General features: G+C 71.5%; 585 protein-coding genes, 3 tRNA genes, 27 pseudogenes and 3 riboswitches. Of the genes and pseudogenes, 342 read left to right on the forward strand and 273 right to left on the reverse strand.

Translation table 11 applies throughout. The features are described from left to right. The 11 genes and pseudogenes from AB0M76_RS03920 to AB0M76_RS03970 all read right to left on the reverse strand — a co-directional run. Positions 1-261, reverse strand: a pseudogene (locus tag AB0M76_RS03920) (sulfate ABC transporter substrate-binding protein); the annotation flags it as partial. 215 nt (positions 262-476) lie between these two features. Further along, positions 477-1,826, reverse strand: a complete 1,350-nt coding sequence (locus AB0M76_RS03925) for a GTP-binding protein (RefSeq protein ID WP_365951396.1) — start codon at positions 1,824-1,826, stop codon at positions 477-479. A gap of 2 nt (positions 1,827-1,828) precedes the next feature. After that, positions 1,829-2,767 carry a sulfate adenylyltransferase subunit CysD gene (gene cysD / locus AB0M76_RS03930; RefSeq protein ID WP_365951397.1) on the reverse strand — a complete coding sequence of 313 codons (939 nt, stop codon included), beginning with the start codon at positions 2,765-2,767 and terminating at the stop codon, positions 1,829-1,831. Then, on the reverse strand, positions 2,764-3,309 hold the full coding sequence (gene cysC, locus AB0M76_RS03935; RefSeq protein ID WP_030293223.1) for an adenylyl-sulfate kinase: 546 nt from the start codon (positions 3,307-3,309) through the stop codon (positions 2,764-2,766). The genes cysD and cysC overlap by 4 nt, the downstream gene beginning before the upstream one ends. A gap of 50 nt (positions 3,310-3,359) precedes the next feature. After that, a complete protein-coding gene (locus AB0M76_RS03940; RefSeq protein WP_365951398.1) occupies positions 3,360-4,079 on the reverse strand; it encodes a phosphoadenylyl-sulfate reductase in 720 nt (239 codons plus the stop codon). Beyond that, a complete protein-coding gene (locus AB0M76_RS03945) occupies positions 4,076-4,255 on the reverse strand; it encodes a hypothetical protein (protein ID WP_007267254.1) in 180 nt (59 codons plus the stop codon). Before AB0M76_RS03945 ends, AB0M76_RS03940 begins: the two co-directional genes overlap by 4 nt. Next, positions 4,252-5,943, reverse strand: coding sequence for a nitrite/sulfite reductase (locus tag AB0M76_RS03950; protein ID WP_365951399.1), 1,692 nt, complete (start codon positions 5,941-5,943; stop codon positions 4,252-4,254). The genes AB0M76_RS03945 and AB0M76_RS03950 overlap by 4 nt, the downstream gene beginning before the upstream one ends. A 225-nt stretch (positions 5,944-6,168) precedes the next feature. Next, complete coding sequence (locus AB0M76_RS03955; RefSeq protein WP_309550570.1) at positions 6,169-6,252, reverse strand: putative leader peptide; 84 nt, start codon at positions 6,250-6,252, stop codon at positions 6,169-6,171. Positions 6,253-6,424: 172 nt separating this feature from the next. Next, a complete protein-coding gene (locus AB0M76_RS03960; protein WP_365951400.1) occupies positions 6,425-6,988 on the reverse strand; it encodes a GNAT family N-acetyltransferase in 564 nt (187 codons plus the stop codon). 5 nt (positions 6,989-6,993) lie between these two features. Further along, positions 6,994-8,259 carry a GAF domain-containing protein gene (locus AB0M76_RS03965; RefSeq protein ID WP_365951900.1) on the reverse strand — a complete coding sequence of 422 codons (1,266 nt, stop codon included), beginning with the start codon at positions 8,257-8,259 and terminating at the stop codon, positions 6,994-6,996. Positions 8,260-8,604: 345 nt separating this feature from the next. Beyond that, complete coding sequence (locus AB0M76_RS03970) at positions 8,605-10,254, reverse strand: acyl-CoA dehydrogenase family protein (RefSeq protein ID WP_365951401.1); 1,650 nt, start codon at positions 10,252-10,254, stop codon at positions 8,605-8,607. A 17-nt stretch (positions 10,255-10,271) separates the two neighbouring features. On the opposite strand from AB0M76_RS03970, the gene AB0M76_RS03975 reads away from it, so the two are divergent. After that, a complete protein-coding gene (locus AB0M76_RS03975) occupies positions 10,272-11,393 on the forward strand; it encodes a YihY/virulence factor BrkB family protein (RefSeq protein WP_266634378.1) in 1,122 nt (373 codons plus the stop codon). A 27-nt stretch (positions 11,394-11,420) separates the two neighbouring features. Further along, a complete protein-coding gene (locus tag AB0M76_RS03980) occupies positions 11,421-12,230 on the forward strand; it encodes a helix-turn-helix transcriptional regulator (RefSeq protein WP_365951402.1) in 810 nt (269 codons plus the stop codon). On the opposite strand, the gene AB0M76_RS03985 is transcribed toward AB0M76_RS03980, so the two are convergent. Beyond that, entirely contained in the window at positions 12,155-12,562 is a 408-nt protein-coding gene (locus AB0M76_RS03985; RefSeq protein WP_266662448.1) for a VOC family protein, read from the reverse strand. The genes AB0M76_RS03980 and AB0M76_RS03985 overlap by 76 nt on opposite strands. A 310-nt stretch (positions 12,563-12,872) precedes the next feature. Between AB0M76_RS03985 and rsgA the strand changes: the two genes are divergently transcribed. Then, entirely contained in the window at positions 12,873-13,988 is a 1,116-nt protein-coding gene (gene rsgA / locus AB0M76_RS03990) for a ribosome small subunit-dependent GTPase A (RefSeq protein ID WP_365951403.1), read from the forward strand. Positions 13,989-14,048: 60 nt separating this feature from the next. Here rsgA and AB0M76_RS03995 read toward each other — a convergent pair whose 3' ends face one another. The 4 genes from AB0M76_RS03995 to AB0M76_RS04010 form a co-directional block, all read right to left on the reverse strand. Then, complete coding sequence (locus tag AB0M76_RS03995) at positions 14,049-14,426, reverse strand: PPOX class F420-dependent oxidoreductase (RefSeq protein ID WP_365951404.1); 378 nt, start codon at positions 14,424-14,426, stop codon at positions 14,049-14,051. Between the two features lie 72 nt (positions 14,427-14,498). Next, a complete protein-coding gene (locus AB0M76_RS04000) occupies positions 14,499-15,716 on the reverse strand; it encodes a beta-ketoacyl-ACP synthase II (protein ID WP_365951406.1) in 1,218 nt (405 codons plus the stop codon). Positions 15,717-15,854: 138 nt separating this feature from the next. Beyond that, positions 15,855-16,337, reverse strand: coding sequence for a DUF456 domain-containing protein (locus tag AB0M76_RS04005; protein ID WP_365951407.1), 483 nt, complete (start codon positions 16,335-16,337; stop codon positions 15,855-15,857). 56 nt (positions 16,338-16,393) lie between these two features. Further along, on the reverse strand, positions 16,394-17,368 hold the full coding sequence (locus tag AB0M76_RS04010) for a helix-turn-helix domain-containing protein (RefSeq protein ID WP_365951408.1): 975 nt from the start codon (positions 17,366-17,368) through the stop codon (positions 16,394-16,396). Positions 17,369-17,568: 200 nt separating this feature from the next. Between AB0M76_RS04010 and AB0M76_RS04015 the strand changes: the two genes are divergently transcribed. The 4 genes from AB0M76_RS04015 (at position 17,569) to AB0M76_RS04030 (ending at position 25,840) form a co-directional block, all read left to right on the forward strand. Beyond that, a complete protein-coding gene (locus AB0M76_RS04015) occupies positions 17,569-21,348 on the forward strand; it encodes a S8 family serine peptidase (protein ID WP_365951409.1) in 3,780 nt (1,259 codons plus the stop codon). Positions 21,349-21,451: 103 nt separating this feature from the next. Next, on the forward strand, positions 21,452-23,458 hold the full coding sequence (locus AB0M76_RS04020; RefSeq protein WP_365951410.1) for a protein phosphatase 2C domain-containing protein: 2,007 nt from the start codon (positions 21,452-21,454) through the stop codon (positions 23,456-23,458). 59 nt (positions 23,459-23,517) lie between these two features. Continuing rightward, entirely contained in the window at positions 23,518-25,260 is a 1,743-nt protein-coding gene (locus AB0M76_RS04025; protein ID WP_365951411.1) for a pyruvate dehydrogenase, read from the forward strand. 55 nt (positions 25,261-25,315) lie between these two features. Further along, entirely contained in the window at positions 25,316-25,840 is a 525-nt protein-coding gene (locus AB0M76_RS04030) for an ATP-binding protein (protein ID WP_365951412.1), read from the forward strand. A gap of 88 nt (positions 25,841-25,928) precedes the next feature. Here AB0M76_RS04030 and AB0M76_RS04035 read toward each other — a convergent pair whose 3' ends face one another. Continuing rightward, the gene (locus AB0M76_RS04035) at positions 25,929-26,990 is read right to left on the reverse strand and encodes a DUF2637 domain-containing protein (RefSeq protein ID WP_365951413.1); all 1,062 of its coding nucleotides are present in this window, start codon (positions 26,988-26,990) and stop codon (positions 25,929-25,931) included. A gap of 204 nt (positions 26,991-27,194) precedes the next feature. Next, positions 27,195-28,046 carry a (2Fe-2S)-binding protein gene (locus tag AB0M76_RS04040; RefSeq protein ID WP_365951414.1) on the reverse strand — a complete coding sequence of 284 codons (852 nt, stop codon included), beginning with the start codon at positions 28,044-28,046 and terminating at the stop codon, positions 27,195-27,197. Positions 28,047-28,184: 138 nt separating this feature from the next. Here AB0M76_RS04040 and AB0M76_RS04045 point away from each other — a divergent pair, with 138 nt between their 5' ends. Beyond that, on the forward strand, positions 28,185-28,850 hold the full coding sequence (locus AB0M76_RS04045) for a GntR family transcriptional regulator (RefSeq protein WP_365951415.1): 666 nt from the start codon (positions 28,185-28,187) through the stop codon (positions 28,848-28,850). Positions 28,851-28,876: 26 nt separating this feature from the next. Here AB0M76_RS04045 and AB0M76_RS04050 read toward each other — a convergent pair whose 3' ends face one another. Both AB0M76_RS04050 and AB0M76_RS04055 read right to left on the reverse strand, forming a co-directional pair. Then, positions 28,877-29,653: a hypothetical protein gene (locus AB0M76_RS04050; RefSeq protein ID WP_365951416.1), complete on the reverse strand. Its 777-nt coding sequence runs from the start codon at positions 29,651-29,653 to the stop codon at positions 28,877-28,879. 154 nt (positions 29,654-29,807) lie between these two features. Further along, a complete protein-coding gene (locus AB0M76_RS04055) occupies positions 29,808-31,490 on the reverse strand; it encodes a PucR family transcriptional regulator ligand-binding domain-containing protein (RefSeq protein WP_365951417.1) in 1,683 nt (560 codons plus the stop codon). A 254-nt stretch (positions 31,491-31,744) separates the two neighbouring features. Between AB0M76_RS04055 and AB0M76_RS04060 the strand changes: the two genes are divergently transcribed. From AB0M76_RS04060 to AB0M76_RS04085, 6 genes are all read left to right on the forward strand, one after another. Continuing rightward, a complete protein-coding gene (locus tag AB0M76_RS04060) occupies positions 31,745-32,638 on the forward strand; it encodes a xanthine dehydrogenase family protein subunit M (RefSeq protein ID WP_266662413.1) in 894 nt (297 codons plus the stop codon). A 2-nt stretch (positions 32,639-32,640) separates the two neighbouring features. Then, positions 32,641-33,273, forward strand: a complete 633-nt coding sequence (locus tag AB0M76_RS04065; RefSeq protein ID WP_365951418.1) for a (2Fe-2S)-binding protein — start codon at positions 32,641-32,643, stop codon at positions 33,271-33,273. 2 nt (positions 33,274-33,275) lie between these two features. Continuing rightward, positions 33,276-35,678 (forward strand): molybdopterin cofactor-binding domain-containing protein, encoded by a 2,403-nt coding sequence (locus AB0M76_RS04070; RefSeq protein WP_365951419.1) that lies wholly within the window; start codon positions 33,276-33,278, stop codon positions 35,676-35,678. A 354-nt stretch (positions 35,679-36,032) separates the two neighbouring features. Further along, positions 36,033-37,496: an NCS2 family permease gene (locus AB0M76_RS04075; RefSeq protein ID WP_365951420.1), complete on the forward strand. Its 1,464-nt coding sequence runs from the start codon at positions 36,033-36,035 to the stop codon at positions 37,494-37,496. 75 nt (positions 37,497-37,571) lie between these two features. Beyond that, positions 37,572-38,735: an XdhC family protein gene (locus AB0M76_RS04080; protein WP_365951421.1), complete on the forward strand. Its 1,164-nt coding sequence runs from the start codon at positions 37,572-37,574 to the stop codon at positions 38,733-38,735. A 143-nt stretch (positions 38,736-38,878) separates the two neighbouring features. Beyond that, positions 38,879-40,177: a YncE family protein gene (locus AB0M76_RS04085; protein ID WP_365951422.1), complete on the forward strand. Its 1,299-nt coding sequence runs from the start codon at positions 38,879-38,881 to the stop codon at positions 40,175-40,177. 72 nt (positions 40,178-40,249) lie between these two features. Here AB0M76_RS04085 and AB0M76_RS04090 read toward each other — a convergent pair whose 3' ends face one another. Further along, positions 40,250-42,472 (reverse strand): germacradienol/geosmin synthase, encoded by a 2,223-nt coding sequence (locus AB0M76_RS04090; protein ID WP_365951423.1) that lies wholly within the window; start codon positions 42,470-42,472, stop codon positions 40,250-40,252. A gap of 726 nt (positions 42,473-43,198) precedes the next feature. Between AB0M76_RS04090 and AB0M76_RS04095 the strand changes: the two genes are divergently transcribed. Both AB0M76_RS04095 and AB0M76_RS04100 read left to right on the forward strand, forming a co-directional pair. Beyond that, the gene (locus AB0M76_RS04095; protein WP_365951424.1) at positions 43,199-44,269 is read left to right on the forward strand and encodes a cytochrome P450; all 1,071 of its coding nucleotides are present in this window, start codon (positions 43,199-43,201) and stop codon (positions 44,267-44,269) included. Next, the gene (locus AB0M76_RS04100) at positions 44,262-45,500 is read left to right on the forward strand and encodes a cytochrome P450 (RefSeq protein WP_365951425.1); all 1,239 of its coding nucleotides are present in this window, start codon (positions 44,262-44,264) and stop codon (positions 45,498-45,500) included. Before AB0M76_RS04095 ends, AB0M76_RS04100 begins: the two co-directional genes overlap by 8 nt. Positions 45,501-45,588: 88 nt before the next feature. Here AB0M76_RS04100 and cobN read toward each other — a convergent pair whose 3' ends face one another. Further along, the gene (gene cobN / locus AB0M76_RS04105) at positions 45,589-49,197 is read right to left on the reverse strand and encodes a cobaltochelatase subunit CobN (RefSeq protein WP_365951426.1); all 3,609 of its coding nucleotides are present in this window, start codon (positions 49,195-49,197) and stop codon (positions 45,589-45,591) included. Between the two features lie 32 nt (positions 49,198-49,229). Continuing rightward, positions 49,230-49,371, reverse strand: a riboswitch (cobalamin riboswitch). 194 nt (positions 49,372-49,565) lie between these two features. On the opposite strand from cobN, the gene cobG reads away from it, so the two are divergent. Genes cobG through AB0M76_RS04120 form a run of 3 tightly spaced genes read left to right on the forward strand, consistent with a single transcriptional unit; the run spans position 49,566 to position 53,019 of the window. Next, positions 49,566-50,867, forward strand: a complete 1,302-nt coding sequence (gene cobG / locus AB0M76_RS04110; RefSeq protein ID WP_365951427.1) for a precorrin-3B synthase — start codon at positions 49,566-49,568, stop codon at positions 50,865-50,867. Further along, positions 50,864-51,511 (forward strand): precorrin-8X methylmutase, encoded by a 648-nt coding sequence (locus tag AB0M76_RS04115; protein ID WP_365951428.1) that lies wholly within the window; start codon positions 50,864-50,866, stop codon positions 51,509-51,511. The genes cobG and AB0M76_RS04115 overlap by 4 nt, the downstream gene beginning before the upstream one ends. Further along, a complete protein-coding gene (locus AB0M76_RS04120; RefSeq protein WP_365951429.1) occupies positions 51,508-53,019 on the forward strand; it encodes a precorrin-2 C(20)-methyltransferase in 1,512 nt (503 codons plus the stop codon). Before AB0M76_RS04115 ends, AB0M76_RS04120 begins: the two co-directional genes overlap by 4 nt. Positions 53,020-53,188: 169 nt before the next feature. Here the strand turns inward: AB0M76_RS04120 and AB0M76_RS04125 are convergent, their stop codons facing one another. From AB0M76_RS04125 to cbiE, 3 genes are read right to left on the reverse strand one after another with little or no spacing between them, the layout of a single operon-like run. Further along, the gene (locus tag AB0M76_RS04125) at positions 53,189-54,043 is read right to left on the reverse strand and encodes a cobalt-precorrin-6A reductase (protein ID WP_365951430.1); all 855 of its coding nucleotides are present in this window, start codon (positions 54,041-54,043) and stop codon (positions 53,189-53,191) included. Beyond that, positions 54,033-54,782: a precorrin-4 C(11)-methyltransferase gene (gene cobM, locus AB0M76_RS04130; RefSeq protein ID WP_266997724.1), complete on the reverse strand. Its 750-nt coding sequence runs from the start codon at positions 54,780-54,782 to the stop codon at positions 54,033-54,035. Before cobM ends, AB0M76_RS04125 begins: the two co-directional genes overlap by 11 nt. Further along, positions 54,779-56,053 (reverse strand): precorrin-6y C5,15-methyltransferase (decarboxylating) subunit CbiE, encoded by a 1,275-nt coding sequence (gene cbiE, locus AB0M76_RS04135; protein WP_365951901.1) that lies wholly within the window; start codon positions 56,051-56,053, stop codon positions 54,779-54,781. Before cbiE ends, cobM begins: the two co-directional genes overlap by 4 nt. A 175-nt stretch (positions 56,054-56,228) precedes the next feature. Between cbiE and AB0M76_RS04140 the strand changes: the two genes are divergently transcribed. Then, positions 56,229-57,161, forward strand: coding sequence for an oxidoreductase (locus AB0M76_RS04140; protein WP_365951431.1), 933 nt, complete (start codon positions 56,229-56,231; stop codon positions 57,159-57,161). 109 nt (positions 57,162-57,270) lie between these two features. Further along, positions 57,271-58,677, forward strand: coding sequence for an FAD-dependent monooxygenase (locus tag AB0M76_RS04145; protein WP_365951432.1), 1,407 nt, complete (start codon positions 57,271-57,273; stop codon positions 58,675-58,677). 201 nt (positions 58,678-58,878) lie between these two features. Here the strand turns inward: AB0M76_RS04145 and AB0M76_RS04150 are convergent, their stop codons facing one another. Continuing rightward, positions 58,879-59,940, reverse strand: coding sequence for a trypsin-like peptidase domain-containing protein (locus tag AB0M76_RS04150; protein WP_365951433.1), 1,062 nt, complete (start codon positions 59,938-59,940; stop codon positions 58,879-58,881). Between the two features lie 210 nt (positions 59,941-60,150). On the opposite strand from AB0M76_RS04150, the gene AB0M76_RS04155 reads away from it, so the two are divergent. Together AB0M76_RS04155 and tsaD are read left to right on the forward strand one after the other, a co-directional pair. Next, positions 60,151-61,203, forward strand: coding sequence for a phosphatidylinositol-specific phospholipase C domain-containing protein (locus AB0M76_RS04155; RefSeq protein ID WP_365951434.1), 1,053 nt, complete (start codon positions 60,151-60,153; stop codon positions 61,201-61,203). Positions 61,204-61,421: 218 nt separating this feature from the next. Next, positions 61,422-62,486, forward strand: coding sequence for a tRNA (adenosine(37)-N6)-threonylcarbamoyltransferase complex transferase subunit TsaD (gene tsaD / locus AB0M76_RS04160; RefSeq protein WP_365951435.1), 1,065 nt, complete (start codon positions 61,422-61,424; stop codon positions 62,484-62,486). 3 nt (positions 62,487-62,489) lie between these two features. Here the strand turns inward: tsaD and AB0M76_RS04165 are convergent, their stop codons facing one another. Then, positions 62,490-62,765: a hypothetical protein gene (locus AB0M76_RS04165; protein WP_365951436.1), complete on the reverse strand. Its 276-nt coding sequence runs from the start codon at positions 62,763-62,765 to the stop codon at positions 62,490-62,492. Between AB0M76_RS04165 and AB0M76_RS04170 the strand changes: the two genes are divergently transcribed. The 6 genes from AB0M76_RS04170 to AB0M76_RS04195 all read left to right on the forward strand — a co-directional run bounded on the left by AB0M76_RS04170 (position 62,764) and on the right by AB0M76_RS04195 (position 70,836). After that, positions 62,764-63,432, forward strand: a complete 669-nt coding sequence (locus AB0M76_RS04170) for an O-methyltransferase (protein ID WP_365951437.1) — start codon at positions 62,764-62,766, stop codon at positions 63,430-63,432. The two genes, AB0M76_RS04165 and AB0M76_RS04170, sit on opposite strands and share 2 nt — an antisense overlap. An 87-nt stretch (positions 63,433-63,519) precedes the next feature. After that, positions 63,520-64,296: a tyrosine-protein phosphatase gene (locus AB0M76_RS04175; RefSeq protein ID WP_365951902.1), complete on the forward strand. Its 777-nt coding sequence runs from the start codon at positions 63,520-63,522 to the stop codon at positions 64,294-64,296. A 150-nt stretch (positions 64,297-64,446) separates the two neighbouring features. Continuing rightward, a complete protein-coding gene (locus tag AB0M76_RS04180; protein WP_365951438.1) occupies positions 64,447-65,283 on the forward strand; it encodes a serine protease in 837 nt (278 codons plus the stop codon). A gap of 105 nt (positions 65,284-65,388) precedes the next feature. Then, entirely contained in the window at positions 65,389-65,979 is a 591-nt protein-coding gene (locus AB0M76_RS04185; RefSeq protein ID WP_365951439.1) for a YetF domain-containing protein, read from the forward strand. A gap of 394 nt (positions 65,980-66,373) precedes the next feature. Then, complete coding sequence (locus AB0M76_RS04190) at positions 66,374-68,740, forward strand: hypothetical protein (RefSeq protein WP_365951440.1); 2,367 nt, start codon at positions 66,374-66,376, stop codon at positions 68,738-68,740. Beyond that, positions 68,737-70,836 carry an SNF2-related protein gene (locus AB0M76_RS04195; protein ID WP_365951441.1) on the forward strand — a complete coding sequence of 700 codons (2,100 nt, stop codon included), beginning with the start codon at positions 68,737-68,739 and terminating at the stop codon, positions 70,834-70,836. The genes AB0M76_RS04190 and AB0M76_RS04195 overlap by 4 nt, the downstream gene beginning before the upstream one ends. An 83-nt stretch (positions 70,837-70,919) precedes the next feature. Here the strand turns inward: AB0M76_RS04195 and AB0M76_RS04200 are convergent, their stop codons facing one another. Continuing rightward, positions 70,920-72,377, reverse strand: a complete 1,458-nt coding sequence (locus AB0M76_RS04200; RefSeq protein ID WP_365951442.1) for a hypothetical protein — start codon at positions 72,375-72,377, stop codon at positions 70,920-70,922. A 489-nt stretch (positions 72,378-72,866) separates the two neighbouring features. Continuing rightward, positions 72,867-73,049 (reverse strand): annotated as a pseudogene (locus AB0M76_RS04205) (CorA family divalent cation transporter); the annotation flags it as partial. Between the two features lie 447 nt (positions 73,050-73,496). Here AB0M76_RS04205 and AB0M76_RS04210 point away from each other — a divergent pair. From AB0M76_RS04210 to AB0M76_RS04245, 8 genes and pseudogenes are all read left to right on the forward strand, one after another. Beyond that, entirely contained in the window at positions 73,497-74,114 is a 618-nt protein-coding gene (locus AB0M76_RS04210; RefSeq protein WP_365951939.1) for a hypothetical protein, read from the forward strand. A gap of 67 nt (positions 74,115-74,181) precedes the next feature. Beyond that, positions 74,182-75,069, forward strand: coding sequence for a LysR family transcriptional regulator (locus AB0M76_RS04215; protein WP_365951443.1), 888 nt, complete (start codon positions 74,182-74,184; stop codon positions 75,067-75,069). 613 nt (positions 75,070-75,682) lie between these two features. Further along, positions 75,683-76,315, forward strand: a complete 633-nt coding sequence (locus AB0M76_RS04220) for a hemerythrin domain-containing protein (protein ID WP_365951445.1) — start codon at positions 75,683-75,685, stop codon at positions 76,313-76,315. A gap of 157 nt (positions 76,316-76,472) precedes the next feature. Beyond that, the gene (locus tag AB0M76_RS04225) at positions 76,473-76,616 is read left to right on the forward strand and encodes a hypothetical protein (protein WP_365951446.1); all 144 of its coding nucleotides are present in this window, start codon (positions 76,473-76,475) and stop codon (positions 76,614-76,616) included. Positions 76,617-76,639: 23 nt separating this feature from the next. After that, positions 76,640-76,852, forward strand: coding sequence for a hypothetical protein (locus AB0M76_RS04230; RefSeq protein WP_365951447.1), 213 nt, complete (start codon positions 76,640-76,642; stop codon positions 76,850-76,852). A gap of 113 nt (positions 76,853-76,965) precedes the next feature. Next, positions 76,966-77,715: pseudogene (locus AB0M76_RS04235) on the forward strand (FAD-dependent oxidoreductase); the annotation flags it as partial. 90 nt (positions 77,716-77,805) lie between these two features. Beyond that, entirely contained in the window at positions 77,806-79,116 is a 1,311-nt protein-coding gene (locus tag AB0M76_RS04240) for an SgcJ/EcaC family oxidoreductase (protein WP_365951448.1), read from the forward strand. 58 nt (positions 79,117-79,174) lie between these two features. Then, a complete protein-coding gene (locus tag AB0M76_RS04245) occupies positions 79,175-79,645 on the forward strand; it encodes a MarR family winged helix-turn-helix transcriptional regulator (RefSeq protein WP_365951449.1) in 471 nt (156 codons plus the stop codon). A 188-nt stretch (positions 79,646-79,833) separates the two neighbouring features. Here AB0M76_RS04245 and AB0M76_RS04250 read toward each other — a convergent pair. Next, a pseudogene (locus tag AB0M76_RS04250) lies at positions 79,834-79,950 on the reverse strand (IS5/IS1182 family transposase); the annotation flags it as partial. 72 nt (positions 79,951-80,022) lie between these two features. Here AB0M76_RS04250 and AB0M76_RS04255 point away from each other — a divergent pair. From AB0M76_RS04255 to AB0M76_RS04265, 3 genes and pseudogenes are all read left to right on the forward strand, one after another. Beyond that, the gene (locus AB0M76_RS04255; RefSeq protein WP_365951451.1) at positions 80,023-80,826 is read left to right on the forward strand and encodes an alpha/beta hydrolase; all 804 of its coding nucleotides are present in this window, start codon (positions 80,023-80,025) and stop codon (positions 80,824-80,826) included. Positions 80,827-80,917: 91 nt separating this feature from the next. Next, on the forward strand, positions 80,918-81,109 hold the full coding sequence (locus tag AB0M76_RS04260) for a hypothetical protein (RefSeq protein WP_365951453.1): 192 nt from the start codon (positions 80,918-80,920) through the stop codon (positions 81,107-81,109). Positions 81,110-81,151: 42 nt separating this feature from the next. Further along, positions 81,152-81,289, forward strand: a pseudogene (locus AB0M76_RS04265) (short-chain dehydrogenase); the annotation flags it as partial. Between the two features lie 274 nt (positions 81,290-81,563). Here AB0M76_RS04265 and AB0M76_RS04270 read toward each other — a convergent pair. Beyond that, positions 81,564-81,959 (reverse strand): nuclear transport factor 2 family protein, encoded by a 396-nt coding sequence (locus AB0M76_RS04270; RefSeq protein ID WP_365951454.1) that lies wholly within the window; start codon positions 81,957-81,959, stop codon positions 81,564-81,566. A 97-nt stretch (positions 81,960-82,056) separates the two neighbouring features. On the opposite strand from AB0M76_RS04270, the gene AB0M76_RS04275 reads away from it, so the two are divergent. Beyond that, complete coding sequence (locus AB0M76_RS04275) at positions 82,057-82,671, forward strand: TetR/AcrR family transcriptional regulator (RefSeq protein WP_365951455.1); 615 nt, start codon at positions 82,057-82,059, stop codon at positions 82,669-82,671. 261 nt (positions 82,672-82,932) lie between these two features. Here AB0M76_RS04275 and AB0M76_RS04280 read toward each other — a convergent pair whose 3' ends face one another. Further along, positions 82,933-83,877, reverse strand: coding sequence for a LysR substrate-binding domain-containing protein (locus AB0M76_RS04280; protein ID WP_365951456.1), 945 nt, complete (start codon positions 83,875-83,877; stop codon positions 82,933-82,935). 71 nt (positions 83,878-83,948) lie between these two features. On the opposite strand from AB0M76_RS04280, the gene AB0M76_RS04285 reads away from it, so the two are divergent. Beyond that, complete coding sequence (locus tag AB0M76_RS04285) at positions 83,949-84,683, forward strand: SDR family oxidoreductase (RefSeq protein ID WP_365951457.1); 735 nt, start codon at positions 83,949-83,951, stop codon at positions 84,681-84,683. A 187-nt stretch (positions 84,684-84,870) separates the two neighbouring features. On the opposite strand, the gene AB0M76_RS04290 is transcribed toward AB0M76_RS04285, so the two are convergent. From AB0M76_RS04290 to AB0M76_RS04330, 9 genes and pseudogenes are all read right to left on the reverse strand, one after another. Beyond that, the gene (locus tag AB0M76_RS04290) at positions 84,871-85,419 is read right to left on the reverse strand and encodes a recombinase family protein (RefSeq protein ID WP_365951459.1); all 549 of its coding nucleotides are present in this window, start codon (positions 85,417-85,419) and stop codon (positions 84,871-84,873) included. A gap of 57 nt (positions 85,420-85,476) precedes the next feature. Further along, positions 85,477-85,803: a CorA family divalent cation transporter gene (locus AB0M76_RS04295; RefSeq protein WP_365951460.1), complete on the reverse strand. Its 327-nt coding sequence runs from the start codon at positions 85,801-85,803 to the stop codon at positions 85,477-85,479. A gap of 328 nt (positions 85,804-86,131) precedes the next feature. Beyond that, complete coding sequence (locus AB0M76_RS04300; RefSeq protein ID WP_365951461.1) at positions 86,132-86,428, reverse strand: hypothetical protein; 297 nt, start codon at positions 86,426-86,428, stop codon at positions 86,132-86,134. Then, positions 86,428-86,883: a hypothetical protein gene (locus AB0M76_RS04305; protein WP_365951462.1), complete on the reverse strand. Its 456-nt coding sequence runs from the start codon at positions 86,881-86,883 to the stop codon at positions 86,428-86,430. The genes AB0M76_RS04300 and AB0M76_RS04305 overlap by 1 nt, the downstream gene beginning before the upstream one ends. Continuing rightward, a complete protein-coding gene (locus AB0M76_RS04310; RefSeq protein WP_365951463.1) occupies positions 86,880-90,446 on the reverse strand; it encodes a DUF6531 domain-containing protein in 3,567 nt (1,188 codons plus the stop codon). Before AB0M76_RS04310 ends, AB0M76_RS04305 begins: the two co-directional genes overlap by 4 nt. After that, positions 90,446-90,757 carry a hypothetical protein gene (locus AB0M76_RS04315; RefSeq protein WP_365951464.1) on the reverse strand — a complete coding sequence of 104 codons (312 nt, stop codon included), beginning with the start codon at positions 90,755-90,757 and terminating at the stop codon, positions 90,446-90,448. The genes AB0M76_RS04310 and AB0M76_RS04315 overlap by 1 nt, the downstream gene beginning before the upstream one ends. 127 nt (positions 90,758-90,884) lie before the next feature. Beyond that, a complete protein-coding gene (locus AB0M76_RS04320; protein ID WP_365951465.1) occupies positions 90,885-93,128 on the reverse strand; it encodes a plasmid pRiA4b ORF-3 family protein in 2,244 nt (747 codons plus the stop codon). A gap of 332 nt (positions 93,129-93,460) precedes the next feature. After that, positions 93,461-94,119 (reverse strand): annotated as a pseudogene (locus AB0M76_RS04325) (nucleotidyl transferase AbiEii/AbiGii toxin family protein); the annotation flags it as partial. A 5-nt stretch (positions 94,120-94,124) separates the two neighbouring features. Further along, positions 94,125-94,517, reverse strand: a complete 393-nt coding sequence (locus AB0M76_RS04330; RefSeq protein WP_365951466.1) for a hypothetical protein — start codon at positions 94,515-94,517, stop codon at positions 94,125-94,127. A 357-nt stretch (positions 94,518-94,874) separates the two neighbouring features. Between AB0M76_RS04330 and AB0M76_RS04335 the strand changes: the two genes are divergently transcribed. Then, the gene (locus tag AB0M76_RS04335; protein WP_365951903.1) at positions 94,875-96,848 is read left to right on the forward strand and encodes a collagenase; all 1,974 of its coding nucleotides are present in this window, start codon (positions 94,875-94,877) and stop codon (positions 96,846-96,848) included. Between the two features lie 324 nt (positions 96,849-97,172). Here AB0M76_RS04335 and AB0M76_RS04340 read toward each other — a convergent pair whose 3' ends face one another. After that, entirely contained in the window at positions 97,173-97,508 is a 336-nt protein-coding gene (locus AB0M76_RS04340; protein ID WP_365951467.1) for a hypothetical protein, read from the reverse strand. A 133-nt stretch (positions 97,509-97,641) separates the two neighbouring features. Between AB0M76_RS04340 and AB0M76_RS04345 the strand changes: the two genes are divergently transcribed. Beyond that, positions 97,642-99,369: a protein kinase gene (locus tag AB0M76_RS04345; protein WP_365951468.1), complete on the forward strand. Its 1,728-nt coding sequence runs from the start codon at positions 97,642-97,644 to the stop codon at positions 99,367-99,369. A gap of 380 nt (positions 99,370-99,749) precedes the next feature. Here the strand turns inward: AB0M76_RS04345 and AB0M76_RS04350 are convergent, their stop codons facing one another. After that, the gene (locus AB0M76_RS04350) at positions 99,750-102,644 is read right to left on the reverse strand and encodes a BTAD domain-containing putative transcriptional regulator (RefSeq protein ID WP_365951469.1); all 2,895 of its coding nucleotides are present in this window, start codon (positions 102,642-102,644) and stop codon (positions 99,750-99,752) included. Positions 102,645-102,762: 118 nt separating this feature from the next. On the opposite strand from AB0M76_RS04350, the gene AB0M76_RS04355 reads away from it, so the two are divergent. The 5 genes and pseudogenes from AB0M76_RS04355 to AB0M76_RS04375 all read left to right on the forward strand — a co-directional run bounded on the left by AB0M76_RS04355 (position 102,763) and on the right by AB0M76_RS04375 (position 107,778). After that, a complete protein-coding gene (locus tag AB0M76_RS04355) occupies positions 102,763-103,062 on the forward strand; it encodes a trypco2 family protein (protein ID WP_365951470.1) in 300 nt (99 codons plus the stop codon). Continuing rightward, entirely contained in the window at positions 103,059-105,887 is a 2,829-nt protein-coding gene (locus AB0M76_RS04360) for a trypsin-like peptidase domain-containing protein (protein WP_365951471.1), read from the forward strand. Before AB0M76_RS04355 ends, AB0M76_RS04360 begins: the two co-directional genes overlap by 4 nt. Before the next feature lie 61 nt (positions 105,888-105,948). After that, a complete protein-coding gene (locus tag AB0M76_RS04365) occupies positions 105,949-106,896 on the forward strand; it encodes a DUF6801 domain-containing protein (protein WP_365951472.1) in 948 nt (315 codons plus the stop codon). 173 nt (positions 106,897-107,069) lie between these two features. Next, positions 107,070-107,162 (forward strand): annotated as a pseudogene (locus AB0M76_RS04370) (hypothetical protein); the annotation flags it as partial. 85 nt (positions 107,163-107,247) lie between these two features. Next, complete coding sequence (locus AB0M76_RS04375; protein ID WP_365951940.1) at positions 107,248-107,778, forward strand: hypothetical protein; 531 nt, start codon at positions 107,248-107,250, stop codon at positions 107,776-107,778. A 68-nt stretch (positions 107,779-107,846) separates the two neighbouring features. Here AB0M76_RS04375 and AB0M76_RS04380 read toward each other — a convergent pair whose 3' ends face one another. Further along, entirely contained in the window at positions 107,847-109,016 is a 1,170-nt protein-coding gene (locus tag AB0M76_RS04380) for a magnesium and cobalt transport protein CorA (protein ID WP_365951473.1), read from the reverse strand. 143 nt (positions 109,017-109,159) lie between these two features. Between AB0M76_RS04380 and AB0M76_RS04385 the strand changes: the two genes are divergently transcribed. Together AB0M76_RS04385 and AB0M76_RS04390 are read left to right on the forward strand one after the other, a co-directional pair. After that, complete coding sequence (locus tag AB0M76_RS04385) at positions 109,160-110,287, forward strand: winged helix DNA-binding domain-containing protein (RefSeq protein ID WP_365951474.1); 1,128 nt, start codon at positions 109,160-109,162, stop codon at positions 110,285-110,287. A gap of 45 nt (positions 110,288-110,332) precedes the next feature. Beyond that, positions 110,333-112,018: an AMP-binding protein gene (locus AB0M76_RS04390; RefSeq protein ID WP_365951475.1), complete on the forward strand. Its 1,686-nt coding sequence runs from the start codon at positions 110,333-110,335 to the stop codon at positions 112,016-112,018. Between the two features lie 67 nt (positions 112,019-112,085). On the opposite strand, the gene AB0M76_RS04395 is transcribed toward AB0M76_RS04390, so the two are convergent. Then, on the reverse strand, positions 112,086-112,574 hold the full coding sequence (locus AB0M76_RS04395) for a glutathione peroxidase (RefSeq protein ID WP_365951476.1): 489 nt from the start codon (positions 112,572-112,574) through the stop codon (positions 112,086-112,088). Positions 112,575-112,717: 143 nt separating this feature from the next. Continuing rightward, positions 112,718-113,578 carry a hypothetical protein gene (locus tag AB0M76_RS04400; RefSeq protein ID WP_365951477.1) on the reverse strand — a complete coding sequence of 287 codons (861 nt, stop codon included), beginning with the start codon at positions 113,576-113,578 and terminating at the stop codon, positions 112,718-112,720. A gap of 280 nt (positions 113,579-113,858) precedes the next feature. Here AB0M76_RS04400 and gcl point away from each other — a divergent pair, with 280 nt between their 5' ends. Together gcl and AB0M76_RS04410 are read left to right on the forward strand one after the other, a co-directional pair. Then, positions 113,859-115,646, forward strand: a complete 1,788-nt coding sequence (gene gcl / locus AB0M76_RS04405) for a glyoxylate carboligase (protein WP_365951478.1) — start codon at positions 113,859-113,861, stop codon at positions 115,644-115,646. An 84-nt stretch (positions 115,647-115,730) separates the two neighbouring features. Beyond that, positions 115,731-116,354 carry an ATP-binding protein gene (locus AB0M76_RS04410; protein WP_365951479.1) on the forward strand — a complete coding sequence of 208 codons (624 nt, stop codon included), beginning with the start codon at positions 115,731-115,733 and terminating at the stop codon, positions 116,352-116,354. A 378-nt stretch (positions 116,355-116,732) separates the two neighbouring features. Here AB0M76_RS04410 and AB0M76_RS04415 read toward each other — a convergent pair whose 3' ends face one another. From AB0M76_RS04415 to AB0M76_RS04425, 3 genes are all read right to left on the reverse strand, one after another. Then, entirely contained in the window at positions 116,733-118,190 is a 1,458-nt protein-coding gene (locus AB0M76_RS04415; protein WP_365951904.1) for a catalase, read from the reverse strand. A 230-nt stretch (positions 118,191-118,420) separates the two neighbouring features. After that, the gene (locus AB0M76_RS04420; RefSeq protein ID WP_365951480.1) at positions 118,421-119,311 is read right to left on the reverse strand and encodes a 2-hydroxy-3-oxopropionate reductase; all 891 of its coding nucleotides are present in this window, start codon (positions 119,309-119,311) and stop codon (positions 118,421-118,423) included. A 75-nt stretch (positions 119,312-119,386) separates the two neighbouring features. Then, positions 119,387-120,220, reverse strand: a complete 834-nt coding sequence (locus AB0M76_RS04425) for a TIM barrel protein (protein ID WP_365951481.1) — start codon at positions 120,218-120,220, stop codon at positions 119,387-119,389. Positions 120,221-120,346: 126 nt separating this feature from the next. On the opposite strand from AB0M76_RS04425, the gene AB0M76_RS04430 reads away from it, so the two are divergent. The 7 genes from AB0M76_RS04430 (at position 120,347) to AB0M76_RS04460 (ending at position 126,269) form a co-directional block, all read left to right on the forward strand. After that, positions 120,347-120,598 carry a thiamine-binding protein gene (locus tag AB0M76_RS04430; RefSeq protein ID WP_365951482.1) on the forward strand — a complete coding sequence of 84 codons (252 nt, stop codon included), beginning with the start codon at positions 120,347-120,349 and terminating at the stop codon, positions 120,596-120,598. Then, positions 120,595-120,978: a helix-turn-helix domain-containing protein gene (locus AB0M76_RS04435; RefSeq protein ID WP_266662320.1), complete on the forward strand. Its 384-nt coding sequence runs from the start codon at positions 120,595-120,597 to the stop codon at positions 120,976-120,978. The genes AB0M76_RS04430 and AB0M76_RS04435 overlap by 4 nt, the downstream gene beginning before the upstream one ends. Before the next feature lie 155 nt (positions 120,979-121,133). Next, the gene (uraD, locus tag AB0M76_RS04440) at positions 121,134-121,652 is read left to right on the forward strand and encodes a 2-oxo-4-hydroxy-4-carboxy-5-ureidoimidazoline decarboxylase (RefSeq protein WP_365951483.1); all 519 of its coding nucleotides are present in this window, start codon (positions 121,134-121,136) and stop codon (positions 121,650-121,652) included. Positions 121,653-121,654: 2 nt separating this feature from the next. After that, positions 121,655-122,044 (forward strand): hydroxyisourate hydrolase, encoded by a 390-nt coding sequence (uraH, locus tag AB0M76_RS04445; protein ID WP_365951484.1) that lies wholly within the window; start codon positions 121,655-121,657, stop codon positions 122,042-122,044. A 1-nt stretch (position 122,045) separates the two neighbouring features. Then, entirely contained in the window at positions 122,046-122,969 is a 924-nt protein-coding gene (gene pucL / locus AB0M76_RS04450; RefSeq protein ID WP_365951485.1) for a factor-independent urate hydroxylase, read from the forward strand. 205 nt (positions 122,970-123,174) lie between these two features. Continuing rightward, positions 123,175-124,578, forward strand: coding sequence for an 8-oxoguanine deaminase (locus AB0M76_RS04455; protein WP_365951486.1), 1,404 nt, complete (start codon positions 123,175-123,177; stop codon positions 124,576-124,578). Between the two features lie 302 nt (positions 124,579-124,880). Then, on the forward strand, positions 124,881-126,269 hold the full coding sequence (locus AB0M76_RS04460) for a nucleobase:cation symporter-2 family protein (RefSeq protein ID WP_365951905.1): 1,389 nt from the start codon (positions 124,881-124,883) through the stop codon (positions 126,267-126,269). A 99-nt stretch (positions 126,270-126,368) separates the two neighbouring features. Here the strand turns inward: AB0M76_RS04460 and AB0M76_RS04465 are convergent, their stop codons facing one another. Both AB0M76_RS04465 and AB0M76_RS04470 read right to left on the reverse strand, forming a co-directional pair. After that, positions 126,369-126,983 (reverse strand): 3'-5' exonuclease, encoded by a 615-nt coding sequence (locus AB0M76_RS04465; RefSeq protein ID WP_365951487.1) that lies wholly within the window; start codon positions 126,981-126,983, stop codon positions 126,369-126,371. An 81-nt stretch (positions 126,984-127,064) separates the two neighbouring features. Next, a complete protein-coding gene (locus AB0M76_RS04470) occupies positions 127,065-127,868 on the reverse strand; it encodes an SDR family oxidoreductase (RefSeq protein WP_365951488.1) in 804 nt (267 codons plus the stop codon). 112 nt (positions 127,869-127,980) lie between these two features. Here AB0M76_RS04470 and AB0M76_RS04475 point away from each other — a divergent pair, with 112 nt between their 5' ends. Next, positions 127,981-128,577 carry a TetR family transcriptional regulator gene (locus AB0M76_RS04475; RefSeq protein WP_365951489.1) on the forward strand — a complete coding sequence of 199 codons (597 nt, stop codon included), beginning with the start codon at positions 127,981-127,983 and terminating at the stop codon, positions 128,575-128,577. A gap of 56 nt (positions 128,578-128,633) precedes the next feature. On the opposite strand, the gene AB0M76_RS04480 is transcribed toward AB0M76_RS04475, so the two are convergent. After that, positions 128,634-129,755: a GDSL-type esterase/lipase family protein gene (locus AB0M76_RS04480; RefSeq protein WP_365951906.1), complete on the reverse strand. Its 1,122-nt coding sequence runs from the start codon at positions 129,753-129,755 to the stop codon at positions 128,634-128,636. Between the two features lie 354 nt (positions 129,756-130,109). Between AB0M76_RS04480 and AB0M76_RS04485 the strand changes: the two genes are divergently transcribed. Next, positions 130,110-130,892 carry a hypothetical protein gene (locus tag AB0M76_RS04485; RefSeq protein WP_365951907.1) on the forward strand — a complete coding sequence of 261 codons (783 nt, stop codon included), beginning with the start codon at positions 130,110-130,112 and terminating at the stop codon, positions 130,890-130,892. An 87-nt stretch (positions 130,893-130,979) separates the two neighbouring features. Here the strand turns inward: AB0M76_RS04485 and aceB are convergent, their stop codons facing one another. Then, positions 130,980-132,608 (reverse strand): malate synthase A, encoded by a 1,629-nt coding sequence (gene aceB / locus AB0M76_RS04490; protein WP_365951490.1) that lies wholly within the window; start codon positions 132,606-132,608, stop codon positions 130,980-130,982. Between the two features lie 273 nt (positions 132,609-132,881). Then, on the reverse strand, positions 132,882-133,496 hold the full coding sequence (locus AB0M76_RS04495; protein WP_365951491.1) for a nucleotidyltransferase family protein: 615 nt from the start codon (positions 133,494-133,496) through the stop codon (positions 132,882-132,884). 245 nt (positions 133,497-133,741) lie between these two features. Between AB0M76_RS04495 and AB0M76_RS04500 the strand changes: the two genes are divergently transcribed. Then, positions 133,742-135,229 carry a PLP-dependent aminotransferase family protein gene (locus tag AB0M76_RS04500; protein WP_365951492.1) on the forward strand — a complete coding sequence of 496 codons (1,488 nt, stop codon included), beginning with the start codon at positions 133,742-133,744 and terminating at the stop codon, positions 135,227-135,229. Positions 135,230-135,334: 105 nt separating this feature from the next. Here AB0M76_RS04500 and AB0M76_RS04505 read toward each other — a convergent pair whose 3' ends face one another. The 3 genes from AB0M76_RS04505 to AB0M76_RS04515 form a co-directional block, all read right to left on the reverse strand. Further along, complete coding sequence (locus tag AB0M76_RS04505; protein ID WP_365951493.1) at positions 135,335-135,805, reverse strand: hypothetical protein; 471 nt, start codon at positions 135,803-135,805, stop codon at positions 135,335-135,337. A 134-nt stretch (positions 135,806-135,939) separates the two neighbouring features. Beyond that, positions 135,940-136,569, reverse strand: a complete 630-nt coding sequence (locus AB0M76_RS04510; RefSeq protein WP_266662296.1) for a response regulator transcription factor — start codon at positions 136,567-136,569, stop codon at positions 135,940-135,942. Beyond that, entirely contained in the window at positions 136,569-137,765 is a 1,197-nt protein-coding gene (locus AB0M76_RS04515; protein WP_365951494.1) for a sensor histidine kinase, read from the reverse strand. The genes AB0M76_RS04510 and AB0M76_RS04515 overlap by 1 nt, the downstream gene beginning before the upstream one ends. Before the next feature lie 135 nt (positions 137,766-137,900). Between AB0M76_RS04515 and AB0M76_RS04520 the strand changes: the two genes are divergently transcribed. Together AB0M76_RS04520 and AB0M76_RS04525 are read left to right on the forward strand one after the other, a co-directional pair. Then, on the forward strand, positions 137,901-138,989 hold the full coding sequence (locus AB0M76_RS04520) for an ABC transporter permease (RefSeq protein ID WP_365951495.1): 1,089 nt from the start codon (positions 137,901-137,903) through the stop codon (positions 138,987-138,989). Next, the gene (locus AB0M76_RS04525; RefSeq protein WP_365951496.1) at positions 138,986-139,687 is read left to right on the forward strand and encodes an ABC transporter ATP-binding protein; all 702 of its coding nucleotides are present in this window, start codon (positions 138,986-138,988) and stop codon (positions 139,685-139,687) included. The genes AB0M76_RS04520 and AB0M76_RS04525 overlap by 4 nt, the downstream gene beginning before the upstream one ends. A gap of 156 nt (positions 139,688-139,843) precedes the next feature. Here AB0M76_RS04525 and AB0M76_RS04530 read toward each other — a convergent pair whose 3' ends face one another. Next, positions 139,844-140,647 carry an IclR family transcriptional regulator gene (locus AB0M76_RS04530; RefSeq protein WP_266662288.1) on the reverse strand — a complete coding sequence of 268 codons (804 nt, stop codon included), beginning with the start codon at positions 140,645-140,647 and terminating at the stop codon, positions 139,844-139,846. Positions 140,648-140,975: 328 nt separating this feature from the next. Between AB0M76_RS04530 and allB the strand changes: the two genes are divergently transcribed. Continuing rightward, positions 140,976-142,316 (forward strand): allantoinase AllB, encoded by a 1,341-nt coding sequence (gene allB / locus AB0M76_RS04535; protein WP_365951497.1) that lies wholly within the window; start codon positions 140,976-140,978, stop codon positions 142,314-142,316. A 2-nt stretch (positions 142,317-142,318) separates the two neighbouring features. After that, positions 142,319-143,440 (forward strand): allantoicase, encoded by a 1,122-nt coding sequence (gene alc, locus AB0M76_RS04540; protein ID WP_365951498.1) that lies wholly within the window; start codon positions 142,319-142,321, stop codon positions 143,438-143,440. A 111-nt stretch (positions 143,441-143,551) separates the two neighbouring features. On the opposite strand, the gene AB0M76_RS04545 is transcribed toward alc, so the two are convergent. Beyond that, positions 143,552-144,292: an SDR family oxidoreductase gene (locus AB0M76_RS04545; RefSeq protein ID WP_365951499.1), complete on the reverse strand. Its 741-nt coding sequence runs from the start codon at positions 144,290-144,292 to the stop codon at positions 143,552-143,554. A 195-nt stretch (positions 144,293-144,487) separates the two neighbouring features. Between AB0M76_RS04545 and AB0M76_RS04550 the strand changes: the two genes are divergently transcribed. The 3 genes from AB0M76_RS04550 to AB0M76_RS04560 all read left to right on the forward strand — a co-directional run bounded on the left by AB0M76_RS04550 (position 144,488) and on the right by AB0M76_RS04560 (position 147,465). Next, entirely contained in the window at positions 144,488-145,108 is a 621-nt protein-coding gene (locus tag AB0M76_RS04550) for a dihydrofolate reductase family protein (protein WP_365951500.1), read from the forward strand. Between the two features lie 166 nt (positions 145,109-145,274). Next, positions 145,275-146,192: a DMT family transporter gene (locus tag AB0M76_RS04555; protein WP_365951501.1), complete on the forward strand. Its 918-nt coding sequence runs from the start codon at positions 145,275-145,277 to the stop codon at positions 146,190-146,192. A 79-nt stretch (positions 146,193-146,271) separates the two neighbouring features. Then, positions 146,272-147,465: a cytochrome P450 gene (locus AB0M76_RS04560; protein WP_365951502.1), complete on the forward strand. Its 1,194-nt coding sequence runs from the start codon at positions 146,272-146,274 to the stop codon at positions 147,463-147,465. Positions 147,466-147,510: 45 nt separating this feature from the next. Here AB0M76_RS04560 and AB0M76_RS04565 read toward each other — a convergent pair whose 3' ends face one another. Next, positions 147,511-148,515, reverse strand: a complete 1,005-nt coding sequence (locus tag AB0M76_RS04565; protein ID WP_365951503.1) for a Gfo/Idh/MocA family oxidoreductase — start codon at positions 148,513-148,515, stop codon at positions 147,511-147,513. 211 nt (positions 148,516-148,726) lie between these two features. Between AB0M76_RS04565 and AB0M76_RS04570 the strand changes: the two genes are divergently transcribed. From AB0M76_RS04570 to AB0M76_RS04625, 12 genes are all read left to right on the forward strand, one after another. Beyond that, positions 148,727-149,707 (forward strand): sugar ABC transporter substrate-binding protein, encoded by a 981-nt coding sequence (locus tag AB0M76_RS04570; RefSeq protein ID WP_365951504.1) that lies wholly within the window; start codon positions 148,727-148,729, stop codon positions 149,705-149,707. Beyond that, a complete protein-coding gene (locus AB0M76_RS04575) occupies positions 149,704-150,735 on the forward strand; it encodes an ABC transporter permease (RefSeq protein ID WP_365951505.1) in 1,032 nt (343 codons plus the stop codon). Before AB0M76_RS04570 ends, AB0M76_RS04575 begins: the two co-directional genes overlap by 4 nt. Further along, positions 150,735-151,613, forward strand: a complete 879-nt coding sequence (locus AB0M76_RS04580) for an ATP-binding cassette domain-containing protein (RefSeq protein ID WP_365951506.1) — start codon at positions 150,735-150,737, stop codon at positions 151,611-151,613. Before AB0M76_RS04575 ends, AB0M76_RS04580 begins: the two co-directional genes overlap by 1 nt. 16 nt (positions 151,614-151,629) lie before the next feature. Beyond that, entirely contained in the window at positions 151,630-152,874 is a 1,245-nt protein-coding gene (locus AB0M76_RS04585) for an ROK family glucokinase (RefSeq protein ID WP_365951507.1), read from the forward strand. Next, on the forward strand, positions 152,871-153,458 hold the full coding sequence (locus AB0M76_RS04590; protein WP_365951508.1) for a hypothetical protein: 588 nt from the start codon (positions 152,871-152,873) through the stop codon (positions 153,456-153,458). Before AB0M76_RS04585 ends, AB0M76_RS04590 begins: the two co-directional genes overlap by 4 nt. Positions 153,459-153,521: 63 nt before the next feature. Continuing rightward, on the forward strand, positions 153,522-154,154 hold the full coding sequence (locus tag AB0M76_RS04595; RefSeq protein ID WP_365951509.1) for an MBL fold metallo-hydrolase: 633 nt from the start codon (positions 153,522-153,524) through the stop codon (positions 154,152-154,154). Positions 154,155-154,184: 30 nt separating this feature from the next. Continuing rightward, positions 154,185-154,970, forward strand: a complete 786-nt coding sequence (locus AB0M76_RS04600) for an exodeoxyribonuclease III (RefSeq protein WP_365951510.1) — start codon at positions 154,185-154,187, stop codon at positions 154,968-154,970. Positions 154,971-155,048: 78 nt separating this feature from the next. Then, positions 155,049-155,489 (forward strand): DUF6278 family protein, encoded by a 441-nt coding sequence (locus AB0M76_RS04605; protein ID WP_327361233.1) that lies wholly within the window; start codon positions 155,049-155,051, stop codon positions 155,487-155,489. Between the two features lie 140 nt (positions 155,490-155,629). After that, complete coding sequence (locus tag AB0M76_RS04610; protein WP_266634630.1) at positions 155,630-156,373, forward strand: amino acid ABC transporter ATP-binding protein; 744 nt, start codon at positions 155,630-155,632, stop codon at positions 156,371-156,373. An 11-nt stretch (positions 156,374-156,384) separates the two neighbouring features. Further along, entirely contained in the window at positions 156,385-157,317 is a 933-nt protein-coding gene (locus AB0M76_RS04615) for a glutamate ABC transporter substrate-binding protein (RefSeq protein WP_365951511.1), read from the forward strand. Positions 157,318-157,334: 17 nt separating this feature from the next. Continuing rightward, entirely contained in the window at positions 157,335-157,979 is a 645-nt protein-coding gene (locus AB0M76_RS04620; RefSeq protein WP_365951512.1) for an amino acid ABC transporter permease, read from the forward strand. After that, positions 157,976-158,860 (forward strand): amino acid ABC transporter permease, encoded by an 885-nt coding sequence (locus AB0M76_RS04625; RefSeq protein WP_365951513.1) that lies wholly within the window; start codon positions 157,976-157,978, stop codon positions 158,858-158,860. Before AB0M76_RS04620 ends, AB0M76_RS04625 begins: the two co-directional genes overlap by 4 nt. A gap of 36 nt (positions 158,861-158,896) precedes the next feature. On the opposite strand, the gene AB0M76_RS04630 is transcribed toward AB0M76_RS04625, so the two are convergent. Together AB0M76_RS04630 and AB0M76_RS04635 are read right to left on the reverse strand one after the other, a co-directional pair. Beyond that, complete coding sequence (locus AB0M76_RS04630; RefSeq protein WP_365951514.1) at positions 158,897-160,495, reverse strand: CocE/NonD family hydrolase; 1,599 nt, start codon at positions 160,493-160,495, stop codon at positions 158,897-158,899. 121 nt (positions 160,496-160,616) lie between these two features. Continuing rightward, on the reverse strand, positions 160,617-161,804 hold the full coding sequence (locus AB0M76_RS04635; RefSeq protein WP_365951908.1) for an Ig-like domain-containing protein: 1,188 nt from the start codon (positions 161,802-161,804) through the stop codon (positions 160,617-160,619). Positions 161,805-162,102: 298 nt separating this feature from the next. On the opposite strand from AB0M76_RS04635, the gene AB0M76_RS04640 reads away from it, so the two are divergent. From AB0M76_RS04640 to AB0M76_RS04665, 6 genes are all read left to right on the forward strand, one after another. Continuing rightward, the gene (locus AB0M76_RS04640; protein WP_365951515.1) at positions 162,103-163,272 is read left to right on the forward strand and encodes a peptidoglycan bridge formation glycyltransferase FemA/FemB family protein; all 1,170 of its coding nucleotides are present in this window, start codon (positions 162,103-162,105) and stop codon (positions 163,270-163,272) included. Between the two features lie 89 nt (positions 163,273-163,361). Further along, on the forward strand, positions 163,362-164,972 hold the full coding sequence (murJ, locus tag AB0M76_RS04645; RefSeq protein ID WP_365951909.1) for a murein biosynthesis integral membrane protein MurJ: 1,611 nt from the start codon (positions 163,362-163,364) through the stop codon (positions 164,970-164,972). Positions 164,973-165,011: 39 nt separating this feature from the next. Further along, complete coding sequence (locus AB0M76_RS04650) at positions 165,012-165,695, forward strand: response regulator transcription factor (RefSeq protein WP_266997806.1); 684 nt, start codon at positions 165,012-165,014, stop codon at positions 165,693-165,695. Next, on the forward strand, positions 165,692-167,134 hold the full coding sequence (locus AB0M76_RS04655) for a HAMP domain-containing sensor histidine kinase (RefSeq protein WP_365951516.1): 1,443 nt from the start codon (positions 165,692-165,694) through the stop codon (positions 167,132-167,134). The genes AB0M76_RS04650 and AB0M76_RS04655 overlap by 4 nt, the downstream gene beginning before the upstream one ends. After that, positions 167,131-167,640, forward strand: coding sequence for a hypothetical protein (locus AB0M76_RS04660; protein ID WP_365951517.1), 510 nt, complete (start codon positions 167,131-167,133; stop codon positions 167,638-167,640). The genes AB0M76_RS04655 and AB0M76_RS04660 overlap by 4 nt, the downstream gene beginning before the upstream one ends. A gap of 44 nt (positions 167,641-167,684) precedes the next feature. Further along, positions 167,685-168,956, forward strand: a complete 1,272-nt coding sequence (locus tag AB0M76_RS04665; protein ID WP_365951518.1) for a cytochrome P450 — start codon at positions 167,685-167,687, stop codon at positions 168,954-168,956. Here AB0M76_RS04665 and AB0M76_RS04670 read toward each other — a convergent pair. Beyond that, positions 168,916-169,641, reverse strand: a complete 726-nt coding sequence (locus AB0M76_RS04670; protein WP_365951519.1) for a hypothetical protein — start codon at positions 169,639-169,641, stop codon at positions 168,916-168,918. The genes AB0M76_RS04665 and AB0M76_RS04670 overlap by 41 nt on opposite strands. Before the next feature lie 114 nt (positions 169,642-169,755). Between AB0M76_RS04670 and ggt the strand changes: the two genes are divergently transcribed. Continuing rightward, positions 169,756-171,570, forward strand: coding sequence for a gamma-glutamyltransferase (gene ggt / locus AB0M76_RS04675; protein WP_365951520.1), 1,815 nt, complete (start codon positions 169,756-169,758; stop codon positions 171,568-171,570). Positions 171,571-171,573: 3 nt separating this feature from the next. Here the strand turns inward: ggt and map are convergent, their stop codons facing one another. Next, positions 171,574-172,341 carry a type I methionyl aminopeptidase gene (map, locus tag AB0M76_RS04680; protein ID WP_365951521.1) on the reverse strand — a complete coding sequence of 256 codons (768 nt, stop codon included), beginning with the start codon at positions 172,339-172,341 and terminating at the stop codon, positions 171,574-171,576. Positions 172,342-172,419: 78 nt separating this feature from the next. Between map and AB0M76_RS04685 the strand changes: the two genes are divergently transcribed. The 4 genes from AB0M76_RS04685 to AB0M76_RS04700 all read left to right on the forward strand — a co-directional run bounded on the left by AB0M76_RS04685 (position 172,420) and on the right by AB0M76_RS04700 (position 176,124). Then, positions 172,420-172,671 (forward strand): helix-turn-helix transcriptional regulator, encoded by a 252-nt coding sequence (locus AB0M76_RS04685; protein ID WP_365951522.1) that lies wholly within the window; start codon positions 172,420-172,422, stop codon positions 172,669-172,671. A gap of 356 nt (positions 172,672-173,027) precedes the next feature. Beyond that, complete coding sequence (locus AB0M76_RS04690; RefSeq protein ID WP_365951523.1) at positions 173,028-173,408, forward strand: PPOX class F420-dependent oxidoreductase; 381 nt, start codon at positions 173,028-173,030, stop codon at positions 173,406-173,408. A gap of 45 nt (positions 173,409-173,453) precedes the next feature. Beyond that, complete coding sequence (locus tag AB0M76_RS04695) at positions 173,454-175,130, forward strand: hypothetical protein (RefSeq protein ID WP_365951524.1); 1,677 nt, start codon at positions 173,454-173,456, stop codon at positions 175,128-175,130. Positions 175,131-175,281: 151 nt separating this feature from the next. Beyond that, on the forward strand, positions 175,282-176,124 hold the full coding sequence (locus AB0M76_RS04700) for a nitrilase-related carbon-nitrogen hydrolase (RefSeq protein WP_365951525.1): 843 nt from the start codon (positions 175,282-175,284) through the stop codon (positions 176,122-176,124). A 9-nt stretch (positions 176,125-176,133) separates the two neighbouring features. Here AB0M76_RS04700 and AB0M76_RS04705 read toward each other — a convergent pair whose 3' ends face one another. Then, positions 176,134-177,357, reverse strand: a complete 1,224-nt coding sequence (locus AB0M76_RS04705) for a transposase (protein WP_365951526.1) — start codon at positions 177,355-177,357, stop codon at positions 176,134-176,136. A gap of 29 nt (positions 177,358-177,386) precedes the next feature. Here AB0M76_RS04705 and AB0M76_RS04710 point away from each other — a divergent pair, with 29 nt between their 5' ends. From AB0M76_RS04710 to AB0M76_RS04760, 11 genes are all read left to right on the forward strand, one after another. Continuing rightward, the gene (locus AB0M76_RS04710) at positions 177,387-177,542 is read left to right on the forward strand and encodes an Arc family DNA-binding protein (protein WP_365951527.1); all 156 of its coding nucleotides are present in this window, start codon (positions 177,387-177,389) and stop codon (positions 177,540-177,542) included. A gap of 84 nt (positions 177,543-177,626) precedes the next feature. Next, entirely contained in the window at positions 177,627-178,922 is a 1,296-nt protein-coding gene (locus tag AB0M76_RS04715; RefSeq protein WP_266662203.1) for an aspartate aminotransferase family protein, read from the forward strand. Between the two features lie 15 nt (positions 178,923-178,937). Further along, complete coding sequence (gene hydA, locus AB0M76_RS04720; protein WP_365951528.1) at positions 178,938-180,338, forward strand: dihydropyrimidinase; 1,401 nt, start codon at positions 178,938-178,940, stop codon at positions 180,336-180,338. Positions 180,339-180,347: 9 nt separating this feature from the next. Continuing rightward, entirely contained in the window at positions 180,348-181,349 is a 1,002-nt protein-coding gene (locus tag AB0M76_RS04725) for a TIGR03842 family LLM class F420-dependent oxidoreductase (RefSeq protein WP_365951529.1), read from the forward strand. Positions 181,350-181,545: 196 nt separating this feature from the next. Next, positions 181,546-182,136, forward strand: a complete 591-nt coding sequence (locus tag AB0M76_RS04730; RefSeq protein ID WP_365951530.1) for a bacilysin biosynthesis protein BacA — start codon at positions 181,546-181,548, stop codon at positions 182,134-182,136. Next, positions 182,133-183,425, forward strand: coding sequence for a DUF6421 family protein (locus AB0M76_RS04735; RefSeq protein ID WP_365951531.1), 1,293 nt, complete (start codon positions 182,133-182,135; stop codon positions 183,423-183,425). The genes AB0M76_RS04730 and AB0M76_RS04735 overlap by 4 nt, the downstream gene beginning before the upstream one ends. Positions 183,426-183,434: 9 nt before the next feature. Beyond that, positions 183,435-184,406 (forward strand): DMT family transporter, encoded by a 972-nt coding sequence (locus tag AB0M76_RS04740; protein WP_365951532.1) that lies wholly within the window; start codon positions 183,435-183,437, stop codon positions 184,404-184,406. Next, complete coding sequence (locus AB0M76_RS04745) at positions 184,403-185,686, forward strand: ATP-grasp domain-containing protein (RefSeq protein WP_365951533.1); 1,284 nt, start codon at positions 184,403-184,405, stop codon at positions 185,684-185,686. The genes AB0M76_RS04740 and AB0M76_RS04745 overlap by 4 nt, the downstream gene beginning before the upstream one ends. Next, positions 185,683-186,579: a branched-chain amino acid aminotransferase gene (locus tag AB0M76_RS04750; protein WP_365951534.1), complete on the forward strand. Its 897-nt coding sequence runs from the start codon at positions 185,683-185,685 to the stop codon at positions 186,577-186,579. The genes AB0M76_RS04745 and AB0M76_RS04750 overlap by 4 nt, the downstream gene beginning before the upstream one ends. 159 nt (positions 186,580-186,738) lie before the next feature. Next, positions 186,739-186,939 (forward strand): hypothetical protein, encoded by a 201-nt coding sequence (locus AB0M76_RS04755; RefSeq protein ID WP_365951535.1) that lies wholly within the window; start codon positions 186,739-186,741, stop codon positions 186,937-186,939. Between the two features lie 36 nt (positions 186,940-186,975). Further along, positions 186,976-188,475: an NCS1 family nucleobase:cation symporter-1 gene (locus AB0M76_RS04760; protein WP_365951536.1), complete on the forward strand. Its 1,500-nt coding sequence runs from the start codon at positions 186,976-186,978 to the stop codon at positions 188,473-188,475. Here the strand turns inward: AB0M76_RS04760 and AB0M76_RS04765 are convergent. Then, a complete protein-coding gene (locus AB0M76_RS04765) occupies positions 188,447-188,920 on the reverse strand; it encodes a hypothetical protein (RefSeq protein WP_365951537.1) in 474 nt (157 codons plus the stop codon). The two genes, AB0M76_RS04760 and AB0M76_RS04765, sit on opposite strands and share 29 nt — an antisense overlap. 132 nt (positions 188,921-189,052) lie before the next feature. Between AB0M76_RS04765 and AB0M76_RS04770 the strand changes: the two genes are divergently transcribed. From AB0M76_RS04770 to recQ, 5 genes are all read left to right on the forward strand, one after another. Continuing rightward, on the forward strand, positions 189,053-189,877 hold the full coding sequence (locus tag AB0M76_RS04770) for an inositol monophosphatase (protein ID WP_365951538.1): 825 nt from the start codon (positions 189,053-189,055) through the stop codon (positions 189,875-189,877). Between the two features lie 87 nt (positions 189,878-189,964). Beyond that, positions 189,965-191,383 (forward strand): NAD(P)/FAD-dependent oxidoreductase, encoded by a 1,419-nt coding sequence (locus AB0M76_RS04775; RefSeq protein ID WP_365951539.1) that lies wholly within the window; start codon positions 189,965-189,967, stop codon positions 191,381-191,383. Then, positions 191,383-191,895, forward strand: coding sequence for an O-acetyl-ADP-ribose deacetylase (locus AB0M76_RS04780; RefSeq protein ID WP_266662175.1), 513 nt, complete (start codon positions 191,383-191,385; stop codon positions 191,893-191,895). Before AB0M76_RS04775 ends, AB0M76_RS04780 begins: the two co-directional genes overlap by 1 nt. Positions 191,896-192,044: 149 nt before the next feature. Further along, positions 192,045-193,238 (forward strand): acyltransferase, encoded by a 1,194-nt coding sequence (locus AB0M76_RS04785; RefSeq protein ID WP_365951540.1) that lies wholly within the window; start codon positions 192,045-192,047, stop codon positions 193,236-193,238. A gap of 118 nt (positions 193,239-193,356) precedes the next feature. Further along, the gene (recQ, locus tag AB0M76_RS04790) at positions 193,357-195,345 is read left to right on the forward strand and encodes a DNA helicase RecQ (RefSeq protein ID WP_365951541.1); all 1,989 of its coding nucleotides are present in this window, start codon (positions 193,357-193,359) and stop codon (positions 195,343-195,345) included. A gap of 31 nt (positions 195,346-195,376) precedes the next feature. Here the strand turns inward: recQ and AB0M76_RS04795 are convergent, their stop codons facing one another. After that, on the reverse strand, positions 195,377-196,291 hold the full coding sequence (locus AB0M76_RS04795) for a hypothetical protein (protein ID WP_365951542.1): 915 nt from the start codon (positions 196,289-196,291) through the stop codon (positions 195,377-195,379). Positions 196,292-196,626: 335 nt separating this feature from the next. On the opposite strand from AB0M76_RS04795, the gene AB0M76_RS04800 reads away from it, so the two are divergent. From AB0M76_RS04800 to AB0M76_RS04810, 3 genes are read left to right on the forward strand one after another with little or no spacing between them, the layout of a single operon-like run. Next, positions 196,627-197,238, forward strand: a complete 612-nt coding sequence (locus AB0M76_RS04800; protein WP_365951543.1) for a bacterial transcriptional activator domain-containing protein — start codon at positions 196,627-196,629, stop codon at positions 197,236-197,238. Positions 197,239-197,258: 20 nt separating this feature from the next. Further along, a complete protein-coding gene (locus AB0M76_RS04805; RefSeq protein ID WP_365951544.1) occupies positions 197,259-200,501 on the forward strand; it encodes a DUF3376 domain-containing protein in 3,243 nt (1,080 codons plus the stop codon). A 42-nt stretch (positions 200,502-200,543) separates the two neighbouring features. Then, on the forward strand, positions 200,544-202,610 hold the full coding sequence (locus tag AB0M76_RS04810; RefSeq protein ID WP_365951545.1) for a SpoIIE family protein phosphatase: 2,067 nt from the start codon (positions 200,544-200,546) through the stop codon (positions 202,608-202,610). Between the two features lie 44 nt (positions 202,611-202,654). Here AB0M76_RS04810 and AB0M76_RS04815 read toward each other — a convergent pair whose 3' ends face one another. Continuing rightward, a complete protein-coding gene (locus AB0M76_RS04815) occupies positions 202,655-205,453 on the reverse strand; it encodes a SpoIIE family protein phosphatase (protein ID WP_365951546.1) in 2,799 nt (932 codons plus the stop codon). An 18-nt stretch (positions 205,454-205,471) separates the two neighbouring features. Beyond that, the gene (locus AB0M76_RS04820; RefSeq protein WP_365951547.1) at positions 205,472-206,449 is read right to left on the reverse strand and encodes a helix-turn-helix domain-containing protein; all 978 of its coding nucleotides are present in this window, start codon (positions 206,447-206,449) and stop codon (positions 205,472-205,474) included. An 81-nt stretch (positions 206,450-206,530) separates the two neighbouring features. On the opposite strand from AB0M76_RS04820, the gene AB0M76_RS04825 reads away from it, so the two are divergent. Further along, positions 206,531-207,142 (forward strand): cysteine hydrolase family protein, encoded by a 612-nt coding sequence (locus AB0M76_RS04825; RefSeq protein ID WP_365951548.1) that lies wholly within the window; start codon positions 206,531-206,533, stop codon positions 207,140-207,142. A gap of 79 nt (positions 207,143-207,221) precedes the next feature. On the opposite strand, the gene AB0M76_RS04830 is transcribed toward AB0M76_RS04825, so the two are convergent. After that, positions 207,222-208,370, reverse strand: coding sequence for a glycerate kinase (locus tag AB0M76_RS04830; RefSeq protein WP_365951549.1), 1,149 nt, complete (start codon positions 208,368-208,370; stop codon positions 207,222-207,224). Between the two features lie 143 nt (positions 208,371-208,513). Here AB0M76_RS04830 and AB0M76_RS04835 point away from each other — a divergent pair. Then, positions 208,514-208,762: pseudogene (locus AB0M76_RS04835) on the forward strand (BCCT family transporter); the annotation flags it as partial. On the opposite strand, the gene AB0M76_RS04840 reads toward AB0M76_RS04835, so the two are convergent. Beyond that, positions 208,749-208,931: a hypothetical protein gene (locus AB0M76_RS04840; RefSeq protein ID WP_365951941.1), complete on the reverse strand. Its 183-nt coding sequence runs from the start codon at positions 208,929-208,931 to the stop codon at positions 208,749-208,751. The pseudogene AB0M76_RS04835 and the gene AB0M76_RS04840 sit on opposite strands and share 14 nt — an antisense overlap. A gap of 48 nt (positions 208,932-208,979) precedes the next feature. Between AB0M76_RS04840 and AB0M76_RS04845 the strand changes: the two genes are divergently transcribed. Beyond that, positions 208,980-209,480 carry an NUDIX hydrolase gene (locus AB0M76_RS04845; RefSeq protein ID WP_365951550.1) on the forward strand — a complete coding sequence of 167 codons (501 nt, stop codon included), beginning with the start codon at positions 208,980-208,982 and terminating at the stop codon, positions 209,478-209,480. 35 nt (positions 209,481-209,515) lie between these two features. After that, the gene (locus tag AB0M76_RS04850) at positions 209,516-209,944 is read left to right on the forward strand and encodes a hypothetical protein (protein ID WP_365951551.1); all 429 of its coding nucleotides are present in this window, start codon (positions 209,516-209,518) and stop codon (positions 209,942-209,944) included. A gap of 31 nt (positions 209,945-209,975) precedes the next feature. Here the strand turns inward: AB0M76_RS04850 and AB0M76_RS04855 are convergent, their stop codons facing one another. From AB0M76_RS04855 to AB0M76_RS04905, 11 genes are all read right to left on the reverse strand, one after another. After that, entirely contained in the window at positions 209,976-210,491 is a 516-nt protein-coding gene (locus tag AB0M76_RS04855; RefSeq protein ID WP_365951552.1) for a methylated-DNA--[protein]-cysteine S-methyltransferase, read from the reverse strand. Positions 210,492-210,506: 15 nt separating this feature from the next. Then, positions 210,507-212,000 carry an AlkA N-terminal domain-containing protein gene (locus tag AB0M76_RS04860; RefSeq protein ID WP_365951553.1) on the reverse strand — a complete coding sequence of 498 codons (1,494 nt, stop codon included), beginning with the start codon at positions 211,998-212,000 and terminating at the stop codon, positions 210,507-210,509. A 130-nt stretch (positions 212,001-212,130) separates the two neighbouring features. Beyond that, entirely contained in the window at positions 212,131-212,955 is an 825-nt protein-coding gene (gene pssA, locus AB0M76_RS04865) for a CDP-diacylglycerol--serine O-phosphatidyltransferase (RefSeq protein ID WP_365951554.1), read from the reverse strand. Positions 212,956-212,989: 34 nt separating this feature from the next. After that, complete coding sequence (locus AB0M76_RS04870; RefSeq protein WP_030868027.1) at positions 212,990-213,646, reverse strand: phosphatidylserine decarboxylase; 657 nt, start codon at positions 213,644-213,646, stop codon at positions 212,990-212,992. Between the two features lie 186 nt (positions 213,647-213,832). Beyond that, positions 213,833-215,038: an acyl-CoA dehydrogenase family protein gene (locus AB0M76_RS04875; RefSeq protein WP_030868030.1), complete on the reverse strand. Its 1,206-nt coding sequence runs from the start codon at positions 215,036-215,038 to the stop codon at positions 213,833-213,835. 2 nt (positions 215,039-215,040) lie between these two features. Beyond that, the gene (locus tag AB0M76_RS04880) at positions 215,041-215,553 is read right to left on the reverse strand and encodes a MaoC family dehydratase (protein WP_030155134.1); all 513 of its coding nucleotides are present in this window, start codon (positions 215,551-215,553) and stop codon (positions 215,041-215,043) included. A 5-nt stretch (positions 215,554-215,558) separates the two neighbouring features. Next, positions 215,559-216,512, reverse strand: coding sequence for a CoA ester lyase (locus AB0M76_RS04885; protein ID WP_365951910.1), 954 nt, complete (start codon positions 216,510-216,512; stop codon positions 215,559-215,561). 71 nt (positions 216,513-216,583) lie between these two features. Next, positions 216,584-218,635, reverse strand: coding sequence for a protein meaA (locus AB0M76_RS04890; protein WP_365951555.1), 2,052 nt, complete (start codon positions 218,633-218,635; stop codon positions 216,584-216,586). A gap of 31 nt (positions 218,636-218,666) precedes the next feature. Further along, positions 218,667-220,004: a crotonyl-CoA carboxylase/reductase gene (gene ccrA, locus AB0M76_RS04895; protein WP_266662093.1), complete on the reverse strand. Its 1,338-nt coding sequence runs from the start codon at positions 220,002-220,004 to the stop codon at positions 218,667-218,669. 441 nt (positions 220,005-220,445) lie between these two features. Further along, positions 220,446-221,267: a TetR family transcriptional regulator gene (locus AB0M76_RS04900; RefSeq protein ID WP_365951556.1), complete on the reverse strand. Its 822-nt coding sequence runs from the start codon at positions 221,265-221,267 to the stop codon at positions 220,446-220,448. Between the two features lie 175 nt (positions 221,268-221,442). After that, positions 221,443-223,245 (reverse strand): 3-hydroxybutyryl-CoA dehydrogenase, encoded by a 1,803-nt coding sequence (locus tag AB0M76_RS04905; RefSeq protein ID WP_365951557.1) that lies wholly within the window; start codon positions 223,243-223,245, stop codon positions 221,443-221,445. Positions 223,246-223,657: 412 nt separating this feature from the next. On the opposite strand from AB0M76_RS04905, the gene AB0M76_RS04910 reads away from it, so the two are divergent. Both AB0M76_RS04910 and AB0M76_RS04915 read left to right on the forward strand, forming a co-directional pair. Further along, a complete protein-coding gene (locus tag AB0M76_RS04910; protein ID WP_053786622.1) occupies positions 223,658-224,209 on the forward strand; it encodes an adenylosuccinate lyase in 552 nt (183 codons plus the stop codon). Between the two features lie 13 nt (positions 224,210-224,222). Continuing rightward, on the forward strand, positions 224,223-224,648 hold the full coding sequence (locus AB0M76_RS04915) for a RidA family protein (protein WP_365951558.1): 426 nt from the start codon (positions 224,223-224,225) through the stop codon (positions 224,646-224,648). Between the two features lie 6 nt (positions 224,649-224,654). On the opposite strand, the gene AB0M76_RS04920 is transcribed toward AB0M76_RS04915, so the two are convergent. The 6 genes and pseudogenes from AB0M76_RS04920 to AB0M76_RS04945 all read right to left on the reverse strand — a co-directional run bounded on the left by AB0M76_RS04920 (position 224,655) and on the right by AB0M76_RS04945 (position 232,148). Beyond that, entirely contained in the window at positions 224,655-226,076 is a 1,422-nt protein-coding gene (locus AB0M76_RS04920) for an acyltransferase (protein ID WP_365951559.1), read from the reverse strand. Positions 226,077-226,264: 188 nt separating this feature from the next. Next, entirely contained in the window at positions 226,265-227,866 is a 1,602-nt protein-coding gene (locus AB0M76_RS04925) for an alpha/beta hydrolase (RefSeq protein ID WP_365951560.1), read from the reverse strand. A 112-nt stretch (positions 227,867-227,978) separates the two neighbouring features. Continuing rightward, positions 227,979-228,483: pseudogene (locus tag AB0M76_RS04930) on the reverse strand (radical SAM protein); the annotation flags it as partial. Positions 228,484-228,535: 52 nt separating this feature from the next. Next, complete coding sequence (locus tag AB0M76_RS04935; RefSeq protein ID WP_365951561.1) at positions 228,536-230,530, reverse strand: DUF5107 domain-containing protein; 1,995 nt, start codon at positions 230,528-230,530, stop codon at positions 228,536-228,538. A 135-nt stretch (positions 230,531-230,665) separates the two neighbouring features. Continuing rightward, positions 230,666-231,565: an arginase family protein gene (locus tag AB0M76_RS04940; RefSeq protein WP_365951562.1), complete on the reverse strand. Its 900-nt coding sequence runs from the start codon at positions 231,563-231,565 to the stop codon at positions 230,666-230,668. A 4-nt stretch (positions 231,566-231,569) separates the two neighbouring features. Beyond that, entirely contained in the window at positions 231,570-232,148 is a 579-nt protein-coding gene (locus tag AB0M76_RS04945) for a GNAT family protein (RefSeq protein WP_365951563.1), read from the reverse strand. Between the two features lie 11 nt (positions 232,149-232,159). Between AB0M76_RS04945 and AB0M76_RS04950 the strand changes: the two genes are divergently transcribed. Beyond that, complete coding sequence (locus AB0M76_RS04950) at positions 232,160-232,906, forward strand: hypothetical protein (RefSeq protein WP_365951564.1); 747 nt, start codon at positions 232,160-232,162, stop codon at positions 232,904-232,906. A gap of 170 nt (positions 232,907-233,076) precedes the next feature. Here the strand turns inward: AB0M76_RS04950 and AB0M76_RS04955 are convergent, their stop codons facing one another. The 5 genes from AB0M76_RS04955 to AB0M76_RS04975 all read right to left on the reverse strand — a co-directional run bounded on the left by AB0M76_RS04955 (position 233,077) and on the right by AB0M76_RS04975 (position 238,937). After that, the gene (locus tag AB0M76_RS04955; RefSeq protein WP_365951565.1) at positions 233,077-235,071 is read right to left on the reverse strand and encodes a prolyl oligopeptidase family serine peptidase; all 1,995 of its coding nucleotides are present in this window, start codon (positions 235,069-235,071) and stop codon (positions 233,077-233,079) included. A gap of 13 nt (positions 235,072-235,084) precedes the next feature. After that, positions 235,085-236,443 (reverse strand): M20/M25/M40 family metallo-hydrolase, encoded by a 1,359-nt coding sequence (locus AB0M76_RS04960; RefSeq protein WP_365951911.1) that lies wholly within the window; start codon positions 236,441-236,443, stop codon positions 235,085-235,087. 43 nt (positions 236,444-236,486) lie between these two features. Beyond that, positions 236,487-237,320, reverse strand: a complete 834-nt coding sequence (locus AB0M76_RS04965) for a M55 family metallopeptidase (protein ID WP_365951912.1) — start codon at positions 237,318-237,320, stop codon at positions 236,487-236,489. A 224-nt stretch (positions 237,321-237,544) separates the two neighbouring features. Continuing rightward, the gene (locus AB0M76_RS04970; protein WP_266662059.1) at positions 237,545-237,988 is read right to left on the reverse strand and encodes an SRPBCC family protein; all 444 of its coding nucleotides are present in this window, start codon (positions 237,986-237,988) and stop codon (positions 237,545-237,547) included. 130 nt (positions 237,989-238,118) lie between these two features. After that, entirely contained in the window at positions 238,119-238,937 is an 819-nt protein-coding gene (locus tag AB0M76_RS04975) for a methyltransferase domain-containing protein (RefSeq protein ID WP_365951566.1), read from the reverse strand. A 194-nt stretch (positions 238,938-239,131) separates the two neighbouring features. On the opposite strand from AB0M76_RS04975, the gene AB0M76_RS04980 reads away from it, so the two are divergent. Both AB0M76_RS04980 and AB0M76_RS04985 read left to right on the forward strand, forming a co-directional pair. Beyond that, a complete protein-coding gene (locus AB0M76_RS04980; RefSeq protein ID WP_365951567.1) occupies positions 239,132-239,704 on the forward strand; it encodes a TIGR03086 family metal-binding protein in 573 nt (190 codons plus the stop codon). 180 nt (positions 239,705-239,884) lie between these two features. Next, complete coding sequence (locus AB0M76_RS04985) at positions 239,885-241,102, forward strand: aminotransferase class I/II-fold pyridoxal phosphate-dependent enzyme (RefSeq protein ID WP_365951568.1); 1,218 nt, start codon at positions 239,885-239,887, stop codon at positions 241,100-241,102. Positions 241,103-241,281: 179 nt separating this feature from the next. Here AB0M76_RS04985 and AB0M76_RS04990 read toward each other — a convergent pair whose 3' ends face one another. Beyond that, the gene (locus AB0M76_RS04990; RefSeq protein WP_365951913.1) at positions 241,282-241,905 is read right to left on the reverse strand and encodes a VTT domain-containing protein; all 624 of its coding nucleotides are present in this window, start codon (positions 241,903-241,905) and stop codon (positions 241,282-241,284) included. An 11-nt stretch (positions 241,906-241,916) separates the two neighbouring features. Beyond that, positions 241,917-242,693: an MBL fold metallo-hydrolase gene (locus AB0M76_RS04995; protein WP_365951569.1), complete on the reverse strand. Its 777-nt coding sequence runs from the start codon at positions 242,691-242,693 to the stop codon at positions 241,917-241,919. Between the two features lie 336 nt (positions 242,694-243,029). Here AB0M76_RS04995 and AB0M76_RS05000 point away from each other — a divergent pair, with 336 nt between their 5' ends. From AB0M76_RS05000 to AB0M76_RS05020, 5 genes and pseudogenes are all read left to right on the forward strand, one after another. Beyond that, the gene (locus AB0M76_RS05000) at positions 243,030-243,434 is read left to right on the forward strand and encodes a hypothetical protein (RefSeq protein WP_365951570.1); all 405 of its coding nucleotides are present in this window, start codon (positions 243,030-243,032) and stop codon (positions 243,432-243,434) included. Between the two features lie 206 nt (positions 243,435-243,640). Continuing rightward, a complete protein-coding gene (locus AB0M76_RS05005) occupies positions 243,641-245,746 on the forward strand; it encodes a phage holin family protein (protein ID WP_365951571.1) in 2,106 nt (701 codons plus the stop codon). 176 nt (positions 245,747-245,922) lie between these two features. Beyond that, the gene (locus tag AB0M76_RS05010) at positions 245,923-247,221 is read left to right on the forward strand and encodes an amino acid permease (RefSeq protein ID WP_365951914.1); all 1,299 of its coding nucleotides are present in this window, start codon (positions 245,923-245,925) and stop codon (positions 247,219-247,221) included. A 64-nt stretch (positions 247,222-247,285) separates the two neighbouring features. Further along, on the forward strand, positions 247,286-247,726 hold the full coding sequence (locus tag AB0M76_RS05015; RefSeq protein ID WP_365951572.1) for an SRPBCC family protein: 441 nt from the start codon (positions 247,286-247,288) through the stop codon (positions 247,724-247,726). 32 nt (positions 247,727-247,758) lie between these two features. Next, a pseudogene (locus AB0M76_RS05020) lies at positions 247,759-248,332 on the forward strand (hypothetical protein); the annotation flags it as partial. A 45-nt stretch (positions 248,333-248,377) separates the two neighbouring features. On the opposite strand, the gene AB0M76_RS05025 reads toward AB0M76_RS05020, so the two are convergent. Further along, the gene (locus AB0M76_RS05025) at positions 248,378-249,967 is read right to left on the reverse strand and encodes an RNA polymerase sigma factor (RefSeq protein ID WP_365951573.1); all 1,590 of its coding nucleotides are present in this window, start codon (positions 249,965-249,967) and stop codon (positions 248,378-248,380) included. A 226-nt stretch (positions 249,968-250,193) separates the two neighbouring features. Then, the gene (locus AB0M76_RS05030) at positions 250,194-250,955 is read right to left on the reverse strand and encodes a methyltransferase domain-containing protein (RefSeq protein ID WP_365951574.1); all 762 of its coding nucleotides are present in this window, start codon (positions 250,953-250,955) and stop codon (positions 250,194-250,196) included. Between the two features lie 57 nt (positions 250,956-251,012). Next, positions 251,013-251,113: riboswitch (ZMP/ZTP riboswitch) on the forward strand. Positions 251,114-251,179: 66 nt separating this feature from the next. Between AB0M76_RS05030 and AB0M76_RS05035 the strand changes: the two genes are divergently transcribed. Continuing rightward, positions 251,180-252,025, forward strand: a complete 846-nt coding sequence (locus AB0M76_RS05035) for a bifunctional 5,10-methylenetetrahydrofolate dehydrogenase/5,10-methenyltetrahydrofolate cyclohydrolase (protein WP_266999729.1) — start codon at positions 251,180-251,182, stop codon at positions 252,023-252,025. 350 nt (positions 252,026-252,375) lie between these two features. Continuing rightward, positions 252,376-253,665, forward strand: coding sequence for an NADH:flavin oxidoreductase/NADH oxidase family protein (locus AB0M76_RS05040; RefSeq protein WP_365951575.1), 1,290 nt, complete (start codon positions 252,376-252,378; stop codon positions 253,663-253,665). A gap of 22 nt (positions 253,666-253,687) precedes the next feature. Here the strand turns inward: AB0M76_RS05040 and AB0M76_RS05045 are convergent, their stop codons facing one another. From AB0M76_RS05045 to AB0M76_RS05060, 4 genes are all read right to left on the reverse strand, one after another. Further along, entirely contained in the window at positions 253,688-254,914 is a 1,227-nt protein-coding gene (locus AB0M76_RS05045) for an MAB_1171c family putative transporter (protein WP_365951576.1), read from the reverse strand. Then, a complete protein-coding gene (locus AB0M76_RS05050; protein ID WP_365951577.1) occupies positions 254,911-256,389 on the reverse strand; it encodes a pyridine nucleotide-disulfide oxidoreductase in 1,479 nt (492 codons plus the stop codon). Before AB0M76_RS05050 ends, AB0M76_RS05045 begins: the two co-directional genes overlap by 4 nt. 107 nt (positions 256,390-256,496) lie before the next feature. Continuing rightward, positions 256,497-257,060, reverse strand: a complete 564-nt coding sequence (locus AB0M76_RS05055) for a toxin-antitoxin system, toxin component (protein ID WP_365951578.1) — start codon at positions 257,058-257,060, stop codon at positions 256,497-256,499. Continuing rightward, entirely contained in the window at positions 257,057-258,091 is a 1,035-nt protein-coding gene (locus tag AB0M76_RS05060) for a hypothetical protein (RefSeq protein WP_365951579.1), read from the reverse strand. Before AB0M76_RS05060 ends, AB0M76_RS05055 begins: the two co-directional genes overlap by 4 nt. A 310-nt stretch (positions 258,092-258,401) precedes the next feature. Between AB0M76_RS05060 and AB0M76_RS05065 the strand changes: the two genes are divergently transcribed. After that, positions 258,402-258,824 carry a hypothetical protein gene (locus tag AB0M76_RS05065; RefSeq protein WP_365951580.1) on the forward strand — a complete coding sequence of 141 codons (423 nt, stop codon included), beginning with the start codon at positions 258,402-258,404 and terminating at the stop codon, positions 258,822-258,824. Here the strand turns inward: AB0M76_RS05065 and AB0M76_RS05070 are convergent. Together AB0M76_RS05070 and AB0M76_RS05075 are read right to left on the reverse strand one after the other, a co-directional pair. After that, positions 258,810-259,601: a helix-turn-helix transcriptional regulator gene (locus AB0M76_RS05070; RefSeq protein WP_365951581.1), complete on the reverse strand. Its 792-nt coding sequence runs from the start codon at positions 259,599-259,601 to the stop codon at positions 258,810-258,812. The genes AB0M76_RS05065 and AB0M76_RS05070 overlap by 15 nt on opposite strands. A 26-nt stretch (positions 259,602-259,627) precedes the next feature. Beyond that, entirely contained in the window at positions 259,628-261,430 is a 1,803-nt protein-coding gene (locus AB0M76_RS05075) for an FAD-dependent oxidoreductase (protein ID WP_365951582.1), read from the reverse strand. Between the two features lie 209 nt (positions 261,431-261,639). On the opposite strand from AB0M76_RS05075, the gene AB0M76_RS05080 reads away from it, so the two are divergent. Further along, positions 261,640-261,945, forward strand: coding sequence for a 4a-hydroxytetrahydrobiopterin dehydratase (locus AB0M76_RS05080; RefSeq protein ID WP_365951583.1), 306 nt, complete (start codon positions 261,640-261,642; stop codon positions 261,943-261,945). A gap of 136 nt (positions 261,946-262,081) precedes the next feature. On the opposite strand, the gene AB0M76_RS05085 is transcribed toward AB0M76_RS05080, so the two are convergent. The 9 genes and pseudogenes from AB0M76_RS05085 to AB0M76_RS05125 form a co-directional block, all read right to left on the reverse strand. Beyond that, positions 262,082-262,522, reverse strand: a complete 441-nt coding sequence (locus tag AB0M76_RS05085; protein ID WP_365951584.1) for an RICIN domain-containing protein — start codon at positions 262,520-262,522, stop codon at positions 262,082-262,084. Between the two features lie 10 nt (positions 262,523-262,532). Next, positions 262,533-263,381: an aldo/keto reductase gene (locus AB0M76_RS05090; RefSeq protein WP_365951585.1), complete on the reverse strand. Its 849-nt coding sequence runs from the start codon at positions 263,379-263,381 to the stop codon at positions 262,533-262,535. A gap of 99 nt (positions 263,382-263,480) precedes the next feature. Beyond that, a complete protein-coding gene (locus tag AB0M76_RS05095; RefSeq protein WP_266997936.1) occupies positions 263,481-264,254 on the reverse strand; it encodes an ABC transporter ATP-binding protein in 774 nt (257 codons plus the stop codon). After that, the gene (locus AB0M76_RS05100; protein ID WP_365951586.1) at positions 264,251-267,157 is read right to left on the reverse strand and encodes an ATP-binding cassette domain-containing protein; all 2,907 of its coding nucleotides are present in this window, start codon (positions 267,155-267,157) and stop codon (positions 264,251-264,253) included. The genes AB0M76_RS05095 and AB0M76_RS05100 overlap by 4 nt, the downstream gene beginning before the upstream one ends. Before the next feature lie 10 nt (positions 267,158-267,167). Continuing rightward, on the reverse strand, positions 267,168-268,436 hold the full coding sequence (locus AB0M76_RS05105; protein ID WP_365951587.1) for an ABC transporter substrate-binding protein: 1,269 nt from the start codon (positions 268,434-268,436) through the stop codon (positions 267,168-267,170). A 113-nt stretch (positions 268,437-268,549) separates the two neighbouring features. Next, positions 268,550-270,373 carry a long-chain fatty acid--CoA ligase gene (locus AB0M76_RS05110; protein WP_365951915.1) on the reverse strand — a complete coding sequence of 608 codons (1,824 nt, stop codon included), beginning with the start codon at positions 270,371-270,373 and terminating at the stop codon, positions 268,550-268,552. 216 nt (positions 270,374-270,589) lie between these two features. Next, on the reverse strand, positions 270,590-272,170 hold the full coding sequence (locus tag AB0M76_RS05115) for a serine/threonine-protein kinase (RefSeq protein WP_365951916.1): 1,581 nt from the start codon (positions 272,168-272,170) through the stop codon (positions 270,590-270,592). A 411-nt stretch (positions 272,171-272,581) separates the two neighbouring features. Then, the gene (locus AB0M76_RS05120; protein WP_365951588.1) at positions 272,582-272,941 is read right to left on the reverse strand and encodes a hypothetical protein; all 360 of its coding nucleotides are present in this window, start codon (positions 272,939-272,941) and stop codon (positions 272,582-272,584) included. 14 nt (positions 272,942-272,955) lie between these two features. Next, positions 272,956-274,213 (reverse strand): annotated as a pseudogene (locus AB0M76_RS05125) (helix-turn-helix domain-containing protein). A gap of 624 nt (positions 274,214-274,837) precedes the next feature. Between AB0M76_RS05125 and AB0M76_RS05130 the strand changes: the two are divergent. From AB0M76_RS05130 to AB0M76_RS05145, 4 genes are read left to right on the forward strand one after another with little or no spacing between them, the layout of a single operon-like run. Further along, positions 274,838-274,975: a hypothetical protein gene (locus tag AB0M76_RS05130; RefSeq protein WP_165289379.1), complete on the forward strand. Its 138-nt coding sequence runs from the start codon at positions 274,838-274,840 to the stop codon at positions 274,973-274,975. 14 nt (positions 274,976-274,989) lie between these two features. Then, the gene (locus tag AB0M76_RS05135; RefSeq protein ID WP_365951589.1) at positions 274,990-276,177 is read left to right on the forward strand and encodes a cupin domain-containing protein; all 1,188 of its coding nucleotides are present in this window, start codon (positions 274,990-274,992) and stop codon (positions 276,175-276,177) included. Continuing rightward, on the forward strand, positions 276,174-277,079 hold the full coding sequence (locus AB0M76_RS05140) for an aldo/keto reductase (RefSeq protein ID WP_365951590.1): 906 nt from the start codon (positions 276,174-276,176) through the stop codon (positions 277,077-277,079). Before AB0M76_RS05135 ends, AB0M76_RS05140 begins: the two co-directional genes overlap by 4 nt. Beyond that, positions 277,060-277,914 (forward strand): hypothetical protein, encoded by an 855-nt coding sequence (locus AB0M76_RS05145; protein ID WP_365951591.1) that lies wholly within the window; start codon positions 277,060-277,062, stop codon positions 277,912-277,914. Before AB0M76_RS05140 ends, AB0M76_RS05145 begins: the two co-directional genes overlap by 20 nt. A 218-nt stretch (positions 277,915-278,132) precedes the next feature. On the opposite strand, the gene AB0M76_RS05150 is transcribed toward AB0M76_RS05145, so the two are convergent. Next, positions 278,133-278,220: transfer RNA gene (locus AB0M76_RS05150), tRNA-Leu, on the reverse strand. A gap of 145 nt (positions 278,221-278,365) precedes the next feature. After that, on the reverse strand, positions 278,366-278,827 hold the full coding sequence (locus AB0M76_RS05155; protein WP_365951592.1) for a hypothetical protein: 462 nt from the start codon (positions 278,825-278,827) through the stop codon (positions 278,366-278,368). 168 nt (positions 278,828-278,995) lie between these two features. Here AB0M76_RS05155 and AB0M76_RS05160 point away from each other — a divergent pair, with 168 nt between their 5' ends. Then, the gene (locus AB0M76_RS05160; protein WP_365951593.1) at positions 278,996-280,156 is read left to right on the forward strand and encodes a low temperature requirement protein A; all 1,161 of its coding nucleotides are present in this window, start codon (positions 278,996-278,998) and stop codon (positions 280,154-280,156) included. Here AB0M76_RS05160 and AB0M76_RS05165 read toward each other — a convergent pair. Then, the gene (locus AB0M76_RS05165; protein ID WP_266661995.1) at positions 280,140-281,081 is read right to left on the reverse strand and encodes a beta-ketoacyl-ACP synthase III; all 942 of its coding nucleotides are present in this window, start codon (positions 281,079-281,081) and stop codon (positions 280,140-280,142) included. The genes AB0M76_RS05160 and AB0M76_RS05165 overlap by 17 nt on opposite strands. A 218-nt stretch (positions 281,082-281,299) precedes the next feature. On the opposite strand from AB0M76_RS05165, the gene fdhD reads away from it, so the two are divergent. After that, complete coding sequence (gene fdhD, locus AB0M76_RS05170; protein ID WP_365951594.1) at positions 281,300-282,136, forward strand: formate dehydrogenase accessory sulfurtransferase FdhD; 837 nt, start codon at positions 281,300-281,302, stop codon at positions 282,134-282,136. 83 nt (positions 282,137-282,219) lie between these two features. Here the strand turns inward: fdhD and AB0M76_RS05175 are convergent, their stop codons facing one another. Together AB0M76_RS05175 and AB0M76_RS05180 are read right to left on the reverse strand one after the other, a co-directional pair. After that, positions 282,220-282,651, reverse strand: a complete 432-nt coding sequence (locus AB0M76_RS05175; RefSeq protein ID WP_365951595.1) for a (2Fe-2S) ferredoxin domain-containing protein — start codon at positions 282,649-282,651, stop codon at positions 282,220-282,222. A gap of 57 nt (positions 282,652-282,708) precedes the next feature. Continuing rightward, a complete protein-coding gene (locus tag AB0M76_RS05180; RefSeq protein ID WP_365951596.1) occupies positions 282,709-283,767 on the reverse strand; it encodes a bile acid:sodium symporter family protein in 1,059 nt (352 codons plus the stop codon). Positions 283,768-283,924: 157 nt separating this feature from the next. Between AB0M76_RS05180 and AB0M76_RS05185 the strand changes: the two genes are divergently transcribed. After that, the gene (locus AB0M76_RS05185; RefSeq protein WP_365951917.1) at positions 283,925-284,776 is read left to right on the forward strand and encodes a LysR substrate-binding domain-containing protein; all 852 of its coding nucleotides are present in this window, start codon (positions 283,925-283,927) and stop codon (positions 284,774-284,776) included. A 32-nt stretch (positions 284,777-284,808) separates the two neighbouring features. Here AB0M76_RS05185 and AB0M76_RS05190 read toward each other — a convergent pair whose 3' ends face one another. Together AB0M76_RS05190 and AB0M76_RS05195 are read right to left on the reverse strand one after the other, a co-directional pair. Continuing rightward, positions 284,809-286,662 carry an IclR family transcriptional regulator C-terminal domain-containing protein gene (locus AB0M76_RS05190; RefSeq protein WP_365951597.1) on the reverse strand — a complete coding sequence of 618 codons (1,854 nt, stop codon included), beginning with the start codon at positions 286,660-286,662 and terminating at the stop codon, positions 284,809-284,811. Then, positions 286,659-287,216 carry an RNA polymerase sigma factor gene (locus tag AB0M76_RS05195; protein WP_365951598.1) on the reverse strand — a complete coding sequence of 186 codons (558 nt, stop codon included), beginning with the start codon at positions 287,214-287,216 and terminating at the stop codon, positions 286,659-286,661. Before AB0M76_RS05195 ends, AB0M76_RS05190 begins: the two co-directional genes overlap by 4 nt. Before the next feature lie 483 nt (positions 287,217-287,699). Between AB0M76_RS05195 and metG the strand changes: the two genes are divergently transcribed. Together metG and AB0M76_RS05205 are read left to right on the forward strand one after the other, a co-directional pair. Beyond that, entirely contained in the window at positions 287,700-289,415 is a 1,716-nt protein-coding gene (metG, locus tag AB0M76_RS05200) for a methionine--tRNA ligase (protein ID WP_365951599.1), read from the forward strand. A gap of 160 nt (positions 289,416-289,575) precedes the next feature. Next, positions 289,576-290,757, forward strand: coding sequence for a glycosyltransferase 87 family protein (locus AB0M76_RS05205; RefSeq protein ID WP_365951600.1), 1,182 nt, complete (start codon positions 289,576-289,578; stop codon positions 290,755-290,757). A 51-nt stretch (positions 290,758-290,808) separates the two neighbouring features. Here the strand turns inward: AB0M76_RS05205 and AB0M76_RS05210 are convergent, their stop codons facing one another. Further along, entirely contained in the window at positions 290,809-291,477 is a 669-nt protein-coding gene (locus tag AB0M76_RS05210; RefSeq protein ID WP_365951601.1) for a response regulator transcription factor, read from the reverse strand. Continuing rightward, positions 291,465-292,784, reverse strand: a complete 1,320-nt coding sequence (locus AB0M76_RS05215; protein WP_365951602.1) for a sensor domain-containing protein — start codon at positions 292,782-292,784, stop codon at positions 291,465-291,467. The genes AB0M76_RS05210 and AB0M76_RS05215 overlap by 13 nt, the downstream gene beginning before the upstream one ends. Before the next feature lie 251 nt (positions 292,785-293,035). On the opposite strand from AB0M76_RS05215, the gene AB0M76_RS05220 reads away from it, so the two are divergent. Both AB0M76_RS05220 and AB0M76_RS05225 read left to right on the forward strand, forming a co-directional pair. Further along, positions 293,036-293,665 carry a hypothetical protein gene (locus AB0M76_RS05220; protein ID WP_365951603.1) on the forward strand — a complete coding sequence of 210 codons (630 nt, stop codon included), beginning with the start codon at positions 293,036-293,038 and terminating at the stop codon, positions 293,663-293,665. A gap of 50 nt (positions 293,666-293,715) precedes the next feature. Next, on the forward strand, positions 293,716-294,495 hold the full coding sequence (locus AB0M76_RS05225) for a hypothetical protein (RefSeq protein WP_365951604.1): 780 nt from the start codon (positions 293,716-293,718) through the stop codon (positions 294,493-294,495). A 39-nt stretch (positions 294,496-294,534) separates the two neighbouring features. Here AB0M76_RS05225 and AB0M76_RS05230 read toward each other — a convergent pair whose 3' ends face one another. The 3 genes from AB0M76_RS05230 to AB0M76_RS05240 form a co-directional block, all read right to left on the reverse strand. After that, a complete protein-coding gene (locus AB0M76_RS05230; RefSeq protein WP_365951605.1) occupies positions 294,535-295,722 on the reverse strand; it encodes an MAB_1171c family putative transporter in 1,188 nt (395 codons plus the stop codon). Beyond that, positions 295,719-296,276, reverse strand: a complete 558-nt coding sequence (locus AB0M76_RS05235; RefSeq protein WP_266661981.1) for a toxin-antitoxin system, toxin component — start codon at positions 296,274-296,276, stop codon at positions 295,719-295,721. The genes AB0M76_RS05230 and AB0M76_RS05235 overlap by 4 nt, the downstream gene beginning before the upstream one ends. 67 nt (positions 296,277-296,343) lie before the next feature. Beyond that, positions 296,344-297,009, reverse strand: a complete 666-nt coding sequence (locus AB0M76_RS05240; RefSeq protein WP_365951606.1) for a helix-turn-helix transcriptional regulator — start codon at positions 297,007-297,009, stop codon at positions 296,344-296,346. A gap of 336 nt (positions 297,010-297,345) precedes the next feature. Between AB0M76_RS05240 and AB0M76_RS05245 the strand changes: the two genes are divergently transcribed. The 3 genes from AB0M76_RS05245 (at position 297,346) to AB0M76_RS05255 (ending at position 301,857) form a co-directional block, all read left to right on the forward strand. Further along, a complete protein-coding gene (locus tag AB0M76_RS05245) occupies positions 297,346-298,215 on the forward strand; it encodes a helix-turn-helix domain-containing protein (protein WP_365951607.1) in 870 nt (289 codons plus the stop codon). A gap of 129 nt (positions 298,216-298,344) precedes the next feature. Continuing rightward, a complete protein-coding gene (locus AB0M76_RS05250; RefSeq protein WP_365951608.1) occupies positions 298,345-299,700 on the forward strand; it encodes a 6-phospho-beta-glucosidase in 1,356 nt (451 codons plus the stop codon). 84 nt (positions 299,701-299,784) lie between these two features. Next, a complete protein-coding gene (locus tag AB0M76_RS05255) occupies positions 299,785-301,857 on the forward strand; it encodes an MDR family MFS transporter (protein WP_365951609.1) in 2,073 nt (690 codons plus the stop codon). Positions 301,858-301,895: 38 nt separating this feature from the next. Here AB0M76_RS05255 and AB0M76_RS05260 read toward each other — a convergent pair whose 3' ends face one another. The 4 genes from AB0M76_RS05260 to AB0M76_RS05275 form a co-directional block, all read right to left on the reverse strand. Then, positions 301,896-302,153: a hypothetical protein gene (locus tag AB0M76_RS05260; protein ID WP_365951610.1), complete on the reverse strand. Its 258-nt coding sequence runs from the start codon at positions 302,151-302,153 to the stop codon at positions 301,896-301,898. Continuing rightward, positions 302,140-302,412 (reverse strand): DUF6400 family protein, encoded by a 273-nt coding sequence (locus tag AB0M76_RS05265; RefSeq protein ID WP_365951611.1) that lies wholly within the window; start codon positions 302,410-302,412, stop codon positions 302,140-302,142. Before AB0M76_RS05265 ends, AB0M76_RS05260 begins: the two co-directional genes overlap by 14 nt. Before the next feature lie 103 nt (positions 302,413-302,515). Next, positions 302,516-303,016, reverse strand: a complete 501-nt coding sequence (locus AB0M76_RS05270; protein ID WP_365951612.1) for an NUDIX domain-containing protein — start codon at positions 303,014-303,016, stop codon at positions 302,516-302,518. Continuing rightward, on the reverse strand, positions 303,013-303,678 hold the full coding sequence (locus tag AB0M76_RS05275; RefSeq protein WP_365951613.1) for an XRE family transcriptional regulator: 666 nt from the start codon (positions 303,676-303,678) through the stop codon (positions 303,013-303,015). Before AB0M76_RS05275 ends, AB0M76_RS05270 begins: the two co-directional genes overlap by 4 nt. A 123-nt stretch (positions 303,679-303,801) precedes the next feature. Between AB0M76_RS05275 and AB0M76_RS05280 the strand changes: the two genes are divergently transcribed. Both AB0M76_RS05280 and AB0M76_RS05285 read left to right on the forward strand, forming a co-directional pair. After that, positions 303,802-304,788, forward strand: a complete 987-nt coding sequence (locus AB0M76_RS05280; RefSeq protein WP_365951918.1) for an FAD-dependent oxidoreductase — start codon at positions 303,802-303,804, stop codon at positions 304,786-304,788. Between the two features lie 105 nt (positions 304,789-304,893). Next, the gene (locus tag AB0M76_RS05285) at positions 304,894-306,306 is read left to right on the forward strand and encodes an NAD(P)-binding protein (protein ID WP_365951614.1); all 1,413 of its coding nucleotides are present in this window, start codon (positions 304,894-304,896) and stop codon (positions 306,304-306,306) included. Between the two features lie 50 nt (positions 306,307-306,356). On the opposite strand, the gene AB0M76_RS05290 is transcribed toward AB0M76_RS05285, so the two are convergent. Then, on the reverse strand, positions 306,357-307,430 hold the full coding sequence (locus tag AB0M76_RS05290) for an ATP-dependent DNA ligase (protein ID WP_365951615.1): 1,074 nt from the start codon (positions 307,428-307,430) through the stop codon (positions 306,357-306,359). A gap of 75 nt (positions 307,431-307,505) precedes the next feature. Here AB0M76_RS05290 and ligD point away from each other — a divergent pair, with 75 nt between their 5' ends. The 3 genes from ligD to AB0M76_RS05305 all read left to right on the forward strand — a co-directional run bounded on the left by ligD (position 307,506) and on the right by AB0M76_RS05305 (position 309,712). Further along, on the forward strand, positions 307,506-308,525 hold the full coding sequence (gene ligD / locus AB0M76_RS05295; RefSeq protein WP_365951616.1) for a non-homologous end-joining DNA ligase: 1,020 nt from the start codon (positions 307,506-307,508) through the stop codon (positions 308,523-308,525). A 56-nt stretch (positions 308,526-308,581) separates the two neighbouring features. Continuing rightward, positions 308,582-309,376 carry a VOC family protein gene (locus AB0M76_RS05300; RefSeq protein WP_365951617.1) on the forward strand — a complete coding sequence of 265 codons (795 nt, stop codon included), beginning with the start codon at positions 308,582-308,584 and terminating at the stop codon, positions 309,374-309,376. A gap of 81 nt (positions 309,377-309,457) precedes the next feature. Continuing rightward, positions 309,458-309,712 carry a WhiB family transcriptional regulator gene (locus tag AB0M76_RS05305; RefSeq protein ID WP_053790266.1) on the forward strand — a complete coding sequence of 85 codons (255 nt, stop codon included), beginning with the start codon at positions 309,458-309,460 and terminating at the stop codon, positions 309,710-309,712. A 112-nt stretch (positions 309,713-309,824) separates the two neighbouring features. Here the strand turns inward: AB0M76_RS05305 and AB0M76_RS05310 are convergent, their stop codons facing one another. From AB0M76_RS05310 to AB0M76_RS05325, 4 genes are all read right to left on the reverse strand, one after another. Continuing rightward, positions 309,825-310,796 carry an acyl-ACP desaturase gene (locus tag AB0M76_RS05310; RefSeq protein WP_365951618.1) on the reverse strand — a complete coding sequence of 324 codons (972 nt, stop codon included), beginning with the start codon at positions 310,794-310,796 and terminating at the stop codon, positions 309,825-309,827. Between the two features lie 239 nt (positions 310,797-311,035). Then, complete coding sequence (locus tag AB0M76_RS05315) at positions 311,036-312,676, reverse strand: ABC-F family ATP-binding cassette domain-containing protein (protein WP_365951619.1); 1,641 nt, start codon at positions 312,674-312,676, stop codon at positions 311,036-311,038. A gap of 250 nt (positions 312,677-312,926) precedes the next feature. Then, on the reverse strand, positions 312,927-313,343 hold the full coding sequence (locus tag AB0M76_RS05320) for an SsgA family sporulation/cell division regulator (protein WP_365951620.1): 417 nt from the start codon (positions 313,341-313,343) through the stop codon (positions 312,927-312,929). Between the two features lie 187 nt (positions 313,344-313,530). Continuing rightward, a complete protein-coding gene (locus tag AB0M76_RS05325; RefSeq protein ID WP_365951621.1) occupies positions 313,531-313,947 on the reverse strand; it encodes a (4Fe-4S)-binding protein in 417 nt (138 codons plus the stop codon). A gap of 74 nt (positions 313,948-314,021) precedes the next feature. Between AB0M76_RS05325 and AB0M76_RS05330 the strand changes: the two genes are divergently transcribed. Continuing rightward, positions 314,022-315,128, forward strand: coding sequence for an oxidoreductase (locus tag AB0M76_RS05330; protein WP_365951622.1), 1,107 nt, complete (start codon positions 314,022-314,024; stop codon positions 315,126-315,128). Positions 315,129-315,135: 7 nt separating this feature from the next. Here the strand turns inward: AB0M76_RS05330 and AB0M76_RS05335 are convergent, their stop codons facing one another. Then, the gene (locus tag AB0M76_RS05335) at positions 315,136-315,693 is read right to left on the reverse strand and encodes a GNAT family N-acetyltransferase (protein ID WP_365951623.1); all 558 of its coding nucleotides are present in this window, start codon (positions 315,691-315,693) and stop codon (positions 315,136-315,138) included. 363 nt (positions 315,694-316,056) lie between these two features. Here AB0M76_RS05335 and AB0M76_RS05340 point away from each other — a divergent pair, with 363 nt between their 5' ends. Next, on the forward strand, positions 316,057-316,599 hold the full coding sequence (locus tag AB0M76_RS05340; RefSeq protein ID WP_365951624.1) for a DoxX family membrane protein: 543 nt from the start codon (positions 316,057-316,059) through the stop codon (positions 316,597-316,599). 760 nt (positions 316,600-317,359) lie between these two features. Here the strand turns inward: AB0M76_RS05340 and AB0M76_RS05345 are convergent. After that, on the reverse strand, positions 317,360-317,659 hold the full coding sequence (locus AB0M76_RS05345; protein WP_365951625.1) for a YciI family protein: 300 nt from the start codon (positions 317,657-317,659) through the stop codon (positions 317,360-317,362). A 26-nt stretch (positions 317,660-317,685) separates the two neighbouring features. Here AB0M76_RS05345 and AB0M76_RS05350 point away from each other — a divergent pair, with 26 nt between their 5' ends. Next, positions 317,686-318,363 (forward strand): endonuclease V, encoded by a 678-nt coding sequence (locus tag AB0M76_RS05350; protein ID WP_266661942.1) that lies wholly within the window; start codon positions 317,686-317,688, stop codon positions 318,361-318,363. Positions 318,364-318,373: 10 nt separating this feature from the next. Here the strand turns inward: AB0M76_RS05350 and AB0M76_RS05355 are convergent, their stop codons facing one another. Together AB0M76_RS05355 and AB0M76_RS05360 are read right to left on the reverse strand one after the other, a co-directional pair. Next, the gene (locus tag AB0M76_RS05355) at positions 318,374-319,597 is read right to left on the reverse strand and encodes a saccharopine dehydrogenase NADP-binding domain-containing protein (RefSeq protein WP_365951626.1); all 1,224 of its coding nucleotides are present in this window, start codon (positions 319,595-319,597) and stop codon (positions 318,374-318,376) included. Positions 319,598-319,729: 132 nt separating this feature from the next. Next, entirely contained in the window at positions 319,730-321,349 is a 1,620-nt protein-coding gene (locus AB0M76_RS05360; protein ID WP_365951627.1) for a PKD domain-containing protein, read from the reverse strand. 456 nt (positions 321,350-321,805) lie between these two features. Here AB0M76_RS05360 and AB0M76_RS05365 point away from each other — a divergent pair, with 456 nt between their 5' ends. The 6 genes from AB0M76_RS05365 to AB0M76_RS05390 all read left to right on the forward strand — a co-directional run bounded on the left by AB0M76_RS05365 (position 321,806) and on the right by AB0M76_RS05390 (position 329,157). Then, entirely contained in the window at positions 321,806-322,222 is a 417-nt protein-coding gene (locus AB0M76_RS05365; protein WP_365951628.1) for an MmcQ/YjbR family DNA-binding protein, read from the forward strand. 103 nt (positions 322,223-322,325) lie between these two features. Continuing rightward, positions 322,326-323,474: a CaiB/BaiF CoA-transferase family protein gene (locus AB0M76_RS05370; protein WP_365951629.1), complete on the forward strand. Its 1,149-nt coding sequence runs from the start codon at positions 322,326-322,328 to the stop codon at positions 323,472-323,474. After that, on the forward strand, positions 323,474-324,499 hold the full coding sequence (locus AB0M76_RS05375; protein ID WP_365951630.1) for an LLM class F420-dependent oxidoreductase: 1,026 nt from the start codon (positions 323,474-323,476) through the stop codon (positions 324,497-324,499). The genes AB0M76_RS05370 and AB0M76_RS05375 overlap by 1 nt, the downstream gene beginning before the upstream one ends. Positions 324,500-324,508: 9 nt before the next feature. Further along, a complete protein-coding gene (locus tag AB0M76_RS05380; RefSeq protein ID WP_266661932.1) occupies positions 324,509-325,651 on the forward strand; it encodes an acyl-CoA dehydrogenase family protein in 1,143 nt (380 codons plus the stop codon). Positions 325,652-325,718: 67 nt separating this feature from the next. Continuing rightward, positions 325,719-326,933, forward strand: a complete 1,215-nt coding sequence (locus AB0M76_RS05385) for an acetyl-CoA C-acetyltransferase (RefSeq protein WP_365951631.1) — start codon at positions 325,719-325,721, stop codon at positions 326,931-326,933. A gap of 52 nt (positions 326,934-326,985) precedes the next feature. After that, complete coding sequence (locus AB0M76_RS05390; protein ID WP_365951632.1) at positions 326,986-329,157, forward strand: 3-hydroxyacyl-CoA dehydrogenase NAD-binding domain-containing protein; 2,172 nt, start codon at positions 326,986-326,988, stop codon at positions 329,155-329,157. A gap of 36 nt (positions 329,158-329,193) precedes the next feature. On the opposite strand, the gene AB0M76_RS05395 is transcribed toward AB0M76_RS05390, so the two are convergent. Continuing rightward, positions 329,194-329,931 (reverse strand): MerR family transcriptional regulator, encoded by a 738-nt coding sequence (locus AB0M76_RS05395; RefSeq protein ID WP_365951633.1) that lies wholly within the window; start codon positions 329,929-329,931, stop codon positions 329,194-329,196. Between the two features lie 85 nt (positions 329,932-330,016). Here AB0M76_RS05395 and AB0M76_RS05400 point away from each other — a divergent pair, with 85 nt between their 5' ends. Together AB0M76_RS05400 and AB0M76_RS05405 are read left to right on the forward strand one after the other, a co-directional pair. Beyond that, entirely contained in the window at positions 330,017-331,897 is a 1,881-nt protein-coding gene (locus tag AB0M76_RS05400; RefSeq protein WP_365951634.1) for an AMP-dependent synthetase/ligase, read from the forward strand. 55 nt (positions 331,898-331,952) lie between these two features. After that, the gene (locus AB0M76_RS05405; RefSeq protein WP_365951635.1) at positions 331,953-333,605 is read left to right on the forward strand and encodes a bifunctional aspartate transaminase/aspartate 4-decarboxylase; all 1,653 of its coding nucleotides are present in this window, start codon (positions 331,953-331,955) and stop codon (positions 333,603-333,605) included. 344 nt (positions 333,606-333,949) lie between these two features. Here the strand turns inward: AB0M76_RS05405 and AB0M76_RS05410 are convergent, their stop codons facing one another. Together AB0M76_RS05410 and AB0M76_RS05415 are read right to left on the reverse strand one after the other, a co-directional pair. Then, positions 333,950-334,519 carry a hypothetical protein gene (locus AB0M76_RS05410; protein WP_365951636.1) on the reverse strand — a complete coding sequence of 190 codons (570 nt, stop codon included), beginning with the start codon at positions 334,517-334,519 and terminating at the stop codon, positions 333,950-333,952. Between the two features lie 165 nt (positions 334,520-334,684). Further along, positions 334,685-334,993 (reverse strand): DUF6415 family natural product biosynthesis protein, encoded by a 309-nt coding sequence (locus AB0M76_RS05415; protein ID WP_365951638.1) that lies wholly within the window; start codon positions 334,991-334,993, stop codon positions 334,685-334,687. A gap of 157 nt (positions 334,994-335,150) precedes the next feature. On the opposite strand from AB0M76_RS05415, the gene AB0M76_RS05420 reads away from it, so the two are divergent. Then, a complete protein-coding gene (locus tag AB0M76_RS05420) occupies positions 335,151-336,371 on the forward strand; it encodes a helix-turn-helix transcriptional regulator (protein WP_365951639.1) in 1,221 nt (406 codons plus the stop codon). A 43-nt stretch (positions 336,372-336,414) separates the two neighbouring features. On the opposite strand, the gene sph is transcribed toward AB0M76_RS05420, so the two are convergent. Next, complete coding sequence (gene sph / locus AB0M76_RS05425; protein WP_365951640.1) at positions 336,415-337,404, reverse strand: sphingomyelin phosphodiesterase; 990 nt, start codon at positions 337,402-337,404, stop codon at positions 336,415-336,417. Positions 337,405-337,533: 129 nt separating this feature from the next. On the opposite strand from sph, the gene AB0M76_RS05430 reads away from it, so the two are divergent. Continuing rightward, entirely contained in the window at positions 337,534-338,427 is an 894-nt protein-coding gene (locus tag AB0M76_RS05430; protein ID WP_266661918.1) for an oxygenase MpaB family protein, read from the forward strand. A gap of 47 nt (positions 338,428-338,474) precedes the next feature. On the opposite strand, the gene AB0M76_RS05435 is transcribed toward AB0M76_RS05430, so the two are convergent. After that, positions 338,475-339,980: a M1 family metallopeptidase gene (locus AB0M76_RS05435; RefSeq protein WP_365951641.1), complete on the reverse strand. Its 1,506-nt coding sequence runs from the start codon at positions 339,978-339,980 to the stop codon at positions 338,475-338,477. A gap of 280 nt (positions 339,981-340,260) precedes the next feature. Continuing rightward, on the reverse strand, positions 340,261-340,713 hold the full coding sequence (locus tag AB0M76_RS05440; RefSeq protein ID WP_365951642.1) for a hypothetical protein: 453 nt from the start codon (positions 340,711-340,713) through the stop codon (positions 340,261-340,263). 148 nt (positions 340,714-340,861) lie between these two features. Between AB0M76_RS05440 and AB0M76_RS05445 the strand changes: the two genes are divergently transcribed. The 6 genes from AB0M76_RS05445 to AB0M76_RS05470 all read left to right on the forward strand — a co-directional run bounded on the left by AB0M76_RS05445 (position 340,862) and on the right by AB0M76_RS05470 (position 347,551). Next, positions 340,862-341,725: a hypothetical protein gene (locus AB0M76_RS05445; protein ID WP_365951643.1), complete on the forward strand. Its 864-nt coding sequence runs from the start codon at positions 340,862-340,864 to the stop codon at positions 341,723-341,725. 116 nt (positions 341,726-341,841) lie between these two features. Continuing rightward, positions 341,842-344,271: a Tex family protein gene (locus AB0M76_RS05450; protein WP_365951644.1), complete on the forward strand. Its 2,430-nt coding sequence runs from the start codon at positions 341,842-341,844 to the stop codon at positions 344,269-344,271. Positions 344,272-344,418: 147 nt separating this feature from the next. Beyond that, on the forward strand, positions 344,419-344,745 hold the full coding sequence (locus AB0M76_RS05455; protein ID WP_365951645.1) for a hypothetical protein: 327 nt from the start codon (positions 344,419-344,421) through the stop codon (positions 344,743-344,745). Positions 344,746-345,023: 278 nt separating this feature from the next. Continuing rightward, on the forward strand, positions 345,024-345,524 hold the full coding sequence (locus AB0M76_RS05460; protein ID WP_365951646.1) for a hypothetical protein: 501 nt from the start codon (positions 345,024-345,026) through the stop codon (positions 345,522-345,524). Then, entirely contained in the window at positions 345,511-346,725 is a 1,215-nt protein-coding gene (locus AB0M76_RS05465) for an MAB_1171c family putative transporter (RefSeq protein ID WP_365951647.1), read from the forward strand. The genes AB0M76_RS05460 and AB0M76_RS05465 overlap by 14 nt, the downstream gene beginning before the upstream one ends. A 55-nt stretch (positions 346,726-346,780) precedes the next feature. Then, a complete protein-coding gene (locus AB0M76_RS05470; RefSeq protein ID WP_365951648.1) occupies positions 346,781-347,551 on the forward strand; it encodes an SDR family oxidoreductase in 771 nt (256 codons plus the stop codon). Positions 347,552-347,574: 23 nt separating this feature from the next. On the opposite strand, the gene abc-f is transcribed toward AB0M76_RS05470, so the two are convergent. Next, the gene (gene abc-f, locus AB0M76_RS05475) at positions 347,575-349,212 is read right to left on the reverse strand and encodes a ribosomal protection-like ABC-F family protein (RefSeq protein WP_365951649.1); all 1,638 of its coding nucleotides are present in this window, start codon (positions 349,210-349,212) and stop codon (positions 347,575-347,577) included. Between the two features lie 103 nt (positions 349,213-349,315). Between abc-f and AB0M76_RS05480 the strand changes: the two genes are divergently transcribed. Together AB0M76_RS05480 and AB0M76_RS05485 are read left to right on the forward strand one after the other, a co-directional pair. Continuing rightward, on the forward strand, positions 349,316-350,287 hold the full coding sequence (locus tag AB0M76_RS05480; RefSeq protein ID WP_365951650.1) for a GlxA family transcriptional regulator: 972 nt from the start codon (positions 349,316-349,318) through the stop codon (positions 350,285-350,287). Positions 350,288-350,368: 81 nt separating this feature from the next. Further along, positions 350,369-351,004 carry a DJ-1/PfpI family protein gene (locus tag AB0M76_RS05485; protein ID WP_365951651.1) on the forward strand — a complete coding sequence of 212 codons (636 nt, stop codon included), beginning with the start codon at positions 350,369-350,371 and terminating at the stop codon, positions 351,002-351,004. Here the strand turns inward: AB0M76_RS05485 and AB0M76_RS05490 are convergent. Further along, entirely contained in the window at positions 350,982-351,737 is a 756-nt protein-coding gene (locus AB0M76_RS05490) for an enoyl-CoA hydratase/isomerase family protein (RefSeq protein ID WP_365951652.1), read from the reverse strand. The genes AB0M76_RS05485 and AB0M76_RS05490 overlap by 23 nt on opposite strands. A gap of 78 nt (positions 351,738-351,815) precedes the next feature. Between AB0M76_RS05490 and AB0M76_RS05495 the strand changes: the two genes are divergently transcribed. Further along, entirely contained in the window at positions 351,816-352,490 is a 675-nt protein-coding gene (locus AB0M76_RS05495) for a DUF308 domain-containing protein (RefSeq protein ID WP_365951653.1), read from the forward strand. Positions 352,491-352,584: 94 nt separating this feature from the next. Continuing rightward, entirely contained in the window at positions 352,585-353,133 is a 549-nt protein-coding gene (locus AB0M76_RS05500) for an ATP-binding protein (RefSeq protein ID WP_365951654.1), read from the forward strand. An 87-nt stretch (positions 353,134-353,220) separates the two neighbouring features. Here the strand turns inward: AB0M76_RS05500 and idi are convergent, their stop codons facing one another. The 3 genes from idi to AB0M76_RS05515 all read right to left on the reverse strand — a co-directional run bounded on the left by idi (position 353,221) and on the right by AB0M76_RS05515 (position 355,062). Then, complete coding sequence (gene idi / locus AB0M76_RS05505) at positions 353,221-353,820, reverse strand: isopentenyl-diphosphate Delta-isomerase (RefSeq protein WP_365951655.1); 600 nt, start codon at positions 353,818-353,820, stop codon at positions 353,221-353,223. Positions 353,821-353,947: 127 nt separating this feature from the next. Next, positions 353,948-354,496 (reverse strand): N-acetyltransferase, encoded by a 549-nt coding sequence (locus tag AB0M76_RS05510; RefSeq protein ID WP_365951656.1) that lies wholly within the window; start codon positions 354,494-354,496, stop codon positions 353,948-353,950. Positions 354,497-354,918: 422 nt separating this feature from the next. Next, positions 354,919-355,062 (reverse strand): hypothetical protein, encoded by a 144-nt coding sequence (locus AB0M76_RS05515; protein WP_365951657.1) that lies wholly within the window; start codon positions 355,060-355,062, stop codon positions 354,919-354,921. 45 nt (positions 355,063-355,107) lie between these two features. Between AB0M76_RS05515 and AB0M76_RS05520 the strand changes: the two genes are divergently transcribed. From AB0M76_RS05520 to AB0M76_RS05590, 15 genes are all read left to right on the forward strand, one after another. Further along, a complete protein-coding gene (locus tag AB0M76_RS05520; protein WP_365951658.1) occupies positions 355,108-356,661 on the forward strand; it encodes a DUF5941 domain-containing protein in 1,554 nt (517 codons plus the stop codon). Beyond that, entirely contained in the window at positions 356,658-357,410 is a 753-nt protein-coding gene (locus tag AB0M76_RS05525) for a phosphocholine cytidylyltransferase family protein (RefSeq protein ID WP_266634967.1), read from the forward strand. Before AB0M76_RS05520 ends, AB0M76_RS05525 begins: the two co-directional genes overlap by 4 nt. Next, positions 357,398-358,459 carry an iron-containing alcohol dehydrogenase family protein gene (locus AB0M76_RS05530; protein ID WP_365951659.1) on the forward strand — a complete coding sequence of 354 codons (1,062 nt, stop codon included), beginning with the start codon at positions 357,398-357,400 and terminating at the stop codon, positions 358,457-358,459. Before AB0M76_RS05525 ends, AB0M76_RS05530 begins: the two co-directional genes overlap by 13 nt. Beyond that, positions 358,437-359,216, forward strand: a complete 780-nt coding sequence (locus AB0M76_RS05535) for a CDP-alcohol phosphatidyltransferase family protein (protein WP_365951660.1) — start codon at positions 358,437-358,439, stop codon at positions 359,214-359,216. The genes AB0M76_RS05530 and AB0M76_RS05535 overlap by 23 nt, the downstream gene beginning before the upstream one ends. After that, the gene (locus AB0M76_RS05540; RefSeq protein WP_365951661.1) at positions 359,213-360,106 is read left to right on the forward strand and encodes a glycosyltransferase; all 894 of its coding nucleotides are present in this window, start codon (positions 359,213-359,215) and stop codon (positions 360,104-360,106) included. The genes AB0M76_RS05535 and AB0M76_RS05540 overlap by 4 nt, the downstream gene beginning before the upstream one ends. A gap of 129 nt (positions 360,107-360,235) precedes the next feature. Next, a complete protein-coding gene (locus AB0M76_RS05545) occupies positions 360,236-361,171 on the forward strand; it encodes an ABC transporter permease (RefSeq protein WP_365951662.1) in 936 nt (311 codons plus the stop codon). After that, on the forward strand, positions 361,164-361,946 hold the full coding sequence (locus AB0M76_RS05550; RefSeq protein ID WP_365951663.1) for an ABC transporter ATP-binding protein: 783 nt from the start codon (positions 361,164-361,166) through the stop codon (positions 361,944-361,946). Before AB0M76_RS05545 ends, AB0M76_RS05550 begins: the two co-directional genes overlap by 8 nt. Positions 361,947-362,289: 343 nt before the next feature. Next, positions 362,290-363,219: a squalene synthase HpnC gene (gene hpnC / locus AB0M76_RS05555; RefSeq protein WP_365951919.1), complete on the forward strand. Its 930-nt coding sequence runs from the start codon at positions 362,290-362,292 to the stop codon at positions 363,217-363,219. Continuing rightward, entirely contained in the window at positions 363,216-364,187 is a 972-nt protein-coding gene (gene hpnD, locus AB0M76_RS05560) for a presqualene diphosphate synthase HpnD (protein ID WP_365951664.1), read from the forward strand. Before hpnC ends, hpnD begins: the two co-directional genes overlap by 4 nt. Before the next feature lie 106 nt (positions 364,188-364,293). Next, complete coding sequence (gene hpnE / locus AB0M76_RS05565; protein WP_365951665.1) at positions 364,294-365,673, forward strand: hydroxysqualene dehydroxylase HpnE; 1,380 nt, start codon at positions 364,294-364,296, stop codon at positions 365,671-365,673. Beyond that, positions 365,670-366,824 (forward strand): polyprenyl synthetase family protein, encoded by a 1,155-nt coding sequence (locus AB0M76_RS05570; RefSeq protein WP_365951666.1) that lies wholly within the window; start codon positions 365,670-365,672, stop codon positions 366,822-366,824. Before hpnE ends, AB0M76_RS05570 begins: the two co-directional genes overlap by 4 nt. Before the next feature lie 117 nt (positions 366,825-366,941). Beyond that, positions 366,942-368,933, forward strand: coding sequence for a squalene--hopene cyclase (shc, locus tag AB0M76_RS05575; RefSeq protein WP_365951667.1), 1,992 nt, complete (start codon positions 366,942-366,944; stop codon positions 368,931-368,933). Next, on the forward strand, positions 368,933-369,622 hold the full coding sequence (locus AB0M76_RS05580; protein WP_365951668.1) for a 1-hydroxy-2-methyl-2-butenyl 4-diphosphate reductase: 690 nt from the start codon (positions 368,933-368,935) through the stop codon (positions 369,620-369,622). The genes shc and AB0M76_RS05580 overlap by 1 nt, the downstream gene beginning before the upstream one ends. A 5-nt stretch (positions 369,623-369,627) precedes the next feature. Beyond that, complete coding sequence (gene hpnH / locus AB0M76_RS05585) at positions 369,628-370,656, forward strand: adenosyl-hopene transferase HpnH (RefSeq protein ID WP_365951669.1); 1,029 nt, start codon at positions 369,628-369,630, stop codon at positions 370,654-370,656. Continuing rightward, positions 370,653-372,035 carry an aspartate aminotransferase family protein gene (locus AB0M76_RS05590; protein WP_365951671.1) on the forward strand — a complete coding sequence of 461 codons (1,383 nt, stop codon included), beginning with the start codon at positions 370,653-370,655 and terminating at the stop codon, positions 372,033-372,035. The genes hpnH and AB0M76_RS05590 overlap by 4 nt, the downstream gene beginning before the upstream one ends. 45 nt (positions 372,036-372,080) lie before the next feature. On the opposite strand, the gene AB0M76_RS05595 is transcribed toward AB0M76_RS05590, so the two are convergent. Then, entirely contained in the window at positions 372,081-372,902 is an 822-nt protein-coding gene (locus AB0M76_RS05595; RefSeq protein ID WP_365951672.1) for a tyrosine-protein phosphatase, read from the reverse strand. Positions 372,903-373,213: 311 nt separating this feature from the next. Continuing rightward, a riboswitch (cyclic di-AMP (ydaO/yuaA leader) is annotated at positions 373,214-373,388 on the forward strand. Positions 373,389-373,392: 4 nt separating this feature from the next. Between AB0M76_RS05595 and AB0M76_RS05600 the strand changes: the two genes are divergently transcribed. From AB0M76_RS05600 to AB0M76_RS05640, 9 genes are all read left to right on the forward strand, one after another. Then, positions 373,393-374,379: a LysM peptidoglycan-binding domain-containing M23 family metallopeptidase gene (locus AB0M76_RS05600; protein WP_365951673.1), complete on the forward strand. Its 987-nt coding sequence runs from the start codon at positions 373,393-373,395 to the stop codon at positions 374,377-374,379. Positions 374,380-374,547: 168 nt separating this feature from the next. Beyond that, a complete protein-coding gene (locus AB0M76_RS05605; protein WP_266661860.1) occupies positions 374,548-375,333 on the forward strand; it encodes an SGNH/GDSL hydrolase family protein in 786 nt (261 codons plus the stop codon). A gap of 180 nt (positions 375,334-375,513) precedes the next feature. After that, complete coding sequence (locus AB0M76_RS05610) at positions 375,514-376,713, forward strand: MBL fold metallo-hydrolase (protein WP_365951674.1); 1,200 nt, start codon at positions 375,514-375,516, stop codon at positions 376,711-376,713. Between the two features lie 251 nt (positions 376,714-376,964). Beyond that, positions 376,965-378,938, forward strand: coding sequence for an ATP-binding protein (locus AB0M76_RS05615; protein ID WP_365951675.1), 1,974 nt, complete (start codon positions 376,965-376,967; stop codon positions 378,936-378,938). Between the two features lie 35 nt (positions 378,939-378,973). After that, a complete protein-coding gene (locus AB0M76_RS05620) occupies positions 378,974-379,402 on the forward strand; it encodes a roadblock/LC7 domain-containing protein (protein WP_266672545.1) in 429 nt (142 codons plus the stop codon). A 26-nt stretch (positions 379,403-379,428) separates the two neighbouring features. Further along, complete coding sequence (locus AB0M76_RS05625) at positions 379,429-379,818, forward strand: DUF742 domain-containing protein (RefSeq protein ID WP_365951920.1); 390 nt, start codon at positions 379,429-379,431, stop codon at positions 379,816-379,818. Then, complete coding sequence (locus AB0M76_RS05630; RefSeq protein WP_365951676.1) at positions 379,796-380,512, forward strand: ATP/GTP-binding protein; 717 nt, start codon at positions 379,796-379,798, stop codon at positions 380,510-380,512. Before AB0M76_RS05625 ends, AB0M76_RS05630 begins: the two co-directional genes overlap by 23 nt. Then, positions 380,509-381,060: a GAF domain-containing protein gene (locus AB0M76_RS05635; protein WP_365951677.1), complete on the forward strand. Its 552-nt coding sequence runs from the start codon at positions 380,509-380,511 to the stop codon at positions 381,058-381,060. The genes AB0M76_RS05630 and AB0M76_RS05635 overlap by 4 nt, the downstream gene beginning before the upstream one ends. Positions 381,061-381,202: 142 nt before the next feature. Continuing rightward, positions 381,203-381,559, forward strand: coding sequence for an MmcQ/YjbR family DNA-binding protein (locus AB0M76_RS05640; protein ID WP_365951678.1), 357 nt, complete (start codon positions 381,203-381,205; stop codon positions 381,557-381,559). A gap of 7 nt (positions 381,560-381,566) precedes the next feature. On the opposite strand, the gene AB0M76_RS05645 is transcribed toward AB0M76_RS05640, so the two are convergent. Next, positions 381,567-382,469, reverse strand: coding sequence for a transketolase (locus AB0M76_RS05645; protein WP_365951679.1), 903 nt, complete (start codon positions 382,467-382,469; stop codon positions 381,567-381,569). Between the two features lie 12 nt (positions 382,470-382,481). Beyond that, entirely contained in the window at positions 382,482-383,183 is a 702-nt protein-coding gene (locus tag AB0M76_RS05650) for a transketolase (protein WP_365951680.1), read from the reverse strand. Between the two features lie 148 nt (positions 383,184-383,331). On the opposite strand from AB0M76_RS05650, the gene AB0M76_RS05655 reads away from it, so the two are divergent. Then, positions 383,332-383,408: transfer RNA gene (locus AB0M76_RS05655), tRNA-Pro, on the forward strand. A 457-nt stretch (positions 383,409-383,865) separates the two neighbouring features. Here the strand turns inward: AB0M76_RS05655 and AB0M76_RS05660 are convergent. The 7 genes from AB0M76_RS05660 to AB0M76_RS05690 form a co-directional block, all read right to left on the reverse strand. After that, the gene (locus tag AB0M76_RS05660) at positions 383,866-384,930 is read right to left on the reverse strand and encodes a hypothetical protein (protein WP_365951681.1); all 1,065 of its coding nucleotides are present in this window, start codon (positions 384,928-384,930) and stop codon (positions 383,866-383,868) included. A gap of 188 nt (positions 384,931-385,118) precedes the next feature. Next, on the reverse strand, positions 385,119-385,718 hold the full coding sequence (locus AB0M76_RS05665) for a hypothetical protein (protein WP_365951682.1): 600 nt from the start codon (positions 385,716-385,718) through the stop codon (positions 385,119-385,121). Between the two features lie 119 nt (positions 385,719-385,837). Continuing rightward, entirely contained in the window at positions 385,838-387,229 is a 1,392-nt protein-coding gene (locus tag AB0M76_RS05670; RefSeq protein ID WP_365951683.1) for an MATE family efflux transporter, read from the reverse strand. Positions 387,230-387,233: 4 nt separating this feature from the next. Next, entirely contained in the window at positions 387,234-388,262 is a 1,029-nt protein-coding gene (locus tag AB0M76_RS05675) for a cysteine synthase family protein (protein ID WP_365951684.1), read from the reverse strand. A gap of 59 nt (positions 388,263-388,321) precedes the next feature. Beyond that, positions 388,322-389,692 (reverse strand): Y4yA family PLP-dependent enzyme, encoded by a 1,371-nt coding sequence (locus AB0M76_RS05680; RefSeq protein WP_365951685.1) that lies wholly within the window; start codon positions 389,690-389,692, stop codon positions 388,322-388,324. Continuing rightward, a complete protein-coding gene (locus AB0M76_RS05685; protein WP_365951686.1) occupies positions 389,683-390,696 on the reverse strand; it encodes an ornithine cyclodeaminase family protein in 1,014 nt (337 codons plus the stop codon). Before AB0M76_RS05685 ends, AB0M76_RS05680 begins: the two co-directional genes overlap by 10 nt. 31 nt (positions 390,697-390,727) lie before the next feature. Continuing rightward, positions 390,728-391,753, reverse strand: a complete 1,026-nt coding sequence (locus AB0M76_RS05690) for a TauD/TfdA family dioxygenase (protein ID WP_365951687.1) — start codon at positions 391,751-391,753, stop codon at positions 390,728-390,730. Positions 391,754-392,101: 348 nt separating this feature from the next. Between AB0M76_RS05690 and AB0M76_RS05695 the strand changes: the two genes are divergently transcribed. The 4 genes from AB0M76_RS05695 to AB0M76_RS05710 are packed head-to-tail and all read left to right on the forward strand — an operon-like array spanning position 392,102 to position 397,027. After that, complete coding sequence (locus AB0M76_RS05695) at positions 392,102-393,661, forward strand: ABC transporter substrate-binding protein (protein WP_365951688.1); 1,560 nt, start codon at positions 392,102-392,104, stop codon at positions 393,659-393,661. Further along, entirely contained in the window at positions 393,658-394,662 is a 1,005-nt protein-coding gene (locus AB0M76_RS05700; protein WP_365951689.1) for an ABC transporter permease, read from the forward strand. The genes AB0M76_RS05695 and AB0M76_RS05700 overlap by 4 nt, the downstream gene beginning before the upstream one ends. 41 nt (positions 394,663-394,703) lie before the next feature. Next, positions 394,704-395,528 (forward strand): ABC transporter permease, encoded by an 825-nt coding sequence (locus AB0M76_RS05705; protein WP_365951921.1) that lies wholly within the window; start codon positions 394,704-394,706, stop codon positions 395,526-395,528. Further along, a complete protein-coding gene (locus AB0M76_RS05710; RefSeq protein WP_365951690.1) occupies positions 395,525-397,027 on the forward strand; it encodes an ATP-binding cassette domain-containing protein in 1,503 nt (500 codons plus the stop codon). Before AB0M76_RS05705 ends, AB0M76_RS05710 begins: the two co-directional genes overlap by 4 nt. A gap of 15 nt (positions 397,028-397,042) precedes the next feature. On the opposite strand, the gene AB0M76_RS05715 is transcribed toward AB0M76_RS05710, so the two are convergent. Further along, positions 397,043-397,516: a hypothetical protein gene (locus tag AB0M76_RS05715; RefSeq protein ID WP_365951691.1), complete on the reverse strand. Its 474-nt coding sequence runs from the start codon at positions 397,514-397,516 to the stop codon at positions 397,043-397,045. A 251-nt stretch (positions 397,517-397,767) separates the two neighbouring features. Between AB0M76_RS05715 and AB0M76_RS05720 the strand changes: the two genes are divergently transcribed. The 3 genes and pseudogenes from AB0M76_RS05720 to AB0M76_RS05730 form a co-directional block, all read left to right on the forward strand. After that, the gene (locus tag AB0M76_RS05720) at positions 397,768-398,139 is read left to right on the forward strand and encodes a BlaI/MecI/CopY family transcriptional regulator (RefSeq protein ID WP_365951692.1); all 372 of its coding nucleotides are present in this window, start codon (positions 397,768-397,770) and stop codon (positions 398,137-398,139) included. Continuing rightward, on the forward strand, positions 398,136-399,128 hold the full coding sequence (locus AB0M76_RS05725) for a M56 family metallopeptidase (protein ID WP_365951693.1): 993 nt from the start codon (positions 398,136-398,138) through the stop codon (positions 399,126-399,128). Before AB0M76_RS05720 ends, AB0M76_RS05725 begins: the two co-directional genes overlap by 4 nt. A 283-nt stretch (positions 399,129-399,411) precedes the next feature. Beyond that, a pseudogene (locus AB0M76_RS05730) lies at positions 399,412-399,630 on the forward strand (DedA family protein); the annotation flags it as partial. Here AB0M76_RS05730 and AB0M76_RS05735 read toward each other — a convergent pair. Then, the gene (locus tag AB0M76_RS05735; protein WP_365951694.1) at positions 399,563-400,123 is read right to left on the reverse strand and encodes a phosphatase PAP2 family protein; all 561 of its coding nucleotides are present in this window, start codon (positions 400,121-400,123) and stop codon (positions 399,563-399,565) included. The pseudogene AB0M76_RS05730 and the gene AB0M76_RS05735 sit on opposite strands and share 68 nt — an antisense overlap. On the opposite strand from AB0M76_RS05735, the pseudogene AB0M76_RS05740 reads away from it, so the two are divergent. Together AB0M76_RS05740 and AB0M76_RS05745 are read left to right on the forward strand one after the other, a co-directional pair. Beyond that, positions 400,107-400,253, forward strand: a pseudogene (locus tag AB0M76_RS05740) (phosphatase PAP2 family protein); the annotation flags it as partial. The gene AB0M76_RS05735 and the pseudogene AB0M76_RS05740 sit on opposite strands and share 17 nt — an antisense overlap. A 378-nt stretch (positions 400,254-400,631) precedes the next feature. Beyond that, a complete protein-coding gene (locus AB0M76_RS05745) occupies positions 400,632-401,270 on the forward strand; it encodes a GNAT family protein (protein WP_365951695.1) in 639 nt (212 codons plus the stop codon). Between the two features lie 11 nt (positions 401,271-401,281). On the opposite strand, the gene AB0M76_RS05750 is transcribed toward AB0M76_RS05745, so the two are convergent. Both AB0M76_RS05750 and AB0M76_RS05755 read right to left on the reverse strand, forming a co-directional pair. Then, on the reverse strand, positions 401,282-402,283 hold the full coding sequence (locus AB0M76_RS05750) for a hypothetical protein (protein WP_365951696.1): 1,002 nt from the start codon (positions 402,281-402,283) through the stop codon (positions 401,282-401,284). 149 nt (positions 402,284-402,432) lie between these two features. After that, positions 402,433-402,708: an acylphosphatase gene (locus AB0M76_RS05755; protein ID WP_365951697.1), complete on the reverse strand. Its 276-nt coding sequence runs from the start codon at positions 402,706-402,708 to the stop codon at positions 402,433-402,435. A gap of 432 nt (positions 402,709-403,140) precedes the next feature. Between AB0M76_RS05755 and AB0M76_RS05760 the strand changes: the two genes are divergently transcribed. The 4 genes from AB0M76_RS05760 (at position 403,141) to AB0M76_RS05775 (ending at position 409,508) form a co-directional block, all read left to right on the forward strand. Beyond that, entirely contained in the window at positions 403,141-403,359 is a 219-nt protein-coding gene (locus tag AB0M76_RS05760) for a hypothetical protein (RefSeq protein ID WP_030297568.1), read from the forward strand. A gap of 107 nt (positions 403,360-403,466) precedes the next feature. Then, a complete protein-coding gene (locus tag AB0M76_RS05765; protein WP_365951698.1) occupies positions 403,467-404,273 on the forward strand; it encodes an HlyD family efflux transporter periplasmic adaptor subunit in 807 nt (268 codons plus the stop codon). A 2-nt stretch (positions 404,274-404,275) separates the two neighbouring features. Next, positions 404,276-406,543, forward strand: a complete 2,268-nt coding sequence (locus tag AB0M76_RS05770; protein WP_365951922.1) for an NHLP family bacteriocin export ABC transporter peptidase/permease/ATPase subunit — start codon at positions 404,276-404,278, stop codon at positions 406,541-406,543. A 52-nt stretch (positions 406,544-406,595) separates the two neighbouring features. Then, a complete protein-coding gene (locus tag AB0M76_RS05775; protein ID WP_365951923.1) occupies positions 406,596-409,508 on the forward strand; it encodes an NHLP bacteriocin export ABC transporter permease/ATPase subunit in 2,913 nt (970 codons plus the stop codon). A 15-nt stretch (positions 409,509-409,523) separates the two neighbouring features. Here AB0M76_RS05775 and AB0M76_RS05780 read toward each other — a convergent pair whose 3' ends face one another. Further along, positions 409,524-414,164 (reverse strand): CHAT domain-containing protein, encoded by a 4,641-nt coding sequence (locus AB0M76_RS05780; protein ID WP_365951699.1) that lies wholly within the window; start codon positions 414,162-414,164, stop codon positions 409,524-409,526. Positions 414,165-414,283: 119 nt separating this feature from the next. Here AB0M76_RS05780 and AB0M76_RS05785 point away from each other — a divergent pair, with 119 nt between their 5' ends. Together AB0M76_RS05785 and AB0M76_RS05790 are read left to right on the forward strand one after the other, a co-directional pair. Next, a complete protein-coding gene (locus AB0M76_RS05785; RefSeq protein WP_365951700.1) occupies positions 414,284-414,730 on the forward strand; it encodes a hypothetical protein in 447 nt (148 codons plus the stop codon). Beyond that, positions 414,727-415,536, forward strand: a complete 810-nt coding sequence (locus AB0M76_RS05790; RefSeq protein ID WP_365951701.1) for a hypothetical protein — start codon at positions 414,727-414,729, stop codon at positions 415,534-415,536. Before AB0M76_RS05785 ends, AB0M76_RS05790 begins: the two co-directional genes overlap by 4 nt. A gap of 4 nt (positions 415,537-415,540) precedes the next feature. Here AB0M76_RS05790 and AB0M76_RS05795 read toward each other — a convergent pair whose 3' ends face one another. Next, complete coding sequence (locus tag AB0M76_RS05795) at positions 415,541-416,227, reverse strand: hypothetical protein (RefSeq protein ID WP_365951702.1); 687 nt, start codon at positions 416,225-416,227, stop codon at positions 415,541-415,543. 243 nt (positions 416,228-416,470) lie between these two features. Here AB0M76_RS05795 and AB0M76_RS05800 point away from each other — a divergent pair, with 243 nt between their 5' ends. Then, entirely contained in the window at positions 416,471-418,315 is a 1,845-nt protein-coding gene (locus tag AB0M76_RS05800) for a VanW family protein (RefSeq protein WP_365951703.1), read from the forward strand. Positions 418,316-418,366: 51 nt separating this feature from the next. Here AB0M76_RS05800 and AB0M76_RS05805 read toward each other — a convergent pair whose 3' ends face one another. Continuing rightward, entirely contained in the window at positions 418,367-418,564 is a 198-nt protein-coding gene (locus AB0M76_RS05805) for an acyl-CoA carboxylase epsilon subunit (protein WP_365951704.1), read from the reverse strand. 20 nt (positions 418,565-418,584) lie between these two features. Then, positions 418,585-419,829 carry a cytochrome P450 gene (locus tag AB0M76_RS05810; RefSeq protein WP_365951705.1) on the reverse strand — a complete coding sequence of 415 codons (1,245 nt, stop codon included), beginning with the start codon at positions 419,827-419,829 and terminating at the stop codon, positions 418,585-418,587. A 204-nt stretch (positions 419,830-420,033) separates the two neighbouring features. Between AB0M76_RS05810 and AB0M76_RS05815 the strand changes: the two genes are divergently transcribed. From AB0M76_RS05815 to AB0M76_RS05830, 4 genes are read left to right on the forward strand one after another with little or no spacing between them, the layout of a single operon-like run. Continuing rightward, positions 420,034-421,095, forward strand: coding sequence for a type III polyketide synthase (locus AB0M76_RS05815; protein WP_365951707.1), 1,062 nt, complete (start codon positions 420,034-420,036; stop codon positions 421,093-421,095). Positions 421,096-421,111: 16 nt separating this feature from the next. Further along, a complete protein-coding gene (locus tag AB0M76_RS05820) occupies positions 421,112-422,329 on the forward strand; it encodes a cytochrome P450 (RefSeq protein WP_365951708.1) in 1,218 nt (405 codons plus the stop codon). Then, the gene (locus tag AB0M76_RS05825; RefSeq protein ID WP_365951709.1) at positions 422,326-422,862 is read left to right on the forward strand and encodes a cupin domain-containing protein; all 537 of its coding nucleotides are present in this window, start codon (positions 422,326-422,328) and stop codon (positions 422,860-422,862) included. Before AB0M76_RS05820 ends, AB0M76_RS05825 begins: the two co-directional genes overlap by 4 nt. Before the next feature lie 53 nt (positions 422,863-422,915). Further along, complete coding sequence (locus AB0M76_RS05830) at positions 422,916-423,884, forward strand: hypothetical protein (protein WP_365951710.1); 969 nt, start codon at positions 422,916-422,918, stop codon at positions 423,882-423,884. Here AB0M76_RS05830 and AB0M76_RS05835 read toward each other — a convergent pair. The 3 genes from AB0M76_RS05835 to AB0M76_RS05845 all read right to left on the reverse strand — a co-directional run bounded on the left by AB0M76_RS05835 (position 423,873) and on the right by AB0M76_RS05845 (position 427,369). Then, complete coding sequence (locus AB0M76_RS05835; RefSeq protein ID WP_365951711.1) at positions 423,873-425,390, reverse strand: MFS transporter; 1,518 nt, start codon at positions 425,388-425,390, stop codon at positions 423,873-423,875. The two genes, AB0M76_RS05830 and AB0M76_RS05835, sit on opposite strands and share 12 nt — an antisense overlap. 158 nt (positions 425,391-425,548) lie before the next feature. Further along, positions 425,549-426,667, reverse strand: coding sequence for an NUDIX hydrolase (locus AB0M76_RS05840; RefSeq protein WP_365951712.1), 1,119 nt, complete (start codon positions 426,665-426,667; stop codon positions 425,549-425,551). A 78-nt stretch (positions 426,668-426,745) separates the two neighbouring features. After that, positions 426,746-427,369, reverse strand: a complete 624-nt coding sequence (locus AB0M76_RS05845; RefSeq protein WP_365951713.1) for a LysE/ArgO family amino acid transporter — start codon at positions 427,367-427,369, stop codon at positions 426,746-426,748. A 69-nt stretch (positions 427,370-427,438) separates the two neighbouring features. Between AB0M76_RS05845 and AB0M76_RS05850 the strand changes: the two genes are divergently transcribed. The 8 genes from AB0M76_RS05850 to AB0M76_RS05885 all read left to right on the forward strand — a co-directional run bounded on the left by AB0M76_RS05850 (position 427,439) and on the right by AB0M76_RS05885 (position 435,710). After that, positions 427,439-428,359, forward strand: coding sequence for a LysR family transcriptional regulator ArgP (locus AB0M76_RS05850; protein WP_365951924.1), 921 nt, complete (start codon positions 427,439-427,441; stop codon positions 428,357-428,359). A gap of 46 nt (positions 428,360-428,405) precedes the next feature. After that, a complete protein-coding gene (locus tag AB0M76_RS05855; RefSeq protein WP_266998194.1) occupies positions 428,406-428,798 on the forward strand; it encodes a TOBE domain-containing protein in 393 nt (130 codons plus the stop codon). 65 nt (positions 428,799-428,863) lie between these two features. Continuing rightward, positions 428,864-429,946 (forward strand): magnesium/cobalt transporter CorA, encoded by a 1,083-nt coding sequence (gene corA / locus AB0M76_RS05860; RefSeq protein WP_365951714.1) that lies wholly within the window; start codon positions 428,864-428,866, stop codon positions 429,944-429,946. A 148-nt stretch (positions 429,947-430,094) separates the two neighbouring features. Then, positions 430,095-430,919, forward strand: a complete 825-nt coding sequence (locus AB0M76_RS05865) for a chitosanase (RefSeq protein ID WP_365951925.1) — start codon at positions 430,095-430,097, stop codon at positions 430,917-430,919. Between the two features lie 404 nt (positions 430,920-431,323). Continuing rightward, entirely contained in the window at positions 431,324-431,677 is a 354-nt protein-coding gene (locus AB0M76_RS05870) for a DUF805 domain-containing protein (protein WP_266661770.1), read from the forward strand. Positions 431,678-431,901: 224 nt separating this feature from the next. Then, on the forward strand, positions 431,902-434,124 hold the full coding sequence (locus AB0M76_RS05875; protein ID WP_365951715.1) for an NADP-dependent isocitrate dehydrogenase: 2,223 nt from the start codon (positions 431,902-431,904) through the stop codon (positions 434,122-434,124). A 148-nt stretch (positions 434,125-434,272) separates the two neighbouring features. Next, on the forward strand, positions 434,273-434,809 hold the full coding sequence (locus AB0M76_RS05880) for a GNAT family protein (protein ID WP_365951716.1): 537 nt from the start codon (positions 434,273-434,275) through the stop codon (positions 434,807-434,809). A 76-nt stretch (positions 434,810-434,885) separates the two neighbouring features. Then, a complete protein-coding gene (locus AB0M76_RS05885; RefSeq protein ID WP_365951717.1) occupies positions 434,886-435,710 on the forward strand; it encodes a hypothetical protein in 825 nt (274 codons plus the stop codon). Positions 435,711-435,751: 41 nt separating this feature from the next. Here AB0M76_RS05885 and AB0M76_RS05890 read toward each other — a convergent pair whose 3' ends face one another. Beyond that, positions 435,752-436,204, reverse strand: a complete 453-nt coding sequence (locus tag AB0M76_RS05890; RefSeq protein WP_266661762.1) for a hypothetical protein — start codon at positions 436,202-436,204, stop codon at positions 435,752-435,754. 235 nt (positions 436,205-436,439) lie between these two features. On the opposite strand from AB0M76_RS05890, the gene AB0M76_RS05895 reads away from it, so the two are divergent. Then, on the forward strand, positions 436,440-436,649 hold the full coding sequence (locus AB0M76_RS05895; protein WP_365951718.1) for a hypothetical protein: 210 nt from the start codon (positions 436,440-436,442) through the stop codon (positions 436,647-436,649). Between the two features lie 12 nt (positions 436,650-436,661). On the opposite strand, the gene AB0M76_RS05900 is transcribed toward AB0M76_RS05895, so the two are convergent. After that, complete coding sequence (locus AB0M76_RS05900; protein ID WP_365951720.1) at positions 436,662-438,875, reverse strand: germacradienol/geosmin synthase; 2,214 nt, start codon at positions 438,873-438,875, stop codon at positions 436,662-436,664. A 13-nt stretch (positions 438,876-438,888) separates the two neighbouring features. Beyond that, positions 438,889-440,301: a family 2B encapsulin nanocompartment shell protein gene (locus AB0M76_RS05905; protein WP_365951721.1), complete on the reverse strand. Its 1,413-nt coding sequence runs from the start codon at positions 440,299-440,301 to the stop codon at positions 438,889-438,891. Between the two features lie 315 nt (positions 440,302-440,616). Between AB0M76_RS05905 and AB0M76_RS05910 the strand changes: the two genes are divergently transcribed. The 5 genes from AB0M76_RS05910 (at position 440,617) to AB0M76_RS05930 (ending at position 448,032) form a co-directional block, all read left to right on the forward strand. Further along, positions 440,617-441,996, forward strand: coding sequence for a hypothetical protein (locus AB0M76_RS05910; protein WP_365951722.1), 1,380 nt, complete (start codon positions 440,617-440,619; stop codon positions 441,994-441,996). A gap of 109 nt (positions 441,997-442,105) precedes the next feature. Continuing rightward, positions 442,106-443,548, forward strand: coding sequence for a family 2 encapsulin nanocompartment cargo protein terpene cyclase (locus tag AB0M76_RS05915; RefSeq protein WP_365951723.1), 1,443 nt, complete (start codon positions 442,106-442,108; stop codon positions 443,546-443,548). Then, positions 443,545-444,963 (forward strand): family 2B encapsulin nanocompartment shell protein, encoded by a 1,419-nt coding sequence (locus tag AB0M76_RS05920; protein ID WP_365951724.1) that lies wholly within the window; start codon positions 443,545-443,547, stop codon positions 444,961-444,963. Before AB0M76_RS05915 ends, AB0M76_RS05920 begins: the two co-directional genes overlap by 4 nt. Before the next feature lie 125 nt (positions 444,964-445,088). Beyond that, positions 445,089-446,759 carry an endo-1,3-alpha-glucanase family glycosylhydrolase gene (locus tag AB0M76_RS05925; RefSeq protein ID WP_365951725.1) on the forward strand — a complete coding sequence of 557 codons (1,671 nt, stop codon included), beginning with the start codon at positions 445,089-445,091 and terminating at the stop codon, positions 446,757-446,759. A 103-nt stretch (positions 446,760-446,862) separates the two neighbouring features. After that, a complete protein-coding gene (locus tag AB0M76_RS05930) occupies positions 446,863-448,032 on the forward strand; it encodes an aminotransferase class V-fold PLP-dependent enzyme (RefSeq protein WP_365951726.1) in 1,170 nt (389 codons plus the stop codon). A gap of 49 nt (positions 448,033-448,081) precedes the next feature. Here the strand turns inward: AB0M76_RS05930 and cobF are convergent, their stop codons facing one another. Beyond that, positions 448,082-448,834: a precorrin-6A synthase (deacetylating) gene (gene cobF, locus AB0M76_RS05935; RefSeq protein ID WP_365951727.1), complete on the reverse strand. Its 753-nt coding sequence runs from the start codon at positions 448,832-448,834 to the stop codon at positions 448,082-448,084. An 18-nt stretch (positions 448,835-448,852) separates the two neighbouring features. Between cobF and AB0M76_RS05940 the strand changes: the two genes are divergently transcribed. From AB0M76_RS05940 to AB0M76_RS05955, 4 genes are read left to right on the forward strand one after another with little or no spacing between them, the layout of a single operon-like run. Then, positions 448,853-449,608, forward strand: a complete 756-nt coding sequence (locus AB0M76_RS05940; RefSeq protein ID WP_365951728.1) for a (Fe-S)-binding protein — start codon at positions 448,853-448,855, stop codon at positions 449,606-449,608. Then, complete coding sequence (locus AB0M76_RS05945) at positions 449,605-451,098, forward strand: lactate utilization protein B (RefSeq protein ID WP_365951729.1); 1,494 nt, start codon at positions 449,605-449,607, stop codon at positions 451,096-451,098. The genes AB0M76_RS05940 and AB0M76_RS05945 overlap by 4 nt, the downstream gene beginning before the upstream one ends. Next, entirely contained in the window at positions 451,095-451,733 is a 639-nt protein-coding gene (locus AB0M76_RS05950; RefSeq protein WP_365951730.1) for an LUD domain-containing protein, read from the forward strand. The genes AB0M76_RS05945 and AB0M76_RS05950 overlap by 4 nt, the downstream gene beginning before the upstream one ends. A gap of 5 nt (positions 451,734-451,738) precedes the next feature. Further along, positions 451,739-452,128, forward strand: coding sequence for a VOC family protein (locus AB0M76_RS05955; protein ID WP_266998222.1), 390 nt, complete (start codon positions 451,739-451,741; stop codon positions 452,126-452,128). Between the two features lie 559 nt (positions 452,129-452,687). Here AB0M76_RS05955 and AB0M76_RS05960 read toward each other — a convergent pair. Continuing rightward, a pseudogene (locus AB0M76_RS05960) lies at positions 452,688-453,026 on the reverse strand (DUF309 domain-containing protein); the annotation flags it as partial. Between the two features lie 108 nt (positions 453,027-453,134). On the opposite strand from AB0M76_RS05960, the gene AB0M76_RS05965 reads away from it, so the two are divergent. The 7 genes from AB0M76_RS05965 (at position 453,135) to AB0M76_RS05995 (ending at position 461,160) form a co-directional block, all read left to right on the forward strand. Then, a tRNA-Pro gene (locus tag AB0M76_RS05965) sits at positions 453,135-453,211 on the forward strand. Positions 453,212-453,462: 251 nt separating this feature from the next. After that, positions 453,463-454,149 (forward strand): Crp/Fnr family transcriptional regulator, encoded by a 687-nt coding sequence (locus tag AB0M76_RS05970; protein ID WP_365951731.1) that lies wholly within the window; start codon positions 453,463-453,465, stop codon positions 454,147-454,149. A gap of 154 nt (positions 454,150-454,303) precedes the next feature. Beyond that, positions 454,304-455,197 carry a hypothetical protein gene (locus AB0M76_RS05975; RefSeq protein ID WP_365951732.1) on the forward strand — a complete coding sequence of 298 codons (894 nt, stop codon included), beginning with the start codon at positions 454,304-454,306 and terminating at the stop codon, positions 455,195-455,197. Continuing rightward, entirely contained in the window at positions 455,194-457,542 is a 2,349-nt protein-coding gene (locus AB0M76_RS05980; RefSeq protein WP_365951733.1) for a hypothetical protein, read from the forward strand. The genes AB0M76_RS05975 and AB0M76_RS05980 overlap by 4 nt, the downstream gene beginning before the upstream one ends. Positions 457,543-457,631: 89 nt before the next feature. Continuing rightward, positions 457,632-458,891 carry a PE-PGRS family protein gene (locus tag AB0M76_RS05985; protein WP_365951734.1) on the forward strand — a complete coding sequence of 420 codons (1,260 nt, stop codon included), beginning with the start codon at positions 457,632-457,634 and terminating at the stop codon, positions 458,889-458,891. After that, positions 458,888-459,439 carry a Pycsar system effector family protein gene (locus AB0M76_RS05990; protein WP_365951735.1) on the forward strand — a complete coding sequence of 184 codons (552 nt, stop codon included), beginning with the start codon at positions 458,888-458,890 and terminating at the stop codon, positions 459,437-459,439. Before AB0M76_RS05985 ends, AB0M76_RS05990 begins: the two co-directional genes overlap by 4 nt. A 479-nt stretch (positions 459,440-459,918) precedes the next feature. After that, complete coding sequence (locus AB0M76_RS05995) at positions 459,919-461,160, forward strand: M48 family metalloprotease (RefSeq protein ID WP_365951736.1); 1,242 nt, start codon at positions 459,919-459,921, stop codon at positions 461,158-461,160. Between the two features lie 19 nt (positions 461,161-461,179). Here AB0M76_RS05995 and AB0M76_RS06000 read toward each other — a convergent pair whose 3' ends face one another. Continuing rightward, positions 461,180-461,545: a hypothetical protein gene (locus AB0M76_RS06000; RefSeq protein ID WP_365951737.1), complete on the reverse strand. Its 366-nt coding sequence runs from the start codon at positions 461,543-461,545 to the stop codon at positions 461,180-461,182. A 628-nt stretch (positions 461,546-462,173) separates the two neighbouring features. On the opposite strand from AB0M76_RS06000, the gene AB0M76_RS06005 reads away from it, so the two are divergent. From AB0M76_RS06005 to AB0M76_RS06025, 5 genes are read left to right on the forward strand one after another with little or no spacing between them, the layout of a single operon-like run. Next, complete coding sequence (locus AB0M76_RS06005) at positions 462,174-463,817, forward strand: ATP-binding protein (RefSeq protein WP_365951738.1); 1,644 nt, start codon at positions 462,174-462,176, stop codon at positions 463,815-463,817. Beyond that, complete coding sequence (locus AB0M76_RS06010; RefSeq protein ID WP_365951739.1) at positions 463,814-464,221, forward strand: roadblock/LC7 domain-containing protein; 408 nt, start codon at positions 463,814-463,816, stop codon at positions 464,219-464,221. Before AB0M76_RS06005 ends, AB0M76_RS06010 begins: the two co-directional genes overlap by 4 nt. Then, positions 464,218-464,577, forward strand: a complete 360-nt coding sequence (locus AB0M76_RS06015) for a DUF742 domain-containing protein (RefSeq protein WP_266661724.1) — start codon at positions 464,218-464,220, stop codon at positions 464,575-464,577. Before AB0M76_RS06010 ends, AB0M76_RS06015 begins: the two co-directional genes overlap by 4 nt. Continuing rightward, positions 464,558-465,178, forward strand: coding sequence for an ATP/GTP-binding protein (locus tag AB0M76_RS06020; protein ID WP_266661722.1), 621 nt, complete (start codon positions 464,558-464,560; stop codon positions 465,176-465,178). The genes AB0M76_RS06015 and AB0M76_RS06020 overlap by 20 nt, the downstream gene beginning before the upstream one ends. After that, positions 465,175-466,557 carry a cytochrome P450 gene (locus tag AB0M76_RS06025; protein ID WP_365951740.1) on the forward strand — a complete coding sequence of 461 codons (1,383 nt, stop codon included), beginning with the start codon at positions 465,175-465,177 and terminating at the stop codon, positions 466,555-466,557. The genes AB0M76_RS06020 and AB0M76_RS06025 overlap by 4 nt, the downstream gene beginning before the upstream one ends. A gap of 21 nt (positions 466,558-466,578) precedes the next feature. Here the strand turns inward: AB0M76_RS06025 and AB0M76_RS06030 are convergent, their stop codons facing one another. From AB0M76_RS06030 to AB0M76_RS06040, 3 genes are all read right to left on the reverse strand, one after another. After that, the gene (locus AB0M76_RS06030; RefSeq protein WP_365951741.1) at positions 466,579-467,697 is read right to left on the reverse strand and encodes a hypothetical protein; all 1,119 of its coding nucleotides are present in this window, start codon (positions 467,695-467,697) and stop codon (positions 466,579-466,581) included. Between the two features lie 3 nt (positions 467,698-467,700). Continuing rightward, positions 467,701-468,612, reverse strand: coding sequence for a methyltransferase domain-containing protein (locus AB0M76_RS06035; RefSeq protein WP_365951742.1), 912 nt, complete (start codon positions 468,610-468,612; stop codon positions 467,701-467,703). Positions 468,613-468,790: 178 nt separating this feature from the next. Then, on the reverse strand, positions 468,791-469,378 hold the full coding sequence (locus AB0M76_RS06040) for a hydrolase (protein ID WP_365951743.1): 588 nt from the start codon (positions 469,376-469,378) through the stop codon (positions 468,791-468,793). A gap of 130 nt (positions 469,379-469,508) precedes the next feature. On the opposite strand from AB0M76_RS06040, the gene AB0M76_RS06045 reads away from it, so the two are divergent. Next, the gene (locus AB0M76_RS06045) at positions 469,509-470,063 is read left to right on the forward strand and encodes a DUF6434 domain-containing protein (protein WP_365951744.1); all 555 of its coding nucleotides are present in this window, start codon (positions 469,509-469,511) and stop codon (positions 470,061-470,063) included. Between the two features lie 17 nt (positions 470,064-470,080). Here the strand turns inward: AB0M76_RS06045 and AB0M76_RS06050 are convergent, their stop codons facing one another. Beyond that, the gene (locus tag AB0M76_RS06050; RefSeq protein WP_365951926.1) at positions 470,081-471,247 is read right to left on the reverse strand and encodes an MFS transporter; all 1,167 of its coding nucleotides are present in this window, start codon (positions 471,245-471,247) and stop codon (positions 470,081-470,083) included. Positions 471,248-471,355: 108 nt separating this feature from the next. Here AB0M76_RS06050 and AB0M76_RS06055 point away from each other — a divergent pair, with 108 nt between their 5' ends. Continuing rightward, positions 471,356-472,111 (forward strand): helix-turn-helix transcriptional regulator, encoded by a 756-nt coding sequence (locus AB0M76_RS06055; RefSeq protein WP_365951745.1) that lies wholly within the window; start codon positions 471,356-471,358, stop codon positions 472,109-472,111. A 16-nt stretch (positions 472,112-472,127) separates the two neighbouring features. On the opposite strand, the gene AB0M76_RS06060 is transcribed toward AB0M76_RS06055, so the two are convergent. Continuing rightward, positions 472,128-472,694, reverse strand: coding sequence for a dihydrofolate reductase family protein (locus AB0M76_RS06060; protein ID WP_365951746.1), 567 nt, complete (start codon positions 472,692-472,694; stop codon positions 472,128-472,130). 27 nt (positions 472,695-472,721) lie between these two features. Here AB0M76_RS06060 and AB0M76_RS06065 point away from each other — a divergent pair, with 27 nt between their 5' ends. After that, entirely contained in the window at positions 472,722-473,777 is a 1,056-nt protein-coding gene (locus AB0M76_RS06065) for an enoyl-CoA hydratase/isomerase family protein (RefSeq protein WP_365951747.1), read from the forward strand. Between the two features lie 34 nt (positions 473,778-473,811). Here AB0M76_RS06065 and AB0M76_RS06070 read toward each other — a convergent pair whose 3' ends face one another. After that, the gene (locus AB0M76_RS06070; protein WP_365951748.1) at positions 473,812-474,735 is read right to left on the reverse strand and encodes an SDR family oxidoreductase; all 924 of its coding nucleotides are present in this window, start codon (positions 474,733-474,735) and stop codon (positions 473,812-473,814) included. A gap of 138 nt (positions 474,736-474,873) precedes the next feature. Here AB0M76_RS06070 and AB0M76_RS06075 point away from each other — a divergent pair, with 138 nt between their 5' ends. Continuing rightward, on the forward strand, positions 474,874-475,680 hold the full coding sequence (locus AB0M76_RS06075) for a hypothetical protein (RefSeq protein ID WP_365951749.1): 807 nt from the start codon (positions 474,874-474,876) through the stop codon (positions 475,678-475,680). On the opposite strand, the gene AB0M76_RS06080 is transcribed toward AB0M76_RS06075, so the two are convergent. Genes AB0M76_RS06080 through AB0M76_RS06115 form a run of 8 tightly spaced genes read right to left on the reverse strand, consistent with a single transcriptional unit; the run spans position 475,667 to position 493,735 of the window. Beyond that, the gene (locus AB0M76_RS06080) at positions 475,667-476,953 is read right to left on the reverse strand and encodes an alkaline phosphatase family protein (protein ID WP_365951750.1); all 1,287 of its coding nucleotides are present in this window, start codon (positions 476,951-476,953) and stop codon (positions 475,667-475,669) included. The two genes, AB0M76_RS06075 and AB0M76_RS06080, sit on opposite strands and share 14 nt — an antisense overlap. Before the next feature lie 27 nt (positions 476,954-476,980). Further along, a complete protein-coding gene (locus tag AB0M76_RS06085; protein WP_365951751.1) occupies positions 476,981-477,925 on the reverse strand; it encodes a galactokinase in 945 nt (314 codons plus the stop codon). Further along, positions 477,922-479,829, reverse strand: coding sequence for a class I SAM-dependent methyltransferase (locus tag AB0M76_RS06090; RefSeq protein WP_365951752.1), 1,908 nt, complete (start codon positions 479,827-479,829; stop codon positions 477,922-477,924). Before AB0M76_RS06090 ends, AB0M76_RS06085 begins: the two co-directional genes overlap by 4 nt. After that, entirely contained in the window at positions 479,826-481,016 is a 1,191-nt protein-coding gene (locus tag AB0M76_RS06095; RefSeq protein ID WP_365951753.1) for a glycosyltransferase, read from the reverse strand. The genes AB0M76_RS06090 and AB0M76_RS06095 overlap by 4 nt, the downstream gene beginning before the upstream one ends. Then, positions 481,013-481,879 carry an alpha/beta fold hydrolase gene (locus tag AB0M76_RS06100; protein ID WP_365951754.1) on the reverse strand — a complete coding sequence of 289 codons (867 nt, stop codon included), beginning with the start codon at positions 481,877-481,879 and terminating at the stop codon, positions 481,013-481,015. Before AB0M76_RS06100 ends, AB0M76_RS06095 begins: the two co-directional genes overlap by 4 nt. 7 nt (positions 481,880-481,886) lie before the next feature. Beyond that, entirely contained in the window at positions 481,887-482,204 is a 318-nt protein-coding gene (locus AB0M76_RS06105; protein WP_266635248.1) for an acyl carrier protein, read from the reverse strand. Then, complete coding sequence (locus AB0M76_RS06110) at positions 482,194-486,693, reverse strand: beta-ketoacyl synthase N-terminal-like domain-containing protein (protein WP_365951755.1); 4,500 nt, start codon at positions 486,691-486,693, stop codon at positions 482,194-482,196. Before AB0M76_RS06110 ends, AB0M76_RS06105 begins: the two co-directional genes overlap by 11 nt. Further along, a complete protein-coding gene (locus AB0M76_RS06115; RefSeq protein ID WP_365951756.1) occupies positions 486,686-493,735 on the reverse strand; it encodes an SDR family NAD(P)-dependent oxidoreductase in 7,050 nt (2,349 codons plus the stop codon). Before AB0M76_RS06115 ends, AB0M76_RS06110 begins: the two co-directional genes overlap by 8 nt. 623 nt (positions 493,736-494,358) lie before the next feature. Between AB0M76_RS06115 and AB0M76_RS06120 the strand changes: the two genes are divergently transcribed. The 3 genes from AB0M76_RS06120 to AB0M76_RS06130 all read left to right on the forward strand — a co-directional run bounded on the left by AB0M76_RS06120 (position 494,359) and on the right by AB0M76_RS06130 (position 497,949). Continuing rightward, positions 494,359-495,252, forward strand: coding sequence for a LysR family transcriptional regulator (locus tag AB0M76_RS06120; protein ID WP_365951757.1), 894 nt, complete (start codon positions 494,359-494,361; stop codon positions 495,250-495,252). A 112-nt stretch (positions 495,253-495,364) separates the two neighbouring features. Further along, a complete protein-coding gene (locus tag AB0M76_RS06125) occupies positions 495,365-496,615 on the forward strand; it encodes an Ig domain-containing protein (RefSeq protein ID WP_365951758.1) in 1,251 nt (416 codons plus the stop codon). An 83-nt stretch (positions 496,616-496,698) separates the two neighbouring features. Then, positions 496,699-497,949 (forward strand): cytochrome P450, encoded by a 1,251-nt coding sequence (locus AB0M76_RS06130; protein ID WP_365951759.1) that lies wholly within the window; start codon positions 496,699-496,701, stop codon positions 497,947-497,949. On the opposite strand, the gene AB0M76_RS06135 is transcribed toward AB0M76_RS06130, so the two are convergent. The 7 genes from AB0M76_RS06135 to AB0M76_RS06165 all read right to left on the reverse strand — a co-directional run bounded on the left by AB0M76_RS06135 (position 497,950) and on the right by AB0M76_RS06165 (position 507,996). Continuing rightward, positions 497,950-499,020, reverse strand: coding sequence for an alpha/beta hydrolase-fold protein (locus AB0M76_RS06135; protein WP_365951760.1), 1,071 nt, complete (start codon positions 499,018-499,020; stop codon positions 497,950-497,952). 46 nt (positions 499,021-499,066) lie between these two features. After that, on the reverse strand, positions 499,067-500,671 hold the full coding sequence (locus tag AB0M76_RS06140; RefSeq protein ID WP_365951761.1) for a molybdopterin-dependent oxidoreductase: 1,605 nt from the start codon (positions 500,669-500,671) through the stop codon (positions 499,067-499,069). A 157-nt stretch (positions 500,672-500,828) separates the two neighbouring features. Next, positions 500,829-502,010 carry an oxygenase MpaB family protein gene (locus tag AB0M76_RS06145; protein WP_365951762.1) on the reverse strand — a complete coding sequence of 394 codons (1,182 nt, stop codon included), beginning with the start codon at positions 502,008-502,010 and terminating at the stop codon, positions 500,829-500,831. A 128-nt stretch (positions 502,011-502,138) separates the two neighbouring features. Further along, the gene (locus AB0M76_RS06150; protein WP_365951763.1) at positions 502,139-503,173 is read right to left on the reverse strand and encodes a polyprenyl synthetase family protein; all 1,035 of its coding nucleotides are present in this window, start codon (positions 503,171-503,173) and stop codon (positions 502,139-502,141) included. Further along, positions 503,166-503,552: a hypothetical protein gene (locus tag AB0M76_RS06155; protein WP_365951764.1), complete on the reverse strand. Its 387-nt coding sequence runs from the start codon at positions 503,550-503,552 to the stop codon at positions 503,166-503,168. Before AB0M76_RS06155 ends, AB0M76_RS06150 begins: the two co-directional genes overlap by 8 nt. A 222-nt stretch (positions 503,553-503,774) precedes the next feature. Next, positions 503,775-506,105 (reverse strand): alpha-N-acetylglucosaminidase, encoded by a 2,331-nt coding sequence (locus AB0M76_RS06160; protein WP_365951765.1) that lies wholly within the window; start codon positions 506,103-506,105, stop codon positions 503,775-503,777. Between the two features lie 208 nt (positions 506,106-506,313). Then, positions 506,314-507,996, reverse strand: coding sequence for a ricin-type beta-trefoil lectin domain protein (locus tag AB0M76_RS06165; RefSeq protein ID WP_365951766.1), 1,683 nt, complete (start codon positions 507,994-507,996; stop codon positions 506,314-506,316). A gap of 178 nt (positions 507,997-508,174) precedes the next feature. Here AB0M76_RS06165 and AB0M76_RS06170 point away from each other — a divergent pair, with 178 nt between their 5' ends. Together AB0M76_RS06170 and AB0M76_RS06175 are read left to right on the forward strand one after the other, a co-directional pair. Next, entirely contained in the window at positions 508,175-508,819 is a 645-nt protein-coding gene (locus AB0M76_RS06170; RefSeq protein ID WP_365951767.1) for a TetR/AcrR family transcriptional regulator, read from the forward strand. A 41-nt stretch (positions 508,820-508,860) separates the two neighbouring features. Continuing rightward, on the forward strand, positions 508,861-509,796 hold the full coding sequence (locus tag AB0M76_RS06175; RefSeq protein ID WP_365951927.1) for a serine/threonine dehydratase: 936 nt from the start codon (positions 508,861-508,863) through the stop codon (positions 509,794-509,796). A gap of 37 nt (positions 509,797-509,833) precedes the next feature. Here the strand turns inward: AB0M76_RS06175 and AB0M76_RS06180 are convergent, their stop codons facing one another. Continuing rightward, positions 509,834-510,304, reverse strand: coding sequence for a universal stress protein (locus AB0M76_RS06180; RefSeq protein WP_365951768.1), 471 nt, complete (start codon positions 510,302-510,304; stop codon positions 509,834-509,836). 178 nt (positions 510,305-510,482) lie between these two features. On the opposite strand from AB0M76_RS06180, the gene AB0M76_RS06185 reads away from it, so the two are divergent. The 11 genes from AB0M76_RS06185 to AB0M76_RS06235 all read left to right on the forward strand — a co-directional run bounded on the left by AB0M76_RS06185 (position 510,483) and on the right by AB0M76_RS06235 (position 523,451). Further along, positions 510,483-510,848: a hypothetical protein gene (locus AB0M76_RS06185; RefSeq protein WP_365951769.1), complete on the forward strand. Its 366-nt coding sequence runs from the start codon at positions 510,483-510,485 to the stop codon at positions 510,846-510,848. 327 nt (positions 510,849-511,175) lie between these two features. Further along, entirely contained in the window at positions 511,176-512,510 is a 1,335-nt protein-coding gene (locus AB0M76_RS06190) for a sugar ABC transporter substrate-binding protein (RefSeq protein ID WP_365951770.1), read from the forward strand. A gap of 38 nt (positions 512,511-512,548) precedes the next feature. Next, entirely contained in the window at positions 512,549-513,442 is an 894-nt protein-coding gene (locus AB0M76_RS06195) for a sugar ABC transporter permease (protein WP_365951928.1), read from the forward strand. After that, on the forward strand, positions 513,439-514,332 hold the full coding sequence (locus AB0M76_RS06200) for a carbohydrate ABC transporter permease (RefSeq protein WP_365951771.1): 894 nt from the start codon (positions 513,439-513,441) through the stop codon (positions 514,330-514,332). The genes AB0M76_RS06195 and AB0M76_RS06200 overlap by 4 nt, the downstream gene beginning before the upstream one ends. A 56-nt stretch (positions 514,333-514,388) precedes the next feature. Beyond that, entirely contained in the window at positions 514,389-517,412 is a 3,024-nt protein-coding gene (locus AB0M76_RS06205; protein WP_365951772.1) for a glycoside hydrolase family 38 C-terminal domain-containing protein, read from the forward strand. A gap of 338 nt (positions 517,413-517,750) precedes the next feature. Continuing rightward, positions 517,751-518,413: a DUF4328 domain-containing protein gene (locus tag AB0M76_RS06210; RefSeq protein ID WP_365951773.1), complete on the forward strand. Its 663-nt coding sequence runs from the start codon at positions 517,751-517,753 to the stop codon at positions 518,411-518,413. A gap of 157 nt (positions 518,414-518,570) precedes the next feature. Further along, positions 518,571-520,595 carry an NADPH-dependent 2,4-dienoyl-CoA reductase gene (locus AB0M76_RS06215; RefSeq protein ID WP_365951774.1) on the forward strand — a complete coding sequence of 675 codons (2,025 nt, stop codon included), beginning with the start codon at positions 518,571-518,573 and terminating at the stop codon, positions 520,593-520,595. A 114-nt stretch (positions 520,596-520,709) separates the two neighbouring features. Further along, on the forward strand, positions 520,710-521,123 hold the full coding sequence (locus AB0M76_RS06220; RefSeq protein ID WP_266661645.1) for a PaaI family thioesterase: 414 nt from the start codon (positions 520,710-520,712) through the stop codon (positions 521,121-521,123). 6 nt (positions 521,124-521,129) lie between these two features. After that, positions 521,130-522,455, forward strand: a complete 1,326-nt coding sequence (locus AB0M76_RS06225) for an MFS transporter (RefSeq protein WP_365951775.1) — start codon at positions 521,130-521,132, stop codon at positions 522,453-522,455. A 310-nt stretch (positions 522,456-522,765) separates the two neighbouring features. Continuing rightward, a complete protein-coding gene (locus AB0M76_RS06230; protein WP_365951929.1) occupies positions 522,766-522,957 on the forward strand; it encodes a hypothetical protein in 192 nt (63 codons plus the stop codon). 50 nt (positions 522,958-523,007) lie between these two features. Then, on the forward strand, positions 523,008-523,451 hold the full coding sequence (locus AB0M76_RS06235) for an SRPBCC family protein (RefSeq protein ID WP_365951776.1): 444 nt from the start codon (positions 523,008-523,010) through the stop codon (positions 523,449-523,451). 30 nt (positions 523,452-523,481) lie between these two features. On the opposite strand, the gene AB0M76_RS06240 is transcribed toward AB0M76_RS06235, so the two are convergent. Further along, positions 523,482-525,035: an alpha/beta hydrolase gene (locus AB0M76_RS06240; protein ID WP_365951930.1), complete on the reverse strand. Its 1,554-nt coding sequence runs from the start codon at positions 525,033-525,035 to the stop codon at positions 523,482-523,484. A 292-nt stretch (positions 525,036-525,327) separates the two neighbouring features. Continuing rightward, positions 525,328-526,449 carry a PP2C family protein-serine/threonine phosphatase gene (locus AB0M76_RS06245; protein WP_365951777.1) on the reverse strand — a complete coding sequence of 374 codons (1,122 nt, stop codon included), beginning with the start codon at positions 526,447-526,449 and terminating at the stop codon, positions 525,328-525,330. A gap of 254 nt (positions 526,450-526,703) precedes the next feature. On the opposite strand from AB0M76_RS06245, the gene AB0M76_RS06250 reads away from it, so the two are divergent. The 4 genes from AB0M76_RS06250 to AB0M76_RS06265 all read left to right on the forward strand — a co-directional run bounded on the left by AB0M76_RS06250 (position 526,704) and on the right by AB0M76_RS06265 (position 532,133). Then, entirely contained in the window at positions 526,704-528,800 is a 2,097-nt protein-coding gene (locus AB0M76_RS06250; RefSeq protein WP_365951778.1) for a SpoIIE family protein phosphatase, read from the forward strand. Between the two features lie 246 nt (positions 528,801-529,046). Beyond that, the gene (locus AB0M76_RS06255; RefSeq protein WP_266999748.1) at positions 529,047-529,712 is read left to right on the forward strand and encodes a DUF4142 domain-containing protein; all 666 of its coding nucleotides are present in this window, start codon (positions 529,047-529,049) and stop codon (positions 529,710-529,712) included. A 9-nt stretch (positions 529,713-529,721) separates the two neighbouring features. Beyond that, a complete protein-coding gene (locus AB0M76_RS06260; RefSeq protein WP_365951779.1) occupies positions 529,722-531,164 on the forward strand; it encodes a DUF1996 domain-containing protein in 1,443 nt (480 codons plus the stop codon). Positions 531,165-531,314: 150 nt separating this feature from the next. Then, positions 531,315-532,133 (forward strand): sigma-70 family RNA polymerase sigma factor, encoded by an 819-nt coding sequence (locus AB0M76_RS06265; RefSeq protein WP_365951780.1) that lies wholly within the window; start codon positions 531,315-531,317, stop codon positions 532,131-532,133. Between the two features lie 130 nt (positions 532,134-532,263). Here AB0M76_RS06265 and AB0M76_RS06270 read toward each other — a convergent pair whose 3' ends face one another. Next, the gene (locus AB0M76_RS06270; RefSeq protein WP_365951781.1) at positions 532,264-533,550 is read right to left on the reverse strand and encodes a helix-turn-helix domain-containing protein; all 1,287 of its coding nucleotides are present in this window, start codon (positions 533,548-533,550) and stop codon (positions 532,264-532,266) included. Between the two features lie 467 nt (positions 533,551-534,017). Between AB0M76_RS06270 and AB0M76_RS06275 the strand changes: the two genes are divergently transcribed. The 5 genes from AB0M76_RS06275 to fusA all read left to right on the forward strand — a co-directional run bounded on the left by AB0M76_RS06275 (position 534,018) and on the right by fusA (position 540,917). After that, the gene (locus AB0M76_RS06275) at positions 534,018-535,145 is read left to right on the forward strand and encodes a hypothetical protein (protein ID WP_365951782.1); all 1,128 of its coding nucleotides are present in this window, start codon (positions 534,018-534,020) and stop codon (positions 535,143-535,145) included. After that, positions 535,142-536,590, forward strand: coding sequence for an NADH-ubiquinone oxidoreductase-F iron-sulfur binding region domain-containing protein (locus tag AB0M76_RS06280; protein ID WP_365951783.1), 1,449 nt, complete (start codon positions 535,142-535,144; stop codon positions 536,588-536,590). The genes AB0M76_RS06275 and AB0M76_RS06280 overlap by 4 nt, the downstream gene beginning before the upstream one ends. 163 nt (positions 536,591-536,753) lie before the next feature. Then, positions 536,754-537,755 carry an SCO0930 family lipoprotein gene (locus AB0M76_RS06285; protein ID WP_365951784.1) on the forward strand — a complete coding sequence of 334 codons (1,002 nt, stop codon included), beginning with the start codon at positions 536,754-536,756 and terminating at the stop codon, positions 537,753-537,755. Positions 537,756-537,837: 82 nt separating this feature from the next. Beyond that, complete coding sequence (locus AB0M76_RS06290) at positions 537,838-538,389, forward strand: hypothetical protein (RefSeq protein WP_365951785.1); 552 nt, start codon at positions 537,838-537,840, stop codon at positions 538,387-538,389. Positions 538,390-538,808: 419 nt separating this feature from the next. Then, positions 538,809-540,917, forward strand: a complete 2,109-nt coding sequence (gene fusA, locus AB0M76_RS06295) for an elongation factor G (protein ID WP_365951786.1) — start codon at positions 538,809-538,811, stop codon at positions 540,915-540,917. 58 nt (positions 540,918-540,975) lie between these two features. On the opposite strand, the gene AB0M76_RS06300 is transcribed toward fusA, so the two are convergent. Continuing rightward, entirely contained in the window at positions 540,976-543,408 is a 2,433-nt protein-coding gene (locus AB0M76_RS06300; protein ID WP_365951787.1) for a SpoIIE family protein phosphatase, read from the reverse strand. A 423-nt stretch (positions 543,409-543,831) separates the two neighbouring features. Here AB0M76_RS06300 and AB0M76_RS06305 point away from each other — a divergent pair. Both AB0M76_RS06305 and AB0M76_RS06310 read left to right on the forward strand, forming a co-directional pair. Further along, positions 543,832-544,026 (forward strand): annotated as a pseudogene (locus AB0M76_RS06305) (chlorophyllase); the annotation flags it as partial. Between the two features lie 26 nt (positions 544,027-544,052). Then, on the forward strand, positions 544,053-544,997 hold the full coding sequence (locus tag AB0M76_RS06310) for an NAD(P)-dependent oxidoreductase (RefSeq protein WP_365951789.1): 945 nt from the start codon (positions 544,053-544,055) through the stop codon (positions 544,995-544,997). 62 nt (positions 544,998-545,059) lie between these two features. On the opposite strand, the gene AB0M76_RS06315 is transcribed toward AB0M76_RS06310, so the two are convergent. Continuing rightward, positions 545,060-545,869: an alpha/beta hydrolase gene (locus AB0M76_RS06315; RefSeq protein ID WP_365951790.1), complete on the reverse strand. Its 810-nt coding sequence runs from the start codon at positions 545,867-545,869 to the stop codon at positions 545,060-545,062. 61 nt (positions 545,870-545,930) lie between these two features. Here AB0M76_RS06315 and AB0M76_RS06320 point away from each other — a divergent pair, with 61 nt between their 5' ends. Then, the gene (locus AB0M76_RS06320) at positions 545,931-546,350 is read left to right on the forward strand and encodes a MarR family winged helix-turn-helix transcriptional regulator (RefSeq protein ID WP_365951792.1); all 420 of its coding nucleotides are present in this window, start codon (positions 545,931-545,933) and stop codon (positions 546,348-546,350) included. A 71-nt stretch (positions 546,351-546,421) separates the two neighbouring features. Here AB0M76_RS06320 and AB0M76_RS06325 read toward each other — a convergent pair whose 3' ends face one another. The 4 genes from AB0M76_RS06325 to AB0M76_RS06340 form a co-directional block, all read right to left on the reverse strand. Next, positions 546,422-546,562 carry a three-helix bundle dimerization domain-containing protein gene (locus tag AB0M76_RS06325; RefSeq protein WP_365951793.1) on the reverse strand — a complete coding sequence of 47 codons (141 nt, stop codon included), beginning with the start codon at positions 546,560-546,562 and terminating at the stop codon, positions 546,422-546,424. Positions 546,563-546,661: 99 nt separating this feature from the next. Then, entirely contained in the window at positions 546,662-547,807 is a 1,146-nt protein-coding gene (locus AB0M76_RS06330) for an extracellular solute-binding protein (protein ID WP_365951794.1), read from the reverse strand. Positions 547,808-547,929: 122 nt separating this feature from the next. Beyond that, on the reverse strand, positions 547,930-550,773 hold the full coding sequence (locus AB0M76_RS06335; protein WP_365951795.1) for a SpoIIE family protein phosphatase: 2,844 nt from the start codon (positions 550,771-550,773) through the stop codon (positions 547,930-547,932). Between the two features lie 142 nt (positions 550,774-550,915). Continuing rightward, a complete protein-coding gene (locus tag AB0M76_RS06340) occupies positions 550,916-551,806 on the reverse strand; it encodes a DUF4436 family protein (protein WP_365951796.1) in 891 nt (296 codons plus the stop codon). Positions 551,807-552,220: 414 nt separating this feature from the next. Here AB0M76_RS06340 and AB0M76_RS06345 point away from each other — a divergent pair, with 414 nt between their 5' ends. After that, a complete protein-coding gene (locus AB0M76_RS06345; RefSeq protein WP_365951797.1) occupies positions 552,221-553,048 on the forward strand; it encodes an alpha/beta fold hydrolase in 828 nt (275 codons plus the stop codon). 106 nt (positions 553,049-553,154) lie between these two features. On the opposite strand, the gene AB0M76_RS06350 is transcribed toward AB0M76_RS06345, so the two are convergent. Continuing rightward, a complete protein-coding gene (locus AB0M76_RS06350) occupies positions 553,155-553,808 on the reverse strand; it encodes a DUF1326 domain-containing protein (protein WP_365951798.1) in 654 nt (217 codons plus the stop codon). 177 nt (positions 553,809-553,985) lie between these two features. Here AB0M76_RS06350 and AB0M76_RS06355 point away from each other — a divergent pair, with 177 nt between their 5' ends. Continuing rightward, positions 553,986-554,810, forward strand: a complete 825-nt coding sequence (locus AB0M76_RS06355) for a DUF2182 domain-containing protein (RefSeq protein WP_365951799.1) — start codon at positions 553,986-553,988, stop codon at positions 554,808-554,810. A 294-nt stretch (positions 554,811-555,104) separates the two neighbouring features. Here AB0M76_RS06355 and AB0M76_RS06360 read toward each other — a convergent pair whose 3' ends face one another. The 3 genes from AB0M76_RS06360 to AB0M76_RS06370 form a co-directional block, all read right to left on the reverse strand. Continuing rightward, positions 555,105-556,343: a hypothetical protein gene (locus AB0M76_RS06360; protein WP_365951801.1), complete on the reverse strand. Its 1,239-nt coding sequence runs from the start codon at positions 556,341-556,343 to the stop codon at positions 555,105-555,107. Next, entirely contained in the window at positions 556,340-557,305 is a 966-nt protein-coding gene (locus tag AB0M76_RS06365; RefSeq protein WP_365951802.1) for a hypothetical protein, read from the reverse strand. Before AB0M76_RS06365 ends, AB0M76_RS06360 begins: the two co-directional genes overlap by 4 nt. 342 nt (positions 557,306-557,647) lie before the next feature. Then, positions 557,648-558,886, reverse strand: a complete 1,239-nt coding sequence (locus tag AB0M76_RS06370) for a PP2C family protein-serine/threonine phosphatase (RefSeq protein WP_365951931.1) — start codon at positions 558,884-558,886, stop codon at positions 557,648-557,650. Between the two features lie 437 nt (positions 558,887-559,323). Here AB0M76_RS06370 and AB0M76_RS06375 point away from each other — a divergent pair, with 437 nt between their 5' ends. Then, positions 559,324-560,067, forward strand: a complete 744-nt coding sequence (locus tag AB0M76_RS06375) for an LLM class flavin-dependent oxidoreductase (protein WP_365951803.1) — start codon at positions 559,324-559,326, stop codon at positions 560,065-560,067. A gap of 58 nt (positions 560,068-560,125) precedes the next feature. Further along, entirely contained in the window at positions 560,126-561,370 is a 1,245-nt protein-coding gene (locus AB0M76_RS06380; protein WP_365951805.1) for an erythromycin esterase family protein, read from the forward strand. A gap of 2 nt (positions 561,371-561,372) precedes the next feature. Here the strand turns inward: AB0M76_RS06380 and AB0M76_RS06385 are convergent, their stop codons facing one another. The 5 genes from AB0M76_RS06385 to AB0M76_RS06405 form a co-directional block, all read right to left on the reverse strand. Then, positions 561,373-561,702, reverse strand: a complete 330-nt coding sequence (locus AB0M76_RS06385; RefSeq protein ID WP_365951806.1) for a hypothetical protein — start codon at positions 561,700-561,702, stop codon at positions 561,373-561,375. A 131-nt stretch (positions 561,703-561,833) separates the two neighbouring features. Next, the gene (locus tag AB0M76_RS06390; RefSeq protein ID WP_365951807.1) at positions 561,834-573,179 is read right to left on the reverse strand and encodes a hypothetical protein; all 11,346 of its coding nucleotides are present in this window, start codon (positions 573,177-573,179) and stop codon (positions 561,834-561,836) included. A gap of 9 nt (positions 573,180-573,188) precedes the next feature. Beyond that, positions 573,189-574,370, reverse strand: coding sequence for an MBL fold metallo-hydrolase (locus tag AB0M76_RS06395; RefSeq protein WP_365951809.1), 1,182 nt, complete (start codon positions 574,368-574,370; stop codon positions 573,189-573,191). Between the two features lie 2 nt (positions 574,371-574,372). Next, the gene (locus AB0M76_RS06400) at positions 574,373-577,891 is read right to left on the reverse strand and encodes a hypothetical protein (RefSeq protein WP_365951810.1); all 3,519 of its coding nucleotides are present in this window, start codon (positions 577,889-577,891) and stop codon (positions 574,373-574,375) included. Further along, complete coding sequence (locus AB0M76_RS06405) at positions 577,891-581,118, reverse strand: hypothetical protein (protein WP_365951811.1); 3,228 nt, start codon at positions 581,116-581,118, stop codon at positions 577,891-577,893. Before AB0M76_RS06405 ends, AB0M76_RS06400 begins: the two co-directional genes overlap by 1 nt. Positions 581,119-583,517: 2,399 nt before the next feature. Between AB0M76_RS06405 and AB0M76_RS06410 the strand changes: the two genes are divergently transcribed. Continuing rightward, the gene (locus AB0M76_RS06410) at positions 583,518-584,603 is read left to right on the forward strand and encodes a hypothetical protein (RefSeq protein WP_365951812.1); all 1,086 of its coding nucleotides are present in this window, start codon (positions 583,518-583,520) and stop codon (positions 584,601-584,603) included. A 352-nt stretch (positions 584,604-584,955) separates the two neighbouring features. Here AB0M76_RS06410 and AB0M76_RS06415 read toward each other — a convergent pair whose 3' ends face one another. The 6 genes and pseudogenes from AB0M76_RS06415 to AB0M76_RS06440 all read right to left on the reverse strand — a co-directional run bounded on the left by AB0M76_RS06415 (position 584,956) and on the right by AB0M76_RS06440 (position 591,734). Further along, a complete protein-coding gene (locus tag AB0M76_RS06415; RefSeq protein ID WP_365951813.1) occupies positions 584,956-586,404 on the reverse strand; it encodes a cytochrome P450 in 1,449 nt (482 codons plus the stop codon). Then, positions 586,401-587,024 carry an ATP/GTP-binding protein gene (locus AB0M76_RS06420; protein WP_365951814.1) on the reverse strand — a complete coding sequence of 208 codons (624 nt, stop codon included), beginning with the start codon at positions 587,022-587,024 and terminating at the stop codon, positions 586,401-586,403. Before AB0M76_RS06420 ends, AB0M76_RS06415 begins: the two co-directional genes overlap by 4 nt. Next, on the reverse strand, positions 587,005-587,319 hold the full coding sequence (locus AB0M76_RS06425) for a DUF742 domain-containing protein (protein ID WP_365951815.1): 315 nt from the start codon (positions 587,317-587,319) through the stop codon (positions 587,005-587,007). Before AB0M76_RS06425 ends, AB0M76_RS06420 begins: the two co-directional genes overlap by 20 nt. Before the next feature lie 38 nt (positions 587,320-587,357). Next, positions 587,358-587,747, reverse strand: a complete 390-nt coding sequence (locus AB0M76_RS06430) for a roadblock/LC7 domain-containing protein (protein WP_365951816.1) — start codon at positions 587,745-587,747, stop codon at positions 587,358-587,360. Between the two features lie 20 nt (positions 587,748-587,767). After that, positions 587,768-589,171: an ATP-binding protein gene (locus AB0M76_RS06435; protein ID WP_365951817.1), complete on the reverse strand. Its 1,404-nt coding sequence runs from the start codon at positions 589,169-589,171 to the stop codon at positions 587,768-587,770. 1,334 nt (positions 589,172-590,505) lie between these two features. Continuing rightward, a pseudogene (locus tag AB0M76_RS06440) lies at positions 590,506-591,734 on the reverse strand (SpoIIE family protein phosphatase). Positions 591,735-592,681: 947 nt separating this feature from the next. Between AB0M76_RS06440 and AB0M76_RS06445 the strand changes: the two are divergent. Beyond that, a pseudogene (locus tag AB0M76_RS06445) lies at positions 592,682-593,139 on the forward strand (transposase); the annotation flags it as partial. A gap of 409 nt (positions 593,140-593,548) precedes the next feature. Here AB0M76_RS06445 and AB0M76_RS06450 read toward each other — a convergent pair. From AB0M76_RS06450 to AB0M76_RS06470, 5 genes and pseudogenes are all read right to left on the reverse strand, one after another. Further along, entirely contained in the window at positions 593,549-594,484 is a 936-nt protein-coding gene (locus AB0M76_RS06450) for a hypothetical protein (protein ID WP_365951818.1), read from the reverse strand. 14 nt (positions 594,485-594,498) lie between these two features. After that, positions 594,499-595,332, reverse strand: coding sequence for a papain-like cysteine protease family protein (locus AB0M76_RS06455; RefSeq protein ID WP_365951819.1), 834 nt, complete (start codon positions 595,330-595,332; stop codon positions 594,499-594,501). Positions 595,333-596,260: 928 nt separating this feature from the next. After that, positions 596,261-596,884: a hypothetical protein gene (locus AB0M76_RS06460; RefSeq protein WP_365951820.1), complete on the reverse strand. Its 624-nt coding sequence runs from the start codon at positions 596,882-596,884 to the stop codon at positions 596,261-596,263. 142 nt (positions 596,885-597,026) lie between these two features. Then, positions 597,027-599,012, reverse strand: coding sequence for an RICIN domain-containing protein (locus AB0M76_RS06465; protein WP_365951821.1), 1,986 nt, complete (start codon positions 599,010-599,012; stop codon positions 597,027-597,029). Positions 599,013-599,874: 862 nt separating this feature from the next. Continuing rightward, a pseudogene (locus AB0M76_RS06470) lies at positions 599,875-601,080 on the reverse strand (IS3 family transposase). 66 nt (positions 601,081-601,146) lie between these two features. Between AB0M76_RS06470 and AB0M76_RS06475 the strand changes: the two are divergent. Further along, a pseudogene (locus tag AB0M76_RS06475) lies at positions 601,147-601,605 on the forward strand (DDE-type integrase/transposase/recombinase); the annotation flags it as partial. A gap of 364 nt (positions 601,606-601,969) precedes the next feature. Here AB0M76_RS06475 and AB0M76_RS06480 read toward each other — a convergent pair. The 5 genes from AB0M76_RS06480 to AB0M76_RS06500 are packed head-to-tail and all read right to left on the reverse strand — an operon-like array spanning position 601,970 to position 607,003. Then, a complete protein-coding gene (locus tag AB0M76_RS06480; RefSeq protein ID WP_365951822.1) occupies positions 601,970-602,854 on the reverse strand; it encodes an urease accessory protein UreD in 885 nt (294 codons plus the stop codon). After that, positions 602,851-603,552 carry an urease accessory protein UreG gene (ureG, locus tag AB0M76_RS06485; protein ID WP_266661580.1) on the reverse strand — a complete coding sequence of 234 codons (702 nt, stop codon included), beginning with the start codon at positions 603,550-603,552 and terminating at the stop codon, positions 602,851-602,853. The genes AB0M76_RS06480 and ureG overlap by 4 nt, the downstream gene beginning before the upstream one ends. 34 nt (positions 603,553-603,586) lie before the next feature. Continuing rightward, positions 603,587-604,261 carry an urease accessory UreF family protein gene (locus AB0M76_RS06490; protein ID WP_266845737.1) on the reverse strand — a complete coding sequence of 225 codons (675 nt, stop codon included), beginning with the start codon at positions 604,259-604,261 and terminating at the stop codon, positions 603,587-603,589. A gap of 49 nt (positions 604,262-604,310) precedes the next feature. Beyond that, positions 604,311-606,284, reverse strand: coding sequence for an urease subunit alpha (locus AB0M76_RS06495; protein ID WP_266998406.1), 1,974 nt, complete (start codon positions 606,282-606,284; stop codon positions 604,311-604,313). Positions 606,285-606,289: 5 nt separating this feature from the next. Beyond that, positions 606,290-607,003, reverse strand: coding sequence for an urease subunit gamma (locus AB0M76_RS06500; RefSeq protein WP_365951823.1), 714 nt, complete (start codon positions 607,001-607,003; stop codon positions 606,290-606,292). A gap of 528 nt (positions 607,004-607,531) precedes the next feature. Here AB0M76_RS06500 and AB0M76_RS06505 point away from each other — a divergent pair. Next, positions 607,532-608,134, forward strand: a complete 603-nt coding sequence (locus AB0M76_RS06505; RefSeq protein ID WP_365951824.1) for an isochorismatase family protein — start codon at positions 607,532-607,534, stop codon at positions 608,132-608,134. A gap of 544 nt (positions 608,135-608,678) precedes the next feature. Here AB0M76_RS06505 and AB0M76_RS06510 read toward each other — a convergent pair. The 3 genes from AB0M76_RS06510 to AB0M76_RS06520 all read right to left on the reverse strand — a co-directional run bounded on the left by AB0M76_RS06510 (position 608,679) and on the right by AB0M76_RS06520 (position 610,723). After that, positions 608,679-609,479, reverse strand: a complete 801-nt coding sequence (locus AB0M76_RS06510; protein WP_365951825.1) for a hypothetical protein — start codon at positions 609,477-609,479, stop codon at positions 608,679-608,681. A gap of 104 nt (positions 609,480-609,583) precedes the next feature. Next, the gene (locus AB0M76_RS06515; protein WP_365951826.1) at positions 609,584-610,228 is read right to left on the reverse strand and encodes a Crp/Fnr family transcriptional regulator; all 645 of its coding nucleotides are present in this window, start codon (positions 610,226-610,228) and stop codon (positions 609,584-609,586) included. 57 nt (positions 610,229-610,285) lie between these two features. Beyond that, positions 610,286-610,723, reverse strand: coding sequence for a hypothetical protein (locus AB0M76_RS06520; RefSeq protein ID WP_365951827.1), 438 nt, complete (start codon positions 610,721-610,723; stop codon positions 610,286-610,288). A 1,574-nt stretch (positions 610,724-612,297) separates the two neighbouring features. Between AB0M76_RS06520 and AB0M76_RS06525 the strand changes: the two genes are divergently transcribed. Beyond that, a complete protein-coding gene (locus tag AB0M76_RS06525; protein ID WP_365951932.1) occupies positions 612,298-614,844 on the forward strand; it encodes an RICIN domain-containing protein in 2,547 nt (848 codons plus the stop codon). 67 nt (positions 614,845-614,911) lie between these two features. On the opposite strand, the gene AB0M76_RS06530 is transcribed toward AB0M76_RS06525, so the two are convergent. The 3 genes from AB0M76_RS06530 to AB0M76_RS06540 form a co-directional block, all read right to left on the reverse strand. Further along, entirely contained in the window at positions 614,912-615,730 is an 819-nt protein-coding gene (locus AB0M76_RS06530) for a hypothetical protein (RefSeq protein ID WP_365951828.1), read from the reverse strand. After that, a complete protein-coding gene (locus AB0M76_RS06535) occupies positions 615,727-616,260 on the reverse strand; it encodes a SigE family RNA polymerase sigma factor (RefSeq protein WP_112447285.1) in 534 nt (177 codons plus the stop codon). The genes AB0M76_RS06530 and AB0M76_RS06535 overlap by 4 nt, the downstream gene beginning before the upstream one ends. A 124-nt stretch (positions 616,261-616,384) precedes the next feature. Continuing rightward, the gene (locus AB0M76_RS06540) at positions 616,385-617,344 is read right to left on the reverse strand and encodes an expansin EXLX1 family cellulose-binding protein (RefSeq protein WP_365951829.1); all 960 of its coding nucleotides are present in this window, start codon (positions 617,342-617,344) and stop codon (positions 616,385-616,387) included. A gap of 191 nt (positions 617,345-617,535) precedes the next feature. Between AB0M76_RS06540 and AB0M76_RS06545 the strand changes: the two genes are divergently transcribed. Continuing rightward, entirely contained in the window at positions 617,536-617,856 is a 321-nt protein-coding gene (locus AB0M76_RS06545) for a hypothetical protein (RefSeq protein ID WP_365951830.1), read from the forward strand. Here the strand turns inward: AB0M76_RS06545 and mmsB are convergent. The 3 genes from mmsB to chvE all read right to left on the reverse strand — a co-directional run bounded on the left by mmsB (position 617,829) and on the right by chvE (position 621,812). Then, a complete protein-coding gene (mmsB, locus tag AB0M76_RS06550) occupies positions 617,829-619,064 on the reverse strand; it encodes a multiple monosaccharide ABC transporter permease (protein WP_365951831.1) in 1,236 nt (411 codons plus the stop codon). The two genes, AB0M76_RS06545 and mmsB, sit on opposite strands and share 28 nt — an antisense overlap. A 3-nt stretch (positions 619,065-619,067) precedes the next feature. Next, positions 619,068-620,615: a multiple monosaccharide ABC transporter ATP-binding protein gene (gene mmsA / locus AB0M76_RS06555; protein ID WP_365951832.1), complete on the reverse strand. Its 1,548-nt coding sequence runs from the start codon at positions 620,613-620,615 to the stop codon at positions 619,068-619,070. A 102-nt stretch (positions 620,616-620,717) separates the two neighbouring features. Beyond that, on the reverse strand, positions 620,718-621,812 hold the full coding sequence (gene chvE / locus AB0M76_RS06560; RefSeq protein WP_326586706.1) for a multiple monosaccharide ABC transporter substrate-binding protein: 1,095 nt from the start codon (positions 621,810-621,812) through the stop codon (positions 620,718-620,720). Positions 621,813-623,001: 1,189 nt separating this feature from the next. Between chvE and AB0M76_RS06565 the strand changes: the two genes are divergently transcribed. Next, on the forward strand, positions 623,002-624,432 hold the full coding sequence (locus AB0M76_RS06565; RefSeq protein ID WP_365951833.1) for a non-reducing end alpha-L-arabinofuranosidase family hydrolase: 1,431 nt from the start codon (positions 623,002-623,004) through the stop codon (positions 624,430-624,432). Positions 624,433-624,645: 213 nt separating this feature from the next. On the opposite strand, the gene xylA is transcribed toward AB0M76_RS06565, so the two are convergent. After that, a complete protein-coding gene (xylA, locus tag AB0M76_RS06570) occupies positions 624,646-625,818 on the reverse strand; it encodes a xylose isomerase (protein ID WP_365951834.1) in 1,173 nt (390 codons plus the stop codon). 93 nt (positions 625,819-625,911) lie between these two features. Here xylA and xylB point away from each other — a divergent pair, with 93 nt between their 5' ends. The 4 genes from xylB (at position 625,912) to AB0M76_RS06590 (ending at position 629,373) form a co-directional block, all read left to right on the forward strand. After that, positions 625,912-627,342 (forward strand): xylulokinase, encoded by a 1,431-nt coding sequence (gene xylB, locus AB0M76_RS06575; RefSeq protein WP_365951835.1) that lies wholly within the window; start codon positions 625,912-625,914, stop codon positions 627,340-627,342. Positions 627,343-627,355: 13 nt separating this feature from the next. Further along, positions 627,356-628,567 carry an ROK family protein gene (locus AB0M76_RS06580; RefSeq protein ID WP_365951836.1) on the forward strand — a complete coding sequence of 404 codons (1,212 nt, stop codon included), beginning with the start codon at positions 627,356-627,358 and terminating at the stop codon, positions 628,565-628,567. A gap of 4 nt (positions 628,568-628,571) precedes the next feature. Further along, on the forward strand, positions 628,572-628,736 hold the full coding sequence (locus AB0M76_RS06585; RefSeq protein WP_365951837.1) for a hypothetical protein: 165 nt from the start codon (positions 628,572-628,574) through the stop codon (positions 628,734-628,736). Positions 628,737-628,911: 175 nt separating this feature from the next. Continuing rightward, positions 628,912-629,373, forward strand: a complete 462-nt coding sequence (locus tag AB0M76_RS06590; RefSeq protein WP_158714720.1) for a hypothetical protein — start codon at positions 628,912-628,914, stop codon at positions 629,371-629,373. A 15-nt stretch (positions 629,374-629,388) separates the two neighbouring features. Here the strand turns inward: AB0M76_RS06590 and AB0M76_RS06595 are convergent, their stop codons facing one another. The 11 genes and pseudogenes from AB0M76_RS06595 to AB0M76_RS06645 all read right to left on the reverse strand — a co-directional run bounded on the left by AB0M76_RS06595 (position 629,389) and on the right by AB0M76_RS06645 (position 642,869). Continuing rightward, a complete protein-coding gene (locus AB0M76_RS06595) occupies positions 629,389-631,464 on the reverse strand; it encodes an ATP-binding protein (RefSeq protein WP_365951838.1) in 2,076 nt (691 codons plus the stop codon). A 533-nt stretch (positions 631,465-631,997) separates the two neighbouring features. Next, complete coding sequence (locus AB0M76_RS06600; RefSeq protein ID WP_365951839.1) at positions 631,998-632,573, reverse strand: hypothetical protein; 576 nt, start codon at positions 632,571-632,573, stop codon at positions 631,998-632,000. After that, positions 632,570-633,917: pseudogene (locus AB0M76_RS06605) on the reverse strand (hypothetical protein). The gene AB0M76_RS06600 and the pseudogene AB0M76_RS06605 overlap by 4 nt, the downstream one beginning before the upstream one ends. After that, positions 633,914-634,720, reverse strand: coding sequence for an ABC transporter ATP-binding protein (locus AB0M76_RS06610; protein WP_365951933.1), 807 nt, complete (start codon positions 634,718-634,720; stop codon positions 633,914-633,916). The pseudogene AB0M76_RS06605 and the gene AB0M76_RS06610 overlap by 4 nt, the downstream one beginning before the upstream one ends. Before the next feature lie 153 nt (positions 634,721-634,873). Continuing rightward, entirely contained in the window at positions 634,874-635,692 is an 819-nt protein-coding gene (locus AB0M76_RS06615; RefSeq protein WP_365951840.1) for a zf-HC2 domain-containing protein, read from the reverse strand. Beyond that, a complete protein-coding gene (locus tag AB0M76_RS06620) occupies positions 635,689-636,249 on the reverse strand; it encodes an RNA polymerase sigma factor (protein WP_365951841.1) in 561 nt (186 codons plus the stop codon). The genes AB0M76_RS06615 and AB0M76_RS06620 overlap by 4 nt, the downstream gene beginning before the upstream one ends. A gap of 477 nt (positions 636,250-636,726) precedes the next feature. Continuing rightward, a complete protein-coding gene (locus AB0M76_RS06625; protein ID WP_365951842.1) occupies positions 636,727-637,638 on the reverse strand; it encodes a MerR family transcriptional regulator in 912 nt (303 codons plus the stop codon). 463 nt (positions 637,639-638,101) lie between these two features. Then, entirely contained in the window at positions 638,102-638,635 is a 534-nt protein-coding gene (locus AB0M76_RS06630; RefSeq protein ID WP_365951934.1) for a transposase, read from the reverse strand. Beyond that, positions 638,632-639,171, reverse strand: coding sequence for a winged helix-turn-helix domain-containing protein (locus tag AB0M76_RS06635; protein ID WP_365951843.1), 540 nt, complete (start codon positions 639,169-639,171; stop codon positions 638,632-638,634). The genes AB0M76_RS06630 and AB0M76_RS06635 overlap by 4 nt, the downstream gene beginning before the upstream one ends. Before the next feature lie 408 nt (positions 639,172-639,579). Then, positions 639,580-641,091, reverse strand: a complete 1,512-nt coding sequence (gene araA, locus AB0M76_RS06640; RefSeq protein WP_365951844.1) for an L-arabinose isomerase — start codon at positions 641,089-641,091, stop codon at positions 639,580-639,582. 83 nt (positions 641,092-641,174) lie between these two features. Continuing rightward, on the reverse strand, positions 641,175-642,869 hold the full coding sequence (locus AB0M76_RS06645; RefSeq protein ID WP_365951845.1) for a ribulokinase: 1,695 nt from the start codon (positions 642,867-642,869) through the stop codon (positions 641,175-641,177). A gap of 513 nt (positions 642,870-643,382) precedes the next feature. Between AB0M76_RS06645 and AB0M76_RS06650 the strand changes: the two genes are divergently transcribed. From AB0M76_RS06650 to AB0M76_RS06670, 5 genes are all read left to right on the forward strand, one after another. Further along, positions 643,383-644,381: an ABC transporter substrate-binding protein gene (locus AB0M76_RS06650; protein ID WP_069918238.1), complete on the forward strand. Its 999-nt coding sequence runs from the start codon at positions 643,383-643,385 to the stop codon at positions 644,379-644,381. Between the two features lie 94 nt (positions 644,382-644,475). Continuing rightward, a complete protein-coding gene (locus tag AB0M76_RS06655; protein WP_365951846.1) occupies positions 644,476-646,035 on the forward strand; it encodes a sugar ABC transporter ATP-binding protein in 1,560 nt (519 codons plus the stop codon). Beyond that, positions 646,032-647,132, forward strand: a complete 1,101-nt coding sequence (locus AB0M76_RS06660) for an ABC transporter permease (protein ID WP_365951847.1) — start codon at positions 646,032-646,034, stop codon at positions 647,130-647,132. Before AB0M76_RS06655 ends, AB0M76_RS06660 begins: the two co-directional genes overlap by 4 nt. After that, positions 647,129-648,151, forward strand: a complete 1,023-nt coding sequence (yjfF, locus tag AB0M76_RS06665; RefSeq protein WP_319721430.1) for a galactofuranose ABC transporter, permease protein YjfF — start codon at positions 647,129-647,131, stop codon at positions 648,149-648,151. The genes AB0M76_RS06660 and yjfF overlap by 4 nt, the downstream gene beginning before the upstream one ends. A gap of 104 nt (positions 648,152-648,255) precedes the next feature. Continuing rightward, positions 648,256-649,380: an aldose epimerase family protein gene (locus AB0M76_RS06670; RefSeq protein WP_365951848.1), complete on the forward strand. Its 1,125-nt coding sequence runs from the start codon at positions 648,256-648,258 to the stop codon at positions 649,378-649,380. A 145-nt stretch (positions 649,381-649,525) separates the two neighbouring features. On the opposite strand, the gene AB0M76_RS06675 is transcribed toward AB0M76_RS06670, so the two are convergent. Next, positions 649,526-650,584: a LacI family DNA-binding transcriptional regulator gene (locus tag AB0M76_RS06675; RefSeq protein WP_112447253.1), complete on the reverse strand. Its 1,059-nt coding sequence runs from the start codon at positions 650,582-650,584 to the stop codon at positions 649,526-649,528. 339 nt (positions 650,585-650,923) lie between these two features. On the opposite strand from AB0M76_RS06675, the gene araD reads away from it, so the two are divergent. Beyond that, positions 650,924-651,661, forward strand: coding sequence for an L-ribulose-5-phosphate 4-epimerase AraD (gene araD, locus AB0M76_RS06680; RefSeq protein ID WP_365951849.1), 738 nt, complete (start codon positions 650,924-650,926; stop codon positions 651,659-651,661). 209 nt (positions 651,662-651,870) lie between these two features. Beyond that, positions 651,871-654,289, forward strand: a pseudogene (locus AB0M76_RS06685) (glycoside hydrolase family 9 protein). A 151-nt stretch (positions 654,290-654,440) separates the two neighbouring features. Here AB0M76_RS06685 and AB0M76_RS06690 read toward each other — a convergent pair. The 3 genes and pseudogenes from AB0M76_RS06690 to AB0M76_RS06700 all read right to left on the reverse strand — a co-directional run bounded on the left by AB0M76_RS06690 (position 654,441) and on the right by AB0M76_RS06700 (position 658,306). Continuing rightward, complete coding sequence (locus tag AB0M76_RS06690) at positions 654,441-655,880, reverse strand: endo-1,4-beta-xylanase (protein WP_365951850.1); 1,440 nt, start codon at positions 655,878-655,880, stop codon at positions 654,441-654,443. 378 nt (positions 655,881-656,258) lie between these two features. After that, on the reverse strand, positions 656,259-657,542 hold the full coding sequence (locus AB0M76_RS06695; protein ID WP_365951851.1) for a glycoside hydrolase family 6 protein: 1,284 nt from the start codon (positions 657,540-657,542) through the stop codon (positions 656,259-656,261). Positions 657,543-657,587: 45 nt separating this feature from the next. Next, positions 657,588-658,306, reverse strand: a pseudogene (locus tag AB0M76_RS06700) (glycoside hydrolase family 6 protein). A 270-nt stretch (positions 658,307-658,576) separates the two neighbouring features. Here AB0M76_RS06700 and AB0M76_RS06705 point away from each other — a divergent pair. Beyond that, positions 658,577-659,608 carry a LacI family DNA-binding transcriptional regulator gene (locus AB0M76_RS06705; protein WP_365951852.1) on the forward strand — a complete coding sequence of 344 codons (1,032 nt, stop codon included), beginning with the start codon at positions 658,577-658,579 and terminating at the stop codon, positions 659,606-659,608. A 106-nt stretch (positions 659,609-659,714) separates the two neighbouring features. On the opposite strand, the gene AB0M76_RS06710 is transcribed toward AB0M76_RS06705, so the two are convergent. The 4 genes from AB0M76_RS06710 to AB0M76_RS06725 all read right to left on the reverse strand — a co-directional run bounded on the left by AB0M76_RS06710 (position 659,715) and on the right by AB0M76_RS06725 (position 667,529). After that, the gene (locus AB0M76_RS06710) at positions 659,715-662,441 is read right to left on the reverse strand and encodes a beta-L-arabinofuranosidase domain-containing protein (RefSeq protein WP_365951853.1); all 2,727 of its coding nucleotides are present in this window, start codon (positions 662,439-662,441) and stop codon (positions 659,715-659,717) included. A gap of 324 nt (positions 662,442-662,765) precedes the next feature. Further along, positions 662,766-664,268 carry a family 43 glycosylhydrolase gene (locus AB0M76_RS06715; RefSeq protein WP_365951854.1) on the reverse strand — a complete coding sequence of 501 codons (1,503 nt, stop codon included), beginning with the start codon at positions 664,266-664,268 and terminating at the stop codon, positions 662,766-662,768. Beyond that, entirely contained in the window at positions 664,265-666,484 is a 2,220-nt protein-coding gene (locus AB0M76_RS06720; protein WP_365951855.1) for a glycoside hydrolase family 3 N-terminal domain-containing protein, read from the reverse strand. The genes AB0M76_RS06715 and AB0M76_RS06720 overlap by 4 nt, the downstream gene beginning before the upstream one ends. A 31-nt stretch (positions 666,485-666,515) precedes the next feature. Beyond that, complete coding sequence (locus AB0M76_RS06725; protein WP_365951856.1) at positions 666,516-667,529, reverse strand: LacI family DNA-binding transcriptional regulator; 1,014 nt, start codon at positions 667,527-667,529, stop codon at positions 666,516-666,518. Positions 667,530-667,759: 230 nt separating this feature from the next. Here AB0M76_RS06725 and AB0M76_RS06730 point away from each other — a divergent pair, with 230 nt between their 5' ends. The 15 genes and pseudogenes from AB0M76_RS06730 to AB0M76_RS06800 all read left to right on the forward strand — a co-directional run bounded on the left by AB0M76_RS06730 (position 667,760) and on the right by AB0M76_RS06800 (position 683,704). Further along, positions 667,760-669,052: an extracellular solute-binding protein gene (locus AB0M76_RS06730; RefSeq protein WP_365951857.1), complete on the forward strand. Its 1,293-nt coding sequence runs from the start codon at positions 667,760-667,762 to the stop codon at positions 669,050-669,052. 85 nt (positions 669,053-669,137) lie between these two features. Further along, positions 669,138-670,034: a sugar ABC transporter permease gene (locus AB0M76_RS06735; RefSeq protein WP_365951935.1), complete on the forward strand. Its 897-nt coding sequence runs from the start codon at positions 669,138-669,140 to the stop codon at positions 670,032-670,034. After that, positions 670,031-670,861: a carbohydrate ABC transporter permease gene (locus AB0M76_RS06740; protein WP_365951858.1), complete on the forward strand. Its 831-nt coding sequence runs from the start codon at positions 670,031-670,033 to the stop codon at positions 670,859-670,861. The genes AB0M76_RS06735 and AB0M76_RS06740 overlap by 4 nt, the downstream gene beginning before the upstream one ends. 36 nt (positions 670,862-670,897) lie before the next feature. Continuing rightward, the gene (locus tag AB0M76_RS06745; RefSeq protein WP_365951860.1) at positions 670,898-671,860 is read left to right on the forward strand and encodes a glycoside hydrolase; all 963 of its coding nucleotides are present in this window, start codon (positions 670,898-670,900) and stop codon (positions 671,858-671,860) included. Next, positions 671,758-672,285, forward strand: coding sequence for a glycoside hydrolase family 30 beta sandwich domain-containing protein (locus AB0M76_RS06750; RefSeq protein WP_365951861.1), 528 nt, complete (start codon positions 671,758-671,760; stop codon positions 672,283-672,285). The genes AB0M76_RS06745 and AB0M76_RS06750 overlap by 103 nt, the downstream gene beginning before the upstream one ends. Positions 672,286-672,314: 29 nt before the next feature. Further along, positions 672,315-673,379, forward strand: coding sequence for an endo-1,4-beta-xylanase (locus AB0M76_RS06755; protein ID WP_365951862.1), 1,065 nt, complete (start codon positions 672,315-672,317; stop codon positions 673,377-673,379). After that, on the forward strand, positions 673,376-674,422 hold the full coding sequence (locus AB0M76_RS06760) for a Gfo/Idh/MocA family oxidoreductase (RefSeq protein ID WP_365951863.1): 1,047 nt from the start codon (positions 673,376-673,378) through the stop codon (positions 674,420-674,422). Before AB0M76_RS06755 ends, AB0M76_RS06760 begins: the two co-directional genes overlap by 4 nt. Beyond that, complete coding sequence (locus AB0M76_RS06765; RefSeq protein ID WP_365951864.1) at positions 674,419-675,279, forward strand: PmoA family protein; 861 nt, start codon at positions 674,419-674,421, stop codon at positions 675,277-675,279. The genes AB0M76_RS06760 and AB0M76_RS06765 overlap by 4 nt, the downstream gene beginning before the upstream one ends. Next, positions 675,276-676,019 (forward strand): cupin domain-containing protein, encoded by a 744-nt coding sequence (locus tag AB0M76_RS06770; RefSeq protein WP_365951936.1) that lies wholly within the window; start codon positions 675,276-675,278, stop codon positions 676,017-676,019. The genes AB0M76_RS06765 and AB0M76_RS06770 overlap by 4 nt, the downstream gene beginning before the upstream one ends. Further along, positions 676,019-677,500, forward strand: a complete 1,482-nt coding sequence (locus AB0M76_RS06775) for a non-reducing end alpha-L-arabinofuranosidase family hydrolase (protein WP_365951865.1) — start codon at positions 676,019-676,021, stop codon at positions 677,498-677,500. The genes AB0M76_RS06770 and AB0M76_RS06775 overlap by 1 nt, the downstream gene beginning before the upstream one ends. A gap of 1,029 nt (positions 677,501-678,529) precedes the next feature. After that, entirely contained in the window at positions 678,530-680,428 is a 1,899-nt protein-coding gene (locus tag AB0M76_RS06780) for a family 43 glycosylhydrolase (protein ID WP_365951866.1), read from the forward strand. A 296-nt stretch (positions 680,429-680,724) separates the two neighbouring features. Next, a pseudogene (locus AB0M76_RS06785) lies at positions 680,725-682,332 on the forward strand (glycoside hydrolase 43 family protein); the annotation flags it as partial. Positions 682,333-682,356: 24 nt separating this feature from the next. Continuing rightward, positions 682,357-682,800 carry an RICIN domain-containing protein gene (locus AB0M76_RS06790; RefSeq protein ID WP_275432065.1) on the forward strand — a complete coding sequence of 148 codons (444 nt, stop codon included), beginning with the start codon at positions 682,357-682,359 and terminating at the stop codon, positions 682,798-682,800. 352 nt (positions 682,801-683,152) lie between these two features. Then, on the forward strand, positions 683,153-683,299 hold the full coding sequence (locus AB0M76_RS06795; protein ID WP_365951867.1) for a hypothetical protein: 147 nt from the start codon (positions 683,153-683,155) through the stop codon (positions 683,297-683,299). 72 nt (positions 683,300-683,371) lie between these two features. Next, complete coding sequence (locus AB0M76_RS06800; protein ID WP_365951868.1) at positions 683,372-683,704, forward strand: hypothetical protein; 333 nt, start codon at positions 683,372-683,374, stop codon at positions 683,702-683,704. Positions 683,705-683,807: 103 nt separating this feature from the next. Here the strand turns inward: AB0M76_RS06800 and AB0M76_RS06805 are convergent. Beyond that, a pseudogene (locus AB0M76_RS06805) lies at positions 683,808-684,140 on the reverse strand (WhiB family transcriptional regulator). A 770-nt stretch (positions 684,141-684,910) separates the two neighbouring features. Here AB0M76_RS06805 and AB0M76_RS06810 point away from each other — a divergent pair. Together AB0M76_RS06810 and AB0M76_RS06815 are read left to right on the forward strand one after the other, a co-directional pair. Continuing rightward, a complete protein-coding gene (locus AB0M76_RS06810) occupies positions 684,911-686,626 on the forward strand; it encodes an LPXTG cell wall anchor domain-containing protein (protein ID WP_365951869.1) in 1,716 nt (571 codons plus the stop codon). 10 nt (positions 686,627-686,636) lie between these two features. Then, positions 686,637-686,987, forward strand: coding sequence for a GNAT family N-acetyltransferase (locus tag AB0M76_RS06815; RefSeq protein WP_365951942.1), 351 nt, complete (start codon positions 686,637-686,639; stop codon positions 686,985-686,987). Positions 686,988-687,250: 263 nt separating this feature from the next. On the opposite strand, the gene AB0M76_RS06820 is transcribed toward AB0M76_RS06815, so the two are convergent. From AB0M76_RS06820 to AB0M76_RS06835, 4 genes are all read right to left on the reverse strand, one after another. After that, positions 687,251-688,651: a glycoside hydrolase family 43 protein gene (locus AB0M76_RS06820; RefSeq protein WP_365951870.1), complete on the reverse strand. Its 1,401-nt coding sequence runs from the start codon at positions 688,649-688,651 to the stop codon at positions 687,251-687,253. Between the two features lie 301 nt (positions 688,652-688,952). Next, on the reverse strand, positions 688,953-689,147 hold the full coding sequence (locus AB0M76_RS06825) for a hypothetical protein (RefSeq protein ID WP_365951871.1): 195 nt from the start codon (positions 689,145-689,147) through the stop codon (positions 688,953-688,955). 49 nt (positions 689,148-689,196) lie between these two features. Beyond that, entirely contained in the window at positions 689,197-690,180 is a 984-nt protein-coding gene (locus AB0M76_RS06830) for an NADPH:quinone reductase (protein WP_365951872.1), read from the reverse strand. A 20-nt stretch (positions 690,181-690,200) separates the two neighbouring features. Next, positions 690,201-690,779, reverse strand: a complete 579-nt coding sequence (locus tag AB0M76_RS06835; RefSeq protein ID WP_365951873.1) for a PadR family transcriptional regulator — start codon at positions 690,777-690,779, stop codon at positions 690,201-690,203. Between the two features lie 125 nt (positions 690,780-690,904). On the opposite strand from AB0M76_RS06835, the gene AB0M76_RS06840 reads away from it, so the two are divergent. From AB0M76_RS06840 to AB0M76_RS06925, 18 genes and pseudogenes are all read left to right on the forward strand, one after another. Beyond that, a complete protein-coding gene (locus tag AB0M76_RS06840; protein WP_365951874.1) occupies positions 690,905-691,297 on the forward strand; it encodes an ester cyclase in 393 nt (130 codons plus the stop codon). Between the two features lie 70 nt (positions 691,298-691,367). After that, the gene (locus tag AB0M76_RS06845; RefSeq protein WP_365951875.1) at positions 691,368-692,708 is read left to right on the forward strand and encodes an MFS transporter; all 1,341 of its coding nucleotides are present in this window, start codon (positions 691,368-691,370) and stop codon (positions 692,706-692,708) included. A 9-nt stretch (positions 692,709-692,717) separates the two neighbouring features. Next, positions 692,718-692,877: pseudogene (locus tag AB0M76_RS06850) on the forward strand (radical SAM protein); the annotation flags it as partial. A 514-nt stretch (positions 692,878-693,391) separates the two neighbouring features. Continuing rightward, positions 693,392-693,886 carry a MarR family transcriptional regulator gene (locus AB0M76_RS06855; RefSeq protein WP_365951876.1) on the forward strand — a complete coding sequence of 165 codons (495 nt, stop codon included), beginning with the start codon at positions 693,392-693,394 and terminating at the stop codon, positions 693,884-693,886. Positions 693,887-694,006: 120 nt separating this feature from the next. Beyond that, a complete protein-coding gene (locus AB0M76_RS06860) occupies positions 694,007-694,651 on the forward strand; it encodes a DsbA family protein (RefSeq protein WP_365951877.1) in 645 nt (214 codons plus the stop codon). 129 nt (positions 694,652-694,780) lie between these two features. Then, positions 694,781-695,590 (forward strand): MBL fold metallo-hydrolase, encoded by an 810-nt coding sequence (locus AB0M76_RS06865; protein ID WP_365951878.1) that lies wholly within the window; start codon positions 694,781-694,783, stop codon positions 695,588-695,590. Positions 695,591-695,880: 290 nt separating this feature from the next. Then, the gene (locus AB0M76_RS06870; RefSeq protein ID WP_112447181.1) at positions 695,881-696,303 is read left to right on the forward strand and encodes a nuclear transport factor 2 family protein; all 423 of its coding nucleotides are present in this window, start codon (positions 695,881-695,883) and stop codon (positions 696,301-696,303) included. A gap of 356 nt (positions 696,304-696,659) precedes the next feature. After that, the gene (locus tag AB0M76_RS06875) at positions 696,660-697,640 is read left to right on the forward strand and encodes a zinc-binding dehydrogenase (RefSeq protein ID WP_112453226.1); all 981 of its coding nucleotides are present in this window, start codon (positions 696,660-696,662) and stop codon (positions 697,638-697,640) included. Positions 697,641-697,681: 41 nt separating this feature from the next. Continuing rightward, complete coding sequence (locus tag AB0M76_RS06880) at positions 697,682-698,074, forward strand: MmcQ/YjbR family DNA-binding protein (RefSeq protein ID WP_365951879.1); 393 nt, start codon at positions 697,682-697,684, stop codon at positions 698,072-698,074. Next, positions 698,071-698,454, forward strand: coding sequence for an MmcQ/YjbR family DNA-binding protein (locus tag AB0M76_RS06885; RefSeq protein WP_327256346.1), 384 nt, complete (start codon positions 698,071-698,073; stop codon positions 698,452-698,454). The genes AB0M76_RS06880 and AB0M76_RS06885 overlap by 4 nt, the downstream gene beginning before the upstream one ends. Then, a pseudogene (locus AB0M76_RS06890) lies at positions 698,451-698,597 on the forward strand (replication-associated recombination protein A); the annotation flags it as partial. The gene AB0M76_RS06885 and the pseudogene AB0M76_RS06890, both read left to right, overlap by 4 nt. Before the next feature lie 980 nt (positions 698,598-699,577). Continuing rightward, positions 699,578-700,696, forward strand: a pseudogene (locus tag AB0M76_RS06895) (Tn3 family transposase); the annotation flags it as partial. Further along, positions 700,581-701,012 carry a Tn3 family transposase gene (locus AB0M76_RS06900; RefSeq protein ID WP_365951880.1) on the forward strand — a complete coding sequence of 144 codons (432 nt, stop codon included), beginning with the start codon at positions 700,581-700,583 and terminating at the stop codon, positions 701,010-701,012. The pseudogene AB0M76_RS06895 and the gene AB0M76_RS06900, both read left to right, overlap by 116 nt. A 151-nt stretch (positions 701,013-701,163) precedes the next feature. Next, positions 701,164-702,240 (forward strand): hypothetical protein, encoded by a 1,077-nt coding sequence (locus AB0M76_RS06905; RefSeq protein ID WP_365951881.1) that lies wholly within the window; start codon positions 701,164-701,166, stop codon positions 702,238-702,240. Positions 702,241-702,291: 51 nt separating this feature from the next. Further along, entirely contained in the window at positions 702,292-703,509 is a 1,218-nt protein-coding gene (locus tag AB0M76_RS06910) for a cytochrome P450 (RefSeq protein WP_365951882.1), read from the forward strand. Positions 703,510-703,838: 329 nt separating this feature from the next. Beyond that, positions 703,839-704,066, forward strand: a complete 228-nt coding sequence (locus tag AB0M76_RS06915; RefSeq protein ID WP_365951883.1) for a ferredoxin — start codon at positions 703,839-703,841, stop codon at positions 704,064-704,066. Then, positions 704,063-705,460 carry an FAD/NAD(P)-binding oxidoreductase gene (locus tag AB0M76_RS06920; RefSeq protein WP_365951884.1) on the forward strand — a complete coding sequence of 466 codons (1,398 nt, stop codon included), beginning with the start codon at positions 704,063-704,065 and terminating at the stop codon, positions 705,458-705,460. The genes AB0M76_RS06915 and AB0M76_RS06920 overlap by 4 nt, the downstream gene beginning before the upstream one ends. A gap of 6 nt (positions 705,461-705,466) precedes the next feature. After that, positions 705,467-706,681 (forward strand): cytochrome P450, encoded by a 1,215-nt coding sequence (locus AB0M76_RS06925; RefSeq protein WP_365951886.1) that lies wholly within the window; start codon positions 705,467-705,469, stop codon positions 706,679-706,681. A 402-nt stretch (positions 706,682-707,083) separates the two neighbouring features. On the opposite strand, the gene AB0M76_RS06930 is transcribed toward AB0M76_RS06925, so the two are convergent. Both AB0M76_RS06930 and AB0M76_RS06935 read right to left on the reverse strand, forming a co-directional pair. Next, positions 707,084-707,491, reverse strand: a complete 408-nt coding sequence (locus tag AB0M76_RS06930) for a hypothetical protein (RefSeq protein ID WP_365951937.1) — start codon at positions 707,489-707,491, stop codon at positions 707,084-707,086. A 370-nt stretch (positions 707,492-707,861) separates the two neighbouring features. Next, complete coding sequence (locus tag AB0M76_RS06935) at positions 707,862-708,815, reverse strand: DUF389 domain-containing protein (protein WP_365951887.1); 954 nt, start codon at positions 708,813-708,815, stop codon at positions 707,862-707,864. 362 nt (positions 708,816-709,177) lie between these two features. Between AB0M76_RS06935 and AB0M76_RS06940 the strand changes: the two genes are divergently transcribed. Beyond that, positions 709,178-710,998, forward strand: coding sequence for a glycoside hydrolase family 15 protein (locus AB0M76_RS06940; protein WP_365951888.1), 1,821 nt, complete (start codon positions 709,178-709,180; stop codon positions 710,996-710,998). Between the two features lie 3 nt (positions 710,999-711,001). After that, on the forward strand, positions 711,002-711,946 hold the full coding sequence (locus AB0M76_RS06945) for a cyclase family protein (RefSeq protein WP_365951889.1): 945 nt from the start codon (positions 711,002-711,004) through the stop codon (positions 711,944-711,946). A 21-nt stretch (positions 711,947-711,967) separates the two neighbouring features. On the opposite strand, the gene AB0M76_RS06950 is transcribed toward AB0M76_RS06945, so the two are convergent. Then, positions 711,968-712,930 carry a 2-hydroxyacid dehydrogenase gene (locus AB0M76_RS06950; protein ID WP_365951890.1) on the reverse strand — a complete coding sequence of 321 codons (963 nt, stop codon included), beginning with the start codon at positions 712,928-712,930 and terminating at the stop codon, positions 711,968-711,970. A gap of 330 nt (positions 712,931-713,260) precedes the next feature. Here AB0M76_RS06950 and AB0M76_RS06955 point away from each other — a divergent pair, with 330 nt between their 5' ends. Together AB0M76_RS06955 and AB0M76_RS06960 are read left to right on the forward strand one after the other, a co-directional pair. Then, positions 713,261-713,767 (forward strand): gluconokinase, encoded by a 507-nt coding sequence (locus tag AB0M76_RS06955; protein WP_365951938.1) that lies wholly within the window; start codon positions 713,261-713,263, stop codon positions 713,765-713,767. Between the two features lie 171 nt (positions 713,768-713,938). Further along, complete coding sequence (locus AB0M76_RS06960; protein WP_365951891.1) at positions 713,939-715,519, forward strand: GMC family oxidoreductase; 1,581 nt, start codon at positions 713,939-713,941, stop codon at positions 715,517-715,519. Positions 715,520-715,558: 39 nt separating this feature from the next. Here AB0M76_RS06960 and AB0M76_RS06965 read toward each other — a convergent pair whose 3' ends face one another. The 4 genes from AB0M76_RS06965 to AB0M76_RS06980 all read right to left on the reverse strand — a co-directional run bounded on the left by AB0M76_RS06965 (position 715,559) and on the right by AB0M76_RS06980 (position 719,764). Continuing rightward, positions 715,559-716,599 carry a cytochrome d ubiquinol oxidase subunit II gene (locus AB0M76_RS06965; protein WP_365951893.1) on the reverse strand — a complete coding sequence of 347 codons (1,041 nt, stop codon included), beginning with the start codon at positions 716,597-716,599 and terminating at the stop codon, positions 715,559-715,561. Beyond that, positions 716,599-718,083, reverse strand: coding sequence for a cytochrome ubiquinol oxidase subunit I (locus AB0M76_RS06970; RefSeq protein WP_365951894.1), 1,485 nt, complete (start codon positions 718,081-718,083; stop codon positions 716,599-716,601). The genes AB0M76_RS06965 and AB0M76_RS06970 overlap by 1 nt, the downstream gene beginning before the upstream one ends. A gap of 79 nt (positions 718,084-718,162) precedes the next feature. Continuing rightward, positions 718,163-718,918, reverse strand: a complete 756-nt coding sequence (locus tag AB0M76_RS06975) for an FAD-dependent oxidoreductase (RefSeq protein ID WP_365951895.1) — start codon at positions 718,916-718,918, stop codon at positions 718,163-718,165. 6 nt (positions 718,919-718,924) lie between these two features. Then, a complete protein-coding gene (locus AB0M76_RS06980; RefSeq protein WP_365951897.1) occupies positions 718,925-719,764 on the reverse strand; it encodes an SDR family oxidoreductase in 840 nt (279 codons plus the stop codon). A 734-nt stretch (positions 719,765-720,498) separates the two neighbouring features. Here AB0M76_RS06980 and AB0M76_RS06985 point away from each other — a divergent pair. Next, the gene (locus AB0M76_RS06985) at positions 720,499-722,484 is read left to right on the forward strand and encodes a hypothetical protein (protein ID WP_365951898.1); all 1,986 of its coding nucleotides are present in this window, start codon (positions 720,499-720,501) and stop codon (positions 722,482-722,484) included. A 210-nt stretch (positions 722,485-722,694) separates the two neighbouring features. Here the strand turns inward: AB0M76_RS06985 and AB0M76_RS06990 are convergent, their stop codons facing one another. Further along, a complete protein-coding gene (locus AB0M76_RS06990; RefSeq protein WP_365951899.1) occupies positions 722,695-722,946 on the reverse strand; it encodes a transposase in 252 nt (83 codons plus the stop codon). Positions 722,947-723,106 lie beyond the last annotated feature (160 nt).

Genomic DNA, 723,106 nt, shown 5'->3' on the forward strand with positions numbered 1-723,106 from the left:
CTCCTTGGCGATCAGGCCCTCCTGGATGCCGACCAGAGCGGTGGCGTGCGTCAGGTTCGGGAAGTACCCGATACGGACCTCGGAGGCCGAGAGCTTCGCTCCGTCGGCGGCCCCGCCGGCCTTCTTGGCGTCCTCGCCGGCGGGCTTCTCGGCCTGGGAGCCGTAGCCGCAGGAGGCGAGCGCGCCGATCAGAAGCGGCAGGGCGGCAGCGGCGACAACGCTGCGGCGCAGGGACTTGCGGGTGATACCGGTGGCAGGCACGGGAGGGCTTCCTCTCGTAGCGTCATCTCATGACGCACGTCTTCGTCTGTGGAGCAAGGACAGGTAACGCAGTTCGTGGGGGGTGAGGGCGCGCATGCAGTGCGCGTACGTCATCGCGCACATCGCGCCACTCCGCCCTGGCCGCTGCCGAGGCGGCCGCTGCCTACGCGGCCGCCCTCCTTGGCGAAGGTCGAGTAGATGTCGGAGAGCATGGGCTAGAAGTCCCACCCTTCTTCATCCGCCTGGACGGTGGTGCGGGCCTGGGAAGCGAAGGACTCGCCGGCCATGCCCGCCGCCAGGGTGGTTCCGTCGGCCGGGTCGATCAGCAGGAAGGACCCGGTACGGCGCGAGTCGGCGTACGCGTCGAGCGCGAGCGGCTCGGCGGTCCGTACGACGACGCGGCCGATGTCGTTGGCCACCAGCTGCCCGGGGTTGGGGTGCTGGGACAGGTCGTCCAGGGTCAGCCGCGAGGGGATCTCCTTGACGATCGCCTTGACCGTGCGCGTGGTGTGCTTGAGCAGCACCCGCGCGCCGACGGCCAGCGGCTGGTCCGCGACGTGGCAGACCGTGGCGACGACGTCCTGCGTGGTGGCCGGGGCGCTCGCGGACGGCGCGATCAGATCGCCGCGCGAGATGTCGATGTCGTCCGCCAGACGCACCGTCACCGACTGCGGCGCCCAGGCGATGTCCACGCTCTCGCCGAGCGCGTCGATCCCGGCGATGACCGAGGTACGGCCCGACGGCAGGACCGTGACCGGCTCGCCGACGCGCAGCACACCGGAGGCGATCTGGCCCGCGTAGCCCCGGTAGTCGGGGTGCTCCGCGGTCTGCGGGCGGATCACGTACTGCACCGGGAAACGCGCCGGGCAGGCCGTGAGGTCGTGGCTGACCGGGACGGTCTCCAGGTGCTCCAGCACGGTCGGGCCGCCGTACCAGTCCATGTGGGCGGAGGGCTCGACCACGTTGTCCCCGGCGAGCGCCGAGATCGGGATCGCGGTGATCTCCGGGACGCCCAGGTCCGAGGCGTACGCGGTGAACTCCTCGGCGATCTTTGCGAAGACCGACTCCTCGTAGTCCACCAGGTCCATCTTGTTGACGGCCAGCACCACGTGCGGGACGCGCAGCAGGGCGGCGACGGCGGCGTGCCGGCGGGTCTGCTCGATCACGCCGTTGCGGGCGTCGACCAGGACCACGGCCAGGTCGGCGGTGGAGGCGCCGGTGACCATGTTCCGGGTGTACTGCACGTGCCCGGGGGTGTCGGCGAGGATGAACCGGCGCCGCGCGGTGGCGAAGTAGCGGTACGCGACGTCGATGGTGATGCCCTGCTCCCGCTCGGCCCGCAGGCCGTCGGTCAGCAGCGCCAGGTCGGGGGTGTCCTGGCCGCGCTGGGCGGACACGGCCTCGACGGCCTCCAGCTGGTCCGTCAGGACCGACTTGGAGTCGTGCAGCAGCCGCCCGACCAGGGTGGACTTGCCGTCGTCGACGGAACCGGCGGTCGCGAAGCGCAGCAGCGTGGTCGCTGCAAGGTCGGCGAAGCCGGCGACCTGATCAGTGGTGGAGGTCATGGTTAGAAGTACCCTTCGCGCTTGCGGTCTTCCATCGCGGCCTCGGACATCTTGTCGTCGGCGCGGGTCGCGCCCCGCTCGGTGAGCCGGGAGGCGGCGATCTCGGTGATCACGGCGTCCAGCGTGGTGGCGTCGGAGTCGACGGCACCGGTGCAGGACATGTCACCGACGGTGCGGTAGCGGATGAGCCGCGTCTCGGGCGTCTCGCCCTCCTTCGGGCCGCCCCACTCGCCGGCCGTCAGCCACATGCCGTTGCGCTGGAAGACCTCGCGCTCGTGCGCGAAGTAGATCTCCGGCAGCTCGATGCCCTCGCGGGCGATGTACTGCCACACGTCCAGCTCGGTCCAGTTGGACAGCGGGAAGACGCGCACGTGCTCGCCCGGGGCGTGGCGGCCGTTGTAGAGCTGCCACAGCTCGGGGCGCTGACGGCGCGGGTCCCACTGCGAGAACTCGTCACGCAGCGAGAACACCCGCTCCTTGGCGCGGGCCTTCTCCTCGTCACGGCGCCCGCCGCCGAACACGGCGTCGAACTTGAGCTGCTGGATCGCCTCCGTGAGGGGGACGGTCTGCAGCGGGTTGCGGACCCCGTCCGGGCGTTCGCGCAGCTTGCCGGCGTCGATGTACTCCTGGACGGAGGCCACGTGCAGACGCAGGTTGTGCTGCGCCACCGCCCGGTCGCGGTAGGCGAGGACCTCGGGGAAGTTGTGCCCGGTGTCCACGTGCAGCAGCGTGAACGGCACCGGCGCCGGCGCGAACGCCTTCAGCGCCAGGTGCAGCATCACGATGGAGTCCTTGCCGCCGGAGAACAGGATCACCGGCTTCTCGAACTCACCCGCCACCTCGCGGAAGATGTGCACGGCCTCCGATTCGAGGGCGTCGAGGTGCGACAGCGCGTAGGGCGCGTCCGTCCCTTCGTGGACGTGTGCGACGGTGGCGGTCATGCCAGACCCCTCTCGGTGAGCAGCGCGTGCAGGGCCGAAGCCGACTCCTGCACGGTCTGCGTGTGCGACTCGATGCGGAGGTCCGGGGACTCCGGTGCCTCGTACGGGTCGTCGACGCCGGTCAGACCGGAGATCTCGCCCGCCGCCTGCTTGGCGTACAGGCCCTTCACGTCACGCTCGGAGCAGACCTCGACCGGGGTGGCCACGTGCACTTCGAGGTAGTTCGTCTCGGCGGCCGAGTGCCGCTTGCGGACGGCCTCGCGGCTGTCCGCGAACGGCGCGATCACCGGCACAAGCGCCTTGACGCCGTTGCTCGCGAGGAGTTCGGCGACGAAGCCGATCCGCTGCACGTTGGTGTGGCGGTCCTCGCGCGTGAAGCCGAGGCCGGCGGAGAGGAACTCGCGGATCTCGTCGCCGTCGAGGACCTCCACACGGTGGCCCTCGGCGCGCAGCCGCTCGGCCAGCGCGTAGGCGATGGTGGTCTTGCCCGCGCTCGGCAGCCCGGTCAGCCACACGGTGGCGCCCTGGTCGCTCACGCTCATCGTTCTCGTCTCCGTCGGTTCTGTGAAAGTCGATGCTTCGAGGTCGGTCATCAGCCGTGCAGTCCGCACTCGGTCTTGGCCCGCCCGGCCCAGCGGCCGGCCCGTGCGTCCTCGCCCTGCGCCACGCGGCGGGTGCAGGGGGCGCAGCCGACGGAGGCGTAGCCGTCCATCAGCAGCGGGTTGGTCAGCACCCCGTGCTCCGCGACGTAGGCGTCCACGTCGTCCTGGGTCCAGCGGGCGATCGGGGAGATCTTGACCTTCTGCCGCTTCTCGTCCCAGCCGACCACCGGGGTGTTCGCCCGGGTCGGGGACTCGTCGCGGCGCAGGCCCGTCGCCCACGCCTCGTACGCGGTCAGGCCCTCCTCCAGCGGCTTGACCTTGCGCAGTGCGCAGCACAGGTCGGGGTCGCGGTCGTGCAGCTTCGGGCCGTACTGCGCGTCCTGCTCGGCCACCGTCTGCCGCGGGGTGAGGGTGATGACGTTGACGTCCATCACGGCCTCGACCGCGTCGCGGGTGCCGATGGTCTCCTCGAAGTGGTAGCCCGTGTCCAGGAAGACCACGTCCACGCCGGGGAAGGCGCGGGAGGCCAGGTGGGCGACCACCGCGTCCTCCATGGAAGAGGTCACGGCGAACTTCTTGCCGAAGGTCTCGGCTGCCCACGCGAGGATCTCCAGCGGGGAAGCGTCCTCGAGGTCGCGGGCCGCCTGCTCGGCCAGCGCCTTGAGATCGCGTGTCCCCGCTGCCCGGTCCACTGCCTGACTCGTCGTCATATCTCGTCCCCTCCAGCGGTATCGGACTGAACACCCCGGGCCAGCAGCCCGAGGTACTTCAGCTGGAAGGCCCGGTTGCAGGCCCTGCATTCCCAGGCGCCGTGACCCGTCTCGTTCGGAAACAGGTCCTCGTCGCCGCAGTACGGGCAGTAGAACGGGGCCGCGCGCTCGCTCACGAGAGGTCCTCATCCTTCGCACGCGTCACCCAGGCGGCGAAGCGCTCGCCGTCCCCGCGCTGCTCCTGGAAGCGCGTGACGACCCGCTCGACGTAGTCGGGCAGACCGGCCGAGGTGACCTTGAGACCGCGGACCTTGCGGCCGAAGCCGGCCTCCAGGCCGAGGGCGCCGCCCAGGTGGACCTGGTAGCCCTCCACCTGGTTGCCGTCGTCGTCCAGGACCAGCTGGCCCTTGAGGCCGATGTCCGCCACCTGGATACGGGCGCAGGCGTTCGGGCAGCCGTTGATGTTGATGGTGAGCGGCTCGGCGAACTCGGGCAGGCGGCGCTCCAGCTCGTCGATCAGCGAGGCGCCGCGCGCCTTCGTCTCGACGATGGCCAGCTTGCAGAACTCGATGCCGGTGCAGGCCATCGTGCCGCGGCGGAACGGGGACGGCTTGACCCGCAGGTCCAGCGCCTCCAGGGCCTCCACGACGGAGTCGACCTTGTCCGCCTCGATGTCGAGGACGATCATCTTCTGCTCGGCGGTGGTGCGCAGGCGGCCGGAGCCGTGCTGCTCGGCGACGTCCGCGATCTTGGTGAGGGTGGCGCCGTCCACACGGCCGACGCGGGGCGCGAAGCCGACGTAGAACTTGCCGTCCTGCTGCTGGTGGACGCCGACGTGGTCGCGCCACTGGCCGCTGGGCTGCTCGGGCGCGGGGCCGTCGGTCAGCTTGCGCTTCAGGTACTCGTCCTCCAGAACCTGGCGGAACTTGGCCGGGCCCCAGTCGGCGACGAGGAACTTCAGCCGGGCGCGGGTGCGCAGGCGGCGGTAGCCGTAGTCGCGGAAGATCGAGATGACGCCCTCGTACACGTCCGGGACCTCGTCGAGGGAGACCCAGGTGCCCAGGCGCACGCCCAGCTTCGGGTTGGTGGAGAGGCCGCCGCCGACCCAGACGTCGAAGCCGGGGCCGTGCTCGGGGTGGTTCACGCCGACGAAGGCGATGTCGTTGATCTCGTGCGCCACGTCGAGCAGCGGCGAGCCGGAGACCGCGGACTTGAACTTGCGGGGCAGGTTGGAGAAGTCCGGGTTGCCCACGATGCGGCGGTAGATCTCGTCGATGGCGGGGGTGCCGTCGATGATCTCGTCCTGGGCGATGCCGGCGACGGGCGAGCCGAGGATGACGCGGGGCGTGTCACCGCAGGCCTCGGTGGTCGACAGGCCGACGGCCTCGAGGCGGCGCCAGATCTCCGGGACGTCCTCGATCCGGATCCAGTGGTACTGCACGTTCTGGCGGTCGGTGAGGTCGGCGGTGCCGCGCGCGAACTCCTGCGAGATCTCGCCGATGACGCGGAGCTGCTCGGTGGTCAGCCGGCCGCCGTCGATGCGGACGCGCAGCATGAAGTACTTGTCGTCCAGCTCCTCCGGCTCCAGGATCGCGGTCTTGCCGCCGTCGATCCCGGGCTTGCGCTGGGTGTACAGACCCCACCAGCGCATGCGGCCGCGCAGGTCGTTGGGGTCGATCGAGTCGAAGCCCGTCTTGGAGTAGATCGTCTCAATGCGTGTCCGCACGTTGAGACCGTCGTCGTCCTTCTTGAACTGCTCGTTGCCGTTGAGGGGGGTGTGGTGTCCAACGGCCCACTGACCCTCACCGCGGTGACGGCCGGTCTTTCGGCGCGCGGCGGCGGGCGTTTCGGGGGTGGCGGCCATGGCGGTACATCCTTCTTCGGCGGCGTCAATGCAGGGTCAGGGGGAGCGGCGGCGAGCCCCTGTCGTCGGCCCTGCCGCTGAGCAGGTGCGGCCGATCGCCACCCGTTGCCGGTGTTTCCGGAGGTCAGGGCGGTCTTCTGTCTTCAGGGGACGTGCAGGTGCTTCGGAGATCGACGCGTCCGCAGCGGCGGGGACAACGGCGATGTGCGGCGGTGGCTGGTTCCGTCAGCTCGCCGGACAGATGGCGCTGGACATGCGGCCGAGGTCGACGTGCCGCCGACTCACCAAGGCAATTCCAGCTCCATTCATGGCGGAAGCGTGTCATGTGCCGATTGGAGGAGTCCACTACTGTCCATTATCCGGACGATGTGGTCCCGCATTGCGAGACAGAGTGACGCCCGTCACCCGAGATCCGGCCTACGACGCGGGCCCGGCCCCGTAGGCAGGGGCCGGGCCCGGAAGGATGCGGTGGCCGGGAGGGTCAGGCGCCCGGCCAGGGGCCCGGGGTCTGCGTGACCGCCTTCTCCTCCGTCTCCGTACGGAAGACCTTGAAGCCGCGGCGGAGGTAGTTGTCCATCGCCGTCGGGCCGTCCTGGCTGCAGGTGTGGAGCCAGACCCGCGTGGTCGCCTCGCGCTCCGGCCAGCGGTCCGCCAGGGACCATGCCGCTTCGACGCCCAGCGTCAGCAGGTGCCCCCCGATCCGGCGCCCCCGGAAGTCCGGGAGCAGCCCGAAGTACATGATCTCCACCACGCCGTCGTCCTGCGGGTCGAGCTCCACGTACCCGGCCGGCGTCCCGCGGTCGTACGCCACCCAGGTCTCCACACCGGGACGGCCCAGCTGCTCCACCCACTGGGCGCGGGTCAGCGAGAGCCGGTCCGTCCAGTGGATGTCCCCGCCCACCGAGGCGTAGAGGAAGCGGCTGAACTCGGGCGAGGGGACCTCCGCCCGCCGGACCTGGATCTCAGGCCCTGGGACGGCCGCCCGGACCAGGTCCTGCGGGGAGGTCATTTCCAGGGACCAGGTGGTGAGTGTGATGGTGCTCATGCAGGTCAGGGAATCACGGCCGGCCCCGAACGGCCCAGGCGGGCCTTGATCACCGCCGGCGCCGTGGAGTGCGGCAGCAGCGCGGCCGGGTCCCCGGGGCGGATCAGCTCCACCTCCACGTCGTCCGCGAAGCGGTACGGGCGGTGGGTCAGCACCCCGCCCAGGTGCCGCCGTACCCGGGACAGCTCGGCCCGGACCGTCACCGTACGCGTCGGGTCCCCGAACAGCTCCGCCGACAGCTCCGCCGCCGACCGCCCCCGCGGGCTCTCCGCCAGCAGGAACAGCAGCTCCGCATGGCGCGGGCTCAGCTCCTGGGACCAGCTCCCGGCGGCCCCGTACACCGTCGCCGACCATGTGCGCGGACGGCTCAGGTCCAGGACGACCCGGCTCGCCGCCGTCGCCGTGCCCGGCTCCTCGGCGATGCGCAGCAGCCAGCCGCCCGGCAGCGGCTCCACCACGCAGTCCCCGAGCTGCGGCACCCACACCCGGCCCGGCCCGAACCCCTTCGGCAGCGGGATCCGGTCCGCCGGGGCCAGGCCCGTCACCGCCGCCGTCCAGCCCTGCTGGTCCACCACGACGGCCTGCCCGGGCAGCCGGGCCAGCAGCGGCGCCGCGACCGTCCGCAGCCGCTCCAGCGACTCCAGGTGCCGGATCCGCAGCTCCCGCTCCGCGAGCCGGGCCACCGAGCTCACCCAGGCCAGCGTGGCCGGGTGCATGGTGGCCAGCGGCCCGCTGACATCGACCACGCCCAGCAGCTGCCCGTCCCGCGGGTCCCGCACCGGGGCCCCCGCGCAGGTCCAGTCGTGGTGGCTGGAGACGAAGTGCTCCGCCGAGAACACCTGGACGGGCTGCCGGGCCACCAGGGCGGTGCCCACCCCGTTGGTGCCGACCACCGCCTCGTCCCAGTCGGCGCCCACCGAGAACCCGAGGCGGTCCGCCTTGCGCAGGATCGACGTGGCCCCCTCCCGCCACAGCAGCCGACCCTCCGCGTCGGCGACGACCATGATGTGCAGCGCCGTGTCCAGCGTCGGCAGCAACCCCTCGCGCAGCACCGGCAGGATCTCCCGCAGCGGCGAGACCTGCCGCCGCTCCTCGGTCTCGGCCGTCGAGAGCATCCGCGAGCGCGCATCCCGGTCCGGGTGCACCCCGCAGGCCAGCATCCGGCGCCAGGACTCGGCGATCTCCGGGCGGGGCTCGGCCGGCGGCCGGTCCCCGGCCAGCGCGGCCGCCCGTACCCCCTTGAGCAGACGCGCGGCATCCCGCGCGTCCATGGCCGAGATGCGTGCCGCATCGACCGTGCTGCCTGCGGTGTAGGCCACCGGAACCTCCCCGTGTGGAACAGGACGTACGAGGGAATCCGCCCGGGCGGTCCGCGCGTGCCGCTTCCCCGGGCACGCACGGCGGACGGTTCCGACTCAGAGGGTTGCAACGGTATGCAACTCTCGCCAAGTCCCGTTCACCCGACCGAAACTGTCCGGACGTCGCCTCGCGGCGTGACAGCTCCTCCTCGGGGCTTTCGGATCAGGGGTGGTGCCGAGTCGGCGCGGCGCCACCCCTGATCCCGGTCAACGGGTCCGGATCCCGGCTCGGACCTGTTTGGGGACAGGGCCCGGACCCTAGAGGGTGTCCGTGATCCGCGCCCGTTCGACCAGTGCACCCAGCCCCAGGCTGTGCGGCAGCGTGCCGAAGGCCGCACCCCCGTCGCCGCCCAGGCGCGAGGCGCAGAACGCGTCCGCCACCTCCGGCGGCGCCCAGCGCACCAGCAGCGATCCCTGGAGCACCAGGGCGATGCGCTCCACCACCCGGCGCGCCCGCGCCTCGATGCCCTCCAGGTCCGCGAGCTCCGTCAGCAGCCCCTTGATGGCCGAATCCAGCCGGTGGTCGGCGCCGCGCGCCTGCCCCACCTCCTGGAGGAACGCGTTCAGCGCCTGCGGCTCCCGCTGCAGGGCCCGCAGCACGTCCAGGGCCTGTACGTTGCCCGAGCCCTCCCAGATCGAGTTCAGCGGGGACTCGCGCAACAGCCGCGGCAGCCCGGACTCCTCGACGTAGCCGTTGCCGCCCAGACACTCCAGCGCCTCCGCCACCATCGGCGTACAGCGCTTGGTCACCCAGTACTTCGCGGCGGGCACCGCGATGCGCAGGAAGGCCCGCTCCTGCTCCGTCCCGGCGTCGTAGGCGGCCGCGAGCCGTAGCGCCAGCGTCGTCGCGGCCTCCGACTCCAGCGCGAGGTCGGCCAGCACGTTGCGCATCAGCGGCTGCTCGATGAGCCGTGCTCCGAAAGCAGAGCGGTGCTCCGTATGGTGCACGGCCTGCGTCAGCGCCTGCCGCATCTGCGCGGCCGAGCCCAGCACGCAGTCCAGCCGGGTCGCCGCGACCATCCCGATGATGGTCCGCACCCCCCGCCCCTCCTCGCCGACCCGCCGCGCCCACGTCCCGTCGAACTCCACCTCGCCCGACGCGTTCGACCGGTTGCCGAGCTTGTCCTTCAGCCGCTGGATCGCGAACACGTTGCGCGTGCCGTCCTCCAGCACCCGCGGCACCAGGAAGCAGGTCAGCCCCCCGGGAGCCTGCGCCAGCACCAGGAACCCGTCCGACATCGGCGCCGAGCAGAACCACTTGTGCCCCGTCAGCAGGTACTCGCCCGCCGCGTCCAGCGGCTTCGCCGCCGTCGTGTTCGCCCGTACGTCGCTGCCGCCCTGCTTCTCCGTCATCCCCATGCCGAACAGCACCCCGCCCTTCTGCGCGGCCGGCCGCAGCCCCTCCTCGTACACGTGTGAGGTCAGCCGCGGCTCCCACTCGGCGGCCAGTTCCGGGTCCGTCCGCAGCGCCGGTACGGCCGCATGGGTCATCGAGACCGGGCAGCCGTGCCCCGCCTCGGCCTGCGACCACACGAAGAACCCGGCCGCGCGGCGCAGGTGCCCGGCCGGCCGGCCCCACGCATCGGTCAGCCCGGCGCCCACCGCGTGTCCGAGCAGCCGGTGCCAGGCCGGGTGGAACTCCACCTCGTCGATCCGGTTGCCGTACCGGTCGTGCGTACGCAGTTTCGGTGGGTTCTCGTTCGCGAGCGCACCCCACTGCTGGGCCTGCGCCGAGCCCGTGGCCCGCCCGAGCTCCGAGAGCTCCTCCCGCACTTCGCCGAGGAGTTCGGGCGCCGAGGCCGACAGGTGCCGCTCCACGCCCTCGCGAAGGGCCCGGTCGGTGCCGTAGACGTCGTAGCCCACCAGGGGAGGGGGCTGGTTGGTGACGGTGTGGGTGGTGGCTGCCATGCGGATACCGTAAGGACGTGCAGCCAGCAAAAGAAACACCCGAGCGGGTCCCCGGGCGGCTCCATCGGGCCCGCGCCCTCTACCGCAACGTCTCCAAGCGCAAGATGGCGTGGCTGCTCCTGAAAGACACCGTCAATTCGTGCATCGAGTACCGGATCCTCGGCCTGGCGGCCGAAGCGGCGTTCTTCACGCTGCTCTCGCTGCCGCCGCTGTTCCTCGGCCTGCTGGGCCTGCTCGGGTACGTGGACGGCTGGACGGGCGGCACCTTCGTGGCCTCCATCGAGGAGAACATCCTGAACGCGGTCGGCACCGTGCTCTCCGACCGGGGCGTCAGCGACATCGCGAAACCGATGCTCGACGACGTCACCAAAGCCGGCCGCCCGGACCTGATCTCCCTCGGCTTCGCCTTCGCCCTCTGGTCGGGCTCGCGGGCCGTCAACGTCTTCATCGACACCATCACCGTGATGTACGGGCTCGACGGCCAGCGCGGCATCGTCAAGACCCGGTTGCTGGCCTTCCTGCTCTACGTGATCGCCCTCGTGATCGGCGCGATCGTGCTGCCGCTGATGGTGGCGGGGCCGGACGCCGTCGTCCGCTGGGTGCCCTGGAGCACGGAAGTGATCGCGGTGCTGTACTGGCCGACGGTCACCCTGCTGTCCATCGCCTTCCTGACCACGCTGTACCACGTGTCCGTACCCGTGCGCTCCCCGTGGATCGAGGACGTGCCGGGCGCGCTGGTGGCGCTCGCCATGTGGGTGCTGGGCTCGTTCCTGCTGCGGATCTACCTGACCAACACCGTCGAGGGCCCGACCATCTACGGATCGCTGGCCGCGCCGGTCGCGGTCCTGCTGTGGATCGGCGTGTCGGCCTTCGCCGTCCTGGTCGGCGCGGCCGTCAACGCCGCCATCGACCGCGTCTGGCCGTCCGTGGCCACCGCCGCGGCCCGCGAGGCGAACGAGCGGGCCCGGGAAGCGGAGGCCGCGCAGCTGGTCGCGCGGGCCGCCGCCTGGCGGGCGCTGGCCGAGGGCGAGTCGGAGGACGACGACGAGGGCGACGCCGGGATGCCGTCCGAGTTCCCGGAGCGCTGGTCGAACTTCCTGCCGCCGGAGGACTACTCCTCCCGCCTGCGCAAACACTGAGCACCGGACCAGCCGTAGCCTGGCGCTGTGCACGGGGAGCAGGGGTACGAGGAGCAGCGGTACCAGGAGCGGCCGTCCCTGCTGGTGCCCGGCGCGATCGTGTGGCGACGGGCCGGGGCGCCCGGCGGGCCGGTCCTGCCCGACGGCTGCATGGACCTGCTGTGGGTCGACGGGCGGCTGCTGGTGGCCGGCCCCGACACCGGCCCGCACCCCGTCGGGGAGGTGCCGGGCGGGGCCTTCGCCGGGCTGCGGTTCGCCCCCGGTACGGCGCCCGCGCTGCTCGGCGTACCGGCGTACGAGCTGCGGGACCGGCGGGTCGAGCTGGCCGACCTCTGGCCGGGTCCCGAGGTGCGGGCCCTCGCAGAGCGGATGAGTGCGTACGAGGACCCCGGCGTGGGGCTGGAGCGGCTGGCCCGCAGCCGCGCGGACCGGAGCGCGGCCCCCGACCACCTCGCCGCCCGGGTGGCGGCCGGGCTCCGTGCGGGGGAGTCGGTGGCCGCCGTGGCCGCGGCGGTCGGCCTCGGGACGCGCCAGCTGCACCGGCGCTCCCTCGACGCCTTCGGCTACGGACCCCGCACGCTCGGGCGGGTGCTGCGGCTCCAGCGGGCGCTTGAGCTGGCCCGCCAAGGGCTGCCGCAGGCCGAGGTGGCGTACCGGGCCGGGTACGCGGACCAGGCCCATCTCGCCCGCGAGGTGCGGGCGCTGGCCGGGACCACCCCGGGGGCCTACGCGGCGGCCCACACCCAGGCCCACACCCAGGCCTACGCCCCGGCGGGCGCTTCGGCCGGGGCGAACAGCGAGACGCCGCAGCCGTCCGGGTCGAGCACGACGGCGTAGCGCTGTCCCCAGAAGGCGTCCCAGGGCTCCAGGTGGCCCTTGTACCCGGCATCCGTCAGCTCCGCGTACACCGCGTCCACCTCTGCGGGGGAGTCGCACAGGAACGCCAGGTCCCGCCGGCTGTCCTCGGCGGGACGGGTCCAGGAGGGGTCGAAGGAGCGGACGACGTCCTCCGTGTCCCAGGCGATCCGGAGCCGGCCGGGGAGGACGACCTCCACATGCGGCTGTTCCTCCGCCCCGGCCGGGATGTCCAGGCCCAGGCGGCGGTAGAAGGCGAGCGAGGCGGCCATGTCGGAGACGACCAGGCCGAACAGGTCGAGTCGGGGAGTCATGCGCCCAGGCTAGGAGCCGCCGCGCCCACCGGTCTTGAACGAATCGGACATGCGTGCCGAACGGGCGCCGGAAAAGAATTGGCGGGCTCCTGAGCGCACTTGCTACGTTGATCGTGTTCCCGCCGATCGGCGCGGAACTGCCAGCACGTGCATGACCCGGAGGTGAGTTCATTGAGGACTGTCGTCACGCAGGGCGCGGACCGCTCCCAGAAGACCATCAATGTCACTTCCGTGGTCTCCGGCTGACCTCACACCTCTTCGCGCGCCGCTGAGCGCGCGCTGCCGGGGCCACCCTGTGAAGGGTTTCCCCTTGTCTTTCTCTTCTTCCCCGTCATTTCCGTCTTCTTCGTACGCGCACGCCCTCACCCCCCTCGGCTGGGACGAGGCGTGGGAGGCCGAGTTCGCCCCGTACACCGACCAGGGTCTGGTGCCCGGCCGCGTGGTGCGGGTGGACCGCGGCCGGTGCGACGTCATGACCGCGGACGGCATCGTCCGCGCCGACACCGCCTTCGTCACCCCGCACGACCCGCTCCGCGTCGTCTGCACCGGTGACTGGGCCGTCGTCGAGGCGGCCGGCAACCCCCGGTACGTGAAGACGTACCTGCCGCGCCGGACCGCCTTCGTACGCTCCACCTCCTCGCAGCGCTCCGAGGGGCAGATCCTGGCCGCCAACGTCGACCACGCGGTCATCGCGGTCTCGCTGGCCGTCGAGCTCGACCTGGGCCGTATCGAGCGCTTCCTGGCCCTCGCCTGGGAGTCCGGCGCACAGCCGCTGGTCGTCCTGACCAAGGCGGACCTCGTACCGGACCCGGTGACGCTCTCGCACCTGGTCCAGGACGTGGAGACCACGGCGCCGGGCGTCGACGTCCTCACCGTCTCCTCCCACACCGGGGAGGGCACGGACGTACTGGCGGCCGTCGTCGCCGGCGGTACGAGCGTGCTGCTCGGCATCTCCGGCGCGGGCAAGTCCACGCTGGCGAACGCGCTGCTCGGCTCCGACGTCATGGACGTGCAGGCCACGCGTGACGTGGACGGCAAGGGCCGGCACACGACGACCACCCGCAACCTGCTGGCCCTGCCCGGCGGGGGCGTCCTCATCGACACGCCGGGACTGCGGGGCGTCGGCCTGTGGGACGCCGAGGCCGGGGTCGGCCAGGTCTTCTCCGAGATCGAGGAGTACGCGGCCGACTGCCGCTTCCACGACTGCGCGCACGAGGCCGAGCCGGGGTGCGCGGTGCTCGAGGCGGTCGAGGCCGGCGCACTGCCGGAGCGGCGCCTGGAGAGCTACCGCAAGCTGCTCCGGGAGAACCAGCGGATCGTCGCCAAGACGGACGCCAGGATCCGCTCCGAGATCCGCCGGGACTGGCGGATGAAGTCGGCGATCGGCCGGGCCAATTACGCGGCGAAGCACAACGGCCGCTTCTGACCCCGACGCAGCCCGGGGCCCGGCCCCTGCTCCGGCAGGGGCCGGGCCCCGGGCCGGGCGTCAGGTCTCCAGGCCCCAGGCGATCACCCGCTCCGGGTGGATCCGGATCACCTCCGGGCTGAAGTGCGGGCCCAGCGTGTGCGGGCCCACCTCCAGGGTGGCGCGACCGCGGACCTCGATCCCGCGGACCCGCCACGGCCGGGTGCTCACGAGATCGTCCACCACCAGCGCGAGCCGCGGGTTGCCCTGGAGGTTCCGCCACTTCTTCGTCGATCCCATCGCCAGGCCGCCGACCAGGATCGTCCCGTCCTCCTGCGGGAAGAACCCCACCGGGTTCGCCTGCGGCTGCCCGGCCGCGTCCACCGTCGCCAGCCGCCCCAGCCGCTGCGACCCCAGGTACGCCAGCTCCGCCTCGCTGAAACCCTTGAACTCCGTCATACGCACCAGCCTCGCAGCGCCGCAGTCACACCGCATCCGGCCTGCGGCCGAGCCGTGCCTGGGCCCATGGCCTTAAGCCGTGAACACCAGCGAGGCGTTGTGCCCGCCGAAACCGAACGCGTTGGCCAGCGCGGCCGGCACCCGGCCGTGCCGCGCGGAGCCCCGGACCACGTCCAGGCCGATGCCCGGGTCGAGGGCGTCGAGGTTGCGGGTCGCCGGGATCGCCCCGTCCCGTACCGCGAGGATCGCCGCTATCGCGCCGACCGCCCCGGCGGCACCGAACAGGTGCCCCGTCATCGACTTGGTCGCCGTCACCGCCGGGTGTGTGCCCACCGCCTCGGTGACGGACCGTGCCTCCACCAAGTCCCCCGACGGCGTGGACGTGGCATGTGCGTGGACGTGCGCGATGTCCGAGGGGGCGAGCCCGGCGGCGGCCAGCGCCAGCCGCATCGCCCGTACCTGGCCCTCCGCGTGCGCTGCCGTGATGTGGTGCGCGTCGGAGGTCACCCCGGCCCCGGCCAGCGTCGCGTGGACCCGGGCCCCGCGCGCCGCTGCGAAGGCGGCCCGCTCCAGGACGACCACGCCCGCGCCCTCCCCGATGACGAACCCGTCCCGGCCGGTGTCGAACGGCCGGGAGGCGGCCGCCGGGTCGTCGTTGCGCGTGGAGTGCGCCTTGGCCTGGGCGAATCCGGCCAGCGGCAGCGGATGGATGCAGGCCTCCGTGCCGCCGGCGACCACGACGTCGGCCCGGCCGAGGCGGATCAGGTCCAGGCCCAGCGCGATCGCCTCCGCGCCCGAGGCGCAGGCGCTGACCGGGGTGTGCGCGCCGCCGCGCGCACCGAGGTCGATGCTCACCCATGCCGCCGGACCGTTCGCCATCAGCATCGGCACGGTGTGCGGCGAGACCTTCCGCACACCCGCGGACTCCAGTACGTCGTCCTGCCCGAGCAGGGTCAGCGCCCCACCCGTCCCGGTCCCGATGACCACGGCGAGCCGCTCCGGCTCCACCTCCGGCCGCCCGGCTGCGGCCCACGCCTCCCGCGCGGCGACCAGCGCCAGCTGCTCGCACCGGTCCATCCGCCGTGCCTGTACCCGGTCCAGTACCTCACCCGGCTCCTGCCGCAGCCGCCCCGCGATCCGTACGGGCAGCGCGGCGGCCCACTCCTCCTCGATGGGCCCGATGCCGTTCTCGCCGCGCAGCATCGCCCGCCACGTCGTCTCCACGTCCCCGCCGAGCGGGGTGGTGGCCCCGAGCCCGGTGACGGACACGCCCGCGTGGTCAGCGTTCATGACTCATCCCCTTGTGGTCTTCTCACAGTTGGTCGGACTGCTGTCCCTTCCACTGTGACAAGCAGGGACCTGCGAAGCAGGCAAGATGATCAACGGACTCGGCGTCCGGGAATTGTCGGGTTACGCCATGGCGGTCCGTCAGCCGACCAGTACCGCCCCGACCCACGCGCCCACCACCATCAGGCACGCGAGCAGCTCCACCAGCACGCTCGTCCCCACCGCCCGCATCACCGCCCGCACCGAGGCCCAGGCCTCGCCGTGCGTGCCCAGCCGCAGCCGCTCGCACAGGTAGATGCCCCCCACGAACCCCGGAACAGCCCCCAGCACCGGCACCACCACGAAGCCGAGCAGCGCGCCGGCGCCCGCGTACACCGCCATCCGGCGGCTGACCCCCACCCCGCGCAGCCGCCGCGGCGGCAGCTGCCACTCGATCACCTGGACCACCAGCAGCAGCGCCGTCGTCGAGACCAGCAGGGACCACGCCAGCGCCGAGCGCTCGTGCAGCGCCCACCACAGCACGCCCGCCCACACCAGCCAGGTCCCCGGAACACCCGGGACCAGTACCCCGAGCACCCCGAGCAGCAGCACCAGCCCCACCAGGAGCAGCTGAGGCAGATCCATGCGCTCAGCCTGACCGACCAGGGGCTGTCGGGCCACCCAGCTGTCGGGCCACCCAGCTATCGGGCCACCCAGCCCCGTTCGTACGCATGCCAGCCCAACTGGAGCCGGGTCGTGACCCCGGACAGCTCCATCAGGCCCTTGACCCGCCGCTGCACCGTCCGCAGCCCCAGCTCCAGGTGCTTCGCCACGCTCGCGTCCGTCATGCCGGCCAGCAGCAGCGTCAGGATCTCCAGGTCCGTGGTGTCGGGGATGCCCTCGGACACCTCCGCCCCGTCAGCCCCCAGCCGCAGCGGCAGCGCCTCCCGCCACACCGCCTCGAACAGCCCCGTCAGGGACTCCAGCAGCCCCGACGCGTGCACCACCAGCGCCGCCGGCTCCGCCCCGGGCCCCGTCAGCGGCACGAGCGCGAGCGACCTGTCCGCGATCACCAGCCTGGTCGGGACCTGCCCTGTCACCCGGACCCCCTCGCCCCGCGCGAGCGCCGTCGACGCCTCCCGGATGCCGGTCGGCAGGGTCAGCACGTCCCGCTCGATGACCACCCGGTACTCGACGCCCCGTGCGGCGGCCTGCTCCTCCGCCTCGTTGTCCATCCCCGTCACCACCTGGGGCCGGCTGCTGACCAGGGCGCACACCTCCTCCACCGCGCCCACCTGGAGCTGGTGGAAGCGGTGCGCCACCGCGCTCGCCCCCGTCACCACCTCGACCAGGTCGTGCACCGACGGCTCGGACGCCTCCGCCCGGTACTCCTGCGCCAGCAGCGCCGCCGCCAGCTCCGCCTGCTCCAGCTCGTGCCGCTGCTGCGTCAGCAGCGCCCCCAGCGCCACCCCCGGCGGGGCCGCCACCCAGCGTCCCGGCCGGGCCGAGGACTGCGCCGCCAGCCCGTGCCGCTCCAGGTGCCGCAGCGCCCGCTCGGTCTGCGGCACCGGCAGTGCCAGCCGGTGCGCCAGGTCCGGTATCTCCGCAGCCCCCAGCGCCACCAGCGCGCGGTACGCCGACTCCTGGCCCTCGTCCAGGCCTATCGCACTCAGCAACCGGTCCCACCCACCTTCTCGACGCCGTTCCTGGCGGGAAGCGGCCACGGCGCAAACCCGCCGCGGACATCATCGCCGCACCTCCCGGCTCTCTGCCAGGGTGACGCCACCGCAGCACCAACATCCGCCGGTCAGAAGCCACTTGCGGGCAGCTTTGCCATGCGATGTAGCAATTGGCCGGAATTCACCTGGGGAGAGCGATGCGCCCGATATCGCGCACGGTACTGGGAGCGGCCGGCGCGGCCGTCCTGGCCGTCACCGCCGTCGGCCCGTCGGCGGCACAGCCGATCGACGGAGCGCCTGGAGGAGCGGGGAGGAGACCGATCGCCGGGAGCGAGGCGGCCGGACAGCAGCCCACGGCCCCCGTCACCGTGACCCTGGTCACCGGCGACCGGATCCTGGTGTCCACCGACCCGGCCGGCCGCACCGCCGCCACCGCGATGCCGCGCGAGGACGGCTCGCAGCCGCTCGTGCAGACCCGCCAGAGCGGCAAGGACCTGTACGTGTACCCCGAGAGCGCGGTCAAGGCCCTCGCCGCCGGCACGGTCGACCAGGAGCTGTTCAACGTCACCGGCCTGATCCGGCAGGGCTACGACGACGCACACGCCAAGAAGCTCCCGCTCATCGCGGTCTACGGCGGCTCCGTCGACCTGGCGCGCAGCGCACCACCCACCCCGCGCGGCGCCGAACGCTCCCTCGTCCTCGGCTCCATCGGCGCCGTCGCCCTCGCCGCCGACAAGGCCCAGGCCGCCGCCTTCTGGGCCGACATCGCGCCCGGCCGGTCCTCCCGCGCGGCCGCCGCCGGCGGGCTGAAGAAGCTGTGGCTCGACGGCAAGGTCCGGGCGAACCTGGAGCGGTCCACCAAGCAGGTCAACGCCACCGCCGCCTGGGCCGCCGGGTACGACGGCAAGGGCACCAAGGTCGCCGTCCTCGACACCGGCACCGACCTCGAGCACCCCGACCTCAAGGGCCGCGTCGCCGCGGCGAAGAACTTCACCGACTCCGACACCAACGCCGACCGTCAGGGCCACGGCACCCACACCATTTCCACGGTCGGCGGCTCTGGAGCCGAGAGCGGCGGCGCCAGGAAGGGCGTCGCGCCGGGCACCGAACTGCTCAGCGGCAAGGTCCTCAACGACCAGGGCTACGGCCTCGAATCGTGGATCATCGCGGGCATGGAGTGGGCCGTCGAGAGCAAGGCCGACGTGGTCTCCATGAGCCTCGGCGACCCCTCCCAGACCACGTGTGACGACCCCATGTCGGCCGCCGCCGAGCGGCTCGCGCAGAGCAACGACACCCTCTTCGTGATCGCCGCCGGCAACTCCGGCCCCGGCAACAACACCGTCTCCTCGCCGGGTTGCGCCCCCAGCGTGCTGACCGTCGGCGCCGTCGACCGCGACGACACCACGGCCTCCTTCTCCAGCCGCGGCCCCGCCGGACTCCAGCACACCCTCAAGCCCGAGATCGCCGCGCCGGGCGTCGGGATCTCCGCCGCCGCCATGGGCGGGCGCGGGGTGTACGCGTACCAGTCCATGTCCGGCACCTCGATGGCCACCCCGCACGTCGCCGGCGCCGCGGCCATCGTCAAGCAGCGCCACCCCGACTGGAGCGCCCAGCAGGTCAAGGCCGCCCTCGTCGGCTCCGCGAACTCCGGCGTCCCCGGGGACGTGCGCCAGACCGGCGGCGGCCGCCTCGATGTCAAGGCCGCCGTCGACACCACCGTGACCGGCGCCCCGTCCGTCCAGGGCGGCACGTACAACTGGCCGCAGGACCGCAGCGACCGGACGACCGTCGAGATCCCGTACACCAACTCGGGCACCCGGCCCGTCACCCTGAACCTCGCCGTCGAGAAGGTCACCGGCAACGACGGCTCGGCCGTCCGCAGCCGGATCGCAGGCCTGGACCGTCGTACGGTGACCGTCCCGGCCGGCGCCACCGTCAAGGTGCCGCTCGCCCTCGACCCTTCGGCCCGGCTGGAGCGCTCCCAGTACGGGGACGTCACCGGCCGCGTCGTCGCCACCGCGGACGGCGTGCACGTCTCCACCCCCTTCTCGCTGTACGTGGAGCCGGAGACCGTCACCCTGCGCGTCAAGCTGATCGACCGCGCGGGCAAGCCCGCCGCCGGACCGTCCTCCCTCGACGTCATCGGCACCGACGACGCCAGTGGCGAGCGCCGCTTCAACGACGGCGCCGTGGACCAGGTCTACCGGATGCGCCCGGGCTCGTACTTCCTCTCCAGCTTCATCGGCACCCTCGACGCCGGTGACGGAGCCACGCTGTACGACTCCCTCACCTACCTGGGCCGCCCGCAGGTGGAGGTCAAGAAGGACACCGTGATCGTGCTGGACGCCCGCAAGGCGGCCCGGCTCTCGATCGCCACCGACCGGCCGACCGAGGCCCGCAGCACCACCCTCGCCTTCTCCCGGTACTGGGACGAGTCCTGGCTGCACGCCGGCACGGCGATGGGCGGGCGCACCATACGCGGCTACTACGCCTCGGTCGAAGGCCGGGCGCACGAGGGCGAGTTCGAGTTCGGCAGCTACTGGCGCGCGGCCGCGCCGCTGATCTCCGAGCTGAAGGCCGCAGGCGGCCCGGCGCTGCACCCGATCACCGCCTCCACCGGCAGCGACAACCTCGACGGAACCGGCAGCGCGCCGCTCGTCGACGCGGGCTCCGGCACCCCGGACGAGCTCGCCGCCGCCGGAGCCAAGGGCGCGATCGTGCTGGTCAAGGCCGAGGACGGGGCGCTGTACGAGGTCGCGAACAACGCGAAGGCGGCCGGGGCCAAGGCCGTCCTCGCCCACCGTGACGCCCCCGGCCGCTGGGTCGGCTTCACCGGCTACGCGGGAGGCTCCCTCCCGGCCCTGACCATAGAGCAGCCGGAGGCGAAGGCGCTGCTCGCCGAGCTCTCGGCCGGCAAGGTCACGCTGAACTGGAAGGGCAGCGCGAAGAGCCCGTACGTCTACAACCTGGCGCAGGTGGAGAAGGGCGCGGTACAGGGGGACCGCACGTACCGGGTGCGCGACCGCGACCTCGGCTCCGCCGAGTCCACCTACCACTCGATGGGCGTCGCCGCCGACTTCGTCGACCTGACCGGCGCCTACCGGCCGCTCGGCAACGCCGTGTACTTCGGCGGCCTGGACACCGTAGCCGTCCCGGGCAAGCGCACCGAGTTCTACTCCGCCGGGGACACCGCCTGGGACCACATGGTCTCCAGCAGCTTCCCGTGGGGCGAGTTCATGACCGACCAGCAGCGCACGTACGCCAAGGGCGGCAAGCGCAGCGAGAGCTGGTACGACGGGGTCGTCGGCCCGGTCGCCGGCCGCAACCTCGCGGGCAGGCCGCAGCCGGCCGCCGAACGGCAGGGCAACCTGATCGGCTTCGCCTCCGCGATGTGGGGGGACACCGGGCACTTCGCGCAGCCGGGCTCCTTCGGAGACGTCGGCGGGCTCGTCCTCAAGCGGAACGGCGAGCAGATCGGCGACAGCTGGTACCCGTCGGGGGTCTTCGAGGTCCCCGCGGAGGAGGCCACGTACGAACTGACACAGCAGATCGAGAAGTTCGGCCAGCCGGCGCACACCTGGCAGCGCTCGCAGGCAGTGGCAACGACATGGACCTTCGTCTCGAAGCAGGACCCGGCCCGGTACTCGCAGTCCATCCCGATCCTGTTCCCGTCGATCTCGATCCCGGCGGACGGCATGAAGACGCTGCCGGCGGCGGACGGACAGACGATCGGGCTGGGGGCCACGGGCCATGCGGGGTACGTGCCGGGCGCGCTGAAGTCGGTGAAGCTGTCGTACTCGTACGACGGTGAGCACTGGACGCAGGCACAGGTGTCCGAGCGGGGCGGCCGGTGGTCGGCGGTCGTGAACCACGCCGGGGCCGGGGCCGGCCGGCAGGTGACGCTGAAGGTGGAGCTCACCGACACGAACGGCGCTGCCGTCACCCAGACGGTCGCGCGGGCGTACGACATCCGGTAGGTCGTACGAGAGATACGGAAGGGGTCCACTGGGCGGCGGCCCGGTGGACCCCATTTCGCGTATTCGGCGTTTTCTGCCGCTCTGGGGGGCCAAGAATGAGCCCATGAGTCAGCAGGGCGCGGACGACTGGTGGCAGAAGCTGTACGAGGACCCGGACGCGGGACCGGTCCCGGACCCGGGGGACACGCTGGAGAGCCGTTTCCACTCGGCGTCGGCAGTGACATCCCCACCGGACCCGGCCCTACCGCCCCCGCGCCCCGCCCCGGCCGGGCCCCCGGGGCCGCTGCGATGGCCTGTGCCGCCCGGGCCGTCGGGGTCGGTGCCGCCTGGGCAGCCGCCGCAGGCCATGCCGCCGCCGCAGGCCATGCCGCCCGTGCCGCCGCCGCCCGTGCCGCCGCCGGGTGCTGAGCCGCCCGCGGCGCCCCCGCATGCCGTGCTGCCGGGGCCGCGGCGGGAGGCCGCGCCGGAGCCGCCGCCACCCCGGGACCCCCGGGAGCCCGGCACGACCGGATACGGCCTCGGCAGCGTGACCGTGCCCCCGGCGCTCCCGGAGGAGCCGCCCGAGCTGCCGGTCTGGCGCTGGGGCGTCCCGCGTGACACCCCGCCCGAGCCCCCGGCCCCCGCCCCCGAGCAGGTCGCGGGCTCCTGGCCCGCACGCGAACAGGACCTGGGCCCCGAGACCGCCCCCGGGCGGCCCGAGCGCGCCCCCGAGCGGGGCGCGAGCTCCTGGCCCGCCCCCGGACCGGAGTCCGTCCCGGGACCCGACGCCGGTACGGGCCCCTGGCCCCCCTGGCCCGACACCGGCTCCGGAACGGGGGCAGAGCCCGGGACGGGTGCGGCCACCGGTACCTGGCCGGTGGCCGGGGACGGCACGGGGCGTCCGCCTGAGGCCTGGGCCGACCCCGACCCCGACCCCGGCTCGGGCTCCGGCCCCGGCCTGCTGCCCCGGGCTCGTTCCGGTGCCGAGCCGGGCTCCTGGTCGGGCCCGGAGACCGAAGCGGGGCCCGATGCCGCCGCAGCGAAGCGCGGGTCCGGAGCTGACACCGGTGCCGCGCCCGAGGCCGGATCCACGGGACACGCGTGGCCCGGGGCCGGGGAGGCCACGGGGGTGAGCGCCGCCGGTGAGTCCTGGCCCGGTGCCGGTGCCGGTGCCGGGCCCGTGCTCGACGGAGGGTCGGGGGCCGCTGCCGATGACGGGCCAGGAGCTGAGGGCCGGGGTGGGGAGCGGCCTGTTGTGGGGTATCTGGGGGATCGCGCGCCCACCTATGCCGCCGAGCCCGGGGCACTGCCCCTCGCCGATCCGGGGGTGCTCGACGGGCTCGTGCCCGACACCGTCCTCGAGGGGGCCCGGCACGGGACGTACACCCTGCGCGCCACCTCCGTGCGCGGGGACTCCGCCCGGTTCCGCGGCGAGGCCCGGCGGGACTTCCTGCTGACCGCCCGCTTCGGCACCGGCGACGACGCCCTCGTCCTCGTGGCCCTCGCCGGCGGCGACCGGGCCGCCCCCGGAGCCGCCGAGGCCGCCGTCGAGCTGTGCCGCTGGATGGCATCGGCCGTCGGCCGGAGCCGGGAGCGGCTGGCCGACGACATCCGCGCCGGCCGGCGCGACGCCCTGCGCTCGGGGCTCCAGCGGCTCACCGACCGCGGCTACGGCCGCCTGCGGGCGCACGCCGCCGAGTTCGGGCTTCCGGAGGACGCGTACACCGCCGGCCTGCGCGTGCTGCTGCTCCCCATCGACCCCGAGTGCAAGACCCGGGTCTGCTTCGGCGCGGGCGCCGGCGGCCTGTTCCGGCTCCGGGCCGGGGCATGGGAGGACCTGGAGCCGGAACCGAAGCCGGAACCGAAGCCGGAGCCGGAGCCGGAATCGACCGAGACCGGCGGGGACGGGTTCCGGTTCCGGGCCGCCGTGGCCCGGCCCGGCGACACCCTGCTGCTCTGCTCCGGCGGGCTCGCCGCCCCCATGCGCGAGGAGGGCCTCCTTTCGGCCGAACTCGCGGCCCGCTGGGCCGACCCGGAACCCCCCGGCCTCGCGGCCTTCCTCGCGGACACCCAGCTCCGCCTCAAGGGCTACGCCGACGACCGGACGGCCGCCGCGGTCTGGGAGGCGTAACCCGGCGGAACGTGCATGGATGGAAGGCGCACCCGGCAGGCAACGGAAGGGGCGCCTCCATGGGCAAGCAGAACGTGGCCGAGCAGTTCATCGACATCCTCGTCCGCGCCGGCGTGCGCCGGATGTACGGAATCGTCGGCGACAGCCTGAACCCCGTCGTCGACGCCATCCGGCGTACGGGCGGCATCGAGTGGATCCAGGTCCGGCACGAGGAGACGGCTGCATTCGCCGCCGGGGCCGAGGCCCAGATCACGGGCCGGCTCGCCGCCTGCGCAGGATCCTGCGGCCCCGGCAACCTGCACCTGATCAACGGCCTCTACGACGCCCACCGGTCGATGGCCCCGGTGCTCGCGCTCGCCTCCCACATCCCCTCCGGCGAGATCGGCCTCGGCTACTTCCAGGAGACCCACCCCGACCGGCTGTTCACCGAGTGCAGCCACTACAGCGAGCTGATCTCCAACCCGCAGCAGATGCCCCGGGTGCTCCAGACCGCCATCCAGCACGCCATCGGCCGCAGCGGCGTCGGCGTGATCTCGCTGCCCGGCGACATCGCCTCCCTCCCGGCCCCGGACAAGAGCATCGAGCACGCGCTCGTGACCGCGCGGCCGACCGTACGCCCCGGCGACGGGGAGATCGAGAAGCTGGTCCGGCTGATCGACGAGGCCGAGAAGGTCACGCTGTTCTGCGGCAGCGGCACCGCCGGGGCGCACGCCGAGGTCATGGAGTTCGCGGGCCGGGTCAAGGCGCCCGTCGGGCACGCCCTGCGCGGCAAGGAGTGGATCCAGTACGACAACCCGTACGACGTCGGCATGAGCGGGCTGCTCGGCTACGGCGCCGCCTACGAGGCCACGCACGAGTGCGACCTGCTGATCCTGCTCGGCACGGACTTCCCGTACAACGCCTTCCTGCCCGACGACGTGAAGATCGTCCAGGTCGACATCCGCCCCGAACACCTGGGCCGACGCTCGCAGTTGGACCTCGCCATCTGGGGAGACGTACGGGAGACCCTGCGCGCCCTGAACGCCCGGGTGAAGGCCAAGACGGACCGCCGCTTCCTGGACCGGATGCTGAAGAAGCACGCGGACGCCCTGGAGGGCGTGGTCAAGGCGTACACGCGCAAGGTGGAGAAGCACACCCCGATCCACCCCGAGTACGTGGCCTCGGTTCTCGACGAACTCGCGGACGACGACGCTGTGTTCACCGTCGACACGGGCATGTGCAACGTGTGGGCGGCACGCTATCTTTCCCCGAACGGCAAGCGGCGCATCATCGGCTCCTTCAGCCACGGCTCCATGGCCAATGCCCTCCCGCAGGCCATCGGCGCACAGTTCACGGACCGCGGCCGTCAAGTGGTGTCGATGTCGGGCGACGGCGGTTTCTCGATGCTGATGGGAGATTTCCTCACCCTGGTGCAGTACGACCTGCCCGTCAAAGTGGTCCTCTTCAACAACTCATCCCTCGGGATGGTCGAGTTGGAGATGCTGGTTTCCGGCCTGCCCTCGTACGGAACGACCAATCACAACCCGGATTTCGCGGCGATCGCGCGCGCGGCGGGCGCCTTCGGGGTCCGGGTGGAGAAGCCCAAGCAGCTCACCGGGGCTCTGAAGGACGCGTTCCGGCACAAGGGACCCGCCTTGGTGGACGTGGTGACCGATCCCAACGCCTTGTCCATTCCGCCAAGGATCAGCGCCGAGATGGTGACCGGTTTTGCACTTTCGGCCAGCAAGATCGTGCTGGACGGAGGGGTGGGCCGGATGATCCAGATGGCTCGATCCAACCTGCGCAACGTGCCGCGCCCGTAAGCCCGCAGGAGTGCGGATTGCCCCGGCGGGCATGCATCCCGTAGACCAGTTCGAGATGCATGGGACACGGGGGAGGTACATCGCCGTGCGGGTGGGGGCGAAGACCGGGAAGCAGTGGAGAAGAGAGTGGCCCGTACCGCGTAAACCGTCCGTCGAGGACGGGGGAGCGGTGGACGCGCTGGAGATCAGCCGGAGCGTACGCCGGGCGGATCTCAAGGCTGTGGGCGAAGTGCGCCGGGCATTACGGGAGTTGATGCGCCACCGGTGCCCGGCCGACACCGCGGAGGTGGCGGAGCTGCTGATCACCGAGCTCGTCACCAATGCCCTCGTCCACACCGACCAGGGCGCAGAGGTGTCCGCGCGGCTCGCCGCGGACCGGCTGAGGGTGGAGGTCCGGGACCACGCCTCGCGCCGGCCCCGGCCGTACGTACCGACCGCCGACGCCGGTACGCACGGCCGGGGACTGATGCTGGTCCAGGCCCTCGCCGATGCCTGGGGCGTGGACACGCCGGTGCAGGCCGGCGGCAAGGTGGTGTGGTTCGAGCTGGACGGCACCCTCGGGATGTACGGCGGGGCGTAGGGACGTACGGCGGAACGTACGGCGGAACGTACGGCGGAGGGCCCGCCTGACCGGCGGGCCCTCCGAGGTCCTGGGTGGGGTGCAGCCGTCAGCCGAACTGCTGTTCCAGATCCTTGAGTTTGCGCTCGAGCGAGTCGAGGCGGGGGATGGTCTGGGTGTCGTCCTCGGCGGTGAGGTCCACCGTCCGGGGGCCGGTCACCTCAGCGACCTCGGTCCGGTGCACGGCCTGCAGGGAGGGCCGGCGGCGTGGGGCGGGCAGCTGTCCCGTTTCCGCTATGGCCGGCTCCGCGCCGACCGGCGCGGAGCCCGACCCGGGGGCCAGCCCCGGCACGTCGACCTGGCGGGCGCGGGATCGCCCGAACGCCCGGTTCTGCCGGCCCAGGGCCTTGATGCGGGCCCGGTCCAGCCGGTTCTGGTCGCGCCTGCGGTGGCGGTCCTGCTCCCGCTCGCGCTTGTCCTCGCGCACCTCGTCGACGGCCTCGTCGAGGGTGCGCACCCCCTCCAGCAGCATGAGCGACCAGGCGCCGAAGGTCTCCCGGGGGGCCCGCAGCCAGCGGACCATCCGGATCTGCGGCAACGGCCGCGGGATCAGGCCCTGTTCGCGCAGCGCCGCCCGGCGGGTCTGCTTGAGGGCGCGGTCGAAGAGCACGGCCGCCGAGAGCGACATTCCGGAGAAGAACTGCGGGGCCCCGTCGTGCCCGGCGCCGCGCGGCGCGTGCACCCAGTTGAACCAGGCGGCCGCGCCCGCGAACAGCCAGACCAGCATGCGGGAGCCGAGGGCCGCGTCACCGTGGCTGGCCTCGCGGACGGCGAGCACCGAGCAGAACATGGCGGCGCCGTCGAGGCCGAAGGGGACCAGGTACTCCCAGCCGCCGGAGAGGTTCAGGTTCTGCCGGCCGAAGCCGACCAGTCCGTGGAAGGAGAGCGCGGCGGCCACCGCCGCGCAGCAGAACAGCAGGACGTAGGAGGCGGTTCCGTAGACGGCTTCCTTGCGCCGCCGCCGCTCTTCGCTGCGCTCCCAGGTGTCGTCGGCCGCGGCCTTTTCGCCTTCCCGCTTGCCCCGGGCCAGTACCGCAACTGCCGCAAGTACGCCCAGGATCAGCAGGCTGCCGGGCAGCAGCCAGTCCAGCGATATGTCGGTCAGTCTCATGCGGATGTCCCTTGCCTCTGCCTCGCGTGTGCGGCCTTCCGGGAGCCATGGTGGCGCAGGAGATCGGCTCGGCATGCGGGTTTCGGGGCAAGTGGACGCCATCGGGGTGTGGGGCCCGCCGGATAGGGTGTTGTAGCTCGAACTGCCGCTCGTACTGCCAGAGTTGTGTTCGATTACGGTCAGCCGGACGAGTGGGTTCAGATGTCAGGCGGCAGCCGTGAGGCGGACGATGCGATCCGCATCGCAGGTGCGGGGGCACGTGGTGCAGGTGTCCTCGGGCCGGATCGTGTAGAAGAGGCAGCAGCTGGCCCGGTCCCGGGTGGGCAGCGGTTCGCCGTCCGGGCCGGAGAGCATGCGGAATGCCGCGCCGGCGGTGTACGGAGCCGTCCTGCCGGGCAGCAGCGCCTCCAGCTCGGCCCGGGCCCGGCGCTCCTCGCCCACGAGCTTGCCCAGGTGCCAGACGCCCGAGACGATCTCGTCCGTCACCATGCCCCACAGGGCGCGGCGCCCGCGCCGCATGCGCGGGCCGAAGCCGTCCAGGAGGGGCTCGAGGTGCTGGGCCACCGCAGCCCGCACCTCACCGCGCAGCGCCTCCTCGTCGGGCACGACACGGGCCCCGGGGAGAGCGGCCGCCGGATCGTCCGGCAGGCAGGCGAAGGACTCGATGCGCACGCTCATGCGCCCCTGGGTCCGGTGGAAGGCCACGTGCTCTGCCGACAGCCGGGGCACCCGCCGGTGGAGGAACCAGGGGGCCGTGATCAGCAGGCACGCGGGCCATGCGTACCGGTGCAGGCCGAAGGTGGCCACGACGTCGGGGCGGGCCTGGCGGCCGTAGTCCCGCAGGACCTGGGCGTCGTCCCAGGCGAGGTACCCGTCCAGCTCGGCTCCGGCCGCCGCGAGCGCGTCCGCACCGACCCACCCCACACCGCGAGGGGCGGCCTCGTGCGCTGCGCGCTCGGTGACCTGCAGCCTGTCGTACACCTGCGACAGGCGTGCGTACGCGTCCGCCACCGGAGAGCCGGCCGGGGGCGGGGCGACGGCGGAGCTGTCGGGCATGGCGGAACCACCGATTCACGCGGACGCTAGGGGCAAAGGTAAGCCTTACCTTAGCTGATCTCGGTGGCCTGTACCAGCACTTGCCGGATCGATTCACCTATTCTCTGAGGGCCCAGGTCGAACCCAGAGGAGGACCGAGTGCACGAAGCGGCCCACGTCGGGGTGACGGCGCTGATCCCGACGCAGAAGGTGCTGCGCCATTCGGTGCGCGCGCAGGTGCTGGACGCGCTGCGTGCCGCGCTCGTCGACGGCGAGCTGGTGCCGGGGGAGATCTACTCCGGGCCGGCGCTGGGGGAGCGCTTCGGCGTCTCCGCGACGCCCGTGCGCGAGGCGATGCAGCAACTGGCGCTCGAGGGGGCGGTGGAATGTCTGCCGAACCGGGGCTTCCGGGTGCTGTCGCGTACGCCGCGGGCCCTGGCGGAGCTGGCGGAGGTCCGCGCGCTGCTGGAGGTGCCGGTGATGCTGCGGCTGGCCCGTACGGTCCCGGCGGAGGCCTGGTCGGCGCTGCGGCCGGCGGCGGCCGCCACGGCCGAGGCCGCCACGGCCGGTGACCTCCCGGGGTACGCGGATGCGGACCGGGCCTTCCACCGGGAGGTCCTCTCCCTGGGCGGGAACGACCAGCTGGTCCAGGTCGCGGAGGAACTGCACCGCCGGTCCCAGTGGCCGCTGCCGGGTGCTCCGCGGGTCCGCAGGGCGGACCTCGTCGCGGACGCGGCGGAGCACTCGGCCCTGCTGGAGGCCCTGATCGCAGGCGACCTCCCGCTGATCGAACCCCTGATCCGCAACCACTTCACCGGCACCTGACCGGGGCCCCGCACGGGCCCGCGCCGTCAGGTCGCCGGAGCCGGGTGGAGCTGGTCCGCCAGCCAGGTGGGGATTCCGCCCAGGAGGTGGAACAGGCGGCGGGCCTCCGCGCGGAGGCGGGCGGCCTCCGGTTCCGGCTCGGCTTCGGCCAGCGCCGCCAGCGCCGGTGCCGTGCCGATCAGGAAGCCCAGCTCCTCCCGGATGCGCAGGGACTCCGCGAAGCCCTTGCGGGCCTCCGCCACCTCCCCGTCCCGCAGGGCCAGCGCCGCCAGGTGCCGCCAGGTGAACGACAGGAGGAGGGTGTCCCCGTGGGCCAGGGCCCCGGCGTGGGCGCGGCGGTACGCGGGCCGGGCCGACTGGGGGTCGTCCGCCAGGTGTTCCGCGACCAGGCCGCGGCGGAAGTCCAGCAAGGGCCGCGTCCGGGACCCCGGGGACAGCAGCGCCGCCGCCCGGCCCAGCGCCGACCGGGCCTCGTCCGAGCGGTCGCGGACCCCGAGCACGGTGGCCGCGTACGCCAGCTGCCCCCGCTCGCACGCCGCCGAGCCCCGCTCGTCGTCGTCCCGGGCCACCGCCTCCGCGACCCGCAGCGCGTCCTCCGCCTCCGCCCAGCCCTGCCCGGTGAACAGGCACCGCTCGACCAGCAGCGCGGTCCGCTGCACGGCCGCGCCGGCGTCGGGCAGGTGCGGCGTCAGCAGGGCCGCCGCGTCGGTCCAACAGCCGCGCGAGCGCAGCCGCCATATCGCCCGCTGGAGGGGGTCGTCTCCCCCGGTAGTTCCGGCACCGGACATGGCGGTATCCGCCACATTGCCCTCCCCAAAGCAACCAAGCAGCACGTCGTCGAGCCCTGGGCCGAAATGAGAGCACGGATCGACGGCTTCGGCCAAGGGGTCGGGTGAACTCTTTCACAAAGTCCGGACGCCGCGTCAGGCACCCGGCACCGCCCCTGGCCGGATCTGCTCAGCTCATCCGCAGTGCCAGGAAGAAGTCGAGCTTGTCTTCCAGCCGCGAGAGGTCACGCCCCGTCAACTGCTCGATTCGCCCGACCCGGTAGCGCAGCGTGTTGACGTGCAGGTGCAGCCGCGTCGCACACCGCGTCCACGAGCCGTCGCAGTCCAGGAACGCCTCCAGCGTCGGAATGAGCTCCGCGCGGTGGCGGCGGTCGTAGTCCCGCAGCGGGTCCAGCAGGCGCGCCGTGAAGGCCCGGCGCACGTCGTCCGGGACGAACGGCAGCAGCAGTACGTGCGAGGCCAGCTCGTGGTGGCCCGCCGCGCAGACCCGGCCCGGGCGCGCCGCGGCGACCCGGCGGGCGTGCCGGGCCTCCTCCAGCGCCCCGCGCAGCCCCTCCGCGGAGTGCACGGCCGCGCTGACGCCCAGCGTGATCCGGCCGTCGTCGGCGAGGCCCGCCTGCAGGGGCTCCCGTACGGCGGAGAGCAGCTCGTCGGCGTGCAGGGCGCGGTCCGGGCCGCCCTTCTCCTCGCCGGGCTCCCCGGGCAGCGAGGGCAGCGGTACGAGCGCGATGGCCTCGTCACCCGCATGGGCCACCGCGATCCGGTCCGAGGGCTCGGGCCCCGAGACGGACGGGTCGACCAGGATCTCCTCCAGCAGCGACTGGGCCACCGGGCCGCCGGGGATGTCCCCGCCGTCCCAGTCGACCCGCGCCACGACGACCTGCCAGTGCGGGGCGGTGCCCAGCCCCGGCAGCAGCACCGGGGCCGCGACCCGCAGGCGGGCGGCGATCTCGGCGGGCGCGGCGCCCGTCTGGACCAGCTCGAGCACCTCCTGGGCGAGCCGGCGGCGCACCGTACGGGCCGCGTCGCGCCGGTCCCGCTCGACGGCGATCAGCTGGGTCACGCCCTGGAGCAGGTCGAGCCGCTCGGCGGGCCAGTCGCCCGCGTTCGCCTCGACGGCCAGCAGCCAGTCCGAGAGCACGCTCTCGCGCACGTCACGGGCCCCGGGGCCGCCCGGGGCCCGCCCCGCTCCCCTGATCGGGAACAGGGAGTAGGTAATACCCTGGATGGAGATCCGGTGCGGGCCCCTGCGCCCGGTGCGGACCGCCGCCAGGTGCTCGCCGGCCAGCGTCGCGCAGACGCCTGGTGCCAGGGGTTCTCCCGCTCCGGCGATCTGCCGGCCCGTGGGGGACAGAACCCAGGCGCGCAGATCGAGGTCGGTGGTGAGCAGATCGAGCACCACGTCGGGTCCACCGCCCGCGGGGCCCGAGGTCATCAGGCGGCGGTGCCGGTCCACGACGGCCGCAAGATCGCCCGCGCGCTCCCCCGAGACCTGCCGCACCACATACTCGGTGATCGTGGCGAATGCAACGTCTTCGTTCACAGCGAACAAGGGCAGCCGGTTGCGCCGACAGGCTGAAACGAGATCGTCGGGGATGTCCCCGAGCTCCGCCTCGCCGGCCGCGAGGCCCGCGACGCCCGCGCTCGCCAGGATTCGTACGAACGGCTCGGAGTCGGCTGAATTTCTTCGCCAGGCCAGGCCAGTGAGGACGAGTTCGCCCCCCGTGAGGTATCGGCTGGGATCCCTCAGGTCGGTCGTCATGACGCCGCGGACCGTCCGGTCGAGTTCGTCCTCGCCGCCCAGCAGCCGCAGCCCCAGCGCCTCGGTTTCCAGCAGTGCGCGCAGCCGCATGGTGTCGCCGCCGATCTGTCTCGAATGTTGCCGTTGGAAATCGGGCAGGTCGTTGCATCCTGCCTTTCATACGAATCTACAAGACGAGGGAGGCCGCCAGCCAACTCCTTCATGGTTTCGGTGACTGCACCGGGGGGACGCGCGGCTTGTGTACTGACTCCACACCGCGTTAACAGCACGTGAACGACCAGTCGAGGGCCTCATGGCCTCCTGGCTTGAAGTGAACGACACGATGAAGAAGAAGAGAGCCGCACATGGACTTCCTTCGCCCCGCCAGCTGGGAGGAGGCGCTCGCCGCTAAGGCCGAGTTCCCCACAGCTGTGCCGATTGCGGGTGGCACCGACATCATGGTCGAGATCAACTTCGACCACCGCCGTCCGGAGTACCTCCTCGACCTCAACCGCATCGGGCTGCTGCGGGAGTGGGAGGTAGGCGAGGAGGTCACCAAGCTGGGCGCCTCCGTCCCGTACACCCAGATCATGGAGAACCTGCGCGGCACGCTGCCGGGTCTCGCGCTCGCCTCGCACACGGTCGCGTCCCCCCAGATCCGCAACCGCGGCGGTGTCGGCGGCAACCTCGGTTGCGCCTCGCCCGCCGGTGACTCCCACCCCGCCCTCCTCGCCGCCGGCGCCGAGGTCGAGGTCGAGTCCGTACGCGGCTCCCGCCTGATCCCGATCGACGAGTTCTACACGGGCGTCAAGCGCAACGCGCTCGCCGCCGACGAGCTCATCAAGTCGGTCCACATCAAGAACGCCACGGGCCCGCAGCAGTACTCCAAGGTCGGCTCGCGCAACGCGATGGTCATCGCCGTGTGCGCCTTCGGCCTGGCCCTGCACCCCGACACCCGGACGGTCCGCACCGGCATCGGTTCGGCCGCGCCGACCCCGATCCGCGCGAAGGCCGCCGAGGAGTTCCTGAACGCCGCGCTCGAAGAGGGCGGCTTCTGGGAGTCCGGCAAGGTCATCACCCCGTCGATCGCCAAGCAGTTCGGTGAGCTCGCCACCGGCGCGGCCAACCCGATCGACGACGTCCGCGGCACGGCGAAGTACCGCCGCCACGCGGTAGGCATCATGGCTCGCCGCCAGCTCGTCTGGACGTGGGAGCAGTACCGCGGCACGAACGGCCGCTCGCTTGAAGGGGCTGCGTAACCATGCGCGTCAATTTCACTGTCAACGGCCGTCCGCAGGAAGCCGACGACGTCTGGGAGGGCGAATCCCTCCTCTACGTCCTGCGCGAGCGCCTGGGCCTGCCGGGTTCGAAGAACGCCTGTGAGCAGGGCGAGTGCGGTTCCTGCACCGTCCGCCTCGACGGCGTGCCGGTCTGTTCCTGCCTGGTCGCGGCCGGTCAGGTCCAGGACCGCGACGTCGTGACCGTCGAGGGCCTGGCGGACTTCGCCAAGCAGCGCGAAGAGCACGGCCACGGCGGTGCCTGCGGCACCGGCGGCGGCTGCGGCGGCAAGGGCGTCACCACCGACGAGGCCAAGCGCTGGTCCGCGCACGGGTCCGACAGCGGGCTCCGCCCGCGGGCCGGTGACTCCCAGACCGGTGAGGGCGTCGAGCTCTCCGGCATCCAGCAGGCGTTCATCGACGCCGGCGCCGTTCAGTGCGGTTTCTGCACCCCCGGTCTGCTCGTCCAGGCGGACGCGCTCCTGGAGCAGAACTCCGACCCGTCCGACCAGGACATCCGTGAGGCCCTGTCCGGCAACCTCTGCCGTTGCACGGGCTACGAGAAGATCCTCGACGCGGTCCGCCTCGCGGCCGCCCGTCAGGGAGAGGCGGTCTGACCATGGCTCAGAACACCCGCACCGTGCCCGCCGGTACGCCGACGAACGTCACCCAGAAGCACAACAAGGGCGGCATCGGCGAGTCCATCCTGCGTCCGGACGGCACCCTCAAGGTCACCGGTGAGTTCGCCTACTCCTCGGACATGTGGCACGAGGACATGCTCTGGGGCCAGACCCTGCGCAGCACCGTCGCCCACGCCGAGATCGTCTCCATCGACATCTCCGAGGCGCTCGCCATGCCCGGCGTGTACTCGGTCCTGACGTACGACGACCTGCCCGCCGAGATGAAGAACTACGGCCTCGAGATCCAGGACACCCCGGTTCTCGCCCACGGCCGGGTACGCCACCACGGTGAGCCGGTCGCCCTCGTGGCCGCCGACCACCCGGAGACCGCCCGCCGCGCGGCCGCCAAGATCAAGATCGACTACCGCGAGCTGCCGCTCGTCACCGACGAGGCCTCCGCCCTCGCCGAGGGCGCGCCGCTGATCCACGAGGGCCGCGACGACCACCACATCGGTCACGTCCCGCACCCGAACATCGTGCACCGCCAGCCGATCATCCGCGGCAACGTGGAAGAGGCCCGCAAGCGCGCCGACGTCATCGTCGAGGGCGAGTACACCTTCGGCATGCAGGACCAGGCCTTCCTCGGCCCGGAGTCCGGTCTGGCCGTGCCGTCCGAGGACGGCGGTGTCGAGCTGTACGTCGCCACCCAGTGGCTGCACTCGGACCTCCAGCAGATCGCCCCGGTCCTGGGCCTCCCGCCGGAGAAGGTCCGTATGACGCTCTCGGGCGTCGGCGGTGCCTTCGGCGGCCGCGAGGACATCTCGATGCAGATCCACGCCTGCCTCCTGGCCCTGGCCACGAACAAGCCGGTCAAGATCGTCTACAACCGGTTCGAGTCCTTCTTCGGCCACGTGCACCGCCACCCGGCGAAGCTGTACTACGAGCACGGCGCCACCAAGGACGGCAAGCTCACGCACATGAAGTGCAAGATCGTCCTGGACGGCGGCGCGTACGCGTCCGCCTCCCCGGCGGTCGTGGGCAACGCCTCCTCCCTCTCGGTGGGTCCCTACGTCCTGGAGGACGTGGACATCGAGGCGATCGCGCTCTACACGAACAACCCGCCCTGTGGCGCGATGCGCGGCTTCGGTGCCGTCCAGGCCTGCTTCGCCTACGAGGCCCAGATGGACAAGCTCGCGGCGAAGCTGGGCATGGACCCGGTCGAGTTCCGCCAGCTGAACGCCATGGAGATGGGCACGATCATGCCCACCGGCCAGGTCGTGGACGCCCCGGCGCCCGTCGCCGAGCTGCTGCGCCGGGTCAAGGCCCGCCCGCTGCCGCCGGAGCGCCAGTGGGAGACCGCCGGCGAGGGCGCGGACGTCCGAGCGCTGCCCGGTGGCCTCTCGAACACCACCCACGGTGAGGGCGTCGTCCGCGGCGTCGGCTACGCGGTCGGCATCAAGAACGTCGGCTTCTCCGAGGGCTTCGACGACTACTCCACCGCCCGCGTGCGCCTGGAGGTCATCAACGGCGAGCCCGTCGCGATGGTCCACACGGCCATGGCGGAGGTCGGCCAGGGCGGCATCACCGTCCACACGCAGATCGCCCGTACCGAGCTGGGCGTCACGCAGGTGACCATCCACCCCGCCGACACCCAGGTCGGCTCCGCCGGTTCCACGTCCGCCTCGCGGCAGACGTACATGACCGGTGGCGCGGTGAAGAACACCTGTGAGGCCGTCCGCGAGGCGCTCCTGGAGATCGGCCGCCGCAAGAAGGGCTCGTACCACCCGGCGTGGGCCACCGCCGAGCTGCTGCTCGAAGGCGGCAAGGTCGTCACCGACGGCGGAGAGGTCCTCGGCGACATCGCCGAGATCCTGGAGGACGAGGCCATCGACCTCGAACTCGAGTTCCGCCACCACCCGACCGTCCCGTTCGACCTGGTCACCGGCCAGGGCAACGGTCACGTCCAGTACACCTTCGCCGCGCACCGCGCGGTCGTCGAGGTGGACACCGAGCTGGGCCTGGTCAAGGTCGTCGAGCTGGCGACCGCGCAGGACGTCGGCAAGGCGCTGAACATGCTCTCCGTGGTCGGCCAGATCCAGGGTGGTACCACCCAGGGCCTGGGCGTCGCGATCATGGAAGAGATCATCGTGGACCCGAAGACCGCGAAGGTGCGCAACCCCTCCTTCACGGACTACCTGATCCCGACCATCCTCGACACCCCGACCATCCCGGTCGACGTCCTGGAGCTCGCCGACCCGAAGGCGCCGTACGGCCTGCGCGGAATGGGCGAGGCCCCGACCCTCTCGTCCACCCCGGCCGTCCTCGCGGCGATCCGGCAGGCGACCGGTCTGGAGATCAACAAGACGCCGATCCGTCCGGAAGCCCTCACCGGCACCCTCTAGGACGGCGTGGTCCGGGGGCCGCGAGGCCCCCGGACCCCCACAGATTTCCGGGCGGTGTGACACCGGGAACGTCACACTTCCAGCCACACCGCCCGGAGCAAGAAGTCCGGAGTACGAAAAACCGCACCGCTCGCGGTCCGTTCGACCGGCAGTACCCCACGAAACACCCGGTGGCCCCGGCACCCCGGAGCCGCCACCAGTACCGCAGAACCCCCGCAGTACCCGCAGTACACGCAGTGATTTTCGCGTCGCCTCGGGCCGTCACCCCGGGTCGTGCAGCCAAACGGAGTTTCCCAAATCCCGTGTCTCCAATCTTTATGCGGGTGCCCCTTTGAACCTTGGGAGTTAGGCACCATGACCCAGTCGTCTGTGGAGCCCAAGACCACCGCGGAAGAGGCCGGCGACGGCTCTCGTACCCCCGCCGGGCGTTCTTGGCTCGACCGGTACTTTCACATCACCCATAGAGGATCCAGCGTCGGCAATGAGATTCGTGGCGGAGTCACGACCTTCATGGCCATGGCGTACATCCTCCTGCTCAACCCGCTGATCCTCTCCGGCAAGGATGTCGCCGGAGACACCATGAGCCAGAAGGCTCTCATCACCGCCACCGCGTTCGCGGCGGCCCTGACCACGCTCCTCATGGGCTTCGTCGGCAAGGTCCCGCTGGCCCTGGCCGCAGGCCTTTCCGTCTCGGGCGTGCTCTCCTCGCAGGTCGCCCCGCAGATGACCTGGCCGCAGGCCATGGGCATGTGCGTGATGTACGGCGTCGTGATCTGTCTCCTGGTCGTCACCGGCCTCCGGGAGATGATCATGAACGCGATCCCGCTCGCGCTCAAGCACGCGATCACCATGGGCATCGGCATGTTCGTCGCCCTGATCGGCCTCGTGAAGGCCGGCTTCGTCGGCAAGGGCTCCGAGTTCGGTCCCCCCGTCCAGCTCGGTTCGGTCGGTGAGCTCGCCGGCTGGCCCGTCCTGATCTTCTGCGTCACCCTGCTGACCATCTTCATGCTGCAGGCCCGCAAGGTCCCCGGCGCGATCCTGATCGGCATCGTCGGCGGCACCGTGCTCGCCGCGATCCTCAATGCCGTCGCGGACATCGACGCGAAGGCCTGGCGCAACGGTCCGCCCACCCTGGACGGCTCCGCGGTCTCGATGCCGGACTTCTCGCTCTTCGGCCAGGTCGAGTTCGGCGGCTGGGGCGACGTCGGCGTCATGACGGTCGGCATGATCGTCTTCACCCTGGTCCTCGCCGGCTTCTTCGACGCGATGGCCACCATCATCGGCGTCGGCACCGAGGCCAAGCTCGCCGACGACAAGGGCCGTATGCCGGGCCTGTCCAAGGCGCTGTTCATCGACGGCGCCGGTGGCGCCATCGGCGGCTTCACCGGCGGCTCCGGCCAGACCGTGTTCGTCGAGTCCGCCACCGGCGTCGGCGAGGGCGCCCGCACGGGCCTCGCCTCCGTCGTCACGGGCCTGTTCTTCGCCGCCTGCCTCTTCTTCACCCCGATCACGCAGATCGTCCCGGGTGAGGTCGCCTCCGCGGCCCTGGTCGTCATCGGCGCGATGATGATGCAGAACGCCCGCCACGTGGACTGGGCCGACACCGCAACCGCCATCCCGGTCTTCCTGACCGTGGTGGTCATGCCCTTCACGTACTCGATCACCCCGGGTGTCGCTGCCGGTGTCATCTCCTACGTGGCCATCAAGGTCGCGCAGGGCAAGGCCCGCGAGATCGGCGCCTTCATGTGGGTCCTGACCGGTGTCTTCCTGGTCTTCTTCGCCCTCCACCCGATCGAGGCGTGGCTCGGTGTGAAGTAAGGCCGGGCTCGTGATCAAGACCTGACCCTCCACGCATCCGATACTGGAAACCGAACCTCTCCGAGGAGGCCGCACATGCTGGACATCGCCGAAGAACTGAACCGGTGGGTCGAGCAGGGACGTGACTTCGCCGTCGCCACCGTGGTGGCGGTCGGCGGGAGCGCGCCCCGGCAGCCCGGAGCCGCACTCGCCGTCGACGGCGAGGGCACGGCCATCGGCTCGGTTTCCGGCGGATGCGTGGAGGGCGCGGTGTACGAGCTGTGCCGGCAGGCGCTGGAGGACGGCGAGACCGTCCTGGAGCAGTTCGGCTACAGCGACGACGATGCCTTCGCCGTGGGTCTGACCTGCGGCGGGATCATCGACATCCTCGTCACCCCGGTCCCCGTGGGATCCCCGGCGCGCGAGGTGTTCGCGGCCGCGCTGGCCGCGGCCGCCCGCGGCGAGGCCGCGGCGGTCGCCCGGATCGCGGAGGGGCCGGACGAGCTCAAGGGCCGCGCCGTACTCGTCCGGGGCGACAGCGGCCACGAGGGCGGTTTCGGGGGCCACCCCGAGCTGGACCGCACCATCGCCGAGGAGGCCCGCGCCATGCTGGACGCGGGCAGGACCGGTGTGCTGGAGATCGGCGCCGACGGCCGGCTCTGCGGAGAGCCGCTCAAGGTGCTCGTCGAGTCCAGCGTCCCGCCGCCGCGGATGATCGTCTTCGGCGCCATCGACTTCGCGTCCGCCCTGGTGCGGATCGGCAAATTCCTCGGCTACCACGTGACCCTGTGTGACGCGCGACCCGTGTTCGCGACGAAGAACCGTTTCCCCGAGGCGGACGAGATCGTCGTCGAATGGCCGCACCGCTACCTCGAGGCACAGTCCTCGGCGGGCTCGCTGGACGGCCGGACGGTCCTGTGCGTGCTCACCCACGACGCCAAGTTCGACGTCCCGCTCCTCGAACTGGCCCTCAAGCTGCCCGTCGCGTACGTCGGCGCCATGGGCTCCCGCCGTACCCACGAGGACCGCAACAAGCGGCTCCGCGAGGTCGGCGTGACCGAGCTCGAGCTCGCCCGGCTGCGCTCCCCGATCGGCCTGGACCTCGGCGCCCGCTCCCCGGAGGAGACCGCGCTGTCCATCGCCGCCGAGATCGTCGCCAACCGCCGCGGCGGCTCCGGCGCGGCCCTCACCGGAGCGCACATACCGATCCACCCGAATACCTCGAACACGGTGATCGGCAGGATCGGCTCCGTCGCCTGAAGGACCTGAAGGCGCGGGCGTGAAGAAACGGGCGTGAAGCAGCGGGTGTGAAGAAAAGGGCGTGACCCGAGGGTTGCGCCCTTTTGCTGTTCCGCCTATTTTACCGGCCGGTAACAGCGCTTCCTTGCAACGGAGTTGAGCGGATGTCCAGGACCGCCCGCACGGCCCGCACGGCCCGCACCGCCCGTACCCCCGTACGTACGCTCCTCGCCGGCTGTGCGCTGGTCGCGGCCTCGCTCGCCGGGGGCACCGCATCGGCCTCCGCCCCGGCCGCGGGCCACGGCCCCGCCGCCGGCCCCGGCGTCCGCGAGGTGCTGTTCGTCGGCAACAACTGGGAGGGGACCGCCGATGTGCTCGCCTCCACCGGGGACCTCGCCAAGGTCGGCCGGATCAATATGATCCCCGACAAGGAGGAGCGGCTCCGGGAGATCTACCTCAATCCGATCAAGCTCGGCTTCTTCCTCGGCATCCGCAACACCGCGGGCGAGGGCCACGACCAGTTCGTGGACGACATGTACACCACCCCGGACGGTACCGCCGTGGTCGCCTCCCGCCCCAGCTTCGCCGACGCCGTCTCGATCGACGTGCGGACGGGCCGGGTCAACTGGCGCTTCCCCGTCGCCGGCTACCGCTCCGACCACATGGCGGTCTCGCCGGACGGCACCCGCGTCGCCGTCTCCGCCTCCACCGCCAACACCGTGCACGTCCTGGACATCGCCACCGGGCGGCAGCTCGGCTCCTTCCCGACCGGCGACAAGCCGCACGAGAACACCTTTTCCCGTGACGGCCGCTACCTGTGGAACAGCTCCATCGGGGACGTCACCTCCGCCCTCGACGCGCCCTGGCTGGACTGGACGAAGGGCGACCGGAAGATCACCGTCGTCGACGCGCAGACCTTCCGCACGGTCCGCGTGATCGACATGCGCGAGCGCCTGAACGCCTTCGGCCGCTCGGACCTGTCCGATGCCGTCCGGCCCATGTCGTTCAGCCCCGACGAGTCCAAGCTCTACTTCCAGGTGTCCTTCTTCAACGGGGTCGTCGAGTACGACGTGGCCACCGACCGGATCACCCGGATCAAGGAGCTCCCCCGCAATCCCGCCACCCACGCGGACCGCACCACCTGGGTCAACGACTCCCGCCACCACGGCATGTCCATGAGCCCGGACGGGGCCAAGCTCTGCATCGCGGGCACCATGGACGACTACGCCACCGTCGTGGACCGCGCCACCCTCGCCGAGGGGCCGCTGGTCCAGGCCGACAAGCCGTACTGGGCCACCGTCGACGGGGACGGCACGGCCTGCGTGATCTCCGAGAGCGGTGCCGACCGGGTCACCGCCATCGACTTCGCCACCGGGACGAAGCGGGTCTCCGTCCCCGTCGGCGACCACCCCCAGCGCGTCCGCCTCGGCCACGTCCCGACGGGGTGGACGGGTCCGCAGTAGCAGCGCCCGCAGGAGCGGCGTTCGCCCGCACGGGCAGCGGTAGGCGCACCGCCCGGGCCGGGCCGGGCGGGATCAGGCGGGCAGGGAGATGCGGGCCGCCGACATGCCGAAGGAGGAGCTGCAGGTTCCGGGGGTCAGGCCGGTGGGCTTCGGGTACAGGTCCTCGTCGCGGTAACGGCGTACGCTCTGGTGCCAGTTGAGGACGGCGACCATCCAGTCCTCCAGCTCCCGCACGTACGCGTCGAGCGAGGCGCGCGCCTGCCGGTCGAGGCCGTGGTCCTCGTACAGCACCGGCAGCTGGTGGTCCCGGATGTGCTCGAACTCCCGGGTGCGCTGCTCCAGCAGGTCGGCGACGATCGCGAACGCCTGCGGGTAGTCGATGTCGAAGAAGTTCTGGGTGACGAGGACATGGTTGTGGACCTCGCCCTCGACCTCGATCTCCTTCTGGTACGAGTGGAGGTCGTTGAGGATGCACCCGACGTCCGCCGCCGCGCTCTCCAGCGAGTGCATCACGCCGTCCCGGTAGACCTCGGGCGGGACGCCGTCGCCCTCGTGGCCGAACTTGGCCAGGAACATCGTCAGGTACGAGCCGAACGTGAAGCGGCGCATCTCGGCGTAGTCGACCGGGTCGGGAATCCGGTTCACGACGGCGTTGCCGATCTCCCAGACCCAGCTGTCCAGCATCCCGGTCACGTGCCCGCGGAACTCCGCGCGCATCGCAGCGCTCATCCCGGCGACGGTGCGGGCCCACAGGTCCTTCAGGCTCAGCTCCATGGCGGTGACCGGCTCCGGGGCCTCGGCCGGGTCGACCGGGATCATGGAGATCAGCCGGTCGGTCGCCGCCCGCGCCGCTCCGGGTGACTTCGAGCCGCCGAAGACCTTGGGGTAGTAGTCGTCCGCGTACGTGCCCCAGGCCAGCCACTGCGCGCTCAGGCTCAGCGCCTCGGGCGTGGCGTCGGGGTCGATGCCCGCCGAGCACAGCGCGAAGTCCATGCCGACCAGCTTGGCCTCGTCCCAGATGTCGGAGCCGGGGTCGCCGGGCTGCGGATGCAGCAGGCCCATCTCCCGGCACCAGAGCACCAGTTCCCGGCGCGCCCGGTCCAGGTGCGGACTGAGGGTGAGCGGGAACGGCATGTGGAACTCGGGCAGCAGCGAAGGGCCCACCTTCTGGAACGGCACGTGTGTGAAGCTGCGCCGGCGCATGTCCATGGCGCGGGGGGTGAACACCGAGCGCAGGTCGAGGGCGGCGGCTCCGGGCCCGCTGGGCATGAAGGGCAGGGCGAGCGGGGCCGCCGCCCCTGCCCTGGCCTCCTCGTTCATGTAGCGGCTGGAGACCATGTGCCATTCGTGGCCGCCGGACTGCCAGTCCTGCAGGCCCTTCGCGTACGCGAGTACGGACGCCTGCTCGACGGGGTCGAGCCCGTGCCGGGCGGCGAGCGCGGGGACCTCGGCGAGGGCCGTGTACTCGAACTGCTGGAGCCGCGAGGTCAGCAGGTCGTTCGACAGGTCGGCGGCCTCCTGGGTGGTGCACTTCAGGAAGGTCTCCAGGACCAGGACGGCGTTGGAGAGTTCGCCCTCCTGCTCCACCTCGCGCTGGTAGGAGAAGATGTCGTTGCGGATGTGCACCGCGTCGGAGAACGCGTCGCGCAGCACCTCGAGCGGACGCGCGTGCGCGACCCGGGCCGGCACCTCGGCGGACACGTACTCGATCAGCCCCGCGGACCAGGGGGCGCCGCCGACCTTGCGGCGCATCTCGATGTACTCGAGCGGGTTGGCCACCCGGCCGATGTTGATGTTGTGGAGCTCCCACATCGACTCGTTGAGGAGGTTCCTCGTCGACTCGGAGAATCGTTCCCGCCAGTCCATGGACATCGCGGGCACGGTCCGCGACCAGAGGTCCTTGAGGCCCGCCTCGACCGGGTTCGTGGGCTCGGGGAACCCGTCGGCGAGGTCCATCGGCATGAACGCGGCCAGCCCGTCGAGGTACTTCTTCGCGCCCTCGCGGTCCTGGGTGCGCTTGTAGACCTCGAGGAAGTGGTCGTCGAAGAAGAACACCCACACGTACCAGTCGGTGACCAGGTCCAGTGCGTCGCCGCCGCAGTCGGGGTGCGTGTACGAGCACAGCAGCGCGTAGTCGTGCGAGTCCAGGTCCTTCTGCGTCCAGACGCCGGACCCCTCCAGCATCCCGAAGCCGCGGGCCCACTGCCGGGTGTGCGTTCTCGCGGCCTCCAGGTGCGGGTTCTGTCGTGCCGGATAGGGCACGTAGAAATCCGGCAGTTGAAACGGCTGTGTCACGGCGGGATGGACCTTTCCGTCCGAGGGCGCGGGGGCCCCTTGGCCGCGGCCCCCCGCACGAGATCAGCAGTGCCCTACCCCGGTTGCCGCCGGGACAAGGGAGAGTTCACCGCTTCAGGTGACGCACGAGCCGTTCCGGGGCGCAGGTGCCTGGCGGGATATAAGGCACCCGTGCCGCGAGGGCCCGCGGCCGGCCCGCCGGGTGCCGGGTCGAACGCCGTATGACCGTCCACGGTTCGCGCTCACCCGCATGTGCAGGCAATAAGTCAAATCCGAGAGGTGTCGGTATTCGTGTTGTCACGCGGCGTTCGAATTCATTCGAAGGCGTGGAGGAAGCCCTTCCGGATATCGGATTTGGCCAGTGCCAAGGCGGAACCATTGACTACTTCCGTCACTTGCGTGTCTACTCGCTGCAACGGCCACGCAACACGGCGGGTGTACCTCCCGTGCATATCAACTGCCGTGCCCGGTCGAACCATTGATGTGCGCAAGCACACGTGAAGGAGGGGAAAGACATGAAGAAGACGATTCTCGCTGCCCTGCGCAGCACCCCGATCTGCCGGGACCTTTCGTTCGTCAAGAAGAGCGAGCCGAGCCTGAAGCAGAGCGCCTGGTACTTCTGGTACTAAGCCGGAAATACCAGCACCGGGCCCGTACCCGGCAGGGCCGACCCGGCCCTTCCGGCCCCGCCGTGTACGGGCCTTCGGCATTCCCCGGAGCCCTCATATGCCAGCCACGCCCCTGACGCGTGCGCACACGCGCCGCGCCACCGTATTCGCCCCGCGACTCCAGGCACTCATCGACGACCACCTGGGAAAGGACCTCGTCCGGCTGGAGCCGGACACCATCGGAATTGCCGGAGCGGAACTCTCCGACAGAATTCTCGCCGCGCGAAAGGCGACCGAGACCGAGCGGCCGACATTCAAACCCCTGCACGGCCGGTCCATTTCCAAGACCGAGGCCTCTTCCGTGATGCGCACCATCGGAAAGGACGTGCGCAAAGCCCTGGAGCGCCCGATACCGCAGGACACGGATCTGTCGGGGCCGTGGCCCCTCACCGGCCACGACTTCCTCCGCGATCTGATCCTGCGCGACGACCCCGCGCGGCTGCGGATCCTGATGTCCCGGACGCTGGAGATCGACCCGAAGCTGACCTGGTCCACGATCGTCGCCGGAGCCGCGCTCCCGCGCAGGCCCCGGCCCGGCCCGCACCTGACGCACATCGGCAGCCTGTTCGCCGAGGCCGAGGGATACCACGACCGCCGGTACGCCATGGGCATGTACCGACGCGCGGCCGCTCCCGTCTGCTTCACCGTCTCCACCCTCGTCGCGAACGCCCTGTGGCTCGGCTCTCCGTTCGACGACGGCGACTCGAACCGGAACATCCTCTACGAGGCGATGCGGCTGCTGCCGCCCTCCTGGAACCTGCTGCGCAACCGCAGCCCCGAGTACCCCGCCCTCGACTCCCGCATCGGGCCCGGCGACGACGTACTGGTGCTGCCGCTGCTCACCCACCGCGACCCCGCCCTGTGGGACTCCCCGCAGGAGTTCCGGCCCGCCCGGTGGGACATCCTCGACCCGGACACCACCCCCGGATACATGCCGTTCGGCCACGCGAGCGAGCGCTGCTGGGGGCGGCACATGGTCATGCCGCTGGCGGAACTCCTGCTCGACCACATCCGCCGGACCGGACTCGTCGTGGCCCCCGGCCAGCGCACCGCCGACGTGCCGCTCGTCGGCCTCCTCGGGGTGAAGACCGTCCACGTCGGCCACAAGAACCGGGTGCACCATGCGTGACCGCAAGACCCACGACCGCCAGGGCCGTGACCGCAACAACGCCGAGATCCTGGCCGACGACTGGCAGGACCGCGCCCACGAGATCTACCGGAGCCGGCGGCAGGACGGCGGCATCCGGTACCTGCGCTACCCCGGCCCCGGAGCGGTCGAGGGCTGGGTCGTCACCGGCCACGCGGAGGCGAAGGCCCTCCTCGCCGACCCGCGGCTGTCGAAGAACCAGGCCGCCCAGCGGTTCGGCCGGCACATCGGGCTCACCGAGGGGCCCGGAGCGGCGATGTTCTCGCACATGCTCAACGCCGACCCGCCCGACCACACCCGGCTGCGCAAGCTCGTCCAGAAGGCGTTCACCGCCCGCCGCGCCGCAAGCCTGCGGCCCATGGTCGAACAGCTCGTCGGCGGGCTGCTCGACACCCTGGAGGGGAAGGCCGAAGCGGAGCTGATCTCGGAGTTCGCCCTCCCGCTGCCGGTCGCGGTCGCCTTCGAACTGTTCGGCGCCTCCGACGCGGACCACGAGATCCTCCAGATACGGGGCAACAGCCTCGGCGGCGGCCAGGGCGACGGCGAGGTCTCCGTCTTCACGGCGGAGAGCATGCTCGGCTACCTGCGCGCCCTCATCGCCCTCAAGCGCGAGAACCCGGACGACGGGCTGCTGTCCGCCCTGCTCACCGCCCGGGACGAGGGCGGCGACGCCCTCACCGAGGACGAGATCACATCCATGTCCTTCCTCCTCTTCGTCGCCGGCCACCAGACCACGGTCAACCTCGTCGCCAACGGCATCCACGCCCTGCTCACCCACCCCGACCAGCTCGCCGCCCTGCGCGCCGACCCGGAGCTGGTGCACGGCGCGGTCGAGGAGGTCCTGCGCTACGAGTCCCCGTCCGGCCTCGCGTCGTTCCGCTACGCCACCGAGCGCATCAAGATGGGCGGAGTGACCATCCAGAAGGGCGAGTTCGTCCAGATCTCGCTCCTCGGCGCCGACCGGGACCCGGCCGTGTTCGCCGACCCCGACCGGTTCGACATCGGCCGGACCGACGCGGGCCGCCACCTCGCCTTCGGCCACGGCATCCACCACTGCCTCGGGGCGCCGCTCGCCCGCCTGCAGGGCGAGATCGCCCTCACCCGGGTCCTCGAGCGGTTCCCCCGCCTGCGCCTGGACGAGACGCACGAGGCGCGGTGGCAGTCCAACCCCCGCCACCGCGGGCTCCTCAGCCTGCCCGTACGGCTGAGCTGAGCAGCCCGGGAGCCGGAACGCATAGAGCCGGACCGGCCTTCCCACCCGTACGCGGTGAGGAGGCCGGTCCGGCTCCGTGCGGTGCGGACTACTCCGAGTCGCCTTCCAGGTTGCCTTCCGTGTCCAGGTAGACCTGGCGGAGGGATTCGAGGATCTGGGGGTCCGGCTTCTCCCACATGCCGCGGGACTCGGCCTCCAGGAGGCGTTCCGCGATGCCGTGCAGGGCCCAGGGGTTGGCCTCCTCCAGGAAGGCGCGGTTCGTCGGGTCCAGCACGTAGGTTTCCGTGAGCTTGTCGTACATCCAGTCCGCGACCACGCCCGTCGTGGCGTCGTAGCCGAAGAGGTAGTCCACCGTCGCCGCCAGCTCGAAGGCGCCCTTGTAGCCGTGGCGGCGCATCGCCTCGATCCACTTGGGGTTGACCACGCGGGCGCGGAAGACGCGGGACGTCTCCTCGACCAGGGTGCGGGTCTTGACCGTCTCCGGGCGGGTGGAGTCGCCGATGTACGCCTCCGGGGCCGTGCCGCGCAGGGCGCGGACCGTGGCCACCATGCCGCCGTGGTACTGGAAGTAGTCGTCCGAGTCGGCGATGTCGTGCTCGCGGGTGTCCGTGTTCTTCGCGGCCACCGTGATCCGCTTGTACGCGGTCTCCATCTCGGCGCGGGCCGGGCGGCCTTCCAGGCCGCGGCCGTACGCGTAGCCGCCCCACACCGTGTAGACCTCCGCGAGGTCGGCGTCCGTACGCCAGTCGCGGGAGTCGATCAGCTGGAGGATGCCGGCGCCGTACGTGCCCGGGCGCGAGCCGAAGATACGGGTCGTCGCGCGCCGCTCGTCACCGTGCTCGGCCAGGTCCGCCTGGGCGTGGGCCCGGATGTAGTTCTCCGAGGCGGGCTCGTCCAGGGACGCCGCCAGCCGTACCGCGTCGTCCAGCAGGCCGATCACATGCGGGAACGCGTCCCGGAAGAAGCCCGAGATGCGCAGCGTGACGTCGATGCGCGGGCGGCCCAGCTCCTCGAGCGGGATCGGCTCCAGGCCGGTGACGCGGCGCGAGGCCTCGTCCCAGACCGGGCGGACGCCGAGCAGGGCCAGCGCCTCGGCGACGTCGTCGCCGGAGGTGCGCATCGCGCTCGTGCCCCAGAGGGACAGCCCGACGGAGGCCGGCCACTCGCCGTTGTCCGTGCGGTAGCGGGTGAGGAGGGAGTCGGCCAGGGCCTGGCCCGTCTCCCACGCGAGGCGGGACGGGACGGCCTTCGGGTCCACGGAGTAGAAGTTCCGGCCCGTGGGGAGGACGTTCACCAGGCCCCGGAGGGGGGAGCCCGAGGGGCCCGCCGGGACGAAGCGGCCGTCCAGGGCCGAGACGACGTGGGCGATCTCGTCCGTCGTGCCGGCCAGCCGCGGGACGACCTCCCGGGCCGCGAAGTCCAGTACGGCCGCCACGTCCGCCGAGTGGCCGGCGGCGAGCGAAGCCACCGCCTCCGGGGCCCAGTTCGCGTCCTCCATCGCCTGCACCAGCGCGCGGGCCGCCGCCTCCGCCTCGTCGGCGGTCGTACGGGTGGCCGCGGACTCGTCCAGGCCGAGCGCCTCGCGCAGGCCGGGCAGGGCCGTCGTACCGCCCCAGATCTGACGGGCGCGCAGGATCGCGAGGACCAGGTTGACCCGGGCCTCGCCGGTCGGGGCGCCGCCCAGGACGTGCAGGCCGTCGCGGATCTGGGCGTCCTTGACCTCGCACAGCCAGCCGTCGACGTGCAGCAGGAAGTCGTCGAAGCCCTCGTCGTCCGGGCGCTCCTCCAGACCCAGGTCGTGGTGGAGCTTCGCGGCCTGGATCAGGGTCCAGATCTGGGCGCGGATGGCCGGCAGCTTGGCCGGGTCCATCGCCGAGATCTGCGCGTACTCGTCCAGGTGCTGCTCCAGGCGCGCGATGTCGCCGTACGACTCCGCGCGCGCCATCGGCGGCACCAGGTGGTCGACCAGGGTGGCGTGCACGCGGCGCTTGGCCTGCGTGCCCTCGCCCGGGTCGTTGACCAGGAAGGGGTAGATGAGCGGCAGGTCGCCGAGCGCGGCGTCGGGCGCGCAGGCCGCCGACAGGCCGGCGTTCTTGCCCGGCAGCCACTCCAGGTTGCCGTGCTTGCCCAGGTGGATCATCGCGTCGGCGCCGAAGCCGCCGTCCTCGGCGCGCGCCTGGATCCAGCGGTAAGCGGCCAGGTAGTGGTGCGACGGCGGCAGGTCCGGGTCGTGGTAGATCGCGATCGGGTTCTCGCCGAAACCGCGCGGCGGCTGGATCAGGATGAGCAGGTTCCCGCGGCGCAGGGCCGCGAGGACGATGTCGCCCTCCGGGTTGGCGGAGCGGTCCACGAACATGTTGCCCGGGGCCTCGCCCCAGTGCTGCTCCACGCTGCCCCGCAGCTCGGCGGGGAGCTCGGCGAACCACCGCTTGTAGTCGGCGGCCGGGATGCGGACCGGGTTGCGGGCCAGCTGCTCCTCGGTCAGCCAGTCCTGGTCGTGGCCGCCGGCCTCGATCAGGGCGCGGATCAGCTCGTCGCCGTCGCCGGAGACCAGGCCCGGGATCTCCTCGACGGGGCCGAAGTCGTAGCCGCCCGCGATGAGGGTGCGCAGCAGCTCCACGGCGCTGGCCGGGGTGTCGAGGCCGACCGCGTTGCCGATGCGGGAGTGCTTGGTGGGGTACGCGGAGAGGACGAGCGCGAGCTTCTTGTCGCGCCGCTCGATGTGCCGGAGGCGGGCGTGCCGGACGGCGATGCCGGCGACGCGGGCAGCGCGCTCGGGGTCGGCCACGTAGGCGGGCAGGCCGTCCTCGTCGAGCTCCTTGAAGGAGAACGGGACGGTGATCAGACGGCCGTCGAACTCGGGCACGGCGACCTGCGTCGCGGCGTCGAGCGGGGACAGGCCCTCGTCGCTCTCCTCCCAGGCGCTGCGCGAGCCGGTCAGGCACAGGGCCTGCAGGATCGGGACGCCGAGCGCGGCCAGCGCGCCCGCGTCCCACGACTCGTCGTCGCCGCCCGCCGAGGCGGTGGCGGGCTTGGTGCCGCCGGCCGCGAGGACGGTGGTGACGACCGCGTCAGCCGACTCCAGCGCGGCGATCAGGTCCGGCTCCGGAGCGCGCAGGGAGGACACGTAGAGGGGGAGCGCCTGGGCGTCCTGGGCCTCGATCGCATCGCACAGGGCGTGCACGAAGGCGGTGTTGCCGCTCATCTGGTGGGCGCGGTAGTACAGCACGGCGATCCGCGGACCCTCGGTGGTCCCGGGCGTGCGCTCCAGCGGGCCCCAGGTCGGCGCGGCGGCCGGCGGCTCGAAGCCGTGGCCGGTGAGCAGCACGGTGTCGGAGAGGAACCGGGCCAGCTGGTCCAGGTTGGCGGGGCCGCCGTGGGCGAGGTAGCCGTGCGCCTCGGCCGCGATGCCGATCGGGACCGTGGAGGCCTCCATCAGCTGGGCGTCCGGGGCCTGTTCGCCGGTCAGGACCACCACCGGGCGGGTCTGGGCCGGCGCCAGGAGCAGGTCGAGGCCGTCCTGCCAGGCGCGCAGGCCGCCGAGGAGGCGTACGACGACCAGGTCGACGCCGTCGAGCAGCCCGGGCAGGTCGTCGAGGGGAAGGCGGGACGGGTTCGCGAACCGGTACGGCACGGGGCCGTCCGCGGCGCGGGCGCTGAGCAGATCGGTGTCGGACGTCGACAGCAGCAGGATCATGCGGCGGCAGGCCTTCCTCGGGGTTTCCGCGCCCCGGGCAGTGAGGACAGCGGGAGTTCCTGACTCACCCGGCGGATTGCTCTGCAGGGTTCACAGTGGCGGGACCGCGCCGGATTCGCACCGGGCTTCCTCCCGGCGGGCCATGTGGCTCCGCCGCTGGTCATCTTAGGTGGCGATCTCCCTGACCGGGAGTGGGGGTGGCCCGCGCCCGGGCGCCCGACCGGCGGACCCGCCCCCGCCCCCCGACCCCCCGCGCGCCCCCCCCGCTCCGCGGAGCGCCGAGCCCGCCCGCGCACCACCGCTGCGCGGAGGGGTGGGTGGTGACGGCCACAGGTCGGGGCGGGGGAATCGTGGGTATGCTCGCCGCCATGCCGCCCCAGCCCCCCTCCGCCGCATCGCGGGACGAACCCGTCATACGCGACCGCGGTGACGCCTGCCCCGGTGCGCTGCGGCTGCACGCCGCGGACGACGGGTTCCTGGCCCGGGTCCGGGTACCCGGCGGGATGCTCGACGCGGACGCGGCCTCGCTGCTGGCCGATGCCGCGGAGCGGCTCGGCGACGGGCACATCGACCTCACCTCCCGCGGCAATGCGCAACTGCGCGGCCTCGGGGCGGGCTGCGGCGGCGAACTGCAGTCCGTGCTCGTCCGCGCCGGCCTGCTGCCCGCGCCCACCCACGAGCGCGTCCGCAACATCGTCGCCTCGCCGCTGACCGGCCTCGACCGGCGCGGCCTGCCCGACGTGGCGCCCTGGGTCGCAGAGCTGGACCGGCTGCTGTGCACGAGCGCGCCCGCGGCCGGGCTGTCCGGCCGCTTCCTGTTCGCCCTCGACGACGGCCGCGGCGACGTCACCTCCCTCGCCGCGGACGTGAACCTGGTCGCCCGGGACGCCGACCGAACCCTGCTGTGGACGGCCGATCCGGCGGACGCCCTGCTCGTGGCCGCGGCCGACGCGCCCCGGGCCGCCCTCGTGGCCGCCGCGTACTTCCTCGACGCCGTCCGGGAAGCCGGTACCCGGGCCTGGCGGGTTGCCGAGCTGCCCGCCGAACATGCCCTGCTCTCCGGTGAGTTGGGTGTGCGGCTGGCCGCCGCCGGGATCGAGGCCGCCCTCGTACGGGAAGACGCCCGGCGCTCCCCGGCCCCTGAGCCCGGCATCGTCGAAGGGCCCCACGGCACCGCCGCGCTCAGCGTCCTCGCACCGCTGGGCCGCCTGACCACCGCGCAGTGGCGCCTGCTGGCCGGCCTCACGGGCCGCATCCGCCTGACCCCCTGGCGCGGCATCGTCGTCCCCGGCCTGCCCGCCCGCGCCGCAGCACAAGAGCTGGCCGCCCTCGCCGAGGCCGGGCTGGTCACCGCCCCTGACGACCCCTGGCGGTCCGTCACCGCCTGTACCGGACGCCCCGGTTGCGCCAAATCCCTCGCGGACGTACGCGCCGACGCGCGCGCCGCCGTCACCCGTGCGACCGGCCCCCTGCCCGTGCACTGGTCCGGGTGCGAACGCCGGTGTGGGCACCCCCGCGGTACCGCGTGGGTGGACGTGGTCGCCACACCCACGGGCTACGACCTCTCTGCGGCCGGCCGCACCCCGCGCCGCGGCCTCCAGACCTCCGAACTTCCCGCGGCCCTCGCGGACGCACGCCGCACCACCTCCCACGACGCAGCGAAGAAATGAGCGAGTACACAGTGTTCGAGTACGAGAAGGACGGCGCGGCGATCTACCGCCAGTCCTTTGCCACGATCCGCGCCGAGGCGGACCTCTCCGGGCTGCCCGCCTCCGTCGCCCAGGTCGCGGTACGCATGATTCACGCCTGCGGAATGACCGACCTGCCCCAGGACCTCGGCTACACCCCCGACGTCGTGCTGCGCGCGCGTGCCGCCCTGACCGCCGGCGCGCCGATCCTCTGCGACGTGCAGATGGTCGCCAGCGGGGTCACCCGCAAGCGGCTGCCCGCCGACAACGAGGTGATCTGCACCCTCTCCGACCCGGCCGTGCCCGCCCTCGCCGCGAAGATGGGCACCACGCGCAGCGCCGCCGCCCTCGAAGTCTGGCGCGACCGCGGCCTGCTGGAGGGCTCCGTGATCGCCGTCGGCAACGCGCCGACCGCGCTGTTCCGGCTGCTCGAGATGATCGAGGAGGGCGCCCCGCGCCCCGCCGCCGTCATCGGCGTCCCGGTCGGCTTCATCGGCGCCGCCGAGTCCAAGGACGCGCTCGCCGCCCACGTCTCCGGCCTCGACCACCTGATCGTGCGCGGCCGGCGCGGCGGCAGCGCCATCGCGGCCGCCGCCGTCAACGCGATCGCGAGCGAGGAAGAATGAGCAGCGCAGCCAGCACCGCAGCCCGCACCGGAAAGCTGTACGGCGTCGGGCTCGGCCCCGGCGACCCCTCCCTGATGACCCTCCGGGCCGTCCAGGTCATCGCCGAGGCCGATGTCGTCGCGTACCACAGCGCCCGCCACGGCCGCTCGATCGCCCGCTCGATCGCCGCCGAGCACCTGCGCGCGGACCACGTCGAGGAGCCGCTGGTCTATCCGGTCACCACCGAGACCACCGACCACCCAGGCGGCTACCAGGGGGCGATGGAGGAGTTCTACGAGGAGTCCGCCGCCCGGCTGGCCGCGCACCTGGAGGCCGGCCGGACCGTCGCCGTGCTCGCCGAGGGAGACCCGCTCTTCTACGGCTCGTACATGCACATGCACAAGCGGCTCGCCGACCGCTACGAGGCCGAGGTGATCCCCGGGGTGACGTCGGTGAGCGCCGCCGCCGCCCGGCTCGGCACCCCGCTCGTCGAGGGCGAGGAGGTGCTGACGATCCTGCCCGGCACCCTGCCGGAGGAGGAGCTCACCGCCCGCCTCGCCGCCACGGACTCCGCGGTCGTGATGAAGCTCGGCCGCACCTTCCCCGCCGTGCGCCGGGCCATGGAGGGCAGCGGGCGGCTGGCGGAGGCCCGGTACGTCGAGCGCGCCACCATGGCGGGCGAGCGGACCGGCGTCCTCGCCGACACCGACCCCGACAGCGTCCCGTACTTCGCCGTCGCCGTCGTGCCCAGCCGCATCGGCAACCCTGGCAGCGTGCCGTCCGGGCCCGGCGGGGTCGCCGTCGTCGGCACCGGACCGGCCGGGCCGCTCTGGCTCACCCCCGAGACCCGGCGGGCGCTGGCCGACGCCGAGGTGCTCGTCGGGTACACCACGTACCTGGACCGCGTACCCGTCAAGCCGGGCCAGATCCGGCACGGCTCCGACAACAAGGTCGAGTCGGAGCGCGCCGAGTTCGCGCTCGACCTCGCCCGCCGCGGCAAGCGGGTCGTCGTGGTCTCCGGTGGCGACCCGGGCGTCTTCGCCATGGCCACCGCCGTCCTGGAGGTCGCGGGGCAGCCGGAGTACAAGGACGTGCCCGTACGGGTCCTGCCGGGGGTGACCGCCGCCAACGCGGCAGCCGCCGCGGCCGGGGCCCCGCTCGGCCACGACTACGCCACGATCTCCCTGTCGGACCGGCTCAAGCCGTGGGAGGTCATCGCGGAGCGGCTGCGCGCCGCCGCCGCAGCCGACTTGGTGCTCGCCCTGTACAACCCGGGCTCGCGCAGCCGGACCTGGCAGGTCGCCCAGGCCAAGGAGCTGCTGCTGGAGCTGCGTTCGCCGCAGACACCGGTTGTGGTCGCGCGGGACGTGGGCGGTCCGCAGCAGTCGGTCCGCATCCTCGAGCTCGGCGAACTGGAGCCGTCCGAGGTGGACATGCGCACGATCCTGCTGATCGGATCCTCGCAGACCCAGGTCACGGAGCGGCCGGACGGCTCCCGGGTGACGTGGACCCCGCGCCGCTACCCGTGACCGGGTGAGGAGGTGACGTGAGGTTCGGGCTTTCGCGTTGAGTGGCCGCCGTGCCGCGGCTTACGGGAGCGTACGAAGGGCGTACGCGGGGCGCACAGGGCGGGGCGGGCGCGGCGCGGGGCCGACGCGCCCGCCGGCCCTCGCCGGGCCGGCGGCGGCGTAGGTGTGGTCAGCCGTGCAGCAGCCAGTGCCGGACGGCCTCGACCGAGGAGGTCTCCCGCACGCCCTGCGGGACCGGGGGGCGGCGGACGACGACCACCGGGATCCCGGCCTCGCGGGCCGCGGTGAGCTTGGGGGCGGTGGCGGAGCCCCCGCTGTCCTTGGTGACCAGGACGTCGATCCGGTGCCGGGCCAGCAGCTCCCGCTCGTCGTCCAGGCCGAACGGGCCGCGGGCGAGCAGGACTTCGAGGCGCGGCGGCACGGGCGCTTGCGGCGGGTCCACCGAACGCACCAGGAACCAGGTGTCGGCAAGGTGCGCGAACGTGTGCAGGCCCATCCGGCCGGTGGTCAGGAAGACCCGGCTGCCGAGGTCCGCCACCACCGCGGCCGCCCCGGAGAGGGAATCGGCGAAATGCCAGTCGTCCCCGGGGACGGGACTCCACCCGGGGCGGCGCAGCGCGACCAGCGGAACGCCCGAAAGCGCCGCCGCCTCTGCGGCGTTGAAGCTCATCCGCTCCGCGAACGGGTGCGTGGCGTCGACCAGGTGGGTCACCCGGTGGGCGGCGATCCAGGCCGCCAGGCCCGCCGCGCCGCCGAAGCCGCCGATCCGTGTCTCGCCCGGCGGCAGCACCGGTGCCGAGACCCGCCCGGCGAGCGAGGTGGTCACCCGCAGCGGGGCGTGCGGCGCCGTACCGGAGCCCGGGGCGACATCCGGCACGGCGCCCGAGGCGGTACCCCGGCCGGCGCCGGCACGGATGCCGGAGCCCGCCTCCGTCCCCGTGGCGGCCAGCGCACCGGCGAGGCGCCGGGCCTCGGTCGTGCCGCCCAGGATCAGCACATGGGCCCGCACTCCGTCAGCAGACATGCCGGTCGCGCTCGGGGGAGTACAGGTGGCTGTCGCGGAACTGCTCGGCGCCGAGCGTACGGCCCACGATGATCACCGCGGTGCGGACCAGGCCCGCCTCCTTCACCTGCGCCGCGATGTCGGCCAGCGTGCCGCGCAGGATCAGCTCGTCGGGGCGGCTGGCCATGGCCACGACCGCCACCGGGCACTCGGCCCCGTAGTGCGGCAGCAGTTCGGCGACGACCCGGTCCACGTAGCGCGTGGCCAGGTGCAGGACGAGCAGCGCGCCGCTGCGGCCCAGGGTGGCCAGGTCCTCGCCGGGCGGCATCGGGGTGGCCTGCTGGGCGATCCGGGTCAGGATCACGGTCTGGCCGACGGTGGGGACCGTCAGCTCCCGCTTCAGCGCAGCCGCGGCCGCCGCGAACGCCGGGACGCCGGGCACCACCTCGTACGGGATGCCGGCCGCATCAAGCCGCCGCATCTGCTCCGCGACCGCGCTGAAGATCGACGGGTCGCCCGAGTGGAGCCGCGCCACGTCCTCGCCCGCCGCGTGGGCCCGTACGCACTCGGCGATGATCTCGTCGAGGTTCAGCTGCGAGGTGTCGACCAGGCGGGCGTCCGGCGGGCACTCGGCCAGCAGTTCGCGCGGGACCAGGCTGCCCGCGTACAGGCAGACCGGGGCGGCGGCCAGCATCCGGGCACCGCGCACCGTGATCAGGTCGGCGGCGCCGGGGCCCGCACCGATGAAGTACACGGTCATGTCGTCGGATCCTTTTCGTTCTCTTCGTGCGCTGCTGTGGGAGGGGCCGTCCGCGCCCAGGGCTTGGTCACGGACCACTGGGTGACCGGCATCGCCTGCCGCCAGCCCGTGAAGCCGCCGACCGCCGCCGCGTGCGCGACGGCGAGTTTGACCAGGTCGCCGCCGTGGTGCCGGTAGCGCTCGGTGAGGACCGCCTCCGACTCCAGGGTCACGGTGTTGACCACGAGCCGGCCGCCCGGGGCCAGGGCCGCCCAGGCGGAGTCCAGCAGGCCCGGCGCGGTCAGCCCGCCGCCGATGAACACCGCGTCGGGGGCCGGGAGTCCGGCGAGGGCCTCGGGAGCGGCGCCGGTGACCACGCGCAGCCCCGGGACGCCGAGCGCCGCCGCGTTGCGGCTGATGCGGGCCGCCCGCTCCGGGACGCGCTCCACGGTCACGGCCCGGCAGGAGGGGTGCGTGCGCATCCACTCGATGCCGATGGAGCCGGAGCCGCCGCCGATGTCCCACAGCAGCTCGCCGGGGGCCGGGGCGAGGGCGCACAGGGTCGCGGCCCGTACGTGGCGCTTGGTGAGCTGGCCGTCGTGCTCGTACGCGGTGTCGGGCAGGCCGGGGGTCGCGCCGAGCCGCGGGACCTCGCTCTCCGGGTCGCGGCGGCAGTCCACGGCCACCACGTTGAGCGGATCGCCGGGCGCGTGGTCCCAGCTCTCGGCCCGCCCCTCGTACGTGTCCTCGCGCTCGGAGCCGAGCTGCTCCAGCACCCGCATCCGGCTCGGGCCGAAGCCCCGCTCTCGAAGCAGAGCAGCGATCTCGTCCGGGGTCGCCGCTCCGGCGCTGAGTACCAGCACCCGCCGCCCCTCGTACAGGGCGGCCGCGAGCCGGGCCACCGGGCGGCCGACCACCGTGACCACCTCGGTCTCCTCCACCGGCCAGCCCAGGCGGGCACAGGCGTACGACACCGACGAGGGGTGCGGGTGGACCCGCAGGGCGTCCGGCCCGAGCTCCTGCGCCAGGGCCCGGCCGATCCCGTAGAACATGGGGTCGCCGCTCGCCAGCACCGCGATCCGCCGGCCCGCGTGCTCGGCCATCAGCTTCGGCACGGCCGGCCGCAGCGGGCTCGGCCAGGCCACCCGCTCGCCGGCGCACTCGCCGTACGGCAGCAGGTCCAGCTGCCGCGGCCCGCCGATCAGCACCTCGGCCCCGGTCAGCGCGGTACGCGCGGCGGCGGTGAGCCCGGCCCAGCCGTCGGCGCCGAGGCCGACGACCGACACGGGCATGGGGGGCGGTGCGGAGCTCACTGCGCGGTACCTCGGGAACGGGAAGGGAGCGGGTGGACCCGCAGCCTACTGGCCGGGTGACCGGCCCCCGGCTCCACCCCCGCGAAGGGCGAGGTCTACCCTCGGTAACCCCAACGTGACCGCGCCGCTCGACCCACCTCGCGAGGGAGACTGCATGCCTGGCTGGAACGCCGAGAACATCCCGGACCAGAGCGGCCGGACCGCCGTCGTCACGGGCGCCAACAGCGGTATCGGCTATATCGCCGCCCGGGAGCTCGCCCGGCGCGGCGCAGACGTGGTACTGGCCTGCCGCAGCGCGGCGCGCGGCCGGGCCGCGGTGGTGCGGCTGCGCGCCGAAGTCCCGGGCGCCGAGGCGGAGTTCGTACCGCTGGACCTGGCCGACCTGGACTCCGTACGGGAGTTCGCGAAGGCCTACGGACAGCGCCGGCCCTCCCTCGACCTTCTGGTGAACAACGCGGGCGTGATGGCCCTGCCGTTCGGGCGGACCGCCGACGGGTTCGAGACCCAGTTCGGGGTCAACCACCTCGGCCACTTCGCCCTGACCGGACTGCTCCTGCCGCAGCTGCTGGCCGCGGACCCCGGAGCCCGGATCGTCACCGTCTCCAGCGGGTTCCACGCCCTCGGCGACATCGACCTCGACGACCTGAACAGCGAGCACCGCTACCGGCGCTGGATCGCGTACGGCCGCTCCAAGACCGCGGGCCTCCTCTTCACCCACGAACTGGCCCGGCGGCTCGAGGCCGCAGGCTCCGGGATCGTCGCGGCCGCCGCGCACCCCGGCTACGCCTCGACCAACCTGCACGCCGGGGCATCGCGCCAGGAGGGCCACCGGCCCATGTCCCGGCTCATGGGGGTCGGCGCCGCCGTCCTCGCGCAGTCCGCGGCCTCCGGGGCCCTGCCCACGCTGTACGCGGCCACCGCGCCGAGGGTGCTGCCCGACGCCTTCTACGGACCGCGGTTCGGCTGGCGCGGGGCGCCCGTCCTCTCCTGGCGGGCGAAGTGGACCCTGGACGACACCTCCGGCGAACGGCTCTGGGCGGCCTCGGAGAAGCTCACCTCCGTCCCGTACGGCTCCCTCGCACGCTGAGGTGATCCGGGCCGGGCGCCCCGCCGTGAGCCCGTCCGCCCCCGGGGTGCCTCGGGGCGCCCCGGGCGGGACCTGATCCCGGTTGCGTCCGCCACGGAAGACTCGGCGCATGGACGACGACACGGACAACCACCCAGAAGCCCACGACCACGCAGTGGTCCTCGGCGCAGGCCTGGCGGGGCTGCTGGCGGCGCGGGCACTCGCCCAGCGGTTCGCGCGCGTGACCGTGGTGGAGCGGGACGAACTGCCCGACACCGGACCGGCCTTCCGGCCCGGTGTGCCGCAGTCCCGGCACGTGCACGTGCTGTGGTCGCGGGGCCTGGAGCTGATGGAGGAGCTGCTGCCCGGGGTCACCCGCGAGCTGCTCGCGGCCGGGGCGGCCCTGATGGAGTCGCCGCGGGACTTCCTGTGGCTGAGCTCCGCCGACTGGTTCCACCAGGTCCCGGGGTCCCGGATCCTGGTGGGCAGCCGGGAGCTGATCGACTGGACGGTCCGCAGGGAGGTCCTGCGGGACGAACGCATCCGGGTCCGCGCCGGATCCACGGCGACCGGGCTCGTCGCCGGACCGGACGGCCGCTCCGTGGCCGGCGTACGGCTGCGCGAGGGCGGCCCGCTGCCCGCCCGCTTCGTGGTCGACGCGACCGGGCGGACCTCCCGGGCCCCGGCCTGGCTCGCCGCCCTCGGCCACCCGGCCCCGGCGACCACCCGCTACGACTCCCGTCTCGGCTACTCCAGCCGCTACTACGAGGTCCCGCCGGATCCGGCCCGCCGCTGGCAGGGCATGTACGTCCAGGGCCGCCCCGACAGCCCGCGCGGGGGTGTGCTGGTGCCCCTCGACGACGGCCGCTGGCTGGCGACCCTGATCGGCAACGGCGAACACGCCCCGCCGACCGGGGACGAGGAGTTCCTCGAGTACACCCGGACCCTGCGCACCCCGGCCCTGTACGACGCCCTCCGCGACGCCAAACCGCTCTCCTCGCCGACGGGCTTCCGGAGCACCGCGAACGAATGGCGCCACTACGAGCGACTCGACCGCTGGCCGGCCGGATTCGTCGTCCTCGGCGACGCCGCCTGCCGGTTCAACCCCGTGTACGGGCACGGGATGACGGTGGCCGCCCTCGCGGCGGACGCGCTGGCCGGCGCCATCCGGGGGCTGGCGCCCCGGGAGATCGCCGCGGCCGCCCGGCGGATCCAGCGGCGTACGGCCACCGCCTCCGACGTGGCCTGGCAGATCGCCACCAGCGAGGACATGCGCTACCCGGAGACCGAGGGGCCGCCGCCCGACCGGGCGACCAAGGTCCTGCAGGCGTACATGTCCCGGGTGATCGTGGGTGCGAACGCCGACCCGGAGATCTCCCGGCCCTTCTTCGGCGTGCTGTCGCTGTCGGCCTCGCCGAACACCCTGCTGAGCCCGGGCACGGTGATCCGGGTCCTGTCCAAGTGGCGCCTGCCGACGGCCCCGGAGAACGCCGCCTACCCGCCGCACCACCCCGGCCCGCCGGACTCGGGTTCGTAGGGTCTGCCCGGATACGGCGGGGTCCGGCCGGAAACCCCCTGAGCGGCCTCGGTGGAGTGGGGCACGCCCCCGCGCCGCCCGGCACGGCGCCTCGCCGCGTTGTCGCAGCACCCTGGTACGTCCAGTACAGGCGTGCCGCTCCGCCTTGCGATGCACCGCACCGGACGACGAGAGAACGCAACCCCACTTCCCCGAGGCCGCTTAGCGGGGGGCTGCCACGGCCCGTTCGTACAGGTCGCGTACCGCCTCGTCGAACCGGCTGCTGTACGAGGTCGTCTCGTCCCCGCCCCCGTCGCGGCCGCCGACCACCCCGATCAGGGTGTGCGCGTCGGTCAGCACCGGACCACCGCTCGTGCCGTCGGGTACGTCCGCGCAATCCAGCCGCAGCTGCGCGGGCCCCGCGGCGCGGGCGGTGTTGAAGCACTCCACCGGGTGCTCGGTGTCGTTCGGATAGCCAACGACCCGGGCCGGCGCGGGCAGTTCGGGCCGGAACCGGATCGTATGGGCCCCGGTGGCGTCCTCCAGGCGCTCGCCGGGACGGCCGGGCCGGCGCATCCGGAGGAAGGCCACGTCGTGGTCGGGGTCCTGGTCCTCGGTCCACCGGGGGTCCACGTCGATCCGGGTGGGCACCCAGATCCCGTACGGGGCCTCGCCGTCCCGGTAGCCCGGGGCGAAGACGAGGTTGGTGCGGAAGCCGAAGCTGCCGCGGTACACGCAGTGGGCGGCGGTGGCGATGAGGTCGCCGTCGGGGGAGTGGACCACGCCGGCCGAGCAGTGGTGGTCCTGGTCCCCGTCCTCGCCGGGCGAGAACAGCGCCCCGGTCGCGGGCTCGGCAGCCGCGGGCCGCGCGACCAGCGGGTCGGAGGGCTGCCAGCCGCCCGACCGCCAGTGCACGCCGGCCGGGGGGCCGCCCGTGCCCTGCGCGGTCGGGCCCGGCGGGGCGGATTCCCGCGCCGGGGTCTCCCGTACCGGAGCCTCCTGCGCCGGGACCTCCTGCGCCGGAGCCCCCTGAGCCGGGACCTCCCGTACCGGAGCCTCCTGCGCCGGAGCCTCCCGCGCCAGGCCGTCCAGCACGGCCGCCGCCGCGCGGTCGGCCTGCTCCGGGTCCTGTACGTAGCTCCCCTCCGCGGGATCCCCGTCCGCGAGGTGCGCCGCGATGCCGCGCAGCTCCCACAGGAACCCGCCACCCCCGATCAGCACCGCGCAGCACATGCCGACGAGCAGGGAGACCCGTACGGCCCGCCCGTGAACCTTGGTGAACATGTGGCTCTCCCGCCCGGAAACCCCGATCGGCATTCCGATCAACCCCCTGTTCGACGGACGGCGTGACGACAGCAGTTCCGGATCCGGAACGTGTCCGTTCTCACAGCAGGGCACCCGTCATCCGCCGTCCTTCCGGACGTCACCCAACTCGCCTAACCTCCCGGCGAGTTGATACGTGGCGCACCGACTGGGCGGACAGGAGCCGAAAGCATGGGATTGCGGAACCGGATGGCGGGCGCGGTGACGGCGGGTCTGGCGGCCCTGGCCCTCGTACTGGGCACGGCCCCGGCGGGGGCCGTCGCGAGGGGGACAGGAGTCGACCTCCCGTACGCGGGATCGACCGGCGTCGGCGTGCACAACGCGTACGAGAAGGCCAAGTACCCGTACTTCGCGGACGCCCTCGACTCGGGCGCCGCGATGCTGGAACTCGACGTGTGGACCAACTTCTTCGGCAGCTCCTGGCGGGTCGCCCACGACAACCCCTTCGGCAACGACAACAACTGCGAGAACGCCACGAGCCCCGCCCAGCTGCGCACCAAGTCCCGCAACCAGAACCTCGCGGGCTGCCTCTCCGACATCCGCAGCTGGCACGACGCCCACCCCGGCCACCGCCCGGTCGTCCTCAAGCTGGAGCTCAAGGACGGCTTCGCCGCCAACCTCGGGCGCGGCCCGGCCGAGCTCGACGCGCTGCTGGCCTCGAAGCTCGGCGACGCCGTCTACCGCCCCGGCCTGCTCGCCGCCGGCCACCCCGACCTGGACAGCGCCGCCCGGGCCGGCGCCTGGCCGAGCCGCGCCGCGATGGCCGGGAAGTTCCTGGTGGAGCTGATCCCCGGCACGCTGGAGGAGGGCAACGCCGGCGACACCCTGTGGACCGACCGGGAGTACGCCCAGCACCTGCACTCCCTCGCCGCCGCGGGCCGGCTCGGCCAGGCCGCCGCGTTCCCCGCCGTGCACCGGGCCGAGGCCGGCGACCCGCGCGCCCGGTACGCCGACGCCTCGCTGCGCCCGTGGTTCGTGGTCTTCGACGGGGACGCGAGCGCGTATGCGGGCGGCTCCATCGACACCGCCTGGTACGACCGCAACCACTACCTGCTGATCGCCACCGACGCCCACAACGTGGCGCCCGCCATCGACGGGGTGCACCCGACCGAGGCCCAGGCCCGGGACCGGGTCGGCCTCATGGCCCGGCACCACGCGTCCATCGCCTCGGCGGACTGGTACCCGCTGCCGTCGGTGCTGGCGACGGTCGTCCCGCGCGGCTAGTGCCGCGTCAGGCGACGTTCGCCCCGTCGCGACGCCCGGCACGCACTCTCGCCGCGCCGGCCGAAAGCTCACGTACGTCCAGTACGAGCGCTTGCGGCCGGCCCGCCGAGAGCACGCACCGGAGGCCGCTCCTTGACGGGCAAACGTGGCCAGACGCGGCACTAGCACCCAGTACCCTTATTGCGAACTGCTCGCAATAAGGGTCTGGTGCAGGTGTGATGACGGGTTCTCCGGTGGTGCTCGGCATCGAGTCCTCCTGCGACGAGACGGGCGCGGGCATCGTGCAGGGCGGCCGGCTCCTCGCGCACGTCGTCGCGTCGAGCATGGACGAGCACGCCCGCTTCGGCGGGGTCGTCCCCGAGATCGCGGCCCGCGCCCACCTGCACGCCTTCAACCCGGTGGTCCGCCAGGCCCTCGACCAGGCCGGACTGCGCGCGGACCAGCTCGACGCGGTGGCCGTCACCACCGGCCCCGGCCTCTCCGGCGCGCTCCAGGTCGGACTGGCCGGGGCCAAGACCCTCGCGTACGCGCTGGGCGTGCCGCTGTACGGGGTGCACCACCTGGCCGGGCACGTCGCCGCCGACACCCTGGAGCACGGGCCGCTGCCCGAGCCCTGCGTGGTGCTGGTCGTCTCGGGCGGGCACACCTCGCTGCTGCTCGTACGGGACCTCGTACGGGAGCCGATCCTGCACCTCGGGGACACCCTGGACGATGCGGCCGGGGAGTGCTTCGACAAGGTGGCCCGGGTGTTCGGCCTGCCGTATCCGGGCGGCCCTGCCATCGACCGGGCGGCGCGGGGCGGGAACCCGAAGGCGGTGGCGTTCCCCCGCCCGCTGACCGGCGGGCCGCGCGGGGAGGACCCGTACGCGTACTCCTTCTCCTTCTCCGGGCTGAAGACGGCCGCTGCCCGCTGGGCCGAGGGCTACCGGCAGCGCGGGGAGCAGCCGCCGGTCGCCGACGGCGCGGCCTCGCTCCAGGAGGCGGTGGCCGACGTACTGACCCGCAAGGCGGTCGCGGCCTGTACGGCGTACGAGGTGAAGACGCTGGTCGTGGTCGGCGGAGTGGCGGCCAACTCCCGCGTCCGGGCGCTGGCGGAACGGCGCTGTGCCTCGGCGGGCATCGAACTGCGGGTGCCGCCGATGACGTTGTGCACGGACAACGGGGCGATGATCGCGGCGATCGGCGACCTGCTGGTCCGCGCGGGCGCGGAGCCGGCGCCGTACGGCCTCACGATCGACCCGTCGGCCCCGCTGGAGTACGCGGCACTCCACCCGGCGGGCTGACGGTCAGCCGAGCAGGCGGGGCCGGTCGAAGGCCGCGTTGCCGATGACGGCGTCCATCCGCGGCAGGGGATCGACCTCGTCGAGGTAGATTCGTTCGGCCACCAGGTACCGGTTGCGGTGAATCGATTCGGCATCCGACCCGGCCCAGTTCTGGTCCCGCTCGGCGCCGGGTCGCGCCGTTGCCGTTTCGGGGGCGGTGTCGTTGGTCAGCGGGGTGATCCGGCGGCGCGGGGTCTCCCGACGGCATGACGGACTCGCGGAGGGGTGTACGGACGACATGAGCAGGACTGCCGACGGTGTGAAGACGGTGCACCTCACCGCCGAGGTGTACGGGTACCTGGTGGCGCAGGCCGAGCCCCCGAGCCCGATCCAGGAGCAGCTGATCGCGCGCACGCGCGAGCTCGGCCGCCCGGCGCAGATGCAGGTCCCGCACGAGCAGGGCGTCTTCCTCACCCTGCTGGGCAAGACGGTCGGGGCCCGCCGGATCGTCGAGGTCGGCACCTTCACCGGCTACTCCACGCTCGCCCTGGCCGAGGGCCTGGCGGCCGGCGGGCGGGTCCTGACCTGCGACGTCTCCGAGGAGTGGACGGCGATCGCCCGGGAGGCCTGGAAGGCGGCCGGGGTGGACGACCGGATCGACCTCGAGATCGCCCCGGCCCTGGAGACGCTCCGCGCGCTGCCGCAGGACCCGGTGATCGACCTGGTCTTCCTGGACGCCGACAAGCCCGGCTACCGCGCCTACTGGGACGAGCTCGTGCCGCGCCTGCGTTCCGGCGGGCTGATCCTCGCCGACAACGTCCTGTACGGGGGAGAGGCGGCACAGGCGGACGCGCAGGGGAACGCCCTGGCCATCCGGGAGTTCAACGCGCACGTGCGCGCCGACGAGCGGGTCGAGTCGGTGATGCTCCCGATCGCGGACGGCCTCACGCTCGCGCGCAAGCGCTGAGGGCCGAGGGGGTCCTCGGGCTCCTGGGGCATTCTGGGGTGACAACCGCACCCCGAGGAGCCCGAGTTGACCGACCTGCACGCCGACCTGCACGCCGACGCGCTCGCGGACCCGCCCGCCGGCCCGTCCGCGAACACGCACCGCCGCCACATCGAGTTCGAGCGCCTGCACAACTTCCGTGACCTGGGCGGCTACCGCTCCGCCGACGGCCGTACCGTCGCCTGGGGCACGCTCTACCGCTCCGACTCGCTCGGCAAGCTGGCGGGCGCCGACTGGGAGCGCTTTCTCGGGCTGGGCATACGGACCGTCATCGACCTGCGCTACCCCTGGGAGATCGAGGCCAAGGGCCGGATCCCGGAGGCCGAGCGGTTCACGTACGCCAACCTGAGCATCGAGCACCGCCCGTACGACCAGGCCGCGATCGACCCCGACGTCGACCCCTGGCGGTACCTGGCCGACCGGTTCGCCGAGGTGACCGAGGACGGCGTCGAGGAGATCCGCGCGGCGATCGAGCTCATCGCCGCCGACCCCGGCCCGGCGGTCTTCCACTGCACCTCCGGCAAGGACCGCACCGGCCTGATCGCCGCATTCGTCCTGACCCTCCTCGAAGTGTCCGAGGAGGAGATCCTGGCCGATTTCGCGCTCACCGAGCTGGCCACCGCCCGCCTCACGGCCGACTGGCACGCGGCCAACCCGGGCCGCACCATGCGCTGGCCCGCGTACGGCCGCGCCCCGGCGACGATCCTCTCCCTCGTCCTCGCCGACCTGACCACGCGCTATGGCTCCGCGGCCGGCTATCTCGCCACGCGCGTCGGGATCACGCCCGCGACGACGGCCCGGCTGCGGGAGCGCCTGCTGCGCTGATCATGGCCGGAACCTGACACCGGCGTGGCATCTGCCAACTGGGCGTACAGGCTTGTCAGTTGAGGCGGACATCCCAACAATGCACATGACAACCGGAGGATCTTCGGTTGCCTCGTGCATCGTGCTTCGTCATCAGAGGGGAACCCCCACATGAACAAGCCTCTCGCCGGCGCCCTGCTCTCGCTGCTCCTGATAGGAGCGGCGGCAGCTCCGGCCGTTGCCTCCGAACCCCAGGACAAGGCCGCGGCGGCCGTCACCGTGAACTACGCGGGGACGGTCGCGCTCAGCAACTGCTCCGGCTCCGTCGTCCGCGCCCCCGGCTCCCTGCCGACCGACCCCGCGCTCGTCCTGTCCAACGGACACTGCATCGAGACCGGCTTCCCTGGGCCGGGCGAGGTCGTCAAGGACCAGCCGTCCAGCCGCTCGTTCTCGCTGCTCAACGCGTCGGGCTCGCGCGTGGCGACGCTGCGGGCCAGCAAGATCGCGTACGCGACGATGACCGACACGGACATCTCGGTCTATCAGCTGACCAAGACGTACGCGCAGATCCAGAGCCAGTACGGCATCGGCGCGCTCACCCTGAACGACGCCCGCCCGGTGCAGGGCACGGCGATCAAGGTCGTGTCCGGGTACTGGAAGCGGATCTACAGCTGCAACGTGGACGGGTTCGCGTACCGCCTCAAGGAGGGCGAGTGGACCTGGAAGGACTCCGTCCGCTACACCTCGTCCTGCAACACCATCGGCGGCACCTCGGGCTCCCCGGTGATCGACACGACGACGGGCAAGGTCGTCGCGGTCAACAACACGGGCAATGAGGACGGGCAGCGCTGCACGGAGAACAACCCGTGCGAGGTGGACGAGAACGGCAACGTCACCGTCCGCCAGGGCATCAACTACGCCCAGGAGACGTACCTCATCGTCCCCTGCATCGGCGCGGGCAACAAGATCGACCTGAACCGGGCGGGCTGCGCCCTGCCGAAGCCGTAACGCGGTCGGCCGCCCGCTCCACGGGGCGGGCGGCCACTCGTCCCACCACGGTCGACGGCGGGTCGATCGCCGCGGTCGCCGTCGGCATGTGCCAGCGTTGACCCGATGCAATCCGCCCACGGTGTCCTCACGCCCTTCCTGCAGAGCGACGTCCCGTACCTGGAGAAGGCGCTCCGCACCGTCGCGGTCTACGCGCTGATCCTCGTGCTGCTCCGGATCGTCGGCAAGCGCCAGCTGGCGCAGCTCAGCACCTTCGACCTGGTCGTCATGCTGCTGCTGGCCAACGTCGTGCAGAACGCCGTGATCGGCCCGGACAACTCGGTCCTCGGAGCGGCCTTCGGGGCCGCCGTACTGCTCGCGGTGAACACCGTGGTGGTCCGGGCGGCGGCCCGCTACGAACGGCTGGGCCGCCTGCTGGAGGGCTCCCCCACCACCCTGGCCCGCGACGGCCACTGGCTCACCCCGGTGATCCGCCACAACGGCCTGCGCCGCGCCGACCTCGACGCGGCGGTCCGCCACCAGGGCGGCGACGACGTCACGGAAACCACGGAGGTCACCCTCGAACCGGGCGGCGCGCTGGTGGTCCAGCTGGCGGAACCGGAACAATCGGCGGACAAGGCGGACATCGCCGCCCTGAGGGCCGACATCGCCGCGCTGAAACGCCAACTGGACACCCTGGCGTCCGGCACGTCCTGAATGCGGCGCGGCCGGAAGTCATCGCTCATTCATTCCAACTTGCGGGTTTGCTCCGCCAGTTGAGGTGTCGTCCGCTACGGTCTGCTGCGCAACCACCTCCGACGGGTGGTCGCTCCACATCATCGGGAGTCCATCCGCCCTCGCACGCCGCAGCAGGCGACGCGCCTGGCCGGCTCTGGTGACGGTCTGTGGAGGCGGCGCTTGCGTCGTCATGCAGTTGAGTTCCGCGCTCCTGCAGCGCACCGACGACGCACCCGTCCTCCACCGTGTCCTCCCGTACCCGTGCCCCACGGGCCGTGCACCGGCGCCTTCGCGCCCTCGGCCGTGACGGCGCGCGTGCAACGGGGCGGCGCGCGCTGCGACGGGTGTCGACCCCATGAGGAGGCTGCCGCCCGTGGCTGCCCGTAAGAGCACCTTCCAGTTCCTCGACTCCGGTCACCGGAACCTGATCTCCGACGCCGTCCCGCTCGACGGGGTCTTCCCCCTGCTGCCACCGGTCTTCGAGCCCCTGCGCGGCGAGCCCGCCCTCTCCGACGGGGAGCCGCCCACCGAACTCGGCAAGGCCGTCATGGAGTGGTACGCCAATGCCAACAGCTGCGCGCCCGAGGAGACCCCCGCCGGACTGGTGCGGGCCATCGAGGCGGTGTCGGCCGGCTCCGGCCGGGAAAACATCGAGGCCGTCCGCCGGGCGCAGTGGCGGCGCAACCACGCCGGGCTGCTGTCGGTGGCCCAGCTCGTGGTCTGCGTCCCGATGGTGCGCCCGGCCACCGTCCAGCCGCGCATGGCCGCCTCCGCCCAGCGGATCATGCGGGAGGTGTTCAAGAATTCATTGATCCACGAGGTCGGTTCCGGCCTGCGCATCCAGGCCCGCTCTGCCCAGCATCTGATCGACATCACCGATGCACAGCGGAAGGTCCGCAACCCGGCCGCGTACGCGGGTGAGGCCGAGAAGGAGTTCGCCGACTCGCTCGCCCTGGAAGGGATCCGCGAAGAGATCCGCGGGTTCGTGTACGACATGTACGTGTCGGACGACGAGCGCGGGCACCTCGTCGAGACGGACGACGGCTGGACGCGGGTCAGCGTCGCGCAGTCCTTCATGGGAGGGCTGATCTGCGCGAAGGCGGACCTGTCCACCCTGCACTGGGAGTACCCGGTCGGTTCCCTGACCGTCCGCCCGCACACCCCGGACAGCATCGAGGCGGCCCACCGTGCGCTGCGCTTCGAGGATGCGCCCTTCGCCGTCTGGCCGGCGAGCCGGACCAAGTCCGCGGTGCAGGCCTGGCTCGACGGTGCCCCGCCCGAGGCCCAGGCCACGCTGCGCATGATGACGGCCCGGATGGACATCGGCATCGCAGTCCGGCCGTACCGCAGGAACAGCGATCACGACGTGGTCTACGCCGACATGGCCCGTTTCCACGTCAAGGGGCAGAACCCGACCCTGTGGGGAAAGTCGGACGACGAAGCCTTCAAAGCTCGCACGGTCGTCAACGACCTCGTCCGTCAGCGGTTCCTGACCGAGGAGCAGCGGGACGTCTTCTTCGGCGACACGGAGGTTCCCTGGGCGGACGACCCGTCGCGCACCCCGTATCGCAACCGCGTAGTGGCCACCACGCACGTCATGGTTTCCACGGTGGTCCACGATCCGGCCGTCGACTTCCGGTACGCCCTCGTGCGCGACACGCTCAAGCGGCTGCGGGTGCCCAACTCGCCCCTCCAGGCCGCGACCACCACCGCCTCCCTGGCCGGTCTGGTCGCAGGCCTGGAAGGGGACGGCGAAATGGGCCAGTTCACCGCCGTGACCGCCCGCTCCTTCCGCAAGCCGGAACTGCGCGACATCGGTGCGCACGAAGGCAATTGGACCGAGCTGATCGACCGGGACCTCGAGGAGATCGCCGAAGGCGCCCGCAGGGAGCTGGAGACAGCCGCCCATGCCCAGCGGACCCCCCTCGGCCGGCACCAGCGGGCCCTGGCCATCCTCGCTCTCGTGGCACACGCCGCCAATCCCGCCCTGCGCGACTACCGGCTGCCGGACGGTACGCACGCCGATGGCACCCCGCGCCTGATCCGGTACCCGTCTTCGATGACCCTGACCGGCCGTGGCGGCCGTGGCGGGGTGATGAAGGTCGAAGCGGACGTCGTGGTCATGAACGCGGCCCGCTCGCCCGAGGGCATCGACCAGCTCGAGGCGATCGTCCGTGCGGCCATCGTCGAGGAACCCGTGGTCCCGGTCGACCCGGTGACCGGCCAAGACATGCTGGAGGAGTGGCTGCGGCGCGCCTGGGCCAAGGCCCACGGCACTGACCTCCGGCCGGCCGGCAGGGGCGCGGACGGCTTCGCGGGACCCTCGGTCCTCGCCCTCGACTCCCGGGCCGACGGCGTCGACCACGGGGACGGCCAGGGTCTCCGCACCGCCGTCGCCCTCGCGTTGTGGCCGGACGGCCCGGGAGCCGAAGAGGGCCGACGCGGCGCTGATCCGCTCTCCGAGACCGGCGCTTGGGGGAAGCAGATCGCCGCCCTGGCCGACGGCATCGACAACTTGGCTGCCTGGGCGGGCGGGCTCGCCGACGTCCGAGTGGACGCCGTACGAGCCGGTGTCGACGAGGAGGACTACGACCCCGACGACGAGAACCTGCCCCGCATGATCGACAAGGTGGGTATCGACCCCGAGGTGGAGAACGGCACCGATAAGTCCCTCGAAAGCCTGCGCCGCTTCCTCCGGCAGGGCGTGATGGCGTACCTCAGGCAACAGGCCCGCCGATGACCACACCACCCAAGGCCGAAGCCGCGCCCGCGGCCGAGCCTGCTGCCGGGGCCGGGGCCGGGGCCGGGCGCCGTCGCGTCACCGGCACGGTGGCGGCCGAGTCCAAGCGTGAGCCCGCGGTCGATCCTGCCGCCGGAGCCGGAGCCGGAGCCGGAGCCGGAGCCGGAGCCGGAGCCGGAGCCGGAGCCGGAGCCGGAGCCGGAGCCGGAGCCGGAGCCGAGGCCGTGCCCGCCGCCGGCGTCGGGGCCGAGGCCGCCGTCGGCGTCGAAGACCGTGGCGTGACCGGCACGGTGGCCGTGGACGAGGCCGGCCGGCCCATGGTCCGGCGGCCCGAGCACGTCACTGACCGGTGGTGGCTGGACGTGGCCGCCCTCCTCGGCCCGGCCGTGCACGGCACGCCCGCCACGGCCGTGACCGCGGTCTCGGTCGTCGTCCGCCGCGACCGGGCCCGGGCCCTGCCCCGGCTGCTCGCCCGCCATCCCGCGGCGGCAGCCCGCTGGACCTGGACCCCGGCCGCCGAACGGCTGCGCGCGGGCGGAGCCGCCGCCGCGGACGGACTGGCCGCGCTGCTCGCCGCCGACACGGCCGAACAGTCCGCGTGGCCGGGCGACATCGACCTCCCGGCCCTGGGCTTCGTCCGGACGCTGCTCCCCTTCCAGCGCACGGCCGCCGCCCGGCTGCTCCGCGCCGGCGGCGGCGCGAACTTCTCCGTGCCGGGCTCCGGGAAGACCACCGTGGCGTACGCCGTCTTCACCGCACTGCGGGCCCGGGGGGCCGCGCACGCCCTGCTCGTCGTCGCACCGCCCTCCGCGTTCGAGGCATGGGTGGAGGAGGCACGCGCCTGTTTCGCGCCGGACCGGGCGCCCGCCGTCGCCGTACGGCCCCGGGTCATGGCGCGCACCGACACCGTCGTCGTACTCAACTACGAGCGCCTCGGCGACCCGGCGGTGCGCGCCGCGCTCGCCGGCTGGTCCCGCGGGCGGAAAGTCCTCACCGTGTTCGACGAGGCCCACCGCGCCAAGGCCGGCGCAGCCTCCCGGCGCGGCGCGGAGGCGGCGGAACTCGCCCGCCGCGCCGACGCCGTGATGGTCCTGACCGGTACCCCGATGCCCAACCGGCCCCGCGACCTGGAGGCCGTGTTCGACCTGGTGTGGCCGGGGCAGGGACACCGGCTCGTCCACGGCGACCTCGCGCACCTCCGCGACCGGGCCTACGTACGCGCCACCAAGGACGACCTCGAACTCCCGCCCCTGGACCTGCGGGTGGAACGCATCACCCTCGACGCCTCCCACCGCGCCCTGTACGACGCCATGACCAGCCGCGTACGGCGGTGGGCGCGGGACGCCGCCGGGGCCGAGGGATCCGCCTCGGGGGCGGTGGCGGCCCAGGCGGGGCGCGCCCTGCTGCACCTGATCGCGGCCGCGGCCAACCCGGCCGCGGTCTTCGCCCCGGGGCGGCCGTGGTCGCTGCCGCTGGACGGGCCCGGCCACGCGGACCTGGCCTCCCTGGTGGCGGAACCGACCCGGCACATCCGCCCGGCCAAGGTGGTCCGCGCCGCTCAACTCGTGGCGGAGCACCGCGCCCAGGGCCGCAGGACCGTCCTCTGGTCGGGCTTCCTCGGCAACGTCGAGGCGCTGGTCACGGCGCTGGCCCGGCACCGTCCGGCCGTCGTCACAGGCGCCACCCCGCTGGACGGCCGCAAGGCCGAGCTCGGCCGCTTCCGCCACGACGACGACTGCTGGGCCCTCGTCGCGACCCCGCAGACCCTGGGCGAGGGGGTCTCCCTGCACCTGGCGTCCAGTGACCAGGTGCACCTGGACCGCGGCTACGCCGCAGGCACCTGGCTCCAGGCCCTCGACCGCACGCACCGCCTCGGCCTGCCCGCCGCGGTCCGCCCCACCTGCACGGTGCTGCTGGCCGCCGACACAGTCGACGAGCGGGTCAACGAGGTCCTCAACCACAAGGTCGCCGCCCTGGCGGCAGCCCTCCGAGACCCCGCCCTCCACCCGGTGGCGGACCCCTCCCTCACGGACGGCGACACGGACGCCCTGCTGGGCGACACCGACGCCCTCCGCGAACTCCTACGACCGTGGTGATGCCCGAGGGGTGACGCACGCTGCGCGTCCACCTCGATCGGCAGCGAGCCGGCTGCAGCGCTGCTGCACCGCAGCCGGCGGCGTCACCTGATCAGTCCCCGCCCAAGATCGCAAGACTCTGCAAAAGCCCTGGTAGGGGCGTGGAACGCGGCCGGCTTCAGGGGGAGCGGGCGCTGAACCTGAGCCCTCTTCATGAGTTCTGCGAACGGTGTCTCCGCAATCGAGCCACGCACGAAGGCGAGACCGTACCGGTCAACAGCATGCCGCACGTCGGGATCAAAGGCCTTCTTCTTGCCCCGCTGCGACACATCCACAGCGAGACACGGGTTGCCCTTGCTGTACACCCACCAAACCGTCACACGCTCCTTACCTCGAATCACATTCAGGAGCTCACTGCTTTGGGAGATGTCGGACTGGTATCTCATGTATTCAACGTCGGGCCCTGGAGGATCTTTGTCCTTACCTTCCTTCTTGAGCTCTTTCCGCCACTTCCCGGACCCCTCGTAATCGGCAGTCATGGTCAATCTGTCTTTCCTGATCACGTATGTCTGGGTCTCGGCCCTGACTGCTTCATGGCTCAGATTGGCGGGGTTCTCGATCTCGGCGACCACATCTGTCGAATATTCCTCTTCCGGATTCAACACCCTCCCCGGAGGTTCGATGAACTTGCCAGGTTTGATCACCCGGTATATGTCGCCCGGATCCTTCGCGATCCTGATTTTGATCCAATAGATGCTTCCGAGCACGTAGACCGGGACCTGACCAGCGTTTTTGATGCGCAGGCGGACCCGCAGGTACATCTTCTCCCCCTTCCTGTCCAAACTTGGTGTGCCGAACTCAGCCGTACTCTGCACCAGCGGCTGAGCCACAGAAGGAACGTAGACCAGCCCATATGCCAAGTTGGTGACGACGAGGAGGATGGAGACGATCGCCCCGATCGCGATTCGCCTGGGAATGTGAATCCCCTTCCACACTCGGCCTCGGACGGCTAGCATCCACATGGCCCAGAAGGACCAGATCGCATGGGGTATCCAGATCCATGCGTACCACGGATACGGCCGGTTGAGGGTGTGCATCAAGAGCATCCCCAAGCTGGTGAGGAGGGCGATCGAGACTCCGAGCAGCGCGACCGGTCCCGATTGAGCCACTTTCCTCCTGCCCCAATAGTCGATAACGGCCAGAATACACAGCACTTCCACCACGCCCATGGCCAGCAAAATAAACCCTGTTATTCGCCCGGCGAAGTCGAGCGCATCAGCGGAGTCCATTGCACCGATATGGATGAGCACGCAGACGGTCCACAGGAGGCCGGCTCCCATGGCGATGCCAGTTATTCGTCGAGGCAACGGGCGATCCGGCCAGACAGTGCTGTTTCCGCCGCGCCATTGGATGTCATCCTCGAACGTCAGGCCAGCCTTACGCAGGACTTTCTGCAGTTCATGGGCGCTCCGCACCTTGCCGACGAACTTGCCGTTGATCACCACTTTTCGCAGGCCGATGTCATCAGGTGGCGCCACGACTACCGCGGGAGTGTTCTCCATGGCGCAAGCCTGCCGCCGCCCCTGGGCGAACGCCCCTGGGGCGCGCTTCCCGGGGGCGCCTCCCGTGCGATATCGGGGCCACGGCCGTCACCCGAATGGAGTAACAGGTTGCGCGCCTCGACGCCGTGCGGGGTCAGGCTGGTGACGACCGTGCCGCTCGTCAATGTCGGAGGTCCTGATGCGCACACGACTTATCGGGTTCACCGCCGCCGTGATACTGGCCGTTCTCGGCCCCGTCGTCCCTGCTGCGCACGCAGCCGTGGTTGCACCGACTCCGACGCCCAGTGTCGACGGGCAGACGTGTGAGGAAGGCAGGGGGACCGTGGAGTATGACTCCACCACCAGCTCGTGGGTCTGTATCGGCGGCACGCACGACGGCAATCCCATCGCCTGAAGCAAAACCTCGCTACCGGGGCCGAGATGTGGATCTCGCAGAGGGGGCGGTGGCGTGCGCTGTGGCGAAGTTGATCAGTCATCCGCGCCCGCCGCCTACAGCCAGTTGCGCTTCTTGAAGATGACGTACAGGCTCACGCAGACCACGGCCATGAGCAGGATGGCGAACGGGTAGCTGAAGTGCCAGCTCAGTTCGGGCATGCTCGAGAAGTTCATGCCGTAGATCGTGCCGACCAGGGTCGGGGCGAAGAGGATGGGCGCCCAGGAGGAGATCTTCTTGAAGCCGTCACCCTCACGCGGCTGACCTGCGGAAATCGGCTGAACAGGCGGCCTGACCTGCAGCAATCGACCTTTCTGAGTCTTTCACCCTGCTGCCCGTCTATGCAGCCGATTCTCCCCAGCCGCCTCCCAACGAGCCTCATTCCCCCCAGATTCCCCCCAGCGGGGGAGGCTTCTGGCAGAGGATTGCCGCTGGTTGGGGCCGTGATCCCGGCGGTATGGAGGGCTGCGCGACGTAGGCGAAGGGAACAGTACGACCTGACGATCGCGGACGTCCCTGCCTATCTCCGCGCCCAGGTTGAATGAGGAGGCTGTGGTGTTTGTGGCCGATGAGTCTGAGCGACCTGTTGCCGCTGCTGTTGTGGTGCACGAGGGGCGGTTGCTGTTGGTGCGGCATCGCATCGCGGAGGGGTATCTGTCCTGGCAGTTCCCTGCTGTGCGACCGGGATGGAGAGCGCCGCGGCCAGCGGGGACAGGCCTGTTGACGACGCAACGGCGGGGCCGTGGGCGACGGTCCGGTCAGCGGACGTATACCGCGATAAGCCGTGGGCGCAGCATCGACTCAGAAGCCGAGTCGGGATCAGCTTCGACATCACCACCGAGGCCAGCACCGACCGGATCGCCCACGACCTCACCATCGGGATGGCCGACCGAGACTTCCCCGGACGACCCACCCGGCAGACCAGCAACTTCACCCCCAGCCAGATCGGCGTCTTCGCTGCCTACGCCACGACCCGTGGCCGCGCACTGGTGGACCGGGAGCTCTACCCGCCCAAGTCCTGGACCAAGGGTGAGCTGGCCAAGCGCCTGGTGCTGCGTGCCCTGGCCTCCGACCAGTTTGAAGCCTTCCTGACAGGACCGAACTGTTCGCCCCTGATGTGGTCCTCACGAGCTGCAAGGTGCCGCACACGCGCCTTGAGGAGATTGCCGCCCTGCGGCGGCTCAGCGTGCCGGCACCTCGGCGAGCCCCCCGTACTCGATCCACTCGTGGGTGCGCCATCGGGGCAGGAGTTTGCCGCCCGGCACGCCCGCTCCAGTCAGTGGTCCTGCGCCGCGGAGCTGTGATCAACATATACTTCGGCGGCTCGACAGCCTCTGGGTTCTCGGCGGAGAAGGACACACGGGGGGTGTGATGGAACTGCGGGACATCGAGATCTTTCTGGTCCTGGCCGAGGAGTTGCACTTCGGCCGGAGCGCCGAGCGGCTCAGGGTCTCCCAGGCACGGGTCAGCCAGGCCATCAGAAAACAGGAACGGCGGATCGGCGCCGCGCTGTTCGAGCGCACCAGCCGCACCGTGCGCCTGACCAGCGTCGGACGCCAGCTGCGCGCCGACCTGCAGCCGGTCTATGCGGGCCTGCACGAGTCCCTGGAACGCGCCCGGCTGGCCGCCCGCGGTGTCACCGGCAGGCTCCGCGTCGGCATGATGCCGTTCAACGTCGTCGACATGCACCCCTACTGGAGGGAGTTCCGCTCGCGGTATCCACAGTGGGAGCTGGAGATCCGCCAGCTGGCGTTCGTGGATCCGTTCGGCCGGCTCCGTGACGACGACATGGACGTCCTCGTCACCTGGCTGCCCGTGGAGGAACCGGACCTCACCGTCGGCCCGGTCCTGTGCACGGACCCCCGGATCCTCGCCGTTGCCGCCGACCACGAGCTCGCCCAGCGGACGTCGGCGCGACTGGAGATGTTCGCCGACTTCCAGCACGCCGTCGCACCCGGCATGCCGGACTACTGGGAGGACAGCTACCTGCCCTTCCACACTCCCCAGGGCCGGCCGATCGAGCGTGGGCGCCCCGTGACCAACGCGGAGGAGCTGATCAACCAGGTCGGCATGGGCGAGATCGGCCACAGCTTCCCCAGCCATGTCGCTCGGCACTGGGGCATGCCGAACATCCGCTGGATACCCGTCACGGACCTGGCGGCCTTGTCCTACGCTCTGGTCTGGCGGACCGAGGCGGAGAACGAGCTGATCGGCGCTCTCGCCAACACGGTCCGCGAACTCGGCGCATTGCAGTTCTGACGCGCCGCCACGTCTCGGAGTCGAGGATGCCGCCGTCGCCGGCCGGACGGGCACGGTCCCGGGGTTTCTTCCCCCTGGCGGTGACGGTGTCGGCGGGCACAACGCCGGCATCAGGTCGGGAGACCGGCTGGTGCCCGGCGAGCCGGTGGTCCAGCCGCCCGGGATGCAGGACACTCCGACACCACCGATCGCCGAACTCCTGACCCCGCAGCACCTGTCCGGCCCGGCTCAGATGCCCGGGTGACCCGTGCTTGGGCGGTCCGGAGCCGTTCGGCTGTCCCGACCGAAGTGCGTCTCCTCCGCCAGGCCAGGAAAATCTCCCTGTCGCGTCGTTCCACGACCGCCCCGGTACGGCGATAACCGTTGAGTTATCGATCAATGCACGAAGCCTGTGTTGATCCGGACATGGCTCTCACGGGAGGCTTAGGTACCCGGGCAGGCTGGCCGTCGAGGGACTCGGGTCCCCCAGCCGCCCTCTCGTCCGGCCACCTTTCCCATGATGGCCCGCTCCGTCAGGCGTGGCTTTCCGCTGCCCTGTTCCTGGAAGAACCAGTCATGACGCCACTGCCTGACGGGGGCTCACCCGGTCACCGGCACCAGGAGTCAGACAGACGTGCGAGACAGGTTCGACATGACCGTGACGTACGCAATGCACAACGCATTACGAAGGGAGTTGCACTACCTTGCCCGAGCCGCCGCCCGCGCCCATCCCGATCCACGGAACGTTCTGCGCACCGCCGCGGGCTGGGAGTTGTTCCGGAGGGCTTTGCACGCCCACCACGCCGCCGAGGACGACGCCCTGTGGCCCTCCCTGCGCCAGGCCCTGTACGGCCGCCCCCTCTCCCTGGCGCGGCTGGAGGCGATCGAGGCCGAGCACGCCGCACTCGCCCTCCTGCTCAAGGCGATCGACCAGGCGCTGGCCGGACCCGATATCGGGCTCGACCTGTTCAGCGAGCTCACCGGCTCGCTGGTCACCGGTCTACGCGGGCATCTCCGCCACGAGGAGGAGGCTATCTTCCCGCTGGTCCAGACCATCCTGAGCAAGGAGCAGTGGGAGCACTTCGGGCGCGTCCACACCCAGCGGATCGAGGCCGATGCGGCACGGATCCTGCCATGGCTCCTGGACGGCGTCGCCGAGCGGACCGTGGCCGCCATTCTGACGCAGCTCCTGCCTGAGTCCGCGCACCACACGTACACGCACCGATGGCAGCCCGCCTACGCGGTGCTCGACCGGTGGGGTATTTAGGGCGCTCTGACCGACACCCGGCCCTAAGCCCTGTCTCCGCCGGGAGCCCTCCGCTGTTCTCGGCGTGTTGCCGTCCCCTCCTCTCCCGCGGTCCAGGGGCGGGTCCGTGCCCGTGGACCGCATTCCACTCAGCCCGTTCCACTCAAGGAGTTCCATCATGACCACCGTCGAGCCCATACAGGGCACCGACACCGGCCAGGCGCCGACGTCCGGGCGCGGCCTCCCGATCGTCCCGCTGCGGCGATGGCTCGCCCTGGTGGCGGTGGCCGTCGGCACCTTCGCCATGGTGACCGCCGAGTAGTTGCCGATGGGGCTGCTCTGAGCGTGCAGACCTGGATCCTGCAGTCGGCACCCCGGGAGGCCGAGGCCGCCACCGCCCTGAACACCTCGGTGTTCAACCTCGCCATCGCCCTCGGCGCCCTGTTCGGCGGCCTCGTCGTCGACGCCGCCACCCTCACCGCCGCGCTCTGGGTCGGTGCGGCGGTCGGCCTGCTGACCACCCTGACCGTCTGGCGGACTCGCGGCGCAGCCGGCTGACGCCCAAGTCGCGCCCACACTTGAGGAACTCCCATGTGCAAACGTTTTGACGTCGTCGTCCTCGGAGCCGGCCCCGGCGGCTACGTCGCCGCCGTCCGCGCCGCCCAGCTGGCGCCGAACCTGCCAAGCAGTACCGGAAGTTGGGCATTCAGGTGCTCACCTCGACCCGCGTCGAGGCGATCGACGAGTCCGGCCCGGAGGTCCGCGTCACCGTCACCGGCAAGGACGGGGTCCAGAAGGTCCTGGAGGCCGACAGGGTCCTCCAGGCCATCGGCTTCGCCCCGAACGTCACGGGCTACGGCCTGGAGCACACCGGCGTGGCCCTCACCGAGCGCGGTGCGATCGAGGTCGATGGCCGCTGCCGCACCTCCGTGCCGCACATCTACGCCATCGGTGACGTGACCGCGAAGCTGATGCTCGCGCACACCGCCGAGGCCATGGGCGTCATCGCGGCCGAGACCATCGGGGACGCGGAGACCATGGAGCTCGACTACCCGATGATCCCGCGCGCGACCTACTGCCAGCCGCAGATCGCCAGCTTCGGCTGGACCGAGGCGCAGGCCCGCGAGAAGGGCTTCGACGTCAAGGTCGCCAAGTTCCCGTTCGTGGCGAGCGGCAAGGCGCACGGTCTCGGCGACGCCACCGGCTTCGTGAAGATCATTGCCGACGCCAAGTACGGCGAGATCATCGGCGCCCACCTGATCGGCCCCGACGTCACCGAGCTGCTGCCCGAGCTGACGCTGGCCCAGCAGTGGGACCTCACGGTCCACGAGGTCGCGCGGAACGTCCACGCGCACCCGACGCTGGGCGAGGCCGTGAAGGAAGCCATCCACGGCATTGCCGGACACGTGATCAATCTCTGAGACGAAACCCCGCGCGCACTGCGCGGATTCGAAGCAAGTCACCATTCCATCGAACGAGGCGAAACGTCTCGTTTCTCAGACAGGAACGCCATGAAGGTTCTGCTCACCGGTGCCACCGGCTACATCGGCTCCGCCGTCACCGACCACCTCGCCGCCGCCGGCCACCAGGTCGTCGCGCTCACCCGCAGCGCCGAGCCGCAGCCCGGCCGAGCCTGGCACGCCCAGCTGGTCGGCGACACCGCCGACCCGGCCTCGCTGACCGGTGCGGTGACCCCCGACATCGAGGCAGTGATCCACCTGGCTCCCCCGAGCGGCGACGCCGATGTCGACACCGCCGTCATCGAGGTGCTCGCCACTCCACTGCGCGGCACCGGCCGCCCCTTCGTCTACACCAGCGGCGTCTGGGTTCTCGGCGCCACCGGCAAGGCCCAGGAGGTCGACGAGCAGGCCCCGGTCAACCCGATCGACATCGTCGGCTACCGCCCGCGGATCGAGGAGCGGGTGCTGGCCGAGGCCGCCGAGGGCGTGCGCGCGGTCGTGGTCCGGCCCGGCATCGTGTACGGCCGCGGCGGCGGCATCCCCGCCATCCTCGTCGACCGGGCCCGCCTGCAGGGGGTGCCCGAGTACTACGGCGGGGAGGGCGTGCGCTGGCCGACCGTGCACGTGGACGACCTGGCCGAGCTGTTCGTGGCCGCCGTCGAGCGGGCCGAGGCCGGCACCGTCTGGCACGGCGTCGGTGAGACCGCCATCACGGTCCGTGACCTTGCTCGGGCCGCGGGCCGCGCGGCCGGAGTGCTCGCCGCCCCGCACGCGGTGCCGGTGGAGCAGGCCGCCGAGGTCTTCGGCCCGCCCTTCGCCGACGCACTGGCCCTCGACCAGAGCGTCAGCGGCGCCGCCGCCCGTACCGTCCTCGGCTGGCAGCCCAGCCGACCGCGCGCGGTGGCCGAGCTGGTGTCAGGCTCGTACCGGCCGGTCGAGGTGTTCGGTGCCCCGGACGGCCCCGGGACCGACGCCGAGGTGGCCGCAATCCGCCGCCTGGTCGCCGAGGTCGAACACGCCCAGCAAAACGAGCTGGTCGACCGGTTCCTGAGCGTCTTCCGCCGTCAGGACCCGGTGTGGACCACCGGCCACGGCAAGCGGCTGTCGGGCTTCGAGGAGATCGCGACCTTCACCCGCAAGGTGCTCCCCGGTGCGGCGGCCGAGTCCACCGCCGTCTACGACGTCGAGCGCGTGCTGTTCCTGCGGCCCGACGTCGCCGCGGTCAACGTCCGCCAGCAGCCCGTCCACCACGACGGCACCCGGATCACCGACCGCCCTGAGGGCCGCCCCTTCTACCTCCTGGTCAAGGAGGACGGCACCTGGCGCATCGGCGCCGCCCAGAACACCATCGTGGCCGACTGACGGCCCTGCACGGATTGCGGTGCAGGTTTCTCGCTCGAAGTAGCAGGGGGAACATTCCATGACGACCCAGCAGATGTCCGATGAGGAACTCGCCGGACAGCCCGCCGCGTACTGGACCGGTGTCGCCTGCGAGGCGCTGATCGCGTTCACCCGGGCCCGGCAGCTCGAGAAGGGTTACACCCAGCCCCAGTTCTGGCTGCTGCGCAACCTGTCGGTGAACGACATCTCGCCCGATGGCGAAGGGATGACCGTGGCCGAGCTGCGGGAGGCGATGAGGTCGTACATCCGGCCCGAGGACGACCTGGCGGCAGAATCCGCGGTGCTCGAGGAGCGCGGCTGGCTGAGTCGGGATGCCGAGGACCGGCTGTGGCTCACGGAGAAGGGGGAGCAGGCCCGGGTGGACCTTGCACGCAATGCGCCCGCGATCCGTGCCGCCCTCCACGAGGGCATCGATGATGCGGACTACGTCGTCGCGCTGAGGGTGCTCGGTCAGCTGATCCGCAACGCGGGTGCGACGGCCCCCTCCTGACAGGCCGACAGGCCTTGGACGCCCCGCGTTTGGCGAGCCGGCACGGGGCGCGGTCGGTCAGCCTGGCCCACCCGGCCGGAGCTGACCGGCCTGGGCCCGCTTGGCCCACGCGGCTCGACCTCGCCTACGGCAGGCGCCGCCGGACGCCCGCGTCGGCCTGACCCCACCCGGCAGTTGCCGACACTGTTGGCAAACCGATCAGACGGCGGCGGCCGACCAGGGCAGCGGTGCCGCCTGGGCGGACGTGGCGGCAACAACGGAGCCACCCGCTCCCACAGGTCATCAGGCGCAAGATCGTCCGGCATCTCCAGAACTCTGCCGTCCGAACACCCCAACTGCCAAACCCTCAGAACATCGCCACGAAACGCGAGGCCCACATGGCACGAGAGTTCACGGTCGCGGCCGCCGACACCCACCTCCATGGTGTCGACCACGGTGTCGACACCCTCGGCGGGAAGCCTCCGCTCCTCTTCCTCAACGGCGGCTTCGCCACGCAACGGCAGTGGAACCACGTCATCGGGCGGCTCGGGGGAACCTACCGCGCCGTCACGTTCGACGCGCGGGGGCGAGGGAGATCGGGCACGTCCTCGGACTACTCGCTGAGAGGCGCCATCGACGACGTCGACCGCGTGATCGAAGCGACGGCGCTCAGGCGTCCGATTCTGGTCAGCTGGTCCCACGGTGCGACGATCGCCCTGTGCTACGCGGCCGATTACCCGGAGATGGTGAGCGGGCTCGTCCTCGTCGACGGCGCGTACCCGGTCTCCGTGTTCGACGCAGCGGGCAAGGAGGGCGTGCGCGAGCGGTTCCGCGGACTCGGGTGGATCACGCGTGTTCTGGCCTTCTTCGGGCGCTCGGCCAGGCTGACCCCGCAGGAGTCCGCCGAGGTCGTCATCGGGATCGACGAGGTCAACGGCGACCTCGGCCCCGACTTCGAGGGCCTGGGCTGTCCGACCGTGTTCGTGGTCGGGAGCGGCGCCCACTCCGGCGCCTCCGCACAGGAGATGAGCACGATACGGGCCGCGGCCGCGAGGGCCGCGGCGACCAACGACCGGGTGACCGTGTTCGCGACCACGATGAGCAACCACGCGCGGATCCTCGCCGAGGATCCCGGCGTCGTGGCCGCCGCGATCGAGGACGTCGCAGGCCGCTCGATGAGCGCCGGCGCCACCGGTCCCTGACGAGCTCGCCCCGCCATGAGACCACCCCACCGCATGAACCGCCCATCACGCGAAGCGATACGTCTCGTCCACTTTCCGAAGAGTGTCGCCCATGCCGACCAGAGGCCAGGGCAACACCGATTGCGTCCGGTTCGTCACCCGGTACGGGCCACGGGCCCGGGCGGCCTTCGCCGACCCGGCGCCGGCCGTGGCCGACCACGTGGCCGGCACAGCCCGCACCACCGGGCCACCGGGGGAACCCGCGTACCCGACGGGTGTGTTGCCCCTGGGCATCTTGATGTGATGGACAGGGGCGCCGGGACTGGCGCGTCGCCGGCGGGCGTGTCACGCGACCAGTCGGTACGCCCTCCCGTTGATGGTCGCGCGGGGGAGCGGCCCGGTGGTGGAGGTCACCGACGGCAACACCGACTGCTACCGCGGCTCGTGCTTCTGCGACCTCGCGAAGTCGTCGGTGATCCGTCTCGCGGTCCGGGCGCACGCTCCAGCTCACCGACGAGGTGACCCTGATCAACCCGGGCGTGCACTTCCCGGGCAGCGCGGTGCTGCACCGGAGCGCGGGCGACGGGGCGCTGTTCACCGGCGACGTGGTCAACGTCTGCCCGGACGGCGCTGGGTGACTCTCATGTACAGATGCGCCCACCACATCCCGGAGCGCCCGCACGCGGTCCGCGCGGCGGCGGACCTGCTCGCCGGCGGGGGCGCCGGAGCCGGGCCGGCTCCGGCGGTTCAGTGCCGCTTCACGCGTCGTCGGACTCGGTGGCCAGCGGGACCTCGCCGGCCGTCTTGCTGAAGCCGAGGGCCTCCACGATCCGGCCGTCCGTCACACGCATGACGTTGACGCCGTGGACCCACTGGTCGGGGCCGTCCCCGAAGCGGTACGTCCACACGATCGTCGCGCGGTCGTCCGCAACGATCACCTCCTGTGGCGTGAACTGTGAGGTGAGGTCCTCGACCAGGGCCGTCCACCACTCCGTACAGGCTTCGCGCCCCACGACCCGCTCCCCGCCCGGTGCGGGCTGGACGCTCTCCATGACGCAGTCCTCGGCGATCAGGTCGACCAGCAGACCGGCCTCGCGGTCGGCGAACGCGCGGTTGAAACGGTCAATGACTTCGGCGGTGCTGCGCACGGACATGACGCCTCCTCGAACGGGATAGACCAGTCAGTCTATCTTCTGTGGGATATAGATAGACCGATTGATCTACCGTGTCAAGTGCTGGCACAATCACGCCATGACCGCTTCCGCCAAGCCGGGCCCCCGCGAACGCCTGCTGCTCGCCGCCCAAGAGCTGACCTACACGCACGGTGTCGGCGTCGGCGTGGACGCCCTGCTCAAGGCGGCCGGTGTCGCACGCCGTTCCCTGTACGAGCACTTCGGCGGCAAGGACGGCTTGATCGCCGAGGTCCTGCGCCGCAGCACCGCCGAGGACGTGGCGGAGTACCGCGCCACCATGGACGCCGCGGGCGACGATCCGCGGACCCGGCTCCTCGCGGTCGTCGACCGGCTCGGACGCATCGCCGCGGGCCCGGACTTCCACGGCTGCCGTTACCTCGCTGCCGACCTCGCGCTCACCGACCGGGAGCATCCCGGCCACGAGGTCACGCGGGCCTATAGGCGCACCCTCCACGGGCTGTTCACGGAGGAGTTGGCCGCCCTCGGGCACACCTGCCCCGGCTTCGCCGCCGACCAGCTGCTCATCCTCGTCGACGGCCTTCTCGCCACCGGCGCGGCCCGCCCCGAGGACCGGCCGCCCGCCGCCGCGGCCCGCGAACTCGCCGAGCACATCGTCGACACCGGGCTCCCCTCGGCCGCTGCGTCGACGGACGCCCCGCCTCGGACACCGTGAGGGCGGAACGGGAGTCCCGACGGTAAGGAGATCTTGCTGGCAGGCGCGGTCGGCCCTTGGGGGATGTGGCGGGTGAGCGGCTCAGCTGCGGGATTCTCGGGACTCGTCGAAGAGGGGCCGAACCTCGCGGATCCGGCCTTCGGCGTCCGGCCGGGGCACTCCCAGGGCCAGACATAGGGCCAACGCGCAGGCGTCCCACTCACCGGTGCGCGCGGCCAGTTCGGCGAAGACCTCCTCCTCGCCCTGTCCGGTCTACGCCGGTCAGGCCAGTGCGGTCATGTGGTCAGGGTGGTGGGCGGCGACGTCGTGGGCGGCTTGGACGAAGGTGGCGACGGCTGCGGATCGCGAGGTCTCCGGCCAGGCGACCATGACCGCGCTGGGGCTGAGGCCGGTGACCGGCCGGTATGCGATGTCCGGGCGCTGGTGCCGCTCGGTGGTGGAGCGTGACAGGAACGCCACCGCCTGCCCCAGCGCGACCACCTCCAGGAGTTGCTCGACGCTGGCCACGAGCGGCCCCTCAGGAGTGTCAGCCGGCGCCAAGCCTGTGCGGCCATCGCCTGCTTCGGCGCCGTCGTATCCGGTGTAGTAGGCGGTGGTGGAGGGGGCGGCCCCCTTCCAGCGCGGGATCGGTTCGCCCTTGAGGTCGGTCAGCCGCAGTCGCCGGCGTCCGGCCAGGCGGTGCGCGGCGGGGAGGACGGCCAGTCGCGGCTCGACCACGAGTGTCTGGGAATCCAGCCCTTGACCGTCGAACGGGCTGCGCAGCAGCGCTACGTCGGCACGGCCGTCCCGCAGCATGGCGATCGGCTCTCCGCTGCCGCCGACGACGACTTCAGGCGGCGGCAGATGCGAACCCGTTCCCCGGTAGGCGGCGAGGATCTCCCGCAGCAGCCCGGCATCGCCTCCCGGTTTGACCGCCACGACGAGCTGGGGTGTCGGCTGACCGGCCCGGCGTGCTCGCCGGGCCGCCGCGTGCACCGCGTCGACCGCGATCCGGGCCTGGTCGAGCAGCACCTGACCGGCGGTGGTCAGCCTCACCTGCCGGGTGGTGCGCTCCAGCAGGCGTACCCCGAGCCGGGACTCCATCTGAGCGATCGCCTTCGACAGCGGGGGCTGCGCCATCCCCAGGCGTTGCGCGGCCCGGCTGAAGTTCAGTTCCTCGGCGACCGCGATGAAGTACCTCAGCTCCCGCACCTCTAGCTCACTCATATCTGTGGACTATAGATCCAGAGTCTTCTGGTCTTTCCCTGCCGCCCGTGGGTGAGGGGAGGCTGGGTGCCATGACGACTTCGCAGAAGACTGCTTTGATCACCGGCGCGAACAAGGGCATCGGCAAGGAAACGGCGCGCAGGCTCGCAGCCCTCGGCATCACCGTGCTGATCGGCGCCCGCAACGCCGAGCGTGGCGAGGCGGCGGCCGAGGAGCTTCGCGCGGGCGGCGCCGACGTACGGTTCGTTCCGCTGGACGTCACCGACGAGACCTCGGTCCAGGCCGCCGCCAAGCACATCGACGCCACGTTCGGTCGCCTCGACATCCTCGTCAACAACGCCGCGATCGCCGCCGGACCGCAAAAGCCGAGTGAAACCCCAGCCGCTACCGTCCGGCAGGTCTACGAGACCAACGTGTTCGGCGTCATCGCGGTGACCCACGCCATGCTCCCCCTGCTCCGCCGCTCCGCCGCCGCACGCATCGTCAACATGTCCAGCGAACTCGGCTCCCTCACCCACCTGGCCGACCCGGGCAGCCCGTGGTCCGCCTACTCCTCGATTCTCCTCCCTTACTGCACCTCGAAGAGCGCGCTGAACGCGATCACCGTGCTCTACGCCAATGAACTGCGCGCCGAAGGGATCCTGGTCAACGCGGTGAGTCCCGGCTACTGCGCGACCGACCTCAACCGCCACACCGGGATACGCACGGCGGAGGAGGGCGCGGCCGTGGCGGTTGACCTGGCGACGGCGGGCGAGGACGGCCCGACGGGCGCCTTTTTGGCCGAGGACGGGCCGATTCCCTGGTGAGACCATGCCGCGCCGCCTCCGCCCGAAGCCTGCCGGGGTGTTTTCAACCCCCGCCGTGACGATCACTGGCCTCTTGCGCGGCGCCCATCCCTACGGGCCTTACTGGTAGTTGGTGGGCGCACAAGCCAAGACGGGCACGAGGTGATCACTCATCTCGCGGAGTCAGCATCAAGGGCTGGGCCGCGGGTCAGCCGGTGGTTTCCATCGCGGTTGTGTGCTCGTCGTGTTCACGCAGCATGCGCATGACGGTGGCGGGTGAGAGGTGCTGGCCTTTCTTCGTGCCGGTGGTGATGACGAGGCGTTTGGCGATGTCGCGCAGACTCATCTCCTGCTCGCGCAGGTGGAGGGGCATGGACAGCATCGACTCGTCGGTGACGCCCGCGCCACCGATCGTCTTGCCACGCTTGCGGGCGGACTCGTGGCCCTCCAGGGTGCGGTCGCGGATGTACTCGCGCTCCATGCCCGACATCGCGGCCAGCACCGTGAACACGATCCCGGACGGGTCGTGCGAGCCCTTGAGTTCGCCTGTGAGGAACTCCAGCCCGACATCGCTCGCCTTCAGCTCTTCGGCGAGCATGGCGAGTTCGGTGCCTCGGCCGAGCCGCTTGTGCTCTTGGACGACGAGGGTGACGGCGACGCCGGAGGAACGGATCTCCCCGCCGAGCTTGACGGCGGCCTCCGACTCGGGGCGCCGGGTGGCGCGGGTGGAGATCTTCTCCGAGAAGATGCGCGTCACTGGGCCACTTTTAGACGTTCGCAAGAGCTAAGTTGATCAACGGTGTTGATGTGTGCTCTACAGCCAGTCGCGCTTCTTGAAGATGACGTACAGGCTCGTGCAGGCGATCGCCATCAGCAGGATCGCGAAGGGGTAGCCTGCCGCCCAGTGGAGTTCCGGCATGGTCTCGAAGTTCATGCCGTGGATCGTTCCCACCAACGTGGGTGCAAACAGGATGGCGGCCCAGGAGGAGATCTTCTTGAAGTTCTCGCCCTTGCGGCGCTGACCTGCGGAAACCGACCAGAGAGGTGATCTGACCTGCGGCGATTCGCCTTTCCGTCTCTTTCGGCGTGCTGCCCGTTTATGCGGTCGATCCTCCCCAGCCGCTCCCCAACGGACCTTCATTCTCCCCAGATTCCCCCCTTCGGAGGCTGCCTCCGAAGGGGGGATCGCCACTGTCAGGGGCGGGATCAGGCGCAGGAACGCGACGCGCGATGTTGTCGAGACACGGAAGCAGGGGCGAGGTCTTCGTAAGAATCCGCAGTGCTGGTTTCGCCCGGAGGATCCCGCGCCGCGAGTGCGCAGAGGACTTCGCCTGTCCACCGGATGGCCCTGTCACTGATCGAGGAGGAGGGCACGCAGGCCGACGAGCGCTACCTCCCGTAGCGCTCCCCCTCACCTTGCCGACAGCTCCAGCCCTGGGTCGGCCCCCGGGCCAGGGGGCCGGGACGCGTCAGCGGAGGTGCCAGAGCGCATACCCCGCGACCACCATCACCAATCCGGCGCCCATCATGGCCGCCCCCAGGACCCGGTGGTACCAGGGCAGCGCCCACATCGAACCGGCCGGCTGCGCCAGTTGCATCCCTACCGGCTGCTGGCGCTGCCGAATGCCCTCGGCCCGCCGCACCGCGATGCCCCGCACATTGAACGCCCAGCTCGCACCACACCCGACGCCGACCAGCCCGGCCAGAAGGAAGACTTCGATGACGACGGGCGACGGCCCCTGCGTCCCGGCGGCAAGACTGCTCATCACGCGGCACCCCATACGGCTTCAAGGTCCTGGCAGTGAACAGTGATCGACGCATCGGTCAGCACAATTTCGTGGCTACAACCATCATGCCGCGGAAGGATCTCGTCGAGGAGCACCGTATCGGCCTGCATCCAGTCGATCGACTGGTCGTAGTCGATCGAGAAGTGCGAGACCCCGGAGTACCGAATCCGAAGACCGGATTCATGCTTCCACTGGTTGGCGGAAAATTCCAGGGTCAAGACCCCACGCTTGTCCGTCGGCACGGAGATTCCTGCCAGTTCGAGGTCTTTTACAGATCGGGCACTGCGCATGCTGTAGTGCTCGGCGGCGGAGGCAAAAGCCCAGGCTCCGGCAGGCAACGCGTCCCGCATCTGCGGAAGTTCGACGAGATAGGCGCTCGGGTCCAGGTTGAACCCGTGCATCTCTGAATCCCAGTCCGCCTTCACATATTTCATTTACAGCCTTCCGAGGCAAGACGGGGTCGCTGCCATTTATCTCCGGTGATGTCTTCGGTCCCCCTCGGGCCAATCCGTCCATGCCGCCGCATGGTGTCGATGGCTCTCCCCTTCAGCGCATTCTCGACACTTGGCGGAACTTCAACATCTGCACCTATTGTCCGGTGCTTGTTGAACCAGCCGTCGCTGCCAAAGATACCCACCTCGCGGCCAGATTTGTCGTAGACGTGGATCTCAAAGTCTTTCCCCTTCATCCCTTCCTGCCAGGTGTCCAATCGCCCTCGATACCCCTGCCCAAGGTCAAGCGGATCCTTCGGCCCCCGTGCCGCAAGCCCCAGCGAGTCGGTCCAGCCCAACGCGTTCACAACATATGCGTGGTGGTTGGGTGCCGGTTCCAGGCCCAGCGGGTCCGGGCTGATGTACCGGGCGGTTTCGGGGTCGTAGTAGCGGAAGTAGTTGTAGTTAAAGCCGGTTTCCGGGTCCGCGTATTGGCCGGGGAAGCGGAGGGGGCAGTCTAGGGATGTGGTGTCCGTCGGGGCGGGGAAGTGCGCGCCCCACAGCGTGGTGCGGCGCTGCCAGGTCAGTTCACCGTCAGGGGTGACCAGCTCGGTCGGCGTGCCGACCGTGTCCGTGATGACGGCGTGGAAGCGGGTGCTGTAGTCCGCCGAGGTGTCCTGGGCCAGTGTGGCCAGCAGGGACGCGCCCTGCTCCCGGACCAGCGGCCTGTGGTCGCTCTGGGTGAGGGGGTGGTGGGTGCCCGGGGCGTAGTCCCAGGTGGTGACCTGGCCGTCGGACGTGTTCTGTTCGGCCAGGCGGGTGTCGTCCCAGGTGAAGTCGGTGCGGTCGGCGGTCGAGCCGTCTTCTGACAAGCGGTGCTTGGATATTCGGCGGCCAAGTGGGTCGTACGTGTACTGCCAGTGTTCGCCGGCAGGTGTCACGGCCTCCGTCAGGCGGTCTTCCGCGTTCCACGCGTACGTCCAGGTGTGCTGCTGCCCGTTGAGGAGCTTGCGGGTCTTGCGGATCATGCGGCCCTGGGCGTCGTGCTCGTACGAGGTGCGGTCGGCGCTGCGGATGAGGGTGCCGTTGAATGCGCGGTCGCCGGAGGCTTCGTGAGCGGGGGCCGTGGCGTGGGTGAGGTTGCCTGCCGCGTCGTAGGCGTATGTCTCGGTCCAGCCATGGGCCCGGACCCCGGCGACCCGGCCCAGTCGGTCGAGGTCGAACCGGCGGGTGCCCGAGGTCAGTTCGCGGATCTCGGTCAGGTAGCCGTCCTCGCGGTAGGCGTAGGTGCGGTGCTGGAGGAGACGGTCGGCCTCGTCTACCCGGCCCGAACCCGAAAGGGTCTGCTCGGTGAGGCGGTGGGCGGCGTCCCAGGACTGGGTGAGCGTGACGCCGTCGCCGAGGCGGCGCTCGGTCTCACGGCCCGCGGCGTCGTACACGAAGGTCAGGGAGCCAGCCTCGGTGCTGATCGCCGCGGGGCGGCCTGCCGGGTCGTAGGTCCACTGCGAGTTCAGCCCGGACGGGGTGGTGCGCCGGACGACACGTCCGAGCACGTCGTACACGTAGGTGATGGTCCGGCCGTTGACGGTTTCCGTGAGGGTGCGGCCGAGGGCGTCCCGCTCGATGGCGACCGCCGCATCCGAGTTGGCCGTGTGGATCAGATGGCCTGATGTGCTGTAGGCGTACGTGGTGACGGCGCCCGCGTCGGTGCGCTGCTCGATGACGCGGCCCAGCTCGTCTCTGGTGAAGCCTAGCGTTTCGCCTACGCCGTTCGTGCGGGATGTCAGAGCGCCCGACGCGTCGTGCGTGTACGTCAGCGTTCGGCCGTTGAAGTCGGTCTCCGTGATCAGCCGGCCGGCTTCGTCGTACGCGTACGTCCAGTTCAGCCCCTGCGGGTTGGTGACTCCGGTCAGCCGGAGCTCGGTGTCGTACGCGAAGGCGTATGCCGTTCCGTCCGGGTCTGTGCGGGTGGAGGGGACGTCGAAGTGCGTGGCGGTGTGGCGGGTGACGTTGCCCGCGGGGTCGGTGTGGGTGAGCGGGTTGCCCTCGCCGTCCCAGGTCCAGGACTCTCGGCTGCCGTCCGCATGCTCGCGCCACGTCGGCTTGCCTTCGGTCGTCCAGCCCATGCGGGTGGTCCCGCCCAGTGGGTCGACCACTTGGACGACACGGCCGAAGGAGTCGCGGCGCGCCACCGTGGTGTGTCCGAGTTCGTCGGTGACGGCGACGGGCAGCCCGGCCGCGTCCGGTGTGACCCTGCGGGTGTGGCCCAGGGCGTCGGTGACAGTGACCAGGTGGCCCGACTCATCGTAGGCACAGTGAGTTTCGGCGCCGAGCGGGTCGGTCGTGGTGACCAGGTTGCCGAGCTCGTCGTAGGTGTGGTGCCAGGTCGCACCACCGGGTTCGACGACCTCGACCGGCCGGCCGAGCGCGTTGTACGTGGCCCGGGCGACGGTCTGGTCCGGCAGGGTGACTGCGGTGAGGTTGTCAGCTTCGTCATAGGTGTAGCGCGTCGTACGGCCCTGCGGGTCGGTGACCGAGACGGGTTTGTCGCCCCGCTCGGTCCACTGCGTGCGGGTGGTGTGGCCGAGCGGATCGGTCTCCTCGACGACCATGCCCGCGGAGTTGTACCGGTGGGTGGAGCGGCGGCCGAGGGAGTCGGTGTAGGTGGTGGTGTGCGCCGTGTCGTCGTAGGCGAGGGTGCCGGAGAGGAAGCCGTCGCTGCCTTCGGTGCGCTCGACTCGGCCGCGGGCGTCGTAGAAGTACGCGAACGAGGTGCCGTTGCGGTCGGTCCAGGAGGTGACCCGCCCCTCGGCGTCGTACGTGAAACGCAGCGGCTCACCGCTGGAGTTGATGACCTCGGTGAGGTTGCCCGCCTCGTCGTAGCCGTACCGCACGACGACCGTACCGGCGTCCTCGCCCGGCGACAGCTCGTACCGCGACGGGGCATGGTCCAGCAGGCGCAGGGCGGTGATACGCGGCCCCTGGGTGTCCACGGCGATGTAGTAGCCGCCGGAGTGGCGGAGCGCGGTGGGGATGCCGTCGTGCGCGCGCTCGATGTCGATGCGGACGCCGTTGCGGTCGTGCCAGCTGTCCAGGGGGAGGTGGAAGACACCGAAGGTGCCGGAGGGGAGGGGGGTGCTGAAGGTGCGGACGACTCCGGAGTCCGGGTCGGTGATGGTCATGACGCCGTCGGGCTTGCCGTCCCATTCGAGCGGCCAGCGGGCGCCCTTGACAGGCAGGGCTGGCTCGCCGGGCTGAGGAACGGGGTAGACCAGGCGCATGCCGTCCGAGGCGGCGAACACCACCCCTTCCCCGTCGATCTGAAGGCACTCGTCCAGGGTGGAGACCCAGGTGGGGCCGAAGCACACCCCACCGCGGTACGAGGACAGGTGGGTGCGCTCGAAGACCAGGGGGAGGTCGGCGGGGAGTGTGAGGTCGGTCTGTGTCATCAGCATGGCGCCGGTCGCCACGTCGATCGGCTCTCCGACGCACGGGGTGCTCTTGCACTGCCGGGCCGCCGGACCGAGTTCGACCAGGTCGGGGCGGAGCGTCGGCGGCCGCAGCATCAGCGGCACCTCGGTCTTGGTGAACAGGCTCCCCTCGATGCCTGTGCCCCGGACAGCGCGGCAACAGCGAGGGCGACGGGCAGCGCGTAACCCTCCGCCCTGCGCCGTCTGACCGAGCGGCCGTGCGGCAGCACGAGCTCCGCAGCCTCGGCCTCGACGCCCGCGGGTGCCATGCCCTCGGCGGCGGCTGCCCCGGCGGGCTGCCAGAGCAGCAACCGGCCGAGGCGGGCGGGCTCGCCGGGCAGGAAGACCGCCGCCCAGCCGTCGTCGAGCAGGCTCCGGGCCCAGGCAGCCGACTCGGGTGTGGCCAATGGCGGCACGCTCCTCGTGCCCGTGCCCTGCTCCCGTACGAGGACTCGTGCCACTCTCTTTTCGCCTCACCGTCGTCCAGGCGGTCTTCACCGCATCTTCGTCCACCAGCAGGTTTCGACCCTGCCGTCACCGGCGGGAGTGGGCCTTGTTCGCCGCGGTACGCATGCGTTTGGCCAGCCGCTTGTCGACGCCGCGCAAGCCCTCACCCAGTTCGGCGAGCACTTGGGCGGTGGCTGGGTGCTCCACTCGCCACAGCTCGTCCACCCGCTGTTCGAGCGCCTCCGGCGCCGTGTTCCAGTTCTCCAGGAAGCCCCGGGTCAGTTCCTGCCTCTCCTGAGCACCGGCGAGGATCGACAGTCCGTCGATGAGCAGCCACAGTCCGGCCTCCTCCGCCCGCGCCGGGTCCACGCGTGCTTCTGCCCCAAGGCGTGCGCCCAGGGTCGCGGTGGCCACCTGGCGGCATCCCTCGACGTCGGAGTCCGCTGCCTTGCGCAGCACGCGCAGTGCCCGGGGGTCGTCGAGGTCGGCCAGCACCAGTTGGGCCACGGCGCGCTTCGCCGCTGCCTCGGAGCCGTCTCCCGCGCATGCGTCGAGCAGCCTTACCGCGGCATCCGTCGCCGAACGGTGTGCCAGCCACCCTTCGACCTCCCGGCGCATCTCTTCGGGGGAGTAGCCCAGGAGCCCCTGGAGCAGAGCGTCGGCGTCGGCTTCGGCGTACTCACCGAGCAGCGGCGCGTGCACACCGCACTCCGTCAGGTACGCGCGGAGCCCGTAGCGGCCGAGTGGGGTGAGCCGCATGCGGTGCCCGCGCTGGTCGTCCCACGACCGGTCCGCCGCCGCCGTCGAGGCTCCCGAGCCGCCGCCCAGCTCCTGTTCGACCATGGCGTTCAGGAGTGTGCGCAGATTCTCCTCGGCCGAATCGACGCCGTCACCGGGCTCGTACTCCACCGCGCCCAGCAGGGCGAGCCCTTCCCCGAGTTCCTGGAAGGACGCCGCGAACAGCGCCTGGAAGAGATCGAACTCCGGCAGGTTCTCGCCCACCTCGCGGGCCTTCGCACGCAGGTCGTCGACATCCACCCAGGCGTCGTCCGGGGCGTCGTACAGCAGGCCGACCAGTCCGTCGGCGATCTCGGCCGTCAGCTCGCCCAGCTCACTGTGCCACCCGTCCAGCACCCCCGTCTCACCGATCTCCTCCAGCAGATCGCCCGTCGTGGCGGCCCAGAACTCCAGGAGGCCCTCACCGGTGAAGTCGGTTGCCGCGCCACCCCACGCGCGGCCACCGCTGACCGTGATCATTCCGCCATCCATGGCGAGCCACCACGGATCATCGAGAACGGCCACGCCCTTGGCGCTGCGCAGCGATTTCAATGCACGAGCCCGCGCGACGGCATCGGCATACGGCGAGTCGTCGCCGGCCAGCTTCCACAGCTGGAGCTCCTCGACGGCCTCACGGGCGAGTGCGGGCCGCAGTACCCGGCCTGCGGTGACCTGCCGTCCCTCGCGGCACCAGACGGCGAGCCGCAGCGCAGCGTCAAAGAGCGGAACACCCCGCACGGCAGCGACAAGGTTCTCCCGCGGAGCCAGCGTCACCGGGCGCAGCACAGGCACATCCTCGGCCGGTCCGTCGACTCCGGCCTCGACCGGATCGCCCACCCCGCACTGCCCACAGGTACACAACGCCACGTCCGCGGCGGTCAGCCGACGGACACCGCCGCGCCCGGCCCCATCACCGGTCGGCGGCTTCGCATTGCCGGACACCGTGTCCGGCGTCAGCTCGGCCAGCCGCGCGGTGATCCCGTGCCGGTCGAAGGCAGCAGGATCGTAACCGGCCGCCCGCAGCTCGGCGACAAGCCCGCCGTACGGGCCATCCCCGGCCCCGCCCGGGGTGTCGAGGAACTCCAGCACCTCGGCCAGCCCCCGCACGCCGCCGATGTCCTCGGCCGGTACATCGGCGCGACGGCCGCCGACGCAGCGCACTGTCCGCTCCGCGCCGACCGGGCGCGGCAGTGTCTTCTCCAGCGTGATCCCGTGCTCCCAGTCATCGCCGAAGTCGTAGACGTAGCGCAGCCGTGCTCCCTCGCCGGCCAGTGCGTCGCCGAGCGCGGTGGCGTCCTCGTCGCCGACCTCGTGGCCGAAGCCGAGATCGATGCCGGCGAGTCGGGCCGCATCGCCGTACCCCCGGCCGAACTCGTCGGTGAAGAGATGCAGATGGCCACGGTGCCATCCGAAGGCGACCTGGATGGCGTCGTGCAGCGTCCCGAGCGAGGTATCGGACGGCAGCACGAGGCGCCGCCACAGGGGCGGTCTTGTGCCGTGCAGCACGATCTTCAGCTGGAGATCGGACGGGGCCGTCTTCCCGTCTCGCCGCATCTGCTGCTCCTACCGCACCGGGGCCACTCGAACGGCCCCATCATGGCGCTGCCGGTGTGCCCTGCTCAAACCCGGTTGTGGCGGCCACCGTCCTTCTGGGCACACACGGTCCCGACGCCGCCCGCAGCGGATATCCTCTGCCCTCGCGACCTTTCGCGGGGCTGCACAGGCGCTCGGGAGCCCGTGGCCCTACCGGCCACGGCTGTCGCAGTCCTCGACATGTGCGGACGCGGCGTGATGCCGGGTTTCGTAGCCCGTCCGGGTGTCTGAGCCGCGTGAGTCGGAGCTCTTGGGGCTGGTCGGTCTCGTCGGCAGCCTGCAGATGCGGTCTCGTCCGGATCATCGGACTCTTCGAGGAGTCGGGCCGCGAGGTCGTCGGCCCACTCCACGGCCCAGGTACGAAGAGTGGCGATGGTGGTCTCGTCCAGGCCGTAGGCGGCGAAGGCTTCGTCATCGGTCCACTCGGCGCCCGTGAGGTTCGCCTGCAGGTCCTCGCGCTCGAAGCGGCCACGGGCGTGGCGGCGGCCGAACTCCTCAAGCTCGGTATTGGTCCAGCGGCGGGAGGCAGCGAACACGTCGATCAGGTCGCGGGGCCTTCGCGGTCGGCGAGGGCGCGAATCTTGGTCCCGATCACGTCCTCCTCCGCCAGTACGGGCCCGTACTGGCTCTGGGAGACGGGCCGCCAGAAGATTTCCTTCAGGATGTCGACTTCACAGTCCTGCCCGGTGACCGGGTCGGTCACGGTGAAGCGAGCGGACAGCGGGGCAGTTTCCAGCGCCTGCACTTTCCAGCCCCGGGCCTCGAGGCCGCGACAGACTGCGGCCGCGATGTCGGCCATGGGCGCCGGGTTCTCCGTGGCGACATCGAGGTCCTGGCTGGGACGGTTCACGAGGCGGTGCGCCCTCACGGCATACCCGCCGGTGAGGACCAAGGGATACAGCGAGCCGAGGGCAAGCACATCCGCCAGGAGCCGCTTGTGCAGCTCCGGCATGTCCGTCACGCGGCTGCCCGGGTGCGGGAGGCGAGCTGGGGGAAGGCGTCCTCCCACACGGTGCGCACGGTGCGACCGACGAGGGTACGCAGCACGGGCCACAGCTGGAGGAGCAGATCCTGATTGAGGTAGAGGGGCAGGTCGTCGTGCAGGCCCTCGTGTAGGACGGTGCGGTACAGGCCCATGCGCTGGCGAGGCTTGCCCAGGTCGTACGAGGTCATCCCGGACCAGGCCAGGTGCAGCGGAAGCTCTACGACACCGTGCGCCGGCCCATGCAACTCGTCCAGCGACTCCGGCAGACGGCGCCGGAACTTCTCCCGGTACAGCGCGAGGTCCTCGGCTTCCGCGCCGGAGAGGCCCCTCGGCGCGGGCGCAGGATGTTGTGGGCTGGAGGACATGCCTCATTGTGGCGGCCGCAGAAGTGATGCGGGCCACGATGTGCGAGCCCGCGCCCGGAGTGAGCAGCGGTGGACCGCGGCGGTGCGCCGGCTGTCGCAGCCGGTTCTTGTCCTGAGCAGGGGGACACGGGCTGTCTTTGTGTCAAGTTCCGTGACAGGACTCCCCCTTGACGGCTCATCAGTTTCTTCTATTGCTTGCAACTCTCTTTCGCTGCCATGTGAACTGTGAAATTGTACGGTCACACTTTCCGCGGCTATGTCAGCTCCGGGAGTGCTCAACTTCCGTTGCCATCACGGTCCGCACCCCCCACCGCCGTGCCCCACGCACGGCTGCCGACCGGCCTGGAGGCCATCGCCATGCGCAAACCCCCCACCCTCAGGAAACTCACCCAACTGCTGATACCTACCGTGGCCGTCGCCGGCCTGGGGCTCACCGTGCTCGCCCCCAATGGCACGGCGACCCCGGCCGGTGCCGGGGCACCCAAGCCCGCACCGAGGTCGGCCCCCGCCCCACAGCCCGCCTCCTCCACCGTGCTTGCCGCCGATCTCGCACCCGGACACGCCGCCGACCCCGCGCGATCGGCCGCGAAGACCTCGAACCCCGCGCAACGCCCTCCGCTCCCCGCGGCCCAGAACGCCTCAGAGCGCAAGCAGGCCCGCTCTGCGGCGAAGGCCGCCGCGGACTGCAACGTCAGCGACTTCACCTCGAAGACCGGCGCTGCCCTGGCCGAGCAGATCAAGAAGTCGGAAACCACCTGCATCAACACGCTGTTCAGCGTGACCGGTGAGGACTCCAAGGCCCTGTTCCGCGAGGAACAGATGGTCACGGTGGCGAACGCACTCAAGGATGTCGCGACCAACTACCCTGGGGACAACACCACCTTCGCAACCCAGGTGGTGCTGTACCTGCGTGCCGGCTACTACATCCAGTACAACCAGCCGGAGAACGTCGGAGAATACGGCCCGACGCTGAAGAGCGCCATTCAGGGCGCCCTGGATGCTTTCTTCGGCTCGTCCCACGCCTTCGACGTCACCGAGGCCAACGGAGAAACCCTGGCCGAGACGGTCACCCTGATCGACAGCTCCGGAGAGAACGCCCGCCACCTCGACGTGGTCAAGCGTCTGCAGAAGGACTACGACTCGTCGTACGACCAGTTCTACGGGATGCTCGCGGCGGTCAACAACACCTACACCGTGCTCTTCCGTGGCCACCAGCTGCCGGAGTTCGTGGAAGCCGTGAAGGCGGACCCGAGCGTCCTCACCGGACTGCGTGACTTCGCCGTCGCCCACGACGATCTCCTCGGCACCGACAAGTCCTACCTGGCCAGCAACGCCGGACGCGAACTCGGCCGCTTCCTGCGGCACGCCGACCTCAAGGACACCGCCAAGCCGTTGGTCAAGGAGCTGCTCGGCCGCAGCGAGATCACTGGACGCACCGCCCCGCTCTGGGTCGGCCTTGCCGAGATGACGGATGAGTTCGACAAGGGGAACTGCGCCGATTACGACACTTGTGACCTGCAGAACCGCGTGCGCGACGCGGTGCTGACGGTCAAGCATGCATGCGGTCCGAGCGTGAAGATCCTCGCGCAGGAGCTGACCGCGTCCGAACTGTCGGCCACGTGCGACAGCGTCCTCAAGCAGGACCCGGTCTTCCACGGCATCGTCAAGGACAACGGTCCGGTCAAGGACGACCACAACACCAGCATCGAGATCGTCGCCTTCAACTCCAGTACCGACTACAAGACCTACGCCGGTGTTGTCTTCGGCATCGACACCAACAACGGCGGCATGTACCTGGAGGGTGACCCGGCCGCTGAGGGCAACCAGCCGCGCTTCATCGCCTACGAGCAGCCGGCCCAGGACGGCGCCTTCCAGATCTGGAACCTCAACCACGAGTACACCCACTACCTCGACGGCCGCTACGACATGTACGGCGACTTCTCAGCCGGGCAGACCACCCCGACCGTGATGTGGATCGAGGGTTTCGCCGAGTACGTCTCCTACTCGTACCGCGGCATCACCTACGACAGGGCGATCGAAGAAGCGGGCAAGAACACCTACAAGCTCAGCCAGCTCTTCGGGACCACCTACGAGAACGCCGACACCACCCGTATCTACCAGTGGGGCTATCTGGGCGTCCGTTACATGCTGCAGTCACACCCCGCGGACGTGGCAACCCTGCTCGGCCACTACCGCGCAGGTGAGTACGACGCGGCCCACAGCCTGCTGCGTGACACCATCGGCACCAAGTACGACGCCGACTTCGCCGACTGGCTGAGCAAGTGCGCTGGCGCTGACTGCGGCCAACTGCCGGCCCGGAGCGGCCGATGACCGGGGCCTCGCTCACCGGCAAGAACTGAGCCAGGAGAGCCAGGGGGGCCGCCTGCCGTCGTCGCCCGGCCCAGATATTCCTGATATGGCGTCAAAACAAGAAGCCGCCTTCCGGACCGTGCCGTATGCCCGGTCCGGAAGGCGGCTTCCTTGCATGGTGGTCAGCGCCCTCGGTGAATGGGCGTCATGTGTTCATTCCTGAAGGTGGGCCGATCCCGTACACGTGGCGCGTCCGTACTCGCCGGAATCTGTGGCATGTTGCACATGCTTACCCTGAACGGCGAGCGTGCAACTCGCCTTGCCGCACACGGACTGGCCGACTCCTCATCCGCTGTGCCGGAAGCCCTTGCCGCTGCGGTCGAGGGGGTCCTCCGGCAGATCGAGGAAGCGAGCGCGCAGTGCGTCCCAGGCGGCGAGGCGGCGAGGCGGGTGCAGTCGGGGGTCTCGCGGATCTCCTGGCGGTCGGTGAGGAAGGGGTTGGGCAGCAGGGCGGTCATCAATCTGTTCGTCGCGGCCGTTGAACAGGCGGGCCCCCCAGCTGACGGCTGCGCCGTCGGAGCCGAGTGTGCGGTAGAGCTCGGCGCGGGAGCAGCGGCGGATGCGGCCGAGTTCGGGGCCGGAGGCAGTGTGCTCGCCGATGCACAGGTAGTACGCAGGCACACGAGTGCCACCGCCTCTCCTGGGGAAATCCGCCCCGTACCCCATGACGCACGCGGCATCCAGTGTCGCTGAGTCCGGCCGCCGCAATCCCCCCCACGCTCCTGCCTCTACCTTTGAGGCCACCGGTTGATGGATGGCGAACAGCGATGGAAACGATGGAACGGAGCGTGCGGTGAAGGCGGGGGCAGCGGATGGCGGCGACCTGATAGGCAAGGTACTCGGGGGGCGTTACCGGGTGACCTCCGTGGTCGGGCGCGGCGGTATGGGAGTGGTCGCCCGGGCGGTGGACGAACTGCTGAACCGAGAGGTCGCCGTCAAGGTCCTGCGAGCCTTCACCGACGCCTCCGCGTCTGAACTTGCCGATCTGCGGACCCGGATGCAGCGGGAGGCGCAGGCCGCCGCCCGTATCCGGCACAGCGGCGTGGTCACCGTGCACGACGTGACCGAGGAGCAGGGTCTGCCGGTCATCGTCATGGAATTCGTCGACGGGCCCTCGCTCGACGACGTGTTGACGGAGCGCGGCCCGCTGGAGCCGCACGAGGCCGCGGCGATCGGCGCCAAGCTGATGGAAGCCCTGGACGCCGCGCACCGGGTCGGCGTACTGCACCGGGACGTCAAGCCCGCCAACGTGCTGATGGAGCACGGCGGGAGGATCGTTCTCACCGATTTCGGCATCGCCACCATGGAAGCCTCCGACGACGACGCCATGGCCAAGCTGACCCGCAGCGGTGACATCATCGGCTCTCTCGACTACCTGCCACCGGAGCGCGCGCAGGGCAGGGAGCCCGGTCCCGCGTCGGACATCTGGTCGCTCGGCATGACGCTGTACGCGGCTGTGGAGGGCACTTCGCCGTTCCGCCGCGCGTCCGCGTGGTCCACGTTGTCGGCCATCGTCACCGAGCCACTGCCGGAGCCCCGCCGGGCTGGACCACTCACGCCGGTGCTCCAGGCGCTGATGGCGAAGGAACCGGAAGGCCGGCCCACCGCAGACCAGGCGCGCGGCATGCTGGAGCGCGTCGCCTCGGGCCGGACGGTGTCCGAGGGCCCGGCTCCCACGCCCATGGTGGTTCCCGGGGCTGCGGCCGCCGTCGCACCGCCCCCCGGGTTCGGCCCCCCGATGTTCCCCCAGCCCACCCCGCAGCCTCAGCCTCCGCATGCCGGCTACCTTCAGCCCAACCTGCCGCCGGCGCTTCCGCAGCCCGGCGCGCCGGTCGCGGGCCCAGCCGGAGTCCCCACTCCCGAAACGAGCCGCACCGCAGCCCGTGGCGCACGCGGCCGCAGCCGCACCCTCATCGCATCAGCGGCCGCCGTCGTACTCCTCGCCGCAGGCGGCGGAATCACCTACGCCCTGACCGGCCAAGAGGGCGGCACGACCGCGAACGGTGCGCAGGCGACGCCGCCCGCCGTCAGTTCCCCGGCGGGCAGCGGCCCGTCGTCCTCCGTTGCTCCGGGCGCCTCCTCGAAGCCGTCTCCCTCGGCGAACAAGACGGGTCCCACGACGACGCCCGGCAACAACGGTGCCAAGCCGGCCGCGAGCCCGTCCGCCTCTCCGGAGAGCAAGCCCAGTTCCACGGTGAAGGAGCCCACCCCGGTGTCGACGGCCTGCACCGGCTGGAGTCACGAGAACCGCAGCAACGGCTACGGCTACCTGCTCGACAACTCCCACCTCTACACCGGGCCGTACGCGGAGTGCAGCTACGTGTCCGTGGTCAAGACCGGCGTGAAGGTCTATTACCACTGCTACGTCACCAACGCCTATGGCAACAAGTGGATCTACGCCCGTACCGAGGGCACGAATACCGAAGGCTGGATGTCCAGCACCCACCTCACCCGGGAGAGCGGCACACTGGCCCGCTGCTAGTGCCGCGTCAGGCAGCGTTCGCCCCGTCGCGAGGCCCGGCACCCCAGCCATGGCTGTCTCTACAGGCGCCATGCCGGCGGCCAGGAGCGCGATCCAAGCGTAGTCCCGTGATCCCACCAGGCTGAGGGTCATCTGTGTCCGGGTCGGTGCCGTCGGCACCGACCGAGCGAAGTGATCGCCCGAAGCCTCTGGTGAGGATGTGGCGTGTCGGCGCCTCGGGCAGCTTGCGGAACTGGTTGAGTGCTGGTGGCGCGACGCGGGGGACACCGGCGGTGATTCCGGAGGCACCTCCGCCCCCGACTCGCCGGGGCCGGTGCCGGCGGGACGTAACCCCCTACCGGGCTTCGCGGTCTTCGAGTTCCTCGGCCGCCGGTGCGCGGTCAGCGCTTCCCCCGGGCGCCCGGCACCTCGAGCACGGCTTGGAACTGTCCGAGTGCCTCGTGGATGCGGCCCATCGCCAGGTAGGCGCGGCCCAGCCGCGAGCGGATGTCCGTCTCCAGCCAGTCGTACGCGGGTTCGGTGAGCGGGGACAGCAACTGGTGCTGGAGGATCAGGGCCTGGTGGTGGAGGGCCACGGCCGCGCCCGGATCTCCCTCGCCCAGCACTGCCGTGCCCAGCCGGGTCAGGCTGCACGCGCAGAGGAAGACGTCCCCGGCCTCCTCGACCAGGTGGACCGCCCGGAGGAGCAGGCTCTTGGCCTCGGCGTACCGGCCGAGGCGGAGGTGGATCTCGGCGGCGAAGCTCAGGACCCTGCCGAGCATGCGCGGTCTGCGGCTCCTGTCGGCGTGGGTACGGGCCTCGGCGAAGCTGGCCAGCGCCTCCTCGTTCCGCCTCTCGAACTGGTGGGCGAGACCTTGGATGACGAAGGCGATCGAGGCGATCCAGTCGTTGTACGGCGGCCGGGACACGGCCAGCGCCTCGGTGACACGGGAGATCGCCTGGTCGCCCTCGCCCACGCTCACGTCGACGGACGCCAGCCCGATAAGGGCCCGGGTCTCTTCGTTCGGGTCGCGGTCGCGCCGGCTGAGGTGGAGCGCCTCGGTGAACAAGGTCCGCGACTGCGCGTACCGGCGCTGGTACACGCCGGTGTAGGCAAGGCAGTTCCGCAGGGCGAGGGCTATCCGCGGGTCGGTGGCCTCGTCCACGTGCGCGAGTGCGATCTCGAGAGCGGTCTGGGACTCGTGGTAGCGGCCCTGCCGTGTGAAGTAGTCGACCAGCGCCTCGGCGATCCAGCACGCGTAGTCGATCTCGCCGAGGGCCACGGCGTGTCCGACGACGTCGGCGAGCTCTCCACCGGCCGCGTCCAGCCAGATCTCCGCGTCCTTCCAGTTGGCGAACGGTGCTCCGGAGGGCTGGGGTCCGGTGGGGAAACCGTTGGGGAGGCCCCAGTCACTGGCGATCCGGGCGGCGTCCAGGTAGAGGCGCAGGGCGGCCGTGCGTACGCTGGCGGCCTCGCCAGGCAGGGCTTTCGCGAGGTGCCGCGCGTGCACGCGGACCAGATCGTGCAATCGGTAGCGGCCCGGACGCGGTTGTTGCAGAAGGTTCGCGTCGACCAGGCTTTCCAGGATCCGCTCGGTGTCGTGGGGCGGCCGGCCGAGCATGGCCGCCGGCGCCAGCACATCGAACTCGACCGTCGGTGACTGGCCCAGGGCGCGGAAGCCGAGCTGCTGGTCGGGTGCGAGCTGGTCGTACGACAGCCGGAAGGCCGCCTCGACGCTGCGGTCCCCGATGCTCAGTTCGCCGAGTCGGCGTTCGTCGCCCGCCATGCGGCCCACCAGGTACTCCACCGTCCAGGTGCGGCGGTTCTGCAGCCGCGACCCGGCGATGCGCAGTGCGAGCGGCAGCCCGTCGCACAGCCCGACCAGCTGACGCGTCGCCTCCGGCTCGCGGCTCGCGCGCTCCTCTCCGATGAGGTGCGCGAGCAGCAGCACCGCACCACCGCTCCTCAGCGGCTCCAGCGTGACCCGTCGGTCGGCGTCCAGTTCGGGCAGCTGTCGGCGGCCGGCCACCAGCACCCTGCTGCCCGCTCCCGCGGGCAGCAGGGGTCGCACCTGGTCGGCGTCCAGGACGTCGTCCAGCACGAGGAGCAGCCGTAGCGGGCTGGTCGCCGCGCGCCAGGTGGCGGTGAGTTCCTCGAGGTCGCTCGGCAACTCGCCCTTGGCCGCGCCCAGGGAGCGCAGCAGGCGCTGCAGTGCCTGCTCGGGGGTCTGCCGCCGCTGCGTGCTGTGCGCGCGCAGGTCCACGAACAGGCTGCCGTCCGGGTACCGGTCGCTGAGCTCACGGGCCGCGCGTACGACGAGCGCGGTCTTGCCGACACCGGCCGTACCGTCCACCGTCACGATCGACACGGATCCGGGCGCATAAGCCTCGGTCAGCTGCGCGAGCTCGGCCTCCCGGCCGACGAGGCGGCCGGCGTCGCCCGGCAGTTCATTGACGGTGCGGCGGGTCCGGGGCCGGGCGGGATGTGCGGCGGAGCGCGCAGCGGCCGGACCGAGCAGGTGTTCGTCGTCGTGGCGCAGCACCGCTTCGTACAGCCGGTGGAGCTCTTCCCCCGGATCGACGCCCAGCTCGTCACGCAGCCGTACGCGCATGCCCTGATAGGCGTTCAGCGCTTCCGCCTGGCGTTCACAGCCGTACAGGGCCCGCATCCGCAGCGCCAGCAGCGACTCGTCGTACCGGTCGGACGGGGACAGGATCGTGAGGTCGTCCAGGGCATCACCGAACCGGCCGAGCAGGACCAGGCACTCGAGTTTGTCCAGCCGGAGCCCTCGCCGGCGCTCCGACAGCCGCTCCCGCTCGGCCTGCGCGAACAACCCCGGCAGGCCGGCCAGGGGCTCGCCCCGGAAGAGTGCGAGCGCCGAGGACAGCTGGTCGACAGCCCTGGCCAGCTCGCCGGACGCCTTCGTGCGCCGCGCCTCAACGCCCCGCTCGATCAGGTCCGCCACATCGAGCCGGACCCCGTCGACGGCGAAGCGGTACCAGCCCTTTCCGCTGCGGATCACCGACTCCGTATGGCGGGTGCCATCCGCGTCGAGCGCCCGGCGCAGCGGGTTGACGTGACTGGCCAGCACTTTGTGGCCGGATGCGGGTGGCTCCGACCCCCACACTCCGTACATCAGCTGCTCATGGCTCACCACGGCCCCCCGGCGGAGCAGCAACGCGGCCAGCACGGCCTGCCGTTTGACGGGCCCCAGATCCAGCGGTGCTCCGCCCCGGCACGCCCGTAACGGCCCGAGCACCGCGATCCGGAGCTGCTCGGGAGGTTCGCTGTCCATGGAGAAGCCCCGCTTTCACGCATCATCGGAATTTCATCTGCTCTGCAGCGTGTCCGGTCATGGTTGCAGAGATGCGACTGAGAACGGCTGAGAAGCCAGGGAGCGCAAGGGGCACGGTGTGATCGAGTTGACGAGCGTGATCAGGGATCTACGGGAGGAGCTGGGCCGGGCGATCGCCGCGGCGGAGGGCGAGGCGCTGCGCTTCGAGCTGGGACCGATCGAGTTGGAGCTGTCGGTCGCGCTGGAGCGGTCCGGGCAGGCGGGGGCGAAAGTGCGGTTCTGGGTGGTGGAGTCCGGTGCGGAGGCGGCGGTGAGCGCCGTCTCGGCCCAGCGCATCTCACTGGCGCTGCAGCCGGCCTTGGCGGGGGCGGACAAACCGCCGTTCATCTCCGGCCGCGCTGACGCACACGAGCAGTGAGCGCCGTTGTGGGCGGGGCGACAGAGCCGGACGGGCTCGACCGGCGGCGGGCGGTCCAGGTCATCACCGCGTGCGGCGCGGGCGCCGGAGGGCGCGGGTCGGGTTACCAGGTGGCCGGGAACGTGGTGCTCACGGCCGCGCACGTGGTGTGCGGCGCGGCGACGGTGCAGGTGCGTTTTCTCACCGAGGACGGCGGTACGCGGGAGTTGCAGGGCAAGCCGTTCTGGGTGAACTCCGCCTCGGACGTCGCGCTGATCGCCATCGCGGACGCAGCCGTCCGCGGCTCGGGCGCGGGCAGCCCGGCCGGTGCTGCGGTTCCGCCGGTTCGGTTCGCCCGTGTGTCGAAGCCGGTGGAGTGCGAAGCGCTGGGATTCCCGAGGTTCAGACTGCGTGCCGGGACCGCGTCGCCGGACGGCGGTGCGGCCGTGTCGTATCGGGATTCCCACCACGCGCGCGGTGAGACCACCCCGTTGTCGAACCAGCGTGAGGGCAGTTTGGAGATAACCCTTAAATCTTCCCCGGAGCACGACCCCGAGCGGGGCCGTTCGCCTTGGGAGGGCATGTCGGGGGCTCCGGTGTGGAGCGGCGGGTACGTGATCGGCGTCATCACCAAGCACTACCGCTCCGACGGGCTCAGCACGCTCGCGGCGAGCCCGGTGGACCGCTGGTACCGACAGGTGAGTCCGCAGGAGATCGGCGAACTGAGCTCGTTGATCGGGTTGCCGGCGCATCCTGGCCGACTGGAGGAGCTTCCCCGTGCAACGCCGCTCCCTGGTGCGCCGGAGCTGCGGGAGGCAGCCGGGCTGCTCGCCTCCAGGGTGGCCGGACAATGGCGGAAGGAGGAGCGGCGGCGGCATGTGCACGACCCGTTCCCGCTCCCCGTGCGCTTCCGGAATGCCGACGCGCGCCTGCTCGATCACTGGGCCAAGATCCGCAACGCACCACCCGGGGCGGATTCGACGCCGCTCGCACTGGCCGGCCGCATCGACCGGATCGTGGAGGTGTACCGGTCCATCCCGTCCCGCCGGCTGGTGGTGCTCGGTGCGGCCGGGGCGGGCAAGACGATCCTGACCCTGCGCTTCGTCCTCGACTGGCTGGGCGCCCGTACGCCGGACGAGCCCGTACCGGTGATCTTCAGCCTGGGATCATGGGACCCGACCACCGTCTCCCTGCGCGACTGGATGTGCCACCAGCTGGTACGCGACCACGGCCTCGCCGTTCCTGCCGCACACGGAGGGAATCTGGCCGGCGCGCTGGTCGACACCGGCTGGATCCTGCCCGTCATGGACGGGTTCGACGAGATCGCCGGCGGCCTGCAGTGTGCAGCGCTCAAAGAGCTCGACCGCACCACCACCCCGCTGCTCCTCACCAGTCGGCCCAGGGAGTACGCCGAGGCCGTGGAGACCCGCCCGTTCCCGAAGGCTGCCGTCGTCGAGCTGGACGACCTGACCTTGGACGATGTCGCCCTCTACCTGCCTCTCACCAGCCGTCCGGGGACGGACGGCGGTATGCGCAGCACCGTGTGGGAACCCGTCCTGGACGAGCTGCGCAGGCAACGGCGCAGCCCGGGCGCGGAGAACGTGGCCAGGGTGCTCATCACCCCGCTGATGGTCGCCATGGCCCGTGCCGTCTACAGCGACGCCCCCAGGTCCGACCCCGTACGGCTCCTGGACACCGCCACGTTCGCCTCCCCGGAGGCCCTGCAGAGGCATCTCCTGGCCGCGTTCACCCCGGCCGCCTACGAGCCCTCGCCAACCGACGGCGGCAGCGGCCGTCGTCGGCGGCAGGACTGGAACCCCGACCGTGCGCAGCAGTGGCTCGGCTACCTTGCCGTGCACCTGGACCGACTCGGCAGGGCGGGCACGGGCGTCCCGGCACGTGACCTCGCCTGGTGGCAGCTGGGCACCACGATGAGTCGTTCCTCGCGCATGCTCGTGATTGGATTTCTGGCCGCACTGGCCCTCGGGGTGACGACCGCCGTCGGGAACGTTCCCGCGGACTTGGTCGCGACATCGTTCGGGCTCAGGTTCGCGCTCGTGCGGGGGCTCGTGGTCGGGCTCCTGCACGCGCTCGTGAACGGACTGTTCTTCGGGCTCGTGTACGGATTCGTGTCGCAGGGCGTGGCAGAGCCGTCGCGCGTACGCATCCAGGTCTTCGGCAGGACCGGGCGCAGGCGTACGGGGGTCCTCCCCAGGTTCCGGCTGGGGCTCGCGTGCGGGGTCCTGGCCGCGCTCGTGCTCTTGTTCCTGGACAGGGTCGTGGTCGAGTCCCTGGGGCTCGGGGACGGCCTGGACGGCGGGCTCGTGGGGGGCCTCGTGTTCGTGCCCGGGCTCGGGCTCGGGGTCGGGTCGGTGCTCGGGCTCATGGCCTGGCTGGAAGTTCCCGTCGACATCAGATCTGGTGTCAGTTCCTCGGAGCTGCTCAGCCAAGACCGCAGGAACGTGGTCTTCCATTTGCTGGTGTGGGCGCTCGTGTTCGGGACGGGAGCCGGATGCGCCAACGCATTCACGGCCGGGCCCGCGTGGGGACTCCTGGTGGGGCTCGCGTTCGGGACTGAAGCTGCTTTCGCGGGCGGACTCGCGTACGGACTCGCTTTCACCGCTTGGGGCCAGTGGGTGGCCCTCGCGCGCATCTGGCTGCCGCTCACAGGGCAGTTGCCCTGGCGGCTGGTCGCTTTCCTCGACGACGCGTGCGAGCGGGATGTACTGCGCCAGGCCGGCGCGGTCTATCAGTTCCGGCACGCTCAACTCCAAGATCACCTGACCCGGGTCTTTCTGGCGGGCCGCAACAGCGGCCTGCCGACTGACGGGCCGGACCTGCCGTGACCGGCACGTCACTGCACTGCGTATTCCTCCGAGAGATCAAAACACCCTGACGGGAGTCAGCATGACAACGGGCAAGCACACCCAGAACCCGCACGAATGGCGCCGGACGGCCCGTGCTGTCCGCAGCATTCCGGTGCCACGCAGCCCGCTTCGACTGGCGACGGTTGCAGCGGTTGCGGGCGGGGTGCTGGGACTCTCAGGAACCGGACCCGCTGTCGCGGAACCGGTGTCGCTCACACTGCGGTACACGTGCTCGACCGGGTTGATCGGGAATCTGCCTGTCACGGTGCGGATCCACTCGGATGTCCCTGAGTCGGCCGAGGTCGGAAAGCCCACCCTGAGGTTTCCCGTAAACGCTGCGGTGCCGGTGCCTGCGGACGCTGCGAAGGCGCTGGGCAGGATCGGTGTGACGACCGTCGAGGGCATGGTGGAGGCCCAGGTCCGCGTGGCGGCCCCGGAGGGGGACAGCCGGGTGGAGGTGCCGGTCGATGTGAAGGCCGGCATCCCGGTGGCCGGGTCCTTCCACGTCGAGGCGTCCGGCTCCGCACCGGCGCTCACCTTCAGGCAGGCGGGCAGCGCGCGGATCACCGTCGGCGACCTCGTCGCGCATCTAGCTCTGAAGGACGCGAAGGGCGACGTGGCCTACCCCGGCGAGATCGACGCGCGGTGCACGCCGGATGCCGGGCAGAACAACATCTTGGCGTCGTTCCGCATTACCGGGACCGGGACCGGGACCAGGACCGGGACTGGGACGGACACGGGCCAGGCCGCGTCCGAGGCGACAGGCACTGCCGGTACAGCCGCCGCTCCCGGCGCACCAGCAGCCGACCGGACCGCGTCAGGCGCCACCGAGTCCACGCCGCAGGGCGCGCTCCCCGAGACCGGAGCCGACCCCGACCTGTGGCTGCTCGGCGGCGCGGGCGTGCTGCTGGCTGCCGGTGTGGGCACCCTCTTCGCCGCACGCCGAACCCGTGCGGATGACGGCGTCGGCGATGCCGCCGGGACCTGACCGGGCGACCAGACTGATTCACGTCCGGAGCAGATCGGCAGGCGCAGGAACCCCCCGCCGGGCGATCACCAGCCGATCCGCAGACTCTTGACAACTGGTCATGCTCCTGACTGCAGTGGGCACTGCGCCACTCCCAGGAACGGCACCACACCCCAAAGGGAAGCGATCAGCGCATGACCAAGCCTGGGAGCGCGGGATACGACTACGACGTCGTCATCGGCGGAGCCAGCCTGGCCGGCAGCGCCGCGGCGGTCCTGCTGGCTCGACGCGGTGTCCGCGTCGCACTGCTGGAACGCCGCTCGGACCCCGAGGCGTACAAGGTGCTGTGCACCCACTCCCACCCTCGACCCGTTGATCAGGTCCCGTGCGGCGCAGACCCCTGGCGTCGATCTGCTCCTCGGCCATCATGTGACCAGGCTGGTCCGGGAGGCCGGGCGAACCGTGGGGGTGCGCGCCTCGACACCACAGGGCGAGCGTGAGATCCGGGCCCGCCTGGTGGTCGGCGCCGGGTGGGATGCGGGTGGGCTTTGCAGTCCGCGCAATGGTTGGCCGAGGCGCTCGCCCCCGACCGCGACCGGTCGGGGCGACCTCGACCGGTCGCTCGCGGTGTACGCGCGCAGACACCGGCGCCGGCTGCGTGGCCACCAGTCTCTGGCCGTCGACTTCGCCAAGGCCCGTCCGTTCAATCCCATGGAGCGGCTGGTGTTCTCGGCGGCAGCGCGCGATGAGTCGGTGGCGCGGCACATGTATCTGTTCGCATCCCGCCTGATCGGTCCGCTGCGCTTCTTGAACCCCGTGGCATTGGGCAAGGCTTCGGCCGTCAACATCAAGCATCGTGGGGCGGCTGCGTCAACCGCGTTCCAGACACACAAAATGTCATGACCGACTCCCGTCCCACGTGACTCCCTCTCATCAAATGGGCTGCGACGAAGGCGGTCGCACCGTGTCGCCTACAGCCAGTCGCGCTTCTTGAAGATGACGTACAGGCTGACGCAGACGACCGCCATCAGCAGGATCGCGAAGGGGTAGCCGCCTGCCCACTTCAGTTCGGGCATGTACTCGAAGTTCATGCCGTAGATCGTGCCGACCAGGGTGGGGGCGAAGAGGATGGCGGCCCAGGAGGAGATCTTCTTGATCTCCTCGTTCTGTTCGAAGCCGGCTTCGGCCAGGGCGCGCATTTCGGCGTTCTGTTGTTGGGAGACCAGGGTGGCGTTGACCGTCAGGATTTCCGTCAGGGCCTGGCGGAAGCCGTCCACGCGTTCGCTGGTGTGGGTGACGTGGTCGGCCACGTCGCGGAGGTAGCGCTGGAGCTCCTCGTCCGTGCCGTACTTCGCGAAGCCGGCCATCAAGGCGTGGAGCATGCCGACCAGCGGGCGGGTGGCGCGCTGGAACTCGACCATTTCGCGTGAGAGTTCGTAGATGCGGCGGGAGACCTCCGGGTCGCCGCGGAAGACCTCCGTCTCGATCTCGTCCATGTCGTTCTGGACGCCCGCGACGACCGGTGCGTACCCGTCGACCACCGCGTCGAGGATCGCGTACAGGGCGGCCTCAGGGCCGAGGGAGAGGAGCTCCGGGGTCTCCTCCATGCGGCGGCGGACCGCGGAGAGGTCCGGGGCGGCGCCGTGGCGGACCGTGATCAGGAAGTCCGGGCCGACGAAGATGTGCAGCTCGCCGAACTCGACCTCCTCCGGGGCGTCGAGGTAGCGCGCCGCGCGCAGGACGACGAAGAGGGTGTCGCCGTAGCGCTCCAGCTTGGGGCGCTGGTGGGCCTCGAGGGCGTCCTCGACGGCGAGCTCGTGGAGGTTGAACTCGGCGGCGAGGGAGTGGAGCTCGGGCTCGGTGGGGCGGTGCAGGCCGATCCAGGCCATGCCGTCGGGCTGGTCGCGCAGCTGGCGGAACGTCTCCGCGAGGGTCGCGGGGGAGGCGATGCGCCGGCCGTCGCGGTAGACGGCGGAGTCGATCACGCTGCGGTGGTTCGGGGGAGGGGCCGGGGCCGGCGCCGGCGCCGGCTTCGGGCCGGCCGGCGGGGATGCGGGTGGCGAGGCGGGCGGGGGCGTGGGGCGGCGCCATCCCGGGCGCTTCCCGGACGGCGAGGGGCGGCGGTCTGGGCGCTCCGACATCGCAGGTCAGCTCCCGGTCGAACGTGTATGTCGAACATGTCTATTCGAACGTGGACTTCGGGCGAGCAGCAGGGCGTTCGGGATCTCGGGGCCACCCTCGTTGAGGACAGTATCTGTCCGCAATGGGGGGTAGCTTGCTGTCCATGGCCTCCCGGACTGCGCATCCCGTACTCGACACCCGCTCACTGAACCGTGCCACGCTCGCCCGCCAGCTGCTCCTGAGCCGCGCCGCAATGTCCGCGCAGGACGCCGTCGCGCACCTGCTCGGACTCCAGGCGCAGAACGTGAAGCCGCCCTACTTCCAGCTGCACGCCCGGCTCGCCGGATTCCGGCCCGCCGAGCTCGCGGAGCTGATGGAGTCCCGGCAGGTGGTCCGGATGGTCACCATGCGGTCCACCATCCACACCCACACCGCGCACGACGCGCTGACCCTGCGGCCGCTGGTCCAGGGTGCCCGGGACCGGGAGGTCAACTACTTCCGCAAGGGGCTCGTCGGAGTGGATCTGGAACGGCTCGGCGAGCTCGCGCGGGCGTTCGTCGAGGCCGAGCCCCGCACGATGGGCGAGATCCGGGAGGAGCTGCTCACCCAGTGGCCGGACGCCGATCCGCAGTCCCTGTCCGTCGCCGCGCGGTGCCGGCTCCCGCTCGTCCAGGTCACGCCCCGCGGGGTGTGGGGACGCAGCGGGCAGGTACGGCTCACCACCGTGGAGCAGTGGCTCGACACGCCGGCCGCGCAGGCCGCGCCAGCCGCGCCGCCGGCCCCACAGGCCGTGGACCACGTCGTACTGCGCTACCTCGGCGCCTTCGGGCCCGCCTCCGTCAAGGACATGCAGATCTGGGCGGGGCTGACCCGGCTGCGGGAAGCCTTCGAGCGGCTGCGCCCCCAGCTGGCCGTCTTCCGCGACGAGAACGGCGTCGAGCTGTTCGACCTGCCCGACGCGCCCCGGCCCGACGCCGACACGCCGGCCCCGCCCCGCTTCCTCCCGGAGTTCGACAACCTGCTGCTCTCCCACGCCGACCGCACCCGCGTGGTCGCCCCCGAGATCAAGGGGCGCACCTGGGTGGGGAACCAGTCCTACTGCACCCTCCTCGTGGACGGTTTCGTCGGCGGGCTGTGGCGGCTGGAGGAGGGGACCCTGACCGTCGAGCTCTTCGGGACGGTCTCGAAGGCGGAGAAGGAACACATCGTCACCGAAGGGGAGCGCGTGATCGCCGAGATGACCGAGACCGGCGCCTCCGGCTCCGTACGCTTCGGGTCAATCCACGGCTGACGCCGCTCTGGTGGGGCGTACGGGCGGCACGGCACGATGCCTTCCATGACGCACAACACCGGCGCCACCGCCGAGTTCCTCGCCGCACGCGACTTCCTGCTCGAACGCCGCGGGGACTACGAAGCCGCCCACGCCGGATTCACCTGGCCGCGCCCCGAGCGCTTCAACTGGGCCCTGGACTGGTTCGACCACATCGCGACCGGCAACGCCGCCGACGCCCTGCGCATCGTCGAGGAGGACGGCACCAGCCGGTCCGTCTCCTTCGGGGAGCTGTCCGTACGGTCCGACTCCGCCGCCAACTGGCTGCGCGACCAGGGCGTTGCGGCCGGCGACCGGCTCCTGGTCATGCTCGGCAACCAGCGCGAGCTGTGGGAGGTCATGCTCGGCGCGATGAAGCTGCGCGCCGTCGTCATCCCCGCCACCCCCCTCCTCGGCGCGGCCGACCTGCGCGACCGCATCGAGCGCGGCCACGTACGGCACGTCGTCGTGCGCGCCGAGGACACCGGCAAGTTCGACGAGGTCCCCGGCACCTACACCCGGATCGCCGCCGGAGCGGACGTACCCACCGGATGGCGCCGGCTCGAGGACATGTACGCGGCCGACCCCCACTTCAGCCCGGACGGCGAGACGCTTTCCACCGACCCGCTGATGCTCTACTTCACCTCCGGGACCACCGCCCGCCCCAAGCTCGTCGAGCACACGCACGCCTCGTACCCCGTCGGGCACCTCTCCACCATGTACTGGCTCGGGCTGCGCCCCGGCGACGTGCACCTCAACATCGCCTCGCCCGGCTGGGCCAAGCACGCCTGGTCCAACCTCTTCGCCCCGTGGAACGCCGGCGCCACCGTCTTCGTGCACAACTACGCCCGCTTCGACGCCGAGCGGCTGATGGCCGAAATGGACCGGCACGGCGTGACCACCTTCTGCGCCCCGCCCACCGTGTGGCGGATGCTGATCCAGTCCGACCTCACCAAGCTCCGCACCCCTCCGCGCGAGGCCGTCGCCGCGGGCGAGCCGCTCAACCCCGAGGTCATCGAGAAGGTCCGCGAGGCCTGGGGCGTCACCATCCGCGACGGCTTCGGCCAGACCGAGACCACCCTCCAGGTCGGCAATTTCCCGGGGGTCCCCGTCAAGCCCGGCTCGATGGGGCGTCCGGCGCCCGGGTACGAGATCGTCCTCCTCGACCCCGTCACCGGGAAGGAGTCCCCCGACGAGGGCGAACTCTGCGTGGACCTGCGCAGCCGGCCCGCCGGCGTGATGACCGGCTACCGGGACGACCCGGAGCGCACCGCCGAGGCCATGGCGGACGGGCTCTACCGGACCGGCGACATCGCCTCGCGCGACGAGGCCGGGTACCTCACCTACGTGGGGCGCTCGGACGATGTCTTCAAGGCCTCCGACTACAAGATCAGCCCGTTCGAGCTGGAGAGCGCCCTGCTGGAGCACGAGGCCGTTGCCGAGGCCGCCGTGGTCCCGGCCCCAGACCCGCTGCGGCTCGCCGTGCCGAAGGCCTACATCGCGCTCGCCGCCGGCTGGGAGCCGGGACCGGAGACTGCGCGGGCGCTGTTCGCGCACTCCCGCGCGGTGCTGTCCCCGTACAAGCGGATCCGCCGCATCGAGTTCGCGGAGCTGCCGAAGACCGTGTCCGGCAAGATCCGCCGGGTGGAGCTGCGGGAGCTCACCGCGGCCGGCTCGGGCTCGGAGTACGACGAGGCGGAGCTCGGCGGCTGAGTCCGGTCCGGGTACTGCTGGGGGCGGCCGGCCGTATGGTCGGCCCGCCCTCGCTCCGTACGGTCGGTCAGGCCGGCAGCTGCGCCTCGATCGCGGCGATGACCTCGGGGGACTCGGGCTCGGTGCCCGGCCGGAAGCGCGCCACGACCCCGCCGGCGGGGGAGATCAGGAACTTCTCGAAGTTCCACTGGATGTCGCCCGCCTCGCCGTCGGCGTCCGGGGTCTTCACCAGCTCCTGGTACAGCGGGTGCCGGTTCTCGCCGTTGACCTCGGTCTTCTCCAGCATCGGGAAGGTCACGCCGAAACCGGCCGCGCAGAAGGTCGCGATGTCCTCGGCGTTGCCGGGCTCCTGCTCGCCGAACTGGTTGCAGGGCACGCCGACGACGGTGAAGCCCTTCTCCTCGTACTTGAACTGCAGCCGGGCCAGTCCCGAGTACTGCGGGGTGAGACCGCACTGCGAAGCGGTGTTCACCAGCAGGATCGCCTTGCCCTTGTGGGCCGCCAGGCTGGTGGGCTCGTCGGACAGGGTGGTCAGCGGGATGTCGTACAGGCTCATCGGGCTCTCCTCGGCAGGGAAAGGGCAGGCACGCAGGCACACAGGCGGGCAAGCGGGCACGCAGGCAAGCAACCAACGGATACGGATATGTGTTCCGAGCCTACGTCCTGCCCCGCAGCCTGATCGACCGGCCCGGCCCCGCCCTACGCCCCCGCGCCCACCAGCTGGTCCGCCGGGTCGTTGACCGGCTGCGGCATGCCCGTGAGGTCCATGACGAACAGCGGTATCCCGAGGTCGTCCGCGCGGGAGCGGGCGTCCTCCGTATATCCCGCGAGCGCGAAGTAGACGCTGGTCGCGGAGGCCGTCAGGCCGTTCAGCCAGACGCACTCCACGGCCCGCAGTCCGGCCGGAGCGGTGGTCGGATCCACCTGCGCCACGAGCCCGGGGGCCCGCAGGTCCACGGCCGCCGAGGGGATGGGCCGCCCGTCGGGCTGCCGGACGTCCTGGAAGCCGAGCCACCGCAGGTACAGCGCGGCCGTGGCCACCGCGTCCCGGGCGGTGCGGATGGTCACCGGGCGGAACGCCGGCCGCGGCACCGGCGCCGCCGAAGGCTGCCCGGGGGCCGGTCCGGGCGACGTACCGGACGCGCCGGACGCGCCGGCCGACCCGTCCCGCCTCGGCGCCCCCGGCCGCGCCGGACCCGCCTCCCGCGCCTGCCCGCGTACGCCGGGCCGCGGAGGCAGCCCGTCCCGTACGCCGATCCCCGGCCCGATCCCCGGCCCCGACCCCATACCCGTCTCCACCGGATGCACCGGAATCCGCACCACCGTCCCGCACGACGCGCACCCCAGCTCGGGGTGCGGCCACTCGCTCACCCGCCCGCAGGCCGTGCACCGCACCGCCACCCAGGCATCCGACCAGGTGCGGTGCGTCAGCGGCAGGGGCGGCGCCGCGAGGTCCAGGGGCGGGGTGACCGGGCTTCCGCAGGCGCACGGGAAGACCGGGGCGGCGTAGCCGTTCTCGCGCAGGCATGCCGGGCAGCGCACCGGTACCGCTTCCGCCATGAGTGCTCGGCCCCCTCCGTCGCTGTGCGTAGGTCCATGCTCCACCACCTGCCACCGACGGGCGAGCCTGCCCTCGATTTTCCCCTCATATTCGGCCGGGTCCCGGTGGTTCGTACAACTCGCTTGCGCGAGACGCGGCATTTGGTGTGTTCCGGGGTGCTGAAGCTCCTTGACGGGCGAGGACTGGCCGCCTAGCTTGTTCCGTATAGCAGAACAAAACTTCCGGATTGTGGAAACACCCCGGGAAGCAGTCTGACCGCCAGACCCGCAGGAGAACTCGATGCCTCGTATGACAGCCGCCGCCGCTGCAGTGGAGATCCTCAAGCGCGAGGGCGTTTCGCAAGCGTTCGGCGTGCCCGGCGCTGCGATCAACCCGTTCTACCGCGAGCTCAAGAACGTCGGTGGCATCAACCACACCCTCGCCCGCCACGTCGAGGGCGCCTCGCACATGGCCGAGGGCTACACCCGCACCAACCCGGGCAACATCGGTGTCTGCATCGGTACGTCCGGCCCCGCCGGCACCGACATGATCACCGGCCTGTACTCGGCCATCGCGGACTCCATCCCGATCCTGTGCATCACCGGTCAGGCTCCGGTCGCGAAGCTCCACAAGGAGGACTTCCAGGCCGTCGACATCGCCTCGATCGCCAAGCCGGTCACCAAGGCCGCGACCACGGTCCTCGAGGCCGCGCAGGTCCCCGGCGTCTTCCAGCAGGCGTTCTACCTGATGCGCTCCGGCCGTCCGGGCCCGGTCCTGATCGACCTCCCGATCGACGTCCAGCTGACCGAGATCGAGTTCGACCCCGACCTGTACGAGCCGCTGACCGTGCACAAGCCGGCCGCCACGCGGAAGCAGGCCGAGAAGGCCATCCAGCTCCTGCTGGAGTCCGAGCGTCCGCTGATCGTCGCCGGCGGCGGCATCATCAACGCCGATGCCTCCGACCTGCTGGTCGAGTTCGCCGAGCTGACCGGCGTCCCGGTCATCTCCACCCTCATGGGCTGGGGCGTCATCCCGGACGACCACGAGCTCGCCGCCGGCATGGTCGGTGTCCAGACCTCGCACCGCTACGGCAACGCGACGTTCCTGGAGTCGGACTTCGTCCTCGGCATCGGCAACCGCTGGGCCAACCGTCACACCGGTTACAACCTGGACGCGTACCTCGGCGACCGCAAGTTCGTCCACGTCGACATCGAGCCCACCCAGATCGGCAAGATCTTCGCCCCCGACCTCGGCATCGCCTCCGACGCCAAGGCCGCGCTGGAGATCTTCATCGAGGTCGCCAAGGAGCTCAAGGCCGAGGGCAAGCTGCCCGACTTCAGCGCGTGGGTCGCCTCCCACCTGGAGCGCAAGGCCACGCTGCAGCGCCGTACGCACTTCGACAACGTCCCCATGAAGCCGCAGCGCGTCTACGAGGAGATGAACAAGGCCTTCGGCCCGGAGACGCGCTACGTCACCACCATCGGCCTCTCCCAGATCGCCGGCGCGCAGATGCTGCACGTCTTCAAGCCGCGCCACTGGATCAACTGCGGCCAGGCCGGCCCGCTCGGCTGGACCATCCCGGCCGCGCTGGGTGTCGCCACCGCCGACCCGCAGACCCCCGTCGTCGCCCTCTCCGGCGACTACGACTTCCAGTTCATGCTGGAGGAGCTGGCGGTCGGTGCGCAGCACAAGATCCCGTACGTCCACGTCCTGGTGAACAACGCCTACCTCGGCCTGATCCGTCAGGCGCAGGGCGGCCTCGGCATCAACTTCGAGGTCAACCTGGAGTTCGAGAACATCAACGCCCCGGAGCTGGGTGTCTACGGCGTCGACCACGTCAAGGTCGTCGAGGGTCTCGGCTGCAAGGCGATCCGCGTCACCGACCCGAACGAGCTGGGCGCCGCCTTCGAGGAGGCCAAGAAGCTCGCCGCCGAGTACAGCGTCCCGGTGGTCGTCGAGGCCATCCTGGAGCGCGTCACCAACATCTCGATGAGCAAGACGGTCGACATGAGCGACGTCACCGAGTTCGAGGAGCTCGCGACCGAGCCGGGCCACGCCCCGACCGCGATCCGCCCGCTGTCGGTCTGACGCCCAAGGCGGCAGTAGCGGCTGTACGTTACGGCCCTCGTCCCTCCACCAGGAGGAACGGGGGCCGTTCTGCATACTGCTCCCATGGAGAGATCAATGGCCTCGTGGCGCAACACGACGCACGACTGGGCAGGTTCCGTGGACGCCGACCACCTTGCCCACATCCGTGAGAACCCGGCCGTATTCGCCCCTGGCGGCCTTCCCCACCTGCTCCTCGAAGTCGTCGCCTACGCAGCCGACGAGGCGGAGTGCGCCGGCGGGGGACGTTGCACGGTCACGCTCCACGCCGACGGTTCGGTGTCCGTGGCGGACGAGGGCCGAGGCACCGACACCCGCCTCGACGATCACGGCCGGCCGGTGAAGAAGCCGATCATGGCGACGAAGGATCTCCGGTTCTTCGATCACCCCGACGCGCAGATCCTGCCCGACGGCCACCCGCGGCGCGGCATGTCCGTCGTCGCGGCGCTCAGCCAGTGGCTCGTCCACACCAACCGCCGCGCGGGCGGAGCCTGGCTCCAGCGCTACGAACACGGCGTTCCCGCGACCGACCTGACACCGATCGCGGACGACGGCACGACCGGTACGACCGTCCACTTCAGCCCCGCCGAGTCCCTGCGTGCAGCGTCCGTACCCACGTCGGACGAACTGCACGCGCTCACCACGCCGTGGCCGCACCTGGCCGTCGCCACCATCGACCGCCGCGCATGACAAAGCGCCGAGTCACGGGACCGTCCGTGACTCGGCGCTTTGGGTTTGACCGCCCGACGGTACGAGGCTGGCGCGACAGGACATTCGCACCGCCGGGCGGAGTCGTTGGGGAGGCTGTCCTCGTATACAGGGGACCCTGTGCGTGGCCCCTGTATATAAGGAGTGGCTGGGACCGCGACGGGCGGTGACGAGAGCTTCGGCTTCGTCTCCCTCAGGTCAAGAGACGGGCCTCGGCGCCCATTACCACCGCACTGGCTCACACGCCCGTCGCGGTCCTCGTCCGGCCCTTACCGCGTACCACCCCTCATCCGGGTCCGCGGTTCGGGCTCGGCACCCGGGACCTGACCTCCCGCCAGGTCCCCGGTGCAGCTATTCGGCTCAGGCGTCGCGCAGGGCGCGGACGGCTTCCTCGACGCGCTTGCCGTAGTCGGCGTCCGCGGCGTGGAAGTGAGCCAGGTTCTTCTCGATGACGTCCTCGAGGGTGACCTGAGACAGGCCGCCGGCGATGTTCGCCACCAGACGCTGCTTCTCGGCCTCCGACATCAGGCGGTAGAGCTCACCGGCCTGGAAGAAGTCGTCGTCCTTGGTGTGGGCCGGGGCCTCGTGGGTGCCCGTGTAGCCGGAGACGGCCTTCGGGGCGCCGAGCGCCAGACCGGTCTCGGCCGGGCCCTGGTACGAGTTGGGCTCGTAGTTCTTGTCGTGGCGCGAGCCGTTGCGCAGCGCCATGACACCGTCGCGGCCGTAGTTCTCGGCCTGCGTCGCCTTCGGGGCGTTGACCGGCAGCAGGGTGTGGTTCACACCGAGGCGGTAGCGCTGGGCGTCGGCGTACGCGAAGAGACGGCCCTGGAGCATCTTGTCCGGCGAGGCGGTGATGCCCGGGACGAAGTTGTTCGGGGAGAAGGCGGACTGCTCGACCTCGGCGAAGACGTTGTCCGGGTTGCGGTCGAGGACCAGACGGCCCACGCGCTGCAGCGGGTAGTCGCTGTGCGGCCACACCTTGGTGAGGTCGAACGGGTTGAAGCGGTACTCCGCGGCCTCGGCGGCCGGCATGATCTGGACGTACAGGGTCCAGCTCGGGTTCACACCGCGCTCGATCGCCTGGAGCAGGTCGGTCTGGTGCGAGTTCGCGTCCTTGCCGACGAGCTCGGCGGCCTGCTCGCCCGAGAGGCAGCGGATGCCCTGGTTCGTCTTGAAGTGGTACTTGACGAAGAAGGCCTCGCCCTGCTCGTTCGTCCACTGGTACGTGTGGGAGCCGTAGCCGTTCATGTGGCGGTACGACGCGGGGATGCCGCGGTCACCCATCAGCCAGGTGATCTGGTGCGTCGCCTCGGGGGCGTGCGCCCAGAAGTCCCAGACGTTGTCCGGCTCCTGCTTGCCCGTGAAGGGGTCGCGCTTCTGGGAGTGGATGAAGTCGGGGAACTTGATCGGGTCCTTGATGAAGAACACCGGGGTGTTGTTGCCGACGAGGTCGTAGTTGCCCTCTTCGGTGTAGAACTTCAGCGCGAAGCCGCGCGGGTCGCGGACCGCGTCCGCACCACCCAGCGAGTCGGCCACGGTGGAGAACCGCAGGAAGGTCTCGGTCTTCTTGCCGACCGTGTTCAGGAACGCGGCGCTGGTGTACGTGGTGACGTCGTCGGTCACCTCGAAGTGGCCGTACGCGGCCGAGCCGCGGGCGTGCACCACGCGCTCCGGTATGCGCTCACGGTTGAACCGGGCAAGCTTCTCGAGCAGCTGCTGGTCCTGGATCAGCAGCGGGCCACCGACGCCGGCGGTGGCGGAGTTCTGATTGTCGGCGACCGGGGCGCCGGACTCGGTCGTCAGCGTGCGCTTCGACATGGTGACCTTCCGTACGGGAACCTGCTGACGGAAAGCGTCTTCCGTCATGCGGAACAGCCTAATTTCAGGCCGAACGCAGCGTCAACAGTTTGTTGAACAAAGATGGAGAGAGGTGATCCGGACGGTGCCGGCGCTTGGGCGCGACAGGACAGGTGTCAGCACCGGCACCATCCGGAAACTCAGGCCCCCCGAAGGGGCAGGGGCGGCGGCCCGGAGATCGGGCCGCGGGCTCAGATCTGGGCGCCGGAGAGGCGCTCGACCGCGCGCAGCAGGGCCGAGTGGTCCAGGCCGCCGTCACCCTGGGCGCGCAGCGAGGCGACCAGCTGGGCGACGACCGCGCCGACCGGGAGGGCCGCACCGACGTTGCGGGCGGCGTCGGTGACGATGCCCATGTCCTTGTGGTGCAGGTCGATCCGGAAACCGGGCTTGAAGTCGCGGTTCAGGAAGTTGTCCTTCTTGCGGGTCAGGACCGTGGAGCCGGCCAGACCGCCGTTGAGGACGTCCAGGGCGGCCTGGAGGTTCACGCCGGACTTCTCGAGGAAGACGACGGCCTCGGCGCACGCCTGGATGTTCACCGCGACGATGAGCTGGTTGGCGGCCTTCACTGTCTGGCCGGAGCCGTGCGGGCCGCAGAGCACGATGGTCTTGCCGAGGGTCTCGAGGATCGGCAGCGCCGCGTCGAAGTCGGCCTGCTCGCCACCCACCATGATCGACAGGACGGCCTCGATGGCGCCGGCCTCGCCGCCGGACACCGGGGCGTCGATGACGCGGATGCCCTTCTCGGCTGCGTTCTTCGCGAGGTCGACCGAGGTCTGCGGGGTGATCGACGACATGTCGATGATCAGCGCGCCGGACTTCGCGTTCTCGAGGATGCCGTTCTCGCCGTAGGAGATGGCCTCGACCTGCGGGGAGGCGGGCACCATCGTGATGATGACGTCGGCGTCTTTGACGGCCTCGGCGATCGAGCCGGCGGCGCCGCCGCCGGCAGCGGCCAGGCGGTCCAGCTTGTCCTGCTCCAGCGTGAAGCCGGTGACCGGGTAGCCGGCCTTCAGGAGGTTCTCGGCCATGGGGGAGCCCATGATTCCGAGGCCGATCCAGGCAATCTTGGGGAGGTTGCTCATGACGAGGATCCTTCTCTTAATGCTTTGTACGAAAAGTTCGTGAGGTGCCTGGCTGATCGCCTGGACTTGGTCCGCCTACTGGGCGGCGCGGGCCTCGGCGGGCAGCCACGCGAAGGACGCGGCGGCGTCGGCAGCCTTGTACTCCAGGCCTACGTAGCCCTCGTACCCGGCCTTCTTCAGCTGGTCGAGCAGCTCCTCGAGGGGCAGCTCGCCGGTGCCGGGGGCACCTCGGCCGGGCTTGTCGGCGATCTGGACGTGCCCGGTCTTGGCGGCGTACTTTTCGATGACCTCGGAGAGGTCCTCGTCGTTCATCGCCAGGTGGTACAGGTCGAGCAGGAACTTGGCGTTCCCGAGGCCGGTGGCTTCGTTGACCTTGTCCACTACCTCGATGCCGGCCGGAGCGCTCACCAGCGGGTAGAGCGGCGACTCGGGCTTGTTGAGGGTCTCGATCAGGAGGATCGCGCCGACGCGGTCCGCGGCCTGAGCCGCCACGACCAGGTTCTTCAGGGCGAGCTCGTCCTGAACGGACGGGTCCACCCCTTCGACGCGGTTGCCGTAGAGGGCGTTCAGCGCCTTGCAGCCGACCGAGGCGGCGAAGTCCGCGGCCACGTTGATGTTGGCGTTGAAGCGGTCCGACTCCTCACCGGGTACCGAGACCGCACCGCGGTCCGGGCCCGGCAGCCGGCCGGCGTAGAAGTTCAGGCCCACCAGCTGGGTGCCGGCGTCCTCAAGAGCCTTCTTGAGGGCGTCGAGCTCCGTCTGGGCGGGGGTGGGGGTCTCGATCCAGGGCCACCACAGCTCGACCGCCGTGAAGCCCGCCGCGGCAGCAGCCGCGGGACGCTCCAGAAGCGGGAGTTCCGTGAAGAGGATCGAAAGGTTCACATCGAAGCGCTGGTCCGTGTATCCCATGAGGGGTGTGCGCTCCTTCCGTATTGCGGAAGTTAGTTTCTGCTTGATGGAAGACTGCATCGGGCTCGTCGCAGATGTCAAGTGCGGACTGCCGAAAAAAGCTGACCGGGAGGTAGCTTGACCAGCGTGCGATTGAGAGTGGAGTTCACGACCGAGCCCTTCGATCTAGAAGAGGCCCCTGCCCATGCCGTGGCTGCTCGCGAGGTCATCCAGAAGGCCCAGCTGGACGCGGTGGACGTAGGTCCGTTCGGCAACACCGCCGAGGGTGACGCCGACGAGGTGCTGACCGCGGTGGCCGCGCTGCTGCGTGAGGCGCTGGAGTCCGGGGCCACGCGCGTCTCGCTCCAGGTCAACGTGATCGGGGAGGACACCCCATGACCGAGCCCCGCGACCACCCGTTCGTCACCGCGGTCAAGCCGCTGGTCGACGCGATGGGCGGCGAGCTGATGGATCCGGCCCAGGCTCTGCCCGACGACGTGGTCCTGTCGTGGGAGGGCCGGGAGCTGCTGGCCGTACGCCTGCCCCAGCTGTCCGACTCGCTGGACCACATCCTGGCGGCGCTGGAGCGCCGGCACGGCGTACCGTTGTCACAGCTCGACCGGAAGTCCAAGCAGGACGTCGTCCGGATACTGGAGGCGCGCGGCGCCTTCTCCGTCCGGCATGGCGTGGAGACGGTCGCGGGCGCCCTGGGCGTAAGCCGCTTCACGGTCTACAACTATCTGAACAGGGAAAACCCCAACAAGAACAGTAAGGCGTGAAGCCTGCTTGACCCGCTGTGACGAGCCGCCGCCCAATTCATCCGGGCGGCGGCTTTTGTGTACGGGAAGTTTCAACAAAGTGTTGACGCCGTGTTGCCGAGGGCGTTAGCTATGCGCAGCCCGTCAAAAGCAACAACAGGCCACGGAGGCCTACCGTGACTTCGAGTCCGACCCCGGGTCTCACCCGGTTCAACGCCTTGGACGACAGCGCGGCCACGGCCGAGCTGCACGAGGTGTGCGCCAGTTCGGCATGGGGGAGCAAGCTGCTCGCCCAGCGCCCCTTCGCCACCGCCGACTCCCTGTTCTCCGCGAACGAGGCCGCCATGGCCGAGCTCACCGCCGAGGACCTGGCCGAAGCGATGGCAGGCCACGCGCCGATCGGCCGGCCGAAGCCGGGGGACCCGACCTCCGCCCGCGAGCAGCGCGGCATGGCCGGCGCCTCGGAGGAGCTCAAGAACGAGCTCCTCGAACTGAACCTGGCGTACCAGGAGAAGTTCGGCCACGTCTTCCTCATCTGCGCCACCGGTGCGACCGGTGCGTTCATGCGCGACGCGGTCAAGGTCCGGATCGACAACTCGCCGGAGCAGGAGCGGGAGACCGCCCGCGGCGAGCTCGTGAAGATCAACCGGATCCGCCTGACCCGCCTCGTCGAACTCGCAGAAGAAGGAGCGTGAGCATGAGCACCGAGACCACCGCGTCGGTGTCCACGCACATCCTGGACACCAGCATCGGACGCCCCGCCGAGGGCGTCGCCATCTCCCTGTCGGCCCGTACGGGACTCGACGGCGAGTGGGCGGCCCTGGGCGGCTCCGCCACCGATGCGGACGGGCGCTGCAAGGACCTGCCGGCGCTGCCGGAGGGCACCACCCACGTACGTCTCGACTTCGAGACCGAGACGTACTTCTTTAAGAAGCAAGCCGAGGCGCAGCAGGACGCCCCCCGCGTAAGGGACAGCGGTGCGTTTTTCCCGGAAGTGACGATCACCTTCGCGGTCACTCCCGGCGAGCACTACCACGTACCGCTGCTGCTCAACCCGTTCGGCTACTCCGTTTACCGAGGGAGCTAGCATGGCCACGATTCTGGGCCAGAACCAGTACGGCAAGGCAGAGAACCGCGTCGTCAAGATCACGCGGGACGGCGACACCCACCACATCAAGGACCTGAACGTCTCGGTCGCCCTTTCCGGCGACATGGACGACGTCCACTACTCCGGCTCGAACGCCAACGTCCTTCCGACGGACACCACCAAGAACACGGTGTACGCGTTCGCCAAGGAGTACGGCATCGAGTCCGCCGAGCAGTTCGGCATCCACCTGGCGCGCTGGTTCGTGAACAGCCAGGAGCCGATCCAGAAGGCGCGCATCCGGATCGAGGAGTACTCCTGGGACCGGATCGCCACCTCGGACGCCAACTCCAAGTTCATCGGCTCCGACGAGGTCAACCACTCCTTCGTCCGCCAGGGCATGGAGACCCGCGTCACCCAGATCACGTACGACGGTACGAACTGGGAGGTCATCTCCGGCCTCAAGGACCTGGTCGTCATGAACTCCACGAACTCCGAGTTCTGGGGTTACGTGAAGGACAAGTACACGACGCTGAAGGAGGCCTACGACCGCATCCTCGCCACCCAGGTGTCGGCCCGCTGGCGCTTCAGCTGGTCGGACGACGACCAGCGGATGCCGAACTGGGAGAAGTCCTACGCCGAGACCCGGAAGCACATGCTCCAGGCCTTCGCGGAGACCTACTCCCTGTCGCTGCAGCAGACCCTGTACCAGATGGGTTCGCGCATCATCAATCACCGTTCGGAGATCGACGAGGTCCGCTTCTCGCTCCCGAACAAGCACCACTTCCTCGTCGACCTCGAGCCGTTCGGCCTCAAGAACGACAATGAGGTCTACTTCGCCGCGGACCGCCCGTACGGTCTGATCGAGGCGACGGTCCTCCGGGACGGCTCTGACGCCCGCATCCCCGTGGACATGACCAACCTCTAAGGCACCGTCGAAGAGCGCGGCACGCGCGTCCCGGGGCTCCGCAGTGGCCCCGGGACCGCGCGACACGCTTCAACTTCCTGAATCGGCACCCGGACGCACCACGCGGGACGGCAGTACTGTCAGCTGCCGAGGTCCCCGGCTCCGGCACTCAAATCCCCTGGGCCCTGCCGTGCCCGCACCGCCACTGAAAGCACGAGGAAGTCCCATGGCAGCATCGGCAGCGCATGACAGCGCCGTAGAGCGCATCGTCATCGAGAACTGTGCGATTGCGACCGTCGACGCGAACGACACCGAGTACGCCTCGGGCTACGTGGTCGTCGCCGGCAACAAGATCGAGTCGATCGGTGCGGGCAAAGCCCCCGAGAACCTCGACAATGTGGTCCGCCGCATCGACGGCACGGGTCACCTCGTCACCCCGGGTCTGGTCAACACCCACCACCACTTCTACCAGTGGATCACCCGTGGTCTGGCCACCGACCACAACCTCTTCAACTGGCTCGTCGCGCTGTACCCGACGTGGGCGCGCATCGACGAGCAGATGGCCTACACGGCCGCCCAGGGCTCCCTGGCGATGATGGCCAAGGGCGGCGTCACCACCGCCATGGACCACCACTACGTCTACCCCAAGGGCTCCGGCGACCTCTCCGGCGCGATCATCCGCGCCGCGTCCGAGATGGGCGTCCGCTTCACCCTCGCCCGCGGCTCCATGGACCGCAGCAAGAAGGACGGCGGTCTGCCCCCGGACCACGCCGTCGAGACCCTCGAGGGTGCGCTCGCCGACACCGAGGCGACGGTCAAGAAGCACCACGACTACTCCTTCGACGCGATGACCCAGGTCGCCGTCGCCCCCTGCTCCCCCTTCTCGGTCTCCACCGAGCTCCTGAAGCAGGGCGCCGAGCTCGCCCGCCGCCTCGGTGTGCGCATGCACACGCACGGCAGCGAGACCGTCGAGGAAGAGCAGTTCTGCAAGGAACTGTTCGGCATGGGCCCGACCGACTACTTCGAGTCGACCGGCTGGCTCGGCGAGGACGTGTGGATGGCGCACAGCGTCCACATGAACGACTCCGACATCGCCGCGTTCGCCCGCACCAAGACCGGCGTCGCGCACTGCCCGTCCTCCAACGCCCGGCTGGCCGCCGGCATCGCCCGCGTCCCGGACATGCTCGCCGCCGGCGTCCCGGTCGGCCTCGGCGTGGACGGCACCGCCTCGAACGAGTCCGGTGAGCTGCACACCGAGCTGCGCAACGCGCTGCTGATCAACCGCCTGAACCCGGTCCACCGCGAGGCCGCCCTCAACGCGCGCCAGGCCCTGCGCCTCGGTACGTACGGCGGCGCCCAGGTCCTCGGCCGCGCCGACAACATCGGCTCGCTCGAGGTCGGCAAGTGCGCCGACCTGGTGATGTGGAACCTCAGCACCCTGGCCCACTCCTCGATCGCCGACCCGGTCACCGCGCTGGTCTTCGGTGCGGCCGCCCCGGTGACCCTCTCGCTGGTCAACGGCAAGCAGATCGTCGAGAACAACCGTCTTCTCTTCGCCGACGAGGACGCCATCGCGGTGTCCACCCGGGAAGAGGCCCAGCGCCTCGCGCGGATCTCCGCGCAGGGCTGATCCCACGGAGTCCGGCCGGGGGGGACGGCCCCCGGCCGGCGGTCGCGGACCCGAGCGGGGTCCGCGGCAGCCGTTCCCGGGAAGCGCCCGAGGGTTTCCGAGGGTGCTCCCGGGGCGGTGACTCGTGCCACCGCTGTTTTCGTCTTTCGCGCGAACGACTCGGGCGAATCGTTTCCGCATGCCGTGGACCACGGCGACCACGGCACCCCCACAACTGAATACAAGGCTCGACTTGCACCGCTTTCGCACCACCTCCAAGACACCACGCCCCTGCCGGCGTGTTCAACCGAACGGAGGAAGCCGTGGCCCAGGCGCCCAGGTTTCGCAAAGATGCAGTCGCAATACCGGAGGAGAAGCACCCGGTCGACGAGACCCTGCCTCCGCTGAAAATGTTCACGAGCGGACTCCAGCACGTGGCCGCCATGTACGCGGGTGTCGTCGCCCCGCCCATGATCGTCGGCCCGGCCGTCGGACTCTCCGCCACGGAGACCGCGTTCCTGATGGGCGCCTCGCTCTTCACCGCCGGCCTCGCCACCCTCCTCCAGACCCTCGGCTTCTGGAAGATCGGCGCCAAACTCCCCTTCGTCAACGGCGTCTCGTTCGCCGGTGTGACCCCGATGATCGCCATCGGCAAGGGTGAGGGTGCGGACGCCATCGCCGTCATCTTCGGCGCGATCATCGTCGCCGGGCTCGTCGGCTTCCTCGCCGCCCCGTACTTCGGGAAACTCGTCCGCTTCTTCCCGCCCGTGGTCACCGGTACGGTCATCACCCTGATCGGCGTGTCCCTGCTGCCGGTGGCCTTCAACTGGTCCCAGGGCGGCAACCGCACCGCCACCGACTACGGCTCTATGAAGAACATCGGCATGGCCGCCGTCACCCTCGTGATCGTCCTGCTGATGCGCAAGTTCCTGCGCGGCTTCCTCCAGCAGATCTCGATCCTGCTCGGCCTGGTCGCGGGTACGCTGATCGCCCTCCCGCTCGGCATGACCAGCTTCGACGCCGTCAGGAACGCCTCCCTGGTGGGCTTCCCGACCCCGTTCCACTTCGGCGCCCCGCAGTTCCAGGCCGCCGCCATCGTCTCCATGTGCATCGTCATGCTGGTCTGCATGACCGAGTCCACCGCCGACATCCTGGCCCTCGGCAAGATCGTCGGCCGCCCGGCGGACGCGAAGACCATCGAGGGCGGGCTGCGCGCCGACACCCTCGGCAGCGCGCTCAGCCCACTGTTCAACGGCTTCATGTGCAGCGCCTTCGCGCAGAACATCGGGCTCGTGGCGATGACCAAGGTGCGCAGCCGGTTCGTCGTCGCCGCGGGCGGCGGCATCCTGATCCTGCTCGGCCTGTGCCCGATCGCCGCCTCCGTCATCGGAGTGGTCCCGCTGCCGGTCCTCGGCGGCGCCGGCATCGTCCTGTTCGGTTCGGTCGCGGCCAGCGGGATCCAGACCCTGGCGGGCGCGGCCATGGAGAAGGGCGAGAACGCCCTGATCGTCGCCGCCTCGGTGGGCATCGGCCTGATCCCGATCGCGGCGCCGGAGTTCTACCACGCGTTCCCGAAGGACCTGCTGGTCGTCCTGGACTCGGGCATCAGCACCGGCTGCGTGGTGGCCATCGCGCTCAACCTGGCCTTCAACCACTTCGGCGCCCAGCGGGCAGCCGGGGCAGCCGCCCCGGAACCGGTACCGGTGCACTGACCCTTTCGGGGTCCGACCTGCCACGGCGGTGCGTACGCCACCCACTGCGGGTGTGGCGTACGCACCGGCCGTCTTTCCGCATCTGCCCGAGCGGGGTGGTCAGCCGGCGGTACCGGGGCCGCCGCCCGGAGGAGTCCAGAGCATCAGGTTGCTCATCAGCTCGGCCTGCTCGATCGCGTCGTCGAGCGCGTGGTGGGTGTGCCGGCGGCGGGAGAGCAGCTGTTCCGGCATCCGCCCTTTGACGGCGGCGCGCAGCGGTACCCGCGCCTTCGCCGCGTACAGGGTCTTCATGTCGAGGCAGCCGGAGTGCCCGAAGGGGCTGTCGCCGCCGAACCGCATCAAGTACCAGTACAGGAAGGTCCAGTCGAAGGAGGCCGGGTAGCCGCACATCACGGGCTGGGCCCCGACGGAGACTTCCCGCACCCAGGCGCGGAACTCGGCCATGGCCGCCGCGGGTTCGGCGCCCTCCCGGACCAGCCGGTCCCGGTCGAGGCCGCTGACGGCGAGCGCCTCGGGGACGTACTCGTCGCTGATCGGCCGGAGTTCGCGGTAGAAGGTGTGCTGCTCGGGGTCTGCGGCCGTATACGAAGCGCCGTCCTGCCGCCCCGCGACTGCGGCCCCGAAGCTGATCATCGAGTACGGGCCGGGGATCGGGCCGTCGGCCTCGATGTCGACGGAGATGTAAAGGCTGGGACGTGCGGTACGGGCGGGCATGAGCGGGATCATGCCAGCCCGCGCCGCTCCCGATCATCCGGTTTCCCGGCGCCGGACACCCCTGAGGCCGCTCAGGGGCGCTTAGGGGGTCCGGGGGGTGGAAATCCGGTCCACCATCCGTACGACCATGCGGCGGCTCGCGAGCCGTCCGCTGAAGGCCATGACCCGGTTCATGCCTCCGGAGATCACGCTCGGCGGCGGGTTCTTCCGGTCCAGCGCCTTCAGCGCGGTGCGCACGACCACCTCGGAGGTCTGCATCCGGGTGCCGCCAGCGGCGTCCTCGGTGCCGACCACGTCGAAGAACTCCGTCTTCGTCGCTCCGGGCGACAGCGCGATGACGCGCAGCCCGGTGCCGTGCGACTCCTGCCACAGGGCCTCGGTGAAACTGAGTACGAAGGCCTTGCTGGCGCCGTAGACGGCCATGTTCGGGATGGGCTGGTAGCCGGCCATGCTGGCGACGTTGACCAGGACGCCCTCGCCACGGCTGCGCAGCCGGCCGATGAAGGCGCGGCTGATGTCGACGACGGCCATCACGTCGAGGCCCACTTCCTGGCGGAGCCGCTGCGGGTCCTCCTCGTGGAAGCGGCCGTAGGTGCCGAAGCCGGCGTTGTTGATGACGCTGGAGACCGTGATCCCGCGCCGGTCGACCTCGGCGGCCAGCAGCTCACCGCACCCGTCTACGGACAGGTCCATGGCGATCGGCTCCACCGCGACGCCGTGCGCCGCGGACAGCTGCCCGGCGAGCGCCTTCAGGCGGTCCTCGCGGCGGGCGACGAGCACGAGGTCGGATCCTCGTGCGGCGAGCTGGCGCGCGAACTCGGCGCCCAGGCCCGAGCTGGCGCCGGTGATCAGGGTGGTCCGGCCTCGGTAGTCGACCGCGTTCACAGTGGCTCCTGCCCATGGGATGACATCGTCGTCATCACTGTATGCCCGCTTGGCAGTGACTGCCAAGCGGGCAGTAGGGGCCAAACGGGCGGCCCGCCTATATGCTGACCGGATGGGGACCATCGCAACGCAGCCGAGCCTGTGGGACCGCTCCCGGCAGGCCGTGGTCGCGAGCATCTTCGACACGGCCATGCGGCTCTTCGCCGAGCAGGGGTACGAGGCCACGACGATCGCGCAGATCGCCAAGGAAGCGGGCATCTCCCAGCGGTCGCTGTTCCGGTACTTCGGTACCAAGGAGGACATCGTCTGCGGCGAGCAGGAAGAGCTCGGCGAGCTGCTGCGCGTGACGGTGGAGGCTCAGCCCGCCACCGTCACTCCGTGGGAGGCCCTGCGAGCCGGTTTCGAAGTGCTCATGGACGCGCACGGCGACCCCGGGCAGCTGCTGGAGATCACGGCGCTGATCTTCGACACCCCGTCGCTGCGCGCCCGTTACACGCAGAAGCGGCTGCGCTGGCAGGAACTGGTCCTGCCCGCCGTCACGGCCCGCATGGCCGCAGGGGAGGCCCTGATCCCCGGGGTCCGCGCCGCGGCGGTCGTCGCGACCGTCTTCGCCTGCGTGGACGCCGCCACCGAAGCCTGGGTCCGCAGCGGCGGCAGCGCCGACCTGGCGGCCCTCTACGACGAAGCCCTCGCCGCCGTACGGGGCTGATCCGAAAGGGCGCCCGCGGAGGTCTCCGCAGGCGCCCTCGACCCGGAAGCCACGCCTCAGACGGCGGGCGTGAGGAACATCCCCGTCTGGTCCGCTCCGGCGGTGTTCTTGCAGCTGGAGGCGGAGTTCGCGGGCTGGGCGACGGCCAGGGCCAGGCAGCGGCCGACGGCGAGCTGGCCGAAGTAGTTCGGGTGCATCGACTCCTGGACCAGCCCCTGCGTCTCGCTGCTGTCGATCCAGCGCGCCCACTCGCTCGTCTTCGCCGAGGCGGGCGCCGCGGTGGTCACCTGCTTGCTGGCCTTCGCGCACACCTCACGGCCCTGCATCATGTCCCGCAGGTCCAGGAACTGCACGCCCTTGGCGGCGGCAACCCCCTTGAGGCGATTGGCGATCTGCGGCACGAGCGAGTCGCGCGCCCAGTCCGAGTCCCGGTTCCAGAAGGGGCAGCCGCCCGTGTTGAGCCGGCTCCAGTCGCTCTGCGTGTACCGGTTCTCGGCGCCGCGCGGGATCGGCGACGGGTAGGACTGCAGCACGATCCGGTACGAGGAGTCGGTGTACCCGGCGGCTCGCATCACGGCGCGGATCTCGTCCACGGACTTGCCGACGTTCGCCATGACGCCGTCGATCTTCCCGTCGACCCCGTACTGCTGGTCGTCGTAGCAGTACGAGTTCCAGAGGACGAAGTCGAGGGCGCAGTCCTTGATGATGTCGGCGAAGCCGAGGTCGTTGCCGCCGATGGACAGCGCGATGACCTTCACGTTGTTGGCGGCGGCCGCGGCGGCCAGCTGATCGGCCTGCGGGGCCTCGCCCTTGAAGGGCACGCCGCCGTTGGACGCGCGGAACACGTTCTCGGAAACCGCCCCGGAGCAGGCCAGGTTCACGGCCACGTCGGCGATCGCCCCGGCGCTCTTGACCTCGGCGGAGTCGGAGCGGTGGCACCCGCCCGCGGTGGTGCCGTACACCTTGGCGGGGTCGTAGGTGCTCCCGGAGACCCAGGCGCGGTCGGTCCCGGTGCGATTCCCGCTGTTGGTGAGGCTGTTGCCCTTCCAGCGGCCGGCCTCGCCGGAGATGTAGCTGTCGCCCATGGACACCACGGCGGTGGGCCCGGTCCCGGGGCTGGCCACGGAGGTCCCGGCGGAGCCGGCGACCAGAGCACTGACGGCGAGCGGCAGAACCATCCCGACCCCGGCGAGTCGTCGCACTCGACTGCGGGGCCGGTCCTTGCTGGCGGTGCGGAATCCGATCACGGCGGAACTCCTGCGGTAGGCCATGGCAAAGCCGGAGAGAACTCCGGTGCATGGCTGGGGAAGTGGGGGTACCGCCGGCCGGTGGCATCGGAAAGGTGACACGGCGCGCGTTGTTACCGCTAGGTACAGGAAAGTTACGATGGAGTAACAACCGATCGGTCGTTCGGCTCGCCAACCCGCTTCGCCCTTGGCCGGATTGCGCTGTTCCCTCGCCGCCCGTTCGCGCTCACCCTGTGAACAGAAGCGCAACCAAGGCGGTCAACGGGGGAGCCACCATGGCCGTACCTGCTCCACACACCGCTCCGGCCGGTCACCGGCCCGGGGCGGCCCGACTGGCAGCAGTCCGCCTGCGCGGACTTCGCCCGGGCCGGCGGGAACGGCCTCGGGCTGCGGGTCCGTGCAGCCGATGCCGCCTCGGACCAGGGCGCCGAGGAGGTGCGCCGGCTCGTCGAGCGCCTCGACGGTCCGGACCTCGCCCGGGACCTGGTGGTGGACCTGCTGCTGGACCTGGAGGCGGTCACCGAGGAGGACCACCAGGCGGAAAAGTGCGCGCTGCGCGCACTGGAGTTGCTCGGCCCGCTCACCCGGTGGCGTTCGATCGTGCTGCTGGCCGGTTCCTTTCCGCCCACCGCGCCCGAGCCGGCGGGGTGGGGGCCGATCGAGGCGCACCGGCACGACTGGGACGTCTGGCACATGGTCCGCCACGCCCGGCCGGAGCTCCCCGTCGACGTCACCTACGGGGACTACGGCGCCCACCACGCCTTCGCGGCCGACAGCGGGGCGGGCGGCGGCCCGCCCTGGGGCGTCCTGCGCTACACCACGGACCGTACGTTCATCCTGGCCAAGGCGCCCACGATCGGGGAAGGGCACGCCGAAGAAGTACGGGAGATCGCCCGCCGGATGATCGCTGAGCCCGGCTTCCGCGGAGCCGGGTTCAGTGACGGCGACCGCTGGCTGCAGGAGTGCGCCACGGGTACGGGAACCTCAGGCGTCGGCAACGCCGAGTGGTGGATCCGGGCGGGCCACAGCCAGCACCTCGCCTACGCGGCATGGCGATTGACCGCCTGAAGCACGAAAACAGCTCCGCCCCCGGGCCTGGTGGCGCGGGGGCGGAGCCGGGGTCGACCGCTGTGCGATTCAGTCGACGTCGGGGGGTCAGCCGACGAGCTGGTCGTACGCGGGGAGGGTGAGGAAGTCCGCGTAGTCCGCATCCAGGGAGACCTGGAGGAGGAGGTCGTGGGCCTGCTGCCACTTGCCGGCCGCGAAGGCCTCCTCGCCGATCTCGGCGTGGATCGCGGCCAGTTCCTCGGTGGCGATCTTGCGGGTGAGGTCGGCGGTGGCCGTCACGGGTTCGCCGTCGTGCTCGAAGACGACACCGGCGTTGATCCACTGCCAGATCTGCGAGCGCGAGATCTCGGCGGTGGCCGCGTCCTCCATGAGGCCGAAGATGCCGACGGCGCCCAGGCCGCGCAGCCAGGCCTCGATGTAGCGGATGCCGACCTGGACGGCGTTGCGCAGGCCGTCGTACGTGGGCTTCGCGTCCAGGGAGTCGATCGCGATGAGCTCGCCGGGGGCGACGGAGACGTCCTCGCGCAGGCGGTCCTTCTGGTTCGGCTTCTCGCCGAGGACCGCGTCGAAGGAGGCCATCGCGATCGGGACCAGGTCGGGGTGGGCGACCCACGAGCCGTCGAAGCCGTCGCCCGCCTCGCGGTCCTTGTCGGCCTTGACCTTCTCGAAGGCGACCTTGTTGATCTCGGCGTCCTTGCGGGACGGGATGAAGGCCGCCATGCCGCCGATGGCGTGCGCGCCGCGCTTGTGGCAGGTCTTGACCAGCAGCTCGGTGTACGCCCGCATGAAGGGGGCCGTCATCGTCACCGCGTTGCGGTCCGGCAGGACGAACTTCTCGCCGCCGTCGCGGAAGTTCTTCACGATGGAGAACAGGTAGTCCCAGCGGCCCGCGTTCAGGCCCGCCGCATGGTCGCGCAGCTCGTAGAGGATCTCCTCCATCTCGTAGGCGGCCGTGATGGTCTCGATCAGGACCGTCGCGCGGACCGTGCCCTGCGGGATGCCGACGTAGTCCTGCGAGAAGACGAAGATCTCGTTCCAGAGGCGCGCCTCAAGGTGCGACTCCGTCTTCGGCAGGTAGAAGTACGGGCCCTTGCCGAGCGAGATGAGGCGCTTGGCGTTGTGGAAGAAGTAGAGGCCGAAGTCGACCAGGGCGCCGGGGACCGGACGGCCGTCGACCTGGAGGTGGCGCTCCACCAGGTGCCAGCCGCGCGGGCGCATCACGACGGTCGCCAGCTGCTCGGCGGGCTTCAGGGCGTACGACTTGCCCGTGCGCGGGTCCGTGAAGTCGATGCGGCGCTCGTAGGCGTCGATGAGGTTGAGCTGGCCGAGGACGACGTTCTCCCAGGTGGGGGCAGAAGCGTCCTCGAAGTCGGCGAGCCAGACCTTGGCGCCCGAGTTCAGGGCGTTGATGGTCATCTTGCGGTCGGTCGGACCGGTGATCTCCACACGGCGGTCGTTCAGCGCGGCCGGGGCCGGCGCGACCTTCCAGTCGCCCTCGCGGACCTGTGCGGTGTCCGGGAGGAAGTCGAGGTGGGAGGTGCGGGCGATTTCGGCGCGGCGCTCGGCGCGGCGGGCGAGGAGCTCGTCGCGGCGGGGCGTGAACCGCCGGTGGAGCTCGGCCACGAACGCGAGGGCCGCCTCGGTCAGGACTTCGTCCTGCCGGGGCAGGGGCTCGGCGTCGACGATGGCCAGCGATGACGGCGCTGGTGCGGACATATCTGTCACTCCTTCAGCGGCGGTGCCTGGCGGCCGCGGGGAATGCTCGCGCAGGACGGCACGCAGTGCCGTCGGGTGTGGAGAGTTCCGAAATACGGTCGCGGGCGCCGTCTGGGGGTTCAGGGCGCTTCTGACCAGTGGATAGTAATTTCCTTATGGTGGAAGTTCAATGGTTTGTTGATGTCGAGATTCTCTGAGTCGACAGACTCCGGCGCCCGGTGGCCCTCAGTGCCACCCTCGTCACTGACCGCTCAACTGTCGCTCGACCTCCGCTCAAGCCAGTCGTGCCAGGTCGGGCGGGGTGTCGATGTCGAAGGCCTCGGCAATGTCCCCGCACTCCACCAGCGTGAGCTCGTTCGCGTGTTCTGTCAGGTGCACCCGCGCGCCCTTGTCCCCCGTCGCCGACGCCGCGATGTCCGCCCAGCGGTCCGCGCCGAAGAGCACCGGATGGCCGCGCTCCCCGCCGTAGGCCGCCGCGACCAGGCTCGCGGGGGAGCGGTACGCCTCCCGGACCCGCGCCACGGCCGCGGGACCGATGCCCGGCTGGTCCACGAGCGAGACGAGGGCTGCCGAGGCGCCCGTACCGGCGAGCGAGGCGAGGCCGACACGCAGCGAGGAGCCCATGCCCTCCGCCCAGTCGGGGTTGTCCACGACCACGCAGCCGGTCAGGTCCGCCCGCTCGCGGACCTCGGCGGCGGAGGCGCCGAGCACCACGTGCAGCGGACCGCAGCCCGCCTCGCGCAGCACCCGTACCGCGTTCTCGACGAGCGGGCGGCCGCGGTACCCGAGCAGGGCCTTGGGGCGCCCGCCCAGGCGGCGGCCGCCGCCGGCCGCGAGGAGCAGGCCCGCGATCACGGGGCTTGAGGTCGGGTCTGTGTTGGCTGGCATGTCAGCGATTCTCGCCCCTGTGGGGTGGCAGGTGGCCGCCGCGTCAGGAGGCGTCGTACGGCGGCCAGCCCGGGTCCGAGGCGCAGCGGCTCGGAGATCCGGTTCTCGACGGCAGCCGCCAGGGCGCGTTCATCGCGGTCGGTCAATGGGGTCGACATGGCGGTCTCCTTGTCAATCGGGGGCCAATACCGCGAGTCTGGACCCTGGATTGGCCTGGCTGGCAGAGCCAATCAGGGGAGGTTGGCATGGCAAACGGGCGAGTCGTCCAGACGGCGGACAGAACCATCGGCAGCCGCCAGCTCGCGGCCCTGCTGCCCTCCGAGGTGCTGGCCCGCCCCGGCTACCGGTCCCTCGCCGACGCCGTGCGGACCCTGGTCCTGGACGGCCGGATCGCCCTGCACGTACGGCTGCCCGCCGAGCGCGAGCTCGCCGAGGCGCTCGGCGCCAGCCGCGCCACCGTCACCGGGGCCTACGACCTGCTGCGCGAGAGCGGCTACGTCCGCAGCCGGCGCGGCTCCGGCACCTGGACCGAACTCCCCGAGGGTCACGGACCGGTCGGCGCGCACCTGCTGGTCGGCTCCGGCGGCTACATCGCCGACGGCGACCCCGGGATCGACCTGGCGATCGCCGCCCTGGGCGCCCCGGAGGACGCCCTCACCGAGGCCCTCGCCTGGGCTGCGCCCCGGCTGCCGGGCCTCGCCCGGAGCCCCGGCTACAACCCCTTCGGGCTGCCCGACCTGCGCAGCGCCGTCGCCGAGCGGTTCACCCGGCGCGGGCTGCCGACCCGCCCCGAGCAGATCCTGGTCACGGCCGGTGCGCAGCAGGCGTTCTCGCTGGTCGTGAGCCTGCTGTGCGGGCCCGGGGACCGGGTGGTGACCGAGAGCCCCACGTACGCGAACGCCCTCGACGCCCTGCGGCACGCCAGGCTGCGCACTGGGTCGATCGCCGTCTCCGATGCGGGCTGGGACATGGAGATCGCCGAGTCCATGCTGAGGCAGACCGTGCCGAGGCTGGCGTACGTGATCCCGGACTTCCACAATCCGACGGGGCTGCTCATGCCGCAGGAGCAGCGGCTGCGGCTGCTGTCGGCGACGCGGCGGACCGGGACCTGGCTGGTGGTCGACGAGACCATCGCCGACATCGCCCTGGACGTACCGCCGCCGGCGCCGCTGGCCTCGCTGGCGCCGCGGGGCGGGGCGGACCACGTGGTGACGATCGGCTCGCTCAGCAAGACGCACTGGGGCGGGCTGCGGGTGGGGTGGGTACGGGCCACCGCGAAGATGATCACGGAGCTGACGGCGGTGAAGGTGGCCGTGGACATGACGGGGTCGGTGCTGGACCAGCTGGTGGCGCTGCCGCTGCTGGAGGGGTTGGAGCGGACCCTGCCGGCGCGGCTCGCGCAGTTGCGGGGGCAGCGGGAGGCGCTGGTGGGTGCGCTGGAGCGGCACACTCCGGAGTGGTCGTGGCAGGTGCCGCCGGGCGGGCTGTCGCTGTGGGTGGACCTGGGGGAGCCGGTGAGCTCGGCGCTGACGGAGCGGGCCGGCGCCTGCGGCGTGCACATCGGGCGGGGGGCGCGGTTCGGGGTGGACCCCGGGACGTTCGAGCATCGGCTGCGGATTCCGTACACGCTGTCCGCGGATCGGCTGGACGAGGCCGTACGGCGCCTCGCGGCGGCCTTCCATGACGGGGTCCCGCTGGCTCCGGCGGTGGAGCGGCCGCACTGGGTGGCGTAAGGAGTGCCGTCAAAGGAGCGTCGGCCGCCCGAAGGGCGGGCCAGGCCCCGCCGGCCTGGGGGCACCTCCCAGCGGTAGCTGGGGGAGGGACATCGACGACACGACCTACGGCTGCCGCTTGCGGAAGTAGCCGTTCGCGGCCGGGCGGAACATCAGGGCCACCGCGGTGAGGACGGCGGCCACGTGGACGGTCCGGCTGGCGCCGAAGAGCCAGTCGAGGGCGTCGGCCCGGCCGAGCGCCGCTGATATCGACCCGCCGTCGAGGAGGTGGCCGAGGGGCTGGACGACCATGGAGGCGGTGCCGAGGATGCCGAGGCCGACCGCGAGGGTCGTCCGGGCCCATCCGGCGCCGGCGCGCATGCGCCGCGCGATCAGGACGGCGGCGGTGAAGACGGTGAGGCGCACGGCCAGGCCGATGCCGATCCCGGGGGCGGAGGCCGTGCCGTCGGCGGCCATCCGGCCGACGGCGAGGGCGGTTTCGAAGGCCCCTGCGGCGACGGCGGTCAGCCAGAGGGCATGGGCGGTGCGGACGGCCTGCGGCGGGGTGACCGTGGCAGGTGCGGTCGTGGCGGACATCGGGGCTCGCTCTCGGGTCGGGGCTCGGTACCCGAATGCTTCCGGCCCGGCGTGCCCCGCGCCCACCTGCGCCCCGGTGTATCCGCCCGGGGGCTTGCCCTACTCTCCCCGGCGGAGGGCGCCGCGCGGCGGAGCTACGGGGTGCGGATGAGGCGGCGGGATGTGGCTGTGGCCACCGCTGAGGTGCGGGAGTCGACGCCGAGCTTCGCGTAGATGTGGACCAGGTGGGATTTGACCGTGGCCTGGCTCAGGAAGAGCTTCTTCGAGATCTGCTGGTTCGACAGGCCGTCCGCGACCAGCTGGAGCACCTCCAGCTCCCGCTTCGTCAGCGCCTCCGCGGGCGTGCGCATGCGGTCCATCAGGCGCAGTGCCACCGCCGGGGCCAGCGCCGACTGGCCCGCCGCCGCGGTGCGGACCGCCGCCGCCAGCTCCTCCGGCGGGGCGTCCTTCAGCAGGTAGCCCGACGCGCCCGCCTCCACCGCCGCCAGGATGTCCGCGTCCGTGTCGTACGTGGTCAGGACCAGGACCCTGGGGGCTCCGGGCCGGGCGGTGATCGCCGCCGTCGCCGCCGAGCCGTGCATGCCGGTGCCGAACTGGAGGTCCATCAGGACCACGTCCACCGGCTCCGAGGCGGCCAGCTCCACCGCCCGCTCGGCGGTGGCGGCCTCGGCGACCACCGCGAAGTCCGGCTCGGTGTCCAGCACCGCACGCAGCCCGGCCCGGACCACCGGGTGGTCGTCGGCCAGCAGCAGGCGGATCGTCATCAGGATGCCTCCAGGGGCAGCGGCAGGGTGACGGCCACGGCGGTGCCCTGGCCGGGGGAGGACTCGACCGTGAACAGGCCCCCGAGGGTCTCGGCCCGCGAGCGCATGGCGGGGAGGCCGAACCCGCCCTCGCCGGAGGGGGCGGAGGAGGGGTCGAAGCCGGTCCCGTCGTCCACGATGTCCAGCGTCACCGAGGCGTCCATGAAGGTCAGGGTGATCTCGGCGCGGTCCGCGCGCGCGTGGCGCACCACGTTGGCGAGCGCCGACTGGGCGATGCGGAGCAGGGCCACCTCGTACGGGGTGGGCAGGACCCGGGGCGCGCCGCTCAGGCAGAACCGGGCCCGCGGCCCCGGCGCGGCCGTGCACAGCCGCTCCAGCGCGGCGGCGAGGGAGCCGTGCTCCAGGTCGGGAGGTGTGAGCGCCCGTACGAAACGACGCGCCTCGGCGAGGTTCTCCTGGGCCGCCTCCCGGGCCTGGCCGATGTGTTCCAGGGCGGGAGCGTCCTGTGGAAGTGACCGCTCCGCCGCGCGGAGCAGGAGCTGGATCGAGGACAGGCCCTGGGCCAGGGTGTCGTGGATCTCCCTGGCCAGGCGTTCCCGCTCCGCCAGGATTCCGGCGTCCCGCTCGGCCACGGCCAGCTCGGCGCGGGTGGCGATGAGCTCCTCGATCAGCTCGCGGCGCCGTTCGCTCTCGCGGTACAGCGCCTGGTAGCCCAGTACGGTCGCCACCGCCACGGCCCCGCCGAGCAGCGGTCCGAGGAAGGCTCCGGGCGACACCGCGCTGCTCTGCGCGTGCGCCAGGAAACCGCCGATCGCCGCGCACGCGGTCACCGCGACGGCCGCGACGCCCCAGCGCAGCCGCAGCAGGTGCAGCTCCAGGAAATACAGCGGGAACGCGATCCACAGCCCGTCGGGGGAGAGCACCAGCAGCCCCGCCCAGGCCGCGCCCAGCCCGGCCAGCCACACCGCCCCGGCGCGCGGCGAGCGGTGCACCGCGGGGGTCAGTACGCCGGCCGCGTACACGGCGGCGAGCACCGCGCAGGCGGTGACCACCCATCCGGCGCGCGGCGCGGAGTCGGTGACGGCCCGCCCGGCGGCCAGCGCGAGCAGCCCGAACAGCAGCGCGTGCAGGCACAGGCGCAGGATGCGCGAGACGGGGGTGAGGGGACGCGGAGCGAGGGATTCCGGAGCAGCCATGGCCCGTCCAGCCTAAGTGGCCGTCCGCGCCCCCCCGGTCAATCGAAAGTTTGATGTCCGGATGCGTCCTTCGATACCAGGATCACTACCGTGGCGCGATGCCCTGTGCCCGCGCCGAGGACCAGGGTGGGGATCATGTTCGTCGCATGGAGAGATCTACGGTTCGCCAAGGGCCGCTTCGCCCTCATGGGCTCGGTCGTACTGCTGATCACGCTGCTGGTCGGTCTGCTGTCCGGGCTCACCGCCGGCCTGGCCCGGGAGAACATCTCGGCCGTCACCGGCCTGCCCGCCACCCACCTGGCCTTCGCCGCGCCGACGGGGGACCAGAAGGTGTCCTTCACCAACTCCCAGGTGCCCGAGAAGGCCTGGCAGGCCTGGCGGACGCAGCCCGGTGTGAAGTCGGCGCAGCCGCTCGGCATCCGCACCACCAACGCGGCGGCGGGCGAGCGCACCGCCGCCGTCTCGGTCTTCGGCGTCGACCCGGCCGGCCCCCTCCCGCCGCGCGGCAGTGGCCTCGCCCAGGGGCAGGTGGTCCTCACCGAGAAGGCCGCGAAGGAACTCGGCGGCCTCGCCGCCGGCGGCAAGCTGAAGATCGGCCCGCTCGAGCTGACCGTGGCCGCAGTCTCCGGCACCGCCGCGTACAGCCACACCCCGGTCGTCTGGATGGACCTCCACGACTGGCAGCGCATCGGCAACCCCGGCACCTCCATCGACACCCTCGCCACCGTGATCGCGCTCGACACCGCCGGATCGGCGGACCTCGCCGCCGGCGACAAGACGGCCGCCACCAAGGCCCGGACCATCGACGAGGCCCTCGGAGCCATAGGGTCCTACCAGGCCGAGAACGGCTCGCTCCAGCTGATGCGCGGCTTCCTCTTCGTCATCTCGGCCCTGGTCATAGGGGCCTTCTTCACCGTCTGGACGATCCAGCGCAGCGGGGACGTCGCCGTGCTGAAGGCACTGGGCGCCTCCACCCCGTACCTGCTGAAGGACGCGCTCGGCCAGGCCGTGGTCATGCTCGCGATCGGCACCGGCCTCGGTACGGCGATCGCCGCCGGGTTCGGCGCGCTGATCAGCGGGGGCAACGTGCCCTTCGTCCTCGACACCGCGACCGTGCTGGTGCCCGCCGCGATCATGATCGTGCTCGGCGCACTGGGTGCGGGCCTGTCCATCCGGCGGATCACCGCCGTCGACCCCCTGACCGCCCTAGGGAGCGCCCGATGACCCTCCTCGTGCACGACGTCACGCTCACCTATCCGGACGGCGAGAGCAGGCTCACCGCCCTCGACCGGGTCCGGCTGGACGTGCCCGCGGGCACGCTGACCGCGGTGATCGGACCCTCCGGTTCCGGCAAGTCCAGCCTGCTGGCCGTCGCCGCCACCCTGGTCACCCCGGACTCCGGGCAGGTGGTGGTGGCCGGCCAGGACACCGCGCGGCTGAGCGCGGCCGAGAAGTCGGCCCTGCGCCGCGAGAAGATCGGCATCGTCTTCCAGCAGCCGAACCTGCTGGCCTCGCTCACCGCCGCCGAGCAGCTCCAGGTGATGGCGCACCTCTCGGGCCGCCCGTCGCGGACGCTGCGCCGCCGCGCGCTGGAACTGCTGGACGCGGTGGGCCTGGCCGACAAGGCCGACAAGCGCCCCCACCAGCTCTCCGGCGGCCAGCGCCAGCGCATCAACATCGCCCGCGCCCTGATGAACGAGCCGGCCGTGCTCCTGGTCGACGAGCCGACGAGCGCCCTGGACCACGAGCGCGGTGCGGCCGTCCTCGACCTGCTGGTCACCCTGACCCGCGAGCGCTCCACCGCGACCGTGGTGGTCACCCACGACCACGCCCACCTGGAGCGGATGGACCGGACGGCGACGATGACGGACGGCCGCCTGACGGAGGCGGCATCGGAGCCGGAGTCCGTCCCGGCGGCCTGAGCGCCCGTACGCACGCGAAGGGCCCCGCCCCTCGCGCCAGGCGAAGGGCCCCACCCCTCGCGCCAGGCGAAGGGCCCCGCCCCTCGCACCACGCGAAGGCCCCGCCCCCTCGAACCAGAGGGGGCCGGGGCCTTTGCGTACGTACGGAGCCGGAACCTACGCGGGGTTCTGGCTCTGCAGGGCCACGGACAGGTCGGCCGCGACGTTCTGGAGGATCGGCACGAAGGACTCGGCCACGGCCTCGGTCACGCGGCCGGCCGGACCCGAGATGGAGATCGCGGCGGCGGTCGGCGAGTTCGGCACCGACACGGCGAGGCAGCGGACTCCTATCTCCTGCTCGTTGTCGTCGACCGCGTAGCCCACCTTGCGGACCTGCTCCAGGGCCTCCAGGAAGCCCTCGGGCGTGGTGATGGTCTTCTCGGTCGCGGCCGGCATCCCGGTGCGCGCCAGCAGGGCCCGTACCTCGTCGGCGGGGGTGTACGCGAGCAGCGCCTTGCCCACACCGGTGGAGTGCGGCAGCACCCGGCGGCCGACCTCGGTGAACATGCGCATGGAGTGCTTGGACGGCACCTGGGCGACGTAGACGATCTCGTCCCCGTCGAGCAGGGCCATGTTCGCCGTCTCGCCGGTCTCCTCGACCAGACGGGCGAGGTACGGCCGGGCCCAGGTCCCCAGGAGGCGCGACGCGGACTCGCCGAGGCGGATCAGCCGGGGGCCGAGGGAGTACCGTCGGTTGGGCTGCTGCCGGACGTAGCCGCATGCCACGAGGGTGCGCATGAGGCGGTGGATCGTCGGCAGCGGCAGACCGCTGGCGGTGGAGAGCTCGCTGAGGCCGACCTCGCCCCCGGCATCGGCCATGCGTTCGAGCAGATCGAAGGCGCGCTCGAGGGACTGAACGCCACCGCTGGCGGCGGTGGGCTTGGCGGAAGCGTCGGTGGTGCTGGCGCTGGACGTCGGCACGGCGCGGTCCTTTCGGTGCTGGCAGGCAAGGAATCAGCCTACCGGTCGGTCGGCGTCGGCCCTAGAGCCGGGTCGAAGCCGTCCCCGCCGGTCAGAGGGGGTTTGTCCGGGTGGTGGACGTCCTCGGGAAGTTACCCGCCCGCCCCCGGTGGTGATAGCTACATTCTGGATAGTGAAATCTTAATTCCATCCTGTGGAAACATCCAATTGCGACTCCGGTGTGTCAGTGCTCTGTCCGGACGCTCTTGACTGGCTCCGGATCGGCGGCGAGACTCCGTCAACAGAACGTTGAATTTCGCTCTGTGGAAGTAGATGGGGAGGTTCCGGCGTGTCCCACGACGTGGAACTGGTACTGCGCTCGACTCGCGTCATCACCCCCGGGGGGACGCGCGCCGCTTCGGTCGCCGTCGCCGCCGGGAAGATCGTCGCCGTACTGCCTCACGACGCCGGGGTGCCGGCCGGCGCCCGGCTCGAGGACTTCGGCGACGACGTCCTGCTCCCCGGCCTGGTCGACACCCACGTGCACGTGAACGACCCGGGCCGCACCGAGTGGGAGGGCTTCTGGACGGCCACCCGCGCCGCCGCGGCCGGAGGCGTCACCACGATCCTCGACATGCCCCTCAACTCCCTGCCGCCGACCACCACGGTCGACCACCTCCGCGTCAAGCAGGAGGTCGCCCGCACCAAGGCGCACGTGGACGTCGGCTTCTGGGGCGGCGCCCTGCCGGACAACGTCAAGGACCTGCGCCCGCTGCACGACGCCGGCGTCTACGGCTTCAAGTGCTTCCTGTCGCCCTCCGGCGTCGACGAGTTCCCCGAGCTCGACCAGGAGCGGCTGGCCACCTCCCTCGCCGAGATCACCGGCTTCGGCGGCCTGATGATCGTGCACGCCGAGGACCCGCACCACCTGGACTCCGCGCCGGCCGTCCCCGGACCCAAGTACGCAGACTTCCTCGCCTCCCGCCCGCGCGACGCCGAGAACACCGCGATCGGGAACCTGATCGCCCAGGCGAAGCGGCTGAACGCGCGCGTCCACGTACTGCACCTGTCCTCCTCCGACGCGCTGCCGCTGATCGCCGCCGCCAAGGCCGAGGGCGTACGGATCACCGTCGAGTCCTGCCCGCACTACCTCACCCTCACGGCCGAGGAAGTGCCCGACGGGGCCAGCGAGTTCAAGTGCTGCCCGCCCATCCGCGAGGCCGCCAACCAGGACCTCCTGTGGGGCGCGCTCGCCGACGGCACCATCGACTGCATCGTCTCCGACCACTCGCCCTCCACGGCGGACCTGAAGACGGACGACTTCGCGACCGCGTGGGGCGGCATCTCGTCCCTGCAGCTCGGCCTGCCGGCGATCTGGACCGAGGCCCGTCGCCGCGGACTCTCCCTCGAGGACGTCGTGCGCTGGATGTCCGCCGCTCCGGCCGCCCTCGCCGGACTGGCGCAGAAGGGCGCGATCGAGGCCGGCCGCGACGCCGACTTCGCCGTGCTTGCCCCCGAAGAAACGTTCACCGTGGACCCGGCCGAACTCCACCACCGCAACCGGGTCACGGCGTACGCGGGCAAGACCCTGCACGGCGTCGTGAAGTCCACCTGGCTGCGCGGTGCGCAGATCGCCGACCACGGCACCCCGACCGAGCCCACGGGCCGACTTCTCGAAAGGCAGAACTGACTGTGACGGCGATCCCTTCCTTCACCGGCAACGCGAACCCGTACGGAGGTGGCGACCCGTACGCGGACTACCGCACCGCGGACTTCCCCTTCACCCAGTACGCGAACCTCGCCGCCCGTGAGCTGGGCGCCGGTGTCATCGCCGCGAACGACGAGTTCTTCGCCCAGCGCGAGAACCTGCTGATCTCCGAGGCCGCGCACTTCGACCCCGAGGATTTCGGCCACAAGGGCAAGGTCATGGACGGCTGGGAGACCCGCCGCCGCCGTGGCGTCCGCGCCACCCAGCCCTGGCCGACCCCCGAGGACCACGACTGGGCGCTCGTACGCCTGGGCGCCCCCGGCGTCATCCGCGGCATCGTCGTCGACACCGCCCACTTCCGCGGCAACATGCCGCAGGCCGTCTCCATCGAGGCCACCAACTGGGCGGGCGCCCTCGCGCCGACCCCGGAGGAGCTCCAGGGCGACGACGTGAAGTGGACGACCATCGTCGCCCGCACCCCGGTCGGCGGCCACGCGGCCAACGGCTTCGAAGTGGACGTCGTACAGCGCTTCACGCACCTGCGCGTCAACCAGCACCCCGACGGCGGCATCGCCCGCCTGCGCGTCTACGGCGAGGTCCTGCCCGACCCGAAGTGGCTCGACGCGCTCGGCTCCTTCGACGTGGCGGCCCTGGAGAACGGCGGCTCCGTCCAGGACGCCTCCAACCGCTTCTACTCCCCGCCGACCAACACCATCAACCCGGGCCGCTCCCGCAAGATGGACGACGGCTGGGAGACCGCCCGCCGCCGCGACAACGGCAACGACTGGATCCGCTACCAGCTGGTGGCCGACTCCGAGATCCGCGCCGTCGAGATCGACACCGCCTACCTCAAGGGCAACTCGGCCGGCTGGGCCTCGCTGTCCGTCAAGTCCGGCGAGGAGGGCGAGTGGACGGAGTTCCTGCCGCGCACCCGCCTGCAGCCCGACACCAACCACCGCTTCGTACTGGACACCCCGGCGGTCGGCAGCCACGTCCGGATCGACATCTTCCCGGACGGCGGCTTCTCCCGTCTGCGCCTGTACGGCTCGCTGACGGAGGCCGGCGCGGCCGCGCTGACCGCCCGCCACCAGGAGCTGGGCGGCTGACGCCGGCCGGTTCCTCGTGACTGCCCCGGGGGCCGACACCCCCGGGGCCCGCACGGCCCGACGGGGCGCACCGCAGCAGCGGTGCGCCCCGTCGGCGTATCCCCGTAGGTGTTACGCCGCGTGGCCGCCGTCCACCGCGAACTCGGCGCCCGTCACATAGGCGGCGTCCGGACCGGCGAGGAAGGACACCATGGCCGCCACCTCCTGCGCGGTGCCGAAGCGCCCGAGGGTGGTCAGTGCACTCTGCGCGGCGGCGTGGGGGCCGTCCGCCGGGTTCATGTCGGTGTCCACCGGGCCCGGGTGCACGAGGTTCGCGGTGATGCCGCGCCCGCCGAGCTCCCGCGCCAGCGCCTTGTTCAGGCCGGTCAGCGCGGCCTTGCTCATCGCGTACAGGGTGCCGCCCGGGCCGGGGACCCGCGCGGCCATGCAGCTGCCGATGGTGACGATCCGGCCGCCGGAGCCCATCCGTGCGGCCGCGGCCTGGGTGGTCAGGAACACGCCGCGCACGTTGACCGCCAGTACCCGGTCCACCTCGGCCAGGGTCAGGGCGTCCAGCGGCCCGAGTACGCCGATGCCCGCGTTGTTCACGAGTGCGTCGAGCCGCCCCAGGCCCCGTACGGTCTGCTCCACCGCGGCGACCGCCTGCGCCGGGTCGCCCACGTCGGCCCGGACCGCCAGGGCGCGGCGGCCGAGCGCCTCGATCTTGCCCACGACCTCCGCCGCGGCCTCCGCGCCGCTGACGTAGGTGAGCGCGACGTCGATGCCGTCCTGCGCCAGCCGCAGGGCGGTGGCCGCCCCGATGCCGCGGCTGCCGCCGGTCACCAGTGCCACCGCCGTGTCGTTGCTGCTCATGGTCCTTCTCCCTCGTTCTCGCTGCCCGATAGGTCGTTGCGAGTTCAATGAAATAGGGGGAGGGGAGCGGGCGCTGGCGGGAATCGGACCTCGCGTTCGCGCGCGCCGCGCCGATGAGTTCCGGGGCTGCCGGGAGTCTGAACCCGTGCAGGGGAAACCCGTGCAGGAGACACCGGACGCAAGGAGTGCAGAGCCATGGGCAAGCTGACCCTCACCACCTTCGTGACCCTCGACGGAGTGATGCAGGCCCCCGGCGGGCCGGAGGAGGACCCCAGCGGCGGGTTCGAGTACGGCGGCTGGCTGACGCCGTTCTACGACGAGGGCGTGGGGGCGTTCACCACCGAGCTGTTCGACCGGGCCGCGGCCTTCCTGCTCGGGCGCCGGACGTACGAGATCTTCGCCGACTACTGGCCGAAGAGGACCGACCCCACCGACCCGATCGCGAGCAGGCTGAACGGCCTGCCGAAGTACGTGGCCTCGACCACCCTCAAGGAACCGGCCTGGGCGGGGACCACCATCATCGACGGGGAGCAGCTCCAGAGCGAGATCATGCGGATCAAGGACGGGCTGGAGGGGCACCGGGAGCTCCAGGTGCACGGCAGCGGGCAGTTGGCCCAGTGGCTGCTGGCGCGGGACCTCGTGGACGAGCTGAACCTGGAGGTGTACCCCGTCTCCCTGGGCGCCGGACGGCGGCTGTTCCCGACGGGCGGGCTGCCCACGGCCTATGAGCTGGCCGCCTCGCGCACGACGCCGAACGGCGCCGCCATCCTCACGTACCGCCCGACGGGCCGGCCCACCTTCGGTACCTTCGGCTGATCCCCGTCGACGCCGACGCCGACCGGGGCCCGGCGTACGGGTCCCGGGCGGGCCGGGCGGGCCCGGGTGAAACCGCTCGACCGCCATGATCGGCTCCGGTACGGTGAGCCGCGCCCGAGGGAGCCGCCGAAGTCTCCACCCGCTTCACGCCGATGGAGAGTCCCTGGTGAGCTCGTCCGCCCTCCTTGCACGCGCTGCCGCCCCCCGCCGGGCCTGGCTCGCCGATCTGCCCGTCCTCGCCGTCGCCGTCGTCTGGGGCGGCAGCTATCTCGCCGCCAAGGGCATCACCACGGGCCACACCGTGATCGCCGTCCTCGTCCTGCGCTTCGCGCTCGTACTGCCCGTGCTCGCCGTCGCCGGGTGGCAGCGGCTGCGGGCGCTCACCGCCGGGCAGGTGCGCGGCGCGGGCCTGCTGGGGCTCGTACTCGGCGGGATCTTCCTGCTGGAGACCTACGGGGTCGTGCACACGTCCGCCACGAACGCCGGGCTGATCATCAGCCTGACCATGATCTTCACCCCGCTCGCCGAGGCCGCCGTACGGCGCAAGGCCCCGTCGGGCGCCTTCCTCGCGGGAGCTGTGGCCTCCCTCGCCGGCGTCGTCCTGCTCACCCAGGGCGCCGGGTTCACCGTCCCCGGCACCGGCGACCTGCTCATTCTCGGCGCGGCGCTCGCCCGGACCCTGCACGTCCTGCTGATGGCCCGGATCAAGGCCGTCCAGGACGCCGACTCGCTGTCGCTGACCACCGTTCAGTTCGGCGGCGCCGTTCTCGTCTTCGCCGTACTGGCCGCCGTGCCCGGCACCGGCGACAGCCCCTGGGCGGCCGCCGCCGGCTTCGGGGCCGCCGAGTGGGCGGGGCTCGCCTTCCTCTCCGTCTTCTGCACCCTCTTCGCCTTCTTCGTGCAGATGTGGGCCGTACGCCGCTCCTCGCCCTCCCGGGTCAGCCTGCTGCTCGGCACCGAACCCCTGTGGGCGGCCGCGGCCGGCATCGCCATCGGCGGCGAACACCTCGGCCCGGCCGGCCTCGTGGGCGCCGCTCTCGTCCTCGGCGGCACGGCCTGGGGCCGCCGCGCCGTGGCCGGATGACCTCGGATGTCGTCCGATCTCGGGCGCATGACCGGAAATCGATGGTCCCAGCACCGAGCGGTCACATTAATGTGACCGCATGCCACAACCGGACATCAGCGTGAACGACGCAGACTTCCACGCAGACCCCTACTCCTTCTACGCCCGGCTGCGCGCGGCGGGACCGGTGCACCAGGTCGAGGTCACGGCCGCCGAGTACGCGCCGACCTTCCTGGTCGTCGGCTACGAAGAGGCCCGCCACGCCCTCAACCACCCGGGTCTTTCGAAGAACTGGATCAGCAGCGCAGTCCTGCCGGGCATTGCGACCACCCCCGCCAACAGCAACATGCTGGAGGCCGACCCGCCGCACCACACCCGGCTGCGCCGCCTGGTCGCCCGCGAGTTCACCGCCCGCCGGGTGCAGGCGATGCGCCCCCGCGTCCAGCAGATCACCGACGACCTGCTCGACGCGATGGCCGGCCGCCCGCAGCGCACCGCCGACCTGATCAAGGCCCTGGCCTTCCCGCTGCCCATGACCGTCATCGGCGAACTCCTCGGCGTCCCCGACCTGGACCGCGAGCGCTTCAGCCACTGGTCCAAGGAGGTCCTCGCGCCCACCTCCGCCACCCCGAGCACCACCGCGCACCAGAAGCTCGGCGACTACCTCGCGGAGCTCGTCGAGGCCAAAGCCAAGGACCCCGGCGAGGACCTGCTCAGCGCCCTCATCCGGACCCGCGACGAGGACGGCGACGCGCTGTCGCCCGACGAGCTGATCGGCATGGCCTTCCTGCTGCTGATCGCCGGACACGAGACCACCGTCAACCTCATCTCCAACGGCACGCGCGCCCTGCTGGCCCACCCGGACCAGCTGGCCGCCCTGCGCACCGACCCCGACGGCCTGCTCGACGGCGCGATCGAGGAGATGCTCCGCTACGACGGCCCGGTGCAGAACACCACCTACCGCTACGCCCGCGAGGACATGGAGATAGGCGGCACCGCCGTCCCGGCCGGAGCCACCGTCCTCGTCTCGCTGGCCGGCGCGGACCGCGACCCCGTGCGGTACGAGGCGCCCGACACGTTCGACATCCGGCGCGCCCCGCAGGGCCACCTCGCCTTCGGGCACGGACTGCACTTCTGCATCGGCGCCCCGCTGGCCCGGATGGAGGGCCGCATCGCGATCCGCGGGCTGCTGGAGCGCTTCCCGGACCTGGCCGAGGACCCCGCCGGGGAGGCGCCGACGTACATCGGGGGCAGCCTGATCCGGGGCGTGACCCGACTGCCGGTGCGCTGGTAGCCGCCGCCCGTGGCCGATCCCGTACCGCAGCCGTCCCCGGGGCCCCTACAGGTCCGGGAGCTCCGCCATCCGGACCGGGCGGCGCTCCCGGCGCGACAGCTCGCAGGCCTCCGCGATCCGCAGCGCGGCCAGCGCCTCCCGGCCGTCGCACGGGTTGGGGCCGTCGCCGCGCACCAGCCGGACGAAGGCCGCCAGCTCCGCCTCGTACGCGGGGGCGAACCGCTCCAGGAACCCCGTCCACGGTTTGCTCGCCGGGGGCGGGCCCTGCGGTTCGGTCGAGGCGATCGGCGTACGGTCGTCCAGCCCGGAGGAAACCTGGTCGAGCTCCCCGGCCAGTTCCATCCGCACGTCGTACCCGGCACCGTTGCACCGGGTGCCCGTACAGGTGGCCAGGGTCCCGTCGTCCAGGGTGAGGAGGGCGACCGCGGTGTCCACGTCGCCGACCTCCCGGAACATCGCCGGACCCGCGTCGGAGCCGGTCGCGTAGACCTCCGTCACCTCGTGCCCGGTCACCCAGCGGACCATGTCGAAGTCGTGCACCATGCAGTCCCGGTACAGGCCTCCGGAGGTCGCCAGGTAGGCGGCGGGCGGCGGCGCCGGATCGGCGGTCATCGTCCGCACGGTGTGCAGCCGGCCCAGGGCTCCGGAGCGCACCAGCTCGCGCGCGGTGCGGCAGCCCGCGTCGAAGCGGCGCATGAAGCCCAGCTGGAGCACCCCGTCCGCGGCGGTGACCTCGCGCAGTACGGCCAGCGTCCGGGCAAGGTCGGTGGCCAGGGGCTTCTCGCAGAACACCGGGAGTCCGCCGCGGATCGCCCGCAGGACCAGCTCCGCGTGCCCGTCGGTGGCGCAGGCGACGACCACGGCGTCCACACCCCACGTGAAGACCTGCTCCACGGAGGGCGCGGCGGTCGCCCCCAGCCGGTCGGCGATGCGCGCCGCACGCGCGGGATCGGCGTCGGCGAGCAGCAGCGAGCCGGCGTCCGGGTGGCGGGCCAGTGCCGCCGCGTGGAAGGAGCCGATCCGGCCCGTTCCGATCACCCCGATGCGCATGCACTCAAAGTGACCCCGTCGGAGGTGGCTGTCAATCTGCCCGACAGTACCCGGATGGCCCAGATGACCTCGAAGGCCCCGATGACCGCACATGGTCCACTGTGGCGGATACTGAGCGGCTGGAACCGGAATGACCGCTTTGACATCAGCAGCATGCAGGACGAGGGAAGGGCACGCAGACGTGGCTAGGGTTCGGACAGGGGTACGCGTCGTGGGCGCCGTGCTCGCGACGGTACTGGGAGCCTCCCTCGTGGGCTGCAGCAGTACCGGCGGCAAGCGTGCCGAGGACCGGGCGAAGGCCGCCCAGGCGGGCCGGCCCGCCGTGTCCACCCCGCGCTGGACCTTCGCGATGGTCACCCACGCGGGCGACGGTGACACCTTCTGGGACATCGTCCAGAAGGGCGCCAAGGAGGCCGCGGCGAAGGACAACATCAACTTCGTCTACGCCCACGACGACCAGGCACAGCAGCAGGCCCAGTTCGTACAGAACGCCATCGACCAGAAGGTCGACGGGATCGTGGTGAGCCTGGCCAAGCCCGAGGCGCTCAAGGACGTCATCGGCAAGGCCGTCAAGGCCGGCATCCCGGTGATCACGGTCAACTCGGGATCCGCGCAGTCCGCCGCGTACGGCGCCCTCACCCACATCGGCCAGGACGAGCAGATCGCCGGCGAGGCGGTCGGCACCGAGCTGACCAAGCGGGGCAAGAAGAAGGCCGTCTGCGTCCTGCACGAGCAGGGCAACGTCGGCCACGAGCAGCGCTGCGCCGGGGCGAAGAAGACCTTCGGCGGGACGATGGAGAACCTGTACGTCGAGGGCACCAACATGCCCTCCGTCCAGGCGGCCATCCAGGCGAAGCTCCAGGCCGACCCGTCGGTCGACGCGATCGTCACCCTCGGTGCCCCCTTCGCCCCGACGGCGGTCAAGGCGAAGGACGCGGCGGGCAGCAAGGCCGAGGTCGACACCTTCGACCTCAACGCGTCCGTGGCCCGCGACCTCAAGTCCGGCGCCCTCGGCTTCGCCGTCGACCAGCAGCCCTACCTCCAGGGCTACGAGGCCATCGACCTGCTCTGGCTGTACCGCTACAACGCGAACGTGCTCGGCGGCGGCGGCCCCGTGCTGACCGGCCCGCAGATCGTGACGGCCGACGAGGCCGGCAAGCTGGAGGAGTTCATCAAGCGGGGCAGCCGATGAGCACGGCAACGGCCGTCGACGAACGGCTCGCCCCCACCTCCCTGGTCCGCAAGCTGCTCGGCCGCCCCGAGCTCGGCGCGGTCGTCGGCGCCGCCGCCGTCTTCGTCTTCTTCTCGATCGCCGCGCCCAGCTTCCTGCAGGCCTCCAGCCTGAGCACGATCCTGTACTCGGCCTCCACCATCGGGATCATGGCCTGCCCGGTGGCCCTGCTGATGATCGGCGGCGAGTTCGACCTCTCCGCCGGCGTCACGGTCACCACCTCGGCGCTGGTCAGCTCGATGGTCAGCTACCAGATGACCGCGAACGTGTGGGTGGGCGTCGGGGTGTCCCTGCTGGTCACCCTGGCCATCGGCTTCTTCAACGGGTTGATGCTGACCCGCACCAAGCTGCCCAGCTTCATCATCACGCTCGGCACCTTCCTGATGCTGACCGGCCTGAACCTCGGCTTCACCAAGTTGATCAGCGGCTCCGTCTCGACGAAGACCATCGCCGACATGGAGGGCTTCGACTCCGCCCGCGCGCTCTTCGCCTCGCAGTGGAATGTCGGCTCGGTCACGCTCAAGGTCACCATCCTGTGGTGGCTGGCCCTGGTCGCCGTCGCCACCTGGATCCTGCTGCGCACCCGAGCCGGCAACTGGATCTTCGCGGTCGGCGGCGGGGCGGACGCGGCCCGCGCGACCGGCGTCCCGGTCGTCAAGACCCGTATCGGCCTCTACATGGGCGTCGCCCTGTGCGCCTGGATCTCCGGGCAGCACATCCTCTTCTCGTTCGACGTGGTCCAGTCGGGCGAGGGCGTGGGCAACGAGTTCCTGTACATCATCGCGGCCGTCATCGGCGGCTGCCTGATGACCGGCGGCTACGGCTCCGCCATCGGCTCGGCCGTCGGCGCCTTCATCTTCGGCATGACCAGCAACGGCATCGTCTACGCACAGTGGAACCCGGACTGGTTCAAGTTCTTCCTCGGCGCGATGCTCCTGCTGGCGACGCTGCTCAACGCATGGGTCCGCAAGCGGGCGGAGGCGAAGTGATGACCGAGACCGTGTCCGCGACCCCGTACGAGAAGTCCTCCGCGCCGGCGCTCGTGAAAATGACCGACGTCAGCAAGTACTACGGCAACATCCGGGCCCTCCAGGGGGTCTCCCTGGAGGTGCACGCCGGCGAGATCACCTGTGTCCTCGGCGACAACGGCGCCGGCAAGTCCACCCTCATCAAGATCATCGCGGGGCTGCACCGGCACGACGCCGGCCGCTTCGAGATCGAGGGCGAGGAGACCGCGCTCGCCAACCCGCGCGCCGCCCTCGACCACGGCATCGCCACCGTCTACCAGGACCTGGCCGTCGTCCCGCTCATGCCCGTCTGGCGGAACTTCTTCCTAGGCTCCGAGCCCACCAAGGGCCGCGGCCCCTTCCGCCGCCTCGACGTGGAGTTCATGCGCGAGACCACCCGCGCCGAGCTGCTGCGCATGGGCATCGACCTACGCGACGTCGACCAGCCGATCGGCACCCTGTCCGGCGGTGAGCGGCAGTGCGTGGCCATCGCCCGCGCCGTCCACTTCGGCGCGAAGGTCCTCGTACTCGACGAGCCCACTGCCGCCCTCGGCGTGAAGCAGTCCGGCGTGGTCCTCAAGTACGTCGCCGCAGCCCGCGACGCCGGTCTCGGCGTGGTCCTCATCACGCACAACCCGCACCACGCCTACCTGGTCGGGGACCGGTTCGTGCTGCTCAAGCGCGGCACCATGGCCGGCAGCCACACCCGCGACTCGATCACCCTGGACGAGCTCACCCGGCAGATGGCGGGCGGCTCCGAGCTGGACGAGCTGAGCCACGAACTGGAGCGGGTGGCAGAATCAGGACCGGACCACCCGTCCGGAGCAGCCGATCCGGCGTCCGGCACCACCGCACCCTGAGGGACGACACGACTCGATGAGCACGTACCGGGACTTCACGCTCACCCACCGGGGGTCCGCGCGAGGCACCGTCCTGCGGACCATCGGGACCCGTGAGCGCCGGTCGCACCTGACCGCCCCGCGCGTCCCGACCGTCGGCATCGACATCGGCGGCACCAAGGTGATGGCCGGCGTCGTCGACGCCGACGGGATCATCCTGGAGAAGATCCGCGCCGAGACCCCCGACAAGTCCAAGAGCCCCAAGGTCGTCGAGGACACCATCGTCGAGCTGGTCCTCGACCTGTCCGACCGGCACGACGTCCACGCCGTGGGCATCGGCGCGGCCGGCTGGGTCGACGCCGACCGCTCCCGCGTGCTGTTCGCACCCCACCTGGCCTGGCGCGACGAGCCGCTGCGCGACGCGCTGCAGTCCCGGCTCGTGGTCCCGGTCATGGTGGACAACGATGCCAACACCGCCGCCTGGGCCGAGTGGCGCTTCGGCGCCGGGCGCGGCGAGGACCACCTCGTCATGATCACCCTCGGCACCGGCATCGGCGGCGCGATCCTCGAGGGCGGCCAGGTCAAGCGCGGCCGCTTCGGGGTCGCCGGCGAGTTCGGCCACATGCAGGTCGTCCCCGGCGGCCACCGCTGCCCGTGCGGAAACCGCGGCTGCTGGGAGCAGTACAGCTCCGGAAACGCTCTGGTCCGCGAGGCCCGCGAGCTGGCCGCCGCCGACTCCCCGGTCGCGCACGACATCATCGCCAGGGTCGGCGGCAACGTCTCGGAGATCACCGGGCCGCTCATCACCGAGCTGGCCCGCGAGGGCGACGCCATGTGCATCGAGCTCCTCGAGGACATCGGCCAGTGGCTCGGCGTCGGCATCGCCAACCTCGCCGCCGCCCTCGACCCCTCCTGCTTCGTCATCGGCGGCGGCGTCAGCGCCGCCGACGACCTGCTGATCGGCCCCGCCCGGGACGCCTTCCGGCGCCACCTCACCGGCCGTGGCTACCGCCCCGAGGCCCGCATCGCCAAGGCCCAGCTCGGCCCCGAGGCCGGCATGGTCGGCGCCGCCGACCTGGCCCGGCTCGTCGCCCGCCGCTTCCGCCGCGCCACGCGCCGGCGCGTCGAGAGGTACGAGCGCTACGCGCAGTGGGGCCTGATCGACTCCCCGGCCACCGCGGACCGCAAGGCCGCGGACCCCAAGGCCGCCGAGGCCAAGGCCGCAGACCCCACGACCGCGGACCCCACGACCGCGGACCTCACGGACGGGGACACGCAGTGACACCGCCCACCCTGCCCCGCCAGGCGCCCGCCCCCGAGGAGGGCGGCACGCGGCTCCCGGCGGAGGACCGCAAGCACGTCGTCCGGCGCCGCTGGATCACGGCGATCATCATCCTGCTGCTGGTCGGCGTGCCCGCCGGCTACCTCGCCGTGTCAGCCCAGCAGAGCCGCGAGAGCGGCCGCGACAAGGCCGCCAAGGTCGGCGCGACCAAGGTGCGCCCCGGCTGGCCGTCCAGGGTGCAGCGCAGCATCTACGAGGTGCCGATCCCGCCGAAGGCCTGGCGGGTCGGGTTCCTCGAAACCAACAACTGGCGCACCAGCCGGCTGTACGTGCAGTTCGCGGTCACCCCCGCCGACCTGGACTCCTTCCTCGCCGAGGTCGGCACCAGCCGGGCGGAGATGACCCGCGAGGTCTCCGTCGGGGCGCACGACGCCGCGGTCGCGGGCTGGAGCTGGGGCCCGCAGAACTCCTGGTACGGCACCACCCTGGAGCAGCCGAACCCGCGCCCGACCCGGGACGTCACGGTCGACCTCACGGACCCGGAGAAGCCCCGGGTCTACGTGGTGTCCACGGCGACCCCTTAGCGGCAGCCCCGGCAGCCCTGTAGTACCGCCCTGACCGCGTCGTCCCGCCGCTAGCCTGGGATCATGAAGCTCACCAAGCGGCTGCATTCCTGTATCCAACTGGAGAAGGACGGGCGCGTGCTCGTCATCGACCCGGGCGCCTTCAGCGAGCCCGACGCAGGGCTCGGGGCGGACGCCCTGCTCGTCACGCACGAGCACCCCGACCACTTCGACGAGGGCCGGCTGCGGGCCGCCCTCGACGCGAACCCGGCCGCCGCGCTGTGGACGCTGCGCAGCGTCGCGGAGCGGCTGGCCCCGGCCTATCCGGGCCGCGTGCACACCGTCGGCCACGGGGACGCCTTCAGTGCCGCCGGGTTCCAGGTCCAGGTGCACGGCGAGCTGCACGCCGTGGTCCACCCGGACATCCCGCAGGTCACCAATGTCGGCTACCTGGTGGAGGGTTCGCTCTTCCACCCCGGTGACGCGCTGACCGTGCCCGAGGTGCCCGTGGACACCCTGATGCTGCCGGTGCACGCGCCCTGGAACAAGGTCTCCGAAGTGATCGACTACCTGCGCGAGGTCAAGCCGCGCCGGGCCATCGACATCCACGACGCCTACCTCTCGGACATCGCCCGGCCGATCTACGACCACGCCCTGGCCGCCCTCGGCGGCACCCACCACGGGCGGCTCGCCGCCGGGGAGGCCGCGGAACTGTGACTGTCGGAGCCGGGCGGTAGGTTGGACGGCATGCGTATCGCCACGTTCAACGTCAACTCGATCACCGCCCGGCTGCCGCGCCTGCTGGCCTGGCTGGAGAGCTCCGGCACGGATGTCGTGTGCATCCAGGAGACCAAGTGCTCCGCGGAGCAGTTCCCGCACGAGCAGCTGCGCGAGCTGGGCTACGAGGCGGCCGTCAACGCCACCGGCCGGTGGAACGGGGTGGCCCTGATCTCCAAGGTCGGCCTGGAGGACGTGGTCCGGGGCCTGCCCGGCGGCCCCGACTACGAGGGCGTCGAGGAGCCCCGGGCGATCTCCGCCACCTGCGGCGGGGTGCGCCTGTGGTCGGTGTACGTGCCGAACGGCCGCGAGGTCGAGCACGACCACTACGGCTACAAGCTGGACTGGTTCCGCGCGCTGACCTCCGCCGTCGCCGAAGACGCGGCCGGCCCGCGCCCGTTCGCCGTGCTCGGCGACTACAACGTGGCCCCCACCGACGAGGACGTGTACGACCCGGCGGTCTTCGCGGGCCTGACCCACGTGACCCCCGCCGAGCGCGCCGCCCTGGAGGCACTGCGTGCCGCGGGGCTCGCCGACGTGCTGCCGCGCCCGCTCAAGTACGACCGCCCGTACACGTACTGGGACTACCGCCAGCTCGCCTTCCCCAAGAACCGCGGCATGCGCATCGACCTGGTCTACGGGAACGAGCCCTTCACCAAGGCCGTCACCGATGCCTACGTCGACCGCGAGGAGCGCAAGGGCAAGGGCGCCTCGGACCACGCCCCGGTGGTCGTGGACCTGGCGCTGGACGCCTGACGCGGCCACAGGGCGCGCCGTGGACGGATCCCGCGCGCCCTGTGGCCAGCGCGGGATCCTGGTGCCAGGCTGGGCGGTATGAACATCCCCTTCCTGGACAACTGGCTGAACCGGCACGAAACGGAACGGGGTGCGGGACTCGCCGCCACCCTCGCGGACGACCCCGAGGGCATCAACGAGTTGTTCTCGGAATGCGAGATGCTGCGCGTCCACGCGCGGGCGGCCGGGCTGGAACTCGACGAGAGCCCGGCCTCGTTGGAGGCGCTCGACCAGCTGATGCCCCGCTGGCGCCGGGACCCGGTGGTCGTGCCCTGGCTCGGCAACGACGCGGGCCTCTACCTCGGGACCGTGATCATCCGGACCAAGCTGGGCTCCGCCTGGCAGGTGTGGCCCAACGGCCAGCCGGTGATCCGCCTGGCCTCGGGCCGCGAGCTGAACGTGGTGGAGTGGGGGGTGTCCTGGGCGATGACCGGATCCCCCGAGCTCTCCCAGGCCTACGCCGAAGCCTCCGAGGGCTGAGTCCCTCCGCGGGAACGGGCGGGCAGTTTCATCACAGTGTGGGCTTTATGCCCTCTTTAGGCGTGTCGAGATGAAGTGCTCTTCCGCGGCTGGATAGTTTGCGCTGACCTCGAGATTCCGACAGGTGGGCAGGGCAGCGCATGGCCGTCGATCCGTTGATCGAGCTGCGGGACGTCAACAAGCACTACGGGGCATTGCACGTACTCCAGGACATCAACCTCACCGTCGGCCGCGGGGAGGTGGTGGTGATCATCGGCCCGTCCGGTTCCGGGAAGTCGACCCTGTGCCGGACCATCAACCGCCTGGAGACCATCGAGTCGGGCACGATCAGGCTCGAGGGCAAGCCGCTGCCCGACGAGGGCAAGGAGCTGGCCGCGCTCCGCGCCGACGTCGGGATGGTCTTCCAGTCCTTCAACCTTTTCGCGCACAAGACCGTCCTCGCCAACGTCTCGCTCGCGCAGATCAAGGTCAGGAAGCGCAAGAAGGACGAGGCCGACAAGCGCTCCCGGGAGCTGCTCGCCCGCGTCGGCCTCGCCGACCAGGCGCCGAAGTACCCCGCCCAGCTCTCCGGCGGCCAGCAGCAGCGCGTCGCCATCGCCCGCGCCCTGGCCATGAACCCCAAGGCGCTGCTCTTCGACGAGCCCACCTCCGCGCTCGACCCGGAGATGATCAACGAGGTGCTGGAGGTCATGCGGCAGCTCGCCGCCGACGGCATGACCATGGTCGTGGTCACCCACGAGATGGGCTTCGCCCGCTCCGCCGCCAACCGCGTCGTGTTCATGGCCGACGGCAGGATCGTCGAGGACCGGACACCGGAGGCCTTCTTCACCGCCCCGGAGAGCGAACGGGCCAAGGACTTCCTCTCCAAGATCCTCAAACACTGAGGGGCGGCCCGATGAAGCGAACCCGCGGCGCGCGGCCGCGCGCCTGCCTCCGCCGCCTCCTCCTCGCCGCTGCCCTGTTGGCAGCCCTCGCCGGCTGCGGCAAGGAGGGCAGCCCCCCGGTCAAGGGCCCGCAGCCCGAGGACCTGCCGGTGTACAAGGTCGCGACGGACTTCCGGCTGCCGGAGTCCCCCACGTGGGAGAAGGCCAGGAAGCGCGGCCACCTGGTGGTCGGCGCCAAGGAGGACCAGCCGTACATGGGGGAGAAGGACCCGGCGAGCGGCCGCTACTCCGGCTTCGACATCGAGATCGCCAAGATGATGTCGGCCTCGCTCGGCTTCGACCCCAAGACGATCGAGTTCAAGACGATCGCCTCCGCCAACCGCGAGACCGCCCTCCAGAACGGCCAGATCGACTACTACGTCGGCACCTACACGATCAACGACAACCGCAAGAAGCAGGTCGGCTTCGCCGGCCCGTACTTCATGGCCGGCCAGTCCCTGCTCGTCCGCAAGAACGAGAAGGACATCAAGGGCCCCGAGGACCTCGCCGGCAAGAAGGTCTGCTCCGCCGCCGGCTCCACCCCGTACCAGCGGCTCCAGAAGGAGTACCCGCAGGCGGTCCTGGTCGCCTACGACACCTACTCGGTCTGCGTGGACAACCTGCTGACCTACCAGGTCGACGCCGTCTCCACCGACGACTCGATCCTCCTCGGCTACGCGGCCAAGGTCCCCGAGGAACTGAAGGTGGTCGGCGCGCCCTTCTCCGAGGAGCCCTACGGCATCGGCGTCCCGCGCAGCGACAACGCCCTGCGCTTCGCCCTCGACGACGCCCTGGAGGCGCATGAGAAGAACGGCGACTGGAAGAAGGCGTACGAGGCGACGCTCGGCCTGTCCGGCGTGCCCGCCCCGAAGCCGCCCGCCATCGACCGCTACCCGGCGAGCTGAGGGGACAGCACACCACCATGCACGTACTCACGGAGAACTTCTCGCTCTACGCGAAGGGCTTCCTCGGGACCGTCCAGCTCACGGTCTACGCCTCGCTCCTCGCCCTGGCCCTCGGCTTCGTGATGGCCTCCTTCCGCGTCGCGCCCGTCGGCTCCCTGCGGCTCTTCGGCACGGTCTGGGTCACCGTGCTGCGCAACACCCCGCTCACCCTGCTCTTCTTCGCGGTGCTGCTGGGCCTGCCGCGCTTCGGGGTGGTCCTGCCCTTCCAGGTGTTCGCCGTGCTGTCGCTGGGCTGCTACACCTCCGCCTTCATCTGCGAGGTCCTGCGCTCGGGCATCAACACCGTGCCCAAGGGCCAGGGCGAGGCCTCCCGCAGTCTCGGCATGACCTTCTCCCAGACCCTGGGCGGGGTGGTCCTGCCGCAGGCCTTCCGCAGCGTCATCCCGCCCATCGGCTCCACGCTGATCGCACTCGCCAAGAACTCCGCGATCGCCGGCTCCTTCAGCGTCACCGAGTTGCTGGGCACGTACAAGCCCCTCAACGAGCTGGGCTACAGCATCGTCTGGACCTTCGTCTGGATCGCCGTCGGCTACCTGGTCATCACCTTGTCCATCAGTGCGCTCTTCAACGTGCTGGAGAGGCGCTGGGGGATCGTCCGATGACCGCGCACGCACTCCACGGGGACCTGGAGTCCACCGCCCTCTACGACGTGCCCGGCCCGCAGGCCAGGCGCCGGCACTTCCTCTACGGGATCGTCTCGACCGTGGTGATCCTCGGCCTGCTCGCCTGGATCCTCTACCTCCTCTTCGACACCGACCAGTTCACCGCCGCCAAGTGGAGCCCCTTCACGTACAAGGGCATCCAGGAACTGCTGCTCAGGGGGCTGGGGAACACCCTCAAGGCCTTCATGTACGCCTCGGTGTTCTCGCTCGTCCTCGGCGCGGTGCTCGCGACCGGGCGGCTGTCCGTGCACCGGCCGGTGCGCTGGGCGGCCACGCTGTGCGTGGAGTTCTTCCGGGCGATGCCGGTGCTGGTGATGATCTTCTTCATCTTCGTCGCCCTGAAGGTCCAGCCGCTGCCCGCGCTGGTGGCGGGGCTGACCCTGTACAACGGCTCGGTCCTCGCCGAGGTCTTCCGTACGGGCATCAACTCGGTCGACAGGGGCCAGCGGGAGGCGGCGTACGCGCTGGGCATGCGCAAGACCCAGGTCATGACGTACGTGCTCAGCCCGCAGGCGGTCCGGGCGATGCTGCCTACGATCATCAGCCAGTTGGTGGTGGCCCTGAAGGACACCTCGCTCGGCTATCTGATCACGTACGAGGAGTTCCTGCACGCGGGCAAGCTGATCGCCTCGAACCTCGACTACGACCTGCCGTTCATCCCGGTCGTGATGATCATCTCCCCGATCTACATCGGGATGTGCATGCTGCTCTCCTGGTTCGCCGGCTGGGTGGCGCGGTTCGAGCGGCGCAGCGTGAAGACCGAGGCGGTCGATCTGCCTGCGCCGGAACCCGGAACGGTGCTGCCGGGCGGTTCTCGGTAGCTCCGAAGAGCCGCCCCGCCCGGCAGCAGCCGCAGATCACTGCTCGCGCAGAGGTACCGAGACGTACGAGGGATCGGTGCGCGGCGAGGAGAAGGTCAGCTGTGCGCCGGTGGGGTTGTGCTCGATGTACAGGGGGTCGACGGTGTCGATCACGAGGGCGAGCCGGTGGCCCTCGGGCACGTCGTAGGCGGTGGAGAACAGCTCCAGGTCCACGCCGAAGGCCTGGCCCCGCGGCTTGTCGTGGAAGGTGTACGGGGCGTTGCTGACGAGCTTGCCGATGCCGAGCGGGCCGACGTCGTAGAGGTACGCGACGAAGGTGCCGTCCGGGGCGGTGGGGGTGACGGTGGTGTGCAGCTTCACCGTGCCGCGGATGCGGCGGTCTGCGTCGTAGCGCGGCGACTGCCAGACGGCGGCGAAGGCCCGGGGCAGGAGCGGGATGGAGGCGGCCGGCGGCGCCTTGACGAACTGGTCCAGGATGCTGGAGAGGAAGATGACGCCGCCGTCGGCGCCCGAGTCGATGTTGGCGAAGAGGTGCTCGCTGTCGGAGAGCGCGAGCTTCTCGGCGCCGCCGGAGCCGACCGACTTCCAGTCGGCGTAGCCCTCGTAGCCGTCGTTGCTGCGGGACTTGATCTGTACCGGGGCCTCGGTGTCGACGCCGTTGCGCTCGCCCTTGAGGTAGCGGTCGAACCAGCGGCGGGCGTTGGTCCAGGTGTCGTTGGGCAGGCCGAGCAGGCCGGTGCCCTCGGCGGTGGCGTGGTCGCCGGGCCGGAACTCCAGGCGCTTGGGGCCCGTCAGCTTCTCGTAGAAGGCGGCGTACTGGTTGGGCGGGAAGATGGTGTCGCCCCACGCGTTGCCCAGCATGATCGCGGCGCCGTTGGCGTTGATCCGGTCGATCTGCTCCACGGCGGAGCGCTCCTTGCCCCACTCGATCATCTGCGCCTCCCGGTCCAGCCGGGAGCCGAGGAAGTCGCCCAGGATCTGCTGGAGTCCGGGGCCCGGGCGGCCGGTGAGGTAGCCCGCGCCGCCGAGCATCGCGGCGGCCTGGAGGTGCTGGGTGCGGCCCGAGTAGATCGACTCGATGAGGTCGGCCCAGCCGCTGAGCGCGACCACGGCCTTGACCCTGGGGTCGTGCGCGGAGGCCAGCAGGCTGATGCCCGCGCCGTACGAGACCCCGCCCAGGCCGATGCGGGCGGCGTCGGCGGGGGTGTTGGCGAGCGCCCAGTCGATGACGGCGGAGACGTCGGCGGTGTCCGGCGGGCCGGCCACCTCGATCTCGCCGCCGGAGAGCCAGAAGCCGCGGGAGGTGTAACTGACCACGACGTAGCCGTCGTCTGCGAGCTTCCTGGCCTGTGCGATGTATTCGATCTGCGGCATGCCCCAGCTGGTGGGGAGCACGATCAGCGGGTATTTCCGGCCGGGCTGGGCGCCTGCCGGGGTGAACACGTTGCCCTTGAGGGTGATCCCGCCGGAGCCGGGGATGTCGTGGAAACGCAGCTCCGCCGAGGCGTCTGCCGTCGTTGCGGCAGCGGCTGCGGGCGCCGCCTGGGCCTGGTGGGGGGCCAGGCCCAGGGCGGTTGCCGCCAGTACGGCCACCACGGCAGCCGCGGCGGGGGTGGTGCGGACGGTGCGGACCATCGATCGCTCCTCGCGTGCGCCGGTGTCAAAGTGACCCGACGGTAACGGGAGGGGGTTACCGGAAGTAACCCATCGGTAAGTTACGCGCTGGTAACGATTGGATGTGTGTCAAGTGCGGGGATCAGCCGTTCTGGGGAGTGCCGCCCGCGCCGCCCGCCAGGGCGCTCTTGGCCTTCCACTCGTCCCAGGACAGGTTCCACTCGCCGTAGCCGTTGCCGATGTCGGCCTTGCCCTTGGAGCCGTCGCCGGTGACCTCGACCAGGTCGCCCACCTGGGCTTCGCCGAACAGCGCCTTCGCGTCGGAGTCGCTCATGCCGACGCAGCCGGAACTGGTGTTCGCCCGGCCGAAGTTGCCGTTGTTCCACGGTGCGGCGTGGATGTACATGCCCGACCAGGTCACCCGCATCGAGTAGTCGACCATCTTGTCGTAGGAGTCGCCCAGGCCCACCGTCTGGGAGTCCATCCGGATGGTGCCCTCCTTGGTCATCAGCACCATCTTCCCGGACCAGGAGGCCTTCTGGCCGCCGGGCGTGCCCGCCGAGACCGGGATGGTCTTCACCGCCTGGCCGTCCTCGGTCACCGTCATCTTGCGGGTGTCCAGGTTCACCTGGAGCCGGCGGTCCTTGCCGATCTTGAACTCGGTGTTGTAGTCCTTGACGAACATCCCGCCGCCCTGGCCCGAGTCCACCCCGTTGAGGTTCATCTCGACCTTGACGTCGGTGCCGGACTTCCAGTACTCCTTCGGCCGCCAGTCCACCCGGTCGTTGCCGGTGTAGTCCTTGAACCAGCCCCAGGAGCCCTCGGTGTTGTTCGAGGTGGTGACCTTCAGGTGCTTCTCGACCTCGGCCTTGTTCTTCACCGGGTTGTCGAACACGATCGAGACCGGCTGGGCGATGCCCACCACCGGATTGGCCTTGCCCGGGTTGATCGTGACCTTGTTCACCTTGTCCGCGGCGACCGTCTTGAACTGGGCGCTCGCGTTCTGGCTGTCGGTGTTCTGCGCCTCGACCTTGTAGTCCGTGCCCGGCGAGGCGTTGCGCTCGGACGTCCAGGACTTGCCGTCGTCGGCTATCTTCCCGGGCAGTTCACCGCCCTTGCCGTCGGACACCTTCACCAGGGACAGCTTCCCCTCGGCGAGGGTCACCTTCACCGGCTCGCCGGGCTTGGCCTGATCGCCCGTGAGGTTCACGGATATCGCCATGTCCGGCTTCTTCTTCATCTCCGCCGCGCCGGACCCGCTCCCGTTCCCGCCCGAGCCGCCACTGCAGGCGGTCAGCGCGGCGGCCATGAGTGCGGTCCCGGCCAGCATGGCGTGGCGGCTGCGTGCGATACGGCGTGTGCGGCTCAACGAAAACCCCTCCAAGTAATGATCGTCCGCAAAAGGAGATGCGAACGGCACGACTGTAGGTTGCATAATCCGCCGAAAAGATCCGACTTTCGGTTGTGACGTGGACCGCAGCGAAACGGTCATCGTCCGGTCACAATCGCCGCGCACTTCGGTCATGGACACCTGTGAGAGTCCTGTGCATCCCGCATCCCGCATCCCGCATCCCGCATCCCGCATCCGCATCCCGGGTTCCCGGACGTACAGGAAGGCCCGATCCGTCGTGTGCGCACTGCTCGTGACCCCCGCCCAGCGACACCAGTCCCCGGACCAGGAGCTGAGTGTGCGTCCGCTGTCCGTTCCGGAATACCAGGCCTTCCTTTCCAGTAACCGGAACGCGAGCTTTCTCCAGTACCCGTCCTGGGCCGGGGTGAAGGACCTTTGGCGCTCGGAAAGGGTCGGATGGCACTACCCCGACGGGGAAATAGCCGGTGCCGGACTGGTCCTGTACCGCCAATTCCCCGGCACCCGTAAATATTTCGCCTACCTCCCCGAGGGCCCCGTCGCCGACTGGTCCGACCCGAACATCGACCGGTGGCTGGACCCCTTCAAGCGCCATCTGCGCGCGGCCGGCGCCTTCGCCGTCCGGATCGGGCCCACGCCCGCCTACCGCCGCTGGGACGCCGCCGCCGTCAAGTCCGGTACCGGACCCGGCCGGCAGATCTCCGACGTGCTCGCCACCGAGGTCGACCCGGTCGGCGCCGCACTCGCCGACCGGCTGCGCACCCGCGGCTGGAAGCGCTGCGGCGGCGAGGACGACGGCGACGCGCAGCCGCGCCACGTCTTCCGCGTACCCATCGCGGGCCGGTCCCTCGACGAGCTGTGGTCCGGCCTCAACCAGGAGTGGCGGCGCAATGTGCGCAAGGCCACGAAGTCCGGCGTGGAGACCGTCCTCGGCACCGCCGCCGACCTGCCCGAGTTCTACCGGCTGCTGCGCATCACCGAGGAGCGCGACGGCTTCCGCCTCGGCCGCTCGCTCGCGTACTACCAGCAGCAGTACGAGGTCCTCAACGCCGAGGCGCCCGGCCGGATGCGCCTCTACCTGGGCATCCACCAGGGCGAGATCCTCGCCGCGCACACCATGATCGTGGCCGGGAAGCGGGTCTGGTACCAGACCGGCGCCTCCGCCGACCACCGCCGCGAGGTCCGCCCCAGCAACGCCCTGCAGTGGCGCATGATGCGGGACGCACACACCCTCGGAGCGGACGAATACGACATGCGCGGGGTACCCTCCACCCTTGACCCCGGCGAACGTTCTTTCGGGCTGCTGCGCTGGAAGCTCGGCACCGGCGGGCAGGTCGTCGAAACGCTCGGCGAGTGGGAGACCCCGATGGACGGATACGGCAACACGGCGCTCTACAAGGCGTTCCAGGCCTACCTGGCCCGCCGGTGACGGCCACCGACACCAGACCGGCGACCGGTCCGTCCGCCGAAGGCACGCCTGCCGACGGCACCGCGGAGCCGGCACCGGGGAAGACCTCCGTGCTGCGCAGCGGTGCGCTCATGGCGGCCGGCTCGATCGTCTCCCGTGCCACCGGCTTCGTCCGCTCCGCCGTCGTCGTCGCCGCGCTCGGCACCGGGCTGCTCGGTGACAGCTACGCCGTCTCCAACACCGTCCCGAACATCCTGTACATGCTGCTCATCGGCGGCGCGCTCAACGCCGTCTTCGTGCCCGAGCTGGTCCGGGCCGCCAAGGAGCACCAGGACGGCGGGGCCGCCTACACCGACCGGTTGCTGACCGCCTGTACCGCGGCGCTCGTCGTGCTGACCGCCGTCGCCGTGCTGGCCGCGCCGCTGATCGTGTCCGCGTACACGCCCTACACCGGCACCCAGGCGAGCACCACCGTGGCCCTGGCCCGGTACTGCCTCCCGCAGATCCTCTTCTACGGGCTGTTCACCCTGCTCGGCCAGGTGCTGAACGCGCGCGGCCGGTTCGGCGCGATGATGTGGACCCCCGTCCTCAACAACATCGTGATCATCGGCGTCTTCGGGCTGTTCCTCGTGGTCTCCCAGGGCAGTCAAGGAGGTGCGGACGGCCTGACGGCCGGTGAGACCCGCCTCCTCGGCCTCGGCACCACCGCCGGCATCGTCCTCCAGGCCCTCGCCCTGGTCCCCTCGCTGCGCGCCGCCCGCTTCCGCTGGCGCCCCCGCTTCGACTGGCGCGGCAGCGGCCTCGCCCGCCCGCTGCGCAACGCGGGCTGGCTGGTCATGCTCGTCCTGACCAACCAGATCAGCTACTGGGTCGTCACCCGGCTCTCCACCGCCACCGGACGGCACGCCGTGGAGGCCGGCCTCGCGGGCGGCGCCGGCTACACCGCCTACAGCAACGCCTACCAGCTGTGGATCGTCCCGCAGGGCATCATCACCGTCTCCCTCGTGACGGCCCTGATGCCCCGGATGAGTTCCGCGGCCTCCGACGGCGACCTTGCCGCGGTACGCCGGGACGTGTCGTACGCGCTGCGCTCCAGTGCCGCCCTCGTCGTCCCCGCCGCCGCGCTGTTCGCCGCGCTCGCCCCCTGGGTCATGGGCAGCGTCTTCGGGTACGGGCGCACCGGCGCCGCCGACATCGAGGTCATGGCGGGCATGCTCGTGGCCTTCGCCCCCGGGCTGATCGCCTTCTCCGGGCAGTACGTCCTCTCGCGCGCCTTCTACGCCCTCTCCGACACCCGGACCCCGTTCTTCCTGAACCTGGTCATCGCCGGCCTGTGGGCCGTGCTGTCGGCCGCCGCGTACCTCGTGCTGCCGCCGCGCTGGGCGGTCACCGGAATGGCGGGCGCCTACTCCGTCGCGCTGTTCGCGGGCCTCGCGGTCACCGCGTACACCCTTGCCCGGCGGCTCGGCCCGCGCACGGGAAGCCGTACCGAGCGGCGCACCACCGCGGTCCGCACCCACCTGCGGCTGCTCGTCGCAAGCCTGCCCGCGGCCGCTGCCGGGTACGCGGCCGCCCGCGCGTCCGAGCGGTTCGGCGACTTCGCCGCCGTCGGCGCGGGAACCGCGGCCGTCGCGCTCGTCGTCGTCCTGCTCGCCAGGCCGCTGCGCCTCACGGAAATCACCGACCTGCTGGACTCCCTGCGGCAGAAAATCGGCCGTTAGCAGGAGAGCAAGCCCCCAATCACCTTGGACAATGACCGGATGCCACGCGTACTGCTGATCGAGGACGACCCTTCCATCAGGGAAGGAGTGGGCCTCGGCCTGCGCCGCCGCGGCCACGAGGTGAGCGCCGCCGAGACCGGCGAGGCGGGCCTCGCGCTGATGGGGAGCTTCCTCCCGGAGCTGGTGCTGCTCGACCTCATGCTGCCCGGGATGAACGGCGTGCAGGTCTGCCGCCGCATCCGCGAGACCAGCCAGCTCCCGATCATCATGCTGACCGCCCGCGGAGACGACTTCGACATAGTCGTCGGCCTCGAGGCCGGCGCCGACGACTACATCGTCAAACCCGCCCGCACCGAGGTCATCGAGGCCCGCATCAAGGCCGTGCTGCGCCGGCTCGGCGCCCCTTCGGGCAGCCGTCCCGAGGTCGAGTTCCACGGCGAGCTCGCCATCGACCGCGCCGGGCTGACCGTCGCCAAGAACGGCGAGCGAGTCCCCCTCGCCCCCAGCGAGATCAAACTCCTGCTGCACCTGTCCGCCTCGCCCGAGCAGGTCTTCTCCCGCCAGCAGCTCCTCGAGTACGTGTGGGACCACAGCTACCACGCCGACGCCCGGCTGGTGGACGCCTGCGTACGCCGCCTGCGCACCAAGGTCGAGGACCCCGACGGCAGCCCCCGCTACATCCAGACCGTGCGCGGCTTCGGCTACCGCTTCGGACCGCTGTGAGGCGCATCGCGCCGCTCGGGCTGCGCACCCGGCTGATCGCGGCCTTCCTGCTGGTCGCCGCGATCAGCGCGGTGACCACGGCCACGCTGACCTACCAGCAGGCCCGCACGGCGGTCCTCAAGCAGAGCCAGGACACCGCGGTCATCACCCTGCGGGACCTCGTGGGCACCCAGCCCCTCGACCTGCCGCTGGACCAGGCGCAGCTCCAGCGCATCGTCAACGAGCTGGGCAAAAAGGGCAAGCCGAACCCGTGGAACGTCTTCGCCGAGTACGGCACCCTGCGGGCCTCCAGCACCACCGCGCCCACCTCCACCGTGGTGACCGAGCAGCTCCGCCGCCAGGTGACGGCCCATCCGCACGGCGCCTTCCAGCGGGTGACCGACGCCTCCGGCACCCCGTACCTCACCGTCGGCATGCCGGCCGTCTTCCTCCACCACGAGACCCGGGAACCCACCGGCCTGGTCGTCTTCGCGACGATGCGCCTGACCACCGAGGGGAAGACGGTCGAGGCCATGGTCGAAGCCGCCCAGCGCGGCGCCGTCCCGGGCCTGGCCATCGCCGTCGTCCCCGCCCTGCTCGCCGCACGCAGCGTGCTGCGCCCGGTACGGGACATGCGCCGCGCAGCCCAACGCCTCGGCCGCGGCCGCCTCGACACCCGCATCGAGGTCCGCGGCGCCGACGAGCTCGCCGGCCTCGCCCGTACCTTCAACGAGACCGCCCGCGCCCTCGAACAGTCCGTGAGCGAACTGCGGGAGGCCGAGATCCGGGCCCGCCGATTCGCCTCCGACGTCTCCCACGAGCTGCGCACCCCGCTGTCGGGGATGCTCGCCGTCACCGAGGTCCTGGACGAGGACGCCGAGCGGCTGGACCCCGACACGGCCGCCGCCGTGCGGCTGGTCAGCGCCGAGACCGGCAAGCTCGCCGTCCTCGTCGAGGACCTCATGGAGATCTCCCGCTTCGACGCCCGCGCCGCCGAGCTCAACCTCGACGACGTGGACATCGCCGAGGCCGTGCAGAAGACCCTCGAGCTCCGCCGCTGGGACGACGAGCGGGTGGTCACCGACCTGCCGTGGCAGGTCCGCGCCCGGCTCGACCCGCGCCGCTTCGACGTGGTCCTCGCCAACCTCGTCGGCAACGCCCTCAAACACGGCGGCGCCCCGGTACACGTCACCGTGCGCACCGCATCGCGGATCGGCGGCCCCCGGCTGCTGATCGAAGTCGCCGACAGCGGGCCCGGCATCGCCCCCGAGGTGCTGCCGCACATCTTCGACCGGTTCTTCAAGGCCGACGCCGCCCGTACCCGCTCCGCGGGCAGCGGCCTCGGCCTCGCCATCAGCCTGGAGAACGTCCGGCTGCACGGCGGTACCCTGCGCGCCGCGAACGGGCCCGCCGGGGGAGCGGTGTTCACCCTCGACATGCCTCTGGAGGCCGACGCATGACCCGGGTACGGACGGCCGCGACCGCCGGCGCCGCCCTGCTGCTGGGCGGACAGCTGCTCACCGGCTGCGGGATCAAGCCCACCGGGGTCATCGAGAGCGGAGACGCCGCGAAGGTGGTCTTTCCCGACCCCCACACCAAGGGGACGGTGTACTTCGTGACGTCCGACGGGCGGCTCTTTCCCGTACCCGAGGGGGAGCAACCCGCCGAGTCGGCGGTATCCGTCCTCATGCGGCTGCTCATCGGCCCCCTCGACAAGGAGAAGGCCGCAAATCTGGAGACCCGGGTGCCCGCGCCGGCCGACAGGAAGCCGCCCTTCGGCATCTCGACGAGCATCGTGTCCGGGGAGACCCTGGAGGTCCGGCTGCCGTTCGCGGTCGCCGGCCTGTCCGAGACGGCCCGCCGTCAACTCGTGTGCACGGCGGCCTCCGTCGACCCGCGGTACGCGGTGGTCCTGCGCGGCCCGGACACCTCGGCCGGACCCGCCCGCTGCGACCTCGGCCGCTGATCGCCCCCTTGCGGGACGGCCGGTACCACGGCCACGGTGACCCCATGGACCCCGCCGTGTACGTGCCCGACGTCTTCGACCCCCGGATCTACGGCGCCGGGATCCCGTACGAGAGCTACCGGCTGCTGCGCGACCGGCACCCGGTCGCCTGGCAGGCGGAGCCGGAGATCCAGGGCTGGCCCGCCGGCCCCGGCTTCTGGGCCGTCACCCGGCACGCCGACGTGGTCCGGGTGCTGCGCGACCACGCCACGTACTCCTCCTGGCTCGGCGCCACCCAGATCCGCGATCCCGACCCGGCCGACCTGCCGTTCCTGCGGCGCACCATGCTCAACCAGGACCCGCGCCGCAGCGCCGGCGACCACGGGCGGCTGCGCCGGCTGGTCTCCCGCGCCTTCACCCCCGCCCGCGTCGACGCCTTCGCCGGCCGGGTCCGCGAACGGGCCCGCACCCTGCTCGCCACCGCACGCGCGAAGGCCGAGGACGGCGCCGCCGACCTGGTCCGTACGGTCACCGACGAGTACGCGCTGCTCAACCTGACCGACTTGCTGGGCGTCCCGGCCGCCGACCGGGGCCTGCTGCTTGAGTGGACCGTACGGATCATCGGCTACCAGGACCCCGAGGACGCGCCCGCGCCCCTGCTCGGGCCCGATGCAAAGCCCCTCAACCCGCGCTCCCCGGCGCTGCTCGGCGAGATGTTCTCGTACGCCCGGGAACTGGCCGCCCACAAGCGCGCGCACCCCGGCGACGACGTCATGACCGCGCTCGCCGAGGCCGGACTGGACCCGGCCGAGCTGGAGATGTTCTTCTTCCTGCTCACCGTCGCCGGCAACGACACCGTACGCAGCGCCGCGCCCGGCGGACTGCTGGCCCTGGCAGGCGACCCGGGCGCGTACCGGCTGCTCGCCGAGGGCCGGGCCCCGATGCACACCGCGGTCGACGAACTGCTGCGCGTCCACCCACCGGTGCTCAGCTTCCGCCGTACGGCCGCCGTCGACACCGAGCTCGCCGGGCAGCCGATCCGCGCCGGGGACAAGGTCGTGGTCTTCCACGCCTCCGCCAACCACGACGAGCGCGTCTTCACCGACCCCGGGCGCCTCGACCTCGGCCGGACGCCCAACGAGCACGTCTCCTTCGGGGACGGCCCGCACGTCTGCCTCGGCGCCCACTTCGCCCGGCTCCAGCTGCGCGTGCTCTACGAGGAGTGGTGCGCGGCCATGCCGGCCCCGGAACTCGCGGGCCCGCCGCGCCGGCTGGTGTCGAACTTCATCAACGGGGTCACGCGGCTGCCGCTGCGGGTGTCCGGGCCGGCCGGGTGACGTCCGCCAGCAGCTCGACCACGTCCGGGCCGTACGCATCGGAGTTGTTGACCTTCAGCACCACGCAGAAGGAGTCCCCGCGGTAGCGGCGCGCCAAGTCCTTGTGGTGGCGCGCCAGGTAGCGGGCGCCCGCCTGGTTGCTGATCGCGGTCTGCCCGGAGACCAGGAACACCGGCCGGCTCCCCGGACCGGTCGTCAGCCGGGCCAGCAGCACGTGGTCGATCTGGCCCTTCTGCCAGCGGTACGTCTCCTCGCCGACGCGGATCGCCCCGCGGTCCGGACCCGGCTCGCTGGACAGGTCGACCCGGACGCCCGGCAGCATGGAGGCCAGATGGGCCGCCGTCCGCGCATTGGATATCGGCCCGCCCACGCAGAACTCGGCGCGCTCGCCGAAGCCCTGGCGGACCGCGTCGTGGGAGACGATCTGGAGATTGGCCCCGCAGTCCTTGATCAGGGCGGATATCTCCAGCAGCGCGAAGGCGTCGTTGCGGTGCACCGCCCCCTCGGAGTCGCCCATCTTCCGGTTGACCACGAAGAGGCAGTCGGAGCCGGTGGGCAGGCCGAAGAAGGCCTGCTTGCGGCGCAGCGTACGGCGCCACAGGTAGGTCCGGGAGAACCAGCCGAAGCCGCCACTGATGGCGGTGGCCACCACCCCGAGCACGATGTTGCGCACGTCTTCGTTCATGGGCCGGATGCTAGCCCGCACGGAGTCTTCCTGACGCGGGGGGTGCGGTGAAGTTAAAGTGCCGAGTTCAGGCCTGTCCGGTGGGGTCCGACGGGCCGTCGACTGGAGGTACGGATGCGTCGTTCCGCCACACGTCAGTTAGCGCTCGTCGCCCTCGCCGGAGCGCTGGTGTCCACCGGCGTGGCGGCCCCGCCGTCAGAGGCGGTGGCGTCCGCGGGGGGCACTCCCGCCAAGGTCCCGGTCGCCGCCGGCTACGGCGGGGCCGTCGCCAGTGTCGACGCCGACGCCTCCGCAGCCGGCATCGCGGTCCTGCGTTCCGGCGGCAACGCCGTGGACGCCGCCGTCGCGACGGCGGCCGCGCTCGGGGTGACCGAGCCGTACTCGGCCGGCGTCGGCGGAGGCGGCTACTTCGTCTACTACGACGCCAAGTCCCGCCGGGTGCAGACCATCGACGGCCGCGAGACCGCGCCCGCCACTGCCACCGCCGGCCTCTTCCAGGAGAACGGCGTCCCCATCCCCTTCGAGCAGGGCCAGACCAGCGGCCGCTCCGTCGGCGTCCCCGGCACCCCGGCCACCTGGAAGAGCGCCCTCGACGCCTGGGGCACCCGCCCGCTCGGCCAACTTCTGAAACCCGCCGAGAAGCTGGCGCGCGACGGGTTCACCGTCGACCCGACCTTCCGGGCCCAGACGGAGCTCAACCAGGGCCGCTTCAAGGACTTCCCCGACACCAGGAAGCTCTTCCTGCCGGGCGGCGCCCTGCCGGTGGTCGGCTCCACCTTCAAGAACCCCGACCTGGCGGCCACGTACGCGGAACTGGCCCGCAAGGGCACGGGCGCGCTGTACCGGGGCCCGATCGCCGAGGACATCGTCCGGGCGGTGCGCAAGCCCCCCGTGGACCCGGCCGCCACCCGGATCGTCCGCTCGGGCGATCTGACCACCGGCGACCTGCGCGCGTACGAGACCAAGCGGCAGGCCCCGACGCAGGTGAGCTACCGGGGCCTCGACGTGTACAGCATGGCGCCCTCGTCCTCGGGCGGCACCACCGTCGGTGAGGCGCTCAACATCCTCGAGCGCACCGACCTGTCGAAGCTGTCCGAGACCCAGTACCTGCACCGGTTCATCGAGGCCTCGCGGATCTCGTTCGCCGACCGCGGCCGCTGGGTCGGCGACCCGGCCGCCGAGAACGTGCCGACGCGGGAGCTGCTCTCGCAGCGGTTCGCCGACTCGCGCGGCTGCCTGATCGCCCCGGACCGGACGCTGACCAGCCCGCTGGCCCCCGGCGACCCGCGTCACCCGGCGGCCTGCGGCGGCTCCGGCCAGGCCGCCCCGACCACGTACGAGGGGGAGAACACCACGCACCTGACGGTCGCCGACCGCTGGGGCAACGTCGTCTCGTACACGCTGACGATCGAATCCACCGGCGGCAGCGCGATCACCGTCCCGGGCCGTGGCTTCCTGCTGAACAACGAGCTGACCGACTTCTCCTTCGCCCCGGCGGCTCCCGGGGTCCCGGACCCGAACCTGCCCGGCCCCGGCAAGCGGCCGCGCTCGTCCATGTCCCCGACCATCGTGCTGGAGCACGGGCGTCCGGTGCTCGCGGTGGGCTCCCCGGGCGGGGCCACCATCATCACCACCGTCCTGCAGACCCTGATCGGGCACCTGGACCGGGGGCTGCCGCTGGTCGACGCCATCGCGGCGCCGCGGGCCAGCCAGCGCAACCAGACCACCACCGAGCTGGAGCCGGGCCTGTGGAACAGCCCGCTGCGCAGCGAACTGGAGGCGCTGGGACAGGGGTTCCGGCAGAACCCGGAGATCGGCGCGGCGACCGGGGTCCAGCGGCTCCCGGACGGGCGCTGGCTGGCCGCGGCCGAGACGAGCCGGCGGGGCGGTGGCTCGGCGATGGTGGTCCACCCGCACGGCAAGCCGTAGGACTCAGGGTGTGGTGAGGATCCTCGGGCCGCCGGCGGTGATCGCGACCGTGTGCTCCGCATGCGCGGCGCGGCTGCCGTCGACGGTCCGCAGGGTCCAGCCGTCCCCGTCGCACCGGTAGTCGTCCGTACCGCCCGCGACCAGCATCGGCTCGATCGCGAGGACCAGGCCGGGGCGCAGCTTCGTGCCGCGCCCCGGCCGGCCCTCGTTGGGCACGCCCGGGTCCTCGTGCATGCTGCGGCCGATGCCGTGGCCGCCGAACCCGTCCGGGACGCCGTAGCCGGCGGAGCGGCAGACCGAGCCGATGGCGTACGCGATGTCCCCGATCCGGTTGCCGGGCAGCGCGGCGGCGATGCCGGCCGCGAGGGCTGCCTCGGCGGTCTCGATCAGCCGCAGGTCGGCCGGGCGCGGCCGGCCGACGGTGAAGCTGACCGCCGCGTCCCCGACCCAGCCGCCGAGCTTCGCCCCGCAGTCGATGCTGACCAGGTCGCCGTCGCGCAGCCGGTAGCCGTCGGGGATGCCGTGCACGATCGCGTCGTTGACCGAGGTGCAGATCACCCCGGGGAAGGGCACCGGCGCGAACTCCGGCCGGTAGCCGAGGAACGGCGAGCCCGCGCCGGCCCCGGCCAGCACCTCGCGGGCCACCCGGTCCAGGTGCAGCAGGGACACCCCGACCCGGGCGGCCTCCCGTACGGCGGCCAGGGCTTGGGCGACGACCCGGCCCGGGGCGCGCATTGCGTCGATCGACTCTTCCGTCTTCAGTTCCACCATGCCAATAACTATACCGGTATATCTATCCCGGTATAACTTTCACGGGATAGTTATTGGGGGAGCGGGTAGGATGCGGTCATGGTTCGCACCCCTCTCACCCCCGAAGAGCGCGAGCGCGGCGAGCGCCTGGGCGCACTGCTGCGCGAGGCCCGCGGCGGCCGCAGCATGGTCGAGGTCGCGGCGAGCGCCGGACTGTCCGCCGAGACGCTCCGCAAGATCGAGACCGGCCGCGCGCCGACGCCGGCGTTCTTCACCGTGGCCGCCGTGGCCGAGGCGCTCGGGCTGTCCCTGGACGACGTGCTGCGCCGCTGCGCCTTCGTGCCCGCCTGACGTCGTTCCGGGCGCTTGTTTGTCCTTCCCGCGCCCTTCCGGCCCTTTCCGACCTTCCTCGGCCCTTCCCGGCCCGCGGACCTGCGGGTTCTTTCGGGCGGGCCCGGCGGGCCGAACGGCCCAATCGGTGGTGGGAGCGGCCGGGCGCGGGGCAAGCGTGAAGGCGTGTCAGCCTCGAACGCTTCCAAACGACTCGTTTTCGGACTCCTGGGCGCCCTGCTGGCGGCGGGTCTGCTGCTTGCCGTCTGCGCGGCCCCGGGGGGCCGGGCCGATGCCAGGCACCAGGCGCCAGGGTGACGCGGCCCTCCATGACGCGGGCGCCGCACCGCGCCGACACCCGGCACTAGGCTCCGCGGATGACTCTCGATGAGCTGGACCAGGGCAAGTACGTCAGCCTCACCACGTTCCGCAAGGACGGCACGCCCGTCGCGACGCCCGTGTGGGCGGTGGCGGACGGCGGTGAGCTGTACGTCTGGACGCGCAGCGATTCCTGGAAGGTGAAGCGGATCCGCAACGACGGGCGGGTCACGGTCAGCGCCTGCGACGTGCGCGGGCGGGTCGCGGAAGGGGCGCCCGTGCTGGAGGGCGAGGCGCGGCTGCTGGACGAGGCGGGGCTGAAGCGGGTGCGCAAGCTGATGCTGCGGAAGTACACCTGGCAGTTCTGGGGGCTGGACGTGCCGGCGGCGGTGTTCCGGCTCGGGAAGCGTCCGCACACCGCGATCGCCGTCAAGCTTTGAGACTCCCGTAGCCCGCCCGTAACACCGGTGGGATCCAATGCGGGCATGGAGACCGCGACTTCGCTGGTGATCGGTCAACTCTCGGGCTACTTGCGCGGGTTGACGCAGAGGCTCGATCCGGGGGCAGGTTGGTACGGGGAGTTCCTGCGCCGGGATCCGGAGGGTCTGCGGGCCTGCCTGGACGGGGCCGCGATGCCGCCGTGGGACGTGCTGGAGTCGCTGCTCAGCGACCTCGCGGGGGCCAGGGGCGCCGAGTCCGCGCAGCGGGAGACGCAGTACGCGGCCCGGCTGCGGGCCGCGGCCGTCGAGGTGTGGGACCGGCTGCCGGGCGGCGCGGACGAACTGCGGACCCTGCTGGCGGCGGCCACCGACCAGCGGGCCGTCTCGGACGCGGCGACGCGCACCCTGACGGCCCGCCTGGCCGCGACGACGGACCGCACCGACGCGGAAGCACTGACCCGGGAACTCGCCTGGACCCGCGACGACGCAGCCAGGGCCGCCGCCCGTCAGCAGGACCTGACCTCCCGCCTGACGGCCTTGTCGGCGCCCACCCCGGAGCCGGCCCCGGCCTGGCAGCCCGCCGACCTGCTGCCCGCCGCTGCTTGGCGTGGCGACCCGCCGGCCGACGGGGCCGGTGCCCCCTACCAGGACCCGCACGGGCCGGACCTGGGCAGCCGGGGCGGTGGCTCCTGGTCCGCCGAGGCCGAAGCCGCGGATGCCGCGCAGGCGCCCGGGGCGTGGGCCGGGGTGGGGGACGGTGGGCCCTTGCCCGGGGTGCCGCGGCAGCGGGAGGCGGGGGAGGACCGGGCGGAGCCGCCCGTCGGGCGGGCCGAGGGGCGGTGGCTGCGCGGGGCGCGGCGGGCCGGCGGGGCCCGCTACGCCGGCGCCGCGGCCCCCGAGGCCTCCGCCGCCTTCACCCCGCCGCCCGGGCTCCCGGACGCGGACGCCGCTCCGCCCCGCGGCGCCCGCTTCGGCCGCCCCGACCCCGAGCCCCCGGCTCCCCCCGGGACGCTCGGCCGGGCCCGTTTCGCTCCGGCGAGGCCGGAGGTGCAGTACGCCGACGGGTCCGGTTCAGCCTCGCCGAAGGCGCAGGCGCAGGCGCAGTCCACCGCCTGGGACCACTTCGCCCCGCCGGAGGCGGAGGTGCATGCCGCCGCCGGGGTCGGGTTAGCGGCGGCGGAGCCGGGCCGGCACTCCGCCGGCAGAGTTGCCGGGGTGGTCGGGCAGTTGGTGGCCTTGCGGGCTCAGGGGCGCAGCGGGGAGGCGCATGCGGTGCTCTGCGAGGCCGCCGCCGGGCCCGCCGATTGGTTGCCCGGGTTCGCCGCCGAGCTGGTCCGTGCCGGGCTCGGTGCGGACTGGGCCACGCTCCTGTGGGAGGCGGCCTCGCTCCCGCCCGAGCGGCTCGCCGCGGCCGCCGCCGCCCTCGGTGATGCCGGCCGGCACGCCGACTGCGAGGCCCTGCTGCGCCAGGGCGCGGCCCGCCCCGCCGCCGAGATCGCCGACGCCGCCCTGGCCCTGGCCGCCGCCGGCCGGACCCACGAGGCCGACTCCCTGCTCGGCGCCTTCGTCAAGGTCCGCACCGCGGAGGAGGCGGTCCGGCTCGCGCGCCGCGATCCGCAGTGGTTCACCCCCCGGCTGCTCCGGGCCGCCGAGGCCCTGTCCGGCACGCATCACCGTGACCTCGTACACGCCCTGCGGGTTGCGAAACCGCACGTCCATTGAGCGGATTCGACCATCCGTTGTCATTACTTGATCGACTCACCCAACCGCGCACGGCGGTCTTGCCCCGCGGTGTGACGCGGCCTACGTTCTACTCCCTACGCACACCGTCTACGTGCGTAGAACTCGGCGTTCCCGTCGCGAGGAGCAGCTCATGGCCCAAGTCGTCCGCGCCGCACTCGTCCAGGCCACCTGGACCGGAGACACCGAGTCGATGATCGCCAAGCACGAGGAGCACGCCCGGCGGGCCGCCGCCGACGGCGCGCAGATCATCGGCTTCCAGGAAGTGTTCAACGCCCCCTACTTCTGCCAGGTACAGGAGCCCGAGCACTACCGCTGGGCCGAGCCCGTACCCGACGGACCCACCGTCCAGCGGATGCAGGCGCTCGCCCGCGAGACCGGCATGGTCATCGTCGTACCGGTCTTCGAGCTCGAGTCCGAGGGCTTCTACTACAACACCGCCGCCGTCATCGACGCCGACGGCAGCTACCTCGGCAAGTACCGCAAACACCACATCCCCCAGGTCAAGGGCTTCTGGGAGAAGTACTACTTCCGCCCGGGCAACCTCGGCTGGCCCGTCTTCGACACCGCCGTAGGCCGCGTCGGCGTCTACATCTGCTACGACCGCCACTTCCCCGAGGGCTGGCGCGCGCTGGGCCTGGCCGGAGCCCAGCTCGTCTTCAACCCGTCCGCCACCTCCCGCAGCCTGTCCTCCTACCTCTGGCAGCTGGAACAGCCCGCCGCCGCCGTCGCCAACGAGTACTTCATCGCCGCGATCAACCGCGTCGGCCAGGAGGAGTACGGCGACAACGACTTCTACGGCACCAGCTACTTCGTCGACCCCCGCGGCCAGTTCGTCGGCGAGACCGCCAGCGGCAAAGAGGAGGAACTCCTCGTCCGCGACCTCGACTTCGACCTCATCAAGCAGGTCCGCGACCAGTGGGCCTTCTACCGCGACCGCCGCCCCGACGCCTACGGAGGGCTCGTTCAGCCTTGACTCCTCCCCCTAAAGGAGGATTCCTGGCTCACGCCGCCTGTGGACCGGCGGTCCAACAGGTCTTGCACGATCAGCACCAGCCGGGTTGAGACCAGCCCGGACGAGCATGACGCGGGCGGAGTTCTTGTCTCTGGGGGATAGAGCTCCACACGTGCTGCACTCGTAGATACGTTCGGAAAGAGGTAGTGCGTGCTTGGTTCTCGCTCCGCACTGTGCGCAGTCCATGGTGGTGTGCGCGGGGTGTACGAGGTGCAGCTTCCTCCCGTGCTTGCGCGCCATGTTGATCAGCTCGGCCTTGGCGGCCCCGATCGCGGCGTCGGCTGCCTTGCGGGCCATGGAGGTCTTGGCGAGGAACTTCGGGCGGAAGTCCTCCACGGCGAGCTGGTCGAAGTCCTTCACGACGCGCTTCGCCCACTTGCGGGCCGTGTCCTGGCGTTGCCTGACGACCTTCTTGTGCGCCTTCGCGGACTGCCGCTGCGCGGATCGGTAGCCCTTCGACGCCGCCTGACCGCGCTTCGGCTTCCGGCGGGCCATCATTCGCTGGTAGCGGGTCAGCTTTCCGGCGACGTTCCTGCCGTGCCGCGGGTGCGGGAGGTCGTGGTCGTCGCTGGTGGTGGTCGCGGTTTCCTTCACGCCACAGTCGATGCCTATGCACCGGCCTGTCCCTTCGAGGGCCTCGATCGGGGTCGCCACGACGAACGAGGCGTACCAGTGTCCGAGGCTGTCGCGGTAGACGCGCACACTGGACGGCGCCGATGGAAGGTCTCGCGACCACACCACGGTCACGACGGTGCCACCCGCGAGGTGCAGTCGGCCGTCCCTTACCCGGAATCCGCGGCGCGTGTAGTTCAGGGTCGGCGCGGCCACGTTCTTTTTCTTGTGCTTCGGCATCCCGGCGCGCTTGCGCAGCGGCAGCTGGTCCTGGCTGTCCTTCAACGCCTTCGCGCGGGACTTTCCGAAGTCCCGGATGAGCTGCTGCTGGGGAACGCTGGAGCCTTCACGCAGCCATGCGTTCGCGGCACGGGCCTCGGTCAGCATCTTGTCCAGCCGCGCCGGGCCGCACTTCTCCTTGTCGGCATGAGCTTTCTTCGAGCGGGCCACGCACTCGTTCCAGATCCAGCGGCACCGCGCCCACTCCGCTTCGAGTGTGCTGCGGGCAGTGGACGACAGGCGAAGCCGGTAGGTGTACCGGGCGTGGCCCGTCCCCTCCACCGTCTCACGTGGTGTCGTCATGACACCAATCTACAACTACGGTTGAGAGTATGGATGATGAAAAGCGCATTACGCTCCGGCTCCCCTCCGACCTCCACGCATGGTTGGCTGCTCAAGCCAAATCCACCCGCAGGTCTCTCAATTCCGAGATCCTCCACCGCCTGGAGTCCGAGCGCGACGCTGCTGTGGCTGACGCCGCACGCTGATGGCGACTTGTGCCTCTCTGCCCTGCCCCACACGGGCCCAATTCCTCCCCAGCCCAGCGGCCGGGGTATCCCCGGAGGTAGCCGGTGACCGACCCGATCCCCCTGCACAGCCGCCACCAGGCCGTCCTGCCCGACTGGCTCGCGCTCTACTACCGCCGCCCCATCGAGCTCACGCACGGCGAGGGCCGCCACGTCTGGGACGCCGACGGCAACCGCTACCTCGACTTCTTCGGCGGCATCCTCACCACGATGACCGCGCACGCCCTGCCCGAGGTCACCAAGGCCGTCTCCGAACAGGCCGGCCGGCTCATCCACTCGTCCACCCTGTACCTCAACCGCCCGATGATCGAGCTGGCCGAGCGGGTCGCCGCCCTGTCCGGCATCCCCGAGGCGCGGGTCTTCTTCACCACCTCTGGCACCGAGGCCAACGACACCGCCCTGCTGCTGGCGACCGCGTACCGCCGCTCCAACCAGATCCTGGCGATGCGCAACAGCTACCACGGCCGGTCCTTCTCCACCGTCGGCATCACCGGCAACCGCGGCTGGTCCCCGACCAGCCTCTCGCCGCTCCAGACGTACTACGTCCACGGCGCCGTGCGCTCCCGCGGACCCTTCGCGCACCTGAACGACGCCGAGTTCACCGCCGCCGCCGTCGCCGACCTCGAGGACGTGCTCGGCCAGGCCCGCGGCGGCGTCGCCGCCCTCATCGCGGAACCCGTCCAGGGCGTCGGCGGGTTCACCGCCCCGCCCGACGGGCTGTACGGGGCCTTCCGCCGGGTCCTCGACCGGCACGGCATCCTCTGGATCAGCGACGAGGTGCAGACGGGCTGGGGCCGTACGGGAGAGCACTTCTGGGGCTGGCAGGCCCACGCCCAGAACGGGCCGCCGGACATCCTCACCTTCGCCAAGGGCATCGGCAACGGCATGTCCATCGGCGGGGTCGTGGCCCGCGCCGAGGTGATGAACTGCATCGACACCAACTCCATCTCCACCTTCGGCGGCTCCCCGGTCACCATGGCGGCCGGCGTCGCCAACCTCGCGTACCTGTTGGAGCACGACCTCCAGGGCAACGCCCGACGCGTCGGCGGCCTGCTCCTGGAGCGGCTGCGCGCCATCGCCGCCACCGTGCCCGCCGTACGGGAGGTCCGCGGCCGGGGCCTGATGGCCGGGCTGGAGCTGACGAAACCCGGCACCGACGAGGCCGATCCGGACGCGGCCGCCGCCGTCCTGGAGGCCGCCCGCGAAGGCGGTCTGCTGATCGGCAAGGGCGGCGGGCACGACACCAGCGTGCTGCGCATCGCGCCGCCGCTGTCCCTCACCGTCGCCGAGGCGGAAGAGGGCGCCGACATCCTCGAACGGGCCCTGAGCAGCATCGTGTAACCGGAGGCGCCGCACATGTCCATCCGCACCCTCATCCGCGGCGGCCTCGTCATCACGGCCGCCGACGAGCTCCATGCCGACGTCCTGGTCGAGGACGGCCGCGTAGCCGCCCTCGCGGCCCACGGATCGGCGGCCGCCGAGGCCTGGACCGCCGACCGTACGATCGACGCGAGCGGGAAGTACGTCATCCCGGGCGGGGTCGACGCCCACACCCACATGGAGCTGCCCTTCGGCGGGACCGCCGCCTCGGACACCTTCGAGACCGGCACCCGGGCCGCCGCCTGGGGCGGCACCACCACCATCGTCGACTTCGCCGTGCAGAGGATGGGCCAGGCGCTGCGCCAGGGGCTCGACACCTGGTACGACAAGGCCGACGGCAAGTGCTCCATCGACTACGCCTTCCACATGATCCTCTCGGACGTCAACGAGGGGACCCTGAAGGAGATGGACCACCTGATCGGGGAGGGCGTCACCTCCTTCAAGCTGTTCATGGCCTACCCCGGCGTCTTCTACAGCGACGACGGGCAGATCCTGCGCGCCATGCAGCGGGCCTCCGGCAACGGCGGGCTGATCATGATGCACGCCGAGAACGGCATCGCGATCGACGTACTCGTCGAACAGGCCCTGGCCCGCGGGGAGACCGATCCCCGCCACCACGGCGAGGTCCGCAAGGTCCTCCTCGAAGCCGAGGCCACGCACCGGGCGATCCAGCTTGCGCGCGTCGCAGGCTCCCCGCTGTACGTGGTCCACGTCTCGGCCGAGGAGGCGGTTGCCGAGCTCGCCGCCGCCCGCGACAAGGGCCTGCCGGTGTTCGGGGAGACCTGCCCGCAGTACCTGTTCCTGTCCACCGACAACCTCGCGGAACCCGATTTCCAGGGCGCCAAGTACGTCTGCTCCACCCCGCTGCGGCCGCGCGAGCACCAGGCCGCGCTGTGGCGGGGCCTGCGGACCGACGACCTCCAGGTGGTCTCCACCGACCACTGCCCGTTCTGCTTCCGCGGCCAGAAGGAGCTCGGCCGCGGCGACTTCTCGAAGATCCCGAACGGGCTGCCGGGCGTGGAGAACCGGATGGACCTCCTCCACCAGGCCGTCCTGGACGGGCACATCAGCCGCCGCCGCTGGATCGAGATCGCCTGCGCGAGCCCGGCCCGGATGTTCGGCCTCTACCCGCAGAAGGGCACCATCGCGCCCGGCTCCGACGCCGACATCGTCCTCTACGATCCGCACGCCGAGCAGGTCATCTCCGCCGAGACGCACCACATGAACGTGGACTACTCGGCGTACGAGGGCAAGCGGATCACCGGACGCGTCGACACCGTGCTCTCGCGCGGCGAACTCGTCATCGACCGGCGCGAGTACACCGGCCGGGCCGGCCACGGGGTGTACATCCCCCGCTCCACCTGCCAGTACCTCTAAGGAACCGTGATGGACTTCGGCCTCGTCCTCCAGACCGACCCGCCCGCCTCACAAGTCATCAGCCTCATGAAGCGCGCCGAGCGCAACGGCTTCCACTACGGCTGGACCTTCGACTCCGCCGTGCTGTGGCAGGAGCCGTTCGTCATCTACAGCCAGATCCTCGCGAACACGCAGAAGCTGCACATCGGCCCGATGGTCACCAACCCCGGCACCCGCACCTGGGAGGTCACCGCCTCCACCTTCGCCACCCTCAACGACATGTACGGCAACCGCACGGTGTGCGGGATCGGCCGCGGCGACTCCGCGATGCGGGTCGCCGGGCGCAAACCGAACACCCTGGCCCGGCTCGGGGAGGCCATCGACGTCATCCGGGACCTCGCGGAGGGCCGGGAGGCCGAGGTCGACGGGAACCTCCTGCGGCTCCCGTGGATCCGGGACGGGAAGCTCCCCGTCTGGATGGCCGCGTACGGGCCGAAGGCGCTGGCCCTGGCCGGCGAGAAGGCGGACGGGTTCATCCTCCAGCTCGCCGACCCCTACCTCACCGAGTGGATGGTCGGCTCGGTCCGGGAGGCCGCCGAACGGGCCGGCCGTGACCCGGGCGCGGTCAAGATCTGCGTGGCGGCGCCGGCGTACGTGGGCGAGGACCTGGCCCACGCCCGCGACCAGTGCCGCTGGTTCGGCGGGATGGTCGGCAACCACGTCGCCGACCTCGTCGGCCGCTACGGCGAGCACTCCGGCATGGTGCCGGACGCCCTCACCGAGTACATCAAGGCCCGCCAGGGCTACGACTACAGCCACCACGGCCGCGCCGGGAACCCGTCCGCCGACTTCGTGCCGGACGAGATCGTGGACCGCTTCTGCCTGCTCGGCCCGCCCGAGGCCCACATCGAGAAGCTGCGGACCCTGCGCGGCCTGGGCGTCGACCAGTTCGCGTTGTACGACATGCACGACGCGAAGGAGGACACCATCGACGCGTACGGGCAGCACGTCATCCCGGCGATCAACGGCTGACGACTCGGCCCGCGCTCCCGGGAGTTGCCCCGAGCGCCCCCTGCACCGCCTGTGCCCAGGTGACGGTGCAGGGGGCGCCGCCGTTCTGTGTGAGGCGCACAACAATTGCTTTGTGCGCGACAGCGCCTGGCTGTTTGATCACTCAGACGAGTGATCCAGTCCCGGGTGATCGCCTGGGACGCTGCCAGGAGGAAACTTGAGTACAGCCACCGAGCCCCGTCACCATACGGGCATAGGCACGGACGGCATCCGCTACGTCCACACGCTCGGCCCGCACGGGACGAACCTCGAGGCCGCCGCCCATGAATGGCTGCGCCGCCGCGGGGTCACGGGGGAGGTCGAACTCCACGCCTCACTCGAGGAAGCCCTCGAAGCGGTGCCCGACGACGGGGAGCACGCGCTCGCGGCCTGCGCCGTCTATCCGGCGCTACACACCCTGACCTTCGGGAACCTGCACCGGCTGCACATGGTCGACAGCTTCATCATGCCGACGCACAGCATGGTCCTGGCCAGCATGGGAGCGGACGCCCCGCTGACCGTCTCCACACACCCCGCCCCGGTGGGACTGGTCTCGCCGCAGGCCGAGCCCCGCCTCGTGCTCAGCAATTCCCAGGCCGCCATCGACTGCGCCGCCGGCCTGAGCGAGGGCTGCATCACCACGATCGTCGCAGCCGAGCGGCACGGGATGCGCGTTCTCAGGGACTTCGGCCCGGTGCCCATGGTCTTCACCATCCACCAGGTGCTCGCAGCGGCCGGCCGGCCGGACACCGCGGGAGCGGCGCTGTGACGACCGGAGCCCCGACCAGCGCCCCGACCAGCGCCCCGATCGGTGCCGCCTCGCGCGCCGAGGCGAAGGACCTCACCGGATCCCTCATCCCCAAGGTCAACCGGTTCCGCCTCCGCCAGGCCGACGACGGTACGGTGACGGCCCCTCAGGCAGCCGATCGCGAACTGCTCGCCGCGATCCGGGACGAGGCCGCCGCCTGGTACGGCCGTAACGGACGGGCCCGCCAGGCCGATGCCCTCGTGGCGGACGTGGACGGCTGGATCGCCGCGGGCCTGGACACGCCGCCCGACTTCGCCCGCTCCCGGGACGCGCTCGAGCCGCCCGCGGACGGTGAGCACGTGTTCTTCCTGGCTCCCGCGCAGACCACCAACAGCGTCCCGCCCGTGGGCAAGCGGCTCGACTGCTTCTTCGCACTGCGCAAGGAACCCGACGTGCTGCCCCGGCTGGCCACGTCCTTCCCGCACCCCAAGAACAACTGCCAGTCCCTGGTGCTCATCGCGGGCAGCCACGGGTTCGCCCACGGCAACTGCATCGTGTTCTTCCCCGAGAACGTGGCCGCGCCCGACAAGGTCGAAGACCAGCCGTACGCGATGTTCTTCTACAACAAGATGCGGAAGATCCACGAGACCTACGCCCTGCCGGGCGCCGAGGCGGTCCTCACCGCCGAGTCCGTACCACGGGCCTCGTCCGGCCTGGCCCCGGAAGTCTGCTTCGAGGCCCGTGCGATCTGGGGATACCTGCACGACTCCATGCACTACCAGGGCCGCTGGCCGTTCGATCAGCACATCACTCTGAAGATGAACTGGTTCGTCGGGCTCCTGGAGGAGACCAAGGTCGACGCCAAGACCGTCCTCGCCTGCGCGGACGGCGGGGTCCCCTTCGCGCAGGAACAGATCGCCATGATCCTGCTGGAGCGGGTCTTCCGGTACCCGCAGGCCGACGACGCGACGCGCAACTTCGATTCGGGCACCGGCGTCTTCCTCTATTCCTGGCTGCGCGCCCACGACGCGCTGACCGGGTCGCCCGAGGCCGGCGGCCTGCTCCACCTGGACTGGGACAAGACCCTCCACGCCCTGGGTGAGTACGTCGCCACCGTCGAGCGGCTCGAGGACCACGTACGCACCGACGACGAGTACCGGGCCGCGGCCAGGGAACTCGTCCGCGCGTACCTGCCCGCGGGTGAGGCGAAGCAGCGGTTCCGCTTCACCGAGGACCAGAGCGTCCTGCTGCGGGCCAAGCGGACGCTCGCCGGGCTGCCGCCGCTGCGGTTCGCGGACGCGGAGTGGTGAGTCTGCATCATGAGCGGTGAGCGTCCCGGGAGGGGCAGCCTCGGCACCCCGGCCCTGTCCTGCCTGATGGTGCTGCTGCTGGCGACGGGATGGGTGGTCTCCGGCAAGCTGGTCAGCGACACCCCGCCGCTCGCGGTGGCGGCCGGCCGCACCGCGGCCAGCTTCGTCGTCATCAGCGCGATCTCCGCGCTGCGGCCCCGGACATGGACGGCGATCCGGGTCTCCGGCGGCCGCCGCGGGGCCGTCGTGCTGCTCGCGTTCCTGGGCTTCTTCGCCTACTACACGGGCACCCTGCTCGGCATCGACCGGATGGGTGCCTCCCGGGTGGGCCTCGTGGTGTCGCTCCTCCCCTGCATCACCTTCGTGATCGGCATCGTCGCCTTCCGGGAACAGGCAGGCACCCGCCGGGTCCTGGGAACCCTGCTCGCCGTCGCGGCGGCCCTCGGCTACGCGCTGGCAGACGGCCCGGCGCATACCGACGCCGGAACCGGAGTACTCGTCACCGGGGTCCTCTTCGCCCTCGCCGGCACGTTCGCGTATGCCCTGTACGGCTACGTCTACCGCAAGCACATGTCCGACGTCCCGCCGCTGGCCGCCCTTCCGGCGGTCACGGGCACGGGCACGGTCATGCTCGGGGTGGCCGCGGCCGTATGCGTGCCGCTGGGCGACATCAGCGCCGCCCAGTGGGCCGGAGTCGCCGTGCTCGGCGCGGTACTGACGGCGCCCGTCTTCGTCATCTCCCATGAACTGATCCTGCGCAAGGGCCCCCTGTTCACCTCCTCCGTCGCACTGGTGGTGCCGTTCCTGGTGCGCCTGGGGGAGTGGGCGTGGGGTGAGGCGGACGCTCCCGGTCCCGCCTCGCTCCTCTTCCTCGCACTCTGCTCGGCGGGCGTGTGGATGACCGTCGCCCCGGTCCGCCCGCCGGCCACGGAGGAAGACCGGCCCCTGAGCCCGACCCAGACCGAAAGAAGCACATCGTGACTGAGCCACACCCCCCACGCCCCACCGTCGTCCTGGTCTACCAGCGCACGTCGCTGCCCTGGATCTTCGAGGGCGCGCAACGGGCCGGCATCGACATCGTCCTGGTCCCGCGCCCCGACGAGTCCGTGTCCCCGGACCGTCTGCCACCCGCCGTGGTGGAGCTGCTCCACCTGGACGTGGAGGGGGATCCGGCCAAGGCCCTCGGCGTCCTGAAGCAACGCCATGAGAGCGCCCCGTTCGACGGCATCACGACGCTCTACGACCCCGCGGTGCCCTTCGTCGCCGACGTGGCCGAGGCCCTCGGCCTTCCGGGTCTGGGCCGCGAGACGGCCCGTGCCGTGCAGGACAAGCGGATCATGCGTCGCCGGCTGGCCGAAGCGGGCCTGAACGTACCCGGCTTCGTCGCCGTGGACGACCCGGGCGCGTGGACCGACGCCACCCGCCTCACCTTCCCGGTGGTGGTCAAGCCGGCCAACGGCTTCTCCAGCCTCGGCGTGACCAAGGCCGACAGCCCGCAGCAGCTCGCCGCCGTGGTCGACGAGGTGTGGGAGGTCTGCCGGAACACTCTGAACCACGTCGCGGGTCTCGTCGTCGAGGAGTACCTGGACGGCCCGGAATTCGCCGTGGAGTCCCTCGCACACCGCGGCGAGGTCCAGGTGCTGTCCATCGGCTACAAGGGCGAGCCGGCCGGCCCGCACTTCGAAGAGGGCGTCTACCGGGCCCCGGCCGCGCTGCCGCCCCACGTCCAGGAGGCCGTGGTACGCGAGGTCGTCGCCGCCCACGCCGCCCTCGGGGTGACCGACGGCCCGACCCACACCGAACTGCGGCTGCGCGGCGGCGAGCGGCCCTACCTGCTGGAACTCGGCGCGCGCATCGGCGGCTCCGGCGTCTCCCACTACATCGCCGAACACGTCGCCGGAGCCGATCTGGCCGCGGACGCCCTGCGCGTCGCAGCCGGGCTCGGCCCCGCCTCCCTGCCCGGCCCGCCGGCGCAGCCGGCACGAGCCATCGGTGCGGCCGCCAACTACATCGTGCCCTGCGGCGGCTCCGGACGGATCACCGCCATCCACGGCCTGGACGAACTGGCCGAGGACCCCCGGGTGGACCACATCGTCCAGATGCTGCATCCGGGTGACGTCGTACGGCCCTACCCCGAGTTCACCGGCTATCCGGCGTTCGTCCTGTCCCACCACCCCTCCACCGAGGACGCCGAGGCGTTCCACGGCACCATCGAGCAGATCGTCCGCATCGCATACACACCGGTGGGGGGCGCGCAGTGACCACTCCGGCCCTCGACGACCGTGACGGGCACATCTGGCTGGACGGCCGGTTCGTCCCCTGGCGCGACGCCCGCCTGCACGTGCTCACCCATGGTCTGCACTACGGCGGCGGCGTCTTCGAAGGGGAACGCGTCTACGACGGTCACGTCTTCAAACTGACCGAGCACTCGCAGCGGCTGCACGACTCGGCGCGTGAACTGGGTTTCGGCATCCCCTTCTCCGTCGCCGAGCTGGACGAGGCGACGCTCGAACTCGTCGCCCGACAGGGCATCGGCGACGGCTACGTCCGGCCGGTGGCATGGCGCGGCAGCGAGCAGATCAGCGTGGCCGGTGCGGGCACCTCCGTCCATGTCGCGATCGCCACGTGGGAATGGCCGCACGTCTTCTCGGCCGACGCCAAGAACAGCGGCATCCGGCTGGGGACCTCGCGCTGGCGTCGCCCGGCGCCGGACACCGCGCCCGTCCGGGCCAAAGCGGCTTCCCTGTACAACATCTGCACCCTGGCACGGGACGCCGCCGACGCCGCCGGCTTCGACGACGCGCTGCTCCTGGACTACCGCGGCCTCGTCGCGGAGGCCACGGGAGCCAACATCTTCCTCGTGGCGGGGGAAGAGCTGCACACCCCCACCGCGGACTGCTTCCTCGCGGGCATCACCCGGGCGACCGTGCTGGATCTGGCGCGGGAGCTGGGAATCCGCGTCGTCGAACGTGATGTCCGCCCCGAGGAGCTCGGCGGGTTCGACGAGTGCTTCCTCACGGGCACCGCCTACGAGGTGCAGCCCGTCCGGTCGATCGACGCGCACGCGTACACGGTGGGCAGGACGACGACCGCCTTGAGCGAGGCGTACACCGAGCTGGTTCACACGACGAACCGGACCGCCGCTCTGCGTTGAGTGGTGGCCGGGGCCGCCGAGGCGTCAGGCGCCGCGTTCGCGCAGCGCGCGCGGACGATCACACCTGACGCCGCGGCGCCCCGGCGAGGCCACCGTGGTCCGAGTGAGCCGCACCGCGTCGACGAGCGCGGCGTGCCAAACCGCGGCACGCGGACCGGCATGGGCCACACTCGAGGGCGCACGGCCCGCCGGCCGAGGAGACGGGACGGTCGCGGTGAGCTCACCGAATACATCGAGACCCGCCGGGGGTATGACTACAGCCACCGCGACAGCCACCACGCCCGCGGGGCGCGGCGCGACGCGAGGGAGGCCACCATCGACGCCTACGGGCAGCACCTGATCCCGGCGCTCGGAACCTGACCCGGATCCCCACCCGACCTGAAGGGGCGTGCGCACATGCCGGACCACACGATCGGCGACACCGCGGACCGCGTCGAGCTCGCTCCCGGCGAGGTCCCCTCCGACGGCCGTTTCGCCAACCCCGACCTGCTGCCCGTACCCGTCGAGGCCAGGCGATGGACGACGTACAACTTCGCGGCCCTGTGGGTCGGCATGGCGCACAACATTCCGTCCTGGCTGCTCGCCTCCGGGCTGGTGGCCCTGGGGATGGACTGGAAACAGGCCGTCTTCACCATCGCGCTGGCCAACCTCATCGTGCTGGTGCCGATGCTGCTCACCGGGCATGCAGGTCCCAAGTACGGGATCCCGTTCCCGGTGCTGGCCCGGGCCTCGTTCGGGGTGCGCGGAGCCAATCTGGCCGCGCTGATCCGGGCGGCCGTGGCCTGCGCCTGGTTCGGGATCCAGACCTGGATCGGCGGGTCCGGGATCTTCGTCCTGCTCGGCGAGATCTTCGGGGGCTGGGCGGACGCGGGGCAGATCGCCGGGCAGCCCTGGCCGCTGTGGCTGTGCTTCATCCTCTTCTGGGTCCTCGAACTCGCCATCATCTACCGGGGGATGGAGACGCTGCGGCGCTTCGAGAACTGGGCCGCGCCCTTCGTCATCGTCGGCGCGTTCGCGCTGCTGGTGTGGATCGGGGTGAAGGCGGGCGGCTTCGGCGAGCTGCTCGACCAGCCGTCCAAGCTCGGCTGGGGCGAGGACTTCTGGCCGGTCTTCTTCCCGTCGCTGATGGGGATGATCGCCTTCTGGTCCACGCTCTCGCTCAACATCCCGGACTTCACGCGCTTCGGCGCCGGCCAGCGCTCCCAGATCCTCGGACAGACGCTGGGGCTGCCGACGACGATGACCCTCTTCGCGCTGCTGTCGGTGTTCGTCACCTCCGGCTCGGAGGCGGTGTACGGCGCCCCGATCTGGGACCCGGTGCAGCTGGTCGCCAAGGCCGACAGCGTCTTCGGGCTGCTCTACGGCCTGGTCACGGTGCTCGTCGCGACGATCTCGGTGAACCTCGCGGCGAACGTCGTCTCCCCGGCGTACGACCTCGCCAACCTGGCCCCCCGCCTGATCAACTTCCGCAGGGGTGCGCTGATCACGGGCGTGGTCGGCGTACTGATCATGCCGTGGAAGCTGACCTCCACCCCCGAGCTGTACATCTTCACCTGGCTCGGCCTGGTCGGCGGCCTGCTCGGCACGGTCGCCGGCATCCTCATCGCGGACTACTGGCTCGTGCGGCGCACCCGGCTCTCGCTGCCCGACCTGTACCGGGAGGGCGGGCCGTACTGGTACACGGGCGGCTGGAACTTCCGGGCGCTGGCGGCGTTCCTGGTCGGCGGGGTGCTGGCCATCGGCGGATCGCACTCGGCCCCCGGCCAGGGCCCCTTCCCGGAGGAAGGCCTGATCCCCCTCCTGAAGCCCCTGGCCAACTACGGCTGGGCGGTGGGCGTGGCCTCGTCCTTCCTCCTGTACACAGCGCTCATGACCCGGGAACACCCGGACCACTGACGTCCGGGCCGTGCGCGTCCACCGCCTCGGCGAAGCGGGGGTCCAGCACGATCTCCTGCCAGGTGCAGCAGTCGGCGGCCTCGACGGCGACCTCCGCTCCGCACCCGGCACACGCGAGGTTCGGCCCGTCGAGGCCCATGGGCCCGCAGCAGCCGATCCGGCGCCGCTCGATCGGCTCGACCCCGCGGATGTCGCCGGGGCTCAGCACCACGGCCGTCCCCGGCCCGCGCGGCGCACCGCCCCGCGGCCGCCCCTTCGGCGCCGGGCCCCAGGAGAACCGGGAGGGCTCCGGGTCGTAGGCGTACGTCCCGGGCGCCATCCGCGGCGGACACGGCTCCACGGGCGCCTCGTACGGGGCCCACGTCGCGCTCTCCGGGGGGATCGGCACCTCCCGGACCGCGGTGGTCAGCTCGGTCCGGCAGCGCACGCAGCGAAATACGATCACCGCTCCATCCTCCGCCACCGGACCGGACGGCTGCACCACCGTGGTCCGCGGCACCCGGAGTCCACCTGGAGTCCAACCGGCGGACGCCGATTGTCGGTGGGGTTTGTCAGTCGGGCGTGGTGTGATGGGGGCATGATCGAAGAGTTCCTGGCCCAAGACCTGTCCGCGGTGGAAGAAGCGGTCCGCAAGGCGGCGGCGATCGAGATCATGCCGAGATTCCGGCAGCTCGCCGAGCACGAGGTGGACCAGAAGAGCGGCCCGCACGACCTGGTGACCGTCGCCGACCGCAAGGCCGAGGAGCACCTCACGGCCTCGCTGACGCGCCTGCTGCCCGGTTCCGCCGTGGTCGGCGAGGAGGCCGTGCACGCCGACCCGACCGTGTACGGGGCGCTGCGCGCCGACGCGCCGGTCTGGATCGTCGACCCCGTCGACGGCACCCGGCAGTTCGTCGCCGGCGACCCGGCCTTCTGCACCCTGGTGGCCCTGGCCCACCGCGGGGAGATCCTCGCCTCCTGGACCTTCGCCCCGGCGCTGGACGAGCTGGCGACCGCCGTGCGCGGGCAGGGCGCGTACGTCAACGGCGAGCGGATCCACAGCGGTTCGCCCGAGCCGGGCGCAACGCTGCGCGTCGCCATGGCCCACCCGCTGTACACCTCCGACGAGGACAAGGCGACCCTGGCCCGGCTCGACGTGCCCGCGGTCGCGGCCCGCCCCTGCGGCTCCGCCGGCCTGGAGTACCTGAAGGTGGCCCGCGGCGAGATGGACGGCCTCGCGTTCACCTGGCCCTCGGCATGGGACCACGCGGCCGGTCTGCTGCTGGTCGCCGAGGCGGGCGGCGCGCAGAGCACCGTCGCCGGAGTCCCCTTCCGGGTGGACCGGGACAACGAGCTGCCGTTCGCCGTGGGGCGCGACGAGGTCACGGCCGTACGGATCCGCGACCTGCTCCGCGGCGCGTAGGACGGTCCGACCGGGCCGGGCCGGGGCCCTTGTGGACGGGCCGAATATCCTGGAAGCGCAGCCGCCGCCGGACGAAGGAGTCTCAAGGTGCCGTCGATTCTCGATGCGGTCGTGGTGGGGGCGGGGCCCAACGGGCTGACGGCCGCCGTCGAGCTGGCCCGGCGCGGCTTCTCGGTGGCCGTGTTCGAGGCCGCGGAGACGGTCGGCGGTGGGGCCCGCACCGAGGAGCTCACCCTCCCGGGCTTCCGGCACGACCCCTGCTCGGCCGTGCACCCGCTCGGCATCGGCTCGCCGGTGTTCGCCACCATGCCGCTGAAGCGGTACGGGCTGGAGTGGCTGCACGCCCCGCTGCCCATGGCGCACCCCTTCGACGACGGCACGGCCGCCGTGCTCTCCCGCTCCGTCTCCGAGACGGCCGCCTCCCTCGGGCCGCGGGACGCGGGCACGTACCGACGGCTGGTGCAGCCGTTCCTCGGCAAGTGGGACACCCTCGCCCGGGACTTCATGTCCCTGCCGTCGACCGCCCTGCCCCGGGACCCCGTCACCCTGGCCCGCTTCGGGCTCGCCGGACTGCCGCCCTCCACCTGGCTGCTGAACCGCTTCCACGACGAGCGGGCGCGGGCGCTGTTCGCCGGGCTCGTCGCGCACGTCATCGCCCCGCTGGGCGGGATCGCGACGAGCGCCGTCGGCCTGGTCTTCGCCCTGGCCGCGCACGCCAACGGCTGGCCGATGCCGCGCGGCGGCTCGCAGTCGATCTCGGACGCCCTCGCCGGATACCTGCGCGACCTCGGCGGAACGGTCCACACCGGCTTCGAGGTCAAACGCCTCGACGACCTGCCGCCGGCCCGGGCGTACGTCTTCGACACCTCGCCGACCGCGCTGGCCCGGATCGCCCGGCTGGGGCGCGCGTACGACGGCTACAAGTACGGCGCCGGCGTGTTCAAGCTCGACTACGCCCTGTCCGGCCCCGTGCCCTGGACCGCCGAGGCGCCGCGCCGGGCCGGCACCGTCCAGATCGGCCCGCGCGCCCGCGACATCGACGCCGCCCTCCAGCTGGCCACGGGCGGGCGCGCGCCTCGCAACCCGTTCCTGATCACCGCCCAGCCCAGCCTGGCCGACCCCGGCCGGGCGCCGGAGGGCAAGCACGTGTTCTGGGCGTACGGGCACGTCCCCGCGGGCTGGGGCGGCAACCTCACCGACGCCGTCGAGCGCCAGATCGAGCGCTTCGCCCCCGGCTTCCGCGACCTGGTGCTGGCCCGCGCCACCGCCGGCCCGCCGGAACTGGCCGCCCGCAACCCCAACTACGTCGGCGGCGACATCGCCTGCGGCGCCGCCTCCGGGATCCAGCTGCTGCTGCGGCCCAAACTGTCCCTGTTCCCGTACACGACGGCCCACCCGGCCGTGTTCCTCTGCTCCTCGGCCACCCCGCCCGGCCCCGGCGTGCACGGCATGTCCGGGCACAACGCGGCCAAGGCCGTCTGGCGGCACCTGCGAAAGGCCTCCTGATGGTGCGCATCACCCTCGTCCAGGGCGACATCACCGCCGAGCGGGCGGACGCGATCGTCAACGCGGCGAACTCCTCGCTGCTCGGCGGCGGGGGAGTGGACGGCGCCATCCACCGGCGCGGCGGCCCCGAGATCCTGGACGCCTGCCGGGCGCTGCGCGCCTCCCAGTACGGCAAGGGCCTCGCGACGGGCCGGGCCGTGGCCACGACGGCGGGCCGGCTCCCGGCCGACTGGGTGATCCACACGGTGGGCCCGGTCTGGTCCCGGGACGAGGACCGCTCGGAGCTGCTGGCCTCCTGCTACCGCGAGTCCCTGCGGGTCGCGGCCGAGCTGGGCGCCCGTACGGTCGCCTTCCCGGCCATCTCCACCGGCATCTTCGGCTGGCCGATGGACGACGGCGCCCGGATCGCGGTGGAAACGGCCCGCGCGGCCGCGGCGCCGCCCGTGGAGGAGGTCCGCTTCGTCCTCTTCGACGAGTCCGCCTATGACGCGTTCGCCCGCCGGCTCCCCTGACCGCCCACGGTTGCGACGTACCGCGAACGGCAGGCCTGCCGGGCGGACCCCGGGTGCTCCTGGGTGCACGCAGCGTCGATACCATCACGGGGCTCCATACCCCCGAATCGTATCGGTGTCGCGGACACCGCAGGACTTCCAGAGGTTTCATGTCCGACACGCCCGTCCTTGCCGAGGACCGCGTCCCGGCGCCCGCCAGGGCTCCGCAGGCAGCCCCCGACCCCACCCGGCGTCGCCGGAAGATGTGGTCGAGGGGCGGCGGTGCCGGGCGGGCCGCCGGTGAGGCGAAGTCCGCGCGGGCGCCGCGCATAGCCGTGCTGGACGGCCTGCGGCTGCTGGCGGCGCTGTCGGTGGTCCTGTTCCACTACCTGGCCGGCACCGGGACGATCCCCTGGCAGCGGACGTCGGTCGAGCTGTTCCCCACGCTGCACCGGGTCGCCGGGTTCGGCTGGCTGGGCGTGGTCTTCTTCTTCATGATCAGCGGGTTCGTCATCTGCATGTCCGCCTGGGGCAAATCGCTCCAGCGGTTCTGGCAGGGCCGGATCCTGCGGCTGTTCCCGCTCTACTGGGCGGCGGTCGTGCTCGCCTCGGCGGCCGCCCGCCTGGGCCCGCACACCCCGGGAGAGCAGCGGGTCACCGTCGGACGGATGCTCACCAACCTGACGATGCTGCAGGAACCCCTCGGCGTGAACGGCATCGACAACGTCTACTGGACGCTCTGGGTCGAACTGCGTTTCTACCTGATCTTCTCGCTGGTCGTCCTGCTGGGCACCAGCCACCGCCGGGTCGCGAACTTCTGCTGGCTCTGGGCGCTGGGCTCGGTCCTGGCCCCGGCGTCGGGCATCAAGCTGCTGGACCAGCTCCTGGTACCCGCGTGGGCGCCCTTCTTCATCGCCGGCATGGCCTTCTACCTGATCCGCCGGGCCGGCCGCATCGAGGGCGAAACCCTGGGGGTCCTGGCGCTGTCCTGGCTGCTGATGCAGCACTGGCTCCCAGCGATCATGGAAGGCGAGGGGCACGGCATCAACTGGAAGGTGTGCCTCGTCGCGATCACCGCGATGTACCTGCTGATGGGCCTGATCGCCCTCGGGAAGCTCGACTGGATCCAGTGGCGCTGGCTGCCCGTCGCGGGCGCCATCTCCTACCCGCTCTACCTCGTGCACCAGTCGCTGGGCGTGCGCGTGATCTGGCGATGGAACGAGCAGTGGGGCGCATGGCCGACCCTGCTCGGAGTGATCGCAGGCGCAGTGCTGATCGCCTGGCTGCTGTACCGCCTCGTGGAACGGCCCCTCGTCCCGCTGCTGCGCCGCCTGATCGCCCCGGCCACGCCGACATCCCGGTGATCCTCGTCGGACAACCCGACGGCCGCACCACAACCGCACACCACGCGGCCGCACACCGCCTGCGGGGCTTCCGGCGGAAGCGGCCGGGTGTGTCGGTGGAGGTCGCTAGGCTTCTGGGATGACCCTTGTCGACGCGCCCACCGAGACCCCCGATGCCCTGCAGGTGCTGCACCGCGTCTTCGGATACGACTCCTTCCGCGGCGAGCAGCAGCAGATCATCGAGCACGTGGCCGGCGGCGGCGACGCGCTGGTGCTCATGCCGACCGGCGGCGGCAAATCGCTCTGCTACCAGATCCCGGCGCTGGTCAGAGACGGTACGGGCGTGGTGATCTCGCCGCTGATCGCGCTCATGCAGGATCAGGTGGACGCCCTGACCGCCCTCGGGGTGCGGGCCGGGTTCCTCAACTCGACCCAGGACCCGTACGAGCGGCAGGCCGTCGAGCAGGCCTTCCTCGCCGGCGAGCTGGACCTGCTGTACCTGGCCCCCGAGCGGCTGCGCACCGAGGGCACGCAGCGGCTGCTCGACCGGGGCACGGTGTCGCTCTTCGCGATCGACGAGGCGCACTGCGTAGCCCAGTGGGGCCACGACTTCCGGCCCGACTACCTCGCGCTGTCCATGCTGCACGAGCGCTGGCCCAAGGTGCCGCGGATCGCGTTGACCGCGACGGCGACCGAGGCCACGCACGCCGAGATCGCGGCCCGCCTGGGCCTGGCGGAGGGCGACGCCCGGCACTTCGTGGCCAGCTTCGACCGGCCCAACATCCAGTACCGGATCGCCCCCAAGAACAACCCGACCCGGCAGCTGCTGGAGCTGATCCGCACCGAGCACGAAGGCGACGCCGGGGTCGTCTACTGCCTGTCGCGGGCCTCCGTGGAGAAGACGGCCGCGTTCCTGGCGGAGAACGGCATCGACGCGGTCGCGTACCACGCGGGCATGGACTCCCGTACGCGCGCGGCGAATCAGGCGCGCTTCCTGCGGGAGGACGGGGTCGTGGTTGTGGCCACGATCGCGTTCGGCATGGGCATCGACAAGCCGGACGTGCGCTTCGTGGCGCATCTGGACCTGCCCAAGTCGGTCGAGGGCTACTACCAGGAGACCGGCCGCGCCGGCCGCGACGGCCAGCCGGCCACGGCCTGGCTCGCGTACGGCCTCCAGGACGTGGTGCAGCAGCGCAAGATGATCGAGGGTTCCGAGGGCGACGAGGCGCACCGCCGCTCGCTGGCCGGGCACCTCGACGCGATGCTCGCGCTGTGCGAGACCGTCGACTGCCGCCGCGTGCGGCTGCTGGCGTACTTCGGGCAGGTGGCCGGAGCGTGCGGCAACTGCGACACGTGCCTGACGCCGGCCGAGTCCTGGGACGGCACGGTCGCGGCGCAGAAGCTGCTGTCCACGGTGTGGCGGCTGGCCAAGGAACGCCGGCAGAAGTTCGGCGCCGGCCAGATCATCGACATCCTCCAGGGCAAGAAGACGGCCAAGGTCATCCAGTTCGACCACGACGGCCTCTCGGTCTTCGGGGTCGGGGCGGACCTGAGCACCGCGGAATGGCGCGGGGTCGTACGCCAGCTGCTGGCCTCGGGGCTGCTGGCGGTCGAGGGCGACTACGGGACGCTGGTGCTCACGGACGCCAGCGGCGAGGTGCTGGGCGGCCGCCGCAGCGTTCCGATGCGCAAGGAGGCGGCGCCGGCCGCGGCGTCCCGCAAGTCGTCCGGTTCGGGCTCCGGCTCCGGGAAGGCCGCTCGCGTTCCGGTCGACCTGCCGGCGGCGGCCGTGCCGGTCTTCGAGGCCCTGCGCGCCTGGCGGGCGGCGACCGCCCGAGAGCAGGGCGTGCCGGCGTACGTGGTCTTCCACGACGCGACGCTGCGGGAGATCGCGACCCGGACGCCCGCCACGGTGGAGGAGCTGGGCACGATCAGCGGCGTCGGCGAGGCGAAGCTCGCCAAGTACGCCGAGGGGATCCTCGACACCCTGGCCGAGACCGGCGGTAGCGCCGAGCCCGCGTCCGCGCCCCCCCAGGCGGCACCGCCGGAGCCTGCGGCACCGCATGCCGACGAGGAACCGCCCTTCGACTTCGACGACACGGACCCGCCCTGGGACGACTGGGAGTAGCCGGGCCGCAGGCTGGGGGAGGTCCTGAGGACTACGCCGCGTCGGCGGTGCGGTCCTCGTCCGGGTCCTCCTCCTCGGCCTCGTCGGGGTGCGCGGCGCACGGGGGGCACAGGCGCGCGTACTCCGCCATCACCTCCTCGACCGTCTCCCTCTGCTTGCGCTCGCACGCCTTCTTGCGCGATTCCTCCTTGCAGACGAGCTCGGCGCGGGCGCCCTCCAGTACGGCGATCGCCTGCCAGCCCTTGAGCACGCACAGCAGCGCCTTGCACAGGCAGTCGACGAACTCGGAGACCGTCTCGAAGCCCCGCCAGGCCTCCGCGATGCGGCGCAGCAGCACCAGCAGGCGCGCGTAGAGGCGTACGACGTCCTTGCCCAGGACCGCGTCGCAGACGTCCGCCAGCAGCTGGGCCGCCTCCGTCTTGATCTTCGCCGCACGTTCGGGCAGCGCCGTCAGCTCGCCGTCCAGGTCGGTGAAGCAGGCCGCGGCCTTCACGGTGTCCGCCGTGTACCGGGCGACGCGCGCCGAGAGCGTCGCGACCGTGTCGTCCCTGCCGACCGTGTCGTCGAACACGCACCCGCAGTCGTCCACGCAGCAGCCCCAACCGCCCTGGCACCTGCGGATGTCGTCGAAGATCTTGTCGACGGCCTGCTGCAGACAGTGGCGCTGCTCGTGCGTGACCCGGCAGCGGATCTGCTCGCGGACCTTGCCGAGCGTCGCCGCCGCCTCGTCCAGATCGGTCTTCGCGGCCAGCCGCGCCTTCGTGTACTGGGTTCGGGCGCTGTTGAACTTCTCCTGGAACTCCCGCAGCTGGGGCAGGTGTTCCTGGGTGACCTCGGCCCGGCGCTGGATGCCCGCGGCGACGCAGGCGAGTTCGTCGATCGCGCCGGGATCGCAGCCGCCGCCTGTGCTGGTGCCGGCCGGGTGGTGGTGCGGGGTGCTGCTCATGGTGGGCTCTCCTGGGTGAGGGGGCAGGCGCCCCCCGAGTGTGGGCCGGGCGGTGTCACCGGCTCGTCGCCCGGCCATCGCCGGCGGCTCGCGGCCCGGCCGTCGCCGGCGCCCGGCCCCGGGGGTTGCGCAACGCCCCCGTGACGGGAGGGGCCGCAGCATCGGCCCATGGCTGGATACCGGGCACTCGCCGCCGTGGGGCGCAGCGTCGTCGCGCTGCTCAACCGGCGCTTCGCCGACGAGATCCCGGCGGGGCGCCGCCCGGAGGCCGTCCTCGCCGGGCCCGTCGACTTCGACAAGGGGTCGTCGCCGGACGGCCACAGCGTGCCCGCGGCATGCCGGCGTTCGACCCGGCCGCCGTTGAGCGCGACGCTGCGGGGAACCTGCGGTCCGCGCTGTGGCGGCTCAAGGCCGCCGGCATCGACCTGCTCGACTCCGACAAGTGCTCGCTCGCCGTGCGCGAGCACACGGTGGTCGACCTGTACGTCCTGTACGGCTGGGCCGGGCGGCTCATCGGCGGCACCGCCACCGGCCAGGACCTCGCGGTGCTGAAATGGCGTACCGACGCGCTCGATCTGCTGCCCGGCTGGTACGACGACTGGGTGCTGCTGGAACGCGAACGCGTCCGTCAGCGGCTGCTGCACGCCCTGGAGGCGCTCAGCCGCGAGCTGGCCCGCGTCGGCCGGCACGCCGAAGCGGTGGAGTCCGCGCTGGTCGCGGTGAGCGCCGAACCACTGCGCGAAAGCGCCCAGCGGGCACTGATCGAGGCCCACTTGGCGGAGGGCAACCTCATCGAGGCGATGCGCACCTACGACACGTACCGCGACCTCGTGAAACGCGAACTCGGGGTGGAACCGGGGTATGAACTCTCCGGCCTGATACGCAACTTCTGCCGCTCCGCCACCCGCACCCGCGAGGTGGTGGCCGCCCGGGTGCGCCACGCCTGATCCAGGGCCAAGCTGGAGGCATGAGCGACGACCGGCCGGGCCGGCGCAGTACGGAACTGCGGCTGGCCCTCGCGATGCGCGGCGGGGTCAGTCTCGCCGTATGGACGGGCGGGGCCTGTTGCGAGACGTCGGCTCTCCGGGCGGCGTCCGGGCAGCAGCCCGCCCCGGAAACGAGCGTCTACGCAGGGCTGCTGGACACGTGCGGATACGAGGACGTCGACATCGACGTCCTCGTCGGAACCAGTGCAGGGGGGATCAACGGCGTCCTGCTGGCCTGCCACCTCGTGTACGGGATGCCCTTCGGCCGGGGCGTGCGGGACCTGTGGCTGCGCCTGGGCGACCTCGAAGGGCTGCTGCGCCGCTCCACCCCCTTCCACGTGCCCGCCTCGCTGATGCGCGGGGACGAGGTCTTCTACAAGGAGCTGCGCGGTGCGCTGGGCCGGCTCGTCGACGAGGCCCCGCCGGACCGGAGGCCGCCCGCCTCGCTGCGGCTGATCCTGACGGCCACCCGGCTGCGACCCCGCCGGGACCTGGTCCGGCCCACCCTCGGACGGCCGCTTCCGGTCGGGCGCTCCCAGGCCTACTTCCGCTTCCGGCACCGCGGCGCCCTGACGGACTTCCCCGACGACGTCACGGGCGCGGCCCGGGAGGCGGCGCTGGACCGGCTGGCGTACGCGGCGCGGACCTCCTCCTCCTTCCCGGGAGCCTTCGAACCGGGCCGGGTGTACGTCGGCAACGGCGCGCAGCCCGTCGAGGACCCGCCCCGGGTGGACATGCGCGGCGTCAGCAGCGAGAGCGGCCACCCCGACGAGGACCTGAACGGCTGCGCCGAACTCATGGACGGCGGGCTGCTGGACAACATCCCCGTCGCCTGGGCCGTACGGGCCGTCGCCGGGTCCCCGGTGGCCCGCAGGGCCGACCGCCGGCTGCTGTTCCTCCAGCCGGTGCCCCCGTTCCCGCCGCCTCCCGAGCCGGGCGGCAGCCGGCGCGTCACCCGGCTGGTGCGGATGGCCGCGAAGTCCCTGGCCGTGAAGACCGGCTCGGAATCCCTGCGCGACGACGCCCTCGAACTGCGCGCCGCCGAGGCCGCGGCCGAGCAGCAGCGGGCCGTCCTCGGGGTGCTGCCCCTGACCCTCACCGAGCTGTACGACGCGGCCATGGCCCGGCTGGACCCGTACACCCGCACGGCCGGCCGGGCGGAGGCGCAGCGGCTGATCGGGCTGCTGGCGGACCCGGCGGAGGTGACCGGCCCGGACGCGCTGCCGCTGCCCGCGGGCCCGGGGCCGCTGGAGGCGCTGGACGAGAGCGCCGCGGAGGGCTCGGCGGCCCTCTTCGCCCGGCTGCGCCGGGCGGCGGACGGCCTGGCGGTGGGGCCCGGCACCCTGCCCGGGCCGGGGTACTCGCCGCTGGCCCTCGCGCGTACCGTACGGCTGCTCATGGACTGGCTGAGGGCGTACGAGTCCGGTGCCGGGCCGGTGGAGGCGGAGCTGGTGGAGGCGTACCGGACACGGGTGTTCGCGTGCCGCTCCGCCGTCGCCACCCTGAACGCCGCCCGGGACCGGCTGCTGCTCGGCCGCTACCGGGCCGCCCTCTCCCTCGGGCTGATGCCCACCGATGCCACCGCCCCGTACAGCGAGGCGACCCGCCTGCTGGGCGCCCTCATGCCGCCCGTGCCCCCACCCGAGGCCACGCCCGCGCACTGGGAGACCTGGGCGGCGAACCTCGCGACGGCGGTCGGCGCCGGCTCCCCGCCCGAGGTCCCCGCGACCGGCCCGGCGGCGGTCCCGGAGGGCTTCGGCAACCTGTGGGAGCGGCTGGCGGACCTGGGCCAGGAGATCGGCCTGGACCTGAGCCCCGACGTCGACGGCTACGAGGCCCTCCACGCCGCCGCCCGCGGCGCCGGCCCGCCGATGGCCGAGGCGCTGGCGTACGCCGAGGTGCTGCTCGGCCCGCTGCGCCCCGACCCGCTGGCCGAGGCCACCGACATCGACTTCCACACCGTTTCGGCGGCCGACACCAGTTGGGCCACGCGCACGGTGCTGCCGCAGGTGGCCCCGGACTCCCCGGAGGACATGGTCAGGGCCAAGCTCAGCGGCAACCGGCTGAACAACTTCGCCGCGTTCCTCAGCGTCCGGTGGCGGATGAGCGACTGGACCTGGGGCCGCCTCGACGGGGCCGCCGCCCTCGTGTCGGTCGTCGCCACCGACGAGCGCCTGCACGACGCGTTCGGGGACCCCGCGGACCTCACGGCGCTCGGCGAGGAGATCGCCGGGGAGATGGCACTCGGCCCGCCGTTCACGGAGCTCTGGGCGCAGGACGTCACCACCCGGCCCGACGTGGCCCCCTGGGACCGGGTACGGGACGTGCTGACCGCGGTCCGCCAGCACGAGATCCTCCACGAGGAGCTGCCGCTCCTCGCCGAGCTGCACCGCAAGGGCTTCCGGGGCGGCAACCGGCCCCCGGACTCCCCGCCGAACCCGCCGGGCCTGCCCACACGGGCCGCGTTCGACGCGGCCATGGCGTCCTTGCGCGAGATCGGCGCCGAGGAGGCCGGCCGGCTGCTCCGGGCGCGGGATCCGCGCCGGGCGGCCCTGCGCACCGGGCTCCTCGCCTGGCCGGCGCTCCAGCCCACGGGCAGAGCCGGGGCCCGCCTGGTGCAGGGCCTCCTCGGCGTACTGAAGCCGCTGGTCTGCCTCCCGGTGCTGGTCGGGGTGCTGGCACCCGTACCGGCCCTGTGCGCGGCCGTGCTGATGTGGACGGGCATCGCCTTCTCCACCGGCGACTGGTCCTCGCTCCCCGGCGAGGTCCCGGTCTGCCTGTATGCCATGGTCGCCCTGGCGGCACTCGTCCGGCAGCGGATCCGGCCCGCCCGGCTGCGCGTCCCCGCCCTGCTGATCGCGACGGCGGGACCACCCGTCGCCCTGTGGCAGCTGCGCGGCCTGCACACCCCGGACGTCGGCGACGGCGCCCGCACGCTGATCGTCGGAGCCGCGTTCGCCCTCGCCGCTGCGGCCGTGCTGTACGTCGGCACGGACCGGTGGGCGCTGCTGCCGGGGGCCGCCGCGGTCGCGGGAGTGATCGCCGGCCTCGTCCAGGCCGGCCGCCCCGGGCTCGGCGGCTGGTGGGCCGCCCTCATCCTCTACGCCGTTCTCTTCTGGGTCACCTTCGTCCTGCCCTGGCTGTACCCGAGGCCGCGCCCGGCCGTATCCGGGGCCGCTGACCACACCGACCGACGCAGCGCCCCGCGCCGATCGCTCGGATAGGGTGAATCGGTAGGAATCAGGCCCCCGGGTGAGGTCGGTGCGGTGGACACATACCAGTCGACGAGCGAGGTCCCGGATCAGCCGGTCGCGGCTGTCGGATACGCCGGTGTGCTCCGCGAGCTCCTGCCGATCGCCCTGTGGCGGGAGGACGCCGACGGACTCATCGTCGAATGGTCGCTCGCCGCCCAGGACCTGCTCGGCCACCGCCCCGAGGACATCCTCGGCCTCCCCGGCACGTCCGTGCTCGTCCCCGAGACCAACCAGGAGCTCGCCGACGACCTGACCCGGCGCGTCCAGGCGGGTGAGACGGTGGTCGGCACCCTCCCCGTACGCCACCGCGACGGGCACCGCGTCACCATGGAGATGTGGATCGTCCCCGCCATCGACCCGCAGGGCCGTACGGGCGCCATGCTGATCGCCGTGGAGACCTCCGAGGTCCTGCGCATGCGGGACTCGCTCGCCGCCCTCCAGAGCCTCTTCACCCAGTCGCCCATCGGCCTCGCCACCCTCGGCCCCGACCTGCGCTTCCTGCGCGTCAACGACGCACTGGCCCGGATGAACGGCGTGTCGGCCGCCGACCACCTCGGCAAACGGCTCACCGAGGTCGTGCCCGGCGTCAACGCCGTCGCGCTCGAGGCGACGATGCAGCAGGTCATGGACCGGGGCACCGCCGTCGTCGACGTCCGCCGCACCGGCCGCACCCCGGCCGACCCCGAGCACGACCACACCTGGTCCTGCTCGTACGCCCCGCTGCTGGACGGCTCCGGCCGCCCGCTCGGCGTGATCGCCTCCCTCATCGACATCACCGAGAGCCAGCAGGCCCAGGTCGACGCCGAGGGGGCCCGCCGCCGTTTCGCCGTCCTCGCCGAGGCCGGCACCCGCATCGGCACCACCCTCGACCTGGACCAGACCGCCCGGGAGATCGTGCAGGTCCTCGTACCCCAGCTGGCCGACTCGGCCGACGTACAGCTGCTGGAGGCCGTCCTCGCGCCCGACGACGCCGCGGCCACCCACCAGGGCATGCTGCGCCGCATCGCGGTCGAGTTCCCCGACCCGGGCGCCCCCACCGCCCGGCTGGCACCCGGCCAGACCTTCCAGATCCCGGCGGAGTCGGTCTACGAGCAGGTCATCGCCGAGGGGCGGCCCATGAACCTGTACGTGTCCGACGTGCACGCGCTGGTCCCCGACCCGCGCGCCACGGAACTGCGCGACTACCTCGCCACCCTCGGCTCCGCCCGCCTGATCCCGCTCGTCGCCCGCGGCACCGTGCTCGGCGCGGTCACCGTGACACGGTTGCGCGGCCGCGAGCCCTTCGACGAGCAGGACTGCGTGCTCCTCGACGAGGTGGTCGCCCGCGGGGCGCTCAACATCGACAACGCCCGGATGTACACCAACCAGCGGCGGGCCGCCCTGACCCTCCAGCGCAGCCTCAGCAACAGCGCCCTGCCCGAGGTCACCGGCCTCGAACTCACCGGCCGCTACCTGCCCGCCAGCGACCACGACGTCGGCGGCGACTGGTTCGACGTCATCCAGCTGCCCGGCGGCCGCACCGGCCTGGTCATCGGGGACGTCATGGGCCACGGGATCCACGCCGCCGCCGTCATGGGACAGCTGCGCACGGCCGTACGCACCCTCGCCCGCCACGACGTCTCCCCGACCCGGCTGCTGCGCTCGCTCGACGCCGCGGTCGCCGACCTCGGCGAGGACGAGATGGCGACCTGCGTCTACGCCGTCCACGACCCGGCCACGGGCGGCTGCACCATCGCCCGCGCCGGCCACCCACCGCCTGCCATCGTCACGGCGGGCGGGGAGGTCACCTTCCTCGACGGCCCGCCCGGCACCCCGCTGGGCACGGGCGGGCAGGAGTTCCGCACCGAGGAGGTCGCCCTGCCGCCCGGGAGCCTGCTCGTCCTCTACACCGACGGCCTCATCGAGGCCCGCGACCGCGACCTGGACCAGGGCATGGCCCAGCTGGGGCGGGCGCTGCGTGACGCCGGACAGCCGCTGGACCGGCTGTGCGACGAGATCCTGGCGCGCCTGCTGCCGGGGGCCCCGCAGGACGACGTGGCGGTCCTGCTCGCCCGTACGGCGGCCCCCCGGCCCAGCTGACCGGCCGGTGTGCCCGGGGCGGGTGACGCCGGCGCCCCGGGCCGTCACCAGGCCAGGTCCTCCAGCGACTCCAGGTCCGTCACCGGCAACGCGGGCTCCGGACCGCCGGTCAGCGGCAGCTCGGCCCAGATGACCTTGCCGCGCTCGGTGTACCGGGTACCCCAGCGCTCGGTGTACTGCGCGACCAGGAAGAGGCCGCGGCCGCCCTCGTCGGTGGTGGCCGCGTACCGCAGGTGCGGCGAGGTGCTGCTGCCGTCGGAGACCTCGCAGATGAGGTTGCGGTCGCGCAGCAGCCGCACCCGGATGGGCGCGGTCCCGTACCGGATGGCGTTGGTGATCAGCTCGCTGAGGATCAGCTCGGCCGTGAACGCGATGTCCCCCAGCCCCCAGGCGGCGAGCTGCGCCGAGCCCGCGTTGCGCACCCGGGAGACCGCGGCCGGGTCGGCGGGCACCTCCCACTCCGCGATCCGGTCCGCGTCCAGCCGCCGGGTGTCGGCGATCAGCAGGGCGATGTCGTCGCTGGGGGACGGGAACAGCAGCGCGGCCAGCACGTCCGCACAGGCCTGCTCGGGGCTGCGGCCGGGCTGGGAGAGCGTCTCGGCCAGCAGGTCGAGGCCGGTGTCGAAATCCCGGTCGCGGTCCTCCAGCAGGCCGTCCGTGAACAGCACGAGCCGGCTCGACTCCGGCAGCAGCAGCTCGGTGGCCTCGAAGGGCATGCCGCCCACGCCGAGCGGCAGCCCGGCGGGCAGCTCAGGGAACTCCACGCCCCCGTCCGGCCGGACCAGGGCCGGTCCGGGGTGCCCGGCACTGGCCATCGTGCAGAGCCCGGAGACCGGGTCGTAGACCGCGTACAGGCAGGTGGCGCCCGTGACGCCGGCCGCCTCGCCCGCGCCGTCAGCGGCGTCCCCGGCGGCCGCGGACTCGTTCTGGTCGATCCGGTGGATCAGCTCGTCCAGGTGTCCCAGCAGCTCGTCGGGCGGCATGTCCAGGGTGGAGAAGTTGTGCACGGCGGTCCGCAGCCGGCCCATCGTGGCCGCCGCGTGCACCCCGTGCCCGACGACGTCCCCGACGATCAGCGCCACGCGGGCGCCGGCGAGCGGGATCACGTCGAACCAGTCCCCGCCCACGCCCGCCTTCGCGGGCAGGTACCGGAAGGCCACCTCCACGGCGCTCTGGTCCGGCAGCACCCGGGGCAGCAGGCTCCGCTGGAGGGCCACGGCCGTCGCGTGCTCCCGGGTGTAGCGGCGGGCGTTGTCGATGGAGACGGCCGCCCGCGCACCCAGCTCCTCCGCGAACGACAGGTCCTCCTCGTCGAAGGCCTCCGGGGTGTCGGCGGCCCGCCAGAAGTTGGCCATCCCGAGGACCACGCCGCGGGCCTGCAGCGGCACCGAGATCAGCGAGTGCAGCCCGTACCCCAGCGCCTCGCGGGTGCCGGCCTCGTCCTGCGCCCGCCAGCCCATCGCCGCGTTCAGATCGGCCGCGAGCACCGCGTGCCCGGCGTCGAGGGCCGCCGCCATCGGAGCGGTGGGCACCTCGAAGCGGATGATGTCGCCGACGTGCTGCAGGGGATGGTCGGTGCGGACCCCGCTCATCGCCGCCCTGCGCATCTGCGAGTACATGCCGGTGGCCGGCGAGGGCTCCTCGCCCCTCAGCACCGGCTCCAGCAGCTCCACCGTGACGAAGTCGGCGAACCGGGGCACGGCCACGTCCGACAGCTCCTCGGCGGTCCGCACCACGTCCAGCGTGGTCCCGATCCGCACCCCCGCGTCGTACAGCAGCTGGAGCCGCTCCCGGGCCACCTCGGCGCGGCCGGAGAGCGAGGCGAGCTCGGTGGTGTCGCGCAGGGTCATGACGCTGCCGGACGGGTGCCCTCCGTACGGCTTGGTCGGGCGGACGTTGACGGCGAGGAGCCGGTCGCCCGCCAGGTGCACCTCGTCCGTCGCGACCCGCCCGGACACCAGCAGCGAGGTGGTGCGCGGGTCGAGCCCCAGCTCGCCCACATGGCGCTGCTCGGCGTCGGGCGGCAGGTTCAGCAGCCGCCGGGCCTCGTCGTTGGCGAGCAGCAGCCGCTGGTCGGCGCCGATGATCAGGACGCCCTCGCGGACCGCGTGCAGGACCGCCTCGTGGTGCTCGTTGATCCGGGCCATCTCGGCCTCGCCCAGGCCCCGGGTCTGACGCCGCAGCCGCCGGCTGACCAGGGCGGCGCCGCCCGTGCCGAGCAGCAGTGCGCCCGCCGCGGCGCCGAGCAGCAGCGGCAGCTGGCCCTCGACCACGTCGGAGACCTTGGCGACCTCGATGCCGGTGCCGACCAGGCCGACGACCGTCCCGCTCGCGTCCCGTACGGGGACCACGGCGCGGACCGCATCGCTCGGAGACCCCTTGAACACCTCGGTGAAGGACTGCCCGCCGATGGCCCGCGAGAGGTCGCCGGTGGCCCGTTTGCCGATCAGGTCCGGCCGGGGGTCGGTGTAGCGGACCCCGTCGGGCGTCATCACGGCGATGAAGTCGACGCCCGAGGCCCGCCGGGCGGCCTCGGCCAGGGGTTGCAGCTCGCGCGTCGGGTTCGGCGCCCCGAGGGCCTCGGGGAGGCCGGGGGCGTGCGCGAAGGCCTCCGCGGCCGCGAGGGAGCGGTGGCGCGCATCGCGCTCGGTGTCGTACCGCTCCTGGAACACGAGGGCCAGCGAGGCGGCCGCGATCAGCAGCACCACGATGACCGCCTGGAGCGCGAAGACCTGACCGGCGACACTGCGGGCACCCAGGGAGAGGCGCGGCGGCAGGCCCGGGTCGCGCCCGGTCGGCTGCCCGGGCGGGGATCCCCTGGGTCGACCCAAACGTCCGGTCATGAGCCATTTCTAACACTGTCACCGGGATTTGGGCGGGGCTGCTGGTGTGGCGATCGCCGCACTGCGGTACGCACGGGGGCTGAGGCCGACGTACGAGGTGAAGTGCTGGCGGAACGTGACCTCGCTGGCGAAGCCCGCGCGCCGGGCCACTTCCGGAACCGGGTGGTCCGTGCGCTCCAGGAGCTTGCGGGCCTCGTCCAGGCGGTGGCCGAGGAGCCAGCGGTGCGGGGTGGTCCCGGTGGCGGCGACGAAATGGCGGGCGAAGGAGCGCGGCGACATCCCCGCCCAGCGGGCCAGCGTGGCCACGGACAGCGGCTCGTGCAGATGGCGCAGGGCCCGCTCCCGTACGGCCGCCAGGGCCTCGGCGGTCCGGTCCGCCGCCGGGGTGGGCCGGTCCAGGTACTGGGCGTGGCCGCCGGTTCGGAACGGGCCCGTCACCATGGACCGGGCGATGGCGGCGGCGGCCTCCGCGCCGTGGGCCTCCCGTACGAGGTGCAGGCAGAGGTCGATGCCGGAGGCCACCCCCGCGGAGGTCCACAGCCCGCCGTCCTCCACGTACAGCGGGGCGTCCTCGACCAGCACGGAGGGATGGCGCGCGGCGAGCTGCGGTGCCAGCCACCAGTGCGTCACGGCCCGGCGGCCCGCCAGCAGGCCCGCCTCCGCGAGGATGAACGCCCCCGCGCACAGTGCGGCGACCGGCACGCCCCGGGCGTGCGCGTCACGCAGGGCGGCGAGGACCGGCTCGGGCGTCGGGGCGGCGGGCTCGGCCAGCGCCGGCACGACGACGAGATCGGCCTCGGCGAGCCAGTCGAGCCGCCGGTCGGGTGCCAGGGTGAGCCCGCCGGGCAGCGCGATCGGCTCGGTATCGACGGCGCACCGGCGCAGCTCGAAGCGGGGGACGCCGAGGTGGCTGCGGTCGGGGCCCCAGACCTCCGTGATGACGGCGAGGTCGAAGCTGCGGATCCCGGGCTGGACGACGACGGCTACACGATGCATGCTGCCATCCTGGCAGGATCCCATCGTTTCGGGTCCCGGTTGCCGCTGTCGACGCACCGTCCGGCGGAAGATCATGAAGCCATGACGAAGAACGAGATCGCACTCGCCCCGAACGCCGCCCTGCTGGTCATCGACGTACAGAAGGGCTTCGACGACGCCTCCTACTGGGGCCCCCGCAACAACCCCGCCGCCGAGGCCAACATCGCCGCCCTCATGGACGCCTGGCAGGAGTCCGGCCGCCCCGTGGTGCTCGTCCAGCACGCCTCACGCGCCGCCGGCTCGGTCCTGGCCGCCGACCGGCCCGGCCACGCCTTCAAGGACTTCGTGGCGGACCGGGCGGGGCAGGAGTCCCTGCTTATCACCAAGACCGTGAACTCCTCCTTCTACGGCACCCCGGACCTGGCCGCATGGCTCACCGCCCAGGGCATCGGCCAGCTCGTGGTCTCCGGGATCCAGACCAACATGTGCGTCGAGACCACCGCACGGATGGCCGGGAACCTGGGCTACGACGTGCTCGTCCCGCTCGACGCCACCCACACCTTCGACCTCGAGGGTCCGGACGGGCTCCGGCTGACGGCCGACCAGCTGGCCGCCGCCACCGCCGTCAACCTCCAGGGCGGCGGCTTCGCCCGCGTGGTGACCACCGCTCAGCTGCTCGCCGCCTCCGGGGCGCCGGCCCGGCTCACCGCGTAGCAGGGGCGCCGGCCCGCAAACGCCGAGGCCCGGCACCCCCACTCGGGGGGCGCCGGGCCTCGCATGGCCGATCGGCGGATCAGAGCACGTCGGCGGCGATATGGGCCGCAACCCGCTCCAGCAGGGGACCCGCGTTCGGGATGGACTTGGCCGGGTCGGGCTCCAGGTCCGTCAGCGGGTACGCCTTGCGGATGCCGGCCGCCTCCAGGGCCTCCTGGCCCAGCAGCAGCCGCCCGCACACCGCCACGACGGGCTTGCCCGCCGCGCGCGCCGCCGCCGCGACACCGGCCGGGGCCTTGCCGTGCAGCGTCTGCTCGTCCAGCGAGCCCTCACCGGTGATCACCAGCGTCGCCCGCTCCAGCGCCGGGGCGAACCCCAGCACCTCCAGCATCAGTTCGATACCGGGCCGGAACGACGCGCCGAGCAGCAGCGCCCCGTACCCGATGCCGCCCGCGCCACCCGCACCCGGCGCGGCGGCCAGCCGGCCGGCCTTCTCGCCGATCGACTTCTCCAGCACCACCGCGAAGTGCGCCAGCGCCGCGTCCAGCGTCGCCACGTCCTCCGGCGACGCCCCCTTCTGCGGGCCGTAGACCGCAGGCGCGCCCTTCGGGCCCGTCAGCGGGTTGTCCACGTCGCTGGCCAGGACGAGGTCGACCTCCGCGAAGCGAGGGTCGATCCCGGACAGGTCGGCGGACGCCAGCCCCGCGAGCGCGCCGCCGCCCGGACCGACCGGTTCACCGTTCGCGTCCAGGAACACCGCACCCAGCGCGGCCAGCATCCCCGCACCGCCGTCCGTGGTGGCGCTGCCGCCCACGCCGAACACGATCGAGCGCGCCCCCGCGTCCAGCGCGGCCTTCAGCAGCTCGCCCGAGCCGTACGTGGTCGCCGTCAGCGGGGCGAACACACCCGCCGGCAGCAGCTGCAGCCCGGAGGCCTCCGCCATCTCGACCACGGCGGTGCCGTCGCGCAGCGCGAAAGCGGCCGTGACCTGCTCGCCGAGCGGTCCGGTGACCCGTACCTCCCGGCGTTCGAACCCGGCCGCCACGGCGGCGGCGACCGTGCCGTCGCCGCCGTCCGCGACGGGGAGGGTCTCGATCTCCACGCCCGGTACGGCCTTGCGAAGGCCCGCCGTCACCCGCTCCGCGACCTGAACGGCCGTGAGCGAGCCCTTGAATTTGTCCGCGGCGATGAGCACGCGCGCGGTCTCAGTTACTGCTCCGTCCGTCACCTTGCTAATCCCTTGCTATCGAACAGTGCAGTCGCGCCCCCATGAGCCTATCCGGAGGATCCTCCTATGCCCATGCGTGGCCTGGGTCACGTCCGGCGCGCCATGCCCCTAAATACGGATATACGCCTGCATAGTGTGGCCGCATGAGCGCGGAATCGCTGGAAGACGCACGTCCGGAGGGTCCGGACCCCGAACCGGACCGTGCCGTCGTCACCATCGGGGTGATCGCCGTGCTGGCCGTCGTCGCCTGGGCGGCGCCGGGCAAGGACTCCTTCGACACCGCGTCGGGCACCGCGCTGGCCTGGGTGCTGGCCAATTTCGCCTGGCTGTTCGTGATCGCCGCCGCCGTCTTCCTCGTCATGTGCGTCGTCCTCGCGATCAGCCGGTTCGGCCCCCGGAGCGGGTCCCGCCCGCCACCACGCCCTGCACGGGATGCGGGACGCGGTCACCGCCATGGTCGGCGACGCCCTCACCGACCAGGGCCCGGCCCGTCACCCCCGCCTGCGCCGCGTCGCCGAATCCCCCCGCCGCCACCGCGACGACCCGCCCGCCCCCCCACACCCCGGAGGCGTGATCCCGCCCGGTGGAGCCGCTGGGTAGGGTGGCGGCGTGACCACCACGGATGACTACGCCACGTACATCGCGAGCCTGCCCCGGGTGCTGGCCGGCGCCGCCGCCCTCTACCGGGACGCCGAGGGCCGGGTGCTGCTCGTCGAGCCCAACTACCGTGAGGGCTGGGCCCTGCCGGGCGGCACCATCGAGTCGGACCAGGGCGAGTCCCCGCGCACGGCCGCCCGCCGCGAGAGCGCCGAGGAGATCGGCCTCGACCTGCCGCTCGGCCGGCTGCTCACCGTCGACTGGACGCTCGGCGAGGGCCGCCCGCCGCTGGTCGCGTACCTCTATGACGGCGGCGTGCTCGACGAGGCGCAGCTCGCCTCGATCAAGCTCCAGGAGGAGGAACTGCTCTCCTGGCGACTGGTCGAGCCCGCCGAACTCACCACGTACCTCCCCGGGTCGCTCGGCCGGCGCACCCGAGAGGCCTACCGGGTCCTCGAATCCGGCGAGGGCGCCGCGGAGCTGGAGAACGGCACGCGCCCGGTCTCCTCGTGACACCGGGCTTACTTCGAGCAGGACAGAATCATCTGATGATCACGATGTACGCCTGGCCCAGCACCGCCGACGGGCCCGACGCCCTGCCCATGGTCCACTTCACCACCGAAGAGCAGGCGGGCGGCGAGGTCACGGCCGAGGGAACGCCGGTGTGGCTGTTCGACACCGCGATACGCGAGGGCGGCTGGGCCCAGTTCACCGATTTCGAGGGCTGGTCCGTCCCCGCCGCCGGCTGGCAGGCCTTCTACCACCGCGAGGACGACCTCCTCGCCGTGACCGGCCCGGGCGCCTGCGAGGGCTGGTACCAGGGCAACCTCGGCGCCGACGCCGACTGGGTGGCGGCGGCCACCGCCCAGCAGAGCGTGGTCCTGCTCGCCGCCCCCGTCCAGCACCCCTCGCTCTTCGGTTACGCGGTGGAGGCGGGCGCCGCGTTCGCCCTGCTCGTCCCGCTCGCGCTGGTCTGACGCGCTCCGGTCCGACTCACGCCGGTCCGATTCAAAGAGTGGCCTCGCCGGCCTCGAAGGCCAGCAGCCGCACCTTGCGCTCGACGCCGCCGCCGTAGCCGGTCATGCTGCCCGAGGCGCCGATCACCCGGTGGCACGGCACGATGATGCTGACCGGGTTCTTCCCGTTGGCCAGGCCCACCGCGCGCGAGGCGTTCGGCTTGCCGAGCTTGGCCGCGAGCTCCCCGTACGACCAGGTCTCGCCGTACGGGATCCGTACGAGCTGGTCCCACACGCTGCGCTGGAACGCGGTGCCCTCCAGCCGGACGGGCACGTCGAACTCGGTGAGCTCCCCGGCGAAGTACGCGGCCAGCTGCCGCACGACCTCGGGGAACGGCTTCTCGGTCGCGGCGACCCGCTCCCCGAAGGACTCCTCGGCGGGCCGGTGCCGCTGCCCGGTCATGTACAGGCCGCTGAGGACGCCGTCCGTGGCGACCAGGGTGAGCCGGCCGTAGGGGCTCTCGACGACGGTGTGCTGCTTGGTGCTGATGGTGTTCGTGGTGCTCATGACGGGATGCACTCCTCAGACGGGCAGGTGGTTGATGGGGTGGGCGTCGGTGGCCCACAGGTACTGCACGGCGTACGCGCGCCAGGGCCGCCAGCCGGCCGCCCGGGCAGTGAGCGCCACGGGGGTGGACGGCAGCCCGAGCTCCTTCGCGGCCCGCCGGACCCCGAGGTCGGACGGCAGGAAGGCGTCGGGATCGCCCAGCGCCCGCATCGCGATCACCTCGGTGGTCCACGGGCCGAACCCGGGCATCGCGTTCAGCTGTGCGCGGGCCGCCTCCCAGTCGCTGTCGATGCCGAGCGGGAGCGAGCCGTCGGCCAGCGCGCCGACGAGGGTCGTGAGGGTGGTGCGCCGGCTCGCCGGCAGAGCCAGGGCCTCCGGGTCCAGGGCGGCCAGCGCCTGCGGCGAGGGGAACAGGTGGGTCAGCCCGCCCTCGGGGTCGGGGTCGGCCACCGGTTCCCCGTACGAGGTGACCAGCCGGGCGGCGTGCGTACGGGCCGCCGCGGTGGACACCTGCTGGCCGAGCACCGCCCGTACGGCGAACTCCGCCGCGTCGACCGTCCTGGGCACCCGGCGCCCCGGGGCCTTGTCCACGAGCGGGGCCAGCAGCGGGTCGGAGCGCAGCTGCTCGTCGACGGCCTCGGGGTCGGCGTCGAGGTCGAGCATCCAGCGGCAGCGGCTGATGGCGATGGTGAGGTCGCGCAGGTCGGTGAGGGCGAGCTGGCAGCCGATGTGGTCCGGCTGCGGGGTCAGTGCGACGACCCCGGTGCCGTACGGGAGCCGCAGCGTCCGGCGGTACGCGCCGGACCGCCACTCCTCGACGCCGGGGACGGCGGTCGCGGCGAGGTGGCCGAAGAGGTTGTCGGGGTTGAGCGGAGCCCGGAACGGCAGGCGCAGGCTGATGGTCCCGGGGACCCTCGGGCCGGCCGGTGTCGCTGCGCGGCTCGCCTTCTCGGCCCGCAGGCGCAGCTCGCCGGGGGCGAGGGCGAAGACCTCGCGGACGGTCTCGTTGAAGGTCCGGATGGAGGAGAACCCGGCGGCGAAGGCGACGTCGCCCATGGGCAGCTCGGAGGTCTCGATGAGCAGCCGGGCGGTCTGGGCGCGCTGCGCCCGGGCGAGAGCGAGGGGCCCGGCGCCGAGCTCGGCGTTCAGCTGCCGCTCGACCTGGCGGGTCGAGTACCCCAGCCGTGCCGCGAGCCCGGGGACGCCCTCGCGGTCCACGACGCCGTCCTGGATGAGTCGCATCGCCCGGGCGACGGCGTCGGCGCGGGCGTTCCACTCGGGGGAGCCGGGGGAGGTGTCGGGCCGGCACCGCTTGCAGGCCCGGAACCCGGCCTGCTGGCAGGCGGCGGCGCTGGGCAGGAAGGTCATGTTCTCGACCTTGGGCGGCACCGCGGGACAGCTGGGACGGCAGTAGATCCCGGTGGTCCGCACGGCGGTGAAGAACCACCCGTCGAAGCGGGCGTCCTTCGACTGCACGGCCCTGACGCAGCGCTCGGTGTCGGTGTACATGGCTCCAGGATCCCGGCCCGGCCCCCGCGGGGCTGGCGATTTTCCGACATCAAGCGTAGCCGCCGACGCATGCGAAAGCCCCCGGCGCCTGACGGCGGCCGGGGGCCTCGTACAACTGCGGTGCTCCGGGTTACGGGAGCTGCGACGCCGCTCGCGCCTCGCGGCGGTTGTGGCGGAACGTGTTCGCGCGACGGGTCGTCGCGAACAGCGGGATGGTCGCCGCCATGGCGATCTGCAGCGCGCAGCCCGCCTGGAGCAGCAGCTGACCGCCCGGGGCGTCGAACGCCCAGGCCGCCAGCAGGCCCATGGCCCCGATGATCCAGCTCAGCATCGCCACCGCGAGGACACCCCGCGGCTTCGGGTACTCGACCCGGCTCACCATCAGCCAGGCCACCCCGATGATCGCCAGCAGCGTCGGGACGAACGGCAGCTCCAGCAGCACGATCGAGACGACCGTCAGCGCGCCGAAGGGGCTCGGCATGCCCTGGAACATGCCGTCCTTCATCGTCACGCAGCTGAATCTCGCGAGTCTGAGCACCACGGCCAGCAGCACCACGATCGCGGCCAGCGCCGACATCTTCTGCACCGCGTCGTCGGCGACCATGCCGTACACCAGCACGAAGTACGCGGGAGCCAGGCCGAAGCTGATCAGGTCGGACAGGTTGTCCAGCTCGGCGCCCATCGGCGAGCTGCGCAGCTTGCGGGCCACGATGCCGTCGAAGAGGTCGAAGACCGCGGCGAGCAGCATCAGTATCACTGCCGTCGCGGCGCTGTTACGGGCCATGCCCGACTCGCCGCTGCCGGTGAGGTGCGGGATGAGGATCCCGGTGGTGGTGAAGTACACCGCCATGAATCCGCACGTCGCGTTGCCGAGGGTGAGGGTGTCCGCTATCGACAGCCGCAGCGAGAGCGGCATGTCGTCCTCGGCGGACTCTTCCTCCGCGGCCTCGGGCACCCACCCACCCGACGGTGTGGTGGGAGTCTCAGGGTCAGTCACGGTCAATTCGGGTCACCCCCGCGGTGGTGGCCTGACCGACCTCGACCGCGACCTCGACACCCTCGGGGAGGTAGATGTCGACGCGGGAGCCGAAACGGATCAGACCGATGCGTTCGCCCTGCTCCACCTTGGTACCGGCCGGCAGGTACGGGACGATGCGGCGTGCGACGGCGCCGGCGATCTGCACCATCTCGATGTCGCCGAGCTCGGTGTCGAAGTGCCAGACAACGCGCTCGTTGTTCTCGCTCTCCTTGTTGAACGCCGGGACGAACCCGCCGGGAATGTGCTCCACGGACGTCACCGTGCCCGCGAGGGGCGCGCGGTTGACGTGGACGTTCAGCGGGCTCATGAAGATCGCGACCCGGGTCCGTCCGTCCTTCCACGGCATGATGCTCTGCACCACACCGTCGGCGGGCGAGATGACCCGGCCCTGCGTGATCTCACGCTCGGGGTCGCGGAAGAACCACAGCATGCCCGCCGCGAGAGCGGTGGTGGGCACGGCCACTGCCGCCCAGCGTCCGGACTTGCGGGCCCGGGTGAGGCTGAGCGCAGCGGTGGCGACGGTCGGCAGAAGCCACGGCGATGCTCCGCGTGCGAGACGTCCACCGAGGATGCCGACGCGAGGTGCAGAGGTTTGGCTGTGGGGCATGGATGACCTTCGTAGCGGGTGATTGCCGCGCCGCAAACAGGGGGACGGGACGGCGGCTTTACTGGAATGCTATCGGTTGCACGCAACAACTGGGCAAGCCAGAAGCCGAGTCGATGGCCGCAGGCCAGTGACTGCCAGTGATTCTTTTGCGACGAACCCATGGACGATCCGCCGCAAAAGGGACTTTCAGCCCTGGAGTCGGTACTCCTCGAGAAGGCGCCGACCGATGATCATTTTCTGGATCTCGGCGGTACCTTCACCGATCAGCAGCATCGGCGCCTCGCGGTAGAGGCGCTCGATCTCGTACTCCTTCGAGAATCCGTAGCCGCCATGGATACGGAAGGCGTCCTCCACCACCTCTTTGCAGTATTCGGAGGCGAGGTACTTCGCCATCCCTGCTTCGAGGTCGTTTCGTTCCCCGGAGTCCTTTTTGCGTGCCGCATTCACCATCATCGCATGGGCGGCCTCGACCTTGGTAGCCATCTCGGCCAGCTTGAACTGGATGGCCTGGTGCTCGGCGATCGCCTTGCCGAAAGTGTGACGTTGCTGGGCATACGAGACACCCAGCTCGAACGCACGCTGAGCGACACCGCAGCCACGCGCCGCCACGTTGACGCGGCCGACCTCGACGCCGTCCATCATTTGGTAAAACCCTCGGCCCGTCTGGCCTCCGAGGACCCGATTGGCCGGAATGCGCAGTCCGTCCATGATGAGCTCGGTCGTGTCGACGCCCTTGTAACCCATCTTGTCGATCTTGCCCGGGATGGTCAGGCCGGGACGGACCTCACCGAAGCCGGGCTCCTTCTCGACGAGGAAGGTCGTCATCGACTTGTGCGGGGCCGTGCCCTCGGGGTGGCCTTCGTCACTTCGCACGAGGACCGCCACCAGCGTGGAGCTGCCGCCGTTCGTCAGCCACATCTTCTGGCCGTTCAGGACGTACTCGTCGCCGTCCTTGACCGCCTTGGACGTGATGGCCGACACGTCGGAGCCCAGCCCCGGCTCGGACATCGAGAACGCGCCGCGCACCTCTCCCAGCGCCATACGGGGCAGGAAGTGGTCCTTCTGCTCCTGCGTGCCGTGCTGCTTGAGCATGTACGCCACGATGAAGTGCGTGTTGATGATGCCCGAGACGGACATCCAGCCCCGCGCTATTTCCTCGACGCACAGTGCGTAGGTGAGCAGCGACTCACCCAGGCCGCCGTACTCCTCGGGGATCATCAGCCCGAAGAGGCCGAGCTCCTTGAGGCCGTCGACGATCTGCTGCGGGTACTCGTCACGGTGTTCGAGCTCGGTCGCGACCGGGATGATCTCCTTGTCGACGAACTCCCGGACGGTCTTGAGGATCTCCCGCTGGACGTCGGTGAGCCCGGCGGTCTGGGCGAGTCGGGCCATGGCTACTTCCCCTGTTCCTTCAGCTGCGGGCGGCCGGGCTGCTCGCCGCCGCGCTCCTTGATGTACGTCTCGGTCGGGACCATCACCTTGCGCCGGAAGACGCAGACGAGGGTGCCGTCCTGCTTGTAGCCCTTGGTCTCCACGTAGACGATGCCGCGGTCGTTCTTCGACTTCGACGGGGTCTTGTCGAGGACCGTGGTCTCGCCGTAGATGGTGTCGCCGTGGAAGGTCGGCGCCACGTGCCGCAGGGACTCGATCTCCAGGTTGGCGATGGCCTTCCCGGAGACGTCCGGCACGGACATGCCCAGCAGCAGGGAGTAGATGTAGTTGCCCACGACCACGTTCTTGCCGAAGTCGGTCGTGTTCTCCGCGTAATTGCTGTCCATGTGGAGCGGGTGGTGGTTCATGGTCAGCAGGCAGAAGAGGTGGTCGTCGTACTCGGTGACCGTCTTTCCGGGCCAGTGCTTGTAGACCGCCCCGACCTCGAACTCTTCGTAAGTGCGTCCGAACTGCATCGGGATCAGGCCTCCGGGATCTCGAACTTGGTGGTGCGCTGCATCCCGGCCGCGCGGCCCTTGCCCGCGATGACCAGGGCCATCTTGCGGCTGGCCTCGTCGATCATCTCGTCGCCGAGCATGGCCGAGCCCTTCTTGCCGCCGGCCTCGGAGGTGCACCAGTCGTACGCGTCGAGGATCAGCTCGGAGTGGTCGTAGTCCTCCTGGGATGGGGAGAAGACCTCGTTCGCCGCGTCGACCTGGCCCGGGTGCAGCACCCACTTGCCGTCGAAGCCCAGCGCCGCCGCCCGGCCCGCCACCTCGCGGTACGCGTCCACGTCGCGGATCTGGAGGAAGGGGCCGTCGATCGCCTGGAGGTTGTGCATGCGGGCCGCCATCAGGATCCGCATCAGGATGTAGTGGTACGCGTCCGCCGGGTAGCCGGGCGGCTGCATGCCCACGACCAGCGACTTCATGTTGATCGAGGCCATGAAGTCGGCCGGGCCGAAGATGATGGTCTCCAGCCGCGGCGAGGCGGCCGCGATCTCGTCGACGTTGACCAGGCCCTTGGCGTTCTCGATCTGCGCCTCGATGCCGATCTTGCCGACCTCGAAGCCCATGGTCTTCTCGATCTGGGTCAGCAGCAGGTCCAGCGCCACGACCTGCTGAGCGTCCTGGACCTTCGGCAGCATGATGCAGTCGAGGTTCTGGCCCGCGCCCTCCACGACCGTGATGACGTCGCGGTACGTCCAGTGCGTGGTCCAGTCGTTGACGCGCACGACCCGGGTCTTGCCGGTCCAGTCGCCGTTGTTCAGCGCGTCCACGATCGTGTGGCGGGCGCCCTCCTTGGCCAGCGGGGCGCAGGCGTCCTCGAGGTCGAGGAAGACCTGGTCGGCCGGCAGGCCCTGGGCCTTCTCCAGGAACCGCGGGTTCGATCCCGGAACCGCGAGGCAGGAGCGGCGCGGCCGCAGCCGGTTCACGGGAGACGATGCAGAAGGAGCAGCGGCGGAGCCGCTTCCTGCAAGGGCGGTGGTGGGCGACGGGTGGGCGGTCATGCGGGGACCTCCAGAGGGTCGAGCTTGTTCGCTTTCCGGATCTCGTCGACGATACGGCCGATGATCTCCGTGATACCGAAGTCCTTGGGTGTGAAGACGGCAGCGACTCCGGCCGCCTTGAGGGCGATGGCATCGGCGTTCGGAATGATGCCGCCGAGCACGACGGGGATGTCACCCGCCCCCGCCGTACGGAGGCGTTCCAGCACGTCCGGCACGAGCGCGCTGTGCGAACCGGACAGGATGGACAGTCCCACGCAGTGCACGTCCTCGGCCAGCGCCGCCGAGGAGATCTCCTCGGGCGTCAGCCGGATGCCCTGGTAGACCACCTCGAAACCGGCGTCGCGGGCCCGTACGGCGATCTGCTCGGCGCCGTTGGAGTGCCCGTCCAGGCCGGGCTTGCCGACCAGCAGGCGCAGCCGGCCGGAGCCCAGGTCCTCGGCGGTACGGGCGACCTTCTCGCGGACGAGGGCCATCGGCGTGCCCGCCTCCGCGGTGACGGCCACCGGGGCCGAGGAGACCCCGGTCGGGGCGCGGAACTCGCCGAACACCTCGCGCAGTGCGTTTGCCCACTCGCCGGTGGTGACACCGGCGCGGGCGCACTCCAGGGTGGCCTCCATCAGGTTCTCGGTCCCGGCCGCGGCCTGCTTCAGCCGGTCCAGGGACTGCATCACCGTCGGGAAGACGAACGGGTCGCCGTTCCCCTGCCGGTCCGATGACTCCTGACGCTCCTCGCGCCAGCGGCCGATCCGCTCCACGGTCAGCGCCTCGACGGCCGGGTCGACCGTCATGATGGCGCCGTCCAGGTCGGCGGTGAGCGGGTTCGGCTCGGTCTGCTCGAAGCAGTTGACGCCGACGATCTTGTCCTCGCCGGCCTCGATCCGGGCCCGCCGCTCGGCGTGCGAGGAGACGAGCTGGGACTTCAGGTACCCGGACTCGACGGCGGCCATCGCGCCGCCCATCTCCTGGATCCGGTCGATCTCGGCCAGGCAGTCGGCGACCAGGGAGTCGACTTTGGCCTCGATGACGTGGGATCCGGCGAAGATGTCCTCGTACTCCAGCAGGTCGCTCTCGTGCGCCAGAACCTGCTGGATACGCAGCGACCACTGCTGGTCCCAGGGCCGGGGCAGGCCCAGCGCCTCGTTCCAGGCGGGCAGCTGCACGGCGCGGGCGCGGGCGTCCTTGGAGAGGGTGACCGCCAGCATCTCCAGCACGATGCGCTGGACGTTGTTCTCCGGCTGAGCCTCGGTCAGGCCCAGGGAGTTGACCTGGACGCCGTAGCGGAAGCGACGCTGCTTCTCGTTCTCGATGCCGTAGCGCTCGCGGGTGACCTTGTCCCAGATGCGGCCGAAGGCGCGCATCTTGCACATCTCCTCGACGAAGCGGACGCCCGCGTTCACGAAGAACGAGATACGGGCGACCACCTCGCCGAAACGATCCTCCGGGACCTGGCCCGAGTCGCGCACCGAGTCCAGCACGGCGATCGCGGTCGACATCGCGTACGAGATCTCCTGGACCGGGGTGGCCCCGGCCTCCTGGAGGTGGTACGAGCAGATGTTGATCGGGTTCCACTTCGGGATGTGGTTGACCGTGTACGCGATCATGTCCGTCGTCAGGCGGAGCGAGGGCCCGGGCGGGAAGACGTGCGTCCCGCGCGAGAGGTACTCCTTGACGATGTCGTTCTGGGTGGTGCCCTGGAGCAGGGCGATGTCCGCGCCCTGCTCCTCGGCGGCCACCTGGTAGAGCGCCAGCAGCCACATGGCGGTGGCGTTGATCGTCATCGAGGTGTTCATCTGCTCCAGGGGGATGTTCTGGAACAGCCGCCGCATGTCGCCCAGATGGGAGACCGGGACCCCGACCCGGCCCACCTCGCCGCGGGCGAGGATGTGGTCGGGGTCGTAGCCGGTCTGCGTCGGAAGGTCGAACGCGACCGACAGGCCGGTCTGGCCCTTGGCGAGGTTGCGGCGGTACAGCTCGTTGGACGCCTCGGCCGTGGAGTGGCCGGCGTACGTCCGCATGAGCCACGGACGGTCTTTCTGGCGCTCTGTCATCTCAGGCTGTCCCTTTGGCCCTTGAACGGTCTCAGATGTTCCGGAAACGGTTGATCGCCTCGAGGTGCGTCGCGCGCATCTCGTGGTCGCGGACACCGAGGCCCTCCTCGGGGGCGAGGGCGAGCACGCCGACCTTGCCCTGGTGGAGGTTGCGGTGGACGTCGTACGCGGCCTGGCCCGTCTCCTCGAGGGAGTAGACCTTGGACAGCGTGGGGTGGATCTTGCCCTTGGCCACCAGGCGGTTGGCCTCCCAGGCCTCGCGGTAGTTGGCGAAGTGCGAGCCGACGATCCGCTTGAGCGACATCCACAGGTAGCGGTTGTCGTACTCGTGGTTGTAGCCCGAGGTCGAGGCACAGGTGACGATGGTGCCGCCCTTGCGGGTGACGTACACGGAGGCGCCGAAGGTCTCGCGGCCCGGGTGCTCGAAGACGATGTCCACGTCCTCGCCGCCGGTCAGCTCGCGGATGCGCTTGCCGAAGCGCTTCCACTCCTTCGGGTCCTGGGTGTGCTCGTCCTTCCAGAACTTGTAGCCCTCGGCGCTGCGGTCGATGATCGCGGTCGCGCCCATCGCGCGGCAGATGTCCGCCTTCTGCGCGCTGGAGACGACGCAGATCGGGTTGGCGCCGCCGGCCAGCGCGAACTGGGTGGCGTACGAGCCGAGTCCGCCGCTGGCGCCCCAGATCAGGACGTTGTCGCCCTGCTTCATGCCGGCGCCGTTGCGGGAGACCAGCTGGCGGTAGGCGGTGGAGTTGACCAGGCCGGGGGAGGCGGCCTCCTCCCAGCTGAGGTGGCCGGGCTTGGGCATCAGCTGGTTGGACTTGACGAGTGCGATCTCGGCGAGACCGCCGAAGTTCGTCTCGAAGCCCCAGATGCGCTGTTCGGGGTCGAGCATCGTGTCGTTGTGGCCGTCCGAGGACTCCAGCTCGACCGAGAGGCAGTGCGCGACGACCTCGTCGCCCGGCTTCCAGGCGTTGACGCCGGGGCCGGTGCGCAGCACGACGCCCGCGAGGTCCGAGCCGATGACGTGGTACGGGAGGTCGTGGCGCTTGGTGAGCTCCGACAGGCGCCCGTAGCGCTCCAGGAAGCTGAAGGTGGACACCGGCTCGAAGATCGAGGTCCACACGGAGTTGTAGTTGACCGACGAGGCCATGACGGCCACCAGGGCCTCGCCCGGGCCGAGCTCCGGCACGGGCACCTGGTCGAGGTGCAGGGACTTGCGCGGGTCCTTCTCGCGGGTGGTGAGCCCTGCGAACATCTCCGCCTCGTCCTTGTGCACGGTGATCGCGCGGTACGAGTCGGGGAGCGGCAGGGCCGCGAAGTCGGCGGCCGTAGCGGCCTGCGACTGGATCGCGTCCAGGATGTCCTTCACGGTGTTGCCTCCGGCGGAGCGCTGATGAGGGTGCGCTGAGGGATACGCAGGTGCGTGGTACGGGTGTGGTGTGGTGCTGCGGTGCTGCGAGATGCCGTCGGTCCGGTGAGGGTCCCCCCGGCCGAAGGCTGGGGGAGAGCTGTGGTGCTGGCGACGCCCGTGGTGAGGCGTGCGGTGCCTGGTGACGCAGGCATCCGGGGCGCGGTTCGTGCCGAGTGGGCGTGGACCGCGGGGACATCCGGACGAGATTCAACGTATGGCACCCCGTGTCACCCGGCAAGGCACCGCGTGCCAAAACTTTCTCTCATTTGCCTATTGACCTGCGCAGATGAGCGATGATCGATCAGAGTTACCCGTGAGTAGGGGCAAGTCGGACAAACAAAAGCGGCCGCCCCCGGAAGGGGGGCGGCCACTGTGATGTGTGTGACTCGACGGGTGGGACTACTGCTTGTTCCTCAGTGCTTCCTCGATGGTCCGCATGACCTCGTCGAGCGGGGCGTCCGTACGGGCCACCGCCACCAGCACCTCGCCCTGCGTGCGGACCGCCGCCGGCGCGTCCGGGGCCGGCGCCGTGCTCAGGGTCCGGCCCGCGCCGATCCCCGTACCGAAGGTCTTCCGCACGATCGAGAAGGCATGGTCCAGCTGCGCCTCCACGTCCCCCTGGCCGCCCGCCCGCAGCCAGCGCCGCAGCACGTGGTTGTGGGCCGTGACGACCGCCGAGGCGGCCACCTCGGCCAGCAGCGGGTCGTCGTTGCCGTCGTGGTGGTCGGTCTCGTCGAAGTGGGCCAGCAGATAGCGGGTGAACAGCCGCTCGTACCGGGCCACCGAGGCGATCTCCCGCTCCCGCAGCGCCGGCACCTCGCGGGTCAGCCGGTAGCGCTCCACCGACACCGCCGGCGAGGCGGCGTACATCTTCATGACTTCCTTGATCCCGCGGCACACCGTGTCGAGCGGGTGCTCGTGCGCCGGGGCCACGTCCAGCACCGCCTCGGCCCTGGTCAGGGTGTCGTCGTGGTCCGGGAAGATCGCCTCTTCCTTGGAGCGGAAGTGCCGGAAGAAGGTCCGGCGCGCCACCCCCGCCGTCGCCGCGATCTCGTCGACCGTCGTCGCCTCGTACCCCTTGGTCGCGAACAGCTCCATCGCGGCGGCGGCGAGCTCACGGCGCATCTTGAGCCGCTGCGCGGCCGCCTTGGTGCCGGCCGTGCTCTCCGGGCTGTCGGAGGCCGTGGCGGCGCGGGGCGAGGTCTTGGCGGGCTGGGACATGGATCGAAAGTACTTCATTTGCGCAGGGGAGCGCGCCTGAGGGGGGTGGGACGGGGGTGGATGCGGGGGAGAGCCCGCACTGGGCTCGGAAGGTATGGCCTGCCGTGAGGGTCCGGCAGACCCGAGCAGCCCTCCCCACGCATCCGGCTCTTGGGGCACCTGGCCAGGGCGCTGCTTACCGGCGGGCGTACTCACGGAATCCGCGGCCGGTCTTCCGGCCCAGGCAGCCCGCCGCCACCAGGTGCTCCAGCAGCGGGGACGGGGCCAGTCCCGGGTCGCGGAACTCCTTGTGGAGGACCTTCTCGATCGCCAGCGAGACGTCCAGACCGACGACGTCGAGGAGCTCGAACGGCCCCATCGGGTAGCCGCCGCCCAGCTTCATGGCGGCGTCGATGTCGTCGAGGCTGGCGTAGTGCTGCTCGACCATCTTGACGGCGTTGTTCAAGTACGGGAACAGCAGCGCGTTCACGATGAAGCCGGCCCGGTCCCCGCAGTCCACCGGGTGCTTGCGCACCTTCGTGCAGATCTCGCGGACCGTGGCGTGCACGTCGTCGGAGGTCAGGACGGTCCGGACCACCTCGACCAGCTTCATCGCCGGCGCCGGGTTGAAGAAGTGCATGCCGATCACGTCCTGCGGACGCGAGGTCACGCGGGCGACCGCGATCACCGGCAGCGAGGAGGTGGTGGTGGCCAGCACCGCGCCCGGCTTGCAGACCTTGTCCAAGGCCGCGAACAGCTCCTGCTTGACCGCCAGGTCCTCCGCGACGGCCTCCACGGCCAGGTCCACGTCGGCGAACGCGTCCAGCGACCCGGCCGGGGTGATCAGGGCCAGTGTCTGCGCGGCGCCCTCCTCGGTCAGCCGGCCCTTGGACACCGCACGGCCCAAGGACTTGCCGATCGCGGCCTTCGCGGCGTCCGCCTTCTCCTGGCTGCGGGCGGCGAGCACCACCGCGAAGCCGGCCTGCGCGAAGACCTGCGCGATACCGCTCGCCATGGTGCCGGAGCCGGCCACGCCGACCGAGCCGACCGGACGGCCCTCGCCGAGCCGGGCCCCGTCCAGCGGGGTCTGCGCGTCGCGGACGATCGTGGAGCTGCCCGGCTCCTCGTACGTGTAGAAGCCGCGCCCGGACTTCTGCCCGGTCAGGCCGGCCTCGGCAAGGTGGCCCAGGATCGGGGCCGGAGCGTGCAGCCGGTCGCCGGAGGAGGAGTACATGGCCTCCAGGACGGTCCGGGCGGTGTCCACGCCGATCAGGTCGAGCAGCGCGAGCGGGCCCATGGGCAGGCCGCAGCCGAGCCGCATCGCCGCGTCGATGTCCTCGCGGGAGGCGTACTTCGACTCGTACATCGCGGCGGCCTGGTTGAGGTAGCCGAAGAGCAGGCCGTCCGCGACGAAGCCGGGGCGGTCGCCGACCGAGACGGGCTCCTTGCCGAGCTCGCGGGCCAGCACGGTGACCGCCTCGACGGCCGTCGGGGCGGTGAGGACGCTGGAGACGACCTCGACCAGCTTCATCGCCGGGGCCGGGTTGAAGAAGTGCAGGCCGAGGACGCGCTCGGGACGCTGCGACTCGGCGGCGAGCCGGGTCACCGACAGGGCGTTGGTACCGGTCGCCAGGATCGTGCCGGGCCGGACGATCGCGTCGAGCTCGCGGAAGAGGCGCTGCTTGACCTCGTAGCTCTCCGGGACGACCTCGATGACGAGATCGGCGTCGGCCGCGGCGGTCAGCTCGGTGAAGGTGCGGAAGCGGGCCAGCACGCCCTCCCGCTCCTGCTCGGTGAGGCGCTCGCGGGTCACCGAACGGGCCGTGGCGGCCGCGAGGGAGGCGGTGGCCCGGCGGGTGGCGGTGTCGCTGATGTCGATGCCGATGACCTCGCGGCCGGCCCGGGCGAGGACCTCGGCGATGCCGGTGCCCATCGTGCCGAGGCCGACGACGGCGATGGTCTGGAGGGTGGACTGACTGGACGTGGACGGAAGGTCCATCGCGGGACTCCAGTGGAAGAGGGTGACGACTGAGGGCGGCGCGCGGCGCACGACGCGCGGCAGAGATCCCGGCCCCGAGGAAGGGCGGGGCGCAGAGAGCGGCGGACCCTGTCCCGGGGCCACGCCGTACACGAGAAGCACTCGAGGCAGCCGAGGCACACGAGGTACGTGATGTACCCGGGATGCCTGACGTGCCTGAGGTACCGAACATGAGGTACCGAACCGACTGGTACGGGGCGGCTGCGTCACCAGGCCGGCCTCGTACGTTGAAGGGAGCGTAACCCGCCGGTAACTGGCGCGCCAGAGCGCGGAGATGTGACCTGTACCGCCCAAATGTACCGATCATCGATCATCGATCACCCATCTGCGGAAACCCGCCGCGGCGGCGCCCTCACCCCCCTAGGGTGGCCGGGTGAACGACGTGCTGGAGCGCCTGCGAACGGAATCCGGGCAGTCCCCTCCGTACGAGGAACTGCTCGCGGCGGACCCCGACGCGCTGGCGGCCTCCCTGACCTCCGCCGGGCTGCCGCTGTGGGCCCGCGAGCTGGCCGCCTACCGCCTCGGCCTGGCCGGGGACCGGCGGGCCTTCGAGCCGCTGGTGCTGCTGCTCAACCACCGGGATCCGCCGCGCTGCGCGGCCGCCGCGGAGGCGCTCGCCGTACTGGGGGACCCGCGTACCGCCCGCGCGGCGGCCGCCCTCGCCACCAACACCCTGCGCACGGCCTACGCCCTCCAGCCCGTACGGCTGCTCACGGCCCTGCGCGCCCCCGAGTCGGCGCCGGTCCTGATGGCCACCCTGGCCCGCCTGCTGTCCCCGCACGACCCCTACTGGCGGGTGGCCCTGGCCTGTGTCGAGGGACTCGGCGCCCTCGCCGACCCCCGGTCCCGAGAGGTGCTGACCCGGGCCCAGTCCCATCCGCGCCTCGCGGTGGCGGCGACGGCCGCGCTGCGCGCGCTCGGCTGACATGATCGCTCGCATGAGCGAACGCGACGACAGCCACATCACCCGCCTGGCCGCGCCGGAGGGCGTCCACCCCGGTACGGGCTACAGCCATGTGGCCTGGGGCACCGGGCGGTTCATCGCCGTCTCCGGCCAGTGTGCCTTCGACGAGCAGGGCGAGGTAGTCGGCGCGGGCGACGCCTCCGCGCAGGCCCGCCAGGTGTTCGAGAACCTGCGGCGCTGCCTGGCAGCGGCCGGGGCGACCTTCGACGACGTCGTGAAGCTGACCTACTTCGTCACGGACGTCGCGCACCTCCCGGCGGTACGCGAGGCACGCGACGCGGTCATCCCCGGCGACCGGCAGCCGGCCTCCTCGGCCGTCCAGGTCGCCGCCCTCTTCCGGCCCGAACTCCTGCTGGAGGTGGAGGCCTTCGCGGTGCTGCCGATGCCTGCGGAGCGGTAGGCCGGGTCAGCGGGCCGAGGACGGTTCGCCCTGCGCGGGGACGGCGGCGGGCCCGCGGCCCGCACCGCCCGGCTGCCGGGGCACCAGGATCACATCGGGCCCGGCCGCGGCCGTGGCCGTCGTGGCCGTCGTGGCCGGCGCGGCCTGCGTGGACGGCCGGTGGCGCTCCGCCGCCTGCTGGACCCGCCGGCCGAGACGCTGCGCCGGCAGCTCGACGAGGCGGTACATCACATGGCTCGCGGCCAGCAGTACGGCGAGGAAGATCCCCGTCCAGGCGAACTTCCCGAGCGTCGACGAGGGCATCGGCGGAACCCCGAGCAGCGGCCCGAGGGTACGCAGCAGCGGGAAGTGCAGCAGGTACAGCGAGAAGCTGATGGCGCCGAGCCAGGTCAGCACCTTCGGGAAGCGCCGGTTCCGCAGGAGGAAACCGAGGCCGAACAGGGCCCAGGCCGCCAGGTAGGAGATCGAGAAGGCCTTCCAGCCCGAGGTCCACGTGTGCTCCTGGACCCCGTTCCGGTTGTACAGCCACCCGGCGAGCACGCCCGCGGCGACCACGAACCCGCAAGCGAGCAGGGCCGGGGCCCGGCGGAGCTGGCCGTGCTGCGCACGGTAGACCGCGGTGCCGGCGAACATCGTCGCGGGGATCAGCAAGGTCTCGAACGCCACCGCCCGGCTGTTCAGCGTGAGCAGCACCAGGCCGAGTCCGCCGAGCAGCACGGCGCCCGCCCCGGTCAGCTTCCGGTTGCCGCTGAGCACACCCCAGAAGCCCAGCAGGAAGACCGGGGTGACGATCAGCAGGAGCAGCCGGACCGAGCCGAGCTCCGTCAGCAGCAGCTGCGGGGCCAGGGCCGTGCCGATCGCCAGCGCGGCGCCGGCGAAGGCCACCGCGATCACTCCGCTGTGCCGGTGCAGGCCACGGGTGAACAGGGCGGTGACGAAGAAGTAGAAGACCATCTCGTAGCAGAGGGTCCAGGTGACGTTCATGCCGTTGCGGACGCCGAGAAGGTCCTGGAGCATCAGGCCGTTCGCGATCAGCGAGGCCAGGTTGTCACCGGTGCGCAGCAGCGAGGTCGAGCCGTCCCCGGGCGGCAGCATCACGATCGAGGCGGCCAGCGCGACGATGAGCGCCGGGTAGATCCGGAAGATCCGGCCGATCCAGAAGGCCCGGACATCGCCCCGGCGCTCCAGCGAGGCCGGGATGATGTAGCCGCTGACGATGAAGAAGAGCATGACCCCGAACACACCGAGGTCGAAGTTCTGCCGGACCAGCCCGCCGAACGGCAGCATCCGCAGCACGCCGAAGTGGTGCAGGGCCACGACCAGGGCGGCGAAGCCGCGCAGCGCGTCCAGCCAGCCGAGCCGCGCACCGGTGGCTGCCGGGGCCTCGGCGGTCTTCCGCCGAGCGAGGAGGGGTATGTGCTGCTTCACCGCAGGGACCCTAGCTCATACCCGGCCGGCCCGCTCCTGTTCACCGCAGCGTCGGGGACGGGCCGGGCGGAGCCGGTACGAGTGGCACTGATTCGGGACGAACTCGGGCGAACCGGCTGGCCGGCGAACCGGCCGGCCCGCGAACCGGCGAACGGCGAACCGGCCGGCCCGCGAGCCGCGCACCGCCCCTAGCCGCGGAAGCCCAGCAGGCCGTGCAGCGCCGCGCCGCCCGCCGACGGGGGCACCGCGCGGGTGGCCGCGGTCGGCTTCGGGGCCGCCTGGGAGGGGCAGGTCGCATCCGAGGCCCCGCCCGTCCGCAGGTACGCCGCCACCTTCTCGTCCAGGCACTTGTTGCCGCTGAGCGCGACCCCGTGGTTGCCGCCGCCCTCCTCGACCACCAGCGCCGAGCCCTTCAGCTTCCCCTTCATGCTCAGCGCCCCCTCGAACGGAGTCGCCGCATCGTCCGTCGCCTGGAGGAGCAGGGCCGGCGGGAGATCGGCGTTGGTCACGTCCGGCGCCGCCAGCGGCTCCGTCTGCCAGAACGCGCACGGGGCGTTGTACCAGGCGTTGTTCCAGGTCATGAACGGCGCCTTCGCATGGGTGCGCCACATGTCCGTGCGCCACTGGTTCCAGTCCGTCGGCCAGGCCGAGTCGCGGCACTGCACCGCCGTGTACACGCTGTAGCTGTTGCCCGCGGACGGCTCCACCGCCCCGAACCGTTCGTACGCCGTCACCAGCGGCTTCGGGTCCCCGGTCACCGCGTACGCCGAGAAGGCCTCGGCGAGGACCGGCCAGTAGCCGTTGTAGTAGCCGCCCGGCATGTAGGTGTCCTCCAGCTCCGACGGGCCCACCTTGCCGCCCGCCGGTGTCGTACGCAGGGCGTCCCGCATCGCGTACCAGCGCTCCTCGACCCCCGCCGGGTCGGTGCCGAGCTTGTACTTCTCGTCGTACTGGGCCACCCAGGCCAGGAAGGCCTTGTGGCGGGCGTCGAAGGCCTGGTCCTGCGCGAGGTTGTCCTCGTACCAGACCCCGCCCGGGTCGACCACGGAGTCCAGGACGAGGCGGTGCACGCGGTCCGGGTGGAGTTTGGCGTACACCGCGCCCAGGTAGGTCCCGTACGAGTAGCCGAAGTAGCTGACCTTCGCCGCGCCGAGGGCGCTGCGCAGCACCTCGATGTCGCGGGCGGCCGAGACGGTGCCGATGTAGGGGAGCACGTCCGCGTGCTTGGTCTGGCAGGACTCGGCGAAGGACTTCACCCGCTCCAGGTTGGCCTGCTCGGTCTGCAGGTCGCGCGGGACGGAGTCCGGACGTACGGGGGTGAAGTGGCCGGGCCCGCAGTCGAGGGTGGGCTCGCTCTTGCCGACGCCCCGCGGGTCGAAGCCGATCACGTCGTACTGGGCGGCGACGTCCTTGGGCAGCGCGGAGGCGATGAACCCGGCCAGCGCCCGGCCGCTGCCGCCGGGGCCGCCGGGGTTGACCAGCAGCGGGCCCTGGGACGTGCGGGCGGTGTGCGGGACCCGGGTCAGGGCCAGGGAGATCTGGCGGCCCGCGGGCCGGTCGTGGTCCAGCGGGACCTTGAGGGAGGCGCACTGCAGCGTCGGGTAGCGCTGGGTCGCACAGCCGGTCCAGCGGAGCGCGGCGGGCGCGGCGGCGGCCCGGGCCGGCGCCGCTGCCGTCGGCGTGGCGCCGGCCGGGCTCGTGACGACGGCGGCCACCGTCGCGGTGGCGATGGAGAGCAGGACGGCGGCGCGCTTCTTGAAGGGGCCGCGCTTCTTCGCGGGGTGCAGCATGGGGCCTCCCAGCCGAGGGTTCTGGGCGGAATCGTCCCGGAAACCGTGCCTGGAAGGCGGGATTGGGCTGCTGATTGGCCCGATGTGATGAGCTTTCAGGGGCCGTACGAGGTCACAGGAGGCTGAGCTGGGTGGGGCCGGCGGGCGCGGGCTCGGCCGGGGCTTCGGGGACGGCGATCCTGCGGGCCGCGGCCTGCCGGGAGGGGCCGATGCCGAATTCCGCCGCGAGCTCGTGGACTTGCCGGGTTATCTGCCGCCGGTGCCAGGTGGGCGCGTACGAGCGGCCGGCGTACATCCGCTCGTACCGCTCGACCAGGTGGGGATGGCGGGCCCGCAGCCACGCCGTGAACCACTCGCGGGCGCCCGGCCGCAGATGGAGTACCAGGGGTGTCACCGAGGTCGCCCCGGACTCGGCGACGGCCCGCACCGTGGCCCGCAGCTGCTCGGGGGAGTCCCCGAGGAAGGGGATCACCGGGGCCATCAGCACCCCGCACTCGATCCCCGGCGTCGGTCAGGGCCCGTACGGCGGCCAGCCGGGCGGCGGGGGAGGGCGTGCCGGGTTCGACGGTCCGCCACAGGGCGGTGTCGGTGAAGCCGACGGATACGGAGATGCCTACTCGCCGGCCTGACGACGACGCCCCCCGCCCACGGTCCTCGGGGGCCGTGGGCCTACGTCGGCGGGCGCATGCGGAAGTTGTACGACGGGGGGAGCGGGCGGTCCGTCATGCGGGTCCAGACCTCCGAGAGGATCTCGTCGCCCTCGCGGAGGTCGGGCAGTTCGAAGCCCTCCTCGAACACCCGGCGGGCCGCGCCCACATGGCCCTCCGCCGCCAGCAGCCGGGCGGCCAGCAGGCGGAACCGGCCCTCCTCGCGGAGCGCCGGCCGCAGCCGGTCCCACACCGCCCGCGCCGCCGGCAGGCGACCCGCTGCCAGCAGCGCCGTCATCGCCTCCCGCCCCAGCGCGGACTCCGCGGCCGTCCACGGCTCGCCGCCCCGGCTCTCCTCGGTCAGGTCCTCGAAGGCCTCGGCGAACCGCTGCGCGGCCCGCGCCGGGTCGCCGGCCAGCGCGTCCGCCACCGCCAGGCAGCGCAGCAGCGGCCACCGCGAGGGCGCCAGCGCCAGGCCGCGCTCCCAGCTGCGCACCGCCTGGGCCACATCGCCCGCATGCCACTGGGCCACGCCCAGGTGGTATTCGGTCAGCGGATCCGCCGGGGCCGTCTCCAGCATGTCCCGCCAGTGCGGGGCCACCAGGCTGGGCCCCGGCGGCGCCACCCGCCGCGGGGCGGGGAAGACCCCGGTACGCCACAGCTCCAGCCAGGGCGCCTGCGCCTCGCCGAGCCCCGCCCCCTCGAAGGGGGTGCCGGGCAGCTTGTGCCCGCCGCACAGCACCTCCAGCGCGCCCCACCCCGAGCCCGTGGCCAGCCGCTCCCCGGGCTCCGTGTCGGCTGACCCGCGCCACGCCTCGTACGCCTCCTCGACGCGCTCCCGGGGCAGGGCCGCAGCCAGGGCCGTCTCCGCGGCGGACCGGGCCGACGCCCAGTCGGGGCCGTGCACCGACGCCATGTCCGCGGCCAGGGGCCCGTACGCCTCCAGCCAGCTGAACTCCGCCCCGGCCTCGAGCCGTACGTGCTCCAGCTGGGTCCGGGCGAGGCCGGCCTGGATCTCGGCGTAGCCGCCGGTGCCGGGCTCGGTCAGCCACTCCTGCCAGCGCCGGCCGCCCTCCCCCGCGCCCCAGACGAACAGCTTGCGCCCGCGCAGCCGGGCCGTGGACGTCTGGACGAGCCCGTGCCCCTCCGCATCCAGCGAGGCGATCCAGGGCCGGGCCCCGGCCGGGACCTCGTAGAAGAAGTCGGCCGGGTACGTGCTGCGCAGCGGGTACGTGCGGTCCTCGCCCTCCCACTGCGGTACGGGGATCCGCCGCAGGGCCCGCTCGTACCCGAAGTGCCAGGCCTCGTCGGCGGGGGCGAGCACCCGTGTGCCGGGGTCCTCCGGGACGGCGATGTTGGACCACCAGTAGACGGGGGCGGACCGCTCGTGCGGGTTGCGGATGCGGACGCCGACGTACAGGAACTCCGAGTCCTCCGGCAGCCACAGGTCCACCTGGAACGGGAGGTCGCGCAGCCGCTCCCACTCCCACAGCCGGACCATCACGCCCCCATCGGGCGCCGGTACGAGCGCGGCGTGCAGCGGGGCGCAGGAGAGGGTGGTGTGGCCGCTGGCGCCGATGTTCCACTCGATGCCGCCCGAGAACCAGGCGCCGTTGAGGGCGAAGTTGGCGGGCTGGAACACCGGGTTGCGGTACAGCAGTTCACGGCCGGTGGGCACGTGCACGAGGGAGTGGACCCGGCCGCCGAGTCCGGGCAGCACGGTGACCCTCAGGTGTGCGTTCTCGATGACGACAGCCTCGAACTCGCGCTCCTGCCTGCGCCGTTGGTACCCGTCCAGCAGGCGTACGGGCAGCAGCGAGCGCAGCGGCTCGTACCCGATCTGCCGGGCCATGTCGCGCGGCAGCCCCTCGCGCCTGGGGGCACCTCCCAGCGGTGGCTGGGGGAGCTCGTCCAGTGCGTGCGCGTCGGCGGGGGCGCGCAGGACGGGCAGCGGGTTCTCGGGCCCCAAGGGGGCTGCGGGCAGGGTCAGTACGGCGCGGCGGACGGTGGTGGCCATGCAGGAAATGGAACACGCCACGGCGGCCGGTGCACAGGGGTTCCGCGGATCACCACCGGTCAGGATTACGCAAAGCCCTGGCCGGAGCGCTACCCCGAACGACCCGGGCAACCCGGCCACCCCGAACGCCCCCGCCTACGCGAACGCCCCCGCGACCAGGTCGGCGAGCAGCTCCCCGGCCCGCAGCTCCGGGTCCAGGTCCGGGTCGTAGATCGTGACGTTGAGCCCGACGCACCGCGGGGAGCCCACCAACACGGCGAGCAGTTCGGACAGTTCGCCGGGGAGCAGTCCGCCCGGGTCGGGGCTGTCGACGGCGGGCATCACGGCCGGGTCCAGCACATCGGCGTCCAGGTGGACCCAGAACCCGTCGGTGTCCGGCCGATGCAGTCCGTCCAGCGCGGCGCGCGCCACCGGGACGGCGCCGCGGGCCCGGATGTCCCCGACGGTGGCCGCGGAGATTCCCGCCGCGCGCAGCTCCGGCAGGTCCCCGTCGCCGTCGCGCAGTCCGAAGAGCCGTACGTCCTCGTCCCGGAGGTAGGGGCCGAGCCCGTCGAGGTCGGCCAGGTCGGCCTGGCCGCGGCCGGTGGCGAGCGCGAGTTCCTCCCCGGCGGCTGCCCCGACGGGCCCGTTGACGGCCTCGTTGCCGGGGTGGCGGAAGTCGGCGGAGCCGTCGATCGCGGCCAGTCCGTACCGCCCGAGGCGGCGCATGGCGAGGGAGGCGCCGAGCTGGATCGAGCAGTCCCCGCCGAGGACGACAGGGAACTCCCCGGCCGCCAGGTGCGCCCCGATGCGGTCGGCGAGGGCGAGCGTGTACGTGGCGAGGGGGCCGGAGTGGAACACCCCGTCGCCCTCCTTCCAGCTGCCGCGGTCGTAGCGCGGCGGCACCACGACCCCGCCCTCGCGGGCGCCGAGCCGGCTCAGCAGGCCCTGGTCGCGCAGGGCGCCCGCCAGTTTGTAGACACCGGGGACGGTGCCGGGCGCGGACGGGCGCAGGCCCAGGTTGGACGGGGCGTCGATGAGCACCAGGCTTCGCATGCCTTCATCCTGCGCGATCGGCGCCCGCGGGACCAAACATCTCGGCGGTGACCGCCCAGCGCTCGTGATCGCGCCAGGCCCCCTCGACGAAGAGGAAGTCCGGCGAGAACCCCTCCAGCCGGAACCCGGCCCCGCGCACCAGCGCGAGAGAGGCGGCGTTGCCCGGCTGGATGTTGGCCTCCAGCCGGTGCAGTCCCAGGCCGCCCTCGTCCTCGGGGGTGAAGGCGTACCCCACGACCAGCCCCAGCGCCTCCCGGAACAGCCCGCGCCCGGCGGCATGCGCGAACGCGCCGTAGCCGAGCGCCCCGCAGTCGAAGGCGCCGCGGACGATGTTGTTGACGTTGACGAACCCGGCGATGGCCCCGGTCTCGCGCTCGCAGACCAGGAACCCTGCCCGGCTCCCGCCCTCGATCAGGCGCGTCGCGTACGGCTCGTACTCCTCGATCGTCGCGGGCGGGGACAGCCACGGGCGGTGGAGGTCCCGGCTCTCGTGCACGCGTGCGGTGAACTCGGGGCCGTCGGCGAGCCGGAACGGCCGCAGGCCGACGTGCTCCCCCTCGCGGAGGTACGTGGAATATGACATCCGCCCAGGCTATGAGGTGTGGCAGGATCCCCGACGTGATCGCCGACCTGGACACCGAAGAACTGCTGCGCGCGGCGGTACACAACAACGCCGAGTGGTGCGCGGCGGTCAGCGGCGGCGGCTCGTTCGCGGCCGACGCGTGGACCAGTGCGCGCCGCACCCCTCCGTACTACCCCGACGGCGTGACCCTGACCCGCGAGGCCTCGGCGGACGCGCTGCTGGCCGGGATGGACACCGGCTCCCCCGGCTGCTCGGTCAAGGACAGCTTCGCCGTGCTCGACCTGGCCCCGGCGGGCTTCGAGGTCCTGTTCGCAGCGCAGTGGATCCACCGCCCGGCGCAGGCCCTGGCTCCAGTCACGGCCGCTGCTGCCACATCCCCACTGACCTGGTCCCGTGTCACCGGCGCCAGGGAGCTGGCCGCCTGGGAGGCGGCGTGGGACGGCGGGGAGAGCACCGGCCTGTTCCACCCGGGCCTGCTCACCGAGGAGATCGCCTTCTTCGCCGGCCGCTCCGCCGACGGCCGTATCGTCGCCGGGGCCGCGGCCAACCGGACGGGCCGGGTCGTGGGCCTCTCCAACGTGTTCACCGCGGACGGAACCCCGGACGACGAGGCCTGGACGGGCGCCCTCACCGCGGTCGCGAACCTCTGGCCCGGCCTCCCGGTCGTCGGCTACGAGGCCGGGGACGACCTCGACACCGCCGTCCGCCACGGCTTCGCCCCACTGGGCCCGCTCCGCGTCTGGCGGCACACCGCCTAGTGCGGCACCAAGCGGCCTCGGGGAAGTGGGGTACGCCCCCGCGCCGCCCGGCACGGCGCCTCGCCGCGTTGTCGCAGCACCCTGGTACGTCCAGTAAAGGCGTGCCGCTCCGCCTTGCGATGCACCGCACCGGCCGACGCGAAAACGAAACCCCACTTCACCAAGGCCGCTCAGAAGGGTCTCGGCGCCAGCACCAGCTTCGGGACGTCCGTCCGGTCGATGCCGAACACCTGGGTGTACAGGGAGAGTTCGGCCTCCAGTGCGCGGATCATGGTGTCCGCCCGCCGGAAGCCGTGGCCCTCGCCCTCGAAGGCGACGTACGCGTGCGGGACCGGGCGGCCCCGGAGCGCGGTCAGGAAGCGCTCCGCCTGGGCCGGCGGGCAGACCGGGTCGTCCAGGCCCTGGAGCAGTACGAAGGGTGCGGTGATCCGGCCGGCGCGGGCCACCGGTGAGCGTTCGCGGCAGCGTACGGCCAGGGTCTGCGGGGGTCCGGCCAGGCCGTCGATGTACCGGGACTCCAGGTCGTGGGTCTCCTCGGCGAAGCCCAGCAGGTCCAGCACGGGGTAGATGAACGTCCCGCAGGCGTACAGGTCGGTGGCGGCCAGCGAGGCCGCCGCCGTCCAGCCGCCCGCGCTGGCGCCCCGGATGGCGAGCCGGTCCGGGTCCGCGGTGCCCTCGGTGGCCAGCGCCCGGGCCACCGCCGCGCAGTCCTCCACGTCGACGACGCCCCACTGCTCGCGCAGCCGCTCCCGGTAGGCGCGCCCGTAGCCGCTGGAGCCGCCGTAGTTCACCTCGGCCACACCGATGCCGCGCGAGGTGAAGTAGGCGATGTGCAGGTCGAGTACGGGCGGCATGTGGTCGGTGGGGCCGCCGTGCGCCCACACCACGTACGGGGGCAGTTCGTCGGCGGGGGCCCGGCGCGCGGGGTGGTGCGGCGGATAGACGTGGGCGTGGATCTCCCGGCCGCCCGGACCGAGGAAGGTCCGGCTCTGCGGTTCCGGGTAGTACGAGGGGTCCACCGGGTCCACCCCGGCCGCGCCGACCACCCGGGCGTGCCCGTCCCCGGTGCCGAGCTCCACCACCTCGTAGGCGCTGCGCGGGCTGGCGGCGACCCCGTACACGCGGCTGCCGTGCGCGGCGAGGGTCGGCTGCCAGGCCGTCCACGGCCCGGCGGCGTCCACCAGGTCGCCGCTCTCCGGGTCGAGGATGCCGAGCACCGAGGAGCCCTGGCCGTGCAGGACTGCGAGGAGGCCTCCGGGAAGCGGGGCGAGCCAGCTCAGCCCGGGTTTCCACAGAGGGCCGCCGAACTCCTCCTCGCGCGGGCACAGGTTGACGGCCTCGCCGGTCGCCGCATCCACCCGGTACGGATTCCACCAGCCGCTGCGGTCGCTGACGGCGAGGAGGTCCCCGCCGGGGGTCCACTCCACCTGGGCCACGGACTCCTCGGGACCACCGAGCACGGTACGGGTCCCGGTCAGCGTCCCGTCGGCCGCGACGCCGGCGAGGCGCACCTCGGTGCCGTCCCACGGCATCCTGGGGTGGTCCCACACCAGCCAGGCCGCGTGCAGCCCGTCGGGGGACAGCCGGGGTCCGGTGGTGAACCGGTGCCGGTCGTCGGTCAGTTCGCGGACGAGGGACCGGTCCTCGGCGGCCGAGCCGTCGAGCGGTACGGCGGCCAGCACCCGGCGTACGTCGGTGGGCGCCGGGCCGGTGAACTCCTCGAGTACGCACCAGACTTCACCGGCCCGCAGGACGGGGTCGGCCCAGCGCAGCCCGCCGCCGACCGCGGAGACGGGGCTGAGGGGCCGCGGGGCGGGGCCGCCGGGCGCGTCGGGCTCGTACGCGTACATCCGCTGGTCGGCGAAGTGGACGAACACCACCAGGGGCCCGCCCGCGGTCCGTTCGGTGCCCGCCCAGGGCCGGCCGCCGTACTCGGTGACGCGGCTGCGGACGTTCCACGGGGCGGGCAGCACCGAGGCCTCGGGGCCGCCGTCGGCGGGCCGGCGCACCAGGGTGCGGCGGCCGCCCTCGGCCGGCCGGGGCTCGGTCCACCACACCTCGGGGCCGACGGTGCCGAGGTACTCGGGCCGCCCGTCGAGCGAGGCGGCGACCGCCGCGCCGATGGGCGAGGGCCAGCTGCCGTAGGGCCCGGTCGGCACCGCCATCACCGGCTCCCCCTCACAGGGTCCGCAGGGCGTGGTCGAGGACGCGCACGCCGAAGTGCAGGGCGTCGACGGGGACCCGCTCGTCCACGCCGTGGAAGAGGGACCAGTAGTCGAAGCCGGGCGGCAGTTTCAGCGGGGAGAAGCCGTATCCGGTGATCCCGAGCCGGGAGAACTGCTTGGCGTCGGTGCCGCCCGCCATACAGAACGGCACCACGTGGCCGTCGGGGTCGAAGCGCTCCACGGACTCGCGCAGGATCGCGAAGGTCTGTCCGTCCACGGGGGCTTCGAGGGCCATCTCGCGGTGGTGGAACGCCCACGTGACGTCGGGGCCGGTGAGTTCGTCGAGGGTGGCGATGAACTCGGCCTCGCTGCCGGGCAGCATCCGGCCGTCCACGTAGGCGGTGGCCGTACCCGGAACGACGTTGAGCTTGTAACCGGCGCTGAGCATGGTGGGGTTGGCGCTGTTGCGTACGGTCGCCTCGACGAGGAGGCCGGCCGGGCCGAGCTTGCCGAGGACGGCGTCCAGGTCGAAGCTGCGGGCGCGGGGGTCGACCGACAGGCCCTGGAGGGCGGCGAGTTCGGTGATGCAGGCGGCGACCGTGCCGGTGAGCCGGACGGGCCAGCGGTACTCGCCGATCCGGGCCACGGCGGCGGCGAGCCGGCTGACGGCATTGGCCCGGTTGGGCTTGGAGCCGTGGCCGGTCGTGCCGTGGGCGGTCAACTTCAGCCAGGCGGTGCCACGTTCGCCGGCCGCGATCGGGTAGAGGGCCTGCCCGGGTCCGTTGTGCACGGTGAAGGCGCCCGATTCGCTCAGGCCCTCCGTACAGCCCTCGAAGAGGTGCGGGTGCTGGTCGGCGAGGAATCCCGAGCCGTCGACCGCGCGGTCCTCCTCGTCCGCGGTGTAGGCGATCACGATGTCGCGGCGCGGCCGGCAGTGTTGCCCTCTCTCGGCTGCGCGCGCCCAGGCCCGTACGACGGCCAGCACCATCGCGTCCATGTTCTTCATGTCGACGGCGCCGCGGCCCCAGACCACCCCGTCGCGGATCTCGCCGGAGAAGGGGTCCACGCTCCAGTCGGCGGCCTCGGCGGGGACCACGTCGAGGTGGCCGTGGACGAGGAGGGCCTCCGCGCCGGGGTCGGTGCCCTCGATCCGGGCCACCACGTTGGTGCGGCCGGGCGTGCGTTCGAGCAGGACCGGCTCGAGGCCGGCTGCGGCGAGCCGCTCGGCGACGTACTCGGCGGCGGGGCGCTCGCGGCAGTCGCCGCCGCCCCGGTTCGTGGTGTCGATGCGGATCAGGCCTGAGGTGAACTCGACGGCTTCGTCGAGCGCCACCCGGTCGACGGGGGACTCCGAGGCGGAGGGCTCCCCGATGGGGGTCTCCTCGGCCGGGCGCTGGGGGGTGACTGCGGGCATGTCAGCCATACTGCTCCTCCACGGCTGCCGAGACGACCGTCGTGACCGCCTTGAAGGTCCGGATCCCCTCGTACATCGTCTCGCTGGTGTACGCGACCCTGCGTTCTCCGGAGCGTTCGACGCCCGGGACGACGGTGGCGGCCATCGCCAGGTGCTCGGCGTCGAACTCCAGCTCCACGGTGTACGGCCCGCCGCGCGCGGGTTCCCGGCGTACGGCGAGGGCCGCGGCCTCCTTGGCTGCGGCCCGGATGTCGGCGGCGGTACGGGCCGGGGTGCGGCAGACGGCGGCGTAGCGGGAGACGTGGTCCTTGACGGCGACCTTCACCGCGTCCGGGGCGTAGCCGTCGGCGTCGACGCAGGTCAGGTCGTCGCCGGTGACGAGGACCACCGGCACTCCGTACTCGGCGGCGACGTGGGCGTTGAGCAGTCCCTCGCTCGCGCGGATCCCGTTCAGCCAGACCCCGGTGATGGAGTTGGCGAGGTAGGTGTGGGCGAGGACGCCCGGCGTTCCGGCGCCGGTGTGGTAGCCGACGAAGGCGATGCCGTCGACGTCGCCGTGCTGGACCCCCTCGACCATGGTGAGGGACTTGTGGCGGCCGGTGAGCATCTCGGCCCGCTCGTCGAGCTGTTCGAGCAGCAGGTTCCGCATGGACCAGTGGGCCTCGTTGATGAGGACCCGGTCGGCGCCTCCGTCGAGGAAGCCGAGTGCGGCCGCGTTCACGTCGGAGGTGAAGAGGTGGCGGCAGCGCTCCCACTCGGGCGTGCCGGGCAGGACGTCGGCGGGCCAGGTGACGCCCGTGGCGCCTTCCATGTCGGCGGAGACGAGGATCTTCATCGGGCCCCCCGGGCGGTCGGCTGCCACGGCGCGGCCGACACGGACGGAGCCGCCCACGCAGGCTTCCACCCTAGCCGCCCGGGCCCGCTCCGGCCGGGGGCCACGCCCGGGCGTCCGACCGCGGTGTCGCCGGGAGGTCACGCCCGGGCCGGGGGCTCACTTCCGCCGGGAAATCCACCCGATCCGGTGAGCCGCCCGGCACCGTTGCCGGGCAACGGCCTTGCTCAGCCCTCGACTTCGGCGGCCAGGTTGGCCAGCAGGGTGTCGTAGATCCGGCCGAGGCCCTTGGGGGCGAAGGTGCGCTCGAAGAAGCCGCCGATGCCGCCGGCGCCGTTCCAGACGGTGGTGACCACGGCCTTGGACTTGCCCTCGCCGGCCGGGGTGACGACCCAGGTGGTGACCATGGTGGAGTTGCGGTCCTTCTCCACGAGCTGGCCGTCGGTGGGCTCGGTGACCTCCAGCAGGCAGTCGCGCACGCGCTTGCTGGTGGCCTGGAGCTTCCAGTGGACGAGGGTGCCCTCGCCGTCGCCGCCCTCGCGCACCTCGTACTCGCTGAAGTGCTCGGGCAGCATCTTCGCCCGGGTCCCGGTGTAGTCCGCCAGCGCGTCGAACACGGTCTCCGCGTCAGCCGCGATGATCCGCTCCGTGGTGGCTTCGACCTGCGCCATAGCTGTTCCTCCAGCAGTTGTCTTCGCTCGTCGCGGCAAGCCAACCACCTCCGGGGCAAGGGCCCAAATCCGGGTCGGACGTGATGGCGGGGGCGGATGGGGAAACGTGTCCCCGGGGGAAGGCGGAGGGTCAGGCCCGGGCCAGGATTTCGCCGTTCAGGACCGAGAACCAGGCGTCCGGGGCCGTGCCCCAGCGGTGCCAGGCCTCGGCGACGGCGGACAGTTCGGCCGCGGTCGCGTGGCCGCCGCCCGTCGCGAGGGACGCGTACGCCGAGGCCGTCGTACGGTCCGCCCACAGGGAGGACCACCACGCGATCTCCTCGGGAGTGGCGTAGCACCAGGCCGTCGCCGACGAGGACACCTCCGTGAAGCCCGCCGCCTTCGCCCAGGACAGCAGGCGGCGCCCGGCGTCCGGTTCGCCGCCGTTCGCGCGGGCCACCCGGCGGTACAGGTCCTGCCACGCGTCCAGGCCCGGCTCCGCCGGGTACCAGGTCATCGCCGCGTAGTCCGCGTCCCGGGCGGCCACGATCCCGCCCGGCCGGCACACCCGCCGCATCTCGCGCAGCGCCTGCACCGGGTCGCCGACGTGCTGCAGCACCTGGTGGGCGTGGACCACGTCGAAGGAGTCGTCCGGGAAGTCCAGCGCGTGGACGTCCGCCGTGGCGAACGTGACCGCCCCGGCCAGGCCGCGCTCCTCCACGTACTCCGCGGCCTGCTCCAGGACGTCCTGCGCGGCGTCGACCGCGGTCACCCGGCCGCCCGGCGCGACCAGTTCCGCCAGGTCCGCCGTGATCGTGCCCGGGCCGCAGCCCACGTCCAGGACCGACATCCCCGGCCGCAGCTCGCCGATCAGGTACGCCGCCGAGTTCGCGGCGGTGCGCCAGCGGTGCGAGCGCAGAACGGATTCGTGGTGCCCGTGCGTGTAGACGGCCGTTTCCCTGGCACTCATGACCCGACTCCTCCTCGTCGTTGAAGCGTTGTGATCACCGTAGGGGATGGGTTCGGGATATAAGATATGTGTTTTGACATGTGGACACCATCCTTGCGCTGCACGGGAATCGAACAGGTCGGTGGCACGGCGATACGGGTGCGAGGACAGTGGGCTCCAGAGACGGGACCCCCTGGCAGAGGACGGTGGGAGCCATGCCGGACACGCTGCTCGAACAGCACGCCGAGGCCCTGCGGCTCTTCGGCGAGCGGGTGCGCGCCGTCGCGGACGGCCAATGGGACGCCCCGACGCCGTGTACGGAATGGACCGTGCGCGACCTGGTCAACCACGTCACCGGCGAGCAGCTCTGGATCCCGCCGATGGTCACCGACGGCCGCACCGTCGAGGAGATCGGCGACGCGTTCTCCGGCGACGTGCTCGGAGAGGACCCGGCCGGGGCCTGGGACCGCGCGGCGGCCGCGGCGCACGCCGCGTTCACCGCGGCCGGGGCGCTGGACCGCACGGTCAGGCTCTCGTACGGGCCCGCACTGGGCCGGGCGTACTGCGCGGAGCTGACCGCCGACTGCGTCGTGCACACCTGGGACCTCTCCCGGGCCGTCGGAGCCGACGACCGGCTCCCGGACGGCCTGGTCGAGTTCTCCCTCAAGGAGGTCATGCCGTACGCCGACGGGCTCGCGGCCGGCGGGATGTACGCCGCGCCGCTGGACGTGCCGGCGGGCGCGGACGCCCAGACCCGGCTGCTGGCCATGGTGGGCCGACAGGGCTGAGCCCCCGAGCCCGTGGCCCTCGGCCCCCCGGAGGGCGATAACAGGCGTACCCCTACGAATAACCGTATAAAGGGCATGGTCAAGGGCATGGCCGGTCGGCAGCACGTACGGAGTCGGCAGCACGTACGGAGTCGGCGGTATGTACGGAACGGGGAAAGGCAGGGCGGCGAGGTGTCGGGGATGCAGCGCACGGCGGAGGGCCGAGGTCCGGTCCGGTACGGGCCGCCCCCGCCCCAGCCCGGACTGCCCGTGCTGCCCGAGCTCACCGCCGTGATCGCCGCGGCCGCGGAACGGTCCGCCCCCGAACCCCCGGGCGGCGGGGAGCCCGTACGCGAGGCCGCGTGCCGGCACTGGGGGAGGCGCGGGCTCCCCACCGAGCCGGAGAACGTGGCCGCCGGGCCCGGCGCGCCCGGTCTCCTGCTGGCGCTGCTCGGCGCGTGCGGGGGCGATGTCATGCTGCCCCGGCCCTGTCCCGCCTGGTGGACGCCGCAGGTCCGGCTGCTGGGACGGCGGGCCTACCACGTGCCGACCCCGGCCGAGTGTGGCGGCATCCCGGACCCGTACGCCCTGCTGGAGACCGTACGGCGGGTGCGGGCCGAGGGCGGCGACCCGCGCGTACTGCTGCTGTCGGTGGCCGACGACCCGACGGCGACGGTGCCCCCGCCCGAAATGCTGCGCGAGGCCTGCGAGGCCGCCGGGGACGCCGGGCTGTTCGTCGTCAGCGACGAGAGCTGGCGCGACACCGTCCACCGGCCGCACGACACCCTCGTCCTGAGCCCGGCCGAGATGCTGCCCGACTCGGCCGCCGTACTCCTCGACCTGTCCGGTGCACTGCTGCCCGCCGGGTGGCCGGCCGCCGTGGTCCGCTTCCCCGGCACCCCGCGCGGCGCCTGGCTGCGGGCCCGCACTCTCGACATGCTCACCGCGACCGGCGCCCTGGTCGCGGGCCCGGTCGCCGGGGCCGCCGCGCACGCCCTCGACGAGCCCGACGCCGTCGTCGGCCGGGCCTATGCCGCGGCCGCGCTGCACGGGGTGGTCGCCGCCGCGGCCCACCGGGAGCTGCTGGCCGTCGGCGCCCTCGCCCGGCCGCCGCAGGCCGGGCGGCACCTGTACGCGGACCTGAGCCCGCTGCGCGCCGGGCTGGCGCGCCAGGGGGTCCGCGACGCCATGGAACTGGAGGACTACCTGGGAGGCCGGCTCGGCGCACCCACCCCCGGCGGGCAGCGCTTCGCGGACGACCTGGGCGCGCTGCGGGTCCGCCTGTCGACCGGCCCGCTGCTCGGCGCCACCCCGGAGGAGCGGCTCGCCGCGCTCACTGCGCGCGACCCGCTCGCGCTCCCGCACGTACGACGCTCCCTGGACCTCCTCGGATCGGTCCTGGCCGGGCTGACCTCCTGACCGACTTTCGCCGACCGACGCGACGAGCCCGCTGTGCGGTGAACGGAGAGCTCTTGATGAGGGACGGGACGGACACCCCCCCCGGCCCCCGGCTTCGCGGCCCCCGGCCCCGCAGCCCCCGGCGCCTCAAACGCCGGCGGGGCCGAAGGGGGCGTCTCCTGGGCCGGGCACCGGGAGGGTCAAAGGCTGCGCAAGCGGCGCCAGAGGGTGGGAGCCGCGCTGATCAGGAGCGTGAGGGAGACCGCCAGGGCCACGCCCTTCCAGGGCTCCGAGAACAGGGAGCCGCCCAGGATGCCGATCAGGCAGTACGTCGCCGCCCAGGCCAGGCAGGCCGGGGCGTCGCCGCGGGCGAACCGGCGTAGCGGGAGGCGGGCCAGCAGACAGGCCAGCATCACCGGGATGCGGCCCGCCGGGACCAGTCGGGAGACCACCAGGACCAGGACCCCGTGTTCGTCCAGCTTGCGCTGCGCCTGCGCGAGCCGCTCGGGAGTCGCGCGCCCGCGCAGTGCCTCCAGCCAGCGCGAGCCGTTGCGGGAACGCACCCCGCGCTGCCCCAGCCAGTACAGCGCCACGTCCCCGGTGAACGCGGCCACCGCCCCCACCGCGAACACCAGCAACAGCCCGAAGGGCAGCGACTGGTGATGGAACGCCACCACTGCTGCCGTGCTCACCAGCGCCCCCGTCGGGATCACCGGTACCAGCGCCCCCAGTGCCACCAGCAGGAACAGCGCCGGGTAGCCCACCGCCTGCTGGGTCGCCTCCGGCGGCGCCTGGCCGACCCCCGCCGCTGTCGCTGCCGCCAGCTCGCACCATGTCACGGCAGCCGCACCCGCTCGCCGTGGTCGGGCACCCGTACCGTCACCTTCGGCGCCAGCTGCCGGGCCCGCCGTACGAACTCCTCGCCCGGCGCGTGGAATTCGTGCGGCCGCAGCGCGTCCAGCCCGATCGGCCAGTACGTCCCGTAGTGCACCGGCACCGCTGCCGCCGGCGCCAGCGCGGCCAGTGCCTGCGCCGCCCGGCCCGCGTCCAGGTGCCCCGGCCCCAGGTACGGGCCCCAGCCGCCGACCGGCAGCAGCGCCACGTCCACCGGCCCGACCTCCTCGGCCATCGCGTCGAACAGCCCGGTGTCCCCGGCGAAGTACGTCCGCGCCGAGCCCTGGACCACGTACCCGAGCGCCGGCGCGAGATGCGGACCGAACGGCAGCCGCCGCCCGTCGTGCCGCGCACTGACCGCCCGTACCCGTACGCCGGCCCGTACGCCGACCTCGTCGCCCGGAGCCATCTCCGTGACCGCCAGCCCGCGCACCCGTGCGACCCGCGCCAGCCCCGGCACGGCCCGGCGCGCCCCGCGCGGCACCAGCAGCCGGGTTCCGGGCGCCAGCCGGGCCAGCGACGGCAGGTGCAGATGGTCGGCATGCAGGTGCGACACCAGCACCGCGTCGGCCTCGGCCGCCTCGGGCGGGGGCAGCGCCCCGCGCCGCCGCCGCAGATGCGCGAGCCGCCGGGCGAACAGCGGATCCGTCAGCAGCCGCACCCCGGAGTCCTCGACCGTGCACGTGGCGTGCCCCCACCAGGTGATCTCCACCGACACCCGGCCTCCCCGTCGCCCTCGTCTCCCCGGACCTCTCGAGCCTAAGCGGCCTCGGGGAAGTGGGGTGCGTTTTCGCGTCGTCCGGTGCGGTGCATTGCAAGGCGGAGCGGCACGTTTGTACTGGACGTACCAGGGTGCTGCGACAACGCGGCGAGGTGCCGTGCAGGGCGGCGCGGGGGCGTGCCCCACTTCCCCGAGGCCGCTCAGGGGGTATCTTGCCGGTCAGGCCGGGCTCGACCGACAAGACACCCCCTGAGCCTGCCCCGCCGCTGCGCCCGGAACCGAAGACCGCAGCCCCCTCCTCCCGGGCGGCGGATCGGAGTAGGGTCGGGCGACATGGATGAGCTGCGCGTGGCCGTGATCGCCAGCCTGGCCCCGCTCGAGGATCTGGACACCGACCCCTTCGTCGTCGACACCCGGAGCCAGCACGCCATGTGCGCCCGCTGGGCCGCCGACCAGGGCTACGTCGTGACGAGGGAGCTGCTCTTCTACGGGCTGCGCGCCGACCACTGCGGGCTCTGGTGCGATGTCGACGCCGGGCAGGTCGACCTGTTCGTCGCCCCCAACCACCGGGTACTGGCCTGTGCGCTGCGCTCCGTCGAGGAGTTCACCGCCGAGTGCGAGCGGCGCGGCGTACGGCTGGAGACCGCCGGGCTCGCCGAACCGCAGTACACCTCCGCCATGAAGGCCGAGGTGCACCGCCGGCTGTCCATGCCGACCGCCGGATATGACGGCACGTAGCAGCCCCACTCCCGCCCCGCGCCCCGGCGCCGCCGCCCGGCCCGGCCGCCGCACCCCGCCGCGCCCCGGCTCCCGGCGCCGCGCCTTCCGTACGTCCGTGCGCCACCCCTGTCACCCGGCCTCCTCCGCCGCCCTGTGCGACGCTGGAGCGTGCGGCGCGGCCGCGCGCGGGGCGCGGGTCCGGGGGAGACACGAGGCGGTACGGCGTGTGGCGAGGACGGTGGCGGACCACGGGCAGCGCCCTGGCGCGGGTGATCATCGTCTGGGCGGTGTCCACCCTCACGATGCTCGCGCTGGCCGGCATCCTCCCCGACTTCCGGCTGCAGTCCGGCGACGGCGACAGTGTCACCGAGATCGGGCTGACCGCGGCCTGGGGCGCCGGGGCCTTCGGCCTGCTGAGCGCGCTGGTGTGGCCGGTGCTGGTCCGGGCGCTGCTGCTGGTGCCCGCCCTGGTCCTCGGCCTGCTCGTCTTCTTCCTCAACGGCTCGCTGCTGCTGCTCGCCCTCAGCCTGATCCCGTCCGGCCGCGGCGAAGTGGCCCCGGAGACCGCCGTGGTGGTGGCCGCGGTGATGTCCGCCGTCGCCTCGGCGACCTCCACCGCGCTCGCCGTACGCGACGACGAGGCGTACCGGCGCAGGCTCTACCGACTCGCCGACCGCCGCCGCCGGCGGATGCGGCACAAGGGCGCGCCCGGTGGCCGGGAGACCGCCCCCGGACTGGTCTTCCTCCAGCTCGACGGGGTCGGGTACGAGGCGCTGCGCCGCGCCGCGGGCAGCGCCCTGATGCCCACGGTGGCCGGCTGGCTGGACGGCAGCCACCGCATCACGTCCTGGCGCACCGACTGGTCCAGCCAGACCGGCGCCAGCCAGCTCGGCATCCTGCACGGCTCCAACTTCGACGTGCCGGCCTTCCGCTGGTACGAGAAGGACACCGGCGAGGTGGTGGTCTGCAACCGGCCCACCAGCGCCGCCGAACTCCAGCGCCGGGCCATCACCCGCACCGGCGACGGCGGGCTGCTCACCCTCGACGGGGCGAGCCGCGGCAATCTGTTCAGCGGCGGCGCCGACCAGCTGGCCCTCGTCCTGTCGGTCTCGGCGCGGCGGGGCCGGGCGAACCGCTCCCGCGCGGGCTACTTCGCGTACTTCTCCGACCCGGCCAATGCCGTCCGCACCGCACTGTCCTTCGTCGCCGAGGTCGCCCGGGAGCTCGGCCAGTCGCTGCGGGCCCGGCTGCGGGGGGAGCGGCCGCGGGTCGCCCGGGGCGGGCTGTACCCGCTGATCCGGGCCTTCGCGACGGTGGTCGAACGGGACGTCGTGGTGGCGGCGGTGATCGGCGACATGCTCGCGGGGCGTGCCGCGATCTACGCGGACCTGGTCGCCTACGACGAGGTCGCGCACCATTCGGGGCCGCAGGGCCGGGACACCGACCAGGTGCTGGCCCGGCTCGACCGGAGCCTCGCGCTGATCGCCCGCGTCGCCGAGCACGCACCCCGGGAGTACCGGATCGTGCTGCTGTCGGACCACGGCCAGAGCCCGGGGGAGACCTTCCTGGGCCGCTACGGGCTGACGCTGAAGGACCTGGTCCGCGCGGGCTGCGGGCTGCCGGTCTCCCGCCGGGCCGGGCGCACCCGCAGCGGCGCCGAGGCCCGCGCGGCGGTGCTGGCGGCCCTGCACCGGCCGGTGGAGGAGGGCGCCGAGGCCCACCCCGAGCGGGGCCCGAACCCGGTGGTGCTGGCCTCGGGCAACCTCGGGCTGATCTCCTTCCCGGACATGCCGGGCCGGGCCTCGCGGGCGCGGATCGAGCAGGCGCACCCCGCTCTGCTGGCGACCCTGGCCAACCACCCGGGCATCGGGTTCCTGCTGGTGGACGGGCAGGTACTGGGCCCGGGCGGGGCGGCGGCCCGCCTTGACGAGCCCGGTGCGGCGGAGGAGCTGCTGGCCCGGTTCGGACCGGGCGCGGCGCAGGCGGTCCGCCGGACCGACGCCTTCCCGCACGTGGCCGACGTCATGGTGAACTCGGTGTACGACCCGAGGACCGGGTCGGTGCACGCCTTCGAGGAGCAGATCGGCTCGCACGGAGGCCTGGGCGGGGAGCAGGGGCACCCGTTCCTGATGTGGCCGACGGAACTGTCGGAGCCGGAGCCCGGCCTGGTGGGCGCGGAGGCGGTGCACGAGGTACTGCGGCGCTGGCTGCGGGAGGCGGACGGGCCCCAGGTACCGCTGACCGCTTTGACGGAGGATCCACGGCCGGAGCGGTCCGTCGGCGGAACGTTTCCTTCCGTTGGGGTGCCCGTGCAGGACGAAAATCGCTGATTTGGTACGGCTTTTGGTGTGCCCGACGATATGTCGACCTGTCCAGCATATGAAACACCCGAGGCGTACCACCCGTGAGCTCCACCCTGCACGCTCCTGCCCCCACCCGGACACCGGGCGACCCGACACCGGCCGAGGAGGCGGCGAGCCCCCACGCGCGCCGCTTCGGCCTCCCGATCGCGACCTGCCTGGTCATGGGCAACATCATCGGCGGCGGGATCTTCCTGCTGCCCGCCTCGGTGGCGCCCTTCGGCACGATCAGCCTGCTCGCCTTCGGCGTGCTCACCGCCGGTGCGATCGCCCTCGCCCTCGTCTTCGGCCGGCTCTCGCAGCGGCTCCCGCAGACCGGCGGCCCGTACGTCTACGCCCGCGCCGCGTTCGGCGACTTCGCCGGCTTCCTCGCGGCCTGGAGCTACTGGATCACCGCCTGGGTCTCGAACGCGGCCCTCGCCGTGGCGGCCGTCGGCTACATCACCGTGCTCTTCCCGGCCGTCGGGGAGCACAAGGCGGCGATGTGCCTGGCCGCCCTCGCCGTGCAGTGGCTCCCGGCGCTCGCCAACCTGGCCGGCACCCGCTACGTCGGAACCGTCCAACTGGTGGCCACCGTACTGAAGTTCGCCCCGCTGCTGCTGGTCGCGGTGGGCGGGCTGTTCTTCTTCGACCCGGCGAACCTCGGCCCCTTCCAGGCCACCGGCCAGAGCCCCGTCGGCGCGGTCTCCGCCGCCGCGGCGATCCTGCTCTTCAGCTACCTCGGCGTAGAGTCGGCCGCCGTCAGCGCGGGCGAGGTCCGCGACCCGGCCCGCAACGTCGGCCGGGCCACGATCCTGGGCACCGCCGGCGCGGCCGCCGTCTACCTGCTGGGCACCCTCTCCGTCTTCGGCCTGGTCCCCCACGAGAAGCTGGTCTCCTCCGAGGCCCCCTTCACCGACGCCGTCAACGGGATGTTCGGGGGCACCTGGGGCGGCACCCTCGTCGCCTGCGCGGCCGTGATCTCGATGCTCGGCGCCCTCAACGGCTGGACCCTGCTCAGTGCGCAGACCCCGTACGCCGCCGCCCGCGACGGGCTCTTCCCGAAGGTCTTCGAGGCGAAGAAGCGGGGCGTCCCGGTGGTCGGCGTGCTCGTCACCGTCGTCCTGGCCTCCGGCCTGACGATCTACAACTACACGCTGGGCTCGGACGGGGTCTTCGAGGTCCTCGTCCTGGTCACCACCTTCACGGCGACCGTCCCGTACCTGCTCTCCAGCGCCGCGCAGATCTACTTCCTGCTCTCCGGGCAGTCCGAGCGCGTCCACCGCGGCCGCCTGGTCCGCGACGGCGTCCTCGCCGGCCTGGCCTTCGGCTTCTCGATGTGGCTGGTCGCCGGCTCCGGCTACGCGGCCGTCTACCAGGGCGTCCTGTTCCTCTTCGCGGGCGTCCTCGTCTACGCCGCGATGTCCGCCCGAAAGCACCGAGCCGGGCACCGAGCCACCGCCTGACCTGCGCGGTAGTTTGGAATGAGAGGAAACGAGAGGACAAGCAGGGGGCAGTGAAGGGGTCGCCATGTCCGCGATCAGAGAAAGCATCGACATCTCCCGCAGTCCCGAAGACGTCTTCGACTACGTGACGGACCCCACGCACCTGCCGGAGTGGCAGGACAGCGCCGTCTCCGCCCACCCGCTCGACGGCGCACCCCTCCACGTCGGTTCGAAGGTCAAGGTCACCCGGCGCATGGGCAAGCGGGAGTTCCCGATGACCATGGAGGTCAAGGAGCTCGACCCGCCGCGCAGCTGGCGCCTGCACGGGCTCGACGGACCCGTACGCGGGGATGTGCGCGGGACCATCGAACCCCTCGACGGCGGAAAGCGCTCGCGCGTGACCCTCGACCTCGACTTCGAGGCCCACGGAATCGGCAGGGTCATCGCACCGCTCGTGGTCAAGCCGTACGCCCGCAAGGAGATGCCGCGCAACGAGGAGAAGCTGAAGCACCTGCTGGAGCACTGAGGCACCCGGCAACCGCCCTGCGGCGGAAAACCTCCGTCGAGGAGGTCTACGACCGCATCGCCGCCGACCTGCGCCGGCAGCGCCGGCTGTAGACCCCTGCGCGGCAAGGGCCTCGGGGACCTCCTGGGCGAGCCGCTGCCCCACGCGGGCAGCCTCCCGTACACAGACCTGGACGATTTCTACCGGCGCGGCCTCGTCCAGGGCTTCGACCTGCACGCCTGCGGGGAGCGCGGACTGCTGCCCGCCGGACTGGTCCAGGAGATCCGGGCGCCGGCCCACCCGCCCGTGCCCTGGGACGCGCAGCTCGCCCGCTGGTGGTACGCGGAAGCCCGCGACGTACCGGCGGCACGCGTCGTGTTCTGCGACGCGGCGCCGTACGAAGCGGGCTATCTGCCCCCCACCGAAATCGCGGGGCGAGTAAAGGAGCGCGGGCGGGGCGGGACCGTGCTCCAACCCGCGATCGACCTGCTCCGGCGTGCGGAGGACTTCCCTCCGCAGGCCCCGGTGCTGGTGATCACGGACGGGTGGTGCGACACCCTGCGGATCCGGCGCGAGCACGCCTGTCCGGTTCCGCAGGGTGCTTCCCTGCCGTTCACGCCCCGGGGCCGGTCTTCCGACTGGCCTGAGGGCGCGGGCCGGCTTAGTCCGGGCTTAGTCCAGGTAGTCGCGCAGCACCTGCGAACGCGACGGGTGGCGCAGCTTCGACATGGTCTTGGACTCGATCTGGCGGATGCGCTCACGGGTGACCCCGTACACGCGGCCGATCTCGTCCAGGGTCTTGGGCTGGCCGTCGTTCAGGCCGTAACGCATCGAGACGACGCCCGCCTCACGCTCGGAGAGCGTGCCCAGGATCGACTGCAGCTGCTCCTGGAGGAAGGTGAAGCTCACCGCGTCGGCCGGGACGACCGCCTCGGAGTCCTCGATCAGGTCACCGAACTCGCTGTCGCCCTCCTCACCCAGGGGGGTGTGCAGGGAGATCGGCTCGCGGCCGTACTTCTGGACCTCGATGACCTTCTCGGGGGTCATGTCGAGTTCCTTGCCCAGCTCCTCCGGAGTGGGCTCCCGGCCGAGGTCCTGGAGCATCTGGCGCTGGACGCGCGCCAGCTTGTTGATGATCTCGACCATGTGGACGGGGATGCGGATGGTGCGCGACTGGTCGGCCATGGCACGCGTGATCGCCTGCCGGATCCACCAGGTCGCGTACGTGGAGAACTTGAAGCCCTTGGTGTAGTCGAACTTCTCCACGGCGCGGATCAGGCCGACGTTGCCCTCCTGGATCAGGTCCAGGAAGAGCATGCCGCGGCCGGTGTAGCGCTTGGCCAGCGAGACCACGAGACGGAGGTTGGCCTCCAGCAGGTGGTTCTTGGCGCGGCGGCCGTCCTCGACCAGGATCTCCAGCTCGCGCTTGAAGGCGGGCTTGTGGTCCTCCTCCTCTTCGAGCTTGTACTCGGAGAAGAGGCCCGCCTCGATGCGCTTGGCGAGCTCGACCTCCTGCTCGGCGTTGAGGAGCGGCACCTTGCCGATGAGCTTGAGGTAGTCCTTGACGGGGTCGGCGGTGGCGCCGGCCACCATGACCGTCTGCGCCGGGGCGTCGTCCTCGTCGTCGTCGGACAGGACGAAGCCCTGGGTGCCGCCGGGCTTGGGGGCCTCCTCCTCGGCGTCGTCGGCGAGGTCCTCGGCGGCCCAGTCCTCACCCTCGGCGGCCGGGGTCTCGCCCTCGTCGGCATCCTTGGCGCCGGTCTTCTTGGCCGCGGCGGTCTTCTTCACCGCGGTCTTCTTCGCGGCGGTCTTCTTGACCGTCCGCTTCTTCGGCTCGGCGACGGCGTCGGCCGCCACCTCGTCCTCGGTGGCCGCGGCCGGCGAAGCGGATATCGCCGACGCGGTGGCGGTGGCCGGGCTGGTGGCCGAGGCCTTGCGCGCACCGATGGGGCGCGGCGCGGCGGCCGCCTTCTTGGTCACGGTGCGGGCAGGCGCGGCGGCCGCCTTGCGGGGCTTCTTCGCGGCAGCCTTCGTGGCGGGGGCGGCGCTGACGTGCAGCGCGACACCCTCCTCGTCCAGGACCTGGTTCAGGCTGCGCAGGACCCGCTTCCACTGGTCCACCGGGATGCGGCCGGCCTCGAAGGCCTGGCGCACGTCGTCACCGTTGATGTGACCCTGCTCGCGGCCGCGCTCTACGAGCGCGACGAGGGCCTCCGATTCGGCGATCTCCGGAGGGAACGTACGGGACGGGCTGAGCGACACAAGGAGCCTCTCGTTGCGAACAGATAAGGAGTGGGCGGGACATCATCGCGCGAACTCGGGAAACAGACCCGAGGGGGGTCTGTATTCCGGGGCCGCGCGAGGACACCTGTCGGTTCATCGCATGCCCGAGTCGATTCGTTACGCGCTGAATTGAGTGACCTGCGCCACGCTGTGGGCGCGCAACCGATCGGCCGTGGATCCGTCCGCGTCTCCGCGGCCTTTCCCGTCAGCCCGTTTTGCGGGCTTCGATGAGGAAACGGGCGGTATGCGCCACGAACGGACCGTCGCGTTCGATCTGTTCGTGGAGCTCGCGCAGCCGGTCCCGGTACTGCCCGACCGTGAAGCCGGGCACCATCCAGATCACCTTCCGGAGAAAGTAGATCACGGCTCCGATGTCGTGGAACTCCGTACGCAGTCTTTCGGAGCGCAGAGCGACGACCTCGAGGCCGGCCCGGGTGGCGTCTGCGCCGGCGTCGTCGGGGTGCCGGGCGCGCCGGACCTCCTCCGGCTGCGCGCCGAGGAAGTACTCGACGAGCTCGAAGACGCTCGCCGGTCCGACCTGCTGCGAGAGGTAGGTGCCGCCCGGCGTCAGCACCCGCGCGATCTCCTCCCACCAGATGGTCACCGGGTGCCGGCTGGTCACCAGCTCGAAGGCGTCGTCGCCGAAGGGCAGCGGCGGCTCGTCGGAGTCCGCGACCACCACCGCGCCCAGCGGGTGCAGCAGCCGCGTCGCCTTCTCGATGTTGGGCGGCCAGGACTCGGTGGCCGCCGTCAGTGGCGGCAGCGGACCGGACCCGGCCAGGACCTCGCCGCCGCCGGTCTGGATGTCCAGCGCGGACCGGACCCGGGCCAGGCGCTCGGCCATCAGCCGCTGGTAGCCCCAGGAGGGGCGCTGCTCGGTGGCCCGGCCGTCGAGCCAGGAGAAGTCCCAGCCGTCCACGGAGACGGACTCGGCCTCGGCGACAAGATGGTCGAAAGTGCGCGTCATGCACTGATCGTCCCAGGTTGGACGCCCGGCATCCACCGGATTGGTCGACTACAGTGGTCGGCGGGCCGTGACTGGCGTTCGGGTGGATCACCACCGGGGAGCGGCCCGGCGTACCGCGCACTCCGGTACGTCGACTGCCGCGCGCCTGGGCGAACCGCGATCCGCAGCGACGTTCAGGAGACCCCGTGACGACTGCCCAGACTGCCACCGCCCGTGCCCGGCTGATGGACGGCACCGCCCTCGCCCGCCGCATCTCGGAGCAGACCGCCGTCCTCGCGGCGAAGATCACCGAGCGCACCGGTACCGCTCCCTGCCTCGCGACCGTGCTGGTCGGCGAGGACCCGGCGTCCGTCACGTACGTACGGATGAAGCAGAACCGTTGCGCCAAGGCCGGGATCACCTCCCGCCACGTGGAGCTGCCGGCCGAGACCACCACCGAGGAGCTCGTCGCCGCCCTCACGGCCCTCTCCGAGGACCCGGAGATCAGCGGCATCCTGCTGCAGCACCCCGTCCCGCACCACATCGACGAGCGCGCCGCCTTCGAGGCCATCGCCCCCGGCAAGGACGTCGACGGCGTCACCATGCACTCCTTCGCCGCCATGGGCTTCGGGCTGCCGGGCTTCGTCTCCTGCACCCCCGGCGGGATCATGCGGCTCCTCGCCGAATACGACGTGGACCTGACCGGCAAGCACGCCGTCGTCGTCGGCCGCAGCGCGATCCTGGGCAAGCCGGCCGGCATGCTCCTGCTGGAGCAGAACGCCACCGTCACCTACTGCCACTCCCGCACCGTGGACCTGCCCTCGATCGTGCGCCAGGCCGACGTGCTGGTCGCCGCCGTCGGCAAGGCCGAGTTCATCCGCGGCGAGGACATCAAGCCGGGCGCCGTGGTCCTGGACGCCGGCTACAACGAGGGCAACGTCGGCGACGTCCACTTCGAGTCGGCCGCCGCCCGTGCCTCGCTGATCACCCCGGTCCCCGGCGGCGTCGGCCCGATGACCATCGCCGTCCTGCTGGAGCAGACCGTGCAGGCGGCCGCCGCCCAGGCGGGGCTCGCGCTCGCCGAGCTCTGATCCGCCCCGCACGCGCACGGTGAACGGTGAACGCCCCGGGCCCTTCGGCCCGGGGCGTTCCGCATCCCCGGGTGTCCGATTTCCTACACCCGCCACCGGCGGCGCGACCGGTGCGCCGCCGCCCCGCCGGGCGCGGTGCAGGGCGGGGTGCAGGGCCGGAGGCCCGACGTCCTGAGGCAGCCGACTCGGTCGTCGCGGCGGTGCGGTGGCGGCGTTCCCCGGCCGTTCTCACCAAGCGCCTCAAGGGACCCACGGATGCGGAGCACCCGGCCGAGGAGCCGGCGAACCGGTTCACGCAGCAGCCTGACGGAGGCCGGGGAGGGGGCGGTATGTTTTGCGCGGGGCGCGCGATGACACGTGCAACACGTTTCCTGGGGGAACTGCTGATGGACCTGTTCACGCCACTGGAGCTGCCCAACGGGACGGCCCTGCCGAACCGCTTGGCGAAGGCCGCCATGGAGGAGAGCCTCGCCGGGTCCGGCCAGCTGCCGGACGAGCGCATCGAACGGCTCTACCGCCGCTGGGCCCAGGGCGGCGCCGGGCTGCTGATCACCGGGAACGTCATGGTCGACCGCCGGGCGCTGACCGCGCCGGGGACGATCGTCCTCGACGCCAGCTCCCCGCTCGGCCCCTTCCGCCGCTGGGCCGAAGCCGCGTCCTGCGGCGGCGGCCGGGTCTGGATGCAGATCAACCACCCCGGCCGGCAGGTCGGCTCGGAGATGCCCGGCACGGCCTGGGCGCCCTCCGACATAGGGGTGAGCCTCGGCAGGCACACCAAGCGCTTCGCCCGCCCCACCGCGATGAGCGAGGCCGACATCGAGGCCACCGTCGCCCGGTTCGCGGTCACGGCCCGGCGGGCCGAGGAGGCCGGCTTCGACGGGGTGCAGATCCACGCCGCCCACGGCTACCTCCTCAGCCAGTTCCTCTCCCCGCTCGTCAACCGGCGCACCGACCGCTGGGGCGGCAGTCTGGAGAACCGGGTCCGGCTGCTCACCGAGGTCGTCGGCGCCGTCCGCGCGCAGGTGGGCCCCGGCTTCGCGGTCGGGGTCAAGCTCAACACCGCCGACTTCCAGCGCGGCGGCTTCGACACCGAGGAGGCGGCGCAGGTCCTCGCGGTCCTCGGCGGCCTCGGCGTCGACCTGGTCGAACTGTCCGGCGGGAGCGTCGAGAGCCCCGCGACCCTGGGCCGCACCGCCGATCTGCGGACGCTGGAACGCGAGGCGTACTTCCTCTCCTTCGCCGAGCAGTTCCTGGGCTCGGCCACGATGCCGCTGATGCTGACCGGGGGGATAGGCCGCCAGGCGACCGCGCAGAAGGTCCTGGAGCGCGGTGTGTCCGTGGTGGGGCTCGCCTCGGCCCTGGCGTTCCGCCCCGACCTGCCGGCCCGCTGGCGCGCCGGGGAGGACGTACGCGTGACGGTGGAGCGGCTGCACTGGAAGGACCGGGACCTGGCCGGCGCCGGGCTGCTGGCCTTCGTACGCTTCCAGCTGCACCGGCTGGCCCGCGGCCTGGAACCGCGCCCGGAGGCCTCCCCGCGGGCGACGTTCGCCCTCGACCAGCTCCAGCACTGGCGCAGGGTGCGGGCGTACGGAGCCTGGCTCGCCCGCAACCCCGAGCCCGAGGACGCCCTCGCCGGCTGACGCCGACCTCCGCGCGGGCCGCTCACAGGGTTGCCGGGTCCCGCCGTACGGCCGCCACGATGGGGGAGGCGCGGAACTCCCGGGCCAGTGCCGCGAGCGGCCGGGAGTCCAGCCGGTGCGGCTCGGGCAGCCCCTGATCGGCCTCGGCCGGGTGCTCCCCGGCGCCGTCCGCGTCCGCCGGGACGAGAGCCTCGGCGGCTTCGGCGGCCTCGGCTGCCTCCCGGCGCCGGCAGGCCGCGGCGAGCATGGCCGCATCGGCCACGACCGAAGCCTGCGACTCGCACATGCCCTGGCCGAGCGCGGCCTCGTACGCGGCGCCCCGTACGGCCGGGTCGAACCAGCGGCCCAGCGCCAGGATCCCGTCGTCGATCACCGACTCGCGGTGGATCAGCCGGATCCCGATCGGCGACCACCAGGTCAGCGGCACGGTCGTCACACTCGACGCGGCGAACCCGCGCAGCGCCTTCCACAGCGGGTGCAGCCGCCGGTACCGGCTGAAGTCCCGCCAGGCCGCCGAGCCGCCGACCAGCGGCACGATGAACCCCGACCCCACCATCAGGGCCGCCGCGGAGGCGAACGGCGGGGCCACGTACGTCGACAGACCGTCCCAGTCGCGGCCCGCCCAGCGGGCGCCCACCGCCGCCCACTTCGTGACGAGGTAGCCCAGGTCCAGCAACCCGCCGAGCACGATCAGGGCCAGTCCGGTGCGCAGCGGACGCAGCGAGGGGCGCACGCGCAGCAGCCACTTCCAGCACAGCACGGTGAGCGTCGAACTGCCCACGGTGTGCGCGAGCAGGTAGCAGACGATCATCTCGCGCAGCCACGGTGTGTTGGCGTAGTACGTGTCCAGGTCGCGCAGCCGCTCCACCGGCGCGTCGCCGATCGCGAAGAGGACGACGATGAGCAGCGTGACGGCGCCGAACGCGGCCACCGTCAGCCGGGTCGCCCGCCGGACGACCGCAGGCGGGCCGCCGCCCCACTGCAGGACCAGCACGATGCACGACCCCGAGAACGCGGTCAGCACGCTGTACACCAGCGGGGCGGAGAAGTTGACGATGCCGGTGAGCCGGTTGACCGCGGAGATCGTCGGCGGAGCCGCCAGGAACATGACCATGCAGCCGACGACGAGCAGGGTGCACACGGCCCGCATGAGCGGCTGGTCCCAGCCCCGGCGCAGGGTCGGCGCCTTGATCAGCAGTGCCAGGATCATCACCGATCCCGGTACGTACAGGATGAGACCGTCGGTCATCGCGCCTGGCCGACGGGACCGACGGGACCGACCGGGCCCACGGGGTCGGCCGGGCCCGCCGGGTCGACCGGGCCGGACCCCTGGTCGAGCTCCGCGACGGCCCGCTCGGCCGCGGTCAGCGGCGGCGCCTTCAGCGCGCCCCGGTCCGAGGCGCGCAGCACGTGCCAGACCACCGAGGGGCGCAGCCAGGACGTGGGCGGGCTGCTCATGGTGATGACCTGGAGGAATGCGGCGGTCAGCGCCTCCCGCGTGGTGGCCCCGGTCATCAGCCGGCTGACGTACGCGTTGAGCATCCCGGCGCCGGCCCGCGGCTTCATGCCGGTGGCCCCGGGATACAGGATGTCCTGCGAGGTGGCGAGCTCCCAGGCGGTGGCCACCTGCGGGACGAGCGCGCGCTGCGCCTCACGGCCGAAGCCGGGATGGGCGAGGCCCTTGGCCCGCAGCAGGGCGCGTACGGCCAGCAGGCCCTGGGCGGCGACCGTCATGCCCTGTCCGTACAGCGGGTTGAAGGTGGCGACGGAGTCGCCGACGGCGAAGAAGCCGTCGGGCAGGTCCGCCTTCTCGAAGTAGACCCTGCGGTTGGCTGTGCCCTGGGTGACGGCGACGTCCGTGAGGGGCTTCCTGCCCTCGAGGAGCTCGCCGACGACGGGATCGCGGATGCCCTTGGCGAACGGGATGAACTGCTCGGGGTCGCCGGTGGGCTGGCCGCCTCGGGTGCCGGACAGGGTGGCCTGCCACTGGCCGTTCTCGATGGGCACGATCGTCGCCGTCTGCCCGGGTACGTGCACCCGCGGATCGGACTGCACGTTGACGATCGGGAAGCCCATCTCGTGGGCTCCCGCGGGGGCTTCGAAGATCCGGGTCGCGTACACCAGGCCGGAGTCGACCTGGGCCTGTCTGATCCCGCCGACCCCGAGTTCACGCAGCCAGGCCCGGGCCCGGGAGCCGCGCCCGCTCGCGTCCACCACGAGGTCGGCGGTCAGCAGCCGGCCCGCCTCGCCGGGGGTGTCGACGCGGACGCCGGTGACGCGGGCCGCCGTACCCTCCAGGGCCTGTACGCGGCTCTGCTGGAGCGTGGTGACGCCGCGCAGGCCGGTCACCCGGGCGCGGACCACCGAGTCGAGGAGGTCGCGGCTGCACGAGATGTTGAACTGCTTCTCCCCGCAGCGCGGGATCCAGCCCTGGGCGGTCTTGGTGACCAGGTCGGTGGGCAGGCTGCGGCGGATCGCGCCCGCCGCCGTCCAGTCGTCGGTGATGCCCGGGAGTATCTTCTCGATGGCGCGGGCCCCGCCCGACCACATGACGTGGACGTGCCGGGCCTGCGGCAGTCCGCGCCGCGGCGCCGGGCTGTCGGGCAGCGTGTCGGCGTCGATGATCGTGACCGTGGCGTGCTCGGCGAGCACGGCCGCAGCGAGCAGGCCGGCCATGCTGCCGCCGATGACGACGGCGTGGCGGGGCGGGGAAGACTGGGTCATCGAGGTGCTCTCTGTCCAGGGCCGTGCGAGGGCAGCGGCACGTGAGGTGCGTCGGGGGGAAGACGGTGGTCACCGGGGCGTCATCGGCGCGCCGCGGGGACGTGCACTCAACGGCCCCAGCCGAGCGAGGTCTTGATGCGCTCGATCGCCTCGGGGAACCGTTCCTCGCGGGGTCCCGGCAGGTACGCCTTCAGGACCTGGCCGAGGTACAGCCCGAAGGTCTCGGCCCGGATCTCCGCCGGATCCTCCCGGTCCGCGCGGGCGGCTGCCTGCCGGACCACGCTGCCCAGTCCGGCCTCCGAGTGCAGCAGCTCGGCGAGATCGCCCCGGTGCCCCGTGAGCCGGGCCGCCACGGCCATGCCCGGGCCGTGACTGTCACACGTGCCTTCCTCCAAGTGCCATAACTCGTGGCAGGCGATGACGAGTTGGTGCTCGGGACGGGTGCGCTCCTCGATGACGAGCAGATCGCGCTCTTCCATCTCCAGCCACAGCCCGCTGGCCGTGTCGGGCGGGAATCCGGCGAACCGGAACTCCACCGGCCGGCCGCCGCGCCGGCGGCCGTACGCGGCGCACAGACTCCCGATGATCTCGGCGGCATCGGCCGGCTGCGCCAGGCGCGCATCCGCCAGCAGATCTCCGCCGAGTTTCCGCATGGTCCGTGTGGTCCTCATGGCGCTCCCCCCTCGGCAGCCTTACGGTCGTCGGGCACCGCCGCGTGGAGCGGGCGTTCGCTCTCCGAGCCCGGGCGCCCCAGCCGGCCCTCGCGGGCCAGCAGGTCGTCGAGGTGGTCGGCCAGCGACTTCCAGCCCGCCGGAGAGAGCCGTCCGGCCCGCGTGACGATGCTTCGTACATCGTGCGCCCGCAGCACGGCGAGCATCGGGTTTTCGGCGTTCCGTCCGGCGGTTTCCAGCTCGTGCTCGATCCCGGTGAGTGCGGTGGCGAGCGCCTCGGTGTCGTCGGCCAGCAGGAAGCCGCCGTCGACCCCGTAGAAGCGCTGGATCCCGGCGGCCGCAGCGAGGTTGGGCAGGCCCTCACCGCGCGCGAGACGGGTCAGCGACTGCCCCGATGCGTCGAAGGAGTGGGCGATGGCCGCGAGGGAGTGGGCCTGGCCGTCCGCGCGCAGCCGGGTGCGGCGCAGGTGCTCGAACCGCTGGTGCACCTGCTCCTTCAGCGGGAGCCGGGGTGGTGCGCCGTCGAGGGTGAGCCGGATGTCGTGCGGGGGCATGCCCGTCAGGTACGAGAGGTGCTCGAGGTCGTCCGCGGCGTCGGCGCCGGTGGTGGCGAGGGCGTGTTCCACCGCGCACTGGCTGTCGGCGAGGAGGAAGCCGGAGTAGACCCCGAAGAACCGCTGCACGCCCGCCGCGTGGCCCAGCCTGGGCATCCCGGTGCCCGCGTTGAGGGGGCCGAGGGAGGCGCCGGGCGCCTGGAAGTCCTCCGCGATGGCGGCGAGGGACCACTCCCGGCCGTGCTTGTCGCGGCGGGTGGCCCGCAGCCGCAGGAAGCGCCGGTGGACCCGCCGGCACAGCGGCGCTTCGGGCGCGGTCCCGGCAACGACCTCGGGGACGAGCGCGGGTTCGACCCCGCAGAGGCGGCTCAGCCGCTCCGGGGACAGCACCTCGGCCGGGTCCCGGCCGCTCCGCTCCGCCAGCGCCGCGACGCGGGCCCACGCCGAGTCCAGGTCGGGTCGGGCGGAGGCTGACACCGTGAGGTTCTCCGTATGTCGAGAGGACGTTCGAGAGCTTCAGCTCCGTGCAGCGTAGCCCGCGGGCCCCCGGCGAAACAGGAGATCCCCCACCTTTCTTGCGATGTGAGTCAAAGAAGGTTGGCACGACCGCCGCCGGGCCGGGCATGACCTCGGAGGTAATCGACCCCGGCGCGGAACGGTGGGCACAGTGGAGCCATCGGGTTCCGAGTCCGCGCACTCGGCCTCGGAACCCGTTCCCACCAGCGCATTCGAGCGCGTGGCCGCCCGGGCGTGCCCCGCCCCGACCTTCGACGGAGGCTGATCCGCCATGTCCGCAACCCTGCTCGGCAGCGTCGCCCGCACCACCGTCCCGCAGACCGCGCTGCGCCGCTTCCTGGCCCTCGACTCCGTGGTCACCACCGGGAACGGCCTTGCGTACGCCGCCTTCTCCGCCCCGCTCGGCCGGTTCCTCGGCGTCGGCCAGGCCACCCTGCTCGAACTCGGCCTGTTCCTGACCCTCTACGGGGCCGGCGTCGGCCTGCTGGCCTCGCGCCGCCGGCCGCCGGTCCTTGCGGTGAAGGGCGTCATCGATACCAACTGGGCCTGGGCGGCCCTCAGTCTGGTCTCGCTCCTCCTCTGGGACGCGCCCACCACCGCCGGCCTGGTGTGGATCCCGGTGCAGGCCCTCACCGTCGCGGCCTTCGCCCTCTTCCAGCAGCTGGCGCTGCGTTCGGCCTCAAGGCCCCAGTGAGCGCAGGTACTTCACCGTCGCGGCGTCGGCCGGCAGGAGGGTCTCGATGGCCAGCTCGGCGACGGTCACGTCCATCGGCGTGTTGAACGTCGCGATCGAGGAAACGAAGGAGAGCAGGTGCCCGTCGTGCTCGATCACCAGCGGCAGCGCGATGTACGGGACGGCCTCCTCGGGTGCGGCGTCCCCCGGCCGGTCGGCGACCGGATAGGCGGACACCTCCTCGTACAGCGCGCGCAGCGGAGCGGAGCGGGCCAGTGCGATCTGCCGCTCCATCTGGGCCAGCAGATGCCCGCGCCACTGCGCGAAGTTGCGGATCTTCGGCGCCAGGCCCTCCGGGTGCAGGGTGATCCGCATGGCGTTCAGCGGCGGGACCAGCAGGTGCTCCGGCAGACCGTCGAGCAGCATCGCGATGCCCCGGTTGGCGGCGACGACCTGGTACGCGGCGTCAACGACCAGCGCCGGATACGGCTCGTAGCCGGTCAGCAGCCGCTCCAGGCCCTCGCGCAGCGCCTCCATGGCGGGGTCGTCCAGCGGGGTCTGCGCGTAGCGCGGGGCGTAACCGGCCGCGAGGAGCAGGGCGTTGCGCTCACGCACCGGTACGTCGAGACGGTCCGCGAGCCGCAGGAGCATCTCCTCGCTCGGCCGGGACCGGCCGGTCTCGATGAAGCTGATGTGGCGGGAGGAGGAGTCGGCGCGGCCCGCCAGCTCCAGCTGGCTGATGCCGCGCCGCTCCCGCCAGGTACGCAGCAGGGCTCCGACGGACGGGGTGGTGGTCATGCCCACGACGGTAGCCCAGAGGGGGGTCAGCCCAGGTCGAAGACGTTGCGCAGGCCGAGCCGGTAGCGCCACAGGTCGTGCCGCTTGAAGGACTCCACCTCCGGAGCCCGGTACATCGGCAGGACCGCACACCGCTCCGCCTTCGAACCGTCCCGGTCCAGAAGGGCGTTGACGGCGGCGCGGGCCGAGGCGTTGGCGCCCTCCATCGTCGCCAGGTCGATGTCGACGGCCACGTAGTCCCCGCTGAGGAAGAAGTTGGGGACCCGGGTGTCCGCGCTCGGCCGGTTGTGGAAGGTGCCGGTGGGGTGGATCAGCAGCTGGTCCTGGTTGGTCGGATTCGGGGTGCCGAGCCCGTCCACCCCCGGGTCCAGGAACCAGGAGTGCAGGGTGCGGTCCGTCAGCAGTGTCTTCCCGGTGTCGTTGAGGGAGGCCTTCAGCTGCGCCCACACCTCGCGGGCGACCTCCTCGCGGGTGCACTGCTTGGCCGTCTTCCCGTACAGGATCCCCGGCTTGTCCCAGTCCGAGATGTCCACCGACAGGCAGTCCACCGCCACCCCGTCGCCGTAGTCGGCCGGGAAGTCGCGGGCCGGCCAGTGCTCGGCCTGCTGGATCGCCGTCAACGACCAGGGCGAGTCGATGCAGTTGAGGTGCCCGTGGACGAGGGGTGCGCGCTCGGTGAGGTAGAACTGGATGCCGGTCATCCAGTCGGTCTCCAGCCGGTCGCAGCGGCCCAGCATCGGGTCCGCGGCCCGCAGCCCCGCACTCCAGGTGCGCCGGGCGTGCTCGACCGGCAGCGCGCTGACGTAGTGGTCGGCGGTGACGGTCTGCCGGGCCCCCGCCGGGTCCAGGGCCGCGACCCCGCTCACCCGGCCGTTCCCGTACTGCACCTCCTGCACCGTCCAGCCGATCCTGAACTCCACTCCGAGGGAGCGCAGATGGGCCTCCCACGGACCGATCCACGCCTCGTTGGTCGGCAGGTTGAGGATCCGGTCCGGCGGCCCGTCCGCCCCGCGCCCCAGCGCGTTGAAGACGAAGGCCTCGCCCAGGGCGCCGACGGTACGGGTGGAGGCCTCCTCGGCCTTGGTCGCGACGATGTTGCGGGTGATGCCCACGGCGAGGATGCGCTGGTACTCGTTCGACATCTGCGCGGCCCGCACGAACTCCCACCAGGGGGTGTGCTCCCAGACCTCGTTGCGGCGCTCGTCGCAGCTGGTGAGGAAGACCAGCACGCGGTCGACGAAGTACGCGGTCTCGTGCGGCGGCAGCCGTACCAGCGACTGCAGGATGCCGGTCAGGGCGCGGCGGATCTCGTCGGGCGTCAGCTCGGCGGGGGAGTTGCCGGACCAGGGGATGGGCGCGCGCAGGTCCTCCCGGCCGCCGGCCCGGGCGAACATCATCTCGGGCGGGGCGACGAGGTTGTCCCACACGCCGTGGGCGTTGCCGGGGAAGGGGATGCGCCGCATGGTGTCGGGCAGGTTGTGGTAGATGCCCGGGATGAAGCGGAAGCCGTGCTCGGCCGGCAGCGGCCGGCGCCCGCCGCGGGCGCTGCCCGGGACGTCCATGCTGCGGGCCTTGCCGCCGAGCGCGCGGCGCTCGTACACGGTGACGGTGTACCCGCGCTCGGCGAGTTCGTGGGCCGCGGTGAGCCCGGCGACCCCGCCGCCGAGGACGGCGACGCGGCGGCCGGTGGTTTTCGGTGTCGAGGTCGGGGAGTGGGACTGGGCCTGGGCGGGGGCGGCCAGGGCCCCGGAGGCCCCCAGCGCCCCGGCGGTGGCCGCCGCCCCCGCGCCCGCGATGAACGTGCGCCTCGAACTGCCCGTGCGCGTCATGAGGAAGCCCCTTCGGAGTCGTCGGCAGCGTGTGCATTACCGGCGGTAACAGTCACGTCCGGCGCAGGAGCATAGGGGCGACACCGTGGACCCGGAAGGCGCGGAAGTACCCGCACGCACTATGGCGCGAAACCTTCCCCCGGGCGTGCGCTGTGGGAACCTTGGCCCCACGTCAGAAGTCCGGGCCCGAACGGTGAAGGAGCATGCCGATGGCAGACGAGCCGCTTTCGCAGAAGGAGATCGAGGACCGGTTGCGGGAACTCCCCGGCTGGGCCTTCGAGGACGACCGGATCATCCGCACCTACCGGCTGGGCACCCACTTCGCGGCGAGCGCCCTCGTCACGCACATCGCCGCGGTCCAGGAGGAGTTGAACCACCACTCCGACCTCACCCTCGGCTACAACACGGTCCGGGTGTCGGTCAACACGCACAGCGCCGGCGACGCCGTCACCGGCGCCGACTTCGCGCTCGCCGAGCGGGTCGAGGCCCTCGCCCCCGCCCACGGCGCGAGCTGATACCGACGGCGAAGCCGGGGTACGGGCGACGGGCGGGCGCGGGACCGGGCGATCGGCGCCCGCCCCGCGCCCGGCGCGAACACGCCCGCGCGGCACGCTACGACGCGGCCGCCCGCCGCCCGCCGCCCCGCCCCGGCTAACCCGGGCCGGGGAGGACCGGCTCCAGGCGCCACCACTGCGACGGCGAATCGGTGTCCTCGGACTGACGGGCCCGGCCCTCCTCGTCCCCCTCCAGCGGCAGCCCGCTGATACAGGCGATCAGGGACACCACACCGGGATCGTCGAGATGCTCCTCGACGATCCACTCCTGCGCGCCGAACGTGTTCGGCCGCCACACCTGGACCCGGGTGCCGCTCTCCGTCGACGCGTTCGCGACATCGAGCCGCTTGTCGTTGTGCACGCTGACGACGTGGACGATCCCGCCGCCGCTGTGCACCGGCGAGATCCGCCACTGCCGGGCGGCCGGGGGCCCGGCCGGATCCTCGGGCCCCACCCGCACCCGCGTGCCGCCCTCCAGCTGGAGCAGCAGCCCACTGGCCGCGTTGCGCACCAGGTACACCCCGTCGGGGACGCTCACACCGCACCCCTCAGTAGTCGAAGACGGCCGGGTCCGGCCCGATCCGCCGGGCCGCGGGACCCGTACCCAGCGCGTCCAGCGCGGCGAGGTCGGCGGCGTCCAGCTCGAAGCCGAAGACGTCCAGATTCTCCCGGATCCGCGCCGGGGTCACGGACTTCGGGATCACGATGTTCCCGAGCTGCAGGTGCCAGCGCAGCACCACCTGGGCGGCGGAGCGCCCGTGCCTGGCTGCGACCTCGGCGACGGCCGGGAGCGTCAGCAGCCCCTTGCCCTGGCCGAGCGGGGACCAGGCCTCGGTCGCGATGCCGAGCCGGCGGTGCAGGGCGCGCAGCTCGGCCTGCGGGAAGAGCGGGTGCAGCTCGATCTGGTTCACGGCCGGGACCAGGGAGCTCTCGGCGCCGAGCCGCTCCAGGTCCGCCGGGCGGAAGTTCGCCACTCCGACGGCGCGGGCGCGACCGCTCGCCGCGATCTCCTCGAAGGCCTTCCAGATGGCGACGAAGTCTTCGCGCATCGGGCGCGGCCAGTGGATCAGGTACAGGTCGATGTGGTCGAGGCCCAGCTTGGCCAGGGAGTCGTCGAACGCGCGCAGCACCGCGTCCCGGTCCCACGCCTGCGACGGCCCGTTCCACAGCTTGGTGGTGACGAACAGCTCCTCGCGCGGCACTCCGGCCCCGGCCAGGCCCCGGCCGGTGCCCTGCTCGTTGCCGTAGACGGCCGCCGTGTCGATGCTGCGGTAGCCCGCCTGCAGCGCCGTCCCGACCACCCGCTCGGCCTCGGCGTCCGGAACCTGCCAGACGCCGAAGCCGAGCTGGGGCATGAGCGTGCCGTTGTTGAGCTTGATGCTGGGGACCTGGTTCACGTCTGGCTGTTCCCTCGGATCGTCGGTCGGTATGGGGGGCGACAACCGGCCGCTCCTGCGACGTATTCCCGCCAGGACCCGCAGGGATCGGACACACCGTCAGGACGTACCCAGATAGGCCTCCCGGACGAGCGGATCGGCACGGACCTCGGCGGGAGTGCCCTCGGCGAGGACCGTGCCGAGGTCCAGGACGACCACCCGGGTGCACAGGTCCATCACGAAGGCCACGTTGTGCTCCACCAGCAGCACCGCACACCCCTCCTCCTCGGCCAGCCGCCGCACGACCGCCGCGAGCTGCTCGCGCTCGGGCGCCGCCAGCCCGGACGCGGGCTCGTCCAGCAGCAGCACCCGCGGCGGATCGGCCACCGCGCGGGCCAGCTCGACCATCCGGGCCTGACCGACCGGCAGCCCGCCCGCGTACGCCGCCCCCAGCGCGCCGATCCCGCAGGAGGCGAGCACCCGCTCGCCCTGCTCCCGCCGCCCCCGCTCCCGGCGGCGCCGGGCCGGGGAGCCGAGCAGGTCGGCGGCGATCCCGCCCCCGCCACCCCGCCACTCCTGCGCCACGAGCACGTTGTCGGCCACGCTGAGCTGCCCGAACAGCTGCTGGCGCTGAAAGGTCCGGCGCATCCCGTGCCGGGCCCGCCAGACCGGGGAGCGCCGGGTGATGTCCGCCCCGTCGAGCAGCATCCGCCCCCGGTCGGGCCGCCGGATCCCGGACAACACGTCGAACAGCGTGGTCTTCCCGGCCCCGTTCGGCCCGATCAGCCCGCACACCTCGCCGGCGCGGACCCCGAGGTCCACCCCGGTGAGCGCCTTCACCCCGCCGAACCGGACGCTGATCCCGGCGCCCTCCAGTACGTAAGGCATCGTCATCGCGCCATCCCCAGATAGGCCGCGGTGAGCCGGTCGGCCTCCACCTCGGCGCGCGGACCGCACCAGGAGACCCGGCCCTGGGAGAGGTACGCGACGGTGTCGGCGACACCGAGGATCCCGGCGGCCTTCTCCTCGACCAGCAGCAGCGCGGTGCCGGCGTCCCGCAACTCGGTGAGCAGCGCGTACACCTCCTCCACGACGCGGGGAGCGAGCCCCAGCGAGGGCTCGTCGGCGACCAGCACCTCGGGCGGGCGCTGCAGCAGCGGAGCAAGGGCCAGCATCTGCTGCTCCCCGCCGGACAGCGCCCCTGCGGGGACGCCCCGCCGCTCCCCGAGCCGGGGGAACCGGTCGTAGACGGCGGTCCGCGCGTCCGCCTCGCGGAGGTACAGTGCGAGGTTCTCCTCGATGGTCAGCGCCGGGAAGATGCCCCGCCCTTCGGGGGCGAGCAGCACCCCGCTCCGGGCGCGCCGCACGGCCCGCTCGCGGGTCACGTCCCGCCCGTGTACGCGGACACTCCCGCCCACGGCATCGACCGACCCGGCGGCGACCCGGCAGGCGGTGCTCTTCCCGGCCCCGTTCGGCCCGAGCACGGCGAGGATCTCCCCCTTCCGGACGGCGAGATCGACCCCGTGCAGTACGAGCCCCCCGTCGTACCCGGCGGTGACCCCGCGCAGCTCCAGGGCGGGCGCTGCCGGGTCGTGCCCTGCGGGGTCTTCCGCCACCCCGCCCTTTCGCCGTTCCCTGGGGCTCCGCCCCAGATCCCGCGCCTCAAACGCCGGCGAGGCTGATTCAGCCCGCCCATCCAGCCCGGCCGGCGTTTGAGGCCCGGGGGTCCGGGGGCTGGTCCCCGGAAGCGGGGTCCGGGGCGGAGCCACGGTTCCGGGAGGGGGCGGGGTGGGGGAGAGCCCCGCAGGGCCCCGGTCCGGCCCGGCAACCCCGGCAGCCCGCGCGGGTTCGGCGGCCCCGGCAGCCCCCGGGGGCCCGGCCGACCCGGCCCTGGCCGCCCGCAGGGCCAACCGCCCCGGAACGGCTGCGCAGTACCCGTCCGGATCGTTGGCCAAGGCCAACCCCGCCAGGCCGAACAGGATCACCGGCAGGTGCGCGGACTCCGTCACGTAGTCGGACAGCAGCCGCGGGGCCACCGCGAAGACCACCCCCGCCACCACCGCGTAAAGCGGCCGCCGGACCCCCGCGGCCACCACCACCGCCAGCCACACCAGCCCCGTCATGGCAGTGAAGTCCGTCGCCGTGATCCGGGTGTTGTACGACGCCACCAGCACGCCCCCGAACCCGGCCAGCCCCGCCGACAGCGTGAACAGCAGCAGCTTCGTGCGCAGTACGGACACCCCCGAGGCCATCGCCGCCGCCGGAGCCGACCGCACGGCCAGCATCGCCCGCCCCGACGGCGAGTTCCGCAGCGCGCTCAGCCCGGCCGCGCACACCGCGACGACCACGACCAGCGCCACCCCCAGCGCCCGGTCGTCCCCCAGGTCCACCGGGCCGAACACGGGCCGCGGGACCGGCCACCCGGAGTCCCCGTTGCGCAGCCACCGCAGCTGGAACAGCACCTGGTCCGCGAGGAACGCCAGCGCCAGCGTCGCCAGCGCCAAGGTCCGTCCCCCCAGCCGCAGCGCCGGCAGTGCGACCAGAGCCCCGAGCAGCGCCGCCACGCACGTCCCCACCGCCAGCGCCGCCACGAACGGCCAGCCCCGGCTCATCAGCAGCCCCGCCACCAGCGCGGCCCCCGTCACGAACGTGCCCTGCGCCAGCGACACCATCGCCCCGAGCCCGGTCACCACGGTGAAGGACATGAACACCAGCCCGAGGGCCAGCCCCTGCGCGAGCAGCCCGCTCCAGAACGGCGTGGTCACCGTGTAGAAGGCCACGCACAGCGCCCCGCCGAGCGCCGCCCACACCCCCCACCGCCGTCCCCACGAGGCCCCCGCCAGATGGTCCACGGGCGCCGCGTCCACGGCCGCGGTCCCCGCCGTCCGGGCCCGCCGGGTCAGTACGAGCAGCCCGCCGAACAGGATCAGGAACGGCACCGCCGTCCGGAACCCGGTGATCCCCTCGGCGAACGACGCGTACCCGGCCACCAGGTTCTGCAGCACCCCCAGACCCAGCCCGCCCGCGAACGCGAGCGGTACGGATGCGAAGCGCCCGAGCACCGCCGCCGTCGCCGAAACGAACAGGAACAGGGTGAAGTCGTGCGCCGACAGCCCCAGCAGCGGCGTCGCCAGCACCCCCGCCAGCCCCGCCAGCCCGGAGGCGATCATCCAGGCCACCGACGAAAGCCGGTCGGCACTGATCCCGCGCAGCTCGGTCAGCGAGCGGTTGTCGACGGCCGCCCGCAGCTGCAGTCCCAGCCGTGTGTGCCGCATCAGCACCCACAGGGCCACCGCCACCACCGCCGTCACCACCCAGGTGATCAGCTGGTCGGAGTCGACGCCGACGCCCTCCGTGAGCTGCCAGGACTTCGCCGGGCTCGGCCCCACGCCCGGCAGCCCGAACTGGTTCTCCGCGGGTTTCACGGGCGCGCCCGCATCCCCCAGCAGCTCGACGGCCCACAGTCCGGCCGCGGGCAGTGCGACCAGCAGCCCGATCGTGGCCACGATCTGCGCGGTCTCGCCGACCCGCGCGAGCCGCCGGAACATCAGCCGGTCCAGCCCCCACCCGAGCCCGGGGGCCAGTATGCACACCACCAGCAGGGCCGCAGGGACCGCCGGCCACCCCAGCCCGGAGTGCACCTCGTAGAAGATCAGCGCGCACAGGTAGGCGGTGGCCCCGTGCGCGAAGTTGAACAGCCCGGACGCCGAGTACGACAGCACCAGCCCGGTGGCGAGCAGTGCGTACAGGGCTCCGGAGACCAGACCGCTCAGGACGAAGACGAGCAGATCTCCCATGGGACCGCGCCTACTTGAAGGGGATCGGCGCGTGGCACTTGAACGGTACGGACACCTCGTACGCCCCGTTCTTCAGCTGGACCAGTGCACCGCAGCCGAAGCTGTCCTTCTGCCCCTTGGGCTCGGCCCGGTCGCCGACGAGGGTTCCGGTGTCGGAGAAGCTCTGCGCGGCGTTCTGGAAGTGCGTGACGGTGAGGTCCTTGCCCGCCTTCTGCGCAATGGACACGAACAGGTCCGCCGACATGTACCCGGTCAACATGTGCATGTTCAGGGGCACTTCCTGGCCCCCCGAGGCGGCCTTGACGTCCGCCTTGAACCGGGCCATGGCCGGGCTCGTCGACTCGAAGGGCTCGAACTGGAGCAGGACGTGCACCCCGTCGAGGGCCTGCTTCGTGGCGTCCTTGGCGAGGAGCCCCGGGTCGTAGTCGGTGGGGTCGGAGAGCAGCCCCTTGTACCCGCTGCGCTTGAGCGCCGTGAACAGGCCGATGTTGTTCGGGGTCTGCATGACCGAGACGACGGCGTCGGGTGCCTTGCCGTCGTTGCTCTCCAGGATCTCCTTCACGTACGCCGACCAGTCGCTCGGCACCGCCGTCGCGGGTACCGATGCCTTGGCGTACGCGACCTTGAACCCGGCGCTCGCGAAGCCCTGCTGGAAGGTGCGGATGCCGAACTTCCCGGCGTCGCTGTCGTTGGCGATGACCGCGACCGACTTGCCCTTGGCCCCGCCGAGGATCTGGGCGATGCCCTCGGGCCAGGTCTGGTTCAGGGTGCCGCCGGGGGAGGGGGCCAGGCAGCCGTTGAACCCGTAGATGTACTTGGGCCCGCAGAAGGAGGGCAGGGTGCCCCAGCCGAAGGTGGGGACCTTCTCCTGCTCCAGGAAGTCGGCACCGGAGAAGGTGACCGAGCTCATCGGGGAGATCGCGAAGACCTTGTCCTGCTGGACGAGTTTGCGGGCGGCGGCCATGTTCTTGGCGGGGTCCTGGCCGTCGTCCTGCGCGCCCAGGTACTCGATCGTGCGCCCGTTGATCCCGCCCTCGGCGTTGGCCCTCATGTACCGGGCCTTGGCCCCGAGGTCGGTGTCCTTCTTGCTGTAGCCGCTGGCACTGGTCATGGAGACGATGCCGCCGACCTTGATCGATCGGTCGGTCACCCCGCGGAAGTCGGCGGCCGCGCCGGCATCGGACGTGCGGGGGGAGCTGCTGCTGGAGGCGGAGTTGCAGGCGGAGACGAGCGCGAGCGCCGCCGCCGCGGCGGCCAGGGTGCGGATCGGTCGCAACATGTGTGGGATCCCCTCCGGTCGGAATCCCCGCATTCTGTGGGTGACCTGACGGATCGTCAATATTGCTGACGAAGGTGAAGTGACGCATCGTCAGTTACTTGCTGCGGGGGCCGTCAGGGCTGGTAGAGGGCCGCCACCTCCGTCGCGTACGCCTTCTCGATCGCCCGCCGCTTCAGCTTCAACGAGGGTGTCAGCAGACCCTGTTCCTCCGTGAACTGCTCCGCCAGCACCCGGAAGGTGCGGATCGCCTCGGCCTGCGAGACCAGCGTGTTCGCGGCCACCACCGCCCGCCGGACCTCCGCGGTCAGATCCGGGTCGTGGACCAGCTGCGACGCGGGCATCTGCGGGCGCCCGCGCATCGACAGCCAGTGCGCGATCCCCTCCATGTCCAGCGTGAGCAGGGCGGCCACGTACGGCCGGTCGTTGCCCACCAGCACGCACTGCGCGACCAGCGGATGAGAACGCACCCGCTCCTCGAGGGCGGTCGGCGAGACGCTCTTGCCGTTGGAGGTCACCAGGATCTCCTTCTTGCGCCCCGTGATGGTGAGGTACCCGTCCTCGTCCAGCCGGCCCAGGTCGCCCGTCGCCAGCCAGCCGCCGCGCAGCACCTCCTGCGTGGCGTGGGGGTCGTTGAGGTACCCGCTGAAGATGTGGCCGCCGTGCAGCCAGACCTCCCCGTCGTCGGCGATGTGCACCGTACTGCCCGGGATCGGCCGGCCCACCGTGCCGTACTTCGTCGCGCCCGGCGGGTTCGCGGTGGCCGCCGCGCAGGACTCGGTGAGCCCGTAGCCCTCGAACACGGTGATCCCGGCCCCGTCGAAGAACAGCCCGAGGCGGCGCGACATCGCCGACCCGCCCGACATGGCGTGCCGCACCCGGCCGCCCATCGCCTCGCGGACCTTCCCGTACACCAGCTTCTCGAAGAGCTGGTGTTCCATGCGCAGCGTGGCCGAGGGGCCCGGCCCGATGCCGAACGCCTTCTGCTCGCGCGCCTCCGCGTACCGTACGGCCGCCTCGACCGCCCGGTCGAAGGGGCCCGTGCGCCCCTCCGCCTCCGCCTTGCGGCGGGCTGCTGCGAAGACCTTCTCGAAGACGTACGGGACCCCCAGCACGAAGGTCGGCCGGAACGCGGCGAGGTCCGGCAGCAACTCGGCCGCCGCCAGCACCGGCTGGTGACCGAGCTTGACCCGCGCCCGGACGGCCGCCACCTCCACCATCCGCCCGAAGACATGGGCGAGCGGCAGGAACAGCAGCGTGGAGGGCTGCTCCCCGGGCCCGGCCTGGAAGACGGACTCCCAGCGGGCCACCATCGTGTCGGCCTCGTACATGAAATTGCCGTGGGTGAGCACACAGCCCTTGGGGCGGCCGGTGGTCCCCGAGGTGTAGATCACGGTGGCGACGGCGTCGGGCGTGACCGCGGCGCGGTGCCGGTGCACCAGGTCGTCGGCGACCCCGTGGCCGTCCGCGACGAGCGCCTCGACGGCCCCGGCGTCGAGCTGCCACAGCCGCCGCAGGTGCGGGAGCCGCTCGATGACGGACCCGACGGTCATGGCCTGGTCCTCGTCCTCGACGACGCAGGCGGTGCAGTCGGAGTCCTGCAGGATCCAGTGCACCTGCTCGACGGACGAGGTCGGGTAGACGGGGACGGGCTGGGCGCCGATCGCCCACAGGGCGAAGTCGAACAGGGTCCACTCGTACCGGGTCCGGGACATGACGGCGACCCGCTCGCCGAACCGGACCCCCTGGGCCAGCAGCCCCTTCGCCAGCGCGAGCACCTCGGCGGCGAGTTCCCCGGACGTCACGTCCCGCCAGACCCCGTCGACCTTGCGCCCGAGCACCACCCGGCCGGGATCCTCCTGGGCATGCCGGAAGACGGCGTCGGCGAGCCCGCCGACGGGCGCCGCCATAACGACTGGTGGGACGGTGATCTCGCGCATGCCCCGCTCCTCTCCGCGCAGCGCGGCGACGCTACCCCACACCTCCCCGCGGTTGATCACCGTGCGAAGACCTCCACAAGACCTCCCCAGGGAGCTGCGGAAGGGCCGGCCGGAGGTGCGGAAGGGCCGCCCGGGGAGACACTCCCCGCGGCGACGGCCCGGAAACGCCGGGCGCCCCGCCGATCGTGCGTCTGAGGGGGGCGCCGGGGCGCGAGCTCAGCCGTTCGCGGCTGCCGGCCCGCCCGGAACGAAGGAGTCCAGCGCCGCGTCGAAGTGGCTCCGCGCCTCCGCGAGCCGGCCGACGGGCGCGGACACCCACACGTCGTACATGCGCCCGTTCTCGTCCCAGCAGACGTCGAAGGTGTGCCGGGAGCCTTCGGCAGCGGTGAAGCCGTTCCAGGTGAACTCCCAGAGGGCGGCGGGCAGTCCGTTGTGCGTGGTCGGGACGACCGTGCCGTCGCGGTAGCCGGGGTTGGTGGCCGGGCCGCTCGCGTGCGAGAGCCGCATGACGGCGACCGGCCCGTCGGACACCGCCGGCTTCACCTTGACGCCGATACGGAAGACCCCGTCCGGCGACACGTAGAAGACCCGCTCGTCGTCGGTGGAGCGCTGGAAGCCGTCGGGTACGGCGAGGCTGAAGCCCGCCGGGTCGGACACGGACCGGTACCCGGCGGGCGCGGGCCTCGCCGGCCCCGCCACCGACGGGGGCGCGGTACGGGCGGGGGCCGGCGCCGGCGAGAGGGTCTGCGCGGGCTTGGCGTCGGCGGAGGCCCGGCTCCATCCGGAGGCCGTGGCGGTGGGCGTCGTCTCCCGTGCGCCGTCCGCCGACCGGTCGCCGAGCTGTGAGGTGACGGCCACGGCGCCGGCGACCGCGACGGCGAACAGCGCCGCGATCAGCCCCGCCCGCAGAGCGGGCCGGGTTCGCCGGGCCGGGGCGGACGGCTGCGTGACGTGCTCGGTCGGCGAGTAGCCGCCCGCGGCGTCCGCCCCGGATGCGGTCCCGGCCGGCGGCGCGGTCACCGGACTCGGTGGCGGTACCCGGTCGGCGACGACGGGGACCTTGCCGGTGCTCACGTACGCCGACAGCAGCCGCTCGGCCTCCGCCGCCCCCATCCGCCGCTCCGGGAGGCGTTCCAGCAGGCCGCGGATGACCGGAACCAGCGGCCCCGCCTGCGCCGGCGGCCGGATCTCCTCGTACACGACGGCATGCAGGACCCCGCCGAGCGAATCGCGGTGGAAGGGGGACTCGCCGGTCAGCGCCGCGCACAGCAGGACGCCGAGCGACCACAGGTCGGATTCGGGTCCCGCGGCGGCCCCCTGCATGCGCTCGGGCGAGGTGTACTCGGGCGAGCCGACGAACGCGCCGGTCTCGCTGATGGTGGTGGACCCGGCGAGCCGCGCGATGCCGAAGTCGGTGAGCACCACCCGCCCAGTCCCGGCCTCCATGAGGACGTTGGCCGGCTTGACGTCCCGGTGGAGCACCCCGCGCGCGTGCGCCGCGGTCAGGGCGCCGAGCAGGGCCAGCCCGGTCCGCGCGGTCTCGGCAGGGGTGAGCGGCCCTTCGGCCCCGAGCCGGTCGGCCAGCGAGCCGCCGTCGACGAGCTCCATGACGATGTGGGGGCGCCCGTCGTGCTCCACGACGTCGTGCACGACGACGACGTGCGGATGCCTGACCTGAGCGACGGTCCGGGCCTCCCGCAGCGCGGCCTTGGCGTCCGCACCCCCGTCGACATGGAGCTCCTTGACGGCGACGGGGCGCCCGAGGAGCTCGTCGGAGGCCCGCCAGACGGTCCCCATGCCGCCTCTGCCCAACCGCTTCTCCAGGCGGTACCGCCCGGCGATCACGATGCTGCTGTCCGGCCCGTCGTGCGACACGTTGCTTCCCCTCCGACCCCGTGGCGCCCCATGATGCCGCACAACCGGATCCACCCCCGCCGCCCGAGCCGGACAACGCAAGGCCACCGCACCCCCAGCGCAAAAAACCCCACCGAAGTGGGGTTTTTGTTCTGTGTCCGAGGGGGGACTTGAACTCTCCACTCGGGCGCCAGCCTGTAGGCTTTCTGACTTGTGTGAATGCCCGTCGTGACAGGAGTTCGACAGTCCTGCTCTTCCTGTAATTCCTGCTGTTTCAGGCCGTCTCAGGACGCTGTTGGTCACCCGTTGGTCACGTGCCCAACCTGGCCAGGACGGGCGATCTTGCCCGCTCGATCAGACTTTCTCGATGGCCTCGAAGATGTCGGCGTCGGTCTCCTGCTGCCACTTCGGCAGGTCGGGCCAGTCGGCCACGTAGCCCGGCTTGGGGTCCTCGAAGTGCTTGAACATCTGGGCGGTCCAGCATGTCGCGACGAACCGGCTCTTCTGCTCGCGGGACAGCCTCGATGCGTGCCCGCCGCTGATCTCGATGAACTGCCGGACCTGGTCGTGGACCGAGCCTGCGGCCTCGCGCTCCCACTGCGGGGTGTCGTCCCAAGGCGTCACGTACCCTGCCTTCGGCTCCCCGGGGAAGTGCTGGTGCACTCCCGCGATCCAGGCTTCCCGGAACACTCGTGCACCTTCGGTCTGCGACATGCCAACCCCTCTCGTCATGGCGTGCTGAGCGCGGCGATCTCCGCCCCCAGCTCCGCTACGCGGTGGTCCCTGCTCAGGGGGCCGAACTCGTCGCACAGGGGCTGGAGTCTACGGGCGACGTATCCGGAGGATGAGGCTTGGGCCAGGAGGAGGGCTTCCCGGCCGTACGCGACGACGTGTTCGGGGTCGCGCCGCTTGGCGCCGATGGCGGCGAGATCGGTCAGGACGGCGCCGCGCCGCCGGTAGGACTGCCCGGATGCAAGGGCGGTCTGCTCCAGTGCCCGCCGCAACGCTTCCTCCGCCAGGTCGAGCCGTCCGAGCTGGACGTAGCGGGCTCCCCGTTCCTCGGCCAGCCGCGTCCCGTCGAATCGCAACCACCCGCCGTTGGTGCTGCCCGCGCTCAGGCCCATGACCTGCTCCGCCTGGTCCAAGGCGCGCTCGCATGCGGGGAGGTCGCCCAGGCCGGCGTACGCCTCTGCCTGGACGGAGGCGACCCAGTGCCGCGTGGCGAGGCTACTGTCACCTCGCCCGGCCAGCCGCTCAGCGGCTCCCAGGACCTGGGCCGCCTGCCGGTAGCGCTCCTCCGACATGTCCACGTAGGCGTGCCGGACGAGTGCGCACGCCCACAGGTCGTAGGCTCCGGCGTCCCTGCTGACGGATGCCGCGAGGGCGTAGGAGGCAGCCGCTTCGGTGTACCGGTTCGCGTCGAAGGCGACTTCTCCCGCCAGTTGGAAGAGGTCGGCTGCCGCGCTGAGGAGCGGGTGGGAGTTGCCTCGGGTGTCGGCCGCGAGGGCTTCGTTCAGGGTGGTCAGTTGGTCGCGGACGACGGGGTAGACGGACCCCCTTGGACCGGGCCAGTTGGTAGACCTGCCAGAGGTGGCCGTTCATCCGCGCGAAGTCGCCGGGTGCGCCCCTGAGGACCCCGTCGGAGAGGGCTTCCGCCTCGTCCAGCGGGAGGGCGGTCAGCGCCCCGCTGACGGTGAGGATGCGGAGGAATTCGCGGCGGATCACTTCGTCTGGGTCTCCCGCACTCGGGTGGTCACTGGGCTGCTGGCATCCGGTCGTCCGGCTTACGGCTCGTGGCTGTGTCAGAAGGGCATCCAGCTCTTGAAGGCTCACTTCGAGGGCGGCTGCCAAGCCCGGCCGCTGAGGCGGCTGCGGTGCGATCTTGCCGCTCTCCCAGCGTCCGACCGTTGTGCGGTCCACGCCAAGTAACTCGGCCAATTTCTCCTGACTGTAACCCAGGGTCTTGCGCCGTTCCGCCAGTCCCATGACGCCCCTCTTCCCGTGACCTGAACCCACGGCGTTCCCGTGCACGGATGTGCATCAAGAGTGCCGCATTGATGCCGTGGAGGACTTGGACTCCCCGCGCTTTCCTTGGTGTTGTCGCAAACGGGCACGGGGGCAAACCTGCGGAAGGGTGCGGACATGGCAACGGAGAACGGCATGGCGCGTGATGGTCTCGGTTCCTCTCAGGCCCCGAGCCTCGGAGCTGACCCTCGCGTTCTCATGACGCTTCGTGTGTCCCGTGATTCGGGTCGTACCTGGAAGCAGAGCACCAGCGTCCGCGAGGGCGACCCGTTCGTCATCTTGTCCGATCCGGGCCGATACCCGCCGTGCGGGTGCGACCGCTGCACTGGCCACCCGTCGCTGTCCGCCACGTCGCTCCGTCCGGCTGACATCGAGCCGAGGACGGCGTGATGTCCGGCTTAGGGCCTTGGCTGCTTCACCGATTCGGCCGGTACGCCGGTCCGCTCTACGTGGCGACGGTCCTCGGCGGTACGGCCCTGTTCCTTGCCGGAACGTTTGCGACTCGGTAGCAGCCTCACCGGCTGCTGCCCTCCCTTCTTCCCGCCAGGTTCCTGGCGGGAGTTCCCGAGTAGAGAGGTAAGTCCGATGGTGGAAGAGAACACCGGTTCGGCGGCCCCCGAGGGGGGTGGCCTGCTCGTCGCGAAGCGGAAGATCGTGGCCGCGCGGACGCGTGCCGAGCAGGAGTCGGACGTCAGTAGCGGGCGTTCTGACGGCAACGACTGACGGGGCTGCCCACGATGCTTGATGCCGCCTCGTGGGCGGGGCGCCTGGGCGGGGACACGTTCCTCGCCCAGACGTACCACCGCTCCTACGCGCACTTCCCCGGCACCGCCGACACGGCGGGCCTGTTCTCCTGGGACGACTTCAACCGGATCATCGCCACGCAGCGACTGGAGCCGCCCCGGCTGCGCCTGTCGGTCGACGGCGAGATGGTCCCCCTTCACCGCTACGCGATCCCGACCACGAACCGCCGCGCGGTCACCTGGTCCCGCATCCAGCCGGCCGACTTCCACGCCCAGCTCAAGGACGGGGCGTCGCTGGTCCTCGATGCGGTCGAGAAAATCCACCCGGCGGTGGGCATGGCTGCCGAGGGTCTCGAACGGTTCCTCGGCACGTCCGTGCAGGCCAACGCGTACGCGTCCTGGACCAATCGTGAGGGCTTCGGCCTGCACTGGGACGACCACGATGTCGTGGTGGTGCAGGTTCACGGCTCGAAGCGGTGGCGCTTGTACGGCTCCACTCGTGAGGCTCCCACCTTCCGGGACGTGGAGTCGCCGGAGACTCCCGAGGGCGACCCGGTGGCGGACATCGTGCTCGCTCCCGGCGATGTGCTCTACCTGCCTCGCGGCTGGTGGCACGCGGTCACAGCTGACCAGGGAACGGAGTCGCTGCACCTGACGTTCGGCATGGTCCCGCACACGGGCGCGGACCTTATGCTCTGGGTCGTGGATCAGCTCCGGTCGTCCCTCGCACTGCGCAGGGACATCCCGCGGTTCGCCTCGCTGAGCGAGCACTCCGACTTCATCGCCGCGCTACGTGGTGAGGTGCTGAACGAACTGGCCGATCCCCGGTTGGTGGAGCGGTGGGCGGAGTCCATCGACGCAACTGACCTGGGGCACGCGATTCCCTCGCTGCCCTACGTGGACGGGCTGCCCGCACGTCCGGAGATCATGGTCAAGCTGACCGCCCCTCGGGGCCGCCTGACGGCGAACCCCGCCCACAGCACGGTCACGTTCTCGGCGGCGGGTACTGCCTGGGACTTCGCCGAGTCGGCCGCGCCCGTCCTCGGCACACTGCTGACCGGTCAGCCGACCACGCTCGGCGAGATGGCCGACTCCGCCGGACTGGAGATCAAGGACGTGGCCGAGCTGGTCTCCGCCCTCATCGAGGGCCATGCCGTCGCGGTCGTAGGGACCGCGCTGTGACCGCCGCTCTCTCCCTGGGGACATACCGTGTGCGTGCCGTCAGTCAGGCGGCACGCACCGCCCTGGCTGCCGGTAGCCCCTGGGTGGACACGGCACCCAACTACGCCCACGGTCGGGCGCATGAGGAGCTGCGCCCGGTTCTCGGGGAGTACCCGAGCGTGCGGGTAGCTACGAAGACGGGGTTCTTCACGGAGGAGCAAGGCCGCACCGCCCTGGCTGAGGGCGTGCTCACCCGGGAAGAGATGGCCAGTCGACACAGCCTTGAACCGGGCTTCGTTCGCTGGCAGATGGAGCGTTCGTTGGCCACACTCGGCCGCGCGGACCTGGTGTTCGTGCACAACCCCGAGCACCACGGGCACGGCCTTGACCGCGCCGCTCTGCACTGCCGTGTGCGGGAAGCCTTCACGGCGCTGGAAGAGTTCACCCAAGAGGGCAGGATCGGCGGGTACGGCGTCGCCACCTGGACGGGCCTGGCCTCTGAAGCGTTCACGGTTCCCGAGTTGCTCGCGCTCGCCCGACAGGCGGCGGGCTCTGCCGAGCACCACTTCACGGGGTTGCAGATGCCCGTCAGTCTGATCATGGATGACCTGATCAGGCAGGCACTCAACGGCGGTGGACCGCTGGTGCAGGCGAAGGACGCGGGGCTGATCACGTTCGGCTCCGCTCCTCTGCACGGCGGCGAACTGCTGGAGGCCATGACGCCTGAACTGGTGAACTTCATCCGCCCCGGCCTGTCGGCCGCAGCCGCTGCCCTGCTGGCTGCCGGATCATGCCCCAGCCTCGATGTCGTGCTGACTTCCGCGAGCACCCGCGAACACTGGGACGATGCGGCGAAGGCTCTGGCTGCGCCCCTGACGGCCGAGGAACTGAGGAGGGTGACCGATGAACTCGCCGCCGAGTGAGGACGTACAGACCCTGATGGAGGCCGCTCACGACCGGGCGGCCAAGGCTCTGGGCCTCACGTGCACGGGCCCGCTGGCGTGGGGCTTCCAGGGTGTCACCCTCGGTCGGCAAGCCAGGGACCGGTGGCTCCGGGTAAGCCGGACCGCCGCGAGGAACGCGGGCAGGAAGCAGGGGGAGGGCATCGTGGGGGCCTCCTTGCTGGTGCCTGACGCTGTCCCGCGACCGCGCCTGTACGAGGTGTACGACTGGACTGACGGCGAGTGGGCCTTCGAGGCCGAAGTCCTCGACTACGTGACGCATCCCGTCGTGTCCCCGGAGCGGGCCGACCTGCACCATGACCCCCACTTGCCTGACGAGTGGTGGGCCGACCTGCGCCGAGCCCTGGCCCTGCTCGCTGAGGCGGAGGGGGTGAAGGCCACTGTCCGGGACGGGTGGATCGAGCGTGCCTTCCCCCAGTTCCTCGGCATCCCGGCCCCTGCCAAGGTGGAGCGGGTGACCGGTCACGGTGACCTGCATTGGGGCAACCTCACGACCGTGCCCCTGACCCTGCTGGACTGGGAGCGGTGGGGCCTGGTGCCCTACGGCTACGACGCTGGCCTCCTCCATGCCAACAGCCTGCTCGTTCCCGACGTGGCGGAGCGCATCCGGCTGGAGTTCGCTGCGGTCCTGGACACCCCTGCCGGCCGAGTCGGAGAACTCGCGGCCCTGGCGGAGATGCTGCAAGCCGTAGCCCGCGGCTGGTACCCGGACCTGGCCCCGCGCCTACTCGCTCGCGCGGAGTCACTCACGGGCGTTCGGCCACCGGTCCCGGTGCACTCGGAGGTCAGCGCCTGACAGGCCCGTGGAATGACAGCGGCCCCCGACGCGATGCCGGGGGCCTGCCTGTGTCCATGTGCGCCCGTCTCGGGCGCTTTCTCCAAGGTGGCGGCGGCCGGCTACACGATGGCCCGGTACGGCCACTCACGTAAGGACGGAGAGATGGGGATTCGCTGGGCTGTTGGCCACGCCACTGCCTGGAAAGCAAAAAACCCCACATGAAGTGGGGTCTCAGCTGGTGTCCGAGGGGGGACTTGAACCCCCACGCCCGATAAAGGGCACTAGCACCTCAAGCTAGCGCGTCTGCCATTCCGCCACCCGGACCAGGTGGTCGGCCCCGGTTTCCCGCGGCGACAAGGACAACAATAGCAAAGGATCGGGGTGGTTCCGACCAGGTATTCGGGCCCGGGCCGCTCGCTGACCTGCAGGCATGTCCCCGAGGGGGCGGCGAGACTCCGCGTCTCGCGGGTCAGCGGGCCGCCGCGGTGCGCTCGGCCCTCAGCCAGTCGTCGTTGTGCTGCCACGCGTAGAGGGTGGTGCCGTCCATGTAGGCGTAGTACAGGCCGCAGCGCGCGGTGGCCTTCCCCCGGGCGTCCTTCGGGAACCAGTCCTCCGCGAGCGGGACCTCCTGCGCGTGCGGCCGCGGCTCCGTCGTGCACGCGGTCGGGAGCCGGTCGTCCGGCAGGGTCGCCTTCAGCAGGCGGTCGCCGCCCGTCGTCTTCATCGCGTACTCCACCGACGTCGCGTCGTCCGCCAGCCAGCGCGGGACCGAGGCCCGCGCCGTCTTCGCCTCGGCGCCCGTCGCGTACGTGCCCGCCTCCTGGTGGCGGTTCCCGTACCAGTCGGCCGCGGCCGGGAGCGCGACCACGGTCGCGAGCCCCACGGCCGAGACGACGGCGGCGGTGGTCAGGATGACGGACCTGCGGATCATGCGGCGTTCGCTTCCCTCGGCGGCGGATGGCTGCGTGCCTTCATCCTCCGGCCCCGCGTGGGGCCGGCGCGTCCCTCCACCGGGCGGGATCCGCGTACATCTCAGGTCGCACGCCCCCGAGGAGTCACCCGTTGCTGGTATGAGTCGCGCATGGAAACGCAAGCCCGCGTGAGCACGTTGGAGCTCTTCTTCGACCTCGTCTTCGTCTTCACCATCACCCAGCTGACCGTGCTCCTGGCGGACGACATCAGCTTCCGGGGCGCGGGCCAGGTGCTGGTGATCTTCACCGTGCTGTTCTGGATGTACGGCGGCTACGCGCACCTGACCAACCAGGTGCCGCCCGACCGGACCGTGCGCAGGGTGCTGCTGATGCTGGCCATGGGGGCGTTCCTGGTGTGCGCGCTGGCGGTGCCGACGGCCTTCGGGGCCGGCGGGGTCGCCTTCGGGGCCGGGTACCTGTGCGTCGTCCTCGTGCACAGCGCCCTCTTCACGCAGGCACACGGGTTCGGCGTGATCTGGTTCGCGCTGCCCAACGTGCTGTGCGCGCTGTCGGTGCTGGCCGCCGGGTTCCTCGACGGACCGCCCGCCGGGGCGCTGTGGATGCTCGCCCTGCTGATCCAGTTCGTCGTGCCCCAGCTGGTGCAGCGGGCCGCGGCGAGCGGGGCGGAGCCGGTCGGCTCCGCCGGGGACGCGACCGGGGTGACGACGCTCGGCTACCAGCTCGGCGGCATGAGCTCCGCGCACCTCGTGGAGCGGCACGGGCTGCTGCTGATCATTGTCTTCGGCGAGTCCGTGATCGCCATCGGCATCGGGGTCGGCACGCTGCCGCTGTCCGTGGGGATCGTCGCAGGGGCTCTCCTGGCGCTCGCCCTCGCGTCCGCGCTGTGGTGGATGTACTTCGTACGCGACGAGGGCCGGGCCGAGCAGGTCTTCGCCGAGGCCCCGCCGGAGAAGCGTTTCAAGCTGGCGATGCGCGCGTACTACTACGCCTTCCTGCCCATGCTGCTCGGCATCGCCGCCTTCGCGGCCGGCGTCAAGAAGACCATCGGGCATCTGGGCGGGCACCTGGACACGGGCCCGGCGCTCGTCCTCGCGGGCGGGATCGCCCTCTACCTGGCCGGGGACCTGGCCTTCCGGGCCGTGCTCGGGATCGGCCCGGCCCGCTTCCGGGCGGCGGCGCTGGTGCTCGTCCTGGCTACCGTCCCGGTCGGCACGGGCACCGCCGGGCTCTGGCAGCTGGTCGCGCTCGTCCTTGTACTCCTGGCCGCGCTGGGAGCCGAGGCCCGCTGGGCCCCGGCCGCCGTGGCACCCGCTACGGGCAGCGGATGACCTGGCCCGCGTACGAGAGGTTGCCGCCGAAGCCGAAGAGGAGGACCGGGGCGCCGGTGGGGATCTCGCCGCGCTGGACCAGCTTCGAGAGGGCCATCGGGATGCTGGCGGCCGAGGTGTTGCCGGAGTCCACGACATCGCGGGCGACGACCGCGTTGACGGCGCCGATCCTCGCGGCGAGCGGCTCGATGATCCGCAGGTTCGCCTGGTGCAGGACGACGGCGGCCAGCTCCTCGGGGGCGACCCCGGCCTTCTCGCACACCTTGCGGGCCAGCGGCGGGAGCTGGCTGGTGGTCCAGCGGTAGACGGACTGGCCCTCCTGGGCGAAGACCGGCGGGGAGCCCTCGATCCGCACTGCGTGGCCCATCTCCGGGACCGAACCCCACAGGACCGGGCCGATCCCGGGCTCCTCGCTGGCCTCGACCACGGCCGCGCCCGCACCGTCGCCGGTCAGTACACAGGTGGTGCGGTCCGTCCAGTCGGTGATCTCGGTCATCTTGTCGGCGCCGATGACCAGGGCGCGGGTGGCGGAGCCGGCCCGGATCGCGTGGTCGGCGGTGGCCAGGGCGTGGGTGAAGCCCGAGCAGACGACGTTGAGGTCCATGACGGCCGGGCTGCCGCCCATGCCCAGCTTGGCGGCGACGCGGGCGGCCATGTTGGGCGAACGGTCGATCGCGGTGGAGGTGGCCACCAGGACGAGGTCGATGTCGTCGGGGGACAGGCCGGCGCCGGCGAGCGCCTTGCCCGCGGCCTGGAAGGCCAGCTCGTCCACCGGTTCGTCGGGGCCCGCCATGTGCCGGGTCTTGATGCCGACCCGGGAGCGGATCCACTCGTCGTTGGTGTCGACCATCGCCGCGAGGTCCTCGTTGGTGATCACTTTCGCGGGCTGGTAGTGCCCTAGCGCCACCACGCGTGAACCGGTCATGGGCGGGGTCCCCCCTCGTACGGAAGTCAGGATCACCCAGCTTGACCTGCTACTGGTGGGTACAGGTGCACGTGACCCAACAGGATTACCTGCCCTGAATTTGGAGATTCCGGAGGATCTTCCTGCCGGGAGCACCCTGGAACGGCGATCCGGGAGAATGGGCCCGTCAGCTGCACGACGAGGTGCACGACGAGAACAGAACGGGCGGGCTGATCACCATGGGACGGGTCACCGAGCGCCGTCGTGTCGTCCGGGTGCGGAACGGGGTGACCGGAGTCCGCCCGGACACGCTGGTCGCCGAGGAGCCGCTGGAGATACGGCTGAGCGGCAAACCGCTCGCCATCACGATGCGCACCCCCGGCGACGATTTCGCGCTGGCGGTGGGCTTCCTGGTGAGCGAGGGCGTGCTCGCCTCCGCATCGGACGTACAGGCTGTGACTTACTGCGAGGGGGCGACGGAGGACGGCTCGAACACCTACAACGTCGTCAACGTGCAGCTCGCGCCCGGGGTACCGCTGCCGGACATCACGCTCGAACGGAACGTCTACACCACCTCCTCCTGCGGCCTGTGCGGAAAGGCCAGCCTCGACGCGGTGCGCACGGCGACCCGCTTCCCGCTCCAGCGGAGCGCGGCCGAGGACACCGTACGGATTCCCGCGGAGCTCCTGGGTGAGCTGCCGGACCGGCTCCGCGCGGCACAGAAGGTGTTCGACCGCACCGGCGGCCTGCACGCGGCCGGGCTGTTCTCCCCGCAGGGTGAGCTGCTGGACCTGCGGGAGGACGTCGGCCGGCACAACGCCGTCGACAAGATCGTCGGCCGGGCGTTCCAGGCCGGCCTCCTCCCGCTGGCGGGCGCGGTACTGCTGGTGTCCGGCCGGGCCTCCTTCGAGCTCGCGCAGAAGGCGGTGATGGCGGGCATCCCGATCCTGGCCGCCGTCTCGGCGCCGTCCTCGCTGGCCGTGGACCTGGCCCTGGAGTCGGGCCTGACCCTGGTCGGCTTCCTGCGCGGGCAGAACATGAACATCTACGCGGGCGAGGAACGGATCACCCTGTAGCGGTTCCCCGGGCGCTCCCGCGGTCCGGTCCTCCTGCCTGTGGTCCTCCGGTCTTCCGGTCTTCCGGTCCTCCGGTCTTCCGGTCAGCGGCCCCGGCGGGTGCGGCGCTTCGCTTCCGGCCTGGGCTTGGGCTCGGGCGGGTCGATGCGGTGGAGGTCCAATGTCGCCGGGACGGGGGTGACGCCAGGGCCGCCGGATTCCGCCCACGCGATGACCTCGTCGGTCGCGGTGTCGTCCAGGGCCCAGCCGAACCAGGCCGCGCGGGCGCCCCGGCGGCGGGCCTCGGTGGTGGGCTGGACCACGATGACATTGGCCTGCGCGCACGGCCCGAGGCAGTCGCTCGTACGGACGGCCAGCCGGCCCCCCGACGCGGCGGCGGCCTCACGCAGCCGGGCCAGCTGGCCGGCGTGGTCGGAGCCGGGGTTCTTGCGGGGGTCCCCGCAGCAGCAGCCGCGGCAGACCACGAGGGTGCAGGGGCGTTCGGCGTGGGCGGCGAGCGGGCGAATCCAGGTCACCGCCGCACGTTACCGGGCCTGCCGCGCAGGGTGTTGGGGCAGGTCGTCCTTTTCGGATCACACCTGACCCGCGGCGTGATCCGAAAGAGATGCACCGGGGGAGACCTCCACCACATGTCCGGCGGACAGTTCACCGTCCGCTGCGGCCCCGGCGTCCCGGGCGCGGCGGCGCGCCAGCACCGCACACACCATCAGCTGCATCTGGTGGAACAGCATCAGCGGCAGCACCGCGAGGCTCGCCTGGGCCCCGAACAGCACGCTGGCCATGGGCAGTCCGGCCGCGAGGCTCTTCTTCGACCCGGCGAACTGGATGGCGATCCGGTCCGCCCGGCCGAACCCGAGCCGCTTCGCCCCGTCCCAGCTGACCAGGAGCATGACGGCGAGCAGTACGGCCTCCACCGCCAGCAGTGCGGCCAGGCGCGGGACGCTGACCTGGTGCCAGATCCCGGCGGCCATGCCCGCGCTGAAGGCGGCGTAGACGACGAGCAGGATCGAGCCGCGGTCGACGAAGCCGAGAACCGTCTTGTTCCGGACCAGGAAACCGCCGGCCCACGGGCGCAGCACCTGGCCCAGCAGGAAGGGCAGCAGGAGCTGAAGGACGATCTTGACGAGGGAGTCGAGGGAGAATCCGCCCGCGCTGTTGCCGAGCAGGCCGGCGGCGAGGAGCGGTGTGAGGAAGATGCCGGCGAGGCTGGAGAACGAGCCCGCGCAGATCGCCGCGGGGACGTTGCCGCGGGCGATCGAGGTGAACGCGATCGAGGACTGGATGGTCGAGGGGACCAGGCACAGGAAGAGCAGTCCGCTGTAGAGCGGGGGCGTGAGGAGGGTGGGGACCAGCCCGCGGGCGGCCAGGCCGAGCAGCGGGAAGAGGACGAAGGTGCAGGCCAGCACGGTCAGGTGGAGCCGCCAGTGGCGCAGGCCGTCGAGGGCCTCGCGGGTGGACAGCCGGGCACCGTAGAGGAAGAAGAGCAGGGCCACGGCACCGGTGGCGGCGCCCTCGGCGACGGAGCCGGCCGGCCCGCGGGCGGGCAGCAGCGCGGCGAGGCCGACGGTGCCGAGGAGGGCCAGGACGTACGGGTCCAGGGGCAGCCGGGAAGGTATCTGCGGGCGGCGCATGTACGGGGCTCTCTTGCTGTCGTGGTGGTGGCGGGGCGGGAGCGTGCCCCGGGTGCCTCCCCATCGTGGCGCTCGGCCGGTGATCGGGAAACCTGCACACCGCACTTACTGTCATTGCGGTTCGTGATGGCCGTGGGAGCATGAAGCCATGCCTGCCATGTACGACCCCGTCCAGTTGCGCACGTTCCTCACGGTGGCCCAGACGCTCAGCTTCACCCAGGCCGCCGGCCGGCTCGGCGTCCGGCAGTCCACGGTCAGCCAGCACGTACGGCGGCTGGAGGAGGCGACGGGGCGGCAGCTCTTCCTCCGGGACACGCACAGCGTGGAGCTGACGGAGGACGGCGAGGCGCTGCTGGGCTTCGCCCGGACCATCCTGGAGGCGCACGAGAGGGCGGCGGCCTACTTCACGGGGACGCGGCTGCGGGGGCGGCTGCGGTTCGGGGCGTCGGAGGACTTCGTGCTGACCCGGCTGCCGGAGATCCTGGAGGGCTTCCGGCACGAGCATCCCGAGGTGGACCTGGAGCTGTCGGTCGAACTGTCCGGGACCCTGCACGAACGGCTGGACGCGGGGCGGCTCGACCTCGTCCTGGCGAAGCGGCGCGGCCCGGGGGACGAGCGGGGCCGGCTGGTGTGGCGGGACCGGATGGTGTGGATCGGCGCGGAGGGGCTGCGGGTGGACCCGGACCGGCCCGTACCGCTGATCGTCTTCCCGCCGCCGGGGATCACCCGGGCCCGGGCGCTGGAGGTGCTCGAGCGGGACGGGCGGGCGTGGCGGATCGCGTGCACGAGCGGCAGTCTGAGCGGGCTGGTCGCGGCGGCGCGGGCAGGCCTGGGCGTGATGGCGCACACGCGGGGGCTGATCCCGCCGGGGCTGGTCCGGGTGCCGGGGCTGCCTGACCTCGGCTCGGTGGAGTTCGCGCTGCTGCGGGGCGAGCGGAGCTCGCAGGTGGCGGAGGCACTGGCGGCCGCGATCCTCTCGGGCGCAGACCGCCTCACCCGCCCCGCCTGACCGTCCCGGCGGCGGGGCTGGAAGGGGCTGGGTCAGGTGCCCAGGATCAGGAGGCCTTCGGACGGGGGGAGGCTGCCCGGGGTGAGGGGGGCGAAGGTGAGGGGGAGGGCCAGGCGGGGCGGACCGGATTCCGGGAGCGGGTCGAAGAAGTACGCCGCCTCCGCCGCGGTGTCGCTGACCAGATGGGGACCGGCCGGGGACGGCGTGGCCCGGGTCAGCGGGGTGCGGAAGAGACTGCGGAGGTGGCGGAGGGTCTCCGGAGTGACGTGCGACGGACGGGGGAGGGGGGTGGCCGTCGGGGCCTCCCCGGTGTCCGGGGCCTCTGCGACAGCCGGGGCGGCCGGCGCGTCCGGGGGGATCGCGCCCGACAGGAGCAGCGCCAGGAGCACCGGGACGGCCTTGCGGCGCAGGGCCTCGGTGGCCTCGGGCAGCCGGTGGGCGCGGTTCGCGGGCAGCGACAGCGCGAGGCTCCCGGCGGCGTCGCCGGTCGCGATCGGCAACGCCGAGCACACCACACCCGGGGAGTATTCGCGCAGGTCGAAGACCGGCGCGCCCGGAGCCAGCGCGTCGAGGGCGTTGAACAGGACCCGGCTGTCGGTGATCGTCTGAGGGGTGAGCCGGGCCGGCCGGTACCGGGCGACATGGTCGCGGCGGAGGTCGTGGTCGAGCTGGGTCAGCAGGCACTTGCCGACGGCGCTGGCGTGCGCCGCGGCCTTGAAGTCCACCCACTCCTGCACCGGCGGCGCCCCCGGCCCGTCGGCCATCTGGGTGATCCTGACCTCCCCCTCGGCATACCGGCTCAGGTACACCGCGGCGCCGGTGCTGTCCCGGGCCAGGGCCAGGGTGCGCTGGAGCTGGCCCGCCAGCCCGCTGCCGCCCGGGGCGGCGAGCCGGTCGAGGGCGGGCCCGCGCGCGTACACGCCCGCGCCCGGCCGGTACGCGTACTCCTCCTCGCACAGCATCGCCAGCAGCGGCCACAGCTCCGCCTCCGCCAGGCCGGCCTCCCGCCCCAGCTGGCCGGCCCGTACCCCCAGCGGATGCTTCTCGAGGACCCGTACGACGGCCAGCGCGCGCCGCGCCTGGGCCAGGGCCTCGCTCGTCCCGGCCCGAGCGCGGCCGTCGCGCGCCGCCGACGCCAGCGCGGGATGCCGCAGCGGCCCCGCGCCCAGCCGGGTCCGCTCCGGGGACTGCGCCACCACCGGGGGCGCCGGCCGGAACGCGTCGAGCGCCGAGGGCAGTCCCGGCCTCGGCAGCGGCACCTGGCCCAGATCGGGATCGTCGAGCTGGTCGACGTAACGCAGGACCGTCGCCTGCGCGCACAGCCGCACCTCGCGCAGATCCCGCCGGCCGTTCGGCCGGAAGCCGCGCCGGCCCAGCTCGCGCGCCCAGATCCGCGCGTCGTGGTGCTCCCCTCGCCGCGAGTGGTCGAGGAACAGGCAGTACGCGGCCGGTGCGGTCCGCGCCCGCCCGGAACCGGCGGCGAACTGCCACCAGAAGCGGGCGCCTTCGCGCAGCCCGGCCAGGTGCAGCAGGCAGCCGAAGACGACCGCCCCGGCCAGATCGGTGTGCCCGCTCTCGACGAAGGCCGTCAGCTGCGCCTCGGCCTTCGGGGTGCACACGGCGGCCAGGCAGACGGCCTTCAGGTCGCGCCGGGCCCGTTCGGAGTCGAGCGGGCAGTCCCGCGCGGGGTCGCTCCACCCGTACGCCCGGCGCCGGGAGGGTGCCGCGGCGGCCTGCCCCCGGGCGGCGCGCAGCAGCCGCGCCTCGGCCGCGCCCAGGTCGTAGTGCGGGTACCGGTCGCGGACCCCGGCCCGGGTCAGGAACTCGGTCAGGGAGCGGCGGGTGGCGTCGCCGCCGCGCTCCTCCTTGCCCTCGCGCCGCCTCATGATTCGGCGGAGGTGTCGAGCAGGCGGGCGAGCCGCCGGTGGGCCTGGCCGAGCTGCGAGCGGACGGTGGCCTCGTCGACGCCCATCACGGAGGCGGCTTCGCCGGGGGTGCACTGGAGCCCGTAGCGCAGCAGCACGGCGTCGCGCTGGCGCTCGGCGAGCCGGGACACGGCCGAGTAGAAGCGGATGGTGTCGGTCAGAACCTCGTACTGGTCCGCGTGGGCCTCCTTGAGGGCGGCCTCGAAGGCGCTGATGTCCATCGGTTCGGGCCAGGTGCTGCGCCGCTGCTGCCGGTCGACCAGCCGTTGCTTGAGGATGGTCCAGGCGTAGGCGTCGAGCCGGTCCATGTGGAGCATTCGTAACCACTCGTTCATGATCGAATCGAAGGTGGCGTCCACCGCGTCCTCGGCAGCCGTGTCGGAGCCCAGCTGCAGGTACGCGAAACGCATGTACGAGGGCCGCCGGTTGGCGTGGAACGCCCAGTACGACAGGCGTGCCGTCGGGTCCCACTGACTCATCGGCGTCGGCCGCCGCCGTCGGCTGGGCAGTCCCACGGCCCCACCGGACTCCTCTGGTCCGCCATCGCTCACCGTTCCACCTCACCTCATCCCCTGTGCGCGGACAGCCTGGCAGTGCGGGCGCACCCGGGGGGCGCAGAAGAGAGACGTCGAGAGATTACGTTCGGTGATGATCGGCGCGTGACCGACTTCGACCGCCCGCGGGCCCAGTCCGCGCATACGCATATGCCGGGGCCAAGCCGGGCCGCCATGCACCGGCGTAAGCCGTGTGACCAGCCAGGACGACCCCCGCGGCGGGCCCGCCCGCCGAACCCCGGACACCGGTCCGCGGTGATCCGGTCCGGCTGTAGCATGGGCCCACTGCGAGGGCCGTGACGGAGAGGTCACGTCCCTCGCTTTTGCGTTACGTCCACCCCGAAGAAATGCGGCGCGTGGCCTTTCGGCGGTTCGATACGATGAACCGCATCACAATCCGTCACGGCACGTTGTCACCGCATAGATGAAATGGAGCATCCGAGGATGGCTCGACACCTGATCACCAGCGCGCTTCCCTACATCAACGGGATCAAGCACCTGGGCAACATGGTCGGGTCGATGCTTCCGGCGGATGTGTACTCCCGGTACCTCCGCCAGCGCGGCCACGACGTCCTCTACATCTGCGCCACCGACGAGCACGGCACCCCCGCCGAGCTCGCCGCCAAGGAGGCCGGCGTCTCGGTCGCCGAGTTCTGCGCGCAGGCGCACGACGCCCAGAAGGCGGTCTACGACGGCTTCGAGCTGTCCTTCGACTACTTCGGCCGCAGCTCCTCGCAGCAGAACGCCGAGATCACCCAGCACTTCGCGCGCCGGCTGCAGCAGAACGGCTTCATCGAGGAGCGTGCGATCCGGCAGGTCTACTCGCCGGTCGACGACCGCTTCCTGCCGGACCGCTACGTCGAGGGCACCTGCCCGCACTGCGGCTACGACAAGGCCCGCGGCGACCAGTGCGAGAACTGCACCCGCGTCCTGGACCCCACGGACCTGATCGAGCCCCGCTCGGCCATCTCCGGCTCCACCGAGCTCGAGGTCCGTGAGACCAAGCACCTCTTCCTCCTCCAGTCCAAGCTCCAGCACGAGGTCGAGGCCTGGGTCGCGGAGCACGAGGAGGAGTGGCCGCAGCTGGCGTCCTCCATCGCCCGCAAGTGGCTGACCGAGGGCCTGCACGACCGCGCGATCACCCGCGACCTCGACTGGGGCGTCCCCGTCCCGGCCGACACGTGGCCCGAACTGGCCGCCGACGGCAAGGTCTTCTACGTCTGGTTCGACGCCCCGATCGAGTACATCGCCTCCACCAAGGAGTGGGCGGACGCCGACCCGGCCACCCGCGACTACAAGTCCTGGTGGTACGAGGCCTCGGACGTGCGCTACACGCAGTTCATGGCCAAGGACAACGTCCCGTTCCACACGGTGATGTTCCCCGCCACCGAGATCGGCACCCGCGAGCCCTGGAAGAAGGTCGACTACGTCAAGGCCTTCAACTGGCTGACGTACTACGGCGGCAAGTTCTCCACCTCGCAGAAGCGCGGCGTCTTCACCGACCAGGCGCTGGAGACCCTCCCGGCCGACTTCTGGCGCTACTTCCTCATCGCCAACGCGCCCGAGTCCGACGACTCGTCCTTCACGTGGGAGCACTTCACCGCCACGGTCAACAAGGACCTCGGCGGCACCCTCGGCAACTTCGTCAACCGCGTGCTGACCTTCTCCCGCAAGAAGTTCGGCGACGAGGTCCCGGCGGGCAGCCCGGCCGGCGAGGTCGAGGCCAAGCTGGGCGAGCAGATCGCCGAGCTGCTGGCCGAGTACGAGGGCCACATGGAGTCCCTCCAGTACCGCAAGGCCGCGGCCGCGCTGCGCGCCCTGTGGTCCGCCGGCAACGCGTACCTCGACGAGAAGGCCCCCTGGCTGGAGGTCAAGACCGACCTGGACGGCGCGGCACTCACGCTGCGCACCGCGATGAACCTGATCCACCTCTACTCGGTGGTCTCGGAGCCGTTCATCCCGGCCTCGGCGCGCGTCATGCGCTCCGCGTTCGCGCTCGCCGACGACACGGCGACGTGGATCACCCCGGAGCAGGCCAGGTCGCTGGACGCGGTCCCGGCAGGCACGCCGTTCACCGTGCCGCCGGTCCTCTTCGCGCGGATCACCGAGGAGGACCTGGAGTCCTACCGCGAGCGCTTCGGCGGCACCGAGGCCGGCTGACCTCCCCCGTCCGAGCCAAGGGGCGCGACCTTCCGGGGTCGTGCCCCTTTGCCGTACGCCCTGCCCGTTGCGCGGGCGCGGCGAGGTAGGGGAAACCCGACCCCGAAGTGTCCACCTGGGTGGGCAGACCCGGCCGGGGGTGCGCGGCTGGAATGGGCCCATGACCCCTTCCCGTAGTGTCCGTCCCGTCCTTCAGACGACCGGCTGGCTCGTGGCGGCCGCCTGGGCGCTGTCCTTTCCGCTCTTCTCCTCACTGGGGCCGCACCGGCTGTGGGGCTGGTGCGCGGCGGCCGGCTACCTGTGCGCCGCGGCGCTCACCGTCCGGCGGCCGCGGGCCGCCGTCGCGGCCGCCCTCGTGGGAGCCGTCGCCGTACCGCTGCTGTGGCTGGTGCTGACCGGCCAGGGGCAGTCCGAGGTGATGGTCGTGGAGCGCTCCGGTCGGCTGCTGCTGGAGACCGGGCGGATGTACGTGGACCAGCCCGCCGGAGTGGACGAGTACACGCCATACCTGCCGGGCATGGCTGCCCTCGGCATCCCGCACACGGTGCTGGGACGGCTGGGCGACGCCCGGATCTGGTGCGCGGCGGTCCTGTTCGGCGGGATGTGGGCGGGGCGCCGCCTGCTCGGCGGGGCGCGGTCGCCCCTGGTGCCCGTGCTGGTGGCCTCGCCGGTGGTGGCGCTGCCGCTGGCGGTGAGCGGGGTGGACCTGCCGCTGGCCGGGCTGTGCTGCCTGGCGCTGGCGGCGGCTGCGGCGGGGCGGCCGGTCCTGGCAGGGGCGGCCCTCGCCGGGGCGTGCGCGCTGAAGTGGACGGCGCTGCCCGCGGTGGCCGTGGCGGTGGCCCTGCTCGCCGCCTGCCGGGGTGGCCGGGCGGCGGTGCGCTGCGCTGTGACGGCGGCTCTCGGCACGGCCGCGCTGGTGCTGCCGAGCGTGCTGCTCCAGCCGGCGGAGACGGTGCGGCAGGTGTTCGCCTTCCCGACCGGGCGTGCAGAGGTGCCCACCCCGGCGAGCAGCCCGCTGCCGGGACACCTGCTGGCCGAACTGGGCACCTGGGGCTGGTGGCTGACGGTGGCTCTGCTCGCGGTGGGCGGACTGGCAGTCGCGGTCTCGCTGGCGGTGCGGCCGCCGCGCACGCTGGTGGCGGCGGCCGACCGCCTCGCGATCGGCCTCACGCTGGCCTTCCTGCTGGCCCCGGCGGGGCGCTTCGGCTACCTGGCGCTACCGGTGCTGCTGGTGGTCTGGGCGCGGTCGGTGGCCGTCCCCGGGTTCTCCCGCATCGTGGCCGGCGCCGCGGGTCGGGGTGACGTCAGGGGCGGGGCCGAGATGCATTCCGCGAACGCGTAGTTCTTTCCGCGGGGGCCGTTTCCCGGCCGGATCCCGGAGGGGGGAAAGAGGTCAGCCCTCCGCGCCCCGCAGGTGGGCCAGCACCGCCAGGACACGCCGGTTGCCCTCGGCCGGGTCGAGGTCCAGCTTCATGAAGATGCTGCTCGCGTGCTTGACGACGGCCGCCTCGGTGACGAACAGCCGGGCCGCCAGGGCTTGGTTGTTGAGGCCCTCGGCCATCAGGGCCAGCACCTCGCGTTCGCGCGGGGTGAGCCGGGCGAGCGGCCGGTCCGCCGCCTGCCGGCCCAGCAGGACCCGGACCACCTCGGGGTCGATGACCGTCTGGCCCCCGGCGACCCGTTCGAGGGCGTCGAGGAAATCCGCCACCTCGCCGACGCGGTCCTTGAGCAGGTAGCCCAGCCCGGCCGGACCGCTCGCCGCGGGGCCGGCGGTGAGCAGCTGGGTCGCGTACGCCGTGGCGACGTACTGCGAGAGCACGAGCACCGGCAACGAGCCGTCCCGGGAGCGCAGTTCGAGGGCGGCGCGCAGGCCCTCGTCGCGGAAGCCGGGCGGCATCCGGACGTCGGTGACGACGGCGTCGGGCCGTTCGGCCCCCACTGCCCGTATCAGTGCCTCGGCGTCGCCGACGGCGGCGAGGACGCGGTGGCCGCTGCGGGTGAGGAGTTCCGTCAGCCCGGCGCGCAACAGGACGGAGTCCTCCGCGAGGATCAGCCGGAGCACGGCACATCCACGCGGAGTTCGGTCGGACCGCCCACCGGACTGGACACCACCAGCCTGCCCTGCAACATCGCCACCCTGTCCGCGAGACCCGCCAGGCCCGCTCCCGCGCCGGGGTCAGCCCCGCCGCGGCCGTCGTCGGTGACGGAGAGAGTCAGCCGGCCCCCGTCGACCCTACCGGCGATCCCGATGTGCGAGGCGCCGCTGTGCTTGGCCGCGTTGGCCAGGGCCTCGGTGACGGTGAAGTACGCCGTGATCTCCACCGGTTCGGGCAGCCGGGGCACGTCCAGGTCGACGGTCACCGGCACGGGATGGCGCAGCGCGACCTCCGCGACGGCCGCCGCGAGCCCGTGGTCGGTGAGCACCTGCGGGTGGATCCCCCGTACGAGGTCCCGCAGTTGCTCCAGCGCCAGCCGTGCTTCACCGCGGCCCCGGGCCACCAGGGCGGCCGCGTCGGCGGCCTGCGGCACCCTGCGCAGCTCCAGCTCGGCGAGCCCGAGGGTCATGCTGAGGGCGACCAGTTGCTGCTGGGCGCCGTCGTGCAGATCCCGCTCGATCCGCCGCCGTTCGGCCTCGAAGGCGTCCACGAGGCGGACCCGGGAGCGGGTCAGCTCCAGCACCCGGGCGTCCTCCTCGCGCGCCCCGAGCAGCAGCCGCGCGGTCTTCACCTGGGCCCCTGCGAGGAGCCCTCCCGCGTACGCGGCCACCACGAGCCCGGCCAGTCCGACGGCGGTACCGGCCAGGGCTTCCAGCGGACCGGAGACCGGCCTGCCGGGGATCAGCATCACTGTCTCGGGGGCAAGGGCCCACACGATGACCGGGCTCGCCACGAGGATCAGCGAGAAGGCGAGCAGCGTGACGACCCCGAATCCGGCCGCGGCGAACACCGGCCCGAGCAGGGCCGCGTACCCGAGCTCCCGCCACGTGGCCCGCTCGCGCAGCCGGGTCCGCAGCCAGGCGGCGGTGCCGGCTCCGGCGAGCGAGATGTGCGGATCCGGAACGGGGACGGGTTCCACCCACCGCAGCCGCCACCGCTCGAGCCGCCCGAGCGGTACTGCGCCGGCCACGGCACCGAGCAGCAGGAGCAGCCCGATCCCTGCCACGGCCAGCAGCACCCCCAGCCCGACGAGCAGCGCCAGCGCGAGCAGGACCCCGTACCCGAGGAGGATCCCGCTGCCGAGGTACGCCCAACAGCGCCACGGCCACCGGGAGGCGAGGAAACGGCCCGGCCGCTTCAGCGCCGCCCAGACGGCGACGGCCGGCTCGGCGGCCGGCTCCTCGGTGGTGGCGGGTTCGGACACGCGGGACATCCGGCCAGCCTAGGCGAGCCGGCACCGGACCTCGAAGGGGTGCCTGTCCGACGGGGCTGCTCCGATCACGGGGCCGGGGGCGAGCGGCGTGCGCCCTCCTAACGCCGATGGCTTGAAGTAACCCATCCGTCGGGGATCTTGACGCGTCTGCAGCGTATCGAAGCGCTCCCGTGATCGTTTCTTCAGCCGAAACCCTCACAACCGCCCCCTCGCTACCGCCGGGGGCGGCCGGCGGAACGGGAGGACGCGCGGTGACCGCTTGGCAGTACTTCGCCGGAGCAGGCCTGGTGGCGGCGCTCTGCCCGCTGCAGGGCCATGTGGCGGTCGCGGACGACGGCATGGGACCGTTTCCCGGCCAGGGCCAGGGCCAGGGCCAGGGCCAGGGCCAGGGCCAGGGACACGGCCACGGGGCCCGGCTCGACGTCTGCGTGCCGACCGAGCAGCCGCGGCCGCCCGCCGCCGCGTCCCCTGCCGCCACACCCCCCGCGGTCCGGCCTCCGGTACGGGCCGTCCTGCCCGGCGCCGAGCGGCCGGCCGTGTACCACCCCGGGCGGGGCCCTGCACCGGCGGTCGCCGCCCCCGAGCCGCCGCAGCCGCCCCGGCCGACGGCGAAGGCAAGGGCCGCGGAGCCGGAGCCTGCGCCGCCCGCGCCGGGTCCCGAGGCGGTGGCGGAGCCGGCGCCGGCCGAAGCGCCGGCCCCGCCCCGGCCCGCAGCCGTGGCCGCGCCCGTGAGCGCCTTCCACGTGCGTCCGTACCACTCGATCGCCCTGGAGCGGCGCCGCCCGGGCGGTATGTCCACCGTGATGCTCATGGTCGTCGTCACCACCCCGGCCGTGCTCGCCGCCGCCGCGCTGCGGCCGCGTTCCAAGAGCCGCGGCTGACCCCGCCGCGCGCTACACCCACCCACCGATCCACCAACGGGAGAACCCTCGTGTCCGAATGGCTGGTCCTGGCCGTCGCCATGGCGCTCGTCTGCGCCCTCGTCCTCGCCTGCACCGCGCTCCGGCACCGCCGGGTCGCGGAGGACGAGGACACCAGCGAAACCCCCGACGTCATCGAGTACATGACGATGATGGTGGGTGTGGTCTACGCGATCGTGCTCGGCCTGGCCATCGCCGGCGTCTGGGAGGCGCGCGGCGCCGCCGAGGACAGCGTGCGCCGCGAGGCCCAGTCGCTGTACGAGGTCACCCAGCGCGCCGACGTCTACCCGGCCCCCGTCCGCGACCGGATCCGCGGCGAGGTGGACGCGTACGTCTCCCACACCGTCGCCGTGGACTGGCCGCTGCTGACCGCGGGCGAGGGCGCGTCCCCGCAGGGCGCCGAGCTGCTCGGCAAGCTGCGCAGCGACGTCACCCACCAGAACCCGACGAGCGAGCTGCAGGCGCAGGCCTACCAGCCGCTGCTGGACCACATCGCGGCCGCCGACGACGCCCGCCACTCGCGCATGCAGGCCGATGAGTCGACCCTGCCGAGCGTGGTGTGGTTCGGGCTGCTGGTCGGCGGGCTGGTCACGGTGGGGCTGATCTTCACCCTGCAGATCCGCCGGTCGGGGCGGGAGCTGCTGCTGGCCGGGCTGTTCAGCGCGCTGATCGTGTTCCTGCTGTTCATGGTGTGGAGCTTCGACGCACCCTACGGGCGGGACGGAATCGATTCCGCGGGCCCGTTCCAGGACCTGTTCCCGAAGGTGGCGCTGGCCGCGGCCGAGCGCTGACGCCCTGAGGCCGCCGGAGCGGGGCGCGAGCGGGCCGGCTCAGGCCGGCCCGCTCCCCGTCAGTGTGACCTGCCGTCGTACGGCGGCCACCACCGGCGAATGCCGCAGCGCGTGGGAGATCCGTACGAGGTCGCGCGCGCTGCCGAGGGTGTCGAGGACGCTCTCCTCGCTGGCTCCGATGACCGCGCCTTCCGGGTCCGCCGAGCGGGCCTGGACGGCGGCCGCGACCATCGCCGCGTCGGCGACGGCGCGCGCCGTCTCCTGCTCCGCCCCGTCCGCGAGGGCCCGCGCGTAGGCCTCGTCGCGGCGGCCCAGGTCGAAGTACGGGCCGAGGTGCAGGAATCCGTCGTGGATGTCCGACTCGCGCTGGATCACCCGCATTTCGGCCGGGGCCCACCAGGACATCTGCACGCAGGGCGTGCCGCTGGGCGCGCCGGTCTGCACCTCGTGCCACAGCGCGCCGAGCCGCCGGTACGTCGTCCAGGTCTGCCAGCTGTCGGACAGTCGCTGGCACAGCAGGGGCAGTACGAAGCCGATCGCGCTGATCAGCGCGCCGACGGAGGCGAGCGGCGGGGCGATGAAGGTGCTCAGGCCGTCGAGGTCGTGGCCCGCCCAGCGGGCGACGACGGCGGAGATCTTGGTGGCGTCGTAGCTGAGGTTGAAGATGTAGCCCGAGACGATGATCATCAGGCCGATCCGCAGCCAGCCGTGCACCTGGAGGGACCAGCGCCAGCACATGGCCACCATCACGACGGCCGCCACCAGGTGCGCCGTCAGGTAGAGGGCGATCATCTGCTGGATGTACGGGGTGTTGGCGTAGTAGGTGTCGAAGTCGCGCAGCCGCTCGACCGGGGCCTCACCGAGCAGGAAGAGCACCACCAGCACCACGACGACCGCGGCGTATCCGAGGATCCAGCGGCGCGAGATGCGCCGGGTCACTTCGGGCGGGCCGCCGCGCCAGTTCACGATCAGTACCAGGCAGGCGGCGCTGAACAGGGTGATCAGGCAGTAGACCAGCGGTGCGGAGACGTTGGTGACGCCGGTCCAGCGGTTGACCGCCTCGATGGTGGGCGGAGCGGCGAAGGTGAACACCGATCCGGCCAGGATCAGCAGGGCGCAGACCGACCGCAGCAGCGGGTCGCGCCAGTTGTTCCGTAGCGCCGGCAGCTTGAAGGCGAGTGAGACCGCCAGGGCGGCTGCCGGTATGTAGTAGTCCTGGCCGTTCAACGGTCGTTCCTGTGCCCCCGGTATCCGAGCGAGGCCTCGATGCGGCCCGCCAACTGGTCACGCTGTGCGGGCGCCCGGTGGCTCGCGGAACCGGCGAGCCAGGTCCGGCAGCGGCTGCCCAGCAGTAAACCGAACGTCTCCGCCTCGGTCTCCTCCGAGACGTCGGCGCGCGTGCGCGCGGCGACGCGCCGGACGGTCTCCCCGAGATCGGCCTCGTCGCTCAGCAGCCGGGCGGCGACGGCGGCTCCGTCGACGTGGTGGCTGCAGTGGCCGGCCTTCATGTGCCACAGCTCGTGGCCCAGGATGACCAGCTGGTGGTCCGGTGCGGTGCGTTCCTCGATGACCACCAGATCGCGGTCCGCCATGTCGAGCCACAGGCCGCTGGCCGTCCCCGGCGGGAACGAGGCCATCCGGAAGTCCACCCGGCGGCCGCGGTGCTTGCTCATGCCCTCGCAGAGGGCGGCGTAGAGGTCCACGGGTTCCACGGGCGCGGTCAGCCGGAGCCCGGCCACCAGTTCGCTGCACAACCGGCGCTGCTCTCTGCCTATGCTCACCGTTCTCCCCGTCGGCGCGGATCCGGATCAGGACTCAAGGATCAGACCCAGACTCTCGACTGGGTCATCATTCATTCGGTTTGACGCTTTCGAGAAGCATGTCCAGCCATTCGGTCACCTTGTCCCGGTGCTTGTCGCTGGGCAGTTGGGCGGCACGCCAGGCGATGCCCCGGACACCGTGGTTCTGGAGGAGTCTTGCCAGCGGATCGCCGGTCGAAGCCGCCGGGGCGGGTACGGTTTCGCGCGTGCGGCCCGCGAAGTCCTGGAGCAGCTGCTGCTCGGTCCGCTGGAGCGCGTCGGTGAGGGCTTCCGCGTCGTGCGCGGTGAGGAAACCGGCGTGGACGCCGAAGAAGCGCTGGATCGCGTCGCAGTGCTCCATGGTGGGCCTGCGGTCGCCGTTGATCAGGGCGCCGGCCTGCTGCCGCGACATGCCGGCGCCGTCCGCGATCTCCTGCTGTGTGTAGCGGCGCCCGTTGGGCTTCAGCCGGGTGCGCCGGAGCAGGTCGAGACGCTGGAGGAAGCGCGTCTGCAGACAGGGCTCGACGGCGGGCCGGCCGTCCAGCAGGGACCTGATCACGTCGGCGGGGACGCCGGAGGCCTCCGAGAGGCGGCGCAGGTCGAAGACCTTGTTCAGGTCGCGGCCCATCTTGCCCGCGAGTTCGGCGACGCGCGTGACGGTGGCTGCCAGGGGCGCGTTGGCCACCGCGACGGGAGCCGGGAAGCCGTCTGTCACCAGTGGTTCTCCTAGATCGCGGCGGGGTCGGTACGGGCACAAGGTCGGCTTTTGGAATCTAGCCGAGGAGCCGCCACAGGGCCAGAACTTGCCACAGCTGTGGCGGGAATGAGCTGTCAAGAGGCTGGAATTGCCACGATAGTTGACACTCGAATGAAGTCGGTAGCAGGATCGCCACAGGTAATTGAAGATCCAGACCGTGAAGAGGGGGAGCTCTCGGTGCCACATCTCGCAGCGGTGGGCCCGTCCGATGGCCTCGCCCGAGCCGGTGGGGAGCGCCTGGCGGGCGAGGAGTCCGCACGTGGCGCAGTGCGGTCGGAGCGACGCAAGGAGATTTTGCGCCAGCGGCGCGAGGAGCTCGGCCTGAGCCAGGAAGACCTCGCCGCCCGGCTCCGTATCAGCGTCCGCGCCTACGGGAACTGGGAGCGCGGCCTGGTCAAGGAGTGGACGGACCGCAAACTGCTCGCCCTGGCCGAGGCCTTGGAGATGAGCGAGCGGCAGTGCTTCTGGCTCTTCCGTGTCATGGTCGACCGGGACCCCCCGCCGACCTGGCGGGCGGCCGAGGAGAGCCGGCTGCCCCAGGACCCCGCCCAGCGTGACTACCTGTGCGACTATGCGGCGCTCATGGAGGCCGTGCCCTACCCGAGCTTCCTGGTGGACCACCGCTGGGACGTGGCGCTCACCAACTCGGCGTTCGACAAGCTCTTCCAGTCGGTGCGCCCCCACCCGACCGCCCTGCCCGACGACAACTTCCTGCGCTTCGTGCTGTTCCACCCGGACGCCGCGGCCGTGCTGGAGGACCACGAACCGGCCTGGTGCGTCCCGCTGCTGGCCCAGTTCGCGAACGCGCTCGCCGCCGCCCCGGAGGACGAGGGCCTGAGCAGCATCCGCCAGGAGGTGGCCCGCGACCCGTTCATGGAGGCGGCCTACCGCTACGGGGTGCCGCACTGGCTGAGCACCCACGGGGCCGACGCCGCCGAGCGTGACGGGGCCGTGCGGACCGTCCGCCACTGGGACCCGCGCTGGGGCCACGTACGCTGCCGGCTGGTGGCCGAATCCAGCCGCATGCTCGACGGGATGGGCCTCACCCGGATCACCATGGTCCTGTCGACGCCGCAGGGCGCGGCGACGGGTCCGGTCCCCGGCGCCGCCGCCCCGCTCCACCTGGGACCCCGGCTGCGCGCCGTCCCGTCGCTGGAGGACTGAGCGACCGGGCCCCCGCCGCGCCGCCCGGCAGGGGACACTGGAGCCCTCCAACATGTGTCGATCACGTGCCACGGAGCGGATGCCACGGATCGTGGCACCGATCGTGGCACGGGCGAAGGGCGGTAGGGCGTGCGGCTGACCATCCTCGGCGGGGGCGGATTCCGGGTACCGCTCGTCTACGGTGCACTGCTCGGCGACCATGCCGAGGGCCGGGTCACCCAGGTGACGCTGTACGACGAGGACCCCGCCCGGCTCGGCGCCATGGCCCGGGTGCTCGCCGACCAGGCGACCGCCTCCGGAGCGCCCGACGCCCCGGCCGTCACCGCCACCGGGGACCTCGACGAGGCCCTGCGCGGGGCCGACTTCGTCTTCTCCGCCATCCGCGTCGGCGGCCTCGAGGGGCGCGCCGCGGACGAGCGGGTCGCCCTGGCCGAGGGCGTGCTGGGCCAGGAGACGGTCGGCGCGGGCGGGATCGCGTACGGCCTGCGGACGGTTCCGGTCGCCCGGGAGATCGCCCGCAGGGTCGCCCGTACCGCCCCCGAGGCCTGGGTCATCAACTTCACCAACCCGGCGGGGCTCGTCACCGAGGCCATGGCCGAGGAGCTCGGCGACCGGGTGATCGGGATCTGCGACTCCCCGGTGGGGCTCGGCCGGCGCGTCGCCCGGCTGCTCGGCGCCCGCCCGGACGAGGCCTGGATCGACTACGTCGGCCTCAACCATCTGGGCTGGCTCCGCGGGCTGCGCATCGGCGGCCGTGACGAACTGCCCCGGCTGCTGGCCGACACCGAAGCGCTGGAGTCCTTCGAGGAGGGCCGGCTGTTCGGGGCCGAGTGGCTGCGCTCGCTGGGCGCGATCCCCAACGAGTACCTGCACTACTACTACTTCAACCGTGACACCGTACGGGCGTACACGGAGGCCAAGCAGACCCGCGGCGCGTTCCTGCGCGACCAGCAGCGCGGCTTCTACGCCGAGGCGGGCCGCACGGACCGGCCGGCCGGGGCGGCGCTGGCGGCCTGGGACCGGACCCGGGCCGAGCGGGAGGCCACGTACATGGCCGAGAACCGCGAGGCGGCGGGCGTAGGCGAGCGCGACGAGAGCGATCTGGAGTCCGGCGGGTACGAGAAGGTCGCGCTGGCGCTGATGCGGGCCATCGCCCGGGACGAGCGGGCCACGCTGATCCTCAACGTCCGCAACCGCTCGGCCCTGTCCGTGCTCGACGCGCAGGCGGTCATCGAGGTGCCCTGCCTGGTCGACGCGAACGGCGCCCACCCGGTGGCCGTGGACCCGCTGCCGCTGCACGCGGTGGGCCTGGTGACCTCGGTCAAGGCGGTCGAGCGGGAGGTCCTCGCGGCCGCCGCGAGCGGCTCCCGGGCCGATGCCGTCAAGGCGTTCGCGCTGCACCCGCTGGTGGACTCGGTCGGGGTGGCCCGGCGGCTCCTGGACGGTTACGCGGCCGAGCACCCGGGGCTGGCCTACCTGCGCTGATCCCGCGCCCGGGAGCCCGGCGGAGGTCCCTCGTACGGCCCAGTGCGCATGCGGCGGGGTAGGGGCGCTGTGAGAGTGCGAGATGTGACCACTGCCCCCGCCGAAGCCACCGCCGCAGCCGCGGCGCCTCCTGAGCTCGACCGGCGGCGGCGCAATGTCGTCTTCGGCACGATCATGCTGGGCGTGCTGCTCGCGGCCCTCGACCAGACGATCGTCGGGACCGCCCTGCCCACGATCGTGGCGGATCTCGGCGGCGGGGACCACATGTCGTGGGTGGTGACCTCCTACCTGCTCGCGGAGACCGTCGCGACGGTGCTGGTGGGAAAGTTCGGCGACCTCTTCGGCCGGAAACTGATCTTCCAGATCTCGGCGATCGTCTTCATCGCCGGCTCGTTCCTGTGCGGCCTGGCGAGCAACATGTCGCTGCTCATCCTGTGGCGGGGCGTCCAGGGCGTCGGCGCCGGCGGCCTGATGGTCACCTCCATGGCCCTGATCGCCGACGTGGTCCCCTTACGTGAGCGCGGCAAGTACCAGGGCGCGATCGGCGCCGTCTTCGGGGTCGCGACCGTCATCGGGCCCCTGCTCGGCGGCCTGTTCACCGACCACCTGACCTGGCGCTGGGCGTTCTACGTGAACGTCCCGATCGCGATCCTGGTGGTGATCGCGGCGGCCCGGACGATCCCCTCGGTCCGGGCCGCCGGGGGGACCCGTATCGACTACCTGGGCATCGCCCTGGTCGCGGTGGGCTCCAGCGCCCTGATCCTGGCCACCAGCTGGGGCGGGAACGAGTACGCCTGGGGCTCCGCGACGATCATCGGGCTCTTCGTGCTCGGCGTGCTGGCCCTGGCCCTGTTCTGCCTGGTCGAGACGCGGGCGGCGGAACCGATGCTGCCGATGAGGCTGTTCCGCAACCCGGTCTTCACGGTCTGCTCGGTGCTCAGCTTCGTGGTCGGCTTCGCCATGCTCGGCGCGATGACGTTCCTGCCGACGTACCTGCAGTTCGTGGACGGGGATTCGGCCACGGTCTCGGGCGTACGGACCCTGCCGCTGGTGATCGGCCTGCTGATCGCATCCGTCTTCAGCGGCAACGTCACCAGCAAGACCGGGCGGTACCGGATCTTCCCCATCGTGGGCTGCCTGGTGATGGGGATCGGGCTGTACCTGCTGTCCCGCATGGGTCCGGAGACCGGCGCCTGGCTGGAATCGCTGTACATGTTCGTGCTCGGTGCCGGGATCGGCCTGTGCATGCAGGTCCTCACGATCGCCGTGCAGAACACCGTGGACTACGCCGACCTCGGCACCGCCACGTCAGGCGTCACGTTCTTCCGTACGCTCGGCAGCTCGTTCGGCACCGCCGTCTTCGGCACGATCTACGCCAACACCCTGGGCCCTGCGCTGGACAAGGCGGTCGCGGAGGCCGCCCGGGCCACCGGCGGCGATCCGGCGCAGCTGGCCGAGGCGGCCCAGAGCCCCAAGGGCGTCCACGGGCTCGACCCGGCGGCGGCCGGGCCGATCGTCGAGGCGTACGCGCAGACGCTGCACACGGTGTTCCTGTGGACCGTGCCGGTGGCCGGGTTCGGCTTCGTCGTCGCGCTCTTCCTCAAACAGGTACCGCTGCGCGACACGGCCCGCGCGGCGTCGACGGACATGGGCGACGGCTTCGCCTCACCGGCCACGGCCTCCGGCAACTCGGCCAAGCTGCTGGAGCTGGCGGTCGGCACGCTCGTGCGGAACATGGGGCCGCAGACGGCGCGGGCGATCGTGAACGCCTCGGACACCCGGCTGGACATGGCGGGCGCTTGGGCGGTGATGCAGGTGGAGCTCATGACCCGCACCGTCGGGCACGCCAGCCTCGGGCTCGTCGCCTCGCGCCGCTCCCTGCCGCCGGAGGTCCTGCTGCCCGTCTTCGACCGGATGATCGAGGAGGGCTACCTGACCCGCGAGGGCACCTTCTTCACGCTCACGGCGGCGGGGGAGCGGGAGGCGGCGACCATCTCGAAGGCGTGGGGCGACTGGCTCGGCGACCAGCTGGAGAAGGACCGCGGCCGCCCGCGGAGCAAGGAACTCCGGGCGGCGGCCGACGCGATCGCGAAGCGGCTGCTGGGAGAGGACCTGCGCGAGGGCCACTTCGCGCAGAAGGCCCCGGCGGGCGTGTGATCCGGCGTCGCGCGCCGGCAGCCGGGTGAACGCCCGGGTCAGAGCCCGGTGCGGCCGCTGGTGATGCGGTTCCACAGGGAACGGGTCGCGCCGAAACCGCTCTCGTGCACCCAGACGTGCGTGCAGGACGGGCACTGCAGGTGCAGCAGGCTGCCGGTGTTGGACAGCAGGTAGCGCCAGTGCTCGGAGCACGTGCGCCGCTGCTCGCACGGATCACACCCGCGACTGTCGTTGCAGCTCGGACAGGCGACCCACGCGCGGCGCCCGAGGTCCGCCTGCGGGTCAAGCGGCAGCATGGCCGCCCCCGCGCGAGGGCAGCACGCCGGCCGCGACCAGGTCGTCGTACACGCGCTGCTGCTCCTCGTCGAGGCCGGAGTACAGCAGGTCGTACGCCGCCTCCTCGCCGTGCAGTACCTCGATCGGGTCCCAGTCGGAGCCGAGGGCTTCCATGACCTGGGCCCGGCGGAGCACCTCCTGCGCGGTGAGGTCGACGGTGAAGTCGACCAGCGCCGGGGTGCCCGGGCCGGTGGGGGGTGTGGGGCGGTGTGGGGCCATACGTCTGAACTTAGGTATGCCTTCTTTCCTGTGGCAAGAGGGGGTGGGAGATGTCACAGCAGGTCGCCGGCCCCCTGCGGGCGGGTCCCACGCCGCCGGACCCTTATGCCGTCGGGCCCTGTGCCGTCGCGTAGTCGTACGACGGCACGGGCGGCAGGGTCGGCCCGAGCTCGGGGCGCCACGTACGCAGGACCGCCGTCGAGGGGGCGTACAGGGCATCCGGGATCTCATCCGGGGCGAACCACTGCCAGCGCAGGATCTTGTGCGGCTCCGTGACCCTGGGGGTGCCCTCGGCGGAGGTGGTGACGGCCCCCGCGGTCAGGCGGGTCACCCCGGCCTTCGGGGAGAGCTGGACGGTCAGGATCCGGACGTCCTCGGGAGCCACCCGCAGATCCGTCTCCTCGGCCAGCTCCCGGGCCGCGGCCTGCTCGAAGCTCTCCCCGGGGTCGACCTTCCCGCCGGGCAGCTCCCAGCGGCCGTCGTGCGCCTGCCCGAGGAGTACCCGGCCCTCGGCGTCGGCCACGACCAGCCCGACGCCGACGACGGCGTTGGGCTGCGGGACGGCCCGGGCGGGACGTTCGGGCCGGTCGTTCGGCGTCGTCATCGCTGTGCTCCGCTTTCCTGCTTCGGTGGGGTGGTGGGTCTGGCGCGTACGTGGATCCGCTCGCCCTGCGGTCCGAAGAGGCTGAGGAACTCGGCGGGCTGCGGACCCGCATTGAAGAAGGCGTGCGGGGTGCGGGTGTCGAACTCGGCGGCCTCCCCGGCGCCGAGTACGAGGTCGTGCTCGCCGAGCAGCAGCCGGACCTGACCCGAGAGCACGTACAGCCACTCGTAACCCTCGTGGACCTGCAGCTCCGGGTCGACCAGCGGCCCGTCCAGGGGCGGCAGGATCTGCTTGAACGCGTGCACCCCGCCGAAATTGCGGCTGAGCGGCACGTACGTGCAGCCGTGCCGGACGAACGGCCGCGGGCGGATCCGCGGATCACCCGTCTCCGGCGCGCCGACCAGCTCGTCCAGCGCCACGCGGTGCGCCTTGGCCAGCGGAAGCAGCAGCTCCAGAGTCGGCCGGCGCTGCCCGGACTCCAGCCGGGAGAGGGTGGAGAGCGAGATTCCGGTGGCCTCGGCGAGCTGGGCGAGGGTGCTGCCGCGCTGTAGGCGCAGGGCGCGCAGCCGTGGCCCGACGGCGGTCAGCACGTCCGCGAGTTCCTCGTCGTCCTGCTGCCGCTGGTCGTCCCGCTGCCGTTGCGGCTGCTCCTCGGTGGCCATGGCTCCATTTGCCGGTTCGGCAAGAGTATTTGTCAAGCGGGCGCCTGCGGCCACACCCTCACCGGTATGGACAACGCAACGGACGGCATCGGCATCGGCATCGGCATCGGCGACGACAGCGACATGCAAGCGGGCTTCTTCGACGTGGTGGTAGTGGGCGGCGGGACCGCCGGACTCGCCGGGGCGCTGACCCTGGCCCGGGCCCGCCGGTCGGTACTCGTACTCGACTCCGGCAGCCCCCGCAACGCCCCTGCCGCCCACCTGCACGGATACCTGGGCCGGGACGGGGCGAGCCCGGCGGAGCTGCTGGCCGTGGGGCGGGCGGAGGTCGCCGGGTACGGGGGCGGGATCCGGTCCGGAGCGGCCGGCACCGCGATCGCGGCCGACCGGCTGCCCGGGGGCGGCTTCCTGGTCCGGTGCGCCGACGGGTCGGCGGTCAGGGCCGGCCGGCTGCTGATCGCCACCGGCCTGGTGGACGAGCTGCCGGAGATTGCGGGGCTCCGGGAGCGCTGGGGGCGGGACGTGCTGCACTGCCCGTACTGCCACGGCTGGGAGGTCCGCGACGAGCCGATCGCGGTGCTGGCCACCGGCCCGGTCGCCGTGCACCAGGCGCAGATGTGGCGGAACTGGAGCCACCGGGTCACCTTGCTGTCCCACACCTGGCCGCTCACCGACGAGGACCGGGAGCTGCTGGCCGCCCTCGGCATCGCGGTGGCGGAGGGCGAGGTGACCGGCCTCGACATCGTCGACGGCCGGCTGGCCGGGGTGGCCGTGGCCGGCGGAGGCGCCGTGGCGTGCACGGCCCTCGTGGTGGGGCCGCGGTTCACCGCCCGCGCCGGGGTGGCGGCGAGCCTGGGACGGCCCGTCGCCGGCGTGGAGCGGGCCGGGGAGGCGATCGGCACCTGCCTCGAAGCGGATCCGGCGACCGGGGCCACCGCGCTGCGGGGCGTCTGGGCGGCCGGGAACGTGGCCGGCCCGATGGAACAGCTGGCCGGCGCGGCCGCGGCCGGGGTGCGTGCGGCCGTGGCGATCAACACCGACCTGATCGAGGAGGAGACCCGGCAGGCCCTCGAGGCCCACCGCGTGGGCAGGAACGTGGGCGAGGCGTAGCGCATCGGACAGGTGTGCGGGTTTCGGTCAGGGTCCGTCCGTGCAAGCTCTGAGCGGTCTGATCTTCGTACCGTTTCAACGGCTCAGAGGCTCGGGGGGCACGCAATGGCACATGTGCTGGTCATCGGCGGAGGTGTCGGAGGGCTGGCGACCGCGCTGCTCGCGGCGCGGCACGGACACACCGCCGAACTCTTCGAACGGGACACGCGCGCCCCCGGCGCCGCACTCGACCGGGACTTCTTCGGCTGGCACCGGCCCGGCGTCCCGCAGGCCACCCAGCCGCACGCCCTGCTCGGCGCGGCCCGCACCGTGCTGCGGGACGAACTGCCCGACGTCCACGCGGAGATGCTGCGGCTCGGCGCCCGCGAACGGCACGAGCTGGACTGGTTCGAGGTACGCCCGCCCGCGCTGCCCGGCGACGAGGACCTCGTGATGCTGCAGGCCCGGCGCATCGTGCTGGAGAGCGCGCTCGCCACGGCCCTGCGCGCCGAACCGGGGGCGGTCATGCACCACGGGGAGCCCGTGACCGGACTGACGACGACCGGGCTGACGGACGCCGGGCCCGGAGCCTGCGGGGTGCGCGTGACGGGCGTGACCACACAGGACGGTGCGTACGCGGCGGACCTCGTCGTGGACGCGGGCGGACGGCGCGGCGGGGTCGAGCGGCTGCTGGCCGCGGCGGGCTGCCGCCCGGCGCTCGTGGAACGCCACCGCACGGGGCTGGCGTACTTCTGCCGCTGGTACCGGCTGCCCGAGGGGCTGGAGGAGGGCCCGCGCCGGCCGTGGGCGGTGACCGGCGGCACGTTCGCCGGCTGCGCGGTCTTCCCGGCCGACAACCGGGTGTTCGCCGTGACCCTGTTCGTCCACACCCGGGACACCACCCGCTCCGCCCTGCGCGATCCCGCCGTCTTCGAGGCCGCAGCCCGGGCCTTCCCGCCCGGCGCGGCCTGGCTGGACCTGGGCGCCCAACCGCTGTCCGGCGTACTCGCCACGGCGAGCCTGGACAACCGGTGGAGCGCGCTCGTCGACGAGCAGGGGCCGGTGGCGACCGGACTGGTGCCGGTCGGGGACGCGATCACGCACACCAACCCGACGCTCGGGCAGGGCACCTCGCTCGCGCTGTGGGCCGCCCGCAGGGTTGCCCGTACGGCGCACCAGGACCCTGGATCGGCGCGGTTCGCCGCCGAGTACCACGCGTGGGCCGTACGCACCCTGAAGCCGTGGTTCGACTTCCAGGTGGTGGCCGACGCGGCCATCGGCGAGCGGTTCGCGACCCGGGCCGGGCGGACGGGGACGGCCCGCGAGGTGGCCGCGCTGTTCGAGTGCGCCCTGGAGGATCCCGAGGTGATGCGGGCCCGGGCGCGGGTCAGGCACCTGGCCGAGCCGCCGGAGCGGGCGTACGCGGATCCGGAGGTCCGGGCCCGGGTGGCGCGCTGGCTGGCGGCCCGGCCGGACTACGCGCCGCACGTGGTGGGCCCGGACCGGGAGGAGTGGGAGAAGCTGACGGCGGGGTCCTGAGGGCGGGGTCCTGAGGACGTGTCCTCCGGCGCCGGGCCGGGGGAGGCCGCCTACGCGCCGGCGGCCTCGCCGAGGACCTCGGCGAGGTCGTAGCCGACGACCTCCTCGAGCTGGGCGTACGTACAGCTCTCCGGTGCCCGGTCGGGCCGCCAGCGGCGGAACTGGGCGGTGTGCCGGAAGCGGTCGCCCTCCATGTGGTCGTACGCCACCTCGCAGACGCGTTCGGGGCGCAGCGGCACCCAGGAGAGGTCCTTCTTGCCGGTCCAGCGGCTCTGCGCGCCGGGCAGCCGGGCACTCTCGTGGGCGGACTCCTCGGCCCAGGCGGCCCACGGGTGCCCGGTGGTGTCGTCCATCCGGAGCGGTGCTAGCTCGTCCACCAGCTCGGCGCGGCGCTTCATCGGGAAGGCGGCGCAGACCCCCACGTGCTGGAGGGCGCCGTGGGCGTCGTGCAGGCCCAGGAGCAGCGATCCGACAATCGGACCGCTCTTGTGGAAACGGAAACCCGCGATGACGACGTCGGCCGTACGCTCGTGCTTGATCTTGAACATGAGACGGGCATCGGGCCGGTAGGGGAGATCGAGCGGTTTGGCGATCACCCCGTCGAGCCCGGCGCCCTCGAACCGCTCGAACCATTCCTGCGCGAGCGCAGGGTCGGTGGTCGCGGGCGCGAGATGAACGGGGGGCCGAGCGGTGGACAGGGCGTCGGTGAGGGCGGTGCGGCGGTCGGTGAGCGGGGTGTCGAGGAGCGCCTCGTCGCCGAGCGCGAGCAGATCGAAGGCGACGAAGCTGGCGGGGGTCTTCTGCGCCAGCATGTCGACACGGGACTGCGCGGGATGGATCCGCTCGGTCAGCCGGTCGAAGTCGAGCCGCCCGCCGTGAACGATGACGATCTCGCCGTCCACCACGCAGCGGGGCGGCAGGTTGTCCTTCAGCGCGGTCACCAGCTCGGGAAAGTACCGGGTCAGGGTCTTGCCGGTGCGGCTGCCGATCTCCACTTCGTCGCCGTCGCGGTGCACGACGGCCCGGAAGCCGTCCCACTTCGCCTCGTACTGCATACCCGGCGGGATCTTGGTCACCGACTTGGCGAGCATCGGCTTCACGGGCGGCATCACGGGCAGATCCATGTCTTAGATTCTGCGATGGTACGCCCCGACCCGCCCGGTATGCGCACCTGGCCGGGCCCGCCTACCGTGGCGCACATGGGTGCATCCGGTAATGCGATCGAGCTGGACGCGGGCGGGCGGACGGTGCGGCTGTCCAGCCCGGACAAGGTGTACTTCCCCGAGCGGGGCCTGACGAAGCTGGACGTGGCGCAGTACTACCTGACCGTGGGCGACGGGATCACCCGCGCCCTGCGCAACCGGCCCACCACCCTGGAGCGCTACCCCGAAGGCGTGGAGGGCGAGTCCTTCTTCCAGAAGCGGGCCCCGAAGAACCTGCCCGACTGGATCCCGACCGCCCACATCGAATTCCCCTCCGGGCGGACGGCCGACGAGATCTGCCCGACCGAGCCCGCCGCCGTACTGTGGGCGGCCAACCTGGGCTGCCTGACCTTCCACCCCTGGCCGGTGCGCCGCGAGGACACCGACCGGCCCGACGAGCTGCGCATCGACCTGGACCCGCAGCCGGGCACCGACTACCACCACGCGGTGATCTGCGCCCACGAACTGCGCGACGTACTGGAGGACCTGGGCCTGCGCGGCTGGCCCAAGACCTCGGGCGGGCGCGGTCTGCACGTCTTCGTCCCGATCGAGCCGCGCTGGACCTTCACCGAGGTCCGGCGCTGCGCGATCGCGATCGGCCGGGAGCTGGAACAGCGAATGCCCGGGAAGGTGACCACGGCGTGGTGGAAGGAGGAGCGCGGTGAGCGGATCTTCGTCGACTACAACCAGACCGCCCGCGACCGCACCATCGCCTCCGCCTACTCCGTACGCCCGCGCCCGCACGCCCCGGTCTCGGCCCCGCTGCGCTGGGACGAGATCGACTCCGCCGAGCCCCGCGACTTCGACATCACCACCATGCCCGCGCGCTACGCCGAACTCGGCGACCTGCATGCGGACATGGACGACCACGCTTTCACCCTGGACGCGGCCCTGGAACTGGCCGACCGCCACGAACACGACCACGGCCTGGGCGACATGCCGTACCCGCCGGACTACCCGAAGATGCCGGGCGAACCGAAGCGCGTCCAGCCGAGCCGCGCGAAGCACGAGGACTGAGCCCGCTGTCAGTGGCGGGTGCCATGCTCGTAGTGAGGACGGAAGGAGTACGGGTCATGCTCACGACGGACTACAAAGACGGCTCCCCGAACTGGGTCGACCTCGGCACGCCCAACCTCGACGGCGCCGCCGGGTTCTACACCGGACTGTTCGGCTGGGACTTCCGGCCGGGCGGCGAGGAAGCCGGCGGATACGCGATGTTCCACCTCGGCGGCAAGACGGTGGCGGGCGGCATGGCCGTCGCGCCGGAGGAGGTCCGGTCGGCCTGGACGCTGTACTTCCAGAGCCCCGACGCGGACGCCACTGCGGCCGCCGTGGTCAAGGCGGGCGGCACGGTGGCCGTCGAACCCAGGGACGTCATGGGCCTCGGCCGGATGGCGATCTTCGCCGACCCGGCGGGGGTCACGTTCTCGATCTGGCAGCCGGGCAGGATCGGAGGCCTCGGTGCGGTGACCGACGTCGGCACCCTGTGCTGGACCGAGCTGTACACGAGCGATGTGCAGGCGGCCGCGGCGTTCTACGGCTCGGTCTTCGGCTGGGAGATCAGCGAGATGCCCTTCGAAGGCGGCTCGTACACGATGGTCAAGGCGGCGGGCACGCCTGACGACGCGGCCTTCGGCGGCCTGGTCCCGATCGGTTCGGACCCGGTGGAGGATGCCGAACGCCCCTACTGGACCCCGTACTTCGAGGTCGCCGACTGCGATGTGACGGCGGCCAAGGCCGAGGAGTCGGGTGGCAAGGTCCGGCTGTCGCCGGTGTTCATGGAGGGCGTCGGCCGCTTCGCGAAGCTGGCGGACCCCTACGGTGCGCGGTTCGCGGTCATAGCCAGCGCTCCCGCGCCGGGGGCCTGAGGCCCTGCGTCGGTCGGGGAGTGAGCCGGTGTTGATCAGGCGTTGATCGGACGTCCATCGGCGGCGGTGAGTATCTCCGGCATGTCGATGAACACCGCTACCGCCACCACTGCCACCACCGCGCCCGCCTGGTACGACCTCGCCCTCTGCGCCCAGACGGGCCCGGGCTTCTTCTTCCCGGAGCCCGGCTCGTCCCTGCGGGACGCGAAGCGGTTGTGCGGGGCGTGCGAGGGCCGCGTGGCATGCCTGGAGTACGCCCTGGCCAACGACGAGCGCTTCGGCGTCTGGGGCGGCCTCTCGGAGTCGGAGCGCCTCGCCCTGCGCCCGCGCAGCTGACCGGGCCCGACGGCCGCGCAAGCCTGACGACGGCGCCGGCCCGACTGCTGCGCAACACGAAACCCTGGCAGAGTACGGCTCTGCCAGGGTTTCGGTTGACCTGTCCGAGCGGTCAGGCCTTGCGGGCCGCGATGCGGGCCGCGCGGGCGGCCAGGCGCTCGTCGAACTTGCGGGCCTCGGAGTCCAGACCGTTCATGAAGAGCCCCAGCTCCTCCTGGGCCTTCTGGCCCTCGGGGCCGAGACCGTCGATGTCCATGATCTTGAGGAAGCGGATCACGGGGCTCAGTACGTCGTCGTGGTGGATCCGCAGGTTGTAGACCCCGCCGATCGCCATCTGGGCGGCCATGCGCTCGAAGCCGGGCATGCCGTGTCCGGGCATCCGGAAGTTGACCACGACGTCCCGCACTGCCTCCATCGTCAGGTCCGGGGCGAGCTCGAAGGCGGCGCCCAGCAGGTTCCGGTAGAAGATCATGTGCAGGTTCTCGTCCTGCGCGATGCGGGCCAGCATCCGGTCACAGACCGGGTCACCGGACTGGTGGCCGGTGTTCCGGTGCGAGATGCGGGTCGCGAGCTCCTGGAAGGCCACGTAGGCCACCGAGTGCAGCATCGAGTGGCGGTTGTCGGACTCGAAGCCCTCCGACATGTGCTGCATGCGGAACGCTTCGAGCTTGTCCGGGTCCACGGCGCGCGAGGCCAGCAGGTAGTCGCGCATCACGATGCCGTGGCGGCCCTCCTCGGCCGTCCAGCGGTGCACCCAGGTACCCCAGGCGCCGTTGCGCCCGAAGAGCGTGGCGATCTCGTGGTGGTAGCTGGGGAGGTTGTCCTCGGTCAGCAGGTTCACGACCAGCGCGATCTTGCCGATGTCGGTGACCTTGGACTGCTGGGGGTCCCAGGCCTCGCCGTCCTCGAAGAAGCCCGGGAAGTTCCGGCCGTCGCTCCACGGGACGTACTCGTGGGGCATCCAGTCCTTGGTGACCTTCAGATGGCGGTCGAGTTCCTTCTCGACCACCTCTTCCAGCGCGTACAGCAGCTTGGCGTCGGTCCACGCCTCCGAGCTGCCGAGGTGGGGAGAGGTGATCGTCACGGGTGCTCCTGGGGACAAAGCGAATTACCTACGGTTCCGTAGCCTACGAACCCGTAGGTTAAGCGGAGCGTGAGGAGCCCGCCAAGCCCCAGGCGTTCATATGCCCGATTACATCCGGTTATCTATGCAGTTTGTGGGCGTGCCGGAAGGGCGCGAGGGAGCGAAAGTCACGCCGACAGGTGGTCCCCGACGCCTTCCTTGACGCCGGGGACCGGGACGGCGGGGACGGGCGCAGTCCGTCACTCGTGCCAGAGCGCCTCCCGCACCTCCTCGGCCGTGGTCGGCCGCATCTCGCCGTCGAGCATCAGCCACCGCGTGATCCCGATCGATTCCAGGAACGGCACGTCATGGCTCGCCACCAGCAGCGCGCCCTCGTACGACTCCAGCGCGCCCGTCAGCTGCCGCACGCTCGCCAGATCCAGGTTGTTCGTCGGTTCGTCCAGCATCAGCAGCTGCGGAGCCGGCTCCGCCAGCAGCAGCGCCGCCAGCGCCGCCCGGAACCGCTCGCCGCCCGACAGGGTGCCGGCCGGCCGGTCCGCCCGGGCGCCCCGGAGCAGGAAGTGCGCGAGCCGCGCCCGGATCAGGTTGTTCGAGGCCTGCGGGGCGAAGCGCGCCACGTTCTCGACCACCGAACGGCTCTCGTCGAGCACGTCCAGCCGCTGTGGCAGGAACCGCGTCGGCACGTGGGTCACCGCCTCGCCGGACGCCGGCGGGAGCAGCCCCGCGATCGTGCGCAGCAGGGTCGTCTTGCCCGAACCGTTGCGGCCCACGAGTGCGATCCGCTCCGGACCGCGCAGCTCCCACTCGCCCGCAGCCCTGGCCCCGTGCACCAGGTGCACATTGCTCAGGGTCAGGACCCGACGCCCCGGCGGGACCTGCGTGGCGGGCAGCCGGATCCGGATCTCGTCGTCGTCCCGGACGGCCTCCACCGCCTGGTCCAGCCGCTTCTTCGCCTGCGCCAGCTTCTCGGTGTGCAGGATGCGGTGCTTGCCGGCCGACTCCTGGGCCGCGCGCTTGCGGGCACCCATGACGATTTTCGGCTCGCGTTTCGAGTCGTTCATCTTCTGGCCGTACCGCTTGCGCCGGACCAACTTTCCGTGGGCGTCGGACAGTTCCCGCTTCTGCCGCTGTACGTCGGCCTCCGCGACCCGGACCATCCGCTCGGCCGCGTCCTGCTCGGCGGCGAGCTGCTCCTCGTACGCGCTGAAGTTCCCTCCGTACCAGCGGACTTCGCCGTCGTGCAGGTCGGCGATCTGGTCGACCCTCTCCAGCAGCTCCCGGTCGTGGCTGACCAGGAGCATCACCCCGGACCAGGACTCGACCGCCGCGTACAGGCGGCGCCGGGCGCGCAGATCGAGGTTGTTCGTCGGCTCGTCCAGCAGCAGGACGTCGGGGCGGGCGAGCAGCAGGGCCGCGAGGCGCAGCAACACGCATTCGCCGCCGGAGAGTTCGCCGACCGTACGGTCCAGGCCGATCCGGGCGAGCCCGAGCTGGTCGAGGGCGGCCAGGGCCCGTTCCTCGACATCCCAGTCGTCGCCGACCGCGGCGAAGTTCGCCTCGGTGGCCTCGCCCGCCTCGATGGCGTGCAGGGCGGCGCGGGTGGCACGGATGCCGAGCGCCTCGTCGACGCGCAGGGCTGTGTCGAGAGTGACGCTCTGCGGGAGGTGTCCGACGGTGCCGGCCACCGACAACCGGCCGTCGGACTGGGTCAGTTCACCTGCGAAGAGCTTCAGCAGGGTGGACTTCCCGCAGCCGTTGAGCCCGATCAGGCCGGTACGGCCGGGGCCGACGGCCAGGTGGAGGTCCTCGAAGACGGGAGTGCCGTCGGGCCAGTCGAAGGACAGGGCGGAACAGGTGATGAAAGCAGGGGCATGACTCATGGAGGCCTCCAGGTTGCGTGAGTGGTGCGTGCAACGCGGGGAGACAGCCAACGGTGGATACAGCCACGGTCATGGCGTCACGGTCACGGCCGGAGGCACGTGCTGACGAGGGTGGCGTGTTCGGTCGGTGTCTCCAACCTCAGACGAACAATGTCCTGCTCCGTTTCGACGGCGGTGGGGCGCCTACGAAACTACGGGCGGCCGGGGCCGCCCGCAAACGAATAACAGCGGCGGGTCGGGCGGTTCGGCGTCAGTGGGGATCGCGCATGAGCTCGGCCAGGCTGTGGTCCATGTCGAGGTACAGGTGCTCCAGACCCGGCGGCACGACCGTCGCGGCCCGTTCCAGGAACCGGTGCAGTTCGGCCGTCAGCATCAGCACGATCGCCACGCCCTCGGGCGCGTGGAACTCGATCGTGGTCCGGTCGACGTCGTACGGCCGCACCCGCACGTCGCCGCACCCCGTCGGGCGGTCCAGCCCCGATTCGAGGAGCTCGCGCGCGAAGGTCCACGAGACCTCGACGCCTTCGAGGGTGGCGGGGGCGGGGAAGGCCATGCGCACGGCGAAGGGATCCGCACGGTCGTAGCAGAGCGTGACGGGTACGGTCTCGACCTTCGGGGCGGTGGCGACCAGACGGGCCTGCACGGCCTGCTCGATAACAGTGATCAAGGCTCGCTCCCTTGCGGCGGATCTGCTGCCGGGCGTGGGTGGAACCCGGCAACCGGATAGACGCCGGAATCGGCAAATCCGTGCACGCGAACTGACGTGAGCTGTGTCACCGATTGGCTGGAACGCGTCCGTCTGATCGCACAGAGTGACGGCGTGAGTGGGGGTGAGGGGTGCGCGCGAAGGGGCCTCAGTCGCTGCCGCACGCTCCGGAGTGGTCGCAGAACGGCTGGTTACCGCTCACTCCACAGGCGCAAAGCATCGCCCTGGTCTCCCTGCGGACCGTCCCGTCGGGGGTCGTCACGCGCAGATCGCCGCGCATCACGAGCTGGCCGGCGGGCGACCGTACGACGGTGGTCGGCCGGTCCGGCTCCTCGGCCGGCCCGTCGTCCGCGAGCCGGTACTGCAGCGCTCCCGAGGGGCAGCGACGGATCACCTCGGCCACCCGCTCCGGCTTGGCCCCGTCGGGCTGCACCCACGGACGCTTCCCCGAGTCGAACACCTCGGGCAGTCCGCCCACGCACTCGGCGGCGTGCAGACACCGGCCGGTGTCGTACGTGACGGTGATGCGCTTGCCGTCGTAGGCCTTGGGTTCCTTGGAGGGCATGGCTTCACCGTAGGAACGCGGCGGCCCGGATGCACCCTGGACGCCGGATCCGGGGTGCATTAGCTTCCGGCGCCATGAGACTTCTGGGAGTTGGCATGTGCGCGGCGGCTCTGGCGGTGGGGCTGCTGGCCGCCCCCGCGTACGCGGAGGACGTTCACGACGCGCAGGGGTACGACGTGCAGGGGTTGCGCGGCGTGGGCTGGGCGCTGAAGGAGACCGGCAAGGACTCCCGCTTCCGCGGGCTGGCCGCGGTCAGCCGCTCCACGGCCTGGGTGGCCGGCTCCAAGGGCACGGTGCTGCGCACCGCGGACGGCGGCCGCAGCTGGCGCGACGTCTCACCGCCGGGCGCGGTCGCGGAAGGCCTGGAACTGCGCGACATCGAGGCCTTCGACGCACGGCGCGCAGTGGCCCTGTCCATCGGGGAGGGCGAGGCGTCACGGGTGCTGCGCACCGAGGACGGCGGCGCCACATGGACCGAGACCTTCCGCAACCCCGACCCGCGCGCCTTCTACGACTGCCTCACCTTCTTCGACTCCCGGCACGGGCTGGCCATGAGCGACCCGGTGGACGGCAGGTTCCGGATCCTGTCGACGGACGACGGCGGCCGGAACTGGTCGGTGCTGGCGAGTACGGGCATGCCGGACGCGCTGCCGGGCGAGGCGGGCTTCGCAGCCAGTGGCCAGTGCCTGGTGAGCGCCGGGTCGCGCGACGTCTGGCTGGCCACGGGCGGCGGCGCGGTCGCCCGGATCCTGCACTCGGCGGACCGCGGCCGCACCTGGCGGGTCGCCGAATCGGGCATCCCTGCGGGCGACCCGGCCAAGGGGGTCTTCGCCCTGGCCTTCCGCGACCGTACGAGGGGCCTCGCGGTCGGCGGCGACTACCGCACCGGCGAGGCCTCCCCGCAGGCCGCGGCCGTATCGGCGGACGCGGGCCGCACCTGGCGCCCGGCCCACACCCCGCCACCCGCGTACCGCTCGGGCGCGGCCTGGCTCCCGCACCTGCGCGACGCGGCCCTGGCGGTGGGCCCGACGGGCACGGACGTCACGACGGACGGCGGCAGGAGCTGGTGGTCGCTGACGCCGGGCTCGTTCGACACCGTCGACTGCGCCGGCGACGGGGGCTGCTGGGCGGCGGGGGAGAAGGGGCGGGTGGGGAGGCTGGAACCGCAAGAGCGGTCGTGACGCTCGATCAGGAGTGGGGGGCGTTCTGCGGGATGCCCTGCCGGGTGTCCTGTGGGATGTTCTGTGGAGTGTCCTGTGGGGTGTTCCGTGGAGTGGTGAACAGGTCCATTCCCGGGTAGCGGCCGGTGACGAAGCCCGCCGCCTTGTACACGGGCTCGCCGTCGGAGCTGGCGTGCAGCTGGATGTAGTGGATCCCGTTGCCGTTCAGCCAGGCGGTGAGCCCGTCGACGATCCGCCGGCCGTGGCCCTGTCCGCGGGCGCCTTCGTCGGTGACGATCCCGTCGAGGTAGCCGCGGCGCCCGTCGGTCCACCGGGGACCGGGCAGGTGGTACGTGATCCAGGCCATGCCGGTGGCCAGCAGGGGCTCGCCGGGTGCTCCGCCGACAACCAGGCAGTGCACATCGGGGCGTTCGGTGATCCGCTCGAGGAACCACCCACGGGCGACATCCCGCCAGGCGGCATCGAGAGGCCCGGGGTCAACCCCAAGGGCGGCAAGGGCCACGGCCCGAAGCCGAACCAGCTCGGGTATGTCGGCGGGGTCGGCGGGCCGGGGGGAGTGGTGCATGTGGGGCTCCAGGGGGTGTCGGGGTTCTTGTGGTCGGGGTTGGGAGGGGAGGTCGGGAGGGCCGGGGCGGTCTGTGTGGTCGGGGTCGGGAGGGTTGGTCGGGTCGTCGGGGGCGGTCTCCAGACAGCGACCAGATGACCATGTCGGCAGGAGTGGGCCCGAGGACGCGTCAGATCGCAACGCGCTTCTCTCTGCTTGGCGTCCGGCGGCCGTCTGGGGCTGGGCACGCATCACTCGGCGAGAGCGCGGTTTGGTCTGCGCCGTACGGGTCGACGATGCGGTTGGACGACGTTGCGGCCTGGGCATTTCGGACGACCGTCATATGGTGGCCGTCGTTCACGGCGGACGGAAGAACGGACGTTCATGGCGTACGAACGACGGGACCGCGCGATCTTTCGTGCCACCTCGACTCCTGACACCACCGTGACCCACGACGTCGGCCTGCTTGTGCTTCGGCTCGTCGTCGGCCTCACCATGGCCGGCCACGGCACACAGAAGCTCTTCGGCTGGTTCAAGGGCCCGGGCCTCACCGCGACCGGCAAGGGCTTCTCGATGAGTGGCTACCCCGCCGGGGATGCCATGGCCGTGATCGCCGGACTCTCCGAGACCCTGGGTGGCCTCGGTCTCGCGCTCGGCCTGCTCACTCCGCTCGCCGGCGCGGCCCTGACGGGTTCCTTCATCAACATCCTCGCCATTCGGGGCTTGAACACCTTCTTCGCCCCCAAGGGTGTGGAACTCGAGTCGGTGCTCTTCGCCGGGGTCGTGGCCCTCACCCTCACCGGACCGGGCCGCTTCTCCGTCGACCATTTCCTCCCCGTCCTACGTGAGTCGCGGCCCCGGTACTCCGTCCTCGGGCTGCTCCTGGGAGCCGTAGTGGGATTCGTCGTCCTCCTCATCCGCGACTGACCCCCTCCGAGCCCCTCCGGTCTGTCGGCCCCTCTGTGCCGATAGGCAGCCAGATGGAGTCTGGTGCCGGATTTCTCAACCTCACACTCCGGCAGGCGCCCATTCATCTCCCAATCGCCCATCAAACCGGGACAAACAACCCGCAGTCGCCTCACCAGGGAACAGGCAGTGATCACGAGCGGCTTATGAGCGGCCCCGGACGGCCGTCGGACGCCAAGAGGGAGAAGCGCGTGGCGATCTGACGCGACACGGGCCCGCCCCTCGCCGCATCGTCATCTCGCCGCTGTCTGGTGCAGGTTGACCCTGCCCGGACCCGGAATGGGCTTCCTGTGGGCCCTTGAGGGAGCCGTCCCCTCCCCGCGGCCCCGTCGCCGGCCCGGCTCGGTGGTCCTGGTGGGCTGGGTGCGGATGGACAGGGGCCCCTGCTCGGCATCTCTGATCGGGCTGATCGGAACCCTGAACCCCCCGGCCATCCTTCGGGGGCTTCCCGGCAGTCTTTGGCATTCCGGGGCGGGCCGGGCAGTCAAGGGTGGCCGAAGGCCATCGCGAAGCGACGCGAACGAAGAGAGCGCCCTTGACGGGCCGGCACGACACGGAAGGACAGTGGACTGACGGGACGCCCCCGTACCCACTCCCGACCCCGAGCGCACAGACCCCGACCGGAGGAGGTCCCGATCCACTCTCCCGACCCCGAGCACACAGACCCCGACCGAGGAGGTCCCGACCGTCCCTCCCGACGCCGGGCGCACAGACCCGCCCCCTAACCCACCGGATTCTCCCGCACCACCGCCAGATCCCCCGACGTCTTCGTCGCGATGAACTCCGTGATGCGGTACTCGCAGACGCCGGCCAGGGTGAAGGGGTCCTCCGCCGCGATGCGTTCGATCTCCCCGCGGGAGACCCCGGCCGCCAGGACGATGCCGCCGTCGCGCGGGACCTTGCGGCCCGAGGCGAGGAAGACGCCCGATGCGTAGTAGCCGTCCAGCCAGGCGATGTGCGCGTCCATCTCTTCTTCGACGGCTTCGACGGGTGCGGTGTAGGTGAGCTCCATGACGAACATGATCGCCAGGCTACTCTCGCACCATCATGACGAGCGTAAAGACCCCTGCCGACGAGGCCGAGGCCCGGGCGATACAAGACGAACTCCGCCATCACGTCGTGCTCGACGAGACCGGGCCGCCGCCCGGACGCGGGCTGGTCGCGGGCGTGGACGTCGCCTACGACGACGAGCGCGACCTGGTCGCCGCCGCGGCCGTCGTCCTCGACGCCGCCACTCTCGAGGTCGTCGAGGAGGCGACCGCCGTCGGGCACGTCAGCTTCCCGTACGTGCCCGGGCTCCTCGCCTTCCGGGAGCTGCCCACCGTGCTGGCTGCGCTGGACGCCCTCACCGCGGCCCCCGACCTCGTCGTCTGCGACGGCTACGGGCTCGCCCACCCCCGCGGCTTCGGCCTCGCCTGCCACCTCGGGGTGGTCACGGGCCTGCCGAGCATGGGCGTCGCGAAGAACCCGTTCACGTTCACCTACGAGGAGCCCGGGGCCCTGCGCGGCGACGCCGCGCCGCTGCTCGCGGCCGACGGCGCCGTCGTCGGGCGGGCGCTGCGGACGCAGGACCGGATCAAGCCGGTGTACGTCTCCGTCGGCCACCGGGTCTCGCTCGACAACGCCTGCGCCCACGCCCTCGCGCTGAGTCCCCGCTTCCGGATCCCCGAGTCCACCCGGCACGCCGACTCCCTCTGCCGACGGGCCCTGCGCGAAGCCTCCTGACCACCGCCCGCTACTTCTGCGCGGCCACCCGGAAGCGGATGCCGGCCTTCTGGAGCCGGTCCAGCAGGGCGTCGCCCATCGCCACCGCCGTGGTGAGCTGGCCGGCCCGCTCCGGCAGGGCGTCGTACGCGAGGCACAGCGCCGACTCCGCCAGCATCTTGGCGGTCTCGCCGTAGCCCGGGTCGCCGCCCGAGACCTCGGTGAACACGCGGCGGCCGCCGCCCTCGCCCACGAAGCGGACCGTGAACCAACTGCGTGCCCGGCGCTCCGCGTCCGGGCCGCGGCCCGGCTCCCAACGGCTCATCAGCCACCGCCGCGCCGCCGGGAGCTGCGCCAGGGCCGCCGTCGCGCCGACCGCCGCCGTACCGCCGACGGCGACCGGGAGGTGCTTCACCGAGGCGTACTGCCGGTAGCGGAAGTCCGGCCCGTACCGCTCCAGCGCGGCCGCCGAGCGGGTCACGATCCGGGGGTCCAGGGTCGGCAGCGGCAGCGCCCAGGCGCCGGTCTCCCGGCTGAACCGCGGGGCGCCCAGGGGTCCCCGTACGCGTCGTTCCAGCAGCCGGGGCTCGTGCAGCCGGCGCTCGTGCGCCGCGGCCAGGGTCTGCGGCCCGCGGCCCATGACGGTGAGGACGGAGGCCAGGGTCCCGCCGGAGAAGACCGCGTTGGACCGCATGAACCCGTCCACCCGCAGCGGCACGCCCTGCGGCAGCTGCCCCACGGTGAAGTACGCGCCGAGGTCGGCCGGGATCGAGTCGAAGCCGCAGGCGTGGACCAGCCGCGCGCCGGTCTCCCGGGCCCGGGCGTCGTGCTCGACGTACGTCCGGTCCACGAACTCCGGCTCGCCCGTGAGGTCCACGTAGTCCGTGCCCGCCGCGGCGCAGGCAGCCACCAGCTCCGCCCCGTACAGGACGTACGGTCCGACGGTCGTGGCCAGGACCCGCGTGGAGGCTGCCAGTTCCCGTACGGCCTGTGCGTCTTTGGCGTCCGCGCGGAGCAGCGGCAGCGACGCGCACCCGGGGTCGAGCGCGGTCAGCCGTTCGCGCAGCCGCTCCAGTTTGCCGAGGTCGCGGCCGGCGAGGGCCCAACGGCAGCCGGCGGGGGCGTGCGCGGCGAGGTACTCGGCGGTCAGGGCCCCGACGAACCCGGTCGCGCCGAAGAGCACCACGTCATAGGCCCGGTCACGATGGCGCTCACGCCCCACGGCCTCGTCGCTCCGGCGAACCTCTTCGTTCATCACGGCTCCTCCCTGCTCCCCGCTCCTGTCGGTGGCTGAGGCTAGCGCGCGGCCACGGTACGAAGAACAGCGCCCCGGGGGCGGCCTGGACGGCCGTTCCCGGGGCGCGGCATCCGGCGCACGAAGGATGGGTCAGTTGTCCTGGTACATGCCGAAGACGTCGACGACGAGGTCGATGTTGCCGTCGCTCTGGTTCCAGAAGTCGATGACGCCGGTGCCGCCGGTGCTCGCCTGGACCAGGTTCGGGACGGTCTTGCCGGTCGTCCAGTTCAAGGTGGAGGAGGTGGGCGGCGCCGGCGGGCCCGCCGCGTTGTTGTCGTACTCGTCCAGCGTGTTCGGGTCGGGGGCGACCGCGAGGAAGCCGCTGTCCTTGGTGTTGGTCACCGTGGCGTTCAGGACGAAGCCCGTGATGCCGGAACCGGGCTCGGCCATCGCCGTGTAGATGTAGTCGCGGCCGGCCAGGGGGCCGTAGACCGGGTCCTTGGGGTCGCGGGTGTCGATCATCCGCTCCGGGGTGAACGGCAGGTAGGAGCCCTTGCTCTGCGGGCTGTAGTAGCCGACGACGTCGACGATGACGTCGGCCGGGTTCCAGCCGCCGTTGCGGACGCTGATCTTCCCGTCGGGGCCGACCGGGACGATCACCGAGTTGGCGATGGTCTGGCCGGTGGTGAAGTTCACGTTGGACGCGGTCGGAGCCTGCTGGCCGCTCGGGTAGACGGTCAGGTGGCCGTCGCTGCGCGGGTTGGTGACGGTCACGTTGAGCGCCACGGCGGTGACGCCGGAGGCCGGCACGTTGCCCAGGCCGGTGATCTGGGTACTGAAGGATCCGTACCCGGCGAGCTGGCCCTTGGCGGTGCCCGTGCCGCTGCGGGTGTCGACGAAGCGCTGCGGCGTCAGCGGGGTGTAGCCGCTGGAGGCGGTCTGCGTGAAGTAGCCGGTGACGTCGGCGATGAGGTCGACCGACTCCCAGCCGCCGTTGTACAGGTTGACGTAGCCGTTCGGGCCGACCGGCACGATGACCAGGTTCGGGACCGTCTGGCCGGGGACGAAGTTGACGTTCGAGGTGCTCGGACGGTCGTCGCCGTCGGCGAAGGCGGTGACGTGGCCGCCGCTGGTGGTGCCGGTGACGGTGACGTTGAGAACCACCGCGGTCACGCCGGCGGGGATGCCGCCGTTCCCGCCGACCTTCAGGTGCGCGGAGGTGTACGCGGCGACCTTGCTCTTGGGGGCGCCGGTGCCGTTGCGGGTGTCCAGCAGACGGGTCGGGCCGTACGGGGTGTAGTCCGAACCCGCGGTCGTGAACGCCACCTCGTTGGTGACCGTGGTGTTGGCCGCGTTGTCCGTCACGGTGACCTTGACGGTGTAGGTGCCGAGCTCCGCGTAGGTGTGCTCGGAGGACACGATCTGGGTGCCGGAGGCCGAGGCGGCGGTCGTGGCCCCGTCGCCCCAGGCGATGCTGATGTCGAGCGGGGTGGTCGAGCTGGTGACGGAGCTGTCCAGCTCGATCGCGTGCGCGGTGGTGCCGAACGCGTCCAGGCCGACCGCGAGGGTCGGGTTGGCGGCGCCGGCGGCTTCCGCCATGGGAGCAGCCGCAAGCTTGGTCTTGGTGGCCGGTGCGGTCGCCGCGGTCTGCCGGGTCGAGTGGTCGGCCGGGCTGTGGAACGTGGGGCCGTCCTTCACGCCGGCCTGGGTCAGGTCGGGCGTGGTGACGCCACGGGCACCGCCGGTGGCCGGGTCGGCCGCGTGGGCCATGCCCGGTATGAGAGAAATGCCGGCCGCGAAGACGGCCGCAGATGCTGCGAGTCGGCGGTAGGACACCGAGCCCCCTATGTTTCCGTGAGCCCTTGGCCAGGGCTGAAAGCTCGCTCAGATTACATAGCTCCTGAGCTTCCGGTTAAGGTCCCCCGCCGTAACTTCGCCCGCCTGCCGGGAGTACCCCGAAGGCGGCCTGGAAATCACCTTTGGTCTGCTGTGATCAGCGGTTTCGCCTTCTCGTGCTCAGTTGTCCGGGTAGGCCCCGAAAAGATCGAAGGCGAGGTCGATGTCGCCATCGATCGGATTCCGGTAGTCGATGGCGCCGGTGCGAAAGGCCGTGACGGTCCGGTTGCCCGGGCGGCGCGGGGGCGTGCCCCACTTCCCCGAGGCCGCTTAGCGTGAGGGGTGACTGTCCGTGCGAGCAGGTGTGACCTGTGCTGAGTGGAGGCGTCCATGAAAGCTGCGGAGCGCAAGTGGGAGGCGGTGCGGGAGTTCGCTCGCGGGCTGCCGGAGGCCGTGGAGGAGTTTCCATGGGGTCCGGAGGACTGCGTCGTGAAGGTCAACAAGAAGATCTTCGTCTTCCTGGGCAATGCCGACGGCCCGCAGCCGCCCGGGCTCTCCGTGAAGCTCAAGGACGAGGCGCTGCACGGCCACGCCATGACCGCGCCTGGCGCGGAGCCGACCGGGTACGGGCTGGGGAAAGCCGGCTGGGTCTCCCTGCGGCTGGGGGAGAAGGGGGCGCCGTCCCTCGAGGTGCTGTGCGAATGGGTGGAGGAGAGCTACCGGACGGTCGCCCTCAAGCGGCACCTGAAGGAGCTCGACGCGCGGCTCGAAGGGCGACTCGAAGCGCGAAACGAGTCAACCGGCTAAGCGCTTGCTCTTGTGCTGAGTGGAACACGTTCCTAGCATCGCTGGTGTTACATCAGTTGTGTCACACAGTGGCGGCAGTGGTGCCAGGGATGCTGGGGGCTCGATGGCAGTGACAGGGAACGTGCCCGGCAACGGCCCGCTCGCGGGCGTGCGCGTCGTCGAACTGGCGGGCATCGGCCCGGGCCCGTTCGCCGCCATGCTCCTCGCCGATCTCGGTGCGGACGTCGTACGGGTGGACCGTCCCGGCGGCGGCGGGCTCGCGGTCGATCCCGCGTACGACGTCACCAACCGCGGCAAGCGGTCCGTCCTGGTCGACCTGAAGTCAGCCGAGGGCCCCGCCCGCGTGCTGGACCTGGTCGAGCGGGCCGACGTGCTCATCGAGGGCTTCCGCCCCGGAGTCGCCGAGCGGCTCGGCGTCGGCCCCGCCGACTGCCACGCCCGCAATCCGGGGCTCGTCTACGGCCGGATGACCGGCTGGGGCCAGGACGGCCCGCTCGCGCACACCGCCGGGCACGACATCGCGTACATCGCCGTCACCGGCGCCCTCGGCATGATCGGGAATCCGGGCGAGCCCCCGGCCGTCCCCGCCAACCTCGTCGGGGACTACGCGGGCGGCTCGCTCTACCTGGTCATCGGGGTGCTCGCGGCCCTGCAGCACGCCCGCACCCCGGGCGGCACCGGCCAGGTCGTGGACGCGGCCATCGTCGACGGCACCGCCCACCTCACCGCCATGATCCACGGGATGATGGCGGCCGGCGGCTGGCAGGACCGGCGCGGGGCCAACCTCCTCGACGGCGGCTGCCCCTTCTACGGCACGTACGAGACCTCCGACGGCCGGTACATGGCGGTCGGCGCGCTGGAGCAGCAGTTCTACGACACCTTCGTGGAACTGCTCGGCATCGAGGACGGGGCCCCGGCCCGCAAGGACATGGCCCGCTGGGGCGAGCTCCGCGAGACCGTCGCCGCCCGCTTCAAGTCCCGTACGCGGGAGGAGTGGACGGCCGTCTTCGAGGGCTCCGACGCCTGCGTCGCGCCCGTGCTGTCCCTGCGCGAGGCACCGCGGCACCCGCACCTCGCGGCCCGCGCCACCTTCACCGACTTCGGCGGGATCACCCAGCCCGCCCCCGCGCCCCGGTTCTCGGCCACGCCGGTCGCGGTGGCCTCAGGCCCGGCGCAGCCGGGGGCCGACACCGAATCCGTGGCCCGCGACTGGGACGTGCCCGGCCTGACCGCGAAGGGCGAGGGCGCCTGATGGAACTCTCCATGATGCTCGACTACTCCGGGGATCCGCGCCGGGCCGCCGACGAGGCGGCGGCGCTGGAGGCGGCCGGGCTCGACGCCGTGTGGGTAGCCGAGGCCTGGGGCTTCGACTCCCCGACGATCATGGGTTATCTGGCGGCCCGCACCGAGCGGATGAAGATCGGCTCGGCCATCCTCAACGTCTACTCCCGCACCCCCGCCCTCGTCGCCCAGACGGCCGCCGGGCTCGACGCCATGTCGGGCGGCCGGGCGCTGCTGGGCCTCGGCGCCTCCGGCCCGCAGGTCGTCGAGGGCTGGCACGGGAAGCCGTACGACAAGCCGCTCGGCCGGACCCGCGAGACCGTGGAGCTGTGCCGCCGGATCTGGCGCCGCGAGACGATCGACCACCACGGCATCACCGACATGCCGCTGCCGCCCGAGAAGGGCGGCCGGCACGGCAAGCCGCTGAAGATCCTCACCCGGCCGGTCCGCGACGCGATCCCCGTCTACATCGCCTCGCTCGGTCCCGCGAACGTACGGATGACCGCAGAGATCGCCGACGGCTGGCTGCCCACCCTCTTCATCCCGGAGAAGGCCCACACGGTGTGGGGGAGCGCTCTCGCCGAGGGCGCGGCCCTGCGCGCCCCGGAGCTCGGCACGCTGCAGACCGTGGCGGGCGGGCTGCTGGCGATCGGCGAGGATGCGGCCGCCGTACGGGATCTGGCGCGCCCGCAGATCGCGCTGTACGTAGGCGGGATGGGCGCGGTCGGCAAGAACTTCTACAACGACCTCGCCGTCGCCTACGGCTACGAGGAGGAGGCCCGCAAGATCCAGGAGCTCTACCTCTCCGGCCGCAAGCGCGATGCGGCGGCCGCCGTCCCGGACGAGTTCTGCGAGCTCATGACGTTGTGCGGGCCGCAGAGTTACGTACGCGAGCGGGTCGAGGCCTTCCGGGAGGCGGGCGTCACCATGCTCAACGTCACACCCGTCGGTGCCGAGCCGGCCCGGCTGATCGAAACCGTCAAGAGCTGGCTCTAGGGGGCCCCGATGCAACGCCGCATCTTCGACGCCGACCACGAGGCGTTCCGCGAAACGGTCCGCACCTTCCTCACCAAGGAGGTGCTGCCGCACTACGAGCAGTGGGAGAAGGACGGCATCGTCAGCCGTGAGGCCTGGCGGGCCGCCGGCCGGCAGGGCCTGCTGGGCCTGGCCGTCCCGGAGGAGTACGGGGGCGGCGGGAACACCGACTTCCGCTACGCGGCCGTGATCGCCGAGGAGTTCACCCGGGCCGGGGCGGCCGGGCTCGCGATCGGCCTGCACAACGACATCATCGGCCCGTACCTGACCTCGCTCGCCACGGAGGAGCAGAAGCGCCGCTGGCTGCCCGGCTTCTGCTCGGGCGAGACGATCACGGCGATCGCGATGACCGAGCCGGGTGCGGGCTCCGACCTCCAGGGGATCCGGACCAGTGCCGAGGACCGGGGCGACCACTGGGTGCTCAACGGCTCCAAGACCTTCATCTCCAACGGCATCCTGGCCGACCTGGTGGTCGTGGTCGCCAAGACCACCCCGGAGGGCGGGGCGCACGGACTGTCGCTGCTGGTGGTCGAGCGGGGCACGGAGGGCTTCGAGCGCGGCCGCAACCTCGACAAGATCGGCCAGAAGGCGCAGGACACCGCCGAGCTGTTCTTCCACGACGTACGCGTCCCCAAGGAGAACCTGCTCGGCGAGCTGAACGGCGCGTTCGTCCATCTGATGACCAACCTCGCGCAGGAGCGGATGGGCATCGCGATGGCCGGCATCGCCGCAGCCGAGTACCTGCTGGAGATCACCACCGCGTACGTGAAGGAGCGCGAGGCCTTCGGGCGGCCGCTCTCCAAGCTCCAGCACATCCGCTTCGAGATAGCGGAGATGGCCACCGAGTGCGCCGTCACCCGCACTTTCCTGGACCGCTGCATCGTCGACCACTCCAACGGCGAGCTGGATCACGTCCACGCCTCGATGGCCAAGTGGTGGGCGACCGAGCTCCAGAAGCGGGTCGCCGACCGCTGCCTGCAACTGCACGGCGGGTACGGCTACATGAGCGAATACCGGGTCGCACGGGCCTTCACCGACGGCCGCATCCAGACCATCTACGGCGGCACGACCGAGATCATGAAAGAGATCATCGGCCGTTCGCTGCTCGGCTGACCTCCCCCCATCGATGACCTCCCCCTTCGATGACCTCCCCCTTGGAAACCTCCGAAAGGCTTGACCAGTGAGCACCGAAGCTTACGTATACGACGCGATCCGCACCCCGCGCGGCCGCGGCAAGGCCAACGGCGCCCTGCACGGCACCAAGCCGATCGACCTGGTCGTCGGCCTCATCCACGCCCTGCGCGAGCGCAACCCCGGCCTGGACCCGGCCACCATCGACGACATCGTCCTCGGCGTCGTCGGCCCGGTCGGCGACCAGGGCTCCGACATCGCCCGCATCGCGGCCATCGCCGCGGGACTCCCGGACACGGTGGCCGGCGTACAGGAGAACCGCTTCTGCGCCTCCGGCCTCGAGGCCGTCAACATGGCCGCCGCCAAGGTCCGCTCCGGCTGGGAGGACCTGGTCCTCGCCGGCGGCGTGGAGTCCATGTCCCGCGTGCCGATGGCCTCCGACGGCGGCGCCTGGTTCAACGACCCGATGACCAACTGGGACACCGGCTTCGTCCCGCAGGGCATCGGCGCCGACCTGATCGCCACCATCGAGGGGTTCTCCCGGCGCGACGTGGACGAGTACGCCGCCCTCTCCCAGGAGCGCGCGGCCACCGCCGTCAAGGAAGGCCGCTTCGCGAAGTCCGTCGTCCCGGTGACCGACCGCAACGGCCTGGTGGTGCTGGACCACGAGGAGTTCGTCCGCCCGGGCACCACGGCCGACACCCTCGCCAAGCTCAAGCCGTCCTTCGCGGACATCGGCGACCTCGGCGGCTTCGACGCCGTCGCCCTGCAGAAGTACCACTGGGTCGAGAAGATCGACCACGTCCACCACGCGGGCAACTCCTCCGGCATCGTCGACGGCGCCTCGCTCGTCGCCATCGGCACCCGCGAGGCGGGCGAGCGGAACGGCCTGGCGCCCCGTGCCCGGATCGTTTCGGCCGCGGTCTCCGGCTCCGAGCCCACCATCATGCTCACCGGCCCCGCCCCGGCCACCCGCAAGGCCCTCGCCAAGGCCGGCCTGACCATCGACGACATCGACCTGATCGAGATGAACGAGGCCTTCGCCGGCGTCGTGCTCCGCTTCGTCAAGGACATGGGCGTCTCCCTCGACAAGGTCAACGTCAACGGCGGAGCCATCGCGCTCGGCCACCCGCTGGGCGCCACCGGCGCGATGCTGCTCGGCACCGTCATCGACGAACTGGAGCGCCAGGACAAGCGCTACGGGCTCGTCACCCTCTGCGTCGGCGGCGGCATGGGCGTCGCGACCGTCGTCGAGCGGCTCTGAACAACGTCCTGTAACCCCCAGACCTCCTCTCTGACACGGAAGTAGCGAGAAAATGAGCGAGTCCACCACGATCCGCTGGGAACAGGACGAGACCGGCGTCGTCACCCTGACCCTCGACGACCCGGGCCAGTCCGCCAACACGATGAACCAGGCCTTCAAGGACTCCATCGCGGCGATCGCCGACCGCGCCGAGGCCGAGAAGGACTCCATCCGCGGCATCATCTACACCTCCGCCAAGAAGACCTTCTTCGCGGGCGGCGACCTCAAGGACATGATCGGGCTGCGCCCCGAGCACGCGCAGCTCGCCTTCGAGACCGGCACCGCGATCAAGGGCTCGCTGCGCCGCATCGAGACCCTCGGCAAGCCCGTCGTCGCCGCTATCAACGGCGCGGCCCTCGGCGGCGGTTACGAGATCTGCCTGGCCTCCCACCACCGCGTCGCCCTCGACGCCCCCGGCTCCAAGATCGGCCTGCCCGAGGTCACCCTCGGCCTGCTCCCGGCCGGCGGCGGCGTCACCCGCACCGTGCGCCTGATGGGCATCGCGGACGCGCTGCTCAAGGTCCTGCTCCAGGGGACCCGGTACAACCCCCAGCGCGCTCTGGACAACGGCCTCGTGCACGAACTGGCCGCCACCCCCGAGGAGATGCTGGCCAAGGCCCGCGCCTTCATCGACGCCAACCCCGAGTCGAAGCAGCCGTGGGACGTGCCCGGCTACAAGATCCCGGGCGGTACGCCGTCCAACCCGCGCTTCGCCGCCAACCTCCCGGCGTTCCCCGCGAACCTCAAGAAGCAGCTGAACGGGGCCCCGTACCCGGCCCCGCGCAACATCCTGGCCTGCGCCGTCGAGGGCGCGCAGGTGGACTTCGAGACCGCGCTGACCATCGAGGCCCGCTACTTCACCGAGCTGGTCACCGGACAGACCGCCAAGAACATGATCCAGGCGTTCTTCTTCGACCTCCAGGCCGTCAACGCCGGCCGCAGCCGCCCGCAGGGCATCGCGCCCCGCAAGGTCACCAAGGTCGCCGTCCTCGGCGCCGGCATGATGGGCGCGGGCATCGCGTACTCCTGCGCCCGCGCGGGCATCGAGGTGCTGCTGAAGGACGTCACCCCCGAGGCCGCCGCGAAGGGCAAGGCGTACTCCGAGAAGCTGCTCGACAAGGCGCTCTCCCGCGGCCGTACGACCGAGGCCCAGCGCGCCGAGCTGCTCGCCCGGATCACCCCGACCGCCGAGGCCGCCGACCTGGCCGGCTGCGACGCCGTCATCGAGGCCGTCTTCGAGGACACCTCCCTCAAGCACAAGGTGTTCCAGGAGATCCAGGACGTCATCGCCCCCGACGCGCTGCTCTGCTCCAACACCTCCACGCTGCCCATCACGGGCCTCGCGGAAGGGGTTTCGCGGCCCGAGGACTTCATCGGACTGCACTTCTTCTCGCCCGTCGACAAGATGCCGCTGGTGGAGATCATCAAGGGCGAGCGCACCGGCGACGAGGCCATCGCCCGCGCCTTCGACCTCGTACGGCAGATCAACAAGACCCCGATCGTGGTCAACGACTCGCGCGGCTTCTTCACCTCGCGCGTCATCGGCCAGTTCATCAACGAGGGCGTGGCGATGGTCGGCGAGGGTGTCGAGCCCGCCTCCATCGAGCAGGCCGCGGCCCAGGCCGGCTACCCGGCCAAGGTGCTCTCCCTGATGGACGAGCTGACCCTGACCCTGCCCCGCAAGATCCGCAACGAGACCCGCAAGGCCTTCGAGGCCGAGGGCCGGACTTGGACCGCGCACCCCGCGGACACGGTCATCGACCGGATGGTCGACGAGTTCGGCCGCTCCGGCCGCAGCGGCGGGGCCGGCTTCTACGACTACGACGAGAGCGGCAAGCGGGCCGGTATCTGGCCGGGCCTGCGCGAGCACTTCGCGAAGCCGGACGCGGAGATCCCCTTCGAGGACATGAAGGAGCGGATGCTCTTCTCCGAGGCCCTGGACACCGTCCGCTGCCTCGACGAGGGCGTGCTCACCTCGATCGCCGACGCCAACATCGGCTCCATCATGGGCATCGGCTTCCCGGCCTGGACCGGCGGCGTGATCCAGTACATCAACGGCTACGAGGGCGGCCTGCCGGGCTTCGTCGCCCGCTCCCGCGAGCTGGCCGACCAGTACGGCGAGCGCTTCACCCCGCCGGCCTCCCTGGTGGAGAAGGCCGAACGCGGCGAGACGTACGCCGACTGACCCCGCCGCGGGCGGCGTTCTTCCGGACCCGGGCGTTCACTCCGAGCCGGCGGGCTCCGAGACGAACGCCGCCCGCAGTTCTTCCTTCAGTGACCGCTGGAACGCGGTCACCAGGGCCTGGACCACCATCGGCTGCATGTGCGCCGACAGCGCCTTCATCGACTCCACCCGCTCCGGATCGCTCTCGCCCTCCGTGAACGGGCCCCACACCTCGTCCCGGAACAGCGCCGTCAGCTGGTGCGCCGCCGTCCGCGCGTGCTCCAGCAGCACCTTGCGCGCCACGAGGATCGTCTCGTGCGCGATCGGCACGTCGAGCAGCGCGACCCCCAGCCGCAGCAGCCCCACGTCCACCCGGAATCCCTCCCGGGTCGGCGCCAGCACGTTCATCGCCGTCAGCCGCCGGACGTCCGCGTCCGACAGGCTCCGCCCCGCCCGCTTCTCCAGCTCCTCCCGCGCCACCTCCTGGGGCGCGTCCGGAGCCCAACTCGACACCATCGCGCGGTGGATCGCCAGGTCGTGCGCGCTCAGGTCGTCGGGCAGCGCGTCCAGATAGCGCTCGATGGCGGACAAGGTCATGCCCTGGTGCTGCAGTTCCTCGATCAGGGCCAGCCGGGACAGGTGCTCCGGCCCGTAGTGCCCCACCCGACGAGGGCCGATCACGGGAGGGGGCAAAAGTCCGCGGGTGCTGTAGAAACGAACGGTGCGCACGGTGACGCCCGCCCTGGCCGCCAGCTCGTCGACGGTGAGCATCGGCTCGGGTGCCTGGTCGGCCATCGTCTGCGCCTCGCTCTCTGCTCCACAGCTTGGGTTCAACAGTATTGCTGTCGCACCAACGATGTGAAACGGCCAGGAGCTGCCCATGACCACGAAACTGCGACTGCCCGGACGACCCGACGAGCTCACCCTCCCCGTGCTGCTGGCGCGCAACGCCGCCGAGTACGGGGATCTCCCCGCCCTCTCCTGGCGCGAGGGCGACGGCTGGACGACCCTCAGCTGGACCGAGGTCCGCCGCAAGGTCGCCGTCCTCGCCTCCGGATACGCCGCCCTCGGCATCGAACGCGGCGAACACGTCCTGATCATGATGGGCAACCGCCCCGAGCACTGGCTCAGCGACCTCGCCCTCGTCCACCTCGGCGCGGTCCCCGTCACCGTGTACGGGACCTCCGCGCCCGAGCAGATCGCCCACATCGCCCGACACAGCCGGGCCCGGGTCGCCCTCCTCGAGGGCGCCCGCGAGCTGGCCCGGTGGGAACCGCTGCTCGCCGACGGGCAGGTGCCCCTGGAGCGGCTCGTCGTGGCCGAGGCCGCCGATGCGGGTACGCACCGTACGTACGGCTCCCTGCACGCGAGCGGCGCCCGTACGCACCGCCCCGACGCCTTCGAGAAGGCCTGGCAGGAGACCCGCCCCGAGGACCCGCTGACCGTCGTCTACACCTCCGGCACCACCGGCGATCCCAAGGGCGTGCGGCTGACCCACCGCAACATCATGCTCCAGTCCGTCCGCCTCGACCGGCGCGTGGACCTGCCCGAGCACGCCGAGCACATCTGCTACCTGCCGTTCGCGCACATCGCCGAGCGGATCCTCGGCATATACCTGCCGCTGCTGCGGGCCGCCCACGTCCGGCTCGTCGCCGACCCCGCCGCCGTGGGGAGTGCCGTCCGCGAGCTGCACCCGGTGCAGTTCTTCGGCGTGCCCCGGGTGTGGGAGAAGCTCGCCGCGTCCGTACGGGCCGTGCTCGCGCAGCTTCCGGCCGCGCAGCGGGACGCCATCGAGGCCGCGAACGACCTCGCCCGCGCCCGGGCCGGCCACCGGGAGCGCGGCGAGGAGATCCCGGCCGCGCTCGAAGCCTCGTACGCCCGGGCCAAGGAGCAGGTGCTGGACCCGCTGCTGGGCCTGGCCGGGCTGGACCGGCTCCGGTGGACGGCCAGCGCCACCGCGCCGATGCCGATCGACGTCGTGCGGTTCTGGGCGGGCTGGGGGATCACCATCATGGACGCCTGGGGGCTCACCGAGACCTCGGGCGTGTGCACGGTCAACAGCCCGGACGGCTTCCGGCTGGGCTCGGTGGGGCGCCCGATCGAGGGGCTCGAGCTGCGGCTCGCCGAGGACGGGGAGATCCTCACGCGGGGCGGGACCGTCTTCGGCGGCTACCTGCGGCCCGACGGGTCGCTGGAGAGCGCGCACGACAGCGGGGGCTGGTTCCCGACCGGGGACATCGGCCGCCTCGACGAGGACGGGTTCCTCTGGCTGACCGACCGCAAGAAGGAACTCATCATCACCTCGAACGGCAAGAACGTCTCGCCGGCCCTGGTGGAGAACACCGTCAAGGAGCATCCGCTGATCGGCCAGGCCCTGGTGCACGGCGACGGCCGCTCCTACCTCGTCGCCCTGCTGGTGCTGGACGGGGAGCTGGCCCCGGCGTGGGCGGCGGCCCGCGGCATCGAGGCCGGCTCGCTCGCCGGGCTCGCGGCAGACCCGGCCGTCCGGGAGGAGGTCGCCCGCGCGGTCGAGGCGGCCAATGCCCGGCTCAACCGGACCGAGCAGATCAAGCGGTACCGGCTGCTGACGCAGGAGTGGGGCCCGGAGACCGGGGAGCTCACCCCGTCGCTGAAGCTGCGCCGCCGGGTGGTCCGGGAGAAGTACGGAGCCCTGATCGACGGGCTGTACGCGGAGCCGTACGAGGATGCCTACGAGAGCCCGCCCGAGGGCGCGCACGAGGGCCCGCCCGGGGCCGTGTAGCCCGGATGGCCCTGTCCGGTGGGCGCAGCGCCGCCCACCGGACGAGGGTGGGAGGATGCCGGAGCCCCGTTTCAGCCGCGAGGAGATCCAGGCCCTCGCGCAGCTCAGCCCGTTCGAGCTGAAGGACAGGTTCATCCAGCTCGCCCAGGCGGCCCAGGCCGACGAGCCGGGCCAGAAGGGCACCGCCGCCCGCGCCATGCTCAACGCGGGCCGCGGCAACCCCAACTGGATCGCCACCGGCCCCCGCGAGGCCTTCCACACCCTCGGCCACTTCGCCCTGGACGAGTCCCGGCGCGTGTGGACCGCAGACAACCTCGGCGGGATGCCCGAGCGGCAGGGGATCGGGAAGCGCTTCGACGCGTGGATCCGGCGCCACCCGGACCTGCCCGGCGCCGAGCTGCTGGCCGCGTGCGTCGCGTACGCCCTGTCGCGGTGGGGGTTCGACCAGGACGCCTTCGTGCACGAGCTGACCGATGCCGTCACCGGCGACAACTACCCGGTGCCGGACCGGATGCTGGTCCACGCCGAGCAGGTCGTCCGCGGCTACCTCGACTTCGAGATCTTCGGCGACCGGCCGGCCGTGGACCGGCTGTCGCTGTTCGCGACCGAGGGCGGCACGGCCGCCGTGTGCTACATCTTCGACTCGCTCGTACAGAACGGGATCCTGCGCAAGGGCGACAAGATCGCCCTGATGACCCCGGTGTTCACCCCGTACATCGAGATCCCAGGGCTCGACACCTTCGAGTTCGAGGTGGTCGACGTCAGCGCGAACGTGTTCGCCGAGACGGGCGTGCGCCAGTGGCGCTATCCGCCGGAGGAGGTCGCCAAGCTCGCCGACCCGGAGGTCAAGCTCGTCTGTCTGGTCAACCCGAGCAACCCGCCGTCCCTGGCGCTGAGCGACCGGGTGGCGCAGCAGATCAAGGAGATCGTGGCCACCGCCAACCCGCGGCTGCTGATCGTCACCGACGACGTCTACGGCACCTTCGTACCCGGGTTCCGCTCGCTCGCCGCCGAACTCCCGCGCAACACGCTGCTGGTGTATTCGTACTCCAAGCACTACGGGGCGACCGGCTGGCGCCTCGGCGTCATCGGCCTGCACGACGACAACGTCATCGACGAGATGATCGCGGAGCTCCCGCAGGAGCAGAGGGACCGGCTCGCCCGGCGGTACGGCTCGCTCAGCCTGGAGCCGGAGCGGATCCGCTTCATCGACCGGATGGTCGCGGACTCCCGCTCGGTGGCCCTCAACCACACGGCGGGACTCTCCCCGCCACAGCAGGCGCTGATGGTGCTCTTCTCGCTGTTCGACCTGCTGGACGAGGGCCAGGAGTACAAGGAGCGCATCCGCGGGATCGTCCACCGGCGCCTCGGCCTCCTGCTGGAGGGCGCGCAGATGAAGATCTCCGACGACGACAGGCGGGCCGGCTACTACGTGGAACTCGACCTGCTGGCCGAGGCGGAACGCGTCCACGGCAAGGACTTCGCGGACTTCCTGGAAAAGAACTACGAGCCGGTCGACCCTCTGTTCCGCCTCGCGGAACAGACCTCGGTGGTCCTCCTGAACGGCGGCGGCTTCGACGGACCGCAGTGGTCGGTGCGCGTCTCGCTGGCCAACCTCGACGACCTGGACTACCTCAAGGTCGGCCACCACCTCCGCGAGATCTTCCAGGAGTACGCGGCGGAATGGCAGCGCGCTCAGCCCGACTGACCGGGCCGCCGGAGCGGCCCGGCCACGCCGGCTAGCGGCCGATCAGCGGGTGGTTCGCGAGTGGCCCCGGCCAGAAGAGGACTCCAGCCGGCGCTACCCCCAGAACTAACGAGCGATGACGAAGCCCCGTTCGGGCCGCGCCAGACGCGCCACTGCCACCCGGGACCGGACGTAATCCGTGGCGTCATGCCCCTCGCTGTCGAGCACGAGCCACCCACCCTCGGGGTCACCCGGGCTCAGCGGCGCCACGGACCCGGGGATCCCAAGGCGCCTCATCACGCTGTGGAGCTCGAACGCCTCGTCCGCAGTCATGCCTTCGCCCTTCCGTCGGTGTGGGGACGAACCTACTCCGCGTCGCCGCCACCGTGGGTCGCGCAGTTGCCCGGGTTGATCGGCCCGCAGCCGCCCGGAACCGGCGTGTGCGAGCAGGAAGCGGCCACGGTGACCAGAGACTGCTCCGGGCCGGTCCACAGCTTGGCGTCCGGCGTGTAGCCGGCCTGCTCGATGAGCGCGACCGTGCGGGTCAGGACGTCCGGGTCGTGTCGAGGGGCGTCGGGACGCTCCGGGTAGTGGTGCACAGTCCGGCCGAGGCGGCTGCACAGCGACGCGTACACATGCGTGTGGAGGATGAGCGCGTGCCAGCCCTCGTCGACCTCGCGCGTGGGAGCGATGCGGACCGTTGGGAACAGCGCGGCCGCGCTCACGAACTTCAAGCCCTCGATGAGGATCCGGCCGGCCATCTCGGGTTCCATGCCAGGGTTGTTGTCCAGGATCGTCGCCCGCACGTCGTTGAACTGCGCGTCGGACAGCAGACTCCGGGGGGACCCGGCCCGCGCCCGGGCGTCCGGGTTGGAACCGCACGGCGGCGGAGGCGGGGTGGGCCCGGTGCTGCACGCGGGTGATGGGATCGTCATGGGGTGCTCCTCGGTGTGAGATTCCGATGGTGCATGGACCCGCGCCTGGGCGCTCGCGGGAGTTTGCGGACGCCCGGGGCGGGAGTCAATGAGCGGTGCTGACGACGATGACGAACAGGACGCCGAGCACGATCACGACGTAGGCGACCTGCCGGCCCAGCTCGCTCATCGGGCGCCGGCGGCCGCGGCGAGCGTCCGGACGATGCGCGCGAGACCGCGCGCGTAGTTCCAGTTCGCGTGGTCCCCGCTGCGCAGCGGACCCGTCTCGACGAAGTAGGTCCACTCGATCAGGGCGGCACCCGCGCGCTGGCTTCGCTGGTCGTCCGGGATCTGGCTCACCTCGGCGTGGAGCTTCTGCCCGGCGGTGATCAGGTCGTCGACGAGGTGGGCCACGCCCCGGGAGTCGGGCCGCCGGTCGTAGGCGCCCAGGGCCCGCTCGGTGAGCTCGTCGATCGTGCCTGCGGTGCCGGCCATGGCCAGGGCTCCCTACCGTCGTCAGCGGGTGAACAGAGCAGGCGCCTGGCGACTGAGCCCAGGTGATGGCGTACGCCCCTGCTGTGAAACCACCATGTCGGCAACGTGTCGACCCAATCCACTACCGGGTCCTATAGGGCCGTCCTATATTTCAAGGATGGAACCGGAGTTGGACGTATGGGTGCACCCGGATTTGCGGGCAGCCGCAGCAGCAGAGGACTGGCCGACGCTGCTGAAGAGGTGGCGGAAGGCGACGCGCAGCAGCCAGAGCAAGCTCGGCGCGCTCGTCGGGCTGGCACAGCCGGACATCTCTGCGATCGAGAACAGGCGGCGCGCGGTGACCTCCGTCGAGGTCCGTCAGCGCATCATCGACGGCCTTGGCATCCCGGCCGAACTCCTCGGCGGAGCGGGCGCTGAAATGCCGCTGCCGTCGCTGGCTCTTCCCGGCCTCGTAGACGACTCGGAAACCGACCGCATGCGTCGCGTCACGGCGTCCGGGATGCGGCTGGATGCGCCCTCGCTCGCCGCGATGGAACGCCTGCTGGCAGAGCACCGCCGGGCTGAGGACACTCTCGGTTCGCGCGTCATGAACACCGTGGTGACCAAGCAGTTTGAAGCCGTGGCCGGACTCTACGAGCAAGCGCGCGGCCCGCTCGCCGACAGGCTCGTGCGGGTGATGGCGGAGTACGCTCAGTTCCTCGCGTGGATGGCGCAGGATCAGGACAACGCGGCGTTGGCGCTCGCCTGGTTCGATCGCTCCTACGACTGGGCCCTCGAATCCGGGTACGGCGATATGGCCGCCACCACCATGAGCATGAAGGCCCACCTCGCCTGGTCCCAGGGCCGGGCCCGGCGCACCATCCGTCTCGGGGAGGCGGCAGCCTCGACGGAGGGAGCGAGCGACGCGACCCGGGCCATGGCCGTGCAGATGGCCGGCCGCGGCCATGCCCTCCACGGAGACGGAGACTCGGCGTACCGCCGTCTCGACGAGGCGCAGCTGATCATCGCGAACGCGATCGACGTTCCGCCCTGGCTGTACTTCTACGATGAGCCCTGGTTCGCAGCGCAGCGCGGCATGGCCGACCTGCACCTGAAGGACTGGCCGAGCGCAATCCGGAACCTGACGGAAGGACTGGCCGGGTTCGCCGCCGGGTTCCGTCGCGACCGCGCCTGGTACGGGGCGTGCCTTGCCCACGCATACGCCGGCGCCGGAGAGGCCGAGGCGGCCCTCACGACGGCGACCGGCATCCTCACTGATGCCTCCCAGGTCGGGCGGCCCCACGCATGGGGTGAGCTGCACAAGGTGTGCAGCTTGTTGCTCCGGCAAGGTGCGCAGCAAGGGCGGGTGTTGGTGGACATGCTTGCGGAGCTTGACTGACTTCGGGCTGGCCGGGCCGCCCGGAGCGGCCCGGCCCCGCGGACTAGCGGCCGATCAGCGGGTAGTGGTCGGAGAGGTTGGTGTACGTGTACGAGGTGCCCCAGCTGGAGACGGTCCAGGGCGCCGACTGCTCCTTGACCACATTGTTCTCCCAGCCCGCCGGACGGGCGTTGCCCTTGCGGTACAGGACGTAGTCCAGGTCCTCGCGCGGGTCGGTGGGGTAGCGGTAGTTCGCGATGGAGTTCAGCGCGGTGTCGAAGGAGTACGGGTGACCCGTGCGCGTGTCGGAGTTCGCCAGGTCGGCGTTGGCGAGCATCGACGCGAGCTCGGGGGTGCGGGAGTCGACGTTCATGTCGCCCGCGACGATGACCTGCTCGTTCGCCGGGATGTTCTTGCCGTCCAGGAAGGCGTCTATCGCCTTGAACTGGCGGGCGCGCATCTCCGCCGCCTCGCCCGCGCCGCAGCCCGGGTCGGTGGACTGTGCGTGGGTGCCGACCACGTGGACCTTGGTGCCGTTGACGTTCAGCACCACATAGGCGAAGCCCTTGTTGGACCACCAGTCGGCGCCACAGGCGTCCTTGTAGACGACCTGCTCCTTGCGGATGATCGGCCACTTGCTCAGGACGGTGACGCCGCCGTCCTCGGGCGTGGTTGAGGAGTACGCGCCGCCTGTCGCGTCCCAGCCGCTCTTGCTGCGGCCGACGACCGGGGTCTGGTACGGGTACTGCGCCGAGGCGTTGGACTTCAGGGCGTCCGAGGCGCCGTTGTCGAAGGCCTCCTGGAGCACGACCACGTCGTGGCCCTGGAAGAAGGACGCCTTGGGGATCTCCGAAGCGCGGTGGTCCTGGCCCCAGTTGGGGTAGAGGCTCTTGCTCATCAGGAACACGTTGTACGTCAGGACGCTGAGCCGCGGGGCCGCGGCGCTCTCCGCGGCCGAGGCGGCCGGCGCGCTGGTGGCGGCCAGCGCTCCGACGGCGACCGCCGCAACGGCCGTGGCGGCGGCACGGCCCGGGCGGAGCTTGGTGTGCAGCATGAGGTCTCCATCATTCCTGCAGGGGGGAGATCGACTCCGTCATCCAAGCAGCCGCGGTTACCTCTGGGTAACACCCGTGACAAGACTTTCTGTCCGGGAGCGGACGTTTGGCACTCGCATACTGGAACCATGAGAGAAACAGGGCTTCCCGCACCCGGACCGACGGCCGCGCGCCGCCCCGATCCCGAGCCGCCGGCGCCCGGCGGGGTGCTCTGGACCATCTCCGGCGACATCCGGGCCCTGCTGATGCTGCCCGCCGCCTTCACCATGCAGGTCGCCCACCCCGCGATCGGGGCCGGCGTCGACGAGCACTCGGTCTTCCGCACCGACCCCTGGGGGCGCGGCGAGCGCTCGCTGCGCTCCGTCCAGCTGTGGGTGTACGGCGGGGAGGAGGCCGCCGAGGAGGGCCGCCGGGTGCGCCGCCTGCACAAGGAGATCCAGGGCATCGACACCCGGGGCCGGCGCTACCACTCCCTCGACCCCGCCTGCTACTCCTGGGTGCACGCGACCGGGTTCCCGATCTACCTGTACGCCGGGCGCTACCTGCTGCGCCGCTTCACCCCCGCCCAGGAGCGGCAGCTGTACCGGGAGTGGCTCCAGGTGGGCCGGATCCTCGGCGTCCGTGACCGGGACATGCCGCAGAGCATCGAGGAGTACTGGGTCTACTACCGCCGGATGCTGGCCGAGGAGATCGAGCCCACCAAGGTCGCCCGCGAGCTGGTGGCCACGGATGTGCCGCTGCCCCGGCCCGAGGGCGGCTCGCTGCCGGTGCGGCTGCTGCTGCGGCTCACGTGGCCGGTGCTCCGGGCGGCGTTCCTGCACTTCCGGGCCTTCGTCACCGTCGGGTACATGCCGCCCGACGCGCGCGCCGCCATCGGGCTGGAGTGGAGCCCGGCCCAGGAGCGCAGGCTCCGGCGGTTCAGCACGGCCGTACGGCTCCTCGTACCGCTGCTCCCGGAACGGCTGCGGTACCTGCCGATCGCGCGGGCGGCGCGGGAGCGGTGGCGCGCCGGCACCCCCTGAAGGGCGCCGGCGCGGGGTACTCGTACGACCGGGAATGCGACCGGGAATCAGTGCTCGTGGATCGTGTTCGTCTCGGCGATCTTCTTCCAGGACTTCGGCTCCACCGGCTTCGCGGCGGGGGCCTTGAGGGACCGGGCGGTCGGGGCCGCGGCGGCCGGCGGGGCGAACGCCGGCTTGCCCGGGGTGTACAGCCAGGTCTCGAACAGCTGGGCCAGCGGCTTGTTCGACACCTTCTCCGCGTACCGGACGAAGTCCCCGACCTTGGCGTTGCCGTAGGCCCGCTCGGTCGGCCAGCCCTTGAGGATCTGGAAGAACTTCTCGTCGCCGATCTCGTTGCGCAGAGCCTGCAAGGCGATCGCGCCGCGGTCGTAGACGGCTCCGTGGAACTGGTTGTCCGGGCCCGGGTCGCCCGGCTTGACCTGCCAGAACGGGTCGTCCGCCGCGCGCAGCCCGTACGCCCAGTCGGCGAGCTCCTGCGCGGTGCCCTCGCCCTCCTTCTCCGACCAGAGCCACTGGCTGTAGCGGGCGAACCCCTCGTTGATCCAGATGTCCTTCCAGCCGTCGACGGAGACGCTGTCGCCGTACCACTGGTGGGCCAGCTCGTGCACGACCACCGAGACGTTGGCGCCGTTCGAGAACTGCTTCGGGCTGTAGAACGGCCGGGTCTGCGTCTCCAGCGCGAAGCTGGAGGGCACGTTCGGCACGTAGCCGCCCAGGGCGTTGAAGGGGTACGGCCCGAAGACCCCCTCCAGCCACTCGGCGACCTCGCCGGTCCGCTCCACGCTCGCGCGCGCCGCGCCCGCGTTGTCGCCCAGGTCCTTGCTGTACGCGTTGAGGATGGGCAGCCCGCTCGCCGTCTTGTCGGTCGTGACGTCGAACTTGCCGATGGCGAGGGTGGCGAGGTACGTGGCCTGCGGCTTGTTCGAGCGCCAGTTGTAACGGGTCCAGCCGAGCCGGGAACTCTGCGACTGGAGCACGCCGTTGCTGATGGCCTGCGTACCGTCGGGGACGTTGACCGAGATGTCGAAGGTGGCCTTGTCGAGCGGGTGGTCGTTGCTCGGGAACCACCAGACGGCCGAGTCGGGCTCCTGCGCCGCGATACCGCCGTCCGGGGTGCGCTGCCAGGCCGACCAGCCGTCGATCTTGAACTCCGAGGGCTTTCCTGCGTACTTGACGACGACGCTCGCCGGCTTGTCCTTCTGCAGCGGCTGGGCGGGGGTCACCTCCAGTTCGTGGTCCCCGGACGTGGCGAACTTCGCCTTGGCGCCGTTGACCCGGATCTCGCTGACCTTCAGGCCGAAGTCCAGGTTGAAGCGGGAGAGGTCCTGCTTGGCGGTGGCCAGCAGGGTGGCGGTGCCCTCCAGCAGGTCCGTCTTCGGCTGGTACTGCAGGCGCAGGTCGTAGTGGGACACGTCGTATCCGCTGTTGCCGCTGGCCGGGTAGTAGGGATCACCGATACCCGGGGCCCCTTGGACCGAACTCGCCGCCGACGCCGGGATCACCAGCAGGAGGGAAGCGGCGAGCACGCTCGGGGCGATGACTTTGCGGTGCACGAAGAGCTCCAATGGGTAGGGAGTCAGTTCCGATCAAGGCCTTGTCGTCCGACCGTATTCACGCCTGACCCCCCACGTCATGTCCATGGCCCCTGCTGTCACACGATCGCCATTCGGCCGTCACGGGCCGACGGTCGCACCGGGCCCGGACTGCGGCACAGCCGGGCGCTCACCCTCCCGAAGAGCCCGATCCGGATGCGCGTACCGCCGGCTCCCGGGGCGGCGAAGTGCCGAAGAAAGGCCAGAAAGTGAGTGCGGCCGTCCGATGCAGTGCGGCCCCTCAGATGCCGTTCAGCTTCGACTGCGTCGACTGGAACTGGTTGCCGATGCCGGTGTCGTTGCTTGCGAACAGGCCCGAGGCGCCGCGCAGTGCGGTCTTCTCCGCCGACAGGCGGCCCATCAGGTTCTTCACCTGCTGGTCCCAGGTGTCCGCGACCTTCTTCAGTCCGGCGGCCGTCTCCCAGCCCTCGAAGCCCTTCTGGGCGGTGCCGGTGTCGGTGTCCGCGTGCTCCGCGGCCTTCTTGGTGTTCGGCTCCAGCTCGTTCTCGATCGTGTTCGCCGCGGTCTTCTTCTCGGCCGGCGTCGAAGCGAAGTCCCCGGGCCCGCCCGGAACGAACGGCCCCATCGGCTTGGCCGGCCCGGTCGGACCCGTCGGTCCGCTCGGATCGACAGGCACGTGGTTCAACCGCATGCCGACCTGCAGGTCCGACACCTGACCGCCTTCACCTGACATGTTCACGCCTCCCCGTTGGTATCGGCTCGATCCTATGCACGGCAACTGCCTGCCGGCCAAGCGCCCCTTGCCAATCTCACGTTTCCTTCACGGTCCGGCGAGCGGCCCGGACTACCGGACATACTGAGCGGTCGGTAACCTGAGCGGTATGACGATTCCTGTGCGCGCCGCCCGCAACTGTTGGCATGCAGCGATCAACCCGCTGCACGCGACCATCTACTTCTCGCCCGACCTGGGCAAGGAGTTCGCCGCCCTCGGTGTCACCGAGCGGCCCGCCGTGAACCTTGCCTCGCGGTCCGCCGCCATGGGCGCCGTCGGAGCCGGGACGGTCACCGCCACCTTCTACAACTACCGCCACGACTTCGTCGCCCGGCACCTGCCCGCCGTCTGGGACACGATCACCCCCGAGCAGGCCCTCGCCGCCCGGCTGCGCGCCGCCGACAGCACCCTGCGCCGGCTGCTCGGCAACGAGGCCGTCGAGTCCCCCGAGCTCGCCGAGGCCGCGGACCTCGCCCTGCGCGCCACCGAGGGCTGCAGCCGGCACGCCCGGACCCTGTACGCCGCCCACGCCGACCTCCCCGTACCCGAGGAGCCGCACCTGCGCCTGTGGCACGCCACCACCCTGCTGCGCGAGCACCGCGGCGACGGCCACCTCGCCGCCCTGCTCCTCGCCGGGCTGGACCCGCTCGAGGCCCTGGTCAGCCACACCGCCACCGGCCGCGGCATGACCGCGAAGTGGAACAAGGCCATCCGCGGCTGGGAGCAGTCCGACCTGGACGCCGCCGCCGACCGGCTGCGCGAGCGCGGGATCCTCACCGCCGACGGCGAGCTCACCGAGGAGGGCAAGGCCGTACGCGAGCGCGTCGAGACCGACACCGACCGCCTCGACGCGGCCCCGTACGAGCACCTCGGCGCGGACGGCCTGGCCCGGCTCGCCGAACTCGGCGGCGGATTCGTGATGAAGGCCTTCGCCGCCGGTGCCTTCCCCGCCGACGCCTTCGGCAAGGCCTGACGGGGCCGGGCGCCGGCCCGGGCACAGGCCCGGGCGCGGGGCTCCCGGCCCCCGTCACCGCCACCTGCCACAATTGGCAGCCTTCCAGTGCAAACGAAGGCAGGCGGGACCCGATCGTGACGATGTCCATCGAAGGCAGGATCGCCGAGGAGCTCGGCGTACGGGAGCGGCAGGTCAAGGCCGCCGTCGAGCTGCTCGACGGCGGCTCCACCGTGCCGTTCATCGCGCGCTACCGCAAGGAAGCGACCGAGATGCTCGACGACGCCCAGTTGCGCACCCTCGAGGAGCGGCTGCGGTATCTGCGCGAGCTCGAAGACCGCCGTGCGGCGATCCTGGACTCCGTACGGGAGCAGGGCAAGCTCGACGCCGAGCTGGAGGCCCGGATCAACGCGGCCGACACCAAGGCCCGGCTGGAGGACATCTACCTCCCGTTCAAGCCCAAGCGGCGCACCAAGGCGCAGATCGCCCGCGAGGCCGGCCTGGAGCCGCTCGCCGAGGGCCTGCTGGCCGACCCGTCGGTGGATCCGGCCGCCGCCGCGGCCGCGTTCGTGGACGCCGACAAGGGCGTCGCGGACCCGGCCGCTGCGCTGGAGGGCGCCCGCGCCATCCTCACCGAGCGGTTCGCCGAGGACGCCGACCTGATCGGCGAACTGCGCGAGCGCATGTGGGGCCGCGGCCGGCTCGCCGCGAAGGTCCGCAAGGGCAAGGAGGAGGCGGGCGCCAAGTTCGCCGACTACTTCGAATTCGCCGAGCCCTTCACCGCGCTGCCCTCGCACCGTGTCCTCGCCATGCTGCGCGGTGAGAAGGAAGACGTCCTCGACCTCACCCTGGAGCCGGAGGAGCCGAGCGAGACGCCCGGCCCGTCCACGTACGAGGGCATGGTCGCGCGCCGCTTCGGCGTGAACGACCGTGGCCGCCCCGGCGACAAGTGGCTGGCCGACACCGTCCGCTGGGCCTGGCGTACGAAGATCCAGGTGCACTTGGGCATCGACCTGCGGATGCGGCTGCGTGCCGCCGCCGAGGACGAGGCCGTCCGGGTCTTCGCCGCCAACCTGCGCGATCTGCTGCTCGCGGCCCCCGCCGGCACCCGGGCCACGCTCGGCCTCGACCCGGGCTTCCGTACCGGTGTGAAGGTCGCCGTCGTGGACGCCACCGGCAAGGTCGTGGCCACGGAGGTGATCTACCCGCACGTCCCGGCCAACAAGTGGGACGAGGCCCTCGCGAAGCTGGCGCGCCTCGCGAAGGAGCACGCGGTCGAGCTGATCGCCATCGGCAACGGCACCGCCTCGCGCGAGACCGACAAGCTCGCCGGGGACCTGATCGCCCGCCACCCGGAGCTGAAGCTCACCAAGGTGATGGTGTCCGAGGCGGGCGCCTCCGTGTACTCGGCCTCCGCCTTCGCCTCGCAGGAACTCCCGGACATGGACGTGTCGCTGCGCGGCGCGGTCTCCATCGCCCGCCGCCTCCAGGACCCGCTCGCCGAGCTCGTCAAGATCGACCCCAAGTCGATCGGCGTCGGCCAGTACCAGCACGACCTCGCCGAGGTGAAGCTCTCGCGCTCGCTCGACGCGGTGGTCGAGGACTGTGTGAACGGCGTCGGCGTGGACGTCAACACCGCCTCCGCGCCGCTGCTTTCGCGGGTTTCGGGCATCAGCGGCGGCCTCGCCGAGAACATCGTGGCCCACCGCGACGCCAACGGCCCCTTCCGTAGCCGCAAGGGGCTCAAGGACGTGGCCCGGCTCGGCCCGAAGGCGTACGAACAGTGCGCGGGCTTCCTGCGGATCCGCGGCGGGGACGACCCGCTGGACTTCTCCAGCGTGCACCCCGAGTCCTACCCGCTGGTCCGGGGCATGGCCAAGACGGCCGGCAGCGAGGTGGCGGCCCTGATCGGCAACACCGGCGTACTGCGCTCGCTGCGGCCGGAGCAGTTCGTCACCGAGGCCTTCGGCCTGCCGACCGTGACGGACATCCTGCGCGAGCTGGAGAAGCCGGGCCGCGACCCGCGGCCCGCCTTCAAGACGGCCACCTTCAAGGAGGGCGTCGAGAAGATCGGCGACCTGGCTCCCGGGATGATCCTGGAGGGCGTGGTCACCAATGTGGCCGCCTTCGGGGCGTTCATCGACATCGGCGTCCACCAGGACGGGCTGGCCCACGTCTCGGCGCTGTCGAAGAACTTCGTCAAGGACCCGCGGGACGTGGTCAAGCCGGGCGACATCGTCCGCGTGAAGGTCATGGACGTGGACATCCCGCGCAAGCGGATCTCGCTGACCCTGAGGCTGGAGGACGAGGCCGACCGCTCGGCGGGCGCACCCCGGCAGCGCGAGGACCGGCAGGACCGGCAGGACCGGCGCGGCGGCGGCCGTCCCCCGCAGCAGCGCGGAGGCGGCCAGGGCGGAGGCGGCCAGCGCCAGGGCGGCGGCCAGGGCGGCCAGCGCCAGGGAGGCCAGGGCGGCAGCGGCTCCCCGGCCCCGGCCAACAGCGCGATGGCGGATGCCCTCCGCCGAGCCGGCCTCACCGGCGCCCCGGAGGACCGCCGCAAGCGCTGACCTTGCGCAGCCCGCGGCTCCTCCGGCGGTCGGCCGAAGGAGCCGCGGGGGCCGGCTTCCTCCGGATCGTCAACTCCGAGCCGCCGCACGGGAAATATGGGATTCTGCGACCCCAGACCTTCCGCGAGCGGGGAGTGGCACGGACGGATGAAGCAATGGCTGGCCGAACGGGGCGGCCACTATCTTGAGAACTGGCATCGGCTGCTGGAACACGAGCGCGTCCGCCGAGCCGCCCTCGACGCGGCACGCCGCCACGTGGAGGCCGAACTGGACCGTCCGCGCGAGCGGAGCCTGTCGAACCTCGGCGTCACCGCCGTCGCGTCGGTCGTGTTCGGCGTCATCGCCGTCGCCCTGTTCGCCACGGGCTTCGGGCAGTGGAGCATCCTGCCGCTGGCCCTGCTGGTACCGGCGTTCCTGCTGGCCTTGCGCTACGCCCTGCTGGTGCTCCGCGCGGGCACGCAGGAGCGGCCGTAGCATCGGGGGAAACGCGAGGGTGTGGTTGTGGCCACCAGCCGGCGGTGGGGCGGGTTCCGGGGTGGCCGAATAGGCACCCCACCTGGGCAGCTGCCTTGCGAACTCCCGTACAAGATCTGTAGGCATGGTGGAACGCCCGTTCGCCGGCTGGTGAGCGGGCTTCCGTTTCTCCCCTCAGGACCCCACTCCCAGAGGCCGCCTTGAAGGCACAGGACGCCATGCCCACGCCCACGCACGCCTACCGACGCTGCCCGCGAAAGGGTCCGAAGAGGGATCACATGCCCCACTCGCAACCCAGCCTCCGTAAACGGTGCGAGAAGATTCTCGGCCATCTGGATCTGGCCCATCCCTTCTCCCTCGAAGGGCTGTGCAACCGGATCGCCGAGCAGCGCGGGCGCCCCATCCGGCTGCACCCGCTCCCCAAGGAGGCGGCGGAATCCGGGGTCTGCGGGCTGTGGGTGGGCACCGCCACCGTCGACTACGTCTTCTACGAGGCCCAGACCACCCCGCTCCACCGCGAGCACATCGTGCTCCACGAGCTCGGGCACATCCTGTTCGGCCACCACTCCCTGGAGGCGGAGGACACCGACGGGCAGGCCCCGGTCGTCCTCGGCCGCACCAACTACACCACCAGCCAGGAGCGGGAGGCGGAGATGCTCGCCAGCATGATCCGCATCCGTACGACGGGCCCCTGCCCGCAGTCCGCCGCACCCCGCGGCACCCTCGCCTGGCTGGAATCCGCCATGGGTTACGGGCGGGGGAACCATGGGCGCCGCTGAGCTCACCGCCTTCGGCGACTGGCTCGCCGTGCCCAGCGTGGTCTGCCTCTGGATCGCGGTCCTGCTGCGCGCCCCGGCCGCCCTGCGCTCCCCGCAGCAGCGCGGCCTGTGGCTCGCCGTCGCCACCGCCGCGGCGGCGATGACCCTGAACCTCCCGGACATCGTCATGTACGCGATGCGGGACCCGGACTACGCGCACACCGTCGGGCTCGTCCGCAACCTCATCGGCGTGCTCTCCGCGGGCACCGTGCTCTACTTCGTCGCCGCCGCCACCCGTGGCCGGGTCCTCCAACTCGCCGCCTGGACGGGCACGGTGGCCTGGTTGACCATCCTCGTGGTGCTGGACACCGCCGCGCCCGCGCACGGCACGCACACCATCCCGCCGCAGGGCGATCCGGTGCCCTCCCTCGCGTACTGGCTGTTCCTGATCTCCGCGCACCTCCTCGCCAACATCACCTGCGTCTCCCTCTGCTGGCGCTACAGCCGCCGCAGCGAGAGCCGGGGCCTCGCCGCCGGGCTGCGGCTCTTCGGCCTCGGCACCGCGCTCGCCGGCCTGTTCTGGTTCGTGTACCTCCTCAAGGCCCTGTTCGGCAGCACCTGGGCGATGCCCGCCCTGCCGCTGATGATGAACCTGCACGGGCTGCTGCGCGCCGTCGCGATCCTCGTGCCGACCCTGTTCGTCCTGCGCCGCACGAGCGCCGACATCGCCACCGCCTGGCGGCTGTGGCCGCTGTGGCACGACCTGGTCCAGGCCGTCCCGCACGTCGCCCTCACCAAGCCGCGGGCCGGCCGGGTCGTGGAGCTGCTGTGGCCGCCGGTCCCGCGCAACCTTCTGGTGTACCGCAAGGTGATCGAGACCCGCGACGCGATCCTGATCCTCGGCGAGTACGTCGCCCCGGGCGTCCCGGAGCTCGCCCGCAGCCATGTCACCAGGCAGGGGATCCCCGAGCAGCGGCGCACCGCGGCCGCGCTGGCCTGCGTACTGAAGGAGGCGCGGCAGGCGAAGCTCGCAGGACGGCCCGGACAGCCGGGGGAGGATGCGGCCTGGGAGCTGCCGGCCGCGATGCAGACCTCCGCCGAGGGCGGCGACCTGGACGACGAGGCCCGGTTCCTGGTCGACGTGGCGCAGGCCTACGGCTCGCCGGCGACCACGGACTTCACCCCGGAACGCCCGAACGCCGTGCAGGACCTGGGGACCTGAAGACCTGGGGACCTGAGGGCCTGAACCCTGAACAACCGTAGGAAGTGACGTTCTGTTGACCACCGTTCTGATCACCGGGGCCAGTGCCGGACTCGGCGCCGCCTTCGCCCGCGGCTTCGCGGCCAAGGGCTGCGACCTCGTCCTGGTCGCCCGCGACAAGGACCGCCTCGAAGCCGTGGCCCGGGAGCTCGGCCGGGAGTTCGGCACGGCCGCCGAGGTGCTGCCCGCCGATCTGCTGGACGACGCGGACTGCACGGCCGTCGCCGAGCGGCTCGCCGACCGGGACCGGCCCGTGGACATCCTGGTCAACAACGCGGGCTTCGGGCTCCCCGCGCCGTTCCCGTACAGCCCGGTCGAGGACGAGGAGCGGATGCTCGACCTGCTGGTGAAGGTCCCGCTGCGGCTCACCCACGCCCTGCTGCCGGGGCTGCGCGAGCGCCGCCGGGGCGCGGTGGTGAACGTCTCCTCGGTGGCCGGACTGCTGCCGACCGGGACGTACGGGGCCGCGAAGGCCTGGGTCACCGCGTTCAGCGAGTCCCTGCGGGTGGACATGGCGCCGTACGGGGTCCGGGTGCTCGCGGTGGTCCCGGGGTTCACCCGCACCGAGTTCCAGGCGCGGGCCGGGTTGGACGTCAGCGCCCTGCGCGAGGCGGTGTGGCTGGAGCCCGAGGCCGTGGTGGCCAAGGCCCTGCGGGACCTGGCCCTGCGCCGGCCGGTGAGCATCACCGGCCGCCGCTACCAGGCGTACGCGCTCGCCGTACGGCACCTGCCGCGCGGCCTCGTGGCCGAGCGGCTGGCCCGCGAACGGCGCGCGCCGAAGCAGTAAGCCTGCGGGCTAGTGACGCGGCACTAGAGCTCGGTGACCTTGCCGTCCGCGACCTCCAGGCGGCGGGTCACGTGTACCGCGTCCAGCATCCGGCGGTCGTGCGTGACCAGCAGCAGAGTGCCCTCGTACGCCTCCAGGGCCGACTCCAGCTGTTCGATCGCCGGAAGGTCCAGGTGGTTCGTGGGCTCGTCCAGCACCAGCAGGTTCACCCCGCGGCCCTGGAGCAGTGCCAGGGCCGCCCGGGTGCGCTCGCCGGGGGAGAGCGTGGCCGCCGGGCGCAGTACGTGCACGGCCTTCAGGCCGAACTTGGCCAGCAGGGTGCGCACTTCGGCCGGTTCGGTGTCCGGGACCGCCGCGCAGAAGGCCTCCAGCAGCGGCTCGTCCCCGAGGAAGAGCCCGCGCGCCTGGTCCACCTCGCCGATCAGCACACCCGAACCGAGCGTGGCCGCACCGGAGTCGGGCGTCAGCCGGCCGAGCAGGACGGCGAGCAGGGTGGACTTGCCCGCGCCGTTGGCGCCGGTGATCGCCACCCGGTCCGCCCAGTCGATCTGCAGGCTGGCCGGGCCGAAGGCGAAGTCCCCGCGCCGGACGGCCGCCTCGTTCAGGGTGGCGACGACCGAGCCGGAGCGCGGCGCCGCCGCGATCTCCATGCGCAGCTCCCACTCCTTGCGGGGCTCGTCGACGACCTCGAGCCGCTCGATGGCGCGCTGCGTCTGGCGGGCCTTGGAGGCCTGCTTCTCGCTCGCCTCGCTGCGGAACTTCTTGCCGATCTTGTCGTTGTCCGTGGCCTTGCGGCGGGCGTTCTTGACGCCCTTGTCCATCCAGCCGCGCTGCATCTGGGCCCGGCCTTCGAGCGCCGCGCGCTTGTCGGAGTACTCGTCGTACTCCTCGCGGGCGTGCGTACGGGACCGCTCGCGCTCCTCCAGGTAGGCGTCGTAGCCGCCGCCGTAGAGGTTGATCTGCTGCTGGGCCAGGTCCAGTTCGAGGACCTTGGTGACGGTCCGGGTCAGGAACTCGCGGTCGTGGCTGATCACGACCGTGCCCGCGCGCAGGCCCTTCACGAACTGCTCGAGGCGCTCCAGACCCTCCAGGTCCAGGTCGTTCGTCGGCTCGTCGAGCAGGAAGACGTCGTAGCGGGAGAGCAGCAGCGAGGCGAGGCCCGCGCGGGCCGCCTGACCGCCGGACAGCGCGGTCATCGGCAGGTCCAGGCTTACGGCGAGCCCGAGCTCGTCGGCGACCTCCTGGGCCCGCTCGTCGAGGTCGGCGCCGCCGAGGTTCAGCCACTGGTCCAGCGTCGTCGCGTACGCGTCGTCCGCGCCCGGGGTCCCGTCGACCAGGCCCTGGGTCGCCACGTCCAGCGCCGTCTGGGCGGCGGCGACGCCCGTACGCCGGGCCAGGAACTCCCGTACGGACTCTTCTGCGCGCCGCTCCGGCTCCTGGGGCAGGTGGCCGACGGCGGCGGTGGGCGGGGAGAGCCGCAGCTCACCGGTCTCGGGCGTGTCCAGGCCGGCGAGCAGGCGCAGCAGGGTGGACTTCCCGGCGCCGTTGACGCCGACGAGGCCGATGACGTCGCCGGGCGCGACGACGAGGTCGAGATCGGCGAAGAGCGTGCGCTCACCGTGCGCGGCGGTGAGGTTTTTGGCGACGAGGGTTGCAGTCATGGTCCGTCGATCCTATCCGCGCCCCTCCGCGCCTCCGGACCGTGGCTGTAAAGGTGGGATGGAGGTCATTGCGGTCATCGGCACGGCGTCACACCATGGGGTCATGTCGTTGCGAAACGTGCTCGTCGTCCTCTACGACGGCGTGCAGAGCCTGGACGTGACCGGGCCCGTGGAGGTGTTCGCCGCGGTCGCCCGCTTCCCGGGGCGGGCCGGGGACGGGTACGCGATCCGTACGGTGTCCCCGGGCGGGGCGCCGGTACGGACGAGCAGCGGGCTCACGCTGGTGCCGGACGGGGACCTGGCGAGCGCGAGGCCGGGACCGGGGACCACCGTGCTGGTGCCGGGAGGCCAGTACCGGGGGGACTTCGAGCCGCGGCTCACCGCTTGGCTGCGCGCGCACGGGGAAGGCGCGGAGCGGCTGGTCTCCGTGTGCACGGGCGGGCTGCTGCTGGCCGAGGCCGGGCTGCTGGACGGGCGGCGGGCCACGACGCACTGGTACGTGTGCGAGCAGATGGCCCGGGACTACCCGAAGGTCACCGTCGAACCGGACCCGATCTACGTACGGGACGGCCGGGTGGCCACCTCGGCCGGGGTCACGGCGGGGATCGACCTCGCGCTGGCGCTGGTGGAGGAGGACCACGGCCGGGAGCTCGCGCTGGACATCGCGCGGCACCTGGTGGTGTTCCTGCGCAGGCCCGGGAACCAGGCGCAGTTCAGCGCGCAGCTGGCGGCGCAGACCGCGCAGCGGGATCCGTTGCGGGAGGTGCAGCAGTGGATCACGGAGCATCCGGGGGCGGACCTGAGCGTGGAGTCCCTGGCGGCGCGGGCCAGGCTGTCGCCGCGGCACTTCGCCCGTGCGTTCCAGGCGGAGACGGGGGTGACGCCGGGGCGTTACGTGGAGCGGGTGCGCGTGGAGCACGCGCGGCGGCTGCTGGAGGACTCGGGGGACGGAGTGGCCCAGATCTCCCGGGCCTGCGGCTACGGCACGCCGGAGGCCCTCCGGCGGGCCTTCGTGAAGACCCTGGGCCAGCCCCCGGCCGAATACCGCCGCCGCTTCGGGCCCGACCGCACGTGACCAGCCCGCCCCCGCGCCTGAAACGCCGGCGGGGCCGGATTCACCGGCGCCGTCTGTCCGGATCACCACTCAGGAGGAAACATGCAGATCGCAGTCCTGCTCTACGACCGGTTCACCGCGCTCGACGCCATCGGGCCCTTCGACACCCTCGGACGGCTTCCCGGCGCCGAGGTCGTGTTCGTGTCGGAGCGGCCCGGGCCGGTGCGGACCGACAACGGCGCGCTCGCGCTCGTCGCCGACAAGGGGCTCGACGAGGTGACCCGGCCCGACATCGTCATCGTGCCCGGCGGACCCCACCCCGAGGTGGAGATGGAGAACCCGGCCGTCGTCGACTGGCTGCGCGCCGTCGACGCCACCACCACCTGGACCACCTCCGTCTGCACCGGCTCGCTCCTCCTGGCCGCCGCCGGGCTGCTCAAGGGGCGGCGGGCCGCAGGACACTGGCTCTACCTGGACCGGCTGCCCGCCTTCGGCGCCGAACCCACCGGCGAGCGCGTCGTGTACGACGGGAAGTACGTCACCGCCGCCGGGGTGTCCTCCGGCATCGACATGGGCCTCGGCCTCCTCGGCCGCATCGCCGGCGACGAGTACGCCCAGACCGTCCAGCTCATGACCGAGTACGACCCCCAGCCGCCCTACGACGCGGGCTCGCCGGACAAGGCCCCGGCCGAGATCGTGGCGCGGCTGCGCGCGGTCAACCCGCTCGACCCCCGGTAGTCCAGCCGAACGACGGGGTACGGCGCTCCAGGAACGCGGCGACGCCCTCCGCGGTGTCGCCGCTTCCGGCCGCCTGCTCCGCCCAGTACCCGTCCCGGTCCGTGCGCCCGTCCGCGAACTCCTTGGCCGCCGCCTGCGTCAGCTGCGAGCGGGTGGTCAGGATCCGGGCGAAGTCCGCTACCCGCTTGTCCAGTTGCCCGGACGGCAGCAGCTCGTTCAGGAAGCCCGCGCGCAACGCGTGCTCCGCGTCGATCAACTCCGCAGAGAAGAGCAGGTACTTGGCCACCGCCGGGCCGACCAGCGCGGCCAGCCGGCGGGTCGAGGACGCGGCGTAGACGATGCCCAGCCTCGCCGGGGTCACCCCGAACGACGCCCCCTCCTCCGCGAAGCGCAGATCGCAGGCCGCAGCCAGCTGGCTGCCGCCGCCCACGCAGAATCCGCGGATCGCCGCGAGCGTCGGCTTCGGGAAGGCGGCCAGGGCCTCCTCCGCCGCCACGGCCAGCGCCTGCGGTTCCGCGTCCCCGGCCAGTGAGGAGATGTCGGCCCCCGCGCAGAAGGTCGGGCCGGCCCCGGTCAGGACGAGCACCCGTACGGCCGGGTCGGCCGCGAGCCCGTTCAGCAGCTCCGGGAGGGCCCGCCACATCGCCGCGGTCATGGCGTTGCGCTTGGCGGGATGCGAGATGACGACCGTGGCGACCCCGTCGGCGACGGTGTGCAAGAGCGCTGCATCCATGCGCCGGATGCTATCCCGGTCGGCCGAACCTATGATCAAGGGGAGTCCGTCCGGGGGGTGCTGAAAGGTGGCACGACCATGGGCGCAGACGGTTCCGCGGCCGGGACCAGGGCCGGTGCCGAGGCCACGGACAAGAAGCACCTCAAGCGGAGTTTCGGGCTGCTGGCCGTGCTCGGGTTGCTCCTGGTGGTGGCCGGGCTGGTGGGTCTGTTCTACGCCGCCTTCGCCACCCTGACCACGATGTTCCTGTTCGGCTGGCTGCTGCTGGCCGGCGGCCTGGTGGGCCTGGTCCAGGCGTTCCAGTCCCGCAAGAGCAACCACTTCTGGCTCGCCGTCGTGGTCGCCGCGATCAACATCGCCGCCGGCTTCGTGATCCTGCGCCGGCCCGAGGCGAGCGCCGAGGCGCTGACCATGTTCGCCGCGCTGTTCTTCCTCATCGGCGGGCTGTTCCGGCTGGTCGGGGGCCTGGTGGTGCGCGGGTCGCACCTGTGGCTGAACCTGGTCCAGGGAGCCTTCGGCATCCTGCTGGGCTTCCTGATCCTCTCCAACTGGCCGGGCAACAGCCTCTACGTGATCGGAACCTTCTTCTCCCTCGCCCTCTTGTTCGACGGGCTGAGCCTGCTGGTCCTGGGCATGAGCGCCCGGCGCATTCTGGGCTTGGTCAGGGAAGACGAGGTCCCCGCGGCCGCGGGCGGGGCGGGAGACGCGGCCGAGAAGGGTCCCGCAGAAGATCAGGAACAGTCGCACAACTGACGCTGTCATACGCCAACGGTCAGAAAGCGTCCGATTGACGCTGACTTCTGGTCAGGGGTCCGGCCTGGACCAGCCCGTTCCCCACTCTGGACGCGTGGAGACGATCGAGCGTGAAGACGGGGGCCGGGAGATGGATGTCAGCGGGAGCGTCCCGCCAGCCAAGGAGGGTGAGCCGGAGGCGCCGGCCGACCCCCTCGCGTACGAAGGCGTGTGGCGGTTCACCGTGCCCGCTGTAGAAGAATCCGTTCCGCAGGCCCGCCGCGCCGTCCGCGACCTGCTCGGCCGCCAGGGCGTCCCGGCCCACCGGGACCTGGTGTACTCCCTGCTGCTGATCGTCTCCGAACTGGTGACGAACTCGGTCCGGCACGCGGCCCTGCTCTCGCCGGAGGTCGCGGTCGAGGTCGCCATCGGCCGGGAATGGGTACGGGTGGCGGTCGAGGACAACCACCCGTACCGCCCCAAGGCGCTGGAAGCGGACTTCGGCCAGACCGGCGGCCGGGGCCTGCTCCTGGTGCGCGAGATCACGCTCGAGTCCGGAGGGGTCTGCGACGTCGAGCACACCTCGACGGGCGGCAAGGTCATCTGGGCGGCCCTGCCGCTCACCACGCCGACCGCGCCGGCCGCGCGGACCCCCGCGGTCTGAGCCGGCCGCGAGGTCCGAGACCCGCGGTCCGAGACTCGCGGCCCGAGACTCGCGGCCCGAGACGCCGCGGTCGCAGCGGCGTACGGGCTACCAGCCCGCGGCATCACCGGTCAGTTCCCGGATCGCGGGCCGGGCCGCGTCCAGCACGGTCATGAACCAGGCGGAGAACGGCGCCTCGGCGTGCCGCTTGGCCAGCTCCTCGGGGGTCACGAACGCGGTGTCGCCGACCTCCTCCGGATCCGGCCGCAGCTGCGCCTGTGCCAGTCCCACGAAAAGGTGGTTGTACTCCTGCTCCACCAGACCTGACGCGGGGTCCGGGTGGTTGTAGCGGACGGTCCCCGCCTCTGCGAGGAGCGAGGGCGACAGGCCCAGCTCCTCGTAGGTCCGCCGGGCCGCCGCCGCGAACGGAGACTCCCCGGGGTAGGGGTGGCCACAACACGTGTTCGACCAGACGCCGGGGGAGTGGTACTTCCCGAGGGCCCGCTGCTGGAGCAGCAGGCGGCCCTGCTCGTCGAAGAGGAACACGGAGAAGGCCCGGTGCAGCAGGCCGGGCGCCTGATGGGCGGAGAGCTTCTCCGCCGTGCCGATGGTATTGCCGGACTCATCGACCAGTTCGAGCATGATCGGTTCCTGAGTGCCGGTGCCGGGGGACGCGGTGTTCGCGGCGGTGGCTGGTGTGGTCGGCATACCCATCCTTCGCTTCGGACTTCGGCCTTCAGTCTGCCGTACAAAAGAGGCTTGTCCCCACTTCGGCGATCCGCGCATGTCCGCCCCCGCCGCGTGGTAAGCGGCGAGGGGCAGATCACACGAGCGGTCAGATCCCGAAGGGCGCCGGGTACGCGATGGTGCCCTGCGGGACGGGCGCGGAGGCGTCCAGCAGCAGCGCCATCATCGCCTCGTCGGGCACCTCGAACGGCGCCCGGATCCCGAACCGCGAAGCCGGTACGAAGCCGAAGCGCGGGTAGTACGCCGGGTGCCCGAGGACCAGGACCAGCGACTCCCCCTGCTCCTCGGCCGCCGTGAGCAGTGCCCGTACGACGGAGCTGCCGGCGCCCTGGCGCTGGTGCGCGGGATGGGCCGCGACCGGAGCGAGGGCGAGGGCCGGGACCCCGTCGACCTCGCAGCGGGTCAGCAGGGCGTGCGCCGCCACGGACCCGTCCGGGCCCTCGGCCACGTACGACAGCCCCGGCAGCCAGGAGGCGTCCGCGCGCAGCGCGTCCACGAGGTCCGCCTCCAGCGGGGTCTCGAACGCCGCGCGGTTGACGGCGCGTACGGCGGCCGCGTCGGCCGGCGTCTCGGGCCGGGTGCGCCAGGCGCTGCGGGTGTTGTCGGTGTTGTTCTTGTCACCAGTGATGTCGGTCAACGTGAACCCTTTGGGAAGGGACTCCGGCCGACGCGGCGGATCGGTGTGATCAGGCCTGGCCGGACGCCCGGAAGCAAGAGGGGATGAACCGGAGTTCGCCGCGCTCGGCAGCGACCACTGCGACGGTCATCGACCCACCTCCTTCCCGCTCGGCTGTTCCGACGGTTCCACAAGACGTTTCACCCTGACATCCAGGCGGTTTATGGTATCTGGACGTGATCGTCAATGATGATCGCGCCAGGGCCCGTGGCCCCGGAATATTCGGCTTGTCGGGGAGTAAACGGGTGGTGAACCCCGGCTTCCTTTCATCCGATAGCCTCTGCCGACGTGCCGCCGCCCCCACCAGGCGGCCGTCCAGTGTTCGCTGCAAGGAGTGAGTTCGTCTGTCGACCGTCATCCTCACCGGCCTGCCGGTCCCCGGATCACCGCTCACCGACGAGCTGCGCTCCCTTGGCTTCGACGTCCGCCCGGCCGCCGGGCCTGAAGACACCGCCGCGGCGCTGGCCGGCGTACCCGCCGACCAGCGTGTTGCCGTCGTCGACAGCGCCTTCGTCGGGCACGTCCACGCGCTGCGGCTCGCGCTGACCGACCCGCGCTTCGACGCCTGCGCAGTGACCGGCGCCCTCGCCGTCCAGCCCGGCGCCCGCGCTGCCCTGGACAAGGCCGCGGCCCTTCCGGCGCAGGGGGACGGCCCGTACGCGGACCGGCTCGCCGCCGCCGTCGAGGCCGCCGGGACCACCGTCCAGCGCCCCGAGCTCGGCACCCTGGTCGCCGCCGTGCCCGCCACCGGCGCGGAGCGCGCCGCGGCGGACGCCGCCGTCGCCGCCGTCGACGACGAGGCCGTGCGCCTGCGCACCGCCGTGAAGTCCCGCGACGGGTTCTTCACCACCTTCTTCATCAGCCCGTACTCGCGCTACATCGCCCGCTGGTGCGCCCGCCGCGGCCTGACCCCGAACCAGGTCACCACCGCCTCCCTGATCACCGCGCTGATCGCGGCCGGCTGCGCCGCCACCGGCGAGCGCTGGGGCTACGTCGCCGCCGGCGTGCTCCTCCTCGTCTCCTTCGTCCTGGACTGCACGGACGGGCAGCTCGCCCGCTACTCGCTGCAGTACTCGACGATGGGCGCCTGGCTCGACGCGACCTTCGACCGTGCGAAGGAGTACTCCTTCTACGCGGGCCTCGCGCTCGGCGCGGCCAGGAACGGCGACGACGTGTGGGCCCTCGCGCTCGGCGCGATGATCCTCATGACCTGCCGGCACGTCGTGGACTTCTCCTTCAACGAGGCCAACCACGACGCCACGGCCAATACGAGCCCCACCGCGGCCCTGTCCGACAAGCTCGACAGCGTCGGCTGGACGGTCTGGGTCCGGCGGATGATCATCCTGCCGATCGGCGAGCGCTGGGCCATGATCGCGGTGCTCACCGCGGCCACCAGCCCCCGGATCGTGTTCTACGCCCTGCTCATCGGATGCGCCTTCGGCGCGCTCTACACCACCGCCGGCCGGGTGCTCCGCTCGCTGACCCGGAAGGCCAAGCGCACCGACCGGGCCGCCCAGGCGCTGGCCGACCTCGCCGACTCGGGCCCGTTGGCCGACCTCGCGGGCCGTGTCGTGGGCCGGATGGCCCCCGGCGCCGGGATCGCCGCCGCCGTGATCGGCTCGGTGGCCCTGCTGTGGACGGCCTGGGCGTACGAGTTCGGCGCCCGCCAGGTGATCATCGCCGCCGTGTTCTACGCCGTGCTCGCCGGAGCGGCCGTCGCCCGCCCCCTCAAGGGCGCCCTCGACTGGCTCGTCCCGCCCGTGTTCCGGGCCGCCGAGTACACCACCGTGCTGGTCCTCGCTGTCAAGGCGGACGTCACCGGGGCCCTTCCCGCGGCATTCGGACTGGTCGCGGCGGTCGCCTACCATCACTACGACACGGTCTACCGCATCCGCGGTGGCTCGGGCGCGCCCCCGCGGTGGCTCGTGTGGACGATCGGCGGTCACGACGGCCGGGTGCTGCTGACCGTGGTCCTGGCCTCCGTCCTGGCGACGCGCGCCACGGACTTCCCCGTCGCGCTCACGGCCCTGGCCGTGTTCGTGGCACTCGTGGTGCTCGTGGAGAGCATCCGCTTCTGGGTCTCCTCCGGGGCACCCGCCGTACACGACGAAGGAGAACCAGCATGATCGGCCTTGTACTCGCTGCCGGTGCCGGACGCCGCCTGCGTCCCTACACCGACACCCTGCCCAAGGCCCTCGTGCCCGTCGGCCCCGAAGGCGACGAGGAAAGCCTGACCGTGCTGGACCTCACCCTCGGCAACTTCGCCGAGGTCGGCCTCACCGAGGTCGCGATCGTGGTCGGCTACCGCAAGGAAGCCGTCTACGCGCGCCGGGAGGCCCTGGAGGCCAAGTACGGCGTCAAGATCACGCTGATCGACAACGACAAGGCCGAGGAGTGGAACAACGCCTACTCCCTGTGGTGCGCGCGTGACGTCCTGAAGCAGGGTGTGATCCTCGCCAACGGCGACACCGTCCACCCGGTCTCCGTGGAGCGGACCCTGCTCGGCGCCCGCGGCAACGGCCAGAAGATCATCCTCGCGCTCGACACGGTCAAGAGCCTGGCCGACGAGGAGATGAAGGTCGTCGTCGACGGCGCCAAGGGCGCGCGGAAGATCACCAAGCTGATGGAGCCGTCCGACGCCACCGGCGAGTACATCGGCGTCACGCTCATCGAGCCGGAGGCCGCCGAGGCCCTCGCCGAGGCGCTGAAGACCACCTTCGAGCGCGACCCCGACCTGTACTACGAGGACGGCTACCAGCAGCTCGTCAACGACGGCTTCGTCATCGACGTGGCCCCCATCGGCGACGTCAAGTGGGTCGAGATCGACAACCACGACGACCTCGCCAAGGGCCGGACGATCGCATGCCAGTACTGACGAGGCTCATCCCCTCCCCGGTCGTCGTCGACATCAGCCGCGGCGCCATGGACGACCTGGCAGGCCTCCTGGCCGACCAGCGGATCTCGGCGTCCGGCAAGCTGGCGATCGCGATCAGCGGCGGCTCCGGCCAGGTGCTGCGCTCCAAGCTGGAGCCCGTACTGCCGCACGCCGACTGGTACCCGGTCGTCGACGGCACGATCGACTCCGCCGTGAAGCTGGCCGACGACATAAAGGGCCGTCGCTACGACGCCGTGGTCGGCCTGGGCGGCGGCAAGATCATCGACGTGGCGAAGTACGCCGCGGCGCGGGTCGGGCTGCCCATGGTGGCCGTCGCCACCAACCTGGCGCACGACGGCATCTGCTCGCCCGTGGCCACGCTGGACAACGACAACGGCCGCGGCTCCTACGGGGTGCCCACGCCGATCGCGATGGTCATCGACCTCGACGTGATCCGCGACGCCCCGGTGCGGTTCGTCCGCTCCGGCATCGGCGACGCGCTCTCCAACATCTCGGCCATCGCCGACTGGGAGCTCTCGCACAAGATCACCGGGGAGCCCGTGGACGGCCTGGCCGCCGCCATGGCCCGTACGGCCGGCGAGGCCGTCCTGCGCCACCCCGGCGGCTGCGGCGACGACACGTTCCTCACCGTGCTCGCCGAAGCCCTGGTGCTCACCGGCATCGCCATGTCGATCAGCGGGGACACCCGGCCGGCGTCCGGCGCCTGCCACGAGATCAGCCATGCCTTCGACCTGCTCTACCCGGGGCGCTCCGCGCTCCACGGCGAGCAGGTCGGCCTCGGCGCCGCCTTCGCGATGTTCCTGCGCGGCGCCGACGAGCAGGCCGGGCTGTTCGTCGAGTCGCTCCGCGGTCACGGACTGCCCGTGCTGCCCGCCGAGATCGGGTTCAGCGTGGACGAGTTCGTCGCGGCCGTCGAGTACGCCCCCCAGACCCGTCCGGGACGCTTCACGATCCTGGAGCACCTCAATCTGTCCGCAGCCGAGATCAGGGACGCTTACGCCGACTATGCCAAGACCATCCGTAGCTGAACTCCGGCCCGTCGTTCACCCGCCGGGCGTCAAGGACCGGCGCAGTGGCGAGCACTGGGGCGGTCGCCTGTACATGCGCGAGATCTCCCTGCGCATCACCCGGGTCCTGGTGAACACCAAGGTCACGCCCAACCAGCTGACCTACGTGATGACCCTCGCCGGTGTCCTGGCCTGCCCGGCGCTGCTGGTGCCGGGCATCTGGGGCGCCGTCCTCGGCGTGGTCGCGGTCCAGATGTACCTGCTGCTCGACTGCGTCGACGGTGAGGTCGCCCGCTGGAAGAAGCAGTTCTCCCTCTCCGGGGTGTACCTGGACCGGGTCGGCGCCTACCTGTGCGACGCGGCGGTCCTCGTCGGATTCGGCCTGCGCGCCTCCGACCTGTGGGGCACCGGGCGGATCGACTGGCTGTGGGCCTTCCTGGGCACCCTCGCGGCCCTCGGCGCCATCCTGATCAAGGCCGAGACCGACCTGGTCGGCGTCGCCCGGCACCAGACCGGCAAGGCGCCCGTCGCGGAGGCCGCCGCCGAGCCGCGCTCCTCCGGCATGGCGCTCGCCCGCCGGGCCGCGTCCGCGCTGAAGTTCCACCGGCTCGTCCTCGGCATCGAGGCCTCGCTGCTCATCCTGCTGCTGGCCGTCCTGGACCAGATGCGGGGCGACCTGTTCTTCTCCCGGCTCGGCGTCGCCGTACTGGCCGGCATCGCCATGCTCCAGACCGTGCTGCACCTGGTCTCGATCCTGGCCTCGAGCAGGCTCAAGTGACGACGGCGATGCGGCTGGGCGCCGTGATCATCACCATGGGCAACCGGCCCGACGAGCTGAAGGCGCTCCTCGACTCGGTGGCCCGCCAGGACGGCGACCCGATCGAGGTCGTCGTCGTGGGCCAGGGCGTCCAGGTCACCGGGCTGGCCGATCTGCCGCCGGGTGTGCGCACCGTGGACCTGCCCGAGAACCTGGGCATCCCCGGCGGCCGCAACGTCGGCATCGAGGCCTTCGGCCCCGGCGGCCGCGAGGTCGACGCCCTGCTCTTCCTCGACGACGACGGGCTGCTGGAGCGCACGGACACCGCCGAGCTGTGCCGGCAGGCCTTCGCCGAGGACCCGAAGCTCGGGATCGTCAGCTTCCGGATCGCCGATCCGGAGTCCGGCGAGACCCAGCGCCGGCACGTGCCCCGGCTGCGCGCCGCGGACCCGATGCGCTCCTCCCGCGTGACCACCTTCCTGGGCGGCGCCAACGCCGTCCGTACGGAGGTGTTCGAGCAGGTCGGAGCGCTGCCGGGCGAGTTCTTCTACGCGCACGAGGAGACCGATCTGGCCTGGCGGGCGCTCGACGCAGGGTGGCTGATCGACTACCGGGCGGACATGGTGCTCCTGCATCCGACGACCGCCCCCTCCCGGCACGCGGTCTATCACCGTATGGTGGCCCGTAACCGGGTGTGGCTCGCCCGCCGCAACCTGCCTGCCCCGCTGGTCCCGGTCTACCTGGGCGTCTGGCTCCTGCTGACGCTGCTGCGCAGACCGTCGGCGCCGGCGCTCAAGGCCTGGTTCGGTGGGTTCAAGGAGGGCTGGACCACCCCCTGCGGTCCCCGGCGCCCCATGAAGTGGCGTACGGTCTGGCGGCTGACCCGGCTGGGTCGACCGCCTGTCATCTGACACGCCCGCGTCTGAGAACATGACGCGATCACGGAACATGCGTGATCCCGAACATACAAGATCACGGGCCGAGCGCCCCAGGCCCGATGCCACCTTCTGCCGCATCTTGAAGACGGAAAGTTTCAACTTGTGAGTGACACAACCCAGGATGGCGCCCTCGCCACGAGCAAGCCGCCGTCCGAAGACGCGGGGCTGAGCCCCGCGGAGCTCGCCGGGAAGTACGGCCTGTCCGTCAGCGGTGCGCGGCCGACCCTGGCCGAGTACGTGCGGCAGCTCTGGGACCGGCGCCACTTCATCATGGCGTTCTCCCGGGCCAAGCTGATGGCCCAGTACAGCGAGGCGAGGCTCGGCCAGATCTGGCAGGTGGCGACCCCGCTGCTCAACGCGCTGGTGTACTACCTGATCTTCGGTCTGATCATGAACGCGGGCCGGGGCATGGAGAAGGGGGTCTACATCCCCTTCCTGGTGACGGGCATCTTCGTCTTCACCTTCACGCAGAGCTCGCTGATGGCGGGAGTCCGGGCCATCCCCGGCAACCTCGGCCTGGTCCGCGCCCTGCACTTCCCGCGCGCCTCCCTGCCGATCTCCTTCTCGATGCAGCAGCTCCAGCAGCTGCTGTACTCGATGATCGTCGTGGTCGTCGTCACGGTCGGCTTCGGCAACTACCCGAGGCTGTCGTGGCTGCTGGTCATCCCGACCCTGGCGCTCCAGTTCGTCTTCAACACCGGTCTCGCGCTGGTCTTCGGGCGGATGGGTTCCAAGACCCCCGACCTCGCGCAGCTGATGCCGTTCCTCACGCGTACGTGGATGTACGCCTCGGGCGTCATGTTCTCGATCAGCGGGGCGCTCGAGGACAGGCACGTGCCCGCGTGGGTCACGGACGTGCTCCAGTGGAACCCGGCAGCGATCTACATGGACCTGGTCCGGTTCGCGCTGATCGACGACTACGGCCGGGAGAACCTGCCGCCGCACGTCTGGGCCTTCGCCGTCGGCTGGGCCGTCGTGATCGGCCTCGGCGGTTTCGTGTACTTCTGGAAGGCTGAGGAGCGTTACGGCCGTGGCTGAGATCAACCGGGGCAACGTCCCCACCGTCATCGCCGACGACGTGCACATCGTCTACCGCGTCAACACCGGCAGCGCCGGCAGGGGCAGCGCCACCGCGGCGCTGAGCAAGATAATGCGCCGGGGCAAGGGCGATGCGCCGGGCGTCCGCCGGGTCCACGCCGTGCGCGGCGTCACCTTCACCGCGTACCGCGGCGAGGCCATCGGCGTCATCGGCTCCAACGGCTCCGGCAAGTCCACCCTGCTGCGCGCCATCGCCGGCCTGCTGCCCTGCGAGTCCGGCAAGGTCTACACCGACGGCCAGCCCTCGCTGCTGGGTGTCAACGCCGCACTGATGAACGACCTCACCGGTGAGCGCAACGTGGTCCTCGGCGGTCTCGCGATGGGAATGAGCCGGGAGCAGATCCGGGAGCGATACGACGACATCGTCGACTTCTCGGGCATCAACGACAAGGGCGATTTCATCTCCCTTCCGATGCGCACGTACTCCTCCGGTATGGCCGCGCGCCTGCGCTTTTCCATTGCGGCGGCGAAGGACCACGACGTTCTGATGATCGACGAGGCTCTGGCCACCGGTGACCGCAAGTTCCAGGTGCGTTCCGAGGACCGCATCCGCGAACTCCGTAAGCATGCCGGAACCGTTTTCCTGGTGAGCCACAACAACAAGTCCATCCGCGACACCTGCAGCCGTGTGCTGTGGCTGGAGAAGGGTGAACTGCTGATGGACGGGCCCACCGAGGAAGTCGTCTCGGCCTACGAGAAGGCGACCAGCGCCTGACGCGGTCCGTGCCGGCCCCCGTCGCCTCGAGCGGCGGGGGCTTCGGCATGCCCGGGACGCCCGGCGCCGACATTCGGTAGCGGAGCGAATACCCGAGAGGCTGCCGCGGCGTTGTACAGCGTAAGCTGGAGCAGGCCTCAATCGCGGTCAGAGGGGACGATTCCCCGCAGGTGAACAGCCTGGGGTACCCCGGGGAAAGTCCGGCGGCGTGTCCGAAATAGGATGTATTGGGTCGGCAGTGTAGAACGGGAGATGTGACGGCAATGGCTACGGGAATTCTCCGGCCCCCAGGCATTACAGCCGTCCCCCGCGCGGGCGGCGGGCGGTGACCCCCGGGCACGGTATCCGGCCACGGCGGGACGCGGCCCCCACAGCCCCCGACGCCCACGCGCGCGCCACCCTCGGCAAGGCGCGGACGGAGAACTTCCCCGTCGCCCCGTCCTTCCTCCCGCGCGCCTGGCGCGACGGCCTGATGGCGGTGTACGGGTACGCCCGCCTGGTCGACGACATCGGCGACGGCGACCTCGCCCCCGGCGGCCACGACGCCGTACTCCTCGGCCTCGACCCCGCCGCGGCGGACGACCGGCTCGCGATGCTCGACGCGTTCGAGGCGGACCTTCGTCGCGTCTTCGGCGGCTCCGACGGCCCGCCGCGGCACCCCCTGCTGCTGGCCCTCCAGCCCGTGGTCCGCGCCCACGGTCTCACCCCCGAGCCCTTCCTCGGGCTCATCGAGGCCAACCGCCAGGACCAGCACGTCGCGCGCTACGAGACGTATGGCGACCTGCTCGCGTACTGCGAGCTCTCCGCGAACCCGGTCGGCCGCCTCGTGCTGTCCCTCACCGGCACCAGCACCCCCGAGCGCATCCGCCGCTCCGACGCCGTCTGCACCGCCCTGCAGATCGTCGAACACGTACAGGACGTCGCGGAGGACCTCGGCCGGGGCCGCATCTACCTCCCGGCCGAGGACATGCGCCGCTTCCACGTGGCCGAGGCAGACCTGAAGGCCCACCACGCGGGAGCGTCCGTACGGTCCCTGGTCGCGTTCGAAGCCGAACGCGCCCGCGACCTCCTGAATGAAGGCACCTCGCTCGTGGGTAGCGTGCAAGGCAGGCTCCGGCTGTTGCTCGCGGGCTTCGTGGGAGGAGGGCGTGCCGCCCTGCGAGCCGTCACCGCCGCAGGCTTCGACGTACTCCCCGGCCCGCCCAAGCCCACCAGGAGCGGCCTGCTCCGCGAGGTGGCCACCGTCCTGCGCACAGCGCCGAGAAAGGGGTGAGCCCGACCGTGGAGGGTTCCGCACACACGTCCGCACCGTCCGCACCGGTGCTGGCGGCCTACAGCTACTGCGAGGCCGTCACCGGTTCGCAGGCGCGCAACTTCGCGTACGGCATCCGGCTGCTGCCCTCCGACAAGCGGCAGGCGATGTCCGCGCTGTACGCGTTCTCCCGGCGCGTCGACGACATCGGCGACGGCACGCTGGCCCCCGAGGCGAAGCTCGCCCGGCTCGAGGAGACCCGCGCCGTCCTCGGCCGGATCCGGGCCGAGGAGATCGACGAGGACGACACCGACCCGGTCGCCGTCGCCCTCGCCCACGCGGCCCGCCGCTTCCCGATCCCGCTCGGCGGACTCGACGAGCTCATCGACGGCGTCCTGATGGACGTCCGCGGCGAGACGTACGAGACCTGGGACGACCTCAAGGTCTACTGCCGCTGCGTGGCCGGAGCCATCGGGCGGCTCTCCCTCGGCGTGTTCGGCACGGTGAACACCGGAGGCCTCGGCGCATCCGACGCGGCACGCGCCGACGAGTACGCCGACACCCTCGGCCTCGCCCTCCAGCTCACCAACATCCTGCGCGACGTCCGCGAGGACGCCGGCAACGGGCGCACCTATCTGCCCGCCGAGGACCTCGCCAAGTTCGGCTGCCCGGACGGGTTCGGGAGCGACCGGATGCCCGCCGGGGCCGACTTCGCCGGACTCGTCCACCACGAAGTCCGGCGCGCCCGCGCCCTGTTCGTCGAGGGCTACCGGCTGCTGCCCATGCTCGACCGGCGCAGCGGCGCCTGCGTCGCCGCCATGGCCGGCATCTACCGGCGCCTTCTCGACCGGATCGAGCGGGAGCCCGAGGCCGTGCTCCGCGGCCGTGTCTCGCTGCCCACGCACGAGAAGGCGTACGTCGCCGTCCGCGGCCTGTCCGGCCTCGACGCGCGGACCGTCTCGCGCCAGAGCACGCGGAGGCGCATGTGACCCGGCCGACCCGCCCGACGTCCTGGCCGGGCGCCGGCGCAACCCCCGTGCGCGCGGCCGCGTCCCTCCAGGCGGGCGCCGCAGGCCACGGCACCGGGGAGGGCTCATGAGCGGCAGCGACAACCGCGCCGTCGTCATCGGCGGAGGCCTCGCCGGAGTGACGGCCGCCCTCGAACTCGCCGACGCGGGAGTGCAGGTCACCCTGCTCGAGGGCCGCCCGCGGCTCGGCGGGCTCGCCTTCTCCTTCAAGCGCGGCGAGCTCACCGTCGACAACGGCCAGCACGTCTACCTGCGCTGCTGCACCGCCTACCGGTGGTTCCTCGACCGCGTCGAGGGCGCCGCCCTCGCCCCGCTGCAGGACCGGCTCGACGTACCCGTACTCGACGTCGCACACCCCGGCGGACCGCGCCTGGGCCGGCTGCGCCGCACCGCCCTGCCCGTACCCCTGCACCTGGCGAGCTCCCTGGCCCGCTACCCGCACCTCTCGCTCGCCGAGCGCGTGAGCGTCGGCCGCGCCGCCCTCGCGCTGCGCCGGCTCGACCCCGCCGACCCGGCGCTGGACGGCCTGGACTTCGCGACCTGGCTCGGGCGGTACGGCCAGAGCCCGCGCACCATCGAGGCCCTGTGGGACCTCGTCGGCATCGCCACGCTGAACGCCACCGCCGAGAAGTCCTCGCTGGGCCTGGCCGCCATGGTCTTCAAGACCGGCCTGCTCTCCGAGAACGGCGCCGCCGACATCGGCTGGGCCTCGGTCCCGCTCGGCGACCTGCACGACACCCTCGCCCGCAAGCAGCTCGACGCCGCCGGCGTACGCACCGAATTGCGCACCCGCGTCACCTCCATCTCCCGTACGCAGGACGGGAACTGGCGCGTCGACACCGAGGGCGAGTCCCTCGACGCGGGCACCGTCGTCCTCGCCGTCCCGCAGCGCGAGGCCCACGGACTGCTGCCGCCCGGCGCGCTCGCCGACCCGGACAAGCTCCTCGACATCGACACCGCGCCCATCCTCAACGTCCACGTGGTCTACGACCGCAAGGTGCTCAAGCAGCCCTTCTTCGCCGCGCTCGGCTCCCCGGTCCAGTGGGTCTTCGACCGCACCGACGCCTCCGGACTGCCCGACGGCGGCCAGTACCTGGCCCTGTCCCAGTCGGCCGCCCAGGACGACATCGACGAGCCCGTCTCGGTGCTGCGCACGAAGTACCTCCCCGAGCTGGAACGGCTGCTGCCGGCCGCGCGGGGCGCCAAGGTACGGGACTTCTTCGTCACCCGGGAGCGGACGGCCACGTTCGCCCCCACCCCCGGCGTCGGCCGGCTGCGCCCCGGGGCGCGGACCGACACGCCGGGCCTCTACCTCGCCGGTGCGTGGACCGCCACCGGTTGGCCCGCGACCATGGAGGGCGCTGTCCGCAGCGGACTGAGTGCGGCGCACGCCGCACTCGCCGCACTCGGCCGCCACCGGGAGCACCCCCTGCAGGAGGCGGCATGACGATCACCAGCACGACCGCAGCAGCACGTACAGGAAACAGAGGAGAGCCAGTGAACCCGGGGAATCCGGCTGTGGAGAACACGGATGCCGGCAACGGCGCAGCCGGAGGGGGTGTGGAGAAGGCGGACACGATCGCCCTCCTGGAGCGCGGCCGCACGCTGTCGACTCCCGTGCTCCGCGCCGCAGTCGACCGGCTCGCGGCGCCCATGGACACCGTCGCCGCGTACCACTTCGGCTGGATCGACGCCCAGGGCAACGCGGCCGACGGCGACGGCGGCAAGGCCGTCCGCCCCGCCCTCGCTCTGCTCTCCGCCGAGGCCGCGGGAGCCGCGGCCGAGGTCGGCATCCCCGGCGCGGTCGCCGTCGAGCTCGTCCACAACTTCTCGCTGCTGCACGACGACCTGATGGACGGCGACGAGCAGCGCCGCCACCGCGACACGGTGTGGAAGGTGCACGGCCCGGCCCTCGCGATCCTGGTCGGCGACGCGCTCTTCGCCCTCGCCAACGAGGTCCTGCTGGAACTCGGCACCGTCGAGGCCGGCCGCGCCGCGCGCCGGCTGACCACCGCCAGCCGCAAGCTCATCGACGGCCAGGCCCAGGACATCTCCTACGAGCACCGCGAGCGCGTCAGCGTCGAGGAGTGCCTGGAGATGGAGGGCAACAAGACCGGCGCCCTGCTCGCCTGCGCGGTCTCCATCGGCGCCGTCCTCGGCGGCGCGGACGACCGTACGGCCGACAAGCTCGAGGAGTACGGCTACCACCTCGGCCTCGCCTTCCAGGCCGTCGACGACCTCCTCGGCATCTGGGGCGACCCGGAGGCCACCGGCAAGCAGACCTGGAGCGACCTGCGCCAGCGCAAGAAGTCCCTGCCGGTCGTCGCCGCCCTCGCGGCGGGCGGACCCGCCTGCGAGGAGCTCGCGCAGCTGCTCGCCGCCGACGCCAAGAGCAACGACTTCGAGAACTTCTCGGAGGAGGAGTTCGCGGCCCGCGCCGCGCTCATCGAGGCCGCGGGCGGGCGCGAGTGGACCGCCGAGGAGGCGCGCCGCCAGCACGCGATCGCCATCCGCGCGCTGGACGACGTGGACATGCCGCAGCGGGTGCGCGAACAGCTCGTCGCCCTCGCCGACTTCGTCGTCGTGCGCAAGAGGTGATCGCCACCCGAGCAGGGATATGACTCGCGAGTCGCCGGCCGGCGCCACCTGACAGGAGCGCCCGGCCGACGGCATACCCCAGCACAGCAGAGGACAACTGCCACGTAAGGGGAAGCCATGACAGCGACGACCGACGGTGCCGGTACCCCCGGCGCCGACCCGGATTTCACCATGCCGGACACGGTGCAGGGTGCGCAGGAGGCCGCCGCGCGGGCCACCCGGCACCTGCTTGCGCGCCAGGATGCGGCCGGGTGGTGGAAGGGGGACCTGGAGACCAACGTCACCATGGACGCCGAGGACTTGCTGCTGCGGCAGTTCCTCGGGATCCGGGACGAGGCCACCACGCAGGCCGCCGCCCGCTTCATCAGAGGCGAGCAGCGCGAGGACGGCACCTGGGCCACCTTCCACGGCGGGCCGCCCGAACTCTCCGCCACCATCGAGGCGTACGTCGCCCTGCGGCTCGCCGGCGACGCGCCCGACGCCCCGCACATGGCCCGCGCCTCGGCCTGGGTCCGGGCCCACGGCGGGATCGCCGCCGCCCGCGTCTTCACCCGGATCTGGCTGGCCCTGTTCGGCTGGTGGAGCTGGGACCACCTCCCCGAACTCCCGCCCGAGCTGGTCTTCCTGCCGCCGTGGGTGCCGCTGAACATCTACGACTTCGGCTGCTGGGCCCGCCAGACCATCGTGCCGCTGACCGTGGTCTCCGCCAAGCGCCCCGTCCGCCCGGCCCCGTTTGCCCTCGACGAGCTGCACACCGACGCGCGGCGCCCGTCCCCCGCTGCCAACCGCCTGGCCCCGCTGGTCAGTTGGGAGGGCGCCTTCCAGCGGATGGACAAGGTGCTGCACGTCTACCGCCGGTTCGCCCCGCGCCGGCTGCGCAAGGCCGCGATGGACACCGCCGCCCGCTGGATCATCGAGCGCCAGGAGAACGACGGCTGCTGGGGCGGGATCCAGCCGCCCGCCGTGTACTCCGTCATCGCCCTGCACCTGCTCGGGTACGACCTCGCCCACCCGGTGATGCGGGCCGGGCTGGAGTCTCTCGACCGGTTCGCGGTGTGGCGCGAGGACGGTCCCCCTGGGCCTGACGGCCAGGGAGGTGCCCCCACCCGGATGATCGAGGCCTGCCAGTCCCCGGTCTGGGACACCTGCCTCGCCGCCATCGCCCTGGCCGACGCCGGCCTGCCGCCCGACCACCCGGCCCTGGTGAAGGCCGCCGACTGGATGCTCGGCGAGGAGATCGTCCGCACCGGCGACTGGGCGGTGCGGCGGCCCGGACTCGCCCCGGGCGGCTGGGCGTTCGAGTTCCACAACGACACCTACCCCGACATCGACGACACCGCCGAGGTGGTCCTCGCACTGCGCCGGATCCGGCACCCGGAGCCGGCCGGGGTGGAGGCGGCCATCGCCCGCGGGGTCTCCTGGAACCTCGGGATGCAGTCGAGGAACGGGGCCTGGGGCGCCTTCGACGCCGACAACACCAGCCCCTTCCCGAACCGGCTGCCGTTCTGCGATTTCGGCGAGGTCATCGACCCGCCGTCGGCCGACGTCACCGCCCACGTGGTGGAGATGCTCGCCGTCGAGGGCAAGGCAGCCGACCCGCGGACCCGGCGCGGCATCGCCTGGCTGCTCGCCGAACAGGAGTCCACCGGCGCCTGGTTCGGCCGCTGGGGCACCAACTACGTGTACGGGACCGGGTCGGTGGTCCCGGCCCTGACGGCCGCGGGCTTCGCCCCGGCTCATCCCGCGATCCGGCGGGCCGTGCGCTGGCTGGAATCCGTACAGAACGAGGACGGCGGGTGGGGCGAGGACCAGCGCTCGTACAAGGACCCGGAGTGGGCCGGGAAGGGGGCCTCGACCGCCTCGCAGACCGCCTGGGCGCTCATGGCGCTGCTCTCGGCGGGGGAGCGGCACGGCAAGGCCGTCGAGCGGGGCATCGGGTACCTGGTGGAGACCCAGCGGGGGGACGGCTCCTGGGACGAGCCGTACTTCACCGGAACCGGCTTCCCCTGGGACTTCTCCATCAACTACCACCTGTACCGGCAGGTGTTCCCGCTCACCGCGCTCGGCCGCTACCTGTACGGGGAACCCTTCGCGCCCGGGGAGGCCTGATGGCCGACGCCGCCCGCGCCGACGGCCCCGAACCGTCCGAGCCGCCCGTACCGCTGCTGGTCGCCTGCGCCCTGCGCATCGAGCAGGCGGCCCTGCGCAGCGGCGGCGGCCGCGGCGCCGCCCGCACCGCACCCGGCTACTCCGTCCTGCGGACCGGCATGGGCCCGCGCGCCGCCGAGCGGGCCGTCGGCCGGGCGCTCGCCGAGCCGGGGCTGCACCGGGCCCCCGTCCTCGCCACCGGGTTCTGCGCCGGGCTGGTCCCCGGCATGAGCCCCGGCGACCTCGTCGTCGCCGAGGAGACCCGGGACCCGCGGGGCGCCGTCGCGTGCGCCGGCACCGCCCTGCTCGCCGAGGCGCTGGCCCGGGCCGCTCCGGGCCGGACCGTGCACACCGGCGCACTGACCGGATCCGACCACGTCGTCCGCGGCCAGGAACGCGCCCAGCTGCGCGCCACCGGCGCCATCGCGGTCGACATGGAGTCCGCGGCCACCCTGTGGACGGCCACCCGGGCCGCCGCAGATGGCTGGAACCGTCCGGTTGCGGCCGTCCGGGTGATCGTGGACGCTCCGGAGCATGAGCTCGTCCGTATCGGCACGTTCCGCGGTGGAATATCGGCCTTCCGCGTATTGCGTGCCGTACTGCCCGCGTTTCATGACTGGCACCGTTCTTTGCTGCTCCCCAGGAGGTGAGCCAGATGGCCATGCCACTGCGACAGTCCATCAGGGTCGGGACGTATCTTCTCGAACAGAAGCTCCGCAAGCGTGAGAAGTTCCCGCTGATCGTCGAGCTGGAACCGCTCTACGCCTGCAACCTGGCCTGCGAGGGGTGCGGGAAGATCCAGCACCCGGCCGGCGTGCTCAAGCAGCGCATGCCGGTCGCGCAGGCCGTCGGCGCCGTCCTGGAGTCCGGCGCCCCCATGGTGTCCATCGCGGGCGGCGAGCCCCTGATGCACCCGCAGATCCACGAGATCGTGCGGCAGTTGGTAGCCAAGCGGAAGTACGTGTTCCTCTGCACCAACGCGATGCTGCTGCGCAAGAAGATCGAGAAGTTCACCCCGTCCCCGTACTTCGCCTTCGCCGTGCACATCGACGGGCTGCGCGAACGGCACGACGAGTCGGTCGCCAAGGAAGGCGTCTTCGACGAGGCGGTCGCCGCCATCAAGGAGGCGAAGCGGCGCGGGTTCCGGGTCACGACCAACTCCACCTTCTTCAACACCGACACCCCGCAGACGATCATCGAGGTGCTCAACTACCTCAATGACGACCTCAAGGTCGACGAAATGATGATCTCGCCCGCCTACGCCTACGAAAAGGCCCCTGACCAGGAGCACTTCCTGGGCGTCGAGCAGACCAGGGAACTCTTCAAGAAGGCCTTCGCGGGCGGAAACCGGGGCCGCTGGCGGCTCAACCACTCCCCGCTCTTCCTCGACTTCCTGGAAGGCAAGGTGGATTTCCCCTGCACCGCCTGGGCCATTCCCAATTACTCCCTCTTCGGCTGGCAGCGCCCCTGCTATCTGATGAGCGACGGCTACGTGCCGACGTACCGGGAACTGGTCGAAGAGACCGACTGGAGCAAGTACGGCCGAGGAAAGGACCCGCGCTGCGCGAATTGCATGGCGCACTGCGGCTACGAGCCCACCGCCGTCCTCGCCACCATGGGCTCCCTCAAGGAGTCCCTGCGCGCGGCCCGGGAGACGGTCTCGGGGAACCGGGAGAAGCAGTGACCGGCTTCGACCTCCGCGCCCTGCTGGACGAGCGGGGCGCGGAACGGTACGAGCTGCACACCAGGCACCTCAACCACCAGCTGCCCCGGATGCTGCACACGATCGGCTTCGACAAGGTCTACGTACGGGCCGAAGGCGCACACTTCTGGGACGCAGACGGCAACGACTACCTGGACATGCTGGCCGGGTTCGGCGTGATGGGCCTGGGCCGCCACCACCCGGTGGTCCGCCAGGCCCTGCACGACGTCCTGGACGCACAGCTCGCCGATCTGACCCGCTTCGACTGCCAGCCGCTGCCCGGGCTGCTGGCGGAGAAGCTGCTCTCGTACAGCCCGCACCTGGAACGGGTCTTCTTCGGCAACAGCGGCACCGAGGCCGTGGAGACCGCCCTGAAGTTCGCCCGGTACGCCACCGGGCGAACGAGGGTTCTCTACTGCGACCACGCCTTCCACGGGCTCACCACGGGTTCGCTCTCGGTCAACGGGGAGGGCGGGTTCCGGGACGGCTTCGCGCCGCTGCTGCCCGACACGAAGATCCCCCTCGGGGACCTGGCGGCCCTGGAGCGGGAGCTGAAGCGTGGCGACGTCGCCGCCTTCGTCGTCGAGCCGATCCAGGGCAAGGGCGTGCTCGCGGCCCCGCCCGGGTTCCTGCTCGCGGCGCAGGAGCTGCTGCACCGGCACAAGGCGCTGCTGATCGCGGACGAGGTGCAGACGGGGCTCGGCCGGACCGGCGAGTTCTACGCGTACCAGCACGAGCCGGGCGTGGAGCCGGACCTGGTGTGCGTGGCCAAGGCCCTTTCGGGCGGCTATGTGCCGGTCGGCGCGACCCTGGGCAAGGACTGGATCTTCAAAAAGGTCTATTCGTCCATGGACCGGGTGCTGGTGCACTCCGCCAGTTTCGGATCCAACGCGCAGGCGATGGCGGCCGGGCTGGCGGTGCTCTCCGTCATGGATGACGAGTCGGTGGTCGCGAACGCCCGCGCGATGGGCGACCTGCTGCGCGGCCGGCTCGCGGCGCTCGTGGACGAGTACGAGCTGCTCCACGAGGTACGGGGGCGCGGCCTGATGATCGGCATCGAGTTCGGGCGGCCGTCCTCGCTGGGGCTGCGCAGCCGGTGGACCATGCTCCAGGCGGCCCGCAAGGGGCTCTTCGCCCAGATGGTCGTGGTGCCGCTGCTGCAGAAGCACCGGATCCTGACGCAGGTCTCCGGCGACCATCTGGAGGTCATCAAGCTCATCCCGCCGCTGATCGTGGACGAGCGGGACGTCGACCGGTTCGTCGGCTCCTTCCGCGCGGTCATGGACGAGGCGCACGGCGGGGGCGCACTGATGTGGGACTTCGGCAGGACGCTGGTGAAGCAGGCCGTCGCCGGCGGCTGACGGCCTGCTCCGCTGCCCGGTTTCCCGGTCGGGCTGTCGGCCGGGTTATCGGTCGAGCAGCTGCTCCCGCAGCCGGTCGAGGGTCTCGGGCGTGAGTCCGAGGCCCTCGGCGAGGTACCGGTCGACCCCGCCCCAGTGCTCGTCGATGGTGTCGAAGGCCGCTGTCAGGTACTCGGCGCGGGCGTCGAAGAGCGGGGCGAGCAGCTCCATCACCTCGGGGGAGCGGGCCTCGGGGGCGTCGCTGGTACGGCGCACCCGGTAGCGGCGGTGCGGGGCGTTGGACTCCAGGTAGTCCGCCACGATCGCCTCGCGCTCGATGCCCAGCGCGAGCAGGGTGACGGCGATCGACAGGCCGGCCCGGTCCTTGCCGGCCGCGCAGTGCATGAGCGCCGGAATGCTGTCCTCGGCGAGGGCGTGCACGACCCGGCCGTGCTCGGCGGTGCGGTGCTCGATCATCGAGCGGTACGAGTTGGCCATTCGGGCGGCGCCCTTGCCCTCGCCCAGGATTCCGCGGAGCTGCTCGAGATCGCCGCCGCGGACCATCTTCCAGAATTCCTTGCCGTCGGCCGGATCCGACAGCGGGATGTTGACGTTCCGCACGCCGGGAAGCTCGACGTCGAGTCCCTCCAGGGCGTGGTCGGCGCCGTTGCGGAAGTCGAAAATTGTGTGGAGGCCGAGCGATGCGAGGAATTCTGCATCGGTTTCGGTGGCATGTGCCAGATGTCCGCTACGGAACAGTTTTCCTGGCTTGACCCTCCGCCCGTCGATGGTCGGCAGCCCGCCCACATCACGGAAGTTGCGCACTCCGGCCAGCTCCGGCTCCGGTACGGGCTCCGTCCGCGGGGGCTGGGGTATCTGCTGGGTCACGGGAACTCCTCCGCGTCGTCGTGAGATGTCCGAATTGCGCTACTTGAGGCCAACTTGCCATAACCGGAGGCGAGATCGGGCGCAGCCCCGTGAGCCAGATCATACGGTGACCGTGAGTGCCTGATCGTCGAAGTCGAAAGGCCCGGCCGGGGCGGTTGTTGGCGGCGGGGAATGGACGGAGGGTGACCGGAATTCCGTCGAACTCCCCGGCCTGTGAATCCGTCAGGAAATTCGTGGCTTGTTCCGTGCGGCTCAACTCGATTACCTTCGCGATCGATCCGGATGGACCGCCTAATCCTGCCGCCGTCCGGAAACCGCACCCGACTATTCACGCGCGCGGCAGGAGCGGGGGAACCAGGTAAGCCGCTGTTCCCGATCTTTGTATCGGCGCAGCTCGGGGTGAAGCCGTACATGTTCCGTTCATGTGCGGCCGGACATCTCCAGTCCGAACCCGACAGCTCACCTCGCAGGCGACGGAGAGGAATTCGCCATGCCTGCAAAGGGTAAGCACCGCCGTCCCAAGTCCCGTTCCGTGGCGCGCGGCTTCGCCGTCGCAGGCACCGGTGGTGCGGCCCTCGCGCTGCCGCTGCTGGGTGCCGCCGGCGCCCAGGCGGCCGGTGCCCCGGCCGCCGCCCCCGCCGCGGCTCCCGTGCAGGCCCCGCAGGTTCCGGCGGCGCTGCAGGCCGCGCCCGCCGCTGCCGCGCAGTCCGCGCCGGTCGTCTACACGGTCGTGCCGGGCGACTACCTCTCCAAGATCGCCCAGGACCGCCACCTCTCGGGCGGCTGGCAGCAGCTGTACGCCGACAACCGCGAGGCCGTCGGCACCGACCCGTCGCTGATCCACCCCGGGCTGAAGCTGACCCTCGGTGCGCAGGGCGAGGCGGCTCCGGCCGCGCAGGCTCCGGCCGAGAAGTCCGCTCCGGCTCCGGCGAAGAAGTCCTCGGCCTCGCCCTCGGAGGACAAGGGCTCCGCGGACGTCGCGCCGGCCCCTGCCGCCCCCGCGGCCGCAGCCGCCGCCGCGCCCGCCAAGAAGAGCACCGCCGCCAAGTCCGCCGCCGGTACGGTCAGCGCCGCCGGCTTCGTCGCCCCCGTCGGCGGCGGGATCTCCACCCAGTACAAGACCCCCGGCGCCATGTGGTCCAGCGGCTACCACACCGGTGTCGACTTCATCGCGAGCTCCGGCACCACCGTCCGGGCCGTGGGCGCGGGCACCGTGGTCTCCGCCGGCTGGGCCGGCGCGTACGGCAACGAGGTCGTCATCCGGCACGCGGACGGCAAGTACTCCCAGTACGGCCACCTGTCCCAGCTCTCCGTCTCGGCCGGCCAGAGCGTCACCGGCGGCCAGACCCTCGGCCTCTCCGGCTCCACCGGCAACTCGACCGGCCCGCACCTGCACTTCGAGATCCGCACCGGGCCGTCCTACGGCTCGGACATCGACCCGCTGGCCTACCTCCGCTCCAAGGGTGTGAGCATCTGACGGCTCCCGCCGTCGGACAGAGGCAACCGGACTCGTGAGGCCGGGACCCGAGGGGGGTCCCGGCCTCACGCCGCGTTATTCCGTACCGACCAGGTGGTATAGATCACGGTCCGTCAACCCCTTCCTACGATGGCGTAGGTCACGTGCCGGGGTGAAAGATGTGTTCTCGTGGCAGCGACGAAGACGACACTCAAGACCATCGGCTCGTACGCGGCGATCGGGGACAGCTTCACCGAGGGTGTGGGGGACCCGGGACCCGGGGAGACCTTTCTCGGCTGGGCGGACCGGCTGGCCGTACTCCTGGCCGATCAGCGCGAGGAAAACGAATTCCGGTACGCGAACCTGGCCGTGCGGGGGCGCCTCCTCGACCAGATCGTGGCCGAACAGGTCCCCCGGGCCAAGGAGCTCGCACCTGACCTGGTGAGCTTCTGCGCCGGCGGCAACGACATCATCCGGCCCGGCAGCGACCCGGACGACGTGGCGGAGCGGTTCGAGGCGGCCGTGGCCGACCTCACCGGAGCCGTCGGCCACGTCATGATCACCACCGGCTTCGACACCCGCGGTGTGCCGGTCCTCAAGCACCTCCGGGGCAAGGTGGCCACGTACAGCGCCCATGTGCGTGCCATCGCCGACCGCTACGACTGCCCGGTGCTCGACCTCTGGTCGCTGAAGTCCGTACAGGACCGGCGGGCTTGGGACGACGACCGGCTGCACCTCTCGCCCGAGGGGCACACCCGGGTCGCGCTGCGCGCCGCCCAGGTGCTGGGGTTCGAGGTGCCGGCCGACCCCGACCAGCCGTGGCCGCCGCAACAGCCGCGCGGCTCGGTGGACGTGACCCGGGACAACATCCAGTGGGCGCGGGAGTACCTGGTGCCGTGGATCGGGCGGCGGCTGCGCGGGGAGTCCTCCGGGGACCACGTGGAGGCGAAGCGTCCGGACCTGCTGCCGCTGTAGCCCGGCGCAGGAGGGGCGGAGTAGCGGAGCAGCGGGTAGCCGAGTAGGAGAAGGGGACGGGGGCAGGAGGACGGGTACGCGCGGCGGAATCCTTCGGGGCCGGTGCGCGTTGGCAAGGTGATAGACCGGAAACCAGTACGGCCTCTCACGCCCATCCGTCCCACCCTCCCAGGAGGCGCTTTGACCGGCTCCCGTCCCCTGCGTCCACGGCTGCGTGCCCTGCGGCCCGAAGCCTTCGGCGCGGATCCGTCCGGCGCACGCCTGGAGCGGATCCACCGCTCGCCGAACTTCGCCGACGGTGTCTTCCAGAACCCGGTCGGGGCCCGGACCAGGCCTTCCGGCTCCATGATGGAGTTCGCCAAGATCTACTTCCACAAGGAGCAGCGGATCCGGCGCAACCCGGGAGCTCCCATCCCGGTCTACCCGACGACCCTCGCCGAGCTGGCGAAGCCGCCGGTCAGCGGGTTGCGCCTGACCTGGATGGGGCACTCGGGCGTACTCGCGGAGATCGACGGGCGGCGGGTGCTGTTCGATCCGGTGTGGGGTGAGCGGTGCTCTCCCTTCCCGTTCGCCGGGCCCAAGCGGCTGCACCCCGTACCCGTACCGCTGGCCTCGCTGGGGCCGGTTGACGTCGTGGTGATCTCGCACGACCACTACGACCACCTCGACCTGCCGACCATCAAGGAGCTGGCCGGTACGGACACGGTCTTCGCCGTCCCGCTCGGCGTCGGCGCCCACCTGGAGCGCTGGGGGGTGTCGCCGGACCGGCTGCGCGAGCTCGACTGGAACGAAGGCACCAAGATCGCGGGGCTCTCGCTGACGGCCACGCCGGCCCGGCACTTCTGCGGGCGCGGCCTGCGCAACCAGCAGAACACCCTGTGGGCCTCCTGGGTCGTCGCGGGCGACGAGCACCGGATCTTCCACAGCGGCGACACCGGCTACTTCCCCGGGTTCGGGGAGATCGGCGCCGAGCACGGCCCCTTCGACGCCACGATGATCCAGATCGGGGCCTACTCGGAGTACTGGCCCGACATCCACATGACCCCCGAGGAGGGCATGCGCGCCCACCTCGACCTCCAGGGCGGGATCCCCCACGGCACGATGCTGCCGATCCACTGGGGCACCTTCAACCTGGCCCCGCACCCGTGGGACGAACCCGGCGAGGGCACTGTGACCGCGGCCGAGGCCACCGGCGCGGCGATCGCGCTGCCGATCCCGGGCCAGCCGTTCGAGCCGGGCGACGCCGGTGCCCCGAGCGAGCCGTGGTGGCGCCCGTTCGTGGCGTCGCCCCCGCCCGTGCCCGCCACACAGTCCCGCCCGGTCGCGACCGCGCGACCGCCGGCCGCGGCGCACGAGGAACCGGAGGCCGTCGGCTCGTAGCGCGTGTCCGCCGGGCGCCGCTCCGGAGCAGCCCTCGGCACGGGGTGGTGCGTCGCGTACGGCGGCTGCGAACGTGCGCCCCCGGCGGATTCGGGCTGTCGTACGAGCGCTCCATCGGGAGCGGGAAGCAGCCCGGGCAAGTTCCCCAACTGGCTGTCAGGGGCGGGATCGTGCGGTCTAGCGTGGGTATCCGGTGATCAACACCGGGCCCCGGAACCCCTGGGGGCCCGGGCCCCACGTAGAGGACGCCGATGTCCGGACTCCGCGCCGCCCGCCACGCCCCGTCGAGACACGCCGTCACCGGTCCCGGCCGGCAGATACGCCCCCAGCTGGTCCGCGCCTCCCTGCTGCCGGCGCTCGCCGCGGCGCTCAGCGGAGCCGCCGCGGTGATCTTCACGCTGCAGCTCGGCGGGGGCGCGGGGGAGCGGGACGCCCGGCTGTGGCCGGTCCTGGCCGGCTGCGCCCTGCTCGTCGTCGGCGCACTGGCCGCCGCCCTGCTCGGGGCCCAGCGCTCCACCAAGGCCGTCCGGGACCGCTGCGAGGCCCTGCGCCGCTCCAGCGTGCGCGGACGCCAGGAGCTGCGGACCGCCGCCGAGCGGCTGGAGCGGGGCGAGCCGCCGGTCCGCCCGGTCCGCGGCGGTCCGACGGGACCACCGCCCGGCAGCGACCCCGATCGGGTGGACGAGTTCTGGCTGCTCTCCCAGGAGCTGCGCGGCGCCCGCGAACAGGCGCACACCACCCTCGTACGGCTGGCCGGCCCGGCCGCGCCGTCCGACAGCGACCGCAAGGTCGAGGTCTTCGTCAACCTCGCGCGCCGGCTCCAGTCCCTCGTGCACCGGGAGATCTCGCTGCTCGACGAGCTCGAGGACACGGTCGAGGACCCCGACCTCCTCAGGGAGCTCTTCCACGTGGACCACCTCGCCACCCGGATCCGCCGCCACGCCGAGAACCTGGCCGTGCTCGGCGGCGCCGCCTCCCGGCGCCAGTGGACCCGGCCCATCGACCTGAGCGAGGTGCTGCGCTCCTCCGTCGCGGAGGTCGAGCAGTACACGCGGGTCAAGGTGGTACCCCCGGCGGGCGGCACCGTCCGCGGCCACGCCGTCGCCGACGTGGTGCACCTGCTGGCCGAACTCGTCGAGAACGCCACCGTGTTCTCGGCCCCCGACACCGACGTGGTGGTGCGCGCCGAACGGGTCACCGCGGGCATCGCCGTCGAGGTGGAGGACCGCGGGCTGGGCATGCCGGCCGCGGAGCAGCACCGGATGAACGCGCTGCTCGTCGACCCCGACCGGATCAGCGTCCGGCATCTGCTGGCGGACGGGCGGATCGGCCTGTTCGTCGTTTCGGCGCTGGCCCGCCGGCACGGGATCGCCGTCGAGCTCAAGTCCAACATCTACGGCGGCGTGCTCGCCGTGCTCGTGCTGCCGCAGGAACTGCTGGGGGCGGAGGCGCCCAGCGCCGCCGACGCGCTCGGGGGCTCCCGGGCCACCTCGTGGGGGACCGGGGAGGGAGGCGTCATGCCCCCGCTGGAGCCCGTACGGGTGGCCGTGCCACAGCCGAAGCCGGAGCGGCAGGTGCGACCGGAGCCGGAGCGGCAGCCGCGACACGAGCCGGCCCCGCGACGGGAGCCGCAGCCGCAGCCCCGGCGGGAGCCCGGGCCGGCCTCGCGATGGGAGCCGCAGCCCCGGCGGGAGCCCGAGCCGGCTGCCGCGCGGCCGCCGCAGGCGGCACCGAGGTGGGCGGCTCCGCCCGCGCCGCGCCCGGACACGCGTATGCAGCCCGGGGCGGTGCGCCAGGAGTCGGAGCGCTGGGAGCCGAGGGAGACGCCGGCCGCCGAGACGACCCTCGACCTGGGCATGGACCTGGGCCTGGGGCTGGGGCTGGGGCTGGACGTGACGCAGGGCCGGCCCCCGGGCATGGGCCCGGCCGCGGGGACATCCGCGGGGCTGGACGGTCGCGAGCCCGTGCCCCCGGCGCCGGTCCCGGCCCCGGCGCCCGTGTCCCCGCCGCCCGTACCCATGACGGTGTCCGTACCGGCCGCCCGGACGGACCCGGACCGGCCGCCCCTGCCCCGCCGCCGGGCCCAGCACCACCTCGCCCCGCAGCTGCGGGATGCCCCCGCCCCGCGGCGGGCCGACGCACCCGAACAACCCGTGCACGACCCGGGTCTGATGGCCGCCTTCCAACGGGGCTTCGGCCTCGCCCAGTCGGAGAACCAGCCATGACCCCGACCTCTCACCTCAGCAAGGAGCGCACCACCATGGGCGGCGAAGCGGCGACGAAGACCGGTCGGCTCTCGGATCTCGACTGGCTGCTCGGCGGCCTGGTCCAGCGGGTCCCCTACACGCGCAGTGCGGTACTCCTCACCGCGGACGGGCTCGTCACCTGCGTGCACGGCCTCGACAACGACAGCGCCGACCACCTGGCGGCACTGGCGTCCGGGCTGTACTCGCTCGGGCGGAGCGCCGGATCCCGGTTCGGGGACGGCGCGGAGGTCCGGCAGGTCGTGGTCGAGCTCGACTCCGCGCTCGTGTTCGTGTCGGCCGCCGGAGCGGGCACCTGCCTGGCGGTCCTGGCCGACCGGGAGGCCGACGCGGGCGTGCTCGGCTACGAGATGGCGATGCTCGTCAAGAGCGTCCGGCCGTACCTGGCGGCCCCGCCGCGGCGGCCCGCCGGCGACCCGGAGTGATGCGCGCCGCCCGCGCCACGTACGGCATGGGGGTCCCGCGCGACACGCCCTGGCTCGACGACTCGGCGGGCCGGGTGATGCGCCCGTACACGGCCAGCGGCGGGCGGACCCGGTCCGCCGTCGCACTCGACCTGCTGTCCCTGGTGACCGCGACGGGGGTGCGCCCGCGCGGCCCCCTCGGCACGGAGCACACGCTCGCGCTGCGCCTGTGCGCGGGCTCCGCGGTCGTCACCGTCGCCGAGGTGGCCGGACAGCTGCGGCTGCCGGCGGTGGTGGTGAAGGTGCTGCTGTCCGACCTGATGGAATACGGGGCCGTCACGGCGCAGGCGCCGCGGTTCCCGGGCGGCGGGTACCTCGCCGCCGACGACCAGAATCTGCTCCGGGCGGTGCTCGATGGCCTACGCCGACGACTGTGACACCCGCCCCGCCGCCGTCCTGCCCGCGACGCTGAAGATCCTTGTCGCGGGCGGTTTCGGGGCGGGCAAGACGACCTTCGTGGGCGCGGTGAGCGAGATCGAGCCGCTGTGCACGGAGGAGCTGCTCAGCGGGCTGAGCGAGGGCCCCGACCCGCTCGACGAGGTCGAGGCGAAGACGTCGACGACCGTCGCGCTCGACTTCGGCCGGCTCACCCTGGACGAACGGCACGTCCTGTACCTCTTCGGCACGCCGGGGCAGCAGCGCTTCTGGTTCCTGTGGGAGGAGCTGTGCGCGGGCGCGCTTGGCGCGGTGGTGCTCGCGGACACCCGCCGGCTCGCCGACTGCTTCCCGGCCGTGGACTTCTTCGAGCGGCGCGGCATCGGGTTCATCGTCGCCGTCAACGAGTTCGACGAAGGCCACCGCTACACCGCCGGCGAGGTCCGCGAGGCGGTGGGGCTCGGGCCCGAGGTGCCCGTCGTGCGGTGCGACGCGCGGCTGACGAGCTCCGGGACCGGGACCCTGGCCGCGCTGGTCCACCACCTGCTCTTCACCGCGGCGACGGACAGGTCGGCGAGGTCAGCGATTTCAGCGAACGCAGAGAACTCGGCGAGCTCGGTGAACGCACCGATTTCAGCGATTTCAGCGACTTCAGTGACTTCAGCGAAGTCTTGGGATGGGGGGAACCCGCGATGACGTACTACGAATCGACCGGACACCTGCTGCTCACGCCGGTGGACCGGGAGGCGCCCGCACGCACCGTCCGGCTGCGCGAACTGGGCCTGGGGGAACGGGCGGACACGGAGCTCGACGCCTTCGCCCGGCAGATCGCCGACGTACTGGAGGCTCCGTACGCGGGGGTCAACTTCATCGGCGAGGAACGGCAGTTCTTCGCCGGTCTGCACCACGCTCCGGACGCCCCGGCGAGCGGGTACCCGGCGCGGGCACTGCCCCGGGACCACGGGTACTGCCCGCATGTGGTGGTGCGGCGCCGGGCGCTGGCGCTGGAGGACGTACGGGACTTCGCGCGGTTCGCCGGCAATGCGGTGGTGGACGAGAGTGGGGTGCGCTCGTACCTGGGGGCGCCGCTGACCGACCGGCAGGGGATCGTCCTGGGCACCGTGTGCGTCGTGGACCTGGAGCCGCGCAGGTGGGGGACGGCGGGTCTGGCGACCGCCAAATCCCTGGCCGCAGAGCTGCTGGAGATCATCCACGCACGCGAGGACGGCCTGCGGGCGGGCTGAGGGGCGGGCCGAGGGCGTACGCAGGGACCGCTGCCCGAGGGCGTACGCAGGGACCGCTGCCCCGGGGCGGCTGTCAGTGCCGGGCGCTACGGTCGACGACATCAGCCCGAAGCCCGACCGGTGGCCGGAGAGGAGTCGCGGGATGGCCGTGACCGCCGAGGACGTCCGTACGACCGCGCTGTCGCTCCCCGACAGCAGCGAGAAACTCGCCTGGGGCATGCCCACGTTCCGGGTGGGCGGGAAGATATTCGCCGCCCCCGGCGAGGACGACGCCTCGATCGGGGTAAGGTGCCCGAAGGAGGACCGTGCGGAGCTGATCGCCGCCGAGCCGGACAAGTTCTTCCTCCGGGAGGGCCACGACGACAACTACGCCTGGCTCCGCGTCCGCCTGGCGGCGCTGGAGGGCGCCGCCGAGCTGCGCGCGATCCTGGTCGACTCGTGGCTCCAGGCGGCCCCCAAGCGCCTGGCCGCGGCCCATCCGGAACTGCCGGGGCACTGAGTGCAGCTCACCGGAGGAAGGCGCTGATCCGCTCGCGGAGGGAGTGCGGGTCCAGACCGTGCGCGGCGGTGTGCTCCTCGAGCGTGCCGTAACGGCGGAGCTCGGCGCGCCCGACGCCGAGGCCGAGGACTCGGTGCGGAACCTCCGACAGGGCTTGGGCCGCGGCCGCGGTGGAGGTGCCGGCCAGGTACGGCTCGACGAGCACGACGTCGGTCGTGGCGCGGCCGACGGCCTCACGCAGAGCCGCGTCGTCGAAGGGCCGCACGGTGGTGGCGTACAGGACGGTCGCGTCCAGCCCCGCCGTCGCGGCGAGGACGTTGTCCAGCAGCGGGCCGACCGCGACGACGACACCGGCCCCTGAGCTGCCCTCCCGTACGGTCCGAAAGCGCAGGCCGTCCACCGGGCGCGGGGCGGCGTTCGACTGCTGGGAGAGCCGGACGTACACCTTGTCGTCCCCGGCGGCATACGCGTGGCGCAACAGCGCCTCGGCCTCGTCCGGGTGCCCCGGCACGTGGACCGTCCAGCCGTCGAGGGTGTCCATCAGGGCCACGTCACCCGGCGCCATGTGGGTGAACCCGCCGGCCGGCCAGTCGTAGCTGGCGCTCGCGCTGACCAGGACCCCGCCGGTGCCCTGGTGCCCGAAGTCCAGCTTGACCTGCTCGAACGGCCGCTCCACCAGGAAGCTGGCGAAGGTGTGCATGATCGGCCGCAGCCCGGTGAGGGCCAGCCCGCCGCCGACTCCGACGAGCAGCTGCTCCCTGATCCCGACGTTGATCACCCGCTCCGGGTGGCGCTGCCGGGCGGGCCGGAACCCGTCCATGGTGATCTCGGCGAGCACGAGCGCAAGCCGAGGATCCTCGTCGAGCGCGCGCGATGTGACGGAGACGAACCGCTCCCGCATGGTGTCCATGTTTCCCCTGTCCTACTGCTTCTTCTCGACACGGGCGATGACGGCGTGCGGCCGGCCCGGATGCGGTGTGGTGAAGGCGGCGTGCAGCGCCGCGTGGTCCCGGCCGTCGACGGTTACCGCCGACCAGCCGGCCGCCTCGAAGCGGGAGGCGATCCCGCCGTGCCAGCCGTGGGTCGCGGAGTCGTTGTCGATCACCACGGTGTGCAGCTGCTCCAGCCCGGCCGCGCCGGCGTACGCGAGGGCCTCGTGATTGCTGCCCTCGTCCAGCTCGGCGTCCCCGATCAGCACCCACACCGCCGGCTCGTCCAGCCCCTGCGCCTGCAGCCCGAGGGCACTGCCGACGGCGAGCGGTAGCCCGTGCCCGAGCGAGCCGCTGCCGATCTCCACTCCGGGGATCAGGGTGCGGTCCGGGTGGTGCCCGAGGGGGGACCCGTACGAACCGAAGCCGCTCAGCCAGTCCACCGGGAAGAACCCCTTGGCGGCGAGTACGGCGTAGTACGCCATCGGCCCATGCCCCTTGGAGAGCAGGAACCGGTCCCGCCCGGGCTCCTCGGCGCTCGCCGGCCCGACGCGCAGCACCCGGTCGTAGAGCACCCAGAGCACGTCGAGGGTGGAGGTGGCGGCGGGCCCGTGCTTCTCGGCCCCGGTCATGAGCGCCATGAGCCGGCTCAGATCCCCGTAGCGGAACGCCGTGTCCGCGGTTGTCTGTGTCATGCACCGATCGTGCAACCTCAAGTCATGTTGAGGTCAAGCGCCTCCTCCGTACTCCCCGGCCCCGAGAAAGCTGCGCGCGACCACCCCGCGAAGTGCGGTATTGTTCTCCTGCGCGTTCAACCAGGGGAAACCCCAGGTCAGCGGGCATCGGGACGTGGCGCAGCTTGGTAGCGCACTTGACTGGGGGTCAAGGGGTCGCAGGTTCAAATCCTGTCGTCCCGACCAGCGTTTTACGCAGGTCGGAGGCCGTTCTCTCAATTTTGAGAGGACGGCCTTTCGTGCGTCCGGAGCCACGGTGGTCGCGGTGGGCAGTTCGGCTCGGCAGCGATGACGCGCCGCTCGTACCCCGTGAGCCCGGCTCCCCACGGACCGTGAGACGAGGGCAGGCGGAGCAAGTCCCCGGGACCCGTCAGATGGGCCCCGGGGACTTGACTCACCCACGCGGTCGGGGTGTAGGCATGCGCCGATCCGGTCAGTAGGTGACGATGGCCACTCCGTCCCTGCCGCCGGCGGCTGGGCTCACGACCAGGGCTCGGATCCCGCTACCTTGCTGCCGGCGCCGTAGGCAGAGCCGCAGCTGCCCGGCCGTCCCGCTTGTCGGATCGCCGACAGATGAATCGAAGGCAGAGGTTCCACCGGGCCGTAGTCGTTCAGGGCCATTCCCAGAGGGCGTCCGATGGCTTCAAGACGCTACTGATCGTGCCCCTGTCGCACGTCCAGGCACAGCGCCCAGACGTCGGAGTAGCTGCCCTGGGAGGGCGAACCCCCGCTGTGGGTGGCGGCCGTCCAGTACGCCGGGGCGGAGCTCCCGTTGCCGACCGGGGTGCCTGTGGCGTCGCTGGGGAAGCTGCCGTTGAGGTGGGGGCCGCCCGAAGTCGCCTTGGAGAAGTCGGTTGTGGTGACGTTGCCATCCGCTGATGGCGGCGCCCCCGCTGACCAGCTGACCGTCCTCGCGGGTGCAGCCTGTCGTCACCTTCTGTCCCGTGGAGGCGGTGTTCGGGCCGCTCACCTCGGTGAAGCGGACCGTCGTGGCCACGTGCTGGAGGTTGATGCCGTCCCCGCTGCAGATTGCGTAGGTGTACGTCATGTTGTCTTCGCCGCGTCCGCCGCCGATCCCCCCGACCGCCGTCCAGGAGTCGGGGTTCCTCTCGCCGTCGTCCGCAGCGATCTGGCCGTAGTGGTGCTGGGCGTCGTTGAAGGTGGGGAAGCTGGCGATCGGCTTGAGGCTTCCGACGCTGGCCGGGGTGGTCCGGGCGCCGCCTCCGATCAGGGCCGTGCCGGCCGGGCAGGTCGCTGTCACGAGGCGGTGTGACAGCCCGCTGGAGGGTCCGGCGATCTTGTTCATGACCACCTGGGTGTGGTTGACCAGGTTGCTGGTGAAGCACACCGCGTAGGGGGCGGTGGAGAAGGAGGCGTTGACCTGGCCCCCGCTCCCGCCGATGCCGAGCCAGTGCGTCACGTCGGTGCCGACGACGCCGGTGGAGCCGGTGTATTCGCTGGTGCCGTCGGAGCTGGGCGCGGTGCCGTTGACGTGGTTGCCGTTCACCGACGCGCCGGTGCCGATGGCCTGGTTGATCCCGCCGCCGGAGATGAGGCCCACGGCACAGTCCGCGTGCGTCGATATCTCGGAGTTGGCGGAGGCGGGCCCGCTGGTGGCTCCAGGAGTCTTCACGGTCACGCTCACGGTGTTGGCGTAGGCGGCTCCCGGCACTGCCAGAGCCAGTACGGCACCCAGAGTGTCGAGCACGACCACGACGGCGCCGGCCCCATCGCACTCCCGGCCGCCTCCCCTGCCACCCGACTCACCCTCCCCGCACCCCGCACGACACCGTGAAAGCGGTCCTCGAAGTCGGCGGTGGCGCTTTCAGCTGCGGCGATCGTGGCGGGCCCCCGAGGCTCCCTGGTCGTGGGCGAGTCTGTCCAGGGGCAGCATGCCTATGGCACCTTCTTGTCTGCCTCGCTCGGGCTGTGAATTGCTGGTACGTCCGTTCTCACCAGACGGTAGTTGTACGGGCGCTTGCGACCCTTGGGCTTTCGGCGGGCGTGCCCTCGAGTGAGGGCCTCGGTGACCAGGTCGTCGATCGCCGGATTGCCCATTCTCAGGCGCCGGAGCTGCTCGCGCCTGAGGTTGACGGCGGACGCGGCGGTTCCGATGAAGGTTCCGCGTACAAGGGATTGGAGCAGGAGGTCCAGACCCGTTCCGTTGAGTTTGCCTGGCGGGGCAACGTGGTGCGTAGCCGCCATGGCCGTTGCGGACGAGATGGCGGCGTCGAAGGCCGGGTCCTGCGAGCGCCAGCTGGAGAGCATCGCTTCCGAGATGTCTGCGGCGGCGGCGCAGCCTGCCGGGCCGAGGCCCATCGCAGCCGCATGGACGGCTTGGGCGCGGCGTATGTTGACCTCCGCGCTCAGGTCTTGCTCGCCATGGACCACTACATGCAGTGTCCGGTCGATGTCGTCGCGGCTTTCGAGGCGGGAAACCAGGCGGGCCGCCCAGTCTGGGCGGCGGCCTGGCGCGTCAGGTTCTTCGTTCTTCACCTTCCGCGTGCCTCCTGCCGACTTTCCTTGGTCGTCGAGGTCATTGTGCAGGCGGGACCGGCCTGTGGACAGGCCGGTCCCGAAGTTGGACCCGCGCGGCGCGCGGAAGGCGGACGTGGTCAGGCAACGGCCGGTGTCGCGTGTGTGCGGGCGTGCTCGGTCAGCGAGCGGGAGTAGCGGCGCAGGAGGAGGACAGCGGTGGTGGCGAGGCCGGTGAGGAGGCCGAGCCAGATGCCCAGGGTGTCGAGGTTCAGGGCGTAGGCGAGGAGCCAGGAGGCGGGGAGGCCAACGGCCCAGTAGCCGACGAGGGTGATGCGGAAGCCGCTCTTGGTGTCGTCGAGGCCGCGCAGGAGTCCGACGCCGATGTTCTGGGCGCAGTCGAAGAACTGCAGGAAGGCAGTGACGATCAGGAGGTGCGTGGCGATGGTGAGGGCTTGGTCGGAGCCGGAGTCGAGGAAGGGCGCCAGGACCAGTTTGGGGATCGCCAGGTAGAGAACCCCGACGACGGCCATGACGGCCGCGGCACACGTCAGGGCGGTGTTCTTCAGGCGCCGGGCGTCTTCGTGGTTGCCGAGGGCGAGTTCGCGGCTGACGTTGATCGAGGCCGCGTGGGAGAGGCCGACGGCGACCTGGAAGACGATGTAGACGAGCTGGTTGACCGCGGTGTGGGCGGCGAGCGCGTCGGGGCCGAAGGAGCCTGCCATCAGGGCGGTGATGGAGAAGAATCCGGCCTCGGAACCGTAGGTGGCGGCGATGGGGATGCCGAGGCCGATGAGGCGCTTGACGGTGGCCGCGTCGGCCTTGGTGATGTCCAGGGTCAGCAGCGGGGCGAGTTCCTTGTCCTTCTTCGCCGAGAGGTAGAGGGCGAGGAAGGACAGGAGGTACACGGTGGAGGTCGCGATGCCGACGCCGGTGAGGCCGAGGCGCGGCAGGCCGAAGGTGCCGTGGATGAGGATCCAGTTGAGACCGGCGTTGACCGCGACGGAGGCGATGGTGATCTGGAGAAGGGCCTGGGGGCGGCGCATGCCGACGGTGAACTGGCGTACGGACTGGAACCACAGGCAGGGCAGCAGGCCGGGAGCGAGCGCGTAGAGCATGGTCCGGGTGAGGTCGACGACTTCCGCGTCCTGGCCGAGCCAGGTGAGGGCCTGTCCGATGAGGATCATCAGGAGGGCACCGGCGATGCCGGCGAGCGTGGCGACGGCCAGGCTCGCCCGGACTATGGAGCGGACCTCTTGCTGTGACTCCTCCGAGTGGTCCCCGTCCTTCTCGGCTCTGGCCGCCGCGGCGGCTATCTGGTTGCCGACGGAGGTGACCAGGCCGACGCCCATGGTGCGGAGCTGGTTGAAGATGACGATGGCGAGACCGCCGGCTGCCAGCTCGGTGGTGCCGAGGAGACCCATCATCACCGTGTCGGTGGTGGTCAGTGCCACCTGGGCGAGCTGGGTGAGGATCAAGGGCACCGCGAGGACGCCGAGGGCGCGGCTGTCGCGGAGGAGGGTTGTCAGCATGGGTTTATCGGTTCCCGCGGAGTTTGGTGAGCAGTTCGTCGATTTCCCGCTCGGCTTCGGCGTTGAGGAGATCGCGGTCCTGCATCCAGTCGTCGTTGAAGACGGTGTCCATGTACTTTTCGCCGCCGTCGTTGATGAGGGCGACCATAGTCGTGCCCGGGGGCAGGGCGGCCAGGCGGGTAAGGGCCTCGTAGACGACCCCGCCGGCGGAGCCGCCGATGAGGAGCCCGGTACGGGCGACGGCGCGGCAGGTGGCGAATGCTTCGACGTCGCCGACCTTGACGCCTTCGTCGAGGAGGTCGAAGTCGACGAGGGCGCCGATCTCCGCGCCTTCGGGGGTGCCGGTACCGGACTGGTAGTAGTCGTGGGCGGGGCCACCGAAGGCGATGGAACCCTTGGGCTCGACGCCTATGACGGTGAAGCCGGACATCAGCTTGGTCAGCTCCCGGCCGGTCCCGCAGAGGGCGCCGCCCGTGCCGACCGCGCCGATGAGGACGTCGATCTTCCCGGCGAGGGCCTCGTGGAGTTCGTGGGCGACGGGGAAGTAGCCGACACCGTTGGCGGGGTTGTTGTGCTGCTCGGTGAAGATGGTGTTGTCCTGGCCGCGGGCCATGTCCTCGGCGAGTTCCTCGCGAGCGGCCGTGGCGAGTTCTGCGGCGCCGTCGTCGACGACGTAGACGAGCTCGGTGCCGAGCGCCTTCATGCCGCGGAGCTTGTCGACGCAGGCGTGGTTGTCGACGACGGCGGTGAAGGTGTAGCCGCGTTCGGCGGCGATGACCGCCAGGCCGAGGCCGGTGTTTCCGGAGGTCGACTCGATGATCCGGCCGCCTTCGCGCAGCTCGCCGGCGGCCTCGGCCTCATCGATCATGGCCCGGGCCATACGGATCTTTGCGGTGCCGGTGGGGTTGAACATCTCCAGCTTCAGCAGCAGACGGCTGCCGGTCTCGGTGGAGGCGAGTTCGAGGAGGGGGGTGTAGCCGATGAGATCGGATACGCGGGAGACCACGGCGGGACGCTGAAGGGCTCCGGGCATCGGTAACTCCAGAAGGTCGTGGGAGGCGGCAGACTGCGGGCGGGCGGGCGCGCTGCGCGTCAGGTGAAGTGCCGGTCCAGCCGCCAGCGGGGGCGGGGCCGGTCGGTCTGGTCGATGACGACCTTGGGCGGCAGGGCCAGGTCGTGGAACGGGGACTCGTTGGAGTCCATCTGGTAGCCGGCCGTGTTCGGATAGACCAGCAGGTCTCCGGTACGGGGCCGCTTCCGCAGCGGGATCTTCCGCCAGGTGAGCATGTCCGACTCCAGGCAGGTGGCCGCGCCGACGCTCGCCGGGAACGTGCCCACCGGACCGGCCGGGTCCTGTGGGAGGAGGATGGGGTCGGGCAGGTACTCGCTGTTGAACCACTGCTCGGACAGGCTCAGGCTCGTGCCGTCCACGGTGAGGATCTGGTAGCCGTCACGGTCCTTGACCCCCTGGATACGGAAGACCGTGGCGCCGGCCTGGTGGAGCAGAGCCCGGCCGGGCTCCAGGAGGAGGGTGACGCCGGCGTCCTGGAGGAGCGCCGCGAGGGGCTGTTCGTGGCCCTCGGGCCGGGTGGCCAGGAGGGCGGCGAGGGCCTCGGCTCCGGCCACGGGGGAGTGGTACGGGTAGAAGTCGCCGGTGTGGAACGTCTTGTCCGCGTGGTAGTGGCCGCTGTTCTGTTCGGCGAGGAAGCTGTGCCAGCTGTCGGCGTCGCTGTAGCTGATGGGCAGCCCGCCGCCGATGCTGATCCGGCTCGCCTCCAGGCCCTGGACGCGGGCCCCCAGGCAGAGGTCCACGAGGTGGGCGGCGAGGTCGGCGCGCGGCTGAAGGGCATAGCCGGACAGGTGGAAGGAGAACCCTTCCATGCGTACGGCGTCCCCGGCCTGGACGCACCGGTCCAGGGCTGTGGCCAGCTCGGTTGCGGAGAGGCCGAAGCGGCTGTGGGGCTGGGCGGGCGGCAGGACCCGCAGCAGGATCCGGGCCGGCCGGACGCGGCCGGTCAGGGCGTTGGTGGCGAGGGCGTCGAGTTCGTCGAGGGCGTCGACGGCGACCAAGGCGCCGTGCTGGACGGCCAGGTGCAGCAAGGCCGGGTCCTTGGCGGGGCCGGTGACGACGAGGTGCTCGCCCCGTACGCCGTGGCCGAGGGCCTCGCGCAGCTCGGCGACGGAGGCGACGTCCACTCCCGCACCGGCTGCGGCGGCGCGTTCGACGAAGACGGCGGCCTTGTTGGCCTTCTTCGCGAAGTACACGAAGCCGTCGACCCCGGACGAGGCCAGCGTGTCCTGCATGGCGCGCAGGTTGGTGTCGAAGGCGTCGGGCAGCAGGAAGTGGAAGGGACCGCCGAAGGCGTAGGCCAGTTCGGGAAGCAGCCCACTGGCCAGGACCTGCTCGGCGGCGGGATCGGCCAGCACCGGCAGGGTGGGCAGGGGACGGCTGCTCACTGCCACAGCGCGACCTCGGTGCCCAGGCCCTGTGCGAGGGCGAGCTGGGCGAAGCGGTGGCCGAGCGCGATGTCGGTGACGACGAGGCCGCTGTTGTAGGCGAAGATCCGCTCGTCGGCGCCGGTACGGCCGCTGCCCACTCCCGCGAGGACGGGCGGGAACTCGGCGTCGACGGCCGGGAGTTTGCCCTCGGCGTCCGCCATGTCCGTACCGGTCACGTTCATCTGCGCCTCGCTGGTGGCGATGACGCGGTCCGCCTCGTGGAGGGTTGAGGGTGCCAGCCCGTGGCCGACGAGGATCGACAGCGCGCCCGCCTTGAGCCAGGAGGCCTCCACGGCAGCCGGCGTGTGGCCGCCGGCGGTGGCGACGATGACATCGGCGTCCGCAGCGGCGGCCCGCAGGTCGGTGACGAGCTCCACATCCCGGTCGGGGAAGTGGGTGCGCAGCTGCTCGCGGACCGCGGCGATGCCCTCCGGGTGTGTGCCGGAGAGCAGGAGGCGGTCGAGGTCCGGGAGGGTGGTGAGGAGGAACGGCAGCGCGAGCCGGCCCTGGGTTCCGGTGCCGATGACCAGCGCGGTACGGGCTCCGGGCACGGCCAACTCGCGGGCGAGCAGGGCGGATACGGCCGGGGTGCGCAGGGAGCCGATGCGGGAGCAGTCCATCATCGCGACCGGCAGGCCGGTGACGTCGTCGTAGATCGTCAGCGAGGTGTAGTAGTGCTGCTCCTCGCGGCCCTTGTCGAGGCCGTGCTTGTAGGAGGTCTTGATCGCGACGACCTCGCGGGAGCCGTCGCGGCCGAGCATCGCGTAGGAGACCGAGTGTCCGTCCTGCGGCTTGACGGTCAGCTTCCGGGGGTTGTCGGACCGGCCGGCCTGGAGGGTTCGGTAGGCCCCTTCCACAGTGGCCACCACGTCGGCCAGGGAGATGTCGATCCCGGCGAGGTCGGTGGTGGACAGGATGCGCAGGTGCTTGTCGTCGCCGGGTATGTGGGCGGACGCGGTGTCGGTCATGGTGGTCTTCCTCCGGGTGCGGGGCGGGTGGTCAGCTCGCGTGCGCTTCGAGGGCGCTCTGGCCGTAGCCGTGCTCGCTCGCCTCGGCCTCGGGGCGGGTGCGGCGGCCGGGGATACGGATGGAGGCGCGCTTGAGCCAGCGGTCGCTGCCGTCGTAGCGGGCCTGGAAGGGGACGCGGCCGTGGACGACGAGGTCGTTGTCGACGATGAGGATGTCGCCCGGGCTGAGGCTGACGGCGACGGAGACGCGGGCCAGTTCGTCCGAGAGGCGTCCGTACGCGCCCCGATACGCATCGTCCGCCTCGCCGAGAGGGGTGTAGGCGGGGTCGTAGCGCAGGGTCATGCCGTCCTCGGTCGCGAACAGCGCCGGAACTGCGGGCGGGGCCTGGTCGGTGAAGCCCTGGGCCTCTTCGTAGGCGTCGTCGGGGAGGATCGGCAGGACCGGCTGGGTGAGCAGGTCGATGTCCTCGTCGGCCAGACGGGTCTTGCGGATGCTGGCGGCGGTGGTAGCGATGTCGTCGTGGTTGCGCATGCAGCCGAGCATCAGGAGGTGGGCGCGGCCGGGGTGGAAGGCGTCCTCGGTGTGCGGGCTGAGAAGCACGGTGCTGCTGGCGCCGGTCTGTTCGGTCTCGTGGCCGGGCGAGGGGACGATGTTGTGTACGAAGCGCCCGTCCTGCTGACCCTCCCAGGCGATGGGGTTGCCCATCACCGTGGAGAGGAGGAGCAGGACGATGTCGTGGACCGCGCCGCTGTCGCCGGCGGTGGCCCAGCTGGACGGAGTGGTCCCGATGGCCTCGTCGTCGACCTCAAGGCCGCGCAGGATGAACAGGCCGTCCGCGGTGTCGACGGGGCGGCAGTGCTCGCGCAGCGTCTGGCTCAGGGTTGCGGCTGTCTCGGCAACACGGGCCAGGAGCTGGGGACTTGTGGCGGAAGTACCGAACTCGGCGAGGATTTTCTTGGCCGCCTGGCGGAGTTCACCCACGGTGTGGGTGTCGAGCTGGCGGACGGGTGCGGCAGCCGTGCTCATGGCGAAGAGATCCGTTTCGTCGGATGGCATGGGGGGATCCCGGTTCTGAGGTACGGTCTCCGTCGGTCGGGGCGGCGGGAGTGCGTAACTGGCAAGATGCGACGGGCTGTTGGAGTCCCGTCATGTATCTGCGGAACCGGCGAACGACTCGAACCGTAACACCGAAATTAGGTAAGGCAAACCTTACTCTCGAGTCATTGAGGAGCGGGATTCGGACATGTGTCCCATCCTGGTCGGCAACTTGCGGTAATGGTTGTCATTAGGATAGGCAACCCTAAGCACCACGGCGTGCCTGGCCTGATCCGGACGATGGAGAGAGCCGGATGCGCATGTCCGGTGTCCCTGCCACCCCGTAGTTTCAGTGGAACGAGGACGTACGTGAACTTCAACAGGCGCCAAGTGCTGTGGGCCGGCGGAGCGATAGGCGCAGGGGCCCTGGTCGCCGCCTGCTCCTCGGGAAGCGGCGACACCAAGACGGACAAGGCCCCTCAGGGAGACGGCAAGCCGAAGGACGGCGGAACGCTGCGCATCGGCGCGCTCGGCCGCGCCGGAGCCATCACCCGCGACCCCCACGGCACCCAGGCCAACGAGAGCGACTACCTGGTCATCGCCCTCGTCTTCGACACCCTCGCCATGCCGGGTGCGAAGACCAACACGGTGCCCCGCCTGGCCACTTCGTGGGAGCCTTCGGCCGACCTGAAGACCTGGAAGTTCAAGATCGCCAAGGGTGCTGCCTTCCACGACGGCACGCCGGTCACCGCCGAGGACGTCGTCTGGTCGCTGCGCCGCCTGCGGGGCACCCCCTCAGGCGCCTCCCGCCTGCCGGGGGTCAAGGGCGCGGAGAGCATCACCGCCGAGGGCACCGACACTGTCGTCATCGTCTCGGACTACGCCAACGCGGACTTCCCGCTCCTGACGCGGCTCGCCACCTTCGTGATGAAGAAGGACACCCCCGACAACGCCCTCGACAAGGCCGCCGGCACCGGCCCGTTCAAGCTCGACTGGTACCGGGGCGGCAACGCCCGCCTCGTCAAGAACGACAAGTGGTACGGCGGCACCGTGCACCTCGATGCCATCGAGGTCACGATGTTCGAGACCCCGCAGGCCATGGCCAACGCCCTCCTCGCCGGGCAGATCGACGTCGCCTCCAACGTCGGCGCCGTCGCTGCCCGTACCGCCGAGACCCGCAAGGACATCCAGGTCCTGCGCCGTCCCAACGACATGGCGATGCCCATCGTCATGCGCACGGCCGCCGGCAGCCCCTTCGCCGACCCGCGCGTCCGCGAGGCGATGCGCCTGGTCGTCGACCGCGACGCGATGGTCAAGCAGGTCCTCTCCGGCTACGGCACCGTCGCCAACGACATCCTGGGCACCGGCGACCCCGCCTTCGCCAAGGACATCCCCCAGCGCAAGCGGGACCTGGAGAAGGCCAAGAAGCTGCTCGCCGAGGCGAACTTCGATCTGTCCAAGACCTACTCGCTGGTGACCACCGAGGACATCTCCGGAATCGCCGAGTCCGCGACCCTGTTCGCGAACCAGGCGCGGGAGGCCGGCATCAAGGTCGAGGTCGTCAAGCAGGAGTCCGGCGCCTTCTGGGACAAGACCTGGAAGACCGGCGACTTCTACACCACCTACTGGGGCACCAACGACTCGGTCATCTTCTTCGCCTCCAAGACGATGGCCGGCGAGGCCGGACAGAACGAGGCCGGCTGGGCCGACCCGGCGTTCGACGCCGCCTACCGCAAGGCGATCGGCACCGCGGACGAGAAGGAGCGCGCGGCGGCCCTCAAGGAGGTGCAGCAGATTCAGTACGAGCGTTCCGGCTACCTGCTGTGGGGCATGGCCGACGGCATCGACCTCGCCGTCGCCAAGGTCAAGGGCCTGCCCACGCTGCCCGGTTACGGCCGCGTCCAGCTCGAGAACGCGTGGCTGGCTTGAGCCGCACGGCCCAGGAGCCCGCGGTGGCCGCCCCCGGCACGACGGGGGCGGCCACCGCGCCGCGCCGCGTACTCCTGCGCCTCGCGGCCGCCGTGGCCCGCCGGGCTCTCATGCTCGTCATCCTGCTCGCCGCGGTGTTCGCCGCCGTCGAACTGCTCCCCGGCGACGCCGCGAGCGCCAGCTCGGAACGCGGCGACAGCGCTGCCGACGTCGCCGCACGCCGTCACCTGCTCGGCCTCGACCGCCCGGTCTGGGAACGGTTCGCCGACTGGATGACCGCCCTGCCCACCGGAGACCTCGGCACCAGCGCGCGCGGCCAGAAGGTCACCGACCTCGTCGCCGACCCCCTCCCCAACACGCTCATCCTCGGCGGGACCGCCTTCGCCCTCACCGTCGTCGCCTCCCTCGCCCTGGGCTGCTGGGCCGCGACCCGCCCCGGCCGGCTCGCCGACCGGATCATCGGCCACACCTCCACCGCGGCTTTCGCCGTACCGGAGTTCGTCGTCTCGGTCGGACTGCTGCTCGTACTGTCCCTGTGGACCGGCTGGCTTCCCGCCGTCACCCTCACCGGCGCCGACGGCTCACTCGCCGACTGGACCATGCTGATCATGCCGGTCCTGGCCCTGGTCATCCCGCAGACCGGATGGAACACCCGCATAGTCCGCGGCGCCCTCGCCGACCAGGCCCGCACCCCCCACGTCGAAGCCGCCCATCTCGACGGGCTGCCCGTCCACCGGGTCGTGCTCCGCCACGCCCTGCCCGGGGCGATACCGGCCATCGCCACCGGTATCGCCACCTCCACCGGCATGCTGCTCGGCGGCGCCGTCGTCGTGGAAACCCTCTTCAACTACCCGGGCATCGGCTCCGTCATGGCCGCCGCCGTCAGCAGCCGCGACACCCCTCTCATCGCCGGAGTGGTCGTCTGCGCCGGCGCCGCCATCAGCCTCGTCCTCCTGGCCGCCGACCTGATACGCGCCCGTACCCTGGGAGGACGCCCGTGAGTGCCGCCGAAACAGCTTTCCCCGACACGGCCTCCCACGCCATCCCAGGCCGGACCCGGACCCGTTCCCGGACCCTGCTCCGAGTCGTCCCCGGCCTGCTCCTCGTCATCCTGGCCCTGACCGGCCCCTGGCTCGCCGCACACCCCATCGACACCCCCGTCACCGCGCCCTACGCGGCCGCCGGAGACGGGGCGTTGCTCGGTGGCGACCAGCTCGGCCGGGACGTGCTGAGCCGACTGCTGCACGGTGGCACCGCACTGATCGCGGGCGCCCTGTTCATCGCCTTCGTCGTCACCGCCCTCGCCACCGTGGTCGGCTGCGCTGCCGTCCTGCGCCCGGCGCTCGGCCGCGCCATCGAGCGGACCGCCGACGTCTTCATCCTGCTTCCGCCCGTCCTCGGGATCATGCTCATTGCCCTGGCCTGGCCCGGCGGCGGACGCTGGGCCGTCATCGCCGCGGCCGTCGTCCTCGGCACCCCGTACGCCATCCGCATCGTCGCCTCCGCCGCCGCCCCACTCGCATCGGCCGGCTACGTCGAAGCCGCCACCGCCCGCGGCGAGCGGACCGCCTACATCGCCCTGCGTGAACTGCTGCCGAACCTGCGGGGCACCGTCCTCGCCCTGTTCGGGCTCCGGTTCGTCGAAGCCGTGTACGTCATCTCCATGGCGGGCTTCCTCCAGATCGGACCCCAGCCCCCGGCAGCCGACTGGGCCCTGATGATCCGTGAGAACGCCCCGGGCATCCTCCTCAACCCCTGGGCCGTGCTCGCCCCAAGCCTGGCCATCGCCGTCCTGGCGATCAGCTTCAACCTTGTCTCCGCCTCCCTCGCCTCCCGCTCCGCACTCAAGGCGGTGACCACCTCGTGAGCGACACCGCACCCGCAACGGAACACCCGTCCACCCCGACCACGGCCACCCCCGTGGCCTCGGCCACCGGTCTCGAAATCCGTATCCCCGACGGCCCGGTACTGCTGCACCCGGCCTCACTGACCGTTCGCGCCGGACAGATCACCGCCCTCACCGGCCCCTCCGGATCAGGCAAGACCACCCTGCTCCGCGCACTGATCGGCCACCTTCCCGACGGGGCGGCCATCACCGCCGGCACCCTCGACGTCCTGGGCCACAGCCCGAGCGACCTCGGCCCTGCAGATCTGCGTCTGCTGCGCCGCAACCGCATCGCCTACGTCGGCCAGGATCCCGGCTCCGCCCTCAACCCCCGGATGAAGATCCGCGGCATCGTCGCCGAGACCGCCGGCGACCCGAGCGACGAAGCCGTGCTCGGGCTCCTGCGCGAGTGCCGCCTCCCGGTCGACGACGGCCTGCCCGACCGACGCCCCACGGCGATATCCGGCGGCCAGCAGCGCCGCGTGGCCCTTGCCCGGGCCTTGGCCCGCACCCCCGAGATCCTCCTCCTGGACGAGCCCACCGCCGGACTCGACTCCGCGCTGCGCGACGAGATCGCCGAACTGCTCCGCGACCTGGCCGCGAGCAGGGGCCTGGCCGTCGTCATGGCCTGCCATGACCCCGAACTCGTCGAGGCCTGTGCCGATCACGTCGTACGCCTCACCGCACCACAGCCCGTACACCTACCGTCCCAGCGGGCTGCCGCACCCGACGCCGGTCCCAAGTCACCGGTTTCCCAGGCGGATGGGGAAGGGCTGCGCGCGCAGGGCATCCGCGTCGCCTTCAGCCACCGCGCCGGGCGCCAGCAGGCTCTCGACTCGGTCGACTTCGCCGCAGCTCCCGGCACCGCCACCGGAATCGTCGGGCCCTCGGGCTCCGGCAAGACCACCCTGCTCCGAGTCCTGGCGGGACTGCACACCGCGGACTCCGGCAGCCTCACTCTGGACGGTCACCCGCTCGCCTTCACCGCCCGCAAGCGCCGGCGCGAGGACCATCGTCGGATCCAACTCGTGCCGCAGAACCCCCTCGATGCCCTGAACCCCTCCCGTACCGTCGGCGCCGCCCTCGCCAGACCCCTGCGCCTGCACAGCGGGCTGCCACGGCCGCAGATCGCGGGCAAGGCCGGCGAGCTCCTGGAGCAGGTTGAACTCCCGGCCGACTTCGCCGCCCGATACCCCGGCGAACTCTCCGGCGGCCAGCGCCAGCGCGTCTCCATCGCCCGAGCCCTCGCCACCGATCCCGGCTACCTGCTCTGCGACGAGATCACGTCCGCCCTCGACCCCGAGACCGCCGTCACCGTCATGGAACTGCTGGCCCGTCTGCGCACCGAACGCGGTCTGACCGTGGTGATGGTCTCCCACGAGCTCCACCTGATCGCTGCCTACACCGACACCGTGCACCTCCTGGAGACCGGCCGGCTCACCGCCCGCGGGGTCACCGCCGAGCTCGTCCCCGGCGCGTGAGAGCCGGCCTCGGGCTCAGGGATGCGGGATGGTCTCTTCAGCCACGGTTTTCAGCGCCTCGGCGAACACGGCGACGACGTCGCCGGGCATGGCGTAGCCGCGGATGCGTCGGTCTTCGTCAGGGTGAGCAGTCGGGGTCAGCGGGAATCGGATGCCGGCCGGCCAGAGTCCGCGCCTGGAACCTCGGGCAACGGCGCTCGCGAGCGTGGTGTTGAGGCCCTTCCAGGCATCCTCGCCGTTCGGGCCGCGTAGCGTCTCGACCCCGGCCCAGCCGGAGCCCTCGACGACGTGACGCACGACGTTGACGGCGCGGACAGGCAGGTCGCGAATCAGGTGGGCGGCGCGCTCCGGAGTCCAGTCGCTCTCCACGAGCACGCTGGCGCCGTCGGTGCTTGGCCCAAGAGGGGCGTGGCGGCCGACGAGCGCGAGGACGCCGAGGGCAATTTCGCTGCCGAGGTCATCTGGAATGTCCTCGATGATGATCCGCACCGCCACTCCTTCCTCAGTCGGTCTGGCTCCGCAGGAGAGTACGTCACGGCGCGGGTCCGGTCGGGCTTGCCGCCACGGCGAGCTGTGCTGCGGGCATCGGCGCGGCCCCGTCGATAATGGTGGCCGGGGTGGACTTACCGCCGCAGGGACGAGGCTGCCGGACCGCATCAGATGCGGTCCACCTACTCTTTGTCTACAGAACAGTAGTCGGTCTGCCTCGCTGTAGACGATCTCCGTGAGAGGAAGGTGTCATGACGGACAGCGCGAGCGAACGTCGGCCGGCGGGCGAGCTGGAGTCCAGTGTTCTGGCGGCATTGTGGGCGGCGGGGAAGCCGCAGTCGGCGGCGCAGATCAGGGCGGCGATACCGCAGCCGCTGGCCCGGACCACGGTCGCCACGCTGCTCGCCAGACTGCACGAGAAGGGTGTCATCGACCGCAATCCGGGCGGGCGGGGCTTCCTGTATTTTCCGGTGGAGGATGCGCACGGCCTCACCGCTCGCCGGATGCACCGCGAGCTCGATCAGGACGGTGACCGCAGTGTCGTCCTGGCCCGTTTCGTCGACGGGCTCAGCCCTGACGACGAGGCGGAGCTCAGGCGGCTGCTGGAGGGAGGCGGTCGATGATCGCCCTGCTGCTCGTCCCCCTCCTCCTGCCCTGGGTCCTGCCGCCGCTCGCCCGGCGGACGGCCGGCCGGGTGAGGCCCGAGGTCGCGCTGTGGACGATCACCGCCGCCGCCGGGGCGCTCGCCGTCGGGGTCGTGGCATGCCTGGGTGTCCTGCTGCTGCCCCTCGCTCTGGCGATCCCGCCCCTGGCCGCCCTCGTGCACCTGATCCAGCCGCTGCAGGCCGGTCCGGCGCTTTTGGCGCTGGGCGTCTCCGTGCTGTCCGCCGGGATCGTCGCGGTCACCGGCGTCACCGTGGTCCGGCGCGGGCTGTCCGAGGTGAGGCGCCTGCGTGTCGCCCACGGCGAAGTCGCCCACCTTCCACACGCTGGAGGGTTGTGCGTCCTGGAAGACCCCTGCCCGGACGCCTACGCACTGCCCGGCCTGCTGGGTCCGGGCCGGATCGTGGTGACCAGCGGGATGCTGCGCTCTCTCGACCCGAAGGAGCGTGAGGTGCTCCTGGCCCACGAACGGGCCCACCTCGCCGCCCGCCACCACCTCTTCCTCGCCGCCGCCCAGGTCGCCGGATGGTGCCACCCGGCGCTTGCCGCCGTCATCCCTCAGGTGTCGTTCGCCGCCGAACGCGCGGCGGACGAGTCCGCCGCCCGCGCCACCGGCAGTCGGAGGCTTACCGCACAGGCCGTGGGACGCGCGGCACTCGCCGCCACTCGTGGCGGCGAGCGGCTCGGGGGGTCCATGCTCGCTGCGGGTGCTGTCACCGGACCAGTGCCCGCTCGGGTGAAGGCCCTCCTCATCCAGGCGCCCGCCCGGCGGATCGTCCCCGCACTGCTGGCCATGGCCCTGGTGTGCACCACGGCCGGCACCTGCTCTCTGGGTGGGGCCATCTGGTTGCACCGCGGTGTCGAAATCGCCCAGGGCGAGCACCCCGCCGACTTGCAAGGGGCCCCTCGGCCCCCCTGTATCCGCTGCTCTGCGGACGAAATCCACTAAGGGCGGCCTTCCCTAAGTGTCTACATGTGAGTAGACTCCGCGGCGGCCGGGTCCCCGTGGGCGCCCTCGAAGTGACGCTCAGCCGAGGAGCGACTTGGCCGGAGGCCGTGGCGGTAGCGGGCTTCACCCACCGGCGGTTCCGTCAGCTGTCGAACGACTCACCGGCCTTGGCCGCGCTGGTAGATGCGGCGCGCCGACTCCGGCCACGGAGGCCGAAGTCCTTCGTGCCGGCCTCGTACAGGCCTAGAAGGGCCTAGAAGGCCCTGGCAGAAGGTACCCGGCCCTCAATCCGCTCGCCGGTGCGCTGAACATCCCGGCCCGCGTCTTCACTCTTTGGCAGATTGCCGGCGGGCTTGTCTGGACGGTCGGGCTGGTCCTGGCCGGGTACGCACTCGGCTCCTCCGTCCCCAACGTCGACCGGTACCTGCTACCGATCATCGCCCTCGTCGTCGCCGTGTCCCTGCTGCCCCTGGCAATCGAACTGCTCCGCTCCCGGCGGGCCGCGCCGGAACCAACCAGCCCGTTGCGCGCGTGGCCCAGTCACCCGCCGCCGGCCTGGGGCGGGCGATCACCGTCATGGCCGCGTAGCGCAGGGTCTGGCCCGCGCCGAGGCACAGGAGCAGTGCGCCGGTCATGCCGGTATCGGTGATCGCGCGGGCCAGTGCCGCGGCGAAGGACGGGCGGTGTTCGACCGACCAGTGATGGAGGCTCACGTCGGCGGGCAGCAGATGGTCCGGGGCCCGCACGACCCACACCGCCAGGGCGACGCCGCCGAGCCTGCGCGATACGAAGAGCAGGGCGACGGCGGCCGCCGCGGCGAGGGCGGCGTGGTTGCTGGGGAAGGACCAGTCGCCGGGTGCGGGGCACGGCCCCAGCGTGGGCACCCGGAGGGTCTGGCAGGGCCGGTCCTCGCGGACGGCGAGTTTCAGCAGCAGGTCGATGCCGAAGGCGAGGACAGTGATCAACGGAACGGCGAGGGCGGTGACCAGCCTCACCCGCCTGTACCTCGGCGTCCACTGGTTCACCGACGTGATCGGCGGCTGGCTCTTCGCCACGACCTGGCTGTCCCTCCTCACCTGCGCCTACCTCCGCCGTCCCGGCCCCCGGACCGAGGACCCCGCCTGACGTGCGCCGACGCATTCTCGCCGGTGAGGATGATCACGCCCTGCAGGTGGTACCCGCACGGGCCTGTGCGACGGGGGCTTCGACCTGGCGCCCGGCGCCGGACGCAGATGTTGCCGCGCGAGGCAAAGGGTGAGGGTGGATTTGGTCCGGGACTGGTCCGGCGGTCCTGATCAGGTAGCGATGCACCGCACCGGACGACGCGAAAACGCACCCCACTTCACCAAGGCCGCTTAGGGCCGGCCCTTGTCGCACATCAGGGCCTTGTTTCACTTCGGTGAGACAAGGCCCTTGATCGTTTTCGGAAAACCTGGTGGGGTGATCGTCGACGGCCGGTAGGGTCTGGCCGTCGGTGGTGATCACGGGACGGGCGGGGCGGGCATGGAGCGGGCGACGGCGTCGGCGGAGCTGGTGGCGCTCGTGGGGGAGCGGGTGCGGCTCGAGCCGCTCGAGCATCGGCACCACGACGGGCTGTGCGAGGCGGTTCGCGACGGCAGCCTGTGGAATCTCGCGGTGACGCTCGTCCCGCATCCGGATGATGTCCGCGGCTTCATCGAAGACGCGATGGCGGCCCGCACCGAGGGCACGCAGCTCCCGTACGCGACGGTGGACGCGGCCACCGGGCGGGTCATCGGCTCGACGCGGCTGATGATGATCAACGCCGCACAGCGGCGGCTGGAGATCGGCTGGACCTTCCTCGCGGAGTCCTGGCAGCGGACCGGCATGAACACCGAGGCGAAGCTGCTGATGCTGACGCATGCCTTCGAGGTGATGGGGATGAACCGGGTCGAGCTGCTGACGGACGTGCGGAACACGAAGTCGCGGACGGCGATATCCCGGCTGGGCGCGACGCACGAGGGTGTGCTGCGGCACCACATGGTCATGTGGGACGGCTGGATACGCGACACGGCGGTGTACAGCATCACCCGCCCGGAATGGCCGCAGGCGAAGCAAGCGCTGGAGGCCCGCGTGACGGGCCGCCCCGCGGCACGGAGCCACGAAGGCGCAGCGACCGCTTAGGGTCGAGCGGCTTACGGGGTGCAAGTGCCTGAGCCGATGAACTGGCGTTCATTCGTGTACGGGTTGTACACGGCGACGGCCCAGTGGGTGTAGTTCCAGCTCCTGTTGCTGTTGAACTCGGCGATGAGTTTGCGGCAGACGGCTTCCTCGACGGCGCCCTTGAGATTGGATTGGGAAGCGCGGCTCGCAAAACGGTTGTTGGGGTCGTCGGTCCATACGTAGGCGGCGTTTTCGACCGGGTCGAAGCCGAGGGTGATGCCGTCGGCCGCGCCGATGGGGGCTTCGTTCGTCTCGGCGGTGTTGGTGTTCCAGGTGGCCGTGACGGCTTTGGCCGTGGCGTCGGCCACGCGGATCTCCGCCTTGTCGCTGCTGGGGATCTCCGCAGTCGCCATGCCGGACCCGTCGCCGCGCCATTGGCCGGCGATCTCCGTGAAGCAGCCGTCAGTGGCTGTTCCATAGCCGATGGCCGACGCGTTGACATCACCGTCGGATGTCTTCCAGTAGACCGAGAAGCGGCCGTACGGCCAGGTCGTGGGTGCGTTCTTGAGGCGGTGTGCGAGCACGGTGCACACGGCCATCTGCGCGGCCCGGCGGAACACTTCCCGGTAGTGCTCGGGGAGCCGGCGGTGCCGGTGCGGTAGTGCTCGGGGCTGATCCAGCCCGGAGTGCCGGTCATCACGCCGGTCCGGGTCACGGACGTGCCGTCGGTAGGCGGTGGCCAGCCAAGGGGTTTCGGCATCGGGGTCGGCCGCAAGGAGGGGGATGAGGCATGGTCCTTGGACGCGGGCGGAGAGCTGCACCTCGCGGCGGAAGCGGGCCCGGAACTCGGGGTCCTCGGCGTGTGCGGGGTGGACGACCTTGACCGCGACCCGTATCCCGGCAGGGTCGAGGCCGGCGTGAACCGTGCCCATGCCGCCCGACCCGAGTCGGCCGATGATCCGGTACGTGCCGACCCGCTTGGGGTCACCGGCGCGGGCGGGCTGCACCCGCCCGCCGGACCGAGCAAGGCTCACAGGGTTCCATTCGTCTTGTGCGGTCGAGCGTCACGAGGCCGGCGCACCCGCCGGAAGAGTCCGCCCCAGCATGGCGGACGGATGGAGTCCGCGGAGGCCGTTCTCCCCTTCGGGGGAGGACGGCCTCTTCGTGTTCCCGGTGGGTGGGTTCAGGCGCGGATCTCGAAGCCTTCCAGGGCCTCGGGCTGTTCCTCTTGGAGCTGGACGCGGGTCACGTCGGCGCCGCTCGGGCCTCGGTGGGCCCAGGCGGTCATGTGGGCCACGGCGGCCGCGGGTCCCTCGAACACCGCCTCGACGGTCCCGTCCGGCAGGTTGCGTACCCAGCCGGCCACGCCGTGGTCGAGGGCGGTGCGGCGGCAGGTGTCGCGGAAGAAGACGCCCTGCACCACGCCGTGGACGATCACTCGGCTGCGCACTCGTTCCATGGGCCGACCATAGCCGGGAGGACGCCGATCGGCACGGATCGTGGTCGGCCCGTCACGGAGTGCCGCTCCCGGAAATCTTCACGCGGTGAAAGTGGAGGGGGTGTCTCCCGTTACATCCCGACCCGATGTGGAGAGGGCGGCCGCTGCAGGTGGTGGGGGTTTGGGTGGGTTTGGGCTTCGGGGGTGATGGGGTGTTCTGTTTTGTTACTCGATCTTGTGGAGAACCCGTGGCGATCCGTCGAATCAATCGGAAAGCCCGCCGAGTGAACGGTCACCTGGCGCGAGAGGGGGCGTCAACGCGGTTGGCCGGGTGACCCGTTCGCGTGCTTACATCTGCCCACCGAAGTGATGTTCGGGAGTGGTCGGACCGCCTTGTTGCAGACCGCCCACGCCATTTGAGAAACATTCAGACAACTGAAGGGTGCGCACATCATGCGTAACGACATCGAGACCCGTGAGATCGCCGACGACGAACTGGACGCGGTTTCCGGCGGTGTCAGCATTTCCGGTGGCCTCCTCGGCGCCGTCACCGGCGACGTCTTCCAGGTCGTCAACACCGTGACCTCGCTGGACACGGTCCACGGCGCGCTGGCCCTGCCCGGCCAGGTCGAGGGCATCGTCGGCGTTCGCGCCGGTGTCGCCGGCCTCTGAGCCGAGCCGGCCGGCAGCGCGCGTGAACCCCGGGACGTCACCGTTCCGGGGTTCACGGGTGCCCGTTTCAAGAATGCAGAATGCAGAATGCAGGCGAAGGATAGCTCGTGCAGTTCCGTCAAAAGGCGCTCTCCAAGCTGCAATCGCCCGAAGAACTCGATCTGCCCGTACGTTTCGCACGCCCGCAGGGCCGGCTCGTTCTCGCCGTCACCGTCGTCGTCATGGCTGCCGCGGCTTTCTGGGCATTCACCGGATCCGTCTCCTCCAAGCTGAGCGCACCCGGCATCCTCACGCATGCCGAGGGCAGTTATCTGCTGCAGAGCCCGTTCGCCGGACAGGTCACCGCCGTGCTCGCCAAGGAAGGCCAACTGCTGTCCCCGGGCGCGCCGCTGCTCCAGCTCGCCACGGACCAGGGTGAGCGGACCGTACGCGTGGTCGCCGGAGGGCGGGTGACGACCCTCGTCGCCAAGACGGGCTCGGTCGTCACGACGGGCGCGGACGTCGCGACCGTGGAACGCGTGAAGAACACGGACGACCCCCTGGTCGCCGTGCTCTACCTGCCCGGCGCCGGCGCCGCGGAGATCCGCGTGGGCGCCCCGGTCGACCTGACCGTCCAGTCCGCCCCCCAGCAGCAGTTCGGCGTGCTGCGCGGGCGCGTCAAGGAAGTCGGCCGCGCGCCCCAGACGCAGGCGCAGCTCACCGGCTTCCTCGGCGACTCCCGTCTCGCCGCCCAGTTCGCCCGCCAGGGCAACCCCGTCGCCGTGCTCGTGCAGCTCGAACGCTCCTCCGCGACCACCTCCGGCTACCGGTGGTCCTCCGCGGGCGGGCCCCCGTACCCCGTCGACTCCACGACACCGGTCACCGGAGCCGTCCACCTCGCCGCACAGCGCCCCGTCGATTGGCTGCTTCCGTGACCGTGCCGCAGCACACCTCCCCGAACCGGCCCCGCTCCCGGCCCCCGGCCGCCCGGGTCCCGGCCGGCGGGCGCCGGCGCCGCCGTCCGGCCGTCCCCAAGGGCCGCACGCCCCGTACCGTACGCACGCCCACCGTGCTGCAGATGGAGGCGGTGGAGTGCGGCGCCGCCGCGCTGGCCATGGTGCTCGGCCACTTCGGCCGCTTCGTGCCCCTGGAGGAGCTGCGCATCGCCTGCGGGGTGTCCCGGGACGGCTCCCGCGCCGGCAACCTCCTCAAGGCCGCCCGCGGTTACGGGCTGACGGCCAAGGGCATGCAGATGGACCTGGCCGCGCTCGCCGGGGTGAACCCGCCGGCCATCCTGTTCTGGGAGTTCAACCACTACGTCGTCTACGAGGGCATGGGCCGCCGCCTCGGCCGCCGGGGCGTGTACATCAACGACCCCGGCAAGGGCCGGCGGTTCGTCCCCATGGAGGAGTTCGACACCGGCTTCACCGGCATCGCGCTCGTCTTCGAGCCCGGCCCGGGCTTCCGCCGCACCGGCCGCAAGCAGGGTGTCATGAGCGCCCTGCCGGCCCGTCTGCGCGGCACGTCGGGCACCATGCTGGCCGCCGTGGTCTCCAGCCTCCTGCTGGTGGCCGTCGGTGCGACGGTGCCCGCGCTGAGCCGTACGTACATCGACATGTTCCTCATCGGCGAGCAGACGTCCCTGCTGGGCGTGCTCTTCGCCTCGATGGCGGCGGCCCTGGTGCTCACGGCCGTGCTCACCTCCCTGCAGCAGGCCAACCTGCTGCGCGGCCGCATCATCTCCTCGACGCTCGGCAGCGCCCGCTTCCTGCGGCACCTGCTCCGGCTACCGGTCGCCTTCTTCACCCAGCGCAACCCGGCCGACCTGGTCCAGCGCCTCCAGTCCAACGACGCGGTCGCCGAGACCCTCGCCCGGGACCTGGCCGCCGCGGGAGTCGACGCCGTGGTGGTCGTGCTCTACGCGGTGCTGCTGTGGACGTACGACCCGCAGCTCACCGCCGTCGGCGTGCTCATCGCGCTGCTCAACATCGCGGCCGTGCGGATCGTGATGCGGGTACGGGCCACCGGCACGCAGAAGCTTCGCGCCGAGAGTGCCCGGCTCACCAACACCTCGTACAGCGGCCTCCAGCTCATCGAGACGATGAAGGCCACCGGCGGGGAGAACGGTTTCTTCCGCCGCTGGGCCGGCCAGCACGCGGTCACGCTCGACGTGCAGCAGCGGCTCGGCGTCCCCAGCGCCTGGCTGGCCGTCGTCGCGCCGACGCTGGCCGCGCTCAACAGTGCGCTGATCCTGATGATCGGCGGCCTGCGGGCGGTGGAGGGGCACCTCTCGGTCGGCCTGCTCGTCGCCTTCCAGGCCCTGGTGACCAGCTTCACCGCGCCGATCACCCGCCTGGGCGGTGTCGCCGGCCGGATCCAGGACTTCGCCGCCGACGTGGCCCGCCTCAAGGACGTCGAGAACTTCCCCGTCGACCCGCTCTACCTGCGGCACGCGCGGGGCGAGGCCGCTGCCGGTACCCGCCGGCTCAAGGGGCACGTGGAGCTGGACGGCATCACCTTCGGCTACAGCCCGCTGGACGCACCTCTGCTGAAGGACGTCTCGCTCGCGGTCGGCCCCGGGCAGCAGGTCGCGCTCGTCGGCGGCTCCGGCAGCGGCAAGTCCACCGTATCCAGGCTGATTTCCGGCCTCTACACCCCCTGGGCGGGCGCCATCCGCATCGACGGGATGCGGCTGGAGGACATCCCGCGCGGCGCGCTGGCCGCCTCCGTGTCCTTCGTGGACCAGGACGTCTTCCTCTTCGAGGGCACCGTCCGCGACAACGTCGCGCTGTGGGACCCCTCCATCCCGGACGAGGCCGTCATCGCCGCCCTCCAGGACGCCGCCGTGTACGACGTGGTCGGGCGCCGGGCCGGCGGCATCCACAGCCGCGTCGAGCAGGACGGCCGCAACTTCTCGGGCGGCCAGCGGCAGCGACTGGAGATCGCCCGCGCCCTGGTGCGCCGCCCCAGCGTCATGATCCTGGACGAGGTGACCAGCGCCCTGGACGCGGCGACCGAGCAGATCGTCATCGACAACCTGCGGCGCCGCGGCTGCGCCTGCGTGGTGATCGCCCACCGGCTCAGCACCGTGCGCGACAGCGACGAGATCGTCGTGCTCGACCGGGGCACGGTCGTGGAACGCGGACGGCACGAGCACCTGATCGCCGCACAGGGCGCGTACGCCCGACTGGTGAAGGAGCACTGAGGTGACATCTCCCCACCAGACCCACCAGACCCACCAGACGCACATGACCTACATGACCCATCAGGCCCACCAGACTTACGAGCCCCACCAGGCCCACATCGCACCCGATCCGGTCGTGGCGGCTCTCGGCGGCCTCGGCACGCCGGTCGACTGCACGGGCCTGCGCAGCCTGTCGCTGGAAGGTCCGCTCGTACTGTGGCTCGTCGTGCAGGGCGAGCTGGACCTGTTCGCCGTCGATGCCGCCCAGGCGGGCCACTGGCACTTCCTCGGCCGGCTCGAGTCGGGCACGCTGCTCCTGGGCCCGGCCGAGGGTCCCGCCCACACGCTGACCGGGCGCCCGCTGCAGGGCTGCGTACTGCGCCGCATCGAGCTGCGCGAGCTGTACCGCCCCGAGCACGGAGCCCAGGGGGTCCCCGGGGACGGAGCCTGGGGGTGGCACGCCGATCCCTGGCAGAACGGGTTCGCCGACGCGGCGCCCAGCCCCCTCGAGGACGCCTTCGCCCGCGGCATCGGCCGCGGTCTGCGCGTGCTGTACCAGGCGCCGCTGGAGGGCCGCGCCACCGCCGGCCCCGGCGGGGCCGACGAGGACATCCTCTGGATGCAGATCCCCCCGGGGAGCGTGCAGTACGGCGCCGTGTACGAGACCCACAACGGCACGGCCGGCATGTCCACACCCGCCGGCACGCTCCTCGTCGACGGGGCCGTGTGGCAGGGCATGGTGGACCAGCAGTACCGGCTGCTGGACGCCCTGGACCGCTGGATCGAGCAGGACGAGCGCGCCCACGAGGACCGCACGGCCGCCGGCATCGAGGCCGGCGAGGCCGCCCGTACCCAGGCGGACCGCACCCTGCTCGCCTCCATCGGCCGCTCCCGCAGGGGCTCCCGCCGCGATGCGGGCCACGACGCGACGTTCGCCGTGTGCCGCCTGGTCGCAGCCGCAGCCGGCATCGCCCTGACCGAGCCGACGGGCGGCGCCGCCGCAGCAGCCTCCGAGCGGACGGACCCCGTCGAACGCATCGCGCTCGCCTCCCGGATCCGCACCCGCGCCGTCCAGCTGGGCGGGCGCTGGTGGCGGGAGAACAGCGGACCCCTGGTCGGCCGGCGCGCGGACGACGGGACCCCCGTCGCGCTGCTGTGGCGGCGCGGCCGGTACGAGGCCGTCGACCCCGCCACCGGCGCGCGCGAACGCCTCGGCCAGGGCGGCGCGGACGCGTTCGAGCCGCACGCCGTGATGTTCTACCGCCCGCTGCCCGACCGGAAGCCGGGCCTGCTGCACCTGCTCCGCTTCAGCGTGCGCGGCAGCGGCGCGGACCTGCGCAGCCTCGTCGTGGGCGGGCTGGGCGCCGTCGGCCTCGGCGCGGTCGTCCCCGTGGCCACCGGCCGGGTGCTCGGCGCGTACGTCCCGCACGCCGAGGAGAGCCTCATCGTGCAGACCGCTCTGGCGCTCATCGCGACCAGCGTGGTCTCGGCAGCCTTCATGCTGCTGCAGAACATCTCCCTCCTGCGCATGGAGGGCCGCATCGAGGCCACCTTGCAGCCGGCCGTATGGGACCGACTGCTCCGGCTGCCGGTGACGTTCTTCGCCGGCCGCTCCACCGGGGAACTGGCCGGCGCGGCCATGGGCATCAGCTCCATCCGCACCGTGCTGTCCGGCATCGTCTCGGTGTCCCTGCAGGCGGGCACCGTCGGCACGATCAACCTCGTGCTGCTGCTCGTCTACAGCGTGCCGCTGGCGCTGGCCGCGGTCGGCATGCTGCTCGCCATCGCCGTCGTCTTCCTGGGCCTGGGACTGTGGCAGCTCCGCTACCAGCGCCGGCTGATCAGGATCGGCAACAAGCTCGACAACCAGGCGTTCCAGACCCTGCGCGGGCTGCCCAAGCTGCGCGTGGCCGCGGCCGAGAGCTTCGCATACGCCGCCTGGGCGCGGGAGTTCGCCCGTACCCGCGAGCTCCAGCAGCGCATCGGCCGGATCAAGAACGTCGTCACGGTGCTCAACGCGGTCTATCTGCCGCTGTGCACGCTCGTGATGTTCATGCTGCTGGCCGGCCCGGCCCGCGGCAGCCTGTCCGCCGGTGAGTTCCTCACGTTCAGCACCGCCGTGACGATGATGCTGTCCTCGGCCACCCAGCTGACCGGCGCCCTCCTCTCGGCCGCCGCCGTGCAGCCGATGTTCGAGCAGGTCAAGCCGCTCCTCCAGGAGACTCCCGAGGTGCGCGGCTCCAGCATCCGGCCGGGCGAGCTGGGCGGCGCCGTCGAGGTGAAGAACCTCTCCTACCGGTACGCCGACGACGGGCCGCTCGTCCTGGACGACGTGTCCTTCCAGGTGCGGCCCGGTGAGTTCGTCGCGGTCGTCGGGGCCAGCGGCTGCGGCAAGTCGACCCTGCTGCGACTGCTCATCGGTTTCGACCGGCCCGCCTCCGGCAGCGTGCTGTACGACGGCCAGGACCTGGCCGCACTCGACCAGGCGGCCGTGCGCCGCCAGTGCGGTGTCGTCCTGCAGAACGCGCAGCCGTTCTCCGGCTCGATCCTCGACTGCATCCGCGGCTCCGGCGCGTACTCCCTCGAGGAGGCGGCGGAGGCCGCCGCTCTGGCGGGCCTCGCCGAGGACATCAAGGCCATGCCCATGGGCATGCACACCGTGCTGGCCGACGGCGGCGGCACCGTCTCGGGCGGCCAGCGCCAGCGGCTGATGATCGCCCAGGCGCTCATCGGCAAACCGCGCATCCTCTTCCTGGACGAGGCCACCAGCGCGCTGGACAACGAGGCCCAGCGCGTGGTCATCGAGTCCACCCGCGCCCTGCGCGCGACCCGCATCGTGATCGCCCACCGGCTGTCCACCGTCATGGACGCCGACCGGGTGATCGTGATGTCGGACGGTCGGGTCGCCCAGCAGGGGCCGCCCGCCGAACTGCTCGCCGATACGCAGGGCCTGTTCCACGAGCTGGTCCGCCGTCAGGTCGGATGACCGGCACACCACCCCCTACGGCCCGAAGTGGACGTACGAGGCCCAGGCCAGGGGCCGGTACGGATCCTCGCGGCGGATGTGGACGACCGCCTCGTGCAGGGCGTGGGCGGCGCGGGACGGGTGCAGGGCGCCCGCGGAGTCGCCGAGGACCCCGTACAGCCTCTCCGTGACCCGCCGCGCGGTGTCGTCCCCGACGGTCCACAGCGTCGAGACGACCTGCCGGAAGCTGCCCAGCAGCAGGGCGCCGGCCAGGTGGATCGCCTCGTTCGGGAGCTCCGTGCCGCCGACCGCCGTCTGGCAGGCGGACAGGACCGCCAGCTCCGCCGACTCCAGGTCGAGCCGGGCGAGCTCGGTCACCGTCAGCGGACCGTCGTACAGGTACAGGGCCCCCTGGGCGGGGTCGGCGAGGTTCTGGCCGCCGTGGCAGGCGAAGTGGACGCAGCTGTGCGAGCGCAGCAGGTCCAGGACCACCGCCCGGGTGGCCTGGGCGTCGGCCAGGACCGTGTGCCGCCCGGGGAAGCGGCGCCGCAGCGCCTCCGCCTCCTGCCGTACGCCCGGCAGCGGTTCCAGCGAGGGCGCGTACCCGGGCCGCTCGCTCACCGCCGGGACCAGCAGCCGGCGCGGCCGTTCCGGAGCGGCCGGGGTCCTGCGCGCCCGGGCCAGGGCCCGCAGGGTCGGCATGTACGAGGACACCACCCGCTCCACCACCGCGTCGTACGGCCGCTCGTCGTCGGGATCGTGGTAGCCCGCGGCATGCACCGGCAGCAGGGCCAGCGGCCCCGTGGCGCACCACCACAGGCGCCGCCCCCGCCGGTCCGCCGCCTCCGGGGCGTCCAGCACCGGTGAGGCGACCGTGTCCCACAGCCACTCCAGGGTGTCCAGGACCGTCTGCTGCACGGGACCGGTCGGCGCGCCCGGACGCCCGATGCGGTCCACGGCCGCCAGGTACCGCTCCGTACGGCGCTGCGCCTCCTCCGCGTCCAGACCGGGCAGCGGGACCAGCCGGACCTGACCCGGGGTCACCACCAGGGCGTCGCAGCGGTAGCGGCTGACGTTGACGAGGACCATCGGCCCGGCGGCGGTCGCCTGCGACAGCTCGGCGAAGGGGAGCGGGAGCATGAAGTACGCGAAACCCGGCTGGAGCCGGATCTCCGCCACCAGCGCCTCCCACTCCCGGGCCAGCCGGCGCTGCCGCTGCGTGCCGTCCGCGACGGCGTTGCCGTCGCCGTCGACCAGACTCGCTCCCTGCTCCAGCCCCGCCCGCAGACCGTCGAGCCGCCGGGCCGGCTCGGGGTGGGCCCGCGCCAGCTCCGTCAGGTCCGTACGGGCGTCCAGGGCCTGCCCCCACAGCACGGAGCGGCCCTGGTCGAGGAGTTCCACGGCCTCCTCCAGGCGCCCGCAGGCGATGGCGCAGGCCGCGGCTTCGCTCGCCACGTGCGAGCGCGGCGCGAGCAGCCGCTCGCGGTCGCCGCGGTCCAGACCGCGCCAGGCGGTCAGCGGCAGCAGCCCGACGGCCGCCGCGAAGCCGTCCGCGGCCGGCTCCCAGCCGGCCAGCCCGGCCTGAGCGCGCGCCGCACCGAAGACGCCCCAGCCGACCGCCGCGTCCAGCCGCTCGTGCGCCGGCGAGGTCAGGCACTGCACCGCCTCGGCGAACCCGTCGAGTGCGGCCCCGGCGTCGTCCTCGCCGGCGCGGCCGCCCTCACGCTCCCGTGTCATGTCGCTGCGGTCGGCCATCATGTGCGCCCACGACAGCAGCGCGTGCGCGCGCCGCGGCGAGGCGGGACGCATGCCCGCGACCACGGCCCCGGCCTCGGCGACGGCGGCGTCGAGATCGCCGGGGTCGCCGCGCAGCAGCGCCCGGTCCCACAGCGCCAGGGCGAGGTTGGACCGCGCCGAGGTGCCCGGGTTGCCCGGCAGCTGGACGGCGACGGCCTTGCGGCCGAGGGCGACCGCCTCGTCGAGGTCGGCCGGCAGGCCGCGCGCCGTGTGGCGGCTGCGGAGCCGGCTGGAGAGGTTGGGCAGGGCCCACCGCCTGACGATCGCAGCCGATGCGGGCGAGATCTCCTCGGCCACGGCCAGGACCTGGCGGCCCAGCTCGATCGACCGGTCCAGGTCGGCGCATTCCCCGGTGAACCGGTGGCGCAGCGCCAGGGCCGTGCCCAGGACCATCAGGCGTGCGCAGTGCGCGGGCCGGTCGTACGGGCGGCCCGCCTCCACCGCCCGCCGCGCAGCCGCCACCGCCTCGTCCAGGTCCGCCCGCGCCCCGTCGCGTTCGAAGCGGCGTACGCAGGCGGCTGCCAGCGCGGACAGTTCGTCGCCCCGGTCCGGCTCCATCTGCAGGACGGCGTCCACCTGGCTTCCCGCGACGCGGCGCAGCTCCTCCGGGTCCGCGTCCGGCATCCCGAGCAGCATCCGCAGCTGCTGCAGGTTGGGGGTGGGCCCGTACGCGCCGAGGCGCAGGTGCTCGACGGCGCCGTCGAGGTCGAGAGGGTCCCCGTCCCGCTCGAACCGCCGCAGCAGCAGTACGCCGACGCGGCCCTCGATCACCGGGCGGCTGGGGTGCCCGTCCGGCATGCCGCCGAGCACCCGGTACCCGAGGTCCAGCGCCGGGCCGAACACCGCCGGGTCGCCGGTCCGTTCGTAGCGCGAGATGTACTCGGTGAGGCGGTGGTCGTACCGGACCACCGCGGTGCCGTCGCCCCCTTGTCGGCCGGCCTGCTCCGGCGGGACCTCGGGCGTGCCCTTCGGCGAGATGAACTCGGCGTTCCTCAGGAGTGGGTCGATGCCCTCCTCCTGCCGCACTTTCCGCTCGCGCCGCCGGCCGGCCACCACCTCCAGCAGGTGGCGGGCCTGTTCCCGCAGCTCGTCGTCCGCCGGGAGGCGGGGCAGTGCGGCGGACAGGCAGGCGTGGGCCTGGTCGAGGTCGTGGCCGCTGCCGGTGACCTCCTGCCGGCACACCAGGGCCTGGCCGAGGTTCACGGCATTGAGGAAGTACGGCTCCCCGGGCGGCCGTACGAGGTCCAGGCCTTGGCGCAGAGCGTCGACCGCCGCGTCGAGATCGGACAGCTCCCCGGACCGCTGCCAGCTCAGGAGGAGGTTCTTGCCGAGGTGGTGCAGGCAGTGCCAGCGCTGGTCCCTCCGGGGCGGCGGCCGGAGCCCGATGAGCATGCGGTACAGGGTGATCGCGGAATCGAGATCCGCCGCCGTGGGGGAGTGGTCGTAGCGCGACTCGGTGGCCTGTGCCAGCAGGAGCAGGTACGCCACTTGGTCGGCGGGGTCGCCCCGGTGCCGCAGGCGTGCGGCTTCGCGGGCGAACTCCAGGGCGGCTTCGAGATCGGCCGGGTCCTTGGTCCCCGTCCGGTAGCGGGCCAGCAGGGCGGAGCCCAGGTGCGCGCTGTAAGCGCCGCGGTCGGCGAAGTCCTCCGGAAGCTCCCGCAGGGCCGGGCCCAGCAGTTCGATGCCCCGGTCGCGGGAGAGGGGGTCCGGATCCGCCTCGGCGCGCAGGATCAGCTGCCGGGCCTCGTCGGCGCGCTGGTGCGGCAGTGCCGGGGCGCGGCGCGGTGCGGCGACCGGCTGCGGGCCGGCCGCGGCCCGCTCCCGCCGGAGGGAGCGGAGCGTGCCGTTCCACCGTGCCCGCTCGGCGGGATCCGTCAGACCCCCCGGTCCGACGGCCGAGACCATCACGGCGATGGTCTCGTCGAGGTCGTCGACGGATCCGGTCAGCTCGTGGCGGCGGTGCAACACCGAGGCGAGACACTTGAGCTGGGCTCCGCGCGGCACCGCGTTCGGGACCGTGCCCGGGGCGGTGGCGGAGCGCAGCAGGTCGATCGCCTCGTCGAGGTCCCCGGCCGCTCCCGAGTGGTTGTACCGGGTGTACAGGGCGCCGCCCAGCCGGGTCAGGGCGTCGACGCGGTCCGGGCCCTGCCGGGTCTGCAGCGCCAGCAGTTTGCGGCATACCTCCACGGTGACGGCCGCGTTCTCCGGAGTGTCGTCGCGGGCGAGTTCGTGGGTCAGCGTCGCCGCCAGCACCTGGAGGAACACCTCGCGTCGCCGTCCGGCGGCAGCCGGGGCCAGGGCGAGCGCCGCCCGGGCCCACACGAGGGCGCCTTTGAGATCGCCGGGTTCGGCCGTCCGCTCGAAGCGCTCGAGCCATTCCGTGGCGAGCAGCAGACGCAACTCGGCGCAGTGCGGCTGGTCTTCGGGCAGGTCCGACAGGGCGCGCTGCAGGGCGACGAGCCCCATCAGCCCGTCCTCGCCGCTGCGCTGCTCCGCATCGAGGAGGGCTCGGGCCGCCTTCACCCGGGCCGCCGGATCGGCGCCGAACTCCACGGCCAGTTCCCAGAGTCCGGCAGGCACCTCATCGGGCAGGGTGTCGTGCAGCAGGCCGACGAGCTTGACCGTGGCGGCGAGATCGGGCAGTGCGGCCTGCGGCCGCATCAGGCTCTTGGCCCGCGCCAGCAGGAGCAGGCCGACCAGCAGCATGGCCCGGCCGCGGGGCTCGGACCGGGCCGGCTGCCCGTCGGCCGCCGCCAGCAACTGCTCGGCCTCGGCGTCGAGTCGGGGGTCTTGCAGTCCACCCCCGCGCCCCGACTTCAGGTACTTCTGCACTGCCTGCTCGATCCCACCCCGCGCACTGCCGCGCCAGCGCCACCGCATGCCAGACGACCTCCCTGCCGTTGCCATCACGGTAGCTGTGTGTCGTCGTCCGGTGCCAGTCGGTAATCTCGCTGTGGCGCCGACCGGCAGGGGCGGTAGGGCGGAAAGGGTGGGAGCCGATGGCCGCGCAGGAACCGACGGAGACGAGCGGGACGAGCGGGACGAGTGAGCCGGCCGAGAGCGAGGCGCTGGCGCTGTGGTGCGCCCGGCTGGCCGGGCTGCGCGACCATGCGCGGGTGACCGGCGTGGCCGAGCGGCTGGAACGCGACGCGGCTCGGGTCCGGCAGGGCGGCTCCGCGCAGCGCGCCGTACGCAAGTGGCTTCAGGAGGACGGGGATCCGGCTGATCCCGGCACACCGCAGCGCAGTTGGTCGGACCGGGGGAGTTCGGCGATGGTCGGCTTTCCCGGCTCCCCGCGTACGCCGTCCGCGGGCGCCGGCCGCTACGGCTGCCCGAGCGAGCGGTGCGACCGTACCGCCGGGCGCGACGCACAGGGCCACGTCCCGGCGTGCCATGCGTACGGCGCGGCCATGCGGCCCCTCGGCCCGGCCGCCGACACCCGGTGATCACCGGGATCCTCTCCGAGGTCGGCAGGCACGTCAGCAGCCGCTGGTTCAGGTCGGTGCTGCTGCCGGGGCTGCTCCTGGTGCTGGTGGCCGCCGCCGGATTCCACCTCGGCCACGCGCACGCCCTCGACACCGGCCGGCTGACGGCCTGGCTCGACGGCCTCGCCCGGCGCTGGCGGGCCACGCCGGCCCTGGCGGTGGTGGACATCGCCCTGGTCCTGCTGGCCGCGGGCACCGCCGGCACGGTTGCGGGGGTACTCGGCCGCGCGCTCGAACGGCTCTGGCTGGCCCCGCTGGAGTGGGGCGCGGCGCGCCGCCGCCGCCGGGCCCTGCGGGCCGCCGAGCGGGCCGACGCCGGTGTGGTGGAGGCGTACCTGCCGCGCCGCCACACCTGGATGAGCGACCGGGTACGGCTGGTCGAGACCCGGATCCGCGCCCAGTACTGGTTCGACGCGGCCGCCGCGTGGCCGCGCGTATGGCTGCTCGTCGCGGACGAGGTGCGCCAGCCCGTGCAGGCGGCGCGCACCGGCTTCGCCGAGGCGGTCACGCTCGCCGGGTGGGGGTGCCTCTACCTGGTCACCGGGGTGTGGTGGTGGCCCGGGCTGATCGCCGGCGGCTGTGTGCTCCTCGCGGGCCGGCGGCGTTCGCGCGCCGCCTTGGAGGAGTTCTCCACCCTGATCGAGGCGGTGCTCGACATCCACCACCGGGACCTCGCCGCGGCCCTGGGCGTGGTCGTGGGGGAGGCGGGGGTCACCGAGGGCGAGGGGCGCAGGATCGACGACATCCTCCGCAAGGGTGCCGGCTGACCCGTCAGCCCCGCGCCGGAGCCGCGACCTGAGCTGCATCCGGGGACTGCGCGCCGGCCCGGCCGCCGACCGGGGAGCCTTCCTCCCCGGGCAGGGCGAACACGCGCAGGAAGACCTGCGAGAGCGGGCCGATGGCCAGCGCGTACGCCACGGTGCCGACGCCGGCCGTCCCGCCCAGCAGGACACCGGCCGCGAGGACCGTGAGCTCGATCCCGGTCCGCACCAGCCGCAGCGACCGCCCGGTCCGCCGGTGCAGCCCGGTCATGAGGCCGTCGCGGGGCCCCGGCCCGAAGCGGGCGGCGATGTAGAGGCCGGTCGCGACACCGTTGAGGATGATGCCCGCCGTCAGTACGGCGGCCTGCGCGAGCGTGCCGTGCACGTCCGGCATCACCGCGAGCGTGGCGTCCATGGACAGGCCGACGGCGAACACGTTGGAGACGGTGCCCAGCCCCGGCCGCTGCCGCAGGGGCACCCACAGCAGCAGGACCAGCGCCCCGACGGCCACCGATACCGTGCCGATGCTCCACCCGGTGAGCTCGGCGAGCCCCTGGTGGAAGACGTCCCAGGGGTCCAGCCCCAGACCCGCACGGACCAGGAACGCCGAGCTCGCGCCGTACAGCGCGAGCCCGACGTAGAGCTGCAGGAGTCGACGCGTGAGACGCCGCGGGGGGCGGGCGGGGGCGAGGGGCACCGGTGGAGCCTTTCAGGGAGCCAAAGACCGACAGGCCTCACGATGTGGCATTCCCCGGACGGCCGGACAGGGCCAATCCAACCTAAGTGGCCTTACTTCGGTGGCCTCGGTTCCGGTGGCGCGCCGACCGGTCCCCTCGTGAGAACAGGCACATTTTTGCCCCGGTTAGTCCGAATTGGTGAATGCTGGTCCCCGGTCCACACCGACGTACCAGCGCCACCGGCACCGGGAGAGACGAGAGACATGCGACGCGTACACCGCCTCACGATCAACCGGCGGACAGCCCTCCCCCTCGTGGGCGGGGCTGCCGTCCTCGGCTTCGGCGGCCTCTACCTCACGGGTCTGGCCGTGGCGGGCGACGCCATCGCCGACGGCACCCACGTACGCGGAGTCGACATCGGCGGAATGAGCCGTACGGAGGCCGAGGCGGCCCTCGACCGCACGCTCGGCCCGGCCGCGGCCGCCCCGATGGAGCTGCGGATCGGCGACCGCACCGAGAAGGCCGCCCCCGCCGCCTTCGGGCTGTCCCTGGACACCGCCGCCACCGTCGACCGCGCCGCGCAGGCGGGAGCGGACCCCTTCACCGTGATCGGGCGGCTGCTCACCCCGGCCGAGGACCGCGAGGTCGAGCCCGTGATCCGTACGGACGGTGCGACGACCACGTCCGAGGTCGACCGGATCGCCGCCGCCGGACGACAGGCCCGCGACGGCGACGTCACCTTCGAGGGCGGCACGGCCAAGGCGACCGCCCCCGTCACCGGAGTCGCCGTGCGCGCCGACCAGGCTGCCGACACCGTCCGCGCCGCCTACCTGCGCCCGCAGGGCGGTCCGGTCACGCTCCCGGTGGACCAGAAGCCGCCCGCCGTGGGTCAGCAGGAGACCGCACGGGCCTTGAAGGAGTTCGCCGAGCCCGCGATGTCCGGCCCGATCACCCTCACCGTGGCCGCAAAGACCGTGACCCTCACCCCCGCCGTGCTCGGCCGGCACCTGGCGGTCGAGCCCGACGCCCACGGCCGGCTGGTTCCGAAGCTCGACTCCAAGGGGCTGCTGGCCGACCCCGCGGTCGCCCGGCAGGTGGCCGCCGCCACCAGCCCCTCCCGCGGGGCCACCTTCCGCGTCGACTCCGCCGGCCGGGTGGTCGTCGCCCAGGACGGGCGCTCCGGGATCCAGGTCACCGAGAAGGCCTTCGCCGACGCCGTCGTCCCGCTGCTGACGCGCTCGGGCGCCGCCCGTACCGGTGAGGTCGCCGTGAAGACGGTCCACCCGCGCCTGACCGCCGAGAACGCGCAGCGCCTCGGCATCAAGGAGAAGGTGTCCTCCTTCACCGTCAAGTTCCCGGCCGCCCCGTACCGCACCACCAACATCGGCCGGGCCGTGGAGCGGATCAACGGCTCCGTCGTGCTGCCGGGCGAGACGTGGAGCTTCAACAAGACGGTCGGCGAGCGGACCAAGGAGAACGGCTTCGTCGACGGCATCATGATCAACGACGGCCAGTTCGTGAAGTCCCCCGGCGGCGGTGTCTCGGCGGTCGCGACGACCATGTACAACGCCATGTTCTTCGCGGGCGTCAAGCCGCTGGAGCACGGGGCCCACTCTTTCTACATCGAGCGGTACCCCGAGGGCCGCGAGGCCACCGTCGCCTGGGGCACCCTCGACCTGCGCTGGAAGAACGACTCCGGCCACGCCATCTACGTCCAGGCCGAGTCCACCGACACCTCGGTGACCATCAGCCTGCTCGGCACGAGGAAGTACGACGAGATACGCGCGACCCAGGGCCCGCGGACGAACACCACCCCGCCGGCCAAGCGCACGGGCTCCGGTCCGACCTGCGAGGTCCAGACTTCGCTGGAAGGCTTCGACGTCGCCGTCGACCGGGTCTTCGTCCAGGGCGGGCAGGAGGTCAAGCGCGAGACCTACCGCACGCACTACACCCCGCGCGACGAGGTCACCTGCGATCCGCAGACCCCGGCGAGCCCGGCCGCGCCGACCCCCTCGGCCGGCTCCGCAACCGCGACCGGCCCGGCGACTCCGGCCGCCTCGGCGACCCCGGCCCCGGCCCCGGCCGCGCCGAAGCCGGGCCGCGCCTGACGGACTGCTGCCGACGGGGCCCGGCCGGCCGGGCCCCGTCGCCGAGCCCCGCTAGACGAAGGGGGAGGCCGGGCGGGCGCGCCACGACTGCGCGGGATGGTGCACCGCCGACGCCAGGTTGCGGTCCCAGTGGGCACGCCGGTGCCGGGCGGAATGCGGCGCGCGGGGCACATGGGCCGTGCGCGCCAGGATGACCAGGGCGGCCGTGAGGGCCGCCAGTTCTATGTGGTCCGGTCTGCCCCGGACCACCCTTATCCGGTGCCGGCGTATCACCAGGACACCGGCAGGGTCTTGGGCCCGCGGATCAGCGCCCCGGCCTGCCACTCGATCTGCTCGCGCGGCACGGCCAGGGCCAGGCGCGGGTAGCGGTCGAGCAGCGTGGTGACGATGATCTCGGACTCCATCCGGGCCAGCATCGAGCCGACGCAGTGGTGGGGGCCGTTCCCGAAGGCCATGTGGGCGATGGGCCCGCGGTCGAAGTCCAGCGTGTCGGGGTTCGGGAAGACCTCGGGGTCGCGGTTGGCCGCCAGGTACGAGGAGTACACCGTCTCGCCGGCCTTGACCGTGACGCCCGCGATGTCCACGTCCCGCGTGGCGATCCGCGGGAGGCCCACCCCGCTGCGGTGCGGGATGAAGCGCAGCAGCTCGTCGACGGCCTGGGGGATCAGCTCCGGCTCCTTGCGCAGCCGTTCGAGGTGCTCCGGATGGGTGAGGAGTGCGAAGATCATGTTGGCGCTGTTGTTGCGCACCGCGTGCGCACCGCTCACCAGGATCGCGGTGGCGATGGAGATGGCCTCGGGATCGGTGATCTCACCGGCGTCGGCGGCCGCGGCGAGGACCCCGGCCAGGTCGTCGCTCTGCTTCTCCCGCCGCATGGCGAGCAGGGCGACGATGCACTCGCGCACCGTCTTCAGGGCGTCGGTGCTCTTGTCGGGCGCCGGGCCGGGCGTCATGATCACGTTCGCCCAGGAGGTCATGTTCCTGCGCATGTCCTGCGGCATCCCCAGCAGGTCGGCGACGGCCGCGAGCGGGAACGGGCCGTGCAGGTGCTCGACCAGGTCCGCCGGCGAGCCGTGCCGCTCCATGCCGTCCAGCAGGCTGTCGGCGGTCCGCTGCACGGTCGGGCGAAGCTTCTGCATGCTCTTGCCGGTGAAGGCCCGTGCGACCACGCGGCGCATGTCGTTGAGGCGCGGCGGGTCGGCGTAGTTCATGGACGCCTGCTGTGAGGCGATGGCGTGCGGGGAGGAGGCGGTGATCGTACGGCCGACCAGTTCCTGCCTGCTGAAACGCGGGTCGGTGGTGGCCGCCTTCACGTCGGCGTAGCGCGCCATCAGCCAGGCGCTGCCCTGGCCGTACGGCAGCTGGATCCGGGCGGCGCGTTTGTCCCGCAGGCGGTCGTACAGGAACGGGTCGAAGTCGAGCGCCTCGAAGTCGTCCAGGTTCCAGCAGTGCACCGGTTCGCCCGAGGCCGGGTCCGTCTCCGGCCCGGGAGCCGTGTGCGGGTCTGACGTCATGGTTCATCTCCCTGCGTGGATGGCACCCCCCAAGGCGCGATTCCGCGGGAAATCGGCACAGCCATCCCTTCCCTCTCGTCACACGCTCCGCTGCCTCCACGGCGCAGCGTCACCGGATTGGCTCATGTCCCCAACGCCGTAGTCCCGCGCGCGCATCGGCCAAAGGTCCGTGAGGCTGTGTCAGACACGAAAGGAGAGCCACCCATGGCGACTCTGTGCAGGCCAACGGTGTGCGTGCCCGAGCACGTGATCACGATGGAGCAGACCCTGGATCTGTGCCGTTCGGTGCACGCGGACCATCCGCAGCTCGACCTGGCGCTGCGTCTGATCCGCAACACCGGCGTCGCGAAGCGGCACATCGTGCGCCCCATCGAGGAGACCCTCAAGCACCCCGGTTTCGAATCGCGCAACGCGGTGTACGAGGTCGAGGCCAAGCAGCGGGTCCCGGCGGTGGTGCGGCAGGCGCTGGAGGACGCGAAGCTGCGTGCGAAGGACATCGACATGATCATCTACGTGTCGTGCACGGGCTTCATGATGCCCTCGCTGACCGCTTGGATGATCAACGCGATGGGCTTCAGGACGGACACCAAACAGCTCCCCATCGCCCAGCTGGGCTGCGCGGCGGGCGGGGCGGCGGTCAACCGGGCCCACGACTTCTGCACCGCCTACCCCGAGGCGAACGCGCTGATCGTGTCCTGCGAGTTCTGCTCGCTCTGCTACCAGCCCAGTGACCTGGAGGTCGGCAACCTGCTCTCCAACGGCCTGTTCGGCGACGGCGTCGGCGCCGCCGTCGTCCGGGGCAAGGGCGGCACCGGCATGGAACTGCACCGCAACAGCTCGTACATCATCCCCCAGACAGAGGACTGGATCATGTACGACGTCAAGTCCACCGGGTTCCACTTCAAGCTCGACCGGCGGGTGCCCGGGACCATGGAACCACTCGCCCCGTCCCTCAAGGAGCTCGCAAAAGCCCATGGCTGGGACGCCGCCGCACTGGATTTCTACATCATCCACGCCGGTGGGCCCCGCATCCTGGATGACCTGAGCAAGTACCTCGGTGTGGCACCCGAGGCATTCCGCTTCAGTCGGGCCACACTGACCGAGTACGGCAACATCGCCAGCGCCGTCGTCCTGGACGCACTGCGCCGGCTCTTCGACGAGAACGGCACCGCTGACGCCGCGCGGGGCCTGCTGGCCGGTTTCGGCCCGGGCATCACCGCAGAGATCTCACTGGGCAGCTGGACCTCGGATCGAGGGACCGGGTGAGGGAGGAATCCGAAGAATGCTGAAGGACGGCCCCGCAACCGCAAGGCCACCCATCACGCACTGGCCCACCCCGGCCCTGGACGGGGTCGACTTCGACCCCGTCCTCGCCGAACTGATGCAGGCGGGTCCGATCACCCGGATCCGCCTGCCGAACGGAAGCGGGTGGGCCTGGCTCGTCTGCCGGTTCGACGACGTGCGCATGGTGGCCAACGATCCCCGGTTCAGCCGCAAGCTGGTCGCGGAACACGACGTCACCCGGCTGGCCCCCCACTTCATCCCCGCGCCGGGCGCGGTCGGGTTCGAGGACCCGCCCGACCACACCCGGCTGCGGCGCACCGTCGCCGCGGCCTTCACCACCAGCGGGGTGGAGTCCCTGCGCACCCGGGCCAAGGAGATGCTCGACACCCTCGTCGACGGGATCCTGCGCGACGGCCCGCCCGCGGACCTGACCGAGCGCCTGCTCGCACCCTTCCCGCTCGCCGTCGTGTGCGAGCTGATGGGCGTCCCGGAGAGCGACCGGCCCATGGTCCACGAATGGACCAGCCTGATCCTCTCCTCGGCCCAGGGCGCCGAACGCAGCGAGCAGGCGAAGCACGACATGTGCGCCTACCTGGGCGGACGCATGCGCAACGGAGAAGTGGCCGGCGGTGACAGCGTCATCGGGCTCCTCGTCAAGGCCGTCGAGGCCGGCGAGGTCACCGCCGAGGAGGCCACCGGAGTCGCCCTGCTCATCCAGATCGGGGGCGAGGCCGTCACCAACAACGTGGGCAACATGGTCTACATCCTGCTCACCCGGCCGGACCTGATGGAACGGATGAGGAGCGAGCCCGCCCTGCGGCCCTCGGCACTCAACGAGCTCCTGCGCTACATCCCGCACCGCAACGCCGTCGGCCTCTCCCGGATCGCCCTCGAGGACGTCACCGTGGCCGGCCAGCTCATCCGGGCGGGCGAAGCGATCTACGTTTCCTACCTCGCGGCCAACCGCGACCCGGACGTCTTCCCCGACCCCCACGAGCTGCAGCTGGACCGCAGCCCCAACCCGCACGTCTCCTTCGGGTACGGACCCCACTTCTGTCCCGGGAACATGCTGGCCCGCCTCGAGTCCGAACTGCTCGTGGACGCGCTGCTCGACCGCTTCGCGGACCTGCGCTTCAGCGTGCCCCCGAGCGAGCTGGGCTGGCGGCCCGGTGCACTCATCCGCGGGCCCGAAGGTCTGCCCGTGACCTGGTCATGACCGCGCACATCGCCCGCGACGGTCTGCTCGTACCACCGGGTCACGGCCGCAAGCTGCACACCGACGCCCAGCAGGTCACGTTCAAGGTCACCGGGGAGCACTCCTCGGTGGCCTCGAGTTTCGAGGTCGTCGTACCGCCCGGTTTCGACGTCGGGGCACACCTGCACACCCGGAGCGAAGAGTTGTTCTACGTCCTTGAGGGTGAACTCGACGTCATGGCCTTCGAGCCGCGCGTGCGTTCCGGGGACGACTGGAGACACTGGGAAGCGCTCGACGGACGTCAGGTCGTCCGTGCCACGCCCGGAACCGTCATCGTGGTTCCGCCCGGTTGTCCGCACGCCTTCGCGAACCCCACCGGTGAACCGGCCCGGATGTTCTTCCAGGCCTCACCGCCGCCCGATCACGAGCGGTACTTCGAGGAGCTCCTCGAGCTGCTCGACACGAGCGCCAACCCGGATCCCGCAGCGATCCGCGAACTGCGGATGCGCTACGACATCGAACAGCTCACGCCGCTGCGCCACGAGCTGTCCTGACGACCGACACCGCACCACATTCCCACCCACCCCCATGCTCGGGAGAAAAATCGATGCTGCGTACTCGCCGCACCCTACGTACCGCCTCGTACACCCTGGCCGGCACGGTCGCTGTGGCCGCCTCGTTCGCCGCGGGCCCGGCACAGGCCGCCGAACCCCTGCCGTCCCACTGGTGCTACGTCAACGGTGTCGAGGCCCCGCCCGGACAGGAGGTGCGAGGCACGTCGGACGACGACACGATCCTGTGCGAGAACGACGTCGAAAACGCGATCATCTACGGCGGTGGCGGCAACGACAACATCCGCGTCAAGGGCATGCTCATCGACGCCCAGGTGCTCGGTGGCGAGGGCGACGACACGCTCCAGGTCAACAACCTCTCCCCGCGCAACGGCAACGCCTCGGTGCGCGGCGGAGCGGGCAACGACACCATCATCACCGCCCTTGTCGTGGGCACCGCGGAGCACGGGGCCAGCGTCTACGGCGACCACGGAGACGACAAGATCACCACGGGCAGCGTCATGGGCCAGCCCGGTGAGTACGAGCGCGGCGGCGGCCAGGTCTTCGGCAATGACGGCAACGACCTGATCCGCACGGGCAACATCGACCTCGGCGGCCGGGTCCTCGGCGGCAGCGAGAACGACGTCATCGAGCCCAAGTCGGTGGGCGCGGAGTCCGCGGGCATCGTCCAGGGCGGCCCCGGTAACGACACGGTCCGCGGCCTGAACGACACCGTCCTGACCATCGGACCGGGCTACGGCCAGGTCGACGGCGGGATCGGGACCAACGCCTGCCGGGTGAAGCACTTCTCGACCGGTGACCGGGTCCGCAGCTCGCTGGCCAACTGCCCGTCCACCGAAGCGGCCCCGCCTGCCCCGACCGCCCCGGTCTCTCCCGCCGCCCCGGCGTCTCCCGCCAAGCCGGCCTCGCCGACGGCTCCCATGTCCCCCGCCAAGCCCGTCAAGCCCGCCAAGCCCGCCTCCCCGGCGGCTCCCATGGCCCCCGGCGCTCACTCACCGCGCTGACGGGCGGCGGCCCCCGGGCGCGCCGTGCGTGCGCTCCATGGACAGGCCGCCGGGAAGCAGGAGCAGGGTCAGCACCGCGCCGGCGGCGAAGAGCACCGCCGATGCCGTGAAGACCGTGTGATAACCCTCCAGGGCAGCCCGCGCCAGCAGTTCCGGCGTGGGCTGCCGGCCTGCCAGGGAGCGGGCGACGGCTCCGGCGCCAAGGGCGCTCATGAGCGCCGTGCCGACGGAGCCGCCCGTCTGCCGCATGGCGTTGACCGTCGCGGAGCCGACGCCCGCGTCCCGCGGGTCGATGCCGGCCGTGCCGAGGTTCATGGCGGCCGCCGTGATCAGGCCCATGCCCAGCCCCGTGGCCACCTGGCCCGGCAGCACGTCGAGGACGTACGGGCCGGTCGCCGTCACGGTCGCCAGCCAGGCCATGCCGCACGCCGACAGCAGCATGCCGGTGACGATGCGCGGGCGCCCGCCGATCCTGCCGAACAGCCCCATGTTGCTGCCGATCGCGCCGATCATGGTGCAGCCGGACATCGGCATGAAGGCCAGGCCGGTCTGGTCCGGGCTGTATCCACGGGCGTGCTGAAAGTAGTACGTGAGGAACAGGAACACCCCGAACATGCCGACCCCGGTGATGAACACGGACGTCAGCGCCGTACCCCGGACCCGGTCGAGCACGATCCGCAGCGGCAGCAGCGGGTGTGCGCTGCGGCGCTGCCACCAGACGAACACGGCGAGCAGGACGGCGCTGGTGGCCAGGCAGCCCAGGATCCGCACGGGCGGCCAGCCGTTGGGGCCGGATTTGGCGAGGCCGTAGACCAGGCAGAAGAGCCCGGACGACGCCAGCACCGTACCCGGCAGGTCCAGCCGGGGCGGGGTGACGGGCGCCGGGCGCTTGAGCAGCAGCACACCGCCGACGACGGCGACGGCGGCGAAGAGCAGGTTCACGTACATGGTCGAGCGCCAGCTCAGGTGCTCGGTGAGGAACCCGCCCAGCAGCAGCCCCACGGCGCCCCCGGACGCGGCGAGCGATCCGAACACGCCGAAGGCCTTGCCGCGTTCGGCGGGGGCGGAGAACGTGGTGGTGAGCAGCGAGAGCGCGGCCGGAGCCAGCAGCGCCGCGAACACTCCTTGCAGGGCGCGGGCCGTGACGAGGATCCCGAAGGTGGCGGCGGCCCCGCCGAGCGCGGAGGCCGCGGCGAAGCCGATCTGCCCGATGAGGAAGGCCCGCCGCCGCCCGAACTTGTCGGCCAGCCGCCCGCCGAGCAGCAGCAGACTGCCGAAGGTGATCGCGTACGAGGTCACCACCCACTGCCGCTGGTCGTCGGAGAACCCGAGGTCGGCCTGGGCGGAGGGCAGGGCGATGTTCACGATGGTGGCGTCGAGGACGACCATGAGCTGGGCGAGGCCGATGACGGCAAGGATCCACCACCGGCGCGGATCGGGCTGCGCGGCGGCGTCGGGGACGGCTTGAGTGGTACTGGTTCCGGGGCGGGTCGGCTCTGCGGACATGGTGGTACTCCATGGCTTCCGCTCGTTCTCGCTGGCGAGAGTGCGTGCGCGTATACGTGTGCGTGGACTGTCTGGTTCGACGATGCGTGAGCCGGCCCCGTCACCCGCGCGCCACGCCACGATGCCGTCCGGATGGACCAGTGGAGCGTTCGTTTCTGCTACCGCTTCCCCCTGTTCGCCTTCCCTTCTGCGTCCTTCTTCCTCTTGCGCGGGGTGCCGGCCGGGCGTCCGGCGTGGAGTTCCAGCGGGCCCGTGCCCTCGGTGCGGGCGCGCAGGCAGGCCTCGATCTGGCGGCGCAGGGACGGTTTGACCAGGGGGCGCAGTTCCGCAGCCGGCACCGCCCGCCAGCGGAGCAGTTCGAACGGGGCGAGCCGGATCCGGGCCAGCGTGGCGCCGTCCAGGACCCCGCCGTCGTAGAGGAAGCGGATGCGGGCCGGATAGCCGGGCTTGTGGGCCCAGTTCACGCCGAGCAGCCGGCCCGGTTCGAGGTCGAGGCCGAGTTCCTCGTGCACCTCCCGCCGGGCGGCGGCCCGCGGGGTCTCGCCCAGGTCGCTGTCGACCCCGCCGCCCGGCAGATTCCAGCGGCCCGGCCTGCCGTACGAGGGCTCCACCAGCAGGATCCCGCCCGCGGAGTCGGTGAACAGCACGCTCGCCGCGGTGACGGCCTTGGGGCGGGCGGCCCGGTGGCTCGCGGCGTCGAAGGAACCGGCGTGTTCGAGGGCCGTACGCCGCGCCGGGTCCAGGCCCGCCGGGGAGCCGGGCTGGGCCACGCCGTCGACGAGGTGCGCGAGGGAGCCGGAGTACAGGGCGTCCAGGCCGGCACGCAGCCGGGGCGCGATCCGGGCGGGCAGCGCCACGTACGCCTCCTCCGGCGGGAGCCAGCGGGCCGCGGCGACCTCGCCGTCCGCGAAAGAGATCGCGGCGGCCTGCTCCGGCGAGAGCGGCCCGACGAGGTGGACGTGGGCGATGAGGGAGCGGCCGAGCGCGCCGGGCCGCCGGGAGTCCACTGCGAGCAGCCGGCCGACCGGCACGGACAGGTCCAGCTCCTCCTTCAGCTCGCGGGCCAGCCCTTCCTCCGGGGTCTCGGTGTCCTCGACCGTGCCGCCCGGCAGTTCCAGGTCCGCCTTGTACGAGGGCGTCAGGACGAGGACCCGCCCGTCGGTGTCCAGCACGATCCCGGTGGCGGCGACGAGCGGGGAGGGCCGGGCGGCGTAGTACGCGCGCACCGCGTCGGGGGAGGGGTGGTCGGACGGTCGGTCGGCCGGGCGGTCGGGCACTGCGGACTCCTGTGGTCGTGCGGCGGTACGGGGCGGATCCGTACCCCGCGCGGGCCCGCCGCGGTCCGCGCTCCGCGGTCAGGCCCGGGCCAGGAGCATCCCGCCCATCGTGACCATGGTCGCCGCGACGAGCCCGTCCAGCACCCGCCAGGCCGAGGGGCGCGCCAGCAGACCGCCGAGCAGCCGGGCGCCGTAGCCGAGCGTGCCGAACCAGATCAGGCTGGCCAGCCCGGCCCCGATGCCGAAGGCCCAGCGCAGGTCCCCGCGGTCGGCGGCGAGGGAGCCGAGCAGCAGGACGGTGTCCAGGTAGACGTGCGGGTTGAGCCAGGTCATGGCCAGGCAGGTCAGCACGGCCCGGCGGCGGGACCCGGCGGTGGCCCCCTCGGTGTCCAGGGCGGCGCCCGCGGTGGGCCGCAGCACCCGGCGGGCGGCGAGGAATCCGTAGCAGATCAGGAACCCGCCGCCGGCGATGGCGACCGCGGTCAGGGCGGCCGGCCAGGCGGTCACGAAGGCGCCGACCCCCGCGACGCCGAGGGCGATGAGGACCGCGTCGGAGACCGCGCAGATCGCGACCACGGCGAGGACGGCCTGCCGACGGGCCCCCTGCCGCAGGACGAAGGCGTTCTGTGCGCCGATGGCGACGATGAGGGAGAGTCCGGTGCCGAAGCCGGCGAGTGCCGCCGCGATGATGCCGTGTGTCATGTCTCCGACCGTAGGCAGCGGCGTGGTTTCAGTACAGCTAAAGATTTTTACGTACCCTTAGCGCTCGTGATGGACGAACTTCCGCTGGACCAGGTACGGACCCTGCTCGCCGTGGTGGACGAGGGCACCTTCGACGCGGCGGCCGCGGCCCTGCACGTGACCCCGTCCGCCGTCAGCCAGCGGGTCAAGGCACTGGAGCAGCGGACCGGGCGGGTGCTGCTGATGCGGACGAAGCCGGTCCGGGCGACCGAGTCCGGGCAGGTGGTGGTCCGGTTCGCCCGGCAGCTGGCCCGCCTGGAGCGGGACGCGCGCGCCGAGCTCGGGATGGCGCAGGAGTCGGGCGGCCCGGTGCGGCTGCCGATCGCGGTCAACGCCGACTCGCTGGCGACCTGGTTCCTGCCGGCGCTCACGCAGGTGCCGCAGGATCCGCCGGTCTTCTTCGAACTGCACCGGGAGGACGAGTCGCACACGACGGCGCTGCTGCGGGAGGGCCAGGTGATGGCGGCGGTCACCTCCTCGCCGGACCCGGTGGCGGGGTGCACCGTACGCAGGCTCGGGCTGGCGCGGTACCTGCCGGTGGCGAGCCCCGGGTTCGTGGCGCGGTACCTCGCCGGGGCGCTCGAGGACGGTCTGCAGGAGGCCCCGGTGATCGTGTTCGACCGGCGGGACGTGCTCCAGGACGTGTTCGTACGGTCGCTGACCGGCGATCAGGACGCCGGGGCGGGGCCGCTGCGCCACCACGTGCCGACCTCGGAGGGGTTCTGCGACGCGGTGGCGGCCGGGCTGGGCTGGGGACTGGTGCCCGAGCCGCAGGCGGAGCCGCTGGTTCGCGCGGGCGGGCTGGTGCTGCTGGTGCCGGGGCGGCCGCTGGACGTGCCGCTGTACTGGCAGCAGTGGAAGCTCGACTCCCCGGCGCTGTCGACGGTGGCGGAGGTGATCGCGGCCGCGGCGGCCGGGGCGCTCCGCCAGGACAGGGTCCGGCACGCTTAGGGGGTGTCCGGCGGATCAAGGCCGGCAGCCCCCTTAAGCTGCGGTCATGGAGTCCTACACGATCGGTCAGGCGGCGCGGCTGCTCGGCGTGAGCGTCGACACCGCCCGGCGCTGGGCGGATGCCGAGCGGTTCCCCACCCGCCGGGAGGGCACGCGGCGGATGGTGGACGGGCCGGACCTGGCCGCGTTCTGCGTGGAGGCCGCCCAGGAGGGCGGCGAAGCCGAGGATGCCCCGTACACCTCGGCGCGCAACGCCTTCCCGGGCATCGTCACCGCAGTCAAGCTCGGTACCGTCGACGCCCAGGTCGAGATCCAGGCCGGTCCCCACCGCATCGTGTCGCTGCTGACGCGGGAGGCGGTGGAGGAGCTCGGCCTCGAAGTGGGTGCACGGGCCGTGGCCCGCGTGAAGTCGACGAGCGTGTTCATCGACCGGGCCTGACGGGGCCGATCGGCGACGGTGGCAGACTGGCCGCTGATCCGCCGAAGGGAAGTATCTCGTTGTCCATGTTCAGCAACTTGCGCCGGGCCGTGCGTCGCGGCTACCGGCGGGCCGTCGATCTGAGCCACCCGGCCCGCTCCCCGCTCGGCAGCGCGGTGGTCAACTGCGTGGTCTACGTGGACGGCACACGGCAGGACGGCTGCGCCGAGGTCGAGGAGGCGCTGCGGCGGGTCCGCAAGACGGGCGACGGGTTCGTCTGGATCGGTCTGCACGAACCGGCGAAGGAGGAGCTCGCCGGGCTCGCCGAGCTGTTCGGCCTGCACCCCCTCGCCGTCGAGGACGCCGTGAACGCGCACCAGCGCCCCAAGGTGGAGCGGTACGACGACATACTGTTCTCCGTCTTCAAGACCGTGCGCTACGTGGAGCACGAGGAGCTCACCGCGACGAGCGAGGTCGTGGAGACCGGCGAGCTGATGGCGTTCACCGGCGAGGACTTCGTCATCACCATCCGGCACGGCGGCCACGGCACGCTCGGCCCCGTCCGCGAGAGCCTGGAGGCGGCGCCGGAGCAACTGGCCAAGGGACCTGCGTCGGTTCTGCACGCCATCGCCGATCACGTCGTCGACGACTACGTGGCCGTCACGGACGCGGTGCAGAACGACATCGACGCCGTCGAGACCGCCGTCTTCAGCGAGTACGGCGGGCGCGGCGACGCGGGCCGCATCTACCAGCTCAAGCGCGAACTGCTGGAGCTGCGCCGGGCGGTGGCCCCGCTGAGCCGGCCGCTCCAGCACCTGGGCACGCAGCCGATACCGGTCATCCCGGTGGAGGTCCGTGCGTACTTCCGCGACGTCGCCGACCACCTGACCCGGGCCACCGACCAGATCAACGCGTACGACGGCCTGCTCGACTCCATCCTGCAGGCGCACCTTGCGCAGGTGACCGTCGCGCAGAACGAGGACATGCGCAAGATCACGGCGTGGGCGGCCATCGTCGCCGTGCCGACCATGGTCTGCGGGGTCTACGGCATGAACTTCGACAACATGCCCGAGCTGCACTGGACGTACGGCTACCCGATCGTGGTCGGCGTCATGGCCCTCGCCTGCTTCGCCATCCACCGGGGCTTCCGCCGCAACGGCTGGCTCTGAGCCGCGGATTGACCAGCAGCCCCACCGGCACACATGGCGTGCGCAGGTATTGAGCTGTCCCGAGCTCTGGTAGTAAAGTTTCCTAACGAAGTCGGGTAAGCCTCAACTCCCCCATGGAGGTCTTGTGTTCACCCCCCACCGCAAGAGAATGGCCATCGGCGCCCTGCTCGGCAGCGCCCTGCTCGCCGTACCGGTGACCGCCCACGCCACCGCGGCACCCGCCCCCGCTTCCGCCCCTGCGTCCGCCGCCGTGTCGGCCGCGGCCGTCGGGCTCGACGATCCGGCGAAGAAGGACATCGCCATGCAGATCGTCTCCAGTGCGGAGAACTCCTCGCTGGACTGGAAGGCGCAGTACAAGTACATAGAGGACATAGACGACGGCCGCGGCTACACGGCCGGCATCATCGGCTTCTGCTCCGGCACCGGCGACATGCTCGACCTCGTCGAGTACTACACCCAGGTCAAGCCCGGCAACGTGCTCGCCAAGTACCTCCCGGCGCTGCGCAAGGTCGACGGCAGCGACTCGCACGCCGGTCTCGACCCGAACTTCACCAAGGACTGGGCGAAGGCGGCCCAGGACGGCGAGTTCAAAAAGGCCCAGGACCACGAGCGCGACCGGGTCTACTTCAACCCCGCCGTCAAGCAGGGCAAGTCCGACGGGGTCGCTGCGCTCGGCCAGTTCATCTACTACGACGCCATCGTGATGCACGGCGACGGCACCGACTCCACCAGCTTCCGCAACATCCGCAAGCGGGCCCTGTCCAAGGCCAAGCCCCCGGCCCAGGGCGGCAACGAGACGACCTGGCTGAACGCCTTCCTCGATGCCCGCGTCTGGGCGATGAAGCAGGAGGAGGCGCACAGCGACACCAGCCGTGTCGACACCGCGCAGCGGGTCTTCCTCAAGAAGGGGAACCTGAACCTCAACACCCCGCTCGACTGGAAGGTCTACGGGGACTCGTTCCACATCGGCTGAACCGGTCGATGCCTCCACGGCGTCCCGTGCCGGGCTCCCTGCCCGGCGCGGGACGTCCGTGCGTGCGGCGGCGGGTTCAGGTCGCAGAGCCGTAACGATGTGGGCGCGGACGGGCCCGCTCCGCGAGTTGCAGGGGCTCGCGCGTGCCGGCGTGGAGCGCCTCAGGGGCCTCTTCAACCTCACAAATAGGGCCCTGTCGCCCTTGTTTCGTCACCCCATGTGACCTGACACCACCGGTGGGTTCCAAGTGGCGCCCGGTACCGGTGTTTTTGGTCGATGAACCCGAGGGAAGCGGCACTTCTGACCACTTGGGAACTGGCTTGACCGCCACATAAGCGGGGCATAAGTTCTGCCTCGGCTTGCTCCAGCAGGACGGGCCGACGAACCGTCCTCTGGGGGGACCCATGAACTACTACACCGACGTTCTGAAGAAGTACACCGTCTTCTCCGGCCGCGCCCGCCGGCAGGAGTACTGGATGTTCACCCTCTTCAACCTGATCGCTCTGATCATCGTTGCCGTCCTCGACAACGCGATCGGCACCTACCCGCTCCTCTACGCGATCTACGCGCTGGCCGTCTTCCTCCCGGGCCTGGCCGTCGGTGTCCGCCGCCTGCACGACACCGGCAAGTCCGGCTGGTGGATGTTCATCGCCCTCGTCCCGCTGGTCGGCGGCATCTGGCTCCTCGTCCTCATGGCGACCGAGGGCCAGCCGCAGCCGAACGAGTACGGCCAGAACCCGAAGGCCGTCCAGGCCTGAACAGGCCCGCAAGCCTGAGCACCTGAGTTGCCTGAGCGCCGCCCCCGGCTGGAAACAGCCGGAGGCGGCGTTTTCGCCGTTCTGCGGGGTCGCGCGGGGCCGGAGGTGACGCGCGTCTCTCCCGGACTCGGGCAGGGGGCTGTCCGGACCGGCCCGATCACGAGATATCTTGATGTCGAGCAATGTTGCAGACGAGAGACGCAGACTGTGGAGCGGAGCATCCGGTGACTGACTCGACCATCATCTACACGCACACTGACGAGGCCCCGGCCCTCGCGACGTATTCCTTCCTGCCTGTGATCCAGGCCTACGCGTCGACGGCCGGTGTGAATGTCGAGACCCGTGACATCTCCCTGGCCGGTCGCATCATCGCCAGCTTCCCCGAGCACCTCGAGGAGGGCCAGCGGATCGCCGATGCCCTTGCCGAGCTCGGCGAGCTGGCGAAGACGCCGGAAGCGAACATCATCAAGCTGCCCAACGTCTCGGCCTCGATCCCGCAGCTGAAGGCCGCGGTCGCCGAGCTCCAGGGCCAGGGCTACGCCCTCCCGGACTACCCGGACGACCCGAAGTCCGATGAGGAGCGCGAGATCCGCGCCCGCTACGACAAGATCAAGGGCAGCGCCGTCAACCCGGTCCTGCGCGAGGGCAACTCCGACCGCCGCGCCCCCGCCTCGGTCAAGAACTACGCCAAGGCCCACCCGCACCGCATGGGCGCCTGGACCTCCGAGTCGAAGACGAACGTCGCCACCATGGGCGCCGACGACTTCCGCTCCACCGAGAAGTCCGCCGTGATCGCCGAGGCCGGCACGCTCCGCATCGAGCACGTCGCCGCCGACGGCGCCACCACCGTCCTGCGCGCGTCCGTACCGGTCCTGGCCGGCGAGGTCGTGGACGCGTCCGTCCTGCACGTCGACGCGCTGCGCACCTTCCTGGACGCGCAGATCGCCCGCGCCAAGGCCGAGGACGTCCTGTTCTCCGTGCACCTCAAGGCCACGATGATGAAGGTCTCCGACCCGATCGTCTTCGGCCACGTGGTCCGCGCCTTCTTCCCGAAGACCTTCGCCAAGTACGGCGAGGTCCTGGTCGCCGCCGGCCTGTCCCCGAACGACGGCCTCGGCACCATCCTGAACGGCCTCGACGGCGTCCCGCACATCGGCGCCGAGATCAAGGCCTCCTTCGAGGCCGAGATCGCCGAGGGCCCGGCCCTCGCGATGGTCGACTCGGACAAGGGCATCACCAACCTGCACGTCCCGTCCGACGTCATCGTCGACGCCTCCATGCCGGCCATGATCCGTACCTCCGGCCACATGTGGGGCCCGGACGGCAACGAGGCCGACACCCTGGCCGTCCTGCCGGACAGCAGCTACGCCGGTGTCTACCAGGTCGTCATCGACGACTGCCGCGTGCACGGCGCCTTCGACCCGTCCACCATGGGCTCGGTGCCGAACGTCGGCCTCATGGCCCAGAAGGCCGAGGAGTACGGCAGCCACGACAAGACCTTCGAGATCGCCGCCGCGGGCACCGTCCGCCTCGTCGACGCCACGGGCAACACGGTCCTGGAGCAGGAGGTCGCCGCCGGCGACATCTTCCGCGCCTGCCAGACCAAGGACGCGCCGATCCAGGACTGGGTCAAGCTCGCCGTCACCCGCGCCCGCGCCACCGGCGTCCCGGCCGTCTTCTGGCTCGACGAGGGCCGTGCGCACGACGCGCAGCTGATCGCCAAGGTCAAGACGTACCTGGCCGAGTACGACACCGACGGTCTCACCATCGAGATCCTCTCCCCGGTCGAGGCCACCGCGTACTCCCTGGAGCGCATCCGCCGCGGCGAGGACACCATCTCGGTGACCGGCAACGTGCTGCGCGACTACCTGACCGACCTCTTCCCGATCCTGGAGCTGGGCACCAGCGCCAAGATGCTGTCGGTCGTCCCGCTGATGAACGGCGGCGGCCTCTTCGAGACGGGCGCCGGCGGCTCCGCCCCGAAGCACGTCCAGCAGCTGGTCAAGGAGAACTACCTGCGCTGGGACTCCCTCGGTGAGTTCCTCGCGCTGGCCGTCTCCTTCGAGCACCTTGCGACCACCACCGGCAACGCCCGCGCTCAGGTGCTGGCCGACACCCTGGACCGTGCGACCGGCTCCTTCCTCAACGAGGACAAGTCGCCGAGCCGCAAGCTGGGCGGCATCGACAACCGCGGCAGCCACTTCTACCTCGCCCTGTACTGGGCGCAGGAGCTGGCCAAGCAGACCGACGACGCCGCGCTGGCCACCGCGTTCGAGGCGCTCGCCAAGACGCTGGGCGAGCAGGAGGAGACCATCGTCGGCGAGCTCATCGCCGTCCAGGGCTCCCCGGCCGACATCGGCGGGTACTACCAGCCCGACGCCGCGAAGGCCTCGGCGGTCATGCGGCCGTCCGCCACCTTCAACCAGGCGATCGCGACCCTCGCGTAACGTCCGGACGTTGTGAAGGGTTCCGCCCCGGTCGGCAGCCGCCGACCGGGGCGGAACCGTCTGTGGGCCCGTACGCGGGCCCGTACGCGGGCTCCGGGCGCCGGAAACCCTGTTGCAGGGCGGTCCCGCCGACGGCTAGGAAGTCCCCGTGATTCAGGGAACCCTGGCCGGGCTGCGCGCCCGGCACGCCGATGACGTAGCCGTGCTCCACGCCGAGCTGTACGAGGACGTGGCGACGCGGTCGCGCGCCGGATCCGGGCCGTGGCGCCCGATCGCCGCCGGCGCCGGGCACTCCCCGTTCGAGCCCGCCGCCCCGTCCGACAGCGTGGCGGTCTTCTCGGTGGTCGACGCCGCTTCCGGATCGCTCGCGGGCGATGCCGTGCTGTGGGGCATCGACGCCCACAACCGCTGCGCCCACCTCGGGATCTCACTGCTGCCCGCCTGCCGGGGCCGCGGCTTCGGCGCGGAGGTCGTCCAGCTGCTGTGCCACTACGGGTTCACCGTGCGCGGGCTGAACCGGCTCCAGGTGGACACCCTCGCCGACAACAGCGCCATGATCAGCGCCGCGACGCGCGCGGGCTTTACCCTGGAGGGCACCCTGCGGCGCTCCGCGTGGGTGTCGGGGGCCTTCGTGGACGAGGTGATCCTGGGGCTGCCGGTGGAGGAGTGGAAGCAGGTGGCTTGAGGAGGTGTCCGGCGGGCCACTGGTGGCCCTGTGGCGGGTGCGTTAGCGTGCCGCCGGGGGTCTGGGGGGAGTACGGGTGGCGCGTCGCAACAACACGTCCTGCGCGGGCATCGGCTGCGCGGGCTATCTGCTGCTCAACGTGGTGGGGCTCGTCGGCACCCTGCTCGCGTTCCCCGTGCTGATGCCCGACCTGATGGCCCAGCAGACCCCGCCGCTGAAGGTGGAGGGCGCCGGCCAGTGGGCCGTCGTGTACGGCATCCCGGTCGTCGTGGCCTGCGTACTCGTCGCCGTCGCGGGCCGCGGGGGGCGCGTCACCTGGTGGATGTTCCTCGCCCGGGTGGCCGTCATGCTCGCCGCCGTCGCCGCCGCGGTGACCTACGCCGAGGGGCAGGTCGCCGAGCAGCCCTGGAACGTCCGGATGAGCATCGAGGCCTGCGCCGCCGGGTTCGCGGCCCTCGTCGTCCACCTGGGCGTGCGCCGGTGGGACAGGTCGGCAGGGGCGCGCCCCCGGCCGGGCGAGGTCTGGCTGGCCATGGTGCCGTTGCGCGAGGACCCGAAGCAGCAGCTGCGGCACTACTGCGTGGTCCTGGCGACCGGGCCGGGCGGCGCCCGGGTCGCCCAGATCACCAGCAAGGACAAGGACGGCCGGCACAACCACGTCCGGCTCCCGAACCACGGCTGGGACGAGGTCTCGGGCCGCCCCCACTGGGTGGAGATCGGCCGCGAGCCGCGTGTGGTGCCCTACGGCAAGTTCCTCAAGTCCCGGCCCCAGGGCCGGTGCCCGGACGCCGTCTGGGCCCAGCTGCAGGCCCGGCTGCCCGCGGGCCCCGCGGCCGTGCCGACTCCGCGCTCCCCCGTCCCCCGGCTGCTGAAGCGGATCCTGCGCAAGTACCACGGCTGACGGGGAGCCCGCCCCCTCGGCCCCGGCCCCCGGCCCCCGGGTCAGAGGCGGTGCACGCGTTCCCCCTCGAAGGCCAGCGGGGACGGGCCCGCGGCCAGGATGCGCAGCCCCGGGGCCGCGGTCAGCAGGTTCCGCAGCCAGGCCAGCGTCTGCGGCGCGAGCAGGTCGGTGCCGTCCAGGACGAGCAGCATGTCCCGCTCCGCGAGCCACGAGAAGGCGTTCGCCGTCCCGCAGGGCAGGAAGGGCATGCCCGGTACGCAGCCCAGCGCGGCCGTCAGCTCGCGCAGGCCGAACGGACGGTCCATCACGACCACGGCGACGCCGTCGCAGAAGTTGGACGAGAGCCGCTCGGCGATCTCCCGCACCAGCAGGCTCCGGGGCTCCCGGAACCGCCCGGTGACCGTCAGGACCCGTCCCCGCCGGACGGCGGTCAGCAGTCTGGACAGCTCGTCGGACGTCGCCGGCAGCGTGCCGGCACTGCCTGAATCCCTCATCGGCACGATGCCCCCCATTGCATGCGTGTCCGTGCGCGACCAAGGGTTCTTTCGGGCCGCGTAGCGATGATTATGCGTCAGTTCTGCCGGAAGGCCAGGGGAATGTCGTATTCCGGAGAAAGGCCCGGGCCGCCCCGGGCCGCCCTCCGATCATCGCACTTGTACACCCGGCGAACCTTTGTCCATTCGGCCAGGTGGGGCACCGTGACGTGCGCAGCGACCGTCCCGTGGCCGGATGGTGATCACGCGCCATGACCACGGTGCTCCCTCGGCGGCGGCCGGAACCGTCAGCGGGACCTTCCGCGCACGCCTGCCGTGGACCATCGCCATCAGCGCCACGATCACCCTGGTCCAGGTCGTCGGCGACCACTTCGACCTGGCCCACTCCACCCGCCGGCCGGAACCGGAGGGGCACGCGGAGGACGAACGGGCCCTGCACACCTGACCGCAGGGGCCCTCACGCCCACCCGGCCCGGTGCGGTGCCCGGGGCAGCGCCCCGGCGCCTGCCGCCACCACCGGTTCGGTCCGTCGCGCGTGGTGCCGTTCCAGGTCCTCCTCCCGGTAGCGCCGGGTCTCCGCGTGCCAGGTGGCGATCCCGGCCATCCACTGCTTGAGCTCGTCCGCGTACCGCTCCAGTGCCGCGCGCGCCGCCGCATCCAGCCCGAAGTCCCGGTACATGGCGGGGAACTCCTTCTCCAGCACGTGCTCGAACTGCTTCATCCGCGAGGTCATCAGATCGTTCACGACCCCGAGCGCCGTCCGGTAGTCGCAGCCGAAGAAGGTCTCCGTGACGACCAGCATGTTGAGCAGCTCGCCCTCGTACTCCACCTCCTTCTGGTACGAGTACACGTCGTTCATCAGCGCCGAGTAGTCGAAGGCCGCCGCCTCCAGCGACTGCATCGCCGCACTCTCGTACACGGCCTCCGGTACGACGTCCATGTGGGCCATCCGGGCCAGCGAGGCCGTCATGGGCGAGCCGAAGGTCACCCGGCGCATCTCCAGGTAGTCCACCGGATCCGGCACCCGGTGGGCCGCCTGGTTCTCCACCTCCCACAGCCAGCTGTCGAGCACCGCGTCCATCGCCGCCCGGAACATGCGCCGCCCGGCCGGCGCCATCGGCGTGATCGTGCGCAGCCAGACGTCGGCGAGCCCCCGTTCCACCGCGTTCACCGGGGGAGCGGTGGGCGCCTCGGGCTCCAGCGGCATGAGCGCGCGCAGCCGGGCGTCCTGGGCCCGGGCCCCGGCCAGGTCGCGGGTGGCGCCGAAGCGGAGCGGGTAGAGGTCGTCCGCGTACGTGCCCCAGCTCAGCCAGGCCGCGCTGACGTCGAGGTCCGCGGCCGAGGCCTTCGGGTCGATGCCCGCCGAGCAGAGCGCGAAGTCGAAGTCGACGGCCTTGTCCTCCCACCACAGGCCCTCGTCGAACATCCCCATCGCACGGTTCCACTCCACCAGCCGCCCACGGGCGCCCTCCAGGTGCGGGTTGAGCCGGTTCGGGTACGGCAGGTAGAACTCCGGGATCACGGACGGGCCCACCGGGTGCGGGGTGCGGGTGTGCCGCCGGAGGCGGTCCGCGCCGCCGGTGATGCCCAGCAGCGCCTTGAAGCCCGAGGTGGCGCTTCCCAGCCCGGAGGGCCCGGCGGGCAGGCCGGACCGCCGGTTCATGTAGCGGCTGGAGCGCAGATGCCACTCGTGGCCGCCGGACTGCCAGTCCTGGAGCCCGCGGGCGTACGTGAGCACCGCCGTGACCTGCTCCGGGGTCAGGCCGGCCCGCACGGACATCGGGGGCAGCTCGGCGAAGAAGGTGTGCTCGAACTGCTGGAGGCGCGAGGTGAGCAGCCGGTTCAGCTGATCGGCCGCCTCCTGGGTGGTGCACCCGAAGAACGTCTCCAGCACCAGCACCCCGTTGCTGAGTTCGCCCTCCTGGCCGACCTCCCGCTCGTACGAGAACAGGTCGTTGCGGAAGTGCACCGAGTCCGCGAAGCAGTCGCGCAGCACGCGCAGCGGCCGCTCGGCGGAGACGGCGGCGGGCACCTCGGCGCCCACGGCGTGCTCGACGAGCCCCGCCGACCAGGGCGCGCCGCCGACCTTGCGGCGCTGTTCGACGTACTCGACCGGATTGGCGACCCGGCCGATGCTGATGTTGTCGAGCTCCCACAGGGACTCCACGAGCAGATTGCGGGTGCTGAGCGAGAAACGGGCGATCCAGTCCGGCGAATGCCCGGGGACGGTACGGGCCCACAGGTCGGCGAGCCCCGCCTCCACGGGGTTGCTGGGCTCCGGGGTCTGCGCGTTCCCGTCGTGGTCGGGTGAGCCGTCGGGCATGAACAGGGCCAGGCGATCCAGTGCGGTCCGTCCGCCCGTCCGGTCGCCGGGGCGCTTGAAGACCTCCAGGAACCAGTCGTCGAAGAAGAACACCCACACGTACCAGTCGGTGACCAGCGAAAGCATCGGAGCATCGCACTCGGGGTGGGTGTAGGCGCACAGCAGCGCGTAGTCGTGCGCCTCCAGGTCGGCCTGCTCCCATACGCCGGATCCCTCCAGCATGCCCATGCCGCGGGCCCAGCCGAGGGCGTGCGCGCGGGCGCGGGCCAGGTGCGGGTTGAGGCGGGCGGGGTGCGGGACGTAGAACTCGGGCAGTTCGAAGGGCTGCGCGCTCCCTGTGCTGCTCATGCGGCCGCCGCCCTCAGTCGTCGAAGCGCGAGATCTCTACGTTCTCCAGCACCCCGACGGCGTCGGGAACCAGGATGGCCGCCGAGTAGTAGGCGGTGACCAGGTAGGAGACGATCGCCTGCTCGTTGATGCTCATGAACCGGACGGACAGGCCCGGCTGGTACTCATCGGGCAGGCCCAGCTGGTGCAGCCCGATGACCCCCTCGTTGTCCTCGCCGGTGCGCATGACCAGGATCGAACTGGTCCGCTCCTTCGTGACCGGAATCTTGTTGCAGGGCAGCAGCGGCACCCCGCGCCAGGAGGGCATCGAGTGCCCCTGGAACTCGACGGAGGCCGGGTACAGCCCGCGCCGGCTGCACTCGCGGCCGAACGCGGCGATCGTGCGCGGGTGCGCGAGGAAGTACTGGGAGCCGCGCCGCCGGCTGAGCAGCTCGTCCATGTCGTCCGGGGTGGGCGGTCCGGTGCGGGCGTAGATCCGCTGCTCGTAGTCGGCGTTGTGCAGCAGCCCGAATTCCGGGTGGTTGACCAGCTCGCTCTCCTGGCGCTCCCTGAGGGCCTCGATGGTCAGCCGCAGCTGCTGTTCCGACTGGTTCATCGGCTGGTTGTAGAGGTCGGCGACGCGGGTGTGGACCCGCAGCACGGTCTGGGCGACGCTCAGTTCGTACTCGCGGGGGCTCAGGTCGTAGTCGACGTACGTGCCGGGCAGCATGACCTCGCCGGTGTGGCCGGCGGACAGGTCCACGGCCTCGCTGCCCTTGCGCCCCACGCGCTCCGCCTCCAGGTAGGCCTCGGCGTGCCGGCGCAGGGCGGGGGAGCGGTTCAGTGCCTCGTCCCAGTCGCCCCGGTTGTACGTCATGGTCACCACGTCGGTCTGGGCCCGGGCGGTGAACTCCCAGCGGGCGTCAGGCAGCGGGTGGTGGCCGAAGTGGTCGCCGTCGCTGAGGACGCCCAGGCTCGCCTCGTCCCCGTACGCGCCGGCGCCGAGCCGCTCGATGCGGCCGTGGGCGACGAGGTAGATCTTGTCGACGGGCTCGCCGCTGCGGACGATCACGTCGCCCTTGCGGAACTCCTCCTTGACGAACCGGTCCGCGATGGACTTGACGACCGCGTCGTCGGGGAAGTGCCGGAGCATGCCGAGCTCGCGCAGCATGGGCGGGATGACCCGGAGTTCGGACCCGGTCTTGACGAAGCTGATGCGCCCGTCGCCGAGGGTGTAGCTGACCGTGCGGTTGACCCGGTAGGTGCCGCCGCCGGCCTGGACCCACGGGAGGATCTTCAACAGCCAGCGGGAACTGATGCCCTGCATCTGCGGGGCGGACTTGGTGGTGGTCGCCAGGTTCCGCGCCGCATCGGTGCTGAGGCTCTGGCGGGCGTTGCGGGTCGGGTGTGCGGCGGCGCTCTCTTCGGTCGTCGGGTCGACAGACATGACGGAACGTCCTCTCGGTCGGTCTTCCTGGCTCCGGATGCGGCGTCGGTGACTGTCCTGCGCAGCGGCCCGGGTGCGGGTCGCGCACGTCGCGTACGTCGCGTACGGGGGCGATCGGAAGGAGCGACCCCGCTTGTGCGTGATCCGCTGTGCTCCCGCACGCCACGCACACCCGGTGTGACCGGGTGCCACCGTGTGCACACGTCTTAGTTAGAGGCAGGGCGGCCCCACCCGGTACACGGGCCCCTGTCCCACCCTGTTGAATCTCCGACCGTGTTGAAGCGCTGGACACACGTACGAGTTGGGCGGTTCTGGATGGCGAAGCGTGACCCCAACGGACAACTCCGCACCCTCCTCATCGAAGCCCGCTGGAGCGGGCAGGACTTCGCACGGGCCGTCAACGGCATCGCAGCCGAGGCCGGTCTCACCCTCAGCTACGACCGGACCTCCGTCTCCCACTGGCTCGCGGGCACCAGGCCGCCCGCCCACGTCGTCGACCTCGCCGCCGAGGCGCTGAGCCGGCGCACCGGGCGCCGGATCGCCGCCGCCGACACCGGTCTCGCCCGGCCCGCCGGGGCGAGGGCGCGGGAACGCCCCGGCGGCGGGGCGCACGACGCGGACGTCCTCGCCGCGGCCGCCCTGGCCGGTGCGCAACTGCCCGACTGCGGGCCGGACTTCGGGGTCGGTGCGCTGGGCGAGATCCCGGTCTACTCCTCCGCGTGGCGGCCGCCGGAGGGGCAGCAGCCGGCCCATCCGGGGCAGGCCGGCTCGAGGGCCGGGGTACGGGCCGAGGCGCGGGCCGGGGCACGGATCGGGCAGGACCACGTACGGGCCGCCGAGGCGGTGCTCCCGGTCTTCCGCAACGCCGACATGATGTTCGGCAGCGGGCTCGCCCGGCCCGCCCTGACCGCGTACCTCGCCACCACCGTCGCCCCGTGGCTGCGGGCCGACGCGCCGCCCTCCGTACGCCACCGGCTGCTCGGCGCCACCTCCCGGCTGGCCTACACCGCCGGGTTCCTGTGCTTCGACAGCAACCAGCACGGTGTGGCCCAGGCCTACTACCGGGCGGCGCTGCGGCTGGGCCGGGAGGCCGGAGATCCGCAGTGCCACGCGCCCGTGCTGCGGGCGATGAGCGTGCAGGCCCACCACCTCGGCCACCGCACGCAGGCGCTGGAGCTCGCGGAGGCGGCCGCACGGGAGGCGGGGCGGCTGCCGGCGCTCCAGGCGGCGTTCGTCACCGGGCAGCTGGCCGTGGCGGAGGCCGCCTGCGGGGACCGGCGGGCCGCGGTCTCCCATCTGGCGGGCGCCCAGCGGCTGCTGGACCGCTCGGCCGGGCAGAGCGCGCCGATCGGCGACTACCACCAGGCCGCGCTGTGCCACCAGCAGGCGGAGGCGCTGGCCGCGCTGGGTGACGGCCGGGGTGCCATCGCCGCGCTCGGCGCCTCGCTGCGCCACCGCCCGGCGGCGGAGCGCCGGGCCCGGGCGGTCACGGCGGCCCGGCTCGCCGAACTCCACCTGGGCCAGGGGCATCTGGAGCGGGCCTGCGCCGCCTGGCACGAGCTGCTGGACGTCGTACCGCAGCTGGAATCGGCCCGGGTGACGGACGCGCTGCGCCGGATGCGGGGGCGGCTGCGGGCGGTCCGCGCGAGTGGGGTCGTACGGCCGCTGCTGGAGCGGGTGGCGGCCGGGACGTAGCGGCGCCCTCGTCGTACATCCGTTCAGAGCTTCAACTGCGCGGGATTTTCAACAGGGCCGGTGCCGGGGCGGCTACCCGTGCGCCGGGCCCGCATCGCACTGTCATGCCATGCAGAAGCATCCGCCCGCTGCCGACCCCGCCCGCCCGCCCGAGCTGTCTGCCCTGCCTGCTCTCCCCGGCCTGCCTGACCTGTCCGGCCTGACCGGCCTGCCTGACCTTTCCGTTCTGTTCGCCCCGCCCGCCCTGGCCGCCCCGCCCGCCCCGGCCGACCCGCCCGCCCCGGCCGTACTGCCCGCCCCGGCCGTACCGCCCGCCCCTCCCGTTCCGTCCCGCGCCGCGCTGCTGGCCCGGCTGCGCGGGGGTCCCGGCGGACCGGGCACCAGCACCCTGCGCATCCGTCCCGTCCTCCCGCCCCCGGCCCCGGCCGTCGTCCCCGCGCCGACTCCGGCTGCCGTACCGGCCCCCACGGCGCCCGGCCGGTCCCGGGGGAACCCCGCCGTCCCCGAGCTGTACTGCCCGCCCCCGCAGCGCGACGACCCGGCCCTCGGGGACGCGGTCGAGGACCGGCTCATCGCCTGGGCCGAGGAGACCGGGATCTACGCCGGCCGGCTGGACGAGGTACGGGCGCTCTCGATCGGCCGGTACACCATGCTCACCTACGCCCACGTCGAGGACCCGGACCGGCTGCTCGCCCCCGCCAAGTGCACCCTCGCCCAATGGGCCACCGACGACTACTACTGCGACGACGAGAGCGCCGGCGCCGTCCCGCTCCGGATCGCCACCCACCTGTCCCAGGCCCTGGCCGCCATCGACCCGGCCCATCTGCCGGCCCGCTACGCGCCCCTGCTGGAGCAGGCCATGTGCGCCGACCCGGTCCTCGTCGCGCTGCGCTCCAGCACCGAGCACCTGTCCCGGTACGCCACCCGCTCCCAGCTCACCCGCTACCGGCACGAGATGGCCGCGCTCTTCTCCGGCTACACCGCCGAGGCCGGCTGGCGGGTCTCCGGCCGCACCCCGCCCGTCTGGGAGTTCCTCGCCGTCCGCCAGGACAACAGCTTCATCCCCACCATGGTGATGCTCGACCCGGCGGGCGGCTACGAGCTCCCCGTCGAGGCGTACGCCGACCCGCGCGTGCGGGGCGCGGTCCTCAAGGCCGCCTCCGCCAGCGTCATCGTCAACGACCTCTACTCCATGCACCGCGAGGACGAGAGCGCTGCCGTCAACTACAACCTGCCGGCCCTGATCGAGGCCGAGGAGGGCTGCTCGCGGGCCGAGGCGGTCCGCCGCTCCGCCGGCCTCCACGACGAGCTCGTCCACGCCTTCGAGGAGGAGTCGGCCCTCCTCTCCGCGGCCGGATTCCCGCCGCTGATCCGCTTCCTGGCCGACGTATGGGCCTGGCTCGGCGGAAATCTGGAATGGCACCGCACCACCGCCCGCTACCACCCCGCGGGCCGGGCCCCGGCCCAGGACAGCGGCCCGACGCAGGACCGGACGCAACGCCCGACGCACGGCCCGGAGCAAGGCCCGACGCACGGAGGGACCCCGGCATGACCACCCCCGAAGCCCCCACCCCCGAGGCCGAAGAGGCGGCCCGGCAGGCCGCCCTCAGCACCGCGGCCGCCCGCAACCTCGCGACGACCACCAAGTCCGTCCCCCAGATGCAGGGCATCAGCTCCCGCTGGCTGCTGCGCGTACTGCCCTGGGTGAACGTCGGCGCGGGCACCTACCGCGTCAACCGGCGCCTGAGCCACGCCGTGGGCCGGGGCAGGGTCTCCTTCGTGCAGACCGGCGCCGACGACGTGCGGATCCTCGCGCCCACCCTGGGCGAACTCCCCACCCTCAAGGGCTTCCAGGACCAGGAGGTCCTCGAGGACCTCGCCGTGCGCTTCGTCAAAAGGGACCTGCGCGCGGGCGACACCCTGGTCGAGGAGGGAGCCCCCGTGGAGGAGGTCTTCGTCATCGCCCACGGCCGCCTCGAGAAGCGCGCCCAGGGCAAGTACGGCGCGCCGGACGTCCTCGGCGTCGTCGCCGACGGCGACCAGCTGGGCGACGACGCCCTCGGCCGGCCCGAACCGCGCTGGGACTACTCCGTACGGGCCGCCACCGCCGGCACCGTGATGGTGCTGCGCTGGCGCGCCTTCCAGGAGGTCCTGGAGCGCTCCGCCGCCCTGCGCGCCCACCTCGGACAGTACGTGGAGAACGGCCGCCGCCCGGTCAACCGGCGCGGCGAGGCGGACATCGAGCTCGCCTCCGGCCATGCGGGCGAGACCCTGCTGCCCGGCGCCTTCGTCGCCTACGACCTCAGCCCGCGCGAGTACGAACTCTCCCTCGCCCAGACCGTCCTGCAGATCCACACCCGCGTCGCCGACCTCTACAACGACCCGATGGACCAGTTCGAGCAGCAACTTCGCCTGACCGTGGAGGCTTTGCGTGAGCGTCAGGAGTGGGAGCTCGTCAACAACCGGGAGTTCGGGCTGCTGCACAACGCCGCGTACGAGCAGCGGATCAACACCTGGTCCGGGCCGCCCACCCCCGACGACCTCGACGAGCTGGTCACCATGCGCCGCGGCACCAAGGTGCTGCTGGCCCACCCCAAGGCCATCGCCGCCTTCTTCCGCGAGTGCAACAAGCGCGGGCTCGTCCCCGACAACGCCGAGGTGCAGGGCAAGTCGGTACCCGCCTGGCGCGGGATCCCGCTGCTGCCCTGCGGCAAGATCCCGATCGTCGGCGGTCACACCAGCTCGATCCTCGCGCTGCGGACCGGCGAGGAGCAGGAGGGCGTCATCGGCCTGCGGCCGACCGCGATCCCCGAGGAGTACGAACCCGGCCTGAACGTCCGCTACATGGGCATCGACCAGCGCTCGATCATGTCCTACCTGGTCAGCGCCTACTACTCGACGGCCGTTCTCGTCCCCGACGCCCTCGGGATCCTGGAGAACGTGAACGTCGCGGCCGCCCGCTCCTGACCTCCGGCCGGGCCGGCCCCGGTCGATGCCCGTGCCCCTGCGAACGGTTGTCCGGAAGCCGCCGATCGGCTCTACTGCTGTGCAAGTCCCGCATCCGGGGCACAGCGCAGGGGAGGGCATCCACGATGAGTTCGCACCGCCGCCGCCGGGGGTTCCGGGGCCGGCCGCTGCTGACCCAGTCGGCCGCCGCCTTCCTCCTCGTCGGCGTCTGCGCCGCCGCCGGCATCGCCTGGGACCCGTTCGCCCGCGCCTCCGGCCAGGACGGCGCCTCCGCCGCGGTGATCGGCACGCCCTGGTCCGCCGGTCCCGGCACGGGCTCCGGGAGCCCCACGCCGAGCGCCACCGGTCAGGCCTCGCCCGCTCCCGGCGGGAGCCCGGCCGGCGAGGGCCGGGGCAGTGCCGCGGGCGCGGGGGACCCCGCCGGTCAACGGCCCGCCGGAGCCCTGCCCTTCGACCTGCCCGGGCCGGCCGCCCTGCGCACCGGCGGCGCGGGCAGGAAGCTGGTCTTCGCGCACTACTTCACCCCGTACCCCCTCTCGCTGGACAACGCGAGCGCCGACGCCGACTACTACACCCGCAACTACCTGAACCCGGGCGGGGAGAACGGCAAGCACGAGCGGTACGGCGGCCTGCTGCGCGACCGGCCGCTGCCCGTCCAGCCCAAGGGCGGCAACTGGGAACGCGCCAACCTCGAGCAGGAGGTGCGCACCGCCCGCGCCGCCGGCCTCGACGGGTTCACGCTCGACATGCTCTCCCTGTCCGGGCCGAACCGGGACCGCGCCCACCTCCTGATGGAGGCCGCCCATGCGGTCGACCCCGCGTTCAGGATCATGCTGATGCCGGACATGACCTCGCTGAACACCGACGACCCCGGCGTGCTCGCCGACGCCGTCGCCGCCCTCGGCAAGGCCCCCGCCGCGCACCGCCTCGGCGACGGCCGGCTCGTCGTCTCCCCCTTCAAGGCGGAGGCGAAGGACGTCGCCTGGTGGACGCAGGTCCTCGACCTCCTCAAGACCCGGCACGGCATCCGTACCGCCTTCGTCCCGACGTTCCTCGACTTCGACGCCAACAGTGCACGGTTCGCGCCGATCAGCCACGGCTTCTCCGAGTGGGGCAGCCGCAGCTACGTCGGCCAGGAGAGCGCCACCCGCGACGTGCAGCGGGCCCACGGCATGGGCAAGATCTGGATGCAGCCCGTGTCGGTCCAGGACGCCCGCCCCAACCAGGGCATCTACGACGAGGCCGGCAACACCGCCACCCTGCGCTCCACCTGGACGCACGCCATCGACGACGGCGCCGACTGGGTACAGCTCACCACCTGGAACGATTACTCGGAGGGCAGCCAGTTCGCGCCCTCGCTGCACAACGGGTACGCGTACCTGGACCTTTCCTCGTACTACCTGGCCAAGTTCAAGACGGGCAGCTGGCCGAAGATCGTCCGCGACACGCTGTACGTCTCGGCCCGCACCCAGTTCGCCGCGGCCGACCCCACCGGCACCCAGTCGCTGGTGATGTCCCTGCGCAAGGGCAGCGCCGCGCCCCGCGACTCGGTGGAGGTGCTCAGCTTCCTGACGGCCCCGGCGACCGTCCGTACGGCGGTCGGCTCGGCCCAGGACGAGCACGAGGCCCCGGCCGGCATCCACTCCGCACTGCTCCCGCTGCGCCCGGGCACCAGCTCGGCGGTGGTGGTCCGCGACGGCAAGCCCGGCACAGAGGTGAAACTGCCCTACGAGGCGGACCGCACGGTGAAGGTCCAGGACCTGCAGTATTACGCCGTCACCAGCGGGCGTGACTAGGGTCGGCCGCATATACCGGCCACCTTCGCGGTATTGGCCCTTCCGGGCCGTCCGGGGCGGCTCGCATCATGCGGGCAACCGCACACCACCCCTCGGAGGACCCGTGACCGACCCGACCGCCCCCGCCGCTCCGTTGCGTCCTGCCGCCCCCGCCGTGTTCCCCGGGGGACCCGGGCTGTTCCGGCTGGATCCGGAGATCGCGCACCTGAACCACGGGTCCTTCGGCGCCGTACCGCTGCCCGTGCAGGAGGCCCAGGCTGCGCTCCAGGCGGAGCTCCACGCCGATCCCGACGCCTTCTTCGTCGGCGCCGCGGACCGGATCGCCGGGGCCCGCGCCCGTATCGCACGGCACTTCGGCGCCGACCCCGACGGCATCGCCTTCATCGGCAACGCCACCGAGGGCGCCAACCTCGCCCTCGACGCCGTCCCGTTCGCCGACGGCGACGAGATCCTGGTCACCGACCACGGGTACGGCACGGTCGTCGCGGCCGCCGCCCGCCGCGCGCGCGTCAACACCGTCGCCCTGGACCCGTACCTGCCCGACGAGGACGCCGTACGCGAGACCGTGCTGGCCGGGCTGACGTCCCGTACCAAGGTGGCGCTGCTCGACCACATCAGCTCGCCCACCGCCCGGCTCATCGCCTCGCCCCGGCTGCTCGCCGACCTGGCCGCCCGCGGGGTCACGACCGTCGTCGACGGGGCGCACGTCCCCGGCATGGTCGCGGACCCGCTCGCCGGGGGCGCCGACTTCTGGTTCGGCAACCTGCACAAGTGGGGGTACGCCCCCTCCGGCAGCGCCGTCCTCGCGGTCGCCCCCGGACACCGCGGCCGGGTCCGGGCGCTGGTGCCCTCCTGGGAGGACGCGGACGGGTTCCCCCGCTCCGTCGAGAACCGCGCCACCGCCGACTACACCGGCTGGCTCGCCGCCCCCGAGGGCCTGGACCTCCTCGACCGGCTCGACGCCGCGAAGGTGCGGGCCCACAACAGTGCCCTCGCCGCCCACGGCGCGGCCCTGCTCGCCGAGATCCCCGGGCTCACCCCGCTCCCGTACACCGAGGGCCTCGCGATGCGCTCCCTGCGGCTGCCGCCCGGCACCGCCGAGACCCCGGAGGCCGCCCGCGCCCTGCGCGAGCGGATCGCGGCGGAGCAGGGCATCCGGGTGCTGGTCTGGCCGTGGCCGGGCGGCGGCGGCATCCGCGTCTGCGGGCAGGTCTACAACCGCCCCGAGGAGTACGAGCGGCTTGCCGCCGTGCTCCCCGGCTACGTGGGATGACGGGGCTAGGGGGTGTTCGGCGGATCAGCTCGGGTCCGCCGAACACCCCCTAGCCGCGCCGGAGCAGATACGTGTCCATGATCCAGCCCTTGCGGGCGCGGGCCTCGGTCCGGAGCTCCTCGATCCGGCCGGCGACCTCCGCCAGCTTCCCCGAGACCAGGATCTCGTCCGGGGTGCCGACGTAGGCGCCCCAGTAGATGAAGAGGTCCTGGTCGAGGTGGGCCGTGAAGGCGTGCCGCGCGTCCAGCATCACCACCACGTCGTCCACGTCCTGCGGCCAGCCCTCGGCCAGCCGCCGCCCGGTGGTGATCTGGACCGGCCGGCCGACCCGGTTCAGGTTGGTCCGGTGCCGGGCCAGCAGCGAGGAGATGCTGCTGATGCCGGGCACGACCTTGTGCTCGAACGCCACCCGGCCCCGCTCCAGCACCTCGTCCAGGATGGCGAGCGTGGAGTCGTACAGCGAGGGGTCGCCCCAGACCAGGAACGCCCCGGTCTCGCCGTCCGCCAGGTCCTCGGCGATGAACCGCTCGAAGATCTCGGCCCGCGCGCTGCGCCAGCCGTCCACCGTCGGTGCGTACTGATCCGGGGTCCGGTCCCGGTCCGGGTCGCGGCCCTCCACGAGCCGGTGGCCGGGGCGGGCGTGCTCGTCGAGCATCGCGCGCCGCAGCCCGGTCAGATCCGCCTTCTCCTCGCCCTTCTCCAGGATGAGGAATGCGTCCGCCGCGCCGATCGCCTTGACCGCCTGGAGGGTCAGGTGGTCCGGGTCGCCCGCGCCTATGCCGATCACTGAGAACTTCTTCACGCCGCTATTCTGCCCGTCATGCGTGCCGCCCTGTTCGTCACCTGCGTCAACGACGCGCTGTACCCCCGGACCGGCATCGCCGTCGTACGCCTGCTGGAGCGGCTCGGCGTCGGCGTGGACTTCCCGGCGGCCCAGAGCTGCTGCGGCCAGCCGCAGTACAACACCGGCTACCGGCGCGAGAGCGAACCCCTGCTGCGGCGCACCGCCGAGGCCTTCGCGGGGTACCCGTACGTGGTCACCCCGTCGGGTTCCTGCGCCGCGATGGTCCGCGCCCACTACCCGCGCATCGCCCGCCTGGCGGAGCAGGAGGGGCGCGGCTCCGGGCTGGCTGCGCTGGCCGGGGACCTCGTACCGCGCGTCTACGAGCTGACCGAGTTCCTGGTGGACGTACTCGGGGTGACCGATGTGGGCGCGTACTTCCCGCACACCGTCACCTATCACCCCTCTTGTCATGGCTTGCGAGGGCTCGGGCTGGGGGACCGCCCGCGGCGGCTGCTGGCCGCAGTCAAGGGCCTGGACCTGGTCGAGCTGCCCGGCGCCGAGGAGTGCTGCGGCTTCGGCGGGACCTTCGCCGTGAAGAACCCGGACGTGTCCGCGGCGATGGGCAACGACAAGATCGACAGCGCGGTGGGGGCGGGAGCGGACGTGCTGTGCGGGGCCGACAACTCCTGCCTGGCCCACCTCGGCGGGATCCTGCGCCGCAGGGGGGACGCGATGCGCGCCCTGCACCTGGCCGAGATCCTGGCCTCGACGGAGGAGGAACCGCTGCGATGACGGGGACGTTCATGGGGATGCCCGCCTTCCCCGCCTTCCCGGATGCGGCGCGGCAGGCCGTCGGGGACGGGGTGCTGCGCGCCAACCTCCGCCGCGCCACCCACACCATCCGCGACAAACGGGCCCGGGCCGTCGCCGAGCTGGCCGACTGGGAGCGGCTGCGCGCGGCGGGCAAGGCCGTCAAGGACCACACGCTCCGCCACCTGGACCGCTACCTGCTCCGGCTGGAGGAGTCCGTGACGGCCGCGGGCGGCACCGTCCACTGGGCGGCCGACGCGGACGAGGCCAACCGGATCGTGACCGGGCTGGTGCTGGCCACGGGCCACCGAGAGGTGGTCAAGGTCAAGTCCATGGCCACCCAGGAGATCGGCCTCAACGAGGCCCTCGAGGCGGCCGGGATCGCCGCGTACGAGACGGACCTGGCCGAGCTCATCGTCCAGCTCGGCCACGACCGCCCCTCGCACATCCTGGTCCCGGCCATCCATCGCAACCGGGCCGAGATCCGGGACATCTTCGAGGCGGAGATGGGCCGTTGGGGCCTCCCGGCGCCGGACGGGCTCGGTGACGACCCGCGCGAACTCGCCGAGGCGGCGCGCCTGCACCTGCGCGAGAAGTTCCTGCGCGCGAAGGTCGGGGTCTCCGGCGCCAACTTCATGGTCGCCGAGACGGGCACGATGGTCGTCTTCGAGTCCGAGGGCAACGGCCGGATGTGCCTGACACTGCCCGAGACCCTGATCTCGGTGGTGGGCATCGAGAAGGTCGTGCCGGCCTTCCGGGACCTGGAGATCTTCCTCCAGACGCTGCCGCGCTCGTCGACGGCCGAGCGGATGAACCCGTACACGACGATGTGGACCGGGCTGGGTCCATCGAAAGGGGCGGACGGCGACGGCCCCTCCGCCTTCCACCTCGTCCTCCTCGACAACGGCCGCACCGACACCCTCGCCGACGAGGTGGGTCGCCAGGCCCTGCGCTGCATCCGCTGCTCCGCCTGCCTGAACGTCTGCCCGGTGTACGAGCGCGCCGGCGGCCACGCGTACGGCTCGGTCTACCCCGGGCCGATCGGCGCCATCCTCAGCCCCCAACTGCGGGGTACGGGCAGTGAGATCGACGCCTCGCTGCCGTACGCGTCCACCCTGTGCGGGGCCTGCTACGAGGTCTGCCCGGTCGCCATCGACATCCCCGAGGTCCTCGTCCACCTGCGCGAACGGGTGGCCCAGGGCGGCCCGGCGACCCGCGAGGGCATCCGCGTCCGGATCCGCCCCGCGCACGGCCACACCGCCGAACGGGCCGCGATGCGGGCCGCCCGGCTGCTCCTGGACCACCCGGGCGCGCTGCGTGCGGGGGAGCGCCTCCTGGCCCGGTCCCGCCGGCTCCGGCCCCGCCGCCTGCCGGGTCCCGGCCGGGCGTGGACGGACACCCGGGACCTCCCGGAGCCCCCGCCGGAACCGTTCCGCGACTGGTGGTCCCGGGAGCGGGGAGGGCAGGAATGAGCAGCAGGGACCGCATCCTGGGCCGGATCCGCCGGGCGGTGGCGGACAGCGACCCCGACCCCGCCATCCCCCGGGACTACCTCCCGGTCCACGGCACCCGCACCCCGGCCGAGACGGCGGACCTCCTCGCCGCCAACCTGTCCGAGTACCGCGCCAAGGTGCACCGCACGGACGAGGACGGGCTCGCGCTGCTCCTCATGCGTCTGCTGGCCGAGCGGGGCGTGCGGACGGTCCTCGTCCCGCCCGGCCTGCCCCCGTACTGGCTCGCGGCGGCGGACGCCACCCGCGTCCACGACCGCGCCGCCTCCACCCCGTACGAACTGGACGCGGTGGACAGCGTCGTGACCGGCTGCGCCCTGGCGATCGCCGAGACCGGCACGATCGTCCTCGACGGCGGCCCCGGGCAGGGCCGGCGCCGTATCACCCTGATCCCGGACCACCACATCTGCGTGGTCCGGGTCCCGGACCAGGTGGTGGACTCGGTCCCGCAGGCACTGCCCCTGCTGGACCCGGCGCGGCCGCTGACCTGGATCTCCGGACCCTCCGCCACCAGCGACATCGAACTCGACCGGGTGGAGGGTGTGCACGGCCCGCGCACCCTGGAGGTGGTCCTGCTGACCGGACCAGCAGAATGAGTCCCATGCCCGCATACATCGCCCTCACCGCCCTCGTCGTCCGCGACTACGACGAGGCCATCGACTTCTACACCCGTGCCCTCGGCTTCACCCTCGTCGAGGACACCGCGCGCCCCGACGGCTCCCGCTGGGTCGTGGTCCGCCCGGACGGCGCCACCGAGGCGGCGCTGCTGCTGGCCCTCGCCAAGGACGAGGCCCAGCGCTCCCGGGTCGGGGACCAGACGGGCGGCCGGGTCGGCTTCTTCCTGTACACCGACGACTTCGCCCGGGACCACACCCGGATGACCGCGGAGGGCGTCCGCTTCCTGGAGGAGCCGCGCCACGAGGCGTACGGCTCGGTGGCCGTCTTCGAAGACCTCTACGGCAACCGCTGGGACCTCCTCGAGCCGGCGTAGCCCACTGCCGCGACCACCCGCATCGGCCGCCGCCGCAGCCCGGGCTGCCTGGCGGCCGCCGCCGGGCCCGGCCGGCGCGCTCAGGCGGGCCGCCGCTGCCCCGGCCCGGCCCGGGCGGGGCGCTGCCGGCGGACCTGCGTCGCCGTAGCCCCGGCCCGGGCGTACCGGCTGCCGCCCCGGCCCGTCGCGTCGGCTGCCGCCGGCCCGCTCGCGGTCAGGCGGGGTTCGGTTGATCCGGCCGGGAGACGAGGCGCGGGGCCTCGGCCGCCGCGTCGACCGCAGGCCCGGCCTCCACTCGTGGGGCCAACTCCCGGGCCCAGCGGACCAGACCCGGCACATCGATCCCGTACGGAGACTGCGCCCCGGTCGTTCCACCCGCGCTGCCGGCGATGTCGGGCCCGCCCGCGCTGCCCGCTCTGCCGGCCCCACCCCCGGCGTCAGGCCTGGCCGAGGTGGTCTCGGAGACTTCGGACGTTCGGGCGGTCCCGCCCGGATGGGTGACTGCCTCAGGCCCCGTGGCCGTCTCCGGCCCGGGCGCCGTGTCCCGCCCCGCCAGGGCGAGTGCGTCGGCCCCGCGGCGCAACAGGCGGGCGCCGCCGACGGCGTTCCCGCGGGCGGCGTGCGTGAGGCCGACCGCCAGCTGGGCGAGAGCCCGCCACAGCGGGGCCTCGGCCGGCGGGCCGGACTTCCAGGCGTCCTCGAACACCTCGTGCGCGTGGAACGGCATCCCGGCATCCAGCAGCCGCTGCGCCTCGGCCAGTGTCTCGGCGGGCGTCCGCACGATCCCCTCGGGCTGCCGCTCCACCCCCGGCTCCCCGTAGGGCAGCGGCCGCCCCAGCCCGTCCCGCGGCCGCGCGCTCCGCGCCCGCCCCTCACCGTCCCGATCCCGTCCGTTCACCCGGCCATCCTCCCTCCCGCAGGAAACCCGTGCATGCGCACCCCTCTACGTGGGGTAATGTTCTGCATGTGCCGCAGGGACGGGGGAAACCCCAGATCAACAGCACAACGGGACGTGGCGCAGCTTGGTAGCGCACTTGACTGGGGGTCAAGGGGTCGCAGGTTCAAATCCTGTCGTCCCGACCAGCGTTTTTTCGCCGGTCGTAGGCCGTTCTCTCATCCATGAGAGGACGGCCTTCTTCGTATTCGGGGTCCTGATGTGCCATGCGGCGGGCCGGCCCGACGGGGGCCGCCGACGGCATCACCGCCCGTTCCGCCCGCCCCACTCCCGTCTTCCCCGACGGCGCCGCGGACAGGGGAGGGGGAGCGGGATGCGCTAACCTCGCGGCTGATCGTGCAATCGTGTGCGGCCCGAAGGGGCAGCCAGGGAGATACAGTTGACGCAGTTCGAGGACCAAGTTCCGTTCGTGGTCCGGTTGGACACCGGTGATCGGCAAGCGCTCCTACACAGCGGCAACCCCCTGGTCTACCCTGCGAGACAGGTCCTGCTGCGGGAGCACGAACCCTCGACACACGTCCTGATCATCCTCTCCGGCTGGGCCAAGGTGACCTCGGCGGCGCCCAACGGGTATGAGGCGCTCCTCGCGCTCCGCGGGCCCGGGGACGTCGTCGGCGAGCAGGCCATGCTCAGCGGGCGGCCGCGCGGGGCGACCGTCACCGCGCTCGAACGGGTCGAGGCGCTCGCCATCGACGCCGACCGGTTCGGCGCCCTCCTCAGCGAACGCCCGGGCATCGCACGCAAGCTGCTGGCCCTGACAGCCGACCGCACCCGCGACAGCGACCGACGGCGCGTGCAGTTCGCCTCCCTCACCGTGCAGGAGCGGCTCGCCCTGCTCCTCCTCGAACTGATCCGTACCCACGGCAAGGACTCGGAGGACGGCGTCCAGCTCACGGCCGGGCTCACCCAGAGCGAGCTCGCAGGCTCGGTCGGAGCTTCGCGCGAGGCAGTCGCGCGGCTCCTCAAGCAGCTGCGGGAGCGGGGCATCGTACGGACCGGGCGGCGCGGGCTCGTCGTCGTAAGGCCTGATGTACTGCGGCAGATGGCGCGCGCCGGGAACGGCTGACCCGGGCTGTCGGGGCCGCCCTCGCGGGCCTCGTTCTGTGTACACGGTCACATTCCGAGTGTGCTAAGTTCCGTCGCCTCCAACTCCCTGTTCCTGGCATCTTCTGGATGTCCAGAAGGCCCCGTGCGGGCCGTGTTACCAGCGGAAGGCGGCCATGCGAGAGCCTGTCAACCGGACCATCCTGCTCCTCGACATCGAGAGGTTCAGCCGTCGCGACGACGTGGTGCAGGCCGTCCTGCGACGCACCCTGAACAAGATCGTGGACCAGACGCTGGAGGCCGCCGGCGTCGAGGCCACCCAGCAGTACCGCGAAGACCGCGGTGACGGCCTGATCGTGCTGCTCAGCGGCGACGTGGCGAAGACCGTTCTCCTGCGGTCACTGCTCACCACCACTCCCGAACTCCTCCACGAGCACAACCTGCTCGCCTCGGACAGCGCCCAGATGCGGGTGAGGATCGTCCTCGCCGCCGGCGAGGTGGCCCACGACCCGCATGCGGGGACCACCGGGGGGCTCGTCGGGCACGACCTCAACCAGGCGTGTCGACTGCTCGACGCAGACGTGCTGAGGTCGGCCCTCGCCGCGCGCCGGGACGAACACAGCGTCCTCGCGGTGAGCGCGCCGGTGTACGAGGGCGTGGTCCGGCACGGTCACCGGGGGGTACGGCCGGAGCTCTTCCGGGAGGCGAGCGTCACCGTGAAGGACGGTGTGCTGCCCGCCTGGATCCATCAGGGCGCTGCGCCGGACCGGACTCCGGCCCCCGCCGCCACACCGGTTCCGGAACCCGCCCCCGCTCCCGTGGACGCCCCCCAGCCGGCCGGGGCACCGGCGCCCGCTCCTGCCGTGAACCGGACTCCCGCTCCGGCTCCTGCCCCCACCGTGCAGGAGCGGTCGGCCGGAGCCGTCTTCCACTTCCACGGCGCGCCCGTGATCCACGGCTCCCTCGTCGGCGGCGACCTCCACGGCGTGAGCGGCGGCCACGTCGCCGGTGACGTCGTACTCGGCGGCACCCGGACCGAGGACGGCGACGCGGACGGGGGCCGGCCGTGAACGCATCCCAGGACCACCCGACCGGCCCGGAGGGGCAGGGCCCGCACCCGGAGCGGCCCGAGGCCGCCCCGGACGCGCCGGACGGAACCGGCGACGCGACCGCCGACGGTGAGGAGTTAGCGAGCGCCGAGGACGAGACGGAACACGCCTGGGACTCTCGCCGCGACCTCTACCGGCACAGCCCCGGCATCATGCTCGGCCGCTCCGCCCGGATCGGCGGCTCACTGGTCGGCGGCGACCAGCACGGTGTCAGCGGTGGCCACGTCACCGGTGACGTCATCCTCGGCGGCAGCAAGGTGGAGTACCACCTCGGCGCCGACACCGAGGAGCGGTCCGGAGAGATCCCCGCCTCCGAAGTCGAGGCGCTCGCACGGAACTTCGTCCATCCGCCCGCAGAGCGGGACGGAGCCGTACCCGACGACGCGGCCCCGGCCGACCGCGGCGGCGACCCGGACGCAGCGTGGGAGCCCGGGAGCCCGTTCGCCCTCGCCCTCGCCGGGCTCAGGGAACACCGCCTGGCCATCCTCTACGGAGCCGCCACCACCGGCCGCAGGGCAGCCGCCCTCATGCTGCTCCGCGCGGCCGGTGCACGCTCCTACCGGGCCCTGGACCCGGCGCTCCCGCTCGGCCGGCTCCCCGGAGAGCTGCGCGAAGGCTGCGGCCACCTCGTCGCCGACTTCGCCACCGGTGCCGAACGCCCCCTGCGCGAGCATCACATCCGCGCCCTCAGCGAGCGGCTCCATGCGACCAGGAGCCACCTCGTTCTCGTCGTGGGACCCCACCCCGTCGTCCACGGCGGTGTCGTCCCCGTCCCCTGGCAGCCGCCGGCGCCCGCCGCCCTGCTCGCCGGACACCTCAGGAACAAGGACGTGGGCGGGCGCAGCGTGGACGAGCTGCTCGCTCTCGACGAGGTACGGTCCGTCCTCGCCCACCACCGGCCGGTCGCCGACACCGCCCGCTTCGCCGAACGCATCGCCGACTACGCCCGGGGCACGGTGTCCCTGGCCGAGCTCGGCGCGTTCGGCCACTACGCCGCCGAACGACAGGTCCGGGAGTGGTTCGACAGCGCGGACCACACCCTCCACGACAAGGCCTTCCTCATCGCCCTCGCCACCTTCGACGAGGCCCCCTACCCCCTCACCGCCGAGCTGAGCGATGCGCTCTTCGGCCTGCTCCAGCGCATCGAGAACCCGGGCGAGCCGGCTCGGATCCCCGTCTTCGGCACCTCCAGCGCCCAACGGGTCGAGCAGGCGCTCGCCGACCGCTACCAGGAGCCGGAGGAGACCGAGTGGGGCCCGGTACTCCAGACCAAGGTGCAGTTCAGGGACCGGCTCACGGCCATCACCCTGCTGCGCGAGGTCTGGACCGGCCACCCGTCCGCCCGGCCCGCACTCGTGGCCTGGCTGCGGCGCCTTGCCGACGACCCCCGGCCCGTTGTCCGCACGCGCGCCGCCGCCACGGCCGCCGTCATGGCTGAGGCGGACTTGCCGTCGGCCATGGCCCTGCTCATCCGCTCCTGGGCGGCGGACCGCCGGCTGCGCGCCCGGCTCGCCGCCGCCAACGCGCTCGCCCTCGCCCACCACCTCGGCGCCCCGCACGTCTCCCGCATCCTTGCGGAGTGGTGCACCGCCCCGGACCACCGGCTGCGCTGGACCGCCGTCCGCGGTTACGCCCTTGTCGGCGACGCCTTCCCCCAGGAGGCGCTCGCCGCGCTCACCGAGGCCGTACGCGGCATGGAGGCCCGGGGCGGGCCCGCCCGCGGCTGGTCGAACGAGCGCGAGGACCTCGCCCAGTCCGCCGCGGCCCTGCTGCTCGCTGGCGGGCAGGAGGCGGCTGCACGCGAGGACTGGGCCGCCGCCGCCGGCCTGTGGGACACCCTGCCGAGCCTCGCCCGCGGCGCCACCAGGGATTTCGTGCTGCGCGCCATGGTCCACGCCTGCGGGCCCACGGACGGTGCCGCGGGCATGGGACGCCCCCTCCTGCTCGACCTGTTCGCACGAGCCGACCCGCGGCCCGGTACGGACGGAGCGGTGCTGCGGCACGCCCTCGCGGCGCTGTGGCGCAGCGTCCTCAACGACGCGGTGTGCTCCGCGTCCGGACTCAACACCATGCGCCAATGGGTCCGGGCCGCCGAGGACGACCGGGGCGCCGAGACCGCGCTCTGCGAGCTGCTGCCGCTCCTCATGGTCTCCAGCGAGGACCACCGGCGGCTCGCCTACCTCCTGGAGAACCTGCGCGGCGAGGGCGACTCCGCACCGCCGCCCTCCGTGGCCCTCCGACTGCGCGCCCTGGTGTCCGCGCAGCGAGAGGACGCCGGTACCTCCGCCGCCACCCCCTCCCGGTGAATCCGGCCAATCCGGCGATTTCGGTGAACCCCAGGGTGTGCCCCTCCGGGCACACGCCGTTCGAACCGTTCCCAAGGAGCAACGTCACCATGATGAGCCAGCCGCCCCAGTGGCAGCAGGACGCCAACCGCCACTCCGTGCTCGTCGACCCCGTGGTCACGATCCAGGAGTTGTCCCGTTTCAAGCCGCTGCGTGCCACACGCATCGACCACGCACTCGTGTTCACCACGGCCCAGGGCGGCCTCGACACCTACCTGCCCCCGAGCCGGCCGAGCCGTACCGATCTCGCCACCCGGCGCTGGACCAGCGTGTACGAGGTGGACATGGGGCGGCACGAGAGCGCCACCGTTCTCACCCTTACCAGTCAGAACGACGCCTTCCTCTTCGAGGTGTCCCTGAGCTGCACCTGGCAGGTGCTCGACCCGGCCGCCGTCGTCGCGAGCGGCGAGCGGAACGTGCCGGCCATGGTGCAGCGGATCGTCGAGCAGGCCGTAGGGCCGGTGCTCCGCGGTTACGCGATGGAGGACAGCGCGGCGGCCGAACTCCACGCCCGCAAGGCCCTCGAGGCCGCCGAGCCGATGGGGGTGCGGGCCGGGCTGGACGTCAGCTGCAGCCTGCAGATCCGGCGTGACGAGGTAGCCCTCGAACAGGAGCGTCAGCTGCGCGACATCGCGTTCGAGCGCCAGAGGCTCGAACCCCAGCACGCACTCCTCATGCGGGAGGACGAACTGGCGGCGGAGCGCGCCCTCGTCCAGGGCCGGCAGCAGCACCGCATCGAGTTCCAGCAGCAGGCGCTCGACCACGAGCGCGGTCTCGCCCGTGGCCGCCAGGAGCTGGAGCTCCAGGAGATCGAGGCGAAGAAGATCGAGTACTACGCGTACTGGCTCGAGCGAGGCGGCCCGGCCGCCATGGCCTTCCAGCTCGCCCGGCACCCCGAAGACACCCGCCTCGTGATGGAGAACCTGCGCCAGGACCAGCTGCTGACCGTGCAGAACCAGCTCACGGTCGCCCTCCAGGCGCTCGGAGGCGGCCCCGGCGGCCTGGAGGAACACCAGATGGACGAGCCGCGGCGACTCGCGGCCAACGTCATCAAGGAGGTCCTGAGCGCGAGGCGGCCTCAGGGCCCGGCACAGCCGCTGCCCGCGGTCGAGGGGCCCGCGTCCGCGGACCCGGCGGAGGGCCGGACGCCCGCAGCCGGTACCCCATCCGAGCCTTCGGTGCCGCAGACAGGAGGTACGCAGGCGGAGCCCGAACCCGCCCCGGGTGGAGTCCCCGAGAGCACTCCGCCGCCCCCGCCCGCGGACGGACCGGTCTTCGGCTATCCCTCTCCCGCGCAGCCGCCGCGATGAGCGCCGCCGCTCCCGGGCCCGGGTCCGGGCCCGCGCCGACTCGGACCGGGCCGCAGGCGCAGCGCACGGCGGAGCGGCTCCTGGGCGAACTGCGCCAGGAGGCCGCCCGCGCCGACACCAAGGGGTCGGTCCTCGTCGCCGCTCAGGGCATGGCTGCCGCCGCGCTCGTCGGCGTCCTCGCCGCGCGCGGCTGGCGCCCCTCCGGTCTCTCGGTGCCCGGCCAGGTGATGTGGTGGGCGGGGGTCTGCTGCTTCCTCGTCTCGCTCGTGTCCCTGCTCATGACCGTCATGCCCCGTTACCGGACGGTCGACTGGCAGCCGGGCGCCCCCCTTACCCACTTCGCGGACATCCGTGGTGCCGCCCGCCAGGGGCAGGCGGTCCTGGAGGCGGCGCTGCGGGAGACCGACCGTGCCCCGGGGGCCGCCGTCCTCGCTGCGCTCATGGAGAACAGCCGGATCGTCTCGCAGAAGTACGGCTGGCTCAGGACGGGCATGGCCGGGTTCACAGTGGCGCTGGTGCTGCTGCCCGGCGCGCTGCTCGTCGGATAGGTCCGTCGAGTCGGCGGAGCCGCCGCCGACGATTCGCATGCAGGAACGTCAGGAGACACACCGTCATGTCCGACCACGAGGACGTCCCCCCTCCGCCGTATCCGGGGGAGGAGGCTCCTCCGCCGTATCCGGGCGAGCAGGGGCCGCCCCGGCCCCGTCCGGGAGAGGTGGCGGCGCCGGCGTATCCCGGCGAGGTCCCGCCCGCATGTCCGGGGAAGATCCTTCCTCCCGCGTACCCGGGTGAGGCGCTGCCTCCTGCGTACCCGGAAGGGGCATCGCCCACGTACCCCGGGGACGCGCCGCCCGTGTATCCGGGGGAGATCCCTCCTTCCGTGTACCCGGGTGATGCGGCCTTCTCAAGCCTTGGTGGCGTCCCGCCCGAGTACCCCGAGTACCCCGTGGACGTACGGGCCTCCCTACAGGGTGAGACGCCCCCGGCGCGCCCCGGCGGGGTCTCGCCGAGCCACCACGGTGAGGCGGTGCCTCCGCCGAGGGCCGGGGACGACGCGACGCGGGCGCCGGCCGCCGCGGACGCGCCACCGGTCACCGCGCACCCCGCCCCCCTGCCCCCGCCGCCCGTGGTGCCTCCGCGGCCTGAGACGCCTCCGCCGCCGCCCGCCCGGCCCGTCGTCGACCATGACGACCTCGCCCTGGAACAGGGCCGCAGGATGGTGAAGGCCGTACAGCGGGGCATCGACGGCGCTGCGTTGTCCCATCTGCTGGTGACGGCGCCCGTCGGGCTGATCAGCCTGGCCGTGGTTGCCTTCGTATCCGGCCTGGTCAACCCGGTTCTCGCGCTGATCGTGCCGGTGCTGTGGCTGCTCTCCGGACCCCTGGTCTTCCATCGCAAGGTCGAATCGGCCATCGCCCGGCATCTGTTCGGGATGCGCAGGCCGACGCCGGAGGAGGCCCAGCGGCTGGACACGGTGTGGGAGCAAGTGACGCGGCGGGCAGGGGTGGACCGGGAGACGTACGAACTCTGGATCCAGGAACGCACCGAGCTGAACGCGACGGCGGCCGCCGGGCACATCGTCGCAGTCACCCGGCACGCGATGGAGCGGCTGCCCAACTCGCGTCTCGGAGCGGTGCTCGCGCACGAGCTCGGGCACCACGTGGGCGGCCACACGTGGGCGGCGATGCTGGCCGACTGGTACGCCCTGCCCGCGCGGGCGGCAGGGCGGGCCATCCTCGCCCTGCTCTTCCTCCTCTTCCGCACGAAGCACTGGGCCGGCATCGCCTGCGGGGGTTGCCTGTCGCTGACGATCTTTCAGTTCCTGTTCATGTTCACCTTCGTGGAGGGGATGTGGTGGCTCGTCCTGCCGGTGGCGGCCGGTCCGCTGCTCATTGCGTGGCTGCACCGGCGGGCCGAGTTCCGGGCCGACGCGTACGCGGTGGGGCTCGGGTTCGGTGAGGCTCTGGAGGCCGTCCTCCTGGAGGAGGCCCAGGGTGTGGCAGGGCCGGGTGTCCCGCCGCACGGCCCGGCGCCGGTGCCCCCGGGCGTACCACCGTTCCCGCAGCAATACCCGCAGCATTACCCAGGGCAGCACCACGGGTCGCAGCCCTACCCCGGACAGCACCACCCAGCGCCGCCGAACCTGGGATCCGGGCAGGCGGCGAACGGCGGGCGTCTCGTGGCCAAGGCCGCGCACACGAACGCCGAGGCGCGATTGCGCAACGTCAGGCTCGTCATGTCCCAGCAGCTCCAGCGCTCGGCTTCCTAGGACATTCCCGGCGGACCGCTCAGCGGGGGCCGGCAGCCTCGTTCACGAAGGGGGCTGCGTGGGCCGGGAGGGACGCGAGGGCGGCGACCCACGAGCCGTCGGCGAAGTGGATGTCCATACGGCCCTTCTGGAGGATCCCGGTCGGGTTGGCGCGCACTGCGGCGACGGCCTGGCGCGGGACTTCCCAGTGCTGCTTCAGCACTGGCGTCATCCGCCACGGCGGGGAGACGTCGCAGAGGTCGAACCAGCGCCGGTCGGTGACGGCGAGTACGCCCGTGACCGAGCCGCGGGCACTGGCGCGGCTGACGAGGAGCTGCCCGGCCGCGCTCTGCCAGCCGCCGTCCATGCCCTTGCCGTGCATCAGCCGCGAGCCGAGCTGATGCACCAGGTCCGGTGCACGGTCGATCGCGTCGGCGACGGCGGCGGGCTTCGAGTGCCGGGGGTCGAGGACACCTCCCGCCTTCAGTAGCTGCCGCAGGGGGCGGGGGCCTTGGCCGTGATCTGGCGGGCGAGGGCCGAGGACTCCGACGGGGCGAGCAGGGCCTCGGGTGGATGCGGTACGCCGGGACCGAGTTCGTAGGGGCAGGCAGCGATGAGCGGTTCGCCTGGGTGCAGGAACTGCTGCGCCTGTTCACGCCCTCTCCTGGTTCAACGCGGTTGCTCCCGTTCTGTCGTGGGGCTGGTGGGGTCAGTGGGCCGGATCCGGCCGAGGGCGATTGTCTCCCGGAGGAATCGGCCGTCCGGTGGCGGGATCCGGCCGATCCGTGAGCCGGGGGCCGAGGGTGTCCGGCGAGGCGTGGAGGGGGGTGGAAGACGGGCGGTGGCTGAACACGTGGGGGCTCCGCGGCATGCGCGGGCGCCCCGGGGAACCTGCGGGTTTCGGCCAGATCGGGAGTCCTCAACCCGCTTGCTGCGTCCGGATCATGACCTGCTGTCAAGGGACCTGCATATAGACGCTAAGATTCCGGGCCGTTGTCATATGATCATTCGCTTTCGATCGTTTGAGGGTTCTGATGGTTCGCGTGGGATCGTCGCCCGGAAGTCCAGGGCCCACCTCACCCGTCGCATGGGCGCTGCCTGCCCTGCTGACCGCCGCCGCTGCGGCGATCGCCGTGGCGCAGGTGTCCGCACCTGCCCGCACCCCCGTCGCCTGGATCGGCGCCGTGGCCTTCGTGGCCGTGGCCCTCTCCTGCGGTGAGGCCGCCCGGCGCGGCAAAACGGTGGCCGCGCTGCGGCTGACGGTCGCCGCGCACGAGGCGGCCCTGCACCGGCAGCAGGCCGAGACCGTACGGCTGGCGCAGGAGCTGCTGCCCGATGTCGTGGAGCGGCTGCGCAAGGGGGAGTTCCCCGAGGAGGTGCTCGCCTCCCTGGAGGAGCCCGAGACCCACGGGCCCGGCCTGACACCGGAGTTCAGGGCGGCGCACCAGGCCGTGCTGCGCTCGGTGCTCGACGCCGTCGTCGCCGAGGAGGACCTGCGCGACTCCGCGCAGCGCGCCTTCGTCAACATCGCCCGCCGCGTCCAGGCCATCGTGCACCAACAGGCCCAGGAACTGCGGGAGATGGAGGACCGGCACGGCCGCAGCCCGGACGTGTTCGGCGACCTGCTGCGGCTCGACCACGGCACGGCCCTCATCGGCCGTCTCGCCGACTCCATCGCCGTTCTCGGCGGGGCGCGGCCCGGCCGCCAGTGGAGCAAGGCCGTCCCGCTGTACAGCGTGCTGCGCGGCGCCATGTCGCGGATCATCGACTACCAGCGCGTCGAGCTCCACTCGGTTTCGCAGGTCGCCGTCGTCGGACCGGCCGTCGAACCGCTCATCCACGCGCTCGCCGAGCTGCTGGACAACGCCACCCGCTACTCGCCGCCGCAGACCAAGGTCCATCTGACCGCCGTCGACGTGAACTCGGGCATCGCCGTCGAGATCGAGGACGGCGGCGTGAGCATGAGCGAGGAGGCCCGCAAGCGGGCCGAGCGCATGCTCCGCCAGGCGCAGCAGGGCATCGACCTCACCGACCTCGGGGAGACCCCGCGCCTGGGCCTCGCCGTGGTCGGCCGGCTCTCGCAGGCGTACGACTTCCAGGTCTCGCTGCGCTCGTCGGCGTACGGCGGCGTACGGGCCGTGCTGGTCATCCCGCAGCAGCTGATCACGACCGCGTCCGCCGCGACCGGCGTCGCCCACGGCATCGGCACCGCCTCGGGCCCCCGCGCCGCCCTCCCGCCGGCCGGCACGGCAACGCCCCAGGCAGCCGCCGCCACCGCAGAGGCCGGCGTGCCGGCCGCCCGCCCGGTCACCGGCCCCCGGATGCCGGCAGTCCCCGACGAGGTACCCGCCGTGACCGAGCGGTCCCCGAACGGCCTGCCGCAGCGCCGCCGCAAGACCCGCGCCGTGGCACCGGAGCCGATCGCCACCGGCGACCGGATCACGGCAGCGGCCGAGGCGGCCGCCGAGCGCGCCGGATACGGGTACGTTGCCGTGCCCGAGCCCGCGTCCGATCCCCAGCCCGAGGTCCAGCCCGGGATGTGGCTGGCCGCCTTCCAGGGCGGCCTGTCCGGGGAGAGCCAGCCGGCCGCGAGCCAGACCGCCGCGAGCCGGAGCGGCGCAGCAAGCCAGAACACAGACGCCTCGCCGGCCTCGGCGAGCAAGGGGGAACAGCCATGAGCCAGCAGCAGACCAATATGGACTGGATGCTCAAGGACCTGGCCGAGGGCGTCCCGCAGACCCGCCACGTCATCGTCCTGTCCGCCGACGGCCTGCGCATGGCGCAGTACGGCGCGGAGACCGACACCGCCGACCGGCTCGCCGCCGCCTGCGCCGGACTGCAGAGCCTCGCCGGCGCCGTAGCCTCCGAACTCCCGGGCAGCAGAGGGCGGATGCGGCTCGTCGTCATCGAGATGGACGGCGGCTTCTTCTACCTGATGGCGGCCGGCGCCGGCGCCTTCCTCGCCGTACTGGCCGACGAAGGCGTCGACGCCGGCCTGATGGGCCAGCGCATGCGCGACCTCGTCGCCCGGATCGGAGAACACCTGAGCAGCCCGCCGCGCCGCGACGGGCAGCCGGCGTGAGCAACCCCGGCGGCGACTGGGAGGACGGCACCCCGGAGCGGCTCTACGTGATCACCGGCGGCCGCAGTGGCGGGTTAGTCCCCGCCCACGTCGACCTCGTCACGCTGATCATCGCCAAGTCGGGGCCCAAGCCCGGGATGCAGCCGGAGCACGCGGCGATCATGCGGCTGTGCCAGTCGCCGCTCTCGGTGGCCGAGATCTCCGCGTATCTCGGCCTGCCGGTGAGCGTGGTCACCGTACTCCTCGGTGACCTGCTCGCCGCCGGACACGTGCTCTCCCGCCCACCCGTCGCCCCCGCCAAACTCCCGGACCTGGCACTGATTGAGGCAGTCATCGATGGACTTCGAAAGCTCTGACCGGGCCACCGCGCCCCGGCGCGAGGACGCACTGCCGGCCACGGCCGCCGCCGCAGTCAAGGTGGTGATCGTGGGCGGCTTCGGGGTCGGCAAGACGACCCTCGTCGGCTCGGTCAGCGAGATCCGGCCGCTCACCACCGAGGAGACGATGACCCAGGCCGGGGTCGGCGTCGACGACACGGCGGGGGTGGAACGCAAGACCTCCACCACCGTGGCCATGGACTTCGGCCGCATCAGCATCAACGAGGAGCTGGTGCTGTACCTCTTCGGCACGCCCGGCCAGGAACGCTTCTGGTTCCTGTGGCGCGGCCTGTTCGAGGGCGCGCTCGGCGCGGTGGTCCTGGTCGACACCCGCAGGCTGGAGGTCAGCTTCGACGTGCTCGGCCGGCTGGAGGAGCGCGGTGTGCCGTTCGTGGTCGCCGTCAACTCCTTCCCCGACGCGCCCGAGCACCCTCTGGAGGACCTGCGCGCCGCCCTCGACCTGCCCGCGTCCGTACCGCTCGTCTTCTGTGACGCCCGGCGGCGCGACTCCAGCCGGGACGTCCTGATGACGCTGATGCGCTACCTGCACTCCCTCGCCGCGACCCCGGAGGCACTGTGAGCACCACCCCCACCCCCCAGCCGGGTCCGGCCGCCCCGCCACCCGGCTGCCCGGCCCACCGGCTCTACGGCCCCGAGGCCGAGGCCGACCCCATGGGCCTGTACGAGAAGCTGCGCGCCGAGCACGGCGCGGTGGCCCCCGTCCTCGTCCAGGGCGACCTCCCGGCCTGGCTGGTGCTCGGGCACCGCGAGAACCTGGACGTGGTGCGCACCCCGTCCCGGTTCGCCCGGGACCCGCGCCACTGGCGGGACCAGCAGGAGGGAAACGTTCCCGCCGACCACCCCCTGACGCCGATGACCGCGTGGCAGCCGGTGTGCCACCTGGTCGAAGGCGTCGAGCACGAGCGGCTGCGCGGGGCGATCACCGAGTCGCTGGAGCGTTTCGACCGACGCGGCATCCGGCGGTACGTCAAGCGCTTCGCCGACCTGCTGATCGACGCCTTCGCCCAGTCCGGAAAGGCCGACCTGGTCGAGGACTTCGCCGAGCCGCTGCCGATGCTGGTGATGACCCAGCTCGTCGGGGCGCCGGAGTCCTACGGACCCCGGCTCGTAGAGGCGGCCCGCGACATGATCCAGGGCACCGAGACGGCCGTCGCCAGCTTCGAGTACGTCTCGGTCACCCTCCGCGAGCTCGTGGAACGCAAGCGGGAGGTGCCCGGCAGGGACTTCACCACCTGGCTGGTGGAGCACCCCACGGCACTCAGCGACGACGAGGCCGTGGAGCACCTGCGGCTGGTGTTGATCGCGGCCTTCGAGACGACCGCCAACCTGATCGCGAACACCCTGCGCATGGTGCTCACCGATCGCCGTTTCCGCGCGAACCTGTCCGGCGGCCACATGACCCTCCCGGACGCCCTGGAGCAGGTCCTGTGGGACGAGCCCCCGTTCATGACGATGCTCGGACGCTGGGCCACCGGTGACACGGAGCTGGCCGGAACGCGGATCAAAGCGGGCGACATGCTGCTGCTCGGGCTGGCGGCGGGCAACGTCGACCCCGAGATCCGGCCCGATCTCAACGTGCCCGTCCACGGCAACCGCTCCCACCTGGCCTTCAGCAGCGGTCCGCACGAGTGCCCCGGACAGGACATCGGCCGGGCCATCGCCGACACCGGCATCGACACCCTGCTGACGCGCCTGCCCGACCTGGAGCTCGCCGTCCCCGAGGACGAGCTCCGGTGGACCTCCTCGCTGCTGTCGCGTCACCTGGTGGCACTGCCCGTACGGTTCACCCCGCGCGGCGCCACCGTCACCGGCACCACGCCGGTACCCGCAGCGCAGCGGCCGGCGGCGGCGCCCCCGGCCCCGCCGGCCGCCCCGTTCACGGAGGAGCGGCCCGCGGGCCGGGCCTCGTGGTGGTCGCGTCTGCTCGGGCGCGGCTGAGGCCGGCGAGACCCGGCCGCCTCAGCGCGACGTGGCGTCGAGCTGCTGCCACCACCAGGCGAGAGCCTGGACCGGCAGCGGCTCGACGCTCGGGTCACTGGGCGTGTCGGTCCAGGTGATGTCGTACGAGGCCCCCTCGACCGGAAGCTTGTTGCGGTTGCGCGGACTGGCGTAGCGCGGCGCGCGGTCGTGGTACTCGGTGTCGCCCACGATCCAGTGTTCCAGCGCGGTGAGGTACCTGCCGAGCTGCTCGTCGGCGCCCCGCGCCAGCTGTCGGCCCAGCCGCACGAACAGGGTCAACGACCGGTCCCGCAGGGCGTACGCGGCGGGCAGCGCCTCGGCGGGCGTACAGCCGTGCTCCTCGGCCAGCACGTTGAGCAGGTTCTGCTCCAGCGGCTCGTGGTGGTCGTCCTTGTTGTACGAGAACAGGTCGTTGTCGCACGCGACGATGAACCCGGCGGCTTCGGTCATGGCCTGGACGGGCGGCGAGTACAGCACGTCGGCCGGCACGTCGATACCGGCCGCCGCCTCGCACCAGGTCAGCAGGAACCGCGTGCCGCCGATCCAGCTCCGCGTCGCCGCGAAGTCGTTCAGGCCCGGCATGGTGCCCCGCTCGGCGTGGGCGGCCTGCGAGGCGGCGCCGAGCAGCCACTCCTGTGTGCCCTCCGTGAAGCGGCGCAGCTGGAACGGAGTGAGTACGGCCCGGGTGCGGGCCGCGAGGTCCTCCAGCGCGGCGCTGTGCGGCCCGGGCGGCAGCAGGCCGGTGCCGGGCGCCTCGAGGACGCGGAGCAGCCGGGTCCCGTGGGCGACGACGGACGCGGTGGGCGTCGCGCCGGCGTCGGAGTCCTGCCAGTCGTCCGCGGCGAAGGCCCAGTAGCACCACTGGGCGAAGACCAGCATGGTCTCCACGTCGCCGTGGGGGACGATCCGGCTGACGAGGTCGGCGCTGCGCGAGGCCAGTCCCCAGGCGCGCTCGGTGGCGTCCGGGTAGAGGCCGAACGCGTCGATCCAGGCGATGGACCGCTCTTCGATCTCGGCCGCCTTGGGGTGGATCAGCCCCCGCTCGAACGGCCAGTAGAAGGGCGGGAGTTCCCAGCCGATGCGGGAGGGTCGGGCGTTGTCGCCGTACGCGGGTGGCATCGGTCAGCCGCCCCCGCCGAGACGGAACAGCAGCAGCCGGGTCTCCAGCGCGTGGTCGCGCCAGATGCGGAACAGCTTGCCGTGCGTGATGGCGGACTCCCGGAGCCGCTCGGGCGACCAGTGGGACGGGGCGCCGGGGCCCTCCACGCGGTCCAGCTCGGCGGTGTTCCAGGCCATGGACTGCACCCAGAACTCGGCGACGCGGTCGGTGACGTCCTCGTCCTGCTCCAGCTCGAAACCGGCCGCCTCGGCGGCGGCGAGGTACTCGGTGAGGGTGCCGAGGCGCGTCTTGTAGTAGCCGTCGATGAACTCGGTCCACTCGGGCCGGCAGATGAAGTGCTCCTGGATCCCGAACCAGCCGCCGGGCTTCAGGGATTCGGCCACGACCTGGAAGAGCCGCCCGCGGTCCATGTAGCCGGAGCTCTCGTTGGCGTACGCGGCGTCGTACTTCCGGTCGGCGGTGAAGGCGTGCACGTCGGCCAGGAGGGGGGTGACGCGGTCGCCCACGCCGGCCTGGCGGGCGAAGTCCTCGATCACGGGTATGTGATCGGCCGCGACGGTGAGCCCGGTGACCGTCGCACCGTGCTCCTGGGCCCAGTAGAGCGACCCGCCGCCGACTCCGCAGCCGATGTCGAGGACGCTGCCGGGGGGAGTGGAGTACGCCCCCCAACTGCGGGCCGCGTGCTCGACGATGGCTTCCTGGGACTCCACGATGCGGCGCTTGAGCACGCGTTGGGCGACCGTGGTGTTCGGTGTGGCACCCGGGACGAAGAGGCCCATGTGGAAATGGACCCGGGGTCCCGGGCCGTACTTGTGGAGGATCTCCACGGTCTTGCCGCTGTAATAGAGGGGTACTTGGCTGTCGTCGAAGTCCTGGCCACCAGCGGGGGTCTGGATGACAAGGTTGCTGTCCATCGGTTCTCCGGTCCTGCGGTCGCGTGGGGATGTCAATCGGCCGCCCCACTCTGCCCATAAGTGATCGATAAAAGTCCTCGTTCACTCGGGTGATGAGCATAACCACAGCTGAAACGGCATCAATTCAGGCCATTTGATGTCACGTCAGATAAAGCCATTCGTGAATGGCCGGATATCGTCAGGCGTCGAGTGCGGAGATGATCTCGGCGGTCGTGCTGACCCTGCCGATGCGCGGGAAGATCTTGCCGAACGAATGGGCGTGGGACACGGGGTCCGTGTCGGCGGTGGCGTCCTCGGCGAAGACCAGGGAATAGCTGTGCTCCCAGGCCGTGCGCGCGGTGGACTCGACGCCGACGCTGGTCGAGATTCCGGCCAGGACGATCCGGTGGATGCCGCGGCGGCGCAGCTGGAGGTCGAGCTCCGTCCCGGTGAAGGCGCCCCAGTGGCGCTTGGTCACGACGACGTCGCCGAGGGCGGCGAGCTCGGCCGGGATCTGCGAGAACGCGGCGGGCGGTGCGGCGGCCGGACCCGGGCGGTCGACGTCCGTGGTGGGCAGGTCGCCGCCGTCGGGTGACCACGCGACCCTGACCAGCACCACCGGCAGCTTGTGGGCGCGGAACGCCTCGGCGAGGACGATGCCGTTCCCGAGGATCTCGGCGGCGGGCCTGGTGGTGGGCAGGGCCAGGATGCCCTGCTGGAGGTCGATCAGGACCAGGGCGGTGCCGTCGTCGAGGGTCAGGCGGGTGCGGTCGGCTGCGGCGTTCATCGGGTTTCCTCCGGTGGATCCGGGCGTCACGGGCCATGCCCATGAAACCCGGGTCACGCCTCGCCGGCCGCCCGGCCCGTGCCGACCGGCGTGGCGGCGACCGGACGACCTCCACTCCTAAAATGGGAACATGAGTCCGAATGCGGGGGAGTCCCGACCCGACCTGACCCCGGCACTGACCGGGGCGGAGCTGACGCGCTGGTACTGGACGCTGTCCGAACTGTCCGCGCTCGCACGGGAGATGGACCTGTCCACCGGCGGCGGAAAGGTGGCGCTGACGGCCCGGCTGGCCGCCGCACTCGACGGGCTCCGGCCACCGGATCCGGTCCGGGCCCCGCGCCGCGCAGGACGGCAGCTCACGGCCCCGGTCGACGGCGGCACCGTGATCCCGCAGGGCCAGCGGTGCAGCCAGGTGCTCCGGGAGTACTTCGTCCGGGAGATCGGGCCCGGATTCCACTTCGACGACTTCATGCGGGACTACGTCGCCCAGCACGCCGGACACACCCTCGCCGAGGCCGTCGCCCACTGGCACGGCACCCGCGCCCGGGCGGCCGAACCCCAGGAGGTCGCCGCCCGGTTCGAGTTCAACCGGTTCCTGCGCGACTGGCACGCCCGCCACCCGGAGGGCACCCGGCAGCAGGCCCTGGCCGCCTGGCAGGCCCACCGAGCCCTCCCGAAGGACTGACCCAGGCCACCCGCCGCTCAGGCGCCCGGTGCGGGCTCCGGGGTGGCAGGCTCCGGCAGCCGCCGGGCCAGGGCCCAGGCCAGCAGGGGGAGAACGGCCAGGGGGAGCAGGGCCGTCCGCACGGAAGTGGCGTCCGCGACGGCGCCGATGAAGGGGCTCGCCACGCCGCCCACGCTGACCGTCAGGCCGAGGGTGACCCCGCTCGCCGTGCCCATACGGGCCGGCAGGTAGTCCTGGCCCAGCGTGACCTGGAGCGAGAACGGCACGTACAGGGCGGCGGCCGCCAGCGCCGCGCAGACGTACACCAGGGGCAGCGGCAGGAAGAGCACGCCGGCGATGGCAGGGGCGGCCGCCGCGTACGCCCGGTGGACGGTGGTGACCCGGCCCCAGCGGGAGGCCAGCCGGCCGCCGAGCAGGGTGCCGCCCGCGCTGCCCGCGAACAGCGCGAACAGGGCCACGGCTCCCGCGGTTTCACCGCCGCCGCGCTCGCGTACGTACAGGGCGATGAAGGTGCTCAGCCCGATGAACGCGACGGACCGGACGACCACCACGAGGGAGAGCCGCAGGAACGCCCGGCGGTCCTCGGGTCCGGCCGCCGCTCCTGCGTCTGCCGTCGGCCGCGCTGCCTCCGGTCCGGCCGTCCGGTCCGGCGCCGGCCGGGGGAGGTTCAGTACGACCCCGAGCGCCGCGGGCAGGGCCAGCAGCCACCAGCCCGCCGGCCCGGACACCGACAGGGTCCCGACGACGAGCAGCGGCGCGCACGCGAAGCCGATGTTGCCGCCGAGCGCGAACCAGCTCATCGCCGCGTGCCCGGGGCCGCCCGCGCTCGTGCGGACCAGCCGGGCGGCCGCCGGGTGGTAGGCGGCGACACCCAGCCCGGACAGGGCGACAGCGGCGACGGTGGCCGGATAGCCGGCGTCCGCGCCGACGAGGGCGATGCCCAGGCCGGCGGCGGCCGTGCTCAGCGGGATCAGCCACGGCATCGGCCGGCGGTCGGCCAGCGCTCCGAACAGCGGCTGGATCACGGAAGACAGCAGCGAGGCGGCCAGCACGATGCCGGAGGCGGCGGCGTAGCCGTACGCACGCTCCGAGACCAGGAAGGGGACCAGCGCGGCGACGGCGCCCTGGTAGACGTCCACGCAGGAATGGCCGGCGGCGTAGGCCGCGATGCGGCGGCGCCGCACGGGACGTGTCCTCGTCGGGGTGAGGTGCTCTGCAGCGGTCTTCGATGGGTTCACCGATCGAGGATCTCCGGTGTCGGGGGCGGCCCGCTTCCGATAAATTGCCGGGTGATGCAGAAAATCCGCCACACTCCCCGGGCCGCGACGAGCATCCGCGAGCTCGACACCGACGTCGGGATCGACCCGCACCGGCACGACGACCACCAGATCGCCTACGCCGGTTCCGGGGTGCTGTCCATCACCACCGACGCCGGTACGTGGGTGGCGCCCACGACCCGCGCGCTGTGGATCCCGGCCGGGACGGTGCACGAGCACCGCGCGTACGGGCGTACCGACCTGCACTCCGTCGGCCTGCCGACCCACCTCAACCCGCTGTCCCTCGACACCCCCGCCGTGATCGCCGTCGGGCCGCTGCTGCGGGAGCTGATCCTGGCCTACACGCGGGCCCCCGACGACGACAGCCCCCAGCGGCGCCGGATGCTCGGGGTGCTGCTCGACCAGTTGCGGGCCTCGCCGCTGCAGCCGCTGCACCTGCCCGCGCCCGCCGACCCCCGGCTGGCGGCGGTGTGCGCCCTGCTGCACGCCGATCCGGCGGATTCCCGCGGGCTGGCCGCGCTGAGCGCGGCCGCCGGCGCCGGGGCGGGCGAGCGGACGCTGAGCCGCCTCTTCCGCGCCGAGCTGGGCATGACCTTCCCGCAGTGGCGCACTCAGCTGCGGCTGCACCAGGCACTGCGGCTGCTGGCCGTCGGCACCCCGGTCACCGCCGTCGCGCACCGCTGCGGCTGGTCCTCCGCGAGCGCCTTCATCGACGTCTTCCGCCGCGCCTTCGGCCACACCCCCGGGACCCATCCCGGCCGGCTGCCGTAACCCGCGCCCGCGCGTCCTACGGCCGTCCGTACCGCAGCTGGACCACGCCGTTGCCGAACGTGCGGGTGCCCTCGAGGCGGAGCGGTACCGGGGCGGGGGTCGGCGGGAACAGGGGTCTACCGCGGCCGATGCGCACCGGGTGCACGTAGATGCGGTACGCGTCCACCAGGTCGTGGCGCAGGAACGAGGCGGTGAGATCGGCTCCGCTCAGCGCCAGGTCGCCGCCCGGCGCCGCCTTGAGCGCGGCGACCTCCGCCGGGACGACGTCCCGCACGAGCGTGGAGTTCCAGCCGAGGTCGGCCTGCTGCATCGTGCGCGAGTACACGTACTTCGGCATGTCCCGCCAGATGCCCGCGAACTCGGCCATCGGCCCGCCGACGGCCGGATCGGCATCGGCGGTCGGCCAGACCCCCGCCATCAGCTCGTACGTGACGCGGCCCTCCAGGAAACCGCCCATCGTGCGGGTCTCGTCATTGAAGTGCTGATGCAGCTCGTCGTCGACGAGGTGCCAGTCGATCTGCCGTTCGGGCCCCTCGAAGAAGCCTTCGAGGGAGACCGCACTCATCAGAGTGATCTTCCGCATGTCCACCCACGCTACATACTGGCCGGTGTGAAGACCGAAGAAGACGTCGACGACACGGTCCTGCTCGCCACCGATGGCCGGACGGGGCTGATCACCCTCAACCGTCCCAGGGCCCTCAACGCCCTCACCCACCCCATGGTGCTGCGGATCGACGAGGCCCTGCGCGCCTGGGAGCAGGACCCCGCCGTCGAACAGGTCCTCATCCGCGGCGCCGGCGAACGCGGCCTGTGCGCCGGCGGGGACATCCGCGCCATACACGACGACGCCAAGGCCGGAACCGCATCCTCCGCCGGCTTCTGGCGCGACGAGTACCGGCTCAACGCCCGGATCGCCCGCTACCCCAAGCCGTACGTCGCCCTCATGGACGGCATCGTGATGGGCGGCGGTGTCGGCGTCTCGGCCCACGGCAGCGTCCGCGTCGTCACCGAGCGCTCCCGTGTCGCCATGCCGGAGACGGGCATCGGCTTCGTCCCGGACGTCGGCGGCACCTACCTGCTCGGCCGCGCCCCCGGCCTGCTCGGCACCCACCTCGCGCTCACCGGCTCGGCCGTGGGGGCCGCCGACGCGCTGCTGTGCGGACTCGCCGACCACTTCGTGCCCGCCGACCGGCTCCCGGAACTGACCGCCGCCCTTGCCGGATCGCCCGCCGGCGAGGTGCTGGCGCACTTCGCCGGGACCCCCACCCCCGGGGAACTGGCCGAGCAGCGCGCCTGGATCGACCGCTGCTACGCAGCGGACACCGTCGAGGAGATCGTCGAGCGGCTGCTGGCCGAGGGCGATCCGGCCGCCAAGGAGACCGCCGAGACGCTCCTGGCCAAGTCCCCGACCTCGCTCAAGGTCACCCTCGCCGCAGTCCGCCGGGCCCGCGCCCTGGGCCCGCTGGAGCAGGTGCTGGTCCAGGAGTACCGGGTGTCCTGCCACGCCCTGCGCGCGCCCGACCTGGTGGAGGGCATCCGGGCCCAGGTCGTCGACAAGGACCGCAACCCCCGGTGGTCCCCGCCCGCGCTCGCCGATGTCTCCGACGCGGACGTGGAGCGGTTCTTCGCCCCGCTCGGCGAAGCCCGCGAACTCCGGCTGCCCTGAAGGCCGCCGGAGTTGCCCCGACCGGTCGGTCCGCTCAGCGGTAGCCGGTCACATCGGCCGGGCGACCCGGGTCCTGGACCTCGACCATGTACCGCCACGCGTCCGGCCGGCTGCCGTCGAGGTCCGTGAACCCGTAGACCCGGGCCAGCTGCCCGCTGGAGAGCGACTGCCCGTTCCAGCGCGACACCTCCGGGTCCGCGGCGAGCGCCGCGACCGCCCGCCCGACGTACGAGGGCGTCTCGGAGATGGCGAAATGCGGGACCTTCTCCAGCGCGTCCCGCCAATTCGCCTCGGTCACCCCGAAGTTGTCCAGCATCATCTCCGAGCGCAGCCAGCCCGGCGTCAGCGCCACCGCCGTCGCACCGCGCGTCCCCAGCTCGTGCCCGAGCGCGAACGCCATCCGCAGGACCGCCGACTTGGCGAGGTCGTAGAAGAACGACACGCGGTAGTTGCCCGCGTTGTAATCGGCCGTGCCGTCCGTCATCTCCACCACCAGCCCGCCCGGCTCGCGCAGCATCAGCGGCAGCGCGAAATGGCTGGTGACGGCATGGGTGTCCACGGCGAGCCGCAGCATCCGCAGCCCGTTGTCCAGGTCGTGCTCCCACACCGTGCTGTCCCACTCGAAGAGCCGCTCACCGCCCCAGATGTCGTTCACCAGCACGTCGAGGCGCCCCCGCTCGGCGTCGATCCGCCCGACCAGCGCCTCCACCTGAGCCGGAACCAGGTGGTCCGCGGCCACGGCGATGCCCTGCCCGCCCGCCGCCGTGACCAGCTCCGCCGTCTCCTCGACCGTCTCCGGCCGGTCGTACTCCGAACGGCTGCCGCGCGTACTGCGCCCCGTCACGTACACCGTCGCGCCCTGCGCGCCCAGCTGGGCCGCGATACCCCGGCCAGCGCCCCGCGTCGCCCCGGCCACCAGGGCGACCTTGCCTTCGAGGGGCCGCCGTGCTTCCGCCATGGCCCGACCCTACGCCGCGGGAACCAGCCGGGCACGGAGGCGCGCCGCTGGCCGGATCGGCGGCCTTTCAGGCACCTCGTCCGGCGGGATACGACTGAGCGGCCGAACCCCGTCCTGGACAAGGGAGACGTCCGACCGATGACCACAGCAGACATGACCAGCTTCGACGACGTCTACATGCTCCCCGACCCCCGCGGGTACTTCACCGGCCTCGGGCCGTACGGGTACCAGACACCCGCCCACGCCCAGCCGGTGTTCCGTGCCCTGGCCGGCGAACTGGCACCCGGACGGCGGACGATGCTCGACCTGTGCTGCTCGTACGGGATCAACGCCGCACTCGTGAACCACGACGTGACCCTGCACGAGCTGTACGCGCACTACACCTCGCCCGAGGCGGCCGGGCTGACCACCGCCGAACTGATCCGCCGCGACCGCGACTTCTACGCCGCCCGGCGCCGGCCCGAGGCCGTACGGGCCATCGGCGTCGACGTCTCGGGCCCCGCCGTGGACTACGCGGTGGCCGCCGGCCTGCTCGACGAGGGGTACTGCGTGAACCTCGAGACCGCCGAGCCCGGGGACCGGCTGCGGCGCTCCGCAGCCGGCGTCGGCCTGATCACCATCACCGGAGGCACCAGCTTCCTCACCGAGCGCACGTTCGCCCGGCTGCTCACCGCCGTCGGCCGGCCGGTGCCGGTGGCCGCCTTCGTCCTGCGCACCCACGACTACCGGGCGATCGCCCGCTGCCTGGAGTCCTACGGGCTCACCGTGGAGCGCGCCGAAGGAACGAACCCCCAGCGGCGCTTCACGGATCCCGGAGAACAGCAGCGCGCGGTCGCCACCGTCACCGCGCTGGGCGAGGACCCGGCCGGGAAGGAGTCGGCGGGCAGTTTCCACACCCGCCTGCACCTGGCCCGGCCGGTGTCCGCGCCGGTCAGAACCAGGTGAGGGTCAGCGCGAACGTGGTGCTCGAGCTCGCCCCGGCCGAGTCGGTGGCGGTGGCCGTCACCTGCACGGTCCCGCTCGCCCACGGCTTGCCGCTGATGCGGCCGGTGCCCGCGTCGATCGTCAGGCCGAACGGCAGACCGGTGGCGGCGTACCGGATCGGCGGCCTGCCGCCGGTCGCGGTGAGCGGGATGGTGCAGGACTGGTTGAACTTGCAGCTCTGCGGGCCGGGGTCGGCGAGCTGCAGAGCACCGGCGGTCGGAGTGGGCGTCGGGGTCGGCGTGGGAGTGGGAGTCGGCGTAGGCGTAGGCGTAGGCGTAGGCGTCGGTGTCGGTGTGGGCGTGGGGTCCGTGGAGCCGCCGAACACCTCGCCGATCGGCTGCACGTTCGCCGCGTTCCCGGCATGCGTCGCCGTGCCGAACAGGTCCTCGAAGGTGCGCAGCAGATGGTGGTGGCTGTAGGCGGTGGCGTACTTGCCGGTCTTTACGTTCGCCCCGGAGAACACGGTCGCGATCTGGTTGGAGCCGAGGTAGTTGTCCTCGTCCCACGTCAGCACCAGCAGGCTGTTGTTGGCCTTCGCCCACTGCGCGTAGGCGTCGATGTTGTTCTTCGTCCAGGTGTCTCCCGTGCTGACCGAGCAGGAGTGCATGTCGTTGCACTGGTTCGGGACGACGAACGACAGGTTCGGCAGCGCCGCGAAGTTGCTCTGCGGGAACTGCGCCCAGGTCTTTCCGGTGCCCAGCGGCACGTTCTTGAAGGCGAACCACGGATTGTGCTTCTGCGCGTACTGGCCGTTCGTGCAGGCCGTGGACCCCTCGGCCGGCAGGTCCTCGTTGTACGTCGCGAACGTCTTCCCGGCCGCGATCAGCTCCTGGCCGAGGTTCGCGGCGGTCATCGACTGCGGGACGTAGCAGCCGTCCCCGGTGATGCCCTGGGTGCCGCCGGAGAACAGGTTGAAGTAGTTCGGCTGGCTGGGGTGGGTCAGCGCCTTCATGCCGGTCAGGCTCGCGCCGCCGTTCGCCAGCTGGTTGATGTACGGGGCGTTCGCGCTGCCGATGATCTCGCCGTACTGCTTGTTCTCGTAGACGACGACCACCACGTGGTCGTACGAAGGCAGCCCCGCGGCGGCGGCCGCCGTCCGGGCCGTCTGCGTACTGCCGTCCGCTGCCTGCGAGTTGGCCACGGTGAAGGCGCCCAGCAGGCCGAGCGCGCCGACTGCTGCCACGAGCGCGGACCTACGGGTCCTTCGTCTCGCGACGGCCTTGGGTGAGGGCATGAGCGGTTCCTCCTCGGGATCGGTGGTTCATTCCTCCCGCCGGGCCGCACCGGCCACGGCGATGTTCAGGAAGCGGGGTACCGGCCGGCCGCGATCGCGGAAGTCCTCCGCGACCGCGGCCCGCACCGCCGCCAGACGCGCTTCGGGCAGCAGCACCAGGACGCTCCGCCCCGGCCGCGGCCCGGGCGGCCCCGGCGGCCAGGCGCTCAGCGCCCCCGCCCGGCTGGCGCAGGCCACCGCCCGCGCGAGCGCCGCCCGCAGATCCGGGTGCCGCGGATCCGTGCGTACGGCCAGCAGCACCAGCCGCGCACCCGAAGCCCCCGGATCGAAGGCGACGTAGCGGTGCGGCCGTGCCGGATCCCGGTCCGCCAGCAGCGCCTCGCCCGGCCGGGCGAAGAGCACCGCCCGGCGCAGCGCCTCCTCGCCGTCCGGCAGCGCACCGGCCAGCAGCCGGGCCAGCTCGGCACGGTCCGGGTCCGTGCCCCGCGGAGTGTGGGCGTCGACCACCGCGAGCGCCACCGCGCAGTCGGCCGGCTCCGCCGTGGCCAGCCCGGCGGCGGCCGTGAGCGAGCCCTGCACGTGCAGATCGGTCCCGCCGCGGCCGTACCCGGCTCGGGCCAGGGCCCGCAGCACCGCGTACGGCCTGGCGGCCCAGGCGGGCATCGCGGGCGCCGGCCCGGACAGCACCAGCGGAACGTCACAGCTGTCGGCGGGGTGCCCCAGGGAGCTGAGCCGCACCAGGCCGTCGCTGCGCGGCGCCGCGGCGGCCGCCACCGGCCAGCCGGCCGCCGCCACCAGCCCCGGCGATCCCAGGTGGAAGGCGTACGGGGCGCTCCAGACGGCCGCCGGGGGCCGGCCGTGAGCGGCCTCCAGCGCATGGGCGACGAGCCGTAACAGCGGGTCGGCGGTGGCCCGCCGGGCGATGTCCTGCCCGGCGGGGGCGCCTTGCCCATCGGCGGGGGCCGCGGTCACGGTCCCTCCTTGCGGGCCAGCATCCGGTAGGCGTTCCCGCCGTCCGTGCGCCGGACCGCGGCCGTGCGCAGCGCGTCGAGCAGCGCCGCGCCGGCGAAGCAGGGCAGCGCCGCCACCCGTACGGCACCGGCCAGGGCCCGGCTGCGCGGCGTGGCCGGGGGACCCCACGGGCGGTCCGGATCCGGGGCCAGCCGCGTCGCGGTCAGCGCCACCGCGCCGAAGAAGTCGTTGCCCTGATGGGCCGCGCCGTGCTCCTCGGCCAGGACGGTGAACCCCCGGTCGGCCAGCGCCTCCCGCAGGTTCGCGGCCGGGATCAGGTGCTGGTGCTGGGGCTGGAACCAGGGCAGCCAGGCCGATCCCAGCAACCGGGCCATCCGCGACTCCGGATCGGGGAGTTCGATGGCCAGATGCCCGCCGGGGGCCAGCACCTCGGCCGCCGTGTCCAGTTCGGCGAGCGGGTCCCGCGTGTGCTCCAGGTAGTGGTACATGCTGACCACCTCGTACCGGCCGGCCAGCTTCGCCGCGAACTCCGGGAACTGGCCCTGGAATCCCGAGGCCACCCAGCCGCGCCGCTCGGCATCGAGCACCCCGTCGCCCATGTCCAGCCCGTCGAAGCGGGTACCGGGCCACACGGCCCGCGCGGCATTGCAGAAGTGGCCGTGCCCGGTGCCGACGTCCAGCCAGGAAGCAGGAGTCCCGTACGGGCGGAGCATCTCGGCCCGCGCCCGGTACGCCGCGCCGAGCCGGCCGAAGACCGTCCCGGCGCCCTCCCCGCCGCGGCCGTCGTAGAAATCGCGGTAGTAGAACTCCAGTCCCTCCAGCGTCAGCCGGGGGTTCTGGAAGACGTGCCCGCAGTTCCCGCACTGCTCCAGGGTGAACCGGCCGGGCTTGCCCTGGAGCAGGTCCGGGACCCGGACCCGGACGGTGAGCTGCCGGGACCCGCACCAGGGGCAGTCCGGGCGGTGAGGCTCGAGGAACCGGTCGGTGCCGCCGGCCAGTTCGGCCCGGTACGAGGCCGCCCGCGCGGTGTCCGCCGCGCCGCGGGGCGTACGGGCGGCCGCAGCGGCGGTACGCAGGCCGGCGCCGAGGGAGCGCACCGGCCGGGCGGCGGTCGCCCGGGCCAGGCCGGCGGGGCGCAGCGGGCCGCCGCGCCCGCCGAGGACGAGGTACGGCTGGAGCCAGTACAGCCCGGCCGCCGCCGCGCCCCACCGGCCCTGGCGCAGTACCGCACCCGCCAGCACCGCCAGCCCGGCGAGCTGTGCGGCGGCCAGTGCACCCGGCGGCAGCCCCTGGGCCCGCAGCTCGGCGACCCGGCCCGGCCCGGTGGTGCCGAGGCCGGCGCGCCCGGAGCTGAGCGCCGGGGCGACGGCCAGACCGGTGGCATCGGCCGCGAACTCCTTCAAGCGGCGCACGAGCGCGAGGAGTTCCGCCGGTTCGCGTGGGGGCGTGTCGGCATCCACCCCGGCCCGCGAGAGCACCTCCTCGGCCACGAGCACGGCATACCCGGAGCCGCGTCCCTCGCCGAGCCGGTCCTGCCGGTAGCCGGCCGGGTCGACCAGGCGCAGCAGCCCGAGAGCACGCTCGGCGGCGAGGTCGGCCGGGAGCAGGTCGAGCACCCGCAGGCCTTCCCGGTCGGCGTACGCACAGGCGGTCAGGAACGTCGCCGCGTCGGGTTCCACGCCCTGCGCGGTCAGCAGCCGCCACCCGGCGGCGCGCGGCAGACCGGCCGATGCGGCCGGGGCGGTCGGGGGCGCGGGCAGCACGGGCAGGGCCCGCAGCCGCCGCCGCGTGCGTACGGTGCCCGCACCGAGCGCGGCCAGCAGCACGACGGAGGTCCACGGGACCTCGCGGAGGGCGAGCCGTGCCGTCGGCATCGGGGTTGTCGGGCGGGTCTGGGGTGTCACAGGAGTTTCTCCAACCGGTCGGCCGCGGCGGAGGCTCCGCCCGCCGCGGCGAAGGAGGCCTGGATCCGCCGGGCGGCCCGGCGGGGGCCGGGGTCGTCCAGCACGGCCGTGAGCGCGTCCCTCAGTTCCTCGGTCCGGGTCCTGCCGAACCGGACCCGGACCCCGGCCCCCGCCCCGACGACCTGCCGGGCCACGATCGGCTGGTCGTCCCGGATCGGCGCGACCACCAGCGGCAGCCCGTACGCGAGTGCCTCGCAGACGGTGTTGTGGCCGCCGTGGCAGACCACCGCGTCCAGGTGGGGGAGCAGCTCCACCTGCGGCACCCGCTCCAGCAGCAGCACGTTCCCGGGCACCGCCCCGATCAGGGCCGCGGGGGCCACGAGCACCAGCTGCATCTCGTCGGCCAGCCGCTCGGCGGCGCCCAGCACCGCTCCGTAGAACCGGTCGCCGGCCTCCTGGTTGAGGGTGCCCAGCGACACCAGGACCCGGCGGCGTTCCGGGTCGAGCCGCTGCCAGGGGAAACCGGGCGGGTGAGGGCGGGCACCGAAGGCAGGGCCGACGAAGGTGTAGTGCGCCGGGAAGTCGCCCTCCATGCCGATGAGTTCGGGGGTCGAGAACACCAGGACGAGGCGTTCGGAGAACCGCGGATCCCAGCCGGTCCCGTCCGCCCCCTTCCCTCCCGCCGTCCCGTCCGTCCCGCACTCGGCGAGGAACCCGGAGATCTGCTCCTCGACCCACTCCCCGACCTTCGGGAAGTCCGCGAACGGCCGGGTCAGCTCGGCGGACGTGCTTGCGGAGGTGGCCCAGGGAATCCCGAGCCGGCGGGCGACCACCGGCCCGGCGAGGGCCTGTTGATCGGCGACCATCAGGTCCGGCGCGAAGCCGCGGACCGCATCCGTCACCCCCGGCACCATCGCCCGGGCCAGCGGCACCAGCGCCTCCTCCCACAGGAAGCGCAGCGCCCCGGCCCCGCGCAGATCGCGCCAGCGGTCGTGCAGCGCCGCGTAACCGCCGCCCGCCTCCTCGCCGGCCGGCAGGATCCGGGCGTGCGCGGGCAGCAGCCGGGTCAGCGCCCCGGCCGGCCCGGTCCAGGCGACCTGGTGGCCCCGGGCGGCGAGTTCGGCCCCGACGGCCACGGTCGGATTGACGTGCCCGGCCAGCGGCGGCACCGTGAAGAGCACCCTCATCGCACCAGCGCTCCCGCCCGCGCGGCCGTCACCGCGGCCGTCGCTTCGAGATGGGCCAGCACGGCCTCCCGCAGGGCGCCACTGCTCTCCTTCAGTACGTCGTGCCCGAGGCCTGGCAGGATCCGCAGCGTCGTGCTCGCCTGCGTTGCGTGCCGGGCCAATTCCCGTGCTCCTGGAACGAGTTCGGAGTGCTCCCCGCACACGATCAGGAGCGGGCAGCGCAGCCGGGCATAGTCGGCGGGGGTGAAGGTGCGGCTCGCCGCGATGTCGTCGATCAGGCTGGTCCGGTTGAGGAGCTCGTCGGCGATCGCCGTCAGATGGGCGGCCTTGCGCAGCCGGAGGCCGAGCAGCTCGGCGGGTACGGGACTGCCCTCCAGGCTCAGGGCGGCTGCGGACAGCGTGTCCACCATGTTCTCCACCCAGGCCCCGCTGAGCGGGGGTTCGAGCAGGGTCAGCCCGGCGACCAGATCCGGCCGGGCGAGCGCGGCGTGCAGGGCGAGGGTGCCGCCGTGGCTGTTGCCGACCAGGTGCACCCGGCGGTGCCCGAGTCCCAGCGCGCCGAGCAGCGCGAGGAGGTCCCGTACGGCCGTGCGGCTGTCGTAGCCGGTGGCGGGGCGTTCGGTGCGGCCGTGGCCGCGCAGATCGTAGAGGACCGCCTCGTGGCCGGCGCGCGCCGTGGGCAGGGCGAGGGGGCAGTAGAAGGAGGAGAGGTTGTCGACGACCAGTCCGTGCAGGAACACGACGACCGGCTGATCGGCGCGGCCGGTCTCTTCGGTCCCGTCGGGCAGGTCCTGGCGGTCGGGGACGGCGGCCGGGAGCCGCTGGACGTGGAAGCGGAGCGAGTTCGCGTGGACGAAGGCCATGGCGGGCTCAGCCGGCCGAGGCGGTCGGCGTGGCCGCCGCCCGGGCGAGGGAGGCATGGGTGACCCGGCCGATGTGCGTGACCAGTTCACCGACGGACATCGCGAGAATGGCGTCCATGTCCTTCTCGGCGAGGAAGCCCATGAGGTCCACCTCGGCGCCGTAGCGATGGTGGAGCAGCTCGGCGAGGGCGACGAACTCGATGCTCTCCAGGGCGAGATCCTCGTTGAACCTGGTCTTCATCGTGACCTCCTCCGCAAGCAGGAACTCGTCGCCGACGATCTCCACGAGCATGCCGGTGATCTCGGCGAGGATGTCAGTGGCCATGGCTGGTCTCCGTGAGGGTGAAGGGGACGGGGGTGCGGTCCGGCGCCGCAGGGCGGGCGGTCCAGGCGACGACGTGAGCGTTGGGCAGGAAGGACGTACGGAGGGCGTACGGGTGCCCGTCGGGGGACAGCACCCGCAGCCCGCCGGAGCCGGGGTCGTCCACCGCCCGCCAGGCGCGCGGGCGGCCGCCGAGGCCGGTGCCCGCCGCCTTGGCTGCGGCCTCCTTGGCGCACCACAGAGCGGTGAGCGCGTCCGGCAGGCCCGTGCCCTCGCGGGCGGACAGGGCTTCGGCCAGGGAGAGTTCGTCCGGGGTAAGGGCGATCCGGATCAGCGCGTCGGGGTCGGCGGTCACCGGCTCGACGTCGATCCCGACCGCCAGGGACCGGTGGGCGACGGCGACGGCGATCCGGTCCTTGTGGGCGAGGGAGAGCCGGAAGCCGCAGGCCAGTGCGCCCCCGGGCACGGGCCGCCCGTGGGGATCGTTTGCGACGGGGACCTCCGCCGGGAACACCGGCCCGGCACCGCCGTCCCACAGCTGCTGCCGCAGCGCGTCCTTGGCCGCGATCCGGCCCAGCAGCCACGGCGCCCGGGCGCGGGGAGGCAGTTGTTCGTACACCGCCCGCTCGGCGGCCCCGAGGTAGCGGCGCATGACCAGCTCCTGCGACGCGGGGTCGGTCCACCGGCGCCGGGCCAGGCACCAGCCGGCGGGCTGCGGTTCGCCGATGCCGCACACCTCCGGGGTGAACTTCATCGGCCAGACCCGCTCGTCGGCGCCGAAGCGGCGGTACGTCCAGCCCTCGATCCGGGCCCACACCTCGCCGGTGGTGCGGCTGAGCTCGAGGTCGCCGCGCACGGTGACCTCGCGTATCTCGCGGATACGGGCGGTGGCGGCGACCAGCTCCCCGGCGGCGGGCGGTGGCCCGAAGAACCGGATGCGGTCGACGGTGGCCGGGAACACCAGCCGGTCGACGGGCAGTTCGAGCTGCATCCAGTGCCCGAACAGCTGCCCGGCGGCGTCCAGCAGCGCCCCCGGGTCGGGCAGGGCCCGCAGGACTCCGCGGATACCGTCCGCGCCTACGGTCCGTACCTCGTGGACGCCGGCGAAGCGGGGGCCGTGGAACATCCACCGGTCCCGGTACAGGGCCTCGGCGCTGACGGGGGCGGGGCGAGGATGCCGCAGCGGAGCGGTGTCGGGCGCGGGCGGCTGCCCGTGGCCCGGTCCGAGCAGGACGACGACGGAGGCGTACGGGCCGAGTCCGATCCGGATCCGCCCGGGCCCGTCGCTGCGGGCGCTGACCTCGACGTCGACGGCGGGCGCGGCGGGGAGCCACCGCAGGGCCCGCACGTCGTCGTAGCCGATGAGGTCAGCGCCGGGCGGGGCGTGCCGGCGGGCCGCGTCGGCGGCCAGCTCCAGCATGGTCGTCATGGGCACGACGGGGAACCGGTCGGAGTCCTCGGGCCAGCCGTCGGGCTGCAGGTAGACGCAGTGGTCGCGTACGTAGGGCATGGCGTCGAGGGACACCCGCAGCCGGTACGTCCCCGTGGCCCTCCCCGAACCAGCACGGTCCGCACCCGCTTCGGGCCCCCCGCGGACGGTCGACCAGGCCTCGGTGACGGCCTGCGCGGCCGCGCGGGTATCGGCGAGGACGGTGTCCAGCGCGGACAGCAGCCCCGGCTGATCGCCCACCTCCTGCTGGGGAGCCAGTCCCCCCAACGCGGTGCGGGCCCTCTCGCCCAGGCGAACCAGAGGCGACCCGAGGTCCAGCGCGACGGCCCGGTCGGGGACGGCGTGGCCCGCGGCGGTCGGCGTGGCGGGGGAGGGGTTCGGCGACAGGCGGGCCCAGTTCGGGGCGTGGCCCTCGGTCCAGAGCGCGGCGCACGTGCGGCGCAGGGCGGGCAGGCCCGCGAGTCGGGGGGACGAGGTGGCCACCGAGAGGTGGGGGCGGTCCCGGAGGGTGTCCTCGACGAAGCCGGGCAGGCTGCCCGGGCCCAGCGCGACGAAACTCCGGACGCCCGCGTCCTCGTAAAGCCGCAGCGTCAGCTCCCTGAAGCGGACCGGCTCCAGGAGGTGCCGCACCACCAGGTCCCGGACGGCATCCGCGGCGGCGGGGAAGGGCGCGAGCGTCGTCGCCGACCACACCGGCACCGCCCCCGCCCGCACCGGCAGCCGGTCGAACGCGGAGCGCACCTGCCCGAGGTACGGCTCCCACATCGGCGTGTGGAAGCCCGAACGGAACGGCAGCTCCTGCCCGAGCACCCCCTCCGAGCGCAGCCGCTCCAGGACCCGGCCCACCCCGGCAGGTTCCCCGCAGACCACCGACTGGTGCGGGCAGTTGTCATGGCTGACCACCACCCCCGACACACCGTGCAGCGCCGCCTCCGCCCGCGCCGCCCCGCACCCGAGCGCCGCGTAGACGAGATCGGGGACCTTGAGTGAATCCGGCCGCAGCGAATCCAGGAAGGAGTCCGCCGCGCCCTGCGGATACATGCCGGCGGCCACCATCGCCGCCCACTCGCCCAGGCTGTGGCCCGCCAACGCATCGGCCTCGATGCCCAGTTCGGCCAGGACCCGGGCGAAGAACCGTCCCGCGGCGATCGCGTCGAGGGCCCGTTCCATCAGCTCCCCGCCCCGGCTCAGCCGTGGCGCGGGGAGGCCGAGCCGGTCCGCGACGTCGTCCACCACCGGCGCGAACTCCGGTTCCAGGCCCGGGAACAGGAAGGCCACCCGGCCGCCCAGCGGCTCCGGCGTGAACCAGACGTCCCCGCGGCCCCGCCAGGCCCGGCCGCGAGCCACCGCCTTCGCGGCCAGCGCGAGCCGCTGCGGAGTCGGCCCGGCCACCGCCAGCCGGCACGGCCCGTCGCCCGCGGACCCGGGACCGGCGCCCGGTCCGGCTGTCCGTTCGGCGAGCAGCTCGGCCAGCTCCGCCGGACCGTCCGCCGCGAGCAGGAGTACGTCGTCCCGCCCGCCCGGGGCGGCCACCGGCGCGGCCGCGGCCCCCAGGGGCAGGAAGCGGCGTACCGGAGGCGCCGGGCGGGCGGCTCCCGGGGCCTCCTCCAGCACCACGTGCGCGTTGATCCCGCCGAAGCCGAACGCGTTGACGCCCGCCCGGCGCGGCGCCGGCCCGCGCTCCCACGGCTCCGCCTGCGTGATCGGCCGCATCCGGGTCCGGGCCAGGTCCGGGTGCGGATCCGTCAGGTGCAGGGTCGGCGGCAGCGTCCCCTCGTACACCGCGAGCGCCGCCTTGATGAGCCCGGCCATGCCCGAGGCCTGCATCGTGTGCCCGAGCATCGACTTCACCGAGCCGAAACCGATACCGCCCGGCTCGGCGTCCCCCGCCGGGCCGAACACCTGTGCCAGGGTGTCCAGTTCGGCGGCATCGCCGACCGGGGTCCCGGTACCGTGCGCCTCCAGCAGGCCCAGCGCGCCGGGCGCCCGCGGGTCCAGACCGGCCTCCCGCCAGGCCCGCTCCAGGGCCCGTACCTGGCCGGCGACCAGCGGGCTCATCAGGCTCGCGGCCCGGCCGTCCCCGGCCACGCCCGTCCCGCGGATCACCGCGTAGATCCGGTCGCCGTCCCGTTCCGCGTCCGCCAGCCGCTTCAGCAGCACCACCCCGGTCCCCTCGGAGAGCAGCGTCCCGTCGGCCAGCCGGTCGAACGGCCGGATCCGCTCGCTCGGGCTGAGCGCCCGCAGCTGGGTGAACACGCTCCACAGCGTGGCGATGTGGCAGTGGTGCACGGCCCCCGCGACCACCGCGTCGCAGCGCCCGCCCGCCAGCAGCCCCACCGCCTGGTCCACCGCCAGCAGCGAGGAGGCGCAGGCCGCGTCCAGCGTGTAGGCGGGACCGCTGAAGTCCAGCCTGTTCGCCGTCCGGGCGGCGGTGAAGCTCGGCACCAGCCCGATCGAGGCGTCGGGCCGCTCCGGCCCCAAAGCGTCCTGGAAGGCGGCGCGCACCGCGGCGATCCGCCGCTCGCCGAGCTCGGGCGCCAGCTCGCGCAGGGTCTGCGCCAACTGGTGGGCCGTACGCACCCGTTGGTCCAGCCGGGCGGTGGCCACGCCCATGAACCCGCCGCGCCCCAGCACCACCCCGATCCGCGAGCGGTCGGCGGGGAGCCGGTCCTCGCCGCCCGCGTCGGCGATCGCCTCGGCCGTCGCGTGCAGGGCCAGCATCTGGTCCGGCTCGGCCCCCTCCACCGCCGCCGGCATGATCCCGAACCGGGTCGGGTCGAAGACCGCCAGGCCGTCGATGAAACCGCCCCGTCGGCAGTAGAACCGGTCGCCGGCCGCGGGACCGGCCGCGCTGCCCGGGTCGTAGTACACCTCCGGATCCCAACGCCCGGGCGGTACCTCGCCGATGGCATCGGTGCCGGCCAGCAGGTTGCGGCGGTACGCGGCCAGGTCCGGTGCCCCGGGGAACACCGCGCCCATCCCGACGATCGCCGCGTCGGCCGGCCGCGGGCCCCGCCCCGCCCCGTGCCCGCGCTCACTCATCGCCCTCGTCCTCCCGGGCCGTCAGGACCACCTGGACGTCGGTTCCGTACGCGAGCTCGTCGAGGAACGCGGCGGTGGCGGCCTCGGCGGAGAGCAGCGGGACCCCGCGCCGGGCGTACGCGCGCTCCAGCTCCGGTGTGACCATCCCGCCCCCCTCCGCGGCCCAGGGGCCCCAGTCGACGGACAGCACCCGGCCCGGCAGGAACGCCGACCAGGTGTGCGCCAGGGAGTCGAGGGCGTCGTTGGCCGCGGCGTAGTCCGTCTGGCCGCGGTTTCCGTACACCCCGGAGACGCTGGCGAACAGGGCCAGGAACCGCGGCGCGGGCCCCGGTCCGTGCTCGGCGGCCGCGGCCGCGAGGTTGCGGGCTCCGGTCACCTTCGTGGTGAACACCTCGGCGAAAGCCGCCGGTTGCTTGTCCCGCACCAGCCCGTCGCGCAGCACCCCGGCGCCGTGCACGATGCCGTCGAGCCGGCCGTGCCGCTCCCGTACGTCGGCCACGACGGCCCGTACGGCCTGCTCGTCGGTGACGTCGGCGCGGTGGTAGCGCACGGAGGCCGCCACCGCGGTGAGCGCGGACAGGGTGGCCCGTACTTCGCGCTCGGCGAGGATCCGCGAGGCCGCGGCCTCGATCTCGGCGGGCTTGCGGAGGCCGTCGGCGATGAGGGCGGCGCGCAGTGCAACGCGGTCGGTGGCCTGGGCGAAGCGGTCCGCCTCGGCGGCGGGCCGGGGCGTACGTCCGACCAGCTCGACGTGGCATCCGGTGGCGCGGGCCAGCGCGAGGGCGGTCCGGGCGGTGATCCCGCGGGCCCCGCCGGTCAGCAGGACCACGGAGCGGGCGTCGAGCGGTGGCGTCCCGTCGCCGACGGCGGCGGCGGGCAGGGGAGCGGGCACCGGGCGGCGGGCGATCCGGACCCCCTCGGCGGTGTACCCCACGGAGGAGCCGTCCCCGTGCAGGTCGCCCAGCTCGGCCAGCAGCTGCGCCGCGACCCGCTCGGGATCCTCCTTGGCGCTGACCTCCACGGCGCGGATCAGGCTGCCCGGGAACTCGAGGGCTGCGCTGCGGGCGAAGCCGTGCAGACCGGCGCCGGGGGCTCCGCCGGGTGTGGTGGCGAGCAGGAGCCGGCGGACTCCGCCGGTGAGTGCGCGCTGCAGTGCGGGGAACGCGCCGGGCAGCACCGGCTCGGCGCCGGCCCGCAGCCCGGAGAGGTCGACGATCCCGTCGAACCCGGCAGCGCCCTCGGCATCCGCCTCGGCGAGGACGCGCACCTCGGCGCCGTGCCCCCGCAACGCCGTGGCGAGCGCGGCCGACACCCCCTGCCCGTCGTCGACCACCCCGACCTGCAGCCCCCGAACCCCTTCTGCCTCCGCGACCACGCCCGCCACGACCACGTCCTGCAAACGCAACCGCCGCACCCCGAGCCCGCGGCCCGCGGGCCCAGCCGGCTCGGCTGAGCCGGCCCCGAGCCCGTGGGCGGCCGACCCGGCCGACCCGGCCGCGCCGGAGAGGGCGCCGGCTGTGGATCCGGCCGGCTCGGATGCCGTCGCCGAATACCCGCCGCCGTTCCTGCCGGCCCGGTCGGCCGTACCGCCTGCGAGGCCGTGGGCCGGGAGCGGCGTTGGCTCCGGTGGCGGCAGGGCGTCGGCCCGGGGGGATGCGGTAGGTCGTGCGGCCGGCGCCGGCGCCGGCGCCGTATCGGCGGCCGGGGCTGCCGTGCGGGACGTGACCCAGTCGACGATGCCGCTCAGGGTCTTGAGGCGGGAGAGCTCCTCGACCGCGGACTCGGCGGAGCCGTCGGGGTCCTGCGGGAGCCCGATGCGGTCGGCCAGGGCGCCGATGATCTCGACGCGCTTGATGGAGTCGATGGACAGGTCCGCCTCCAGGTCCAGCTCGGGGCCGAGCATGTCGTGCGGGTATCCGGTGCGGGTGTGCACGATGTCCAGGACGATGTCCATCACCTCGTCGGCGGACCTGGGTCCACCGTCTGATCCGGTGTCATGGGCGGGCTGTCCGCCCGCGTCGGCCCAGAGCTGCCCTGGGCCGGCCCGGCCGGGCAGCTCCGTGCCGTGGGCGGGAAGCGCGTCCGCCGGGGTGGGCCACGGGCGGTCGGGGGCTTCGGCCGACGGCCGTGGCGCAGGCGAACCGGCGCCCAGGAACCCCAGCAGGACGTCCCGTTGGGCCTCGATCAGTTCCCGGGAGCCGCGCAGGTACGCGAGGACCGCCTCCTCGCGGCGGTCCGCCGGCGCCGACGCCGCAGACACCGCAGACGCCACCGCCGGCGCCGCCGGGGCCACCCGGCGGGCCGGCTGGAGGCCACCCGGCACCGGGGTGCCGTCCGCGGTGCGGACCAGGTGGCCGTCGACCAGCCAGCCCGGCCGCCGCGGGGCCCGCTCCGGCAGCCGGGTGCCGCGGCCGCGGAACAGGGCCTCGGGGGCCACCGGCACGCCTGCCGCAGCCAGTTCCGCCAGTGCGGTGACCAGCCGGAACAGGCCGTGCTCGCCCGGCACGTCCAGCGGGACCACCGTGTGCGGCCGGTCTCGCAGGATCCGGCCCAGCAGGCCGGAGAGGACCCGCCCGGGCCCCGCTTCCACGAACGTCCGGACACCGGACGCGTACATGGCCTCCACCTGCTCCACGAACCGGACCGGCTCCGCGACCTGGCGCGCGGCAAGGCTTCGTACCGCCTCGGCGCCGGCGGGGTACGGACCGGCCGTGGTGTTCGACCAGACCGGGACGGCGGCGTCGGCAACCGCCGTCCCGGCCAGCTCCTCGGCCAGCGCGGCGGCCGCCCCCGCGACCACCGGGCTGTGGAACGCGCACGCCACCTCGATCGGCTCCGCCGAGAGCCCCGCCGCCCGCAGCGCCGCCACCGCCTCGGCCACGGAGGCCGCCGGGCCCGATATCGCGCACTGCCGCGGCGCGTTGTGGTTCGCGACCACGCACCCGGACCGCGCCGCGATCTCCCGTACCTCCTCCGGCGCGCCCGTCACCGCCGCCATGGACCCCGGATCCACTCCCGCGGCCGCGAGGATCGCCTCGGCCCGGCGCGCGCTCAGCCGCAGCAGGCTCTCCGTGTCGTACACGCCGGCCGCCCACAGCGCGGTGAGCTCCCCGTACGAGTGCCCGGCCACGCAGTCCGGCCGTACGCCGAGCTCCCCGAGCAGCAGATGCGCTGCCGCGCCGGCCAGCCCGAGGGCCGGCTGGGCGATCCGGGTGTCGGTGACCGCTGCCCGCTGCGCCGCCCGATCCGCGGCGCTGAAGGCGCCCGGCGGGAACACCGCCGAGACCACGGCCCGCGGAGCCGTCTCCAGCAGCCCCCGAAGCGCCGGGAACGCGATGAACAACTCGCCCAGCATTCCGGGGCGTTGACTGCCCTGCCCGGGGAACAGGAACGCCACCTTCCCGGGATCGGCCGCATCCTCCCGTACGTGGACCCCCTCGCCCGCGGTGAAGCCCCGGGCCCGCTCCAGCCGGGCCGCGAGTTCGTCCGGATCCCCGGCCACGACCGCCACCCGCACCGGGCCCGAGCCCTGCCCCTCGGCGGCGGCCTCCGCCGCGAGATCACGCAGGGCCCACGGCCGCCCGGCCGCCTCGTTCTCCTCCAGCCGGGCCGCGAGCCGGGCCATCGCCCGCCCCGCCGCCCGCCGGTCCTCGCCGCGGAAGCAGAACAATTCGGCGGGCCACTCCTCCAGCCCGTGCGCAGCCTCCTCGGCGCCCCCGTAACCGGCCAGCACCGCGTGGTAGTTGGTGCCGCCGAAGCCGAAGGCGCTGACCCCGGCGATCCGCCGCTCGGCGGGGACCGCCCACGGCCGCGCCTCGGTGGGGAAGGCGAACGGGCTGGTCTCCGCCTGCCAGGCCGGGTTCGGCGTCTCGATGTGCAGGGTCGGCGGCCGGACACCCGTGTGGACCGCCCGGGCGGCCTTGATCAGCCCGGCCAGCCCGGCCGCGCACTTGGTGTGCCCGAGCTGCGATTTCACCGAGCCCAGCGCGCACGACCCCGGAGTAGCCCCGGATCCGGCGAACAGCTCGGTCAGCACGGTCAGTTCGGTGCTGTCCCCGACCACCGTGCCGGTGCCGTGCGCCTCGATCAGCCCCACCTCGCCGGGGGTGATGCCCGCCCGCGCGTAGGCCCGCTCCAGGGCCCGCCGCTGCCCCTCCGGCCGGGGCGCGGTCAGGCCGAGGGACCGCCCGTCGCTGGCCGCCCCCACCGCCTTGATCACGGCGTAGACCCGGTCGCCGTCCCGCTCCGCGTCCGCGAGCCGTTTGAGGACCAGTGCGCCCACGCCCTCGCCGAGCGCGATCCCGTCGGCCGCCGCGTCGAAGGGCCGGCAGCGCCCGCTCGGGGACAGTGCCCGCACCGAGGAGAACATCAGGTAGTCGTTGATCCCGTTGTGCACGTCGGCGCCGCCGCACAGCACCATGTCGCTGTCCCCGTCGCGCAGTTGGCGGCAGGCCAGGTCCAGTGCGGCCAGCGAGGAGGCGCAGGCGGCGTCGACGGTGCAGTTGGCGCCGCCGAGGTCGAGCCGGTTGGCGACCCGGCCCGCGATCACATTGGCGAGGATGCCGGGGAAGGAGTCCTCGGTGAGCCGGGGCAGCTGCTCGTCCAGCCCGGGCGGGAGCTCGCCCAGGTAGGCGGGGTGCAGCGCGCGCAGCCCGTACGCCCCGGCCAGCTCGGTACCGGCCTCGGCGCCGAAGACCACCGAGGTACGGGAGCGGTCGAACTCCCGGTCCCGGCCGTACCCCGCGTCCCCGAGGGCCCGCGCCGAGATCTCCAGGGCCAGCAGCTGGACCGGCTCGACGGCGGCGAGCGAGGCCGGCGGGATGCCGTGCGCGAGCGCGTCGAACGGTACCGGGTCGAGGAAGCCGCCCCAGCGCGAGGGGGTGCGCTCGCCGGCCCGCGCCGGGTCGGCGTCGTAGTAGAGCGCCGGGTCCCAGCGCTCGGGCGGCACCTCGGTCACGGCGTCCGTCCCGGCGAGGATCCGGGCCCAGTAGGCGGCGAGATCGGGCGCGCCCGGGTAGGCGCAGGCCATGCCGACGATGGCGATGTCCAGCGGGTCGGCCACGGGCTCCCCGGGGGCCGGCCCGTCCTGCCCGGCGGCCGCCAGCTCGGCGGCGCGCCGGTCCAGCAGCCCGGTCGCCCCCTCGGTGACCTGGGCGTGCAGGGCGGCGACCGTGGTGGTCCCGGTACGGAGGGTCGCGGCCTGGCCCAGCATGAACAGACCCTCTGCGTACTGCTGTTGCTCGTCCACCCGCTCCAGCGGTGCCGGCGCCGCCGCACCCCGCCGCAGCCCCTTGCTCGCGATCCGCAGCCGCCCCAGGTTCAGCCGCTCCAGCTCCTCCCACACGGTGCGCGCCTCGGTCCCGCCCTCCACGAGCCGCTGCCGGGTCGCCTCGAACGCCTCGGCGTACGGAGTGGCCGCGCAGCGCGTGGCGTGCCCGGGAGCCGTGTGCAGCAGGACCGTCTCCGTGCACTCGACCGCCGCCTGCTGGAAGCCCGGCAGCACCGCGCCCGCGGCCACCGCCTCCTGCGTGAACAGGTACGCGGTCCCCATCAGCACCCCGATCCGCGCGCCCCGCCCGGCCAGCGGCGCGGCGGCCGCCACCGCCATCGCGGCGGAGCGTGCGTCGTGGATGCCGCCCGCGAACAGGACGTCCAGGGCGGCCGGTTCGGGACATCCCAGGAGCAGCTCGATCTGCTCCTCCCACAGCGCGAACGAGGTGCGCGGCCCGACGTGGCCGCCGCATTCCAGCCCCTCGAACACGAACCGCCGCGCCCCTTCGGCGAGATACCGTTGCAGCAGCCCCGGCGAGGGCACGTGCAGGTGCGTCGCGGTCCCGGCCGCCTCCAGCGGCGCCGCCTGGGCCGGGGTGCCGCCGGCGATGATCGCGTGCGGCGGCCGGACCTCGGCCACGGCCGCCAGCTGCTCCCGGCGCAGCTCGGGCGGGGCGAAGCCGAGCAGTCCCACGCCCCAGGGGCGGTCCCCGAGCCGCTCGGCCGTCTCGGCGAGCAGTTTGCGTACGTCCGCGCCGTCCATCACCGCGAGCGCCAGGTACGGGACCCCGCCCCCGGCGGCCACCGCCTCGGCGAAGGCGGCCTGGTCGCTGACCCGGGTCATCGGCCCCTGGGCGACGGGGAGCGGCCGCAGCAGCGGCCGGGTGCGCACCGCGGCCTCCAGATGCCCGGTGACGGCCGCCCGTACGGCCTGGAGCACCCCGCCCGTCGTCCGGTACCGCGCGGCCAGCCGGGCCGCCGAGGCGCCGTCCTGCCCGACCGGCAGCAGCTGGGTCCGCAGGTCCCGGGCTCCGAGCAGCGCATCGGCCGGACCCTCGGGCGGGGTCAGGTCGGGCCGCGCGTACACCCGGTGACCGTCGTGCAGCCGGGTCTCGGAGCCGTCCATCGCCCGGAGCGCGGCGGCCACTTCGGCAGGCAGGGCCGCCTCGCCCTCCGCGGTCAGGGCCAGTTGTACGTCGACCAGCACCCCGGCGGCTCCGCCCGCGACGGCCGCGGCCGCCGTGTGCGGCCCGATCCCGCCCCGGGCGAGCACGGGCACCCCGAGTCCGGGCCCGGCCAGCAGCTGCTGGAGCAGTACGAAGGTGGTGGCGCCGCCCACCCGGCCGCCGGCCTCGTGCCCCTTCGCGACGAGCGCCACCGCCCCGGCGGCCACCGCGATCAGGGCCTCTGCCCGGCCGGTGACCTCGGCCCAGGCACGCCGCCGCCCGCCCCCGGCCCAGGCGGCCATCTGCTCCGGGGTGTGCTCCGCGGGGTCGGCGACGAGCACCGTGTCCACCTCGGGCGGCAGGTCCTCGGGCCCGAGCGGGCATCCGGCGGGCACCCGCACCCCGTACCGGCGCCGGCCGCCGAGCCGGCGGGCGAGCTCCGCGAAGCCGTGGCGGGCGGCCGCGGGATCCCGGCCCAGGTCGAGCAGCCCGAGGGCCCCGGCCCGTTCGGCGGCGATCACGATCCGCGGATGCGGTTCCTCGAACGGGCTGACCGCGACGACCAGGTCACGGATGGCGGCGGATCGCGGGGGCTGGGGGGTCACGAGCGCTCCTCTGGTCGGTGCTGTGTGACATGTCGCAATGCGTGACAGCGCATCCGGCGCACCCCGGCGCAAGCTGGCGCACCCCGGCGCGTACCGGGGGCGCACGGAAGCCGGACGGGGCCGGACGCGGCTGTACGGGGGAGTGCGGGGGGTGCAGGGAGGGCGGAGGGTGCGGGGCGCGTGCGCTGGTCGTGCCGTGGGGGGCGTGCGCGGGCGTGGTCTCCCGCCGGGAGGCGGTGCTCGGGCCGCCCGGGCGACCCGAGTACCGCCTCGGGCGGGTTTGAACAGTGGTCAACTTCCCTGATGCCGCGATGCATCGTGCGGTGGCCGCCCTGCACTGTCAACGGTCATGCGGAGTACGCCGTTTCGCCCCTTGGGCGCCGGCGGCCGCCCCGGAATGCGCCCCGGCGGGCCCGCTGCGGCCCCACCGGGGCCGGTGGCCTGCGCCGATCCCGCCCGGGCGGGTCCGCCCCGGCGCGCCGGTGGGCGTACCGCACCGGGCCGGGCTCATGCCGCACCGGCATACCTTGTCGCCCATCGGGCATGAACTCCGCTCAGGGGGTGGGTATTTGGTCACCCCTGCGGCCCTTACGGGTGCGGCATGGCGAGGTTACCGTCCGGTCATGACCCCCACCCTGGCGCAGCTTCGCTACTTGGTGGCCGTCGCGGACTGCCGTTCCATCACCGGCGCTGCCGCCTCGGTCTTCGTCGCCCAGTCCGCCCTGTCGCGGGCCATCCAGGCCATGGAACGCGACCTCGGAGTCGAACTCCTCGCCCGCCGGGGCAGGGGCGTGGACCTCACGCCGGAAGGGGCCCGGGCCGTCCGGCTCGCCCGTACCGTCCTCGACGCGGTGGAGGCGATCGACGACATCGGGACCGCGCACGGCAGTGGCGTCCGGGTCGTCCTGACCCTCGTCACGACCCCCACCCTGGCCCTGGACCTGGCCGCCGACCTGGTGCCGGCCTTCACCGAACGGCACACCGGAGTGGACATCCGGCTCCAGCAGCACGACAGCCGGGAGTCCCTCGTGCAGGAACTCACTACGGGCAGAGCCGAGTTGGCCCTGGTGGACCTGCCGGTGGACAAGGAGCTGTCCACGCACCACATCCAGGAGCGCGAGGTGGTGCTGATCTCCCCGAACGGCTGCAAACTGCCCGACCCGATGCCCTTCAGACTGCTCGACGGCCTTCCGATGGTGCTGCCGACCCCGGGCGCCGGCCGGCGCACCGAGATGGAAGCCATGTTCAGCTGCCTGGGAGTGCGCCCCGTGCCCTCCCTCGAGGCCGACGAACGGCTCGCCTGGGTGACGGGCGTGACGGACGGCCGCGGCTCGGTCATCTGGTACCGGGACGTGGCCGCGCGCGCCTTCGGTGACCGCGCGGAGATCCGCTCCTTCTCCCCGCCCCTGCTGCGCCCGGTGGGGATCGCGCACGCCCGGCGGCCGCTGAGCCGCGCGGCCCGGGCGTTCATCGCGCACGCCCGGCACAACGCACCCGTACGGGAGCCGGCGCGCTGACCGAAAACCACCGGCAGGTCGCGGCAGCCATGCCCGCACGGCATTGAACCATGTTCAAAGAGGTGTCCGCCGGCCCTGGCGACGGCACCTGACGTGCCATCACATTGTGTGCATGTCCCGACTCCTCACGCCCCCACGGGCCGCCGCCCTCGCGACCGCGGCCCTTGCCACACTCCTCCCGGCGGCCGTCTGGATGGCCAGTGCCACCGCCGCCCCGGCCGGCCTGCCCACCTCCGCGCCCGCTCCCGCCGCGGCCCTGGCACCGGAGAAGAGGTGCACGCTCCCCGGCGGCCTGGCCGAGCTCAGCGGACTCGCCATGAGCCGAAAGCACCCCGGCGTGTTCTACGCCGTCAACGACAGCGGCAACACCAACCAGGTCTTCGCCATCGACTGCACCACGGCGACCGGCCGGCTCCGGGCCACGTACACCGTCTCCGGTGTCGGCAACACCGACTGGGAGGGGCTGGCCCTCGGCAAGGACGCGGCCGGCCTTCCGGCCATCCTGGTCGGCGACATCGGCGACAACTTCAGCGGGCGCGCCGAGATCACCGTGCACGCCTTCGCCGAGCCCGAGCAGCTCGCCGATGCCACCGTCACGCCGGTGACGTACCGCTTCGCCTACGCGGACGGCCGGCACGACGCCGAGTCCCTGCTCGCCGACCCCGTCACCGGGCAGCTCTACGTCGCGAGCAAACTCATCGGCGCGGCCGGTCAGTTGTACAAGGCCCCGCTTCCCCCGCTGACCGGGCAGGTCAACACCCTCACCGCGGTCCGCCCGGGTCCGGTCTTCGCCACCGACGGCGCGTTCTCGCCGTCCGGCGCCTCGTACACCCTGCGCAGCGGCGGGCCGCTCGGCGCCAACACCGCCACCGTGTACGACACCGCGGGCACCAAGCTCGCGGAGGTCGCCCTGCCCGCCCAGTCCCAGGGCGAGACCGTCGCGTACGCGGACTGCACCAGCCTGCTCGTCGGATCGGAGAACGACACCCAGATCTGGCGGGTCCCGCTGCCCCCGGAAGCCACCCCGGGCTGCGGCACCACGCCGACGCCCACCCCCACGCCCACCCCCACGCCCACCCCCAGCCCCACACCCGGCCCGGGCGATCTGAAGGTCGCCGACCCCGGCCCGCAGACCTGCAAGTTCAACCAGTCCTGCACCATCCGGCTCACCGCCACCGGCGGCAAGCCGCCCGTCCGCTTCGCCGCCGCCGGCCTGCCGTTCGGCCTGGCCCTCGACACCGCCTCCGGCCGGATCACCGGCAAGCCCTGGGGCAGCGGCACCGTGCAGGTCACGGTGACCGCCACCGACTCCACCGGGGCCACCGCGAGCACCGCCTTCCCCCTCGCCCTCACCTGGTTCTGACCCCGGACTGGGCGGACTTGTACAACCCGGCCTCCAGGCCGCACTGTTGGCCGAGTTTCGTCCATACGGTCAGGAGAACCCGCTTGTCACCCGACAACGCACCCGCGCCCGCGTACGTCATCGACCCCGCCGGCGGCTGCCCGCACGCCCTCAATGCCCGGCTGCGCGCCCAGGGCTCCGTGGCGGACGTCGTCCTGCCCGGCGGGGTCCCTGGGGCGGTCGTCCTCGGGCACGAAGCGCTGAAGGAGTTGCTCGCCCACCCCGACGCGGCCAAGGACGCCCGGCACTTCCCGTCCCTGCACGACGGCACCATCCCGCCGGACTGGCCGCTGCGGGCGTTCGCCAACGCCCAGGGCATGCACACCTCCGACGGCGCCGACCACCGCAGGCTGCGCTCCCTCGTCGGCAACGCCTTCACCGCCCGCCAGGTGGAGCGGCTGCGGCCGCGCATCGAGGAGCTGACCGCCGGGCTCCTCGACGACCTCGGCCGGGCCGCGGCCGAGACCCCCGACGGTGTCGCGGACCTGCGCACCCACTTCGCCCTGCCACTGCCGATGAGCGTCATCTGCGAGCTGCTCGGCGTGGACCCCGAGCACCGGAGCCGGCTGCACCACCTGTCCCACACGGTGATCATCGCCACCGACACCACCCCCGCCGAGGCGATGGCCGCCGTACGGGAGCTCGTCGAGCTGATGGGCACGATAGCCGCCGCCCGCCGCGAGAAGCCGGGCGACGACCTGACCAGCGCGCTGATCGCCGCCCGCGAGGGCGACGGCGACCGGCTCAGCGAGGCCGAACTCATCGGCACCATGCGCCTGATGCTCGTCGCCGGCCACGAGACCACCCTCAACCTGATCAGCAACGCCGTCCGCGCCCTGTGCACCCACCGCGACCAGCTCGCCCTGGTGCAGGATTCCAAGGCCACCTGGTCCGACGTGGTCGACGAGACCCTGCGCTGGGACGGACCGGTCAGCTGGTTCCCGTTCCGGTACCCCACCCGCGACCTGACCGTCGACGGGACCGTGATCCCGCAGGGCACCCCGGTCCTCGCCGGCTACACCGCGGCCGGCCGCGACGAGGCCTTCCACGGCCCGGACGCCGACCGCTTCGACATCACCCGCCCCACCGCCGCCCGCAACCTCTCCTTCGGGCACGGCGCGCACTACTGCGTCGGCGCCCCGCTCGCCCGCCTCGAGGCCGTCATCGCCCTGGAGCGGCTCTTCACCCGCTTCCCGGACCTCGACCTCGCCGTCCCCGAGCCCGAACTCCCGCACCAGCGCAGCTTCATCGGCAACAGCGTCGACTCCCTGCCCGTCCGCTTGACCCGGCCGTAGCTACCGGCCGTCTCCGGGCGGCTGGAGCTCCGTGCTCAGCCAGCCCAGCGCCTCCGGGTACATCCCGGTCCAGGTCTGGAAGTTGTGGCCGCCGGCCGGGCGGACGAGGGTCCTCACCCGGACCCCGCTGCCCGCCGCGGCCCGGCTGAAGGCCTCCAGCTGCTGCGGCGGGCTGTCCTTGTCCTGCGCCGAAGTGGCCAGGAACAGCCCGACGTCGGCCCGCTTGGCCTGCCGGACCAGCCACAGGGGGCTGTTGCGCTCGCGCAGGGCCGGGTCGGCCAGCACCTCCGGGTCCCCGGCCAGCGGGTCCGGGTCCAGGGCCGCGCCCGCCCGGAACACCTTCGGGTACTGCAACGGCAGCTTGGCCGCGCAGAACGCCCCGGTCGACACGCCCATCACCCCCCAGCCGCTGGGCTCGTGCAGGGTACGGAAGTTCTTGGCGACCAGGTCCGGCACGTCCTCCGCGAGCCAGCCGGCCACCTTCCGCGTCGGCGTGTTGCTGCAGTCCGTGTTCACCCCGCCCGGGTAGATCTCCGGGATCACGAGGATGAACGGGTGCGCCGCGCCCAGCCGGACCAGCTGCTCCAGCGCGCCGGGCATGTTGCCCAGGTCGATCCAGGTCCGGGGCGAGCCCGGATACCCGTGCAGCAGCATCAGCACCGGGAACCGGGTCTTCTCCGCGCCAGGGGCCCGGTACTCGGGCGGAGTCCACACGATCACCTGCCCGGCGAGTTTCGAATGCGAGCCGCGGAAATAGGTGGTCTGCGTTCCGTCGCCGCCCTGCGTGAACTTGGCCCGGCCCAGCGGCCGCCCCGTCATCGCCGAGGAGTTCTGCACGTACTCCGTGCCCAGCAGGTCGTTCCAGGAGGAGTAGAGCCCGTAGCTGCCGTTGATCCAGGTCGCGATCACCGCGATGGACGTCAGCTGGCACAGCCCGATCATCAGCACCCGCACGGGCCACCGCACCCACCCGGGTCCCGGGATCCGGTTCCACAGCAGCAGGGCGGCGAGCATGGCGAGCGCGGTGACGGCGATCAGTGTGACGAGGAACGACGTACTGGTCAGCTCCACGAGGGCCGGCTCCTGACGTGCGGGTCGGTTTCCCAGGGTGTCCGCATCATGCCTTCCTCCGGGAGGCGGGGCGGACACGCACCGACACCGAGTGCCACCCGGTCGCCCCGTCGGGGACGGTCCCGGTGCGCACGCCCGTCTGGACGGCGCCCGTGCCGTCCGTGGCGCGGACCTCCAGCCTGTGCGCGCCGGGGGTCGCCTCCCACTCCCACACCCACTGCCGCCAGGTGTCGTTGCCGTCCGCGGCCCCCAGCCGGGCCTCGTGCCACGGGCCCGCGTCGACCCGTACCTCGACCCGGGAAATCCCGCGGTGCTGCGCCCATGCCACCCCGGCCACCGCCACCCGGCCCTCCTCCGGCTCGGCGGACGGGCGCGGGGTGTCGATCCGGGACTGCGTCTTGACCGGGCCCTGCTGCGCCCAGGACCGGCGCACCCAGTACGCGTCGTACGCCGCGAAGGTCGTCAGCTGCAGCTCGCGCAGCCATTTGCACGCCGAGACGTACCCGTACAGGCCCGGTACGACCATCCGTACGGGGAAGCCGTGCGCGAAGGGCAGCGGCTCGCCGTTCATCCCGACGGCCAGCAGCGCGTCCCGGCCGTCCATCACCGTCTCGACGGGCGTGCCGATCGTCATCCCGTCCACCGAGCGCGCCACCAGCTGGTCCGCCGGACCGCCCTGCGAGGGCGGCCGGACCCCCGCCTCGCGCAGCAGGTCGGCCAGGCGCACGCCGAGCCAGCGGGCATTGCCCGCGTACGGTCCCCCGACCTCGTTCGACACGCAGCAGAGGGTGATGTCGTGCTCGACGAGCGGCCGGGCCAGCAGCTCGCGCAGCCCGAATTCAAGCGGGTTCGAGACGCCCTCGCCGTGGATGCGCAGCCGCCAGGTGTCCGCGTCCACCCGGGGGACGACCAGGGCGGTGTCCACCCGGTAGAAGTCCCGGTTGGGCGTGATGAACCGGGAGATCCCGTGCACCCGCAGGTCGGCGCCGGGCGGGACGGGCGGCGCGGGCACGGCCGGCTTCGGCAGGACCAGATCCGCCCGGGAGGCCGTGGCCCCCGCCGAGCCGTACGCGCCGAGCCGGCGCCCCGCGTACCCGATCCCAGCCGAGGCCACGAGGGCCGCGGCGACCAGCCGGCCGAAGCCGCGCCGGTCCACCGACCAGGCCCCGCCCGGCGGCGCGCCCACCGGGCGGGGCCTGGCCAGCGCGCGGACCAGCAGGAACAGCACCCCGGCGGCGGCCAGCCCGCCCACCAGCGACGGCAGCGCGTCGCGCCAGGTCGCCTCCGGCCGGCTGAGCGCGGCCACCGCCCCGACCAGCCCGAAACAGCCGGCGAGCACGATCCCGGCGGGCAGGTGCCGTACGGCGAGCACCCCTGCCGCGACGGCGACCGCACCCAGCACGACGATGATCCCGAGGGCCAGCAGCAGCTTGTCGGCGGTGCCGAACTCCCGGATCGCCCATTCCTTGACGCCGACCGGCGTACGGTCGACGACGGCTCCGCCGACCGCGGTGATCGGGGAGGATTCCGGCCGGACGGCCGCCGAAGCCAGCTCCGCCACGGCCAGTCCCGCGCAGGCGGCGACCAGCCCGCAGACGGCACCGCCCAGGATGCGGCGCCGCCGCCCCAGGTCTGCCTTCACACGGGTCATGCGCAGTCACCGTCCGCCGCGAAGCCGGATACCGGGTGCCGGACACCGGATGCCAGGTGTCGGGCGCCGGTACGGGAGGGGACCCGCCCGCCGGTTCCAGTGTCACTCCGACCCGGGCGGGCCTGCGCCCGGCCGCGCCCGTTCGGCCCCGTTCGGGTCAGTGCACCGGCGCCGGCGGCACCCAGCGCCCGGTGCGCGGGGCCTTCACCCCGTACTCGGCCTTCAGCTCCGCCGGGATGGCGTGGTGCATGACCCGGCCCCGGGTCAGCGCGGACAGCTCGAAGCCGGCGAGCAGCGAGCCCGCCTTGTCCAGCGCCCACTCCGCGAAGGGGCTGCTGTCCTCGATGGTCTCCAGCAGCCCCAGGAACACGGGGACGGCCTTGGCCGCCGAGTCCCAGGGGCTGCGCGGGATCTCCAGCCAGTCGCCGATGGTGTCGCCGACCAGGTAGCGGACGGTGGCCGGGACCATGGGGTCGAAGAGCGTGCCGGGGACCACGTCCTCGTACAGCCGCAGCAGCTGCGCGCCCAGGCCGACTCCCTCCGGCGAGGGGCCGAGATGGCGCAGCAGGTAGAGGTCGCAGTACGCGCGGGCCTCGGCGAGGTTCTCCGGTACGGCCGACATGTCGCAGCCCAGCAGGGCGGCCACGACCCGCCAGGCGTAGTAGTAGGCCTCCGCGCCCTCCTCGCTCATGTGGACGCCGAGCCGGTGCATGGCGTCGAGCACCAGCAGCGAGAAGAAGGTCTGCCCGGCGATCATGTCCTCCTGGCAGATCGGCAGGCCGTCCCGCTCGACGTCCCAGTGGCCGCCGTGGCGCAGGTGGTGGCGCACCGCCGCGTGCAGCAGCCGGACCTTCTGCGCGGCCGGGATGAACTTGCTGCCCTCCGCGAAGGAGTCGGTCCGCATGAGGTACGTGACGAACTGGCCGGTGTTGGCCATCCGCCGGGAGGGGTACGCGAGCGAGTGCGTCGAGGAGAGCAGCCGGGCCATCCGGGGGACGGCGTAGCTGACGGGCATCGCGGCGAAGGACAGGCCGGTGTTGATGTGGGCGGCGTTGTCCATGAAGAACAGCCGGGCCTGTTCCATGACGTCCCAGTCGACCCAGGCCGGGGGCACGGCGGTGGCCTCGAAGTAGGCGCGCGCGGAGGCCGGGAGACGCTCGGGGAGCGGGTCCCCGGCGGTGGTGAAGAACCGCATGAGCGTGTTGAAGTCGCCCACCTCGTTGCGGTGGAACAGCGCGGCGACGGTCTCGTCGGCGAGCGGATCACCCTGGGCGGACAGGGCGTCGAGGGCGGCGTCGTCGTAACGGGGGCGTGGTGAGGCGGTGTTGGCGGTGGTCACTTCACTCGTCCTTCTCGTCTGTTCGGGAGCGCGCGCGGGCGCGCGAGCGGAGGCGGGGGCGGGGGTGCGGGATCCGGAGGCCGGAGCGGGCCGGGGGCCGGCGGCCGTGGGCCGGGCGCCGCCCGCGGCTACAGCGAGCGCTCGGCTGCGTTTCCGGCGAGCTCGCACAGCGCGGACCGCGCCTCCGCGGGCATCGGTACGGCGTCCAGCCCGGCGGCGGCCCGGGCGATGCGCTCCCGGATCATGTCCTCGACCTGCTGCCGGGCCCCGCAGCGCTCCATCAACTCACGTACGGCCGCGGCCTCTTCCTCGCCGAGGTCGGGCCGGCCGACCAGCTTGGCGAGCAGCCGCCGGTCGTCGGCGCCGGCCGCCGCGACGGTCAGGGCGAGCAGCGCGGTCGGTTTGCCGTCCCGCAGGTCGTCCACGTTCGACTTGCCGGTCCTGGCCGGGTCGCCGAAGGTGCCCAGCAGGTCGTCGCGCAGCTGGAAGGCCTCGCCGAGCGGGAGCCCGTACGCGGAGAAGGCGTCCAGCAGGGCGCGGGATCCCCCGCCGAGGGTGGCGCCCAGGTGCAGCGGCCGCTCGACGGTGTACTTGGCCGTCTTGAAGCGGGCCACCTCCAGCGACTCCGCCAGCTGAGGCTCCCGGGCCGGCTGCGCCCGGGTGCGCAGCACCTCCAGAAACTCGCCCGCCATCGTCTCGCGCAGCAGCGTGGACCAGAGGGGGACGGTCCGGGCCAGATAGGCGCCGGGCAGCCCGCAGGAGCTGAAGACGTGTCCGGCGTACCCCATCAGCAGGTCGCCGAGGATCATCGCGAGGGCGGTGGAGCGCTGTCCGGCGGCGGCGAAGGCGGCGTGCGCGGTGAGCCGGCCGTGCCGCATCCGGCTGTCGTCGATGATGTCGTCGTGGGTGCAGGCGGCCGCGTGGACGAGCTCCATCGCGGCCGCGGCCCGGATCACGCCCTCGCAGTCGGGCTGCCCCGCCGCCCGCCAGCCCCAGTACAGGTACGCGGCCCGGATCCGCTTCCCGCTCGCCAGCGAGCGGCGCAACTGCTCGGACAGCGGGAAGAGTTCGACGTGCAGCCCGAGCAGCGCCTGCTCCTCCTCGTCGGCCAGCCGGACCAGCACCTCGTCGATGCGCTCCTTGAAGCCGGTGTGGTCATGCACGGGGGTGGCCCTCGCCCGCGACGCGCTCGGCGGCCCGCCGGGCCATGGTCTCCAGGTGGTTCTCCGCTCCCGCTCCCGACCGGCGGGTGGCCAGCTCGCCGCGCTTGCGCAGTTCCACGACCCCGTCCGTGAGCAGGTCCCGCAGGTCGGGGCGGCGCAGTACGTCCTGGGCCCGGTCGGCGGACTGCCGTAACTGGTCGAGGGCCAGATCGGCGACCCCGGCGGCGAGGAGCGTCAGCAGCTCCAGGGTCACGGCGGGCTTGCGGTCCCCGGTGGGCCCGTGGTCCCCGGTCGGCGGGGCGTCCTGCGCGGCGCCCTCCGGCCCGGGCTGTGCGGGATGCCCGGGCTGTCCGGGCCGTTCGTGTCCGGTCTGGGACATGCTCGGTGCACTCCTGCTGGCGTCGGGCCGTCACGGCGTCGGAAGGGGCGGCCGCCGGATGCTCCGACGGCCGCCCCTGATCGCTCCGGACAGTCAACCGAGTGCCCGTCCCGTGCGTCGAACCGCAGGAGGTTTTCTCCCTCGCACGAGTACCGGGATTCCCACGGGCGGGTGATGATCAGAGCATGATCCGACCGCCGCCGTGCCGGGTGGTGTAGAAGGTCAGCGGGCGGCCCCCTCCCAGGACTTCAGGGCCGTGGCGACGGCCGTGGCCAGGGTGTGCGGATCCCCGCTCGGGCCGTTCGCCCCGCTCGGATGCCGGGTGGTGCGCCGGGCCCAGTCCTCCTCGTACGCGTGCCAGTCGATCTCCCGGGGCGCCGCCCGCCGGACCAGTGACTCCTCGAGCGTCTCGAAGTAGGCCGCCCAGCGGGGCGCGTACAGCTCCCCGACCAGCCCGCTCCATTCGCGGTTTGCATAGTCGTGCAGGAAGCCGCCCTCGCTGGTGCTGCGCCGGCCCCACACGCTCAGGATCGAGCGGGCGTCGTACTCGTACCGGTCCTGCTCGGCCTCGTCCGCGCCCCAGGAGCGGGCCGCGGAGAGCCAGTTGCCGAGCAGGAAGTTCGGGTCGGAACCGGTGATCGCATCCAACTGCCGCTCCCCGTCCGCCCATTGCCCGGTCAGCTCGCGGAACCGGGTCAGGTCCTTGGCCTCGTAGGCCGCCTTGATCTTCGGCAACAGCACCCGCGAGTGGTTGGCGAGGGCCTGCCGGGCGGTGTCCACCAGGTCGAAGCGGTAGGCGCTGGAGCCGCGCAGCTCCGGATCCACCTTGAGCAGGTGGTCCAGGGCCCGGCGGACCGCATCGGCCGGGTAGCGCATCGACTTGGGGCTCCAGTACGCCGAGCCCACCGCGGTCAGGCCGGGCCGGGCGGTGAACAGGCTGTCCTGGGACTCCGACCACAGGCCCGAGGAGGTGCTGTACGGGCCCGTGCGCAGCTCCTCCCAGGCGGCCGCCGCCTCCTTGTCGGGCCGCCCGTACCGGCGGCCCGCGAAATCGGCGAACCACTTGCGCTGGTCGATCGTCCCGGGCTCCCAGGCGAGATCGGTGAACAGGTCGAAGGCGGCCGGGTTGGTGCCGGTCGCCTCCGGCAGGTAGGCGATGCCCTTCAGCGCACTCTTGGTCTTGGCCCGCCAGGGGCCGAACCGCTCGATCCACACCGAGGAGTTGGCGCCGATCGTGGTGTGCCCGCCGAAGTTGTAGATCGTGCCCATCGCGTACGGGGCCCCGCCCCAGCGCGCCTCGCGGTCCAGGCGGTTGTAGCGGTCCGACAGCCCGTCGAGGATGAGCAGCTTCGAGGTGTCCACCCCGGCGAGCAGCTCCGCCTTCGGGCTGTCCTGCCAGCCCAGCACCGCCCACATCGCGCCCGGGTGCGCGGCGTGCAGCGCCGACTGGACGGCGCCGGCGGCCGCCTTCACGTCGACAGTGCCCGCCTTCCCGCCCTCGTGCAGCGGGCTCATCCGGTACATCGTGCTGTCCCCGAACACGGCGCGCTGCTCCGCGTAGTACGCGGCGGCCAGCTTCCCGAACACCGGCGAGGACGGGTCCAGCCAGTCGGGCCGGTCGAAGCCCGCCCAGTCGCCCTGCGCCACCGTCGTCCCGCCCGGGTTGCGGGCGGCGAACCCCGGCGGCACCGTGCCGAAGTAGCCCGGCAGCACCGGGGTCATGCCGAGCCCGCGCAGCTGCTCGGCGATCCGCCCGCCGAGCTCGGCGCGCTCCTGCATCAGCCGCTCGGAGACCGGGCCGCCGAAACCGCTCAGGTTCTGCAGCAGCCACCAGCTCTGGTGGCCGGGGCCGGGGATCCACTCGCGCAGCTCGGCGGCGGAGTAGCCGAAGCCCTGGAGCGCCCGGTAGTAGGGGTACTCGGCGCCGGCCTGGACGAACACCTCGTTGATGCCGTGCAGGGCGAGCAGGTCGATCTGCCGCTGGTGCTGCTCGAAGGTGCGGTACGGGCCCGAGTAGCCGTCGTCGGTGTCGTTGAGGGCGTAGCGGTGCGGGACGAGCGCGCTGCGGGTGACCGGCGCGGGCACGGCGGGCAGCCGCGCGGGCAGCATGCCGATGCTGTCGCCGGGCCAGCCGATGTCGGCCCCGGCGATGTGCTGGAGGTACCAGCCGACGCCGGTGAGCAGGGTGGCGCCGGTGGACCCGCGCACGGTGATGGCGCCGGCCGAGCCGGACACCGTGAACGTGTCGGCCCCGGCGGCCGGATCGGGTACGAGGGTGAACTGGGCGGCATGGCGCGGCAGCAGCCGCTCCAGCGCGGCCCGCGCGGGCCCGGCGTCGAAGGCCCGGGGCTTCGGCGCGCCGGGGGAGCCGCGGTGTGCCGGGCCGCGCGCGTGGTCCCGTACGGGCGCGAGCGCGGGGCCTCGTACGTGGTCCGCGTCGGCCATGTCGGCCAGTGCGGGGGAGCCGGCGCAGAGCAGGGCCAGCAGCGTGGCGAGGGCTGCCTGGCGGCGCAGCTGCGCGCGCCGCCGGCGCCGGGGCGGGGAGTTCGTCATCCGATGAGTCACCGATCCGTGGTCTGATCCCGGTCTGATCCGGACCCCGTCCCGTGCCGGGGCCCGTGGGTCCGGTCTGGTCGTGCTGCGTGCTGCGTGCTGCGTGCTGCGTCGTGGGCCGGTGGCCCGATGCGCGATCGGGGCTGCCGACCGTGCGCCGTCCGGGGCCGGCTCCGGACGGCGCCCGGTCGGCAGCCCCGGCGGGTCGTCAGACCGGCAGGGACCAGGCCTGGTCGACCCGGTGCTCGCCGCAGTCGGTCAGCCGCAGCCGCTCGGCCGGGGCGTCCGGGGCGGCGGCCGCGGCGGGAGCCGTCAGGCACAGCCCGCTCACGTCCTCGACCAGCGCCCCGTCCCGGCGGTGCGTCCAGCGCCGGCCCGGCTCGCCGGGCGCGCAGGCGGCCAGTTCCACGACTCCGTCCTCACCCGCCGACAGGCACTTGCCGGTCAGGCGTACGCTCGCCTCCGGCCCCAGGACCCAGCGCTGGTCGGCGGCCGCAGTGCACGGCGAAAGGACCACCGCGCCCACCCCGGAGGTGTTGACCCCGTCCACGCACTGGGCGCCGTTCCCGGTGATCTGCCCGGTCGGGACGGCCGCGCCGCACCCCTCGCGCGGGGTGAGCCGGAAGACCGCCGTGTCGTGCGCCGCCACCTTCCCCGTCAGGGAGGTCGAGACCTCGGTGCTCTTGCCGCTCCACAGGTCCTTGGCGTCGACCGTGCAGGAGTACAGCCCGATGTCGGAGAGCGGTACGGAGATGTCCCGCGTGCCGGCGGACCGGTTGAGCACGGCGACGGCGCGGTCGCCGTTCGCCAGCGGCCGGGCGAGCACCTCGAAGGTGGCGTTGGCGGAGAGCACCGCGCCCTGGCGGCCCATCGGGTCCTGGTCCAGCGCGATCAGGTCGGTGTTGCCCAGGGCGGCCAGCCCGGCCGGGGTGAGCTTCGAGACGTCGGAGGACAGGATGAACGGGGCCGCCATCATCGCCCACAGGCCCACCTGGCTGCGGCTCTCGGCCGCGGTGAGCCCGGGGGCGCCCGCGATCAGGAAGTCGGGGTCGTTCCAGTTGCCGGGGCTCGCGTACCGGCCGAGCCAGCGGTTGTAGCCGTAGTTGCCCAGCACCGAGCTCCACCGGGAGGTTGCGGGCGCGGTCGCGTTGTAGACCTTGATGTCCTTGCCCTCGCGCCACAGCTGGCCGGTCTCGCCGACCCAGCCGAGGACCTTGTGCCAGTCGGAGCCGCCCCACTCGCCCTGCTGGAAGTAGGCGGGGGCGGAAGCCGAGAGCACCATGTCGCGGCCGCTCTCCCGCAGGCCTTCGGCGACGGCGTTGTACGCGTCGCGGTACGCCTGCTCCTTCGTCTTCTCGGGCGGCACCCACAGGTTGCAGCCGTCCATCTTGACGTAGTCGACCTGCCACGACGCGAACTGCCGGGCGTCCTGGGCGTAGTGGTCCGGGCCGCCGCCGTCGGGGGAGCCGCTGCCGGGGTAGCGCTCGCAGGTGAGGGAGCCGGCGTCCTCGTAGATGCCGAACTTCAGGCCCTTGGCGTGCAGGTACTCGCCGAGCCAGGCCATGCCGTGCGGGAACTTCTGCGTGTCGACGACCAGGCTGCCGTCCGCGTCCCTGCTCCTGGTCATCCAGCAGTCGTCGACGGTCACCGTGTCGTAGCCCTTGGCGGCGAGGCCGCTGGACACCAGTGCGTCGGCGTTCGCGACCACCTTGGCCTCGTCGATGTCGCACATGTAGTGCGCCCAGTTGTTCCAGCCCATGGGCGGGGTGAGCGCGAGCGGGCTGTCCGAGGTCGCGTAGGGCTCGGCCGCCGCGGGGGCGGGGGCGAGGCAGAGGGCGAGCAGGGCGGCCGCGGTCAGGCAGGGGAGCGACGCACGCAGGCGAGGCGGCACGGAGACTCCTTGAGGTGGGGCTGCAGTGCGCTCAGTGCAGCGGTGCGACTACCCGCTGTCAACATAAGTCGATGGTTATGGCTCAATGACCAGCAATATGGCCGTAGTCGGCGTCACACGATCGGGGAGGGGCGGTGGCGATACGTCGTATGTTCCATCGTCTGATACGGTGTATCTCATGCCGAGGAGATCAGCCGCCCTGGACCGCGCGACGCCCGATGCGATCGCCGTCGCCGCCCTGCGCCTCGTCGACGAGGAGGGGCCGAACGCGCTGAGCTTCCGCGCCCTCGCCGACCGGCTCGAGGTCTCCCACGCCACCGTCCAGCGCCGCTGCACCGACCTCGCCGGACTGCTCGACCTGTGCACCGAGCACCTCGCCGGGCAGCTGCCCGAGATCCCGGCCGGGACCGGCTGGGCCGAGGCCACCGAGCTGCGGTTCACCGCCCTCTACCGGCTGCTCACCGCCCACCCCGGGCTGCTGGTGCTCCGCGGCGGCCGCCCCTGGCTCGGCCGCCAGCTGCTGGCCCGGCTGGTCGAGCCCGCGCTCGCCGACAGCGTGGCCGCCGGGATGACCGCCGCCGAGGCGATGACCGCCTACCGCCGTATGTACCTGCTCACCCTCGGCAGCGCCGCCTTCGTGGATCACCGGGATCCGGCCGGAGCCACCGCCGCCTCGCGGGCGGCCCTCGCCGCGCTGGATCCGGAGCGGTTCCCCGTGCTCTCGGGCGGGCTGGCCGACGTACTGCCGGCCCTGACCGACCACGAGGTGTACTACGGCGCCCTGCGCCAGCTGATCGAGGCCAACCGGCCTGCCGCCGCCTGAAGCCGCCCGAAGCCGCTCGAAGGGACCCCGTCATGGACGTCATGGAACAGCAGCTCGACTACGCCGCCGTACGCGCCGCCGCCGACCGGATATCCGGGTCGGTCCGCCCGGTTGCGGTGGTGCCCGCCGCCGAGGGCCTCTGGTACGCGTTGGAGTACCTCCAGCACACCGGGTCCTTCAAGGCCCGCGGTGCCCGCAACTTCCTGGCCGCCCACCGCGAGGCCGGCACCCTCCCGGACGCGGGCGTCACCATCGCCTCCGGCGGCAATGCGGGCCTCGCCTGCGCCTGGGCGGCCCGAGCGCAGTCCGTTGCCGCCACGGTCTTCCTGCCCGCCAACGCGCCCCGCGTGAAGGTGGAGAGGCTGCGCGGCTACGGCGCCGACGTACGGCTCGTCGGCGACCGGTACGCCGAAGCGCTGGCCGCGTGCGAGGAGTTCGCGGCGGCCGGCGGCGCGCTGAGCAGCCACGCGTACGACCACCCGCTCATCGCGGCGGGCGCGGGCACCCTGCTGGACGAGATCCGGGCCGGGCTGCCCGGTCTGGACACCGTGGTCGTCGCGGTCGGCGGCGGCGGGCTGTTCGCCGGTGTCGCCGCCGCGGCCCGCGAGCACGGCGTACGGGTGATCGCGGCCGAGCCGGAGAACTGCCGGGCCCTGAACGCGGCATTGGAGGCGGGCCGGCTCGTCGATGTGGCCGTGGACTCGGTCGCCGCCGACTCGCTGGGCGCCACCCGGGTCTCGGCTGCTGCGCTGGCCGCCGCGCAGGAGAAGAACGTACGGTCCGTCCTGGTCCCGGACGCCGCGATCACCGCAGCCCGGCGCGCTCTGTGGGAGGAGCACCGGATCGTGGTGGAGGCGGGAGCGGCCACGGCCCTGGCGGCCGTGCGGAATTCGCCCGAGCCGCTGGGCGAGCGGGTGGCCGTCGTCCTGTGCGGCGCGAACACCGACCCCGGGGACCTGGCGGTCCCCGGGGAGTGACGGCCCCGGAGACTGACGGCCGGCGAGGGGCTGGGCGTCAGTCTTCGTCCGCGCCCTCGCGTACGACGACCACGGTGCTCGCCGCGTACTGCACCACCTGCTGGCTCACCGAGCCGAGCAGGGCGCCCTTGAAGCCGCCGTAGCCCCGGGTGCCGACCACCGTCAGGTCCGCCTCCGCGGAGGCGTCCACCAGCACCTGGGCGGGCGAGCCCTGTTCGACACGACGGAAGAGGGGGACGCCGGGCGAGGTGCCGACCGCCGAGGCCACGGTGTCCGCCAGCTTCTGGCGGGCCGTCTCCTCGGCGCCGACCGGATCGCCCTGCATGCCCGTGGTCGCGCCCGTGCCCGTGCCCAGGGCGAACGGATTGGTGTTCCACTCCCAGCTCATGACGGCGTGTACCCGCCCGCCGATGGCCTTGGCCTGGGCGACGGCCCAGCGCAGGGCTTCCTTCGAGTGGTTCGAACCGTCCACGCCGACGACGATCAGAGGCTCGATGGTCTCACTCACGGTGGGTTCCTCTCGTTTCGTCCCTATCGTCCTTTCCTCTTGTATACACGGGTGAGGGGGCCTGACCTCGAGCGACGATCGTTGCGGGCGCCGAAGACTTTGGAGGACAGCGCACGGTCCCCGTGGCTTGCGAAGGTCTGGGTGTCAACGAGGATCGGCACGGTACGGAGGAACGGACGTGGCACAGCGCAAGGGCTGTCTGATCGGCTGCGGAGTGGTGCTGGTGCTCGGCCTCGCGGCCGTTGCGGCACTCGTCTTCGGCGTCGGGAAGGTCGTCGACGCAGCCGGCAAGACCATGCTCGAACCGGGCGTCTACCAGTCGGTGAACGTCGGCGACCCGCAGGACGCGGTCCGCGCCAAGATGCCGTCCGGCGAGAGCTTCATCAAGGGCGCCCTGAAGTCGGGCGGCCCGGCCGAACCCGAGGGCACCGTCTGCTCCTGGTACATATCCGCCGCGGACGGCAAGGACGGCGAAGAGACCGTGTTCCGCTTCTGCTTCAAGGACGGCAAGCTCGCGGAGAAGGTCGAGTACCGCATGAAGTAACGGCCGCGCAGGCAAGGGCCCCCAGATAAACCGCATTAGTGCGTCGCCTCTCGAACCGCCCATAAGAAGTCAACGTCTGACGTCGGAGCAGGTTTGTTATGGAATCGATATCACCTCGGACCGGTTAACAACTAAAGCGCATTAGTACAGGTCGCTGCGGTGTTGACTCCGCGAGTTTCTTCTGCCTGTCGGCCCGCTGCCGCGATTGGGGACCTACGGGTACCCGCCCATCGGGACTTCGGCCGCATTGACGCGATCGCGATGTGGGGTCAGCGTGGGCTGCGCGCTCCGGCAGTGAGGCCGGAACTCCCCCTGAAGGTGGCGACGATGACCCGTTCGAACGCGACCCGTACAGCCATCGCCACGCTCGTGGCCGGCACGCTCCTCTCGGTCTCCGCCTGCGGAGTGAGCGGGGGCGCCGCAGATGTGCCGGAGGCGAAGAAGAGCGGCAAGGTGGCCGGCGAGATCACCTTCCGCACCCTCCAGCTCAAGCCCAAGTTCACGGCGTACGTCCAAGGCGTCATCGACGCCTTCGAGAAGAAGTACCCTGAGGCCAAGGTCAGATGGGAGGACGTTCCCGGCGACGGCTACAACGAGAAGCTCGTCGCCGACGCCCAGGCCGGAGCCCTCCCCGACGTGGTCAACCTGTCCACCGACTCCTTCCAGCTCCTCGGCGACCGCGGCCTGCTCGCCGACGTCGCCAAGCTCGACCCCGAGGTCGCCAAGGAGTACGTCCCGGGCTCCTGGGAGCAGTTCAAGCTCCCCGGCAAGGGCGACGGCGTGTACGCCTACCCCTGGTACGTGACCCCGGAGATCCTCACGTACAACAAGGAGCTCTTCGAGAAGTCCGGCCTGGACCCGGCGCAACCGCCGACCAGCGTGGAGCAGTTCTTCGACTACGCCGACAAGATCGCCGCCTCGTCGGGCGGCCGGTACTCCGCCTTCATGGCCGACCCCAAGGGCCGGCTGCCCGGGGACTGGCAGAAGATGGGCGTGCCGATTCTGAACGAGAAGCAGGACCGGTTCGTCTTCGACACCCCCAAGGCCGTCGAGTGGGTCGAGCGGATGAAGGACCTGTACGCCAAGGGCGCCATGCCCAAGGAGTCCCTCCTCAAGTCCGATGACATCAACCAGCTCTACGGCGGCGGCAAGCTCGTCTTCGGACCCGGCTCCCCGGGCTTCGTCAAGGACATCAAGCAGAACGCTCCGCAGATCTACGCCGGCACCCAGGTCGCGGGGGCCGTCACCGGCAAGCTCGGCCACATCGGCATCTACGCCCAGTCGCTCGGCATCAAGAAGGACACCAAGCACCTCGACGCAGCGAGCGAGTTCGCCAAGTGGGTCACCAACGGCCCCAACCAGGTGGAGTTCTCCAAGAACGCGACCATCTACCCGTCCAACGCCCAGGGCCTCGCCGATCCGCGCTTCGCGGACCGGGGCGACGGCAAGGACGCCGAGACGGTCGCCCGCGCGGTCGGCGCCGAGCAGCTGAAGAGCGCCGCACTCGACGCCAACACCCCCGTCCAGTGGACGAACCAGGTCGGCGACGCGGTCGTCCGCGAGATGCAGAAGGCGATCCAGGGCGAGCAGGACCCGAAGACGGCCGTGCGCAAGGCCCAGGAGGAGGCGAACCAGCTGCTCGCCAAGTCGGCGCAGAAATGACGCGCGCCGCCAGACGGCGCCGCAAGGCCCTCGCGGCCATGGAGGTCGAGACCGGGCTGGTCCACCGCAGGTGGTGGACCCCCTACCTCTTCCTCGCCCCCGGCCTGCTGATGGTGGCGCTGTTCAGCCTCTGGCCGTTCGTCAACACCGTCATCCTCTCCTTCACCGACGCTCAGATCCTGCGCGGCGGCACCTTCGTCGGCTTCGGCAACTACACCCGCGCCTTCGCCGACCCCGACTTCTGGACCGCCACCGGCAACAGCGTGCTGTACCTGGTGGTCGTCGTACCGTGCCTGGTCCTCCTCCCGCTGGCCCTCGCCGTGCTCGTCCGGGCGGAGATCCCCGGCATCGGGTTCTTCCGCTCCGCCTTCTACACCCCGGTGATCGCCTCCGCCGTGGTCGTCGGCCTGATCTGGCAGTGGGTGCTGCGCAGCGACGGGCTCGTCAACACCGTGTTCCGGAGGCTGAGCATCGTCTCGGAGCCGATCCCGTTCCTGACGGACAGCACCATGCTGCTGGTCTCCGCGATGATCGTGACCGTGTGGAAGGGCCTCGGCTACTACATGGTGTTCTACCTCGCCGCCCTCGGGAACGTGCCTGCCTCCCTCTACGAGGCGGCCGCACTCGACGGGGCCGGCCCTGTGCGCCGCTTCTTCAGCATCACCGTCCCGCAGGTGAAGCCGATGATGCTGCTGGTCGGCACGCTCTCCGCCATCTCCGCGCTGCGCGTCTTCACCGAGATCTACATCCTCGGCGGCGAGAGCGGCGGCCCCGGCGGCGGGGCACGCACCCTGCCGTTCCTCATCCGGCAGGTAGGCCTCGGATTCTCCGGCGAGACGGGTTACGCCTCCGCGATCTCGATCCTGCTGTTCCTGCTGACCCTGGTCTTCAGCCTGCTGGGCCGCCGCCTGTCGAAGGGGGACGAGAGGTGAGCACCGCGACACGTACCGCGCCACCTGCCTCGGCCTCAGCACGTACCGCGACGCGCGCCGGCGCCGACCGCAGGCGCCGCCGGATCGGGCTCGCCGCCCGGTACGCCACGCTGATCCTGATGCTCGTCGTGATGCTCGGCCCGATCGTCTGGCAGTTCCTCACCTCGATCCGCGGCCGCACCGAGAACGTGTACGACGGCGTGCTGCCCTCGCAGCCCACCCTCGACAACTACGCCCTCGTCGCCGACTCGTTCCCGCTGCTCCAGTACGTCGGCAACACGCTCGTGGTGGCCGTCCTCGCCATCACCTCGAACATGCTGTTCGCCGCGATGGGCGGGTACGCCCTCTCCCGGGCCGGGTGGAAGGGCCGCAAGAGCGTCTTCACGGTGCTCGTGGCCACCCTCATGTTCCCCTTCGAGTCCGTGATGATCTCGATGTTCCTGACCGTCCGCGAGATGGGCCTGGTCGACACCCTCGTCGGCGTGTGGCTCCCCGGCGCGGTATCCGTCCTCAACATCATGATCATGCGCTCGGCGTTCCTCGCCGTGCCCAAGGAGGTGGAGGAGTCCGCGGTCCTGGACGGCGCCAACGAGTGGACCCGGTTCACCCGTCTCTTCCTCCCCGCCGCCAAGGGGGCCCTGGCCGTCGTCTGCATCACCAGCTTCATGGGCGCCTGGGACGACTTCCTCTGGCCCCTCCTGGTCCTCACCAACAGCGACCACTACACGCTCCAGCTCGGCCTGAAGACCCTGGCCGGCGCCAGCACCACCAACGACCAGCGGATCATCGCCGCCGGCGCGATGGCGGCGCTCCTCCCGATGATGCTGCTCTTCTTCGCCCTCCAGCGTTTCTTCTTCAAGGGAGTGGGCGAGGGAGCCGTCAAGACCTGAGCCCTCCCGCACCTCCTCCTGCCGTCACCCGACCTCCCTCCCTTGGAGCAGCCGTCATGCACGACGACCGCAGCATCACCGAACACCGCCTGCGCAGGGTCCTCAAGGAGCGCATCAAGCCCGCCGTCCACTCCCGCCCGGTCCCGCTGGAGATCGGGCGCTGGGAGGCTCCGGGTGAGCCCGTGCCGGTCGCCGCGGGTCTGGCGGCTCCGTACGGGCCCTGCGCGATCGGCGAGACGTGGGGCCCGGCCTGGGGCACCACCTGGTTCAAGGTCACCGGTACCGTCCCGGCCGGCTGGGCGGGCCGCACGGTCGAGGCCGTCCTCGACCTCGGCTTCGACCGGATGATGCCCGGCTTCCAGTGCGAGGGACTCGTCCACCGGGCCGACGGAAGCGAGGTCAAGGCCCTCAACCCCTACAACGACTGGGTGCGCGTCGCCGACTCCGCCGCCGGCGGCGAACAGGTCGAGTGGTACGTCGAGGCGGCCTCCAACCCCGTCCTGGTCGACCACTCCGTGACGTACGAGGGCGACCGGCAGACCAGCGGCAACCAGCCCCTCTACCGGCTCGCCCGGATGGACCTCACCGTCTTCGAGACCGAGGTCTGGGAACTCGTCCAGGACCTGGAAGTCCTCTACGACCTGATGATGCAGCTCGGCGAGGCCGACGCCCGGCGGTACGAGATCCTGCGCGCCATCGACGCCGCCCTCGACGCGGTGGACCTGGGCGACGTCCCCGGGACGGCGGCCGCCGCACGCGCACGGCTCGCCGGGGTGCTCGCCGCCCCGGCCAACGCCTCCGCGCACCGGATCAGCGCGGTCGGCCACGCCCACATCGACTCCGCCTGGCTGTGGCCGCTGCGCGAGACGGTCCGCAAGGTCTCCCGCACCGCGTCCAACATGGTCAACCTGATGGACGGGCACCCCGAGTTCGTCTTCGCCATGTCGCAGGCGCAGCAGCTCGACTGGATCAAGACCCACCGGCCCGAGCTCTTCGAGCGGGTCAAGAAGAAGATCGCGGACGGGCAGTTCGTACCGGTCGGCAGCATGTGGGTGGAGTCCGACACCAACATGGTCGGCGGCGAGGCCATGGCCCGCCAGTTCCTGTACGGGAAGAAGTTCTTCCTGGACGAGTTCGGCATCGAGACCCACAACGTCTGGCTGCCCGACTCCTTCGGCTACACCGCCGCGATGCCGCAGATCGTCAAGCTCTCCGGTTCGAAGTGGTTCCTGACGCAGAAGATCTCCTGGTCGCAGGTGAACAAGTTCCCGCACCACACCTTCTGGTGGGAGGGCATCGACGGCACCCGTGTCTTCACCCACTTCCCGCCCGTCGACACCTACAACAGCGACCTCGGCGGCACCCAGCTGGCCCACGCGGCCCGCAACTACCAGGAGAAGGGGCGGGGTTCGCGCTCCCTGGCCCCCTTCGGCTGGGGCGACGGCGGCGGCGGCCCCACCCGCGAGCACCTGGCCCGGGCCAGGCGGCAGCGGGACCTGGAAGGCTCCCCGCGCGTCGAGATCGAGCGGCCCGACGCCTTCTTCGAGAAGGCGCACGCCGAGTACGCGGACGCGCCCGTCTGGGCCGGCGAGCTGTACCTGGAGCTGCACCGTGGCACCTACACCTCGCAGGCCAAGACCAAGCAGGGCAACCGGCACAGCGAATCGCTGCTGCGCGAGGCCGAGCTGTGGGCGGCCACCGCCGCGGTCCGGGTGTCGGGGTACGGGTACCCGTACGAGGACCTGGAGCGGATCTGGAAGACCGTGCTGCTGCATCAGTTCCACGACATCCTGCCCGGATCGTCCATCGCCTGGGTGCACCGGGAGGCGCGCGCGACGTACACGGCCGTACGCGAGGAGCTGCGCGGGATCACCCTGGCGGCGCAGCTGGCCCTGGCGGGGAAGGGCACCGCGGAGCTCGTCTTCAACTGCGCCCCGCACGCCCGGCGCGGCATCCCGGCGGGCGGCGCGGGCCTGCCGGAGGGGGCGGGGCAGCCCGTCACCGTGGAGGAGCGGCACGGCGGCGGGCACGTCCTCGCCAACGGGCGGCTGCTGGTGGAGATCGACGGCCGCGGGCTGATCGTGTCGGCGTACGACCTGGAGGCGCGCCGGGAGGCGCTGGCCCCGGGGCAGGCCGCTAACCTGCTCCAGATCCACCCCGACTTCCCGAACATGTGGGACGCGTGGGACATCGATGCGTTCTACCGCAACAGCGTGACGGATTTGGTGGAGTTGGACGCGTTGGAGGTGACGCAGACCGGGCCGGACGCGGTGACGGTCCGCGTCGCCCGCTCCTTCGGCCGGTCGACGGTGGTCCAGTCGATCACACTGCGGGCGGGGGTCAAGACGGTGGACATGGTCACCGAGGTGGACTGGCACGAGACGGAGAAGTTCCTCAAGGCCGCCTTCCCGTTGGACGTGAAGGCCGAACGGTCCGCCTCGGAGACCCAGTTCGGGCACGTCCACCGCGCCACCCACACCAACACCTCGTGGGAGGCCGCCAAGTTCGAGATCTGCGCGCACCGGTGGATCCACGTGGAGGAGCCGGGGTGGGGGACGGCGGTCCTCAACGACTCCACCTACGGCCACGACGTGACCCGCGACATGCGGCCGGACGGGGGCCAGACCACCACGGTCCGCCTCTCCCTCCTGCGGGCCCCGCGCTACCCCGACCCGGAGACCGACCAGGGCGCCCACACCCTGCGGTTCTCGCTCGCGCCGGGCGCGGGGATCGGGGACGCGGTGCGCGAGGGCCACGCGCTCAACCTGCCGGAACGGGTGGTGTCCGGGGCGGCTCCGGTCGCCCCGCTGCTCACACTGGACAACGACGCGGTGGTGGTCGAGGCGGTCAAACTGGCGGAGGACCGCAGCGGCGACGTGGTCGTCCGCCTCTACGAGTCCCGCGGGGGCCGCGCGACGGCCGTCCTGACGGCGGGCTTCCCGCTCTCGGCGGCGGTCGAGAGCGACCTCCTGGAACGCCCGCTGTCGGGCACGGCGGTCGGCGCCCCCACCCGGGCGGGCGCGGTCCCCCTGACCCTGCGCCCGTTCCAGATCGTCACGGTCCGCCTCCACCGCCGCTGATCCCCGGCAGCCCCCGGTCCGGTCACCCGGACCGGGGCCCGGCTGCCTCGGGCTCCCCGACGGCCTCCAGCCGACGCCGGAAGCCGTCCCAAGGCACGTCGAGTGCGTGGGGCGGCAGCGGTCAGGGCAGTCGGCGCCGGGCGAAGTCTGCTTCCTGCGTGGTCCGCCGGCCGGGCTCCGTTCACCGTCACGGTGAGGTCTTCTGCCATCCGGCCGAGCGTACGGGCAGCCGCGCGGAACGGCGTGGACGGGGTCGCGCGGGTGAAGTATGTTCCTGGCTGCCCGCCCCCGTCGGCGGGCTTCTTCATGTCACCGTGCGCCCGTGGGGGTTCCTCGTCATGTCCTTCGGTACCAGATCGCTGCCCCCGCTCGGCGCGCCCCCGGTGCGCTCGCTGCTCCGCTCGCCCAAGGGCCTGGCCACCGCGCTGACCGTGCTGCTGGGCGTGTGCGCAGCGACCCGCACGCTCATGCTGGCCGCCGGGCTCAACCGGTACGAGGCGCTCGGCGGCGCCGTGGATCCGGAGCCGTCCTGGCGCCTGTTCTCGATGGCGATGAGCCTGGCGCTGCTGGTGATGGTGCCCACGGCCGTGGTGTTCATCGTCTGGTTCCACCGGGTCCGGGTGAACGCGGGTGTCTTCGCTCCCGAGCTGTTCCGCCGGGGCGCGGGCTGGGCGATCGGCATCTGGTTCGTCCCGTTCGTCGGCTGGACCGTCCTCGCCCACGGGATCGCCACGCGCGTGTGGACGGCCAGTGCGCCGAAGCCGCCCCGCGGCGTCGGTGCGTCCGTCTCCCCGGTTCCCGTCACCGCCTGGTCCGGCGCGTTCGGCGCGGCGATGCTGCTCTCGCTGGCCTCCAACCGGATCGGCGACAAGGCCCTGACGGAGGCCGGGCTGCGCGACGCCGTGCTGGTCGGCATGGCGTCGGACCTCGTCTACGCCGTGGCGGCCGGTCTTGCCGTCGTCTTCGTACGGAGGCTCTCGGCGATGCAGTCGCGGGCGTGAACTCCGCCACAGCCCTCGCCCGGCCGGGCCCCTGACCCCGGGAAATTCCGGCCCGGCAGGCCCCCCGCAAGCCCCCGCCCGGTTATGCACTTAGTTGCAAAAGCCTCCCCTCCTCGCTAGAACAGGTGCATCACCCCCGCGCGAGGAGGCGCCCCTCATGAGTTCCCAGAGCCGGTACCCGCACCTGCTGAGCCCCCTGGACCTCGGCTTCACCACCCTGCCGAACCGCGTGATCATGGGCTCGATGCACACCGGCCTCGAGGAGCACGAGGGCGGCTTCGAGCGCCTCGCCGCTTTCTACGCCGAGCGCGCCCGCGGTGGCGCCGGGCTGATCGTCACCGGCGGCATCGCCCCGAACGACGCCGGCCGCCCCTTCGAGGGGGGATCCCGCCTCACCACCGAGGAGGAGGCCGCCGAGCACCGGGTGATCACCGAGGCGGTGCACGCCGAGGGCGGGAAGATCGCCATGCAGATCCTCCACTTCGGCCGCTACGCCTACCACAAGGACCTGGTCGCCCCCAGCGCCCTCCAGGCCCCCATCAGCCCCTTCGTCCCGAACGAGCTGAGCGACGTCCAGGTCGAGCGCACCGTCGAGGACTTCGTCCGCGCCGCCCGCCTCGCGAAGCTCGCCGGCTACGACGGCGTCGAGATCATGGGCTCCGAGGGCTACCTGATCAACGAGTTCATCGCCGCCGCCACCAACAAGCGCACCGACCGCTGGGGCGGCGCGTACGAGAACCGCGTGCGCTTCCCGCTGGAGATCGTCCGGCGCACCCGAGCGGCCGTCGGCGAGGACTTCATCCTCATCTACCGGCTCTCCATGCTGGACCTGATCCCCGGCGGCTCCACCCTCGACGAGGTGGTCCACCTCGCCAAGGAGATCGAGGCCGCCGGCGCCACCATCATCAACACCGGCATCGGCTGGCACGAGGCGCGCATCCCCACCATCGCCACCTCCGTCCCCCGCGGCGCCTACACCTGGGTCACCAAGCGGCTGATGGGCGCGGTCTCCGTACCGCTCGTCACCAGCAACCGCATCAACACCCCGGAGATCGCCGAGGAACTGCTCGCGGACGGCCGCGCCGACCTGGTCTCACTGGCCCGCCCCTTCCTCGCCGACGCCGACTTCGTGGCCAAGGCCGCCGCCGGCCGCTCCGAGACCATCAACACCTGCATCGGCTGCAACCAGGCCTGCCTCGACCACACCTTCAGCGGCAAGATCACCAGCTGCCTGGTCAACCCGCGCGCCTGCCACGAGACCGAGCTCGTGCTCTCGCCCACGCAGCTGAAGAAGCGCGTCGCCGTCGTCGGCGCCGGCCCGGCCGGACTCGCCTGCGCCGTCTCCGCCGCCGAACGCGGCCACTCCGTCACCCTGTTCGAGGCCTCCGGCCACATCGGCGGACAGCTCGACATCGCCCGCCGCATCCCGGGCAAGGAGGAGTTCGAGGAGACCATCCGCTACTTCGGCACCCAGCTCGCCGCCCGCGCCGTCGACGTCCGGCTGAACACCCGCGCCGACGTCGAGACCCTCGAGGGCTACGACGAGGTCGTCGTCGCCACCGGCGTCACCCCGCGCACCCCCGACATCGAGGGCGTCGACCACGCCAACGTCGTGAACTACCTCGACGTACTGCGCGACGGAGCCCCCGTCGGCGAGCGCGTCGCCGTCGTCGGCGCCGGCGGCATCGGCTTCGACGTCGCCGAGTTCCTCACCGACAGCGGCGAGGGCGCCTCCCAGGACCCCGAGACGTACTTCCGCCACTGGGGCGTCGACACCTCGTACACCGGCCCCGGCGGCCTCACCGCCCCCGACCGGCCCGCGCCCCCGCGCCAGGTCCACCTCCTCCAGCGCAAGACCACCAAGGTCGGCGCCGGCCTCGGCACCACCACCGGCTGGATCCACCGCGCGGAGCTCAAGCACCGCGGTGTCGTCTCGGTCGCGGGGGCCACGTACGACCGGATCGACGACGAGGGCCTGCACATCACCGTCGGCGAGGAGCGGCGGCTCGTCCCCGCCGACACGGTGGTGCTCTGCACCGGCCAGGAGCCGCGCCGCGATCTGTACGAGGCGCTGCTCGCGGCCGGCGGCCGGCCGCACCTGATCGGCGGTGCCGACGTGGCCGCCGAACTGGACGCCAAGCGGGCGATCCGCCAGGGTACGGAACTGGCGGCGACCCTCTGATCCCGCCCGCCGGGCCGGCAGGTCGTCACCGACCTGCCGGCCCGGTTGGAGCGCGTACTGCCCTGACGGATCAATGGTGTTGTGTGGCCCGGGCCGGGCCGCCACAATCTCCGGGTGACTCTGACACCCGCAGACGCAGACAAGATCCTCGCCGACAACTTCGCCCCCTGGGTGCTCGCCCTCGGGCTGACCGTCCAGGAGACGGGCGAGCGGCACGCCGTACTGCGGCTGCCCTGGTCCGAGGCGCTGGCCCGGGACGGCGGCGGCCTGTCCGGGCAGGCCCTGATGGCCGCCGCCGACACCGCCACCGTCATCGCGATCTCCGCCGCGCGCGGGGGGTACGGGCCGATGACCACCGTCCAGCAGTCGACCAGCTTCCAGCGGCCGGTGCTCGGTACGGACGTGCTGATCGAGGTACGGGTGACCAAGCTCGGCAAGCGGATGGCCTTCGCCGACATCACCATGACCCCCGAGGGCGCCCCGGAGCCGGCCGCCACGGCGTCGACCGTCTACGCCCTGCTGGGCTGAGCGCGGGTGCCGGACCAGGACCCCTCGCTCTGGCGGAACCGGGACTTCAACGTGTTCTGGCTCGGTCAGGCGCTGTCCGTCCTCGGCGGATCGATCTCACTGCTCGCGCTGCCCCTGCTGGTGCTCGACGCCACCGGGGACGTGGTCCAGATGGGCCTGATCACGGTCGTGACGGGGGTCGCCGGCATTGCGACCGGGATGTTCGCCGGGCACGTGGTGGACCGGACGGACCGGCGCCGCCTGATGATCACCTGCGATCTCGTACGGGCGCTGCTGCTGGGCGCGGTACCGCTCATCTGGCTGGCCGGGCCGCGGATCTGGGTGCTGTACGTGGTGACGGCGCTGGTCACCGCCCTGAAGACGCTGTTCGACGTGGCGTACGTGACGGCGGTGCCGAACCTGGTGCGCGGCGAGGACCTGACCGCTGCCAACGGGCGGCTGATGGGAACCTTCGCCGTCGGGACCCTGTGCGGGCCGGCGGCGGCGGGGCTCATCGCCGGCGGGGTGGGCGCGGACTGGGCCCTGGGGGTGGACGGCGCGACCTTCCTGGTCTCGGCCGTGAGCCTGCGATGGGTGGCCTTCGGGCGGGACGGTACCGACGAGTCGCGTGCCTCGAAGCCGCGTGCCTCGAAGCCGCGTGCCGCCGAGTCCGGGAAGCTGCGGGAGATGTTCGTGGTGGGCTTCCGCTTCCTGTGGGCCCACCCGGTGCTGCGCCCGCTGACCGTGCTGCTCACGCTGCTGACCTTCGTCACCATGGGCGCCACCGACCTGCTGGTCTACCGGATCCATGAGGAGCTCGGTCGGAGTGAGACCACTGTCGGCTTCGTCATCGCCGTGAGCGGGCTCGGCGTCGTCGGCGCGGCCTTCGCCGCCGGGCCGCTGCGCCGGACCTTCGGGTTCGGCGCCTGCTGGCTGGGCTCGGTCGCCATGATCGGCGTGGCGGTGGCGGGGACCGGCGTCAGCCGCAGCCTGCCGGTGATCGCCGTTCTGGCCGCCGTGTTCATGTTCGGGATGACCCTCGGCGGGGTCTGCTCCATGACCCTGCGCCAGGAGGTGACCCCGGACCCGCTGCTCGGCCGCGTCACCTCCGCCTTCTGGACCGTGCACAACGCCTCGGGCCCGGTGGGCGCGGGCGCCCTCACGGTGCTGGCCGCCCGGCACGGGGTCCCGGCGGTCAGCGTGGCCGCCGGGGTCTTCTGCCTGCTGATCCTCGGCGCGGGGCTGCTGACCCCGCTGCGCGGCAGCCGGATCGCGGGCGCCCCGGTCGGGGACGCGGTCGCCGGACCCGCGGCACGGCAGCCGGTCAGCGGCCGGCGGCCGCGGCGGCCGTGACGCCGGTGAGCTGCCCCGTCACGTCCCACAGCCGGGCGTTGGCCGCGCGGTCCAGGGCCCGGCGGGTGATGCGGGCCCCGGCGGTCGGGCCGACCAGGCCGAACCGGCCGCCGGGGCCGTGGTGGGGCCCTGGCCGAGCGCCCCGTCCTGTGCGATCTGATCAGCGCCCAGGCGGCCGTCCTGGAGCGGAACGTCTCCCCGCCGGTCGCCGCGCAGGACAAGCGGGCCGCCATCGCCAACGTGGAGGCTCTGGGCGGCCGCGTGCGCCGCGCACCTGCCGGAACCGGGGGCGGAGGACGCCTTCCGCTTCATCGCGAGCACGATCATGGTCACCGGCGCCGTCCGGGCCCATGCGCACCCGTCCGCCGCCATGCTCGCCGCCTACGAGGAGGACCCGTCGCTCGCCGCGCTGCGCCTGGATTTCGCCGCCACGCTGCGCGAGACGCTGGAGGTGCTGCTGGCCGGGCTGCCGGCCCGTGCGGCCCACGCGGCGCGCGCGTAGGGTGCGGTTCTGCGATCGTGGGTCGCGGGGAAGCGTACGGAGGAGCAGCCATGTCCGGACAGTTCGAGGCGACCGTCGAGATCGACCGGCCCGTCGCGGCGGTCTTCGCCTACCTGGCCGACGGCCGCAACGACCCGCAGTTCAGCCCACGGGTCCAGGAGATCACCCGGACGCCGGACGGCCCGACCGGAGTGGGCACGGTCTTCCGCAGCACGGTGAAGGACGCCGGCATGAAGACCGGCCGTGAATTCCGCATCACCGGCTTCGAGCCGCAGCGGCTGGTCCGCTGGACGGAGCAGAGCAAGAACCTGGTCACGGCGGAGGGCGGGTACGACTTCGAAGCCCTGCCCGGCGACCGCACCCGGGTCCGCATCTTCAACACCCTCGAAGGGCACGGGCTCGGAAAACTGCTGGTGGGCCTCGCGCTGGGCGCGGCACGCAAGGACGCCCCCGACTTCGGCCGCCGGATCAAGGCCGCCGTGGAGGCGTCCTGAGCGTCCTGAGCGGCGGCCGAAGCCTGGGGGTCAGAACCTCCCGTTGGTGAGGACCGGGAAGCGCTGCGGCGACTGAGGGGCGATCTCCGAGCGGCGCTCCTGCGAGCCCGGCGTCGTCCGGCACGTCACGTCCTGGGCGGGCAGCTTGCCCGTCGTCAGGTAGGAGTTGACCGTGGCGTTGGCGCAGGAGTTCGGGTCCGCGAGGTACACGCCGTGTCCCTCACCGCCCATCGCGAGCACCATCCGCGAGCCCTTGAGCGCCTTGTGCAGGCCCTGGCCGCTGGCCAGCGGGGTCTGCGAGTCCCACTCGTTCTGCACGGTCAGCACGTCGGTCTTCGTCTTCATCGGCGTAGCGGGCTCGATCGGCCGCCGCCAGTCGGAGCAGGGCTTGATGTTGGAGGCGAAGTCCCCGTACAGCGGGTATTTGGCCTTGTCCTTGGCGGCCTCCCGCGCATACTGCTCCGGGTAGCGGGGCCACTCCGTGTCCCCGCACACCACGGCCAGGAACACGGCCGTGCCGTTGTCCGACGCCGGCTCGGCGGCGGGCTTCAGCAGCTTCAGCTGGGGCGCGGTCGCCTTGACCGGCTTTCCGTCGGCCGCGTCCTTGAGCGCCTTGACGAGGGGCGCCGCCTGCGAGGGGTAGAAGAACACGCCCCGCGCGGTACGGATGTCGTCACCCGTGAGCTTGATGCCGTCGAACTCGATCGGCTGCTTGTCCGCCCGGGCCACCAGGTCCCAGAAGGTCTTGGAGACCGCGTCCGGGGTGTCGCCGAGCTGGTACTCGGCCGCCCGCTCGGCCGTCCACTGCGTCCACCGCTCGAACGCCGGCTCCGCCTCGGTCGCCCACACCTGGATCATGCCGCGCCAGATGCGCTGCGGGTCCACGCCGCTGTCGAGCACGAAGCGGTCGCTGCGGTTCGGGAACATCTGCGTGTACACCGCGCCCAGGTACGTGCCGTACGAGTAGCCGACGTACGAGATCTTCTTCTCGCCCAGCGCGGAGCGGATCGCGTCCATGTCGCGCGCGGTGTTGCGGGTGGTGATGAACGGCAGCACCGGGCCCGCCTTCTCGCGGCACTTCTCGGCGACCGTACGCGCCCAGGTCACGTCCGCCTGGAACGTCTCCTCCTTGTACGGCCGGTCGATGTTCTGCTCGGCGTCGGTCAGCCCGCAGGTGATCGGGCTGGAGGCGCCGACGCCGCGCGGGTCGAAGCCGATCAGGTCGTACTGGTCGCGTACGTCCTTGGGCATCAGCTCGTTCATCATCAGCGGCAGATCGAGCCCTGAACCGCCCGGCCCACCCGGGTTGAGCAGCATGGCACCGTGCCGCTTGGCCGGGTTCTCGCTCTTCATCCGCGATATCGCGAGGTCGATCGTGGCGCCCTGGGGGCGCCGGTAGTCGAGCGGGACCTTGATGGTCGCGCACTCGTACGAGGCCGGCTGGTCGGTGCTGCAGCGCTGCCACGCGGGCTTCTGCGGGGTGTACTCCGCGGCCGTGGCGGCGGCGGCCCCGGTCGCGGAGAGCAGGGGGATCGTGGTCGCGATCAGACCGGCGGCGGCGAGCATCGGTGCGAGGCGTTTCATGTTCACGAAGAGCGGTTTCCTTCCGTGAATTCGATGGCCTCATCACCTTGTTGCACGCGGGCTCCGGGCGAATCATCCCGAAGGGTCGGTCCGTATGCTCCTCGCGAACGAGCTCAAATCCGGACAACTGGCCGACACGCGGAAGGAGTTGGCGCCGGGCTCGGGTAGCGGTGCACGCTCCCGGACAACGGCGCACCCTTCGGCGGGCCCGTCCGCGGGCAGCGCGCGGCCGCAGCACGCAGCCGCACCGCGCAGCAGCGGGAGCAGAGCCGGGCGGGGAGGGGCTACCGGGTCAGGAGGGGCGGCTGGTGACGCGCTCGATGGCGACCATCGCCGCGTCGTCGCCCAGGACGCCGCCCGGGGAGTGGGCCAGCAGGTCCGCGCACAGATGGCCCAGCAGGGCGTCCGGGCCGTCGCCCGGCCAGTCGGCGGCGCGCTCCGGCAGGGGGTAGAACTCGCCGACGGCGTCGCGGGCCTCGATGACGCCGTCCGTGTACAGGAGGATGACGTCGCCGGGCTCGAAGGAGAAGGACTGCGCGGCGAAGCCGGTGTCCACGTACTGCGTCAGGCCCAGCGGCGGCGCCGGGTGGTCCACCTCGAGGGGGACGACCCGGCCGCCGCGCAGCAGCAGCGGCGGCGGATGCCCGCAGCTGATGAGCCGTACGGTCATCTCCTGGTCGGGGATGTCCAGTACCGCCGCCGTGGTGAACGCCTCGCCGGGTTCGTCGGTCGCCTCACCCGTTCCGTCCGGGTCCGCGGCCACGGCGGCCTCCAGGTGGGCGACCAGCGTGGGCAGGTCCGCCGCCTGGTGGGCGGCGGCCCGGAACGCGCCGAGCACCAGCGCGGCGTCCCCGACGGCCGCCAGACCCTTGCCGCGGACGTCGCCGATGATCAGCCGGGTGCCGTGCGGGGTGCGGGTGGCGGCGTACAGGTCCCCGCCGATCTGGGCCTCGGCCTCCGCGGCCAGGTAGACGGAGGCCAGCCGCAGCGGGCCCATCCGGTCGCGGAGCGGCCGCAGGACCACCTCCTGCGCGGCCTCGGCGACCGAGCGCAACTGGATCAGCTGTTTCTCGTGCACCTCGCGCAGATGTGCGAAAAGCGTCACGGAGACCGAGATCAGGACCAGGGCAATGATCTGGAAGGTGTGGTTCAGATCGGTGACGGTGGTCCGCGTCACCGCCACCGTCACCTGGGCCAGCACGGCCACCGCGCCGACGAACCCCGTCATCCGCGGCCCGGCGAAGGAGGCGGTGAGGGCCGGGGCCGCGACCAGGAACGGACCCAGGTGGACATCGGGCGGCGCCAGGACGTCGACCACCGTGACGACCGCGATCAGCGCGAAGGGAACCGCCAGCAGGGGCAGGCGCGGTTCGCCGACGTGGCGAAGGCTCGGATGCGGCGGCCGGTGCTCCATGACTCCTGAATACACCGCGCCCGATCTTCCCGCGCACCGGCCGGATTGCGATGGGCGCGCGTTCCGTCCCCCTACCCCTGTACGTCCGCCCGGCGGCGCGCTCCGTCTCGTACGGCCCCATCGGGACGCGGCTGTGCTGCCGGTGCGGGGGAGTGGAGAGAGGATGGGAGACGACCCGGGCGCGGACCCCGGGCGCGGAGAGCGAACGGCCGATGCACCGCCCCTGCGGCAGCGGACGGGAAGGAGCGGCCGGCATGAGTACGGCGGATGCCTTCCCTGCAGACGCGGAACCGGCGCACACCGGTCCCTCCACCGGGCCGGGCCTCCTCGACGTGCTCGGGGTCGCGGCGGTGGTCCTCGACGCGGAGGGCCGGATCGCGCTCTGGAGCCCGCAGGCCGAGGAACTGTTCGGCTACACCGCCGGGGAGGCGCTCGGCCGGTTCGCGGCGCAGCTCCTCGTCGACGACGAGCACCTGGGGATGGTCCTCTCCCTCTTCGAGAAGGTCATGGCCGGCGGAGAGCCGTGGGCCGGGGCGTTTCCCGTGGTGCACAAGGACGGCAGCAGCCGGCTGGCGGAGTTCCGCAACATGCGCCTCGAGGACGGCCAGGGCCGGCTCTACGCCCTCGGTATCGCCTCCGACCAGGCCACCCTGCGGCGCCTGGAGCGCGACCTGGCCCTGTCGATGCGGCTGGTCGCCCAGTCCCCGATCGGCCTGGCCGTACTGGACCCGGAGCTGCGCTACGTCCTGGTCAATCCTGCCCTGGAGAGCATCAACGGCCTGCCCGCCGACCGGCATATCGGCCACCACGTCCACGAGGTCCTGCCCCGTTTGGACGCCGCGTCCATCGAGGCGGCGATGCGGACGGTCCTGACCACCGGCCGGCCCCAGCTGGACCGTTTCACCGTCGGCCGTACGCCCGCCGACCCCGACCAGGACCACGCCTGGTCGCTCTCCCTCTACCGGCTCGACGACCCGGCCGGGCGGCCGATCGGGGTCGCCGCGTCCGTCGTCGACGTCACCGAACAGCACAAGACCTCGATGGCCGTCGCCCAGGCCCGCCAGCGGCTCGCCCTGATCGCCGATGCCTCCGTACGCATCGGCACCACCCTCGACCTCTGGGTCACGGCGCGCGAGCTCGGCGACATCGCCGTGCCGCACCTGGCCGACCTGGCCACGGTCGACGTCCTCGACGCCGTGCTGACGGGCGACCACCCGCCCGGGGCCCCGACCGACGAGACCGTGCAGTTCCGCGCCCTCGCGGTCAAGGCCGCGCGCCCCACCCCCGCCACCCGCGCGGCCGACCCGGTCGGCTCGATCGCCCGCTACGACGCCACCCGGGTGGTCACCCGGTGCGTACAGTCCGCCCGCCCCGTGCTCCTGGCGGAACTCACGGAGGCCGACCTCGCCGGCGTCGCCCGGGACGCCGAGGCCGCCGCCCTGCTCGCCGAGGCCGGGCTCCACTCGTACCTCGCGGTGCCGCTGATCGCCCGCGGCGAGGTCATCGGCGCCCTCGGCCTCCAACGCACCGACAACCCGCTGCCGTTCGACCACGACGACGTCCTGCTCGCCGGCGAGCTGGCGGCCCGCGCTGCCGTCTGCATCGACAACGCCCGCTGGTACCAGAAGCAGCGCCGCACCGCCCTCACCCTCCAGCGCCATCTGCTGCCCCACCACCCCACCCCCACCCCGGGCCTGGAGATCGCCTACCGCTACCAGCCCGCCGGGGCCGCCGGGGAAGTCGGCGGCGACTGGTTCGACGTCATCCCGCTGCCCGACGACAAGACGGCCCTCGTGGTCGGGGACGTCATGGGGAGCGGCATCAACGCCGCCGCCACCATGGGCCAACTGCGCACCGCCGCCCGTACGCTGGCCGAACTCGACCTCGACCCGGCCACCGTCCTGGCCCGGCTCGACCACACCACCACCGGGCTCGGGCACACCATGGCCACCTGCGTGATCGTCGTCTACGACCCCCACCGCAACCGGTGCCGCATCGCGACCGCCGGCCACCTGCCGCCCGTACGGACGAGCCCCGGGCGCCCGCCCGAGCTCCTCGACCTGCCGACCGGCGCGCCCCTGGGGGTCGGCGGCGTACCCTTCGAGGCCATCGCCCTCGACCTGGGTGTAGGTGACGAGCTCGTCCTCTACACCGACGGGCTCGTCGAGACCCGCGATCAGGACATCGACACCCGCCTGCAGGCGCTCACCGCACTGCTCGGCGGCCCGGTCCGTCCCCTCGAGGAGACCTGCGACCTGCTGCTGGGCGAACTGCGCCAGCCGGACGACCGCGACGACGTGGCCCTGCTCATCGCCCGGACCCGCCCGCTGTCCGAGGCGCCGGGGCAGTAGCCCGCGCACGGTACCAGCCTTTCGAGATGTTGCCCGGATGTTTGTCCATTCGTGATGGTCCTTCCAAACAGGTACCACAACTGGCACTAGCGTCCCGTGGCACCCGGGGAGCGCGATTGCCACGGCACGGACAACTGCCGGAGCCCGAGCGGCCGCAGCCCCTCCCGGTCCACGCAGCAAGGAGGCACAGTGCTGTCTTTCCGTCGGTCGGCCGTCGGCAGCATGTCGGTAGCTTCGAGACACGTGATGGCAACGGGCGTCGTCATCGGCGCCCTCGCCTTCACCCTGATCGCGTTGCTGATCCCCGTGCAGAAGTTCGGCGGGAGGAACGCCGCGGCCGCCACAGCTCCGGCGGCCGAGGACGACGGCGCCGGTATCCAGAGCACGGCCTTCGGGCCGCTCACCCCCCAGGACCGGGACTTCGTCCGCAAGGTGCGGCTCGCCGGCCTGTGGGAGCTGCCCGCAGGGCGGCAGGCCCTGCAGCGCGGCACACGGCCCGCGATCCGCACCGCCGGGGAGCATCTCATCGACGGCCACACCGAACTGGACCGCAGGGTCCTGGAGGTGGGCCAGGCCCTCGGCATGGAGCTCCCCAGCATGCCCAGCGCACAGCAGCAGGGCTGGCTCGACCAAATGGACCGGGCCCAAGGACCCCAGTACGAGCAGCTGTTCATCCAGCTGCTGCGCAGGGCCCACGGGAAAGTGTTCACCCTCGTGGCCCAAATCCGGGCGCAGACCCGAAATTCCATGGTCCGGGCCCTGGCCACGGACGCCAACAACACCGTCCTGGACCATATTTCGGTCCTCGAGGCCAGTGGGCTGGTCGACTTCGACGGCCTTTCGGACACCCCGCCGGGCACCCCCTCCGCACCGCCCCCCGCCTTCTCCCCCAATTCCCGACCGACGAAGTGAAGTGATCGCATGAGTCAAAAGGGCCACAAACGCCGTCTGCGGCCGAAGCACAAGATCCTTGCCGGGATGTCCGCCCTGGTCCTGGGCGGCGGCGGGGTCGTGCTCGTCTCCCAGGGCGCCTTCGCGGGTCAGGACGCCCGTACGGCGCCCGTGACCGCCACCATCGACTGCCCGGACGTGGGCGACAAGCTCGACAACGTCCCCGACCAGGCCAGGAACGAGGTGGACGCGAAGCTCGCGCAGCTCGACACCCAGGTCGCCGACGCCTACAAGCAGCTCTCCTCCGGCCGGGCCAAGGACAAGGCCCTGCTCGGCGGGCTGAAGCAGCAGCGCGACAAGACCATCACCAACCTGTCCGACACGCTCGGGAAGGCGGGCCAGAAGCCCGCCGGACTGGAAGCGCTCAGCGGGTGCGTGATGAAGGAGGCGGCGGCCGCCGACCCGGCGGACGAGCCGGCCGCAGACAACGGCGCCCAGGGCGCCGCAGAGCAGGGCGCCGCCGCCCAGGGCGCCGCCGAGCAGGGGGCCGCGAAGCAGAGCGCACCGCAGCAGCAACAGCAGCAGGCCAAGGGCGGACCGGCCCGCAGCGACTTCGTCGCCATCGGCAATGTGAAGCCCAACGTGAAGAAGCCCGCGGCCCGCGGGGGCGCTTCCACCGGATCATTCGCCGTGCAGTGCGGGACCAACCAGGAGGGCCACTTCAACCCGGACAACGTCATCGTCGCGCCCGGTGTGAGCAACGGCGCCCACCACATGCACGACTACGTCGGCAACAAGACCACCGACGCCTTCTCCACCAACAACAGCCTCGCCCAGTCCGGGACCACCTGCACCAACGGCGACCAGTCCACGTACTACTGGCCGGTGCTGCGGCTGCGCGACGGCAAGGCGGAGAAGGACGCCAAGGCGCCCGGCGGCGGCCAGGACGCGAACGTCGGCACGATCCTGAAGCCGAAGCAGGTGACCATCGAGTTCAAGGGCAGCCCCGTGAGCAAGGTCGCGGCGATGCCCCGCTTCATGCGGATCATCACCGGCGACGCCAAGGCCCTCACCAACGGCAATGCCAACGCGAACGCGTCGTGGAGCTGCACCGGCTTCGAGAACCGCCAGCTGAAGGACAAGTATCCGGTATGCCCCAAGGGCAGTGACGTCGTACGGACGTTCAACTTCCAGAGCTGCTGGGACGGCAAGAACATCGACAGCGCCAACCACCGCACCCACGTGGCGTTCGCCGACGCCAACGGCAACTGCAAGAAGGGCTTCAAGGCCATCCCGCAGCTGGTGCAGCGGATCGTCTACAGCGTTCCGCCCGGCTCCCGGTTCGCCGTGGACAGCTTCCCCGAGCAGCTGCACAAGCCGGTGACCGACCACGGAGACTTCATCAACGTCATGTCGAACGGCCTGATGGCCGGTGCAGTGCGCTGCATCAACGACGGGCGCGCCTGCCGCTGAGACCCTCGGGGCGACGCTCCCCCTCCCACCTCCCCAGCGTCGCCCCGAGAGCGGTGCCGGACCGAAGTCGACTTCGGGCCGGCACCGCGTTCGCGCTTGTGCCACTGCCCGAAGGGGCCCGCGGGCCCTGAGACCCACACGAGGAGTGCCATGTCCGGCTCTCGTCACACCACGCCCGGTCCGCTACGCAAACCCGGGCCCGAGCCAGAGCCTTCCGACCAGGACCTCATACAGCAGCTCAGAGCGGCATACGCAGCCGGCGACGGGGATCCGGCCGTCTGCGAGCTCCTGTACCGGCGGCACAGTGCCGCCGCTTTTGCATGTGCGCGCCGCTGCTGCCGGGCCCCGCAGGACGCCGAGGACCTCGTCTCGGAGGCGTTCATCCGCACCCTGCAGGCCGTCCGCTCCGGCGCCGGGCCCCGGGACCGCTGGCGCCCGTACCTCCTGTCGGTCGTCCGCCACACGGCCATCGAGTGGCGCGACGGCGCCGGCCGGACCCTCCTGACCCCCGACGTCGAGGCGTGGTGCAGCCCCGGCCCCGACGGGGACGACCCGCAGCGCCGGCTCCTGGACAGCGAGGACCGCCGGCTCGTCGCCCGCTCCTTCCAGGGCCTGCCCGAACGCTGGAAAGCCGTCCTCTGGCACACCCTCGTCGAGGACGACTGCCCGCACCACGTCCCCCTGCTGCTCGGCATCACCCCCAGCGCCGTGACCTCGCTGGCCTTCCGGGCCCGTGAAGGACTGCGCGAGGCGTACCTGCGCGCCCACCTGGACACGGCCGCCGACGAGCGGTGCCGCCACTACGGCCGCGTGCTCGGGGCGGTGATCCGGCGCCGCGGAGCGCCCCGCGGCCGCGGCCTCGCCCGTCATCTTGCGGCCTGCCGGTCCTGTTCCCGCGCGTACGCCGAACTGCTGGACCTCAATGCCGCGCTGCGGGCCGGTGCGTCGGCGGTGCTCGTCGGCCTGTGACACGCGGCGGCCCCGGTTCCCCTGCTCCGCCTGGGCGGGGAGGGGACCGGGGCCGAATCCTTGGGTGCGGGGGTTCCGGGGGTACGGGGGGTTGAGGGGGTTTGAGGGTTCGGGGGTCGGGAGGCCGGGGTTACAGGCCGTTGACGCGGGCCATGCGGCCCACGCCCAGCGGCCGGAAGTCCGTCGTGGCGACCCGTACCTTGCGGCTCACCCGGGAGTTCTGGCGGCGTACCTGGGCCATCAGGCGCCTGCTGCGCAGGGCCATCTCGAGCTCGAAGCGCGTACGCGGGTCCCGCAGTCCGGGGCCGAAGAGCTTCTCGAGTTGCCGCATGCGGTAGCGCACGGTCTGGGGGTGCACGCTCAGCGCCTTCGCCGCCTCGGGGGCGCCGCCGCCCTCCAGCCAGGCCAGCAGGGTCACTTCGAGCCGTTCGCTCTGGCGCGGGGTCAGGTTGGCCAGCGGCCGCAGCCAGCGTGCGGCCAGTGCGTGCGCCAGGGGCTCGTCCTGGAGCAGCAGGAGGGTGGAGAGGTGGTCGTCGACAAAGAGGGCCCGCGCCTCCAGGCCTGCGCGGTTGGGGGTCAGGGACAGCAGCCGCAGGGCCCACCGCAGGGAGGAGGCGGTGTCGCGGGGGGCGACGGGGTGGCCCACCGCGGCGAACCGGCCGCGGAGCAGGGCCTCCAGCGAGGCGCGGGTCTCCGGGTCCGGACTCGGGACCAGCAGGCACGGCTGGCCGCCGACCATGCCGGCGAGTCCGTCGTCCAGGACGGCCGCGAGCTGCTGGGTTTCGCCCGGTGTGGCCAGGGCGATGGCGCGTATCTCGGCCGGGAGGGGCCAGCCGGCAGCGGCGGCCAGTTCGGAGAGGGCGATTTCAGCCATGGGCATGTCACTCGTAAGAGCGGAGAACAGCTCACGCCGAGCACGTTCGGAGGGGGTTCCGAGCCCTTCGCGGGGGACGACCGTCAGGGGGGCCAGCTGCCTTCGGCGGCGGGGGTCCCGGAGCCGGGGCGGGTCGCGGAGCTCCTCGTCTTCCTCTTCCACCTCTTCGTCGGGGTGGTCGAGCCCGGCTGCGTAGTCGTGCTCGTCCTCCTCCTCGTCCCGGATCGGGTCCGCGTCGGAGTCGAGGTCGGGATCCGGGACGGAGTCCAGGTCGCCGTCAGGACCGGGGGCGGAATGCGGGTCCGCCGGCCGGGTCTGTTTCTGCGGCGCGGGCTCGCGGTATCCGAGGGCGGTGAGCAGGGCCACTTCGAGCCTTTGTCTGACCACCTCCTCGTCAAGGTCGTCGACCAGGGCGGAGAACCCGGGGAGCTCCTCCCTCAGCTCCTCCACCATTCCCGCGCTCAGCGCGGGGAGTTCCCTTCGCAGGACCCGGGTCCATTCGCCTCGGGGACGGGCCCAGATGCGGTTCAGAAGTTCGCACATTGTTACCTCGTTCATGCCGGGGTACGGCCTGCCTCGTGGGAGGGTGGCAAGCCTGCCGAGGCGGTCCTCCTCCCCCCTCCGCGCCAGTGCGGCCAGGGGAGTTGAGCACCTCGTACACCCTCCAGGAGAGTGCCATCCACTTGCAGTCCCGCGGCTTTGCCTCAATTTTGCCGTCGGGGAGGTGTGGTGGCGGACGAAGTGTCTAGGGGGTGCCACCGCACCGGTTGGAAGGGAATCTTCCGCGGACGTTCGGTGTGACGATGCCACGCGCGCAAGAACTTGTCACGATTAGATAAATACTGTGGAGGCCTTGCGAACCTCCACGATGCTTCTGCACTCCGGCCCCCGCTCCCGGTCGGTGAGACCTGAGACCTCATCTCCCGCCCGCCGCGGAGCAGTTCCGTCGACTACCCCGGGCGCCGAGTGCGCGGTGGTGTGCCTCGGGCCTGGGCGTATGGGAGAACTAGATGCCCCTGTACCAAGCCCGTACGCCCCGCTCACACCGGGCCCGCCGCACCAGACGCCATGCCGGCGTGGCCGCTGCCGCGGCAGCCGGCCGGCGGGCCGTCCGGAGGCCGCCCCTGCTGTCCCCCGCCGGAGGCGTGCGCCCCACCACCCTCGTCACAGCCGCCCTCGCGGGCCTGCTCGCCCTGGCCGTGGCGGCCCGGGCCGGCGTCACCCTGACCAACTTCTGGGACTTCCTCGACTTCGGGGCGGGCGTCCTCTCGCTCGTCTCGCTCACCTCCGCCGTCCTGTGGGGGCTCGCGGCCACCGACCGCACGGTGCTCACCTCCGGGCACCGGCTCGTCGCCCAGGGAGCCCACCGCGGCCTCGCCGTCGCGGGGCTGGGCTTCCTCCTCCTGCACATATGGGTCAAGGTCGCCGAGGCGCAGACGGGGGTCGCCTCCGCCTTCGTGCCGTTCGCGGACCGGGACCGGCCGGTCCTCATCGGCCTCGGCACCCTGGCCGGATACGTCTTCGTCTCCACGGCGGTATCCGGCGCGGTCCGCAGCGCCTTCGCCACCAAGGGCCGCTCCGTGTGGTGGCGGGCCCTGCACGTGGGCGCGTACCCGGCGTGGGGCGCGTCCCTGGTGCACGGGCTGAAGTCCGGCCGCGCCGCCAGCGGCTGGGTGACCGTGGCGTACGCCCTCTGCCTGATCGGGGTCGCCGGCGTGCTCGCCATCCGGCTCCGGGCCAGGCTGCGCGCGACGCCGCTGCGCCCGGCCGCCACACCGGCGTCCGCTCCCCAGGCTGCGCCGCCCCGGCCCAAGAGGGCGCCGCAGCGGTTCGTCCGGCAGCCCGCCGAATGGGCAGCCGAACGGCTGACGGCGCGGCTGGCGCGGCAGTCGGACCGGCGGGCCGTCGGGCGGGAGCCGGACCCGGTCCGTGCCCCGGCGGGCCTCGGCCCCGTGCCCTCGCCCCGGCAGGCCCTGGAGCCCACGACCGAGATCCTCCCGCCGTACGGCTCGGCGTCATACGGCACGGCGTACGGCGCCGAGCCGTACGAATCGGTGTTCATCCCCAGCGGCATCGGGGCCGGGCCGGCCGCGGACCGGTTCGGTGAGCCGCTCGACGGGATGCGGGGCCGACAGTGACCTCAATCGTCGATCCCGCCCTCGGGTGCGTCGGCCAGCCCAGGCTGCTGGCAGGACTCGACGCGCTGTCGCGGCTCGATCGCGCCAACCACCTGGTGGTGCACGGCCCGCTGCCGCAGTACAACTCGGACGATCTCGTGGAGCTCGCCGAGGGCATAGACCTGAAGGGCCGCGGGGGAGCGGGTTTTCCGTTCGCCCGCAAGCTCAAAGCCGTCATCCGCTCCGCCCGGACCAAGGAGGGGCGGACCGCCGTCGTCGTGAACGGCACCGAGGGCGAGCCGAGCTGTCTCAAGGACGCCGCCATGCTGCTGCACTCCCCGCACCTCGTGCTCGACGGCGCGCTGCTGGCGGCCGACGCGATCGGCGCCGAGGAGGTGGCCATCGGAGTGACCAGGGACGACGTGGAGCAGTCACTGCGGGCCGCAGTCGCCGAGCGCGGCCTGGCCGGCAGCCGCGTCCGCGTCGGCAGGCTCCCCGAGCGCTTCGTCAGCGGAGAGGGGACCTCCCTCGTGAACGGCCTCAACGGGGGGGCCGCCGTCCCGAACGGGCAGAAGGTCCGGACCAGCGAGCGGGGCCTGAGCGGCCTGCCGACCCTGCTCTCCAACACCGAGACGTACGCCCAACTCGCCGTCGCGGCCAGGCTCGGGGTACTGGGATTCCGCTCGGTCGGCCTGCCGACCGAGCCGGGAACCGTCATGTTGACGATCAGCGGTTCGACGGTCGTCGAGGCGCCGCTCGGGACGTCCCTGGCGTACGTCCTGGAGCTGTGCGGCTCGTCCCCCGGCCAGGGCGTCCTGGTCGGCGGGTACCACGGCAAATGGCTGACGGCGGCGGCGGCGCGGACGGCACTGCTCTCCCGGGAGTCCCTGACCTCGTACAAGGCCACGCTGGGGGCGGGCGCGATCCTGCCGCTGCCCGAGGACACCTGCCCGGCCGGCGAAGTGGCCCGCGTGATGCGCTGGATGGCGGACGAGACCGCGGGCCAGTGCGGCCCGTGCGTCAGAGGACTGCCCTCGCTCGCCGACGCCGTGGAGGCCCTGGTGGCCGGGGGAGGCCGGTCCGCCCTGGAGGCGGTCGAGGTGCGGATGCGGGGAGTGCTGCGCCGCGGTGCGTGCAGCCATCCCGACGGCACCTCGGCCTTCATGGCCTCCGCACTCGCCGTCTTCCCCGACGAGATGCGCGACCACGCCCTCGGCAGCGGCTGCGGGCGCCGTGTCCTCGGGGCGCTGCCCCTGCCCAAGGACGAGAACCCCGAACGGCTCGTCGTGGACTGGACGCTGTGCAAGGGCCACGGGCTCTGCGTGGACGTGCTGCCCGACGTGGTGCGCCTCGACCGGGACGGCTACCCGGCCGAGGCCGTCATGTCGGTCCCCGGAAGGCTGCGGCCGAAGGCGCTCCGGGCGGTGCGGCGCTGTCCCGCGCTCGCGCTGCGCATTCAGGAATGAGCCGGCAGTAAACGGCCCCCGGCGGCGGGAGTTCAAGCGTTAGCGTCATCTGACAAATTCCCGTTCATTCGAATTCGGTGCCCTTCTCAGGCCTTATGAATAAGGCAGTAGACGAACCCCCCGGGTTCAACCCGAAGGAGTGATCGTGAACAAGATGCGTCGTATGACAACTGTCGGATCGGTGGCCGCGGTTCTGTTGCTGGCGGCCACGGGATGCGGAAGCAGCGAAAATGGCGCGCGCAACTCGAACTCCGTACAGCCGGCGGGGGCCGGCAAACCCCTCGGAGGCGCATACGACACGGGCTACGGGGCAGGCGGCTACGGGTCGGGCGCCGCCGTCGCCGGCTCAGGGTCGGGCTCGGACGTCGGCTCCGGTTCCGGCAAGGCCGAGCCGGCGGGGCAACTGTCCGTACGCGACATCGCGAGCGTGGGCAGCGTGGTCACCGACAGCGCCGGAATGGCCCTCTACCGCTTCGACAAGGACACGCCCCAGCCTCCCAAGTCCAACTGCGAGGGGGACTGCGCCGCCGTGTGGCCCGCCGTCCCGGCGGACGATGCGTCGGCCGCCGCCGGTATAGACGCCGCCCTCCTCGGGTCGGTCGCCCGGGCCGACGGCAGCAAGCAGCTGACCCTCGGCGGCTGGCCCGTGTACCGCTACGCGAAGGACACCAAGGCGGGCGAGGCGAAGGGCGAAGGCGTCGGCGGTACCTGGCACGCACTTGCACCGGACGGCAAGAAGGCGATCGACAAGAAACAGAAGGCGGACGGCGGCGGCGGAATGGGAGGGATGGAAATGAAGGCGGGCACGGAACTCTCCGTGGCCGACAATGAAAAACTCGGCAAGATCCTGGTGGACGGGAAGTGGCGCACGCTCTACCGATTCGACAAGGACAGTGCGTGGCCCATGAAGTTCGGCTGCCTCGGTGCCTGCCTGGACACCTGGAAGCCCGCCCCGGCCGTGGACAAGGCGAAGGCCGAGGGAATTGCCGGCAAGCTGGTCGGATCGGTGAAGCGGCCCGACGGCAGCGAGCAGCTGACGATCGACTGCTGGCCGGTCTACACGTTCACCGGTGACACCGAGCCCGGCCAGACGAACGGCCACAACAAGCAGGGGCTCTGGTTCGCGGTCACCCCCGAGGGCAAGAAGGTCCCCCCGACGGCGTAGCGCGCCCGAGCCCTGCGCAGCGATCACCGTGTCCCGAGCCGCAGGCCCCGATCCCGCCCCGACCCCTGTGAGGCAGCCAGTCATGCCCCGTTCACCCCGTATCGCCGCCGCCGCGCTGCTCGCGACGCTGCTGTGCGGCGGCTGCGCCGCCCGGGTGGCCGCCGGTCCGCAGGATCCCGCCGCGAGCTCGTCCGCCCCGGCCTCGTCCGCCCGCCCCGCCCCACTCCAGGAGATCGCCGCCGCCCTCGGCTGCACGCCCGAGATCACGGTCGACGCGGAGGAACTCCGGGAGGGGGCGTGCGGGGCGGGCGCCGAGGGCTTCCGGATGGCCACGTTCACCACCGAGCAGGGCCGGCAGACCTGGCTGACGGAGGCGCAGATGTACGGCGGCACCTACCTCGTCGGGCCCACCTGGGTCATCACGGCGGCATCCGCCGAGGCGCTGGCCCCCGCGCACACCCGCCTCGGCGGAACCATCGAGACCACCCCCGGCCACGGTTCCGCCGCGCACGACGCAGGCCCTGCTGCCGGCCCCGGCGCCGATCCCGGCGCCTCCCCCGATGCCCCCCACGACGCCTCCCACGGCTCCTCCCACACCGGCGGGCACGACTCCCCGAGTCCCGCCGCCTCCTGAGGGGGCGTCCGGCCCGGCCCGCAGTCAATTGCGGTGCCGGGCCGCTGCCGTTTCACTACACTCACTCTCGTGCCGCCACGGGATGTGGTGTGTGCACGCCGTCGAGCGAGTCGAGCGGCTCGTGTGATCCGAGTGAAGGGAGCCAGGCCATGTGTCACCGCATCGCCGTCTTCGTTCCCCGGTCGCGGTACGACGTGATCCTGGTGTCTTCGTCTTCCCGGTGACGGCTGCGCGGCCGCCATCGGATGCCCGCGACGAAGATCCGACCTCTTCCTTCAGGCAGGCGAGCCGACCTCGCGTACCCGGGTGTCACCGGACCGCGGTCGAGCCCTGTAACGCCTGCCTGCCCTGAGCCTGGTCCCCTCTCGTCCGCAAAATCGCGCTGCCCTCTTCACGACCCACCAGAAAGACCTCGGGCCATGCGCACCGACCTCAACACCTCGACCACCGTCCGCAATCTCGGCATCCTCGCGCACGTCGACGCCGGCAAGACCACCGTCACCGAGCGGATCCTCTACGCCACCGGGGCAACCCACAAACGCGGCGAGGTCCACAAGGGCACGACCGTCACCGACTACGACCCCCAGGAGCGAGACCGTGGCATCACCATCTTCGCCGCCGCCGTCAGCTGTACGTGGGACGACCACCGCATCAACCTGATCGACACACCCGGACACGTCGACTTCTCCGACGAGGTGGAGCGCTCGCTGCGCGTACTCGACGGCGCGGTCGCGGTGTTCGACGCCGTCGCGGGCGTCGAACCGCAGAGCGAGTCGGTATGGCGACAAGCCGACCGCCACGGCGTGCCACGCATCGTGTTCGTCAACAAGATGGACCGTGTCGGCGCCGATCTCGACCAGGCGGTCGCGTCCGTACAGGAGCGGCTCCACGTGGTTCCGCTGGTCGTCCAGCTGCCCATCGGGCAGGAGGACGGCTTCACCGGGACGGTGGACCTCGTCCACATGCGTGCGCTGGTCTGGGGTGCGGGGGCCGACTCGTTCGCGACGGGTGCCGTACCCGATGCCCTGCACGACGAGGCACGCCGCCGCCGGCGGCTGCTCGAGGAGCGGGTGGCGGAACTCCATCCGGCCGCCCTGGAGGAGTACTGCGCCACGTCTGCGCTCTCCACCGCCACGCTGACCGCCGCGCTGCGCGACCTGACGCGCAGTGGTGAAGGCGTCGTCGTGCTGTGCGGCTCGGCGTACCGCAACCGCGGGATCGAGCCGCTGCTCGACGCCGTCGTGTCCTACCTCCCCTCGCCGGCCGACATGCCGCCGGTACGGGGAACCAGTGGCTCGGCGTTGGAGGAACGGGCCGCCGATCCGTCGGCGCCCTTCGTCGCGCTGGCCTTCAAGGTGAGCGCGACGGCGACCGGCCGGCTGACCTGCCTGCGGGTCTATTCGGGAACGATGAGGAAGGGGGACACCGTGCTGGACGCGGGCACCGGCCGGACCGAGCGGATCGGACGGATCCTGCACGTGCAGGCCGACCGGCACGCCGAGGCGGACCGGGCCGTGGCCGGGGACATCGTCGCCGTGGTCGGCCTCAAGGGCACGCGCGCCGGGTCCACGCTGTGCGCACCGGACGCTCCGCTCGTCCTCGAACCGCCGAAGGCCGCCGCACCAGTGGTGTCCGTGGCGGTCGAGGCGGGCAACAGCACCGAGACGGCGCGCCTGTCGTCGGCACTGGCCGGATTGGTCGAGGAGGACCCGTCGCTGGTGGTCCGGACGGATCCCGAGACGGGCCAGACGGTTCTGTCGGGGATGGGCGAGCTGCACCTGGAGGTGGCGGTGGAGAAGATCCGCCGCAGCCACGGGCTGCACATCGCCGTGGGCCGCCCGCGGGTCGCGTACCGGGAGACGGTGGCGCGCGGCGTGTCGGGACTGGTGTACCGGCACGTCAAGCAGGACGGTGGCGCGGGTCAGTTCGCCCATGTGGTCCTCGACCTCGAGCCCCTGGAGGACCGGGACGCCGGAGATGCCGGAGATGCCGGCGGGGGCACGGTCGGCGGCGACGGCGTGTTCGAGTTCCGATCGACCGTCGCCGGCGGGCGGGTGCCGCAGGAGTACGTCCGCGCGGTGGAGGCGGGCTGCCGCGACGCGCTCGCCGAGGGACCCCTCGGCGGCCATCCGGTGACCGGGCTGCGGGTCACCCTGACCGACGGGGCCACGCACTCCAAGGACTCCTCGGAGATGGCGTTCCGGGCGGCGGGCAGGTTCGCGCTGCGCGAGGCCCTGCGCGCCGCCGATATGGAGCTGCTGGAGCCGGTGGTCGAGGTCGTGGTGAGCGTGCCCGACGACGCCGTCGGCGGGGTGCTGGGCGATCTGGCCGCGCGGCGCGGACGGGTCTCGGGCTCGGCTGCGAGGACGGGGACCACGGCGCTCACCGCCACCGTGCCGCTGGCCGAACTGTTCGGCTACGCGTCCCGGCTGCGCAGCCGCACCCAGGGCCGGGGCACGTTCACCACCCGCCCCACGGGCTACGCCCCCGTCCCGGTGGCGGCGTACCAGCAGGCCCTGTCGGGCTAGCAGGCACTCCTGCCCCCGGCCGCCACCGCGGCCGGGGGCAGGGTCGCAGGTGCACCCGTCAGCCGGGGCCGGCGGCGTCCGCCTCCTCCAGGAACCCCTCGGGGAAGGGCTGTTCGGTCCAGATGGTCTTGCCGCGGTCGTGGTAGCGGGTGCCCCAGAGCTGGGCGAGCTGCGCCACCATGAACAGCCCGCGCCCTCCCTCGTCGGTCTCCTCCGCGCGCCGGACGTGCGGGGTGGTGCTGCTGCCGTCGGAAACCTCGCAGATCAGCTCGCGGTCGCGGATCATCCGCAGCTGGATCGGCGGACTCCCGTAGCGGATCGCATTGGTGACCAGCTCGCTCACCACCAGCTCCGTCGTGAACTCCAGCTCCTCCAGGCCCCATACGGCCAGCTGCCGTGTCGCGAGCATACGGGCGCGGCCGACGACCTCGGGCTCGGCGGGCAGGTCCCATGTGACGTGGTGGCCCGCGTCCAGCTCGTGGAGGCGCACCATCAGCACCGCCACGTCGTCCTGCGGGAGCACCGGCAGCAGCCGGCCGATCACCGCGTCGCAGGCCTCGTCCAGCCCGTTCCCGCGGCGCCCGGGTCCGGACGGCGCGGCGAGCGGGATGCCCGACAGCGCCTCCGGGATCCGTTCGAGGCCGAGGTCGACGCTCCGGTCGGGCGCCGCGACCAGGCCGTGCGTGTACAACACCAGCACATCCCCGTCGTCAAGCGTCAGCTCGGCGCTCTCGAACGGCGATCCGCCGAAGCCCAGGGGAGGCCCGGCAGGCAGCGCGACGATGGCGGGCTCCCCGCCCACCGGGGCGAGCACCGGCGGCGGATGACCCGCGCAGGCCACGGCGCACTGCCGCGAGATCGGATCGAAGACCGCGTACACACACGTCGTCCCGGCCGCCCCGCCGGGGCGCGGGCCGCTGAGCTCGTCCTGGCCGTGCTCGTCCACGAACCGGTGGATCTGGTCGTCCATGTACGAGAGCAGCTCGTCGGGGGAGAGGTCGAGGTCCGCGAGGGTACGTACGGCGGTACGCAGCCGGCCCATGGTCACCGCGGCGTTCAGGCCGTACCCCTGTGCGTCGCCCACGACCAGCGCCACCCGTGCTCCCGACAGCGGGATCACGTCGTACCAGGCCCCGCCCAGCTCCGCGTGGCCGTGCGCGGGCAGGTAGCGGGTCACCGCCTCCAAGGCTCCGAGGACGGGCAGCCGCTGGGGCAGCAGGCTGCGCCGCAGAGCCAGGGCCGCCGTCCGCTCCCGCGTGTAGCGGCTCGCGTTGTCGATGCACACCGCCGCACGCGCCGCGATCTCCTCGGCCAGCAGCACATCGTCCGGCTCGAACCCGTGGGCGCGTGCGTGGCGTACGAAGACCGCGGCGCCCAGCACCGCCCCGCGGGCGGACATCGGTACGAGCAGCCAGGAGTGGACCCCGTACGCACGCACCCGCTCGGCCTGCCGGGGGTCGACGGGGGTGAGCTCCGCGATCAGCTCCTCGCCCGTGAGCAGCAGCGGTTCGCCACTGGCCATGGCCCGGGTGAACAGGGAGCCCGGCCCGGCGGTGAAAGGGTCGGGCTCGCCCGTCGCGACCGCCGCCTTCACCGGCATTCCGGGCGCGGAGGAAGTCGCCGCGCGCAGCAGGGTCTCGGCCTCGCCCACCGGGCCGACGAGCGGCTCCCCGCCGCCGAGGACCTGGGCGGGCAGGTTGACGTAGGCGTGGTCGGCGAACTCCGGGACGGCCACGTCGACGAGCTCCTGCGCGGTGTGCAGGACGTCCAGCGTGGTGCCGATGCGCGTGCTCGCATCGTTGATCAGCGCCAACCGCTCGCGGGCCCGGGCCCGTTCGGTCACGTCGGCCACCGCGTGCGCGAGCGCGATCAGCTCGCCGGAGCTGCTGCGCAGCGGCAGGATCGTCTCGGACCAGACGTGCTGCCGGTCGGCATCACCCCGCAGCAGGCCCCGCACCTCGGTCTGGACCAGTGCCTCACCGGTCTCCAGGACATGGCGCTGCCGCGCCTCGAGGGCCGCCATGTCCAGCAGATCGGGCGGCGCCACCTCGGACATCGTGCGCCCGACGAACTCCTCGTTCGCGAAGCCCGCGCCGCGCCGCAGGGCGTCGTTCTGCGCGATGAAGCGCAGCTGCGTGTCGAAGACGTCGATGAGGAAAGGGGACTCGGTGAACAGCCCCCTGATCAGGGCCTCACTGAGCTCGTGCCGGCGTGTGGCGTCGGTGTCGGTCGCCTGGATCAGCCACTGCCGGTCACCGGCCGTGGACACCATGGGACGTGCGTGCAGCGCCACCTCGACCCCGAGCCCGCTCCGGTGCCGCAGGACCGCGTGCCCGAGCTCCGTACGCCTGACCAGCAGCTCCGACCCGCGCCACCCGTGCACCTCCCGGGCCGTGTAGCCGAGCAGCCGCTCCGCCCCCGGGCCCCAGCCGATGACCACCCCGCGCGCGTCGAGGAGCGCGTAGGTGTCGTCGTCCGTATCCGAAGGCACGCCGGAGGCATCGTGGAACACCGGGTCGTGCATCGCTGCGCCCCACTTCCGGATCTGCGGAACGACTCCTGCCCTACCCGTGCAATTATCGCTCTGTGTCACCTCTTGTGCAGCATGGGTCGGGACCCGCCCTCGACCTGCACACAGCAGGCGGGTCAGCAAAGGCTCGGCGCGGCTCCTGCGGGCCGCCGAGCGGGGCGGGACATCACGCTGGGCTACATGTCGCTTCGCGGTAGCTTCGGGAGTGCAGGGCCGGGTACGGCGGCTGCGGCGTTGGCGTAGCGGCGGGCCAGGTGGGCGAAGGCGTCCTTGAGCTCGGCCGGGCCGACGACCTCGATGTCGGTGTCGAACCTGCCGAGAGTGGCGGCCAGGCCGGGCCAGGACCACGAGCCGAGGACGAGCCGGCAGCGGTTCGGGCCGACACACTCGCTCGGCGGCATCCCCGGCTACGAGGTCGCCGAGACGACCGACGAGAACCCCGCCCGCGTCGCCCTGATCCAGCAGCTCACCACGGCCTTCCTGCGCAGCGCACTCTTCCCCGGGGACACCAGCTGGAAGACGGCGGCCACCGCCCTGGAGAACGACCCGGACCCGCTGGGAAACCTGCAGAGCAAGTAAGAACCCGGGCCCGGAAAGGACAGACAATGATCCTCGTCAGCGGCGGTCTCGGTTTCATCGGATCCCACACCGTGCGTGCACTGCTCGACCTGGGCGAGGACTGCGTCGTGGTCCGGCGCAGTGCACGTGAACCCTCGGCCGTACTCGCCGGAGCGCAGGTGGCGGTGGAGCGGGCGGACATCGCCGATCGCGATGCTTTGCTCGCGATCGGCGACCGCCACGACAGCACGGGCATCGTGCACCTGGCCGGGTCCCACCCCTGGCCCCCCGTCCCCGACGCTCCGGTCGAGGCGACACGGCGGGCGCTCGGCGGACTGCTGAACATCGTGCAGGCGGCGCAGGAGTGGGGCGTGCGGCGCCTCGGCGTCGCCAGCACGATCGGGGTCTACTTCGGCGTGCAGAACCGTGGACCGCTCCGCGAGGACGCTCCGCTGCCGCTGACCGCCCCCGTCTCGATCCCGACCTTCAAGAAGGTCGGCGAGATGCTGGGCGGATTCCTCGCCGACACCACGGGCATCGACATCGTCAACTACCGCATCTCCGGGACCTGGGGCCCCCTCGGCCATCCCGATCCGTTCTTCGCCGCGCCCGCCCTCATCCACGCGGCCGCCCACGGCACCGCCCCGGACCTCTCCCACCTCGTGCGGCCCGCCTGCGCCGAGGACGGGATCGACCTCAACTACGTGAAGGACACCGGACGGGCGATCGCCCTGCTCCAGCTCGCGGACAAGCTGAACCACCCCACGTACAACGTCGGCTCCGGCCGGGCCACGACCCACGCCGAGCTCATTGAAGCGATCAGGAAGGTGGTCCCCGACGCCCAGGTCGAACTGCCCACCGGAGGCGAGGCGCACCACATGGTCCTCGACATCAGCCGTCTCCAGGAGGACACCGGCTACCGGGCCGCGTACGACACCGAGCGTGCCGCCGCCGACTACATCGCGTGGCTCCGCGCAGGCAGCAAGAACTGAGCCAAGGCACCCCCCGGCACGCCGACCACTGGAACATGCCCGGCGGCGACATCGCTACGTGGTCACTCAATGCCGTGGGAACGGGTGCCCGTCTGGCGGAGGTGGGTGTCGATCAGGGCGACGGTGGCCTCCGGCTGTTCGATCTGCGGAAGATGGCCCGCTCGCGGGATGACCTCCAGCCGGCCGTTGCCGAAGGCCTCGGCGTACGCGGCACCGTAGGCGGGGGTGACGATGCGGTCGCTCTCGCCCCAGAGCGCGAGGGTCGGTGCCTGAACCCGGCGGAGCCGGCGCAGCAGTTTGGGGTCGTTCATGTAGGGGGCGCCTGCGAGGGTGCGCACGGCGGCCATGTTGGCCTGCCGGCGAGCGAGTTCGGCGGGCGGGAAGCCGGCGGGGTCGGCGTAGTACCGGTCCGGGTCGTGCCAGGAGTGCTCCGCGATGCCGCGGGCGTCCAGGGCGAAGATGTCGGTGATCGGTTCCGTTTCGACGTGCACGCCGACGGCGTCGATCAGGACGAGGCCGGTGATGGTTCCGGCGTGGTCACGCACGGCCATCTCGGCGGCGATCCAGCCGCCCAGTGAGGAGCCGATGACGAGGACGTCGCGCAGTCGGCGGTCGTGCAGCCGGTGCAGGTAGGCGAGGGCCAGGTCGTCGATGCCGGTGAGCCAATCGGGGCGGGGGGTGCCGTCCCAGCCGGGGTGCACGGGCGTGATGGTGTGCGCCACGCGGGAGAGGTGCTCGGCGAGGTTGGCCACTGTGGCCGGGCCCCCGCCGCCGTGCAGGAGGAGGACGGGCCTGCCGTTCCCGGCCTCGGCCATGGTCAGGGTCGGGTCGGTGTACACGGCTGCTGTGTTGTCTGTGTCGTCTGTAGGCATGCCGCGATAGTAACTAAACATCTTTATATAAGCTAGCTTGGTTATGGCGTAGGCTTGGCCCATGCATCGTGAGCTGCAGGAACTCGGCAGGGCGGTCAAGCAGGCCCAATACCGGCAGCACCGGGCGCTCGACAGCGCGCTCTCGGCCGTCGGCACCACGTTGGCTCAGTGGGATGCCCTGCGCGCGATCAGCCGCTCACCCGGAGCATCGGCCCGCGAGTTGGCTGCGGCGACGTTCCAGACGGAGCAGGCCTTCGGAACGCTCGTCACCCGTCTGACGACCCAGGGCACGGTCGAGCGCCGACCGGGACACGGCCGGCGCATCGAGCACCACCTCACGCCGGCCGGCGAGCAACTCCTGGCGGCCGGCCACAGGGTCGCCGACGAGGTGCTCGCCGCCTGCTTCTCCACCCTGCCCCACGCGGACCGGGCGACCCTGCTCGACCTGCTCCGACGCCTCAATGCAGAAGGAGACATGTAGGACCGACTGCCATGCACGCATGCCCCGTACGGATGCACACGTCTCGCGCCGGTCGTCGACCTGTCGCGGTGTCACTCGGCGCGGGCCGAACCCCCGTCCAGGACGGCGCGGACCTTGCGGTCGACGAGGACGGGCACGAAATCGCGTACGGGCCGGCCCTCGAAGGAGGCGTGACCCTCGGCGGCGGCCTCGATCTCCTCGGGCGCCACCACTCACGCGGCGTTGCCGCTGCGGGACCTCGTCCGGACATCGGCGCCGGGACGGCCGCCGTAGGCAAGCGGGCCAACGCCCGGCCGGGGCCGCCCTGGCCCTCAGCCCGAGACGGCCGCGGCCCAGTTGCGGTTGACGGTCTCTTTCGCCTTCTCCCGCTGCGCCTCCGTCGGAAACATCGGCGTGCCCTCGACCGTCGGCAGATTCTCCGCGGCAGCTTTGTCGAGGGTGCCGTCCTTCTCCATGGCGTCCATGAGGACGGGGCGTGCATAGGCGCCGAGCCGGATGTTCTGGCCCTCCGGGCTGAAGGCGTACTCCTGCCACAGACGTGCCGCTGCGGGGTGCGGGGCGTCCTTGTTCACCCCGTTCGCGTAGTACTCGGCGAAGCTGCCGTCGAAGGGGATGGCGGTCCGCCAGTCGACGTCCGCGCCCTCCTCACGGAATTGGTCGGCGTATCCGAGGTTGAGGAAGTCCCAGTCGATGCTGATCGGGGTCTGGCCCTTCGCGATCGTGTCCTGTGAGGATTCGACCGGGATGAAGTTGCCGTTCTTTCTGAGCTCGGCGAAGAAGTCGATTCCGGGCTGGATGTCGTCGAAGGACCCCCCGTTCGCCAGGGCCGCCGCATACACGCCGGCGAAGGCGGAGCCGGACTTGGTGGGGTCGCCGTTGAGCGAGACCTGGCCCTTGTACTCGGGCTTGCGCAGATCGGCGAAGGTCGAGGGGCAGGTCTTCACCCGCTTGGCGTCACAGCCGATCGAGATGTAGCCGCCGTAGTCGTTGTACCAGCGGGCGTGCTTGTCCTTCTGTTCCTCGGGGATCTGGTCGAAGGCGGCGACCTCGTACGGAGCGAGCAGGCCCTTCCGGGCCGCGGACTGGGCGAACGAGCCCCCCACGTCGATCACGTCGGGGGCGCGGCCGTCGCGCCTGTGCTCCATCAGGGCGTTGATCTCGTCCTGGCTGGTACCTTCCGGGTTCTCCACCCTGACCTTGATCCCGTACTTCTTCTCGAAGCCGTCGATCAGTGCGCCGTAATTGGCCCAGTCGCGCGGGAGCGCGATCGTGTTGAGCGAGCCCTCCTTCTTCGCCGCCGCGGTCAGTGCCGCCATGCCGCCGGCGTCCGCGGCGGAGGTGGCCACCGCGGGTGCCCTGGGCGCGGCGACGGGCTTGTCTCCACAGGCGCCGAGGGGCGCCGCCGCGAGGGCCAGGAAGGAGGCGACGAAGGCTGTCCGGAGACGGGGTGCGGGCACAAAGGCTCCATAACGGGCGGTCGCGTACCGATCGGGGTCAGCGTACGTTCGGCAGCCTCGGCGGCGCAGTCCCGGAGGGTGGTGTCCGCCATCTTCCCCGCGGCTGCCGTAGCGGCGCCTTCTCAGAACCCCTCGTCGTCCCACGCGGCCAGGAGCGCCTCCCCGGGATCCATCGCGGCCGGTGCGGCCCCCTCGTGGAGCGCCTGCTCGCTCCAGATGATCTTGCCGCGGGCGGTGTAGCGGGTGCCCCAGCGCACGGCGAACTGCGCGACGAGGAAAAGGCCGCGGCCGCCCTCGTCGGTGTCCGCGGCCCGGCGCAGGTGCGGGGAGGTGCTGGACCCGTCGGAGACCTCGCAGACCAGGCAGCGGTCGTACAGCAGCCTCACCCGGATGGGCTCGGTGCCGTAGCGGATGGCGTTGGTCATCAGCTCGCTGAGGATGAGTTCCGTGGTGAACGAGATGTCCTCCAGACCCCACTCCGCCAGTTGGCGGGCGCAGGCGTTGCGCATCGGGGACACCGCCGCAGGGTCGGGGGCCACGTCCCATTCGGCGATCCGCGCCGGGTCCAGCAGGCGGGTGCGGGCGACCAGCAGCGCGACGTCGTCGCTGGGCCTGGTGGGCAGCATCGCGTCGATCACCGCGGTGCAGGTTTCCTCCGGGGTGCGGGCGGGCCCGGACAGGGCGGCACGCAGCGCTGCCAGGCCCGCGTCCGGATCGCGGTCGCGGCTCTCGATCAGCCCGTCGGTGAAGAGCGCCAGCCGGGAGCCCTCGGGCAGGGTGAGCGTCATGGTCTCCACGGGCGTACCCGCGCCCAGGCCCAGCGGCGGGGAGACCGGCACCTCGGGGAAGGACACGGTCCCGTCGGGGCCGACCAGAGCGGGGCCCGGATGCCCGGCGGTGGCGGCGGTCACCTGCCCCGAGACGGGATCGTAGATGGCGCACAGGCAGGTGGCTCCGGTGATCCCCTGCCACTCCTGATCGTCGGTGTCGATATGGGTGACCAGCTCGTCCAGGTGGCTCAGGAGTTCGTCCGGGGGCAGGTCGAGGGTGGAGAAGTTGTACACGGCGGTGCGCAGGCGGCCCATGGTGGCGGCGGCATGGAGACCGTGGCCGACGACGTCGCCCACCACCAGGGCCACCCGGGTGCCGGGCAGCGGGATGACATCGAACCAGTCACCGCCCACCCCGGCCTGTGCGGCCAGATAGCGGTGCGCGACCTCGACGGCGGACTGCTCCGGTACGACCCGGGGCAACAGGCTGCGCTGCAGGGTGACGGCCATGGTGTGCTCGCGGGTGAAGCGGCGGGCATTGTCGACGGACACGGCCGCCCGGGCGGTCAGCTCCTCGGCGAAGGACACGTCCTCCTCGTCGAAGGGCGGGGAGTCCTGCCCCCGCCAGTAGCCGGCCATCCCCAGCACCACGCCCCGGGCCTGCAGGGGTACGACGATCAGCGAGTGGATGCCGCGGTCCAGGATCTGCCGGGCGTTGGCCTGGTGCTGGGCCCGCCAGCGGTGGGTGGCGCGCAGGTCCGCCTCCAGGACCGCACGGCCTCCGGCCAGCCCGGCGGCCATGGGACCAGTGGGAGCGAACCGGATCAGCTCGCCGACGGGGCTGAGCGGGTGGTTGCCCTGAAGGCCGACGACAGCGGTGCGGCGCATCTCGGTGTTCGCTTCGGGAGGCTCCTCGCCGCGCAGCACCGGGTCCAGCAGGTCGACGGTGACCACGTCGGCGAACCGCGGGACCGCCACCTCCGCCAGTTCCTCCGCGGTGCGCTCCACGTTCAGCGTCGTTCCGACCTGCACCCCCGCGTCGTAGAGCAACTTCAGCCGCTCGCGGGCCACCTCGGCCCTGCCGGAGAGCGCCCGCAGCTCGGTGGTGTCCCGCAGCGTGACGACGGTCCCGGCCTGCCCGTAGGGGGCGGTGGGCCGGATGTTCACCGCCAGCAGCCGATCGCCTGCCATGTGCAACTCGTCGGTCGCGGAACGGCCCGATGCGATCAGCTCGGCGATCGCCTTCTCCAGCCCCAGGTCGGTGACGGGGAGCCCTTCCGCGGCTGCCGGCAGATCCAGCAGCCGCCGCGCCTCGTCATTGGCGAGCAGCAGCCGTCCGCCGGCGCCGACGATCAGTACGCCCTCTCGCACCGCGTGCAGCACCGCGTCGTGGTGCTCGTACATCCTCGTCATCTCGGCCGGCCCCAGGCCGTGGGTCCGGCGCAGCAGCCGACGGCTCACCAGGGCCGTCCCGCCCGCGGACAGGGCGAGCACCGCGGCTGCGCTGCCGAGGACGACCGGCAGCTGCCCGTTCACCATGCTCTGGACGTTCTGGACCGTGACCGGGGAGGAGACGACGGCGATGACCCTGCCGTCGGCGTCCTTGACGGGGACCACCGAGACCACGGACTGCCCCAGGGATCCGGCGAGCGTCTCGGTGAAGGACTTGCCGGCCGCTGCCTTGGAGAAGGGGCCGACGACGCGCTTGCCGATCTGCCGCGGGTCGCTGTGGGCGAGGGTGACGCCGTCGAGCGTGTACACGTTGATGCCGTCGACCCCGGCGATCTTCCGGGCCGCCTCGGCGCTCGGCTGAAGCACTGCGCTGGGGTGGGGGCTGCGCAGGGCGGCGACGATCCCCGGAGACTCCGCGAACGTTCCGGCGGCGGCGAGGGTACGGTGCCGGGCGTCCAGCATGGCGGAGCTCCGGGCCTGCACAACGAGGGCCACGACCGCGGCGGCGACGAGAAGGACCACGACGGCCAGCTGGAGGAGGAACACCTCGCCGGCCACGCTGCGCGCGCTCAGGAGGGAGGAAAGACGCTGTGGCCGCTGCGCCCCTGCCTTGGGGGGCGGTGCGTGCTCCTGGTGCTCCTGGTGCTCCTGGTGGTGTCCTGAGCGGGGACGCGGAGGGGGAGCGGAGGCGCTCGTGCCCGAGCCGAGCAGCCAGCGCCGGAGGTCTCCCCGATAGTTGCTCATAGTCCATCTTCTAACCTCTACGGCCCGTCGGCAGCGGGTGGCGACGGGCCGGAGATGCGGCGTGAGCCGGATGTTCGAGCGGTCCGCGAGCGTCAGAGCGGCGCTCACAGGCCTTGCCGCAGCCGGCGGACTGTGCATCGCCTCACCGGATGGGCTGGGTGTCGTCCGGGTGGAGGGCGGTGTGGACGCCGGTGATGACCACGGTGATCAGGCAGAGGGCGATGATGGTCTCTGCCCACAGGAAGGCGAACCAGTCCAGCACGCAGCCGATCGGGGGTGTGCCGGGGGCGGTGTTGCGGAACGCCGAGAGGGCGAACAGGGTGGCGGCCATCCAGGCGAGGGCAGGCCAGACCAGGCCCTTGGTGCGGGTCGTCAGGTACCAGGCCCCGAGGAGCACGGACGCCGCCAGCGCCCACATCACGACCATCATGAAGACCGCGAAGACGAGCAGGCTGCCCGATCGGGACACCCTCAGCGCCACGACGGCCTCCTGCCGCGAGGGCGTGGGTTCCGCGGAGATCGAGAAGAGCGTGTCGTTGTTCGAGAACAGCAAGCGCACCGGCACCTGCTTGCCGCCCAGCTGCGCCCGGAACCCGATGTCGGTCTCGTAGGTGTCGAACGGGTAGTCGCTGATCGACCCACCGCTGAGTGCGACCTGCACGTCCCTGGTCGCGAGCCGCTCGTGCGCCGTGAACTCCAGGTCACCGAGGGTGGCCCCGGAGGTCTGGAGGCTGAGATCGGCCACCGGGGCTGCCCCCTCCGCCTCGCCGAGGGTCCCGCGTGGGGTGACCCAGACGCGCAGTACCAGCTCTCTGGCCGTGGCGTCGACGCGTTGGACGACGGCCTCCACGTCCACCCGGTCGGCGGCCGAGGATCCGACGGTGTGGACCGTGTCGCCCGCCTGCCGCTCGGTGAACTGCAGCCACGAGCCCACGGCTACCGCCACCACGATCAGGACCGCGATGGGCAGCAGGACCGGCAGGATCGACCCGCCGGAGCGGCGTGGGCGAGGTGGGTCCGGCGGTGCGGCCATGGTGACTCCGACGAGGTGGGAAGGGGAGCGGACTCGTCCGACCCGACGCCGGGAGCGGACCACGCGCCGGCACGGGGCGGTCTGGCGATTCGTGCGGGTCGGGCCGTGTGATGCGGCGCGCGTCCCATCGTGTCGGACGGGCCGGGGGTTACGGGTTGTGACCGCTCCGCGGGCACCCGAACGCCACCCGGTAGCGTCGAAAACGCGCGTTCCGACCACACCATTGCGGTCTGGTGCCGTCAGTGGCCGCCGCCGCTGTCGGCAGGGGAACGAGACCGCATGCCAATGCACTGCATCCACGCGGTGACTGCCGCGACCGCTCTGGCCTGCCTGGCAGCATTCGGCCCCACACCGAGCAGCGCCTCATCAGCATCTGCCCGGGTCGCCGGGCCCAGCCCGACAGCCCCCCGGTTCGTGCCCGGCGCCTGCCCGAAGCCGCCCGAGCCCATCGAAGCGCTGAGCAAGGCACGGTGCGGCTTTCTGGAGGTCCCCGAGAACCGCTCCCGCCCCGGCGGCCGGACGATCAAGCTGGCCGTGGCCGTCATTCCGGCCGCTGCGGAGAAACCCGCCGCGGAGCCGGTGGTGTTCATGGCGGGCGGCCCCGGTGCCGACACGTCCGACGACATCCCCTTCCTCGTCGACTCCGGCCTGAACAAGGACCGCGAGCTGATCATCATGGCCCAGCGCGGCAACCTGTACGACCAGCCGAACCTCGCCTGCCCGGAGGTCGACCGGTTCAACGCGCAGGCCGTGGGCCTGGGCTACGACGCACAGCAGGCCGAGCAGCTCATGCTGAAGGCGGTGAAGGACTGCCGGCGCCGCCTGACGGCCGACGGCGTGGACCTGAGCGCCTACAACAGCACCGAGAACGCCGCGGACTTCGCCGACCTGCGCAAGGCGCTGGACATCCCCCGGTGGAACGTCTACGGGTACTCGTACGGCAGCAACCTGGCTCTCACGTACCTGCGCCTGCACCCCGAGGGAATCCGAGCTGCGGCGATCGACTCGATCGCACCTCCCCAGGTTGTGACCCTGCCGTGGACATGGGGCAGCACCGCCGAGGGAATCCACAACATCTTCGAGGCGTGCGCGGCGCAGCCCGCCTGCAAGGACCGGTACCCGGACCTCCCCCGCATGCTGACCGAGCAGGTGCGCAAGCTGGAGGCTCACCCCCTGACGCTGAACGTCACGCCGCCGAGCGGAGGAAAGCCGGTCAAGACCGTCCTCGACGGGGGCGCGTAACACGCCATTGGGCCGACCGGGGCCCGGACGTCCTTGGCGAGACCGTCGGTCAAACCGGCGCCGAGCGCCTCGGCGCGCAGGTCCTCGGGAGCCTGCCGGGCTGAGCCTAGTCGGGCCCGGTCCAGTCGAAGGTGATGTGCTTGCTGGACTGGCCTTCCCTGCTCCACTGGAAGCCGTAGGCATCGGCGCGGTCCGCTGTCGAGCGGCCCCAGGTCGCGACCTGGCCCGGTCCGGTCTCGGCACCCGGCAGATTGGTCGACTGCACGCGAGCGCCCTCCGGCGTGTTGGGTCCGGTGAGTGCCTGCGCGCCCGCCTCGACCCGGCCGGGAACCACGGCCCGCCAGCTCGAGAGGTCATCGGCGACCTCCACCTCGATGGGGGCGAACTCCATGCCGCGCATCTCCGCGCCCATCATGCTCACCATCTCTGCCGGCCAGCTGCCCGCCTGGCCACCGAAGATCATCTGGAGCGCTTCGCGCTGCGCGTCGTCGGCGCGCTCGTCGACGAAGACCGCTGCGTACGTGTCGGAGTGCTCGGCCCATATGTTGCCCACGAAGGAGCCCAGCATCAGCACGTTGAGGCCATCCAGCTGTACGTCTCCGTATCTGCCCTCGCGGATGTGCCACACGAGGATGCCCTCGCAATCGCCGTATGTGGGAAGCTGCGCGAACGAGCAGGGGCATGGCACGTTGCACTTACAGGTGTCGAACCAGTCGCCCGCCGCGTGCCACCTCGGCACAGTCGCCGTTGTCTCGGACATCTCCCTGCCTCCTCGTGACCGCGTACCGGACGTGGTCTCGGGAGGGCGGCAGAGCCTGGAACACATCACCGGCCCACGCCCGGGTCGTACAGGTCTGCACATCGATTATCCGCCCGCCGTGGCCGCCCGGCGGGGTCTGATTCCGCACGCGCACGTCTGCTGTGGTGTGCTGGAAGCGTGCGCCTCGACCGGAAGGCCCTGTCACCACCCTTGCGTCCGGCAAACCTGCTGTCGGCTCGGCAGCTGGCGCTCGCATGGTCCGTGATGGGACTGATCGCGCTGATTGCCTGGGTGCTGGTCGTCGACCAGGCCCGTGACATGGGGGTTGAGCCGGGGACCATGGGCATGGGCATCCCGCTGTTCCTGCTGTTGTGGCTGATCATGATGATCGCCATGATGTTCCCGTCCGTGGCCCCGGTGGCCATCACCTGGGCCCGGGCCATCGGCCGCCAGTCGGCCGGAGCCGTCCGCGCGGCCCGTACCGCCCAGTTCGTTGCCGGTTACCTCCTGGCCTGGACGGTCTTCGGCCTGATCGCCTACGGGCTCCTCGCCGTGACCGGGGCCGTGGTCGACGACCACCCGGGCGCCGGGCGCTGGATCGGTGCCGGAGCCTTCCTGATCGCCGGGCTGTACCAGTTCAGCCCGCTGAAGAACTTCTGTCTGCGGCACTGCCGCAGTCCCATGGGCCAGCTCGTGCGCTACGCCGGCTTCCGGCCCGTGGTCCGGGATCTGAGGGTCGGGGCCCACCACGGTGCGTACTGCGTCGGCTGCTGCTGGGGACTGATGATCGTCCTCATCCCGCTCGGCGTCATGAACGTCCTGGCCATGGCCGCGGTGGCCGTGGTGATCTTCGTGGAGAAGCTGTGGCGACTGGGCCCCGTCTTCTCGGCGGCCATCGGCATCGCCTTCCTCGCCCTTGCGGTACTGGCTCCCTTCCAGCCCTGGCTGCTTCCGGGCCTGGTCCCACCGCAGTCGCCAATGACGTCCATGTTCCAGCCGTAGAACGGCTTCGCTACCCCCGGATGTTCTCCCCCGGTGATCGATGACCAAGCGCCCGGCATGTGTGAGCGCGCGGAGGTGTCCCGATGGACGCGAGTGACGGCAAGCGGGGCCAACCCGGCGCCACAGCCGACCGCGGGTCACCAGCGACGATGCGACTATTTTCCTCATCGAGTGGCGCGGGGCAACGCCGATCATCTCGTCACCCTTGAGTGAGCCGTAGGCAGCTGGAATCGGGCGCCCGGGCCAGCGGGAACCGCGGGCGGCCTTCTGGCGGGTCGCGGGGGGAAAGTCCCTTCACGGAGGGGAGACCAGCGTGCTGTGGTGGAAGCCGAGGCGCGGGTCGTGCCACCAGGGGAGGCCGTCGACGTACTGCCGCAGCTGTGGCATGCGCACCCGCTGGCGGACCGTGTTGGCGGGGTAGTCGTAGACGGTGATGGTGTTGAGCCCGCGGTTGGCGGTGAACAGCAGGGTCTGGTCGGCCGACAGCTGGCAGGCGTACACCGAATCGAGCAGGGTTCCGCGCGAGACCCGCAGGGCGCCGAGGAAATGCCTGCTGCTCGCGGCCGGGGAGCCGCGCGTGAAGGCGTCGGTCACCTGGTGGAGTGATTGGCGTCCGGCGAGCAGTTGCTCGGGCAGGCCGGGGCGTTCGTCGATGATGCGGTGGGTGGAGAAGCCGTCCAGGTCGATCATGACGATGGTGCCGCTGCCGCCGTTGCAGTAGATCAGTTCACGGTGGGAGACGCAGACGTCCGAGTTGATGTGCGCCGGGGTCTCGCGGGGGGCCGTCCAGTGGCGCAGGACCTGCCCGTGTTCGGCGTCGATCTCGAAGACGTATTCCTTGAGGTAGGCCATGGCCCATTCGTGCCAGTCGTGTCCGTCCTGGGGCAGGACGCGGAAGGAGAGGGCGTAGAACCGGTCCTCTCGGGGGTGGACGGCCACGTGCCAGCAGGTGGCGGGCAATTCGACGCGGCGGGCGGTGCCGGTGTGCAGGTCGAAGATGCCGACCTCGCGGGCTTCGCCGCGGCCGGGGTGGTCCATGCCGCCGTAGACGAGGTAGCGGCCGGAGGCCGTGGCCTTCATGGCGTGGGGCAGCTTGAGGCCGTGCGGGCCCAGGCGTTCGGGAGCATCGAGCTTGTCGATGTCGAACCGCCACAGGTGCTCGCCGATCGCGCCGACGATCTGCCGGTCACTGAGCCAGACGATGTGCGTGGTGCCTTTGACGGACGAGTCGGTGGGCTCGATCCGCAGGGTTGACAGGCGGTCGGCCTCGGCGAGGGTGGCGGTGTCGTAGAAGAGCAGGTGGTGGCCGGTATTGCCAAGGAAGCCGAGCGTGTGGTCCGGGCTGACGCTGACGGCATGACCGCCGGCGATGCCGTCGTAGTACTGGAGCTTGTACGCGTACCGGCCGGTGGCCGGGTCGTAGCGGAAGACGCACACTCCCGCCCGGCCTTCGAGTCCGTTGAGGCCGTTGCCGTCGAGGGCGATGTGGAAGGCGTACGGGTACTCGTGCGGAGGAGTGGCGGGCGGCGTCAACGGGGCTGCCTCTCGGGCCTGAAGTGGCGGAAGCCGGAACTGTCGGTGAAATCGGGCCGGGTCGGTCGCCGCAGGACCGACGGGGTCCATGGGTTCAACGGCTCGGCCACCCAGGCGAGGGCGTCCCAGAGCGAGAAGGCGGCACCAGCCGGCTCCTCTGCCGGCACGGCGCCGCTGCCCTGCCCGCGTGCGGCGATGGCGCTCAGGGTGATGTGAAAGGACCTGCGGTAGGCCTCCTCCACCAGAGCGCGCCGGACCGCGGGCCACAGCGCGGGGGTGATCGCCTGCCACAACGGGGGGAGGGCGAACTCCTGATGGGTGCAGATGGTCACTCTGGTGCCCTCCGGGGTCCGGGCGAAGGACACCGAGCCGTCGTCCTGAAGAGCGGAGGCGTTCGCGCTGTTGACCTGCCGCCAACGCAGCAGCTGCTCGTCCCAGCCGTAGTCGATGGTCTCCAGCTTGCAGACGTCGAGTACATCGGCGCCGGACAGCGCGAGGTAAGCGGGCTGGGCCCGGCTGATGCTGCGCTCCAGCTGCCGGATCGGTCTTCCGGCCTCATCGCGGGCCCGGACGTCCGTACAACCTGCAAGGTAGCCGCTGGTCAGACCGATCACCCGGCTGATGTCGACGCGCGCGGTGAACTCGTCGAACGGCACGGGCACTTCCGACTCGCATCGGAACAGGACGGCTTCGTCCGGGTAACGCCAACGCATTCCGTCGGCATCGGGCGGGACGGCTTCGATCAGTTGCTCCAGCGGTTCCAGATGGCGGGCCACCGCCTTGAAGTCGGCAGGCTCGAAGACCAGTACGTCGACGCCGAGCGATGTCGCCGCCGTGCGGATCGCGGCGTCATTCGGGCGGATCCGGAGGGCGGTCGCCACCTCTGTAGCCAACTCCGCCGTCCGGTCGACGACCGTCAGCACCCTTCGCAGGGCCTCTCCGGCCAGGGGGATGTCGGGCATGATCCCGCCCTACCCGGCGTCGCCACCTCCCACACCGGCCGTCCCCGTCCGGGGTGAAGGGTTTTCCGCCACGGGTGACGCACGGCGGAAGGCGACTCCGGAGGCGGGCCGGGGCGCGGACACGGAGGACGCCGTATTCCCGCCTCGCCACGAGACGGCCGGGAACCACTCAAAGCCCGTGCTGGTCAAGCGTCGCCATCAGCTTCCGCTTGCGTTTCTGGTCGGCGCGCAGGGCGGCCAGGTAGGTCGCGCACTCGGCCTCGGTACCCAGCATGCGGTGGCAGGAGCAGGCGCTGAGCAGCAGTTCCGCCCGTCTTTGGTCCTCCCGGCCGGCTCGTGGGCTCAGTCGAGGGTGGCGAGATGATCGGCGTCGCCGCCGCGCCACTCGATGAGGAAGATGGTGGCATCGTCGCTGGTGACGCCACCTCGTTCCCGCTTCAGTGAGTGGGACAGTGCTCGCACCACGGCCCGTACCGCAGTGTGGTCACGGACGACGCGGTTGGTGCACTCGATGAGTTGTTCCTCACCGAACTGTTCCCCGTCGGCTTGGCGCTCTTCGATCAGGCCGTCGGTGAAACACAGCAACCGGTCTCCGGGTTGCAGCATCCGTTCGCTGACTTGTGGCTGCTCGCCGCCGAAGCCGACCGGCAATGTGGTCGGACTCTCCAGCCGGTCCACCACGGCGCGGTCGCGGATCAGCAGCGGTGCCGGGTGGCCGGCATTGACCCATTGCAGCCGGCCCGTGGCGATGTTCAGACACATCATCTGCGCGGTGACGAAGTGTTCGTGGCCGAACTGCTCATTGATGGCCTTGTCCATGAACGCATACACCTGGGCCAGACCGGTGTCGGTCCGTCGTGTGTGACGATAGGCGCCGATGGCCACCGTCGCCATGGTCGCCGCGTCCAGGCCGTGGCCCATCGCATCGATCATGGCCACATGGAGGATGTCGCCGTTGAGGGCGTAGTCGAAACTGTCTCCTGCCGCCTTGTAGGCGGGCTCCAGGATTCCGGCCACCTCGACCTGCGGGACCGTCATCGACAGCGGGGGCAGCAGCGACCACTGGATCTCGGCGGCCACGCTCATCGGGCCGCGGCGGCGGGCCTGGAAGAACAGGTCGGTGTAGGCGTCCTTGGTGACGATCATGTCTGCGACCAGACCGGCGAGCCGACGCAACAACCGCCGGCCGTCGTCATCGACCCCGTCCAGCGTGACGGCCATCACCCCGATCTGGTCACTGCCGTCCAGCAGCGGCAGATACATCCGCACACTGCCGTCCTGTGGCACCTCCACCGTTCTGCGGCTCAGGAACGACTCTCCGGCCGGGGAGCCCTCGACCGGTTCGGGGTTGCCGACCAGCAGCCGTCGGCCCGGCAGCGGCACCAGCAGCATCTGTTCGTAGTCCTGCAGGAGGATCGAGAGGTCCCGGCCACCGACTCTGGCCACCTCCTCCGCGACGAGCGGGGCGATCAGATGGGGCGGCATTTCGTGAGCCCGGTCCAGCAGGACACCCAGCAACCGCTCGCCGAACCCCTCCGACCGGTCCACCTCGCCCCTGCTCGGCTTTTGCCCACCTTCCATCGTCGCCGCCTGTGTCCCTTCGTCCCACCGTTCGGGGTAATCGACTAGGCAGCCGTCTCCGGGAAATCTCCCTGGGGCGGCACCGATGTGCCGCCCCAGGCTGGCACCGTCAACCCGGCATCGAACCGATTGCGCCAAAGGCGGCGTGTCGGCGCACGGGCGGGCGTCCTCAGCCCCGTACGGACGAAGGGGACTGCTGGAACTGTGGTACTTCCGCGACCTGTCGAGGTCCGGGCTGATGAGCTTGTCGGAAACTCGGCACCCAGATCAGCTGACCACCCCGCGAGCGCCCCCGTGGGCGTGACCGCGAAGGTGGGCCGGAGTGCTTCCCGGCCGGTGACCCACCAGCTCTTCGCCCACCTGACCGGCATGGGCTACAGGATCCCGGTGGGCACGAGCGTCGTCCTCATGCCCCTGCGCTTCCCCTGGGCGCGGCGGTGCAGGCCCGCTCCCTGGCCCGGCTCACGGGCCACAGCGCTGTTCTCGGGCTGGGCCCCGCCACCCCCGACTTCGTCACCGCGCTGCACGGGGAGCCGTACAAGAGCCCGCGCGACGCGTGCGTGGGATACCTGGAAGAAGTACGGGGGCTGCTTCGCTCCGCCGAACACGGTGGGGCAGGCGCGCTCGCCCTGCCCGGCATGGACCACCCCGGGGTGGAGCTGGGACTGGGCGTGCTGCGCCCCGTCCCGGCACGCGCCGCGGGCCGGGTCGCCGATGTGGCGATCGGCTGGATGACCCCTCCCGGATACCTCCGGGACGTCCTCGTGCCGGCCCTCGCCGAGGGCGCCGCCGAAGCAGGCCGCCACGACGACCCGCGCGGCGGACCCCGCCTGGTCACCGTCGCCCACGCGGCACTCGCCCGCCCCGGCCGGAACCCGTACCGCATCGCCTACAGCGGCGGCGCGCGCCCACCTCGGCACGGCGCACCACACCGACATGCTGCGCCGGGCCGGCCTGCGCGGTCACCCCGCCCAGCCGAATCTGGGGGCTCGCACGCTGGTCGACTCGGGAACTTTCCTCTACGGCACGCTTGGGGAAGTCGCGGCGGGAATGGCCGAATACGACCGGGCGGGAGTGGAGACGAACTCGTCCTCAACCTCGCGGGAGTGGGAGCCGAACTCGGTTACGCCGCTGCCGTCGAGGACCTCCGGGAGACCCTCACGGCATTTCACGCAGGCTGACGGTGCTCGACTACGATCACACGACGACGGGGCAGACGTATTGGCCGAGGAGACTGCCGTGCCCGACGACATCACGCGCTGGTTATCCGTGAACGCGCTGGTCCTCAGCACCCTTTCCGCGGGTCAACCGTACGGAGACCTCCAGCCTTTGCGCGAGACGCTGCGGGACGTGCGGATCGTGGGCTTGGGGGAATCCACGCACGGTACGCGGGAGTTCTTCCTGCTCAAGCACCGGCTGCTGGAGTTCCTCGTCCGTGAGATGGGATGCAGGGCGCTGGCGATGGAGGCCAGCGAATCGGCGGCGCTGGCCGTGGACGCCTACGTGGGCGGCGCCCCGGGCGATGCCGCGCGACTGGTCTCACGGCTGGACTTCTGGACCTGGCGGACCCAGGAGATCCTCGCCATGGTCGAGTGGATGCGGAAGTACAACCGCACCGTCCCGAGGACCGAGCGGGTGCGTTTCGTCGGCATCGACCCGCAGCGCTGTGCGGACTCGGCCGCCGCGGTCGGCGCGTTCTTGGAGCAGGCCGCACCGGGCACCGCCGAGTCCGTACGGGAGAGCCTTGCCCTCCTCGCCACATCCCGGCCCGGCTCACGGCCGGACTCCGGACGCGGCCTGTACAAAGAGGCCGTCGAGTTGGCCGGACTCCTCGAGGAGCAGCGCGTGGGCCTCGCCGCCCGTACGAGTCCCGGGGCGGCCGCGGACGCGATCCGGCACGCCCGCATCCTGGTCCGCTGCGCCGACCTGATCACCCGGCCGCTGCAGCCGAACCCCGGAGTGGATAGCCTCTTCGCCGTCCGGGACCGCTACATGGCCGAGGCCGTCACCGCGCTGGTGGACGGCGCGGCCGGCCGTGTCGCCGTATGGGCGCACAACGGGCACATCGCAACTGGCACTTACGCTGCCGGGGTGCCTGCACTCGGCAGCCTGCTGCGCCGCCGCCACGGCGAGGCCTACTACGCGCTGGGCCTGCTCTTCGGCAAGGGGCAGTTCCGGGCCCGCCGGGGGAGCGACGCCACCGGCCCGGCGGTCCGGCATCGGATCGGCGGCGCAGGCCGGTCGGTCGAGTCCCGGCTCGCGGCCGCCGCACCGGGCGACTACCTGGTCGACCTGCGGAGTGCGGCAGCGAAAGCAGCACCAGCCGTGCAGGAATGGCTACGCGGCCCCGGCTTCCAGCGCAGCTTCGGCGCCAACGTCCCCCGGTTCACCTACCGCTTCCACCTCGCACCGCTCGTACCCGCCGAGGAGTACGACGGGCTCGCGTTCGTGGCGAAGTCGACCTGCTCCCGTCCCCTGGAGTGATCTCACCCAAACAGGGAGAGGGCCGCGTCGAGGGTCAGTTTCCACATCGGTTCGGCCCCGGTTCCGAAGGCGGCGGCGAGCGCGTACCCCACCGCGGCGTCATCGGGCGTACGCCGGGTCTCGTCGTGCCACTCGGCCCACACACGGCCGTCGCCGACCGAAGTGAAGACACCGATCCGCTCCCCGTCCAGCAGCAGGCTGCTCTCGCTGAGGGAGAAGGGCACCAGCCGGTACCGGTCGGCATCGACGCGGTACGAATGCCGGGTGAGAAATCCCTTCGCCGGAACCAGGCGTACCACCGCCCCGTCGATCGTCATCGTGACCGCGGTCACGTCCCGTGTTCCGATGGGGTCGCAGGTCAGCAAACACTCAGCATGGGACCGGACTGTGTTACGCGGATGCTGACCCACGGGCGTGATTGCTCCTTGCAGCGGCGCGGGACGGCACGTGGACTGCCATTGACTCAGCGGTCCCGGAGCTCGGACGACAAGTGCTTGAGCTGCAACACGGGCCGTTGAAGTGACGGGTCGACGGAGGAGTAGAGGCTGACCCGGAAGGCCCAGGCCCCGCCCTCCGTTGCGGGCTGCTCGCGCTCGCTCCACTCGACGACTGCCTGCGTGAGCGTCGGGACCGTTGCCGTGTCGTACGTGCCCGTGGTCGACTGCACGACCGGCAGCAGCGCCGACACCGGCGGGTCGCCGGCGACGAGGGTGTACTCGTACCGCGCGCCGATCACGATCGTCCGGTCGGACGGGTCGCCGTCGAAGACCGCGTCGAACATCGGCGCGAGCGGATTGTGGGCGGGCGGATCCCAGGGGCCGATGGCGATGGCGCCGGTGAGGTCGATGAACGGCACGACCGGTTCGCGGTAGCCGACCTCCGGCGTCCGGTAGACGAAGGACGGCACGGTGTCCGGCCAGCCCTCGCCGAGCAGTCGCGCGTTGCGGGTGACCCGGGCACTGGCCGACGCGCTCTGGTAGGCCGAGATGTGGACGCGCGGGAAGGTGAGCTCGAAGGTGAGCAGCGTGAACGCCTCGACCTCCTGGAGCGGGAACGCGTAGCACAGGCAGTGGCCGGCGTCGGTGCAGCCGCACACCTCCGGATCGACGGGCGTGAGCTCGTGGCGCTCACCGGCTGCCGTGACGCACACGATCTTCTCCGGCCAGCCCACCTCGCCCGGGCCGGACTCCACCTCGCGGGTCAGCCGCAGCGTTGCGTACCAGCCGTTCTCGGCGTCGAGACCGAGTCCGTACCGGTAGACGTCCGGGACCGGCCCGCCGGCCGCGGCGGCGACCACCGGCACCGGCGCAGGACCCTCTGCCCAGTGCGCGGTCCAGGCCTGCGCGACGGCGGTGGCGAGCGTCCGGTACGTGCCCAGCGCGTTGGTGATGGCGGTGCGTTCGTCGGGGTCGGCGCCTTCCCAGTCGGTCAGCCCGGCGAGCAGGCCGAACAGCGGAGCGCAGACCGCGGCGTACTGCGCCAGGGCACCGAACAGGTCGTCGGCCGGTGCGACGGCGGACGTGAGGGGCGCCTGGTTGTATGTGACCCGGAGCTCGACGCTGTCCTGCTCGGCCGACTGGTGCTGCACCGAGAACCCGTACTGCCAGTACAGCGCGTCGCCGAGGGTGTCGGCCGAGGTGGGGACGTCGGCGTGCTGGTCGAGCAGGATCGGCATCGGCGGGTACGCGCGCAGCGGGATCGGCACGCGCGGAGCCCCGAGGCCGAAGTCCAGAGCGGGCGGTGAGCCGGAGGCGAGCGGCGTGACGAAGGTGAGCCAGTCGGAACGGTCGTAGCCCTCGACCTCCCGCGCGATCCCGAACTCGAGCTCGACGCCGCCGAAGTCGAGGGTGAGGTTGAGCGCGGCGTGCGCGACCACGTCGGGGACGGTGATCAGGAAGTTGATCTGCGAGTCGCCGTCGGCGAGCGAGACCTTGCCGTTCGACACCGTCGCGGTCCGCAGGTGTGCCGGGACGTCCTCGTAGCCGACGACTGGGTTACCGCTCAGCCGCGCGTACTGATCGGTCCACGGGGACGCCGCACTCGTGTCGTACTGGACCACGGCCGAGGTCGCGTACCCGCGGGTCAGTGAGACGAGCAGCTCCTGGCGCAGCCGTTCGACAGCCGCAGCGCGCTTGGGATCGGTTCCAGCATCCGGCGCCTCCCCGGCGAGCACGTGGTCCAGGCCCGCCGCGACGGCCCCGGCGAGCGTCTTCTTGATGCCGATGATCCCGTCGAGCATGTCTCGGCCCAGCTCGTACGCACCTTGGACGTACGCGGCCGACAGCAGCAGCTCGACGTCCGCGAGGAACCCCTGCGCCCAGAGCTCGAGGTCGATGCCCTGGTAGTCGCGGTTCTGGCCCTCCGTCAGCAGCCCTGTCCGGACGTCGAACCCGGGGGTGTACACGTGCTGCCGTGCGATGAGGGTGGTGGTGAGCGGGCGGATCGCGAAGGTGCGCGGCTGCAGGGTGCCGGCGACCTCGAGAGGGGGCTGGATGCTGACGCTCTCGATACCGCCGGTGCCGAAGACGACGGCCCAGACGTCGGTGTCGGATGTCCGGCCCGGCGCCGTGGCCAGCCGCAGGACCGGCACCGCGCGCTGGACCTGCTCGGCGAAGGCCGCCAGGGTGAGCGCGTCGTCCTGGGCGGGGTCGGTGCTGCGGCCGGCGGGGACGGCGGTCGCCTCGCGGGTCGCGGTCGCGGCGAGTGCCGGGTCGACCAGTGCGGGCTCGCGGAAGAGGTCCAGCGCCACGGTGACCGGGAAGACGGGCTCGGGGAACGACCACTGGACGCCGTCCTGCGTCGACCTGCCGAGCCGGCCGGTAAGGCGGGCGGTGGCCGGCGGGACGACCACGCGGGCGCCGGGTCGCAGGAATCCGGTATCGGCGTTCGCCGCCACGACGGCCTCGATGCCGGTCGTCACGCCGCGGCGACGGAACCTCGCGACCACGGCGGTCAGCGTGTCGCAGGCCCCGGTGGTCTCGGTGGGCGCGGTGCCGTCCGTGCCCGGCTGCTGCCCGCGCAGCACGTGCCCGGGCAGCAGCAGGCCCGGTGTGCCGGCGTTCGCGGCGAGCAGCGCGACCGCGGTGACGCCGAACGGCCGGGCGGCCTCCTGCGGTGTCACTCCGACCGCTGCCGACTGCGTGGGGAGCACGCCGGGCGGGCAGACCAGCAGAGCTCCGGTCGCGAGCACGCCGGTCCGCTCGCCGATCGCCGCGGCGAGTGCGGCGAGGCCGGCCGGCGGGCTGAACAGCGCGCAGACCTCGGCGAACGAGGCGGGCGCCGCCGTCGTCACCGACTCGCCGCCGACCGTGACGGTGACACCGGACGCGATGGTCGCCGGCATCCCCGCGTTGACCTCGACCAGGTGGGCACCGGGGAAGTGTGCGGCGATGCCGTCGAGCGAGTCGCCCTCGCGCACGGTGTACGGCACCCGCAGAGCGTCGGGGTCCGAAGGCCAGGCCCACATCCCGGGCACGACCGGGGGAGAGCCGGCGGAGAGGGCGACCGAGCCGTTGTGCCGCAACAGCGCCCCGGGCGTGGTGGCGTTGACGGCGGCGAAGTGCCCGAGCGTGTCGCCCGCCGGTACGGGCGTCGGCGTCGTGGTGAGGAACACCGGCGTGCCGGGGGTGAAGAGGTCGACGGTCGTGGTGTTCAGCGGCGCGAGCTGGCCGGGTGTGAGGCCTGCCCGGTTGTCGTGCAGGGTGTCGCCGCTCTCGACGAGGTAGTCGGTGACGTTCAGGGACGCGCCGGCACGGAACATGCCCGGCTTGTCCGCGTTCAGCGACACCACCTGCGCGGCGTCGAACGGGACACCGAGGCCCCGGAACGCCGACTCGACGCCCGCCAGCGTCGCTTCGCTGGCCGGCCGGTCGAACGAGACCTGGACCTTGACACCGTTGCAGTCGAAGACGAACCCCGGGGTGAGCAGTCCCGGGCGGTTCTGATTGGCCGTCACGAGCGCCCTGAGGGTGCAGTGGAGCGCCGTCGCGAGCTCGTCCGCCGACGGCGAGTCGGGCGGCACCAGCGCCTCGCGCGGCGGGGTGACGAGCTCGACGGACGGGTTGAGCGGCAGCACGGTGTTGTCCTCGTCGAGCAGCACCTGTACCGGGTCGAGCGAGGGGTCGACCGCGTCGCACAACCCGGCGATCGTGTCCTGGTTGCGGAACGCCGCGCTCACCGGTACCGCGAGTTCATCGGCGTCGAGCATAGCGCTGATGGCCGCGTCCGCGTTCGCCGTGCCCAGCTCGTCGAAGCCGACGCCATAGGTGGTGCAGAGGCCGTCGAGGGTCGCGGCGTCGGTGGCGGGCGCGGAAGCGATCGCCGCGAGCGAGCCGAGCAGCGCGTGGGCACCGATGACGTACCGGGTCAGCACGGCCACGTCGACGAGGAGCGGGGTGGGCTCCGCTCCGGGCTTCTGCTGGAGCGAGGTGAGCAGCGCGGCCCGGACGTCGGGCTGGACGACCTGGTAGTAGACCGGCACCAGGCGGTCCCGGTCGCGCGTCGCCGCTTCGGCGGCCGCGCTGCCGGGGTCGGCCGCGCCCGGCTGGTAGGCGACGGCCTGGAGGTCGACGGCGACGGCGAGGTCCGCCAGGACGCCGGACGGCTCGACGGTGTAGTGGAGGGTGGTCGACGGCCAGGCGCCGACGCCGATGACCGGGTCGGTGTAGCGGACGGGCACGGGGGTCTGGCTCGGACTGCCCGACCGGTTGCCGAAAACGTCCTGGAACCACACCGAGACCTGGCTCTCCGCGCCGGCGGTGACGCCGGCGTACGGGTTGCCCACGGAGGGCGGTGCCGTGGGCACGGCCGGGGCCTGCCGCACGGCGAACCGGCTGATGTCGACGATCCGGGTCAGGTCCCAGACCTCTTCGGCAGCCTCGCTCGCCACCAGGAACCCGAGTTCGTCGGTACCGTCCGCAGGCTTCGGTGACACCGCCCGGCCCTCGACGCTGCCGCGGAAGTCCGTCGTCGGGTCCAGCTGGAAACCGAGCAGCCCGTACAGACGGCGCAGCCGGCCCTGCGGGGTGTCGTCGGCCAGCGGGTTGGCGAACCGCGCGGTGAACCCGACCTGACCGGGGTCGACCGAGGCGACGGGCCGCAGCTCGGGCGGGTTCACCGCACGCGCGGCGAGCGCGACCGACGCCGGATCCACCCCGTCGCCGACCACCGCGACGTTGGTGAAGGCGAACAGGTGCCGGTCCGGTGAGGCACCGCACTGCGACGAGAGCTGCACCAGCAGCGACAGCTGGGCGAGCCCGTCCTGGTCGAAGATCGAGTCGGGAACTTCGCCGCGGTACTGCATCCAGTAGCCGCCACCGCCCACGACGCTGCACTCCCACAGCAGCGTCAGGAACCGCTCGCAGTCGGAGATGGCCGCGAAATGCTTTCCCGCGGTGGAGCTTTGGGCCGTGGGACCGCTGCGCGTCTCGGTGGACAGGTTCGTCTGGACGATGAAGGTCCGGTCGGAGACGAGTGGTTTCGAGGTCAGACCCGGGCTGAGGCCGGGTGACGGCGGCAGCTGCCAGAGCAGGGTGAGCAGCGGGCGCTCGCCGGGCGGCGCCGGCGGGAAGTCGCCGGTCGCCGGCTTCTCGGGGATGCTCCGCAGGTACTCCAGGAGCTGCGCGATCCGCTGCCGGTCGGCGGTGTCCGCGCCGAGTACCTCGACCGTCCCCGGAAGGCCCGGAACGCGGCGGGCGGTGAACGAGACGAGCGTCGCCCACGCGTAGCAGCCGAGCTCCGTGTAGCGGGCGTCCGCGCCGGTCTGTGGTGTCGTCTGCTCCAGCAGGAACTCCGAGCCGCTGCGGTCCGACCCGGCACGCGCGATCAGGTCGTTCGGCAGCGGCCACAGCGAGGGCGGGCCGGAGGGCTCGGCGGGCAGTTGGACGGTGGTGGTCGTCTGCCACGGGATCACCTGGGTGACGGTGTGGCGCGCGCCGATCTCGTGCGAGAGGGGCAGGGCGGCGAGCGGGCTTTCGACGACGGGCACCAGCCCGGTCGCCGGGTACTTGTCCCGCAGGTCGGCGGCGGTGATCGAGATGACCGCGTTGTCGGCCTCGGCGGCGTCGAGCCGGATCACGCCGTCGTGTACGGCCGAGTCGGCGAAGGTCAGCCAGTCGGCGGGTTGAGCCTTGTCGACGGTGATGGTCACGACCGGGTCCTTGGATCCGGCCGGGGGTGGCGGCGGACCGGTGACCTGCTGGCCGATCAGCTCGTAGCCACCGGTCATCGGCCCGACGGCCTGGTATGCGCCGTCGACCCGGACCGGCGCGGGCAGACGCAACCCGCCCAGCGCGAACCGCGCGACCTGGCCGCTCACGGTGGACATGGCCGGGCCGTCGTGCATCGCGGCGACGAGCTCGTCCACGGCCATCGCGGGCACGTCGGGCACGGTGAGCCGCCGCTTGGGCTGGGCGGCCAGCACGCCCGTGTCCAAGGCCATCCGCTCGGCGAGGTCCGCGAGCCCGAGCCCGTACCGCTGGGCCAGCGTCAGCAGGGTGAGGCCGGAGGCCGTCGTGCCGACCGCGCCCGGCACCTCGACGGTGACCAGCGGTACGAGCGCGTCCGCGGCGGCGGCGTAGGTGTCGAACCGATCCCCGGGCAGCAGGAGCCGGTCCTGGAGCGCGCGGAGCGTGTCGTTCGGCAGAACCACGGCCGCGGCGTCGGCCGGAAGGCGGACGCCCTCCGGGTCCACCGGCGCGTTCGCCGTGCGGACCGCCTCCAGCCAGTCGGCGAACGGCGTGCCGGGCACGACGTTCTGGATCAGCGCGGCGTACGCGGCGACATCGAGGACGGTATCGCCCGGCAGGGTGGTCCAGGTGAGGGTGGCGGTGCTCTGGTAGGCGTCGGGCACCTTGAGGGTCGCGGGCAGCGGTTGCGCCGGGTTGCCGTTGAGCCGGTCGATCGCCTGCTGGTACCAGTCGGCGAGCGGCACCTCGCTCGGGTGCGTCAGCCCGAGCCGGACGTAGAAGACCGCCGCGGTGTCGTCGACGGACAGCCCTGCGTGCACGAACCCCGGCAGCGGCACGGTCGCGCCGGCGCGCAGCAGCGGGGTGGCGTCGCGCAGGTGGTCGAGCAGCGCGGTCGGGTCGGCCCGGTAGGCGTGGGCCAGCTGACCGAGCGACTGGCCCGCGCCGAGCTGCACCGGCAGCGTGCCCAGGGTGACCGGGACGTCCGCGGCGACGGGCCAGTCGGGGTTGGCGACGGCGATCGACTGCGCCGTGACGCCGAGCACGACCGTGAGCGTGTCGCCGGCCTGCGCGGCGGTCAGCCGGTCCGGCAGGCCCGGGTTCAGCGCCAGCAGCTCGGCCGCCGAGATGCCGAGGGACGAGGCGAGGTGGTCCGCGGCGTCCCGGGCGGCGACCTCGTACGACGTGGTGGCCGTCCCGAAGCTCGCCGCGATGGAGTGGAGCGAGTCCTTCTCCTCCACCTCGTGGGGGAACGCGGTCAGCAGGTTCACGGCGGCCTGCGCGGCGGCGCGGGCGACCATGCGCAGGTAGTCGCGCAGCACGAACGTCGCCATGGACTCGCTGGGCTCGTCCGCCCCAGCGGGGGAGGCGGCGCAGTCGCCCGGCGGGACCGGGTCGAGCTCGGTGAAGTACGCGATCGCCTCGGCCTCGTACGTCGCGTCGATCTGCCGGTAGGTCGCGAAGTCGCGGTCCCGGTCGGCCGGGTCGGGCAGGCCGGTCGAGGTCCACTTCAGCACCGGGATCATCGGGAACGGCGTCCCGGAGACGTCGTCGGCGGTGTCACCCGCCGGGGTGCCGCTGATCCGGAGGTGGATGTTGTTGGCGAGGAAACCCTGGATGTTGGCCCAGGTGAAACCGTCGTTCTCGGCCTCGGCCAGGGCCAACTGCTCGACCAGCTGCATCAGCTCGTCGAGCGTGACCGTCGGCGAGGAGACGCCGAGCGCGTCGAGGGACCAGCGCAACAGGCCGTCGGCGAGCAGGTTGAACGACGTGTCGGCGGCTGTGTCCGCGCGCGGGTTGCGCGACACGTCGGGCCGCTCGGTGTGGGCGATGGTGACCGCGTCCACCGGGACGGCGTTGTCGGCGAGCAGCATGACGACGAGGCGGTAGTCGGGCTCGTCGTTCGACGGCGGCGTGCGGCCGGTCCAGTCGACCGGGACGTTGGCGATGGTGTAGGCGGGGACGAGCGTGAGGTCCGCGGTCCGCGGCCGGCCGTCGGGGAAGACGTGCACGTCCGGGTCGAAGTGCAGTCGGTACGGCGGTTGTTCCCCTGCCGCGCGCGCGGCGCGTGCTCTCCGGGCCGTGAGGCCGCGACGGGCGACACCGGGGGCGAGCCGCCACGGCGCTGTGCTGTCGGAGCCGATCGTGAACGAGGTCTCCAGCGTCAGCGAGAACGAGAACGAGACCGTGATGAACAGGATCTTCACGCTGGCGCTGGCCCGCACCGAGAGCTTCAGCGCCACGACGGTCGCCCGGTACGCGGCCAGTTCGACGGTTGCCATCGCGGAGATCTGCAGGTTGAGGTCGAGCCGGACGACCTTGAAGTCGACCGTCGCGTACAGCCGGCCGACGATGCCGACCGTGCCCCGGCACGCGTAGTAGAGCTCGGTGCCCCCGCCGTCCTCGTCCGGGTGGAACCACGCCAGCACGCCCTCGAAGATCACCACGAGGTTGACGTACATCTCGGCCTGGAGTGGGCCGCGTTGGAAGGTGCGTCCGACGCCGATGGACAGGCCGACACCGAGTTCGAGGACTGGGCTGAACGTCCCGTTGGTGATGCGCGGAACCCGGCTGGAGGTGGCGCCGTTCAGCACGCCGAAGTAGATGCCGCCCCGGCCGTTGAAGATGCCGGCCTCGATCGCGAACGAGTTGGCGAAGTTGCGATTCGTCGGGAATCCGAGGTCGATCCGGAAGTTGCCGTTGGTGAAGATGTCCACGGTGATCACGCCGAGCGTCACGGACACCGCGCCGAACTGCAACTGCCGGTAGGCATCGGGGATCTGCAGCTGGGCATGGAAGACGCCGATGTCGTCGGTGACCTTCTTGTACAGCAGCTCGAAGCTCAGCCCGGCGAGCGAGCCGGCCCGCGGACCGCTCAGCGCCACCAGGATTCCGTACAGGTCCGGGTCGTGCATCACCAGCTTGACCGCGACCGTGTCCATGAAGGTGGCATCGATACCGAACAGCCATTGGCTGGACGCGTCGAACACCATCGTTGCCGGGTCGATCGGCGGCTTGCCGGCTGCGGGACTGACCGGTCGCATCGCCGCGACCATCGCGTCGACCACGGCGGAGATACTGGTGTACTGGGTGAGGTTCTTCGGCGAGACGTGCTGCCCCAGGCCCAGGTAGCGCAGCGAGAACAGCTTCTGTCCCAGGCCGGCTGGTTGGGGTGGTGCCTGGGTGACCGGATCCCATGTCAGCGGCTTGGCGGTGCTGTCCCCGAGCAGTTGGGCGTCGAGCGCGATGTTCACCGCGGGGCTTCCGGTCGATCGGTCGTAACTCAGGCCGATGGACCGGACCTTGACGAATCCGAGGTCCAGCTTCAGGTCGTGCTTGACGGCGACCCTCTGCTTGGCCGGGTCGATGGTCAGTTCCAGACCGGTGAGGTTGATGCTGTTGAGGAAGTCCCAGGGTGGATCGAGCCGGAACGTCGCGTTCGGGTTGGCCAGCGAGACGAGGGACGTGACCAGCTCGCCGAGCGTGCCGGTGAGGCGGAGGGTGAGGATCTGGTGTCGGTCGGTCCCCTCGCCGATCCAGGACGTCGCCGCGCTCAAGGAGAGCTGGTCGTAGGCGACTTGGAAGGTGTAGTCCTTGCCCGCGTCGGTGACCGACACCGAGGCGGTGATCTCCAGCTTGTTGAGCGTGAAGGATCCGGACAGGCTTCCGGTCAGCACCGTCAGCGGGTCCACGAGCGTGGTGCCGCGGAGGGCGATCGCCAGGTGCTCGTCAGCGGGCGTGGCGCGCAGGCTGCGCTCGATGTCGGCAGTCAGCAGCAGCCGCAAGGACATACCGAGCAGCGTCTCGCCGACCGTCACCCGAAGGGTGCCGGAGGCGGTGTAAGGGTAGCCGGGTGCCGTGCTGAACCGGACGCCGAGGTCGGCGAGTTCGATCGCGATCTGGTTCACCCACGGGGCCGGCTTCTGGCCCAGCAGGCCGTAGACCAGACGCGGGAGGTCGACGGCGCCGGCCATCATGGCACTGAAGACCCAGGAACCGTCGCCCGGGTACTCCGCTTGAGCCAGCAGCTCGATCGGCGCGGCGTCCGGAACCGCGATCTCGCCCTTGCCGATGATCAGGCCGGAGACGCTGTTCTGCGACACCTGGACCTGCAGCTGCAACCCGAGCAGCGCAAGGGTGACGTTGCCGGCCTTGATGGGCCAGTCGCCGCTGACGGCCAGCGCGGCCGAGTACTCGTGGCGCAGCAGCGAAGCGTAGACGTTCAGTGAATCGCAGGTCAGACCGGCGCCCACGGGCGGTCCGTCACCGCCGAAGAAGGCGCGGAACACCTCCGAGATCGGGATGTCGAACGGCTCCTTGGTTGTTGCCGTGAACGCCAGCTCGGGCAGGGTCAGCTGGACGGCCACCACGATGTCGTCCAGGCCGGCTCCCGTCGCGCCGCCACGTTCCGCCGCCACGACGTACGGCCCCGCGGCGCCCAGCGAGGAGCGGTTCTTCTCGCCGAACCGCATCGTTCCGAAGACCGCACCGGTGACCAGCGTCCGGCCGGCCGGATCGAAGCTGAACACCCAGCTGGTGCCGACCTGCTCGATGGTCAGGAAGGGCACCGGTGGGTCCCACGGCTCCTTCGACTCGATGCGAACCGTGGTGGACGACAGGCCGAGGCCGGTGCCGGGGCCTGGGCCGGGGTCGCCGGAAGCTGGCACGATGCCGAAGCCGAGGCCCTTCAGGCCGAACACGTCGATCGGCGCGATGCCACTGGGCAGCGTGAAGTCCGTGCCCTCTGCGCCCGTCATCGCGATCAGCGCCTGGATTCCCTGTTCCAGCCCGAGCGGGGTGGCGAAATCGATGGACAGCGGCCAGACGTGGTCTCCGAAGACCAGCGGGCCGCTGATGGTGACGATCTCCTCCGGCTCGGTCGGCAAGGTGACGTCGGCGAACATCAGGACCGCTGAGCGGCGCGCCCCCGCGGCGGGCAGTGGGCACGGGTCCGGGTAGTCCGTGGTCAGCATCAGACCGACCGCGGAGACGTCCAACTGGGCGAGTTGCAGGCGCACGCCCGGTGCGACGGCACGCAGTTCGAGAACCGGTGGCCCGTCGGCCAGGAACGTCACGAAACCGTCGACGTAGAGCCGGTCGCCCAGGAAGGCGGCGTACCCGGCGAGGATGTCGCTGCCGGGTACCGAGACGCTGCCGCGCATCAGCAGGGTGCCGGACAGCCGCGGTTGCGTGCCGGTCGGTACGTTCGTGGCCGTGACTGCGGGCTGCTCCATGACGAGCGGGCCGAGCACGGCGGCCCCGAGGATCAGTCCGCCGGTGGTGCCCTTGGCGGGACGGCGGCTGCCCGGCAGTTCGCCGAAGGCATCCTCGAACGTCCAGGTCGTGGTCCCCGTCGTGCTGCCGAGTTCGAGCCTCAGGGCCGCCACGTCGGTCCCGGGCTGCGGAGACCCGGTGAGCCGCATGGTCCACGGAGTGTTGAGATACTCCGTGGTGGCCGTCAGCCAGACGCTGTCCGGCCCCATGGACACCTGGCCGCCACGGACCTCGAGCTGGTCGACGCCGAGCGAAGCCAGCAGACCGGAGAGCCCGGTGGGTGCGTCGCCGCGGAGCCGGCCGGACGATGCGGCGTTTCGGAACGCGTCGTAGATGCCGTCGAGTGACATGTGGCCTGCCTAGGGTTCCGGAGCCTGGACGACGTCCTCATCCGGCCCGTGCATTCCGAACGTCCGGCACGGGCGGAATTCCACCATCTCCTCCGGCCGCAGGCCCGGAGTACCCGTGAGCCGGTACACGATGTGGCCGACAACGAAATCGGCCGGCGGCGCCGCGGGCGGTGCGTTGAGCTTCCTCTTCTTCTGGTGCAAAATCAGCTGCCGGATGGTGGTTTCCACCGCGCGAAGGGTTGTGACGGTGGCCCACTGGACCATGGTCTTCTTCTGGAAGAAGACGAAAGCCACGTAGGTGTGCGACGGGACGGTGTCAGTCGTCCCGATGAACACATCGATCACCTCCTGCACGGGGTGATTGTCAGTGTTCCACGGGCCGGCGCTCGCCCCCACGTTCTTCGGCTTCATCACCTTGGTGGCGAAATCCTCGATGATCGTCCAGGTGAAGTCCGTCTTCTTCTTCCCGGACTTGGCATAGTTCTCGACCGCCGTGCGCAGCGCTCCGTGGTGCGGGATCTCGAGTGCCAGGACCTGGGGCGTCAACTGTGCCCCGCCCAGTTTCGTGTTGATCTCGAGCATCGTCTGGAATGTCGCGTCGCCGGGAAGTACGACCGTGTTGACCCCGTTGTCCACGACCACCACTGCGGACGACCCGTTCCTCACGATGTCGGCCGTCGCGCCGGGGACGTCCAGGTTCGAGATCAGGAGACGAAACTTCACGTCCTTGTGCACGGCGAAATGTGTGGGCGCGGCGCCCCCGCCAGGATAGTCGCTCTGTGCCGGCGCATCGAAAACGACGGTGCCCACGGCGTATTTGACGGCTGTGAGGAACTCGTTCACCGTATCCTTGTTGCCTTGGATCCAGGAGAGCCCGCCGATGTGCACGCTACCCACGCGGGCGTCGATCGTCTTGAGCTCTTTGCCCAATGCGCCGAGCAGGCCGTTGTGGTCGTCGTCCTGGTGCGAGATGACGACCAGATCGAGCATTTTATTGGGCGTTGTCGTCCTCTTCGCGACCTTGTCTTTGATGTGGTTGACGGCATCCTTCCCGTAGGTGGGGCTGCCGCCGCAGTCGATCAGCGCGAGGTAGTCGGCCGCGCCCTTCTCGACACCGTCGTCGTAGATCTCGACGAGGGTGGTCATGCCCTGACCGCACCACAGCAGTTTCACCAGCGTCAGACTCGGCACGGTCAGTCTCCTCTGCCGGAACGCAGCACTGCCCGGACCGGCGGTGGCGGCAGGCGCTTCGGGTCGGCGGCCGACGCGTACGCGAGGTACCAGCCCACCTTCGAGGCGCCGCCCTGGTCCGGGTTGCCGAACAGGATCACGTCGTTGTGCCCGGGCGGGAACGCCAGGCCCAGCAGCCGCAGTGCGAAGTCCCGCAGCCGCAACGTGTACGTCCGCGGCAGCTCCGGCTCCTCGGCGACCAGGAACTCCACCGACTTGAAGCCCATCGTCACCACGCCTTGCAGCGGCAGGTTGACCCCGAGCAGCCCCTCGGCCCCCGGCAGCCGCACACCCAGGTAGATCCCCGGGTCGGTGTCGGCCGTGCCCGGGCTCCACGCGACGAGCACCTGGATGGCGAACGCCTTGCTCCCGGCGAGCGCGCCGAGCGAGCCGAGGTCCACGGTGTAGTCCAGCCCGTACCACGGCTGGGTGAGCGCCGACTGGTCGAGCGGCGCGGTGACCGCGACGTAGCCCATGTCGGCAGGTGTCTGCGGTGGTGGCGGCGCGCCCGCCGCGAGCTGCGGATCGGGCGTGGAGACGAGTCCGTTCAGCCGGATCGGGAAGCGGGCGGCCAGCGACTGCGCGCGCGCCCTGCTGTTCGCCTGGTCGAACGACAGGTTGCCGTCCTTCAGCGTGAACCTGGTGGTTCCGGCCGGATCGCCGAGGTCGAACGACATGGCGATCGCCAGGCCGCCGAAGCGGAGGTAGCCGTCCTCCCCGGCTGCGTCCACGCCCCAGCAGAACGGGTCGAACTTCTCCGGCTCCTGGAACCGCAGGTTGCCCGCCAGCTGGAAGACGGCGTCGACCGTCGCCTTGCCCGAGCCGGGGTCCGACGCCTTCGCCGTGACCAGTTGCGTCGACAGCAACTCCGCACTCTGCAGCACGAGTCCGTCGAGCTGGAAGGTGTTCTGCCCGGCCATCGAGAACACGTACGTGTCGTGCGTCGTGCCGTCGGGCAGCCGCTGCCGCTGGAGCGCGCCGTCGAGGACCATGTTGTTCCCGCGTGTCGTCGGCAGAAGCCTGGCGGGCGTGCCGAACAGGCGGTTGACGAGCAGTTCGGCCCTGCTGGTGAACGTCGTGACGACGGAGTTGCGCACACCGACCGTCAACTGCAGCACGCGGAAGGCGTAGTGGACGTTCTCGCTGAAGTACTGGTCCTCGGGGTTCTGGTAGTCGATCAGCCCGAACATCGCGGAGCGTTCGAAGACCAACTGCCCGTCCGCGCGCCGGTACGGGGTGAGCGACAGCCCGAAGTGGTGCGCGGCGAACTGCGCCGGGTCGATCCCCGCCGCGAGCACCTGGAGCTCGTCCGGCAGCTCGTCGAGCGGGACCTCCGCCGAAAGGGCCAGCACACCCGTCCAGTTCGGGTCCTGGACGACCTGCAGAAACGACGCGTAGGGCGACCCGGACGGCGCGTTGCGCGCCGCTTTGATGACATCGCGGATCGCCTTGCGGGCGTCGGCCGGCCGGCCGGTACGGGAGGCGGCCTCGGGCCAGGCCCAGGTCGACACGTCCTCCACCAGGTCGGCGATGCTGCGGCCCAGGGCGAACTTGACGATGAGGTACGTCGACTCCCGCCAGCTGTCCGGGGAGAGCCGGAACGGCCAGCCCCCGGCGACCGGCGTCAGCCGGCCGCCGTAGCGCAGGAAGACGAGCCGCTCCGCCTCGGTGATCTCGGGACACGCGCCGACCAGTGCGGTGATGAACGCGTTCCGGGTGTCGTACTCGGTGTCGTGCATCGCGCTGCGTACCGCGTTGAGGACGTTCTCGGGCACGCCGCCGTGGTCCACGGGGATGGTGGCGACGACGTCCAGGGTCGCCGTGGTGAGCTCGTACGCGACCGAGCCGAACCGGTGGAACTCTGCCGGGTCGCCGAGGACCAGGAAGAGGTTGTTGGTCTGCATCGCCTTCCGGAACCGGCCGGTGACCGTGGTGAAGCGCAGGTCCGGCTTCGCCGCCGCGCCGCCGTCGTGACCGATGCCGAGCCAGCTCCAGGTGAAGTCGGATGCCAGCCCCACGGCCAGCCCCTGCGGCGTCACGGCCACGGTCGGTTCGGCCTCCGGCGCCGGTTCGCCGTCCTCGCCGGGCAACAGCACCGCGCGGCGGGTCGGCGCGATCGCCAGTTGCTCGACGGCGACCGCGTCGGGGACGGCGTCGTCGGCGAGCCCGTGGAACGGCGCCATCGGGAAGGGAGTCCGGGGCGCGGTCGCGGCCGGCACCTCGCAGAAGTCCAGCAGGTCGACCCCGCCTGCCGCGGCCGCCGCGCCGGCCGTGTACAGCGGCGCGTCCTCCGGCTGGCTGTAGTACGTGATGACGCCGGTGTCCGCGGCCTGCTCGACCGACACCCATGACGTCGTCCCGTGCGGGGTGAGCGAGTCGGCGCCGGTCCGGTCCGGGCCGAGCGGCGCGTATGCCGGTTGCCCGGGCAGGAACGCCAGCGTGCAGCCCTCATCGGGCAGACCGAGGTATTCCAGACCGGACATGCCGCAGATGACGCGAGACCCCGTGGTCGCGGCCTCGACGGCGAACGGCCCGTCCGGGACCAGGTAGTAGCCGACGTTCCCCTTCTCGTCGGAGAGGTACGGCGCGAGGCCGAACACCAGCCGGGCCGGGCTCGCCGCGCTCGTTCCGGCCTTGAGCGGACGCAGGTCCACGCCGTGGCCGAGCACCGTGGCGTACCCCGACGGCAGCGCCGGCGGATCGCCCTCGCCCGTCGTGCACGCGAAGAAGCCCAGCGAGGTGCGCTCACCGTCCAGCGGCCGCAGCGGATCGATCTGGGCATGGAACTCCAGGCCGACGTCGTCCGGTTGGCGTACGACGCCGAACCGGATGGTCCTGACGACGCCCTCGTCCCCGGGGGTGAAGAAGCGCAGCCCGGCCCCGAGCCCGGTGAACGCGTCCCCGCTGCCGGCCGGCGCGTCGATGACGAACCGCCACGCACCGGTGTGCCCCGCCGCCATGCACAGCAGCGTGGTCGTGCGCCGAGCGGGGAACCGGGCCGTCGGCGAGTACAGCGTGACGGCGGACCAGTCGGCCCCGTCGGCGACGGCGAAGCCCCAGCCCGCCGCCGTGTCCGCGGGAGCGACCACCCCGCCCTCGGGCAACGCGAGTCGGTAGTCCGCGAGCTGGAAGGTCGCCCCGTCCACCAGCCAGGTCCCGTCCGGGTCCTCCCGGACGGTCAGCGCGGTCGTCACCCACGCGGTCGGCGCTGCCGTCGGGTCGGCGACCCAGAGGAAGCGCGGCGGGCCCTGGGGCGCGTAGTAGTCGAGCCAGGTCCGCAGCGCCACCAGGAAGTCCGCCGAGTCCGTGGCCGGCATGCCGAGGAAGACGTACGCACCACGGCTGTCCGCCCACGTCCGGGTCAGCGTCGGCCGGTCGCCGAGCGTTCCCGGGTCGGAGGCGAGGAAGGCCGCCACGCGGTCCGTCGGATCCGCCCAGTGGAGCGGTGTGTCCCCGGCACGGGTGAACGTGGGCTCGGTCATCAGCCGAGGCCCGTGGCGAGATCGAGACGATCACCGTGCAGCAGCGGCAACTCGAGTACGGCCGGGTCGCGCGGCTGCCAGCCCGGGACGACCAGCCAGTCGCCGGCCGGCCCGTCGGCCGGCGCCGCCGCCGTACGCGGCCGGTGCATCGTCACACCGCTCAGCGGCACGGGGACGGCCGACGGCCTTCGGCCCCCGCTCGCGAGCACGTTGCCGAGCGTGGTCCCCACCGGCACCAGCCGGGATGCGCCGTTCACACTGATCCGCACCATCGCGCGGACCACCGCGCGACCGCGCAGGTAGGCCGCGGCGACGCCACCGCCGGGCGGGTCCTGCCGGCGGACGTTCTCGGTGGCCGCGTTCAGCGCACCGAGCGTGGTGGCCGCCAGCAGGACGGCGTTCTGCTGGGGCCACAGCGAACCCGGCGTGGTCGTCGGCAGCAGCGTCCTCGGGTAGACCAGGCGCGCGTACGGCAGCCGTAGTGCCTTCGCGAACAGGTCGAACGCGCCGGCGCTGCCGTACAGCTGCCCTTGCCCCGTGGCCGGCCCCGACGGATTCGGCACGTCGACGCCGTTCTGCTGCGCGAGCTCGGCGAGGAAGGCGTCCAGGCCGTTGGTCCAGGTGCCCGAGTTGTCGTAGGACGCCACCTCGTAGTCGGCGACGCCGGCCGTGACGAACCCGGACAACGGGTTGCCCTGGGCGCCCGACGCGATCTGGTAGCCCTCGTACTCGACGCGCATCACGATGCCTGGGCGCAGGTCGAAGTAGCCGCGGTCGAACCGCAGCCCGTAGGCGAAGTACAGCGTTTCGTCGAACGTCTGCGGCATCGACCGCGACACCGCCTCGGTGAGCGCCGCGACTCCATACGGGGTGATGCCGAACGGCTGCAGCTGGGCGAGCAGCGCGGCCCACTTGGCGATCACGTCGGGGCGGTCGGTGAAGTTCCACACCGGGCTGGTCGCCGGGATCAGCAATGTGTACACGTACGGCCCGTGTTCGGCCGGCGTCAGGACGAAGCCGAGCGGCAGCTCGATGTCGTGGGCCTGCCGGGTCAGGAACAGCTCCGGCAGTCCGAGCGTGATGTCGGCCGCCGTCAGCACCGGACCGAGCTGCGGCGCGACGTACGAAGGGCCGACGAACAGTGCCTCAGTGAACACCGGGACGGGCTCCGACGGTGCCCCGACCGCCAGAGACGCGAGCGCCTGTACGACGACCGTGGTGGAGGTGTCCTCGATCTCCACCGGCCAGCTGCCCGAGGCCGTCGTCGTGTCGCCGAGCGTGGTCACGGTCTTGTCGACGACCGTGCTGACCCGGTACCCGTCCACGAGCGGCGAGGGCAGCGCCTCCCAGGACACGCGCAGGTCGGCGCCGTCGTACGCCACCCTGACGCCGGTCGGTGCGACGGTGAGCAGTGCGGCGGCGTTGCCGGGTGGGCCGACGGCGACGCCGGCCAGTCCCCGCAGGGCGATCACGGCGGTGTTGGGGATGCCGTCCGGCAGCGTCAGGACGATCGGATCACCGGTGACCGGATGGGCGTCGAGCTCGACCTCGGCGCCGTCCCAGCGCACCACGGGCCGTACGCCGGTCAACGGAGGCGACTTCGGTGGCGTACACGCCAGCGTCACGCTCCGGCCGGCGCCGACGGCCACGCGGGTGAGCCGTGGACCGGCCGTGACCAGGTCGAGCGGCACCACCGGTCCCCTCGCCACGCCGGCGACCTGGGCGACCGTGGCCCGGTCGGAGGTGAGCGGCAGGTCGGCGGACTGGCCCCGTGTCAGGAGTGCGGTGGCGCCGACGGCGACGCGGAACATCCCGTCCGTAGGCCCGCTCCAGGCCAGGGCGGCCCGGCCTCCGTCGGCGCGGGCGAGGGTGAAATCGGCCGGCCTGGTGGGCACCGGGAGCGGCACGGACCACGGCCCGGTCGCCACGCCGTCGACACCGCGGACGGCGACGGCGACGGCGACGACGTCGCCGACCGGCACGGTGAATACGGCGATGCCATCCGGGTCCACCCGCTGAGGCGTGCCCGGAACCCCGTCGACGTACAGCACCGCCTCGATCGGCACCCCCTCGGGCAGCTCGCCGGCTGTCGCGGTCACGACGAGGTCCGCGTCGCATACCACCGACGCGACGGTCGGCGTGGCCGGCACGACCGGGGCCGTCACCGTCGGGCCGACCGAGCGCCCGACCCGCCCGCGCACCGACACCGCGTACGCCGCGCTGCGCGGCAGCGGCTCGGGAACGGCGAGCGACAGCGTCGGCGCGGGGCTCACGGTCTCCCGGCGGACCGGCACGCCGTCGCGAAACAGCACGGCGTCGTATGCGGTCGGTGCGAAGTCCGGCGGCACCACGTCGATCGAGACCGTCGCGGCGTCCGACGTCACCCGCGTGACGCCCGGCGGTGTGCGCCGGATCTGGAGCGGTGCCGACGGCGGCCCGGAGCCCGCCTTGTTGACGGCTTGGACGACGACGCGGTACGCGCCGTCGTCGGCGATTCCGGGCTCCAGCTCGGCCGTCGTCGCGGGCGCGTGAATCTCGGTGGCCGGGAAGAACACGCCGTGGTCGTTCAGCACGCTGATCCAGTAGGCGTCCGCGGCGGGGACGGCGGCCCAGGCCACCGAGAGCAGACCGGCGTCGAACTCGACGGCGAGAAGTTCGGGCCGCTCGGTCGGCGCCGCGAACCCGGGGCCGTGCGGGCCGATGGACACCACGTCCTCGCCGGTCCGGACCCGGGCGAGCGTGGCCGCTACGGTCGAGCCCGCCGGCGGTGGCTGCTTGACGACGAAGGATCCGCCGGCGACCGGGACATCCGGGTCCGGTGCGGTGCCGTTGACCACGAGCCGGACCAGGAAGTCGTCGGTGTCCGCGGCCTTCCAGGACAGCGTCAGGGCGCCGCTCACCGGGTCCGTCTCGGCCCGCTCGACCGCGAAGGTGCCGGTGACGATCGCGACCTCCGGCGAGAGCTCCGGCCCCGAATTGCCGACGAACATCCCGATTCGGGCGTGGTAGGCCTGACCAGGCGCCGCGTCGAGCGGCAGCGCGGCATTGGTCGCCGCCCCGGCCCAGGCCTCTGCGACCGTGTGGTCGCCGTTCACCACCTGCACCACGTACGTCGGCGCGGGATTCGGCCGTCCGGGCCCGCTCCAGGAGACGGTCAGGACGTCGCTGTCGTACCGCACCTGCCTGATCACCGGCGGATCTGGTTGTGCGCCGCTCGGTCCACCCATGAACCGCCTCCACGTGCCGACGAGTGTGCCAATGCCGGCAGCACGTACTCACCGGCTGTGGGTCGCGACCAGGAGTCCCGACCCGCAAAGCACTCTTGTCGGCATCATCTGAGATCCGGCCGAAGATTGTTGTAGCAGCCAGACGTATCCAAGCCATCGCGAGAGCACGCCGTGTCCCACAACTGGCCTTGCACTCCGCTCGGCCGGAGCAGCGGCGAGAGCAAGGGGCGGAATCCGACAGGTCGCCTCGGTCCCCCGACGGCCGCTGACCCACCGCCCCGCCACTGACGTTGCGCCAGGGCGGGGGTGCGGGTGGTTGGCCGACTGGCGCTCAGAGTGCCGCGCACTGGCCGACGCGGGAGCCGACACGCTCCCCGACTGCGGAATGCCGGGCATGAACGTGTCTCGGCGCCCTCGACTACCCCGTAGCCCCAGGGCGGAGTGAGGGCGGCATCCGCTGGCGTCGGCGTGACCGAGCATGCGTCGAGCCACTCGCCGCTGCCGTTGCGGAGCATCGCGGCGAAGTCGGGTGCGAGGAGTCCGAAGCCGGTCGATGTGCGCTCACCCGTCGCAGATCGCCGACCCACGAGCGACCGGCTGGGCGGGGTAGGCGCTGGAGCGGATCTTGCCCCTGTACCGAGCGACTCCGACCCGGCCGAACGTGCCGAAGCGGCGGTTGGACAACGCCCCGCTGAGTCGGTGCAGGCAGCGTTGAAGTAGATGTAGGCGCGCGAGTCGCGTGATCTCGGGACCGGCCTGATGGTGACTCGGAGAAGTCGGCAATCGGTCAGCATGAGTCCTCAAATACCTGGGGAAGGCTGACCGAACTTGCTAACGCTTGTAGGCTGCCGGGACCGCCCTTGACCTGCGGGAAGCAGGCAGGGAGCAGACATTTCGGGAGCTTCCTCATGTTTCGTACCATGTTCAAGCCCTACATCTGACATCTGAGCATTTCTGCAGGTCAGACCCGTTCTGTGAGGGGCTGGGTCAGCGAACGCTCAGCATCGGTCCCGATCAAGTCCCGCCGTTGCTGACCTCGGAGACGGCAGTACGGAAGTCGGCGGACTCCCGCCCTGCCCGGAGGGTTGGCTCTTGCGCTGCTGGTCACAGCAGACTCCTCGTGTACTGGTGGCAGGATCGGAATCGGCCCGGACCTTGGTCCGCAGGTCGCTCGTGGATGCCCGATGAACCGACGGGCCCGCAGGCTCCGTGCGCGTCTCGTCCGGTCCCCGTCTCCGGGCCAGGCCGCGCACCAGCCGCCGCTCCTCGTCCGGGACGGCCGTGCCCGCTACCTGCGCCAGCCCGAAGGTGTGCTGCTCGGAGCCGCGGCTTACAGATCTTGGCCGGCCCGATGTCCGAGCAGTTGCAGAAACTGCTCTGGCTGACCGGTACCGACAGTCTCATCACGTTCGCCCCACGGTGGAGGCCGCCCGGGGCTGAACGCGGTGGGCATCCCGCCCGCGGAGAGCCCGTGAACCGCCCACGCGCTGCGGCTCGAACTCGCTCGGCCCCGGGTGCTCCGCCGCCGTGTCAGCCGGTCTTCAGAAGGTCGTCGACGGCGTTCTTGGACAGCTCGACCCTCACCAGGGCGGCTGCCAGTCTCGGCAAGGTTTCGGTGTCCACCAGGCGCGCAAGGCCGCAGCCACTTTGGGTCGATACCGCTCGCCGTGAACGGACGGGCGGCGGTCCCCCGCACTGCGCGGAGCCATATCGGGACCGCACGCTCGCGCAGTCCGACTGACGAACATTGGTTGATCACGGCTAGCTTTGGGATCGAATTTGAGCCAAGTTGACCCGGAAGGATCGTTTCATTCCCCGCAAACCGGCCTCAATCGCGGGGCGAGGTCGGCTACGCGGGGTTGCGGATTGGCCGGGGTGGGCGCACGTTTTGGAGCACCAAAGGGTGGGAACGGTTCGGCGTCCGTCCCCGCGGCAGCAGCGGATCGTCAGCCCATAGGCCGTCTCGGAGGGAGAAGCCATGCCCCAGGAACCGACATTCGCGATCCTCGTCCAGTCCCTGATCAAGGGGTATGACCCGGACGCGCCGGAGACCCGCCACGGGATGATCTCGAGCTCGTGACGGGGCGTCACCGCGCATCGCTGCGGTGCCGGGACTCCGGTGGTCTGCCCGCCGTGCTCACGCGGCATCCGCATGTCATGGTCACGCAGACGCCGCCGCGTGACCATGGGCATGTACGCCGCAGAGCTGCTGCGGACGTGGCGAGTACATGGGAACCAAGGAGGCATCGGCGATGCGCAATGCGCCCTCACGAATTCCCCTGTGCAGCACGTTCGCTTCCTCGCCCACTGCGCGCGGCTTATGCCGGCCCCTGTAACTGCTCAGGGCGTGCCGGGCGACACGCAACACCGATGCGCGCCGAAAGGGAAGCAGGGATCTCATGACAGCGCAGGCCATCAAGCTGCCCATACTGCGGATGCCGTACCCCGTGCGGCTGAATCCGTACCTGCCGGTCCTGCGCGAGGAGACCGAGACGTGGGCGCGGGAGATGGGCATGCTGGACAGCGACGAAGCACCGTCGGCGCGCCGGGCGATCTGGACCTTGCCCCAGTTCCACGCCATGGCCGTTGACCAGCTGACCGCCTGGGCTCTTCCTGACGCCTCACTCACCGACCTCCGGCTCAATCACCGGTTCAACCTCTGGGCTCTGGCCTGGGACGACTACTTCGCCTCCGCCTTCAAACGGAAGGGCGACCTCACAGGCGCAAAAGCCTTCACCGCCCGCCTCCATGCCTTCCTGCCGGCGGAGCCGGGCGCTCGGTTGCCGGAGCCGACCAATGCCGTCGAAAGGGGCATGGCCGACCTCCAGCAACGGCTGTTCCCTCCGAGAATGGCGCACTGGCAGCAGGGGCTCAACCGTGCCCTGGCAAGGTACATCGACGCGGGAGTTCAGGAACTGGCCAACAGCCGCGCCGGCCGTGTCCCGGACCTCATAGAGTATGCCCAGTTCCGCCGTGAAAGCTTTGCCGCCTATACAGCCCCATACTCCGTCGAACTCTCCACTGGCGCACGGATCCCTGAGCAGATCCGGCACAGCCGAGCCTTCTGCGCATTGCTCGACGCCTTCATGGACTACATGGGAATGGCGAACGACATTGCTTCCTATCAGCGGGAAATCCATGACGAACACGACGTCAACAACCTCGTCATAGTCCTCCAAACATCCCTGCGCATCACCGTCCAGGAGGCGATGCATGCGGCCGCCGATCTGGTGACCGCCCGACTGCGCCACTTCGAGCACCTCACGCGGAGCGAACTGCCCCCGGTCGTCCAGCGAGCCGGGTTGAACCACGGCGAACGGATCGAGCTGGAGGCGTGGCTCCGGGGAGCTTGCAGTTTCCTGTCCGGCCTCCATGCGTGGTACACCGGGGCGCCCCGCTACGCTCCCGCAGACGGTCCGTTCCAAGAGCAACGGACCTCCAAGGCGGCTGTGCCCGCCGACGAGCAGTGCGTCTCCGCGTCATGAGGCCTCACGACGTCGACGCACACGTGATGGGCGTCGTACGACGAGCCCGACGTGGGCGCCGAGTGGTTCACCGTGGTCCACCTGTCGGCACTCGATGCGCGGCAACTCCGACCGGGCGCTGTCCACCGGGCGCTGCACCGCGGAGAAGGTCCGGCCCGGCCGCAGACGCCGAACGCCTGGGCCGGAGACTGCGGACGACCTGCTCTTCCTGCACAGCCGTTCCGACTCAGGAGTCACGCCAGACGGCACGAGCACTCGGTTGGTGCCCGTCCAGCTGTGAGGAGGCTGCCGACCCGTGCCGTCCGGCAGTCTCCTCGGCTGTCGTGCTCGGCTCTGATGTGAGCTGCGAGTCCTACAGCCTCCGCAGAAACTGCCTCAGCCGCGCTCGCCACGAGGTGCGGGGTTCGGTTGGGCGCAACAACTCCGGTTCGGAGAGAGGCCATTGGGGCGTCCTCGGCATACCGGTACTCGGCGGGGGCGCGGCCGGCAGCGGTGGTGGCAGCACATCATGCGCTTCCGGACTGCGGGACGCGAACCTCACGGGCAGCGCCGTCAGATGCCGCGACCAGGTGGAGGAGCGCCAGGTGAGCTCGCCCTCGGGCACGGCCAGGCTGATGTCGGGAAGCCGGGTGAGCAGGATGTCGATGCCGGTGTCGGCGATGACACGGCCGATGTCCTGGCCGGGGCACTCATGGGCGCCGGCGCTGAAGGACAGGTGCGCGCGGTTGTGGTGCACGCGGGTCGAGGGGTCCGGGCGGACCGCTTGGTCGACGTTCCCGGCGGCCAGGCCCAACAGGAGCATGTCTCCCGCCTTGATCTCCTGTCCTCCGAGGGAGGTGTCACCGGTGGCCCAGCGGCCCGGGCACACCATCAGCGGTGGCTCGTCCCAGAGCACTTGCTCCACTGCTTCCGGCAAGGTCATCTGTCCGCCGGCCAACGACCCGCGGAACCGCGGGTCGGTGACCACCATGCGCAGCACGTTGGACATGAGGTTGGCGGTCGTCTCATAGCCCGCAAGCAGGATGAGACGCAGGTGGTGTTGCACCTCCTCGTCCGTGAGGCCGGCCGGGTGGGCCATCAGTACGGATGCGATGTCCTGCCCGGGCAGGGCGCGCTTCGCGACGACGAGCTGCTCGAGGGTCTCCAGCACGTAGGTGTTGCTCGCGAGCGACGTTTCGGTGCCCTTGAAGAGGTCCCGGGCGGCGTGCACGAGCTTGGGACCGTACTCGTCCGGCATTCCGAGCAGGTGGGTGAGAACGAGCATGGGCAGGTGCTCGGTGAACTGACCGACCAGCTCCGCGTTACCCATTTCGCAGAACTCATCGACCAGCTGGTGCGCGAAGCGGGTGATGCGGCGGCGGATTCCGCGTTGGTCGAACTGGTCGAGGCCGGCGGTGACCGCGCCGCGCAGGCGCTGGTGCTCTTCGCCGTCCGCACATACGCAGTCGGGTCGCCAGCCGATCATCGGCACCAGCGGCGAGGTGGTGGCGTCGATCTCGCCACTCTTCCAGCCGTGCCAGGTGCGGGGGTCGCGGGAGAACTGGGTGGAGCGGCTGGCCACATCACGGTTCTCGAGGTACCCCAGGACGAGCCACGCCCGTACGTCCCCGTCGAGCAGGACGGGGGCCACCGGGCCGTGGACGGCACGCAACTTTTCGTACAGGCCCATGGGGTCGGTCTCGGCAGCGGCGCCCCAGAGCCGGGTCACTGCGTCGAGTCCCGTGGCGGCGTGGGCCGGGCAACCCGGGGGCGGGGCGAGCCCTGGTTCCGTGGTGGTGTGGTCAGCGGGTGGGACGGTCATACGGACTCCTGAGCGGCGGCGAGGGTGCACAGATAGCCCATCAGCGAGAGCAGCGCGTCGCGGCTGGACGACCGGTCGCGTGCGTCACAGGTGATGATGGGCACCGATTCGTTGAGCGCCAGAGCAGTGCGCAGGGCTGGTGTCGGGTGCTGCGGCGCCTCGGGGAAGGTGTTGACGGCCACGACGAAGGGGACGCGGCGGTCTTCCAGACGGGTGATGATCTCGAAACAGACTTCGATCCTCCGGGTGTCGACGAGGACCACGGCACCGAGCGCGCCCTCGAAGATGCCGTTCCAGAGGAACCAGAAGCGCTCCTGTCCCGGCGTGCCGAAGAGATAGAGGATCAGCTCCTCGTTGATGCTGATGCGGCCGAAGTCCAGAGCAACGGTCGTGGTGCTCTTGCCTTCCGCGCCGGGATTGTGATCGATCCCGACGCCGGCCTGAGTCATGGTTTCTTCGGTGGTCAGGGGCGGGATCTCGCTCACCGCCCCGACCATGGTCGTCTTGCCCACCCCGAAGCCGCCGACAATCACGACCTTGACTCCCCTGGCGCCGTGCGGCAGCAGCACGTCCGAGCGGCGAGGGCCGGCGGCGGGTGCGTCAGAGCCTGCGTAGTCCATGGATCACCGCCTCCAGAAGGCCAAGTTCGGGGATCGCTGCGACAGGAACGGGAGCAGTGGCCTCAACTCGCCCGTGGTCCACGAGCTTGGAGAGCAGCACCGTGATGACGCTGAACGGCAGGCTGAGATACGCGGAAATCTCGGCCACCGACAGCGGGTATTGGCACATGGCGAGAATGGCTGCCTGCTCGGGCTGCATACCGGGTTCGGGTGCGGACCTCGATGCGACGAGGGTGACCAGGTTGAAGGCTTTGGCCGAGGAACCTGGGCCACCGGAGATGACATAAAGCGGCACGGGACTGCCTTCATCCCATGCGTCCTGGTTCTGTGACGTCACATCGCCTGCCCGATGTCATCACGAGGTGGGCTGGTCATGTGCTGACCGATCCGGAACACCAGCGTACGCATACGGTCGCCCAGCAACCCTGCGTCCACCTCCTCATCGGCCAGCACCGCGAGATAGGCCCCGGGTCCGGCCGCCATGAGGGAGAAGTATCCGCCGTCGACTTCGATCCCGACCATGTGGGTCGAGCCGTTTCCGTGCGGGAACTTCTGGGCGATGGCCTTCGCCAGGCTTTGGATGCCCGAGCAGGCAGCGGCGATCGCGTCAGCGGTGTCGGGCTCCGTGTTCGCTTGACCGATGCACAGACCGTCCGATGACAACGCGACCACGTGTCGCACGTACGGGACGCTGGCTGCAAGCTCCTTGAGCATCCAGTCCATGTTGGGCAGTGGCGGCACGGTTACTCACCCTCGTCTGATGGCTCGCTGGTTTGGATGGAAGGACCCGTGACCGGCCTCTTTTCGCCGCTGAACGCCTCCCACATCAGGCCCGGCTGCCGGGGTGCGCCGGCCGTTCCCGGGGTGGCGGCCGGAGCGGCGGGGGGATGAGGGGTCGTGCGGACGACCGGTGTCGGGACGGGCGACTCGCGTCGCCGTTGCGGCAGTCCGTTGGCGGTCTGTTCGACCTCGACGGAATCTGCTGAGGCAACGCGCGTCATCGTCGGCTTCGGCATGGTCGGTGCGCCCGTGGGCCTCGGCGTGAACTGTCGGACTTTCGGGGCAGGCGGCTGAACTGTGGTGATCAGGCGCCGCGGAACGAGCACGACGGCCCGCACTCCTCCGTACGCGGAGGTGCGCAAGTCGACGTCGAGGCCGTTCTCGCGGGCCAGCCTGCTGACGACGGGCAGGCCGAGCTGCGTCGCCTCGCCCAGGTCGGCCAGATCGATGCCGGATGATGCCTGAGCCATGACGCGATCGATGCGCTGGCGGACCTCTTCGGTGAGCCCGACCCCGCGATCCTCGATCTCGATCGCGATACCAGAGGGCACCTCGTTCGCGGTCACCTCGACCGGGGCGTGCGGAGGCGAGAAGGTCGTGGCGTTGTCGAGCAACTCGGCGAGCAGGTGGATCAGCGGCTCGGCTCCCTGGCCGATCACAGCCACCTCTGTCACCGACTGCAGCTTTACGCGGGGATAATCCACGATGCGTGACATGGCCCCTCGCACGACGTCGTAGAGCGGGATCGCTTTCGACCACTGGCGCCCGGGCCGGGCGTCACCGAGTACCGCGATGCTGGCCGCAAGGCGCCCGATCAGGGCATTGCGATGGTCGATGTCCTGCAGGCCATGGGAGACCACTACATCCGTACCATGCAGGATCTGCATGTCGCGCAGGTCCTTGGCGAGTTGATGCACGATCGCCTGGACCCGCCGGGCGATCGCCACCAGTGCCCGCTGCGACGAGTCCCGGGTGCGTTCCTCGGCATCCACGGCTTCCAGGAGCGTCCGCAGAGCTGCCCGGAGCGCTTCGGCGAACTCGCTGTCGAGATGTTCCCCGAACGGGACGGACTGCAGGATCTCCGAAGTGGGCTCACCCTTCTGCAGGCGGGCGACAGCTGCGGGGAGGAGCTCTTCGGCGAGCCATACAGTGGTGGCCCGCTGATCGGACAAACGCGCGAACAGTGCGGTCTCGCGTTGCGCGTAGTACCGCTGTACCTCGGCATTCGCCCGCGCGTAGCGGGCCGCCTCTGCCGAGCGCGCCCGGCGCGCCGTCTCAGCCGACGTGATGGCCGTCAGGACGACCGCGACGAGGCCGCACCAGGCAACTGGCGTGCGTATCTGCGCGGAAACACAGATCAGCGCCACGACGCAGGCCCCAGCCAGGACACCAGTGGGGATTAGCCATGCCGAAGCCACTGCACGTGGCAGCGCTCTAGGGGTTGAACCTGCACGAACCATCGAAGGGTCCCTAAACAGTCTGGAATTGGTCGATTGGGCGTGATGCGGTGCGCCGACAAGAACGGTCGGGACTTCGCTCGGCCGCGCAAAGATGTTCCAATGGGTGCGCCCGACGGGCCGGTTCGTGATCGGATAGGTGGTCACGCCTCTCTGTGCCAGGCTCCGTCTGCGCGCAATGCGACGTTTGACTCGCGGTGAGTGCAGCGCAACACGCGGGGCGAGCATAGTCAGTTCGGGTACGCCAAGTGGCCCTGACTGGAACGGAAATCTCCGTTGATCAATCCGGACCCATAGTTGATCGATCACCGCCATGACGCACGCTGCAAATGCATGGAATCGACCGCATCCAGCAGCTTGCTGTTCATGGCTTTCGGCTCTGGCCTCCGCCGCCTCTAGGCCCGTGCGTGCCATGGACCGAGGACGCCTTTGCAGGCTCGGCGTTGGCGTCGTCGTACGTCACCTGTCTGTCGGGTGGTGAGGGCGGATCCGTGTTCCTCTGGCCCTCCATTCGAAGAGGTGGGTGCGGTGATGTACTGGAATGGCGGTGGCTGGGCCTGGATGGCCTTCATGCCGCTGCTGTGGATCATGTTGATCGGTCTTGTGGCCGGCTGCGTGGCCGCCGGCTCCCGCTGACCGTGCTTGTCGCCGCCGTGGCTGCACTGATCGCGTCCCTGGTCTGGGTCGCGGGCAGCGATATGGGGCGGACGGGTCCCAGGACTACGACGGGTGTCCTCTCCCGCGACGGGCCGGTCCGCAGCCTTGGCCGAGGGGTGTGACGGGCGGGCGGGAGCCGGTCGATGGCGCGTGGACGACTGCGGATCTACCTCGGGGCCGCCCCGGGGGGTGGGAGAAGTACGCCACGTTCCAGGAGGGCCATCGACCTACGTCGGCGCAAGCTCTCCCTCGCCTGGAAGGCGGACATGCGCACCCAAGCTGCCACTTCGCTCATCGGCCCTCCGGGCAGGCGCGTGTTCGTCGCCACGAGCATGAAGCCGTCCACGGAGTCAGACCCCACCACATACAACTACGGGCTGTCGGGAGCGAACTTCACCGAGCAGTACCAATGGCGCGACGCCGCCACCGGCAAAGTGCTCGCCGCATCCCGGTACTGCTCGCCGAACGCCGAGGGAAGCCAGACACCCCCTGGATACGGCGTCTCATCCACGGCCTCAACGGTTCCCGCGAGTGGCGGGGGCTGGTGGCCGTGCCATTCTCACCGGCGTGGCTGCGGACGTTGCGGGTCACAGGCGGATGATGACCAGCGCCGTGTCGTCGGTGTTGCCGGTGGGTGGGAGGAGGTCTGCCAGGAGGGCGTCGGCCAGGGCCTCGGGGTCAGCTTGCCCATGGCGGGCGAGGGCGTCGCCGAGGCGGGCCAGGCCGGTGTCGATGTCCTCGGTGCGGCGTTCGATCAGGCCGTCGGTGTAGAGGACCAGAGTGACGCCCGCGGTGAAGGCCGTACTGGCCTCCGGCCTCGGGACGTGTTCGGGGCGCGCGCCGAGAGGCGGTCGGTCGCCTGGTCGAGAAAGGTCACGGTGTCGTCGGGGCTGAGCAGGGCGGGTGGAGGATGGCCCGCGCTGCTGTACGTGATGGTGTGGGTGTCCCAGTCGATGAAGGCCTTCACCACAGTGGTCGACTCGGCCCCGTCGACATGGCGGGCATACAGGCCGAGGGCCTCAAGTGCCTGGGCAGGGCCGTCGGCCACACGGGCCGCCGCGCTCAGCGCGCTGCGCAGTTGTCCCATGACGCAGGCCGCTGCCAGGCCGTGGCCGACGACGTCGCCGACGGCGACCGCGATGCGGTCGGCGGGCAGGTCGACTAGGTGATACGAGTCGCCGCACACGTTCAGGGTGCCGATAGCGGGCCGGTGGCGAACGGCTGCCTGGTGGTGTCCGATCGGCGTGGGGGCGGGCAGCATCGCCTCCTGCAGGGCCAGGGCGACCTCGCGATCGCGCGCTTGAGCCCGGCGCAGGCCTTCGTTGACATCCTGCAGTTCGCGGGCGCGGGTGTAGAGCTCAGCCTCCAGCACACGTGCCCGGCTGTCGCTGCCCGGCCCGCCGCGCGCTCGGATGAGTTCGGTGACCTCCTCGACCCGGTGCACGATCAGCACCACCTGACCGTCCTGGCCCAGCACGGGTGCGTTGACCGGGCTCCAGAAGTGTTCCACCCAATGGCCGGGCCGCTCGGGATCCTCGATGTCGTAGCGCAGCAGCGCCATGGTGTCGCGCTCACCGGTGACCACCACGCGCAGCATCGACGCCCGGGTTTCCCGCATGCCGGCCGCCGCTTGGTCGTTGGGGTTCTCGGGGAACACGTCGAAGATGTAGTGGCCCAACAGCTCCTCGCGGGTGCGCCCGGCCAGCCGCAGGAAGTCGTCGTTGGCGTCGGCGTACACGAGGTCCGGGGTGAGCAGCGCCACCATGCCGGGGAGGGCACGGAAGACCGCTGCGTAGTCGATTTCCGGTTTCCTCATGTTGCTGTCCGCCTCGGCGCTGAGCGTCATGGTGTGCAGTTCCACGATAGGAGGGAACGCGTCACCGGCCCGGGACCGCTCTGCACGAGCCCCGGCAGTCACCTGGGTAGCTCATCCATCTCCGCCAGGAGCTTCGTGTGCCTATCCACCCGTCGTCGATCGATTTGTCCAGCCGTGCCCTGTGGCACCTGACGGAGCAGCTCGCCCGAGATCTGTAGACCGCCCCGGACGGTGCGCTGCTGCCGATCGACCGGATCGCCGCCGGCACCCGTGCTGCTTGAGCAAGCACAAGCGGTACAGCCTGAACGTCCGGGTCCTCACCGACCCGTTCGGTCGACCGCTCTATGCATTGCAGGCCCCCTGCGCGGAAATGGTCCGGTCGGCGTCTTCCCGTCCCGCAGAACGTTCCGGAACGGCCGTCTTCGCGGCAGCGAGTCAGAGGGCGCGAGAGAGCTGCCGAACCGCCCTGACGGTGCGTCGGAAAAGTTGGCAATCTGTCAGCATGAGTCCTGAGAGACCTGGGGAAAGCTGACCGAACATGCGAATGCTTGTAGTCTGCCGAGAACGCCCTTGACCTGGAGAGAGCAGGCAGGGAGCAGACGAATCGGGAGTTTCTTCATGTTTCGAACCATGTTCAAGTCCAACACCTGACATCTGGGCGTTTCCGCAGGTCACACGGCTGCTGTGGGTGCCCGGGTCAGCAAAAACTCAGCATCGGACCGGACCGTGTCCCGCCGATGCTGACCTACGGGCCTGACGGCGGGGGCTGGTCCGATGGCCTCCCGGCCCGTATCGGAAGGCTCCCTCACGTGCACTGACTGCTCGTCCGTGGTGTGGGTGGGTTCCGCGAGCACTGGGACTGCGCCAAGCTCCTCCGTCCCCGTCCCCGTCCCCGTCCCCGTTCGCGTTCGCGTGGGCGCGATGCGGTCCGGGACGCCTTGGCGGACTACGTGGTGGGGATCTCCACCACCCTCTCGGCTCGGTCGGGCGAGGCAGTGCCGGTGGCCGAGCCCTACTCCGAGAGCGGACGGCCACCCGTGGCGAAGTGCCCGGACAAGCCGCGGTCGGTGAAACAGCTGGTCATCGAGGCAGGCAGGAACGCGGCGAAGCCGGTGCAATGGCGTGAGGGCTCCCGGCCGAGTAGCCCGCCGACCAGGGCGAACCTGTCCAGTTCTGGCTCTCCGACCTGCCCGCCAACACCCCGCTGACCACCCTGGCCCGCCTGGCGAAACTCCGGTCGCGCATCGAGCACGACTACCGCGAGATGAAACAGGCCCTGGGACTGGCCCACTTCGAGGGCCGCACCTGGGGCGGCTGGCACCACCACGGCACCCTCGTGTCCGTCGCACACGCCTTCTGCACCCTCCAGCGGCTGGCAGCCCCCAAAGAAACGGCGTCGGCCTGAGCCTCTACCAGATCGTCCGCGAACTGCAGAGCCTGGACGTCGGATTCGTACGGTCCGGGATTGCGCGGTCGAAGGTTGCCGCTACCACCGAGACTGGAGCATCCCGGCCCGGCACGGCCGTTCGAGACCTTGAGGTCAGGACCGACCACATCTCCGGTGGGTGATGCGAAGCGAAACGTTGCCCCGCTTGTGATCACATCTCCGCGTACCCGAGAGCGACGTAGCATGCGCCTCCCCCTGCGCCGCGGCACTCGCTCCGCCCCTCACCACTAGAGACACGGCGCCACCGCTTACGTGGCGCACGATCTCCTCGGCGGAACAGGCCCTCGGCAGCGCGCCGCGCCCCCGGAAGTTGCACCGGCGCCGGCCCACGTATCCCTGTGGACCGACGCCGGGTGGATCTGTGCGGTTAGCGCACGGCGGCGGCCGGCCGTCGGCGGCGCGCGTACACCACCGCACCGGCGATTGCCGCCAGGGCTGCGGCCCCGGTGGCGGAGATCGGCTGCCAGGACGCCTCCGTCGCCGGTTTCCCGGATGCGGCGGCGACCTGCTCCGGCTGGTCCTCCACGAGGCCGCCGTACCCGCCGGCCAGGCCCTTGCGGTCGTACTCCGAGCCGGGCATCTTGTCGCCGTAGCGGGCGGTGACCAGCTTCTGGTAGGCGGCGAGGGTGATGCCGCGCTTTCCGCCGAGGCCGCTGTTCGCCTCCTCGTTGAGCGGCTCGACCATGCCTTCGGCGGTGAGCCGGTACCAGGCGTGGATCTGTGGCTCCGTGAAGGTACGGGCCTGTGGAGTGCCGCGCTCGGCGAAGCCGACGTCGGCGTCCCCGTCCCGGATGCCGGCCAGCTGCCAGCCCTCGGCGCCGACGTTCTGCGGGCTGCTTCCGGTGGTAGGGGTGTTCCCCTTGGGTGCGAGCAGTACGGCGGCGTTCTTGCCGTCGGAGGCGGTCACCCGGGAGGCCAGGTAGGAGAGCCGGATCGCGGTCTGCGCGGTCGCCTGGGTCTTGCCGGTCACGAACTCGGGGCTGATCTCGAACATCGGCACCGGGTCCTTGAGATCGAACCCGGGCGGCGCGGCGACCGCGGCGGGTGCGTTGCCGGGGGTGCCGACGGTGCCGCCGTCCGCGCCGGGGCTCGTGCCGTGCTGCCGGGCCGAAACCAGGAAGCGGGAGACCGTGTCGCGGAGTTGGCCGCTCCGGACGGCCTGCTGGGCGGACGGGTAGCCCGCGATGCCGTCGCCCTCCGCAGCCTGTGCGGGAACGACTCCGCTCAGGGCGGCGGCGAGCGCGGCCGTGGCGAGGACGGCGGCCCGGACTGCCGTGTGCTTGGTGTGTCGCGTGGTCTGCATGGTCGGTCTTCTCCTCAGCCCTGGATCCCGATGCGGGAGTGGGTCCACTGGAACGAGTTGTTGTTCACGTAAGTGGCGTGGTTCCACCAGGTGTAGGTCTGGGTGGTCTGCCACGGGTCCCCGACCGCGACCATGTTGGTGGCGCTGTCGTAGCCGTAGATGACGTTCATGTGACCACCGCCGGTGCGCCAGCCGATCCGGACGGCGAACGGCCGGCCTGCGGCTATCTCGGCGGCCGACTCGCTGAACGAGGCGTTGCGATACAGGCTGCGGCCGCTGTTGCTCAGCCCCAGCCTGGCCAGGCCGTTGGCCATGTCTTCCAGCGTCGCGGGCTGGTTGTTGCAGTCCACCCAGGAGCCCTGGGCGGCGAGTTGGCAGAACTGCTCCTGGCTGACGGAGCGGCCCCAGTGTTTGGCGATGGTCACGCCGGAGGCGTCCCAGCACCACTGGGTCCTGACCTGCTTCTGCATGTCGATCTTGAGCGTCTTCGCGGTCGTCGGGGCAGGGGTGGGGGTGGGTTTCGGGTTCGGGTTCGGGCTCGAACCGCAGACCGGCAGGGCGGTGGTGTTCTCGTTGATGAAGGTGTCGGCGATGTAGTACGAGCCGGTGAAGATCCACCGCGGGTTGTTCTCCACGGTGTCGCCGGTGGTCCGGCAGGACATCTGGATCTTGTCGCCTACCTTTGAGGAGCCGTTCACCTGGGCCGAGAGGGACGGCTTGGCCCGGTGGTTGACGGTCTTGTAGTTGCTCTGCCCGCCGATGACCGTGCCGCTGACCGCATCGGCCTGGGCGAGGGCATTGAAACCGAACAGCAGACCGCCGGCGAGTGAGGCGGTGCTCGCGGCCATCAGAGCTTTCTTGCGGCGGGACAAGCGACGTTTGTGCATCATGCTCCTTGGTCTGAGAAATGCGGGAACTTGCTTGACCGGCAACCTGGTCGTCCGGTGTGCGGGACACATACCGGGGGCGCGGCTGCGGCCCCTGGCTCGGCGGCCCCGCACTCCGTCGGGTGGTTACTTCGGGCCGAAGGTGAGGAGGAGCTGCGGCGTGGCGTCCGTAGCCGTTGATTCCTTGGACCAGATCCACAGCGGGTCGGTGCCCGTGCTGGTCAGGGCCATGCTGTAGCTGGTGCCCAGCGACGCGGAGAGTGTGGCGGTGGCCAGCTGGGCGCTGTGGACGGCTGAGCCGTCGGGGATGGCCGCGAACGTGCCGAGCGGCGTGGTGCCTAGGGTGGGCTTGGTGGTGAATGTCGTGCCCGCGCTGCTCCAGGTGCCGGTGACCGGACTGGGGAGACGGTGTCGGCCGTGCCGACGCCCGTCTGGGTCGAGGTCTTGACCTGGAGTGCGGCGGCCTTCAGGGCCTGGCCGGCCGGGGCGGCCGGCAGGTTGAAGCGCAGGTAGGTCTCGTACGCCGGGTTGCCGCGCACGGCAAGCGAGGGGACGTGCCGTTAGTGGCGCTCGGGGTGCCCTGGTCGGTATAGGTGTTCTCGGCCACGGTGACCTTGGTGAGCGTGGCCGAGGGGCCTTGACCACGTTGTAGTGGTTCTGGGATCTGGGCCTGGGTCAGCGCCGACGGGTAGACGGCTGTCTCGTCGATCTGGCCGGCGAAGAAGTTGCTCGTCGGACGGTCCGGCCACCAGTAGAGCTCGTCGCCCGATATGCCAGTAGCCTGCGTACGGCTGGATGCCGCTGGTGTTGCCGCTGACGGAGGAGTCGGCCACGTACGGGCTGGTGGAACGCAGGCCTGGGCCACACGACGGCCTGGTTACCGACCGCTTCACCCGTCGCCCCGCGCCTGCCTGCGGGCTCGGGCCCGGCGGACCAGCAGCATCCCGCCAGCGGCCCCCGCTAGGGCGGCCACGGCCACGCCCGCCGTGGTCCACGAGAAGGTGCTGCCGCCGCCGGCCAGGGCGGGCGATGCGGATGTGGCGGCCGAGGGCACGGCCGTGGCCGAGGGGCTCGCAGGAGTGCGAGCGGTGGGCGCGGCGGAAGTACTGGGTGGCGCCGGGTCGACGACCGGTACGGAGACCTCGCGTTCGGCGTGTCCCAGTGAGGGGAACCCGACGTGGACGTGCACCTTCCAGGTACCGGCCGGCAGGACCTCGGCCGTGCTCCAGCCGGTGCGCGTGCCCGCGTCCCGGACCAGCTTCCAGGGGCCCATCGCGCGGCTGCCGTCCGCGCTGGTCGCGTTCACCGTGGCGGCGACCGCCTCCTCGATGGCGTCCCCGTCGTTCTCCCAGGTGATGTCGGTGGTGAGGTGGCCCTCCCGCTGCCCGTTGATCACGACCTTGACGGTGTCGCCGTGGGCCTGGGCCGGGGTCGCCAGGGCCACGGCCTGGGCGAGGAGGAGGAACAGGACCCCGCGTCCGGTACGGGCGGGGAAGCTGTGGCGTGTACGCATCGTTGTGGTGCTCCCTGGTGCGGTGGGATGCGAGTGGCCGCCACCGCTGCGGTGCGGCGGAGGTGCGGTGCCGTGAGGGAGCCGGCGGACGGCCGCATGGGGAATACAGCCGTCCGCCGACGGTTGATCAGACGGTCGAAGGTCAGCCGACCTTCTGGACCGTCCAGACCTGGGACGCGCGCCCGTCGGCACGCTGGAGGTCGAGCAGCCAGTCCCCGTAGTACGGCCGGTTGCTCACGGTGAGGGCGTAGCCGCCGCTCGCGTCGGTAATGGGGGTGGTGCCGGAGCGTGAGTTCAGCTTCCACTGCTGGGTGGGGGCGTTGCCGCACGCCTGCTGGGCGATCCACATGCCAGCGGTGGGGGCGCCGCCCGCCTGCAGGCACTTGCCCGAGACCGCGGACTTGATACGGACCAGGCCGCCGCCCGCGTCCTCGAACAGCCACTGCTGCTGCGCGTAGCCGTTGGCCCGCGCGCCCACGAGGAGGGTGCCGTCGGCGGCGCGGCCGCCCCACAGCTCGGCGGCCATGCCGGTACTGCCGTTGCCGAAGGTGTAGCGGGTGCCGGGGGTCGTGGTGCCGCCGCCGGCGCTGGTGGTGCGGAAGGTGGTGACGCTGCCGGGGCCGCTGTCACGGCCGGCTGCGTCGCGCACCGAGACAGCGACCTTGTACTCCGTGCCGGACTGGAGGTTGTAGATGTTCAGCGTCTGGGACTGGACCCAGGTGAGGTGCTTGCCGTTGAGGAGCACCTGGTACCAGGCGGCGCCGTCGACCTTGGGCCAGCTTGCCACCGCGGAGTCGGACCGGACCTGGCCGACGGTCACGGCCGGCCCGCCACCGGGCTTCTTGGTCGGGGTGGGGGTGGGCTTCGTGGTGGGCTGCGGGTTGGGGTCGGGGTTCGGGTTGCCGCCCTTGCCCTTCATCAGGAACTGGTTGTCGGCGATGTTCCAGTGCGTGGCCAGGTAGCTTCCGGCCTTGGGGTTGGTGTGGAAGTAGTCGTCGTGGTTGCAGTCCAGGATGTTCTCGGCGGCCTGGTTGGTGCACACGTTGCGCATCTGCGGGTAGTACGGGGTGTCCGAGTAGCACATGACGTCCCACTCGTCAGTGCAGTGGGCGCCGCGGCTGGTGTTGGGGGCGCTGTTGTTCACCGCGCCGAGGTTGTGGCCGAGTTCGTGCGCGGCGGTGTGGCCGCCCCAGCAGCCGGAGTCCGTACGGCCGTAGGAGGGGCCGAAGTTGCTCTGGTTGTTCTGACCCGGACGCTCGTCGCCGGCGAAGGTGCCGATGCCGCAGTAGACCTGAGTGTCCGAGAAGATCATGTACTTGCGGTCGCGGCGGTCGAGGCCCTTGGCGGCCAGCGCGTTGTTGGTGGCGCTGAACTCAGCGAGCGCCGAGGCGGGGAGCTCCATGTTGAGCACGGTCGGCGTGCAGTCGGCGGCCGTCACGTAGCGGATGTGCCGGACGCCGCCGGTCTCCTGGGCGCTCGTGGAGTAGATGAGGTCGGCGTCGGCGGCCCACTTGCGGAACGAAGCGACGTATTCGGAGTACCGGTCGCGGTCGGGGCCGTGGACGTACACGACCTGGACGCGGTTGCCGCTGCTGCCGTCGCCGTCGCACTGGACGGTCTGCCCCGAGGGCCCGGCGGCCACGGTCTGGCCGCTGCCGCCAGCGGGTGCCGGGGCCTTCGACGCCGGGGCCTTGGCGGTGGCCGCGTCGGCGGCGGGCGCGTCCTGAGGACGCCCGCTGCCTCCGGCGGCAGCTGCTTCGCCGGACTCCGGGCGGGCCGGATCGGCCGCCACGGCCTTCGTCTTGACCGCAGGGGCGACGTCGGCCTTGATGTCGACGTCCTTCGGCGGGGCGTCGGGGCCGTGGCTGCAGAGCCCGGCTTCCGTGCGGTAGACGCCGACGCACTTGTCGCCCTTCGGCGCGGCCTTGAGGCCGTCGAAGACCATGCCGCGCGCGGTGTCGTTGGCGGGCGCGTCCGCGATGGCCGCGGGCTCCGCATCGCGGACTGGTGCGGCGGCCGGTACGAGGGTGTCCGCGGCTGCGTCGGTCTGAGTGGTGGTCCCCGCCTGGGCGTTGTCGCCCAGTCCGGAGTAGGCGATGCCCCCCGCTATCACTGCCGCCGATGCCATGGCGGCAGTGAGGAGTATCAACCGGCGGGGTTTGCGCCGGTGTTCACGTTTCTTTCGACGGCTACCCGTCATGCGCACCTCAAATCCTTGGTCGGAGGAGTGGGTGCACGAAACCCTGCCAGACGGGCGAGGTGGAGAATTCGGACAAACAGGAATTGGCTTTGAGGTATCTGACCGTTACCTTGGCGGTCAAATCTGATGATCTGTCAACTCTGTTTAAAAGTAAGCTAGTTATTCGTGTAGACCAGGAAAGGTCCAGGCTTTTTCGATGGCGTCGTTATGGAATCGAGATAATTGATGAGGCTTGTTGACGGTAATTCAGTCAGTGATTCACCTATTTACTACCGGCCGAATTCCTCCTGTTACGAGCAGTGAGGAATCCGCTCCGCCTGAGGATGACGACTCGGCGATGCGGAGGCCTTGATGCGTGACGGGTCCAGTTGCCGACGGGTTGTGCAGCCTGGGCCCGAACTGACCTCCTATGCCCGGATCTTCGTCTCGTATCCCGTCGCACTCACGCCCCCTGCACGGGTGATCGGCACACACCGGGCCGTGTGTCACTGGTGGACCCTTCGGCCTCCTCGCCATCCTGGCCCGGGTTGGCCGTCATCGACTGGGCGGCGTGCGGGTGGAAGCGGAGGTGCATGCGATGGAGCGCGGCCGTGCATGGCCCGGATCTTCTCTATGAAGCGGGATATCGGAGGCGAATGAACCCTGGAAGCACCCGACTTCGGTAGCTGTACTGACCAGGGAACGGTGCCTGACGGGGCGTTTACGCAGTTCAGGCACCGTTCTCAAGCTTTAGGAGAAGCCCAGCTTCTTGGGGGAGTTGAGGTTGATCCCTGGGAGTGGACACCGGGTTTCATGCGACGAGCGACAGCGTACGTGTCGTGATCAGTTGTTGTTCGAACTCGGCTGGTGTGCGGTATCCGAGCGCGGAGTGGCGACGGCGCGGGTTGTAGTAGGACAGCCAGCAGAACAGCTCGAGCCGGGTATGTGCCTTCGAGGTCCAGCGGCGTCCGTGGAGCAACTCGCGCTTGAGGCCCTGGAAAAACGACTCGGCGAGGGCGTTGTCGTAACTTGAGCCGACCCGGCCCATGCTGCGGCGTATGCCATGCAGGCGGCAGACCTCAACGAAAGCGGCCGCGCTGTACTGGGCGCCCCTGTCGGTATGGAAGACGACGCCGTGGACCCGGCCGCCGCGGGCGGCGACTGCCATCTCGATCGCGTCGGTGACCAGCGAGGTGCGCATGTGGTCCGCGATTGACCAGCCCACGACCTTCCTCGAGCAGATGTCGATCACCGTGGCAGAGCCAGGTCGGGCCGACGGCTATGTAGGTGATGTCGCCGCACCACCTGGTGTTCAGGGCGTCCGCGGTGAAGTCGCGCATCACCAGGTCCGGCGCGGGCGGCGCGGTCCTGTCCGCGATCGTCGTCCGTTTCTTCTTCCGCAGGTGCCGGCCGACGATGTGGTTGATCCGCATCAGCCGGGTGACGCGCTTGCGGTTGATCCTGCGCCCTCTCGCCCGCAGCTCAGCATGGACGCGCGGGGCACCATAGGCGCCATGGTGTTCGGTGTGGATGGCGCGGATCTCGCTCACGGTCTGCTTCTCCTCGGCCTGGCGCTCGGCGCGGGCCTGTTCGGTGGCCAAGTGCCGGCAGTAGCTGGCGCGGGACGTCCCGAGCACCCGGCAGATCCGCTTGACGCCGAAGTCGGCACGGTGGTCGGAGATGAAGGCCCAGCGGCGGGTGCTCACTTCACCTCCCGGGCGAAATAGGCGGCTGCCCGGCGCAGGATCTCGCGCTCCAGCCGCCACTCCTGCTCGGCTTTGAGCAGCCTGGCGTACTCAGCCCGCAGCCGGGCAAGCTCCTGCGCCGCACTCACGCTGCCGTCGCGGCCCGTAGGCACGGCCTGGGCCTCGTCCTTGCGGACCCACGTCCGGAGCGACTCCGCGGTGATGCCGAGATCCGCGGCCACCGCCGCGTACGTCCGCTTCCCGGCCGCGGCGCGGTAGAGCGCGACAGTGTCGTTCCTGAACTCCTCCGGATACGGAGACTTGCGTCCCACCTGGACATCCCTCCCTGGACCATCGAGATCCATTGTCGGGGTGTCCACTCCAAAGGATCAGCCTCAGAGTTCCTCTACCTCGCGACCGTGCTGGACTGCTTCAGCCGCAAAGTCGTCGGCTGGTCCATCGCCGACCACATGCGCACCGGCCTGGTAGCCGACGCACTGTGGATGGCTGCCGCGACCCGCGGCGGCCTGGACGGCGCCGTATTCCACTCCGACCACGGGGCGCAATACGGTTCCCGGGCCTTCGCCGGCCTCTGCGACCAACTCGGGGTCACCCGGTCGATGGGCGCGGTCGACACCAGCGCCGACAATGCCGCCTGCGAAGGCTTCCACGCATCCCTGAAACGCGAGACTCTCCAGGGCGCCCACGACTACGGCGACGCCGCCAGCTGCCGCCGGACCGTCTTCGCCTGGCTGACCCGCTACAACACCCGCCGCCGGCACTCCGCCAACGGCCACCTCAGCCCCAACGCATACGAACGCCGACACCACACCGCTAAACTCACGCTTGCCGCATGACCAATAACCGCGTGCCCACCTTCACGGGGGAAGGCCCGTGCCTCGGACGCGACGATATGGATACACGATTCAGCAGCTGCCGTACGGCCGCATCCAACCAGCCCGCGCCATCGCGCGCGGGCTGTGGCAGGTCAGCCGCTTGAGGGCTGTACGCCTTCCCCGAACTTCGGCACGTCGGCACGCCCCGGTCACGTCCAGACGCAACCGTACGAAGTGGAGCGGGCGCCGCCACGCCCCGCGGTCGATGCCGGTGTCAGCGCTGACTTCCGCGACCTGCTCGGGGCCGGGCCGCCCGCAGCGACACGTGGGAAGGACGAGAGGCAGCGTGAACGAGCAGTCCCGGTGCCTCGTTCGTCTGACCGGTCTATAGGTTCGCCGGTATGCCGGGAGGTGCCTCTGTGGGAGGGCCTTCTGCGAGGGTGTGGTCCGCCGTGGCAGGGCGTCGATGGGTGCTATGGACCGTGTTCATGAGGTGGCGCAGGCGGAGGCCGTCTGGGGCGACGGCGGTGACGAGTGCGGCAGGCCCTGCCAGTGGGGTGAGGATGGCTTGGCCGTCTTCCGGCGCGTCCCTGAGCACCTGGATCTTGGGTGGCTTGTTCTCGAAGGCGGGATCGACGCTGAGGATTTGTCCGGTCGCTCGGTGGTGGCCCAGGACGGCAGGCCCGTCCCAGCCTGGTGCGCTTGGGCCGTATTCGGTTTCCTGGTCAAGGAGTACGTGTTCTCCGTGTCGGACGGTGAGCCGGGTAACCACGTGGCCCGGAAGTTCACCGGTGCGTCCGAGTACCTGCTCTTCGCGCAGGAGGAGCCGTGCGGTGGGAGCGAGATCGATGGTCCACGTCTGGCGAAGGTTGCTGCCGGCCGCGCAGATCAGCGGCTTGGGCAGCCAGTGGAGCTCCGCGTGCTCTTCCACGGTCAGGTGCACGTCGTAGGTGGCGTGTGCCGTGGTGGGCCCTTTGAGGGCGAGGGTTGCGGCGGTCGAGGTGATGTGGAGCTGCGAGTGCTGCTGGGCGATGGCTTCGATGCGGAGCCGGTCGCCGCCGAGGGGGGCGCTCATCGCGCCGACGATGCATACGCGGGCCTCCGTGCCGCGGGAACGAAGGCGCCGGAGTTCGAAGGGGCCATCGCCGTCGAGGACGGGCAGGGTGGTGGTGCCGCCCCTGGCTGCTGCCGTGATGCGGGCCGTGGCCCGTACGCCTGTGACAGGTGTGTGGCGGTCGGTCGGCTGGGCGTGCTCGGTGGTGAGGGTCATGCGGGGCCCGCGGTCCAGTCGGTGAGGCGTTCGCGGATCCAGTCGGCGACCGGTTTGACGCCGCCTTCCTCCTTGAGGCAGGTGAAGGCGACGGGGAGGTCACCGCGCTGGGCCTTCGCGTCGTGGGCCATGGCATCAAGGTCGGAGCCGACGTAGGGGGCGAGGTCGGTCTTGTTGATGACGAGGAGGTCTGCGGTGGTGACGCCGGGTCCCCCCTTGCGGGGGATGTCGTCGCCGCCGGCCACGTCGATGACGAAGATCTGGCTGTCCACCAGTCCTTTGGAGAAGGTGGCGGTGAGGTTGTCGCCACCGGATTCCACCAGGACCAGGTCGAGGGAGCCGACCTCCTCTTCCAGGTCCTCGACTGCTTCGAGGTTTGCGGAGATGTCGTCGCGGATGGCGGTGTGCGGGCAGGCACCGGTTTCGACGGCCTTGATCCGCTCGGGTGGCAGGACCGCCTCCCGGAGCAGGAAATCGGCGTCCTCGCGGGTATAGATGTCGTTGGTGACGACGGCGATGGACACTTCGGTGCGCAGTGCCCGGCACAGGGCGGCGACGGTGGCGGTCTTGCCCGAGCCGACCGGTCCGCCCAGTCCGATGCGCAGGGCGCGTCGGCTTCCGTCGGGGCGCGCAGGGTCGGCGGCGCGGTAGGTGTGCCGGCGGGGGAACTCTTCGTCGAGTTCGTGGCCGAGGTGCATACAGGCTCCTTGCGTCGTGTCTCGTGGCGGGTGGTCAGGAGGCGAAGAGGCGTACCGGCCAGGCGGCGTGCTGCTGTGCGGTGATGTCGAGCAGCGGCGCGGAGGCAGCGGGCAGTGCGTCGATGCCCTCTTCGGGGATGCGCTGGGCCGCCGTTGCGGCGGCAGCCGCGACACGGTCGATGTCCGGGACCAGGCGGGCCAGCACCGCGGTGGCGTCGAACGGATCCAAGCTCAGCAGCCGGACTGTCGCCGTGGCCGGCCCGCTGACGGTTTCGTATGCGGCTGCATACGCGGCGTCCAGGGGGGTGAGGCCGGCCGACCGGGCGGCCAGGCCCAGCACCACTGGCTGGTGGGCGCCCCGGGGCCGGGCTGCGGCCAGGGCGTCGAGTTCGGGCGACGGCCAGGTGGCGCGGGCCGCCCGCATCATCTGCCGGCCCAGCTTGCGGGCTGTGGTCCGCAGCGCTGCCACCGGGGTGCGGGCGTCAGCGGCCCCGTCCAGCGCCAGTGGATCATGCCCTGCGGCGGTCGCGGCGGCCAGCGCCGCCGCGACCAGGCCCGCAGTGTGCAACCGGCCCCGGCAGAAATTCTCCAGCGAGCCGGCATCCTTGATCCGGCCCGCCGCCACGGCCGCTTCGGCGCCGCCGGAGTGTGCGTGGCCTCCGGCGGGGAAGCGGCCGTCGGCCAGAATGAGCAGCGCGGCACAGTTCATTGTTCGTTCCTCTTCACAGCTCAGGTCCTGCGGGGGCCGGGGTCGTCGGTCAGAAGAGGAAGTAGCGCTGTGCCATGGGAAGCTCGGAGACGTAGGCGCGGTCGACGATCTGGCCGTCGACGAAGGTCGTCACGTCTGTCACCTTCGCTCCGCCGACGATGACCTCGTAGGTGTCGGGGTCGATCCGGACGTGGGGGGTGGCACTGTTCTCCTTCATGTCGGCCTTCTTGACGGGACGTGTGTCCGTGATGGCCTTGAACTGTTTGGTCAGCTTGCGGCCCTTGGCCACACCGTTCTTGATGGCCCGCTCGGTGACGAAGTTGTAGGAGAGAGAGCCGGGGGCCAGACCGGTAGCACCCCACATCGGGCGAGGCAGCACCGGCTGGGGGGTGGGGATGGACGCGTTGGCGTCGCCCACCTGCGCGTAGGCGATCTGCCCGCCCTTGATGACCACGTGCGGCTTCACCCCGAAGAACTTCGGCTCCCACAGCACCAAGTCGGCCAGCTTGCCGGTCTCCACCGACCCGACGACAGCGTCGATGCCCTGCGCGAGGGCCGGGTTGATGGTGTACTTCGCGACGTACCGGCGGGCGCGCCGATTGTCAGCCACCGGCGGTTCGGCCGGCGGAGTCGTAACCGCCGGCGTCTTGTCCTTGGCCTTCTTGCTCTTCGGCTCGGCCTCCGGCTTGTCCAGAGGCTGGTCTTCTTCCAGGAAGCCGCGGCGGACCTTCATGACGTGGGCGGTCTGCCAGGTACGCATGATCATCTCGCCGATGCGGCCCATGGCCTGGGCGTCCGAGGACATGATCGAGATGGCTCCGAGATCATGGAGGATGTCCTCGGCGGCCATCGTGGAGGGCCTGATCCGGGAGTCCGCGAAGGCCAGATCCTCCTCGACCTTCGGGTTGAGGTGATGGCAGACCATCACCATGTCGAAGTGCTCCTTGACCGTGTTGACGGTCAGTGGCCGGGTGGGGTTGGTGGAGGCGGGCAGCACGTTCGGCTCGCTCACCATCTTGATCATGTCCGGGGCGTGGCCACCGCCGGCACCTTCGACATGGAAGATGTGGATGGAGCGGCCGTCGATTGCGTCGATGGTGTCCTGGACGAAGCCGGCCTCGTTCAACGAGTCGGCGTGGAGCGCGAGCTGAACCCCGGTCTCCTTGCAGACCTCCAGGCACTTCTTGATGACGGCCGGGGTCGCGCCCCAGTCCTCATGGATCTTGAGTCCGATGACGCCGGCGTCCACCTGGTCGAGCATGGACTCCTTCGACATGGTGGCGCCCTTGCCGAGGAGTCCGATGTTCACCGGAAAGCCGTCCAGCGCCTCAAACATCCGGTCGATGTGCCACGAGCCCGGTGTGACGGTGGTGGCCGTGCTGCCCTCCGCCGGCCCCGTACCGCCGCCGATGAGCGTGGTGACCCCCGCGGCCAGCGCCTCATGTACCTGGTCGGGGCAGATGAAGTGGACGTGTGTGTCAATGCCGCCGGCGGTGAGGATCCTCCCCTTGCCCGCGATGACTTCGGTGTCCGGACCGATGACGAAGTCGGTGGGCCTCGGGCCGATACCGTTGTGACTAGCCCCCTCCTCGTGCAGAGGGTCCATCGTCTCGGGGTTGTACGCCTTGCCCAGCGCGACGATGTTCCCGCCCCGGATGGCGACGTCCGCTTTTACGACGCCCCAGTGGTCCAGGACGACCGCGCCGGTGATGACCGTGTCCGGAGGTACCGCGACGGTATCGCCGGCAGGCTTGCCGGGCCTGGCCTTGCCCGGATCACGCGGCACGATGGACTGGCCCATCGACTCACGGATCACCTTGCCGCCGCCGAAGACCATCTCGTTGCCGCTGCGCCCGGGGCCTCCGGACCAGTCGTCCTCGATCTTGATTCGCAATGCGGTGTCGGCGAGGCGAATACAGTCGCGGGTCGTCGGGCCGTACCGGTCCGCGTAGGCGGCGCGGGTCAACGGGTCGGACGGCTTGGGTTCGTCGTGGCAGCAGGAACAGTCGGGGCACTGAGCCATGGAATTCACACCTGCTCCCTGTCGAACGATCCCTTGACGTTGTCGAGCGAGCCCTTGACCTTCTGGGGCAGGCCCTTGACCTTGTCGCGCAGACCGTGAACGACGCGGGCGCCCTCGATGGGCACGAGCTCGACCTCTTCGGTGATGCCGGGTTCGAAACGTACGGAGCTGCCGGCGGGCACGTTCAGACGCAGGCCCCACGCTTGTTTACGGGGGAACCTGAGGCCGTCGTTGGCTTCGGCGAAGTGGTAGTGGGAGCCGACCTGGATGGGGCGGTCGGTCGGGTTCATGACGGTCATCTTCGTTACGTGGTTCAGCTGCCGATGGCGTTCGTTGAAGATCACCACCTCGTCACCCTTCCGCGGGGAGAAGTCCACCTTCCCTGGAGAGACGACCGGTTCTTCGTCCCCGGCTGCATCGGGGAAGGGGCCGTGAATCGTGACCAGCTTCGTGCCGTCGGGGAACGTCGCCTCCACCTGGACGTTCTCGATCATCTCCGGGACGCCCTCCATGACCTCCTCCCGGGACAGCACCTTCCGTCCGGAGGACATCAGCTCGGCGACGGTCCTACCGTCTCTGGCCCCCTCAAGGACATGTACGATCAACACCGCCATTGTCTCGGGATAATTCAGCCGCACGCCGCGTGCCCGCCGCTTCTCCGCGACATCGGCCGCCACGTGCATCATCAGACGTTCTTGTTCGTGGGGGGTCAGGTGCACAGTCACTTCCCTGCAGTCGCTCCCGCCCAGGGCTCCTGCTCTGGGCCATGAGCCGAGGACGCGGCCACGCGCACCCACAGTCCGGACCTGCCCTCTACGGCATTGTTTCCGGCGCTATTGGCACAGCTCCGTGGCCATCCAGCCCCAACTCAACGTGAAACCATCGTGATCACGCCGATGGGACCAAAGCGACGTACTGGCTGCACGGTACTCAAATGAGTGGTCACCGGAACAGAGCGCCCAAAAAACCGTGCCGGGAATGATAGGAACCCCTCCCCGCGGCAACTGGGCCGACCAGCTCCGCCCCCGGATGCAGAAATTGGCATCCGGCGCCCGGCGGATCGGACCACGGGGGCTCAACGGGCATTCCGTGCGCCCGGCCCGCGCGGTGAGCTCGACCGGCATCGGGCGTGCGAATCGTTCCTGCGGTGATGCCCTTACGCCATGCGGGTGAGCACAGTCCGCTGGGGCTTCCGGTGGCCGGGAGAGGCACCGTAAAACGCGAGGGCCGTGTTGTCGTGCCGAAGGATGTATGTGACGAGCCGAGGCCTGATCGTGGTGGATGTGCAGAAGGACTTCTGTGAAGGGGGCAGTGTGCCCGTCGCGGGCGGCGCGCGGATCGCGACGGCGGTCGCCGACCTCGTCGAGCGGAGCGCGGGTGACGAATACCAGTACGTCGTCGCGACCCGGGACCACCACATCGATCCGGGAAGCCACTTCTCCGACACACCCGACTACAAGGACAGCTTTCCCGTGCACTGTGTGGCGGGAGGCGAGGGCGGTGAGTTCCACCCCCACTTCGCCCCGACCGTCACCGGCGGCAAGGTGGATGCCGTCTTCTTCAAGGGCGCCCACAGTGCCTCCAAGAGCGGCTTCGAAGGCGCCGACGAACACGGCACATCCCTGGCGGACTGGTTGCGCGCCCGCGGTGTGGAAGACGTCGACGTGGTGGGCATCGCCACGGACCACTGCGTGCGCGCGACCGCGCTGGACGCCGTCAAGGCCGAGTTCCGCGCCCGCGTACTCCTGGACTACTCGGTAGGCGTCGCCCCTGACACCACAGCGTCGACCCTGGACGACTTCCGCCAGGCAGGCGTCACCTTCTCCGGTGAGGCACCCGCCCCGCGATAAGCGGCCGTCGCCAACACACGTCATCACGTGCAGCGAGTCTGTCAATCGAGCGGTGTAACTGGGGTGGTGGGTTACTGACGGGGCGACAATGATCAATACGTTTCTTCCGCGGGCGTACTCCTGCCGGATCCAGAGCCTGCTGCCACGTCTCGGCCCACTGGCCTTCGCGGACGATCGGTTCCAGCTTGATCCGGTGACGAGGAAGAGTGGGGCCTTCGAGGATCCCTTGCTTGCGGGTCTCGTTGATGATCTTGTCGGCGTGGTTGACGAACAACTCCGGACGGTTCACCGTGATCAGTGCCGGCCCGGCATCCGGTACGGAGGGCCGGACGAACGCTGCCGGATCCGCCCGCCTGTTGCTTGTGGCCTCCGCACCTTCGGCGGCGTCACCACTCAGGCCGGACGGCGACGGAGTCCTGCTGTCCCCTCCCGTCCGAGGAGGGGCGGACTCGTCGGAAGGGAGGGGGAAATGAAGGGGACGATCGTCGGACATACGCTCTCTGGTTCCTTTCCACACGGTGGGGGTGCGAGGGCACGGGCAGAGTCAGATCCGGCGCCGGTCGATGCGCATCGTCCCGACCTTGTTGATGACAGTGGTGTCGGTCATCTCGCCGTTGAACTGGAAGACAGCGGGCGCGCTGCTCGGGCCGGCCGACGCCGTCGGCGCAGCCGTTCCGCCCTCACCTCCGGGTGGGTCCGGGTCGATGAGCGGGGCGAGGGCTCGCGGTGTCATCTGGGGTACGAACAGCCAGCACGGCTCCTCGAACTTCTTGCCCTCCACCCGCGCCGTGGCCCGGAGGAAGTGCTCTTCGTTGAGGTCCGGTGTGCGTCCCGCACGGACGGTGCGGCGGAACGCCGCCTCCGAGACGACGGCGGCCAGAAAGCCGCTCCGGTGTTCCCGGGCCACGGTCAGGCCCGTGCGCACGACCTGGCTGTCGAGCAGTCGGCACACCTCGTTGATGGCGTCGCCACGGTGGTCGGGCAGGGAAAGCGGTCCGACGTGCACGGCGGCACGCAACCGGATCGCCGGAGCGCTGGCGAGCCGTTCACGGTCGTACCGGACGAGCGCCGCGTGCAGGTGTTCCAGCAGCGGGTCGACCAGCCGTGCGATGTCCTTGGCGGGCATGACGAAGATGGCCCCGTCGCCGGTGTCCTTGACTGCACCGGGCCGGTCTCGTGGGTCCTGCAGCCCAATGTGGGCCAGCACGTTGGTGAGGACGTCGTCCAGGTCCGAACGGACCGGTGCCATCTTGGCGTCCGGGATTTGGCTGTAGCCCTGCATGTCCATGGCCAGGAGCGCCTGCTCCGGAGGGACATTGAGGGACGAGGGAGGGGTAAGGGGCATGCTGTCACCGACCTTTCGGTCACGACGGTGGATTGAGTGCCCCATGCTGATCGGCCCGGGCGCGCTGTGGTGCCCACTACTGGGCACCACCCGGGTGCGGCCGGTCACATCGTGCTGCGGGCGTGGGCCCCGATCGATGTGACGTCGTGGATCAGCAGTCCGCCGCCCGGATCTGTCTCCAGCCAGCCCTCTTCCCGCCACGGCTTGATCGCCGTACCGACGGCGTTGCGGGAAGCGCCGATCATCTGGGAGAGCTCTTCCTGAGTCAGTCGGACACTGACCGCCGGCCGATTCGTCGAGGCCGCATCCACGAGCCGGCTCAGGGCACCGGCCAGGCGTACGGGAACACACGCGGTGGCGAGTTCGAGCCTGACGGCCTCGGACTCTCTGACCCGCGCGATTGCATGGCGCAGCAACGGGTTGAGCAGGCCGTTGCTCTCGACGAAGGAAAGGAATTCGGGGGCCGGAATGAGGTGTACGCGGCAGGATTCCGCGGCGATTACGGAAGCCGAGCGGGGTTGGGCATCCAGGACGGCCAGTTCGCCGAGCAGCTCACCGGGACCGCGTACCGCGAGCAGGGCCCGTTCTCCGTTCGGCCCCGTCAGCGTCACGAGGGTCGATCCCGAAGCCAGCAGGACCACATGGGTGCCGGGATCCCCCTGCCGCAGAAGGACGCTGCGGGCCGGGCGCATCCGCACGGGGGCGAGGCCACGCAACTGCGACCACAGACTCTCGCCGATCACTGCCATGTGCGACTGATACATATCCCCCCAAACGTAGGGACCATCCCACAGAGGGTGAGAGTTTCAGGACGCGAGGAAGGTGAGCAACAGGACCAATCCGGCCACACTGATTGCGGCCACGGTGAAATCGACGGCCACCTTGATCGCCCGAAACTTCCGGCGCGCGAGGGCGGTCAGAGCGGCCTCACGTTCCGGTCCCTGCGTGCAGTTCACCGGGCGCGGAACGGATGTCGGCGCGTGCCCGCTTCCACTGCCTTCGGCGACGAACTCCTCACGCCAAACGAGCCCGTCGTCCTTGGGGAAGACGGGACGCAGGGCCCTCAGCGCCGATATGAGGGCTGCCCCGAGCAGGGTGCCCACCAGTGCCACAGCCGCGCTGAGCAAGCGCGACGAGCCGACTGGTGTGGACACCGCCATCCCCGCCGTGATCGCAAGTAGTGCACCGGTGACTCCGCACAGCGCCGTCGCTTTCGTATCCGCACGCTGCACCTCGACGAACATCCTGCTTGTCCTGCTCGGGGGGACACCGGTTGTTGCCGAGGCGGACAGCGGGACGTTCTGCGGCCCGGATCCTTCCACTGCCTTCTCCTTCTCGTTGCCTTGCGACTTGAATCAGCAGTCTGCGCAGGCGACCGGCACGTAGGTGCCCACCAAGTGGTACCGGCCGCGATCGGTCGATCACAGTCGGCGGCCCGGCTGGATCTGAACCACAAGGCTGAGTGGTTCAGCATTCGGGGTGGTTGGTGGCGGAAAACTGTTTCAGGAACCCTGGAGTGGGTGGCCAGTGTCGGCACGACGGATTGCGTGTGTGATTTCGGGACGCGTCGCGGGTACGGGGGAGCAGTAAGGCGCGGGGGTGGCGGATGGCTCAGAGAGCGAGGCCGAGAATCTGTCTGCCAGGCTACCGACGGCGACACGGACCTCGCATGCGCGCCTCGCACCGGTCGGCCCCTGCTGGACGGCGGTCCGGTACCTGGACCAATCGTGGCTGCGTTTGCGTGCGTGCATGGGCGGGACAAGGCAGGCTGAAGCCCGGACCTGCGGTGTTCTGCGTTGTCCTCCCCCTTGCCGTGCAAGAGGGGCTGGCTGAAATTCACTCTGCTCGAACCGCGAGTCGTATTAGGGCGGAGCTGCTGGTGGTCCCTGGAACGCTGACGGCGGGCCGGAGGCCTTGGCAGGCTGCGCCGGACCCAGGGGGCTCACGCAGTGCGGTGGCCGGACCAACCCACGTCAACCTGATGAAGTTTTAGGAAAGTCAGCGATTGGTCAGCATGAGTCCTGAAAGACCTGGGGACAGCTGACCGAACATGCGAATCGTTGTAGGCTCCGGAGACCGCCCTTGACCTGCGTGAAGCAGGCAGGGAGCAGACATATCGGGAGTATTCGCATGCTTCGTACCATGTTCAAGTCCTACATCTGACATCTGGGCTTTTCCGCAGGTCAGCGGCGTGCTATCGGGGTCCGGGTCAGCAAGTAGTCAGCATCGGTCCTGACCATGTCCCCCGTTGCTGATCTCGGTGACCGCAGGGGGCGAATGCCGGCGGCCTCCCTTCTGCAGCGGAGGCTTGGCTCTTGCCCTGCTGGTCACAGCAGGGTCTTCGCGTTCTGGCGGTAGCCCCGTACCTGGCCCGCGACCTTGGTCCGCCGGTTGCTCGTGGCTGCCCGATGAACCGAAGAACCCGCAGGTGATCCAGATGATCACCGTCCGGTGGCCCCTTCTCCTGCCCTGTCCTGCCCACCCGTTCCGCTTTGAGATGCGTGTTGAAGGCCGACGCCACTGCTGCCGGCCCTGCGGAAGATCGCCCTGGCCTGCCGTCGGTTCGGCGGGCGGCAACCTTTTGCGGAGCTGTGGCGACTGACGGGCGACCCGAAGACGATCACACCCACGGATCGTCCGATCACACCGCCGCATGCTGCTGCGCACCGCTGACCAGAACCGGTGTGCGAGGCAGGCTCGGAGCGAGGAGCCCCCCATGAACGAGACGGATCCCACCGCGCACGGTCGCGGTCGGCGCACGCGCGCGGCCGGTGGCGCGCGACGTACGCGTGGACGCCACCGCCGGCGCTGGACGACGATGGGTCTGGCGCTGGGCGTGCCCGGTGTGCTCGGCCCCTACCTGCTGTTCGTGCAGGCGGACTCGGAGGCCGCGACGTTGGATTCCGACGCCTATTACGAGGTGGTGTCCGTGCGCAGCGACAAGGTGCTGGACGTGCCCGGCGCGGACACGTCGGACGGCGCCTGGACACGGCAGCAGAGCCGCGTGGCCGGTGCCGCGAGTCAGCACTGGCGGCTGAGGCCGACGGGGGACGGCTACTACGAGCTGGAGAACCGCAGCAGCAAGAAGGTCCTCGGTGTGCGGGGTGCCTCCATACAGTCGGCGGCCGCCATCGAGCAGCAGTCCGGCCACGGCGAGGCCGCGCAGCAGTGGAAGATCGAGAAGGCCGGCGGTGCGGCGGTGAAGATCGTCTCGCGGAGCAGCGGCATGGTGCTGGACGTGTGGGGCGGCTCCAGCGGCGACGGCGTGCCGCTCATCCAGTACGCGGACCATGGGGGCACCAACCAGCGGTGGAAGCTGGTGAAGGCGGGCGGCTCGGGCAGGTACACCTGGCACAACGCGCAGATCGTCGGTGGCGGGTTCGTCACCGGGCTGGTCTTCAACCCCGCCCGCAAGGACCTGCTGTACGCACGGACCGACATCGGCGGCGCCTACCGCTGGGACGCGACCGCCGCCCGGTGGACCTCCTTGACCGACTGGATCGGCGGAGCCGACTGGAACCTGCTGGGAATCGAGAGTCTGGCGACCGACCCGGTCGACCCGAACCGCCTGTACCTCGCGAGCGGCACCTACACCAACGACTGGGCGGGCAACGGCGCGATCCTGCGCTCCAGGGACCAGGGCAGGACGTTCCAGCGCACCGATCTGCCGTTCAAACTGGGCGGCAACGAGGACGGCCGGTCCATGGGCGAGCGGCTGGTGGTGGACCCGTCCGATCACGGCACGCTCTACCTGGGTACCCGCAAGAACGGGCTCTGGCGCAGCACCGACTACGGCGTGACGTGGAGCCAGGTCGGCAGCTTCCCCGTGAAGAACGGTGCGAGCAGCGGCGTCGGCCTCTCCTTCGTGACCTTCGGCCCGTCCGGCAGCCGGACGATCTACGTCGGGGTGGCCGACAAGACCACCTCGCTGTACCGCTCCACCGACGGTGGCAGCACCTGGCAGGCCGTGCCCGGCCAGCCGAAGGGGCTGCTGCCGCAGCACGGTGTGCTGTCCGGCGACGGCTCGCTGTACCTGACGTACACCAACGCGCCGGGCCCGAACGGCGTGACGGCCGGTTCGGTGTGGAAGCACACGCCGTCCACCGGGGGCTGGAAGAACATCTCGCCGTCCAGTGGCGGCTACGGGTTCGCCGGCCTGGCGGTCGATCCGCAGCGCCCGTCCACGGTGATGGTCACCACGCTGGACCGCTGGTGGCCCTCGGACGAGATCTACCGGTCGGCCGACGGCGGCACCTCCTGGAAGGCGCTCGGCGCGACCTCGGTCCGGGACAGCTCCGCAGCGCCGTACGTGGGCACCGGCATCGGTCACTGGATGGGCGCCCTGGCCATCGACCCCTTCGATTCCGGGCACGTGCTGTACGGCACGGGATCGGGGATGTGGGGTAGCCACGACGTGACCGCGGCGGACAGCGGGCGGGCGACGCACTGGACCATCCCGGCGAAGGGGTTGGAGGAGACCGCGACGCTCGGGCTGATCAAGCCCCCTGGTCTTCCCCTGATCAGTGCGCTCGGCGATGTCAGCGGCTTCCGGCACGAGGACCTCACCAAGGTGCCCGCCAAGGCGCTGTCCGGGCCGCTGTTCACCAACACCACGGGTATCGACTTCGCCCAGTCGAAGCCGCGGTTCATGGTGCGGGTCGGTCTCGGTGGCGAGCAGCACGGCGCCTACTCGGCCGACGGCGGAGTCGGCTGGGTACCGTTCGCCGCACCGCCGGTGCCCGATGCGGGCGGCGGTTCCGTGGCCGTCTCGGCTGACGGCGCCGCCGTGGTGTGGACCCCCGCGGGCCAGGCTCCGTTCCGTTCGGGCAGCCGTGGCTCGGCCTGGACAGCGGTCTCCGGTCTACCCAAGGACACGGCCGTCGTGGCCGACCGGTCGGCGGCGAACACCTTCTACGCCCTCAGCGGCGGAACCTTGTACGCCAGCACCGACGGCGGGAAGCACTTCACCGCCCGGGCCACCGGTCTGGTCGGCGGGCAGCTCAAGACGGTTCCGGGCATCGCAGGTGACCTGTGGATCGCCGGCGGGGGCAACGGACTCCTGCACTCCACCAACGGGGGGAAGAGCTTCGGCAAGCTCGGCGGCGTGGAGCAGGCGAGCGCCGTCGGCTTCGGCAAGCCGGCCCCGGGCGCCCGGTACCAGGCGCTGTACCTCAGCGGGAAGGTGAAGGGCGTCACCGGGCTGTTCCGTTCAACCGACGGCGGCTCGGTCTGGGTCCGGATCAACGACGACCAGCACCAGTTTGGCGGGATCGCCGTCAACGTCATCATTGGCGACCCGGACGTGTACGGGCGGGTCTACCTGGGCGCCTACGGCCGTGGCGTGGTGTACGGCGACCTGTCCTGATGCTCCGGGCCCGTGGGCGGGCGGCGGTCCGCGCCGTTCACCCACGGGCCGGCGAAGCGGCACGGCCTCATCGTGCTGGGGTGAAGCCGCCCCAGACCGAGAGGGCGCCGCGGGGACCGCCGGCGTCGACGCGGTAGCCGTCGTGCTCGACCTCGCGTGCGCCGGCGGCGTGGTTGTACTGGCCGGCGAAGACATGCTGTCCGGCCGGTACCGTGCGGCCCGGCTTGAGGATCCAGCGGTAGACCACTGCTCCGCCCTCGTTCTGCACGGTGACGGTGAAATCCTCGGCGGGCAGCGTCCGCCAGCTGCCGGTGTTCTGCACCGCGCCGGTCTGCGTGATGCGCAGTTCCACGGTGAGTGCGGTGAGCGGTTGGGTGGACTTCAGGGTGATGTTGCTCTGCGCCCAGAAGCTGTTGCTGTTCGTGCCCAAGGAGCCGGCCGACGACAGAGGCCCGTCCTGGACGTGCGCGTTGCCCGGCCGGGCCGAGCCCGCGGCGCCTGATGCCGAAGGGCTGGGGCCCGTCGGGGACGAACGGTCCGGCGTGGTCGGGCGGCCGGTGGCGGGCGCCGATGGTGTCGGCCGGGGAGTCCCGGACGGCACGGACGGCACGGAGGGCGCGGCGGGCGCGACGGGGGTGGCCGAGACATCCGGCCGGGCCGGCGGCGACTGGACGATGGCGGCGACGGCGAAGCCGCCGACCGCCAGAGTGCCGGCCGCGGCCAGGGAAGCGAGTGCGATCCTGGGCCAGGGCCTCGCGCCCGAAGACTCGCGGTGGCGGACGGGGGCACCGGACATGCCGCGTTCCACGCGTGCCAGGATCCGGGCACGGTCGGGCTGGTGGGCCTCGGCGGCCGCGCGCAGCCGCCTGGTGAGTTCCTCGTTCAACGGCTCCTCCTCCCCGCCAACAGTTCCCCGGCTGCTCCTGTGCTGCCCAGCATCCGTTCCAGCTCGGCCATTCCCTTCGAGGTCTGGCTCTTCACCGTACCGACCGATATTCCGAGCGCCAGAGCGGTGTCCTTCTCGGACAGGTCGAAGGCATGCCGCAGGACCACGCACGACCGCTTCCGGAACGGCAACCGGGCGAGAGCGGTCCGCACGTCCACCACGCCGGCCACGTCCGGACCGTGCAACGGCTCCGCACCGCGGGACCAGAACAGGGCGATCCGGCGGCGCTCGCGCACCGTGCTGCGGATCCGCGACCGTGCCAGGTTGGCGACCACGCCACGGGCGTAGGCGAGCGGGTACTCGGCCTGGCGCAGCCGGTCCCAGCGCTGCCACAGCGCGAGCAGGGCGTCCGCGGCCAGATCGTCGGCGCCGTCCGCCTCGCCCGTCAGGAGACGGGCGAACCGGGCGAGTTCGGCGTAGTGGCGTTCGAAGAAGTCGTGGAACTCCGCGGACGCGTCATCGAGGACCATGTCCGGTGGTCGTCCCCTCCGCAAAATGTGTGCGCTAACATCCGGGCGGCAGCGTACCAGTGCCCGGTTGGCCGGGGCGCGCCGATGCGGCGTGCCCCGGCTCCGCCCCCCGCCGCGGTGAGTCTCAGTGCGCGGCGAACTGGACCCTGGTCGGTTGTGCGACGTTCGGCAGCAGCGCGGTCCCGTCGACCGTCAACTGCTCTCCGTAGATGTCGGTGATCCTTATCGCGCCGCCGCACCCACCGCCGTCGGCGGAGAGGAAGTAGTTGTAGTCGGTACGGGGCAGCTTCCGCCAGCCCTTGCTGGTGCGTACCTCCAGCCGTGCGACCGGATTCCGGTGGTCGATCACCTGGATGCCGCACCAGTGGGCGCTGGACCCGGTCTTGTACCGGAGGGAGAGGGTGTCGGACGTGCGGGGGCTCACCAGGCTCCAGGTGATCGGGATGCGGCCGACCTTGAGCTCGGCCAGTTTCGCGAAGGCCTGTTCGCTGAGGTCCAGTTGTCCGGGCGCGCAGGGGAGCGGGCATTCGTTGGTGATCCGGACCGTGATCGAGGCGCCGTTCGCGGCGCGGACGCGCACGTACGCGCCACAGGCCCTGGACGACTCGTAGTCGGTGGTGTTCATCGCCGCGATCATGAGGTCGTCGCTCGGGCCGAACAGGCAGGCGCCGTTGCCGTCGGCGGCGGCGTAGGCGGTGGCGACGCCCTTGTAGGTGGTACCCGGCCGGATGCGTCCTGCCGACGGTGCCGGGGTGGATGCCGCCGGTGGGGTCTTCTTCGCCGCAGGCGGGGGCGCCGCCGCCGCGGTGGTTGCTGCGGCGGTCGCGCTCGGGGTCGCCGCGGTAGGCGAGCCGGCCGCCGGGGGTGCGGGGCTCGTCGGGGCCGAGGAGGCGGCTCCCGTACGGGTGGCGGCGGGGGCGGCCACGTCGGCCCCAGCGCCGGCCCCGGCCCCGGCCTTGGGGTCGGGGAGCATGGCCGTCACCAGGCAGAAGAGGACGCCCGCGGCGGTCAATATCACCGCCGTACCGAGCATCAGCCTGTGTCTGCGCCTGCGCTGCCGCGCGGCCTGCCGTGAAGTCTGCATGTCCGTCCGTTCGAAGATCCGAGTCGAGGTGCACTGCCTGGTCGCCGCAGGACGCGAAAAGGTTGCCGACTGTGGGAAGCAGGCGCGCGGCGGGTCCTTCAGGGCGGCCGGGCAGCGGTGTCCCGCATCGGTCCGCTCACTGAGCGAGGGGGTGCGGGGAAACGGGCTGGGCGGCACGGATGCCGGCGGACATGAACACCGAGGGCTTGGCGGTGCTGGCCGACGGGGTGCCGCCGGTGCGGTACGGGACGTCGCTGTCCGAGGCTTGTGCGCAGGGATCCTTCGTCCGTCGGCTGCTGGAACTTCCGCAGGTGGCAGGGGCCCTGCACAGCCTCGTGGGCCCGGAGCCCCGGGTGGACCACCACTTCGTGCACACCCGCGAGCAGCTGATCCCGCCGTACCCGGGGCGTGAGTACGATGTCTCCTTCCTCAAGCACGAGACCTTCTTCGAGCGGATCGTTGACGCGCGAGCGGGGCCGCAGGGTCAGCCTCCGGCCTTGCGCTTGTTGTAGACGTCGAAGCCGACGGCCGCCAGCAGTACCAGGCCCTTGATCACCTGCTGGTAGTCCGTGCCCACGCCGACAAGCGACATGCCGTTGTTCAGCACGCCCAGCACCAGACCGCCGGTGAGCGCGCCGAGGACGGTACCCACACCGCCGCTCGCGGAGGCGCCGCCGATGAAGGCGGCGGCGATCGCCTCCAGCTCGAAGTTGATGCCGGCCTGCGGCGTACCTGCGTTGAGCCGCGCGGCGAACACCATCCCGGCCAGGGCCGCGAGGACGCCCATGTTCACGAAGGCGAGGAAGACGACCCGCTTGCTCTTCACCCCGGACAGCCTCGCCGCCGCCTCGTTTCCGCCGATGGCGTAGGTGTGCCGGCCGAGGATCGAGTTGCGCATCACGTATCCGAAGCCGACCAGCAGGACGCCGAGGATCAGGAGGACGATCGGCACCCCGTGGTAGCTGGCCAGCAGCAGCGTGAAGGCCACCACGGCCGAGGTGATCGCGCCGAGCTTCACCAGGAACAGACCGGCCGGGAGCGGTTCCAGCCCGTACGAGGCGGCCCGCCGCCGTCCGCGCACCTCCTGCAGGATCGCGACGACCAGCACCACGAAGCCCAGCAGCAGGGTGAGGTTGTGGTAGTTGGTGTGGGGGCCGACCGCGGGGAGGAAGCCGCTGCTGATGTTCTGGAAGCCCTTGGGGAACGGCGCCACCGACTGGCCCTGCAGGAGGATCTGGGTCCCACCGCGGAACAGCAGCATGCCGGCCAGCGTGACGATGAATGAGGGGATCCCGAGATAGGCGATCCAGAACCCTTGCCAGGCTCCGGCGAGAGCCCCGATCAGCAGCGCGGCCACCAGCGCCACGGGCCACGGCGCGTGGTGTTTGACCATCATCACCGCCGCGGCCGCCCCGACGAAGGCGGCGAGCGACCCGACCGACAGGTCGATGTGCCCGGCGATGATCACGATCATCATGCCGATGGCCAGGATGAGGATGTAGCCGTTCTGCTGGATCAGATTGGTGATGTTGAGCGGCTGGAGCAGGATGCCGCCCGTCCAGAACTGGAACAACAGCACGATCAGCGCCAGCGCGAGCAGCATCCCGTACTGGCGCAGGTTGCCGCGCAGCGCTCGGGCCAGTACGGCACCGGCCGACGGTCGTCGGCCGGTCTCCGGTGTGCGGGGCGTGGTGTCTGGGGTGGTCTTGGTCTGGGCCATGCCTCACACCTGCTTGTCGGGGTATGCCGCGCTCATGGTCATGAGCCGCATGAGGGATTCCTGGGTGGCTTCCGCGCGGTTGGCCTCACCGGTGATCCGGCCTTCGGCCATGGTGTAGATCCGGTCGCACAGGCCCAGGAGTTCGGGGAGTTCGGAGGAGATGACGAGCACCGCCTTGCCCTGGGCGGCGAGCTCGGCGATGACCGTGTAGATCTCCGCCTTGGCGCCGATGTCGATGCCCCGGGTGGGCTCGTCGAGGATCAGCACCTCCGGCTCGGCGAAGATCCACTTGCTGAGGACGACCTTCTGCTGGTTGCCGCCGCTGAGTTTGCCGGTCTGCGCGAACACCGAGGGGGCCTTGATGTTCATGGTCCGCCGGAACGATTCGGCGACCCTCGCCTCCTCGTGCCGGTCGACCCAGCCCCGCCGGGCGACCTTGCCGAGGGCGCTCAGCGAGATGTTCCGGCTGATGTCGTCGCCCAGGTTGAGGCCGAGCTGCTTGCGGTCCTCGGTCACGTACGCGATGCCGTGCCCGATCGCCTCCGGCACCGTCCGGGTACGGATCTCCCGGCCGTCCAGCCGCACCCGGCCGCCGGTCCACCGCCCGTACGAGCGGCCGAAGACGCTCATGGCCAGTTCGGTGCGGCCTGCGCCCATGAGGCCGGCGATGCCGACGATCTCGCCTCGACGGACGTTGAGGGAGACGCCGTCGACCACCTTGCGCCGGTGGTCGATCGGGTGTTGGACGCTCCAGTCCTCGATCTCGAAGGCGACCTCGCCGATCTCGGAGGCGCGCTCGGGGTAGCGGTGTTCCAGGTCGCGGCCGACCATGCCGCGGATGATCCGCTCCTCGGAGACGCCCTCGGGACCGATCGCGATGGTCTCGATGGTCCGCCCGTCGCGCAGGATGGTGACGGCATCGGCGACCCGGGCGATCTCGTTCAGCTTGTGCGAGATGAGGATGCAGGAGATGCCCTGTGCCTTGAGTTCGAGGATCAGGTCGAGCAGCTTGCGGCTGTCCTCGTCGTTCAGGGCGGCCGTCGGCTCGTCCAGGATGAGCAGCTTGACCTTCTTGGCGAGCGCCTTGGCGATCTCGACCAACTGCTGTTTGCCCACGCCGAGATCGGCGATCCTGGTGTGCGGGCTCTCGTCGAGTCCGACCTGCCGGATCAGTGCGGCGGCGTGGGTCAGCGTCTTGTGCCAGCTGATGACGCCCCGGGTGGCGTGCTCGTTACCGAGGAAGATGTTCTCGGCGATGGACAGGTAGGGCACCAGCGCGAGTTCCTGGTGGATGATCACGATGCCGCGCTGCTCGCTGGCCCGGATGTCCCGGAACCGGCAGGGCTCGCCCTCGAAGTAGATCTCGCCCTGGTAGCCGCCGTGGGGGTGGACCCCGCTGAGTACCTTCATCAGCGTGGACTTGCCGGCGCCGTTCTCACCGCAGACGGCGTGCACCTCACCCGCGGTGACGGTGAGGTTGACCTCGGAGAGGGCCTTCACACCGGGAAACGTCTTGCTGATTGACCGCATCTCGAGAACGGGTCGGGCCATGGTTGTGCATCCGTATCGTCGGGGCGGTGCGGCGCCGGGCGGTCCCGTGGGCGTCGCACCGCCGTTTCGTCGTCGCCGGACCCGTCGGTCGGGCTCCGTGGGCTACTTGAGCTGGTCCGCGGTGTACTGGCCGCTGTCCACCAGGACCTTCTGGTAGTTCTCCTTGTCGACGCTGACCGGCTGGAGCAGCTGCGCCGGTACGGTCTTGACGCCGTTGTTGTACTGGCCGGTGTCGTTGACCTCGGGCTTGCCGCCCGTCAGCAGCGCGTCGCCCATCTGGACTGCGGACTTGGCCAGTTGGCGGGTGTCCTTGTAGACGGTCTGGGTCTGCTCGCCCGCGATGATCGACTTCACCGAGGCCAGCTCGCCGTCCTGGCCCGTGACGACGGGAATGGGCTGGCCGGCACCGTAGCCGACGCCCTTGAGCGAGGAGATGATGCCGATCGAGATGCCGTCGTACGGCGAGAGCACGGCGTCGACGCGGGCGGCGGTGTACGACTTGCTCAGCAGGTTGTCCATCCGGGACTGGGCGAGGCCGCCGTCCCAGCGCAGCGTGGCGATCTGGTTGAAGGAGGTCTGGCCGCTCTGCACGACCAGCTTCTTGTCGTCGATGTACGGCTTGAGGACGCTCATCGCACCGTTGAAGAAGAACGTGGCGTTGTTGTCGTCCGGCGAGCCGGCGAACAGCTCGATGTTGAACGGGCCCTTGCCGTCCTTGAGGCCGAGCTTGTCGACGATGTAACTGCCCTGGAGGACGCCGACCTTGTGGTTGTCGAAGGTCGCGTAGTAGTCGACGTTCCCGGTGCCGCGGATCAGCCGGTCGTAGGAGATGACGGGGATGTGGGCGTCGGCGGCCTTCTGCAGCACGTTGGTGAGCGAGGAACCGTCGATGGCGGCGATCACCAGCAGCTTGGCGCCCTTGGTGATCATGTTCTCCACCTGGGAGACCTGGTTCTCCACGACGTTGTCGCCGTACTGGAGATCGGTCTTGTAACCCTTGGCCTGGAACTCCTTGACCATGTTGTTGCCGTCGTTGATCCAGCGCTCCGACGACTTGGTCGGCATCGCGATGCCGACGAGGCCGCCTTTGGCCTCCCCGCCGGCCCCACCCTCGCCTGCTCCGTTGGCGCTCTGGCCGCAGGCTGCCAGCGACAGCGTCAGACCCAGGGTGACAAGGCCCGCTGAAAGCTTCCGCACAGTTCCTCCAGTGATGTTCCGCGACCGGCACGGTGCGACCCGGTTGGGAGAAGCCGGAAGCGGTCGAGCGGGGCCGGCCGGGAGTCGTCTCCTCGCACTGTGTGAAGTCCGGGTTCGCGGCGGCTCCGGCCTGGCGATACCTGAGTGTTAACGCTCACAAGTGTGCCGTCAAGGGTCTGTTCGGATCGCCGTTGGGGCAACGAAGTTGCGGGGGATCGCCGTTCTCCGCGATGCGCCCGCCCATCGAGCACGTCCGGGGCGGGCTGACCGCAAGCGGCGGCTTCTGCGGCTGGGGTGAGGCGTATCCACGAGTGGACCGGATCTTGGTTCTGGGCACCCGCCAGCCTACCGTCGGCCGTTCGTCTGCTCGAGGACGGGAGTGTGACGGGGTTTCGCGGGGCCCGCCCCGCCCGGCGTGTCGGTTCCATGCCGCACGTCGCGGTCGGATCCAGCAGCCGGCTGAGGGTCCCATGGCTGCGGTGGAGAACAGATCCGGGGCCTGAGGCGGCTACCAGGCACGGTACTTGCTGCTCGGTCTCGGCCACCGCGGCGTACGCGACCTGGGCGCCCGGGGTTGGTTGCCTGGTCTTACGTTTTTACTGCGGGTTCGGACCGCTCATTCGTAGGACCGCCGGAGCCCATGGGCTCTGGGTATGGCTCGTTGCCTGTTGCAGTTGGTATGGCTTAGGCAAATTGGCCGCCCGGAGCCCCGCGACGACTCGACCGCCCATGGGGATTCGCGACTCGATCGCCTTGTAAGGCAACCTCGGCGAGGTCGTCTGCGGGAACAGTGTGACGACGAGCCGGCGGAGGGAATCGTGCGCGGGCAGAGTCGCTTGACTTCAGGTGGGCAGTGCCGTGCCGCTACGGGTTGAGGCCGACTTGCTGGGCCTCAACTCCAGCAAATCCCCGTGCGGTTGACCGTCCTGATTCTGCTTCAGTGATCCGACGGATTCTTGCAGAAGATCTTGACAGTCGCTCAGGCCCCTGGTCTCCTGCCTCCAACGCCGATGTGCGAACTGCAAATTGTTAGCGCTAACAATGCTCCGGCGTCCCCCCCACCCCAGGGGCCACACCTTGCCGCCGCTCCGACGCGCCGTGCCCGATCCAGCCGGATCCGCAGGTGCCGAGGACAGGTCGCCCCTGCCTGAACCGCGTGACGGCTCATCCGGTCACAAAGGAGATCTCAATGCGCAGACAGAGTTCCAGCCGCAGACACCTGTCCGCGGTGCTCGCCGCCGCGGTTGCCGCCCTGGCAGCGTTGGCGGCGCTGCTCGTCGCCAGCCCGGCTCAGGCGGCCACCACCAGCGACTTGCGCGGTGTTGCTTCCGGCCGCTGTCTCGATGTGGCGGGCTTCAGTCAGTCCGACGGCGCAAACGTGTACATCTGGGACTGCCACGGTGGAATCAACCAGCAGTGGACGTTGACGGACAGCAGCCAGCTGACCGTGTACGGCAACAAGTGCCTGGATGTCCGGGGCGGCGCCACCACGTCCGGGACCCCGGTGCAGATCTGGACGTGCAACGGCAGTGAGAACCAGCAGTGGCGGGTGAACCCCGACGGGACGATCGTCGGCGTGCGGTCCGGGCTGTGCCTGGAGGTCTCGGGCTGGGGTACGGCCAACGGCACGGGGGTGCAGATCTGGTCGTGCCACGCTGGCACCAACCAGAAGTGGACCGGCCTGTCCGGGGCGAGCAACGCGTGTGCTCTTCCGTCGACCTACCGGTGGACCTCGACGGCTCCGCTGGCGCAGCCGGCGAACGGGCAGCTCGCGCTGAAAGACTTCAGCACCACCACGTACAACGGCAAGCACCTGGTCTACGCGACCACCTCCAGCGGAACGGCGTGGGGCTCGACGGCGTTCAGTCCCTTCACGAACTGGTCGGACATGGGGGCGGCCACCCAGACCGGGATGAACGAGCCCGCGGTGGCGCCCGAACTGTTCTACTTCGCGCCCAAGAACGTCTGGGTGATGGTGTCCCAGTGGAGTCAGTGGCCGCTCTACTACCGCACGTCCAGCGACCCCACCAACCCCAACGGCTGGTCCGCCGCGCAGCCGCTGTTCACCGGCAGCCTGCCCGTGGGACCCGGGGACCGGAGGGACGCCCCGATCGACCCGACCATGATCGCCGATGACCAGAACATGTACCTGTTCTTCGCCGCCGACAACGGCAAGATCTACCGGGCGAGCATGCCGATCGGGAACTTCCCGGGCAACTTCGGCTCCTCGTACACGACGGTCATGAGCGACGCGACGGACCTTCTGTTCGAGGCGCCGGAGGTCTACAAGGTCCAGGGCCGGAACCAGTACCTCATGATCGTTGAGGCGCAGGGTTCGAACCGCTACTTCCGCTCGTTCACCGCCTCCAGCCTGAACGGTCCGTGGACCGTCCAGGCCGGCAGCGAGAGCAGCCCCTTCGCGGGTCAGGCCAACAGCGGTTCCACCTGGGCCAAGGGCGTCAGCCACGGTGACCTGGTCCGCAACAACCCCGACCAGACCATGACCATCGATCCCTGCAACCTGCAGTTCCTCTACCAGGGCCTCCCCACCAACACACCGGAGGGCACCGACTACCTGAAGCTGCCGTACCGGCCGGGTCTGCTCACCCTGCAGCGCTGACCCGCCTGAACCGCGGTGATCGCGATGGGGTGCGGTCCGTCGACGCGTAGACGAGCGGTTTACGGCGTGGGCAACTCCACCTGCTGACCGATACTCGCCGCACCGAGGAACCCCAGCCGCGCATCGGCTGGGGTTCCTCATCCTGTACCGGCGGCCAAGGCGTAGCGGAGCCGGGCCGTGGAACGCCACGGCCCGGCTCTTGGGTACACCGGCTCAGCGGGTGCCGAGGAGGTGTTCGAGGGCGAGCTGGTCCAGCTGCTCGAAGGCCATGCCGCGGCGGCCGGCGGCGTCGACGTCGAATGCGTCGAAGGCGGTCGGGTCGGCCAGTAGCCCGGCCAAGCCGTCCGCGGCGGTGGGGAGGGCCAGTTCGGGCAGCCGGGAGGCGGCGAGCGCGGCCTGGACCTCCGGATCGGACCGGAAGACGCGGGCGCGCTCCGCCAGGAGCAGGTAGTTGCGCATGCAGCCGGCCGCCGAAGCCCAGACGCCGGCGGAGTCCTCGGTGCGCGGCGGCTTGAAGTCGAAGTGACGGGGGCCGTCGTAGCCGGCCGACTCCAGCAGGTCGACCAGCCAGAAGGCCTGGCGCAGGTCGCCCGCGCCGAAGCGCAGGTCCTGGTCGTACTTGATGCCCGTCTGGCCGTTGAGGTCGATGTGGAACAGCTTGTCGTGCCACAGGGCCTGGGCGATGCCGTGCGGGAAGTTTAGCCCGGCCATCTGCTCGTGGCCGACCTCCGGGTTGAGGCCGACCCGCTCGGGCCGCTCCAGCTCGTTGATGAACGCCAGGGCGTGTCCGATGGTGGGCAGCAGGATGTCGCCGCGCGGCTCGTTGGGCTTGGGTTCGATCGCGAAGCGCAGGTCGTATCCCTGACTCTCGACGTACTCGCCCAGCAGGTCGAAGGCCTCCTTCAGCCGGTCGAGGGCAGAGCGCACGTCCTTGGCCGCGCCCGACTCCGAGCCTTCGCGGCCGCCCCAGGCGACGTAGACCGAGGCGCCGAGTTCCACGGCCAGGTCGATGTTGCGGATCGTCTTGCGCAGCGCGTACCGGCGGACGTCACGGTCGTTCGCGGTGAAGGCGCCGTCCTTGAACACCGGGTGGGTGAAGAGGTTGGTGGTGGCCATCGGCACCTTCAACCCGGCCGTGTCGAGTGCGGTGCGAAAACGCTTGACCGCCTGCTCGCGGGCGGCGTCGCCGGCGCCGAAGGGGATCAGGTCGTCGTCGTGGAAGGTGACGCCGTAGGCGCCGAGCTCGGCCAGCCGCTCCACGGTCTCGACCGGGTCGAGGGCGGGTCGGGTGGCGTCGCCGAAGGGGTCCCGGCCCTGCCAGCCGACGGTCCACAGACCGAAGGTGAACCTGTGCGCGGGAGTGGGGACGAGCGGGTCGCTGGGCATGAGGCGCTCCGGATCTGGGCCGAGGGCTATTTGTAATGGCGAAAAACAAATTAGTATGCGGACACGCCAGAAGGAACCCCACCGGAGGAACGCATGTCTGCTCAGCGTGTCGTGATCGGTGTCGACAGCTCGACCCAGGCCACCAAGGCCCTCGCCGTCGACCTGGACACCGGCGCCGTCCTGGGCGAGGGCCGCGCCGCTCACGCCGTCAGCGCGGGCGCCGGACGCGAGAGCGACCCCGAACAGTGGTGGCGGGCGCTCGGCGAGGCCATGGCGGGCACCGGCTGGGCGGATCGCGCCGCCGCCTGCTCGATCGCCGGCCAGCAGCACGGCCTGGTCACCCTCGACGCGGCCGGACGGCCGGTGCGCCCGGCGCTGCTCTGGAACGACGTCCGCTCCGCCCCGCAGGCCGCCGAACTCGCAGCCGCGTTCGGTACGGCAGAGCTCGCCCGCCGCACCGGAAGCGTCCCCACGGCCGCCTTCACGGCCGCCAAGTGGGCCTGGCTGCACACGAACGAGCGCGCCGCCGCCGACCGCGTCGCGGCCGTCCGGCTTCCCCACGACTTCCTGACGGAGCGCCTGACCGGTGAGGCGGTGACGGACCGCGGAGACGCGTCGGGAACCGGCTGGTGGGGCCCGGACGGCTACGACACCGACGTCCTCGGCCGGATCGGCCTCGACCCCGGGCTGCTGCCGCAGGTCCTCCCGCCGGGAGCCCGGGCGGGCGTCGTCCGAGCCGGGATGCCGCTGCGCAGGGGCGCACTGGTGGCGACCGGGACCGGTGACAACATGGCCGCCGCCCTCGGCCTGGGCCTGACCCCCGGACGTCCGGTGCTGAGCCTCGGTACCTCCGGCACCGTCTACGCCGTCGGCCGGACCCGGCCCACCGACCCGGGCGGAACCGTCGCAGGCTTCGCCGATGCCCTCGGCGGCTGGCTGCCGCTCGCCTGCACGCTCAACTGCACCCTCGCCGTCGACCGCTTCGCCGCCCTCGTCGGCCGCGACCGGGAGGACGTCGAGGGAGGCGGCACGGCGGTGGTGCTTCCCTACCTGGACGGCGAGCGCACCCCCGACCTCCCGGGTGCTTCCGGCCTGGTCCACGGCCTGCGCCACGACACGACGCCGGGCCAGCTGCTCCAGGCCGCCTACGACGGCGCCGCCCACGCCCTGCTCGCGGCCCTGGACGACGTGCTGCGCGCCGGGGGCGAGAGCCCCGCCCCCGGCGAACCACTCCTGCTGATCGGCGGCGGAGCCCGCGGCAGGGCCTGGCAGAGGACCGTCCTGCGACTGTCCGGGCGAGCGGTCCAGGTGCCCGAGGCCCGGGAACTGGTCGCGCTCGGGGCCGCCGCCCAGGCCGCCGCACTGCTCACCGGTGAGCCTGCCGATGCCGTCGCCCGGCGCTGGCGGACCGCCGAGGGCCGGGTACTGGAGCCCGTACCCCGTGACGAAGACACGCTCGAACGGATCACCAGTACGCTGCGGCGGGCGCGGGCCTTGCAGGAGGTCCTGCCGGGAGAGCGATAGGAGGGTCGGGCCGATGACGGGGACCGGCAGGGGGAGCGGGGGCGCGGAGGCCGCGCCCGCCTCGCAGCAGGGGATGCGCCGGCGGAACCTCGCGGTGGTGATCGGCGTGGTCGCCGCGCACGGCCCGCTCTCCCGGGCGGACGTGGCCGGGCACACGGGCCTGACCAGGCCGGCCGTCTCCTCCATGGCCGACGAGCTCATCGGTCGAGGAGCGCTGACCGAGACGGAGACCGCGCCCAGCGGACGGGTCGGCCGCCCCGGACGGGCGCTGGCCCTGAACGATCGGGGTCCCGCGGGCCTCGGCCTGGAGATCGGCGTCACCCATCTCGCCGCGTGCGTCGTGGACCTGCGCGGTGAACCCCGGGTCTGGCGTCGCGTGGAGCGGGCCAACGCGGGCCGGCCGGCCGGAGAGGTGCTGGCGGAGGCCGCCGCGCTGGGCGCCGAGGCGGAGTCCGAGGCCGCGGCCCTCGGCCTGCGCGTCGAGGGCCGCGTCCTGGCCGTGCCGGGGGTGGTGCCGAACGAGCCGGGCGGACTGGTCGCGAAGGCTCCCAACCTCGGCTGGCAAGCCGTCCGCCCTGCCGACCACTGGCCCGACCCCGACACCGCGCCCGAGCCGGAGAACGAAGCCAACCTCGGGGCGCTGGCAGAGCAGTGGTACCAGGGAAACCCCGCCGAGACCTTCGTACACGTCTCCGCCGAGGCCGGAATCGGTGCCGCACTGGTCATCGGCGGGCAGCTGTTCCGGGGCGCCCGCGGCTTCGCGGGCGAACTCGGCCACCTGCCCGTCCACCCGGAGGGCGCCCGTTGCGCCTGCGGGGCGCGCGGTTGCCTGGAGCAGTACGCGGGCGAAGCGGCCGTGCTGCGCGAGGCCGGGCTGGGGCGCGTCGGCGACCCGGTGGCCCTGCTGGCCGAGCGGGCGGGAGCCGGGGACGCGGCGACCCTGCGCGCCCTGGACCGCGCAGGACGGGCCCTGGGCCTCGCCCTCACCTCGGCGGTGAACCTGATCGACCCGGACGGCCTCGTTCTGGGCGGCGCCTACGCCGAACTCGCCGACTGGCTCCTCCCGTCCATACGCGCCGAACTGGCCGCCCGGATCACCGTCCGGCCCTGGACCCCGGAGGCGGTACGACCCTCCGCCCTGGGGCGCCGCGGACCGGTGCTGGGCGCGGCCTGGTCGACCGTCCGAGAGATCATCGCCGATCCCACTCGCCTGCCGGCCCGGTAGTGCTGTGACCGCGTGGGTTCGCAACGGCGACCAGTACCGGTGGGGCTGGACCGGCACGGCCATCTCCGGCGATCCGCGCGTCCACGGCTGCTCAGGGGTGGCGCGGAGCGACTTCCTGCTCGTGGACCTGTTCCGGGCGCCGCTGGGCGTGCAGGCCCCGGGACCGTGACGGTCCGGGGCCTCGTGCGGTGCACTGCCTCCCGGCCGTGCCTGGCGTGACGGGTCCGGGCATGAGTGGGCCGCAGTGGACTCCCCTTGGGCCCTCGGATGGACACGTTCCCCGACCATGATCGGGAACACGCGGTGCGCATCAGGTGCACCGACATGTCTGCCTTGGAGGTCCGATGGCAAGCAAGGTGATACGCAGGTCTGGCAACACGGTGTTGGCGCTGCTGATGGCGGCCGGGGCCGTCGCGGTGATGCCGGGTACCGCGGCAGCAACGAGCGGCGGCGGGTGTGGGACGAGCCGGCTGGTCGGCTCCGTGCCGGATCCGAGCAGCCCCGTCCCGCGCCAGCTGCGTACCATCCTCGACGTCCGCACCTGCATCAGTGCCCGTGGGGCCAGCGTGTACCCGGACGCTTACGTCACCCCGGTCATGCAGCAGGCTCCGTGCTCTCTGCAGATCTCGTACGTCGGACCGAACGGCAACAGCAACCGAGAGACGCCCCGCTACGCCTCGGGCCGCATCGTGTACCAGCAGCCGGCCGGCGGGGTACGCGGCACGTACCGCACGGTGCTCCACCTGAACTGCATGTTCGCCGACAAGGACAGGGCGGAGAGCCCGGATTTGCACCTGGCCTGGTAGGCCGGGCACGCGGCTTCAGGGATGGGCCCTGCGGCAGAGCTCGCGAACCCACAGGTGGTCGCTCACCTGGTGCAGGGCTTTCGTCAGGTGGCGCCGGTAGGTTCCGAACGGCAGTCCCAGACGCAGCGCGGCGGACTGTCTGGTGCGTGCCGAGTCGATGAACGTCGTCGTCAGCAGGGCGTGGAAGGGCTCGGTGCCCGGGTTCTCGCGCAGTGCGTCGACGGCGTCCATCAGCCCGTGCCGCACCCGGGCCGCGGGGTCTGCTTCCTCGTATCCGGCGAGCAGTGCGCTGCGGGTGAGCGGGTTGGCTTGGAGCGCCGCCGGTCGGTGCCAGTTCGTGAAGGCGTCGTGGAGGGCACGCTCGAACTCGGTGCGGCTCAGTGCAGCCGGCTCACCGGTGTCGGGCGTGTCCCGTCCCGCGTGCGGATCCGTCCCGTCGAGTTCGAGCCGTCCGATGACGGTGAGCCATTGCCGCAGGGGCATGGCGCGCCAGTCGTGGGCGTACAGGATGGGTACGCGGTCGTCGGTGCGGGGTGCAGAAGCAAGCGGATGCTGGTCGAGGTGGGTGAAGAACGGGCGCCACCACTGCGTACCGGCCAGGGCGACGTAGGACCAGGCCAGGTTCTTCGAGTGCAGGATCTGGGCGAGCACCCGGTGCAGCAGCATGTCCGTGATCGGCGACGGCCCCTGCTGACCATCGGGTGGGACGAGGAAGCGCGCGACGGCGAGGTGCTCGCCGTCGCGCAGCGGTGCGGTCGCGCGGCAGTGCTCCCACACCGTCGCGAGGACCGGGTCGGCGGACGTCTCCGGCCCATCGGGCTTCCGCAGCTCCAGCCATGCTGCGAAAGCCACGGGCTCGCCGGTGTCGGTCCGGCGCAGCACCCGGAAGGCGTGTGGGCGGCGGGCGAGCCAGAACCCGGCCGCAGCCGCCGCCTGAGAGCCTTCGGCGCGCTCGGTGAGCCCGAGCAGTGCTTCGCGATCCCGGGAGTGGTAGTGGTCCTCATGGACGGAATCCGCTTCCTGCCACGTCACAAAGCGCCCCATGAAGCCACCCGGCCGGTGAAGGTGTGTCAGAGCCATGGCTGCGGGGAGGGCGGAAGGGCCCCTGGCTGTGAGGGCGCGGGAGACCACATGGGTGCGTACCCGCTCATGCATGTCCGCGTACCCCTGCGGGTCTCGCCACCTCATGTCGGCGTCGAGGACCGCGCGCACCGCGTCGTGCGGAGACAGCCCGCTCGGACCGGAGTCGATGTAGGGCTGTCGGCGAAGCCAGTCGAAGAGCGGCGCCGGCGCCGTGCCGGGCAGGACCTCCCTCAGCAAATCCTCCGTGGTCGCCCGCGTGTGGGCGCACACCTGAAGGGCCCGGAGGTGATCCGGACAGGGCACGTCGCCGACGAGGTGATCGCGCAGTCTCCGGACGAGATCGTGGGGCGGGTGCCACATCGCCGGGTGTGTCGGGCCGTAGGCGGCGGTCGCAGCGGCCAGCCGCAGTGCCAGGGGGTGCCCGCCGGCGAAGTCGAGCACTTTCTCGTGCAGTTCCGGCCGCACTCCTTCGGAGTGCAGCAGCTCTGCGGCAGAGTCCGCGGCCAGTTCCGCAAGCCGGACGACGCGCAGGGCCCGCCGCCAGCCGGAGTCGGCGACCCACCGGTCGGCCGGTGCGCGCCGGGCCGTCATGACGACGAGAGTGCCCCTCGGAAGCAGCGGGAGGAAGCGGTGGGGAAACTCTTCCTCCCATGCCTCGCACTGGTCGGCGTCGTCCACCAGCAGGACGGCTCGCTCGTGCATGCGGACCTGGTCCGCCCACACCCCCCAGAGCACGGGCCAGCAGGTGGTCCTTCGCAGACCGACGCGGACCACAGGCCTTTCCGCCGCCTCGGCCTCGTCCTCGAACCGCTGCAGCAACGTCGACTTCCCGATCCCGCCCGGGCCGTGCAGGCACAGAACCGCCAGCGTGTCGGCATCGTCGGGACGGCCGCCAAGAGCCTCTCGGAACAACCCGATCTCTGCCTCGCGTCCCACGAACAGTCCCCGACGTGCGGCACGCAGCCGGCCGTACAGCTGCGCCCCTTCGAGGCTCGGGTCGTCGGACATCTGTATCTCCCATGCCTGTGTATCGGTTGGTCAGTGGAGGGGAAAGTGAGGGGAAAGGTTCACGTGGCGGTTGCGGTCTGTGGGCGTTGCCTTGGCTCTCCCTCGGCACGGCGGCTCCATGGCGATCACTGGGCGCTGAGCGGGTTCGAGGGCGACTGGTGGTATGGCAGCCTGGTGCGGCCTCTGAGCGTCGTGGGCCCGGCCAGGCGGCGCCTTGGCTCTCGGCCCGGATCCGTACACCGGTACGGCTGGGTGGTTGGAGGATTCCTCGGCCTCGCCGGTGACGAGAAGTACCTGCCGTGTCGCGCCGCGGATCCGGGCCAGGTTTCGGGGCCCGCCAGTTGCCCGGGCACCACCGCGCCGGTCGCCTACCTTCGGGTGGATGACTGCAGACACCGCACCTGTGCGGTGCCCGGCGTGGCGGACGCGGGCACGTTGTCTCCCGCACGGCGGCTGCCGTACGGGCATCGACGGCACCGCTGGCGGATCCGCACACGATCACGGCCGTGCCCCGATCCGGTGGCCCGGTCCGGCTACCGTCTCGGTCCCGCGACAGCGTAGGCCGCGGTGCCGGCAACCGTGAGGACCAGGGCCGTCCAGGTGCCCGCCGCCGTGCCGGGCGGCAGCAGCATCCAGGTCGCCACCTGCATCGGCACACCTGTCGGGGGCGGGGCGAAGAACGAGAACGAGAGCCAGGTGAACGGCAGCGTCCAGGCGTACTGGCCGCCCAAGAGCGCCGCGCCCAGGGCGACCAGTCCCATCATGCCCGCGCTGTCCCGGACGACGAACGCGGTGGTGGCCATGTCCTCGCCCATTGTCTGCACGGTCAGCAGCACCGTGCCGACGACCGCGCCGATGAGCAGCACGTGTGCTGCTCTTCGGGGCACCCAGCGGATCGCGGCCGTCCGGTCCAGCGCGAGGTCCTGCCCGCTGAGCCCGATCGAGGCTGCCATCGCCCCCGTAGCGAGGATGAGCACGGGCAGGCGCGGATCACCGGGTCCCTCGCCCCCGTCCCGGAGCAGTGCCCACACCGCCACCGCGCTGATCACCACTGCGGCGAGTGACGCGGGTACCTGACGCGAGCGTGCGTACAGCGTCAGCCATCTCATCGGGACGCACCGCCGTTCAGTGCATCGAACGCGTCGCCCTTGCAGGAGAGCGCGGCGGCGCGCATCGCGTTGATCCGCGAGAGCTGCTCGGCCCGCGGCAGCGCCTTGAGTTCCGTCCACACCGGGCGGGCCGCGGCGTCGACCTCGCGGCGCAAACTTGCTGACCCTGTGCCGGGCAGCGACCTGAGGTCCCCGAGGACCCAGCCCACGGCGACGGTCTGCGCGAATTCATCATTCCCGAAGCTGCTCCAGCCGACGGGGGTGCACCCTGGCACCATGCCCTTGGCGATCAGGGCCCAGGTCAGCTCCTCGCCCTTCGCTGCGGCGATGATGTTGTCGTCGAAGTCGAAGAGCACGGTCTTGCCGGACCACTGCGGCGTGGAGCCGTCCGGCAGTACGGCGGTGTTCTCCCGGACCGAGACCGGCGCCTGCCCGCCCAGGGCGCCGTGCAGCAGGCGCAGCGCCTCCTTACCGGGACCCGCGAGGTCGGCGAGTCGCGCCTGGTGCGTCTTGGTCACGCACACCGGACCGTCGCACACCAGCTCCGCGGCGGCCTTGTCGAGGACATACATCCGGCGCGGGTCGGAGGGGAGGACGAGCAGGGCGATCGCCGCGCCGGCCAGGACGGGCGTCAGGGCGATCAGCCGGGCGCGCGGGGTCGCGGCGACCAGCAGCGCGAAGCCGGTCGCGGCCATGCCGAGCAGCCAGATCGTCTGCCCGACGTGCACGGAGGCGGAGAGCGTGACGAGTACCTCGCGCACCTCCTGCACCGCCGGTGACAGCAGCGAGACCCGGTTCGGCTCCGTGCCCAACGACATGTGCATGAGGGCCGTGAACACGAAGGCGCCCATGGCCAGCGCGGGCGGGGTGAGCGCGCCCGGCCCCCATGCCCAGCACGGCTCCCGCGACGAGAGAGAGTGCCCCCACCAGCGAGATCGGCAGCCATCCGACGTGCGTGTACTCGGTGTTGGGGAGCACCTGGACCGCGCCCACGAGGACGAGGAGCGCAAAGGCCGAGGCCAGCGTGATCGCCGTCGCGCCCGCCAGCGTGGCCGCGCGGTGCCAGGCGGGACGCGATGTGGTCGTCAGCAGCTCGGACACCTTCGAGCGGTGGTCGCGCAGGCCCTGCAGCGCCCCGAGCCCCACGGCCAGCGGCCACAGGTAGCCCAGCAGGGCGCGGGTCCACAGGGCCATGGACGTCCACTGGGCCGTCCACGCCGTGGTGCCCCTCCACCACGCGGCGTCCACCAGGTACAGGAACGCCAGCGCCGTCGCCAGGACCACGACGCCGGCCCACGGCGCGATGGAGCGCTTCAGCTCGATACGCAGGACGCGGACGTTCACCAGGTGCCCCTTGTCTGCTCGGGGGTCAGGAGCAGCGCCGAGTAGCCGCGCTCCAGGGGGCTGTCGCCCACGTGCTCGGGGCCGCCCGCCGCGGCCAGCTCGTCCGGGGTGCCCTGGAAGACCAGCCGGCCCTCGGCGAAGAGCACCACGTCGGTGCAGGCGGCGGCTACGTCCTCCACCAGATGGGTGGAGACCACCACGCACGTGTCCGTGCCGAGCTGCTGAAGCAGCTCGCGGAAGCGCAGCCGCTGCGCCGGGTCCAGGCCGACCGTCGGCTCGTCCAGCAGCAGGATCGTCGGGTCGTTGACGATGGCCTGTGCGATGCCGACCCTGCGCACCATGCCGCCCGACAGGGCCTTCATTTTCTCGTCGGCGCGGTCCGCCAGACCCACCCGCTCCACGGCGCGCTGCACCGCCCCGGGGATGTCCGCCTTGGGCACCTCCTTCAGCCACGCCATGTACTCGACGAACTCGCGCACCGTGAAGCGCTTGTAGTAGCCGAACTCCTGCGGCAGGTATCCGATCCGGCGGCGCAGCGCACGGTGCTCGCCCATGCCGCCCGCGGACTCGCCGAGCAGCTCCAGGGTGCCCTCGGTGGGGCTCAGCACGGTGGCCAGCGTCCGGATGAGGGTGGTCTTGCCCGCCCCGTTGGGGCCGAGCAGACCGTGTACGCCGATGCCGAGCTTCAGGTCGAGCCCGTCGACCGCCATCCGGTTCCTGCCGACTCTGACCTTCAGCCCGATGGCCTGGATCTCCCAGGCGTAGGCCGTCGGTGCGATGTCAGCCGCGCTCACCGCGGTCATCATGTGGTGTTCCTTACGTTGTTGGTGGGTTGATTCCGGTCACTCGTAGGACCGGGAGATCCAGGCATGCCGGTGTGGCTGTGGTGTTTCAGCCACTCATTGGGATGCGCGCGACAAGATCGCCAGGTAAGGACACACTGGCGAGGCCGATGGTCATCGATGGGCTCCCAGCACGGAGTACGCGCCCCTGCGGGCGATCACGACACCGATGCCGAGCGCGAGGATCAGCCCCCACACGGGCAGACCGTCCGTCTGCAGGGCGAAGGTCGTACGGCTGGCGGCCAGGGTGGGCGCCACGACTACGGCGGCCCACACCGCCACCAGCGCAACGGCCGCACGGGTCACGCCGACGACACCGCCGAGCGCCAGGGTCGTCGAGGTGAAGGCCAGACAGGGCAGCAGCCACTGCGCGGCCGTCATCCCCGTCACCCAGCCGGCCGCCAGCAGCGCGGGGACGACCACGGCGAGCACGGAGGCGGTGCGCCGCAGCACCAGGTACAGCCCGGCCCTGGGCGCCGAGGCCGTCAGCTCGTACGCCGGGTCGAGCCCGCGCGACCACGACGCCGCGACGCCGAGCACGGGCAGGACCGGGGAGAGCAGAAGTACCAGTGACACCTCGCTGGATCCGGTGCCGACCAGGTCGAGCAGGAGAGCGAGCAGTGTCACGCTCACGACCATGGCCAGCCACGGCACCATCACCGGCGTCATCCACGCCGACAGCCACGCCGACCAGCGCCGCCGGCGCGGCATCGTGGCGGTGGCGGCCAACTGGGGGCCGAGGCCGGACCACACCGTGTCGACCAGTGCCGCCACGGCGGACGCCTGCGCCGTAACGGCGGCCGACAGCCGGTCACGGCACACCCGGCACGCCTCCAGGTGGGCCTCCAGGGCCCACAACTCGTCGGCGGCGATGTCCGTGTCGCCGCGCGCGTAACCGTCGATGATCCGCATCGACGCATGCTCCACGCTCATACCAGCGCCCTCCGCATCGCAATCCTGGCCCGGCGGGCACGGGTCTTGACCGTGCCCTCCGGCAGCCCGAGCAGGACCGCGGTCTCCCGGACGGACAGCCCGTCGAGCACCATGGCCTGCAGTACCTGCCTGAGCTCCGGCGCGAGGCGCCGCAGCGCGTCGCCGACGTCACCGCCGACGGTTGGTCCGAGCGCCTCCTCCTCGGCGGCAGGCGCCGCGTCGGGGAGAGCGGCGGCCAGCGGCGGCTCCGCGTGGTGGGCCCTACGCCGGAAGGCGTCGACGAGGCGCCGCGCCGCGATCGTCCACAGCCAGCCGACGGCCGTCCCGCCCACCGACGCCCCCGCGAACGCACCCGCCGCGCGCCACACCGCCAGATACGTCTCCTGCATGACCTCGGCGACGATCTGCTCGTCCGCGCAGCGGCGGCGCAGCCGCACCGCCATCCACGGCGACGTACGCCGGTACAACTCCTCGAACGCGGCACGGTCGCCCTTGGCCACCAGCCGGACGAGACGCTCCTCGTCCAACTCGTGCAGCACTGCTCTGACTGATCTCACACCTCCTAGACGCCCGAGCCGGGCCGCAGGTTTTCCCACCGACGTGATCCCCGCCACATGTGGGAAAACCCGTGGGTTCCACTCACCTGAAGTTTCGCCGCTATGCAGCGGTAGCTTCGCTGGTCTGGACGGTCTCGCGGAATAGGGCGGGGGGAGAGCTCGGAGTACCGGATCGACTCGCCTTCGCAGTGGCCGGACAGCATGATGACCAGGGCCCGGTCGCTGCCGTGCTCGAAGATGCCGTCTCTGGTGATCCAGCGGCTCCAGCCGCGGGCCTCGCCCAGGGCTCGGGCCGTCTGCGGGGCCCGGACAAGCCAAGGGTTGGCCAGGTCAGCGTGCCGTTCCCGGTCGAACCGGTGAAAGTCCCGGACCGTGGTGAAGAGCGGCAGCTGCACCCAGCCCGTGATCACACGAGGCGGATCGGGAACCGGTGGTCGCTTCGCTTCAACCCACGCGGGGCAGGGGCGGTACGGCCGGTCAGGCTTGATCCGCGGCACGCAGGGCTCGCGCCAGCCACTCCAGCTCCTCGGACGCGTCGGGAGACGAATACTGTCCGCGCACGCGGGCAACGAGCCTGCGGTAACGCTCCGCCCCTGCCTCGATCCCGGCTTCCAGGCACAACAGCACGGCGGCCCGATCGGCGTCGCCGAACAGCTCGGACAGCACTTCGGCCGCTGCCGGTCCCTCGGGGGCGATCCCGCGCTTTCTCACCTCCGCGACGGTCTGCACGACCTGCCTGGCCCACCAGATGGACGCCCCGGGGGCACGACTCTGCCCGGGGACCGGGGTACTCAGCTCCAGCATGGTGCGCATCCGGGCTCGGAAGCCGGGGTCCCGCACCAGCTCGGCCAGTTCGATCCAGGCGTCGACCTGCTCGGGTGTGGGGTCGTCGGGCAGTTCGATGCTGAAGGTGCGCATGCGGTCACGCAGGCGCGGGTCGACGTCGAGACCGCCGAACACCTCCTCCTTGAACTCGTCGATGATCTGCTTGCGTTCGGCGGCGGAAAGCCGTGCCAACCGGTTCATCAGTGCTGTCTCCTCAGCGGTCGAACCACGTTTCGATACGGTGGACAGGACGGCCCGGCTCACCTTGAGGGAGCGGATCTGCGCGTCGAGCGCGGCCACGTGCGCGTCGGCGACCTCGGCGACCGTGGTGCGGCCGCTCAGGACGCGGCACACGTCCTCGAGCCCGAGGCCCAGCTCCCGCAGGGTGCGGACCAGCTCGACGCGGGCCACGGACTCGGCGTCGTACAGCCGGTAGCCGCTCGCGGAGCGGCCCACGGGCGGCACCGCTCCCTCGTCCGACCAGAAGCGCAGGGTGCGCACCGGAAGGCCGGTGCGGTGCGCGAGCTGGCCGATGGTGAGCACGTCGGGGCGTTCGTCTTCCATGGGCGAGATCCTGGACCCTCCAGCCGCTGGAGACTCAAGCGCCCGGGCGCGCGAGCCGGTGGATCTTGACATCGAGGGGCTTTCCGCCGCTTGCCGTGGCGGTCATGCAGGTCCACAGGAGCTCGTGAGGACCTGGCACACGACGGGGCTCAGCGAAGGCGCATCAGCCCCGAGCCGCGGCTTGAGATCGCCACTCGAACGGTCCACCGCATACGTGCTGAGCAGGGCCTTCAGCCGGTCTCGGGTTGTCGAAGATCTCCACCCCATGTAGCTGGGCGGACACCAACCAGTCCCGCAGGATGCGCGTGTACGTACCCCATGACGAGGGCGCCGGGCAGTTCTCCGTTGGCCGCAGGCGAAGCCACTGGTTCGCGGCCGCTGTCGCCCGCAGCCCTTGCTCGTCCTCGAAGAGCAGGTCGTCGTCGACGAGGAAGGCCACGAGCCACGACAGTTACTGAGGCTTTCAAGGTGGAGTCGGTTTGAGGGCCAGGCCTGTGGCGGTGAGGCACCCGTCGATCAGGTGGGGTCGGAGCTGGATTCTGCGTAACTCGCGGCGGAGTGTGCGGTCGAGGTCGTCGGGTGTGCCGAAGGCGGTGTTGGCCATCGCTCTGCGCACGAGTGACCAGACGGCCTCGACGGGGTTCAGGTCGGGTGCATATGGCGGGAGACGGATCGTGGTGAGCCAGTCGTGTTCGGCCTCGTACTGCTTCATCCCTGCAGCCAAGTGGGTGTTGAGGTTGTCCCAGACCACCACGATCGGGCCGCCGAGCTGGATGTGCGCGCGGACCAGGAGGTCGCGGTAGTCCTTCCAGGAGAAGCTCTTGCGTGCGCCCTTGAGGAGGAGATGGGCACGGGGCCGGTGGATGAGACGGCTGTTCTCGCCGGGTTTGTAGCAGCACAGGGCCGCCACCGAGGTCCGCCTGCGGGAGCGGCCACGGACGCGGATGACGGGGGTGTGTCCGCGCCGGCCCCAGGTGCGGGCGCGGGGCGGCGTCATGGAGAATCCGGCCTCGTCCTCGAAGAGGATCCAGCCCCCGTGGGCCGCCGCGAGGCTTTTACCCGCGGCCACACCTCCTTCTTCCACAGCTCGACCGCGTGCTCGTCGCGTTCGAGGGCTCTGCGAGCGGGTGCCTGCCAGGACCAGCCATGCCGTTTCAGTAGCCGCCACACCGTCGGCAGCGACAGACTCACCCGCAGCCGACGGCGGATCACCGCCTGGACCCGGGCAAGCGTCCACCGCTCATCGTCGAAGCCCTGCGCCGACGGGCCCTTGCCGAGCTCTTCCTCCAGCACGGCGAACTGGGCATCGGTGATGGTCGGGGAGTTCGCCGGACCCGCGGAGCGAAGGGCCTCCATGCCGCCCTCGCGCCAGGCACGACGCCAGCGTTCCACCGACCGCACACTCACCCGCAGATCCTTCGCGATCGCCGCGGTCTTCTCACCCGCCACGAACCGCACGCCGGCCTGAAGCCGGATCCCCTCGCGAAACGCCCGACGCTCAGCGGTCAGGCCCCCACCCTCCGGATACCTCATACCACCGGCATACCGCAGGGATCATGAACCGTCACCACCCGACGACAACCCGAAATCCTCAGTAAGCGTGAACAACGGCTGCCTCTCCTCCGCACGGGTGCATCCGACGGAATCGGCCGGTCACGTCGTGCGCGTGTCTGGGCAAGCGGCGACACCCGTTCGACGAGACCGGCCTGACGGTGCACAAGTTGCGCGCCGGGGGAATCCCTCGTTGGCGCGCTTGATGCGGCGCCACTGGTTCTGGAGGTACATCGACTGCGCCTGAAGGATCAGTACGGGCCCGGGCCTGTGCTCAGGTGGTGGAAGACGCCCGCTGAGGCTCGGCGGCTCAAGGCAGGGGCGGGGATCGATCGTCGAGGCCGGTCGGCCGGCGCCCGGCTGCGCGGACCGGGCTGGCCTTCAACTGGTTCACAGTCCCAGTGCCAGCCGGTAGTAAGCCTGGTTCCAGCGGAGATCGCGCCGGAACTGCTTCGGGGTGGTGGTCGCGTCGATGAGGGCGAGCTCCAGGCGGAGCATTTCCGCCAGGTCGTCGAGGTGGTCGGAGGTCAGGGCGGTGCTGAGGACGGTGTGGTGCGGTCCTCCGGCCGTCAGCCAGGATTCGGTGGAGGTCCGCAGGTCGGGGCGGGGCCGCCAGACCGCGCGGGCGACGGGCAGTGCGGGCAGCGGGTGAGGGGGTGCCACCACGTCGATGTCGTTGGCGATCAGGCGGAAGCGGTCGCCGAGGTCGGCGAGGCCGACCACCACGGCCGGGCCGGGTGCGGCGTCGAACACCAGGCGCACGGGGTCCTCCCGCCCGCCGATGCCGAGGGGGTGGATCTCGCAGCTGGGCCTGGAGGCGGCGATGGTGGGGCAGACTTCCAGCATGTGCGCGCCGAGGATGAGCTCGTTGCCGGGTGTCAGGTCGTAGGTGTAGTCCTCCATGAAGGAGGTGCCGCCCGGGAGGCCGGCGGCAGCCACCTTGAGGGCGCGCAGCAGGACGGCGGTCTTCCAGTCGCCCTCTCCTCCGAAGCCGTACCCCTGGGCCATGAGCCGCTGGACCGCGAGGCCGGGCAGCTGGCGCAGTCCGCCCAGGTCCTCGAAGTTGGTGGTGAAGGCCCCGAAGCCGCCCGTTTGGAGGAAGGTGCGCAGGCCGGCTTCGATGCGGGCCGCGTAGCGCAGCGCGTCGTGCCGTTCGCCGCCCGGTCGCAGTTCCGGCGCCAGGTCGTACAGGTCGGCGTACTCCTCGACGAGGGAAGCCACGTCGGTCTCGTCCGCGCTGTCGACGACCTTCACCAGGTCGTTGACGCCGTAGGTGTTGACGGAGACGCCCAAGCGCAGCTGGGCCTCGACCTTGTCGCCCTCGGTGACGGCCACGTCGCGCATGTTGTCGCCGAAGCGGGCGACCTTGAGGGTGGCCAGTTCGGATCGTGCGGCGGCCGCCCGCGCCCAGATCGCGACGCGTGCGCTCGTCTCGGGATCGGTGACGTGGCCGGCCACCGTTTTGCGGGGTACGCCCAGACGGGTCTGGATGTGCCCGAACTCGCGGTCTCCGTGGGCGGCTTGGTTGAGGTTCATGAAGTCCATGTCGATGGTGTCCCAGGGCAGGGTCACGTTCGACTGGGTGTGGAGGTGCAGCAACGGCTTGCGCAGCGCGTCCAGTCCGGCGATCCACATCTTGGCCGGCGAGAAGGTGTGCATCCAGGCGATCAGCCCGATGCACCGGTCGTCGGCGTTCGCGTCGAGGCACACCCGGCGGATGGCGTCGGCGTCGGTCAGTACCGGCTTCCACACCACGCGCGCGGGAATGCCGGAGGCGTCGGCCAGCGCGGCGGCGATCTGCAGCGACTGTTCGGCGACCTGCTTCAGCGTCTCCTCCCCGTACAGGCCTTGGCTGCCGGTGAGGAACCAGATTTCCTGGGCGGGGGATGTTCGGCTGGGCACATGGACTCCTGAAGGTGACGTCCCGCAACGGTGGTGAGGGCGGCGGGTGGGTGGGAATGCGGGAACGGACAACGGGGCGGGGGTCAGCCCGCGGTGTGGGTCGTGTCGCGGATGTGCCTGAGGCGGTGCAGCAGGCCACCCGTGGCGAAGTGGTCGTGCAGGAGCCGGTATTCGACGAAGAGGGCGTCGTACGCCTCGGCCCGGGTGGCGTCGGGCAGGTAGACGGCCGGCAGCCGGCGGCCCATGGCGGCGGTGGCCGTCCGTACGTCGCCGTGCGCGCCGGCGGCTACGGCGGCGTGGATGGCCGACCCGAGGGCGGGGCCCTGGTCGGACGCGGCCAGGGATACGGGGCGGCGCAGCACGTCGGAGTAGATCTGCATCAGCAGTTCGTTCTTGGCCAGTCCGCCGGCGACGATGAACTCGTGGACCGGTACGCCGCCTGCTTCCAGGGCCTCCACGATGACGCGGGTGCCGAACGCGGTGGCTTCGAGCAGTGCGCGGTAGACGTCCTCGGGGCGGGTCGCGAGGGTGAGACCCACGATGACTCCGGAGAGGTGGTGGTCGACGAGGACCGAACGGTTGCCGTTCAGCCAGTCGAGGGCGACCAGTCCGTGGCCGCCGACCGGCTGGCCGGCGGCCTTCCGGGTCAGCAGGGTGTGCAGGTCCTCGCCGCGGTCGGCGGCCTCGGCGAGGTAGTCCGGCGGGACGCCTTGGTCCAGTACCCAGGCGAAGATGTCGCCGACCGCGCTCTGGCCGGCCTCGTAGCCGTAGGTTCCCTCGACGATCCCGCCGGCCACGACACCGCAGATGCCGGGGACGTCGGCGAGGACGGGGGCGTTCACGACGTGGCAGGTGGAGGTCCCCATGATGGCGAGCAGTTGTCCGTCCTCGACTGCCTGGGCCGCCGCCGCGGTGACATGGGCGTCGACGTTGCCCGCGGCCACGGCGATGCCGGGGCGCAGCCCTGTCCACGCTGCCGCCTCCGTACTGAGCGAGCCCACTCGTGAGCCCAGTGCGGAGAGGGGGAATTCGAGGCGGGTGCGTGCGAAGTCGGCGAACCGGGGGTTCAGTGCGGCCAGGTACTCCTCGCTCGGGTAGGCGCCGTCCTGGTGGATGCCCTTGTATCCGGCGGTGCAGGCGTTGCGGGACTCGGTTCCGGTGAGCTGCCACACGATCCAGTCGGCGGCCTCGATCCACCGCGCGCAGCTTTCGTAGACGAGCGGGTCTTCTTCCAGGACCTGGAGCGCCTTCGCGAACTGCCACTCTGCGGAGATCCGGCCGCCGTAGCGGGCGATCCACTTCTCCCCGCGGGCGTGGGCGAGTTCGTTGATGCGGTCGGCATGGGACTGGGCGGCGTGGTGCTTCCACAGCTTGGGCCACGCGTGGGGCCGTCCGGCGAGCTCGGTCTCGGCGAGGGGAGTCCCGTCGGCCAGCGTGGGCAGGACGGTGCAGGCGGTGAAGTCGGTGGCGATGCCGATCACCGCGGCGGGATCGATCCCGGCCGCCGCCAGGGCCTGCGGGACGGCGCGACGCAGTACGTCCCGCCAGTCCTGGGGGTGTTGCAGGGCCCAGTCCGGAGGCAGCGGCGCACCGCCTTGCGGCAGGTATCGGTCGATGACGCCGTGCCGGTAGGGGTGGACCGCCGCGGCCAGCTCCTGACCGTCGCGAACCCGCACCACCACGGCGCGGCCCGACAGGGTGCCGAAGTCGACACCGACCGTGTACTGCTCCGATTCCTCGGAAGGAGGGGCGGGCGCGAGGAGATGGGGTGACGTCAACAGAGTGCCTTTCGAAGGAGCCGTGGGCGGCACGCGGCGCGGCCCGGCAGCCGGAGATGCCGTCCCGACCATCCTGGCGGTCGACGGAGGATCCGATGAGCTTGCAGTGTGAGCGCTAACAATGTCGATAGGCAAGGGGTCTGCGTGGATCATGTGGGAGACCCTCATGGTGCGGCGGCCTTCGTATACGGGGCTGCGGCTCGATATGCCTTTGATGCGAGGCGGGTTGAGGTCTTCGATTCGGGTAGGTGGGGTCGATGGTCGCGCGAACGGATGGAGTCCGCGTTGTTGTCGCACGTGACGCGGTAACGGACAGGTAACGCGCGCAAAGGGGTTGAGAACCCGGCTTGTTAGCGCTCACAATGCGACGGCGCCCCCTCAAGGGCATCCCGCTCCTGTCGCCCCGCCCCCGCCCCCGGCCCCCGCCCCGGCCCCGCCACGCCCATGACCACGGGCGCAGCCCGGCACCGGCCGTGCGGAGCCTCATCCGTAGCCCCCGAAAGGACACCCGTCATGGCTCGCAGAGCAGCCCTCGTCCTCACCGTCGCCCTTCTCGCCTCCTCGGCGCTGACCGCCTGCTCGACCGAGGGTCCCACCTCCGCCCCGGCCTCCGGGGCCAAGACGGGCTCCGGCGGCACGATCACCATGGGCTTCGCCCAGGTCGGCGCCGAGAGCGGTTGGCGTACCGCCAACACCAAGTCCGTCCAGGAGGCCGCGAAGAAGGCCGGGATCGAACTCAAGTTCTCCGACGCGCAGCAGAAGCAGGAGAACCAGATCAAGGCGATCCGCACCTTCATCCAGCAGAAGGTCGATGTGATCGCCTTCTCGCCGGTCGTGGAGTCCGGCTGGGACACGGTGCTCAAGGAGGCCAAGGACGCGGGCATCCCGGTCATCCTCACCGACCGGGCCGTGGACACCAAGGACACCTCCCTCTACAAGACCTTCCTGGGCTCGGACTTCGTCAAGGAGGGCAAGTCCGCGGGCGAGTGGCTGACCGGCGCGTACGCGAACGAACAGGGCCCGGTCAACATCGTCGAGCTCCAGGGCACCACGGGCTCAGCACCCGCCAACGACCGCAAGGCCGGCTTCGCCGATGCCATCCGTGCCGACGGCAAGTTCAAGATCGTCGCCTCGCAGACGGGCGACTTCACCCGCGCCAAGGGCAAGGAGGTCATGCAGGCGTTCCTGAAGTCCCAGAAGGACATCGACGTCCTCTACGCCCACAACGACGACATGGCCCTCGGCGCCATCCAGGCCATCGAGGAGTCCGGCAAGAAGCCCGGTACGGACATCAAGGTGATCTCGGTGGACGGAATCAAGGACGCCTTCGTCGCCATGACCGAGGGCAAGATCAACGTCGTGGTGGAGTGCAACCCGATGCTCGGCGACCAGCTGATGGAGCTGGCCAAGAAGGTTGTGGCGGGGGAGAGCGTGCCGACCCGGGTCGAGACCCAGGAGGGCGTCTTCCCGCAGGACAAGGCCGCGGCCGCCCTGCCGTCCCGGAACTACTGACGCGACAGGTTTTGGTGCCGGAGGAGGCCCGGCTCCGGTGCCTCCTTCACCCTCCGGAGCCCGCTCCACCACCCCACACAAGAGAGGAGGGCGGATGACGCATCCGTCCACCCCGCCGGCCACGGGCGCCGGCGGCCCGCGGCCGGTCCTGGAAGCCCACGACATCCGCAAGCGGTTCCCGGGCGTGCTCGCCCTCGACGGAGTCGCCCTGCGGCTCTTCCCCGGTGAGGTGCACGCCCTGATGGGCGAGAACGGCGCAGGGAAGTCCACCTTGATCAAGGTGCTCACCGGTGTCCACCCCGCCGACGGCGGCGCCATCCTCGTGGACGGCCGGCCCCACGCGTTCACGGACCCCCTCCAGGCGCAACAGGCCGGAATCAGCACCGTTTATCAGGAGGTCAACCTCTGCCCGAACATCTCGGTAGCCGAGAACATCCTCATCGGGCGCGAACCGCGCCGGTTCGGTCTCATCCACTGGTCCGCGATGCGGCAGCGGGCGGCAGAGCTGCTGACGGAACTCGACCTCGATCTGGACGTCACCAGTCTGCTCGCTTCGCACTCCCTGGCGGTGCAGCAACTGGTCGCCATCGTCCGGGCGGTGGACGTCTCGGCGAAGGTGCTCGTGCTGGACGAACCCACCTCCAGCCTGGATCGCGAGGAGGTCGCCCAGCTCTTCACCCTGGTGCGGCGCCTGCGGGACCGCGGTGTGGCCATCCTGTTCGTCACGCACTTCCTCGACCAGGTATTCGACCTCTGCGACCGCGTCACCATCCTGCGCAACGGCCGGCTGGAAGGCGAGTACCCGATCGGGGAACTCACGCCGGTGACGCTGGTACAGCGCATGATCGGCGGAGAACTGGCCACCCTCGACCAGCTGTCCGGCCGTGTCCACGAGGAAGCGGCCGAACGGGCGGGCGGCGAGCCGTTCCTCCAGGCCCGACAGCTGACCCGTACGGGCTCGATCGAACCGTACGACCTTGACATCCATCCCGGCGAGGTCATCGGACTGGCCGGCCTCCTGGGCTCGGGCCGCACCGAGGTGGCGCGCCTCCTGTTCGGCGCGGACAGCGCGGACGCCGGAGAAGTGAGCATCGAGGGCGAGAAGGTGGTCCTGCGCAGCCCCCGCCACGCCATCGCCCGGGGCATCGCGTTCTGTTCCGAGAACCGCAAGTCCGAGGGACTGGTGGGCGAGCTCACGGTCCGCGAGAACATCGTCCTCGCCCTGCAGGCCGCCCGCGGCTGGACCAGGCCGCTGGCCCGTGCGAAGCAGGACGAACTGGCGCGGCACTGGACAGAGGCCCTGGACATCCGCCCCGCCGACCCCGAAGCGCAGGTGCGCCACCTCAGCGGAGGCAACCAGCAGAAGGTCCTCCTCGCCCGCTGGCTGCTGACCGCACCCCGGCTCCTGATCCTCGACGAACCCACCCGGGGCATCGACATCGGGGCCAAGGCGGAGATCCAGAAACTCGTGGCCCGCCTGGCGGGCGAAGGCACCGCCGTGCTGTTCATCTCGGCGGAACTCGAAGAGGTCCTGCGCCTGAGCCACCGCATCGCCGTGCTCCGCGACCACCGCATGGTGGCCACCCTCGCGAACGACGACACCGTCACGCCCGAGCGCCTCCTCACCACCATCGCCACCGGAACGGACTCATGACCACCCAGCACGCCAAGTCCGAGGCGGCCGCCGCGATCGGGAGACGGCTGGCCGGCCACCGCCTGCTGTGGCCCGCGCTCATCCTGCTCGCACTGCTCCTCGGCAACTTCGCGTTCCACCAAGATTTCTTCTCCGTCCGCGTGCGCGACGGCCACCTCTACGGCAGCCTCATCGACATCCTCCAGTTCGGCGCGCCACTCATCCTGGTGGCGCTCGGCATGACCCTGGTGATCGCGACCCGCGGGATCGACCTCTCGGTGGGTTCCACCGTCGCCATCGCCGGCGCCCTCGCCTGCGGGCACATCTCCACCGCCGCGCATCCCGGCAGCGTCGCCACCCTGCTCACGGCCGTCGCCCTCGCGCTCGGCGTCGCCCTCGTACTGGGCCTCGCCAACGGCTTCCTGGTGTCCGGGCTGGGGGTGCAGCCCATCGTGGCCACCTTGATCCTCATGGTCGCGGGCCGCGGCGTCGCCCAGCTGATCACGGACGGTCAGATCGTCACGGTGACCAGCGCCCCCTACAAAATGATCGGCGGGGGCTACTGGCTGACCTTCCCGTTCGCCGTCCTCCTTGCGGCAGCCCTCGTCGCGCTCACCGCCCTCGTCACCCGCCGCAGCGCACTCGGCATGCTGATCGAGTCTGTCGGCGGCAACCCCGCCGCGAGCCGCCTGGTCGGCATCCGGGCAGGCGGTCTCCTCGCCCTGGTCTACGTCTTCAGCGCGCTGTGCGCGGCCGTCGCCGGGCTGATGATCAGCTCCAACGTCTCCAGCGCCGACGGCAACAACGCCGGCCTGTGGATCGAACTCGACGCGATCCTCGCCGTCGTCGTCGGCGGCACCGCACTGACCGGAGGACGCTTCTCCCTCGGCGGCACCGTCCTGGGCGCCCTGATCATCCAGACCCTCTCCACCACCGTCTACACCCTCGGCGTCCCACCCGAGACCACCCTCGTCTTCAAGGCCTTCGTCGTCATCGTCGTCTGCCTCGTGCAGTCCCCGGTCTTCCGGGCCAAGGTCCTGCGCCGCCGCAGGACGACCACTTCCCGATCCCACACCACGGCGGGCGCCGCCCCGCTGCAGCAGGAGGTACGCGCATGAGTACCGGCATCGCGAGCGCCGCCGCGCACCTCACCCGCCCCTTCGCGACCGTGTCCCCGCGCACCCGCACCCGTATCCCACTGATCGTCACGGCCGTCCTGCTGGCCGTCATGTTCAGCGTCGGATCGGTGCGCTACGAGGGCTTCCTCTCGGCGCAAGTCGTACTGAACCTGCTGATCGACAACGGATTCCTCCTGGTCGTCGCGGTCGGGGCGACTTTCGTCATCCTCACCGGCGGCATCGATCTGTCCGTCGGCTCCATGGTGGCCCTGTCGACCATGCTCACCGCCTGGCTGGTCGAGTCGCACGGCTGGCCCCTGGCCACCGTCATCCCCCTGGTCCTGCTCGTCGGCGCCGGGAGCGGGACGCTCATGGGCTGGATCATCCACACCTTCGAGATCCAGCCGTTCATCGTCACCCTGGCCGGCATGTTCCTCGCCCGCGGGCTCTGCTACACGATCAGCACCGAATCCATCACGATCAGCGACCCCACGACGGCGGGAATCGCGCAGACCCGGCTGTACGGCCCGGGAGGACTGTTCGTCTCGATCCCGGTGGTCATCGCCCTGGCCGTGCTGGTGATCGCCTTCGTCGTCCTGCACCACACGCGCTTCGGCCGCAACGTGTACGCGCTGGGCGGCAACGAGTCCTCCGCTCGGCTGATGGGTCTTCCGACGGGCTCCACCAAGATCGCCGCATACGCCGTCAGCGGCCTGTGCTCCGCACTCGGCGGCCTGCTGCTGACCTTTTACATGCTCTCCGGCTACGCCCTCCACGCCATGGGCATGGAACTCGACGCGATCGCCGCCACCGTGATCGGCGGCACGCTGCTGACCGGAGGCTCCGGCTTCGTCCTGGGCACCGCCCTCGGCGTGCTCGTCCTCGGCACGATCCAGACGGTGGTCAACTTCCAGGGCACGCTCAGCTCCTGGTGGACCCGGATCGTCATCGGTGCCCTGCTGCTCGTGTTCATCGTGCTGCAACGCCTGATGAGCGGCCGCCGCCCCGCCGCCGACTGACTCCGGCTCCGCAGCCCACCCGCCCGTGCCACCGCGTTCGCGTGCCGCGATCACAGCTTGGTCCCGGCGCGCATCCGGTGGACCGACTTCCAGGGAATGCCGTCATGGAACACGCATATGAATCTGTCGACCAGGCCGCCGAGCCCAGGCAGACGGCCGCCTGTCCGCGGACGGCCCGCCCCCTGCGTCTGGACGATGGCGGAACGGGGGAGAGGTGGCGGTTCGGCTTCCCCGGCAGGGCCCGTGCCGAGGTCCACACGCGCGGCGCCCGGCTCCGTTCACTGATCCTGCCGGACCGCTGGGGCCACACCGCTGACGTGGTGCTCGCGCCCCGCGACCCCGCCGCCTGCGAGGGTTCCGCACGCTACTTCGGTGCGACGGTGGGCCGTTACGCCAACCGCATCGCACGCGGCGGGCTCGTAGTCGACGGCGTCACCCACCGGCTCGCCACCCAGGAGACCGGGCACACATTGCACGGTGGTCCCGACGGGTTCGACCAGCGCCTGTGGCGGTGCGAACCCTTCCACTCGGCGCACCGCACCGGTGTCCGTCTGTTCCTGCACAGCCCCGACGGCGACCAGGGATTCCCCGGTGCCCTGAACGTGCGCCTCACCTACACGCTGGACCGCGACGACAACCTGACGATGTCGTACCAGGCGGTCGCCGACGCCCCGACGATCGTCAACCTCACCAACCACGCCTACTGGAACCTCGAAGGGGAGGGGCGCGGCAACGTCCTGGCCCACCACCTCCAGGTCGCGGCCCCCCTCTACACCCCCGTCGACGCCGAGTTGATCCCCGACGGCTCCCACCGCCCGGTCAGCGACACCCCGTTCGACCTCCGCCGGCACCGGCGTCTCTCTGACGCCTTGACCCATACGGAGGCGCAACTGGCCCTCGCCGGCGGAGGCTTCGATCACAACTGGGTCCTCGACGACCCCCGGCGAGACAGTCCTCGTAAGGCCGCTGTGCTGTACGCCCCCGCATCCGGCCGCCGCATGGAGGTGCGCACCACGGAACCGGGCATGCAGGTCTACACCGCGCAAGGCCTGACCGGTGACATCACGGGCAAGGCAGGCAGGCCGTACCACGCCTACGCGGGGGTCGCGCTGGAGACCCAGCACTTCCCGGACTCCCCGAACCGCCCCGACTACCCGACGGTCGTCCTGCGCCCGGGCGAGCTGTACCGGTCGACCACGATCCACAGTTTCACCACGGTCGCCGCCTGAGAGGGGCGGCGGCGGCCGTAGCCGCTGGCCGGTGCCGGGGGGCACCGGGCAGCGGCTTTGGTGCCTGTGCCCGGTTTCCCGCGTACGAAGGTGCCCCCGGGGCCCGGCCTCCTGCGAGAGGGGTCAACCGCCGGGCACGTGGGGGTCATTCGCCGGGGGGAGCGATCCTGCGGGCCGTGCTGGCGCGCACGATGAGCTCGGGCGCCACCACCAGGTGGGTCGACTCGTCGGTCCTGCCCTCGATGTGGTCCAGGAGCAGCCCGATGCTGTCGCGGCCGAGCGAGGCGAAGTCCTGGCGGATCGTCGTCAGCGGGGGCGGGAAGAACTCCGCCTCGGGGATGTCGTCGAAGCCGGCGACCGCCACGTCCTCGGGCGTCCGCAGGCCCGCTTCTCGCAGGGCCCGTAGGACACCGAGGGCCATCTGGTCGTTGGCGACGAACACCGCGGTGAGGCCGGCTCCCTGCCCTCGTGATGCCAGGACCCGTCCCGCCAGCTGCTGGCCGGCCTGGTATCCCGACAGCGGACTCCAGTCGCCGCGCAGCACGGGCGGCACCTCGGCGCCGGCATCGCGCAGCGCGTCCTCCCACCCCTGTGTGCGGGCCTCGCTCTCGAGCCAGTCGGGGGGGCCCGCCACGTGCCACACCGTGGCGTGGCCCGACGCGAGAAGGTGCTCCGTGATCATGCGGGCGCCGAGGTTCTGGTCCAGCGACACCCCCGGCAGGTCGAGGGTGTGGCCGCCTTCCACGGTGACCACGGGGCACGGTGCCTCCAATGCCGCCAGGGCGCGCACCGCGGCGCGTTGCGGAGTGACGGCGACGATGCCCTCCACGCCCCATCCGGCGAGGTGCTGCATGGCTTCCGCGAGGGCTGTCTGCGTGGCGGTCCGAAGCGTGACGGCGGATGTCAGGTAGCCGCGGTCCCGAGCGGCCTCCTGCACTCCCGCCACGGTGCTGGCGGGCCCGTGCAGAGTGGTGTTCACCGCGATGACGCCCAGCGTGTGGGTCCGGCGGGTGGCCAGAGCCCGGGCCGCCGAGTTGCGGCGGTACCCCAGCTGCTCGATGACCTGAGTCACCGCGGCCCGGGTCTTGGCGCTGACGTTCGGGTGGTCGCTGAGCACCCGTGAAACGGTCTGATGGGACACGCCGGCGACGCGCGCGACGTCCGTCATCGTGGGCGCTCGCGAGACGTCTGGGAGCTGGGTCAACTCTCTTCCTTTCCTCATCGAGCGGCCTTCCCTCAAGATACCGAACCGGCTTCGGTCCGCACACATCTCGAACCGACCGGAAGATTGTCGACCAGGTATAGATGTTGGCGTTCACATTATGCAGCGCTGATCGCATGTTGTGGTCAGGAATCTTCTCGTACCTATTGAGATTGCTGCTTGTTAGCGCTCACAATCTGATCGGGGCGGCTGAGGTAGGTCAGCTGCGATGCCTGGAGCCGCCCCCGATCAGTCCAGCCCACTCATGCGCGGCCGCGGGGCCTGCCGGACGCCGGTCCCGGAGGAGCCCGCCGCGCATGCCGGAGAGACGGTGAGAGTGCAGTGAGCGAGACCTTCCTCAAGGACCTCCGTCGCGAGGTCCTCGCGGCGAACCTGCGCATCCCGGAGGCCGGTCTGGCCACCCTCACCTGGGGAAACGTCAGCGGAGTGGACCGAGACGCCGGCGTCTTCGTCATCAAGCCGTCCGGGGTCTCCTACGCCGACCTCACCGAGGAGGACCTGGTGGTGGTGGCACTGGAGGACGGGCGGGTCGTCGAGGGACACCTCAGGCCGTCCACCGACACCGAAACCCATCGGTGCCTCTACCGGGCCTTCCCCTCCATCGGCGGCGTCACCCACACGCACTCGACGCACGCCGTCGCCTTCGCCCAGGCGCGCCGCCCGATCCCCGTACTCGGCACGACGCACGCCGACACCTTCAACGGGCCCGTCCCCGTGACGGAGGACCTCACCGCCGAACAGTGCGCGCGGGACTACGAGTACAACACCGGACAGGTGATCGTCGCCCGGCTCGACGGCGACCCCCGGCGGGCCGACGAGGTTCCCGGAGCGCTCGTCTCGCGACACGGACCCTTCACCTGGGGTGTCACCGCGAAGGCGGCGCTGGAGAACGCCGTCGTCTGCGAGGCCGTGGCGGAGATGGCGCTGCACACGCTGGCGCTGGGGTCCCGCTTCGGGGAAGCCTCCGAACCGCCGAAGCACCTGCTGGAGCGGCACTTTACCCGCAAGCACGGACCGGACGCCTATTACGGCAACGTCCCTCACGCTCCGAGCGTCTGAAGCCGCGCATCGTCTCGCCGTCACTTGCTGCGGCGGCGCGGGACGGATCAATTGCGTCCACCCTCTGCCGAAGCTGTGGTGGTGGTTGGCCCGTTCTCGGGCAAGGGACGGTCAACTACCGGTTCAGGTGGGCCGCTTGACTTCCACGTCAGGCGCCTGGCTTGAGTGGGAGCGCTCCCACTCTGAGCCCCCCCGAGGAAGGCTTCACCGTGCCTCCTGTCACCTCCGCCCGCGGCGTGCCACGTCGCGCGGCCGCCGTGCTCGCCGGCCTCGCGATGGCCGTCGGCGTCCTGTCCACGACCGCCCTGACCGTTCCGGTCGCGGCTGCCGCCACCGTGGCAGCCGCTGCCGGCACACCTGTACGGGTCAACCAGCTCGGCTACCTGCCCGACGGCCCCAAGCGGGCCACGGTGGCCAGCTCCGCGACCGCCCCACTCACCTGGCAACTGCGCGACGCCTCCGGCACGGTGGCCGCCTCGGGTGCCACCACGGTGCGCGGGTCCGACCAGGCGTCCGGCCAGTCCACGCACCTGGTGGACTTCGGCGCGCACACCGGCACCGGCACTGGCTTCACCTGGTCGTCGACGGCCAGACCAGCCACCCCTTCGACATCTCCGCATCGCTGTACGACGGACTGCGCGCCGACAGCATGTCGTTCTTCTACCAGCAGCGCAGCGGTATCGCGATCGACGCGGCTCTGGCGGGCGGCAGCGCCTACGCCCGACCCGCCGGGCACTTGGGCGTCGCCCCGAACAAGGGCGACACCAGCGTCCCCTGTCAGGCCGGGGTGTGCGACTACCAACTGGACGTGCGCGGTGGCTGGTACGACGCGGGCGACCAGGGCAAGTACGTGGTCAACGGGGGAATCTCCGTCTGGGAAATGATCAACTCCTTCGAAAGGGCCCGCCGTTCGGGCGGGGACGCGGTGCTCGGCGACGCGACGCTGCGGGTGCCGGAGCGCGGCAACGGGACGCCGGACGTGCTGGACGAGGCCCGCTGGGAGCTGGAGTTCCTGCTGCGGATGCAGGTTCCGGCCGGGAAGCCGATGGCCGGGATGGCCTTCCACAAGATGCACGACGCCAAGTGGACTGCCCTGCCGACCCGGCCCGAACTCGACTCCGAGCAACGTGAGCTGCACAAGCCGTCGACCGCCGCGACGCTGAACCTGGCGGCCTCGGCCGCGCAGTGTGCCCGGGCGTACGCGCCCTACGACGCCGCGTTCGCCGCGCGCTGCCTGGACGCGGCCCGCCGCGCCTGGACGGCTGCCAAGGCCAACCCGAACGTGCTTGCTCTCGCGCCCGACAACATCGGCGGCGGTGCGTACGAGGACGCAGACGTCTCCGACGAGTTCTACTGGGCGGCGGCGGAACTCCTGGCCACCACCGGCGAGTCGCAGTACCGGGACGCCGTCACCTCCTCTGCGCACCACACCAAGCCCGTCGACGGATTCTGGTGGGGCGGCACCGCGACGCCCGGCCGGATCACCCTCGCCACCGTCCCCGGCGTGGCCCTGCCCGCCGCCGATGTGGCCCGGCTGCGCGGCCTGCTGACCACGGCCGCCGATGGCCATACGTGTGGGGCTCCAACAGCTCCGTCACCAACAACGCGATCGTGCTGGCCGTCGCATACGAGATCACCGGGCAACAACGCTATCGGGCAGGAGCGTTGGAGTCCCTGGACTACCTGCTCGGCCGGAACGCACTCGACCTCTCCTACGTCACCGGCTACGGCGATCGTTACTCCGCGAACCAGCACCACCGGTTCTGGGCACACCAGAACGACGCCTCGCTACCGCACCCGCCGGCCGGATCCTTCGCGGGCGGACCGAACGCGGGGCTGGAGGACCCGGTGGCCAAGGAGAAGCTCGCGGGCTGCGCACCGGCGGCGTGCTACGGGGACGACATCGGCTCGTACTCCACCAACGAGGTGGCCATCAACTGGAACGCCTCGCTGGCCTGGCTGGCGGCCTTCGCGGCTGAGCGGCGCAGCGCTCCGGCGGTGCCCGTGGTCCAGGTGGCACCGGCGGCCGTGACGGTCCCGGAGGGCGGTTCGGCGCCGGTGGGCGTGCGGCTCTCGGCCGCGCCCGAGCAGAACGTCACGGTGACGGTGGCCCGGAACTCCGGCGACGAGGACCTGTCGGCAGCCGCGACCTTGGTGTTCACCCCGGCCAACTGGGCGACGGCGCAGGAGGTTACGGTCCTGGCCGCGCAGGATGCCGACGGGTCCCCGGGCAGCGGGAACTTCACGGCCGGTGGTCCTGGCGTGCAGTCGGCGACGTTCACAGCGACGGAGGCGGACGACGAGGCGTCGGCGGCCTCCTGCACGGTGGCGTACCGGATCGACAACGCCTGGGGCAACGGCTTCACGGCGACGGTGACCGTGAAGAACAACGGAACCTCGGCGATCTCCGGGTGGACCCTCGGCTGGAGCTTCGCGGGTGATCAGCGGATCAGCAACGCCTGGAACGCCACGGTGAGCCAGTCGGGCAGCACGGTCACCGCCCGGGACGCCGGGTGGAACGGCACGCTGGCACCCGGCGGCAGCGTGAGCTTCGGCTTCCAGGCGACGTACTCGGGTACCAACGCGATCCCGGCGCGCTACACGCTGGGCGGTGCACTCTGCTCCTGAAAGCTCGTCATGCTCCGTCCGCCCGCCGACCAGGTGCAGAGGGCGGAGCGCGTCGGACAGACGACGGAGTGGAGCCAGGATCATCCTGGCTCCACTCCATGGTGCGGGGCGTGTCACTACGGGAACTGTGCCCCTTGGCCAGGGCAGGTCGTCAGGTGCGGGTCCAGCGCTGGTTGCTGCCGTTCGAGCAGGAGTAGAGCTGGATCAGGGTGCCGTTGGCGGTGTTGTTGCCGGCGGCGTCGAGGCAGAGGCCGGACTGGACTCCGACGATGGATCCGTCGGAGTTGAGGCGCCATTTCTGGTTGTCGCCACCCCAGCAGCTGTAGATCTGGACCTTGGTGCCGCTGCCGGTGCCGGCGGCGTCCAGGCACTTGTTGCCGTAGACCCTGAGCTCGCCTGCGGCGGTGTGCGACCACTGCTGGTTGGTGCGGTTGTTGCAGTCCCACAGGTTGAGCTGGGTGCCGTCGGTGGTGCTGGCACCGGGCACGTCCAGGCAGCGGCCCGACCCGACGCCCTTGATCTGTCCAGAACCGGGCGAAGGGGTCGGAGTGGGAGTAGAGGATCCGGCGTTGAGTGCGTTGAGGACGGAGGAGTAGGCGGCCTTCTTGCTGCCGTCACCGTTGAACAGCAGCGGCGAGTGCTCCGGTCGCCAGGAGTCGGTGTCGCGCACCCCCCAGACGGTGATGCCGAGGCAGCGCGGGACGGCCAGGCAGTCGTTGGTCACGTTGGCGTAGGTCGTGCCCGAGGCGCCCTGGATGTCGAGCTCCGTGACGGCCACATCGACGCCGAGGGCGGCGAAACTCTGCAGGGTGGTACGGAAGTTGCTGTTGCAGGGGCTGTCGCTGTTGAAGTGCGACTGGAAGCCGACGCAGTCGATCGGTACGCCGCGCTGCTTGAAGTCCCGGACCATGGCGTACATGGCCTGGGTTTTGGCCCAGGTCCAGTTCTCGACGTTGTAGTCGTTGTAGCAGAGCTTGGCGGCCGGGTCGGCGGCGCGCGCGGTGCGGAAGGCGACTTCGATCCAGTCGTTGCCGGTGCGCTGCAGGTTGGAGTCGCGCCGGGCTCCTGAAGTGCCGTCCTCGAAGGCCTCGTTCACGACGTCCCACTGGCCGATCTTGCCCTTGTAGTGGGCCATCACGCCATTGATGTGGTTGGTCATCGCCTGGCGCAGCGTGCTGCCGCTGAGGCTCTGCATCCAGCCGGGCTGCTGGGAGTGCCAGGCCAGGGTGTGGCCGCGCACCTGCTTGCCGTTCTGCACCGCCCAGTTGTAGACGCGGTCACCCGCGGCGAAGTTGAACTGGCCACGCTGGGGTTCGGTGGCGTCGATCTTCATCTCGTTCTCGGGCGTCACCGAGTTGAACTCGCGGCCGGCGATCGTCGTGTACGCCGAGTCGCCCAGCCTGCCCGAGGCGATGGCGGTACCGAAGTACCGGCCGCTCTGCGCCGCCGCGCTGCCGAGCGTGCTCTCGGCGGCGTGTGACGTCGGCGCCACCAGCGCGGCGGCCGCACCGAGGACGCCGACGACCAGGGCCGCACACAGGCCGCCGGTCTTCCGGCGGACGGTGGGTGGGGGAATGGCTTGTGAGCCCATGAATGAGCCTCCAGAAAGAAGTCACGGAAGGGTTGGATCGCGGCATGGTGAATCCGCGTGAACGACGCCCGCGTCCATGGGAAAGGGACGCTCGTGAGCGCGTAGAGATCCGAGGACGGCGCCCGGAACCGGACACGGACGGGCCACACCGCCTCGGCCATGAGTCTGGAAACCCCGCCGAAACAAGTCAAGAGTTTCGAAAACATTTCGAGAATCTGTCTCTCGGGGGAGCTTGTAGTCCCCTATTCATTGAACGGTCCTCATCGAAAGTATTTCGATGAGGACCGTTCAAAGCGGGATCTGTAGCGGAAAGCTGTAAAAGAGCATTTCCTTCAGTCGGCATCGCCGGTAATGGCGGCCTGGTCACGGCGGCCTAGGTCAGCGCACGCCCGTGTTGAACCCCAGTGCGGGGTTGGCGTTCCGGACGAGGGACTTGGCCTGCTCCGGCCACCACACGCCGGCCGCGGGATCGACGATGCCGTACTCCGGGTCGATGGTGCCGCCCGGGATGCCGCGGTTGCACTGGCCGTCGGACTGACCAACCGTCTTGATCCACAGGTAGGCGTCGACGAGCGGGACGCCGGTGTTCGCGGTCGGCCGGTCGCCGACGCCGCGACCCGGGGCGTTGCACCAGGTTTGCGGGTCGCCGCTGTACTTGCCCGCGGGCGGGGTCCAGGCGCCCTGGCCGTTGCGGCTCGTGTCGACGACCAGGTGGGTGAGCTCCTGCGTGGGCGGGGTACCGACGTTCTGCTGGAACCAGCGGTCGGTCCAGTGCCACGTGGACGGATCGTCCACGTTCACGGAGTTTCCCGGCTGCCCGTCGTTCGGTGCTGCGGGTGAGTAGTACTGGCTCGCGCACCAGTCGGCGTGCCCCCTGGCCCAGTCCGGGCCCTTGGTGGCGAACCACAGGCACTGGGAGACCCAGGTGCCGTAGTGGGTGGACAGGTCGGTGGCCAGATAGTTGGAGACGTTCAGCGAGAAGCCTTGGGTGCGGGTGACGCCGGCTTGGAGGAGGCGTTGTGCGATGTCGCCGACGCTGCGCCAGTGGCTGTTGCCGGCGTCCAGGTAGACGACGCTGTTCGGCTGCCGCCCCAGGGCGTCGATCGCGTGGTCGGCGAAGCGTCCTGTGGTGATCGCGCCGGTGGGGTCGCTGCCGGGACCGCAGTTGGAGGGGAGGTTGGCCAGCCCGTCCGGTTCGAGAATGACGACGGCCTTGCTGCGGCCGAGCCCCCGGGCGAAGGCGCTGATCCAGGCCTGGTACTCGGCGTCCGACTGCGCACCGCCGGAGGAGTACTGGGAGCAGTCGCGCAGCGGGATGTTGTAGGCCACCAGGACGGGAACCGTCCGGGTTCGCTCGGCTCGGCGCACCAGGTCGCGTACGCGGGATTCGACCTGCTCCGGGGTGCCGTCGGTGAACCAGGCAGCCTCTGGCCAACTAGCCAGCTTCGCCATGGACTTGGCGCCCTCGAAGTCCCGGTGAAGGAAGTCGGTGACGGCCTGGTGGGCTGCGTCGCTGTCGGGATCGACGTAGAAGCGGGTGTTCGTGGGAAGCGTGTGGGAGGCCGGCGCGGAGCTCGCCTCGGCAGAGGCCGGGGCGGCGGCGCCGAGGAGCAGCGCGAGCGCGCTCGCTGCCAGGGCTAATCGGTGCAGGGGGATGCGCACGGGGTTCCTTCGGTAGGGGTTCGGCCTTCGGCGAGGGAAGGGGGGTCAGTAGCCGTAGATCATCTTGTAGGCGACCTCCGGCAGGAACTGCCCGGCCGAGGAGCCGGCCCCGACGCCGCAGTTGCCGTCGGACTCGCCGGGGACCTTGATCCACAGCAACATCTCGGCACCGCCGCCGCGCTGGCTGGGAGTGCCGATCCGGCGGCCTGCGGGGTTGCACCACTGGCCGTTGGAACCGTTGCCGTTGCGGCTGGTGTCGACGACGAACGGCTTGGTGTAGCCGTATGAGCCCAGGGCGGAGTTGACCGCATTGCCGTAGGAGGTGTTCCGGCCGGGCGGCTGCCGATGCCACTGGCGAAGGCGGCGATCCAGGCGTCGTACGCGGCGCGGCTCCCCGCGCCGCCGCCGGAGTGACCGGCGCAGATGTCCCGGTGGGGGATGTTGTACGCGACCAGGATCGGCAGCTTGTCGTAGGAGTCCGCGCGGCCGACGTAGGCGCCGGTTGCCGTGCCGATGTCGCCGCTCCAGTTCCCGAACCAGCGGGCTGCCGGGGTGTTGGCGATGGACGTCCGGATCGCCGCCGCCCGCCCGTCGCCGGGGTTCGCGTTGGTCCACCGCAGGGCGGAGTTGTCGGGGTCGGCGTAGAAGCCGCTGGTCATGGTGGTCGGGTCGGCGGCGTACGCCGGGCCCGCGTTGATCACGGCGCGGCCGGCGGCGAGGACACCGGCCAGCAGGGCGGATGTGGCTCGGACGGGCTTGCGCATGGTTCTTCCTCCGGTGGGGTGGGGAAGTGGAAGCGCTTCCAGTTTTGATGAGGGGTGGGACAGCGCTGATGGGATGATTGGGCGAGTCGTCAGGGTGTGTCAAGAGGTTGAACACGGAAGTACCGCTGGGCGCCGGTGGGGCGCGACAAGTTGGAAGCGCTACCAAATCGAGACCAACGGCATCATCCGCGCGCAGGTCCGAAGTCGGGACGGCGCATGGAATCATGGCCGCTGTTGGCCGTCCGCGTGAGCGCGAGGAGCAGTTCTTCCATGGAGCCGTCACACAAGCGCATGCCGACTCTCGACGAGGTGGCCGCACGAGCCGGCGTGTCGCGCACGGCGGCCTCCCGGGTGATCAACAACGCCCCGCATGTCAGCCGTGCCAAGCGGGAGGCGGTCCAACGGGCGGTGCGCGAGCTGGATTTCGTGCCCAATCCGTCCGCGCAGGCCCTGGCGACCCGCCGGGTCGGAGCGGTGGTGCTGGCGGTCTCCAGCGACGAGCCGGGGCTGTTCGCGGACCCGTTCTTCGCGGAGGTCATCGTCGGCGTCAGCGCGGCGCTGGAGCAGACCGAACTGGAACTGATCCTGCTGCTGGCCAACACCCCGCGCGGCCGGGAGAGGTTCGAGCGGTTGCTGCGCTCCCGCCGGGCCGACGGCGTCATGCTGATGGCGCTGCGGGGCGACGATCCGCTGGGACGCCTGGGCGAGGAGGTCGATCTCCCCGTCGTCTTCGGCGGACTCCCGCTCACCGGCGAGCCCACCTGGTACGTGGACGCCGACAACCGGGGCGGCGCCCGCCTGGCCGCCGAGCACTTCGCGCGCATGGGCCGCCGACGGCCCGTCGTGATCACCGGACAGGTGGACGCCAGGGCCTCCGTCGCGCGGGAGGAGGGGTTCATTGACGGTCTGACGCTGTCCGGCCTGCCGCTGCTCGGGGTCGAGCCCGGGCAGTTCACCGAGGACGGCGGTGCGGAGGCGATGGAGCGACTGCTCCGGGCGCACCCCGATCCCGACGCGGTGTTCGCGGCCTCCGACGCGATGGCCATCGGCGCTCTGCGCACCTTGCGGGAACGGGGGCTCCGGGTTCCCGAGGACGTCGCGGTGATCGGCTTCAACGACCTTGCGAGCGCCCGGCACACCAGCCCGCCGCTGACCACGGTCCATCAGCCGGTGCGGGCGCTGGGCCAGGAGATGGCCAGGATGCTGGTCAGTGCCATCGAAGGACACCGCCCCACCCCGCTGATCCTCCCGACCCGCCTGACCGTGCGCGAGTCCGCCCCCGATCTGCCCGCGTCGGCCTGATCAGCGGGCGCTTCCGGCAAGGCCGGCCCGATCTGACGGGAGCGCCTCCCACTCGATTTCCCGTCGCCGCGATCGGCCCGTGGCGATCGGGGGACTCGGTGCCGGGTCAGATGAATCGCCACAGGTGGTCGCGGGTGCCGTTGTCGTCCCAGAGAACGGTCTGTGCTCCCTGGGCGGTGGAGGCGCCGGAGACGCCGAGGACGCGGCCGGTGTTGGCGCACTGGATCCTGAAGGTGTCGCCGCCGCCGTGGCGCAGGCGCCACCGGTGGTCGGCGGCGCCGTTGTCCGCCCACTGGACGATCCGGGCGCCGTTGGCGGTGTCGCCGTTCTCCACGGCGAGGACCTTGCCGCTGTGGGAGTTGCGCAGGCGCAAGTGGCCGCCGGTGTCGATTACGGCCGTCCAGAGATGGTCGGCGGTGCCGTTGTCGTCCCACTGGATGGCGAGGCCGCCGTCGGCGGTGGACATGTCCCGCACACCGAGTACCCGCCCGCTGGCGACGTTCTGGATGCGCCTGGCGCCGTCGGGGACGAACTGCCACTGGCCGGCGGGGGCGCCGGTGTCGGGCACCTGTACGGCTGCGGCGCCGTTGGCGGTGGAGCCGCCTTCGATGCCGAGCAGCTTGCCGGTGTGGACGTTCCGAAGCTTGTGGTACCCGTTGCCGGCGTCGACGACGGTCCACCGGTGGTCGGCGGTGCCGGTGTCGGTCCACTGGAGGATCGGGGCGTTGTCGGCGCTGGACATGTCCTTCACACCGAGGACCTTCCCGCTGTTGAGGTTGCGCAGCCGCAGTGCGGCGCCGTCGACGAGGAGGACCCAGTTGTGGTCGGTGGTGCCGGAGTCGGTCCACTGCAGAGCGAGGCCGCCGTCGGCGGTGGACATGTCCCGGATGCCGAGGACGAGTCCGCTGGCCGCGTTGACGAGACGGAAGCCGGGACTGTCGGTCCGCCAGTAGACGGTGTAGTTGAAGCCCTGGGCGTCGTGGAACGGGGCGAGGTCGACCTTCGTTCCGTTGGCGGTGGCCGTGAAGGCTAGGGCGGTGCTGCTGGTCAGGGTGATCGAGGAGGGATCCAGGGCCGGGAGGGAGGACAGCGTGGTGCTGCCGTAGTTGCCGGCGAGGACGGCGGGGCCGTAGGTGATAGCCGCGACACCGGGGTTGTCGTTGGCGGCCTGGAGGGCCACGCGCATGGGGAGCTTCAGGGTGACGGTGTCGCCGGAGGCCCAGGACCGGGTGAGGGTGGCGTAGGTGCCCGGACTGGCCGTGACGGTCTGGGCGACGCCGTTGACACTGACGGTGGCGCCCGAAGTCCATCCGGGGATGCGGACGCGCATCGACCAGGTCCCGCCGACGCCGCCGGTGACCTTGAGCGTCGTGGTGTCGTCTGCCGGGTAGGAGGTGGTCTGGGTGACGGTGATGCCTCGCTGGGTCCAGCTCAGGACGGAGGGGAGGAACAGGTTCACGGTGAGGGTGGTGCTGCCGTCGTGGAAGTAGATGGAGTCCATCAGCTTCGTGTTGGACTCGATGCCCGTTCCCTGGCAGCACCAGAACGTGCCGTAGTCGGTGCTCCAGGTGCCGCCGCCCCAGGCCGGGCCCTTGCCACGGCGGCCGCCCGGGTTGAGGGGGGTGAAGTAGGTGACGTGCCCGTGGGGGTCGGCCGGGTTCTGGGCGCCGATGACGTGGTTGAGCAGCGCCTTCTCGTAGAAGTCGAAGTACGACGCCCGGCCGGGGTCCAGCTGCCACAGTTCTCGGGTCAGCTTGAGCATGTTGTAGGAGTTGCAGAGCTCGCAGGTGTCGGGGACGAGGAAGCCGGAGATGGCGTTCGGGGCTCGGAAGTGTTCCGCCTGGCTGTTGCCGCCGATGGCGTACGTGTGCGAGGTGGTGCAGATCGTCCACGCGTTGGCGGCGATGTCGCGGTAGCGGGTCGTCCCGGTGGCCTTGTACTCGCGGACGGCTCCGATCCACTTGGGCACCTGCGTGTTGGCGTGCAGACCGTTCAGCTGGTCCAGGTTCGCGGCGAGGGGGTCGAAGACCGCCGCGTGGTCGAACCGCTGGGCGGTGGTCAGCCAGCGTGCGTCGCCGGTCTGTTGGTGGAGGTCGGCCAGCACCTCGTTCATGCCGCCGAACTCGACGCCCATCAACGACTGCATCTTGCTCTGGCTGAGCGCTGCGGTGCGCCGGTCGACCCAGCCGGCGAGCGCGAGGAGCACGTCGCGGGCCTGCGTGTTGCCGATGAGGCGCCACACGTCGAGCAGACCGGCCATGGTCTTGTGGACGCAGTAGTACGGGACGTTGCCGTTGTTCAGTGTGCCTGCTTCGAGGCTGGTGAAGTCGGCCTCGGGGAAGCCCGACAGGTAGCCGGCGGAGAAGCCCGCGGTGGAGTTGTTGGCTTGGCACTTGGCGAGTTCGGCCACCATGCGGTCGGCCTTGTCGCGGCAGGTGGTGTCCCCGACCGCGGCGTAGGCCTGGGCCCATGCCGTGAGGAAGTGGCCCTGCACGTGGGTGCGGAAGGGGAACGCCGGGTCGTCCCATCCTCCGGTCGGGGCCGCGGCGTTGGTGGAGAGCCGGTGGTTGGCGCGGAAGTTGTACAGCAGGCGGTCGACGTCGATGAATCGGAGATAGGCCAGGGTGCGGTTCTGATTGTCGAGCCAGCGGCTGCTGGTGAGCTGGACCTGACCCAGGTCGAACGGGAACGTCGACACTCCGACGTCGGACCTGACCGGGGGCGTCTGCGCCGTGGCGGAGACGCTGTTCAGTGCGGGGCCGACAGTCGCGGCCACGGCCGCGACGCCGGTCGCCTTGATCACGGCGCGGCGGCTTAAGGGGGGAACCGGCATGGCGAACTCCGTGGTCCGTGAGAGATGAGGGCGCCGCGCACAAGGGCTGTTGGGCTTCGCCCGGCGGGTTGCGAGGTCGGTGCTGCGGCCGCCTGCTGCGCATGAGTGTTAACGCTCACAATTAGCGTGTCAATACCTTCGACGGGGGTGCCGGCAAGGCCGTCCCACGTGCCGCGCGCAGCTGTTCCAGGCGATCGATCCGCTCCGGCGGTGTGCATCGCGGCCAGGTACACCGAGGTCAATGGGGGTCGACTGGGCGGGAGGTGAGGTGCGAGGCGGCGGGTGGCGGACGCGGGCCGCCACCTGGTCGCGGCGTCAGTGACGTCAGGGCCTGCCTGGCGGTTCCTGCCGGCTCGGGTACGTGATGTCGAACCACGTGAAGTGGGCTTGGCTGGTGGAGGGGCGGCCGTTGGAGGTGGCGTAGAGGCCGAGCTGGATGCTGGTGAACAGCGGTCTGAGGAAGGCGGCTTCGATGGTGGCCAGGTTCTCCCAGAGGCCGTTCGGAGCCGCGTGGGCGAAGGTGTGGCTGAACCCGCGGATGCGGACCCCCAGGCGAACGGGCCCCGGGGCGAAGGGAATGCCGGCCAGGACCTCGGGCCCGTGGCGGAGGATGAGTCCTTCCGTGGTGCGAAGGAGGAGGAGGTGGGTGTCGTCGTCGAGGACTACGGCGAGGCCCGCGTGTTCGTCCGGTGCGGCGGGGGCGAAGTGCAGTTCGGTGGAGACGTCACAGTCGGGCTGTTCCTGGGGGCGGGCGAGGAGGGACGGGGTGGTGCGTTCGCCGAGGCGTTCGGGGCGGAGCCGGAGTCGGAGCCCGTCGCCGGTGGTCCAGAACCGCGCGGGTGGGGTGCGCAGGGTGCTCCAGTCGGCGGAGAGGGTGGCGAAGTCGTCGTGGAGGGGGCGGCGAAGGTCGGTGTGGACGACGGGGGAGAAGACCGGCCAGCCCTCTTCCCAGGTGATCCGGCTGAGGAAGGTCTCGCGGCCGAGGGCGGAGCCCGGGCGGACGCCCAGGAGGACGGCCCGCCAGTCGCCGTACGGGGTTTGGACGAGGTCGGCGTGCCCGGTGCAGGTGACCGGGCCTTTCGTCGGCGGTAGCACCGGGTTGCCGGGAGCGCCCTTGTAGGGGCCGGTCACGCGGTCGGCGCGGGCGGCCACCACGCTGTGGTCCACATCGGTGCCGCCCTCGGCGGTGAGTAGAAGATAGCTGCCGTCGATCTTGTAGAGGTGCGGGGCTTCCGACCATCGGGCGCCCGGGTGGCTTCCCGACCACAGGACGTGCTCCGGTCCCGTGAGCCGTCGTTCGTGGGGAAGGTATTCGCGCATCCAGATCTCGGTGCGGCCGCCGGCCTCGTCCAACACGCGGGCGGCGGTGAACCAGGCTCGGCCGTCGCCGTCGCCGTCGCCGTCGCCGTCGCCGTCGTCCGGACCGTCGTCGAAGAACAGCGAGGGGTCGAAGCCCTCACCGTCCAACCAGTGGGGTTCCGACCACGGCCCCGCCGGGTCGGTCGCCGTGACGACGAAATGGCCGGGGCCGTCCATCAGCGTGCAGACGAGATGGAAGACCCCGTCATGGTGCCGGATCGTCGGTGCGAACAGACCCCGTGAGGGCTCGCACCCGTCGAGGTCGAGCTGAGACGCCCGGTCGAGCGCGGAGCCGATGCGCCGCCAGTTCACGAGATCGCGGCTGTGGAACACGGGCAGGCCGGGGAACCATTCGAAGCTGGACGTCACCAGGTAGTGGTCCGCTCCCACCCGGCAGACGGACGGGTCGGGCCGGAACCCGGGCAGCACGGGATCACCGAAGACGGGGTCATCGCACGACGTGGTCATGGAACCGGGACGATCTCGACCGGCACGGACAGCACCCGGTCGGCCGCCGGGTGACGTACGGGGCCCTCCAGAGTGAAGGAGGCCTGGAGCGGCAGATCGCCGCTGGACCGTCCGACGGCCACGCCGATCTCCCCGGGCTCCACTCTCCTGCGCAGGTCGAGCCCGGTGAAGGCGGTCCGGTCGGCATGGACGGAGAAGGTGATCCGGGCGGCCGCGCCCGGCTGCAGCTCGACCCTGGCGAATCCGGCGAGCCACCGCTGCGGCCGGACGACGGACGCCACGGGATCGGAGAGGTACAGCTGGACCACCTCGGTCCCGGCCACCTCGCCGACGTTGCGTACGGTGACCGAAACGGAGACGGCCCCGTCCGTCGCGGCAACGGGATCCACCGACAACTCCGAGCAGGTGAAGCTGGTCCAGCTCAGCCCGTGTCCGAAGGGGAACAGCGGGGTCGGGTCCACCGAGCTCCAGTCGGTGTGCCCGCCGAGCCGGGCGTGCAGGTAGGTGCCGGGCTGGCCGCCGGCCTGGCGGGGGATGGAGACGGGCAGCCGCCCGGACGGTTCCGCGGCCCCGCTGATGATCCGGGCCAGCGCCGTCCCGCCCTCCTCGCCGGGGAAGAAGGCCTGCACCACGGCCGATGCGCGCTCGGCCAGCGTGCCGAGTGCGTAGGGCCGTCCGGAGACGAGGACCAGAACGGTCGGCACCCCGGAGTCCAGAACGGCGTCGGCGAGCGCGGCCTGGTCGCCGGGCAGGTCGAGGGTCTCGGCGTCGCAGCCCTCGCCGGAGGTGCCCCGGCCGAACATGCCGGCCCGGTCCCCGAGTACCAGCACGTTCACGTCCGGATCGTCGTCGGTGACTGCGAACCCGCCAGCGGTGAGCGCCTCACCGAGCGTCGGGATGTGCAGCCCGAGGTCGCCGGGCAGCGCGACGTGGTTGGGGAAGGAGTAGCAGCCGAGGAAGGACTGGGGGTCGTCCGCGTACGGCCCGCTGATCGCGACCCGGCACGGCCGCAGCGGCAGGATGCCGTCGTTGGCGAGCAGGACGGTGGACCGTTCGGCCAGGAGCCTGGCCAGTGCCCGGTTTTCCGGCGGGTCGAGGTCGACCGGCTCGGCCTTGACGGGTTCCCAGTCGGGGTCGAGCAGGCCGAGTTCGGCCTTCTGCAGCAGGACCCGTTCCGCGGCCCGATCGATGAGCTCCTCGGGCACGGCTCCCGACCGGACGAGTTCGGTCAGCGGCTCGCCGTAGCAGCGGGCCGTGGGCAGCTCGACGTCGATTCCGGCGGTCAACGCCAGCGCGCCGGCCGCGCCCCGCGATCCGGTGACGCCGTGCCGGGTCTCCAGGAAGGAGACGGCGTAGTAGTCGGCGACGACCACACCACTGAAACCGAGCTCACCCCTCAGCAGTTCGGTCAGCAGCCGTGGATCGGCGGCCACCGGGACGCCGTCCACGTCGGTGTAGCTGTTCATCACCGACCGGGCGCCTCCCTCGCGCAGCGCCCGTACGAAAGGCTCGACCAGTACGTCGGCGAACTCGCGCGGCCCCGAGGAGACGGGGGCCATGTTCCGACCGCCGCGCGAGGCCGAGTACCCGGCGAAGTGCTTGAGCGTCGCCACGATCCCGGCGCCCTCCAAGCCCTGCACGTAGGCGGTGCCGATCGCTCCGACGAGATAGGGATCCTCGCCGATGCACTCCTCGGTCCTGCCCCACCGGTAGTCGCGGACCACGTCGAGCACCGGAGCCAGCCCTTGGTGGACGCCGACCTGCCGCATCCCCGCCCCGATGGCAGCGGCCATCCGGCGCACGAGCCCGGGATCGAAGGAGGCTCCCCAGGCCAGTGGCCCGGGGAAGACCGTCGCCCCGAACGTCATGAACCCGGTCAGGCACTCCTCGTGAGCGACCGCCGGGATCCCGAACCGGCCGGATCCGGTCACCTGCCGCTGGAGCGAGGCGAGCCGCTCCATCCCGGCCTCCGCGGCGATCGGCGCGGTGCCGTACACCCGGGTGAGCTGGCCGAGGCCGTGGGCGACGATGTCGGCCAAGCCGGGCGCGGACTCGCCGGAATCGTCCTCCATCGGCGCGACCGGTGCGCCCGGATCCGAGGGCAGCGCCCAGAAGCCGGTGAGCTGACCCGCCTTCTCTTCCAGCGTCATCCGTTTCAGCAGATCGGCGACTCGTACGGACACGGGTATGAGGGGGTCACGCCAGGGCTCGGTCAAGGAGTTCTCCTAGGGACTTCGACGACACGACCTAGAGACGGGGCGGGGCGGTGGAGAGCCGGACCTTGAGCTCGGTCGAGAGCTCCATCCGGGGGCTGACCAGGGGCTGGCCGTCCAGGAGCTGGAAAAGTGTGCGGGCGGCGAGCCGGCCCATCTCCTCCAGCGGCTGGCGTACCGTCGTCAGCGGCGGTGACAGCCATTCGCACATCGGCAGGTCGTCGAAGCCGACCACGCTGAGGTCCTGGGGGATGCTCAGCCCGCCCTGCCGGGCGGCTTCGTAGACGCCCATCGCCTGCTGGTCGCTGCCGGCGAAGATGGCGGTCGGGGGCTCGGGAAGGGCGAGCAGTTCCTGGGCGCGCTGGAACCCGCCCTCGTGCTGGAAGTCGCCGAACCGGATCAGGTCGCGGTCGACCTCGATCCCGGCCCGCTCCAGCGCGGCGCGGTACCCGTCGATGCGGGCCTGGCTGCAGAGCATCTCCTTGCGCCCGCCGATCGCGGCGATCCGGCGGTGCCCCAGCTCCAGCAGGTGCTCCGTGGCGGCGAGGCCGCCCGCCCAGTTGGTCGCCCCGATGCTCGGCACACCGTTGCCCGGCAGGTCGATCGGGTCGATGACCACCAGCGCCACCCCGGCCTGTTCGACCTGGGCACGCTGGGCTTGGGTGACCGAGGCGGTGACGAGGATGACGCCGTCGCTGTGGTGCAGGACCGGCAGGGCGGCCCAGCTCGACGGCGTGGCCTCGCCCGGCGGGACGAGCGACACGACGGTGCCGACGCTCCGCTGGGCGCACTCGGCCTCGACACCGCGCAGAATCTCCACCGCCCACGCGCTGTCCAGACCGCCGATGATCAGGTCGACCAGGCCGGACCTGCGGGCCCTGGCCTGCCCGCCGGGGTGGAGGTAGTTGTGGGAGCGCAGCAGGCCCTCGATCCGTTCGCGTGTCGAGGGTGCGACATCGGAGCGGCCGTTGACCACCTTCGACACGGTGGCCTGGGACACCCCTGCCTCCGCGGCGATGAGGGCCAGGGTCGGACGCTGCTCGCTCAACTTCTCTCCTCTGTGCGGACGTTCTGGGCTGACGACGGGTATCGCAAACTTTCGAAGAGTTTCCGGTCGGCGCGACCAGGTTGTCAAGCTCCAAGTGCGCTGAGGCAGAGGGGAATTCAGTAAGAAGGCTTGACCGGGGGGCCGCGCGTTCCTAGTTTGTGGCAGCACCGAATCGAGGATGTTGCGAAACAGTTTCGAAACCGAACCGTATTCCCCACCCCGGAGGTCCCATGGCCAGCACACCCCCGAGCCGACGAAGCTTCCTGGCGCTCTCGGGTCTGACCGCACTGTCCGTCTCGCTGACCGCGGCCTGCGGCGGCGGGGACTCCGGCTCGGGGCCGGCGGCCGACGGCAAGGTGGCCTTCGCGTGGTGGAACATCGCCACGACGGAGCCGGGCAAGTCCCTCTTCCCGCAGATCTCCTCGGCGTTCACGGCCGCCCACCCGAACATCACTGTCAAGACGACCTCGTTGGAAAACGAGGCGTTCAAGTCCAAGCTGACCGCCACCACCTCTTCGGGAAAGCTCCCCGACGTCTTCCAGACCTGGGGCGGCGGCGTGCTGCAGCAGCAGGTCGATGCGGGACTGGTCGAGGACCTCACCGACGTGTTCGGCTGGTCGTCCGAGCTCACCCCGGTCTCGCTGCAGGCCTATCAGTTCGAGGGCCGGACCTACGGGGTGCCGTACGACGTCGGCATGGTCGGCTTCTGGTACAACAAGAAGCTCTTCGCCAAGGCCGGGATCACCGCTCCGCCGGCCACCTGGGCCGAGCTCCTCGAAGACGTCAAGAAGCTCAAGGCGGCGGGCGTCACTCCGATCGCCCTCGCGGGCAAGGAGAAATGGCCCGGCCACTACTACTGGGCCTACCTCGCGATGCGCGTCGCAGGCCTTCCCGCGCTGCAGCAGGCCGCGACCACCAAGGACTTCACCGGCGCCGGCTTCGTCCAGGCAGGCACCCACCTCAAGGAACTGGTCGACCTCCAGCCGTTCCAGACAGGCTTCCTCGGCGCCGGCTACTCGACCCCCGGCGGCCAGGCCGCGACCATGGGCAACGGCAAGGCCGCCATGGAGCTGATGGGCCAGTGGGGACCGTCGGTGCAGAAGGACGCGGGCGCCGACCTCGGCGCGGACCTGGGCTTCTTCCCCTTCCCGACGGTCGATGGCGGAGTCGGCCGGGCCACCGAGGTGTTGGGGGGCGGCGGCGGCTTCGCGCTGCGCAAGGGCGCCCCGAAGGAGGCCCTGGACTTCCTGAAGTTCCTCGTTCTGGAGAACGAGTCCAAGCTGCTGGCCTCCAACGGCTATCTGCCGGTGGTCAAGGGCGCGGAGAGCCAGCTCACCGACCCCAACAGGAAGGCGGTGGCCGACAGCCTGGTCAAGGCGACGGGATTCCAGCTCTACCTCGACCAGGCCTACCCGCCGGCGGTCGGCCAGGAGGTCAACGACAGCGTCGCCGACCTCATCGCGGGCAAGAAGACGCCCGAGCAGGTCACCAAGTCGATCACCGAGGTTGCGAAGGGTGCCTAGCTCCGTGTCCACCCTGACCAAGGAGCGGACGCAGGACGCCGGGCCGGTGCGCCCGCCCGCCCCGGCACGCTCGCTCCCGCGTCGGCTGGGAAGCTGGGCGTCCGTCGCCTGGTTCCTCGTCCCGGCTCTGGTCCTCTTCCTCGTTTTCGTCCTCGCCCCGATCGCGGTCGCCGTCTACACCGGCTTCTTCAAGTGGGGCGGGGTCGGCCCCCTGGAGGAGTTCGTCGGCTTCGGGAACTACGCCACCCTCTTCCGGGATCAGGTCTTCCTCGGTGATCTGGAGCGCGGGCTGTACCTGATCACGCTGTCGATCACGGTGCAGTTGCCGTTCGCACTGTTCACCGCCGTCCTGCTCAACCAGAGGCTGCGCGGCCGGGCCGTCTACCGGATGCTGTTCTTCGCGCCGTACATCCTGTCCGAAGTGGTCACGGCGGTCCTCTTCACGATGATCTTCCTTCCCGGTGGCGGCATGGCCGACCATCTCGCGGGCGCCCTCGGCCTGGAGGGGTTGCAGGGCAAGTGGCTCGCCGACCCCTCGACGGTCATGCCGACTTTGTTCGTGGTCATGACCTGGAAGTACTTCGGGTTCCACATGATGCTCTTCCTCGCCGGGCTGCAAAGCATCCCGGGCGAGATCCTCGAGGCCGCCTCCATCGACGGCGCCGGCGCCTGGCAGCGCTTCCGGCACGTGACGCTGCCGTTGCTCGGCCCGACGATCCGGATCAGCGTCTTCCTTTCGGTCATCGGCGCCATCCAGCTCTTCGACCTCGTCTGGGTCATGACCGCGGGCGGGCCCAACCACTCCTCCGAGACGATGGCGATCTCGATGTTCCAGTTCGGATTCAAGCGCTACCAGGTCGGCTACGCCAGTGCGATCAGCGTGGTGCTGTTCATGATCAGTCTGATCTTCTCCCTCTTCTACCAGCGGTACGTTCTGCGCCGTGACCTGAGCGGGGCCGTCACCACGGGAGGTGGCCTGTGAACGCCCGCAGAACGGCCCGCGGTCTGTCGCTGCACGCCGTGGTCTGGCTGATCGGCGCGTTCATCGTCGTGCCGCTGGTCTACGCGGTGATCTCCGGGTTCAAGAGCACCGGCGAGCTGACGACCAACCCGTTCGGGCTGCCCGAGCACTGGAAGACCGGCAATTACACCGGCATCCTCGGCGACGGAATGTTCTGGCGGCAGATCGCCAACAGTGCGGGCATCGCGATCGGCACGGCATGCTGCACGGTGGCGGTCTCCGCGATGGCGGCGTTCGTACTGGCCCGCTACGCCTTCCGGGGCAGGGAGCTGTTCTACACGCTGTTCACGATCGGGCTCATGTTCCCGTTCGCGGTGGCCGTCCTGCCGCTGTTCCTGCTGCTGCGCAACTTCGACCTGCTCGACAACCCGCTCGGAGTGATCCTCCCGCAGGCGGCCTTCGGGCTCCCGATGACGATCATCATTCTGCGCGGGTTCTTCCGGACCATCCCGGCAGAGGTAGAGGAGGCGGCCGTCATGGACGGCTGCGGCAAGTTCCGCTTCTTCTGGAAGATCCTGCTGCCGATGGCGCGTCCGGCGCTCGGCACGGTCTCGGTGCTCGCGATCGTCGCGAGCTGGAACAACTTCTTCCTGCCGCTGCTGGTGTTCAACGACCCCCAATGGCAGACGATCCCGGTCGGCGTCCAGCAGTTCCAGGGCCAGTACTCGACCGACTACGCACTCGTCCTCGCCTACATCGTGCTCGCCATGGTCCCCGCCCTCGCCTTCTACGCCGTCGCCGAGCGGCAGCTGATCGGCGGACTGACAGCGGGCGCCACCAAGGGCTGACCCGTCCCATGTGACCTCCACCCCCGAGGAGACGCCGTGAAACGCCTGGTCGCATCGACCGCAGTTTTGTTAGCGCTAACAACACAGGCTGTGGCCGCCCCCGCGCACCCCGCCCCCGCGCACCCCGTCATCGACTTCCGCGCCGAGCTCCAGCCCATAGACGGATTCGGGTTCTCGATGGCCTTCCAGCGGGCCGACCTGCTGCACGGCGCACGCGGCCTCAGCCCGGCCAAGCAGCGCGAGGTGCTCGACCTGCTGCTCAGTAAGGGCAAGGGCGCGGGCCTTTCGATCCTGCGCCTGGGCATCGGGTCGTCGACCGACAGGGTCTACGACCACATGCCCACGATCCTGCCGGCCGATCCCGGCGGGCCGCAGGCCACGCCGAAGTACGTCTGGGACGGCTGGGACGGCGGTCAGGTCTGGCTAGCCAAGGAGGCCAAGGACTACGGCGTCACCCGGTTCTTCGCCGACGCCTGGAGCGCCCCGGCCTTCATGAAGACCAACGGAAGCGAGAACGACGGCGGCGAGTTGCGCCCCGAATGGCGCCAGGCCTACGCGAACTACCTCGTCCAGTATGCGAAGTTCTACCAGCAGGAAGGTATCGGGATCACCGACCTGGGGTTCACCAACGAACCCAACTGGACGGCGACCTACGCCTCGATGCGGTTCACCCCGCAGCAGGCCGTCGACTTCCTCAAGGTGCTCGGGCCGACCGTCCGCGCGTCCGGACTGAAGACCGGGGTGGTCTGCTGCGACGCCGCGGGCTGGGACCGACAGGTCGCCTACACCAAGCCATCGAGGCGGACCCCGCGGCCGGCAAGGCCGTGCGGACCATCACCGGCCACCGCCACAGCGGTTCGACCGAGGTGGCGCAGCCGACCGACAAGCGTGTCTGGATGTCGGAATGGTCGCCGGACGGCGCCACCTGGAACGAGAACTGGGACGACGGCAGCGGCTACGACGGTCTCACCGTCGCGGCCGACATCCAGAACACCCTGACCGTCGGCAACGCCAACGCCTACGTCTACTGGACCGGCGCGTCCCTCGGCGCGACCCGAGGGCTCATCCAGCTCGCCGACCCCGGTGACGACTACCGGGTGTCCAAGCGGTACTGGGCGCTGGCCGCCTTCAGCCGGTTCATCCGCCCCGGCGCCGTCCGCGTGCCGGTCACGAACGCCGCCCCGGGACTGCAGATCACGGCCTTCCGCAACACCGACGGCAGCCGCGTGATCGAGATCCTCAACACCGCGACCACCGAAAGCTCCGCCGAGTTCTCTCTCCACGGCGGGCACGACCGCCGCCCCGACGGCTACGTCACCGACGAGACCCGCTCGATCACCCCGGCCGACATCGTCTCCACCCATGGCACGACCCTCAAGGCGACGCTCGCCCCACGCGCGCTGACCACGATCGTCCTCGACTGAACCGACCATCACCGCAGGAGTAGTCCGTCATGCCCATTCCCAGGTCCAGGTCCAGGTCCACATCCCGGATTCTCACCGCTCTGTCCGCCGCCGTCTGCCTGGCGGCCGGCCTCGCCGCTGCGCCCGCAGCCGCCGAGCCCCGCCCCAGGGCGCTCGGAGAACTGGCCAAGAAGCACCACAAGTACTTAGGCTCCGCCACCGACAACCCCGAGTTCACCGACGCCGCCTATCTGAAGCTCCTCGGCAGCGAATTCGGGCAGACCACCCCCGGCAACGCCATGAAGTGGTACGCCACCGAGCCCGAGCGCGGTGTCTTCGACTTCACCGCCGCCGACGAGGTCGTCTCGTTCGCCAAGGCCCACCACCAGAAGGTCCGCGGCCACACCCTCATCTGGCACAACCAGCTCCCCGCCTGGCTCACCGAGCGCGCCTGGACCGCCGACGAACTGCGCGCCGTCCTCAAGAACCACATACAGACGCAGGTCCGGCACTTCAAGGGCCAGGTGATCCACTGGGACGTCGTCAACGAGGCCTTCAACGAGGACGGCACCTACCGCGAATCGCTCTTCTACAAGACGCTCGGCCCCGGCTACATCGCCGACGCCCTGCGCTGGGCCCACGAGGCCGACCGGCACGCCAAGCTGTACCTCAACGACTACAACGTCGACTGGATCGGCCCCAAGAGCGACGCCTATTACACCCTGATCAAGCAGTTGAAGGCCGACGGCGTTCCGGTGGAGGGCCTCGGCATCCAGGGCCATCTGGCGCTCCAGTACGGCTTCCCCGCCGATGTCCAGCAGAACATGCAGCGCTTCGCCGACCTCGGGGTCGAGGTCGCGATCACCGAGCTCGACATCCGGATGAACCTCCCCGCGACCCCTTCGATGCTCGCCACCCAGGCCACCTGGTACGCCGACTACGTCAAGGCCTGCCTGGCGGTCAGGAAATGCGTCGGCATCACCATCTGGGACTACACGGACAAGTACTCGTGGATCCCCTCCGTCTTCCCCGGTGAGGGCGCAGCGCTGCCCTACGACGAGAACCTGCGGCCCAAGCCCGCCTACCACTCGATCAGGAAGGTGCTGGGCGGATGATCCGAACGGCGATCGTCGGAACGGGCGGGATCGCGGGCATCTGCCACGTTCCCGCCCTCCGGGCGCAGGCGCACCGGGCCGTGATCGTGGCCGCCGTCGACGTGGACGCCGCGCGCGCCGAGGCGTTCGCGGCCGAACACGGCATACCCGCGGTCTACACCGACCTGCACACGATACTCCAGGAGCAGAGGCCGGACCTCGTTCACCTGTGCACGCCTCCGTTCCTGCACGCCGACCAGGCCGTGGCCTGTCTGGAGTCGGGCGCGTGGGTCTGGTGCGAGAAGCCGGTGGCCCTGTCGCTGGCCGAGCTCGACCGGATCCGCGGCGCCGAGGGGCCGGCCGTCGCGGGCGCGGTGTTCCAACACAGGTACGGCTCGGGGGCCCGGTACCTGCGCGACCGGATCGCGGCCGGGACGCTGGACCGTCCGCTCGTCGCGCAGTGCGTCACGGCGTGGTACCGCGACGACGCCTACTACGACGTGCCCTGGCGCGGCACCTGGGAGGGCGAGGGCGGTGGCCCGACCCTGGGCCACGGCATCCACCAGATGGACCTGATGCTCGCGGTGCTCGGCGAATGGACCGAGGTACGCGCGATGGCCGGCCGCCTCGAACGCGAGATCCAGACCGAGGACGTGTCCGCGGCCCTCGTCCGGTTCGAGAACGGAGCCATCGCGACGGTCGTCAACAGCGTCCTTTCCCCGCGCGAGGAGAGCTACCTGCGGTTCGATCTCACCGACGCCACGGTCGAACTGCGCCATCTGTACGGCTACTCCAACGCCGACTGGACGTTCACCACCCGCTCGAAAAGCGTGAAGTGGGAGCCGCCGGAGGACCTGCCCAGCTCGCACACCGCCCAACTCGCGGCCTTCCTGGACTACTACGAGGCGGGGATCCGGCCCGACCTCGGCAGGCCCACCATGGAACTGGTCACCGCCCTGTACAAGGCCGCGATCACCGGCCTGCCGGTCCGGCGCGGAGAGATCGACGCGGCCGACCCGTTCTACGGCTCGCTCAACGGAGGCCGCCCGGAGGTGTTCCGATGACCTTCGAACTCATCGAGGACGAGGACTCGCTGACCGTCCGAGCCGGCGACGTCGACCTCTTCCGGTACGTGCACCAGCCGGTCATGGACCCCTTCGAGGCGCCGAAGCCCTACCTGCATCCGGTACGCACGCTCGCCGGCGACGTGGTCACCGGCTACCGGCCGCACGACCACCGCTGGCACAAGGGCATCCAGATCACGGCGTCGTGGCTCTCGGGGCACAACTTCTGGGGCGGCGGAACCTACTTGCGTGGCCAGGGCTACGTGGACCTGCCGAACCTCGGCACGATGCGCAGCCTCACCGTGGCCGCCGAGACAGGCCACGGCCGCGCCGTGATCACCGAGGACCTGGCCTGGTACACGATGGCGGGGGAGCACTGGATCGACGAGCGCCGCACGCTGACCGCCCGCGACGTCGAGGCCGACTCCTGGACCCTGGACGTCACCACCGCACTGACCAACGTCCGGGGCGCCGGTCTGCTGTTCGGTAGCCCCGGCACACAGGGCAGAAGGCTCGCCGGATACTGCGGCCTGTTCTGGCGCGGCCCGCGCGATCTCACCGGCGGCGACGTGATCGGCCCCGCGATGGGCGAGCAGGGCGACTGGCTGGCCTTCACCGGCACGCACGACGAGGTCGACCGCTCCTCCACGCTCCTGTTCCTGGACGATCCGGACGCCCCCTGCGACTGGTTCGTCCGCAGCGAGCCCTTCCCAGCCGTCAACCCCTCCCTGGCATTCGACGAGGAACTGCCGCTGGCCTTGGGCGAGACCATGTCGCGCCGCTACCGGATCGTCGTGGCCAACGGCGCGTGGACCCCCGGGCGCCTGTCCCGCCACATCGCGGAACACTCGTGGTGACCCCGTTCCCCGGCGGTGTGGGGATCTCCGGGCTGACCGTGTACGACTGGGAGGCCGCCGACGGGCTGCGCGGCGGCACACCCCACATGCACCTCGTCTGCTCCGAAGCCTACGTAGTCACCGGCGGCGCGGGCAGCGTCCAGACGCTCACCACCTCCGGCTTCGCCGACACCCCGCTGCACCCCGGCGACGTCGTCTGGTTCACCCCCGGCACGATCCACCGCCTGGTCAACGACGGTGGCCTGCGCATCGTGGTGCTCATGCAGAACAGCGGACTCCCCGAGGCGGGCGACGCCGTCTTCACCTTCCCTGCTCCGCTCCTGGCCGATCCCCACGCCTACCGGAAGGCGGCCGCCCTGACCGGTGACCACTCCGCGGCAGCGCGCCGCCGCCGCGACCTGGCAGTCGAGGGTTTCCTGGCCTTGCGCGAAGGCGGGCTGCAGGATTTCCACATCGCGGCCCACTGCCTGAAAAGCGAGCTCCTGGACGCCTGGTGGCTCCGCTGGCGTGACGGCCCCCTGGCCGCAGCCGTCACGACCGGCCGTCAGCTGGAACGGCTGAAGGCCGGAGACCTCTCCCACCTCGACCACGGCGAAGTGTCGCGACTGGAGCGTCCGGAGCACCAACGCTTCGGCATGTGCGGCCGCCTTCACACCTATCCCGTCCCCGACCCCCCAATACGGCCGTTCCGCGGTCCATCGGGGTCACCTCACCCCCACCTCCCGAAGGAGCCCTTCTGATGTGGTTTCGCCATCCCTCCCCGGTCCACCTGAGACGACGTCTGCTCGCCGTGCTCGCGCCCTTGCTGCTCCTGGCCACCTTCCTCAGTGTCCAGCCCGCCAGCGCGGCGACCGTCGACCCCAACGCCTCCTACGTGCTGGTCAACCGCAACAGCGGCAAGGCCCTGGACGTCTACAACCTGGCGACCGGCGACGGCGCCCGCATCACCCAGTGGACCCGGAACGATCAGAACCAGCAGCAGTGGCAGTTCGTCGACTCCGGCGGCGGTAACTACCGCATCAAGTCCCGCCACTCCGGCAAGGTGCTGGACGTCCAGAACGGTTCCACCGCGAACGGCGCCTCGATCGTCCAGTGGGCCGACGCGAACGGGACCAACCAGCAGTGGCGGCTGGCCGACAGCTCGGACGGCTACGTGAGGCTCATCGCGCGCCACAGCAACAAGGCTCTCGAGGTACAAGGCGGGTCCACCGCCGACAACGCGAACGTCGTCCAGTACGACGACTGGGGCGGCACCAACCAGCAGTGGCAGCTCGTCAAGGTCGGTGCCGGCAGCCCCGGTGCGTGCGCTCTTCCGTCGACATACCGCTGGACCTCGACGGGCGCACTGGCGCAGCCCAAGGCCGGGTGGGCGTCGCTCAAGGACTTCACCGTCGCTCCCTACAACGGCAAGCATCTCGTCTATGCGACGACGCACGGCGCCGCGGGAACGGGAGCGGGCTGGGGTTCGATGAACTTCGGCCTGTTCACCAACTGGTCGGAGATGGCCTCGGCCAGCCAGAACACGATGTCGAACTCCGTCGTCGCGCCCACGCTCTTGTACTTCGCGCCGAAGAACATCTGGGTGCTCGCCTACCAGTGGGGAGGCGGGAGCGCCTTCTCCTACCGGACGTCGAGCGACCCGTCCAACCCCAATGGCTGGTCCTCACAGCAGGTGCTCTTCACCGGAAGCATCACCGGCTCCACCACAGGCCCCATCGACCAGACGCTCATCGCCGACGGCACGAACATGTACCTGTTCTTCGCCGGTGACAACGGCAAGATCTACCGGGCCAGCATGCCGATCGGGAACTTCCCGAGCAGTTTCGGCTCGAACTACACGACGATCATGAGCGATACGGCGGACAACCTGTTCGAAGCCCCGCAGGTCTACAAGCTCCAGGGCCAGGACCGCTACCTCATGCTCGTCGAGGCGAGGGGCTCGCAGGGCCGCTACTTCCGCTCGTTCACGGCCACCAGCCTGAACGGCTCATGGACACCCCAGGCCGCGACCGAGAGCAACTCCTTCGCCGGTAAGGCCAACAGCGGCGCCACCTGGACCAACGACATCAGCCATGGCGAACTGATCCGCACCAGCACCGATCAGACCTTCACCGTCGATCCCTGCAACCTGCAGTTCCTCTACCAGGGACGCGACCCCAACTCCGGCGGCGAATACGGCCAATGGCCCTACCGGCCGGGTCTGCTGACACAGCAGCGCTAACGACGTGACACGGGTCCGGCTCCGGACTGGAGCCGGCGTGGCGGGCTCGGCGGAAGGCTGAGCCCGCCCGGGTCACGCGAAGAGAAGAGCCAGCGTGCCGGTCCCAGGCGCCAGGACGTAGGGGCCGCGGTTCCGCCGCTGCCGGCGCCTGCTTCGTAGGCACTGCCTCCGCGGCCCCCGTTCGCGGTCACGGTGATGCCGTTGACGGTGATGCTGGTGTCGCCGCCGTCGCTTCCGGCCTGTCCTGCCGCTCCCTGCTGAGATGTCCGTCACGACAGGCAGTCCAGGCTCCCCAACCGGGGGCCCTGAAACCGCCTGCGCACAGGATGAGGAACCCCAGCCGATGCGCGGCTGGGGTTCCTCGGTGCGGTGAGTATCGGTCAGCAGGTGGAGTTGCCCACGCCGTAAACCGCTCGTCTACACGTCGGCGGACCGCACCACATCGCGATCACCGTGGATCAGGCGGGTCAGCGCTGCAGGGTGAGCAGGCCCGGCCGGTACGGCAACTCACGTCCGTCCCGTCAGCAACTTTGACAGGACGAGATTCGGATGACGCCTCAGTAACGGACAGGTTTCGACGCGGGTACTTGACGGCCTCTCATGTGCCGTGGTTTTCTCCCTGCAACACACCGGATGTTCGACTTTCAAGTTGTTAGCGCTAACAATTCGCCGGAGGCCCGGCATCCCCACCCCGCAGGGGTCACGTCTTGCCGCCACCCCGGACAAACAGTCCGTTCGCGCAGTTCAGCGCACCAATCCAGATGACCAACCGCCCCGATGCGGGACGCGGTCACCGGCCCGGACGACCGAAAGGCAGCACGATGGCCGACACCACCAACTCCCGTGCAGGCAGCGGCCGCCCGCCCGGCATCCGAGTAGGCGAAGACGGTCTGACGGAGCGCCAGCGCTCGGCGGCTCCGTCCGCATCGCACGGTTCGCACTGACCACACCCCGAGCGCAGCAACGTCCCTCCTCCGCATCTGACCAGCTGCTCAGTCCCCGACGCGCAGCACCAGGAAGGATCACACCATGGCCAGTACCGCCGTCCACAGGGCAACGGCTCACCCGACCGCAGTGAGGTCACCCGCCGCCGGTACGAGCCTCGCCCGGGCAGCCTGGGTGCTGATGATCCTCATATTGGCGTTCGTCGTCCTTCCCGCCGCGGTGCATCCCACAGCGGCCAGGGCCGACAACCCGATCGTGCAGCACGTCTACACCGCCGACCCTGCCCCGCTGGTGCACAACGGGCGAGTCTACCTCTACACCGGGCACGACGAGGACGGCTCCACCTCCTCCTTCGTGATGAATGACTGGCGGGTGTGGTCCTCCGCCGACATGGTCAACTGGACCGACCACGGCTCACCGCTCAGCCTGAACACCTTCAGCTGGGCGGGTGCCAACGCGTGGGCGGGCCAGGCCGTCGAACGGGACGGCAAGTTCTACTGGTACGTGCCGGTGTCGGTCCGGGCGACCGGCCAATTCGCCATCGGCGTGGCGGTGTCGGACAGCCCCACCGGCCCGTTCCGGGACGCCCTCGGCCACCCGCTGGTGGAGAACAGTGAGATCGACCCGACCGTCTTCATCGACGACGACGGCCAGGCCTACCTGTACTGGGGCAACCCGAACCTTTGGTACGTCAAGCTGAACGCGGACATGACGTCCTACGCAGGCAGCCCCGTCAGAATTCCGCTCACCACCGAGGGCTTCGGGTCCCGCACCGACAACCCCGACCGTCCCACGCTGTACGAAGAAGCACCATGGGTCTACAAGCGGAACGGCCTGTACTACATGGTGTATGCCGCCAAGTGCTGCTCGGAGTTCATCGCCTACTCCACGGCACCCAGCCCGACCGGACCGTGGACCTACCGTGGAACAGTCATGCCCGCCCAGGGCAACAGCTTCACCAACCACGCGGGCATCGTGGACTTTCAGGGCAACTCGTATTTCTTCTATCACAACGGCGCCCTCCCGGGCGGCGGCGGCTTCACCCGCTCGGTCGCAGTGGAGAAGTTTTCCTACAACGCTGACGGAACGATCCCGACGATCAATATGACGACGGCCGGGGCGCCGCAGGCCGGCACGCTCGATCCTTATGTCCGCCAGGAAGCCGAGTCCATCGCGTGGGGCAGCGGCATCGAAACCGAACCCTCCAGCGAGGGCGGGATGAACATCAGCTGGATTGAAAACGGCGATTACATCAAGGTCAAGGGCGTAGCATTCGGCACCGGTGCCGGCTCGTTCACCGCCAGGGCGGCCTCAAACACCAGCGGCGGCCGAGTTGAGCTGCACCTGGACAGTGCTACTGGGCCGACGGCCGGGACATGCACGGTGTCGGGCACCGGAGGCTGGCAGACCTGGAGCACGGTCTCGTGCCCTGTTACCGGTGCGACCGGGACCCACGATCTGTACCTGCGCTTCGCCGGTGGCAGCGGGTACTTGTTCAATATGAACTGGTGGCAGTTCACCACCGGCCAGTCCGCCTTCTCGTCAACCGCCGTCGCCCAGCACAGCGGGCACTGCCTGGACGACCCCAACCAGAGCACCACCGACGGCACTCAGTACCGACAGTACACCTGCGGCGCCGGTGAGGAGCAGCGGTTCGACTTCCGTCCGGTGCAAGGGGTGGCGGACACCTACTCCCTGGTGAACCGCCACAGCGGCAAGTGCCTCGACATCCGCGGTGTCTCCACCGCCGACGGTGAGGCGGTCCATCAGTGGACCTGCCGCGGCGGCACGAACCAGCAGTTCACGCTGCGGCATGTCGCCGCCAACGACTACCAGCTCGTCGCGGTGCACAGCGGCAAGTGCGTGGACGTCAGCGGGATCTCCACCGCCGTCGGAGCATTGGTCCACCAGCGGACCTGTGACTCCGCCAGTGCCCTGGCCACCAAGAAGAACCAGGTCTGGCGCCTGACCGGCAAGAGCTGAACCAACACAGGGTCGGGCCCGGTCCGGCAACCCGGTGCCCGACCCTGTCCAGTGCCTTTGCGCGACGGCTTCATCTCGCCGCCCGGCCTGGGTCAGCCCTCGGTCCCCTTGCTCGTTCCGATGCGGAGCGTTCGCTACCCCTTGGTGGCCTCTTGCAGACAGAAATGACAAACACTCTGGCTGCTCCTGCACATGCTGAGGGACGCTCAGATCACCCCCTGCACGGTTCGTCCTCGGAAATGTTAACGCTCACACTTCGGCTCTCGGTCCCCCACGCGTGAGGAAGCTGATCTCGTATGTCCTGGCTCCAACACCCCCACAGCCGCCGGAAAGTCATGGCGGCCACCGTCGGCCTGGTCGCGGGCACCACGCTGCCGGCGATAGGCGCGAGCGCGGCGGCGGCCACGATGGCCCAGCAGGAGCGGTTCACCAACCCGGTGATCTGGCAGGACTTCGCCGACCTCGAGGTCATCCGCGTCGGCGACGCTTACTACTACACCGGCTCGACCATGCACTTCTCGCCGGGCGCGCCCGTCCTGCGCTCCTACGACCTGGTCAACTGGGAGTTCATCGGCCACTCGGTGCCGGTCCTCGACTTCGGCGACGCGTACGACCTCAACGGCGGACGGGCGTACGTCCAGGGCATCTATGCGTCCTCGATGCGCCACCGCCCCAGCGACGGGACCTTCTACTGGCTGGGCCAGATCGGCGGGCAGCGGTCGTACGTATACAGAGCCACCAACGCGGCGGGCCCCTGGACCCGGCACGCCGAGATCGGCAGCAATTACTACGACGCGGGACTGCTCTTCGACGACGACGGCACCCCGTACGTGGCGTACGGCGCCAACGAGATCCGCGTCGCGCAGCTCTCCCCGGACATGCGCACCGAGGTCAGGTCCGAGCACGTGCTCACCAAGCCCGACGAGATCCACTATATGGAGGGCTCCCGCTTCTACAAGATCAACGGGAACTACTACATCTTCGTCACCCGCCCGCCCAACGGCCAGTACATCTGGAAATCCACATCAGGCCCCTTCGGCCCGTACAAGATGCGGGAGGTGCTGTTGGACCTGCCCGGCCCGATCCCCGGCGGCGGCATACCGCACCAGGGCTCGCTGGTCGACACCCCGAACGGCGACTGGTACTACGTGGGCTTCATCGACGCCTATCCCGGCGGCCGCGTCCCCGCCCTGGCCCCGGTCACCTGGAACGCCGAGGGCTGGCCCGAGCTCCAGACCGTCAACGGCACGTGGGGCGAGACATACCCCTACCCGGTCACCCCGCACCCGCTCCCGCCGATGACCGGCGCCGACACCTTCCGGGGAACGGCGCTGGCGCCGTACTGGGAGTGGAACCACAACCCCGACACGGCCGCGTTCACCGTCAACAACGGGCTCACCCTCAGGACCGCCACCGTCACCGACGACCTCTACAGCGCCCGTAACACCCTCACCCGCCGCATCCAGGGCCCCGCCTCCACCGCGACCGTCGTGCTCGACTGCTCCGGGATGGCGGACGGCGACCGGGCCGGGCTGGCGATGCTGCGGGACTCCTCCGCCTGGATCGGTGTCACGCGGCAGGGCGGCGTCAGCAGGCTGGTGATGGTCGACGGCCTGACCATGGACGCCAGCTGGAACACCAGCAGCACCGGCACCGAGCAGGCCCGCGCCGACCTCCCCGCGTCCGGCAGCCGCGTCTGGCTGCGCGCCGCCGCCGACGTCAGCCCGGGGCCGGGCCGTCAGGCGACGTTCTCCTACAGCACCGACGGCACCACCTTCACCCGGCTCGGCCCGGCCTTCACCATGAGCGAGAGGCCTCATTTCTTCATGGGCTACCGCTTCGCCGTCTTCAACCATGCCACCCGGGCCCTCGGCGGCGGAGTGCTGGTGGAACGCTTCGAGTTGCGCGCGCACGCGCCGGCGGCCCCTGTGGACACCAACGCCTGGTACGTCATGGTCAACCGCAACAGCGGCAAGGCACTGGACGTGGCGGGCGTGAGCTCCGCGGACGGCGCCGCCCTCACGCAGTGGGCCCGGTACGACGGGCCCAACCAGCAGTTCCAGTTCGTGGACTCCGGTGGCGGCTACTACCAGTTGAAGGCGAGGCACTCCGGCAAGCTGCTGGACGTCTCCGGCTGGTCGACGGCCGACAACGCCGCCATCCACCAGTGGAGCGACCACGGTGGCGTGAACCAGCAGTTCCGGTTGGTGGACTCACCGGACGGATACGTCCGGTTGATCAACCGCAACAGCGGGAAGGCCGTCGAGGTACCGGGCTTCTCCTCCGCCGACGGGACCGGCATCGTCCAGTATTCGGACTGGGGCGGCGTGAACCAGCAGTGGAAGCTCGTCCGCGTCGGCTCCACGGGCTAGTCCTCCTGCTGACACCGGTATCCGGTTCAAGCCCACCGAAACTCCCCCTGCCCGCTGGGCAAGGGGAGTTTCGGTGTGCGCGCGCCCGAGGTCGCACGGCCGACAGCGAGGTCCGAAAACATCTTGGACCGGACGGCAACCCTTTCTGAAGAGGATCGAACGCCGGGTTGCCCGGTCCTGACCGCTGCGTGCCGCGCCGCGCGCTCGGGAGACGTGGCGCCGCCCTGAGCCGTGTGCCAGGCACGGCAGGTCGCGTTTTCCCCCTGCGCGATGAGCCGGCGCACTGCTCGACGGGGTCCGCGAGATCCTGGCCCGACTCCTGCCGAGACCCCGACGACGCAGCAACCGCCGCGTGGTCAAACGCAAGATGTCCAACTACAAACTCAAACGCATCCCGCACCGGAACGGGCCACAACCCACCCGCGACCCCGCCGAGGCAGTCCGGATCGCACCGCACTACCGCACCGTCTCCGCCAACAACCAGCGCAAACCACTCTAAGTCACTGGTATTGGGGCTAGAGGTCTTGTTCGGGGTGCGACTCGTCGCGCGGTTGCCGGGTTCGCCGGTTCTTTGGACGACCTCGGGGCGGCCGAGGAAGAGCACCTGACCGCCACGCTGCTCGAAGGCCTCGTCCGCGAGTTCTCCGCCCTTCCTCCTCACGCGCGGCTTGCCGCCGTCGAGGGTGCCGCCGCCCGTCCCTCGTCCAAGCAGTTCACCGTCGGCCACGCAGCGATCCGGCACACTGCGGTCCCCATGGAGCAGTACCTTCCCGATCTGGTCGTGGGGCTGTGGCTCGGCAGCAGCAGCGATCGGACTCTCCAGGCGGCTCAAGGCACCAGTCGCACCACACGGCCCCGGTTCGCCCTGACGATCGACGTTGTCCTCGAGCCCATGTTGGGGTGAGCCTTTCGGCCCCCCGTGTCAGGTTGGCCCCTCGGGCGAGGCCGCGGAGTTTAAACGCGGACTTGTGAAGAGGGGTCGCCTCGTCGGCTTCGTACCGACCGCGTCAGCCGGCTGCCTGCCAGCCCGCTCCGTTTGCGGCACGCGCTGACCGGTCGTGCTCCCTGCGGGCGGCCTCCAGCAGCTTTCGCCACGACGTCACCGTGGGGCGCCGGCGTAGGTGCGCGCGTCGCTCCCGATCCGTCATACCTCCTCAGACACCGTGCTCGATACGCTGATCAAGAGCATGGGCGAGGCATTCCGTGCGCACCGGGCAGCCGCCACAGACAGCCTTCGCCCTGTTCTGGGCGGCGCCTTCTGCGAACAGCTCTTCGGGGTCAGCAGTGCGGCAAAGTGCCCGCTCGCCCCATTCGTCGTCATCACCCGCGACCGCCCCCATGCCGTCCTCTCCCCGATCGGCCTGCCCCCCACCATGGGACGTTGGCAGTTCGGTGACGGTACGCCAATCGGGCGGGGCACGGAACATCGGAATCAGGCAGCAACTCCTACGGGTGAACGTGCCTTGGCCGCAGCTTGGTTGCGCGGCAGCAACGACTGGCCTTCGGGTGATCGGTCTTACCCGTCGGCCCGGCCTCCAGGGACGGGAGGGCCTTGCGAAGCGGCACAGCCGCACTCGTCTGACCGGGCCGATGGTGGCCGACCGCACGGCCACGGTCAGTGCGGGGACGGCGGGTGTGCCGTCGGGGCACAGGTGGCAGCCCGCTGCGGCCGCTGCCGGGTGCGGCCGGTCGCCGGGGTCGGACGGGAGCGGGGGAGGAGTTGTCACCCGGGCCCAACGAGCGGCACCACCGGTGGCGTCACGCGGTGGTGGACGGGAACAAGCTGTCCAGCGCCAGGACGGGCACCTACTGATGGACGCGCCGAGGTGGCGCTCCTGGCCGCGGCCCCGGCGGCAAGGACCAGCCCGGGCGTGTCACGGGGCCACCGGGTCCGGTGAGACGGTGCGACCGCGTCTCGGCAAAAGATGTTTGAAACGGCAACCTTTCCGCTCCGGCCGGCCACTTAGGGGTGTACCGACGAGGGCGAGCCGTGATCAGCGGCCCTACACCCTCTGTGTCAACACCCGATCGGAGCCCCCACATGTCACCAGGCAACCCGAGATCCCCCGAGCAGCCGATGCCTCGGGATCGCACGCCCCGCCGTAGCCGGATGCTCCGGCATTTGGTCGTGGGGGCGGTGGCGGTGCTCGCCGCCTCGGCCGGTGTCGGCGCCCTGGCGCCCAGCGCGGGCGCCGCGCCGACCGTCCGCATCAGTGTGGATGCCGGTACCTCCTTGGGCACGGTGCCCAGAAGTGGTGTCGGCCTCAACACGGGCTTCGGCGACGAGCACATGGGGGACCCCAAGGTGACATCGCTGATGAAGGCCGCGGGAGTCCGGCAACTGCGCTATCCCGGCGGCTCCGGCGCGGACGACTACCACTGGAAGACCCACACCTCCGGCGACGGCAGCGGCTGGATCCCCTCCAACACCAACTTCGACCACTTCATGGCCACCGCGAAGAAGGTCGGCGCCCAGCCGATCCTGACCGCGAACTACGGTTCCGGCACCCCCCAGGAGGCCGCCGACTGGGTCAAGTACGCCAACGTCGACAAAGGTTACGGCGTGAAGTACTGGGAGATCGGCAACGAGGTCTACGGCAACGGGCACTACGGCAACGGCAAGGGCTGGGAAACCGACACCCACGCCGACAAGAGCCCGAAGGAGTACGGAAAGAACCTGGTCGCCTACTCGAAGGCGATGAAGGCCGTGGACCCGAAGGTGAAGATCGGAGCGGTGCTCACCACCCCCGGCGGCTGGCCGGACAAGGAGAATGCTCCCGGTGACAGCGCCGACTGGAACCACACGGTGCTCTCCATCGCGGCAAGCTCGATCGACTTCGTCATCGTCCACTGGTATCCGGGCGGCACCACCACGGCCGACCTGCTGAACACCCCCTCGCGGATCGCCGGTGCCACGTCCTCGCTGCGCTCGCTGATCGCCAAGTACGCGGGCTCGCGCGCCGCTTCGGTGGAGATCGCGGTCACCGAGACCGACGCCGTCGGCTCGCCCGCCTTGACCAGCCAGGCCGCGGCCCTGTTCGCGCCGGACACCTACATGACCTGGTTCGAGCAGGGTGCCACCCACGTGGACTGGTGGAACCTGCACAACGGCTCGGGCGAAGCACCCACCACCGTCCACGGCGAGACCGACTACCGGGACGGGGGCATTCTCTCCGCTGGAACCTGCGCCGGGGGGAAGTGCCAACCGCCGCGCGACACGCCCTTCCCCACCTACTGGGGCATCCGCTCGCTGACCGCACTGGCGCAGCCCGGCGACACCATGGTCAAGTCGTCCTCGGGCAACTCGTCGGTTGCCGTGCACGCGGTGCGGAGCGGCAACGGCGGTCTGAACGTCATGCTGATCAACAAGAGCCCGCAGAACGCGGCGCCGGTGTCGCTCTCGTACGCCGGATTCACCCCGGCCGCCGGGACGGTCACGACCGTTTCGTATGCCAAGGGAGATACTGCCCTGACGACGGCGAAGCGGGGCACGGCGGTCGCACAGACGCTGCCGCCGTACTCGATCACGACTCTTCAGCTGAAGCCCACGTCGGGGACCGCCGGCGCTGCCAAGCCGACGCCCGCCCCCACGCCGACCGCCGCCACGCCGGTTGTTACCGCCTCCGGTACGACCGGCACCCGTGCGCAGGCGGAGCGCGGCGTACCCGTCGGCCACCCGACCCCGGGCAGCACGTCCGGCGGCCTGGCTTCCACCGGGGTGAGCAACACCATCACCTACAGCGCCCTCGGTGGCCTGCTGGTCATCGTCGGCGGCAGCGTGCTGGTGCTTCGCGGACGTCGCCGCGGGGCTTTGCGCGGGAAGTGAGACCGCGTGAGTGACCGACGGCCCGGCAGCAACGCCACCCACCCGTGGCGCGCGCCGGGCCGTCGGCCTCCGCGCCGGCGTCGGCGGTCAGGTAACAAACAAGGCCGGGGTCGTTGACCTGGACCTGGCCTACCTCGGCACCGGTCCCGGCCCGTGGGGTGGCCCGCAGGCGGCTGCGTTCCGGGCCACCGTGGAACTGCCGCGTGAGGACTTCGCGATCCTCGGGGACCTGGCGGTGTTGCCCGCCTGGCGGGGGCAGGGCATCGAACGGCGACTCCACGACGCCGTTCTGACCTTCCGGGACGAGACCGGGTCGGTGCTGTTCGCAGACTCCACCGATGCCACCATGCGGGGCATCTAGCGGAACTGGCTACGTCTGGCGCACTGCAGGAGGCAGCGCCGATCGCTGCGCCCCGCCCCGCTGCTGATCTCCGGCCTTCTGCAGACCGGTAGCGCCGCCCCGGACACGTCCGTGGGCGCCACCTGCCCCACCGCGTACGGTCGACGGGCCCGTCCGGGTCGATCTCGCCACGGACACCGCCTGGGTCCCTTCGGGGTCACCCCGAAGGGACCAGGCCGGCGTTTCCCAACGGCCTTGAAGCCAAAGGCCCGAGCCGACCCCCGTCAGTAGCCGACGTGGAAGGTGGCGTCGGCCTTCTCCGTGGTGGTGGCGATCGGGTCGATGCGCAGGACGTAGCCGGTGTGCCGGATGTAATGCGTCGGGAAGTTGTGCGAACGGAAGGACGACCAGGAGGAGTCGGCCAGGCCGGCGGTCCTGTGGAACGTGGCGTCCGCGGCGAAGGTCGCGGTGCCGTCGTTCTCTTCCAGCCGCAGGTCGTAGTTGGAGTGCCGCAGGTAGCGGGTCGGGAAGTTGACCGACTGGAAGGACACGCCCGCGCTGTCGGCCAGGCCGCGTACGAGCTTCCACTGCGAGTCGGTGTACGGGTCGAACGGGTAGACATCGATCCGGCCGACGGAGTTGGCATGACGGACGTAACGGGCGGGGTAGTTGTAGGACTTCAGCCGGTTCCAGGCGGGGCTGCCCCACTTCGCCACGAGGTTGTCGTACTCGGTCGTGGTGATCGTCGCGATGGTGCAGTGCTTGGAGTTGAGGGGCTGGGTGTAGTCGCGCTGGTCCAGCGCGGTCCAGGTGCCGGCGGCGAGGTCGTTGCTCTGCCAGGCGTAGAAGACGCCGTTCGGCGTGTAGGTGTCGCCCCACAGGTACCAGGATCCGGAGGTCAGGGACTTCACCAGGGTCGGCGCCTCGGTGCCGCCGTGGGCGGCCGCCGTGCTGAAGGGCGTGAAGCTGCCCGGCTGCAGGGTGGTCGACCGCGCGCCCACGAGGGCCTGGTCCCTCCCCCTGTAGTAGAGGTAGTTGACGCCGTTCACACCCACGGCGAGGTTGCCGTCGATGATGTCGTAGCCGGGGTCGAAGAAGACCTGCGGGGACGTCACCGTCTGGAAGTTGGTGGTGTAGTTCACCATGAGCACGTTGTGGCCGCTGGCATTGACCGACGAGTAGATGATCCCGTACTCGCCGCGGCCGGCGTCCCAGAACGCCTCGGGTGCCCAGCTGTGGGTCACCATGTCGTGCAGCTTCAGCCGGCGGTAGCCGGTGAGGGTGCGCAGGTCCGCGGAGTCCCAGACGTGGATGTACTGGCTGTTGTAGCCCCAGTCGGTGCCCTTGAGGTCGGTGGCGAGGACGACGAAGGTGCCGTCCTGCTTGCGCATGATGAACGGATCACGCAGACCGCCCGCACCCGCGGTCGGGGTCACCACGGGGTTGTTCTGGTTGAGCGGCATCCAGCGCAGGCCGTCGGTGCTGACCGCCAGGTGCAGGCCGTAGTCGGCCTCCAGCATGGTCGCGGACTCGGTGAAGTAGCCCATGACGTAGGCCGCGTCCGCGGCGTAGGCGGGTCGCGCGCCCAGGGCCAGCGTTCCGGACAGGGCCAGCGGGACGGTGGCGGCCATACCGAGGAACAGGCGTCGCGACGGGTGGGGGCCGGGGCCGGTTGTTGCGGTCATTTGCGCTCCAGGGTGCGTGGGGGGCGGGCGGCCGTTCTCGGCAGTCACGGCATGCACCGCCGCAGTGCTGGGCGGGGGCGCCTGGACCACGGGATGCAACGGGTCCCGCGGGTGGTCGCGGACGTTGCGTCCCGGGGCGGGAGGTTGCTGCCCGTTCCGTGGAGCCCAGCCCGTCGGGAGTGCGGGGGCGGTGGAAGCAGGATCGAATGTTAGCGCTAACAATCAATTCAGCCAGGACACGCGGTAGATGAGAGCGGCTCGGTGGCCATCACTATGGGTCTGCCCGAGTAGCGCGTCAAGGTCACGCGCAAGGTCGTCCCGCTGCCCGGCCGGGAAGCGCGGCCCGACCCGATCCGTCGTCCCGGACGGGCACGTCGGCCTCGACGAAGCCCAGCCGCCGGTTCATGCCGATGGCCGCAGCGTTGCCCGGGTGGTGGAAGGCCCGCATCCAGTGCACGCCGTGCGAACGCGCGAAGCTGATCGCCAGAAGCTTCATCGCCAGCGCGACGCCCCTCCCTCGGTGGCCGGCCAGCACTCCGTCTGCGCTATTGGGGGATGGTGAGCAGGATGCGGCCGTGGCCACCGCCGGCGTCGACGTGGTCGTGGGCCTTGGCGATGTCGTCCAGCGGGTAGCGGTCGCCGACGGCGATGGTGAGGGCGCCGACGGCGGCGGCGGAGGTGAGGTCGCGGGCGGCCTGGCGCTTGGCCTCGGCGGGGAAGTCGTCGCTGCCGAGCAGTCGCAGGGTGACGTTGTTGAACAGCAGCGGCCAGAAGGGGATCTCGGTGCGGTCCGTGCGGGTGGCGTAGGCGGCGATGACGGCGTTGTTGGCGGCGACGGCGTTGTCGAGGTCGGCGTTGTCGGACAGCGCGACCTCGATGATCCGGTCGACGCCCCGTGGCGCGTACGAGCGGATGGCCGCGGCGGGGTCGCCGGTATCCAGGGCGACGGCGTGGGAGACGATGGCCGGGTCGATGTGGTCGAGGTCCGCGGTGCGGCGGACGGTTGCGATCACAGTCGCGCCGGCCCAGTGGGCGAGCTGGGTGGCCAGGGAACCGACGCCGCCGAGGACTCCGTGGACCAGGACCAGTCGGCCGTCGACGGGGCCGTCGGCGAAGACGGTGCGGTGGGCGGTGATGCCGGGGATGCCGAGGCTCGCCCCCAACTCATCACTCAGATGGTCTGGCAGAGGTACGGCTTGGTGGTCGGGTACGACGGTGTACTGAGCAGCTGTACCGAAGGGGCGGTAGGACTGGGCGCCGTATACCCAGACCCGCTGTCCGACGCGGTGGGCGTCGGCTTGGGCGCCCACGGCGTCGATGACTCCGGCGGCGTCGCTGTGTGGGATCACCCGTGGGTAGGGCATGGACGAGCCGAGCCAGCCGCGCCGCTTCTTGGTGTCGCCGGGGTTGACGCCCGAGACGGTGACACGGACGCGGACCTCGCCGGGGCCGGGGGCGGGATCAGGTAGTTCACCGACGTGCAGGACATCGGCGGCGGGGCCCTGGTCGTCGTACCAGGAAGCAAGCATGGGGGTACCTCCGTGGACAGTCAGCTCGCGGGAGCGGCGGGTGCGTGCGGATCGCTGTCGGCGCGTCCGGTGTCGAATACGGGGGCTTCGTCCCCGAGGGCCTCGCGCAGCCAGGTCCGCTCCGCGCGGCTGGTGGCGCGGGCGGTGAGCAGCATGCCCCGCCGGTAGGGGTCGGCGACCTCCTCGGCACGCAGGGGCCGCTCGTTGTCGTAGAAGAAGCTCGCCGGTTCTTCCAGGAACTCCAGCCGTCTGCGCAGCACCGCGTGCTGTTCGGCTACGTCGGGCAGCTGGGAGAGGAATGCCAGGACGATGTAGAACCGGGAGAAGTCGGTGATCTCGTGGTCGGCGGGCTTGCGCAAGCGCTGAAGCATTTCGGCCCGTCCGGCCGCGGTCAGGCTGAGCACGTACCGGGCCGCCCCCGCGGCCGGGTCGGCGCGCCGCTCGATCAAGCCCGCCTTGGTCAGGCGATTGATCGCCGGATACAGGCTGCCGTCACTGACCGGCCGCGTATAGCCGGTCAGCTGTGAGACGCGGCGGCGCAGCTCGTGTCCAGGCAGGGGTCCCTCGGCCAGGAAACCGAGTATCGCGAGTTCGAGCATGGGTCCATCCTCGCACGTCTACATCGAATCGATGTAAACATCGATTCGATGTTAAGCTCCCAGGCACCCACCCATCGTCTTTGGAGAGGCACAGCAAGATGCCGGCGCAGTCCAGCGAGTCAGTGATGAACCGCTTCGTCGAGTTCATCAACACGGGCGACGAGGGTCTCGCTCACGAGGTCATTTCTCCGGACGCGGTGTTCCACGCACCCAGCCACCCGGAACCGCTGCGGGGGCCCGATGGGTACATGGAAGTCCTCGGGATGATGCGCAGCGCCTTCCCGGACGTCCAGTGGACGCTGGAGGAGACGGTCACCGAAGGCGACACGGTCGCCGCGCGGTTCACCATGCGGGGAACCCACGACGGTGAATTCTTCGGGATCCCGGCGACCGGCAACAAGATCTCGGTGCAGGCCATGAACTTCTACTACCTGGCCGACGGCCGGATCGTCGGCGAACGGGGCCAGCCCGATCTCCTCGGGGTGATGCAGCAGATCGGCGCCGTACCGGCGCCGTGAGGCAGACAGTCGCCTCCTCCTCCCACGCAACCGTCCAGGTCCGCGCTGCCGCCCTCCCGCAAGGCACATCATGGAATCCCTCGCACCCCCACCGCCCGCTCAGGCGATAGCCGTCCTGCCCCGGTCCTCCATTCTGGTGGCGGCCCTGTCCACCGTCGTGGAGTGGTACGACTTCACGCTGTACCTGTACATGACCACCGTGCTGTCCCGGGTGTTCTTCGGCACCGGCTCCACCTCGCTCCTGATCACCCTGGCGGTCTTCGCCGTCGCCTACCTGATGCGCCCGCTCGGCGCGATGGCCTTCGGCCACATCGGGGACCGGCTCGGGCGCCGCAAGGTGCTGCTCGGCTCGATGGCGGTGATGACCTCCGCGATGCTGGCCACCGCCCTGCTCCCGACCCGCGACGAGATCGGCTCCGCCGCCGGGGTTCTGCTGTTGCTGCTGCGCTGTGTCATGGGCTTCGCCGTCGGTGGCGAGTACACCGGCGTCACCGCCTACCTGGTCGAAGGCGCCGCACCCCACCGGCGCGGCCTGGTCGCCTCGCTGGCCTCCGCCGCCAGCGAGATCGGTGCGCTGCTCGCCGCCGGGGTCACTGCCCTCACCGTCACCCTCGCCCCCGGTCCCGCCCTGGACGCGTGGGGGTGGCGCATCCCCTTCCTGTTCGGCGCGCTGCTCGCCACCACGGTGCTGATCGCCCGCTCCACCATGCGCGAATCCCCCGCCTTCGAGCAGCAGCCCCCGCCCGACACCAAGGGCGCGGGCCCACTGATGACCACTCTGCGCACCCAGCGCCCCGCGCTCTACCGGACGTTCGCGATCTCGGCGCTCGGCTCGGTGACGTACTACGTCGGCATCAGCTACGTCCCCACCTACCTCGGCGCGGTCAGCGGCTTCAGGGAGTCCGACGCCCTGTGGCTGTCGACCATCGCGGCCCTCGTCGTCATCGTCGTCACGCCGTTCGCGGGTGTCCTGTCCGACCGGGTCGGCCGCCGCCCCGCACTCACGCTCTTCGGTGCCCTGGCGGTGATCCTGCCGCCGGCCATGTTCGGCCTCATGACCCAGGGCAGCTTCGCCGCCGCACTGACCGGCGCGGTCGTCCTGGCCTGCGTGGCAGGCGGCATCAGCGCGGTCGCGGCCTCCGCGATCGCCGAACAGTTCCCCGTCTCCCAGCGCCTCAGCGGCCTCGCGCTCGGCGCCACCGCAGCCACCGCCCTCTTCGGCGGACTCACCCCTTACGCCTCCCAGGCCCTGGTCAACTCCACCGGCTGGGCCCTGATCCCCGGCGCCCTGGTCGCCGCCACTGCCCTGGCCGTCCTGCCCGTCCTGCGCCGCCTCCCGGAAACCGCGCCAGCCATCCGTGCACCCCGGCCCGGCCATCTCGCCCCGGAACCCGAACCCCAAGCCCGCTGAGCAGACTTCGTGCGCTGGAACAACCTCACCGACGCCGCCGGGCCCGCCGCACTCTTCGCCCCCCGACACAGTGCATACCCGGACCTTCGACACCCCGGAGTTCCTCGGCATCACCTTCCATGAGGTCCACGCGAAGTCGATCGCCAACCGGGTCCCGGACGGCTCCAAGCCTTCCAAGGTGCCGCTCGCATAAGTGACGCATTGCTCGATGCCAACCAGCCGCCTCGCCGTGCGTCGGTTGCCGGCCCGGAGCGGGTTCCGCGCGCGCCGAGCAGTCGTCGCGGTGACGGGCTCGACGTCGGCGGCCCCGGTCGCCCGGAACCACAAGGCGAAGTCCTGTATATGGGACCCGCTGGAGGTGGCGGTCACCCTCTGACCAGGCTCATGGATGCCCCCCCGGGGGGCGCACCGTTACCCCTGCTCGCCCGAGCAGTCATCCGAGTTCCGGCCGGACGCTTTGGCGGAGTTCTGCGTAGTGCCAGGTTTCGGTGAGAGACCGCTCCTGGGCCGTTCATGACATGGATGTCGCGCGTGGGTCCTGGCTACCGTCCGTGTCACCCGCCGGACCCGCCCGGCAGTAGCCCTCCCCGGCGCCCACCTGGGAGGGCGTTGCCGCGTGCCGGGCGGCAGGGAGGGGCGATGATCGTACCGAGAGCGGAGCTGGCGAGCGAAGGGTGTGGCGGGTGGGCGAAGGTGCGGGGATCGGTTCGGCGCAGGAGGCGGCGAACGACGAGCTGGTGCTCGCGTTCGGGCGGCTGCAGGGGGCCGCGGGGCGGCTGGAGTACCTGCTCGGTGGTGCGATCGAGGAGGAGTTCGGGATCAGTCACCTGATGTACGAGGTGCTGCTGATCGTGGGCCGGGCGGGCGGCGCGGGCATGTCGATGCGGGCCATCGCGCAGGAGCGGGTCCTGACCACGGGCGGGATGACCCGCCTGGTGGACCGGATGGAGGCGGCCGGCCTGGTGGTGCGCGCCGACGACCCAGCGGACCGCAGGGGCAAGCTGGTACGGCTCACCGGGCGGGGTGAGGACATCGTCGTGCGGGCCAGCCGGGTGCACGTGGAGAACATCCGCCGCCATTTCCTGGCGCCGCTGCCCGAGGAGGCGAGGGAGCAGTTCATGGAGTGCTTGCGGATCCTGTCCCACTCGGCGCGGGACGCCCTGCCCCGCCTGCGGTAGGGGGGCGGAAGCCCCGACGATGGAGGCCTTTCACCATGCGGGAATACCTGACATGGCAGATACTGTTCAGGCAGGTACATCGCTTCGGTGCGGAGCGACTCCCTCTGCAAAGGCCTCCCCATGAAACTCGGCTACGTCTTCGACGCCTACTGCGGCTGGTCCTACGGTTTTGCCCCCACCCTGGCCGAGGTCACCCTGCGCCACCCCGAACTGCCCGTCGAGGTCGTGTCGGGCGGCTTGTTCACCGGGCGGCGGGCCGTGCCGATCCGCGAGTTCGGCTACGTCCAGGGTGCGAACGCCAAGATCAGCGAGCTGACCGGTGTCGGGTTCGGGGCCGGGTACGAGCGGCTGATCGCCGACGGCTCGTTCGTCATGGACTCCCAGGACGCCGCCCGGGGCATGGCGGCGCTGCGGCAGGCGGCCCCGGAGCGGGCGGTGGAGCTGGCCATGGCCGTACAGGCCGCGTTCTACCAGGACGGCCTGAGCCTGTCCGACCCCGAGACCTTCACCCGGATCGCCGCGGCAGCCGGCCTTGATGCGCTGGAGGTCGGCTCCGCGCTCGCCGCACCGGCCACCTCCCTCGCGGCCGAGGCCGACTTCCGGCGGGCAGCAGCTCTGGGCGCGAACGCCTACCCGACCCTCCTGGTCCAGGACGGCGACCGCACCGCGGTCCTCGCCGTCGGCCACGCCGGCCCCGACAAGATCGACACCCTCCTGGAGCAGTTCGGCGCCGCCCGCACCCGGTCGGCCGCATCCGGCCGCTGAATCCCGGCCGACACACCGGCACGGTCGGTGCCGCCCGCACCCGGGCGGCGCGAACCTGAACCCACACGGCGGGCAACCCAGCCTCACACCTCAGCACCCCTCACTCTGCTTCCGGCAAAGGACATGATGATGAGCACTCTCGACTTCAAGGTCATCGACCTGGACTTCCCCGTCGGCTCGAAGAACAAGACCGCAACCCTCATCACCGGTGAGCAGGGCGCGTTCCTCATCGACACCGGGTTCACCCGCGCCGACGGACACCGGCTGGCCGCCGAGATCCTCGACTCCGGCAAGAACCTCACCAAGGTCTTCATCAGCCACGCCGACCCCGACTACTACTGGGGCGCCGAGGTCATCGCCGACGCCTTCCCCGATGCCGAGATCCTGGCGACACCGCTGGTGATCGAGCACATCAAGGCCGCGTACGAGGGCAAGCTCAAGGCCTGGGAGCCGGTGGGCGCCAACCGCCCCACCCGCCTGGTCGAGATGGCCGAACTGACCGGCGACCTCACCTTCGAAGGCCACGTCTTCCAGCTCAAGGGCGGCCACCCGGGACTGCCCGACCGCCACTACCTGTGGCAGGCCGAACACCGGGCGATCGTCGCCGGCGTCCTGCTCTTCCAGAACGAGCACGTCTGGGTCGCCGACACCGGCAAGCCCCAGGACCGCGCCGTGTGGATCGAGCTGCTGGACGAGATGACGGCCCTCGACCCCGCCTTCGCAGTCCCCGGCCACCGGCTGCCCACTGCCGTCGCCCTCGACGCGAGCCCGATCGCCTACACCCGGAACTACCTCACCGCCTTCGAGGACGAGCTGGACAAGGCCGACAACGGTGAGGCCCTGACCAACGCCCTGGTCACCCGCTACCCCGGATCCGGCATGCTCATCGCGGCCCAGCTCGGCGCGAAGGTCGCCAAGGGCGAAATGACCTGGGGCTGACCCACCCCGACCACGGTCCGGCCGGGACGCAGGCCGGACCGTGCCCGCCGAGCCCAGCGAGAACCCATGAGCACCACCGCCCGCGACACCCAGGCCGCCGGCCCCGCGCCCGCCAGTTCGGCCCCGCGCTCCTGGGGACCTACGGCTACCTCGCCGCGTACCTGATCGCGCCGGCCGTCGGCGCGGGCATCCACCAGTTGCTTCAACGCTACGCAGGAGCCAGGCGCGTACCCACCTACCGCCTGTGCCCCACCAGCACCCCCGACCCCATCTGAGAAAGGCCGTAACCCATGGAGACCACCGACTTCCACGCCTCCGCCGCCCCCGCCGACGTGGTGCGCCGCCAGTACGTCGCCTCCGCCAACGGCGACCTCGAAGCCCTGCGGGCCACCCTGGCCGACGACGTGGAGTGGACCGAGATGGCCGGCTTCCCCCTGGCCGGCACCTACCGCACCCCCACCGGCGTCACCTCCGCCGTCATGGAACAGCTCGGCGAGTCCTGGGACGACTGGGCCGCCCACGACGACACCTACGTCGTCGACGGCCAGAACGTCGTCGTCCTCGCCCGCTACACCGCCACCAACAAGGCCACCAACAAACCGCTCAACGTGCGCGTCGCCCACCACTTCGTCGTACGCGGCGGAAAGATCGTCCGCTTCGAGCAGTTCGTCGACACCGCCCTGGTCCGCGACGCCATGCACCCAGGCGCATAACCGCACCCGCCCAGTTCCCCGCCGGACGTCCTCGACCGGGGTCTTGAGCCCGTCGAGATCCAGCGCCGGCGACGTCACGGGGGCGGTGACGCGCCGGTCACGGTGCATACGTCCTCAAGGGCTTGTGAGGGGACCGCGAGCAGCGCGAATTGCCGCAGGGGGCGGCGCGGACGGAGCAGGCCGAAGAGTTCGGCCCCCGCAACGGCGTTCCGGGCGAACTGGTCGTCCGGCTCCGCCCGACCAAGGTCCACGCGCACGGCGGCGTCACCGATCGACCAACGAGCGCCGCATTGCCGAACCGAGGAATCACCATGAACGAACCGGCCAACCGTGTCGAGGAGACCGGGCCCCGCACGATGCGCGCCATCGTCGTCTTTGAACCGGGTGGCATTGACAAACTCGTCGCCACGGACCTGCCCGTGCCCCCGGTACGCCCCGGATGGGTCCGCATCAAGGTCAAGGCGTTCGGGATCAACGAGTCCGAGGTGACCACCCGCCGGGGCCTGTCCAGCCGCGACGTGACGCTGCCGCGGGTGCCCGGCATCGAGTGCGCCGGGGTGGTCGACGAGGCCCCCGCCGGCAGCGGCCTCACCCCCGGCCAGCAGGTAGCCACCATGATGGGCGGGATGGGGCGCTCCTACGACGGGGCGTACGCCCGGTACGTGCTGGTCCCAGCCGGACAGGTCATCCCCTTCACCTCGGACCTGCCGTGGGCGACGCTCGGCGCGCTCCCGGAGATGGTCCAGACCGCCTACGGCTCCCTGGCCACCGGCCTGGACCTGCGTGCCGGACAGACTCTGCTGATCCGCGGCGGCACGTCCACGGTCGGTCTGACCGCCGCCGCCATGGCCAAGGACCTGGGCGCCACCGTGCTGGCCACCACCCGCCGCCCCGACCGCGCGGACATGCTGCGCGACCTCGGCGTCGATCACCCCGTCTTCGACGACGGTGAGATCGCCGATGCCGTACGGGAGATCTGCCCGGACGGGGTTGATGCGGCCTTGGAACTGGTCGGCTGCGGGCGTCTGCACGACACCCTGCGCGCGGTCCGCCTCCACGGCACGGTCTGCTTCACCGGCGCGCTGGCGGACGAGTGGACCATCCCGGACTTCAGCCCCCTCGGCTTCATCCCGAACGGGGTACGGCTGACCGCGTACGGCGGCGCGGCCACTGACCTGCCTGCCGACGTCCTCGACCACCAGCTGCGCGCCGTCGCCGACGGACGCCTGAACGTTCGCGTCGCGAAGGTCTATCACGGCCTGGAATCCGTCCGCGAGGCGCAGGCCGACTTGGAGTCCGGCGCGTTCCCGGGCAAGCACGTCGTCGTACTCGACTGAAACGATGCTCAACCACCGGACACGAAAGGGAGGTTGCCCTGATGGATGGACAGACCCTGCAGGAGACGGCCCAGGAGCGAGGTGAGAGCCTGCCGATGGCCACACTGGAGTACCGGTTCGGGCCTGAATGGGAGGTCTTCAAGGTCCACGGCAAGGTGTTCATGCTCATGACGGAGGTGCCCGGCCGACCGGTCGTCATCCTCAAGTCCAGCCCGGGGGAGGCCGAAGCGCTGCGGGCGACGCACGCGGACATCACTACCGGCTACCACATGAACAAGAAGCACGGGATCACCCTCGCCCCCGGTGCTTCGATCGACCCGCACCTGGTCGAGGACCTGGTCACCGACTCCTACCGGCTGGTCGTCGCCCGACTCCCCAAGGCCAAGCAGCCCGTGAACCCGAAGACCTTCGGCATCCGCGCGGGGGCGCGGTGACCCTCACCGGTGCCCGGATCCAGCGGACCGCGCGCCGCACGGCCACCGGCCTCCCGGACGTCAGCCACGACCGCCCCTTCACCCCGAAGCTCGACGTCTACAAGACGGCGGGCAAAGTGTTCCTGATCGTCACCGATGCCCCCGACGAGCCTGCCGACCAGATCATCACCGTCAAGTGCGAGCCGGAGCAGGGCAGTTCGCTACGCATGCGCTACGAGAGCATCGTGCCGGGCCGCTATCTCAGCAAGGCGCACTGGATCTCGGTCGGCGCGGGCCCCGACATCACCGCCGACCTGATCGAGTACCTGGTCAGCCACTCCTACGACCTCGTCCACGGCCCACCGCCCAAGGACGCGTCGCTGAGCCAGGGCATCCGATGACCCACACCGAACCCGCGCTGCCCTTGTTCGGCGACGAGCCGCCGCGCCCGCCGGCCGATCGGCTGCGCCCGCGTACCCTCGCCGACGTGGTCGGCCAGAACCATCTCCTGGCCCCGGATGCCCCGCTCGGCCGCATGGTGGCCGGACGGCTGCCATTGCGGCGGTCCGGTCCTGACCGGGAGAGCCGACAGCGTTTCCGGCGGTTTCCCGGTCAGTTCCCCCGGTGCATACCCGTACAGGCCCAGCGCGACGGCGCCAGCGCCGATTTTGGCCCAGCCTTGTGCTCGCGGATGCCCGGCCACACCAACCAGGCGCCGCCGATCTCGAAGGGGGCGGCTGGACGTTGCTCTTCCTGTTCCGCTTCCGGCGGTCTGGCACAAGCCGATTCGATCTCTGGACCCGCGTCTTGATCTTGATGTCATGTGGATGCGCGTGATCCATGAGCCTGCCGCAAAAAGCTTTGGCCGGCGGTTTCTCAGGTGTGGGTGAAAGAGTCACCGGAGGGAAGGGGTGAGCGAGGTGGTCTACGAGCCTGGGCAATTCGGTCAGGCGGGAGTGAGTGCTGGCAGCACGGCAACTGGCCCGATGCGGAGGGTGCAACCCGCCTCGCGGCGACCGGCCAATTGATCACGGTGGGAAGTCTGAGGCAGCCCCCGGGGGAGCGGTTCGTCCTGTGCCCCCATGTCTCTGATGTGCCATCAGGTAAGTCAGCATCTGATCAGCATCAGTCCTCAAGCGTTCCAGAGTGGCTGACCGATTGTACGCCTGGTCGGCGGCGTCACGACAGCCTGGTTCGCATGGAAGTGCAGGCAGGGAGCCCTCTCGCCAGAGGGGGTCGATGTTCCTAATAAACTTCGATCTGACGCGTGCCGATGTACAGTGAAGAACGCCCTTGACCTGCGGAAAGCTGGCAGGGAGCCGTCTTCTAGGAGTTCAAAATGCTTCGCACCATGTTCAAGTCCAACACCTAGCATCTGGGCATTTTCGCAGGTCAGCGTCGTGCTGTTGGGGTCCAGGTCAGCAAGTAGTCAGCATCGGTCCCGATCATGTCCCGCCGTTGCTGACCTCGGAGACGGCAGTGGGGGAAGTCGGCGCCCTCCCGCCCCGCACCGGACACTTGGCTCTCCTCAACCACGACCAACCGGCGAACTACATCTCCGGCCGGGCCATCCACCGCGCCTCCGTGAGCCACCGCGGCGAAGGCGAAACCGACGCCAAGGACGCCGCCGTCATCGCCGACCAGGTCCGCATCCGCCGTGACCTGCGCCCCTTACGCACCGGCGACGAAACTGTCATCGACCTCAAGATCCTCACCGGTCGACGCATGGCCCTGGTCGCCGGCCGCACCCGCACCGTCAACCGGATCCGGGCACAGCTGTCCGGCATCTTCCCGGGCCTGTAACGGGCCTTGGACCGCACCAACACCGGCCCGCTTATCCTGCTGACCGGCTACCAGGCCGCTGCAGCCACCCGCCGGCTCGGCACCAAGCGCCTGGAGACCTGACTCTGAAACCGCAAGGTTGTCCGCGCCGATCAGCTCGCCGAGACCGCAGTCCAGGCCGCAGAACACCAGCACACCAGCCTGCCCGGGGAGGACGGCACCCTCATGGACACGTACCTCAACAACCTGCTCCCCGAGACCGCGGTTCGGCTGGGGAAGTCCGGCGGCATCGCCTACCACCACATCGCCGACACCTGCATCGCGCTGTTCACGCACTTCATTCCGTGTGGGGTCCGGGAGGACGTCTACATCATCGAGGGCTTGCTGAAGAACGTCTCCGAGGTCAAGCCCACCACGATCCACGCCGACACCCAGGGCCAGAGCTTCCCGGTCTTCAGCGTCGCCCACCTGCTGGGCTTCGAGCTGATGCCCAGGATCAGTCACTGGAAGGACCTCAACTTCTACCGGCTCACCCGCAGCGTCCAGTACCGCCACATCGACGCCCTGTTCGGCGAGGCGGGCAAGAACGTCATCAACTGGGACCTCATCGAGGCGCACTTCCGCGACCTGATGCGGGTGACGATCTCCGTACGCGCAGGCGCGATCTCCTCCACGCTGCGCCTGCGCCTGCGCTCCGGCTCCCGCAAGAACGCCCCACTACGCCGCGTTCCGCGAGGTCGGGCGCGTGATCCGCACCGTCCAGCTGACGTACCTCTCGGCCGCGTCCATGCGTCGGCGGGTGGCGGCGACCAACAAGGACGAGGCGTACAACGGGTTCTCACAGTGGCTGCACTTCGGTAACCGCGGCGTCATCGCCGACAACGACCCCATCGAGCAGGAGAAGGCGACGAAGTTCAACTCCCTGCTCACGAACACGGTGATCTTCCATAGCACTCTGGCCATCATCGACGTCGTCCGCGAGCTCCAAGCCGAGGGCTGGAAGCTCGAGCCGGAGGACCTCGCAGAAATCTCCCCGTACCTCGCCGAACACATCATGCGATTCGGCGAGTACTCCACCCACGAGCTCAGCGACGCGCCCGAGGCGTACGAAGTTCATCTCGACGTCGACTTCACCCGGCTCGATGCCGATGCGGGCCCTGAGGCCGAGGCGGCCTGAAAGCTGAGCCCGGTGACCGCTACCAGCCGCACGGCAGTCACAGGGAGCTACTTGTCACTTCGCCGTAGTTTCGGGACAGGGCCGTGCAACTGGCGCTAGAAGTCTATTTGTGCTACTTCACACCAGTTAGTAACCTTGATCATAGGCTGGGTTGAAACTCGGCGAGAACCCCTGCGAGAAAAAGGGGAAATCTGTAATTACTTTTGTGGAGAAGCAGCGGTTCGGCGGTGGCCGGACGGAACAGGCCTTGGTGAAGGTCGCATGGGAGGGTGAGCTCTTCGGTGTCGGCCTTTTTGAAGAACTAGCCGAAATGTATCCGGCACATGCCGAGGAATTCACGGCGTGCGCCACGATGGAATGGTTCAACGTCCACTACTGCGATCCTTTCGGCCACGACGCCGGCATGAGCGTCACCCTGGAGAAGGCCGAGAAGCTGGGTAGGGAGGGCGCGGCGGTGGCGCGGCGCCATCGCTCGTTCGAAGGCGTGGCCAAGCTCGCGATCGAGGAGACGGGGGAGGCCGACCTGCTGTACAAGCACCTGATCAAGGGCGCCCGTACCCTTGAACTGAAGGCGCTCGGAGAGGACTTGCTTGAGCATGAGAATGCCATGCGGGCCTGGCTTCAGTCCGAGTTGGACGGGAAGTCCGACGGCGCCGAGAAGGTATTCGCGTACCTCGAACGTCACGGCATCAGCAGAGAAGATGCTGTGACCCCACGGAAACTCAGAGAAGATGTGGGGGGCGATAAGCAGCAACTCGCCCTCGCTTTCTTCACCAGCGAAGATGCCGCCGACCATGCAGCTGAGGCGCTGAAAAAGTGGGAGAAGGGCAGCGAGTGCATGAAGGTCGACGCGATCGGCCTGCTTGTCAAGGGCAAGGACGGCAAGATCAAGGAGGAAAAGCTCGGGAGGCGGGCAGGGAAGAGAGGCACGGGGGTCGGTGTAGTCCTGGGCCTGGTCGCGGCGATACCCACAGGCGGCCTCTCATTGGTCGGAGGCGCGCTCGGCGGCGTGGCCGGAGGCGGGATCATCGGAGAGTTCTTCCACAAAGGCCTCAAGATGACCGACGAGGATGTGAAGCGCATCGGCCGTGAGCTCGCCGAAGGTAACGCAGCAGTTGGTGTGCTCACCTGGGACTTCGAGACCGAGGCCGTGGCCGGAAAGCTCAAGGAGATGGGCGGAACTCCCGAGACCCTTGAGGTGGCCAAGCTGACAGCGGAGGGCCAATAGAGCGTGGCAATTGCGGCTCAACAGAGTGACCGCGGAAGGAGGAGAACCGTCATGACCGTGGCTCAGACGCCCAACACTTTTCGCGAGATCCTTGACTACTCCAGCCGAGCCGACCCTTACCCGCTCTTTGCTGAGCTCCGCAGGACTCCGGTGGCCGTGCAGGAGGATGGCAGCTACGTGATCAGCACCTACCGGGAGATCACGGCGTTGCTGCACAATCCGCACCTCAGCTCCGACATACGCAATCAAACGCGTCCGATGCCGTCCGCCGCATGGAGCGAAGAAACGCCGGAGTTCATCAACATCGATCCGCCCGAACATGACCGGCTGCGGCGCATGGCGATGCGGCATTTCGGTCCCCCGCACACCCCGGGGCTGGTGGACGGCATGCGGCCCGAGCTGACCGCCATCGTCAGCGGTCTGATCGACCGTTGCGCGGGCAAGGCTCAGATCGATGTCGTCGACGACTTCGCCTACCCGTTCCCGGTCACCGTGATCTGCCACCTGCTCGGGGTGCCGCGCGAGGACGAACCGCGATTCCACCAGTGGGTCGAGGCGCAAGTTGACGTCATCGATTACGACCCGAGCCTGGATCCTCCGGAGAGGCTGCAGAAAGGCATGCAAGCCATTCTCGACCTGCACCAATACCTCGGCGGACTGCTGGAGAGCCGCCGCAGCCGGCCCGGCGATGACCTGCTGTCACGCCTGGCCAGCGACGACGGCCCGGACGGACGCATGACCGACGAGCAGATCGTGAGCACGGCCAACCTGCTGCTCGTCGCCGGGCATGAGACCACCGTCAACCTGATCGCCAACGGCGTGCTGACGCTGCTACGCCACCGGGATGTGCTGCAGCGGCTGCGCGACGAACCGGGCCTGATCGTGCGCCTGGTCGAGGAGTTGCTGCGCTACGAGCCGGCCGTGCATATCGTCCCCTGGCGGACGGCCTACAGCGACATTCCCCTTGCGAACACGACCATCCCGAAGGGCTCGCAGGTCCTGCTCGTGCTTGCATCGGGCAGCCGCGATCCGGACCGCTTCCGTGATCCCGACCGTTTCGATCCCGAGAGGCAGGACAACCAGCACCTGGGCTTCGGCGGCGGCATTCATCTGTGCTTCGGCGGCCCGCTGGCCCGGCTGGAGATCCAGATCGCACTCGGCGAGTTCTTCCGGCGCCTCGAAGATCCCCGGCTGGTTGCCGACCCGCCGCCGTATCGGCGCAGCCCGATCCTGCGGGGTCCCCTGCACCTCCGCGTCGAGCACGGGTGACAGCCGCGGACACAGGCAGATGGCCATCTCCTCGGGCATCGGCTGACGCCCGTATATCCCTCTCCGGGCGGGCGATGTCTGCGCACGCGGGATAGACTGTTGACAGCTAGGTCAAGTTCTCCGGGCGCTGTTCCAGACGCCGGTTGCATTATTTGCAACGATCACTTTTACCTGTGGAGACCTTTGACGAGCGGGGCCGTCACCCTCGTATTCGAAGGGGTGGGCAAGCGGCCAAATTCCTTGTTCCGAAGGCCGCCTGGCGGTATGCACACCGCAGTGGCGCTGCCTAAGGTCTCGCAGCTCTGAAGCCCCTGAAATGGAGGATCGAGATGCGAGTTGTCGTAGATCTTTCCCGATGCCAGGGATATGCGCAGTGCGCTTTCCTGGCCCCGGACGCGTTCCGGATGCACGGCGAAGAAGCACTGATGTACAACCCGAACCCCGACGATGCCCAGCGTGAGCAGGTGCTGCGCGCCGCGGCAGCCTGCCCGCTTCAGGCGATTCTGGTCGACCAGCTGGAGGGGCGGCACGCACCGGCGGGGGTGTCGCAGTCATGACCAGCGCCGACACCCTGAAGGGGTTCAAGCGCGACGGCCGCATCGTGATCGTCGGGGCGTCACTGGCGGGACTGCGGGCCGCGGAAGCTCTGCGCAATGAGGGGTTCACCGGGTCGTTGACCATGATCGGTGACGAATTGGGGGAGCCTTACGACCGGCCCCCGCTGTCCAAGCAGGTGCTGACCGGGTGGGTACCGGCCGGGGGGACCACGCTGCCGCGACGTCGAGACATCGACGCTGAGTGGCTGCTGGGCGTGCCCGCCAGCGGACTGGACCTGGCGACCAACCACGTGCACCTCGCCGACGGTCGCGCGATTCCCTTCGACCGAGTGCTGATCTCCACCGGGGTACGGGCCCGGCCGTGGTTCGTCGAGACCGAGGCGGCCCTGGACGGAGTGTTCGTCGTACGCACGCGCGAGCACGCCGAGAGCCTGCAGCGAGCCCTCGCAGCCGGGCCCTCCCGCGTACTGGTCATCGGCGCGGGATTCACCGGCTCCGAGATCGCCTCCATCTGTCGCGAGCGGAACATCCCGGTGACCGTCGCCGAGCTCGGGCCGGCCCCGCTCGTCGGGGCACTCGGCGCCATGATCGGTGAGGTCGCGGCGGACATGCAGCGCGCCCACGGTGTCGACCTGCGCTGCGGCGTCAAGGTCACCCAGCTGGAGGGGGACGCGCAGGGGCGTTTTCGCCGCGCCCACTTCTCCGACGGCAGCACCATCGACGCCGACGTGGCGGTAGTGGCACTCGGGGGCATACGCAACACCGAGTGGCTACGGGACTCGGGACTGGCGGCAGGCGTATGGGGAATCGCCTGCGACACGGGCTGCCGCGCTCTCGACCTCAACGGCCTGGTCACCGACGACATCTTTGTCGCCGGAGACGTGGCACGCTGCCCGAACCCGATCTACGAGTACCGGCTCATCTCGCTGGAACACTGGGCCAACGCCGTGGAGCAGGCCGAGGTCGCGGCCCACAACATGGTCAACGCCCAAGCGGACCGCTGGCCCCACCTGTCCATCCCGCTGTTCTGGTCGATCCAGTTCGGCGTCAACATCAAGTCCGTCGGTGTGCCGACCTTCGCCGACGAGGTCGTCGTCACCCAGGGATCAGTGTCCGACCACCGCTTCGTCGCCGCATACGGCTACCAAGGCCGCGTCACCGCTGCAGTCAGCTTCAACAATGCGAAGTGGCTGGACCACTACCGACAGCTGATCGAGACGGCCGCACCCTTCCCGCCGCCCTGCCCCACGCCCGACCAGCCCGCCGACGCGAAACCGGTGCCCGTCGACTTCCCCGGCCCCACCCTGCTCGCCCAGGGCGCCACGGTGGTCGTCACCGGCCATGACCCGAGCGAGCGGCGCGTCACAGCCGTGCGCCAGAACCGTCGGAGGTAAAGCGAGATGACCACGACCGAGACTGCCGACATCCTGCACCGGATCCTCGACTACTCCGCCCGGGCCGACCCGTACCCGCTGTACGCCGAGCTGCGCAAAACCCCGGTGGCCCTGCAGGAGGACGGCAGCTACGTCATCAGCACCTACCGCGAGCTCACCGGCATACTGCACGACCCGCACCTGAGCTCCGACGTCCGCAACCTGTCGCGGGCGATGCCCGCCGCCGGGGGACGCACCACGCCGAGCTTCATCAGCATTGACCCGCCCGAGCACGACCGCATGCGGCGCCTGGCCATGCGCCACTTTGGCCCCCCGCACACCCCGGGGCTCGTGGACCGCATGCGACCCGACTTGACCGCCACCGTCAGCAGCCTGATCGACGACTTCGCGGGCAAGCAGCAGATCGACATCGTCGACGACTTCGCCTACCCGTTCCCCGTCACCGTGATCTGTCACCTGCTCGGCGTGCCACGCGAGGACGAACCACGGTTCCACCAGTGGGTGAACGCCATCATCGACTCGCTTGACTACAACCCCAAAACCGACCCGAAGGAGAAACTGGACAACGGCCTGCAGGCCAACAAAGACATGCAGCAATACCTCGGCGGGCTGCTGGAACCACGCCACGACCGGCCCGGCGACGACCTGCTGTCACGCCTGGCCACCGATGACGGGCCCGACGGACGGATGACCGACGAGGAAATCGTCAGCACCGCCCATCTGCTGCTCATCGCCGGCCACGAGACCACCGTCAACCTCATCACCAACGGCATGCTGACGCTGCTACGCCACCCGCAGGTGCTGCAGCGGCTGCGCGACGAACCGGACCTGGTCGTGCGGCTGGTCGAGGAACTGCTGCGCTACGAGCCCCCTGTGCACATCATTCCCTGGCGGGCGGCGTACAGCGACATCACCGTCGCCGGCACCACCATCCCCAAGGGCTCGCAGATCATGCTCATGCTCGCCTCGGGCAGCCGCGATCCGGATCGCTTCCACGATCCCGACCGCTTCGACCCCGACCGGCAGGACAACCAGCACCTGGGGTTCGGCAGCGGCATCCACCTGTGCTTCGGCGGCCCGCTCGCCCGGCTCGAGACCCAGATCGCACTCAGCGAGCTGGTACACCGCCTCGACAATCCCCGGCTCGTCGCCGACCCACCGCCGTACCGGCCCAGCCCGGTCCTGCGAGGTCCGATTCATCTACACATCGAGCAGGGATGACAGCCGTGAGTAGAAGCTCGGCGAGGAGCCGGAGATCGCGGGCGCCGTCGCCGAGGGATCCAGAACTTCATCCGTAGTGGCCAGACCCGAACTCTCCACGACGCACGCCCCCGGACTCCTAAGAGGGATCCGGGGCGTGCGTGCTGAGGAACGCTGAGACGTGACGACAGTCGAGATGTGTCACCGACCAGCGCCGCGCCCAGAGCCGCAGCGACCTGCGCACATTCGTTACCACCCACGGCCGCCCTCACAAAGCGGAGAACGACGGGCGGCGTAGCCGCATCTGACATCCAACGCTGACATCAACGACCGCGGACAACGGCAGACCTAGATGTTCAAGGGCAGCCGCTCCCCATCGAAAGGGCGCGGTTCGACAGGGCGCGATCGGATCCGTGATCGAACTTAGTCGGCGCCCTCACCGAGCCACACGTCCGTGCCGAACGAACTTGACGGATGGGCTAGGCGAACCACGGCCCGCCCGTCCGCGTCCCGGTCGAGGTCGCCGAACGGGGTGGTGAACGGCGACCTTGAGCCCGCCCTCGCCCAGGCGTACTCGGCGCGGACGTGGAGATGGAACGGGTAGCCCGGCTGCGGCCACAGCGAAACGTCCAGGACGGCCAGGCTGTCGCTCGCCTCCACGACGTGCCACGAGGTCCACCGGAGCAGTCCGTGGACGGCGTTGCCGCCGACCGGCTCGGTGAGCGGCAGCTGCAGGCCCTGCCCATTCCAGCGGTACCGGCCGTCCCGGATCCGGTTGGGGGCACCAGTATCTGGCTGCGCCCGCCGGTGATCCGGTTCCGTGCGGCGAATCCGTCGACCACGGCGCGTTCACCGACCGAGTACGACCGGACCGCGCGCCCAGCTCGACGACGACCGCACTGAGCGCGCCGTGGCGCAGGGCCAGTTGCCGTCCGGTGCGGCTCTCCTGCACGCGTGGCCTCCTCAGTCCGCCCGGCCGACATCCTCTGACGTGGGCGTAGCGGTGGGCTGTGGTCTTGGCCCTCCTCGTCGGGAGCGTGAGGCCCAGCACCGGCCCGGTCAAGCGCGACACATTCCTGCGGGCGGAATCGCCAGGCACGTTCGCCCTGGGGCCACAGGCAGCGGAGCCGCCGCTCCGCCCGGCTGCGAGGTCGGCCGGTCGGTGCATGGGCGATGTGCCGCTCCCGGACGCACGGCGGCTTCACCTGCCGTCGGAGCGCCCGCTGCGCCGGCTGATGTACCGCCAGACAGCCCGTTGGAATCTGAGCATCAGCACGCCCACCACGATCAGCAGCGCGATGTTGAGCAGGAGTTGGACCAGGGATCCGCGTGCCTCGCTCCAGCTGGAGAACGCGCAGGAGACGCCGATGTCGGCGGCGGCGGGGATGGTGGTGACCGAGATGAAGACGCCGAGCAGCGCGCTCGTCCGGGCCTGGGTAAGCGACACGATTCCGACGATGCCGGCCAGGACAGCGACGACGACGGAGAAGAAATTGGGGGCGTCGATCAGTGTGGAGACCGGCCTGATGCCCAGGCCGAATGCCTTGGGCTGAAGGCCGAGGCCCCGGATCGCCCACGAGAACAAGAAGGTCACCGCGATGGCCAGCAGGAATCCCGCGGTCAGGGCGAACATGCCCTGCCGGATCCTGATGCGGTTGCCACGGTCGATGCCCAGCGCGACGCTGGTGATGGCGCCGTACTCCGGTCCGACGACCATCGCCGCGACGATCAGGATCTGGGAGTTGGTGATGATTCCCACCGCCCCGATGACGCCTGCGATGACCAGGTAGACGTAGAAGCTCGGCAGATAGGTGCCCTCGGCGCGAATGCGCGCTTCGACCTCCTCCCAGACGGGCGCGTGCGCGAGCGCCCCGAGCTGATGCTGCTCCGCCTCGGCCGCGGTGCCGGAGAAGGCCATCTCGACCGGCTCGATGACGATGGATCCGCGGCGGTCGAGTTCCAGCTCGCGCAATCCGCGCAGCACGGTGTTGGCCGCACCCGACAGGACGTCGCACTCGATCGCGTCGCCGTCGGGGTTCTGCGCCAGTCCGGGAAGGACAACCAGGTTGAAGACATAGCGGTCACCGGTGAGCAGGCCGACCGCCCGAGGGGTGAGATCAACTGGGCTCACCAGTCGGACATGAATCATCTCCATCCACAGCCTCCGTCGCTCGGCTGACGGCCGAACGGGAGTGCCGCAGTGCCCGTACGCCGGGGTGGGGGCCCACTTGCACCCGGCCGACCACAGTCAGTAACGTCCCCAGGAGGGTGTACAGCAAGCCGAGGGCGGTGCTCGGCCCCGGCCGGCCAAGGGTGGCTTCGGCCCCCGACGCGGCGCCGGCTACGGCGTGTCTGCGGCCGGTCGCCGTTGCACCATACGGGTGTCGGCCCGCGGGCTCTCGCCGTCAGCGGCCCTGGCCCTTGGGGCAGGCGGCCCTCGACGGCGTCGACGTGGCAGGGAAGACAGGGGTGCCGGATAGTGGCAGTAGGGGGCCTTTCCGAGACTTCGGAGCAGTAATGGACCGCTACCCTCCCATAGCCGAGCACGGCCTGGTGGGCGACCTGCAGACCACCGCGCTCGTCTCGTCGCAGGGCGTCGTCGACTGGTTCGCGGCTCCCAGGTTCGATTCGCCCAGCATCTTCGCCGCCCTGCTCGACCATGACGGCGGCGGATACATGCGGCTGGCCCCCGAGCACCCCGACGGGACCTGCAAGCAGCTCTACTACCCCGACACCGCCATCCTGATAACCCGGTTCATGTCACCGGACGGGGTGGGCGAGGTGATCGACTTCATGCCCCCGGACCAGACCCGAACTGCCACCGACCGGCACACTCTGGTCCGCGTGGTCCGTGCCGTGCGGGGGACCGTCGACTTCACCCTCGAGTGCCGGCCGCGCTTCGACTACGGACGGGCCGAGCACGAGCTCGAACTCGGCGAGAACGGCGCCCTGTTCCGGGCCCCGGGAATCGACGGGCACCTCCAGTCCACCTTCCCGCTGGAACGCGACGGCCAGGACGTACGCGGAAAGGTGACGCTGAAATCCGGCGAGTCCGGCGGCGCAGTGTTCACCGTCTGCGCGTCCGGCGGCGAGGCGCTCGCACCCCTCACCGTCGACGGGCTCACCGGACAGGTCCAGGAAGTCGCCCGGTTCTGGCAGCACTGGCTGCGCCAGTCCCGCTACCGGGGACGGTGGCCCGAGCTGGTGCACCGCTCGGCCATCACCCTCAAGCTCCTCACCTACGCCCCCACCGGCGCCCTGATCGCGGCGGCCACGATGGGCCTGCCCGAACAGGCCGGTGGGGAGCGCAACTGGGACTACCGGTTCACCTGGGTACGTGACGGCTCGCTGTCCGTGCGGGCCATGCTGGACCTCGGCTTCGTCGAGGAGGCCACTGCCTTCGTCCACTGGCTGGTGGACAGGCTGCGTGAGCGCGAGGGCAAGGAGGAAGAGCCGCTCCAGACGATGTACCGGATCGACGGCAGTCCCGACCTGCCGGAGGAGTCACTCGAGCACTTCGAGGGCTATCGCGGCTCCTTCCCCGTCCGCATCGGCAACGGCGCCGCCGACCAACTCCAGCTGGACATCTACGGCGAGGCCCTCTACGCACTGTCCCAGGGTCGCGAGATCGCACAGCAGGCCAGTTACGAGGGATGGCGGGCCCTGGCCAAGGTGCTGGACTGGCTCGCCGACGCCTGGGACCGGCCGGACGAGGGCATCTGGGAGACCCGCGGGGGCCGTAAGGACTTCACCTACAGCCGGGTTATGGCGTGGGTCGCCTTCGACCACGGGCTGCGCCTGGCCGAGTACTTCCGCAGGCCCGCCGACGTGGAACGGTGGCGCAAGGCGAGGGACGCCATATTCGAGCAGGTCATGGAACGCGGCTGGAGCGAGAAGGAGCGCGCCTTCGTCCAGCACTACGACGGCGACGTCCTGGACGCCTCGCTGCTGCTCATGCCGGTGGTCGAGTTCATCGCCCCCCGGGCCGAGGCATGGCTCTCCACGCTCGACGCCATGGACCGCAAGCTCGTCTCCGACAGCCTCGTCTACCGCTACGACCCGGCGGCATCACCGGACGGTCTGCGCGGCTCAGAGGGCACCTTCAGCCTGTGCACCTTCCTCTACGTCGACGCGCTGGCCAGGGCGGGTCGGCTGTCCCAGGCCCGGTACACCTTCGAGAAGATGCAGACCTACGCCAACCACGTAGGGCTGTTCGCCGAAGAGGTCGGTCCGAGCGGGGAGCAACTGGGCAACTTCCCACAGGCGTTCACCCACCTGTCCCTGATCATGGCCGCCATCACCCTCGACGAGGCGCTCGACGCGGAGCACGGGCGCTGACCCATGGCCACGCATGCCCGTCCGGCAGGACCGCCACGGTTGACCGCGGCCGAGTTCGACGTGCTGCACCGGCGCCTGGTCTCGCGCGCAGCCTGGGCCAAGGGCGACCGGGGTGCTCTGGACACAGTCACTCCTGCCAGGGTGCTGGCTGCCACCCGCGAGGTGCGGACCGGCCGGACGGTCACGCTCGCCGCGCCGGTGGAGACGCTGACCGGTCCGGACAACCCGGAGCCGGCGAGGCACCGGATGAGGGGGCAGGCGCAGGAACACGCCTCGAGCGGGCTCGACTTCGCGATGGACAGCTTCGCGATGAATGTGCACGGTGACGCCGACAGTCACATCGATGCCCTGTGCCACGTGATCTACGACGGCACGCTGCACGGCGGTGTTGCCGCGAGCAGCGTCACGTCGGGCGGAGCCACGGCACTCTCCATCGAGGCGGCTCGCGACGGGATCGTGGGGCGCGGCGTGCTGCTGGACATTCCGCGGCTGCGCGGCGTGCCGTGGCTCGAACCAGGCGATCATGTGACCACTGACGACCTCACGGCGGCCGAGACTGCCCAGCACGTCCGGGTCTCCGAGGGCGACTTCCTGTTCGTCCGGGTCGGCCACCGCCGGCGCCGCGCCGAGCTTGGAGCGTGGCACGCGGCGGACGCTCGCGCGGGGCTGCATCCGTCCGCGCTGGAGTTCCTGGCGGAGCGGCGGGTCGCCGTGCTCGGCGGCGACGGGAACAACGACACCGCCCCGAGTTCCACCGAGGGCGTCGACTTCCCCGTGCATGTGCTGGCGGTCCACGCCATGGGTCTTCATCTGCTGGACTATCTTCAGTTCGAGGACCTGGCGCCGGTCTGTGATTCGGAGGGGCGCTGGTCGTTCCTCTGCGTTATCGCCCCGTTGAGGCTGCCGGACGCCACCGGCTCACCGGTCAACCCGATCGCCGTCCTCTGAGGTGTCAGGCCCGGATCCAGCTCAGGGCTTGCGGGGCAGCACGATGTTCTCCAGCGGCTCTCCGGCCAGGTAGCGCAGTAGTTGGGCGCGGATCAGCCGCAGCGCCCGGGGCAGAAAGGCCGAGCTGTTGCCTCCGACATGGGGGCTGATCAGCGTGTTGGGCGCGTGCCAGAGCGGATGCCCTTGCGGGAGCGGTTCGGGTTCGGTGACGTCGAGGGCGGCGCTGAGTCGGCCCGTGCCGAGTTCGGCGAGCAGCGCGTCGGTGTCCACCACCGCACCCCTGGAGACGTTGACCAGCAGGGCGCCGTCCGGCATCAGGGCGAGGAAGCGTTCGTCGACCAGGCCACGAGTGTCCTGGGTGAGCGGGACGGTGAGCATCACGATGTCGGCGCGGAGCAGGAGCTCGGGCAGATCGGTGAGGGCGTGGACCGCCCCGCGCGCAGTGGTGCGGGCTGTCCGGGCGACTCGCAGGACCTCGCACTCGAAGGGGGTGAGCCGGTCCTCGACGGCGGCGGCGATGGAGCCGTAGCCCACGAGCAGGACGGTGCGGTCGGCCAGCGCCGGGCGGAAGCCGGTCCGCCACTCCTCGGCGTCCTGGGCACGGGCGAAGTCGGGGATGCCGCGGAGCGACGCGAGGGCGAGTGACACGGCCAGCTCGGCGGTGCTGGCGTCGTGCACTCCTCTGGCGTTGCAGAGTACGGCACTGCTGGGAACGTACTGCAAGAGGTCGTCGACGCCGGCGGACAGGGACTGGACGACCCGTAGCCGTTGCAGGCTCGGGAGCACCGCTGCGGCGGCATCCGCGAAGGTGTAGGGGATGACGAAGAACTCCACCGCCTCCAGGCTCTCGATGCTGGGCGGACCGCCGGTACCGTCCCACACCGCTACGGGCAGACCCTCAGGCAGGCCGTCCACCTGCGAAGCCGGGTACGGCAGCAGGAACCGGGCGGCGCTCGGATCGGCCGGACCGTCCATGAGGCTCATGAGCCGAATCTAGAACGAATCGCTCCGGAGTGCTCGGTCGGGCTCGGCCGTCATTTGGCCGCCGTCGCCAGGACGCGGGCCCCCTTCCCGAATCACACGTTTGACCAGCGGGTTCCCCCGATCTCGTCGTCGGACTTCACTTAGGGTGCGGCCAAGAGGGTGTTCGGGTCTGTCGTCACACGCGGGTATCGGACGCCTTCATCTCGTTGACAGGCCGAAACTCCGGCTCACTCGTCCGGAGCCTGTCGGGCAGCTCTCCGGGTCCGTGCTGTCGGCTGGAATCGGACAGGCGCCATTTCTCGGAGGAACGTCGTGCGAACAACGCCCCTGATGCCCACCGTCGTCGTGGTCATGGGTGTCTCGGGATCCGGGAAGTCCACCGTGGGTGGATTGCTCGCGCAGCGGCTCATGGTGCCCTTCCTGGAGGCGGACGACCTTCACCCGGCCGCGAACCGCACCAAGATGGCCGTGGGCCGTCCACTCGACGACGAGGATCGTCGGCCATGGCTGCTGTCCCTTGCCGACTGGATCCGGGAGGTGACCGACTCGGGCCAGGGAGGGGTGATGGCGTGCTCGGCTCTCAAGCACGAGTACCGAGACCTGCTCCGTAGCGCAGGCGCAGGTGTGTGGTTCCTGCACCTGGCGCTCGACCAGGCGACCGCCGACCAACGGGTTGCCGGACGCGTTGGCCATTTCATGCCGGCCCGGCTGGTGGACTCCCAGTACACCACCCTCGAACCATTGCGACCGGACGAGCCCGGGCTGACCGTCGACGCGGCAGCCGCCCCGCAGGCCATCGTCGACGAGGCGGCGAACGCCGTGCGGGCGATCCGGTGAGTGCGCACCTGTTCGGCTCCCGTCGGGTCGCCGCTCCCGAGGCTGCCCGATAGCTTCAGATTTGGCACTGAACGCTCCGATGGAGCGGATGTGCGTCCGGCACGGTGCAGCGCAGGGGCCCTCCGGGCGCGATGGTCAGGGCAGCCAACGACTCTAGAACGGGATCTCCGCATGGCCGACGATCACCACTATGACGTCATCATCATCGGTACGGGAGCGGGCGGCGGCACGCTCGCCCACCGGCTGGCCCCCACCGGCAAGCGGGTCCTGATCCTGGAGCGCGGCGATTACCTGCCGCGGGAGCGGGACAACTGGGACTCCACCGCCGTCTTCGTCAAGGGCAAGTACCGTGCCCCCGAGTTCTGGTACGACAAGCACGGCGATCAATTTCCCCCGGAGGTCAACTACTACGTCGGGGGCAACACCAAGTTCTACGGCGCCGCGCTCTTCAGGCTCCGCCCCGAGGACTTCGGCGAGTTGCGCCATCACGACGGCATCTCACCGGCCTGGCCGATCCGCTACGAGGATCTGGAGCCGTACTACACGCAGGCCGAGCAGCTCTACCTGGTGCACGGGCGGCATGGCGAGGACCCCACCGAGGGTCCGGCCAGCGGCCCGTATCCTCACCCCCCGGTGGAGCACGAGCCGCGCATCCAGCAGCTCAGCGACGACCTGGAGAAGAAGGGCCTGCACCCCTTCCACCTGCCCATCGGCGTGAACCTCACTCAGGACGAGAACGGCCGGGCCACCCATTCCAGCGTCTGCATCCGCTGCGACCGGGTCGACGGCTTCCCCTGCCTGATGGGTGCCAAGTCCGACGCGCAGGTGATCTGCGTCGACCCGGCGCTGAAGCACGACAACGTCACGATGGTGACGGGCGCCAACGTGCGGCGCCTGGAGACCGACCCGACCGGACGCACCGTCACCCGGGTCGTCGCCGAGCTGGCTGACGGAACGACAGAGGGATTCAGCGCCGACATCGTGGTGGTTGCCTGCGGTGCGGTCAACTCAGCTGTCCTGCTGCTCCGTTCGGCCAACGACAAGCACCCTGGCGGTCTGGCCAACAGCTCTGACGTGGTGGGACGCCACTACATGCGTCACAACAACCTGGCGCTGATGGCGGTGTCGAAGGAACCGAACCCCACCAAGTTCCAGAAGACCCTGGCGCTGCACGACTGGTATCTGGGGGCGGACGACTGGGACTTCCCGCTGGGAGGCATCCAGATGCTCGGCAAGTCGGATGCCGACCAGATCCACGGCGAGGCGCCGCGCTGGGCCGGAGCGGTCTCGCCCGACATGCCGTTCGAGATGCTGGCGCACCACGCCGTCGACTTCTGGCTGTGCGGGGAGGACCTCCCGCTGCCCGAGAGCCGCGTCACCCTCGACAAGGACGACGACATCCACCTGGCTCTCGACGAGAAGAACAACATCGCCGGACTGAAGCGCCTCCAGCACAAACTGCAGGGAATGCTGAGCCACCTGGGCATGCACGAGCACCATCTGCTGTCGCACAGCATCTATCTGCACAAGGGCATGCCCATCGGTGCCACCGCGCACCAGGCCGGTACGGTCCGGTTCGGCGACGACCCGGCCAGCTCGGCCCTGGACGTCAACTGCAAGGCCCATGACCTCGACAACCTCTATGTGGTCGACACGAGCTTCTTCCCGAGCATCGGCGCGGTCAACCCGTCGCTGACGGCCATCGCCAACGCCCTGCGGGTCGGCGATCACATTGCCGCCCGCCTGCGCTGACGGGGTGGCGTACCCGGCGACGGAGCTGGTGGAGCGCCGCTACAGGTTGTCGCCGGGTGTTCTGGCGGCCCGGGTGTCGGCGTCGGTGAGCGGCTCCAGCTCACCCATGGTGTCGAGCCGGTAGAGCAGCACCAGCGCCGGGCCGACCAGCACGACCGCGATGACCGTGACGATCCCCAGCCAGCGCAGGGTATGAGCTGCGCCGGCCGCCTCGGTCACCGTCAGCGAGGTGGGCAGAAGGTAGGGCCGCTGTGCGAAGCCCCAGGCGGCGACGGTCAGGGCGACGCTCGCCACCGAGGTGTAGCGGGACCAGCCGTGGGACCGGCGCAGCAGAAGCATCACGGTGGCCAGACCGCAGACTGCGGCCAGGACGATCAGCAGCAGGCCCAAGCCCCCGGTGAGGCCCTTCCAAACGTAGGGGGCGTCATTGTGGGTGATGGGCAGGCCGATGAGCGCGAGGACGACGACGGCGGCGACGGCGAGCAGCGCCCGCAGTCGGAAGTAATCGACGAGGTCGTCGGCGCCGAACCGCCGGGCGTCGGAGCAGAGAAACACCGCCCCGAGGAATGCAGTGGCGGCGATGGCCAGCAGACCCGCCAGGACGGAGGTCGGATTGGCCCAGGCGTCCGCGGAGGCGGTCGTTCCGATGGCGACCCGGCCGGAGGCGATGCCGCCCAGCACCGCCCCGAGGAAGAATGGCGTGAGCAGCGATGAGATGGCAAACATCGCACCGTAGACCCGTCGTTGGGCCAGGCGGCGGGTCGGCTTGCGCAGGGCGAATCCGGCGCCGCGTAGCACCAGGCCGATGGCGGCGAGGGCGAGCGGCAGCCACATCGCGGAGAAGACGGCCTGGAACATCGTCGGGAAGCCTGTCCACATGATGATCAGGACGAAGATCAACCAGACGTTGTTGACCTCCCAGACCGGGGCCATGGCGTGGTCGATGAGCCAGCGGGGCCGCTTGCCCCGCTCCGCCCCTCCGGCAAGGAGGTCCCAGAAGCCCGCGCCGTAGTCGGTGCCGCCGGCGCAGGCATAGGCGGCGATCACGAGCACCATGACCCAGGCGATGAGAGCGGCCATCAGGACGCACCGCCAGAGGTGCGCTCGGGCCCGCCACCGGGCGCGGCCCCGGTGGCTGTGGGCTCGGGCTCGCTTCTGGGTCCGTAGGGGGTGTCGGTTTCCGGGGGCAGTTCGGCGCGCGCGGAGGCCGAGCCCTCGTCGGCGATGCGCCAGCGGGTGCGCATCTTCAGAATGACCGCGAGGAACGCGCCGAAGACGGCCACGTACACGGCGATGATGATGCCGAGCATCGCCCACAGTGATCCGGCGCGGGTGTCGGTCACCGCCTCCGAGACCCTCATCTGGTTGTAGACGATCCAGGGCTGGCGGCCGACCTCCGTGGTGATCCAGCCGCACTCCACGGTGACCAGGCATGCGGCTCCCGCGATTGCGGCGCAGCGGAAGAACCAGCGGCTGTGAGGAAGGTCCCGGTGTCGTAGCCAGCACCAGCCGTACCACAGCGCGAGTAGAATCAGCAGGCTGCCGATGGTGACCATGATGTCGAAGGCCCAGTGGGCGATGGTGGCCTGGACTGCGGTGGGGCGGTCGGCGGCCGGCACCGAGGTCAGCCCGGTCACCTGGGTGCTGGGCTTGAAGCCGGCGAGGATCGAGTCCAGTTGGGGGATCTTGAGTCCGCCGGAGATCGTCCCGTCTTCGTTAAGTCGTCCGAACATGTACTCGGGGACGTGGGTGTCGGTCTTCCAGACGATTTCCGTGGCGGCGAACTTGATCGGTTGCTTGTGGAAGACGGAGCGAGCGGCGGAGTCGCCGATCATGAACTGGACCGGTGTGAGGATCGCGGCGACGGTGAACGGTAGCGTGAAGCCGAGCCGGTGGTAACGGTCGCGGCGCCCGCGCAGCCAGCCCACCGCATACACTCCGGCGACCACATACCCGGCAGTCATGAACATCGCGACCACGAAGTGCCAGTACTCCGGGCCGAACATCGGAGTGAAGATCGCCTGCCGTACGTCGACGTCGACGGGATTGCCCTGTGCGTCGAGGCTGAACCCCTGCGGAGTGTTCATCCACGCGTTGGCCGCGATGATGCCGAACGCCCCCATCAAGGCCGTCAGCGGCAACGGTACGCCCAGCCAGAAGTGCGTCCAGGGCTTGAGCCGGCGCCAGCCGTAGAGGTAGATCGCGATCAGGACGGCCTCCAGGAAGAACGCCCAAGCCTCGATGCCGAAGCCGAGGCCGAAGACGTCGCCCCAGCGGCCCATCATGCCGGGCCACAGCAGGCCGAGCTCGAAGGACAGTACGGTGCCGGTGACCACGCCGATGGCGAACTGGACGGCCATCACCGCCGACCAGCGCCGCGCGAGCTGAAGGGCGACGGCGTCGTTGCGGCGCAGCGCCCGGTGGTGCATCAGCAGTGTGATGAACGGCAGTGCCACGCCGAACGGGACCAGCAGGATGTGTGAGGCCAGGGTGAAGGCCATCAGCTGGCGAGCCGGCAGGAGTTGGGGCGGGGCGTCGGCCAGAACGGCCACTGTGCTGAGCATGTGCGCCTCGATGGTCTGCCCCGTGGGGCGCGGGGGCTGAGTCACGACAGGGGGTAGGGGCGCCGGCCGGGTGCCGTGGTCAGGGAGGCGGCGGGGGTGTCTTGTGCCCGGGCCCGGGGCCGGCCGACGTGTCTGCGTCGGACATCGTGAAGGCGCGCTCGCGTCGTGAGCTGGTGGCGAAGGCGACGGACCAGCTGAGCGCCGCTCCCAGCCTGCTGCGGAATCCGGTGAGGAAGGCCAGGTGGATGAAGAGCCAGGCGAGCCAGTCGATCGCGCCCGAAACGTGCAGCGGGCCGGTCTTGACGACGGCCCGGCCGCGGGAGATGTAGGCGGCGCTGCCGAGGTCCCAGTACTTGAAGGGCTTCGGCTGTTTCGTCCTGCCTTCCAGGGCGTGGCGCACGACCCGGCCGGCGTATGCGCCCGATTGCATGGCGACCTCGGCCAGGCCCGGCAGCCGGTTCAGGCTCATGACGTCGCCCGTGAGGCGGATCTCCGGGTGGCCGGGGATGGTGAGGTCGGGTTCGACGAGGAGGCCTCCGGCCCGGCCCTGTTTGGTGCTGGCGGCCCGGGCCAGCGCGGCGGCGATCGGCGGGGCCTCGACGCCCGCCGTCCACAGCACGGTGCGTGCCTCGAACCGGGTCGTCTTGCCGTCATGGTCTCGTACCGTCAGGCCGTCCGCGTCGATGTCGGTGACCATCGTGCCCAGGTGGAGCTCCACGTCGAGGCCCTGCAGGGTTCGGGCCGCACGGTGAGCCAGTGGTGGGCCGAATGCACCCAGTACCGCGTCGGACCCCTCGAAGAGCAGCACCCGGCGGGGCGTGACGTGATCCTGCATCCCAGATCAGCCTCCGGTGGCGAAGCCGGGGAAGAGCGTCATTCCGCCATCGACGTAGAGGGTGGTGCCGACGACGTAGTCGAGCAGGTCGGACGCCATGGCGACGACGGCGTTGGCGATGTCGTCCGGGTCGCCCACGCGGTGGTACGGGATCAGGCGCAGCAGGTCGGCCTCGGCCTCGGGGGTGGACCAAGCGTCGCGGTTGATCGGCGTGCGGATGGCACCGGGTGCGACCGCGTTGACCCTGATCCGCTTGGGGGCCAGCTCCTGGGCGAGGGTCTGCATCAGCATGCCCACACCACCCTTGGAGGATGCGTAGTTCACGTGCCCCGACCACGGGACGATCTGGTGGACCGAGCTCATACAGATGATCTTTCCCGCCGAACGGGAGACCTCCTCCACCACGCCGCGCCGGATGAACTCCTTGGCGGCCTCCCGTGCGCACAGGAACTGGCCGGTCAGGTTGACGTCGATGACCTTCTGCCACTGGGCGAGCGTCATCTCCGTCACGGCCGCGTCCCGCTGGAGGCCCGCGTTGGCCACCATGATGTCGATGGTGCCGAACTCCTCGACCATCCGCGCGACCATGGCGACCACCTGGTCCTCGTCGGACACGTCGGCCTCGTGGGCATAGGCGCGGACCCCGAAGCCCTCGATCTGCGCCACGACCTTCTCGGCCTCGTCCGCACCGACGACGTAGTTCACCACGACGTCCGCTCCGGCCCGGCCCAGGGCAATGGCGGTCGCCAGGCCGATACCCGAGTTGGCGCCGGTCACGAGTGCCTTCTGGCCCCTGAGAAGCTGTGCGGACGTCGTCCCACGGGTCTCGACTCTTCCTGCCACCACGATCTCTCCTTCGGCGTTTCGGATGGCGCCCGCCGCCCCGAAATGTCAACGGCCGTGCCGCCAGCAACAGGCGACGCACGTGAGGAAGGACGAGCGTTGGCCGGCCCACCAGGGCGGGCACGAAAGCCGTCGCATGCCCGGCCCCCAGACGAAAGCACCCTGCGCTGCGGGCAGGACGGACCGGCGCGCCACACCAACGTATTTCGGCCGACCATGCCACCCGGCCGGGCTAAGGCTGCACCCGAACCCCTCTCAGGCTTATCCTCCGGTCTTCCCCTGCGGCCTAATCCTGCACGCCGCGACCAGGCTTCCCCTGCCGCCATCGGGTATGGCCATAACCCAGCCGCTGACGTCATGCGGCCCCTCCGAGGGCACGGAGCACGTCGGGAGACGACGCACAGCAATGCGGCTGCCCGAGCCGTCACCGGCTCGGATCTCCTGGTTGGCCATCAGGTCGGCGCCAGCGAGAGCGTTGGCCGGGGTCGACTTTGGCGTGTGGGACAACGTCAGACGGGATGGCAGCGGGGACGGTCGTTCCTGACGTAATCCGGTTGCGCTTCTACGGATGCCTGGTGAGCGAGGAGAACCTAGCGTGCCGGTATGGGCGAGATGCGAATGGTCGAGACAGGGGTCGGCGGTCAGCGGTTTCCGCGGCTGAGCGGTCCGCATGAGCGTTGCCCTGCTGCCCGCGAACCATGGCGCGTGACCGACATGAGCCGGGTGGGGTGTGCACGATGAAGAAGGTCGTGGTCGCGCTCGGGATCGTGCTCCTCGTGCAATGCGCGTTCGCGCTCTGCCTCATCAGCGCGCTGCAGCTTCTGGTTCCGCGCAACATGCCCTTCGCCGTGACCGGCGCGTCCCAGGTCGTTAATGCGGTGACCTCAGAAGTATCGCTTGAAACTATTAGCTACGCGAACGAATCCGCGGCGGTCGACGCGATCGGCCAGAGCAAGGTCTACGGCGCCTACATCCCCGGCGCGACCAGCGATACGTTGATCGTGGTTCCCAGCAAGAGCTTCTTCGGCCGGGTCGAGCTCGAAGGGGCGTTCGCCGCGGCTGCAAAGAAGCTCGGCAGGCCGGTCGAGGTGCGGATCGTCAAGCCGCTCCCACAGAGCGATCGCCTTGGAGCCGTAACTGGACTGCTGCTGGTGCCGCTGCTCATCGGCGGCTACCTGGCTTCCGTTGTGCTGTTCAAAGCGACCAGGACAGCGGCCGCTCCGTGGCGTGTGGCGATCCTGGTCGGCTACTCGGCGGTCGCCGCTGTCTTGACCGACCTGATCGCTGGGCCGGGGATCGGCGCCTACTCCAACAGTCACTTCTGGCCGCTACTGCCCTGCTTCATGCTCGTAACCGCCTCGGTCGCGTTGGCGTCCGCAGCCGTCCAACGCCTCGTCGGGCCCCTCGGCTCCCTCCTCGTGGTGCTCCTGTTCATCGTGATCGGTGGAGCAGGGGCCGGCGGATCCGGGCTGTCCCTCCTGCCCACCTACTGGCAGGAGATCGGAGCCTTCTTCCCGCCTCAAAGCGCCGTCACATTGATCCGCAACGTCCTGTACTTCCACGGAAACCGCATCATCACACCCGCCCTGATCCTCGGTGCATACGCACTGGCCGGGGCTCTCGTCATCGGAATCCTGGGAAGATGGCACCCCGTCAGAACGAATACCACGCCTCCTCCCGACAAGGAGATGGACGCTCCGGGCACGAAATCCTCGGCAGCGAAGAACGCCGTGCGAATCCTCGCCGCCCTGGCGATCGCCGCGCTGATGCAATGCCTGTTCACGTCGAACTACATCAGCTCCGGGCACGCACCCGTCGCGGTCGGCCTTCCGTTCGGCGTGACCGGATCGTCACCGATCCTTACGGCGGTCGAGAAACAGTTCTCGCTCAAGGTCACCCACTACCCGAACGAATCCGCCGCGAAAGAAGCGATCAACCAGTCCAAGCTCTATGGAGCGCTCGTCCCCGCTTCAAACACCCTGATCGTCGTTCCCACCAAGAGCGACATCGCGCCACTGGACCTCGTGACACACTTCCAATCCGCCGCGAAGAGCCTGGGACAACCGCCGCTCAAGGTCGAGCAGTACGCACCTACTCCGCTGGCGAAGAAAGACCCCTTCAATCTCGTGGTGTCGCTGATGCTGGTTCCCCTGCTCATCGGTGGCTACGTCAGTTCGACCATGCTCAAAACGGTGACCGGGGCACCCACCGGACGGTGGCGGGGACTCATCCTCGCCGGGTTCGCCATCGTCGCCGGACTGGTGATCAGCCTCATCGTGGGCCCATGGCTCCAGGGATTCCCCACCGAGAAATTCTGGATCGTCTGGCCGATTCTGGCCCTCATCATCGCCGCGGTCGCCGTCACCGCTGCTGTGCTGCAAAAGCTCCTCGGAGCCGCCGGAACGCTCGTGACCGTCATCTTGATCATGCTCTTCGGTAACCCCTCTTCCGGTGGAGCGAACGGCGTGCCGTACCTCCCGGACTTCTGGCGCACCATCGGCCCCTACCTACCGCCCCGCAACGCCTACATCCTGCTCCACGACACCATCTACTTCGACGGACACGGAACCACACAGGCCCTCCTCATTCTCCTGGCCTACCTGGTCATCCCCGGAGCGGCCCTCGGCTTCCTCGACTGGTTCCGTACGCCCGAGATTCCCGTGACCCCCGAAACAGAGACCGAAGCCACAGCAATGACCGTCCCGATTGGGGCCCCGCCGTAACCGTTCAGGGCGCCGGGCGCGACGCTGTTTCCGGAGCCGTTCTTGGAAACGCTGGGTCCGGGACCCGCAGGGCTTGGGTGATCGATCGCTGCGTGGGCAGCTTGACACCTTCAAGGCTGCGCCGGAGCTGCGCGACTGGGTGTTGGGGATGTGCAGCTTGGTCGCGTTCGGCCCGCTCGATCAGTCCGGCGCGACCGAGGTCTTCCGAACCTATGCCTTGGCCGGGTACAGCACCGCGCAGGATATGGCCGCGTTGATGTCGTCACCGCCGGCCTGCGCAGCCGCTGGCGGCGCGGAGTGGGCGCTGGGGCGGCGCCCGTCGGCGGCCCGGGTCCAGTTCCGTAGTGTCTCGGTGTTCACCCCGAGATCAGCGGCGACCGACTTGGTCGTCGCCCCCGGCCTCGACCGGTACAACGCGACCGCGTCCGCCTTGAACTCGGCGGGGTAATGCTTCATCCCCACAGGGACTCCTTTTTTCCTGGACCATCAAGATCCAAGTCTCTCCGGTGTCCAAAATCCAGGGTCAGGGCCCAAGGCCGGGTAGTTAACGTTTTCGCAGGTCACGCAAGCCAGTTGAAGGATTTCCGACGCAGAACAACGGAGCTCGTTGGTACAGGCAGTC

Origin of the sequence: Streptomyces sp. NPDC051364, assembly GCF_040682115.1 — a bacterium.
Classification (GTDB): domain Bacteria; phylum Actinomycetota; class Actinomycetes; order Streptomycetales; family Streptomycetaceae; genus Streptomyces.

Bases quoted from the DNA above. Each gene is read 5' to 3' on its own strand.
- AB0M76_RS03925 (WP_365951396.1), bottom strand. From the start codon at position 1,826: ATGACCTCCACCACTGATCAGGTCGCCGGCTTCGCCGACCTTGCAGCG.
- cysD (WP_365951397.1), bottom strand. From the start codon at position 2,767: ATGACCGCCACCGTCGCACACGTCCACGAAGGGACGGACGCGCCCTAC.
- cysC (WP_030293223.1), bottom strand. From the start codon at position 3,309: ATGAGCGTGAGCGACCAGGGCGCCACCGTGTGGCTGACCGGGCTGCCG.
- AB0M76_RS03940 (WP_365951398.1), bottom strand. From the start codon at position 4,079: ATGACGACGAGTCAGGCAGTGGACCGGGCAGCGGGGACACGCGATCTC.
- AB0M76_RS03950 (WP_365951399.1), bottom strand. From the start codon at position 5,943: ATGGCCGCCACCCCCGAAACGCCCGCCGCCGCGCGCCGAAAGACCGGC.
- AB0M76_RS03955 (WP_309550570.1), bottom strand. From the start codon at position 6,252: ATGAATGGAGCTGGAATTGCCTTGGTGAGTCGGCGGCACGTCGACCTC.
- AB0M76_RS03960 (WP_365951400.1), bottom strand. From the start codon at position 6,988: ATGAGCACCATCACACTCACCACCTGGTCCCTGGAAATGACCTCCCCG.
- AB0M76_RS03965 (WP_365951900.1), bottom strand. From the start codon at position 8,259: ATGGACGCGCGGGATGCCGCGCGTCTGCTCAAGGGGGTACGGGCGGCC.
- AB0M76_RS03970 (WP_365951401.1), bottom strand. From the start codon at position 10,254: ATGGCAGCCACCACCCACACCGTCACCAACCAGCCCCCTCCCCTGGTG.
- AB0M76_RS03985 (WP_266662448.1), bottom strand. From the start codon at position 12,562: ATGACTCCCCGACTCGACCTGTTCGGCCTGGTCGTCTCCGACATGGCC.
- AB0M76_RS03995 (WP_365951404.1), bottom strand. From the start codon at position 14,426: ATGACGGAGTTCAAGGGTTTCAGCGAGGCGGAGCTGGCGTACCTGGGG.
- AB0M76_RS04000 (WP_365951406.1), bottom strand. From the start codon at position 15,716: ATGAACGCTGACCACGCGGGCGTGTCCGTCACCGGGCTCGGGGCCACC.
- AB0M76_RS04005 (WP_365951407.1), bottom strand. From the start codon at position 16,337: ATGGATCTGCCTCAGCTGCTCCTGGTGGGGCTGGTGCTGCTGCTCGGG.
- AB0M76_RS04015 (WP_365951409.1), top strand. From the start codon at position 17,569: ATGCGCCCGATATCGCGCACGGTACTGGGAGCGGCCGGCGCGGCCGTC.
- AB0M76_RS04020 (WP_365951410.1), top strand. From the start codon at position 21,452: ATGAGTCAGCAGGGCGCGGACGACTGGTGGCAGAAGCTGTACGAGGAC.
- AB0M76_RS04025 (WP_365951411.1), top strand. From the start codon at position 23,518: ATGGGCAAGCAGAACGTGGCCGAGCAGTTCATCGACATCCTCGTCCGC.
- AB0M76_RS04030 (WP_365951412.1), top strand. From the start codon at position 25,316: ATGCATGGGACACGGGGGAGGTACATCGCCGTGCGGGTGGGGGCGAAG.
- AB0M76_RS04035 (WP_365951413.1), bottom strand. From the start codon at position 26,990: ATGAGACTGACCGACATATCGCTGGACTGGCTGCTGCCCGGCAGCCTG.
- AB0M76_RS04040 (WP_365951414.1), bottom strand. From the start codon at position 28,046: ATGCCCGACAGCTCCGCCGTCGCCCCGCCCCCGGCCGGCTCTCCGGTG.
- AB0M76_RS04055 (WP_365951417.1), bottom strand. From the start codon at position 31,490: ATGCGGCTGCGCGCACTGCTGGAAACCGAGGCGCTGGGGCTGCGGCTG.
- AB0M76_RS04060 (WP_266662413.1), top strand. From the start codon at position 31,745: ATGGACTTCCTTCGCCCCGCCAGCTGGGAGGAGGCGCTCGCCGCTAAG.
- AB0M76_RS04065 (WP_365951418.1), top strand. From the start codon at position 32,641: ATGCGCGTCAATTTCACTGTCAACGGCCGTCCGCAGGAAGCCGACGAC.
- AB0M76_RS04070 (WP_365951419.1), top strand. From the start codon at position 33,276: ATGGCTCAGAACACCCGCACCGTGCCCGCCGGTACGCCGACGAACGTC.
- AB0M76_RS04075 (WP_365951420.1), top strand. From the start codon at position 36,033: ATGACCCAGTCGTCTGTGGAGCCCAAGACCACCGCGGAAGAGGCCGGC.
- AB0M76_RS04080 (WP_365951421.1), top strand. From the start codon at position 37,572: ATGCTGGACATCGCCGAAGAACTGAACCGGTGGGTCGAGCAGGGACGT.
- AB0M76_RS04085 (WP_365951422.1), top strand. From the start codon at position 38,879: ATGTCCAGGACCGCCCGCACGGCCCGCACGGCCCGCACCGCCCGTACC.
- AB0M76_RS04095 (WP_365951424.1), top strand. From the start codon at position 43,199: ATGCCAGCCACGCCCCTGACGCGTGCGCACACGCGCCGCGCCACCGTA.
- AB0M76_RS04100 (WP_365951425.1), top strand. From the start codon at position 44,262: ATGCGTGACCGCAAGACCCACGACCGCCAGGGCCGTGACCGCAACAAC.
- cobN (WP_365951426.1), bottom strand. From the start codon at position 49,197: ATGATCCTGCTGCTGTCGACGTCCGACACCGATCTGCTCAGCGCCCGC.
- cobG (WP_365951427.1), top strand. From the start codon at position 49,566: ATGCCGCCCCAGCCCCCCTCCGCCGCATCGCGGGACGAACCCGTCATA.
- AB0M76_RS04115 (WP_365951428.1), top strand. From the start codon at position 50,864: ATGAGCGAGTACACAGTGTTCGAGTACGAGAAGGACGGCGCGGCGATC.
- AB0M76_RS04120 (WP_365951429.1), top strand. From the start codon at position 51,508: ATGAGCAGCGCAGCCAGCACCGCAGCCCGCACCGGAAAGCTGTACGGC.
- AB0M76_RS04125 (WP_365951430.1), bottom strand. From the start codon at position 54,043: ATGTCTGCTGACGGAGTGCGGGCCCATGTGCTGATCCTGGGCGGCACG.
- cobM (WP_266997724.1), bottom strand. From the start codon at position 54,782: ATGACCGTGTACTTCATCGGTGCGGGCCCCGGCGCCGCCGACCTGATC.
- cbiE (WP_365951901.1), bottom strand. From the start codon at position 56,053: ATGCCCGTGTCGGTCGTCGGCCTCGGCGCCGACGGCTGGGCCGGGCTC.
- AB0M76_RS04140 (WP_365951431.1), top strand. From the start codon at position 56,229: ATGCCTGGCTGGAACGCCGAGAACATCCCGGACCAGAGCGGCCGGACC.
- AB0M76_RS04145 (WP_365951432.1), top strand. From the start codon at position 57,271: ATGGACGACGACACGGACAACCACCCAGAAGCCCACGACCACGCAGTG.
- AB0M76_RS04150 (WP_365951433.1), bottom strand. From the start codon at position 59,940: ATGTTCACCAAGGTTCACGGGCGGGCCGTACGGGTCTCCCTGCTCGTC.
- AB0M76_RS04155 (WP_365951434.1), top strand. From the start codon at position 60,151: ATGGGATTGCGGAACCGGATGGCGGGCGCGGTGACGGCGGGTCTGGCG.
- tsaD (WP_365951435.1), top strand. From the start codon at position 61,422: ATGACGGGTTCTCCGGTGGTGCTCGGCATCGAGTCCTCCTGCGACGAG.
- AB0M76_RS04170 (WP_365951437.1), top strand. From the start codon at position 62,764: ATGAGCAGGACTGCCGACGGTGTGAAGACGGTGCACCTCACCGCCGAG.
- AB0M76_RS04165 (WP_365951436.1), bottom strand. From the start codon at position 62,765: ATGTCGTCCGTACACCCCTCCGCGAGTCCGTCATGCCGTCGGGAGACC.
- AB0M76_RS04180 (WP_365951438.1), top strand. From the start codon at position 64,447: ATGAACAAGCCTCTCGCCGGCGCCCTGCTCTCGCTGCTCCTGATAGGA.
- AB0M76_RS04185 (WP_365951439.1), top strand. From the start codon at position 65,389: ATGCAATCCGCCCACGGTGTCCTCACGCCCTTCCTGCAGAGCGACGTC.
- AB0M76_RS04195 (WP_365951441.1), top strand. From the start codon at position 68,737: ATGACCACACCACCCAAGGCCGAAGCCGCGCCCGCGGCCGAGCCTGCT.
- AB0M76_RS04200 (WP_365951442.1), bottom strand. From the start codon at position 72,377: ATGGAGAACACTCCCGCGGTAGTCGTGGCGCCACCTGATGACATCGGC.
- AB0M76_RS04210 (WP_365951939.1), top strand. From the start codon at position 73,497: ATGGAGAGCGCCGCGGCCAGCGGGGACAGGCCTGTTGACGACGCAACG.
- AB0M76_RS04215 (WP_365951443.1), top strand. From the start codon at position 74,182: ATGGAACTGCGGGACATCGAGATCTTTCTGGTCCTGGCCGAGGAGTTG.
- AB0M76_RS04225 (WP_365951446.1), top strand. From the start codon at position 76,473: ATGACCACCGTCGAGCCCATACAGGGCACCGACACCGGCCAGGCGCCG.
- AB0M76_RS04240 (WP_365951448.1), top strand. From the start codon at position 77,806: ATGAAGGTTCTGCTCACCGGTGCCACCGGCTACATCGGCTCCGCCGTC.
- AB0M76_RS04245 (WP_365951449.1), top strand. From the start codon at position 79,175: ATGACGACCCAGCAGATGTCCGATGAGGAACTCGCCGGACAGCCCGCC.
- AB0M76_RS04255 (WP_365951451.1), top strand. From the start codon at position 80,023: ATGGCACGAGAGTTCACGGTCGCGGCCGCCGACACCCACCTCCATGGT.
- AB0M76_RS04260 (WP_365951453.1), top strand. From the start codon at position 80,918: ATGCCGACCAGAGGCCAGGGCAACACCGATTGCGTCCGGTTCGTCACC.
- AB0M76_RS04270 (WP_365951454.1), bottom strand. From the start codon at position 81,959: ATGTCCGTGCGCAGCACCGCCGAAGTCATTGACCGTTTCAACCGCGCG.
- AB0M76_RS04275 (WP_365951455.1), top strand. From the start codon at position 82,057: ATGACCGCTTCCGCCAAGCCGGGCCCCCGCGAACGCCTGCTGCTCGCC.
- AB0M76_RS04280 (WP_365951456.1), bottom strand. From the start codon at position 83,877: ATGAGTGAGCTAGAGGTGCGGGAGCTGAGGTACTTCATCGCGGTCGCC.
- AB0M76_RS04285 (WP_365951457.1), top strand. From the start codon at position 83,949: ATGACGACTTCGCAGAAGACTGCTTTGATCACCGGCGCGAACAAGGGC.
- AB0M76_RS04295 (WP_365951460.1), bottom strand. From the start codon at position 85,803: ATGAAGGTCCGTTGGGGAGCGGCTGGGGAGGATCGACCGCATAAACGG.
- AB0M76_RS04300 (WP_365951461.1), bottom strand. From the start codon at position 86,428: ATGAGCAGTCTTGCCGCCGGGACGCAGGGGCCGTCGCCCGTCGTCATC.
- AB0M76_RS04305 (WP_365951462.1), bottom strand. From the start codon at position 86,883: ATGAAATATGTGAAGGCGGACTGGGATTCAGAGATGCACGGGTTCAAC.
- AB0M76_RS04310 (WP_365951463.1), bottom strand. From the start codon at position 90,446: ATGCTGCGGCCGCCGACGCTCCGCCCCGACCTGGTCGAACTCGGTCCG.
- AB0M76_RS04320 (WP_365951465.1), bottom strand. From the start codon at position 93,128: ATGCGGCGAGACGGGAAGACGGCCCCGTCCGATCTCCAGCTGAAGATC.
- AB0M76_RS04330 (WP_365951466.1), bottom strand. From the start codon at position 94,517: ATGTCCTCCAGCCCACAACATCCTGCGCCCGCGCCGAGGGGCCTCTCC.
- AB0M76_RS04335 (WP_365951903.1), top strand. From the start codon at position 94,875: ATGCGCAAACCCCCCACCCTCAGGAAACTCACCCAACTGCTGATACCT.
- AB0M76_RS04345 (WP_365951468.1), top strand. From the start codon at position 97,642: ATGGCGAACAGCGATGGAAACGATGGAACGGAGCGTGCGGTGAAGGCG.
- AB0M76_RS04350 (WP_365951469.1), bottom strand. From the start codon at position 102,644: ATGGACAGCGAACCTCCCGAGCAGCTCCGGATCGCGGTGCTCGGGCCG.
- AB0M76_RS04365 (WP_365951472.1), top strand. From the start codon at position 105,949: ATGACAACGGGCAAGCACACCCAGAACCCGCACGAATGGCGCCGGACG.
- AB0M76_RS04380 (WP_365951473.1), bottom strand. From the start codon at position 109,016: ATGTCGGAGCGCCCAGACCGCCGCCCCTCGCCGTCCGGGAAGCGCCCG.
- AB0M76_RS04385 (WP_365951474.1), top strand. From the start codon at position 109,160: ATGGCCTCCCGGACTGCGCATCCCGTACTCGACACCCGCTCACTGAAC.
- AB0M76_RS04390 (WP_365951475.1), top strand. From the start codon at position 110,333: ATGACGCACAACACCGGCGCCACCGCCGAGTTCCTCGCCGCACGCGAC.
- AB0M76_RS04395 (WP_365951476.1), bottom strand. From the start codon at position 112,574: ATGAGCCTGTACGACATCCCGCTGACCACCCTGTCCGACGAGCCCACC.
- AB0M76_RS04400 (WP_365951477.1), bottom strand. From the start codon at position 113,578: ATGGCGGAAGCGGTACCGGTGCGCTGCCCGGCATGCCTGCGCGAGAAC.
- gcl (WP_365951478.1), top strand. From the start codon at position 113,859: ATGCCTCGTATGACAGCCGCCGCCGCTGCAGTGGAGATCCTCAAGCGC.
- AB0M76_RS04410 (WP_365951479.1), top strand. From the start codon at position 115,731: ATGGAGAGATCAATGGCCTCGTGGCGCAACACGACGCACGACTGGGCA.
- AB0M76_RS04415 (WP_365951904.1), bottom strand. From the start codon at position 118,190: ATGTCGAAGCGCACGCTGACGACCGAGTCCGGCGCCCCGGTCGCCGAC.
- AB0M76_RS04420 (WP_365951480.1), bottom strand. From the start codon at position 119,311: ATGAGCAACCTCCCCAAGATTGCCTGGATCGGCCTCGGAATCATGGGC.
- AB0M76_RS04425 (WP_365951481.1), bottom strand. From the start codon at position 120,220: ATGGGATACACGGACCAGCGCTTCGATGTGAACCTTTCGATCCTCTTC.
- AB0M76_RS04435 (WP_266662320.1), top strand. From the start codon at position 120,595: ATGACCGAGCCCCGCGACCACCCGTTCGTCACCGCGGTCAAGCCGCTG.
- uraH (WP_365951484.1), top strand. From the start codon at position 121,655: ATGAGCACCGAGACCACCGCGTCGGTGTCCACGCACATCCTGGACACC.
- pucL (WP_365951485.1), top strand. From the start codon at position 122,046: ATGGCCACGATTCTGGGCCAGAACCAGTACGGCAAGGCAGAGAACCGC.
- AB0M76_RS04455 (WP_365951486.1), top strand. From the start codon at position 123,175: ATGGCAGCATCGGCAGCGCATGACAGCGCCGTAGAGCGCATCGTCATC.
- AB0M76_RS04465 (WP_365951487.1), bottom strand. From the start codon at position 126,983: ATGCCCGCCCGTACCGCACGTCCCAGCCTTTACATCTCCGTCGACATC.
- AB0M76_RS04475 (WP_365951489.1), top strand. From the start codon at position 127,981: ATGGGGACCATCGCAACGCAGCCGAGCCTGTGGGACCGCTCCCGGCAG.
- AB0M76_RS04480 (WP_365951906.1), bottom strand. From the start codon at position 129,755: ATGGTTCTGCCGCTCGCCGTCAGTGCTCTGGTCGCCGGCTCCGCCGGG.
- aceB (WP_365951490.1), bottom strand. From the start codon at position 132,608: ATGTCCGCACCAGCGCCGTCATCGCTGGCCATCGTCGACGCCGAGCCC.
- AB0M76_RS04495 (WP_365951491.1), bottom strand. From the start codon at position 133,496: ATGCCAGCCAACACAGACCCGACCTCAAGCCCCGTGATCGCGGGCCTG.
- AB0M76_RS04500 (WP_365951492.1), top strand. From the start codon at position 133,742: ATGGCAAACGGGCGAGTCGTCCAGACGGCGGACAGAACCATCGGCAGC.
- AB0M76_RS04505 (WP_365951493.1), bottom strand. From the start codon at position 135,805: ATGTCCGCCACGACCGCACCTGCCACGGTCACCCCGCCGCAGGCCGTC.
- AB0M76_RS04510 (WP_266662296.1), bottom strand. From the start codon at position 136,569: ATGACGATCCGCCTGCTGCTGGCCGACGACCACCCGGTGGTCCGGGCC.
- AB0M76_RS04515 (WP_365951494.1), bottom strand. From the start codon at position 137,765: ATGGCTGCTCCGGAATCCCTCGCTCCGCGTCCCCTCACCCCCGTCTCG.
- AB0M76_RS04520 (WP_365951495.1), top strand. From the start codon at position 137,901: ATGTTCGTCGCATGGAGAGATCTACGGTTCGCCAAGGGCCGCTTCGCC.
- AB0M76_RS04525 (WP_365951496.1), top strand. From the start codon at position 138,986: ATGACCCTCCTCGTGCACGACGTCACGCTCACCTATCCGGACGGCGAG.
- AB0M76_RS04545 (WP_365951499.1), bottom strand. From the start codon at position 144,292: ATGAGCAGCAACGACACGGCGGTGGCACTGGTGACCGGCGGCAGCCGC.
- AB0M76_RS04550 (WP_365951500.1), top strand. From the start codon at position 144,488: ATGGGCAAGCTGACCCTCACCACCTTCGTGACCCTCGACGGAGTGATG.
- AB0M76_RS04560 (WP_365951502.1), top strand. From the start codon at position 146,272: ATGCCACAACCGGACATCAGCGTGAACGACGCAGACTTCCACGCAGAC.
- AB0M76_RS04565 (WP_365951503.1), bottom strand. From the start codon at position 148,515: ATGCGCATCGGGGTGATCGGAACGGGCCGGATCGGCTCCTTCCACGCG.
- AB0M76_RS04575 (WP_365951505.1), top strand. From the start codon at position 149,704: ATGAGCACGGCAACGGCCGTCGACGAACGGCTCGCCCCCACCTCCCTG.
- AB0M76_RS04580 (WP_365951506.1), top strand. From the start codon at position 150,735: ATGACCGAGACCGTGTCCGCGACCCCGTACGAGAAGTCCTCCGCGCCG.
- AB0M76_RS04585 (WP_365951507.1), top strand. From the start codon at position 151,630: ATGAGCACGTACCGGGACTTCACGCTCACCCACCGGGGGTCCGCGCGA.
- AB0M76_RS04595 (WP_365951509.1), top strand. From the start codon at position 153,522: ATGAAGCTCACCAAGCGGCTGCATTCCTGTATCCAACTGGAGAAGGAC.
- AB0M76_RS04600 (WP_365951510.1), top strand. From the start codon at position 154,185: ATGCGTATCGCCACGTTCAACGTCAACTCGATCACCGCCCGGCTGCCG.
- AB0M76_RS04605 (WP_327361233.1), top strand. From the start codon at position 155,049: ATGAACATCCCCTTCCTGGACAACTGGCTGAACCGGCACGAAACGGAA.
- AB0M76_RS04610 (WP_266634630.1), top strand. From the start codon at position 155,630: ATGGCCGTCGATCCGTTGATCGAGCTGCGGGACGTCAACAAGCACTAC.
- AB0M76_RS04615 (WP_365951511.1), top strand. From the start codon at position 156,385: ATGAAGCGAACCCGCGGCGCGCGGCCGCGCGCCTGCCTCCGCCGCCTC.
- AB0M76_RS04620 (WP_365951512.1), top strand. From the start codon at position 157,335: ATGCACGTACTCACGGAGAACTTCTCGCTCTACGCGAAGGGCTTCCTC.
- AB0M76_RS04625 (WP_365951513.1), top strand. From the start codon at position 157,976: ATGACCGCGCACGCACTCCACGGGGACCTGGAGTCCACCGCCCTCTAC.
- AB0M76_RS04630 (WP_365951514.1), bottom strand. From the start codon at position 160,495: ATGGTCCGCACCGTCCGCACCACCCCCGCCGCGGCTGCCGTGGTGGCC.
- AB0M76_RS04635 (WP_365951908.1), bottom strand. From the start codon at position 161,804: ATGCTGGCCGGGACCGCACTCATGGCCGCCGCGCTGACCGCCTGCAGT.
- AB0M76_RS04650 (WP_266997806.1), top strand. From the start codon at position 165,012: ATGCCACGCGTACTGCTGATCGAGGACGACCCTTCCATCAGGGAAGGA.
- AB0M76_RS04660 (WP_365951517.1), top strand. From the start codon at position 167,131: ATGACCCGGGTACGGACGGCCGCGACCGCCGGCGCCGCCCTGCTGCTG.
- AB0M76_RS04665 (WP_365951518.1), top strand. From the start codon at position 167,685: ATGGACCCCGCCGTGTACGTGCCCGACGTCTTCGACCCCCGGATCTAC.
- AB0M76_RS04670 (WP_365951519.1), bottom strand. From the start codon at position 169,641: ATGAACGAAGACGTGCGCAACATCGTGCTCGGGGTGGTGGCCACCGCC.
- ggt (WP_365951520.1), top strand. From the start codon at position 169,756: ATGCGTCGTTCCGCCACACGTCAGTTAGCGCTCGTCGCCCTCGCCGGA.
- map (WP_365951521.1), bottom strand. From the start codon at position 172,341: ATGGTGGAACTGAAGACGGAAGAGTCGATCGACGCAATGCGCGCCCCG.
- AB0M76_RS04685 (WP_365951522.1), top strand. From the start codon at position 172,420: ATGGTTCGCACCCCTCTCACCCCCGAAGAGCGCGAGCGCGGCGAGCGC.
- AB0M76_RS04690 (WP_365951523.1), top strand. From the start codon at position 173,028: ATGACTCTCGATGAGCTGGACCAGGGCAAGTACGTCAGCCTCACCACG.
- AB0M76_RS04695 (WP_365951524.1), top strand. From the start codon at position 173,454: ATGGAGACCGCGACTTCGCTGGTGATCGGTCAACTCTCGGGCTACTTG.
- AB0M76_RS04700 (WP_365951525.1), top strand. From the start codon at position 175,282: ATGGCCCAAGTCGTCCGCGCCGCACTCGTCCAGGCCACCTGGACCGGA.
- AB0M76_RS04705 (WP_365951526.1), bottom strand. From the start codon at position 177,357: ATGACGACACCACGTGAGACGGTGGAGGGGACGGGCCACGCCCGGTAC.
- AB0M76_RS04710 (WP_365951527.1), top strand. From the start codon at position 177,387: ATGGATGATGAAAAGCGCATTACGCTCCGGCTCCCCTCCGACCTCCAC.
- hydA (WP_365951528.1), top strand. From the start codon at position 178,938: ATGTCCATCCGCACCCTCATCCGCGGCGGCCTCGTCATCACGGCCGCC.
- AB0M76_RS04725 (WP_365951529.1), top strand. From the start codon at position 180,348: ATGGACTTCGGCCTCGTCCTCCAGACCGACCCGCCCGCCTCACAAGTC.
- AB0M76_RS04740 (WP_365951532.1), top strand. From the start codon at position 183,435: ATGAGCGGTGAGCGTCCCGGGAGGGGCAGCCTCGGCACCCCGGCCCTG.
- AB0M76_RS04755 (WP_365951535.1), top strand. From the start codon at position 186,739: ATGGGCCACACTCGAGGGCGCACGGCCCGCCGGCCGAGGAGACGGGAC.
- AB0M76_RS04760 (WP_365951536.1), top strand. From the start codon at position 186,976: ATGCCGGACCACACGATCGGCGACACCGCGGACCGCGTCGAGCTCGCT.
- AB0M76_RS04770 (WP_365951538.1), top strand. From the start codon at position 189,053: ATGATCGAAGAGTTCCTGGCCCAAGACCTGTCCGCGGTGGAAGAAGCG.
- AB0M76_RS04780 (WP_266662175.1), top strand. From the start codon at position 191,383: ATGGTGCGCATCACCCTCGTCCAGGGCGACATCACCGCCGAGCGGGCG.
- AB0M76_RS04785 (WP_365951540.1), top strand. From the start codon at position 192,045: ATGTCCGACACGCCCGTCCTTGCCGAGGACCGCGTCCCGGCGCCCGCC.
- recQ (WP_365951541.1), top strand. From the start codon at position 193,357: ATGACCCTTGTCGACGCGCCCACCGAGACCCCCGATGCCCTGCAGGTG.
- AB0M76_RS04795 (WP_365951542.1), bottom strand. From the start codon at position 196,291: ATGAGCAGCACCCCGCACCACCACCCGGCCGGCACCAGCACAGGCGGC.
- AB0M76_RS04800 (WP_365951543.1), top strand. From the start codon at position 196,627: ATGCCGGCGTTCGACCCGGCCGCCGTTGAGCGCGACGCTGCGGGGAAC.
- AB0M76_RS04805 (WP_365951544.1), top strand. From the start codon at position 197,259: ATGAGCGACGACCGGCCGGGCCGGCGCAGTACGGAACTGCGGCTGGCC.
- AB0M76_RS04815 (WP_365951546.1), bottom strand. From the start codon at position 205,453: ATGACCGGACGTTTGGGTCGACCCAGGGGATCCCCGCCCGGGCAGCCG.
- AB0M76_RS04820 (WP_365951547.1), bottom strand. From the start codon at position 206,449: ATGCATCGTGTAGCCGTCGTCGTCCAGCCCGGGATCCGCAGCTTCGAC.
- AB0M76_RS04825 (WP_365951548.1), top strand. From the start codon at position 206,531: ATGACGAAGAACGAGATCGCACTCGCCCCGAACGCCGCCCTGCTGGTC.
- AB0M76_RS04850 (WP_365951551.1), top strand. From the start codon at position 209,516: ATGATCACGATGTACGCCTGGCCCAGCACCGCCGACGGGCCCGACGCC.
- AB0M76_RS04855 (WP_365951552.1), bottom strand. From the start codon at position 210,491: ATGAGCACCACGAACACCATCAGCACCAAGCAGCACACCGTCGTCGAG.
- AB0M76_RS04860 (WP_365951553.1), bottom strand. From the start codon at position 212,000: ATGTACACCGACACCGAGCGCTGCGTCAGGGCCGTGCAGTCGAAGGAC.
- AB0M76_RS04870 (WP_030868027.1), bottom strand. From the start codon at position 213,646: ATGCCCCACAGCCAAACCTCTGCACCTCGCGTCGGCATCCTCGGTGGA.
- AB0M76_RS04875 (WP_030868030.1), bottom strand. From the start codon at position 215,038: ATGGCCCGACTCGCCCAGACCGCCGGGCTCACCGACGTCCAGCGGGAG.
- AB0M76_RS04880 (WP_030155134.1), bottom strand. From the start codon at position 215,553: ATGCAGTTCGGACGCACTTACGAAGAGTTCGAGGTCGGGGCGGTCTAC.
- AB0M76_RS04890 (WP_365951555.1), bottom strand. From the start codon at position 218,635: ATGACAGAGCGCCAGAAAGACCGTCCGTGGCTCATGCGGACGTACGCC.
- AB0M76_RS04900 (WP_365951556.1), bottom strand. From the start codon at position 221,267: ATGTCCCAGCCCGCCAAGACCTCGCCCCGCGCCGCCACGGCCTCCGAC.
- AB0M76_RS04905 (WP_365951557.1), bottom strand. From the start codon at position 223,245: ATGGACCTTCCGTCCACGTCCAGTCAGTCCACCCTCCAGACCATCGCC.
- AB0M76_RS04915 (WP_365951558.1), top strand. From the start codon at position 224,223: ATGAGCGAACGCGACGACAGCCACATCACCCGCCTGGCCGCGCCGGAG.
- AB0M76_RS04925 (WP_365951560.1), bottom strand. From the start codon at position 227,866: ATGCTGCACCCCGCGAAGAAGCGCGGCCCCTTCAAGAAGCGCGCCGCC.
- AB0M76_RS04935 (WP_365951561.1), bottom strand. From the start codon at position 230,530: ATGGCCACCACCGTCCGCCGCGCCGTACTGACCCTGCCCGCAGCCCCC.
- AB0M76_RS04940 (WP_365951562.1), bottom strand. From the start codon at position 231,565: ATGCGAAGCCTGGTGCTCATCGACGCCCCGTCCAACCTGGGCCTGCGC.
- AB0M76_RS04945 (WP_365951563.1), bottom strand. From the start codon at position 232,148: ATGTCATATTCCACGTACCTCCGCGAGGGGGAGCACGTCGGCCTGCGG.
- AB0M76_RS04950 (WP_365951564.1), top strand. From the start codon at position 232,160: ATGAGGTGTGGCAGGATCCCCGACGTGATCGCCGACCTGGACACCGAA.
- AB0M76_RS04955 (WP_365951565.1), bottom strand. From the start codon at position 235,071: ATGGCGGTGCCGACCGGGCCCTACGGCAGCTGGCCCTCGCCCATCGGC.
- AB0M76_RS04965 (WP_365951912.1), bottom strand. From the start codon at position 237,320: ATGAAGATCCTCGTCTCCGCCGACATGGAAGGCGCCACGGGCGTCACC.
- AB0M76_RS04970 (WP_266662059.1), bottom strand. From the start codon at position 237,988: ATGGCGCAGGTCGAAGCCACCACGGAGCGGATCATCGCGGCTGACGCG.
- AB0M76_RS04975 (WP_365951566.1), bottom strand. From the start codon at position 238,937: ATGAGTGCCAGGGAAACGGCCGTCTACACGCACGGGCACCACGAATCC.
- AB0M76_RS04980 (WP_365951567.1), top strand. From the start codon at position 239,132: ATGCCGGACACGCTGCTCGAACAGCACGCCGAGGCCCTGCGGCTCTTC.
- AB0M76_RS04985 (WP_365951568.1), top strand. From the start codon at position 239,885: ATGCAGCGCACGGCGGAGGGCCGAGGTCCGGTCCGGTACGGGCCGCCC.
- AB0M76_RS05000 (WP_365951570.1), top strand. From the start codon at position 243,030: ATGGATGAGCTGCGCGTGGCCGTGATCGCCAGCCTGGCCCCGCTCGAG.
- AB0M76_RS05015 (WP_365951572.1), top strand. From the start codon at position 247,286: ATGTCCGCGATCAGAGAAAGCATCGACATCTCCCGCAGTCCCGAAGAC.
- AB0M76_RS05030 (WP_365951574.1), bottom strand. From the start codon at position 250,955: ATGACGCGCACTTTCGACCATCTTGTCGCCGAGGCCGAGTCCGTCTCC.
- AB0M76_RS05035 (WP_266999729.1), top strand. From the start codon at position 251,180: ATGGACGGCACCGCCCTCGCCCGCCGCATCTCGGAGCAGACCGCCGTC.
- AB0M76_RS05040 (WP_365951575.1), top strand. From the start codon at position 252,376: ATGACACGTGCAACACGTTTCCTGGGGGAACTGCTGATGGACCTGTTC.
- AB0M76_RS05045 (WP_365951576.1), bottom strand. From the start codon at position 254,914: ATGACCGACGGTCTCATCCTGTACGTACCGGGATCGGTGATGATCCTG.
- AB0M76_RS05050 (WP_365951577.1), bottom strand. From the start codon at position 256,389: ATGACCCAGTCTTCCCCGCCCCGCCACGCCGTCGTCATCGGCGGCAGC.
- AB0M76_RS05055 (WP_365951578.1), bottom strand. From the start codon at position 257,060: ATGAGGACCACACGGACCATGCGGAAACTCGGCGGAGATCTGCTGGCG.
- AB0M76_RS05065 (WP_365951580.1), top strand. From the start codon at position 258,402: ATGTCCGCAACCCTGCTCGGCAGCGTCGCCCGCACCACCGTCCCGCAG.
- AB0M76_RS05070 (WP_365951581.1), bottom strand. From the start codon at position 259,601: ATGACCACCACCCCGTCCGTCGGAGCCCTGCTGCGTACCTGGCGGGAG.
- AB0M76_RS05075 (WP_365951582.1), bottom strand. From the start codon at position 261,430: ATGACGCGCACGGGCAGTTCGAGGCGCACGTTCATCGCGGGCGCGGGG.
- AB0M76_RS05080 (WP_365951583.1), top strand. From the start codon at position 261,640: ATGGCAGACGAGCCGCTTTCGCAGAAGGAGATCGAGGACCGGTTGCGG.
- AB0M76_RS05095 (WP_266997936.1), bottom strand. From the start codon at position 264,254: ATGACGATGCCTTACGTACTGGAGGGCGCCGGGATCAGCGTCCGGTTC.
- AB0M76_RS05100 (WP_365951586.1), bottom strand. From the start codon at position 267,157: ATGGGAGATCTGCTCGTCTTCGTCCTGAGCGGTCTGGTCTCCGGAGCC.
- AB0M76_RS05105 (WP_365951587.1), bottom strand. From the start codon at position 268,436: ATGTTGCGACCGATCCGCACCCTGGCCGCCGCGGCGGCGGCGCTCGCG.
- AB0M76_RS05110 (WP_365951915.1), bottom strand. From the start codon at position 270,373: ATGCGCGAGATCACCGTCCCACCAGTCGTTATGGCGGCGCCCGTCGGC.
- AB0M76_RS05115 (WP_365951916.1), bottom strand. From the start codon at position 272,170: ATGGGGACCGTCTGGCGGGCCTCCGACGAGCTCCTCGGGCGCCCCGTC.
- AB0M76_RS05120 (WP_365951588.1), bottom strand. From the start codon at position 272,941: ATGTCGCAGACCGAAGGTGCACGAGTGTTCCGGGAAGCCTGGATCGCG.
- AB0M76_RS05130 (WP_165289379.1), top strand. From the start codon at position 274,838: ATGGTGGAAGAGAACACCGGTTCGGCGGCCCCCGAGGGGGGTGGCCTG.
- AB0M76_RS05135 (WP_365951589.1), top strand. From the start codon at position 274,990: ATGCTTGATGCCGCCTCGTGGGCGGGGCGCCTGGGCGGGGACACGTTC.
- AB0M76_RS05145 (WP_365951591.1), top strand. From the start codon at position 277,060: ATGAACTCGCCGCCGAGTGAGGACGTACAGACCCTGATGGAGGCCGCT.
- AB0M76_RS05155 (WP_365951592.1), bottom strand. From the start codon at position 278,827: ATGATCCGCAGGTCCGTCATCCTGACCACCGCCGCCGTCGTCTCGGCC.
- AB0M76_RS05165 (WP_266661995.1), bottom strand. From the start codon at position 281,081: ATGACCGGTTCACGCGTGGTGGCGCTAGGGCACTACCAGCCCGCGAAA.
- fdhD (WP_365951594.1), top strand. From the start codon at position 281,300: ATGGGACGGGTCACCGAGCGCCGTCGTGTCGTCCGGGTGCGGAACGGG.
- AB0M76_RS05180 (WP_365951596.1), bottom strand. From the start codon at position 283,767: ATGCGCCGCCCGCAGATACCTTCCCGGCTGCCCCTGGACCCGTACGTC.
- AB0M76_RS05185 (WP_365951917.1), top strand. From the start codon at position 283,925: ATGTACGACCCCGTCCAGTTGCGCACGTTCCTCACGGTGGCCCAGACG.
- AB0M76_RS05190 (WP_365951597.1), bottom strand. From the start codon at position 286,662: ATGAGGCGGCGCGAGGGCAAGGAGGAGCGCGGCGGCGACGCCACCCGC.
- metG (WP_365951599.1), top strand. From the start codon at position 287,700: ATGGCTCGACACCTGATCACCAGCGCGCTTCCCTACATCAACGGGATC.
- AB0M76_RS05205 (WP_365951600.1), top strand. From the start codon at position 289,576: ATGACCCCTTCCCGTAGTGTCCGTCCCGTCCTTCAGACGACCGGCTGG.
- AB0M76_RS05215 (WP_365951602.1), bottom strand. From the start codon at position 292,784: ATGTCCCGCGTGTCCGAACCCGCCACCACCGAGGAGCCGGCCGCCGAG.
- AB0M76_RS05260 (WP_365951610.1), bottom strand. From the start codon at position 302,153: ATGCTGCCGCTTGACCCGCAGGCGGACCTCGGGCGCCGCGCGTGGGTC.
- AB0M76_RS05265 (WP_365951611.1), bottom strand. From the start codon at position 302,412: ATGGCCCCACACCGCCCCACACCCCCCACCGGCCCGGGCACCCCGGCG.
- AB0M76_RS05270 (WP_365951612.1), bottom strand. From the start codon at position 303,016: ATGACGACGCCGAACGACCGGCCCGAACGTCCCGCCCGGGCCGTCCCG.
- AB0M76_RS05275 (WP_365951613.1), bottom strand. From the start codon at position 303,678: ATGGCCACCGAGGAGCAGCCGCAACGGCAGCGGGACGACCAGCGGCAG.
- AB0M76_RS05280 (WP_365951918.1), top strand. From the start codon at position 303,802: ATGCAAGCGGGCTTCTTCGACGTGGTGGTAGTGGGCGGCGGGACCGCC.
- AB0M76_RS05285 (WP_365951614.1), top strand. From the start codon at position 304,894: ATGGCACATGTGCTGGTCATCGGCGGAGGTGTCGGAGGGCTGGCGACC.
- AB0M76_RS05290 (WP_365951615.1), bottom strand. From the start codon at position 307,430: ATGGATCTGCCCGTGATGCCGCCCGTGAAGCCGATGCTCGCCAAGTCG.
- ligD (WP_365951616.1), top strand. From the start codon at position 307,506: ATGGGTGCATCCGGTAATGCGATCGAGCTGGACGCGGGCGGGCGGACG.
- AB0M76_RS05300 (WP_365951617.1), top strand. From the start codon at position 308,582: ATGCTCACGACGGACTACAAAGACGGCTCCCCGAACTGGGTCGACCTC.
- AB0M76_RS05305 (WP_053790266.1), top strand. From the start codon at position 309,458: ATGTCGATGAACACCGCTACCGCCACCACTGCCACCACCGCGCCCGCC.
- AB0M76_RS05315 (WP_365951619.1), bottom strand. From the start codon at position 312,676: ATGAGTCATGCCCCTGCTTTCATCACCTGTTCCGCCCTGTCCTTCGAC.
- AB0M76_RS05325 (WP_365951621.1), bottom strand. From the start codon at position 313,947: ATGCCCTCCAAGGAACCCAAGGCCTACGACGGCAAGCGCATCACCGTC.
- AB0M76_RS05330 (WP_365951622.1), top strand. From the start codon at position 314,022: ATGAGACTTCTGGGAGTTGGCATGTGCGCGGCGGCTCTGGCGGTGGGG.
- AB0M76_RS05335 (WP_365951623.1), bottom strand. From the start codon at position 315,693: ATGCACCACTCCCCCCGGCCCGCCGACCCCGCCGACATACCCGAGCTG.
- AB0M76_RS05340 (WP_365951624.1), top strand. From the start codon at position 316,057: ATGGCGTACGAACGACGGGACCGCGCGATCTTTCGTGCCACCTCGACT.
- AB0M76_RS05345 (WP_365951625.1), bottom strand. From the start codon at position 317,659: ATGTTCGTCATGGAGCTCACCTACACCGCACCCGTCGAAGCCGTCGAA.
- AB0M76_RS05350 (WP_266661942.1), top strand. From the start codon at position 317,686: ATGACGAGCGTAAAGACCCCTGCCGACGAGGCCGAGGCCCGGGCGATA.
- AB0M76_RS05355 (WP_365951626.1), bottom strand. From the start codon at position 319,597: ATGAACGAAGAGGTTCGCCGGAGCGACGAGGCCGTGGGGCGTGAGCGC.
- AB0M76_RS05360 (WP_365951627.1), bottom strand. From the start codon at position 321,349: ATGGCCCACGCGGCCGACCCGGCCACCGGCGGTGCCCGTGGCGTCACC.
- AB0M76_RS05365 (WP_365951628.1), top strand. From the start codon at position 321,806: ATGAAAGCTGCGGAGCGCAAGTGGGAGGCGGTGCGGGAGTTCGCTCGC.
- AB0M76_RS05370 (WP_365951629.1), top strand. From the start codon at position 322,326: ATGGCAGTGACAGGGAACGTGCCCGGCAACGGCCCGCTCGCGGGCGTG.
- AB0M76_RS05375 (WP_365951630.1), top strand. From the start codon at position 323,474: ATGGAACTCTCCATGATGCTCGACTACTCCGGGGATCCGCGCCGGGCC.
- AB0M76_RS05380 (WP_266661932.1), top strand. From the start codon at position 324,509: ATGCAACGCCGCATCTTCGACGCCGACCACGAGGCGTTCCGCGAAACG.
- AB0M76_RS05390 (WP_365951632.1), top strand. From the start codon at position 326,986: ATGAGCGAGTCCACCACGATCCGCTGGGAACAGGACGAGACCGGCGTC.
- AB0M76_RS05395 (WP_365951633.1), bottom strand. From the start codon at position 329,931: ATGGCCGACCAGGCACCCGAGCCGATGCTCACCGTCGACGAGCTGGCG.
- AB0M76_RS05400 (WP_365951634.1), top strand. From the start codon at position 330,017: ATGACCACGAAACTGCGACTGCCCGGACGACCCGACGAGCTCACCCTC.
- AB0M76_RS05405 (WP_365951635.1), top strand. From the start codon at position 331,953: ATGCCGGAGCCCCGTTTCAGCCGCGAGGAGATCCAGGCCCTCGCGCAG.
- AB0M76_RS05410 (WP_365951636.1), bottom strand. From the start codon at position 334,519: ATGACGATCCCATCACCCGCGTGCAGCACCGGGCCCACCCCGCCTCCG.
- AB0M76_RS05415 (WP_365951638.1), bottom strand. From the start codon at position 334,993: ATGGCCGGCACCGCAGGCACGATCGACGAGCTCACCGAGCGGGCCCTG.
- AB0M76_RS05420 (WP_365951639.1), top strand. From the start codon at position 335,151: ATGGAACCGGAGTTGGACGTATGGGTGCACCCGGATTTGCGGGCAGCC.
- sph (WP_365951640.1), bottom strand. From the start codon at position 337,404: ATGCTGCACACCAAGCTCCGCCCGGGCCGTGCCGCCGCCACGGCCGTT.
- AB0M76_RS05430 (WP_266661918.1), top strand. From the start codon at position 337,534: ATGAGAGAAACAGGGCTTCCCGCACCCGGACCGACGGCCGCGCGCCGC.
- AB0M76_RS05440 (WP_365951642.1), bottom strand. From the start codon at position 340,713: ATGTCAGGTGAAGGCGGTCAGGTGTCGGACCTGCAGGTCGGCATGCGG.
- AB0M76_RS05445 (WP_365951643.1), top strand. From the start codon at position 340,862: ATGACGATTCCTGTGCGCGCCGCCCGCAACTGTTGGCATGCAGCGATC.
- AB0M76_RS05455 (WP_365951645.1), top strand. From the start codon at position 344,419: ATGAAGCAATGGCTGGCCGAACGGGGCGGCCACTATCTTGAGAACTGG.
- AB0M76_RS05460 (WP_365951646.1), top strand. From the start codon at position 345,024: ATGCCCCACTCGCAACCCAGCCTCCGTAAACGGTGCGAGAAGATTCTC.
- AB0M76_RS05465 (WP_365951647.1), top strand. From the start codon at position 345,511: ATGGGCGCCGCTGAGCTCACCGCCTTCGGCGACTGGCTCGCCGTGCCC.
- abc-f (WP_365951649.1), bottom strand. From the start codon at position 349,212: ATGACTGCAACCCTCGTCGCCAAAAACCTCACCGCCGCGCACGGTGAG.
- AB0M76_RS05480 (WP_365951650.1), top strand. From the start codon at position 349,316: ATGTCGTTGCGAAACGTGCTCGTCGTCCTCTACGACGGCGTGCAGAGC.
- AB0M76_RS05485 (WP_365951651.1), top strand. From the start codon at position 350,369: ATGCAGATCGCAGTCCTGCTCTACGACCGGTTCACCGCGCTCGACGCC.
- AB0M76_RS05490 (WP_365951652.1), bottom strand. From the start codon at position 351,737: ATGGATGCAGCGCTCTTGCACACCGTCGCCGACGGGGTCGCCACGGTC.
- AB0M76_RS05495 (WP_365951653.1), top strand. From the start codon at position 351,816: ATGGGCGCAGACGGTTCCGCGGCCGGGACCAGGGCCGGTGCCGAGGCC.
- idi (WP_365951655.1), bottom strand. From the start codon at position 353,820: ATGCCGACCACACCAGCCACCGCCGCGAACACCGCGTCCCCCGGCACC.
- AB0M76_RS05525 (WP_266634967.1), top strand. From the start codon at position 356,658: ATGATCGGCCTTGTACTCGCTGCCGGTGCCGGACGCCGCCTGCGTCCC.
- AB0M76_RS05530 (WP_365951659.1), top strand. From the start codon at position 357,398: ATGCCAGTACTGACGAGGCTCATCCCCTCCCCGGTCGTCGTCGACATC.
- AB0M76_RS05535 (WP_365951660.1), top strand. From the start codon at position 358,437: ATGCCAAGACCATCCGTAGCTGAACTCCGGCCCGTCGTTCACCCGCCG.
- hpnE (WP_365951665.1), top strand. From the start codon at position 364,294: ATGAGCGGCAGCGACAACCGCGCCGTCGTCATCGGCGGAGGCCTCGCC.
- AB0M76_RS05570 (WP_365951666.1), top strand. From the start codon at position 365,670: ATGACGATCACCAGCACGACCGCAGCAGCACGTACAGGAAACAGAGGA.
- shc (WP_365951667.1), top strand. From the start codon at position 366,942: ATGACAGCGACGACCGACGGTGCCGGTACCCCCGGCGCCGACCCGGAT.
- AB0M76_RS05580 (WP_365951668.1), top strand. From the start codon at position 368,933: ATGGCCGACGCCGCCCGCGCCGACGGCCCCGAACCGTCCGAGCCGCCC.
- hpnH (WP_365951669.1), top strand. From the start codon at position 369,628: ATGGCCATGCCACTGCGACAGTCCATCAGGGTCGGGACGTATCTTCTC.
- AB0M76_RS05600 (WP_365951673.1), top strand. From the start codon at position 373,393: ATGCCTGCAAAGGGTAAGCACCGCCGTCCCAAGTCCCGTTCCGTGGCG.
- AB0M76_RS05615 (WP_365951675.1), top strand. From the start codon at position 376,965: ATGTCCGGACTCCGCGCCGCCCGCCACGCCCCGTCGAGACACGCCGTC.
- AB0M76_RS05620 (WP_266672545.1), top strand. From the start codon at position 378,974: ATGGGCGGCGAAGCGGCGACGAAGACCGGTCGGCTCTCGGATCTCGAC.
- AB0M76_RS05625 (WP_365951920.1), top strand. From the start codon at position 379,429: ATGGGGGTCCCGCGCGACACGCCCTGGCTCGACGACTCGGCGGGCCGG.
- AB0M76_RS05630 (WP_365951676.1), top strand. From the start codon at position 379,796: ATGGCCTACGCCGACGACTGTGACACCCGCCCCGCCGCCGTCCTGCCC.
- AB0M76_RS05635 (WP_365951677.1), top strand. From the start codon at position 380,509: ATGACGTACTACGAATCGACCGGACACCTGCTGCTCACGCCGGTGGAC.
- AB0M76_RS05640 (WP_365951678.1), top strand. From the start codon at position 381,203: ATGGCCGTGACCGCCGAGGACGTCCGTACGACCGCGCTGTCGCTCCCC.
- AB0M76_RS05645 (WP_365951679.1), bottom strand. From the start codon at position 382,469: ATGGACACCATGCGGGAGCGGTTCGTCTCCGTCACATCGCGCGCGCTC.
- AB0M76_RS05650 (WP_365951680.1), bottom strand. From the start codon at position 383,183: ATGACACAGACAACCGCGGACACGGCGTTCCGCTACGGGGATCTGAGC.
- AB0M76_RS05670 (WP_365951683.1), bottom strand. From the start codon at position 387,229: ATGCTGACAACCCTCCTCCGCGACAGCCGCGCCCTCGGCGTCCTCGCG.
- AB0M76_RS05675 (WP_365951684.1), bottom strand. From the start codon at position 388,262: ATGCCCGGAGCCCTTCAGCGTCCCGCCGTGGTCTCCCGCGTATCCGAT.
- AB0M76_RS05685 (WP_365951686.1), bottom strand. From the start codon at position 390,696: ATGACCGACACCGCGTCCGCCCACATACCCGGCGACGACAAGCACCTG.
- AB0M76_RS05690 (WP_365951687.1), bottom strand. From the start codon at position 391,753: ATGCCATCCGACGAAACGGATCTCTTCGCCATGAGCACGGCTGCCGCA.
- AB0M76_RS05720 (WP_365951692.1), top strand. From the start codon at position 397,768: ATGACGGACAGCGCGAGCGAACGTCGGCCGGCGGGCGAGCTGGAGTCC.
- AB0M76_RS05725 (WP_365951693.1), top strand. From the start codon at position 398,136: ATGATCGCCCTGCTGCTCGTCCCCCTCCTCCTGCCCTGGGTCCTGCCG.
- AB0M76_RS05745 (WP_365951695.1), top strand. From the start codon at position 400,632: ATGGAGCGGGCGACGGCGTCGGCGGAGCTGGTGGCGCTCGTGGGGGAG.
- AB0M76_RS05755 (WP_365951697.1), bottom strand. From the start codon at position 402,708: ATGGAACGAGTGCGCAGCCGAGTGATCGTCCACGGCGTGGTGCAGGGC.
- AB0M76_RS05760 (WP_030297568.1), top strand. From the start codon at position 403,141: ATGCGTAACGACATCGAGACCCGTGAGATCGCCGACGACGAACTGGAC.
- AB0M76_RS05775 (WP_365951923.1), top strand. From the start codon at position 406,596: ATGACCCATCAGGCCCACCAGACTTACGAGCCCCACCAGGCCCACATC.
- AB0M76_RS05780 (WP_365951699.1), bottom strand. From the start codon at position 414,164: ATGCGGTGGCGCTGGCGCGGCAGTGCGCGGGGTGGGATCGAGCAGGCA.
- AB0M76_RS05785 (WP_365951700.1), top strand. From the start codon at position 414,284: ATGGCCGCGCAGGAACCGACGGAGACGAGCGGGACGAGCGGGACGAGT.
- AB0M76_RS05800 (WP_365951703.1), top strand. From the start codon at position 416,471: ATGCGACGCGTACACCGCCTCACGATCAACCGGCGGACAGCCCTCCCC.
- AB0M76_RS05810 (WP_365951705.1), bottom strand. From the start codon at position 419,829: ATGACGTCAGACCCGCACACGGCTCCCGGGCCGGAGACGGACCCGGCC.
- AB0M76_RS05815 (WP_365951707.1), top strand. From the start codon at position 420,034: ATGGCGACTCTGTGCAGGCCAACGGTGTGCGTGCCCGAGCACGTGATC.
- AB0M76_RS05820 (WP_365951708.1), top strand. From the start codon at position 421,112: ATGCTGAAGGACGGCCCCGCAACCGCAAGGCCACCCATCACGCACTGG.
- AB0M76_RS05825 (WP_365951709.1), top strand. From the start codon at position 422,326: ATGACCGCGCACATCGCCCGCGACGGTCTGCTCGTACCACCGGGTCAC.
- AB0M76_RS05830 (WP_365951710.1), top strand. From the start codon at position 422,916: ATGCTGCGTACTCGCCGCACCCTACGTACCGCCTCGTACACCCTGGCC.
- AB0M76_RS05835 (WP_365951711.1), bottom strand. From the start codon at position 425,390: ATGTCCGCAGAGCCGACCCGCCCCGGAACCAGTACCACTCAAGCCGTC.
- AB0M76_RS05845 (WP_365951713.1), bottom strand. From the start codon at position 427,369: ATGACACACGGCATCATCGCGGCGGCACTCGCCGGCTTCGGCACCGGA.
- AB0M76_RS05850 (WP_365951924.1), top strand. From the start codon at position 427,439: ATGGACGAACTTCCGCTGGACCAGGTACGGACCCTGCTCGCCGTGGTG.
- AB0M76_RS05855 (WP_266998194.1), top strand. From the start codon at position 428,406: ATGGAGTCCTACACGATCGGTCAGGCGGCGCGGCTGCTCGGCGTGAGC.
- corA (WP_365951714.1), top strand. From the start codon at position 428,864: ATGTTCAGCAACTTGCGCCGGGCCGTGCGTCGCGGCTACCGGCGGGCC.
- AB0M76_RS05865 (WP_365951925.1), top strand. From the start codon at position 430,095: ATGGCCATCGGCGCCCTGCTCGGCAGCGCCCTGCTCGCCGTACCGGTG.
- AB0M76_RS05870 (WP_266661770.1), top strand. From the start codon at position 431,324: ATGAACTACTACACCGACGTTCTGAAGAAGTACACCGTCTTCTCCGGC.
- AB0M76_RS05890 (WP_266661762.1), bottom strand. From the start codon at position 436,204: ATGAGGGATTCAGGCAGTGCCGGCACGCTGCCGGCGACGTCCGACGAG.
- AB0M76_RS05895 (WP_365951718.1), top strand. From the start codon at position 436,440: ATGGTGATCACGCGCCATGACCACGGTGCTCCCTCGGCGGCGGCCGGA.
- AB0M76_RS05900 (WP_365951720.1), bottom strand. From the start codon at position 438,875: ATGAGCAGCACAGGGAGCGCGCAGCCCTTCGAACTGCCCGAGTTCTAC.
- AB0M76_RS05905 (WP_365951721.1), bottom strand. From the start codon at position 440,301: ATGTCTGTCGACCCGACGACCGAAGAGAGCGCCGCCGCACACCCGACC.
- AB0M76_RS05910 (WP_365951722.1), top strand. From the start codon at position 440,617: ATGGCGAAGCGTGACCCCAACGGACAACTCCGCACCCTCCTCATCGAA.
- AB0M76_RS05915 (WP_365951723.1), top strand. From the start codon at position 442,106: ATGCAGAAGCATCCGCCCGCTGCCGACCCCGCCCGCCCGCCCGAGCTG.
- AB0M76_RS05920 (WP_365951724.1), top strand. From the start codon at position 443,545: ATGACCACCCCCGAAGCCCCCACCCCCGAGGCCGAAGAGGCGGCCCGG.
- AB0M76_RS05925 (WP_365951725.1), top strand. From the start codon at position 445,089: ATGAGTTCGCACCGCCGCCGCCGGGGGTTCCGGGGCCGGCCGCTGCTG.
- AB0M76_RS05940 (WP_365951728.1), top strand. From the start codon at position 448,853: ATGCGTGCCGCCCTGTTCGTCACCTGCGTCAACGACGCGCTGTACCCC.
- AB0M76_RS05945 (WP_365951729.1), top strand. From the start codon at position 449,605: ATGACGGGGACGTTCATGGGGATGCCCGCCTTCCCCGCCTTCCCGGAT.
- AB0M76_RS05950 (WP_365951730.1), top strand. From the start codon at position 451,095: ATGAGCAGCAGGGACCGCATCCTGGGCCGGATCCGCCGGGCGGTGGCG.
- AB0M76_RS05955 (WP_266998222.1), top strand. From the start codon at position 451,739: ATGCCCGCATACATCGCCCTCACCGCCCTCGTCGTCCGCGACTACGAC.
- AB0M76_RS05975 (WP_365951732.1), top strand. From the start codon at position 454,304: ATGCGAGAGCCTGTCAACCGGACCATCCTGCTCCTCGACATCGAGAGG.
- AB0M76_RS05985 (WP_365951734.1), top strand. From the start codon at position 457,632: ATGATGAGCCAGCCGCCCCAGTGGCAGCAGGACGCCAACCGCCACTCC.
- AB0M76_RS05990 (WP_365951735.1), top strand. From the start codon at position 458,888: ATGAGCGCCGCCGCTCCCGGGCCCGGGTCCGGGCCCGCGCCGACTCGG.
- AB0M76_RS06005 (WP_365951738.1), top strand. From the start codon at position 462,174: ATGGTTCGCGTGGGATCGTCGCCCGGAAGTCCAGGGCCCACCTCACCC.
- AB0M76_RS06010 (WP_365951739.1), top strand. From the start codon at position 463,814: ATGAGCCAGCAGCAGACCAATATGGACTGGATGCTCAAGGACCTGGCC.
- AB0M76_RS06020 (WP_266661722.1), top strand. From the start codon at position 464,558: ATGGACTTCGAAAGCTCTGACCGGGCCACCGCGCCCCGGCGCGAGGAC.
- AB0M76_RS06030 (WP_365951741.1), bottom strand. From the start codon at position 467,697: ATGCCACCCGCGTACGGCGACAACGCCCGACCCTCCCGCATCGGCTGG.
- AB0M76_RS06035 (WP_365951742.1), bottom strand. From the start codon at position 468,612: ATGGACAGCAACCTTGTCATCCAGACCCCCGCTGGTGGCCAGGACTTC.
- AB0M76_RS06040 (WP_365951743.1), bottom strand. From the start codon at position 469,378: ATGAACGCCGCAGCCGACCGCACCCGCCTGACCCTCGACGACGGCACC.
- AB0M76_RS06045 (WP_365951744.1), top strand. From the start codon at position 469,509: ATGAGTCCGAATGCGGGGGAGTCCCGACCCGACCTGACCCCGGCACTG.
- AB0M76_RS06055 (WP_365951745.1), top strand. From the start codon at position 471,356: ATGCAGAAAATCCGCCACACTCCCCGGGCCGCGACGAGCATCCGCGAG.
- AB0M76_RS06060 (WP_365951746.1), bottom strand. From the start codon at position 472,694: ATGCGGAAGATCACTCTGATGAGTGCGGTCTCCCTCGAAGGCTTCTTC.
- AB0M76_RS06070 (WP_365951748.1), bottom strand. From the start codon at position 474,735: ATGGCGGAAGCACGGCGGCCCCTCGAAGGCAAGGTCGCCCTGGTGGCC.
- AB0M76_RS06075 (WP_365951749.1), top strand. From the start codon at position 474,874: ATGACCACAGCAGACATGACCAGCTTCGACGACGTCTACATGCTCCCC.
- AB0M76_RS06080 (WP_365951750.1), bottom strand. From the start codon at position 476,953: ATGCCCTCACCCAAGGCCGTCGCGAGACGAAGGACCCGTAGGTCCGCG.
- AB0M76_RS06095 (WP_365951753.1), bottom strand. From the start codon at position 481,016: ATGAGGGTGCTCTTCACGGTGCCGCCGCTGGCCGGGCACGTCAATCCG.
- AB0M76_RS06100 (WP_365951754.1), bottom strand. From the start codon at position 481,879: ATGGCCTTCGTCCACGCGAACTCGCTCCGCTTCCACGTCCAGCGGCTC.
- AB0M76_RS06105 (WP_266635248.1), bottom strand. From the start codon at position 482,204: ATGGCCACTGACATCCTCGCCGAGATCACCGGCATGCTCGTGGAGATC.
- AB0M76_RS06110 (WP_365951755.1), bottom strand. From the start codon at position 486,693: ATGAGTGAGCGCGGGCACGGGGCGGGGCGGGGCCCGCGGCCGGCCGAC.
- AB0M76_RS06120 (WP_365951757.1), top strand. From the start codon at position 494,359: ATGACCCCCACCCTGGCGCAGCTTCGCTACTTGGTGGCCGTCGCGGAC.
- AB0M76_RS06125 (WP_365951758.1), top strand. From the start codon at position 495,365: ATGTCCCGACTCCTCACGCCCCCACGGGCCGCCGCCCTCGCGACCGCG.
- AB0M76_RS06140 (WP_365951761.1), bottom strand. From the start codon at position 500,671: ATGACCCGTGTGAAGGCAGACCTGGGGCGGCGGCGCCGCATCCTGGGC.
- AB0M76_RS06155 (WP_365951764.1), bottom strand. From the start codon at position 503,552: ATGTCCCAGACCGGACACGAACGGCCCGGACAGCCCGGGCATCCCGCA.
- AB0M76_RS06160 (WP_365951765.1), bottom strand. From the start codon at position 506,105: ATGACGAACTCCCCGCCCCGGCGCCGGCGGCGCGCGCAGCTGCGCCGC.
- AB0M76_RS06170 (WP_365951767.1), top strand. From the start codon at position 508,175: ATGCCGAGGAGATCAGCCGCCCTGGACCGCGCGACGCCCGATGCGATC.
- AB0M76_RS06175 (WP_365951927.1), top strand. From the start codon at position 508,861: ATGGAACAGCAGCTCGACTACGCCGCCGTACGCGCCGCCGCCGACCGG.
- AB0M76_RS06190 (WP_365951770.1), top strand. From the start codon at position 511,176: ATGACCCGTTCGAACGCGACCCGTACAGCCATCGCCACGCTCGTGGCC.
- AB0M76_RS06195 (WP_365951928.1), top strand. From the start codon at position 512,549: ATGGAGGTCGAGACCGGGCTGGTCCACCGCAGGTGGTGGACCCCCTAC.
- AB0M76_RS06205 (WP_365951772.1), top strand. From the start codon at position 514,389: ATGCACGACGACCGCAGCATCACCGAACACCGCCTGCGCAGGGTCCTC.
- AB0M76_RS06210 (WP_365951773.1), top strand. From the start codon at position 517,751: ATGTCCTTCGGTACCAGATCGCTGCCCCCGCTCGGCGCGCCCCCGGTG.
- AB0M76_RS06215 (WP_365951774.1), top strand. From the start codon at position 518,571: ATGAGTTCCCAGAGCCGGTACCCGCACCTGCTGAGCCCCCTGGACCTC.
- AB0M76_RS06235 (WP_365951776.1), top strand. From the start codon at position 523,008: ATGTCCGGACAGTTCGAGGCGACCGTCGAGATCGACCGGCCCGTCGCG.
- AB0M76_RS06240 (WP_365951930.1), bottom strand. From the start codon at position 525,035: ATGAAACGCCTCGCACCGATGCTCGCCGCCGCCGGTCTGATCGCGACC.
- AB0M76_RS06245 (WP_365951777.1), bottom strand. From the start codon at position 526,449: ATGGAGCACCGGCCGCCGCATCCGAGCCTTCGCCACGTCGGCGAACCG.
- AB0M76_RS06250 (WP_365951778.1), top strand. From the start codon at position 526,704: ATGAGTACGGCGGATGCCTTCCCTGCAGACGCGGAACCGGCGCACACC.
- AB0M76_RS06255 (WP_266999748.1), top strand. From the start codon at position 529,047: ATGGCAACGGGCGTCGTCATCGGCGCCCTCGCCTTCACCCTGATCGCG.
- AB0M76_RS06260 (WP_365951779.1), top strand. From the start codon at position 529,722: ATGAGTCAAAAGGGCCACAAACGCCGTCTGCGGCCGAAGCACAAGATC.
- AB0M76_RS06265 (WP_365951780.1), top strand. From the start codon at position 531,315: ATGTCCGGCTCTCGTCACACCACGCCCGGTCCGCTACGCAAACCCGGG.
- AB0M76_RS06270 (WP_365951781.1), bottom strand. From the start codon at position 533,550: ATGTGCGAACTTCTGAACCGCATCTGGGCCCGTCCCCGAGGCGAATGG.
- AB0M76_RS06275 (WP_365951782.1), top strand. From the start codon at position 534,018: ATGCCCCTGTACCAAGCCCGTACGCCCCGCTCACACCGGGCCCGCCGC.
- AB0M76_RS06285 (WP_365951784.1), top strand. From the start codon at position 536,754: ATGACAACTGTCGGATCGGTGGCCGCGGTTCTGTTGCTGGCGGCCACG.
- AB0M76_RS06290 (WP_365951785.1), top strand. From the start codon at position 537,838: ATGCCCCGTTCACCCCGTATCGCCGCCGCCGCGCTGCTCGCGACGCTG.
- fusA (WP_365951786.1), top strand. From the start codon at position 538,809: ATGCGCACCGACCTCAACACCTCGACCACCGTCCGCAATCTCGGCATC.
- AB0M76_RS06310 (WP_365951789.1), top strand. From the start codon at position 544,053: ATGATCCTCGTCAGCGGCGGTCTCGGTTTCATCGGATCCCACACCGTG.
- AB0M76_RS06315 (WP_365951790.1), bottom strand. From the start codon at position 545,869: ATGCCTACAGACGACACAGACAACACAGCAGCCGTGTACACCGACCCG.
- AB0M76_RS06320 (WP_365951792.1), top strand. From the start codon at position 545,931: ATGCATCGTGAGCTGCAGGAACTCGGCAGGGCGGTCAAGCAGGCCCAA.
- AB0M76_RS06335 (WP_365951795.1), bottom strand. From the start codon at position 550,773: ATGAGCAACTATCGGGGAGACCTCCGGCGCTGGCTGCTCGGCTCGGGC.
- AB0M76_RS06340 (WP_365951796.1), bottom strand. From the start codon at position 551,806: ATGGCCGCACCGCCGGACCCACCTCGCCCACGCCGCTCCGGCGGGTCG.
- AB0M76_RS06350 (WP_365951798.1), bottom strand. From the start codon at position 553,808: ATGTCCGAGACAACGGCGACTGTGCCGAGGTGGCACGCGGCGGGCGAC.
- AB0M76_RS06365 (WP_365951802.1), bottom strand. From the start codon at position 557,305: ATGCCCGACATCCCCCTGGCCGGAGAGGCCCTGCGAAGGGTGCTGACG.
- AB0M76_RS06370 (WP_365951931.1), bottom strand. From the start codon at position 558,886: ATGGAAGGTGGGCAAAAGCCGAGCAGGGGCGAGGTGGACCGGTCGGAG.
- AB0M76_RS06390 (WP_365951807.1), bottom strand. From the start codon at position 573,179: ATGTCACTCGACGGCATCTACGACGCGTTCCGAAACGCCGCATCGTCC.
- AB0M76_RS06400 (WP_365951810.1), bottom strand. From the start codon at position 577,891: ATGACCGAGCCCACGTTCACCCGTGCCGGGGACACACCGCTCCACTGG.
- AB0M76_RS06405 (WP_365951811.1), bottom strand. From the start codon at position 581,118: ATGGGTGGACCGAGCGGCGCACAACCAGATCCGCCGGTGATCAGGCAG.
- AB0M76_RS06410 (WP_365951812.1), top strand. From the start codon at position 583,518: ATGACAGCGCAGGCCATCAAGCTGCCCATACTGCGGATGCCGTACCCC.
- AB0M76_RS06415 (WP_365951813.1), bottom strand. From the start codon at position 586,404: ATGACCGTCCCACCCGCTGACCACACCACCACGGAACCAGGGCTCGCC.
- AB0M76_RS06420 (WP_365951814.1), bottom strand. From the start codon at position 587,024: ATGGACTACGCAGGCTCTGACGCACCCGCCGCCGGCCCTCGCCGCTCG.
- AB0M76_RS06430 (WP_365951816.1), bottom strand. From the start codon at position 587,747: ATGGACTGGATGCTCAAGGAGCTTGCAGCCAGCGTCCCGTACGTGCGA.
- AB0M76_RS06450 (WP_365951818.1), bottom strand. From the start codon at position 594,484: ATGCAGACCACGCGACACACCAAGCACACGGCAGTCCGGGCCGCCGTC.
- AB0M76_RS06455 (WP_365951819.1), bottom strand. From the start codon at position 595,332: ATGGCCGCGAGCACCGCCTCACTCGCCGGCGGTCTGCTGTTCGGTTTC.
- AB0M76_RS06460 (WP_365951820.1), bottom strand. From the start codon at position 596,884: ATGCGTACACGCCACAGCTTCCCCGCCCGTACCGGACGCGGGGTCCTG.
- AB0M76_RS06465 (WP_365951821.1), bottom strand. From the start codon at position 599,012: ATGGCATCGGCGGCAGTGATAGCGGGGGGCATCGCCTACTCCGGACTG.
- AB0M76_RS06480 (WP_365951822.1), bottom strand. From the start codon at position 602,854: ATGACCCTCACCACCGAGCACGCCCAGCCGACCGACCGCCACACACCT.
- ureG (WP_266661580.1), bottom strand. From the start codon at position 603,552: ATGCACCTCGGCCACGAACTCGACGAAGAGTTCCCCCGCCGGCACACC.
- AB0M76_RS06490 (WP_266845737.1), bottom strand. From the start codon at position 604,261: ATGAACTGTGCCGCGCTGCTCATTCTGGCCGACGGCCGCTTCCCCGCC.
- AB0M76_RS06495 (WP_266998406.1), bottom strand. From the start codon at position 606,284: ATGGCTCAGTGCCCCGACTGTTCCTGCTGCCACGACGAACCCAAGCCG.
- AB0M76_RS06505 (WP_365951824.1), top strand. From the start codon at position 607,532: ATGTATGTGACGAGCCGAGGCCTGATCGTGGTGGATGTGCAGAAGGAC.
- AB0M76_RS06510 (WP_365951825.1), bottom strand. From the start codon at position 609,479: ATGCCCCTTACCCCTCCCTCGTCCCTCAATGTCCCTCCGGAGCAGGCG.
- AB0M76_RS06515 (WP_365951826.1), bottom strand. From the start codon at position 610,228: ATGGCAGTGATCGGCGAGAGTCTGTGGTCGCAGTTGCGTGGCCTCGCC.
- AB0M76_RS06520 (WP_365951827.1), bottom strand. From the start codon at position 610,723: ATGTTCGTCGAGGTGCAGCGTGCGGATACGAAAGCGACGGCGCTGTGC.
- AB0M76_RS06525 (WP_365951932.1), top strand. From the start codon at position 612,298: ATGGGTCTGGCGCTGGGCGTGCCCGGTGTGCTCGGCCCCTACCTGCTG.
- AB0M76_RS06535 (WP_112447285.1), bottom strand. From the start codon at position 616,260: ATGGTCCTCGATGACGCGTCCGCGGAGTTCCACGACTTCTTCGAACGC.
- AB0M76_RS06540 (WP_365951829.1), bottom strand. From the start codon at position 617,344: ATGCAGACTTCACGGCAGGCCGCGCGGCAGCGCAGGCGCAGACACAGG.
- AB0M76_RS06545 (WP_365951830.1), top strand. From the start codon at position 617,536: ATGAACACCGAGGGCTTGGCGGTGCTGGCCGACGGGGTGCCGCCGGTG.
- mmsB (WP_365951831.1), bottom strand. From the start codon at position 619,064: ATGGCCCAGACCAAGACCACCCCAGACACCACGCCCCGCACACCGGAG.
- mmsA (WP_365951832.1), bottom strand. From the start codon at position 620,615: ATGGCCCGACCCGTTCTCGAGATGCGGTCAATCAGCAAGACGTTTCCC.
- AB0M76_RS06565 (WP_365951833.1), top strand. From the start codon at position 623,002: ATGCGCAGACAGAGTTCCAGCCGCAGACACCTGTCCGCGGTGCTCGCC.
- xylA (WP_365951834.1), bottom strand. From the start codon at position 625,818: ATGCCCAGCGACCCGCTCGTCCCCACTCCCGCGCACAGGTTCACCTTC.
- xylB (WP_365951835.1), top strand. From the start codon at position 625,912: ATGTCTGCTCAGCGTGTCGTGATCGGTGTCGACAGCTCGACCCAGGCC.
- AB0M76_RS06580 (WP_365951836.1), top strand. From the start codon at position 627,356: ATGACGGGGACCGGCAGGGGGAGCGGGGGCGCGGAGGCCGCGCCCGCC.
- AB0M76_RS06590 (WP_158714720.1), top strand. From the start codon at position 628,912: ATGGCAAGCAAGGTGATACGCAGGTCTGGCAACACGGTGTTGGCGCTG.
- AB0M76_RS06595 (WP_365951838.1), bottom strand. From the start codon at position 631,464: ATGTCCGACGACCCGAGCCTCGAAGGGGCGCAGCTGTACGGCCGGCTG.
- AB0M76_RS06600 (WP_365951839.1), bottom strand. From the start codon at position 632,573: ATGAGATGGCTGACGCTGTACGCACGCTCGCGTCAGGTACCCGCGTCA.
- AB0M76_RS06610 (WP_365951933.1), bottom strand. From the start codon at position 634,720: ATGACCGCGGTGAGCGCGGCTGACATCGCACCGACGGCCTACGCCTGG.
- AB0M76_RS06615 (WP_365951840.1), bottom strand. From the start codon at position 635,692: ATGAGCGTGGAGCATGCGTCGATGCGGATCATCGACGGTTACGCGCGC.
- AB0M76_RS06625 (WP_365951842.1), bottom strand. From the start codon at position 637,638: ATGGAAGACGAACGCCCCGACGTGCTCACCATCGGCCAGCTCGCGCAC.
- AB0M76_RS06630 (WP_365951934.1), bottom strand. From the start codon at position 638,635: ATGACGCCGCCCCGCGCCCGCACCTGGGGCCGGCGCGGACACACCCCC.
- AB0M76_RS06635 (WP_365951843.1), bottom strand. From the start codon at position 639,171: ATGAGGTATCCGGAGGGTGGGGGCCTGACCGCTGAGCGTCGGGCGTTT.
- AB0M76_RS06650 (WP_069918238.1), top strand. From the start codon at position 643,383: ATGGCTCGCAGAGCAGCCCTCGTCCTCACCGTCGCCCTTCTCGCCTCC.
- AB0M76_RS06655 (WP_365951846.1), top strand. From the start codon at position 644,476: ATGACGCATCCGTCCACCCCGCCGGCCACGGGCGCCGGCGGCCCGCGG.
- AB0M76_RS06660 (WP_365951847.1), top strand. From the start codon at position 646,032: ATGACCACCCAGCACGCCAAGTCCGAGGCGGCCGCCGCGATCGGGAGA.
- yjfF (WP_319721430.1), top strand. From the start codon at position 647,129: ATGAGTACCGGCATCGCGAGCGCCGCCGCGCACCTCACCCGCCCCTTC.
- AB0M76_RS06670 (WP_365951848.1), top strand. From the start codon at position 648,256: ATGGAACACGCATATGAATCTGTCGACCAGGCCGCCGAGCCCAGGCAG.
- AB0M76_RS06690 (WP_365951850.1), bottom strand. From the start codon at position 655,880: ATGGGCTCACAAGCCATTCCCCCACCCACCGTCCGCCGGAAGACCGGC.
- AB0M76_RS06705 (WP_365951852.1), top strand. From the start codon at position 658,577: ATGGAGCCGTCACACAAGCGCATGCCGACTCTCGACGAGGTGGCCGCA.
- AB0M76_RS06710 (WP_365951853.1), bottom strand. From the start codon at position 662,441: ATGCCGGTTCCCCCCTTAAGCCGCCGCGCCGTGATCAAGGCGACCGGC.
- AB0M76_RS06715 (WP_365951854.1), bottom strand. From the start codon at position 664,268: ATGACCACGTCGTGCGATGACCCCGTCTTCGGTGATCCCGTGCTGCCC.
- AB0M76_RS06730 (WP_365951857.1), top strand. From the start codon at position 667,760: ATGGCCAGCACACCCCCGAGCCGACGAAGCTTCCTGGCGCTCTCGGGT.
- AB0M76_RS06750 (WP_365951861.1), top strand. From the start codon at position 671,758: ATGTCGGAATGGTCGCCGGACGGCGCCACCTGGAACGAGAACTGGGAC.
- AB0M76_RS06755 (WP_365951862.1), top strand. From the start codon at position 672,315: ATGCCCATTCCCAGGTCCAGGTCCAGGTCCACATCCCGGATTCTCACC.
- AB0M76_RS06760 (WP_365951863.1), top strand. From the start codon at position 673,376: ATGATCCGAACGGCGATCGTCGGAACGGGCGGGATCGCGGGCATCTGC.
- AB0M76_RS06765 (WP_365951864.1), top strand. From the start codon at position 674,419: ATGACCTTCGAACTCATCGAGGACGAGGACTCGCTGACCGTCCGAGCC.
- AB0M76_RS06775 (WP_365951865.1), top strand. From the start codon at position 676,019: ATGTGGTTTCGCCATCCCTCCCCGGTCCACCTGAGACGACGTCTGCTC.
- AB0M76_RS06780 (WP_365951866.1), top strand. From the start codon at position 678,530: ATGGCCAGTACCGCCGTCCACAGGGCAACGGCTCACCCGACCGCAGTG.
- AB0M76_RS06810 (WP_365951869.1), top strand. From the start codon at position 684,911: ATGCTCCGGCATTTGGTCGTGGGGGCGGTGGCGGTGCTCGCCGCCTCG.
- AB0M76_RS06820 (WP_365951870.1), bottom strand. From the start codon at position 688,651: ATGACCGCAACAACCGGCCCCGGCCCCCACCCGTCGCGACGCCTGTTC.
- AB0M76_RS06825 (WP_365951871.1), bottom strand. From the start codon at position 689,147: ATGAAGCTTCTGGCGATCAGCTTCGCGCGTTCGCACGGCGTGCACTGG.
- AB0M76_RS06830 (WP_365951872.1), bottom strand. From the start codon at position 690,180: ATGCTTGCTTCCTGGTACGACGACCAGGGCCCCGCCGCCGATGTCCTG.
- AB0M76_RS06835 (WP_365951873.1), bottom strand. From the start codon at position 690,779: ATGCTCGAACTCGCGATACTCGGTTTCCTGGCCGAGGGACCCCTGCCT.
- AB0M76_RS06840 (WP_365951874.1), top strand. From the start codon at position 690,905: ATGAACCGCTTCGTCGAGTTCATCAACACGGGCGACGAGGGTCTCGCT.
- AB0M76_RS06845 (WP_365951875.1), top strand. From the start codon at position 691,368: ATGGAATCCCTCGCACCCCCACCGCCCGCTCAGGCGATAGCCGTCCTG.
- AB0M76_RS06860 (WP_365951877.1), top strand. From the start codon at position 694,007: ATGAAACTCGGCTACGTCTTCGACGCCTACTGCGGCTGGTCCTACGGT.
- AB0M76_RS06865 (WP_365951878.1), top strand. From the start codon at position 694,781: ATGAGCACTCTCGACTTCAAGGTCATCGACCTGGACTTCCCCGTCGGC.
- AB0M76_RS06870 (WP_112447181.1), top strand. From the start codon at position 695,881: ATGGAGACCACCGACTTCCACGCCTCCGCCGCCCCCGCCGACGTGGTG.
- AB0M76_RS06875 (WP_112453226.1), top strand. From the start codon at position 696,660: ATGCGCGCCATCGTCGTCTTTGAACCGGGTGGCATTGACAAACTCGTC.
- AB0M76_RS06880 (WP_365951879.1), top strand. From the start codon at position 697,682: ATGGATGGACAGACCCTGCAGGAGACGGCCCAGGAGCGAGGTGAGAGC.
- AB0M76_RS06910 (WP_365951882.1), top strand. From the start codon at position 702,292: ATGACCGTGGCTCAGACGCCCAACACTTTTCGCGAGATCCTTGACTAC.
- AB0M76_RS06915 (WP_365951883.1), top strand. From the start codon at position 703,839: ATGCGAGTTGTCGTAGATCTTTCCCGATGCCAGGGATATGCGCAGTGC.
- AB0M76_RS06920 (WP_365951884.1), top strand. From the start codon at position 704,063: ATGACCAGCGCCGACACCCTGAAGGGGTTCAAGCGCGACGGCCGCATC.
- AB0M76_RS06925 (WP_365951886.1), top strand. From the start codon at position 705,467: ATGACCACGACCGAGACTGCCGACATCCTGCACCGGATCCTCGACTAC.
- AB0M76_RS06935 (WP_365951887.1), bottom strand. From the start codon at position 708,815: ATGGAGATGATTCATGTCCGACTGGTGAGCCCAGTTGATCTCACCCCT.
- AB0M76_RS06940 (WP_365951888.1), top strand. From the start codon at position 709,178: ATGGACCGCTACCCTCCCATAGCCGAGCACGGCCTGGTGGGCGACCTG.
- AB0M76_RS06945 (WP_365951889.1), top strand. From the start codon at position 711,002: ATGGCCACGCATGCCCGTCCGGCAGGACCGCCACGGTTGACCGCGGCC.
- AB0M76_RS06950 (WP_365951890.1), bottom strand. From the start codon at position 712,930: ATGAGCCTCATGGACGGTCCGGCCGATCCGAGCGCCGCCCGGTTCCTG.
- AB0M76_RS06955 (WP_365951938.1), top strand. From the start codon at position 713,261: ATGCCCACCGTCGTCGTGGTCATGGGTGTCTCGGGATCCGGGAAGTCC.
- AB0M76_RS06960 (WP_365951891.1), top strand. From the start codon at position 713,939: ATGGCCGACGATCACCACTATGACGTCATCATCATCGGTACGGGAGCG.
- AB0M76_RS06965 (WP_365951893.1), bottom strand. From the start codon at position 716,599: ATGGCCGCTCTCATCGCCTGGGTCATGGTGCTCGTGATCGCCGCCTAT.
- AB0M76_RS06970 (WP_365951894.1), bottom strand. From the start codon at position 718,083: ATGCTCAGCACAGTGGCCGTTCTGGCCGACGCCCCGCCCCAACTCCTG.
- AB0M76_RS06975 (WP_365951895.1), bottom strand. From the start codon at position 718,918: ATGCAGGATCACGTCACGCCCCGCCGGGTGCTGCTCTTCGAGGGGTCC.
- AB0M76_RS06985 (WP_365951898.1), top strand. From the start codon at position 720,499: ATGAAGAAGGTCGTGGTCGCGCTCGGGATCGTGCTCCTCGTGCAATGC.